This window comes from Sorangium sp. So ce375, from assembly GCF_051473855.1.
Lineage (GTDB): Bacteria > Myxococcota_A > Polyangia > Polyangiales > Polyangiaceae > Sorangium.
In genome coordinates this window covers 5,605,172-6,527,917 of record NZ_CP150335.1, presented here as the reverse complement: position 1 = coordinate 6,527,917, position 922,746 = coordinate 5,605,172, and the positions used below count along the sequence as shown (strand labels likewise).

Sequence of the window (922,746 nt, the reverse complement as noted above, 5' to 3'; positions counted from 1 at the left end):
ACGCCTCCTCGCCCCGCTCCTCGCGGTCGATTCGCACCTTCCGGTCCACGGCGAAGCTCACGATCCGCGATTCCCCCGGCGGCAGCGGCGCGAGGCGCGCGTCGCCGACGTAGGTGACGACCCCCCGGCCCGAGCGCTCGTAGACCGTCATCGCTCCGGCCGGAAGCGACGCGTCGCCGTCGTTCCTCAGCCGGACCGAGGCGAGCGGGCTGCGCGCGCTCGCCTCCGGCTGATAGAGCCACAGCCGCTCTGCCGGGATCTCGCGCTGGACGATCGGGAGGAGGGCCGTCTGCCCGCTCGCGATCGTGATCGGCGCAGGGAAGTGGAACACGACCTGCGTCGCCGCCTCCCTGGGCTCCGGCTCGACCTTCTCGCTGGGCACGGTGATCGCCGGGGCCGGCGCGCGCATCTCCCCGTCGGCGCCGCCGGCGCGGTAGCCCATGCGCCGCGCGGCCCTGGCCGCGAGCCCGGCGGCGCCCTCGTCGAGCCGCGGCAGCACGCGCTCGGCGACGTCGACGGGCACCTCGGGCCGAGCCACATAATAGATCTCGTAGAGCGCCTGGCGGAACGTCACCGGATCTCCCGACACCAGGGTGAAATCCACGTTATGCCAGTCGCTCCCGCTCTGGTTCTCGACGATGGCCCACCCGGCGAGCGCCCCGGTCTTCGTCTGCGCGTCTTCCGGCACGGTGAGCCGATACGATGTCTTCCAGAGCGGCGCCTCGACGACGTAGGCCACCCGGACCACCCGCTCGCCCTCGCCGGCCGTGCGCACGACGAGCTCGCGGCGGTTGCGCTCCCGCTGGGTCGAGAGGCCGAGCAGCGCCGCGCCGACCTGCTGCCGCAGCCGCTCCTCGACGAGCTCCACGCTCTCGAGCTCCTCCAGGACGACCTGCTTCAGCGCGCCCTCCGACATCAGCGCGAGCCGGTGACGGTCCTCCGAGCCGCCGTGCGGCAGCGCCGCCTGCGCCGTGGTGACCGCGACGATCCTCCCGGTGATGGCCCCTTGTCGCCCTCGTGTCCGCACCTCGGCGCCGCGCAGGGCGTTCAGCAGGGCGGCCTCGGACTCGAGCGCACCCTCGTCGAACGGGAGCTCGCGGAACAGGTCGCGCAGCGGCTCCCTCCCGGGAAGCGTGATATTCCCCGTCACGCCGCGATCGTCGTAAACGACGATGCTCTTCAGCACGTCGTCGACCTGATCGAGCCGCACCTCGAGCCGGAGCTCGGCGTCGCCGCGCACGCGCGCCTCGTATTCGAAGTATCCGACTCCGCCCGTCGAGAGCACCACCCGGCGGAGCGAGGGCGCCTCCGGCGCGGCCCCTGATCGGGCCGGATCCATCGCGGCGGCCCTCAGCGTCGCCGTGGTCCTCAATCCATGGTTCATCGTCGCCTCCCCCCGGCGGGGGCGTGCGATGGCCCCGCCGTACGGGTCCATAACGCCGCTCCGGAGGGCGTCAACGACGGTGGCTGACCTGGAGATCGGGCGCGGCGCTGCGCGTCAGCCGCGCGGAGAGGCCTCTAGCTGCTTCACGACCGCGAGCGCCTCGTCGACGTGGCGCGTCGCGCGGAGCTGGGAGGAGAAGGCATGTCGAACGATGCCGTCGCGATCGATGACGAACGTCACGCGGCCCGGGAGGAGGCCAAAGAGCGACTTGACGCCGTAGCGCGCGGCGGTCGCCCCGCCCGGGTCGCTGAGCAGCGTCATGGGCAGGCGGTATTTGTCGGCGAATTGCTGGTGAGACCCCGCCGAGTCGGCGCTCACGCCGATGACCTCCGCGCCGGCCTCCGCGAACGCGTCGTAATGGTCTCGGAACGCGCACGACTCCGCCGTGCATCCAGGGGTGTCGTCCTTGGGATAGAAGAACAGGACAACGGTCTTCTTGCCCCGGAAATCGGACAGCTTCACCGTCTCCTGCTTCTGCGATTGCAGGCTGAAATCAGGGGCGGTCTCGCCGACGGACAGGGTGGATTTGCTACCGAGCATGGTGTGTCCTCTACCCGATGCGCCGCGCCGCGTCCAAGGCCTCGGCGGAGCGCGGCGGCTCGCCGGCCGGCGGCCCGTGGACACCCGGTTTCCCAGGTCGGCTTCCCGGGTCGGCTTCCTTCGTGATTTTCCGGCGGTCGGCGGCCCCGCGACACCGGCCGCGGGCTGGCGCTCGGGTTACCCTGAGCGCCCCATGGCCACCACGTTCGCTGCGTTGATCTTTCGAACCGCCGAGATCCCGGACCGCGCGCTGTCGCAGGGCTTTGCCGTGGCGCTCGGTGGCTGGGACGTCGCCTCGCCGCGCCTGTTCGTCGCGCAGCTCCCCGGCGCGCCCGGGCTCTCGGCCGCGTTTTACTCGAGCGGCGCGCCCGCCGGCGGCGGCGACGACGAGCTCGATCACCTCGTCGAGCTCTTTGAAGACGAGCTCTCTCCGCCCGTCGCCGTGCTCGACGCGGCCGCCGAGCTCGGGCACGCCGGCGCGACGGTCTTCGCGCTCGTGTTCTCGGAGGACGTCGTCCACGACGACGGCTGGCGCTTCGAGGCGAGCGGGTTCGTCCGCCATTTCGTGAGGGAAGGGGAGGAGGGCATCGAGGCCGGCGTCGAGGCGCCCGATCGGAGCGACATCGTCGAGGTCGACGTCGACCTGCCGGAGGGCGCGACCGCGGCGGAAGAGCGCGACGCGACGGAGCGCGCGATCCGGCCGCACCGCGGCTCGACGTTCCTCGCCGCCGAGCTGGGCATCCCCGTGCTGGGCGCGCTCATGGGCGCCCTCTTCGCGCCGGAGCGTCGCCTCGAGGTGCGCCTCATCGAGCCGGGGCCGGGGTCGATCGCCGACGAGGTGGCGCGGCTCAACCGGGTGCTCCGGCGCGAAGGCGGCCGCGGCGCGCCCGCGTCCCCGCCGCCCGTGCGCGGCGTCGCCCCGCCGGCGACGTACGCGGCGTTCGTGCGCGCGTACGACTGGGCCGATCCGGCGGATCCGGAGGACCTCTACCGGGAGCTCGCGATCGGCGCCGTCGAGGGCACGCTCCGCTTCCTTCGCGAGGACGAGCTCCGCGGCCACGACCGCGAGCCGGGCTGGGAGGCGGCGGCGGCGCGGCAGCTCTACCCGATCGCGCGGCTCTCGGGCTCGGCGCTCGGCGGCGGCGCGGCGGCGCTGGCCGGCCGCGCGATCGTCGCGCTCGGGACCGACGGCGAGCGGCTGTGGGTCGTCCGCGGCGGTACGAGCGCGACGCCGGCCGGACCGACGTTCGGCGAGCTCCTGCGCTATCTCTCGCTGGGCTGGTCGCGCCGGAGCGACGCGGAGGAAGACCTCATCGGCGCGCTGATGCTGCGCGCGCGGCTCAGGTCGCTCGGGGGCTGAGCCCCGCGCGGGGTGAGGCGCTTTGCCACGCGACGTGCGCGCTCCAGCTCAGAACGACGTGTCGTACGCGTGGTGCTGGTGGGCTTCGGTGTAGAACGAGGTCATGTGCGGGTCGTCCAGGACCAGGTGGAGCAGCCCGACGTCTCGCTCGCTGTGGGCGAAGACGCTCACGAGGATCCCGCCCTGCCGGACGCCGGCCTCGTAGCGTTCCGCCCAGTGCTTCGGGACGCCCGCGGTGATGAGGATCTCGCGCAGGCCGCCCGTGATCCCGGCGCCGACCGCGCTGGCCACGACCGCTGCCAGCGGGCCGGCGACAACGAATCCGAACCCGGGGACCACGACGCTCATCGCGACCGCGGCGCCGAACGTGTGCGACGGCGGAGCTACGTCCGGGCTCCGAAACCACCTGTCTCGCGCCACGTCGGTCATCAGCAGGCTGACCTCCTGTCGTGTGTAGCCGCAGTCGATGATGCGTTCTGCCGCAGCTTCCGCCTCGTCGTGCGTCTGCACCAGGCCAATTACGAGCTTCTCCATGGAAGAGACCTCCTTCGCGTTGAGCGCGTCCTCGCTCAGGGCCCCGGCGACGGATACCGCACGCTCTGTGCCAATCCGAAATTTTCACGCCTCGATGCGTTTGCGCCGATTTCTGTGCCCCTTCCGCTGGAGGAGCGAGGCGGGATGTCGCAGTGCGCCCCCCGGGCCTCACCTTCCGATGTCGACCTCGCCCGTGCCAGCGCGGTTGATTCCATCTTTTGCCGTCGAACGGCGCGGGCGCCTCATTTCAAGGGGCTCCGTCTGACCAGGTCGCCCGGGCGGCGTTCACGGGCGCCTGGGGCGGCCGGAGCACGACGGGGCCGAAGGCCGGGTCAGAAGCCGATCGTGTCCTCGACCGGCGCGGGCGGCTTCGTCCCCGTCGCGCGGCCCGTCGCCGTCCCCCGTGGCGTGGCGCGGCCGCGCCCCTCCGAGGTGCCGCGCGGCGCAGCGGTCGCGCCCGGCCTCGCCGTCGCGCCGGTGGGCGCAGCGCTCGCCTGCGCCGCCGGCTGCGCGGTGGCCGCCGGCTGCGCGGTCTCGGCCGGGGGCGTCGCCTGCGCGGGCTCTGGCGGCGCCGGCACGGCGGCGCTGGCCGGCGCCGCCGCGGCGCCCTGAGGCGCCGGCACCACAGGCTGCGCCGGGCCGGGCGCGGCCTGGCGGGCCGGATCTTCCGACGAGGGCGTCACCTCGGCCGTGGGCGATCGCTTCGTCGTCACGAACACGACGGCCGCGACGATCGCCCCGAAGGCGAGCGCCGCCGCCAGGATGGCCGGCGCCCACTTTCGGGCCCCGTCCGTCCCCGAGGTCGCCATGCCGGCGAGCGTCCGCCCCGGCGTGCCGGTCGTCGAGAGCCGCGCGCCCGGCGCCGACGACGGCGTGCCGGTCGTCGAGAGCCGCGCGCCCGGCGCCGGCGGCAGCGGCGTCGGCTCTCCGAACAGCACCGGCTGCGATGCGCTCCCGTGGTGGGCCCGCTCCCCCGCGGACGAGGGCTCGGTCGTGAACGCCGTCCGCGCGATCCCGAGGACCGCGTGCTCCAGCGCCTCCGCCAGCTGCCGCGCCGACGCGAAGCGCGCCGCGGGATCGAGCGCCAGCGCCTTCTTCATCCAGGCATCGATCGCCGGGGAGAGCTCCGGCCGCACCGCGCTCGGCGGCGTGAAGATCCCGGTGTGGAGCACCACCGACAGCGCGCCCAGCGTCTCGCCCCGGAACGGGACCTGCTCCGTGAGCGCGTGGTAGGCGACCACCGCGAGCCCCCAGAGATCCGCGCGAAAGTCGACGTGCTTCGCGCTGAGCAGCTGCTCGGGGCTCATGTAGAGCGGCGTGCCCAGCACGCTCCCGGTCGACGTCATGCCCACGTCGCCCTGGACCCGCTTGGCCACCCCGAAGTCGACGACCTTCACGAACAGCTCGCCCTCGACGTCGAGCAGGAAGATGTTGTCCGGCTTGATGTCGCGGTGGACGATCCCGAGCTGGTGGGCACGGCCCAGCGCCTTGGCCGTCTGCGACACGATCGCCGTGACCTCGACGGGCGGCAGCGCGCCCAGCCGCTGGATGCGGCTCTTGAGGTCCTCCCCCTCGAGCAGCTCCATCACGATGAACGGCACCCCGTCCGGCGTGACGCCGTGGTCGAAGACCTGCGCGACGTGCGGGCTCTTGATCTGCGCGGCCGCCATCGCCTCCCGCCGGAAGCGCTCCACGAAGCCGCTCTGGTCCGCGTAGGCCGGCGCCATGAACTTCACCGCCACCTGCGTCCCGAGCGCGAGGTGATCGGCCACCCACACGCTCCCCATCGCCCCCTTCCCGAGCTGGCGCGCCAGCCTGAGCGTGCTCGTCACCTGCTGTCCGGGGTTCATCGGGGGTCCCTCTTCGATCGGCCGAGGCGACGGCCCGGGGGAGGCGTCCTGTAAGCGCGACGCGGACCTTCGGGTGTCGGCGCGCACAGCGTACAACAAAGACCCTGGACCGTCACCAACGAGCGCTCGCACCGCGGACGTGACGGGAGCTCTCGGATAAGCTTGCGCCATGCGCGAGGGCACGCTGGTCGCAGGCCGGTTCGAGGTGCACCGCCTTGCTGGCGCCGGCGGGATGGGCACGGTCTACCGGGCGATCGACCAGCTGACCGGGCGCCCCGTCGCGCTCAAGGTCGCGGCCCCGGAGCTCGCGGCGCGCTTCCGGCGCGAGGCGCGCCTGCTCGAGGCCGTGCAGCACCCGCTCATCGTGCAGCACATCGCGCACGGCACGGGCGACGACGGCGCCCTGTGGCTCGCGATGGAGTGGCTCGAGGGCGTCACGCTCGACGCGCGCCTCCACGAAGGGGCGCTCCCCGTGGCCGACGCGCTGCTCGTCGCGCACCAGATCGCGGAGGCGCTCGCCGCGATCCACGCCATCGGGATCACGCACCGGGATCTCAAGCCGAGCAACGTGCTCCTGCGCGACGGCAGGATCGACGGCGTCGTCCTGCTCGACTTCGGCGTCGCGCGGTCGGCGGCGTCGACCTCGCTCGTCACGGAGGCCAGCTCGCTCGTCGGCTCGCTCGGCTACGTGGCGCCCGAGCAGGCGCGCGGCGACGTCGAGGTCGACGCGCGCGCCGACGTCTTCGGGCTCGGCGTCCTGCTCTTCGAGTGCCTCGCCGGGCAGCGCCCCTTCGCTGCCGACGACCCGCTCGCCGAGGTGTGCCGCATCCTCCTGGAGGAGGCGCCGCGCCTCGTCGAGCGGCGCCCGGACGTGCCGCCCTCGGTCGACGAGCTCGTCGCGCGCCTCCTCGCGAAGGACCCGGCGGCGCGGCCCGCGGACGGCCGCGCGGCGGCGGCCGCGCTCGCGGAGGCGCGCGCCCTGCTCGCGCGCGCGTCCAGCGCGGACGCGGACGGCGCGCCGGCGTCCGTCACGGACGACGAGCGGCGGCTCGTCAGCGTCGTCCTCGTCGACCTGGGCGCCGCGGATCCCGAGCCGGCGAGCGATCGCGGCGCCGAGCGGATCGTCGCGGACCTCGCCGAGGCGTTCGGCGGCGAGCGCGTGCGGCTCCCGGGCGGCACGCGCATGGTGCTGCTGTCCTCGCAGACGGACGAGGTGTTCTCCGGCCGCGGCGGCGCCGGCACGATGGCCGCGTTCGATCTCGCGGCGCGCGCCGCGCAGTGCGCGCTCGCGCTCAAGGCGCGCCTGCCCGCGCGCCCGGTCGCGCTCGCCACGGGCCGCGCGCAGGTGGGCGAGCGCCTGCCCGCGGGCGACGTGATCGACCGCGCCGTCGCCCGGCTGCGCGAGGCCGAGGGCGACGTGCGCGTCGACGAGGTCACGGCGGGGCTCGCGGCGCCGCGCTTCGAGGTGATCGGCGACGGCCCCTCGTTCCTGCTGAAGGGCGAGCGCGACGGCACCGAGCCGGAGCGCACGCTCTTCGGCCGCGTCACCTCGTTCGTCGGGCGCGACCGCGAGCTCGCGACGCTGCGCGGCCTCTTCGAGCAGAGCGCCGACGAGCCCGTGGCGCGCGCCGCGCTGATCCTCGGCGAGGCGGGCATCGGCAAGACGCGCCTTCGCTGCGAGCTCGTCCGCGCCGTGCGCGAGCACGACGCGCGCGCGTCGGTCTACGTCGCGCGGGGCGACCCGCTCGGCGCGGGCGCGCCGTTCGGCATGCTGGGCGAGATCGTCCTCGCGGCCGCCGGCTGCCTGCCCGGCGAGGCGATCGAGGCCCGCCGCGGCAAGATCCGCGAGCACGTCGCGCGCGCCATGCCCGCGCCCGCCGACGACGCGCGGCGCGTCGCCTGGTACCTCGGCGAGATCGCGGGCACGCCGTTCGACGACCCGGATCCGGAGCTGCGCGCCGCCCGCGGGGACGCGGTTCTCGTGAGCGAGCAGGCCCGCCGCGCCGTGCTCGAGTGGCTCGCCGCGCGCTGCGGCGAGGGGCCGGTCGTGGTGGTGCTCGAGGACATGCACTGGAGCGATCACGCCTCGGTCTCGGTGCTGGACGAGGCGCTCCAGGTGCTCTCGGATCGCCCGCTCCTCGTGCTCGGCTTCGCGCGCCACAGCGTGATGGAGACGTTCCCCGGGCTGTGGGTCTCGCGCGGGGTGCAGCACATCAAGCTCGGCGCGCTCAGCCAGCGGGCGGCCGAGCGGCTCGTCCGCAGCGTGTTCGGCGGGGAGCTCGCGCTGCCCGAGGTGGCGCGGCTCGTCGAGCACGCGGACGGCCACCCGTTCTTCCTCGAGGAGCTCATGCGCGCGCGCGCGGAGGGCCGGAGCGACCTGCCGCCCACGGTCGTCGCCCTGATGCACGCGCGCATCGAGGCGCTGCCGGCCGAGGCGCGGCGCACGCTGCGGGCGGCGAGCCTGTTCGGCGGCAGCTTCTGGCCCGAGGGGGTGCGGCAGCTGCTCGGCGCCGGCACCTCGGCCGAGTCGCTCGACCGCTGGCTGAAGAGCCTGCTCTCGGACGAGCTGATCGCCCGGCGCGGCGTGTCGCGCTACCCGGGGCACGACGAGCTCACGTTCCGTCACGCCCTTGTGCGCGACGCCGCCTACGGGATGCTCACGGACGGCGATCGCGCGGCCGGCCACCGGGCGGCGGCGCGCTGGCTGCGCTCGGTGGGCGAGACCGACGAGCGGGTGCTGGCCGAGCACGCCGAGCGCGGCGGCGATTCCCCCACGGACGGCGAGGGCATCGTCGCCCGCGGCCCTGCGCAGGATCGCGCGCGGGAAGGCGGAGGCGGAAGCGGAAGCGGAGGAGGACAAGCGCGCCCGCCAGAGCGCAAATCAGACCGCGCAAGGAACGAAGCGCAGGGGGGCCAAGGTTGATGAACTTACATTGACGTGATAACTCGCCGCCCAGAGCATCGAGCATGGCTTCGTCTGATCTGGGCACCGCCGGTCCTTACGAGCTGCTGTTGCAGCTGGCCAAGGGCGGCATGGCCGAGGTCTTCATCGCGCGTCGCGCCCGCGCCGCGGACGGAGGGGACGCGGGCGGCGCGGCGGGGTCGGGCGGCGCGGATCTCGGGCGCGAGCCGCTCGTGGCGGTGAAGCGGATCCGCGCCGATCTGCGGTACGAATCGAGCTATGCGTCGATGCTCTTCGACGAGGCGGGCATCGCGTCGCGCGTCGCGAGTCCCCATTTCGTGCCCGTCCTCGATTACGGCATCGACGAGGCGGGCGCGCCGTACATCGTCATGGAGCTCGTCGTGGGGGTCACCCTCAAGCTCCTCACCCGGGCGCCGGAGGTGCTCGGGGTCGGCGACGCGATCGAGCTGATCGCGCAGGCTGCCGAGGGGCTGCACGCGGCGCACGAGGCGCGCGACAGCTCGGGGGAGCTTCTCCAGGTGATCCACCGGGACATCTCGCCGTCCAACGTCCTTATCGGCGTGGACGGCCGGGCCTCCATCTGCGATCTCGGGCTCGCGTATGCCCTGCGCCGCACGACGCGGACGAAGACCGGGGCGGTGAAGGGGAAGCTGAGCTATTTCTCGCCGGAGCAGGCGAACGCGCGGCCGCTGGATCGGCGCTCGGACGTGTTCTCCCTCGGGGTCGTGGCGTGGGAGGTGCTGGCGGGCAGGCGGCTGTTCAGCGGCAGCAGCATGATCTCGATCCTCCACGCCGTCCTGGGGCGCGAGGTGCCGCCGCTCTCGAGCGAGCGCGAGGGCGTGGGCCACGCCCTCGCGGCCGCCGTCGCGCGGGCGCTCGAGCGCGATCGCGACGCGCGCTGGCCCACGGCGGCCGAACTCGCGCAGGCTCTCCGGGCCGCGGCCGCGGCGGAGGGGCACGCGGCGTCGCGCGACGCCATCGCCGCGCGGGTCGCCGAGGTGCTTCCGCCGCCGCTGAAGCCGCTCGCGCCGTGCTACGGGCAGGGGGGGCCGCGCGTCACGGAGGAGATCATCGCTGCCTTGCTGTCGACGCGCGCGGCGTGACCAGCTTCACGACCCCGGCGCGCGGCGAAGACCGCCGTTCGCCGTCCGGTGGTGGTCAACTTTGCCCGAGAAGGTTCACAGGGAGGCGGGGAGACAGGGAGCTTTACTGAATTTTTTTCTCCCTGCCCCCCGCCTCCCTATTCCTAATGTGACCCAATACCCGACGTCCGCTCCGCTTGACGCGGCGCTCCGGAGGCGGTCCGCCATCCTGGTCCTCCCTCGGGCTGGAAGACACGCGCGAACCGGTCGATCGGCGTTGACATTCGAAATGTGAGCGTTCACATTACGGGGGTATCCTTTCGCTTTGCTCTGGGTGGGGCGTCATGCGCACCGCGAGCTTGGTCGTCGGGCATCGGGTCGTTCCTGGCGCCGGCTCCGTATTTTCGGTCCTCGCGCGAGCGATTATCGAATTATGGTGATCGGCGTTTCGTCAGGCGTGACCCAATAGAGAACGCGGCGAACCTCGCTTGTTCCAGAGTTATTGTGAAAGATCATGGATACTGCTCACCGTTGCGTGCCCACAGCGGGCGAAGAGAGAGAACCATGGTTAGGCCCTCAGATCATGAGCAGGCGCGTCCTCTCGTAGGCTCGCGGTCAGCCATCACGATCGCATTGATCGTGGCCAGCGGCTGCACGGGAGACCTGGGGGGGTTTCGCTCCGAGGATTCCACACCCAACGGCGACCCGCCGTCCACCTCGACGGGGACGGGGACGGGGACGGGCCCGACGGACCCGGCCGCTTGCGAGGATGGCGCGGTGTACCCCGGGCGAGCACCGCTGCGGCGGTTGACGCGCTTCGAATACAACAAGACCGTCCGCGACCTCTTCGGCGACTCGACAGATCCAGCCATTTCACTGCCGAGCGAGGATGTCGGGAACGGCTTTGGCAATGACGCGGACACGCTATCGGTCTCGAGCCTGCTCGCCGAGCAGCTGGGTACCGTCGCGGAGGGCGTCGCCCGGCGCGCGACCGCTACCCCGGACGCGCTCGCGAAGCTCGATCCTTGCGCGAGGAGCGTGACGGCGGAGAGCGAGAACGCGTGCGCACGCACGATCATCGAGCGAATCGCGCCGCTCGCTTACCGGAGGCCGCTCGCCGACGGCGAGGCCAACGAGCTCTTCGAGCTGTACAGCGCCGGCCGGACGGATGCCACGTTCGACGTCGGCATCGCGACGGTGATCGAGGGGCTGCTCCAATCGCCGGATTTTCTCTACCGCGTCGAGTTTGGCGCCCCCGACCCGGAGCGCCCCGAGCTCCGCCGGCCCACGGGCGACGAGATGGCGACGCGCCTATCGTACCTGCTCTGGGGCACGATGCCCGACGAGGAGCTGCGCATGGCGGCGCAGGCAGGCGAGCTCTCGACAAAGGAAGGCGTGCGCGCTCAAGCCGAGCGCATGCTCGAGGATCCTCGGTCCCGGTCCATCGTCCGGTACTTCTTCGACAACCTGCTCCCCATCAGCAGCCTGGCGGATCTCGAGCGAAACGCGGAGTCGTACCCGACCTTCTCGCGGAAGATCGGCTCGCTCATGCACGAAGAGACGCAGCGATTGCTCGAGCACGAGGTCTTCGAGGAGAACGGCACCTGGGCGTCCATCTTGACGGCCCCGTACACGTTCATGAACGGACCTCTCGCGGCGTTCTACGGCGTCTCCGGCGTGACGGGCGACGATTTCCAGCAGGTGCAGCTCGACACGACCCAGCGCCTCGGGCTCCTCACCCAGGGCGGTATGATGGCCGGGACGACGCACTCGAACAACACGAACCCCGTGGTCCGCGGCGCGTTCGTGCTCGACAAGCTGATGTGCCAGAAGATCCCGCTCCCCACCGGCGACATCCTGGAGAGGGTGAAGCCGCCGGATCCGTACACCGGCGCGACGGCGCGGGATCGCTTCAGCCAGCACAGCAAGGATCCGGTCTGCGCGGGGTGCCACCAGTTCATGGATCCGGTCGGGTTCGCGCTCGAGAACTACGACGCGGTCGGGCTGTACCGCACCACGGAGAACGACGTCCCGATCGACGCGAGCGGCGGGGTCCCGGGCACGGACATCAAGGTGAGCGGGCCGATCGAGCTGGTGCAGGGGCTCGCCCAGACTGAGGCGGTGCAGAACTGCTTCGCGACGCGCTGGGCCGAGTACGGCTACGGTCTCACGCTTCGCGCCGGGGACGCTTGCACCAAGAAGGCTGTCACGGACGCCTTCAAGGCGTCCGGATACAATGTAAAGCAGCTCCTGATCGAGCTCACGCAGACGGATGCTTTCCACTACATGGCTGCCCGAGAGGAGTGATGGTTATGTCGAACTTTCGTTTGAGCCGACGTGCCGTGCTGCGCGGCGCTGGCGCCATCGCCATCGCGCTCCCGTGGCTGGAGATCATGGGCACCGAACGCACGGCGAGCGCGCAGCCCGCCCCCGCCAAGCGTTTCCTCTCCGTCTACACGCCGGGCGGGACCGTGATGAACCGCTGGCGGCCGACCGGCAACGAGACGAACTTCACCTTGGGGCCCATCCTGTCGCCGCTCGCGCCGGTGCAGGACAAGCTGCTTGTCATCGACGGCCTCGACATGAAGAGCGCGGTCGGTGAGCAGCACCAGGCCGGGATCATCGCCTGGCTCACGGGCACGACTCAAGCACCGAACGGCGGCTACGGGGGCGGACCGTCCATCGATCAGGTGATCGCGTCCCGGATCTCCGCCGGTCAAAAGGCGAAGGCGAGCATCGAGATCGCGGTGCGCTGGGCGACGGGCAAGTCCCACGGCCTGCTGTCACCGATGAACGCCGCGAATTACGAGAGCGCCGCGCCGTTCAGGCCGATCTCGCCGCGCCTCGATCCGACGGAGATCTTCACCGACCTCTTCGGCACGCTGGATCCCAACGCCAGCAACGACGCCGCCCGCCGGCTCGCGCGAAAGAAATCGATCCTCGACTTCCTCGACGGGCGCTACTCCGCCCTGTCGACGCGGCTCGGCGCCGCCGACGCGCAGAAGATCGACCAGCACCTGACGAAGATCCGCGAGATCGAGAAGAGCCTCGACACCGCGCCGCCGGTCGAGACGAGCGCGTGCAAGGCGCCGGCGAAGGTCGACACGTCCGACTACAACCCGCGCACGGGGCTCAGCGCGGACAACGACGGCAAAGTCAAGGACACCTCGACCGACGCGGCGATCCCGAAGGTCGGCAAGCTGATGATGGACATGCTGGTGATGTCGCTCGCCTGTGACATCACCGCGGTCGGCACGCTGCAGTGGAGCGACACCGAGGCGAAGCACACCTTCCCCTGGCTCAACCTGAGCGAGCACCACCATTTCTACCAGCACGACGGCGGCTTCAGGCCGAACGAGTGCGAGCTCATCTGCAACTGGTATTCAAAGCAGCACCTCTATCTCCTGCAGGAGATGGCGAAGATCGACATGGGTGGACACTCGCTGCTCGACGAGAGCGTCGTCTTCTTCGGGTCCGAGCTCTCGGATCCGCCGAGCCACAACAAGTCGAACATGCCGTTCCTGCTGGCCGGCAACGGCGGAGGCCTGCGCACTGGACGCTGGGTCCGGTACCCAAACCTCTCGCACAACAACCTGCTCGTCTCGATCCTGAACCTGTTCGGCGACAGCCGGAACACGTTCGGCGACCCGAAATTCTGCAACGGGCCGCTCACGAACCTGACGTAGCCGTCGCAAGGGCGGAACGCCGGCCGGCGCGAGCTCAACGACGCCGGCCGGCACGAACTCAACGCGGAAGCCGCGTCGTGCCGCCATTCGTTTTCGATACCAGGCGAGGTGATTGCGCCGGGGCGAACCCATAGCCGGGGTTACGCCGCGAGCTCCTCAATTTCGGCTCGAACGGCGTGCGCCGCGAATCTGCTCGAGCGTTGGTGGCGTTCGCCTTTCGATTTCAGCGGAGGTACGGACTCAACGCCTGGAACCAAACATCGGCCATGCGGTTATACCCTGCCTGGTTCGGGTGGAGATTGTCGGCGAAGAGGGACTGCTTGTAGTTCGCGTCGTTGGTGAACGCTGTGTACATGTCCACCAGCACGATGTGCTGCCCCTTGCTGACGCGCGTCGAAACCAGGTCGGGCATGGCCGCGTTGTAGGCCTTGACGGCGTTGTTCGTGCCGTCCGTCCTCGTCGGCACGATCTGCGCGAGCACCACGAGGATGTTCGGATCACGCATGAAAATCGAGTCGAGCAGCTTGCCCAGGCGATTCGGTGCGTCCGCAACGTTGATGTTACCGTTGATGTCGTTCGTTCCGATCATCAACGTAACGATGTTGGGCTTGTAATTCGGAATGCTGGTGTCCACGAGCTTCGCGATGCCGTTGTTGCCCTCGATCGTCCAGCCGCCGTGACCCTCGTGGTTCCTCGGGAACGTCACTCCGTCCACCGTGGGCACGCTGTAATCATTGGCGGAACCGACGAAGGTGATGTCGCGGTTCGCTTCGAGCGCGAGGTGGAACAGCGGGGCGCGGTAGCCGCCGGCGACGTTGAAACCCTGCGTGATTGAATCGCCGAAGGGCATGATCTTACAGGGGCCGCTCGCCGGGCAGGGCTGGAATGCCGGGCCGCCGCCCGCGCCGGCGCTGCCCCCTGCACCTCCGTCGCCCGCGGTACCTCCGACACCGTCGGATCCGCCGCCCATGCCACCCGAGCCCGCTCCGCCGGCGCCCCCGGTGCCGCCGTCGCCGCCCGAGCCGCCCGTGGCGACGCCCCCTCCAGCGCTCCCGCTGGTCACGCCGCCGCTCGTCACCCCCCCGCTGGTCGCGCCCGTCGTAGCGCTTGTGCCGGCTCCGGAGCTGGTCGACGTCGCTCCTTCCGGATCATCGGAACACCCGCTGAGCATCGCCACCAGCGCGGCAGTCCCCACCAGCGTGGCCCACGTCGAGCGGCGCGGTCTCCGGATCTCCGCATCGTTCCGCTCGCGCGACCCACACAGCGAACCATTCTCTTGAACCATACGCATCGCATTCCTCCGTCCCACGCACGCCGAATCGGAGAGCCGCAGGATGCGAGCTCCGCTGCGCCGTCGGGATGATCGACCGAGAGCCGCCGAAACGACACGCGACGCCCTCGCGACCTCGCCGTTGCTCGCGTCCGCGACGACCAGGCGAATGGAATCGGCGCAGAGGGCGAGCCCGAGCCCAGGGACGAAGGGCCGGCGCGCACGACGGCCTGTTCAGGGCAACGCGAAAGGAAACCCCGAGGCGCACAGTGAGCGTTCACACTGCGGGTGTCAAAGAAAATGGACCGGCGCGCGGCCTTCGAGCACGGCGGTCACGCCCGGCCTGCGCGCGAGCGTCGGGGCGAGCTCGTGGCCGGGTCGCGCGGTCCAGTCGCCGCGCAGGCGAGGGGTCTCGGTCTCTTTACGATGCAGCAAGGGCGCGCTTCACCGGGCGACGCGCGGGCGGCCCGTGGGCCGGAGCGCGTGGGCGATGCCGCTCTGCAAGGTGCCCAGCGTGATGATGCCGGTGAGGTCCGCGCCGAGCTCGAGCAGGGCCCTCGCCACCTCGGGGCGGATGCCCGTGAGCACCACGCGCGCGCCGAGCATCTGGGCGGCGCGTGCGGTCCGCGTCAGCGCGTTGGCGACGAGCGCGTCGACGGCGCGCACGCCGGTGATGTCCAGGATCGCGGTGTGGGCGCGCTGGTTGCTGATCCCGGTGAGCAGCGTCTCCATGATCTGCGCCGCGCGCGCGCCGTCCATCGTCCCGACGAGCGGCATGGCCAGTACGCCGTCGGCGAGCGGGATGAGCGGCGTCGACAGCTCCCGGAGGGTCTCCTGCTGCGCGGCGATGATCTGCTCCTGCAGCGCGGCCCGCTCCGCCTCCGCGCGCCTCAGATCGGTGTCCTCTCTCACGACGCCGCCAACGCCGAGCAGCTCGCCGCGCTCGTTTCGAACCGGGAATTTGACCGTGAAGAAGTAGTAATTCTGGTTGCCGTAGTCCAGGACCTCTTCGTACCGCTGCTCCCGGCCGCTCGCGAGCACCTCCTGCTCCTTCGTCACGATCGCGTCGGCGACGCCGGGCGGCGTGGCGCCGAACTCGCGCTCGTCCTTGCCGAGGAACTCGATGGTGTGCCGCCCGAGCGCCCGCGCATAGTGGCGGTTGATGAACACGTAGCGCCCCGCCGCGTCCTTGATGAACATGACGTTCGGCGAGTTGTCCACGAGCTGCAGGAGCATCTGATAGCGCTCGTGCAGCAGGCGCTCTCTCTGCTGCGGATCGTCGCCTTCATCCACGATGGCCGCGATCTCTCGGACGTCGCCTCGCTCATCGCGCAGCACGGCGTAGGTCCACCGGCAGGTGATCGCGTCTCCCCCTCTCGTCCTGGCCGCGCTCGTGGCCACTGCGAAGAGGCTGTCGCCAGGATCGTGGTTGAACGCCTGCACCTCCTGGGGCGACACCGGATCCGCGGCCACGAGCTCGGAGAGCCGGCGGCCCACGGCCTCGCCCTCGCTCCAGCCGAAGAGGCGCCCGGCGGCGTCGTTCCAGCGCGTCACGGTGCCATCCAGGCGCCAGTGGATCAGCGCCGGCACCTGCATGGCGCCCAGAGCGAACGGAGCGTCGAGGTACGTCGCCGCCGCGCTGATCAACCCTCTCTCTCGACCGGGATCACCGCGCCGGCTGGCCAGCTCACTCTCCAGCTCCGCGACGCGCGCGCGCAGCGCCCTGCACTCGGCCTTGTAGTCGATATCATCATCGATCTGCATGGACACCCCGCCCGGCGTAGGGCTCCCATCGAGCTGGCTGGGGCCGCCCGCCGCGCTCCCTGCTTCCGAGTCGTGGTCCCCTCCGGACGCCCCGTTCGCGTCCGCGCGTCCGCGCGGTCCGGATGTCCCCTCGCCCCTGTCGCGACCCATGCTCGCTCCTCTGCACGCTGGTCCACGAGCGCGCCGCCTGTAGTGTAACGGTTCTGCAAGTCGAGATCTCGCCAGAAAGTGGACCAGGCCCGCCGCAAGGCGCGCCTGCCGCCGCTCGCGGCGGCGATGGCCCAGTGACGAGCGCCTGCACCACCACCGCGCTGGGCCTATCGTCGAGCCGCCGGATCGCGTCAAGACGCGTGCAGCCGATCGGACTCGATAGTGGTGTGTGTGCGCTCACGTTTTCGTGAGTCACCGCTTTGGCTTGGCGCAGGACCGAGGCGTCATGAGCACCGGGGCCTTCGCCCTCTGGATCGACCTCTCGTCACCGGTGCAGTTCGCTCGGTCGCCGGGGACGCGGGCGACGGCCCGATCGCGGACGTTGCGGCGCGCCTTCGCGCGTTGGGCCCCAGGGGCGTCCGCGGGGGCTCCTGCGGCTCGCGCTCGGCGGAAGCGCCGGTGGCGCGCCCCACACTCAGTCCACGTTCTTCGACTCGATGGTCCATGCCCGGTCGGTGCACAGGCCGCAGCTCGCGCCGACGAACATGCCCTTGCCGGTCGCTCCCGTGTCCCCCTTCAGCTGCCAGCCCAGCCAGGCGACGCCGACCTTGCCGAAGACTCCGCCGTTGTCTTGGCCGTACGTGCCGCCGTGGCCCACGTTGGTGCTCGCAAGGACGGCGGGCACGCGGCTCGTGTTCCGGTAGTCCCGGGTCCCGTTCGGGTAAGCGACGTCATCCGGGCCGCCAAGGATGAACGCGATCGGCGCGTGGAGCGCGTCGAGGATCTTCTGATTGGGATTGATCATCCCGCTGCTCCAGATGACTGCGGTCGTCACGCGCGGGTCGCCGGCAGCGCCCTCGGCCATCAGTCCGCCGCAGGACCAACCCATGACCGCGATCTTGTCGACGGCCAGGCTTCGGTAGTACTGGCTGCACGCTCGCCCGTCCTCCTCGATGGCCCAATCCAGGGAGTCGATCAGGGGCTGCCCCATGGCCTTGTAGTCGTCGACCATGGGCCTCGATCCGGAGCCGTTCGGCTCGCCATCGGAGATCACCAGGTACCCGTGCGACGCGAGCTCGCCCGGAAACTCCGGGTTGGTGGTGCCGTTCAAGGAACAGCCGCCCTGTCCCCAGGCAACGATCGGGTACCTCTCGGCTCCACCAAGGTCCTTCGGCCTGAAAATCGTGCGGCCAGACAAACCGGGGTCCTTCTCGACGACGACCTCGTGTGAGCCGGTAAACGCGGCTCCCATGGCTCTCACGTTGACCGGCGTCGGATCGGGGGTCTCGTCCGCGGGTTCACACGTCGCCGCGCCACCCGCGCCCGCGCCGCCCGCGCCCGCGCCTGCGCCCGCGCCACCCGGGCCTGCGCCACCCGGGCCTGCGCCGCCTGGGCCCGCGCCACCCGCGCCACCGTCGCCCGCCGCCCCGCTGGAGCCGCCCGCCGCTCCGTCGGAGGCGCCCCCGCCCGCCGTGCCGGCGGTCGCGCTCGCGCCACCGCCGCTGCCCGCGGGCGCAGCGCCTGTGGTCGCAGAGCCGGCAGAGCCCGCGGCTCCGCTCGATCCGGCCGGGGTGCCAGCGGCCTCCGAGGGCAGCGAGTCGTCAGCACCGCAGCCGAACAGGATGAGGGCGATAGCCGCTGCCGCTACTTGCGTCACTGCTTGCATCAAGGTCTCCTCTCGTGCGATCGCCACGCTCACGACGCGCTTCTTCGCCAGCTCACGGGGCTCGCCCGGAGTCGATGTGAGCGTTCGCAGTTCTGGTGTCCGCTCCAGCGAGGCTCGCCGCTGGGGATGCGCTCAGGCGAGCATGTCGTCGATGGGCCCGGAGCCCTTGCCCTCACCGAAGTTCTCCGTCCACTCGGTCTTGTCCCGAACGGCGGCGGCGATGAGGCCGTTGAAGAGGCGGTTGTTCGTGACGTCTCCGGCGTCGATGTACGCACCCTGCTTCAGGTAGCCGCCGCCGTTTCCGGCGATGATCGTCGGCACGTTGCGGAAGCTGTGCGACGGGCCGTCCGATACGTGGTTCGTCCACATGAGGATGGACTTGTCGAACAGGTCGCGCTCCTTGAAGTGATCGAGGCCGTGGAGCAGCGTCTTCATGCGGAGCACGTCGATCTCGGCGTGTGCTTGCTCGGCCGTCGGGTTGTTGCCCGTCGCGGCGTCCGATTGCACACGATGGCTGATGTGGTGGAAGGGCCACCCGAGCGTCGCGTTCGACGGTACCGAATACTTCGTCGCATCCGTGCCGTCGCCGTGCTGCAGCGTCGCCACGCGGTTGAAGTTGCAGGCGAACGCAAGCGCCACGAGCTCGAGATGGAGCTTCGCGACGTCTTCGATCATGCCGTTCGTCTTGAACGCGAAGCCGCTCTTGAGCGCATCGAGCTCCGACGTCGAGAGGCCCGCCTGGCTGCAGGAGCTGGCCATCTCGCCCATCGTGACCTCGGCGTCGCGGATGGCGTCGAAATGCTGCTGGAGGCGGTGCTTGTCGGCGGAGCTCAGCGCCGACATGCGCATCAGGCTGTTCAGCTCCTCGCGCACGAAGTCGTTCGCGCTCTTGCGGCTGCGGATGAGCTCGTCGGCGACCTGCCCGCCGTTGCCGCCGCTGCTGCCGCCGCCGCTTTCCGCCAGGCCGACGAGCTTGGCGTAGAGCGTGTACGGGTTGTCGTCCGCGGAGCGCACCTGCCCGGCGCCGGCGCCCTTGAACGAGATGCGCTCGGCGATGTACCCGTTCCTGCGGTTGCCGGCGTAGAGCGTGAGCGGCTCGGCGCCGCCCTCGTTCACCAGCTTGGCGATGACCACGTCCGCGGACACGCCGCCCGAGGATGCGGAGCTGCCGCCGCCCTGCGCCGGGCGCGCGGTGAGCGCCTGACACAGGCCCTGCGCGTGGCCGCAGGCGGTGGGGCCCCCCATCGGGAAGTTGATGCCTTTGATGAACAGCAGGTTCGGGGCGTGAGGCGCGAGCACGTGCGTCGCCTTGTCCGTCATGGCGGCGAGCCCGTCGGTCGTGAGCTGGCCAGTCTGGTCCGGGAAGAACTTCTTCCCCACCACGCCGCACGCCGCCACGATGTAGAGGCTGAACACAGGCGTGTTGTCCGCGGCCCAGGCGGAGCGCGACGGCAAACCCTCGAGGAACGGAAGGGCGATGGCGACGCCGCCCGCGCGCAGGAACGCGCGCCGATTCATGCCGCGCCGGTGCGCGGTGCTCGGAGGAGCGAGGCTCATTGCGATCTTCGGGTTCACAGCGTACCTCCCATGTGAGTCCGGAATGCGTCGTTCTTCACGAGCTCGAGCATCATCTCTTTCACCGAGCCGCTGGCGCCGCGGCTCACCTCGGCGAGCGTCTCGACGAGCGGCAAGTCCGACGGGACGACGTCGCGCTGGAGCGCGAAGCTCGCGAGCTTCTTGGCGTAGCAGAGGTGAGCCTGCTCGCCCTCCGCCATGTAGTGCATCAGCTCGCCGGCGTCCGCGAACGACTTGCTCCCTTCGGAGAACGCGTAGACGCCGCTGCTGTCGATCGGTAGACCTCCGTTCTCCTCGTCCCGATATTGCCCCATGCCGTCGAAGTGCTCGAAGGCGAAGCCGACGGGATTGATGAGCTGGTTGTGGCACGAGCCGCCGCAGCCGGAGGTGAGCCGCGTGATGCGTTGACGGTTCGTCTGCCCGGGCTCGAGCGGCGGGACCGGCGGAATGTTGGGGGCCGGCGCGCCGAGCGGCGCGCACAGCACGTCGAGGTTGATGCTGACGCCGCGGTGGATCGAGTCCGACTCCTCGTTCAGGGCGTTCAGCGTCAGGTAGGGGAGCTGCGAGAAGAAGCCGACGCGATCGGGACCGAGGTCTCGCTCCACGAGGCGGCTCCCGCTCGGCTCCAGGCCATAGAGGCTCGCCATCCCCGGCCCCACGAAGCCCTTGGTGGACGTGAGGATCTCCTTGACCCCGAGACCCTCGGTGAAGATCTTGTCGAAGAACAGGTAGGCGCTCTCCTCGTACTCGGCGTTCAACGATTCGTTGTAGTTCGGCACGCCGAGCTTGCTGATCGTGGCGTAGCGATCGAAGTGGAGCAGCTCGCTGTGGAAGTACCGCATGCCCTTGACCGCGGTGGGCTCCTCCAGCATGGTCTTGGCGACCGCGGCGATCGCCTCCGGCGTCGTGAGGGTGGGCGCCTTGTCGAGCAGCTCGTCGCCCGGCGCGGCGTCGCGCAGCCAGAGCGAGAGCTTCGCCGCGACCTCGTAACCGTCGAGCGGCTTGCGCGTTTCGCCGAGCTCCGTGCGGTAAAGGAAGTGCGGCGACTGGAGCATCGTCCGGATCACGAGCTGCGCGCCCTTGGCGAACGTGCTCTTCGTGCCGGACATCTCCGTTCCGGTGTCGAAGAGCTCCGTGTACCTGGCGATCTCGTCGTCCGTCAGCGGACGGCGGTACGCACGGCGCCCCACGGTCTCGATGAAGCCGTCGGCGTCCGTACCCGGGTACACCTCGGCGAGCGCCTCATCCGATGCCGTCACGTCCTCGGCGAGCGCCTCCGCTGCCGATTGGTAGTCGCTCCACGAGCGCTGGTTCACGCTCAGCAGGTGCTCGTTGTTCGTGAAGTCCGTCGTGCCGGCGACGGGCTTCTCGAACCCGTCGGACAGCGACGGAGGCGCGGCGAGGTTCAGGACCACCTGAACGCTGCGCGCCCACTGCGAGTTCGTTAGGCGCACGAACCGGTGGTACTGCGGCCCACCCGGCATGTCGATGCCGCGCGCCACCCCGCCGGTGGCTGGGGGGGTGTCGTCCGGCAGAGGGCCGCCGCTCCCCTCAGGATCGCCCAGGGCGCCCGTGCATCCAGCGAGCAGGAGCGCTGTGACGCAGAGCCCCGCGCCAAGCGCCCGCCCGCGGCGCGGCAAGCCGGTCATCGAAAAAGACGGTGGGGACATCATTGCCTCCTGGCCAAGCTGGGTGACAAATCAGCTATTTCAGTTCAACTTCAATGCAACCATCATGCAGAAACGGTCTATTCATCCCGAAATCGAGGAATCCGTGCGCCGAAGGGGCCGCGTTCACTCCGCGGCCCGCGAGGCTCACTTGAGCGACTGGAAGAAGCGCCACGCTCGCCCGCCCGCGCCGGACGGTACGGAGTGACCGCCGGGGTGCGTGCAGTACACGAGGGGCAGGCCCTCCTTGCAGCCTTGATACTCGACGCACGAATTCCCGAAGCTCGCCGACGGCGTCGTGGTCGCCTGGCAGCCGTTCCGGCCGCGCCAGAAGTCGCGGGTGGACTGTCCCAGCTGGGGGGTCACGGTCCCGTCGGTGTCGCCTTGCGTCTGAATCAGCGCGTGCGCGGCGCTGGCGTCGCTGCACGTGGGCTGGGATGCATTGGGGCCCCATCCGGCGACCGGGGCGAGGCCGCGGAACACGGAGGCGCGCTGGCAGCCGAGCGTGTTCGTCATGAAACCACCTTGGCTGAACCCGACCGCGAAGACGCGCTTCGTATCCACGCAGTAGTTCGCCTTCGCGTGCTCCAACATGGCATCGAAGAACGCCAGGTCGGCGTTCAGGCGCGCCTGATTGGCGCTGGGCGGCGGACCGCCCCAGTTGGAGTCCGCGGTACCCCACTGCGATTGGGTGCTCGGAGGCCTCGATTGCCCGTCCGCCGGCAAGCCCTGCGGGTAGATGAGCAGCGCCTGGTTGTTTGTCTCCTTGATGAGCTCGAATCCGCTGCTGTCGTGCGCGGCCCACACGTTGTTCATGTTCAGGCCGTGGATGCCGAAGACCAGCGGCAGCGGCTTGCTGGGGTCGTAGTTCTCCGGCACGTACATCAGGTAGTAGCGCGTCACCCCACCGACCGTCAGCGTCTGCTGCGTGCGAGGGTCGGGGCGCGTCGCGGCCTTGCCGCAGCCCATCGAGCCGGCGTCGCCGGGGTCCATCGAGCCGCCGTCGCCAGCGCCCGTCGAGCCGCCGTCGCCGGCGCCCGTCGAGCCGCCGTCGCCGGCGCCCGTCGAGCCGCCGGCGCCGACGCCGGCCGAGTCGCCGCCCGTGCCGCCCGTGCCGCCGGAGCCGCTCGTGCTCGCGACCGTGCTCGCGGCCGTGCCCGCGCCTCCGCTCCCGCCGGCCCCTCCGCCCGACGTCGCTCCCGAGGTGGTGGAGCCGCCGCTCGTGGATGCGCCGGAAGAGCCAGCGCCGGGGTCGATGGGATCCGCCTCCGAGGAGCACGCGGCCAGCCCCGCCGCCACGCCCACGGTGAAAAGAACGTTCAGTCCAAACACAAATCTACGCATAAGGATACCGTCTCGCTGGCTTCTGCTCGTAGGGGCCTCGGGCGATCGCGGTCGTCCGCGACGCTCCCCCGGCTTGTCGATGCGAGCGTCGTGCGCCGGGCGCCGCCGTGCCGATCATGATTCTCAATAGGTCGAGAACAGGTTCCAGAGGAACTTGGGCGCGAACGCGGGCCAGCCGTGATTTGTGTTGCTGTAGTTCGGGTCTCCGTGCTGGCACCAGTAGACCGGATAGTCCTCGTCACAGCCCTGGGCCATGACGCAGTTCGAGAGGTCGTCCGTGTACCCGTCGACTGGCGTCGTGCTCGCCTGACAGTGGTTCAGCTGGTTATAGAAGTCGCGCGTCTTCGGGCCGTTGTCCGTCCCGACCACAGAGTCGCGCTTTCCATGGATGACGACCGCCGTGACCTGCCCGGTACACTTGCGGGTGCCGGCGTTGAGCGGATACTGGGATACGTTCTTTGTGGCGCACGGGCCCACCGCGCGCAGCTTGTCCGCGTGCTCGCAGCCAAGGATGCTCGAGAAGTCGCCGCCCGAGCTCTCGCCCGCCGCGAACACGCGAGCCTTGTCGATGCAGAGGTTGTCCGTGATCTGATCGTAGAACGGCTGAAAGAAGGAGACGTCGCCCGCCCCCCAGCCAGAGCTGGAGTTGGCCGGGTGGGGGTAGACGCGGATCCACGCCTCCTTGGGGCCGGTCGTCTCGAAGCCCGCGTTCTGCTCTGCCCAGCTGATCGGGTTGCCCGTCGGGTTGAACATGATCATCACCGGATACGGCTTGCTGGCGTCGTAGTTGGTCGGCAGCTTCACGTAGTACTGGTGACCCGACACGGTGAGCGGGCTCTGCGCGCTGCCCGTCTGCGGATTGGCCTTGTTGCAACCCGTGCTCGGCTCCGGGGGGACCTTGTCTCCCGTCGATCCGCCCGAGCCACCGGCTCCTGGCGAACCACCGCTCCCGATCGTCCCTCCCTCACCGCCCGCGCCGCCGTCGCCGTCGCCGGTCGTGGCGCCGCCGCTGGTCGTCGTGGCGCCGCCGCTGGTCGTCGTGCCACCGCCGCTGCCCGAGACGGCGGCCCCGCCCGTTCCCTGAGGATCCTCGCCTGACGCGCTCGCGCCGTCTCCACCGCCGCCACCGCAAGCCGAGAGAGCGCAAGAGCCGGCCAGCGCCGCGAACAATGTGGCTCGAACGATAGTAGGTTTGTTGGTCATTTGAATACCCAGGCGCGAATTTGCCCTCACCGGCGGCCTTCCAGGAGTGCCCTCAGCGTGAGGTCGTTTCCAGTTGATTGAATGTTTGGAGTCCGACCGAAATAGGACTCGATAGTACCCGGCCTTGATGCAAATAAGCCGTCTCGCTGGAACTTCGCTCGCCGTAAACGCGGCAAGGTGTACATTGTGATCGTTCACATGATCTGTGTCAACTCTTGTCGGCGGGACCGCGGGTATCCTCGATCCCGGGCGAGGGCGGGCTCGCACAGCGCCTCTGACGAAGCGGCGCGTCAATCGAGGCGGGCGTCCCGCGGAGGTCGGAGGCCGCGAGCCGCCACCTCATCGATTGGGGCCGTCAGATGGTGTGGCACCTCACCAGTCTGCTCGACTGGCTCGAGGCCGACCAGTGGACTCGGGGTTCGAGGATGGCCCGCGAGCGGGTCAATTTTGTTTGACGCGCAAAATGTGATCGCACACAGTGCGCTCTCGGGGGCGGTGCTGCTTTGCCTTGGATGGGCCGAACTTCGCACCGTGCCCTTCATCCCGGGCGCGGGATCGAGCCTCTGCGACGGCTCTGTTCGCTCGGTCGTCGCGAACGCGAGGTAGGATGATGTCGCGGGGCATCGCCCGTTCTGCGCGGCGCGCGGTCTCACCTGCGACCTGCGCGCGCACGGCGCTCCGCATCGCGTGATCGAGCGAGACTGCTGATATCGTATTTTCACAGGCACAGGAGCCGCGATGCGCGAATCGGTGGTCAAGTGGAGCAGCTCAAGGCATTGCGCCGGGGGCCGCCGAAGCCTGCGGGCGCCAGCTGCTCGTTCGTGGCGCAAACCTGGTTAGTCTCGGCGCATTTTTTTACATGATGCAAAGAATCCCTCGAGTCGCGCACCAAGAGGCCTCGGAGAACCATGAGCGCTCAGCGGCGCGCCCAGCGCGGGCTGATCACGTCCCCGGAGTCGTCGTGACAGCACATCGATTCCTTTCGTCGCTGGCCTGCATCGCCTGCGCTCTGTCGCTCCCGGCTTGCGGAGGCGATGACGCCGACGGCGGCGCGACCTCCGCAAGTCAAGGAGGGGGCGGCGCCGGCACGGCGGGCTCCGTCTCTAGCGGCCCCGGCGGCGGGGCTCCTGGGAGCGCCTCGGCCGGCGCGGGAGGTCAAGGAGGCGCCGGCATGGGGGGTGGAGCGCCCAGCGACGGAACGACGGCGACCGGGGGCGAGGCCGGCGCCGGGGGCTCGGCGGGGACGGGCGGTCAAGGAGAGTTCGAGCCGGTGAGCATCTCGTTCGGGACCACCCTCGATCCGCGCACTCAGGTGATCGAGGCGCGAGCGCTCGCCGAGTCCGTCGCCGATCCCAGCTCTCCGCAGTGGCGGGCCAAAGGTGACCAGCGCAGGACCTATCGCTTTCCAGCCGCCGGCGCCGACGTTCCTTACCGCGTCTGCGTGCCGAATCGCTGGGACGGCACGTCGAAGCTGCCCCTCGTGATGTTCTTGCACGGCGCTGGGAACGACGAGAGCTCGTACCTGGATCAGAACAACAAGCAGATGGTGAACCTGGCCGACCAGCACGGCGTGCTGCTGGTCTCGCCGCTCGGCTACAACGGCGCGTACGGCACCTTCCTGCGGCTGCCGGCGGTGTTCGGGCAGCCCGAGGAGGCGGAGAAGCTCCTGGCCATGCGTACGCCCGAGCGCGAACGCGACCAGGAGTTCAGCGAGAAGGACGTCATCAACGTCCTGGAGCTGGTGCTGAACGAGTACCCGATCGATCGCAGCGCAATGTTCCTCACCGGACACTCGATGGGGAGCGGCGGCACCTGGTACATCGGCGCCAAGTACTCCGACTACTGGAAGGCACTGGCGCCCATGTCCGGACCCTTCGTCTTGGAGTCGGGCTATCCGTGGGAGCGGCTGCGCAACGTGCCCATCTTCGTGACGGAAGGGACCCGCGGCACACCTTCCCTGACCGGCAGCCGGGAGCTGCGCGACTGGATGATGGCTGGCGGTTACCCGATCACATATAAGGAGGTCGATGCGGACCATCCAGGGATGGTTCCGCTCGTGCTGCCCGACGTCTTCGACTTCTTCGACCGTCGGTAGCCTCGGCGCTCGTCGCGCGCCTTCACGTCGCTCGGAGTGGGCGGCGGCGCTCTTCGAGTGCATGTCGTTGCCGGAAAGTTCCAGTCCTCACGGCTCCACGTCCGTGCCAGCGTCTCCCTCGGGCCGAGGACAGCCGCGCGCGGGTCGATTGGGTTTGACATCATTTATGTGATCGTTCACATTGCTCCGGCGCGGTGTCCTTTTGCTTCGTCTTGGTGGGTTGTCGTGCGGACCGAGACCTTCCCCTTCCATGGATCTCGGCACCGGTGCCGTGCGCTCGGCGGACCGGCGCACCGGAGATCGCCGGCTGTCAGGCCGTCCCGTTGAGGCCGCACGACCTCTCATGATCGCGTTTGTGCGTGAGCTCACGAGTTTCGATCGTGGTTGAATCGTCCAGCGTTGAACGGTTGCGGGGCACACGCAACAGGCCAGACCGACGCCGCACTCGGTGACGGGGTGAACACTTCGGCTTCTGTTGGATGGTAGTCGCGCTTGGAGCCACGCAGAACTGGCCGCTCGGTCGCCAGCGCTTAACCAGGAGAGAGCGATGAGCCCACCGTCCTTTTCGATGATCCTCCTGCCGCGCTTCAGGCGGGCGCGGGTCGCGGGGCTCTGCGCGGCGGCTCTCCTGCTCGCGGGGTGTACGGGCTCGATGGGCGGCTCTGACGGGGGGGAAGGGGACGACTCCATCCCGGGCGGCACGACGCAGCCGCAGGCCCAGGTCGCGGGGCGCAGCATGTTCCCGCGGCTCAGCCACGCGCAGTGGGAGAACACGGTGCGCGATCTCCTGCACCTCGACGACAGGCCCGGCCTCTCGGCGTCGTTCACGAGCGATCCGCTCGGGGGCGTGTTCGACAACAACGAGGCTGCGCTCCTCGTGACCCCAGGCCTCTGGAGCGATTATCAGCGCGCCGCGGAGGAGCTCGCGGCGATGGTGACCGCCGACGAGGGCAAGCTCGGCCGGCTCGTGCCCGCAGATCTGCCGGACGAGCCGGCGGCGCGGGCGAGGGCGTTCATCGAGCGGTTCGGCGAGCGGGCGTTCCGGCGGCCGCTCACGGACGGCGAGCGGGACACGTACCTCGCCCTGTTCGACCGCGGCAAGGAGCTCTTCGAGGGCGAGGACCCGTTCACCGCGGGGGTCCGTGCGGCGCTCGAGGCGTTCTTGCAATCGCCCAATTTCGTCTACCGGGTCGAGGTCGGCGCCGGGCCGGCGAAGAACGGGCTCATCCCGCTGAGCGGCCACGAGATCGCGACAAAGCTCGCGTACCTCTTCTGGAACACGATGCCCTCCGACGAGCTCCTCGCCGCGGCGAAGGCGGGAGAGCTCTCGACGCGCGAGGCCGTGCGCGCCTACACGGAGGGCATGCTCGCGGATCCGCGCGCCCGCGAGGTCGTCGGCGCGTTCCACCGGCAGCTCTACGACTACGAGCAGTACCACGACCTCAACAAGGATCAGGCGCTCTACCCGGAGTTCGTCCCCGAGATGGGCGACGACATGCAGCGCGAGGCGGAGCTCTTCGTCGATCACGTCGTCTTCGACGAGGACGGCGGGCTCACCGAGCTGCTCACCGATCGCACCGCGTTCGTGAACGATCACCTCGCGGCGATCTACGGTCTCCAGGGCGACTTCTCGGGCGAGTTCGAGCAGGTGGAGCTCGACGAGGCGGAGCGCTCGGGGCTGCTCACGCGGCTCGGCTTCCTCGCGGCGAAGGCGACGGCGCGGCAGCCGGACTCGATCCACCGCGGCGTCTTCGTGAACCTCCGGATCCTCTGCGCGGCGCTGCCGCCGCCGCCCGACAACGCGACCTCGCTGCCGCCGGGCGAGCACGCGACGAACCGCGAGCGCGTCGAGGCGCACACGGGCAAGGGGACGTGCGGCGCGTCGTGCCACGGCGTGCTCATCAACCCCGCCGGGTTCGCCTTCGAGCATTACGACGCGATCGGCAAGTACCGCACGACCGACAACGGGATGCCGGTCGACTCCGCGGACGCCTACACGCTCGGCGGCCAATCGAGGAGCTTCGCGGACGCTGTCGAGTTCAGCCGGCTGCTCGCCGAGAGCAGCGAGGCGCACGCGTGCTACGCCGAGCGCTGGATCGAGTTCGCCCACGGCCGCGGCGCGGGCGTCGAAGACAAGGCGTTCATCAAGGAGCTCGGCGAGGCGTCGCGCGGCGGCGCCTCGATAAAGGAGCTCCTCCTCCGGATCGTCTCATCGACTCCCTTCCTCGCTCGAGTCCCCGCGGAGGCGCAATGATCACCCGACGACATGTGCTCCGAGGCCTGTTTGGGGTCACGGTCGCGCTCCCGTTCCTGGAGACCTTCGCGCCGCGGCGCGCTTCGGCTGGCACGGGCGACGCGCCGCCCTTCGCGATCTTCATGCGCCAGGCGAACGGCGTGGCGCAGGCGGCCGGCGACGAGCCAGAGATGTTCTGGCCCAGCGAGACGGGCGCGCTGACCGCCGCGTCGATGGAGCGGGACAGCGACCGCGCGGTCAGCGAGCTCAAGGACTACGCGAGCAAGCTCATCATGCTGCGCGGCGTGGATTTCGCGTTCAAGGCGAACGGGTGCGGCCACTCCGGCGGCGGCAACCAGTGCCTCACGGCCGCGCGCGTGTCGGACGACCCGAGAGGCAACGAGTCGCTCGCGATGGGCGAGTCGATCGACAACCGCATCGCGACCGAGCTCAACCCGGCGGGCGTCGAGCCGCTGACGCTCTACGCGGGCAGGATGGCCGGCTACATCAACGAGGTGCTCTCGTACCGGGGGCCGAAGCAGCTGCGCGCCGCCGAGCGCAACCCGGTCAACGCGTACCGGAAGCTCTTCGGGCTCGCCGACGTGGACACCGAGGTCCAGCAGTCGCTGGTCGAGCGCCGCACCAGCGTCAACGACCTGGTTCGCGGGGAGATGAAGGCGCTCATGAGCCGGAAGGAGCTCAGCAAGGGCGACCGCGAGCGGCTACAGCTCCACTTCGACAGCATCCGCGACCTCGAGGTCGCGCTCGCGTGCAAGCTCCCGGAGGAGCAAGTCGCCGAGATGGAGGCGGTCTCGCCGAACGTCGGCAAATCCGAGAACGTGGAGGCCGTCACGCGGATGCAGATGGACATCATCGCGCTCGCGATGGCGTGCGGCGTGACGCGCGTGGCGACGCTCCAGGTGGGCGACGGCAACGACGGGACCGAGTATACGATCCACGGCGTCCGGCAGAAGAGCTACCACAAGATCTCCCACCGCATCGACAGCGACGGCACCTCGGGCCCGCCGATCGAGGGCGCGCAGGAGCTGCACCACCAGATCGATCGGATCCACGCGCGGCTCTTCAAGCACCTGCTCGACAGGCTGTCGTCCTACGAGCTCGGCTCGGGGACGCTCCTCGATCACGGCGTGGCGGTCTGGCTCAACGACAACGCCGATAAATTCCACGGGTTCCGGAAGGTCCCCTACATCCTCGCCGGCGGCGCCGCGGGCTACCTGAAGACCGGCCAGTTCGTCGACGTCAAGATCACCAACAACAAGCTGCTCAACACGATCGGCGCGGCGGTCGGGTGCACCAACGGCCAGGGAGGCCCGCTCGACGACTTCGGCGACGAGAGCCTCGAAGGCGGGCTCGTGGACCTGATCATCGCCTAAAGACGCAAAGAATCCAGACGTTTCGGAGCTCGAGCCGTCGCCTATCGGCTCGCCGCTCAAATTGCCATCTTCAATCGCTCGACTCGCGGGAAACTAACATGAATAAGAACCGTTCTTCTCGATGGCTGCGCGGTACGACGTGGATCGCGCTCGGTGTCGCGGCTCTCGCTGGATGCGCCGATGGTAGCGAAGGCGATGGCGTCGGCGGCGCGGGGGGAGCTGGCAGCAGCAGCACCAGCGCCGGCACGACCAGCGGCAGCACGACCAGCGCCGGCACGACCAGCGGCAGCACGACCAGCGCCGGCACGACCAGCGGCAGCACGACCAGCGCCGGCACGACCGGCGGCGGCACGACCACCGCCAGCACCGGCGGATCGAACGAGGGCGGCGGTGGTTCGGACGCCTCGAGCAGCGCGACCACCGGAGCTGGCGGCTCCGAGCCCACGGGGAAGTTCGTCGGCAACATCACGACGCGCGGCGCCGTGCGCGACGGCTTCGCGAAGTACTGGAACCAGATCACGCCCGAGAACGAGGGCAAGTGGGGCGAGGTCGAGAAGAGCCGCGGGAACAAGAACTGGAGCGCGCTCGACAGGATCTACAAGTACGCGCAGGACAACAACATCGTCTTCAAGCACCACGTCTTCGTGTGGGGCTCCCAGCAACCCGACTGGGTACGGAACCTCTCCGGGTCGGAGCAGCAGGCGGCCGTGCGGGATTGGATGAAGTCGTTCTGCGAGCGTTACCCGAAGGTGAAGTACATCGACGTGGTCAACGAGCCGCCGCCCCACACCACGCCTTCTTACAAGAACGGCATCGGCGGAGACGGCGCCAGCGGCTGGGACTGGATCGTCAACTCCTTCAAGTGGGCCCGCGAGTTCTGCCCGAACGCGATCCTGATCCTCAACGACTACAACAACATCGAGTACCAGAACGACCACAACAACTTCATGAAGATCGCGAGGGCGGTCATTCAAGCGGGCGCCCCGGTCGACGCCATCGGCGCGCAGGCCCACGACGCGTACAAGATCAACACAAACACCGTCAAGGGCTTCATCGACGGGCTCGCCTCGCTGGGCAAGCCTGTGTACATCACCGAGTACGACATCGGCGAGGCGAACGACAACAGGCAGAAGCAGATCATGGAGGAGCAGTTCACGATGTACTGGAACCACCCCTCCATCAAGGGCATCACCTTGTGGGGTTATATCGTCGGCACCACCTGGCGGGACAACACCGGCATCCAGTATGACGACGGCAGGATGCGGCCGGCCATGCAGTGGCTGATGGACTTCCTGGATCGTAATTGATCGATGTCGCGATCGAGCGCCGAGCTCGCCCCGTACAACGGAGAAGCGCTGACTAGGTCGAGGGCATTCTTGCCTAGTCTGGCGCGAGGATAACCCCTTGCAGGCTTCGGAGCAGGCGGCTCCGGCGACGTGACGGATGCGACCGTGTCGGCCGGCGCAGCTCTGAGCTGAGGGTTCAACGACGGCGCTCGGTGCGCTTCGCCGGAGAGTAGCCGGCTGGAGAGCTCGAGCGCCGTCTGCCGCCGATGTTCACCTTCCGCGGAAGACGATCGCCAAGAGCTCGCCCAGCCGGCTGCCTTCACGGCGAACCAACCCAGCGAGAGGCGCCGGAGCGCCATGAACCGAGCGACCCGGCACTGGCAATGCCCGACGAAGCTTCAGGAGAGCAGCAAGGATCCAAGAATGGCAACGAACACGATATCCCTTCAGCCGAAGCTCCTCGGGGCGGCGTTGTTGCTCTGCGGCGCGACCGCGCTCCCGTCCGTGTCCCTGGCGGACAATCCCGTCGTACAGACGAATTATACCGCCGATCCTGCTCCCATGGTCCACGGTGACACGGTATACCTCTATACCGGCCATGACGAGGACAGCGCCACGGACTGGTTCGGGATGAACGAATGGAGGGTGTATTCCTCCAAGGATATGGTGAACTGGACGGACCACGGCTCGCCGCTGAAGTACAGCGATTTCAGCTGGGCAAAGGGTGACGCGTGGGCAGGCCAGGCCATCCACAGGAACGGGAAATTCTACTATTACGTCCCTGTGACGAGCCGCTCGCTGAACAGGATGACCATCGGCGTGGCGGTGTCGGACAGCCCCACCGGCCCGTTCAAAGACGCCCTGGGACGGCCGTTGATCACGGCCGACTGCGGCGACATCGATCCGACGGCGTTCATCGACGACGACGGCCAGGCTTATCTGTACTGGGGAAACCCCAGCGTGTGCTACGTGAAGCTGAACGAAGACATGACCTCCTACCAGGGAGACGTCGTGCGCGTGCCCATGACGACGGCGAGCTTCGGACAGCGCACCGGGAAGGATGATGGTCGCCACACGACGAAGTACGAGGAAGGTCCGTGGCTCTACAAGCGCAATGGACTGTACTACCTGGTGTACGCGGCTGGCCCTATTTCCGAGTATATCGCCTACTCCACGAGCAGCAGCCCCACCGGCCCGTGGACGTACCGGGGGGTCATCATGCCCACGGAGGGCAGCAGCTTCACAAATCACTCGGGTGTCATCGACTTCAAGGGGAGCTCCTACTTCTTCTATCACAACGGAGCCTTGCCGGGCGGTGGCGGTTATCACCGTTCGGCGGCCGTCGAGCGATTCATGTTCAACGCCGACGGTACGTTCCCGACGATCAAGATGACGAAGGAGGGCCCGCCTGGCGTCGGTAACCTGAATCCGTATGTCATGACGGAGGCCGAGACCATCGCCTGGGAATCCGGGGTCGAGACCGAGGTGTGCAGCGAGGGAGGGATGAACGTCGGGTCGATCGAGAACGGGGACTACATCAAGGTGAAGGGCGTCGATTTCGGCACCGGCGCGGTGTCCTTCGACGCGAGGGTGGCCTCGGCGACCAGCGGCGGCAGCATCGAGCTCCGCCTCGACAGCGCGACCGGCACGCTGGTGGGAACCTGCATGGTTCAGGGGACCGGCGACTGGCAGACCTGGGCCACCACGTCCTGTGCGGTCGACGGCGCGACAGGGATACACGATCTGTACCTGAAGTTCACCGGTGGAAGCGGTTTCCTGTTCAATGTCAACTGGTGGAAATTCACCTCGATCGACGCCCCGGATCCGGATCCGACCGGCGGTGGCGGCAGCGGCGGCGCTCCGAGCGTGGGTGAAGGGGGAGCGACGGGCAGCGGCGGCTCGGGCGGGGGTGGGAGCGTCAGCAGCGCAGCGACGACCAGCACCGGAGCCGCCAGCACCGGAGCGGCGGCGGGCAGCGGCACGGGCGGCGGTGGCGCCGCCCCCGATGACGTTGCCAGCGGCGACGAGGGCGGGTGTGCCTGCAGGGTCAATTCAGGACCCAGCTCCCCCGCGGGCGCACTCGCGGCCTTGATCGCGCTGGGCGCGGTCGCCGCGCGGCGGCGTCGCGCCCGAGAGGCCGGGCGGAGCGGGGCCGCGGCGAACTGAAGGTCTGTCTGCCGTCGAGGGTCGGCATCGATGTGGACGATGTCGACGATGTCGAGGATGCCGCGCGCGAACCGACAGGTCAGGCCCTGACACGCGCAGCGGACGATGCGCTAGCGCACGGACGCCACCCATGTTAACGCTCACATCGGAGGTTTCATCATGTTCACGATATTCCGCGCAGGTCTGACGCTCGCTGCTGCCTCGCTGGCGCTCGCGGTGAGCTCGACCGCGGTCGCGAAGCCTTACAAGGGAGCAGAGCTCTACTCGGCCCAGGGCTATCTTCACGGTCGCTTCGAGATGCGCATGCGTATGGCGCGCGGGAGCGGCATCCTGTCGACCTTCTTCACCTACAAGAACGGCTCAGAGATGTCCGGCGCCTTCTGGGAGGAGATCGATATCGAGGTCTTCGGGAAGGACAACGCCCGGAGCTGGCAGTCCAACATCATCACCGGGATGGGCACGAGGACCACGTCGGAGAAGGTTCACGACGCGGGCGTCTCCCTCGCGGACGGATATCACACCTACGCGCTGGAGTGGACGCCGGACTACGTCGCCTGGAGCATCGACGGGCGAGAGATCAAGAGGTCGACGGGCGCGCAGGTGACCGCCCTGAAGAACCCCCAGTCCCTGCGCTTCAACACGTGGTCCTCCGATGCCACCGAATGGGTCGGAGCGTTCGACGATTCCGCCCTCCCGCAGCGCCAGTTCGTCAACTGGATCAAATACTATCGCTATAACAACGGAGCCTTCGAGCTCGCGTGGCAGGACGATTTCAACTCCCTGGACAGCGCGCGATGGAGCAAAGCGGACTGGACGTTCGACGGGAACCGCGTGGACTTCGACCCGCAGAACGTGACGGTGAAAGATGGTACGCTGGTGCTGTCGCTGACACGGGAGGGGCAGACCGGGTTTACCGGAGATGTGCCCCGCGATGAGGACCCCGGGTCGAGCACCAGCGCGGGCGGGGGCACGACGGCGGCCAGCTCCTCCGGCAGCGGCGCGGGCGGGGGCACGACGGCGGCCAGCTCCTCCGGCAGCGGCGAGGGCGGGGGCACGACGGCGGCCACCTCCTCCGGCAGCGGCGAGGGCGGGGGCACGACGGCGGCCACCTCCTCCGGCAGCGGCGAGGGCGGGAGCACGACGGCGGCCAGCTCCTCCGGCAGTGGCACGCCGGGCGAGGGAGGTGGGAGCGACGGAACCACGCCGGACGAGGAGTCCTCCGACGGAGGTTGCGGGTGCGTCGCCGCCGGAGCGAGCACCACGGCGAGCTCGTGGGCCGCGGCGCTCACCCTGGGGCTCTCCGCCCTGGCGATGCGACGGCGCCGGCCCCGCGGCTGACCTCGCAGGATGCTCGAAGGCGCCGCGGGGCGGGGGGGTTCTCGCCGCCGCGGCCGTGACGACCACCGGGCCCCGCGGGGCGGGGCTAGACCTTCTCCCAGCGCCTGCTCTCGGCGGATCGGAAGAGCGCGTCGATGACCCGCATGTTGCCGACCGCGACGTCGATCGAGTTCTCGACGGGGCTGCCCGTGCGGATGGCGCGCGAGAACGCCTCGCTCTGCAGGTGGTACTGGTCGACGACCGGGAACGAGGTGACCTTGGCCGAGCTGCCGTTCAGCGTCGAGCCGTCATCGAGGAAGATCTTGCACGGCTGGTCGGCGGGGGCGTTGAACGGGATCTCGATCTCGATGCGGCCCTTGGTGCCGAGCGCGTTCACGCGCTGGTAGGCCACCGCCTGCGTGCTGCACGTGAACGTCAGGTGCGAGCCGCCATAATCGAGCAGGCCCGAGGTCAAGCGATCGGTGCCGAACTCGGGATCGCGCTCGACGAGCGCCATCGCCCGCACGGGCTCGCGCCCGAACAGCAAGCGCGACGTGTTCACCGCGTAGCAGCCGATGTCGTAGAGCGCGCCGCCCCCGACTTGCTCCCTGTTGCGGATGTTTGTGGCGTCGCGGTTGAAATACGAGAACACCGCCTGGACGCTGACCAGCTCGCCGATCCGGCCGCTCCGCACCCAGTCCCTGGCCTGCTGCCACTGCGGGTGGTAGCGGATCATGAACGCTTCGGCGATTTGCTTGCCCGTCTCGTGCTGCACGTCGGCCAGCGCCGCGGCGTCCTGGGCGCTGAGCGCTATCGGCTTCTCGCACAGGACGTGCTTGCCGGCGCGGGCCGCGCGCGCCGACCACTTCACGTGCAGGTGGTTGGGCAGCGGGTTGTAGACAGCCTCGATCTCCGGATCGTCGAGCAGCTCATCGTAGCTGCCGTACGCCTTCGGGATCCCGAGCGACTGCGCGGCGGCCCGCGCCTTGCCGATGTCGCGCGACGCCAGCGCGGCGATCTGGGTCAGGGGCCCCCGCTTCATGCTGGGCAGGCTGACCTTCAATGCGAAGTTGCTCGCCCCGAGGACGCCCCAGCGCACAGGGGTGATGGATTCGCTCGACTTCGGATCTTGTGCAGATGTGGACATGGGCACCTTGCGGCGCGCGACGCTGGTGGCCGACGGCGCGCCTGGAAACGCTCGACGTGAATCGGCCCGACGGGCAGGGACAGGGGCTGGAAGGAGCGCGCGCCCTGCGCTAGGAGCGGAGAGGGCGAGAGCAGGGCGCGGCGCCTCAGAAGGCGGCGTCTCGGTGCTTGGACTTGTACTCCGCCTTGTACAGATCGTGGCAGGCCTTGCAGCTCGCCTTGGCGCCGTCGATATCGCCCTTCTTGGCCTTCTCTGCGCCTTCCTTCGAGATCGCGACCCACTTCGGCATCCCGGGCGGCGGCTTCGACGCCACGTAGTCCAGCGCCGACGCGATCTTCGCACCGTCGCCGCTCGTCGTCGCCGACTGCATCACCGTCTTCATCCAGCCCTGCATGGGACAGGCTTTCTGTCCTTTTGCGCCGCAGCCGAAATCTTTCCCCTCGGCAACCGATGTGGGGACGTCCGACGTCCCGCTCGCGGCCCACGCTGCGCCCGCAAAGCCGCCCGCAAAGCCGCTGGCAAAACCAATGCCGACGCTCATTATCATGGCACCGATCAGTTTCACGCTCATCAACATCCGATGTCTCCTGATCAGGGAAGGGGCGAGCTGACCCTCATGATCGCAGCTCGGAGACAAATTGTGATCGTTCACATGGAAGGGTCAATCGAAATTTGCCGGTGCGCAGCCATCCTCGTCCCGAATCGACGCGTGGCGGCGACCGGCCGTGGCGCGCGTGAGCTGTCACACGAACTTGGCTTGTGCGAGGCTGTAGGTTCCGGGAGCCCGGATGGTGCCCTTGCGCAGCACAGGCGCGGCTTCGACGGGGATGCGCGCGGCTCTGGACGCCCCCGCCAGCGTCGTCCTCCCTCGGGCAGGAGGGGCCCCGCGTGCCTGTCGATTGGCGTTGACTCCTGAAATGTGATCGTTCACATTCTGCTCAGGGGTATCCTTTCGCTTCACCCTCGGTGGGTCGTCCTGCGCGCCGAGGCCCTCGTCTTCTGATCGGTCTCGGTACCGCTTTCGTTCGCTCGGCAGTCGCTGAAGCCATTGCCGCTCGATGGTGCTCGGCGTCTCATCAGAGGTGATCCACCAGAGGCCACGACAAGCCCTGCTGATTCGACGGCTGTCGCGAAACCCTAGGTGCTGTCCACTGGAATTTTCTTGGGAGTCCGGCGAGGCAGACGGATGGCAACTTCGGGGGCGGCGTAACCTATGTTGCGGCGGGCTATGCTCAGCCCCTCCTCGGACCCAGCAGTGTCGTCACGCCGGCCCCGTCCGGTATCAGGTGCTCCAGGTTTCACCACGCTGGGCGAGGTGGGCTCCGCGATGCGAGCACCCGCTCTGAGGCATGGTCGCGAGATGCGGGTCCCCGCGCGTCGTCACCCCCTTGCATTATCGGAGAGCTAGATGAAGAAGCCGTCATGGCACGAGCTCCGTTCCTCAAGAGAAGTCGCCGCCGTTTGCGCGCTCGCGTTCGTGGCCGCGTGCACGGGCGCGCTGGGTGACACGACGGATGGCGCTGGGTCATCCTCTGGCGGGGAAGGAGATGAAACGCCGACGGGCTCGGATCCGCCCGCGTTCCAGCCCGCGGCCGGGATGCTGCGCCGTTTGACGAAAACGCAGTTCCGCAACGCTGTGCGCGACGTGTTCGGCGTCGAGGTCGATACCCATGAGCTCGACGACGACAGCTGGAATGGAAACTTTGCGACCATCGGCGCCGCGACCGTCGTGACCTCGGAGCGAGGCGTCGAGCAGTATCACACGGCCATAGAGAGCGCCGTCGACGCGGTGTTCGCGGATTCCGCGAGGCGAGACCGGTTCATCGGCTGCACGCCCAGCGGCGCGGAGAACGACGCTTGTGTGCGCGGCTTCCTCCAGGCGCTGGGGCTCCGGGCGTGGCGCCGTCCGCTCGAGGCCGCCGAGCTCGACCGGCTCGCGGCCGTCGCCACGAAGGCCGCGGCCGAGCTCGAGAGCCCCGTCGAGGGGGCCCGCTGGGCGACGGTGGCGCTCTTCACGTCTCCGAACTTCCTGTATCGCCCCGAGCTCGGAGCCCCGAGCGCCGACGGGTCGCTTCGCTTGACGGGCTACGAGATGGCGTCCCGGCTCGCGTTCCTTGTCTGGAACAGCCTGCCAGACCAGGAGCTGCTCGATCAGGCCGCGAGCGGGGAGCTCGGGACGGTGGACGGGATCCGCGCCGCGGCGACGCGGCTGCTCGACGCGCCCGCCGGGCGCGAGGCGGTCGGCGCCTTCGCCGAGGAGTACATGCGGCTCGATCGGATCAGCACGCAGGCGAAGGACTCGAAGCTCTTTCCGGAGTACAGCCCGGCGCTGCAAGCGGCGATGGTCCGCGACATGCGAGGCACCTGGGAGGTGCTCGCGTTCGACGATCGAGCGAGCGCGCTCGACCTGTTCTCGACAACGAAGGCCGTCGTCAACAGCGACCTCGCCGAGCTCTACGGCCTCGACACGGCCGGCCTCGGCTCGGGCGCCTTCGAGGTCCGCTCGTTGCCCGCGGACGGCCCGCGCATCGGGATCCTCAGCAAAGCGGGCTTCCTCTCGCAGTTCGCGAACCAGAAGGAGGGCTCTCCCACCTTGCGCGGCAAGTTCATGCGTGACGCCCTCATGTGCACGCCCATCCCGCCGCCCCCCGGCGACGTCGCGCTGGAGCTCCCGGAGCCGCCCGCGGACAAGCCCCTGACGAAACGCCAGCGGCTCGAGATCCACCGGACCGAGCCCGCCTGCGCCGGCTGCCATGGATACATGGATCCGCTGGGCCTGCCGCTCGAGACCTTCGACGCGATCGGCCGCTTCCGCACGACAGACCACGGCCTGCCGATCGACCCGAGCGGCGAGTTCGACGGGCAGCCGGTCGCCGACGCGCGCGCGCTCGGCATGACGCTCAGCGCGGACGCCTCGGTCGCGGAGTGCCTCGTCCGCAAATACTACACGTATGCAGCGGGCCACGAGGAGAGAAAGGTGGATAAGCGCGTGCTGAACGCGCTGACCGCTGCGTTCGAAGGGTCGGGGTACGAGCTGCGCGAGCTGGTCCTCGACGTCGTGACGAACGACGCTTTCTCGTCCGTCGCCCCCCAACCCTGATCGCAGGTACCCCCAATGACGAACAAAGCTTTGAATCGACGAACTGTTCTCCGGGGCATGCTCGCGACGGGCGCCGCCGTCACCATCCCGCTCCCCTTGCTGGAGATCATGCTGAACGAGAGCGGCACGGCGCTCGCTCAGACGAAGTCCCCTGTCTCGCCGCTCTTCGTCACGTGGTTCTTCGGGAACGGCACGCTGCCCGGCCGCTGGAAGCCGTCGCGCACGGGCTCCGGTCAGGCCTGGGACCTCAGCCCCCAGCTCCAGCCGCTCGCGGACCTCAAGTCGTACCTCACGGTGATCAGCGGCCTCGAAAACAAGCTCGTTGTGTCCGGCGTCGAGCACCCCACGGGGTCGGCGGGGGCCACGACCGGCGCGCCGCTCAGCGGGAACGCCGTGCGGGCCGCATCCATCGACCAGGTCGTCGCGAACGCCATCTCGGAGGGGGCGCCGTACCGCTCTCTCGAGGTGGGATTGACGCCGGCGACACCGGGCGGCCCTCAGGACTCGCTGCACACCGTCTCGCACAGGGGGCCGAACGCGCGCAACAACCCGGAGTTCGATCCGAAGGCCGTGTTCAATCGACTGTTCATGAGCGGCTTGCCCGAGCCCAGCGATGACGGCGCGGCTCAGGCCGCGAAGCTCGCGAACGTCCGGAAGAGCGTGCTCGACTCCATCCAGCAGGACGGCGCGAGCCTGCAGCAGCGGCTCGGTGCGGCCGACAGGCAGCGCGTGGAGCAGCACCTCGAGTCGATCCGCGCCATCGAGCGTCGCCTCGAGACGACGGCCTCCGGCGGCGGTCCGACGGCGGCGTGCAAGAGCCCGGCGGCGCCCACCGCCGGCAAGGATGCGCGGAGCGAAGCGCCCCCCGACGTGAACGCCGCCATGGTCGAGCTCTCGGCGCTCGCGCTCGCCTGCGAGCGGACCCGCGTGCTCTCGTTCATGTTCTCGCTGCCCGCCGCGCACGTCTACTACCGGCACCTCGCGCAGGACATGAACGACGACTTCCACGACACCATCTGTCACGGGGATGCCGGAGATCAATCGAGCCAGCCCCGCGTCGAGAAGGGCGTGATCTACACGATGCGCTGCCTGAGCGAGTTCTTGACGAAGCTCAAGAACACGCCTCACGGCAGCTCGAACCTGCTCGACAGCTCGCTCGTGTACGTCACGTCCGACACCGCCTGGGGCAAGGTGCACACGAGGACGGAATGGCCGGTGCTCTTCGCCGGGAAGGCCGGAGGGCGGCTGCGCGGCGACGAGCACCACAACTTCCCTGGCGACAACCTGAGCAAGGCGCTCCTGACGGCCGCCCAGATCATGGGCTTGCCCGTGACGGAGATCGGCGTCGACGCGGGGCGGGTCACCTCGCCGCTCGCGGGCGTCCAGGTCTGACCGCGGCGTCGCGGCGTGTGGAAGAGGCGCTCCGCAGGCGCCCGCCGACCCGCCCGCGCCGCTGCATCATCCCAACGTAGGATACGAACTCTATGGACTCGATTTCATCGTTCGCTACAGCGCGGCTCGTCTGCGCGAACCGCACCGCCATCAATGACCCCGGTCCGAGTCCCGATACCGCAGGGATGCCGAGTATCTGCGCAACGCCGGCGATGGCTCTGCTTGCGCTGCTGCTTACGATCGCCGGATGCAGCAGCACCGAGACAGGCGGCACGGGGGGCACCGGGGGAACCGCGGGAGCCCCGCCGGGCGATGCCGCTACGCACGACGCCGCGTCGGGCTCGGGTGGCGGCGGTGGCTCGGGTGACGGCGGCGGCTCGGGTGGCGGCGGCGGCTCGGGTGGCGGCGGTGGCTCGGGTAGCGGCGGTGGCTCGGGTGGCGGCGACGCCGCTCCAGATCTGGCAAGCTATGCGAGCGGGTTGGACAAGCTGTTTGTCGATGCCCCGTGCGACCCGTCGACGCCCTTGCCGCTGGCCCGCATGGCGACGTGCAACCATCCGCCCAACACCCAGCGCATCGAGAAGCAGGTGATCTTCGGCGGCGATCCGAGCACGACGTACTCGGTCAAGCTGCGGGTGCGCGGGATCTGGGAGCCGACGGACATCGAGGGGGGGGAGATGCCCATGAAGCCGTTCATGATCGGCGGCAGCATTGGCCCCAGCGACTCCATCAACTACCAGCAATATTCGATTGAGGTGAGCGAGCCCCACCAGACGTACTGGCTGAACAATTATCAGTACCGCGCTCACGACATTCACAAAGAGGACTACGAGGCGACGATCCAGGTCAACGGCGGCGCCATGGTCAAGGTGGTGATGAACGACGGCAACGAACGCCAGATCGCCAATTGGACCAAGGACTATTTCGAGGGGCTGCCACCGTACGACACGGCGCCGACCACCGGCCAGATGCTGCGCCTGGACGTGGTGTCGGTGAGCAAGTAGGGCGTGTCGGCAAGCCCGTGCTCCGGCAGCGGACAGCTGTTGAGCACGCGCTCACCCACACCGCGGCGCGGAGGGGCCACCGCGCGCACGATGGGCGCCAGGAGAGACCTGTTCGACCTCCGGCGCGCAGCAGCGAGCCAGAACCTCGAGGCGGCCCAGCAAGCTGATCGAGGAGGCGGGGCAACCTGTTGGAGCTCGATGAGCTCCAACAGGTCCGGCCCGCTAGCGAACCGCCTTCAACAGGCCGAGGCGGTACGGGAGCTGCGAGTATTCGCCGCCCGAGCTCGGATTGCGTCCTTGATACAGGAACTGCAGGTTGCAGGTGTCGATCGTCGCGGTTTCGTCGTTGCCGTCGCGCAATAGCTCGCCATGGCTTATGTCGTCGCTCCAGTCGGCGACGCCTGACGCGTAGGTGACGTTGTTTTGACCTGCGAACGGCGCGTTCCAGGTGTGCGCGAGCGGGGTCCACGCGCCGTCGAGGCGATCCGCGGTGAACGAGCGATAGAACCTGGCGCCCGTCGGGCCAATGGCCTCGATCATGGTCAAGTACTTGTTCATGCCTTTGATCTTGTACGTGGAGCTCCCCTCGAACAGATTGTTGCGATTCGAGTCCTGAAGGGCAATTGAGACCGGGCCGAACCCGCTCGGGAAATTCTGCAGGGTGGTCTGGCTGCGGTACATCCGACCGTCGTCGCCGGTGAAGAAGAGGTAACAGTTGGCGCTGTCACAGATCACCCAGTAATCGATGGGCAGGCTGGGCATGCCTGCGGGCGTGGACGCGAAGAAGTTCTGGGGTCTGGTCCAGGTGTCCGGGCGACTCGGGTCGCTGGTCGTGGAGAACTGCGGCGGCTGCGATTGATAGATGAGGTACCACTTGTTCTGAGGCCTGAAGAAGAACATCTGCGGCGCGCACCGGTAGCCGCTGAAGCCAGGCGTGCGATCCATGTAATATTGCGGCGCGGACGCGGCCTGGGACCAATCGGTGAAGTTCAGGTAAGTCATCTGCCAGTTTCCGGCGGTGTTCGCCGTGGTGGCGTAGATGTGCCATCGGTCGTTGAAGAAGGAGACCGTCGGATCTTTGATGGACACGATGTTGTGAGTCGCGTCGGACTTCGGGCCCACCAGCGCGCCGCTCGACTGCCAGCGGAAGGTGGTGGGCAAGCCGCAACTTTCGCCGCCGCCGCTGCCGCCGCTGCCGCCGCTGCCCCCGGAGCCACCGGTACCCCCGGAGCCTCCGGCGCCCCCGGAGCCCCCGGAGCCCCCGGCGCCCGTGCCCGAGCTCACGGGCGTGATCCGGAACTGCTGATTGGTCCCGCCGTTCGAGGCCCATTGAACCAAGGCGGTGCCGTCCGCGGTGCCGCGGGCGTAGACGTCCAGGGATTTGCCGCTGTTGCGCGCGGTGAGGCGCACGACGCCGCTGGCGACGTCCGTGAACGACCACTGCTGGTTTTCCCCGGTCCAGCAGGAGTATTGCTGGATGCGGGCGCCGTCGGTGGTGGAGGCGCCTGCGACGTCCATGCAACGGTTGCTGTTGACGTTGCGGATGCGATAGTAGCCGCCGCCTGCCGATTCCATGCGGAACTGTTGCCGCGTCGAGCCGTTGCAGCCGGCGATCTGCAAGGCCGCTGCGTCAGCGGTGCTGCCGCCAGCCACCTCGACGCATTTTCCACTCTGGACGCCGACGATCGTGTAGGTAGCCGCTGTATCGATGGTGACGCCTTCGGCCAAGGCGTCGAGCTCGTGACCGTCTTCATCGAGCGGCTCGGCGGAGACGCACGCAGCCGTGGCGGCGAACGTCGTGAGCAGCGACCATCGCCTGAATCGGATTCTCATCATCATCCCCTCTGTTCAAAGGTATACGAAGCGGGAGGTAAGACACATAGGAAGGCGCCCGGGATCGGCTGCGCAAGCTCGGCCCTACGGGTAGACTCCGTCGAGCCGCGACCAAGCGGACGAGCCTGCGCAGCGATCTCCGGGCGCGCGGATCTCCGTGAACCGCGCGTCAGCGCGTTCAGCGTCAGCGCCCCAGGTAGTTCATCAGCCAGGACATGGCGGGGCGCATCTGGCCGCTGCTGCTCATGAGCCCTGAGTTGGCCACCCACGTCTGGCCGCTGATGTACCCCCACAGCGTGATGCCTTTCACGCTCGGATGGTCGTAGAACATGGGAAACTGGCTCTGCATCACGTTGAGCTGCTGCGTGTCGTTCGCCAGGTTGATGTCGTACTCGGTGATATAGACCGGTAGACCGGTGCCGGCGAGCCGGTCGAGGAAGCCTTTTACCGTGCTCGTCGGCATCGAGTACGCGGCGTGGGCCTGAGCGCCGATGCCATCGATGGGAGCCCCTGCCGCCCGGATCTTATTGACGATGTTGATCGTGTTCTGGTTATCAGAGCTGTACTCGATGTTGTTGTAGTCGTTGAGCAGCAGCTTGGCGTTCGGGCAGTACTGCCGCGCCCACTTGAACGCTTGCACGATCCAGTCGTAGCCGCTCGCGCCCGCGCCGCCGAGGGCGTTCATGTACACCGGGGTGGTGTGCGGGGGCGGCTCGTTCACGACGTCGATGATGGCGACGTCCGGGTAGCGCTGGCAGAACGCCTGGATCCACTCTTCTACCTCTGCGCGCTGCTCGCTCTGCGATAGACCGGAGAGCCAGCCCGGCTGCTGAGCCCCCCAGATCAGGGTGTGGCCCTTGTAGGGAATGCCCTTCTCGCGAGCGTAATTCCGGACTCGGTCCATGCCGGACCAGTTCATGACGTCCCGCGTGCCCTCGATGGAGCCCCACTTGCCCTCGTTTTCTGGGCTGAGCTGGTTCCAGTACCGGGACAGATCCGATCGCACCTGCCCGCCGGTGGTGATGTTGCCGACGAACTTGGCGCCCCCGGCGCCCCCCGAGCCTCCGGCGCCCCCGGAGCCCCCGCTACCTCCGGTTCCCCCGGTTCCCCCGGTACCACCGGTGCCACCGGAGCCTCCGGAGCCTCCGGCGCCGGTGCCCGAGCTCACGGGCGTGATCCGGAACTGCTGATTGGTCCCGCCGTTCGAGGCCCATTGAACCAAGGCGGTGCCGTCCGCGGTGCCGCGGGCGTAGACGTCCAGGGATTTGCCGCTGTTGCGCGCGGTGAGGCGCACGACGCCGTTGGCGACGTCCGTGAACGACCACTGCTGGTTTTCCCCGGTCCAGCAGGAGTATTGCTGGATGCGGGCGCCGTCGGTGGTGGAGGCGCCCGCGACGTCCATGCAACGGTTGCTGTTGACGTTGCGGATGCGATAGTAGCCGCCGCCTGCCGATTCCATGCGGAACTGCTGCCGCGTGGAGCCGTTGCAGCCGGCGATCTGCAAGGCCGCCGCGTCGGCGGTGCTGCCTCCAGCCACCTCGACGCATTTCCCGCTCTGGACGCCGACGATCGTGTAGGTCGCCGCGGTGTCGATGGTGACGCTCTCTGCCGATTCGTCGAACTCGTAGCCGTCGTCATCGAGCGGCTCGGCGGAGATGCACGCGCCGAGGGCGAGCGTCGCTAGCAGGGGCCATCGTTCAAATCGCGTTCTCATGAGACTCTCCTGTACCCAAGCGGGCATGTCGTAGGCCGTGGCGTGAAGCGGCCCCTTGGGCGCATAAATAAGTTGCTACTATGGCGTCGCTTCTTCATGGGGCGGGCGCGCGGATCGCCGTGGAGACGAGGCCTCGCTCCCAGCGCTGCTGAGGCGCGACCGCGACGTTCGCGGGCTCACCGTTGCTCGTCCAGGATGGCCGAGCGAACGGAACCGATGCCGAGATTGTCTGGCTGACGAAGGTCTCGGTGCGCATGACCACCCTTCCGAAGCGAAGCAAAAGAATACCGACGGGTCCCAATGTGAACGCTCACATATTAGATGTCAACCATCAAAGGCTGTTGAGTGAAAAACGGCCCCTTCGATGCACACGTAAGTTGTTGATACGGTGTCGCTTTTCCAGGGAGGCCGGATTGGGTGTAGAAATGCTCTGTGCGCCCAGGCCAGCTACCGCACTTGGGACTTGACGTCTCCGAGGGGTTTGGACTTCCCTCTTCGCTCCTCTACATTGGACCTCCTTTTCCTACATTGGGATTGCCTCTGCCCCGTTGGTCGCCAACGCAAACGGTCGGAGGTATCGGAGGTAGGAGAGCGCGGCGCGAAGCTTTGTTGACGCCTGCTCACCGGTAGATCTTGAGCTCTCTCGCCCTGGTCGGGGGGGAATTCAAATCGGGTCCGGGCCAGTGGGGCGACCCCCGCACGCAGATCTCCGTCGTGCGCGAGAACGTCGCGCTGCTCGTTCGCCGATCGCCGCGCGACGCGCTGCAGGTCGGCGGGGCGTGGTAGATCCTACGCCCGCAGCATGAAGGCCCAGCTCGACATCCCGGCGCCTCCTTCGCGCGCGTCCGCCCGGGGGCGGAGAGGGGCAGGATGAGCGCGGCGCGCGACGAGCCGACGACGCTGGTCCGCACCCAGCGGCGCGACGGCTCCAGCGCGGAGCCGCGGCCGTTCCTCTTCCTCGTCTTGCAGTGTCAGCGGCCGCTGGATCCGTCCGCGCGGCTGCCGCTCGACGGGATCGACGAGGTGCGCTTCGGGCGGGGCCCGGTGCGCTCGATCGATCGGCGGACCGAGGGGGAGCGGGCGCTGCTCGACGTGCGCCTCGAGGACGGCTGGGTGTCGTCCCGGCACGCGCGGATCACCCGCGAAGGCGGCCGGCTCCGCCTGGAGGATCTCGGCTCGACGAACGGCACCTTCGTGAACGGCGTCCCGCAGCGGAGCGCGCTCCTGGCCGAAGGGGATCTGATCGAGCTCGGGCACACGTTCTTCCTGTTCCGCGAGGCCGCCGCGCCCGACGATCCGGCGGGCGACGCGGCCCAGGCGGCGGATCCGCCGTTCGGCCTCGCCACCTTTGCGCCCGAGCTGGCCGAGCGCTTCGGCTCCCTCCGGGCCGTCGCGCCCGCGCCCATCCCCGTCGTTCTCCAGGGCGAGAGCGGCACCGGCAAGGAGGTCGTCGCGCGCGCCGTCCATGCGCTCTCGGGGCGGCCCGGCCCGTTCGTCGCCATCAACTGCGGCGCGCTGCCCGAGAGCCTCATCGAGTCCGAGCTGTTCGGCCACAGGAAGGGCGCCTTCTCGGGCGCGGCCGAGGATCGGCCCGGCCTCATCCGCGCGTCCGACCGGGGCACGCTCTTCCTCGACGAGATCGGCGACCTGCCCGCGGCGTCGCAGACCGCGTTCCTGCGCGTGCTCCAGGAGTCGGAGGTGGTCGCGGTCGGCGCGACGCGCCCTGTGAAGGTCGACCTCCGCGTCGTCGTGGCCACGCACCGCGATCTCCCGGCGATGGTGGAGCGCGGCGACTTCCGGGGCGATCTCTTCGCGCGCCTCTCGGGCTTCGTGCTCGAGCTGCCGCCCCTGCGCAGGCGCCGGGAGGACCTCGGGCTGCTCATCGCCGCGCTGCTCCGCCGCGCCGCCCCGGACCGGGCGGCGTCGATCTCGCTCGGCTGCGAGGCGGCGCGCGCGCTCCTCCTGCGCGAGTGGCGGCTCAACGTCCGCGAGCTGGAGAAGTGCCTCTCGACCGCGATCGTGCTCGCCGGCGGCGGCCGGGTGGAGCTCGACCACCTTCCGCCGCCCGTCGTCGTGCCGCGGAGCAGCCACCCGCCCGAGGCCTCGAAGCCCGACGCCCAGCCCGGCGAGCGCCAGCGGCCCGCCGAGGAGGACCAGCAGCGGCGCGAGGCGCTCATCCGCCTCTTCCGCGAGCACCGCGGGAACGTCAGCGCGGTGGCGCGGGCGATGGGCAAGGGGCGAACGCAGATCCACCGGTGGATCGCGCGTTATGGCATCGAGCCAGGCGACTATCGGGACGGGTGAGCGCGCGGCTGGGCGACCGCACCGCCGCCCGTCGGCGAGGCGGCCACCGCTCAGGGACAGAACTGCGCGCCGGGGGACGGCAGGCCTCTGGGCAACAACGGCGCGAACGGGGAGAACGGGAAGTCCCGGACGACATCCGATGGGTGGTTGAGAAACACCGTGATCGGATGGCCCCATGTGCGCTCGCCGCCCTCGCACTTCTGGAAGTCCCGGTCGCCCTCCACGAGCCCCCCGTCGGTGACGGCGCACTTGTGGAGCGGCGGACAGTCCGTGACGAGGAGCGATTCATCGCAGGCGCCGACCGAGGTCGCGACGCAGTCGATCTCGCCCTCGGCGCCGGCGCAGAGGCGTTCTCCCACGTACGCGGCGTGATCGGTCCAGTATTCACCCGTGCAGGCGAAGGCGTGCTGATAGATGGCCTGTCCGGAGAACTCCCGCGGAGTCGGAGCGGGGTTGAAGTTGCCGTTCCTGTCCACTTCGTTCATCCCCGCCTTGAGCCGGGGGTGGAGGGGCTCATTGCCCCACAGGTTTCCGTAGAACGCGCCCTCGCGCCAGCTGAAGACATCGGCCTCCGCCGCCGGATACACCGCGGCGCGGAACTCTGCCTCGGCCACGGAGATGGCGCCGGGCGGCGCCGGGGGGCTTGGCCGAGGGCGGCTCGCGACGCTGAAGTGGCGGACCTTCTGGAGCGCCGCGGCGCCGCTCCCGGCCGGCGTGGCGAGGCTGGCGCGGACGCTCGTCCGCGGGCCGCTCATGAGGCTGAAGTAGGCGCTGGAAGGGCAGACGAAGCGGAGCGCAGGCTCAGCGCGCCCGTTGCAACCCACCTCGCTCTGATTGATGTGTTCGGGGGAGCCGGCGTCGCAGCCGCGGATACCGCTGCAGACGCGAAGCACCGTATCGCTGACGGGCAGCCCAGCGGCGCTCGCCGGGTCGTCGGAGCAGCCGGTCAGGGGCGCGCCGCCGGTCGCGATGTACACGATCGAGCCCGGGGTGCAGGAGCCGACGTGCTCGGCCGTCCATCCACAGCTGCGCGACGTGCCCTGGGAATCGACAAGGCACCGCCTGAAGCTCGGAATGGGCTCGCCGTCCTCCGTGGTCGTCACCACGCGGACGGAGGGCGCCGGCGTGAGGAGCCCCGGCCGGTGCTCAGGGAACGCCTGGCCTCGCATCGAGACGGTGATCGAGCGGCCCATGGCGTTCACGAGCGAGAGCATGCACGCCGAGACGAGCTGCTGGCACTTCGGCCCCGCCTGGTCCACGCCCCAGACAGGGCAGATCCCGATCTTGCCGTCGAATGTGAATTCCTCGCCTGTCGAGGTGTCGGTGTACGAGACGCTCTGGCCCTGCTCGAGGGCGCAGGCGACGAGATAGCGCATCACCTCGCGCGTGGGCTCGTGGCGGAGCTGGTAGCGGAGCGCCAGGTCGCCGCCGTCGTCGGCGTAGCTCGCGGTCGCGAGCGGGACGGTCACCATGACGGGATTGGCCCGCGGGTTCGCGATCAGCGCGTTTCGGGTGAGCGCTTCGGCGGAGAGGCCGTTGCCCCATACGCCCTGCACCGCGTCCTGGTACGCCAGCAGCTCGCTGGCCGTCCCGCCGCCGGCCAGCGTGTCACTGGCCGGCCCGAAGACCGACCCGACCGACGAGCCGCCGCTCGCCCCCTGCGCGGCGCGCGGTGGCGCGTCGAGCGGCGAGGCGTCGTCGCCGACGCCGGCGCAGCCCGCGCCGGCGCTCGAGAGCCCGAGACAGAACACAAGCACCCCAGGGATCCGGTAGATCATCACGCGGTCAGGTTCCTTTCTCACCCCGGCGAGCCGGATCATCGGTTCACGCGTCGCCGCTCGACCCCGGCGGGAGGAGCGCGCGTTCGATCTGGTCGAACCGCTGCTCCCAGAAGCCCGCCGAGATCGCCCTCGCTTCCTCGACGAACACGAGGGCGTCGCTCCCGGCGCCCGTCCGGAGGGCCGAGAGGGCCGCGCTGTGGAGCGCCTCCGCGTGCTCATGAAGGATCGCGGTATGCCGCGCCTCTTCCACGAGCGCGCGCCATGCCGCTGCGTTGAACCGACCGGCTGCCCGGTCGTCCAGGGCCTGTTGCACCAGGCGTGCCAGCGTCCGGGCGCAGGGGCTGAGGTTGGGCTCGGGGACGCTCGTGCGGGTCTCGGTCAGGTGGCGTGCCGCCTCGTCGTGCTCGCCCCGGGCGATGTGGATGCGGGCGAGGAGAAGGACGTCGTCCGGCGAAGGGCGCTTGTTGAAATAACGCCGCTGGAGGTCGAGGCTGCGGCGCGCGAGCGGGAGGGCCTCGTCCGGCGCGCCCAGCCAGTACCGCAGCTCCGCCAGGTTCAGCGTGGCCCAGCGCTCGAGCTGGGCATGGCCGAGCTCGCGGGCGAGGCGCACGGCCTCCCGCTGGTCCGCGACCGCGCGCCCTTCCTCCCGCCGCTTCACCCACATGAAGACCCGGTTGATGTAGGCGGTGCACAGGTGGAAGACGTCGCCGGCGCGCAGGCAGGCCTCGACGACCACCTCGGCGTGGCGCTCGGCCTCGTCGAGGCGCCGGGCCACCGAGAGCGAGGCGACGAGCACCAGCCGGGCGATGACGTGCGCCTCGTGGTCGCCGAGGGCGAGCGCGCCGCGGGCGGCCCGCTCCAGCTTGGGGATCCCCTCGTCGACGCGCTGATCGCGGCAGTCCGAGCGGCCGCTCGCGAGCAGGCAGCGCGCGTCGAGGCGCGCGTCGCCGAGGCCGGCGCCGAGCTCGGCGGCGCGCGCCGCGAGCGCCGCGGAGGCGGGGAAGTCCTCGAGCCAGTCGAGCGCGGTCGCCTCCTCGAGGAGCAGCTCGATCGCGCGGGCCCGCTCGCCCGCGGCCTCGGCGAGCGCCCGGGCCGCGCGCAGATCGGCGAGCGACTCGTCGAAGCGCTGCAGGCGGTAGCGCGCCCGGCCGCGGCCCGCGAGCGCGCGGCCGCGGGCCTCGGGGTCGTCGCGCTCGAGGAGGCCGATGAGGCGCAGGGCCGCGGTGAAGCGCTGCTCGGCCTCGACGACGTCGTGCCGGGCGAGCGCCTCGTCCGCGAGCTCGGCGTGCGCCGCCGCCGCCGCGGCCGCGTCCCCCGCGGCGGCGGCGTGGCGGGCGATCCGGGCGCGCGCCCCCGCGGCGCGCGGCGCGCCGAGGAGGCCCAGGAGGACGGCGGCGTGCAGCGCGCGGCGGCGGGCGGGCGGGATGCGCGCCTCGACGGCCTCGCGCAGGAGCGGGTGCCGGAAGGCGTAGCGCGGCGGCGACGCCGAGAGCGCGACGAGCACGCCGGCCCGGGCGAGGCGGGTGAGGCCGACGCCGGGGTCCAGCGCGCCGGCCGGCGGCGGCGCCCCCGCGGCGCGCAGGGTGGCCTCGAGCTCGGCCGGGGAGAGGTCGTCGCCGAGGATCGCCGCGCGCTCGAGCAGGTCCACGAGCGGCGGCGGCAGGGCCGCGAGCGCGCGCTCGGCCAGGCGCTCGCCGAGCGGCGCGGCCGACAGGGAGAGCAGCTCGTCCGGCGCGAGCGTCCAGCCCTCGCCGCCCCGGGCGCGCTGGATCGCGCCGCCGACGCGCAGGGCGCACGCCACCTCCACGAGGTCGCGCGGGACGCCGCGCGCCAGGGCGTGGAGGCGATCGAGCACGGCGCGGGGGACGAACTCCACCGGGCGGAGGCGGTCCTGGAGCAGCGCGCCCGCGGCCTCGGCGTCGAGCGGGCCGAGGTCGATCGCCACGCGGCGGGCGGCGCGCTCCCCGAGCCCCGGACGGAGCGACGCGATCGAGGGCCGCGCGGTGAGCACGATCGCGAGGCGCGCCGCGCTGCCCTCGGCGGTGGCGAGCTCGATCGCGTCGAGCGCGGCCGCGTCGGCGCGGTCGGCGTCGTCGAGCAGCAGCGCGAGCGGCGCGGCGGCCGCGAGGGCGGCTGCGAGCGCGCGGGCCTCGGCGTGGCGGCGCGCGCCCGGCGCATCGAGCAGCGGGGCGGCGGCCGGGGCTCCGGGGCCGGCGGCGAGCTGCCCAAGGGCGAGCCCGACGGCCGGCCAGGCGCGCATGGCCTCTGCCGCGCCGAGCCGCCCGGCGAGCGCCTCCTGGGCGCTCCCGTCGCGCTCGCCGCTGGCCGGCAGATCCAGGGCCGCCCGCAGGAGCGCGACGAGCGTCGCGCCGTGCTCGGCCGCTTCCGGCCGGAGCGCCGCCGCGGCGTGCACGGTCGCGCCGCCGGCGTGGAGCGCCGCCGCGAGCGCGCCGAGGAACCGGCTCTTGCCGTGCCCCTCGGCGCCGAGCGCGGTGATGAGCACCGGCCCGCCGCCGGCGAGCGCCTCCTGTGCGGCGGCGAGGGCTGCGCAGAGCGCCGCATCGCGGCCGCGCAGCGCGGTCTCGCCGGGCTCGTCGGGGGGCGCGATGCGCGGCTCGGGGGGGGCGTCGTGTGGAGCGGGCGGGGGATCGTGCGGGCCCTCCACGATCGCACGCCGCGCTTCGGCCGTGAGGATCGCCGGCGACGCGGCATCTGCGCCTCCCGGGCCGGCTGCCCATGTCTCCGCGTCCTCCAGCGCGGTGCCCGCGAGCGTGATGCCGTGTGTGCCCTCGCGCACCCGGAGCGGAGCCAGGTGGACCACGAAGGGCGGCTCCGCCGCGCCGGCCGCGGCGAGGCGCTGGGCCACCCGCGCCGCCGCGCGCACGCCGTCGTCTGGCGCGCCCGCGGCGGGGAAGGCGAGGACCATGCGCTCCCCGCGAAAGCGCGCCAGGATGCCGCCTTCGGCGCGCGCGATGTCGACGAGCGCGTCCGCGCGCTCGCGCGTGCGCAGGGCGAGCAGCGCCACCGCCCGACGTGGGCCCGGGGGGGGAGCAGGCGCGCCGGAGCGGCCTGGGGACGTGTCGGATCGGCCTTCCGCGATGTCCGATCGGCCTTGGGGCGTGTCGGATCGGCCTTCGGCGATGTCGGATCGGCCTTGGGGCGTGTCCGATCGGCCCTCGGCGATGTCGGATCGGCCCTCGGCGATGTCGGATCGGCCCTCGGCGATGTCGGATCGGCCCTCGGCGATGTCGGATCGGCCTTGGGGCATGTCGGATCGGCGTTGGGACGTGTCGGATCGGCGTTGGGGCGTGTCGGATCGGCCTTGGGACGTGTCGGATCGGCGTTGAGGCGTGTCGGATCGGCCTGCGGGCGCGCCGGAGGAAGCCGCGCGCCCTCCGGACGGGGCGATCCACGCTTCCAGCGACGCCGCGAGCGCGCGCGCCACGTCGCTCGCGCGGGCCGGGCGGGCCTCGGGCTCCTTCGCGAGGCACCGAAGGACCGCCTCGTCGGCGCCTTCCGGCAGCGGCGCGAGCGACGAGGGCGGGGCGGGGCGGCGCGCCACGTGCGCCTGCCGCACCTCGGCCGCCTCGCCGACGAACGGCGGCCGGCCGGTGAGCAGCTCGAAGATCACCGCGCCGAGCGCGTAGATGTCGGCCCGCGCGTCGACGGCGCGCGCGCCGAGGCACTGCTCCGGCGCCATGTACGCCGCCGTCCCAAGGACCGCCCCGGTGCGCGTCAGGTCGGGGCCGAGCGCCGCCGGCGCGGCGCCTTCGGCGCGCGCCAGCGTCGCCAGGCCGAAGTCGATCAGCGTGACCTCCCCGCCCGGCCGCAGCCACACGTTTTCGGGCTTGAGATCGCGGTGCACAAGCCCGGCGTCGTGCACCGCGTCCAGCGCGACCGAGAGCCCGCGCACGATCGCCGCCGCCTGCTCGAGCGGCATCGCGCCGGCGCCCGGCAGGTCCGCGAGGCGGCGCGCGAGCGAGCTGCCCTCGAGCCGCTCCAGCACGAGGAACGGGCCGAGCTCTCCCGAGAGGCCGCCGCCGAGCAGCGCGGGGACCAGCGGCCGCGCGAGGCGGGCGAGCGCCGCGGCCTCGCGCTCGATCCGGCCGTCGTCCCGCCGGCGCGCCACCTTGAGCGCCACGGCGCGTCCGTCGCCCTCGCGCGTCGCCGCGTAGACGCGCGCGAACCCCCCTTGCCCGAGCAGCCGCTCGATACGGAACCCGCCGACGCGGAGCCCGGGGGCGAGCGGAGACGGATCGTGGTCGAGCGCCTCGTGCTCGCGCTCGTCGGCGATCGTCGACGACGGCGCGGCCGGTGACGTGAGCCCGTGCGCCGGGCACGCGGCGCCGGCCTGCCCTGGGAGGCGGCGATGGCACTCGGAGCAGCGCATGGGACGCGAGTATACTGGGGTAGGATGCCATGCGGCCGCCTGCCGACCTCAACCAGGAAGAGACCGCCGTCATCTCGGGACGCCCGCTGGAGCTCGAGGCGAGCGCCGCCGGCGACGCGCTCCCCGCCGGCGCGGTGGTCGGGGGTTACGTGCTCGACGATGTGCGGCTCGGGGGCGGCTTCGGCGTCGTGCACCGCGCCGTCCCGGTCGGGGGCGGCGCGCCTGTCGCGCTGAAGGTCCTCCGCCGCGGCCTGTCGCTCCTGCCGGCGATCCTCCGGCGCTTCCAGCGGGAGGCGGAGGTGCTCGCGCGGCTCAGGCACCCGGCGATCGTCGAGGTCCGCGGCGTGGGCGCGCTGGACGACGGCCGGCCGTACATCGCGATGGAGTGGGTCGAGGGCCGGAGCCTCGCGGCCGAGCTGCGCGCGCGGGGCGCCTTCTCGCCGCGGGAGGCGGCCGCCCTGCTCGAGGAGGTCGGCGGCGCGCTCGCCGCCGCGCACGCGATCGGCGTCGTGCACCGCGACGTGAAGGCCCAGAACGTCATGGTCTGCTCTGGCGCGGGCGGGCCCGGCGCGCCGGGCGTGAAGCTCGTCGACTTCGGCATCGCCAAGCTCCTCCGGCCGCGCGACGTCGATCGCGCGCGCGGCGGCAAGAGCAGCAGCCTGATCCTCGGCACGCCGCTCACGATGGCCCCCGAGCAGATCCTCGGCGGCGCGGTGGACGCGCGCACGGACATCTACGCGGTGGGCCTGCTCGCCTACCAGCTCGTGACGGGCGAGCTGCCGTTCCAGGGGGCCGATGCGGTCGAGACCGAGGAGATGCACCTGCGCGCGCCGCCGCCCTGCCCGAGCGACCGCGCGCCCGTGTCGGCGGCGTTCGACGCGGTGGTGCGCCGCTGCCTCGCGAAGGAGCCGGCGGACCGGTACGCGGGCGTGCCCGAGCTGCTCGCCGCCCTGCGCCGCGCGGTCGCCGCGCCGGGCCGCCAGATCGTGGCGCCCGCGGCGCGCTCGCCGGCCGACGCTCGCCTCCAGGGCGACCGCGCGCAGGGGCAGCGGGCGCCTGGGGGGCCGTGCGCCGCGCTGCTCGTCGAGGCCCGGCTCTCGGCGCCGGACGACGCCGGCGACGAGGCGCTCGCCGACGTGGAGCGCCTGGTCCAGGCGGCGCGCGCGGCGCTCGTCGGGCTCGGGGCGACGCTCGTGGTGGAGAGCGCCGACGCGCTGCTGGCGGCGCTGCCCGCGCCGTACGATCGCGCGCCGGAGCGGGCGCTCGGCTGGGCCCTCGAGCTCTGGGCGGCGCTCGGCGCGCGGGCCGGCGCGAGCCCCGAGGTCCTCCCGCGTCTGGCGCTGCACGCGGCCGAGCCCGAGGCGCTTCGCGGCTGGGCGCCCGCCGCGACCGGGGCAGGCGTGTTCGTGACGGAGGCGTTCGCGGAGCGGCTCGCCAGGGAGGGCGGGGAGGGGGAGGCCGGGCGGATCGAGCGCGCGCCGCTCCGGGGCGAGGGCGGCGCGCTGCGCCGGGTGGCGTCGTGAGCGCCGCGGCCTGACGCGGGCAGGGGCTGTCACGGCCCCTGCCACAGGGGTGTCACAGGGGCGATGTGACAGGGGACAGCCGGGCTGTGGCAGGCAGGGCGCCTGCGCGGCGTGGAGCCGTCCCGCCGCGAGCACGGCAACGGCGGCGAACGGCGCCTCCGCTGCGCGTCGCTCCCAGGAGATCGGTGGGAATGGCCGGCGGTGGACGCCGCGCGCCGCGCGCTGCGCGCCAGCCGCGCCGCGCGCTGGCAAGGGGCTTGCGATGGCGCTCCGCCGCGAGGCGCCGCCGCGGCCGTGCCACTCCTGGCGCGCTGTGCGGCTGGGCGCCTCTGCCTCGCAAACAAGCGAGCCAAGGAGACATCGCCATGCGCATCGTTCGCTCTGCATTCGCCTTCGTTGCCCTGTTCGCCGCCGGCTGCGCCGTCGAGTCGGCCGACCCTGATCTCATGGTCGACGCCCCGCCCCTCTCGGAGAGCTGGATCGTCAGCAACCTCCCGGTGAACGCGACCTGGGACTCGGGACTGGTCGCCAACCTCTCGCCCTCGCGGTACATCCACTGCCACGACGATTACGGCCCGGGGTACATGTTGACGAGCCTCACCGTGTTCCAGGAGCCGGTCGCCACTCCCGCCGATTTCATCGCCAGGATGACCGCCAGCTGCCGCGACTACGACCTCCTGGATCCCGCCCTGCCGTGGACCGGCGCGTCGATGACGAAGCCCATCTTCGCTGCGCCGAGCGTCGGCCCCGGCCCCTTCTCGATCCAGGTCCCCGCGAACGACTCGTATCCCATCGGCTTGCAGCTGAGGGTGAGCGGCGGTGGCACCCACGTGAAAGACGTGCGCATCAAGTACGCCCACAAGGACGCGACCGGGATGGCCCTCGACGTCGCCGCGCCGGCCTACACGAGCTGGGCGATCGGGTACGCCGGGACCATCGTGAACCTGGACTGCCCGAACCAGCAGGTGCTGACCGGGTTTGATCTCAACAACGATGTGGTCGCCGGGCCGATCCGGTACCTGCAGACCCATTGCAGAGATCTGCAGTACTGAGGGGACGTTCGCGCGGCGCGTCCGCGGGGCACGCGGGCCTTCGACAGGGCCGACAGGAGCGGGAGGTATCTTCCCACGGTGGGATCGTGCATCCTCCAGCGAAGGCGACCGGGGATGCGCCGGGAGCCCGCGGTGGCTTTGGCTGGATGACATGAGCACATGACGACCCCCCTCCGCCCCGAGGAAGCGCTCGCGAGCCTGCGCCGTGCGGGGCTCGCGACCCAGGTGGACGCCGCGGCCTTCGCGGCGGCGTGCGACGAGGAGCGAGGCGGCGCGCCGCTCGACGCCGAGATCGCGCTCTCGGCGCTGGCGTCGCTCTACGGCGTGCGCGGTCCCTCGGAGGCCAGCGCCGTGGACCGCGCGTTCGTGGTGGACGAGCACGCCGCGGCCGACCCGGCGGTGCTCGGGGCCGTGTGGCTCGCGCTGGAGCGCTGGCTCGAGCGCCCGATCCCCGTCTCAGTGGCGACGGACCTCGACGAGCTCGCCTCGTACGCGGGCGATCTGTGCTTCCTTCGCCGGCACGCCGGCCCCGCGGGGGATGCGCCGTATCTGTTCTCGATCGACCGGTGGCGCACGCGCGACGACACGCCCTACTCGCTCTATGTGCTGCGGAGCGACGGCGCGCCGCTGTATGCGCTCGGCGTGCCGGTCCAGTTCCACGTCCACCCGGACACGGAGGCCGCCGCTGCTGGGATATTCCGCACGGATGGCCTCACGGCGAGCTACCGCGCGCACGCGGCGGGGTGCGCTGCTTGCCGGGATGCGCTCCGGAGCGCGGCGGATCGGGGCGTCCTGGCCGACGTGTTCCTGCCGCTCCTTGGGTAGGGAGGAGATGCCGGCGTGACGGCGCGGGACAGGACCTGGCCAGCTATCTCGGGAGCATCAAGGGGGACGACTCCGCCCTCAAGGACGTACTGAAATCGAAGGGCCACGGCAAGTGACGCCCTCGCGGCCTCTAGCGCCGGGGCCGCGGAGGCGCTTCAGGTGGTCTCCTCGCCCCGCGGGACGTACTCACAATCTTCTCCGGGGCAAGGCTCGATCCATTGGGGTGCGTTCTCGTAGAGGCCCTTCTTCCCGCTCTTGCTCGAGTTGCACGGCGTGCACGACCACTGGAAGTTGCTCGTGTTTATATCCGATTCGTCCGCCGTGTTCCCGCCGTTGTAGAGATCCCTCGCGTCCTCCTTGTAGGCCGCGCTGAAGTGGTTCTTCCCGTCGCATACGACATACCGGGGCAGATCGGTCTGCAGGGTCGCGAAGTCCTTTATGTGATCGATGCTCTGGGCCTCGTCGGTGCAGTTGTTCCCTTGCACCTGACACCCGTCGTTCTTGCTGTCCGCCATCTCCTTCTTCACGTTCGGGTACCAGCCGAGCCCCTGTCGCTGGCCGTTCCAGATGTCGTTTCCCTCCGTGTCCTTCCTCGGCATGTAGCGGGGGGGCGCGTCCTTGGACTCCGCCTTGGACTCCTTCCTCGCCGCTTCCCCGGCTCGTGTCATCGGATGGGTTGCCCTCTGGTTCTCCTCCCTCGACTCCCTGGCGGCCAGGGTCGTCTTCCGGAAGTCTCGAAGTTGGCTTCGCTGGACCACCGTCGCCGGGTGCGGACGACCCGTCGCCGGCCACGAGGGGCCGATCGTCGCCGGCGCGCGCTGGACCACCGTCGCCGGATGAGGGCGGCGGGGCTGCGCGACCGTGGCGGGGTGCGGCGGCTTCGGTGTCGGGCTCGCCGGCGCTGGACGGGGCTGCGCGACCGTGGCGGGGTGTGGCGGCCTCGGTGCCGGGCTCGCCGGCGCTGGGCGCGGCTGCGCGACCGTGGCGGGGTGCGGCGGCTTTGGCGGTGGACCGAACGGCGCTGGGCGCGGTTGCGCGACCTTGGCCGGGGGCGGTTTCAGCGGTGCCATCGGCGACATGATCGTGCCGCTCGCGAGGAGCGGCCAATTTCAGTGGGCGGCGCTCCTCCGTGGACTCGATCCCTGGCGTGTAGACCCAGCCGTCAGCCCGTCGGTCGGACCCGTCTTGAGGCCGTGGGCGCCACGTTCGGGGGGCTCGGGAGGCCCACCGCACCGGGGATTGTCCCCTCCGCCGGGGCTGGTCCGATAAAAGAAGTAGTCGGCCGAATAAGGCACGTTCGCCACCGCCCCCACGTGGTCGGCGTCGCGCTCGTCCGCGAGAGCGCTCAGGGCGCCTTCACCTCGACGGGGGTCGCGGAGCTCGTCCCGGTGCCGTCGCCGAGCTGACCCAGGGTGTTTCTGCCCCAGCACAGGACCTGGCCAGGGCCCGTGGGGCCGCACGCCCCCTCGACGATCGCGCACGTGTGGAAGAATCCGGCGCTCACCGCGACGACGTCGGCGAGCGCCGTGCCGTCGCCGAGCACGACGGGTTCCATCCGCGTATTGTCGCTCCTCGTCGGCGTGGTGCGGCCGAGCTGCCCTTGCTCGTTGCTGCCACGGCAGCGGAGCTGCCTTTGGTCGTCGATCGCGCAGACGAAGACATAGCCGGTGGACATCGGACCCCAGACGCCCGGGATCGCAGCCGCCGTCCCGGCCGGGGGCGCCTCGGCGCCGTGCTGACCTGAGCTGTTGTTCGTGCCCCAGCAGAAGAGGCCTCCCACGTCATCGCGCGCACAGCCGAAGTTCGTGCCGTAGGAGATCTCGGAGAAGGGCAGCTTGGCTCCCGCTTCGATGAGCGGCATGTGGGCGCTGTAGTTCACGCCGCCCTCGGAGCCGGCGGCGGTGTTCGTGAGGATATATCCGCCGCCCATCGCGCCCCAGCAACGCAGCCCGTCTTCCGCGGCCCCGGTCGAGAAGCAGCTGCCGATCGAGCCGATGCCCGGCGCGAGGATGGCCCTCGGACCGGCCGTCGTCGTGAAGTTGAACGCTTTCACCGGGACGAGGCTCTCCTGGCCGGTCGCATCCGGCCCGAGGCTCGAGAACTGGTTGGACCCCCAGCAGTAAATGCTGCTCGTCGAGGTGAGCGCGCACGCCGAGTACCACTCTGGCGCGATCTTGCGCACGAGCAACGGGGCCGCACCGTCATTGACGATCGCCGGGGCGTCGTGGGGCATCGAGTCCTTGGAGCCATTCGCGAGGAGGCCGGTCTCGTTGTTTCCCCAGGCCCAGAGCCGGAGCTGGCTGTCGATGGCGAAGGTCGCCTGCTCGGTCAACGCGATCTGCGTGATCTTCGCCGTGCCGAGCGACTCGGGGAAACGCACTCTCACCGGCGTGCTCGAGGAGACCGCCGTCGCCTGCGGGACACCCAGCTGGCCGAACGAGTTGTCCCCCCAGCAGTAGAGAGAGCCGTCCTGCCGGATCGCGCACGTATGGCTGCCGCCCGCAGCCACCATGATGGCGTCGGCGAGCGTGGGGCCGTCTGGCGGGATCTGGCATCCAGGATCACCACCCCCGCCCCCGCCCCCGCCGCCGGACGTGCCCCCGCCGGATGCACCCCCGCCGGATGCGGCGTCGCCCCCGCCGGACGCGCCGTCGCCCCCGCCGCCCTGCGCATCGATCGGGCCGCCGCCCGTTCCGCCACCGGCGCCGCTGTTCGAGAAACGCCGGTCGGGAGCGGTGCACCCCGCCCCCGCGGCGAGGGTGGCGGCGATGACGAGAAAGGAGCAGAAGTTCGGTCGCGTCCGGGTATTTCTCTTCATCTCAAGCATCGGGTTATACTCCCAGCGTCTTTATACAGCCTTATCGCGCGGGGGACAAGAAGTCCAGTTGGGGTCCGATCACCGATGTCCCCGCTTCGCGCGGCCGACGTCGACCCGACCGCGGGAGTCCGAACGAGCACACACCTTTCCCATGGCGCTGATGTACCGTGGGATGAGCCGCCCATGACGACCGCAGCTCCCTCTCCGCCCGCCCGCCCCGCTTCCGAGATCCCTGTTGCTCCCTCGATCCCGCTGCTCGGCAGCCTGCCGTGGATGGCGATCGACGCCGCGGGCTTCCTGGAGCGCGTCGCCATCGAGACGGGGCCGATCGCCCGGATCCCGTTCGGCGCCTCGGGCATGGTGATGCTCACCCACCCGGACGACGCTCGCTACGTGCTCCACGAGGCGGCGAGGAAGTACTTGCGCGGCGACAAGTCGAGGGAGACCGTACAGCCCGTCTTCGGCAACGGCCTGGCGATCAGCGATCCGCCGTTCTGGCTGCGGCAACGGCGCATCATGCAGCCGAGCTTCTCCCGCGCGCGGATCGCCAAAATGACGGCGGCGATGAACGCGGTGGCCGAGCGCCACATCGCGCGCCTCACCGATGGCCAGGAGCTCAACGCCCACGACCTCATGCTCGGCATCACGCGCGACGTCATCATGGAGACGATGTTCTCGCAGCAGCTCCCGTCGGACACCGCCACGCTCGACGGCGCGCTCGCGGAGATCGACCGCTACATCAAGATCCGGATGCTGCTCCCGTTCAGGGTGCCGCTGTCCTGGCCGCTGCCCTTCAACGTGCGCGTCCGCGAGGCGACCGCGGCGTTCGACCGGGTTGTGTACGGCATCATCGACAGGCGCGAGCAGGGCGGAGAGCGGCCGGGGGACCTGCTCGACGCGCTCCTCGACGCGCGCGACGAGGAGACCGGCGAGCGCATGTCGCGGAAGGAGCTGCGCGACGAGGTGCTGCACATCTTCTTCGCAGGGCACGAGACCACGGCGAACACGCTGACGTGGGCGACGGTCATGTTCACCTTGCACCCGCAGGAATGGGAGCGGGTGCGAGGCGAGGTGGACAGCGTGCTCGGAGGTCGCGCGCCCGAGGTGGAGGACGTGCCCAAGCTGACGCGGACGGCCATGGTCCTGCGCGAGACGCTGCGGCTCTATCCGCCGGCCTGGATGATCGTCCGCGAGGCGGCCGAGGACGACGAGATCCGCGGTTATGCCATCCCGCGCGGCACGTCGGTCCTGATCTCCCCCTTCGCGATGCACCGCCACCCGTCGTTCTGGCCCGAGCCGCGCCGCTTCGATCCGGACCGCTTCGCGGGCGACCCGGCGACGACGGGCGCCGGCAAGAACTGGGCATACATGCCGTTCGGGGGCGGGCCTCACGTGTGCATCGGCAACCACTTCGGGCTGACGGAGATGACGATCGTGCTGGCGCGGCTCGCGCAGCGGGGGAGGCTCGTCGCGCTGCGGCCGAAGGAAGCGCGGCCGCGCGGCACGACCGCGCTCGGGCCGTCGGGCCGGGTGCCGGCGCGGTTCGAGGCGCGGAGCCTCACGGGCGCACGCTGATTGGCTCACCTCGTCTTCGCGAGCACAGACGCTGGCGGTCACCTCGCGCCGGCCGGCGCCTCGCGAGGTGTTCGTGCCGGAGAAATACTGAGGGCACGGCGGGCAAACTCAGAGCGGCGTCACCACCGACGCTCCCGCCAAGCAATGTCTCAACCTCGACGACTTCGAGCTGGTGCAAGCATGAAAGTTCGACTCCTTCTATCGCTGTCCGCGCTGGGTGCTCCGCTGCTCGTCGCGACGAGCGGCTGGGCCAAGGACTACTACGTGGCCCCGACGCCCGCCGGCAACGACGCGAGCGCCGGCACCGAAGCCGCGCCGTTCGCGTCGATGGCCAAGGCGCAGAGCGTCGCCGTGGCCGGTGACGTCGTCTACTTCAAAGGCGGCACGTACAAGTACACGGCGGGCACCACCACCTGCGCGAGCGGGACGGCGATCATCAGCGGTGTGGTGCTGAACAAGAGCGGGAGCGCCGGCAACCTGATCAAGTACTGGGCCGCGCCCGGCGAGAGGCCCGTCTTCGATTTCGACGGCATCAGGGATTCCTGCAGGATCAAGGGCATCCTCGTCTCCGGCAATTACATTCACCTCAAGGGGCTCGAGATCAAGGGTGTTCGCCAGAACAATAACCTGAATCACGAGTCTTGGGGTGTGTGGAATCAGGGGAGCAACAACATCTTCGAAGCGCTCGACGTCCACCACATCATGGGCGCCGGCATCTTCATCCAGCGCGGCAGCAACAACCTCGTGCTCAACTGCGACTCGCACGACAACTTCGACGAGCTCACGTCGAACGGCGCAGGTGAGAGCGCGGACGGCTTCGGTTGCCACGTCGGCGCCCGCGAGAACGGCAATGTGTTTCGAGGCTGCCGCGCGTGGTGGAACGCGGACGACGGCTACGATTTCATCAACTCCGGCGCCGCTTGCCTCGTCGAGCGCTCGTGGGCCTGGTACAACGGCTACAAGCCGGGGACGTTGACCGGCATCGGCAACGGCAACGGCTTCAAGGGCGGCGGCTACGGCGCCGATCCGGCGAAATTTCCGGCGGAGCCCGCGGCGCACACGGTGCAAAACTGTCTCGCCGTCTCCAACAGGGCGGCGGGGTTTTACGCGAACCATCACCCGAGCACGCTCTATTTCTACAACAACACTTCGTACGGCAATCGCCCCGACTTCAACATGCTCGGCATGGATTCGGGCGGGAACGACATCACTGTCGGGGTCTATCGGAACAACCTGGCGTTCGGCGGGACGCTGTTCTCGAACCGCAACGGCGCCGACGACGCGAACAACTCCTGGACGGCGGGCGGCGTCACGGTCTCGGACGCGGACTTTCAGAATCCGTCCGAAATGGGGCTGGACGCTCCGCGACAGGCCGACGGGAGCCTGCCCGTGCTCACGAATTTCCACCTCGCGTCGGACAGTGACACCATCGACAAGGGCGTCGACGTCGGACTGCCCTACGAAGGATTCGCTCCCGATTTCGGCTGCTTCGAGACGGGGTTGGTCGAGACTGCAGCGGCCTCCGGCGCTGGCGGTGCGGGGAGCGCTGGCTCGGGCGCTGGGGGTGCCCCGGATACGGGGGAGGGCGGCGCAACCGCGAGCGGAGGAGCGGCAAGCGGAGGAGCGGTGAGCGGTGGCGCAACCAGCGGCGCCACGACGAGCGTCGGTAGCGGCGGCAGCCTGAGCACGGGCGGCGATGGCGCCAATCCGAGCAGCGCCGGCGACTCAGCCGGCTGCGCGTGCAGTACGGTTCGCGGCCACGGGTCGGATGCAGCGAGCTTCGCGCTCCTCAACCTCGTGTTTTGGGGCGTGAGAACGCGCCGGAAGCGCCGAGCCCCAGCCCTCTGAGGGAGGCGTCGAAGCCGCCAGCGAGCTAGACGTTTCCGCCCTTCGTGTCTCGAGGCGCGACCGCGACGGCGTCCTTGGCGTCGGCCGCCGGCTTCAGGTCTCCGCTCTTCGCGTCTCGAACCATGGCGGCGTCCTTGGCGTCGGCCTCCCCCTTCTTCTTCGTGGCGAGGTCGGCCTTCACCTTGTACTCAGGCGGGAGACTGTCCCACTTGTCCGTGCGAGCGGCCTTGGACAGCGCCGCGACCTCCTGCTGAACGTGCTTTGGGAGGGGGTTGTTGCCATTGTCCGTGAGGACATAGAAGGTTCCATAGTGGGCCGACACGAACGACACGCCCGTCTTCACGTCGGCGACCAGGCGGATCCCTCCCATCAGATAGTAACACTCGATGTATCTCCATTTGGAGTCGGCGACGGGGAGCTTCTCCTCCTCGTTCCGGTGCGTCGGACCGTTCTTGTAGTTCACCGCGATCTTGAAGAGGGCGCCGTGCATCACCTTGAACGCGGGTGTGAGCGCGGTGTGCTTCGCTCGGGACGCGAGATCGATGACATTGAACTCTTTGCCGTCCACCTTCCGCAATAGATTGCACTCCGCAGCGAGCTGGTCCAGGAGGCGCTTCGCCTCGTTGTCGTTCGGGAAGTAACTCTTCAAATCCAGCGGGGTCTCGAACTGCTTGAGGTACGCCTGGTAGGTCGCGTCGATGTTCGCCGCGAAGACCTTGAGCTTCGTGACGGTGGTCTCGATCTCCGTGAGCTCTGCCTCCGACGCCGTCTCCTCCCAATACTTCTTGTCGTGCGCCGCGTCGGCTTTCTCCAAGGCCGCCTTGCTCTGCTTGTAGCCTCTGATGTCGGACGCCTGGAAGGTCACCTCCTTCTTGCTGAGCAGGGCAAGATCGGTGCTCGTGAACAGCGCTTTCAGGCCGCCCAACCTCGCGATCCGCTCCTCCCGCGAACCTCCGGTCGACGACGCGGGCAGGCTCGACCGCTGGAGGACCTGCCATCGCCCGGGGTTCACCGTCGCGGCGTGTGGTGCCCTCGGCTGGACGACGGTCGCCGGGTGCGGAGGCAGTGGCGCCCGATCCCCGAAAGGCCGCCTCGGCTGCGCCACCGTGGCCGCGTGCGGAAGTAGGGGCGCCCGATCCCCGAAAGGCCGCCTCGGCTGCGCCACCGTGGCCGGGTGCGGGGGCAGGGGCGCCGGTTCACCGAAGGCCCGCCTCGGCTGTGCCACGGTCGCCGGGTGTGGAGGCGGCGCGGCGCGCTCGCCGACGCGTGGATCGCGAGGTGGCATTCAGCGGCTCTCCGTCAAGCCTTCACCTGCATCGCCCCCGCCGGGACGAAGCCGGGATCCAGGCGCGACGCCTCGCCGAAGCGCGCGAACGCCGCCTCGACCTCGCCCAGCGCGTAGTGGCAGAGGCCCATGTTCCACCGCGTCCGGGCGTCGTCGCCATGGATGCGCACGGAGTCGCCGAACAGCGCGAGCGCCTCGCGGTGCCCGCCGTAGGCATGCAAGAGCAAGCCCAGCTCGAAGGCCAGGTCCTGCTCCTCGCCGATGGGAAAGTAGCTCTCCCAGACGCGCGTCACCGCGCGCACGACGTCCTGGCAGGCGCGCGCCGACGCCGACGGCTGGTGCTTCCAGAGCACCGGGAGACAGTCGCGGAGGATGCGGACATCCCAGCGGCTCATCCGGAGGAGGGAGAGGATCTGGGCCGTGTCCAGCGCGTCGTAGCTGCCCTCGATGCCCCTCCGGAGCGAGAAGAAGTCGTCCGGGCCGGCTCGCCCGACGGCCTCCTCGTACGCGAAACGCGTCTCCGCATGGCCCGTCGGGTGGGCCCCGAGAAGGAAGGCCGAGACGTGGAGGTGAGCACGCCGGTGCTCCGTCGCCAGCGCCTCTCCGCCGCGGCCGCGCACGAGCTCGGCGATGGCGTGGTAATTGACGTCCAGCGAGAAGCTGCCGTGTCGCGCCAGCCCGAGCGTGGGGGGCACGGGCAAGGCTTCCTCGCGGATGTCGCCCCGATCCCCGGAGAGCAGGAGCATGCGCCCGCCGGCGAGTTCGGCGAGGCGCCCCAGGGAACGCATGGCGGATACCGGGAAGAGGACGGTGGCGCCGTCGAGGCGCGCCGCATAACCGCGCAGGATGGAGTCGAGCTCCGGGTCTCCGTAGTAGTCGAGCGGCGCCGGCCGGGCGGCGAAGGAGATCTCGAGGCGATCGAGCAGGCTCGGATCGGCGCTGTCCTCGACCGGCTCGGGCACGGTGAGGGAGATGAGCTGCTCCTGGAGCTGCCCGCCCGCGAAGTGAAAGGCATCCTGGCGGAGACCATCGAAGACATAGTTGGCGATCACGCCGAGGGGGTTCCGGAGCGAGCCCGGCGCGAGCGTGACCCCGGCCCGAAGGAGGTGGATCTCGCGATCCCGCTCGGCGTCGACAACGGCGAAGTCGAGCACGCCGCGCTCGACGAAGGGCCGGAGCCAGGCGTGCTCCTGGAAGAATCGCACGTTGGTTTCGACGCAATCCGTCATCACATAACGGACGCGCACCCCGGCGAGCGGTGTGCGGGCGAGCAGATCGGTGAACGCCCGGAGGAAGAGATAGGCGAACCGCCCGCTGCCGGCGCCGAGCTCGACGAGGGTCACCGGCTCGGCGACGTCGAGGCCGCTCGCGTGGAGATCGCGCAGGAACCCGAGGAAGACCGCCGCGTAGGCGTGGGCGAGCGCGGGGTTGCTCGTGACGTAGTGCGGCACCCGCGAGGTGCTCCACGCCGAGATGCCGGCCTCGGCGAAGTAGCGGCGCTGGAGATCCCAGAGCACGGACTGCGAGAGGCGCCGATCTGCCTCGATCACGGCGACCGGCGCGCCCTCCTCGCCGGGGTGCGAGGCGAAGGTCACGTGATCGTCGTGGTCATGGGACAGCATTGCGATCTCCGGGACGGAGGAGGACGACACCGCGCGCTCCTGGGCCAACTTTCCCGCCGAAGTAGCCTGCCTCCAGCCGCCCAGGGTCCTGGGCGGCCTCGCCGAGCCGTCGATGCGGCGGTGCGCTGGTGCCTGACCCTGGCCCTCGACAGGGCAGGGGGAAATCCAAGCCCTCGTGCTGGACGACACGCACGTGTATTGGTCGGACTTTTTCCGCTCCGTGCTCGCGCGCGTACCTTATCTACACGAAAGCGGGTGCCACCCTGCTTCGCATAGCGAAATGACGGAGCACGCCCTACGGGAGCTACTGTCCCATCGCGCCGCAGCAAACGGCGGAGGGTAGAGGCCATAACCGCCGCGTCGGGGTCAAGGCAGTCAAGGAGTCGGGCCGGCCGACACCTGTCCAGCTCGGGCGCGGATTGGCCACCAAGACAGGCCGCCTCCCGGATCCGATCCCATGATCGACGCGTGAATGCCGACCAGGGATCGCTCCGCGTGCCGACGGCGCCGGGTCGGTCGTCCTGGTGCGAGCGCGTGCCGAAATCAGGTAGGTGCCCTCGGGGAAGCGGGCCGACCGATCACCTCGCTACCGGCGAATCAGGGCACGTGGATAGACCGTGCGAAGGGCGCGGAGCCTGGCGACGGCCGCTTGTGGATTGCAGGGATCCCCTGCTGCGAGCGCTGGCCGGCAACGGCGGGGCGGCTCCGGTGGCCGCCGTCCGCCATGGGACACGGTCCGCACTCCGTCGGCGCCGAGGAGCCGGCCGTCGCTGCCGCGGACCTTCGATCGTGCGCGCCGGATGTCGCGCGCGACGGGCGCGCGAAGGCGCCGGACCGCCGTCGCCGCCCCCGCAGGCTGTGGCTCTGCCGTGAAGGCGGAGCCTTTGACGCGTGGGTAAATTTTCGATATTGCTTCGCTTTTCCTTCCGGAGGTGGCGGGTCGCACAAGAAGGATGTTCTGCTAGTTACAGCACGGTTGTATGAGACGCGAGCCGCAGCGAGGGCTTGACTTTCGGAAGCCGTTTGCTTGTCCTAGCCCCTGATCTCCATTCAGCCGCTGCGGATCGGCCTTTCCGTGACGTTCTTGGATGCGAATAAGAAACTGATCTACACGATCATCGGGTTACTCGCCACAAGCGCCTTGTTCTTTGCTGCCGTTTACCTAGGATTGAAGCTGTTTTGACGCCATGTGCGGAATTGCCGGATTTTTCGATTTTTCTAGCCGATCGTCGCAGGAGATGCTGCGTGCCATGACCGACTGTCTCGCCCATCGGGGGCCCGACGACAGCGGGTATTTTTCTGATGCATCGAATGCCGTGCAGATCGGACTTGGCCATCGCCGGTTGTCTATCATCGACGTGACGTCCGGCGGGCATCAGCCCATGAGATACGAAAATCTCACCGTCGTGTTCAATGGTGAGATTTACAATTACAGAGAGATCCGCCGCGAGCTCGAGGGGCTGGGTTATTCGTTCGATTCCAATTCCGATACCGAGGTGCTGCTGCGCGCCTTTCACCGATGGGGCACGGGCGCCGTGCACAAATTCATCGGCATGTTCGCTTTTGCGCTGGTGGACCAGGGGAAGCAGATGGCTTACCTCTTCCGCGACCGCGCCGGCGTGAAGCCGATGTACTACTACCACGAAGGCGGCGTGCTGCTATTCGCTTCCGAGTTGAAGGCGTTTCACAAGCACCCGCAGTTCAAGCGCGAGATGAACATGGATGCGCTGTCGCAGTACTTTCTGTACGGCTACATCCTCTCGCCACAAACGATCTTCAAAGGCGCTCACAAACTAAGGCCTGGGCACTACCTCGAAGTCAACCTCACCAGCCAATCGGTGAGGGAGATCAAGTATTGGGACATCGCCGACCACTTCCGTAAACCCAAGCTGAAGATCAGCGACCAGGACGCTATCGACGAGACGGAACGTGTGTTGAAGTCTGCGTTCGAGTACCGGCTCGTGTCCGATGTGCCCGTCGGGATTTTCCTGAGCGGTGGTTACGACAGCTCCACGGTCGCCGCCATCCTGCAAGCCAACCGCGCGGAGAAGCTCAAGACGTTCACCATCGGCTTCGACATGCCGGGCTTCAACGAGGCGGAATACGCGAAGTCCATCGCGGCTTATCTCGGCACCGATCACCATGAGATGTACTGCACCGAGAAGCAAGCCGAGGAGATCGTGGCCGAGATTCCGTTCTATTTCGATGAGCCGTTCGGCGACTCTTCAGCCATCCCGACCATACTGGTGAGCCGCATCGCGCGCCAGAGAGTGACGGTGTCGCTCTCGGCCGACGGTGGCGACGAACAGTTCGGCGGCTACAACAAGCACCTTTCTACCCTCCGCGCGCTGAGGCGGTTGACCTGGGTCCCTTCGTTGCTGCGGAGACCTCTGGGCTCGATGCTCAACCTGGTATCGCCAGGCTACATCCCGGTGCTCAACAGGCAATACCGGTACGAACATTTCTATTACTCCGTGAGCGATCTGCTGCGCCAGGGGGTGCTGCCCCAGCAGATCTTGAGGCTTGCGTCGCACCACGTGAATACGCGGGACATCGAGGAGCTGTTCAAGGCCAGCGTCAGCGAGCCGATCTCGAACTTCGATCACCGCGAAAATCATTACCACGACGTCCTCGATCCCGTGCTGGAAGTGGACTACAAGACCTACATGGTCGACGATATCCTCGTGAAGGTCGACCGCGCAACCATGTCGGTGTCGCTCGAAGGAAGAGAGCCATTCCTCGACCACCGTATCGCCGAGTTCGCGTCGCAGCTGCCTTCACACCTGAAGATCCGCGACGGTCAGAAGAAGTATTTGCTCAAGCAGATCGCTCACAAGTACATCCCCCGGAAGATGATGGACCGGCCCAAGATGGGCTTCGGCATCCCCGTCGAGCACTGGTTCAGGAAAGATCTGAAGGACATTCTCGAGCACTGCCTCAACGACGAGCGCATCGAGCGCCAGGGTATGTTCAACGTGGATTACCTGCGGCGCATCAAGAAGAGATATTATTCGGGCGTCAACGAAGGGTTCGAGTTCATCTGGTCCATGATTGTGTTTCAGATGTGGTATGATCGCTGGATGAGCTGACCTGGACGTGAACCTCGCGGATCGGCCGCCCCGCTGGCCGGATGCAGCAGACGGCGCGCCGGGGTTCCTGGACGGCGCGGCTGGGTTCCTGGACGGCGTGCCCGCGTCCTGACGAGGCGGACGCGGCGCGATATCGGCGATCAGGGCGTTGTATCTCGGCGTTCCAGGAGGCGCGCTTTCATCGCCTGCGCGGCGTCGGCGACGCGGGCGGCGGCGCGCGCCGCGTCGCTGACCACCTCGTCCACGCGGCGCGCGCCGTCGCTCCCGGCCCGTTCCCGGAGCAGCGCCGCCGGCACAAGGAGCCCGAGCGCCAGCGCGGCCCCGGCCGCCGTGACGCGCCAGCGCCGCCCCCGCGCCGCTGCCGGCGGGGTCACCGGCGATGCCCCGGCCGCGGCCGTGAAGGCCGCGATCATCGCCTGGACGCTGGAAAACCGCTCCGACGGGCTGATGGCGAAGGCGCGCGCGAACCACGCCTCCAGCGCGGGCGGCGCTCCCGGGCACAACGTGGCCAGCGGAGGGCGCCCGCTGACGAGGATGGCCGCGAGCACCGCGGCCAGGTTGCGGCCGGGAAACGGCTGCCGCCCGGTCAGCGCCTCGTGCGCGACGACCGCGAGCGACCACATGTCGAGCTGCGGGCCGCCCTGGCCATCACAGGTGTGCTCCGGGCTCAGGTACGCCGGCGTGCCCAGCACCACGCCGTCCGCGGTGCGGCGGCGGAAGTCGGCCGGCCGATCCTGGCCGACCCACTTGGCGATCCCGAAGTCGGTGATCTTGGCGCAGAGGTGGCCGTCGCTCCCCTCCACGAGCAGGATGTTCGACGGCTTGATGTCCCGGTGCACGACGCCGAGGCCGTGCGCCACCGACAGCGCCTCTCCGAGCTGGCGGAGCAGCGACGCGAGCTCGACGGCGGGGAGCGTCCCTCGCTCCTCCAGCAGCTGCCGCAGCGACTTGCCGCGTACGTGCTCCATCACGATGTACGGGCCCGCCGCCGGGTCCTCGCCGGCGTCGAGCACGGCGACGACGCCGCGGGTCTTCTGCCCGAGCTGCGCCGCGACCCGCGCCTCGAGGCGGAACCGCTCGATCGCGTCGACGTTCCGCCCGCCGCGCGCCACCGTGAGGAACTTCAGCGCGACGTCGGCGCGCCGGACGCCGTCGTGCGCGCGCCAGACCTCGCCCATGGCGCCACGCCCGAGCAGCTGATCGACCTGGTAACGCCCGTCGATGAGGCGGCCTCGCAGCCGTACGGAGCGGCGGGAAGAGGCTGGGCGGGAGTCTGCCGGTCGATCAGCGAGCGCGACCGCGGCGCGCGCGCTGTCTCTCCTCTGGGAGTCAGGTTGTGAGTCGAACGAGGAAGGATGGAACACGATCGAGCACCTCCGTGCCGCCTCTGTGTCCAAGCCACGTCGGTATCCCTTTCGGGCGACGCGCTGGGGCCAGGGACCGGGGCATGCCCAGAGCGTATCGCGACCACGGGACCCTGGGAATCCCGGATAGCGCGCTTACCGCAGAGTGCCAATCACGGAGGTGCGCTCACAAGGTCGCACGATCGCGCTGGATGTCGGGCCCTGCGCGCAGCGCGGCGCAGAGCCGTCGCGTCGCCTCGCGCAGCTCGCCTTCGTCGAGCGACGCGAACCCGAGCCGCGCGGCGCGCGCTGCGCCCCCGCGAAAGCTGAAGCGCGCGCCGGGATAGAACCCCACCCCGTGCCGGGGGGCGCCGCGCGCTGCGACCTCGGTATCCACCCCCTCGGGGAACGAGACCCAGAGGCTCATCCCCCCGGCCGGGACGGCGAGCTCCGCGGCGCCGCCCAGCTCGGCCCGGAGCGCCTCCGCGAGCGCATTGCGCCGCGCCTCGTACACGCGCCGCATCTTGCGCGCGTGGCGCGACAGGAGACCGTCCTCGATCAGCGCGGCCACGGCCCGCTCGAGCGCCGGGCTGCCGTGTCGGTCGGCGCGCATGCGCTGCGCCGCGAGCGCCTCGACGAGCGGCCGCGGCCCGGCCACCCACCCGAGGCGCAGCCCGGGCGCGAGGATCTTCGACAGCGTGCCGACGTAGATCACCGCGCCCATGTCCGCCGCCGCGAGCGGCAGGACGGGGCGGCCGTCGTAGTGGAACTCGAAATCGTAGTCGTCCTCGAGGACGGCGATCCGTCGCGCGCGCGCGAGGTCGAGCAGCTGGAGCCGCCGCGCCGTCGACAGCGTGACCGTGGTCGGGAACTGGTGGTGCGGCGTCAGGTACAGGAGCCGCACCGCTCGCCGGGCGGCGAGCGCCTCGAGCGCGTCGACGCGCAACCCATCGCCGTCGACGCCGATGGGCAGGAGCTCGGCGCCGGTCGACGCCAGCGCGTCCCAGGCCGGCGGGTAGCCCGGGTCCTCGACCGCGACCGCGTCGCCCGGCCCAAGGAGCCGGCGCGCGACCAGATCGATCGCGCCCTGGCTGCCGGCCGTGACGAGGAGGTGGTCCTCGTCGCACGCGAGCCCGCGGGTCTCCCGCAGCAGCGCCGCGAGCGCGCGCCGGAGGTGCACGTCGCCCCGCGGATCGCTGTACCCGAGCGCCGCACGGCCGCCCGCGCGCACCGTCGCCCGGTACGCCCGGGCCAGCTCGTCGACGGGCGCCAAGCGAAGGTCGGGCAGCCCCGCCCCGTAGTGGAGCACGCCCCGGCGCGCCGGATCCGGCGCGAAGGTGCGCCATGACGGGCGGGCGGGGATGTCGTAGCCGAGCTCGCCTCGCGGCCGGACCGCCGCGCGTGGGCGCGGCGGCAGCGCCGTGGAGACGCGCGTGCTGCGCTCGGCGGAGCTGAGCCAGCCCTCGGCCTCGAGCTCGTCGTACGCGGCCAGCACGGTGTTGCGGTGCACCCCGAGCGTCTGCGCCAGCGTGCGCGACCCGGGCAGCACCGCGCCGGGCCGGAGCCTCCCGCGGCCGATGTCCGCGGCGATCCCCCGGGCGATCTGCAGGAACAGCGGCTCCGCCGAGCCCGGGTCGAGCGAGACGGGGAAGGTCCACGGGCGCATGGTCCAGCCATCATGCCAGAAATGGACCTCCTCGCTGGACCACCCCGGAGCCAGGTTCCGGGGCGAACGAGGAGCCATGACGATCTCGCATTCCGCCCAGCGCCCCGCCGATCCTGCCGCCGCTTTCGCCGCCGCCCGCCGGCTGCGCCTCGCCCCGCCGTGGGCCTCGCCCCGCTTCGCCTGGGCGAGCGCGCTGCTGCTCCGGCTGGGCCTCGCAGCCGCGTTCCTGTCGGCGGTCGCCGACCGATTCGGCCTGTGGGGCCCACCCGGCACCGGCAACGTGGCCTGGGGCGAGTGGGGCCGCTTCGTCGCGTACACCGGCGCGATCAACCCGTGGGCGCCAGCCTGGATGGTCCCGGCGCTGGCCTGGTCGGCGACCGCGCTGGAGACGGCGCTCGGTGTGGGCCTGCTCGCGGGCGTGCGCACGCGGGCGCTCGCGTTCGCGAGCGGGGTGCTGCTGCTCGCGTTCGCGCTGGCGATGACCTTCTCGGGACGCGGCGTCGAGGCGGTGCTCTCGTACTCGGTCTACACGGCCGCGGGCGGGGCGCTGCTGCTCGCGGCCGCGCCCGCCGTGCCCTGCGGCGCGCTCGCTGCCGGGGGCCAGCGCGCCAGAACCCCTTGAACCGGGCCCTCGTACCGACGACGTTACGCCGCCCGTGATGCCCGGCGACCCCCAGGCCGTCCCCCCCAGCGCGCCACCGGCGCCCTTCGAGACCCGCGCGGACCTCCTCGCCTGGCTCGCGGAGCACGGCGTCGCGCACCTGGCCCGGCTGAACCTCGAGGCGGTGGCGCCGCGCGTCGACCCCGCCCTCTGGCCCGAGCTGCAGCTCCTCGGCGCGCGGCGGCGCCTCATCGACCTCGCGAGCGCCGAGTCGCTCGCGGGCGCGCTCGCGTGGCTCTCGGCCTCGCGCCTCCGCGACCTCCTGCCGCCGCTGGTCTTGCGCTTCCTGGAGGACGAGCGCGACGACGCGGCACTCGCGCGCGCCGCGGTCCCGTCGCTGCTGCGGGCGCCCGAGGAGCCGAGGGCCCTGCCGGTGCACGAGCGGCTCTGCGCGCTGCGCGCGCGCGTGCCGGACGCGGCGGCCCCGCGCCCCGAGCGCGCGCTGCGGGCCGCGGCGCTCCGCTTCGACGACGCGCTCCCCGGGTTCCGCCTCGACGATCCGCGGCCGTTCGAGTCGCACCGCGCGGGCGCCGGCTTCGTCAGGCCGGAGGCCCGGCTGACCCTCGCGCCCGGGGCGCTCCGCGCCGAGTGCGACTGCGGCGCGGGCGGCTGCGTGCACGTGCTCGCGGCCATCGACGCCGCGCTGCTCTGGCTCCGCCAGCCCCCCGGCGAGGCCTTCTTCCAGGCGCTCGACGAGCTCGGCCGCCCCGCCTGGGAGCGCGCCTTGCTGGCGCTCGACAGGGCACTCGACGACGGCCCCGGGGCGCGCGCCGGCGTCGAGCTCGCCTTCCGGCTGGACGTCGTCGAGGCAGCCGGCGTCGTGGTCGCGCCGTGGGTCCACCGGCTGGGCAAGAAGGGCCAGCGCGGCGCCGGGGCGCGGCTCGGCAAGAAGCGCCTTCTCGTGGAGCAGGGCGGCAAGCTCTCCCCCGAGGACGCCCGCATCGCGTCCCTCCTGCCCGACGGCAACGCCTTCGCCTCGCGCGCGCTGCTCGACGCGCTCATCGGCCACCCGCGCCTCTTCCTCGACGAGGCGCCCGACATCGCCGTGCGCATCGAGCGCGCGCCCGTGGGCGTCGTGGCCGAGGAGCGCCACGGCGCCGTGCGGGTGAGCGCCGGCGTCGAGGGCACGGCGCTGCCCCCCGCGCTGCTCGAGCGCGCGCGCCGGGCCCGGCCCGAAGAGGTGCTGTTCCTCTGGGACTGGGACAAGGGCGCGCGGCGGCTCACGCTGCTCGACGTCAAGCCCGAGATCCGCGCGCTGCTCGACGTGCTCGCGCGCGAGGGCGACGTGTTCCCGCCCGAGAGCCACGGCGCGCTGCTCGCCGCGCTCTCGCGGTGGGCGCTGCGCGTGCCCGTCGCCATGCCGCGCAGCGTGATGGGCGAGTCGGTCCCGCCCGAGCTGCTCCCGGTCCTGCGGCTCACGGCCCAGCCCCGCGGCGCGGTCGAGGTCGAGCTGCGCGTGCGGCCGCTCGCCGACGCGCCGCCCCTCGTGCCGGGCGCGGGCGCGCGCGACGTCCACGTGCGGCGCGGCGAGCGGACCCTGCACGCGGTGCGCGACCTGCGCCGGGAAGAGGACTTCGCCGCCGCGCTCGTCGCCGAGCTGCCGCTCGCCGGAGCCGAGCCGTTCGAGGACCGTCCCTTCCACTACCGCTTCGCCAGCGCGCACGGCGCGCTCGACCTGCTCGCGGCCTGCGCGCGGCGCGAGCCGCCCCCGGAGCTCGAGTGGGTCGGCGCTCCCCTGCGCGTCGTGGGCGACCGCGGTCCCCGCGCGCTCAAGGTCGTCCTCGAGAAGCGGCGCGAGTGGTTCGGCGTCCTCGGCGGCCTGAGCGTCGAGGGAGAGCGCGTGGAGCTGGCCCGGCTGCTCGACTCGGCGCGCCGCCACGAGCGCTACGTGCAGGTCGATGCCACCACCTACGTGGCGCTGGGCGAAGCGCTGCGCGCCCACCTCGAGCGCCTGTCGGATCACGTCCATGCCTCCCGGGACGGCCTCTCGGTGGGCCCCTCGGCCGCCGCCGTGCTGTGGGAGATCGAGCGAGCCGGCGCCGCGCTCGAGGCGGACGGCGCCTCGCGGCGGCTCGTCGAGCGGGTCGTGGCCGCCGGCGAGCTCTGCCCTGCCGTCCCCGCGGCGCTCGCGGGCGAGCTCCGCCCCTACCAGCTCGACGGCTATCGCTGGCTCGTGCGGCTCGCGGCCTGGGGGGCGGGGGGCGTCCTCGCGGACGACATGGGCCTCGGCAAGACGGTGCAGGCGCTCGCCGTCCTGATCGAGCGCAGCGAGCTCGGGCCGGCGCTCGTCCTCGCGCCCACCTCGGTGGCCTTCAACTGGCAGGACGAGGCGCGGCGGTTCGCGCCGTCGCTCCGCGTCGTGATCTACGCGGACGCGGCCGATCGCGACGACGCGCTCGCGGGGCTCGGCCCGGGCGACGTGCTGGTGCTCAGCTACGGCCTGCTCGTGCGCGACGTCGCGCGGCTCTCGGCGCGGCGCTTCGCCACCGTGGTCTTCGACGAGGCGCAGAGCCTGAAGAACGCGACCACCCAGCGCTTCCGCGCCGCGAGGGCGCTCAAGGCGGACTTCAGGTTCGCGCTCTCGGGCACGCCGATCGAGAACCACCTCGGCGAGCTCTGGAGCCTCTTCGCGCTCGTCTTTCCCGGCCTCCTGGGCAGCTGGGACGCGTTCCGCGACCGCTACGCCATGCCGATCGAGCGGCGGATCGACCCCGCCGCGGGGCCTGCGCTCGCGCGCGTGCTCGCCCCGTTCCTCCTCCGGCGGACCAAGGCGCAGGTGGAGGCCGAGCTGCCGGCGCGCACCGAGGTGCGCGTGCCGGTCGTGCTCTCGGGCGCCGAGTGGCAGCTGTACGAGGACGCGCGCCTCGCGGCGCTGTCCGATCTCGAGACGCGCAGGTCGGTCCGGCGCGAGCAGGAGCGGCGCGTCGAGGTGCTCGCGGCGCTCACGCGCCTCCGGCTGCTCGCCTCGCACCCGCGGCTCTACGACGCGCGCTCGGCGCTCGACTCGTCCAAGCTCGCGCGCTTCCTCGGGCTCGTCAAGGAGCTCTGCGCGGAGGGGCAGCGCTCGCTCGTCTTCAGCCAGTTCACCTCGCACCTCGCGCTGGTGCGCGAGGCGCTCGACGCGCGCGGCGTCGCGTACGTCTACCTCGACGGCGAGACGCCCCGGAAGGCCCGGGCCGAGCGGGTGCGCGAGTTCCAGGAGGGGGCGGCGCCGCTCTTCCTGATCTCGCTCAAGGCGGGGGGCTTCGGCATCAACCTCACGGCGGCCACCAACGTGATCCACCTCGACCCCTGGTGGAACCCCGCGGTCGAGGATCAGGCATCGGACCGGGCGCACCGGCTGGGCCAGCGGCGGCCGGTCACCATCTATCGCCTGGTCGCGCTGGGGACGATCGAGGAGAAGATGCTGTCGCTGCACGCGGAGAAGCGCTCGCTCGTGGCCGAGGTGCTCGGCGGCAAGGACGCCGCGGGCAAGCTCTCGACGCAGGAGCTCGTCGGCCTGCTCTCGGAGCGGCTCCGGGGGCCGGACGGCGGCGAGGGCGGAGACGGAGAGCGCGATCTCTGACTCGGGATCTCTGTCTGGTGCCGCCCGACGTGCGCTCTCTGACTCGCGCTCTTCCTCAACGGAGCGAGATCTGGTGCGCGAACTGCGACTCTTCGAAGGAGTCGGCCCGGAGCGACGCGTCGCGCTCGTCAATTCCCCGCTAAAAATGCCAACGAAATGAGGGGATTTGTCATGTCGCCCAGAGCACGGCGAGATCGAGCTCGATGGCCTGGAAGGGCGTGGCGCGGACGCTCGCGGCGTCGCGATGGGTGGAGATCGGCGTCCAGCTACTTGTTCGGCGGCGCCGCCTCGAGGTCGGCGTACGTGGCGCGTCGGCGCTTCTCGGCGGGATGCCCCATGGGTCCAGCGTGCCCTGGGGGGTGCGACGAAGCAAGCTCCAGGCCGCCGCGCAGGACGGCCGGCCCGCGCAGGCTCTTCGTCACGCCTCGCCGCCCTCGTTCGCGAAGGCCCGCGCGGGGTCGGCCTGCGTCGCCGCGTCGGCTGGAGCGGCCTTGTGGACGAGGGGCCGCTTCCATCGCCCCGAGGCGTAGTAGGCCGTGCTGGCGATCATCGACACGACGAAGCTCGCCGCGATGGCGTACCAGACGCCCTTCACGCTGCGCATCTCGCGCGAGAGAAAGTACGCGAACGGGGCGCGGACGATCCAGAGGCCGAGCAGCGAGATCGCGGTCGTGATCATGGTCGCGCCAGCGCCGTTGATGATGCCGTTGCTCACGAACGTGAGGGCGAAGAACACGTAACACGCGCCGACGGTGTGCAGGTACGACACGCCGAGCTCGACGACGGCCGGATCGGTGATGAACACCCCGAGGAGCGCCTCGGGGAAGGCGACCGCCACCGCCGAGATGAGGAGCGTCATCCCGCCGCTGAACACGCACCCCCACACGAAGATCTCGCGCACGCGGCCGCGGTGCCCCGCTCCCAGGTTCTGCCCGGCGAGCGTCGATATCGCCATCCCCATGTTGATCGCCGGCAGGAAGGCAATCTGGTCGATGCGCGAGGCCGCGCCGAACGCCGCGGTCGCGACCTCCCCGAACCCGTTCACGATCCCCGTCACCACGACCATGCCCAGCGACACCACCGATTGCTGGACGGACGCCGGCACGCCGATACGGAACGTCTTTCGGATCGTCGGCCCGAGCTGGCCGAAGCGCGGCCACCGCGGCGCGATCGGCGATCTGCGGGCGTGGAGGTGCACGTTGAGCGCCACGAGCGCGAGGGCCTGAGAGACGAGCGTGGCCCAGGCCGTCCCGTTCAGGCCGAGCTCGGGCAGACCCAGCCGCCCGAAGATGAGGAGCGGGTCGAGCACCGTCGTCAGCACGACGGAGCCGACCTGGAAATAGAGGGGTGTCCTGGAGTCTCCCGTGCCTTGCAGCATGCTCCGGAGCGCGAACATGCCGAAGCTGAACGGCAGCGAGAGCAGGTAGATACGGAGATAGCTCACCGACGGCGCGAAGACGTCGGCCGGCGTGTCCATCGCGCGGAGGATCTGGGGCGTGAAGATCTCTCCGAGCGCGGTCAGCAGGAGGCCGAGGCCGTAGATCAGCACGGTGGAGCCGTCGACCACGCGCCGCAGCTCGTCGAACCGCCTGGCGCCGAAGCTCTGCGAGATAAGGATGTTCGTTGCCAGCGTCATCCCCATCCCGACGCCGAAGATGGTGAAGACGACAGGGAAGCTCACGGTGACGGCCGCAAGGGCCGCCGTGCCCAGGAACTGACCGACCCAGATGGCATTGATGAAGCTGTAGGTCGTCTGAAGGAAGCCCCCGAGCAGCATCGGGAGGGAGAACGTCACGATGTGTCTCGGAATGCTGCCTGTCGTCAGATCGGTTCCAAACTTCGGTTTCATCAGGCTCCTGGCCGAGAGCGGGCGGAGAGGGGCCTCGTGAAGGCCGCTCGAGCGCGGCGTAACGTAGTGGACGTGCGGCGACAGTCCACGGTCCATCCCGCTGGCGCGCAGCTTGCAGACGGCCCCCGCCGCTGAGCGCTCCAGTTCGTTCCACGCGCGTCAGCGAGGAGAAACGACATGGCGAAAGCGAAGTCTGCGAGCGCCTTCCGGAATCCGGGAGCCCAGCCCGCGTCGTCCGAGCCTTCCGAGGCGTCCCTGTCGGCCGCGCTCACCGCGGCCGAGCAGGATCTCCTGGGCCGCGCTCTCCGGTTCCTCGTCAACGTCCAGGCCGCACCGTTCCTCGCGCGGGCCCGTCGCGAGGGCTACGCGGCGAACGAGCACCGCGAGGGGTGGCGGCTATTCAAGCTCGCCTCGGGCGAGCAGCGCCCGCTCGAGCACCTCTTCGCGGAAGCCCCGAGCAGCGGAGGCGTCGAGGGCGCCGAGCGGATGCAGCTGCTCCGGGAGATCGACGCCTTCGAGAACACGTGGTTCCCGCGCACGCGCGCGATCATCCGCCGCGTGGTGCCGCGCGAGCGGCGCGACGGCTTCGAGGCCGCGTTCTTCAAGCACCTGGAGCCGCACCCGCTCGGGTCGTCGGCGAGCATGTCGGTCGGGACGTACCTCCGCCGCCTCGAGGGGCTCGCCAGGAACAGCGATGGCGACGCGAAGAAGGTCCACAAGACGCTCGCTGCGCGCGGGCTGAGCGAGGCGAAGGTGCAGCAGGTGCGCGACCTGCTCGCGAAGCTCGACGCCGGGGCACATGCGCAGCCCCCCCGGGTGCCTGTGGCCGAGCTGGCGAGGGCCCGGCGGGAGCAACGGGAGGCGCTCGAGGGCCTGCGGGACTGGTTCAACGACTGGGCCACGACGCTCCGGCAGGTCTTCCCGGTGAAGGCGCAGATCCAGCTCGGCGTCACGGCCGTGAAGTGCTCGGCGGCCGCCTCCGGCGAGGTGATCGACGAGGACGCGTCGCTCGACGACGAGAGCGCCGAGGGCGAGGTCACCGGCGCGGGGCCGCCGCTCGGCTGACGCCCTCCCGGGTGGGGCGGGATCAGCGCCCGCGGCGCCCCGCGAGAGGGAGATCCCGTGCGCAGGCGCACCCACAGGAGGCGGACCGACGGGAGCCCGCGCAGCGCCAGGCCGCGATCGAGGCTACGCAACCGCTTGCTCTCTCCCGCAACGGTTTGCGGGATCCGGCAATGGGTCGCGCACCGAGGCCCCACGAGAACCGTCCTGCACGGCACACGCGGTGTTGTGTGCGTGCGTCCGCGCTGCGGGAGCGACTCGCCTCGTCCACTCGGCTCCTCGTCTGGGCCACAGCTTGGCTCCTCGCCTGAGCCACAACTCGGTTTCTCGCCTGAGCCACGACTCCGCTCCTCGCCTGAGTCGCGACTCAGGTCGCTCGCCTGCGCCAGAACTCGCCTCTTGCAGGGGCCACAGCCCGGCTCCTCGCCTGAGCCACGACTCGGTGCCTGGGAATTGCTGCAATGCCGGGCGCCAAGAAATGGCGGAAGTAAGGGAGGAGAATGGCCCAAGTGATGGTGAGAGAGCGAGGCGCCGACACATCCGACGCGCCGACACCGGACGATGTGGGGGCGCATGCTATAGAAGCCTCAGCAGGCAGCGACGGTGGGCTGCCTGAGCACCGGTCCGGATACGCCGTCGGGCTCTCTCGCCAGAGCGGCGCGACGAGTTCGACAGTCGGGAGCGTCGCGTGTCGATGGGGGGTGAGGACGTTTCGCCCGGAGCCGCTGCGCGGGGGTGGCAGCGATCGGAGGGGCCAGGATGAGCCGGGAGACCCTCGCGCCAGGGACGGTGTTCCAGGGTCGCTACGAGATCCTTTCCTGCTGCCAGGCGCGCGGCCGAACGGTCGTTTATCGAGGCCGGCTCGTCGGGGGCGGTCGGCCGATCGTCCTCCAGATCCTCCGCCTGCCTCGGGACGGCGACGGAGCGCACCACGCGCGGCGCCCAGTCTCACGGTTCCTGCGGGAAATGCGCTGTTGCACGCGGCACCAGCACCCCCCCATCGTCCGGCCGATCGACTGGGGCCATGCCGGGGAGGGGCGCCTCTATACCGTCTTCGAGCTCATGCCCGGACATACCCTGGGGGAGGTGATGCCCGCGCAGGGCGACTTGCCACGGCACGCGCTCGGCGCGACCCTGCCGCAGGCGACCCTCGATCTCGAGAAGGAGCCGCGCCGCGACGCGGAGGCGCCGGGGCGGCGACAGCCGGACCGCCCGGGATCGAGCGGAGCGCGCGTCGAGGCGCCCGAGACGACGCTCTCGCTCGCCAGCCTGGCGCCCACGGAGGAGTCGGCCGACGGGAGGCCCGAGGAGCGAGCGCGCGCGGCCACACCCCTGCCAGCGCACGAGGTCACCACGATGGGGGGAGCGACGCCGACGGGGGGCGCGCCGGGCTCGGCGACGCTGCAGGTCGGCGGCACGCTCAAGCACTACGAGATCATCCGCAAGCTGGGCCGGGGCGGCATGAGCATCGTGTACCTGGCCCGCGACACGAAGCTCGGCCGCCTCGTCGCGATCAAGCTGCTGCTCGAGTACAGCGGGCAGGGGAACGAGCGCTTCCTCGACGAGGCGCGGGCCACGGCGCGCTGCCGGCACGAGAACATCGTCGTCATCCACGAGGTGGATGAGATCCGTGGACAGCCGTACCTCGTGCTCGAGTACATCAAGGGTCGCACGCTGAGCGAATGGCTGACCCAGCGCGAGCACCCGAGCTCGCCAGGGCCGCTCGCCGCGATCGGGCCGTCCGGCCCGATGTCGCCGGGCCAGGTCGTCGAGCTGATGATCCCGGTGGTCCGAGCGCTGGTCTGCGCGCACGAGCTCGGGATCGTCCACCGCGATCTCAAGCCGGAGAACATCCTCATCGATGACGCAGGGAGCATCAAGGTGCTCGACTTCGGCATCGCCAAGCAGGTCGACGTCAGGGTGATGTCGACGCTCACAGGCGCGCCGGCGATGCTCGCGGGAGGAGGTGGCCAGGGCCATCGAAGCGCGATCATCGGCACCCCGGCCTACATGTCGCCCGAGCAGCTGCTCGGCGGGGACGTCGATCCTCGCAGCGATCTCTGGGCCGTGGGCATCATCCTGTACTCGCTGCTCGCGGGGTCGCACCCGCTCGATCCGTTCTCGGTCGCGCGGCTCGCGGACATCGTGAAGCTCGATCTCCCGATGCCCCGCATCAGCGCGAGGCGCCCGGACGTGGGCGCGCTCGGCGACCTCGTCGAGCGCTGCCTGAAGAAGCGGAAGGACGAGCGCATCGGCTCGGCCAAGGAGCTGCTCGCGGAGCTGGAGGCGCTGCTGCCCGGTCGAAAGGCGCTCGAGCTGGGCGACGACGAGAGCCCCTTCGCAGGGCTGTCGGCGTTCCAGGAGTCGGACGCCGCGCGCTTCTTCGGCCGCGATCGCCAGATCGCCGCGACGACGACGCGGCTGCGCTACCAGCCGCTCCTCACGGTCGTCGGCCCGTCGGGGGCGGGCAAGTCGTCGTTCGTGCGCGCGGGGGTGATCCCGGCCTTGAAGCGCTCCAGCGAGCGGTGGGAGACGTTCATCGTGCGGCCGGGGCGCCGGCCGCTGTCGGCCCTCGTCGACGTGCTCGTCCAGGTGGCGGAGCGCGAGCGCGGGGGCGCGCCGGCCGGCCCGGCCGAGCTCGCGGACCACGACGGGATCGTCGCCACCCTGCGCGCGCAGCCGGGGCACCTCGGCGCCCGGCTGCGCGCGCGCTGCCGCCGCGAGGGGACGAGGCACCACGTCCTGCTCTTCGTCGATCAGTTCGAGGAGCTCTACACGCTCGGCGCCAGCCGCGAGGAGCGGGCCGCGTTCGTGGCCTGCCTGGAAGGCGTGGCCGACGACGCGTCGTCTCCCCTGCGCGTCCTGCTCGCCATCCGCGCGGACTTCCTCGATCGCATGGCGGACGATCACGACTTCGTGGTCGACGTGACGCGCGGCCTCTCGCTGCTGCCGCCCATGGGGCGCGACGGGCTGCGCGACGCGCTGACGAGGCCGCTCGCGGCGGCCGGCCATCGCTTCGAGACCGCGGAGATGGTCGGGGACATGCTGGGCACGCTGGAGAGCACGCGGAGCCCGCTGCCGCTCTTGCAGTTCACGGCCGCGAAGCTGTGGGAGGCGCGGGATCGCGAGCGCCGGCTGCTGACGCGGGAGAGCTACGAGCGGCTGGGCGGCGTGGCCGGCGCGCTGTCGGCCCACGCGGACGCGGTGCTCTCGGCGCTGCCGGCGCGAGAGCAGCGGCTGGCCCGGGCGGTGCTCGTGCGCCTGGTCACGCCCGAGCGAACGCGCGCGGTCGTCAGCCTGGAGGAGCTCCACGGGGTGGTGCAGGACGGCGAGGGCGCTGCGGGCGAGGCGATCGAGCAGGTGGTCCAGCACCTGGCCGGGGCGCGGCTGCTGCTGATCGAGACCGGGGGCGAGCGCGAGGGCACGACGGTGGAGCTGGTCCATGAGTCGTTGATCGAGCGGTGGCCCAAGCTCCGGCAATGGCTCGCAGAGGGCGAGCAAGACGCGCAGTTCCTGGCCCGGCTGCGCGCCTCGGCGCAGCAGTGGGAGGCGAGCGGCCAGGCCGAGGGGCTGCTCTGGCGCGACCGCGCGGCCCAGGAGGCGCGAGCGTGGCACGAGCGCCGGCGCGCCGCGCCGGGCGCCTCCTGTCGCGAAGGGCTGTGCAAGCGCGAGGAGCGCTATCTGCTGGCCGTCGTGGAGCTGGCCGAGCGCGCGCGGCGCCTGCGGCGGCAGCTCGCCATGGGCGTGATCGCGATGCTCAGCGCGATCGCGGTCATGGTGTCGTACCTGGCGATCCGCGCGCAGGCGGAGGCGCTCCTGGCGCGCAACGCCACCCGCATGGCCGCGGCGCGCGAGCTGCAATCCGATCCCACGACCGTGCTGGCGCTCTTGCGGGAGGTCGAGCCGCCCGAGGCGCCGCGAGGGTGGTCCACCCTCGCGCGCTGGGCGCTGCACAGCTGGGTCGCTCGCGTGGTGCTCACCCATCCGGATTTCGTCATCCGCGCGGCCTTCAGCCCCGACGGCAAGCTCATCGCGACGGTCTGCGCGGACAGGGCCGCGCGGGTGTGGAACGCCGATGGCTCGGGTGAGCCCCTGATCCTCCGCGGTCACGAGGCGGCGATCAACTCGGTGGCGTTCAGCCCCGACGGCGAGCGCATCGTGACGGCGTCGGACGACAGGACCGCGCGGGTGTGGCACACGGATGGGACGGGCGAGCCCCTTGTCCTCCGTGGTCACGAGGAGGCGCTCTATTCGGCGGCGTTCAGCCCCGACGGCAAGCGCATCGTCACGGCGTCATTCGACAGGACAGCGCGTGTGTGGAACGCCGATGGCTCGGGCGAGCTCGTCGTCCTCCGGGGTCATCAGGAGCCGGTCTATTTTGCGATGTTCAGCCCCGACGGCGGGCGCATCGTGACGTCGTCGTTCGACAGGACCGCGCGTGTGTGGAACGCCGACGGCTCGGGCCAGCCGGTGGTCCTGCCCGGTCACGAGGATGCCGTCTACTCGGCGGCGTTCAGCCCGGATGGCAAGCGCATCGTCACGGCGTCGTGGGACAAGACGGCGCGCGTGTGGAACGCCGACGGCTCCGGCGCGCCGGTGGTCCTGCGCGGTCACGAGGATGTCGTCTACTCGGCGGCGTTCAGCCCGGATGGCAAGCGCATCGTCACGGCGTCGTGGGACAAGACGGCGCGCGTGTGGAACGCCGACGGCTCGGGCCAGCCCTGGATCTTCCGCGGCCACCAGGACCGGGTCTACTCGGCGGCGTTCAGCGCCGACGGCGGTCGCATCGTCACCGCGTCCTATGACAAGACGGCGCGGGTGTGGAACGCCGAGAGCACGGGTGAGCCCCTCAGCCTCCGCGGTCACGGGGATGTCATCTCCTCGGCGGCGTTCAGCCCGGATGCCAAGCGGATCGTCACGGCGTCGTGGGACAAGACGGCGCGTGTGTGGAACGCCGACGGCTCGGGGGCGCCCGTGATCCTCCGTGGCCACGAGGGTGAGGTGTTCTCGGCGGCGTTCAGCCCCGATGGCGGGCGCATCGTCACCGCGTCCGACGACAAGACGGCGCGTGTGTGGAACGCCGACGGCTCGGGGGAGCCGCTGGTGCTCCGTGGTCACGCGGACAGGGTGCGTTCGGCGGCGTTCAGCCCGGATGGCAAGCGCATCGTCACGGCGTCATGGGACAAGACGGCGCGTGTGTGGAACGCCGACGGCTCTGGGGAACCGCTGGTGCTCCGTGGTCACGCGGACAGGGTGCGTTCGGCGGCGTTCAGCCCAGATGGCAAGCGCATCGTCACCGCGTCGTATGACACGACGGCGCGTGTGTGGAATGCCGACGGTACGGGCGAGCCCGTGATCCTGCGAGGGCACGACCGCTGGGTCGTCTCGGCGGCGTTCAGCCCAGATGGCAAGCGCATCGTCACGGCGTCGTGGGACAAGACGGTGCGGGTGTGGAATGCCGACGGCACAGGCAAGCCCGTGGTCCTGCGCGGGCACGAGCACTGGGTCAACGCTGCGGTGTTCAGCCCTGACGGCAAGGATATCGCCACCGCGTCCGACGACAGGACGACGCGGATATGGAATGCCGACGGTACGGGCGAGCCCCTGGTGCTGCGTGGGTCCGATTGGCCCGTCAACACCGTGGCGTTCAGCCCCGATGGCAAGCGCATCGTCACCGGGTCCGACGACAAGATCGCGCGCGTGTGGACCGACCTCGAGCCGCTCCACGGCGTCGATGACCCGAAGCTGTGGACGGCGACGACGTACTGCATGCCCATCGAGCGGAGGATCGAGCTCCTTCGTGTGCCAGAGGCCGCCGCTCGGGCGAGCCAGGAGGCCTGTCTGCGTGAGGTCGCCAAGGTCCGCGCGGCCGCGCCGGGGGCTCAGGCGGATTCGAGGGGTCGACCGGACGGCACCGCGGGCCGGTGACGAGCGCGCCTCCATCGAGCGCGCGGTGACGCCGCGAATCAGCGCGCGCTCACGCCGCTCGCAGCCTCCACACCGCGGGCCGCAGCAGCAGGAGCGGCGCCGCAAGCCCCGCGATGACGAACGCCCAGACCGTCGTCACCACGCCGATGCGCCCAGCGAGCCAGCCGGCCGCCAGGGTACCCGCCGGCAAGAGCGCCCCGGTGAGCACATGGAGCGTCGCGTCGACCCGGCCGAGCACGTGCAATGGGAGCATGGATTGCCGGGCGCTCACCGCGTGGATCATGAACGCCATGAGGAACGCGTCCCCGACGAGCTGGTGCACCACGAGCGCGGGCACCGCGAGCCGCCCGAGCTGCGCGGCCAGCGGGATGAGCGCGCAGCCGGCCTGACTCACGAACAGGCTGAGGATCATCGCCGGCCCGGCGCCGAGGCGTTGGCCCAGCCAGCCCGCGAGGACGCTGCCGCCCAGCGCGCCGATGCCGCCCACGCTGATGATCAGCCCGACCGTGGTCGGGTCCAGCTGCAGGTGCTCCAGGAGATAGAGCATGTACAGCGCAGAGAATACCCCGCCGCTCAGGAGGGCGTGGGCCCCCATCGCCAGGAACGTCGCCCCGACCACGGGGTGGCGCAGGCCGTGGCGCAGCCCCACCCGGAGATCTTCTATCAGCGAGGCGCCCCGGTCGACGGCGTCGCCCGCCGGGACGGCCGGCGCCTCCGACGCGCGGATGCGCCCGAGGAGCGCCGCCGACACGAGATACGACAGCGCGTCCACCACCATCGTCACCGGCGCCGTCAGCACCTGGATCAGGATGCCCGCGGCGCCGGGGCCGGCGATCTCCGCGGCGGCCTCCGTCCCCTCCAGCCTGGCGTTCGCCTTGACCAGGTGGTCCTGCCCCACCAGCGCTGGCAAGTAGGCGTTGTCGGCGATCTGGAACAGGGAAGTGGCCATGCCCACCAGCGCGGCCACCGCGGAGAGCTGGAGCAGGGTGAGGGTGCCGGTCCAGGCTGCGATCGGGACCGAGAGGATCAGCGCGGCGCGCACGAGATCCGCGCCGATGAGGAGCGGCCGCTTGCGCGAGCGATCGACGAGCCCGCCCGCGAAGAGCCCCACGAGGACGCCCGGCGCGGTGGACACGGCAGAGAGGGCCGCCACGCCCGACGGGTCGGCCCCGAGGCTCACGATGGCGATCACGGGCAGCGCCGTTCGGCTGACGCGGCTGCCTACGGCGCTCACCGCCTGCGCCGCCCAGAGGCGCAGGAAATCGGGATGACGAGAGAGGCCGGCGGGGGGAGAGGACATGGTGCGGGGCGTGAGCAGAGCAGAAAAGGGGAGGGAAGGAGAAGCGCGTACGATCGAACACGGCCGCTCGAACGGCCCTTCATGCCCGAGCCGTCCATCGAGAACGCAACTCGCTGGATTGCGCCGGGGCGCCCGCATCCCGCTCGCCTCTCCGGGCATGCGCGGCTACGAAGGCAGCGTTGGAGCCCCACGCGACCATGCCCACGCTGCTGCGTTCACCGGCCACGAGGCTCGGCGCCGCGCTCGTCGCGATCGCGATGGCGCTCGTCGGCTTCCTGCCCCTCTTCGACGGCCCCGGCTACGAGAGCGCGCTCGCCGCCGGCCTCCTCGTCCCGGGCGTCGCGGCGATCGTGACCGCCCTCGACGTCGCTGCGCACCGGCCTCCGCCGATCGTGGCGTTCCGTCGCGGCGTCGCGAGCGGCGCCCTGCTCGCGGTCGTCGCGTACGCCACCACGCTGGCGCACGGCCTGCGCGGCGGCTTCTGCGACGTGCTCGGCGGCTCGGCGCACTTCGCCCTCGGGCCCGGGCTCGGCGCGGCGCTCGGCGGCGCCTGGGGCGCCGTCGCGGGCGAGCTCGCCGCCGGCATCCGGCGCGACGACGCCGCGCCCCCGCGCTCCGCGTGGCGCCGCCGGCTCGTCGCCGTCCTCGCGGCGCTGGCCGCCCCCCTCGGCTCGATCGGCGTGAGCGCCGTCCGCTTCTACACGAGCCCGATCGTGTTCGCCTACGACCCCTTCGCCGGCTTCTTCAGCGGCACCCTCTACGACACGGTCGTCGACGCGTCCGGCCTGCTGACCTACCGCGCAGGGACGCTGGCCACCCTGTTCGCCGCGTCGGCGCTCGCGCAGCACCTCGTGCACGACGCCAGCGGGCGGGTGTCGTTCCAGCTCCAGGGCCGGCCGGGGCTGCTCCTGCTCGGCGGGGCGTGCGCCGCGCTGAGCGCCGCGACCGTCCTGGAGGGCGCGCGCCTCGGCCACTTCCAGACCTCCGAGACCATCGCGGCCGAGCTCGGCGCGCTCTCGAAGGGCCAGCGCTGCGAGGTCGTCTACCCGCGCGGCATGCGCGAGGCCGACGTCCAGCGCTTCGTGCGCGAGTGCGACGCCCACATCGAGGCCGGAGAGCGCTGGCTCGGGGCGCCCGCGCTGGTCGACGGCCAGCCGCTCCGGGTCCGCGCCTACCTGTTCGAGAGCGCCGCGCAGAAGGGCGCGCTCATGGGGGCGTCGCGCACGTACGTCGCGAAGCCGTGGCGCCGCGAGGTGTACCTGCAGGCCGCCGGCTACCCGCACCCGACGCTCGGGCACGAGATCATGCACGTCCTCGCCGGCGCCTTCGCCCGCGGCCCGTTCAAGATCGCCGGGCGGCTCGGCGGGTGGCTCCCCGACCCGGGGCTCATCGAGGGGATCGCCGTCGCCGGCTCGCCCAGGGAGGGCGAGGACCTGAGCCCGCGCGCGTGGGCCAAGGCCATGAAAGATCTCGGGATCCTGCCGTCGCTCGCGCGCCTGTTCGCGCTCGGCTTCCTCGCCGAGAACTCGTCGACCGCGTACACCGTGAGCGGCGCCTTCGTCGGCCACGTGCGCGCGACGTACGGCGCCGACGCGGTGCGCGCCTGGTACGGCGGCAAGGCGCTGCCGGAGATCACCGGCGCCTCGTGGGAGGCGATGGAGCGCGCGTGGCACGCCGATCTCGACGCGCTCACGCTCCCCGACGCGGCGAGGGCGCAGGCGAAGGCCCGCTTCGATCGCCCGGCGCTCTTCGAGCGGCGCTGCCCGCACGTGGTCGACGCGTGCACGAACAAGGCGGAGGCGCTGCGCGCGCGCGGCGACGTCGAGGGCGCCATCGCCGAGTACGAGCGCGTGCTGTCGCTCGACCGGAGCCCCGCGCCGCGGGTCGCCATCGCGGAGGCGCGGCTCGCCAGCGACGCGCCCGGCGAGAGGGGCGAGGGGGTCCGCGAGCTCGAGGGCATCGCCGGGGACGGGTCGATCCCGCGCCACCTGCGCGACCGCGCGGCGGAGCGGCTCGGCGACGTCGCGCTCGCGGCGGGCGACAGGGAGCGCGCGGCGGCGTGGTACGGCGAGGTCGCCGGCCGGCTCGTCGACGAGGATCGGCTCCGGACGCTCGACGTGAAGATCGCCGCCGCGAACGACGAACGCGCCCGCGCGGCCGTCGTCGAGCTGCTGATCGGGACGCGCGGCGGCGCGCCCGACAGGTTCCGGGCGGCGGAGCTCCTCGGCGCGTGGGCCGCGCAGTCCCCCGGCGACGGCCTGCCGAGCTACCTGCTCGCCCGCCAGTACCTGGGCGACGGCCGCTTCGATGAGGCCGCCGATCGCCTGGACCGGGCGCTCGCGGCCCACCTGCCCGTCCAGCGGGTCTGGATCGAGGCCGAGCGGCTGCGGATGGTGGTCGCGTGCGGCGTCGAGGACGTCGAGACCGCCCGCAGGATGTTCGCCCAGTACGCAGCCCACGACGGGGCCGCCGGCACGGGGCCCGCCGTGAGCGAGGAGCGCCGGGACGCCGCCCTCCGCCTGCTCGAGCGCTGCTCCGGCGCGGCGGCCCGGCCTACGTCCCCGGCGACCACCTCCGACCCGCCGGCCGGACAAAAGTGAAGAATGCCTCTCGTCCCTGCGCGCCGACGTGGTGAGATGTCGTGGAAATGCACGCTGGTCCTGCGAGCGAGAGGGTTGGCCGCCTCGTCGCGCTGAACGCTGTCCTCACCGTCGTGGCCCGGCACTCGAACCTCCTCTTGCCGAGGCCGTTCGAGGAGCTCGCCGGAGCTGTCGGCCGCTTCGCCGCGTTCCAGCTCTTCGCGGTCGTGTTTCCGGAGCCGGAGGGCGAGCTCTGCGCGTACGCGGTCTTCCGCGGCGACGCGCTCTCCGCCGCGCCGTTCGGCGCGCGCCTGCCGGCGCCCGCGGCGCTCTTCCGGCGGGTGTTCGCCGAGGGCGAGCCGTTCTCCTGTGACGACACCCGCGCGGGGAACGCGCTCAAGGACATGGGACCGAGCGAGGGGTGCCTCTCCTACGTCGCGCTCCCGGTGCGGGCCGCGCCTCCGGGCGCCGAGGCCGGATCTTCCGCCGCGCGCTCCGGTGCGGCCGGCGCCGGCGGTGGCTTCGGCTGTACGGTCATCGCGGCGCTCGTCGTCGGCTACGGCGACGCCGGCGCGGCGGCCTCGGCGCCGGCCGCTCTCCTCGAGGAGATCGCCGAGGCGCTCGGCGCCGGCCTGGATCGCTCGCTGCGCGTCGTCGCCGGGGAGCGCGAGGCCGCCGAGCGGCTGCTCAGGATCCGCGAGCTCGAGGAGCAGCACAGGAACCTCCTCGACAACGCGCCGCTCATCATCTTCCGGCTCGATCCCGGGTCCGGCGAGCTCTCGTTCCTGAACCGGCACGCCGAGCGGCTCCTCGGCGTGCCGGTGGCCGAGGCGCTGCGGACGCCCGGCTTCCTCGGGGAGGCCCACGCCGACCCGGAGGGCGTGATGTGCTTCGAGGACGCGGTCGCGCGGGCCAAGCTCGGGGCCCCGTCCGCCTCGTACGAGGCGCGCCTGCGGAGGCGGGGCGGCGACGCGATCACCGCGCGCGGCACGGTGTACCCGCTCGTCTCCGATCGAGGCCGCGTGGTGGCGATCGAGGGGGTCCTCGCGGACGTGAGCACCGAGCACGCGGCGCGCACCCGGCTCATCCAGGTCGATCGCCTCTCCACGCTCGGCACCCTCGCGGCCGGCGTGGCCCACGAGATCAACAACCCCGCGGCGTTCATCCTGCTCGGCCTGGACATGCTCGATCGCCTCCTTCGCGGCCCGAACGTGCGCATGGAGGGCAGCGCCGCCTCCAGCGCGTCGGAGCTCGTGAAGGAGCTGCGCGACTCGATCAAGCGCATCGTCGACATCGTCCGCGATCTCAAGCTGTTCGCGAGCCCGCCGCAGCCCGAGGGCTCGCGGCGCACGCTGACGGACGCGAACCGCACGGTCGACTCCGCGCTGAGCCTCACGCGCGGCCAGATCATCGAGCGGGCGCAGATCGTGAAGAACCTCTCCGAAGTGCCGCCGATCCTCATGGATGACGGGCGGCTCGGCCAGGTCATCGTCAACCTCCTCGTCAACGCAGCCCAGGCGATCCCGAAGCCGACCTCGAAGCACGAGCCCCGCGATCAGACGGTGACGGTCGAGACGCGGAGCGACGGGGACACGGTCGAGATCGTGGTGAGCGACACCGGCGCCGGCATCGCGGAGGAGAACCTGCCGCGCATCTGGACGCCGTTCTTCACGACGAAGGGGCCCGAGGTCGGCACGGGGCTCGGCCTGTCGATCAGCCGCGAGATCATCGAGCGCGCCGGCGGGCAGATCACGGCGGAGAGCCCGGTGCCGGGGAGCGATCCGCCGTGCGGGGCGCGCTTCATCATCTCGCTGCCCGCGGCGGGGCGCGACGAGGAGGCGACGCCGAGCGTCTCGCCGGTGCCGCGGCTCGTGTCGAAGCGGGCGCGGGTGCTCGTGGTCGAGGACGAGGCGTCGCTCGCGCGCGCGCTGTCCGACCAGCTGGGCCGCGTGCACGAGGTGGCGCTCGCGCCGAGCGCGGACGCGGCGATGGGGATGCTCGCGGGCGGGCAGCGCTTCGACGTGGTGCTCTGCGATCTGCGGATGCCCGGCACGTCGGGCGACGTCTTCTACACGCGGGTCCGGGAGAGCGATCCGGCGCTCGCGCAGGGGTTCATCTTCATGACCGGCGTGGGCTTCGGCGCCGACGTGGAGCGGTTCCTCGCCTCGTCGGGCCGCCGGCTCCTGGAGAAGCCGTTCTCCGCCGAGGACGCGCTGAGCGCGATCGCCGAGGTCGTCACGGCGAACCGGGCCGAGGAGCGGGAGAGCACGAGGTCGCGGTGACGCGCGGTCGGTGGTGAGGCGCGCGGTCGCGGTGAGGCGCGGTCGGCGGTGAGGCGCGTGATGGTCGCCCGAATGGGCTCCAGCGCCCCCACGACCTCGCCACCCGACGCGCACGATGCCGCCCGATCAGGGGCTGATCCGCGTCGCGGCCGAGGCGACGCCGCGCCGCTGGACGACGCCCGCGGGCATGGCTAGCTCCAGCCGATGAACCTCGCCGACGTGATGCGGAGCCTCGCCGCGCTGGGCAACGAGAAGATGCGCGAGGTCAACGCCCGCGCGGGAGACGCCCATGGCGTGAACCTCACCCAGCTCCGCGCGCTCGCGAAGCAGCTGAAGGCTGACCACGCCCTGGCCTGCGAGCTGTGGCGCACCGGGGACCCCGACGCCCGCCTCCTGGCGACGCTCGTGTTCAAGCCGAAGGCCTTCTCGGCGGACGAGCTGGACGCGATGGTCCGGGAGATCGGCTACCCCAAGCTGCTCGACTGGTTCATCGTCAACGTGGTGAAGGCGTCGCGCCACGTCGAGGAGCTGCGCGTGCGCTGGAAGGACTCCGCGAGCGCGCTGGTCGGGCGCGCCGGCTGGAGCCTGACGACGGACCGCATCGTAAAGAGCCCTGCCGGCCTCGATCTCTCCGCGCTGCTCGACCAGATCGAGGCGGAGATGAAGGCGGCGCCGGGCCCGAAGCAGTGGTCGATGAACCACTGCCTCGCCGAGATCGGCATCCACAACCCCGGGTTGCGCGCCCGCGCGATAGCCATCGGCGAGCGGCTCGAGGTGCTCAAGGACTACCCGGCGTCGCCGGGCTGCACGCCGCCGTTCGCGCCGGTGTGGATCACGGAGATGGTGCGGCGGCAGAAGGCGGAGAAGACGCGGGGCGGGTGAGGGGTCGGCGCCGGCAGACAGGTCCGGCGCCGGGGCGGGGACGTGCGCGCGCAGCGTCGAGCGCGCACGCCGGAGCGCGCTGGCCACGGGCGGATCAGCCGAGGAGCTGCGCGCAGATCTGCTGGAGCTCCCGCAGCACGTCGGGCGTGGCCTGCAGGGTGATCCGGGAGCGGTGCTCGCCCTCCTGGTAGCTCAACGTGAGCAGGACGACGGGCGCCGCGATCTTCGCCCCGCGGCTCGCGGCCGCCATCGTGTCGATGCGCCAGTCGACGCCGGTGAGCACCTTGCCGTGATCGAGCAGGGCGCCGCGGACGATCTCCCGCCGCACGAGCGCCTTCGCCTGGTCGTAGCCGGCGAGCAGGATGGCCTGGATCTCCTCGGCGCCCTGGCCGGGCGCGAGCGCCGCGACGTCGGCCGCGAGCGCGGCGCGATCGAGGTCGAGCTTGCTCGCCTCGCGGACCAGGAAGCGGCACGCCTTGAGCACCCGCGCGAGCGCGTCGGACGCGACCTCGTGCCGGCGGCAGAACGCGTCGAGGAGCCGCTCCACGGCGGCGGGCACCGGCTCGCCAAGGCTGGGCCCGAGCGCCTCCCAGAGGCGCTGCCGCGCGCCCTCGGGCAGCTCCAGGAGCCGGCGCAGGTCGGCGGCGAGCTCGGGGGGCGGCGGCGCCCCGCCGAGGCTGCGGAGCTCGGCGCTGGGGGAGGGGGCTCCGCGCGGGGGCGTGCTCATCGCGATCTCGACGACGATCGCCGAGCTCCGCGTCGATGTCGATCGCGGCGCTTGGCGTATCGGCCCGCCGGCGCGGCGCAGCGCGGGCTCATTGGCTCAGCTGGATCGGTACGTAGAGCGCTCGCATCGTCGACGCCGTGCCGGCGCGCGTGTACCCGGCGAGGCCGAACAGGACGTTCCACCAGTGCCCGTCCGGCGTCTCGCCGTACGAGAACAGGGGGACGAGGTGGAACTCCCACTCCTTGCCGTTCCGCACCCGGTGCTCGCGGTACACGGTGTTGAGCGCGACCTGCGTCACCGACGTCGGGTCCGCGAACCGGAAGAAGAACGGCAGGGCCACCGTGGTGCGCGACGTCGGCGACGCGAAGTCCCAGAGGAACGGCGCGGCCACGAGGTGCGTCGAGTCGCGGTTCCTCCCCGAGTAGAAGAACGGATAGATGTCCGTCTCCCAGCCGGTGAGATCCCGCGTGTGCCGCACGAGCGGCGTGAGCCACATGGTGTCGCTCAACCCGGGGCGCTTGAAGCGGCCATAGAGCGGGAAGAGGACGAGATCGTCGCTGCGCGGCGAGGTGTTCCGGTAATAGAACGGGAGCAGGAACGTCCGCTCGAGGTCGATCGACGGATCCCGATATTGCCAGAAGAGCGGCGTGATCATGTCGAGCTCCGTCCGCCCTCGGTAGCGAGCGTAGCCCCAGGTCGCGAAGGTGCTCTCCCCCTCTTCGCCGCGCGCCTTCAGGAAGAGCGGCGTGATGAGCAGGCTCTTGTTGCCCTCGTACCCGTAGTGGAAGAACGGGAACAGCGTCGTCCGATCGTGGTTCTTGCCCCAGCTGTGCCAGTAGAAGGGCATGACGTTGAACACGTCGCCCTTGCGGGAGTGCTGCCACATCAGCGGGCCCCAGACGTTCGTGGAGCGGTCTCCGACGTCGCTGTAGTGGTAGTAGTGCAAGAGCGGCGGGATGACCTCGTACTCGCTGCTCTCGTCGCGGCCGTAGAAGTACAGGGGCGCCAGGCCGAGATCGATCTTGTCGGCGGAGCGCGCGTCGCACGCGGGGCCGCCCTTCCACTTGCAAAAGAGGGGGCCGACGAGGTTGAAGCCGCTCTGCGCCGTGTGGTGCGTGAAGGTCAGCAGGGGAGGGATGTGGAAGTAGCCGCTCCCGTCGTCGCGCTGGCCCTCGAAGTAGAGCGGCGCGAGCCAGTTGTCGTGCCTTCCCGGCTCCGCCTTGCGCCCGGGGCTCGCGGGGCGACCCGCGGACTCGCGGTGCATGAACGGGCCGACGATCGTCGTGTAGGTGTTCTCGTCCCGGAGCTTCCAGAAGAAGGGGAAGAGCACGTCGGCGTCGACGTCCTTGCTCCGGCGGTTGTAGTAGAGCGGCGTCACCATGGTGGCGCGATCGCCGGGCATCCGGCGCTCCGCCCACAGGGGGAAGACCGTCCTGAACTGGTAGCTGCCGCTCCGCTCGCTGTAGTACGGGCCGTACCAGTCGCGCTGGATCTCCGCGGCGCGCCCGACCTCCCACTCGCCGGTGTCGTTCGTGCCGATCTGCTTCTTGACCGCGGGCGGCACGGCCAGCGGGTTCTCCGGCAGGGTCGGCTCCTGCGTCTGGATCGGGCTCTCCTCGGACGTCGGCGCCGCGTGCGTCTCCGGCGTGCCGGGCGGCGGCTTCGGCGGGCTCGAGGGCGGCGGCTGCCCCATGCCGGGCTGGCCGAAGCCGACTTGCGCCGCCGCAACGGACGGAGCGGCGAGCATGGCCAGCGCGGCGGCGAGCGAGAGCGCCGTCGCCGAAACGCGCCGCGCGAGACCCCGCCCCTCGCCCGCCGGCGCGCCGCGCGCCCGTCGCGAGCAGCCCTGCGTTTCCATCGCCTCGGAGGTCAACGCGCTCCCCGCTGGCCGCCGGGCGACGCCTCGAGGGCCCGATCCGCGAGCACGCGCGCCGCTCCTTCCAGCGGGATCTCCTCCTGCACGTGCGCCACGAGGTCCTTGATCTGGAGCACGCCGCGCTCGACCTCCGCGTCGCCCAGGATCACGCAGAGCCGCGCGCCGAGGGCGTCCGCGCGCCGGAGCATCGCCTTGAGCCGCCCGCCGCGCCCGTCCAGCTCGACCGGGACGCCGAGCGCGCGCAGCTGCTTCGCCAGCACGAGCGCCTGATCCGCGCCCGCCTGGCCGAGCGGGGCGAGGAAGCAGCCGGGCCTCCGGCGCGCCGCGTCGCCGGGCATCATCGTGAGCAGCCGCTCCATCCCCATCGCGAAGCCGATCGCGGGCACGCTCGGCCCGCCGAGCCCGGCGACCATCCCGTCGTAGCGGCCGCCGCCCGCGAGCGTGCTCTGGGCGCCGAGATCGCCCGCGGTCGCCTTCACCTCGAAGAGCGTGCGCGTGTAGTAGTCGAGCCCGCGCACGAGCGACCGATCGACGACGTAGTTCACGCCGAGCACGTCGAGGCAGCGGCGCACTCCCTCCCAGTGGGCGCGGTCCGCGTCGTCGAGCAGGTCGAGGATCGACGGCGCGTCGCGCGACACCTCGTGATCGCGCTGGTCCTTCGAGTCGAGGATGCGCAAGGGGTTCTTCGCGAGGCGGCGCTGAGAGTCCTCGCTGAGCTCGCCCTTGCGCGGCGTGTAGTGGGCGAGCAGCGCCTCGCGGTAGCGCTCGCGCGTGCCGGCGCCGCCGAGCGAGTTCACGTGGACGACGAACTCGCCGATGCCGATGTGCTGCAGGAAGCCTGCGACGAGATCGATCGTCTCGGCGTCGCAGAGCGGCCCGGGATCGCCGAAGAGCTCGCAGCCGGCCTGGTAGAACTGGCGGTAGCGCCCCTTCGCCGGCCGCTCGCCGCGGAACATCGCGCCGAGGTAGTACCAGCGCGTGACCGGCTCCTTCGCGTGGACCGCGTGCTCGACGTAGGCGCGCGCGGCGCCCGCGGTGCCCTCGGGGCGGACGGTGAGCTGATCGCCGTGGCGCTCGAAGGAGTACATCTCCTTCTCGACCACGTCCGTCGTCTCCCCCATCTGGTGCCGGAAGAGCTCCGTCGGCTCGAGCAGCGGCGTGCGCACCTCGGCATAGCCGTGGAGCTCCGCGTGGAGGCGGAAGGCCCCCTCGAGCTTGTGCCAGCGCTCCACCTCTTCGGGGAGGATGTCGTTCATCCCCCGTACCGCGCGCAGTTCCATCGCGCGGCGCTTATGGTCGGTGCTGGCGAGCGGGTCAAGCCGGTCGGATGCTTCCCGATACGGTCGGGTCTCGCCGGCGCGTCGTCCGAGGGCTATGGGGTGTCCCCAGAGGCATGGCGAAGGCAAAGGCACGCGCTGCGGCGATCGATCTTGGGAAGGCCCGCGTCGGCGTGGCCGTGACCGACGAGCTCGGGCTCTACGCGCACCCGCGGCCGCTGCTCGACGGGCGAAACCGGAAGGCGCTCCTGGAAGCCCTTGCGGCGCTCGCCCGGGACGAAGGCATCACGCGGTTCTTGGTCGGGCTGCCGCTCGAGATGAACGGGGCCGAGGGGCCCGCCGCGCGGCGGGCGATGGCCTTCGCGCAGGCGCTGGCCGACGCGGCCGGCGTCGAGGTGGAGCTCATCGACGAGCGGCTCTCGACGGTCGAGGCCGCACGGCGGCTGCGCGACGGGGGCGTCTCGGGGCGCAAGAGCAAGGAGCGCGTCGACGGGGCGGCGGCGGCGCTCCTGCTCCAGGCATGGCTGGACGGGAGGCGCTAGAGCGGGAAGTCGCCGCGGGTCAGCAGAGAAGCGCGGCCAGCGATCGCCGGGGCTACCGGCTCTCGCTGCGGAGCAAGAGGTAGGCGCCTGCGGCGCCGACCGCGCCGACCGCGAACAGCACGACGTCCCACATGGGCCACGCGACGCCGGCCGCGCGCCGGAGGACGACGGCCTCCACAACCCGCACGAGCAGCGACGCGAAGCCGTACGCGCACAGCCCGACCACGATCGGCCGGCGCAGGTTGTCGGCCAGATCGACCGCCCTCATGCTGTTGTTCCACACGATCCGGCGCACGTGGCGCGCGCCGATCAGCGCGGGGGTGATCAGCGCGAAGCCGATCCCGGACGCGAGCAGGACCGCCTCGAGGCCCGTCAGGTTGTCGGTCACCAGGCCGCCGCGCGACAGGCGGATGATCGCGGTGACCAGCGTGACGAGGCTGCCGGCGACCCAGAAGAGCCCGAGCGCCGAGAGCAGCAGGATGAGCGGCCTCGCCATGCTCACCTGCTGCGCCTGGCGGAGCTGCATCGTCGGCGCGACGCGCGGCGCCGACGGCATCGACGTGCGCGGCCCGGGCACGCCGGGGACGTCGAGCTCCTTCGGCTCGGCCTCGCTGACGTCGTACAGCGCGAGCTCCGCGTCGAGCTCCTCCATCGTCTGGTACCGATGGCCGGGCTCCTTCGCCATGGCCCGCTGGATGATCATCTCGAGCGGCTCGGGGATGCTCGGCTCGAGCGAGCGCGGGCGGGGCGGCTCCTCGGTGAGCACCGCGGTGAGCGTCGCGGTCGGATCGTTGCGATCGAACGGGCGGCTGCCGGTGAGGGCGCAGTAGAGGATCGCGCCGACGGCGTAGATGTCCGCACGGTGATCGACGCGCTCGCCGCGGGCCTGCTCCGGCGCCATGTACGAGGGCGTGCCCATGATCATGCCGGTCTGCGTGAGCGCGGCGCCCGGCGCGTCGTCGACCTTGGAGATGCCGAAGTCGATCACCTTCGCCGTGGGCATCGCGAGGTCGCCGGTGAGGAACACGTTCTCCGGCTTCATGTCGCGGTGCACCACGCCCTTCGCGTGGGCCGCGGCGAGCGCCTTGCAGATCTGGCGGACGATGCGCACGGCGGGGCCGGTCTTCATCTTGCCAGCCTCGTTGAGGTAGTCGGCGAGCTCCTTGCCTTCGAGGAACTCGTTGACGAGGAACGGCCGGCCCTCCGCGGTGCGGTGGACGTCGAAGACAGTGACGACGTACGGGCTCTGCACCGCGGCCGCGGCCTCGGCCTCGCGCTGGAAGCGCGAGATCACCTGGGGTTGCCGCGCGAACTCCGGGTGCAGCATCTTGATGGCGAACCGCTTGCTGGAGATCCGCGTGTGGCGGGCCTCGTAGACGCGCCCCATGCCGCCTTCGCCGACGACGCGCACGACCGTGTACGTCTCGTTGAGCGTCTTGCCGACGAGGTCGTCGCGGACGGCGTCGTCCTCCGACTCGTCGAGCGTCGCGGCGTCGCGCGGGCAAACCCTGAACTCGGCCGGGTACCGGACCCCGCAGGTGGGGCAGACCTTGGGCGTCGAGTTGTCGCTCCCGGTGGTCGAGAGCGCGGTGGCGGAGGAGGAGAGGCTCGTCATCGCGTTCGCGATATGAAGGTCCGACTGCGAGCCGCGCGGGTCCGACTGCGGTCGGGTCGCTTCGTCGGGGGGCCGGAGGGTACCGGGCATCGCCGACCGAGGGTAACCAATCGGCCGTTCTGGGGGTGACAAATCGCGCGACCACGTCGACCGCGTTGACGGACCGAGGCGCCTGCGTATACTCGCGCGCTCCTCAGCTCACTGGCCTGAAATTCGCGGGCTCCCGCCACTACGGGTGTGGGGCTCAGTTTCAGGCGTCGCTTGGCCAGCCGCCGGCTCCGTTCTTCCGTTTTTTTCGGGAGGCGGACCGGCCCGGACGCTCGGTAGCGCACCGGCAGGGCCATGGAGAGCCAGCCATGCTGCATTCTGTTCAGAAGACGGACATCATCACCAAGTACGCGATCCACGACGGCGACACCGGGTCGCCGGAGGTCCAGATCGCGCTCCTCAGCGAGCGGATCAACCAGCTGCAGGAGCACTTCCGCACGCACCAGAAGGACCACCACTCCCGCCGGGGCCTGCTGAAGCTGGTGAGCCAGCGCCGGCGTCAGCTCGACTACCTGAAGCGCGTCGACATCGAGCGCTACCGCAGCCTCATCACCCGCCTCAACCTCCGCAAGTAGCGGATTTTCGGGGCGATCGCGCCCGCCGCGCCAGCGCGAGGCCTGCCTCGCGCGCCCGCGCCCGCGCTGCACGAGCGCAGGCGATCTCGGCCTGTGTCAGCAGGCCTGCTGAGCCAGTCTGTCCTACCTTCGACCCCGCGCGGCGCATCTCCGCTCCGGCACCCGTGCGCGCGCAGGGGTTCCGGCCCCTTCCGTTCGGGAGGTTTTGCGGTGCGCACCCCTGAACGCCTGCTTTTTGCGCTGGCGAGAGTGGAGCGGACGCTTTAAGGAGGTCACTCATTGACCATGGACCGGCGGGGCGATCGCGCCTCGCCGTTCCCGAGCGCGGGCTCCGCGCGTCTTCGTCTTCGCTTCGTGCGCAGCAGCGCGGCTCCTGCGCAGGAACCGAGGAAGAAGAGCAGCCCCTCGCGCTCGGCGTAGCGCCGCACGCAGCGGCCCTCGCGATCGTGCGAGAGAGAGCTGAAATCCCAATGTTCGTTCGTGAATCCGTCATGGTGGGCGGCCGTGCCCTCACCCTCGAGACCGGCCGCCTGGCCAAGCAGGCCCACGGGGCCGTGCTCGTCACCTACGGCGACACCATGGTGCTCGTGACCGCCGTCTCGCAGGACGAGCGGCCGGGCCTCGACTTCTTCCCCCTCACCTGCGAGTTCGTCGAGAAGACGTACGCGGCCGGCAAGATCCCCGGCGGGTTCTTCAAACGTGAGGCGCGCCAGCGCGAGGAGGAGATCCTCTCGAGCCGCCTCATGGATCGCCCCCTCCGCCCGCTCTTCCCGGAGGGCTTCAAGCGCGACACGCAGATCATCGCGACCGTCCTCTCCAGCGACAAGCAGAACAAGGCGGACGTCCTCGCCCTGACGGGCGCGAGCGCCGCGCTGCACATCTCGGACATCCCCTGGCACGGGCCGGTCGTGGGCGTGCGCGTGGGCCGGCTCGACGGCGAGTTCGTGGCGTACCCCACGGTCGCCGACATCGAGCGCTGCGACATCGACCTCGTCGTCGCCTGCTCGCGCGACGCGATCGTGATGGTCGAGGGCGGCGCCGCGGAGGCGACCGAGGCGGAGATCATCGACGCGCTGATGTTCGCGCACGAGACCGCGCAGCCGGTCATCGATCTGATCGAGAAGATGCGCGCCGCGGTGGGCAAGCCGAAGCGCGAGTTCGTCGCCCCGGCGCTGCCGGACGAGATCAAGCGGCGCGTCGCCCAGATCGTCGACGAGGACCTGAAGGCCGCGACGCGGGTGACCGACAAGAAGGCGCGCTACGACGGCTACAGCTCGCTCAAGAAGAGGCTGACCGAGACCCTGAACGCCGAGCTCGGCGCCGAGAAGCTCCTGCCGTTCCAGGGGCTCGTGAAGGCCGAGTTCGAGGAGCGCAAGGCGCACGTCGTCCGCACCTACGTGATCGAGGAGGGCCGGCGCATCGACGGCCGCGACGGCAAGAGCATCCGGCCGATCATGTGCGAGGTGGGCCTCCTGCCGCGCGTGCACGGCAGCGCCCTGTTCCAGCGCGGCGAGACGCAGGCGATCGTCACGACGACGCTCGGCACCTCGACCGACGAGCAGAAGATCGACGGCCTGATGGGGGAGACGTGGAAGCGCTTCTACCTCCACTACAACTTCCCCCCCTTCTCGACGGGCGAGACGAAGCCGCTCCGCGGCCCTGGCCGGCGCGAGATCGGCCACGGCGCGCTCGCCGAGCGCGCGCTCTCCCGGATGATCCCGGCGCCCGATCAGTTCCCGTACACGATCCGCATCGTGTCGGAGACGCTCGAGTCGAACGGCTCGTCGTCGATGGCCGCCGTCTGCGGCGGGTGTCTCTCGCTCATGGACGCGGGCGTGCCGATCAAGTCGCCCGTCGCGGGCATCGCGATGGGGCTCATCATGGAGGACCAGCGCTACGCGGTGCTCTCGGACATCCTCGGCGACGAGGATCACCTCGGCGACATGGACTTCAAGGTCTGCGGCACGGCGCGCGGCGTGACCGCGATCCAGATGGACATCAAGATCGCCGGCCTGAGCCGGCAGATCCTGATGCAAGCGCTGGATCAGGCGCGCGAGGGGCGGCTCCACATCCTGGGCAAGATGCTCGAGACGCTGCCGACCACGCGGCCCGAGCTCAGCCAGTACGCGCCGCGGATCACGACGGTGCGCGTGAAGCCCGACCAGATCCGGCTCATCATCGGACCCGGCGGCAAGACCATCAAGGGCATCGTCGACCAGACCGGGGTCGCGATCGACGTCGAGGACGACGGCACGGTGAACGTGGCGTCGGCCGACTCCGACGCGGTGAAGAGGGCGCTCGACATCATCAAGGGCCTGACGGCCGAGCCCGAGGTCGGCGCGACCTACAAGGGGACGGTCAAGCGCATCACCGACTTCGGCGCCTTCGTCGAGATCCTCCCGAACACCGATGGCCTGCTGCACATCTCGGAGATGGCCCACACGCGCGTCGAGCGCGTCGAGGACGTCGTCAAGGAGGGCGATTCGCTCGACGTCAAGGTGCTGAGCGTCGATCGTGAGGGGAAGATCCGGCTGAGCCGGCGCGAGCTGCTCCCGCTCCCGGAAGGCGAAGAGGGCGATCGGGCGCGCGAGCGGATGGCGCAGGCGCGCGACGCCGGCCCGCCGCCGCGGCGCGATGGGCCGGGCGGCGGGCGCGGCGGCGACCGCGACCGCGGATCGCGGCCCGGCATGGATCGCGACCGCGGTGGACCGCCGCGTGAGCGCCGAGAGCGCCGCTCCTAAGTCACACGTCTCGAGGCGGGGACCTCATGCCGCGCTGCGGCGCACCCCCGAGGTCCCCCGCCGCTCACTCCTCACATCCCAGAGAGCACCGATTCGCTGCGATCCGCGGCTGTGCGCGCGGATCGCAGCCGCGCGCGGGCCGTCGCGCTCCGCTGTTGCGTTGACGCGCGCGCGCGCGTGCGCCGCGCCGCGCAGCGGCTCATCGCCCGGCCGATTTGTTGGAATCCGGCGAGGTCCGCATGGCTCGTTCACAATCAGGGTAGTGTCGCGACCCCTGCTCGTGGCATGCTCCGCCCGTGCTCGTACGCAGAGCGAAAATCGTCTGTACCATTGGCCCTTCGTGTGACTCTCAAACGACGCTGGAGCAGCTCATCCGCGCCGGTATGGATGTCGCTCGACTCAACTTCTCTCACGGCTCGCATGAGGATCATGGCAAAGCAATCGCCACGGTCCGTGCGGCTGCGGAGGCCTGCGGGAAGCCTGTGGCGATCCTGCAAGACCTTTGCGGCCCGAAGATCCGAGCCGGTCGCTTCCCCGGCAACACCTTCGAGGTGGCTGACGGGGCTTCTGTTTGGCTGACCGAGGCGAACAGGGACAGCCCTGTCGCGACGCCCGGCGAGATCCCGATCCTCTATGAGGGGCTCGCGTCCGATCTGCAGCCTGGCGATGTCGTCCTGCTCGACGACGGCCGCGTCGTCGTCACCGTGACCAAGGTCGAAGGGGACCGCGTCCAGGCCGGCGTGACGCAAGGCGGACGGCTGCGCGATCGCGTCGGCGTCCACCTGCCCGCCAGGCGTGTGCGCATCTCCTCGCTGACCGACAAGGACAAGGCCGACCTCAGCTTCGGCCTTGCGCAGGGGGTCGACTACGTCGCCCTCTCGTTCGTCCGCAACGCGGACGAGGTCCGGCACGTCCGCGACATCTGCGAGGCCTGGGGTCGCCCGACGCCGATCGTCTCCAAGATCGAGACGCCCGGCGCCATCGACAACCTCGAGGCGATCATCCTCGCCTCGGACGGCGTGATGGTGGCGCGCGGCGATCTCGGCGTGGAGTTCAACCCGGAGCGCGTGCCGATCATCCAGCGCGAGATCCTCGGCCTCGCCCGCGTGCACCAGAAGCCGGTCATCGTCGCGACCGAGATGCTCCAGTCGATGGTGACCGCGACGCGCCCGACGCGCGCCGAGGCGAGCGACGTGGCGACGGCCGTCTTCGACGGCACCGACGCGGTCATGCTCTCGCAGGAGACCGCGACCGGCGCGCACCCGCCGCTCGTCGTGCGGATGATGGCCCGTATCGTGACGGAGGCCGAGCAGAGCTCGTTCTACCGTTACCTCTCGAGCGAGCAGCCCGGGCAGCGCGCCAACGTCCCCGAGGCGACCGCGCGCGCTGCCTGCGACATCGCGAAGGACATCGGCGCGAAGCTGATCGTCGCGTTCACCGAGAGCGGCCTCACCGCGCGGTACGCGTCCAAGGCGCGCCCCGTCGTGCCGATCGTCGCCTTCTCGCCGAACGATACGACGCGCCGGCGCCTCGCGCTGCTCTGGGGCGTGGTGCCGTTCCCCGTCGACGCGCTCCGGAACTCGGACGAGATGGTCGAGCGCGCCACCGGGTACCTGCTTGCGAACGGCCTCGTCTCGCCGGGCGACAAGCTCGTCACCATCTTCGGCGCTCCCGTCGGCGTCTCAGGGTCGACCAACACGATTCGGGTGAAGGTCGTTGAATGAGCCTGCCCGCCCGCGATAGGGGCTCGTCGGGCGAGCAGGAATCCCTCTCCAGATACGCGGGCGCAGAAGTCCTCCCGAAGCTCGAGAAATACGAGCTGATCGAGGAGCTAGGCCATGGCGGGATGGCCACGGTCTACCGCGCCCGCGACCCGCGGCTCCGCCGCGAGGTCGCCGTCAAGATCATCCACAAACACCTCCGGGAAAACGCCGAGGTAGGCACCCGCTTCGTCGCCGAGGCCCGCGCGGCGGCGAAGCTGCGCCACCCCGGCATCGTCGAGGTGTACGACGTCTCCAGCGAGCAGGACCGCGAGCGCTACCTCGTCGTCGAGCTGCTCCGCGGCGCCACGCTGCGCAAGATCCTGAGCGCCCACCGCGAGATGCCGGCCGAGATCGGCGCCGCGGTGGTGCTCGAGCTCTGCGACGCGCTGGAGCACGCGCACGCGTCGGGGATCATCCACCGCGACGTGAAGCCGGAGAACGTGCTCGTCGAGCTGCCGTCCGACCGCGCCGGCGAGAGCCGGGACGGCGCGAGCGTGGTCATCAAGCTCACCGACTTCGGCATCGCCAAGATCCTCGACGCCCAGGGCGTCACCTCCACGGGGCAGGTGCTCGGCTCTCCGGCGCACATGGCGCCGGAGCAGATCGAGGGGGGCGAGGTCGATGCGCGCACCGACGTCTTCGCGCTCGGTGTGCTGTTCTACGAGTGTCTCGTCGGGCACCTGCCGTTCGAGGGCAAGAACCCGGCGCAGGTGCTCCGCAAGGTGATCGAGGGGATCTACCCGGAGGCCGAGCGCGAGCGACCCGCCGTGGGCGCGCGCTGGAGCCGGATCGTCGCCGGCGCCCTCGCGCACGACATCGCGGCCCGCGCGGCGAGCCCGCGCGCGCTCGCGGATCAGATCCGGGCCGAGCTCACGGCGCTCGGCATCGCGGAGCCGCGCGCCGAGCTCGCCGCTTACTTCGCCGACCCGGCAGGTTACGCCGAGAGGCACGTCGCGCAGCTCGTCCCGCGCCTCGTGGCGCGCGCGGAGGCCGGCCGCAAGCGCGGCGATGTGCCCGGGGCAGCCGCCGATTACAACCGGGCGCTCGCGCTGGCGCCGAACGACCTCACCATCCTCAAGCGGCTCGCGAAGCTGAACGCGAGCCGCAGCAGGCAGAAGCTCGCGGTGCGCGCGCTGATCGTCGCGCTCGGGTCGGTGGCGCTCGGCCTCGCCGCGTTTGCAATCGCCCGCGCGCTCCGCGAGCCCCCGCCCGCGGACGGCGAGGCGATCGCGGCGGCCGATCCGCCGGTGCCGGCGCCCATCGACGCGCTGATCCCGTCGCCGAACCTGCGCGCGGTCGCGCCGAGCGCCACGGAGCTCGCCAGCGCGCCGCGGCCCCGGGCGCGGGCGCCGCTGCCGTCGAGCCCGCCCACGGGCACGCCGATAGGGGACGTCCCGACGGTGCGCGACGTCATCTTCCAGATCGTCCCGAGCGGCGCCAAGCTGGTGCTCGATGGCGTCGAGGTCAGCTGGTTCGGCGCGAACAAGGCCACGCCCCTCAAGATCGGAGCGCACACCGTTCACATCAGCGTGCCCAACTCGCGGTGCTGCAGGCCGTACTCGGGGGTCATCTCGGTCGTGGCGCCGACGCCCGGCGCCTCCGCGCCGCAGCGGGTCGTCCACAAGCTGGAGATCCTGCCCAGCACGGTCGTCCTGAGCGGCGCGCCGCCGAGCGCGCAGGTCGCGTGTCCGCAGATCGGCCTGATCGGCTACGCGGGTACGCCGCAGGCCGTGACCTTGAGCGACGTGTTCTGGAGCGGGAGCTGCCTCTTCACGCCCGCGACGCCGGAGGCCGCGCCGCGCGTCGGCAACGTGACGCTGGTGGCCGGCGAGCCGAACACCGTTTCCTGGCCATCCGGCTGACGGCATCGCCGTCATTGGGGCGTCCGCTCCGGAATTCTCAGCATCCCCGCCCAAACTCCGCTACATCACGGCGCACCCCTCCGCATGGCTGCGCGAACTCCAGGCAGGAGATCTCCCGGCGCTCGCTTCCCATCGGTCGGGGGCCGCCGCGCCTCGCTCGCGCCGCGGCGCCTCGCGGCGATGGCGGCGACCGCCCTCGCGCTCTGCTCCGCGGGGCCGGCGCGCGCCGACGATGTGCAGCAGTTCGAGCTCGCCAAGACGCGCTTCGACGCCGGGCACTACGAGGAGGCCGTGAGCCGCTTCGCGGCGATGCTCGACGCGGCGAACGCGCCCTGCGAGCGCGGCCCGATCGAGGCGGAAGGCAAGCCGTGCAGGATCTCCGACCCCGGCATGGTCGAGCGGGCGCGCGGCCTCGCCGCCGCGGCGCTCGTGGCGCTCAGGCGCACGAGCGAGGCCGACGCGTACATCGAGCAGATCCTCCTCGACAACCCCGTGTATTCGCCGAACCCGGCGGTGTTCCAGCCCGAGGTCATCGATCGGTTCACCGCGATCCGGGCCCGCCTCCGGGCGCGGATCGAGGAGATGACGCGGCAGAAGGCCGAGGCGCAGCGCGCGGAGCGGCTGCGGATCGAGCGGAGCCACGAGGATGAGCGCCGCTGGGTCGCCGAGATCCATCGCCTCGCCGGGCGCGAGCGCGTCGTCTCGGAGAACTCCCGCTGGACCGCGATGCTGCCCTTCGGGGTCGGGCAGTTCCAGAACGGCGACGATGGGCTCGGCTGGTTCTTCCTGGTCAGCCAGGCCGTCGCCGGCGGGACCTCGATCGTCTCGGCGCTGGCGCTGGCCAGCTACGAGAACGTCGACGTCTCGCCGAGGCCCTCGGCGCAGAGCGTCGACATCGACGCGCTGAACCGCCGTATCGGGACCGCGGCCGCCGTCAACCGCGTGGCCTTCGGCGCGTTCGCGACGCTCGTCGCGGCCGGGATCGCCCACGCGCAGATCACGTTCGTCCCGGAGAAGGTCTCCTTCCGAACGCGCCCCGTGCCGCCGCCGCCCCCGAGCTTCACCGCCGCGCCGGCGATCTCCGTGCTGCCCGGCGGCCTGTACGCGGGGCTCTCCGGCCGGTTCTGACCGGGGGCGCCGCGCGGCTCACGCCTTCTGCGCGGCGGCGATCCAGAACCCTCCGAGCTGCGCGAGCGGCGTGTCGCACAGCGCCCACTCCGCCCGGTGCAGGAGGCGCCCGAGGCCCGGCACGCGCATCGCGGCGGCGAACGGCGTCACGATGCGCACCCCGCGGGAGGCGACGACGCGCACGCCCTCCGGCATGAGGGCGGCGGCGGCGCTCGGCGCGTCGAAGCGCGTGAAGACGGCGCTCTCTCGGGTCGAGTCGCTGATGGCGCCCGCTGGACCGAGCCGCTTCACGAGCCCCCGCAGGCTGTAGGGGTTGTAGAACTCGGCGATCACGTGCCCGCCGGGCCGCACCACACGCGCCATCTCCGACAGGGCGCGGCGCACGTCCTCGACGTGCGCGAGCACCTTGAACGAGCACGCGACGTCGAAGCTCTCGTCGGCGAACGGCAGGGCGGTCGCGCTCCCCTCCACGACGTCGAGGCCGCGCTCCCGGGCGCGGGCGAGCATGCCGGGCGAGAGGTCGACCCCGCGCGAGGCGCGCGCGAACGCGCCGATCCGGGCGAGCAGGAGCCCGGTCCCGCACCCCACCTCGAGCACGTCGCGGCCCTCGCCGAAGCGGCGCACGAAGTCGACCTCGAGCGCGTCGACGAGGTCGTGGTAGCCCCCGGGATCGCGCCCCCCGCGCCGGGCCTCGTAGCGCGCAGAGAACTCGTCGTAGTAGGCCCGCGTCGCGTGCAGGCGCTCGTTGGTGCCGACCTCTTCCGTCTGGGCTCGCATGGGCCCGCTATAGTACGCCGCGCCTCGGGCGGCCCGCGCTCCTTGTGCTGCTCGCGCTGCTTGCGCCGCGCCGCGCCGCGCCGCATCTCTCCGGCGAGGTGACCCATGAAACCCGGCGACCATCCCGATTTCTTCCGCTTCGCGCCGCCCCCAGGGACCTCCCGCGAGAGCTCGATCCGGCTCGATCGCGAGGGCCGCTTCTGGCACGACGGCGCCCGGGTCGACCATCCGGCGATCGAGCGCGGGCTCCGGTCCTGGATCGGGCGGCACCCGGACGACGGCCGGCCGATCCTCACGAACGGCTACGACTGGTGCTACTTCCACGCCGACGACGCGCCGCTCTTCGTCGATGCGCTCCGGATCGGCGAGGGCGGCGCGGTCTCGCTGCTCCTGTTCGACGGCACGGAGGAGCCGCTCGATCCGGCGACGCTCTCCCTCGGCGAGGACGGCGTCGTGTACGCGCGCGCCCGGAGCGGCGCGCTCGAGGCGCGCTTCTCGCGCCATGCGCAGACGCAGCTCGCTCCGCTGCTCGTCGAGGCAGAGCCGCCCACGCTCTGCGTCGGGGGGCGCGAGGTCCGGCTGCCGCCGCGGGCCGCGCGTTAGCCCCGCGCGCCGGAGATCCCGAGAGGGCTCGCTGCCGGGCGGCGTCGCGGCGGACGCGCTCGGCTCAGTAGCGGTACTGCCAGAGCAGATCGAGCATGCCTGAGGTCGTCTCGCGCTCATCGACGCCCACCGTGCCCCGGAGCGTCCAGTGCTCGTTGAAGCGCCAGTCGATCGTGACCTCGGTCCGCGTGCCGCGCTCGCTCGCCGTCCCTCCGGGGGTCGGCCCGCTCGATCCCGTCGAGGAGCTCTGCTGCGCGCCTCCCTGGAAGGTGGCCAGCGCCGTCAGGTCGTCGTTCAGCCGGTAGACCACGCTCGTCCGGAGCGTGCCCTCCGAGGTCGTCCCGAAGCGGGTCGTCAGCCCGCGCAGCGGCGCGATGCCGCTCAGCAGCGCGTTGAACTGCGCCGCCGCGATCTCGCTGCCGACCGACGCGGCGACGCCGCCGGCCGCGAGCCCCGCGGGCGTCTCGGCGCCCGCGGCCTGCGCGCCCTCCGAGAAATCGGCGCCGAACAAGAGCCGCGCGAGGATGTCCTGCTGCGAGCTCGGCGGGCTCGAGGTGAAGCGCAGCGACCTGTCCGTGATCGGCCGGAGGTTGCCGTTGTAGGCGACGTGGATGCGCGTGCCGTCGGGCGCGTCCCAGTGCGCCGTGACGTTCAGGTGCGGGTTCGACGCCTCCTCCTCGCGCAGGCGCACGCGCCCGCCCTCGATCACGAACGCCTTGCCGTAGATCTCGAGCTCGCCCCGCGTGATCACGATGCCGCCCGACACCCGCGTGTCCTCGCCGATCACGACGCGCGGCGGCGCGTCGTCGGTGCTCGTCAAGTGCAGCCTCAGCCCCGCGCCGTCGACGAAGGCGTCGCGCACGTCGAACACCGCGGAGTAGCGGAGCGCGTCCGCAGCGCGCCGCTGCTTCTCCGGCCCGAGCGGGTGGGAGACGGAGATGTCGGGGTTCTCGTCGAGCGGCTGGACGTCGCGGCTGCTCGTCGCTGGCAGCGAGAGGCGGAGCGTGGGGACCGTCACGTACAGCGCGAGCTCGCCCGGCTTCTTCTCGGCGATGAACGACAGCGCCCCGGAGGCGGTCCCGAGCGGCACCCCCTCGAGCGTGAGCGGGAGGGCCTGGTCCTCGGCGATGGTGAGCGCGCCGGCGCCGTCGCGCAGCGTGAGCCCGGCGAGCCGGAACAGCGCCCAGCCCTGCGCCTGCCCGGTCGTGCCCGCCGCGCGGAAGCCCTCGATCCGGAGGACCCCGCCCTCGGCCGTGATGTGGGCCGCCACGTCCCGCAGCTCCTGCCCGAGCTCCGGGATGTGCACGACGCCGTCCGTGACCGCCAGCTGAGCGCGGAGATGACCATCCGCGTCGGACGGGCCGCCGAGCTCGACGCGGAGGTCGCCGTTCAGCGTCCCGTCGACCTTGCTCAGCAGCCCGCCGACCAGCGGCTGGAGCGCCGCGAGCCGGAAGCGCTCCGCGGAGATGGCGATATCCGTGCGCTCGCCGTCGAGGACCGGGATGAACCCGTCGCGGAAGCGCACGCTGGCGAAGGCGTTCGCGCGGATCTTGCCCCCGCGCCGGCCCTCGAGCGCGAGCTCGGTGACGCGGAGCTCCCCGCGCCCGTCCTTCCGCCTCGGATCGATCCGCAGCGCGAGCACGCCGCGCTCGAAGGCGAGGTCGCTCCCGAGCCTGACGCCCGGCACCGTGAGGCGCGCTCTGAGCGACGGCGCGACGTTGAGGCCGCGCATCTCGATCTCCCCGCTCACGCGGCCGGAGATGCCGCTGTCCGCGAGCAGCGGGATCTCGCCGAGCGGGACCTCGCGCAGCGTCGCGCGGAAGGCGCCGGTCCACGCCGGGGGCGGAGGCGCGCCCTTCGGCGCGCGCGCCGGGACGTCCCCGAGCAGGCGTCCGAGCGGCGCGAGCACCTCGGCGCTCACGGTCGCGATCTCGGCCGCGCCGCGCGTGACGTGCGCGTCCAGCGTGGCCTTCTCGCTGTCGTACGTGAGCCATGCGTCGAGGTCGGTGGGGAACAGCAGATCCGTCGCGCTGGAGGCGACCGGCGGCGCATAGGTGAAGCCCCACCACAGGGTGCGCGCCGTCAGGAACGGACGCGCGAGCGTGCCGCTGGCGTACGCGTCGATCTGCACCTCGCCGGCGAGCGGCGGGAGCGCCTCGCGCACGAACGAGGGCAGCGTGGCGAGCTCGTCCATCGCGCGCCGGGGGAAAGAGGCGTGCGCGGCGATGGGCGCGCGCAGGAACGACGACCACCGGGCGGCGGGCGGACCGGTGAGCGCCGCGAGATCGAGCTCGATCGCGCCGGAGACGTCGGCGAGCAGCCCGCCGTCGTACAGCGTCAGCGCGGCGTCGGCCCTGCCTGTCGCGCCGCTGAACGAGCCCTTGAGCTGCGCGTCGACGAAGCGCGACTCCCAGGCCGGGCGCTCGGCGCCCAGCCGATGGGGCCCGGCGACCGCGAGGCCGTGCGTCCGCACGAGCACGTCCTGCAGCGAGGGCAGCGGCTCGCCGGGCGCGCGCGACACCCGGAAGCTGGTCGTGAGCTTGCCGCTCACCTCGCTCACGATGTGCCCGATCGGCATGAGCTGCGCGAGGCACCCGAGGTCCCAGTCGTTCGCGGCGACCTCCGCCTTCCCGACCAGGGCGGTCCAGGTCTCCGCGCGCAGGAGGGGCCCCTCCAGCGTGCCCTCGGCGTTCGACACGCGCACGCTGGCGAGGGTGCCGGCGCATCGCGGCGGGGCGCCGCTCCACGCGCCGTCCGGCGGCTTCCCGCCGGTCGGCTGCGGCGATCTCGCGTCGATGCGCACGGACCCGTCGGCCTTCACCTGGTCGCGCTCGAAGCTCGCCGTGAGCTGCGCCGAGATGCCGGACAGGAACGCGACCTCACCCTCCGCAAGGGCGAGCCGCACGTGGCCCGAGCGACCGCCCTCGCGGTCCCGATCGAGCGCGACGTCGACCTCCGCGCGCCCTCGCACGCGGAGCGGGATCCCGAGCATCCGGGCCAGGCGGCCGACGTCGATGCCGTCGCCTCGGAGGCGCCCGGTCAGGTCATCGCCCCGCACCGCGAGCCGGCCCTTCAGCGAGCCGAGCTCGGCCGAGGCGAGATCGAGCCCCTCGACGGCGAGCCCGCCGGCCGAGGGGGTGATCGCCGTGATCTTTCCCGCGACCGCGGCGCCGTCGCGCTTCAGCTGGAGCTCGACGTCGCGGAGGGCGACGGGAGCGGAGCTCAGCCGCGCGGAGGCGCTCAGGGAGTCGTCGCCGTCGGTGACGGTCGCGCGGAGCTTCGGCGACGTGAGCGGGCCGGAGATCTGCGCGGAGACCTCGTCGAGCGTGCGGCCGCCGGCGAGCGCCTCCTTCCCGGAGAGCGAGGCGTCGATCGAGAGCGCGTCGATCGGCCCGGAGACCCGCCCCGCGACGCGCGCGCTGGCGAGCGCGACGTCCTGGCCGACCCGGAGCCCGGCGAACGCGCCTTCGACGCGCGCGTCGAGCGCTCCCTGGCGCAGGCTCCCCTCGACGCGCACGCGGCCGGCGCCGTCGACGGGCCCGGCGAGGCGCGGCGCCGCGGCGATCGCCGGGATGTCGGCCGTCGCCGCGAAGCGGAGGCCCTGGCCGCCCGGCAGGAGCGACACGGCGGCGTCGATCGGCGCGCCCGGCTCGTAGAGGTGCGCGCGCGCGTGGAGCTCGCCGCGGTCGAGCACGAGGTGGACGTCCGCCGCCGGCACGCGCTCGCCGAGCAGCACGGTGGGCTCGGTCCGCGCCTCGACGGAGAGCCGGAGCACGTCGCCCAGCTCGACGCGCACCCGGCCGTCCGCGGTGAGCACGGGCGCCGCCTCCGCCGGCTCGCCGCCGCGCTCCGGCGCGCGCTTCGGCGCGGCGGCGCGGATCCGGGCGGCTGCAGCGCGGGGCAAGGAGGGCGGGGCGTGGGTCAGGGAAGGTACGGCGCGGGGCAGGGTGGGCGCGGTTGGGGTGGGCGCCGCTCCGGTCGGGACGGGCGCCGCGCCCGTCTGCACCTGCGCTGCGCCGCTCGCCGCATCGGGCGAGAGGCGCACGCCGAAGAGCCGCAGATCGACGTCGCGCGCCTGCACCTCCGCGTCGAGCCGCGCGGGCCCCGTTACGTCGAGCCGCCCTGCGAGGGAGATGCCGCCGCCCGACGGGCCGGCAGGGTCCGCGGAGGCCGAGGCCACCACGTCGAGCTGAGGGAGATGGCCGTTCAGGTCCACGCGCGCGGAGACCGGCTCGGTCAGGGGGTGATCCGGGAGGAGGCTCCGGAGCTGCTCCGGCGTGGCGCGCGGGACGCTCGCTTGCGCCTCGAGGTGCTCCTCGTCGAGCACGGCCCGCGCGGTGATCTCGACGTCGGCGAGCCGACCGGCGAAGCTGCTCCACATCCGGACCTTGTCCCCGGCGCGAAGGTGGTAGTTCGCCGTGCCCGCGGTCCTGGCCGGCAGGAACGCGCGATCCACGAGGCCGGTCTGGTCGACGTCGACCGCGACGCCCTCCGGGCCGACGTGCACCGACCCGAAGAGCCGGCTGACGTCGGCGTCCAGCGCGCGCGGCGGAGCGAGCTGCCCGTGGACCCACCCACGTCCGATCTCGACGTGCGTCAGGGCGACGACGACGTCGCGCGCCGGCCCAGCGGGCGCAGGGGAGGGAGGGCGGCGCGGCGGCAGCGGCGTGAACGTGTCGCCGAGGGTGACGCCCCCCGCGCCGTTGTCCTGGACCAGCACGTCGGCCTGCTCGACCCGGATGTACGGGATCTCGATGCGGAGCGCGCCAGCGCCGAAGAGCGCGCCGCGGAGCATCGGGAGCACGTCGGCGCGCGCCTCGAGGCCGCTCGCGCGGATCACCTTGTTCCCCTGCGGATCGAGCGCGACCGCGGATCGGATCCGCACGCCGCTCAGGCTGAGCGCGTCGATCTCGTCAGCGACGATCCGCCCCTGGAAGAGGGAGCCGAGGAGCCGGTTCGTGGCGTCGCGGGCCACGCGGCGCGCGGCCGGCGTGTCGAGGTGGAGCGCGACACCGACGGCCGTGGCGCCGGAGAACGTCAGCGCGAGCCCGAGCGCCGCCGCGACGGTGGACGCAGCGCGGCGCACGCGTCCCGGCGCGCGCGGCGGCGAGGAGCGCCGCGCCTCGGGTGCGGGGTCGGGCGTCACGGAGGGTAGCTTAGTACGCACGGGGCGCTGCGACCGTGCTGTCGCGCGGCGCGACAGCGGCCAGCGGAGGAACGCCGCGCCGCCGGGTCGATCTCCGCGGAGGCGCGCCCGCGCCGGAGCCACGCGCGCCGCGGGGGAGGCCTCGCCGGAACGTCGCGACCTGCGACACGCCGCCACGGTGTGCGCCCGAGGCGCGCCGGCGCGGAGCGGTCAGCCGGCGAGCCGCTCGAGCTCCACGAAGAGCGTGCCGAGCTCCGGCTTCGATCGGAGCGGCGCGCAGAAGCGGCTGGCCAGGTGGAGCAGCTCGGCGTCGAGCTGATCGACCCTCCGCCCGATCTCGGCGATGCGCTCCTGGGACTCCCGGCGCCGCGCCTCGAGCTGCCGGTCGAGCTCTTCGAGGCGCTCGCGCAGCTTCTTGATCTGCGCGTCCACCTCGGCCACCTCGTGCTCGCGGGCGATCGCCTCGCTCTCTGCCTCGTAGTCCGCCTTGCGCGACGCATACCAGCCCTCGACGAGCTCGGCCAGCTTGCGGTAGCTGACGGCGAGCTCCAGGTAGGGCTCGGCGAACCCGCACCGGCCCTCCCAGCGCACGGCCTCCTTGTGCGCGCTCAGCACCTCGGGGATGAACGCCTGCGTCGCCGCGTTGAGCGGCGCCACCCTGGCCCGGAAGGACCGGGCCTCGTCGCGCGTGAGCGAGGCGTCGACCGTGAGCGCGTCCATCGCCCGCCCGATCTGCATCCGGCCGTCGCGCCACTCCTCGGCGACGCCCTCGAGGCGCCGCTGCTCGTCGAGGGCCCTCGAGCGGAGGTCGGCGTGCTCCCGCACGACGCCGCGCAGCGCGTCGAGCTGCCGCTGGAAGTCCGGGGGCGCGGACGCGCCGAACGCGCGGGCCGTCATCCGCTCGAACAGCTCGAGCCGGCTGACCCAGGGGTCGCGCCCGCCGCCCCGGGGCCGCACCGCCGAGTCGCGCGGCATCGCCTCCGGCGGCGGGGGAAGCGCGATCCGGCTCGCGGCCGCGATCTCCTCGAGCTCCGCGAGCACGCGGTACGCGTCGACGGGGCGCTCGGAGGGCTCCTTCGCCATCAGGGCGCTGACGAGGCGGTCGAGCGCGTCCGGCATCTCCGGGGCGAGCTCCTGGAGGTGCGGCGGCTGCTCGTTCATGTGCTTCAGGATCCAGCTCGCCGGATCCGGCGCGTCGAACGGCAGCCGCTGGGTGATCATCTCGAACATGATGACCCCGAGCGAGTAGAGGTCCGCCGGGGGGCCCGCGTCGATCGTCGTGCTGCGCTCGGGCGCCATGTACTGCGGTGTGCCGAAGATCTCTCCGAGGTTCGTGAGCCGCGCGTCCTGCGCGCACCGGGCGATGCCGAAGTCGAGCAGCTTCACCCAGTCGCCCTTCATCAGGAACACGTTCTCCGGCTTGAGATCGCGGTGCACGACGTCGAAGTCGTGCGCTCGGCCGAGGGCGCGCGCCATCTGCACCCAGATGGGCAGGGCGCGCGCGAGCGGCACGCGGCTGCGCTCTACCACGTCGGCGAGGCTCGTCCCCTGGAGCAGCTCCATCACGAGGAAGGGCAGCCCGTCGTCGGTGTCGCCCTGATCGAAGATCTCGATGATGTTCGGGTGAGCGAGCCGCTGCGCGTGCCGCGCCTCGCGCCGGAAGCGCTCCCGCGTCGTCGTGTCCTGCGCGAACTCGCGGTTCAGGATCTTGATGGCGCACGGGGTGCCGATCAGCTTGTTGTACGCCCTGTAGACCGTGGCCATCCCGCCGATCCCGAGGGCCTGCTCGATGACGTAACGACCCGCGATCGATGCCCCGATGCGGGGATCCTTCTCGGAGACGAGCGACGAGCCGTCGATGAAGCAGAAGGCGCTGTCGGCCGGATAACGCTGATGGCACTGCGGGCAGGTCTTCATAGCGGGCACGTCGGCTGCAAGGCTACACTCTACGGGGGCCCGCTCTCGAGGGTCAACGCTCGGCGCGCGCCTCCCCGCTTTGTCGAGCTGCTCGAGCGGCTCGAGCCGCGGTGTGCTGCGCTGCCTTGTCCTGCGTGATTCCGCGTAGCCCCGTGTCTCCTCGCGTGCCCCCGCGTCCTCCCACGTGGGTGTGCGCATCCCCTCGCGTCCCCTCGCGCCCCCTGCGTGATTTCGACGGTGCTGCGCCCCGCGCCGCGCGGGGCTCTCCGCGTTATGTTCTCGCGACGTGATGGACGAGGCTCCCTTGCGCGCGGTGGTGATCGGCTCGGGCGTCGGCGGTGCTGCTGCGGCGCTCCTCCTGGCGCACGCCGGCATCCCGACCCTGCTCGTCGAGGAGGAGCGCCGCGTGGGCGGCTCCTCTGCGGCTTACGAGAGGGATGGCTTCCGTGTCGACACAGCCACGCACATGCTCTGCTGCGGTGAGCAAGGCCCGCTCGGCGACGTGCTCCGCCGCGTGGGCCAGGGCGACGCGATCACCTTCCGGCACAGCGACGGGCCGGCGGCGCTCTGCTTCGCGGGCGCCCGCGCCGGGGCCGCGCGCGCAGGCCGCGTCGTCCTGCAGGCGGATCTCCTCCGGATCGCCGGCGCCGCGCGGGATCTCGCGCGCGGCCTCGACCTCACGCCCCTGGAGGCCGCGCGCGCCGCGCGTCTCTTCGCGCACGCGGCGGCGATGCGCGACGTCGATCTGGCCGCGTGCGACGATGTGACGGCCGAGGCGTACGTGGCCCGCTTCATCCCGCGCGCCGCGGCCGCCGCTCGGCTCGGCGGGCTGCTAGGCCTGCCGCTGCTGCTGCCGGGAACGGCGGCCTCGGCCGGCGAGGCGTTGTTCTCGTTGCGTCGGCTCGCCCGCGCCGGGCGGCAGCGCTACCCCGAGGGCGGCGCGTCGCGGATCCCCGAGGTCTTCTGCCGCCTGGCCCGGGAGCTCGGCGCTGCGGTGTGGACGGGCGCGACCGTGCGCCGCGTGCTGGTGCGCGATCGCCGCGTGTGCGGCGTCGAGCTCGAGGACGGAACGGCGCTGCCTGCGCGCATCGTGGTGAGCACGGCAGGGCTCCTGCGCACGGTCTCGGGCCTCGTGGGCGAGCCGCACTTCCCCCAGGCGTATGTGGCGCGCGCCCGCGCGATCACGCCGCAGCCGAGGCTGGTCGAGGTGAAGATCGGGCTGCGCAGGCGGCTCGCCGCCGCCGGCGCGCTCGCCGGTCTCGCCGGCGGCGCCGGCGCGGCGGTGCTTCCGTTCTACTGCATCGCGCCGACGCGCTTCGACCCGTCGCTCGCGCCGCCCGGGCACGAGCTCCTCTGCGCGTGCGCCGTATCGGATGGGAGCGGCGGCGCTCCCGGCGCGACGGTCGACGAGCTCTTGCGCGCGCTGTCGGCCGCGGTGCCCGGCGCGCTCTCCGAGGCGATCTTCGTCGACGGCCTGACCGCGGGCGAGCGCGGGGAGGCGTGCGCCCCGGCCGGCGAGCTCGCGGCGGGGGCGGCGCAGACGCCTGGTCAGGTCGGCCGGGCGCGGCCGGCGGTGTACACGCCTGTGCGAGGGCTGTACCTGGCGGGCCGGGCGGCCGGCGGGCGCGGCGCAGGGGTGGATCTCGCCGCCTCGAGCGCGATGGAGTGCGTCGACCGCATCCTCGTCGATCTCGGCCGCGATCTCGGCGCGCCCGCGCCGCCCGCGCTGATCGACATCGCCGGCGATCTGCTCGGGCGCGCTGCGGGCTCCACCGTGTCGTGGGTCACGCGCCCCCGCTAGAGCGACGGTCACCCGCTTCGGATACGGGCCCACCTCGACGTTTTCGGTGCTCAGCGCACTTGAGTGCGCTTGCGCGCCGAAAACGTCGATCTGGGCCCGTCTCCTGTGCGGGTGACCGCCGCTCTGCTCTGCATGGTGCAGAGGTGGGCGGAAACCGCTCTGGCCCGCGCTTCAGCGCGTGGTCGTGGTGCCACGGTTGCCCCGCGCGAGCGCGTCGAGGGGCAGCTTCTGATCCTCGAACACGGCGTCGAGCTCCTCGCTGCCCCGCTCTCGTACGCCCGAGCGCGGCGACAGCTCGGGGCGCACTGACGACGCCGGGGCCATGCGCGCCGACAGCGGCCCCATCGCCCTGATCGAGGGCGGGGGCTCGGTGTTCGAGAGCGCGCCGGGCGGGACGGAGCGCACGGAGGGGGGCGCGTTCGCCATCGCACGCAACGACGGCGGGCTTGGCAGGCTGCGCGCGGAGGAAGGCGGCCCTGCTTGCCCGCTCGAGGGCGGCATGGGCGTGGGCCGACGAGCCGCGGTGCCCCCCGGCAGCGCGCGGGATGGGAGAGGCGGCGGCGCGCTCGGCTGCGCGCGCACCGACGGGGGCGGGCTCGACAGGAGCTCGGCGCGTCCCGACGACGGAGGCGGGCTCGACAGGAGCTCGGCGCGTCCCGATGACGGGGGCAAGCTCGACAGACGGCCGCTCGTGGCGGCCTCCGCGTGCGCCGGCGCGGGGATCGAGAGCGACCGCGCGGAAGGCGGCGGAGCCGACCGCGGCTCGCCCGGCGCGTAAGCGCTCGGCTGCGTGCGCGCGAGCGGCGGCGCGGAGGGCACCGACGGCGGGGAACGGAACGACGGCGGCGCGCTCGACGGCGGTACCGGCGTGAGCGCGTGGCTCGCCAGCGGCGCCCGGGCCGACGGCGGGGCACCGGAGCGGGCCGACGGCGGCGGCATCGAGCTCTGGCTCGACGACGTCTCGCGGACCCTCGGGGCGAGGCGGGGATCGCCGCTCACGCCCGGCTGCTGCGGCGTGCGCGGATCCGCGCTCGCCGCCCCCTTGGCGCCGACGGTCTCGCTGCGGTGCGCCCCGATCATCGTGTAGCGCCCGCTGCCCTCGTCGCGCCGCCCCGTCTCGCGCTGCGCGTTCATCACGCGCGCCTCGCGCAGCGCGCCGTTCAGCATCACCTCGAGCTCTCGCTCGCTGACCTCGTCGTCGAGCCGCAGCAGCGTCGCGCGGACGTCCCGGGCGAGCGCTTCGAAATCGGCCGGATCCCTCGCGTAGACGCCGTTGGACAGGAGGATCGCGAGCGGCCGGCGCTCGGCGGCGATCGTCGCGGCGGTGGCCGCGTCGCAGCGGTGCAGCAGCACCCCGCAGCCCGGCGCCACCGTGAGGCAGAGGCTGAAGAGCGCCGGCCACGCGGGATCGAGGACCACAAGAATGCTGGGCACATGAAGCGGGGTTGCGGTGATCTGCGCGCGGCGGTCCATGGCAGCTTGAGGATAAACGAAACTGCCGGAGCGATCGTAGTTCTCTTTCTCTGAGTCGGTCATTTTTACTCTGCTTGTACGTTCTGCGATGAGGCCAGAGGCGTCGATCTCCTACAGCTCGATTCCCTGTGCGCCATTCATTGCGGCGTCGCGTCATCACGTCGTCGTTGCGTCGTCGTCTCACGTCGTCGTCGTGACATCGACCTTTCGGCTCCCGCGTCCACGCCCACGCGCCCACGCCCACGCGTCCACCCTCGGCGCCGGGTTGCTGCGCTGGTCGGGGCGCGGGCGCCGCGCGCTCTCCGCCGGGGTGAGCGGCGGAGGGCGCGCGGCGTGGCGACCCCGGGGGGCGCCAGGAGATGACGTGGTGCGACGTCGGCGCGGCGCCGCCTCGCTCGGCGGCGCCTCGATCACAGCCCCGTGTAGATGGTGGCGAACGAGGCCGCCTCGCCGCGGAGCAGCAGGCTGAGCCGCGGGTTCGGCACCTTGAAGGTGTGAATCTTGGCGTTCCGCACGTCGAGCACCGCGAAGGCGCCGCCCGGCGTGCTCTCCGCGAGCCCGTTCATGAGCAGGTTCAGCACGACCGAGACGCGCTTGGACGACAGGGGCTCGCCGCGGAAATACATCTTGATGACATGGGGCGTCCCATCGATGACGAGCCCGAGCTCCGGATTGACGTTGATCTCGAGATCGCCGAGGCGGTAGGTCGACGACGGCGGCTCGAACCACGTCATCTTCGTCGAAGCGAGGAACTTGCGATAACCATTCACCACCGACGGATAGATGCGGCGGCGCCGCTCGTCGTGCTGGGCGGCGAGGAAGCCGTCGAGCACGCTGGTGGGCTTTCCGCTCCTGTGCATGTCGACGATCGCCTCTCGCACCTGCCTGTAAAAGTCCGTGTGGAGCTCGTCCTTCCGCTCCTTGAACTCCCTGACGCCGGTCAGCTTGGGCGTCCCGGCCTTGAGCACGAAGTCGACAAAGTACGTGAGCGAGATCTTTTCCATGAAGTCTCCTCCAAAAACGAAGCATTCCGGCGCGCCATTTACACGCATCGTGCGAGAGACACGCCGTCGCGCCGCGTCCTCGATGTCTACCATGGATAGTCATCTTCGACCCGTCGGGAAAGGGATAGATCGGACGGACATTGTCCCAACCTGTCGAGGGCGGACGGCGGTGCCCATGGTCATGAAAATAAAAGCAATTACGAATACTTGCGTTGAGTGTCGAGCGCCGGTTCGCCCTGCGGCGCGGGGCTCGGCTAGGCTGCGCGAATGGCCATGACGAGACGAGGCGCGCGCGGCGATGGTAACCGACAGAATCCAGCTGTTGTGCAGGGGATGCACTGTGGAGAACACCTGTGGAGAGCTGGAGAGGACGGGGGGTTATCGAGGCGTCGACCCGGTCGGACATGGTCTGTCATAACCACGCCCTCCTTGGCGCTTGACGCTGCTCGCCGGCGGGGGACGGCGCCGGACGCTGCCCGTCGCGCCGGCGGCTCGGCGGAGGGGCACCGGCCCGGAGGGGCGCGTCGATGATGGACGTCAGGCCGGAGCGCGCGGGCGATGAAGCGGGGATCCGCGCGGTTCACTCCGCGGCGTTTCCCTCGGCGCTCGAGGCGGATCTCGTGGACAGGCTGCGGGACGCGGGGCGCGCGGCGGTCTCGCTGGTCGTGGAGACGGACACGGTCATCGTCGGACATGTCCTCTTCAGCCCGGTCACCATCGCCGGCGACGGCGTCCCCGGGAAAGGCGTCGGCCTCGCGCCGCTCGCGGTCTCACCTGGGCTGGAGGGCCGAGGCATCGGCTCCGCGCTGGTGCGACGAGGGATCGAGGCGTGCAGGGACGCCGGCTTCGCCTTCGCCGTCGTCCTCGGAGCGCCTGCGTACTACGCGCGGTTCGGGTTCAAGATGGCCAGCCTGTACGGCCTCGGCAACGAGTACGCAGCGGACGAGGCGTTCATGGCGATCGAGCTCGCGCAGGGGGCGCTGGAGCGCGCGCGGGGTGTGGTCATCTACAGCCCCGAGTTCGGCGTCTTCACGACCTGATCTATCGCCTGTTTCGTCCGATCGCTCGTCCGTCAGGACGGCGGTCTACGCCGTCATTCGAGGGCGCCGGACCGATCGGGCGCGGTCGCCGCGCGCCAGGCGGCGATCGCGTCGAGGCCGTGCTCGCCGAAGCGAGGCACGTAGTCCCGCTCCACGGCGCGCTCGAGGATCTCGCCATATCGGGCGGGCGGCATCAGACCCCAGGCGCGGTCGTCCTCGGAGATCGCCGCGCGCCTCGCGCCCCCAGGGGGCATGTAGCTCCTGCGCAGCCGCGTGAACATGGCGTGGAGCTCGCGCTCGACCAGCTGCCGCACGGCCGGCGCACACGGCAGATCGAGCAGGTAACGGAGCAGCGTCCAGCCGAAGTCGCGGTGCCGCACCTCGTCGCGCAGGATGCGGTCGAGCGCCCGGCGCGCGACCGGGACGGTGCACCCCTCGCGGAGCACCTTGAAGAGCGGGACCGCGACCGTCTCTCCCAGGCAGAACACCTCCACGCCCGCCCGGGCGACGGCCATCTCGAGCGGCTCATCTCCGCTGCTCCTGAGCCCGAGCGTCTCTCGGCGGAGCGCCGGCAAGGCCCCGCCGCCCGCGCGGGCGTGGACGCGATGGCTGAGGCGGGCGTGCGCGAGCTCGTCCTTGACGATGCGAAGGCCGTCGTCGATGAGATCCGGCGACGCGCCCATCTGGATCAGCCAGAGCGTGAGGTGCTGCGTGATCGCCGCCGAGCGGTACTCGGCCTCGACGCGCCGCCCCCACTCGGCGCGGACCGCGTCGCTCGCGGGAGGGAGAGGGGCGCGCTGCTTGTGCGGCGCCTCCGCGTCAGCGGCGCTGTCCTGCTCTGCGTCGGGGGCGTCCGTCATGGGGTCACGGTAGGCGGGGGGTCAGAGGGCGGCAAGATGGGAGACGGGCGCTCGCCGCCCGCGGGCGAGCTCACCCCGACGCGCCAGGGCGCACATCAGGCGGCGCGCACACCTGCACGGTCGAGCCGCACGCGTCACAGGCCTCCTTGTAACAGGGGTTGATGACGACCTCCTGACAGGTCGTCCCTCCCGGACACGCCGCGCCGGCCTCGCATTCCTGGCTCGGGAAGCAGCCCGCCTTGGCCAGCACCGGTGTCTCCGAGGCGTCGCCGCAGCCTGGCGTGAGCCAGCGACACGTCGGCCCGAGGTTTTCGCACGCGTCCTCGGTGGCGGCCGTGAGACAGACCTCAGGGGGCGGCGGGTTGCAGAAGATCTCGTGTGCCTGCCAGCGCCAGGTGTCCTTCTCCAGGACGCACACGGCCTCGGTCGGCATCGGGCCGCAGCCGGTCATCATCTCGTAGGGGCAGGTCCCGGTCCCTCCCTCGCAGAGGTCCCCGTCGGCCGGCATCTTCTCGGGGCACACCGGCGCCGGCGGGTTGCACGTCGGCACGACCGTCTCGGCCCACGTCCCGTCGTCACCGCACGTCAGCATCGTGGGGCAGCTCAAGGCGGGCGCGGCGTCCTCGTAGGGGCACCTCATCCCGGGCTGAACGCAGGCGCTGCCGGCCGCCGGCTTCTCCAGGGGGCATTCCAGGGGCGGCGGGTTGCAGGCCGGCGAGATCGGGTCGGACCATGTGCCGTCGTCACCGCACGTCACCACCGAGGGGCAACCGGTGGTGTCATAGTTGCAGGTCTTCCCGAGCTCCTCGCAGGCGCTGCCGGCCTGCGGCACCTCCACAGGGCACTCCGGCGGCGGGGGCGGGTTGCACGTCGCCGTGGGCTCCTGCTCCCACACCCCATCCGAACACGTGAAGTCGATGGGGTGGCCGCACCCGTCATCGCCGTAGCCGCACGAGAGATCGTCCCCGTCGCAGGCCGATCCGACCGCCGGCGCCGACTCGGGACAGCTGCCGCCCGTCACCGTGGGATTGCACCCCGGCAGGGCCACCGCGGCCGTCAACGAGGCCGCCGCGGCGACGGTCACGATGAACGGCGCCTTCAGCGCCTTTCGCTTCTTCTGCGTGGGCATGGTTCGATGGTTCCTTTCTTTGGCACAGGTTGGCGCAAGGTTTCGTCCTCGCGCGCTCCGACGCTGGGTTGAGCAAGCGAAGTGCCAGGGCCATCGATGGCGGATCTCGGGGGCGTTGTGCGCGTCAGCAGGAGAAGAAAAAAACAGCTGTGGTGTGCCTTCTCTCGGCGCTCGCGGGGTTCGTGGGCGCTCTCCCGCTCGGCCCGCGAACCCTCAGCGGCACGCGCTGATCTGCACGTCGTCGATGTTCCAGCCGGACATGGGCGCGCCACCGAAGGCGATGAGGGCGCTGTAGCCGAACCGCACCTGCAGCTTCGAGCTCTTGTAGGGCGTGAGGTCGTACGTCACGCGCTTCCATCCGGACTCGGTGACATCGTCGTGCGGAGACTCGTAGACGATCCTCCAGCGCGAGCCGTCGAAGACCTCGACGCGGGCCTTGTTTCGGTACGTGGTGTTCAGCCAGCGCCAGAACGACAGCGTGACTCGCCCGCTCACGAGCGCGTCGACGGCGGGGCTCGTCAGGTAGCGCTGCGGGTGCGGCACGGTGATGCTCGGGCTGCCGCCGAGGACCACGCCCGCCACGCCGTTGTCGCCGGCCGCCGTGTGATCGTCCGTCGGATCGGGGAACCCCGCGCGCTGGTCGCTCGACGCCCTCGCCGGCCCGATCTCCCACCCCGCCGCGAGGCTCCAGCGGGCGGCGTCGTCCGCGAACGCCTCCGCGAAGAGGACCCGCGCGGAGCACGGCGCGCTCGGGTCGACGTTCCCGGGGGCGCCGCGGAACGCCGTCGGAGAGGCCGCCGCCCAGTCCACCCCCAGAGACCCGTCCCCCTCCGCGAGCCACGGCGCGTCCGCCGGGCCGGGAGTGCACGCGGCCGCGGCGAGGCCGCACAGGACCGCGCCCCGCCCAATCCACCTCTTCATGGTCGCTCCTACGAACGTTCAATGCCCGAGGCGCAGACACCCTTCCGCAGGGCCGTCGCGCGGCACCGAGAGCACGTGTTTGTAGGTCCGAACCAGGGCGGCGGACAGCCCACGTGAGCTGCGCCCGATGCGGTGAGATCGGCGTCTCGCGCCCTCGGGCGACAGCCGAGCTCCCTCGTCGCTTCGACGAGCTCGGCCGCGCGCCCTGGGATGGCGCCGCGCGCTCATCGCGACGCCGGCGAGCTCCCGTCGTCGCGCGACGGCGGTCCGCTACGGCCCGCGCCGGACGGCGCGCCCACGCGACGGACGGATCATCGAGGCGCGGCCGCGGGCGGCGGGGTCAGCGGGATCGGCCGCTGCAAGATCGCCTGACGGCTCGTCACGTCGCTGAGCATCAGCGTGAGCATGAGGCCGAGGAGGAGCGCCGCCACGATCATGGGGAGGGCGTTCGCGAAGCGCTGCTCGATGAGGTGCATGAAGAAGAGCAGCACGAGCACCGTCTTCGCCACGGCGATGAGGAGCGCCGCGACGACGTCGGCCTCGCCGAGGTGGGCCAGCGAGAGGAGGTACGAGGTCAGCGTGAGCGCCATCAGGAGGAGCCAGACGATCACGTAGGTCCGCGAGGAGAGGTGCTTGACGGTCATGGGCGCAACGTGCCGTTCGTGGTGCATCAGTGCATCAGGTAGAGCATCGGCCAGAGGAATATCCAGATCACGTCGATGAGGTGCCAGTAGAGCCCGCCCAGATCGACGTGCGTGTCGTTGCCCGCGCCGTACCGGCGCCGGAAGCACCCCCACGTGATCCAGGCGAGGATGACGAGCCCCGCCGTGACGTGGATGGCGTGGAGCCCGGTCGTCAGGAAATAGAGCGTGAAGAACAGCTTCGCGCCGTTCTGCGGGAGCTCCTCGAAGCGGTAGGCGGCGCCGGGGAAGATCCCCTGCTGGAAGTGCTGGGCGTACTCGACGCCCTTCAGCACGAGGAAGGCGACGCCGAGCGCGATGGCGCCGAGCAGGAGGCGGCCGGCTTTCTCGGGCCGGTCGAGGCGCACGGCGTAGACGCTCAGCGCGACGAGCAGGCTGCTCGTCAGGAGGATCGCCGTGTTGGCCGTCCCGATGGCGACGTTGTTGTGGGCGACCCCGGCGCTGAACTCGGGGCCGAAGGCGGCGCGGTAGGCGGCGTACAGGGCGAAGAGACCGGCGAAGAGCAGGACCTCGCTGGCGAGGAAGATCCACATGCCGAAGTGCGCGGCGTGGGTCTGCTTCTCGAGATCCTCGAACTGCACGGCGAGCCGCGCCGGCGCGAGCTGCTCAGCGGGCGGTTGAGACTCGGTCATGGGCCTCCTCTTCGGTCAGGTGGTAATCGTACGGGCCGCGATCGATGACCGGCGTCACGGGGAAGTTGTGCTCCGGCGGGATGGGCGGCGTCATCCACTCGTAGCTCCGGGATCTCCATGGATTGGCCGTGGCGCGCGCCCCCCAGCGCAGGGCGACAAGGAGGTTCACGAGCGCGAGCACGAGCGCGCCCGCGAGCAGGTAGGCCCCGCCCGTCGAGAGGACGTTCAGCCACTGGTACTGCTCCGGATAGCTGTAATAGCGGCGCGGCATCCCGGCGTTGCCCGCCAGGAACTGGGGGAGGAACGTCAGGATGAACCCAAGGAACACCCCGAAGGACGTGAGCAGCCCCATCGGCTCCGAGTAGGCGCGGCCGAACATCTTGGGGAACCAGTAGTGCGCCGCCGCGAGGAACGCGGTGAGCGTGCCGCCCACCATGATGAAATGGAAGTGGGCGACGACGAAATAGGTGTCGTGCCAGTGGACGTCGAGCGACTGCGTGGCCACGGCGACGCCCGTCATACCTCCGAAGACGAAGAGGAACAGGAACCAGAAGAAATACAGCATCGGGGTGTTGAACTGGATGGACCCCCTGTGCAGCGTCGCCACCCAGGTGAAGACCTTGATGGCCGAGAAGATCGCGATGAACATCGAGAACGCGCCGAAGATCCCGGCGTCGAGCTCGCTCATCCCGGCCACGAACATGTGGTGCCCCCACCCCGCGAACCCGATCAACGCGATGCCGAACGACGAGAGGGCGATCGCCCAGTAGGACGCCGGCTGCCGCTGCGCGAAGGTGCAGACCACCTCGCTGATGACCCCGAGCGCCGGGAGCACCATGATGTAGACGGCAGGGTGGGAGTAGAACCAGAACAGGTGCTGGAACAGCACGGGATCCCCGCCGAGCGTCGGGTCGAAGACGCCGAAATGATAGATGTGGTCCAACCCGACGAGCAGGATCGTCAGCCCGAGGACGGGCGTCGCGAGCAGCATGATGATGCTCGTGCTGTAGATGGCCCACACGAAGAGCGGCACTCGTCCCCAGCCGATCCCACGGGCGCGCATCGTGTGCGTCGTGGCGATGAAGTTCACCGCCGTCATGATCGACGAGATGCCCAGGATGAAGATGCCGATCACGACCGGCAGGACGCCCGTCGGCGTGGTCGTGCTGTAGGGCGGGTAGAACGTCCAGCCGGTGTCGGTGCCCCCGGCGATCGCCGCCGTCAGCGTGATGACGGCGCCGATCACATAGACGTAGAGGCTCGCCAGGTTGAGTCGCGGGAAGGCGAGATCCTTGGCGCCGATCATGATCGGGAGCGCGAAGTTCCCGAAGATGTTCGGGATCGACGGGATCATGAAGAGCCACACCATGACCACGCCGTGGAGCGTGAACATGCGGTTGTAGGTCGCCGCGCTGATCACGGTGGGCCCGGGGGTCAGGAGCTCCGTCCGGAGGACGAGCGCGAAGGCGCCGCCGAGCAGGAGCATCAGCACCACGAGCGCGTAGAACATGAGCCCGATGCGCTTGTGATCGGTCGTGAGCAACCACGATCGCACGCCCGAGCCGGCGCGGAGATAATCGACCGCATGCGCGCCGTGGACGGGCGCTTTCCCCTCGACCTCGTGGGCCATCATGGAGTCACCCCTTCCGGCGTGGTGGCGGTCCCGGGGACCCCGCCGTCCCATGGCACGTCGGGGCCGCGGGGCACGTCGCGGATCGATTTCATGAGCTCGATGATCGCGGCGACGTCGGGCGGCGTGAGCTGTCCGAGATAGGACGGCATGACCGGCGGGAAGCCGCGGTGCAGGGCGGCGAGCGGATCCATCATCGACTCCGTGAGGTAGGCCTCGTCGGCGACGCGCTCGCCGCCGCCCTCGAGCGGCACGGCGGCGCCGTAGAGCCCGGCCCAGGTGGGGCCGACGTGCGGCGTGCCGTCGAGCGTGTGGCAGCGCAGGCAGCCGTGCTTCGCGGCGGCGTGCTCCCCGCGGCTCGGCATCGTCGGCTCCGCCTCGGCGAGCTCGTTCTCCGCCTCGGCGGCGGCCTCCTGCGCGAACGCCGGGGCGCTCGCCACGCCGCCCGCGAGCCAGCGCTCGTAGTCGGCCGGGTCGAGCGCGATCACCTGGCCGCGCATCTCGGAGTGGCTCGTGCCGCAGAACTCCGCGCAGAAGATGGGGTACGCGCCGGGCTCGTTCGCCTCGAACCAAACCGTGGTGTACCGGCCAGGGATGACGTCTTGCTTGATGCGGAACGCGGGCACGTAGAAGCTGTGGATGACGTCGCGCGACGTCATGATGAGCCGGACCGGCCTGTGCGCGGGGACGTAGAGCACCGAGATCTCGCGGTCTCCCCCCGGATAGCCGAACTTCCACATCCACTGCTTGCCCGTGACATACACGTCGAGCGCGTCGTCCGGCGCCGTGCGCAGGTCGGCGAACTGGCGCGTGCCGATGGTCCAGAACGTGAGGAAGAGGAAGCCCAGCGCGAAGAGCAACACCGTCTCGAGGAAGAGCGCCGGCCGCGCGAACGCCCCGGGGTGCGGCCGCGGCGTGTCCTGGGGCCGCCGGCGATAGCGGATCAGGAAATACCCGCCGACGAGCGTGATGATGGCGGCGCCGCCCATCGTCATCACGATGACGAAGTAGTGCAGCCCGTCGATCTCGCGGGCCAGCGAGGAGCGCTGCTCGGGCAGGAAGAGCAGCTGGCGCAGCAGCTCGTTCATCGCGCGCGCTCCATTCTCCTGCGCCGCCGCCCTTGCCAGCCGAAGAAGGCGACCATCGCGGCGACCCAGGCCACGATCGCGGCCCCGCCGAGCCTCAGGAAGCCGGCCACATAAGGGCCGTATCGGCGGCTCGCGGGGTCGTAGCGATAACACGTCATGAGCACACGCTCGAGCGGGGTGCCTATCTGCCCTCGGCTCGCCTCGAGGAGCGAGAGGCGGAGATCGAGGGGGGAGAACTCGATGCCATAGAGGACCCGTGAGATACGGCCCTGCGGCGTGAGGACGAAGACGGCGGCGGGGTGCGCGTACTGCTCCGTCTGCGGGTCGTACGCGAACCGGAAGCCGAGATCGCCGGCGAGCGCGCGGATCTCGGGCAGCGCGCCGGTCAGGAACGGCCAGGTCTCCGGCGTCGGCGCGCCGGCCATGCCCAGGGCCGACAGCGCGGCTGTCCGCTTCCGCGTCGCGGACGCCGGGGTGTCCCGCGGATCGAAGCTCACCGTGAGCGCGCGGTAGTGCTCTCCCAGCCGATAATCGAGCTTCGCCATGCCGGCGACCAGGCCGCGCAGCACGAGGCCGCAGAGCGTCGGGCAGCGGTAATAGGCGAGGACGAGGAGGACCGGCCGCTGCCCGTCGAAGTGCTCGGCGAGCGGGGCGCGCCGCCCGTCCATGTCGGTGAAGGGGAGCGCCGTGTCGATGGCGCTCCCGAGGCGCTCCTCGATGTCGGCCTCGCGCGCGGCGGGCGGGAGCGACGGCGGATCCGCGGCCGCCGCGATCGGCGCGCGCGCGAGCACGAGCGCGAGGAACGCCGCGGTGGACAGGTGTTGAATCCTCATCGACGGCTCTCCTCCACGATGAGGTTCATCGCGTCCTCGATCGGGATCTGCGCGAGCCCGCGGTTGCGGTCGACCCAGCCGAAGCGGCCGAGCTCCTCGCGCTTCCGGCGGTTCAGCGCCTCGCCAACGCCCTCTTCGCCGATTTCCTCGCGCCGGAAGATGCGCTGATCCACGCTGGCCGCCTGGCCGCGAGGCAGGGAGATCTCACTGGCGCGCTCGGCGCTCTTCCCCGCGGGGCGGAGCTCCGCCTCGCGCCCGCGCATGAGCATCCAGGCCCAGAGGCCCAGGACGATGAAGATCACGACGACGGCGAACGCGATGGCGAGGATCGTCTTCCAGGGGACGACATCCTCTTCCTGGTGCACGTCGGGGCGGCGATAGTGGGATGTCATACGCTCTCGTAGCGGAAGGCGGCCGGCAGCGCCGGGTCGTTGACGGGGACGAGCGGCCTGCCGCGCACCCGCAGCACGGTGAACGCGACGCACGAGCCGACCACGGCGAGGAGCGCCGCGGCGTCGAGCCAGTGGAACGGCGCGCGAGCGCCGGGGGCCTCGGGCGCGACGAGCCAGTGCATGTCGAGGTAGTGCGCGACGAAGATCCAGGCGGCGACGGCCGACAGCCAGGCCGGGCGCCGCTTGATCCTGTAGTTGAGCAGGATCACGAAGGGGATCACGAACCGCGTGAGCACGAGGACGACGGACACGACCGCCCACGGGCCGTGGGAGCGGAGGACGTAGAACTCGACCTCTTCGGGCTTATTCCCGATCCATATCAGCAGGAGCTGGAAGAACGCGGCATAGGCCCAGAAGATGGTGAACGTGAGGAGCAGCCGGCCGAGCGCGTAGTAGTGCGACGCGTTCAGCCCGGGCAGGAGCCCGGCGCGCTCGGCGGCGAACGCGAGCACCGTGAGCAGCGCGATCGCCGCGACGAAGCCGCCGCCGAACACGTAGACGGGGAACATCGTCGACACCCACGTCGGCGCGAGCGACATGAGCCAGTCGAAGGCCGCGAACGAGAGCGTGAGCGCGACGGGCGGAAGGCCGGCGACGCTGATCACGCGGAGCCGCCGGCTGTCCGCGAGAGCCGGGCTCGAGTCGCCCTTCATCGAGCCGCGCCGGAGCAGGGCGCCGAAGACGAGCCAGACCGCGAAATAGAACCCCGTCCTCACGAGGAAGAAGGGGAGGTTCAGGTAGGGCGTCTTGTGGAGCACAGCGGCTCGGACGTGCTCCTCGTGGATCGACTCGGGGTGGAGCCACTCCCCGTAGAGCGCGCCGAGGCCGAACAGGAGCGGGACGAACAGCGCGCAGAGGAGCGGCAGCGCCCCGACGATCGCCTCCGTGAGGCGGCGGACCGCCACCGGCCATGTCGCGTTCATGGCGTGGCAGGTCATCAGGAAGAGGAGCGCCCCGACCGCCGTGGTCACGGCGAAGGCGTAGGCCGCGAGGTACGCGTAGAAGAGCCGCTCCCGGTCCACGAACGCGCCGATGACGAGCAGCAGGGCGCCGAGGAGCGCGAGGCCGAGGGACCTCGACACGATCGTGCGGCCGCCCCGGAAGATGGGGAATCGCCGGTTCACTGGAGCTCCTTCAGGGCGCGCTCGCGGAGGGGTGGGGGGAGCGCGTCGAGCGCGGTGACGCGGCTCTTCCCAAGCGCCTTCACATAGGCCACGATCGCCCAGCGATCCATCAGCGGGATCTGGTGCTCGTAGGAGCGCATGAGCCCGTAGCCCTCGACGATGACCCGGTAGACGCGGCCTGGCGGGAACGCCTGCACGCGCGCGTCGACGAGGGACGGCGGGCGCCGCAGCGTCATATTGCGCGCGACCTCCGACTCGCCGTCTCCGGCGAGGCCGTGACAGGCGGCGCAGGTGATCTCGAAGCGATCCTTCCCGTACCGGAGCAGCTCGATGGTCACCGGGACCGGGATGCGCGCCTCGTAGGTTCCGCCCGTGAACCCGTGGGTGAGCCCGGGATCGCCGGTCACGCGGTCGTTCGGTACGGTGCCCCCGGGCGGGTGACGCATGGCCGAGCCGTCGTCGAAGAGGTCTGACTCCTGATAGGGCCCATAGCGCCGCTGGTCGAGCATGCGCTCGAGATCCAGCGCGTCCAGCTCGCCGGGCTCGGCGCCCGGCGAGGTCACCGGGGTGCACGAGAGGCAGAGCGCCGCGGCCAGGCAGGAGAGCGAGGGGAGCCGTCCGCGCGTCATGAACGCTCCTTTCCAGCCCAGGCGACGGTGATGGCGCCGAGATCGGTGAGATCGCGCTCGGTGATGGGGCTGATCAGCGCTGGATCGCGGGCGTCGATGCCGACCCAGAACCGATCGATGGAGGCACGCTCGAACCCGGGGACGTCGAACACCGGGTGCCAGAGCTCGGGCAGCCGGGCGAGGACGAGCAGCACGACGAACCCGGTGAGGGAGGACGTGAGCACCAACGTCTCGAAGGTGATCGGTATGAAGGCCGGGGCCGCGTGCGCCGGCCGCCCGCCCACGTTGAGCGGGTAGTCGTACGCGTTGCAAAACCACTGGAGGAGGTAGCCTCCCGCGGTGCCCGCGAGCGCGAAGGGCAGGATGATCCAGTTGAGCGGCGAGCGGCGGAGTCCGAGCGCCTCATCGACGCCGTGGATCGGGTACGGCGTGAACGCGTCGAGCCGCCGGTATCCCCGGCTCCTGAGCTCCGCGATCGCCCGGAGCATCGCCTCGGGCGTCTCGAACTCGGCGAGCAGTCCTCTCCTCATCTCAATGCTCCTCCTTGTGGCTGAGCTCGTGGTTCAGCTCCTTGACCTCGGCCACGGGGATGAACGGGAAGAGGCGGAGGAAGATCAGGACGAGCAGCAGGAAGAAGCAGATCGTCCCGATGAACATCGAGATATCGACGTACGTCGGGTGGTAGGCGTGCCACGCCGACGGGATGAACTCGCGCTGCAGCGACAGGACGATGATCACGAAGCGCTCGGACCACATCCCGACGTTCACGAGGATCGAGATGATCCAGAGCAGGATCATGTTCCTCCGGACCTTCGGGAACCAGAGCAGCTGGGGGACGAGCACGTTGCAGATCATCTGCGCCCAGAAGACCGCGGCGTTCGGCCCGGCGGGGCGCGCGACGAAGAACTGGTAGATCTCGGTCGCCGATCCGCCGTACCAGGCGGCGAAGAGCTCGATGATGTACGAGTAGATGACGATCCAGGCGGTGACGAGCGCCAGCTTGCTCAGGTTGTCGATGTGGCGCTGGGTGATGACGTTCCCGAGGTGGAAGATGCGGCGCGCCGGGATGATCAGCGTCAGCACCATCGCGAAGCCCGAGAAGATGGCCCCGGCGACGAAGAACGGGGGGAAGATGGTCGAGTGCCAGCCCGGGACGAGCGCCATCGCGAAATCGGTGCTCACGATCGAGTGCACCGAGAGCACGAGCGGGGTCGCGAGCCCGGCGAGCAACCCGTAGAGGAGCCGGTAGTGTCGATAGGCGACGGCGGAGCCGCGCCAGCCGAGCGACAGGACGCCGTAGACGACCCGGCGGAGGCGGTTGGGAGCCCGGTCGCGGAGGGACGCGAAGTCGGGGATGAGCCCGACGTACCAGAAGACGAGGGAGACCGTGAAGTACGTGAACACGGCCGCGGCGTCCCACGGCAGCGCGCTCTTGAACTGGGGCCATACCCTCAGCGTCGCGGGGTAGGGGACGAGCCAGTAGGCGAACCATGGCCGGCCGAGGTGCAGGAGCGGATAGAGGCCTGCCTGGATGACGGCGAAGAGGGTCATCGCCTCGGAGAACCGGTTGATGCTCGTGCGCCAGCGCTGCTCCAGGAGGAGCAGGATCGCGGAGATGAACGTCCCCGCGTGGCCGATGCCGATCCACCACACGAAGTTGATGATCCCGAACGCCCAGCCCACCGGGATGTTGTTTCCCCAGACCCCGATGCCGGTGGTGACGGTGTAGGTCACGGCGAGCACGAGCACGATCGTCCCGGCGCCGGTGAGGGCGAACGCCGCCCACCACAGCCTGGATCGCGGCTTCCAGACGACCGACAGGAGCTCTTCGGAGAGCTCCTCATCGGTTGGCCGGCCGAGGATGAGGGGCTCCGTCACGGCTCGTCGAGCTCCGGGTTCTTGTTGTCGACGCGCGCGAGGTACATGGTCCTCGGCCGGGTGCCCAGGTCGTGGAGCACCGCGTAGCTCCGCGGCTCGCCCCGCCACGCCACCATCGCCGTCTCCTCGTGTGTGATAGAGCCGAACTGGATCGCCTGCGTCGGACAGGCCTGCTGGCACGCGGTGACGACCTCTCCGGGGCGGATCGCGCGGTCTTCTATCCGCGCGGCGATCTCCGCCCGGCGGATCCGCTGGACGCAGTACGTGCACTTCTCCATGACGCCGCGCTCCCGCACCGTCACATCGGGGTTGCGCTGGAGCTTCGTGAGTCCTGTGTTGTACGCGCGGAGCTCGCCGTAATCGAACCAGTTGAACCGGCGGACCTTGTACGGGCAGTTGTTGGAGCAGAACCGCGTCCCGACGCAGCGGTTGTAGGTCATCTCGTTGAGCCCGTCGGGGCTGTGCGTCGTCGCGTTCACGGGGCACACGTACTCGCACGGCGCCTTCTCGCAGTGCTGGCACAGCATGGGCTGGTGGACGACGGCCAGGTTGCTCGGGTCGCGCGGGTCGTCGAGCGCGTACGTGTCGATGCGGAGCCAATGCATCTCGCGGCTGTTCAGGACCTCCTCCTTGCCCACCACGATGACGTTGTTCTCCGCCTGGCACGCGACGACGCACGCGCTGCAGCCGGTGCAGATCGTGAGATCGATCGTCATGCCCCATTGCTCCTTCTGCGCCCCGGGGGCGGTCGCGGGCATGAGCGACGGCTGTGGCCCCTTGAGCGCTTCCGTGAAGTCGGGGCGCTCGCGGTAGACGGCGAGGGGGACCGAGAGCGCTATGGGGCGCCCCTCCAGGCTCCAGTGCCTCTGCGTCACGGCGAGCTTGTGTTTCTGGTCCGGCCGCTTCGTCACCGAGGCGCCCGCCGCGAAGAAGGGCGCGGCCGCGGTGCGGAGCCGGTACGCGTCGGACCCAACCCCGGCGGCGATCGACTCGGCGCCGCTGCGCCCGTAACCGAGCGTGAGCGACACCGTGCCGTCGGCGTGCCCCGGCGCGACGAGGACCGGTATCGACATCGTTCGCCCCCCGAGCTCGAGATCGACCACATCCTCGCTCTCGACGCCGAGCGTCTTTGCCGTCGCCGGGCTGAGCAGCGCGGCGTTGTCCCAGGTGAGCTTGGTCATGGGATCCGGCAGCTCGAGGAGCCACGGGTTGTTGGCGAACCGGCCGTCATAGACGCTCGCGTCGACCGAGAAGGCGACCTCGATGGCGTCCGCCTTTGGCGGGGCCGCCGCCGCGAGCTGCGCGAGCGCCGCGGCCACCCCGTCGGGCCGCAGCTTGGCGTCCTCGCGCGGGGCCGAGGTGCCCTCGACGAGCCCGCGCCGGAGCGCCTCCTCCCAGAACGCATCGAAATCGGCGCCGCCCCGGCGCGCGGCCCAGGCGTCGCGCAGGAGATCGCGCGCGCTCTTCGGCGCCTCGCCCGCGAACACCGCGAGCACCTCGGCGGCGGTCCTGCCCTGGAAGAGCGGCTCGATGAGCGGCTGGATCAGCGATATCGTGCCGTCGTATGCGCGCGCGTCTCCCCAGGCCTCGAGATCGTGCGCGGCGGGCACGAACCAGTCGCAGCCCGCGGCGGTCTCGTCCTCGTAGAGCCCGAGGTAGACCCGGCTCGGGACGGAGCGGAGCAGGGCCGCGAGCTCGAGATCCGCGGGCGCCGTGTAGGCCACGTTGTCCTCGAGGATCACGACCGTATCGACGCCGCCGCCGCGGATCTCGCCGGCGAGCGCGGCGAGGTCCTGCTCCGCGGCGCCGGCCGAGATCAAGGTCCCCGCGGTGGCCCACGCCGCGCGATCGTTGCGGAGCGCGGCGTTCATGAGGTGCGCGAGCGCGTGGACCTCGGGGGGCTGCCGCTCCCCCGCGACGACGACGCTCGCCCCGCCGCCGCGCGCGAGGTCGCGCGCGACCGCCCGGACGAACGGCCTTTCCTCCGCGGGGACCCGCGCCCGGAGCGGATCGAGCGCGCCGAGCGCCTGCGGAGGGATGAGCCCCGGGCGAGCGCCCTCGGCCAGGAGCAGCTCGGCCGCGATCGCCGCGGCGACCGCTGGTATGTCGCTCGGCCGCTTGCGCAGGCGGTGATCGGCGATGCTCCCCGTCGGGGTCAGCCCGGGCTCGATCACATAAAGACGGTTCATCGTGCCCGTCGGCGAGCCGATGCGCCTGCGCTCCGCGAACTGGCGCGCATACCGCACGCTGAACGGCATCGACGCGAGGAAGTCGGCGTCGAGCGCGAGGATGACGTCGGCTGCCCGGAAGTCGTACTGCGCCTGGAGCGGAGCGCCGAAGGCGAGCTCGGCCCCGCGCGCCGGGTGCGCCGAGCGCGCGGGCGCGTAGAACGTGAACCGGGCCGCCGGATAGCGCGCCTGGATGCGGTCGATGAGGTCGAGGACGAGCGGAGAGCCGGTGGGCCGAAGGACGAACCGGAGCCCGGCGCCGCGATCGCTCCGAGCGCCCTCGAAGTGCTGGACGAACGCGCGCCACGTCGCCGGGGCGGCGCCGCGGCGCGCCGCGCGCGCGCGGTGCTGATCGTAGAGGCCGAGCACCGACGCCTGCTCGTAGACGCCGGTCGAGCCGAGGCTCGCCGGGTGCTGCGGATTGCCCTCGATCTTCGTCGGCCGCCCCTCGTGGCTCTCGACGAGGATGCCCGTCGCGAACCCGTCGAGATCCAGGCTGGTGGCGTAATAGCGGAGGACGCCCGGGGTCACCTCGGGCGGCGCCGTCACGTAAGGGACGATCTTGTGCGCGGACCTCGAGCTGCACCCGGAGACGCCGGCGAGCGCCATGCTCGCGCCGAGGAGCTTGAGCCAGCGCCGCCGGCTCATCGCGGCCGGATCGCCCACGCCCGCCGGGAGCTCCCGCGCCGCGGCCTCGAGGAGCTCTGGTGACTCGAGGAGCTCCGCGAGGCCGCGCCAGTACGCTTTACCCGTCTTGCCGTCGAGCGCGGCGCTCCACGGGATCTGTTTCTGATCAGCCATCGTCCCTCTTCAGGTCATCGTTGGATCCGCGCCGCCGTCCTGACGGCGCTCTGCTGCTGGCCGCCCATAGCGCCTCGTCCTCGCGTGCTCTCGTAGGTGTCCTGGTTGTTCCTCGGTGATCCCCTGTGTTGTTGCTCTGTTCGCGCCCGCGCGCGCTCACCTGTGGCAGGCCGAGCAGTGGACGAGGTGCCGCACGCCGAGCTGCTGCGCGATCTGCCGGCCGATCCGCTCCGCGTCGGGGCCGGCGTCCCAATCCATGTCCGTGATCGCGGAGAGCGGGCGGAGGTGGCGCTCCGGCGCCCTGTGGCATTCGAGGCACCAGCCCATCGTCATCGGCGCCACCTGGCGGACCTCGGGCATCTGGTCCACGCGGCCGTGGCACGTCACGCAGCCGACCCCCTTGTTCACGTGGATCGCATGGTTGAAATAGACGAAGTCCGGCACGTCGTTGACGCGGTTCCAGACGATCGGCGCGTTCGAGAAATAGCTGCTCCGGACGAGCTCGAGCTTGGGGCTCTGATTCCATATCTGGCTGTGACAGCCCATGCAGTCCGCCGTCGACGGCAGGCCCGCCGTGCTCGACCGCTCGACCGTGTGGTGGCAGAACCGGCAGTCGATGGCGTCGTCTTGCACGTGGTGCCTGTGATCGAACTGCACCGGCTGCTGCACGGGCATGTTCTGTCCGGTGTTCCAAGCCGTGCGCACGTAGATCATCGGCGCTGCCACGGCCGCCGCGCCGCCGAGGATGACGGCTGCGATGGCGAGTCGGAACGCGGTGTTGCTCCAGCGCGGGAAAACGGATGCCATGCTCTCGTGTGGTTGGCCTCGCTCGAAGTGCGGCGATGGGGCCAGCTCCATCGATATCGATGCGTGGATCGCAGGGCTCGTTTCGCGATCTCGCCGCGCCCCGAGCGCAGCGGTCGGCGCTCTAGGGTGTCGCCGGAGCGGCGCCGTCCAGCGTGCGCGCGCGGCGCGCGCACGCGCGTCCTCGACCGCGCGCGCCGCGCGCACCTCCAACACCGGATCTTCGCCGCCCGGGCTTCGCTTTGCGACATCGCCCGAACACGAGGCCGTCGAGCTCTGCCCTATCGCCTCTTCCGAGCGTCACGCTTTCCCTGGCGACCGGGCGCGCGTTCATCGCTCAACGTCGCCCGCTTCGGGCAGGCCGGCGATGGCGAGGTCTAGGTTGTCGATCTCGACGGCACCGTGTGCCGCATCATCCGGAGTGAGCGCTCACGGCTCCCCCGCGCGCGCCGGCGTACGGCCGGGCGCTGCGTCGGCTGTCACATGGACCAGCGGAGCCCGGCGTAACGCGGGCCGATGACGAGCTCGGGCGGCGGGGCGGGCGCGGCGGCGGCCTGCTTCTCCGGCTGCACCGGCACCTTGCGGCCGCCGATGATGGCGAGCGGGATGCCGACGCCGGCGAGGACGAGCCCGCCGATGACGAGCCCAACCCCGGCGCCTTCCGTGTCGCTTTCCTCGTAGTCCACATTATCGGAGAACGGGTCACTGGAGCTGTCGTCGTACCCGCAGCCATCGCCGGAGCACGACGAGGCGATCACCAGGCCCCCACCCAGGACGGCGACGGTGCCGAGGCTCGTCAACACGATGCCCGTGACCATCATGCCCTTGCTGCGGCGCTTTGTCAGCGGGGCAGCCGGGAGCGCCGGCGCGCCTTTGGCCACCGGCGCGACCGGCGCGAACGGGGCGCCGCTCGCCGGCGGCGCGGCGGCGTGCGAGGGGGCCAGGGCGCCGGCAGGCGGCGCGGCGGCGCGTGCGGGGGCCGGGGCGCCGCTCGCGGGCGGCGCGGCGTCGCGCGCCGGCGCGCCGGCGGCGAGCGGCGGGACGGCCAGCGTCTCGGAGGCGCCCGCCCGGGTGAGCTCGACGGACCTCGCGAACGGCGCTCTGCCGGCGGCGGAGGCCTCGACCGTGTGCTTCCCGGGATCCACGGGCACCGGCGTGCCCCACTGCGCCCGCCCCACGAGGGCGCCGTCGCGCTTCACCTGGAGATCGGCCGGGGAGTCGGCCGGCGCGGTGATCGTCAGCCGGATGAGCCGCGGCTGGAGCGCGGCGGCGCGCTGCCGCGCGACCTTCTCGCGCTCCAGCTGGCCGGCGGCCTTCGCCGCGCCGGCCACCTCGAGGAACATCGACCAGGCGCTCGCCGTCCGGCCGAGCTGCTCGTAGCAGGCCGCGAGGTTGAACTGCGTGCCGATCCCCGGGTCGAGCCGCTGGCTCTCCTCGAGCTTGGGGCACGCGTCGGCGTACTTGCCCTCGGCCATCAGCTGCTTGGCCGCGTCGAACAGGGCCTGCGCGGCCGCCGTATCGGCCCTCGCGTCGCCGCCGCCCGCGAGGAGGGCGACAAGGAACATCGCGAGCGCCAGCAGGCGCCCGAGGTGCTGCACGGGCAGGCTCGTCATGGTGGTGTCCTCACTTGCGATCGTCGAACAGGTTGCCGCCGGGCGGCGCAGCGGCCGGAGCGGCGGGCGGCCGGGTGACCGGAGCCTGCTGCGGGGAGGCCGTGGGGCGCGGCGAAGCGCTCGGACGGCGCGGCGCCGTGGGCTTGCCGCTGGCCGACGCCGCGGGAGGGACCTCGGCCGGGCTCGGCGCCGCCGTACGTTCATCCATCGGCGCGGGGGCCTCGGCGCCGCCGGGCGTGACGGTTGGCGAGAGCGACGCGGGCGTGACCGGGGGCTGCGCCGCCGCGTCCGCCGGCGAGGGCGCCGCCGAGGCGCTGGCGGCCGGCTCTATCGCGGCGCCGTCGACGTGCGAGCGGGCCGAGCGGGATGTCAGAAACGCGAAGACCGCGATCGCCGCGATCAGCGACACGCCGGCGCCGGCCGCGACGGCGAGCCCCACAGGCCGCTTCCGCGGCACGACCGTCCCGCTCCACGTCGGCGAGGTGTTCAGCGCGGTAGTCACCACCGTCGGGGAGGTCGTCACGCCGCTCCCCGAGGCGAGCTCCGGCCGCGGGGGCCCCGAGCTCCGCGAGATCCCGCTGATCCGGTCGATGGAGAGCCTGGCCCGCCCCGTCGCGAACGGCGCGAGCGCCTCGGCCAGCTCCCCGACGTGGCGGAACCGTTGCTCCGGCAGCTTCTCCAGGCACCGCCGGATCACCGCCTCGAGCGCCGGGGGGACGTCCGAGCGGAACGACGCGAGGGGGCGCGGGATCCCTTGCATGATCGCCACGCAGAGCTGCGGCATCGTCGCGCCGTCGAACGGCGGCGCGCCGCTGAGCAGCTCGAACAGGATGACGCCGAGCGACCAGATGTCGGTGCGCGCGTCGACGTCCCGCGAGGACTTGAGCTGCTCTGGCGACATGTAGAGCGGCGACCCCATGACGGCCTTCGTGTCGGTGATCCGCGGATCCGAGCCGCCGGTCGCCACCTTCGAGATCCCGAAGTCGAGCACCTTCACGCACGGGGAGGCGTCCGCGCGCCGCGTGAGGAACAGGTTCGCGGGCTTGAGGTCGCGGTGGATGATGCCCGCGGCGTGCGCCTCGGCGAGCGCCTCGCAGGCCTGGAGGACGTACTCCACGGCCGCCTGCGGGGACATCGGCCCGCCGGCGCGGAGCGCGTCGGCGAGATCGCTGCCCGACAGGTACTCCATCACCATGTACGGCGTGCCGGACTCGAGCGTCCCGACGTCCGTCACGCGCGCCACGTGCTCGCTCTTCACCTTCACCGCGGCGCGCGCCTCGCGCACGAAGCGCTCGGAGAGCGTGCTCGAGCGGGCCGCCTCCGGCAGGAGCAGCTTGATCGCGACGCGCTCCTCCAGCTGGAGGTGGGTCGCGGCGACGACGACGCCCATCCCGCCGGCGCCGATCACCCGCTCGACGCGGTACTTTCCGGCGATGACCTGCCCCGGTCGCACCAGCCCTTCGGCTTCGTCGTGTGTCGGCGCGCTGCTCGTCATGGCTCGGTCCCTTCGCTCGCCGGACCGCGGACCCCGTGAACAGCGCGATCTTCGCGGAAAATCCGGTGCAAAGCCAGCCCACGATAGCCGCCGGACGGACGGCAATCAATCTCGGGGCTGGGCTCCGTCGCGTCGGCGCGGCCCGCGCCGTCGGGTTCGTGCCATCGCCAACAGCGCGCCGCCGCGCCCCCGTCCCCATGGTTCCCTCCGGCCGCCCGCCGGGACCCTTCCCCCGGCCGTGAATCCGGGAGAACATCGCTCACCTCATGGAGCACGGTCAGCCCGGCGGCGCCACTGAGCGGCGAAAGCGGATCCTCGAGGCGACAGAGCGGCTCCTCCGCCGGTACGGGCCTGCCAAGACCACCGTCGCCGACATCGCGCGCGAGGCCGAGATCGCGGTTGGCGCCGTCTACCTGGAGTTCGCCTCGAAGGACGCCATCGTCGAGGAGCTCTCCCAGGGGCAGCACCGCGCGGTCATGGCCGCGATGCGCGCCGCCGCGGCCGGGGACGACGTGCCGTTTTGCGACCGGCTTCGGGCGGTGTTCGACGCCCGCGCGCGCTGCTTCCTGGAGCTCGCCGGCTCGGGCGCGCACGCGTGTGATCTCGTGCATTGCCAGAGCCGCGCCGTGAAGGCGGCCCACGACCGCTTCCTCGACGAGGAGCGCGCGCTCCTCCGCGATCTCGTCGCGCGCGGCGCCTGCGCCGGCGAGCTCGACGCCGCCGACCCCGAGCTCACCGCGCGCGCCCTCCTGCGCGCCTACGCGAGCTTCTCTCCTCCGTGGCTGTTCCAGGGCTCGCGCGAAGAGGTGGAGGCGATGCTGTCCGCGGTCCACCGGATCGTCCTTTACGGCCTCGTCGGCCGCGGGCCGGGGCGCTGACCCCGCGCCGCCACATCTCCGCTCTTAGCTAGCGGCGGCAGCGGCTCAGCTTCCGGGCCTGTGCAGGCTCGCGGCTTCGGATACGATCCAGTCCCTGAAAGCGGCCACCGGCTTTCGCCGCAGGCTCGCGCGCGTGCTCACGAGGTAGTAAGCGAGGCCCGTTGGCAGCGCCGGGAGCTTGGGAAAGAGCGGCACCAGGCGGCCGACATCGAGCTCCGCGGCCGCGAGCGACCAGCGCGCGAGCGCCACCCCCTGACCGCGCACAGCCGCATCCACGAGCATCGACGAGTCGGTGAGCTGGCTCTGGCGCACCCGGGCCGGCAAGCGGCGCGAGCGCTCGCGAAACCAGCGGCCCCAGGCGTCGGGGTGGTCGTCCCCGAGCAACACCTCGTGGCGCAGGTCCTCGACGCGCCAGCGCGCGCGCTTGCTCGCGACGCTCGGCGCGGCGACCACGATCAGGGCGTCTTCCGCCAGCTTGACGGTGACCAGGCCCGGGTAGCTGCCGAGTCCATAACGAATGCCGATGTCCACCGGCTCTCTCGCGAGATCGACGAGGCGCTCGGTGGAGGAGATGCGCACGTCCACCTCCGGGTGGCTCACAAGGAACTGCCCGAGCCGCGGCACGAGCCAGCGCGCCCCGAACGACGGCGTGACGCTCACCGACACGGCGGGCCGCGCGTCCGCGGCGGGCCGCCGCAGGCGGGCGTTCGCCTCGCGCAGCCTGGCGAACACGACGCTGAGCTCCGCAGCCCATCGCTCGCCCTCCTCCGTCAGGCGGATGCCGTGCGGCGAGCGCCGAAACAGCGCCGTCTCCAGCGTGTCCTCGAGGGCGCGGAGCTGATGGCTGACGGCGGCCTGGGTCACGCCCAGCTCGCGGGCCGCGTGGGTGACGCTCGAATGGCGCGCCGCGGCCTCGAACGCCTGCAGGGCGGTGAGCGACGGCAGCGGCGGAGGGCGATCCCCCGGGGCGGGGCTGGTCATGAGGAATCCTCATATACCATGGAAAACATTCACTCGCTCGCCCCGGTGTGCCGGGGTATCCCGGGAGCCATGAAGCTCTACCGACTCCGATATAGCCCGTTCGCCCGCAAGGTTCAGATGCTGCTCGACCTCATGGCTCGCCCGTACGAGCTGGTCGAGGTGCCGTATGATGATCGCGACGAGCTGGCCCGCGTGACCGGCGGCTATATCTACGTGCCCGTGCTGGTCGGCGACGGCGGCCAGGTGACGGTGGAGTCACGGCGGATCTGCGAGCTGCTTCTCGAGGACCCTGCCGCCCGGCGCTTGACGTTGGACGTCCTCGAGGGGCCGGTCTGGGCGTACGCGGACTTCTGCGACGGACCGCTCGAGGACGTGTTGTTTCGAGTCGCGTCGCCGCGCATCCGCGACGCCTGGGAGCGGCCGGGTCAGCGCGCCCTGTACACGCTGATCAAGGAGCGCAAGTTCGGCGCCGGCTGTATCGAGCAGTGGGAGCGCGACACGCCGGCGCTGCTCGATCGCGCGCGCGCCCTGCTCGCGCCGACCGTCCGGACGCTGCGGCGAGCGCCGTTCGTGTTCGGCGAGGCTCCGAGCCTCGCGGACGCGGCGCTTTACGGCAACCTGGCGATGTTGTTCGAAGCGGACCGGGCGCTGCCCGGAGCGCTGGCGGCGGAGCTGCCGGGGTACATGTCCCGGCTCGAGCGGCTCATCCCGTCGCGGTGAGCCTGGGCTCCCCCGCCTCGCTCATCGCCCCGCTTCGCAGCTGATTCGCTACAAGCATCCATCGACGATGAGCGCGTTCATCGCCACCATGGGCGCCGGGCGGGCTTGTGTATGGCCACCCCAGGCCTCCCGTGAAGAGGTGAAGGCGATGCTGCCCGCGGTCCACCGGACTCCGTGCCTCCGGCCGTGTCGGCGACTGTCATGAGGCTCCTTGCGAAGGATGCGGACGAGCGGTACCAGAGCGCGGAATGCCTATCGAAGGGCCTCCGCAGGTGCCAGCGCACGACCAGTCCGGCGCTCGATCCAGACGATGAGGACAGGGCAGCGGCAGCGGCTTTGCTCGGGGCCGGGGATATCGTCTTGAGGCCTTCTACAAGAGCTTGCCCGCTGCCTGCTACTGGCAGATACCCCCCACGCACAGGCCGCTCGTGCAGTCGGCTCCTACCGCGCATTGCTCGCCAGCTGGGCAGGTCGGACAGGTCCCTCCTCCGCAGTCGACGCCGGTCTCGTTGCCGTTCTTGACGTTGTCGGAGCAGGTCGCAGCCCGGCAGATGCTGCCGACGCACACGCCGGTCGCGCAGTCGGACGCTACGATGCATTGTCCGCCCACCGGGCAGACCGGACAGGTCCCTCCCCCGCAGTCGATGCCGGTCTCGTTGCCGTTCTTGACGCGGTCGGAGCAGGTCGGAGCCCCGCAGATGCCGCCGGCGCACACGCCGGTCGTGCAGTCGGAGCCTACGAGGCATTGCCCGCCCTCCTGGCAGGCCGGACAGGTCCCTCCTCCGCAGTCGACGCCGGTCTCGTTGCCGTTCTTGACGTTGTCGGAGCAGGTCGCAGCCCGGCAGATGCCGCCGACGCACACGCCGGTCGCGCAGTCGGACGCTACGAGGCATTGTCCGCCCTCCTGGCAGGCCGGACAGGTCCCTCCTCCGCAGTCGACGCCGGTCTCGTTGCCGTTCTTGACGTTGTCGGAACAGCTCGGCGGCTGCCCACAGACGTTGGGGATGCCGCCACCGCCGCAGATGGCGGGCGGGCTGCACGTACCGCAATCGAGAGTCCCGCCACACAGGTCGGAGATCGAGCCGCAGTTCTTGCTTGCGATCGTGCATGATGTCGGAATGCAGTGAGCGGAGCACGGTTGCACGAACGCGGAGACGAGCGTTCCCTTGGTGATGACGCCGCTCTTTCGGAGCTCAGCAGTCGCGCGCGCCACGCACGTCATGCACTGGTGCTCGTTCGTGTAATCGCCGGCGCATGCCGCCTGGACCTGCTCGAACGGAGTCAGTCCGCTCAATGCCTCGCGCGCGACACCCGGAACGGACTCGGAGTCGCTGCATGCACCAGCGATGACCACGATGGTAATCGCGATGCTGAAGAAGGACGTTCGGCCAGGACTCATGCTCTCTCCTCCCGATGTGCGGCCACGTACATTCCGAGCCGTGCCGCCCCCTCACAATCGCTGTGCTGGCAGTGCCCTCGGTGCGCCTTCAATTGGGTTCTGGCACCTGATCATTTCGCGGGCAAGTCTCGCAACCAACCCCACCGGAAGCACGCGTGCCCGAGGCGGCCGAACGTGTCCGAGCGTCATCGCTCCGACTCCACCCGGACACGCTCCCTCCCCCGCCCGTGGGCGTTCACCATCCGCGTGGGCGAGCCCGGCGAGAAAGCGATCGATCTGGCGGACGCGCGTCTCTTTGGAACGCCCCAAGTGGAACAATAATGTCTCTGTTTGTGAGGCAGACCGCGAATCGAAGCCCGCGCCGCGCGGAGTGCCTGCTCAACGAGCTTTGTAGACGCGCCAGGACTCGCCGCCGATGTCGGCGGTGAGGCGCCGCAATGTCCGGCGAACCCCTTGAGCGAGGGGCGGAAGAATGACGCCGGGCGCAGGAAACCCCCTTGAGAGGTGACCAACGTCCCTGAGAGCTATCCCGGCAGGAGCTTGATGTAGCGACACGTGGCGATGGTGTCGTCGCGGGAGTTTGGCAGCTTCGAGAGGCCAACATCCTTGCGGCAGCGGTCGTCGTCGTCGTGATTCTTGGCGAGCTCTGGAGCCTGGCGTGATGAAACACTAGGGCACCGATCACGTTGAAGTCCCGAAGAAACCAACGGAAGGGAAGAGTAACCGCAAGGGGCGCAAGGGGAAGACAAAAACTATCTCGTCTCTGGTCCCTTGCGCCCCTTGCGCCCTTGCGGTTTCTATCTTTCTCGCATTCCTGGTCCCTGGAGCTCGCTTCCCGGCAGAGCGGTCGGGCTTCGCAATTCATTGAATTCAGGCAGCTTTCAACCTGTTCGGTACTCTGGGCGAAGCGTCGGCTCGACCCCCGTCACCTTCGCGTCGAGCTCTGGACGCGGTGGCCCGAGCAGACCGCGCTCGGTCGTCGATTCTTCCCAGCCGGGCGGTAAGTGCGTTGTGACATCATCTCAGTCGAGCCCAAGTGCTGCTCCCGCTGCATACGCCTCACCCGGAGCCAGCAACCCGGCTGTCAAGGTGAACGGGCATGCAGGAGGGCCTATCGTGGACGCGCAATCAAGAACGAACATCGGCGACGCGGTGCGAATCGGTGCGTGAACCGGAGTCGGTAAGAGGCCGCGTCAGAGGGGAGCCGGCCTCGGGGAGCGCCCCGCGGCTCAGGTGCAGACGCCCTCGACGCACGCGCTGCCGCTCGGGCAGTCGCAGTTCGCCTCGCAGGAGATGGCCGGCTCGGGCGGGGGCGCGCAATAGCCACCCTCGCACGACTCGCCCTCGGGGCACTCGCACGAGGCCGCGCACGGCGTCTTGCACGTCCCTTCGACGCACGCGTCGCCGCTCGGGCAGTCGCACGCCGCCTGGCAGGCGCCCGGGGTTCCTGGTGAGCTCTCGCCACCGCCGCTCGCGCTGCTTTCGCCGCCGCTCGCGCTGCTTTCGCCGCCGCTCGCGCTGCTTTCGCCGCCGCTGCTGCTCGCAGCGTCACCGTCGGGTTCCTCGGTGTCCTCGTCCCAATCGGGGCGATCGAAGTCGGGCGCATCGGGCGCGTCGACACAGTCGTCGTCCCAGTCGCAATCGTCGCCGGTCTCGATGTAACAACCGACCGTCGTCATCGAGAAGAAGGACAAAGAGAGACCGAGACCCCACTCGAAGGCCGTGCGCATGCTCATAGGTCATCACTCCTGATAGCGATTGATCCAGGGCAGCGGCGCGGCTCGTCGGCGCGCGCCCTCTGCCCACTCGGAGCTGCGTGCCCGCTGCCGCGCGCTCCGTTCAACGGGTCGCGGGCCTGCGCACGATCTCGACGGCCGACGGTCCGGAGCTCCCGGGCGGCGGGACGGACCCCGGCGGTCGATCGCTCCCCTGGCCGTCGATTTCAGCCGTCCGGACCCCGGCGGTCGATTTTTGCGGGCCGGCGTTGAACGTCCCCGACCCCTCCGGGCACGAAACCGACGCGCCGACCATGAACGCTCTCCTCCACGCCGGGCACGACGGGGTGTGCCTTATGTCGACCCGGGCTCTCCGACGCTTGTTGATGGCAAACGGGCAACGCCGCCGGGCGCGTTCGGGTGTAACGATGATGGCGCAGGGATGGACCGAGATGGGACGGAGCGAGCAGCGGGTTTTCCGGGGGCACAGCCGCCCGGCGCCGACGAGCCCCCGCGCGCCGGGGAGAGGTGGCGACCGATGAAGACCATGGCGCTCCTCATGCCGTTCTTCTTCTCCCGCGGCGCCGAGCGCGCGCAGGACGAGGAAGAAGAGCTCGTCGAGCGGCTGCGGCGCGGGGACGCCGCGGCGGTCGGCCAGGCGTACGACAAGCACTACGCCGCGGTGCGCGGGTTCGCCCGCCGCCTCACCGGCGACGACGCGTCCGCCGAGGACCTGGCGCACGACGTCTTCATCAGCCTGCCGCAGGCCGCGCAGCGGTTCCGCGGCGGCTCTTCGCTCAAGACGTTCCTTATCGCGATCGCGGTCAACCACGCCCGCCACCACCTCCGCGCCGCGGCGCGCCGCCGCGCGGCCATGGAGCGGCTCGCCCTGGAGCCGGACGAGGATCAGGCGTCGAGCCCCGAGCGGGAAGCCGGCCGCGCCGCGCTCGCCCAGGCCCTGAACCGCGCCCTCGACGCGCTGCCGACCGCGCAGCGCGTGGCGTTCGTGCTCTGCGAGGTCGAGGAGCGCAGCTCGCGCGAGGCGTCCGAGATCATGGGCGTGCCCGAGGCCACCGTGCGCACGCGGCTGTTCCACGCCAAGCAGAAGCTCCGGACGCTGCTGGAAGAGAGGGCGCCGTGAACGTGAAGGAGAAGGACGACGTGCTCCGCGAGGCCGCGCGCGCGCTGCGCGTGGAGGCGGACGCGTCGCGCGCCCGCCGCGACGAGACGCGCGCCCGCGTGATGAGGAGCCTGAAGGCCCAGCGCGCCCGCCGCCTCGCGACGGTCCGCGTGGTGGTCCCGCTGGCCGCCGTGCTCGTCGGGTCGGTCGCGTGGGCCTCGGCCGCGCGCTGGTTCCCGGGCGGCTGGGACGATGTGGCGTCGCGGCTCGGCCTGAGCGTCTCCGAGGTGCCCGCCATGCCGCCCGCGCCGCCGTCGCAGCGCGCGCTGTCCGGGCCGCGGCGCGCGGCCGAGGCGCCCGCGCCCCCGGAGGCCGAGGCGCCCGCGCCGCCAGAGGCCGAGGCGAGCGCGGAGGCGGTCGCGCCGGAGCAGCCGCCGTTGCCTGCGCCGATCGCGGAGCCCCCGATCGCCCCTGCGCCGCCGCGCGCGCCGGTGCTGGCGGTCGCGCCGGTCCGGTCGGCCTCGCGGCCGGTCGCGCCGAGCGCCGTGCGCCCTGCGCCCGCCCAGCGGCCGGCGGCGGCCGATCCGCAGGCCATCGAGCCTGCTCCCGCCGGACCCGACGCGGACGCGCTCTATCAGACGGCGCACCGCGCGCACTTCGTCGAGCGCAATCCAGCGGCCGCGCTCGCCGCCTGGAACGCGTACCTGGCCGCCGCGCCGCGCGGCCGTTTCGCCGTGGAGGCCCAGTACAACCGCGCCCTCTGCCTCGTTCGCCTCGGCCGCAAGGACGAGGCGCAGCGGGCGCTCGAGCCGTTCGCGCAGGGCGCCTTCGGCGGCTACCGGCAGGCAGAATCGCGCTCGCTGCTCGAGGCGATGCGCGGCGCGGACGAGTGAGCGTCGCGGCGCGTGAACGAACGCGCGGCGAGCGGGCACATCACGGTCGATGAACACACACGACACCGCTCCTCTCTCCGCGGCTCCCTGCGGCTTGCCGCGCCGTGACCGGACGTCCGCGCGCAGCGCAGGCCTCCGCGCGGGCGTCGTCCTGCTGCGCGCCCTCGCGGCCGCGGCCGTGTTCGCGGCGATCTCCGCGTTTCCCGCGGGCGTCCTCGCCGAGGAGCCGAGCGCCGCCGGCGTCGACCTCGTCATCGACGGCGCGCCGTGGACGCTCGATCCCGACGCGGTGAGCGCGGCCGTCGGCCGCGAGCTCGGCGGCGCCGTGACGCTCACCCCTGCAGCGACCGCCGGGCGCCCCACGCTGGTCCTTCGCGGCGAGCCCGACGGCCGTGTCACGCTGACGTACCGCGCCCCGGACGGCCGCCGCATCGAGCGCACCATCGACGTCCCCTCGGACTCCCAGCGCGCCGCCGAGGCGATCGCCCTGCTCGCGGGCAACCTCGTCCGGGACGAGGCCGCGGAGCTCGCCGCGGCGCTCGGCAAGCGCCCCGCCGCGGAGCCGCCTGCGGCCCCGTCAGCGCCAGCGGCCCCGTCAGCGCCTGCGGCCCAGCCAGCGCCTCCGGCGCGCCCCGCGCCGGCCGCCGCCAGGCCGAACGGGCCTCCCCGCGCCGCGCGCGCCGCCGACGCCGCGCGCCCCGCGCCGCCGGAGCCGCCTCCGTGCGCGTCTCCAGGCGCGAGGGCCGTCCTGTTCGGCGCCGACGTCGTCCCCCTCGTCGGCTCCTCGACGTACACCGGCACGGACGTGATCCGCCGCTACTCGCTGAACCTCGTCGCCGGGTACACGGCGGGCACGACGGGCGTCGAGCTCAGCGCGGGCGCCAACATCTCCTCGTCGTTCCTGTGCGGGACGCAGCTCTCGTCCGCGGCCAACGTCGTGCTCGGTCCGGCGCGCGGCGTGCAGCTCACGGGCGGCGTCAACGCCGCCGGCTCGCTGCGGGGCGCGCAGATCGGCATGCTCAACGCCGCCGCCGGCCCGGTCACGGGCGCGCAGATCGGCGCGCTCGACGTCGCGGCGGGCCCGATCAACGGAGCCCAGATCGGCGTGGCCAACGTCGCCGTGGGGGCGTCCGTGGACCTGCAGGTCGGCCTGACCAACGTCGCCGTGAGCGAGGCGACCGACGCGCAGATCGGCGTGGCCAACGTCGCCCTGGGCGAGGCGACGGACACTCAGATCAGCCTGGTCAACGTGGCCGTCGGCGCGTCGACCGACCTGCAGGCCGGCCTGACCAACGTGGCCGCGAGCGAGTCGACCGACGTGCAGATCGGGCTCCTCAACATCGCCACCGGCAAGGTGGGGGGCGCGCAGATCGGCCTCGTCAACTACGCCAACGACTCGCCGTTCTCGCTCGGGCTGTTCAACTTCATCCGCAAGGGCCGCCTCCACCTGGACGTCTGGGGGCTCGAGTCCGGCATCGTGGTGGCCGGCGTCAAGCACGGGAGCGACCACATCCACAACATCTACGGGATCGGCCTTCGCACGATCGGCAATCGCCCTCTCCTTGTCTCTGCGCTCGGCCTGGGCGGCCGCATCCCCATCCATCAGCGCGCCTATATCGACCTCGACGTGCTCGGGTACACGCTCCACGAGCCGTCCTCGCTCGAGCCCGCGGCCACGATCGCGCAGGCGCGCGCGCTCCTCGGCTTCCGCCTTTTCTCGGAGCTCGCGATCTTCGGAGGCCCCAGCCTCAACGTCTCGTTCAGCGGCACCCCGAAGGACGCCCAGCTGAGCCCCTACGGCAGCGCCCCCCTCGGCTCCGACGACGCCAGCAGCACCGAGCGCGCCTGGCCCGGCGTCGTGCTCGGCGTACAGGCGTTCTGATCCAACCGTCGCGCTCGCCGGTGGGGCGGGTTGACGGGCGCGTGAACGAATTTACTTTCCGTTCATCGATTCATGGAGCTCGCCCGAGCGGTTGCTCGCGGCGGTCTACGTGAGCCCATCCGCGCGCCGCGCTGCCCTGACGGGCGGAGGCGCGGCGCGCCGTCCACCCAACCGTTTACCAACCGTCCACCGATCCGGCACGGATGGCGCGAGCCGACCGCTGCCACAGGAGTTCGCATGAGCCAGCTTCGCAGCGGCGCCAGCGCGCCTCGTTCGCCTTTTCCCCTGCTCCCGCTCCGCACGGGCGTCCTCTTTCCCGGCACCGTGCTCACGCTCCCGGTGGGGCGCCCCCGCTCCGTGGCGCTCCTCAACGCGGTCCACGCCGGCGACGTGATCGGCGTGATCGCGCAGCGCGATCCGAAGCGCGAGGATCCGCGGCGCGAGGATCTCCACGACATCGGCACGTTCGCCCGGGTCGTCGACATCTCGCGCGTCTCGAACGGCTACCGCCTGGTGATCGAGGGGCTCGATCGCTTCGCGCTCTCGGCCCTCGTCGAGACCGAGCCGACCTGGCGGGCCGAGGGCACCCTCGCGCCCGAGTTCCTCGGCGACGCCGAGGAGGCGCGCCTGCTCGCGGCGTCGCTGCGGGAGCGCGCCCGCGAGCTCGGCCCGAAGACGGGGACGAACCTCGCCGAGATCGCGGCCACGAGCCGGGCGGAGCCGGGCGTCTTCGCGGATCAGGTCGCCGGCGCGCTCGGCCTGCCCACCGAGAAGGAGATGGAGGTGCTCGCCGAGCTCCGCGTGGTGCCGCGGCTCCAGCGGGTCGCCGGCCTGCTCGCCGAGGCGTCCGCGCTCGCGGACCTGAAGAAGAAGATCGACAGCGACGTGCGGCGCGAGCTCGGCAAGGGCCAGCGCGAGGTGATCCTCCGCGAGCAGCTCCGGGCCATCCAGAAGGAGCTCGCGGGCGGCGAGGAGGGCGAGGACGAGCTGGCGGCCCTCCGGCGGCGCCTCGACGAGGCCGGGCTCCCCGAGGAGGCGCGCGCGGTCGCCGATCGGGAGCTCCGGCGGCTCGAGTCGGTCGGCCCGCAGAGCGCGGAGCACAACGTGATCCGCACCTACCTCGAGTGGATCGCCGACCTGCCGTGGAGCGCGACGGCGGAGGTGAAGGACGACCTCGACGCGGTGAAGGCGAAGCTCGACGAGGATCACCGCGGCCTCGACGACGTGAAGCGCCGCATCCTCGAGCACATGGCGGTGCTCAAGCTGACCGGGAAGGCGCGCGCGACGATCCTGTGCTTCGCGGGCCCGCCCGGCGTGGGCAAGACCTCGCTCGGCCAGTCGATCGCCGACGCCACGGGCCGCCCGTTCGTGCGCATCTCGCTCGGCGGCGTGCACGACGAGGCGGAGCTGCGCGGCCACCGGAGGACGTACGTCGGCGCGCTGCCCGGCCGGATCGTGCACGCGCTGAAGAAGGCCAAGGTGAAGAACCCGGTCGTGCTCCTCGACGAGGTCGACAAGCTCGGCGCCGGGTGGCGGGGCTCGCCCGAGGCGGCGCTCCTGGAGGTGCTCGATCCGGAGCAGAACCGGACGTTCGTCGACCACTACCTGGAGCTCCCGTTCGATCTGTCGGAGGTCGTCTTCCTCTGCACGGTGAACGATCTCGGCGCGCTCTCCGCGCCGCTCCGGGACCGGCTCGAGGTCATCGAGCTGTCCGGCTACACGCCGGACGAGAAGATCGCGATCGCGCGGTCGCACCTCGTCCCGAAGCAGCTCAAGGAGCACGCGATCGATCCGGGGTCGCTGTCGATCACGGACGAGGCGCTCGCGGCGATCGTGCGCGACTACACGCGCGAGGCCGGGGTGCGGCAGCTCGGGCGTGAGATCAAGAAGCTCTGCCGGGCGGTCGCGCTGGAGATCGCGCGCGCGGCGGACGGCAAGGCGCCGCGGGTTGTGGTCGAGGCGGGCGATCTCGGGTTGTACCTCGGCAAGGTCCGGTTCTTCAGCGACGTGGCGGAGCGGACGAGCGTCGCCGGCGTTGCGACCGGGCTCGCCTGGACGCCGGTGGGCGGGGACATCCTGTTCATCGAGACGTCGCGGATGCCGGGGAAGGGGAGGGTCGAGATCACGGGCCAGCTCGGCGACGTGATGAAGGAGTCGGCGAAGGCGGCGCTCACCTACGTGCGCAGCCACGCCGTCGAGCTCGGCGTCGACACGGCGAAGCTCGAGGCGGAGGACCTGCACATCCACGTCCCTGCGGGCGGGGTCCCCAAGGACGGCCCGTCGGCGGGCGTGACGATGTTCACGGCGCTGACGTCGCTCCTCTCCGGGCGGCGCGTGCGCCCGGACACGGCGATGACCGGCGAGTGCACGCTGCGCGGGCGGGTGCTGCCGGTCGGCGGGATCAAGTCCAAGGTGCTCGCGGCGCACCGCGCGGGGATCGGGCGGGTCATCCTGCCGCAGAAGAACGCGCGCGACGCCGAGGAGATCCCGAAGGAGGTGCGGGCCGAGCTGGAGCTCATCTTCGTCGAGGACATGAGCCAGGTGATCGCGGCGGCGCTGGAGGACGCGCCGATCGAGGCGGCGGGCACGGGCGGCGTGACCGGCGCGGCGGCGGGAGAGCCGGCGGCCGCTGCGTGAGTCGCGCGGGGGGGCCGCGGGGGGCCGAGCGGCCCCCGCCGGCGGGGGGCCGAGCGGCACCCGCCGGTGGGGGGCTGTGCGCCGCGCTCGAGCACCCGCGTCATGTCCCCACCTCCTTCGCCTCGGTCCCGAGCTGCTGTTGCGCAGGACACAGAAATGGCCGTGCAGGAGGGGGCGTGGCGGCGCGGGAGGCGCGCGGGGCCCGCGCAGGAGGGCGGCGAAATGACGCAGGCGATGGACCATGGAGCGCAGGACGACGCGCACGGGTGCGCAGGGGGGCGGCAGGGCGGCGCAGGAGCCGCGTGATGGTGATGCAGGGCACAGAACGGGCTGCGCAGGAGGCATGGAAGGGCTGCGCAGGAGGCGCGGCGGAGCGGCGCAGGACAGGGGAAGTGTTGCGCTGGAGGCGCGGCGGGGTGGCGCAGGGCATCGAACGGGGTGCGTAGGAGGCGCGGAAGGGCTGCGCAGGAGGCGCGGCGGGGTGGCGCAGGGCATCGAACGGGGTGCGTAGGAGGCGCGGAAGGGCTGCGCAGGAGGCGCGGCGGGGTGGCGCAGGGCATCGAACGGGGTGCGCAGGAGGCGCGGAAGGGCTGCGCAGGAGGCGCGGAAGGGCTGTACGAGCGGAGCCCGCGGCGCCGCGTCGCCGCCCTCGGGCGGCGGCGCGATGTAGTGACCGAGCCAGCTATCCCGCTCGACGGCGGAGAGCGCGACGGGGCGCCGGCGGCTTGCACCGGAGGCTCAGCCGAGCAGGATCGGTGTCTCGTCTGCGCGCGCGGGTCTCGTGGTCGCCTCCAGATAGGCCTTTCCAATGTCGGCCTCGTCCACGAACCCGACGATCGCGCCGTCGCCGTCGATGACCGGGAGCTCGCGGACGCCGTGCGCCACCATCGCCTCGGTCGCCGTCCTCAGATCGTCGGCGGCCGTCACGGCCACCGGCGGTTGCATCGCGTCGGCGGCCACAGTCATCCGCTCGAGGTCGTGCTCCACCGCGACGATCCTGAGCGATTCGCCGGTGATCATGCCGACCATCTTGCGCGACGTATCGAGCACCGGGAAGACCTCCTGCCAGCTCGCGTCAGCGGCTTGCAGGAGCATCTCGCGGGCCGGCGTCCCCGGCGCGAACGTCACCAGCGCGCGCCCCTCGATCATGATCTGCTGCACGCGGATGGCCTTGAGCACGTCGAGCGTCGGCGCCGGGTGCGCGGGAGACTCGCGCTGGGTGGGGAGCTGCGCGTGGTAGAGCGAGTGCTTCCGCAGCGCGACGAAGGCGACGCCCTCGGCGAGCATCAGCGGCACCAGGAGGTCGTAGCTGCCGGCGAGCTCGCACACCATCACGAGGGAGCTCACCGGCACGTGCGCGACGCCGCCGTAGAAGGTGCCCATGCCCACGAGCGCGAAGGCGCCCGGATCGATGCGCGGGTCGTTGAAAAGGAGCGCCGCCGCGCGCCCGAACGCGCCGCCGAAGAGCCCGCCGATGACGAGCGACGGAGCGAAGTCGCCGGCGCATCCGCCGCTGCCGAGCGTGAGCGACGAGGCGACGATCTTGGCGGCGCAGAGCAGGAGCAGGAGCTCCACGCCGCGCCAGCCCGGGTGGAGCCACGGCGCGCCGGTGATCGCGACCTGGACGGCGCCGTAGCCGCCGCCGAGCAGCCCGAGCCCTTGCCCGGGGCTCTCGATCCTGCGACCGACGAACCAGAGGACGGGCACGCAGAAGAGGCCCAGCGCAAGCCCGCCGAGCCCTGGGCGTGCCCAGGGGGGGAACGGCAAGCGCGCCGCGAGCGCCTTCACGCCGCCGAGGCACTTCAGGAAACCGATCGCGACGAAGGCCAAGAGCAGCGCGAGCAGCGCATAGAGGGGGAGGTGCGACGGGATGAACGCATACTTGGGCGCGTGCGCGAAGAGCGTCGATTCGCCGTAGAACGAGATGAAGACCGAGTAGGAGACGACGCTGGCGAGCAGCGCCGGGATCAGCGCTTCCGCCTCGAAGTCGTCGCGGTAGAGCACCTCGACGGCGAGCAGGGCGGCGCCGAGCGGCGTGCGGAAGATGGCGGACATCCCGGCCGCGACCCCCGTGAGCATCAGGATGCGATGCTCGCGCCGGCCGACCGCGAGCCCACGCCCCACGAGCGAGCCGAGCGCGCCTCCGATCTGCATCGTCGGCCCCTCGCGACCGCCGGCGCCGCCCGAGCCGAGCGTGAGGATCGACGCGAGCGCCTTGACCCACGCGACCCGCTTGCGCATCCGGCCGCCGTGGTGGTGGAAGGCCTGGATCATCGCGTCTCCGCCGCCGCCCGCGGCCTCGGGGGCGAGGCGCCAGGTGAGGATGCCCCCGGCCAACGCTCCGAGCGCCGGGATCGCCAGCAGCAGCCAGAGCCGGACGCTCCGGTGCTCGGAGCCGTCGCCGCGGAAGATCGCCTCGCCGTGGGCTCGAAGCCGCGCGTAGCCGGCGAGACGGCCGAGGAGCAGCTCCTCGAGGAGCTCGAGGGCGCCGAAGAAGAGCACCGCGACCAGGCCCGCGATGGCCCCGACGAGCACGGCATGCAGGATCGTGCGCCCGACGAGCCGGAGATCGAGGGGCGTGATTTCGGAGATGAGCGCGGAGAACGGGCGCCGCCGTCGCATCACGCCGGTGCGATCTGCTGGGACTGGTTCCGGCATGGCGAGGGTCATGGTCGCGTCCGGGCGCGGGCGCAACGAGGCTGAGGCAGTCCGGTGCATGCCGATCACACCGCACTGACGGACGCGTCAGTCGCCCTGTCCGCGCCCAGAAGGCGCGCGTCCCCGATGGCGTCCAGTACATCCGAGCGATTGACGGGCTCGGCGGCCGATACGGCGCCGACAGGCGGCCGCGCCGCTGACGAGGACGTCGGGGCCGGTCGCTCGGCCGTCCGGCGCCGTGACTCCGGCGGACGCCAGCGCGGGGACGGACGCCGGCGCTCGTTTCGCGCGCTCCGACCCGCGGCCTCAGCAGATCCGCGGGAGCTGCTCGCCGGAGAGCAGGTCGAGCGTGCGCCGGGTCCCGAGCCGGGTCCTCAGGACAACGCTCCCTTTTCCCTCGCCGACGACCCGACCGATGCGCGCGGCCCCCCGGCCGAGCGGGTGGTCGCGCAGGCTCGCCAGGGCGCGCTCCGCCTGGGCTTCCGGCAGGAACGCGACGAGCCTGCCCTCGCAAGCCACGTAAAGCGGGTCGAGGCCGAGCAGCTCGCACGCCCCGAGCACCGCAGGTTCCACGGGGATCTGCGCCTCCTCCACCTCGACATGGACGCCCGCGTCGAGGGCGATCTCGTTCAAGACGGCCGCGAGCCCGCCGCGGGTCGGATCCCGCAGGCAGTGGACCTCAATTCCCGACTCGAGCAGCGCCGCCGCGAGCTCGGCGACAGGCGCGCAGTCGCTCACCACGGGCTCCTCGAACGCCAGCGCCTCACGCACGGACAGCACCGCGATCCCGTGCCGCCCCACGTCGCCGGACACGAGCACGGCGTCGCCCGGCCGGACCCGGCGCGGCGCGATGACCACGCCCTCGGGCACCACGCCGATACCGGCGGTGTTGATGAACAGCCCGTCTCCCTTGCCCCGGTCGACCACCTTTGTGTCGCCCGTCACGAGCTCGACCCCGCACGCGTCCGCAGCAGCGCGCATCGACAGCGCGATCTGCTGGAGCTCGCCGATGGGCAGCCCCTCCTCCACGATGAAGCCGGCGCTCAGGTAAGCGGGCCGGGCGCCCGTCATGGCCAGGTCGTTCACCGTGCCATAGACAGACAGCTTGCCGATGTCCCCTCCGGGGAAGAAGCGCGGATGCACGACGTAGGTGTCCGTGGTGAACGCGAGGGACGCGCCGCCGAGCCGCACCACGGCGCCATCATGACGGGCCGAGAGCGGAGCGCTGTCGAAGGCGGGCAGGAAGACGTGCTCGATGAGCTCACGCATGAGCCGCCCGCCGCCGCCGTGGGCAAGCTGGACCGTCCTTCCGCGCGGCGGCACGGGGCAGCTCATCTCGAACCGCACGGCGGGTCCGCCCTCCGGTAACGGTAGTAGGCCGCGCACGCGCCTTCCGAGGAGACCATCGTGGCGCCGAGCGGAGTCTCCGGCGTGCAGCGCACACCGAATGCAGGGCAGTCCGGCGGCTTGATCACCCCCTGGAGCACGAGGCCGCTCTTGCAGTCGGTCGACGCTCGGGGCTCCGGGTCGCCTGACGACGCCCACCGCCGCTCTGCATCGTGGTCCGCGTACGGGGCCCGGAGCCCGAGGCCGCTCCCGGCGATGGGACCGATGCCTCGCCAGGTCCGGGGCACGATCTCGAACACCTCCCGGATCATGCGCTGCGCGGGCTCGTTGCCGGCCTCGCGCACCGAGCGGGCGTACTGGTTCTCCACCTCGGCGCGGCCCTCCTCGAGCTGCCGGACGCACATGAAGATGCCCTGGAGGATGTCCATCGGCTCGAAGCCCGTGACCACGATGGGGACGCGGTGCTCGGCGGCGAGCGGACGGTAGGCGTCGATGCCCATCACCGTGCACACGTGGCCCGCGGCGAGGAACCCGTCGACGCGCCGATCCGGCGCCCGGAGGATCACCTCCATCGCGGGCGGGACGAGCACGTGCGACACGAGGAGGGAGAAGTTCCGGATGCCGCGGCGCCGCGCCTCGAACACCGCCATGGCGTTCGCGGGCGCCGTGGTCTCGAAGCCGACCGCGAAGAAGACGACCTCGCGATCCGGCAGGCGCTCGGCGAGCGCGAGCGCGTCGAGCGGCGAGTAGACGACGCGCACGTCGCCGCCCCTCGACTTCACCGCGAACAGGTCGTCGCTCGAGCCGGGGACGCGCAGCATGTCGCCGAACGAGCAGAACGTGACCTCGCGGCGCGAGGCGATCTCGAGCGCACGATCGATGAGCTCGATCGGCGTGACACACACCGGGCAGCCGGGGCCGTGCAGGAGCGAGATCTCCGGGGGCAAGAGCTCGTCCAGGCCGAAGCGGACGATGGCGTGCGTCTGACCGCCGCAGACCTCCATGATCGACCAGGGGCGAGAGACCACCCGCCGGATCGCCTCCACGTACGGCCCGACGCGCCGCGCGTCGCGGTACTCGTCGACGAACCTCATCGCGGCTCCTCCCCCTCGCGGGCCGCGCCGAGCTCGTCGAGGTAGGAGAGCGTCCGCCGCGCCGACGCCTCGTCGATGCGGCTGATGGCGAAGCCCGCGTGCACGATCACGTAATCGCCGGCCTCCGCCTCCGGCACGTAGGCGAGGCAGATCTCCTTGACGATCCCGCCGAAGCCGACGCGGCCGAGCCGGAGGTCACCCCCCGTGACGCCGAGGACCTTGCCGGGGACGCCGAGGCACATCGTCACATCTCCACCGCGTTTGAGTCCGAGTCCGAGTCCGATTCCACGTCCGCGCCGCGCCGCGCGGCCACGAAGACCTGGCCGAGCGACAGGCCACCGTCGCCCGGCGGGTAGAGCCTCGGCGCGTAGACCTCCACGCCCCGCGCCGCGAGGCGCTCGCGGATCGACGCGGCGAGGAGCGCATTCTGGAAGCACCCGCCCGCGAGCACGATGCGCCCGAGGCCGCTCGCGGCAGCGAGCGCCTCGGCGACGTCCACGAGCGCAGCGTGAAAGCGGGCCGCGATGACGCCGGGCGGCACACCGTCACGCAGATCACTCAGCACCGCCTCGATCAGCGGGCCGAAGTCGAGCACCGCCGGCACCTCCGGCGCGTCGGCGCGCAACGGCAGTGGATAACCCGCCTGCTCGCCGGCCGCCTCGGCCAGGCACTCCAGCTCCATGGCGGCCTGCCCCTCGAAGCTCGCCGCCCCGCGCAGGCCCGCGAGCGCCGCCACCCCGTCGAACAGGCGCCCCACGCTCGTCGTGCGCGGCGAGCCCGCGCCGCGCGCGAGCATGGAGCACAGCGGGCCGAGCTCGGCCTCGCGGAACCAGGCGCGCGCGTGGGCCCGGGCGCCCTCGCCGCGGAGCTCCCAGAGCAGGCCGAGCGCGGAGCGGCGCGGCTCCCTCATGGCGCGCTCGCCGCCCGGCAGCGGGAAGGAGCGGAGGTGCGCCGCGCGGCGGAAAGACGCCCCGTCCACGACCAGCGCCTCGCCGCCCCAGAGGGCGCCGTCGAGCCCGTAGCCGGATCCGTCCCACGCGAGGCCGAGGACAGGTCCGTCGAGGCCGTGCTCGGCCACGCAGGCGGCGACGTGCGCGTGGTGGTGCTGCACCCGGACGAGCGGCGCGCGGAAGGCCGCCGCGAGCTGCTCGGCGATGCGGCTTCCCGCGTAGTCGGGGTGGAGATCGCACGCGACGCGCTCCGGCCGCACCCGGAACAGGCGCGCGAGCTCGAGGGCGGTGCGCTCGATGAGCGCGGCGCCCTCCGCGGTGTGGGCGTCGCCGAGGTGCTGGCTGACGACCACCTGGCCATCGAAGAAGAGCGCCGTCGTGCTCTTCAGGTGGCCGCCGAGGGCGAGGATCGGCGGGGCGTCGACCCGCAGCGCGAGAGGCAGCGGGGTGAAGCCGCGCGCGCGGCGGAGGAGCTCGACGCCAGCCGGCCCGACGCGGGCCACGGAGTCATCGAGGGGGCGCACGATCGGCCGGTCGTGCACGAGGAACAGGTCGGCGACGCCGCCCAGGCGCTCCAGCGCGTCCGATGTGTCGGTGCAGATAGGCTCGTCCGAGAGGTTGCCGCTCGTGCAGACCACGGGCCGACCGACGAGCTGGAGCACCAGCCGGTGGAGCGGCGTGTAGGGCAGCAGCGCGCCCAGGCGCGGCATCCCCGGCGCGACCGCGTCGGTGATGGCGATCCGCGCGGCGGCGGGCGAGAGGCGCCGCAGCAGCACGATGGGCGCCTCGGGGCCGCGCAGCGCGTCCGCCTCCCCGGGAGACACGCGGCAGGCGCCGCGCACGGCGTCGAGCGAGCCGAACATCACCGCGAGCGGCTTGGCGTCGCGGCGCTTCCGCCGGCGCAGGAGCGCGACCGCGTCCGGCGATGTCGCGTCGACCAGCAGATGGAAACCACCGAGCCCCTTCACGGCGACCACCTTCCCCGCCAGCACCGCGGCCGCGGCCTCGCGGAGCGCGCCGTCAGGCGACCCGGAGCCCCGGATGCCGGGCTCGATCGGGTCTCCGGATGCGGCGACGAGCTGGACGCGCGGGCCGCATGCCGGGCAGGCGATGGGCTCCGCGTGAAAGCGCCGGTCCGAGGGGTCCGCGTACTCCGCGGCGCACGCGGGGCACATCGCGAAGCGATCCATCGTGGTCCTGGCCCGGTCGTAAGGGAGCCCCGAGAGGATCGTGTAGCGGGGGCCGCACTGCGCGCAGCTCGTGAAGGGGTAGCGGCGGCGGCGGCCCGTCTCGCTGTCCACCTCGCGGGCGCACTCCTCGCAGACGGCGAGATCCGCGGGCACCGACGGGCGCGCCCCGCTCCCGGCCTCGCTGCCGAGGATCCGGAACGGGCCGGCGTCCTCCTCGGCCCGCCGCTCGAGCTCGATGCGCTCGACGCGCGCGGGCGCGCTGGGCTCGCGGGTCAGGCCGGCGACGAAGGCGCGGAGGCTGCGCTCCGGCCCCTGCACCTCGATCTCGACCTCGCCAGGGCGGTTCCGCACCCAGCCGCGCAGGCCGAGCGCGGACGCGCACCGGTAGACGAACGGCCGGAAGCCCACCCCCTGGACGACGCCGTACACGCGGAGCGCGAGGCGCGGCACGGCTACTCGACCTCCATGGCATCCAGGCCGAGCCCCAAGCGCCCGAGGAGCGTCGCCTGGACGCCGCCGCAGCGCGGGCAAAGCAGCACGTGATGGTCGGGCGCGTACGTGCCGCCGCAGGAGAGGCAGCGCGCCTCGACGCGGTGGAGCCGCAGATCGAGGCGCGCCCCCTCGGCCGGCGTGCCGCGCGCGTGCGCCGCGAAATGGAGCGAGAGGCTCTCCGGCGAGAGCGCCTCGGCCTCGGCCACCCACCCGCGTACCGAGACGATCCGCGTCGCCCCCTCGGCCGCGGCGCGGTCCAGCGCGGCGGAGAGCAGCTGCCTTGCGATGGACGACTCGTGCACGGGCTCACCCTCCGAGGAACGAGAGGACGCGGGCGACAGCGCGGGGGACCGCCGCGGCCACGCCGGGCGAGAGGGCGTCCAACGCTCGGGGCTCCGGGTCGCCTGACGGCGCCCTGCGCCCCGAACCCCGGTCCAACGCTCGGGGCTCCGGGTCGCCTGACGGCGCCCTGCGCCCCGAACCCCGGTCCAACGCTCGGGGCTCCGGGTCGCCTGACGGCGCCCTGCGCCCGCCGATGCTCACGCCGACGAGGCGGATGTCGGGCGAGAGCCGGTCCGGCGCCGTGATGCGAGCGAGCTCGATGGCCTGCCCGACGCCGAGGCCGTGCGTCGAGACCGGGACAGGCGCACCGGCGGCGAGGTCCGAGGGCGAGAGATCGAGCACCTCCCCGGGCGGCGACGCGAGCACGGCGTCGACGACCACGACCGTCGCGGGCGTCTGGAGGAGCGAGACGAGCGCGGTCGTGTCCCTCGCTTCGATGATCTCCGCGTCGCCCGGCAGACCCCGGCGGCGCAGCGCCTCGAGCACAGCGAGCCCGGCAGCGTCGTCCCCGGCGGCGCGTTGCCCGAGGCCGATGATCCGCGTGGTCATCGCGGAGCCTCCTCGACGCGCAGCGTGAGGAAGTGCGTCGCGCAGGAGATGCAGGGGTCGTGGTTGCGCACGGCCTGCTCGGCGCGCGCGGTCGCCTCGCGGAGCGGCAGCGACGCCAAGGACGGCGACAGCGCGCAGAGGTCCTCCTCGATCGAGAGCTGGTTCTGCGACGTGGGCGGGACGATCTTGGCGTCCAGGATCGCCCCCTCGGCGTCGAGCGTGTAGCGGTGGTACAGGAAGCCGCGCGGCGCCTCGGAGCCGCCGTAGCCCGTGCCCGCGTGGACCGAGCGGGGCGCGACGAACGGCGCGGGCGGGGGCGCGTACGCCTCGATGATCCGGATCGACTCCTCGAACGCCTGAAGGATCTCCACGAGGCGCACAAGCAGGCTCCGGAACGGGTTGCGGCACGGGACGGCGAGGCCGGCGGCGCGCGTGGCGTCCTGGACCTCGGGGAGCAGGCGATCGAAGCTCAGGTTGAAGCGCGCGAGCGGGCCGCACAGGTAGCTGCCGCTGCCGTGTTCGAACGCTCGGGGCTCCGGGTCGCCTGGCGGCGCCCTGCGCCCCGAACCCCGGTCCAACGCTCGGGGCTCCGGGTCGCCTGGCGGCGCCCTGCGCCCCGAACCCCGGATCCTCGACCTCAGCGCGGTCGACCAGGAGACGTGCTCCTCGACGAAATGTGCGTCGTAGTCGCGCACCGCGATGTCGAGCCCGCCCGAGGAGACGAGGCGCCCCTCGGCGATCGCGTACACGTCGTCGCTGCGGAGCGCGACGAACTCGTAGGGCCGCTCGAGCTCCGGGCACGGAAGCGTCGCCATCCAGGAGAGGCACGCGCGCGTGTGCTCACTCCCGGCGCGCAGCTCGGGGAGCAGGCCCTCGAGGTCCGCGCGCGACGGCGCGCTGTAGAAGCCGCCGACGCGGGTGTTGACGGGGTGGACCTCGCGGCCCCCGAGGAGCGCGACGATGGCGTTCCCCGCCTTCTTGATGGCGAGGCCCTTCGCGACCCAGTCGCGGTGGTCGCGCGCCATGGCCACCGCGTCCGGGTAGCCGAGGAAGTCGGGCGCGTGCAGCAGGAAGACGTGCAGGGCGTGGCTCTCGATCCACTCGCCGCAGTAGAGGAGGCGCCTGAGCGCGCGGAGCTCCGGGCCGAGCTCGATGCCGAGCGCGTCCTCCATCGCGCGGCACGCGCTCGTGATGTACGCGACCGGGCAGATGCCGCAGATGCGGGACGTGATGTCGGGCGCCTCCGCGTAGCCCCGGCCTCGGAGGAACGCCTCGAAGAACCGCGGGGGCTCGAAGATCGAGAGGCGCGCCTCCTTCGCCCGCCCGTCCTCGATCACGAGCGTCAGCGAGCCCTCGCCCTCGACGCGGGCCAGGTAGTCGACCGAGATCGTGCGCGTCTCAGCGCTCATGCCGCTCGCTCTCCGCGCGGAACGCCGGGGCGTTCGCGTTGAAGGTGCGGTGGAGCCGCACGAGGTCGCGCTCCGGCACGCCCGCCGCCTGGAATGCGCGCGAGAGCGACTCCATGTTCGGCGCCTCCATGGGCCCGAAGCAGCCGTAACAGCCGCGCTGGTACGTCGGACAGAGCGCGCCGCAGCCCGCGTGTGTCACCGGGCCGAGGCAAGGCGTCCCGGTCACCATCACGCACACGTTGCCGCGGCTCTTGCACTCCACGCAGACGCTGTGGCTCGCGACGTTGGGCCGGCGACCGTGGAGAAAGGCGCTGATCACCTCCAGGAGCTGGCGCTTGTTCACAGGGCAGCCGCGCAGCTCGAAGTCGACGGGGACGTGGTCGGCGATCGCCGTGGAGGTGGCGAGGGTCTCGATGTACGCGGGCGAGGCGTACACGACCGACAGAAAATCACGTACATTCGCGAAGTTGCGCAGCGCCTGGATGCCCCCCGCCGTGGCGCAGGCGCCGATCGTGACGAGCGCCTTCGACAGCCGCCGGACCTCGCGGATCCGCTCGGCGTCGGCGGGCGTCGTGATCGACCCCTCGACCAGCGACAGGTCGAACGGCCCCGCGCGCTCGAGGCTCGTGGCCTCCTTGAAGTAGGCGATGTCGATCGCGGCGGCGAGCGCCAGGAGCTCGTCCTCGAGGTCGAGGACGCTGAGCTGACAGCCGTCGCACGAGGCGAACTTCCACACGGCGAGCTTCGGCTTCGCTCGGCGCGCCATGGCGCTCACAGCTCCCGGACCGCGAGCAGCGGCCCCACGCGGTCGTAGCGGAGCACCGGGCCGTCCTTGCAGATGAAGCTCGGCCCGAGCTGGCAGCGGCCGCAGATCCCCGCCGCGCACTTCATGTTCCGCTCCAGCGAGGCGTGGACGCGCTCGCCGGGGACGCCGCGGCGCTCGAGCTCGCGCGCCGTGAAGCGCATCATCACCTCCGGCCCGCAGACGAACGCGACGGCGCGGCCCGGATCGAAGTCGGCGAGGCGCAGGAGGGCCGGCACGACCCCGACGTGCCCGCTCCACCCGGGCCCCGCGCGGTCCACGGTCACGAGCACCTGCAGGTCGGCGCGACGGCTCCAGCGATCGAGCTCCCTGCGGTAGAGCAGGTCCTCGGGCCCGCGGGCGCCGTAGAGCAGCGCGACGCGGCCATAGGCGGCCCGGTGCCGGAGGATGTGGCAGAGCGCCGGCCGCAGCGGCGCCATCCCGAGGCCGCCGGCGAGGAGCAGCACGTCCGCGCCGCGCGCCTCGTCGACGGGCCACGGGCTCCCGAACGGGCCGCGCAGCCCGAGCGCCATGCCCGAGCGGAGGCGCCCGAGCGCGCGCGTGACGGGGCCGACCTCGCGGATCGTGTGCAGGAGCCGATCGGGCCGCGCGGGGTCCCCGCTGATCGAGATCGCGACCTCGCCGACCCCGAAGGCGTAGAGCATGTTGAACTGGCCGGGCGCGAAGACGACGCCGCCCAGGCGGCCCGGCAGGTCGATCGTCGCCGTGAAGGTCGTCGCCGTCTCCCGGTGGACGCGCCGCACGCGCGCCGGCTCCGGCGCCCAGGGGTTTGGGATCGCGGCGTCCGGCGCGAAGGGCAGGGGGATGTCCCGCGGCACGAAGGTCATGGTTCGGCCCTGTAGACGTCGAGCCGCTGCAGCCGCACGCGCTCCAGCCGCGCGTAGAGCTGCTGCAGGAGGCGCAGCGACACCCCGTACCCGAGCGCGGGATCGGCGTCCGAGCACGCGCGCACGTGCGCTGCGTCGAGCCCGATCGAGCGGACCGGCGTGGCCGCCCGCGCGTCGAGCACCCATCGCCGCGGTGGGAAGAGCCAGTGAAGGCCCAGGATGTCCCCGCCCGCAAGGCTCTCGACCTGCACAGGGTCGCGGCCGGGGCGGTGGATCTCGAGCGTCACGCGCCCCTGCGCGAGCAGGTAGAGCGTGTCCGCCTCGCCTCCCTCCCGGAGGAGGAATGCCCCCTCCGGGAAGGTCCGCGCAAACGCGCCCTCGGCCAGGCGCGCGAGGTGCGCGACCGGGAGCCCGTCCAGGAACGGGTGGGCTCCGAGCATGGGGAGGAGCTCCTCCGTCTTCATCGGCGCCTACCCCGTCCCGTCGGCGACGGCGCCGTCTCCGGCCCGGATGGCGGCCGCCTCTTCGGTGATGTCGATCCCGACAGGGCACCATGTGATGCACCGGCCGCAGCCGACGCAGCCGGACGTGCCGAACTGATCGATCCACGTGGCCAGCTTGTGCGTGAGCCACTGCCTGTAGCGGGCCCGGAGCGGGGCGCGGACGCTGCCGCCGTGCAGGTACGAGTGGTCGAGGGAGAAGCAGGAGTCCCAGCGCCGGAAGCGCTCGGCCGTCTCGGGGGAGGGACCCGCGGAGGCGGAGTCCCGACCCATGTGGACGGAGGGACCCGCGGAGGCGGAGTCCCGACCCATGTGGACGGAGGGACCCGCGGAGGCGGAGTCCCGACCCATGTGGACGGAGGGACCCGCGGAGGCGGAGTCCCGACCCATGTGGACGGAGGGACCCGCGGAGGCGGAGTCCCGACCCATGTGGACGGAGGGGCCCGCGAACGTGGAGTCCCGACCCAGGTCCCGGCCCGCGTCGACCGGGAGGTCTGTCGCGTCCTCGATCGTGCTGCAGAAGCACGTCGGGCACGCGAGCGTGCAGTTCGTGCATCCGAGGCAGCGCTCGGCCACCTCATCCCAGCGGGGGTGCTCGAGGTTTCGATAGAAGAGCTCCTTGATGCCGTCTGTATCGAGCTCCCTGCCCATCTGGGTCGCCGTGCGGCGCGAGACCTCGAAGGCTGCGCGGGCGTCGTCCTCGCCCGCTCTGGAAGCGCCAGCGCGAGCGAGCAAGGAAGCGCCGGCGTCGCTGCCCACCTCGACGAAGAAACGGTGGCCATCGTCGAGGAGCTCGGTCAGCGCGAGGTCGAAGCCACGCTCCGCGCGCGGCCCCGTGCGCATCGACACACAGAAGCACGTCCCGCCGGCCTGTCCGCACTGCACCGCGATGACGAAGAGGCTCCCGCGGCGCGCCACATAGTCGGGATCCGGGTGCGGGCCGTCGACGAAGACGCGGTCCTGCACGTCGATCGCGGCGAGGTCACACGCCCGCGCGCCGAGGACGGCGAGGCGCGGGGGGGCCTCGGCCTCGTCGGTCCGCGAGATGGATCCGCCGCGCCGCCTGAGCTGCACAAGGCGAAGCCGGGGGACGAACAGGAGGTGCTTGAGCGACCGCGGCCCGACCGCGTAGCCGAACAGCGCCTCGTCCGCGCGCCTGGCGAGCCGGTAGCGGCCGGCCTCCTGCTGCTCGGTCCAGCCGGCGGGGAGCTCCTCCGCGCCCTGGATCTCGTCGTACACGATGGCCCCGCCGCGGAGCGTGGGACCGACGACGCGGTATCCCTCCTCCCGCAGGCCCTGGAGGAGCGCGGCGATCCCCGGCCGGCCGAGCACCGCGCGATCGCCAGGGCGGAAGCGGATCGCTTCACAGCTCATGCTGGCCCCCCGGCCCGTGGCGAGCGCGGCGGCGCCTCGCACCGGTGCGAACGATCGCCGTCCCGCGCTTCCATCCCATCCACCCCGCACCGCCAGCGCGAGCGATCCGCGACCGGGCAGGGCCCAGGCGCGACAGCTCCCGATGTGCACTGGATGGACGGTCCTCCGGCAGCTCGCGCATCCTCCGAGCCGTTTGAGCACGACGTGTGCCGGCGTGGATCGGGAGCCCGTGAGCTGGCCGGGGATGGCTGCGCTGGGTCCGGTTGTTGCTCCGACGCCGCGCGAACCGCCGGCCCAGCAGCGCCGAGCGGAGGCATCCAGAACTCGATGAGGAGACACGGTGACCGCGCACGTCCTCTGGTTCGATTCGTTGTCTCGCGCGGATGTCGCGTCCGCCGGCGGAAAAGGCAGCAACCTCGGGGAGCTCACGCGCGCCGGGCTGCCCGTGCCTCCGGGCTTCGTCATCTCCGCGGGCGCGTACCTCGCGGCGATGGACGCCGCGGGCGTGCGAAAGCAGCTCGTCGAGCTCTTCACCGAGGCCGATCCGAGCGACCCGGCCGGGCTGCGCGCGACCTGCGTCGCGCTGCGTCGCCTCGTCCGGGCCGCGCCGCTCCCGGCAGAGATCCAGGCGGAGATCGTCGATGCCTACCGGAGGCTGGGGCTCGACGCCATCGTGGCCGTCCGATCGTCCGCCACCTCGGAGGACTCGGCCTCGACCTCGTTCGCCGGCATGCACGAGACGTACACCGACGTGACCGGCGAGCAGGCGTTGCTGGATCGCGTGCGCGACTGCTGGGCCTCCGCCTTCGGCGAGCGCGTGGTCAGCTATCGGAAATCCCAGCGCCTGACGGAGGAGCCCGCCCTGGCGGTCGTCGTGCAGCGCATGGTGAGCTCCGAGCGCTCCGGCGTCATCTTCACCGCGGATCCCGCCACGAAGGACACGTCACGCCTCGTCATCGAGGCGGCGTTCGGGCTCGGCGAGGTCGTGGTGGGCGGGCAGGTCGAGCCGGACACGTACACGGTCGCGAAGCGCGGGCCGCGGCTCCTGGAGGCGCGCGTCGGCCACAAGGCGTTCAAGCTGGTGCGCGCGCCGGACGGCGGAGAGCAGCGCGTGGATCTGCCGGAGGACGAGGGCGCGCGGCGCGTGCTCGAGGACGACGAGGTGCTCGAGCTCGCGCGCCTCGCGCTGCAGGTCGAAGGGCATTACGACGCCCCCCAAGATATCGAGTGGGCCGTCGAAGGGGGGGCGACGTACCTGGTGCAAACCCGCCCGATCACCACGCTGGGCGCGCCGCACCCTGCCCCCGGAGAGCTCCTTGTCTCGGGGCTCGGCGCGTCCCCGGGCACGGCCTCCGGGACGGTGCGCGTGCTCCGCTCGCCGGAGGAGGGGCAGCGGCTGAAGGCCGGCGAGGTCCTCGTGGCGCCCATGACGTCGCCCGACTGGGTGCCCGCCATCCGGCGCGCGGCGGCCCTCGTCACGGACAGCGGCGGGATGACCTGCCACGCCGCGATCGTCAGCCGCGAGCTCCGCATCCCCTGCGTCGTGGGCACGCGCGCCGCGACGCGGACGCTGCGGGACGGCGAGACCGTCACCGTCGACGGCGCGCACGGCAAGGTCCTCGAAGGGGTCCGGGCCGCCGCGGAGGCGCCCAGGGCCGCTCCGGACGGGGCGCCCGCGGATGCGGGAGCCGGGCCCGCCGCGAAGGCCGAGGCGCCGGCCGAGCGCGGGCAGACCGCCGCCGGCACGCGCGCGGCTTCGCCGGCGGTGCTCGGCACGCGGCTCTACGTGAACCTGGCGATCGCCGAGCGCGCCGAGGAGGTGGCCGCGTCGCCCGTCGACGGCGTGGGGCTGCTCCGTGCCGAGTTCATGCTGCTCGACGCGCTCGGCGGCGTGCACCCGAAGGCCCTGATCGCGTCCGGCGGGCGCGACGAGTTCCTCCAGAAGATGTCGGCCGCGCTGCTCCGCATCACCCGCGCCTTCCAGCCCCGCCCGGTCATCTACCGGACGTACGATTTCCGCACCAACGAGTTCCGCGGGCTCAAGGGGGGTGAGCAATTCGAGCCCGCCGAGGAGAACCCGATGATCGGATACCGAGGCTGCTACCGGTATGTCCGCGAGCCGGAGCTGTTCGCGCTCGAGCTCGAGGTGCTCGCCCGCGTCCGCGAGGAGACGCCGAACCTGCATGTCATGATCCCGTTCGTCCGCACGCGCTGGGAGCTCGCGGCCTGCCTGGAGCTCATCGATCGGAGCCCGCTCGGCCGCCAGCGCGGGCTGCACCGCTGGGTCATGGCCGAGGTGCCTTCCGTCGCGTTCTGGATCCCGGAGTACGCGCGCATGGGCATCGATGGCGTCTCGATCGGCTCGAACGACCTGACCCAGCTCATGCTCGGGGTGGACCGCGACTCCGCGGTGTGCGCCGAGCTGTTCGATGAGTCCGACGCGGCGGTGCTCGACGCCATCGCGCGGATCATCCAGGCGTGCAGGGCGGCCGGGATCACCTCCTCGCTCTGCGGTCAGGCGCCGTCGAACCGCCCCGATTTCGCCGAGCACCTCGTCCGGCTCGGCATCACCTCGATCTCGGTGAACCCGGACGCCGAGCCGGCGGCGCGCCAGGTCATCGCGGCGGCCGAGCGGCGGCTCTTGCTCGAGGCGGCGCGGCGGCCGTGAGGGCGGCGACGAGCCCTGTTCGCTACGCACCCGCTCGACACCGCGCCTTCTCCGCGGCGCGCAGGGCCTCGCGCTGCGGGTCGGTCAGCTGCGGGAACGAATAGGTCAGCCAGCACAGCGCGGCGATGGCGGTGCCGTGCTTGTTCTGCACCTGGCGAGATGCGATCGCCGGCTCGTCGTACTCCAGGTCGACCTGCGCGGCGCCGTAGCGGCGCAGCGCTATTCCCTCCAGCTCGCGACGGAGCGTGCTCGCGGCCGTGGCGGCATCGTCGTGCCCCTCGTACTCGGCGGCGAACCCGCCGAGACAGGCGCCGGTCGACCGATCGCGGATGCGGACGCGGCCCAGCCCCGCCGTGACGGTCTCGCCGGCCCTCCCGTTCACGGAGGCCATGATCACCTCCATCACCGCGCCGTGGCGGAAGTGGGGCTTTGCGACCTCGATGGGGATCTCGTACGCCTCCGGCGGGATCACCGAGCTGCAGAGGATGATATTGAAGTTCTCGATCCCGCCCATCGCCAGGGCCAGATCGAACGACCCTGTATGCCATGGATCGAGCCCACCACCGTAGTCGGTGTCTCCGTATCCAGAAGTGACGAAGTAGGCCAGCGGCACGCGGGTGAGGTAATTCGGTTCTTGTTGCATCGGGGCTCGCCTCCGGGACATCCGGGTTCCGCGCGGCACGTCTCGGCGTTTGCGCCCCTCCGTGATCCTCGCGCGCTTGCCCGGCCTCGCGCACCCGGCAGCATGAGATGCCGGCGCCGCCCCGGCGTCTCCGCCGCTGTGCGAGGACCACGGTGACGGACCCGCGCTGTCCTCGCTGTCCGGCGCGTCGATCGGAGCGCTGGCTGGAGCGTGCGGGAGCGGTCAAGATGGCGCGGGTCCCCTCATCGCAGGAGCGCCTCATGACCGCACCGGAACCTGGCTTTGGCGCCGAGCTCCAGCCGTTCGCCGGGATAACGTCGTTCATGCGCCGTCCGGTCACCCGCGATCTGGCCGGCGTGGACGTGGCCGTCGTCGGCGTACCGTACGACGGCGGCACGTCCTACCGCAGCGGCGCGCGCCTCGGGGCGCGACGGATCCGCGAAGCGTCCGTGATGCTGTGGGGGTACAACAACGCGCTCGAGGTCAAGCCGCTCGACGTGCTCAAGGTGGTGGACTACGGCGACGTGAACGTCCTCCCGTCATCCATCGCCGAGACCATGGCCAACATCGAGGCCGAGGTCGGCGCCGTGCTGGCAACGGGCGCGATGGTGCTGGCGCTCGGCGGCGATCACTCGGTCAGCCTGCCGCTGATGCGCGCTCACGCGAGGAAGCTCGGCCCGCTCGGGGTCGTGCACTTCGATGCCCACCCGGACACATGGCACCGCGAGTTCGACGAGCAGCCCTACAGCCACGGCACCTCGTTCCGCCGCGCCATCGAGGAGAAGATCATCGATCCTTCGCGCTACGTCCAGGTGGGGCTGCGCGGTCCGACGCCCGAGGCGGTGGACTGGCAGTGGGCGCGCGAGCGCGGCGTGCGCGCGATCACGATGGATGACGTGGCGGAGCTCGGTTTGCCTGCTGTCGTCCGGATGATGCGTGAGGCCCTCCGCGGTCCGATCTACGTCTCGCTCGACATCGACGCCGCCGACCCGGCCTTCGCGCCCGGCACCGGCACGCCGGAGGTGGGCGGCTTCACCAGCCAAGAGATGCTGCAGCTCGTGCGAGGGCTGCGCGGCGTCGAGCTCGTGGGGGGCGACGTCGTCGAGGTGTCCCCGCCCTACGATCATGGCGATATCACATCGATCCTGGCTGCCAACCTGGCGTTCGAGCTGCTGTCGCTGATGGCCGTCCGGCGGCGCGGCGGGTGAACTTTTGACCACCAGCGACATGCCTGGCCGGGGTGATTGAGCATCGCCCCGCCGAGCGTCCGTGGCTCGACGACGGTCTGAGTCGCCGCGCGGTCCCGCCTGGCGAACCGTTTGCGCGCGCCCGCGGCCGCTGCAGGCGCGCGCTCGGGCGCGGCGGGGCCCAATGCCGCCGGCGTGGCGCAGGCGGCGCGCTGGATCCGGTATATCGCCCCGCCTCGAGGAAGAGGCGACCGTGCGCGCCGAGCTCCGGCCGGTGGACCGCTTCTTGCTGAAACCCGCGGAGCACGGGAGAACGCGCACCATGCAGCAAACGGTCACGGACTGGCAAACGCGCTTCGCTGACAAGATCACGACCGCCGAGCAAGCAATCCGCGCGATCCCGCGGGGGCGCCGCATCCTCGTCGGCTCGGGCGCCGCGGAGCCGACCGATCTCGTGAACGCCATGGTTCAGTCCGGCGACCACCTCGCCGACAACGAGATCGTCCACCTGATGACCGAGGGCCCCGCGCCGTACGTCCGCCCCGGTCTCGAGCGGCGCTTCCGTCACACGGCGTTCTTCATCGGCCAGAACGTCCGCGAGGCGATCCACGAGGGGCGCGCCGACTTCATGCCGGTCTTCCTCTCCGAGATCCCGGCTCTGATCCTGTCGCGCCGGGTGCGCATCGACGTGGCCCTCATCCAGGTGAGCCCCCCGGACGCCCACGGCTTCGTCAGCCTCGGCGTCTCGGTCGATATCGTCCGCGCCGCCGTCGACGCGGCCGATCTCGTACTCGCCGAGGTCAACCCGCGAATGCCTCGCACCCACGGAGACTCGTTCTTGCACGTGGACCGGATCACTCACCTGGTCCCGGCCGACCGCGAGCTGCCCGAGCGCGAGGTCGAGCCGCTCGACGAGATCGACCGCGCGATTGGCCGCCACGTGGCGTCGCTCGTGCCCGACGGCGCCACGCTCCAGACGGGCATCGGCAAGATCCCGAACGCCGTCCTCGCCGCGCTCGGCGACAGGAACGACCTTGGCGTCCACACCGAGATGCTCTCCGACGGCATGATGGATCTCGTCGAGCGCGGCGTGATCACGAACCGCAGGAAGACCCTCCTGCCAGGGAAGCTCGTGACGTCGTTCCTCCTCGGGAGCCGCGCCCTCTACGAGTGGGCCCACGACAACCCCGTCATCGAGATGCGCGGGTCCGCCTTCACCAACGATCCGCTGGCGATCGCCAGGAACGACAGGATGGTCGCCATCAACGCGGCCCTCGCCGTCGACCTGACCGGCCAGGTCGCCGCCGACACGCTGATGGGCCGCTTCTTCTCCGGCATCGGGGGCCAGGTCGACTTCATCCGGGGCGCCGCGCGGAGCCGCGGCGGCAAGCCGATCATCGCGCTCCGGTCCACCGCGAAAGAGGGTAAGATCAGCCGGATCCAGCCGGCGTTCGAGCAGGGCGCCGGCATCGTGACGAGCCGCGGGGACGTGCACTACGTGGTGACGGAGCACGGCGTCGCCGATCTCTGGGGTCGGAACATCCGGCAGCGCGCGCTCGCGCTCATCGAGATCGCCCACCCCGACCACCGCGCCGACCTCCTCGCCGCGGCCAAGCAGCGCCGCTACGTGTTCGTCGATCAGGTCATCTCGCGCGCGGATTACCCCTGGCAGGAGACGCGCGCCGCGCGCCTGCCGTCGGGCGAGGAGCTGCTCTGCCGGCCGGTCCGGCTCTCGGACGAGGCCGCGCTCCAGGACCTTTTCTATCGCCTCTCGGACGAGAGCACCTACCGCCGCTTCATGAGCCACAAGCGGGAGCACCCTCACGAGGAGATGCAGCAGCTCGTGAACCTCGATTACGACCAGAACATGGCCATCGTGGCCTGCGCCGGCCCGGAGCACGAGGCCATCATCGGGATGGCCCGGTACGACGTCGATCCGAAGAACAACCTGGCCGACGTCGCCTTCGTCGTCCGCGACGAGTGGCAGGGCAAGGGGGTCGGCACCCTGCTCATGCGGCGGATGGCGGAGATCGCGAGAGCCCGGGGGATCTCGGGCTTCGAGGCGGACGTCCTGCTCACCAACAAGGCGATGATGCGGGTGCTCGAGAAGAGCGGTCTGCGCCTCTGCTTCGATCTCCAGGCCGGCGTTTACCACGTCACCGCCCACTTCGAGGTGGCTGCCGCCGGCGCGCCGGTGGCCGGCCCGAGCAGCTCTGCGCCGCGCCAGGCGTGACTCGCCACGCCGCCCCGCCCCCTCGTGGGCGGCGTGCTGCCGCAGCGCCCGGATGAGCTTCTCCCGTTGCGCACGCGCGCACGGCTTGCACGCGGCGATCGAGCCGGGCGGGGGAGCCGAGGCTGGCAACCGCTCGATTGCGCTTAGCGGCAAGTGCCGACGCGTCCTTCGTATCTCCCGTGCTCGAGGTAATGAGTCAGCGCCGCGCTATAGTTCTTCGCCCCAAAGCTCATTCGCAGATCGCTGTAGCGATTCAGGTAACATATTACATTAAAGTCAGGATGGCTGGCCCGGCCCTCCGAAATGCCATAATTGTGCCAGTGCTCCACCGCCGCCGCGCAGTTGTTCTTGCCCAGAGCCATTTGCAAGTCACCGTGGGCATCGAGATAATGACGGACATCGAAGACCGGGGAGCTGCGCCGGCATTCATTGATTCCGTATTTGAGCCAATGGTCTTTCAGCGCGGCATGGTTGTAGCCAAATACTCGATACAGGTCCGGATGGTAGTCAACGTAGTAAACCGCATCGAATACTGGCCATTCCGTTCTCCAGTCGGCCGCGCGCGCGGTCGTTGTCGCGAGCGTCAAGGCGGAGACCAACGGCAGCATGAAAACGGCGATCTTCAACATGAGAATGCCCTTTCTCCGGGCTTGAGAAACACCTGAATACGATTGTCGTGTATGACAGCCTCGTCTCGGCCGGATTGAGGATCCGCCGCGGCCTCTCGGCCGGCGTGGCGGCGCGATCGATGCACATCGCTACTGGCCGTCCGGCGGCGCGGGCGTGAGCTCCTCGCCGACTCCGTCGCGTGCGCCGGATGCTCGAAGCGGTCGACGGCGTAGCCCTCGTGGCGCTCGGCGTGCGGATGGTCCAGGCGCACCGCTGAGAGGAGCGCGGTCGCTCCATGGACGCGACCGCGCGTCCGTGAGCCGTCGTCGCATCCTGCACCCTCGCCGCCCATCGAACAACGCCTGGGTTACCTCGGATTTTCAGGGGGTGTGCGTGGATTCAAGGGGAAAGCCCAGAAGACAGCGCTGGTGCCCAATACGGCTTCGATCTGCTCGATGACCCTGGAAGGCTCGCACGCGCCGGCGTTTGGCTGCAAGAGCAGCTCTGTCTCGATGGGCCTCACCTGATTTGCGAGCCGATCCGTGAGCTCTTCGTAGGTGTAGCCTTTCGTACGGATCGCGAGATTGAGTTGAATGATCTCCATGGAGATGCGTGTCAGCTGCCGGGCGGTCTCGATCTTGTCTGCAGCCACACAGTCTCGGGTCTCCTGGTCCGCCGTCAATCGGACGACCCTCAGCGTACTGATGATGTCTGTCTTCTCATCGTCCGGGATCGGCCCGGATGGTGGCAGCGGCGCCACCGCTGCTACCGCTTTTCCCATGACAACGACGCATGCGAGCGCCGGGATTAGGCAAAATCTATTCATGTTGCAGCTCCTTTGACTGTCAGGCGCTCCGAGGGGGCCCTGTTGCCATCATTGGGCACACGATAGAGCGTGTCAAGCAAGCATGACTCTACATGGATCGCATCGATGCGGAGCATGTATCATTGATACGTCGCTGGCAGGATGACCTTAGGGAAGTGCGCGAGAACCGCAGTGTCCGGCATCTCGGTCGCACCGCGCGCGCGGCGACGGTACGCTCGACAGACGTAGTGAGCATGGCCCGCAGTACCGCGCGGAATGGCCGCCCACAAGGCAGGCGCTCGCCTCGCCACCAAACCCGTTGCACGCGTCCTTCCCTGACGCGAGCCCATTTTAAGATTGCGCACGCGGATCCCGGAAGCAGGCGCCGCGTACACGGCCGGCGACGCCGCCACGCCTGTCCACCCTGCCAGGAGGGCGGACGTATCGCGGGCTGCGTAGTCCGCCTGGACTTGCCGCTCCGAGCAGCGAGCCCCAAGCTCGTCATAACATCACGCACTGTCTCGGAGATGACAGTGCTCTCAGGTGCAGCGCTCCGTGAGCGGTCGCTACCCGACGGTCACGAACAAGGGGTAATTCATGAAGAAGCTCGATTTCATCCTCAGGCTGACGTCCATCGTCGTGCTCCACGGGTGCGTCGCAGAGGAGTCTTCTGCCCGGGAGACGGACGTGCCGGAGCCCGTCGAGGCTGAGCAGCAAGCGTTGCAGCCCCTGCCGGACTTCCGGATTATTGGGTTCAACTGGAATGGCACGGGGTGTCCGCGCGACCCTCCCGGCTCGGTCACCCACAACATGACGCAGGACAAGCAGACCTTTACGCTCTACTTCAGAGACATGATAGTCGAGCACAGACCTCAGGGCCCCACACTCCAACACAAATCCTGCACGGTGGGAGTCAACCTCCACGTCCCGCAGGGGTGGATGGTCGCCATCGCCACCATCAACACCCGCGGCTACCTGGACCTCCCCGCGAGGGTCGAAGCCCGGGAGAGCTCGACCTACTCCTTCGCTGGACGTCCGCTCCAACTGTCGCCGCACAGCTGGATCAGGGGTCCCCGACAGGAGGATTACGTCTTCACCGACAAGATTGCAATCGGCTCGATGATCGAGTCGGCCTGCGGACGAGACGCGATCTTAAACATCAGCGCCCGAATGACCCTCAAAACACACGAGAACCCGGCCGCCAACGCGCTGTTCACCGTGGACATCATCGACGGAACACTCAAGAAGGAATTCCACCTTCAGTGGCGGAGATGCTGACAAGACCTCTCCGGGGCGGCTGCGGTCCCGTGGCTCGAGCATCACCACGCGTCGCACAGGAGTTCGCATGAAAACGAAACCGATGTGGTGCTTGTTTGCCATCCTGATCCTGGCGGCGAGCGGGTTACTGGCCGGCTGCAGCGCCGCTCCTGGATCCACGGCGTCGCAAGCGTTCGCTGACCCGGAGGAGACCAGCGCTGACACCGCGCCGCCGGAGTTCCGTGTGGTCGGGATCAGCGGGGGCGGCTCAGGGTGTCCCTCCACCGGCTCGTTCACCTCCGAGGTCCCCCGGGACGGTCAGACCGGCGCGATCCGGTTCTCCGAGATGAGGCTCCAGCGCGAGGCCGATGGGAGCACGCTTCAGACCGTTGCCTGCACGGTGGGAGTCAATCTCCACGTCCCGCAGGGATGGATGGTCGCCGTCAGCCCCATCGATCTCCGCGGCCACGTGCGGATACCCGCGGGGACCCTCGTCAGGGTGAGATCGAGCTATTCCTTCGCCGGACAGCCGCTCCAGTTGGCGCAGCGCTTCGCGCTTCATGGTCCCCGGGACACGAGCTACGTCTTCCCCGAGAAGCCCGGAGAGGGACCGGCGGTCGAGTCGCCCTGCGGCCAGGACACGATCTTGAACGTCAACACCAGGCTCGTTCTCGACGCCTCCGAGAGCCGGGATCACAGCGCCTCGGTGTCCATGGACGCGGTCAGCTACGGTATGCAATTGCGGGAATGCGGGTGATTCTGTCATGGCTCGCGCCGGACACGGCGCGCTCTCCCGCTCGTCTGCATCAAGGCAATTTGAGTGACGCCATACTGACCAATCGCGGCCTCGACCATGCGGTCCGCCTCAAGCCCCATAACGGCGGCCACCGAGATCTCCGGCCTTGAGATGTGCCTCAAGCGATGTAGCGAGGTAATCCGTGTAGATTTCCTGGTCCTCCCCCTCGTCCCCCCTCCACAACCCGGCTAGTATTGCAGCGTGTCGTATTGCCCTCACAGCCTATCGGGAGTGCGTGAGTCGCAGGGATCAGTGCGAGCTCCACTGTCACAACATTTTCGGTTGATGAGCGTCTGGGGACGCACGAAGGTCCGCAGGGTCAGTGCACGCAGCGGTCGACCGGTCGGTCCGTCGGGCCTACCGCCCCCCGGTTCGATCGCCGCCATCGTGAACCCGATTCCGATCGAGATCCCGTCGCACACGTTGGTCGGGTTCTGCTTACCTCCTTCAAAATATCGGGCACCTGGCGGTTCTGGGCTGCTAACCTCGAGCCTCCAGGAGCCCCGTCTTGTCGGAGGGCCCACCTTCATCACGAGCCGGACTCCAGGACCAGAATCCACGCGTCGAGAGCTTTCATCCTTACACCTTGGCATGCTCGTGTCGATTTGACCGCCTCGGTCCGATTTCGTTCGGCGCTCCAGCATGTGACGCTTGACTCCCCCTGCACGCCGCGGTCTGCCGTCGCGGTATGCAACGTCGCCAATGGTTGAAGCTTCTCCTCGCCACCTCCGGCGCGCGCTTCGTCGCAGCCTGCAGCGCCGCGCAACCTGTCCCGGGGAAGAGCGCGCGCGTCGTCGTCATCGGCGCGGGCATTGCGGGCCTCGCCGCCGCGCGCGAGCTCCAGCGCGCCGGGCACGCGGTCACCGTGCTCGAGGCGCGGGACCGCATCGGTGGACGGGTGTGGACCGATCGATCGCGCCCGGATGAACCCGTGGATCTGGGCGCCTCGTGGATCCACGGTACCGAGGGCAACCCGATCACCCAGCTCGCTGCCGATTCCGACGCGGAGACGATCCCCACGGATTCCTCTTCCTGGTGGACGTGGGATACCGATGGCAGGATGCTCACGACCGAGGAGGAGGCGGCGCTCTGGACCGCGTTCGACGCGCTCCTCGAGCGACTCGACGCGCTCCGAGAGCAGCGCCTCGCCATGGGAAAGGAAGACATCACACTCGCGGCGGCGGTCGACGAGATCCTGCAGGAGCAGGCGATCACCGACGAGGAGCTGCGGCGACTGCGCCTTGCGGTGAACGCCAGCATCGAGCAGGAGTTCGCGGCCGGTGCTCAGGAGCTCTCGCTCTACTACTGGGACTGGGGTCCGAGCTTCGATGGTCCAAACGTCGTGTTCCCGGAGGGCTATGACCGCGTCGCGGCCACGCTCGCCTCCCAGCTCGACGTCCGCACCGGGCACGTGGCCTTGCAGATCCGTCACGACGGGGCGGGGGTGACGGTCCTGACCAATCAGGGGGACTTCGAGGGCGATTACGCCGTCGTCACGCTCCCGCTCGGCGTGCTCAAGGCGGCCGCGGTGCGCTTCGAACCCCCTCTGCCGGCCTCCAAGCAAGGTGCCATCGACCGGCTCGGCATGGGCGTCCTCAACAAGGTGGTGCTCCGGTTCCCGCAGGCGTTCTGGTCCGACGCGGGGGTGCTGTACCTCGGGTACATCGCCCGGAACACCGGCGCGTGGTCCACGAACATGAGCTTCCACGAGGTCGACGGCAGGCCCACCCTGGTCTGCTTCAGCTCCGCGTCGCACGCGCGCGACCTCGAGGACATGTCCGACGAGGAGATCATCGCCGCGGCCATGGACGTGCTCCGGACGATGTTCGGTGAGAACATTCCCGATCCGGAGAGCCGGCTTATTACGCGCTGGTCCAGCGATCCGTACGCGCGGGGCTCCTACTCGTACATGCCGCCGGGCGCGAGCCCGGATGATTACGACGAGCTGGCCAAGCCGGCGGGAAGGCTTCATTTCGCGGGCGAGGCGACCCAGAAGGGTTACGCCTCGACGGTCCACGGGGCCTATCTCTCGGGCGTGCGCGCGGCACAGGAGATCGCGGCGCAGGTGGCCACTCCCCGGCCATCGTCCGTTGGATCCAGCGAGGTGGCCGCGGCCGCGCCGCCCCCGGAGGCGCGCCCGCGTGGCTACCGGCGGCGGCTTCGGCGCTGCGGGCGGCCTTGAGCCGAGCCGGTCGGCGCCCGCCCCGAGGCGAGCGATAACGGCGGCCGCTCCCCGCCGCGCGTTCGCCTTCTCCTGCTTCCGTTCCCCCAGAAAATCCGGCGTGGGACGCGCCTTCGCGAAGACGCCCGGCGAAACCGGCGGACGAGGTGGTGCCTTGGCGCTCGCGCTTTCTGACTTATATCGCGCTACATGCCCTCTGGGCGTTCGGGCATGACGGCGGATCCGAGCGGTAGCCGAGCAAAATGGTGCACATCATGGAGCGCGCGGATCATCGCGCGCCGCCAGGGCGACAGACGCGCAGCGGATCGAGCCAACAGCGCGGTGGGCGGGCGCTCGGATCGCCGGAGAGGGGGGAACACTACCGCGGCAGACCACGAAGCGAGGCGTCCGAATTCCCCGAGCTGGGGCAGGAGGCGATTTCATGGACAAGGTCTACAGGAGCGCAATCGATGCGGTTCGCGACATCCCGAGCGGCGCCACGATCTTGGCGGGCGGCTTCGGCCTCTGCGGCATCCCAGAGAACGCGATCGGCGCGCTTCGCACGCTCGGGACTCGCGAGCTTTCGGTCGTGTCGAACAATTGTGGCGTGGACGACTTCGGCCTCGGTATCCTTCTGAGGAACAAGCAAATCCGAAAGATGATCTCGTCGTATGTCGGCGAGAACAAGGAATTCGAGCGTCAGTATCTCTCCGGGGAGCTGGAGCTGGAGCTGACTCCGCAGGGGACGCTCGCAGAGCGCATCCGCGCCGGCGGCGCAGGGATCCCAGCCTTTTATACGCCGACCGGCGCGCACACCATGATCAACGACGGTGGGCTCCCCGTGCTCTATCATGGCGATGGATCGGTCAAGAAGTACTCCGAAAGGAAGGAGATCCGAACTTTCAACGGTCGCGAGTACGTCCTCGAACACGCGATCCGAGGCGACTATGCGATCGTCAAGGCCTGGCGTGGCGATCGTCGCGGGAACCTCGTCTATCGTCGCACTGCGATGAACTTCAACCCCATGATGGCCGCCGCAGCGAAGATCACCATCGCAGAAGTGGAGGAGCTCGTGGAGGTCGGCTCGATCGATCCGGACCACGTGCACACGCCCGGTATCTACGTTCACCGCATCTTCCGGGGTGAGCGTTACGAAAAGCGCATTGAACGGCGGACCCCGCGGAAGGCATGACAATGGCGCTCACACGGGAAGAGATCGCGAAGCGCGCCGCGCAGGAGCTGCGAGACGGCTCTTACGTGAATCTCGGCGTCGGCATGCCGACGCTCGTCGCGAACTACATTCCGGCCGGCGTGGACGTCGTGTTGCAGAGCGAGAACGGCCTGCTCGGCACCGGAGCTTACCCCGTCGCCGGAGAGGAAGACCCCGACCTCATCAACGCCGGGAAGGAGACGGTAACCATGCTCCCTGGCTCCGCCATCTTCTCGAGCGCCGATTCGTTCGCGCAGATCCGCGGCGGGCATATCGATCTTGCCATCCTGGGCGGGATGCAGATCTCCGAGAAGGGCGATCTCGCGAACTGGATGATTCCCGGGAAGAGGGTGAAGGGGATAGGCGGCGCCATGGATCTGGCAGCGAGCGCCAAGCGCGTCGTCGTGATCATGGAGCATGTTGCCAAGGATGGGTCGCCGAAGATTCTGCGCCAGTGCACGTTGCCGCTCACGGGGAGGGGCATGGTTCACCGCGTCATCACGGATCTTGCGGTCATCGACATCGTACCCGGAGGCATCCTCCTTCGCGAGCTCGCCCCCGGCGTATCCGCCCGCGAAGTACAGGCGCGGACGGAGCCGGCGCTGAAGCTCTCCGCGGACATTTGCGAGATCACGATCGATTCGTAAGTTCCGCGTCCATCGCGGTGGCCGCGGCGGGGCGGTCAGCGAACTCTGCTCCTGTAAAGACGCTCCGTCACCTCCGCAAAACTCTCCTTCCAGGACCACGCTGCCCGGGGATCGCCCCTACCGTCTCATCTGCAGCGAGAGCGGCCGATCCTGATGGGCGATGCGGGATCGGACGACTACGCGGACGCGTCTCTACGATCAACAAACTTCGTCGTGGACATGCTACCGGCGGGCTCCGATGGCAAAAAGGAGAGCAGAAGCGACGACAGCTCGACGAACGCCATGACAGCAGCGAAGTGATTGTATTCCGAGGAGATCGATCTCGCCCGTTCTCCTCCTCGATGGGCACGTGGCTGGCGAAGAGCTTCGCCAGAGGGCCCTGACCTGGAACGCAGGCACCGCAGTCGTTCGACCCCATGGTGCGGTTTGGATCAGACGAAGAGGTGAACGGCATGAAGCGAATTTCTATCGTCGGCGGCGGACCAGGTGGTCTCATGACTGCATACCTGCTGCAGAAATTGGCCAATTCACCGATATCCATCACGCTGTTTGAGTCCACGGGTCGGCTGGGGGGGAAGGTTTGCACGCTCCGATTTCAGGCGCGGCCGGCGCGCTACGAGGCAGGTGCGGCCGAGCTCTACGATTACTCGTTGATCGGCGACGATCCGCTCAAGGAGTTGGTTGAAGAGCTGGGGCTCCCCATCAACTTCATCGGCGGCTCGTCCGTGGTCCTGGACCAGAAGATAATATCCAACATCGATGACGTGCGGGCGCACCTCGGCGTAGAGGCGTGCGAGGCCCTGCTCTCGTTCGATCGAGCGGCCAAGGACTCGGTGAGCCCATTCGAATATTACATGTGCGGTCAGGAGGAGCCGCTCGCCGCACCGCGCCCGGCTTCGCGCTTTGATGCGCTTCTTGGAACGATTCGCCAGTCCGCGGCACGTCGATACGTCGAGACGCTGATTCACAGCGACCTCGCGACCGAGCCGGAGCGAACGAGCGTCGAGTACGGCGCGCACAATTACGTCATGAATGACCCTCGCTACATGCGGCTCTATTGCGTCGAGGGGGGAAACGAGCGGTTGACTCAGGAGCTGGCCCGACGGGTCAGCGCCACCGTGCGCCTGAACCACGTGGTGACGGAGATCGGTCGGGGTGATGATGGAAAGCTGAGGGTGGCCCACAGACATCAGGGGGTCGTGCGCGAGGACTCGTTCGATCTCGTGGTCCTGGCGCTCCCGAATAATTACTTGCCTCATATCGATTTCCGTGGAGGGCGCCTCGCGGCTGCGATGAGGGCCCACCACGCGCAATACGATCATCCAGCGCATTACCTGAGAATATCGGCGCTCTTCGAGCGGCCGTCTTGGCGAGCCAAGCTAGAAGAATCATTTTTCATGCTGGATCGGTTCGGCGGGTGCTGCGTGTATGACGAGTCGGCGCGGGATCCGGAGACGCCATTCGGCGTGCTCGGCTGGCTCGTGGGTGGACAACCCGCGCTGGAGATGAGCGATCTCGATGACGCGGCGCTCATCGAGGCCGCGCTGAAGTCACTCCCAGGCGCGCTGGCTGAAGGCGGTCTGCGCTTTGTGGAGGGCCGGGTTCATCGCTGGCCGGCCGCCGTGAACGCGATTCCTGGCGGGCTCGTGCCGCGCGCCCAGAGCCGGCGACATCAGCCGGAGCCGGCGGAGCATCCGGACCTCTTTGTCGTCGGCGACTACCTGTACGATTCGACGCTGAACGGCGTCCTGGACTCGGCCGAGTATGTGGCGGGATGGTTGGCCTCTCAGATGATCAACGTTTGAACGAGCGAGCATGTCATGCAGATCCGAGAGACACCGGACGGAATGCAAGCGTCTGCCGAGAACGCCGGCCCGTCGCCGGGGATGCTGGAGGGCGCGGAGATTCAGCATGTGGAGTTCGTCACGGGGGCTGATGCCGCACAGACGACGCTGATGGAATTCAAGGAGCCTCGCCCCTGCCGTGCGATATTGGTGACGGGCCCCGCGGCGCCGCCGCCCGCCGGTCTGACGATGCTGCTCGTGCCGACGAACGATCAGGAAGACCCCGAGATCGTGGCGAACGTCTGGAGCTGGGTTGAGCCCGGCGTTCCGCAGGCGCGCCGGCGCGGGTCGCTGATCATGCTCCAGGGGGCGCGGATCATCTGGTCCCCTGGCCGCGCGGGGCTCATCGCTTCGGCCGAGCGACTGGAGGCGCTGCGCCGCGCGGTCATCGACTTCTCTTTCTTCGACGGCGAAGCCCGCAAGCTCGAAGCGGAGCTCGCCGAGGCCTGGCCGCACCTGGAGGCGGATACGCCGCTGGCGTTTCGCTTCGACGCGCAAGCCCTGCCGAGGCGAGACGAGCTCGCTCGGCGATTCCAGCGCGTGATAGGCCTGCAGGCGCGCCTGATCCAAGTCAGCCCTGCCATCCACTCTCCGCCGGTGTATCCTCCCACGCTGGCCAGTCAGTTGAAGGAGCGCCTGATAGAGCGGGCGCGGCTGTCTGAGCGAATCGAGTTCGTCGACGAGCGGCTCGAGCTCCTCGAGAGTGTGTACGAGATGTGTGGCCACCGCTCCAGCGAGTTTGTGATCGCCCGGAACGAGGCCCGCATGGAGTGGATCGTCATCATCCTGCTCGCGGCGGAGACCTTCGCGTTGCTCGTCGAATTGATGGCCATGAACAGGATCTAGACCGTGCGCTATTTATCGATCGACATCCTCCGCACCGTCGCCGTCGTCGTGATGGTTCAAGTCCATTTCGTGGAGAACCTGTCTGGGCTCTCCCACCCGACCCCGAACGGCTTCGGGGCGCCCATTTTTGCTTTTCTGCTGGGCGTCAGCTATTTCATGTGGCTCAACGCTCCACGCGTGCGCGGTGCGAATGACGCGGAGATCAGCAAGCTCACCATCCGTCGCGGTCTGTTCCTGTTCGGCACGGGTATCCTGTTCAACATATTCGTCTGGCTCCCCGAGGACACGTTCGACTGGGATGTTTTGACGTTCCTCGGCGTGGCTCTGATGTTCCTGAACATCGCCCGGAAGCTGCCCCGCTCGAGCCTCCTGGTGATGTGTTCTGTGGTCTTCGTCATCAGCCCTATGCTACGAGTCATATCGGACTACCCCGCGTACTGGGTGAACAACTACTTCGATTTCGATCTGACGTTGTCCGACGTCCTGCTGGGTTTCCTGGTCAACGGTTATTTCCCCGTCTTCCCGTGGATTGTATATCCGATTGTTGGATTCATGATCGCCTCGCGCGTGGCTTCCGATCTTGCGCCGGCCGCCGGCACGCTCAATCGACTGACGGGCATCGGTGTTTGCCTGATCGGGGTGTGCGTCGCGACGAGGTTGCTTCGTTCTCACTGTCCATCGATCGTGCAAGACATCTGGCTCCAGGGATGGACGATGTTTCCGTCATCGGTGGAGTATATGCTGGGAACGTTGGGCCTCGCCATCACGGCCTTTACGCTCTTGCATCGCTGGGTCGACCTCTCTCCCAGATTCTCCAAGGATGGCAGGTTCGCGCGGGTCTTTTTGACCTTCGGCCCACGCGCGCTCTCGGTCTATGTGTTGCACCATCTGGCGCACATCTGGCCGCTCTGGATCTATGGTCTGGTCACCGGCCCTGAGCCGACCGTGCACTGGCAGAAGGCGCTGCCGGTGACGGTGGCCTGGCCGCTGGCTTTTGTGTTTCTCACGGGCTGCTACTTCCTCCTGCGATGGATGGAGCGAACTGGCAAGCCCGGGCTGGAGACGCTGATGCGCTGGACTTGCGACTAGAGCGCAGGCTGGCCGAAATCACGCGTTTGAGCGGTGAAGGGAGTAGCAACGATGAGAATCCTGATCATGGGGGGCTCTCGGTTCAACGGCTATCACCTGGTGCGGGAGCTCGTCCACGGCGGGCACGAGGTCACCGTCCTCAACCGCGGCGCCACGCCGGTGAGCTTCCCCGTGCACGTACGGCGGCTCTATGCGGACCGCACGGACCACGCCCGACTCAGAGAGGTCCTGGGCAAAGAGGAGTATGATTGCATCCATGATGTGAGCGCGTATACGCTGGACGACGTCCAGAGCATGGTCGAGATATTCGAGGGCCGCACTGGACATTATATCTTCGCCAGCTCGACCGCCGTGTATGCGGCGTCCAGGATCCTGCCCATCACCGAGGAGTCCCCTGTGGAGCTCGGGCCTCGGCAGCAGGACTATGGGCGTAACAAGATCACCTGCGAACGCTATCTCATGGGCGTGTGGCGGCAGCGCCGCTTCCCCGTTTCCATCGCGCGCTTCTCGATGGTGCTGGGCCCCCGCAACCGGCACCCGGACCGGGAACAAAAGATGTGGGTGCGGCTCTTGCGCGGGCGGGAAATTCTCATTCCCGGTGACGGCACGACCCTCGGCATGGTCGGCCATGTGGAGGACCAGGCCCGCGCCATGCGGCTGATGATGCAGAACCCGAAGACCTTCGGGCAGATCTACAACGTCACCGGCAAGGACTATTTTACCGACGATGCGTATGTCGACACCCTGGCCGAGATCGCGGGCGTAGAGGCGCGGAAGGTCTTCGTCCCTGGCCCCATCATGGACGAATATGCTGCTGACGCCGTGATCGACGCTGGCCGTCTCGGCCTTCGGCCGGGCGAAGACTGCAGCCTCTCCAACGGCCGTCCGTTCATCCAGCGCCTGGCGCCCCACATCCATGGCTGGAAAGCGCCGGTGATCTTCAGCACCAAGAAGCTCCAGGACGACTTGAGCTTCGAACAGCTCTACACGTTCAAGTCGGGCGAGGTGCAGACGTACGAGTGGTTCGAGCGGGAAGGCTTGGCGGACAAGCTTGAGTTCGATTTCAGCGCCGAGGACGCGCTGCTGGCGGTGCTCAAGGGACAATAGGTGCGAGGTGGCGGCGCTCCGCCGCCGGTGAGAGCCACGGAGTGCTCCGCTTCACCCCGGGGTTGCCTCATGGTTGGGGAACGCTCTACGATCGCGCCCGCCTCGGCGGGCGCCGCGAGCGACCTTGTTCCAGCTCTTTGGGCGCTCCTGCCCGCTCGACCTCTCCGCGCGCGCCGCGCGCCAGCGCGGCGCGCCGCAGCGCATCGGCGAACACCATCGCCGCGGCGCCGCCGGGGAGCCACAGGAGCCACGCCGATCCCACCGGAACCATCGCGAAGAGCCCGTTCAGCCCCGGCACATAGATGAGAGCGATCGTCAGCGCGACCTCGATCGAGAGCCCCGCGGCCACCCAGGGGTTCGACCAGAAGGCGAGCCGCTTCCGGAGAGGCCCGTCGCGCTGCGCGAACAGACACCCGATCTGCCCCGCGACGATCCCCACGAAGGTCATCGTCGCCGCCTCGCGCTCCAGCGCGTGGAACGGCTCGAGCGGGCCGAACGGCCTCCAGCCGTGCGCCCAGTAGTACCCGAAGTACGCCGCGACGCCGAGCAGCGCCTCCACGGCCCCGTAAAGGAAAAAGGTCCGCAGCCCGAGCTCCCGGGTGAGGATCGGTTTTCGGGGCGGCTCCGGAGGGACGAGCAAGGTCGCGGGCGACGGCGGCTCCACGCCGAGCGCCAGCGCGGGGAGCACGTCGGTCCCCAGGTCGATCGCGAGCACCTGCACGATCGCGAGCGGGAGAGGGATCGGAAAGAAGATGTAGAGAAGAAACGGGACGAGCTCCGCGACGTTGCTCGTGAACACATAGCTCACGAAGCGGCGGATATTCTGCTTGATGGCCCGGCCTTCCTCGATGGCCGCCACGATCGTGGCGAAGTTGTCGTCGGACAGGATGATGTCCGACGCCTGCTTCGCCACCTCCGTGCCGCGCAGGCCCATGGCCACGCCGACGTCGGCGGCGCGGAGCGCGGGGGCATCGTTCACGCCGTCGCCTGTCGCCACGACCACCTCGCCGGACCGCCGCAGCACCTGCACGACCCGCAGCTTCTGCTCCGGCGTCGTACGCGCGAGGCTCGCGCCGGCCTGGAGCAGCTCGAGCAGCGCCCGGTCGTCCATCGCGTCGATCTCGGGCCCCTCGACCATGCGGTCCGCCTCCAGCCCGATGGCGGCGGCCACGGAGCGCGCGGTCGCGGGGTGATCGCCCGTCAGGATCACGACCCGCACGCCCGCGCGCCTGCAGGCGGCGATCGCCGCGGGGACCTCCGGCCGCGTCGGGTCGTGCAGGCAGGCGAGGCCCAGGCACGTGAGCGGGCCGCCGGCCTCCCTCACGGCGAGCAGGAGGACGCGCTCGCCGCGCTCGGCCGCGCTCACCACCGCCTCGTCGAGGCCTGCGGGCGCCGGCGCGCCGGTCAGCGCGACCACCGCCTCGGGCGCCCCCTTCACGAACTCCCGCGTGGCGCCGCCTTCCGCGCACGTCACCGCCATGTAGCGCCGGCGCGCGTCGAACGCGGTATCGGCGATCCGCGGCCACCGGGCGCGCGCCTCGGCCAGGTCCACCCCGCCGGCCGCGGCCCAGCGCGCGAGGGCCACGTCGACCGGATCGCCCTCGCAATCGCCGCCCGCCGGCGCCGGGCGCGCGTTGTTGCACAGCGCGGCCGCGAGGCGCGCCGCCTGCTCCGCGTCCGGGGGCGCGCCGCGCGCGGGGATGAAGCAGCGCACCGAGAGCGCGTTCTGCGTGAGGGTTCCCGTCTTGTCCGTGCAGATGGTCGTCACCGAGCCGACCACCTCGACCGCGGAGAGGCGCCGCACCGGGGCCCCGCGCGCCGCCATGCGCTGCGCGCCGATCGCGAGCGACACGCTGAGCGTCGGGAGCAGCCCCTCGGGGACGAGCGCCACGATCACGCCGATCGCGAACGTGAGCGCGCCGAGCGCGCCGACGCGGTGGAACGCCTGCACGAGCACCAGCGTGGCCGCGCCGGCGATCACCGCGATGGCCGCGGTGACGTGCGAGAGCTGCGCGACCTGGCGCTCGAGCAGCGAGCCCTCGTGCCCGCCCTGCTCGAGGAGCATGGCGATCTTGCCCGCGGCGCTCTCCGCGCCTGTCGCGAACACGAGCGCCTCGCCCGCGCCGGTCACCACGGACGCGCCGCTCGGGAGCAGGCTCGGGAGCGCGAGCTCCTCCGCGCCTCGGCCCGGCGAGGCGATCGGCGCGGCGTCGCGATCGACCGGCGCCGTCTCGCCCGTGAGCATCGAGAGGTCGAGCGAGAGGCTGTCTGCGCCGAGCAGGATGCAGTCGGCCGGGACGATCTCACCTGCCGCGAGCCGGACCACGTCGCCCGGGACGAGCTCGCGCGCGGGCACACGCCGCTCGATGCCCGCCCGGACGACGCGGGCGCGCACGGCGACGCGGCGCATCAGGCTGCTCACGACCTGCTCGGCGCGGTGCTCCTGGATGAACGCGAACGCGCCGTTGAGCACGACGACAGCGACGATGGCGAACCCGAGCTCCGGGGCGCCCGCGGCGAAGGCCAGCCCGGCGCCGAGCCAGAGGAGCAGCGCGAGCGTGTGGGTGAGCTGCGCGAGCAGCGTCCGGAGCGCACGTGAACGCCTGGGCGGCGCGGGCTCGTTCTCGCCGTGAACGAGACGCCTCCTCGCAGAATCGACGTCCGTCAATCCCGTCGGACTGGATCGTAATGCCTGAATTCGCCCCTCGACGGAGAGCGCGGCGAGCTCCGAGGGACGGATGCGCGGCTGGGCGCTGGCGCCGCGCGACGGTTCTGCCTGTCCGGCCGCGGCGAGAGGAACAGGAGGAGACGAGCGGCTCACTTCACGCCTCGGCACGCGGCAACGGAGTAGCAAGTAGCAAGCCTCGGGTGTGCCGCTCGATGGTAGGATCGCCACCTGCGCGCGCCGAGCATGCGCTGATGAGAGCGGCCGGGGCGAGCTGCTCAGAGCGCCGTGCCGAGCTCCTGTCGGTGGCGAGCATGAAGAGATCGGCATTCGGGAGGTGCTTCCCGTCGGCCTGTCCATGTTGGCGCTTCAGGCAGCGTGGCTCTCGTGCAACAATCGACCGATCAGGGTGGGGGCTACGGTGTCGCTAGAAGAGATCGAGGCGCCGAGCGGCCGCGACGAGGCGGTCGCCTGCACGGCCTCCCCCTGCCAGGGCGGGTGCTGCGAGCCCCGCCCTGCGCCGGGCGAGCTCGTGGAGCGCGCTGTGCTCCGCGTGGCGCGCGCGGCCGATCTCAACGAGCTTTCCGGGCTCCTGCTCGACCAGGCGATGGAGCTCGGCGCGCGCGCTGCCTACCTGCTCCTGAGCTCCGAGGACGCCGGCGAGCTGGGGATCCATTCCCACCGACACGTGCCCGCCGACATCCGGCTCTGCCTCGCGCGGGTGGCGCCGGGCGCGCCGCTGCTCGATGCTCGGGCGGCGAGCTCGGGTCGGATTCAGGTGATGAGCGATGTGCGCTCGCTCGATCCGGGGCTATCGATGACGCGTGAGCTCTGCGCGCGGACCGACGCGCAGAGCGCGGTCTCGATGCCCCTCTGCGTCCGCGATCGCTGTCTTGGCGTCCTCTCCTTTTGCCTGCCCTGCCCTCATCCCCGCGCCGGCGTCGATCTCGGCGCGCTCGCCCCGCTCTTCGCGATCGGTCTGGACAGCGCCCTCGCGCGCCGGGGAAAGGCGCGCGCCGAGGCCCAGATCGAGGCGGTCCAGCGGTCCATTGCCGACATCGGCGACAGCTTCGATGAGCGCGCGGCGCTCCAGCGCATCGTGGACCGGACGCGCAGCATCGCCGGCGCGGAGTACGCCGCCCTCGGCGTCCACGCCGGCGACGACGTGCCCTTCGATCTCTGGATCTGCAGCAGCGCCACGGCCGAGTGGGAGAGATCATCGGCGCAAGCTCCCCGCCCGCGCGGGCGACTCCAGGCGGTCCACCGAGACAGGACGCCGCTGCGCCTCGCGGAGCTCCGCGAAGGCGAGCGCTTCGATGGCTTCTCTCCCGAGCACCCGCCGCTCAAGAGCTTCCTCGGGATACCCCTTCTGCAGGGCCGGCAGCTCGTCGGCGTCCTGTACCTCGCCAACAAGATCGGCGCCGCCGCGTTCACCGAGGAGGATGAAGGTGCGGCGGCGCTGCTCGGCCAGCACGCCGCGCTCGCCCTGTCACGCGCGCGGACCTCGGGCCGAATGGCCCAGGAGCTCCGACGCACGAGTCACCTGGAGAGGGCGCTCCGGGAGAGAGAGCAGCGCTTTCGGGCGATCTTCGACGGGGCCCTCCAGTTCGTCGGCTTGCTCTCGCCGGAGGGCATCGTCCTCGAGAACAACCGCACCGCTCTCGAGTTCTGCAGGGCCACGGAGGCAGAGACGATCGGCCGTCCATTGTGGGAGCTGACGGGGTGGAGCCCCGAGGACAGGGAGCGCGTCCGCGCCGCCGTCGCCGAGGCCGCGGCGGGTCGGCTCGCGCGGGACGAGTTCGACGTGAACGGAGCGAGCGGGCGGCGCTGCATCGATTTCTCCATCAAGCCCATCACCGACGACCGTGGCAGGGTCGTGATGCTCATCCCCGAGGGGCGCGACATCACCGAGCGCAAGCAGATGGAGCTGGCGCTCCGGGAGAGCGAGGAGGGCTTCCGGCTCACCTTCGAGAACGCTCCCATCGGCATGGCCATCGTCGGGCTCGACGGGCAGTTCCTGCGCGTCAACCACGTCTACTGCGAGATCGTGGGCTACGCGGCCGATGAGCTCTCCAAGCTCCGCTTCCAGGACATCACCCACCCCGACGACGTGGACACCGACGTGGGCCTTGTCGAGCGGCTGCGCCACGGAGAGATCCCGCGCTATCAGCTGGCCAAACGATACATCCACAAGAGCGGCACGACCATCCACGTACTCCTGCACACGTCCGTGGTGCGTGACGAGAAGAGCGAGCCCATTCACTACATCGCTCAGGTGGAGGACGTGACGGCGCGCAAGCAGGCTGAGGAGGAGCGGGAGCGCCTGCTCGCGCAGCTGGACGCCGAGCGGAGGACGCTCCAAACGGTCTTCGACAGCGCGCCCGTCCCGCTCCTGCTCATCGATCGAAGCGGCGCAGAGCGGCTGATCGCCAACCCGCACGGGCGAGATCTCACCGGGGGCGCGGAGGAGCGGGGGCAGTGCGTCGGTCGCGTGCGGCGCCCGGACGGCACCGCCCTCGCGCTGGACGAGCTGCCGTCGAGCCGGGCGATGCGCGGCGAGACGATCCCCGGCGAAGAGCTCCTCGTCGCCAGGACGGACGGCTCGTGCAGGACGTTCCTTATCGCCGCCGCGCCGCTCCGCGACAGCGCGGGGGCGATCACCGGGGCCATCGTCGCCGGCGAGGACATCAGCGCGTTGAAGGAGCTCGCGCGGATGCGCGAGGAGTGGACCAGCCTCATCGCTCATGATCTGCGTCAGCCGATCACCACGATCGTACTCAAGGCATCCCTGCTGGCGAAGCAACCGCAGTGCAGCGACAAGGCGCAGCACATCCTGGCCAGCGCGATGCAGCTCAACCGGATGATCGACGATCTGCTCGACGTTTCCCGCCTCGAGTCGCACCGGCTGGATCTCAAGCACGTCGAGGTCGATCTCCCGGCGCTCATCCGGGGGACGGTGGAACGTACGGCTGACACGACGCGGGGACATCGGGTCGACGTCGAGGTGGTGGACGGGATCCCGCCGCTTCTGGCCGATCCCGGGCGCCTGGAGCAGGTGCTCACCAACCTGCTGTCCAACGCGGCCAAGTACGGCGCGCCCGAGACGCCGATCAAGGTCGCGGTGGAACGGCGGAGCGGCGAGGTGTTCGTGGCGGTCGAGAACGAGGGGAAGGGGATCGCGCCGGACGAGCTGCCGAGGCTCTTCACCCGCTATTACCGGACGCGCGAGGCGAAGGCAGGAGGCGCCGCCGGGCTGGGCCTCGGGCTCTACATCGTGCGAGGGCTCGTCGAGGCCCACGGGGGGCGGATCTGGGCGGAGAGCGCGCCCGGGAAGACGACCTTCCAGTTCACGCTGCCCTGTCCTAACTAGGCACAGGCCGCTCGACGCGAAGGTGGCTTCGATACTCCGCGGCGTTCCGCCGGCTCCCGTGCCTTCGGGGGACGACCGGTGAGGCCGGGCAGGAGGCGCGGTGAGCCCCGCTGGATGCTGACTTCCGGGCGCTGTTGCTCCGCTCGCGAGAGGAGCCGGAGCGCGCTGCCCGCCTTGGCCCGAGCCGTGCAGCCCGCGGGCCATGGCCGGGTGGATCACGCCCAATCTCGATCTCGTGCCCAGACAGGAGATCTCCAGCTTCCGCAAGCTGGCCATCGGCACCTGGCGTACTGCGTACGATCCATCGGTGTACGGCACGCTCACCGTGCGCATGGATCGCGCGCTCGACTACATCAGGGCGTTCCGTCACAGCACCGGCCGCCGGCTCACGGTGACACACCTGATCGCGAAAGCCTGCGCCGAGGCGCTGCGCCGCTGCCCCGACGCCAACGCGATCCTGCGCTGGAACAAGATCTACCTCCGGCGCGGCGTCACCGTCTCGGTGCTGGTCGTGCAGGCCGCCGGCGGCGACGGCGCGGTGGATCTCACCGTGACGACGATCGAGCGGGCCCATGAGAAGAACCTTGTGCAGATCGTCGACGAGCTGGACCGGACGATCGAGCGCGCGCGCCAGCGGCGCGACAGGGCGGTGGAAGAGACGAAGCGCACGATCCGGCACATCCCGTTCCTCTTGATGAACGTCTTCCTGCGCCTGCTCTCGTTCGTGATGTACACGCTCAACCTGGACCTCTCGAAGCTGGGGCTGCCCCGTGACCCGTTCGGCGCGGTCACGGTGACCAACGTCGGCTCGCTGGGCCTGGAGACCGCCTACGTGCCGCTCGTGCCTTACACGCGCACGCCGATCCTCGTGGTCCCGGGCGTGGTGAGGGACGAGCCGGTGGTGGAAGACGGCAAGGTGGTGCCCGGCAAGGTGATGCGCGTGAGCGCCACGTTCGATCACCGCTTCATCGACGGCTTCCACGCGAGCGTGCTGGCGCGCACCGTGCGCGAGATGCTGGAGGACCCGTTCCGTTGCTTCGACCGGCTGGACACCGAGATTCCCGGATCTCGCTGACACACATCTCCTCTCGCAAGGCGGGCGCACATCACATCTCCTCGAGCTCCTTGCCCTTCGTCTCGGGGACGAGGCCACGACGGACACCAGCGCGGTCGGCCAGCCTGCCAGCGAGCACCGCGCGAGCAGCGCCGAGGACACGGACAGGCCCACCGTGACCGCGCGGACACCACCCAGCCCGGCGAGCCGGACGTCGGCGGCCGTCGCTTGGACGGCTCTTCAGGCGGCCTTCTTGGCCTCGTCCTTCTTCGCCTCGGCCGCCTCTCGGCCGGGTCGCGATGTCCGAGGATGAGCCCGCGCGCTCGTGGCGCGTCCGACCGGAATCACGGCTGCCGGCGCCGCGGGCCCAGGCGAGCCGTCGATCTCTCGGGCTCTCGGGAGACGACGATCGGTGCGCGCGACCCGGCACCCGACAAGGCAGGCCCTGAGGTTGCATCCTGGAGGGCGGCCACAGAAGGTCGGCCGCGCTCGTCCAGGAGGTCTTCCGCGATGCCCCACAAGCAACTCCTTTTCCACTCCGCTGCTCGCGAGAAGGTCCTTCGCGGCGCCACGGCGCTCGCCGACGCTGTCCGCGTGACGCTCGGCCCGAAGTCGAAGAGCGTGCTCATCGGGCGCGCGTGGGGGCGCCCCACCGTGTGCAACGACGGTGTCTCGATCGCCAAGGAGCTTAGCCTCAAGGACCCCGAAGAGGACGTCGGTGTGCAGATCATCCGCGAGGCGGCCGAGCGCACGGGCGACGCGGTCGGCGACGGCACGACGACGTCCACGCTGCTGGCTCACGCGATCTTCGCGGAAGGGCTCCGCAACATCGCGGCGGGCGCGAGCGCGATCGACCTCAAGCGCGGTATCGAGCGGGGGCTCCACGCGGCCGTCGAGGCGGTGCGGTCGCTCTCCCGCCCGGTGCAGAGCCGTGTGGAGAAGGTCCAGGTCGCCACGGTCGCGGCGCACAACGACGCAGCCATCGGCGAGCTCGTCGGCGACGCGGTGGAGAAGGTCGGTGGAGAGGGCGTCATCACCGTCGAGGAGGCGAAGGGGACCGAGACGGCGGTCGAGGTCGTGCAAGGCATGCAGCTCGACCGCGGGTATCTCTCACCCTACTTCGTGACCGACCCGGAGCGCATGGAGTGCGTGCTGGAGGAGCCGCTCATCCTGATCCACGAGAAGCGGATCGGCGTGATGAAAGACCTGCTCCCCCTGCTCGAGCAGGTCGCCAAAGCGGGGCAGAGCTTCCTGCTCATCGCGGAGGAGGTCGAGGGCGACGCGCTGGCCACGCTCGTCGTGAACAAGCTGCGCGGGACGCTCGCGTGCGTCGCGGTCAAGGCGCCCGGCTTCGGGGACCGGCGCAAGGCGGTGCTCGAGGACATCGCGATCCTGACCGGGGGAGAGGTGATCGCCGAAGAAGCCGGGGTGAAGCTGGAGCACGTGACGCGGGACCAGCTCGGGCGGGCAGCGCGGGTCGTCGTGAAGCAGGAGAGCACGACGATCATCGGCGGCGCCGGCGACCCGCTCGCCATCCACGCGAGGGCCGAGCTGCTCCGGCGGCAGAGGAGGGAGACGAAGAGCGACTACGATCGCGAGAAGCTGGAGGAGCGCCTGGCGAAGCTCGTCGGGGGCGTGGCGGTCGTCCGGGTCGGGGCGCCGTCCGAAACGGAGATGAAGTCCCGGAAAGAGGCTTTTGAGGACGCGATCAGCGCGACCAAGGCGGCGGTGGCCGAGGGCATCGTGCCCGGCGCGGGGCTGGCGCTGCTGCGCGCGAGCGTCGCGGTGGAGCACGAGGAGCAGCGCTGCGACGGCGACGAGCGCACCGGCGTGCGCATCCTGCGCCGCGCGCTCGAGGCCCCGACGCGGCAGATCGCGGAGAACTCCGGCGTCGACGCCGGCGTCGTGATCGAGCGAATGCGCGCTGGAAGCGGCAATCTCGGGTTCGACGCGGCGCGCGGCGCGTACGTCGATCTCGTCGAGTCGGGCATCATCGATCCGACCAAGGTGGTGCGCGTCGCGCTCGAGAACGCCGTGTCGGTGGCGAGCGTGCTGCTCTTGACGGAGGCGACGTTGACCGATGTACCGGAGCCGGCGAAGGAACGGGCGGCCGCGCCCCCGCTCGAATGAGCGGCGCGTCGGGGCCATCAGGCGATCTTGTCCATCTGAGCTCTCGAGAATACGACCGGCAATCTACGAAAACCGCGGAGCATGACGCTCTCGCATCTCCGCGCCGGCGGGCTCTGTTCGTCGAGCTTCAGGCCTGGCATGCGGCGAATCAGGCTGACGAGCCCTATCTCGAGCTCCCGGCGCGCCAAGCCGGCACCCAGACACCCGTGCGGGCCAGAACCGAACGCAACATGCTTGCCCGGCGCGCGCGTGATGTCGAAACGATCGGGCTCGTCGAAGATCTCTGGATCCCGGTTCGCCGATGCGATGCCGAGGAAGACCGTCTGGCATCGCTGGATGCGCTTGTCGCGGATCTTCAAATCCTCTGCCGCGACCCGGCAAACGAACGGCACCGATCCGTCGTAGCGCAGGCACTCCTCTACGGCGGACCTGATGAGCGCCGGGTCCTCACGCAGCTGATTCAACTGGTCTGGGTGCGCGAGGAGCGCATGGACCGCGTTGCTGAGCTGGTCGATGGTCGTGACGTGTCCGGCCGCAAGCACCAATATGCACTGAGCCGTGACCTCCTCCGCGGACAGCTTTCCTTCCTGCTGCCCGGCCACGAAGATGCTCACCAGGTCGTTGCTCGGGCGCATGCGCCGCTCGTCGATGAGGGTGAGAAAGTAACGCTCCAGATTGCATATCGCTTCGTTGGCTGATTTGGCGTCCTCCTCGACGTCCAGAACCGTGCCGCCGAAGAACCGCGCGGCGTCCTCAGACCACCTCTGGAACAACCCCCGATCTGCCTCGGGGATGCCGAACATGTGGGCGATCGCCGTGGCTGGCAATGGCTGAGCCAAGTCGCGCACGACATCCATGCGACCGAGCGGCTCTACCTTGTCGAGGAGCTCGTCGGTCACGCGCTGGAGGATCGGCCGGAACCCGTCGAGAACGCCCTGCGTGAACCCCTGGTTGCTTGCACGGCGCAGGCGGGCATGTTCCGGGCCCTCTTTTATCAGCATCATGCCTCCGAAGAGACGCACGAAATCGCGGGCGACCTCGCGCTTCTCCGGTGGTAGCTGCGCGTCGACGATCGCCTGCGGCGGCCTCTGGCGCAGGCGCGGGTCTCGGAATGCCGAGACAACATCGTCATAGCGCGTCAGCACCCAGCCCTGTAGCGATTCACACCAGCGGACCGGCTCATCGCGACGCCAGCGGTGGAAGTGGGCAGAGGGATCGAGCAAAAACTCCTGAATGGCCATGTCGTCTTGGGTGAGCGCTTGCATGATGGTCTGGGATGAACGCCTCGGAACGGGGATGTTGTGATGCGCTCGCTCCAGGAACGCTTCTCCTTTGCGCCGGAGCGCATCGACGACCTCGTCGAGGAGGATGAGGTCGTCAGCCGAGCTTCAGCGCACCTGATAGCGCCCCGTCTTCTCGACGGGCTCGATGCAACCTACGACGGCGCCGCGGCCGCCTTCGTAGGCTCGGTGGCCAAGCCTGTCGTCGGCGGGCGCCTCGGACGGGCGGGGCCACGCGTCCTCCTCGGCGAGGAGGGACACCAGCCGCTCGCGGATGCGCTGCAGACCTTCGACCGCCTCCTGCGCCGTGAGCTCGCGGAATACTCCGAACACGATGACGCTCTCCCAGTCAGCGAGGCTCTGGATATGGTCGACCTGGAAGCAGACCTCCGGGTTTTCGCGCATCATCCGGACCTTGGTGCCTTCCGCCGAGCGCAGGTAAAGGAGGCCTTTCTCGTAGGCGTAGCTCATCGGCACGACGTACGTTCGTCCCTGCGCGTGGCAGCCCAGCCGGCCGAAGGCGCTGCGCTCGAGGAGCGCCTCGATCCGCTCCGCGCCGAGGGCGCCGGCCGCGGGAGCCTCCGGAGGCCCCCCTGCTGCAGGCACACCGAACATCCGGAGATGGGTGCGGCAAGCAACGCAGAACTGGTGCTCCGAGCGCGCGCCGCAGCGCAGGCAGTGAAACCGCCCAGCGTGCGGCGGCGGACCCATGATCACTCCGGTCCCGCGGGGTTCCTTCTCCGGGGGCACGATCAGCACGGGGCGGCTGGAGGTCCGCGTGACGCGCTCGGCGACGCTGCCCAGCAGCACGGCCGTGGTGCCGGTGTGCCCGTGGCGGCCCATCACGATCAGCTGGGCGTCGTCTTCCTCCGCACACCTGACGATCTCCTCCGCGGCAGACCCCACCCGGACGAGCGGAACGATGCGAACCCCGCTGCCGAGCTCCGCCGTGAAACGGCGCAGCGCGTCTGCCGCGCTCGGCTGCGCTTGCGCGGACGCTGCGACGTGGAGGATCCGGAGCTCGGCGCCCCAGGAGCGCGCCTGTTCCAGGGCGACGCTCACGGCCGCGGCCGAGAGCTCCGAGAGATCCGTGGTGGCCAGGATCCGCTGTACAGGCTGCATGCTTCCTCCGCTGGTCCATGGCCCATCGCCGTGGGACCGGCGCTTTGCGTGTCGTATCCACCCATCGCAGCAATCGCCGTGCCCCGTCTCACCCCACCCGCACCTCCTGCGCTCGCGGCGTCCGCGGCGCAGCGGGCGGCTTCAGCGTGTCCTGCGCGCAAAGGAGACGACGGGTCACTCCTCCTCGAGGAGCCCGCGAAAGACGTCCACATAGCTGACGATGCCGACCAGCGCACCTTCTCCGTCGACGACCGCGACCGCGCCGATCTTGTTGTCGAGCATGAGCTCCATGAGCTCGGTCACGTCCGCGTCCGGACTGGCGCTCACGACATTGCTGCTCATGATCGTGGACACGGGCGCGCGGGCCTTCCGCAGCGCTCTGTCGACCACCGCGGCGTCCTCCGAGTAGGGCAGCTGGAGCGCGCGCAGGTCGCGATCGCTGAGCATCCCGACCAGCTCACCCTGCTCGTCGACGACCGGCACGTGGCGGAAGTCCATCGTCTGGAGCACGTCCACCGCCTCGCCGATGGGATCGTGGACCCGCACGGTCCGGGGGTTCTCGGTCATGAGCTCGGCGGCGCGGATCCTGGGCAACGGCATCTCGCTCCGCGCTTGGTGCATCTCGCGGACCAGTCGATCCTTCGATGAGCCGCACCGCCCGCATGAGCCACCTGGTCTCTCCCTTGCAGCTCGCATAGCTCGATGGAGCGACGACCCATGATGCAAGGCGCGGCGAGGGACCGGCCCCAGGGCACGTCGACTGCACGTGCTCTCACCCTCTCTCTCTGCGGTGACGTGATGACCGGCCGGGGGATCGATCAGATTTTGCCGTGCCCCAGCGCTCCGGTGCTGTACGAGCTGGCCGTGGAGGACGCGGGGGGTTACGTCGAGCTCGCCGAGCGCGCGAGCGGCCCCATTCCCCGGCTTGTCGATCTCTCGTACGTCTGGGGGGCCGCGCTCGAAGCGTGGCGCCGGCGGGCGCCCGCCGTCCGGCTGGTCAACCTCGAGACGGCGATCACGACCAGCGATGAGCCGTGTCTCAAGGGGATCAACTACCGGATGCACCCAGGGAACGTCTCGTGCCTCACTGCGGCGCAGATCGACTGCTGCGCGCTGGCCAACAACCACGTCCTCGACTGGGGAGTTGCCGGGCTGATCGACACGATCGCCGCGCTCCGGTCGGCGAACGTGACGACGGCCGGCGCGGGCCGCGACCTCGATGAGGCGGCGGCGCCGGCGCTCATCGAGGTCGAGGGCGAGGGGAGGGTCCTCGTCTTCTCGCTCGGCTCGGAGACCAGCGGCATCCCGCGGCGCTGGGGCGCGTCGGCGGACCGCCCGGGCGTCCACCTGGTCGATGAGTCGTCTCCCGCGGAGGTCCGTCGCGTGGTGGACGTGGTGCGGGCGGCCAAGCGGGAGGGCGACATCGCCGTGGCCTCGATCCACTGGGGCCCCAACTGGAGTTACGAGGTCCCGGAGGAGCAGGTCGCGCTCGCCCACGCCCTCGTCGACGTCGCCGGCGTCGACGTGGTTCACGGGCACTCCTCGCATCATCCCAAGGCGATCGAGGTCCACGCGGGGCGGCTGATCCTCTACGGCTGTGGCGACTTCGTGAACGACTATGAGGGCATCAGCGGACACGAGGCCTATCGAGGCGATCTGGCCATGATGTACTTTGCCACGCTGCGCGCGGGGACCGGCGAGCTCGTCGGTCTGGAGCTGGTACCGCTGCGGATGAGCAAATTTCGCCTCCACCGCGCCGCGAAAGAGGACGCGCTCTGGCTGAGGGGCGTGCTGAGCCGAGAGGGCGCGCGGTTCGGGACGAGCGTCGAGCGCGGGGAGGATGGCAGCCTGCTGCTGCGCTGGAGCTGATTCCGCGAGCACCGCGCCGCTGCTCTCCCGCAGTTACGCGGTCGCCTCGAGCGCCCGGGGCGCCAGGTAGCGAACGAACCACGCGCTGGCCGCGCGCGCGACCTCTTCCAGCGTCCCTGGCTCCTCGAACAGGTGCGTCGCTCCCTCCACGATCGCGAGCTGTCGCGGTCCGCGCAGGAGCTCGAGCGCCTCACGGTTCAGCGCGAGCACCTCGGCGTCCGCGCTCCCGACGATGAGCAGCGTGGGCGCGCGGACCTGCTCGAGGTACGCGCCGGCGAGATCGGGGCGCCCGCCCCGCGACACCACGGCGTCCGCGAGATCCGGACGCCTCGCCGCGGCGATCAGCGCGGCGGCGGCGCCGGTGCTCGCGCCGAAATAGCCGATCCGGAGCGCGCTCGTCTCCGGTTGCTCGCGCGTGGCCAGGGCCGCGCCCAGGACCCGCCCCGCGAGGAGCTCGACGTCGAACCGGAGGTGGCCAGTCCTCTCGTCCACCGCCTCTTCCTCGCCGGTGAGGAGGTCGAAGAGCAGCGTGGCCAGCCCGGCGCTCTGGAGCACCTCGGCGACGAACCGGTTGCGCGGGCTATGCCGGCTGCTGCCGCTCCCGTGAGCGAACAGGACGAGGCCTGTCGCCCCGGCGGGGATCGTCAGGCTGCCCTGAAGGCGCGCGCCGTCATCGAGCGCGAGCTCGATGGGGAGCTCTTCTGCCGACTCCGGCGGGCCCACCGGCCCCTGCTCGCGCTCCGCGCCTGCGCCGCCGCCGCGCGCCCGCTCGAGCAGCTCCACGACATCGTCGTCCGTGGTCTGGCGGAAGTCCTGGTAATAGGCGCCTATCGCGAACAGGTGCGGATCCGCGTCGAGGCAGACCACCTCGTCGACCTCGGGGCGCAGGGATTCGAGCGTCGTCGCCGACGCGACCGGGACCGCGAGGACGAGGCGCCTCGGCCCGCGCCGACGGACGGCCCGGAGCGCGGCGCGCACGGTCCCGCCGGTCGCGATGCCGTCGTCGACGACGATGACGGTGCGGCCCTCGACGTCGACCGGAGGCCGGCCGCGCCGAAAGCGCTGCACGCGCGCCTCGACCTCGGCGGCCTTGCGGTCCACGATCTCCGCGACCTCCTCCTGGGGGACGCCGATCTCCGCGAGCACCTCCTCATTGAGGTACACCTCTCCCCCCTCCGAGATTGCCCCCAGGCCCAGCTCTTCGTACCCAGGGGCGCCGAGCTTGCGCACCACCCAGACGTCGAGCGGTGCCTTGAGCGCCCGAGCGACCTCGTAGGCGACCGGGACGCCGCCGCGCGGGAGCCCGAGCACGACGGGCGCGTCGTCGCGGTAGCGACCCAGCGCGAAGGCCAGGCGGCGTCCTGCATCAACGCGATCTCGAAACAGCATGAAGCTCCTCCTCCGGTCGCGTGCTGACCGTGAGCTCTCGCCCCTGTGACACACCCGGCACTCAGATCCTCCTCTGCGCTTCCCGCCGCTGCTGCCTCGTCACCAGCGCGCTCAGCTCGGAGAGCTCGTCCGACAGGAACTCGAGGAGATCGTCGAAGGCGATGATTCCCTGGAGCACCCCCTCGTCGTTCACTACTGGCACGCGGCGGATGCCCGCGGCGCGCATCCTGCCGAGGAGGTCCAGCAGGTCCTCCTGCTCTCGCGCTGTGACCAGCGGCTCGGTCGCGACATCCGCCACCTGGAGAGACTCCAGGTAGGGACTCGCGGTTGCCACCACGCCGATCACGATGTCGCGATCGGTGATGATGCCGGCAGGCACGGTCCTGCCGGCGGGCTCGTCGACGATGACCAGGCTGCCGACGTGATGCGCCCGCATGCGGCGGGCGGCCTCAATCACGGTCTCGGTCTTGCCGATGGTGACGACGCCCCGATTGCAAAGCTCCCCCGCAGTGGTCACGGCTTCCTCCCAGCGAACGCTCCATGGAGCCGGGGTCGGCTCCGGGAAGCCCATGTCCGAAGGGTCATGGGGGCCGGTGCGCCCCTATGGCATGTGGCGAGCAAACAGATCAGGCGGAGAGGCGTGATGACGCGGAGGCGGGCGGACGTCACTGGACGGATCAGGCCCTAGGGTTGCATCTGGAGAGCGGTCGCAGCTCGAATGAACGGCGCCGTGAGCCCACGGCACGGAAGACGGTGTAGCGGAGCAGCCATGGAGATCTGCCTCTTCGCGGGCAACGCGAACCTCCCTCTCGCACGGGCCGTGGCGGAGCGCCTCGGCGTCAGCCTGGGCGACGCCCTGGTGCGCCGCTTCGCGGACGGCGAGCTTCACGTGCAGATACAGGAGAGCGTGCGAGGGCGGGACGTGTATCTCCTCCAGCCGACAAGCCCGCCGGTCGACGAGCACATCGCCGAGCTCCTGTTCCTCGCGGATGCATGTCGCCGCGCAGGGGCTCCGCGCGTGACAGCCGTCGTGCCGTATTTCGGCTATGCCCGCCACGACCGCCGCGCTTCGGGGAGGGAGCCGGTAGGGGCCCGGCTCGTCGCCGAGCTCTTCAGGACGGCGGGCCTCTCGCGCGTGGTGGCCGTCGACCTCCACAATGCCGCGCTCGAGGGGTTCTTCTCCATCCCGCTTGAGCACCTGAGCGCCGCGCCGCTGCTCTCGGCGGCAGCGAGACCCTTTATCTCCGAGCGCAGCGTCATCGTGGCGCCGGACCTGGGCGCCGCGAAGCTCGCGGATCACCACGCCCGGCTCCTCCGCTTGCCGGTCGCCATCGTGCACAAGACGCGCCTGAGCGGCGAGGACGTCAGCGTCCACGCCATCACCGGCGAGGTCCGGGGACGGTCGCCCCTCCTCGTCGACGACATGATCAGCACCGGCGGGACGATCGAGGCCGCCGTGAACGCCTTGCTCGCGGCGGGCTGCGCGCCGGACATCGCCGTTCTCGCGACGCACGGCCTCTTCGTCGGCCCGGCGATGGCCCGGCTCTCCGCGCTCCCGGTGCGCCCTTTTCTCGTGACCGACAGCGTCGCTGCCGCCACGGGCGAGGAGATCCCCGTCGAGCTCGTCCGTCTGGACGGGCTCCTGGCTGAGGCGATCCGGCTCCTCCATGACGGCGGGTCGCTGGAGGCGCTGCTCGCGCGCCGCGAGGCCGCGGGCCCTCCGCGCTGAGCCGGCACCCGAGCAGGAGGGCCCATGAGCGGCGTCGACGACGGGAGCGCGCGGACGGGCAGCGGCGAGGGCGCGGAGCTCACGCTCTGCATGGGACGCGCGAGATCCCCGGGCAGCCGGCTGCGTCGTCTTCACGGGCCACGGCTCCCGCGCCGGTACGATCGTTGCCCGAGCCCAGCTCTGTAGCGGAGGTGTGCTGGATGGAGGCGCCTGCGCCGAACAGGAGGCTGCGTCGTCCGAAGGAGCCCTCATGAGCCCGCTCGAGATCCCTCCTGCCGACGCGCTCGCCGTCCTCCGGGCGATGCTGCTCATCCGCCGCTTCGAGGAGCGGTGCGCCGAGCTGTACACGCTCCAGAAGATCCGCGGCTTCCTCCACCTGTACATCGGCGAAGAGGCGGTCGTGGTCGGGGCGATGCGGGCGCTCGAGGACGACGACGCCGTGGTCGCCGCCTACCGCGAGCACGGCCATGCGCTGCAGCGTGGGGTCTCGCCCGCCGCGGCGATGGCCGAGATGTACGGGAAGGCGACGGGCTGCGCCCGCGGGCGCGGCGGGTCGATGCACCTGTTCTGCGCGGAGCGGCGCTTCTACGGCGGCTACGCCATCGTGGCCGGCGGCCTGCCCATCGCGGTGGGGCTCGCGCTCGCCGACAAGCTCGCCGGCCGGCGGCGGGTCACGGCGGTGTTCTTCGGCGACGGCGCGACCGACGAGGGGGAGTTCCACGAGTCGCTGAACCTCGCCGCGCTCTGGAGCCTGCCGGTGCTCTTCCTCTGCGAGAACAACCAGTACGCCATGGGGACGGCGCTCGCGCGCCACGCCGCGAACCCGCGGCTCATCGACGTCCCCGCGGCCCACCACGTGCCGGCCGAGCAGGTCGACGGCATGGATGTGCTCGCGGTGGAGCAGGCCACGCGGCGAGCGGCCGCGGCCGTCAGGGAGGCGGCCGGCCCCCGCTTCCTCGAGCTCCTGACGTACCGGTTCCGCGCGCACTCGATGTACGACGCCGAGAGATACCGGGACAAAAGCGAGGTGGCCACCTGGCGGGAGCGCGACCCGATCGACCTGTTCGTCGCCCGGCTGCGCGCCGAGGGGCTGCTCGACGACGGTGTGTTCGCCCGGATCCTGGGCGAGGTCGCGGCCGAGGTCGAGGCGGCCGTGAAGGCGGCGGAGGAGGCGCCGCTCGAGCCGGTGGAGGACCTGACCCGCTTCGTCTACGCCCGGGAGGCGCCGTGACCGCGCCCGGGAAGTGCGGCGAGGAGAAGGCGGAGTTCGTGGGCGCATGGACGCGAACGCGCAGCGGCTCTCGGGCCTGCCCGTCGCGGAGCTGCTCGAGCGGCTCGGGACCTCACAGCGCGGGCTGACGAGCGAGGAGGCGCGGCAGCGGCTCGGGCGGTTCGGCCCCAATGAGCCCGCGGCGACCACGAGGCGGGAGGCGGCCGTCGTCCAGGTGTTGCGCCGCTTCGCGAACCCGCTCGTGAGCATCCTCCTGCTCGCCAGCGTGGTGTCGGCGGTCCTCGGCGACCTGACGAACGCGGCGGTCGTCGTGGTCATCGTGGCGCTGAGCGTCGCGGTCGAGTCGGTGCAGACGCGGCGATCCCACCGCGCGGCCGAGCGGCTCCGCGCCCAGGTCGCGCCCACCGCGACGACGCTGCGAGACGGGGTGTTCCGCGAGCTCCCGCGGCGCGAGCTCGTGCCGGGCGACGTCCTGCGGCTCGCCGCGGGCGATCTGGTCCCCGCCGATGCGCGCCTGCTCACGGCCAAGGATCTGCACGTGCACCAGGCCGCGCTCACCGGCGAGCCGCTGCCCGCCGAGAAGAGCCCCGACCCTGGGCCCTCGACCTCGAAGAGCCCGGGCGAGATGACCCAGGCGGTGTTCCTCGGGTCGTCGGTGGTGAGCGGCACCGCGACCGCGGTCGTGTTCGCGACCGGCGCCGACACCGCGTTCGGCGGCATCGCCCGCGCCCTCGCGACCCGCCCTCCGCAGACCGAGTTCGAGCGGGGGATGGCGCATTTCGGGGCGTTCATCCTCAGGCTCGTGCTCTTCCTCGTGCTCCTCGTCATCGCGTTCACCGCCGCGCTCGGGCGCGATCCGCTCGAGTCGCTCCTCTTCGCGGTGGCCCTGGCCGTGGGGCTCACCCCCGAGTTCCTGCCGATGATCACCACCGTCACGCTCGCGCAGGGCGCGGTGCGGCTCGCTCGCGAGCGGGTGATCGTCACCAACCTCTCGGCGATCCAGAACTTCGGCAGCATCGACGTGCTCTGCAGCGACAAGACGGGGACGCTCACCACGGGCGAGATGGAGCTCGAGGCCCACGTGGACCCGCTCGGCGAGCCGTCGGAGAGGCCCTTCCTCCTCGCCTACCTGAACAGCTACTTCGAGAGCGGCGTGGACAACCCCGTCGACGCGGCCGTGCTCCGCAGATCCGCGGTGAACCCGCTCGACGCGGCGGTGCTGCGCCACGAGCACCCGGACATCGACGGCTTCCACAAGCTCGACGAGCTGCCGTTCGACTTCGAGCGGCGCCGCGTGAGCGTGGTCGCCGAGCGCCAGGGCGAGCGGCTGCTCGTGACCAAGGGCGCGCCCGAGAGCGTGCTCGCGATCGCGACCTCGTACGAGACCGGCGGCGAGGTGCGGCCGCTCGACGACGGCGCCCGCGCGCGGTGCGAGGCGGTGTTCCATGCGCTCGGCCAGCAGGGCTACCGGGTGCTCGCGGTCGCCTACCGCGGCGTGCCGGCCAAGCCGGCGTACCGGCGCGACGACGAGGTCGATCTCACGCTCGCGGGGCTGCTCGCGTTCGTCGATCCGCCGCTCCCCGATGCCGCCGGGATCGTGGGCGCGCTCCGTGAGGAAGGGGTCGACGTGAAGATCCTGACGGGCGACAGCGAGCTCGTCGCCGGGCACGTCTGCCGGCAGGTCGGCCTCGATCCCGGCGAGATCGTCCTCGGCGGCGCGATCGATCGCCTCGACGATCCGGCGCTCTCCCACCTCGCCGAGCGCACCCGCGTGTTCGCGCGCGTCTCGCCGGCGCAGAAGAACCGCGTCCTCCGCGCGCTCAAGGCCCGCGGCCACGTGGTCGGCTACGTCGGCGACGGCATCAACGACGCGCCGTCGCTGCACACCGCCGACGTCGGGATCTCCGTCGCCGGCGCCGTCGACGTGGCCAGGGACGCCGCGGAGATCGTGCTGCTCGACCGCAGGCTCGACGTGCTGCGCTCGGGCATCCTCGAGGGGCGGAAGGCCTTCGGCAACGTGATGAAGTACCTGCTCATGGGGACGAGCTCGAACTTCGGCAACATGTTCAGCATGGCCGGGGCCTCGTTGCTCCTCCCCTTCTTGCCGATGCTGCCCGCGCAGATCCTCCTGAACAACTTCCTCTACGATTTCGCGCAGATCACGATCCCGACGGACAACGTCGACGCGAGCTTCGTCCGGAAGCCGCGGCGGTGGGACATCGCCTTGATCCGCCGCTTCATGATGGTGATCGGGCCGATCAGCTCCATGTACGACTTCCTCACCTTCTACGTGTTGCTCCGCGTGTTCCGCGCGCCGGCCTCGCTCTTCCACACCGGCTGGTTCGTCGAGTCGCTGGCCACGCAGACGCTTGTGATCTTCGTGATCCGCACGATGGGCAGCTCCTTCAAGAGCTCTCCGAGCCGCGCGCTCGCGGCGACCACGCTCGGCGTCGTGGCGATGGCCCTCGTGCTGCCGTACAGCCCCTTCGCCGGGCTGCTCGGCTTCGTGCCGCTGCCGCCCGGCTTCTTCCTGTTCCTCGCGGGCGCGACGCTGACCTACCTCGCCATCGTCGAGGCGATCAAACGCGCGCTGATGCGGCGCATCTTCGCGTGACACGGGGCCGCCCTTCGGCCGCCGGTGCCCGGCGCGAGACCGACCCGGCCGGTCAAAAAGATGCTGTCCCGGAGGTCACGACCAGCGCCGGCGCTCGTCGCGAGGCCACGGACAGGTCGCGATCGACCGCGGGGGATCTTTTCGGCCCGGGAACAGGTCCAGATCAAAAGAGATGGATCTTTTCATACAAGCCGTGTGGTCCCGACCAGGCCGTCGGCTCGAGAGGAGCCTCGCGATGGGTCGAGACCATGCGGGGGCAGCCGAACGAGGGACCGGAGAGGTCGAGATCCCTCGGCAGCGCGGCCCCGCGGAAACGCGGCAGTACGCGCTCCTGCAACCCGACCGACGGCTGAGCCGAACGCCCAGCCTTCCATGCGCTAATCGCCTTGTTCTGAAGCCTTTGCAGAGCGCCGCCCCCCTCGCGCGCGGTCACGACCGAGACGGGAGGCATTCCCCGTTGCGGTGCTTTTTGCGGCCCGCAGAGAGAATTTTCGTCGCTCGCGCGCAATGCTTCGCGTCAACATCGCGCGGGACGCGCGGCGCTTCTGCACAGCCGGCTGCACCGACACGGTGGTATCAAAAGCAACGCCCCACTGGATTGGGCCAGCGCGGCGTTGTGGTCCCCTCGAGTGCGCCGAGATGAACCGTGCGTGCTTCTAGTAGTTTGGCAGGCCATCCACGGCGAGCGGCCGCCCTGGTAGCCGTCCTTGCCTCCACGTTCCCCCTGCAGGCCGCGGCCGCGGATCCTCCTCCGCGGTCCCGCGAGGTGCAGGAGCTCATCGATGAGGCTGAGCAGGCCGCCAAGCGCCTCGATCTCGCCCGCGCCCGCGAGTACTGGGCGCGGGTCAACGTCCTCGAGCCCTCGACGATGGCGGTATGTCAGCTCGGCGTGTTCGACTTGCGGCTCGACCGCATCGAGAAGGCCGCGGAGGAGCTCACCGCGTGCGTCGAGCGGATGCCCGAGCCGACGAATGACGTCGAGCGCCGCCGCTACGAGGTGAGACGCGCCGACCTCGCGGCGGTGCGGCAACGCGTGGCCGAGCTCCACGTGAGCGCCCCGCCGGGCACCGCGCGGATCCTCGTGGACGGTCGCGAGGTGAGCGCGGGCGGCCGCGTCTTCCTCGCGCCCGGACAGCACGAGGTCACGGCGACGGGCAAGCAGGGGGAGGTAGCCCGTGAGCTCGTGAAGGTAGCGGCGGGCGACGGACGACAACGCTGTATGGCTCTGGACTGGCGAGAAGCCCAATGCGCCGGCATGTCCGGGTCACCGGCTGGACTTCTGGGAGGGTTGGGCTGACGTGGGTGCCGTCGAGGAGTGCGGCGTGTGCACGTGCGGACCAGCCCTCTGCACGTTGCCGTCGAGCGTGACAGCACACAGATCGCTGCGCTGCGGCGACTATGGCACGCAGATCGTTTTCGATGATCACGACGCGGACGAGGATCGCGCGGGTGTGTGCCGCAAGGCTGCTCCTCCTGTGCCGAGCGAGGTATTCGCCTCGGTTACCTTCGACCCGCCGACCCTCGCTGCCGAGTGCGCCGCCTCGCCGTCGTTCGACCCCCCGCCGATCTTCGGTAACTTTGCAAAGGCCTGTCCGATGGAATCACGTATTCATCCACCGACACAGAGTGAATGGCAAGCGTGCATCTCCCCCGAAGATGACGGACTGTGTCCGCCAGGGTTCGATATCCGACTGGAGTTCAAGGAACGAATCGCAGACGCGCGGACATGCACTCCATGTTCCTGCGAGGCTCCAGTGGGAGGGAGCTGCGAGGCTGAACTGCTCGTGTACGCCGAAACCAGTTGCATCACCAAGATCATCGGGGGTGGGTTCGGCGTCGACCAGAACGACATCCGATGCACCGACATCGATCCCCTTCCGATCGCAGCGATGCGTGCGGTGCTTACCCATGAAGATCCGGGCACGTGCGCGCCGACGTCGCACGTCTCCCAGGTAATCGGCGATCTCGTCAGCGGAGAACCGCGCGTTTTCTGCTGCTCCAAGAACTTCAACTGAAGGGCGGTACCCACGATGCGACCGAATGCATCATCCCTCCTTGCAGTGTTCGCACTGCTCGGGTGCTACTCGATAGACCTTCCACCAGAGCTACCGAAGCCCGATCCGACCAAGGAAGTCTACGTTCTCCAGGAGGGCGCAGGATCATTCAAGCAATGCGAGGCGTTCAACGATGAGCTTGCGTGGGAAGGATTCTTCGAAGCAGAGGGGTTCAGCGCGGAGGACAAGTGTGAGCCCTGCGAGTGTGCTCCGGCCGAGTGCGCACTGCCGTCGAAGGTGACCGCCAACGCATCAGTTTGTCCTGGCGAGGACGCCGTCGGCACGCTTGAAGCCGACGCGTCGTGGGATGGTTCCTGCACCGCGGCCGAAGAGCCGATCCCGGGCGACGCCTTCGCTACAGTGACCTTCGAGCCGCCGACCCTCGCCCCGTGCGCTCCGGTGTCTCCGGTACCGAAACCGTCGATGGGCAGCCTACGGTTCATCAGGGTCTGCAAGTCCGATCCTCCCGGGTATGCGCCGTCGCTCAGTGTAACGTGCTATCCTCCTCAGGAAAACGGCGAGTGCTGGAAGGGGTACGACCGCAAGTTTGAAATTCCCATGCTCAACGACACCCGCCAATGCTCTCCGTGCTCTTGCGGCGCACCGAGCGGCGGTAGCTGCACGGTGAAGACCACGCTGTACCAGGATCCATACTGCGTCAGCGATGTCGCAGCCGAGGTCCTCGCCAATCAAGATGACCCTATTTGCACCAGGACGACGAACGCGCCGCTTGCGTCGATGCGATCGCGGTTCACGGTGAACGAGCCTGGCACGTGCGCCCCGTCGACCGAATCCGAGATCGTGAGCGGCTCCCTGGAGCGGGGGATCACACACGTCTTGTGCTGTGATCGCTAGAGCGGTAATCCTATTGAAAGTCGCCTGGAACGGCAAACATAGTCAACGCTTCGCCGAACAGTGCTCTCACGCGTGTCAACCGCTTCATGAGTGCACGCTCCTGCCACGACGCTCCACCGGCGGCGGTCGGGGCACGCATGCGGCGGGGCGAGCCCGTGCGCGGCTGCCCCGCATCGGCAGACAACCGCTGCCCATCACACCAGGAGCTCGGCGCGCCTCGCGGCCGAGCTCGCAGCGCCAGGCAGGCCGGCCCGCGCGCTCCGGCGCCGGTACGCTCGTTGCTCGATCTGGATCCACGGAGCCTGGATGTGATGAATGGCGGCGTCCGATCAGAGCAGCAGATCGCACAGCACCGCGCGGCCGGTCCCGACGACGCGCTCGATGTACGTCCACGCGCCGGAGGACCCGTGACGTGAAGCGGGCGGCGACCTACCGCGAGGCGGTCCGCTCCGGGCTGCGCGAGGCGCTCCGGCGCGAGCCGCGGGCCTTCCTCATGGGCGAGGACGTGGGCCGCTACGGCGGCGCCTACGCGTGCAGCGCCGGCCTGCTCGAGGAGTTCGGGCCGGAGCGGGTCCGCGACACGCCGCTCGCCGAGTCGACGTTCGTCGGCGCCGGCATCGGCGCGGCCCTCGGCGGAGCGCGGCCGATCGTCGAGGTGATGACGGTCAACTTCAGCCTGCTCGCGCTCGACCAGATCGTGAACAACGCGGCGACGCTCCGGCACATGTCCGGCGGCCAGTTTTCGATCCCGCTCGTCGTGCGCATGGCCACGGGGGGCGGCCGCCAGCTCGCCGCGCAGCACTCGCACAGCCTCGAGAACTGGTACGCGCACGTGCCCGGGCTCAAGGCCCTCGCGCCCGCGACGGTGCAGGACGCGCGCGACATGCTGCTCGCCGGGCTCGATGATCCAGACCCGGTGGTCGTCTTCGAGCACCAGTACCTCTACCCCATGGAGGGCGAGCTCGACGACGAGGCGCCCCCGGCGGCTCCCTTCCGCGCGGAGGTGCGGCGCGCGGGCCGCGACGTGAGCCTGATCGCGCACGGCGGCTCGGTCCCGAAGGCGCTCGCCGCGGCCGAGCAGCTCGCGGGCCGCGGCGTCGAGGCCGAGGTGCTGGACCTCCGGTGCCTGCGGCCGCTCGACGAGGAGGCGATCCTCGCGACCGTGCGGCGGACACACCGCGCCGTGCTCATCGACGAGGGGTGGCGGAGCGGGTGCCTCGCCGCCGAGGTGAGCGCGCGGATCATGGAGGGCGCGTTCTACGAGCTCGACGCGCCCGTCGCGCGGGTGTGCAGCGCCGAGGTGCCGATCCCCTACGCGCGCCACCTCGAGGAGGCGGCGCTGCCGCAGGTCGCGCGCATCGTCTCCGCCGTGGAGAGGACGGTGCGGCGCGATGTCTGAGTTCCTGATGCCCTCGCTCGGCGCGGACATGGAGGCCGGGACGCTCGTGAAGTGGCGCCGCGCGGTGGGGGACCGCGTCGCGCGCGACGACGTGATCGCCGAGGTCGAGACGGAGAAAGGGCTCGTGGAGGTCGAGGTGTTCACGAGCGGCGTCATCGACCGGCTGCTCGTGGAGCCCGGGCAGAGGGTGCCCGTCGGCACGCCGATGGCCGTGATCGTCGAGGGGCGTGAGGCCGCGGCCGGCGCGCCCCCGCACGTCGCGCCCGCCACGCCTGCCGCGCGCGCGCCCGCGTTCCCTCCCTCAACGGCCGCCGCGGCGCCGCGCGAGGCCGCGCCGCCGCCCGCGGCCGTCGCGCAGGGGCCGCGCGTGTCTCCCCGCGCGAGGCGGCGGGCGCAGGAGCTCGGGGTCGACCTTGCGCGGGTCCAGGGGACGGGACCGGACGGCGCCGTCGAGGCCGTGGATGTCGAGCGGGCGGCGGCCGGCACGAAGGGGGCGGCGGCCGATGCCATGACGAAGGAGGCGTCGGCCCGCATGCGCCGGGCGATCGCGGCGACGATGGCCCGATCGAAGCGCGAGGCGCCGCACTTCTACCTCGGCACGACCATCGACCTCCGCACGGCGATGTCCTGGATCGAGCGGGAGAACGCGGAGCGCAGCGTGGCCGGGCGGCTCCTGCCGGGCGCGCTCCTCCTCAAGGCGGCGGCGCTCGCCCTGCGCGACGTCCCCGAGCTGAACGCCCGCTGGGAGGGGGATGAGGCGCCGCCCGCCCCGAGGATCCACCTCGGCGTGGCGGTGTCGCTCCGGGGCGGCGGGCTCGTGGCGCCAGCGTTGCACGACGCGGACCGGCTGCCGCTCTCCGAGCTGATGGCCGCCTTGAAGGACCTGGTCCAGCGCGCCCGGGCCGGGACGCTCCGGAGCTCCGAGATGAGCGACCCCACGATCACCGTCACGAGCCTCGGGGAGCGCGGCGTGGAGACGGTGTTTCCCGTCATCTTCCCGCCGCAGGTGGCCATCGTCGGGTTCGGCAAGATCGCCGAGCGGCCGTGGGTCGTCGAGGGCCGCGTGGTGCCGCGGCCGCTCGTGAACGCGACGCTCGCCGCGGACCACCGGGTGACCGACGGGCACCGAGCGGCCGCCTACCTCGCCTCGCTCGACGTGCTCCTGCAACGGCCGGAGGACTTTGATCGATGAACAAGGACGAGATCGAGGCCGTCGTGCGCCGGGAGCTCCAGCGCATCGCGCCGGAGGCGGACATCGGGGCGCTCGGCCCGGACCGTGAGGTCCGCGAGGAGCTCGACATCGATTCGATGGATTTCCTCCGCTTCGTGACGGCCCTCGACGCGGAGCTCGGCGTGAGCGTGCCCGAGTCGGATTACCGGCGGATCGCGACCGTCCGCGGGTGCACCGACTACCTGGCGAAGACGCTCGCGCAGCGAGCGGCATAGCGTCAGCCGTGCCCGCGGTCACCGCGCCGGAGCTGGCGCGCGACGTACCGCCACGCGCTCGTGCAGCCGAGCGCGAGCCCGAGCAGACCGAGGCCGGCCCGGAGCATGACGCCTGTCCGCAAGCGCGCGTCGAGCCAGCTCCCCACGAAGAGCCCGAGCAGGGCCGGCAGCACGACGAGCCACCCGAGGCCGACCAGAGACAGCGCGAGGCCCAGCGGTCGCCCCCGCTCCCACGCCCAGCGCCTGCGCCGCTCGCCGAACCGGACGACGCCCTCGTGCAAGGGGTCGCGCTCCCTCGGCGCGCGCCCCGGTCCGTCGTTTCCCGGGGAAGTCACCGCGGCTCCAGCCGAGGGACCCCATGGCGCGGCCCTGTGATCCGCAGGTGGTCGGCCACCCTGCACAGCAGCGCTCCCTCCAGGCGGCGCAGGCCGCGGGCGGCCTCCTCCTCGGCGGCGGCCGTGCGGCGATAGCGGACGAGCACGTCGCGCTCGAGCTGGTCCAGGTCGTCGCTCGCGACGGCCTCGCGGGTGAGGACCTCGACCGCCCGCCGCTCGCGGACGGTCAGCACACCGCCGCGGACCGCCACGAAGCGCTCGCGCCCGGCCTCGTCCCGGTACACGAGCACCGAGACGACGAGCACCGTGAGCAGGTCCGCGTGCCCCGGGAGGATCCCGAAGGAGCCCGTCGGGTCCTCGGCGCGGACATGGCGGACCGGATCCACCTCCGCGATCAGCGCCGCCGGCGTCACGATCGTGAGCCTCACGATCCCTTCACCCGCGCGCGCGCCTCGTCGAGCGTGCCCACCATGTACAGCGCGGCCTCCGGCCAGTCGTCGCACTCTCCGGCGAGGATCGCGTCGCACCCCCGGATGCACTCGGCGACCTCGACCATCGCGCCCGCGCGCCCCGTGAACGGCTGGGTCACGACGAACGGCTGCGTGAGGAACCGCTGGAGCCGCCGCGCCCGCGCGACCGTGCGCCGGTCCTCCGCCGAGAGCTCCTCGATCCCGAGCATCGCGATGATGTCGGCGAGCTCCCGGTACTCCGCCAGCGCGCGGCGGACCTGCGCGCTGGTCCGGTAATGGCCCGCGCCGACGACGAGCGGATCCATCAAGATCGAGCTCGAGGTCAGGGGGTCGATCGCCGGATAGATCCCCTCGCTCGACAGCTTTCGCGAGAGCACGATCGCCGCGTCGAGGTGCGTGAGGATCTGCGCGACCGCCGGATCGGTCATGTCGTCGGCGGGGACGTACACGGCCTGGATCGACGTCATGGATGCGCGCGCGGTCGAGGCGATCCGCTCCTCGATCTCGGCGATCTCCGTGGCGAGCGTGGGCTGGTAGCCCACCCGGGAGGGCAGGCGCCCGAGGAGGCCGGAGACCTCGCTGCCGGCCTGGACGAAGCGGAAGATGTTGTCGATGAGCAGCAGCACGTCCTGCCCGCGCTCGTCGCGGAAGAACTCGGCATGCGCGAGCGCCGTCATCCCGACGCGGAAGCGCGCGCCCGGCGGCTCGTTCATCTGGCCGAAGACGAGCACCGTCCGGTCGAGCACCCCCGAGGAGCGCATCTCGATCCAGAGCTCGTTCCCCTCGCGCGATCGCTCGCCGATCCCCGCGAACACAGCGATGCCACGCTGCTTCGAGATCGTGCTCCGGATGAGCTCCATCAAGAGCACCGTCTTGCCGACCCCGGCCCCGCCGAAGAGCCCTGCCTTGCCCCCGCGCGCGAGCGGCGCGAGCAGGTCGATCACCTTGATGCCCGTGGGATAGACCTCACGCGCACGCACCTCGGCTTCGAGCGGCGGCGCCGGGCGGGAGATCGGGCGGCGCGGGGTGTCCGGCGGGAAGGCGCCGCGCCGATCGAGCGGGTCACCGAGGACGTCGACCAGCCGGCCCAGCGCGGCCTCTCCCACGGGCACAGAGGTCGGCGCCCCGGCGGCCGCGACGCGCGCCCCGCGCTGCAGGCCCCCGGTGAACCCGAGGGCCACCGTCCGCACGTGCTCGGGATCGAGCTGCTGCTGCACCTCGAGCACGAGGCGGCGGCCGCCGACCTCGAGCGTCAGCGCCTCGCCCGTGCGCGGGAGCGCCCCGGCGGGGAACGCGACGTCGACCACCGATCCCCGCACCCTGCGCACGGCGCCCTCGGCCCGCCCCGCGCTGGCTTCACCGCTGCCCGCCATCGTCACCCCTCCGCCTCGCGCAGCGGCTCCGCGCCGGCGGCGATCTCGAGGAGCTCGCTCGTGATCGCCTCCTGCCGCGCGGTGCGCTCCGCGCGCGAGAGCTCGTCGAGCTCATCCCGCAGGCTGCGCTGCGACGCCTCCATGGCCGCGAGGCGCGCCGCGCGCTCACACGCGAACGCCTCGCCGAGCGCCCAGACCACCTGGGCCAGGCAGTGCTCCTCGATGATCCGCGCGACGAGCGCGGCCGCCGGCAATGTGCGCAGCGGGGGCTCGCCCCGCGCCGCCCCCGCTCCGGACCCGCGCTCCGGCGGGAACAGCCGGAGCGCCTCGGGCCGCCACCCGAGCGCGCCGGCGCGCCGCGCGAACACCAGATCGACGCAGGCGATCGCGCCGCCGGCGATCGCGCCGAACAGGTCCCGCGTGAGCCGATCCGCGGCCGGTCCGACGCCCGAGATCGTCGACGGCAGCGGGCCCAAGGCCAGCGCGGCGACGCCGCGGTCGCGGCAGAGCCGGAGCCCCCGCGTGCCCAGCGCAGCGAGCTCCGCCGGCCCCGGATCGTCGCGGGCGACGCGGAGCGCCGCGTCGAGCAGCCGCTCGTTGAGCGCGCCGACGAACCCGTGCTCCGAAAAGAGGACCACGACGCGTCGGGCGCTGGCGGCGCCGGCGGGCTTCTCGAAGGGCGCGCGCCCCTCCTCCGCGTCGAGCAGCTCGAGCGCCTGGCCGAGCGCCTCCCGCGTCGCCGCGGCGTAACGCTCGAACCCCATGAAAGCGTCGTTGGCCTGCCGCCGGTGCGACGCCGCGACCGAGCGCATCGCGTCGACCACCTTCGCCGCCTGCGAGAGCGTGCGGATCCGCGCGGAGAGCTCAGCCGCGTCCATCGCCTCGCCCCTCGTCGCCGCGAGCGCCGACCTCGGCCGCCATCGCGGCCAGCTCGGCGAGGAGCGCGCGGCGCTCCTCCGGCGTGGGCTCGAGGCCCGCCTCGAGCCGCGCGAGCGTCGCGGGACACCGCGCCGGGAGCCCGCGGTCGAGCGCCTCGCGGAACGCGTCGATCGCCGCCACCGGGAGCGGGTCGAGCAAGCCCTCCTGGAGCGCCATCAGCAAGGCGATCTGCCGCCCCACCGACAGCGGCCGGTGGAGCGGCTGCGCCATCGCCGCGCGCGCTCGACGACCGCGCTCGAGCGCTCGCTTCGTGGCCTCTTCCGCGCCCCCGCCGACGCGCGCGAACAGCTCGAGCTCCAGGAACTGCGCGTACTCGAGCCGGAGGCTCTCCGCGACGGCGCGCATCGCGGGCGTCTGCGTCTTGCCGCCGACGCGGGACACGCTCTTGCCGACGTCGATCGCGGGCTTCCATCCCTCGTTGTAGAGGCGCGGGTCGAGGAAGATCTGTCCGTCAGTGATCGAGATGAGGTTGGTCGGGATGTAGGCGCTCAGGTTGCTGGCCTGCGTCTCGGCGATGGGCAGCATGGTCAGGGAGCCGCCGCCGAGCGCCCCGGTCAGCTTCGCGGCCCGCTCCAGAAGCCGCGAGTGCAGGTAGAACACGTCGCCCGGGAACGCCTCGCGCCCCGGGGGCTGGCGCAGCAAGAGCGAGATCTGCCGGTGCACGAGGGCGTGGCTCGTGAGGTCGTCGAGGACGAGCAGCGCGTGCCCACCGCGCTCGACGAAGTGCTCCGCCATCGAGCAGGCCGCGTAGGGGGTGAGCCACTGGAGCCCGGCCGTGGCGTCCGGCGCGGCGACGACGCACGTTGTCCGGTCCTTCGGGCCGTAGCGGCGAACGGCGTCGATCACCGCGCCGACCGAGGACGAGGTCTGGCCGATCGCCGCATAGATGCAGACGACATCGGTCTCCCGCTGGCTCAGGATCGCGTCGACCGCGATCGCGGTCTTTCCGGTGCCGCGGTCGCCGATGATGAGCTCGCGCTGGCCGCGCCCGAGCGGGAGCATCGCGTCGATGAGGAGGATCCCCGTGAAGAGCGGCTCGGCCACGGGGTCGCGATCGACGATGGACGGCGCCCGGCGCTCGATCGGCGCGCGCGCCCGGGAGACCGCCGCCCCGCCGAGCGGGCCGCCCCCGTCGATCGGCACCCCGAGCGGGTCCACGACGCGCCCGAGCAGCGCCTCTCCAACGGGCACGTCGATCACCGTGCCCGTCCCCTGGACGGCGGAGCCCGCGGCGATGCCCCTGTCCGGACCGAGCAGCACGCAGCCGATCGCGCCGGGATCGAGCGCCACCGCGAGGCCGCGCGTGCCGTCCTCGAAGACGAGGACCTCGTCGAGCTTCGCGCTCGGCAGGCCGCTGACGGTCGCGATGCCGTCGGCCACGCGGAGCACGCGCCCGACCTCCCGCGCCTCCGGTCCGAGAGGAAGGCCGCGCGCGCGGTCTCTCGCCCGTCCCACCCAGCCGCCGAGGTCCTCAGCAAGCCCCATCCCGCACCTCGAGGGCGGCCGCGATCCGCTGGAGCCACGCCCGGTAGCTGAGCTGCCACACCCCGTGGGGGAAGCGCAGCTCCAGGCCGGCGACCATCGATGGATCGACCTGGAACGCCAGGGCCACAGGGCGCGCGGCGACCCCCGAGAGCCACGCGCGGAGCCGCTGCTCCGCGTCCTTCCCGAGCGGGCTCGCCGAGACCACCTCCACGCGCCCATCGTCGAGCTGCCGGGCGACGAGCCGCCGCTGCTCCGGCTCGTCCAGGGTCTGCATGGCCCGGGCGACCAGGAGGGCGTCCTGCCCCGGCGACGCCTCGCGGAGCAGCCTCTCCGCGATCGTGATCGCGAGATCGGTCGCCTGCGCCTCGAGCTCGCGGAGCGCGCGTGCCCGCTCCTCCGCGATCTCGGCCCGTGCCTGCTCGATCAGGCAGCGCGCCTTCTGCTCCGCCTCCTCGCGGACCCGCTGCGCCTCCCCTTCGGCGCGGCGCAGCGACGCCTCGAGCTCGCGGCGCCCCTCCTCGGCGAGCGCCGCGCGGCTGACCTGCGCCTCCTGCTCGGCCCGCTGCGCCCGCGCGCGCTCCTCGCGCGCATCGCCGAGCAGGGCCGCGGCGTCCCGCTGCCGCGCCTCGACGATCCTGGCCACCGGCTTCCACAGGAAGCGCTGGAGGAGCCAGGCGAGCACGAGGAAGTTGAGCGTCTGCAGCGCGATGTTCCAGCCGGAGACGTGCATGGCTCAGCGCACGAACGGGTTGGCGAAGAGCAGGACGAGCGCGACCACGAGGCAGTAGATCGCCGTGGCCTCGATCATCGCGAGGCCGACGAACAGGGTCCGCGCGATCGTCGCGCTGGCCTCCGGCTGGCGGGCGATCGCCTCCATGGCCGCGACGATCGCGCGGCCCTCGGCGAACGCCGGCCCGACGGCCCCGGCGCCGACCGCGAGCACGGCGCCGAGGATGCTCAGGCTCTCCGCGCTCACGCGGCCCTCCCGTCGACCTGCTCCTCGATCGCCGCGCCGACGTAGACGGCCGCGAGCACGGTGAAGATGTACGACTGCACGATCCCCACGAACAGCGCGAACGCCATGACGGGGATGGGGACGAGGAGGCCGGCCACCGAGACGACCACGGCGAGCACGAGCCCGTGGCTCATGATGTTCCCGAGCAGGCGCATCATCAGGGAGAAGGTCCGGGTCGCCTGCGAGAGGAGGTGGATCGGCGCGAGCAGCGGGCTCGGCTCGAGGAAATGCTTGAGATAGCCGAGCAGGCCGTGCGCGCGGACGCCGTAGCCCGCGACGGAGAAGAAGACGATGAGCGCGAGCGCGAGCGGCGTCTCGATGCGCTCGGTCGGCGCATGCACCATGGGGAGCACGCCGGCGCAGTTGGCGGTGACGAGGAAGAGGAAGAGCGTGCCGAGGAGCGGCAGGTAGGGCGCAGGATCGCGCCGGAGGACGGCGCGGATCTGATCGCCGATCGCGGCGACGACGACCTCCGTGGCGGCCTGGAGCCTGCCTGGCCTCACGGACAGCCGCCGTCCGATCAGGGCGCTCGCGCCCCCGAGCGCCCCCGTGATGGCGACGCTCGTGAGCATGGTCTCTGTGACGGGCACCGGACCGAGGCGGAAGAGGACGGGCTCGGCGAGCGGCGAGCTCATGCGCGCCTGTCCTCCGTCGGACGCAGGCACGCCCGCGCGACCATGCAAGCCACGGCCTGGACGAGCGCGAACCCTGCCACGACGGGCAGGAGCGCGCGGCCGTCGAGCCGCGCGATCGCGGCGAGCGCCGAGAGCAGCAGGATCCACCGCCCCGCGTGCAGCAGCAGCGCCCGCGCGGTGGCGCCTTCGGCGAGGAGCCGGCGGACGGAGCGGGCGAGCGCACCGAAGAAGGCCGCCGCGAGCGACGCGCCGACCAGGGACCAGATGAGGGACGACATGCCGTTCTCCTTGCGCTCCGGGCCGCCCGCTCCGCGCGCCGGCGGCGCGCCGGACCAAGTCGGATCAATAAGAGAGCGGCGCCCGATCGAAAGGCGTGATCCCGCGGCCCCGGAACGGACGTGACGACGTGACGGCGACCCCGAGCTCCGGGGCGCTCGCGGCGAAGGCCAGCCCGGCGCCGCGGAAGAGCCGCAGCGCGCGTGTGCGTGCGCTGCGCGAGCAGCGTGTGGAGCGGCCGTGGCCGCCCGGGCGGCGTGGGCTCTTTGTCGCCACTTCAGCGCCGAGGGCAAGAGCCCGCGCCGGGTACGGTGGTTGCGTGCCGGTCAGGGGAGGCGATGATGGAGGCGCCGAGGCAGATCAAGAAGCTTCGCAGCGCGGGAGAGCCGCCGCCGAACCTCGCCGACTACACGGAGGCGTGCCGCCGCTTCTCGTGGGCGGAGGCGCGGGCCGAGCTGACCGGGTTGCCCGGCGGACAGGGGCTCAACATGGCTTACGAAGCCGTGGACCGCCATGCTGAGGGCGCTGGCAGGGAGCGCGTCGCGATCCGCTGGCTCGGCAAGGACGGAGAGCGGGTGGACATCCGCTACGGAGAGCTCGCCGAGCTCACGGCCCGCTTCGCCGGCGCGCTCGCCGGTCTGGGGGTCCGGCCGGGAGATCGCGTCTATACGCTGCTCGGCAGGACGCCGGAGCTCTACGTCGCCGCGCTCGGCGCGCTCAGGCACCAGGCGATCTTCTGTCCCCTGTTCTCGGCGTTCGGTCCAGAGCCGCTGCGAGCGCGAATGAGCATCGGCGAGGCGCGCGTGCTGGTGACCACATCGCGGCTCTTCGCGCGCAGGGTCGCGCCGATCCGCGGCGAGCTGCCGTGGCTCGAGCACGTGATCCTCGTGGACGGCGAGGTGCCGGGGACGCTCTCCTACCGGAGGTTGCTCGACGGGGCGCCCGCCGCGGCGCTGGTTCCGCCGACCGACCCGGAAACGCCGGCCTTGCTGCACTTCACGAGCGGGACGACGGGCACGCCGAAGGGCGCTCTCCACGTCCACGCAGCCGTGCTGATGCACCATGTGACCGGGAGGCTCGCACTCGACCTCCATCCGGACGACATCTTCTGGTGTACGGCGGACCCGGGATGGGTGACAGGCACCTCGTACGGCATCCTCGCGCCGCTGACGAACGGCGTGACCATGGTCGTCGACGAGGCCGATTTCGACGCCGAGCGCTGGTACGAGATCCTCGAGCGAGAGCGCATCACGGTCTGGTACACCGCGCCGACAGCGATCAGGATGCTCATGAAAGCCGGCGTGGAGCCCCTCCGCGCCCGCGACCTCCGCGCGCTCCGCTTCATGGCCAGTGTGGGCGAGCCCCTGAATCCGGACGCGGTGTCATGGAGCAACGATGTGCTTGGGCGCCCCTTCCATGACGGCTGGTGGCAGACCGAGACGGGGGGGATCATGATCGCCAACCTCGCCTCCGTGGATGTCCGCCCGGGATCCATGGGGCGCCCGCTGCCTGGTGTGGAGGCGGCGATCGTCCGCCGCACACGCGAGGGGGGTGTCGAGGTGATCGAGCAGCCTGACGTGGAGGGGGAGATCGCGCTGCGGCCCGGCTGGCCATCGATGTTTCGCGCCTACTGGAACAACCCCGAGCGTTATGCGAAGTGCTTCGCGGGCGGCTGGTACCTGAGCGGGGATCTCGCCCGGCGAGACGAGGATGGATACTATTGGTTCGTCGGGCGCGACGACGACGTCATCAAGAGCGCCGGGCACCTCATCGGTCCCTTCGAGGTGGAGAGCGCGCTGCTCATGCACCCGGCCGTGGCCGAGGCCGCCGTGATCGGGCGGCCGGATCCGATCGCCGGCGAGATCGTCAAGGCGTTCGTCGCGCTGAAGCCCGGGCTCGCGCCGTCGCCGGACATCGAGCGGGAGCTCATCGGCTTCGCGCGCAAGCACCTCGGGCCGGCGGTCGCGCCGCGCGAGATCGCCTTCGCCGGCTCGGTGCCGCGGACGCGCAGCGGCAAGATCATGCGGCGGCTGCTCCGGGCGCGCGAGCTCGGTCTGCCCGAGGGCGACCTGTCCACGCTCGAGGCGGCGACGGGGGCAACCGGCACGGCCGGGGAGGAGGCGCCGTGAGCGCTCTGCGGGCACCAAGCCGCCCAAGCGGCTGAGGGCCTCGCCGCGCGGGCCGAGGAGAAGGCATGACGCGGCGCGATGCGCCGTGGCTGGAGATCTCACGCCTCGCGAGCGATTACGGCGGTGACGCAGCCGAGCGGTCCAGCTCGTGCACTGCGAGCCAGCAGGGCGGTGCAAGGGGAGCGCGGCGCGAGGCAGTCGCACCGGTACACGCGCTGGACAACGCGGGGCCATGGACATGAAGACGATACTCGACGCGATAGGCAAAACGCCCCTGCTGAAGCTCGACGGCATTCACGTAAAGTGCGAGTACCTCAACCCCTCTGGATCCATCAAAGACAGGATCGCAAGGTACATCATCGAGAAGGCGGAGAAGGAAAGGCTCCTGAAGAAGGGCGGCACGATCGTCGAGGCCTCGTCCGGAAACACGGGAACCGCCGTCTCCATGGTCGGCGCCGTGAAAGGGTACAAGGTGACGATCTTCATCGCCGAGGGCCTCTCCGAGGAGCGCTACAAGATGATGAAGGCGTTCGGCGCCGACGTGCGGACCGTCCCGCGGGATCGGATGGATATCGCCGTGCAAAGGGCGAGCGCCCTGGGGAAGGAAAAGGGCCATTTCCATGTGAACCAGTTCGCCAGCCCCTGGAACGCCGAAGACCACGACAAGCACCTCGGCGGGGAGATCCTTCGCGCCTTCGGGCGCCGGCGGATCGACGCGGTCGTCGCGGCGATCGGCTCCGGCGGGACCCTGATCGGCCTCGCGAGGGCCTTCAGGCGGGTCAACCCCGAGGTCAAGGTCTTCGGCGTCGAGCCCGCCCGGTGCGCCCTCGTCTACGGGCGTCTGCACGGCCGGCCCGAGGTGTGCCGGCCCCACCGGATCGAGGGCATCGCCGACGGGTTCGTGCCTCCGCTCGTCGAGCACAATATCGAGCTCATCGACGATGTCATCCGGGTCGAGGATGGAGAGGCGATAGAGGAAGCGAAGCGGATCGCGCGCGTGCACGGCTGCTTCGTCGGGGTCTCCTCCGGTGCGAACCTCCTGGTCGCCAGGCGGGTCAAGGAGAAGAGCCCAGCGCTGAGGAACGTGGTCACCTTGTTCCCGGACGAAGGGGAGAAATACCTGAGTGAGCGATGGTTCTCGCGCTGAACGCGCGCTCGGCGCAGGTGAGCCTGCCTGGCGGGCCTCGCCCCCGACCGGCGGAGCCCGCAGGCGCGGCGCGGACAGCGGCGACGAGGAGCACGGCCACGAGGAGGAGCAGCGCGATGCCCGCCGAGAGGGCGCGGATGTGCTGCTCCCGCATCGATCGCCGCCCGGGCGGCCTCGATCCGACGAGCACGAAGTGCTCTGCGTGCACGCGCCCGCCGGGCACGCCGCGGTCGCGGAGCGCCCGCTCCACGACATTCATCATCGGCTCGGGGCCGCACACGAAGACCTCCGCGCCCTCGTAGCGGTCGGTCAGGTGGCGGTCGAGGAGCTCGCGTCCGATGAGCCCGCCCTCTCCCGTCCAGCCGGGGGGCGGGCTCTCGAGCACGTGCACCACGCAGAGGTCCATGGCGCGGGCGAGCTCTTCGAGCTCCTGCGCGAACACGATCTTGTCGACGGCGCCGCTCGCGTACACGAGGAGGACCGGGCGACGATCGCCCCGGTCGTGCAGCGTGCGGATCATGCTCATCATCGGTGTGATGCCGATCCCGCCGGCGATGCAGACGAGCGGGCGCGGAGCCCGGGGATCGAGCGCGAACGCGCCGTATGGCCCGGCGAGGTACGCCCGCGTCCCCAGGGGGGTCCGCCCGATCGTGCGCGTGAAGTCGCCGAGCTCCTTGATCGTGAGCTCCACGCGCCGCGGCGAGGCCGCGCTCGACGCGACGGTGAAGGGGTGCTGCCGGGCCGAGAACGGCGACCGGCCCAGCGTGAGCCACACCGATTGGCCGGGCTGGAACCGGAGCCCGCCATGTCCGGCCGCCTCGAGGACCAAGGTCCAGACGCGATCCTGCTCGCGGCGCACCTCGGCGACATGCCACGGTCGCCGGAGCGCCAGCAGCGGACGCAGCAGGTGGGACGCGACCAGCATCGCCGCCGGGACAGCGACGAGCGCCGTGACGGCGGCCTGCTTCGCCGACGTCGCGCTCGAGCGTCCGATCATGAGCACGTGCCAGAGCGCGATCCCCACGACGGTCACCGCCAGCAGCCCATGCCCGACGCGCCACGCTTCGTAGGGGATGCGTAGCCGGGTCAGCTGGCGCGGGACGAGCACGAGCAGCAGGAGACCCATCAGCGCGAAGGCCAGGGCCAGCGCGCGCGGCGCGCTCGCGGAGAGGTCGAGGAGGTGCGCGACGTACCAGGGCTCGGCGACGGCGAGGAGCACGACGTGCGCAGCGACGAAGCCCGCGGTCCACAGCCCGGCCTGCCGGTGGAAGAGGAGCACCGCGTCCAGGCCGAGCGCGTTGACGACGCGCCGTGCCCGCGCCCCCAGCGCGAGCTGCAGCGAAAGGAGCGCCAGCGCGACGTAGCCGAGCCCTGCCGCGATCTCCACCGCGAGACCTCGTCCTTTCGGGACGGCGCCGACGAGCAGCAGCAAGAGGACGCTCGCGGCGAGCGCCAGGTAGACGGCGATCCAGAGCAGGCGAGCGGCGCGCGTGCGCGCTGCCCCCCATGCTTCCACGGCCGGGGCTACTCCGGCGCGCCCGCCTCGATCCACGCGCGCACCAGCCCGGCAGCGTCTCCCCACGCGGGCGGATGGCGCTCCGGCAGGGTGTAGTAAAGGCTCTCGTCGGGCTTGCCGGGCGTGATCAACGATCTCGCGGTGCGGTATGCTGCCATGGATCCGCCCGGCGCCGTGGCGTGGCAGCGGTCACATCGCTCGGCGGCCAGCGGAGCGATCCGATCGGCGAACCGCGCCGGCTCCGGCGAGGGGGTCGAGTGGGTCTCGCTGCACGCCGCGAGACCTACGCAGGCCGCGCAGGCGATCAAGCCCGGCTTCAAAGGCACGGAGGTCGTAGGCGCGACCGAGCGCCTGGCCTGCCGCGCAGCGGCGGATGGCTCGGCGGCGATCGGGCTCTGGCGGGTGCTCATCACAGGACCTCCGGGGATACGCAGCAGACGTCCGTTCACGCCCCGTCATGCAGCCCGCGGGCCATGGCATGAAGCGGTCGCACACGCTCAGGCAAGTGGGGCGTCGGCAAGACAGCGCTCGCGTGCGAGGCTGCGATCCGGCTCGCTGGCGCCGGGACGCAAAGAGCAGAGGTCGCGGTGAAGGTGCGTCGACATCGCGCAGAGGGCATGAGCCTCGACGTCGTAGCGGCGGACCGAGACAGCGGGGCGTTGTCGGCGGCACCGGGCGGCGAGCCTCCCGCAGGGCTGCTCGTCGCCGCCATCGCGGCGCCCTTCGTTCTGCGATCCCGCGGCCGCGCGCGGAAGGCATCGCCCCTCGTCGCACCCCTCAGTTCGGCTGTCCCGGCTGGACGGGGCCGATGCGGTACGGCCGCATCATCTCATTGTCTTCGTGCTCGAGGATGTGGCAGTGCCACACGTACTGGCCGGCGGTGGTGAACCGCACCCGGATGCGCGTCACCTCTCCTGGATAGGCGATCACCGTGTCCTTGTAGCCCGTCTCCCACGGCTCCCGCGGACGTGGAGCGCCGACGAGCGGCGGCATCGGCCCTCCCGGCGAGGCCTCGATTTCCAGAGCCTGCCGATTGACCACCTCGAACACGGTCTCGTGGATGTGGATGGGATGGGCGTCGCCCGTCAAGTTGTGGAGCTCCCAGACCTCCGTGTCCCCCACCTGCGGATTCTCGGTGACATCGTCCCCCCACTCCAGCAGCTCGACCTCATTGTTCTCGATCCTCCCGAGCAGCACCGCCACCGGCGCACCCGGGAACTCCGTTTCAGCCGACGTGACCTCGCTCAGGACGAGCGGTCGCGTCCTCTTCTCGTGCGGCAGCGGCGGAGCGGGCGGCAACAGCAGGCAGCGCGGCGGTGTGCTGTGATCGCATCCCGGCGTGTGCATCACGTCGAAAGCCATGATCTGCCCGGTGGAGTCCGGGTCCGCCGGGGCGAAATCGACGCCTGGCACGCCGCTGCCGAACGGCTCGTCCGGGCCGACGTTGGCGAGGATGTGGCGGCCCTTCGGGACACGGCCAAAGTCGACGATGAGATCCGCGCGCTCGGCCGACGCCATGAGCAGCCGGTTGCCATTGGTCGCGGTGAGGTTCACCGGCGAATCCAGAAAGCCGCCCTCGTTTCCGATCATCCAGACTTCCACACCCGGGATCTGATTGAAATCCAGGATCAAGAAACGCGACTGGCAGCCGTTGAGGACGCGGAAGCGGTAGCGGCGCTGTTTGACCGCCAAGAACGGCCAGGTATTGCCGTTTACCATGATCATGTTGCCGAAGAACTCGGGATTCCAGATCGGCGGGACGTCGGTTTGCGGGATGAACGGACCCGTGATGCCGTCGAAGAAGGTCCGGGTGTCCGGGTAGAACAGCGACCCGTCCGAGTTGAACGAGCGATCCTGGATCGCGATCGGGATCTCGCGATAGTGGATGTTGGGGGCGTCGCCCCGCGATGGGGCCGGGCCGGGGAGCACGGCCGGCTTGTGGGTGCGCGCGTCCAACACCACGTCGCTCTGGCCGCCGCGGACCAGGTAGAAGCCCGCCGGACCGGCGTACACGTTCACGCGCGTCATCCCGAGGGTGTGATCGTGATACCATTCGGTGGAGGCACGACCGGCGTTCGGATACTGGGCGATCGCGAACCCAGGCCCCCAGGTCACGCCGAACTTGGCGAGCGCCTTCGCAGCGAAGAAATCGTACCAGGTGCCGCTGGTCGCATACCCCGGTGGGATGTTGGCGGCGTCGGGCAGATACCACGCCTCGGCGTAACCGTCGCTCTCGTCGCCGACGCTCACGGCGCCGTGCACGTGGGTGACGATGGGCACGGGGCCGGGGTAAGGTCCCGGCGTCTCCTTGAACTCTGTGCGCATGTCGCGGCCCGCCGTGCCTCCCGGCGGATTCGCCCAGTGCAAGGTTTGGTCGACCGGCAAGAGATGAGGCAAGTAGTTGCCGCCGGCGTCCACCAGCTCGTTGATCCATTTGATTCGCACCGGTCGTCCGTATTCAGCCTCGATCGTGAGCGACGGCGCGTGAAAGATCCGGGGCCCGCCCTGGGCGACCTTCGGCCCGTATCCCCACACCGTCGTCGCCGGGTAGGAAGGAGGCAGGATCTGCTGCGCGAACTGCCGCACGGCGATCTCGTAGTAGTCGATGAACTGGCCGCCGTGGAGCGTAATCTTGCCAGCTCGCGGCATTGCGGGTGGGACGAGCAGCGGCGTCACGTACTTGTCCACGACCAGCGGATCGAGCGTGCCGCCGGGGATCGCCGCGCACGCCGTGCGAACGGAGCCGCCGACCCTGTCGAGGAGGAGGAGGGTCGTGCCACCCGCCCCGATCTTGAAGAACTGACGTCGTGTGAACATCCCCCCACCCTCCGTGTCGAACGCTGGCCCGCAAGCATAGAGGCTGTTCGCTCGGCCGCAACCACGATGTCCTACCACGCGACTCTTGTCGTCGAGGCAGCAGGGCCGCCCCCGACGCCGATGATTGCAAGGACACGGGCGCCTCGGCGCCGGCCCAACGCCCGTGCGCCGAGCGAGCGTCAGCGCACGAAATTGACGGTGAGGGGCTGCGTCACGCCCTCGATCGGCTCTCCCTCACCGTTGCAGGCAGGGACGTATTGGCTCGACAGCGCGCACTTCGTCGCGGCCGCACACGAACCCGTGACCCGGATCCGACACGAGGTGCACTGACACGGGCTTTCCGCTAGCATCCTCGGTCTCTGCAGCACCTCCTTCGGCTGGTGATGTTCCCGGCCTCCGAGTCCGGACGGACACCATACTTCCATGCGCTCCCGCCCGCCGGCAGCGCCGGTTGTGTCTGCGAGGCGGGAGCGGGCAGAGGCTGTCCATCCCGCCGCTGTGCCGTCTGGACGGCGCCCAAGGCGACTGTGAGATGTCCGCCGGTTTTCAGCAGGTCCCGCCGCCCGGGTCGCGCCTGGGTCAATACGAGAGGAAAATGACGTCCCCGCGCAGCTGATCGAGCACGGCCTGCAGGGCCGCGGGATTGGCGCCCTCGACGAGCACCTCGGCCTCCACCCCTGCAACCTGCATGCAATGCGGGCAGACGAACACCTTGGCTCCCTTGGACATCGCAGCGGCCAGGAGCTCCTTCGCGGGGCGCTCGCTCGCGAGCGCGTCGTTATTTGAGAGATTTCGAGACGCGAGCACGGGTGCGTGCACGTCGAAGTACAGGATCGTGGACCACCCGGCATCCAGCGAGTTGCTCGCAGCCATGAGGGCCATGGTCGCCGCGTGCACATCCTCCTGGCCGCTGGTCACGTTGAACAACAAGGTCCGCTGGAGGACGTCCTCCGCGGTGGCGGGCTGCTTCGGCGCGAGGCGCAGCCGGCCCCGGTCGAGACGGCGGTGGCGAACGCCAGCCCCAGCATCCATACGCGATACACACTTCGATTCGATATTGCGGCTCGCTCTCGCTCCGCGCCGCCAACTCGGGTGGACTCCTCACTGAGTCTCGCGTCGCGGCCAGCTCGCGCTCGATCGCACGCCTGGCATCTCGTGTACAGTCTGTCGGCTCAGCAGGATGGACAAGCAGCCTGCGTACCGCGGCCCTCGTCGGGTCCGGACATCGCACCCGGACGCGACCAGAGTGGCTCGGCGGCTTCAGGCGCGATGCGTGGCGAGACAATTGCACGCTCCTCAGAGCGTCGCCGGCGATCCCAGCGACGCCGGATGGGGAGGGAGGCATGCCGTTTCGAGATCGGGCCGACGCCGGCCGCCAGCTCGCGTCGCGGCTGACCGCTTATGCGGGGCGGGAGGACGTGACACTCCTGGCGCTGCCGCGGGGCGGGGTGCCGGTGGGCTTCGAGATAGCGAAGCTCCTGCGGGTGCCGCTGGACGTGCTGATCGCGCGCCGGATCGTGGCGCCGAACAATGATCACATGACGATCGGCGCCGTCGCGAGCGGCGGCGTTCGGGTCGTCGATGACGAGCTCTGCCGAGCGCTGGGCGTCTCGGACAGGACGGTGCAGCGGCTCGCCGATGTGGAGGCCCGGGAGGTGGAGCGCCTGGAGCGCGTCTATTATGGCTGCCACAGGGCGCCCGACATCCGGGATAGGACGCTCCTTCTCGTCGACGACGGCGTAGCGACCGGAGCGAGCATGCGGGCCGCCGTGACGGCCGTCGAGCAAGGCGGCCCGGCCGGCATCGTCATCGCGGTCCCCGTCGCATCGTATGCCGCGTACGCGCAGCTCTCGGGGCGGGCACGCGAGTTCGTGTACTGCTACATCCGAGATCCCGTCTACTCGGTCGGGCTCTGGTACGAGGATTATTCGCCGGTGTCCGAGCAGGATGTCTGCCGGCTCCTCGGAGAGACGCTCGATCTGACCACATCACGCCAGGGCGCCGCCGGCCAGGAGAGCTCCCGGGAGCTTCCGCCGTGCGCGACCGGATTGCCCCGGTAGCCGCTTCGAGCGGCGCGGGTTCACCCCTGCCGGCCGGGGCTGGGCGAACGCCCTTGCCGGAGGGGATCCAGCACGCTGAGCGCGCGGGGTGTGGTCTCTGGCGCCGGAGCTGGCTGGAGGGGGGCCTTTTCAGCGCTTGCAGCCGGCTCGCCGCAGGCTTCCGCGTGGTAGCGCTCGCTCAGCGACGCATAGAGCTCCTCTTCTTGCGCGAAATGGAGCCGCAGCACCGCGTGGAGCCCATAGAGGATCCGCTGGAAATCCTGCACATCCGCGGCCGTGGGCCCGCGCGGGTCGAGCTCTCCGAGCAGCTGCTCGTACAGCCGGATCAGGCGGAAGATCTCGCGGTGCGTCGCGCTCATGGGGGCCAAAGGATCCTCGCCGCCGAGCAGTCGGGAGATGACCGGATAGACCTCGGCGTCGTCGGCCCGCTCGTGCGGGAGGAGCCGCTCGCGGAGGAAGCGATCGAGCGCATCGAGCTCTGCGCGCGCCGCTTCCCTCGCCAGGTGGTCGATGCGCTCGGCGACGACCCGCACCCGATCGAGCATCGGAATGAGCTGGTCGTGCTCCAGCTCCAGCCGGCGGCTCATGGCCTCCCCGAGGGCGGGCCTCCTCGCGCCGCGCCCGCCGCCCTGCGCCCGCAGCGCGCTCAGGATCGCGGCGACGTCGATCGCCTCCTGCAGGAGCGCGCCGGCGGCGGCTGGCAGGAAGCCGAACGCCGCCGCGCCCATCGCGAAGAGCGACAGCCCCATGCCGAGGATCGCGCTTTGCGCGGCGATCGCGCGGGCGCGGCGCGCAATGGTCACGGCCTCGGCGAAGCGATCGAGCCTGTCCACCACCAGCACCACGTCGGCCGCCTCGGCGGACGAGGTGGCCCCGCGCGCGCCCATCGCGACGCCGACGTCCGCGGCGGCGAGCGCTGGCGCGTCGTTGATGCCGTCGCCGATCATCACGGTGAGCCCCTCGGCGCGCGCCTCGCGCACGGCGGCGACCTTCTCCTCCGGCGAGCGCTGGGCGAGCACGCGATCCACGCCGAGCGTGGCGCCCACCGTCTCGGCGACGAGGGGGTGATCGCCCGTCACCATCACGACACGGCGAACGCCGACCCGCCGCAGCGCCCGCAAGGTCCGCGGCGCATCGGGGCGGATCGGGTCGTCGAGCGTCAGCGCGCCGATGACGCTGCTGTCCACGGCCACGAACACGGTCATCGCACCGGCGCGGGACGCGCGGCGCCGGAAGGCGCGGGCGTCCTCCGGGAGCGGCGCGCCCTGCGCCGCCCATTCGGCGCTCCCCACGCGGACGGCGCGCCCGTCCACATGTCCCGTCATTCCGGCGCCGGGCGCCTCCTGAGCGCCCTCCGGGAAGGACAGCCCGAGGCGACGCTCGCGGGCAGCGTGCACCAGGGCCGCGGAGAGCGGGTGCGACGAGATCTGCTCGAGGGACGCCGCCAGGCGGAGCACCTCCGTGTCGTCCTCGATCGACCGGAAGCACGTCACTCCGGTCACGCGCGGGCCGCCGAACGTGAGCGTGCCTGTCTTGTCGAGGAGCAGGATCTCGGCCCGGGCGAGGGCCTCGAGCGCGGCGCCGCCCTTCACCACGATGCCGCGCCGGGCCGAGCGCGAGATGCCGCCGACGATCGCGATGGGCACCGCGAGGAGCAGCGGGCACGGGGTCGCGACGACGAGCACGGCGAGCCCGCGGCCGGCGTCGCCGGAGAGGCCCCACGCCGCGGCCGCCATGGCGACCGAGAGCGCGGCGAACGCCAGGGCATGGCGATCCGCGAGGCGGGCGAGCGGGGCCTTCGAGGCGGACGCCTGCTGCACGAGGCGGACGATGCCGGCGTACGTGCTCTCGTCCGCGCTCGCGACGGCGCGGAGCTCGAAGGCGGGGCCGGCGTTCGTGGTCCCGCTCCCCACGCGGTCGCCAGGTGCCTTTTCGACCGGCCGCGGCTCTCCAGTCAGCGCCGATTCATCGAGGAGCGCCCGCGCGCCCACCACGACCCCGTCGACCGGCACGATCTCGCCTGTCTTGACCAGCAGGAGGTCGCCGGGGGTGACGGCGCTGATCGGGATGGTCGTGACGTCGGCCCCCTCGCGGCGGTGCGCGGTGCGGGGAGCGCGAGCGAGGAGGGCGGAGAGCTCGCGCCGGGCGCGCGCGGCCGCGTACCCTTCCAGGGCGCTGCCCGTCGCCATCATCGCGCCGATCAGCGCGCCCGCCAGGTACTCCCGGAGCAGGAGCGCGCCGCCGATGGCGAGGAGCGCGATGACGTCGACCCCGGCCCGCTTCTTCAGCACGTCGGCCAAGACGCGCGAACCCACGAGGGCGAGCGCGATGAGCGCGCCGGCCGCCCAGAGCACGTCTCCCAGGCGCGCGTGTCCTTCGGCGTGCGCCGCGGCTCCGCCTGCCAAGCCGGAGAGCGTCGACACGACGAGCGCGCCGCTCCTCAGAGACGGCCGCTCGGATCGAGGCGCGTCGCGCCGTGACGCCAGGATCCGGTGAATAGGCTGCATGCTGCTGTCCGCAGGTCTGGTCCAAGTGTCATGGCCAAGGTGAACCGGCTTGGCGCGTACTACCGTGTCTGCCAGACCCAGCAATCACCGTGCCCCGGCGACGCAGGCCATGCATCACGAGCCACATACGAGGCCGCTCGCCGTGCTTGTGGGCTGCGCTCGTGGACTGATCACGTGATCCGCTGAGCATGCATCGTGCGACAGCCGCTCCGCATGCGACCTGCCGTCGTGCGAGCGCTGGTGACGTGCGCGCTCGCCTTCTCGCTGTTCTGGAGCGATTCCGGGCGAGCTGCGCCGATCGAGCCGCGCGCCGATGTGGAGCTGTTCGCGCGCAAGGGGTGCCCTCGCTGCGACGAGGCCAAGCGCTTCGTGACCGAGCTCGAGGGCCGCCGACCCGGCCTGCGCGCGATCGTCGCGGATGTTGTCGAGGATCGCGCCGCGCTCGACCGGCTGATGGCGATCGCGGAGGGGCAGTCGATCACTGCCGTGAGCGTCCCCGCGTTCTATGTGCGCGGGGTGCTCGTCGTTGGGTACGCGGGGCGCGACGCGACGGGCCGGCGCATCGAGGCGTTGCTCGACAGCGCGCCACCGCCGGCCACCGCGGCCGACGACGCTGCTGCGTCCTGCCCTCTCACACCTCCCACGCCTCCCACGTCTCCTACGCCTCCCACGTCGGAGCAGCCACCGTGCCCCGCAGACGGCGCCGGGCCGAGCGCGGGGGTTGTCGACGTGCCCGTCTTCGGGCGCCTGGACGTCCGCGATCTTGGCCTGCCAGCGTTCACCGTCCTGCTGGGGCTCGTGGACGGCTTCAACCCGTGCGCCACGTGGGTGCTCCTCTTTCTCCTCTCCTTCCTCGCCACGCTGCGGAGCCGGGCGAAGATGCTGTTGATTGCCGGCGTGTTCGTGCTCGTGAGCGGTCTCGCTTATTTCGCCTTCATGGCTGCCTGGCTGAACTTCTTTCTCCTGGTCGGCGCCTCGCGCGCCGCGCAGATCGCGCTGGGAGCCATCGCCGTGCTTGCCGGTTCGGTCCACGTCAAGGACTTCTTCGCTTGGAAGCGGGGCGTGTCGCTCAGCATCCCCGAGTCGGTGAAGCCAGGGATCTACGCGAGGATGCGCGCTGTCGTCAGGGCGGAGAGCCTGCCCGCCGCGCTCGCCGCCGCGTGCCTCCTCGCCGTCATGGTCAACGTCGTCGAGCTCCTCTGCACCGCGGGCCTGCCGGCGCTCTACACCCAGCTCCTCGTCGAGAAAGGCCTCCCCGCGTGGAAGCACTATGCCTATCTCGCGCTCTACAACGTGGCCTACATGGCGGACGACATGGTGATGGTCGGCATCGCGGTGGTGACGTTGAGCCGCCGCAAGCTGCAGGAGAAGGAGGGACGATGGCTCAAGCTGCTGAGCGGCGCGATCATGGTGCTGCTCGGTCTCCTCCTGCTGTTCAAGCCCGACTGGCTGGCGACATGATCGCCGCGGAGGGTTCACGAGGCGATCGGTTGGCTGCTCGGCCTGCCGGCAGCACCGGGGAGGTGAGCAAGCTCGCGCCGATAGTCGAGCCGGCCGCCAGCCTGCAATCGCCGACGAAGCCTTACGGCGCGCCAGCCAATGCAGAAAGTAGGTCTAGGCCGGCGCGGCGCCGCGCTCCTCCGCCTCCGGCGGGCGCAACGGGAGCTCCACCACGAACGTCGCGCCCGCGCCCGGCTCGCTCTCCACCCGGATGGATCCGCCGTGCGACGCCACGATCGAGCGTGCAATGAAGAGCCCCAGGCCGAGGCCCCCGAAGTTGCGCACCGACACCGCGCGCTCGAAGCGCTCGAAGATCTTGCTCTGATCGGCCTCCGCGATCCCGATCCCCTGATCCCGGACGACCAGCAGCGCGCGATCGGCCTGCCTCCGCACGCCGACGAGAATCCCCCTGCCTGCGCCGTACTTCATCGCGTTCGACAGGAGGTTGATGAGCACCTGCTCCATGCGAGATGGATCCCAGCGCCCGACCACGGGCTCGTCCAGCTCGAGCTGGACGCTGCAGTGAGCGTCGGCGAGCTGCTGGCTCATCCGGTCGACGACCTCACGCGCCAGGGCCGCCAGATCGACAGGCGCGCGCGCGAGCGTCAGCCGCCCGGCGTTCAGCCGTGTGACGTCGAGCAGCTCGTCGACCAGGTGCCCGAGCCGCGCGATCTGGCGATTGACGACCTGAAGCGCGGCATGGATCCGCTCGGAGGGGAGCTCCGCGCGCTGGTAGCGATGCAAGAGCCGCTCGACGCGCTGCGCCTGCAGCTGAAGCGAGGTCAGCGGGGTCTTGAGCTCGTGGGAGGCGACGACGAGGAACTCATCCCTCCGCGCGATGGCCTCCTGGGCTTCAACGAACAGACGGGCGTTGTCGAGGGCGAGCGCCGCACGGTACCCGAGCTCCTCGGCCAGCCGCAGGTCGGCAGGGTCGTAACGGCGTCGGGGCACGGTCGCCAGCAGGGTCATGGCTCCGAAGCACCGGTCGCGCGCGAGGAGAGGAACCCGGAGGAAGGCGTGAATGCCGAGCTGCCCGAGGAGGGGCGCGGCGTCGATGTCGCCCACGCTGGGCCGTTCCGGCGACTCCGCCGCCAGGGGCCGCAGCGCGTCCATCACGGCGTCGGCCCGCCCGGCGAGCACGCCTGCGGAGACAAAGTGTCCCGGGGCGCCGCGGGCGAGGTCCACGTCGATGACGCACTGGTCGGCCAGCTCGGGCACCGCGAGCTGCGCCACGCTCTCGAGGGTCGCGCTGTAGCCGAGCGCCATCAGCTTGCGGCTCGCCTCGGCCAGGAAGCGCTCGGCCTGCTCGGTGGCCTTGAGCGCCTGTTCCGCTCGCCGCCGCTCGGCGTTCTCCTGCTCCAGCTCGGAATACAGCATGGCGTTTTCCAGCGAGATCGCCGATTGCGACGCGAGCAGCTCGATGACGCTGAGCCGCCCGGGAGTGAAGGCGCCGGTGACGAGGTTGTTCTCCAGATAGAGCAGGCCGATGAGCCGGGCCTCGCGCATGATTGGGACGCACAGCACCGATTTCGGGCGCTTGTGGCTGAAATACTCATCCTCCATGAACGGGTGGCGGGCGGCGGCGTCGTCGAGCAGCACGCGCTCGTGGCTCCGGCGAACGTAGTTGAGGACGGCCTCTGGCAGCGCGGCGGAAGACGCCTCGCTCGCGCCGAGCAGCCGCACCGCGCCCCCCGGCGCCTCGATCGCCGCGGTCCACGGGCGATCTTCCCGGACCAGCAGGACACATCCCTCCTCGGCGCCTGCGTGCTCGACCACGAGGCGAAGCAGCGTCTCGAGCAGCCGCGGGAGCTTGAGCTCGCCGGAGATGCTCTGCGAGGCCTTGACCACCGACAGGACGTCGAATTGCTCGGCTCGTACGGCGAAGGTGACGGTGGGGGTGATCGGCTTTCGCGGGGCGAGGTGGGGGTAGCGCTGATCGAGCTGCTCCACCTTGGCGTGGGCGCCCCACGTGAAATAGCCGGCGCGGGCCTTTCGCAGGTGGGCATCGGCGGACGTGGAGAGGCCGCGCGTGCGGTAGAACGCCGCGGCGAGCTCGCAGGCGATGGCCTCGTGCTGCGCGAAGCCGCCCTCCCGCGCCGACGCGATGGCCTGTTCGTAGAGCCGGATGGCCTCCAGGTCCTGCCCGCGGAGCCGGGCGATCTCGGCGCGGACCAGGGCGTGTTTGTGGAGGAAGTTGTCGGGGCCGTTCCTCGCCCACGCGCCGAGCTGCCGCTCGCATTCGAGGACCCGCTCGGGGAGCGCACGCAGCGGGGAGGGCCCCGCCTCGTGCGCCTCGTGCGCCTCGTGCGCCTCGTGCGCCTCGTCGAAGAGGGCCGCTAGCGAGAGCGCGAGATAATAGAAGTTCTCGGCGATGAGCGCGTATGGCTCGCTCTTGAAGGGGTGCTCGACCATCACGCGGGTCGCCGCCGCGGACGCCTCCCCGAGAGAGCCGAGCACGAAGAGCACCTGGGCCTTCAAGCCGTAATAGACGCTGCGAATGCGCTGCAGATCCCCCTCCTCCAGCCGCGCCTCGAAGGCTGGCGGATCCAGCTCGGACCCGTCCAGCATCGAGAAGCGGACCGGCCTCCCGCGTAGCGTCTGAATCATGGCGTGGCCGCCGAGGAGGGCGCTGTGCACCAGCGCGTGACCGGCCCTGCGCACGACGCCGAGGCGCTCTTCGACCTCGTGGAGCACGTCCTCCAGCGGCTCGCCAGAGAGCAGCCGGAACAGCGCGGACCAGAGGCAGTTGAAGCACGCCATGTTCAGATTGCCGGACTCGACCGCGGCGCTGAAGCCGGCGCGCGCGTACGGATACGCCTCTCGGTAGTGGCGCGTCCAGAACACGACATGCTGTCCGAAGGCCGTGAACACCACCGATTTCGTGGTGAGGAGGCCGCTCCTGTCTGCAAGGTCGCAGCCGAGCTTGCCGAACCGATAGGCATCCTGGTATCGCCCGAACCTCGGGCCGATCACCCTCGCGAAGGCGGCGAGCGCGTACGCGGAGCTCTCGGCGTTGCCGTGGCGCAGGCTGAGCTGGACCATGCGCAGGACGATGAGAAAATGCAGGTTCGGGTCCGCGAAGAGCGCAGGGAGGGACAGCCCCTGCAGCACGCCCATCGTGAGCTTCATCTCCGGGTGCGTCATGGGGGGCAGGTGGATCAGGTCCTCGATCGCCCGATTGCCCAGGGCCTGCCAGACGCCCTCGGTCTCCTCGTCGATCTGTGCGTCGGTGGGCTGGAGCGGCAGATCGATGCCGCCGGCGCGGAGCCACGCGAGCCCGATCTCCAGCGCGCGGTTGCATTGCCCGCGGGTCTGGTAGAAGGCGAGGGCGAGCTCGACGGCGGCGGCCGTCTCGCGCCGGGTCCTCGCGTGCCCCATGAGCTCTTTCAGGAGCCGCGCGGCCTCGTCGAAGCCGCCGGTGATGTACGCGGCGTGCGCGCGCTCGAGCGTCAGGTCGTAGGTCAGCTCGCGCTGCGTCTCCCAAGAGTCCGGCGCGAGCAGGGAATGGCCCGCGGCGAAGAGCGCGGCGGCGGACTGGAAGGCTGCGGCGGCCTTGGCCTTCCTGCCGGCGCGGAGGTTCAGCGCAGCGACCTCGTCCCGCTCCGCCTGGGAACGGAGGAGCGCGGCGCCGCGGTTGAGGTGGCCGACGACGTCGAAGAGCGCCTCGTCGCGCTCCTCCGCGCGCTGCGCCCTGAGGAGCAGCCGCCCGATCCCGAGGTGCATCGCGGGGCGCTGTTCGGCCGGGATGAGCGAGGTTGCGGCCTGTTGCACCCGGTCATGGAGGAATCGATAGGCAGAGCCCCGGCGGAGCAGCAGCCCCTCCCGCACGGCCTCCTCGAGCGCGTCGCGGAGCTCCGCCGCCGGACGGTTCGCGACGATCGCGAGGGCGTCGAGATCCAGGCTGCTGCCGAGGCACGCGGCGAGCGCGAGCGCGTCCCGCGTTGGGATCGAGAGCCGCTTCAGCTTGGCCGCCATCAGCTCGACGACGTTGTCGGCGAACCCCTTGTCGCGGATGGCGGCGATGTCCCACCGCCATGCCCTCTCGTCTGCGTCAAAGGCGATGAGCCCCTCCTGGTGCAGCGCGATCAGGAGCTGGAGCACGAAGAACGGGTTGCCGCCGGTCATCTCGTGGACGAGCCGTGAGAGCGGCTCGACCTGGTCTTCAGGCGCGTGGACCGCCTCGGCGACGAGCGCCCCGACGTGGGCGGCGGAGAGCGGCTCGAGGACGAGCTCCGAGACGGCGGCGCCGCGCTCCTGCGACTCGGCCAGCGTGGGCCGCAGCGGGTGCGCGGGGCCGACCTCGTTGTCGCGGTAGGCGCCGATCAAGAGGAGGTGCTCGGACCCGGCGTAGGTGGCGAGCTGTTCGAGCAAGAGGAGGCTGGCGGCGTCGGCCCACTGGAGATCGTCGAGGAAGAGCGCCACGGGGTGTCCCTTCCGGGCGCACGCCGCGAGGAAGCGCTGGAGCGTCGCGAGCAGCCGGCCCTGGGCCTCGGCGGGCGGGAGCTCGGGCACGGGCGGCTGAGGGCCGAGGAGCAGCTCGAGCTCCGGGAGCACGTCGGCGAGCAGCCTCCCATTTGGGCCGAGGGCCTCCCGGAAGCGCTGTCTCCAGAGCTCGACCTGCTCCTCGCTCGCGCCCAGGATCTCCTGCAAAAGCGCCCGGAACGCCTGGAGGAAAGCGCGGTAGGGGACGTCCCTCGCGGTTTGATCGAACTTGCCGGAGAGGAAGAACCCCTGCTCCCTCACGATCGGCCGGTGCAGCTCGGCGACGAGCGACGACTTGCCGATGCCCGAGTAGCCCGACACGAGCACGAGCTCTGGCCGGCCCTCCGCCACCACCCGCTCGAACACGGCGAGCAGGGCCTCCACCTCGCGCTCGCGCCCGTACAGCCGCTGGGGGACCTGGAACCGGTCCGAGAGGTCGCGCTGACCGAGGGCGAAGGGCGGAATGGCGCCGCTCGTCCGCCACATCGCGAAGCACTCGTCCAGGTCGTGCCGCAGGCCGGCCGCGCTCTGGTAACGCTCCTCGGCGGCCTTGGAGAGCAGCTTGAGCACGGCCTGCGACACGAGCGGAGGAATCGAAGGGACGAGCGCGTGCGGCGGGACCGGCTTCTGCGCGATATGGCAATAGACCCACTCGACGGGATCGCTGGCCTGGAACGGCAGGGTGCCCGTCAGCATTTCATAGAGGACGACGCCCAGGGAGTAGAGATCGGTCCGCTCGTCGATCCAGCGGTTCATCCGGCCCGTCTGCTCCGGGGCCATGTACGCCAGCGTCCCCTCGATGAGCCCGACGTGCTCGAGGTGCTGGAGCTCGCGGGGTATTCGGGACGCAATCCCCAGGTCGGTGATCTTCACCTCGCCGGTGGCGGGGTGGAGGAGCAGGTTTTGAGGCTTGATGTCCTTGTGGACGATGCCGTGTCGATGCAGCCCGGCGAGCGCTTCGACCAGGCGGACGGCGAGGGGGAAGAAGCGCTCGAGCGATATCGGCCCATCAAGGAGCCGATCGAGCGATACGCCGCCGAAATCCTCCAGGACCAGCGCCGGCTGATCGCCGAGCACCTCGAGAGCATAGGGCTTGACGACGGCCGTGGCCTCGAGCGGCCGGGCGATCTCGTATTCGTGACGCAGTCGCTCGCGGGCATGGGGGCTCGCGTGATCGCGCCGGAGGACCTTGATCACCACGGGAAGGCCGTCGTCTTCGCGAATCCCCCGGTAAAGAAGGGTGTCTGACCCTTCGTAGAGGACCTCGATGACGGCGTAACGGGTCGATACCCCGGGATCGGAGCGGACGGGAATGGTGGTATCCACAGAAGCCCCACGACGGGTACCGCGAAGCATGTGCCATGCTCGGCGCCCATCGCCATCGCTTTGAGCGGGCGGGGCGCCGGACGTCATCCATTTCCCATCTCACGCCCGCGGAACGCCGCGCGCACGCCGCGCCCCACGCCGGGCCATCCTGTCGATGACATCGTGGCAGGACTGCCCCGCACGCTGGCTCGCAAACGCCATCGTCGTGCGCCGCTCGACCGAGCTCTCGTGCAGCAGTGCGCAGAAGCGCTCGATCGTCACCTTCGTGGACATTGCCGGCGCGGTCCTCGAGGGCGTCCACCTGCTCCGCGCCCGTAGCTCCAACGTAGGATAGCGCGGGGTTGCGATTCACGACGTCGGCGCGAGCGCGGCGAGGGCGGCCTCGACGGCGAGCGACTTGATCTTCTCCATCGGCACGTCGGTGAACTCGACGGTGCAATCGGAGAGGCCGCCGATGGAGACCACCGCGCGGGCGCGGGCGGCGAGCGAGGGGCGCGGGCCGATGAGCAGGCGCATCAGGCGGCGGCGCCACTCGATCATGCGCATGCCGAGGTCGAGGTAGGCGAGCGTGGCGAGGTCGCGGACCACCATCGTGAGGGTGTCGCGGTGGCGGTGCAGGAGATCGAAGTAGTCCGCGAGCAGGTCGCGCGGGTCAGGCTGCGGGCCGCCCTCGCGCTCGGCGATGAACGCGTCCATGTCCGCGAGCAGCGGCTCGACGATGCTGGCGACGAGCGCTTCGCGCGAGTCGAAGTGGTAGTAGAGCGCAGGCTTGGTGATGCCGAGGTGATCGGCGATCTCGCGCAGGCTGGTCCGCTGGACTCCCTGGCGCGCGAACAGCTCGCGCGCCGCCGCTTGGATTCGCGCCTTTGTGTCGGAGGGCCGGGCTCGGGTCATCCGCGCAGTGTAGCGCTTACTTACCGGTCGGTAAGCCTTGTGCAGGGCTGGGTCGCGTGCTTACCTATCGGTAAGTAAGGAGGGGCCCATGGAGATCCTCATTTCGGGCGCCAGCATCGCTGGTCCGGTGCTGGCCTACTGGCTCAAGCGGCACGGATTTCGGCCCACGGTGGTGGAGCGCGCGCTGACGCTGCGCAAGACGGGGGGCCACGCGGTCGACCTGTTTCGGCCGGCGATGGACATCGTCGAGCGCATGGGCGTGCTGGCGCGGGTCGAGGCCAAGAAGACCGGCACCGAGCGCATGACGCTGGTGCGCGAGGGGGTGCGAGGGCAGGTCGACATCGACATCGGCCGGTTGATGCACGCGGTGTCCGACCGCCACGTCGAGATCATGCGCGACGATCTCAGCGAGATCTTCCACGACGCGACCCGGGGAGACGTCGAGTACGTGTTCGGCGACTCGATCGCCTCGCTCGCCGAGGACGAGGCCGGGGTCGACGTGAAGTTCGAGCGCGGCGCGCCGCGGCGCTTCGACCTGGTGATCGGCGCCGACGGGTTGCACTCGAACGTTCGGCGGCTGGTGTTCGGCGAGGAGCGGCGGTTCGCCCGTTTCATCGGCGCCTACCTCGCGGTGATCTCGATCCCGAACTACTTGCATCTGCACGACCACGCGATCGTGCTCGGCGGGGTCGGGCGGATGGCGGCGATCTACGGCTCGCACACGATCGACGACGCGCGCGCGGTGTTCCTGTTCCGCAGCCAGCGCGAGCTCGATGTCCACCACCGAGACGTCGCGCGGCAGAAGCAACTGCTTCGCGAGGCGTTCGCCGGGGCCGGCTGGGAGGTGCCGCGGCTGATGGCCGAGCTCGATCGGACCCCGGCGTTCTATTTCGACTCGATCACGCAGCTGCGCATGGACTCGTGGTCGCGCGGGCGCGTCAGCCTGACCGGCGACGCGGGCTACTCGCCGGGGCCGGCGGTCGGCGGCAGCACCAGCCTCGCGGTGGTCGGCGCCTATATCCTCGCGGGCGAGCTGGCCGCGGCCGGCGGCGACCACGCGCGCGCGTTCCGGGCCTGCGAGCGCGAGCTGGCCGACTACGTGCGCCGCAGCAGGGTGTTCGCGCTGAATGCCGCCAGGCGTCTGGTCCCGGGCAGCCGGCTCGAGCTGTGGGCGCTGGCGCAGATCGGCCGCCTGGTCAGCGTGGCGCCGCGCGGGGTGTCGCGCGCGCTGGCCAAGCTGAGCAGCCACGGGGTCCGGCTCCACGACGCGATCGCGCTCAAGGAGTACGCGCGCGCGAAGGCGGCGGTCGGCCAGCCTGCTGTCCTCGCGGACAGGCCGTGACGCGGGCGGATCCTTGATGTGCCGCTCGGCGACGTCGATCTGCGGCGGGAAGATGATCTCCCCACGTCGACGAACTCGTCGCCGGGATCGTCCTGGTTCAGCGGCCTCGTGATCTCCGTCCGAAGCGCCGGGGGAGCGCCGCCACACCTGGCGAGCAGCCGGCGCTGCCTGAGCCCACGCCCGTCCAGGTCAAGCCCACCGAGCGCGCGCTGGTTTGATCTGAGCCGAAAAATCCCCGTTGCGCGTGCCGGGCTCGGCGATAGATGCTCGGCGCGCCGGGGCCTTTCGTTGCCGCGGGACCTCATGTCGCGCGCCTCGACATCCTCGATCCAGCATTGCTCGCCACGCTACCTCGTCGTGGAGGTGACCCATGTCCGACGACCGTCTTACCGCCGCAGAGCTCGGCGAGATCTGGGCGGTGCTATCCCCGGAGGAGCGCGCCGACGGCGTCGAGCACCTCGAGCGGGGCGAGGCGCACAGCTTCTTCCTCGGCCTCGCCGAGCAGGAGCAGGCCGCCGTCCTGCTCGCGATGAAGGCCGGCGAGCGCAGGCTCTGGATGCGGCTCCTGGCGCCCGACGACGCCGCGGACGTGATCCAGCTCGTTCCCCAGGAGCTCCGCGCCTCGCTCCTGGAGACGCTGGACGAGCCGACGCGGCGCGAGGTCGCGGCGCTCATGGCGTACGCCGAGGACGAGGCCGGCGGGCTCATGAGCCCGCGGTTCGCGCGGCTGCGGCCCGACATGAGGGTCGGAGAGGCGATCCGGTACCTCCAGCGGCAGGCCCAGGCGAAGCTCGAGACCATCTACTACGCGTACGTGCTCGATCAGGAGCAGCGGCTCCTGGGCGTGGTGTCCTTCCGGGACCTCATCACCGCGCGCAGCGACAAGGCCCTGGCCGACGTCATGCGGCGGGACGTCATCTCGGTGCCCGATACGCTGGACCAGGAGGCGGTCGCGCGCGTCATCGCGCAGCATGACCTCAACGCGATTCCGGTCGTCGACGCCGAGGGCAGGATCAAAGGCATCGTCACCGTCGACGACATCGTCGACGTCGTCCAGAGCGCGGCGACCGAGGACATCCAGAAGCTCGGCGGCATGGAGGCGCTCGACACGCCCTACATGCAGACCGGCATGCTCGCCCTGGTGAAGAAGCGCGCCGGCTGGCTCTCGGCGCTCTTCCTCGGCGAGATGCTCACCGCGAGCGCGATGGGGCACTACGAGGACGAGATCGCGAAGGCGGTCGTGCTCGCGCTCTTCGTTCCGCTCATCATCTCGAGCGGCGGCAACTCCGGTTCCCAGGCGACGACGCTGATCATTCGCGCGATGGCGCTCGGCGAGGTCACGATCAAGGACTGGTGGCGCATCGTCCGCCGCGAGCTCACCGCCGGCCTCTCGCTCGGCCTCATCCTCGCCACGATCGGCCTGGTCCGCATCCTCGTGTGGCAAGCGATCTTCCACACGTACGGCGAGCACTACCTGCGGGTGGCCGCCACCGTCGCCGCGAGCCTGGTCGGCATCGTCGCGTGGGGGACGCTCGCCGGCGCGATGCTGCCCTTCGTGATCCGCCGGCTGGGATTCGACCCGGCGAGCGCGTCCGCGCCGTTCGTCGCGACCCTCGTCGACGTCTCCGGGCTCGTCATCTACTTCAACGTCGCGCAGGTCATCCTCCAGGGGAGCCTGCTGTGACGCCGCGGCGCGGGGCCTGATCGAGGTCGAGGGGCCTCCGCGAGCGGGCGCCGCTCTCCGCGGCGCCGTGGCGCTCAGCGAGCGCGGTAGATGTGGCGCTCAGCGAGCGCGGTAGATGCGGAGCACGGTGATCGTCCGCGACTCACGCTCGATCGCGAGCACCACATCGTGGAAGCCCGCGCTGAGCAGGTGGTAGGGCGCCTCCCACGCGAGCTCGCCTTCGCCCGTCTCCGCGAAGCGAACGACCGCCCGGTCGATCATGAAGGCCGAGTGCATCGGCAGCCTGTAAAACGTGATCAGCGCAGGGAAGTTCCAGACAACACGGAAGCTCATCCGCCTTGCTCGTGAGCCAGCTCCTCCAGGGCCCGCGGTAGATCCTCGTGCGCGACGAGGCGCGCACGCCCCGCCGCGATGTCAGCGAGGTCCTGATCGAGCTCGGCGCGCTGTTCCGGCGTGAGCCTCTGGACACGCGGCGCGCGATCGAGAGCCGCGAGGATGGGGTCGCTCGCCAAGGAACCGGGCCGGGTAGGCATAGGTTCAGCGTGGATCAGGAGGGGGCAGGGATGCAAGCGCGCGCGTCTGGTGCGGAAAACCAGGAGGCCGGCGCCTCACCCGACGTTTGCACATCGGGAATCGAGAGACCGGCCGATTTCCTGAATTTCCCGCCTCCCCATCGACAGCGCCGTGCCCTAGAACAGCTCCCCGATGCGCCGCAGGAGGCTGCCGCTCGAGAAGAGCGCCCGCATCCCTCGCTTGAACCAGCCGTACGACGCCGCCGTGTAGGGGAACCAGGTCGGGTCCTTCGACCCCAGCGCGATGCGGTCCGCGTTGATGTGCTTGACGTCGCACATCTGCCTGAGCCCGTCCTCGCCCATCACCCGGCCGAAGCCGCTCTGCTTGACGCCCCCGAACGGCGCGTCGGGGAGGGCGCCGTTCATGAGCACGTCGTTCACCAGCACGCTCCCGGCCTGCAGGCGCTCGGCGAGCCGGCGGGCGTGATCGGTGTCCTCCGAAAAGACGTAGGCGTTGAGGCCGAGGTGCGACTCGTTCGCGAGGCGGATCGCCTCCTCCTCGGTCGCGACCTGCATGAACGGAACGACCGGCCCGAAGATCTCCTCGGTCATCACCGTCATCGCGTGATCGCAGCCGGCGAGGATCGTCGGCTCGAAGAACTGGCCCTGCCCCGGCGCGCGCTTGCCGCCGGCCTTCACGGTCGCCCCCTTGTCGACAGCGTCCTTGATGTGCCGCTCGGCGACGTCGATCTGCGGCGGGAAGATGATCGCCCCCACGTCGACGAACTCCTTGCCGGGATCGCCCTGGTTCAGCCCCTTCGTGATCTCGACGGTCCGATCGAGCAGGCGGTCGTGGATCTCGCGGTGCGCATAGACCCGCTCCACCGCGACGCACACCTGGCCCGCGTTCGCGAAGCCGCCGAAGACGATCGCCTGCGCCGTGCGCTCGATGTCGGCGTCCGCGCAGGCGATGAGCGGGGCCTTGCCGCCGAGCTCCATCACGCACGGGATGAGGCGCTCGCCGCAGGCGGCCGCGACCTTCCTGCCGGTGCCGACGCTGCCGGTGAACAGCAGCATCTGGATGCCGCTGTCGATGAGCGCCGCCCCGGTCGGCCCGTAGCCGGTGACGACCTGGAAGAGATCCTCGGGCATGCCCGCGCCGTCCCAGATCTCCTTCTGCTTGAGCGCGATGAGCGGCGTCACCTCGCTCGGCTTCAGCACGGCGGCGTTGCCGGCGACGATCGCCGCGAGCACGTCGCGCAGCGCGAGCTGGAACGGGAAGTTCCACGGCGAGATCACCCCGACCACGCCGCGCGGGACGTAATGAACCCAGCTGCGCCGGTGCTTGAAGAGGTGGAGCTTGATCTCGTGCGGCTCGAGCGCCTTCGGGGCGACCTCCGCGAAGTACGTCGCCATGTCGGCCGCGACCAGGACCTCGTGCAGCAGCGCCTCGTGGCGCGGCTTGCCGCACTCGCGCGAGAGCAGATCGACGATCTCGTCCGTCCGATCGACGATGGCGTCGCGGAAGCGCAGGACGCGCTGGCAGCGCTCCTCCACGGGCAGCGCGCCCCAGGCCTCCTGCGCGCGCCGCGCCCGGGCGACCGCGGCCCGCACCTCCTCGGCGCTCGTGTTCGGGGCCTCTCCAAGGAGCTCCCCGGTCGCGGGCGCGTAGCTGCGGATCGCCGCGCCCCCGTGCCCGTTCATGCCAGGACCGCTGCCATTGCCCCCGATCGGGCGCTCGCTCACCACCTGACCCATGTTCGATCCCTCCGCCTTCGAGCCCGCGTCGCTTGCCGGATGGCCTCCGTGGCTCGCTGCTCGACGCCGGGACCGTAGCCTTGCCGCGAAGGTACAGCAAATGAGCATTTGCGCCGTTTCCCGACGAATCCCGGCAAATCTCGGCGCGCGCGCGCCGCGGATCCAGCTCCCGACGTCCGCTGTTGCGTTGCGGACAAATGGTGAGCACACCGTGGTTGCGCCAGGGGGGACGGGAGCCGCGGGCCGCGCGGGTGCGCCCGGGTGACCCTGGTCGGCGTCTCGGGCGGACTCTCGGCATGACGTCGGCGAGTGGAGCCGCTATAGGCGGACCCCGACATGTTGGAACAACGAGAACTCGATCTCATCGCGGCAGTCGAGCATCCGGATCCGCACAACGTGCTCGGCGCGCACGAAGACGAGGACGACCTGGTGGTCCGCGTCTTTCGGCCGGACGCCACCGAGGTCACGGTGGTCCCGGGCGACCCCAAGCTCCGGAGGCAGCCGATGGTGCGCGTCCACCCCGCGGGCCTCTTCGAGGCGCGCTTCCCCGGCGTGTCCTACCCCGCGGACGGACGCTTCCACTACCAGCTCGAGCTGCGCTACGCGGACGGCAACTCCTCGGTCGAGCTCGACCCGTACTCGATGCCGCCGACGCTCGGGGACATCGATCGCCACCTCCTGGCCGAGGGGCGGCACTGGGAGCTCTACCGCGTCCTGGGCGCGCACGTGCGCGAGGTGGACGGGATCTCCGGGACGTCGTTCGCGGTCTGGGCCCCGAACGCGCGGCGGGTGAGCGTCATCGGCGACTTCAACCAATGGGACGGCCGTCGCCACGCGATGCGCCGGATGGGCGAGGGCTTCTGGGAGCTCTTCGTCCCCGGGATCGGCGAGGGCGCGCTCTACAAGTACGAGATCAAGACGCCGGAGGGGCACATCACGGTGAAGACCGATCCCGTCGCCCAGGCGATGGAGCTCCGGCCGGCCACCGCCTCGCGGGTCTACACGAGCCGCTACGCGTTCCAGGACGGCGGCTGGATGCAGGAGCGCGGCAAGCTCGACTCCCGCAAGAAGCCGATCACGATCTACGAGGTCCACGCCGGCTCCTGGCGGCGCGTGCCGGGCGAGGGCCCGCCGTACGAGGGCGGGATGCGCTGGATGACGTACCGCGAGCTCGCCGACCAGCTCGTCGAGTACGTGGCCGAGCTCGGCTTCACGCACATCGAGCTCATGCCGGTCATGGAGCACCCCTTCGACGGATCATGGGGTTACCAGGTGGCGGGCTACTTCGCCCCGACCAGCCGCTACGGCGATCCCGACGACCTCCGCTATTTCATCGATCGGTGTCACCAGCGGGGGATCGGCGTGATCCTCGACTGGACCCCCGCGCACTTCCCCAAGGACGCGTGGGCGCTCGGGCGGTTCGACGGCACGGCGCTCTACGAGCACCTCGACCCGCGCCTCGGCGAGCACCGCGAGTGGAACACCTACATCTTCAACTACGGCCGCCACGAGGTGCGGAACTTCCTTGTGGCCAACGCGCTGTACTGGCTCGACGAGTTCCACATCGACGGCCTGCGGGTCGACGCGGTCGCCTCGATGCTCTACCTCGACTACGCCGCGGAGGGCCACGACTGGGTGCCGAACCGGTATGGCGGCCGCGAGAACATCGAGGCCATCGACTTCATCCGGGAGCTGTCGAACCGGGTCCACGAGCGCTGCCCGGGCGCGATCCTCTGCGCGGAGGAGTCCACCGCCTGGCCGTCGGTGACCCACGCGACGTACGTCGGCGGGCTCGGCTTCGACTTCAAGTGGAACATGGGGTGGATGCACGACACGCTCGACTTCTTCAAGCACGAGCCCATCCACCGCGCCTTCCACTACCACCAGCTCACGTTCGGGCTCATCTACGCCTTCTCCGAGAAGTTCCTCCTGCCGCTGAGCCACGACGAGGTCGTGCACCTCAAGCGGGCGCTGCTCTCGAAGATGCCCGGGGATTACTGGCAGATGCTGGCGAACCTGCGCACGCTCTACGGCTATATGTGGGCGCACCCGGGCAAGAAGCTGCTCTTCATGGGCGGCGAGATCGGTCAGTTCGCCGAGTGGAGCGAGAAGACGGAGCTCGACTGGGGCCTGCTCTCGGTGGCCGAGCACGCGGGGCTCAAGCGGCTCGTGACGGACATCAACGCGCTCTACAAGAAGTATCCGGCGATGTACGAGCTCGACGACGAGCACCAGGGCTTCCGGTGGATCGACTGCACCGACCACACGCAGACCGTGATCTCGTTCATCCGTTACGGCGACGGCGCGGGAGATCAGATGTCGCCCTCGGGGACACACGTCGTGTTCATCGGCAATTTCACGCCGGTCCCGCGGCATCCGTACCGGATCGGCGTCCCGCGGCGCGGCGCCTACCTGGAGGTGCTCAACACCGATGCGGCCCAGTACGGCGGCAGCGGCGTGGGCAACATGGGCCGCGTCGAGGTCGAGGACGTCCCCAGCCACGGGTTCCCGCAATCCATCGTGCTCTCGCTGCCGCCGCTCGGCGTGCTCTGGCTCGTCCCCGAGCGGGACGCGCCGGTCTGAGGCTTCGTCGGGCGCCCTTGTATCCAGGGCGCCTTCGCTCGTCGGGGCGAGCGCGCCCCGCGCGGGCGCGCCCGTTTACTGGGCCTCGTCCGCCGGCGCCGCCTCGCTTCGCCGCGAGCGCCTCGGCAGCCACATGTCCACGGTCGAGACGACCGCCATGGCGCCGAGCGACAGCAGCATCGCCACGCCGGAGATGGGCATCAGCGCCGCCGCGCCGGGCGCGCCCCGGATGAGCCACGGCGCCGCGATGTGCAGCCCGCTCGCGACGACGGCCGCCGCCACGCCCGCGGTGTGGAGCCACGACGGCAGGCGCGCGAGCAGCCAGAGGTGCGCGAGGATCAGCACGTACACCGGCACGGAGAAGAGGTGGAAATGCGTCACCTCGAGCAGCTTTCGCTCGGAGATCTGCTCGACCAGGACGCGCGGCGTCTCCGGCGCTCCGGGGAGGTCGAGCTCCGGGCCCAGGTCGAGCGCGGGCCCCTCGGCCGCGGCGGGCGCCTGGGTCGGAGCGGGCGCCGGCGCGACGACCGCCGCGCCGGCGTAGTAGCCGGCGGCCCCCGCGTCCTGCACCATGGCCCCGTACAGGCGCCACGACACGAGCAGCCCGATCACCGACGCGAACGCGAACGCCGAATAGAGGAGCTTCGCGCCGAGCGAGAGCGACCTCAGCCGGCCGGATGCCGCCGTGAAATCCCTCACAGCCCGCCGCGCTTCAGCGCGAGCTGGAGGACGAGCGTGTCGCGCTTGACGCCGAGCGCCACGGAGCGGGACGAGATGGATGCGCCCGACACGATGTCGATGTCCTTGCCCGCGGTGATCGGGTCGCCCGCCGTCTTGCCGCGGAACTGGGCGCGGAAGCGATCGCCGCGGACCTCATCGCCGTAGGCCTCGCGGTACTCGAGGATCTCGATCCGCTCGACCGCGCCGGACGTCGAGAACTGCACGGCGAAGTCGATCAGCTCGTGCAACCCCTTCTCTTCGTCCTTGATCGCGTAGCCGTCGATCTTGCCTTCGGACTCCGCGACGTACACCACCCACTCGCGCTTGACCGGCGCCCCGAGCTTCTTGCCGAGCTCCTGCGCCTCCGCGTCGCCGAGGACGACCTTGCGATAACCCACCTTCTTCGAGCTCGCGAAGAAGCTCTTCAGGACAGCAGGGACCGTCCAGTACGTCGCGGCGTGGGCCGGTAGCGCCGCCAGGATGAAAGAGAGCGCCGCTGCCGCAGCGAGGTGGGCGGTACGGGGACAACAGGAAGGACGCATCAAGGCTCGGACGAAGCTGTCACTCGTGAAAGTCAAAGTCAACGGCGTTTGGGCTGCGGATCGGGCGGCGCGCGGGCCTCAATCGCGCACCTGCACGTCCAGGTAGCGCTCGGCGTTCAGCACCCACGCATCCGGGCTGCGGCCGGCCTCGACGTGCGCCACCGCGTCGGCGGCGATCGCGGCGCAGTGATCGAGGTTGCAGTGCAGGAAGAGCGCCTGCCTCCCGAAGGGGATCACGCCGAGCGCGGCGGCGCGGCGCATCGCGGCTCGCCAGTCGCGGAGCCAGCCGCGCCGGTAGAGCGGGTACACGCGGGGCACGAAGCGCTGCCGGGCCTCGAGCGGCGCCACCCCGCGCGGGGCGATGCCCGCGCGCACGAGCTGGTCGAGCAGCGCCTCGAGCGGCGGGCCCGAGGCGAAATCGCGGCCGCTCCCCCAGGCCCCCTCGGGGATCTCGACGCACAGCACCGTCTCGCCTGGGCGGCGGAGATCGGGCGCGTAGTTCTGCAGCTCGGAGACGCGGCCGAACCAGAAGCGCGGGTCGGGGCAGTAGTACGTCTCCGGCGTGCCCACCCGCGCGCGGGGGTACGCCAGGTAAACCAGGTAGAGCCCGCGGTGATCGAGGGGCGCGTCGGGCACGAGGTCCGCGAGATCGCCCGCGAACAGGAGCGGTGGCGCGCCGGGGCGCGCGCCCGCCTCGGCCAGATGGAAGGCGGCCCCGCACTCGGCCCTGACGCCGGCCTCCGCGAGCCGCGCCTCGAGGTACGTGATGAGCGACGAGATGCCCGCCGGCGGGTAGATGAACCGCGCGAGGTCCGCCGCGGCGCCGCGGCGACCGCGGGCGAGCCCCTTGAACAGCGCGAGCGGGCTCGTCGTGCTGATCCGCTTCTTCGCGACGGTCTGGGAGAGCTCGGACGGCGGGATGCCCCAGACCTTCTCGGCGTACGGCCGGTAGAACGACGCGTAGGCCGCCGCCCCGACGCGGTCGCGCACGAACCGCTCGAAGCCGACGTCCTCGCCGGCGCGGGCGCGGTCGTGCTCCCAGCGGGCGAAGGCCGCGCGGCGGCCGCGCTGCGCCACGAGCCCGAGGCCCATGGCGGCGCCGGCGCGCAGGCCGAGCGCGCGGAGCATCGAGGGCGCGCTGGGCGGGTAGGGGACGTGGCGCTCGCCGAGCACGAGCACCCCGCGGCGCGGGCGCGAGAGGAACGGGGAGCGCGCGTGCACCTCGCGGAAGAGCGGCTGATCGAGGGCGGCGGGGTGGAGCCGGTGCGAGCCGAGGTCGCATGGCAGGCCGCGGAACGTCTCGGCGCCCGCGAGGCCGCCGGGCCGCGCCGCGCGCTCCAGGAGGCGCACGCGCCGGCCGGCGCGCGCGAGCAGCAGCGCGGCGTAGAGGCCGGAGATGCCGGCGCCGACCACGAGGCGCTCGGGCCCGGCGTCGTCTGGGCGGAATGACATCGTGTGCCCGCGTCCGGCGCGCTCAGTACATGAACCCGAGCCCGAAATTGAGCTGCGTCTGGTCGAACCCGAGGGTGCGATCGCGCAGCTGGTAGTCCGCCTTCACCACGACCCCCTGGGTCGGCCGGTACGAGGCGCCGAGCGTCAGCTCGCGGACGCCGTACGAGGCGTTGGCCTTGTAGCCCTCGGGCACCGCGGACTGCGTGTCGTACGCCTCGACGCGCGCGAACGGCAGGAGCTCGTGCCCCACGCCGAGCGGGCGGAGCACGTCGAACGCGGCCTCGACGTAGCCGCCCCGGATCCGGGTGGCCACGGGGCTCGTGGGATCGATGAAGTTCGGCGCGCCGCTCTCGTTGAACGAGAGCATCAGGGCGCGCGCCTCGGGGAGGTGCCACTCGGCGAAGAGGACCCGCGTCTCCAGGCCGCTCCTGCGCCAGCGCGCGTCGAGCGACCAGCCGAGGACCGGGACCGTGAGATCGACCGGGGTGCCGTCGCGAAGGAAGAATTTGCCGTCGCCGTTCGGGCCGGCGTCGCTCGCGTACACAGACGCGCCGGCGACGACCCCGAGCAGCGGCTCGGCCTCGACGCGCGCGACGGCCGCCCACGCGTTGGCGCGCGCGAGCCCGCCGTTCTGCCGCCCGCCGGCGAGGCCGCCCGCGCGGAAGCCGAGCGGATCGAGGCCGGTCATGGCGTAGGCCTCGAAGCGCAGCCAGTCGAGCGGCTGCCCGAACGCGCCGATCGCGATCTCGCGCCACGTCGAGGGGATGACGACGGTCTCGACCTTGGGCCTGACCACGCCATGGAACACCGGCGGCTCGTGCCACTGGTTGATGATCCCCATCGGCACGAGCACGAGGCCCGCGCGCAGGCCGAGGGCGCGGCCCGCTGCGTTCCACTCGAGGTAGGCCTGCTCCAGCTCCGCGGCGCCTGGGCAGCTCGCGCAGGAGATCGAGTGCTCCACCTCGAGCTCGACATAGGACCGGATGTCGGCGGTGAACTCGTGCGCCACGAAGAGCACGAGCCGGGGGATGTCGGCGACCCATGCGCGCTCGCCCTCGCGGCCGGTCGTCGTTCCGCGGACATGCACCTCGCCGTAGCCGCCGACCGAGGTGCTGCTCGCGCTCGCTCCGGCGCTGCGGAACCGCTGCTCGGTCAGGCCGCGGACGAGCTCGTGCTCGGGCGCTCGTCCGGCGCCGAGGCCGATGGCGGGCTGCTGGGGCTCCGGCGGCGGCGCGGCGTGCTCGGGCGGCAGGTCGAGGACCGGTCCGTCCGGCGCGGGCTGCGCGGCGGGCGCGGGCTGCGCGGCAGGCGCGGGCTGCGTGGCAGGCGCGGGTTGCGTGGCGGGCGCGGGCTGTGCGGCGGCAGCGAAGGGCAGCAGCGCGCCGAGGACGGCGCCCGCGGAGCGAAGCCACAGGGACGAGATCGCTTTCATGACGAGGACCGGGAGGCCCGGGGGGGCGGAGTCTGCGCGCTCCTGAAAACGGAGGTCAATCTCGTTTTCACCGAGAGGGGGCGCTCCGCGGCGCGCGCGAGAGCGCGTTCCCTGCCGGAGATCCAGCGGGCAGCGCCTCGAGCAGGGCGAGGTCGCTCCAGAGCGCGTCGACGTAGCGCGAGCGCGGGCGCGCGAAGCGGATCGCGATCGTGTAGCCGCGGCCCGCGAGCGCGTCGCGCGCCTGCTGCGACAGCGCCTCGCTGGTGATGAGCGCGCCGCCCGGCCCGGCCTGCTCGACGCCGCGGACGAGCGCGGCGTCATCACGGACGCGCACCGGCAGGTGGCCCGGCGCGCCCTCCTGGATCATCCGGTCGAGGTCGCGGGTGAGCACCGGGCGCTGCTCGGCGCCGGCGTCGCGGAGGAAGCGCACGATCGCGGCCGCCGGCGAGGGCGCCTCGTGCTGGCGAGCGAGGGAGATCGCGTCGGCGAGCCATTGTGCCGACAGGGCCGCGACGAGCGCGAACGGCGCGGCGTCGCGGAGCGCGCGGAAGCGCAGAGCGCCCTCCGCCGCCGGGCGCGCTGCCGAGAGGGAGGCTGCGCCGGCGGCCATGGCGACGAGGAGGAGCGGGATGAGCGGGAGCCAGTGCCGCGGCTTGTAAGCGATGTTCTGCCCGAGGAGCGCCCAGAGGAAATAGGCGAGCGCGGAGGCCCAGAGCTCGGGCTGCTCGCGGAGCGCGCGCGCGGCCCTCGAGAGCGACGCGACGCCGAGCGCGCCGGTGGCGAGGAGCGCGATCAGGAGCGGCGCGCCGAGCCAGCGCGCCGCCGGCGCGTCGGGCCACGCTCCTCCGAGCCCGTTGGCCCAGATCCCCCAGATCACGCCGTGGAGGCGATCGAGCGGCGATGAGACGGTGATCGCCGTCCCTCCCCAGCGGGTGAAGTGCCCGAGCCCCTGGACCCACGTCGTCGCGACGAGGTCGCGCGGCGTCGCGATCAGCACGAGCGGCGCGAGCCACGCGAGCGCGCCGGCCGCGAGGTCGCGGCCGCGCGCGAGCCACGCGAGGTGACCGCCCTCGCTGCGGGCGATGACGGCGAGGCAGGCGAGCGCGAACGGGAAGTACGAGAGCCGCACGCCGAGCCCGACGCCGAGCAGCACGACCGCGCACGTGCGCGTGCGGGCGGCGCGCGCCTCCGCCGAAGCGGTGTCCAGCGGCGCGGTCGGATCGGCCTCCCGTGCGCGGCCGAGGCGCCGCGCGCGGGCGCAGAGCCAGAGCGCGGCGGTCGTCACCGCGGCGCCGGCCATGTCGCTGAGGAGCTTCTCGGACGACAGCCAGAGGAACGGCGAGGCGAGCGCGAGGGTCCCGGCGAACACCGCGGCGCGCCGCCCGGCGACCTCGCGCGCGAGCAGCGCGGTGAAGGCGACGGCGGCCGCGCCCGACGCGGCGCTGACGAGCGCGAGCGCCGCGCGCGGCGTCGCGCCGAGCAGCGCGAGCGCCTTCGCCGCGGCGACGAACACGGGGTAGTACGGCGCGTGCGGGCGGAGCTCGGCCACGTCGAACCGTTCCACGCCGAGCGCGAACCGGAGCGCGTCGATGTCCTCGTCGTGATCGATGCGGAAGAGCAGGCGCGAGGCGAGCGCGGCGGCGGTGAGCGCGGCGAGCGCGAGGAGATCGCGCCGCGCCTCCCTCACGAGCCCGAGCCGGATCCCGAGCCGGGCGCGTGCGTCGGTGCGCCGCAGTCCGGCTGATCCGCGCTGGCCGCCCCGGCGCTCGTGGTGGCGCCCGAGCCGGACCCCGAGCCGGGGAGCGGCGCCGCCGGCGTGTCGCACTGATCGAACAGCTCCTCGCCCGCGTAGTCGAGGCACGCGGTCGAGAGCGACGCGACGACGAACGTGGCGCTCGCCACGACGAAGGCGGTGCGCAGCGATGCCCAGGAGCCGAAGCCTGTCACGCAAGCACCGTGCCGGAGGCCCAAAAGCCTGTCAAGCGCGCGTGCTCCCCGGGCTGCGCCCGCGCGGCAGCGCGGAGAGTCGCTCGTTTTTTGCTCCTTCCGGCGGCGGGCGCGTAGGGTCGCGCGCATGGAGTGGCTCGAGTCCATGCACCGCATCCGCGCGCTCAAGCTGGAGCTCGCGCGGATGGATCCGCGGCGAGGAATGCCGATCGCGCCGCCGGCCGGGGCTTCCGAGGCGGCGATCGATGGCGTCGAGCGGCGCCTCGGGATGCCGCTGCCGCCGAGCTATCGGGAGCTGCTCTCGCGGCACGACGGCTGGCCGCAGCTGTTCGCCGGCGCAAGCCTGCTCGGGGTGCGCGCGCTCGCGCGCGGCTCGTACATGGACGTCGGGCGGATGGTGCTCGAGCACTGCGAGGGCGAGGAGGCGCGCGGCGCGGGCGAGCATCACGGCGCGTCGGCGGCCGTGCGCGGCCGCTACGGCGCGAGGAGCGCGCTCGTCCCGTTCGGAATCGACGCGGCGGCCGAGACGGTCTTCGCGTGGGATCCGGAGGCGAGGGCGCCTGACGGAGAGCTCGAGATCATCCTCTGGACGAACGATCTCGGGCTGCGCCTCTCGGGCTTCGCGGAGCTCCTCGACATGGTGAAGGACATGCTCGCCGCCGAGCTCGACGATCGCCGGGGGCGCGCTTTCGCGCAGGCACAGATCGAGCCCGCGGCGCTCGCGCGCGGCGTGGCCGCGGCGAGGAGCCGCGTGCGCGCGGTGGCGGTGCCGCTCACACCCGCACCTCGCCCGCTCCTGCGGACAGCGCTCACGGGCTGAGAGAGCCGCGCTCCCGAGCCCGGCCGCTGCGACGCCGCGACGCCGGAATGAGGCCGTCTCCGGGGAAGAGAGAGAGCGCTCGTCGCGAGCCGCGCGCGACGCAACATCTGCGCGCGTCGCGCGTCGCCCAAGAGCACCGGAGAGACGAGCCGGTTGTTTCCGCGCGAAGCGTGGGACGTGGTGTACTAGGTGGAGCATGACGGAAGCCCACCAGCAGCAGCGCTACCGGGTCATCGAGCGGCTCGCTTCGGGCGGCATGGCCGAGGTCTTCCTCGCGGAGAGCGCGGGGATCGAGGGGTTCAAGAAGCAGGTCGCGATCAAGCGCGTGCTCCCGCACCTCAGCGAGAAGAAGCGCTTCATCGCGATGTTCCTCGACGAAGCGCGGCTGTCTGCGCACCTCTCCCACTCCAACGTCGCGCAGGTGTTCGACATCGGCGTGGGCGACAACGCGTACTTCATCGTGATGGAGTACGTCGACGGCGCTGACCTGAAGGCCGTCCTCGAGTCGATGCGCAAGGCCGGCCGCACGCTCCCGGTCGAGTCCGCCGTGTTCGTCACGGCCAAGCTCTGCGAGGGGCTCACGTACGCCCACGAGCTCAAGTCGGGCGACGGGCACCCGCTCCAGATCGTCCACAGGGACATGTCGCCTCCGAACGTGCTCATCACGAAGTACGGCGAGGTGAAGATCGTCGACTTCGGCCTCGCCAAGGCGACGAGCCAGCTCGAGAAGAGCGAGGCGGGGATCATCAAAGGCAAGTTCAGCTATCTCTCGCCCGAGGCCGCGCAGGGCCTGGAGGTCGATCACCGCACCGACATCTTCGCTGTGGGCGCCATCCTCTGGGAGATGCTCTCCGGGAAGCGGCTCTTCCTCGGCGACACCGACTACCAGACCGTCAAGCTCGTCCAGCAGGCGCAGATCCCGCCGCTCTCCGAGAGCAACAAGGCGGTTCCCCCCGAGCTCGATCGCATCATCGCCCGCGCGCTGGCCCGCGAGCCCAGCGAACGGTATGCCTCGGCGCGCGAGCTCGGCCGGGATCTCACGACCTTCCTGTACAAGTTCGGCAGGCCCGTCAGCGCCTACGACATCGCCGAGCACGTCCGGAGCGCCATGGCGCTCCGGAAGCGGGCTCCCACGTCGGACAAGGCGTCGTTCATCGACAGGCTCATCGAGGAGACGCTGCTCGAGTTCACGTCGCTCCCGGACGACAAGGCGGCGCCGAGCACCACGCGCCTGAACGAGCCGCTCAAGATCTCGGCCTTCGAGGACATCGGCAAGTGGGCCGACGAGATCAAGCTCTCGGCGCCGGGGGAGGACGTCATGCGGCGATCCCTCGCCACCGTGTCGGTCGAGGAGGGCAACCTCGCCGCGCTCGAGGAGACGGGGTTCGGCCTTCCGCCTCCCCCTTCATCGAGGGGCCCGTCGTCCAGGCCCGCGGCGCAGCTGATCGCGCCGTCCGCGCCGACGCATCCGCCGCTCGAGAGGCGAGCCGTGCCGACCCTGGCCTCCCCGCAGCCCGCGCCCGAGCTGCAGCGCCTTGCGCCGCCGGCGCCTGTCGTGCCGCTCGTTACAGCCGCGCCGCGCGACCTGGAGCCGGCGCTTGCCCACCTGGAGCCGGATCCTGCCCCTCCAGCCAGGACCGGGGGCGGCGCGGTGAAGGCGGTGCTGCTCGTCGCCGCGCTTGCCGCGCTCGCCGCGGGCGCGTGGTTCGGCGGCCTGATCCCGCACTGACCTGGCGGAGGGCGCGCGCTCCTCGCGGCGCCCGCGGCCGATCCCTGGATGCACCGCGCGCTCGGCGTCGGCGAGGCGCCCGGCGCACGAGCGCTCAGCACATGTCAGCGCGTCTCAACGCGCGTCAATGCGCCTCACGCACGATTGCACGCCGCCCCTGCGAGGCGCGCCGCACCGTGATCGGTGTCGTGGCGCGCTCCCTCGCCGGATGCGTCACTCGTTCCCCTCGGCCTCGTCGTCCTCCTCGTCGTCGTCCTGCTCCTCGAGCTCCCTCTCGAGCTTCTCGATCTCCTCATCCTCGGCGTCGGTCGGGACGGAGGCGGTGCGCCCTTCCTGGATCGCCTTTTGGCGAGCCTTTTCCGCGGCGGCGCGGGCCTGGGCCACCTTCTGGAGGATCGCCGGCTTGGGCGCCATCATCAGCGTCATCGTGCGCTGCTCCATCATGGGGCGCACCTCGACGTTCGCGATCTCCTCGCAGTGCTGGACGATCCAGTCGAGCTGCTCCTGCGCCTTCTCGGGGTGGGTGATCTCGCGGCCGCGGAAGCGCACCGTGAACTTCACCTTGTGGCCCGCGCCGAGGAACCGGTGCGCAGCCCTGGTCTTGAACTCGAGATCGTGGTCGTCCGTCTTGGGACGGAGCTTGATCTCCTTGATCTCCACCACACTCTGCTTGCGCTTCGCCTCGCGGGCCTTCTTCTTCTCGTCGTACTTGTACTTGCCGAAGTCGAGGATCTTGCAGACCGGGGGATCCGCCTTCGGGTTGACCTCGACAAGGTCGAGCCCCTTTTCCTGTGCTCGGCGCAGCGCCTCGTGGGTCTGCATGATGCCGAGCATCTCGCCATCATCGCCGATGACGCGGATCTCCGGGACGCGGATGCGCTGGTTGATGCGGATCTGCGGCCCCCGCTGGGCCTGCCGAGGGTCGAAGCGTCTCATCGCCATGTGATATTTCGCTGCCTCCTTGTGTTCTTTGCTCTTGAAAGCGACGGGCCGCCGCTCCGCGACCAAGCCCGGTCGTGGCGTCCATCACCACCACAATGTCGCCTGACTCCGCGCCGCAGGCAACGGCGGCAAGCAGGACGACCGCTGCGGCGCGTGGGCGCTCCGGCACCTGAACTGCCGGGCTCGACGCGGATGGGGAAGGGCCTGCCGGACGAGAGGGGCCGGCCGGAGCGGCAGGTCACGAACCCGATGCGCTCGGGGCGAGGCGGGGAGGCTTCGACTCCGCGGCGAGACGGTCGGCGAACTCCTCGAGCGGCATCGCCCCGAGGTCCTTGTTGAGGTCGCGCGACCGGGGGGCGACCTTGCGGCCCTCGGCCTCCTTGTCGCCGACCACGACCACGTACGGCACGCGCGTCAGCCGCGCCGCCCGGATCTTGGCGCCGAGCTTGTCGGAGCTGAGATCGGCCCTCGCCCGGAGCCCGCGGCCCCGGAGGTGGGCGACCACCTCCTCGGCGTAGGCGGCCTGCTTCTCGCTCACCGTGACGATGACCGCCTGCTCCGGCGCCAGCCAGGACGGGAAAGCGCCGCCGATGTGCTCCAGGTACACCGAGAAGAATCGCTCGAGAGAGCCGAGGATCGCCCGGTGCAGCATCACGGGGCGGTGGGCGGCCCCGTCGGCGCCGGTGTACTCGAGCTCGAAGCGATCGGGCAGCGCGTAGTCCACCTGGATGGTGCCGAGCTGCCAGCTCCGGCGCAGCGCATCCTCGACGTGGAACTCGAGCTTCGGGCCGTAGAACGCGCCCTCCTCGGGCGCGAACTCGAACGGGAGGCTGGCCCGGTTCAGGGCGTCCGCGAGCGCGCCCTCTGCCGCGTCCCATTGCGCATCGGTGCCGATGCGCTTCTTCGGCCGGGTCGCGAGCTTGATGTCGATCCTGGCGAACCGGAACGCCGCGTAGACCTCGAGCAGGAGGCGCAGAAATGCCTGGATCTCGCCCTGCATCTGCTCGGGCGTGCAGAAGATGTGGGCGTCGTCCTGGCAGAAGCTCCGCACCCGGGCCAGGCCGTGGACCACGCCGCCGCGCTCGTACCGGTGGAGCCGACCGAAGTCGGCGAGCCGCCACGGCAGCTCGCGGTAGCTGCGCCGCCGCTGCCCGAAGATGAGGCAATGGCTCGGGCAGTTCATGGGCTTCTGGGAGAGCCGCTCGAGCTCGGCGAGCTGCTCCAGGACCGCGGCGTCGCGCTTCTGGTCCGCCTCCCTGTAGGCCGCGGCCTCCGCCTCCCCGGGGGAGACGCCGAGCCGGAGCGAGAGGCGCGCCGCGTCGAGGTGCTCGGCCGTGACCGGCAGGTACATGTTCTCGCGGTAGTTCGGCAGGTGCCCGCTCGTCTCGAACAGCCGCTTGTCGAAGATCTGCGGCGTGATGACCTCCTCGTAACCGTAGTCGACGTAGAGGTCGCGCATGTACTGGACGAGCGCGTTGTAGACCTGAGCGCCGCGCGGCAAGAGGAACGGCATCGCCGGCGCGTACTCGTGGAACATGAAGAGCTCGAGCTCCTTGCCGAGCTTCCGGTGATCGCGCTCCTTGGCCTCCGCGAGCAGCTTCAGGTGCTCGTCGAGCGCCGCCTGGCTCGGGAACGCCGTGCCGTAGATGCGCTGGAGCATCGGGTTGCGCTCGTCGCCGCGCCAGTAGGCGCCGGCCACGCTGACGAGCTTGATGGCCTGGAGCAGCGAGGTGTCCGGCACGTGCGGGCCCTCGCAGAGGTCGACCCACTCGCGCTCGCCATCGCCGTGGCGGTACAGCGAGACCTCCTCGCCCGGCGGGATCGCGTCGATGAGCTCGCGCTTGTACGTCTCGCCCATGCGCGCGAAGAGCTCGTGCGCCGCCTCGCGGTTCACCAGCTCGCGCCGGAACGGGCGGCCTGCGGCGATGATCTCGCGCATCTTCGCCTCGATCTTGGCGAGATCCTCGTCCGTGAACGGGCCGGTCGGCTTGTCGAAGTCGTAGTAGAACCCCGCCTCGATCGCGGGGCCGATCGTCACCTTCGTGCCCGGGAAGAGCCGCTGCACGGCGTCGGCCATGACGTGCGCCGTCGAGTGCCGGATGATGCGAAGCCCGTCCGGATCGCTCGTCCGGACCGGCTCGATCCTGGTCGAGGCGTCGCGCAGGAAGGGAGTGTGGAGATCGAGGAGGCGCCCGTTGACGCGGGCGCCGATGACGGTGCGGTCCTTGGCGATGTCGTCGGCGAGAGCCTCACGCACCGTGGTGCGGGCCGCCGAAGCGGCCGGGGCTGTCTGATCGAGGGCCATGAAACCTCGCAGGCTAGGTCTCCTGCTGATTTGTAGGCGCGGCCGGTTTCGAACCGGCGACCCCTACCGTGTCAAGGTAGTGCTCTACCACTGAGCTACGCGCCTATGTCCCGCCCGCTCGACCCAGGGCCGACGAAACGGAGAGCGCCTCGTATCAAGTGGGTCGAAGTCCGTCAAGCGATATGTTTCGTGGCGTCGCTTTTGTCGTGACGTTCCTGATGACGTGACGGCTTGCGCGACGATCCCCCGCTCCGGCTCCTCGCTCTCTCCTCGCTCGTTACCTTGCCGGTCCTCCTCGCACCTTGGTCGAGTCGCGGACGCGCGGACGCGCGGACGCCGAGCCTTCGATTCGTCGACGACGCCGGCAGCGACAACGTCGAGCGTGACGGGCTCTGCGGCGCGCTCGGCACGCCGGGCGAGCGGCCACCCTCGGCGGCCGCTCGCGGTGGAAGCTCATTGCCCGGCGGAAGCGCAGATTCTCGGAGTTACGTCCGGTCATGGACGTCGTGATCGCCGCGCTAGTTCAGGCCGGCCGCTGCGTGGACGCCGATCGCGCTCGCGCTTGACCTCGCGTGCGGCTCGGGCGACGAACGGCTGGATGGCAGGACCTGACGGTCTAGGCTCGCCGCCGGATCCGGCGGCGGTGATCGCACATGTCGAGGTGGCCGCGGGGAGCACGCTGTTCGCCGCGCACGCGGCGGTGCCCGGCGATCTGCCGATCGAGCGCGCCGCGTCCGCCACCGAGGCGATCCGCGGCGCCGCGGCGCGCACGCGCGCCGGACAGCGGGCGAGCGTCGTGCTGGGCGCCCACGAGCTCGTCGGGGCGCTCGCCGCGCTCGGCGAGGCGGCGGCGGTGCGGACGCCGGTCACGGTCCATGTCATCGAGCGGCGCGGCGGGCTCGCCGTCGGGCGCGACGAGCTCGCGCCCGCGCTCGACGTCGGCGCGGGCGTGCTGATCACGTGGAGCAGCCAGGAGGCGGCCGACATGGCGCTCGTGGCGCGGCGCGCCGCCGAGGACAGCGAGACGCCGTTCCTGCACCTCGTCGACGCGTTTCCGTCGGACGTGTCGGCCCTCGGCGGGGCGCGCGAGCTCGCCGCTCGCTTCCTCGGCTCCGAGCGCAGCGCGCCGACCTTCACCGATTCGGCGCCGGGCGAGAGCGACGGCGACGGCGGGCCTCGCCCGCAGGGCCGCGGCGTCGTCAGGAAGCGCGCCGAGCGGGGCTTCTGCGCGCGGGTGCCGTTCGCGCTCGCCAGCGCGATGCGCGAGCTCTGCGAGCTGACCGGCAGGTCGCTCGGCGCGCTCGAGCGCGTCGACACGGCGGACGCGGAGGAGATCATGGTCGTCGTGGGCTGCGCGTTCCCGGCGGCCCGCGAGGTCGTGCGCAGCCTGCGCGCGCAGGGGCGGCGCGTCGGCCTCGTGGGCGTGCGCGCGCTCCGCCCGTTCTTCGGCGCGGAGGTGGTGAAGACGCTCGCGCGGGCCAGGGCCGTCGTGGTCCTCGAGCCGCTCGATGTGCCGCTCGCGCCGCAGGGGCCCGTCGCCGCCGCGGTGAAGGCGGCGTTTGCGGACGCGCTCACGTGGGCCCCGGGCCTCCCCGGCGTCGGGCGCATCCCGCCGATCCTCTCCGCGACGTTCGCGACGATCGACGGCACCATCACCGAGCGCGACGTGCGCCTCTCGCTCGCGGAGATCGCGAGCGGCGAGCGGGCCCGCCGGCAGATCGTGTTCGGCAGCGACGGCTGACGCCGCGCCGCAGCGCGTGGAAGCGGAAAGCGGAAAGTGGAAGGGAAGAGCCGAGAGCGGAAAAGGCCGTCAGGCGGCATTCCCCGGACGCTAGGATGAGGCTGCCCGCCTAGCTCCTTGCGCGACCCTTGGATCCTGGGTATGGAGGCGGGCCCCGGGGGTTGGGAGAGGCCCGCAATTTGCGGGCGAGCCCGTCGGGGCCCGGAGACACGCGTCACCTTGGCAAGCTCAAACTGGTTCCAGCCGAACGCCGCCCCCGGGCGAGCGGGCAACGCGCCCGCGACGCCGGTCGAAGGTCAATCGCCGCCGTCCGGAGGGCAGCAGGCGCCGCCTTCCACGCCGTTCGGCGGAGGGGCCTTCCAGTTCCTCATCCTGGCGCTGCCGCTGCTGCTCATCTTCGTGATGACGCGGAGCCAGAACAAGAAGCAGAAGCAGCTCGAGTCGAACCTCAAGGCGGGCGACCGGGTCGTCACGCGAGACGGGCTCCTCGGCAAGATCGTCGACATCAGCCCGAACTCGCTCAGGGTCAAGCTGGAGATCGCCCCTGGCGTGAACGTGCAGATCCTGAAGAGCGCGATCCAGGGCCCCGATCCGGGCGAGGTCGCGGCGGCGGACGCCAAGGTCGCCGACGCGGCGAAAGAAAAGAAGTCGTAGGCCGGCGCTCGGCCGAACAGGAAGCTTTTTACCGCCCCCGCGGCGCCACACTCCATGCTCCTAAACATCTTCCAGTACGGGTTCGCCGGCGTCGCCGGCCTGTGCCTCCTCGGCGTGTGGCTGAGCCGCTCGAAGCGCAGCGTCTTCGCCTGGGCGGCGCTCTCCGCCGGCGCCGCCGCGATCGCGGCCCACTATCACGTGTTCTGGGCGCTCGCGACGTTCGGCCTGATGGTGCCGTGGGCGCTGCTCTGCGCCGGTCCGTGGATCGATTTCGCGTGGCGCGTGAAGACGGGCTTCGTGCTGTTCCTCGCGCTCGGCTCGGCGCTCGCCATCTACCCGACCTACCATGACGAGCGGTACGGCCGTCCCGACCACACCGGGATGTCGTCGGAGGAGGTTGCGGAGCAGGAGACCCAGGCGAGGGCGGGGGAGCTCGGGTTCAGCCGCTTCCTGACGTCGAACATCCCGTTCCGCCTGGTGCGCGGGCTCGATCTGAAGGGCGGCCTCCGCCTCGTCTACACGGTCGACGTCGACGAGGCGATCAGCGACAAGCGCGATCGGTACTACGACGACCTGCGCGCGGCGCTCGCGAAGTCGTTCGGGTTCCACGAGGGCGACAAGCCGCCGACGATCGAGGAGATGCAGAAGCTCCAGACGAAGCTCCGCATCGAGAAGTCGCGCGAGCAGGCCGACACGATCGTGATCACGTTCAACGATCCGGCGGACTCCGAGAAGATCAACGACGAGTTCCTCACGAAGTTCCTGCACGAGCTGCAGCTCCAGCGCTCTTCGGATCGCCGCGTGGCGAAGTTCCGGATCCGTGACGAGGTCTCGAGCGGCATCCGCGAGCGGGCGGTGACGCAGGCCAAGGAGACGGTGCTCCGCCGCGTCGACGGCCTCGGCCTCAAGGAGGCGAGCGTCTCCACGCGCGACGAGGACGTCATCATCGAGGTCCCCGGCGACGACGAGAGCGCGTTCAACACGATCCGCGAGATCATCAGCCAGACCGCGCGGCTCGAGTTCAAGATGGTCGACGACGACCACGACTTCTTCGAGCCGATCGCGAGGGGCACCAAGGAAGCGGACCTCCCGAAGGGGCTGACGTTCTCGATCGAGAACGCGCCGGTCGGCCCCGGGAAGACGAAGCCGGTCCACTTCGCCCGGATGGTGCGCGCCGAGCACGAGGAGATGCGCGACACGCTCAAGCGGCTGCGCGAGTGGGTCGGGACGCTCCAGGTCCCGGCGGACAACGAGGTCGGCTACGGCAAGCTGTACGAGTTCAACGAGGAGAAGGACGCCATCGAGGAGATCGGCTGGCGGACGTACTTCCTCTTCAGCAAGGCCGAGATCACGGGCGACATGGTGCGCGACGCGCAGGCGCTCCCGGATCAGCGCGACGGCGGCCTCGGCGGCTGGTACGTGTCGATGGATTTCACCCCGACCGGCGCCGACAGGTTCGAGGACATCACCGGCAGGAACGTCAAGCGGCGGTTCGCCATCATCCTCGACGAGAAGGTCGAGAGCGCGCCGGTCATCCAGACGAAGATCGGCGGCGGCCGCGCGCAGATCACGATGGGCTCGCAGAACCCCGATCAGCAGCTCCAGGACGCGCGCAAGCTCGAGCTGGTGCTCAGGTCGGGCGCGCTGCCGGCCCCGATCTCGCCCTCGAACGAGCAGCGCATCGGCCCCTCGCTGGGCAAGGACGCGATCCAGCAGAGCATGAAGGGGGCCATCGCGAGCGGCGTGCTCGTCGTCGTGTTCATGGTGGTGATCTACAGCCGCGCCGGGCTCATCGCGGACATCGCCGTCATCTTCAACCTCATCCTGCAGGTCGCCGTCCTCGCGATGTTCGGGGCGTCGATGACGCTGCCCGGCATCGCCGGCCTGGTGCTCACCATGGGCATCGCGGTCGACGCCAACGTGCTGATCAACGAGCGCATCCGGGAGGAGCTCAGGAACGGCAAGAGCCCGCGCGCCGCGGTCGACATCGGCTACGACAAGGCGTTCAGCGCCATCCTCGACGGCCACGTGACCACGCTGATCTCGGGGCTCATCCTCGCCCAGTACGGCACCGGCCCCATCAAGGGCTTCGCGATCACCCTGATCGTAGGCATCGCGATCAGCCTGTTCACCGGGGTCGTCTGCACCCGCCTGATGTTCGATTGGGCGGTCCGCGGCCGAAAGATCAAGACGCTCTCGCTTGGCTGAGAACGGGGCGCGCGAGCGGCTCTCCGACCTTTGAGGGAGAACGCGCGAGCGGCTCTCCGATTGAGACACGACGATGGAACTCATCAAACCTGGCCGTCAGTTCGACTTCATGAGCAAGCGCTGGCTCTTCATCGGGCTCAGCGGGGTGCTGCTCATCCTGTCGATCATCTCGTTCTTCGTGCCGGGGCCGACGCTCGGGACGGATTTCAAGGGAGGCACCGAGGTCGAGGTCGCCTTCCGGGCTCCGGTCTCGAGCGCCGAGGTCCGCGAGGCCGTCACAAAGTCGGGCTTCGACGCCCCGGACATCGTGTCCGTCGCGGACCAGGCCAACCCGAACCGCTACCTCATCCGGGTCCACGAGGTCTCCACGCTGACGGAGCAGCAGAAGGCCGCGGTGCGCGATCACATGTGCCTGCCGCCCGAGAACGGCTCCGTCCCCGAGGACCGCTGCCCGCCGGCCGTGCGCGCCACCGAGGTCAAGTTCAGCCCCGGCGGCGACAAGATCTCCACGCGCTACGACGTCGCGCCCGACCTGGAGGGGATCACGAAGCAGCTCGCGGGCATCGAGGGCGTCGAGCTCAGGGCCGGCGCGAACAACCCGCTCATCGTGAGCGAGCGCGACCACAAGGTCGAGCTCCACCTGAAGTCGAAGGGCGACCAGCTGATGGATGGCCTCCGGGAGCACCTCGGCGCGGACAAGGTCCCCGAGCAGGCGCTCCGGGTCGAGTGGATCGGCCCGAAGGCCGGCGCGCAGCTGCGCGACGCGGCCATCAAGAGCGTCGCCATCACGATCTTCTTCATCATGGCGTACATCGCGTTCCGGTTCGACATCCGGTTCGCGCCCGGCGGCATCGTCGCCCTCGTGCACGACGTCGGCATCGCGCTCGGCGCGATGGTGATCACGCAGCGGGAGATCACCCTCTCCACGGTCGCCGCGCTGCTCACGATCGTCGGCTACTCGATCACGGACACGGTCGTCGTCTACGACCGGATCCGCGAGAACCTGGGGAAGCACCGCGACATGAGCTTCGCCGCCGTCATCAACTTCTCGCTCTCCGAGATGCTCGGGCGCACGATCCTCGTGTCGATGACCACGCTGCTGTCGCTCGTCATGTTCCTCTTCTACGGCACGGGCGTCATCAGGGACTTCGCGTTCACGCTCGTGGTCGGGATCGCCGTCGGCACGTACTCGTCGATCTACGTCGCCGCGCCGCTCACCGAGTGGATCGACCGCCGGTTCTTCGGCGCGAACGGGAACAAGCGCAAGAAGGTCAGCCGCGTCCGCACGCAAAAGCGCGCCGACGCGGTCGTCTGATCGCCTCGCCGTGGCCGCGCGTGGCCGCGCGGCCTGAAACGCCCCAGGCCATGGACGCACCCACCCCGCCGGTGTACCCGCTTCTGTGATGAGCACCGCCACGGAGGCCTGGAGGGAGCTCCCCGAGCGCGAGGCGCAGGCCTCGGCTTCGCCCGGCGCGGGGGGCGCCGCGCCCGTCGCGGATCCGGGCGAGGCGTCCGCCGAGGCGCTCGTCATGGCGCGCGAGCTGGGGCTGTCGATCACGGTGGCGGACATCCTGCACCGGGCCGGCTGGGCTCCTGACGATTCGACCCGGCGCTTCCTCGATCCGCGGCTCTCGCACCTCACGTCGCCCGATGCGATGGCCGATCGCGAGGCGAGCGCCGAGCGGATCGCGCGCGCCGTGCGCGCGGGCGAGCGGATCGCCGTCTTCGGCGACTACGACTGCGACGGGATCACCGCGACGGCCATCATGACCGGCGGGCTGCGCGCCCTCTCCGGCCACGTGGTGCCGCTCCTCGCGACGCGCGCCGAGGGCAGCTACGGCCTCTCGGCGCCCGCGCTGGAGCGCGTGATGCGCGCCTGCCCGACGCTGCTCATCACGTGCGACTGCGGATCCAGCGATCACGAGCGGCTGGCCGCGGCCCGCGCGGCCGGCATCGACTGCGTCGTCATCGATCACCACCTCGTGCCGGCGGAGCCGCTCCCCGCGATCGCCTTCCTGAACCCGCACCGCGCCGATTGCGGCTTCCCGTACAAGGGGCTCGCCTCCTGCGGGCTCGCGCTCTCGCTCCTGGCCGCCGTGCGCAAGAAGCTCGGCTCTTCGCTCGATCTCCGCCCCTACCTCGACCTCGTGGCGATCGGCACGGTCGCCGACGTCGCGCCGCTGACCGGCGACAACCGCGCGCTCGTGCGGGCCGGCCTCGGCGTGCTGCAGACCGGGCCCCGGCCAGGGCTCCGCGCGCTCGCGGCGCTCGCCAACCTCGATCTCGGGCGCGGCGCGTCGGCGGAGGACGTCGCCTTCCGGATCGCGCCTCGCCTCAACGCGCCCGGCCGGCTCGGCGATCCCGACATCTCCCTGGAGCTCCTGCTCGCGCACGACAGCGTGACCGCCTCCGCGCTCGCCGCCACGGTGGAGCAGGCGCAGATGAAGCGGCGCGCCATCCAGGACGAGATGCTGGCCTCCGCGCTCGCCGAGATCGAGCGCGCCGGCTTCGATCGGGATCCTGCGATCGTCATCGCGCGACAGGGCTTCCACCCCGGCGTGGTCGGCATCGTCGCTGGCAGGATCACGGGCCGCTACGGCAAGCCGACGATCGTCATCGGGCTGGAGGGCGAGAAGGGGCGCGGCTCGGTGCGCGGTCCCGCTGGCGCGCGGCTCCACGACGCGCTCACCCTCTGCCGCGCCGAGCTCGTCGGCTTCGGCGGTCACCAGGCCGCCGCCGGCGTCGAGGTGCGCGCCGATCGCGTCGAGGCGCTCCGGGCGGCGTGGTGCGACGCCTTCCGCGAGCAGGACCTCCCGGCCGCCGCGGCGTTCGCGGCCGCCAACGTCCGGCTCGACGATCGCGATGATCCGGCGGCTGTGGTGCGCGATCTCGAGCGGCTCGAGCCGTGCGGCGAGGGCAACCGCGCGGCGAACGTCCTCCTGGCGGGCGCGGCCGTGCGCTCCGCGAGGAACCTGAAGGGCCACCTCAAGCTGGAGCTCACCTTCGCCCGCCGTGAGATCGCGTGCTTCGGGTTCGAGCTGGGCGAGCTCGCGTCGCGGTTCGCCGGCGGCCGCGTCGACGTCGTGGGCCGCCTCCGGCGCGACGCCTGGCGCGGCGGGAACGCCGTCGAGATCAGGATCGAGCACGTCACCGCGGCCGACTGAGCGTTCGCGGCGGGCCTCCGCGGCGTGCTAGCGTGAGCGCGTGGCTGAGCCGCTGATCCGGTTCTCGCGTGTGCGCAAGGCCTTCGGTCCGAAGGTCATCTACCGCGACCTGAACCTCGAAGTGTACCCGGGCGAGACGCTCACCATCATGGGTGGGTCGGGCGTCGGCAAGAGCGTCATGCTCAAGCTGCTCATCCGCCTGCTCGACGCCGATGATGGATCTATCCAGTTTCACGGTGAGGAGATCACGCGCCTGAGCGAGTCGCGCATCGCCGGGGTGCGCCAGCGGATCGCGATGCTCTTCCAGGGAGGCGCCCTGTTCGACTCGATCTCCGTCGGTGAGAACGTCGCTTACGGCCTGCACGAGCACTACCGCAAGGAGATGACCGAGGCGCAGATCGCGGAGCGGGTCAACTGGGCGCTGTCGCTCGTCGGCCTGCCTGGCATCGAGCAGATGCGCCCTGGAGACCTGTCGGGCGGCATGAAGAAGCGCGTCGGCCTCGCGCGCGCGATCGCGGTGCAGCCCGAGGTGCTGCTCTACGACGAGCCGACGACCGGCCTCGATCCGATCAACACCGAGCGCATCAACCACCTCATCAAGGGGCTGAAACAGGCCCTCAACGTGACGAGCATCGTGGTGACACACGACATGAAGAGCGCGTTCACGATCTCGGATCGGATGGCGATGATCTACCGCGGCGAGGTCATCGCGACCGGCACCCCGGACGAGTTCCGGGCGTCCACCGATCCGCATGTCGCCAATTTCATTACTGGGACCGCCCCCGTGAACGAGGACGTCCAGACGCTTCTCGGGGCGTGACGATCCCCCCAAGATCGCGCAAGATGCCCTTCTGCATGGGCAGAGCGCGCGATTTGAAGGTCGGACTCTTTGTGCTGGCGGGCCTTGTGCTCTCCGCCGTAGTCATTTTCCTGATAGGTGACGAGCGGCGGCTCTTCGACTCCTCCGTCAGCTTCACGACGAACTTCGCCGACGTTCAAGGGCTGAAGCCAGGCGCTCCCATCCGCATGGGTGGCATCGACATCGGTCACGTCGCCGAGGTCGGCTACGGCCCTGATCCGAAGGACACCAAGATCTATGTGAAGCTCGAGATCGTCGAGAGCGAGGCGAGCAGGATCAAGAAGGACAGCGTCGCCCAGATCGCCAACAAGGGCCTGCTCGGCGACAAGATGCTGGAGCTGACGAAGGGGCAGAGCCCGGATTCGGTGCCGCCCGGCGGCTACATCCCCGGCGAGGTGCCCACCGACGTGATGGGCAAGGTGACCGGCATGGCCGAGAAGGCCGAGGCGACGCTCGACAACATCCAGAAGGTCTCGGAGAGCATCGCCGACGAGAGGCTCCACAAGGATCTCCGCGAGACGGTCGCCTCGGCGAACACGCTGATGAAGCAGGTGACCGAGGGGGAAGGCTACCCGCACCGCCTCCTGACCGATCCCGAGGAGGCCGAGCGCATCTCGCGCACCGTGCAGAGCCTCGACCGCCTCAGCACGGAGCTCGCGAGCACGATCCGCGAGGTGCGAGGCGTCGTCTCTCGGGTCAAGGAGGGCCCCGGGTTCGCGCACGACGTCATCTACGGCGACGGCCCGCAGAAGCAGATCCAGCAGTTCGGGAACGCGGCCGACGAGGTCGCGATGACGCTGCGAGGCATCCGCGAGAGCGACAGCCTCGCGCACGACGCGCTCTACGGCGGCAAGGGCGACGGCGCCGAGGCGCTCGCCAACGTGACGGCGATGACGGGCGATCTGCGGTCGATCGTGCACGACATGAGGGCGGGCAAGGGGACCCTCGGCGCCCTGCTCGTCGATCCGTCGATCTACGAGGACATGAAGAGCCTCCTCGGAAACGTGCAGCGCAACGACGTGCTCCGCGCGCTCGTGCGCTACTCGATCAAGAAGGACGAGCAGAAGCCCGCGGTCCAGGTCGGCGGCGCCACGCCGTCGCCCTAGCGGCACATCCCAGGCGCCTGCGCAACGGCTGGAGCGGTAGCGCCTTGCGTTGTCCGAGGCCGCCCTTTATTCCTCATTGTCTCGATGCCCAGGAAGCTCGCTGACCGTCTGTCGGCCGTCGCGCCCAGTGCAACGCTCGCCATGGCGGCGAGGGCCGCGCGTCTCCGCGCCGACGGGCACAAGGTCTACTCCTTCGGCGTGGGCGAGCCCGACTTCGACACGCCCGAGCACATTCGCCTCGCGGCGAAGGCGGCGCTGGACGCTGGCGCCACCCACTACACGGCCGTGTCCGGCACACCCGAGCTGAAGTCGGCGATCTGCGCCGCGACCGAGCAGCACCGCGGCTGGCGGCCGCTGCCGAGCCAGGTCACCGTGAGCTGCGGCGCGAAGCACGCGCTGTTCAACCTCGCCGCCGCTCTCTTCGAGCCGGGGGACGAGGTCGTCATCCCGGCGCCGTACTGGGTGAGCTATCCCGAGCAGGTGCGCCTCCTGGGCGCCACGCCGGTCGTCGTCGAGACCACCGAGGAGACGGGCTTCCGCCTCACGGCGGACGCGCTCCAGGCCGCGCTGTCGCCTCGGGTGAAGGCGATCCTCCTGTGCACGCCCTCCAATCCGACCGGCTCGGCGTATGCGGAGGAGCACCTGCTCCCGCTCGTGGGCGTGCTGCGGCGCCACGACTGCTGGATCATCGTCGACGAGATCTACGCCGATCTCACCTACGACGGGTTCCGGCACGTGTCGCTCCCCGCGCTCGCGGAGGACCTCGCGGCGCGGGTGATCGTCGTCGACGGGGTCAGCAAGACGTTCGCGATGACGGGCTGGCGCATCGGCTGGAGCATCGCGCCGCTCGAGGTCGCGAGGGCGCTCGACGTGGTCCAGGGCCAGAGCACGACGAACGCTGCCGCCGTCTCCCAGGCGGCCGCCGTCGCCGCCCTGAATGGACCTCGCGATGCGGTGTTCGCGATGCGTGCCGCCTTCGCACGGCGGCGCTCGCTGATGGTCGAGGGCCTCAACGCGGTTCCGGGGGTGCGCTGCAGGATGCCGGAGGGCGCCTTCTACGCGTTCGCCGACGTGCGGGGGCTCTGCGGGCGCGCTTTCCGGGGGACGACCCTCGCGAGCGACGAGGACGTGGCGACGTGGATGCTCGAGCAGGCGCACGTCGCCGCGGTCGCCGGCACCCCCTTCGGCGCGCCTGGCTACCTTCGCTTCTCCTACGCCTGCGACGAGGATCACATCGAAGCAGGCCTCGCCGCGCTCCGGCGTGCCGTCGCGGCGCTCGATTGATCGAGCGCATCGAGCGCATCGAGCGCGTCGCCTCGTAGCGGCGCCCACGCGCGCGGCTGGAAGGCAGCAGCACCGTCTCGGCTCGCTCGATGGCGACGCTGCGCGGAAGCGATGGCTCGCCTGGCTCCACGCCACGGTCCCTCGCGTCCCTCGCGGCTGGCGCGCCTCCGGCGCGCGCGGGCCGAGCCGGCAGCGCGCTCGCCTGAGCCGCCGGACGCGCCTCCACGGGCCGTCGGTGCCGGGCCTGGAAGAGCACCCCGAAGAAGTTCGACATCACCAGCGAGTTCTTCTTGTCGAACGCCGATGTTTGGGTTAAAAGCGCCTCGTCTTTCCGAAACGGCCGGGTGACAACCGGCTGGCATCGGGCGCATAACTCAGCGGTAGAGTGCGTCCTTCACACGGACGAAGTCGCAGGTTCAAGTCCTGCTGCGCCCACCCCGATTCGCTCCCCTGGCGAGCTGGCTCCACGCATCGAGCTGTCTGCGTGAACGTGCCGCTGTCGATGGGTGCTGGACGACTGCTTCGGATATCGCGCCGCTCGCGCGGCGCGTTCTGGCGCCTCCTTCGTGCCGGCGGCTTCGCTTGTGTGGCGACGCGGGGCGCCGCTCGGCGCTGTCACGTCGAGGCGTGACAGCGGCGACGCGTGAGGGCGCGGGCAGCTCCGGTTGGGCGAGGCGTCAGCGAGCAGCGCTCGCGGCGGGCGGCGCTGCTGCCGCCTTGTCGTTCTTGCGCTTCTCGATGACGCTGGCCGCCGCGCGCAGCTCCTTCTGGAGGGGGCCGCACTTGAGGCACTTGCGCATCCGCAGGACCCCGCAGCGCTGGGGGGTGCCCAGCGCCTTGATGTAATGGAGCGCGCGGATGTCGCCTTCCTCGCGCGCCCTGGCGATCATCGCCTTGGTGGGGCAGTCCGTGAGCCGGCGCAGGTCGTCGGCGACGATCAGCGCCGGCGACGCGAGCTGCCGCACGCTGCTCTCGATCAGCAGCGTGCTCGCGTGGTCCCTGGGCCAATCGCCGAACTTGGGCGCGGTCACCACCTCGTAGAGCAGATCGGGACCGCGGCTTCCCATGTGCTTGGACATCAGATCGAACGCCGTGAGGGCGACGTCCGGGGTGCCGTTCGCGGCCCTCAGGACGAGCTGCTTGAACTCGTCGTTCCCGGCCTCCTCGGGAGCGATCTCGAACAGCCGCTTCGCCGTGACCAGCGCGGCCGCCAACGCCTTCTCACGCCCCTGCGCGAGCGCGAGCGCCCGGAGGACCGCTGGGTCCTCCGGATACCGCTGCGCGAGCGCGCCGAGCGCCGCGCTCCCCGCGGCCTGGGCGCTCTCGAGCTCCGCGGCCTGCGCACGGGCGGGCGCCGGTTTCGCCGGGGCCTCGGGCTCCGCGGACGCGAGCGCCGCCGCCGGCTCGGGGGCCGGCGCGCTGCTGCTGTCGCGGCCGCTATCGCTGCCACTGCCGCTGCCGCTGGGAGCGGCGGCCGTCGAAGGGCCCCGCGGCGTCTCGGGGCCCCGCTCGAGCGCCGTCACGACCGCCGGGTCGCGCAGCGTTACCGCGCCGCAGATGAGCCCGGTCGCAGCCAGCAGCCCCAGCGCGGCCAGCGTGGCGGCCGCCTTCGGGCGGCCCAGCCCTGATTCACCGACGTGACTCACCGAGCCGCTCATCGCAGCTGCCTCTCCCGCGGGTGACCCGCGGCCTGGTCATCAACCGTAGGGATCGTCGTTCTTCGGCGGCTTAGGCGCGGCCGGCCTGGGCCTGGGCGCCGCCGGCTTGGGCGCCGCGGGCGCAGCCGTCGCCGTGGGGGCCGCGGGCTCGGGCGTCGCGGTGGGGGCCGCGGGCTCCGCTGTCGCCGTCGCCTTGGGGGCCGCGGGCTCTGCCGTCGCGGTGGGGGCCGCGGGCTCCGCCGTCGCCTTGGGCGTTGCAGGCTCTGCGGTCGCTCCGGTCGCCCCGAGGGGCGCGGTCGCGGTCGCCGTCGGCGCCGCGGGCGCTTCGGTGGTCGCCGTGGGCGCCGTCGTCCCGGCGGGCGCAGCCTTGTCCGTCGCCGCGGGCGCCACCTCCGTCGGCTGAGGCTTCTCCACGGGAGCCGCGGGCTTCGCCGCGGGCTGCTCCGGCGCAGCCGGCGGGGTCGCGGGCGGCTTGTCGCTCTGCCCGAAGACGAGCCAGAGCGCGCCGCAGAGCGCCGCCGCGACGAGCAGGATCGTAAGGATCCGCCCGGTGCCGCTGCTCTCCTCCTCCTGCGCGAGCGGAGCTTGTGCTGGGGCTGCGGCCTTCGCCGTGGCCGCCTTGTCTTCCTTCGGCTTGGCCGCCGCCGGCTTCGCCTTGGGTTGATCGTCGGCCGCCTTCGTGTCCTGGCGCGCAGGCTTGGCGTGCAGATCGTCTGCCGGCGCCTTGTCCGCGACCTCGGCCGGCCTCTTGGCTGCGGCGACCTTCGCCGGCTTCGCCTCGGCCGCGGGCACATCGTCCCGAGCTTCCCGCTCGTTCGCCAGCTGCGCGACCGCCTGGACCGGTATGGCCGCTGGCTCCGCGAGCGGCTTGACGTGCTCTGCTTTCGGAGCTGGCGCGACCTCGGCCTTCTTCGGCGGAGCGGCCATGAGCGGCTCCTTGGACGCGCCGATCTCATCCAGCGAGCCGCCGGCGTCGGCGAGCGCTTGCTTCAGCAGCTCGGCCGCCTGCTTCATCATCGTCCGCTCGTCGGGCGGCGGCATCTCCTTCTCGGGGTTCGTCTGCGGGAAGAAGCTGCCGCCCTCCGCGGCGTCGGCCTTCTTCGCCGCCTCGCCCTTGCCCGCGTCGCCCTTCGCCCCGATCGAGCCGAGCCCCAGCATGGTCGACGCCCGCTTCACCTGCGCCTGCGCTGCCTTCGAAGGCGCGGGCTCGGCCTGCGGCGCGCTCGCGGTCGTCGCCGCGACCGCGGCCTCCGGCACCTCTTCGCCCAGATCCGTGCGGTCGGTGATGCCCGCCTCGAACGCCGAGCCGGCGCCCGCTTGCGCGTCGACGAGCCGGGTGATCACGGCCTTGGACTTCTCGTCGATCTTGATGAATTTCACGCCCATGCCCGCCGGGTGCGCGTCGCTCCCCTGCGCGGGCTCTCGCTTCCACACGACGCGGCCGACGCCGGCGATCACGGCTTGCTCGTCCTGCAGACGGATCTCGAATTTGAGCAGCGTGCCAGCGGGGAAGGGCGACGGCGTCTTGATGAAGATGCCGCCACGGCTCACGTCATGCGAGTGGTGCTCGATGAACTCGTCGACCGTGGCGCTCTTGTAGCGGACGGTCATCTGCAGCACTCTCGCTCGCGGATCTTTGCGTGTGTCCTGGGCCATCAGGGTAGAACTCCCGTCTACTTCGCGACTCGCTCCTGCGGATGTGGTCCGCATGTTACCCAAGGTTCGCCGCGAAGCCCAAAGGCTAACACGCGACGGTCGCTTTACCGAAGGCAGCGATGGGCGACCGGGCGAGCATGCTGTTCGCGCAGCGCGCGCGTGGTCGCGCCCGCGCCCCTGCGCCGCCGGGCTTGGCGAGCCGAGCGTGTGCGCGCGTCTCTCGTGATATGTTCGCGTCGACTGGAGAATGCGCCAGGATGGCTGTTCGGGACCACTTTCGCGTTCACGCGAGGCGACGCGTCGATCTTGGAGCCATGCTGCGCGATCGACAGTCGATCGAGGAGCACGGCGTTCGCATCCGCGATCTCGGGCTGGGCGGCGCCGGCATCGAGCTGTCCGAGGCTCAGCTCGCGTCGGAGCTGCTGGATCCCGAGGCATCGGTGACGCTCGAGGTCACCGCCCCGAACCTGTGGGATCCGCTGAGCCTCCGCGGTCGGATCGCCTGGATTCGCCGCGGGGCAGTGGGGAAGCCGGCGCGCGCGGGCGTCCGCTTCGAGCACCATGACGCCGGCTCTCTCTATGCGCTCTACCAGCTGCTCGGCACCGAACCCTTCGACCTCTAGCGCGGGGGGGCGCCCGCTTCGGATACGGGCCCATCTCGGCGTTTTCGGTGCTCGGCGTACGTGAGTACGCCTCCGCGCCGAAAACGCCGATCTGGGCCCGTCTCCTGTGCGGGCACCCCCCCGCGCTGCGGCTGGAACGGGGAGGGAGAGGGCGTTGGCTCGGCACGAGAGTACGGCTGCGCGCCGAAAACGCCGAGGTGGGCCCGTATCCGAAGCGGGCGCCCCCTCGCTGGCGGCCGTGCAGGTCGGCAGGACCTCCCGCCCAACCCCGGGACGACCTTCAGGCCTAGAAGGCGAACACTGGACCGAGGGTGGGAGCGAACACGAGGCCGAGCGTTGGCCACATCAGCATCACCTTCACCTCGGCGGATACACCCAGGTTCGAGGTGATGCCGTAGACCACGCCGGCGCCGAGCGCCGAGAAGTTCCGCCCGGTGATCTGGTAGGCATCGAGATCCTCGACGTGGCGGGTGTTCGGCGGGCACCTCTCGCTGCCGCTGGTGCGCACCAGATCCCCTTCCTCCGTCCGGCGATCGCACACATCTACAGGGACCGAGGCGTTCACCTGGGCCAGCCCGATGGGCGACACGAAGGCATAAGGGCGGAACCCCCCCTTCTCGACAATCCGATCCCCCAGGAAGAAATACGTGGCCCGGAGCTCCCCATGGAGCGGCAGGAAGCTGAGCGCCTGGAGATGCGGGTTCTCCTGCGGATTGCCGGTGGCGTCCGTCCACGCGCTCGGAGCGCTCTTGGAATCAGGCGAGCCGCCGAAGGCGAACCCGGCCCGCACCCCGACGAGCAGCGGCACGTCCGAGAAGAGCTGCCGGTCGTACGACAGCATCGCCCGCCACCCAGCAAGGCTCAGGCCGCCCTTGACCCCGTTCGTGTCAGGGAGATCCGCCGGCTCGCCGTAGAACTGCCGGCCTCCACCGCCCGGATAGAAGCAGGCGTAGGCGGCGTCGCTGCCCGAGCAGACGTAATCCGTACCGCGCACCAAGAGCAGGTCGAGCGAGCCGGACAGGCCGATCACGTTGCGATTGCCCTTGCCTCTCGACGCCCCGCGCCCCTCGTCGCTCCCCTGCTCGCAGGTCCCGTTCAAGCAGGTGAGCCCCGACTGGCACTCCACGGTCGCCTCGCAGGCCGCGCCCCAGGTCTTGTCCCCGCGCGCGCCGCCTGCCTCGGGGCAGCCAGGCAGTCCTGGCGGACAATCCTCCTTCGCGGCGCACCGCTTCGGCGGCTCCTGACCCGGCAGAGACGGCTCCTCGTCGATCTCGTTCTTGATCGGCACCCGGTGCGGCGCCTGCATCGAGCCGGCGGTGCCCACCGGGTCGCCCGCCTCGTCCCTCAGGATCACGAAATACCGGATATCGCCGGTCGTCGTGACATCCTCGCAGGGGATCTCCGCGCCGAAGCCGCGCTCGATACGGCTCATCTCGAGCGACTTCCACTTCGGGGAGCCGAACGGCTTGTAGCGCAGCGTCGCCTTCGACGCGTCGATCTCCTCCGGGATCTCGACATACACGGGCACCGGCGTGTTCACCGCCTGCTCGGCCACCGGCGTGTGGGGAACGTCGCCCGCCGCCTTCGTGGACTTGCCGCCGCCCTCGCCAGGCGCGCGCTCGGCCTTCCCGGCGGCCTGCGCCTCCTTCTGGGCCTCCTTGAACGCCTGGGCCAGCTCGGTCGTCGTCAGCGCGTCGATGAGCGCCGCCTTGGGATCGGCCTGGAGCGCCAGCACGAACTCCGCCTTGGCCTGATCGAGCTTGTTCCCGCCGCCGTACACCGTGCCGAGCGCGATGTGCAGCTTGCCGACCACCGGCTTCGAGCAGGCGTTCTTGTCGCACTTCTTCAGCGCGTCCTTGAGCTTCTTCTCCGCCTTGTCGAACTCGACAGAGAGGTAGTCATCGTCCATCGCCTGGTTGTGCAGCTTCATCGCCTCCGCGTCCTTTGCGCCGGCGGCGCCGGCGACCACCGGCACGCCGAGGACCCACAGCGAAGTCAGAGCAAACGCGAGACGAGCGCGGCGTGAACGACGGGAAAACACGGGTTCAGACCTCCAGGGTGTGCTGGGGAAGGGCTCTTGCTTTCAGGAGCAGGGGGCCGGGTCCGGCCCCCAGTACTGCGCGGTCGAGAGCGACCGTACCCCGACATGCCAGGCGGTGCCCCCCGCGGCGACCGGGCTACTGCGCGCCCTCCGTGCGGACGAACTGCACGCGCCGGTTCAGGGCGCGGTTCTGGTCGGACGTGTTCGGCACGATCGGCTGCTCCATCCCGTACCCCTTCGATGTCAGCCGGGCCTCGTCGATCCCCTTGGCCACCAGGTACTTCTTCACCGAGGCCGCGCGCCGATCCGACAGCTTCTTGTTGTAGGCCGCGGCGCCCTTGTTGTCCGTATGCCCCTGGATCTCGATCTTGATCTTCGGGTTCTGCTGAAGGACCTCCACCACGGCATCGAGGATCGGGAAGCTCTCGGGCCGGATCTTGTCCTTGTCGAACTCGAAGTGGATCTGCTGCGTGATCTTGATCTCCTTCTCGGTGACGATGACCAGGCTCGGCTTCTTCGGGCAGCCCGGCTTGTCGCCGCCGACCACGCCCGGCTCGTTCGGGCACTGGTCCTCGAGATCGGGCACGGTGTCCTGGTCGTTGTCCGGCTCGGGGCAGCCGTCGGCGTCCTCGTAGCCGTCCGGATCCTCCGGGTCGTTCGCGCAGTTCTTGCCCGTGCTGTCCTTGTCGTTCGCGTCGGGGATCGTATCGAGATCGTTGTCGACCTCGGGGCAGCCGTCCTCGTCGAGGTAGCCGTCCTTGTCCTCGGGCAGGAGCACGCAGCTGTCCTTGCTGTCCGTCAGGCCGTCGCCGTCCGTGTCCGGATCGTCCGGGCAGCCGTCATCGTCCTGGAAGCCATTCCAGGTCTCGGCGTCGCACGGGCACTTCTTGTCCTGCGGGTCGAGCAGCCCGTCGCCGTCGCAGTCTCCGGGCTTGGGCGGAGGCGCCTCCTCGACGAACCCGCGCTCGGCGCACTTCTGCGGCGGGGAGAGGTCGTACGCGGCGTGCGTGTTCGCCTTCGCGATGTCGAGGTGCTCCTGGGCCCGGGCGAAGAAGCCCTGCTCGATCTCGACCGAGGCGAACGACAGGTGCGACTTCGCCATCGCCAGCTCGCGCGGCGCGCAGCGGAGCGCGCCGTTGCGCTCCGCCTGCTTCGCGATGGTCGTCAGCGCCTCGATGTCGCCGCGCATGACCGGCACCTGCGTGCACGAGAAGGCGGCCCCGGCGATCGCCACGACGGCGACGGCGCCTGCGCGACGAGCGCTGCGGGAACTGCGGCGCGTCATTCGAATGTTCATCGACCCGCGCCCTCGTGCGCCTGCTTCGCTAGGGTGATCGCCTTGTCCGCGTACTCCTCCGCGACGTCGGCGAAGTCGATCGCGTCGCCGTAGTCGGCGGCCGCGGCCTCTTCCCGAGCCTTCCAGAGGTGCTCGCGCGCGGTGTAGTACTCGTACGGCGCATACTTCTCTGCGCCGAGCGCCTCGGCCGTCTCGAGCTTGCTCGAGGCCGAGTTTGCGGTGAACGCGTAGATGGTACCGCCGCAGCCGCCCGTGAGAGCCGCCGCGAGCACCATGCCCGCGCCTGAAATCCAAGTCCCGAATCGCCGCCCGTGCGTCGTCACGATCGCGTTCTTTCTGGAGCGGGCACCTAAGACCGTCTGCCCGGCCGTCGCGACGCTATCAAGGGCGCTCGCCGCACGTCAACCGGCTCGGGTAAGGGAAGGGCGAGGTCAGAGCTTCCGGTAGACGCCGACCACCACGCCGAGGAGCATCGCCGGCTTGAAGTCGCTCGCCCGGACCAGGATCGGCGCCATCGCCGCGTTCGCCGGCTGGAAACGCACGTAGTCCTTCTCGGGGAAGAAGTACTTCACGGTCGCCTCGTCGCCGATCAGCGCCACCACGATGTCGCCGCGCTGCGCGGTGAGCTGCCGGCGCACGAAGATGTAGTCACCGCTGAAAATGCCGGCCTCGATCATCGAGTCGCCGGTGACGCGCAGGCCGAACACCTCGCGCCCGCCGCGCACGAGCGTGCGCTCGATCCGGACCGTATCGAGGACGTGCTCCTCGGCGAGGATCGGCAGGCCCGCGGCGATCCGGCCGACGACCGCGATCTCGACGAGCTCGTCCTCCTGGTCGTTCGCGGGGGCGTCGTTCCCGCCGTTCACGAGCGCGCCGCGGAGATCGGCGCCGCCGCCGGCGCCCGCGCCATCGAGATCTCGCGGGCGGAGCGCGCGCGACTTCATGTCCTCGCGCGTGAGGTAGCCCTTGCGCTCGAGCGCCCGGAGGTGATCGTTCACCCCGTTCGTCGAGCGAATCCCCATATGCGCGCCGATCTCGCGCAGCGTCGGCGGGTACCCGCGCTCGCTGATCGACTGCCGGATATAGTGAAGCACCTGCTGTTGCCGCTCGGTGAGCCCCTGCATCGGGCGGAACCTACTGAACGGTTGGGTAGATGTCAAAAAAGTGTGGAGCCATCGCTCCAGGGGCTCGATTTTGCTGCGATTTTCTGAATGCCAGCGCCGCCCGACCGCTCGCCTCGGACGGCGCGGTGAGCCGTGAGGCGCGTCGAGCGTACAGGGTGAACCGAAGGGCAGGGCTCCGTCGTCAGGGCTGCTCAGGGTTGCTTCGGGACGTTGTTCCGTGAGCTCATCGCCTGCCGCGGCTCCAGCATCGCCCGGATCTCGTCGCCGTCGGCGGCGGCGGCGAACGCCTCTTCCAGCGTGATCATCCGGCGCTGGTAGAGGGAGACGAGCGACTGGGCCATCGTCTGCATGCCGCTGCCGGACTGGCCCACCTGCATCTGCGAGTAGATCTGGTGGAGCTTGTCCTCCCGGATGAGGTTCCGGATCGCCGCGTTCGGGATCATGACCTCCATCGCCATGACGCGCCCCGGGCCGTTCGCGCGCGGGAGGAGGAGCTGCGTCATCACGGCGACGAGCGTGAACGAGAGCTGCTGCCGCACCTGCGACTGCTGGTGCGGCGGGAAGACGTCGATGATGCGGTTGATCGTCGAGATCGCCGAGTTCGTGTGGAGCGTGGCGAACACGAGGTGGCCCGTCTCGGCGATCGTCAGCGCCGACTCGACGGTCTCGAGGTCGCGCATCTCGCCGACGAGCACGACGTCCGGATCCTGGCGCAGGGCGTACCGCAGGGCGTCCTTGAACGACGCGGTGTCGGACCCGATCTCGCGCTGGTTGACGAGCGACAGCTTGTGCGGGTGCAGGTACTCGATCGGATCCTCGATCGTGAGGATGTGCAGCCGCTGCTCCGAGTTGATCTTGTCGATGATGCTCGCGAGCGTGGTCGTCTTGCCCGAGCCCGTCGGGCCCGTCACGAGCACGAGGCCGCGGGGCTTGGCGGTGATGTCGAGAACGACCGGCGGCAGGCCCAGCTCGTCGAAGTTCATGATCCGGAAGGGGATCTGCCGGAAGGCGGCCGCCACGGCGCCGCGCTGCATGTAGATGTTGGCGCGGAAGCGGGCGAGCCCCTTCATGCCGAACGACAGATCGAGCTCGTTGCGCTGCTCGAACGACGCCACCTGCTCCTCGTTCAGCACCGAGTAGCAGAGCTGCCTCGTGTCGCTCGGCATGAGCGGCGGGAGCTTGAGCGGCACCACCGTGCCGTCGATGCGCAGGAGCGGCGGCGTGCCGCTCGTGATGTGCATGTCGCTCGCGCCCTTCTCCACCATCGCGCGGAGGAGCTGCTGGAGCGTGTACCGGAGGCCTTCCTGCTGGCCGACGAGCTCGGTGGTCATGCGCTCAGTCCCCCATCGTCACGCGGCCGACCTCCTCGGTCGTGGTGACGCCCGCGAGCACCTTCTCGATCCCGCTCATCCGGAGCGACAACATCCCGCCCTTGACCGCCGCGGCCTTGAGCTCGGCCGTGGACGCGCCCTGGAGGACCATCTCCTTCAGCGCGTCGGTGAAGCGCATGACCTCGTAGAGCGCGACGCGGCCCTTGTACCCCGAGCCGTTGCAGGTCTTGCAGCCCGCGCCGCGGACGAGGTCCGCGCGCGCCACCTGCTGCTCGGTGAAGCCGAAGTCGAGGAGCACCCTCGCGTCGACCTTCAGCGGGACGCGGCAGTCGGGGCAGATCTTGCGCGCCAGGCGCTGGGCCAGCACGAGGTTCACGCTGGCGGTGATGAGGAACGGCTCCACGCCCATGTTGAGGAGGCGCGAGATCGTCGACGGCGCGTCGTTCGTGTGCAGCGTCGAGAGCACGAGGTGGCCGGTGAGCGCGGCCTTGACGGCGATCTCGGCCGTCTCGAAGTCGCGGATCTCGCCGACCATGATGATGTCCGGGTCCTGCCGGAGGAACGACCGCAGCGACATCGCGAAGTTCAGCCCGATGTCGTCGTGCATCTGCACCTGGTTGATGCCGTGCAGGTTGTACTCGACCGGGTCCTCGGCGGTGCTGATGTTCGAGCCGACCTGGTTGAGCTCCGAGAGCGCCGAGTAGAGCGTCGTCGTCTTGCCGGAGCCGGTCGGGCCCGTGACGAGGACCATGCCCCACGGCTGGCCGATCGCCCACTTGAAGTCGGCGAGCGGCTTCGGATCGAAGCCGAGCTTCGCCATGTCGAGCTGCAGGTTCGACTTGTCGAGGAGGCGGAGGACGATCTTCTCGCCCCAGAGCGTCGGGAGCACCGAGACGCGGAAGTCCATCTCCCGGCCCCGGCCCATCTTCAGCTTGATGCGGCCGTCCTGCGGGAGCCTCCGCTCGGCGATGTCGAGCGAGCTCATGATCTTGAGGCGGCTCGAGATCGCGTTCTTCAGCTTGATCGGCGGCTGCATCTCCTCCATCAGCACGCCGTCGATGCGGTAGCGCACCCGGAGCTTCTTCTCGTACGGCTCGACGTGGATGTCGCTCGCGCCCTTCTTGATGGCGTTCAAGAGGATCGCGTTGACGAGCCGGACCACGGGCGCGCCCTCGGCGGCCTTCTCCAGCTCGAGGACGTTCACGTCGTCGGCCTCGACCTGGAAGCCGACCTCCTCCTCCCCGAACTCGCTCAGCACCTCGTCGTAGGAGGGCCCGACGTTGTAGGCGCGCTCGATCGCCTCCGTGATGCCCGTCTCGGACGCGACGACGGGCTCGACGTTGAAGCCCGTGAGGAACTTGATGTCGTCGATCGCGTGGAGGTTCGTCGGATCGGCCATCGCCACGACGAGCGCCGTCCCCGACCTGGAGATGGGGATGATCTTGTGCTTCTCGCAGACATCCCGCGAGACGAGGCGCGAGACCTCCGCGTCGATCTCGTACTCGTCGAGGGCGACGGCCGGGACGCGGTACTGCGTCGAGAGGAAGCTCGTGATCTCGCCGTCGGAGATGTACCCGAGCTTGGCGAGCGCGTACCCGAGGTTCTGACCTGTCTTGCGCTGCTCCTCTTGGGCTTGCCTGAGCTGCTGGAGGCTGATGAGCTTTTCGCGGACGAGCAGTTCGCCGAGGCGGTTCGTTGTCGACATCGAGGCCGCAAATCCTGCGGGTGACGAGGGAGGGAGTCAACGCTGGCGGTTGGGGCCGACGCGCATCAAGGGTAGGATGTCGGATGGTGGCGAGGATGGCGCTGCGTGAGTCTCTTTGAGTGGTTCGGGCTCAGGCGGGGGGACAGCCGACGCAGGGCGGCCGAGGCCAAGGAGCTCGCCGGCGATCTCGCGGGGGCGGTCGAGCTGTACCTCGACGCCGGGATGCCGGACGACGCGGCCCGGGTCCTCCTCCTCCGGGCGGACGCCGAGCGGAGCGTCGAGAAGCGGATCGCCTTCTGCGCGTCGGCGTCCCGCACGGCGGAGAGCCCGGAGCTCAAGCGCGCCGCGCTGGGGCGCAAGGCGCTGCTCGCGTTCGACCTGGTGCGCGCGCGGGGCGCGAGCGTGATGCGGAGCGAGGCGCTGGCCGTCGCGCGCGAGCTCGAGGAGGCGGGCGAGCTCGAGCGCGCGGCCGACGCGTACGCTCTGGTGGGTGACACCGAGTCGGAGACGCGGGTGCTGGCCGCGGCGGGCGCGATCGAGAAGCTCGAGGAGCGGCTCCGCTCCTCGATGACCGTCGAGAGGGACCAGCGAGAGCTCGCCGCGGTCCTGCGGGCGATCGCGGATCTCGATCGGATGGCGGAGCGCCGCGAGGCGATCGCGGTGGCCGAGGCCTGGATCGGGGGGAACCGCGGCGGCGAGCAGGTGGCCGACGCGCTGCGCGCGATCCGCGCGCGGCTCCTCTCGGGGCCGATCCTCTCGCTCGAGCTCGGCGGCGCGCTCCTGCGGTGCGCGCTCGGCGACGAGGTGACGATCGGCCGCGGCGAGGCGACCATCGTCATCGCGTCCCGCGCCGTCAGCAGGACGCACGTGCGGATCCGGCGCGGCCCGTCCGGCGTCGAGGTCGAGGATCTCGGGACGCGCAACGGCACGACGCTGGCGGGCGCGCGGCTCGCGGGGCCGCTGCCCGTCGGCCGCGGCGTGCAGCTCCTGCTCGGCGGGGAGGTGCCGTGCGCGATCACGCCCGGGACCGCGCAGGGGTGCGTGGTGGAGATCGCGGGCGAGCGCTTCACGGCGCCGCTCGGCGATCTGCCGGTCGGGCCCTGGCGGATCCGCCTCGACCGGGCCGGGGCCTCGGCGTTCGTCGCGCTGAAGACGCCGCAGGGGGCGCCGCCGCCCTTCCTCGGCGACTACCAGCTCGCGCCGTCGGTCGAGCTCTGCGCGGGCGACGCGATCGCCTCGGCGCGCGGGGGCACGGCGGTCTTCCGGCTACCCCCCGCGGGCGAGACCCCGTCGATCCGGCGCGGCGGCGCCGAGGGCGGGCCTGCGTGAGCCTGTGGCGGCGGCTCAAGGAGCGCCTCGGCGGCGCGCCGGTCGACGCGGACGGCGGTGCGCCGGTCGGCGCGGGCGGCGGCACACCGCCGGGCGGGGCGGACGTCGAGGGCGGCGCGCATCCGGCGCGAGCGCCGCGGCCGCAGGCGAACACGCGCGCGCCGCGTCACGGCGGAGGCGACGACATCGCGCGCCTGCGTAGCTCCGGAACGCGGGAGGGCCCGTCGACGGACGAGGTGATCGCGGTCCTGCGGCGGGCGCGCGGGACGCTCCGGGAGGCCGAGGCCGTGGCGCACCTCGTCGCCGCCATGGAGGAGCGGGTGCTGCCCGATCCGATCCGCGTGGCGTGCGCGGATCTCCTGGCGGCCCGGGGCGACGAGCAGGGCGCGCTCGCGGTGCTGGAAGGCGCCGCGTCGCGCGAGCGCGGGGGCGCGTCGCGCGCGCAGCCGGTGTCCTCGACCGAAGGCCTCGTCCTCGCGGCCGATCTGTACGCCTCGCTGGGGCAGCTCCCGCGGGCGGTCGGCGCGATCGAGCGGGTGCTCGTCCGGGAGATCGGCGCGCCAGGCGCGCGCGAGCGCCACCAGCGCTGGCGGGCGGCGCTCGGCGCGGAGCGGCCCGCGACCGCCCGCGTGGAGGACGCGACGATGGTCGCTCCCTCCGCGGGAAAGAGCCCGTTCCGCCTGCTCCGCGAGGTAGCGCGCGGCGGCGCTGGCGCCGTCTACGAGGCCGAGGACGAGGTGCTCGGCCGGCGCATCGGGTTCAAGGTCTACCACGGGCGGGGCGGCGATCGAGCGCCCCTCACCCGCGAGGTGCGGCTCGCCGCGGCGCTCGCGGGTCCCGGCGTCGTGCGGGTGTTCGACGCGGACCCCGAGGAGGGGTGGATCGCGCTCGAGTGGATCGCGCGCGGCTCGGTGCGGGACGTGCTCCGCGCCGGCGACGCGGCGGCGCTCGCGCCGATCGCGCGGTGGGCGCGTCCGCTCGCGCGTGCGCTCGCCCGCATCCATGACCGCGGCTACGTCCACGCCGACGTGAAGCCGGCCAACGTGCTCCTGCGCAACGTCGGCGAGCCCGTGCTCACCGACTTCGGGCTGGCCAGGCCCCGCGGCGCCCCGTCCGCCGGGGGCAGCCCGGGGTACGTCTCTCCGGAGCGGCTCGCCGGGCGGCCGAGCGATCCACGCGATGACATTTACGGCTACGGCCGCGTGCTCGAGGACGTTCTCGTCCACCTCGAGCGGCTCGGCGGCGAGGGGCTCGCTCCCTGGAAGGAGCTGTCGCTGCGGTGCCTCGGCCCGGACGACGACCGGCCGCCGGACGGCGCCGCGCTCGTCCGGGCCGCCTGCTGAGCGCCGCGGCGGGCTCAGCAAGCCGCGAGACAGCGCTTGTACCGATCGGACCCGGCCGCGTCGGTTCCATCGAACGCGCCGCAGGGAGCCTCCGCCGCGCACGCCGACGCGCACTGGACGCGGTCGTCGCACGACGCGTCGGCGGAGACGCCGCCGCCGTGGAAGCCGCACTCCTCGATGTGCTCCGTCGCCTCGTCGCACACGCTCCCGCAGCCGGACGCGACGGCGACCGCGAGCGCGATTGACGCGGCGCGACCTGCCCTTGCGCCGCCGCGTGCTTCCGTCCACCAACGACGCCTGCCTTCGCTCATGCCTGTCCTCTCCCGGAGTGATCTCTCGTACGGGGGGCCTCTCGCTGCGGCGGGGGGCGGCGCAGGATGGCAACCCGCTTCGCTTCGGGCGCGGCCCTGGGTAGATTGCTCGCCTGCATGCGCGTACGCAACGAGAAGAGGGCGCCCTGATGCGCTTGGCCATCGTCGCCACGCCCAGCTTGCACCGCGATCAGCGGCCGGCGCCCGGCTCCCTGGACGGGGATCTCATCCGGGCCCGCCTCTCGCTGGACGACGCCGGCTTCCGGGTGATCGACGTCGATCCCGCCCGGGATCTCGCGGAGCAGCTCGACGCGCTGTTCGACGAGGTCGTCGCGACGCGGAGGACCCTTGTCGACGCGGAGGACGCCGCGCGCGACGATGCCTCCAACCTGTTCCTCTTCTACGCCTCCAGCGCGGTCGCGCTGTCGCCGGACGGGGAGCTCTTCCTCTGCCTCGATCCCGAGAACCCCAGCGTGGGGGATGCGCTGGGCGACATTGTCGCGGTGTTCCGCGAGCGCGCTCGCGGCGAGGTGCTCTTCGTCCTCGAGTGCCACCACGGCCCAGGCGCGACCTCGCGCGCCGTCGTCGCCGCCGCGGAGCAGGCGGCGGCGTCTTCCGTGACGGGGGTCGAGCTCCTCGTGGCGGCCCACCCGATAGGCTCGCTCGACGCGGATCTGCCGTCGGTGTTCACCCGCGCCTTCGTCGAGCACCTCGACGAGGCCGAGCCGGAGCGCGGCCTCACCGCGGAGGCGATCTTCCGCCGCGTGGAGGGGAATGCCGAGCTCGCCAGCGCCATCCCGTGCTTCGCGTGGACGGGGGATCGGGGCTCCTTCTCGGTGCTCGCCCCGCGCGGCGCTGCGCCGAGCGCGCACGCGGGGGAGAGCACCGAGGCAGCGCCGCTCGCGTTCGTGGGCGAGCGGGACGCCGCCACCACGCCGGCGCCGGCGCCGGACGATCCGGTCGCGCAGTACCTCGCGGCCGGCGACACGCTCGCCGCGGCCGCGGACCTGGAGGGCGCGCTCACGGCGTACAAGAAGGCGCTCGCGCTCGTCGGCGTCGCGCACCGGGACGCGCGCGCGGAGGTGCACCTGCGCATCGCCCAGACGAGGTGGCGCCAGGAGCGGCACCGCGAGGCGATCGAGAGCTTCGACAAGGCGCTCGCGCTCGCGCCCGAGCACCGGCCCGCGCTGGAGGCGCTGGTCGAGCTCCACCTCGCCGGGCGCGACTTCGCCCGGCTGCGCACGGCGGAGGAGCGCTTGCTCACGCGCGTCGAGGGAGACGCCGAGCGCTTCGGTTTCCTCGTCCAGTTCGCCGAGCGCTGGGAGACCATCGCCGACGAGCCAGCGCGAGCGCTGGAGCTCCTGGAGCGGGCGCGGGAGCTCCGCCCCGACGACGCCACGGTCCTGCGCGGCCTGGGCCGGCTCTATCAGGCCGCGGGCGACCTCGGAGCGTCGATCGAGGCGCGCCGCTGCCTCATCGAGCAGATGGAGGAGCCGAAGCAGCAGGCGGTCGCGCTCCTGGAGCTCGCGCGCGTGGCGATGCAAGGCGAGGCCCGCGCGACCTTGACCGAGGTCACGCGGGAGCGGGAAGGGATCGAGCTGCTCGAGCGCGCGCTGGACGCAGATCCCGCGTTCCTCGATCCGCTCTCCCTCGTCGCGATCCTCCTCTCGGCGCGGCAGGAGTGGGGCGAGCTCGAGTTGGCGTACCGGCGCATGCTCGATCGCGCGCAGCGCATCTCGGACCCGGGCGTCCGGAGCGACGTCACCTGGGAGCTGTGCCGCCGCCTCGGCATGCTCTTCCGCGATCACCTCGAGGATCCCAGCTCCGCGCTGGAGGCCTTCGAGGGCGCGGTGGCCGAGCGACCGGACGACGTCCCAGGGCGGCTCAGCGCGGCGTCGCTCGCGCGGACCGCCGGCCGTCTCGAGCGCGCCGCCGCGCACCTCCAGGCCGCGGCGGTGCTCGATCCTGGCAACGTCCAGGTGTTCCACGATCTGTTCGACACCTTCCAGAAGCTGAGGCGCGTCGATCAGGCCTGGTCCGCGGCGAGCGTGTCCGTCTATCTCGGAGCGGCCGAGACGCGGGAGCGCTTCATCTTCGAGGAGCACCGGCCGGCGGGCCTCGTCCAGCCTGCGCGCGGGCTGAGCGTCGCGACGTGGGATCTCCTGCGCGCGGGCGATCGCGATCGCGCGCTCGAGGAGGTCCTCGCGTCGGTCGCCGACGCGGCGATCCGCGCGCGGTTCGCCCAGCGCGCGCGGGAGAAGCGCGTTCCCCAGCTCGATCCGGCCGCGCGAGCCGACGCGGAGCGGAACGCGGCGGGCGTGGTGCGCCTGTTCTCATGGGCGAGCCGGTGCCTCGGCATCGCCGCGCCGGCGGTCTACCTCCGCAAGGACGCGCCGATCGCGGTCGCCGCGGTGACGGTCGAGGAGCCGAGCGTCCTCGTCGGCGGCGAGGCGCTCCGCGGGAGGACGGCCGCCGAGCTCGCGTTCCTGGTGGGCAGCCACGTCGCGTACCACGTCGGCCCGCACCGGCTGCTGCTGCATTTCCCGTCGCTCGAGGAGCTCGGCGTCTGCCTGGCCGCGGCCGTGAAGGTGGCGCGGCCGTCGGAGCTCGTCCCCGCCGATCTCGAAGCCGCGGTGCTCGCGCTGGTGCCCCTCCTCGACGAGCGCCTGACGGAGAGCGAGCGTGACGCCCTGGAGGCCGCGGTGTTCGAGCTCTACGAGATCCGCGCCCCGCTGGATCTCGCGCACTGGGTGGGATCGGTCGAGCGGTGCGCTGCCCGGGTCGGCTATCTGCTGACCGGCGAGCTCTCGGTCGCGGCGTCGTCGCTCTCGCGAGGAGACACGCCGGGCGTGCTGACGGCCGAGGAGAAGATCGGCGATCTCCTCTCGTTCACGGTCTCGGACGCCTACCACGCCTTGCGCCAGGAGCTCGGCGTCGCGATCGAGCCCTAGCCGTGCCCGGCGGCCGGTCCGCTCACTCCTTGCCCTGGAGGTAAGCGAGGTACGCGTCGTGGCTCGGCGCGCGGCCGAGGAAGCGGGCGACGAGCGCTCCTGCCTCGACGCCGCCGCCCTTCGCGAGCACCTCGTCGCGGAACGCGCGCGCCACGGCGGGGTTCAGCAAGCCCTCCTTCTTGAAGCGGGTGAGCACGTCGCGCGAGAGCGACAGCGCCCACTGGTAGCCGTAGTAGCCCGCGTCGTAGGTGATGAGGTGTCCGAAGCTCGACTGGAGGTGCGTCCCCTTCACGAAGACGAAGGACTCGTTCGCGCGCTGCGCCTGCTCCACGACCAGGGTCGCGTCGAAGCCCGGATCGCGGCTGTGGAGCTCCAGATCGATCGACGCGAGGGTGAGCTGCCGCTGCGTCGCGAGCGCTCGACCGAAGCCTCGCGCGCGGGTCATCGCCTGGAAGAGGGCGTCCGGGATCTTCTCGCCGGTCGCGTGGTGCCTCGCGAACAGATCGAGCACCTCGCGCGACCACGCCCACTCCTCGAACATCTGGCTCGGCGCCTCGACGAAGTCGCGCACGGTCGCGGTACCTGAATAGGAGGCCAGCTCCGAGCGTGTCAGGAGGTGGTGCAGCACGTGCCCGAACTCGTGGAAGAACGTCACCACGTCCTCGTGAGACATGAGCGCCGGCTGCGCCCCCGGCTTCGGGAAGTTGCACTCGAGCGCCGCGACGGGGGTCTGCCACGATCCGTCGTCGAGGAGCTTCGCCGTCCTCACGGCGAACATCGCCGCGTGCTTGTACTTGTCGGGCCTGCTGTAGAGGTCGAGGTAGAACTTGCCGATCAGCTTGCCTTCGGAGCGCACCTCGTACGCGGTCACGTCGGGGTGCCACGCGTTCGCGGGGACCTCCTTGTACTCGATGGCGTACATCTTCGCGGTGATGTCCATGAGCCCCTGCTTCACCGCGCCGAGCTCGAGGTAGTCCGAGAGCGCCTGCGAGTCGAACTGGTACGTCGACGCGCGGACCCGGTCCTCGAGGAAGTAGCGATCCGAGGGGGGGAGCTTGTCGGTCGCCTTGCCTCCGAGCCGCACGTGCTCCTTCATCAGCGCGGCGAACTCGGCCTTGGCGGGCTCTCTCAGCGCCGTCCTGACCTGGTCAAGGAAGGCGCGCACGGCGCCGCTCGTCTTGGCCATGCGCGGCTCGATGGCGTAGTCGGCCCAGCTCTTGTAACCGAGCATCTTCGCCTTCTCGGAGCGGAGCGCGAGGAGGCGATCGATCAGCTTCACGTTCTTCTCGCCGCCGCGGTTGGTGAACAGGACGTAGAGATCGAGCGCGGCCTTGCGGTCCTTGGCGTAGGTGACGAACGGGAAGAAGTCGGGGTAGTCGGTGCTGATCTCGACCTTGCCGCTCGCGTTGGGCGCGTGCTTCGCCACGTACTCCTTGGGCAGCCCCTGAAGCGCGGCGGGCGCGACCTCGATCGATGCGGTCGACGCCGACAGGTTCGACATGAACTCCTGTCCGATGCGGGTGATCTGCTCGTTCACGTCGCGGAGGCGCTGCTGTCGGTCGACCGGCAGCGACAGCCCGTTGCGGCGGAAGTCGCGGAGGACGTCGGAGAGGAGCCGGGCGCGCTCTCCGTTCAACGTGTCGCGCGCGTCGCCTTTCTCGGCGTACGCCTCGATGACGGCGGCGAGATCGGCGTCGAGCCACATCGCGGTCGTGAACCTGTCGACCTTCGGCTCGCAGAGCCTCGCGGCCTCTCGCACGGCCGCGTCCGGGTGCGCGACCCCCATCAAGTACGGGAATTCGCCCGCGCTGTTCACCTCGAGCACGGCGTCGTCGAACCGCCCGAGCGTCGCGGCGTAGGTGAGCTTCGCCGGCGGCGCGCCTCGGAGCGCCCTGATCGCGCCGAGGTGCCCCTCTGCCGCGCGCAGGTGCTCGTCGCAGAGCTGCTTCACGCCGTCCACGGTGAGCCCCTGCGCCACCGGGTCGAACTCGGCGCGCGGCGGGGCCTCGGACGGCGGTGTCGTCGGCGTCGCCGTCGGCCCCGGCGGCGTGGCGCTGCCGGTCGTGGCCGGCGAGGAGACCCCGCCGGTCTGGGTGCCAGCGCTGCAGGCGACGAGCAGGAGAAGCGAGAGGAGCCCCGAGCGTGCGGGTGTGTAGCCGACCTTCATGTCGGTCGGGCTATACCACGGGGAGCGGGAAAGCCCGGTAGGGAGCCGCGGGCGATCTACGTATCCGGCGAGCTGCCGACGAGGGAGCGCGCGGTGCCGGCGTTCGAGCGCAGTCCGGCGCCGCGCTCCGAGCAGCCGGCGGCGTGAGCCCTGGGGAACGGGCGCTCACGCCGTGCGGTGCTTCAGACCCTCAGTTTGTCTGCGGCGGCAGGTAGGCGAAGAGGCAATTGTATCCTCGGCTCGTCACGTCGGCGGCGGGTGTTCCAGCCGATACCTTGACGAGCAACCGGTTGTCCGCTGAGCCCGCCGGGATCGCGACCCGCTGGACGTACAGGTCTTCGTCTTCGGTCTCCGTGGCCGAGTGGGTGGCGGTGTCGATCGGGGTGCCGTCTCCATTCAGCACCTCGGCGCTGAGCTCGCGGACCCCGGACCCGTTGCGCTGCCCTTCGCAGATGACCGAGAACGTCCAGCCCTCTTCCACGTCGTCGAGGGGAACCGCGTAGATGTCGACGTCTGCGGTCTCTCCATCGGCGATCTGCCCCTCGATCGCGTAGCTGACGCCGCCTCCCCCGTTCTGGAAGGAGACCAGGTCGCCTTCCGGCGTCTCCACGACGCCGTTGGTCTCCTCTTGGGCCTCGAGCGGATCGGAGCTCGCGCGGCTGTTCAGCAGAATATAGAAGTCGTTCTTTCCCACCTCTCCCGCAGGGCGCTTGACGAAGACGAAGTACTCCTGCCCGGCTTCCACGGGGAGGGCGATATCGCCGCCCTTCGACGGGTCCACCTTCGCGTACGCATTTGTCAGATCGGTCGAAGCGAACACGGCGATCTCGCTGACGTCCACCGTCGAGCCATTGCCCTCGATCCCCGTCGGCATCGCGACGCTCAGCTGGGCCAGGATCTCATGGTCGACCGCGGGGGTCTCCGGCGGCGTGAACGAATACACGTCGACGTCGGTCGCGCTCGCGAAATTGCCGAACGCGAAGGTTGTGAAGTAGCCGGACTCGTCGTTGTTCAGCGCATAGTGCAGCTGCACGGCGTGCTCGGAGTCATCGTTGGGCTCCGTGTCGCCGATGAGGCTGTCTGTCTCGCTCTCCGCCGGATCGACCGGGAGGAACCACAGCGAGTAGTCGAAGCTCACGATGTCGGCCGGGTCGCCGCAACCCTCCGGGTAGACGGCGTTGCACTCCTGGACGGCGATGAAGTACTCGCCGTCTGCTGGCAGGACGGTGACGAGCTCGCTGTCGTTGACGAACCCCGGGGCCGAGTCGTCGTTCTGCGCGAGCTGGTTCCCTTCGGCGTCGAACAACGTGATGACGGTATCGGGATATGTCGGATCCCTCTCGTCATCGGAAGGCTTCGCGTCGGTCAGGATGTACACGGCCTCACCCTTCGTTCCGGTGAAGCTGTAGTAGTCAACGTCCTCCTCCGGCGGCTCGAGCGTCCCCTCGATCCCATTGTTGCCGGGTTGGATTGGCTCCGCTTCGTCGCGGCTGTCGTTGCCGTCGTCCACCTCGCCTGAGCCCGTTGAGGTGCTGCCGGTGACGGCGCCGGTGGTCGCAGACGACGTGGTGGTGCTCCCGGCTCCTCCCTCGCCGCCGCTTCCGCCGCCGCCCTCGTCGTCTCCACCGCAGCCAGCAGCGGTCGCCGCGAACGTGCCGAGCACGAAGAAACCCAGAAAATACATCGACTTCATAGCACCTCCAACGTTTGCTATCCCACGGCGGCTCCTGGTGTAGCCGCGTGGGAAATATCCACCTACGCTTCTGCTCGTCCTGCGCGCCATAGGGGCGCACGCTTTTGACGCGCTGAGATCTGGAGCATACGTAACGGCCGGGTGCTGCTCCACAATCGAATCGTCGATAGGGCGGATCGGCCTGTAGAGCTCGGTAGATGGTGAGTCTGATGGCGATGAGTCCGGGGCGGACACCCAAGAAGAAACCCGATCTCCGTTGGTGGGATTAACGACTTGGGCGGAACACGGAGCTCGCCGGTGGGCTCACCGGCTCGATTCGCCACCGGCGGCGCGCGCTTCCGGCCTGGATGGGCGGCTGGGTCGAGTCGGCGCCGCGCGGCCGCCCCCTGCTCGCCTCTCGCCGCCGGCGCGGCAGCGTGCTCCGATGGCCGCTGGAGCTTCTGTCATGCCCCGCCCTGCGCTCACCCTGGTCCTGCTGCTCTTCGCTTCCACCCCCGGCTGCTCGTCGGACATCGACGCCTGCGAGGTCGTCTGCGCCAAGAACGCCGAGTGCCAGGCCGACAGCCCTGGAAAGGACACGTGCGTCGCGCTGTGTGTCGAGCTGTCCGACCGCGACTCGTATGCCACGGCCATCGAACACACGGCCGAGTGTTACGACGAGGAGGACCGATCCTGCGCCGACCTCGCGGGTGGCGTCTGCGACTACCAGCCGGAGGATTGAGCGGCGAGGCTCGCCGCCTCGCCGCCTCGCCGGCGCGCTTCCTACTCGGCCGCCATGAACGGATAGGCGACCGAGCGCGGCGGGGCGAACGTCTCCTTCACGACCCGCGGGGAGACCCAGCGGAGCAGGTTGAACAGGCTGCCCGCCTTGTCGTTGGTTCCGGACGCGCGCGCTCCGCCGAACGGCTGCTGCCCGACGACCGCGCCGGTCGGCTTGTCGTTGATGTAGAAATTGCCCGCCGCGAACCGGAGCGCGTCGCTCGCCGCCTCGATGAACGCCCGATCGCGCGCGAACACGGCGCCTGTCAGGCCATACGGCGACGTCTCGTCGCAGAGCGCGAGCGCCTTGCGCTCCTCGCCGTCGGGGTAGACCCAGACGGTGAGCACCGGCCCGAACAGCTCCTCCGTCATCAGCGCGTGGCGCGGATCCGTGGTCTCGATCAGCGTCGGCTCGACGAACCAGCCGTCGCTCCCGTCGCTCGCGCGCCCGCCGCCGCCGCACACGATCGAGCACGCCGCGTCCGCCTTCGCCGCGGCGATCCTCGCCGTGAGCCGGGCGTGCGCGCGCCCGTCGATCACCGCGCCCATGAAGTTGCGGAGGTCGGCGACGTCGCCCACGCGGATCGCCTGGATGTGCCCCACGAGCCGGTCCTTGAGGGCCGGCCAGAGCGAGCGGGGGATGTACGCGCGCGACGCGGCCGAGCACTTCTGCCCCTGGTACTCGTAGGCGCCCCGGACGAGCGCCACGGCGAGCGCGTCGACGTCGGCGCTCGCGTGCGCGAAGACGAAGTCCTTCCCGCCTGTCTCGCCCACGATCCGCGGGTAGCCGCGGTAGCGCCCGATGTTCTCCCCGATGCGACGCCAGATCGACTGGAAGATCGCGGTCGAGCCGGTGAAGTGGATGCCGGCGAAGTCTGGATGATCGATGCAGGCGTTCGAGACGAGCTCGGGCGGGCCCATGACGAGGTTGATGACGCCGCGCGGGAGGCCCGCCTCGATCAGCAGATCCATCACGAAGTGCGCCGAGTACAGCGCGTTCGCCGACGGCTTCCAGACCACGGTGTTGCCCATCAGCGCCGGGGCCGCGCACAGGTTGCCCGCGATCGCGGTGAAGTTGAACGGCGTCGCCGCGAAGACGAAGCCCTCCAGCGGCCGAGGCTCCGCGAGGTTCCAGACGCCGGGCGCGCTCGCCGGCTGCTCCGCCGCGATCCGGTGGGCGAAGTGGACGTTGAAGCGGAAGAAGTCGATGAGCTCGCAGGCCGAGTCGATCTCGGCCTGGTACGCCGTCTTGCTCTGCCCGAGCATCGTCGCCGCGTTGAGCGTGGGGCGGTACCGGGTCGCGAGCAGCTCGGCCGCCTTGAGGAACACGGCGGCGCGCTCGGTCCACGGCGTCCTCGACCAGGACGGGTGAGCTCGTCGGGCGGCCTCGATCGCGCGCGCGACGTGCTCGGCGCCGCCCTGGTGGGCGCGGGCGAGCAGGAGATCGCGCCGGTGCGGCGCGCGGACATCGTCGAGCGCTCCGGTCCGGATCGCCTCGCCGTCGATGATCATCGGGAGCTCGATCGTCTCCCGCGCCCGGCGGTCGAGCTCCGCCTTGAGGGCCGCGCGCTCCGGGCTGCCAGGCGCGTACGTGAGGACGGGCTCGTTCAGAGGGCTCGGGGGCGTGGCGATGGCGTCGATCATGACGCGAGTCTAGCGGCGCAACAGAGGGCGCGCAGCGCTCCGCCACCGTTGCTCTCTGCCGCGGCGTGAGCCGGATGGCCGCGGAGGAGAGCGCTCGCCGCAATACAAGGATGCCAGGTTTCTGACGTCGCTCGCCTTGGGGGGCGACCACGTCGCCGCTACTCTCGTGAGATGCGCGAGCTCATCACGCCGCCCGATACGATCCTCGACCCGATCACGGGAGCGGCGCGCGTCGGGTCGTACCGAGGCGAACTCCCCCGCGTCCATCCGACGCTCCTCGCGCCTCGCAGCCTCGATCGGCTGCTCAAGCACAAGCGGTGGCTCTACGTGGCGATCGCGTCCGACGAGGTCTTCGTCGCCGTCGCGGTCGTGCACCTCGGATACCTGTCGACCGCGTTCGGCGTCGTCTTCGACAAGGCAGGCCGGCGATTGCTCGTGGACCGCTCGACGTTCGGGCCTCCCTTCGCGGCGAGCGTGGGCGACGCGAGCGGTGACAGCTGCTCCGCGCGCGTATGGCTCCCCCGCGCGCGCGCGCGGATCGAGCGGCCGCGCGGCGACGCGACGATCGCCGTGACCGCAGCGCTCCGCGGCATCGAGCTCGACGCACGTCTGGACAGCCGCGCGGCCCCGCCGGCGCTCTCGGCGATCGCGCAGACGTCGGACGGCGTCCTGATCACCACCGAGAAGCGCCTGCTCCTCGGCGTCACGGGCGAGGTGTCGGTGCTCGGCCGCCGCATCTCCCTCGACGGAGCCATCGCCAACTACGACTACACGAGCGGCCTCCTGCGGCGCCGCACGACCTGGCGCTGGGCCCTCGCGCTTGGGCGCGCGGAGAGCGGCGAGCGCGTCGGCCTGAACCTGGGCGAAGGCTTCGTCGGCGACGCCGAGTGCGCGATCTGGATCGACGGCGAGCTCATCCCGCTCGCGGAGGGGCGGTTCACCTTCGACGCGGCGCGGCCGCTCGATCCATGGCGCGTCCGGACCGCGGATGGCGCCGTGGATCTACGCTTCGTCCCCGGCGCGGCGCACTCGAACCACACGAACATCGGCTTGCTCGCGTCGGAGTTCATGCAGCCGATCGGCCTCTATTCGGGCACGATCCGCCTCCCGGACGGGCGGCTCCTCGAGCTGCGGGACGTCCTCGGCGTCACGGAAGACCAGGACGTCACCTGGTGAGGCCGGCTGGTCGAGCCGGCGGCTCACCACGGTCAGCCGCCGCGACGCTCGGCGATGAGCTTGTCCAGATCGTCCTCGGTGATGAGCTTCGTGCCGTACTTGCGCGCCTTCACCGCCTTGCTCGACGTGGACGCCACGTCGGCGATGACGAGGTAGTTGAGCTCCTTCGTGACGCTGCTCAGCACCCGGCCGCCGTTCGACTCGACGAGGTGGGTGAGCTCGCCGCGGGGGCGCGCGGCCGCGCCGGTGAAGCAGAACGTGAGGCCAGCGAGCGGGCCTTGGGCCTCGGGAGCGACGGGGACGATGCCAGCGGCGAGCAGCCGCGCGATCTCGTCGCTGCGGGCGCGCAGCCCGCGGACGATGCTCGCGGCCTTGATCGCGCCGAGCCCCGGGATGCTGGCGAGCTCGTCCTCGCCGGCGCCGAGCAGCTTCTCGATCGTCGTGTACCCGGCCGACACGAGCAGCCGCGCGGTCTGGATCGCGAACCCCTCGATGCCGAGCGCCGCGAGGAACACCGGCAGCGCGAGCGGGAGGCGGCTCTTCAGCTGATCCAGGCACTTCGTTGCGCTCTTCTCTCCACGCCGATCGAGCTCGGAGATGCTCTTGACCGTGAGCTTGTAGAGGTCGAGCGGCTCTCGCACGAGGCCCGCGGCCACCACCTGCTCGATCAGCTTGTCGCCCCACTCGAGCGCGCCGACGGCGTCGATCCAGTTGTGGATGCGCCCCTCGATGAGGGCGCGGCACGCGGCGTTCCGGCAGAGGAGGTATTCCCCCTCGACGACGAGCGGCGCGCTGCAGACCGGGCAGACCGACGGAGGGACGGCGACGGGGCCGCGCTTCTCGACGACCTCCTCGACGTACGGGATCACGTCGTTGCGGCGCGAGACCAGCACCTCGTCGCCCACCCCGATGCCGAGGCTCCGCACGTTGGCCGAGTTGTGTAACGAAGCGCGCCGGACGTTGGCGCCGGCGAGCTCCACCGGCTCGACGATCGCCACCGGGGTGACGCGGCCGCTCGGCCCGGTGTCCCACTGGATCGCCACGACCGTCGTCACCTTGGCGGGCGACGCGAACTTGAACGCGACCGCTCCGCGCGGCCGGCGGTTGACGTCGCCGAGCAGACCTTGGAGGTGGAGCGAGTCCACGTAGACGACGAGCCCGTCGATCTCGTAGTCGAGGCTCGCGCGGAGCTCGCTCGAGTAGCGCCGGTAGAGCTTCACGACGTCCTCGACGCTGCCGTGAGCGGTCTGCGGCGTCGCGAAGCCGAGCTCGCGCAGCCAGGCGAAGCGCGCTCGGCACGTCGGGATCTCGAGGTGCTCGGCGACATCGTAGAAGAGCACGGTGCAATGCTCCGCTCCCTGGCCGTCGAACCGCTTTGCCGCGCCCGCGGCCATGTTGCGCGGGCTGGTGACGCCGGGGAAGTGGCGCTTCATGTCCGAGAGGCGAAGGATGATCTCTCCGCGCACGGACAGCCGGCCCTGCTCCCGGATCCGCGAGGGGATCCCCTTCATCCGAGCGACGTTCGCGGTGATCCGCTCACCCCAATCGCCGTCGCCGCGGGTGATGGCGTCGACGAGCTTGCCGCCCTTGTAGATGACCTCGATGGAGATGCCGTCGAGCTTCTCCGCCACGAAGAGGTCGTCCGCGATGCTCGAGGTGGTGGAATGTGCCGGCGGCGCGGCGCCCTGGCCACCGTCGCCGTGCCCGTCCTTCGCGAGGATCTCGTCGCACCTTGCGACCCAGGCCCGGAGCTCGTCCTCGGAGACGACCTTGTTGAGCGAGCCCATCGGGATCTCGTGCCGGGCCTTCTCCCACTCGGTGATGAGCGAGGCCGAGCCGACCCGGGCGAGCACGGGGTGCGCGGGATCGAGGGCGCGGAGCTCGTCCTCGAGGGCGTCGAACGCGGCGTCCGAGATCTCGGGGCGCCCTGCATAGTAGCTCGCCCTGTATTTCTCGACGCGCTCGGCGAGCTCATCGATCCTTGCCTTGTGCTGCGGATCCGTCGCGAGCCCGCCCTGCAGCGCTTTGCGCGCTCCGGCCTCGTCGTGGTGTGCCTGCGTCATGGCTTGCCTCGGCTCACTCGAGCTCCGTGTCGCCGGCGCGCCGGGCGGCGGCGAAGAAATCCCCCATGCCCATCGCGAGCTCGGACGGGAGCTCGTCTTCCCGGAACAGCCTGACCTCGCGGATCTCGAGCGGGTTCTGTGGAGGGCGCGTCGGCGCGGCGATCCGGGCGGCGACGACGACCGTCACGGCGTGGAAGCGGACGTCGCGATCGGGCCGCGAATACACGCCCACGACCCGCCCGAGCTCAACCTCGGTGACGCCGGCCTCTTCGGCGAGCTCCCGCACGATGCTGTCGCGGAGCGACTCTCCCCATTCCAGGGTCCCTCCTGGGAGCGCCCATGTTCCAGTGTCGCTGCGACGAATGAGCAGCCACCGGCCGTCGGCGGTCTGCGCGGCGGCGGCGATGCCGACGACAGGTCGCCGGAGCAGCGCGCGGGCGACCTCCTTGGCGAGGGCGAGCACGGAGCGCGGCAACAACGACAGGGGAGCGATTTCCATGAGAATTTTTGTGACGTGAGGGGAAAGCATAGGAGCGATCGGGCGCCGCCGGGAGAGGGTTCCATGCGGCCTCGGCGGATCCTGCCGAAGGCCCCGAGCGGCACGGCTCAGGCTCGGTCCTAGGGGAGAGGCAGGCTACGCTCGTCCCCATCATGCCGATCGTGCGGAAGCCGGTGCGCGCTCCTGTCGGGTCGTACGGCTTCGTTGTCCTGTGCGGCGCGATGGCCTGGGGGGTCGCGCTCGCGTCGCTCCCGAGCTGCTCCGAGGAGCGGCTCCCGCCGCCGCGCCCAAGCCTGTCCACGAGCGTGGGCGCCTCGGGCGGGGCGCCGTCCGATCCGGAGGTCGACGAGCAGCCTGGCCCGGCGAACCTCTGCGAGTGCCTCGCGGCCTATGGCGGCGAGGCTGGGCGCTGCGGCGACTGCTTCAACGAGCACGCGTCCCGCGGTGGGCGCTGCGAGGCGCAACTCGCGGCGTGCGACGGGGAGCCTGGATGCAGGCCGATCAGCCTGTGCCTCAAGGGCTGCGGTCGAAACAAAGCCTGCCAGACGGCGTGCGTGTTCCCGGACGATGCGGGCGCCGCGCACCGGATGTTCCAGCAGGTGCTCGTCTGCGTATGCGCTGCGTGCGGCGCCAAGTGCGCATATTCCGGCGCGCCGCTCGAGTGCTCCGCGCCCGCCGAGGTGGCTGGCGCCGGCGGGGCCGCGGGCGCCGGCGGGGCCGCGGGCGCAACAGGCGCCGGCGGGGCTGCGGGCGCAACAGGCGCCGGCGGGGCTGCGGCCGGAGGCGCCGGCGGGGCTGCGGCCGGAGGCGCCGGCGGGGCTGCGGCCGGAGGCGCCGGCGGGGCTGCGGGCGCGTCCGGAGATCGCGGAATCTGATGAGCTCCGCGCTCCCATCGGCGCGCCGTCCGCGCCGGTTCCGCGTGCGGTAGGCTTGCGCCATGCAAAAACCGGTGATCTGGGCGGCCCTTCAGCTCTCCAGCCAGGAGAACGTGAGCGAGAACCTGGCGCGGGTCGAGGCGCTCATCGTGGAGGCGGCGCGCCGTGGTGCGACGACGGTCGTGCTGCCCGAGAACTTCGCGTACATGGGCAACGAGGAGGGGAAGCGCAATATCGCGGAGGACCTCGATGCTGGCGGCGGTCCGATCGCGCATCGCCTCGCCGACGCGGCGCGCTCTGCTCGGCTGACGATCGTGGCGGGCGGCTTTCCTGAGCGCGCCCACGATCCTGCGCGTCCGTACAACACCTGCGCGGTCTTCGGGGCCGACGGCCGGCTCGCCGCGCGCTACCGGAAGATTCATCTCTTCGACGTCGAGATTGCCGACGGAACGAAGTACCGCGAGTCGGCGTCGACGACCGCCGGCGAGCGCCCCGTCGTCACCGAGATCGACGGCGTGAAGCTCGGGTTGTCGATCTGCTACGATGTCCGGTTCCCGGAGCTCTACCGAGCGCTCTCCTCGGCGGGCGCAGAGGCCATCGTCGTCCCGGCGGCGTTCACGCTGCTCACCGGCAAGGACCACTGGCTGGTCCTGCTTCGCGCGCGGGCCATCGAGGCCCAGGCGTACGTGGTGGCCGCGGCGCAGTGGGGCAAGCACCCCGGCGGGCGGGCGACATTCGGGAAGTCGTGCGTCATCGATCCGTGGGGCGAGGTGATCGCTCAGGCCTCCGAGGGGGAGGGGATCGCGATGGCGACGCTCGACCCCACCTACCTCGATCGGGTCAGGGCGAATTTACCTTCGCTAACGCACCGAAGGCTCTGATCGCAATGTCATGGGGGTAAGCACTTTGTCCTCGCACCGGGGGCTGGTGCCGGTGGCTCACATGGCCGATCTCTTCCGTCACCTCACTCGGCGGAGGCGTCGCTCGGCTCCGTCTCGCCGGTCGAGGGCGTCGCGCTGCCGCGCTTGGAGAGGAGGGCGCGGAGCTCGGCGGGCCTGCGGAAGCCGATGCGACGGGCGACCTCACCCTCGGTGAGCCCCTCACCTAGGAGCGCTCGCGCGCGCTCCGCGCGCACCTCGTCGTAATAGACGTGGGGCGATGACCCGAAGGCGGCACGGAAGAGCCGTGCGAAGTGAAACTCGGACAGATCGAGATCCAGCGCGACCTCGTAGGAACGGATCCTCTGGCCTGCTTCCGCGGCGCTGCGGATGCGGTCGCGACCGAGCAGGATCCGCTCCGAGGTACTGCGCGGGAGCGGGGCGGCGGATCGCGGTGGTGGCGTGGATCGCGAGGCGCCGAGCACTGCAGCGCGCTCGTGCGGCGGCTGCGAGCTGTAGGTCGGCGCGGCGGCGCCAGGCGTGGGCAGGGGCGCCGACCGTGGGGCAGGCGCGCCGCTCGGAACCGAGAGGGAACATGCGGCCGGCATGCTGTGGGACGAGGAGGGTGCGATCGGAGTCGAGATGGGAAGCGCAGTCGTCACGAGTACCTCTCCAGCGGTGAAAGGGCGGTGTCTCGCGGTCATCGCGGCCACCGGTGCGACGTATTGCAACCGGTAGGCCGCGACCTGGCGCAGCGCTCTTGGCTCAGATGACTCTGCATTCCGCAGCACAAACTGCCGCGATTGCCCGCCGAGCTGCGCGCGACGTCCGACGGGGTGTGGCCTGCCGTTCACGTGACACAGACGCCCGGGATCACCCGCGGTTGGCACAACGTGACTTCGCGATGTCACGCCGTGACGGTCGCCTGCATTGCGACGTCCTCGCGGCGCGCTCATGGCGCTCGGTGGGGTGAATGCGGGCGTGCGGGCGTGCATCCAACGAGGTCCGCGCGAGGTGTGAAGTCGCCGCGACCTCTGGACCGAGGGATCTACGTCAGACGTCGATCTCGGCGTTCGGCGCGCGCTCCATGATGAAGCGGAAGCGCGCCTGGGCGTCCTTGCCCATCAGCTCGTTCAGGATGCGATCGGTCTCGATCTCTCCCTCGATCACGATGCGCAGCGCGCGCCGGCGGCGGATGTCGAGCGTGGTCGCCTTGAGGTCCTCCGCGGGCATCTCGCCGAGCCCCTTGAACCGCGAGATATCCGCCTTGGCCGTCTTGGGGAGCTTTGCGAGGACCCGGTCGCGCTCTGCGTCGTCGAGAGCCCAGTGCGTCTCCTTGCCGACGTCGATCCTGTAGAGCGGCGGCTGCGCGAGGAACACGTGCCCGCCGCGGAGCAGGCCGGGCAAGTGCCGGTAGAAGAACGTCAGCAGCAGCGTCGCGATGTGCTGACCGTCGCTGTCGGCGTCCATGAGTAGAAAAATCCTTCCGTAGCGCAACTTGGAGGCGTCGAAGTCCTTTCCGAAGCCGCAGCCCAGCGCGCTCACGATGTCCTGGAGCTCCTTGTTGCCGAGCACCTTCGAGGTCGAGGCCTGCTCCGCGTTGAGCACCTTGCCGCGCAGCGGGAGGATCGCCTGGGTCCGGCGATCTCGCCCCTGCTTGGCCGAGCCACCTGCGCTGTCTCCCTCGACGATGAAGAGCTCGCTCTCGCTCGGATCGGTCGAGGCGCAGTCGGCGAGCTTCCCCGGCAGGTTGAGCCGGTGCGACACCGGGGTCTTGCGCAGGACCTGCTGGGTCGCCTCGCGCCGCGCCTCCCTGGCGCGCGCCGCCAGGATCGCGCGGGCCACGATCGACTCGCCGGCCGTGCCGTTGTGGAGCATCCATTGCTCGAGCGCCGGCCGGACCATGCCCTCGACCGCCGGGCCGGCCTCCGCGTTGTTGAGTCGATCCTTCGTCTGCCCCTGGAACTGAGGGTCCTGGATGTAGATGGACAGGACACCCACGATCCCCTCGCGGATGTCGTCGGCCGTCAGCGTCACCCCCTTTGGCTGGACCTTCTTCGCGTCCATGAACGCGCGGACCGCCTTCACGATCGCGGCGCCGAAGCCGGACTCGTGCGCGCCGCCCGCGTGCGTGGGGATGCCGTTGACGTACGACTTCACGTAGTCGTCCGTCGACTCGGTCCACTGGAGCGCGGCCTCCAGGCGGATCTCACCCTCGCGCGCGACGTAGAAGATGGTCGGGTGCGTCACCGCCTTGCCGCGCTGGGCGACCAGCTTCGGCAAGAAGTCCGCGATGCCGTTCGGGTGGAGGAGCTCGATCGACTCTCCGGACGAGAGATCGCGGAACGCGATCTCGAGCCCGCCGTGGAGATACGCCTTGGCCTCCAGGCGCTCGCGGATGGTCTCGGGATCGAACCGTCGACCCTGTCCGAAGATCTCCGGATCTGGCCGGAAATGGATGCTCGTGCCGTGCTTGCGGGTGGGCGCGCCCTTCCTGAACTTGCTGCTCGGCGCGCCGCGCGAGAACGTCTGCTGGTGCTCGAAGCCGTCGCGTAGCACCCGGACCTCGACGAGCTCGGAGAGCGCGTTGACGACGCTCGATCCGACGCCGTGGAGCCCGCCTGAAACCTTGTAGTTGTCGCTCGCGAACTTCCCGCCCGCGTGCAGCGTGCAGAAGATGAGCTCGAGCGCGGGGCGTTTGTACTTGGGATGGACGTCCACGGGGATGCCGCGCCCGTCGTCGGTGACCGTGGCGCCCTGCAGATCGGCGTCGAGCGTCACCTCGATCCGCTTCGCGTGCCCGTTGATCGCCTCGTCGACGGCGTTGTCGACGATCTCCCAGAGCAGGTGGTGGTAGCCCCTGGCGTCGGTGCCGCCAATGTACATGGCGGGGCGCTTGCGGACGGGCTCCAGCCCCTCGAGCACCTCGATATCAGCGGCCGTGTAGCGTGCGCCGGAAGCGGCGCGGACCGGGGGATTCGTGGCGGCCATGTTCAGCTCACCTCCAGCGTCGGTACGACGACGGCCGGCGGCACCACGCGGACGAAGCGGTCGCGTCGCGCGACCGGCTCGCCCTGGGTGCCGCGCGCACCGGCGATTTTGCTCGCGGCGATCTCGAGCGTCTTGCCCTTCTCCGTTTCGACCGTGATCGGGTCGCTCGGGCCGAGGGCGAGCGCGGCGCCGACCAGGCGCTCGCCTTCGGCGACCCGCATGACGACCGATCCCTTGCCCGGGCCGGAGAGCAGCGCGAGCTCCTCCACGGCCACGCTGAGCGCCCACGCGTCGCTCGAGGCGCAGAGCACCCTGTCGGCGCCGTCCACCGCGTGGACGAAGAGCACCTCGTCGCCCTCGTTCAGCTTGGCGAAGCGGCGCCCGGAGCGCGTCGAAGGATCGCGGTGCGGCCGCAGGGAGAACCTGAAGCCGAGGCCTCCTCGGGTGATCGCCAGCGCGAAGGGCGGCTCCGGCTCCGCGGAGTCCGGGGTCTGCGCCGGGACGTCGAGCGCCCGCGGATCGAAGGAGAGCAGCGCGATGAGCCGCTCTCCGTCGGCCAGCTTGAACAGCTTCTGAACGGGATCGCCGTAGCCCGTCGACTGCGGCACCTCGTGGATGCGGCACACGTAGCACGCGCCGAGGTTCGAGAAGAACGCGACCGTCGACCGCGTCGAGCCGGCGACGGCGGCGAGGACGCTGTCCCCCTCGCGGATGCGCGTCGAGGCGAGATCCTTCACCTCGCGGACCCGCTTCACCCAGCCCTGCGCCGAGAGGATGACGTTCGCGTCCTCGGCCACGATGAAGTCCTCCGCCTGGTACTCGGGCTCGTCGATCGAGCCGACCACCTTCGTGCGGCGCTTCTCGCCGTAGGATCCCTTGATCTCGACGAGCTCGTCGCGGACGATCCCCCAGCGCTTCGCGTCGCTCCGGAGCAGCCCCTCGATCCGCTTGGCGTCGGCGCGCTTCTCGGCGAGATCCTTCTGCACGAGCAGGATCTCGAGCCGCGCCAGCCGGTACAGCTTGAGCTCGAGGATCGCGTCCGTCTGCTCCTCGTTCAGGGTGAAGCGCTTCATCAGCTTCTCGGCCGCGTCGGCCTTGCCCTCGCTCTTGCGGATGATCCGGATCACCTCGTCGAGCGCGTCGAAGATCTTCTCGAACCCCTCGAGGATCGTGATCCGCCGCCTCAGCTCGCCGAGCTCGAACTCGAGCCGCCGCGTCACCGTCGCGTAGCGGAAGTCGAGGAACTTCGTCAGGATTTCGTGCAGGCCGAGCCTCCGCGGCGCGGCGATCTCCGCGTTGTCGGTGGGCACGAGGCAGGTGAGGTTCACCTGCACGTTGATCGCGAGCGGCGTCTGTTTGTAGAGGTACGCCATCACGAGCTGCGCGTCGGCGCCGCGCTTGAGCTCCATCACGATGCGCACCTCGCCGGTCGATTCGTCGCGCACGTCCACGAGCGTCGGCAGCTTCTTCGAGAGGATCACCTCGGCGATCTTCTCGACGATGGCCTTCCGCTCGATCCCGTACGGGATGGAGGTGATCACGATCTGCGGAGCGGCGCCGCGCTTGCCGTCGCCCTCCTCCAGCTGCCACTCGCCGCGGAGCTTCAGCGAGCCCTGCCCAGCCGTGTAGACGGCCTCGAGCTCCTTCTTCGTGGCGTGCAGCTGCCCTCCCGTCGGGAAGTCAGGCCCCTTCACGAACGAGAGCAGCCGGTGCGTCGTCAGCTCGCGGTTCTCGATCAACGCCACGCACGCGTCGATCACCTCGCCCAGGTTGTGCGGCGGGATGCTCGTCGCCATCCCGACCGCGATCCCCTGCGAACCGTTCACGAGCAGGTTGGGGAAGCGCGATGGAAGGACGATCGGCTCGAAGCGGGTCCCGTCGTAGTTGGGACGAAAGTCCACGGTGCGCTGGCCGAGCTCGCTGAGCAGCTCCAGCGCGAGGGGGCGGAGCTTCGCCTCGGTGTAACGCATCGCGGCGGGCGCATCGCCGTCCACGGAGCCGAAGTTCCCGTGGCCGGCGATGAGCGGCGCCCGCATCACGAAGTCCTGCGCGAGCCGGACCATCGCGTCGTAGATCGCGACGTCGCCGTGCGGGTGGTACTTGCCCATCACGTCGCCCACGACCGCGGCGCTCTTCCGGTACTTCGCGTCCGGCCCGAGGTGCAGGTCGTGCAGCATCGCGTAGAGGATGCGGCGCTGCACCGGCTTGAGCCCGTCGCGGACGTCGGGCAGCGCGCGCGACGTGATGACGCTGAGCGCGTAGTTCAGGTACCGGCGTTGCGCTTCATCGGCGAGCGAGGTGTCGGGCGCCGGGGGCGGCGGCGGCTCGCTGTCACCAGGCCGGCCGCCACGGCGGCCCTTACGAGACGCCTCACCGTCGGACGGAAGGGAGGGGGTTCGAGACACGCGATGCTCCAGGAAGTGTGCGCGGGCACCGGACGAACAGGTGCTCCGATGTTCAGGTGAACGCTAGCGAGCCTCGGCAATTACCCAGGGGCTCGCGCTCGGTCAAGGCTGCCTCGCGGGAATTTCTGGCAGCGAGTGCTCGCCTGCGCTCGTGCGGCCCCTGGCATAGCGTCAGATGGGCGCGAGATCGACCCGAACACAGGGGCGCGCAGCGCGACCAGATGCCGACGCCTTGATTTCGGCGTGCGACGCCTTGATTTCGGCGTCCGCCCTTGAGACTCACGGCGCGCTGGGCTACGGGGTGGCGCCTTGTACGCGACAGGCACCCGTCCCATGCTTCGCCTTCTCGGCCGCTGGCTGCGGCTCGTCTGGCTCGGCCTCTTCCTAGGGTTCGTCGTGGCAGCGGCGATACGGCCTCGGCTCGCGGCAGCTCAGGTGCCCGGAGGTGCTCCGGGCGCGCAGCCGCCCCGGGGTGGCGCCACGCCGCCTCCCGCCCCAGCCGGTGCCGTACAGCCGTCCGCGCCGCCCAACGTGGCCGCAGGGGTCCAGCCTGGCGCCGGTACACCTGCGCAGGTCGCCGACGACAACGTCGAACCGACGCTCCACGTGGCGCCAACGGAGGCCGAGCTCGCCCGGGGGCAGCCGGTCGTCCAGGTCGCCATCGCCGGCAACCGGCGGGTCTCGACCGAGGACGTGCTCGTTTACCTCGGTCAGACGCGGGTCGGCAGGCCGTTCAGCCCTGAGGGGCTGGCGCGCGACGTGCGCGAGCTCTGGGACTCCGGCCTCTTCGATGACGTCGAGGTCGATCTCACCCGCCGTGACGATGGCGTGAGCCTGAGGGTGCTCGTCCGCGAGCGCCCGAGCATCAAGGCCATCGAGTTCTCCGGCAACAAAGAGATCGACAGCGAGGACCTCACAGAGGCGCTCTCGGTCGAGATCAAGACCGGCACGATCCTGAGCTACGCCGCGATCCGTCGCGGCGTGCAGAAGCTCCGCGACAAGTACGCCGAGGAGGGCTTCTTCCTCGCCGAGGTCAGCTACGAGGTCAAGCCGGAGCGGGAGAACCAGGTCACCCTCAAGTTCACGATCAAGGAGCACTCGCCGGTCACCGTCCGGCGCATCACCTTCATCGGCAACCACAACATCTCGGACGAAGAGCTCCGGGAGGTGATGATCACGGGGCAGGGGGGCTTCTTCGCCTTTGGCACCGGCGGTCCGTTCCGCCAGGACGCCTTCGAGCGCGACGTCCTCGTGATCAACGCCCTCTACTACGATCGTGGGTTCCTCGCGGTGCAGGTCGCGACGCCCAGGGTGATGCTCACGCCCGACCGCACCGGCATCGACATCACGCTGACGATCAACGAGGGGCCGCGGTTCCGCATCCGCTCGCTCCGCGTCTACGAGCGCGACGCCGACGGCCGCGAGATCGAGCCGCTCGGCGGGCGCCGCGCGCTGCGCGAGATGGTGCGGGCCAAGCCTGGGGACTGGTTCAACCGCGCGGAGCTGGCGAAGGATCTCGGCGCGATCCAGACGCTGTACCGGGACGCCGGCTACGCCAACGTCGAGGCGTTGCCCGACACCCAGCTCGACCCGGACAGGCACGAGGTCGACGTCACCGTCGGCATCCGCCGAAACCAGCTCGTCTACTTCGGGCGCATCGAGATCCGCGGCAACACGAAGACGCGGGACAAGGTGATCCGCCGCGAGATGGAGGTGGAGGAGCGGAAGCTGTTCAGCGAGACGAAGCTGGAGCGATCGAAGCAGCGGATCACCGCGCTCGGCTACTTCGAGCGGGTCGACATCTCCACCGAGCAGGGCGACGACCCCCAGCACATCAACGTCAACGTCGACATCGGCGAGAAGCCGACGGGCACCTTCCAGATCGGCGCGGGCTTCTCGAGCGTCGAGAACTTCATCGCGACGGCGCAGGTCCAGCAGGCGAACCTGCTCGGGAGCGGCCAATCGCTGTCGCTCCAGGCGCAGATCTCTGGATCGCGGCGCCTCATCGACGTCCGCTTCTTCGAGCCGTACCTGTTCGACAGCCCGTTCTCCGCGGCGGTGAGCGTCTACAACCAGCTTCGGACGTACACGGAGTTCTCGCAGACCTCCACAGGCGGCTCGCTCACGCTCGGCTACCCGCTCATCGAGCCGGAGCTGCGCGCGCAGCTGACGTACACGCTGGAGAACGACGCGATCTCGTCCGCCACGGGGACCGGCCTCGGCACGGCGGCCGAGCGATCCTCGTTCCAGCGGCTCCCGCTCTACAACCTCTTCAACGCCGGGCTCACGTCGAGCATCCGCCCTGCGCTCACGTTCGACACGCGCAACAACCAGCTCTTCCCGACCTCGGGCATTTACCTGCAGGGCTCGGTGGAGCTCGCCCACAGCGCGTTCGGGAGCGAGAACGAGTTCCTGCGGTACCGCGCCACGGGGAGGTTCTACTACCCGATCACGGACAGCCTGGTCCTCAAGCTGAACACCGAGGCCGGCATGGTGACGAGCCCCAACCCGCAGGGCGTGCCGATCTTCGCCCGCTTCTTCCTCGGCGGCATCCTCGACGTGCGCGGCTTCGAGATCCGGGACATCGGTCCGCGTCTTCCGCTCCGCGAGTCGCTCGATCCGAACTCGCTGCCCGTCGCGAACGGCGCGAACATCGGCGGCAACCTGATGTACTACCAGAACCTCGAGCTGGAGTTCCCGCTCGTCGAGGCCGTGCAGATCAAGGGCGTCGTCTTCACCGATCTGGGCAACGCCTGGAACCTCGAGAAGCTCTACTGCAACGCCGCCCCCGCCTCGCCGCACGACGTCACGAACCCGTGCTTCTCGGCCGCGCGCCTCCTCGACGTCCGCACATCGTGGGGGTTCGGGTTCCGGTGGTTCTCGCCGCTCGGACCGCTGCGCTTCGAGTGGGGCTTCCCGTTCAAGCGGCTGCCCTACGAAGAGACCTACAAGTTCGAGTTCAACATCGGTAACTTCTTCTGAGTCGCCGCCCAGCGGGCGCAGCAGGGACGTGAACGCATCCGGGGGGGCCTGCCTGGTGGCGGGCGTGCCGGCCGTGCGGAACCTGCCCCGTAGCGTCCTGGATGGCATGCAGCGGGCGTAGCGACCGCCGGCGGGCGGTCGCGCGGGGCGGATCGCTGCAGAGTCCGGGGCAGCGGTTGCTCGTCGGGGGCGCCGCTGTTAGGTGGAGAGCCATGCGCCCGGAGCACAGCTCGATGGGGTTCCCCAAGCCAGGCAAGGCCCTGGTGGGGATGATGATCGCGATCGGCTGTATCTGGGTGATGTTCACCCTGGGGCTGAACTGGGGGGGCGCCGGCGAAGGCGTGCTCGCCCCGTTCCTCGGCATCAGCGAGAAGGTGCTGCATGGTCAGGTGTGGCGGCTGCTCACCGCGCCGGTCGTCCACAACCCGAGCGACCCCTGGCACTTCGTCACGACGCTGCTCGGCCTGTACTTCCTCGGTTCCTCGCTCGAAGAGCGCTGGGGAGCCAGGCGCATGCTCGCGTTCCTGTTCGGCTCCGCCGCCTTCGCGTTCGCGCTCCAGGTGGCGGTGGGCGCGCTCCTCCCGAAGGTGGCGCAGCCGGTGTTCTACGGCGGGCTCGGGATGATCGAGGCGATCGCCGTCGCGTGGGCGCTCGCGCATCGACACGCCACGGTCCGCCTCTTCTTCGTCCTCCCGGTGACGGGCACCATGCTGCTCGTCTTCATCTTCGGGATCTCGGTGCTCAACGTCATCGCCATGCGCGCGCCCCCCGAGGGGCTGATCACGCCGTTCGGCGGCATGCTCGCTGGCTATCTCTTCGGCGACTTCTCCCCGCTGCGCCGCTTCTATCTACGGATGCGCTTCCGCCAGCTGCAGGCGCAGTCCGTCGCGCTTCGCCGCGTCCCCGCGGCGCGCGGCCGCTCCGGGGGCGTCCCGCTGAGGGTCATCCCGGGCGGTCAGAAGGACCCCCCGAAGGACAAGCGTTATCTCAACTGAGATCGTCGCGGGGCGCCCCGCCCATCCCCCGCCGCGCTCGTAGCGGCGCTCAGGGCGCGGCGCACCGGCGGAGCTCTTCGAGCGTCTTGGCGCGCGTGAGACAGCCGATCTCGCCCGGGTCCACCTTGCTCCCGGCGAGCTCCCGTTTGCAGTCGGACGTCCACTCCGAGGAGAGCTTCTCGCCCTCGCTCGCGATCACCACCAAGGCTTTCCCCGAGCCCCCTGCATCGGTGGGCCCCACCCGCTTCGCCTCCGCTGCCCACGCGGTGCGCATGACCTCGCCGATCGCGCGGCAGTCGTCCTCGGACATCGTCTTGCTGCATCCGCCGCCGAGGAGCGCGCCCGCGAGCACGAGGAGGGCCGCGGCGGCGCGCTGCTCGCCAAGCGAACGACGGCCCACGCCGGCGCGCGATCGGCCAACGAGCGGCCAACAGCGCGGCCTGCGCGTGAGAGCTGCCTTCGGTTGGCGAGCAGGCCAGCCCACGGACTAGCTGTCGATGAAGCTCTTGAGCTGCTTCGACCGGCTGGGGTGCCGGAGCTTGCGGAGCGCCTTCGCCTCGATCTGGCGGATGCGCTCGCGGGTGACCTCGAAGTCCTGACCGACCTCTTCGAGGGTATGGTCGCTCTTCTCGCCGATGCCGAAGCGCATCCGGAGCACCTTCTCCTCGCGCGGCGTCAGCGTCTTCAGGACCTTACGGGTCTGCTCCGCGAGGTTCATGTTGATCACCGCCTCGGCGGGCGAGATCACGCTCTTGTCCTCGATGAAGTCGCCAAGATGTGAGTCCTCTTCCTCGCCGATGGGGGTCTCGAGCGAGATCGGCTCCTTCGCGATCTTCAGGACCTTCCGCACCTTGTCGAGCGGGAGCTCCATCTTCTCGGCGATCTCCTCGGGGGTCGGCTCGCGGCCGTACTCCTGCACGAGGTAGCGCGAGGTGCGAATCAGCTTGTTGATGGTCTCGATCATGTGGACCGGGATGCGGATCGTCCGCGCCTGGTCCGCGATCGCGCGGGTGATCGCCTGCCGGATCCACCACGTCGCGTACGTCGAAAACTTGTAGCCGCGCTTGTACTCGAACTTGTCGACGGCCTTCATGAGGCCGATGTTCCCTTCCTGGATGAGGTCCAGGAACTGGAGGCCGCGGTTCGTGTACTTCTTCGCGATGGAGACCACGAGGCGGAGGTTCGCCTCGACCAGCTCCGCCTTGGCCCGCTCCGCCATCCGCTCCCCTTCGCGGATGTTCTCGTAGGTATCGCGGATCGCCGCGACGTCGATGTTGAGCTCTTCCTCGACCTTCTTCAGGCCCTTCTGGGCGTTCTTGATGGTCGACTCGAAGTCGTTGAGCTCCTCGCGGTTGACGTTGAGCTTCTTGGCGAGCCGCCCCTCGAGGGCGCGGTTGCCCTTCACCTTGATGAGCTCGCGCTTGAGCTCGCCCTTGGAGAGCCCCGTGCGCCGCTCCAGCTCCGTCGCCCCCGCCTCCGCCTTCTCGACCTTCGAGATGAGGCTCTTCAGCTTTTGGACGATCTTGTCGATCGTCCGCTTGTTGAGGCGCATCTCCTCGAGCGTCGTCACGAGCTCGCCTGTCGCCTGCGTCACCTCGACGTCGATCTGCTTGCGGCGGACCTCGGTCTTCACATCCTTGCGCTCCTCCAGGAGCTCCGCCTTCTTCTTGTCGACGCGCTTCACCTTGTCGATGAGGCGGATGATGCGCCGGTCGGCCTCCTCCTCGTCGAACTCCTGGTCGTCGTTCTCGGCGTCCTTGATGAGCTCCTTCACCCGGATCTTGTGCTTCCGGAGCTTCTCGCCGAGATCGATGATCTCGCGGACGGCGATGGGGGAGTCGAGGATGGCGGCGTTGACCTTCTGCTCGCCGATCTCGATCCGCTTCGCGATCTCGACCTCGCCCTCGCGGGTGAGCAGCGAGACGCTGCCCATCTTCCGGAGGTACATCCGGACGGGATCGTTCGACTTCGAGTAGTAGTCGACGTCCTCTTCCTCGCGGTCGGGCGTGACGACAAGCTTCTTCTCGCCCGCCTCCTCGTCCGCGATGCGCTTCGGCGCGATCTTCACCTGGGTCGCGCCGTCGACGATCTCGATGTCCTCGTCGCCGAGGGCACCGACCACATCGTCGAGCTGATCGGGCGCAACATCCGCGGGGAGCGCGTCGTTCACCTCGTCATAGGTGAGAAAGCCTTTGCTCTTGCCGGTTTCGACGAGCTTTTCCAGCGTCTTCCGGTCCTTCTCTGACCGCTCGGCCCGGATGCCCGCGTCTCCTTTGTTGCTTGGGCGTGCCCCCGGCTCGCGTGTCGATGCGTGCCGCGCGCCGTTCAGCGCGCCGCCCCCCGCCGCCCTCGCGACCCCGCCTGCCCGACCGGAAGATTGCTTGGCCTTGCTCGCCATTACCTCATGCTCCACTTGCGGCGATCAGCTCGCCGCGACCGACAAGACACCAATGACTCCGATAAACTCTAGGGATCACGCACGTCGGGCCGCCAGGCGAGGCGACCCGGAACGCATCAAGGAAGACCGAGCCCCCCCGCTCTTCGCTGGAATAGGTCACGCAGCAAAGCGTTTTCAGCATCAGCGTCGACCGCGCTCTTCTGGAGCTGGCTCACGATGGCTGCTTTTTGTCGCGCCAGGGCTTGCCTGCTCAACTTTTGTGAATTCTCCAAGAGCGTCGCCTTGGCCGTTGAGGCCGCTTCGAAGACAGGCGAGACCAGCCGTCCAGCCGCGAATGAATGGATCGGAGCCGGGACTTGCGCAAGAAATTCGCTGGCGGCAAGGCCCATTTCAGAAGTGAAATTTTGACGCGCCGCAACAATCGCTAGGGCGACGTCACCTTCGAGGCACTCGAGCGCTGTCTGCAGCTCGTCGTCGGCCAGGAGCTCGGGAAAATCGAGGATCGAGCCCAGGATCTCGAGGCTTACCTCGTGATTCTGGGCGCGTGAGCGCGCGTGCTCCCACGTCTCGGTCGTCTGTCCGGAGGGGGTGATCTCGCGGGTGGGCTGGCTCCGCGGGCGGGAGAGGGACTCCTCGACGACGCGCTCCAGCTGCCGGAGGTCGTCGGGCGAGCGGCCGCCGATCACGAGCTTCGAGGAGAGGCGATCGGCGTAGAGCTTCGCCATCATCCTGAGGTTCGGGTCGTCTTCTTCGGCGAGCAGCGCGGTCACGGCGCGCACGCGGGCGAGCTGCTCGGGCAGCGACGAGCCTCCGAAGCTGTCGCCGTCGAGCGCCTCGTCGATGAGGTGCTCGAGCAGGCCGCGCGCCGCCTTGACGATGCGAGCGACCGCCTCCGGGCCGTGCTTGCGCGCGAGGTCGTCCGGATCGACGCCGGAAGGCAGCACGGCGACGCGCGCGCTGAGCCCGGCCTCGCGGCACGGGGAGCGCGCCGCGCGCGTGGCCTTCTTGCCGGCCGCGTCGCCGTCGAAGAGCAGGATGGCCACGGGCGCGAAGCGCTTGATGAGCTTCGCCTGTCCGGGCGTGAAGGCGGTCCCGAGCGGCGCGATCGCGTGGCCGATGCCGCGCGCGTGGAGCGCGACGACGTCGAAGTTGCCTTCCACGAGGATCGCCTCGCCGCGCTGCCGGATCGCCTGGCGCGCCTGGTACAGGCCGAAGAGGTGCTCCCCCTTCGTGTAGATCGGCGACTCGGGGCTGTTGATGTACTTCGCCGGCGCGCCGTCGGCCTGCGGCGCGGGGCCGGTGAGGCCGAGCGACGAGAGCTCGGAAGGGCTGGGATCGGGCAGCGCGCGCCCGCTGAACGCGATCACCCGGCCCATCACGTCGGTCACGGCGAACATGAGCCGGTGCCGGAAGCGGTCGTAGTGTCCGCTGCCGGACGAGCGCGGCACGAGGAGCCCGACGCGCTCCCCGAGGACCGGGGAGATGCCTTGCTGTCGCAGGTAGGTCGAGAGCCCGTCCCAGCCGAACGGGGCGTAGCCGATCCGGAACGCCTGGAGGGCGTCGGCGATCGGATCGGCGGCTCCATCGCCGTCGCGGAGGGGCAAGCCGCGCCGCTGGAGCTCCTCGTGAGCGTAGCGCGCGAGCGGGTGCGGAGCGCTGCCCGGCCCCCCGCGGAGGCTGTGCTCGAAGAACGTCGCGGCGAGGTGGTTGACGGCGTAGAGGTCGTCCTTCGACCTGCGCACCGCCTGCGCCTCGCGCCGCTCGGCCTCGGTCAGCGACTCCGCCACCTCGATGCCGGCGCGCTCGGCGAGCGCGCGCACCGCCTCGGCGAACGTCCGGCCTTCGAGCTTCATCACGAAGTCGATGGCGCTGCCGGTCTCCTTGCAGCCGAAGCAATGGTAGAACCCGCGGTTCGGGTTCACGTGGAAGCTGGGCGTCTTTTCCTTGTGGAAGGGGCAGAGCCCGGTGAAGGAGTGCCCTCGGCGGGTGAGGCGCACGCTTTCGCCGATGAGCGCTACGAGATCCGTGCGCTCTTTCACGAGCGCGATCGTCTCCGGAGAGATCATGGGCTGCCTTGGGGGCTCCGTGCGTGCGGGGCCCGCAGATCATCACGGGTGGACTGAGACGGCGTGGCGTCGTCCGCGCCAGCGCCTCGACGGTGCGGGTAGCTCGCGAAGGGGGAGGCCTCCCAGTCCCTCGCGGCCTGTGTGGAGACCAGTGTCCTGTGCGGCGGCCGCACGTGCAAGGCGGTAGCCGCCAGGGACGTCACTTCGGATCGGGGAACGGAGAGCCGGGCTTCTTGTGGTCTGTGAGGCTCTCGTCGGGCTGGGATGCCTCGACCATCTCTTCAACCGGCGGCGCCTCGGCGTGGTCGGCCAGGAACCGCGTGTCTTCGCGGACCATCGGAGGGGGCGGATCGCCGATGAGCTCGAGCTCGGTGGCGAGCCACTGCTCCTCTTCGATAAGCGCCCGGCGGCGCGGATCAGTCAGGTCGCCTTGCCAGTGGTCGAGCTCGGTATCGACCTCCTTCAGCCGGAGGCGCACCCTCACGACGTCGACGTCGTCCTTCACCGCGAAGCGCTCGGTGAGGAGCAGCGCGGTGTCGTCGGCGACCTCGACGAAGCCATGGTGAACGGCCAGGCGGTGCTCCTGGCCGTTCTGGTGGTAGGTCACGAGGCCGGTCCGGAGGGCGGCGAGCAGCGGGAGGTGCCCCGGGAGCACTCCGAACTCGCCGGCGACGCTCGGCGCGGTCACGTCCGTGACGTGCTCGCGCAGCGCGACACCGGTCGGCGTCACGATCTCGAGGAGGATTGTGTCGGCCATGGCTGCGTCAGGACGCTCTCTGCGAAGCGCGAGCCTTCACGTCCTCGATGCCGCCTACCAGGTAGAAGTCCTGCTCCGCGACATGGTCGAGCTTGCCGTCGAGGATCTCCTCGAAGCCCGCGATCGTGTCCTTGAGCGGCACGAGCTTGCCCTCGAGCCCGGTGAACTGGGCGGCGACGAAGAACGGCTGCGACAGGAACTTCTGGATCCTGCGGGCGCGCGCCACGACGAGCTTGTCGTCCTCGCTGAGCTCGTCCATGCCGAGGATCGCGATGATGTCCTGGAGATCCTTGTAGCGCTGCAGCGTCTGCTGAACGCGCCGCGCGACGGAGTAGTGCTTCTCGCCGACGATCTGGGGATCGAGCATCGTCGAGTTCGAGTCGAGCGGATCGACGGCCGGGTAGATGCCGAGCTCCGAGATCGCGCGCGACAGCACGGTCGTGGCGTCGAGGTGGGCGAAGGCCGTGGCCGGGGCGGGGTCGGTCAGGTCGTCGGCAGGGACGTAGATCGCCTGGACGCTGGTCACGGAGCCCTTGGTCGTCGAGGTGATGCGCTCCTGGAAGGCGCCCATCTCCGTCGAGAGCGTCGGCTGGTAACCGACGGCGCTCGGGATGCGCCCGAGGAGCGCGCTCACCTCGGAGCCGGCCTGGGTGAACCGGAAGATGTTGTCCACGAACAGGAGGACGTCCTGCCCTTCCTCGTCGCGGAAGTGCTCGGCCACGGCGAGCGCCGAGAGCGCGACGCGGGAGCGAGCGCCCGGGGGCTCGTTCATCTGGCCGTAGATCAGCGCGGCCTTCGAGATGACGGGGCTGCCGTCCGCGAGCTTCGACTCGCTCATCTCGAGGAAGAGGTCGTTGCCCTCGCGCGTCCGCTCGCCGACGCCGGCGAAGACGGATACGCCGCCGTGCGCCTTCGCGACGTTGTTGATGAGCTCCAGGATGAGCACGGTCTTGCCGACGCCGGCGCCTCCGAAGAGGCCGATCTTGCCGCCCTTGCGGTAGGGGGCGATCAGGTCGATGACCTTGATGCCCGTCTCGAAGACCTCGACCTTGGTCGACTGCTCGATGAACGGGGGCGGCTCCCTGTGGATCGGCGCCATCTTCTTGGCGTGCACGGGGCCGGCCTCGTCGATCGGCACACCGACGACGTTCAGGATCCGGCCGAGGCACTCGTTGCCGACCGGCACCATGATGGGCTTGCCCGTGTCACGGACCTCCAACCCACGTACGAGGCCGTCGGTGGAGTCCATCGCGATCGTGCGCACCGAGGACTCGCCGAGGTGCTGGGCGACCTCGAGCACGAGGTTGTCGGGCTCGGCCGAGATGCTCGGGTTGCTCACCTTGAGCGCGTTCAGAATCCTGGGCAGCTGGCCAGACGGGAAATCGACGTCGACGACTGGTCCAATGACCTGGGTGATCTTTCCAACAACCATGGAGCGGGAGCCCTCCTCGTACGTGCTTTGACGAGTCGCGGGGCCCACTAGCACGGACCTGCGCGTCCGACTAGTGCCGTCTACCAGAAATTCTGCCGGATTTTTGACTGCTGCGTCGCTGCGGACACGCGTGGATCCGGGCCGAGTTCTCTCGGGACTTGGGCTCCGGACGCGGCGTTCATTCGCGATCGCTCTGCGGAGAGGAGGCGCGCGCGCAGCGGGCGCTCAGCGGCCGCTGGCGGCGGCGATCCGCGCAAACGCCTCCACGCTGAGCGTCTCGCCGCGCGCGTCGAGCGAGATGCCGGCGTCCTTCGCGTGGCGCTCCAGCTCCTGGGAGGACCAGCCATAGAGGTTCTTCCAGGCGTTCCGCAGCGTCTTGCGGCGGGCCGAGAACGCGGCGCGCACGGCGGCGCGGAAGGCGTCCGTCTCCTCGGCGCGCCGCGGGCGCCACGGCGTCAGGACGACGACGGCGGAGTCGACCTCGGGCCTCGGATAGAACGCGCCGGCGCGCGCGATCAGGAGGCGGCGCACGTCGAACGCGGCCTGCACGAAGACCGAGAGCGCGCCGTAGTCGCCGCTGCCCGGGGCGGCGACGAGGCGCTCCGCGACCTCGAGCTGCACCATGAACACCGCGCGATCGATCTGATGCGCGACGGTGGTCGCCTGCTCGAGGAGCCGGCCCGTGAGCTGGTACGGGAGGTTGCCCGCCACCGCGTGCGGGCGCGCGTGGCCGGAGAGCGCGCCGACCCAGTCGACCTGCGCGGCGTCGGCCTCGAGCAGCGTCAGGCGGCCGCCCGCGAGCGGGTCAGCGAGCTGCTCGCGGAGGATCGGGACGAGGTCGCGATCGCGCTCGATGGCGACGACGTGCGCGGCGCGATCGAGGAGGGGCCGCGTGAGCGCGCCGAGCCCTGCTCCGATCTCGAGCACCGCGCCGCCCTCCGTCGCTGTGGCCGCTTCGGCGATCCGGCGCGCGGCATCGACGTCGACGAGGAAGTTCTGCCCGAACCCCTTCTTCGGGGAGAGGCCACGTGTGCGCAACAGCTCTGCGATCGACATCGCCCGTCCTCAAATCTGCGGTGGGTGCGCCCGGTCGTGGGCTGGGTCCGCGGCTCTGCTCGGCGCGGCCGTCGCGCGGAGCCGCACCACGCGCACGCCGACCCTGCGGAGCACGGCTTCGCGGCGGGTCTGCGCCACCCGGGCGCGGATGAGCACCGCCTCGGCCGCGATCGGCGCGAGCTCCTGGAATGCCTTGTCGGCTGGCGTGAGGCCCTTCTGCTCCTCGTCCCCATCGCTTTCCTGCTGCCGCGGCGCGTCCCAGGGCGGACCGAGCCCTGGCTCGAGATCGGGGAGCGTCCACACCACGTGGACAGCCTTCCGCGAGAGCCGTCGCACGGCCTCCGAGAGCTGGCTCAGCTGCGCGTCGGCGGGAGGCGACGCGAGGACGTAGACCATGCTCGCGCGCGGCTTTGTGCGAGCGATGTGGGTGAGCGACTCCGCGACCGACACGGCGGGATCGCGCCGATCGGGCTCGGAGCGCGCGGGCGACTCGATGCCGTAGCTCGCGAGGTAGCGGCGCAGCGTGCGTTCGCGCTGCGAGCGCCCGAGCGGGGCCGGGGCCGAGAACGGCGCACGCGCGCGCATCGACTCCGCGCGGGCGGCGAGCCGATCGAGATCGCCGCGGCGCAGGTCGTCCAGCCCTCGCGCGTCGAGCGGCCTGAGGTGCTCGATGACGCGCGCCGCGACGTCCGCCTCGTCGAGCTCGCTCCGATCCGCGTCGTACGTGCCGCACCCGACGGTGAGCGCGTGCGCGATCTTCTGGCCATGCCCTGGGCCGTGATCGGGCGCGATCGTCACGCGCGGACCGGGCGCCAGGATGATGAGCCCGACGCGATCGCCGCGCCCGAGGTGCCTCGTTGCGATGGCCGAGGCCTCGTCGATCATGAGATCGAGCGGGGCGCGGCCGAGCGGGCCCGCCCAGAGCTCCACCGCCGCGTCGACGAGGATCCAGACCACATCCCGCTCCTCGCGCTCGAACTCCCGCACGAGCAGTGTGCCCCGGCGCGCGCTCGCCTTCCACGCGATCTTCCGGAACGGGTCCCCCGGCTGGTGCTCGCGCAGCTCGCGCAGGTCGTCTCCTTCGCCGCGTACGCGCCCGGGCTTGCCGGAGGCGGCGAGGAGGTGGCTTCGCCCTCCGCGCGGCTGCGTCAGGTACGCCATGAAGGGCCGCGGGAGCACCTCGATCCCGTAGGGGTTCGCGAAGGTCAGGGGTACCTCGAAGAGGCCCGGGGCGCCGTGCACCTCGAGCGCGAGCCCGTGGAGCCCGTGCTGGCCGACGCGCGGCGTTCGCACGATGACCTTCACCTTGAGCCGCCCCGAGGCGGAGACCTCGCCGCGGTTCGGCTCGATGCGGACGTCGAGCTGCGACGAGGCGATCGTGCGCAGCTTGACGTAGCGAGCCGCGAGGGTGTCGCGGTTCCGAACCTCGGCCTCGATCTCCACCGTGCCTCCCCGCGCGGAGCGGAGGATCCGCCGCGAGCCGCCCCAGAGCATCTCGAACCCGGCCGCGCGGATGCGCGCCACCGACACCAGCGTCACGCCTCGAGCGAGCGCGATCGCGACCAGGATCGCCCCGCCCCAGCCGACGATCGCCGGCTCGCGCGCGATGAGCCCGGCGCCCATGACCGCGACGCCGGCGATGGCCAGGTGGGCTGCAGTGCGCGTGGGGTAGAGCTGCATGCGGATCTACGCCGGCCGCGCCGCGCGCCGGTAACCCACGCGCTGAACCGCTTCGTCGATGACCGTGTCGCGCGCCTTGGGGTCCACGTCGGCCTCGGGTACGAGCACCAGGCGGTGGGCCAGCGTCGCTGGCGCCATGCCGCGCACGTCGTCCGGCGTGACGAACGGGCGCCCGCCGATCACCGCGGCCGCCTTTGCCGCCTGGACCAGCGCGAGCGTGGCCCGCGGCGACGCGCCGAGCAGCACGCGAGGGTGTGTCCGCGTGAACGCGGTGAGGTTCACCGCGTACTCGTACAGATCCTCCTCGACGTGGATCCTTCGCGCGACGCCCTGCAGCATGAGGAGGTCCTGGACCGAGAGCGTCGCTCGCGCCCGCGGCGGCTCGACGTTGTGCGCGCGGAGCATCGCGACCTCGTCCTTGTGCTGGGGGTAGCCGAGGCTCACGCGGATGAGGAACCGGTCGATCTGCGCCTCGGGCAGCGGGTAGGTCCCCTCGAGATCGATCGGGTTCTGCGTCGCCAGCACCATGAAGGGCGACGGCAGCTCGAAGCGATCGCCCTCGATCGTCACCTGCCGCTCCTGCATCGCCTCGAGGAGGGCCGACTGGGTCTTCGCCGGGGCGCGGTTGATCTCATCGGCGAGCACGAGGTTCGCGAAGATCGGACCGGGGCGAAGCGTGAAGGTCCCCTCCTTGGGCGACAGGACATACGTCCCCGTGATGTCGGCGGGCAGGAGGTCGGGCGTGAACTGGATCCGCCGGACCGACGCGCCCAGCGCGGCCGCGAACGCCTTGACCAGCGTGGTCTTCGCGACGCCGGGGACGCCCTCCAGCAGCACGTGCCCTTGCGCGAGCAGGGCGGTGAGCATGAGATCGATCGCGCGCGGCGATCCGATGTAAACGCGCGTGATCTCCCGCCGGACCGCCTCGATCCGCTCCTTGGCCGCGGAGATTTCGTCGACGGCGACGGCCTGAACCTGGTTCATCGAGCGCCTTTGTCAGTGGGTGGTGTTGCGAGCTTCGCGTCGGTGGGTGACGTGGACGCCGCCGCTGGATCGGTGGGGGCGCCGGGGTGATGTCCGCGCGGTGGCTTCCGGCCGTCGGCGCCGCAGGCGGCGAGGACCTTCCGCACGACGTCGGCGGCGTGCAAGAGCGCGAGCCTGGACACGTTCGCCGGCTTGCCGGCGACGACGGAGGCTTCGACTCGGTACATGGTGCCCAGGACTTCCTTGAAGGCCGAGAGGGCTCGTTCGTCAAGAGATCCCTCTCGGGCCACGAGCCGCGCGACCGTCTCCTGCGCCGGATTCGCCTCGAGACCGAACCGCAAGGACAGCGCCTCGAACAGGGCGCTCTTCAGCTCGAGGAACGCGAGCCCGCGCGGGGACGAGGGGGCGGCGAGCACGGCGAAGCGCCCGGCTGCGCCTCCCTGCGCGACGAGCGGCGTCGGACGGGCGTAGCGAGGGAGCGGGCTGCGGTAGGGCTTCGCCGAGGCGCGCGCGGTCCAGATCGCGAGGCCGAGGCCCGCGAGCGCCGCGAGCGCGAGGAGGGCGCCGCCGGGAAGCCCGTCGCGGCGGGCGTCCTCGACGGCGCTCGCGAGCGCCTTGACCTGCGCGTCGAAGTCCTTGCGGAGCGACGTCTCGCCGCCGAACGAGCCCTCTTCATCGAACCGGTTCGCGACGATGTGGAGCCGCCCGCGGCGCGGCTGGGCCCCGTCCTCGTCGACGAGGTAGCGGGTCAGGCCCGAGGCGAACGCGCGGTTGCCCGGGTACCGGAGCATCATGTTCATCAGCGCGGACGGGTCGCCCATCGCGAAGAGCCGGCCCTTGCCGACCTGGCCAGCGACGGCGAGGATCACGTCCGGCTCGCCGACGGCGCGGATGCGCAGCACGGGCGAGAGGTTCGGATGCCGGAGGCCGGTCGCGTGGTTCGTGACGAGCCGCTCCACGTGGCTGACGACGGGGTGCCGGCCGACGGAGTGGCCCCCGACGGTGTCGGCGATCGGCTCCGCGATCGCGAGGGAGGGACGGTTTCGGAGCGCGGCGAGCGGCCGGGCTGGCGTCGGGACGCGCTCGATCTGGAACCGCCGGAGCGTGTCGTCGCCGCGGCCGAAATCGTCGACGATGGCGAGCCGCCCGCCGGCCTTCATGAAGGAGGTCGTCTCCTCCGCGTCGAGCGCTTGCAGCGGGTGGAGGACCAGGATGCCGTCCTCGGGGCCGACCTGGCTCCAGTCGAGCACAGCGACGGGGTGGACCCTCGCGACCCCGAGCTCCGCGCGCGCGATCTCGAGGAGCTCCGAGCAGCCTTCCCAGCTCGGATCGTTCACGTCGAACGCAGCGCCCGCTGCTCGGGCGGGCGCAAGCAGCGCCATCAGCGCGACCAGCGTGGCCAGGAAGGAGCAGGATGTGACCCGCCAGCGCACCGGCCGACGCAGATCCTCCCGGTCGAGTTCGGAACCGGAACCAGAACTGGAGCCAGACCCAGAACCGGAACCGGAACCGTAGCTGGAGCTAGAGCCGGACCATGAGGATGCGCGCGCAAACCATGCGCCGTGCCGCGTCATGAGCGCCGCGAACATACCACTGTCGGCCCGACCGATAACCTTGACCCGCCATCCCACATTGCTAGATTCGCTTTTAAGAGCGGGGTGCTTTCTCGCAGACCTCGTTCCACCAATTCAGCCGAGCACTCTACGAGGTGGAGGGGTTAGTCGATGCTTCCTCCGTTCATCATCGAGCAAATACGGCAGCGCGAAGAAGAGAAGGATCGGTCCAGAAGAGAAGAAATTCGACCGCGCCTCGAGCTGCCGATCGAACGCTACCCTGCACCTCGTCGTCTTCCGGACTCGGAAGAGGACGATCCCAACCGGGGCGTCATCATCCTCGATCTAGGCTGACGCCCCGTGTAGCACGCGCCCCCGCGTGAATTCCCTGGAAGGGTCGCTCCAAACGGCGAGTCCAGGACGACGTCTCCCCGAGACGAACACCGCTTTCCTCGCACATTCCACAGAATTGGCGACCGTACGTGGACGCGGAACTCGGCTCCGCGCGCGCCAACCTGCCCCGTCCAGTTCGTCCGGTAAGGACGGCTGGCGACGGGGCGGACCGGACCCGTCGCGCTCGCCGCGGTTGCCGCGGTTGCCAAAAAGTCGACCCTCCGTAGACACGCCCTGTTCGTGCGGGGTTGACCCACGGCGGGATCTTCGCCTAGGTTGCGCCCCCACTTCTGGCGCCGAGCACTGAACGAGCTACGCTCCGGCGCCTCTAGAGCAGGCCGTGCACAACGTGGGCACGGGCTCTTCCATATCGATCGAGGTTCTACAGATGGCCGTTCATATTCGCCTCGCCCGCGCGGGCACCAAGAAGACGCCCTTCTACCGCATCGTCGTCGCCGACCAGCGCAGCCCGCGCGGCGGCAGGTTCATCGAGCGGCTGGGCACGTACGATCCGCGCAGGACCGAGATCCGCCTCGACGTGCCCCGCGTGAAGCACTGGATCTCGAACGGCGCCCAGCCCACGCACACGGTGGCGCTGCTCCTGAAGCACCCTGGGCTGGCCCAGGCGGCCGCTCCCGCGGACGCCGCGAAGTAGCATGGCCGCTTCGACGTCTCCGCTGGTCGATCTCGTCGCGCTCGTCGCTCGCGCGCTCGTCGATCAGCCGGACCGGGTCGTCGTGCGCGAGGTCGCGGGCGATCGCTTCCCCCGGATCGAGCTGACGGTCGCGCGTGAGGACATCGGCAAGGTGATCGGCAAGGACGGGCGCACCGCCCAGTCGATCAGGACGTTGCTGAGCGCCGCCGCGAGCAAGTCGGGGCGGCGCGCGCACCTCGACATCCTCGACTGAGACGAGCCCGACGTGGAGCGACGCTACGTTCCCGTCGCGGATGTCTCCCGTCCGCACGGTGTCCAGGGGGAGCTAAGGCTGCGCCTCTACAACGAGGCGTCCGACCTGCTCCTCACGCGCCCGCCGATCAGGCTGCGCCTTGCCGACGGCTCTGCCCGAGACGCGAAGATCGTCGCGACGCGGCCTGTCGACAAGGCGCTGCTCGTGCGGCTGGCCGGCGTCGACGACCGAGACGCGGCCGAGGCCCTGCGCGGCGCGGCCGTGTGCGTGCCGCGGGACGCGTTCGCGCCCCTCTCCGAAGGGGAGTTCTACGCGTGCGACGTCGAAGGTGCGCGCGTGATGACGCCCGACGGCGACCTGCTCGGGCACGTGAAGTCGCTCCAGTCGTATCCGACGTGCGATGTCCTCGTCGTCGAGAGGCAGGGCGCAGATTCCATCGAGATCCCGCTGACCGAGAGCTTTGTCAGCAGCGTGGACGCGGATCAGCAGATCGTCCAGCTGGCGACGCTGGAAGGCCTGGTCTGAGCCGCCGTCCACGCGAGAGAGCCCGCCGCGGCAAGTTCGATGCGCATCGACGTAGTCACCCTGTTTCCCGAGCTGTTCGAGGGGTTCCTGGCGATCGGCATGGTCGGGCGCGCGCTCGCCTCGGGCGCGCTCGCCGTGCGGACGCGGAGCCCGCGCGAGTTCGGCCTCGGCCGGCATCGGAGCGTGGATGACACGCCCTACGGCGGCGGGTCCGGCATGGTGATGCGCGTCGACTGCATCGTCCACTGCATGGAGGCGCTCGACGAAACCGCCGCCGGAGGCGGAGCGTCGAGCGCGACGCACGGGGCCGAGGCGGCTGCGCCCGCGGGGCCTGCGCCTCGCGCGCATCGGGTGCTGCTCACGCCGCAGGGGCAGCCCTTCCGCCAGGAAAAGGCCATCGAGCTCGCTGCGCGCCCTGCGGTCGCGCTCGTCTGCGGTCGCTACGAGGGGTTCGACGAGCGCGTGCGCGCGTTCGTCGATGAGGAGATCTCGCTGGGCGACTTCGTGATGACGGGCGGCGAGGTGGCGGCGATGGCGGTGATCGACGCGTGCGTGCGCCTGCTCCCGGGGGTGCTGGGAAACGCCGTGTCGGCGGAGCACGAGTCTCACAGCCCGGCGCTGTCAGGGCTCCTGGAGTACCCGCAATACACACGCCCCGCGGAGTTCCGCGGGCACAAGGTGCCCGACGTGCTGCAGCAAGGAAACCACGCGGCCATCGCTCGCTGGCGGCGAGCGGAGGCCGAGCTGCGCACGGCGCAGCGCAGGCCGGACCTCTGGCGCAAGGCGCGGGGGGGAGAGCCACCGCCGGATGAGAGCGGCGAGGCCCGGCGATGAGGCTCGCGCTCGCGCTCGTTCACTACCCGGTGCTCGACCGGTCCGGGGAGACCGTGACCACGGCGATCACGAACCTCGACCTGCACGACATCGCGCGGAGCGCGCGCACGTACGGGGCAGAGCGGCTCTTCGTCGTTCACCCGGTCGCCGCTCAGCGCGCGCTGGCCGAGCGGATCAGGGAGCACTGGGTGATCGGATCCGGCAAGCGCCGGATCCCGGATCGCGCGGTCGCGCTCGACGTGCTGAGCGTGGTCCCCAGCCTGGACGACGTGTACTCCGCGCTGAGCAGCGCAGGCCGGGGCGGCGTCGAGGTCTGGACGACCGCGGCGGCCTCGCGAGGGCTCCCGGTGACGAGCTACGCAGCGACCCGCGCGCGCCTCGCGCAGGCGAGCGGCCCGGTGCTGATCCTGTTCGGGACGGGCTGGGGCCTCGCGCCAGAGGTCATCGCCGATGCCGACCTCCGGATCGAGCCGATCCGGGCGGAGGCGAGCACCGGCTACAACCACCTGAGCGTGCGCGCGGCGTGCGCGATCACGCTCGATCGGCTGCTCGGCGACCGGCACTCCGGGTGAGCTCGCGTGGCGCGCGGTAGCCGAGCGTGAAGCCAGCACCGCCCCGCGCTGTTCCGGTCCATCCTCCCGCCATGAGCGAGCGCGATGCCCGTCGTCCAGCTGGAGAGGCGAGCGCGGCGCGATCGACGCCCGACCGGCTGGTGCGTGAGCAGGCGCTCGCGCTCGGCTTCGATGTCGTCGGCGTCGCGCGAGCGGACGAGCCGCTCGGGGTCGAGCACGCGCGGTATCTGGAGTTCGTCGCGCGCGGCATGCACGGGGAGATGGGTTACCTCGCGGAGTACGCGGAGCAGCGGCGCCGGCTCGACACCAGCGCGATCCTCGAAGGAGCTCGCTCGGTCGTGTGCGTCGGCCGCAGGTATGCCCGGCCCAAGGAGAGCGAGGGGCGCGACCCTCCGCTCGCGCAGAGCGTGGCGCGGTACGCGCGCGGGCAGGACTATCACAACCACCTGAAGCGGCGGCTGCGGAGGCTCGCTGCGTTCATCCGATCGCTCGGGCCGTCCGTCCTCGCGCGGCCGCTCTGCGACGTCGAGCCGGTGATGGAGCGCGTGTGGGCGGCGCGCGCCGGCATCGGCTTCGTCGGCAAGAACGGGCTGATCATCACGCCAGGGCAGGGGAGTTACCAGCTGCTCGGCGAGGTGGTGACCACCCTGGAGCTCGTGCCCGACGTGCCCATCGCGGAGCGCTGCGGCTCGTGCACGCGCTGCCTCGACGCGTGCCCGACGCAGGCGTTCGATCGGCCCTTCGTGCTCGACCCGCGGCGCTGCGTGGCGTACCTGACGATCGAGCAGCGGAGCGCGCCGGCCGAGGCGTTGCGGTCCGGCATGGGCGAGCACCTCTTCGGCTGCGATGTCTGCCAGGAGGTCTGCCCCTTCAACAGGACCGCGCCCGCGCCCCTCGAGCGCACCGCGCCGTTCCATCCTCTGGCCCGATGGGAAGCGCGGGACGTCGACGACCTCGTCTCGCTCGATGAGCAAGGGTTCGACGCGCTGACCGTCGGGACGCCGGTCCGGCGCGCGCGACGCGGCGGGCTCGCCAGGAACGCGACGATCGTCGCTGCGAACCGGCTGGCGCGCGGCGCAGAGGGCGCGGCCGCGGCGAGCGCGAAGCGCGCGCTCGTCGCGGCGCTCGCCCACGACGACCCCGCGGTGCGCGCCGTCGCCGCGTGGGGGATGAGCCACGCCGGGGGCGGCGAGCCGGCGAGCGCGGGCGCGTCGGGACATGACGGGCCGAGCGAGGGTTCCGGTGCAGGTTGAGCCGCTGCGCCCGCCGCGATCGATCGTGGCGCGGAAGCGCGGCGGTGCTCGGGCGCTCTTCGCGGGCGCCCGATGATCCGCTACGGTGTCCGCCGGCAAGACGCCGCGCGCACGAGCATCAACGTGGATCTCCCCTCCAGGCTCCGAGCGCTCCTCGACGATCTACGCCACCACGATTCCGTCCTCTGGCGGCGCGCCGTCGACGCTGGCGTGACCTACGGCCCGGACCTCCTCGTCCGGCACAGCCCCGCGCTGTTCGGCCTCGTCGTCGGCGCGGTGTTGCCGGAGCAGCGGAGGGCCGTGCGCAGGAACCTGCGGCTGGCCCTCGGAGACCGGGGGACGCTCGACGAGTACCGCGACGTCGCCCGGGTGTTCATCAACTTCGCCAGCTGCCTCACGGACGCGTTCATCGCGGGCAGCAGCCGTCCTGATCGGCTCACCGGCCTGTGCGTGAACGACGAGCACTTCACGAACGCGTTCCGGCGCGGCCGTGGGGTGATCGTCGTCACGGCCCACACCGGCGGCTGGCAGGCCGCCGCGCCGCTGCTGCGCTCGGTGCACACCGCCGACGTGCTGGTCGTCATGCAGCGCGAGCGTGACCAGCGAGCGCAGGCCATCCAGGACGGCACGCGCGATCGGGTCGGCGTACGGATGCAGCACGTGGCCGACGATCCGCTCGCGGTGCTCCCGCTGCTCGCGCACCTGCGACGGCAGGGCGTCGTGGCCATCCAGATCGATCGACTTCCGTCCGGCATGCGCGGGCGCGACGTCGAGCTCTTCGGGAAGCCCTGGCGCGTCCCGGAGGGTCCGCTTCAGCTCGCCGCGGTGAGCGGCGCGCCGATCGTTCCGGTGTTCACGCGGCGGACCGGCTTCATGGCCTACGAGATCTGCATCGCTCCGCCCATCTCGCTGCCCCGACGGCCGGGATCGTCCGAGCTCGACGAGGCGGCGCGGCAGATCACGGCGGAGATGGAGCGTTTCCTCCGGGACAACCCGACGCAGTGGTTCCACTTCGAATAAATCAAGGATTTTGAGCCTCAAATGAGAAATCGCGCCGCCGTCGGCCACGCGCTGCATCGGCGCGCAAGCTGGGTTAAGAGTCCGCGCTGATGGCCCGCCTCCTCGTCGGACTGCCCTCGCTCAAGGGCGATATCCAGAAGTACAAAGATCGGTTCGATCTGGTCGAGCTCCGCCCGCTCGATACGTCGCTGCCTCGCGCGACGACGCTGCGCAAATGGCGCAAGGCGGTGCCGCCAGGCTTCGTCTTCAGCGTGGTGCTGCCGCGCGTGGTCGGCGAGCTCGCCGGCGGGCGCGAGCTCGACGAGGCGCTCTCGGCCTCGCTCGAGGTGGCGGCCGTGCTGGAGGCGCGGTGCGTCCTGCTCCAGACGCCGGCGTCGCTCCGGCCGACGGCGAGCAACCGCAAGAAGCTCGCGGCGCTCTTCGAGCGCCTGCCCGCCGAAGGGGTCGTGCGCTGCTGGGAGCCCTCCGGGATCTGGGAGCGCGACGACATCGTCGCGACCGCGCGCGCCGCGAAGGTCATCCCGGTGCTCGACGTGGCCCGGGACGCACCGCCGCCTGGACCGATCGTCTACACGCGGCTGCGCGCGCTCGGGAGGTCCTCGTCGATGGGAGCGGCCGCGCTCGATCGTGTCGCCGAGCGCCTTCGCGGACGGCGGGAGGTGTTCCTCGTCGTCGAGGGCGACCGCGCGCTGCAGATCAAGTCGCTGCTCGCGGCGGCGCTCGCGCGCACGCCCGATCGCTCGACAGCGTCGGCTGTGGTAAGGCCTACCATGCCTATGCCGAGCACCCTCGTCGCCGAGGACGAGGAGCAGTGATCCGCGGCGCGGCGGCTACCGCGAGCGATGCCTTTGCGGCCTCGGCCGCTCGGGCCACGCTCGAGTCCTCCGGCAGCGCGATCGACGCGATCGTCGCCGGCTTCTTCGCCGCAGCTGGGGCGCAGCCCGACGTGCTGCTCGCGCCCGCCGTCGCGCTGGCGGCCGGTGTCGGCGTGGGCGCGAGGGCGTTCGATGGACGGGCGATCCAGCCTGGTCGCGGCGCGCCGCGGCCGCGCGGGTTCGTCGATGGGCAGAGCGTTCCGGAGGCCGCGCACGTCGCTGTTCCGCGCTCGCTCGGCATGCTGGTCCTGCTGCACGGCTACCTCGGGCGCGCTCGCCTCCGCGAGCTGGTTCGCTCCGGCGTGGTCGCGGCCGAGCGCGCCGGTGCGAGCGGGCGCGCCGCGCTGCTCCGCGAGGTCGGCTCGCTCGGCGCGGTGGCGCTCCGGGCGCGCGATGTGGAGAGGGCGCTGCTGGCCGTCGGCGGGCCGGTCGCCGGCGGGACGCTGACCGCCGAGGATCTCGTGGAAGCGGTCCCGGCCGAGGTGGAAGCCGCGTCGACCACGATCGCGGAGGGCGCGACCGCGCTCCAGGCGCCGTGGCCGGTCGGCGATCTGGTGCGACCCACGGACGCCATCGTCGCCTGCGACGGCTGGGGCACGGTCGCAGCGCTCGCCTACACGCGCACCGAGGATGGCATCACCGTGCCCGAGCTCGAGATCGTGCTCGGCCGCGACGCCGTCCCGGTGCGTCGCGGGATCACGCGCCTCGCCCCCGGCACGCCCCTGCCCGCGGCCGCGCCGATCGCCATCCTCCAGCGCAGCGCCTTCGCGGCGGCGATCGCGCTGACAGGCAAGCCCAAGCTCGAGGTGAACGTCCTCGGCGCGCTCCTCGGCGGCACCGCGCTCGAAGCCGCTCTCCATGACGTCCGCACGAAGCTGGGCGCCGACGGAGCCCTCGCCGTCTTGCGTGACGAGCGCGACGCACGTACGGCGAACCTCGCAGCCGGCTTCATGGCAGGGGCAGGGACGCAGCCGGCAGAGCAATGAGCCGCGACGGGCTCAGCTGGGATCGGCCGACCTAGGCTCAAGCGGGTCGGCCGCGCGGGTTTTGTCAGCGCCTCCTGCCGGCCACGCGACACGGGCCATCGAGGGCGCCGTGGACGAGCGCTGACGCCAAGACGAGGCGCAGCGCGCCGGTGCGCACCGTCTGCTTCGGCCGAGCGCGCGGCTGACGCCTGGCGGCTCGCGCCAGCTGCACGAGGCGCGTGCCGTCGCGCACGCTGCACTTCTGAGGATGGGGACTGGAGCGGGGCGCACCCCGAGAGGGGTGAGAGCGGGGCGCGACGCGCGTCTGGCCGCGAAGCGGCGGCCAGCATCGTGGCTGTCGCGCCGACGCTGGGCCTAGAGCGCGACGCCGTGGCGCTTCGCGTAGGCGACGACGCCGATCTTGTCGATCGTGCGGATGTCGCGCGTCGTGAGGTTGAGCTTCACGAAGCGGTTGAGCTCGGGGACCCAGACGCGTCGGGTCTGGATGTTCACGAGCTGCCAGCGCTTCGTCTTGATGTTGGAGTGGGAGACATTCTGCGCCAGAAGCTTCCGCTTCCCAGTGATGTCGCTCTTCGCCATGACGTCCTCGGTTGGAAGGGGACCTGCCTCGGTGCCCCGACCGTAAATCGAACATGCTGGCCGGGCGCACGCCCTGCGCGGGGGAGCAGGGGGGCTCGGGAGCGCGGGAAAGTGAAGGAAGCCGGGGGACATGTCAAGCGTTCACCGGGGGTTCTTCGCCCCGGCGCGCTGGAAATCTCTGTCTGCGAGAGCTCATTCGCCTCGCCCGGTCGCACGCCAGCCGCCGGGCGGACACGAAGCGGACCGGGGATAGCGAAGGGCGTGACCCGACAGGATGAGCCTGTACCGTCGGTATCCCGGAGGCGCTGCGCGCTGTCCTACGCGTGGCCTAGGTCAGCCACTCGCCGCCTGAGGGCGGCCGCCGGTCCCGCCCGTCCTTGTCGTGGTCGGGGCGGTGCGAGTGCAGATCGATTCGCCGGGCGTCGGCGGCCAGGCGCCAAGCCAGGATCTGGAACAGGCCGAGGCTCGTGATGGCGGAGGTCGCGGCGAACGCCAGCCCCGCGGAGAGCACGCTCACGATGTCCCGGGGCGAGAAGGCGCCGAGCAGCGCGAGCCTGCCGACGACCAGGTCGACCGTGAAGGCGAGCACCACGGCGACGGCAAGGAACGACCCGGCGCCCGTCGTCTCCGCGCCCATGAAGCCGGTAAGGCTGGACAGGACCGCCAAGATCACGATCAACGCGCCGAGCTGGCCCAAGTGTGGATCGTGCAGGGCGAGCTGTACGATCGCGTGCCCGAACGATGGGAGCGCGACAAGGAACGCCGCGACGAGCAGCCAGCGCGCGCCGGTGTAGGCCCTGTAACGAGACCGGAAGACGAGCGCCGCCGGGAGCGCTATCGCCGCGACGGCCCGGGCGGTCCCCCAGCCGACGGCGGTCCCGGCGCTCTGGAGGCCGATGACGGTCGCGATCGCGCCGAGCACCACCATGGCGATGGCGCGTTGTCGGTAGCTCACCGACGTGAGCGCGGTGAACAACGCGACGATGCCCAGAACGAACGCGGGCGGCCCCGCGACCACGCCGTCCGGGCGGAGCCCCGCGATCGACAGGCCGCCGAGCAGAAGAAAGCCGACGCCCACCGCGGCGCACCAGACGCGCGCCGCGTCCTGCGCCGGGCGCATCGGCGCCAGGTCCTCCATGAGCGCTTCGGACGCGAGCAGCGGCTTGGTGACCGTCTCACGCGTGCTCGGGGGCGGCGCATCGCCCGGGATGACCGGGCTCGACTCTCGGAGCCGATCGACCGGAGCGGGGCCGATCGGCGCCGCAGCGGGCCCTTCCTGGACGCGTTCGGCCGGGCTGTCGCCGGCTGGGGAGCCCTCCGGCTGGGCTGGTGCTGCCTTTTCCCGTTCGGCGATCGCGCGACGGCTCGCTGGCGGGCGGTCGCGGCTCGCCTCTCCGAAAGGCTTTTCCATTGATGGAGCTGGATCAGATCTCACGGGCGTCGAAGGGAATGCTGCTGCGGAGCTGACCGAGCAGCTCGGCTGAGGTGAGCCGCGCGACCAGGGTGCGCCCGAAGTCTCGCACGGCAGGGAATCCTTGCCCATCCATGGCGAGGGATTGCTCGTCCATGTACAGCCGGCGTGCAATCTCGATCTGCACGGCGTGGACGGCACGGTGCGGCTGGCCGTAGTGGGCGGTGCTGAAGCCCCCTTTGTAGGGGTCATCATGGCGCACGGAGAAGCCGCAGGCGCGCGCATGGTGATCGACCGCGTCGATCACCATGCTCGCGGCGGTCGTCCGCCCGCGCGTGCCTGGGACGATGTCGGCACGACCGACCGCGCCCTCGGCGTGGCCGCGGCGGCTCTGGCTCGGCATCGAGTGGGCGCAGAGGAGGATCGCGAAGCCGAAGCGCTCGCGCTTGCGGGCGAGGAGCGCGCTGAGCGCGCCGTGGTACGGGCGATAGAAGCGGTCGAGCCGGCGCTCCACCTCGCGTCGCGGGAGCCGCGCGGCAAGGATGGGCTCGCCTTCCGTCGTCATGCGCCAGATGAGCCCCCGCGGGTACGGCGCCCGGCCGCCGCCCTCGACCGCGTCGCCGTCGCAGTCGGCCTCGCTCCGGTTGAGATCGACGACGAGCCGGCTCATCCTGGAGAACAAGAGCGTCGCCCCCTCGGCCGGAGCGTCCTGGAAGAGCGCGTCGACGTACAGGTCCGCGTCGCGCCCGATGCTGCGCGCCGGCGCGATGGTCCAGGACAGCGACTCGGGATCCATGTGGACACCCGCGTGCGGTACCTCGACGAGCACCGGGCTTTCCGCTCCGCGGGGCTCGATGACCTCGAAGGCTGACACCACGAGGCCCACTGTGACGCATTCCGCGTCCGGCTGGAACCAGGACGGGGAGGTGAAACGCCGGAAGGGAGAAAGACGCATTGCCGTTCTGGGCGTTCTGGTCGCTCTGGTCGCTCTGGTCGCTCTGGTCAGATTCGCACCGGCCCGGCTTTCTGGCGCACGTCGCCGCTTTCGAAGTACCGTTGGCTGTGGACCTAGCGACCTGGGTGGACGCCTACCTGGATCACCTTCGCGTCGAGCGGGCTCTGGCGCCCCTGACGCTCGAGGCGTACGGCCACGATCTCGCCAAGCTCGTCGCCCATGCGGAGGCGAGCGGGATCACGACCGTCGAAGGCCTCGACCAGGCGCTGATCGGCACCTACCTGGTCGCGCTCGGCCAGGCGGGCATCAGCGCCAGCTCGGCCGCGCGCCACCTCTCCGCGGTCCGCGGGTTCATCCGCTTCCTGCTCCGGGAGCACCGCATCGAGCGGGATCCGTGCGCGCTGGTCGAGCGACCTCGGGTGGGGCGGCGGCTGCCCAAGGTGCTCTCGTTCGACGAGATCGCGCTCCTCATCGACGCGCCCGAGCAGGGGACGTTCAAGGGGCTGCGCGATCGCGCGATGCTCCACGTGATGTACGCGGCCGGCCTGCGCGTCAGCGAGGTGGTGCGGCTCAAGATCGCGGACATCGACCGGCGCAAAGGGATCGTGATGGCGCTCGGCAAGGGAGGAAAGCGGCGGCTCGTGCCGCTCGGCGAGCCGGCGCTCGCCGCCATCGACGCCTACCTGGAGCTGCGCGCCACGCACCCGCGCAGCGCGGCGACCCAGGTGCTGTTCCTCTCCCCGCGCGGCGGGCCGCTCACAAGGCAGGCGGTGTGGAAGCTCCTCGGCGGATATGCGCGCGCCGTCGGCATCGCCAAGCCGAGCTCGCCGCACAAGCTCCGCCACTCCTTCGCGACGCACCTGCTCGAGGGGGGCGCCGATCTCCGGAGCGTCCAGGCGCTCCTCGGTCATGCGAACGTCGTGACGACCGAGATCTACACGCACCTCGCCGACGACCACGTGCGCGCCGCGTACCGGCGGGCACACCCTCGCGCATGAGCGCGTAACGCGGCTATTTGCAGCGCTTTAGGAATTTCCCGCAAGGCTTGCTCGGGGCCTGCCCTGCTGGCTGAGCCGGCGCCGGGGGGATCTCGGTGAGCTGGAACTCCTGAACGAGCGGCGTGCCGGCCTTGACGATCACGCTCGTGCTCCGGGGGAAATAGCCGGTTCGCTTGACGCTGACCTTGTGCACCCCGGGGGTGAGCCCGAGCTCGAGCTCCGGGGCTTGGGTCACCTTGCCGTCGATGGTGATCTCCTCGCAGGCGACGGGCTTGCAGGCGATCTTCACCTGAGCGTCGGTCGGGGCGCCGGCGTCGGTCGGGGCGCCGGCGTCGATCGGAGCCTCGGCGCTCGGGGCACCGGCATCGGCCGCCGGCGCGCTCGGGGCCGGCTGGGGCAGCGCGGGCTCGGCGGACAGCGGCGGAGGGGCCGCCGCGGAAGCGCTGGCGGAAGCGCTGGGGCTCGGCTGCGTCTGGTCCTTGCGATCCAGGACGTACCACGCCGCGGCCGTGCCCCCGACGAGCAGCACCGCGACGATGCCCACCGTCACCGAAGCCGCCTTGCCCCACGGCGACCGCGGCGTGGTGCTGACCGCCGTCAGCGCGGGGACGCCGCTTCGACGGGCGACGGTGGGACTCTGGGCCGACGTCGACGGCGTCTGTCCGACGGGCGCGTCGGCGTGAGGCTGCGGTGGCTGCGGCGAGGGCGCCTGCTGAGGCGACGGCGAAAACGGCGAGGGCGCCTGCTGTGGCGACGGCGAAAACGGCGAGGGCGCCTGCTGAGGCGACGGCGAAAACGGCGAGGGCACCAGCTGCGTGGCGTCGTTCGGCGGCAGTGGCGCGGGCGCGCTCGCCGCGGGGACGGCGCCGGCTGGCGGCGCAGGCGCGACCGCCTCGTTCACCGAAGGGGACAGGGCGAGCGTCGATCCGACCTCGATCGCGGCCGCCGAGAAGCCGCTGAGCATGGCCGCGAGCTCGCTCGCAGAGCGGAAACGCTCGCGCGGATCGTGGGCCAGCGCGCGCGCGAAGGCGCCGTCGAGCACAGGGCTCAGCGGAACGCCGAGCTCCGCCGCGCGCGTGGACGCGGAGAGGCGCGGCGCCATGATCTCGCGCTGCCAGGCCTGAACGTCGACGTGACCCTGGCAGGAACGCCAGTACGAGCGGCCCGTGAGCGCGAAGAAGGAGACCAGCGCCGCGGAGAAGATGTCCGCGGCGGGTCCCGCCTGGCCTCCCGGCTGGAGCTGCTCAGGCGCGAGCCACGGCGCGGAGAGGACGTACCCCTCCTGCGTCGGCAGCATGCTCCGCGCAAGGGACGGCCCGAAATCGGTGAGCTTCACGCTGCCCGGAGCGCTCGGATCGATGAACAGGTTCGTCGGCTTGACGCCGTGGTGGGGGACCTCGCGGGCGTGGGCCGCGTCGAGCACCGCCGCGAGCGAGCGGAGCATCGAGCCGACCTCCTCGAAGCCCATCGGTCGGCGACGCGCGAGCTCGGCGAGCGACGGGAACGGGATCATGTCCGTCACCGTGAAGGGCGCGGCCGTCGCCGGGTCGTAGCCGGCCTCGAGGATGTGCGCGGCGAGGTCCGGCGGCAGCCTGTTCGTCTCGGCCACGTACCGCTGAAGGTGCTGCATCGCGTCCGGGCGCTGCCCGACGACCGGCGAGTACAGCTTGAGGGCGACGTCGCGCGCCTGCGCCGTCACCGCGCGGAAGGTGGCCGTCGCGCCCCCGTAGCCGAGGAGCGACCGGACGGAGAACCTCCCTGCGATGACGCTACCCGGCGCGACGTTCGGTGCCGTCACGAGATCACTCCCCCGCGACCGAGATCGACTCGATCGACTGCAGGATGGTCTCGTCGGCGCCGGAGTTGTCGTCCTCGGGCACGAAGCCGAGCCCCAGAACGATCTCCCCGTCCTTCCCGGTATCGCCGAAGATCAGCAGCGGGCCCTTCCTCGCCCCTCGGGCCGCGCCCTCCCTCTGCCAAAGACCGATCTTCCTCCCGGCGACGTCCTTGACGTCGTCGGGCTTCTTCCAGTTCACCTTCTTCTTCGGCAGCGTCACGTTGATCTCGTGCGCCAGCGCCTCGAGCGCGGCGTCGCGCTTCTCGAGCGCCTGCTTGCCCTCGCCCGCGTCGATCTGCGCCGTCGCGAAGGCCGGGCCGTCGTCCGCGGCCTGCGCGATCGTGGCGCTCTCTGCCTGGGCGTAGGTCCAGCCCTTCGCGGGCGTGAACACGAGCGAGCTCTTGGCGATCTTCGCCCGGGTCGACGCCTCTGCCTGGCACTGCTCGTCGAGCGCCTTGCAAGGCTTCGGGGCGGGAGGAGGCGGGGGCTCGGGCGCCGCGGTCACGGTCGGCGCCGGCGCTACGGGTTGCGGTGGAGGCGGCGAGCTGCACGCCGCGGCGAGCGCCGCCGCAGCGCTCAGCGCTAGGGTAGGCAATCGTCGGAAGAACATTGCGTCCGAGCGTTGCAGGACCCGACCCGGTACGGCAAGTAAAGAGCGACCGGGGGGACAGCTTGCGCGGCGGGACGCGGCGGGCGCCGCGCGGAACACCGAGCGCGCCGGGCGGCTGCTCCGGCGCGCCCCGAGGCCCAACGGCTACTTGACGACGGCGCCGACGTCCTGTTCGACCTGCTCGGCGACGCCCGCCGGCACCTTGCCGTAAAGGCGGGTGCGCTCCGTGACCAGGAAATAGTCGGGCTTGCCGCTCGCCCCGGGAGGCCCCTTCACGAGCTCGACGAAGCCGCTGTCGCCAGAGCGGCCGGTGTACTCGACCCGCGCCACGACCTCTTTCTGCTCCGGGGCGGCGGCCACGTACTCGGTGGGCCGGAGACGGTCGAGCTTGCTCATCCAGTTGCCGACCGTCTCGTCGATCTGCTCGGGGCTCGCCGGATCGGCCCAGAACTTCTTGCCCTCGTCGCCGCTGCGCACGATCTCGCGGCGCTTGTCCCCCGCGATGACGCGCGCCTTGGCGAGATCGACGTCCTTCCACTCGTGGAGATCCCGCTCCAGGAGCCGCGACTCCGCGGTGTCGAGATCGCGGTAGATGTCGCCCTTGATGGCGTACACCTCGCCCGTGGCCTCGTCGCGCGCGTAGCGGTCCGCGCCGCCCGGGGTCGCGCCGCCGAGGACCAGCTTGCGCTCGGCGCCGCGCAGCTTGACCGTGAGCGTACCCTCCGGCTCGGCCAGCCCGAACTCGGCCGCTCGGTCGTCCGCGATGCGGCCGATCGAGCGCAGCGCCTTTAGCGGCGCGATCGCCTCGGCGAGCTTGTTGCCGGCGGCCACGGAGACGAACGTCGTCGTCTTGACCGTGGGCTCCGCGGGCGGGGCGTCCTCCGGCGCGTCGTCGCCCGGGTCCTGGTGCGGGTCCTTCGGCTTGTCGGCCGGGGGCGTCGTCTTGCGCTCCGTCGTGCCGACGAAGTACCGGCCCTCCTTGTCCGTCTTGGCCTCGAGGACGACCGTCTTCGATTTCCCCTCGAAGGCGATGCGCTCGACGTCCTCGGCGCGGCCGGTCCAGACGGTCACGTCCGCGACCGCGAGCGCGGACGCCTTCTCGTCGCGCGTCCAGACGAGGACCGCGAACAAGGCCGCGACCACAACAAGGCCGAGGTGCACGAAAAAGCTGCGTTCCAACCTCATGCGCGCCTCCCGCTCCCGCGCCGCCCGCGGCGCGTGATGAAGAGCCCGAGACCCAGCACCATGGCCGGCGCCACGAGGATCGTGGCCCAGAACCAGACCTGGTCCTTCTCCTTCGTGTGCTCGATCCGGACGTCCTCGCTCGTCGTGATCTCTCCGGCGAAGCTCTCCTCGCCGCCGAGCCACCGGAGCGCGTCGAGCGCGAGCACGATGTTGGGTTCGTTCCTGAACGCCGCGTCGCTGAACACGTCGGCGTCGGCGACCACGAACGCGCGCAGCTCCTTCTTCTCCTTGCCGTCCGCGCCGGGCGCGACGTCCTTGGAGACCGCGGCGGCGAGGTTGTAGGCGTTCCGCTTCTCGCCGCCTTCGTCGAACTTGAAGTTGCCGTTCGCGTCGGCGAACGTCTCGCCCAGCGAGCGGACGACGAAGTCGATCTTCAGGCCGCCGTCGTCGCGCTTGTCGAGCGACGACGCCCCCGGGAAGATCGTCGGCGCCTGCTGCGAGTGGCGGCTCAGCGTCGACACAGAGGCGTGCGACGAGTACCGCGTCGTGACCAGCATCGTCTGATCCGAGTCGTTGTAGCGCCGCCGCACGTAGACCCGATCGTTCGCCAGGACCTCGGGCTTCCACGTGAGCCCCACGGCGCCGGCGAGCGGATCCAGATCGACCTTCGCGTCCGGATCGAGCGCGAGCAGGAGGTGCCCGCCCTCGTCCGCGTGCCGCTTGAGCGCCGCGACCTCCTCCGGCAGGAAAGCCTTCTGCGGGCCGAGCACGATGACGACGCTCGCGTCCTTCGGGATCTCGCTGCCGAGCCCCTGGGCGAGCCCGAGATCCTTGATGACGTAGTTCTGGGACTCGAGCAGCTTGCGGAGGTTCTTCGTCGTCCGCCCCTCGGGCGAGCTGGTCGACTCGTTCAGCTCGCCGTGGCCGACCGTCAGGTACGCGGTGCGCTGCGGCCGGATCACCTTGAGCAGCACCTTCTGGAAGTCGGCGTCGAGGCTCTTCAGCTTGGCGCCGGCGCTCTTCATCTCGGAGCCGACGGTCAGCGTCTCGCGCGAGCTGTCGCGCGAGAGCACGATGACGCCGTCCTGCGTGACCTTCGCCTCCTTGGCGAGCGCGGGGACGAGCAGGCGATCCTGCATCTCCACGGTGATCTGCGGCGACGCCGCCTTCACCTCGCGCAGGTAGCCCTCCACCTCGGCGCCGACCTCGTTCTGCTGCGGGAAGAAGGCGGTGATCTTGAGCGGCTCGGTCAGGCTCTCGGCGACGCGCTTCGTCGACTCGCCCGGGCGGGCCGTGCGGTAGTACGAGAAGTCCGCCTTGAGATCGAGCTGGCTCGCGGCGTACACGAAGAGCGCCGAGTAGACCGCGGCGAACCCGAGCGTCACGCCCGAGAGGGTCGCGGCGCGCACCCGCCGGCCCTCGATGCGCTCTGCGCGCCGCATCGGCGCGAGCGCCGCCTCGCCGAAGAACAGCGGCACCGTCGCCATGACGAGCAGCGCGATCCAGGCGACGGTCGTGGCGGCGTCGATGCGCGCGCGCGTCTCGGGCGCGGCGCGCGAGACGCCGAGCATGGCCTGCCCCGCGTCGGTCGTGGTGAAGTAGGCCGCCACCGCGACGACGCCGAGCGCCGACAGGATCGCGAGCGCGCGCTCGACGGCGCGGCGCTCGCCCGTCTCGCGCAGGGCGGTCGCGAAGCGCAGCGCGGTGACGAGGAGCAGGGTCGAGAACCCGAGCCCCGACAGGGCGTAGCGGAGCCACTCGATCGTGGGCACCACGCGCTCGCCGAGGAAGATGGCGAGGAGCGCGCCCGCGTACGCCGGGACCATCCAGCCCCCGGCGCGGATCGCAGGCGCCGCGCGCGGCGCGGCAGGCGCCGGATCGCCGGCCGGCGGGGCGCCTCGCCCCGCGGCGCTCGACAGAGGCGCGGCGGCCGCTTCGTCGCCGCGGATCTCGGCCTCGTCGGCCTGAGCTTGTTTGTCCTTCACCGCCACCTCCGTGCCTTCAGGGTGTGGGTCGCGGCGAGCAGGAAGAAGTACGCGACCGCGACGTAGTACAGGACGTTCTCCAGGCGGAGCACGCCGTTCAGGAACGGCTTCTGGTTGAGCGGGTAGAGGTTCAGCGCGCTCAGGAAGTCGTTGAGCGGCGGCTCCGTCACGCGGGCGACGAGGAACAGGAAGCCGAGCGTGCCGATGATCGCCGCCCCGAGGATGACCGCGATGACCTGGCTCGCCGCGAGCGTCGAGGCGAAGAGCCCGATCGCGAGCGACGCGGCGCCGAGCAGCAGCACCCCGGAGTAGCCGACAAGGATGTGCCCGACGGACACCTTGCCGTTCACGAAGATGAGCAGCGGCATGTAGATCGTGATCGCCGTCATCAGAGAGACCAGCGCGAGAGCTGCGAGGAACTTGCCGACGATGATCTCGCCGTCCCGCACGGGCGCGGTCTTGAGCAGGATGAGCGTCCCGCTCTCGCGCTCGCCGGCGATGAGCCGCATCGAGAGGATGAGCGCCGCGACCATCGTGATGAACGCCGTGCCGTCGAAGAACTTGAGCAGCACCTCCGCCGACAGCCGCGCGCCCGAGCCGAGCGCCGCGACCTGGAAGTAGATGCCGTCGATGAGCAGCGCCGCGGCAGCGACGACGTACCCGAGCGGTGATCTCAGGTACGCGGACAGCTCCCGCCGCGCGACGAGCAATGTCCCTCTCATGTCTCGCCCTCGCCTTCCTCCGCCTGCTCCTCTGCAGGGGCCTTCCTTGCATCGCCGCCCCTGGCCCTGTCGGCCGCGGCGGACCTCTCCTTCGCCCCGGGCGTCGCGCGCGTGGCGAGCCGCAGGAACACCGACTCGAGCTCGCGCTCGCTCCGCTTCAGCTCGAGGATGCCGATCCCCGCCTGCACGAGCTCGGCGCAGAGCGCCGCCCGCACGTCGCGGTCGGCCTCGACCACGAAGCTCACGACGTCGTTCCCCGGCTCGCTCGTGGTGAGCTGCTCGACGGACGTGACCCCCTCGACCTCGCGCGCGAGCTCCAGCGCCCGCGCCGCCTCGCCGCGCGCCACGCGGTAGCCCGCGCCCTCGGCCGCGGGGCCGCGCACCGTGAGCTCGACCCGGACGCCGTGCAGCAGCTTGGCCGAGAGCTCCTGCTCGGTCCCCTGCGCGCCGATCTCGCCGTCCCGGATCACGAGGATGCGATCACACGTCTCGCTGATCTCGGAGAGGATGTGGCTGGAGAGCAGGATGGTGTGCTGGCCGCGCAGGCTCCGGAGCAGCGCGCGCATCTCGACGATCTGCACCGGATCCAGGCCGCTGATCGGCTCGTCGAGCACGAGCAGCCGCGGCTTGTGCACGATCGCCTGCGCGATGCCGACGCGCTGCTTGAAGCCGTGGGACAGCGAGCTGATGGGATCCGCGGCGACGTCATCGAGCTGCGTCACCGCGAGCGCCTCGGCCACCCGCGCGTCGGCCGCGCCGGCGTCGACGCCGCGCAGGCGCGCCGCGAAGTGGAGGAAGGCGCGCACGCTCATCTCGTCGTAGAGCGGCGGTCTGTCCGGGAGGTATCCGATGCGGGACCGCACCTCGTGGGGGTGGTCGACGACATCCAACCCGTCCACGAGGACCCGGCCCGCGGACGGGAGCAGATCACAAGCGAGGATCCGGAGCGTCGTCGTCTTGCCCGCGCCGTTCAGGCCGAGCAAGCCGACGATCTCTCCCGTCTCGATGGAGAACGACAGGGGCCCGATGGCCTTCCGGTCGCCGTAGTACTTGTATAGGTCGCTGATTTCGATCACGGCCGTGCACCCCTCCGCGAAGGGAAGAAGCTCTCCGCGCCGGCGAATCGGACGCCGCAGAGCGCGGCGGTCCAGGCGCCAGCGGCCCTTACAACAGCGGGACGCGGAAATCATTCCCAACGCGGCGCGCGCGGGCGCGCTCCGGAGGGGAGGTCTCTCTCCCTCCACCGCGATCGATCGGGAGACGCGGTGAAGCGGTGAGCGAAGCGACCAGGACGTGATGGATCTCAGCCTGCAGCGCGGACAGGGCGTCGGGCCGGCGGCGCTCGCCCCGCTGTCAGCAGTGCTCGGCGATGATCGCCCAGCAGGCGTCCGCGAACTCGCGGTACGTCGATCGGTGGAGCGTCGCCTGCGTCACCGGCATCACGTCCTGGTGCTCCGCGAGCATCGGCCGCAGCGCGCCCTCGATGTCAGCGCTCGTCTCGATCCACAGGAACTCCTCGATCCCGTCGGTGATCTGACCGCGGATCAGCTTCGGCACCTCGCTCAGCCGGACCTTCTTCGGGCTCCGCCGCGCGATCGACGAGGCGATCTGCTCGGCGTGCGCCGGCCACCGCTTGAGCGCGTTGTGGAACGTGGAGCCGACGAGCCGGAGGATCTGCTGCGCGAGCATCGCCACGCGCGGGCGCTGCACGCGCTCCTCGTTCTCCGCCACCATCGCCAGGTACTCGTCGCTCAGGAGCTTGCGCAGGTCGCTCGAGAGGATCTGCTGCGACTCCGGCGTCATCCGCAGATCCGCGACGTGCGCGAGGAAGATGTCCCGCAGCATGGTCAGCCGCGCCGTGACCGAGCCGGTCGGGGTCGTGTCGAGGATCTCGGCGAGCGGATCGATCAGCCGGCGCCCGAAGGTGGTGAGGATGTGATCGAGGATCCGCTTCTGGTGCTGCTTGTGGCCCAGCACGGACAGCGCGCGCGTGATGTGCGCCTTGCTCGGCGCGTCGACGAGGATCTCCAGCGGCTGATCGTGCTGCTTGCCCTCGTACATGCGCAGCGACGCGAACATCTCGCGGAAGGCGTCCGCCGCGGCTGCGCCCTCGCCCGGCTCTCCGTAAACCCGGATGACGAGCCCCGAGTCTGGGCCGGCGTCGAACAGCCGCCGGAGCTCTTCCCGGATGTCCTCGTCCGTGACGAGCGGCCCCGGAGGGAGCGATTTCCCGCGTGGATCCATGTATGTCCATCCTACGGCAAAGCGCCGTCCACCTGAACCTCCGTGCCCGGAGAATGCGAGCGCCGGGTGCGCGCTCGCGGTCCGGTGCGGACGTGCCTGTGGCGATGTCGTACCCTGGATCCAGAGACCGGCGTGGCCTCGCTGGCTTCGCGGGCCATCTCACCCCTCGCCGCGCGCCGGTGATGCCGAGCTCAGAGGCGCCGGAATCCTGTACGGAAGCGAGAGCACCCCCACCTGGTGCGAGTGGGCGGAGGTGGGATGTCCAGATGAGCGGCCTGGATGTCCAGATGAGCGGTCTGGGTGTCCAGATGAGCGGCCTGGGTGTCCAGATGAGCGGTCTGGATGTCCAGATGAGCGGCCTGGATGTCCAGATGAGCGGCCTGGATGTCCAGATGAAGGCCGGCGCCTGCGAGCCCCGTCCGATCAGATGAAGACGACGGGTTGCTCCCAGATCGCGAGGACGATGCAGCCCTCGGCGCTCGAGACGCTGTGGCGGCTGCCCGGGGTGTTCACCACGAGCGTGCCGGCGCGGTGGTGCCCGCGCTCGTCCGACTGCGATCCCGCGAGCACGAGGATGTGCTCATGGCCGCGATGGACGTGCTGCGGCACGGATGAGCCCGGCGCGTAGCGCAGGAGCGCCGCCGAGGCGCCCGCCTCGACGTTGCCGTGAAGGCGGTGAATATCGACGCCGTCCCGGAAGCGCCGCCAGGGGACCGACTCCGGTTGAGCGATCATGGCCGCCACATTCGCAATGATGAACGGCAACTGCACAGGCACCGAATCCCGCGTCGCTGCTGGAATGGTAGATGTCATCGCGAATCTCCCGTGTTGATGGAACCATGCCACGGCGCGCCGTGCACACTCAACGGTAATCAATCGACGCGCGAAGAATTCACGAGCGGGAAAAGCTCCAGAAAAGAGGAGTCGCGTACACATCGAGAGTGTGAAGAGCACCTCGAGAAATCCTCTGTTCCCTTCGGCCGATGCGCCGCGCGGGCAGCGCTTCCTCGCTGTCTTCCGTCCACTGCTCCTCTCGCTCTCGCTCCTGCCGGCGGCCGGCTGCAGCAAGGAGGGGTCGAGCGATCAGCCGCTCACGGTCGGCTTCATCTACGTCGGCCCCCGCGACGACTATGGCTACAACCAGGCGCACGCCGAGGGCGCCGCCGCGGTCGCCACGCTGGCTGGCGTGAAGACGCGCGAGGAGGAGAAGGTCCCCGAGACGGTCGCCGTACAGAAGACGATCGAGAGCATGATCAACCTCGATGGCGCGACCGTGATCTTTCCGACATCGTTCGGCTACTTCGATCCACACATCCTCAAGGTGGCGGAGAAGTACCCGGACAAGACGTTCCTCCATTGCGGCGGCCTCTATGACGCGTCGAAGCACCCGAGCAATGTCGGCAGCTACTTTGGTTACATCGACGAAGCCGAGTACGTGTCTGGCATCGTCGCCGGGATGACGACGAAGAGCGGCAAGCTCGGGTTCATCGCGGCCAAGCCGATCCCGCAGGTGCTCCGCAACATCAACGCCTTCACGCTGGGCGCCCGGAGCGTGAACCCGAGCGTGACGACGGCCGTGATCTTCACCGGCGACTGGTCGATGCCCGTCAAGGAGGCGGAGGCGGCCAACAGCCTCATCGATCAGGGCGTCGACGTCCTGACCGCCCACGTGGACTCGCCGAAGGTGATCATCGAGCTCGCGGAGCGGCGCGGCGCGTTCAGCACCGGCTACCACACAAACCAGGCGACGCTTGCCCCCAAGGGGTACCTGACCGGAGCCGAGTGGAACTGGTCCAAGGTTTACACCGACTACCTCACGTTCATCCGCGAAGGGAAGCCGTATCCGCACCTCCTGCGCGGCGGCTTCAAAGAGGGGTACATCAAGCTCTCGCCGTACGGCCCCGCCGTCTCCGAGGAAGCGAAGAAGAAGGCTGAGGAGGCGAAGGCGAAGCTCACGGACGGCACGCTCACCATCTTCAAGGGCCCGATCTCGGACAACGCCGGCAAGGTGGTGATAGCCGACTCGGTCGCGCACCAGCAGACCGACATCGCGCTCGAGAGCATGGACTACCTCGTGGCCGGCGCCCTCGGCTCCACGCGCTGACATCGCGTCGCCCACGATCCTCCACCGTTCCGCATCGTCGAAGCGCATCCCCGGCTCCTCGTACACGGTAGGTCCCCGTGGAGGGGGCTCGTTGCGCGGCGCCCCCTCGCACCCAACTCAGAGCGCCTCGAGGACGGCGGACGCGGTGGCGGTCCAGCCGACGATCGCGCCCTGGGCGCGGACCATCTCCAGCGTCGCCGCCTTGAATTCGGGGAAATAGCTCTCGGTGGCGTCCTCGATCAACAGGCACTCGTACCCGCGATCGTTGGCCTCGCGCATCGTGGTCTGGACGCAGACCTCGGTCGTCACGCCGGCGATGATCAGGTGAGAGACGCCGAGCGCCGCCAGCCTCGCGTCGAGCCCCGTCCGGTAGAACGCGCCTTTGCCGGGCTTCGGCACGACGATCTCCCCGGGCGCCGGCGCGAGCTCGGGCACGAAGTCGTTGCCAGGCTCGCCCAGGATCAGGATGCGCCCCATCGGCCCGAGATCGCCGATCTGCTTGCCAGGGGCACCCCGGCTCCGCTTTGCAGATGGGCAGTCCGAGAGATCCGGCCTGTGACCCTCCTTCGTGTGGATGATCGGCAGGTCGTGCTGGCGGAACGCGTCGAGGAGGCGCCGGATCGTCGGCACGACGCGCTGGAGCCGCGTCACGTCGTTGCCGAGCGCCGCGCCGAAGCCGCCAGGCTCCAGGAAGTCGCGCTGCATGTCGATGACCAGCAGCGCCACGGCGTCCCGCTCGGGGACGCGGAACGGGTGCGGCTTCGCCGCGATCTCGAGGGCCCGCGCCGTCATCGGTGCCCCGCCATCGCGCGCCCGATCGCCGCGACGTCGGCCGAGGCGATCGGCGACTCGTGGACGATGCGGCCTTCGCTCATCACGAGGATGCGGTCGGCCATGGCGAAGATCTCGTCGAGATCCGCGCTCACGAGGAGGACGGCGGTCCCGCGGTTGCGCGCCTCGAGGATGCGGGAGCGGATCTCGGCCACGGCCGCGAAATCGAGCCCGAAGCAGGGATTCGCGGCGACGAGCAGCTCGATGTCCTCTTCCAGCCCGAGCTCGCGCGCGAGGACGGCGCGCTGCACGTTGCCGCCGGAGAGCTTGCCTATGGGGGCGTCCACCGAGGGCGCCTTTATCGAGAACTCCGCGGCGAGGCGCTCGGCCGACCGCCTCAGCTCGGCGCGGCGCACACCCCAGCGGAGCCTCGTGAAGGGCGGCCTGTCGAAGACGCGGAGCCCGATGTTCTCGGCGACGGACATCGCGGGGACACAGGCGTTGCGCAGCGGCTCCTCGGGAAGGCACCGCACCCGGTGCCGCCGGATCTGCTCGCGCCCGGCGACGTAGCGCTCGTGATGGACGAGCACGCTGCCACCCCGCGCGGCGCGCTGCCCGGCGAGGACCTCGACGAGCTCCTCCTGCCCGTTGCCCGAGACGCCCGCGATCCCGACGATCTCGCCGCGATGGACCGTGAGCGTCACGCCGTCGAGCGCCGGCCGCCCGCGGTCGTCGCTCGCGGCGAGCCCCTCGACGCGCAGGATCGGCTCTCCGGCTTTCGCGTCGCCGCGCGGCGCGGAGACCTGCGCCGGCTGCGCGCCGACCATCATCTCGGCCATGGCCGCCGGCGTGAGGTCCTTGACCTTGCCCCGGCCCGCGACCCGGCCGCGCCGCAGCACCGTGACCTCGTCGGCGAACGTCGTCACCTCGCGGAACTTGTGCGAGATCATGAGCACGCTGATCCGCTGATCGTCCGCCATGCACCGGAGCAGCCCGAGCACCTCGTCGGCCTCGGCGGGCGTGAGGACCGAGGTCGGCTCGTCGAGAATGACGATCCTGCTGCCGAGGTAGAGCTGCTTCAGGATCTCGAGCTTCTGCTTCTCGCCCGCGGCCAGGGCGCGGACGGCCCGCTCCGGGTCGAGCCGGAACGGCATGCGCGCCATGAACGCCCGGATGGCCTCGCGCTCCTTGCGCCAGTCGATCACGAGGGGGAGCGACGCGCGCGCGAGCACGAGGTTCTCGGCGACCGTCATGTTCATGACCAGGGTGAAGTGCTGGTAGACCATGCCGATCCCCAGCGCCTGCGCGTCGCGCGGGCTCCTGATGGACAGGGCCGCGTCGCCGACCTTCACCTCGCCGGCGTCGGCCTCGTGATAGCCCATGATGCACTTGACCAGCGTGCTCTTGCCGGCGCCGTTCTCGCCGAGGAGCGCGTGGAAGCTCCCGGGCGCGAGGCGCAGCGAGACGTCGTCGAGCGCGAGCAGCGGCCCGAACCGCTTCGTGATCCCCACGGCAGAGAGCGCCGGCGGCGGCGTGGGCGGGCTCGGCTCCCGGGCGGCGGCGCGGGGCGGCCTCGCCGCGGGGCTCGAGAAGACGCGCGGGTCCATCGTCACGAGAGCGCCTCCAGCAGCGCGGCGGAGGTCGAGACCGCGCCGAACACGCCGTTCTGCATCTTGATCATCTTGAGCGCGGCGGCGTGGTTGCCAGGATCCGTGGCCGCGCAGCAGTCGGAGAGCAGCAGGCACTCGTACCCTCGATCGTTCGCCTCGCGCATGGTGGTGTGCACGCAGACGTCCGTCGTAATCCCCGTGAGGATCAGGTTCTCGATGCGGCGCTGCCGGAGGATGAGATCGAGATCCGTCGCGCAGAACGAGCCCTTGCCCGGCTTGTCGATGATCGGCTCGCCGGGCAGCGGCGCGAGCTCCGGGATGATCTCCCAGCCGGGCTCTCCGCGGACGAGCACCCGCCCGCACGGCCCCGGGTCGCCGATGCCCACGCCCGTGCCGCGCCCGCCGTCGGTCCGGCGCGAGCGCCACCGCTTGTTCGCCGGGAGATCGGAGAGGTCCGGCCGGTGCCCCTCGCGCGTGTGCAACACGTGAACTCCACGGCGGCGCAGCTCCGCGAGCGTGCGCTGGATCGGCGCGATGCAGGCCCGCGTCAGCGAGATGTCGTAGCCGAGCAGGTCGATGTACCCGCCCTTGCCGCAGAAGTCGGTCTGCATGTCGATGACGATCAGGGCCGTCATCTCGGGGCGGAGCGCGCCGTTGTAAGGCCAGGCATAGGGATCAGCGGCCACGTAGGGCATGGATCGAGTCCTCCTGTCATTCAGCGTTTCGCTCGTCTCGTACGGTTCGCTCGTCTCGCCGGGGTCGCTCCTTTCGCTTGTTTCGCTCGTTTCGCTCGGTTCCTACGGTTCGTACGGCTCGCGGCGCCTCGCGCGATCAGCGCGCGAGCGCCAGCTCGGCCGGCTGATCGCGCAGGGTCTGGGTGGCGGAGCTCGCGGCGACCATGATGGCCAGCGTCACGATGTACGGCGCGGCGTTGAAGAGGTGGTATCCCCAGGTGATGCCCACGGACTGGAGCGCCGGTCCGAGGGCGCTCGCGCCGCCGAAGAGGAGCGATGCGGAGAGGCAGCGCACCGGGTTCCAGCGCGCGAAGATGACGAGGGCCACCGCCATGAGCCCCTGTCCGCTCGACAGGCCCTCGTTCCAGCTGCCGGGATAGAAGAGCGAGAGGAACGAGCCGCCGACGCCGGCGAGGAAGCCGCCGGCCATCGTCGCGCGCCGCCGGACCAGGTTCACGTCGACCCCCATCGCGCGGGCGCTGTCGGCGCTCTCGCCCACCGTGCGGAGCACGAGCCCGAAGCGGGTGCGGTTCAGCACCCAGAGGAGGAGCGGGGCGAGCGCGGCCCCGACGAGGAACAGCGCGTTCACCTGGAGCGCGGAGCGGACCTGGGGGAGATCGCTGAAGAAACCGAGGGAGATGGCGGGCAGTCGGGGCGCCGTCGGCTGGATGAGCGGCTTGCCGAGGAAGAAGGCGAGCCCGACGCCGAAGAGCATGAGCGCGATGCCGACCGCTATGTCGTTGACGCGGGGCTTCGAGCACAGCCAGGCGTGAAGCGCGCCGAGGGCCGCGCCGATGACGCCGGCGGCGAGGACGCCGAGCCAGGCAGAGCCCGTGAGGTACGAGACGCCATAACCGCCCATCGCGCCCATGACGAGCGTGCCCTCCAGGCCGAGGTTCACGTGGCCGCTCTTCTCGGTGAGGCACTCGCCGAGGCTCACGAAGAGGAACGGTGTGCTGATACGGATGGCCCCGGCGGCGACCGCGAGGGGGATGCCCCAGAGACCGAGCGCAGCTGCGTCGTTCATCATGCCACCGAAGGCGCCGGAGCCGCCTGACGGACCTTGGGTTCGCGGGCAGCGAGGGAGCGGCCGTAAAGCGTCTCGCTGGCGAGGATCGCGATGAACAGGATCCCCTGGAGCACGCTCACCGTCGCGTCGGGGAGCCGCGCCGTGCGCTGCAGCAGGCCGCCGCTCGCGCCGATACCGCCGAGCAGGAGGGCGACCGGCACGATCGCGAGCGGGTTGTGGCGCGCGATGAACGCGACGAGGATGCCGGTGTAGCCATAGCCGCTGATCAGCGACGCGTTGGCCCGGCCGTGGACCGCCGCGACCTCCACCGTGCCGGCGAGCCCGGCGCACGCTCCGGCGAGCGTGCAGGTGAGCACGACGAGGCGCTTGACCGGCAGGCCGGCGAGGAGCGCGGCGCGGACGTTGCCGCCGCTCATCGCGGCGCCGAAGCCGAACGTCGTCCGGTGCATGAGCACATAACAGAGCGAGCAGGCGAGCACGCCGTAGGCGAGGCCCCAGTGGACGTCGATGCCGGGCAGGTTCCCCAGCGCGTTCTCGGCGCCGATGGAGGCGGTCGAGGGCTTGTTCAGGCTCGTCGGGTCGCGCAGCGCGCCCTCGACGAGGTGGTTCAATATCGCGATTCCGATGTAGTTGAGGAGCAGGCTGCTGATCGTCTCGCTCACGCCGCGGTAGACGCGGAGCGCGCCGGCCAGGCCGATCCAGAGCGCCCCGGCGGCGAGACCCGAGACGAGCATCGCGGCGAGCGTGGCGGCGGGCGGCGCGCCCCACGCCCGGCAGGCCAGCGCCGCGGACGCGGCCGAGAGCCCGCCCATGACGAGCGCGCCCTCGCCGCCGATGACGATGAGGCCGAGGCGCGCCGGCAGCGCCGTGCAGAGCGCGGTCAGCATGAGGGGCGCGGCCCGAAGGAGGGTGTTCTGGAGCGAGAACCACGTGCCGAAGGCGCCGCGGACCATGTCGTAATAGACGCTCAAGGGGTTCGCCCCCTGGGCGGCCACGAACGCGCCGAACACGAGGAGCGAGGCCGCGAGGGCCCCGATGGGGATGGCGATCGCTTCGGTCGTCTCACGCCCGAGCAGCCCGTGCGGGATGACTTTCACGCGGTCGAGGATAAGGCCTCCATTATTTCCACGACTTTTCGGCGAGCTTGCGGCTCATGACAGAATGGAGAGGGCGAGCGCGTCGGATGGGATGACCGCGACCGCGAACGGTTCGCACAGCGCGGCGGTCTCCGCCTTGCACTCGCCGTCGCCTGCCGACCCCCCCCACACCCCTTACTGGAGGTGACGCTGTCATGCGGCTCGAACGTTCGATTCTGTTCCTGCTCGGCGCTGGCGTCCTCATGGCGTCTCGCCCGGCGATGTCGGCGGACTTGACCTGCTCATCGAGCGCGACCCTGGAGGCGCTCGTGACGTGCATTCGCGATCAGATGCCCGGCAGGGGCTCAGGCATCTTCGTCGCCCCGACCTCGACGCAGCTGACCGCGTGGCGGACCGTCGTTCGCGCGATGATGGGCGGCAGCTGCAATATCGTCCTTCCGTCCAGTTTGTCGTCGTCCGCGAGTGTCCGGCTCCTCCGCGACGTCGGTAACGGGCGCAGCTACTGTGTGCTCATGGAGGTCGCCGATCGGAACAGCGACGGAATCGTCGATCTCGGTCTGGGCACGTTCATCGTGGACGCGGCCGCGGAGCGAGAGCTCTCTCACTCGGCGCCGCACGCTACCGCGGACCTGGAGACGGAGAGCCAGGCCGTCTCCATCTTCAAGGCGACGCGATCCCGCAGCTTCCTGATGGCCGGCGCTCACCGTGACGCGAGCTTCAACGACAGCATTTGCCAGAGCTCGACCATGATCTCGGACGTGGCTCACAATGTGACAAACGCGTTTCACGCTACCTATCTGGAGCTCGCGGCCTTCTACGGATCGAGGCCCTGGTGGGGCATCGAGTGGCACGGCATGGCGAGGGACACCTGCAAGGAGGACGTGTTCATGTCTCATGGCATGGACGTCGCCCCCGTCCGGGGTGACAAGATATCGGAGCTCACGCGCAACCTCCTGGCCTACAAGCCCACATGGCGGGTCGGCGTCCCCGGCCGCAGCGATTGTTCGCTGAACGCGACGACCAACGTTCAAGGCAGGCTCCTCAACGGCGTTTCGGCGAGCCAGGTCTGTGGTCGCTCCGCCGCGAGCTACAGCGGGCGCTTCGTGCACATCGAGCAAGATCCCGCCTTCCGCGTGCCGGACTACTGGATCAATGCGGTCAAGGCCACCTGGCCCTGAGCGCCGCTCCTCGACGGCGAGCCGAGGAGCAGCCTGGCAATGAAATGATGATTGTACTGGTCTCGCTCGCGCCCTCGTATCGCGGAGGCCGCCCTGGGTATTTCGCGTCGCGTTAAGACAACCCAGGTGAGCAGCGGCGTACGAAGACGGGTTTGCCTCGGAAACGACGGAATCTTCCAGCGATAACGAAGTTAATGCATTGCCATTGATACGGTGACGTGCGCCCGCGATCTGCATATGCTCGCGGCCATGACATTGCCCCATATCCCACTACGCTCTCTGGGTGTCGTCGCTGTGGGTGCCGTCCTTGTCGTGGCGACGGCCGCCTCGTGCGATGGAGGTAGCTCGAGCTCGCCCTCGTCGGACGGCGGATCGGGCCCGGGCGGCGCCGGAAGCGGAGCTGCAGCGGGGACCGGCGCTGGGGCAGGCCAGGGCCCTGCGAGCAGCTCCGGATCAGAGGCGGGGACCGGCGGTGCTCCGCCCGCGGTCGGCTCCGGCGGCAGCGACGGCGGCGGCCCGCCGGCGCACGTGCCGGGCGAGCCGATCTCCATCCCGGCGCAGGCGTGGAGCAGGGGTATCACGGACGGCGTCTATGAAGACGGCGCGCCCATCGGAGGCTTCGGGGCGGGCACGATCACCTGGCGGTTCGACGGCAGGTTCTACAAGGGGCGCCTCGATATCGGGAGCAACGACCAGAACGTCGACCCGAACGCCGGCTTCTTCATGTACCAGAAGGCCGAAGGGGGCGCCGCGGAGACGAAGCGCCTCGACAAGGACGGGCTCGGCCAGGGGCAGGCGACGTACTCCTCGCTCTTTCCCCGCTCGTGGGTCGATTACCACGGCGCGGCGTTCCCCTGCAAAGTGAAGGTCGAACAATACAGCCCCATCATCCCGGGCGACTACAAGACCACCAGCTATCCGGTCGGCGTCTATCGGTGGGAGATCACGAATCCGACCGGAGCGCCGTGCGACGTCGCCGTGATGCTGACCTGGAAGAACGACCACGGCGGCAACGGCGCCAAGGTCCAGACCTCCGGCGACAACGTCGGCTTGGTGCTCACGCACGGCAGCGGGGCGTCGAACGCCGAGGAACAGGGGGAGTTCACGCTGGCCAGCCGGAACGCGCCGGGCGTGGTCGTCTCGTACCAGTCCGCCGAGAGCGTCGCCGCCCTGCAGAGCGAGCTCGCCAACGACGGCGCGCTCGCCAACACGACGGGAGGGCACTCGCTCGGGGCGATCGCGTTCAAGGCCACCGTGGAGCCGGGGAAGAGCGCCATTGTGCCGATCGTGCTCGCGTGGGATATCCCGGTCACGCAGGCGGGCTCGGGGGACAGGTGGTACCGCGCGTACACGCGCCACTTCGGTCGGAAGGGGTACGCTTCGTGGACGATCGCGGCGGAGGCGCTCGCCGAGCACGAGCCGTGGCTCTGGGCGATCCAGGACTGGCAGGCGAGCGTGCTCGATGACCAGAAGTACCCGGAGTGGCTCAAGGGCGCCCTGTTCAACGAGCTCTACTACTATGCCATCGCGGGCACGTACTGGGAGGCCGGCGCGGCGTCCGGCCAGCCCGACGACCCGGACGAGGACATGTTCACCAGCCTCGAGTCGTACGTCTACCCGTTCTACGGGACGTCGGACGTGCGCTTTTACGGCTCCTGGGCGCTGTTCTCGCTCTGGCCGGACATCGACAAGCAGGAGGTGCGGCAGTTCTGCGACAGCGTGACGACGAACCGATCCGACAGGCCGCGCGCGATCGGGACGACCGCGCACGATTTCGGAGACACCGACACCGTCTTCCGCAAGTGGAACGCGTACACGTACCGCGACTCGACCAACTGGAAGGATCTCAACTCCAAGCTGGTCCTGATGGTCTATCGCGACTGGGCGCTCACCGGGAAGACCGACAGGGAGTTCCTCGATTACTGCTGGCCGGCCGTGAAGATGGCGATGCAGAAGGTGAAGGGCCAGGACGGCGACGGGGACGGGCTGCCGGAGAGCAACGGGATCGATCAGACGTACGACGACATGGATCTGCACGGCAACACCGCGTACTGCGGGGGCCTCTTCCTCGCGGCCAGCGAGGCCGCGAAGGAGCTGGCGACAGCGGTCGGGGACGCCTCGCTCGCGAGCACCTACCAGTCCTGGTACGACCAGGCCAAGGGCGGCTTCGAGTCGAAGCTCTGGACGGGGTCGTATTACAAGATCGACACGGGGAGTCGGGACACGAACCGGATCATGTCGGACCAGCTCGCAGGCCAGTGGTACGCGCGCGCCCTCGGGCTGCCGCCGATCGTCGACCCGAGCCACGCGGCGTCGGCGTTCACGAAGATCTACGAGAACAACTTCAAGCGGTTCGACGGGGGGACCCGCGGCGTGGTCAACGTCATGACCGCCAATGGCTCCGTCGACAACACGAGCAACCAGACGCGGGAGTGCTGGGTCGGCACGTCCTGGGGCGTGGTGTCCGGCATGATCCAGGAGGGGCTCGCCGCGCAGGCCGGCGAGATCGGCGCGAGCCTCGTCGATACGATCTGGAAGACCGACGGCCTGTGGTTCCGGACGCCGGAGGCCTGGGAGGGCAACGGCAGCATCCGCGCGCCCTACTACATGCGCGCCACCACGCTGTGGGCAGCGAAGCACGCGTACGATATCGCGCCCTAGACTCACGACGTCGCGCGCGCCAGCGCAGCCTCGCTCCCCGCGTGGCGGTCGCCCGTCGCCCGTCAGGCGGCAGCGGCCGCGGCAAGGCCCGGACGCCCATGCGTCACCGTCGCTCGTCGGGTGTGTCTCGCCTGCCACATCGCGCGCCCCGATTCCGCCGCGGACTCGCCTCTTGCGCCCGCGGCATCCCCATTGCTGAGTCGGGGCCATGTCCGTCGCTCTGCGCCTCCGGTTCGCGCCCGCCGCCCTCGCGGCCATCGCCCTCAGCCTGGCCTGCGTTCAGGGCGCACGCGCCCCCAACGTTCCGCCCCGAGGGACGCTCGCTCCCGGCGCAATCGAGGCGGGTGGAAAGGCCGCGGCAGGGCCGTTCGCGGTGGTGTTCGGCGCGCCCCGCGGGCAGACGACGAGCCCCGCCGAGATCAGCCTCGTCTTCAACCGGCCGATGAGGGCGCTCGATCTCGCGGGCAGCGAGGCCGCGGCGCCCGCCGTCCTGAAGCCGTCCGCGCCGGGGCGCTGGCGCTGGGTCGGCACGAGCGGCCTCACGTTCGTCCCCGAAGGGCACCTGCCGCGCGGCACGGAGTTCACGGTCGAGGTGCCGGCGGGCACCCGCGCGCTCGACGGCAGCACGCTCGCCGCGCCCTACACCTTCTCCTTCCGCACCGAGCTGCCCGCGGTCGCGCGCGTCGAGCCGTGGTCGGGCAAGGACGATCTCAAGCCGGACGCGCGGTTCGAGCTCCGGTTCAACCAGCCGGTCGACACCGCCGAGATCGCGCGGAGCGCGTCCCTCACGGTGGGCGGTCGGAAGGACAAGGTGGCGTTCGATGTGCGGCGCCCCGACGCGAAGAACGAGATGCTCGCCGAGCTCGTCCCCCGCGCGCCGCTGCCGCGCGACAGCGAGATCGAGATCGCCGTGGCCGAGGGGCTCCGCGGCCGCGAGGGGCCGCTGCCTGCCGGCGAGGAGCAGCGGTTCACGTACCGCACCTTCGGGCCGCTGCGCGTCCTGCGCCCCGAGTGCGATCGCGACACGCCGCGAAAGGGCTGCGCGGCCGACGGCGGGTTCGCGCTCGCCTTCTCGAACCCCGTCAAGCTCGCGGACGCGAAGCGGGCGATCTCGGTGGAGCCCGCCGTCAAGCTGCGATGGCCGTCGTGGCTCGAGGACGACCAGGCCACGAGCCACATCCCCATCGGCGGCGCCTTCGCCCCGGGCCGCAGCTACCGGGTGCGCGTGGCCGCGGGGCTGCGCGACGTGCACGGGCAGGCGCTCGCCGGGGCCGCCGCCGAGGAGGTCTCCTTCGACGATCGCTGGCCCGAGGCGCAGATAGGCCTCACCGGGAGCGTTTTCGAGCCGGCCCAGCAGCGCGAGATCCCGGTCGTGTCCGTGAACGTGCGCGAGCTCTCGCTCGCGGTCGGCGCGATGACCGAGGAGGCGATCCTCGCGCTGCAGGCCGATCCGCACAGCCCGGGGCGCAGCCCGAAGATGAACGAGATCGCGGCGCTGCCCTCCGGCAAGCGATCGGCTTTGCGCCCGGCGGCCGCGACGAACGCGCCGGCGACGCACCTCGTGCGCGCCGCCGAGGTGCTGGGCGGCGAGGGCAAGCGCGGGCCGCTCGCGATCGGGATCAGCTACACCTCCCGGCCCGGGACGCGGAACGCGCGCACGGTCTCCGAGGCGGTGATCGCGCAGGTGACCGACCTCGGGATCAGCGCGAAGGTGTCGCCGAGCGGCTCGCTCGTGTGGGTGACGCGCCTGTCGACGGGCGCGCCCGTGCCCGGGGCCCGCGTGTGGATCCGGACCCCGGGCGCGCCCGCGCCCGCGGCGGTGCTCACCGACGCGGAGGGGGTCGCGATCGTCCCCGCGTCAGCGTACCGGCCAGACGTCTCGTCGGGGCCCGAGCGCGGCGTGATCTTCGCGCGCGCGGGCGACGACTGGACGTACCGCAGCGTCGCCGACTCGCTCAGCGGGTGGCGCTTCGGCGCGCCGTCCGACTTCAGCGAGGCGCGCCCGTTCGGGATGATGTTCTCCGATCGCGGCATCTACCGGCCGGGCGACACGGTGCGCGTGAAGGGCATCTTCCGAGAGGAGGGCGCGCGCGGGGCGAGGACGCCGGCCGGCAAGCGCGTCACGCTCAAGGTCGAGGGGCCCGACGGCGAGGCGCTCGTCTCCCTCTCCCCGACGCTCGGCGCCTTCGGCACCTTCTCGGCCGACGTGAAGATCCCCGAGAGCGCGCGGCTCGGCACGTACAGCCTCGGCGCCACGGTGCAGGGCGGCGAGGCGGGGTGGGCGGACGTGTCGGCCAGCGTCGAGGTCGCCGAGTACCGCCCCGCCGAGTTCAAGGTCGGCGTCGAGAGCGACAGGCCGAGCTACGTCCGCGGCGACAAGGCGCGCTGGATCGCGCGCGGCGATTACCTGTTCGGGGCGCCGATGACGAACGCGGAGGCGTGGCTCTCGGTGTCGCGCGCGCCGGCGGCGTTCTCGCCGCCGGGGATCGAGGGGTTCACGGTCCGCGAGGACGAGCTCACCGACGCGCTGCGGGACCAGGCGCCGCGCGAGTTCGAGGTGCAGAGCGCGCGCGAGAAGCTCGACGCGGCCGGGCAGGCGGCGATCGGCGCGGCGCTCGCCATGCCCGGCCAGCGCGGCACCGAGCTCGTCACGTGCGAGGCGACGATCACCGACGTGTCGCGGCAGACGATCGCCGGGAGCTCGACGGCGCTCGTGCACCCGGCCGAGTTCTACGTCGCCCTCAAGGAGCCCGAGCGCTTCGCGAAGGCGGGCGACGTGCTGCGGCCGGAGATCCTCGCGGTCGATCCGAAGGGGGCGCGCGTCGCGCAGGTCGCCGTCCGGGTCGAGCTCGTGCACCGGACGTGGACGCTGGCGCGGGAGGAGAGCGGCAGCGCGTACCGCAGCGTGAGCGCGCCGGTCGACAAGGTCGTCGCGCGGTGCGGCGTCACGACGGCGGCGGCGCCGCGGAGCTGCGAGCTCACGGTCCCGTCCGGGGGCTACTACCTCCTGCACGCGACGGCCAAGGACCGCCGCGGCAACCCCGTCGGCGCCGCGGCCGGGATCTACGCGCTCGGCGAGGGCGGCGGGGGCTTCGGCGACAGCGACGAGCTCAAGGTCGAGCTCGTGCCCGACCGCGACAGCTACGAGATCGGCCAGACGGCGCGCGTCATCGTGAAGTCGCCGTTCGCCTCCGCCGATGCGCTCGTCACGGTCGAGCGCGCCGGGATCTCCACGCACCGCAGGGTGACGCTGTCGGGCGCCATGCCCGTGATCGACGTCCCGATCACGGAGGACCTCCGGCCGAACGCCTTCGTGTCGGTGCTGCTCGTGCGCGGGCGGACGAAGCCGCCGCCCGCGCCCGGGAAGGGCGGGGTGCCTGGGCCCGACGTCGGCGCGCCGGCGTTCCGCCTCGGCTACGCGCCGCTCCGCGTGAACCCCGAGGCGCAGCGGCTCGCGGTGCGCGTCCGCGCCGACAAGGCGGACGCGCGCCCCGGCGATCCGATCCGCGTGGACGTCGACGTGCGCGATCGCGCCGGCAAGCCCGCCCGCGCGGAGGTCACGCTCTACGCCGTGGACGAGGGGGTGCTGTCGCTGACGGGGTACACGACGCCGGATCCGATCCCCGTGTTCGGCGCGCCGCGCCCCTTGAAGGTGGCGACGATCGAGACGCGCGAGGCGCTCGCCCGCGTGCGCAACCCGTTCGCCGACCTCGGCGCCGACAAGGGGCGCGCGGGCGGCGGCGGCGCCTCGGGAAGCACGGGCGTGCGCCGCGATTTTCGCCAGAGCGCCTACTACAACCCCGCGCTCGTCACCGACGCCTCCGGGCAGGTGCAAGCGAGCTTCAAGCTGCCGGACTCGCTCACGACCTACCGGGTCATGGCGGTCGTGGCCGCCGAGGACGATCGCTTCGGCTACGGCGAGTCCCGCGTGACGGCGAGCCGCCCGCTCATGGCGCGGCCCGCGCTGCCCCGGTTCCTCCGCGCGGGCGACGCGATCGACGCGGGGGTGGTGGTGACCTCGAAGGGGCTCGGGAAGCCGGCGACGGTCGAGGTGGAGCTCACCGCGTCGGGGCTCACGCTCGCCGGAAGCGCCAAGCGCGCGGTGGAGCTCGCCCCGGGCGGGTCGGCCGAGGTCCGCTTCGCGCTCTCGGCGCCGCGGGCCGGCCCCGCGACGCTGCGCTTCCGCGCGACGGGCGGCGGCGCGTCGGACGTCGTCGAGGTGAACCGCGAGATCAAGGCGCCCATGGTGCCGGAAGCGGTCGCGCTCTACGGCGACACGACCACCGCGAGCGCCGAGCGGCTCGGGGATCTGTCGGCGATCCGCGACGACACGGGCGGGCTCACGGTGAGCCTCGCGCCGACCGCGCTCGTGGGCCTCGGCGGCGGCGTGGAGCAGCTCCTCGAGTACCCGTACGGCTGCACCGAGCAGCTGACGAGCCGGATGGTGCCGCTCCTGTCGCTGCGCGATCTCGCGAAGGCCTACGGGATCGCGCTGCCGAAGGACCTCACGGCCGTCATCGGCAAGACGGTCCGGGAGATCCTCTCGCACCAGCGCGGGGACGGGGGCTTCGGCTTCTTCGCCGAGTCGGACGGCGCGGACCTGTGGACCACGGCGTACGCGCTGTGGGGCCTCACCGAGGCCAGGCGCTACGGGGTCGCGGTGCCGGCCGACGCGGTGGAGCGCGCGACGTCGTTCCTGCGCGGGGAGCTCAACGAGATCGGCGCCAGCCCGCTCCTCCGGGCGACGGCGCCGTTCCTCGTCGACGTCCTCGCGGCGAGCGGCGCCCCCGATCCCGGGCGCGCGAGCCAGCTCTTCGACGAGCGCGACAAGCTGCCGCTCTTCTCGAAGGCGCTCCTCGCGCACGCGATGGTGATCGGCAAGAGCGACAGGGCGTCCGTGGATCAGCTCGTGCGCGAGCTCGAGGGCGCGCTGCGCCTCGACGGTCCTGTCGCGCGCGCCGTGCACAACCACGGCGACGCGTACGCGGTCCTCATGGACTCCGAGGCCCGCACCTCGGCGCTCGTGCTGCGCGCGCTGCTCGCGGCGCGGCCGGCGCACCCGCTCGCGCCGCGGCTCGCGGCGGGCCTGCTCGCGGATCGCCGCGGGGGCACGTGGCGCAGCACGCAGGAGACGGCGTGGGCGCTGCTCGCGCTCGATCAGTACCGGAAGGCGCAGGAGAAGGCGGCGCCCGACTTCGACGCGCGGGTGTTCCTTGGGCAGGCGGAGCTGTTCTCCGCGCCGTTCCACGGCCCGACGACCGAGCAGGTCAAGACGTCGATCCCCGCGGCGAGGCTCGCGAGCGCCGCCGGCGCGCCGCTCGCGTTCGCGGTCGACGGGCGCGGCCGCCTGTTCTACGAGGCGCGGCTCCGCTACGCGCGCAAGGAGCTCCCGACGGCGGCGCTCGACCGCGGCTTCTACATCGAGAAGTCGCTGCGCGCGCTCGCGCCCGAGGATCTCGCCGCCGTGGTCGGCGGTGAGTCGACGTCGAGCGGGCGCGCGGCCGCCCCGTCGGCCGCGTTCGCCGGCGGCGACCTCGTGCTCGGCGAGATCGTCGTGGTGACGCCCTCTCCGCGCGACTTCGTGGTCATCGACGATCCGCTGCCGGCCGGCCTCGAGGCGGTCGACGCGCGGCTCGCGACGTCCGCGCGCTCGCTCGACGTCGACGCGGCGGAGGCCCGGGCCGAGGCGGACGACGCCGACGCGGACGCCGATCGAGACGACCTGCGCGCGACCGGCCGCGTGTACGACCCGAGCCGCTTCGTCCGCGAGATCCGCGACGACCGCGTCCTGTTCTTCGTCGATCACATGGCCGCCGGCATGTACCGGTACCGGTACCTCGCGCGCGCCACGACGCTCGGCTCGTTCGTGGTCCCGCCCGCGCGCGCCGAGGAGATGTACAGCCCCGAGGTCTTCGGCCGGACGGGCGCCGTCACGGTGCAGGTCGGGAGCCGAGGGCCGGACGCGGCGCCGCGCCCGCGCTGAGCCGTGCCCGCGCGCTCCACGCCAGAACCTGGCCGCGTCGGGCGGCGGCTCGCGCGCCTCGGCCCGCGCGCGCGGAGGCTCCTGCGCCGCGCGGCGCAGATCGCGCTCGCCCTCGCCGTCGCGCCGTGGCTCCTGCTCGCCGCCCTCGCGGCGCTCACGCCGCTCCCGCCGGCGCTCGGCGCGCCCGAGGACCACGCCGTGTCCACGGTGCTGTTCGACCGTCACGGCACCGTGCTCCGCGAGCTCCGCGCCGGAGACGGCGCGCGCGCGCGCTGGCTGCCGCTCGACGACGCAGGCGATCGCATCCAGCGCGCGCTCCTGGCCGCGGAGGACAAGCGGTTCGCGCGCCACCCCGGCGTCGATCCGATCGCGATCGTGCGCGCCGCCTTCCAGCTCGCGGCGGAGCGGCGCGTCGTCTCGGGCGCGTCCACGATCACGCAGCAGCTCGCGCGCGCGCTCGTGCCGCGCCCTCGCACGGCGCGCGGCAAGCTCGGCGAGATGGCGCTCGCGCTGCGCATCGAGGCGTCGCTCTCGAAGCGCGAGATCCTCGAGCAGTACCTGAACCGCATCGCGTTCGGCCCCGGCCTGCGCGGGGTCGAGGCGGCGAGCCGGTTCTACTTCGACAAGCCCACCCGGGACCTGTCGCTCGCCGAGGCCGCCGCGCTCGCCAGCATGCCGCGCGGCCCGACGCTCTACGATCCGCGCCGCGGCACCGGGCCGCTCGAGCGCCGCAGGAACCGCGTCCTCGACCGGATGCTCGCGGCCGGCCTCGCCGGCGAGGCCGAGGTCGCCCGCGCCCGCGCTGAGCCGATCGCGCTCGCCCCGAAGGGGGGCGGCCTCGGCGCGCCGCACCTCGTCCGCGCCGTGCTCGGCGGCGCGCTGGGCCCAGCGGGCGCGGCCCCGCCCGACGGGGGGCCCGGCGCCGCGCCGCTGCGCGATCGGGCGAGCTCGATCACCCTGACGATCGACCGCGGCCTCCAGCGCGAGATCGAGGTCCTCGCGCAGCAGACCGTCCGCGCCCTCTCGGAGCGCGACGTCGGCGCCGCGGCGGTGGTGGTGATCGAGAACGCGACCGGCGAGGTCCTCGCGTACGTCGGCTCGCACGACATCGACGACGCGGCCGGGCTCGGCCACAACGACGGCGTCCTCGCGCTGCGGCAGCCCGGCTCTGCGCTGAAGCCGTTCGTCTACGAGCTCGCCATGGAGCAGCTCGGGTTCACCGCCGCGACCGTCCTGCCCGACGTCGACCTCTCGTTTCCGACGGCGGACGGCAGCTATGCGCCGCGGAACTACGACGGGCGGTTCCACGGTCCCGTCCGCCTGCGGGACGCGCTCGCGAACTCGTACAACGTCCCCGCGGTCTGGACGGCGGCCGCGCTCGGCCCCGAGCGCGTCCTCACCCGGCTCCGGGAGCTCGGCCTCCGCTCGCTCGACGGCGAGCCGTCGCGCTACGGCGTCGCCATCGCGCTCGGCGACGGCGAGGTCCGCCTGCTCGACCTCGCCAACGCCTACGCCACGCTCGCGCGCGGCGGCCTGTACCTGCCGGTGCGCGCGGTGCGCTCGGTCGTCGTCTCGTCGCCCTCGTCGCCCGCCGCCCCTTTCGTGTCGCCCGCGCGCGGCGCGGGCGGCGCCCCGGTCGAGCTGCCCGCGGCGCCTCCCGAGCGCGGCGCGCGCGTCCTCGACGCCGCGCGCGCGCGGGTGATCGTCGACATCCTCGCCGACGACAGGGCGAGGATCGCGTCGTTCGGCGAGGGCAGCGCGCTCGATCTGCCGTTCCCCGTGGCCGCGAAGACGGGCACGTCCAAGGGGTTCCGCGACAACATCGCTGTCGGCTTCACGCCCGACGTCACCGTCGCCGTGTGGGTCGGCAACTTCGATGGCTCGCCCATGGGCGGCGTCAGCGGCATCACCGGCGCGGGCCCGCTGTTCCGCGACGCCATGCTCGCCGCAGCGCGCGTCCGGCCGCCGCGGCCCTTCGATCCCCCCGATCCCGAGCAGCTCGCCGAGGTCGAGGTCTGCGGCCTCTCCGGCATGAGGCCGACCGCCGCGTGTCCGCACCGCCGCCGGGAGCTCCTCCCGCGCGGCGATGCCGCGGCGCTCCCGGCCTGCGACATGCACGAGGCCGTGCGCATCGATCGCCGCAACGGCCTTCGCGCCGGCGCTTGCCCCGACGCCGTGGTCGAGGAGCGCGTCTTCGAGCGCTACGACGCGGAGCTCACCGCGTGGGCGCGCGCCGCCGGCCGCCCCGTCGCGCCCGAGGCGGCGTCGCCCCTCTGCGGCGCGCTCCCTGGGGCCTCCGTCGGCCCTCCGGCCGGCGCGCGCGTCCGCGTCGCGTACCCGCCCGACGGCGCCCGGTTCGTCCTCGACCCTTCGCTCAACTCGCTGCAGGCGATCCGGCTCCGCGCCGACGTCCCTCCGGGCGTGGCCCGCGTGCGCTTCGTGCTCGACGGCCGTCCCATCGAGGTCGGTCCGCCGTTCGCGCTCGACTGGCCGCTCGCCGCCGGCGCGCACCGCCTCCGCATCGACGCGGACGGAGCGCGCGCGAGCGAGGAGATCGCGTTCTCGGTGGAGTGAGCGGCGGGCGAGGGGACATCCCGTCTCCCGCCCGCCGGGTCCGAGCGGCTCATCCGCCCGGTGGTCGAAGGCGACAGGCGTGCGCCGCGCCGCGTCGCCCGCGGGCCCCGTCACCCGAAGATGGGCAGGTCCTCTTCCTCGGAGAGCGGGAATCGCTGCACGAGCGGATCGTCCGCGATCCCCGCGAGCTTGCGCAGCGCCTTGTGGATGTGCCCCGGCTTGATCCGGACGCCGCCCTCCTTGGGCTGGAGCGTGACCGGATCGACGTCGAGCGGGTTGTGCCGCTCGTCCGTCGCGCCGATCACCCTGTTCCCGGTGATGCCCGCGCCGGCCAGCATCATGCTCGTGATGTTCCAGTGGTCCTTGCCGTTGCCCTCGTTGTAGCCCGGAGTCCGCCCGAAATCCGAGCCCACGACGATGACGATCCGGTCGGCGATGCCCTGCTCCTCCGCGGCGGTCAGGACGAAGTCGATCCCGTCGCAGATCTCGGTGAGCCGCGGGATGTGGTTGTCGTCGTGGTTGCCGTGGGTGTCGAACCCGCCCACCGACAGGTTGGCGCTCACGCAGATGCCGGCGCGGTAGGCCGCGAGCGCGACCTGCGCTTGCCGCCGCAGCGAGGCCCGCTCGAACTCCGCGGGCAGGTACTGGATGAGCTGCTTGAGCTCGTTCTGCCCGACGCGCGAGGTGAAGAGCGTGCTCATCGCCTGCTTGACGTGAGGCAGCCGCTGCTGCTCGAGCCTCGCCGCGTGGCGCGCCTGTCGCGCCTCCAGGATCCGCGTCATCGTGGCGTCGGTGTGGTACGTCTCGCGGTTCTCGTTCGACGGATCGACGACGTTCGGATAGGCCAGCCGCTGCAGGACGCCGGTGTCGGGCACGCGGGTGACGGCAACGACGTTGGCCGTGGTGTCGTAGCCGCCATTGCTGATGAACCCCATCGGCAACGCGCCGCCGTGGACGCCGGCCACGAGCGCCGCGAAGCCCGGCTTGCCTTCGCGGAGCGTCCCGCACCACGTGTTGCGGACGCCGGCGTCGTGGCTGTTCGTCCCCGTGTCGATGCCGTTGATGATGAGCAGCTTGCTGTAGTGCTTCTTGAAGAATGCGTCGTTTCCGCCGACCGGCGCATACTGGAGATTGCCGGCGGTCCCGATCGCCTCGTGCAGGTAGCTGCGGTTCATCGCCTCCCGCGTCTTCTGCTCTTCCTCGCTCATCGCGCCCTTGGGATCGCAGAGGCTCGTCGGGTCCCAGCCGCCGCTCGCGTGGATGTGGACCCAGAGCGGGCCCGCGTAGGGGCCGGCCGCGACGGCGTCCCTCGACAGCGCGCCCGCTGCGACGACGCCGAGGCCCGCCATAGATGCCAGTTTGAGGAAATCTCGACGTTCCATGGCTGCTCCTACTGGTAAAGAAACCTGAAGTCCGAAAGGAGATACGTCATGACGCTCATCCACGCCCGGATCGTATAGTTCTCGTCGCGCGTGAGCTTCTGCTCGTCGGGCAGCCCCTCTCGGGTCCAGTAGTCATTGTGCACCTGGCAGGGGCCGGGCAGCGATCTCGAGAGCCGGCCCTCCTCGCCCTCCGGCTTCGCCATGCCCGCCTTGCCCTCCTCCCACGTCTCGACGAAGATCTTGTAGGTCCGCTCGAGCTCGGGATCGCCGAGCTCGAGCGACTCGCCCAGCACCCGCTTGTGCAGGTACTGGATGTTCTGCTTGATCGCCTCGACGGCCGGCAGCACGTCGAAATCGTTCGTGTCCCGCGGCTCGAACGTCGTCTCGACGTACGGGAAGAGGAGCCGCTCCTCCTGCGGGAGATAGAGATCGCGCGGCACCGCGATGCACGACATCTCGTTCGCCATCCGGTCGGCGACGTTGGCCATGATCCCGTTCGGCTCGGTGATCCGCTGGATCACGTCCTGCGAGTCGATCCCGCCGTACAGCATGCGGTAGGCGTCGCGCCGGAGGAGGAAGTCGTAGCGATTGCCGTCGTCCTCGAACGCCCTCGGGCGCCACGGATACCCCGTCACGGCCCAGATCTTCCGGTGCAGCTGCTCGGGCCCGAGGAACCGCGTGCCGCCGAGCTGCGTGAGCGAGTCGCCCCGGGACGACGCCTGAGCGACGTTGCGCGCGCGGAAATAGGGGCTCTTGACGACGGCCTTGACGACCGTCTTCAGGTTGTAGCCGCTGTCGGCGAAGTCGTGCGCCATCGCGTTGAACGCGTGGTACTGGGCGAGGTACGCCCGGAACTTGGCGCTGAACTCCGGATCGTCGTTCATCGGCGCGGTGAGCGGCTTTTGCCCGGTGAGCCCGGCGTACATCGTGTAGACCGCCGAGAGCGCGAAGCGGGGGTCGTCGGCGACGCGCTTCGCCACCCACGAGAGGGCGCTCGGGAACTCGCTGAACGGCACCGACTCGGAGCCGAAGCCCGGCGGCCGCATGTCCTCGTACCAGGTGTCGTCCTCCTTGTACCGGCCCGCGGAGTCGAAGCTGTGGAACCCGCCGGACAGCGGGTCGAGGGCGGCGTGGCAGACGGTGCACGCCGCGTTGTTCATCGTCGGGTTGAAGTCGGTGATCTTCGTCTGATCGAGCGGCTGCTCGGCCGTCTTCAGGATGTCGGTGCCGAGGAAGTACTGATAGACCATCCTCGCGCGGTGGCGGTTCCTGTTGGTGTTCGTCGTCGGGTGCCTCGACAGGAAGACGGGGGAGGTGAGCACGCCCGTGAGCGGGATCGGATCGCGCTTCGCCGGGACGAACTCGTCGGGATCCGCGTCGTTCTTGAACTCGGCCGTCACGCCGTACGCCTTGGCGGAGAACGGGCTCACGACCGTGTAGTCGGCGGTGAGGACCTCCTTGAAGGATCTGTCGTTCCGCACGATATAGGCGATGAGCTCGAGCGGCTCCCTGCCGATGGCCCGGTTCGTCCAGCTCTTCAGCTTGTTGGCGACGTCCTCCAGGTCCCGCGCGCCGTATTTCGCGACAAGCGTCGGATCTTGCGGGAGGCTGTTGTACCACTTCGGATCGTAGGCGTCGCTCCTCAGCAGATCGACGGCATCCTCGCCGTTCAGGTAGCGGTCGGTGAGGAAGAGATCGTTATAGATCTCCTTCAGCCGCACGTAGAACGCCTCCTCCGTGAGCATCTGGTCCAGGATCGGATCCAGGGCGGCCATGCCGCTCTGCGCGACGGCCTCCTCCTCGGCCTCGGTCGGCAGGCGCCCGGCGAGCTCGAGGCTCGCCACGCGGAGCGTCTCCTCGGGCCCGCTCATCAGCACGCCGGCGAAGGACGCGTTGACGTCCGTCTCGCAGGACGACGGCTCCTTCGCGCGCTCCACCATGGCCCGGAGCGCCTCCACCTCGGGGCCGTCCGGGTCGAGGACCTTGCCGCCGCCGTGATCGATGGACTTCGTCGGCTTGAGGAGGACGTACGACTCGCCGGCGAGCTCGAGCCCGGCGAGCGACTTGAACGTCGCGAGGTTCTTGTCGAGGAACCCCGCCTCGCTGCTGCCGGCGAGGATCAGCTTGGATTCCGCCGCCTGCCCCTGCGGGTTATGGCAGCCGATACACTTCGTCGAGAGGATGGGGACCCACACCTTCTCGGCGAAGAACTGCTCGTCGGAGATGCACGGGCCGTCGGCCTCGCTGCTGCAACCGGTGGACACGGACGCGAGCGCGCTCGCACCCGCGGAGAGCCCCAGGAGCCCCAGGGCCGTCGCGGCGCGCTTCCGGAGTAACCATCCTATTCTCGGCATAAGAATCCTCGCCAGGAGCGCTCGCGCGACTCCCACGTTGAGGGGACCGGGAGAGCGGAGCCCCGAATCGCGTTGAAAGACACACACCTCGACAGCCCCGATGTGGGCTGTCGTTACGGCCGTCGTTCATCCACACCCGATGAGGCGAGCTTCAGGAGCGCCCGCTTCATCTCTCACGTAGACCTCGTAGTCTAACCTCTCGAGGGCCTCTCCCGCTATGCGCTCAGCACATTGCTTGATCAGAATTTCTCGGCGCTCGCGTCGGTTTGTGGTCGATTCCTCTCGTGGTTGTGAAGTTTTTCGACGAGAGGCTGTAGCTCCTCCGGAAGCCACGTACCCGGTGCGCCCAGGTGGGCGCTCCCACCCGTGAGCGGGAGGGGCGTGCGTGGATGTGGTCAAGAGCGGGGAAATCGAATAACCGTTGGATATGGGCTCGACGAGGGATGCGACCCGCGCTCGCGCGGTTCAGTGGTTTGTTCGCGGCGGCACGCTGCGATCGGCGGGCAGGGATCCCGTCAAGATCGGCATCGCGCCGGTCGTGGTGGGGCGCGATCCGAGCTGCGGTGTGGTCGTCGACGATCCGGAGGTCAGCTCGACGCATTGCGATCTACGCGCGGAGGGGCCGGGCGTGCTCGTCCGCGACCTCGGCAGCAAGAATGGGACGTTCGTGTCGACGGTCCGCATCCGCGAGGCGATCTTGACGGCCGCCTGCGCGATCCAGGTCGGCAGCTCGGTGCTGAGCTTCGAGCCGCTCGACAAGGAGCGCGTCGACGTCGGCTTCGACGAGAGCTTCGGCCCGCTGATCGGCGCCTCGCCGCGGATGCGCCACCTGTTCCGCCTGCTGCGCGAGGTGGCCGCGACCGAGCTCTCGCTGCTCATCACCGGGGAGACGGGCACGGGCAAGGAGCTCGCGGCGCAGGCCATCCATGACGGATCGGGCCGGCGCGGCGGCCCGTTCGTCGTCGTCGACTGCGCCTCGCTGCCGGGCGCGCTCGCCGAGAGCTTCCTCTTCGGGCACGAGCGCGGCGCCTTCCCCGGGGCGAACGAGCGGAGGAGCGGCGCCTTCCACGAGGCGAACGGCGGGACGATCTTCCTCGACGAGCTGGGCGAGCTGCCGCCCGATCTCCAGCCGAAGCTGCTCCGCGTGCTCACCGAGCAGAAGGTGAAGCGCGTCGGATCGCGGATCTACGAGCCCGTCGACGTGCGGATCATCGCGGCGACGCGCCGCGATCTCGGCCGCAGCATGAACACCGGGCGCTTCCGGAGCGATCTCTTCTTCCGGATCGCCCAGATGCGCATCGAGCTGCCGCCGCTCCGCGAGCGGCGGGAGGACATCCCGCTGCTCGTCGAGAGCGTCTGCGAGCGCCTGGGGTGCCCCGAGCGCGCCCTGGAGATGGTCAATCTCATCACCACGACGCTCGGCCAGCACGATTTCCCGGGCAACGTCCGCGAGCTCATGAACGTCACCAGCGTGGCCGCGAGCCTGCCGCCCGGCGCCGAGGCGATCGCCTCGATCCTGCCGCTCGAGGGCGGCGGCGACGTGGTCGTGCCGACGTCGGCGTTCGGCGAGGCGAAGCGGAGCGCCGTCGCGGCGTTCGAGCAGCGCTACTTCAGCGAGCTGATCCGCGCGACGGGCGGCAATGTCAGCGAGATGGCGCGCCGCGCGGGCATGGAGCGCCACCACGTGAGGATGTTCTTGAGGAAGCACGGGCTCACCGCGAAGCAGTGAGGGCCCGGGGCGGTGAGGGGCGGAGCGGCGAGGGCGCCGAGCGTGTCCTAGGCGCCGCCCGCGCCGCCGGTGCCGCCCGCGCCGCCGGTGCCGCCCGCGCCGCCGCTGCCGGTCGGGGCGCCGCCCGCTCCGCTGCCGTCGCCGCCTCCGCCGCCGCTGCCGCCCGTCGTGGCCGCGGCGGTCGTCGTGGCCGGTTCGCCGCCGCATCGCTCCACGCCGCGGCAATCCGCGCACGAGCAGCCCTCGAAGTACTCCGCGCACGAGCCGTTGTCCGTGCAGTGCTCCGTGCACCGCGGGGTGCTCGTGCAGTCGGGGCAGGTGCAATCCTCGTTGATGTTGCACCCCTCGGCGTCGTTGCACCCGCGCCTCGGGGTGCAGGCCGCGACGATGCCCGCGCAGTCCTGGCAGGTGCAATCCTCGCCGTCCGCGGCGTCCTCCCGCATGTCGCAGGCGCCGTCGTCGTTGCAGCGGTCGAGGCAGCTCGCCGTGTCGGCGCAGTCGGGGCAGCTGCAGCTCTCGGGGACCTGGGCGAGGATCGTGCACCGCCCATCCGGGCTGCCGCCGAAGCAGCCGAAGCCGAGCGAGCCGCCGGCGCCGGCGACCGTGGCCGCCGTCGTCGTCGAGGTCGTGTCGGTCGCTTCATTGCTAGAGCAGCCGCCGCTCGCGGCGAGCCCGAAGACGATGGATGAGGCGAGGAGAGCAAGAAAGGCGCGCATGTCTGGCAGCATCCCTCTCCAGCGCGCGTCACGTCAACACCGCACGTCGCGCGTCACCAGGAGGAGCTCAGCGGAATGCGATGCTCCTGTCCTCCGTCTTCGCGCGGACGGCGGCGCGCTCGCGCGCCAGGAACTCGCGCACCGCGGCGTCAAGGCGCGGATGCGCGATGTGGTGCGCGCTGTGGGTGACGCTCGGAGCGAAGCCGCGAACGAGCTTGTGCGATCCCCCCGCGCCCGGCTCGAAGCGGCGAAGTCCCCGGGCGATGCAGTCCTCGACCGGGTGATAATAGCAGACGTTGAAATGCAGGAACGGGCGCTCCTCCGAGGCGCCCCAGTATCGGCCGTAGAGCGTCGTGGGCCCGGCGAGGTTGAGCGCGCCCGCGATGGGGCGTTTGCCGTCCCGCGCAAGGACGATCTCCACGCCTCCCTGGGCCCCGCCGCCGCGCAGGCGGGCCGTGATCTCCTCGAAGAAGGCGCGGTTCAAGTACTGCCGGCCCCAGGCGAACTTCTGCACCGTGGAGACGTAGAAGCCGAACATGACATCGACGATCTCCGGCGTGATCTCCGCGCCGCGCAGCGTATCGATCGACAGCCCTTGCCGCGAGGTCTCGCGCATCTCGCGCCGGATCTGGTGCCGCCGCTTCGCGTTGAAGCGCGCGAGGAAGTCGTCGAGCGTGCGATACCCCTCGTTCTCGAACTGGAACTGGATGCCGCAGCGGTGCGCCATGGCGGCGCCGGAGAGCGCGGCGGCCTCGTCCTCGGTCGGGAACAGGACGTGGGCGCTCGAGATGCGGCTCCGCTCGACCAGCTTGCGGAGCGTCTCGGCGAGGACGGGGAGGAGCGCCGGGCGGTCTTCCGGCCGCCGCACGAGCAGCCGCGGCGATGTCGCGGGCGTGAACGGCACCGCGACGACGAGCTTCGGGTAGTACGGGGCGCCGATCTGGCGGGACGCCGCGGCCCACCCTTGGTCGAAGACGAACTCTCCCTCGCTGTTGTCCTTGAGGTACGCGGGCGCCGCGGCGAGCAGCGCCCCCTCGGCCCGGAGCGTGATGTGGTGGGGCAGCCAGCCCGCCGCCTCGCCCACGCACCCCGTCCGCTCGAGCGCGTCGAACCACGCCCAGGTGAGGAACGGCGCCTCGCTCACGCCGTCGAGCGCGTTCCACTCGCTCTCCGGGATCTCGCGGATGGTGTCGTGGACGTGCGCTTCAAGCTCCATGGCCGATCATAGCAGCGCGCGTCGCGCCGCCTGGCCGGCCTGTGAGGTCCTGGATCGACCGCGCGCCGGAGCGGGCCACGAGGTCCGACAGCCCGCGCGCGATCGCGGCGGGGAGCAGGGGGCCGCCGTAGATGAAGCCCGTGTAGATCTGCACGAGGTCGGCGCCCGCCTGGAGCTGGTCCATGGCGTGCTCGGCCGACTCGATGCCTCCGGCGCCGATCACCGTGACGCCGCTCCCGAGGCGCGCGCGGATCCGCCGCACCATCGCGAGCGAGCGCTGGCGGAGGGGCGGGCCGCTCAGCCCGCCCGCGCCCATCGCCTCGACGGTCGCCGAGCTCGTCGCGAGCCCGTCGCGCCGCACGGTCGTGTTGGTCGCGATGACGCCGGCGAGGCCGACCTCATCGACCACGGCGAGCAGCGCCTCGAGCTCCTCGTCGCCGAGGTCCGGGGCGACCTTGATGAGCAGCGGCAGCGGCTTCCCGGCGGCGCGGTTCTCCCGCGCGATCGCGGAGAGGAGCGCCCGCGCGATCGCGGGCCCCTGCATCGCGCGGAGGTCCTTCGTGTTCGGCGACGACACGTTGATCACCACGAAGTCGGCCGCGCGCCGCGCCTCCCGGAAGCTCGCGAGGTAGTCGTCGATCGCGGGCTCGATGGGATCGAGCGGCGCGACCCTGGATTTGCCGATCGAGATGCCCACGGGCACGCCCACGGCCGTCGCGCCGCCGCGGCCGAGGAGCCGCTCCGTGACGCGGGCCGCGCCCTGGTTCGGGAACCCGAGCCGGTTGATGAGCGCCCGATCGGCCGGCAGCCGGAAGAGGTTGGGCGCCGGGTTCGCGGCCTGGGGCTGCGCCGTGACGGTGCCGAGCTCGACGAAGCCGAACCCGAGGGCGGCGAGCGCGCGGGCCCGGCGGGCGTCCTTGTCGAAGCCGCCCGCCACGCCGAGCGGGGAAGGGAAGTCGAGCCCCATGGTGCGCACCGCGATGCGCCCATCCGTGGGCGCGAGGCGGGCGCGCACGAGGGCGCGGAGCGGCGTCGCGTGCTCGAGCGGGGCGAGCGCGAGCATGCCGAGCTCGTGCGCCAGTCGGGGCGGCAGAGCGAAGAGGAGCGGTCGGACGAGGCGGTACATCGGGGCGCGTCTCCGTTGCGGGTTGCGGCGCGGCGTCGGAGGAGGTCCTGCGAGCGGCGCGGTGGTGGCGGATACCATGGAGCACCGCCCGTGTGGTCGGCCATCGCGGCGCGCGGCGCGAGCGAGCGCGGGCCTCGCCCGGCGCGCCCGGCGAGGCTCGGCTGCTCTGCTAGACTCGGCGCCCCCCATGACGCCCCCCGAGATCCTCGATCGCGCAGGCGATCCCAGGCCACTGACCGACCTTGGCGAGCGCTTCGCGAAGAGCGCGGACGAGATGTCGGCGCTGCGCGAGCGCGGCGTCGCGGCCGCCCGCGACCTCTGCGCCTTCATCGATCGCTCGCCGACGCCGTACCACGCCGTGCGTGAGGTCGCCTCGCGGCTCGTGGCGGCCGGCTTCTCGGAGCTCGCGGAGCGCGACGCGTGGGCGGTCGGTCCGGGCGATCGCCGCTTCATCATCCGGGGCGGGTCGACGATCGTCGCGTTCGTGGTCGGGGCCGAGCACCCGGCGCTCGGCGGCTTCCGCGTCCTCGGCGCGCACACCGACTCGCCGAACCTCCGGGTGAAGCCGAGCGCCGAGCTCTCGCGGAGCGGCTACCAGCAGCTCGGGGTCGAGGTCTACGGCGGCGTCCTGTACTCGACCTGGCTCGACCGCGATCTCAGCGTGGCTGGCCGCGTCCACGTCCGTAGAGACGGGCGGATCGAGCGGCTCCTCGTCGACCTGGGCCGCCCCGTCGCCCGCGTCCCGAACCTCGCCATCCACCTGAACCGCGGGGTCAACTCGGAGGGGCTCGTGCTGAACGCGCAGAAGCACCTCGTCCCCGTGCTCGGCCTCGGCAAGGAGGCCGATCTCAACGCCCTGCTCGCGCGCGCGGTCGACGCGCCGCGCGACGCGATCCTGGGCTTCGATCTCTGCCTGTACGACACGCTCAAGGCGTCGCTCGGCGGCCTCTCCGACGAGTTCATCTTCGCGTCCCGCCTGGACAACCTCGCGAGCTGTCACGCCGCGACGGCCGCGCTGATCGGCGGCGACTCTTCTTCGTCCGCTTCCGCGGCGACGCGGGTCATCGCGCTCTACGATCACGAGGAGTGCGGCAGCCGGAGCGCCGTGGGGGCGGCGGGGAGCGTGCTCCGCGACGTGCTCGCGCGGATCGTCGACGTCTACCCGGCGCGCGAGCCGCAGGCGTTCGCCCGCGCGATGGCCGGGTCGCTGCTGGTTTCAGCGGACATGGCCCACGCGGTGCACCCGAACTACGCCGATCAGCACGAGCCGCGCCACGCCCCGCAGATCAACCGCGGGCTCGTGATCAAGTCGAACGTGAACCAGTCCTACGCCACCGACGGCGCGACGGCCGCCGCGCTCGAGGCGCTCTGTCACGACGTGGGCTACGCGCCCCAGCGCTTCGTCGTGCGCAGCGATCTCCCGTGCGGCAGCACGATCGGCCCGATCACGGCGGCCTCGCTCGGCATCGCCACGGTCGACGTCGGCGCCCCGATGCTCAGCATGCACTCCTGCCGCGAGATGGCCGGCACCCTAGACGTCCACCTAGCGATCGAGACCTACCGCCGCGCCCTTTCGTGAGCGTCCCCCGGATCCACGCTCCGCCGAATTCCCTGCACCCCGCGACGCGGCGCGGCGGTCACCCGCACAGGAGACGGGCCCAGATCGGCGTTTTCGGCGCGCAGGCGTGCTCCAGCACGCCGAGCACCGAAAACGTCGAGATGGGCCCGTATCCGCAGCGGGTGCCCGCTGCGCCTAACGGTTGTCCTGGGAGAGGAGGGTGAAGCCGATGAGCTTGTAGAGGAGGCGGGCGCCGACGTTGCCATCCCAGTCGTCGCTGTCGTCCTTCGGCGCGACCTCGTTCAGGTCGAAGCCCACGATGCGCCGCCCGCTCCTGTGGATGCGGCCGATCAGCGCGACGGCTTGCTGGAACGACAGCCCGCCGGGGACCGGCGTGCCGGTGCTCGGGCACAGCGTCGGATCGAGGCCGTCGATATCGAAGCTCACATAGACGTCGTCGGGGAGATCCTCCACGATCGAGTCGGCGATCAGGTGGAACGGCTCTCCCTCGAAGAGCCGATCGGCGATCGCCGCGTCGACGTGAGCGACGATGCGCCCGTTCGACTCGCGGATGAACTTGAGCTCGTCTTCACTCATGTCGCGCAGCCCGACCTGGACGATCCGCGAGATCTTCGGGAGGTGAGTCGCGACGTTGTGCAAGATCGAAGCGTGGGAGTCGGTGAATCCCTCGTACGCGTCGCGGAGATCGGCGTGCGCGTCGATGTGCAGGATCCCCATTCCCGGGTAACGCGCGGCGTGCGCCGCGATCGCCCCGTAGGGGGAGGAGTGGTCGCCGCCGACGACACCGACGAGCTTGCCGCGCTCCATCCATCGCATGGCGATCTCGGTGACGCGCTCGTTCAGCCGGCGGGACAGCGCGTTGACCGCCGCGAGGCGCGCCTCGAGGTCCCGGTCGCCGGCGACCTCGCCGTGCGCCGCGATCACCGGCTCGGCCGCCGCGCACGCCTCCGCGTTCCAGCGCACGATGTCCGGGTCGACGTCGAGCATCGCGATGCCCTGCTCGTACGGTCTGCCCGTGTGCAGGTCGAAGAGGTCGACCTGTCGGCTGGCCCGCAGGATGGCCGACGGACCCTTGGCTGCGCCGCGGCGGTAGGACACCGTCGGCTCCCACGGAACCGGGACGAGGACCACCCGGGCGTCCTCAGCAGTGTGCGGCAGCCCGTAAATCCCGTTTCCGATGGCGGGACCGTTCGGATCGAAACCGAGAGGCGATGAGCTCACGCGGCCACGTTGGCGGTTCGCGACCAGGTCGTCAAGCGCGAGACGCCTTCGGCCCAGCGCACGCCGGAGCGCGCCGGAGCGCGCCGGAGCGCTCCACCGCACGCGCCGCCGAGCACCGACGGCGTGGCTCCCGCACCCGCGCACGGGCGCCGCGACGACGCTCACGCCCCGCGCACGGGCGAAGCGACGACGCTCACGCCCCGCGCACGGGCGAAGCGACGACGCTCACGCCCCGCGCACGGGCGAAGCGACGACGCTCACGCCCCGAGCACGGGTGCCGCGACGACGCTCACGCCCCGCGCGGGCGAAACGACGACGCTCACGCCCCGCGCACCGGCGCGAGGTGCGTACAGCTGATCGCACCGAGCGAAGGACATCAGCGTGAAACACGGATGTCGGGCACGGGTGATGCGAAGCGCCCGTCGGAATGCAACTTCGGGCTTTCAGCTGTGACGAAATGCGGTAGGAAGAGCGCCGAGAAGATAGGCCGCCGCGCCCGTCCGGGCTGGCCAGCGCTGCTCTGCGCTGCCGGTCGGTCCGGCGCGCGGTCTTCGCAGCCGCGAAGTACAGCCATGCTCCGGTACCGGGCCGATATCAAGACGCTCCTCTTCGTCGCGACGTATTTCGTTCTCGTGGCGGTCCAATGGGTCTGCGCGCCGCGCGCGCTCTGGCTCGCGATTCCGCTCCTCGCCACGACATGCGTGTTCTCGTTCCTGGGTGCGGTCGCGACCCACAACGCGGTCCATTGCCCCGTGTTCCGGCGGCGATGGATGAACCGCGCGTTCCAGGTCGTGCTCACGCTCACCTACGGGCACCCCGTCAGCGCCTACGTGCCGGGCCACAACCTCAGCCATCACAAGTACACGCAGTCCCGGCGCGACGTGATGCGGACGACGAAGGTGCGCTATCGGTGGAACCTGCTGAACGGGCTCTTTTTCATGAGCCGCGTGGTCCGGGACATCCTGCCCGCCGACATGCGCTATTTCAAGGCGATGTACCGGCGGAACCCGCCGTGGTTCCGGCAGATGCTCGTCGAGTCGGCGGTGTTCCTCGGCGCGATGGGGGCCCTGCTCCTGCTCGACTGGCAGAAGTTCGTCCTCTACGTCCTGATCCCGCACCAGTACGCCGCGTGGGGGATCGTGACCATGAACTACCTCCAGCACGACGGCTGCGACGAGAGCAGCGAGTACAACCACTCGCGCAACTTCGTCGGCCGGCTGGTCAACTGGTGGACGTACAACAACGGCTTCCACTCCATTCATCACATGGAGCCCGGCCTCCACTGGAGCCTCTTGCCGGCCGCGCACGCGAGGCGCGTGGCGCCCTTCATCCACCCGGGCCTGGACCAGCCGTCGCTCCTCGCCTACCTGTTCCGCAGCTTCGTCTGGCCCGGCAAGCGCCTGCGCTACGACGGCGCCCCGGTCGTGCTCCCGCAGGAGGAGCCCGACGAGGAATGGATCCCCGGCCCGAAGGAGACGCCCAGCGACGTCTCGCTGGGCGCGATCGCGCCCGGCTGAGCCGCCGTCTCCTTGCCCTGCGCTGAAGGCTCGACGCTCCCCCTCCCGGGGCGGCGCGCGGCGCTCCGGCCGACCCGCGAGGGGGGCCACGTCAGCGCGGCGCGCGCGGTCCTGCGGTGCCTGGATACCTCCCGAGAGACGCCTCGCGTCGACGAGCGGGAGGCCCGGCTCGTCGACGGCGCTGGAGTGCAGAGGGCTGGCCCGGCGCCGGGGGCGCCGGGCCTCGTGCCTCCCCTGGTCAGCGCGGCTGGTTCTCCCGCGGCTGGTCTCCCCGGGACTCGCCGCCCCGGCGCCCGATCTCGGCCATGTGCTGGCGATCGCCGCTCACGGCCTCGCCGCCCTTGCGGCCGATCTCGGCCATGTGGGCCCGATCCTGGCTCACGCGCTCGCCGCCACGCTTTCCGATCTCGGCCATGTGCTTCCGGTTCTGGCTGACGACCTCGCCCCCCTTCTTGCCGGCGGCGCGCGCCTCGTCGCGCGTGAACTCGTGCGCCGTGCCCTTCTCGTGGGCTGCCTTCCCGCCCTTGCTGGCGATCTTGCGCTGACGCTCCTCGTCCATGGCGGCGAAGCCACGCTGCTGCCGCTCATTGGCAGCCCGCTGCGTCGCTGACGAAGGCGGGGGCTCGCTCGGCGAGGCCCCTCTCTCCTCCTGGCCCTCCTCACTCCTAGAAATCATCCCACGATCATCGATGCTCGCCATCATCCTCTCCTTACGGTTGGCTCGCTTGATTCAGGTCTCCGAACGGGGCCTGCGAGCCGGTAAAGGACGGCGTTCCCCCCGTCCCCTCCCGGGCCGGTCGAGACCGGCGATGACCGCCCCCTCCCGGTACTGGTCGGGGATCAGCGTTCGCCGTCCCCTCCCGGTACTGGTCGGGGAGCGGCGTTCGCCGTCCCCTTCCGGTGCTGGTCGGGGAGCGGCGTTCGCCGTCCCCTCCCGGTGCTGGTCGGGGAGCGACGTTCACCGCCTCCCTCCCAGCTGCGGAAAGGCCGACAGACCCTTTCCGCGAAGGCCTGTTGTGCCGGGCGGAACAACGTCAAGCGGGCTGAAGGTTGGGACGCGACGAATTAGGGGGAGGGTTCGCCGAGCGTGTCTTTGGAAACAGGGGCGAACCTGGAAATACCGAGAACGTCGTGCTCCCGCAGCGAGTCAAGCCCTCTTGGCGAAATCCCGCATGAACGCCGTGAGGCGCTCCACCGATGCAACGGGTACTGCGTTGTAGATCGAAACCCGGATACCCCCGGTCGACCTGTGTCCGGCGAGCCCCACCATACCCTCCTTTGCGGCCTCGGCGACGAAGCGTTTTTCCATCTCCTCGCTGGCCAGCCGGAACACCACGTTCATGAACGAGCGGCTCTCCTTCTCGACAGGCGCCCGGAAGACGTCCGAGTGCGCGTCGATGGTTTCGTACAACAGCTCACCCTTCTTTCGATTCCGTCGCTCGACCTCCTCGAGCCCACCGATCTCAAGCGTATACGCGAGCACGTTGCGCATGAGGTAGATTGCGAATGTCGGAGGTGTGTTGTAGAGCGAGTTGTTGGCAGCGTAAGTGGCATAACGGAAAATGACAGGAATGTCCTTTCGCGCGCTGTCAACGAGATCCTTGCGGGCGAGCACGACCGTAATTCCGCTCGGTCCGATGTTCTTCTGGGCACCGGCGTAAACCAGGGCAAACCTGGAGATATCCATCTTGCGCCACAGGATGTCGGACGACATATCCGCGACGAGCGGCACGTCTCCCGTGTCGGGCAGCCAGTGCCACTGCGTTCCGAACAGCGTGTTGTTCGTCGTCATGTGGACGTAGGCGGCGTTCGGGTCGAGCGAGAGCTCTCCCTGGTGGGGGATGCGGGTGTACCGCTTGTCGACGGCGGTGCTCCCGGCCACACGGACCGTCCCGACGCGCTTCGCCTCCTCCAGGGCCTTCTCGGACCACCCGCCGGTCAGGATGTAGTCAGCGCTCCTGCCGGGCGGCAGGAGGTTCATCGGCACGAGCGCGAACTGCATGGCCGCGCCGCCCTGCATGAACAGCACGTGGTAGTCGTCCGAGAGGCCGAGCAGCTGCCGGAGCAGCGAGATCGCCTCGTTGTGCACCGCCTCGAACGCCTTGCCGCGGTGGCTGTGCTCCATGATCGACATGCCCGTCCCCTCGAAATCGAGGAGCTCGCGCTGCGCGCGCTCGAGGGCGGGGAGGGGGAGCCCGGCAGGGCCGGCGTTGAAGTTGTGGACACGCGCCATGGTGCTTCTCCTGAGGTTCAAGTCGGCGGTTCCTGATGCCGCCGTAGCGGCCGTATACCACGGGGGGCGCCCCCTAGACGGACGGGCCGAGCAGGAGCGCCGCCGCGGTGAATCGCGCCGCGGCGGGCCCTTCGTCTCGGGCCTGCCTGCGGCCGCGATCTGGGCTAAATTCACCGCTCCGGAGGGTGAGCGATGCTGGTGACCCGCGAAGAGATGGCGTTCGATTTCCAGGGCGCCAAGCTCGATCCCGTCAAGGATAAGGACGTGATCGTCTGGGCCGTCCAGCAGTTCCTCTACGGAGAGATCACCGGCGTCCAGATAGGTCACTGGCTCTACAACGCCCCCGACCTCGAGTCCGCCCGCTTCCTCGCGCGCCAGGCCGTCGAGGAGTTCCAGCACGTCGGCAACTTCCTCCGCATCCTCGAGATCCTGGGCGCGCCGCCGGACAAGGCCGCGTGGAGCGTGCGCTTCCTCGCGACCGGGCTGATGGGCGGGGACTGGGCCGAGCACGTCGCCCTCGAGATGGCCCTCGGCGAGGGGCTCGTCCTCCAGGCCTTCTACGCGATGATCGACACCGTGGATGAGCCGGAGATCGTCGCCATCCTGAAGCGCGGCGTGCGGCAGGAAGAGCGGCACGTCGACTTCGGCGAGCAGCAGACGCGGAAGGCCATCGCGGGCAGGCCCGCGCTCCGGCGGCGGCTGCTCGGCCTCGCGCTGGTGTCGCTCTGGGGCGTGTCGCGGCTGGAGGCGTTCATGAAGAAGCGCCTGCCGATGGACCACCCGGCGCTGCGGCGCCTGCCCGATCTCGTGCGCCACACGGTGCGGATCGCGGAGCTCCGGCTCATGCGGATCGGCCTGACCGAGGCGCCGATCTCGTCGATGTCGGCCGGCCGCAAGCTCGCGCTGGTGGCGGAGGCGTACGCGGGCAAGCTCGCGCTCGGCCTCGTGGCGTGGGTGCTCTCGGTGCTGCTCTTCCCGCTCCGGCTGCTCGGCCTCGCCGGGCCGAAGCGGCTGACGGACACGTACCTCAGCGATCCCCTGGTCGCGCGCGGCGGCCGTCTGGGCGCTGGCACGGGGAGCGGCACGGAAGACGACCCGGGCGACGCCGGTGAGCAGGCGGGCCCGGGCGGCGCGGCGGGGCACGGCGCGGCGGCGCGCGCCTGAGCGCGAGGTGGAGCGTGCCTGACGGCGACGACGAGGAGCGAGCCGACCGCGCCGGGGCGGTCGGCTCGGCGGGATCGTCCGGCGCGCGCCCTGCCGCCTCGCCCACGTTGCCCGCCTCGCGGGAGCTGCCGCTCTTCGCCGAGCTGCCCGAGCTCGCCGGGCAAGTCCCGTGGCGCCCCCTCGCGCACGCGCCGACGCCGGTCGTGCCGTGCGGCGCGATCGAGGGGTACCTCGGGCGCGGCGGCGTCTGGATCAAGCGCGACGATCTGAGCTCGCCGCTCTACGGCGGCAACAAGGTGCGTCGCTTCGAGTTCCTGCTCGCGGACGCGGAGCGGCGCGGGGCGAGGACGCTCGTCACGGTCGGCGGGCTGGCGTCGACCCAGGTCACCGCCACCGCCCTCTTCGGCCGGGCGCTCGGCTTCGCCGTCACCGCGGTCCTGTTCGATCAGCCGATCAGCCGGTTCGGCCGCAGCGCGCTCCTCGCCGACGCGGCCAGCGGCGCCGAGCTCGTCCACGGCGGCGGGTACGCGACCACCGCGTTCCGGGCGATCCGGGCGCTGCGCCGGGCCGACCGGCCCTATTTCATCCTGCCCGGCGCGTCATCGGCGCTCCCGTGCCTCGGCTACGTCGACGCGATGCTCGAGCTCGCGGAGCAAGTCCGGCGCGGCGAGGCGCCGCGGCCCGATCGCATCATCGTCCCCTCGGGGACGGGCGGCACGCTGGCGGGGCTCGCCCTGGGCGCCGCGGTGCTCGGCTGGCCCACCACCATCGTCGGCGTTCGCATCACCGATCGCATCGCGTCGAACCGCACCATCGTCCGGTACGAGATCGGCAGCATGAAGCGCCTGCTCGCCCGGCGCGCGCCGCGCTTTGCCCGGCGGCGTCTCCCGCCCGTCCGCTTCGAGATCGATCACCGCGCGGTCGGCCCCGGGTACGGCATGCCGACCCCCGCGTCGCTCGCCGCGATCCCCGAGGTGGAGCGGCTGATCGGCGTGCCGGGGGAGGTCACGTACAGCGCCAAGGCGCTCGCCGCGCTGCGCGGTATCGGGCAGGAGCACCCGCGGGAAACGATCCTCCTCTGGCAGACGCTCTCCAGCGCGCGTCCGGCGCTCGCGGAGGGCGGTGCAGCGGCGCTCCCGCCCGGGTTCGCGAGATTCTTCGAGGGCGACGTCGCGTTCTGAAAGGGCGTGGCGCCTCGACCGCGCGCCGTCCTGAGCGCGCGGCGCGTGGTCGACGCGCCGCGCGGCGGGATCACTTCAGGCGCAGGCTGTTCACGAGCTTGTCGAAGTCGGGGCGCGCCGCGGTGACCGTCTTCTCGGGGCCGGTCATCTTGAAGAACCAGAGCCCGCCGGAGGGCGTCTCGGCGATCGCGCCGAGCAGGGCGTAGTTCGGCTTCGGATCCGACGCGGGCATGCCGGGCATCCCGGAGCCGGCGAACGTCCCCTTCACCTCGACGACCGTGACCTTGAGATCGCCGGCCTTGAGATCCGTGCGCTTGGGGGAGTCGTCGCTCTTCTGGGAGAACTGGCCGGCCCAGCGCGTGATGTTCGCGTCCACGCTGCCGCCCGCCTGGCTCACGCTGAGCTCGGCGTCTTCCGCATCGCCGGCGGCGCGCTTGATCTTGTAGGTGGCCTTGCGCATCGAGTTGGGGTTCGGCGCGCTCTCGAAGCTCGCGGGCGCGTCCCATGCAAGGTCACCCCCGGCCGCCTGCTGGCCGCCGGCCGGCGCCGGCTTCGGGGCGGGCGTCGCCTCGGCGGGCGCCGCGGGCTTGCTGGTCGCCGGCGGCTCGGGCGCCGACGTGGCCGTCGGCTCGGGCGTCTTCGAGCACGCCGCGGCGAGCGCGGCGATGAGCGGCAAAACCATGGCGGAGCTGAGCTTGATCATCGTGGGAGGCCTCGGCAGGGTTCGCGGCGACTGTAGTCGCCGCGACCGCGGCCTCAAGCCGGATCGGACCGCGGGGTCGCTTCTGGCGCGCTCTTGTCGGAGGCGCCCGGCGGGTCGTTCAGGCGCGCGTGTTGCCGTGATACCACCAAAATACAAATTCATGGACCCCACCTTCCGGCGCGCGTTCAACGCTGCCTTCGGGCCGTCGACCTACGAGGACTACATCGGCCGCCTCGAGCGGCGGCTCGGGTGCACGATCCCGTTCCGCGTCGCCGAGACGCCGCTGTTCCTGCCCGAGAGGCTGCGTGACGACCTCGCGCGCTCCGCGACCGAGATCGTGCGGCAGATCTCGAGCCCTGCGCTCATCGAGCAGATGAAGCGCGCCATCCCTGCGCACCTCGACGTCCCGGGCATGGATCCGCTCCCCAACTGCGTGCAGGTCGACTTCGCGATCGTGCGCGGCCCGGACGGCGAGCTCACGGGCAAGGTGGTCGAGCTGCAAGCGTTTCCGTCGCTCTACGCGCTCATGCTCGTGCAGGTCGAGGTCATGGCCGAGGTGCTCGCCGGGATGCCGGGGCTCGATCGGCGCTGGACGTGCTGCTTCGGCGGGCGGAGCTCCGCCGACGTCCTCGCGCACCTGCGCCGCGCGATCCTCGCAGGAGAGCCCGAGGAGTCGGTGGTCCTGCTCGACCTCGCGCCGGAGAAGCAGAAGACGTACCCCGACTTCGTCGCGACGAAGCTGCTCGTCGGCGTCGACGCTGTCTGCCCGACGGCGCTCGTCCGGGAGGGGACCCGGCTGTTCCGCCGGGTGGACGGGCGGCTCGTCCCCGTCCGCCGGCTGTACAACCGCGTCGTGTTCGACGAGCTCGAGTCGAAGCGGGTCGAGCTCCCGTTCCGGTACGGCGAGCCGCTCGACGTCACGTGGTGCTCGCACCCGAACTGGTACTGGACCTGGTCGAAGTACACGCTGCCCTACATCGAACACCCTGCGGTCCCGCGGACGCGGACGCTGAGCGCGCTCGAGGGCACGCCCCCCGATCTCGAGCGCTACGTGCTCAAGCCGCTGTTCTCCTTCGCGGGCTCCGGGGTGAAGGTCGACGTCACGCCCGAGCACATCGCCGCGATCCCGGAGGGCGAGCGATCGGGCTGGCTGCTCCAGGAGAAGGTCGCGTACGAGCCTGCGCTCGCGATGCCCGACGGCAACGGGGTGAAGGCCGAGGTCCGGATGATGTTTCTGCGCGCGCCGGACGAGCCCGAGCTCTCGCTCGTGCTCAACCTGGTGCGGCTCTCGCGCGGGAGGATGCTCGGGGTCGATCAGAACCGGGATCTGACCTGGGTCGGCGGCTCCGTCGGGATCTGGCCGGCCGACTGAGGTCGCGCGCACGGGCGACGAGCGCGCGCAGCCCCGCGTGAGGGCGAGCGCCGCCGCGATCGCGCGCTCAGGTGATGAGCGCGAGCTGCCACGCGCCGACGACGAGCGCCGCCGCGATCGCGCCCAGCGCGACCTGGACGACGGGGCGCCGTGGCGCGGGCCGGTTGCGCAGCGGGAGACCGGCGACGAGCCCGATCGCGGCGCCGCTGAGCAGCCCGAAGGCGTGCGCGCCGAGGTCGGAGCGTGGGCTTGCGCCGAGGGCGCCGAGGAGGGCGAGGCCTCCCACGAGCGGCGCGACGAGGTGGAGGAGGGGGCGCTTCGCGCCGCTGTCCTTGTCGTGTGCGCGGTCGAGCACGAGCTGCGTGGCGGCGAGCAGCCCGATCGCGCCGAACACCGCGGTGGAGGCGCCGATCGAGGCGTGCTGCTGGCCCATGCTGTGGTGCCAGAGCGCGTTCGCGAAGTTGCCGATCGCGCCCGAGGCGACCACGGCGAGCGCGGCGCCGCCCGGGCCGAGGCGGCGCTGCACGGCCGACGCGAAGACCGTCCCGGAGATGACGTTGCCGATCACGTGGGCAGAGTCGGCGTGCAGCGTGAGCGCGGTGATGGCGCGCCACGGCTCGGGTCCCACGACGAGGTTGGCGACGGAGGCGCCGCGCTGGAACCAGCGTCCGCCGCCGCTCGCGGGGCCGGTGACGAGGAAGAAGAAGAGGGCGAGCGCGGCGAACGCGGCGCCCGCGATCGCGGACGGAGGGTGGCGCAGGCGCTCGCGCGGGCGGACCGGGGGCCAGTTGCGGTTCTCCGCTTCGTACCGATCGATCGAGCTCGCGGCGAGGGCGTAATCCTCGTCGCGCACGAGGATCACCCAGCCTGCCGTCGTGTACCGCACGGCGTGCCAAAGCTCGCTCGACTGGAGGACGAGGGCCCACTCGCGGACCTTGCGCTCTGGCATGACGGGGCCGATGGCCGTGAGCCCGGGGCCGTGATTTTCCGCCTCTCCGGACGACGCATCGCCGTTCTGGATCATCGCCGCCCTCTCGCCGCGCGCCGGCGGCAGGATCGCGATCGGGACGAACGGCGCGCCAACTGCATCTCGAACACAGACACGGTTCTGTTCGCCCACGGCGGGTCCTCCACGGTTCGTCGACCCAAGGTTCATCGAAACCTGCGGATGAGCCCGGAAGCTGTCAACGCCGGGACTCCGGAAGCCTGGCCGTCTCGTCGTCACGCCTGCGCGGCTCTCTGCCGTCGGCTCTGTGCGCGCGCTGCGCGGCCGGGCCCTTGTGCGCGCGCCGCAGCGGTGGCAGTGCGTGGTTGTGTCGACGGCCATCACGCAGGGCATCCGGGTCACCGTCTCGACGGTCTACGTCCCCACGCAGTCATCCCCGACGGAGCACCGCTACGTCTTTGCTTACACCGTCCGGATCGCGAACGAAGGCACCGAGCCCGCCCAGCTGAGGACGCGGCACTGGATCATCACGCACGGCAGCGGGAAGGTGGAGGAGGTGCGCGGCCCTGGCGTCGTCGGCCAGCAGCCCTCGCTCAAGCCTGGCGAGCACTTCGAGTACACGAGCGGCTGTGTGCTCGAGACCCCGCGCGGCACGATGCGCGGCACCTACCAGATGCACCGCCCTGACGGCCGCGTCTTCGACGCCGAGATCGCGTCGTTCACCCTGGCGATGCCGCACTCGCTGAACTGACGCATCCACCCGCGTCACCGCTCCCCCCGGGAAGAGCCAGGGGCGTCCGTGTGTGCCGACTGCGGGGCCCCACAAACCCCAGCGCTGGCACCACCGCCTTCCATCCTGCAACGAGCCAGCGGGGAGGGGGTGCCCGTGCGCGCGGGCGGCGGGGTAGGGCCCCACGAACCCGAGCGCCGGCCCGCATCGCAGCGTTCCCTCCCGGCCCGCCACTCCCGTACTTACGGCACTAGCCTTCTACAAGGCGCGAGTTCGTGGGAGGGGCCCCCGCCGCCCGCGCGCACGGGCACCCCCTCCCCGCTGGCTCCGTCGCTCCCGGGTTTACCCGACGGCCTCCGGCTCCACCGCCGCCCCGTTCGCCTTCGCCTTCTCCTTCTCCGCGCCGCCTCCGCCAGCCGCCGAGAACTTGAAGGTGAACTCGTCCCCTTCGAAGTCGACGGTCACGTTGCCCCCGTTCTCGAGGGCCCCGAAGAGCAGCTCGTCCCCGAGCCGGCGCTTGATGTCGTTCTCGATGACGCGCCCGAGCGGCCGCGCCCCGTTCGCCGGATCGTACCCTCGCGTCGCGAGCTCGGCCCGCGCCCGCTCTGTCACCTCGACCGTCACCGACCGATCCGCCAGCATCGCCGCCAGCTCGCCGATGAACTTGTCCACGATGCTGCCCATCACCGACGGATCCAGCGGCCGGAACATGATGCGCGCGTCCAGCCGGTTCCTGAACTCCGGGCTGAACGTGTTCTTGTAGGCCTTGTCGTCGTCGCCCGCCGTCCCTCGCTCGCCGAAGCCGACGCGCGCCTGCGCGAGCTCCCGCGCGCCCACGTTGCTCGTCATGATCAGCACCATGTGGCGGAAGTCGCTCTTCTTGCCGTTGTTGTCGGTCAGCGTGCCGTGGTCCATCACCTGGAGCAGGACCTGGAACACGTCCGGGTGCGCCTTCTCGATCTCGTCGAGCAGCAGCACCGCGTGCGGCGTCTTCGCCGCCGCCTCCGTGAGCAGGCCGCCGCGGTCGAAGCCGACGTAGCCGGGCGGCGCGCCGATGAGCCGGGAGACGGTGTGGCGCTCCTGGTACTCGCTCATGTCGAACCGCAGGAACACGATGCCGAGCGCCTTGGCGAGCTGCTTGGCGAGCTCGGTCTTGCCGACGCCGGTCGGACCCGAGAACAGGAACGAGCCGATCGGCTTCTCCGGCGCGCGCAGCCCCGCGCGCGACAGCTTGATCGCCGACGCGAGCTGCTTCACCGCCTCGTCCTGGCCGAAGATCACCGAGCGCAGCGACTGCTCGAGATCCTTGAGCTGCGCCTTGTCCGACGTCGACACCTGGCGCGGCGGGATCTGCGCCATCTTGGCGACGACGAGCTCGATGTCCGCCGCCTCGACCGTGTACCCGTCGCCGTGGCGGAGGCGCGCCGCCGCGCCCGCCTCGTCGAGCAGATCGATCGCCTTGTCGGGCAGCCGGCGATCCTGCAGGTACCGCGCCGACAGCTTGGCCGCGGCGTCGATCGCCTCGGCCGTGTACGTGATCTTGTGGAACTCCTCGTAGCGCTTCTGCAGGCCCTTCAGGATCTGCGCCGTCTCGTCGACCGAGGGCTCCGACACCTCGATGCGCTGGAAGCGCCGCGCGAGCGCGCTGTCGCGCTCGAGGTGGCCGCGGTACTCCTGGAACGTCGTCGCGCCGATGCAGCGCAGCCGGCCCGAGGCCAGCGCGGGCTTGAGCAGGTTCGACGCGTCCATCGTCCCGCCGCTCGCGGCGCCGGCGCCGATGATCGTGTGGATCTCGTCGATGAAGAGGACCGAGCCCGGCTGCTTCTCGAGCGCGCGCAGCACCGCCTTGAGGCGGTTCTCGAAATCGCCGCGGTACTTCGTGCCGGCGAGGAGCGCGCCCATGTCGAGCGCGTAGACGACCGCGTCCTTCAGCGGCGCGGGCACGTCCTTCTTCTCGATCCGCTGCGCGAGCCCCTCCACGATCGCCGTCTTGCCGACCCCGGCGTCGCCGATGAGCAGGGGGTTGTTCTTGCGCCGCCGCGCGAGCACCTGGATCGTGCGGGCGACCTCGTTCTCGCGGCCGACCAGCGGGTCGATGCGCCCCTCGGCCGCCTCCTTGTTGAGGTTCGTCGTGAACGCCGCGAGCGGATCCTTGATCGGCTGCGCGGCGCCGGGCTCGCCGCCCTCGTCCGACGGCTCCTCGCGGAGGCCGTCGTCCTGGCCCGTCTTCGAGATGCCGTGCGAGATGTAGTTCACGACGTCGAAGCGGCTGATGCCCTGCTCGCCGAGGAGCGTCACCGCCGGGCAGTCGCGCTCGGCGAACATCGCCACCAGCACGTTCGCCCCCTTGAGCTCCTTCTTGCCCGAGGACTGGACGTGCATCGCGGCGCGGCCGACCACGCGCTGGAACCCGAGCGAGAGCGTCGGGCTCGTGTCCGCGTCGTCCGGCAGCACCTCGATCTCCTCGTCGAGGAAGCGCTCGAGCTTCTTCTTGAGCAGCGGGGTGTCGCCCCCCGCGTGCCGGAGGACCTCGGCCGTCTCCTCGTCGAAGAGCAGCGCGTAGAGCAGGTGCTCGATGGTCACGAACTCGTGCCGGCGGCGCGAGGCCTCCCGGGTGGCGAGCGAAAAGGCGATCTCAACTTCGGGGCTGATGCGCATGGTCATTCCGGCTCGGCGGTCAACCGAAGGGGCATCCCGTGCTCCTTGGCGAAGTCCTGTACTTGGGCGACCTTGGTCTCGGCGACATCCTTCGTGTACACGCCGGCGACCCCGTGGCCGCGGTGGTGCACGCTCAGCATGATGTGCGTGGCCTCCGTCTCGGTGCGGTGGAAGAACTTCATGAGGACGAGCACGACGAACTCCATCGTCGTGTAGTCGTCGTTGTGGAACACGACCTTGAAACGGCGAGGCTTCTCGACTTTCCGTTCCCGCTCCGTCGCGAGGTCGCCCTGCCTGTCTTCTCTTTCCTCAGGATCGTTCGGCATAAATCCGTCGGGAAGGATAGCAAGAGCCCCGCCTCGGCGAGCGGCCGACGAAGAGGGCTCCCGCCCTGGAAGCATGCTCCGCCGCCGCGGGTTCCGCCACGCGCAGGCCTGGATTTTCCGTCCGCTGTAGCGCCCGGCTCATGGGGCCGGGCCGAGCGGGGCTGCCGGGTTGGTTCGAAGGCGCCGGACTGGGCCGTTCGGCGGGAGCGCCGCCGTCTGCCGCGGGCGCGCCCGAGCGGCCCGCGGCGGACGGCGCGCCGGTGCGGTCACACGAGCGACACGGCCGCGCCGAGGTCGATCTCGACGGGCGTGAGGCCCCAGATGTCGCGCGCGTACTCGCGCACCGTGCGGTCCGAGGAGAACTCGCCCACGCGGGCGATGTTGAGCGCGGACTTACGCAGCCAGCTCTGCCGGTCGGCGTAGGCCGCCTCGACGTCGCGCTGACAGGCGGAGTAGGCCTTGAAGTCGGCGAGCATCATGTATTCGTCCCGGCCGAGCAGCCGGTCGAGCAGGGGCTGGAAGAGCTCCCGGTACTCCGGGGAGAAGAAGCCCGACGAGATGAGCTCGATCACCTCGCGCAGCTCCGGGTCGGCCGCGACCGCGTCGCGCCCCTCGAAGTGCTCGTGGCGGCGGGCGATCACCTCGTCGGCGGTCAGGCCGAACAGGAAGAAGTTCTCCGGGCCCACCGCGTCGCGGATCTCGATGTTCGCGCCGTCGAGCGTGCCGACGGTGAGCGCGCCGTTCAGCGCGAGCTTCATGTTGCCGGTGCCCGACGCCTCCATGCCCGCGGTCGAGATCTGCTCCGAGACGTCGGCGGCGGGGATGATGCGCTCGGCCAGCGACACGCGGTAGTTCGGCATGAACGCGACCCGGAGCCCGCTGTGACGCCGGTCGCCGTTCACGACGTAGGCGACGGCGTGGATGAACTTGATGATGAGCTTCGCCTGCCGGTAGCCGGGCGCCGCCTTGGCGCCGAAGATGAAGGTCCGCGGCGTGATCGGCTCGCCGCGCTTCTGGCGCAGGTAGAGCGCGACGATGTGGAGCGCGTTGAGCAGCTGGCGCTTGTACTCGTGGAGGCGCTTGATCTGCACGTCGAAGATCGAGGCCGGATCGACGTTGATGTCGAGCTCCTGCCCGATGAACTTCGCGAGCGCCACCTTGTTCGTGCGCTTCACCGCGGCGATCCGCTCGATGAACTCCGGGTCCTCGAGGTGGCGCTCGAGCTCGCGCAGCCGCTCGAACTCCGTCACCCACTTCGGGCCGACCTTCTCGGTGACGAGCGCGGCGAGCGCGGGGTTGCAGGCGAGCAGCCACCGCCGGAACGTGACGCCGTTCGTCTTGTTGTTGAACCGCTCGGGCCAGAGATCGTAGAAATCGCGGAGCAGGTCGCGCTTGACGAGCTCGGAGTGGAGCTTGGCCACGCCGTTCACCGAGTGGGAGCCGACGACCGCGAGGTGGGCCATGCGCACGTGGCGCTCGTGGCCCTCCTCGATGAGGGACATCCTTGCCACGCGGTCCTGGTCCTGCGGGTGGGCGTCCATGACCTCGCGCAGGAACCGCCGGTTGATCTCGTAGATGATCTCGAGGTGCCGCGGCAGGAGCCGCTCGAAGAGCGCGACCGGCCAGCGCTCGAGCGCCTCGGGCAGCAGCGTGTGGTTCGTGTACCCGAAGGCCCCGACCGTCTGCTTCCACGCGTCCTCCCAGGTGAGCAGGTGGTCGTCGATGAGCACGCGCATCAGCTCGGCGATCGCGATGGCCGGGTGCGTGTCGTTCAGCTGGATCGCGTTCTTCTCGGCGAAGCGCGAGAAGTCCGGGTGGACGCGGTTGTACCGGTTCACGATGTCGGCGATGGAGCAGGCGACGAAGAAGTACTCCTGCCGGAGGCGCAGCTCCTTGCCCTTGTCGAAGTTGTCGTTCGGGTAGAGGACCTTGGAGATGACCTCCGACTGGTTCTTCTCGTGGACGGCGTGAACGTAGTCGCCGGCGTTGAAGAGCTCGAAGTCGAACTCCTCGCCCGCGCGCGCCGACCAGAGGCGGAGGGTGTTCACGGTGTTCGACTGGTAGCCCGCGATGGGCGTGTCGAACGGGACGCCGATGACCTGCTCGGAGTGGCGCCAGACCACGCGGAAGCCGCCGCGCTTGTCGGGGACGCGCTCGGTGTAGCCGCCGAACGAGACCGGGACGGCGTGCTCGGGGCGCTCGATCTCCCAGGGGTTGCCGAAGCGGAGCCACTCGTCGGCGCGCTCGACCTGGTAGCCGTCGCGGATGACCTGCTCGAAGATGCCGAACTCGTACCGGATGCCGTACCCGTAGGTGGGGAGGCCGATTGTGGCCATGGAGTCGAGGAAGCAGGCGGCGAGCCGCCCGAGGCCGCCGTTGCCGAGCCCGGCGTCGGGCTCTTGCTCGACGAGCTCATCGAGGTCGAGGCCGAGCTCGCCGAGCACGGTCTTGAAGCTGTCGTAGATGTCGAGCGCCTGCAGGTTGGCGACGAGCGCCCGGCCGAGGAGGAACTCTGCGGAGAGGTAGTAGCCCCGCTTGACGTCCTTCTCGTAGTAGGTGTGCTGCGTCTTCGTCCACCGGTCGACGAGGCGGTCGCGCGCCGAGAGGGCGAGGGCGACGTACCGGTCGAACGGCGTGGCGGACATGGACTCCCGAGCGCGCGAGTAGTGCAGGTGATCGGCGAAGGCGCGGCGCAGCGCGACCGGGTGCATGCCGGTGCGGGCGTCCGGGGCCGGGTTGCCGCGGAAAAATGCGGCGGGGGTGTCGCGCTGCTGGGCGGTGTTGTCTCGCTGGGCGGGGGTTTCTCTCTGGCGGTTGGGGTCGGCGTCGATCGAGTTGGCCATGGCCGGCCACTTTAGACGGATCCGGCCCGCCCTGGTTGGCTGCGCGACGTGCTCGGATGAGGTTCCGTGTAGGAGGGGGTTGCTGATGGTTCCTGCCCGCCGATGTGGTAGGAGCGGCATGCGGCCCAGCGACCTGGTGCGTGCGGCGAGCGCCTTCGGCCGTGGCGGGAGAGCGGCGTGATGGTCGACGGCGGGCGGGCTGGGCGAGGCGGCGTGAGGGGTGGGCCGGTGCTCGCCGGGGCGCTGGGGCTGCTGCTCTGCGTGGCCGGGGCCGGGCTCAATCGCCCTTCTGCCGGGCGGCGAGGGCGTCCAGGCGGCACGTGACCGAAAGGGACAGGCCCACCTCCTCCAGCGAGATCGCGCGCTGCTCGATCGCGCCCGGCGGAGCGCAGTCGAGGAGCAGCAGCGGCGCCGGGGCGGCCTGCGCCGCCTCGGCGAACGAGCGCGCGCGGCGCAGCCAGCGGTCCGCGAGCGCTGCGCGGTGCGCCTCCGGGTCCTTCACCTCGGCGCGGGGCGCCTCGAAGGTGGCGCCGCGCCGGCCGTCCTTCGCGGCGCCCGCAGAGGCGCTCACCTCCCGCGCCACCGCCGTGATCGCCGCGATGAGCTTGCTCCGTGCCCAGAAGTCGAGCTCGGGGGCGAGCCGCACTTCAATCACGCCGTCGACGACCGCCGATGTCTCCTTGACCTCCTCGTCGGACTTGCCGACCACGGCGGGGGCGAACGCCGCGCCGCTCATCCTCAGGGCGGAGGCCCCCGACGTCGCCTCACCGAACCGGCGCGCGAGATCGTCCACCGAGGTCCGGGCCGCGGCGAGGGCGCGCTGCGGATCGGCGTCCGTCTCCCTGAGCGCGAAGCCCAGGACGATCACGTCCGGGCGGACCACGAGATCGGCGTGCACCGCGGCGCGGCCAGGCACGGCAGGACCGGAAGGCGCGCTGAACGAGGAGGAGCTCGCGCTCGACAAAGAAGGCGACAGCGACGGGCTGGGCACGGCGTCGTAGGACGCGCCGGCGCAGCCGGCGAGCAGCGGGAAGGTCAAGAGCAAGGCGCGCACGCGGCGGGATGTTACCACCCGCCCACGGCGGGCGTGGCCGGCGCGGTGGAGCGGGGTCTCCTGGGCCGCGCCAGGCGCGCTCGCGTCGCGTCAGCGCTGGCAGCCGCTGAGCAGCGGCGCCCCGAGAAGATCGAGCTGCTCCACCGCGCGCTGCGGCCGGCGCGCGCCCACACCGGGGGCGGCGCTCCGGGAGGTCGCCCGCCGGACCAGCTCCTCGCGGAGCGCCACGAGCTCGCGCGCCGGCAGGGTGCTCGTGTCCGTCACGAGCCGCGCGCCGTCACGGTAGCCGGTCCACACCGTGTAGCCGTCCCGTGTGACCGCGATCCCGAACTTGGGGCCATAATCCGTGATCTCGTAGCAGCGCCCCAGGGCCAGAAAGCTCCACTTCTTCATCGCGACCGTCTCGCCAGTGTCCGTCGAGGCGGCCGGAGTGGCCAACAAACCGGGCGCCGGGCCCCGCGCACCAGCGGCCAGGCGCCGCGATCTGCGCGGAATCCGCGCGCAACCTGCGTACCCCGCGCGTCACCGGAGCCCGTGACCCGGAGCGGCGCGCCCCCGCGGGGCTCCCTCCCGCGCCGCTCCGCTCCGCGAGGCGCCTCACGTCGTGGGGTATCTGTCGTGATGGCGGACCCACGACATCGTGTGAGGGAGCGCGGCCTCGTCCCGGCCCAGGGGCGTGAGATCCAGGTAGTTGTAGGTGCCGATCAGGACATCGAGCCCGCGCGCGTAGGTCGAATAGGTGTGGAAGACCTCGTCGCCTTCTCGGGCGAAGACGCTCAGCCCCGGAGCCTCGGGGAAGGGGGAGCTCGCCTTCTTGAAGTTGTACTCCATGTCTCCACGAGCGCGCTCCTCCTCACGGAACGAGACGTGATAATCATAGTTGAAGTCCGTCGCGTCCGAGGAGACCCACGGGAACGTCCAGCCCATGCGCGCCTTGAACGCCTCGATCTTGGCGAGCGGCGCGCGCGAGACAGCGCAGTACGCCGTGTCGCGGGCGGCGAGGTGGACGTAGCCACCCTGGATGTTGTCGGCCACGTACGAGCAGCTCTTGCAGCCCTCGTCCCAGCTCGGATGCAGCATGAAATGGTAGACGATGAGCTGCCGGCGCTCGCCGAAGAGCTCGCGCAACGTCAGCTTGCCCGAAGGGGCGTCGAACACATACGCCTTCTCGACCTTCACCCACGGCAGCTCGCGTCGCGCCGCGCTCAGCGCGTCGCGCCGGCGGTCGTGCTCTTTCTCTCTCTCCAGCAGCGCGAGGCGCGCCGCCAGCCACTCTTCCCTCGAAACGACCTTGGCGCGGCTCATCGGCGCTCTCCCTTCGGCGCGGGGGCGCCGGCGACGCCCCTGCTCTGGCTCCGGCTCCGGAGCTTCTTGACGGCGATCGCGGTCGCTGCGCCGGCGGAGGCCGCCTTGGCGAGGACCAATCCGATGGACGCTAGGCACGCAGGGCACATGGAAATCTCCTCCTCCTGTCGGGGGTGCGCGCGGCGCCTCGCCGCGCGCGCCGCTGACGAGGGGAAATGACCACGGCGCCTCTGGCCGCGACAGCAACATCGATGTCGCGATCCGTTGGCGCGCGCCGCCGCGCGTGCGACGCTGCCGCGATGGATGCGACGGCCGAGGTCCCCGCTGAGCTCGGCGCGCTGGCGGCCCGCTCGCTCGCGGCGGGGGACGCGCTCGACGCGCTGAAGGTGGTCGGCCCCTTCGGGGGCCCCCACGCGCTCGCGCTCCGCGGGATCGCGCTCGCGCAGATGGGCGCCTATCCGGAGGCGAAGGCCGCGCTCGGCCGCGCCGCGCGGGCGTTCGCGGCGGCGGGCGCGGAGCGCGCCCGCGCGCGCGCGACCGCGGCCCTCGCGGAGGTCGCGCTCGCGCAGCGGGAGCTCGGCGACGCGCGGCGTGGGCTCGTCGAGGCCGGCGACGCCCTCGAGCGCGCCGGCGATCTCACGAACGCGGCGTGGGCTCGCCTGGGCGCGTCGCGGGCCGCGCTCCTCGAAGGCCGCGTCGCCGAGGCCGAGCAGGCGCTCGCGGCCGCCGAGGCCACCGTCACGAGCGACGCGCCGGTGTTCACAAGGGCCACGCTGGCGCTCGTGCGCGCCGAGGTCCACGCGCGGCTCGTGCGCGCGTCCTCGGCGCGGCGCGCCGCGGAGCAGGCAGCGGCGTGGGCGCGGGCGAGCGGGCACCCGCAGCTCATCGCCGAGACCGAGCGCTTCCTCCGCGCGCACGACGAGCCCGTGGCGCGCGTCGTTTATGGCGGCCGCGACGAGCTCGCGCGCCTCGCCGACATCGAGGCCCTGGTCGCCGCGTCCGCGGGGCGGGTCGTCGTGGACGCGCTCCGCCGCCGCGTCCTCCACGGCGGCGAGGTGCGCGCCGACCTGGCGCGCCGCCCGGTCCTGTTCGCCCTGCTCGAGGCGCTCGCGCGCGCCCACCCGGCCGCGATCGCGAGCGCCGACCTCGCGCGCGCGGCGTTCGGCGTGCGCGCGATCAACGAGTCCCACCGGCGGCGGCTGCGCGTCGAGGTGGGGCGCCTGCGCGCCGCGATCGGCGGCGTCGGGGTCGTGCAGGCGCTCGGGAACGCGTACCGCTGGGAGCTCGGCGCGGGCGTGGAGGTGGTGCTGCTCGCGCCGATCGAGCCGGGCGACGCCGGCGCCATCCGCGCGCTCCTGTCGGACGGCGCCGCGTGGAGCGCCGCGGCCATCGGCGCCGCGCTCGGCAAGAGCGCGCGCACGGTGCAGCGCGCGCTCGCCGAGCTCTCGCTGGCGCGCGCGGTCGAGGTCACCGGCAGCGGCCCCTCGCGGCGCTACGCCAGGCCCCGCGCGGCGCTGTCGATCGCGTCACAGATGTTGCTCCTCGGGCTCGCGCTCCCTGGTTGAGTGCGCGGCGCGAGGGAGGAGTGGACCATGAAAGCCCGGCAGGCCGAGATCATCGCGGAGCGCACGTTCGATGGGGTGGAGTCGATTCACGGGGTCACGTTCGACGGACAGGCGGTGTGGTTCGCGCACGGCGATCGCGGAGACCTCCTGTCGGCGGAGCCGGAGACGGGCCGCGTGCTGCGTCGCCTGAAGGCCCCCGCCAGCGCGGGGGTGGCGTTCGACGGGCGCCATCTATGGGTCGTCGGGGGCGGCAGGATCCGCAAGATCGATCCCGCGACCGGGGCCGCCGTCGGCGAGGTCCCGGGCTTCGACGCGACGCCCGTGAGCGGGCTCGCGTGGGCCGACGGCGCGCTCTACGCGGGCATCTACCGGGAGCGGAAGATCCTCAAGATCGATCCCGAGCGAGGCGCCGTGCTCCGCACGCTCGTCTCCGATCGGCTCGTCACCGGGGTCACGTGGACAGACGGCGATCTCTGGCACGGCGTGATGTGCGAGGAGGGCGGGCCGCCGTCGGAGCTCCGCCGCGTCGACGCCCAGAGCGGCGAGGTCCTGGATCGGCTCGCGCTCCCGGAGAGCGTGCGCCTCTCCGGCGTCGAGGCGGACGAAAGCGACCGCCTGTGGTGCGGCGATCCGGCGACAGGCAGGCTCCGCGCGGTGAAGAAGCCGAGCAAGGCGGTGTGACTCACCCGCGGGCGCGGGAGGGATACCGCGAGCGGCCCAGCACGCCGCCGGCGCCGATCGCGGGGGCGCGGAAGGGCGATGAGCGGAGCGCGGCGCTCCGGGATCGACCCGCCGGGCGCAGCGGGGCCGGGTTTCGAGACAAACTTACAGCGTGAGTGACGCGGCACCGACAGGGATCGGCGGGATCATTGCTCGCGGCGATGATCAGAACCGTAACCTTCGGGAATTTGAAGGCGCGTAACGCGCGCGCCGATTTCCGCGTCAAGGCGGTGCCCCCAAGAGAAGAGAAGCGGTTCGCGAGTGCGGCGAGATTGACTTGCGGAGTGCGTTTGGACTGCCAGCCGTCCTCGACGGGAGCGGTGTCGATCGACGCCGCCTGCCCAGGTGGAGATCCGGTATGAGCTTTCGATCGTTTGGCTGGATCTTCGGTTTGGGTTCGTTGGCTCTCGCCTGCACCGGGCAGATCGGCGATCCGTCCTTGGAAACAGCCGGCGGCGAGACCGGCGGCGACATTCCCCCGCCGCAGGCCGACGGCAGCTTGCCGTACGCGGCGCCGCAGCCCGCCTCCGAGGCGCTGCGGGCCCGCACGTGGCTGCTCACCCCGGAAGAATACGGTCGTTCCGTAAAAGACCTGCTCGGCGTGCCGGTCGACGTCTCCGACATGGATCCCGTGCCGGACAACGGCATCTATCCGAACCTGTCGACCAGCGGGCTCGTCCGTGTGACCCTGGCCGAGCAGTACGCGGCCAAGGCCGAGGCCGCGGTGCTCGCGCTGAGCGATCAGCAGCTCCGCGCGTTGATCCCGTGCGGGAAGGTCGACGCCGCGTGCAAGGCGGACTTCGTGCGCGCCGCGATCCGCAAGGCGTTCCGGCGGCCCGCGACGGCGGAGGACGTGGCCAGCTACGGCGAAGTGTTCGATCTCGCCGCCGCGTCCGGGGATTCGGCGCTGCCGTTCCGCTGGGTGCTGAAGGGCGTGCTGACCTCGCCTTATTTCTTGTACCGGACCGAGATCGGCGCGCCGAGCGACGAGGCGAACGCCGCGTTCCGGCTGACGGACCACGAGATCGCGACCTTCCTTTCGTACAGCGTGCTCGGCGCGCCGCCCTCCGCGACGCTGGTCGCCGCCGCCGAGCGCGGCGAGCTGGCCGATCCCGCGCTGCTCCCCGGTCACATCGACCAGCTGCTCTCGGCGCCGGGCGCCGCCGAGCAGCTCGGTCATTTCCTCGTTCAATGGTTGCGGTTGCACACGTTCGAGGCCGAGGTGGAGAAGTTCGAGGACGTGTTCCCCGGCTTCACGGAGGTGAAGCCGGCGATGTTCGCCGAGACGCAGAGCTTCCTCCGCGTGAACGGGGGCATGCAGGGCTCGATAGCGAGCCTGCTCACGGCGCCTGTGCCCGATGCCGATCCCGCGCTCTCCGCGTTTTACCGCAGCGACCCGTCTGGGGCGATGGACACCGCGCGGAGCGGCCTGCTCTCCCTCGGCTCCGTGCTCGCCAAGACAGCCAAGCAGTACCTCACGTCGCCGACGCTCCGCGGCCTGTTCATCCGCGATCAGCTGCTGTGCCAGCACATCACGTTGCCCGAGGACTTCACGCCGCCGCCTATCGAAGAGAGCGAGCTGCGCCTGGCCCCGAAGACCACGCGCGAGCTGTACGAGACGCACAACGCGCAGGCGGCCTGCAAGAGCTGCCACTCGCTGACCGACAGCGTAGGCTACATGCTCGAGAACTTCGACGGCGCGGGCCGCTATCGGACGCTCGAGCAGTACAAGAGCCCGTCGCTCACCGCGCCGGTGGCCGCGCCGCAGCCGATCGACGCGGCGGGGCGGCTGATCAACACCGACGTCGACGGCGAGTACGACAGCGCCGCCGGGCTAGGACGAGCGCTGTCGCGCAGCACCTGGGTCCGTGAGTGCGTGGCGCGGCAGGCCTTCCGCTTCTATTTCGGTCAGGTCGAGTCGGCGCGCGGTATTCCGCCGGTCGTGCAGGGCACGGCGGCGCTGGACCGCACCGGCACCCTGCGCGACCTGCTCGTGGCGCTCCTCTCTTCGCCGAGCACGGTCGAGCGCGTGCGCGAATAGCTCCGATCATCGAGGACCGAACATGCCCAAGCCCTTCGACGTATCGAGACGGGATCTCCTGAAGACGGCGGTCGGCGCGATGTTCCTGGCGCCGCTGCTGCGCCACCGCGTTGTCGAGGCGCAGACCGTCGTGCCCAAGCGGCTGGTGCTGATCTTCACGCCCGACTCGCACCCACCGGAGTGGTGGCCGACGGGCAGCGGGTCGACGTTCCAGCTCCAGGAGCCGCTCGCCGATTTCCGTGGCCTCGAGAGCGACATGTTGTTCTTGCGCCGGCTCGACCATGCGTGGACGGTCGGGAACCATCACGAGGCGGGCATGGCGCAGCTGTTCACGGGCGCGCGCTTCATCGACGAGAGCTCACACCACGCGAACGGTCCCTCGCTCGATCAGATCCTGCTCAAGAACTCCGACCTTCGCGGCGGCACGCCGCTCGCGAGCATCCACCTGTGCGTCGCCGATCGCGGCGGCGCCGACAAGCGCCATATCATCTCGTACAGCGGCCCCGGCCAGCCCATGACGCACACGGCCGACCCCGCGCGCGCGTTCAGCACGATCTTCAGCGGCGTCACCTTCGACGGCTCCGCGCCGACCTCGACGCCCGGCTCGACGCCGGATGCCGTCGCGGCGGCGAAGCGCAGCGCCGACCAGCGCATCCTCCAGATCAACACCGGCGAGCTCAAGACCATCCAGCGCTTCCTCGGCCAGGCCGAGCGCCAGAAGCTCGAACTCCACGTGGAGGCGCTGTTCGAGCTGGAGCAGCGCATCGCGGGCATGGGCGGCGGCACGTCGGGCCCGGTTGGCGCGGCGTGCGAGCGCGCGGACACCTCCGGCTACAACGGCAGCACCAACAACGCGACGACGATCACGCGCTGGGCGCAGATCCAGGCCGACATCATCGTGAGCGCGTTCACGTGCGATCGCACGCGGGTCGCGGACTACCACTTCAGCTTCTCCGGCGGCCACCACGAGGGCCTGCTCGGCTTCGGCCAGAGCTGGCACGACGTGGTCGCGCACGTCAGCCGCACGAACGACAGCGTAAGCGTCGGCGGTGAGCCGATGACCACGCGCCAGGCCTTCATGCTGTTCGATCGCTTCTGGGCGAGCCACGTCGCGTACCTGGCGAAGAGGCTCGCGGGCATCCGCGAGGGCAGCGGCACGATGCTCGACAACACCATCCTGCTCTGGGGCGTGGAGAGCGGCACGAACCACAGCCACAACCCGAAGGACATGCAGTACCTGGTCATCGGCGGGAAGAACCTGGGCGTGAACGTGGGCCAGTACATCAACAACACGACCGCGCAGAGCTCGAACAAGCTGCTCACGTCGGTGATGAACGCGCTCGGCTACGCCGCGACGGGCATCGGCATCGAGCCGAAATGCGGGCCGCTGCCCGGCTTCCTCGCCTGACGCGCGCTCGAGGCAGGGCTGCATGCCTCGCCCGGCCCTCCCGCCGATGTAGAAGCCACGCGCGGCTCCGAGCTGACCCCTCCGACACAGAAAGGCCCACCGAGGCACACGCGATCTTCTACGACGCAGCAAAACCTCGCACTCCACGGGAGCCCCCGGCCTGGTCCAGCGTTTGCTTTCCGCGCCCTCGAAAGGTGGCGCTCATGTTGAGGTGCTTGGCGATGGTTTGCGTTTGTCTGCTCGTGTCCGCCTGTGGCAGTGGCCAAGGCGGGGACGGCGGTGGCAGCGGAGGATCTGACAGCAGCGGTGGGGCGGACGGCGGCGGCGGCAGCGGCGGCGCGGTCGATTGCTCGGCGTTCGACGGCGACGAGCCGGGAACCCAGGTGACGTTCACGGTGACGAACCACCGCGCGACGCCCATCTATTACCGCGGGGCCGAGTGCATCGAGCGCTTCCGTGTCGGTCCGGAGGGCGGGCCCCCCGGGACGGCAGATCGCCCGAGGGCGGCGCTGACCTGCGAAGAAGTCCAGACGTCAGACGACTGGCCGCTCGACTGCCTCGACGGGAGCGCGATCGAGATCGCCGCCGGACAGAGCGCGACCTTCCATTGGACCGGTCTGCTGTACGAGCCCGAGGAGATGCCGATCGCCTGCTCGGCGCAGCCGGACAATCCTTTCGCGGCACACTGCCTGCGCGCCGTCGCCGTGCAGCCCGGAGCGTTCGAGATCGCCCTCGATCTCTTCGGCGCGGCCACGTGTGAAGGCGGTCTGTGCTCCCTTGACGAGCCGTTCACCGTCGAACAGGGGTTCTCGTACCCCGACGACACGGCGGTCGCGATCGCGGTCGACTGAGGTCGCGACCTCGAGCCAGCCTTCAGCGCCTGGAACGGGGGACACCCTCCCGTTCCATTTGTCGCAAAAGCGGAGATTGGATGGGCGAGAGGCAGCGACCGACCCAGACCGCTGCGGACACCGCCCCATTCGACGGGTCGGGTTACCCGCCCTTGCGTCGAAACTCCACGAAGAACCGCACCGGGCCGTCGGGGTCGACGTGGTGCAGCACCTCGGGCACGACGATCCCTGGGGTCTCTGGATCAAGCGTGAGCTCTCGACCGCCGAGCCCATCGATGCGGTAGCGGAGCCGCCCCGAGATCACGTGGATCACCCCCCACACGCCGGGCTTTGTGGAATGTTCCTTTCGCAGGCCGGAAGGGATCGTGACCTCGTCGAAATCGGCCGTTCGCTTGTACGCGATCAGCCCGTCGGGTAGCTCGAGGCGATCGCAGCGCACGCAGTCGAGCTCGGTGCCGAGCATCGATGCGCGGCCCTCGGAGGTGACGACCCAGGGGCGCGAGAAGAAGGGAGGCTTGTGCCGGACGTGCTGGCCGTGTCCACAGCTCAGCTCGGCCACCCAGTCGTTCACATCGTCCTGGTGGTAGCCCGTGATCGATCGACGCATCGCCTCAATCTACTCCGCCAGGGGCCTGGCCGCGATGCAAGGCAAGGTGCGCTGTCCCGATCCAGCAGGAGCCGCGGAGGCGCCGCTCGAGGCCGAGTCGGGGTTTGCGCCCCCCGAGGTGCTACGCGCCCAGGAGCGCGCGCATCGCAGGCGCGATGACGTCCGCGACCGCGCGGCGGTGGGAGGCGGCCAGCGCCGCGCCGTCGAGGCGCCCGTGCGCGGCGAGGGCGTCGGCCTCGGCGCGCGGCGCCGCGGCGTCCGGCGGAGGCGCGGCGAGGCCCGCTTCGAAGGCCTCGGAGACGGCCCGGCGCACCGGCTCGCCGCCCGTCTGGAGCGCCCAGGCCACGAAGCGCCACGCGAGCTCGGCGTGCCGGGCCTCGTCCTCGGCGATCGTGGCAAGGGCGCTCCGGACCGCGGCGTCGGCGGCGCGCGAGAGCTGCTCGACGGCTTGCACGGCGGCGAGCGTCTCGCCGACGCACCCCTCGCGGACGGCGCGCGCCGCGAGATCGGGCAGGTCCGAGGCGACCTCGACCCGCCCCCCGAACGCGAACGGCGCCGGCTCGAGCGCTGCGCCGGCGTACGCGCTCGCCAGGCCGAAGCAGAGCGCCGCGTGGCGCACCTCGTCGCCCGCGGCCTCGTGCGCCGCCGCGAGCATGTCCGCGGGGGCCCCGACCGCCATCAGCTCCAGCGCGAACCGCGAGAACGAGGCGACCGACGCGTGCTCGAGCAGGGCGTCGCGGAGCCACGCCTCGGCCAGCGCGGCGCGGGTCGCCTGCGGCAGCGCCGCGACGTCCGGGCGCGCCGCGGCGCCCCATGCGCTCGTCTCGCCCCGCCGCGCCGGCGCGGTCCGGGCGCGCTCGCCCACGAGGAACGGGCGCCCCGAGACGCTGCTGCTGCAGGTCGCCAGGAACTCGTAGCAGCACTGCCCGTCGCGCAGGACGGGTTCATAGATGTGGGTGTACCAGCAATCCAAGGGCAAACCGGGCGGTCGAGGGAGCGCGGAGCCGTACGGGGTGAGCGATGGGCACACGCCCGCGGGTGAGCCGTCGAGGCCGCCCTCGCCGGTTGCGCCGCCGGCCCCCCCGGCTCCGCCCTGTAGCCGGTCGTCCAGCTCGATACAGAGCGTCCTCTCATCGGTCGCCAGGCCGCCGCCGCCGGCTTGGATCGACGTGACCGTAGCGACGCTCGGCGCGCCACCCCCGCCATCCCCGCCAATTCCTCCACGCGCCCCCGAGCTCTCGTCGCTCGACGCGGCGCCGCCACCACCGTCGCTCCCGGCGCGGTCCTGGAGGACGTTGCCGCCGCAAGCGGCGCCTCCGACAGCCACGTTGACCGCTGCGGTGGCGAGGATTGCGCGCGTCAGCTGCTGCGCGAGAGCGAATCGAAACAGGATCGGAGAGGGGGTGTTGGCCATGGGGCCGTATCACAGCAGCATCCGTACCAGCGCGGGATCCGCAGGGATCCGCGCTTCAGCGCCGGAATGGCCGGCACAACGTGCTACAGCGTGGCGCAGCCCGGTCTGCACCGACTGCGCCCTCCGCCGTGGCGCGCCCTCGCGGGCTGCGTTGAGCTCCTGTCCGCCGAGCGCTGCGCCGCGCCCGCCTGGCGTCGCGCTGGCCGTCCAGGTTCCGGCGCGACGCGACGTCGCCGGCTGCGCTCGTCTCCGCGGTCGCCGCGGGATCGCGCGGCGCTCCGCTCCGCCGCTCCGCGGTCGCTGCTGGTATAGAGGCGCTCATGACCCTCCTCCGAGACGTCCTTTCAGCGCTGGAGTCGATCGCGCCGCTCCGGTTCGCGGAGCCCTGGGACAACGTCGGCCTGCTCGCGGGCGACCCGGCGCGGCCCTCGTCGGCGGCGCTCCTCGCCATCGATTACACCCCTGAGGTCGCCCGGGAGGCGCGCGATCTCGGCTGCGATCTCGTCGTCGCCTACCATCCGCCCCTCTTCGAGGCCGTGAAGCGCGTGGTGGCGCCGAGCCCCCTCTTCGCCGCGATCCGCGACGGCATCGCGCTGTACTCGCCGCACACAGCGCTCGACGTCGCCGAGGGCGGAACGAACGACGTCCTCGCCGACGCGCTCGGCATCTCGGCGGACCGCGCGCCGCTCCGGCGGGCGCCATCCAAGGCATGGCAGCACAAGCTGGTCGTCTTCGTCCCGGAGGCTCACGCCGACGCGGTGGCCGACGCGCTCGCCGAGGCGGGCGCGGGCCGGATCGGCCGGTATTCGCGCTGCAGCTTCCGCACGCTGGGGACGGGCACGTTCTTCGGGGAGGAGGGCACGAACCCCACGGTCGGCGAGAAGGGCCGGCTCGAGCGCGTCGCCGAGGTGCGGCTGGAGATGGTCTTCCCCCGCGATCGGACCGCCGCGGTCGTGCAGGCGATGCGCGCCGCGCACCCGTACGAGGAGGTGGCGTTCGACCTCGTCGAGCTCGCCGCCGAGCCGCTCAGGGCCGGCATCGGGCGGATCGGGCCGCTCGCCGGCGCCGCGCCGGTCTCCGAGCTGCTCGGCCGCATCAAGGCGGGCCTGGGCGTCGACGCGCTGCTCGTGGCCGGCTCCGAGCAGCGCGCCGTGTCCCGCGCGGCCACGTGCGCAGGCGCGGGCGGCGCGCTCCTCGACGACGCCATCGCGCAGGGCGCGGAGCTCTACCTGACCGGCGAGCTGCGCCACCACGACGCCCTCAAGGCGGCGAGCGCGGGCGTCACCGTTGTGTGCGCGCTGCACTCGAACAGCGAGCGCGCCGCGCTGAAGCGCCTCGCCGAGCGCCTCCGCGCCGCGGTGCCGTCGCTGCGCGTCGACGTCAGCGCGCGCGACCGGGATCCGTTCTCGATCCGCTGACGCCGCCGCAGGACGCGACGGCAGCGGCCGAAGGAGATCGCCCTCCCGGCGTCGGCCTGGAGGCAGGCCGTGGGCGGCGCCGGGGTTCGGCCGGCGAGGCCCGCGCGCGTTCAGCGGGCGGCTGCCGCGCCCTGGACGTCGTGGCGCATGGCGTGGCGGATGCCTGCCTGGAGCGTCCCGTGCGTGACGAGCCCGTGCAGATCCGCGCCGAGGCCCACGAGCGTCTGCGCGACCTCGGACCGTATGCCCGTCAGAATGAGCTCGGCGCCGAGCAGCCGCACGGCGGCCGCGATCCGCAGCAACGCGTCGGCCACCTTGGTGTCGACGATGCTCACGCCGGTGATGTCGAGGATCGCCACGCGCGCGCTCCTGGCCGTGATGCCGGAGAGCAGCGTTTCCATCACCTGCGCGGCCCGGCGGCTGTCGACGACCCCGATGATCGGCATGATCAAGACGTGATCGCTGATCGGGATGAGCGGCGTGGACAGCTGGAGCAGCGCCGTCGACTGGCGCCGGATGGTCTGCTCCGTCTCCCATCGCTCCGTGACGTCTTGCCACGAGCCCACGATCTCGCACAGCGCGCCGCCTTCCCCGCGCACGAGCTTGCACTCGTCGTGGATGCGCCGGTAGACGCCGTCCTTGCGCAGCCATCGATACTCGTACACCAGCGTGCCGCGCGCCGGCAGCTCGGCGAGCTCCGCGAGGATCGATCCCCGGTCGTCGGCGTGGATCCGGTCGCGCCAGAACGCTGGATCCCTCAGGAGCTCCGAGGGCGTGTAGCCGAGCTGCGCGGATACGTTGTCGCTGACGAACGTGACCCCGCGATAGCCGCCATCGAATTTCGCGCTGTAGAGCACGACGCGGCACGACGCCAGGAGGTGCTGGAGGCGCTCGTCCGCAGCGCGCCGCTCGGCCGCGGCGCGGTCGCGCTCGGTCACGTCGCGCGCGAGGGCGTACAGCGTCTGTCCGTCCGGCGCGACGCTGGAGTTCCATTCGAGCCGTAGATAGTGCCCGTGCCTGTGCCGGTAGCGGTTCGTGAAGGAGACGAGCTCCTGTCCGGCGCTGAGCTGCTCGACCGCCTTGAGGGTCGACTCCCGATCGTCGGGGTGGACGAACGAGAGGAAGGGCTCGGCCAGCAGCTCGTCGAGCGAGTAGCCGAGCAGCTGTTGCCAGCGCGGGTTGAGCTGCTTGAACCGACCGTCCACGCCGGCGATGCAGAGGAGGTCGAGCGACATCGCGAACAAGCGCTCGCGGTCGGCCAGGTGCTGGGGCTCTTTGTCGCCGTCTCGCGACGCGCCCCGCGGTCGGGGCGAAGGCCCCGGGCCAGCCGAGCTCGCTTCTTTGCGATCGCGCTTCGGTGCGCTGCGATTGCGCTTCGGTGCGCTGCGATCGCGCTTCGGTGCGCTGCGATCGCGCTTCGCTCTATCGCTCCTGTCGGTCGCTGTCGTCATAAGCTACCCCCTCGCCTTTCGTATCGTCACGGTTGTCCCGCGCCCGCACTCCGACGCGATGTCGAACGCATCCATCAGGCGCTGGACCCCTTTCAATCCGAGTCCCATGCCCGTTCGCGAGCGGAAGTCCGGCCGCAGCACGGCCTCGATATCCGCGATACCCGGGCCGTCGTCGGACGCGATGATCTCCAGGACGTCCGGCTCGCCGCCGATCGGACGGACGACGATCGTGCCCGCGCCGGCATACTGAACGATGTTGTTCCCGAGCTCGGCGACAGCCGTCGCGACCTTTGTCTGATCGACCGCGGAGAACCCGAGATCGCGGCCCGCGCTCCACGCCGTCAGGAACGCCTGCGCGACGTCGTTTTCGGTGCGCACGCCGATGGTCACTCCCGAGGAGCAGACCGACCCGCCGGATTGGCCTGCTCCGGCCGAGCACCTCGGCGCCAGGCCGAGGCGTTTCGGGCGGATCGACGGCGCGTCCGTCCTGGGCCGCGGCTTCATCGCGGTGTCGCCGAGGTGAAGGGCCCCGCCGCCGTCGCGAGGTCGTGGTCTGGGCGCTGCGCTGGCGTCGACGCCGGCGCTTGATTCATCGACACGGTCGAGGGGGGGAGCGAGAGACCGTGCGGCTCCCGCGCTCGCCACGCGGGAGCCGTGCCCCTGCGCTCTGCGCTCCTTGGCCCTGACGCTCCGCGAACCCCCCGGACAACGGCCATGATCGCTCCTTTGCCGCCATGATGTCCCCAGCGGCACCACGGCAGAACGACGGCTACCTCTGTGCGCTCTGCCCCAGGCGAATCACCACGCGATCTCCGTGCGGCAGCGTGGCGGCGTCGGCGATGCGTCGACGATGATCAAAAAGAGAGGTTACAAACTCAATCGGGCGCGTCCTGAATCAATCTATGTCAACGCCCTACCACCGGATCCATGGCGTACAGGCAACGTAGGATACGGCGCGGGTGTGGCCTCCGCAGGGACAGCGCGGGTCGTCCTGCCCGGATGGGTAAGGACCGGTGGCCTGGGTAGCGGTTCAGACCGGGAGTGGTGTGTTCGTGGTGCGGGTCGACTGATGGCCAACGGCACGATGCGTCTTGAAGGGGTCGCGCAGCCGCGGGCCGATTCGTCAGCGCGGTATCGGGTCGCGACCGAGCACGAAGGGACACTGCTGACGGTCGCGGTTCACTGCCGGATCGCCGGTCTTCCGTTCGAGAGCCAGGCGCTGGCAGCGGGGGGTCGTCAGCCGACTCGGCCCGGTGGTGACGGCCGATCCGCGGCGATGGCGCCGCCATCGGGCGCCATGAGCGTCGCCCTTCAGATCTGCAAAGGTGTGCAAAGCCGCTGGACGAAACGGCCTCCCGCGATCAGGTTGCCGGCCCTCATGCGCGACCACGCCACGCCACCCGCCCCCGATCTGCGCGCGGATGCTGTCGTACCCTCGCCGCCCTCGCCCGGTCCACGCCGCGGCGCAGGCGTCTGGGCGACGCTCCGCGACGCGGTCCGCGGCGGCGAGCACGACTTCACCACGGGATCCATCGACCGGGCGATCGCCCTGCTCGCGATCCCGATGGTCATGGAAATGGTCATGGAGTCGCTCTTCGTCGTTGTCGACGTCTTCTGGGTGTCGCGGCTCGGCGCCGATGCCGTCGCCGCCGTCGGGCTCACGGAGTCGCTCCTCGCGCTCGTGTACGCCATGGCGATGGGCCTCGCGGTCGCCGCGTCGGCGACGGTCGCGCGTCGGGTCGGCGAGGGGCGCCCCGAGGAGGCGGCCGCCATGGCGGGGCAGGCGATCACGCTCGGCCTGCTCATCTCGCTGCCCATCTCGGCGGTCGGCGCGCTGCTCGCGTCGCGGCTGCTCGCGGTGATGGGGGCGACCCCCGGGGTGATCGCGACCGGCACGCCGTTCGCGGCCATCATGCTGTTCGGCAACGCGACGATCCTGATGCTGTTCGTCATCAACGCGATCTTCCGCGGGGCCGGCGACGCGGCGCTGTCGATGCGGGTGCTCTGGCTCTCGAACGCGCTGAACATGGCGCTCGGCCCGTGCTTCATCTTCGGCCTCGGCCCGTTCCCGGAGCTCGGCGTGGCCGGCGCGGCGGTCGGGACGACGCTCGGCCGCGGGGCCGGCGTCGCGCTGCAGATCTTCTTCCTCACGCGCGGCAGCGGCCGGGTGCGCGTGCGAGCGCGGCACCTCGTCCCCGATCCGGCGGCGCTCACGGCCCTCCTGCGGCTCTTCGCGAACGGCGCGTTCCAGTCGATCATCGGCACGGCGAGCTGGATCGGCATGGTGCGCATCCTCGCGCCCTTCGGGAGCGCGGTGCTCGCCGGCTACACGATCGGGATGCGCGTCATCGTGTTCGCGATCCTGCCGGCGTTCGGGCTCTCGAACGCCGCCGCGACGATGGTCGGGCAAAACCTTGGCGCGGGGCGCCCCGACCGGGCCGAGGCCGCCGTGTACCGCGCGGGCATCTGGACCACGGTCATGCTCGGCGCGGTGGGCGTTGTCTTCGCGGTGGGCGCCGGCGCCATCGTCGGCGCGTTCTCGGACGACGCCGAGGTGCTCCGGTTCGGCACGCAGGCGCTGCGGATCGTCTCGTGCGGGTTCCTGTTCTACGGCTTCGGCATGGTGTTCACGCAGGCGTTCAACGGCGCCGGCGACACCTGGACGCCCACGCTGCTGAACTTCGCCTGCTTCTGGCTCTGGGAGATCCCGCTGGCCTGGGGGCTCTCGCGCGCCGCGGGGGTCGGTCCGGCGGGCGTCTTCATCGCGATCGCGGTGGCGTTCTCGACGCTCGCGCTCGCGGGCGGGCTCGTGTTCCGCCGCGGCGCGTGGAAGCTGCGCCGCGTCTGAGGGGGCGAAGGCGGGCGGCTGCCGGGCCGAGCGAGGTGGTGCTGCGCCGTGCCGACGCCCTCTTCGAGGATCTCACGGTGATGTATGTGAGCCGATCGGACGGCTTTGGTCACGAATCCCAGCGAACGCGGAGGCCGGGGTAGCGGGAGACGAGCTCATCCTTGCTCACCAACTCCGCGTTGTGCTCCATGGCCGTCGCGATGATCACCGATCGATCGGATCTCGGTGCAAATCGGGCAGAGCTGCCGACTTGGCCGCAATCCGCGGAGTCAGGGGAAGCAGGACAAGGCCTGCTTGGTCGATCGCCTTCGTGAAGAAGTCCTCAACGGAGACCGGGAGCACGACGCGCCCCTTCTTCGCAAGCCAGGCGACCTCTAGGCAGGAGACCGACGCGATGCCTACGGGTCCAGGCTCATGCTCGATGAGCGCCTTCGTCTTCGAAGGAAGATCGGCTGCGGTGCCTTGGATCCACCAGAGCCAGGTGTGCGTGTCGAGGACGATCACGCGTCGCTCACGCCCCAGTCAGGCTCATCGATGGCTGGGGTGACCACGTCGCCCAGGATCTGGAGCCCAGACAGCTCCGCAGGGGGCCGGCGCATGGGGGTTGGCGGCGGAGATGGCTCTTCGAGCACTAGAAAGATCGCCTCGACGCGCGCGCGAGGAGGGAGGACCGGCATTTCCTTCAGCTTGCCTTGCTCGTCGGTCTCGAGCAGCGCTCGGTGCGCCTGCATGCATGGACGCTAGCACGGTCGCGCGGGAGCGCCGAGCTGCGGCGCCGCTACCGCGCGGGCCGCGCGAGCCAGGCCTCGATGAGCTTCCTGGCGATGCTGAGCGGCGGCGGCAGGAGCGGCAGCGCGTCGCGGTGGAACCAGCGCGCGTCCTCGAGCTCGCGCGTGTCGACGCGGAGATCGCCGCCGGCGTAGCGAGCGGTGAAGCCGACCATGATCTGGTGGGGGAAGGGCCACGGCTGGCTGCCGAAATAGACGACCTCGGCGACGTCGACGCCTGTCTCCTCGTGGACCTCGCGCGCGACGCACGCCTCCAGCGTCTCGCCCGGCTCGACGAACCCGGCGACGAGGCCGTACATGCCCGCAGGGAACCGCGCCTGGCGCGTCATCAGGACGCGCGGGCCGTCCTCGACGAGCACGATCGTCGCCGGCGTGATCCGCGGGAAATAGCTGCTCGCGCAGCGGACGCAGCGCTTGACGCGCTCGTCCTGCCCGGCCTCGAGCTCGGCGCCGCACGCCGCGCAGTACTGGTGGGCCCTGTCCCAGTGTTGCACCTGGTACGCCGTGCCCGCGATCTCGAACAGCTCCGGATCGATGCGCCCGTGGAGGCGGCGCAGCGAGACGTAGGCGTATCCCGCCGGCGCCGGCGCGCCCTGCGCGAGCTCCGCGGAGCGGCAGGCGCGCCCGTCGAGCTCGCCGAGCGGCTGGTCGCGCACCACGAGGACGCCGAGGTCGGCGAGATCGGCCACGAGGGGGATGTCGAAGCGGTCTCCGCCGCCGTCTTCCGACACGCGCGCGCGGACGAGGAGATCGTCGCCGTGGAACGCGAACCACGCGATCTCGGCGGGCGCGGAGCTGGGACGGCCGAGCCCGGCGCGGAAGCGGGAGGACGGCATGGCGTTACCGGGGGCAGAGCCGCGCGGGCTCCCCGTCGAGGCGTCGCTCAGGTGAGCCGATCGGCTGCATGCGGGGGAGCCTAGAGCACCGATCCCATTGAAGTCCCGAGGAAATCAACAGAAGGGAAGACAAACCGCAAGGGCGCAAGGGGCGCAAGGGGAGGCAAGAAAACATCTCGTCTCCGATCCATTGCGCCCCTTGCGCCCTTGCGGTTTCTCTCTTCCCCGCATTCCTTGCCCTTGGAGGCGTTGCGGAAACGTCGATGTCGCTCTCCTCGTGCGATGTGCCTGCGCCAGGGAACGCGCTGAGACGAGGCGTCGCCCCGCGGGCTCACGCGGGGCCGGCGAGCGTCGCGGCCCAGGCGAGCGCGACGAACGCGACCTCGACGTCGTTCTTCTTCGGGACGAGGCGCTTCGTCTCGATGCCCTCGCCGGCGCGCAGCGGGAGCTGCTCCAGCGCGGCGAGCTCGGCGGCCTGCGCGGCGTGGAGGTCCCGGAGCGCGGCGTCCGCCTCGGTCCATTCCTGGCGCGCGCGCTCGAGCTTCGCGGCGGCCTTGTCGCGCTGGGTCCCGGCGCGCCGCGCGGTGTCCCGGCCGGCGACGAGCCCGAGGAGCGCGGCGCCGACCGCGCCGGGGAGCGCGGCCACCTCGGCCTCGGCCTGGTCGTACCGCGCCTTGGCGGCGGCGATGCGCTCGCCGAGGCGCGCGATCCTGGGCGCGAACCGGCCGACGACCTGCTGCTGCTCGGCGGCGGCGAGCCGGGCCGCGGCGGCGCGGCAGCGGGCGGTGAACGCCTCGACGGACTCACCGTCGTCCTGCGCGAGCCCGAGCTCCCTGTGGACGGCCACCGCGGCCTCGGTCGTGCGGTAGGCGTGCTCCCGGAGCGCGCGCGCCGCGGCCTGCGCGGCGGCGCGCTTCGCGAGCGGGGCGGGCAGCTCGGCGAAGCGCGCGCCCGCGGCGGGCGCCGTGGAGAGCAGCGAGGGGTCGAGCCGGGCGACGCGCGAGAGATCCGGCTTGCCGTCGGGCAGGAGCGGTGCGGCGAGGAGCTGGCTCCGGTTGAGGGCGACGCCGAGCTTCGTGTCGCGCAGGTGGGCGATCACCGAGGCGGCCACCCAGGGGATGTACCGGAAGCCCTCCGGAGCGGCGGCAGGGGCGTGCGCATAGAGGCTCCGCCAGCCCTCGGGAGGCGGCGGGGGCGCCGTCGCAGCCGGCGATGGGGCCGGCGATGCCGGTGGGGGCGCCGGCGCCCCTGCGCGGGCGTCCGCACGAGCAGCGCCGCTGCGCCGCGCGGGCTGCGGTGCGGAGGGCGTGTGGCGCGGGTCGAGGACGACCGTGCCGCCTGGGCCCACGGGCGCGCGCTGGGCGCGGCGCGACGGATCGAGCGAAGCGCGTCTCGGATCTGGATGTGCGAGCCTCTGATCGAGAGAATCGACCCTGGGATCTGGATGTACGGACCTGGAATCCAGAGAATCGATCCTGGAATCTGGATGTGCAGACCTGGAATCCAGAGAATCGACCCTTGGATCTGGATGTGCAGACCTGAAATCCAGAGAATCGACCCTAGCATCTGGAGATACGGCCTTCGGATTCATTGAATCGCGTGTCGGCTCGGGCGCGGGCGGGGGAGGGGAGATGCTCCGGACGAGGCGGCCGATCTCGCGCCGGGTGACCGGGCCGCGCAGCCACGACAGGCTGAACCGCGTTTCGGCGAGGAACGACGGCGGCTGCATGTGGACGTCGCGCACGAAGAACGTGCGCGGGGGGAGCGCCTTCAGCGTGGCCGAGAGGGCCGCGGCCCCGACGCCGCCGGCGCCCCCGTCCGCGCCCGACAGCCCCTCGACGACGCGCTCGCGATCGGCGTCGGTCTGGAGCCGGCCCACGAACCACGCGCCGGCGTTCGAGAGCGCCTTGTAGTCGAGGTCCATCGGGTTCTGCGTGGCGAGCACGACGCCGACCCCGAAGGCGCGCGCCTGCTTCAGGAGCGCGAGCAGCGGCCGCTTTGTGGGCGGGTTCGCCGGGTGCGGGGGCAGGAAGCCGAAGACCTCGTCGAAGACCACGAGGGCGCGCAGGTCGCTCGTGCCGGAGAGGCCGCGCACCCACGAGAGCAGCTGATCGAACAGGAGCCCGAGGACGAGGAGCCGCTCGTCGTCGTCGAGGTGCGCGACGCTGACGATCACCGCCGGGGTCTTGCCGGCGCCGCCGCCGCCGCCGGCCTGCGGCGCGAGCCACGCCGCGACGTCGAGCGGCGCGCCCTTGCGCCACGTGGCGAACGTGGGAGAGGCGAGCAGGGTGTTGAGCTCGCGGGCGAGCGCCTGGCGCTCCTTGGGGGCGAAGAAGTCGTCGACGTCGAGGGCGCCCACGGCGGCGATCGGCGGCTCGGCCAGGTCCGCGAGCAGCTCCTCGAGCCCCGCGGCCCGCCGCGCGCGCAGCCGCCGCTCGGCGAGGTGCGCGAGCAGCACGTGCTCGCGGCTCCGGGCCGGATCCGGGTCGCGGCCGACGAGCCGGAGCAGGAGCGACAGCGAGGCCGAGAGCGCCTCGCGGGCGGCCTCCTCGTCCTCGTCCCAGAGCGGCGAGGGCGTCTCGAGCGCCGACAGCACGTGGACCGGCTCGCCCGCCGTGGTGCCCGGCGTCAGCAGGCGCGGGGCCATGCGGGCGCGGAGCGCGGCGACGTCGGCCGGGCCGAGCCCCGAGGAGGCGAGGCCGTCGCGCCACCGCGCCGCGAGCCCCCCGGCGACGTCGGCCGTCGAGCGGCCGTCGCGCGCGGCGGCGGAGGGGTCGATCCACGGCTCGAACTCGGCCGGGGAGAGCTCCGGGAACGTGAAGAGCAGGTTGGGCAGGTCGCCCTTCACGTCGACCATGAGCACCGGGACGCCCGAGCGCAGCGCCTCCTCGACGAGGACCATGACGAGCCCGGTCTTGCCGCTGCCGGTCATCCCGACGACCACGCCGTGGGTCACGAGGTGGTGCGCCGGGAGCTCGAACGGGCGCGCGTCGGCGGCGCCGGGATCGCCCGAGAGCGGGCGGGAGCGGCCCAGGGTGAAGGGGCGGGTCGGCATGAGGGCGGGCTCGTGCCATGGCGGGAGGGCTGTCGCAATGCTGGAGGGAGGGCGGGGATGCGCGGTGAGGCTTGGCGAGCGTGCAGGGCGGGGAGTCTCCGGACCCAGAAGGCACACGGCTCTACGACGCCGGGAGAAACGGGAGCGTGCCGTCACGGCGCGCGTGGGCCAAGCCAGCGCGCGGCGGACCTGGGTAGAGATCGACGATCTGACGTCGAGCGTGCCACCAGGTGGTAGGATCTACAGATGAACGCGGACGACATCCGGGCCTACAAGAGGCGCTGGGAGATGGTGGCCGAGGTCGAGCAGGAAGAGCTCGAGGCGATGTCTCCGGCCATGAAGTTCTGCGACCTCGCCATGCTCATGGGAGTGGCCCGGGGACTCGGTGGCTCGATCGATGCCGACAAGGAGGTGGAGGAGGTGCGCCGGCGCTGGAACCTGCTCGCCGAGCGCCTGGGTGTCTGATGAGCCGCTCGCTGGCGGAGCTCGAGGACGCGGTACGCGCGCTCCTCGCGTGGTCGGAGGCGTCCGGCGTCCCCGTGCTGATCATCGGCGGGGTCGCGGTGTCGATCCTGAGTAAGCCGCGCACGACGAGAGACGTGGATGTCGTCGCGTGGCTTCCGAACCACGACGAGTGGCCCGCCTTCCTGGCCGATGGGGAGCGGCATGGAATCGTTCCCCGCATCCCGGATGCGCTGGGGTTCGCGCTCAACTCCCGCGTCCTTCTGCTTCGACACGACCGATCCGGCGTTCCCATCGACCTCTCGATGGGTGCCTTGCCGTTCGAGGAGAACGCGGTTCGCCGCGCAGTTCCGACGGATCTAGGCGGCTTGCGCGTTCCGCTTCCCGTGCCCGAGGACCTCCTCGTCATGAAGGCCGTAGCCCATCGCTCGCGCGACCTGGTGGACATCGAATCGATCCTGAGCGCACATGCCGATGTCGACGAGAAATGGGTTGTCTCGACGGTTCGTGAGTTCGCCGAGGCGCTGGAATCGCCGGAGCTCGTGACCGATCTCGTGAAGTTGCTCCGCCAGCGAGCGCCGACGAAGGTGAAAAAGAAGACTCGCCCTCGGAAGCGATGATGCTCCGCGCGGCTTGATGGCGCGGGTATCCGGCGACCCCGTCGGTTCGGAGGCTGCGCTGGCGGACTTGCCACGATGGTGGTGCTCGCGTCGGGCTGCGCTGGGTCGGTGCCGGTGCAGCCTCCTCCGTCGAAGACGCCTGCCGCCGTGGCCAAGCCGCCCCCGCCGTCGAGGCGAGCGACGTCGCGGGCCGCGCGCGGTCGACGGCGCTCCCCGTGGGAGTGATGGAAGGTGCGCTGCCCGCGCACGCAATGCTCGCGGCCGAGGGAAGCGCATTCCACTCCCCCCGCATTCCGCCGCCTCACCCCCGACGCCCCGCATCTTCGCGTCAAAAAAGGTGCGAGCGCGGCTATAGTGTGCGCATGGAGGTCGGGCCATCGGAACCGGATGCCCCCGCGTCAACGGCGGGCATCCCAGCGATAGGCGAGGTCTTCGCGCAGAAATACCGCCTCGAGCGCAGCCTCGGCCGAGGCGCGATGGGCGCCATCTTCGCCGCGGAGCACGTCTCGCTGCGCCAGCGCGTGGCCGTCAAGTTCCTCCTCCCCCACGCGATGACGCTGCCCGGCGCCAGCGCCCGCTTCCTGCGCGAGGCGCGCGCCGCGGCGGCGATCCGGAGCGAGCACGTCGCCCGCGTCATCGACGTCGGCACCGCGGAGCTCGGCATCCCCTACCTCGTCATGGAGTACCTGCGCGGACGCGACCTCCAGAAGGAGAGCGAGGCGCGCGGCCCATTGCCCGTGTCCGAGGCGGTCGATTACGTGATCCAGGGCTGCGAGGCCGTCGCCGAGGCGCACGTGCGCGGCATCATCCACCGGGACCTGAAGCCGGGGAACATCTTCCTCACGACCGGCGCGACCGGCGCGCCCATCGTCAAGGTGCTCGATTTCGGCCTCTCCAAGTCGGCCGCCCCCGAGGACGACGGCAAGCTCACGGCGTCGGAGATGATGCTCGGCTCCCCCTGCTACATGTCGCCGGAGCAGGTGCGGTGCTCGAAGCACGTCGACGCGCGCACAGATATCTGGTCGCTCGGCGTCATCCTCTACCAGCTCCTGACCGCGCGGTTTCCCTTCGAGGTGTCCAAGATCTCGGCGCTCTTCGTCGCCATCGTCACGCAGGCGCCCACGCCGCCGCGGGTGCACCGGATGGATCTGCCGGCCCGGATCGAGGACATCATCCTGCGCTGTCTCGAGAAGGAGCCGGAGCTGCGCGTCCAGACCGTGGCGGATCTGGCGCGTGAGCTCGCGCCGTTCGGTACGGAGCACTCCACCCGCGCCCTGGCGCAGATCGAGGCGATCGCCCGGGGCAAGGCCTTTCCTTCGTCGCGGCCCCTCGGGCTCTCGGGCGACGGCGTCGCGAGCACGCTGCCGGCCGCGGCCAACGGCGGCCCGGGCGTGTCGTCCACGCTGCCGCAGCCGGACGCCGGCAACGGGGCGGGAGCCGGGCCAGGGCCCTGCTCCACGGTGGTCGCGCCCGGCGGAGGCGACCACGTGATCACCCTGCCCAGCCAGGGCGCCACGGTCGTCGCTCCCACAAGCAGCGACGCCCCGTCCAGCGAGCGGCGCACGCTCCCCATCGTGCCCTCCGAGGACGGGCCCACGATGGCCCTGGCGCGGAACAGCGGCCCCACGCCGGCCGCGGGGCAGGAGAGCGGGCCCACGCCGGCCGCGGGGCAGGAGAGCGGGCCCACGCCGGCCGCGGGGCAGGAGAGCGGGCCCACGCCGGCCGCGGGGCAGGAGAGCGGGCCCACGATGGCCCTGGCGCGGAACAGCGGCCCCACGCCGACCGCGGGGCAGGAGAGGGGGCCCACGCCGGCCGCGGGGCAGGAGAGCGGGCCCACGCCGGCCGCGGGGCAGGAGAGCGGGCCCACGTTGAAGATGGCGCGGGACGACCGGCCCGCGTCAGGGAACGCCCCGGAGGACGGCCCCACGCTGACGATGGCGCGCGACGACGGCCCCACGCTGACGATGGCGCGCGACGACGGCCCCACGCTGACCATGGCGCGCGACGACTTCCCCACGCTGACCATGGCGCGCAAGCGGGGAGCGCCGCTGACGCGGCTCGGGACGGGCGCGCGGGCGGTGCCGCTGACCCAGCCCGACGGGAAGGAGATCGCCGGAAGCAGGTACGACGGGACCGAACGCCGCGATCGGTGGCGCTCCCGCGCGTTCCGCTGGCGCCGCACCGCGGGCGCGTGGATCGCGGCCGCCACCGTTCTGCTCGCCGCCGTCGCGCTCGGCGCGACGCGCTGGCTGGGGCGCTCGGACGCGCCGGCGGCCCCCAGCTCGCCGTCGGGCCAGGGCGCGCTGACCGTCGCGAGCACGGCCGGCCACGCTCCGTCCGGCGCGCCCCTGCAGGCTCCCTCGGACGTCGAGCGCGCGGCCGCCCCGGAAGCGCTCGCGCAACCTCCGGAGCCGGCCGTGGCCGACACGCCCTCCGCGTGGGCCATCGGCGCCGCTGCCACGACGCCCGACCCCGACCCCGCAGCGGTCCCCGAACACCGCCCGCTCGCCGCCGAGCCCCCCAAGCGATGGCGGCCCGGCACCATCGGGCCCTCGCGCTCAGACCCTCACTCGGTGGAGGACGAGGTGTACGGCGAAGGTGCCAAGCGCACGTCCGGGCGCCTGGAGCCGATCCGCAACCAGCGGTAGACAAGCCCCGCGCTCTCCGCGTGCGGGCCTTCGTTGCCGCGCCGGGCGGACCGCAGGACAGGAACCATGGCGAAGAAGAAGCTCTCGGCCCGCGCCGCCCGGCGCGAAAGCGATCGGACGTCGGCGAAGCTCACCCGCGATCTCGAGCGGCTCGCGCTGCTCGAGCCGGGCCACACCCCCGGCCGCGCCATCGCCCTCGACGCGGCGTCGCAGGTCGAGGTGGCCGCCCGGTCGATCCCGTGCCCGCGCTGCCGCGGCGCCCTCCGCGTGGAAGACCACACGGCCGAGACGCTCGACGGTGTCCGACTCCGCGTCGCGAACGTCGCCTGCAGCGCGTGCGGCGCGCGTCGATCGCTCTACTTCCGGCTCGGCGGCGCGGCGCTCAACTGAGCCCGTCGAGGGGGCGTCAGTACCGGCGGGACGCTCTCGTCTTCCGGCTCGGCGCTCAACTGAGCCCGTCGAGGGGGCGTCAGTACCGCGGGACGCTCTCGTCGATGTGGATCGACCACGCGTCGATGCCGCCCTGGAGCGAGGCGACGCGCTCGTGGCCGAGCTTCTCGAGGAGGGCGGCGGCCGAGAGGCTCCGGACGCCGTGGTGGCAGTAGGCGACGACGAGCGCGCCCTCGCCGGGCGCGACCTCATCGGCCCGCTCCACGAGCTCGTTCAGCGGGATCAGCGTGCTGCCCGGCAGCGCGGCGATCTCGTGCTCGCCGGGCGTGCGCACGTCGAGGAGGTACACGGGCTCGCCCGCCTTCAGCTTCAGGAAGAGCTCTTTCACGGAAATCTGTTGGACCATGGCCGTGCTCGCGATCCCGCCGTGGGCGGTGCCGTGAAGGCCCCTACCTAGTCCAAGGAGCTCCCCCGGAGCAACGGGGCTCATCTACCTACCTACCCGCTCCTTCGCGAGCGCCGCGATCACCCCCACGAGCTCCGCCGGATCGAGGGGCTTGGCGACGTGCGCGTGGTACCCGGCGCAGAGCGCCCGCGCCTTGTCCTCGGCCCGCGCCAGCGCGCTGAGCGCGACGGCCGGCGTCGCCCCGCCGCGCGCCTCGCCGAGGGCCCGCACCCTGCGGATGAGCTGGAAGCCGTCCTCGCCCGGCATCCCCAGATCGCTGACGAGCACGTCAAGCCGCTCCCGCTCCAGGATGGCCAGCGCCTCGGCGGCCGAGCCGGCCGTCGTGACGGTCGCCTCGCACTCCTCCAGCACACGCTGGGCGACCTCGCGCGCGTCGGGCTGGTCGTCGACCACCAGCACCCGCACGCCGGCGAGCGAGGCGCCCGGGGGGTCGGCCAGCGCCTCGGCGCTCGGCGCGCTGGGGCGCTCCGCCGCGCCCCGCGCCTCCTGCGAGACGCCGGCGAGCGGGAGCCTCACCGTGAACGTCGCGCCCAGCGCCTCGCCCCGGCTCGCGACCTCCACGGTGCCGCCGTGCAGCTCGACGAGGTGCTTGACGATCGAGAGCCCGATGCCGAGCCCGCCGTGCTTCCTCGTCGAGGACGCGTCCGCCTGCCGGAAGCGCTCGAACAGGTGGGGGAGGAACTGCGGCGCGACGCCCATCCCGGTGTCGGTCACCGACAGCGCGGCGCTCGCGCCCACGCGCCGCAGCGCGACGTCGATCCGCCCCCCCGGGGGCGTGAACTTCACGGCGTTCGAGAGGAGGTTCCAGACGACCTGGTGGATCCGCGCAGGGTCCCCCCGGAGGGAGCTCGCCGCCGGGTCGATGCTCGAGGCGACGGTGATCCCCTTGGTCTCGGCCGCGAGCTGGATCGCCTCGAGCGCGCTCTGGATGACCATCGGCAGGTCGACCGACTGCACGTCGAGCCGCAGCTTCCCCGAGACGATCCGGCTCATGTCGAGCAGCTCGGAGACCATGTCGGCCTGGAGCCGCGCGTTGCGCTCGATGACCTCGAGCCCCCGCTCGAGCGTCTGCGGCTCGGGCGCCCGGCCCCGCAGGATGCGCGCCCAGCCGAGGATGGCGTTGATGGGCGAGCGCAGCTCGTGCGAGAGCGTGGCGACGAAGTCGTCCTTGACCCGGCTCACGCGCTCCGCCTCGTCGCGCGCGGCGCGCTCGCTCTCGAGCAGCTTCAGGCGCTCTTCCTCGGCCAGCCGCTCCGCGGTGACGTCCTCGGTGATCCCCATGAACGAGTCGACGGCGCCGTCCGGCCCGAGCTCGGGGATGATCCGGGCGCGGAATCGCCGCTCGCCCAGGCTGAACTCCAGCCGCTGCGGCCTTGTCGTCGCGAGCGCCTCGCGGCACGCGGCCGCGCTCGCCTCGATCACCTCGAGCGGGAGCCCGTTCTCGTGGGGCGTCTTGCCGATGTAGTGCTCCGGCGGGAACCCCATCACCGTCACCGAGGTGGGCGACATGAAGGTGCAGCGCAGGTCCAGATCCAGCCGGTAGATGATGTCGGGCGAGTTCGCCATCAGCGACGCGAGCTCCCGCTCGCGGGCGCGGAGCTCGTCCTCCAGGCGCTCGCGCTCGGCGATGACCCGCTGCGCCTCGTCGAGCGCCGCGCGGAGCCGGCCCTCGCTCTCGCGCAGCGCCGCCTCCGTCTGCTTGAGCTTGCTGACGTCCAGACAGATGCCGACCCAGGCGGTGATGTTGCCTTGCTCGTCGCGGACCGGGACGCCCCGGTTGAGGACGGGGTGGACGGCGCCTTCAGGGCCGAGATAACGGAGCTCCTCCTCGAACGGCTCACCCGTCCGCACGCATTGCTCGAAGATCGCGACCTTGTGCCGGTCGTCGGGGTGGAGCGAGTCGATCCACCCGTGCTCCGAGCACTGCTCCTGCATGATCCCGGCCATCCGGAGGAACGCGTTGCTGGCGTAGACGTTCCGTCCCTCGGCGTCGCTGACCCAGAGGCCATAATCGATGGATTCCCCGATGGCGCGGAAGATCTGCTCGCACTTCCGGATCGCCGCCTCCGTTTGCCGGTGCTCCGTGACGTCGAGCGCGATCCCGAAGCCGCCCTCTTCGTACCGACCCCCGGGCAAGAGACAGCCGCTCACAAGCATCGTCAGCCGCCTGCCGTCGCGGAGCCGGTAGGTCCGCTCGTAGGGTGTGAACGTCCACCGGCTCGACAGGAGCTCCGCCAGGGCGCGGTCGTCGGCGGCGCGATCCTCCGGCAACAGGTCGAAATCCCAGCGGACCAGGCCGGCGTCGAGCTCCTCCCGCGTGTGCGCCACGAGCTCCAGATACGCGTCGTTCGCCTCGACGATGCGCCCGCCAGGCATCCAGAACGCCATCGGGGCCATGTTGCTGTAGAAGATGTTCCGCAGCTTGGCCTCGCTCTCCGCCAGCGCCTGCTCCGCGGCGAGCGCCCGCTCCTCCGTGTTCCTCGGCGCGGTGATGTCCTCGACGAGCACCACCGCGCGATACGGCCTCTGCCGGGCGTCGCGGACGAAGACGCCGGTCACGTGGAGCCAGCGGACGCCGCCGTCCTTGCAGCGGCAGCGCATCTCGAACGTGAGCTCTTCCGCGTCGGCCTCGAGGAGCGAGCGCCACGCGGCGAACGAGCCCGTTCGGTCCTCCGGCAGCGCGAGATCCGACAGCTTCTTCCGGAGCAGCTCGCCCTCCGAGTAGCCCAGCAGCTGGCAGAGCGAGGCGCTGACGCAGAGGAGCCGCCCGCTCGCCGCGTCGATCTGCGCGGTACCCCTGCTGGGTGACCGCGTCGCCCAGACTGGCTGTCCGGCCGTCTCCCCCATCCGCTGACCCACCCCGATCCTCCATGCACCAGCCCGCTCGGCCGTGTGTGCATGGCGTTCCCCACCTGTTTCGTCCGGCCACGCTATCACGATCGCGTGACGCTGCGGGTGCCATGCGGCCCATCGCCTCCGTCCCCGGCTCGCCCGGAATGCCCGCACGGAGCCTGTTCCGTCTGTTGTGTCCTTCGTGTCTGTCGCCGGTTGCGCCTGCTGTGCCGGTTCCGTCGATGTCGCGTCGCCCGCGATCCGACCCGGACATGGAGGAGTTTGCTTGCATTCTCGCTGAAACCAGGCTTCTGCATGGTGCGCCCGCGCCACCACCGGGGCGCGCCCGACAGCCGCCATGGATCAAGCCGCCGCTCCGCTCTTCGCTCGCCTCCCGCCGTCGCCCCACGACTTCACGGCCGACGACCTCCTGAACGGCTTCCTCGACTACGTCGCCGAGCGGGGGCTCGAGCTCTACCCGGCGCAGGAGGAGGCCATCCTCGAGATCTTCGGCGGCAAGAACGTCATCCTCAACACGCCGACCGGCTCGGGCAAGTCGCTCGTCGCGGCCGCCATGCATTTCAAGGCGATGGCCGAGGGGATGAAGTCGTACTACACGTGCCCGATCAAGGCGCTCGTGAGCGAGAAGTTCTTCTCGCTCTGCAACGACTTCGGCCCTGAGAACGTGGGCATGTTGACCGGCGACGCCGCCGTGAACCGAGACGCGCCCATCATCTGCTGCACCGCGGAGATCCTCGCGAACATCGCGCTCCGCGAGGGCGAGAAGGCGCTGTGCGACTACGTGATCATGGACGAGTTCCACTACTACTCGGATCGCGATCGCGGCGCGGCCTGGCAGATCCCGCTGCTCACGCTGCCGCAGGCCAGGTTCCTGCTCATGAGCGCCACGCTCGGAGGCACCGAGTTCTTCCAGGAGGAGATCACGCGCCTGACAGGCGAGCAGACCGCCGTGATCAAGTCGACCGTGCGCCCGGTGCCGCTCGACTTCGAGTACCGCGAGACGCCGCTCCACGAGACCGTGGCGACCCTCGTGAAGAGCGGCAAGGCGCCGATCTACATCGTGAGCTTCACGCAGCGGGGCTGCGCCGAGGAGGCGCAGAACCTGATGAGCCAGGACTACTGCACCAAGGAGGAGAAGCGGGCGATCACCGCCGCCCTCGCGGGCGCGGGGCCGGGGTCCGCGTTCGGGGCCCCCTTCAAGTTCTCGAGCCCGTACGGCCGCGAGGTGCAGCGCTTCGTGAGGCACGGGATCGGGCTCCACCACGCGGGGCTCCTGCCGAAATACCGGCTGCTCGTCGAGAAGCTGGCCCAGCAGGGCCACCTCAAGATCATCTGCGGCACGGACACGCTCGGCGTCGGCGTCAACATCCCGATCCGGACGGTGCTGTTCACGAAGCTCTGCAAGTTCGACGGCGAGAAGACGGCCATCCTCAGCGTGCGTGACTTCCAGCAGATCAGCGGCCGGGCCGGCCGGAAGGGGTACGACACCCAGGGGAGCGTCGTGGCCCAGGCGCCGGAGCACGTCATCGAGAACATGAGGCTCGAGGCGAAGGCGGGGAACGACCCGGCCAAGCGGCGGAAGATCGTCAGGAAGAAGCCGCCGGAGAAGGGCTATGTGCACTGGGACCGGCAGGCGTTCGAGCGGCTGATCCAGTCGCCGCCCGAGCCGCTCGTGTCGCGGTTCCAGGTCACGCACGGGATGCTCGTCAACGTGCTCGGGCGCGAGGAGGGGGGCTGTCGGGCGCTGAAGAAGCTCATCCGCAGCACCCACGATCGGCCTGCGGTCCGGCGCCAGCACGGCAGGACGGCGATGCTCCTCTTCCGCTCGCTCGTGGAGGCGCGCATCATCGAGTTCGTCCCCAGGGAAGACGGGCCGGGGAAGCGCATCCGCATCAACGCGGATCTCCAGGAGGACTTCTCCCTGAACCACGCGCTCTCGCTCTACGTCCTCGAGACGGTGGGGAAGCTGGATCCGGACAGCGGCACCTATCCGCTCGATCTCCTGACGCTCGTCGAGTCGATCCTCGAGAACCCCGATCTCATCCTGCAAAAGCAGCTCGATCGGCTGAAGACCGAGAAGCTCGCGGAGCTGAAGGCGGCGGGCGTGGAGTACGAGCAGCGGATGGAGGAGCTCGAGAAGCTCGATTATCCGCGGCCGAACCGGGAGTTCATCTACGGGACCTTCAACGACTTCGCGCGGCGGCACCCCTGGGTGGGGCAGGAGAACATCCGGCCGAAGGGCGTGGCGCGCGAGATGTACGAGCAATACGTGTCGTTCAGCGAGTACATCCGGGAGTACAACCTGGAGCGGGCGGAGGGGCTTCTCCTCAGGTACGTCTCCGAGGTCTACAAGGCGCTCGTCCAGACGGTGCCCGAGTACGCGAAGGACAGCGACACCATCGACATGATCGCCTATTTCCGGGCGCTCATCCGCGGCGTGGACTCGAGCCTGCTCGACGAGTGGGAGCGGCTGCGCGATCCGTCGTTCCAGCCGCGCTCGGCGGCCCCGGGCAGCGCCGTGGAGCCGGCCGCGTTCGACGTCACGCGGAACGTCAAGGAGTTCACGGTGCTCGTGAGGAACGAGCTCTTCTTCTTCCTGCGCGCGCTGGCCCGCCGCGACTACGAGGTCGCCGCCGAGATGGTGGAGGGCGAGGAGGCGCCCTGGACGGCGGAGCGGCTGGACGAGGCGCTCCGCGGCTATTACGCGGAGCACGCCGCCATCCGCACCGATCCGGCGGCCCGGAGCCCGAGCAACACGATCATCCATCCGGCCGAGGACGGCGGCTCCTGGGTGGTCCAGCAGATCATCGCCGATCCCGAGGACCACAACGACTGGATGCTCGACTGCAAGGTGGATCTCGATCGCTCGCGCGACGCGGGGCGGCCGGTCATCGTGCTCCGGCGCATCGCGAGCTAGAGCGGCGGTCACCCGCTTCGGATACGGGCCCATCTCGTCGTTTTCGGTGCTCAGCGCACTGGAGTGCGCTTCCGCGCCGAAAACGCCGATCTGGGCCCGTCTCCTGTGCGGGTGACCGCCGCTCTGCTCTGCATGTAGGAGAGGTGGGCGGAAACCGCTCTAGGGCTCGACCCGGGCCCCCTTGAGCCGGTAGCCGACGCCGGGCTCGGTGATCAGGATCTGAGGTCGCGCCGGGTCGCGCTCCAGCTTGTGCCGGAGCTGCGCCATGTAGACGCGCAGATAATGAGTCTGCCCCGCGTAGGCAGGGCCCCACACCTCGCCGAGGAGCTGGCGGTGCGTCAGCACCTTGCCCGCGTGCCGGATCAGCGTCGTGAGCAGCTTGTACTCGATCGGGGTCAGGTGGATCTCCCCGCCCGCCCGGAGCACGACCCGGCGTGCGAGATCGACCTCGACGTCCTGCACCTTGAAGCTCGAGCTCTCCTCCTTCGCGGCGTGGGCGGCGTGGCGCAGCGCCACGCGCAGCCGCGCCAGGAGCTCTCCCGCGCTGAACGGCTTTGTCAGGTAATCGTCGGCGCCGCCGTCCAGCGCGTCGATCTTGTCCTGCTCCTGCCCGCGGGCCGATAACACGATGATCGGGACAGCGCTCCACTCCCGGAGCCGCCGAGTCACCTCCAGGCCATCCATGTCAGGGAGCCCGAGATCGAGGAGCACGAGATCGGGATTGCGCGTCGTCGCCTGAGCGATCCCGTCGCCGCCCGTCTCCGCCTCCACGAGCCGGTAGCCGCGGGCCACCAGCATCGCGCGAAGGAACCGCCGCATCTGCGGCTCGTCCTCGATCAGCAGCACGAGGGGGGACGCGTCCGACATTCGCCCGACCAGGCTATCAAGCCCCCGACGCCGCCGGCAGCTCCGCGGTCGCGACGTTCGGCGGGCGGCCCTCGATGGGCAACGTCACGCGGAAGATCGCGCCCCCGTGAGGCCGGTTCTCCGCCGTGATCCGCCCGCCGTGCGCGGCGACGATGCCGCGGCAGATCGTGAGGCCGAGGCCGAGCCCCTGCCGGCCGTGACCGCGGCCCCGATAGAACTTCTCGAAGACGAGCTCCTCCTCGCCCTCGCCGATCCCCAGGCCGCGATCCTTGATCTCCAGCATCGCCACGCTCCCCTCGGTGAACCCCCGGATCGCGATCGGGCTGCCGGCGGGCGAGTACTTGAGCGCGTTCTCGAGCAGGTTGATCAAGACCTGCTCGATCAGCACTCCATCCATCGGGACGAGCCCAGTCGCCCGGTCCAGCTCGATCGTGATGGGCCGCCCCGCAAGGTGCTCCTCGACGCGGTTCAGCGCGGCCCCGACGACCTCCTCGAGCGGCAGCCACTCCTTCTTGACCGCGAGCGCCCCGGACTCCAGCCGCGTCATGTCCAGCAGGTTGCGGACGAGGCGCTCGAGCCGCTGCGCCTCCTCCAGCACCGTCTGCGTCAGATCGCGCCGGGCGGCCGGGTCGAGCGCCGCTTCGCCGTCGCCGTCGTCGAGCAGCGCGCCCGCGGCGCCGGTGATCGTGGCGAGCGGCGTGCGCAGATCGTGCGAGACGGAGCTCAGGAGCGTGTTGCGGAGCTCCTCCGCCTGCGCGCGGAGCTGCGCGCGCTGCGCCTCCCGCGCGAGCAGGGCGCGCTCGAGCGCGAGGGCCGTCTGCGTGGCGAAGGCGCCGAGCAGCTCGCGCCGGCTCAGGTCGAGGGACGACGACGGCTGGCGCGGGCGGACGCTGAGGACGCCGATCGGCCCGGACGAGCCCTGGAGCGGCAGGTGCATCGCGCCCGCGCTCGGGAGGGTGTCGGTCCCGGCGCCCGCGGGCTTGCCGTGCGCATAGGCCCACGCCGCGACCGCCAGCTCCTGCTCGCTCGCGGCCAGGCCCTCGGCCGTGCCCGCCCGCGCCGCGAGACGCCCGTCGGCGCCGGGCAGGAGGACGGCCGCGTCGGCGGCGAACACCTCGCCCACGTGGCGCGCGGCCGCCAGGCTGAGCCTGTCGATGCCGCGCAGGGACGTGAGCTCCCTGCTCATCGCGTAGAGCGCCGCGGTGCGCTGCTCGCGGTCGCTCGCGCTCTCGACCTGGCGGCGGATGCGCACGGTGAGGCTCGCGATGACGAGCGCCACGCTCAGCATGATCGCGAACGTGAGCAGGTACCGGAGATCGCTGACCACGAAGGTCAGGTACGGCTTGACGAAGAAGAAATCGAAGGCGGCGACGCCGAGCACCGACGCGAACACCGAGGGCGCGATCCCGAAGCGGCTCGCGATGATCACGACGCCGAGCAGGTACACCATGATGAGGTTCGCCAGATCGGAGAACGGGTGCATGAGCCACGAGACCAGCGTGCAGAGCGCCACCACGCACGCGCTCCAGACGTAGGGCAGCGGCCTCCTCGGGCGCCGCGCCGGCAGGCCGGGCTCCGGCCTCGCCGCGTCGTCCGCGCCCTGGATGACGTACACGTCGATGCCGCCGCTCTGGCGGACGAGATCGTCGAGCAGCGAGCCGTAAACGAGGTCCTTCCAGCGGGGGTGGGTCGGCTTGCCGACGACGATCTTGCTGACGTTGTGGCGCTTCGCGTACCGCAGGACCTCCGCGGCGACCTGGGCGCCGTGGAGCTGGACCGTGGTGGCGCCGAGGCGCTCGGCGAGCGCGAGGTTCCGGTCGACCCGCTCGCGGTCGGTCTGGGAGAGCCGCGTCTGCGCGGGCGTCTGCACGTAGATCGCGTGCCACTCCGCCTTCAGGCTGCCGGCCATCCGCCGCGTCGCCCGGATCAGCCGCGCCGACATGGGGCTCGGCCCCACGCAGACGACGATCCGCTCGGCGACGGCCCACGTCTTCTGGATCCCGTGGGCGCGCATGTAGCCGCGCATCTGATCGTCGACGCGCTCGGCGGTGCGCCGCAGGGCGAGCTCGCGCAGGGCGATCAGGTTGCCCTTGCGGAAGAAGCTGCTCGCCGCGCGCTCGATCTGCTCCGAGAGGTAGACCTTGCCCTCGCGCAGCCGCTCGAGGAGGTCGTCCGGCGGGAGGTCGATGAGCTCGATCTCGTCGGCGCGCTCGATCATCGAGTCGGGCACCGTCTCTCGTACGACGACGCCGGTCACCTGGGCCACCACGTCGTTCAGGCTCTCGACGTGCTGGACGTTGACGGTTGTGTAGACGTCGATGCCTGCGTCGAGGAGGTCCATGACGTCCTGCCAGCGCTTCGGGTGCCGGAGCCCCGGCGCGTTCGTGTGCGCGAGCTCGTCGACGACGAGGAGCTTCGGGCGGCGCCTTAGCGCGGCCTCGAGGTCGAAATCGCGCAGCGTCCTGCCGCGGTGCTCGACCTCGATCGCCGGCAGGCGCGGCAGCCGCGGGGGATCGTCGAGGAGCGCCTCCGTCTCGGCGCGCCCGTGCGTCTCGACCCACCCGACGACGACGTCGATCTCGTCGTCGCGGAGCGACCGCGCCGCCTTGAGCATCGCGTACGTCTTGCCGACCCCGGGCGCGGCGCCGAAGAAAATCTTGAGCTTGCCCTTCCGCTCGCGCTCTTCCTCCTCGCGGGTCACCTCGAGCAGCGCCTCGGGATCCGGCCGGTCGTCGCCTGTGTCCGTCACCGCGCGCGCTCCCCTCAGCGGGCGCCGTCGAGGGCGAGGTTCAGGAGGAGCACGTTCACGTGGGGCTCGCCGAGGATACCGAGAGCGCGCCCCTCGGTGTGCCGCGCGACGAGCCGGCGCACCTCCTCCTCCCGCAGGCCCCGCGCGCGCGCCACGCGCCGCACCTGGACCTCCGCCGCCGCGGGGCTGATGTGCGGATCGAGGCCGCTGCCGGACGCGGTCACGAGGTCGACCGGCACCGGCGCGGCGCCCTCCGGATCCGCGGCGCGGAGCGCCTCGATCCTGGCCTTGACCGCCTCGGTCAGGGCAGGGTTCCTGGGCCCGAGGTTGCTCCCGGCGGAGGCCTGCCCCGCGTAGGGGACAGGGCTCGTCGCCGAGGGGCGGCCCCAGAAGTAGCGCGGGTCGTTGAACGCCTGGCCGAGCAGGGTCGATCCGACCACGCGGCCGCCCTGGAGCACGAGGCTGCCGTTCGCCTGGTGGGGGAACGCGGCCTGCGCGATCGCGGTCGAGAGCAGCGGGTAGGCGAACCCCGTGAGGCCGGTGAGGACGAGGAGGAGGACGAGGGCGGGTCGCAGGTGCGCGAGCATGGTGTTCGATCCTTGCGTGATTGCGTGATCAGGCGAGGCCGAGGGTGGAGAGGAGGAGATCGATCAGCTTGATCCCCACGAACGGCACGATGAGCCCGCCGAGGCCGTAGACGAGCAGGTTCCTGCGGAGCATGCGCTCCGCGCCGACGGACCGGTAGCGGATGCCCCGGAGCGCGAGCGGGATGAGCGCGACGATGACGAGCGCGTTGAAGATCACCGCGGAGAGCACCGCGCTCCGCGGCGTGGCGAGCCCCATCACGTTGAGCCGCCCGAGCGCCGGGTACGTCGAGACGAAGGCGGCCGGGATGATGGCGAAGTACTTCGCGACGTCGTTCGCCAGGCTGAACGTCGTGAGCGCGCCCCGGGTCATCAGGAGCTGCTTGCCGATCTCGACGATCTCGATGAGCTTCGTCGGGTTCGAGTCGAGGTCGACCATGTTCCCGGCCTCCTTCGCGGCCTGGGTGCCCGTGTTCATGGCGACCGCGACGTCCGCCTGCGCCAGCGCCGGGGCGTCGTTCGTCCCGTCGCCGGTCATGGCGACGAGCCGGCCGCCCGCCTGGTAGTCGCGGATCAGCGAGAGCTTGGCCTCGGGCGTGGCCTGCGCCAGGAAGTCGTCGACGCCGGCCTCGGCGGCGATGGCGGCGGCGGTGAGCGGGTTGTCGCCCGTGATCATCACCGTCTTGATGCCCATGCGGCGGAGGTCGCCGAAGCGCTCCTTGATGCCGCCCTTCACGATGTCCTTGAGGTGGATGACGCCGAGCACCGCGCTGCCCTCGGCGACGACGAGCGGCGTGCCGCCCTTCCGGGCGATGGCCTCCGTCGCCGCCCGCACCGCGGACGGGACCGCTCCGCCCTTCTCCTTGACGTAGGCCTCGATCGCGTCGACGGCGCCCTTCCTGATCTCGCGGGCGCCGCTGTCGACGCCGCTCATCCGGGTCTGCGCGGAGAAGGGGACGAAGCGGGCGCTCAGGGTCGAGAGGTCGCGCTCGCGCAGGCCGTACTTCTCCTTGGCGAGCACGACGACGCTGCGCCCCTCGGGGGTCTCGTCGGCGAGCGACGCGAGCTGCGCGGCGTCGGCGAGCGCCTGCGCCCCGATCCCGTCGGCCGGGATGAGCTCCGTGGCCTGCCGGTTGCCGAGCGTGATCGTGCCGGTCTTGTCGAGCAGCAGCACGTCGACGTCGCCCGCGGCCTCGACCGCGCGGCCCGACATGGCGATGACGTTCGCCTGGATCATGCGGTCCATCCCGGCGATGCCGATGGCCGAGAGCAGCCCGCCGATGGTGGTCGGGATGAGGCAGACGAGCAACGCCACGAGCACGGTGAGGCTGACCGGGGTGCCCTGCGCCGCCGCCCGGACGCTGTAGAGCGAGTACGGCAGCAGCGTCACGGTCGCGAGGAGGAAGACGATGGTGAGCGCGGCGAGCAGGATGTCGAGCGCGATCTCGTTCGGCGTCTTCTTGCGCTTCGCCCCTTCGACCATCGAGATCATGCGGTCGAGGAACGCCTCGCCGGGGTTTCTGGAGATGCGGACGACGAGCCAGTCGGACAGGACGCGCGTCCCGCCGGTGACCGCGCTCCTGTCGCCGCCGCTCTCCCGCACCACGGGGGCGCTCTCGCCGGTGACGGCGCTCTCGTCGACCGAGGCGACGCCGACGACGATATCGCCGTCGCCGGGGATGATCGCGCCCGCCTCCACGAGCACGAGGTCCCCCCGCCGGAGGCTCGACGCCCGCACGAGGGTCTGCGCCGCGTCGCGCTCCGGGGCGGAGAGCTTCACGGCCTCGACGTCGCGCCGCGCCTTGCGGAGCGTGTCGGCCTGCGCCTTGCCGCGCCCCTCGGCCACGGCCTCCGCGAAGCTCGCGAAGAGCACGGTGAACCAGAGCCACAGGGACACCGCGAGGATGAACCCGGCCGGCTCCTCGCGCTCGTGGTGAAAGAGCGCGTGCACGAATAGGGCGGTGGTGAGCGCGCTCCCGGCGAGGACCACGAACATCACCGGGTTGCGGACCTGGTGGCGCGGGTCGAGCTTGCGGAACGCGGCGGCGATCGCCGGCTTGAGGATCGCCGGGTCGAGGAGCGGCCTCGCCGCGGTCTTCTTCCCCTCCACGTCGCGGGACGGGTGGCGCGACCTCGGCGGGGGCGACAGCTCGGGGGGCAGGGGAGCAGGCGCGCCGCGCCGGGGGCTCGCCTCGCCGAGGGGGTGGAGCTGCATGGTCATCGGGTCATCTCCAGGTGCTCGACGATCGGCCCGAGCGCGAGCGCGGGGACGTACGTGAGCGCTCCGACGAGCACCACGGTGCCCGTCAGCAGCGCGACGAACAGCGGTGTGTGCGTGGGCAGCGTCCCCGGGCCGGCCGGGACGAGCTTCTTCCGCGCGAGCGAGCCCGCGAGCGCGAGCACGGGGACGATCAGCGCATAACGACCGACGAGCATCGCGACGCCGATGGCGGTGTTGTAGAAGGGGCTGTTCGCGCCGAGCCCGCCGAAGGCGCTGCCGTTGTTGTTGGCGGCGGACGAGAACGCATAGAGCACCTCGGTGAAGCCGTGCGGCCCGGGGTTGAAGACGCCCTCCTGTCCTCCCTCGGTCATCACCGCGATGGCGGTGCCGAGGAGGACGGTGATCGCCGGGAAGAGCACGACGAGCGACGCCATCTTCATCTCGAACGCCTCGATCTTCTTGCCGAGGTACTCCGGCGTGCGCCCCACCATCAGGCCGGCCACGAAGACGGCGATGACGACGAACATCAACATGCCGTAGAGGCCTGAGCCGACCCCGCCGAACACCACCTCTCCGAGCTGCATGAGCCAGAGGGGCACGAGCCCGCCGAGGGGCGTGAAGGAGTCGTGCATCGCGTTCACAGAGCCGTTCGAGGCCGCCGTGGTGGCGGTCGCCCAGATGGCGGAGCTCGCGATGCCGAACCGTGTCTCCTTGCCTTCCATGTTGCCGCCGGCCTGGAGCGCGCTCGCCGCCTGATCGACGCCCAGGCCGGAGAGCGCGGGGTTGCCCGCCTGCTCCGAGGCGATGCAGGCGACGAGGAGGACCGCGAAGATGGCCGTCATCGCGGCGAGCACCGTCCAGCCCTGGCGCCTGTCGCCCACCATCCGGCCGAACGTGTGGCAGAGCGCGGCGGGGATGAGGAGCAGCGCGAGCATCTCGAGGAAGTTCGAGAGGGCCGTGGGGTTCTCGAGCGGGTGCGCCGAGTTCGCGTTGAAGAAGCCGCCGCCGTTCGTCCCGAGCTGCTTGATCGCGATCTGCGACGCCGCGGGCCCCATCGGGATCACCTGATGAACGACCGCGCTGCCGCCCTGATCCTTGACGGCCTGGAGCAGCGACGCGCTCTGGTGTTCCCCGAAGCCCTGCACGACCCCCTGGGACACGAGGAGGACGGTGAGCAGGAGCGAGAGCGGCAGGAGGATGTAAAGGGTGCTCCGTACGAGATCGACCCAGAAGCTCCCGACGGTGTCCGTGGTCTTCCGCGTGATCCCGCGGATCAGCGCGACGAGCACGGCCATTCCGGTCGCGGCGGAGACGAAGTTCTGGACGGTGAGCCCGGCCATCTGCGTCAGGTAGCTGAGCGTCGACTCGCCGCCGTAAGCCTGCCAGTTCGTGTTGGAGGCGAAGCTCGCTGCGGTGTTGAACGCGAGATCGGGCGGGACGGCGGTCATCCCCTCCGGGTTCAGGGGCAGGGCGCCCTGGAGCCGCTGGAGGGCATAGACGACGACGAGCCCGGCCAGGTTGAACGCGAGCACCGCGAAGGCGTAGTCCTGCCAGCGCATCTCCTGATCCGGGCGCACGCCCGCCGCGCGGCAGATGAGCCGCTCGACCGGCCCGAGGACGCGGGCCATGAGGCCGCCCTTGCCCTGGTAGACCCGCGCCATGTAGGCGCCGAGCGGGACGGAGAGGCCGATGAGGACGGCCAGGTAGAGCGCTGCCTGGAGCGCGCCGCTGGCGGTCATGACAGGCGCTCCGGCTTGAGGAGGGCAAAGATCAGGTAAAACAGGAGACTCAGGGCGAGGATGCCCGAGATCCAGGTGAACGCGGTCATGGCGCTCAAACCCTCTCGCAGAGCTTGATGAGCCCTGCGAACAGCGAAAAACAGAGGAGCGTCAGCCCCATGTAAACCATATCCATGGCGACCTCATCGGCCGCTGTCGGGCGCGCTTTCGCCCGTGCCGGCCGAGCGGGACTGAACGTAGTGCTCCGCGGGTCAAGGGGCCGTCAAGATGGGGGACGATCGCCATCAAGAAAGTATCAAGACGAAGGTGAGCCCGCGCGCCTCGGCCGTTCCCGCGGCGCGCGGCGCTGTTTGACATCCCCACGGCGACGGGAGAGATAGCGGCCATGCGAAGTCCGCTGCTCCCCGCTCGCCTTGGGCTGCTCGCCGTCCTCTCGGCCGCCGCGTGCGCCCCGCCGACCGGCGCGCCTCCGCCGAAGGCCGCCTCGCCGGCCAAGGCCGCCCCGGCCAAGGACGCCGCGGGGGTGCATCAGGCCGACTTGCCGGAGAAGACGCGCATCGCCGGGCCGGAGGCGAGCCGGATCACGGTTGCCCACCTCGGCCGGCAACCGCCGCTCGGGGCGCGGCTGCCCAGGGCGATCCAGTACGCGCCCGGCGGCAAGCTGATCACCTACCTCCAGCGGCCGGCGGACGGGCCGGAGCAGGCGCTCTTCGCCTTCGACGCCGCGTCGCGCGAGGTCCGGCAGCTCGCCGCCTCGGGCGATCTGCTGAAGGACGCGAAGCCGCTCTCCCGCGAGGAGGAGCTCCGCCGCGAGCGACAGCGCATGTTCTCCAAGGGGATCACGGCCTATTCATGGGCGAAGCGGGCAGAGGTGCTCCTCATCCCCTTCGGCGGCGACATCTTCTTGCGTGACTTGCGCGATCCGGCGGGGGCGTTCGTGCGGCTCACCGACACGCCCGAGCCGGAGATCGATGCGAAGGTGTGCGACGGCGGCGAGCGCGTCGTGTTCGTCCGCGGGCGGGAGCTCTTCATGATCGACGTCGCCTCGCGCCGCGAGACGGCGCTGACCCGGGGAGCGCCCGAGGGCGTCTCACGCGGCCTGAGCGACTTCAACGGACAGGAAGAGTTCGACGAGCCGAGCGGCTTCTGGATCTCCCCCGGGTGCGACCGGGTGGCTTACCTGGAGGTCGACGAGCGAGAGGTCGAGAAGGTGCCGGTCCTCGGCTTCCGCGAGGGCAAGGAAGACCTCATGATGGCGCGCTACCCGCGCGTCGGCGGCAAGAACCCCCGTGTCAGGGCGGGTGTCCTCGATCTCGCCACAAGGAAGACGACCTGGGTCACGTGGAAGGGCGGCGCGGAGGAGCGTTACCTCGGCCGTTTCGCGTGGGCGGAGGACGGCAAGGCGCTCTGGCTCCAGACCCTCTCGCGCGACCAGAAGCGCCTCTCGCTCCTCCGCGCGAGCCCGCGCTCGGGCGAGGCCGCCGAGGTCGTCGTCGAGACCTCGCCGACCTGGGTGGACTTCGCCGACATGCGGCTGCTCGAGCGCTCGCGGAGGTTCCTCTGGTCGACCGCCGCGACTGGCCATCACCACGTCGCGCTGCGCGACGCGGACTCGGGCGCCGAGCTCGCCCGGCTCACCGAGGGCGACTGGGATGTCACCTCGCTCCTCGCGCCGGACGAGGAGCGCGGCCTCGCGCGCTTCGTCGCGACGAAGGATAGCCCGACAGAGCGCCACCTCTACACCGTGCCGCTCGCGGGCGGCGAGGTGAAGCGGCTCACGGCCGACCCGGGGATGCACCAGATCACCGTGGATCCGAGGGGGCCGGGGTACGTGGAGCTCCACGCGGCCCTGGATCGCCCGTGGAAGGGGGTGGTGCGGGGCGCAGACAACGCCGAGCTCGGCGCGCTGCCGGCGCCCGTGGATCGCGAGCTGGCGGAGCTCGAGCTGCGCGCCCCCGAGATCGTCGAGGTGCGCGCCGCGAGCGGCGACACGCTCTACGGCGCGCTGCTCGCGCCGCGGAGGATCGAGCCCGGCCGCCGCTATCCGGTCGTGGTGAGCGTGTACGGGGGACCGGGCGTCCAGACGGTCTTCAACTCGTGGTCGCCATGGCTCCTCTGGAATCACCTCGCGGACCGCGGGGTGGTGGTGTTCCAGCTCGACAACCGCGGCTCGGCCAACCGCGGGCGCGCGTTCGAGTCGGCCATTTACGGGCGCCTCGGCGAGGTCGAGCTCGCCGATCAGATCGCGGGCCTCGATTTCCTGAAGACGCTGCCCTACGTCGACGCGGGCCGCGTCGGGATCTACGGCCACAGCTATGGCGGCAGGATGGCGCTCCAGGCGCTCCTGATGGCGCCGGACCGCTTCCACGTGGGCGTCGCGGGATCGCCGGTGACCGACGATCGGCTGTACGACACGGGTTATACGGAGCGGTACATGGGCCTCCTCGACAAGGAGGCCGCGCGGTACGAGGCGACCGATCTCACGAAGCGCGCGGGCAATCTGCGCGGCAAGCTGCTCCTGATGCACGGGGTCATGGATGAGAACGTGCACTTCGCGCACACGGCGAAGATGATCGAGGCGCTCATGGCCGCGGACAAGCGGTTCGACACGATCGTGTTCCCGGGCGAGCGGCACGGCTACCGGTCGCCGGTCGCGAGCCATTACGCGAACCGCGCCATCGTCGAGTACCTGACCGAGCACCTCTGATCGCCGCGCCCGCGCGCCCGCGCGCTCGCCGAGTTGCGCGGGGCGCGGCGGGCGCGGCGCGCGGCGGCCTGCGAATCGCATGGGCCCCGGTCGGAGGGATCCATGAAGAAGCTTGCACAGACGAACAGGGACAAGGCCATCGACCTGCTCAGCGAGCGGCTGACCTTCGAGCGTGCCGGCGTCAAACTGTACGATTCCATCGTGGAGAAGATCGGCAGCACGACCGATCCCCTCCTGATGACCCGGCTCGGCGAGCTCAAGGAGCACCGGGACCAGGAGAAGGAGCACGAGGAGTGGCTCGAGGCGCAGATCCGCGCGCTGGGCGGGGACGCGCACGCCGAGACGGACATGTCGCGGCTGGTCACGGTCGAGTCGCGGGGCATCGAGCAGATCGTGCTCGACGGGGACATGAACCCGACCCACCTCTTCCACGCCCTGCTCACCGCGGAGCTCGTCGACAACGCCGGCTGGCAGCTGCTTCTCGAGCTCGCCGACGAGGCGGACGACATCGAGGCGAGGCAGGCGTTCCGGCGCCGCCTGCACGAGGAGGAAGACCACCTGATCTTCACGCGCAGGGTCGTCGAGCGGCTCACGCGCAAGGAGCTGCTCGGGTCGACGGGCGAGCTGTTCAAGATGGCGCACCCGGCGTGATCCGGCGCCGGACGGCGCGCACCCTTACGGGAAAGTCGTCTAAGTTCAACGAATTGCGAAACCCATCGCCCGCCGGGAGGCAAGCTCCGAGGGCAAGGGAATGAAGGAGAGAGAAAAACCGCAAGGACGCAAGGGACGCAAGAGGAGAGGAGATAGTTTCCTGTCTTCCCCTTGCGCCCCTCGCGCCCTTGCGGTTTCTTCTCGTCTGTTGATTTCCCCGAGTCGCTAGTGGGATTGATCGGTGCTCTAGGCTCGCTTCGGGGCGGCGGGCTTGGCGGCCTTGGTGCTCCTGGCGGCCTTGGCGGGCTCCGCTGTGGCTGGCTTCCTGGCGGCGGCCCTGGCCGGCTTCGCGGCAGGCGCGGCGGCCGGCTTCCTGGCCCAGATCTTCGCGATGTAGGCCATAGCGTCGGGCGTCTTGCAGCTCGTCTCGCCATGGTCGACGTCGACCTTGCCGATGCGCCGCGCCGCCGAGAGCGCCTGGCCGCGCAGCGGCTCGTTCCGGGAGCCGATGCTGATGAGCGCGTTGTTCATCCCCTCGCGGACGCGGTTCCTGGCCCGGTGGATCGACGCCTCGATTACCGAGAGCCGCTCCTCGAACAGGCTGTCGGGCAGCGACGGGTCCTCTGTCGCGAGCAGGCCAAGGAGCGTCCAGCCCGCGCGGCCGATCCACTCGTCGTCCGACGCGGTCCAGCGCGCCATCGCGTCCCGGGCGAACGGCGTCTGCAGCGCGACGCGCTTCATGAGCAGGTCGATGAGGAGCGGCGAGCGCAGGCCGCCGAGCCACGCCTCGAGCTTGTCCCAGGTGAAGCGCCCCGGATCGGCGATCGCCACCGCCAGCGTCCTCGCGTCGCCGTTGCCCGTCGCCCAGAGCGCCTCGGCGAGCTCGTGGTCGCGCTTGATCCGCTTCTCCAGCGCGTTCATGTGGGCGAAGCTCACGCCGAAGAGCGGATCGGTCATCCCGTGGCGCCGGTACACCTTGCGATTCTGCTCGGTGCCGAGCCGCTCCAGCTCGCGCATCACCTCGGTGAAGTCCATGGGCCACACCTAGCCCTTCCGTCCATCGTGCGCCATTCGCCATGGCGCGCTCGCCGCTCCTCGCAGCACCTAGGGCCGAGCGCGAGCAGCGGCTCGCCGAGCTGCCTGGCGGCTAGGCACGACCGCGCCGGGAGCGGCGGGCCGTCGGTGGCCGCTGGCCTCGCCACGGAGCGCTGTCGCGGCCGATGGGGTGCCGTGCTACGGGGCCCTCCCGACGCGTTCGACCGCGAGGGCGACGAGCGGTACTCTCCCTGGAGGAGCGACGCATGGCCTTTCAGAGCGACTCCTCGCTCATCCCGATCCCACCGCCGGGCGAGGACGAGCTGCTGCACGACGACGGCGCGAGTCAGTCCGAGCGGCATCGCAAGCAGATGGACCTCCTCATCGAGGCGCTGGATCTGCTGTGGAAGGAGCGCGACGACGTGTACGTCGGCGGCAACATGGCCGTCTACTTCAGCGAGCTCCAGGCAAAGAAGAACGACTTTCGCGGGCCGGACGTCTTCGTGGTCCTCGACACGGTGAGGCGCGAGCGCAAGTCGTGGGTCGTCTGGCAGGAGGACGGAAGGACGCCCGACATGGTGATCGAGCTGCTCTCCGAGAGCACCGAGAAGGTCGATCGCGCCGACAAGATGCGGATCTACGCGAAGCTCCTGCGCGTGCCGGAGTACTATCTGTTCGATCCGTTCACGGGCGTCCTCGAGGCCTATGCGCTCGATATCACCACGATGACATACACATCCGTCGCGCCCGGCGCCGGTGGCGACGTGGTGAGTCCGCGGTTGCAGCTCCGGCTCGGCGTCCGTCGCGGCAGGTACCACGGCCTCGAGGCCGATTGGCTGCGCTGGCTCGACCCCGAGGGGCACCTGGTGCCCACGGGCGAGGAGCAGGCGCGGGCCGCGGAAGAGCAGGCGCGCGCTGCCGACGAGCGGGCGCGCGCGGCGCAGGACGAGGCGACGCTCCTCGCAGCGCGGCTGGCGGAGTACGAGCAGCGGTTCGGCAAGCTGCCCGGGAACGGCTAGCTCCACCGGCGAGAGGATCGAGAGCGGCGACACGTGCGGCTGCCCGTTGCGGTCCTCCGCGGTGGACGGGGTGTCCACTCGTGTGGACACGTCATGGCGCTGCGAGCGCCCAGCCGCGGATCGACGCACCCCTTTTCTGAGCCCATTCCAGGACGCTACGACCTGCGCCGACGGCGCGGAGCCCGCTCGCACGCTTGGCACGCCGGCTGCTGAGCCCGCCGATGGAGAGGTGAGCGGTCGCCTCTCCCATCTGCGGGCTGCCCGACCGGCGAAGGCTCGCTCGGCAACCGCCGAAGGCGTCGTCGAACGGTCAGCGCGGCCGGAGCGACACCAGCAGTGCACCGTCACGCTAGGGAGGAAGAAGCCATGTTCATGCATTTTACGATTCATGAGATCAAGGCCCATCGAGTCTCTGATCAGATCTTCGATCCGTTCAATCAGGCGGCTGAGCTCTACCAGACGTGGCACCTGTCGGAGATCGAGCCGCTCGTCCCGCTCGCCGACAAACCCGTCGGGAGCTTCACGCGGCTCGGCTTCAGCACGCGCGGCGGACCGGATGACGGCGTGTCTTTCAGGTCGGGAGACGCGAGGATCGTCGTCGATCCGCAGATCATCTTCGGCCTCCCCGACGCGGTCTTCGCGAGGGACAAAAAGACCAGCTTCGTCCTCGATTACCACCACTGGGAGTCGGACAGCTCGACCTCGAAGGTCAGGGCTGCCTTCTCGAACGGCACGCTGGAGTTTCTGCTGAAGGTGTGGAAAGAGTCGAATCGCGACCAGGCCGCGGCGCGAGCCAAGCTCGAGGGCTGGTTCAAGGACAACTGGCAGCGGGTGCTTCAGGCGGCGATCGAAGTCTCTGGCGCGGTCTCGTCTCCGTGGGTGGCCGTGGGGACGAGCATCCTGCCCGTCGTCGACCTCCTCCTCGACGTCGCGAAGCACAACAGCGACGACTACATCGATATGCACCGCTTCGTCGTCCAGCTGAACGGCGAAGGCGCGGCGAACGCGGCGAAGTGGCGCGTGGTCCCGCCCTCGGGCGCGACACCCGCATGGATCACGGGACAGGGCAAGCAGGAGTTCATCGTTCGCACGCAGGACGGCGATGGCCGTAATGTGTTTGATGTCCGGTACGTGTTCCGGATGATCGACTGACTCAGAACGGAGGGACGCTTTTTCGCCTCGGGATAGGATCCGTCGCGGCGAGGAGCGGGCGGCCGCCCGCGCCGCCGCGCGCGTCCCCGCCGCGACCTCTCTTCAGGCGCGCCCTTAAGTTCGTGCCCGCTCGATCGCGGTCAGGGGCCCCCGAACGAGAGCCCTCGGAGCACCGCGAGCCCGAGCTTGTTCTGCTTCGCCTGGACCTCTTTCACCCACCCGTACCACCACGCTCCGTCATCCTTGATCGCACGGGCGAGCGAAGACTGGAATCCGAGCAGGGCGGCGCCGCCGGCGAACCAGCCCGAGAGGCCGCCGGGCGCGCCGGCGCCGAGCGCCTCGCGCCAGAAGCCTGGCCCGTGAACCAGCGCGCGCACGAACATCTCGGGGGTGATCGCCTCCCGCGCCGGGATCACGCCGCCGAGGATGCCGCCCGTCACCTCCGCGTAGCGCGCGTCCTTCTGGGCGGCGAGGCTCATCGTCCGGAAGATGGCGAGCCACACCGGGAGCAGGTGCCTGTTGCGGATCATGGTGACCGCGAGATCGCTGATCCCGAGATCCGGGTCGAAGCGCGCACGGAAGTCGGCCTCGTAGCGCGCGAGGAAGCCCTTTCCGAAGCGCCCTTCCTGGAACGCCGCCCGGACCGTGCGCGCCGCCACGTGCGCGCTCGAGAGCGCGAGCGGGATCCCCTCTCCGTTGATGGGGTCCACGAAGCAGCCCGCCTCCCCGATGAGCAACCCGCGCTCGAAGTGGTTCTCCGTCGCGCCGCCGTAGCTCCGGATCGGCCACCCGCGCTGGGGTCCGATCTCGACGCGGGCGCCCTTCGCGCCCGCCAGGTGGTGGACCAGCCTCGTGAGCTTCGCGTAGAAGTCACCCAGCTTCAGGCCGCTCCTGACGAGCGGCTCGCTCACCATCCCGACGCCGATGTTGCAGAGCCCCGGGCGCACCGGGAACACCCACCCATACCCGGGGAAATACTTCTCGTCGAAGTACATCAGCGTGTGATCGAGCGTGAGCCCGTGCGCGTACGCGCGGATGGAAGCGAGGGTGTAGCGGGGATCGTTCATCCGCAGGCCCGCCGCGTTCGCGACGGCGCTCGTCGCCCCGTCCGCCCCGACGACGAGCCTCCCCTCGATGCGGCACGCCTTGCCCTCGTGGGTCGCGCTGACGTGGACCCCACGCGCCGTCGCCTCGAACCCCGTGACCCGGCACGACTCCCGGACCACCGCACCCGCGCGGATCGCTCGCCGGAACAGGATGTCGTCCAGCTCCTTTCGCGGGATGGCGTGCCCGTGCGCCGGCAGGCCGGCGACGCGCGGCAACACCCCGGAGACGAGGTGATCCCGGTTCAGGTAGAGCCGCGACTTCCGGATGGGCGTACACTCGAGTCGTCCGATCGCCTCGCTGCAGCCGAGCGCCGCGAGGCGCGCTAGGCCCCTCGGGCTGACGTAATCTCCACACACCTTGTCCCGGGGGAAGCGGGCGGCGTCGCAGAGCAGCACCGAGTACCCCTCCGAGGCCAGCTCGACCGCGAGCGCGCTCCCCGCCGGCCCGGCGCCGGCGATGACCACGTCATAGACCGTCACGCGACACCCGGGCCGCGGAACGCCTGCTCGACCCCGGGGGCGATCGCCCTCGCCAGAGGCGCCATGTCGGGGACGCCCTCTGCAGACATCCACGTGCCCGCCTCCTCGATCAGGCGGGCCCCCTCCCGGCCGCCGGCCACCCTGCCGAGCGCCCAGCGGGCCACCTCCCGGTGAATGGCCATCTTCGCCGCCGTGTACCCATAGAGCGCCGAGCGCAGGTGAGCCTGCGCCTGCCCTCCCTGGCCTGCGGCCCCGGCGAGGCCCGCGCGGAGCAACGATGCGTGCGGGCGCGACGCGGGCACGGTGGCCCGGCCGACGGCCCGCGTGAGCTCATCCACCTTGCGAAGGAGCGCCCTCCGCTCGCGCCCGCCCGTCTGTCCGGCGAGCGCGAGCGCCGCCCGCGCCCGGGTCCACCGCAGCTCCATCGCGGGGAGCTCCATGCGAAGGAACAAGCCGTCTCGAAGCTCAGGCCAGTCCCCCTCGATCCGCGCGACAGCCGAGCTCGGATTGCCCACGTACAGGTCGAGCGCCACGCCGGAGAAGACCCGGTGATACGCGTGCATCTGATAGAAACCCGATCTCCAGGTCTCCACCACCTTGCGCAGATCGGTCGCTACGTCGTCCACCCTTCCGGCCGCGAGCCGCCCGACGCCGTGGAACCCGCCCCGGTAGTTGTTGGCCGCGAACAGGTCGCCGCGCGCCTCGGCCTCGCGGATCGCCGCGGGGATCCGCGCGACAAGCTCGCCGACCCGGCCCGCCTGTCCGAGCGCCTGCAGGCTGAACACGATCGCCACCGCCGCCTCGTACTCCGCCCCCCGGCACTCCGCGCGAAACTGGGCCGCTGCGGCGTCGCACAGCCTCGCCGCCCGATCCCAGTCGCCGTGGAAGAAGGCCGATGAGCCGGCGCCGAGCAGGTAGAACGCCCGCTCGTAGGGGTCGCCTCCGCCGCCGAGGACGCGCTCGTTCCGGCGCACGAGGTCCCGCGACTTCGCCCGCAGGAAGTCGCCCCCGATGAGCGCCGCGAACGCCGCCTCGTACCCCAGCGAGCGCGCGACGTGGGCAGACTCCCCTTCGCGCAGGGCCTCGAGGAAGTGCAGGAGGCCGACCCCGTCCGCGCGGACCGGGTCCATCATCGACAGGGCCGTCGTGGCGGCCCACAGGTCGTCGAGCCGCCGCCGGGCGCCGGGAGGGATCTCCGCGGGCGGCCGAGCCTCGAAGTCGAAGCCCCGCAGGTACAGGCGCAGCCGGTGCCCGGCCGACACCATGAGCGCGCCCTTCCCGGACTTCGGCAGCCGGACCCGCGATTCTCCGAGGAACGCCTCCATGAGCCGGAGGCCCTCTTCGAAGCGCCCCGCCTTGAGGTACTGCTCGCCCGCCCTCCGCCGGAAGAGCCCTCGCTGCTCGATCGCTCGCGGAGACTCCTGCGCGAGGGCCCGGGCGGCGCGCTCGAACTCCGGCGCCGCGTCCGTGCTCCGTCCGGCGTTGGCCAGCGCCTCCGCGAGCAGGGCGTGGAGGTCCGCGCGGGGAGCGTCTCCGGCGGCGTGCTCCAGCGCGATCCGGTAGAGGCGCGCCGCCTGTTCGAAGGCGAGCGCCGCCTCCGCGCGCCGCGCCGCGGTCATCGCATGGCGGCGCGTCCGGGGCCTGTCGCCGGCGGCCAGCGCGTGCGCCATGAGCCGCTCCGCGTCGTCGGAGCCCGCGGCCTCCATCGCGGACACGAGCGCCGCGTGGTGCCGGACGCTGACCTCCCTGGGCAGCGCGCCCGCGACGAACTCCCGCAGGCGATCGTGGTAGATCTGGAGCGTCTCCTCCTCGCCTGCGTCCGCCCACCGGAGGAGGCGCAGCAGGCACAGGTCCCGGAGCCGCCGCCGGTCCCGGCTCCCCGCCGCTTCGAGCAGCACGCCGGCGCTCTGGGCGGCCCCGGAGAGCGCGGCGACCTCGACGAGCGTGCGGTCCTCGTCCGAGAGCGCCTGGATGCGCTCCTGCAGGAGCGATGTCGCCGTCGTCGTGAGCCCCCGGGGGCCGTCGCCGGTCCGCTCTGCCGCAGCGAAGTGCGCCAGCTCGGCCACGAGGTACGGCACGCCGCCCGCTTCCTCCACGATCGCGAGGACGGCCTCGGCGCCCGCGCCCGCGCGGCCGGTGATCGCGCGCGCGAGGGCGACGGCGGAGCCTGCGCCGAGGGGCGCGAGCTCGATCTCGAACGATTTCCCCCTGGATCGGGCGGTGGAGAGGGCCGCCAGCAGCGCGGGGTGAGGCGCCTCGCTCGCCGGGCGGCGCGACAGGACGAGGGCGACGGGGGGCGGGGCCTCGCCGCCGAAGACGCTCTCCACGAGCGCGATGCTGTCGGCGTCCGCCCACTGCGCGTCGTCGACCCAGAGGAGCACGGGCTGCCGCGCCGCCGCGTGCGCGAGCACGACCCGGAGCGCGGCGAACCCGGACTGGCGCAGCGCGCGCGGGTCGCCGCGGACCTCGCCGGAGCGCGCCCTCGCGTCGACGACGGGCACCCTCCGCAGCTCGGGGAAGAGCAGCGCCAGCGCCTCGGCGCCCTCGGCAGGACAGAGCGCCGCCGCCGCGGCCTCGTCGAGGCCGATCCAGTACCGGGCCAGATCGTCGATCGCCGCGTCGAACGCCTTGTACGGGATCGACTCGTACGGGTGGCACCGCGCTTCCAGCACGAGCGGCGGGGTGGAGTCGGCGCCCTGGACGTCCCGAAGGAACCGCCGGACGAGCATGGTCTTGCCCATCCCCGAGGGGCCCACGACGTCCACGGTGACGAGCTGCCCTTCCTGCGCGGCGGCGAACGCGTCGCGCAGGGCGGCGAGCTCCGCCTCGCGCGCCACGAAGTCGAGCTCGGCCTCTGCCGCGAGCGAGAGCCCGCGGGCGCGCGCGCGCGGCGCCTCGGCGTGCTCGTGCAGCGCGCCGAGCACCTCCGCGACGGGCATGCGCCGGCCCGGGTCCGGCTCCAGAAGGCCGAGCACGAGCCGATCGACCGCCGGAGGGATCGAGGGCGCGAGGCGCGACGGCGGAGGGGGCAAGCGCTGCTTGGCGAGGACCTCGTCGGAGGGGTCGTCTCCGAACGGGAGCCGGCCGACGAGGGCCTCGTAGAGGACCAGGCCCACGCTGTACCAATCCGAGGCGGGGAGGGGCTTCGGGTCCCAGTACTGCTCGGGGGCGAGGTAGGGCAGAGTCCCGAGCACGACGCCGCGGGCCGTGTCGAGCAGCCTCGCGCGTGACACGGGGGTCGCCATTCCGAAGTCGAGGAGGGTCAGGTGTCCCTCCTCGGTGACGAGGACGTTGGTGGGCTTGACGTCGCGGTGTGATTTCCCGAAGGCATGGACCGTCGTGAGCGCTTCCGCGAGCTGGAGCCCTGCCTGACAGATCCTGCGGATCGCGGCGGTCTGCTGCTCCTCCGGCGCCTTCGGGTCGAGGCCGAGCCGGTCGGTGAACGGGAGCCCGCCCGGGATCACTTCCATCGTGAAGAAGCACTGTTCGCCCTCCACGTGGAGCTCGTGCAGCCGGACCAGGTTGGGGTGGACGATGTCGCGCAGGGCCCTGTATTCCGCCTTGAGCCACTGGCGGCCTTCGGGCGTTGTGTCGAGGAGGGTCTTGAGGGCGACCTCCTGGTCCCACCGCCTGTCGAGCACGCGGTAGACGATCCCGAAGGCCCCGGAGCCAAGGATTTCCCGGACGATGTACCGTCCCGCGGCGTCGAACGGTCCGCCGACGGGCACGGCGGGGCGCGCGGAGCTCACGGCCCCTGCTTCCCGAAGCCGATCTTGCCGACTCCCAGCGAGGAGAGGAGCTTCTCGAGGTTCGGCTGGGTGCCGCTGAGCGAGCCGGCGAGGTCCTTGCCGGCGCGGACGATCTCCATGAGCCCGTTGAAGCTCCCGGCGAGGTCGTTGGCGTCGGCGCCCCAGTCCTTCTGAAGGGTGGCCCCGAGCGCGGCGAGGAGCGACTGGCCGGGGCTGGGATCGGGGTGCGCGACGTCGGCGAGCTTGTCGAACTGGAGGATGTCGGCGATGTGCGGTTTTCCGGCCTGGAAGAGCATCTCGTCGACGCGCTTGAAGAACGCGAGGTCCTCGAGCTCGTGCTCCTCAATGTCCCAGATGTCGCAGTAGTCTCCGGTGATCCCGGCCTTCGCGAGATCGTCCGATCTGTGCGTGGAGGCCATGTGATCGAGGATGGCGTTCACGGCATGGCGCGCCGACTCGTTCGCGGCTTCCATCGTGTTCATCCGGGTGAACGTGCGCATGTACGAACCGCAGAACACGACGCTATCCTCGTGGACGCGGTAGCCGCCGTGGGGAGCCTGCCAGAGCCCGGTGCCGTCCGTCCGCGCGCCGTCGCCGAGCTTGCTCCTGCCGGGCACCCAGGGCGTGCAACGTGGCCGGTTCTCCCAGTCTCCGACGTTGTTGATCAGGAACGGGGTGCGGTTGGCGCGCAGCGCGCCGCCTGCAAAGACGAGGTTCGAGTCCAGGTGGCAATATCGTGGCTCGGGGAGGGGGAGGTTCGTCACCGGCGCGACCAGGCCGCGGGTCGTTCGCAGGCTGTCTTTGATCTGGCGCCAGACCTCTTCCTCGATCTCGACGGGGGAGGACTCCATGAGGCTCTTTCCCGTGAAGGAGGAGCGCCGGTGGCAGTTCCCGATGTCCACCGACAGGACACCACGGATTTTCGGCGTGAAGCTTTCAAAGTGCTTTTCTACCCAGAACTGCGACTGGGACACGGCAGAGAGGCCCCACTCGGTGTCCGGGAAATAGACGTGGCCGCGAACGAGCTTGAAGTCCTGGTCGAAATAGTACTGGATCCCTGTGAACGTTTGGAGCCGATCGTCGGGAGAGTCGCCATACCGCCTCTCGGGCAGGCGCGGCGTTCTCACACACTCCGCCTGCGGGAACGGCTGCGCGCGCTCGCTGGTGAGCCGCACGTCCTCCGCAGGGTGCGCCCAGCGGCGGAGGACGCGCTCGAGGATCTGCACCTCGTGCGGACCGACCTTGCGATCGAACCAGAAATGGATCCGCAGCTCCGGTACGCCCTCCGGCTCTTCCACCATGTGGCCGGTCGAATACGCCACCGAGCGGAACGCGGATCGTTCCCGTTGCTCCAGCGAGGCGTCGTCCTCGGCGAGCTCGATGCGCAGGAGGAGGCTCCGCAGCTTGTCGTCGGCATCCTGCGACCGCTGCGGATCCTTGTAGGTAACCGCGATCTCGTAGCGTTCCAGCCCAGCGGGCAGCTCGGTCGTGATGTAGCTGGTGAACCCTCGGAGCTCCCGGGGCGCGCCGTGGTGCGGGACGCCGCTGGACTCGCTGGAGTCCCACCATCGAGTCACCCACTCGGCCGCGACGGCGTCGAGCGCGACGACGTGGTAGTTGGCGCTCGGGAGCTCCTTTTCCGGAGTCCGGACCAGCACCTCCAGCTTGTCATCCTTTGGCGCGATGCTCACGAGCTCACCCGGATGGAACTGGACGCCGAGATTCTCCTTGAGGTGCTTGCGCCATGGGACGAGCCAGGCGTGGCTCGTCGGGCCCGAGAGAATGCTGTCCGTGTACTGTCCGCCGAGCACCTGATCGAGGAGGAGCTGCAAGTACACGTTGCCCTGGGTGCGCGCGTCGCAGCGCTCCGCGTCCATCGCGACCAGCGCCTGCGGCGCGGCCCGGATCGCCTGGACGAACGGCTCGGAGTAGAAGCCTCTCTGATCCGCGCCGAAGAACGTGAACAGCGACATCCCCCCGTACTCTTTCTCTCTCCTCGAACTGCACGTCATCATGTAGCGGACGAGCTTGAAGAAGAACCTCGCGAGATCGCGGCGGCTGAAGCCGAGGCCCTGCGTGAGGCGCATGTACTCCGTCCGGAATGCCTCCAGGCTGCGCGGGCGCTCGCGGCTGAGCGGGACGAAGCCCTTGCGCACCGCGAACACCTGGCGGAAGGTGGGCTCCAGCTGATCGAAGGCCGTGGGACGGTGTCCCGGGCCTGGCTCGGCGACGGGCGTGCGCTTCATCGTGTCGAAGAGGTGCCGGTAGAAGCTGGGGAAGAGGCGATACCCGTGCTCCCCCGGAACCAGGTTGCTGCGATCGTGTATCGCCTTGGAGGTGGGATCTCCTTTCGCGTTGCACTCGTGCGGAGCTTCCCATTGCGTTCGGGCCACGCCGCCTACCTGAAGATCGATCTCGACGATCGAGGGGCGGCGGCCCTTCTTCTCAAGTTTCCACGGGATCGCCATCCTCGGATCGGGCGGCGCGGACTCGATGACGTGGACCTTGAAATTGCGCTCTGCGAGCTCGTGGGCTGCCGTGAGCCCCGCGATCCCGGCGCCGTACACGAAAACCGTGGGCTCGCTTCGGTCGGTCCTCGCCTCGATTGCGGAGATCTTCCAGTCGTTACGTAGATTCCGGTTGCACCATCGTGCGAGGCGCGTCGGTGCGTCGTTGTTCTCGGGGGTCTCCTTGTCGAGGAACGAAAACGATTCCCACCACACGCGCTCTGCCTCTGAGCGATTGTTGACGTGTTGCCCTATGTTCAGCGTCCTCGGCTTTGGGCTCGGCCTGTCTGGACGACCTGTTCGTTTGCCGACGTTTTTGAGTGTTTCCACGTAAGCTTCGATGAAAAGCCTCAGCTCCTGTTCGAGGACGTCCGCCGACCAGGCGTCCAGCTCCGCCGACCTCGTGCCCTTCTTGTTATGCTGCTTATCGGTGCGGGGGGGGCGAGGTGCTTCCAGCGCGTAACGGGCCGCTTTGAGGAAGTTGCGGACACGGTCCGGTTCGTAGAACCAGGGCATCTGTCCCGTAGGATCGATGTCGGGAACTCTGCGGCTTCCGGCACCGGCAGCAGCGAACAACGTGACGCACCAGCCCACCAGATCCGTCTCCGTCGGCAGCTTCATCTTGCCGTCTTCCTTGAAGAGCTCGTCCATGGCGTCGAGGATGGATCTCGGCTTCTGAAGGAGGTGCCAGTACGGGTTCGGCCGATCTGCCGACGAGTAGAAGGCGGAGTTCAGCAGCTGTTCGATCTCGCGGCGGGCTGGCACCTTCCATTCCTTGGGGATGTCACTCGGGACAGGCTTGGGGTGCGCTCGCGCCACGTTGAGGCTCGCTTCGTACATGAGCACCCCCATATCCCCCGCGATTCGCCGATTCGCCAACAGTTCGAGCAGCGCGGCGTCGTAGAACGCGAGGAGGTCCTTGGGAATGTCAGCGTGCCAGTCGCTGATCTCCTTTTGGGCGTCCGGCGATAGCACGAGCTGTGTGCGATAGGCTCCCTTCTTGCTCACGGCCTCGCACCGATTGAGCAGCCGATACATGATCTGCTGTCGTACGAAGCGCTTCACGAGGTTCTCCGCACGGTTGGCAATCCGCGCGGGGTCGCCCGCCTGCGCGCCGACGCCGAAGTCGAAACCCTCAGGTAGGTGAGTGGGCAACTTCAACTGTCTGTCGTCGTCGAACACCCAGTCGGAGGGCTTACCTTCAGGGTTGAACCCGTTGAGCGCCTCCAGGATGGGTGTTCGCCATTGGTCGCTCCTGAGAACATCAGCCAGTTTCGCCCCTGGTTGTCGGTCCGGCGTTGGGAGCATCTCAGTTCGCAAGCAGAACTCGAGGAACCCGGTCCGTTTGTGAAGCCCTGCGAGCAGGGCGTCGCGCACCGGGTTTTTTTCTTCCTCGTTCCCGCCCTGCTGTTCCTTACCGTTCATTCCCCGCTCTCCAGCTCCAGGCGGAGCTCCTCCGCCTCGTCGATCCGCAACAGCGCTCCCACGAAATACTCGAATGCACGGAGGCCCCGCGAGAGATCCTCCGTCTTTCCGGCGAGGCCGACCGCCCCGCTCCGCAGCGACTGGCTCAGCGTCCGGCCCCCCGACAGAAGAGCCCGGATGCTGGCCCGATCCGTCGCGATCCGGATCGCCGCCCGCCCCGGCGACGGCACCTCGACGACCTCTCGCCCGACGCCGCCGATCACCACCGCCGGCTCGGACGCGACGTCCACCGACACGGTGAGCCCCTGGAGCCAGCTCGCCATCGCGGCGCTCGCCTCCGGCTGCCCCTCCGCGATCAGGCGGAGCGCCCGCCGCAGCGTGCCTGTCACCGGCTCAGCCACGGACCACCTCCAGGAGGCAAGGGCCCTCGAACTCGAACGCCTCTCCCGCGCAGATCCCGCGGATCCGGGCGCGCGCGTCGACCTCGTTGAGCCGCACCACGCCGCGGACGTCGGTCTCGGAGGGCACCAGGATCTGGCCGCGCACGAGCGCCTCGACCTCCCCCGACAGGGACTCTCCGCCACGACAGGCATCGAACCGCGTCCACCGGGGCACGTCCCGGTCCTGGTCCGGCAGCAGCAGCGCCGCCGCCGCGGGCACGCGCCCCGAGGGCCGCGCCTCGACGATGCCCTCGGTCGTGAAGCGCGTCTCGGCGTTCCGGAAATACCGCACGATGTCGCCGCCCCGGAGGAGGAACACGCTCGTCGCCGTGGTGCGGGTGCGGGCGCGATCGTTCATCCTCGAGAAGACCACCATCCACGGGACGGCGGCGTCGCGCGGCACAGCGCAGCCCCATTCCCAGGAGAAATCGCCTCCCCAGCGGAAGCGACCCCAGTTGTGGTCGTGGTACGCGAACCTGTCCTCGAAGGAGACGCGCCGTCCCCCGATCTCCACCCAGCCCGAGGCCAGCAGCCGCGGCACGAGACACCAGCTCAGGTGAGACCCGGACCCGACACGGATGTCGTGGCTGAGCGAGGGCACCGACGCGGGCGCCAGGACAACCTCCATCCGCGGGCCGTCTCCCTGGTTTCGGATCTCGTACCGGCCGCCGCGCCACCGCATCGCCGCCCGATCGAACGTCGCGTCCAGGCGGCCTGGGCGCACATCGGGCCTCGGACATTGCGCCACGTGGCCCTGCCACTCGCCCTGGCACACGATCGTCGTCGCCTTTCCCGCGCCGCCGCCTTCCAGGCTGAGGTTGAAGAGCAATGTCCAGCCCTCGCCGAAGACGACGAAGTGCTGCCACTCCTTGTAGCCCTGCCTCGCCTCGATCTCGAACGGCAGACCGCGCCACGGGTCGGCGTCGGCCGCGAGGGCGCTGAGTCGCGCGGCGGAGAGGCTCACCGGAGGAGATCTTCCAGCGGCCGGACAGGCACCCTCGCCGGGAGCGGCCCTTCCGGGGACGGCGCCCTCTCGGCCCACGCCTCCGCGATCCGCTGCGCGCGCCCGGTCAGCGACAGGAGCCCCAGCAGCGCGAGCAGCGCCGCGTCCTCGGCCCCGCCGTCCTCGGGGAGGGGGCCTCCGCCGATCGCACAGGCAGGTGGATCGGCCGCCGCCGCGCCCGCGAGAGACTCGATTTCCCGCCTCGCGCCGAGCAGCCCGAGCACGGCGTGCAGGAATCCATCGTGTGTGTCGAAATCGAGCTCGGGCGCGGTGACGCTCACGGCCGGTCCCTTGCGCCGCCCAGGTCCGCCAGCACGCCCTCGAGATCGCGGTCGAGGGCGCGCAGGAAGGCGTCCACATAAGCCGACGGCACCGCGCCGCCCTCCTCGCTCACGATGCCTCCGGCCAGCCCCTCGAAGAGGGTGCGCGCCCGGGCGAGCAGCGGAGATCCCGCGAGGCGCCGCTTCCAGGTGCGGCCCTCGTCGGTCTCCGAGAACCGCCGGCCCTCCCGGACGAGCGCATTGAAGGCAGCCTGCCCTGCAATGGGGTACTTGACGAGGAGCGCCTGGGCGGCGCGCAAGCGCTCCAGCACGGCGTCGCCGGGCTCGGCCTCGCCGCTGGCCCGGCGCCCGAGCGCCTCGTCGAACTCCCGGCTGTACCGGATCAGGAGGCGCTGGTACTCGCCGAGCACGCGCAGGAGCGCAGCCACGATCGCGTCCCGCTCGCCGCCAGGCGGGGTGTCGGCGCCGGGCTCGGCCCCGAGGCGCGGCTCGCGAGGTGCGGGCTCGCGGCCGAGCGACGGCGCCGCGGGCACCTCCAGGGGCTCGGCCACGGGCGGGTCGGCCGAGAAGTCCGGGAACTCGTCCTCATCGCCGGGGGGCCCGCCGGCCTCGCGCGCGAACCTGGCGAGCCGCGCCTCGGGGCCGTCGTTCGCGCTGGCCTCGCTCTGAACGCGGCAGAGCGCATCGAACATCGCCTTGATGTCGACGAGCTGGGTCTCGGCCAGGCCGTCGTCTCGGAGAGACACCGATTCACCACGTTCGCTGGACGACATAATCCTTGAGCCAGGCAATGAACCTCGTGTGAACGGAGTCCGCGAGCACCTCCGCGAGCCGCTGCCAGCCCACCTCGGCCGACGCCGCGTGGCGCCGCGCCACCTCGCGGGCGCGCTCGATGCCTCCGTGACCGTCGATCAACCGCCGCAGGAACAGGACGTCGGCCTCGGTCTTCTCGCTCGACGGCGCGGCTCGGCGCTCGAGATACCCGAGCATCGCCGCACGAGCGGCCTCGTCGATGACACGCTCGTCCACCATCTCTCTCAACAGATCGGCGAGCCCGACGTCGGAGGAGCCAGCGGCCGGGCGTGGTTTGCGGAGGATCCGGAGGGCCTCTTCGCGGTCGGCCTCCGGAGCCGAGCGGAGCGCGTGGAGCAACATGAGCGTGCGCTTTCCCTCCCAGAGATCTCCGGCGAGCTCCTTGCCGTAGTCGGCGCGCCCCTCCTCGAGATTGAGGACGTCGTCCTGGATCTGGAAGGCGAGGCCGAGGCTCTCCAGGAACGACGCGAGGAGCGCCTCCACGCTGGGCTCCGCCCTGGCCACCGCGGCCCCCACGAGGCCCGGCGCGACGAAGCTGTAGCTGCACGTCTTTCGCCGCACCATCGACTCGTAGTCTGCGTCGGTGAGCTGCCACGTCCCCTCGTCGATCCACGAGAGCTCCTGCGCCTGCCCCTCGAACGACTCGAGCACGGCGCGAGCGTAGATGTCGAGGATGCGAAGGGCCCGGCCGAGGCCTAGCCGGTCCGTGTTCCCCAGCAAGGGGCCGAGCGTGAGCGCGAGGAGGCCGTCTCCGCAGTTGACCGCCGCGGGGATCCCGTGGGTCCGGTGGAGCGCGGGCCCGCCCCTCCGGGTCAGCGAGCCATCCTCGATGTCGTCATGGATGAGAAAGGCGTTGTGGTACATCTCGACCACCGCGGCGGACGGGAGGACCTCCTCGAGCTCCCCGCCGAGCGCGCGGCAGACAGCGATGCAGAGGGCCGGACGGAGCCCCTTCGCGCGGCGCAGCGGGTAGTCGAGCATCAGCCGGTACGCGCGATCGTCGCCCGGCGAGCCCTCGCGGACGATACGGCGGATCTCCTCCAGGACGAGCTCCCTGTGCTCCTCCAGGTACACCTCGCCGATGTCCTGGACCGGGCCAGGCGCTGCCTTGGGCGTGGATCTCGGAGCCCGCAGGTCGACCGAGCTACACACCTTTCGGACGCTCCAGCCCGAGCCCTCGGATCAGGTTGTAGACGTGCGACCGCGCGATATCGAGCCGCGCCGCCGCGTCCGAGGCGTTCCAGCCCACCTCGTCGAGCACACGGCGGACGAAGCGCGCCTGGAACGCCCGCGTGGCTGCCTGGAGGGTCTGCTGTACAGCAGGCCAGTCTCCGCCCAGGGGCTCGCCAGCGTCGCCGCGGTCCGGCTCGGGCTCGGGGAAGAGATGCCGTTGCTCGACGCGGAGGACGCCGTCCGCCGCAGCCCGGATGACGGCGGCCTCCACGGCGTGGGCCAGCTCGCGGACGTTGCCGAGCCACTCGGCGTTCTCGATGGCCCGCAGCGCGCCGATCGAGAGCTCGATCGCGGGGAGGTTGTGGGTGCGCACGGCCTGCTCGCAGAAGTGGGCCGCCAGCTCCGGCAGATCCTCGCGGCGCTCGGCGAGGGAAGGCACCCGGACCGGGAGCACCTGGAGCCGATAGAACAGGTCCTCTCGAAAGGCCTTCTTCCCCACGGCGGCGCGCAGGTCGGTGTTCGTCGCGGCCACGATGCGCACGTCGGCGGTCACCGGCTTGGACCCCCCGAGCGGAAAATACTCTTTCGACTGGAGCAGCTGGAGGAGCGCGGCCTGGGCCGTCAAGCTCAGCTCCGCGACCTCGTCGAGGAACAGCGTCCCTCCCTCCGCTGCGTCGACCTTGCCCGGGACTCTGCGGCTCGCCGTCGAGTGCGCGCCCGGCAGGGCGCCGAACAGCTCGCTCTCGATGAGGTTCCCGGGGAGCGCGCCGCAGTTGATCTCGACGAAGGGCTTGCCCGCCCGAGGGCTGTTGCCGTGAAGGACGCGCGCGACGGCGGTCTTGCCGCTCCCCGTGGGGCCCAGCAAGAGGACGCTGACGTCGAGCGGCGCGACGAGGACGAGCTGCTGGAAGAGCCGCGCGAGCGCGGGGCTCCTGCCACGGAGGCCGTCCGCGCGCAGCTTCTGTCGAAATGGCAATGTGGGGTTCGCCGACTCGGTGCTTCGCCGCCGCAGGAGCAAGCGATCGGCGAGCGTGGCGACGTGGCGCGCCAGGAGCTCGACATGCGTCCGGTCCTCGTCGCGAAAGGGGCCGGGCTGCACGCGATCCTGCAGGTAGAGGACGCCGATCGGCGGATCGGCGCCGATCGGCGCGCAGAGCACCGCCTCGATCCGGTGCGCGCGCACGCTGCCCCGATCGCGAAACCTGGGGTCATTGAGCGCCGAGCTCGTCACGATCGTCTTCCCTGAGGCGACGGCCTGGGCCATCACGCCGTGCGAGAGCTGCGCGCGCACGCCGGCGATGTCCTCGTCTGTGCAGCCGCGGGCGATCCAGAACGGCGTCTTGCCGGCACCGGCGCCGTCGTCCCGGATCTCGAGGTAGCCGCGTCGAGCGCCCGCGATGTCCACGACCAGCGCGAGCGCCTCTTCGAGGAAGGGCTCGATCTCGTTGTTCCCGCCGAGCTCAACGAGCTTCCGGTACAGGTCCCGTTCGCGTCGCACGCGCTCCGCATCCGCTGGCTCGGAACCAGCGGGTGGTGGACCGGAGCCCTGATGTACCATTCCGGTAATCTACCGGACGAGCGACGCCCCTGGGAAGCCCTGCCGTGGGAGGGGAACCGAGGGCGATGGCCGCAACGGCCCCCTCGGGCGTGCCCCGCGTCGAAGCCGCTGGACGACGGCGTGCCCCCGCGGCGGGGAAGCCGCTGTTCATCGTGCGAGGCCCGCACCATCGGCTCCCCCGCGGCGGCCCCCGTGCCTCGCACGGCGTGGGCTGCATGCAATCTTCCTGCTTCACGCGATATCGTCCTCCGGCGCTCGCTCGCGGCCGTTGGCGCGTTGACGCATCGACGCATCGACGCATCGACGCGTCAACGCTCTCGCAAGCCGAGTGCCAGCCGCGCACGGACGCCGGAGCAGCCGTGGTGTCCCCCGTGGACCGGCCACGCCTCTCCGTCGCGGCTCGGCCCGACGCGTTCCCGAGCGATCGCAGCGCCGCGGCGGTCCACTGCATTGGATCACGTGTCCACTCGCGTGGACACCTTAGGGCGCCGCGAGGGCCCCGCCGCCGCGCTCGCGCCGCAGGACGCCGCCGGCGCCGCCCGCGCCCAGGCCGTTCGCGCGCCTGGCACGCGAGCTGCTCCCACGACGGTTCACTTTTTGAGAACGGAGCATCATGAACAAGCAGTTATTCCTATCGCTGGCCATTGCGTGCATCCTCACTGTATCCAATGCTCGAGCGTCAGCGCCGCAAGTTACTGTAATGGCTGCTAAAGACCTGCGGCAGATGTTGGATACGGGCTCCGTTGCAACCTTGTACTGCGGGGGGCAGGGTTTGCCGGGAAAGGATCCGCGAAATCAGATGCAGCTGACTACGCTCAAGGACGCTGCTGCGTGCGCGTTGGATTTGAGATGGTCCAGGTCTGCGGAGGTTGACGATGTCGTCGCGACGCCGAAGAAGGTGGTGATTATAAAGAAGGGCAGCGTGTCGCCGACCGACTATTTGTTCGAGTATCCGCTCGGTAACGCAGGCGTTGCGTCTCGTCAATTTCAGTCGCAAGAATGGTTTCGTGCGGACAAGTTTGTGCACGGGCAGGAGTATAATATTTGGATCATCTATGGTGTATCGCAGAAGGCTCCGGCAGCTGGAGCGGATCCTGCCGTCTCGGCGCCGGTTTCAGGTCCAAAAGTGGAGCTCGATGATCAGGTTGTTCCCGTGTATCACTTTAAGCCTGTCAAGAGTCGATGGGCTTGGCAGGCTACCGGCAAGGTCTTTACCGCCTGGGAAATGTCTGAGTCGGACAATCGTTCCTTCATCGTCCCCGGTCTTGCGGCCGGCGGGGCGTGGCGCATAGCTAGCGACTATAATGATCAGGACGTTATCGGGCTCAGGGCCGTCGTTGCGGCGGGGCCAAACCTTGTTCCGAAATTGCAGTCGACGACGGATGCGGATGGCAATACGACGACTACTACCGCGCCTCAGAAGCTGCAGTTGCTCGCCGGACTCGAGCTCGTGCTCGCGCGGTATGCATCGGTTGGGCTGATTTGGATTCCGCTAGGTGGCAATTCCTCCTCCAGGGGAACTCCACTGTTTTTGCTCACATATGGCGAGTTGTATCCGTCCATTTCGAGCAAGTAGATTCCTTCGCGTGATCTCGGGTCTGAGACGTCGATGAAAGGCCCTTGCTTCCCCGGTGGCTCACCCGCTCCCCGACGCGCCCCCCTCCCGGAGCGCCTCCGGAAGCGCCGAAGCCACGGCGGCCCTGCACGCCTCCATCGTCGCGCGGAGCTCCTCGAGCGAACGGCCCGGCGGGTCGAGCGGCGGGTGCACAACCACACGCACGACGCCCGGCGCGGCGGCATAACGCCCCTTCGGCTGGAGCGCGCCCGCGCCGTCGACGGTCACCGGCAGGACGCGCGCGCCCGCGGCCGAAGCCGTCCGGAACGCGCCCAGCCGGAAGGGCAGGAGCCGGCCCGTCGCGCTCCGCGTCCCCTCGGGGAAGAACACCGTCGACCACCGCTGCATCAAGTTTCGCTGCGCCTCGCCGAGATCCGCCACGGCGCCGCGGGCGCGCCGCCGGTCGACCGGCGTGTGGCCGTAGAGGCGCATGCCCCAGCCGAGCACGGGCACGTGGAACAGCGCGCGCTTCGCCAGGAACCGGAGCGGCGTGCGCCCCTGCAGCACCACGAGCAACGCGAGGATGTCGAGCGTGCTCTGGTGGTTCGCCGCGATCACGTACCGCTCGCCCGGCCGCGCGTGCTGGACGCCCTCGGCCTCGACGCGCACCCCGACGAGCCAGAGCGCCCCGCGCGCCCAGACGACCGAGAGGCGGTCGTGCATCCGCTGCCGGGGATCGAAGGGGAAACAGAGCAGGCCGATCGGGAGCAACACGACGAGGAACAGCATCGCCCAGGCGTGGGCGCACGCCGTGCGGACGACCTCGACCGGACCGGCCGGCACCACCGCGGCGCCGACCTCGCCCGCGTCACGCTCACCCCCTGCGGCTGAGACGATCATCGACCCCTGCTCGTGGTGTCCCCGCTCGCGCGGCGCCCCCTGGCGCCCCCGTGGCGCCGCCGTACTCCAACGTCACTTGGCGACCGGCGGGGCCTCCGGCCCGTCGAAGCGCGGGACGAAGCCCTCCACCGAGGCCAGCGTCTCCAGCAGCGTCACGTGGCGGAGGCGCGGGATCGCCACGATCGTCGGCCCGCCGAGCTCCTCCTCCGGGACCGCGATCGTCGCCGCCGCCGCGAGCTCCGCCACCGTCGCGCACACGACCTGCGTCGTGCCGACGCTGCTCGGGCTCGCCGTCCGGAGCTCGCGCGGCAGCTCGGCCCAGTAGACCCGCGGGGGGCCCTGGAACGCCGCCTCGGCCGGGACGCGCGGCCAGAACGTCGGATCCGTCAGGCCGAGCTCCTCGACGAGCGCCGCGCGCTCGGCGCGGACGCCGCGCGCCGCCCGCTCGTCGCCCAGCGCGTCGAGCGCCTCGGCGTAGCGCTCGAGCGCCGTCACAAGCATCGTCCGGTTGCCCGACGCGCGGATGAGATCGAGCGTCTCCCGGCCGTACGCGGCGAGCTCGCCGGCCTCACCGGCGCCGCTCTCGTCGTTGGCGAGCAGCGCCCGCGCGTGCATCCGGCCGACGCGGCCGAGGCTCACGGCGTAGGCGTCGCCCGTCCCCGCCGAGCCGATCTCGATCGCCCGCTCGTAGGCGGCGAGCGCCTCCGGGAGCAGGCCCTGCACGAAGTACACGTCGCCCAGGTACCCCTCCGCCCAGCCGCGCCCCATCCCGATGCCCAGCACGCCGCTCAGGTTGCACGCGTTCGCGATCAGCACGCGCGCCCGCCCGAGCTGGCCCATGTGGAACTGGTGCCGGCCCGCGTACATCGTCCCCATGTAGAGGTAGAGACCGCTCAGGCCGTGCTCCTCGGCGTACGAGAGCAGCTGCGCGGTCGACCGGACCCCGAGATCCCAGTCGAACCGGCCCTCCGCGAGCACCGCGTAGTAGAACCACGTGCCGAGCAGCCGCACCGGGTCGCGCAGGCGCTCGGCGAGGCGCGCGGCGTCCGCGGCGCTCTGCTCGGCCTCGGCGTACAGGCCCGACTGGCTCAGCGCGACGCAGAGGATGCCGCGCGAGTGGCAGAGCTCGACGTACTCGCCCGCCGCCTCCGCGAGCTCGCAGCCGCGGCGGAGCGGCTCGGTCGCCGGGCCCACCTTGCCGGCCGCGCACAGCGCGCGCCCGAGGATGTTCGCCGGCAGGCACTGGTACGGGCGCAGCTCTGGGCTCGCGCCGATCGCCCCGAGCGCCTTGCGGCTGTGCGCCACCGCGTCGGCGAACTCGCCCCGCACGTAGTGCACGCGCGACAGCGCGCTGGAGAGCGCCGCCGTGACGAGCGGCGTCTCCGGCAGCGCCTCCTGCGCGCGGCGCAGCAGATCGAGCGGCTCCGCCGTGCTGCCGAGCAGGCACGCGACGCGCGCGAGCTCGTGCGCGCAGCGCGCCCTGAGCTCGATCCGCGCCGGGTCGAGCGGCAGCCGCTCGAGCAGCGCGAGCGCCTGCTTCAGCCGCCGGATCGCCCCGTGCGGATCCTGGAGCCGATCGGCCTCGCCCGCCGCGAGCAGGTACGTCGACGCGGCGCGGTCGAGCTCGCCGGCGCGCTCGACGTGGTGCGCGAGCGTCCCCGGATCGCCGCCGCGCAGCTCGATGCGCCGCGCGATGCGCCGGTGGTAGTCGGGGCGCTCCTCCGGCGGAACGCGCGCGGCGAGCTGCTCGCGCGCCGCGTCGTGCGAGAACGACGTGAGGCCCCCGTCCTCGCTGAGGCAGACGTAGTGCGCCGCGGCGTCGCGCAGGGCGCTGTCGACCTCCGCCGGGTCGAAGAGCCCGAGCTCGACCAGATCGTCGCGCAGGAACTGGCGGCCGATGAGCGCGGCGACGCCGAGGACCTGGACCGTCGTGGGAGCGAGCGCCTCGATGCTGCGCGAGAGGACGTCCGAGACCGAGGCGGGCGCGAGGTAGTGCGCGCCCTCGCGGGAGAGCTCGAGCGCGCCGCTCCGGCCGCGCTGGAGGAAGCCCTCGGTCTCCATGTTGCGGACGACCTGGATGTTGAAGAGCGGGTTGCCCGCGGCGAGCAGCGGGACGCGGCGCACGAGCTCCTGCACGAGGTCGTCCCCGGCGCCGCGGCCGAGCGCGGAGAGGAGCGCCCGGTTCGCCTCGGGGCGGAGCGGGCCGAGGTCGAGGCGCTCGACGTCCTTCCACGCGAGCCACCCCGCCGCGCGCGGCGTCATCGGCGACGAGCCCGGCGAGCCGCGCATCGCGGACGAGCCCGGCGGAGGCACCGACGCGCCGGGCGGAGGCAGCGACGAGCTGCGGGGGAACGGCGGACGCGCCGTGCCGAGCAGCAGCACCGGCATCTCGCCGAGCTGATCCGAGAGGCGCAGGAGCACCTCCTGCGTCGCCTCGTCCGCCCAGTGCACGTCCTCGATCGCGAGGACGACCGGGATCTCCTCGGAGATCGCGCCGAGCAGCCGCAGGAGCAGATCGGCGATCCAGCGCGTGCCGCCCGGGCCGATGGCGCCGCCCTCGTCCGCGAGCCCGACCGCGCGCGTCAGCTCCGGCACGAGCCCCTGGAGCAGGGCGGCGTCGTCGGCGATCACGAGGCTCACCAGCCGGCGGATGCGCGCCGCCCGGCTGTCGCCGTGCCGCTCCAGCCAGAGCGCGATCTGTGTGAGCGCCTCGCGGATGGCGGAGTAGGGCACGAGCCCGGAGAGCTCCCGGCACCGGCCGTAGGCGACGATCGCCGTGCCCGTCTGCTCGGCGCTCCGGAGCAGCTCGGCGACGAGGCGGCTCTTGCCGACGCCCGTGTCGCCGACCACCACGGCCGGCCGCGGCTCGCCGCGCACCGCGCCCTGGAGGAGCTCCGTGAGCCGCCCGAGCTCCTGCTCGCGGCCGACGAACAGCGCGTCGTGCGCGTCGTCGAAGGCCTCCGGCGCGGAGGCGTCGCGCTCGGACCCCTCCGCACCGGCGCCGGCCGGGGGCGGCGAGGTGCCGTGCAGCGTCACGTAGTAGAGCTCCTTGAGCCGCGCGCAGAGCCGGGCCGCGCTCGAGAAGCGCCGCGCCGGGTCGCGCTCCAGGAGCTCTTCCACGAGCGCGACGACGGGCGCCGGCGTCTCGGGCGCCGCGTGGGCGAGCGGCACGAGCGTGCCGTAGACCTTCTGGTTGATGACGCTGTTGACGGTGCCGTCCGAGAACGGGAGCCGTCCGGCGAGCAGCTCGTAGAGCATGACGCCGACGGCGTAGAGGTCCATCCGGGGGCTCGGGCGCCCGATCGCGCCCCGCTTCAGGCACTCGGGCGCCAGGTAGGCGATGGTGCCCGCGTTGACGCGGGCGTGCTCGGGCTGGAAGCTCACCGTGAGCGTCGCCAGGCCGAAATCGAGGATCTTGAGCCGGGGCTCGTACGGATCGGTGAGGACGATGTTGCTCGGCTTGAGGTCGAGGTGGAGCACGTTGAGCGCGTGGCAGTGCGCGAGCGCCTCGGCCACGCGGCGCGCGATGCGCAGGGCCTCGATCGTGTCGAGCGAGCCCATCCGTGCGAGGTACCGGTCGAGCGTCTCGCCCTGCACGAGCTCCATCGCGAGGTAGAGGCCCACGCCGTCGAGGACGCCGTACGAGGAGAGCTTGACGAGCGACGGGTGGCGCAGCCGGAGCAGCGCCTCGATCTCGTTCTGCTGGGCGAAGAGCTGCCCGGCGTTCTGGGCGCTCACGTCCTTGAAGATCTTGATGGCGGCGTCGTTGCCGGCCCCGTCGCGGCCGCGGAACACGGCGCCGAAGCCGCCCTCGCCGAGCCGGTCGTCGATCGTGTACTCGCCGATCCTGGCGCCGCGCTCGATCAAGGGATCGCCGACCATCGCTCCTGCCCTTCCGAGTACCCCGTCATCGTTCGCCGACGCACCATGATACTCCGGACGGGCGCCGCGACAGCGCGCAATGGCCCATCCGACGCCCGGGGGCGCGCCGCATCGACGCCTTGCCGCATCGCGGCTGTCTGGCCAAGAAACCTGCCTGTTACGTTGGGCCGCGATTCGGGCGCCGCTCTCGATTGCAGCCCCCCGCGCGCCGCGGCCAAAATGGTGAGCTTGCACCCAGAATCGCGCCTCGATCCCGGGATTTTGAGCCTGAAATGACGACGGCGGCAGCCCCCTGGAGGGGACCGCCGCCGCGTCCGGGCTCAGGCCGCGCTGGGGATCAGGTCCCGCCGCTGGCCGAACCGCTCGCCGAGCCGCTGACGCTGGCGCTCGCCTTGATGTTGACGTCGATCGAGGCCGTCGCGCTGGCCGACGCGTCGACCGCGGCCGCGACGCAGGCGACCGCCTTGCCGCCGGCCTTGAGCGCCACGTCCTTCACCTCGGCGCCGGCCTTGCCGACGCCGGACACCGCCGCCGCCAGCTTCTTGCCGGAGCCGAGCTGCACCTTGGCGATCGCCGGGAGCGACGTGCGGAGCGCGGCGACGAGCTTCTGCGCGTCCGCGTTCACCTTGCCGGCCGCGACGATGCGGACGTTCGGCGCATCGCACTTCGCCTCGCCGGCGGTCTTCGCCGTGCACTGCATCTGGCAGCTCGGGTCGACGCTCGGGGGCTTGAACTCGCCCGAGCACTTCGGCTCCTTGATCTCGGCGCTGCAGCCGCCGGAGCAGGAACCGGAGCACTTCGCCGCGGCCTTGACCTCGCAGGAGCCGGAGCAGGAACCCTCGCAGGTGCCCGAGCAGGAACCCTCGGCCTTGGCGTCGCACTTGCCCTCGCAGGAGCCCGCGCAGGCCGCGCCCTTCGACTCCTTGCCGTCGCACTTGCCGTCGCACTTGCCGCCGCAGGTGCCCTTGAAGCCAGCCTCGCACTTGCCCGAGCAGCTCGCGTTGCAGGTGCCGGTGCACGCCGCGCCGGCCTCGACGCTGCACTTGCCCTTGCACTCGGCGTCGCACTTGCCGCTGATCTCGCCGCCCTCACAGCTCGCCTCGAGCTTGCCGGGCTGCACCGGCGAGCCGCAGTCGCCGAGGCACTTCTGCATGGCGGTGATGTCGGCGTAGCACTTCGGCGGATCGATCTGGACCGTGATCTTCGCGTCGGCGTTCGCCTTCACGGCGGCGCTCACCTTCGCCGAGACCGCGCCGCAGACCTTCTCGGCGCCCTTGCCGCCGCTCGGGTCGGCCTTGAGCTCGGCATCGCTCATGCCGAGGTCCTTGCCGAGCTTGCCGCAGGAGGCGATGAGGTCCGCCTCCATGGCGACGGTGAGCTTGTCGAGCGACGCAGCCGCCTCGAGGAAGCCCTTGATCTTGCCCTCGACCTCAGCGCCGCCGTCGAACTTCAGGTTCGCGATGCCGCCGTTCTTCATCTCGTCGCAGCCGCTCGCGGCCGACGCCAGATCACCGGCGGGCCCGGGCAGGCTGTCCGCGCCGGGGAACCCTTTGCCGCCGCAGTTCACGAGGAGAGGCGAGGCCAGGCCGAGAAGGGCCACGGGCATCGCAAACAACTTCCATCGATTGACGCTCATCTCAGAATCCCTCCGGCACCTCGATCGGTACCCCATGGAGCGCGGACCCTACACCAGCAGCCGCGACCTTGAAAGCTGGGACAGCCGCGATCCTGCGCGACAGTCACTCGCAATGGCGAGCAGCCCCGCACCGCGGGCTCCAGCAACGGACGGCCCTAATTGCCTGAAGTCACGATGGCTGTAAAGAATCAAGCTGAGCCCATCGCGCAGCGATGGCGGCCTGCATCGCATCTCGCGCGAGGCGTTCCATGGACGGCGCGAGGCGTTCCATATGTCGCGCACGGCATTTCGCGTGTAGCGTGTCCCGCGCGGCGGCATCGGTCGACCTCCGCGCCCTCCGCCTCCGCGCCCTCGCGGGCGCCGCTCACTCGTCGCCGTCGTCGAAGGGGAGGTTCAGCTGGGAGAGCGGGCGCGCGCCGACCGTGGGCCCGCCCTGCTTCTTGAAGAGCAGCTGCTCGCGCGCGATGTCGGCCTCGATGAGGTCCTGGTTATCGTACGCGAACGCGAGCGCGTCGAGCACGCGCGCGGGCCCGAGGTTCGGGTACCGCTTGAGCAGCGTCTCCACCGACGCTCCGCCGCGGTGCCACGCCCAGAGCCGCCGGACCGGGACGCGTGAGCCGAGGACGTGGGGGCTTCCGGCGAGCACCTGGCTATCGCACCGCACGTGGGGGTGGGGTACGCGGATTCGCGGGAGCACCGGCGCGGCCATCGCGCGGAGGAGCCTAGTACCGGTCGCGATCGGATGGAAGGGCGCCGAGAGCCGGCGGGCACGCTCGGCGCGAGCGCCGGGCTGCGCGGGCGCCGGTTCGCGGGCGCTGGGCTGCGCCGCGGGCGCGCTCGGCGGGCGCGCTCCGCCGCACGCCCGCGCGCCGTTGTCGTCAGTCGTCGTCGCGCGACCTCCGGCATCGTCCCCGCATCGTTCCGCGGCCCGCGCGTGCGATCCGGACTACCCTACGCCGCGGAGGCGCGCGAGCATCGTGCCCGTCGTCGTCACCGACCGGAGCTCATCCACCATGACCCAAGCCGAGAAGAACCCGCTTCGCGAAGGGATGCCCGAGGAGCGCACCGCCTCGCCGGCCGCGCTCGTGATCTTTGGCGCCTCGGGCGACCTGACCCGGCGCAAGCTGCTGCCCGCGGTCTACAACCTGACGCTCAGCCGGCTCCTCACCGGCGGCTTCGCCGTCGTCGGCGTGGCGCGGCGCCCGAAGCCGGATTTCGCGAAGGAGATGCGCGAGGCCGTCGCGAAGCACTCGCGGCGCCCGCTCGAGGAGGCCTCCTGGAGCGAGCTCGAGAAGGGCATCAGCTACGTCCAGGGGTCGTTCGACGAGGCCGAGACGTACACCCGGCTCGCCGCGGAGCTCGAGCGGCTCGACGCCGAGCGCGGCACCCGCAAGAACCGGGTCTTCTACCTGGCCGTCGGGCCCGATCAGTTCGCGCCCATCGTGCGCGGCCTGCGCGCGGCGAACCTCGTCGCGCCGCCGTCGCACGAGAAGGACGCGCCGTTCCAGCACGTCGTCGTCGAGAAGCCGTTCGGCGAGGACCTGGAGAGCGCCCGCGCCCTCAACCGGGACCTGCTCGCCCACCTCGCCGAGTCGCAGATCTACCGGATCGACCACTACCTCGGGAAGGAGACCGTCCAGAACCTCCTCGTCCTGCGGTTCGGCAACACGATCTTCGAGCCGCTCTGGTCGCGCCAGCACGTCGATCACGTGCAGATCACCGTGGCCGAGGAGATCGGCGTCGAGGGCCGCGGCAAGTTCTACGAGAAGGTCGGCATCACGCGGGACATCGTGCAGAACCACGCGCTCCAGCTGCTCACGCTGGTCGCGATGGAGCCGCCGTCGTCGTGGGGCGCGGACGCGGTGCGCGACGAGAAGGTGAAGGTGCTCCGCACGCTCCGGCCCATCGCGGGCCCGGACGTGCTGTCGTCGACGGTGCGCGGGCAGTACGGGCCCGGCATGGTGCGCGGCGAGAAGGTGCCCGGCTACACGGAGGAGCCCGACGTCGCGAAGGACTCGACGACGGAGACCTACGTCGCGATGAAGCTCCACCTGGACAGCTGGCGCTGGGGCGGCGTGCCGTTCTACCTGCGCGCCGGCAAGCGGCTGGCGAAGCGGGTGGCCGAGGTGGTGCTGCACTTCAAGCCGCTCCCGCACGGCCTGTTCAAGGGCGCCCCCGGCGCGACCGAGGAGCCGAACGCGCTCGTGATGCGCCTCCAGCCCGACGAGGGCATCTCGCTCCGGTTCGCGGCCAAGATCCCGGGCGGCGGCATCGCGATCCGCGGCGTCACGATGGATTTCCGGTACGGCGCCGCGTTCGGCTCCAGCACGCCCGAGGCGTACGAGCGGCTCCTGCTCGACGCGTTGCGCGGCGACGCCACGCTGTTCACGCGCGCGGACGAGGTCGAGGCGCAGTGGGGCTTCGTCGATCCGATCTTCGAGGGGTGGCGGACGCAGCGCGCGCCCGTCGCCCGCTACACCGCGGGCAGCTGGGGCCCGCCGGAGGCCGACGCCCTCGTCGAGCCGACGTCGGAGGACGTGCGCGCGGTGTGCGGGGCCGGCGACGGGGGGAAGGCCCCGGAGCGGGCGTGGAGGCGGCCGTGAGCCGCGTCGCCGAGGTCATCAAGCGGGTCGAGTCGGAGCTCGCCGAGTTCTGGTCGGCGCCCGACGAGTCGCGGGCCGAGCCGGCGCCGAAGACGCGCGCGTCGACGATGAACTTCGTCGCGGTGGGCAGCCGCGCCGAGGTCGAGCGCCTGAAGGAGCAGGCCGAGGACCTCGCCGAGACGCACGCGGGCCGCACCCTGCTCATCACGCTCGACGACCGGCTCGACCCGCTGACCGTCCAGGCCGACTGGTCGGCCACGTGCCGCCGCGCCGGCGAGGTGCCGATCTGCTACGACCGCGTGGAGATCACGTTCGGGGTGGCCGCCGCCGAGCGCGTCGCTTCGGTCGTCAGCGCGCTCACGATCTCCGACGTCGCGGTGATCGTCGAGCTCGCGCCGGGCGCGCCGAACGTGCTCGGCGACGCGCTCGCGCCCATCTGCGACCGGCTGGTGTTCGACTCGGCCGAGACGTGCATCGAGCGCATCGCGGCGGTCGCGCGCGAGACGAGGGCGCCGCTCGCGGATCGGGCGTTCGTGCGGACCTTCTCGCTCCGCGAGCTCGTGGCCCGGTTCTTCGACGACATGCCGGAGGCGACCCGCGCGATCCGGCGCGTCGAGATCGCGCGCAGCGCGGGGGCGAAGCCCGATCCGGCGGCGCTGTTCCTCGGCTGGATGGGCTCGCGGCTCGGCTGGACGTTCGAGTCGCGGGGGGCCGCGCAGCCCGGCGCGGGCGGCGCGGTCGGCCGCGCGCGCGGCGCGGACGGCGCGCCGATCGAGATCGCGCTGGTCGACGGGCCGCCGGCGCCGGCCGACGCGCAGGCGTGGCGGCGGCTCGACGGCGTGCGCCTGTGGACGTCGCTGCGAGGCGAGCCGCTGACGCTCGGCTGCGTGCGGCTCGACAAGGCGCCCGGCACGGTGCGGTGGACGATGGAGGGGGCGAGATCGGCCGACCACCTGCACCCGCTCGGCTACCGGGACGAGACGTGGGTGCTGGCGAAGACCATCGACTCGCTGGAGGGCGATCGGCTGCTGCGCGAGGCGGTGCTCGCCGCGGCGAAGTGGAGCGCCCTCTGACGCGGGCCGAGAGGAGGACCGAGATGAACGGTGGTGAGGAGACCCTCGTCGCGGAGGACGCGGCGGAGCTCGCGCGGCTCGGGGCGGAGCTCATGGCGCGCGCCATCGCGGCGGCGGTCGAGGCGCGCGGCGTCGCGCGGATCGCGCTGTCGGGCGGGAGCACGCCGTCAGAGGCGTACCAGCGGCTCGCGGCGCTGGAGCTCCCGTGGGCGCAGACCGAGTGGTTCTGGGTGGACGAGCGCGCGGTCGCGCCCGACCACCCCCGCTCGAACTACGGCGCCGCGCGCCGGGATCTCGCGGCGGCGAGCATCCCGGAGGAGCGCTTCTTCCGCATGGAGGGCGAGTCGCCCGACCTCGCCGGGGCCGCGGCGCGCTACGAGCGGCTCCTGCGCGCGCGCTTCGGGGTCGCGTCGGCGGCGGCGTTCGACGTGATGACGCTGGGCATCGGCGACGACGCGCACACGGCGTCGCTGTTCCCCGGGACGGGGGCGGCGGGCATCGACGATCGCCTTGTCGCCGCGATCCCGGCGCAGCCGGACAAGGGGCTGGAGCCGCGGCTCACGCTGACGGCCCCGGTGATCCAGGCGTCGCGGCTGAAGCTGCTCCTCGCCCGCGGGGCGGGGAAGCGCGCCGTCGTGGCGCAGGCGAAGCGGCCCGGTCCGGCCGACGAGGTGCCCGCGCGGGTCGCGCGCGGCGGGGCCGGGCGGCTCGTCTGGCTGCTCGACGCCGCTGCGGCGCAGGCCGGATAGGCTCGGGCCCTCCCGGCCGCCGCGCGGGCCTCGGGCGCCGCGCGGGGCCCGGGTCCTCGGCGGCGGCGCAGGCCGGCGGCTCAGGCCCTCCTGGCCGCCGCGCGGGCCCGGGCCGTCGCGCGGGCCAGCGGCGCCTTGCGGACCTCGGGCGCCTCCGTGGCGGCGAGCTCCTTCGCGAAGGCGAGCGCGCCCCGCACGCCGACGAGGGGATCGGTGACCACCGCGACGGGCACCCCCTCGAGGAGCGGCGTGAGGCGTCCCTTCTTCAGGAAGGACTTGATGAACAGCTCGCGCCTGGCCGTGACGAGGTTCCTCGCGATGTTCCCGAGGACGAAGACCCCGCCGAGCGCGAGCTCGCGCAGGGCGAGGTTGCCGGCCTCCGCGCCGTAGATCTCGACGAACAGGTCGACCGCGCGCGCGGCGGGCCGGAACGCGCGGGCGAGCCCGAGCTCGGCGATCGCCGCGTTGCGGTCGCCCTCGGCGAGTCGGCGCTCGATCGCGCGCGGCACGCGGGCGCGGGCGGCGAAGAAGTCGAAGAGGGCGCCGAGCCCGTCGCCCGAGAGGACCCGCTCGTAGCTCACGTGCTCCGGGTGGCGCTCCGCGAGGAACTGCCACAGCTCCACCTCGACCGCGGAGCGCGGGGCGAAATCGGCGTGACCGCCTTCGGTCGGGAGCGCGACGTGGCGGGCGCCGTCCCAGATGAGCCTGGCCTCGCCGAGCCCGGTGCCGGCGGCGATGACGGCCACGTTGCTCCCCTTCGGCCGCGGCCGGCGCTCGGTGAGCGGATCGACGGACGCGCGGGGGGTGTGCAGGCAGCCCCTGGCGCCGATGACCAGGTCGTTCGCGAGGAGCACGCGCTCGAGCTTGAGCCGGCGCGACAGCTCGCGCTCCGCGATGCGCCAGGGCAGGTTCGTGACGGTGGCGACCTGGTCCTTGATGGGGCCCGCGACGCCGAGCACGGCGACGGCGGGGTGGGGGGCGTCGCTGCGGACGAGGAACCGGAGGGCGATCTCCTCGAAGCTCGCGTGCTCGCGGCTGCGGAAGACGGCCTCGGAGAGGGGTCGATCGCCGGAGGGGCTATAGAGCGCGAGCCGGGTGTTGGTGCCTCCGATATCGCCGACGAGCAGCGACGGGGCCACCGAGGTCTTGGTCCTTGCCACGCGGGCGCCCTGCCAGCGCCCTGCTTCGGCGGCAAGGCGATCCATCATCGAGTGAGCGCGGCGGACGCGAGGTTTTCGAGCGGCCTCGGGCGCGCGCCATCGTTCGAGGCGAGCCTCGCAGGGTCCACGCGGGCGGGCTGCCGCGGCCGTCTTGCCTCCTGCGCCGCTTGACCGGCGGCCTGCCCCCGGTCGAAAGTGCCGGCGTGCCGAGGCTGTTCCCCGCGCTCCTGGTCGCGCTTGCCGGCCTCATCCCTCCTGCCGGCGCTGCGCTCGCCGGGCCGGCGAACGCAGCGCCTGCGCCGTCGCACGCAGCGCCCGCGCCGTCGCACACCGCATCCGCGTCGCCCACGTCATCGCAGACCGCGTCGCCCACGTCATCGCAGACCGCGTCGGCGCCCTCGCGGGCCGCGCCAGCGTCGTCGCAAGCTGCGCCGGCGCCCTCACACGCCGCGCCAGCGTCATCGCAAGCCGCGCCCGCGCCCTCGCAGGCCGCGCCCGCGTCATCGCAGGCCGCGCCGGCGCCCTCGCAGGTTGCGCCCGTGCCCTCGCAGATCGAGCCGCCGCAGCTCGCGCCTGCGCCCGCTTCCGTGCAGCCGCCGCTCGTGCAGGTCGCGCCGTCGCCCACGCCGACCGCGCCGGAGGCCGCGCAGGTCGTGCTGGCGCCCGCGCCGCTCGCGCGGCCTCCCGCGCCGCCGCGCGTGCCGGTCGCGTCGGCGTCCTCGTCGGTCGCGCCGTCGGCCCTGGCGCCTGACCAGGGCGAGCCGCCTGCTCCCGCCCCCGAGCCTCCGCCGCCTGTCGTCGAGCAGCCCGAGGCGCGCGTCGAGCTGCTCGGCCGCACGGTCTTTGCCCTCCGCGTGCACCGGGGCAGCCTCTCTCCCCCGGAGCGCGCCCGCGAGGCGGCGCGGGTGCTGGAGCGCGCCGCCCAGGAGAAGGCCGTCCCCGAGGTCCGCGTCGACGAGCAGGACGGCGTGGCGGTCGTCTACGTCGGCGACCGCCCGCTCGTCCACCTCGGCCCCGAGGACGCGGCGGCGGCGGGCGACACCACGGTCGCGGCCCACGCCGCGGCGATCGCCGCCACGGTGCGCGACGTCCTCGCCAAGGAGCAGAGCCGGAGCCGCCTCGCGACGAGCGTCTTCTCGTTCTCGCTGCTCGTCTTCTCGGGGCTGATCGCGCTGCTCCTGCTCCGCAAGGTCGGCGAGCTCGTCGAGCGCGGGCGCGCCTGGGTCGCCGAGCACCCGGAGCGGCTCCCTGCGCTGCACGTCCGCGGCATCGAGATGCTCCGGCCCGCCGCGTCGCAGGGCGCGCTCTCGGTCGCGCTCGGCGCCGCCGGCGTCCTCGTCCGGCTGGGCATCGCCTACACCTGGATCCTCTTCGCGCTCTCCCTGTTCGCCTCCACGCGCGGCACCAGCGAGAGGCTCACCGGCCTCGTGCTCGCGCCGATGTCGGAGCTCATGGGGCGCATCGCGCGGAGCGTCCCGGTGCTCGTGCTCGCGATCCTCGCGACGCTCGCGGTCATCGTGCTCATCCGCTTCGTGGGGCTGTTCTTCGGGAGCGTCAGCCGGGGCGAGACGTCGCTCGGGTGGCTCCCGTCCGATCTCGCGATCGCCACCGGCGTCCTGGTCCGCTTCGGCATCGTCGTGGCCGCGCTGCTGCTCGGCGCCCCGCTCATCACCGGCACCGACGAGGGGGCGTTCACGCGGATCGGCTTCGTGGTGCTCGCGGCGGCCGGGCTCGCCAGCACGCCGCTCATCGCCTCGGCGGCCGTCGGCCTCTCGGTCGTCTACGGGCGGCGCCTGCGCGTCGGCGACGTCGCCGAGGTGGGCGGCCGCGCCGGGCGGGTCCGCGAGCTGACGCTGATCGAGGCGCGCCTCGAGGACGAGGACGGCTGCGTCGTGCGCGTGCCGCACCTGCTCAGCCTGTTCCATCCGACGCGCATCCGTGGCCGCCCTCCGCTCGTGGCCGTCGAGATCAGCGTCGACCCCGCCGCCGATCTCGACCGGGTGCGCGAGCTGCTCCTGAAGACGGGCTCGGGCCTCGGCAGCCGCGCCCGCGCCGCGCTCGTCGCGATCGACGAGGGGGGCGCTCACTTCCGGGCGACGATGGCCTGCGACGGCGACGACGTGCGCAGCCGCTGGCTCACCGCGGTGGCGCAGGCCCTCGCCACCGCGGGCGTCGCGCTCGGGCGCGCGCCGACGACCTCCGGCGGCGCGCGGCGCAGCGCGCCCGCGCCGGTCGACCGGGGCGCCGCCTCGTGAACGCCGTCTGGCTCCTGATGGGGCTCCTCGTGCTGTCGTACCTCGGCAGCTCGCTGGTCAGCGGCCGCGTGCTCCGGGGCATCGGCCTGCCTTCCGGCGCCGAGTACGTGGTGCTCGGCTTCGTCCTGGGGCCCTCGGCGCTCGGGCTCCTCGAGCCCTCGTCGCTCGCCGCGTTCGAGCCGGTGGCGGGCGTCGCGCTCGGCTGGCTGGCGCTGCTCGTGGGCCTCGATTTCGGCTTCGTCGGCAGCCGCCGTGTCCGGCCGTCCCGCATGGCGCTCTGCGTGCTCATGAGCCTCCTGACCGGCGGCGCGGTGGCCGCCGCGGTCTGGTTCGCCGCGGCCCGCGGCGCGCCCTCGCTCGCGCGCGGCGATCGGGCGCTGCTCGCGGCGGGCGTGGGCGCCGTCTCCGCCGAGACGACGCGGCACGCCGTGCTCTGGGTCACGCAGCGCTACAGCGCGAGCGGCAAGCTATCGGACCTCATCGCCGACATCGCCGACTGCGACGATCTCGGCCCGCTGCTCATGATGGGCGGCGCCTTCGCGCTCGTGCCGCAGGCGACGGCCCAGTGGCCGATCCCGTTCTGGGGCTGGACGATCGTGACGGCGCTCATCGGCGTCGTGCTCGGGCTCATCGCGGTCGTGCTCCTCGGCAGCGATTTCCGCCTGATCCAGAGCTGGGGCGTGCTGCTCGGCACCTCGCTGCTGACGATGGGCACGAGCGCCCGGGTCGGCCTGTCGCCGCTCTTCGCGGCGTTCGCGATGGGCGTGACGATCGCCGCCCTCTCGCGGCACCGCGACGAGATCGTCGCCATGGTCGCGCCGACCGAGCGGCCGGTCATCCTGCCGGCGCTCTTGCTCGCGGGCGCGCACGTGAACCCGAAGGCGGCGCCGTTCCTGCCCTGGATCGTGGCGATCGCGCTCGCCGCGCGGCTCGTCGGCAAGCTCGCGACCGGGCTCGTCTTCCGCGTCGTGTCGCCCGATGCGCGCGAGACGTCGCCGTGGCTCGGCCTCGGGCTGCTCTCGTCCGGCGCGGTGGCGATGAGCGTCGGCCTCGCCTTCGCGCTGCGCTTTCCGGGCCCGGTGGGGCACACCGTGCTCTTCGCCGCGGCGGCCGCGGCCGTGTTCGGCGAGCTCGTCGGGCCGCAGGCGCTGCGCGCCACGCTCCGCAAGGCCGGCGAGCTCGCCGTGCCCGAGCGGGAGTCGCTCTTCTTCGGCCGCGGCCTGGCCCGCGCCGGGCGCAACTCCGCGCCGGGAGAGGGCGGCGAGAGAAGCGGCCCGCCGTCGCCCGCGGCGCAGCGGGGAGAGCGATGAAGGACAACGAGGTGCCCACCGTGAGCGCCGCAGCACTGCCTGAGGTCGGGCCCGCCGCACCCTCCGGACCGGTCGAGCCCTCCGGAGCGGGCGGTCCGGCCGGACCGGTCGAGCCCGCCGCGCCCGCCGAGCCGCACGGCGCGTCTCCCGCGCGCCACCACGGGGCGGCCCCCAAGGGGCCGCTGAACCACCTCACGCACGCGGCCGCGCTCGTGATCCTGTTCGGGCTGCTCTACGCCACGACGCGCGCGGTCCCTGACGAGCACGGGCCCGCGGGGGCCGTCGCATCGATCGGCTTCCTGCTGCTCGCGGGCACGCTCGCGAGCGAGCTCGTCGAGCCGCTCCGCCTGCCGCACATCTCCGGCTACATCCTCGCGGGCATCGTGGCCGGCCCGCACGTCCTCAAGCTCGTCGACCACCACGCCGTCGAGGAGATCTCGCGGGTCAACGCGCTGGCGCTGGCGCTCATCGCGCTCGCGGGCGGCGCCGAGCTGCGGATCGACATCGTCAAGAAGAGCCTGAAGAGCATCCTCCTGCACAACGTCGTCCAGACGGTGCTCGTCTTCGTGGCGATGACGGGCGTCTTCTACGCCGCGCGCTCGCTGGTCCCGTTCGCGGCAGACCTCTCGACCACGGCGGCGTTCGGCGTGGCCGTCCTGTGGGGCGTCATCGCGGTCACCCGAAGCCCCTCGGCCGTGCTCGGCATCCTCTCGCAGACGCGCGCGACCGGCCCCGTCGCGATGCACACGCTCGCGTTCGTGATGACGTCGGACATCATCGTCATCGTCGTGACGGCGGTCGCGCTCTCCACGGTGCGGCCGCTCATCGAGCCGGGCACGACGATGTCGATGCACGAGATCGAGCTGCTCGGCCGCGAGATCCTCGGGAGCATCTCGATCGGCACGACGCTCGGCCTCGCGCTCGCGGCCTACATGCGGCTCATCGGCCGGCAGCTCATCCTCGTGTTCGTGGCGCTCGGCTTCGGCGCGACGGAGGTGCTCCGGTACCTCCGCTTCGACGCGCTGCTCGTGTTCGTGGTGGCCGGCTTCGTCGTCGCGAACCTGTCGCGGCAGGGCGAGAAGCTGGTGCACGCCGTCGAGGACGCGGCGAGCGTGGTGTTCGTGCTGTTCTTCGCGACGGCCGGCGCGCACCTCGACCTGCCGCTCTTGCGGCAGATGTGGCCTGTCGCGCTGCTCTTCGGCGCGTCGCGCGCCCTCGTGACGTGGATCGCGAACCGCATCGGCAACCGGATGGCGGACGATCCGCCGCTCTTGCGGAGGTGGTCGTGGTGCGGGCTGGTCTCGCAGGCCGGGCTGACGCTCGGCATCAGCTTGACCATCGAGCGCGCGTTCCCGAGCCTGGGCGCCGGCTTCCGCTCGCTCGTCATCGGGTGTGTGGCGCTGAACGAGGTGTTCGGCCCGATCCTCTTCAAGTACGCGCTCGATCGCGCCGGCGAGACGGCGGTCGAGGCGTCGCGCGGGTCGCTGCCGAACCTCGGGCACCCCCGGTGAGCTGCGGCGCGGTCATGGGGTGAACCGGAGCGAGTAGCTCACCACGGTGGCGCCCCGCCTCGGCTTCAGGAAGTCGATCTGCTCGAAGACGCCGACCACGCACTTCGTGAACGCCTGCCCCTTCAGCGCCGTCCGGGGCTTGCGCACCTCGGCCTTGCCGCCGTCCTTCTCGATGCGGAGGTCGATGCCGAAGTCGCCGCCCTTTGTCTGGTCCTCGGCGAGCGCGAAGCAGCGGCGGAAGTCGTCGAAGTGGGGCGCGACCGAGCGCTTGATCGGCTCCTTGGTGAAGTCGTCGTGCGGGCCGCCGCCGATGTGCATCCCAATGTTGGCGACCTTGACCTGCGGGAGCGGCCCGGCGTCGGCCGGCGCCGCCGCATCGGCCGCGGCACTGGCGGCGGGGGCCACGGCGCTGGCGGCGGGCGCAGCGCTGGCGGCAGGCGCAGCGCTGGCGGCAGGCGCAGCGCTGGCGGCAGGCGCGGCGCTGGCGGCAGCGGACACGGCGCTGGCGGTGGGCGCAGCGCTCGAGGTCGAGGCGGACGTGTCGGGGGGAGCCGACGGGGCGGGGGTCGCGGAAGCGGCCTGCGTCACTTCGGCCGGGGGCGTGGCGCGGGGCGAGCAGCTGGCTACGGCGGCAGCGAAGGCGAGGGGAGCGGAGAGCGAGAGGAGGAACGGGGCGGGACGGCGCATGATGGCGCGCGAATCTACACGGCGGCGCGCACAGATCCAGGAAGCGGGGACGGCGCGACCAGGAGCCAGGCGACGCGAGGCGCGCGACCTGATCTCGGGCGCGTCCTTAACCGGAGCGGAGCTCCGTCGTTCGCCTTGTCCCTCCGAGAGCGTACGGGCTGCGCAAGGGGCGCTCGCGGATCACGCGACTCCGCGGCTCCGAGGGGCCGTCAGTAGGGCTTGTCGCCGACGATCCCGGCGCGCTCCATCTTGCGCGCGGCAGGCCAGTAATCCTGGACCGCGTAGTGCTGCGTGCAGCGGTTGTCCCAGAGCGCGACGCTGTTCTTCCTCCAGCGAAAGCGGACCTGAAACTCGGGGATCGCTGCCTGGCTGATCAGGTAGCTCAGCAGGTGGCTCGCCCCCGGCGCGAAGTCCTGGCCGACACGCACGTTGTCCGGCGTGTGGAAGTTGACGAAGTGCGTGGTGAAGGCGCTGACGAACAGGACCTTTTCGCTCGTCTCCGGGTGGGTGCGCACCACCGGGTGCTCAGCGTCGGGGTAGCTGGCCTTGAGCGCGTGGCGTTTCGCCATCGGCAGGGCGGCGCCGAAGGTGGCCTCGATGCTGTGCCTGGCGCGCAGCCCGGCGATCTGCCGCTTGATGTGCTCGGGAAGGCGGCTGTACGCCTCGACCATGTTGACCCAGATGGTGTCGCCGCCGACCTCCGGCGTCTCGACGCAGCGCAGGACGCAGCCCATCGGCGGCGCTTCGCGCCATGTGGCGTCGCAATGATAGGAGTTCTCGTAGTGCTCCGGCGGGCTGTTCAGATCCTTGTAGATGCGGACCAGCCCCGGATGATCGGGATCGCTGCCGGCGACAGGGTGGTCCTCGAGCTCGCCGAAGCGCCTCGCGAACGCCACGTGATCGGCCCGGGTGATGTCCTGGTCGCGCAGGAACAGGACCCGGTGCTTCAACAGCAGCGCCTTGATCTCGGCGAAGAGCGCGTCGTCGCGCGCGGCGTCGGCCAGGCTCACGTTGCGGAGCTCGGCGCCGATGGTGCAGGTGAGCGGCTCGACCTTCACGGTCCCACGCGTCGCCGCGCGGGCGGCGACCGAGCCGGCTGTCGCTGTGCTTGTCATGTCCCGTCCTCCTGGGTGCATTGGTGTTCGTGCGGCGATTCGCGGTCCAGACCCCGCGATAAACGACGAAGCTAAACGACGAAGATCGACGAGCCCGTCGTCTTGCGCGACTCGAGATCCCGGTGCGCCTGCGCCGCGTCCTCCAGCCTGTACCGCTGGTTGATCTCGACCCGGATTCGCCCCGCGGCGACGTGGCCGAACAGCTCGCCCGCGAGGGCGCTCTTCTCCTCGGGATCGGCGATGTAGTCGGCGAGCGCCGGGCGCGTGACGAACACCGACCCTTTGGCCGCGAGCTGCGCCAGGTCGAGCGGCGGCACCGGACCCGAGGCCGTGCCCAAGCACACGAGCAGGCCGCGCCGCTTCAGCGAGCCGAGCGAGCCGACGAACGTGTCCTTGCCGACGCCGTCGTAAACCACCGACACGCCGGCCCCGCCCGTCAGCTCGCGCACCCGCCTGGCGACGTCGGCGCGGCCATAAATGAGGATGTGGTCGGCGCCGTGGGCGCGGGCGATCTCCCCCTTGGCCTCGGTCGACACCGCGCCGATCACCGTGAGGCCGAGGAGCTTCGCCCACTGCGACACGATCAGGCCCACGCCGCCCGCCGCCGCGTGCAGCAGGATGCTGTCGCCGGCCCTCAAAGGCCAGATGCGGCGCATCAGGTAAGCCGACGTGAGGCCCCGCATCGTCATCGCCGCCGCCGTCTCGTGGCTGATCCCTTCGGGCAGCCGGATCAGCGGCGCTGCTGGTACGAGCCGCTCGGTGCAGTACGCCCCGAGCGTGTCCAGGAAGCCGGTGTACGTCACCCGGTCGCCCGGCGCGACGTTCGTGACGCGCTCGCCGACCGCCTCCACCACGCCGGAGGCCTCGACCCCGATGCCGCTGGGGAGCGGCACGGGATAGATCCCGGTGCGAAAGTAGGTGTCAGCGAAGTTGAGCCCGACCGCGACGTGCCGGATCCGAGCCTGGCCGGGACCCGGGCTGCCGGTGGTGGCCTCCTCGCAGCGCAGGACCTCTGGTCCGCCGGTTTTGTGGAATCGGACTGCATGTCCCATGAAACATCCCCCCATTTCGCGCCGTCGCTAGGCCGCCGCGCGCCGCGGTATCCCGCGCTCGTTCTTGCGGAGAATCCGCCCACTCCCATTCCGGACCGTAAACGCGGCCGTGTTGACGAGCTTTCCCTGGTTTTCCGGCAGCAGGGAGTCGTCCAGAAAGTTCATATGGACTCTTTCTCAGCGCAGGGGTGAGCCTGCTCCGGTGGAGATCCCTCGTGTCGCGCGCCGCGCATCCCGACGCGGCAGCGCTTTCCTCACCTCGTCCCCGGCGGCTCGGAACGCAAGGGCAGGGCGTGGATGAGCGCGGCCGGGGACGCAGCCGCGCTATCTCCTTGCTCCCGGATGGGATCGTCTCGTTCGACGGCTCGCTCTCGACGGCTCCTCGTCGGCGCGTGAGGCCGCCGCGCCCAGGAGAGCTCCTGTGCGTGCTGTCAGCGCCTAAGGCGCCGTCGCATCTCGGCGCTTCTGCACGGCGTCGTTGTGCTCGTCCAGGCTCTCGCTGAACCGATGGCGGCCGCCGCCCGCGGCCACGAAATAGAGGTACTTCGTCGCCGCGGGCGCCAGGACGGCCGCGATCGACGGCGCCCCCGGGTTGGCGATCGGCCCGGGCGGCAGCCCTGGGTGCGCGTAGGTGCTGTAGCGGTTCCTCGGATCCCGCACCACGGCGGGCGTGGGCTTGCCGGTCCACTCGGCGCACGACGGCGCCTCCTCGGGCCAGGCGACGCAGCCGTAGAGCGCCGTCGCGTCGGACTGCAGCTTGTGCGAGCGGAAGCTCGGATCGAGGAGCCGGTTCAGGAACACGCTCGCGATGAGCGGCCGCTCCTCCTCGACGACCGCCTCCTTTTCGATGATGGAGGCGAGCGTGAGCACCTCGCGGCGACCCCAGCCGAGCGTCGCCTGGAGCGCCGCGAGCCCGTCCTTGCCCTGCGCCGCGAGCGTGCTCCACCGCCGATCGGACTCGGCGACGAGGCGCCGCGCGACGTCGCGCGCGTCCGAGTCCAGCGCGAGCTCGTACGTCGCGGGGAAGAGGTACCCCTCCGCGCTCTCCGCGCCCACGGCGCCGCCGCGCTCGATGCCGAGCGCGTCGAGGAGCGCGCCGTCGGCGGTGGCCGCGAGGAACGTCTTCCGCCCGGCGATGCGCAGCTTCTCCAGCCGTGCCGCGACGTCGAAGCGGCTGAAGCCCTCGGGGATCGTGAGCTTCGCCGTGGGTCGCCCCTCTGCGCGCGTGAGCAGCTGCCGGAGCTCCCGCGGCGTCGCGCCCTCGAAGAGCAGGTGCGGGCCCGGCACGAACGCCTCGGTGCCGCCCGTCGCGCCGAGGTAGAGCGCCATGGCGCGCTCGCTCTCGACGAGCCCCTCGGCCGCGAGGAGCGCGGCCGCCTCGCCCGCGTCGAGGCCGTCCGGCCAGTTGAGCTCCACGACGCGCCCGCGGTCCGGCGCCCTCGCGCGCCCGAAGCCGAACACCAGCGCGAGGAGCGCCACGCACGCCGCCGCGACCGCGCCCGCGAGCCCGAAGAGCAGCGCGCGCCCGCGTCCGGCGCGAGGCTGGGCCGGGCGCTTCGACGCCGGCGACCGCTGCCCCGCGCCGCGCGCGCGCCGCGCGGGGGCCGTCTTTCGCGTCGACGGCGGCTCACGCGGCGGCGAACCCTGCGCGCCATCGCCACCCGTCCGGCGGTTTCCCGGCCGGCTCGCCCTAGGTCGAACGCCCACCGGCCCAAGTCAAAACCCGAAAGCCCGACGCGTGTCAACGCCCGGCGTCGCTGCGGGGCAGGGGCCGGAGCGCGCGTCGCGGGGCAGGGGCGGGGGCCGCGCCGTGGCTCGGGGCCGGAGCGCGCCGTCCGCGCCGCGCCGCGCGTCAGCGCGCGAGATCGAAGGCTTCCGCCTCGTTGCGGCGGACGGCGCTCTTGCCCTGCCGGGACTGCGCCGGGGCGGGCCGCGGCGCCGCTGCCGCTGGGGCCTGCGCGAAGCCGCCCGGCTCCGCGGCGGCGGCCGGAGGCGGCGTGGCGAACGCCGGCGGCGTGGCGAAGTCCGAGCCGGCCCGCTCCAGCGCGGCGAGCTGGCCATCGAAATCGGACGCCACCTCCTTCGCGCGGCTCGCCGGGGCGCTGAGCCTCGCCTTGTCGGCCGCCTTCTTGAGCGACTCCTGCTGCGCGCCGAGCTTGCTGCGCGCCTCGTCGAGCCGCCCCTGCTCGAACAGGAAGTTCGCCTGCTTCAGCGCCGCCGCCGTCTCGCTGCGCTGCACGCGCCCCGCGACGAGGGCGTCGAGCTCGCTCGCGTCGGCGTCGCGGTCCGCGATCGCGACGCCGAGCTTGCCCACGCACCGGGCGTCGGTCTTCGCGACGAGGTCGCGGTACGTGAGGCCCACGTCCGCGAGGGGGGAGTCGTCGCGCCCGTCGCCGCCGAGGCCGCCGAGGCGCACCTTGAGGAGGACCGTCTTCACCTCCCCCGCCGCGAAGGCGCCGAGCGGCACGACGACCTGGCCGTCGACCCGCCGGAACGAGCGATCGAAGACCCGGTCGAGCTCCACGCCGGGCGCGAGGTCGATCGCGAGCTCCGCGCCGCTCGCGACGGACGCGGTGAGCTGCTCGGCCTCCGCCTCGAAGATGCGCGCGAGCGCGGCGTCGTTCTCGACGAAGTAGTGCCGGCCGTTCGAGTCGAGCGCGATCGCCGACAGGATCTTCTCGTTGTAGTCGACGTCGACCCCGATGGTCGTGATGGCGACGCCGCGATCGCGCGCCCGCTGCGCCATCGCGCGGAAGCCGGGGACGTCGCGGACGCCGTGGTTGGCGTCTCCGTCGCTGAGGACGAGCATCCGGCTCACCCCGCCGCTCGTCTGACCGAGAAGCGCGAGCCCCTCCTCGATGCCGCACGAGATGCACGTGTCGCCGCCGAGCGAGATGCCGCGGACGCTGGCGAGGATGCGGCCGCGCGTGTCCGGCCCGACGGTCGTGGGCGGCACGACCACGTTCGTCCTCGTGTCGAACGTGACCACCGACACGACGTCGCCGTCGTTCAGGCGGCTCACGGCCGTCGTCGCCGCCTGCACGGCGTTGGCGAGGCGGGTGCCCTTCATCGAGCCGGATCGATCGATGACGAGCGAGAGGTTCGCCTGCGCCTGCGACCTGGCGGGCGACCCGTCGCCGCGGACCTCGAACATCAGGAACGTCTCCTGCGCGGAGCGAGGGAGGCGGGCGTGACCGACGCGCCCCTCCAGCATCAGCCTCGATCCGGTGGTGAAGCGGCTCGGATCGATCGCCGCCACGGCGCTGCCCGTCACCTCCGGGACCTGGCGGGGCGGATCGGCGATCACCTCGCGGACCGCCGTGACCGAGCTCCCGCCGCCGGACGGGGCCAGCGAGTAGACGGAGAGGCTCGTGAACATCATGCCGAGGGCGGAGAACAGGGCGACGTGGGTCGGCTTCATGGCTCCTCCAGAGAACGGCGCGGGCCCCCCGAGCTTACGATGGACTCACGGCGCGGGGACCGCGGGCGTGGTGCCTTGTACGTCGCCGGGCGCGGAACGATCTGGCGGCTCCGCGATCGGCCGGACGCCGGCGGCGCGGAGGGCGCTCCACGGCGGGATGCTGCCGATCAGGACGAGCACGGCGTCGCAGGGGTGCGCCCGCGCCCCCGAAGGCGACGCGAGGGTCGAAACGAGCGCGCCGCTCGGATCCGCGGCGAGGGCGGAGACGTCGGTCTCGAACAGGAGCGAGAGGCGGGAGGCGGCTGCAAGCCTTCGTAACTCCTCGATGTTTCGCGTCTTCCCGCGGCGGAACCCGGCGCCCCGGTAGACGACGGTGACCGAGGTGGCCGGCTGACGCGACAGCGCGATGGCGGCCTCCATGGCGACGTCGCCGAGCCCGACGATCAGCACCCGGCTTCCGGCGAGGCTCCGCGCGTCGGCGAGGTGGTAATACACCCGGCCTTCCACCTCGGCGGACAGCTCGAACGGAAGCCGGCGCGGCGACCCGCGCTGGCCGATGGCGAGCAGCACGCGCTTCGCCCGGCGCTCGGTGCGAGGTCCGCCCTCGCGCGGCTCGGTGACGACGACGAAGCCGGCTGTGGCCTGCGGATCGGCGAGCGCGCCCGCGCCGGCCGTCGCGTCGACGGCGGGCGCCCCTGCGCCGGTCGCGCGGGCGATCGAGACCATGCGGGTGTCCTGCAGGATGGGGAGCCGCTCCTTGCGCACGATGCGGAGCCAGTGGGAGAGCAGCTCCTCCTTCGTCGACTCCTTCAGCCACAGCTTCCCGGTCATGGGCAGGTCGAGCGGCTGATCGAAGACCAGCTTGCCGCGCGGGAAGCTCTGGATGCTCTGCGCCACGCTGCCCTGCTCGATCACCTCGAACGAGAGGCCGAGCTCCTTGGCGCGCAGCGCGGCGCTGATCCCGGCGGGCCCTGCGCCCACGATGAGGAGATCGAGCTCCTGACCGCTCGCGCCGCGCGGGCCGGCCTGCCGCAGGTCCTCCGCGATGCGCGTCGCGGCGTGCGCGCCCTGGTGGATGGCGTTCTTGATGAGCGGGAGCCCGGTGACGTCGCCGGCGAGGTACAGGCCCGGCACGTCGAGGCTGCCGAGGTCGTCGCCGAGGCGCGGGCGATCGGCGATCGGCGCGCCGCCCTCGATGGTGAGCGACCCGTTGGGGCAGCGCTGCTCGCACAGGGTGAGGCCGCAGCACGCCTCCGGGCGGGCCACGACCGCGACGTACTTCTCGATGGCGAGCACGTCGTACGGGCACGCGTCGACGCACGCGTAGCAGCCGAGGCAGGTGGTCGTGTCGATCCGGGGCAGGCGCACGCGCGCCGCGGGGCGGAGCATCGCCTCGGCCGCCGCGGCGTCGCGCCCCGCGCCCCGGGCGCGCTGGTCGCGCAGCGCGCGGCGGCCCCGGGAGCCCGCGAACGCCAGCGCGCCGGCCGCGAGCCCCGCGCCGAGCCAGAGCAGCGCGCGCGCCGGCGTCGCGGCGCCGCCCGCGGCCGCGCCCGTCACGACCGGCATGGCCGCGGCCGCGTCGCGCGCTGCGTCCCACGCGAGGGCGCGATCCTCCGTGTGCTGGCCGCTGCAGACGCCCCCGCGGACGGCGCCCGTGCCGGGGCCGCTGCCCGCGCCCGCGCCTGCGCGGCGGCCGCTGTCGCCGATGCCGCCGCGGCCGGCGCCGATACCGCCGATGCCCGCGCCTTGCGCGGAGCCCTCGGGGAGCGCCGGGCGGTGCTCGTCGAAGCAGGTGATCGGCCGGGCGTCGCCGAGCGGCGCCTGCGCCGCGACGAGGCAGCGCGCGATCGGGTCGCGCGGCGCGCCGAGATCGTGGCACGGCGCGCAGCTGCCGGCGGTCACGATCGGGACGGTGGCCTGCTGGCTCGGGCGGAAGGCGGAGCTCGCGAGCTCCATCTCGGCGCCCGGCGCGAAGCGCACCGGCGGTCTCGCCGGATCGAACACGACCCCCTGATCGGCGCGGTGGATCGGGTGGCACGTGGCGCAGCGCAGCGCGCCGCTCGCGAGCAGCCGCCCGTGGCTCGCGCGCGTCGAGCCGTGCGCGCCGTGGCAGCCCACGCACACCTGGTCGAGCGGGCGCGCGGCCGTCCGGCCCCCTCGCGTGTCGTCGGGCTCCCGCGCGCCCTCTGTCGCCTGCTCCGCATGGCACGACGCGCACGCGAGCCCCGCGCGGGCGTGGGGCAGCGAGAGCGGCCCCGGCGCCGCGTGCCCCCCCGCGGGCGGGAAGAGCAGCGCCGCCGCCCCGGTCGCGACGGCGCCCGCCAGCGTGGCCGGCAGGACGCCGTGGAAGCGGGTGACGTCGGACGTCGACTCGGCGCGGCGCGCGGCCCGCCCCCGCACGACCTCGCGCGGCTGCGCGGCGCGCTGGCGGGGGTCGGACAGGTCGGCGCGGTAGAGCGTCCTCGAGGCGTCGGGAGCGCGCGCCGCCTCCTCCGCGGCGCCGCCGGGCGGCGCATCGGTCCGGCTCTTCCCGCCCGCCGGGCTAGAGGAGCGTGACATTCAGTCGATAGAAGAAGGTCGCGTCAGGCACGATGTCCGCTGCCCTGATCTTCACGTAGACCGTGCCCGCGGCGAGGTCGCTGAGCGAGGCGAAAGAGCAGTAGCCGGCCCCCGAGTCGTCGTCGGAGGCGAGCACGGTGGACCCGTCGCCGCCGAGGATCTGCACGAACGTGTCGAGCTGCCCGTTCATGCACGCGCCGGTGTCGCCGTCGTCGATGTTCACGGCCAGGGTCGAGCGGGGCCCTGGCACGCTCACGGCGATCACGTCGACGTCGCCCGCCGGAGCGATCTCCGCGAACCATGGCGCGGCATAGAGATTGGCCTGCGCGGAGGTGTTGTTGGGCTCCGTCTCGCCGAGCTCGAAGCGGCAGGCAGCGCTGCACCCGTCGCCGGGCGCCGTGTTGCCGTCGTCGCACTGCTCGCCGGCGGTGCGGTCCCCGTCCCCGCAGACCACGGGGACGAGCGTCACGTCGAGCCGGTACGGGAAGGTCGGCACCGCCGCGCCGTTCCCCGCCCGCACGCGGACGTAGTAGTCGCCCGCCGCGAGCCCGGGCGCGACGGCGCGGGCGCAGAGGCCGGCCTCCCCGCGCTCGCTCAGGACGAGGCGCGCGCCGCTGTCGTCCAGGATCTCGATGGCGCTGTGGAGGCGGCGCTCGAGGCACTCGGAGCCCGCGATGCCGGCCGTCTCCGCGATGAGGTCCACAGGGCCGTCCGGCACCGTGACCAGCACGATGTCCTCGTCGTCGACCGGATCGATGGCGGCGTAGAACGGTGCGGCGTGGGGGTTGGCCGTGGCGAGGGCGTCGTTCGGCTCGACCTCGGTCGCATCGAGCCGGCATTCGTCGGTGCAGCCATCGTCCGGCTGGCCGAGCGCGTTGTCGCACTCCTCCGTCGGGTCCTGGATCCCGTCGCCGCAGACCGTCTCGCGGCTCCTCACGGCGAGGTTGAACGCGCCGGTCTGCCCCTCGTCGAGCCCGGTGACGACCACCGTGAACGCGTCGCCCGCGCGGACGGGCACCGTGAGGCGGTTGTCGATGTCGGCGCCGGCGCTCAGGGCGCCGCACGCGCGCTCCGTCCCGTCGCGGCAGGTGCCCCTCAGCAACGCGACGAGGGCGGCGTCGGTGCGCGGGGTGAGCACGACGTCGAGGAACCCGGTCGTCGTCGCGGTGAACGTATAGGCGACCCCGGGGGCTCCCAGCGTGCAATCGCTCTCGACGACCGCATGGCCGGTCGTGTCGCCGGTGACGAGCGCGGGATCCGGGAGCGCCACGGGAGCGGCGCACAGGTCCGCGCACGCCGCCTCGCACGCCGCGTCGTCGCAGTCGACGCTGAGATTACCGTCGTTGTCCCGGCCGTCCTGGCAGACCTCGACGCCGGAGCAGCGCGAGGTATCCATTCTGCAGGCGGGGCTGCACCGGAGCTCGCCGCTGTCGAACCCGAGGCTCACGCAGTCGGCACCCCTCAGATCGGCGCCGTCGCACAGCTCGCCCACCTCGGCGACGCCGTTCCCGCAGTCGCCGGGGGCGCCGCCCCCGCCGCCTCCGTCACCGCCGGCGCCCGAGCCGCCGCCGCCCTCGGCGCCGCCGGAGGCCGTGCCCGAGGCGCCCGTGGACGCCGAGGGCCGCGGCGACCGCCTGTCATCGTCTCCGCCGCACGCCCCGGCGACGCCCGCGGCGGCGCAGAGCAGGGTGAACGCCGCGACGCCGCGTCTCATTCGGTATCCGGACATGAATAGGTGATCTCCCAGTCCTGCACTTGAACGCCTCCCCCGCCGGTGCTCGTCGGATTGAGCGTCATCCGGACCTCCAGGTAATCCTGCCGCGCGTCCGGCAGCTCCCCGAGCACGTCGAAGAGATCGACCGCGCACGTCGGAGCCGATGTCTCGTCGCACACCTGGGTGTTGATCGGCGTGGCGTGGGCCGTGGCGGCGAGCCGCACGGTCGCCGAGCCGAGGTTGGCGGGCGTGTCGGCCGCGCGCACGTAGAACTCGACGCTCGAGTCGCCCGGGGTCGCCGTTCTGTACCGCAGGAAGCCCCACTGGACCTTCGTTCCCGGCGGGCAGACGCCCTGGTACCGCTCCCAGCTCGTCGTCATGGACGTGACGCTCGTGGACGCGCACGGCACGACCGCCTGGACCTTCCCGCCCGGGTTCTCGCGAACGGTGTCGCAGGTTTGCGGGCACAGCTTCACGCGCGTGTTCCCCGGGTCGGCGAAGTACCAGCCGTCGCCGCACGCGCCTGCCCCGGTGACGTGGGTCAGGGTGGTCTGCGCGCCGGCGCTGTTCACGTGGACGACGGACACTTGGCTGGGATCCGCGGCCCCGGCGACGGGGACCGTGACGTCGCAGGGCAGCGCGTCGCCGCGGATCGAGGAGAGCGCGTCGCGGAGGCCGGTCTGCAATGCCGTGCCGGTGGTGACGAGGTTGTAGGCCTGCCCGCCGCCCCGATCCGCGATGAGGTTGATGATCTGCGAGTTCGAGTCGCCGAAGCCGACCGCGTGTACGCGGACGCCGTAGTTCTGGAAGGCGTTCCTCGCCCGGTTCGCGATGTCGTTGGGGGCCGTCTTGGTGCAGGAAGAGGTGGCATCGGGGATGCCGTCGGTGATGAACACGACCCCGACCTCCTCCTCGGGATGGGCGATCTTGTAGTCGATCGCCCACTTCGTGGCGCCGTCCAACGCTATGTACATCGGCGTGTTGCCGTTGGCGGGCGTGGCGTCGATCACGCTGGTCAGCGCGAGTTCCTGCTGATCGAACGGCGCCGGGTCAGCCGTCAACCGCCGCGCCATGCTGCCGTCGAACGGAACGATCGGCAGGTTGCAGCCGGAGGGCTGGCAGGTCGGGAGGTCGCTGCAGGGGCCCGGGTTGTCTTGCGGCCAGAACCTGAACGCGATGCCGAGCCCGGCCGACGCCGGATCCTGGAAGAACGCCTTGAGTGCGTTCTTCGCTGGCGTCCACCGCTGGCTGGTGACGTCGACCGTCCCCAGCATCACCATCGAGCCGGACCGGTCGAGCGCCACGAACAGGGTGACCGGCCTGACCGTCGAGACGCTGGCGGTCGCGATGCAGCCCGGGGACTCACACATGGCCGATTGATAGATGCTCCCGTTGTTGGCGCACTGGCACTCGGTGATCTGCCCGGCGCCCGGCGGGTTGACGTAGAGCTCCATCCCGTCCGTGAGGCCGGTGCAGCCGGCGACGCTGACGCACTCGCCCGGCGCGATCGGCTGCGTCGTCGTGCACGCGAGGGCGCCGCCGGTCGGATTGCACGTCCCGACTCGGCCCGGCGCCGAGGAGGGGAGCTGGCCCGCGCCCGCGGGGTACCCGTAGATCCTGACGCCCGCGGGGGCAGCCGTGTTGCCGCGGTTGCAGACGGGGACCGTCCCGCCGCAGGGCACACCTATCGTGAGGTCCGGGTCGCTGCAGGCGGGGTCCGTCTCGTCGGGCAGGTAGGATTTGCAGACGCCTTGCTGCGGGCAGGTCTCCCCGCAGACGCTCTCCACGAGGTCGACGCAGCTCTCGGTCCACCCGCTCAGGCAGCAGCTCGGCTGCACCGCGCAGACATTCGTGACGCACGTCCCGCAGCCCGTGTTCAGGGGCGGGCCCGTGTAACACTTGTCGTGCGCGCACCCCATAACGGTGTTGCAGTCTGCGCCGCAGATCGACTCGGCGAGGCCCACGCAGGTGTTGTCCCAGCTCGGGGCCGGTCCGCCGCACGTCTTGCCGGGGCACTGGGTGGCGACGAGGTTGACGCAGGCCGAGCTCCAGACGCCAGTGCAACCGCCGTTCGAGGGGGTGGTTCCCGCAGGACACGAGGTCATCGCGGGTGGGATGCAGCGGTGCGAGAAGTTGCAAGTGAAGCCTGATGTGGCTCCGAAGATCGCCAAGCAATCCGACTGAGAATTGCACGAGATCTCGCAGCAGCGCGGGTTGGCCGCGCAGATGCTCTCGATGCACGGATCGCCGCAGCCGATTTTCATGCTGGTTGCGGAGCCGGTCTGACAGGCGTCATGCCCGCAGCTGCTCGGCACGAGCGTCTGCGTGCAGCAGCTCGCCTGCGCGTTGCAGACCTTCGTGACGCAGCCGCTGCAGGTCGACAGGAGCGACCCGCCGGTCGCGCAGACATCGTGAGCGCACGCGCCGCTCGCGGGGTTATCGCAGTGCTGGTCGAACTGGCAGTCTTCGCCGGTCGTGCAGGGCTGGTGCGTCCCCTGCCGCGCCACGGGCTCGGGCAGCTCGTTGATGTCGCCGACCGACCATGAATACGTGACGCCGGTCGACGAGAGGTCGATCGGGCCGCCGTCCGGCGTCTCCTCGAACGACTGGCACGTCGGGTCGCACGGGTTGGTCGCGCACAGGCCGCCATCGGAAGCCACCGAGTTGGCGAGAGGGCGAAAACCGCCGCTCTCGCCGCTCCCGCCGGGCGCCCCGAACGGCGATCGCTTCATGGTGATCGTGCCGTCGCAGGCGCCGAAGTGCCCGTCCTCACACCGCCGGATCCCATCCATGCACGTCAGCACGCCCTCGTGCTCGCCGACGGTGATGTGACACTCCACCTCGTCGCCGTCGGTGCACGGGTCGCCCGTGCCCGTCCCGGCGTCGGGCCCGCTCGTCCCGTCCTGCGGCCCCGGCGGGCCCATCCCATTGTCGCTGCAGGCCCCGGCGATGAGCGCCGAGGCCGCAAACAGCGTGACGAGCAGCAGCGCTCTCGGCGCCCACACCGCGGCGGAGCCTGATCGGGAGAGCGCTCCCATCCACTTGGTCGAGGGACCAGCCATCGGCTTCTTCACCTTCCACTAGGGTGCTGTGGGGAAAATTGTACCTGGGCGCAGAAGGCAAAGTCCAGGCCTCTCGCCCGCGCGCGGCGGGACGCGTGAAACGCGGTGGCAACGCGCCGCGCGCGGTTCCCGCGAGCGCGCCGGGCGCCGGGCGCAGCCGCCGGCGACGCACAAAGAAATGCTGCGCCTCGCAACTGTTTCATAGCGAGTGCGACCGGCGGCCGGTGATTCAGCGCGCGCGGCGCCTGTGGGTGTGTGGACCGCCGTGTGTGCGCCCGGGCGGCGCGCGCCGCGCCTCCCTCGCTCATCGGGGCACGCTCGTCGTTGCGATCGCGTGGAGCACGAGCAGCGCGACGGCCACGCCGAAGGTGATGATGTGCACCGGCAGGCCTGCGCGGAGCGCGCGGAGGAGCCCGCGCTGGGCCGGCAGCGCGCGCAGCTCCACGGCGATGCGGGTGAGCTCGGAGAGGCCGGCGAGCCGCTCTGCGCCGCGCCCCTCGAGGACCGCGTCGATGCGAGCGCGCAGCGCGCGCTCCTCCTCGGCCAGCCCGCGCCCCGAGGCGAGGAGCGCGAGCGGGCCGAGGGGGTTCCGCAGGTAGGGCACGAGGATCTTCTCGACGAGCTTCTTCACGAGGTCGCTGCGCCCGCTCACCGCGCGGTAGAAGCGGTCGAGGAGCTCCCGGCGGGCGGCGTCGAAGTCCTCGGGGAGCGCCGCGGTGCGCTCGATGCGCGCGAGGCGCCGCGGCGCGAGCCGGTAGGCGATCGCCGTGAAGCCGCCGGCCGCAGCGGTCGCCCAGAAGACCAGGTGCAGCGCGGCGCCGAGCGTCGGCCGGCCGGACCGCGGCCACGGCGCGTGCGCGAGCGCGAGGCCGGCCGTGACGAGGCCGATCGCGAGGTGCCCGGACAGGTGCGGCCGCAGCCGGCTCCGCACCGGCGCGGCGTCGCCGGCCTCCGCGGGCGCGCGGCGGTCGGCCTCCGCGGGCGCGCGGCGCACCCACAGCCAGCGCGCCGCGCGCTTCGGAACGGCGTACAGGAGCAGCAGCGCCATGCCCGCGGCAGCGGCGACGCCGGCCGCCCAGGCGGCGCCCTCCCCTGGGCGGGCACCGCCATCCGCCTGCGCGAGGAGCCCCGCCGCCCCGATCCCGACCGCGGCGAGCGCGCTCCCGGCGAGCAGCGCCGCATCGCTCCGCGGCGCGGCGGCCGCGCGCTCCTGCTCGCGCCGCGCCCCGCCGAGCAGGTCGCGCACGTCGGCGATCTCCTCCGCCGGGTTGATGCGGAAGATCGACCCCGTCGGGCAGGCCTTCACGCACGCGGGGCCGTCATGATCGCGGCAGAGATCGCACTTGACGGCGATGTCCGGGAATCCGGCGCCGCCCGGGCGCGGCGCGGACGCCGGGCGCGGCGCGATAGCGATGTTCTCCCACGGGCACGCCTTCGCGCAGGCGCCGCAGCCCGTGCAGAGCGCGTCCCGGATGAACACCTCACCTCCCGTGTCCTTGCCGATCGCCCCTGTCGGGCAATCGATCATGCAAGCCGGGCTCTCGCAGTGCTGGCAGGAGTTCGGCAGGAGCAGGCTCTGCGGCGCCTCCGGCCGAACGGCGTGCCCGCTTCCCTCCGCGACGCGCGCGAGCACCTTGTCCCCGCGGCGGACGAGCCGCGACACCCCGTGGACGTCGGCGCACGACCACGCGCAGTGGCCGCAGCGGGCGCACGTCTCCAGGTCGATGACCAGCAGCGAGCGCGCGACCTGCAGCCTGTAGAGGTCCCGGAAGACGTGCGCCGTGACGTGGCGCGCGTGGCCGGCGACGACCGCTTCCTGAACCGCTTGCTGCTCGCCGGCGATGCGCCGGAGCCGAGGGATCAGGTCCGGGTGCTTGCGCGCGAGGGCCGCGAACGCCTTCGATGGGACGGACAGGAGCGTGGCCGGGCCGCTCGCCACGGCGCTCGCGGCGCGGCTGCGGCCCTCGTCGAGCTCGACATCGCCGAAGAAATCGCCCCGGGTGAGGTAGGCGCGCACATGGATCCTGTCGCCGTCCTCGGTCTGGATCTGCACCATCCCCTCGGCGATGAGCCACAGCTCGGTCGCCGGATCCCCGGCGCGATAGACGGCTTGCCCGCGCTCGAAGCGCCGGTGGCCCACCGCGTCCAGGAGGATCTCGGTGTCTTCCGGATCGAGGTCGCGCGTGAAGGCGAGGGTGCCGAGGAGGTCGCGCGTCGCGCTCCTCCGCAGGGCGCGCTCGAGCCTCTGGGCGACCTCGGCCCCGCCGGAGCGGCCCGTGGCGCGGCGGAACAGGTGGACCGGGATCTCGGCGACCACGCTGGGCGCGAGCGCGACCGCGGTCGTCCGGCGCGGCGTGCCCACGACCGCCTCCTCGCCGAGGAGTTCGCCCTGGGCGGCGGCGCGTACCTCGGTATCGCGGTCGTCTCCGCGGCGTCTCGCGTGGAGGCCGATGCGCCCGGAGGCCACGACGAAGAAGGCATCACCCGCGTCGCCCGCGCGATAGACGACCTCGTCAGCAGCAAGTGTGAGGAGCCTTCCCGCCTCGGCGAGCTCGCGTCGGGCGCGCTCGTCGAGCCCCCGCAGCAAGGGGGCGTCGAAGACTCCTGGCGGCCATGTGTGGCTTTGTTGAAATTCTACGCCGCGCGCGCTGCCGTGCGTGTGGTCCGATGAGGGCATCAGCAGGGCTCCCGGTCGCCGCGCAAGGCCCGCGGCACCGCGGCCGCCGCGCCGATTTCGAGGCCCGCGCCGGCACGCGTCGCCAGCGTAGCAGGCGCGGCGGGAGGCCCCTGGGTCATAGCGCAGGACATCGTCGCTCCATACCACCTCGCATCCGCGGTCTCGAGGGACGACATGGTCTTACTTCATGATTAAAAAACGCCACAATACGCCAAATTACGCCAAATTACGCCAAATTACGCCACAAGACGCCACAAGACGCCAAACAACGCCAAGCCACGCCAGACACCGCCAAGCCACACCAGACACCGCCGGAGCACGCTAAAGAAACGATGGAGCACCCGAAAAAACCTTGACACCTAACCCGATTATAGGGAATATCCATCCTGCTAGACTCGGCATCTTGAGCGCCAGGGTTCGTTTCGGGGTTCAGCAAGAAATGACTAGCATCTGTTCCTGAGTGCACATGCAAGGTCATTCAAAATCTACGAGGTAATATGAGCAGGCGCACGACGAGTTTGGCTGTTGCATCCCTGGCCGCGGCATCGTTCATCACGCTTGGTTCGGCGTCCGCGAGCGCCAAGGACCACACGGACTGGGCCCTCGAGTACGTCGATCGCGCGACCGTCGACGTGTGGGGCTCCGACCCCTGCACGATCGACTGGACCGCCATGACGGGCAAGGTCAAGGCCGCGTGCTTCTTCACGCTGACGCTGGCGAAGTCGAAGGGATACACGGACCAGGATTTCCTCGCCATGTGGGGGATGAGGAGCCCCACGTCGAATTTCTATTTCGACCTGATCAACGCGAGCCCGCCGGTCGGCGCGGCCCCTCCCGAGCTCGAGACGTACTTCCGCCGCATCAACAGGGCGATTGACATCCAGAAGGGCGACATCTTCGCCGTCGGCGCCGTGATCGACCCTGGCCTCGATCCGGATAGCGAGGAAGATGATGTCGTGGTCTATGCTGGGCACACGATGATGATCACGGGCGCGCCGACGGTGATCAACCCGCAGGTCAATCCGCGCTACTCGGGGACGACGCAGTATGCGGTGCCGATCGTGGACTCGACAAACTCGTCGCACGGCTGCAACGCGGCGTACCCGGACAGCCGCTGGACGGGCACGTGCAACGACGGCCACATGACGGCGGGCGCCGGGACGGGCTTCATCCGCGTGTACGCCGACGCGCTGACGAACGTCCTGCTCGGCTACACGTGGAGCGTCACCTCGTCGACGACGAGCTACTACTCGCCCTCGAAGCGGCCGGCCCGGATTGGCAGGTTGTTCAAGCTGCCCGCGCCGCTCCCGACCGAGCCGCCGCCGCCCCCTCCCTGATCTCATGACACGTTCTTCCTGAGCGTGGCGAGCTGAGCTACCCAGCTCCCGTACAGCGAAGCCCTTACCCCGCAGGCCGGGGTAGGGGCTCGCCCCTTTTTGTCGGCCGTCATGTCGTGTCCCCTGGTTCGCCGGCCGGACCACCGCGCGCCCTCCAATCCGTCGCGGAGACCTCGGGTGTTATGGGATCTCCGCCTCGACCCGCGCGAGCTCGACGATCTCGAGGCGTCCGAGCATCGCGTCGGTCACAAGCGGGCCGGTCGGCCGCAGGCCGCGCCGCGCCTGCTCCCGCTCGTACGCGGCGAAGGCGCGGATCAGGAACGGGGGAAACGCCCGGAAGAGCAGCCTCGCCTCGGCCCGGAGCGGGCCGCGCCGCTGGCCCGTCGGGAGCTCGTAGGTGTACCGGATCGGCACGCCGGGCGGCACGGAGCGCGTATCGATGATCGCGTCCGGCCCCTTGACGACTCCGCGGCTCGCGTCCAGCGCGCCGACCGGAAAATACGTCTCCAGAAAGGCGTTCTGGCCTGCCAGGTTCGAGCCGCAAGCGCCGGTGTCCAGGTCGTAGTCGCCGTCCGCGAACCGATCGGCGTGGTGCAGCCCCTGGCCGGGCCCGGGCTGGCAGGTGCCGTCTGCGGCCACGACGCCGATGCACCGGACACAGCGCAGAAACCCGTTCTGAAAGTTGATGAGCCCCCGCCCCCGGAACGAGGTGCCGCCGAGCCGGGGAGGTGGGGTCCACAGGGGGACATCGGGCCCGTCGCGCACGTCCGCGCCGAACAACCCTCCTGGAGCGCCCGCCGGCGCGAACGGGTTGTTCGCCTCCGGATCGGTGGTCACCCGGGTGAACACCTTGTCTCTCAGATCCTCGTCGGCGCGGTCGATCCGGCCGACCTCGTAGACCACCCGCCCGTCTCCATCCCTCACCACGAGGTGAACCCAGAACTCGCGCTCCTGGCTGAAGCCGGCCGGCACCTTGTGCCCGGCGCCGACGTTCTCGATCTCGACCGGGATCTCGAGGCGATCCCCGGCGCGGCGCGCGGCGCCGAGCTCGAAGCGGAACGTGTGGCGGAGCAAGCTATCGCGGCGGCGGCGCGCGCCCGCCGGAATGCCGTGCACGTCGAGCGACGGCTCATCGATGAGCGCGTCGGGGAACTCGTCCGACAGCGGCACATCCACGCCGGAGAAGTAATGGGTCGCGACGTCCGCCGGAGCGGTGGAGTGATCCGCGATCCGGCCGCGCGGGCGCGCGCCCGGCCTTCGCGGTGCGAAGCGCGTGCCGGGCGGGCACTCGGGATCTCCCGCCGCCTGCGCGGCGCCCGCCGCCGGGGCCGCCTCGCAGACGCCCGGGTAGGTGCTCATGTGGCAGTCCTGGCAGGTCGCCGCAGGGCGGCCCGCGCGCTCTTCGGACCTCGCCCAGTCCGACCACTCGGTGTACGCGTTGCGAAGCCGCTTGAAGTGCTCGCCCCGCCCCGCGGCGAGGCTGTCGCTGCCGAAGAGGCGGACGTCGTGGCACGCCCCGCAGAACTCGCTCGAGCGCAGGTACGCTCTCGCGCTCGCCGACGGTCGGCCGTGCACGACGGGCTCGACCGCGCCAGCCGAGCCTGCCTGCTGGAGCCCGGCGCGCACGGCCGCGCCCTGACCCGGGGGGAGCAGCAGCTCCTCGGGGCGGAGGTCGTAGCCGCTGTTCGCGATCCCGAACAGGCCGCGGCCGTCCTCGGGGCGCGCAGGGAAGACGGCGCCCGTCACGAAGGATGTCCACGTGGGGTTGCCCTGGTACCCGGCGCGCCCGCGCGGGCCGACCGGGCCGTGCACCTGATGGCAGAAGCTGCAGGAGATCCCCTCCAGGCCGCGGCGGGTGAGCAGGTCGCGCACGGGGAGGCGCGCGCGGGCATCGCCGCCGGCGCGGCCGTCCCACGCGGGCATGGCGGCGTCGAGGTTCTCCGCCGGGCTGTGGCAGTTCACGCACCAGTGCTCGCCGCCCGAGCCGGTCACCACGACGCCGCTCCGCGCGTCGCGGCAGGCGCGCGCGGGATCGGCCTTGCGCAGGATGCCCGCGCCGTTCGGGCAGTCGACGGTGCGCCCGACCTGCTCCTCGATGAGGCTCTCCAGCGCATTGAAGAGCGGGCTCTTCACCGAGTGCGCCATCACCGAGCGGCGCCACTCCACGGCCTGGCGGCCGTGGCACGCCGCGCAGTCCTCCGCCGCCGTCCGCGCCTGGGCGAGCGGCGCGACCGGGGCGACGGCGACCGGGCGTGGCGCCGCCGGGCCGGGCGCGCCCCGCGAGAGCGCGAGCGCGGCCGACGCGATCAGCGCGCCGGCGCCGAGCGGCGCGAGCCGCCACAGCATCGCAGCGGGGCCGGCAGGCGCGGGCGGCGGGCGGCGGTCGCCTGCGGCGCCGGCAGGCGCGGGCGGCGGGGGGCGGTCGCCCGCGTCGGCCAGGCGCGCGCGCTCGCGCGGCGCCGGGCCGGTCCTCGCCGGGGCGGCCGCGCCCGCGCGGCGGGAGGTCCGGGCGGCGTGCGCCGGAAGCGCCGGCGTGCGCTCGTCGAGGAACCCGCTCAGCGCGTCCTCGATCTCCTCGGCACGGGGCGGTCGCTGCGTCGGGTCCGGATGGAGCAGCCGCAAGACGTAGCCCTGCAGGCCTGCGGGGAGCGAGGCCGCGACGCCCTCGATGAACGGCGGGGGCTCGCCGCGGGCGGCCTCGCCGAGCGCGTGCCGCAGCCCTGCGCCCGCGAACGGGTGCTCTCCCGCGAGCAGGCGGTAGAGCGCGAGCCCGAGCGCGTACCGGTTCGCGGCGCTGTCCCAGACCGCGCCGTCGGCCTGCGCGGGCGGCGTCCAGAGCGGCGGGATCTCCGAGGACACCCGCGCGCCCTCGCCGCGGGACGCCGTGACGGCGCCGCGGCTCGCCGACGCCCCGACGAGGGCGGCGACGAGCGCGCTCGCGGGCAGCGTCACGCGGCCCGCGTCGTCCACGAGGATCGCGTCCGGCGAGAGCGGACCGGGGAACAAGCTGGCCCGCTCGCACGCGGCGAGCGCACGGGCGACCGGGATGGCGAGAGCGAGCGCTTCCTTGAAGGGGACGGGCCCCCGCCGCGCGCGCATCCAGTCCGAGAGGGGCGCGCCCGCGAGCCTGCGCACGAGCCAGACGCGCGCGCCGTCCGGGTTCGCCGCGGCGCGGCGCTCGCCGTCGACCGGCGCGGTGACGCCGCCGTCGATGAAGCCGCCGACGCCGGCGCTGCCGAGCGACAGGAGGCGCGCCGCGACGGCCGCGGCCTCGGGCCCCCCCGGGGCGCCCTGGTCCGCCGCGCCGAGCCGCCACAGCTCTTCTGCTGCGCCGGCGCCCGCGCCGCAGCGCCATCGCGCGGCGCAGCCCACGGCCGGGAGGGGCGCGCCTTCCGTGTAACCCGCCTGCTCCGGCGACGTTCGCCTCACCGCGCCCCCTCCGGCGGGGCCGCCGTCGTGGCGCTGGCGGGCGGCTCCGGCGCGCCGTTCGTCGAGCGCAGCGCGCAGGTCCCGAGGCCCGCGAGCGCCGACAGCGTCACGATGATCGCGATCGCGAGCCTGGTCGGGACGTCGCGCGTCCGGTCGAGCTGCTCGACGAGCGCGATCGTGTCGGCGCGCGGCGCGCCAGCCCCGCCGATGACACGCGCGGCGCTCGGCGAGCTCGATCGGTCGTGGTCGGCGGCGCGCTCCGGCGCGCTCGCGCGGTCGTTGTCCCCTGGGCGCTCCGGCGAGCTCGCGCGGTCGTCCGTGCGGCGCGGCGAGCTCGCGCGGTCGTCCGTGCGGCGCGGCTCGCTCCCACGGTCGCGCGCCCCGGCGCGGTGCGGCGTGCTCGCGCGGCCGCGATCTCCGGTGCCGTGCGGCGCGCCCGCCGTCCCCGCGCGCTCCCCGCTCGCCGTGCGGAGCGGCGCGCTCGTCGCGGTCTGGAACGGCTCAAGCCGATCCACGACGTCCTGCGCGAGGTACGGCCGATCCTCGGGGGCCTTCTCGAGCAGCTGGAAGAGCAGCTGCTCGACGCCGCGCGGCAGGCCGCTCCGCACGTCGTCGCTGAGCGGCGGCGGCTCCGCCGTGCACTGCAGGTTGAGCAGCTCCCGCGGCGACGCCGACTGGAACGGCGGGCTGCCGGAGAGCGCCTCGTACAGGATGAGCCCGAGGCAGTAGAGATCCGAGCGGTGATCGATGGAGCGCGCGTCGATCTGCTCCGGGCTCATGTACTGCAGCGTGCCGACGCTCTGCGTGTTGGTCTGGTTCATCACCTCCACGACCTTGGCGATGCCGAAGTCCATCACCTTCACGCCGCCGTCCCGCTGCACCATGATGTTCTCGGGCTTGAGATCGCGGTGGATCACGGGCGGCTGCTGCCCGTGGGCCGCCGCGAGGGCGCTCGCCACGCTGGACGTGATCCGCACCGCTTCCGGCCAGGGGAGGCGCCCGGCGGCGCCAAGGACGGAGCGAAGCGTCTCGCCGTCCAGGTACTCGAGCACCATCACGAGCTCGCCGGAGGCCTCCATGCTGGCGAGGCTCCGGACAATGTTCGGGTGCTCGAGGTGCGCGAGGATCTGCATCTCGTTCAGGAAGAGCCGGCGTCCCTGCTCGCTCCTGGCGAGCTCCGGGCGGAGCACCTTCAGCGCGACGCGCCGGCGCGACAGGCGCTCCTCGCCCTCGTAGACCTTGCCCATCCCCCCCTCGCCGACGAGGCGTCGAACGAGGTACTCGCCGATCTGATCCATGCGCGCCGTCTCCTCTCCCTCTCCCTGGCCGGGGCGTCTCTTCTACGTGTGAGCAGGGCCGATGGCTTACACCCGAGCCCGCACCAGGATCGCCGCCGGGCCCCTCCGGCGAGCGCCCGCGCCGCCGGGGCTCCGCGTCGCGGCGAGCGCAGGGCAGCCCGAGGACGCGGAGCCCTCCCTGCGCCATCGCCCTGTGCCTCCGCGCTCCCTCAAGGTCCCCCGTTCGAGCGGATCGTCGTCCGAGGAGAGGATCGCGGTTCCGCGCCGCGCGCGGTATCGAAATCCTGCGTCCCGATGGAGGGCGCGGTGGTAGAACCGGTCCGATGCTCCCACGCCGGGTGTCGTTCGCTCGAGCAGCGATGATGGCGCTCGCGGCCTCGGCCTGCTCGCGGACCCCGGCGGAGCCGGAGCCGCCGCCGGCCGTCTCCAGCGCGCCGGTCGTCGCGCGGCTCGAGTGGGACGTCCCGGGGAGCTGGACCGCGCTCGACGTGCCGCGCGCTGACCCGCGCAAGGCGCTCTACAAGGTGCCGAGGGCGGCGAACGACAAGGAAGACGCCGAGGTGCAGGTCCTCTCGTTCGGTCTGGGGAGCAAGGGAGACGTCGACGCGCGCTTCGGCGAGTGGTTCGCGCAGTTCGACGGCGACGTGGGGGCGAAGGCCACGCGCGCGTCGTTCGAGGTGCGCGGGATGCGGGTCGAGCTTGTCGAGGTGGCCGGCACCTACAAGATCGCGATCGGGCCGCCGGCGGGCGCCCGCAAGCGGTCGCCCGTGGAGATGGTGAAGGACCACTACCGGCTCGTCGGCGCGGCGGTGAAAACGCCGGATCGCGGAAGCTGGTTCTTCAGGATGGTCGGCCCCGACGAGACCGTGCAGTCGGCGCGGTCGGCGTTCCGGAGCATGATCGAGTCCGCGCGGTGAGCGCTCGAGGGCGCCGAGGCTCTGCGCGGCCGTGCGCCCTGCGAGCGCGGCGAGCGGCGCTCGCGGGGCGCGCCGAGCACATGATACGTTGCGCGCCATGGACGACCGAAAGCGAGACGCGCGCACGCCGGCCGAGATCTTCCGTGTCGAGGCGGAGGCCGAGGCGGAGCAGAACCGGCTCTGCGAGGAGAGCAAGCACCAGCTCGCCAACCGCTGCCCGGAGTGCGGCAGCCTCGGTAGCATGGAGCCGGTCGACGGGCTCCTGCGCTGTGTCGACTGCGACGAGGTGGTGGCCGCAACCCGCCAGCTGCCCGGCTTCGGCCGCCGCTGAGCGCTGTCGTGGCGCCGCGCGATCTCCCGATGAAATCTCGATGAAATCCCAATAGATCCCCATGGACATGGAAACCGACGCCTGAGCCTCTGCCGGAGAGACTGCCGGAGAGAACCGGACAGAAATCACAAGTCGTGGCGCTTTCCGGATGATTTTGAGTCGAATCCGTGACTATTCTGGGAACATCGGCGTTCTCGCGCCCGGCTCGTTTTTCGCCCCAGACGCGGTGCATGGCAGTCCACGCAAGTCGGCCAGCCGGGGCGTGAACAGCAGGGCTGAAGTCTTGAAGGAGTTGGAGATGAAGCGGATCGCAGCGGAGAGCTCGGACCACTCGTCGCGGGAGACAAGCCAGGGATCCCGGGCGAGGACGGCACGAGGCGCGAGCGGAGGCCTGCTCATCCTGATGATCGAAGACAGCGCGATCACCAGCTTCGCTCCCACGCCAGAGGGCGAGTCGACAAACGGTCCGCGCCTGTCCCGTCCGAAGCACTGACCCGGGCGCCGCGAGGTGCCTTGCGGGCATGCGTGTCCACCGGAGCGACGCGCCCGCCGCAGCGCCTGTCTGCTGTACATCAGGAATTTCCTGATGGAATCTTCGAGCCGCGAGGTCCCGCAGCGCCCCGAACCCCGCGTCCGGTTCGCGGCGACGATGCCTCGTGATACCGGCGTGAGCCGCGGGGTCGCTGCCGCTGGGCTGCAGTTTTTTCGCCCCCTCCGCTGAATCGTGGCACCTCGTCGGTGTGGACACCCGGGGAACGACGCGGAAAACCATGGTGCTGGCGCTCGCCGCCGCCTTCGGCGGGGCGGCGCTCGGTTGCAGCGACTCGAGCGAGGCGATCGCGCGGATCGCCCGGGAAGAGCTCCCCGCGCTGAGCCGCGCGGCCGAGAAGAGGCCGGGCGACGGGGCTGACGGGCAGGCGAACGCAGCCGCGCCGGGCGAGGCCCGATCGAATGCGGCGGCCCGGGCCCCCGAGGAGGGCCGCGGCGACGCAGACCGCCTCGGCGGGGCGGAGGCGCCGCGCGCGGCCCGCGGCCCGGCACGAGAGCGTCGCCGCAGGTCGGGCTCGGCCCAGGAGGCGCGCACCGCGGGGGGCGCGGCCCAGGGCGGCGTCGCGGAAGAGGGCGCCGCTCGGGCGCCCGAGCTCCAGGTGGTGCGGCTCGTCGTCTCGAAGGGCATCTCCGGCCGCGAGCCGATCGATCAGGCGACCTCGTTCGCGAGCGCGGAGATCGACCGGCTCTACGCCTTCGTCGAGCTCTCGAACAAGGACCAGGCCACCTCGGAGATCAGCGTCGTCTTCACGCCGCCCGATGGGAGCGCGCCGCTGCGCATCCCCCTCGCGGTCGGCGCGCAGCGGCGCTTCCGCACGTGGGCAGCCACGCGGAAGGCGCGCGCGGCGGGGCTCTGGTCGGTGACGGTCAGCGACGCGGTGGGCAAGGAGCTCGCGCGCGCCTCGTTCACGATCACGAAGTAGGAGGCGCCGGTGGCTCGCAGTTCGCGTTCGCGCTCCTCCGCTCTCCAGCGCGCCAGCCGCGCTGCCGTCGTCATCCTCGCGCTGGCCGCGGGAGGCTGCGCCTCCCGGGTCGCGTCGGCGCCCGAGCTCGTCGGGACGCCACGCACGCCGGTGAACGTCCCCGCCCCCGGCGCGCACGTGGGGCTCGACTTCTGGGTGCCCGATGGCCCCGCGGCCAGGGTGCTGTCGCTGCAGGTCCAGGAGAGCGGCGAGGCCGAGCCCCCCGAGGCCGAGCCCCCCGCGCGCGCCCCGTCGTCGCCGTCGTCGGACGCGCCGTCCTCGGACGACGACGAGGAGCCCCGCTACGTGGTCCTGCCTGGCGTCGAGCTCGCGCCCGCCGTGGAGCAGAAGGTCGCGGAGCTCGCCAGCGCCTACTTCCGGCGGACAGGAAAGGAGCTCGTGGTCACGAGCGGCACGCGCGATCCCGCGCGGCAGGCCGAGGCGATGCACGGGCTCTTCCAGCACGGCGCCGATGTCCTCGGCCTCTACAAGGACAAGACGGCGGCGCGCGAGATCAAGAGCGCTTACGAGGAGGGGCTCTCGGCCGAGCACTCGCAGGAGGCCACGATCGCGGCCCTCGAGCGGGTGATCCGCGCACAAATCGATCGCGGGGTGTTCATCTCGGCGCACCTCCGGGAGGGCGCCGTCGACATCCGGAACCGGGACATGACGCCCGCCGAGAAGCGCGCCTTCCTCGAGGGCGTCGACGAGGTCGGGGGCGTGTTCGCGCTCGAGGAGTCGCGGCCGCCCCACTACCATCTGCAGATCGATTGAGCCGAGGGGGCCCAGCGGTCCGGGCGACGCGTCCGTCAGACCGGCGGCCGCGCGTCACTCGTCGTTGAACCTGACGATCTCCCCCGAATCGGTGTTCGTCCAGTAAACGCCCGTCCCGTCCGCGGCGATGCCCGACGGGCCCCCTTGATTTGCCGCGATCAAATCCAGCGTGCCGGCGCCGTCCTTGCGGATCCGGTAGACGCTCTCTGACGCCTTGACGGTGATGTAAAGGTAGTCGCCATACGCGGCGATCCCCGTCGGAGGGCTCGGTAGCCCATCGTCGGCGAGGGGCGCCGCGACGTCTCCGTCCGATCCGCTCCGCGAATACCGCATGACGTTGTTTCCGGTGAGCCAGTAGAGGTTGGCCTCGTCCAGCACGAGCGGCCCCGGCGGTTCGGGGACCGAGAGGAGCTCCTTCTCGGGGGCATCACCGCTCGTGTCGATGACCGAGATCGTCATATTCTCGGGATTGGTCCAGTAGACGAGGGTGCCGTCGGTCGCGACGCCGAGCGGCTTGCCGCCCTGCGTCAGATTCGTTCGATTGCCGCCTCGCTTGGGCACCCAGGTGATGCGGTTCGCGCCCGGCCGAGCGCTGTAGACGTTGTCGGCGCTCAGCGCGATCGCCAATGCGGCGCCGCAGCTAGCCCACAGCGATTCCCCGCCAGCAGCGGGAACCGGCGCTGCTTTCGGTAGCTTCCACAGCTTGTCTCTATCACCCCCCGCGTCGGAGTCGCAGGGCCCTTCGAAGTCGGCGTCGGAGCTCGACCAGTAGATGTGCGTCGCGTCCAGCGCGATCGCGTCGGGCACCTCGCTGGAAGGCGCGAGCAGATCGGTGACCGCCCAGTCATCCTTGATCTGCCTCCGGAGCGCGCCGCCCGTGGAGCTCCCCTGGGTCCCGTCACTCCGCCCGTTGATCCAGTAGATCGCCTCGTCGTCGAGCGCGATGGCGCGAGGCTCCGCCTGGTTCTCGGCGAGCGTCATCAGCTGGAGCACCTGGCGATCCTCGAGCCCCGCGATCTTCGCGCAGCCGGTGAGGCCCGGCGCGAGCGCGGCGAGCGCCAGCGTCACGGCAGAGCACGTCGAGCTTCGCATCACCACTGGCCTCCGAGCACCACGCGCCCCCCATCCGAAGCGACGCTTGGCGAGACCCACACGCGCTCGACCGCGGCAGCGTTCTCGGGCGAACGAGGGGACATCAGCACCATCGCGACGCCAGCCCCGAGGCACAGAAGCCCGGCGCCGAGCGCGATGTTCGAGACCATCGCGGTCGTATGGGCGCTCTCGTTCGCCTCGACGTCCGCGCGGCTGCAGCGGAAGCTGCCGCTGCACCCCTCCTCGACATCCCCCGCTTTCTGAATCGTCATCACCCCGAACACCGCTCCCACGCCGATCCCGGCGATGCCGACGCCGCCAGCGACGAAGCCGAGCGTCCGCATCGGGTTGCCGGCCGCCTCGGGCTTTGCGGCCTCCGGACGGGTCGGCGGCGGGCGCGGCGGGGCAGGGGGAGCCGCCTTCGCCGCCGGAACGGCGACGTCCGCGAGCGGCGGGACGGTCACCCGCGTGGTGCTGGGTCCGGGGTCGAGCGTCACCCGCTGCGACCAGGGCTGCTTGCCGGCTGCCTTGGCCTCGATGGTGGCCGTCCCCGGATCCACGGGGATGCCCGAGCCAGCGGCCGCGGCGGCGCTCAGCTCCTTGCCGTTCAGCAGGATCACCATCCCCGGCGCCGTCTGCGTCGCCTGCGTCGCGTCCAAAACGAGACGCGTCAGCCTGGCCTCCAGCTCGGACGCGCGCTTGGCCGCGAACTGGGCGCGATCCTGTTGCCCGGCGCTCGCCGCGAGCGCGGACGCCTCCGTGAACTCGGCCCACGCGCTGGCCGTCTTGCCCTCCTTTTCGTGGCAGACCGCCAGGTTCAGCAGCGTGCCCACCGTGGGATCCACGCGCTGGCTCTCCGCGAGCTTGGGGCACGCCTCCTGGAGCTTGCCCTCGTCCATGAGCTTCTTGCCGTCCTGGAACAACCCCTCGGCGAGCGCCTTGTCCGCCGCGGTCGGCTGGGCCAGGAGCGGAGAGGTCAGGCTGGTCCCGCAGAGCAGCGCGAGCCATGCGCCCGCGTGTCGCGCTCGTAACGATCTCAATGGCGGCTCCTCAGCATATCGTCCTCGCTGATCGACCTCGGCGGTCTCGGCGGGTGGCCTGGCTTCTGCGGCGCTCCGGCGGCGGTCGCCGTCGGGCGCGCGCCTGTCGCGGCGCTGGCCGCGGGGGCCGCGCTCGGCGCAGGAGGCGGCGCCGCCGGGCTCGATGCGTCCGTCGTGGCGCTGGCCGCCACGGCCGGCGCTGCGACAGGCGCGCTCGTCGCCGCTGCGGGCGATCCGGAGCCGAGGGCGTCGCCTTCGGCGCGCTCGGGCGCGTGCGACGCGGCGGCGCTCGGCGCTCCCGGCGCCACGCGCACGGTGGCGAGCAGCCACACGACCCCCCCGGCCACGCCGGTGAGCAGCGCGGCCACACCCGCGGCGACGAGCAGCCGCCGCCGCGAGCGACGCCGGTTGCTCGTGTGCGACCATGACGCGCCGGACAGCCTGTCGCTGTCCTCGGCCGCCCTCGAGTTGAGCAGCGTCTGTCCGGCCGGCGACGCCGCGCCGATCGCGCTCTGGATCCGCGAGGTCGAGAGCTTCGCGAAGCTCGATCCGAGCGGCTCGAGGGCCTGCGCGAGCTTGCCGACGTTGGTGTACCGCTCGCTCACGTCGCGCTCCAGGCAGCGCGAGACGATCCGTTCCAGGGTGGCGGGCGCGTCGCTGCGCTTGTCGCGCAGCCGCGGCACCGGCTGGTGCAGGATGTTCGCCATCACCGCGGCGACCGTCTCGCCCTGGAACGGCGGCTCGCCCGTCACCAGCGTGTAGAGCAGCACGCCGAACGACCAGACGTCGGCGCGCCCGTCGACGGTCCTCGGCGCCATCATCTGCTCGGGCGACATGTACCCGGGCGAGCCCATCACCTGCTTCGTCGACGTGAGGCCCGGCTCCGCGGGCGAGTCGAGGCCTTGCCCCTTCGAGATGCCGAAATCGAGGACCTTGATGTGCCGTGTGCCGTCCGCGTGCTCGGCGAGGAACAGATTCGAAGGCTTGATGTCCCGGTGGACGACGCCGGCCGCGTGCGCCTCGGCCACCGCCTCGAGGGCCTGCAGTACGTAGTCGACCGCGTCCTGGATGGGCAGCGGACCGTGGGTATCGATGACCTGCTGGAGATCGAGCCCGGTCAGGAACTCCATCACCATGAAGGGCACGCCGGTCTCGGTGGTGCCGACGTCGAACACGCGCGCGACGTGCTCGCCCGAGAGGCGCGCCGCCGTCCGCGCCTCCCGCAGGAAGCGCGTGACGGCCTCCTGGTTCGACAGGGCGTCCTGGCGCAGGATCTTGATGGCGACCTTCTGGTCGAGATCCTCGTTGCGCGCCGCGAGCACGACGCCCATTCCGCCGATGGCCACGACCCGCTCGACGCGGTACTTGGCTGCGATGAGCTCTCCCGGCTGGGCCAGCGGTGCGAGGAGCTGCGCGGTGCGGTCGGGGGTCACGGCGGCCGCTCAAGCCTACATGAACGGACTCGGTTTTCCGAGAGCCGCGCGAGGCCCAGCGCCCTTTGTCGCGCGCCGGCTGATTTCGGCGCGGCGCGGGCGCTGTCCGCTCGGGCCACGGGCGCTCTCGGGACGCCACAGCGCCGCCATTCTCCAGCGGTCCGCCCGTCAACCGCGCGGAAATAGACCGTGCCTGCCCGCCGCCCGGAGCTCGTCCAGCCCTGCCTCCATGCGCGCGACGATCCGCGCGAATGCGCGCTCGACCTCGTCCGGATCGCTCGCGGCCTCCCTCGGGAGCCCGAGGTGCAGCGGGCGGAGCACCCGTGTGTGGATCTTCACCGGCAGGGGCACATGGGGGATCGGGACGCCGGCGATGAGCCCCCACGGCAAGGCGAGGCCGAGCGGCGCGACGTTCGAGCGCGCGAGCTCGGGGAGGCGGAGCCACCTGGCCAGCCTGCTCCCGTCCGTGGCGATGTAGAGCGATTGGTGCGCGCCCACGCTCACGATCGGCACGATCGGCACGCCCTCGCGGATGGCGAGCCGGACGAAGCCGCGGCGCTTGCCGAAGCGGATCGTGTACTGCGCCGAGGTGGGCTTGCACGCGTCGAGATCGCCGCCGGGGAACACAAGCACCGCCGCGCCGCGGGCGAGCGCTCGCCGCGCGTTCTCCGGGCTCGCGGCGATGGCGCCGCAGGCGTTGAGCCAGACGCCGGCCTTCGGGACGTTGAACGGGAGATCGTGCATCAGCCCGTAGGACAGGCGAGAGGGCCCATAAAGGCGCCAGAACGCCGTCATGTGGCAGTACATATCGGGCATTCCCGTCATCGCGTTGTGATTGCTCACGGCGAGGAAGGGGCCGTCGGGCAGCTGCTCTTCGAGCTCGGTCTCGCAGCGGAAGTACTCGTCGTAGAGGAAGCCGAGCAGCGGGAGCACCCGGGCGATGAACGCGGGGTCGCGCGCGTCGAGATCGTCCGGGCGGGCGCGCCCGCGGCCCTTGAGGGCGAACGCCGCGATCGCGTCCTTCACGAGGTCGAGGCTGGGGCGAGGCTCTCTCGGTAGGGTCAGCACCGTTCACGGTGCCCTAGCGTGCAGCGCAACCGAGGGGAAGCGGTTCGTTCAGGGCGCCTGTCGCGAGGCGCCGGCGCGGGGCCGCGATCGCGCCCGCGACCGGCGGCGCGCCGCCTCCGCTCGCGCCGAGCGCCCCCGGGCGCCGCGCCCTCGAGCTGCTCTCGCGTGGACCGCAGCGTCGCCGCCGGGTCGCTCACTCGACGTCGCGGCAGCACCGGAAGCCGGTCTCGTAGTAGCGGAACCCGTCCCCGTGCGCCGGGTTCGTGGAGCCGCACCGCGGCTTCGCGCCGCCGAAGCAGCCGGACCAGTAACAGCCCTTGAGGACGTGGGGATTCTCGTTGACGTGGTATTGGGTGCGCACCACCCACTCCTCGACGTTCCCTGTCATGTCGTGGACGCCGAACGCGCTGGCGCAGCCCCGCCGCGAGCCGCTCGGCTCGCCCTGGTACAGCGCCCGAACCTCGGCCAGCGCCTCGTCGGAAGGCCAGGTGTTGAGCGCGCCCTCGTCGGGCGCTCTCCACGTCTTGTTGTCGTTGCAGCGCTCCGCTTCGTGGGTGTTCCCGTACGGATAGACGAACGCCTCGGAGCCCTGGCACGCCGTGTCCCACTCGTCCTCGGTGCAGAGGCGCTTTCCGCGCTCCTCGCACCAGGCGCGCGCCGAGATGGCGCTCTCCATCACGAGCGGCAGGGCTCCTTCCACGTTCGGCGCCTCGAAGCGATCGATGCAGTATCCCTCGACCTCTGCCATGTCGAGCGGGCAGGGCGCCGTGTCGAGGGGGAAGTCCTGCTCGTCGGTCCCGCCGCTGCCCCCGGCGCCGTTTTCTCCAGCGTCGTTTTCTCCGGCGCCGCCTCCTCCGGGACTCCCACCTTCCCCTGCGCTACCGCTGCCAGTCGTCGTCACGGGGGCCGACGAGGGCGACGGCGCCGCTGCGGCCCCTCCGCCGCCCGAGGAATCGTCCATGCCGGAGCCGAGGCCGCCGTTGCATGCCGCGCTGAGCAGCGCCACGAGCCCGAGCGGCGAGGTGATCCGAGCGGCGAGCGCGAGAGCTCCAGGGCGCATTGCGGGCTCCTCATCGCTCAAGGTGCCAGAGCGGCGGCCGCGCGTCGAGCGCGCGCGCCGCGCTCCCCCTGCTCCGCGGTGTGGTTCATCGCATCGGATCGTCCTCGACACCGACCTTCGTCCGCCGCCTTCCTCCCTCATCGACCCTCTCGGTGCTCGGACGGAGTCCACCCGCAGGGGGCAGCACCATGCTAGAGGCGGAGCTTGCAGCGGAGGATCGCGCTCGGGGTCACGCGCGCGGCGGTCAGCCGGCTCGCGCGCGCGTCGACGTGGACCTGGACCGCCACCGAGCCCGCGAGCGCGCGGCTCACCAGGTCGCGCGCGAGCAGCCCCACGGGGCCGGTCAGGTGCGACATGGCGGCAGAGCCGGCCAGGAGCGAGCAGGGGATGGATCCAGATAGATCCATCGCGATCGCGGCGTCCGCGCCGTTGCGCTCGATCGCTCCCGTTCCTTTGAGCTTCAGCGCGCCGGCGGCGACCTCCACGCCGCTGAGCGCGACCCGCTGGCGGTCCGCCGGGATGCGCGCGTCGGCCTTGATGGTGGTGGTGCTGCCGAAGAGGAGCCCGTCGAGCTCCTTGGGGTGGGGCAGGGTGAAGCCCTTCACCGTGAGCGCGATCGGACCTTCGAACGGGGCCTCGGACAGGGCGGTCCGGTCCGCCCCGTCCGCGAGCCGCAGCTCGAGCGTTCCGGCGACGACCATCGTCGAGGCGCCGACGTCGACGCCGAGGAGCGCACCCACGGCGGAGAGCGGCGTCGGCGCGAGCTCGATCGAGGCGCTCGGCGCGGGTCGCGGCCGGAGCTCGGCCCTGAGCGGCGCGGAGAGGACGTCCTCGGCGCCGAAGCCCAGGGAGACGGACGCCGCGCCCATCGACCAGGCGACATCGGTGCGCGCGATCTCTCTGCCGGCGACGAGCACGCGCGCCTGCTTCAAGACACCGACCTCCGGTCGCGGCGCGCCGGGCGGGGCGGCGGCCCCCTCCGAGCCGGCCGCGCGCCGCTCGAGGGAGCCGTCGGCCAGCGCGAGCACCTCCGGGCCGCCGTCGCGATCCCGCAGACCCAGGCGGATGCGGCCGGTGGTGAGCGGCAGCGCCGCCGCGCGCGGGCCGTACTGCGCGGCCCACGCGGGCAAGTCCTCCAGGGCGTCCATCCCGACGAGGGTGAGCTCGACGCCTTCCGTCGCGATCCGCGCGGGCGAGAGCCCGCGCAGCTCGATGGTGGCGCGCGCGACCGTGCCCGAGAGCCCGCGCACCCCGAGGAGGGAGAAGCGGCCGTCGCGCAGGCGGACCGAGCCGAGGCTCACGTCGACCGCGCCAGGATCCAGCGCGACGCCGCGCGCGCGGGCCTCGGCGATGATGCGCCGGCGGATCGCGGGCGGACCGAGCACGAGGAGCGCGGCGACGGCGGCCGCGACGACGGCGACGACCACGAGCGCCGCGATCACGGCGCGGCGGCGGCGGCGCTTGCCGCGCGCGGCGCGGAGGGCGCCGCCGCTCTCGCCAGGGGCTGGGGGGGCACCGCCGCTCTCGCCAGGGGCGCGGAGGGCGCCGCCGCTCTCGCCAGGGGCGCGCGGGGCGGCGAGCGGCACCTCCGCGTCGGCGTCGGGGGAGGGGGCAGAGGCAGGGCGGGGGGAGGGCGCCACGAAGTGGAATCCCCTGTAGCGTCGTTCGAGCGCCGTCGCGAGCGCTTCGCGCCGCTCGGCGCGCTTGCAGCCGAGCCCTCGCCTGCGCTACGGGTCCCAGAGCCGCCTGGTTTCCGGTCCCCGGAGCCCCGTTATGAAGATCACCATCATCGCGAGCGGGAGCGGAGGCAACGCCACGCTGTTCGCTTCCCGCGGCACGCGGGTCCTCGTGGACGCGGGCGTCGGGCCGCGGGTGCTCGATCACTGCCTCTCGGCGGCGGCCGCGGATGGCGCGGACGGCGCGGACGGCGCGAACGTCAGATTGCTGCCCGATGCGATCGTCATCACGCACGCGCACGCGGATCACGTCGGCGTGGCCGCCCGGTACAACAAGAAGCACAAGATCCCGATCTACGCCTCGGAGGCGACCGTGCGCGCCGCCGAGCTCGGTGATCCGGCGCGCGTCCGGCCCTTCTCGTCGCGCGAGCCGTTCGCGATCGGCGCGCTCACCTTCTCGCCGAGGCCGCTGCCGCACGACGCGGCGCAGGTCGCGCTCGTCGTCGACGACGGCGCGCGTCGGGCCGCGCTCGTGACGGATCTCGGGGAGGTCCCGCCCGGGCTCCTGGAGCACGTCGCCGGCTGCGATGTGCTGATGCTCGAGTCGAACTACGACGCGGGCCTGCTCGAGGCCGGGCCGTACCCGCAGCACCTCAAGCGCAGGATCCGCTCGGCGCGGGGCCACCTGTCGAACGCGCAGGCGTGCGAGCTGCTCGCGGCGCTGCCCGGCGGCACGCACACGGTCGCGCTGATGCACCTCTCCGAGGTCAACAACCGCCCGGAGCTCGCGCTCGACGCCGCCCGCGACGTGCTCCTCGGCCGGCGCACGCGCCTCGTCGCCGCGCCGCCTCGGGGGCCGCTCGTGCTCGACGCGGCGGCGGCGCCCCCGGCCCCCCCGCCCGGCGCGCCGCGCTCCTCGCTCGGCCAGCCGGCTCCCCCGCGACAGCTCGGCCTCTTTTCGGGGATTTAGATCGGCGCTCCGGCCGCGGGGCCGTCGCCTGGCCGTGCGCTCGCGTCAGATCCCCTCGAGCCGCACCTTCTGGCCCGCGACGACGCCGTGGCGCCGCGCCCAGCCGGCGTTCAGCTCGAGGACGTACGTCGACGGACAGCCGACGTCGAAGGTCGAGTCATTGAGCGTCGGTGTGTTCTCCTCGATACCGACGATCGTCCCGTCGCTGTCGATGAACAGCATGTCGAGCGGGATGCACGTGTTGTGCATCCAGAACGAGTGATTGATCCGCTCCTGGAAGACGAAGATCATCCCGCGGTTCTCCGCCATGCTCGTCCTGTACATGAGGCCGCGGGAGCGCTCTTGCTCCCTCCTGGCGATCTCGACCGTGACGTCGGGGGCCTTGGCCTCGAGGAAGATCACCTTGCCCGACGCGAGCTGGAACGGGCCGGTCGGGTCCTCGGGGCACGCCGGATCCGGGCCGGTGAGCTTCGGGGACGGTCGCTCCGGCGTCGTCGGCGTCGCCTGGATGCAGCGGCCGGCGTCTGGCGTCCTGGTCGAGGGGGGCGGCGTCCCGGTCGCGGGGGGCGGCGCGCTCTGGCCCACGTCGGTGCTCGGCGTGAGCGGGAGCGGCTCATCGACGCGGCGCTCACACGCGCCCAGGGCGATCCCGAGCAGGAGCGCGCCCAGGGCGGGAGCGAGCGGGGCGAGCGAGGCGGGGATGGCGAGGGAGGCGGACGTGGCGGACGTGGCGGACGTGGCGGACGTGAACGGACGGGTCGCGAGGGCGCAACGCGAGCTCATGCCGCTTCCTACCACAGCGACGCTCGTCCTTGACCGCTGGACCGCGACGCGCGAAACCGTCGCACGATGAACGCTCGAACCCTCGCCATCCAGTCCGTCGCCACCGCCGCCGTGCTCTCGGTCCTCGCGGGATGTTCGAAGACCCCGGAGCCCACGGCCGAAGAAGCGCCGAAGCCGAAGACCACGCCTGCGTCGACGGGGCAGGCCGGAGGCAAGGCGGAGACGGCAGAGAAGGAGCGCCCTCAGCCGCAGAGGCGCAAGGTCACCGCGAAGCCGGTCGCCGAGGTCAAGGCCAGCGAAGACGACCCGGTCAAGGGCAAGTGGACGCTCGAGGACGCCACCAAGGGGCTCCCGCCGGGCAAGGCGCTGACCGCGTCGATCGAGACCGATCTCGGCACGCTGTCCTGCAAGCTGCTGGACGACAAGGCGCCGATCACGGTCGCCAACTTCGTCGGTCTGGCGCGAGGGATCAGGCCCTGGAAGACGCCGGAGGGGACGTGGGAGAAGAAGCCCGCCTACGACGGGACGATCTTCCACCGCATCATCAAGGGATTCATGATCCAGGGCGGCGACGCGAAGAAGAACGGCACCGGCGAGGCCGGTTACGTCATCCCCGACGAGGTCTGGGAGGACGGCAGCCACGATCGCGCAGGCCTCCTGTGCATGGCGAACCGCGGCAAGAACACGAACTCCGCGCAATTCTTCATCACCGACGCGGCGGCGTACCACCTCGACAACGGCTACACCATCTTCGGTGAGTGCGGGCCCGAGGAGCTCGTACACAAGCTGGCCAGCGTCGAGGTCAAGGGCGAACGCCCGGTCACCCCGCCGGTCATCAAGAAGGTGACGATCACCCGGCAGTGATCGTGCGGGGGCGCTCTGCGCCGAGCCCCGGCTCCCGCCGCGAGGCGGCGAGCCGCCGAGCTCGGCGCGGCGCGGCTACGGGCAGTCGTTCTCCTCGCCGGGCGTCGGCGTGGACGCCACGGTGAAGCTGACGTCGAGCCACTCGCTCGTCTCGTCATGCCCGCTGATGCCGTTGCCTTCGGTCAAGAGCTCGCCGAACTCCAGATCGCTACAGCGGACCATGCTCGATCCGCTGCCGGCGGCCTCGGTCGGCCGCTGGCTGGCGCGCGAGGTGTCATCGGCATAGCCCTTCTTGCCCGTCTTGTACGCCATCGCCGAAGCTCCGAGTTCCTGGCCCCAGATGATGTAATCGACGTCCTTGAGCGGGCTGCCCACCGTGCCGTCCCACTCGAAGAGGATCACCATCTCTTCTCCGTCGGTGAGCAGCGCGCCGGCCTGCGCCCCGAGGGCGCCGTTCGTGGGCGCGATCATGGGCGGCACGTCCTCCCCTCCGCAGGGGATGGGCGTCGCGTCCAGGGCGAAGTCGGCGCACTTCTGGTACTCGAGCTCGAAGCCGTCATCGCTCGCCAGCACGAGGCGCGCGCCCGCCTCAATCATGGTCCCGGGAGGGAACTGGACGAGGAAGTCCGTCCCTTCGCTGCCGGTCGGCGCCCAGGCGCTGCCCGCGGTGATGGCATAATAAACGCTGTTGTCCGAAAGGTAGTAGTTGGTGAGGTCGATCGCGGCCTCGGTCGGGTTCCAGATCTCGATGAACTCGCCCGCTCCAGGCCGCACGGCGACCTCCGAGATCAGCAGGTGGCCGGCGGGCTCACCGGGGACATCGCCGCCGCCCGCGCCGCCTTCGCCGCCGCCCGCGCCGCCTTCGCCGCCGCCCGCGCCGCCTTCGCCGCCTTCGCCGCCGCCACCACCTTCGCCGGAGCTGCTCGAGGTGGTGGTGGAAGAGCTCGCTCCACCTCCTCCCGTCGCGTCGTCACCGCCGCACGCCATGAGGGGGGCGAGCGTCAGAGGGGGAGCTGCGAGGAGTGCGATGCTGAGCAGGTTGCGCGTGTGCATTGTTGAGAGATACATCAGAGCGCCGGCCAACAGGCAAGTGGGATTGCAGCCTGGGGGAAACGATCCACCGCTCGTCGTGGCGTCAGGACATTGCCATCGCTGCCAAATGCGTGGCGGGCGCGCGAGGAATCGATAGCATGGCGTCATGCGACGGTGCTCCTCGCTCCTCCTCTCACTCCTTTGCGTACTGCTCCCTGGGCTCGGGCTCGCTGTCGGTTGCGGCCAGACAGTCATCGTGGACGAACCGTCCGCGGGCGGCGGGGGCGGCGAGGCCGGCGCTCCGCCCGTCCAGAGCGGCGGGGGTGGCGGCTCGGACCCGGGGAGGGACCCGCTCGAAGAGTACGAAGACCCCGGCTGTCCTGACACCGGGCCGCCGGTCACCGATTTCGCCTGCGATCCGTACGATCAGGCGAGCGGCTTTTGCGCCCCCGGAGAGGGGTGCTTCATCTTCGTGCAGTATCCGGACGAGCCGTGCGGGCAGGAGATCTACGGCGCGTTCTGCGCGCCGGCCGGTCCTGGCCGACAGGGCGATCCGTGCAGCGGCGGCAGCCAGTGCGGCGCCGGGTTCGCGTGCGTGGTGACCGGCTCGGGCACCCAGTGCGTCGAGCTCTGCGCGCTGAGCGGCGACGACGACTGCGCTCCGGGGTTCGTGTGCGAGCCGATCGACGTCGCGGGGATGGGCGGATGCTTGTGACGACGTACGCCCTGGATCGGCGCGCGCGCCGCAAGACGGCGCTGGCGGCGATCCTGCTCGGGACGGTCCTTGGCGGCGGCGCGCTCTCCGGAGGATGCGGGGCGCGGACCGGGCTGAACATCCCGCCGCCCGCGCCGGAGTGCGAGGTGGACGCCGACTGCCCCGGCGCCAGGGATCTCTGCAAGCCCGTGATCTGCCAGCTCTTCGAGTCCGGGCAGCCCGATGGCGGCGCGCCGCCATCGCCCGAGGGCGCGGCGGGCGCGGCCCCTCGGCGCGGCGGGGAGTGCGTCGCGCTGGAGCCGGTCGATTGCGACGACGGCGACCCGTGCACCAAGGACACGTGCGAGCGCGCGACCGGGGCGTGCACCTACGGGCCCTCGACGCTCGATCTCGACGGCGACGGCTTCCGCGCGGCGCTGCCCGGCACGATCCCGGGCGAGCCGCTCGCGTGCGGCGACGACTGCGACGACGCGAGCGCCGCGGCCTTCCCCGGGGGGATCGAGATCTGCGACGGCGTCGACAACGACTGCGATGGCACGATCGACAACGGGGCGCGCTTCGTGCCGCTCGACACCGACGCGACCCGCATCTCGGGCGACATCGCGCCGGCCAGCTCCAGCGGCCTCGCCTGGAGCGGGACCTCGTACGCGTCGCTCTACACCGGGACCGCGCAGGGCTTCAACGTGTACCGCTCGATGATCAGCGTCGACGGCGAGCCGCTCGCGCCGGGCGAGGAGGTCATCACGCCGAAGAACGGCGACGCCTCCGGCGGGCCGATCGTGTGGGTCGGCGATCGGTACGGCGCCGCCTGGCAGGACCGGCGCGACGGCGACTACGAGGTGTACTTCTCCCTGCTCGACGAGGAGGGCAAGAAGGTGGAGGGCGGTGATCGGCGGCTCTCGAAGGCGCCCGGCTTCTCCGTCAACGTGACGCTCACGTGGAACGACGCCGAGTTCATCCCCGTCTGGCAGGACGAGCGCAACGGCCTCTTCGATCTGTTCGCGCAGCGCATCGACATCGACGGCAACCTCATCGGCGACAACGTCCAGCTCACCGAGTCGACGAACGGCCTCGGCAACGAGGCGCCCTCCGCGGCGGCCGGTCAGGGCGGCATCGGCGTCGCGTGGTCCACGGGCGATGCGGTCACGCACTTCATCCAGTTCCAGACGTTCACCGCCGAGCTCGACCCGCTCTCGGACGTCGTCACGCTGACGAGCGGCGACACGGACGCGGTCTACCCGACCGTGGTCTGGAACCGCGATCGCTACGTCATCGCGTGGTTCGACAAGTCGGCGAGCCCCAAGGCCATCTATGCGGCGGCGGTCTCGGAGGACGGCCAGCTCCTCACGCCGCCCCGGGCCATCTCGAACCCTGGCCCCTTCCGCTCGAGGTACCCGTTCCTGCGCCCGCTCGGCGATCGGCTGCTCGCGGTCTACTCGGACGACCGCGATCAGAACGACGGCTACGAGCTCTACGCGGTCACGGTGAACGCGGAGCTCGCGCCGATCAGCGCCGAGCAGCGGCTCACCTTCGCGCCCCGCGACAGCGTGAACCCCGTCGCGACGTTCGGGCCGGAGGGCGACGTGGGCATCCTCTTCCGCGACGATCGCGAGGGCGGCGAGCACCACGTCTTCTTCACCCGGCTCGGGTGCATCGCGGGCGATTGACGGAGGCCTCGCGGACGAGCGCGGCGCATCGGCCGACGCGGTCGACGCCGCGCCGGTCGATCTCGGCCGGGCGCTGCGCTCAGTCCCGGGTCGGCTGGCGGCGCAGCCGGAAGGGGCCGGCGCGGTGGACCTTGCCCGGGAGCGGGCGGCCGATGACCTGCTCGGCGACGTTCCCCGCCTCGATGAGCTTGTCGAGATCGACGCCCGTCCGGACCCCCATCCCGTGGAGCATGAACACGAGGTCCTCCGTCGCCATGTTCCCCGCCGCGCCAGGCGCGTAGGGGCAGCCGCCCACGCCCGCCACCGACGCGTCGAGGTCCCGCACCCCGAGCTCCAGGCCGACCAGGATGTTCGCGAGCGCCGTGCCGCGCGTGTCGTGCAGGTGCAGCGCGAACCGCTCGGGCGGCATCGCGTCGAGGAAGCGGCGGACGATGTCGTGCGTCTGCCGCGGGGTGCCGATGCCGATCGTGTCGCCGAGCGAGACCTGGTAACACCCGAGGTCGATGAGCCGCTCCGCGATGCGCACGACCCGCGCAGGGTCGACGTCGCCCTCGTACGGGCAGCCCCACACGGTCGAGACGTAGGCGCGCACGGCGAGGCCCGCCTCGCGCGCCGGAGGGACGATCTCCGAGAACACCGAGAGCGTGTCGTCGATGGACTTGTTGATGTTGGCGCGGTTGTGCGCCTCGCTCGCGCTCAGGAAGACGGCGATCTCGCGCAGGCCCACCGCGAGCGCGCGCTCGAGGCCGCGCGCGTTCGGGCACAGGGCGCTGAAGGTCACGCCCCGCTCGGCCGGGAGCGTCCGCGCGAGCTCCTCGGCGTCGGCGAGCTGCGGGACCCACTTCGGCGAGACGAAGCTCGTGATCTCGATCCGGCGGAGCCCGGCGGCGACGAGCGCCGCGATGAGCCGCCGCTTGCCGTCGATCGAGATCATCGCCGCCTCGTTCTGGAGCCCGTCCCGAGGGCTCACCTCGTAGATCGAGACCTCGTCCGCGACGCGGGCGAAGAGCGGCGCGGAGGCGGCGCGATCCGCGGCGGCGGGATCGGCGGTGCCCTCGGTCGTCGTCGGACCCTCGGCGCCGGAGCGGGGCAGCGTCAACCGCTCACCATCCGGAGCTGCCGGCTGGGCGGGGCCGGCGTGAAGGGGATCGGGTAGCTCCCGGAGAAGCACGCGTGGCAGTAGCTGTCCGGCGACGGCCGCGCGGCGCCGGCGTCCGCGGCGCGCGCCTCGAGGGACCGCACGCCCTCGACCAGGCCCTCCAGCGACAGGTACCCGACGCTGTCGGCCGTCAGGTAGCTGCAGATCTCGTCCACCGAGTGGCTCGACGCGATGAGCTCCGACCGCGTCGGCGTGTCGATCCCGTAGTAGCAGGGCCAGCGCGTGGGCGGGCTCGAGATGCGGACGTGCACCTCGCGCGCGCCGGCGTCGCGGATCATCTTGACGATCTTCCGGCTCGTCGTCCCGCGGACGATCGAGTCGTCGATGACGACGACCCGCTTGCCCTCGATCACCGCTCGGTTCGGGTTGAGCTTGAGCCGGACGCCGAAGTGCCGGATCGACTGCTGCGGCTCGATGAACGTGCGGCCGACGTAGTGGCTGCGGATGAGCCCCATCTCGAAGGGGGCGCGCGCGCGGTCGGCGAAGCCGATCGCCGCCGGCACGCCCGAGTCGGGCACGGGGATCACGACGAGATCGTCGCCGGGCTCCACCGGCTGCTCGGCGGCGAGGCGCCGGCCGAACGCCTTGCGGACCTCGTAGACGCTCACGCCCTGGATCGTCGAGTCGGGCCGGGCGAAGTACACGTGCTCGAAGATGCAGAGCTTGCGCTGCTCCTGCGCGAAGGGGAACTCGGAGCGCACCCCGTCCGCGCTGATGATCACCATCTCGCCCGGCGCGATGTCGCGCACCTTGCGCGCGCCGATGAGATCGAACGCCGTCGACTCGCTCGCGACCACGTGGGCCACGCCGCTCCCGCTCACCATCTCGCCGAGGCAGAGCGGCCGGATCGCGCGCGGATCGCGCACGGCGATGATCTCGCGCTCGGTCAAGAAGAGCAGCGAGTAGGCGCCCTCCACCTGCATGAGCGCCTCCGCGATGCGCTCGCGCAGCTCTTCCTTCCTGCTCATCGCGATGAGGTGGACGATCGACTCGGTGTCGCTCGCGGTCTGGTAGATCGAGCCGCGGGCCTCGAGGCGCTCGCGCAGGGCCTCATGGTTCGTGAGGTTGCCGTTGTGCGCGACCGCCAGCGAGCCGCGCGCGTAGTCGACGCCGAGCGGCTGCGCGTTCTTCAGGTGCGAGCCGCCCGCGGTGGAGTAGCGGACGTGACCGATGGCGCGATCACCGGGCAGCGTCGCGAGATCCGTCGGAGAGAAGCCCGACTGCACCCGCCCCATGGCGCGGTGACCGAAGAGGCGCTCCCCGTCGCTGCTGACGATCCCCGCAGATTCCTGCCCTCGATGCTGGAGCGCGTGCAACCCGAGGTACGTCATGTTGGCCGCCTCGGGGTGGCCAAAGATTCCGAACACACCGCACATGCCGCCTATCTAGTACGAAAACGGTGCATGACCCACCGTCATGGCGATCTCTCGTCAATGAGGAGGCGGCCGAGCGGCGGCGCAGGCGGGAGGTGGACGTAGGTGCGAGATCGGAGCGCGGCAGGCCTCAAGGCCGCCGCTGCTGAAAGGTAAGACGGCTAACGAACATCCGACGGGCACGGCGACGGGGCGTCGCCGGATTCCGTCGTGCGCCGCTGGACCAGCGCCTCGCGCGGCGGTGTCCAGGCGGCCCCCGTCATTTCGGGATGTTCCAGAGTTTCTCGATGATCTTCGTCTCCATGGCGTCGCCGTGGCACGTGCCGCACTCCATGTCCTCCTTGTTCGCCCGGGCGACCTTGTTTTGGTACTCCTCCTCCATGAACGCCTGCAGGGCCTTCTTGTCCTTGCGGTTCAGGACGTGCTCGTTCCCGGCGTGACAGCTGTCGCAGAAGAGGGTGCCGCCGCTCTCGCTGCGGAGCGGGACCACGAAGTTGCGCCACATCTCGCGGGCGACCTTCATGTCCCGCGTCTCTTTCTTGAAGTCGCCCTCGGCGTGGCAGCCCTCGCAGGTGTCGTAGCCGAGCGCCTTCTGGAGCAGCGGCATCACCTTCTTCTTCTGCGCCGCCGGGAGCTTCTCGAGCGCGGGGATCTTCTTGAGGTTGATCCCGATCTTCTTCAGATCCGCCTCGAACTTTGTCGCCTGGAGCGGCGTCGACTTGGCGGGCGTCTCGTGCGCTTCCTCTTCGTGCGCCTCGGCGGCCTTCTCCGGCTTCGCAGGCTTGGCGCCCTCCGCGTCGGCGGTCGCCTTGCCCTCATCCGGGCTCGACTCGCCGTCGAAGTCGTTCTTGTCGGCCGCCGTCTCGGGCGGCGGGGTGCTGGACCCGCAGGCTCCTGCGAAGGCGCTCATCAAGAGCGCGAGGGCGAGCGCTGCGTGCTTCACTCTGGCTGCCATAGTCCTCCAAGGAACGTTGATATCGAGCCGAACGCCGCCCCCCGTGCGGTAGGCCGCGCCGCGCCGGCGCGCTCCCACGGTCGCCGTGCGATCAGGCCGGCACTCTACTCGAATTTGCCTGAGACGGAGAGGAACGTGAGCTTGTTGTTCGTCTCGCGGAGCCGCTGGACGAGCATCCGGACGACGTTCCAGAGGACCTCGTACGCGAGCTCCTTGTGCAGGAAGAGCAGGTCCTCGAACGCGTCCTTCGACACGGTGAGCAGACGGCAGCGCTCGTGGACGCGCGCGTCGGCGGAGCGGGGGGCCTCGTCGAGCAGCGCCATCTCGCCGAACACGGCGCCCGGGCCGAGCACCGCGAGCGCCTCCTCGCCGATCCCGGCGATCTCGCGGCTGATCCGGACCTTGCCTTCGAGCAGGATGTAGAGCTTGTCGCCCGGATCCCCGTGCTGGAAGATCTTGGTGCCGAGGGCGTGCGTCTCTTCGCTGGCGACGCGCGAGATGAGCTCCAGCGCGGCCGGCGTGAGGCCCTTGAAGAGGGGGACCTTGGAGAGCTGCTCGATCCGTTCGGGGACGATCACAAGCCGCCGACGAGGATAACCGAGGCGAAGGGCGCGGAGCGAATTTAAAGGGGGGCTCGCGGCGGGACGCTAACGCGTGAAGTTCACCGTGATGGGTGGCGTCGTGCCGGTGACCGGGGCGCCCGCGCGATCCTTCTGGGGCGTGTAGCGCCGGCTGAGCGCGCACATGCGCGCGGCGCGGCCGAAACCGTGGCCGGGATCACTGACGACCTTGACCGACAGCGGGCTGCCGTCGGGGCGTACGGTGACCATGATGACGACCTTCGCCTGGTCGATCTGGTCGACGTCGGACTCCGGCGGGAAAGCGCAGCCCCAGTTGCTGCTGCCGACCAGGCCGGCTGGGGCCGAGCGGTCCGGCCCCGCGGGGACCGGCGGCGGCACCGGGTCGCCCGTGCCCTTGCCCCCGACGACGCCCCCGACCTTCGCGCTCGGGTTGAACGTGGGGGCCTTCGCCGTGCCCGCGCCGGCCACCTGGCCGTAGCCGACGCCCTGCCCGTCGCCGCTCGCGATCCCGCGATCGGTCATGTCGAGGACCTCGTCCGGATCCGGCTCTTTCGTCAGGACCTTCGCGGCCGCAGCGGCGGCGGGGGGCGGCTCGTACGGGTCGTCCTTGGGCGGGGCCTTCGCCTGCGGAGGTGGCGCGACCTTCGGGACGGGCTCGGGCTCGGGCGCCGGCGGCGGCTCGGGCTCCGGCGGCTTGGGCTGCTCGACCTTCGGCGGCGGGACGTCGACCTCGTAGATCGCCCAGAGGTAGTCGTGGATGCCGACGCGCATCTCCTCGACCACGTGCCGCATGTCGCGCAGCGACCCCGAGACGATGGCCCGAGCCGAGGCCGCGCCGTGGCTCGTGACCGCCAGCGTGACCCCGAGGAAGGCGCCCATGCGCGAGGCCCGGTCGCCGAGCGCGAGCACCGCGGCGAGCGGATCCGCGCCGCGCCGCCGCTCGCCGGCGCGGCCCCGCGGAGGCGAGGCGGGGGGGGCCGAGGGATCGTTGGCTCCCCCGGGCTCAGCGCCGCCGCGCCTGCCTCGGCGGCGCCCGTCGTGGACCGCCCCCGCGGCGCGATCGCTCGTGACCTGGCTCATAAGGTCTCGCTCGGCGCGCTCAAGGCGCGGGGCTCGGGGTTGCCGGCGCGGGGGCGGCCGGGGGAGGCGCGGCAGGGGCACCCGGCGCGGGACCCGCGGCCGCGCCGGGCTCAGGCGCGATGGGCGTCACGCCGAACGCGATCTTGGAGACGCCCGCCTGCTTCAGCAGATCGAGCGCGCGGATCACCCGCCCGTGCGGGACCGTCGTGTCGGCGCGGATCACGGCGCGCAGCTCCGGGTTCTTCGCCTGCGCCTCGCGCGCGATCGGCAGGATGGCGTCCTCGCTCGCGAGCTTCTTGCCGTCGGCGAGCGTGTCGCCGTTCGCGTGCAGCTCGAGCCCGAAGATGAGCTGCACCTCCTGCCCCTGCGCCGCCTTCGGCAGGTCGAGGGGGAGCGACTGCGAGACGATGATCTTCGCCGTCACCATGAAGATGATGAGGAGGACGAGGGTGATGTCGACGAGCGGCGTGACGTTGATGCCGCTGATCATCTCGTCATCGTCGTTGCGGCTCGTGGCGGCCATCAGCGATCCTCCTCGCCCGCGCCGCCCTTCTTGTTCTCCTCTTGGCGAGGCGCCCTCGCGGCCTTGCCGCGCGGCTGCTCGACGGCGGCGGCGGGCGCCGGGCTGGAGAACGCCGGATCGATCTTGAGGTGCGCGAGCAGGACGCGCGTCAGCGCCTCGGTGTTGGCGAGCGTCGACTTGATCATGCGCTGGAAGAAGTTGTTCGCGGCGACCGCCGGGATGGCGACCGCGAGGCCGACCGCGGTCGCGACGAGCGCCTCGGCGATGCTCGACATGACCGCCTGCGGCGCCATGGCCTGCGACGTGGCCTGCGCGACCGGCGTCTTCGCCGCCTGGCCGAGCGCGTCGAAGGCGCCGACGACGCCGATGACGGTGCCGAACAGCCCGATGAACGGCGCGTTGTTGCCGAGCGTGCCGAGGTAGGCGAGGCGCCGCTCCAGCTTCATGCGCTGGAGCGCCGCGGCGCCGGCCATCGCCTCGTCGGCCGCCTCGGGCCCCTGGTGCGCCACCGCGAGGCCAGCCGAGACCACCGCGGCCTCGGCCGAGGGCGAGGCCTCCATCCGCCGTCGAGCCGCCTCGATCGAGTCGTCGAGGGACGCCCTGAGATCCCGCGCGAGCACGGTGAGATCGTCGCGGAGCGACCAGAAGAACCAGGCGCGCTCCAGGATGATGGCGACCGAGACCACGCTGAGGCCGATCATCAACCACATGACCCAGGCAGCCCCGAATCCGACCATGATGCGCTGCAGCCACTCGACGAGGTTCATCTTGTTCCTTGGTGCCTTTCCGATGGGTGGGGTAGGGGGGAGCCGCGCTTCGAAGAGGACCTACGGATCGGCGCCGGGCTGCCCTTCCTCGATTTCGTCCTCCTCCGGAGGAGGGGCGCCCGCCGTCCCCGGCCTGGCGATCGAGGGCCGGGGGGCGGAGGCGTCGACGAGCCGGAAGACTCGCCCAAGGACGGTGGTCGCGTAGCCGCCCTTCGGTAGCACAAACGAGACGACGATTCCGTGCCGTGTGTCCGGATCGTCCGTACCCTCTGCGGTGGCGGCGCTCACCCCCGTCTCCGCGGCGGGCGCCCCCGCCGCGGAGACCTCCAGGCCGTCCACCTCGAGGCGCAGCGGGCGCCGCGTGCCTTCTCCGGCGTGGGCGAACGCGTCGAGCTTGCGCGGGTCGCCGATCGCCGCCGTGAGCACCTCGCGCTCCAGCGCGCCGGGCGCGCCCTCGGGCCAGCGCATCTTCCGGCCGAACATCGGGCCCGTCGCCGAGATCGCGAGCGCCGCGGCGCGCGCCTCGGCGTCCGCGAGCTCCGGGCCCTCGAGCGGCACGAGGAACAGCCCGCCGCTGTCGCGCTTCTTGGCGAGATCGCCGGGGAGCACGGCGCTCCAGGTGCCGTCCGCCTCGCGGCGCGCGAGCACCTCGTTGAACCAGAGCGACTGGAGCGCCGAGAAGAGCAGCCGTTGCTCGCGCTTGTCGCGGGGCCCGCGCTCCCGGCCCGTGATCCAGGCGAGCGCGCGCTCGGGGTTGTCGCCGTTCCGCCCGAACCGCTGGGGGCCGAACGCGTTGGGCACGCCGGCGCGGCCGATCTCGGCGAGGCGGCGCTCGGCGAGCGGGAGCGCCGCGGGGGCGATGCCCCGGAGCGCGATCCGGAACCGGTTGCCGAGGAGGTGCCCCGGCTTGAGCTTGTGCTCGTGGCGGGCGACCGCGAGGATCTCGATCCCGGGCAGCTCGGCCTTCTCGAGCAGGGGCGCTGGATCCCGCGCGAGCGGGAGCTGGATCGATGCCGTCTGCGTGGTGATCGCGTGCCGGTCCTTCATGCCGGCGAAGCCGGCGCTGCCCGGGTCGGCCCCGAGCGCGAGCGCGATGGCCCGCACCGCGTCGGGCGTGGTGCGCCCCGTCTTGCGGAAGGTCACGAACACGTGCTCGCCGCGGCCGCTCGGCGCGTAGGCGGGGAGCTCCTCGACGACGAAGTCGGCGGGGGAGCTCCGGAGCAGGGCCGTGGGAAGATCGCCGGGCGACCCGGCGGACGCGGGGAAGTCGCCGCGCGAGCCTGCCGCCGTGGCGTCCGCGGCGGGCGGTGTGGTGGCTGCCATGGGAGCGCCAGCGTGACCGAAATCGCCCTGGCGTCCAGCGGCGCACGCGCGTGCCAGCCGCCGCGCGCCGTCCAGCGGCGCGCGCGTCCGGGCCTGCCGCCGCGCGCTGTCCAGCGGCGCGCGCGCCCGGGCCTGCCAGCCGCGGCATTTGCCCGCCGCGCCGGGGATCGGGTATGGCGACAAGCTCGCCCAGGGCCTGGGCCTCTCCGCGATGCGACCGCCTCTCCTGCTTCACCCCCTCGCGCGCCGGCCTGTCCTGTCGCTCGCGCGCTCGCCGGTCTTCGCCGCGGGCGTCGCCGCGCTCGGCCTCGCGGTCCTCGGGCTGCCGAGCCCCCGGACGGCGGCGGCGAAGACCGGGGCGCGCGCGCGGTGCCCCGCGGGAATGGCCTCGGTGCGTGGGACGTTCTGCGTCGATCGCTTCGAGGCGAGCACGGTCGAGCTGCTCGCGGGCGGCGGGAAGCGTCGGCACTCGCCGTTCGAGCCGGTCGGCAAGCTGAAGGTGAAGGCGGTGAGCCGGCGCGGCGTGAAGCCGCAGGCGTACATCAGCCGGGATCAGGCCGAGGCGGCCTGCCAGAACGCCGGCAAGCGGCTCTGCACGGACGACGAGTGGGTCACCGCGTGCAAGGGCAAGCGCGCCACGGTGTTCCCGTACGGGCGCGAGCGGGAGCGCGGCGCCTGCAACGACAGCGGCGTCTCGTCGTTCAACCGCTACTTCGGCCAGGGGGGCGAGGCCCCGCAATCGGCGTTCACGTGGGCCAACATGAACGACACCCGCTTGAACCAGCTCCCGGGCACGCTGGCGTCCACCGGCGCGTTCCGCCGCTGCAAGAGCAGCTTCGGCGTCCACGACATGGTCGGCAACCTGCACGAGTGGACGAGCGCGCCGCGCGGGACCTTCCGCGGCGGCTACTACCTCGACAGCTCCCAGCACGGCGACGGCTGCGAATACAAGACCACCGCGCACTCGACCGGGTACCACGACTACTCGACCGGCTTCCGCTGCTGCAAGTGACGCGGCGGCGGCGCGCACGCAGGCCGCGCGTTGCGTCGCCCGCTACTTGGGCACGGGGCGTGCGCCGCCTGCGCCGCTGGGCACGGGGTTCGGCGCCGACGTGCACACCTCGTCGCCGGTGTCGACCGTGGTGACGTCGTAGCAGCAGAGCTCGCCGTCGAAATCCCCCTGGCTGTCGATGGACTCGACGGCGCTCAGGCAGCCAGGGTTCTCGAAGAACACGCGCGCCTCGTCGCTCGACGGGCACGCCCCTTCGAGCTCGGTCCAGTGAAAGCAGGCCCGCTTGCCGCAGCCCGCGGAGCCGGCGAGCAAGACGGCGGGGGCGACGAGCGCGAGGAACAGCGGGCGGAGGCGGGCGATGCACATGGTGATCTCCTCATGCGGCGCCCGCGCACCGGCGCGGAAGCCTCGGCGATCAGAGCTCGTGCGGCATCAGGTCGCGCGGGCTCCGGAAGTACTGCAGCGGCGAGTAGGCGAGCAGGTTCGAGACCCGGGACGTGTAGATGCAGGCGTACTCCTCGACCTGATCGCCGAAGCTGGACGTCTCGTTCGCCTCCTTGAGCAGCGAGCCCCAGTAGGGGTGGAAGCGGCGGGCGATCTCGCGCTCCAGCTTGCCGACCTCCACATCGACGGCCCGGAGCTGGCCGCGGATGCGCTCGACGGCGCGCTTGGTGCGGCCCCGCTCCGCCTCGTAGAACGACGTCGCGTAGTCGATCTGGAGGTGATCTCCGCTCGCCTCCGCGAGCAGCGGAGCTCCGCCCCCGTTTGTCGCGCCGTTCTTCTTCTGCTGCTCCTCTTCGATCTTGCGGGTGAGGTCCTTGTAGCGTTGCTGGTAGAAGCGCAGCTGGTCCTCGAGCTCCTCGCGGCGCCCCTCGAGGAGGGCGCTCTCCATGTGCTCGCGGCGGCACGACTCGTGGGCGGCGACCTCGGCCTCCATCTCCTGGATGATCATCGCCGTGCGCCACGCGCTCTCCTTCTTGGAGCGGAGGATGTCGCCGTAGATGTGATCGCCGACGTACAGGACCCGATCGCCGGAGATGTTCAGGAACTTCTCGAAGTCGTGGAGGTTGCCGCCCTCGTAGATGGCGCCGCGCTCGAGCGGCGCCGTGGCGGGGCGGGGCTCGGCGCCGTCGCGCATGAGGAGCGGTCGGCGCTCCTGGAAGAACGCCGGCTTCTGCGCGGCGACCACGATGACGTCGAAGTAGTGCCGGAAGCTCGGGTATTCGGGCATCGCGTCCCCGAGCAGGTACGTCATCATCTTCTCGGTGAACGGCCAGCGCGAGTTCGTGAGCAGGAAGAGCTTCTTCCCCGCCGACCGGAACTTGTGGAGCGTCTGCGCCAGGTTCGGGTCGCGCTGGACGAAGCGCGGCAGGTCGGACAGGACGACATCGAGGATGGTTCCGTCCCGGTGCGCCTCGTCGATGCACTCGCGGATGTCGGTGAACAGCCGCGCGTAGTCGAGCGGGACGCCGCGCTCCTCGAGGGCGTCGACGATGCCGGCGTAGAGCGTCGCCTCGCTCAGCGCGTAGAGCGTGTCGATCCAGTGGTAGCGGGCGGTGTTCGGCCGGATCTTGCGGTGCTGGTAGAGCGACCGGAGCTCGTCCTTCGTGAGCTCCCGGAGGCCGTGGTACCCGCGCTGGACCACCTTGAACCGGTCCATCTTGAGCACGTGGCCGAAGCGCTTGTCGATCAGCAGGCCGCGGATCGGGAAGTGGATCGGGTAGCGGAGGCGCCGCAGGAGCTCCTCGGGGTAGCCTCGCGCGGCGAGCTTCGTGACGGTCCCCTGGATCGAGAGGTTGTCCATCTCGGTCTGGTTGTAGATCGCCAGGGTGTAATCCATGTCGAAGCCGACCCAGTCGATCCCCGCCAGCTTGAGGTTGCGGTTGACGAAGACGCGCCGGGTCCGTGGGATGCGCGTGGGCTCGGTCTGGGGATAGAGCCCTCCGAGGGGGAGCTCGAGCTGCTCGAAGAACACAGTGGGTCGACTATGGTATCGCACCCGGGGAGGCGTACAAAGGGCGCCACCGCGACGAACGCACGTCGCGCTCTGCCGTGTGGGCGTTGCGCGGTGTTGCGCGGTGTTGCGCGGCGTTGCGCGGCGTTGCGCGTGGCCGCCGGTGGACATGCCCCCCGGGTCGTCCGCCCGGCGCCGCGCGCCGGGGCCTTCGGTCTAGCGAGCGCGCCGAGATCCGTCGCCCCGAGCAGCCCTCCGCCCTCGGCGCGCGCTGCGCTCCCGGGTGCGCCGCGTCGAACAACTGAGCTATTGTGCCGCCCGTCCCGTCCCGTCGCGTGCGATCGAGGAGGCGGCTCCTCATCCGTTACCGACGGGTAACGACGGGCTCCTTGCCCGATGCTTTTTGCAGCGCCCCAGCCGATCTCCCGCAAGCCTCCCGTCCAGCGCCCCACGTCGTGGTGGCTCAGCATGCTGCGCCGTCGCGCGGAGCGGATGTACGAGGAAGAGCTCGACCTCTCCCGGCCGATCCCGTGGGAGAACGAGGGAGAGCGGCAGGCGGCGATCGCCTTCTTCAACGCCGCGTTCCGCGCCGAGGAGTCGGGCCTCACGCAGGCGCACGCCCTGGCCGACGAGGTGAGCGGCTGGGACCCCGAGCTCGGCGAGTGCCTGCGTCTCTACGGCGACGAGGAGGGGTGGCACCGCGAGCTGCTGACGCGCTTCCTCGCGCACATCGGCGGAGAGGTCCGGCCCATGGGTCGCGTCACCGGCACCTTCTATCGCCTGTACGGGCGCGCGAAGCGGGTGGAGACGATCGTGCTCACGAACCTCATGTTCGAGACGATCGGCTCGACGACCTACCGGCTCGCGCTGCGGGAAGCCCGGTACCCGGCGGTGCGCCAGATGCTCACCATCTTGACGCGAGACGAGTCGTTCCACGTCCCGCTCAACGTCCACTTCTTGCGCGAGGCCCTGAAGCGGAGCCCGCCCTCGATGCGGGTCAGGCTGCGCGCCATCTACACGACCCTCTTCGCGGCGCTGCTCGCGTCGGCGGCCGCGAGCCGACGGCGCGCGCTCGCCTTCGACAGGATTCCATTCCGGGTGCTCGCCGGCGCCTACGCCGAGCACCTCGGCCGGCTCTTCGTCCACGAGAGCGACCTGGATTTCGCCCCGCCGGAGCTGCTCCTGCGCCTGTTTGGGCACAGCCGGCGCGCGCTCGCGTCGTCCGAGGACCCCTCCGCCGTCAGCGTGCTCTCGGCAGAAGCGGCGGTCGATCGCGAGCGCGTCGTCGTGACGGCGCTCGGCGAGGCGCGTGGCGCGCGTGAACCAGGTGAACCGGTTGAGACCGCGCCGAGCGCCGTCGCCGTGCCGCAGGGCGCGGGCGCCGGCGGACGCTGACGTGGCGTCCATGGCGTGGAGCGGTCGTCCCGGCGCGCACGGCGAACTTTTCTCCGGGGCGATGTAAGCAGTACACTTGACGCTCCGGCGTCGTGGGGCTCGCGTTGGGCGGGCGACAGCCGCGTGGCGGGGCGTCGATGGCAGGCAAGGAGCAGCGCCGGAGCGGTCCAGAGAGCGGCTCCGGCACGAGGAGCAGCGAATCCGCGGAGCGCGCGCTCACGCCGCAGGAGCCGGCGGCGCGGCCGTGGACGCCCGTCGACGAGGGCGGAGAGGCGAGCGCGGTCGCGCAGATGCGGCACGAGATCCGGGCGCTGCTCGGCGGGATCGTCGGCTTCAGCGGCCTCTTGATCGACAGCGATCTCGACCCGGAGCAGCGCGCCTGGGCGCGACGCATCCGTCACAGCGGCGACGCGGTGCTCTCGATGGTCGACGATCTCATCGCGCTCGGCCAGCCGGACGGCCGCGGGCTTCACGTCGATCACGCCGACTTCGATCTGCGCCGGGCCATCGAGGACGCGGCGGAGCTGCTCGGCGAGCGCGCGCACGACGATGGGACTGAGCTCGTGCTCGACGTCGAGCCGGACGTGCCAGGGGCGGTGCGCGGCGACGCCGCGCGGCTGCGGCAGATCCTGCTGAACGTCGGCGCTTCCGCGATCGGCGCGGCTCCCCGAGGGGAGGTGCTGGTGCGCGCCGCGCTGGACGCGGACCGCAACGACGAGGCGTCGGGCAGGCTCGACGGCACGCCCGAGCGAGCGCGCGCGCGGGTGCGCTTCGACGTGCGCGTCACCGGTGGGGCAGGGCGCGCGGAAGGCGCGGCGGCGCCGGGGGCAGCGGGCGCGCCGGGCGGGGCATCGCGGCCCGCACCCGAGCGGGACCTCGGCGCGGCGTACGGCATCGCCGTCGCGAAGCGCCTGATGGCCGCGATGGGCGGCGAGCTCTGCGCGCCCCCGGACCTCGACGCGCGGCGCCAGGGGATCTCGTTCGCGCTGCCGTTCGAGCGGCGCGCGCGCGGCGCGGAGCGCGCGCTCATCCCGCGCATCGACCTGCCCGGGAAGCGGGTGCTCGTGGTCGACGACAGCGGCTCGGTTCGCCAGGTGACGCGCAAGCTGATCGAGGAGCTCGGCCTCGCTTGCCGCACCTCGGGCAGCGGCGCCGCCGCCCTGGCCGCGCTGCGCGAGGCGGCGGGCGCCGGCGCGGCCTATGACATGGTGCTGATCGACCTCGAGCTGGCCGATCTCGATGGCCTGATGCTGCTCCAGCGCATCAAGGCGGATCCCTCGATCGCGCCCGCGCGCGTCGGCCTCATGACCTACCCCGGCAGGGAGGCGCCCAGTCGCGCCGAGGTCGACTCCGTGCTCATCAAGCCGATCCGGCGCGCGCAGCTGCACTCGAGCCTGCGACTGCTCGCAGGGCTGGCGCCGGAGCACGTGTCCGCCGGGGCGCGCGCACACGCGCCGAGATCGCCGCGAGGGATGACGCTCTCGAGGCCGCCGAGGCAGGACGACGTCGACCGCGGGCCGCGGACCCGCGGCGCGGCGTCGCGATCCGGCGCGTACGAGGCCGCGCACCACGACGGCGAGCCGCCGAGCGTGGAGCTCGCCCCGCCGACCCTGGTCACGCCCTCGCCTTCGCCCTCGTCCCCGTCGACGTCGGCGCGCGGCCAGCCCGCCGCTTCCTCGCGGCCGCGCGGCGGGCTGCGCGCTGTCGAGCCCGACGTGGTCACCGAGGTGATCGAGCTCTTCCTCACGGAGGCCCCGACGCGGGTGGCCTCGATGCGCGAGGCCGCGGCGCGCGGCGCGCTCGGCGAGCTCGAGCGGCTCGCCTGGGCGCTCTACGAGAGCGCCGACGCGCTCGCGGCCTTCAGCCTGAAGGAGCTCTGCGCGCGGCTCGATCGGGAGGCGCGCGCGGGGACGCTCGAGAGCGCAACGGAGGCGGTGCGGGCCATCGGCCGGGAGGTCGAGCGCGTGCAGGCGTCGCTGGCAGCGGAGCTCAAGAAGCGGGGACCTCGGTGAGCCGGGGGGTGGGGCTCGTCCGCTCAGGTGAAGCCGACGAGCCTCGAGCTCATCTCCCAGAGCCGCGCGGCCGCGTCTGCGTCCGTCGCCATTCCCTTGAGGGGCCTCGCCCTGGTCCGCTCGAAGAAGGCGGGGCTCGCGGCGGGCGCCGCGTCGGCGAGGATGGCGAGGAGGTTCGCGGCCGCCTGCGCCGGGGTCGCGCCCACGACGTCGATCAGCGCCTTGAGGACGCGCGATGTCCCCTCGAAGAGCCCTGAACGCACGAGGCCGGGGTAGTAGCAGAGCACCCGCGCTCCCGTGCCCGAGAGCCTCTCCGAGAGGCGGCGCGCCGCGAGCACGAGCGCGAGCTTCGACCGCGCGGAGGCGGAGAGGAACGAATAGGAGCGCTTCGACATGAGATCGTCGAAGTCGAGGCGGATGCTGTCCACCGGCGCGACCATGTTGACCACGCGCGCGTCGCGCGCGGCCTTGAGCCGATCGAGCAGCAGGTTCGACAGCAGGAAATGCGACAGGTAGTTCACCTGGAACGTCATCTCGAGGCCGTCGGCCGACTCCGCGCGTTCGCGCAGGAACACACCCGCGTTGTTCACGAGCAGGTGAACGACCTCGCACCGGTCGGCCACCTGCCTTGCCGCCGCGCGCACCGACGCGAGCCGGCCGAGGTCACACTCGATGAGGTGGACCTCGCCGAGCACCTTGAGCGCCGCGAGCTTCTTCGCGCCGTCGGAGCCTGTCCGGCGACAGAGCACGGTCACCCGGGCGCCCTGCTGCGCCAGCGCGGATGCCGTCGCGAGCCCGATCCCCGAGGTGCCCCCCGTGATCACCGCGACTTTCCCCCTCATGGTGTGCGCAACCCCCATCCCCCGTCTCCTCGTCGATCTCATCGCCTGCGGCAGCGGGCCGGTCACGACGCTCGGAGAGCGTCGGGACAGAAGCTGGCGCCGGACGGACGCCGATGTGCCGGCGGGCGCGGCACCCGCCGGTGATCCGAAAAGAACAGTCCTCGCCCCACGACACAGGTACGACCGTGCGTGCATCACGTCAAGAAAGCTTTGCGCAATGCAGCACAGTGGCGGAAAAAACCATGTTCCAGGCTTTTCTGATCCACGAGGCCGATCTGTCCGCGTCGCAGCGGTGAGCGTGGGCGGCGTCCGGGAGCGCCCTGGCAAGGCGCGTCAGGGGGCGGGCGTCTCCTCGAAGACGCGCAGGCCGTACTTCTCGAGACACCAGAGCACGCCGATGATCAAGCTCCGCTTGTCGTCGACGAACGATGGCTTCTTCCCCTCGAAGAAGTGGCCCGCGAACTGGAAGCCCCAGCCTGTCGTGAACATCGCGGCCGCGAGCGGGAGGCCGATGACGGTCGCGCCCACGGGAATGCTCGCGACGATCAGCGGAATGCCCACCTGGTGACACGCCTGGTTGCGTGGATCCTGGTGGTCTTCCTTGTACCGGCGGAGCACCTGTGTCCATTCGGCGTTGAGACGGAGCATACGACCTCCTTAGCATGCGGCCGCCCCGCCCAGCGCCCCCGGTCTTCGACGGAAGCGTGCGAGGGCGGCGCGGGCACGCGGTGAGCGCCGCCCTCGCGCCCCTCGCGCGCTTCCGTCGAAGACCGGGGGCGCCGCTGCTTCCCGGTTGCCGTTGGGAGGAATGAGGCGTAGTTGGGCAGTGTGAGCGGCTACAGGACCGGTCCCATGGCGACGACCGCGCCGCTGTCCATCAAGACAGGGGAGCTCCTCCAGGGCGCGCGCTCGGAGAAGCGGCGTGTGCTCCTGCTCGTCTATCATCATGACGGCGTCGAGATGGCTCCGATGAGCCCCGGCGTCGGCGTCGTCGTCGGCAGGGAGGCCCCGGCCGACGTGGTGATCCGGGACAGGAGCATCTCGCGGAGGCACGCGCGCTTCACGCTCGTGGGCGGCGAGGTCGTGGTCGAGGACCTCGGCTCGCGCAACGGGACGCGGATCTCGGGGCAGCGGGTCGAGAGCGGCGTGGTCAAGGCCGGGGACGAGGTGCTGCTCGGCGGCATCGTCGCGTCGGTCCATGTGCTCTCCGGCGGCGAGCTGCCCCCGTTCGGCCTGGAGAGCTCCGACGCGCTCCGCGTCGCCCTCCAGGCCGAGATCGTGCGGTCCAGGTTCTTCGGCCGCAAGTTCGCGCTGGTCGTGGTCCGCTCGCTCGGCGCGCAGGCCAGCCACCTCCGCCACTGGGGCCTCCGCGTGCGCGAGGCGCTGAGGCCCGTCGATCGCGTCGCCTTCTACAGCGCCGACGCCCTCGAGATCCTGCTCCCCGAGGTCACCCCCGAGCTCGCGGAGGAGCTCGCGCGGGCGATCGTCGCGCGCCGGGAGGGCGAGCCCGTGCTCGTGTCAGGGGTCGCCGTGTCCCCCGACGCCGCGACCTCCATCGACAAGCTCATCGAGGTCAGCCACGAGGCGTCGCGGAGCGCGAGCCCTGCCGAGCCCGTGCGCCTGGCCCCCCCGGAGGGCGCGCTGTTCTACGTCGCGCCGAAGGTCGACGGCGCCCGGCCGCCCGAGGAAGCGGGCCCGCCGGGCGCACCGCCGGAGAGCCAGTGGGAGGCCGATGGCCACCTCCTCGCGACGAAGAGCCCGATCATGCGATCGCTCGTCGAGGTGGCGCTGCGGGCGGCCCGCTCCTCGATCCCCGTGCTCCTGCGCGGCGAGACCGGGACGGGCAAGGAGGTGCTCGCGAGGTTCATCCACGACCGCAGCCCGCGCCGCGGCGAGCCGCTCATCTGCGTGAACTGCGGGGCGATCCCGGCGCTGCTCGTCGAGAGCACCCTCTTCGGCCACGAGCGCGGCGCCTTCACCGGGGCGAGCCAGCAGCACAAGGGCGTCTTCGAGGCCGCCGCCGGCGGCACCGTCCTTCTCGACGAGATCGGCGAGCTGCCCGCGGCGGCCCAGGCCGCGCTCCTGCGCGTGCTCGAGACGAAGCGGGTGACGCGCGTCGGCGCGACAAAGGAGATCGAGGTCGACGTGCGCGTGATCGCGGCGACGCACCGCGACCTCGACGCGATGTGCGACGCGGGCACGTTCCGGCTCGATCTGCTCTACCGGCTGAACGCGATGACGCTGAACATCCCGCCGCTCCGCGCGCGCCGCGACGACATCGCGACGCTCGCGGCCGGCTTCCTGGCGCAGGCGAACACGGCGGACATCAGCAAGGTCCAGTCGCTCGCGCCCGAGGCGCTCGCCGTCCTGAAGAGCTACTCGTGGCCCGGCAACGTGCGCGAGCTGCGCAACGCGATCGAGCGGGCGGTGGTGATCGCGGAGGGCGACGCGATCATGGCGCGCGATCTCCCGGAGCGCATCCGCCTCGCGGTGGCCTCTCCGAGCTCGCCGCCCACGCCCGCTCGCGCCCTCGACGTCTCGCGCTCGTCCGATCCAGGCGTCGCGCCGGCGCTGTCCCAGCGCGCGTCCGAGCCGCTGCCCTCGCGTCCATCCGAGCCCTTGCCCGCGCAGGGAGCCGAGCCGGCGCAGCCGTCGGCCCCCACGGTCGGCCTCAAGACGCGCCTGGAGCAGATCGAGGCCGATCTCCTGCTCGAGGCGCTGCGCGCCTCCGACTGGAACCAGACGGAGGCGGCGCGCCGCCTGGAGCTGCCGCTGCGAACGCTCCAGCACAAGATCAAGGTCTACGGCATCAAGAAGCTCGGGTACGGCGTCGCTCGCTAGCCCTGGACGCGCGCCGCGGGCGTCGTCCTATTGAGAGAACCCCTCCAGCATGTAGTGCGCCTCGATGCGCTTGAGCGCGAGCACCATCGCGGCGAGCCGCATCGGCAGGCGCTTTCCCAGGACGAGCCTGGTCGAGTCGTGATCTTCCGTGCGGCGCGGCCGGTCCTCCGCGATGTCGCAGATCAGGCGGTAGTTGCTCTTGATGGCTCGCTCCAGCCGCGCGTTCACCTCACCCTCGGTCCAGTGCTCCATGCGCTTGTTCTGGATCCACTCGTAATAGGAGACGGTCACGCCGCCCGCGTTGCCGATGATGTCGGGGATGACGCTGATGCCGCGCTCCGCGAGCACCTTGTCGCCCTCGGTGGTGGTCGGGCGGTTCGCGCCTTCGGCCACGAGCTTCGCCTTGAGCCGCTCGGCCACCTCGCCGGTGATGGCGTCGCCGAGCGCGGCCGGGATGCAGATGTCCGCGTCGACGCTCCAGAAATCGTCCCGCGCGATCGCCTGGGCGCCGGTGTAGCCGGCGACCGATCGCCGGAGGTTCTGCGGGTTCTCGTTGACGTGGGTCATCAGCGCGCCGACGTCGATGCCGTTCGGGTCGTAGATCGCGCCGTCGGCGTCCTGCACGGCGACGCACCGCGCGCCCATCCGGCACAGGATCTCGGCGGCGGCGGAGCCGACGTTGCCGAAGCCCTGCACGATGAAGCGCGTCCCCGCGAGCGAGGCGCCGCGCTGCGCGTACCACTCCTCGATGCAGTACGCGAGGCCCTGCCCGGTCGCCTTGACGCGCCCCTCGGAGCCGCCGATGCGCACGTCCTTGCCCGTGACGACGCCGCGGTAATTGTGCCGCTCGCGCTCGCCGTCGCTGTACTGGCGCAGGAGCCACGCCATCACCTCGGCGTTCGTGCCCACGTCGGGCGCGGGAATGTCGACGTTGGGCCCGACGAGCTGCTTCAGCCGGTACATGTACCGGAGCGATATCGCCTCGAGCTCCTCCTTGCTGTGCTCGCGCGGATCCATGCGGATACCCCCCTTGGCGCCGCCGAACGGGACATCCGCGATGGCCGTCTTCCAGGTCATCTCGGCGGCGAGCGCGTTGAACAGGTCGAGCGACACGGCCTTGTGGAAGCGCAGCCCGCCCTTGTAAGGCCCCCGCGCCTGGTTGTGCTGGACCCGATAGGCCTTGAAGCGCACGAACGCGCCGGGCTGGATGCGGTAAAGCCCCTGGTCGCCGAGGCGGATCGCGCCGTCCTGCACGTGAATCGAGCCGCTCCGGAGCGCCTCGGGGCGGAGGATGAGCTTGCCGTTGAAGAGCGGGGTGATCGCGGCGCGGTTCGGGATCACCGACGCAGGGAGCCGCTCGTGCGCCGCGGCGGCCTCTCCGCGGAAGGGGATGAGGCGGTCCTGGAGCTGCGTGGTGATGTAGAAGATGTGCTCGTAGTCGGGTTGCTCGAGCTCCAGCCTGATGCGGGGAGCCAGGCCGATGAGATCCGCGGCGGTGTGAAACACCGCCATGGATTCGCCGAAGATGTTGGTCTCTGGCTCGCGCTCTAGGAGGGGGGCGTCTTCCATCACCGTATGCTGCCTCGACCGCACGGCGGGGGTCCAACGTTTCGCGGGCCCCTCGCTCCCCCGAGCGCCGCGTCGACCGTCCGTCGGCAGCCGTGCGGCCGGCGCAGCGCGTGGGCGGGCGCGCTCTCTCGCGAGGCCGGTCGACGGACGGGCCGCCCGCCTCGCGGGGAGCCGATGCGGCTCTCCCCGCAGGTTCGGGCGGACCCTCGTGTCGGTTCACCGCTGCTCGCGGCGGCAGCAGGGCCGCCGCGTCAAGCGCGCGACGTCAGGGAAAGAGACCTCCAGCGCCACCGCCGCAGCACCCGCCGCCGAAGCCGCCGGGAAAGCCGACGCCGCCGGGAAGGCCGAAGCTGCCGGGAACGCCGACGCCGCCGGGGAAGCCGAAGCCGCCGTACGGATAGCCGCCCATGCCGAGAGGCCACCCGAAGCCGCCGTACGGCGAGGGGCCGCCGAGGCCGGGGATCCCGCCCATCTGCCCGACCGGGCCGCCGGGCACCTGCCCGACCTGGGCGCCGGGGCCCTGGAGCGGGCCGGGGCCCTGGAGCGGGCCGCCCTTGCTGATGTCGCCGGGGCCCTGGGTGATGGGCCCGCCGGGGCCCTGGAACGGGCCGCCGAAGCCGGGGACGAGCGGGCCGCCGCCCTTGATGGGGCCCTGTCCAACGCCGCCGGGGCCCTGGAGCGGGCCGCCACCCTTGATGGGGCCCTGTCCGATGTCGCCGGGGCCCTGGAGCGGGCCGCCGCCCTTGATGGGGCCCTGTCCGATGTCGCCGGGGCCCTGGAGCGGGCCGCCGCCCTTGATGGGGCCCTGGAGCGGGCCGCCGCCCTTGATGGGGCCCTGTCCAAAGCCGCCGGGGCCCTGGAGCGGGCCGCCGCCCTTGATGGGGGCCTGGCCGATATCGGTCTTGCCCGGGACCACGGGCGCGCCCACCAGGCCGCCCCGCGTCTCGTCCTCCGCTTCGTCCTCCAACGCCTGCTCGCTCGACGCCACGTCGACATCAGCCTGGTCCAAGCCGGCCTCTTTCGGAGCCGCCGCGTCGACTGCGCACCCGGTCATCAACACAGAAAAGAGCATCGCCGCGTGCGCCATCTTCATATCGATTGAGCGAACCATCCGTCCTCCTTCCATGCCCTGCTACGGCCCTCGGGCCCGCGCCGGCATGTTGAGCGGCGTAGAGAGCAGGCTGCGTGCCTGACTGCGCGTGTGCAGAGCGTGCCGCGTCGGCGACGGCGAAAGTGCATTGTCTGAATCCGCGCCGGGTGAGCGTTCTGCCCCGTTTCATCGCGCCGAGGAGCCGCCGCGCCGGCGCGCGCCGCCGTCGCCGTGCAGCGCCGATGTGGGAGGCTCTCGAGCGCTGGAGAAAGGCAAATGTCGACGCGCAGCGCGGGGCGCCCGCCGCGCGCCGCGCGCGGCGGGACGGCATGAGACGGGGGAGGGCGGCCCGACTTGCGGCTTTATCGCGCTCGGCAAGCCGCATTTCCGAAGACCTGGTCGATCCCTGCAATCAGGGGCTGCAGAGACTCGACATCTGCGCTCGTCGGCGGCGATGTTCTCATGCCTTGCGGCCATCTGGTCACGCCCTGCGCAGCCCACTTCGGCCGACAAGAGCCCAGCGCGACGGTCCTCCTGCGGCAACCTCGTCGCTGTCGCGCGCCTGTGCTGCGCTCTGCGCTGCGCCGCGCGTCGCCACGTCCTCCGGAACGACGGCGGGGCCGCCGTCCTCGAGCCGCGGACGGCCGCTCCCGCTGCATCGCGGGGCGGCCGTCCGCGGCGCTGCAGGGAAATTCGGCGCGATCACGACTCCTCTGCCTGGCAGGAGCCTGTCTCCCGTTGTAGGATTCATTACGCTGAAGGGGGCTGCGCGGCGCGCTCAGGCGCACAGGCGCCGTCCTCGTCATCCTGGCGCGGGCTCATCGACGATATCGGGCGCTCGAGGCGCCTGTTCATGGAGGCTACGCGCGGTCTTCGCGCTGCTGCGGGAGCTCTGGGGGGCCGTTCGCCCGAGGAGCGTGAGCTCGCGAGGCGCGAGGCAGCGCTTTCCAAGGAGGGGATTGCATGCGCTTCTGCGCGACGTGCGCGGGTTCACTTTGCCTGGCCGCTTGCATCGTGGTCCTTTTGCCGCTCGCCGCGGCGTGCAGCGACGCCTCGCGCAGCTCTGACGCCGCGCTCGAAGGCGGGGGCGTCGCGCCGCGCTGCGCGCCCGGGCGCGTCCTCGGCCCTGCGGGAGCGTGCATGCCGGTGGGCATCCAGGGGTGCGCCGAGCTGTTCGTGGAGGACGATGGTCTCTGCCATCCATCGATGGCGAAATGCCCTCCAGGGACGATCCCGAAGTTCGATGAGGGCTGTGTTCCCGCCGGTATCCCGCGCTGTGCTCCGGAGCTCGTGGGCGACGACGGGCTCTGCAGGCCGGCCCTGGCGAGGTGTCCGACTGGCACGTTCGCGACGCCGGAAGCGGGGTGCCTGCCGGTCGACGGTCCCGCCGGCTGTGGGCGCAGGCCGTGGGGGAACATCCCTCGTACGCCCGGGAACATCTATGTGGATCCGAGCTACTCCGGCGCGGACGGCGACGGATCCGAGGCGAGGCCCGTCACGACGATCGAGGCGGCGCTCGGGCTCGTCGCAGACGGCGGGACGATCGCGCTCGCGGACGGCACCTACGACGAGCCGGTCGTCATCACGAAGCCGCTGGAGATCGCCGGCCGGTGCGCCTCCCGCGTGCGGATCCGCGGGGTGAGCGCGACCGCGCGTCCTTCCGCGATCGTGGCCGTCGTCGACGCAGGGGAGGTGAAGCTCCATGGCGTCGAGATCGGCGGGGACGGCGCCGGCGTCGTGGTGACCGGCGCGAGCGCCGTGGCGCTCGAGCGCGTTCACATCAAGGACGCCATGCATGTTGGCGCCCTGTCGGGCGACGGCGCCCGGCTCTCGGTAGCGCAGAGCTGGATCGAGGGGACGCGCTTCGGCGACGAAGGCACGGGCATCGGCGCTTCCGCGGACGCCGGCGGCGCGCTCCTCGTGACGGAGTGCGCGGTGACGCGCAACCGCGCCGCGGGCGTGGCGGCGGTCCAGGCGGGCGCGAAGGTGGCCGTTGTGGGCAGCCTCGTCGAGGGGACCCTGTCGTCGGAGCACTCCCCGGACGGCCAGGGGATCGTCGTGAAGGACGGCGCCGAGGCGTCGATCGAGAGCACGGCTGTCGTAGGAAACCAGCTATCGGGGATCCTTGCGGTGTCCAGCGCATCCGCGACCCTCTCCGGCGTGCTGGTCGAAGGGACGATCCCCGGGAATTTCGAGCCGGCTTACGGCTTCGGCGTCTATGCAGCGAGAGGATCGCGCGTCGCGATCGACTCGAGCGTGGTCGTCGGCAACGTGGAGGCCGGCGTCGTCGTCCTCGGCGAGGGCACCGAAGCGACGATGACGCGGAGCCTGGTCCAGGGCACGGTGGCGGCCCCGAACGGCCTGTTGCTGGGCGGATTCGGCGTCGCCGTCGTCCGCGGCGCGGCGATGCGCCTCGACGACAGCGCGGTCGTCCGGAACCGCGGCACCGGGGTTCACGTAGGCGACTCCTCCGCCGAGCTGATCGCCGGCGGCGACCTCATCGAAGGCACGATCGCCGAAGGGGGCTGGGGGGATGGCGCCGGGCTGATCGTGACGGAGGGCCGCCTGGCGCTCGCGTCGAGCGCCATTCGCGGCAATGAGGGCACGGGTCTGCTCGTGGGGTACGACGGCTCCGAGGCGACCGTGACAGCCAACCTCGTCGAGGGCCATGTCGCGCCGGATCGCCGTGCGCCGGTGGGGCAGGGGATCGTCATTTACCGGGGCGCCACCGCTGTGCTCGCCGGCAACGTCGTGAGCGGCAACCGCTCCATCGGCGTCTTCGCCGGCACGGAGATCCGCGGCAGCAAGGTCGAGATCACCGGCAATCTCATCGACGGCACCTCGGGCGGCGAAGCAGACGACGAGAGCGCGGGCATCGGCGTCGCCGCGGCGGGGTACGAGCTCCGCCTGGCCTCGTCCGTCGTCCGCGCGAGCCGGACGGCCGGCGTGGCCCTGTTCGCCTCCCACGCGGAGATCTCGCAGACGATCGTGGACGGGGTGACGGGCGACCCCCGCGCAGGAAAGGGCGGGCGGCGCGACGATCTCGTCGCCGACGGCGTCCTCGCGCTCGCCGGCTCCGTCGTCACCCTGGACGAGGTGCGGGCGGAAGGCTGTGCGCGGGCCGGCATCCTGTACGACCAGAGCGCGGGCAGCCTCTCCCGGGTTCACGCCTCGGACAACCGCTTCGGGCTGGTCGTACAGGGCTCGGCCGCGCCTCTGGTGAAGCCGGGTAAGGAGAGCACGTTCCTCGGCAACAGCGCGGCAGACGAGCTCTTCGGCAGCGAGCTCCGCGTGCTGAAGTCCGCTCCCCCGCTCCCGTGAGGCGCGCCCGTGCGCGTCAGCGTACGCGCGAAACCCAAAGGACATCCAATGGAGCCTTTCCCGATACGTGGGACTCACGGTCCACGACGGCGGCGAACAGCCCGTCAGGCGTCGAAACGACGCCCGCACTACGCTGCTGGGCGCACCCCACGCCTCGCCCGCGCCGCGCCCTCCGCGGACACGAGCGTCCTTCTCCACCCGCCCAGCGGCAGTCCGTGCCTCGCCTGCGAGCGTGCCCACCCGCCAACCGGCGCAAAATTGGAAATTTCTGGTCTTGTAATCGTCCGCGGACGTCTGTATAGACCTGCCCCGGACGCGGTGAACCCCGGCGCACCTGAGGTGCCCGAAACGACGCGTCAGCGACTCGCTTACTTGCTTGCTGTGGCCAAAGAAAATAACAGTGCCAGCGCTTAAGCCATCATTCCTTATGACGCGTGATGACACCCTGAGCACCTTGAGCACCGTGAGACGGAGTTGCTGCTGCGAGCCATGACGCACCACGACATCTCCCCTGAAAACGCGCCTGAGAACGTGCCCGCCAACGCGCCTGACAGACGCGCTTGAATGAGCGGCGCGAGAACTTGGTAGCGACCTCGGATCCCCGTTGACACTGCTGTGCGAAGACGGCTACAGTGCCGACGTCTGGATGCTGGTATGGCGCACTGCGTCGCGGTGTCGAATTCCGGCGAGCCGCGCTGCCGCGTGTCGGCTTCCAGGGAGATCGATTGAGTGGGAGAGGGACGGTGGGCGCTCGGCCGTAACCACGAGGGCCCCGCGAGGAGCATTCTCATGAGGAACTGGTTGTTGCCGCGTCGGACCTTCGTGTTGTCGACGTTGCTGCTTTCGGTCGCTGTTACAGGGGGGTGTAGGAAGACCGAACCGACCAAGGAGTCCACGGGCGGCGCGAGCAACGCGCCGGGGCCGGGCAAGCCCTCGCCGGCCGCCGACACGTTCCTGACCGTCTCGATCGAGCAGCAAGCATCATGGGTGCGGAACTTCAATCCTCTCCTCGCACCAGGCAACGTTCGCTGGCCAACCGTCGCTGGTATCTACGAGCCGCTCCTCGTTTACAACACGATGAAGGGCGAGTTCACCCCCTGGCTCGCGTCGAAGTACGAGTGGGGTAACGGGAACAAGACGCTCACCGTCACGACGCGGCCCGGCGTCAAGTGGTCCGACGGCCAGCCGTTCACGGCGAAGGACGTGGCGTTCACCTTCGGGCTCCTGAAGAAGCACGTCGCCCTCGACCTGCAAGGCGTCTGGAAGTGGCTGACCTCGGTCGAGGCCAAGAGCGACTCCACGGTCGAGTTCACGCTCACGCGGCCGTACGTCCCCGGGCTCGTGTTCCTCGGGCACCAGCCGATCGTACCCGAGCACAAGTGGAAGGACGTGGCGGATCCGGTCACGTACACGAACGAGAACCCTGTCGCGACAGGGCCGTTCACCGAGGTGAAGACCTTCCAGAACCAGATCTACGAGCTCGGACGTAACCCGAACTACTGGCAGCAGGGCAAGCCCGCGATCAAGGGGCTTCGCTTCCCGGCGTACCCGGGCAACGACCAGGCGAACCTGGCGCTCTTGAACGGCGAGGTCGACTGGGCCGGCAACTTCGTCCCCGAGATCGAGAAGGTCTACGTCGGCAAGGACCCGACGAATCACCACTACTGGTTCCCGCTCGTCGGCAGCACCGTGTTCGTCTACACGAACACGACGAAGAAGCCCCTCGACGACGTGAGGGTGCGCAAGGCGATCAGCATGTCGCTCGACCGCGAGCAGATCGTCAAGGTCGCGATGAACAACTACACGCGGCCGGCGGACGCGACGGCGCTGAGCGACGCGCACGAGCGCTGGCGCAGCCAGAAGACGGTCGAGGCGGGCGACTGGGTCAAGTTCAACGTGGCCAAGGCGAACCAGATCCTCGACGAGGCGGGTTATGCCAAGGGGGCCGACGGCATCCGCGTGAAGGACGGGAAGCCGCTGCGCTTCGACATCAACGTCGTCACGGGCTGGTCCGACTGGGTGCGCGCGGCGCAGATCGTCACGCAGCAGGTGAAGCAGATCGGCGTCGAGGCGACGCTGAAGACGTACGACTTCAGCGCGTTCTTCGAGGCGCTCCAGAAGGGTACGTTCGATCTGTCGATGGGCTGGTCGAACGAGGAGCCGACCCCATACAACTTCTACCGAGATCTCGTCGGCACCGCGACCGCGAAGCCGGTCGGCGAGACGTCGGCGCGCAACTGGCACCGCTTCGGCGCCAAGCAGGCCGACAGCCTCTTCGAGTCGTTCGAGGCCGCGACCGATCCGGCGGAGCAGAAGAGGATCATCGAGCAGCTCCAGGAGATCTTCTCGGAGACGGCGCCCTCGATCCCGCTGTTCCCTGGGCCGTCGTGGGGCGAGTACAACACCCGCCGCTTCACCGGGTTCCCCAGCAAGGAGAACCCGTACGCGAAGCTGTCGCCGAACAACCCGCCCGAGTACCTTCTGGTGCTCACCGAGCTCAAGCCGAAGTGAAGTTGGGCGTGACCTGATCCGGAGAGCAGGTTAAAAGAGAGAGCTTCTGTGCGTTACCTTCTGCGACAGCTGGGCTTGTACTTCATCGCGGCGTGGGCCTCGCTCACCCTCAACTTCCTCATTCCGCGCGCCATGCCGGGCGATCCAGCCTCGGCCATGTTCGTGCGCTTCCGGGGGCAGCTGCAGCCGGAGGCCATGGATGCGCTGCGGAAGGCGTTCGGGTTCACGGGTGAGCCGCTCTACAAGCAGTACTTCACCTACCTGAGCCACATCCTTGTCGGCGATTTCGGCACATCGGTCGCGCACTTCCCCGCGAAGGTGACGGAGGTCATCGCGACGGGGCTCGGCTGGACGCTGCTCCTGTCGGGCGCCGCGGTGTTCCTCAGCTTCGGTCTCGGGACGGTGCTCGGGATCGTCGCGACGTGGAAGCGGGGCGGCTGGCTCGACTCGGTGATGCCGCCGGTCCTGATGTTCCTCGGCGCGTTCCCCTACTTCTGGCTCGCGATGATGTCGCTCTACCTCCTCGGGTTCGTGCTCGGGGCCTTCCCGCTGCGCCACGCCTACAGCGACACGCTCTCGCCCGAGTGGAGCCTGGAGTTCATCGGGAGCGTGATCTCGCACATGTTCCTGCCCGCCCTGTCGATCGTCGTCGCCACCATCGGCGGCTGGATGCTCGGCATGCGCAGCGCGATGGTCACCGTGCTCTCCGAGGAGTACATCACGATGGCGCAGGCCAAGGGGCTCTCGCAGTGGCGGGTCATGTTCACCTACGCCGCCAGGAACGCGCTCCTGCCCAACGTCACCGGCTTCGGCATGGCGCTCGGCTTCGTCCTCGCCGGCTCGCTGCTCACCGAGATCGTCTTCTCGTATCCGGGGCAAGGCTATCTGCTCATCCAGGCTGTTCGAAACCAGGATTATCCGCTCATGCAGGGGATCTTCCTCACCATCACGTTCGCCGTGCTGGGGGCGAACTTCCTGGTCGACGTGATCTACGTGTTTCTTGATCCCCGCGCCCGCGGGCGCTGACGGCTGGGTCCAGGAGAAGCGATGGCTGCGCAACAAAGCAACAGCGGGGGCGGCGGCTCCCGTGCGGCGGGATGGCTCCGCCTGCTCCTCTCGAATCGCAAGGCGATGGTGGGCACGCTCATCGTGCTCTTCTTCCTGCTCCTCTCGCTGCTCGGTCCCTCGATCGTGGGCCAAGACCCGCACGCGTTCGTGGGGATGCCGCACGAGGCGCCCTCGGCCGAGCACCTGTTCGGCACGACGGGCCAGGGGCAGGACGTGCTCGCGCAGACGATCGTCGGGGCGCGGACCTCGCTGGCCGTCGGCTTCGCCACGGGCTTCGCCGTGATGGCGATCGGCGCGGTGATCGGCATGGCCGGGGGCTACTTCGGCGGCTGGATCGACAGCGTGCTCTCGCTGCTCACGAACGTGTTCCTGATCATCCCCGGCCTGCCGATGGCCGTGGTCATCGCGGCCTACCTGCCTGCCGGGCCGCTGACGATCCTGCTCGTCCTCATCCTCACGGGCTGGGCGTGGAACGCGCGCGTCCTCCGCTCGCAGGTGCTCGCGCTGCGCGACAAGGACTTCGTGTCCGCGGCCCTCGTGAGCGGCGAAGGCAGCGCGCGCATCATCTTCCTCGAGATCCTGCCGAACATGACGTCGCTCCTCATGTCCGGCTTCATCGGCGCGACGATCTACGCGATCGGCGCCCAGGTCGGCCTCGAGTTCCTCGGCCTCGGCGACCTGAGCGCCGTCACCTGGGGCACGAACCTCTACTGGGCGAGCAACAACGCCGCGCTCCTCACGGGCGCGTGGTGGACCATCGTGCCCACGGGCGTGTGCGTCGCGCTGGTCGGGTTCGCGCTCACGCTCATCAATTACGCGATCGACGAGATCTCGAATCCGCGGCTCCGCGCGGAGGGAGCCTGGTCACGTCTGCTCAGGAGCCGCAAGGTCACGGCGGGTTCGTCTACGCCGGTGGTGAGGACTCATGGCGCCTAGTCCGCTTCTCTCGGTTCAGGATCTCCGGGTCGAGTTCATCACCCCGACGGGTCCGGTGTGTGCGGTCGACAACGTCTCCTTCGACATCGCGCCGGGCGAGGTGCTCGGCCTCGCGGGCGAGTCGGGGAGCGGCAAGTCGACGGTGGCGATGGCCATCATGCGGCTGCTCCGCCCGCCGGCGGTCATCACGGGCGGGCACGTGTACTTCGCCGGGCAGGACGTCCTGGCGATGAACGAGGAGCAGCTGCGCGCCTTCCGCTGGCGGAAGATGGCGCTGGTGTTCCAGAGCGCGATGACCGCGCTCAACCCGGTGCTGACGATCGGCGAGCAGATCGCGGATCCCATCATCGCCCACGACGGCGTGACGCCGGCTCAGGCGATGGAGCGCGCGGCCTCGCTGCTCAAGCTCGTGAACATCGACTCGTCGCGCCTGACCAGCTACCCGCACCAGCTGTCGGGCGGCATGCGCCAGCGCGTGGTGATCGCCATCGCGATGGCGCTCAAGCCGCCGTTCCTCATCATGGATGAGCCCACGACGGCGCTCGACGTGGTCGTGCAGCGGGAGATCCTGCAGCAGATCGCCGAGCTCAAGGAGCGCCTCGGCTTCTCGATCCTCTTCATCACGCACGACCTCTCGCTCATCGCCGAGTTCTCCACGCGCATCGCGATCCTCTACGCGGGCAAGCTCGCGGAGACCGCCCGCGCCAAGGACCTCTTCAGCGATCCGAAGCACCCGTACACGCAGGGGCTCCTCGGGTCGTTTCCCTCGGTCCGGGGTCCGCGCCGCAAGCTGCAGGGCATCCCGGGGTCGCCGCCCGACATGCGCAACCCGCCGGCCGGCTGCCGCTTCCATCCCCGGTGTCCGCAGGCCTTCGCGACCTGCCAGAACGAGCTGCCCGTCCTTCGTGAAATCGCGCCCGAGCACCGCGGCGCCTGCCACCTCTACTGACGATGACGATGACGCAACCTTCTGTCTCGCCTGTCCTCGACGTGGTGCGCCTGGGGAAGTACTTCCCTGTCGGCGGCGGGCTGCGATCGCAGCAGCTCCGCGCGCTGCACGACGCATCTTTCGCGCTGGCAGAGCGTGAGGTCATCGCGCTGGTCGGCGAGTCGGGCAGCGGCAAGAGCACGATCGCGCGCCTCCTCGCGCGGCTGATGCCCCCGAGCAGCGGGCAGATCCTGTTCAAGGGTCGCGACGTGCTGAAGGAGGAGCCCACCCGCGCCTCGCTCGCTTACCGCGGGCAAGTGCAGATGATCTTCCAGGACCCGTTCGGCTCGCTCAACCCGGTGCACACCATCGGCTACCACCTCGAGCGGCCGCTCCTGCTCCACAACAAGGCGCCCACCCCGGCGATCCTCCGGGAGAAGGTGCACGCGCTCCTCAAGACGGTCGATCTGAACCCTCCTGCGGAGGTCGCGCTCAAGTACCCGTACCAGCTGTCGGGCGGCCAGCGGCAGCGCGTGGCGATCGCCCGCGCCCTCGCCGTGGATCCCAGCGTGATCCTCGCGGACGAGCCGATCTCGATGCTCGACGTCTCGATCCGCATGGGCGTCCTGAACCTGATGGAGAAGCTCAAGGAGGAGCGCGGCATCTCGTACCTCTACATCACGCACGACATCGCGAGCGCGCGCTACGTCGCGGATCGCACGATGGTGATGTACGCCGGCCACATCGTGGAGGGCGCGCCGAGCGAGGAGCTGATGCAGCAGCCGGCGCACCCGTACACGAGGCTCCTGCTCTCGGCGGTTCCGGATCCCAACGGCTCGATCCGCGGTGAGCTCCCCGCCCGGTCCGGGGCGCCGAAGCTCATCAACCCGCCGCCGGGCTGCCCCTTCGCGGACCGCTGCCCGAGCGTGATGAACACGTGCCGGGAGCAGATGCCTGGGGCCGTCGACGTCGGTTCGGGGCACTGGGTCCGCTGCCACCTCTACGCGCCCGGCTCCGTCATCGCGCCCTCCGCGCTCTACGATCGCACGGTGCCCGCCTCCGCCGAGGCCGGCCCTCTCTAGAGCGGTGGTCACCCGCTTCGGATACGGGCCCATCTCGACGTTTTCGGTGCTCAGCGCACCGGAGTGCGCTTCCGCGCCGAAAACGCCGATCTGGACCCGTCTCCTGTGCGGGTGACCGCCGCTCTGCGACGTTCGTACCAGGCTCAGCTGAAAACCGCTCTAAGGAGAACGACAAAGCGACATGCCGTCTCTGAGATTTCCCGACAATTTCGTCTGGGGGACCGCGACGTCCTCCTATCAGATCGAGGGGGCTACGAACGAGGACGGCCGCAGCGAGTCCATCTGGGATCGCTTCGCGAAGACGCCCGGTCAGATCGTCGACGGGACCAACGGCGACGTCGCGTGCGACCACTACCACCGGTGGCCCGAGGACATCGCGCTGATGAAGAGCCTGGGCATGATGGCCTACAGGTTCTCGATAGCGTGGCCGCGCATCCTCCCGAACGGCCGGGGCGCGGTGAACCAGAAGGGGCTCGACTTCTACAGCCGGCTCGTCGACGGCCTCCTCGAGGCCGGGATCGAGCCGTACGCGACGCTCTTCCACTGGGACCTGCCGCAGGTGCTCCAGGACGAGGTCGGCGGCTGGCAGCATCGCTCGACGGCGGATGCGTTCGTGGAGTTCGCCGACGTCATCTCGCGGAAGCTCGGCGATCGCGTGAAGAAGTGGATCACGCACAACGAGCCGTGGTGCACGGCGTTCCTCAGCTACGAGAAGGGGATCCACGCGCCGGGCGGGCGCGATTTCAAGAAGGCCCTGGCGGTGAGCCATCACCTCCTGCTCTCCCACGGCCTCGCGGTGCCCGTCGTGCGCAAGAACTGCCCCGGCGCCGAGGTGGGCATCACGCTGAACATGAACTACGCGATGCCCGCGTCGCCGAGCGCCGCCGACTACGACGCCTGCCGCCACTACGACGGGTATTTCAACCGCTGGTTCCTCGATCCGCTGTACGGCCGGCGTTACCCCGCGGACATGATCGAGGACTACATCGCCCTGGGCCACCTCCCGCCGGAGGGGCTGACGGTGTGCAAGCCGGGCGATCTCGAGATCATCGCCACGCAGTGCGACTTCCTCGGCCTCAACTACTACTCGCGCGCGGTGCTGCGGAGCAGCAAGGTGCCCGAGGAGCAGAACCTGCCGAGGACGGTGCACGTCGCGCCGCTCTCCGAGCAGACGGAGATGAACTGGGAGGTGTACCCGGAAGGGCTGCGGCGGCTGCTGCTCCGGCTGCACGTGGAGTACGGCGTGCCGAAGCTCTACGTGACGGAGAACGGCGCGGCCTACTCGGCCGGGCCCGACAAGGACGGCCGCGTCGCGGACACGCAGCGGCTCCAGTTCCTGCGCGATCACTTCGTCGCCGCGCGGCGCGCGATGGACGCCGGGGCGCCGCTCGCGGGGTACTTCGTGTGGTCGCTGATGGACAACTACGAGTGGGATCGCGGCTACTCCCAGCGGTTCGGCATCGTCTGGGTGGACTACGAGACCCAGCGGCGCACCCCGAAGGACAGCGCGCTCTGGTACAAGGGCGTCATCGCGGCCAACGCGGTCGACGACGGCTCCTCGCAGGCGACCTGACCGGCGACGCGCCGCGGATCGCGCGGCGCACAGCGGCCCCGACAGCGGGGAGCATGTCCGTGTGATACGGGCTCAGCCGCTGGGCAGGCGAGTGAGGCGTACGAGAGTACGCCGCAGCGAGCTTCACTCTGCGGATGAGCCAGTCGCGCACGAAGATGCGCGCCGCGATGGCGTCGTCACGTCACGCGGAGCACCTCGTCCAGGGAGGTGACCCCCTCCTTCACCTTGGCGAGCCCGGCCTCGCGGAGCGGCACGAGCCCCACCCTGCGCGCGGCGTCGCGGTACGCGCGCTTTCCCGCCCGCGCCTTCACGAGATCCCGCAGGTCGTCGTCGAGCTCCAGCATCTCGAACAGCCCCATGCGCCCCCGGTAGCCCGTCATGTGACACGTCTGGCACCCGACGCCGCGCTTCAGCTCGGCGCCCTTCTCGATGAGGACCTTGTCCTCTTCGCCCGTCACGGCGGCATCGAGCTCGTACGTCTCCGCGCACTCCTCGCAGAGGCGCCGCACGAGCCGCTGCGCGATCACGGCGAGCAGCGCGTTCGCCACGATCCACGACTCGGCGCCGAGGTCCACGAGGCGCGCGACCGTGTCCACCGCGTCGGAGGTGTGCAGCGTCGACAGCACGAGGTGCCCCGTGAGGCTCGCCTGCAGCGCGATCTGCGCCGTCTCGGGATCGCGCATCTCCCCGACCATGATGACGTCCGGGTCCTGCCGCAGGATCGCGCGCAGGCCCGTCGCGAACGTGAAGCCCTGCCTCGGGTTTGTCTGCCCCTGCGTGATGTCGGCGAACTCGACCTCGATCGGATCCTCCAGCGTGACGATGCTCAGCTCGCTCGTCTTCATCACCTTGATCAGCGAGTAAAGCGTCGACGTCTTGCCGGACCCGGTCGGCCCGCACACGACGATCAGCCCCGAAGGCCGGTCGGCGAGCCGCTCGAGCCGCGGCAGATCCCCCTCGCTGAGCCCGAGCTTGTCGAGCGCGATCAGCTGGTGGCTCAGCAGCACGCGCAGCACGAGCGTCTCGCCGTGGATCGCGGGGAACGTGGAGGCGCGCAGGTGGATGAGCGGGTGGCCGTGCAGCTCCAGGCTGAACTGGCCGTCCTGCGGCAGGCGCCGCTCGGTCATGTCCATCCGCGCGAGCACCTTCACGCGCGAGGTGAGCGACGGCGCGATCTCGATCGGGATCTGCCCTTGCGCCACCATCACGCCGTCGACGCGGTAGCGCACGCGGATGCCGTCGCGCTTCGGCTCGACGTGGATGTCGCTCGCGCCCATCGAGACCGCGCGGCGGACCAGGTGATCGAGCACCTTGACCGCGTCGAGCTCCTCGGACTGCGTGGGGGGGCGGCTGTTGCTCATCGCGCGCCTCCCTTGCCGACGACGTCGATCGTGCGGAGCGAGACCATCTTGAGCTCGTCGGAGGGGGGGAACGTCGCCCAGACGCTGACGCCGTAGCGCCCTGGCCGCCCGCGGTCGTCCAGCGGGACCTGGATGTCGAATCGATTGCCGGTCACCTGCAGAGGAATAGGCGTCTTGAAGCCCTTCGGGAAGAACGTCGCGTAGGGGGGCGGGATCGGGTATCCGCCCATCTTGAGCAGCTTCTCCGGCTTGATCGGCTTCCCCGGCTCGACCCGCGAGATCCCGACGCCCGCGATCTTCGCCGGCGCCGCGATCTCGCCGCCCACCCGGATCACCTCGCCGATCTTCGCCTGCCTGGGCAGCGGCTGGTACGTCCCGTAGTCGTCGACGAACTCCTGCGCCAGGCAGGCGATGTCGAACCCCTTGGCCTTGGCCAGCCCGACGCCGAGCGACGTGTGCGACGCTGTGAGCACGTTGCGCCGGTGCCCGTCGGCCGGGGGCTTCTCGTTCATGAAGGCCTGGTGGACGCGCTCGAGGCTCTCCGCCGTGAAGCGCGGATCCGGATCGAGCTCGCGGGGGATCGCGTCGGCGAAGCAGCCGGCGTTCTCCATCGGGAACCCGTCGCCGCCCGCGGCCGTGTAGCGCTCCTCCGGGACCGAGCCGTCGCTCCCCCAGTGGCCGGTGAAGCCGATGCGGACCATGTCCTCGGCGTGCCGCCGCCCCGCGCGCGCCGCGGTCTCGTCCCACCGCACGGGCGGCAGCTTGTGCGCCGCGCGATCGCGATTCACGAGGGCGAGCACGTACCGCCCCGCCTCCGCGCGGGTCATCCGCTGGCCCGGCGCGGGCGGGGCCTGGGTGCCCTGGGGTTCGACGTCGGCGACCGCGCCGGTGGCCTCACGCTCCGAGGGGCGCGCGCCCTCCTCCGTCGCACCCTCTCTGGCCTTGGCGCCGGAGGGCCCTTCCGCCGGCTCTTTCGCGGCGCTCGCGCCGCACCCGAGCGCGAGCGCGCTCGCGGCGACGAGCCCGAGCCAGAGCGCGCCGGACCGGCGCTCTCGCTGACCCTCCATCGCTCCTGTCCTGCTTCTCCTTGTGACTCCGATGATCGCGCGCATCGTTGCGACCGTAGCGCTTCGCTCTCGCACACGCACCCGCGAGCGCCGCCGCCCTGGGGCGCACGGCGGCGTGTACGGCGGCGCGGTCGAGGTGGTAAGCGATGCGCTACGTGAGCACGTCGTCATCGTCGCAGGGCGCGGTCGCCGCGCACCCGCCCGGGGCCTCCGCGATCGTCCTCGCCGCGGAGCGCGACGGGCGCGGGGCGAACCCGACCGCGGGCGTCCTGTGGATGATCCTGGCCCAGGCGCTCTTCGCCGCGATGAACGTCCTCGCGCGGCTCTCCTCGGAGCACGCGCCGTGGCCCGAGGTGGCGGCGTCGCGCACGCTGGTGGGCGCGGCCACCGCGCTCTGCGTCGCGCTCGTCCGCGGGGCGCCGCTCTCCGTGGGCCGGGGCGACCGGCGCCTCGCGTGGGCGCGCTCGCTCTGCGGCACCGGGGCGATGCTCTGCGGCTTCTACACGCTCGGCACGCCGCAGATCGCGCTCGGCGACGCGGTCACGCTCGGCGCGACGAGCCCGATCTTCGTCGCGATCCTCGCGCCGCGGCTGCTCGGCGAGCGGTCGAGCCCGCGCCTCTGGCTCGCGACCCTGCTCGCCTTCGCGGGCGTCGGGCTGGTCGCCGCGCCGAGGCTCGCGATCGCGGGCGAGATCGCGCTCGTCGCCACGCTCGGCGCCGTCTTCTCGGCGTTCGCCATGATCTGGCTGCGCAGGATCGGCGCCGGCGGGGAGCGCGCGAGTCCCGAGGCGATCGCGCTGCACTTCTCGCTCGTGGCGAGCGCCGCGATGGTCGTGCTGTCGATCCCGGTCTGGCGGACACCCGACGCCCTCGGCGCCCTCCTGCTGATCGGGACGGGGCTCGCCGGCGGCCTTGCGCAGCTCGCGATGACGCGCGCCTATGCGCTCGACAGCGCGGCGCGCATCGGCGCGATCGGCTACGTCGGGGTCGTCCTGTCGCACGTGCTCGCGGCCGCCTGGCTCGGCGAGAGCCCGTCGGCGGACCAGCTGCTCGGGGCGGCGCTGGTCATGGCGGCCGGCCTGTGGCTCGCTGCCCAGGCGCTGCGCGACGCGCGGCGGCCGGCGCGTTGACCGGGATCCACCTCGCGTGAGATAGCGGAGCTCCGCTCAAGGAGGATCTGAATGAAAGCGTTCGCTCTCCAGGGTTCGTTCGGTCTCGACGCGCTCCGCCCGATCGATCTTCCGGATCCGGAGCCAGGGCCCGGGCAGATCGTCCTCCAGATGAGGGCGGCGTCGCTCAACTTCCGCGACCTGCTCGTGGCGAAGGGGCTCTACAACCCGAAGTTCCCGCTGCCGCTCATCCCGCTCTCCGACGGGGTCGGCGACGTCGTCGCCGTGGGGGACGGGGTGACGCGGGTGAAGGTGGGCGATCGTGTGAGCCCGATCTTCAACCAGAGCTGGATCGACGGGGACCTCTCCGCGGACAAGGCGAGGAGGGCGCTCGGCGGGGAGCTGGCCGGCGTGGCCGCGGAGCGGGTGCTCCTCGATGAGCAGGGGGTCGTCGCGGTCCCGCAGCACCTCACGGACGAGGAGGCCGCGTCGCTGCCGTGCGCCGCGGTGACCGCCTGGAACGCGCTCTTCGTGGCGAGCCACGTCAAGGCGGGCGATACGGTCCTCGTGCAGGGCACGGGCGGCGTCTCGATCTTCGCGCTGCAGTTCGCCCGGCTCGCGGGCGCCCGCGTCATCGTCACCTCGAGCAGCGACGAGAAGCTCGAGCGCGCGAGGTCGCTCGGCGCGTCGGAGACCATCAACTACCGCACGAACCCCGACTGGGACGCCGCCGCGCTCTCGCTCACCGGCGGCGTGGGGGTGGATCACGTGATCGAGGTCGGCGGCGCGGGCACGTTCGCCCGTTCGCTCCGCGCGGTCCGGTTCGGCGGGCGGGTGAGCGTCATCGGCGTGCTCACGGGCGGCGCGCCCGGGGACGTCAGCCTGTTCCCCATCCTGATGAAGCAGATCACCGCGCAGGGCATCTTCGTGGGGTCGCGGGCGATGTTCGAGGACATGAACCGCGCGATCGCGGCGAGCGGGCTCCGGCCTGTCGTCGACCGCGTGGTCCCCGTCGCCGAGCTGCGCCAGGCGATCGAGTCCATGGCGAGCGGCGCGCACTTCGGGAAGATCGCGATCCGGTTCTGAGGGAGCCGACCGCGGCAGGCCGCGTCCCTCCGGCGCGGTTGCTGGTCAGCCTTGCCCGAGAAAGATCACAGCGAGGCGGGGAGGCAGGGAGATTTCCTAGGTCTTTTCTCCCTGCCTCCCTGTTCAAATTCGATCAGTACCCGGAAGTGGCCTCGTCAGCCCAAGTCGTTTACGAGTCGTCTACGAACGGATTCCGCGGCCGGCCGCTCGCCTGCGCCGCGCGAGAGGTGGTGGACGATGCGGCTCGATCTGGAGCTCGAGGTCCTGTGTGGTCAGCTCATCGTGGGCGGCTTCGACGGCGCGGAGCCGCCGGCCCGGTACCTGAAGGCGCTCGCCGAGGGGCGGCGGGGCGGCGCGATCCTGTTCCGGCGCAACGTCCCTGACGTGGCCGCCACGGCGCGGCTCTGCCAGGCGCTCGCCGCGGCGGGCGGACCCGATCGGCCTCCCTTCCTCGGCATCGATCAGGAGGGGGGCCGCGTGACCCGCTTGCCCGCGCCGTTCCTGACGCTGCCCTCGATGCGCTCGCTCGGCGAGCTGGGGGACCTCCCGCTGCTGCGCCGCGCGGCGCGCGCCGTCGCGTCCGAGCTCCGGGCCGTCGGCATCAACCTGAACTTCGCTCCGGTGCTCGACGTCGACTCGAACCCGGCGAACCCGATCATCGGCGACCGCGCGTTCGGCCGCGATCCCGGCGCGGTCGCGCGGGGCGCCGTCGCGTTCCTGGAGGGGCTCCAGGAGGAGGGCGTGCTCGCCTGCGGCAAGCACTTCCCCGGGCACGGCGACACGGCGCTCGACAGCCACCTCGCGCTCCCGAGCATCGCGCACGGGCGCGGCCGCCTCGACGAGATCGAGCTGCCGCCGTTCCGCGCGGCGTGCGGCGCCGGCGTCGCCTCGCTCATGACGGCGCACATCGTCGTCGAGGCGCTCGATCCCGGCGTCCCGGCGACGCTCTCGCGCGCCATCTGCACCGACCTCCTGCGCGGCGAGATCGGCTTCGAGGGGGTGCTCTTCTCGGACGATCTCGAGATGGCCGCGATCGCCGCGAACTACGCCGTCGAGGAGGCCGCCGCCGCGGCCGTCTGGGCGGGCTGCGACGCGCTCCTCGTCTGCCACAGCGAGGACCTGCAGGATCGCGTCCACGAGGCGCTCGTGCGCAAGGCCGAGCGCGAGCCGCGCTTCCGCGACCGCTGCGCCGAGGCGGCCGCGCGCTGCCTGGGCGTGCGCCGGCGGTGCCCGCCGCGGCCGGTCTCCTCGCCGGCGGCGCTCGCGGAGATCGTCGCCGGGCCCGCGTCCCGGGCGGTGCTCGAGGACATCGGGCGGGCGCGGGCCGCGGGGGCGGCGACGTGACCGCGCCGCCGGGCGCCGCGTGTGCGGAGGCCGCGCAGCACCCCGAGCGCCCGTTCGCCATCACCGCGCGCCGGCTGGTCACCTGCGACGCGTCCCGCGCCTCGGCCGGCGATCCCCTCGGCGTGATCGAGGACGCCGCGATCGTGGTGCGAGGCGGCGCGATCGACGCGGTCGGCCCGCGGCACGAGATCCTGCGGCCCGAGGCCGGCGTGCCGATCGCGATCGAGGCCGCCGGGGTCGTCACGCCCGGGCTCGTCGACTGCCACACGCACGCGCCCTGGATCGGCTCGCGGGACGCCGAGTACGCGATCCGCATGGCCGGCGGCGACTACGAGGCGATCGCGGCGGCCGGGGGCGGCATCGTCGCGAGCATGCGCGCGGTGCGCGCCGCGGCGGCCGGCGAGCTCGCGGACACGCTCCGCGCCCGCCTCCGCCGGATGGCCGCGCTCGGCGTGACCACCGTGGAGGCGAAGAGCGGCTACGGCCTCGACGAGGCGACGGAGCGCAAGCAGCTCGAGGCGGTCGCCGAGGCGGGGAGGGACGCGCGCCTGCCCCGCGTGGTGCCGACGTACCTCGCGCTGCACGCGCTGCCCCCGGAGGCGGGCGGCGACCGCGCGGCGTACGCCGGGGCCGTCGCGCGCTCCTGGCTGCCCGCGATCGCGGCGGCCGGCCTCGCGCGCTACGTCGACGCGTACATCGACCGGGGCGCGTTCTCGGCGGACGAGGCGCGGCCCGTGCTCGAGCGGGCGCGCGCGCTGGGGCTCGGCGTGCGCGTGCACGTCGGGCAGTTCGCGGAAGTCGGCGGCGCCGTGCTCGCGGCCGAGCTCGGCGCCGCGTCGGCCGATCACCTCGAGCACGTCGCGCCGGAGGGCATCGCGGCGCTCGCCCGGGCAGGCGTCGCCGCCGCGCTCCTGCCGGTGGCGAGCTTCACCCTGCGGCAGGAGCCGCCGCCCGTCGCCGCGCTCCGGGCCGCCGGCGTCCCGCTGATCGTGGGCAGCGACGCGAACCCCGGCACGGCGCCGACCGAGAGCCTGCCGCTCGCGCTCGCGCTCGCGGTGCGGCTCTACGGGCTCACGGTCGCGGAGGCGATCCTGGGCGCGACGCGCGAGGCGGCGGCCGCGCTCGGCCTCGGCGGCGTGTGCGGCGCCGTCCGTCCGGGGCTGCGCGCGGATCTCGCCGTGTGGGACCTGCCCCACGAGAACGCGATCGTGCAGCCCTGGGGCGCGCCCCGCGCGCGGGCCGTGCTGCGCGACGGCGAGGTCATCGCGGCGGCGCGCTGAGGCAGCCGCAAGTCAAGCCTGGACGCGCGTGCACCCTGCGCGTATGCCGCGCCCATGACTGAGACGCAGAGCCCTGTCGCTGTCCCGAGCCGCACGGACAGCTCGTTCGATCCGGTCCCGCTCCTGGCCGAGGAGCTGAGCCTCCCGCGCCAGGGGGTCTCGGCGGTGGCCAAGCTGCTCGCCGAGGGGGCGACGGTGCCGTTCATCGCCCGTTACCGCAAGGAGGCGACCGGCGGGCTCGACGAGGTGCAGATCCGCGCCATCGAGGAGCGCCGCGCCTACCTCATCGAGCTCGAGGAGCGCCGCGCCACGGTGGTCACGGAGATCCAGAAGCAGGGCAAGCTCACCGACACGCTCGCGTCGAAGATCCGCGCCTGCCGCACCAAGGCCGAGCTCGAGGACCTCTACCTCCCCTACAAGCCGAAGCGCCGCACGCGGGCCATCATCGCGAAGGAGCGGGGCCTCGAGCCGCTCGCGGACCGCATGTGGTCGCAGCCGGGCGACGGCAGCCCCGAGGAGGAGGCCCGCGCGTTCGTCAGCGCCGAGAAGGAGGTCCCCGACACGGCGGCCGCCCTCTCCGGCGCGCGCGACATCTGCGCCGAGCGCATCGCCGAGCACGCCGACGTGCGCAAGCTCGTCCGCGAGGCCTACGCGAAGGAAGGCGTCATCAAGGTCCAGAAGAACGAGGAGCACGCGGCCAAGCAGACGAAGTTCGACATGTACGGGAGCTTCGAGGAGCCCGTCGCGAACATCCCGTCGCACCGCTACCTCGCGATCCGCCGCGGCGAGGCCGAGGGCGTGCTCCGCGCCTCGATCGAGCTCGCGCCCGAGCCGCTCGTCCCGCCGATCCACGCCGCGGTGGGGCTGAAGCCGAAGTCGCCGTGGGCCGGCGAGCTCACGAAGGCCGCGGACGACGCGGTGAAGCGGCTCCTGCTCCCCGCCGTCCAGAGCGACGTGCGCGTCGACCTCAAGATGCAGGCCGATCGCGCCGCGGTCGACGTCTTCGCCCAGAACCTCCGCGAGCTCCTCCTCGCCGCGCCCTTCGGCACGAAGGCGGTGCTCGGCATCGACCCGGGCCAGCGCACCGGGTGCAAGTGCGCCGTCGTCGACGAGACGGGCAAGCTCCTCGAGCACACGACGATCTACCTGGTCGGGAGCAGCGACTCGCTCGAGCGCGCGCGCCAGGACCTGCGCCGCATCTGCCGCAAGTACCCGCTCCGCGCGGTCGCGGTGGGCAACGGCACGCACGGCCGCGAGACCGAGGCGTTCGCGAAGGACGTGCTCGCGTCCGAGGGGTTGACCGAGCTGTTCTGCGTCCCGGTGAGCGAGGCGGGCGCGAGCGTCTACTCGGCGAGCGAGGTCGCGCGCGAGGAGTTCCCCGACCTGGACCTCACGGTGCGCGGCGCGATCAGCATCGCCCGCAGGCTGCAGGATCCGCTCGCGGAGCTCGTGAAGGTCGACCCGAAGAGCATCGGCGTCGGCCAGTACCAGCACGACGTCTACCAGGGCCTGCTCGCGAGGAAGCTCGACGAGGTGATCGAGAGCTGCGTCAACCTGGTCGGCGTCGAGCTCAACACCGCGAGCGCCCCGCTGCTCGCCCGCGTCGCCGGCATCGGCCCGAGCCTCGCGAAGAAGATCGTCGCCCACCGCGACCTGCACGGCGCGTTCAAGAGCCGCAAGGGGCTGCTCGACGTCCCCGGCGTCGGCCCGCGGACGTTCGAGCAGGCGGCGGGCTTCGTGCGGGTCCGGGGCGGGGAGCACCCGCTCGACGCGAGCGCCGTACACCCGGAGCGCTACGGCCTCGTCGAGCGCATCGCGGCGGACCTCGGCGTGCCGGTCGGGTCGCTCATCGGCGACACGGCGGCGATCGCGCGGATCGATCCGAAGAAGTACGAGGCCGGCGACGTCGGCTCGTTCACGCTGAACGACATCCTGAGCGAGCTGAAGAAGCCGGGCCGCGACCCGCGCGCCACGTTCGAGCCGCCGAAGTTCCGCGACGACGTGCGGACGATGGAGGATCTCAAGCCGGGCATGGAGCTCGAGGGCGTGGTGACCAACGTCACGGCGTTCGGCGCCTTCGTCGACGTCGGCGTCCACCAGGACGGCCTCGTGCACGTCTCGCAGCTCGCGGACAGGTTCGTGAAGGACCCGAACGAGGTCGCGAAGGTGGGCGAGAAGATCAAGGTGCGCGTCCTCGAGGTCGACCTCGTGCGCAAGCGCATCTCGCTCACGGCGAAGAAGGGCGGCGCCCCCGCCGGCGCGCGTCCCCAGGCGGGCGGCGCTCCCGCCGGCGGCGACGCGCGCGGCCGCAACGATCGCAACGACGGCCGCCGTCCGGCCCAGGGGCAGCAGGGGAAGGGGCAAGGGCAGGGGAGCTCATCGGGCGGCTTCCGCAACAACCCGTTCGCGGATCTGCTCCGAAAGTGAGCGTCGCTCTGGGGCGTGCCTGCCGGAGCTCCGGGGGCACGCCCTAGAAGCCGTGCTCGGCGAAGAAGCGCTCGATCCGGAGCGAGACGAGCTCGGGGAACTCGATCGCGGTGGTGTGGGTCCCGCCGCGGACCACGAGGATCTCGGCCATCGGGATGCGGCGCGCCATCGACTGCGCCAGCGCCCTGGGGGTGAACGCGTCGCGGTCGCCGGTGATGAGCAGCGTCGGTACGTCGATCTGCTCGAGCACGTCCTCGGCGTCGTGGGCGTCCAGCGCGCGGAGGTTGCTGAAGAGCGCGTCCATGTCGAGCTGGCCGAACGGCTTCACGAGCTCGGCGAACGCCTCGCGGTCGAGCGTCTTCCCGAGCAGCCCCATTCGCTTCAGCCACAGCACGGCGTCCGGCGGGTCGATGGTGCTGCCCGTCACCCGGGTCGCCAGCGTGTGAGCGCGCGCCGCGAGCGCCACGAGCTGCGGCAACAGCCGCCCGAGCCCCGGCAGCGGCCCCATCGTCTCCAGCGGCCGGCGGTACGTGCCGTTCAGCAGGACCAGGTTCGCGGCGAGCCCCGGGAGCCTGCGGAACGCCTCCAGCGCCACCTGGACGCCCACGCTCCATCCCATCAGCGAGGCGTGCCGGATCCCTTCGACAGCGAGGATCGCCTCCAGGTCGCGGACGTGGTTCGCGACCGCATAGGCCTCCGGCACGTCGGGCGACGGGCGTTTCGAGGCGTACATCCCGCGGTAATCCCACGTGATGAACCGGTACTGGTCGGAGAGGTACTCGACCTGCGCCCGCCAGGCGAGGCACGGCCCGCCCAGCCCGTTCAGCAGGACCACCGTGTTCGCCCCCTCGAACGGCGGCGGCGTCACGCGGTAGGCGATGTCGGTTCCATCGAAGCTCGTGACCCGCCGGGTCTCCATCCGGATCGAGGGCCGCCGCGAAGGCGGTACCCGCGGACCTCCGCCGGAGGAAGAAGGCGGCGCGCGCCGTCCGCCGCCGGAGGAAGGGGGTGGCGGCGCTTGCCGCCTGCCGGAAGAAGCCGCGGGCGGCGCCTGCGGTCCGCTGCCGGAGGGAGAGGGGGGTCGCGGCGGCCGACCCCCGCCGAACTTGAACGACACCATGAGCCCCCTGCTTCCTACCCGGTCCCTTTGCGGAGGGCCAGGTTGCCGGCGGTCGCCCGCGGCATGATCGGGGACCCGGTACACGTCCAGCGAGGGCGCAGCGGCAGGCCGGCGGAGGCTGCCGTCGGGCCGGATGGCTCGTGCAGTCTGGCGATCGCCCGTCGAAACACATCCTGCGCTGCGATCGCCATCGCGTTGACATTCCAGGCGGCGCGCCGCTAACGTGCCCGGCGGGTTGTCCGCTCGCCCGGCGCTCCCGTCGTGTTGCTGATCTTTCCCTCCCCGCTCCCATGTCGGTCTGTTGGAGGCCGGCCCGTGTCGTCTTCTGTTGCCGCTCGCGCAGGGGCAGCTCCGGTTCGGGCCGTGGTGGGTCGATTCCCTTGGGCGAGCCGGAATTCTCAGCGCGAAGTGGTGCAGCGATCCCGTCCTCGAGGAGCCGATGGCTGAAGAAAAGAAGAAGAGCAAAATCGATCTGAAGGCTCGGCTTGGCAAAACGGCGGTAGGCGGGGCACCGGGAGCGGCCGTCCCCCTTCCCGTGCCTGGCCCGCAGCCCGGATCGGGGCCGCCTCCCGACATGAACGCGGGCCCGGTCGGCATGCCCTCGCCGCATCCGAGCGCTCGGCCGCCGATGCCCTCCGTCGGAGGCATCGCGCCCCCGCCCGGGATCTCGCCAGGCATCCCGTTGCCTCCGTTCGCGCCGGCGCCGCGTCCTGTGATCCAGACGCCCCCGCCCAAGCCGACGGCGGCCGCGCAGACCATCAAGGTCGAGGTCGGTGAGGAGGTCGAGCAGGAGCGCCGGAAGGCGTCGAAGAAGACGGCGCTCTACGCCGGCCTCGCGGCGGTCGTGGGCATCGGCGTGGGCTTCGCCATCGGCGGCGCGAAGGAGCGCGGCGATCGCGGCAAGCTCGCGGTCGAGGGCGCCGCGGCGCTCGAGAAGGACGTGAAGGCCGCCAACGAAAAGATGGCGGAGCTGAAGGAGAAGCTCGATGCGGGCCGGACGGCGCTCGAGGGGAAGAAGTTCCCCACGGAGCTCGTGAGCCAGCTGGGCGGCATCAACGTCCCGTTCGATGCCACAAACCTGGAGGGCAAGCAGATCGGCGGCCTCCCGGGGCGGGTGATGCGCCAGCTCCTCGCCTACACAACGGCGGTCCAGGATCTCAACAAGACAAAGGACAGCCTCAAGAACGTCCTTACGGCCGCGCAGGCTCCCGTCGAGAAATCGTGGAAGGAGCAGGAGGAGCCGGTCGTGAACTTCTCGGTGGTCTTCCGCCGGGACGGCGACAAGACGCTGGCCGAGCTCGTTCCCAACAAGGCGCCGTTCCCGTTCGGCAAGGACTGGCCGGCGAAGTACACGGTGAGCCGTCTCGAGCGCACGCAGCAGGGCATGAAGGCTGCCGAGAAGGAGGCCACCCGCTGGACGAAGGGCGACATCGCCGGCGGCGATCTGCAGGCCCTCCCGGTCGATCCTCAGTCCGTTGCCGGCCTCACGAGCGAGCAGATGGTCTTCCGGCTCGCCAGCGCGATGGCGGACATCCGCAAGACGCTCGATGGCAACAAGGACAACCCCGTCGAAGAGACGCCCGGCCTCATCAAAGAGGGCGACGATCTCGCGAACGAGCTCCACAAAATCTCCCTCGCCCGCTGAGCGGCACGCGCCCGCTTCGGATACGGGCCCACCTCGACGTTTTCGGTGCTCGGCGTACGGGAGTACGCCTGCGCGCCGAAAACGCCGATCTGGGCCCGTCTCCTGTGCGGGCACGCGCCGCTCGGCCACGCAAATCGGAAGAACCGCGCCCGGAGGTTTCCCTGGCCTGGCGGTCGAGGAGAGCCGTTCCTGAAGGGGCGGGGATCCTCCAGGGATGACGTCAGGCCCGGAGCGAGGGGGGTCGTCGCGCGGCACGGCGCGGGGATGGGCCGATGTCCGAGCGGGAGGGGAAGGAGGGGGATCCTCCCGGGATGACGCTAGGCCCGGAGCGAGGGGGGGCGTCGCGCGGCACGGCGCGGGGATGGGCCGATGTCTGAGCCCAAATGACAAAGCTCCTCCGGCGAAGCCGGAGGAGCTTTGTCATTTGGGCGAGTTCGGCGGGGCCCCGCGCCGTGCCGCGCGACGCCCCCCCTCGCTCCGGGCCGTGCCGCTTGGCAGTGCCTCCCCGCGCGCGGCCTGCCGCTTCAGGCAGCGCCGCCGGCGCCCATCGCTCGGGGGCGGACGATCTCCACCTTTCCGATGTGCCGCTCGTCGCTGTCCCGCACGATGAAGCGCAGCCCGAACTTGCTCACGGCCGTGCCCACCTCGGGCACCTTGCCCACGTGCTGCGTGATCATCCCGCCGAGCGACTCGTACTTTCCCTCCCGGTCGAGCTCCGCGCCCAGGTAAGCCGAAAGATCGCTCATCGACACGGCAGCGTCCGCGACAAGCCGCCCATCGCCCAGATCCTGGATGGCCGCCCCGTCGTCCGTCTCGTCGTGCTCGTCCCGGATGTCGCCGACGATCTCCTCGAGCACGTCCTCCAGGGTGACAATCCCCGACATCCCACCAAACTCGTCGACAACGATGGCGAGGTGCTGTCTCCGGCTCTTCATCTCGCGGAGCAGGGAGGAGAGCGGCTGCGACTCGGCGACGAAATTGGCCGGGCTCCGCGTGATCTCCCGGAGCGTCGTGTTCTTGAGCCGGCGCTCCTCGAGGACCTTGAAGAGGTCCTTCGCGTAGAGCAGACCAGCGATGTTGTCGGTCTGATCCTTGTATACCGGATATCTCGAGTGCCCACTCTCGGTGACGATCTCCAGCACCTTCTCGAGCGGAGTGGAGATCTCGATGGCCTCGACCTTGGAGCGCGGCACCATCACGTCCCGCGCCGTGAGATCGGCGAACTCGAGCACATTCCGGATCATCTCCGCCGGCTCTCGCCCGAACAGACCAGAGCGCTCGACCTCATCGACGAGGATCTCGACCTCCGCCTCGGCAACCCGCGGGTCCGACGGCTGCTCACCATCCCGCGGCCCCAGCTTGGAGCCGATCCAGCCGAGCGGTACAGCGAGCGGGAGCATCGCGATTTCGAGGGGGCGCAAGAACCGCACCGCCATCGATGCTGCCCGATCGGCGTGCTTGCGGCCCAGCGTGGAGCTGACCTCGTAAAGGGCTCCGCTGACGACGATCGTGGTCGCCAGCCCGAGATAGAGCGCAGCACCAGGGACGATCCGCCCGAAGAAGAGGTCGAAGCAGGCGGCCGTCAGGCTGGTCGAGACGACCCAGCCGAGCAGGTAGCGGGAACGGAGCTTGGCGTCTTCTTGACGAATCCGCTCGTAGGCGGCCTTCGTCGGGCCCGTCGACTGCTCAATCAGCGCGCCGAGCCTTGTCGCGCTCAGCGTCGTCAGTGCGGTGTCGGCGCCGACGAACAGCGAGCCAAGTACAGCAGAGAGAACTGCAGCGCCGAGCGCTGGCAATGGAACGAAATCGGGACTCAAACAGAGGCTCCTAACGGACGAATCGTAACGGAACAGGCGAGGGGAGCGCAACCGGGCCCGGACGCGAAATCTCGGGAGATGGCGGAAGCACGCGTTCTGGCCGGTCTCGCTCGAAGGCGGACTCCCCAGCTCGACCGTTCTCGCCGAGCTCGTCCAGTGACATGCGCCGTAGATCTGCCGAAGTCCAGGGAATTGCCGTGTGTTGTGGTTTTCTCTTATCTAGCAGCATTCCCACGCACGTCCGGCGCTCCGGAAAAGCCGCGCAGGACGGAAAATCGAGCCGCAGATGGCGCTGGAGAGGCCTCGGCGTCGCTCCCCTCGGCGATCTCGGCAGCGCCGAGGGCCACCACATAACCATCCGGATCGAGCCACACAACTGTGCCAGGGTGCGCAGGTGCTACCGAGAAGTCGGATTCGGTGAGCGATTGCCCCATACGCGCGCGCCGCGCGCCTTGCTCGGTCAGGCGGGCGACCGGCAGGCTCGCGGCGGCTGCCTCGGCGAGCGGGCGCAGCGACGCGCGCAGCGCCTCGGCGCCGGCGTCGAGCGGCACGGCCTGCTCCAGCGTGAAGCTGCCGCTCGCCGTGCGGCGGAGCGCGGACAGGTGCGCGGGCACGTCGAGGTGCGCGCCGAGGTCTCGCGCCAGCGAGCGCACGTAATAGCCCTTGCTCACCGCGAGCTCGAGATCGAGCGTGGCGCCCGCGGCCGGCGCGGCGCCCGCGGCCGGCGCGGCGCCCGCGGCCGGCGCGGCGCCCGCGTCCGGCGCAGCGCCCGCGGCCGGCACCCCGAGGAGCGAGCCGGTCCCGCCGCGCGAGGCGCTGGTGACCTCGAGCGATCGTACCTCGACGGCCCGCTCCGCCAGCTCCACCGCCTGGCCGGCGCGCGCGAGGGCATAGCTGCGCTGCCCGGCGACCTTGATGGCCGAGTAGGCCGGCGGCGCCTGGTCCCGCCGCGCGCGCTCCGCCTCGATCGCGGCGGCGATGCGCGGCGCCGCACGCGCGAGCTCCTCGCCGCCGGGGGGCCCGCTGGCCCCGGCGAGCGCGCCGATCTCGGCATCGAGCCACGGCGGCACGGGCTGCGTCGCCGTGATCTCCCCGTCCGCGTCGAGCGTGTCCGTCCCAACGCCGAGGACGACGCGCGCCGTGTAGCGCTTGTCCTGCGCGGTCAGGTAGGGGGCGAGCTTGGTGGCCTCGCCGACGAGCACCACGAGGACGCCGGACGCCATCGGATCGAGCGTCCCGGCGTGCCCGATGCGCTTCACGCCGAGGGCGCGGCGCAGCCGTGCGACGACGTCATGGCTCGTCGGCCCGCGCGGCTTGTCGATCACAAGCACGCCCTCCGGCCGCGCGCCCCTGCTCGTCGCCCGCTCGGGCTCGGGGGGCGGATCCCCTTCGTTTGCGTTCTCGGGCACGGCGGGAGGATTCGCTTCAGCAGTCGCCTTCATCCGAATTCATCCGAACCAGATCGACTTCCGGGTGGCCAGGGTCTCGTCGATGAGCCCCTGGATCGTCGCGCGCACGCGCTCCGCGAGGCGCCGCACCAGGATCTGATCGTCCGCCGCCTCCGGTCCGTACGCGTCGAAGCACATCGGATCGGCCAGGCGGATCTTCCACTTGGTGGGCGCCGGCACGAGCCCCAGCGGTCCGAGCATGGGGAACGTCGGCGTGATGGGCAGGTACGGGATGCCGAGCGCGCGCGTGAGGTGCTCGACCCGGTAGAACAGCGGGTTCGTCTCCTCGGCCCCCACGATGGCGCACGGGACGAGCGGCGTGCGCGTGCGCAGGCAGAGCCGGATGAAGCCGCCGCGGCCGAACCGCTGGAGCTGGTACCGGTCCTTGTAGAGCTTCCCGCTGCCCTTCACGCCCTCGGGGAACACCGCGATGAGCCGCTCGCCCGCGAGCAGCCGCTCGGCGTTCTCCTGGCAGGCCCGCACGGCCCCGAGCCGGTTCATGATCGTGCCGGCGAACGGCAGGTAGTACACGAAGTCGTCGGCCAGCCAGCGGAGCTCCCGCCGCGCCGGGTGCTCCCGCCGCACCGCGGCCCGCAGCATGAGCCCGTCATACGGGATGGGCCCGCCCGAGTGGTTGGAGACCAAGAGGCACCGCCCCTCGCCGGGGATATGCTCGATGCCCTCGAGCTCGATCCGGAAATAGTGCCTGTGCAGGAAGTCGAAGAGCGACCTGTACCGGGCCTCGTACTTCGGATCGAAGCCGAACTCGTCGACCTCCTCCGAGCGGCGGCGCAGGCCGGCGCGGCCCCACTGCCGCAGATAGAAGTCGGTCGACAGGACGTCCCGCGCCGTTCCCGGCTCGGAGAGCGGCGGCTCGCCGATGGATCCGGCCGACGCGGCGAACACGCCGCTCTGGCGCGGGCTCCGCTCGGTCTCGGGCGCGCCTGCCGCCACGCCGCTCGCGTCGTGGGACGGGCCCCCGGCGAGCATCCGCTTGAGCCGCGCCTCGAGCTCCCTGATCTGGCGCTGCAGCTCCTCGGCCGTCACCGGCACGACCGGGGCGTGCGCCTCGGACGACTGCGTCTTCCGCCCGTCCGAGGGCTCCGTCGGGCCGATCGGCGCCAGGTACCGGGCCTCGTCGTCCTCGACGTCGACGCTCGGCACGACCTGCCTGGGCCCCGTCCGATCGGCGCGCCCACGCGTCGACGGCGGAGATCCGTTCCCTGCTTCCTCGAGCTCTCGATCGCGCTCCGTGCCCATCACACACCCCCCGAACCCCATCACGCAGGCGTCTCTTGCAGGAGACGCACGTCCCGAAGCCGCTGCGCGCTCGTGTAATCGAGCAACGCCTCGCGCGTCGTGTAGACCGGCCGGAACCCCATGACCTGCGCCGCCTTCTCGCCGTCCGCCACGCAGAGATAGCGCAGGTACCGCAGGAAGCTGGGCGGCGCGATGGCCGCGTGCGCAGCCCAGAGCCCCGAGACGAGCGGACCGGCGGCGCTGTGCGGCACCGGGACCGCCGTCCGGCCCGCGAGGCGCACGATCGTGGAGAGCGGCAGCACGCCGTCGCCCACGATGTTGAACGTCCCGGGAAAATCGCTGTCGATCGCCAGCTTGAAGGCGGCGATCGCGTCGACCTCGTGGATGAACTGCCACAGCGGATCGAAGCCGAGCATGGTCATGACGAGGCGCCGGGCCAGGAACCGGGTAAGGTAGTTCTGGACCGTCGGGCCGAGGATCGGCGCGGTCCGCAGGATGGTGACGGTCGTGCCCTTGGCTTTCGCGCCAAAGGCGTTGAGCTCGCGCTCGGCGGCCATCTTGTCCGCGAAGAAGCGCTCGTCCGGGTCCGCCCGGAGCGGGTGCTTCTCCGTGAGGAAATTGGGGTTTGTCGGGTGCGCGCCGTAGAGGATCGTCTGGCTCCAGAGGATCAGCTTGCGCAGGCTCGCCTGGCGCGCGCCGTGGAGCAGGTGCATCGTGCCGACCGACTCGAGCTCGTGGGCCCAGGCGGTCGCCGCGGTGGGCGACGACAGGAAGCAGAGGTGGACCAGCGTGTCCACCTGCTCTGCCGCGAGCACCTCGGCGACGCGCTCCTCGGACGCGGGCTCGGTCAGGTCGACCGTGTGCATGCGCAGCTTGGAGCCGCCCGTGTCCGGCGGCTTGATGTCGATGGCCACCACGCGGGCGATGCGCGGGTCCTCCTCGAGGATCCCGATCAGGTTGCGCCCGAGGAAGGACGCGGCTCCGGTGAGCGCGATGACCCGGCCCCCCGGGCCGGACGACGCGCGCCGGCTGGTCGGGATCGGCGAGGCCTCCGCCGCCGCGGACTCCGGGGGTTCACCCGCGCTGCTCGTGGGCGCGCTTCCGTCGACGGCAGACGCAGCGTGATCGACGCGGGCGGCGGAGCTCCGCTCGGTAGCGTCGTGGGCCGCGGCTTCAGGGTGCTCGGACGTGGGAGCCATGCGCCGGGCGCGACACTACCTGGTCGGCCGGCGCGCGCAAGCGCAGCGCGACGGCCGGCTGGGCGCGCCGCGGCGTTGTCACAACACCCGGCGCAGGACGGGATACGGCTCGAACGCGTGCACCTCGGCGAATCCGTTCCTCGTGAACGCCGAGACCGGACCCGTCCACAGCTCCTCGTCGCTCACCGGCTCCTTCGGGCGGCGGGGCAGGGCCTCGAGGGCGCGCGCGCCCCAGCAGGGCGCGATCTCCACCGCGCCCGCGACGAGCGCGGTCGCGACGCCTCGCCGCCGGTGCTCCGGGTGCACGACGGCGCAGCCGATCAGGAAGACGCCGGCGCGATCGCCCGCGAAGCACGGCAGCCCCCGGTACAGGCGGCGCTCGTACGCCTTCGCCACCGCAACGGCGGGCGCGACCTTGAGCCACCCGATGACGTGCGGCGCCTCCGGCGCGAGCGCCACGACGCCGCGCGCCTCGTCGCTCCCCGAGGCGAGCGCCTCGGCGAACTCCCTGCGGTTCTCGCCCTGGCCGTCCGAGCAGCGCGCGAGCCACTCGTTGTTTGTGCCGCCGAAGTGGTAGTACCGGCAGTAGCACGGCGTGCCGGCGGCCTCGAAGAGCGCCTCGAGCCCCGAGAGGTGCTCGGCGCCGGCCGCCGCCACGGTGATCGCGGAGCTCATCGTCGCGCCCCGCTCGTCACGCGCTCGACACGCCCGCGCGCAGCCCGCGCACCGGAGAGATCTGCTCCCACGCGTACGCCGCCCTGCAGAGCCGCGCCTCCTCCAGCGCGGGGCCGATGAGCTGCAGGCCGACGGGCAGCGGGGGCCCGCCGTCCGGCGCCTGCGCGGTCGCGCACGGGACGCTGATCGCGGGCAGCCCCGCCATGCTGGCGGGCAGCGTGTAGACGTCGGCCAGGTACATCGACAGCGGGTCGTCCACCCGCTCCCCCAGCCGGAACGCGACCGTCGGCGAGACCGGCGCCGCGATGAGGTCGACCTCGCGGAACGCCTCGTCGAAATCGCGCCGGATCAGCGTCCTGACCTTCTGCGCGCGGAGGTAGTACGCGTCGTAGTAGCCCGCGGACAGCACGTATGTGCCGAGCAGGATCCGGCGCTTCACCTCCCGGCCGAACCCCTCGCCGCGCGTCCGGCCGTAGAGGGCCTGGAGGTCCGCCTTCCCGCCGCGGTCGCCCTCCACGCGCAGCCCGAAGCGCACGCCGTCGAAGCGCGCCAGGTTGGACGACGCCTCGGCCGTCGCGACGATGTAGTAGGCCGCCACCGCGTACCGCGTGTGCGGCAGGTGCACGGGCTTGATCTCGCAGCCCAGCCCGCGCAGGCCCTCGATGGCCTCCCGCACCTTCGCCTCGACCCGCGCGTCGATGCCCTTCGCGAAGTACTCCTCGGGCACGCCGATGCGCAGGCCCGCCACGTCGCGGCCGCACGCGGCCTCGTACGCGCCCACCGGCGCGTCGAGGCTCGTCGCGTCGCGCGGATCGCGGCCCGAGATCACCTCGAGCAGGCGCGCCGCGCCCTTCACGTCCTGCGCGAAGGGCCCGATCTGGTCGAGGCTCGACGCGAACGCGATGAGGCCGTAGCGGGAGACGCGGCCGTACGTCGGCTTGATGCCGACGACGCCGGTGAGGCTCGCCGGCTGGCGGATGGATCCCCCCGTGTCCGATCCGAGCGAGCCGGGCGTCATCCCCGCCGCCACCGCGACCGCGCTGCCGCCGGACGACCCGCCGGGGATGCGCGACGGGTCCCACGGGTTCTTCACCGGGCCGAAGGCGCTGTTCTCGTTCGACGAGCCCATCGCGAACTCGTCCATGTTGCACTTGCCCGGCAGGATCGCGCCGGCCTCGCGCAGGCGAGCGACGACCGTCGCGTCGTACTGCGGGCGGAACCCGCGCGCAGGGTCGGGCGCCTTCGCCGATCCGCTCGAGCCGTCGCCGCCCGTCGCCGCCCGGGTGAGGATCTTCGAGCCGGCGGTCGTCGGGGCGCCCTCGGTGCAGAGCGCGTCCTTGAGCCCGATCGGCACGCCGGCGAGCGGGCCGAGCGCCTCGCCCCGCGCGCGCCTCGCGTCGAGCGCGCGCGCCGCCGCGAGGGCCTGCTCCCCCTGCACCGTGAGGAAGGCGCCCAGCGCGCCGTCGCGCTGCTCGATGCGCGCGAGCGCGGCCCTGGCCACCTCCTCGGCGCTCACCTCGCCGCGCTGCACGAGCGCCGCGAGCTCCGGGATGGATCGATCGAGGATCGCTGTGTCCATCGCGTTCACCCCTCGTCCACGAACGCCGGAACGGCGAACCCGTCGTCCTCGACCCGCGGCGCTTCCCGCAGGGCCACCTCGCGCGGCAGGCTCGGCGCCTCCTCGTCGGCGCGCAGCGGCAGCCGCTCGATCTGCACGTGCGCCGTCGGCGGCACCGCCGAGACGTCGAGCTCCTCGAGCTGCCGGACGTAGCTGAGGATGTTGCCGAGGTCACCGGTGAGGCGCTCCATTTCCTCAGCGGAGAGATCGAGGTGAGCGAGGCGCGCTATCGTCAGCGCCTCGTCGCGGCGGAGAGGGGGCGAGTCAGCGTTCGACATGGGCGCGCCCGATGTAGCACCGCCGGTTCGTCGGACGCCAGCGCCGCGCGCCCCCGAACCTGGCCGCGGTCCGAAAACGGTGATAACGGCTGCCGCGCGCGCGTCCGGTCGTTCTCGGCCGCCCGGGCACGAGAACCGCCCCTCCGCGCGTTGTTCGCGAATGCAGTCCCCGAAAACGCCCTCCCTGCGCCGCGAGCGCATCGGCATCCTCGTCCTCTGCGCGTCCGCGGCCGTGGCGATGGCGCCCGACGTGGGCGGGGGCGCTCGCGACCGCTCGACCGCGCTCGCCGCGGAGCTCGCGGAGCGGGGCATCGTCGCGGCGGCAGGCGACGTTGTGTGGGTGGATCCGCCGCGCGGCGGCCTCCACCCGTTCGGCGTCAACTCGCGCGCGGTCGCGCGCGGCGCGGTCCGGGGGGAGCCCGCCGATCTGTACCTCGTCGACACGAGGCTCTCGCCGGAAGGCGTCCTGCTCGACGTCTCGGCGATCCACGACCTCACCGAGACGAGCGGCGCGGACGAGTCGAAGCCCGTGCTCCGCGGCGAGGCCCTCGCCTACGTCTCACGCCCGCTGATCGAGGCCGCGTCGCCGACGGTCCACGTGCTCGATCTGGACGGGCAGGAGCTCCCGGCCGGCGCCGAGTGGTCCCTCGCCGAGCGGCTCCAGCACGCCGTCACGAGCTGGCAGGCGACAGGCCGGCTGCGCGGCATCGGCCGGCGGACGTTCGCGATCGACCTCCCCCGAAACGAGGAGCCTGGCGCCGAGGAACCGCGTGAACCGCGCGCCGAGGGGCCTGGCGCCGAGGAACCGCGCGAGCCGCGCGCCGAGTGGCCTGGCGCCGAGGAACCGCGCGAGCCGCGCGCCGAGGGGCCTGGCGCCGAGGAGCCCGACGGGCGGAGCCGCCGCGGGTCGGACGTGGGCGACGCGGGCGACGTCGCGATCGCCCTGGAGAACGACAGCGCGGTCGTCGTCCGCGCGGGCGGCCGCGAGGCGCACCTGCCCCTGCGCGGCGCGGACACGGCGCTGCCCGCGTGGATCCGCGCCGAGGAGTCCGAGGTCGCGCGGCCGGGGAACCTCGTCACGTGGGCGGTCGACCGGGTGCGCATCGTGATCGGCGACGCCGCGATGCAGACGATCAAGGCCGTGGCGTTCACGGCGCTCGATTTCGTCCTTCGCAACAAGGAGGCGGTGACGGGCGACACCGGCGCGGAGGACATCGCCGCGGACCTCGGCCAGAGCGCGCTGGATCCGCCCGTCCGCCAGATCCCGATCGATCCCGAGATCGGCTGGCCGCCGGCGCCGCTCGAGCCGTGGGTGACGCCGCCGCTGCCCGGGGAGGGCCAGTGGAACCCGCAGGGCGGCGACGCCTTCGTGCGCAAGCTCGACGGGCTGCCGCCGGCGTTCATGACCACGTTCCTCCGGACGGACCGCTCGCGCAAGGCGACGCGCGTGTACGTCGCGCTCTGGGACCCGCGCCAGGTGGAGCTCCACATGATGGCGGGCACCGTGGAGCCCAAAGGCGCGACCGGCGAGGCCGGGCCTGGGCTCATCCCGCGCACGCCCGAGGTGATGAAGCGCGTCGTCGCAGCGTCGAACGCCGGCTTCCAGGCGATGCACGGCGAGTTCGGCATGATGGCCGACGGGGTGATGTACCTGCCGCCGAAGCCCTACGCCGCGACGGTGGCCGTCCGGCGCGACGGGAGCACCGTATTCGGGAGCTGGTCGGAGGACGAGACAGTCCCCGAATGGATGCTCTCCTTCCGCCAGAACATGACGGTCATGGTCCAGGACGAGAAATGGAATCCCTTCGGGCGGACGTGGTGGGGAGGCACGCCGCCCGGATGGGCCGACAAGACGCACACGGTCAGGACCGGCATCTGCCTGACCCGGGAGCACTTCGTCGCGTATTTCTATGGCGCCGACGTCAGCCCCGAGGCCCTGTCGCAGGCGATGATCCAGACCCGCTGTGCCTACGGGATCGCGCTCGACATGAACGCGGGCCACAGCGGGCTGGAGTTCTACCGTGTGGCGCCGAGCGGCGAGCTGCCGCCGCTCGGGCGCCCGCTCCAGGGCGAATGGGAGGCCGAGGGCGACGTCTCCGGGCTCTCCGGCTACCGGTTCCGCGGCCGCCGGCTCATCCGCGGCATGGGACTGATGAACTTCCCCCGCTATATCCGGCGGGAGGCGCGCGACTTTTTCTACATGACGCTGCGGCACCTCTTGCCGGGGCCGCCCTTGGCACCCCGCGCGGCCCCGGCCGAGGCGGGGGAGGGCGCCTGGCGGACCCAGGGGCTCCCGCAGCACGGCTTCCCCTATGCGCTCGCCATCACCGAGATCCGCCCCGACCCCGCGCGGCCCGACGTCCGGCTGCGGGTGCTCAAGGTGGACCCGCGGACGGTCACGGCGGCGCCGCTGAGCGAGCCCGGGGCGTCCCCGCCGGCAGGGGCGGGGGCCACCGTGGCGGTCTTCGGCGACGGCGCTGCGGCGCCCGGCGCGGGGCAGGGAGAGGGGTCGAGCATCTGGCACTCGGCCGGGTCCTTCTCCGCCTCGCCGACCCCCCCGGTGCGCGGCGCGGTCCGGATCGCGACGGGGGCGCTCGGCAGCGCGCGGGCCGTGGCCGCTCTCGGCGTCAACGACGAGGACGGGATGCTGATCTACGTCGAGCGGGTGGCGGCCGGACCGTCACCGTCCAGCGCGCCGGACGCCGGGCTCCCGCCGGACGCATCGGCGCCGCCCCCGGCGCACGTCGACCCGCGCGACGCCAAGCTGCTCCAGGATTTTTTGGCGGGGCTCGGCTGCTCCTCGCGGATCTACCTCCCCCGGCCGCTCTCGGTGGCCCTCGGCGGCGATACGGATCTCTCCGGCGCTGCCGTCCATCCGCCGTCAGGCCCGCGCGCCGTCCGGCTCACGCGCGCCGAGGCGCCTGGCGCGGGCCGGATGTTCGAGTCCACACCGATCGTTCCGCACAGCGTCTGGTACCCGCTGCAGCAGAAGCGCGTTCGGTACTTCAAAAAGCCGAAGAAAGAGGAACCGGCGGACGGCGATCACTGAGCGTGGCGGCGCCTCGGCCCTCTCCGACGTGCAGTAGGCGCTTGTGCGCTGACGGCCCGACGGACTAAAAAACGGCGGCCGGTGCATCGATTGCAATCCGTCGGAGCTTGCGACATCTGGGCGCGGATCGGCGTGGGCTCGCTGGGCGGTGGCGCGCGCGCGATTGGCGGGCGGATCGGGCGCGGCGTCGCATTGCGGCGCGCCGCGAGCGCCGCGAGCGCCGCGGACGGCGCGCGCTGCATCGCCGACGGCGGCGCGCTGGATCCGCGCGAGATCGCGGCGCGCGCGCCGTCTCGCCGGCGCCGAGATCCTCCTGATGGCGCTCGCGAAGTCACCGGACCAGCGGTACGCTGCGGTGGCTCAGGGGATTCCAGGGCGCTCCGAGCTCGCCCGCGACGAGCGCTCGTACATCGACGTCACCCTCGTCGCGCGGAGCATGCGCGATCGTTTCCCGGGAGCCGCGGCGAACGGCGCCGCATATCCGTAGGAGTTCTCGAACATGGCCGATGACAAGGGCGGCAGCGATCTGGACGTATTCGAGGGGCTCGCGAAGAAGCCGTCGCGCGCCACGGGCCCCGCCCTCGTGCCCCCCTCGCCCCCGACGCGGCAGCGCACCCTGGTCGGCGGGGTCGCCGCGCTGCCACCGCCCCCGGACCATGCGACGACGCTCCCCAGCAGCGGCGTGCCGTCTCCGCTCCCGCCGCCTGTGACGTCGAACTCGACAAATCCCGGGTCGCTTCCGCCGCCCGTGTCGGTGAAGGGGGCGGGCCCCGGGTCGCTGCCGCCGCCGGTGCCGCCGAAGGGGACGAGCCCCGGGTCGCTGCCGCCGCCGGTGCTGCCGAAGGGGACGAGCCCCGCGTCTCTCCCGCCGCCCGTGTCGGTGAAGGGGGCGGGCCCCGGGTCGCTCCCTCCGCCCTTGTCGGCGAAGGGGACGAGCCCCGGGATGCTGCCGCCGCCCATGTCCGTGAAGGGGACGAGCCCCGGGACGCTCCCGCCGCCGTTGTCGGTGAAGGGGACGAGCCCCGGGTCGCTGCCGCCGCCGATGCCGCCTTCGCTCAAGCCGGGCTCCCTGCCGCCCGTGGTGCCGCCTCGGTCGCGGCAGCCCTCGCTGCCGGCGATCAGCGCGCCGGCCGTGCCGTCGAAGAGCCCATTGCCGCCGGCGCCGACCAGCGTGCCGCCGGGCTCGCTGCCTCCGGTGGTCCCCCCGCCGGTGCGTGCGCCGTCGGTGAAGCCGCAGAAGGCGGCGGACGACGCGAAGCCTCGCCCGGCCAAGGGCGCCGCGGTCGACATGGACTGGGACGACGACGAGGAGTCGACCCACGTCTACGACAAGCAGGGGAACGACTACAACCAGGGGCGGTCGGGCCCGCTCCCGGCGGCGGGCACGCCGGCGATCCCGAAGGCGGCTGCCGCGCTTGTCGCGAGCTCCGGCGGCGCGGCCTCGCGGGCGCGCTCCCCTCTCCCGGCGCCGCCGCCGATCCCGAGCGCCCCGCCCGCGCCGGCGATGCCGGAGATCGGGCACCGCCCGCTGTCGCGCAACGACGAGCCGACGGCGATCCGTCCGCGCCATGTGGTGCAGCAGGGCGCCGGCAAGGCGGGCGTGCTCCTCGGCGGGCTCGCGCTTGTCGCCGTGCTCATCCTGGGGGTGGTCATGCTCGTGCCGAAGAAGGGCGCGCTCACGATCGACCTGAAGACCCCGGGCGGCGGCTCCGTCGCCCGGGCCGAGATCTTCCTCGACGGCCAGAAGCGCTGCGACACCGTGCCTTGCGTCGTGCGCGATCTCGATCCCGGCTCGAAGGTGGTCAAGATACTCGCCCCCGACTTCCCGCCGCGCGACACCGTCGAGGTCGTCGAGGGCGGCAAGGACAAGGTCGTCGTGATCACGCTCGACGCGGCCAGCGCGGAGCGGGCTTCCACAAGCGCGTCGACGCAGACCGGCGTGAAGGCGTCGGGCGCGCCCGGCGTGAAGGTCTCCATCGACGGCGTGGAGAAGGGCACGCTGCCCGTCGAGGTCAGCGTGCCGCCGGGGGAGCACAAGATCCGCTTCGACGGCGGCGAGCGCTACGAGCCCCTGGAGAAGACGGTGGACGTCGGCCAGGGCGAGCTGAAGGACCTCGGCGTCGTCGCGCTCAAGGTGCTGAAGGGGCAGGTGACGCTGGAGCTCGCCACGTCGGGCGCCTCGGTCAAGCTGGTGAACTCCAAGGGCACGGAGAAGAAGCTGCCCGATTCGGCCTGGAAGAAGCCGCCGGTCAAGGTGGATGTCGCCGCGTCCGAGCGCTGGAAGATCGTCGCGACGAAGAAGGGACACGACGACTTCTCCCAGGTGATCTCGTTCGAGGACGGGCAAGCCGAGAAGACGATCCGGATCGCGCTCGACGAGGCGCGCAAGTCCGAGCCGGCCGCCGCCTCGCCCGCGCCCGCGCCCGCTCCAGCGCCTGCTCCGGCTCCGGAGCCGGCTGCGCCGAAGTCGGAGGCCGTGGCCTCCGCGCCGAAGGCGGAGGCGCCGGCGGCAGCGCCGGAGCCCGCGGCCGCCGCTGGCAGTGCGACGCTGAACATCAACTCGATCCCGGTCTCGAAGGTGGTCCTCGACGGGCGGCCGCTGGGGAGCACGCCCAAGGTCGGCGTCAGCGTCCCTCCGGGGTCGCACACGGTGATGTTCATCCACCCGGATCTCGGGAAGAAGTCGGTCACCGTCTCGGTGAAGGCAGGCGAGACAAAGACCGCAGCCGTCAAGTTCGAATGAGCATCAAGCCACCCGGGGCGCCGTGGGAGCCACCCGGGGCGCCGTGGGAGCCACCCGGGGCGCCGTGGGAGCCACCCGGGGACGCCGTCAGCGCCACCCGGGACGCCGCGAGCGTCGCCAGGGACGCCGCGAGCGTCGCCAGGGACGCCGCGAGCGTCGCCAGGGACGCCGCGAGCGTCGCCAGGGACGCCTGAAGAGTCGCCAGGGACGCTGGGAGAGCTGGCGGTACGCTCCGGAAAGCCGCCAGGGACACCCAGGAAGGCCGTGAGGGGCGCCAAGACCAGCTGCCAGGGACACCAGGAAAGCCGTCTGGGGAGCCAAGACCAGCCGCCAGGGACGCAAGAAGAGCCACCAGGGACGTCAGGAGAACGGCCAGGGACACCCTGACGCGCTGCCAGCGAGTCCAGGCGCCCCAGGGCGCTGGCCTTCGCCGGCTCCGGCGGTTCATGCCGCCCGCTCCGGGGCGCCCGGCGTCGCGCCGGCGTCCGGCGCGCGCCGCATCAGCGCCCGGGGCTGCTCACTGCGCGCCCTCGATCCGCTCCGCCCATGCCCGCCAGGTTGTCGCGCAGCGCGGCTCGTCCGCGTGCGCGCCCCCCGCGCAGTACGCCGGGTCGCGCGGGGGGCCCAGCGCGAGGATCGCCGTGTTGCTGACGAACGGCAGATCGCGCCGCCAGATCTCGCGGAACCCGTCGAGGCGCCGGCGGTACCTCTCCGCGTCGCGCGCGTCGAGGAGCTTGTCGAGCTGAGCGCGGATCTTCTGCTTGAGCTCCTCGTCGTCGGTGACGGCGAGCGTGCGCTGGAGGAACCGGATCTGCGCCTCGCGCTCGCCGGCGCGCCCCAGGATGCCCGCGCCGCCGAGCGCCTGCCAGCTGATGTTCGCGTCGCCGGCGCCGAGCTCCGCGGCGCGCGCGAGCATCCGGGCCCCCTCGAGGCGCCACTGCGCCTTCTCCGCTGGATCGGTCATGTAGGAGGCCGGCGCGATGAAGGCGACGTACTGCCCGAGCACCAGCCAGAGCTCGGCGTCGAGGGGACGGCTCTGGACCCCACGCTCCATGACCTCACGCGCCTTGAGGACCTCTTCGCGCGGCGTCGTGCTCGTCTGGAACGTGATGAGCGCGTCCGCGAACAGGTAGGGTTCACGGAAGGTCGGGTCGAGCGCGTTGATGGCGTCGAGCAGCAGGGTGAGGTTCTCGAACCGGCGCCGCTCCATGGTGTGCAGGCCCTGCGAGACGAGCACGTGCGACCAGAGCAGATCGGCCAGCGCGGAGCGGTAGCCGAGCGAGAGGGTGACCACCTCGTCCGGCGGGGGCAGGACGTACACGTCGGAGGTCTCGGCGATCCGCCGCTCCAGGTCCGCGGCCGGCGCCCGCACGCTCCCGATGGCGACGGCCGCGGCGGCCGAGAGCGCCACCGTGACGAGCCCGTCGCGCGCCCCTGCGACGCGGGAAAGGAGCGAGCGGGCAGCCGGAGGGGTCACCGCCCCGGGCGCCGGAGGGGCCCCCATCATTCCACCTCGCGGTCCACGAACATGCCCGGCAGCACGCGGGCCGGCTCCCCGGGGAGCCGCTCGCCGCGCACCTCGAACGTGGACAGCACGCCGTCGCCGTCGAGGTCGCCGTGCGCGGTCGCGGTGAACCGCATGGCCTTCGACGCGTCGAGCTCGCTCGTGAACTGGAAGGAGAACGCGTGGGGCCCTTCGAACCGGAAGTCGAGCGACCGCCACGTGAGGTGCTCCCACGACTCCGGCGGATCGACCGCGCGCGCGCCGCGCGGCACCTGCGCCGGGGTCAGGGGAGCGGACGGGGGGAAGCTGATCTCCTGCGGCCGCGACTCGGCGTACGCGACCGTGTTCGTCACCAGCCGGTCGAGCCCCTCGATGGGCTCGCTCAGCTTGGACGCGCTGAGGTTTCGGAAGAACGCGGGAACGGCGACGGCGAGGACGCTGCCGCCGACCGCGAAGGCCGCGCTGAGCTCCAGCGCGCTCCAGGAGCGCCAGGTCATGGACTCCTCTCTACCTCACCCCTCCACGGGTGAACAAGCGCGAGCGAGGCGCGTGGGGCCGCGTCAGTCGGGCTCGTTGTTCGTGAAGATCGCGGAGGTCGTCACGAGCTCGCCGTCGCGCACCTCGCCGCTGCGGAGGATCGCGCACGTCAGGTCGTCGCCGTCCAGGTCGCCGCGCGCGGCCGCCTCGAACCCTCCCGAGCCGCCGGGAACGGGGGCGCCCGGGATGCTCAGGCCGACGTAGCCGCTGCCGGCCTGATACGAGTACTGGAAGTAGATGGGCTGGTCGATGGCGAACCCGAGGCACTGCCATCCCACGAGCTCGGTGCCCGACATGAAGTCGACGCCGGGATCCATGCTCGGCTGGTACTTCCTCCCCTTGACGGAGGTGAGCACGGTGGGGACCGGCGTGGCCGAGTCGCAGAGGATATGGGGGGACGTGAATGTCGTGACGGCCAGGATTTCCGAGCTGTGACGCTCGCGCTCGAACTGCGCGACGGCGGTGCGGGCGATGGCGCCGACGTTCTGCTTTGCTTCCGCCGTCTTTGCCGTTGCGAGATAGCTGCGCACTCCGAAGACCGCCAAGGCGGCGAGCACGCCGATGATCGCGAGCACGATCATGAGCTCGATGAGCGTGAAACCTCGTCCACGTCGTCCACGGATCGCCGTCGTGCTCGACATACCACGCCCCTTTCGCGTGCAGACGACGCCGGTGAACCGAGGCTACCCGGCTCGCGCGAGCCGGGTAGCCGGAGACACTCACTCGTACTCGTTCTCGATGTGGACCTGCGGGGCGAGGATCACCTCCCCGCCGACGACAGCCCCGCCGCGCGCAAAGGCGCTGAACACCGCGGCGTCACCGTCGATGTCGCCCCGGGCGCTCGCCTCGAACGAGTCCGTGGCGCCGGCGACGGCCGTCGGGTCCGGCGACGTCGTGGCCGCGCCCGTGCGGCCGCCACGCTCGTAGTCATACTGGTAGTAGATCGGCTGCGTCATCGCGAACTTCAGGCACGGCCAACCGGTGGTCGAGTCGCCCGTGTTGAAGTCGGCCGCCGGGTTCGGCTGGTATTTCGTGCCCTGAGGGGGGTTCGCCGTACCCGGAACCGGGTTAGCGTCCTCGCAGAGCGCGTGGCTCGCGGCCGTCGAGGTGTTGCCAACAGCCACGAAGTCCCCGGCGGCGTTCTCCCGCTCGTACGCGGAGACGGCGCCGCGCGAGATCGCGCCCACGGTGTTCTTGGCCTCCGAGGTCTTCGCGCTCGCGAGGTACCTGCGAACACCGAAGATTGCCAGCGCTGCGAGGACGCCGATGATGGCGACAACGATCATGAGCTCGACGAGCGTGAAGCCCCTTCTGTCATATCGCTTGAGTGCACGCATGAGTGTCGATCCTCCGTGATGATTTATTTAATTGGATGTTCTCGCCGGGACCCGACCGCGACAGCGCACGATGCGGGGCCCGGCCAGCCCGCAGCGCGAAGAACTCTCCCTCGGACAGGCGCGCTCCGCGCCGCGCCGAGGCAAACCATCCTCTACTCCGTCTCGTTCTCCCAGTAGATCCCGGACATCGTGGATGTCGTCAGGAGCAGCGCCAGCGTTCCATCCCCATCGCGATCACCGGCCGCCTGCACGACGTACCAGGGCCCGTTGGGCTGGTAGTTCGGGTTGTTCAGCAGGGGCCCGCCCAGCCCGCTGTAGGTGAAGCCCGAGTTTGCCGACAGGCCGCCGAAGTTGGCCGTGGTGCCCGCCTTCGTCGCATACCCGAAGCGGACCGGACCGTCCGTCGTCACGTTGAGCATGCGCCACCTGGTATCACCGTCACCAGCGCCGCCCCACATGGTCTTGTGATCGCCGAGCGTCGCCGAAGGATACCATGAGTTGAGCGAGGTCGAGACGTCCAGGTACTCGAGCATCTCGGCCTTGTAGGACTCCTGCGCACCGCGGATGCCTTGAATCACCGCCTTGGGCTCGGCGATGCCCGCCGCGTGCATGTACCTGCGGTAACCCACGAGGGCGAGCGCCGCGAGGACTCCCACCATCGCGACGACGATGAGGAGCTCGACGAGCGTGAAAGCTCGCCTCGCTGCGCTTCGCTGTCGCCGCGTGCTCCGCATGCGCTCTGACCTACCAGCAGGTGACGTGCCAAGGAGAGCGCGGCGCTGCGTCGTGCTCGAGTTGCGCGAGAAGCTCATGAGTTGCCTCGGTTTTCCTTGAAGGAGGAGGGCAGGCTGTCGGAGGTGTGTGGTTGTGTTCTTTTGCGGCGGTGACGAAAACCGTCACTGCAGGGCGCCGGGCGGTGACGATTCTCGTCGGGATCCTCCCTCCGGGTCGTCCTCACCCTCCCCATCGGCGGCCAGGGCGTGCTTGGCGAGGCGGTAACGCAGCGACCGGAACGAGACGCCGAGCAGCTTCGCGGCCGCCTTGCGGACGCCGCCGGTGCGCTCGAGCGCCTGGAGGATGAGCCGTCGCTCGACCTCGCCGATCACCTCGTCGAGCGCGCACCCGTCGGGCGGGAGCTGCGCGAGCAGCGGCGCCGGGCTCGCGCTGAGGCCGGCGACGGCGCTCGGGAGGTCGCCGAGGCCGATCATGGGCGCTCCGGCGAGCGCGACCGCGCGCTCCATCATGTTCTCGAGCTCACGGACGTTGCCCGGGAAGCCGTACGCGTCGAGCGCGCGCACCGCGTCCGGCGTCAGGCCGCGGACGTCCTTGCCGAGCTCGGCGGCGAAGCGGCGCAGGAAGCGCTCGGCGAGCCGCGAGATGTCCCCTGGGCGCTCGCGCAGCGGCGGAAGCTCGATGCGGATGACGTTCAGCCGATAGTAGAGGTCCTGCCGGAACCGGCCCTGGCGGACCTCGGCCTCCACGTCGCGGTTCGTCGCGGCGAGGACCCGGACGTCGACCGCGATCTCCGCGGCGGCGCCGACCGGGCGCACCTTCCGCTCCTGGAGCACGCGGAGGAGCTTCACCTGCAGCGCGGCCGGCAGCTCCCCGATCTCGTCGAGGAGCAGCGTCCCGCCGTCGGCCTCCCGGAACAACCCCATCGAGCGCGCGCCCGCGCCCGTGAACGAGCCCTTCTCGTGGCCGAACAGCTCGCTCTCCATGAGCGCCTCCGGGAGCGCGCCGCAGTTGACGACGAGGAACGGCCTCGCCGCGCGATCGCTCTGATCGTGGATCGCGCGGGCGACGCGCTCCTTGCCTGTCCCGCTCTCGCCCGTGAGCAGCACGGTCGTGCGCGTCGGCGCGATCTTGCCGATCAGCTCGGAGATCCGCTGCATCGCGGCGCTCGTGCCGAGCGGCTCGCGCGACGGGAGATCGAGCCGCTCGAGCTGCGCGCGCAGCCGCTGGTTCTCCGCGACGATCGAGCTCTTCTCGAGCGCCTTCGCGGCGAGCGCGGTGAGCTCCGCCGGCGAGAACGGCTTTGTCACGAAGTCGTACGCGCCGTGGCGCATCGCGTCGAGCGCGCTCTCGACCGTGGAGTGCGCGGTCATCACGATCACCTCGGTCGCGCCGCTCCGCGCCTTCGCGGCCGTGAGCACCTCGATCCCCGAGCCGTCGGGCATCACGAGGTCGGTGAGGATGAGCGGGAACGGCTGCGGGTTCTGGCGGATGGCCTCGAGGGCGGCGCGCGCTCCGGGCGCGACGACGACCTCGTAACCCTGGCGGTGGAAGGCGATGGTGAGCACCTGGCGGAGGCCCGGCTCGTCATCGACGACCAGCACCCGGGTGGCGTTTTGCGGGATGCCCGGCGGGATGGACGCCATCACGCCCAACACCGTATCACGATGCTCCGCGCACGCGTCGACGGCGGCCGTCGGGCGCAGCGCGGCGCGTTGTCAGGTCTTCATCACGCCGTCACGCGCCGTCACACGCCGGCTCGGGCCGTGGGGCTCCGCCGCGCCCTCAGGGACAGGCGTCGTTCACGACGCCGAGCGGTGTGCGCTCCTCGACGACAAACGATTGCGCCTCGCTCTGCTCACCTCCGTTGCCCTCCAGCTCCTGCCATACGAGCAGGGTGTCGCAGACCTGGGCCTCGATCTCGAGGTGGTATCGGCCGTTCCCGTCGGTGTCGTCCTCGATCACGCCCCGCTGCGTCCGCTCGTTGAAGAGGCTGACGCGCGCCCCGGGGCTGCAGTTGCCCGAGATCTGCCACACGCCCTCTCGGTCCGCGGAGGGCCGCATCGTGTCGGCCGGCTCGGGCGGGGGCAGCGGCAGCGTCGGGCTCAGGCACGCCGCACCGGCGAGCAGCGTGATCGCGAGGGCGACGGCGAAGTGAAGCGCAGCGCGGCGGAGCATCGGCACGGCACGGCGTCATAGCACACCGTGTGCCGTGCCCACGCTGCCGCAGAGCGCCCGGATGCCTGCGGGATTTTCAGGCGTCGCGCCGCGGCCCGATCACCGGACCGTCAATTCTGTTGGCGCTCGCGTCCATCGGTTTGCAGCACGCGCAGCGCGACGCGCCGCTTCGACGTGGCCGCGCCGAGCTCCGCGGCCGGGGGGAGCCCGGCGCCGCGCCCGCTCTCCGCGTCGTCGAGCAGCTCGCCGACGAGATCGTAGTCGCTCGCCTGCGTGATCCGGACCCGGCACATCTCGCCGGGGCGGACCTCGCCGCCGGAGAGATAGACCTGGCCGTCGATCTCGGGCGCCTGACCGGCGTGGCGGCCCATGAGCACGTACTCGTGCTCGTCGCTCGTGCCCTCGACGAGCACGTCGAGCTCGCGGCCGATCATCGCGGCGCTCTTCTTGTGCGAGATGCGGCGCTGCAGCGTCATGAGTCGGCGGTATCGGCTCGTCGCCGTGCGCGCGGGGACCTTGCCGTCGAGCGCGTAGCTGCGGCTCGCCTCCTCGTCGGAGTAGCGGAACACGCCGACGCGCTCGAACTCGGCCCAGCGCACGAAGTCGCAGAGCTCCTCGAACTCCGCGTCGGTCTCGCCGGGGTGGCCGACGATGAACGCGGTGCGGAACGTGAGGTCGGGGACGCGCTCGCGCAGCGTGGAGACGACCCGGCGGAGGCGATCGCCGCCGTGGCCGCGCCGCATCCTGCGCAGCATCGCGTCGGCGGCGTGCTGGAGCGGCATGTCGACGTAGGGCACGACCCGCGGGTGGTCGGCGAGCAGCTCGACGAGGTCGTCGGTCATCGTCTCGGGGTACAGGTAGAAGAGCCGCACCCAGCGCACGCCGGGCACGTCGGCGACGCGCTCGACGAGCTGCGCCAGCGTCGCGCGCGCGCCCTCCTCGGGGCGGCCCGCGGCGTCGCGGCCGTAGGCGATCGTGTCCTGCGATATCAGGTTGATCTCGCGGACGCCCGCCGCCGCGAGCTGCTCCACCTCGCGCACGACGTCCGCGATGGGCCGCGAGCGCTGCGCGCCGCGGAGGTCCGGGATCACGCAGAACGAGCAGGTGCGGTTGCAGCCCTCGGCGATCTTGACGTAAGCGCTGCCGCCGGGGGTCGAGAGGGTGCGCGGATCGCCGGCGCCGATCAGCCACTCCGCGGGGTTGCCGACGAGCATCCGCTCCGCGTCGCCCGCGAGCACGCGGCCGAGCTTGAGCATGTCGCTCGATCCGAGGAAGTGATCGACCTCCGGCATCTCGCGGGCGAGCTCCTCGGGGTGGCGCTGCGAGAGGCAGCCGGCCACGACGAGGCGCTTGCAGCTGCCGTGCTCCTTGTGCTGCGCCATCTCGAAGATGGCGTCGATCGACTCCTTCTTCGCTTCGCCGATGAAGCCGCAGGTGTTGACGACGATCACCTCGGCCTCGGCGGCGTCGTCGACGTGCGCGTAGCCGGCGGCGCGGGCGACGCCGAGCATGACCTCGGAGTCGACGCGGTTCTTGGGGCAGCCGAGGCTGACGAAGTGGACCTTGCGTGTGCTCATGTCGCCGCTCCATCGCCGTCGACGAAGACGACCCGCCCCGAGGCGAGCGTCATCTTGACCCGGCCCGTGAGCTGCCGGCCGAGCAGCGGCGTGTTCTTGCTCTTCGAGCGCAGGCGCGCCGGGTCGAGCACGAAGCTCAGGTTGGGATCCACGAGGCAGAGCTCGGCGCGGGCGCCGGCCTTGATCGTGGGCGCCTCGAGCCGCGCGATGCGGGCGGGGGCGCGGGTGAGGGCGTCGACGAGCCGCCCGAGGGGGAGGGCGCCCTGCCGCACGAGGTCGAGCAGGACCGGGACGACGAGCTCGAGGCCGATGAGGCCGGGCGACGCCTCGGCGAACTCGCAGTCCTTCTCGAGCGTGGAGTGGGGCGCGTGGTCGGTCGCGACCGCGTCGATGGTGCCGTCCGCGAGCGCCGCGCGGAGCGCGTCGACGTCCGCCTGCTCGCGCAGGGGCGGGTTGACCTTGCACGCGGTGTCGTAGCCGAGCACCGCGGCGTCGGTGAGCGTCAGGTGGTGCGGCGTCACCTCGGCGGTGACGGCGATGCCGCGGGCCTTCGCCTCGCGGAGGATGCGGACCGCCCCGAGCGACGAGACGTGGGCGACGTGGTAACGGGCCCCGGTGGCCTCGGCGAGCAGCACGTCGCGCGCGACGATGATGTCCTCCGCCACGCGCGGCCAGCCCCGGAGGCCGAGCCGCGTCGAGATCGCGCCCTCGTGCATCTGCGCCCCCTCGGTGAGCGCGTGGTCCTCGGCGTGCTGGATGACCGGGAGATCGAAGGTCTTCGCGTACTCGAGCGCGCGGCGCATGACGGCGCTCGACGTCACGCAGCGGCCGTCGTCCGAGACCGCGACGGCGCCGGCGTCCTTGAGATCGGCCATCTCGGTGAGCTCCGAGCCCTTCTGGCCGACCGTGATCGCGCCGATGGGGTGGAGCGCGGGCCCCCCGATCGCGCGGGCCCGCGCGATCATGGCCTCGGTGATGGAGCGGGTGTCGTTGACGGGCCGCGTGTTCGGCATCGCGCAGACGTGCGCGAAGCCGCCGGCCGCCGCGGCGGCGAGCCCGGAGGCGATGTCTTCCTTGTACTCCTGCCCGGGCTCGCGGAGGTGGGCGTGGAGATCGACGAACGCGGGGAGGAGCAGGAGCCCGTCGCCCTGGACGATCTCGGCCCGGTCGGCGCGGCGCAGATCGTCGGTCGCTGCGCCGCGCCCCGACCGCGTGATGACGCCGTCTTCGACGACGACGTCGATCACGTCATCGAGCTGTTGGGCCGGGTCGACGGCGCGCACGCCGACGAAGAGAAGGAGGGGGGGAGGTGAGCCGATGGCCGCCATGGGAGCGCGCTCCCCTAGCACAGGCGCCCCTCGCCGTGCACCGGTGCGGGTGAGCGGAGGAACCAACCCGGCAAGGAGACCGCGGCAGGGTCACCCGGGAAACCGGGGCGCCGGGGAGGGTGAGGGGTGGGGAGGAGGGCTGGGGAGCGAGGGCTGGGGAGCGAGAGGCGGGAGCGAGAGGCGGGAGCAAGACGGGAACCGGACGGAACGGACCAAACCGCAGACGGAAGAAAAACGCTCGGGGCGTGAACCAGTGCTTGACGAATCGCGAGGGGGTGAGGTAGTGATGCGTCCCCGCTCGCGAAGCTGGCGGAATTGGCAGACGCGCTGGATTCAGGTTCCAGTGGGGTAACTCCCGTGGAGGTTCAAGTCCTCTGCTTCGCACCAAGCGCTCTTCTTATCCTTCTTTAGCCACGACTCCTGCCACGGTCGTGGCTCTCTCCCTGCTTGCTGTCTTCGGCGCCGCCTGTGATCGCCGTTCCTCCCCCTCGGGAGGTGCTGCGACGGCGGCCCCTGGTCCGAGCGCTTCCGCGGCGGTCGCCACGACGACCGCCGCGTCGAGCGCCTCGACCGAGCCCGCCGTGGCCACGGCGCCGGTCGAACCCGAGCTGCCGCGCGGGACCGGCGTGCAGGAGTTCGTGCCCGTCGGCTCGCTCGCCGCGTGCAAGGTGAAGTCGGGTGATATCGCGACCTACATCCTGCGCGAGGGGATGGGGATCGCCGGGCGCGCCGACGGTTCGTTCGGGGCCACGTGGCTCGTGGACCTCAAGGGAGGGGACGCGCAGATCGCGTTCGCCGGCTTCGACAGCGACGCCAAGCAGGTCGCTCGGGCGAGGGCGATCTCGAGCACGCGTGAGCCTGGGCTCCGGATCTTCTCTTCGGGGGACCAGTGGGCGGTCACGTGGTTCGACGCGGAGGGGCTCGCGTACGCCCGGCCCCGCTGGGAGACGAACCCGCCGGTGGAGATCCAGCGCGTCGGCGCGATCGGGAGGGAGGTCAGCGACCATGTCGCCCTCGCGCCCGCTCCCGGCGGCGCCCTTGTGGCGGCGGCGCCCTTCGGCGCGGAGCGCCATCGCCTGGGTGTGTTCCAGTTCGCGCCGGTGGATCCTGCGCAGCCGCAGCTCAAGGCGGTCGGCGTCACGCGGAGCGCCAACAAGCCGCGCTGGCCCACGGTCGCTGCCGACGCGTCCGGCGGATACCTCGTCGCATGGCAGGACGAGGAGGACGGGAGCATCCGGGCGTCTCGGTTCGACGCAGCGGGCAGGGAAGGGAATGCCCACGTCGTCGCGAAGCGACAGCAGGGCGGCGACCTGCCGGCGGGCGCGGCTCAGGAGACGCCGGACAGGGACCAGCGGCTCGGGCTCGTGACCACGGGCAGCGCCGGGGCGCTGCTGGTCTGGAGCGAGGGCGCCACCTTGATCGCCCGCGCGCTGGACGCCGAGGCGCGGCCGCGCGCGGCGCCGTGGGTCGTCGGCAAGGGCAAGTGGCGCGCGCTCGCGCCGAGCGGCGACGGGGCCCTCGTTGCGTGGGTCGGCCACGATGGCAAGACGGAGACGCAGGTCCTCCTCGTGAAGCTGGCCGCCGATGGAGCGCCCTCTGTCCGAGGGATCCGTGTGTCGGATGGGGTGTTTCCCGTAAAGGATTCTCCCAGCGTGGCCCTCGCCGGCGAGCGGGTGGGCGTCGCATGGACGGAGCCCATGAGCCCCGGTGTGAGCACGAAGCGCGCAGTCTTGCGGGTGCTCGACCGCAGCTGCATCCCCTGAGCTCCCGCGCGACGAGAGGGCCCGTGTGGCGGGCGTAGCGCGGTCTCCGGCGCTAGGATGAAGAGCGTGAGCCACGCATTCGGCCCGACTCAGCCACCGCCGAACCGCGATGCGAACGAGCCGCCTGCAGCGCTCAGGGACGTGCAGGCGGGCCCACTGCCCTGCGAAGGCGAGCCGCCTGTCGACGCGACGCCCTGCGATCCAGCGGGGCACGTTGCGCTCGTGCCCGCCGCCTGCGCGCAGCTGGGCCGCGCGCAGGCGCCGCTGCTGATCCTCCAGGCGCCCTACCTCACGCCGCCGCCGCCGCCGGAGCGGCGGCAGCTCTCGACGCTGGCCGTGAGCTCGGTCGTCGCGGCGCTGTTCGGGCCGCTCGGGGCCATCGCCGCGATCGCCTTCGGCTGGGCGGCTCGCCGCGAGATCGAGCAGGCCCCCGCGCTGCGCAGGGGGTACGCGCTCGCCAGCGCCGGGCTCTCGCTCGGCGTCCTGCTCACCCTCTGCTGGAGCTCTGCGATCGGCTTCGGCATCTGGATGTGGACCACACACCACGGCGGCGAGACGGCCTCCGCCGTCCCCGAGGGGGAGGCCTCGCCGGAGCCGGCGAGCGCGGCGTCCCCGTCGGTGCCGCTGCCGGACGTGTCTCCTCCGGCGGCGCAGCCCAGCGGCGTCCCTGAGCACACGACCCACCGGCGCATCGGCGGGCTCTCCATCGTCGATCTCGGCACCGACGTCTCCGTGCTCAGCGAGGAGCTCGCCAAGCAGCGCGCGGAGGCATACGCCCAGGGCGAGAAGGTCCTCGTGATGACGACGAGCGATCCCTGCGAGCCGTGCCGCGGGGTCGACCGCGCGCTCGGCGATCCGCTGATGCAGACGGCCCTCCGGAGCGTGCGGCTCGTGCGCGTGGACATCGATCTCTTCAAGGAGGATCTCGATCAGATCAAGGTGCCGCGGCGGCTCTACCCCGGCTTCTTCCTGCTCTCGCCGGATCTCTCCCCGCAGGACGGGATCAACGGCGGCGAGTGGGACGACGACATCGCGCGCAACATCGCGCCCGTGCTCGGGGCGTTCGTGCGGGGCCAGTACACGACCCGCCGGCAGCCGTGGCACCCGCTGCCCGGCTCGGGCATGCGGCTCTGAGCCGGGCCGCGCGCGGCGACCAGCCCACCGCGCGCCGGACAGGGTAAGCTCGGCCCGTGAAGCGCTTCGTTCAGCTCGCCATCTTCGCTCTCTGCGTCGCGTTCAGCGCCTCGGCGGTCTACAACGTCGTCTCCGACAACGCCGACGTCGAACGGAGGGCGGCGCTCGTCGCGTGCGGCGAGGACGGCGCCGCGAGCGCGCCGGAGCCGCGCCGCGCGAGCGACGGCTGCAGGGTGCAGATGACGCGGCTGGAACGGACGCCGTTCGGCCAGACCTTCGAGTTCAGCACGGCGAAGCGCGCCGTGGGCGTCAGGTGCGAGCGGGCGCTCGTGTTCGCAGGCGAGTACAGCTGCAAGCTCAGGTGATCGCCGCGGCGGCGGCCCTCGCGGCGCCCGCCGCGACAGGCCGTTATCCGCGCGGAAGTTACGCTATGGTGGGCGGCCGTGACGAGCCGCACAGCGCGCCTGCCTCGCTCGATGGGCCTCGAGGCCGGGCGCATCTTCGTGGGCTTCGCCTGCGCGGCCTGCGCGGTCGCGCTCGGGGCGCCGCCGGCGCTGGCCGCGCAGGAGCCCTCGCAGGCGCCGCTCCGCTCGCCCGCGGCCGCGCCCGCGCAGCCGCCGCCGAGCCAACCGGCGCCGCCGAGCCAACCGGCGCCGCCGAGCCAACCGGCGCCGCCGAACCAGCCCGCGGCGCCGGGCGGCGCGCCGAGCCAGCCTGCGCCGCCGGCCTCGCAAGATGAGACGGAGAAGCGGCTCCGCATCGAGCACGCCACCGCGCTGCACGACGAAGCGCAGCGCCTCTACCGGCACGGCGAGTACCGCGCCGCCATCGCCAAGCTGGAGGCCGCCGCGGAGCTCGATCCCGAGGGCAAAGAGCTCGTCTACAACCTGGCGATGATCCACGAGCGGCTCGGCGAGATCGACGAGGCCAAGCGCTATTATCTCCGCTACCTCGACATGGAGGCGCTCCCGAAGGCGCGTGAAGAGGTCAAGGCGGTCCTCACGCGGCTCGAGGGGGCGAAGCGGGAGCTCGCCAGCGCGAGGCCGCCGCCGCCCGCGAAAGCCGCCGCGGTCACGACGGCGCTGCCGTATCTGCCGCGCCTGCCGCGCCATCCCGAGGCGGCGAGCGGCGCGAGGCCGCACGCCACCTGGCTCGTCGTGAGCGGGGGCATCGCCGCGGGTTCGCTCGTTGTCGGCAGCGTCTTTGCCGCGCTCGCCGTGGCGCGGGATCCCGGCTCCGACGCGCGCACGGGGGGCGGCGTCTCCATCGCCGATCTGCAGGCCGACGCGAGCGCCGCTCACCAGTGCGCCGTCGCCGCGGATGTCGCGCTCCTGGTCGCCGGGCTCTCGGGCGCAGCGGCGCTCTACCTGTACCTGTCTCCGCGGGCTCCCGCGGCGAGCGCGGCCTCGGCCGTCCGCGCGAGCGCGGCGATAGCGGGGCACGACCGCGGCCTCGCCGCGCGCGGCGCCGGCGCAGGAGAGGAGGCGCAGGGGGTCAGCCTGTCGCTGGGCGCCGAGGGAGCGCGGCTCCGGGTGCGGTTCTGATGCGCCCCAGTCCACGCGGAACGAGGGCCGCGCGGCGGCTGCTCGGCGGGCTCGCCGCGCTCGCCGCGCTCGCGTGGCTCGGCGCCGGGTGCGAGGCCGTCGTCGACGGCGAGCTCGGCACGGTGCACTGCTCCGACGAGGGCGCGATCGGGCCCCCGGCGTGCCCCGACGGCGCCGTGTGCAGCGAAGGCGCCTGCGTCGAGCAGCAGCCGGAGCGCGCGCTGGGCGCCCGCTGCGAGCGGCACGAGGACTGCGGCGCGCTCGATTTCTGCCTCGATCCCGCGCTGTTCGGCGGAGAAGGGCCGCGCGTCTGCGCTCGCGCGTGCTGCAGCTCGAGCGACTGCGATCCTGTCCGGGATGCGGTCTGCTGGATCCCCGACGGCGGAGGGAGCGGCCTCTGTCGCATCGGCCGGGAGGTCCGCCGGCCCGACGTGGGCACGCAGCTCTCCGGCGCGCCCTGCGCCTCGCACGGCGACTGCCGATCGGGCATCTGCGACGGCGGCGAGTGCGTCGACACCTGCTGTTCCGACAGCAACTGCGCGACGAACGCGGCGGCATGCCGGCTGACGACGGATCTCGTCTCGGCCGGTCCGGCCTGGGCGTGCCAGACCGCCGCCCGGGGCGACGGCGGCTACTTCGATCCGTGCATTCGGAACACGGACTGCGCCTCGGGTCTCTGCGCCACGGTCGGAGAGGCCGAAGAGACGGACCGCCGCTGCACCATGCCGTGCTGCGGATCGGAGATGTGCCCGGCCGCGCCCGAGACGGGACAGCGCGTCGGCTGCGCTGAGCTCACGAGCCCCGGAAGCCCGACCGTCCGCGCGTGCATCCGGCTGCTGTCCGGGGACGGCGTCGCGATCAACGGCGTTCCGTGCTCCGGGCCCGAGGACTGTCGGACGGGGTTGTGCATCGAGGATCGTGAACAATCGCAGCAATTCTGTAGCGACGCCTGCTGCAGCGATGCGTCCTGCGGCGACGCCGCGTTCTTCGGCTGTCGCCCGCGAGCCACAGAGCGGTCGTGGGCCTTGCGATGCGAGCCCAAGTAACGGACGATCCCCGTCGCGGTGGTAGCACCTACAGCGGACGGCCAGTTCCCAGCCAGCGCGCCCGGGGCGCTCGGCGAGCCCAGCGGGGCCGTGGCGCTGATTTGCCCGCGCTGTCACCACCTCGCGGCCGTAGCTCTGGAGGCGAGGTGCTCGTCCAGCCAGCTTCCGTCCGCCGGCGAGCGCGGCTCCCAGGACGGCCAGAGCGCGAAGCTACCGCGTTGCCCCCACGACGGGCTGGCGCTCGTGAGCCGCGAGGCGCTTGCCGAGGCCGACGGGGATCCGTTCCTGGGGATCACGATCGCGGATCGGTTCGTGATCGTGGGCAAGCTCGGCGCCGGCTCGATGGGCACGGTGTACCGCGCGCGCCAGGAGGCGATGGGCCGCGACGTGGCCATCAAGATACTGCGGTCGGATCGGGCCTTCGACGCGCAGGCGAAGGCCCGCTTCACCCGCGAGGCGCGAGCGATGAGCCTCCTCCGGTCGCCGCACACGGTCACCGTGTTCGATTTCGGCGAGGTCGTGGACGACTCGACGGACGCGGCCTTCGGCCGGGATCGCTCCACGGAGCAGGGCTCGCCCGGGGAGGGGACGAGGTCGAGCAGCGGCTCCCTCTACCTCGCGATGGAGCTGCTCGAGGGCGAGTCGCTGGGGCAGCGGCTCAAGCGATCGCGGCGGCTGCGCGTCGGTGACGCCGTCCGCTTCGTGCGGCACGCGCTCCTGTCGCTGGCCGAGGCGCACGACAAAGGGATCATCCACCGGGACCTCAAGCCGGACAACCTGTTCCTGGCGAGGCCCCCCGCGGGCGAGCACGAGGAGATCGGCAAGGTGCTCGACTTCGGCATCGCGAAGGTGATGACCGGGACCGAGCGGCCGGTCGACGCCCTCGAGACCCAGGCGGGCACCGTCTTCGGGACGCCGCGGTACATGTCGCCGGAACAGGCGCAGGGCAGGCCCCTCGATGCGCGGAGCGATCTCTACTCGCTCGGCGTCCTGCTCTATCAGATGCTGGTCGGGAGGCCGCCGTTCACCGACGATGATGCGGTCGTCGTGATGGCGAGGCACATCAAGTCGTCGCCCGTGCCGGCGAGCGAGGCCGCGCCGGACGCCAGGATACCGCCGTCGCTCTCGCAGCTCCTGCAGCGCGCGCTGGCCAAGCGGCCCGAGGATCGGCCCCGGAGCGCGCAGGAGTTCATCGCCGAGCTCGATCGCGCGATGGATGAGGCCAGGCCGAGCCTCGATCGCGATCGCCTCGGCCCGGCGCAGCCCGCCGAGGCCGGCGCCACGAGCGAGCTGCTCGCGGTGGTCGGCGACGGCGCCGACGCCGCGCAGGCGCCCGGCGCGCGGCCTCCCGCGCCGCGGAGGCGAACCTCGCGCGTGGCCGTCGGCGCAGGTGCGCTGTCCCTGATCGTGATGGCGCTCGCCGTGCGGGAGCTCCGCCACCCTGCCGACGGCAGCGTTCGCGGCCTCCAGAAAGGGGTGGCGCTGGAAGCGAGGGCACTCGCGGGCGCGATCGCGCCCGCCGCGCCGCCCGCCGCGACGGCGCCGGCCCCGGCGCCCGCCGCGACGACGGCGCCCGCCTCGGCGCCCGCCGCGACGACGGCGCCCGCCGCGACGACGGCGGCGGAGGCCGCCACCGCGGCGCCCGCGCCGACGGGCGTTCCATCGGCGCCGACACCGAAGCGAAAGCCACAGCAGCAGCGCCCGTACGTGAAATTCGACTCCCGTATGTGAAATTCGACTGAAGACGGCACGCGCGTGGCGCCGCTGCGCGAGGTCGACGCAGGGCCCGGAGACCCGCTCTTCCATGGAGTCCCGCCGCGCGAGAGAGCTCGCCGTCCGATCGCCGTCGGCGCCGAGAGTCGCTGTACGAGCCCGAGGCTAACGTGTAACTTCGCCGCGCACCGATGGATCCCCGGGAGATGGAAACGCTCGTCCAGCGGCTCGTCACGAATCCGCATGACGGGGAAGCCCTGGCGTATGCTCACCGAGCCGGGGAGCAGGACCCTCGCTCGTACGCGATGCTGCTCGAGCGCGTCGGCAGCTCCACCGCCGATCCATCGTACGCGGCGCACTGGCTGAGCGAGGCCGCGAACGTGTGGTCGACAACGATCGGCGACGCGCACCACGCCGCGCGGACGCTGATGATCGCCATCGACAAGGACCCGACGCAGCGGACGGCGGCGGAGCGGCTGGCGCAGCTCTACCGCGACAAGGGCGACCAGAAGGCGCTCGTCGCGCTCCTGGAGCGGCTCGTCAAGGCGCTCACGCCGCTGCTCTTCGAGCGGCCCGAGGTGCGCGCGCAGCTCTCGACCTTGCACGAGGAGCTCGGCCGGCTCTGGAGCGAGCCGCCGCTCTCGCGGCCGGAGCGCGCCCTCGAGAACTGGCGCCGACTGGCGGACCTCGATCCGCACAACGTCTACGCCATCTACGCCGCGCGCGAGATGCTGAAGGCCCAGCAGCAGTACGCCGAGGCGATCCCCTACTTCGCGATGGAGCAGGCGCTCGTCGACGATCCGGAGCGGCGGCTCGCCCTGCTGCGCGACGAGGCCGACATCCGGCGCCGCGCCGGCGATCTCGCGGGCTCGACGGTGGCGCTGCGGAACGCGCGCGCGTTCGTGCCGCACGACGTGGGGCTCATCCAGGCGCTCGGCGTCGCCATCGTCGATCGCATCGAGGCGGGCGAGCCGGTGCCGCAGCCAGAGCGCGACGAGGCCGCGGAGCTCTTCGTCGCGCTCGCGGAGACGTACGACGGGGAGTACGGCTACTCGTACTCGGTGTACGCCCTCCGCGCGGCGCCTGGCCACGATCGGGCCATGCAGCTCGCCGACCACTACGCGAAGCAGCTGGGCCGGATCGCGGAGCTCCGCCCGCGCTACCTCGCCTACCTCCAGGTCAACCCGAACGGGTTCATGGCCGCCGAGGCGCGCAAGCGGGCGTCCGTGGCGCCCCCCCCGCGGCTGCCGTCGGTGCCGCCGCCGCCCGTGGGCGTGGCCGCCGCTCCTGCGCGCCGGTCGTCGGCGCCGCCCGGCGCGGGAGCCGTGCATATGCGAGCGCCGGCGCTCCCTTCCGGCATCCTCGCGTCGCCGGCCGTCGCGGGCTTCGGCGAGCCGGCGGTGGCCGCGTTCGCGCCGGCATCCTCGCTGGGCTCGACGGCATCGGACGCGCTGGCTCCGCCCGCGGACGCCGCGGCGCCGGCTCCTTTCGTGGCCCCCTCGGAGGCGCTGCAGCCGGCGCGAGAGGAGCCAGCCGAGCTTCGCAAGCCGGTGCCGCTCGCCAGGCTCCGCGAGGTGCTCAAGGCCGAGCCGGCCAACCCGGACGCGCTCGCGCAGGTGGAAGAGCAGCTCCGCGAGAAGCGGATGTTCGCGGAGCTGCGGGACGTCCTGCTCGCGGCGGCGCGCGTCCCCGAGGCGCCCTTCGAGCGCAGGAGGGCGCAGCTGCGCGACGTCGCCGGGCTGTGCGAGGAGCAGCTGCGCGACGTCGACACGGCGGTCCAGGCCTGGAGGCTGCTCGCCGAGCTCGATCCCGGTGACGCGCAGGCCCAGGCCGAGCTGAGGCGGCTGCTCGAGCGGAGCTCGCGCTGGGACGACCTCGCCGCGCTGCTCGAGCAGGACGCCGCGGCCACGCCCGACGTCGCGCAGAAGATCGAGATCGAGAAGGCGCTCGTCGCGCTCCACGAGCAGAAGCGCCGCGATCCCATCGCGGCCGCGGAGGCGTGGGCGCGCATCGCGGCCCTCTCGCCCGACGACGGCGCGGCGATCCAGTCCGCCGTCAAGCTCTTCGAGCGCGGCGAGCGGTTCGATCTCGCGGCGCGGGTCCTCACCGACGCGACCTCCCGGTCCCAGGGGAAGCTGACGCACGGGCCGCTCCTTCAGAAGCTCGGCGAGCTCCGGATGCGGCTCGACGAGCCGGGCGCCGCCGGCGATGCCTACAGCCAGGCGGCCGGGCTCCTGCGCCAGCCGAGGCTGTGGGAGCTCGCGCAGAAGGCCTACGTGGCGGCGGGGCGGCTCGCCGAGGCGGCGAGGGCGCTCGGCGAGCGCGCGCTGCTCGCGGACCGCAAGGCGCGCCCGGCGCTCCTCGTCCAGGCGGCCGAGCTGCTCCTCAGCGCTGGGGACGTCGACGGCGCGCTCGACCGGGTCGAGCGCGCCGTCGAGCTCGATCCGGCGACCGACGCCGCCCCCGCGATCGAGGAGCTCTACCGGCGCGCCCAGCGGCAGCCCGAGCTCGTCCGGTTCCTCCTGAGCCGGGCCGAGCTGCTCGGCGACAGGGCGGAGCGCATCGCGGCGCGACGGAGCGCGGCGGCCCTCCAGCGCGAGCTCGGCGACCGCGACGGGGAGCGCGCCACGCTCACGCTCCTGCTCGCCGACGGCGACGACGCCGCGGCCATCGCGCGGCTCGCCGAGGACGCCGACGAGCGCGGCGATCACCAGCAGGGCGCGGAGCTCCTCCGCAAGCTCGGCGACCTGACGGACAGCGAGCCCGGCAAGATCTCGCTCGCCCTGCGCGAGGCGCGCATGCTCGCGGAGGGGCCCGGCGACCTCGAGGCCGCGATCGCGCGTTACGAGGCGGTCGTGGCGACGCTCGATCCGCAGAACCGGATCGCGCTCCGGGGGATCGCCGATCTGGAGGAGCGGCGCGGCAACCCGCGGGGGGTCGCGGGCGCGCTCGAGCGCGAGCTCGTGCTCGTGTACGGCCCCGAGCAGGCCGACATCGCGCAGCGGCTCGCGGCGCTGTACGAGGGCCCGCTCGACGATCCTCACGGCGCCATCCGAGCGCTCGAGCTCGTCCACGCCGCCGAGCCGGATGACCTCGACGCGATCGCCCGGCTCGTGCGGCTCGCCGAGCGGCTGAACGACTGGCCGAAGGTCGCGCGCCTGATGGCGATCTTGATCGAGGTGGAGGGCGACGAGGACGAGGCGTCGCAGATGACCCGGCGCCTCGCCGAGCTCCTGGATCAGAGGCTGGGCAAGAGCGACGAGGCGCTGGCGCTCCTCGAGCGGCTCGCCGATCAGGGCGACGAGCCGTGCCGGGAGGCGTACGTCGCGCTCGGCGATCGGATCGGGTGGAAGGGGGTCGTCGCGACAAAGCTCGTCGCCTGGAACGAGTCGATCGCGCGCGCGGGGCGCGACGTCGCCCTGCGCGGGGCCTTCGAGCGCTTCGTGGAGGTCGGCCGCCAGAAGGACGCCGCGCGTGTGGCGATGGAGCTCGCGCGCTCGCGCACCGCAGACGCAGGCCTCGCGGAGAAGCTCGAGGCGATCGCGGTGGAGCTCCAGGATCGCGAGGCCCTCGCCGTCGCGCACGAGCTCCTCGCCAGGGATCTCTCGGGCACGGCCCGGGCGGCCGAGCTCGTGCGGCAGGCCGAGGTCCGGGTCTCCGTGGGCGCCGACCCCCTGGAGTCCATCCACCACGGCGAGGGCGCACTGGCGAGCGTGCCGACCGCCGAGGTCGAGCCGCTGCTCCAGCGGCTCGCGGCGCTGGCCGAGGCCCCGGATCTCATCATCGACCTCTTCGAGCGCCAGGTGAGCCGGTGCCGCACGCCGGCCGATCGCCTCGCGGCGCTCGTCCGCGCCGCCCAGATCGCCTGCGAGCGCGGCGCCATCGACCGCGCGAGGAGCTTCTTCGAGCTGGCCCTCGGCGGCGGCGTCCAGGAGGAGACGATCACCACGCTCGAGCAGGTGGCGCGGGACGACGACGAGCGGTCGCGGTCGACCGCGCTGCGCGCGATCCTCGCCGAGGCGCTCGCGGCCGGCGGCCAGGGCTCGCGCGACGGCGGCCGCACCCGGGCGGCGCTGCTGCGGCGCGCGGCCACGATCGCCTACAAGGATCTGGGCGACGTCGACCGCGCCTTCGGCTGGCTCGGTGACGCCGTGCTCACGCAGGTCGACGACGCGTCGCTCGACGCGCTCGAGGCCCTCGGGCGCGACGTGGGCGATCTGCCTCGGATCGGCGCGATCCTGAACCGCGCGCTGGATGAGGTGTTCGACGGCCCGCTCGTGCGCAAGCTCCTCCAGCGGCGCGCCAGGCTGCGGCGCGACGTGCTCGGCGACCGGCAGGGCGCCGCGGCGGACCTGAAGAAGCTGCACGATCTGTCGCCCTCGGACCAGGACGTGATGAACGACCTGTCCGCTCTCCTGCTGGAGCTCGGCGATCACCGCGGCATGATCCAGCTGTACGAGGATCAGATCCTCCGCGGCCGCGATCCGGCGCAGCGGGCGGAGCTCGCGCGCAAGGTGGCGCGCCTCTGGGAGGAGGAGCTCGGCGAGGCGCGCGAGGCCGCGGACGCCTGGCGCCGCGTCCTCCGCATGAAGGCGGGCGATCCGGACGCGACAGCGGGCCTCGAGCGGGCCAAGACCGGCAAGCTCAAGCGCACTCCGCCGCCGCCCTCGCTGCCGACCCGCGCGCCGGGCCCGCCGCTGACCGAGCCGCCGCTCGCGCCCCGGGCGCCGGCGCTCGAGACGCTCGGCTTCGAGGCCGGCGTGGAGGCGGCGGTGAGCAACGGCTACGCAGGCGCCGAGGCGCACGCGGATGTCGAGGCGCTGCCGGCCGCCGAGGCGCCGGCCGCCGCGGAGGAGCTGCCGGCCGCCGAGGCGCCCGCGGTCGCGGAAGAGCTGCCGGCCGCGGAGGCGCCGCCGGCCGCCGAGGCGCAGCTCGCGGACGCCGCCTCGCAGGCGCTCCCGGTCGAGCTGCAGCAGCAGGTCTGGGCCTACGGCGACGCGTCGCACGCCGGCGCGGACGACGCGAGCAGCGGCGCTGCCCACCTCGACGTGGCGCTGAGCCACGGGCAGAGGCTCCCTCTGGATAGCGCCACCCAGGTCATCCACGTCGCTCCGGCCGCGTACGCCGATGCGCCGGCCGCTCCTGCGCAGTGGTCGGACGTCGACGCGGACGCAGCGCCGCCGGCGCACGCCGACATCGACAATGGCGAGGCCCATCTGGCGCACGACGAGGCGCCCGCCGCCGACCCTGCGCTGCCCGTCGTGCCGCCCCTGCCCGCCTCCGACGAGATCGACGTCGACGCCGACGCGGACGACGTGGAGTACATCGACGACGACCCTGGTGCTCGCTAGCTCTCCTCCGCCGATCCTCCCCCCGGCGCTACGACCGGGCGACACCGTCGCGGTGATCGCCCCTTCCAGCCCGTTCGAGCACGTCCTCGCGCGGGTCGGCATCGGCTGGCTGGCCCAGCGCTACCGCGTGCTCTTCGACGCGGGCGGGGGGCCGCCGTTCGCCGGCGATGGCCGGCGGGGAGGGGAGACATCGCTGTCGGCGCCTTCCGAGCACGGGCTGTTCGCGCGGGCCGGTTACCTGGCCGGCAGCGACGCGCGGCGCCGCGACGAGCTCGCGCGCGCCCTCTCTCACCCCGACGTGAGGGCCATCTTCGCGGCCCGCGGCGGCTACGGCGCGAACCGGTTCGTCCACCGGCTCGACTGGAGCGTCCTCGCAGCGCACCCGCGCTGGATCGTCGGCTTCTCCGACGTCACGGCGCTCCACGTCGAGGCCGCGCGCGCCGGCGTGGCGTCGCTCCACGGCGTCCACGTCACCGCGCTCGGGCGCGGCGACGCCCGCGCCCGCGCCGCGCTGATCCGCGCCCTCGAAGATCCGCTCGGCGAGCGCCGCCTCGAGGGCCTGATCACGCTGCGCGCCGGCGTGGCCGAGGGGCCGCTCTTCGGCGGCAACCTGGCCCTGCTCCACGCCTGCGCCGCCGCGGGGCGGCTCCGGGTCCCGGAGGGGTGCATCCTGCTGCTCGAGGACGTCACCGAGCGGCCCTACCGCATCGATCGCATGCTCGCGACGCTGGAGGTCGGCGGCCACCTCGCCCCGGCCGCGGCGGTGGTCCTCGGCGACTTCGAGCAGTGCGCTCCGGGCCCCGACGGCGTCACGGTGGACGAGGTCCTCCGCGACAGGCTGCTCCCGCTGGGCGTCCCCGTCGTCGCCGGGCTGCCGATCGGCCATGGCCATCGGAACGAGCCCGCCATCCTGGGCGGCCGCGCGCGCGTCCTCGCCCACGGCCCCGAGGCCGCGGTCACGCTGGCGGGCGCCTGAGCGATCACGCGATCACGCGATTACCAGAAGACGCTCTTCCGCTCCTTCAAGCCGCGGTTCAGCATCGACTGGATCCGACCCTTCACGAGCGCCACCTTCTCCTGGATCACCGCGTCGTCGTCGTCGGGGTCGCCGTGGAACGTCATGGGCTCGCCGAAGTAGATCCGGTATCGGGTCGGCAGCGGCAGCTGGCCGCCTGGGAGCAAGAGCTGTGGGATGATCGGGAACGTCGGCATCCCGAGCGCCTTCGAGACCGACTCCAGGTTGCCGAGCGAGATGTACTGTTCCTCGCCCCCGATGACGGCGATGGGCACGATCGGCGTGTCGGTCTCGAGCGCGAGCCGCATGAACCCGAGCCCGAAATCGAGCAGCTGGTAGCGGCTGGAGAACCCCTTCGAGATCCCCTTCGTCCCCTCCGGGAACACGAGGATCGCCGCGCCCATGTCGAGCAGCCGCCGCGCGTTCTCGGGCACGCCGACCACCTGGCCCACGCGCGAGAAGAACGTCGCCACGAACGGCAGGGTCTGCGTCCACTTCTCGACCATGCTCCGCATCACGCGCGGCGGCTCCGCGTCGAGGAACAGCGAGGCCGCGATGAGCAGGCCATCGAACGGGAGCTGGCCCGAGTGGTTCGCGATGAGGAGCACCCGGCCGGTCGGGACGCGCTCGATGCCGAACACATCGGTCCGGAAATAGAAGCGGTGAAAGAACGCGGCGACCCCGACCGCGTACTTCGCCCACTCCCGGTCGAGCCCGAACGGGTCGACCCCGTCCGCCGCGTGCGGCAGCGCGACCCGGCGCAGCCGGTCCTCGAAGTCCTGTCCGAGCAGCCGGATGGTCGCGTCGTCGATCGTGCCGCGCAGGCTGTCGATCCCGACGCGCGCGAGCGGCAGCGCGCTGTGCGTGACGAAGTGGCTCAGCCTGGCGAGCGTCGTTCTGCTGGCCATGAGCGGCGGACGATAGCAAAACTCGGCTGGGCCTGCACAGGCACGAAGGGCTTGACCATCGGCCTCCTCGAAGCGACCGTCGCTCCGATGAGCGAACGCAGCGAACGCATGCTCGGTCGAAGCCGCCGTCCCAGCTCAGACACCGATCCGTCCCTCCGGTCCATCCTCATCACCGGCATCTGCGGTCGTCTCGGGCGGCGCCTGGCGCGGCGCCTCCACCGAGAGCGGCACGTGATCGGCGTCGACAGGCGCAGCTTCGAGGGGCGCCCCAAGGACATCGAGCATCACCAGATCGACATCCGCCGCAAGAAGACCCAGGACATCTTCCGCCAGGAGCAGCTCGCCGCGGTGGTCCACCTCGGGGTCATGCACGATCCGCGGGTGAGCCAGATGGAGCACCACAGCTGGAACCTCGCGGGGTTCCAGCGGCTGCTCGAGTTCGTGGCGCAGTACGACGTGCCCAAGCTCATCGTGCTGTCGAGCGCGAACGCCTACGGGCCGCGCCCCGACAACGCGCAGTTCCTCACAGAGGACGCCCCGCTGCTCGGCGGCGCGTCGTTCAGCGAGATCCGCGACCTCATCGAGGTCGACATGCTCGCGCAGTCGTTCTTCTGGAAGCACCCCCAGACCGAGACGGTCATCCTCAGGCCGGTCCACATCCTCGGCTCCGTGCGGAACGCGCCGTCGAACTACCTCCGGCTCAACGTGATCCCGACCCTCCTCGGCTTCGATCCGATGGTGCAGGTCATCCACCAGGACGACGTGGTCTCCGCGATCCTCGCGGCGCTCCGCCCCGGCGTGCGGGGGATCTTCAACCTCGCCGGGCCCGCGCCGCTGCCGCTCTCGCGCGTCATCGACATGACCGGCCGGACCCGCGCGGCGATTCCCCACTTCGTCATGCAGACGATCATCCCGCGGCTCTGGCGGTTCAGGGCGACCTCGTTCCCGGCGCCGGAGCTCGATCACATCCGCTACGTGTGCATGGTCGACGACCGGCGGGCGCGCGAGATCCTCGGCTACGAGCACGCGCACGACATCCAGGAGACCGTCCAGGCGGTCGACGACATCACCTGAGGGGCGTCATGAAGAGAGCGACCCGGATCGAGCGCCTCGTCGACTACTACGAGGACTTCGCGCCCGACTACGTCTCTACCTGGAAAGACATCCAGCACTACGAGAAGCCCGTGCGCGCGTTCCTGCGCGAGGTGGTCACCGAGGGCGCGCGCGTGCTCGACGCGGGCTGCGGTCCGGGCCACCTCACCCGCGATCTCCCGCCGTCCGTCGATGTGGTGGGCTTCGACATCGCCGAGGGGATGCTCGAGATCGCCCGCAAGAAGCGGCCTCACGGCGCCTACCACCGGCACGACTACCACCTCCCGATCCCCCGCTCCTGGGGGCGGTTCGACGTCGCCCTCGCGCTCGGCACCCTCGAGTTCTGCGACGATCTCCCGCTCGTGCTCGGGAACCTCGCTGGCGGGATGCGCCCCGGCGGCCGCCTGCTGGTGAGCATCGTCGAGCGGAGGCCGAACGTCCGGCTCCACGAGCGCCACGCGCGCCCGCTCTCCGACGCCGAGCTCTCAGGCGTGAAGATGTATCTTTACACCTTCGCCGAGCAGACGGACGCCATCCTGGCTTCTGGCCTGCTCCCGCGCAGCTACAGGCTCCACCCGGGCTGGCGACACACCGAGTACGACGTCGATGTGCTCTACGCGCTCTGGGACCTCGAGGCCTCACACGGCGGCCGGTGATCACCCTGGACAGCGCGGCGAGCCTTTCCGCGCCGCGCTGTCCAGGGTATCTCGTGGAGAGGAGAGCCACGGTTCGATGGAAGTGAAGCTCGGCGGCACCTTCCTGACCTGCGCAATGGGGCCGCTGCACCACGCCGGCGTGTGCATGCAGGCGAGCCGGGTGCCGGAGGGGCTCCGCGAGCTGGCGCCGGAGGGGCTCCTCGGCGGCTTTCAGCGCGGCGTCGACCAGGCCGCGAAGCTCGCGGGCGTGCGCCGGGAAGACGTCGAGCGCCTCCTCCCGATGGCCGACGTGCGCGACGCCATCGAGCGGCTCGGCGACAGCCAGTCCGAGGCCGTCCTCGCCTGGGACGTCTACGCGGGGCGCATCGGCGGGCTGCTCGAGGGCGTCGCCGAGGTGACCGACCACGGGCGGGCCCCCGACGCCGGCATGTGGCTCGAGCGGCTGGCGAACAAGGTCCGGCGCGATCGGCCGTTCGCGGAGCCGCTCCAGGTGCTCGCCGAGGACATCGCGCAATGGCAGGTGATGATCGGCCGCTGCCGCAAGCTGCTCGATGAGAGCGGCGGCGGCGCGCTCGCCAAGGCGTATCGCCGGCGGCGGAACCGCAGGATCGCGTCGATCGTCGTGTCGGCCCTCGTCATCGTCGCGGCGCTGTCGGTGATCCTGCGGCTCCGCGCCGCACGCGCGCGCGTCGACGCGGTCCTCCAGCGCCCGGAGGTGTGCGCCGTCCGCGACATCGCGGAGGACGATCTCGGACGCGCGGCGAGCGAGCAGCAGCGGCGCGTGGCCGCGCGGATCGAGCAGTGCGCCGCGGTGGAGGCGCAGGAGGCGCGCGAGCGCGAGGAGCGGCTGCGCGCCGAGGAGAAGGCCCGCGAGGAGCAGCGGCTGCGCGCGGAGCGCGACGAGAAGTGCGCCGCGCTCGCCGTGCGGTTCAAGGCGGGGGCGTTCTCGGACGACGACGGCAAGATCGCCGGCGTGAGCAACGATCTGCTCCGGCGGATCGCGGGGCGGAGGCTCCTCGCCACCGACGTCGGCCCGACCGGCCCCGCGCTGCCGTGCGACGGCGCGCGCGGCGGAGACGAGCTGCGCGCGGCCTTCGCGGACGCCCTGATCGCGTCGGTCTGGACGTGGGCGCCGGCGGCCGATCCCGGCCCGAAGCTCGGCGAGATGATCGCGGCGCGGCGCGCGGAGCTGCCCCCACGCGCGCAGACGATGCTCGCGGTCCGGACCGCGTACGAGTCCAAGAAGGCCATCGTATCGGGCGATCCGGCGGCGCTGGGGCGGGCGTCGCGCCTGTGCGCGCTCACGGCCACGCTCGAGATCGCGAGCGGCGCCGGGTGCGCGGCCCTGGCGAGGCTGGCCGTCAAGCCTGCGCCGTGAGTCGGACTTCGGCCCATCCCCCGCGCCGCGCGGCGAACAGGGGCTCTTCGAGCCCGCCGTCTTCGCACGACAAGGGATCGCCTGGGCGATGAGGTTCTAGGGAAGGTGAGGGGAGAGGGGCCGGAGGGGCAAAGGCGGGGCGGTGGGCGCCCCGCCCGCGGGGCTGCTCACTTGAAGGCGGGGATGGAGTCCGCGTCGAGCACGCACACGGCCGCGCCGGGGTCGCACTTCACCTTGAGGTCCGGGGAGATGCCAGAGAGAGGATCGTTGCAGATGGCATCGTCGACCTTGTCCGTGGGGATCGGATTGCCGTCGGCGTCGAGCTCTGCCTTGTAGACCCGACAGTCGACCAGCGGCCAGAGCCCGACGACCTTGTACGTCGCGGAGCAGCTCTCTTCCGAGTACGTGACTTCTGCCTCGAATTGATTCGCGAGGTTGGCGGCCGTCACGTACACGCGCAGGTTGCGCCACTCGAGCTTGTGCGATCCCAGCGCCGGCGGCGGTGCGTCGCCTTCTCCAGCGCCGCCTTCGCCGGCACCACCGGCTCCGCCAGCGCCGCCTTCGCCAGCACCACCGGCTCCGCCAGCGCCGCCTTCGCCAGCACCACCGGCTCCGCCAGCGCCGCCTTCGTCAGCACCACCGGCTCCGCCGCCCTCGCCAGCACCACCAGCTCCGCCAGCACCGCCCTCGCCAGCGCCACCGGCTCCGCCAGCGCCGCCCTCGCCGCCAGCGCCGCCCTCGCCGGCAGGCAGCAACACCACCTCGGCAGGAGCGAACGTCGGCACCGTGCAGATATTGTCTTCATCCGGTTCGACCGTGGCGAAGGCACCGATCGCGAACGCGTTCAGGTCCGGGTTCGGGTCGATCGTGGCGCCGCCTCGATACCAGTCGCCGAATTCCGCCGTCTGGATCGCGACGAGCTTTGTCTCCACGTCGGGGAGCTTGTCGCCATTCTTGTCCGGATTGTACATCTGCATCCCGACCATCTCGACAGTCCCGTCCTTCAGCGCACAGGCGCCCTCCGCGTCCCCGCTGATCCGGGTGAACTTCGTCGCGTACGGGTAAAAGCTCGCCGTGGCGACGGTGCACTCGGGTGTGGGCTGCGAGCAGCCCGGAGACATCGCCGCGAGCGGTGAGACCGCCCCGAGCGCCGCCATCCAAACAAGCCATCGCTTCTTCATCGCTTGCATCCTTTCCCGGCGCGCTGCGTCTAGAAGGTGACCCGCGCGCCGAACCGGAACTGCCGCGGCGTCTGGTATTGCGTCGGCTTGCCGAAGTTCGGGTTCACGGCCTGGGCGTCGAGCGGCTCGCCGCTGTTGTGGTTCTTCACGCACGTCGGGCCCCCGTTGCTCGGGCTCAGATCTTCACGCGTTCCATCGACGCAGGGATCGACGTACGCGGTCGTGTAACGCTGCTCCACCTGGACGATCTCCTGGAAGTTGAAGATGTTGAAGACATCCATGCTGACGGTGAGCTCGCTGTCCTTCGCGAGCTTGACCGAGTAGCCGATGTGACCGTCGATGTTGTGGACCCAGGGCAGGCGGCCGCCGGCGCCTCGGGGCAGGACGAACGTCTCGTCGGAGCCGTACAGATAGTGCGCTCCCCAGTAGTCGATGGGCGCGCCGGAGCGGGACCTGTACGTGAGGCCGAGATCGAGGAGCATGCCCTTCGGGAGCTCGATCGCCTTCGCGCCGTAGACCTTGATCTCGTGCGTGTTGTCGCCCGGCAGGGGCCCATCGCGGTTGACGAGGAGCGACGCCAGATCGAACTCCGTGTTAATGTTCGGATCGAGCTGGTCGGTCTCGGGCTTGAAGAGGCCCGGATAGTTGCCCCGCAGGTACGACAGCGTATAGCTCACCTGGGCGAGCCACAGGTCGGAGAAGGTCTTCTGGAAATAGAGGGTGAGCGCGTCGTAATCGCGCGTCGCCTCGGGGAAGTCCTTGGCGATCCCCTTCCCGGGGTTGCCGATGAAGTAGGTGTTCGCCTCGTCCCGGCTCATGTCCTCGATGACGTTGTTCATCCAGCGCTTCGTGTACATCGCGCCGACCCGCCCGTTCGGTAGGACCTCGTACTCGCCGCCGATCACGATCTCGTCCGACGACTGCGGATCGAGGTCCGGATCCACCGGGGACTTGCCGCCGCCGAGCGTGTACCAGTTCTTGTTCGGGTCGTGAGGCCCGCCGATCGGGACCCGGCTGTCGTCGTTCCGGCACTGCCCTTCGCCATAACCCGTCGCATCCACGGGATCGGCAGCGTTGCAGCCACCGGCGCCCGCCACGTGATAGGAGAGGGTGTTCCGTTCGTCGCCGAACGCGCGATCCAACATGTCGAGGGGGACGCTCTCGTAGTACCGCGCGTAGTTCGCGAACACCTTCGACCGGCCCTCCTGCGTGATGTCGTAGACGACGCCCACGCGCGGAGACCACTGGTTCGCGAGCGCCAGCCCGAGCGTGCCGTCGTTGGCGAAGAGGTACTGCGCGTCGTAGCGCACGCCGATATTCAACGTCACCCGGTCGAGGATGCTCCAGCTGTCCTGCGCGAACGCGCCGATCGTCGCTCCGAGCGACGACACCGTGATCTTGTCCTGGATCACGTAGTCCGTGGCGCCGGGGCCGGTCGCCAGGCCGTCAGGACCGGTCAGGAAGCCGAACTGTCGTTCGTCGTGGAAGACCTGCTGGCCGCCCCAGTCCGTGAGGCTCCCCTCCTCGCCGTAGGTGGTGCCGCCCGCGTACGCCTTCGTGTGCTCGTACGTCGTGATCTCGCCGTCGATGCCAGCCTTGACGACGTGGTGCCCGAGCCCCTCGAAGATGCTCGTCACCATCGCCTTCAGCTGGAAGCGGTTGAGCGAGGCGTCGTCGATGTAGTCGGGGCCGCCTTTCCAGTAAGCGCGCACCGCGCAGGGCAGCGCGGAGGGAGCGTCGGTCCCCGACGGCAGCGGCTCGCACATGGCCCGTGCCTCGGGCGAGAGCGTCTCGAAGTCGTAGATCGAGTACCGCTGCGGGTCGAACCTCTCAAAGACCACGAGGGGCACGCCCGCCAGCTTGTTGTGCGTCCCGAGCTCCGAGCCGTCCGGGGGCAGCCGCCCGGCCCGCTGGTTGTGCCAGCCGAGCGTCGCGTCGAGGAGCAGGGACTTGTTGTTGAACGCCGACGACCACTTCAGCGCGACGTCGTTGGACGACGCCACGTACTCGTGCGCCAGCGCGCCGTACTCGCCGATGATGTTGGAGAGCTCGACGATGCCCCGCTGCGGGTCGAACCCGAAATTGCCGTTGCCGCCCGAGGAGGAGGGGGAGCCGTAGACGGAGAGCGCGACGCTGTGGTCCGGATCGATCTGGTAGGTCAGCTTGCCGAGGTACTGCAGCGTCTGCTCCTCGGCGCGGTAGAAGCGCTGCGTGCCCGGCAGCCGATCGACGCGGTTGAGCCCGGTCTTGGGATCCTTCACCGGCTCCAGCGTGATGGGGTCGTAGCGCGTGACGAACAGGTTGCGCTCCATCGAGTAGCTCTTGAACGCGAGATCGGCGCCCGCGTAGAACCAGAGCTTGTCCTTCAGGATGGGGCCGCCGACCTCGAACCCGTAGTCCCGGATGGACGAGAGGGTCGTGTCGGTCTGGATGGTCTCGCCCTGCCGACGGACCTGCTTGGGGCTGCCCTCGAAGGCGCCGGGCGTGATGTTGAAGAAGACCGAGCCCTGGAACGCGTTGCCGCCGCTCTTCGTGACGACATCGAGGACGCCCCCGGTCGCGCGGCCGAACTCGGGCATGTACCCGCCGGCCACCACGTTGACCTCCTTGATGAACTCCATGGTGAGCGGCGTGCCGATGATCCCGTAGGCAGGGTCGTTCACCGAAAGGCCGTCGATCACGTACTGGTTCTCGGGCGAGGAGGTGCCGGCGATGGAGGTGCCGAACTCGTCGGCTTGCGCCCCGGGCGTGGTCGCGGCGATCGTCTCGAAGGAGCGCGTCGTGGCGCCCTTCCCCGTGGGGGGCGCGACGGCGATGCGCCGGGTGAAGTCCTGGGTGATGCTCTGGGCCACGCTGCTCGAGCCGACGTCGACCGTCGGCGCGCGGCCGACAACGACGATCTCCTCCGCCTTCAGCGCTTCCGGGAGCAGCTCGACGTTGACGCGGATGGTCGACGCGGCGCGGACCGCGATCCCGCCGCGCGCGTACGGCTTGAACTGCTCCTTTTCGAAGCGCAGTGTGTAGTCGCCCGGCGGCAGGTTCGGGATACGGTACTGGCCAGTACCGTCCGTGACGACCAGCTGCTCCCCTTGCAGCGCCGGTGAGGTCGCCGTCACGACCACATCGGCGGCCGGCGCCCTGTTCGACGCGTCGACTACCCGCCCGAGGAGCACGCCGCTGCCCGTCTGCGCGAACGCAGGGTACGCGGTCAACAAAGTCGTTGCGAGCAGCAGCAACGCCGCCCACAGCCCCAGCGGCGCACGTGGTGAGCGCCCTCCGTGTTCCAGCCTCTTTTCGAGAAACTTCACGGAATTCCCTCCAGAAGTGTAGGCCCCTCGAGTCCTTCCTTACCCTAGACAGGAATCGCGCGAGACAATAGACTTTTTTGTAGGACTCGCTCGCTTGTACACTCCGGGTAGGCGCCGCACGCTTCCATACGTCGCGGCTTCTCTACCTCGATCGGATCGAGTCCTAGGAGTGACGACCCCATGTTCGACTCGGTACTCGGTCGCGCTACCGCCACCCAGGGGCGGCTAGGGACGGGGACAGCGCTCTCCATCGTCGCCCACGTGGCCATCGCGGGCGTCATCCTCTGGCAGGCCACACGCCCCCGAACCGAGAAGCCGAAGGACGTCGAGGTCACATTTTTCGCCCCGGCGCCGCCTCCTCCTCCGCCACCCCCTCCGCCGCCACCTCCTGGCGGCGGAGCGAAGCGCCCGCCGAAGGTGGAGCGCATCGAGCAGCCGAAGCCCGTCAAGACGCCTGACACCATCTACGACATGCCGGAGAAGAAGCCCAAGGCCAAGGCGCCTGAGCCAGAGCCGGAGCCGGTCGCGGCGCCGGAGCAGCCGGGCGGCGTCCAGGGGGGAGTCCAGGGCGGTGTTCAGGGGGGCACCGTCGGCGGCGAGGTCGGCGGGCAGATGGGCGGTCAGCTGGGCGGCAAGGTCGGCGGCCAGCTGGGCAGCACGGCGCCGCCGCAGAACGTGGTGCTCGCGTTCGGCCCCGGGATGGAGCGGCCGAAAGAGGTCTCGGGTTGCAGGCCCAACTTCACGCGCGAAGCGCTCGCTGCCAGGGTCGAAGGCCTCGCGCTTGTCAAGTGCGTCATCACGCCTACGGGCAAGCTCACCAACTGCAGGATCGCCAAGGGCCTGCCGCACATGGATGCGGCGATCCTGAGCACGCTGACGACGACCTGCCGGTATACGCCCGTGATCTATCAGGGACGCCCGGTTTCCGTCGACTACACCATTCCCATCAGGCTGAAGATGCCCTGAAGGGCGCGCAGGAGAGACGGGTGTTGTTGAAAGGGCGGAGCACGTAGTAGATGAGGGCATGTGGTAGGTTCGCGCTTCAGCACTGCCGAGTCCGCTCCGGCGCCCAGAGGCGCTGTTTCAGCATAACCAAAACCATCACGCCATGTGGGGCGCCAGGAGGCGCGAGACGATGCAATTCACGCTGATCGAGCTGTGGGGCCACATGGGGATCTTCGCGAAGCTGATTGTCTTCGCGCTGGCCATCATGTCCGTCGCGTCCCTCATCGTCTTGGGCGAGCGCATCGTCGTGTCGTCCATGTCGCGCGCCGCCTCCCGCGCGTTCGCGGCGCGGGTCGGGCCGCTGCTCGCCCGGGGCGAGCTCGAGGGCGCGTGGACCGCCGCCAGGTCGGGCGGCGAGATCGGCTATCTCGGGCGCGTCATCGGCGCCGCTCTCGCCGCCTACGCCTCGAGCGCGCCCTCGCGGCTGCCGGCGCAGGGGCACGAGCGAGACGGCGTGTTCGAGTCGGTCTCGCGGGCGCTCGAGCGGCAGGCGCAGCGGGAGGTGCTCAGCCTGAAGCGCGGTTATGGCCTGCTCGCCACGGTCGGGTCCACGGCGCCGTTCGTCGGCCTGCTCGGGACGGTGATGGGCATCGTGACGGCGTTCCAGCAGATGGCGGCCTCCGGCTCCGGCGGCCTCGGCACCGTCTCGGCGGGTATCGCGGAGGCGCTCATCACGACCGCCTTCGGGCTGCTCGTCGCGATCCCGGCCGTCATGGGCTACAACTATCTCCAGGGCTGGGTCGAAGCCCGGGCGATCGACATCTCGGAGTCGTCGAACGAGCTCCTCGACGTCGTGGCGAAGCGGCTCGATGGCCGCCTCGCGCCGGCCGCCGAAGAGGCTGCTTGACAGGGGACCCGCGCGACACCCCGCGTGCCTCTCCGCGGAGCGCGGCGCCCGGCGCCTCGCGCCCGCGGTGCGGCGCGCGGTGACGCGCCCAGCCGGGAAGCGAGCGTTCCAATGGGGATGGGTGTCGGCCCGCAGAGGGGCCCCAAGAGCGAGATCAACGTCACGCCGCTCGTCGACGTCGTGCTGGTGCTGCTCATCATCTTCATGGTCGTCACGCCGATGCTCCAGCGCGGCAAGGACGTGAAGCTGCCGCAGGCCGCGAAGGTGGACGAGGAGAAGAAGGAGGTGGACCCGCTGATCCTCTCCGTGACGCTGGAGAAGACGGTGTGGGTCGAGAACGACAGGTACGATGACGCCGGGCTCGCCGAGCGGCTCACGCGTGAGCTCGCGGCGCAGCCGGGGCGCAAGGTGCTGGTCAAGGGGGACCAGCGCCTCTCGTTCGGCGACGTCCGCAGGGTGATGGAGACGGCGCGCAGGTCGGGCGCGAAGAGCGTCTCGCTGGCGGTCGAGGAGCTGAAGGGGAGATAACGGCGATGAGCGCGCGCGCGAAGACGAAGTTCGTTATCAAGCCGGCGGTGCCCCTGAACTCCGACATCAATGTGACGCCGCTCGTCGACGTCGTGCTGGTGCTGCTCATCATCTTCATGGTCGTGACGCCGCTGCTCGAGAAGGACATCGGCGTGCGCGTGCCGGACACAGAGCAGGTCAAGCAGGACACCCCGCCGCCGCCCGACCAGCTCGTCGTCCGGGTGAGCGCGGAGGGCGAGCTGCGGGTGAACGACGAGCGCGTCGAGCGCGCCGATCTCGTGGGCAGGCTCAGGCCGATCCTCGAGCGCCAGAGCAGGCCGCAGGACAGGATCGTCTTCGTCGTCGCCGACGACGGCGCCGTCTATGGCACCGTCGTGGAGGTGCTCGACGGCGCGAAGGCCGCCGGCGCGCAGACGCTCGGCATGATGACCGAGCTCCCCGAAGCGCCGCCTCCCTGACAGCGGCGCGCTCGCGCGCTGCGAGCGGCGGTGGACGCGCGCTTCCTCGCGGGCCCGATGTCGGGCGGCCAGGCGCGACGCGGCGCTTGCGTCGCGCGCGGTCGCGACCTAAACCGCCCACCTCGAAAGCGAGGTCGTCGATGTTGCGGTCCGAATGGGTGAGCAAGCGCGCCGGGAGCCCGAACCAGAGCCAGATGCACTTCGCGAGGAAGGGCGTCATCACGGAGGAGATGGAGTACGTCGCCCGCCGTGAGAAGCTCGCGCCCGAGCTCATCCGCAGCGAGGTCGCGCGCGGCCGGATGATCATCCCCGCGAACAAGAACCACCTGAACCTCGAGCCGATGTGCATCGGCATCGCGTCGCTCTGCAAGGTGAACGCGAACATCGGCAACAGCCAGACCACGAGCGACGTGAACGGCGAGCTCGAGAAGCTGCGCTACTCCATCAAGTACGGCGCGGACACCGTGATGGACCTGTCGACCGGGGGCGACATCGACGGCATCCGCCGCGCGATCATCGCGGACTCTCCGGTGCCGATCGGGACGGTGCCGATCTATCAGGCGCTCGAGGCTTGCAAGGGCACCGCCAAGATGACGGCCGCGGACCTCATCGACATGCTCGAGCACCAGGCCAAGCAGGGGGTCGATTACTTCACGATCCACGCGGGCGTGCTGCTCGAGCACCTGCCGCTCGTGAAGGGCCGGATCACCGGCATCGTCTCGCGCGGCGGCTCGATCATGGCGCAATGGATGATCGAGCACCACCAGCAGAACCCGTTCTACACCCACTGGGATAAGGTGCTCGAGGTCTGCGCGAAGTACGACGTCACGATCTCGGCGGGCGACGGCCTCCGCCCCGGCTGCCTCCACGACGCCAGCGACGCGGCCCAGTTCGCCGAGCTGAAGACGCTCGGCGAGCTCACGAAGCGCGCCTGGGAGAAGGACGTGCAGGTGATGATCGAGGGCCCCGGGCACGTGCCGTTCGATCAGATCGCGATGAACGTGCAGAAGGAGATGGAGCTCTGCCACGAGGCGCCGTTCTACGTGCTCGGCCCGCTCGTCACCGATTTCGCGCCCGGCTACGACCACATCACGAGCTGCATCGGCGCCACGATGGCCGGCTTCGCGGGCGCCGCGATGCTCTGCTACGTGACGCCGAAGGAGCACCTCGGCCTGCCGAACCCCGAGGACGTCAAGCAGGGCCTCATCGCGTACAAGATCGCGGCCCACGCCGCGGACGTGGCGCGGAAGCGCCCGGGCGCGCGGGATCGCGACGACGCGCTGAGCCGCGCCCGCTACGCCTTCGACTGGAAGCAGCAGTTCGCGCTCTCGCTCGACCCGGAGACGGCCCAGGCGATGCACGACGAGACGCTCCCTCAGGAGTACTTCAAGACCTCGGAGTTCTGCTCGATGTGCGGGCCGAAGTTCTGCTCGATGCACATCAACCGCGTGGTCGACGAGTACAACGCGCGTCAGGAGCCCGAGAACGCGCCCGCGAAGCGCTCTCTCTCGATCATCGATCAGCCGTGAAGCAGGGGAGGGGCCCGGGCGGCGTCCGCCGGGCGCGGCGGAGGGCGCCTGTCCCGGCGCGCCTCGCCCTCGCCGCGCCCATCGCGCTCGCCTTGCTCGCGCCCCTCGGCTGTCGCCGCGAGCAGGCGGCCGCCTCCCGCGGCGCTGCGTCTTCCGCCGCGGCGGCCGCCTCGCCCCCAGCGGCGCCACGGCCGCCGAGCCCTCGCCTCACCGATCCGCGGTGGCGCCTCGCCGCGGGGGAAGACCCGCTGGAGTGTGCCCGGCTGGCCGAGGCCGAGGGCGCCTCCGGCCTGCTCGCCGCGCTCGACGACGGCGGCGACATCGCGCTCACGGCCCTGCGCGCGCTGCCGTACGCCGACGACGCCGATCTCGCGCTCGGGCCGCTCGCAGAGCGCGCCCGCGCGGCGTCCGGGCCGTTGCTCCCGCCCCTGCTCGAAGCGCTCCTCGGGATCGCCGGGCGTCCACCGCGCCCGCGCGAGCCGCTCGACCCGGACGGGGCGCGCGGCGCGGCCGCGGTCCTTGTCGAGCTGTCGGCCCGGCGCGACCTCCCCGCGGACCAGCGCGCGCTCGCCATCTCGGCGGCGCGCGCGCTGGCCGAGCGGGGGCTCGTCGATCCTCTTCGGATTCCTGCAGATCTGGATCCCGGGGGCTCCGTCGCGGGCGCCGCGGGAGGCCCGGCGTCGCCGCGGCCTTGACGTCCCGCGCGGCCGTCGCGGCGGCGCGGCCGTCCCGCGCGGCGGCGCGGCGCCTCTGGGCTGTCGGTTCGTGCAGCCGCGCTTTGGGCCGGTCGGGTTCCATTTTGGTAACTTGCCCCCCGTGACGACGCCGTACACCTCCGAGGCCTTCCTCCATCAGCTCCTCGGCAAGGCGCTAGCCGCCCACGCCAGCGACATCCACCTCAAGGTCGGTCAGCCGCCGGGCGCGCGGGTGCGCGGCGACATGGTCTACTTCCGCGTCGACAGGATCCGGCCCGAGGACAGCGAGGCCGCCGCGCGGGTGCTGCTCGCCGGGCGCCCTTCGCGCGAGCTGCTCGCCACGCTCCAGGAGCTCGACGCCGCGTACGTCGTCCCGGGCCTCGGCCGGTTCCGGGTGAACATCTATCGCCAGCGCGGCTCGCTCGCCATCATCCTGCGGAGCATCCCGCTCAAGATCCCGACGTTCGACGAGCTGGGCGTGCCCTCGGCGGTGCGGGCGATGGTGGAGCACGACCACGGCCTCGTCCTCGTCGCGGGCACGGCCGGCAGCGGCAAGAGCACGACCCTCGCCGCGTTCGTCGGGCACATCAACGCGACCGTGCCGCGCCACATCGTCACCCTCGAGGATCCGATCGAGCACGTGCACGAGGACAACCGCTCCAGCGTGAGCCAGCGCGAGATCGGCGTCGACACAGCGGATTTCCCGACCGCGCTGCGCTCCGCGCTGCGGCAGGACCCGGACGTCGTGCTGATCAGCGCGCTCCGCGACGGCGAGTCGCTCGATCTCGCGCTCCACGCCGCGGAGACCGGGCACCTCGTGCTCGCGGCGGTCAGCGCGCCGGACGTCACGCGCGCCCTCGGGCGGCTGATCGCGCTGGGCAAGAGCCCGAGCGAGGTGCGCGAGCGGCTGGCCGACTGCCTCCACGGCGTGGTCGCGCAGCGCCTCCTCCCTCGCCGCGACGGGACGGGGGAGGTCCTCGCCGCCGAGGTGCTCGTCGGGACGGCCGCGGTGCGCGAGGCGATCCGCCGGCCGGAGGGGAGCCCGTCGCTGCGCGAGCTGATGGAGAAGGGGGTCACGCCGTACGGCATGCAGACCTTCGAGGCGCACCTCAGGCAGCTCGTCGCCCAGGGGACGATCGCCAAGGAGACGGCGAAGGCGGTCACGGCCCTGTAGAGCGACAAACCCCCCCTCGCGCGGCTCGTGTCCCTCCAGCCGTCGCGCCTCGCTTGCGGCGGCGCCTCAAGCCTGGCTATGAGCGAGCCCATGCTCGAAGGGATCGAACGAGAAGCGGCGGAGCACAGGAATGGACGCAACGGCCCGAGCGGGCACGCCCCTTCGGCGGGCGCGCCCCGCCACGACTGGACCGTCGAGCAGGCGGTCGCCTTGCACGATCTCCCGCTCTTCGAGCTGATCGACCGCGCCCGAGAGGCCCACCGCGCGTTCCACGGCGAGCACGAGGTCCAGCTCTGCACCCTGCTCAGCGTCAAGACGGGCGGCTGCCCCGAGGACTGCGCCTATTGCCCGCAGTCGAGCCACTACGAGACCGAGGTCGGGCCGGAGCGCATGCTCGACGTCGGCGCGGTCCTCTCCGCCGCGGAGCGCGCCCGCGACGGCGGCTCGACGCGGTTCTGCATGGGCGCCGCGTGGCGCGAGGTGAAGGACGGCCCCGCCTTCGAGCGCGTCCTCGACATGGTGCGGGGCGTGAAGGCCCTCGGCCTCGAGGCGTGCTGCACGCTCGGCATGCTCACCGACGACCAGGCGCGCCGCCTGAAGGAGGCCGGCCTCGACGCCTACAACCACAACCTCGACACCTCGCGGAAGGCCTACAAATCCATCATCTCGACGCGCACGTACGACGAGCGGCTCATCACCCTGCGCAACGTCCGCCGGGCGGGCATCACCGTCTGCTCGGGCGGCATCATCGGCATGGGCGAGTCCATCGCCGACCGCTGCGAGATGCTCGTCGAGCTCGCGCGCCTCGATCCCCACCCCGAGAGCGTGCCGATCAACGCCCTCGTCCGCTCGCCGGGGACGCCCCTCGAGAGCCTCCCGCCGGTCGATCCGATCGAGTTCGTCCGGATGATCGCGGTCGCGCGGCTCATGATGCCGCGCGCGATGGTGCGCCTGTCCGCCGGACGTACGGAGCTCTCGCGCGAGACGCAGCTGCTCTGCATGTACGCGGGGGCGAACTCGATCTTCTACGGAGACAGGCTGCTCACCACGCCGAACCCCGGCGAAGACGAGGACCGCGCGCTCATCGAGAAGGCGGGGCTTCAGCCGATGGCGCCCGCCGCGGCCCGCGCTGCCCGTTGACAGAGCCTCCCCCCGAGGCCGCCTCCGGCTGAAGGCGCTCCCCTTCGCGCGGCGCGACGTGCAGCGTCTGCGTCGGGTACGCGAGCCTCGACCCGGCCATATCGATGATCTGCAGGAAGGTGATCAGCATCGCCTGCCGGATGTCCCGGAACTCCGCGAAGTCGCTCGTCTGGAACCAGGCCACCACCTCGACGTCGAGCGAGGACGGGCTGACGCCGACGAAGCGCACGATGACGTCCTCAGGCCAGGTCTTCGGGTGCTCCCGCAGCGCCCGCTCGCACTCTTCCACGATGGCGCGGAGCTGGTCGGGGGATGTGTCGTGCTCGAGCCCCAGCACGCAGGCGAGGCGTATCCTGTCGCGCGCCGTGAACGACTCGATCTGGAGATCGGCCAGCTTGCCGTTCGGGATCGTGACGACGGTCCGGTCGAGCGTGCGGATCCGGGTCGAGCGGAGCCCGATGCTCTCGACCGTCCCGAGGAGCGCGTCCACCTTCACGAAATCGCCGACCTGGAACGGCCGGTCGATGCCGATCGCGACCGAGCCGAAGAGGTTCTCCACCGTCTTCTGCGCGGCGAGGGCCAGCGCGACGCCGCCGATGCCGAGGCCGGCGATGAGGCTCGCCACCGGGTAGTCGAGCTCCGAGAGCACGGCGATCACGCCGATGATCACGATCGAGACCTTCGCGATCCGCCCCATGAGCGGCACGAGCGAGCGCGCCGCGGGGTTGTCGCGCGTCGCGGGGGCGGCGAGCAGGCGGCCGCTGACGGCGTCGATCGCGCGCAGGGCGAACCAGAAGACGGCGATGAAGACGCCGGCGCGCACCACCTTGTCGAGGAACTCCTCGGCCGGCACGTAGAGCCCGAGCCACGGGAGCGCCGCCTTGATCGCGAAGAGCGCCACCGCGAACGTGAGCGGGCCGCGCGCGCCCCCGAGGAGCACGTCGTCGAGCGCGGACTCCGTGCGGGCGACGACGCGGCGGAGCCCGGCGCGGACGAGGTAGCTCAGCGCCGCGCCGACGAGCCAGCCGGCCAGCGCGAGGACCGGCAGCGCGAGCCACTGCCACCAGAGCAGCTCGCGCGGGCCGGGGCGCAAGAGCGCCGGCGGCAGGTGATCGCGGAGCCAGCGATCCTCGAGCTGCGCGTACCAGTCGTCGATGCGCTCCACCGTGGAGCGCGAGAAGATCCAGCGCACGCCGTCGGGCGTCGTGCGCCGCACGAGGCGCACCGGCTGGGGCCCCGTCCGCGTCGGGATCTTGTCGAGCTGCTCCACGCCAGCCCCGAGGCTGTCCTGCATGTTCCCCTGCGAGTGCGGCGAGAGCGTCTCCACGTCCAGCCAGATGTGCCGATCGAGCACCGCCTTGAGCTTCTGCGCGAGCTCCGCGCCGTTCGCCCTCGGCGGGAGGTCCAGGAAGCGCGCGGCCTCGGCGTACCGGCCCGCGCGGCACAGGTAGATGAACTCGCTCATCGAGGCCCGAGGCGAGTCGGGCGCGACCGGGATCGCGTCTGGATCCGCGCCGCCTTCGGCGCTCGCCGCGGGCGGCGAGGGCGGGGGCGAGGGCGGGGGCGGGGGCGGGGACAGCTCTCCGGCGCTCGCTGCCAGGAGCGCGCACCCGAATACGAGCGCGAAGGCGAACGCAGCGCGGAGCCACCAGCTCGCCGCCGGCCAGAGGCGGGGCCGCCTCGGCGCCTTGGGGTGATCGGTCGCGTGCATGGGCCCTGCTATTCCATCGCCCGGCGGCTCTGTCGACCGCGCGGCGCGCGAGGGGCGTGCGCTCGCTCGCAGCTGGTTCCGCGTGTCAGAATTTCCTGTCAGGGATCGCTGATAAGCCGAGCTGACGCGCGCTACGTCGCGGCGGCAGGCGGCTCGCTCGGCAGCGCCGCCGTCGCGAGCGCCGCGAGCGCGCCGCCGTAGCGCGCGAGCCGGCCCGCGCCGAGCCCCGGGATGCGCGCGATCGCGGCGGCGACCGCCTCGCCCCCCGCGTGGCCCCGCGCGAGCGCGATCTCCGCGAGATCCTGCGCGCAGTGGCCGGGCAGCACGACCTGCTCGTCCACCTTCCGCGCCTTCGCCTCCGCCTTGCGCCACGCCGCGATCCGCGTCTCCACCGCGCGCCGCGCGGCGAGCTCCCTCCGGGCCGGGCGCGCTTGCTGGAAGAGGGCGCGCTCGTCCTCGGGCACGTCGCCGTCGCTGCGCCCCTGCTCGATGGCGCGGAGCCACGCCGCGACGCACGCCGCCGCGCGGCCCGACGCCGCCCCGCGGACGGCGCGCACGTCGTCGACGCGGGTCGGCCTCCGCTGCGCGAGATCGAGCAGCACCTCGCTGGCGACGATCTTGAAGGACGGCACGTCCGCCTCCTCGGCGGCCGCGTCGCGCGCCGCCACGAGCCGCCGCAGGATCGCCCGGCCTTCGCGGTCGAGCGCCTGGGCTCCCTTGACGCGCGCGTAGGCGGGCCGCGGATCGCGCGGCGGCCCGAGGGCGGTCGCGAGCTTGTAGGCGCACTCTTCCTCGATCTCCTCGTCGATCTCGAGGGCGCGGCTGCGCTCCGCGAGCCGCGCGCGGAGCGGGAGCAGGTGGCGCACGTCGTCGGCCAGGTAGCGCAGCTCGGCGTCCTCGAGCGGCCTGCGCCCCCAGTCGTGCTGCTGGAGCTGCTTGTCGACCTTCACGCCGAGCTCCGACAGGAGCAGCGCGGCGAGCCCCGTCGCCGCGCACCCCAGCATGCGCGCCGCGACCGAGGTGTCGTGCGCGCCGGCGAGCGGCGCGCCGGCCTCGGCGAGCATGCGCGCGTCGAAGGTGAGGTCGTGCAGCACCTTGCGCGGGCCCGCGGCCCCGAGGAGCGGCGCGAGCGGCGCGACGGGCACGCGGAGCGCGTCGACGACGGCGACCGCGACGCCGTCGCCCTCGCGGAAGGCGAGCTGGACCGTGCAGAGCCGCGCGCGGTACGCGAACAGCCCGTTGGCCTCCACGTCGACCGCGAGCGCGTCGGCGCGCGCGGCGCGCTCGACCAGCCGGGCGAGATCGCCTTCGCGCTCGACAAGGACGAGATGGTCGTGGCTCAGCGGGCCCCCTCCCGGCCCGCGCGTCCGGCCACGCCGCGCCGCGCCCGCGCGGCCACGCCGAGCAGCGCGAGCGCCGCGAAGGCGAGCCCTCCGCCGCGCCCGCCCTGCGACGGGGCCGCGGCGCAGCCGCCCGCCGCCTTCGCCTGGGGCTGATCCGCGGCGCACAGGCCGGAGAAGCCGTGGCGCGGCGTGGGGTCGCAGTCGTTGACCGGCGCCCCGGGCGGGTACACCGCGCAGATCGCGTCGCTGTCGTCCTGGTCGAGGTCGCGGAGCCCGGCCGTCCCCGGCCGGTAGTCGGAGAACATCGTCGCCTCGCGCTCGGTCGAGTGCGAGAGCCCGAGGAAATGACCTGCCTCGTGGGTGGCGATGCTCAGGAGATCGAACGAGACGTTGTCGTCGCCTTGCGTGAGCGGCACGTCGAACGAGTTGATCTCCATGTCCGCGTCGTAGATCTCGCCGGTCTTGAGGTTGTAGGTGACCGTCGTGAGCGCGAGCGTGTTCCCGCCGCCGACGTACGGCCACCCGTCGTCCCGGAACGTGATGATGTTCGCGTTCGCCTTGCGCTTGTTGTACTCGTGCGCGTCGCACGCGACCGGGCCCAGGTAGGTGACCTCCATGCGCGGGGTCTGCCCGTCGCCGCAGTCGGCCTGCGTCCACGCGGCGAACGCCGTCTCGAAGATCGCCTCCGCCTCCGAGAGCGAGACCTGGGCGGAGGCGTCCTCCTGGAGCGAGTAGCTCACGCACGGCGAAGGCCAGGCCAGCGGGGTGCCGCAGTCGGTGCCGAGCGCCGGCGTGCAGACCGCGGCGGTCTCCGCGAGCCCCGACGCCGTCTTCTCCGGCGGGCAGACGCTCGTGCGGCAGTAGGCCAGGGCGGCCTCGGGGCGGGCGAGCGCCGCGGCGACGAGCGCGCTGCAGGCTGCGGCGACGGCGCGGGCGCGCGTGTTCCGCGCGCCCGAGGGGCGGCTCGCGGGGTTACCTCTGCGCATGGTTCGCCTTCCATGCGCGGCTCACCGCGTCGATCGCCGTGTCGATCGACGCGCCGACGAGCTGCTCGCGGGCCGAGATCGCGGGGCCCGGCCGGGGCAGGACGGTCCCGGTGTCGGGGCTCGCTGCCAGCCGCCGGACGGCGATGCGCCGCGCGCCGGTCCCACCGTCCACGTTCCGCGGTCCCTCACCGTCGACGACGGGGTAGTGGCCCTGAGCCATCCCGGAGACGACGAGGGCAGGGCCCGCCTTCGCGACGAAGACCATCGCCTGCGCGCCGATGGCGAGCTGCGCGTCGCCCGACACGTGCTGTCCGACGTCCCCGACAACGCCCCCGAGCGTCCTGACCCACACCTCGCCGTCGGGCTGTCCGGCGACGGTCCGGTCGATCGACAGGCGGGTGTAGGTGACGATCCTCCTGGCCCCGCCGAGCTCTTCCCACTGGCTGCGCTGCTCGATCGCCGTCGCGACCACGACGTACGAGGCGGCGGCGACGAGCTCGTCCAGCGAGAGCTGAATGGCCACGGCCGCCTGCGCCGCGCGCGGTCCGGACAGCAGCGCGACGGGGCTCCCCTCGGCTGCCGGGGCGCGGCTGTCCGCTTTCGGGAGGGGCGTAAGGGTGAGCGCTGGGGGCAACGCGACGAGGAGGGCTATGCCAAAAGCTCTAGGAGACATGGGCGCAAAGATACCATGCTGCCGAGCGAGGCGCGCCGGAAGCACTGTGGCGACGTCGACGCGCTGGACCCTGTGTCCCGGTCCGACTAGCAGATCGTCTGGGTCGAGACCCGAGGAGCCTGCGATGACGAGCGACGCGTTGACGATCGGCAAATACACGTTCACTTCCCGCCTCTTCGTGGGGACGGGCAAGTACAAGGACCTGGATGAGACCCGTCGCGCGCTCGAAGCGTCCGGCGCGGAGGTGGTCACGGTGGCCCTCCGCCGCGTCAATCTGAAGGAGCGGGGCGAGGGGTCGATGATGTCGCTGCTCCAGCAGGGGCGCGTCACGATCCTGCCGAACACGGCCGGTTGCTACACCGTCGAGGACGCGGTCCGCACCTGCCGGCTCGCGCGCGAGCTCGGTCTCTCCGAGCTCGTGAAGCTCGAAGTCATCGGCGACGAACGGACGTTGTTCCCGGACAACGAGGCGACGCTGGAGGCGGCGCGCATCCTGGTGAAGGAGGGCTTCACCGTGCTGCCCTACTGCATGGATGACCCGATCGTTTGCCGTAAGCTGGAAGACCTCGGTTGCGCGGCCGTGATGCCCCTGGCTGCGCCCATCGGCAGCGGGCTCGGCATCCGTAACCCGTACAACCTGATGATCATCCGCGAGACAGCGAAGGTGCCGGTGATCGTGGACGCGGGAGTCGGGACGGCGAGCGACGCCGCGGTGGCGATGGAGCTCGGGTGTGATGGGGTATTGATGAACACGGCCATCGCGGGCGCGCGGGACCCGATCCTCATGGCGCAGGCGATGAGGGACGCGGTGAGGGCCGGTCGGATGGCGTATCTCGCGGGGCGGATGCCGAAGAAGCTCTATGCGACGGCGTCGTCGCCGGAGCAGGGCAAGATCGCCGCGCTGTAGCGGACTCGGCGGTCGAGCTCCGCACGTCGAGCCCCCCCGCGCCCTCGCGCGCCTGGCGCGTTCCACCGACGAAGCAGGCGCCCGCGGGCGCGATGAGGGGTGATGGGCGAGGGGCTGCGACGTACAGCACAGCGATGCGCTGTGGGAGAGATGCTCTCACCGCCCGGCGACGGCGACGCTGCGACGCTGCAACGACGCCACGTCAAGCGAACAGCATCCCCATGTCATGATACGCTCACCTACCTGAGTCAGAATGAGACGGAACGCTCATCGCGCGGTCGACACGCTGTCGTGGCGTCCAGCGCGCTCCGAGGACGACCGCGGCGACCTGACGGTCCGCTCAGCGGAGCATGAGCAAGCCCAACGTCTGCATGGTCGTATGCGACACCGAATAAGGTCGAGTGCGACACTGGGTGTGGCTGAGAGTAACTGAATGTGACTCAGCGTGACTCGGAGTAACTGAGCGTGACGCAGTGTGACTGAGCGTGACTCGGAGTAACTGAGCGTGACGCAGTGTGACTGAGCGTGATTCGGCGTAGCTGGGTGTGATTGAGCGTGATTAGATAGGAGCCAGATGGGCGACCGAGCGCGGACAGCGGCCTCTGTCGAGGCGCTCGCCGACTTGGATCGCTCGGATGAGGAGGAGCTCTTGCGGCGGATGCGCGTGTTGCTTATCACGAAGATCTTTCCGAACGCGGTTCACCCGGACGAGGCGCCGTACAATCGGCGGCAGTTCGCCGCGCTGTCGCGCTACTGCGACGTCCGGGTGCTCGCGACGATCCCGTGGTTCCCCGGCATGGGTCGCTTCTCGAAGTGGCCTGTCGGCGGCAGCGCGCCGCGCGAGGAGGTCATCGATGGGCTGCCGGTCCGCCACCCGCGATACCTCTACGTGCCCAGGATCGCGCCGGTCCTGAACGGCCCGCTGTACGCGGCGTCGATGCTCCCTGAGCTCATCGGCCGCGGTCCGCCGCCCGACGTGATCGTCGGGGCTTTCGCCTACCCGGACGGCTTCGCCGCGGTCTGTCTGGGGCGATTGCTCGGGGTGCCGACCGTGATCAAGACCCACGGCTCGGACATCGACGTGATCCCGCGCGACCGGCGGCTGCGACGGCCGCTCGGCTGGGGGCTCACGCGCGCCGCCCGCGTCGTCGCGGTCAGCCGCAAGCTCGCGGACGGGGTCGCGGCGCTCGGCGTGCCGCGCGATCGCATCGACGTCATCATGAACGGCGTCGACGTGAAGCTGTTCCAGCCTCGCAACCGCGCCGAGGCGCGCGCGGCGCTCGGCCGATCCCCGGGCTCGCGGCTGCTCCTCTTCGTCGGCAACCTGAGCCGCGACAAGGGCGTGCTCGATCTGATCGATGCGTTCGAGCGGCTCGCGCCGGTCCACCCGGACCTCGATCTCGCGATCGTGGGCAGCGGCGTCGAGGAGCAGGCGTGCAAGGCCGCGGCCGCCCGCCTGGGCGGACGGCTGACGGTGACCGGCTACCTGCCGCACGATCGGGTGTCGCTGTGGCTCGGCGCGTGCGACGCCCTCGTGCTCCCGAGCCTGCACGAGGGGACGCCCAACGTCCTGCTCGAGGCGCTCGCCTCGGGGCGGCGCGTGATCGCGACGAGCGTCGGCGGCATCCCCGACGTCCTGCACAGCCCCGAGCTCGGCGAGCTCGTCCCGCCGGGGAACCGGGGCGCGCTGACGGACGCGATGCTCCGCGCCGTCCGGGCGGACTACGATCCGGCGCGGATCGCGGAGCTCGCCGGCGGGCGCGACTGGGACGACAGCGCGCGCGCCCTCCACGAGTCGCTCCTGCGCGCGGTCTCCAGCGAGCGCCGCCAGAGCGCGGGCGACGTGACCTTCAGCGTCCCGGCCCCGAAGGGCGGTCTCGAGAACGGCAGCGCGCGGACGAGCGTTATCCTGAACTAGCCGCCTGACGACCGCCCGCGCGACAGAGCGGGCCTGCGCGGCTCGGCCGGCGCGGAGCCGTCCGTGGCCGCGGAGCCGTCCGTGGCCGCGGAGCCGTCCGTGGCCGCGGCGTCCTCTTGACGCTGGCGCTCGTTCATCGGCGAATGGCGCTCGTGCTCACCGGCTTCCGCGCGGCCCTCGGCTCCATCGTGATCCTCGCCGCCGTCGCGCAGGCCCCTTTCCAGTGCGCGAGCGAGGTCGACCCGGATCGTCGCGTGTACGAGGACCCCAGCGAGGCCCTGTACGCGCTGGCCGAGCGCTTCAAGGCGAGCGGCGATCGCCGCGCCCAGGTCGATACGTTGCGTTTCCTTGTCGAGCGCTATCCGTCCAGCCGGTTCGCCCGGATGGCCCGGCAGGATCTCGAGGAGCTCGGCGAGGCGGGCGCTCCGGGCGGGAGCGCGCCGGGCGACGGAGCCCGATGACGCGCCGCCGTCGGCGCGCTGGAGGACGTCCATGCTCACCCCGACGTTGACCCTGATCACCCAGACGGCGGACGTCCCGGAGCCGGTCCTGCTGGCGCGGCTCTCGGCCTTCGGCGCCCTGCCCCCCGAGGCCCGCGCCCGCGTGGCGGTGCAGCTCCGGGATCCCGAGCTCTCGGGCGCGGCGCTCCACGCGCTCGGCAGGCGCCTGCGCGACGCCACCGCCGCGCTCGGCGCCTCGTTCCTCGTCAACGATCGCCTGGATATCGCGCTCCTCCTGGGCGCGGACGGCGTCCACCTCGGCCGCCGCTCGGTCGCGGTGGCCGACGCGCGCGCCCTGCTCGGCGCCGGCGCCTTCGTCTCCGTCGCGTGCCACGGCGTGGACGACGTGCTCCGGGCGGCCGAGGCCGGCGCGGACGCCGCCGTGCTCTCGCCGATCTTCGCGACGCCCGGCAAGGGCCCGCCGCTCGGCCTCGCGGCGCTGCGCGAGGCGCGGGCCCGCCTGTCGGCGGCGTCGCGCCGCGTCGCGCTCCTCGCCCTCGGGGGCGTGGACGCGGCCTCGGCGCCGGCCTGCCTCGCGGCGGGCGCGGACGGGGTGGCGGCCATCCGCGCCGACTTCGGCGGCGCGCTGCCGACGCCGCGCGCGGGGTGAGCTGCCGACGCCGCGCGGGGTGAGCTGCGCTCGACGGCGCGCTGCCGATGCCGCGCGGCGCGCTACCGCGCCCAGAGATCGGCGAGCGGCAGCTCGATCGCCTCGAACGGCTCGGGCCGCACCATCTCGTCGCCTTCGTAGGTGTCGAGCAGGGACCACCGCCCGTCGTCGAGCCGGTAGACCTCGAGCGTCTGCGCGACCGGGTTGAGCAGCCAGGCGTGGCGGACCCCTTCGCGCCGGTAGATCCGCATCTTCTTGCCCCGGTCGACGCGCTCGGTGCGCGGGGAGATCACCTCGCAGACCCAGTTGGGCGCGACGTTGTAATGCGCAGGTGCGTCCTCCGGGCCGAGCGCGTCGGGCATGCGCTCCCGACGCCAGCCAGCGAGATCGGGCACGACCTTGTCGGGCCGCGGTCCGAGGTGGAGCTCGGGCTCGTCGAGGATGACCCAGCCGCCAGGTCCGCCTCTACCGCGATCGAAGGGGCCCGTGAGACTTGCGCCTAGGAGCGACGCTGTACGCGTGTGCGGCCGCGCCGGCCGCGGGAACGTGAACAGCTCCCCGTCGAGGATCTCGGCGACCATCTCCTCCGGCGCAGCCTGGAACGCGGCTTCCACCTCGGGCGCATTGCCTGGAAATAGCGGGTGCTGCGCGCTCATCCTCAGATCCTAGCACCCCTGCCGTTCGTCGCGCGCGCTCTGCGCCGGCCCAGCGCCTCCCTCGACGCTGGCAATCGGCCTTGCTACTAGGCCGAGCCATGTCCGAAGCGTCCTCGAAGAAACCGACCGACGGCCTGCCCGAGCCCCTGTTCGACAGGGTGGCGACCGAGCTGAACTTCCCCGCCGACGAGGCGAAGATCCTCGCCTTCTGGAAGCAGGGCCGCATCTTCGAGAAGACGCTCCGCGCCGAGACCCGCGCCACCGGCCCCTCGCGGGGCACGTTCGTCTTCTACGAGGGCCCGCCGACGGCCAACGGCATGCCGCACAACGGCCACGTGCTCACGCGCGCCGTGAAGGACGTCTTCCCCCGGTACAAGACGATGCGCGGCTACGACGTCCCGAGGAAGGCCGGCTGGGACACGCACGGCCTCCCGGTCGAGGTCGAGGTCGAGAAGGAGCTGCGCATCCACGGCAAGGCCGACATCGAGCGGTACGGCGTCGAGCCGTTCATCTCGCGCTGCGTCGACTCGGTCTTCCGGTACACCGAGGCGTGGGAGAACCTGACCGACAAGATCGGCTTCTGGGTCGACCTCGACAGCGCCTACGTCACCTACCACCGGAGCTACGTCGAGAGCGTCTGGTGGGCGCTCTCCCAGCTCCACAAGAAGGGGCTGCTCTACCGCGGCCACCGCGTCTGCTGGTGGTGGCCGCAGGGCGGGACGGCGCTCAGCGCGGCCGAGGTCGGCTCGAACTACAAGACGGTCGACGACCCGAGCGTGTTCGTCGCGTTCCCGCTCGTCGACGAGCCGGACACCGCGCTCTGCGCCTGGACGACGACCCCGTGGACGTTGCCCTCGAACGGCTACGCCGCGGTCCGGCCCGAGTTCGACTACGTCGTCGTGGACGCGGGCGCGCCCGCGGGGGGCGCGGCGCCCGTGGCCGGCAAGCTCATCGTGGCCGCGGCGCTGCGCGAGGAGCTCGCCAAGAAGTTCAAGCGGGACCTGCCCGTCCTCCGCGAGCTCAAGGGGAGCGAGCTCGTCGGCAAGCGCTACCGCCCGCCGTTCGACGGCTTCGCCAGGTCGCTCTTCGAGGCCCCCCTGCGCCGGAAGGACGGCAAGGCAGAGCCGCTCTACTGGGTCGTCCTGGGCGCGGATTTCGTCACGCTCGACTCCGGCACCGGCATCGTCCACGTCGCGCCCGCGTTCGGCGAGGACGACTTCAACGCGCACAGGCGGCGGATCGCGGAGCTCGCCGAGCCGGGCGCCGACGTCCCCATGCTGTGCGCGGTGCGGCCGGACGGCACGTTCGAGCCGGGGCTCACGCCGTTCTCGGGCCTCTGGGTGAAGGACGCCGATCCGCTGATCATCAAGGATCTCGCGGCCCGCGGGCTGCTCGTCCACGAGGAGAAGTACCGCCACGACTACCCGTTCTGCTGGCGCGCGGACGACGACCCGCTGATCCAGCTCGCGCGGCCGGCCTGGTACATCCGGACCCGGGACAACATCGACAAGGCGATCGCCAACAACCGCGCCGTCCACTGGCACCCGTCCCACATCCAGGAGGGCCGCTTCGGCGACTTCCTCGCCAACAACGTCGACTGGGCGCTCTCGCGCGAGCGGTACTGGGGGACGCCGCTCAACGTCTGGGTCTGCGCGAACGACGAGGAGCACCAGCTCGCCCCGGCCTCGGTCGCCGAGATCGAGGCGCTGAACCCGCGGGCCTTCGACCACTTCCGCGCGGCGAAGAAGGCCGACCCCGGCCTGAACGATCACCTCATCGTCCACAAGCCGTGGATCGACAAGGTGACGTTCCCGTGTCCGACGTGCGGCGGCGAGATGCGCCGCGTGACCGAGGTCATCGACGCCTGGTTCGACAGCGGCAGCATGCCGTTCGCGCAGTGGGGCTACCCGCACGCGGAGGGCTCGAAGGAGCTGTTCGACCGCGCGTTCCCGGCGGACTTCATCAGCGAGGCGATCGATCAGACGCGGGGCTGGTTCTACTCGCTGCTGATGGTCTCGACGCTGGTCTTCGACGAGGCGACGCAGGAGAAGCTCGGGCTGTCGCGGGTCCGGAGCTACCCGCACCCGTACCAGACGTGCGTCGTGCTCGGGCACGTCTGCGACCGCGAGGGCAAGAAGGAGAGCAAGTCGAAGGGCAACTACACGCCGCCCGAGGTCATCCTCGAGCGCGTCCGGATGGAGTTCGCGGCGGCCGACGGCGCCGACGCCGGGCTCGGCGCGCTGAAGGATGGCGTCGCCTACATCGCGCGCGAGGACTACGAGGGGCTCGATCTCACGGGCGACTCGGCGAAGGTGCGGGTCTACCGCGCCGATCGCGAGGGCTCGGCGGTGACGCTGGAGCTCAGGCCCACGACGGGCAACAAGCGCCTCCCGCGCCGCATCGTCGCGCTCTCCCGAGGCGACCTCGACCGCCTGGGCCTCTCGCCGGCCGACAAGGCGCTCTCGGTGATGCCGAACGACGTGCCCAGGCTGCCGCAGGACCAGCGCGTCTTCATCGAGGATCCGGCGACGCCCGCGCCCGGGGCCGACGCGTTCCGCTGGTTCTTCTACGCGTCTTCCCCGCCGTGGACGAACACGCGCCACTCGCTCACGAACGTCCGCGCGTACCAGAAGGAGTTCGCGGTCAAGCTCCGGAACGTCTACTCGTTCTTCACCATCTACGCGAACATCGACGGCTTCTCGCCCGCGGAGGGGAACCCGGGCGCGGCGGACACGTCGCCCGCGGCGCTCGCGGCGAGCGCCGGCTACCGGCCGGCGAGGGAGCGGTCGCTCCTCGACCGGTGGATCCTGTCGGAGCTCGCGCTCTCGACGCGGGAGGTGACGGCGCACCTCGACGAGTACCGCCTGTACGAGGCGGCGCAGCGGCTCGTCGATCTCGTGGACGCGCTCTCGAACTGGTACGTCCGCCGGAGCCGGGCGCGCTTCTGGGCCCCCACGGCGTCCGATCCGCTGGACGTCGCGCCGGGCGCCGTGCGCGCGGCCCAGGACAAGCGCGACGCGTACTTCACGCTGTACGAGGTGCTCGTCGCGATCGCCAAGCTGAGCGCGCCGTTCACGCCGTTCCTCGCCGACGCGATGTACCAGAACCTGGTGCGGCGGCCGTGGCCTGCGTCGCAGCCGGAGAGCGTGCACCTCGTCGCGTTCCCCGAGGCGGACGCCGCCGCGGTGGACGAGCCGCTCGCGATCGAGATGCGCGCCGTGCGCGAGCTCGTCTCGCTCGGCCTCCAGGTGCGCACGGCGAACAAGCTCAAGGTGCGGCAGCCGCTCTCGCGGGCCGACATCGTGCTGTCGCAGCAGGGGCTCGCGGCGGCGCTCGCCGAGCACGTGCCGCTCATCGCCGAGGAGCTCAACGTCCACGAGGTGCGCTTCCTGAAGCCTGGCGAGGAGGGGAGCGCGGTCCGCTACGTGCTGAAGCCGAACTTCCGCGCGCTCGGGCCGAAGCTCGGCAAGAAGGTGCAGCTCGCGAAGCAGGTGCTGGCGAAGGCCGACGCGGCGGCGCTCCGCGCGGCGCTCGCGACCGAGGGCAAGATCGCGATCGCGCTCGACGGCGAGCAGGTCGAGCTCGGCCCCGACGAGATCGACGTCGCGGTCGAGGCGGGCGAGGGGTTCGCGGCGGCCGGCGGCCGCGCGGGGGTCGTCGTGCTGCACACGGCGCTCACGGACGCGCTCCGCGACGAGGGGCTCGGCCGGGAGATCCTCTCGCGGGTGCAGGGCCTGCGCAAGGAGCTCGACCTCGGCTTCACCGAGCGGATCCGGCTCGCGCTCGACGGCGGCGAGCGGGCCCGCAAGGTCGCCGAGGCGGCGCGCGAGATGCTCATGCAGGAGGCGCTCGCGGCCGAGCTCGTGCTCGGCGCGGCGCCCGCGGCGTGGGGGCAGGCCGAGCGGCGCGAGGTCAACGTCGACGGCGAGGCGCTCGCGATCGCGGTCGCGCGGACGGCGTGAGGGCGCCGGGGGGAGGCTGAGCCGCGATGATCACGAAGGTCTGCGCCCGTAACTTTCGCAGCATCGGGGAGCGGATCGAGCTCGAGCTCGGGGCGATGACGGTCCTCGTGGGGCCGAACGCCTCGGGCAAGAGCAACGTCGCGGACGTGCTGCGGTTCCTTGCCGAGTGCGCGTCCGCGCCGCTGCCTCTCGCCATGCGCGCGCGGGGCGGGTTTCGGGCGTTGCAGCACGGGGGGCCGTGGGAACCTCGCGACGTGACGCTCGAGGTCTGTGTCGAGGGCGAGGGGGGCAGGGGCACCTGGGGGTTCACGATCAGGGGCGCGTTGTTGGTGCACGAGCACGGCGCCTGGTTCGCCGGACCGGCGCCCGACGCCGCATCACAGCGGCGCCTGCTGGACCTCATCGGCCGACCCGACAGGATGCCGACCGAGGCGGAGCTCAAGGCAGCGGCCGGCGAAGGCACCTACGCCTTTTCAAGCGACGGCGCGGGGACGGTCTCGAACCTACCGGCCTTCCCCATGCCGCTCTTCGGGGACCGCACCCCGATCCTCCCGGTGATGCCCGGGGGGCTGTTCGCTCCCATCACGCAAGAGCTGGGGCGCGTCGCGGTTCACGCGCTGTTTCCGAGCTCTCTGCGCGAGCCGCAGCTCCCTGATCCTTCCAAGCCGATGAGCACGAGGGGGGACAACTGGGCCTCCACGCTGGAGTCGCTGTCGGCTGACAGCGGCGGCAGCGAGCTCGTCGCGGCGCTCCGTCGCCTCGCGGCCGATATCGACGCCTATCGGGTAGTCCATGCGGGCGGCTTTCTGGTGCCGGAGTTCCGGCATGGCGTCGATGCGCAGGGGCGCGAGCGCTGGCTCGGAGCGGCCCAGGAGTCGGATGGAACGCTGCGAGCGGCGGCGATGCTGACCGCGCTCTTCCAGGAGCCCGCGCCGGCGCTCCTCGGCTTCGAGGAGCCGGAGCTCGGCGTGCATCCGGGCGCGATCCCGCTCCTCTTCGACTTCCTGAAGGAGGCGACGACCCGCAGCCAGATCCTGCTCACGACGCACAGCCCCGACCTCCTGGATCTGGTGCCCATCGACGACCTTCGCGTGGTGGAGCGGCGCGACGGTGCGACGATGGTCGCGCGGGTCGAGGAGCGGCAGCGCGAGCTCGTGCGCAAGCGCCTGATGTCGACGAGCGACCTTCTCCACGCCGAAGGCCTCCGCCCCGAAGGCTCCACGAGTGATGGCTAAGGCCTACCTGGTCGTCGAGGGACACGGCGAGATCGAGGCGGCGAGGAACCTGGTCATCCGGCTCTGGGCCGACCTCGGGCTGCCGCACGCGGTGTGGGGAGCTCCCAAGCGCGGCAAGGCGCTCAACACGCGCGCCGGCGTGCTTCAGGCCTGCGAGCTCCTGCGCAGCGAGCGCGACTGCGCCTTCGCGCTGCTGCTCCGTGATGAGGACGACGGATGCCCGGCCACGGCCGGCCCCGAGACCGCGGCGTGGATGGCGGCAGCGAGCCTTCCTTTCCCGGTCGCCGTGGTGCTGGCGCACCGGGAGTTCGAGGCGTGGTTCCTGCCGTGCATCCATCTCATGGCGGGACGGGAGATCCGACCTGGCGTGCGCATCGCAGAGGGCACGACGTGCCCCGAAGATCCAGAGGGCATCCGCGACGTGAAGGGGTGGCTCTCAAAGCATTTCCCGAGAGGGAAGGCGTACAAGCCCACGCTCGACCAGCTCAAGCTCACCCAGTGGATCGACTTCGGCGTGCTCCGCACCTCCGGGGCCAGGTCGTTCCGCACGCTCGAGAACGCGCTGCGGTTCCTAGGCGCGCCCGCCGCACTCAAGGTCTACCCGCCTCCGCGGTCCTAGCCCCAAACGCTCGGTACGAGCGCCCCCCCAGCCGGGCGCTCGGTGCGCGTTCAGTACCGCTCGCTGTCGTTCTTCGGCGACATCGGCGACGCCGGCCCGCCCTCGCCGTTGATCGTCGTGCCGCCGTTCATGAACGCGCCGGCCATGCGCAGGAAGGCGGCGGGGAAGTCGAGCGCCGGCGCCGAGAGCGCGTCGAGCGCGGCCACCTGATCGGGCGCGAGCTTGACCTCCAGCGCGCCGAGGTTGTCGTCGAGCTGCGCCAGCGTGCGCGCGCCGATGATGGTGGAGGTGACGCCCGGCCGGGCCACCACCCAGGCGAGCGCCACGCGCGCCGGCGTGGTGCCGAGGTCCCTGGCGATCTCGGCCAGCTTGTCGACGATGTCATAGGCCTTGTCGGTGAGCGCAGAGAGCGCGAACGGGCCGCGATCGGACTTGTGCTTGCCGGCGTTCTCCCGCGTGTACTTGCCTGTGAGCACGCCGCTCTTGAGGGGCGACCAGGGCGTGACGCCGAGGCCCAGCTCGCGCGCCATCGGGATGAGCTCCCCTTCCACGCTGCGCTCGAGGAGCGAGTGCTCGATCTGCAGCGCGATGAACTGCGCCCACCCGCGGAAGCCCGCCAGGACGTGCGCCTGCGCCACCTTCCAGGCCGGCGTGTCGGAGACGCCGACGTAGCGGACCTTGCCGGCCGTCACCAGATCGTGGAGGGCATGCACGGTCTCCTCAATGGGCGTGTTCTTGTCCCAGATGTGCATCCAGTAAAGGTCGATGTAGTCGGTCTGCAGTCGGCGCAGCGACTGCTCGCACTGCGCGAAGATGGCCTTCCTCCCGGCGCCGCCGCCGTTGGGGTCGCCGGGGTAGAGGTTGGCGGTGAACTTTGTGGCGATCACCGCCCGGTCGCGCTTGCTCGGGTGGCGGCCGAGGTGGTCGCCGATGATCTTCTCGGAGTGGCCCTTGTTGTAGGTGTTGGCGGTGTCGATGAAGTTGCCGCCGCGCTCGATGAAGCGATCGAGGATCGCCTCGGACTCCTTGACGCTGGAGCCGAAGCCGTGGTCTTCGCCGAAGGTCATGGCGCCGAGGCACAGGGGGCTGACGCGCAGGCCGGAGCGGCCAAGCGTGACGTAATGGTCGAGGTTCAACGTGGTCCTCCTGGAGGTTCGGGCTGAAACGCCCTTGCTGGACCGTACGCTGCGCCCGTGCCGGCGTGCAATCTTGGAGGAAACGGCCGAGACGGAGCCGGGTGGGTTGATGGCCGCCCGAGGCGAGCGCACGATCGCGTCGTGCCGGGATCGATCGAACAGGCCATCGCGCGGCGCACCCCGCGCCCGGAGGCCGACGCGCCGGCGTCGCGTGTGCTCCGCAATTTCGTCGTCGCCGTCCGCGCCAGCACGCCGCCGATCGCGAGCCTCGACCTGCTGCCCGACGGCACGACGTCGCTGGTCTTTCGCCTCGTCGACGCGGATCGCGCCGACCTCGTCGTCCTCGGGCCCAAGACGCGGGCCGTCTACAAGCGCGTGCCGCGCTTCCTGCTCGCGGTGCAGGTGGTCTTTCAGCCCGGCGGCGCGTACCCCTTCTTCGGTGTGCCGATGGACGAGCTCGCCGATCGCATCGTCCCGGCGCGCGAGCTCTGGGGCCGGCGCGCCGACGCCCTGATCGAGCAGCTGGTGGCGGTCGGACCCGGCGTCACGCTGGACCCCGCGCGAGCTCGCCTGGATGCGATCGAGCGCGCCCTCGAAGGCCGCATGCTCGGTCCCGACGTGTTCGAGCCCGCGTCGGCGGCCGTCGCGCGCGCCGCGCTCCGGAGGCTCTCGCGCGGAGGAGTCACCGTGGAAGAGACGGCGAGCGCGCTCCACGTCAGCCCGCGGAACCTGCGGCGCGCCTTCGTGGCGACCGTCGGCGTCTCGCCGAAGCAGTACGCGCGCATCGCCCGCTTCCAGCGCGTCGTCGCGAACGCGCAGGTCGCGCGCGGGTCGTGGTCGGAGGTCGCCCTCGCGAGCGGGTACTGCGATCAGCCGCACCTGGTCAGGGAGTTCCGCGAGCTCGCGGGTCTCTCGCCGGTCGCGTTCATGAAGCGACGCTCGGCCGGCGAGATCAGCGGCTCAGGCGGAAGCCGCGGGTGAACGCTCCAAGGGGCTCCTGGGCGTTCGGTGCGAGCGCGGATCGCGGGGCTCCGCCGCGATTCCGTGCCGGGCCTTACGATCCTGCGCGCGTGGCCGCCGCGCTCCACGGGGCGGCGCTCCTTCCTCAAGGATCTTGTTGCGGAGTTCGCTGACGAGGCGTTCGATGATCCTCGTCGGGTGGGGCACATCGGAGATCTTCAGCACGGTACCGAGACCGAAGGCCGCGTATCGCCGGCTCGCGACGGGCGACAGCCTGCCCGGACGGCAGGATCTCTCCGTGGCGCGAACGACGTAGCGTTCCCGGGACATCTCCCACGCCGTCCGGACGTCCCTGGAGCCCGAGGTCACGTCCCTGAGGGCCGACGTGGTGTCCCTGGAGCGATGCGCCGTGTCCCGGAAGCACGTCGCTGTGTCCCGGAAGCGCGGCGCGGCGCACGCCAGGCGCGCGGTGGCGTGTCCCTGGAGGTCGCTCCTGTGTCCCTGGAGGTCGCTCCTGTGTCCCTGGAGGTCGCTCCGGTGTCCCCGGAGGTCGCTCCGGTGTCCCCGGAGGTCGCTCACGCATTCCTGGATGTAGCTCCTGTGTCCCTGGGGCTTAGCGCAGCGCGCCCGGTCAGCGGTCCCGGAGCGCGGGCAGGGGGGTGGACGTCCTCGAACCGAGGCTCCGCGCCGCGATGATCACCCACGTCTACGTCAGCAACTACGGCAGCGTCGGGGCAGGGCTCGAGCTCACGCTCGGGTCGCTCACCGCGCTCGTCGGTCCGCCCGGCTCGGGGAAGGGCCGTCTGCTCGACGCGGTGCGGTTCCTCGCCGAGTGCGCCAACGGGGCGCTCGATCAGGCAGCGGCCAGCCGGCGCGGCGGCGGCGCGCTGGAGGGCGCTCGCGGCGACGGCGCGCTCACCACGCTCGGGGTCGCGGTCTCCAGGACCGAGGGCCACGGGTTCTGGCTCGTGCAGCTCGCGCCCGGAGAGCAGGACGGCGAGGCGCGCGTCAAGAGCGAGACGGCCGCGTGGTGGCAGCGCAGCGCGCTCACGCGGCTCGTCAAGCCGGGCCTGCGCGAGGTCTTCGACGCCGGCAGCGACGCGCCCGAGGTCTCCTTCGACCGGCTGAAGGGCAGCCCGAAGGGGTTTTCGCGCAAGGACAAGGGGCGCAGCGGCACGCTCGCGTACCGCGGGGTCGCCCCGATCGCCGTGAGCGGCACGAGGCTCGTCCTGCCGCTGCTCTCCGATGGACCGCTCACGCCCATGCTCGACGAGCTCCGCCGGGCGGTCCTCTACTCGCTCGCGCCGCGCACGCTGCGCTCGCCCCAGAAGCTCAGCGCTTCCCGGCGCCTCCGGGCGAGCGGCGACAACTGGGGCTCCGTCCTCCGCACGCTGGCGAAGGAGCGCTGGAACGACCAGTTCCTCGCGGGGCTGTCCCAGGTGACCGGCGACGTCGACGGCGCCCGCGCGTCGTCGTCCGGCGGGCTCCTCGTCCCGGAGCTGCGCCACGGCGTCGACGTCGACGGGCGCGAGCGCTGGCGGGCCGCCGCGGACGAGCCGGACGCCACGCTGCGGCTCGCCGCCATGGTCACGGCGCTCTCGCAGGAGCCGCCGCTCGTGCTCGCGGGCTTCGAGCACCCCGACGCGGGCGTCGATCGCGCCTCGCTGCCCGCGCTCCTCGAGTACCTGCGCGGGGCGTCCGCCCAGCGCCAGCTCCTGCTCACGACCGAGAGCCCCGCGCTCCTCGACCTCCTGCCGCCCGACGCCGTCTACTCGGTGGAGCGCCGCGACGGCGCGACCACCGCGTCGCCCGTCGACGAGCCGCGGCGGAGGGCGCTCCGGGAGCGGCTCGGCGCCCCGGAGAGCCAGCGCTCCGCGGCGGCGCGCACCGAGCGCCCGCCGCGCGCCTCCTGAGCCCGCCCGCTCGCCGCTACGACGCGAGCCGCTCCCCCGGCGGCGCGAGCGGCGACGCGTCGTAGCGCGCGAGGAGGTCCTCCGGATCGAGGTAGATCGCCGCGCAGCCGGCCTCGAGGAGCTCCATCTCGGGGAAGCCTCCGCAGAGGAGCCCCACCGAGAGGAGGCCGAGCTTCGCCGCGGCGTCGGCGTCGGACGGCGCGTCGCCGACGAGCACGACCTCGCGAGGATCGACGCTGCCGAGCCGGTCGAGCGCCGCCTCGAGGACGTCGGGGCGCGGCTTCGATCTGTCGGCGTCGTCGGCCGATACCGTCCACGAGACCAGATCGCCCACCCGGGCGAGCTCGACGCTCGCGTCGAGCTCGCCGCGCGGCGTCGGCGAGGCGAGCACGATCCGGCGCCCGTCGCGCGCCACGCGCTGGAACAGCTCGCGCACACACGGGAACGTACGGGCGCTCGGGAGGAGCTCGCGCCCGTAGATCTGGTCGCGCAGCGACGAGATGCCGGCGCCGATCCAGCCGATCTCCTCGGGTGAGAGGAATGTCTGCAGCAGCTGGTCCGCGCCCTTGCCGACCTGGCTGCGCAGCTTCTCCCGCGGGACCTCGCGGCCGAACCGCCGGAAGGCCTGCTGCCAGGCGGCCGCGTGCAGATCGACGGTGTCGAGGATCGTGCCGTCGACACCGAAAATGACGGCGCTGACGCTGACCATGGCGCGACACGTGGCGCAGGGCGGGACGGACCGCCATCGGAGCGCTCCCGACGGCCCGCGCCGGACGTGCGGGCGCGAGCGGCCACGAAGCTCCCATCAGCCCGCGCTCCGCGCACCGGCGGCGCTCGGGCAGCGCAGCAGCGGCGCTCGGCCGGAGTCGCGATAGACTGCCAGGGGAGGCGAGCGGGCAGGGCGATGACGACATGAACGGGCGGCTCTCTGCAATCGCGGTCCTCCTCGGCGGGCTCTTCGGCCCGGTCAGCGCCGCCGCGGACGCGGCCACGCTGGTCGCGGTCGATCTGGACGACGACGACGCCGACGGCGTGCCCGACGGCGAGCAGCCTCGCGTGCCGCCCGCCCCGGAGCTCCTCGCGCTGCGCGCGCCGCGCGGCGCGAGCCAGGCGCCCGCGGCGATCCCCGCCGGACTCCGGCTCCTCGTCGATGGCAGCCCGGTCAAGCCCGGCGCCGCCATCCCCGCGGGCGCCCGCCGCGTCGAGCTCCAGGCGATCCGCGCCGGGCGCAGCGAGATCGCGCTCTTCGGCGAGACGCGGACGATCAGCGCGTTCGAGGTGCGCGCGATCGACGGCGCCGGGCGGCGCATCGACATGGCGCGCTCCCACGCCTCGCTGCAGCGCACGCCCCCGGATCGGCTCGGCGACGATCCGTTCGGGGACCTCGACGATCCCGACGCGATCCGGCTGCTCGTCATCGGCGCGCCGGAGGATCTGCCGCTCACCCTCGACGTCCACGCCGCGGCGCCGTCCGGCGGGGCGATCGATCGCCTGCCCGGCGTGCCGCTCGGCCACGTGCCGTGCCCAGCGGACGTGCCGTCAGGCCTCGTGTGCGGATCGACGCGCCCCCTCCGGGCGGTCGCGGACGACATCGATCGCAACCACCCGATGATCGCCGATCGCTCCGTGAAGGGCGAGGTCGGCGGGGCGCTCGTCGTCGCCCTGCCCGACGGCCCGAAGGTCCAGATGATCCGCGTCGCGGGCCCGCGCGCCTCGCCGCTCGGGCCCCTCGGGCGCACGCGCGCGCGCCTGCGGATCATCATGGTGCGCCCGCGCGCCGGCGGCCCGCCGCCGATGGGCGGGGACGACGCGGGCGCGCTCGCCGTCGCGCGCGCGGAGGTCGAGCGGGCGAACGCGCTCTGGGGCGCGTGCGGCGTGAGCTTCGGCCCGCCGGAGGCGCTCGACGTCACCTTCGTCGATCCGCCGCGCCCGCACCTGCTCGCGATCGGCTGCGATCACGGCCTGCCGGCCAGCGGCGGCGCCATCCGGGTGCGCGTCGACGGCCACGAGGTGACCGCGGCGATCGCGCCCCGCGCGCGCCCCGACGCGGCGGCCCGGGCCGTCGCCGCGGCGATCGGCGCGGCGGGGTTCTCGGTGCGCCTCTCCGACAACCCGGCCATCGGCGCCGGCGCGTACGGGACCACCGACGTGCTCGTGCGGCGCCCGGGCGGCGCGCTCGCGACCATCGAGCCGCCGGCGGCGGGCGCGCTGAGCACCGACGCGACGCTCACGGCGTGCATCGGCGCCGTGGACCTCGACGACGGCCTCCAGCACTTCAGCGATACGGACGCGATCGCCGGCACGGTCGAGGAGCGCGCGCTGCTCAAGGCGTTCGACGACGGCGACCCGGCGACGGTCGACGTCGTGATGGTCCCGAGCTTCGCCGGCGGCGGGCGGATCGGCGAGTCGTTCATCTTCGCCGACGGCGGGGCGATCCGGAACACGATCATCGAGGATCGCGCCGGCCTCCGCGCGGATCGCGCGTCGTTCGCGCTGTCGCACGAGCTCGGCCACGTGCTGCTCGACGAGCCGGGGCACCCGGACGATTTCGGGATCGACACGCCCACCCGGCTGATGGATGCCGACGCGGCCAACGCCTCCGCGTACGGGCCGCGCCGCCTCACCGTCGACGAGTGCGCGCGCGCGATTCGACAGAGCGGCGCGGCGGTGCCGGGCCTGGGCCGACAGAGCGGCGCGGCGTCGCCGCGCGCGGGCGGGCAGAGCGGCGCGGCGGTGCCGGGCCTGGGCCGACAGAGCGGCGCGGCGTCGCCGCGCGCGGGCGGGCAGAGCGGCGCGAAGGCCGCCCAGGCGGGGGCCGTGGCGGAGGTGGAGGGCAGCGAGCCCGGGTTCCGGCCGAGCGGCCCGGTGCCGCTGCTCGCGCCCTGGCCGCTCGCCCCGCTCGGTCGAGAGAGGTGAAAGGCCGCTTCGCGCTGTGGTAGGAGCGGGCCCATGCGGGTCCCCCAGCGGAGCGGTCTCTTCAGCGGCGTCGCAGCCCTCGCGTGCGCCACCGTCCTGCTCGAGATCTCGCTCGCGCGGATCTACGCGGCGCTGTTCGGCGAGGTCCATGCGTTCCTCGCGCTCTCGCTGTCGCTCGTCGGCGCGGGCGTGGGCGGCGCGCTGCTCTACGTCGTCCCGTCGCTCGCCCGCCCGCCCGCGCTCTTCGCCCGCATGGCGACCCTCGCGTCGCTCGCGTCGGGCGCGACGCTCGCGACGGTCATCCTGCTCGCGCACCGCGAGCCCCTGCCTGTCCCGGCGCCGGGGTCGCTCCCGTGGCTCGCGCTGTGCTACGCGGCGTCCACGGTCCCGTTCGCGCTCGGCGGCCTCGCGCTCGCGGCCGCCATCCGGCACGCGGCGCGCGAGATGCCCCGCCTCTACCTGCTCGACCTCGTCGGCGGCGCCCTCGGCGGGCTCGCGGCGGCCGGCGCGCTGCGCGCGGGCGCGCCCCGCGCCGCGCTCGCGGCGGCGATCTTCTTCGCGGTGGCGGGCGTCTTCTTCTACCTCGGGTCCCGCTGCCACGAGGGCGAGCAGCGGGCGTCCGGCGGCCTTGTCGCCACGTTCGTGCTCGGCGCCTTCGTGCTCCTCGCCGGCGACGTCGGCGCCCCGTGGCTCCGGCTCGCCGGCATCCGCCGGGCGTCGCCCGACCGGACCGAGCTCGAGACATGGACAGAGCGCTCGCTGATCACCGTGGACCGCCCGAGGGCCGGCGCGGCGATGATGCGGCTCGGCGGCGCCGCGGCGAGCCCGATCCTGGACGCGAAGACGACGCCCCCGCCCCAGCCCGAGGACATGGCGTACGCGCTGCACAAGGACCGAGGCCCCGCGCTCGTCGTCGGCGTCGGGGGCGGGCGCGACGTGCGCGCGGCGCTGAAGGCCGGGCAGAAGGACGTCTACGCCGTCGAGGGCGACCGCGGCGTCGTCGAGGTGATGCGCGGGCGGTACGCCGCGTTCAGCGGCAACCTGCTCGACAAGCCCGAGGTCCACCTCGCGGTGGGCGACGGGCGGAGCTTCGCCCTCCGCACGCCGCTGCTCTTCAGGAACATCGTGATCCCGTCGACCGACACCGTCGAGGCGTCGACGACCGGCGCGCTCGCGCTCTCGGAGGACCGGCTCTACACGGTCGAGGGCGTCGGGGACTTCCTCTCGCGCCTCCTGCCCGAGGGCACGCTCGTCCTGACCCGCGCGGACGCGGACTTCGATCGGCTGCTCTCCCTCGCGGCCGCGGCGCTGCGCCGCGCGGGCGCGGCCGCGCCCAAGGAGCACCTCTTCGCGTGCAGCGCCGCGCAGAAGACCGCGCTCCTCGCCCGGCGCACGCCGCTCGCGCGCGAGGACGTCGATGCGCTGCGCCGCCACTGCCGCAAGCACAGGTTCTCGGAGATCCTCGCCCCCGATCGCCCCGCGACCCCGGTCCGCAGCGCGCTCGTCGCGGCGGCCGCTCCCTCGACCTCTGCGGCGGCCGCGCTCGTCGCTCAGGGCGCGCCCGACGCGGAGGCCGATCTCACGCCGCCCACCGACGACAGGCCGTTCTTCGCGTACACCGTCCCGGCGCGCCGCCTGCCCGCGGTGCTCGGCGACGTCGGAGCCCTCCGCGCCGGGCAGACGGCCCTCTTCGCGCTCGCGCTGCTGCTCGCCGTCGGCGCGCTCCTCTTCGCGCTCGGCGTGCTGCTCCCGCCGCTCGCCGCGCGCCTCGCGCCGCGCGACGCCGCGGCGCCGTCGACGCCGCGCGACGCCGCGCCGTCGGCGACGCGCACCCGCGCGCTCACCTTCTTCGCCGCGATCGGCGCGGGCTTCGCGCTCATCGAGCTCGCCGTGTTCCGGCACGGGCTCCTGCTGCTCGACCTGCCCGCGCACGAGCTGCCGGCCGTCCTCGTGGTCCTCCTTGTCTCGGCCGGCGTGGGCGGCTTTCTCACCGCCCGGGTGGCCCCGGGCGCCGCGACGGCGGTCTCCGCGAGGGTGGCGGAGGCGCTCGCCGTGACCGCGGCGCTCTCGGCGGCGGGGCTCGTGCCGCTCGCTCGGTGGGGCCTCGGGCTCGCGTCCTTCCCGCGCGCGCTCCTCGCCCTCGTGATCCTCGCGCCGTTCGGCGTGCTCGCGGGCTCGCTCGCGCCGCTCGGGGTGAAGATCGTGGACTCGGTCTCGACGGCGCTGCTGCCCTGGTGCTGGGCGCTCTGCGCCTTCGCGGGCGCGACGGCGATGGCCGTCGGCGCGCTGTGCGCGCTGAACCTCGGCTACAGCGCCCTGCTGCTCGGCGCGGGCCTCGCCTACCTGCTCGCCGCGGCGACCGTGCCCCCCGCCGCGGCCGGGGCGACCGCCGCGGGCGACGAGGAGGGAGCGGCGTCCCGCGAAGGCGCCGCCGCCGGCGAGCCGCCGCCCCGGGACGCCGCGGGGGCGCGGCCCGACGCCCTCGAGGCGGCGCCGATCGCGTGAGCGACCCGCGCCGCCGGCGCGGCCCGCGTCACCGCCGCGCGGCCAGCAGGAGGTGCGCGAGCAGGCCCGCGATGTTGTAGGCGTCGTCACCGCCGCGGTGGTGCGTGCCAGCGAGCGGCAGGCCAGCGCGCTCCAGGGCCTCGGCCATCCCGACCTCGCGCGACAGCGCGTGGGTCACCGCGAACAGGCTCTTCACGTTGAGGTGGCTCGGCCCGAACGGGAACGGCACGCCGCGCGCCTGGCACTGCCGCTCGAACATGCGCCGGTCGTAGTCGCCGTAGCTCGCCCAGAGGCGATCCTGCGCCTTGAGCTCGGTCCGGAGCGTCGCGCACGCCTCCCTGAACGACACGCCGGCGTCGACGTCCGCCTGCGTCAGGGTCGTGAGCGCCGTACAGAACGGGCTCACGCGCGAGCGCTCCGGGCGCACCAGGATCGAGCGGCGCTCGCGCCGCCGGCACGAGGCGACCTCCAGCGGGCACACGCCGATCTCGATGATCTCGTTCTCCTCGCCCCTCGGCGGGTCGCCGTCCCAGCAGGTCGATTCCACGTCGATCACGAGAATGAGATCAAGGCGCTTCGCCATCCGTCGTCGCCCTCGGCATGTAGTGAGGAGTGCGCGGGCAACGTAACGGGAATCGGGACGCAATATCCTTCAGGATTTTCCCGACCGTCCAGAAACGCCTTGGGCGGTTCACTTCGTCCGGGCAAAAACTGAGTAGATACGGGACATAAGCCGGAGGGGCACCCACACACGGTTGGTCGATTCGGCTCCCAATCCGCTTGCTTGGAGGGCCTGGTCCATGGACACTCGTCAGGTAATTTCTGACGAGGTTCTCTACGTGGATCCTGGCTCGCAGCTCCGTTGCTCCTCCGGTTCGGCCAGGGACAGGTCGGCGCTCGCTGAGGCGCTCCCTGACCCTGACCCTGCCGCCGCGGGTCACGATCCCGCCGAGGAGCAACGGGTGCCTCCTCGTTCCGGGATCGTCCGCCACGCAGGACGCGAGCGGGGGGCGCCGAAGGGGCTCCCGGCGGCGCGCGGCGCCGGCGCAGTAGGCGAGGTTACAACGGTGGGGCCGGCGTGTGGGCGTCTGGCCCTCGACCCGCTCGTCGGTCGTACAGAGCACGGACTGCACATCGAGCGGCTCATCGCCGAGGGGGGGATGGGCGCGGTGTACGCGGCCCGCCGCGCCGCGACGGGGGAGCCGGTCGCCCTCAAGGTGCTCCGGCGCGTGCACGCGGGGGACTCCGGGATCGAGGGCCGGTTCGCCCGCGAGGTGCGGCTCGCCCGCCGCATCGACCACCCGAACGTCTGCCCTGTGCTCGGCGAGGGGCGGCTCGAGGACGGGCGGCCGTTCTTCGTCATGCCGCTCTTCGACGGCGTCACCCTGAGCGAGGAGGTCCGGCAGCGCGGCCCCTTGCCGATCGGCCGCGCGCTCGCCCTCGCGGACCAGATCCTCGCCGGCCTCGCGGCGATGCACGCGGCGAAGGTCGTTCACCGGGACCTCCAGCCCGGCAACATCCTGCTCGTCCCCGGGGCGCGGGGCGCCGGGGCGGGGGAGGGCGCGACGACGGTCAAGCTCATCGATCTCGGCTTCGCGCACGAGCCCGGCGTCGACACGGGCGACGGCGTGACGCCGGACAGCCCCGGGTCGCTCGTCGGCACGCTGCTCTTCATGTCGCCGGAGCAGGCGATGCGCAGCCGCGCGATCACCGAGCGGAGCGACCTGTTCGCGACCGCGCTGCTGATCTATTACGCGCTCTCGGGCAAGCTCCCCTTCCGGGGCCGGGGCGATCTCGACGTGCTCGTCGCGATCGTGCGCTCCGCGCCCGTGCCCCTCCGGCGGGAGCGCCGTGATGTCCCGCGCGTGCTCGACGAGGTGCTCTCGCGCGCCCTGTCCAAGCACCCGGACCACCGCTTCGCCAGCGCCTCGGCGATGCGCGACGCGCTCGCCGCCGTGCGGGTGTCGCCGAAGTAGCACCCGCGCGCCCCGCCGCCGGCCCGCTCCTTGCCACGACGGGGCCGCCTGCACCGCACCGCCCGGCACCGCGATCCGGGGCTGTGCACGCGCTGCTCAAGCGCGGGAGTGCGGGACAGTGAGCTTCACGCGAGGGGAACCCCATGGACGCACTCGATCTCTTGGAGCAGCAGCATCTCGAAGTCCGCGCCCTGATCACGCGCATCGCCGCCGAGCCCAGCCCGGGCCTCCGGACGTCGATGGTCGCGCAGCTCTCCCGGATGATCGATGCGCACGTACGCATCGAGGAGACGTACCTCTACCCGGTGTGTGCCGAGCGGATGGCCGGCGACAGGAAGCCGCTCCACGACGCGTACGAGAAGCACGGCCTCGCGCGCTTCGCGGCAGACAACCTGCTGCGGACGCGCGTGACCGATGTGCGGTTCGAGGCGCGCCTCCGGCTCCTGCGGGATATTTTCGCCCACCACGCCGACGAGGAGGAGGACGTCCTGTTCCCCAAGGCGAAGCGGGGCCTGACGGACGAGCAGCTCGATGTGATCGGCAGCGATCTCGAGCGCGCCTACGAGGTGCTGCTGCGCGTCGGCGTGCCCGCGGGCGCCCAGCTCGCGCGCTCGCAGCGCGGCTGGCCCCGGCGCGGCGCCCACTCCGTGCGCGCGCTGCGCCCGGTGTCGCGCCGCCGAGGCGAAGCCCTCCGCGTCCGCGGTTGTTAAAGAGAGCGGCGGTCACCCGCACAGGAGACGGGTCCAGATCGGCGTTTTCGGCGCGCAAGCGCACTCCAGTGCGCTGAGCACCGAAAACGTCGAGATGGGCCCGTATCCGAAGCGGGTGACCGCCGCTCTAGACGGGGACGGGGCCGCCGAAGGCGCCTAGGAAGCGCGCGACCCAGACGGTGACCATCAGCACGGCCAGCACGACGCCGAGCCGCGTGACCCACGCGCCCTGCAGCGCCTCGGTGGCCGCGATGCGGCCGTCCTTTACGTAGATCGCCGCGTTGTACACGAGCGCGGCGATCACGAGCGGCGCCATGACGGGGGAGAGGGGGTGGAGCCGCAGCGCCTCGGCCGCGTGGCCCTGCGCGAGGGCGAGCGTCGCGCGCGTGAGCCCGCAGCCGGGGCAGGGGTGGCGGGTGATGATCGCGAACGGGCAGAGCGGGGCGCCGCACGCGACGAGGAGCCCGAGCAGCGCCGCCGCCGCGCCCAAACGTGCCGCGCGGCCGCGCGGGTGCGCCGCGCTCCATCGGGATAGGGCCGATGGAGCGGGCGAACAGGCTTCAGTCGAGCTGGACGGCGGCACGGCAGACGACCGCGGCGCGGGTCAGGCGGCGTTCGGGTCCCAGACCTCGTTGAGGTCCTTCGCGAGGGCGTAGAGCGGGAGGAAGACGTAGAGCACGATGCCCTCGGCCTGCGGGTTGCGCGAGCCGGCCATCTGCTTCGCCCGGGTCACCTGCTCCGGCACCTTCACCCAGAGGAAGTAGTAGTTGAGGAACGGGATGAAGAGGTACCAGGGCTTGAACTCGGGGTCCTTCGTCGCCTGCTGGAGCTCGTTCAGCATCGCCCACATCTGCCAGATGGCGTAGAGGAAGCACACCATCCCGATCACACACACCGTGACCGGGTTGCGCGTCTCGCCCTTCCCGCCCGGGGCCAGCGACCCGGCGCCGCCGTACACGCCCAGGTTGCTGGCTGCCTGGCCGAACTGGCCGGGAGCCGACATCTGAGCGCCGCCCGGCGACCCGCCGCCGTAAGCGCCAGGATCGCTCACGCCCGGAGGGCTTCCGTAGGCGCCGGCCGGCGAGCCGCCATAGCCGCCGCCCGGAGGGCTTCCGTAGGCGCCGGCCGGCGAGCCGCCGTAGCCACCGCCCGGAGGGCTGCCGTAGGCGCCGCCCGGGGGACCGCCGTAGCCGCCGCCGCCGCTGCCCATCGGGTCCTGGCCCGGAGGCGGACCGTACCCGCTGGCGCCGTGCTGCGGAGGCTGCCCGTACCCGGGAGGGGCACCGCCGGGGGGCTGCCCGTAACCAGGCTGCTGCCCGTAACCAGGCTGCTGCCCGTAGCCAGGCTGCTGCCCGTAACCGGGCGGCTGCCCGTAACCGGGGGGAGCACCGCCGAGGCCGCCCATCGGGTCCTGACCCGGCGGGCCGAAAGGATTCCCGCCCGGGCCGCCCGGCGGGGGCTGCCCGTAGCCGCCGGGCTGCGGAAACGCACCGGGCGGCGCGCCTCCGGCCCCGCCCAGGCCGCCGGGCGGCTGGCCCGGCGCGCTGTACCCGGGCAGCTGGTCGATCGCCATGGTGCCGCCGAGCGGGTTCACGCCCTGCGGCTGCTGGCCGAACGGCGCGTAGCCGCCCGCCGGGCTCGCGGCCGCGCCGCCGAAGGCCGGGCCAGACGGCTGCTGTCCCCCGGGGGACGGCGAGCCGTAGCCCATTCCTGGCGGCGGCGGGGCAGGGGGAGGCCCCGCGGAAGCGCCGAGCCCCGCCGGCGGGACGCCGACCACCGTGCCGGCGAGGCCCTGCGGCGGGCTCGGGATCGCCGCCATGCCCGGCGGCGCTCCGGCCGGAGGCGCCGGAGGCGGAGGCGCCCCCGGCGCGCGCGGGCTCGCCGCACCCGCCCCGGAGGACGGCTGACTCATCAGCATGGTGCCCTTGAACTTCGGCGCGGCCGCGCCCTTCAGGTTGTAGCCGCACTTCGTGCACGTGGACGCCGTTTCCGAGTTTTGCGTCCCACAATTCGGACAGAACACGCACCACCTCCGGCGGGGGGTTCGCTGCTACGGATATCCGCGCCCCTGCGCGTCGTAATGGGCGCCGAGGGTAGTTGAAGCGCGTTCCGGTTCTCAAGTGAAAGACGAAGAACGCCGCGGACTTCTCCGCAGGCTACGCGTTCTTCGTCAGAAAACCCAGGGAGTACCGCGTGGCCACGTGCTCCAGGCGGGGAGGGCGCCCCCCGGGGCGGTCGTGGACGTGGACGTGGTCGCCGGCGCTTCCTGGCGCGTGGCCGCGGGCACGACGATGTCCACGACCACGACGAGCTCGACGTGGACCGCCGTCCGGTTTCTGGGCAGGGCGGGGCTTTGTGTGGTCCGCTTTATGTTTCCCCCCTGGCGCGCCTTGACAGTGACCACCGTCGCTCACTAGCGTGCCCGCGCCTCGGGACGGCTCCGTACGACGGACAACCGAATGCCCGGCCGCCGGTGCGCGGGGCTGTCCGCCTCCGGCAGGCGCCTCCAGTCGGAGGCGCACGAGGTAGCGCCCGGGTCTGCCGGGCGGACCCTCGTTGAAAGGGACCCGCGTTGCGGGGTCCCGACTGCATGTGGAAGCGGGCACGCCGCGAGCGCGGCGCGCCCAGGGAGCCAGCGGACCGTGCCAACAGCCGACATGACCGAACAATTTGCTCTGACCGCCGAGCGGCGAACCGAGTTCGAGAAGATCCTCGCGCGCTACCCGAACCGCCAGGCCGCGTGCATCCCCGTGCTCCACCTCTGCCAGGAACAGGAGGGGTGGGTCTCCGAGCGCGTGCTCCGCTGGGTCGCCGAGCAGCTCGGCCTCTCCGCGGCGCACGTCCAGGGGGTCGCGACCTTCTACACGCTCTTCAACAAAGAGCCCGTGGGCAAGCACCAGGTCTGGGTGTGCCGGACGCTGAGCTGCGCGCTGAACGGCGCGGACGCGGTGCTGCACCACTGCGAGAAGCGGCTCGGGATCCACGCCGGCGAGACCACGAAGGACGGCAAGATCACGCTGCGCACCGCGGAGTGCCTCGCCTCGTGCGGCACCGCCCCGATGATGCAGGTCGATCGCGACTACCACGAGGGGCTCACGCTCGAGAAGGTCGACGCGATCCTCGATCGGTTGACGAGGTGACGAGATGCTCCGGCTGACGCGCTATCTGACAAAGAACTACGACACGCCCGACGGCCACAAGCTGTCCATCTACGAGAAGGGCGGCGGCTACCAGCAGGCGAAGCGCGCCCTCGGGATGACGCGCGAGGCGCTCATCGAGGAGATGAAGGCGGCCAACATCCGCGGCCGCGGCGGCGCCGGCTTCGCGATGGGCGTGAAGTGGAGCTTCATGCCGTGGCCCCCGAAGCCCGAGCGGCCGCACTACCTCGTCATCAACGCGGACGAGGGCGAGCCCGGGACCTTCAAGGACCGCACCCTGATGGAGAAGAACCCTCACGCGGTCGTCGAGGGGTGCATCATCGGGTGCTTCGGGATCGGCGCCCACGCCGCGTACATCTACGTGCGCGACGAGCTGCACCTCTCGAAGGCGCGGCTCTGGGGGGCGATCGAGGAGGCGCGCGCGAAGGGCTACCTCGGCAAGCGCCCGTTCGGGATCGACTACCCGGTCGAGGTCTACGTCCACACGGGCGCCGGCGCGTACATCTGCGGCGAGGAGACGTCGCTCCTCAACTCGCTCGAGGGCAAGCGCGGCGAGCCGCGGCTGAAGCCGCCGTTCCCCGCGCAGTTCGGCGCGTTCGGGATGCCGACGACCGTGAACAACCTGGAGACGATCGCGGCCGTGCCCACGGCGCTCGAGCTCGGGGGGGAGAACTTCTCGAAGCTCTCCTCGCTGCACCACCTGAAGGACGGCGGCTGCCGGCTCTTCGGCGTGAGCGGCCACGTGAACAACCCCGGGATCTTCGAGGCGGCCGTCGGGGTCACGCTCCGCGACCTCATCTACGAGTACGGCGGCGGCGTGAAGCACGGCAAGCTCCTCGGCGTCATCCCGGGCGGCTCGTCGTGCCCCATCCTGCGCGCCGACGAGGTCGTCAACGCGCCGAGCGACAAGTCGCCGCTCCACCCGTGGCACGGCCAGAGCGTGCTCGACGTGCCGCTCGGCGTGGACACGTTCCGCGCGCTCGGGACGATGCTCGGGACCTGCTGCGCCATCGTGCTCAGCGACAAGGCGTGCCCCGTCCTCGCGATGCACAACCTGATGCGCTTCTACCGCCACGAGTCGTGCGGCCAGTGCACGCCGTGCCGCGAGGGCAGCGCCTGGATCCACCGGATCCTCGATCGCATCGTGCACGGCGAGGGGACGATCGAGGAGCTCGATCGGCTGCACGAGATCGCCGACAACATCATGGGCAACACGATCTGCGCCTTCGGCGAGGGCACGGCGATGCCCGCGCTCGGCTTCCTCCGGAAGTTCCGCAAGGAGTTCGAGGCGTACATTCAGACAAAGGGCCGCTCGTCGACAGGGGTGCTTACGCCGTGAAATTGTTCGAGTTCGCCTTCTTCGGGCTGGCGTCGCTGCTCGTCCTGCTCGGCGGTCTGGCCACGGTCGCGGCCAGGAACCCGATCCGCGGCGCGATGGGCCTGCTCACGTCGATCGTCGGCATCGCGGGGCTCTACCTGATGCTCTCGGCGGAGTTCCTCGCCGCGATCCAGATCCTCGTGTACGCGGGCGCGATCGTCATCCTCTTCCTCTTCGTGATCATGCTCCTCGGCCCGTCGGCCACGTCGCCGCGCGACGCCCGCACCGCGGTGCCGCGCTACGTGGGCGCCGGCGTCTTCGGGGCGAGCAGCATCGGCGCGCTCGCCCTCATCGCGAGCGCCTCGAAGCCGGGGGCGATGGCGATCCCGGCCGCCCCCGAGGCGCTCGGGACCATCGAGGCGCTCGGGCACGAGCTCTTCACGAAGGAGATCGTGCCCTTCGAGCTCTCGGGCGCGCTGCTCCTCGTCGCGGTGATCGGCGCCGTCGCCGTCGCCCGCGGCAAGCAGGTCGACCCCACGCTGCTGCCCGCCGGGGCCGAAGCCGGCGCCGGGGCGCCGGAGCCGGGCGACCAGGGGGCCGCGCAGCCGGGCGCCCTCGAGGGCCACGTCACCCTGTCGGCGAAGGAGTCGAAGTCATGACCGTCCCCATCGAGTACTACCTCGTCGTCGCGGCGGTGCTGTTCGTGATCGGGTCGATCGGCTTCCTGCTGCGCAGGAACCTCCTCGTCCTCCTGATGAGCATCGAGCTGATGCTCAACGCCGTGAACCTCACGCTCGTCGCGTACAACCGGGTGCACCCGCACGATCACGCCGGGCAGATCTTCACGTTCTTCGTCATCGCCATCGCGGCGGCGGAAGCCGCAGTCGGTCTCGCGATCGTGCTCGCGTTCTACCGCATCCGGAAGACGATGCGCTCGGACGACGCCGATCTCCTGAGGAGTTAGCGTGGAAGCCCTGAGAGTCTTATTCCCCGCGTCCGAGTTCGCGCTGCTCGCGGTCATACTCGGCCTGCCGGCGCTCGGCGCGTTCGTGAACGGCCTCTTCGGCAAGCGCCTCGGCAAGGACGCGGTCCGGCTGATGGCGCTCGCCGCCCTCGGCGGCGCCTTCCTGGCGGCCGTCACGACGTTCCTGATGCTGCCGCACGAGGGCGGCAAGCTCACCTGGAACGCCTGGCGCTGGTTCTCGATCACCGGCCGGATGGGCCAGTCGATCCCGATCGACGTCGCGTTCAGCGTCGACGGCCTGAGCGGGACGATGATCCTCGTCGTCACAGGCGTCGGCTTCCTCATCCACCTCTACTCGTCCGCGTACATGCGCGAGGACCCGGGGTACTACCGGTTCTTCGCGTACCTGAACCTGTTCATCTTCTCGATGCTCGTCCTGATCATGGGCGACAACCTCGCCGTCCTCTTCGTGGGATGGGAGGGCGTCGGCATGTGCAGCTACCTGCTCATCGGGTTCTGGTTCAAGGACGACAAGAACGCGAGCGCGGGCAAGAAGGCGTTCGTCGTGAACCGCATCGGCGACTTCGGCCTCCTCGTGGCGATGGCGATGCTCGCCTACTACGCGGGCACGCTGAGCTTCGACGGCATCGCGGCGAACGCGGGCAACCTGCTCAGCGCGGTGAAGATCTGGCCGATCGGCAACATGTCGGCCGACACGGTGCCCGGCTTCCTGAGCTTCCTCGTCCCGTCGCAGCCGGTGCTCGTCTACGCGGCGACGCTGGTCGGGCTCGCGCTGTTCCTCGGCTGCGCCGGCAAGAGCGCGCAGATCCCGCTCTACATCTGGCTGCCCGACGCGATGGCCGGTCCGACGCCGGTCTCCGCCCTGATCCACGCCGCGACGATGGTGACCGCGGGCGTCTACCTCGTGGCCCGGCTCTCGGCGGTGTTCGTGCTGTCGCCGTTCGCGATGGCGGTCGTCGCGGTGACCGGCGTGGCCACGGCGCTGTTCGCGGCCTCGATCGGGCTCTTCCAGAACGACCTGAAGAAGGTCCTCGCGTACTCCACGGTGAGCCAGCTCGGGTTCATGTTCATCGGCGTGGGCGTCGGCGCGTTCGCGGCCGGCTTCTTCCACGTCCTCACGCACGCCTTCTTCAAGGCGTGCCTGTTCCTCGGCGCCGGCTCGGTGATCCACGCGATGCACGCCCGCATCCACGACACCGACCAGTCCCAGGACATGCGGAACATGGGCGGGCTCAAGAACTACATGCCGCTCACGCGCTGGACCTTCCTCCTCGCGTGCCTCTCGATCGCGGGCTTCCCCGGGTTCGCCGGGTTCTGGTCGAAGGACGAGATCCTGTGGCGCGCCTTCTCGGGCCGGATCGAGGCGGCCTCGACGCGCGGGCAGCCGGCGTGGCAGTGGCCCGACTGGCTCGGCCCGGCGATCTACTGCGTCGGCATCCTGGCCGCGACGATGACCGCGTTCTACATGTTCCGCGCCTACTTCCAGACGTTCCACGGCGAGTTCCGCGGCTGGACGATCGTGCGCGGCTGGAAGGATCCGCACCCGCACGGCCACCACGACGACCACCACGCGCACGCGCCGGGCGAGAAGCTCGAGGGCCCGGTGCCCCACGAGTCGCCGCTGCCGATGACGATCCCGCTGATCGTGCTCGGGGCGCTGTCGGTCTTCGCCGGCTTCCTCATGGCCGAGCCGCTCGTGCACCTCACCCACAACCACGCGTTCGCGCCGCTCGCGCACCTGCTCGAGCCGGTCTTCGCGCTGGGGTCGCGGTCGGTGACGGCGCGCGAGGGGGTGGAGGGGCTGCTCTTCCCGATGATGCTCCCCGGCGTCGCGGCGTGCTTTACCGGCATCGGCCTGGCGATGCTCGTGTACTGGAACAAGCGCGGCGAGCCCGAGCGGCGCTTCGCGCAGACCTTCCCGGGGCTGTACCAGCTCATCTACGACAAGTGGCGGATCGACGAGCTCTACAACGCCACGGTCGTGGGCATGGTCGACGCGATCGCGGACATCTTCACGATGGCCGACAAGTGGATCATCGACGGCATCATCGCGAAGCTCTCCGCGGCGCTGGTCGGGTTCTTCGGGACGGTGCTGCGCGCGCTCCAGACGGGCCGCGTGCAGGTCTACGCCGCGTCGATGGTCGTCGGCCTCGCGGGCGTCGGCTGGTTCCTCGTCAAGCCGCACGCGGACGCGCACGTCGACGACGCGGAGCTGCGCCGGTCGGGCGAGGTGAGGCTCTCGGCGGCGCCGGGGCTCGGCTACCGGTACCGCTGGGAGGCGCCCGGCCTGCCGGCGCGCGACTTCTCCGAGGCGACCGACGTCACGGTGAAGGTCGAGCCGGGCGAGAAGAAGGACGTCGTGCTCCGCGTGCGCAACGCCTTCGACCGCGAGGCGACGGAGACCTTCTCGTTCTCCAGGCCGCCGAGCCGAAAGACCGCCGCGGACCCGACCACCATGCGGGGCCCGGACGTGCCCGCGCTGCCCCCGGGGGCGACCCCGGCGGAGCAGATCCATGACCTGATCCAGCCGAAAGGCCTGCAATGAGCGCGCTCGACCTCGTAATGCACTACTGGCCGGCGCTCGCTGCCGGCGTCGTCGGGGCGATCCTCCCGCCGGGCGACGGGCACGGCGCGGACGGCGCCCACCCGGGCGACGACGACCACCACGGGAGCGACGACCACCACGGCGGCGACGACCACCACGGGGACGACGACGCGCACGGCGAGGCCCACGGCGCCCCGGGGTACACCGCGTGGCAGCGGGTCGGCCTCGGGCTCATCGCGGCGCTCACCGTCCTCGGCGTGCAGTGGCTCTGGCCGTCCGATACGGCGGGCGCGGCGGAGGCCACTGCGGAGTGGTCGTCGCTGCTCAACGTGCTCATCGGGCTGCCGTTCGTGGGCGCCGCGGCGGTGCTGTTCATGCCGCGGCAGCTGCTCTCGCTGCTCCGGGGCTTCACGCTGGCCGTGCTCGGCGCGGGCTTCCTCGCGTCGCTGTGGCTGCTGACCGTGCCGATGACCGTGGGCTGGCACTTCCAGTCGATCAAGGAGTGGATCCCGTCGCTCGGCATCCGGTGGCACGTCGCGATCGACGGCATCAGCCTCTGGCTCGTCCTGCTCACGACGTTCATCGCGCCCATCGCGGCGTACGCGTCGTTCGGCTCGATCAAGACCCGGATCAAGGAGCTCTGCTTCTGCCTCCTGTTCCTGCAGGGGGCGATGCTCGGCGCCTTCGTCGCGCTCGACCTGTTCCTGTTCTTCGTCTTCTGGGAGCTGATGCTGGTGCCGATGTTCGTGATGATCGGCATCTGGGGCGGCGTCGAGAAGATCAAGGCGGCGATCAAGCTCTTCGTCTACACGATGGCGGGCTCGATGCTGATGCTCGCGGGCATCGTGTACCTCGTGTGGGCGAACCAGAAGCTCACGGGCGCCTACACGTTCGACTACCTCGCGCTCTCGCGCGTTGTGCTGCCCCGGGGCGCGCAGATGCTCTGCTTCTGGGCGTTCTCGATCGCGTTCTTCATCAAGGTGCCGATGTGGCCGGTGCACACGTGGCTGCCGGACGCCCACGTGCAGGCGCCGACCGGCGGCTCGGTGATCCTGGCCGCGGTGATGCTGAAGATCGGGACGTACGCGTACCTGCGCTTCTCGATGGGCCTCTTCCCCGGCCCGGCCTCCAGCCTCGCGGCCAACATGGCCGGCATCGCGATCCTCGGCGGGGTGCTCTACGGCGCGCTCGTCGCCTGGAAGCAGTCCGACGTGAAGCGCCTCGTGGCGTACTCGTCGGTCGCCCACCTGGGCTACGTGATGCTCGGGCTGTTCGGCGTCACGCCGAGCGGGATCCAGGGCGCGGTGCTCCAGATGGTGAACCACGGCGTCTCCACCGGCGCGCTGTTCCTCCTGGTCGGCGTGATCTACGACCGCCGCCACACCCGCGAGGTCGCGGAGTTCGGCGGCCTCGCCAAGGTGATGCCTGTCTACGCGACGCTCTTCCTGATCGTGACGTTTGCCTCCGTCGGCGTGCCCGGCACGAACGGGTTCATCGGCGAGTTCATGATCATCATGGGGACCTACGCCTCCGAGCGCCTCGGGACGTTCAGCGGGATCCACACGATCGGCGCCGCGGCGGGCGTCATCCTCGCCGCCGTCTACATGCTGAGCGTCGTGCAGAAGATGTTCTTCGGGCCGCTCACGAACCCGAAGAACAAATACCTGCCCGACGTGACGCCCCGCGAGGGCCTCGCGCTCGCGCCCCTCGTCCTCATGATCTTCGTGATCGGCCTGTTCCCTGCGATCTTCCTCGATCGGATGAAGGAGTCGGTCCTGTCTACTTACAACCAGTTCAAGGTCGTCTCCGGGCAGGCGATCCTCTTCGCGGACGATCGGAACGCGAAGCTCCTGCCCGAGGACACGTTCTCCCCCGCCTTCCTCAAGGGGGCCCCCTCGCCGGGATCCGGTGAGGGCGCGGCGGGGGCGGGTGAAGACGAGCAGGCTCGGCGCGATCGGGCGGCGGGCGGCGCGCTCGCGGCGGGGGAGGCGGCGCGATGAACATCGGACCGTTCCTCGCGGTATCGCCGCTCATCGTCGTCTCGCTCGGCGGCGCGCTGCTGATGCTCTCGGAGGCGTTCTCGCACCGCCGCGAGGAGTCGCACGATCGGCGCTCCGGCCCCTCGTCCGACATCGCGCTCGGGACCGCGATCACGCTCCTCGCAGGGGCGGTGTTCTCGGGCGCGGTCGGGTTCGTCGGCCCCGAGACGCTGGATGGGGTCGACGTGCTCGCCCCGTACCTGGTCATGGACCGGTTCACGCTGTTCTTCTCCTTCGTGCTCTGCCTGGGCGGCGCGCTCGCGGCGCTGCTCGCCGGGGGGTACCTCCCGGAGCACCGGCTCGATCGCGGGGAGTTCTATCCGCTGCTGACCTTCTCGACGGTCGGGGCGATCATCCTCGCCGCCGCGGGGGATCTGCTGACGCTCTTCCTCGGCCTGGAGACGATGTCGCTCGGGGCGTACGCGCTGACCGGCTTCCGCCGGACGTCGCCGCGGAGCACGGAGGCGGCGATCAAGTACTTCCTGCTCGGCTCGTTCGCGGCGGCGCTGCTGCTCTACGGCGGCGCGCTGATCTACGGGGCGACGGGGCACACCGACCTCGCGGGGATCGGCGACGCCATCGCGGGCGCGAAGGGGGCCGCGGCGCCCAACCCGGCGTTGCTGCTCATCGGGGCGGCGCTGATGCTCGTCGGGCTCGCGTTCAAGGTGAGCGCGGTGCCGTTCCACATGTGGACGCCGGACGCGTACGAGGGCGCGCCGACGCCGGCCACGACGTTCATGGCGGTCGCGGTGAAGGGCGCGGCGTTCGCGACGCTGCTCCGCGTGCTGCTCGGCGCGTTCGGGAGCCCGGCGCTCTCGTCGTGGGCGGCGGGCTGGCCGCCGGCCGTGGCGGTGATGGCGCTGCTCACGATGACGGTCGCGAACCTCATCGCGGGCCGGCAGGAGTCGGTGAAGCGGATGCTCGCGTACTCGAGCATCGCGCACGCCGGGTACCTGCTCGTGGGCGTCGCGGCGACGGTGCGGGCGAGCGAGGACGCGCAGGCGAGCGTGATGTTCTACCTGCTCGCCTACACGGTCTCGACGGTCGGCGCCTTCGGGACGCTCATCCTCTGCGGCAGCCGCGGGGCCGAGGCGGTGAGCTACGAGGACCTCTCCGGCATCGGCAAGCGGCACCCGGTGGCGGCGCTCGCGTTCTCGCTGTTCCTGCTCTCGCTGGCCGGCGTGCCGCCGACGGCGGGCTTCTTCGGCAAGCTCTACATCGTCAAGGCGGCGATGGGCGCTGAGCTGTACACGCTGTCCGTCGCGCTGCTCCTCAACAGCGTGCTGTCGGCCTACTATTACCTGCGGGTGCTCGTGTACATGTACATGCGCGAGCCGGCGCCTGGCGCGCCGATCGCCCGGCCGATGCGCTCGGGCTACGTCAACGCGGCGCTGGTGGTGGCCGCGGTGCTCGTGATGGTCCTCGGCATCTGGCCGACGACCTCGCTCGGGATCGCGGTCCGCGCGGTCCTCGCCTCTCGCTAGAGCGGGGGCCCACCCGCTTCGGATACGGGCCCACCTCGACGTTTTCGGTGCTCGGCGTACCGGAGTACGCCTGCGCGCCGAAAACGTCGATCTGGGCCCGTCTCCTGTGCGGGTGAACCCCCGCTCGGCAACGCGGGGGCTGGCCTGGAAGAGCGCTGCCAACTCGTATGGCAGCGGGGCGCTAGCGCTCGCGGCGCTCGCGCTTCGTTCGCCAGCGGATTCGCGGTGCTGCGCGGGGCGCGCGAGTTGCTAAAGTCGGCGCCGATGCGAACCGGCGAGAAGCTGCAGAGAAGAACGGGCGATGCGAGGATCCGAGCGGCGTGCGTCGCGCTGCTCGGGGCGCTCGGGTGTCAGGGCGGGAACGCGAGCGGCGGCGCGACCGCCGGGAGCGCGACGCCGGCGGGGAGCGCGGCGCCTGCGGCCGCGAGGAGCGCGGCGCCCGCGGCCGTGGGGAGCGCGAGCGCCAGCGGGGCAGCGAGCGCCCAGGCCAAGGCGGCCGAGGCGCACGCGATCTCGCTGACCTCCGAGGACGTCGTGAAGGTGATGAACCCGAAGCGACAGGCGCCGTACAGCGGGCCGACAGGGACGCTGCGAGGACGCGTCACCATCAAGGGCGACCCGCCGCCCGATACAGGGCTCAGCTTTCCGATCGGCAAGTGCGGTGAAGCCGCCGCGACCTACGGGCGGCTGTTCCGCGTGGGACAGCAGAACGCGGTCGCCGACGCGCTCGTCACCGTCGTCAACTACAGCGGCTACGTGCCGGAGCGCGACGAGGCGGAGAAGGTGACCATCCACGGGTGCGCGTTCTCGAAGAGGACCGTGGTCATGTCGTATGGACAGCGGCTCGAGGTCGCGAACCTCGATCCCCTGGAGTCGTACATGCCGAACCTCGAGGGCGCCCCCTTCATGGCGGTCCTCGTCGCCGTGCCGCAAGGCGATCCGGTGAAGTTCTTCCCGCCGCAGGCGGGGTACTACGAGCTCGTGGACAAGATGCCGAAGCCGTTCCTCAAGGCCGGGGTCTTCGTGCTCAAGTTCGCGACACACGACGTGACCGGGCTCGACGGCAAGTTCGAGATCAAGGGCATCCCCGTGGGCAAGGTGCTCACCGCCGCCCTCTTGCCGGCCATCGATCAGGACGTGAAGAAGGAGATCGAGATCAAGGAGGGCGACAACACGCTCGACTTCGAGCTCAACTTCGATCTCAAGAAGTACAACGAGAAGCCGCACACAATGCCCTCGCCCTGAGCTACACGGCGGCGGGGGCGCGTGCCCCCGCCGCGTCGCTAAGGCGCGCCGCCCGCGAGCTCCCGGTGAACGCGACGCTCGACCTCGTGGGACAGCGCATCCGGGGCGCCGGGCGCGGGCGGCGGCAGCGGGCCGAGCCAGGTGAGCGCAGCGTCGCGGCCGACGCGGCGGAAGAGCAGCTCGGCGAAGAGGAGCCGGGCGAGCGGCGAGGGGCCCACCGTGGGGCCGCCCGCCGCCGCGGACAGGTCGAGGGCGTCGCAGGCCCGGGTCAGCGCGTCGAGATCGCCGCTCAGATCGGCCGCCACCGCGAGCGCGACGAGCGCGGAGGCGCTCGCCGGATCGGCCGCCGAGACGAGCTCGGCCTGCTCGCGGGCCTCGCCGACCCGGCCCAGCGCGGCCGCGCGCACCGCGACCTCGGCGGGCGTCAGATCCGCGTCGCGCGCCAGGCGACGGGCGCGGCGCAGCTCGCCCAGGACGAGCGCCTCGTCGACCTCGGCCAGCCGGCCGCCTGAAGGCAGCCGCCGACCGAGGGCGGCCGCCCCCGGCGCAGCCAGCTCCCGCAGGCGCCGCGCAGCCTGGTCGGCCGCCGCGCGATCGCCGGCCTCGACGGCCACCGCGTGCTGCGCGCGCCACGCCTCCGTCGACCGCGGGCGCCGCACCACGAGCGCGCGCAAGGCGAGGCGCGCGTCGTCCGTTCGGCCCAGCCGCCGCAGGATCTCGGCCCGGAGCAGGGCGCCGTCGTCTCCCTCCGGATCGAGCAGGATCGCCCGATCGATCCGGCGGAGCGCCGCCTCGAGCCGCCCCGCCGCGAGATCGCAGCGCGCCTGCTCGCGGTAGGCCGGCTCGTAGTCGGCCTCGATCGCGCGGGCGCGCTCGAAGGCGGCGTCCGCCGCCTCCCCGCGCCCGAGACGGCATCGCACCGACCCGACACGGGTCCAGATGTCCGCGCTGTCGGGGTCTCCGCGCTCCGCCAGCTCGTACGCCTCCAGCGCCGTCGCGAGATCGCCGCGCGCCTCGGCCTCGGCGCCGATCGCATACAGCGCATAGGCGTACGCCGCGATCGGACGACCCTCGATGATCTGGCCGTCGATCGAGCGCGCCACCCGGGGCGCGGCGCAGCCGGCAATCGACATGAGCGCCGCGAGCGACGCGAGGAACACACGCGACGCGCGCCGCGCGGCGGAGGGCGGCACGGCTACGCGCACGCGGCGAGCTCGGCGAGGAGGCGATCGTTCTCCTCGCGGAGGCCGACGGTGATGCGGAGCCGGTGGGCGAGGCGCCCGCCTGCCGCGTGAAAGCTGCGCACGAGGACGCCGCGCGCCGCGAGCGCGTCGAAGACCTCGCCGGCAGGGCGGCGCGTGCCCACCCAGAGGAAATTGGCGTGGCTCGGCGCGACCGAGAGGCCGAGCTCGGCGAGCCCGGCCGCGAGGCGCTCGCGCTCGCCCGTCACGGCGGAGGCGACGCGGCGGAGCTCGCCGCCGAGCTCCCGCAGGGCGAAGGCGGCCGCGCGCTGCGACGGGGTGGGCAGGTTGTAGGGCTGGCGGACCTTGTCGAGCTCGGCCACGAGCTCCCGGGCGCCGATGAGCCAGCCGATCCGCAGCGACGCGAGGCCGATCTTCGAGAGCGTCCTCAGCACGGCGACGTTCGGGTGCTTGCGCAGGAGGGCGAGCTGGTCGCGCGGGGCGAAGTCGATGTACGCCTCGTCGACGATGACGAGGGCGTCCTTCGCCGCGGCGACGACCGCCTCGAGCCGGTCCTCGGACATGAGCGCGCCCGTCGGGTTGTTCGGCGAGGCGATGAAGACGACGTTGGGGCGCGCGAAATCGACGGCGCGCACGAGGCCCGCCACGTCGAGGTCCCAGCCGGCGTCGAGCGGGACCTCGATGACGCGCATCCCGCGCGCGCGCGCGCTCAGCTTGTACATGACGAAGGTGGGGCTGACCGTGACGATGCTCGCCGCGTCCGCGCCCTGCCGCGGCCGGCTGAGCGCGGTGAGCACCACCGAGATCACCTCGTCGGAGCCGACGCCGACGAGGATCTCGTCAGGATCGGTGCCGCAGTGGGCGGCGATGGCCTCGCGGAGATCGAGCGCGCGCGCGTCGGGGTAACGGCCCCACTCCTCGGGCGCCGCGGCCCGCGCGAGGGCCTCCCGCGCCTCGGCCGAGAGCAGCGGAGGGCTCTCGTTGGCGTCGAGGCGCACGGGGAAGTGACCGGCGACCGGGGTGTAGGCGTGGAGCTCGGTGAGCTCCGGACGAAGCAGCGCAGGGAGGAAGTCGGGCAGCGGCATGGCTCGGTCCACGGTCGTCGCGGGCGCGGGGATGAGGGAGGGGAGGCGGAGGAGAGCGGTATACTACCCGCGCCGGACCGGGAACACCTCGACGTGCGCGTTTTCGGGGCGGCGATGCGGCCGCGGTTCGCCGAGCCCGAGCGCTCCGGCGCTGCGGTCGGGGTTGCGCGGTTGCGCGGTTGACCGAACGCTCCGACCGCGCGGCGGTGGGCGCGAGGTCATCTTTGCCGTCGGTGGCACCGCAGGTAGAGAGCGTCCATCTCTGTGCGCTCCGGAGATGTGCCCGGAAGCGGGGAGCATCGCTGATGGATCTCACGCGTTATCAGGACGAGGTGACCCCATGCCCATGGTGAGCCCTGCGACCGTGCTCGTGCCATCGCTGTCCTCCCCTATCGCCGAAGGCCAGAACCTGATCTTCTCTCCGGGCTTCCCTCTGGAGGAGCGAGGAGGCAAGGCGGTCGCCGTGCCGCACGCCGACGAGGCGCCGTGGTCGGTCGCGCGCGTCGGCAGAGCAGACGAAGCGCTCCGGGATGTAGCGCAGGAGATCGCCCGCAGGTTCGGCCCGATCCCGGACGGCGCGCTGCCGGAGAGTGCGCCGGGAGACGCGCTCGGAGCATACGCGTTCTCGTTCGTGCGCCCGTCGTTCGTATCGCCCTTCGCGAGCCAGCTCGACGCCATTCGTTTTGGCGAGCACGTCGTGCCTGCTTTCGGGCTCTGGAAGGATGTCGACGACGCGACGCGGGCGAGGGCCGCGGCGCAGCTCCGGATACACCGCTACCGGGACCTGGATGACTTCGTGATCGAGCTCGACGCCAAGGACGATCAGCGGGTCGTTGTCGCGCGGTGCCCACGCCCCGAGACGCTCGGGGCCGCTGTCGCGGAGGTCGTCGCGGCCACGCGGAGCTCGCAAAGCTGGCTGCGGCGCTGGTTCGCCGAGAAGCCGTTCGATTGGAACTGTGCGCTAAGGATCCCCCCGCTCGACCTGTGCGCGGTCCGCGTCCACGACGAGCTCATCGGCAAGATGCTCGCAGACGGGGACGGTCGCCGGATCGGCGACGCCCGCCATGGGGTCCGCTTCCGCCTGGGCTGGGACGCGCTCCCGCCGAGCGAGCCCGGGCCGATGACCCTCGGGCGCGGCGATATGTACGAGCGCCCCTTCGTCTGCAACGGCCCGTTTCTCGTAGTCGTCTTGGGCGAGCCGCCGGGGGACGAGGTGCGCCTCGCTGCCTGGATCGAGGGACCGCAGGCGCTGGAGGGCGCGACCGTCGAGGGGACCTGAGCGGCGCGCCGCCCGTCACTGCCCGAACGTGTACCAGCGCGGTTTGATGTCCTTGATCAGGTGTCGACCGCCGCTGACCCACGTGGGCCGGCTTTGCTCGGCGCGAGGCAGGCGTCCGCGATTAAACTCCCCTTGTCGCCATGCCGCCCACCGCCTTCGCCGTCTGCCACCACGACGCGCCGCACGCGCCTGTGCGCGTCTGCCCTCACCTCGACGTCGAGCACCGGCCGGGCGTGAGCCTCGTGTGGACCGGCGTGAGCGCGATCGCGTGGCAGCGGCTCGCCTCGCTGGCAGGGGCTCCCCTCGAGATCGCGCCTGCCGGGACCGGCGAGCCGGCGGCGCCCCTCGCGCAGGCCATGCGCGAGAGCTTGATCGACGAGACCACGCTGGACCCGGCGTACTGGGCTGCCTGGGCTGGGCCGCTCGCCGAGAGCTCGGCCGAGGCGCTCCAGCGGGAGAGCTGCCGCCTCTTCGGCGTGGACTGGCCCCTGGGCGCGCCATCCGGCGCAGACCCGGACAGGATCGCCCTGTGGAGCGGCTTCGCGATGCACCCGCGCTTCGATCCTCCGCTGGCCCGCGCTCCATTCCCTCGATCTCACCACGGCGTTCAGGTCCCCTGCTTCGGCGTGTGGTCGAGCCCGGACGAGCCCGAATCCGTCTGGCAGTCGCGGGCAGCGCAGGCGCTCGTGCACTTCCCCCGCACCACGGACGCCGAGCTCGTGGGCCTCTCGGACGAGGAGATCGACGCTGCATACAACCAGTTCGTCGTCGAGCTCCGCGCGGCCGAGCCCGAGGTCAGGATCATCGTGGCCACATTGCCCGCCGGAGCGACGCTCGCGAGCACGATCAGCCGCGCGCTCTCCCTTCTTCAAGAAGACGACGCGCACCCGCGCGCGCGCTTCTCCGGCGACGAGGGCCTGTTCATGCCGGTGATCGACATCGCGTGCGCCGCCCGATCGAGCGAGCTCGCCGACCGCGTGTTCGAGAGTCCGTCCCTCGGGCGCGCTCGCCTGGGCGCTCTCGAGCAGGTCATCCGCTTTCGCCTCGACGACGGGGGCGCAAAGGCACCCTCGCCGTCGCGTTCCTTCGGCCTGATGTCACCCCCGCGGCGCTTCAGCTGCGCCCTGCCGTTCCTGGTCCTCGTCCTCGCCCGGCGCAGCAAGCTGCCCGTCTTCGCGGTGTGGGTCGAGAACGCCGAGGTCCTCGCGAAGGCGAAAGCGTCCCGGTGATCAGTCCTGGTGCGGCGGTGCGCCGGGGAAGCCGCCGCCGTGCGACCCGCGCCCGGTCGGCGCCGTGGGATCGTTCCACGAGCCTCGATCAGGCGGGAACGGAGGGCTCGTTCTTCTTCCTGCTGGCGCTCGCGGCGCGGGCCCGCTCGGCGCGCCGCTCCTCTTCCGCCGCATCCTCGTAAGGCGACAGGAGGCGGTCACGGAGGAGCGCGTGCGCCTCGTCCTTGTCGTCGTCGTACTGAGGTCCTCCTCGCCGTCGGCTGCGCCGCAGGTGCGGCGGCCGCATCATTCCCAGCCGCGCGTGCGCTCGAGCGCAGCGCGCAACGCGCCGCACCGATCCATGCGGTCCACGCTCTCGGCGAACGATTTCCTCACGTCATAGGCGAGCTGCGTGGGAAACCCACGGGACGCGAGCTCCTTGTTGTGCGCCTTCTTCAGGCACAGCGCCTGGTCGGGCGCGGGCAGCTCATCGAGCTCCGCACGCTTTCCCTCCCATGCCTCGATATCCTCGACGTGGCGGCCCCCGTGCTCACGGCGGCAGATCTCGCTCGCGCGTCGAACATTCTGGTAGAGCCACGCCTCGATGCTCCGGAACGGGCAGACGAGAAGGAGATGCTCGAGCTGCAGCACGGGCGCAGGCGGCTCGGCGTCGTCCTTGGCTCGTAGCCTGGTCCGAGGAGCGTTCGCGCGACCCCGCTCGACGACCTGTGGCAGCAGCGTGAGGACCCGTCGGTCGAACTTGTCGAGGTTCTCGCTGGTGCTCCGCTCCGCCCACGGCCGATCGCCGTCGACATGAAAAACGACGAAGGTATTCGGCGATAACAGCTTGCGCGCGATGTACCTGAGCAGCCGGATGCGTCGCTCATGCTCGCGCGGGTTCTTCCCGTCGGTCTTCCAGACGTTGCCGCGCATCGCCTCCTCCTCCCTCGGCTCGCTTGGAAGGAAATCGACGCGATGACGCCCGTAACCGGGGACGACGAGATCGAGCATCCGGCCGACGAGCGCCCCGACGGTCACGCGACCGTCCTCGCCGCTGTCTTCCGTGAGGATCACGATCGAGAGGCGGGCCCCCTCGTCGCTCACCACAGCCCTCGCGACTGCAGAATCTCGCTCACGTGCTCGACGCCGACCTCGTATGCGGCGAAGAACTCCGCGGCATCCTCGTCGCTCATGTTCGTCCACGTCCAGGCCGGCCTGCCGCCGCGCCGCTCGCCGCGACAGAGGACGAAGCTCTGGTGGACCTGCTCGGGCGAGGTGACGGGGACGTAGTCGAGCAGGAGCGGGTTCTGGCTCGTCAAGAACGCCTGACGCTCTCCGATGGCTTCGACGCACGCAGTGATCCAGTGGTGATGCAGGCCGTTCACGAGCTCGTCGGCGATGACGATGTCGTCGTTGCAAGCGAGGTAATAGAAGAAGGTGAGCAGGCGCTTCTGACCGTAGCTCAGACGCGCGTGGGTGATGAACTCGCCGCCCTCCCACCAGAACCGGAACACGAGAGCTCCGAGCGTCAGATATTCGTGAAGTTCACCCCGCGCGTTCCTTTCGGTCACGTCCACCTTCAGCTCGGCGGCGTCGAACCCCATGATTCCCTTGATGGTGGCAAGGAAGTCCAGAACAGAGTGCTTGAAGGTGTAGTCAGACCTCGACGGCTCGTACATCGACCCCAGTTGTCGGAGGAGGGCATTCGGCAGGAGACCGGATTTGATTCCAGAGGACAGCACCCTCTCTCCAAGAACGAAGACCCTCCTGCGAGCATCGCTCGACCCGGTGAGCCACGTAAACAGCTCCAGTGACTCGTCGAAGCGTCTCGCCGAACTCGCATCACGAACCCTGCCGTAGGTGGGGGTTACGATGAATTCAGGATCCAGCAGCATGTAGGTCCAAAGGAATCCTGCATTGAGGCATGAGATCTCCCAACCTCCTTCGATCGGCTCGTGGTCTCCGAACGTGAGTCCACGCTCGACGTCGTACCGGATGCGGCGGCTAGCTCCGGGGGATGAATCCTCGATCGTGACGTCTGCAGCAGGAAGCCAGCGCTCCGGTAGGTCAATCCGGGTGCCGTCCTTTGTCTCTACAAGGCCTGTTTTCTCCTTGTTGCTGACCGCGACGGTCACCGTCGCTTCGCCCGGCACCGCGAGTTCGTACTCAATCGCGAACTCTTCTCTGGCCAGGGTGCTAAAATCCGATCTCACCACCATCGAGATCAGCTCGAGCAGCGTCGTCTTTCCGGTCCCGTTCTGGCCGAGCAGCAGGTTGAGCCCGTCCGAGAACCGGAGCTCCGTGCCCGGCGCCACGCCCCGGAACTTCTCGATCCGCAGTCGCCTGAGCTTCAACATCGACATCGCGCGCGGACGTTAGCCTGCCGCGCTGCGCCGTCAACCGCAGCGGCCCGAGCGCAGCGCCGCGCGCTCCCCCGAGTCGCCGAGCGATCGCGCCCGCTCGCGCCGCCGGCGCGCGCCCCTCAGCCCCCTCAACGCGCCACGAGGCGCATCGGGGGGCGGCTGTGCTGGATGTGCTCGGCCTCGAGCTCCTCGAGCTCGAAGGCCCTGTCCATGTCCATGTCGAGCTCCGCGAGCTCGCGCTGCATGCTCTCGCCGTTGTCGAGGTTGTCGAGCTCGCGCATGAACCGGTCGATCTCCGCGCACGTCGCCGGTGAGTCCACGGGCGTCATCGACTGCTCGTGCATGAGCTGGATGAGCTCCAGGATCGTGGCGAGCTTCTGCGACACGAGCTCCAGCCCTTCGCGCGTCTGGCTCCAGCACTCGGCGCGCCGGTAGGCGATCGAGAGCCGCCGCTCGGACAGCCCGCGGGTCCGCCCCGCCGACGTGCTCCGGACCGCCTCGAGCGATCGGATCGTGTCCATGAGCTCGCTGTGGTTCGTCATCGCGAGCGACTCCTGGCCGGCCTTGTGCGCGATCGCGAGGCGGATGTAGCTCATGATGAGGCGGCTCAGGCCGAAGCCTTCGTCGAGCAGCGGCGGGATCGAGCCGCCGCGCCGCCGGATGTTCTCGCGGGTGCGGTCGACGAGCCGATCGAGCCGCGCGAGCTCCTGCTGGTGCCGGATGTCCATCTGCCGGATCAAGGACTCGCGCGCCCTCGACCAGGCCGCCCGATCCACCTCGTCGAGCTGCGCGTCGATGCTGCGCCGGAAGAAGCCGCGCCAGGGGACGACGCACAGGATCACGAGCTCCGCCCCGAGCCCGAGCAGCAAGAGCAGCGGGCTCCAGCCGATGAAGCTCAAGAGGAGCGCGCTCCCCACGACGAGCAGGTTGTACGGGTGGATCAGCACCCGTCCCAGGTACGTGCGCGCGGTGCGCCTCCGCAGCGGTGCGACCTGGACGCCGAACGCCGTCAGCATCGCCCTCGACTCGGCCATGCTGGCGCCAAGCACATCCTCGAATCGGCAAAGCTCTCGATCGCACGTCGTCATGGAGCCCCCCTCCTCACCTGGTCCCGTGGTCCTCGTACCACCTCACCCCGTTCACCACCCCCTGCGCCCCAACCGCAACAGCCGGTCGGCGGTTCGGCGCGCCTGCGCGCGCTCCCGCGCCGACGCGCGAGCGCGCTGTGAACGCAGGTCACGCCCGCCGAGCCCGCGCCGGCAGCCACCTGTCCACAGAGCCCGTCGCGCTCATCGGCCGTCCAGGCGGCATCACTATGAAAACTCAGGCTTTCACGGCGGCGCTGCAGCATCGCCAGCTCCACGAAGTCCATGCTTTTCCCGCTGTTCGCTTTCCGAAGGCCTCATGGAGGACCGCGGTGCGTCGCCGGAGCGCAGCGCCACGGTCGATCCCGGAGCGAGCAGAGCGGGCTCCGTGCCAAGCGATCCGGCACCGTGCGGTGCACGATCGGCGAGGGGGCGCGCTCAGGGGTCGAGCGGGCGGGCTGCGTCCAGCACGTGGACGCCAGGGGCGCCGAGCGACATCGGCACGCGCTCGAGGCCGGCCTCACGCGCCGCGGCGAGCCATGCCGTCGAGGGCGGCGCGCCGCCGATGAAGAGGGAGACATCGCCTCCGCCGGCGCCGCTCGGCGCGATCGTCGCGCCCTCGGCGGCCGCGGCGGGGCGGAGGCGCCTGAGCGCGGGGGTGACGATCGGCGCGCCCGCCCGATCGCCGAGCTCGGCGAGCGCGTCGACCTGGCGATCCAGCGCGGCCACGAGCGCGCGGGCGTCCGCGGCCACGACCGCGGCGCGCGCGCCCTCGGCGGCCGCGCTCAGCAGCGCGCGGTGCGCCTCCGGCTCGCGGGCGGCGAGCGCGCGCACGCGCTCGAGCATGGCGCTCGTGCGCGCCGAGGCGTCGCTGGCGAAGACCTCGATCACGAGCCCGCCCGGCAAGGCGTGCGGCGCCACGGAGAGCTCACCGCCTGGCGCGAGCCGGCAGCAGAGCACGCCGCCGTAGACGCTCGCCGCGACGTCCACGCCGCTGCCTCCGCCCTGCGCCCGGCGGTGCGCCGCGAGCGCGTCGAGGAAGAGCGCGCGGGCGTCCCACGCGGGCGCGCGCTGGCCGGCCGGCGCCGCCGAGACCGCCGTGGCGCGCGCGGCGAGCGTCGCGACGAGGATGGCCGCGCTCGAGCCGAGGCCGAGCTTGCGGCTCGCCTCGCGGGGCGGCGCGCCCGGCGAGGCCGAAGGCGGCTCCGGCTCCGCCGAGCGGAGCGCGGACGCGTCGAACCACGCCGCCGCGTCGAGGGCGCCGGCGTCGATCGCCGCCTGGACCTCCTCGGTGACGAGCGCGGCGGGCCGCGCCGGGTCGACGACGACGTACCGATCGACCGCGGCCACGAGCGCGGGCGCGCCCTCGAGCACGGCGTACGCGCCCGAGAGGACCAGCTTGCCGGGCGCCCGGACGATCACACGCCCCCGGGCGAGGACGCGAGGCGGGCGCCGCCGCCGGGGAGGGCCACGATGGTGCGGAGGACGCCAGGGACGGCGAGCAGCGCCGCGCCCACGGCGGCCTGCGCCTCGGGCGTCGTGAAGACCTTCACGTGCGGGCCGGCGTCGATCGTGAAGAACGCCGGCGTGCCCTGGGCGCGGAGCCTCCGCACCGCGGCGATCACCTCGACGGTGGCGCCGGTCCAGTAGAGCAGGCCCGGCGAGGCGGCGATGCTCGAGGCGTGCATGCAGAGGGCGCTCGCCTCGGCCGCGGCGCCGAGCGCCTCGAAGTCGCGGGCGAGGACCGCGGCGCGGACCGCGTCGAAGAGCGACGGCGCGGCGTCCACCCAGGCGGGGAAGTACGGGCTCGTCGACGCGGTGTGCCGCATGCCGTCGCTGGAGCCCACGTCCTTCGGGCCCTCGCGCGTCACCGCGATCACGACCGCGAGCGGCCAGTGGTCCTCGGGGGCGAGCGGCGTCGCCGCGAGCGTCTCGTCCCCGGGGCGGCCGGCGCGGAGCTCGACGAAGCCGCCGAACGCGGAGCGCGCGGCCGAGACCGAGGTCTTCCTCGCGAGATCGCTCACCACGGCGGGCGCGGTGGGCAGGCCCGAGGCGGCGCTGGCGGCGAGCGCGAGCGCGGCGAACGCCGACGCGCTCGAGGCGAGCCCCGCCGCGGTGGGGAAGTCGTTGCGGCTGATCACGCGGGCGCGCTCGCGCCGGCCCGAGGCGGCGCGGACCCGGTCGAGGAGCCCGGCGACCCGGCGCGTCGCCTCCGCGTCCGGCGGCACGGCCGCGCCGCCGAGGTGGAGCTCGTCGCGATCGAGCGACGCGTCGAAGGCGACCTCGGTCGTCGTCGCCATCCCGGCGAGCGTCACCGAGAGGCTCGGGACGGCGGGCAGGTTGTGGCCGTCGGCCCGCTTGCCCCAGTATTTCGCGAGGGCGATGTTCGGATGGGCGATCGCGGTCGCCCGGCTCACGACGTTCATGCTGTTTCCTCTGGCCCCGTCGCCGTCACGGCCGCCTTCACGCGGGTGACGAAGCCGCTGTACCCCGCGTCGCGCCACGCGGCGAGCACGCGGTCCGCCGCGCCGTTCGACGTCGCCGGCGCGCCGCCGTCGCCCGGCGGAGGCGGCGGGAGCAGCGCGATGACCGAGCCGCCGCCGCCGGCGCCGGTGAGCTTGGCGCCGAGCGCGCCGGCCTCGCGCGCGACCTTGCACAGGGCCTCGATCGCCTCGGTCGAGACGAACATCCCGGCGAGGAGCATCTGGTTCAGGTCCATCAGGCGGCCGAGCCCGATCGCGTCGCCCGCCTCGATCGCGAGGGCCGCGTTCTCGACGAGCGCGGTGATGCCGGCGATGGAGGTCGCGGCCAGCGTGGGCTTGCGCTCGAAGAGCCTCGCCACGAGATCGACCATGCTGCGCGTCGACGACGACACCCCGGTCGAGCCCACGCAGAGCCAGAGGTCGTCGCGCGGGGCGAGGGAGGTCGCGCCGTGCGCCCGGGTGAACCGGAAGCAGCCGCCGCGGGCCGCCGCCGTCGTGTCGATGCCCGACGGGTTGCCGTGGAACACGCGCTCCCAGGCGGCCGCGGCGTCGGCCGTCGCGGCGGTTTCGGCCGCGGTCCGCGCGGCGGCCGCGCTGGGTGCCCGCGCGAGCGCGGCGACCGACCGGGCGATCGCGACCCCGAGCGCCGCCGAGCTGCCCAGGCCGCCGCCGGGCGGCAGATCGCTCTCGGCCTCGACGCGCACCGGCCCGACGTCGGGCATCGCCGCGAGGAGCGCCGCGAACGCCCGCGCGACGTCCTCCTTGGCCGGCGCCGCGCAGTGCTCGCGGCCGCCCAGCCGGAGCGCGCTCGCGCCGGAGGAGCGGGCCGCCCGCGCGCGGGCGCCGCGCTCGATACCGGCGGCGAGCGCGGGCGCCCCGTACACGACCGCGTGCTCGCCGAGCAGGATGACCTTGCCGGACGCCTCGCCGAGCGCCTCGGTCATGCGCCCGTCCACCGGAGCGCGCTCGCCGCCCCGCACAGGAGCTCGCGGGCCGACGCGCTCACCGGCAGCGAGCGCCCCAGGATCTCGGCCTCGCCGCACAGGGCGGAGAGCCGCTCCTCGACCGCGCGCCGCGCGCCGCACGCCTCGAGGGCCCGGGTCGCGGCCGCCACGGCGTCGTCGCTCGCGTCCTTCTGGCCGAGCGCGCGCTCGACGGCGCTCCGGCCCGCGGCGTCGAGGCGCCCCTCCGCCGCCGCGAGCACCGCGGTGCGCTTGCCGGCGCGCAGGTCGTTGCCGACCGGCTTGCCGGTCGCGGCGGCGCTCCCGAAGGTGCCGAGGAGGTCGTCGCGCAGCTGGAAGGCGACGCCCACCGGCGCCGCGAACCGCTCGAGCGCCGCCACGGTCTCGGCCGGCGCGCCCGCGAGCGTCGCGCCGAGCGCGAGCGGGCCGCGCACGGTGTAGCTTCCGGTCTTGAGCGCGTGCATCTGCTCGACGTCCTCGGCCCGCCCGACCACGTCGAGGTGCTGCCCGATCACGACGTCCTCGTGCATCTTGCAGAACAGCCGGACGGCCGCGAGCGTCGTCGCCGGCGGCGCCTCCGCGCCCGCGAGCGCGCTCAGCGCGAAGCTCCAGGTGAGGTCGCCCGCGAGGATGGCGGACGAGGCCCCGAGGTGCGGATCGCCGAGCGTCTCGGTCAGCGCGACGTGGACGGTGCGGTCTCCACGCCGGACGGTGTCGCCGTCGATCCAGTCGTCCTGGATGAGCAGGTACGTCTGGAGCAGCTCGAGCGCGACGCCCGCGTCGATCGCGGGGTCGAGCGGCGCGTCCGGCGCGACGCCCTGGTAGGCGGCGACGAGCAGCCCCGCGCGGAACCGCTTGCCGCCGCGAAGCGTCAGGCTCCTCGCCTCGGAGACCATGGCCGCGACCTCGCGGCCATAACGCTGCACGGAGGCCGCCTTGTCGCGCCAGCGCTGATCGAGCGCCGCCTCGACGCGGGGGCGGATCGCGGAGAGGAAATCGAGGAACAGGCGCGCGCCGGGATCCGCCGTCCCTTCGAGCGTCCGATCGGCGGCGCCGGGCGCGCTCTCTCCGTCCTTCGTGTGCGCTGTCATGGAATGCGCGGCAGCCTAGGAGCCGGACGCGAGGCGGTCAATCTCGGGCGAGAGACGCGAGCGGCCGCGGAGCGCGGGGAGTCGTGCCGCGGAGCGGCGCGGCCGAGGTGGCTTGGGTCGTGCAATGCGCGGTGGCGAGGTGGCGAGGTGCTCGCGCCGCGGGTCGTAGCGTCGCGCGGCGGCTCCCTGCGCGATCGCTCCTCCGGAGTTGCGCGCCGAGCCTCGCCGCAACCGCAGGGAAAGGGGGACTTTGATGAAGAGATCACCAGATGGGGTGTTGGGCGTCGTTCTCCTCGTGACCCTTGGCGTCGCCGGGTGCAGCGGCCGCGGCGCCCGCGAGGATCTTCCGGAGAGCGCCGATCGCGGCGTGCCTCGCGCGGCGTCGCCCGCCAGGGAAACGCCTGCCAGCGGGGCGCCTGCCAGCGGGACGCGCTCGCTGCCCGCATACCGCGTGATCGGCGGCGGCGCCGACGTCGCGCGGGCGTCGGCGCTCGCCGCCGCGCTCGGGCTCGAGGAGGATCGCGCGCGGGGGGGCGCCGCCCTGCTCCTGACGGCCGATGGCGCGATTCGCTACCTCGATCGAGCGCGATTCCAGCGCGTTCCCACGAGGAAGGCCGATGCCCCCGCGCCGGGGTTCCGCGACGAGCGCGGCTTCGCCACCTCGGCGGGCGATGACGCCCTGGATTTCGACGCGCTCGCGGCGCTGCGCCTCCTTCCGGAGCCGGACGCGGCGGCGCGGGCGTGGGCCGCGCTGGACGCCGCGGGCCTGTCCATGGGGAGCGACATCGGCGTCGGCCACTCGCTGCTCGAGGCGATCGACGCGGAGGGGCGTTATGTGGCGAGGACCGAGCTCGACACGCAGGTGAGCTTTCGCGACGAGCTCGAGGGGCTCCGGCTGATCGGCCCCGGCGCCAAGGTCCGGGTGACGTTCGACGCCGAGGGCGCCGTGACGCACCTGATCTACGCGCGGCGCGAGATCGAGCGCGGGGAGGACGTCGCGATCGTCCCGGCCTCCGAGGCCCCTGCGCTGTGCGCCGCCGCGCTTGGCGACGGCGCGATGCCCGCGGCCGAGCCGGAGCTCGTCTATTACGCGCCGCCGCTCTCCCGCGAGGTACGGCGGATCCTGCCCCATTACGTGTGCAGCGCACGGCGGTCCGTCGCCGGGGAGATCGTGGACGTCCGCAAGAGGATCGTGCCGGCCGTCATAGACGCTCCACGGGCCGAGATCTCGGTGCGTGTGGACGGCGCGACCGCGCTCGCGCAGGCGAGCGTCACCGGAGGCACTGCGCCATACACGTACAGGTGGGTATCGTCGGCGCGCTCGCTCGACGCGCTCGAGTCGGCCGGCGAAGGGGGCGAGGGCGGCCCGAGCGTGAAGGTGTCTGGCGTCTCCGGCCTTCGCGGGGAGACGGACACGCTCTCGCTCTATGTCACGGACGCTGACGGTCTTGTCGCGACGGCGGCGCGGCCGCTCTCGCTGGGCCGCGCGGCGGCGGGGCTCGACGCGGCGCGCCCGCCGCTCCCGCCGCCGGTCGACGACGGCCGCGCGGCGGTCGGGGCCGAGTGGGTCGGGCTCTGCGGCGGCCTGGACCACTCGGCGGCGAACGTCGATGGGCTGCTAAGGAGCTTCCGGGAGGGGGGGATCGAGCCCCGCTTCAACTGGGGCGATCAGCGCGCGTGGGAGGTCGATTTCAAGGATCCGTCGCTGGGCGGCCAGGACGCGTCGTTCGCGGACTCGGTCGATCTCACGTTCTACACGGGGCACGCGACCGGCATGGGGTTCACGTTCTGCAGCGCGATGAACGACCGGCTCCTCCACTTCAGCGAGGCCCACTGGGGCAACTCCAACCTGGAGTGGCTGGTGGTGGCCGCGTGCGGCCCGCTCCAGGACGACGGGGGCGCGTGGCGCTACCGGTGGTCGGGCGCGTTCGACGGGCTGCACCTCTTGCTCGGCTATGCGACGGAGTCGTTCGACGACACGACCGAGGGGTCCCTGTTCGCGCGCACGCTGCTCGACGACGCGAGCCCGACGCCGGTGCGGCAGGCCTGGGTGACGACGGCGATAGAGGTCCAGCCGGACGACGAGGTGATCTACGCGGTGATGGGGGCGTATGGTCCGGGGTGGACGGTGCCCAACTACGATGACCATTTCTGGGGCAAGGGGCCTGTCGGGCCGGATCTGACGGGCGCGGCGAGGATCGGGTTCTGGCGGATCTCCGGGCCGACGTAGCCTCAATACCCCAGCCACTTCGCGTCGAGCTCGATCGAGCAGTGATCGACGAACCGAAACCCGACGCCGCCCCCGTCCACGCTCGCGCTGATCGCGTACACCGACTCGTTCGCCTGCGGCCGATGGTCTGTCGCGCTGAACGAGATCGGCCCCGCCGTCATCCCGTCGAGCACCACGTTCTGGAAGCCCTCGAGGGCGGCCTTCAGGTCCTCTCCGGTCGGGTGCGTGTGGCCGGCGTCAATGGCCCGCTCGACGGCCTCGCGCCACATGAGCGCCGCGGCGTGGCCCTGCACGTACGTCTGGTCCCGGTACAGGTCGAGCGGGTGGCCGTCCTTCTCCCGATACGCCCTGTGGATCCGCAGCATCTCCGCCATTCCGCTCGAGTGCTGGGTGTCGCCGTAGACGGGCACGGGGAACAGCCCATAAAAGATCCCCGCGCAGTCGGCCCCGCAGAGCGACAAAGTCCTCGCGCCGATGCCCCAGTTGTTCGCCATCACGCGCAGCTGCCAGCGGTTCTTCTCCGGCCCCGGGAACGCCTGCTGGATGAGCTTCTGCGCCGCGGCCGCGCCCTTCCCGACGAAGGACGAGGCGACGACGCTGTTGCCAGCCCAGAACCAGCTCGCCGGGACATACGACGGATCCGCGCGCTTCTTCTCGATCTCTCTCTTTACATAGCCGATCACGGCGTCGACGATGCGCCCCTCGTCCTCGAGGGACGACGTCTGCGGGACGATGAGGTCCTCGCCGAGCAGCATCCCGGGCAGCTCCTCGACGTACGACTTGCCCGCCGCGAGCGGATCGACGCAGTAAAGACACTTGTCGATGGTGTCGTGCACCATCGCGATGCGCCCGGGCGCGATCTTCCAGGCGGCCTTGACGCCGATGCGGATGGCGGTCGAGTAGTCCGTGGCCGGGAAGAAGATGTAGGGATATCCAGGGCTCGTCTTGTGCTCGGTCGCGGTGACGCTCTGGCCGAGGGCGTTGAACTCGGCATGGGACACGTCGGCCGAGATCGGCACCGGCGTGGCGAGCGAGCCGGCGTACGAGCCGGGAATGATGAGCTTCTTCTCCTCCGTGAGCCTCGGGGCCACACGGGTTGTCGGCCCGGTGCCGAACACGAACAGCGTGGAGACCTCGCTCCATCCGGGCTCGCTCCGCCACGCATCGATGACCTCCTCCGTCTTGGCCGGGTCATACTGCGCGTCTCTCCTGTCGACGTCGATGAGACAGCCCCTGAGCCCTCCTTCGCTGTCGTTGAGGTGACGCAGGTAGTCGTAGATCCCGTAGCTGTACGGCGGCGAGATGTCGGTGGCCGTCCCGGTGTCGTCCGTCGTGATCCGGACGCGGAGCACCCCGGTGCAGCGAGCGCCCGCGCCGGCGGCCGGATCGGTGACCATGGCCGCCATCGAGCCGGCGGAGGGCGCCTGCCCGCCGGGGCGGCGCGTGGAGAACGCCGCCGCCGCGACCAGCGCGGCCGCGCCGAGCGCCCCGATCAAGTAGCTGCGCTGCTGAGGCCTGGCGGTGGTGCGGAGGCTCGACTTCAGGCTCGTCGAGTCCGAGGCGGAGCGCCCGGGGCCCGGCGTGCCCGAGGTCCTCTGCCCGAGGTCCTCGTCGGGGGCGATCACGGGCTGGATGCGCCTTCCCTCGGCGCCCTCGAACAGGCTCGTGCGAGAGAGGCGGGGCGGCTCGACCGGCGCGCTCGGGCGGTCCGCGCCCTGATCGATGTACGCCTTCACCTGGCGCTGCATGCTGGCCCGGCGCTCCGCGAACACGCCCAGCATGCTCGCGCCGATCTCGTCGGACCCGACGTCCTCGTCCGCCGCGCGCAGGTAGTCCTCGAGCGCCGCCCGCATCTCCTGCGCGGTCGCGAACCGCTTCGCCGGATCACGATCGAGCGCCTGCGCCACGATGGCGTCGAGGGCCGGCGGGATGTCCGGCCGGAGGAGCGAGGGCCGCGGGATCTCGTCCACCGCCGCCAGCTTCCAGAGCGCGCTCACGGCGTCGCCCCCGAAGAGCCGCTCCCGGGTGAGGAGCTCCCAGAGCACGATCCCGGCGACGAAGATGTCGGCCCGCCGATCGATCGACCCGGCGCCGGTGGCCTGCTCGGGCGCCATGTACGAGGTCTTGCCCTTCAGCTTCCCGGTCTCGGTGAGGTTCGTGTTGATGGACGCCTTGGCGATGCCGAAATCGAGCAGCTTCACCGCGCCGTCGTACGTGACGAAGATGTTGTGCGGGGAGACGTCGCGGTGGACGATGCCGAGCGGCGCGCCGTCGTAGTCGCGGAGCTCGTGCGCGTAGTGGAGGCCGCTCAAGAGGTCGGCGACGATCCTGACCCAGACGCCGCGCGTGAAGCCCCGCGTGCCCGGCGCTCCGTCGACCACCGCCCTCATGATCGCGCTGAGCGGCTGGCCCTCCAGGTACTCCATCACGGTGAAGTAGCCGGCGTCGTCGTGATCGACCTCGTAGGTCTGGACGATGTTGGGGTGGTTGAGGCGGGCGGACAGCTTCGCCTCGTCCAGGAACATGGCGACGAACTTCTCGCCGTCTCCGCCCACTCCGCGATGGTGCTTGACAACGACGAGCTTGTTGAACGACCCCGGCCCCCGCGCGACCGCCAGGAACACGTCCCCCATCCCGCCCCGGCCGAGCTTCGCGATCAGCCGGTATTTACCCATGATCGCCGTCTGAGTCGGCTCCGCGTCCGAGGTGTCTTGACCCGTGCCCACCATGTTACCGGCCGTCCTCAGGGGCGCGCGCTCCTCCGAGTGGATTGGGTAGTTGAGCAAAGCCGGTTATCGTTGTCAACGACCCGGCCCGTTTCTGTCGGCGCGAGGACCGCGCTTGGTTACGCCAAGCGGCGAGCCGGCGAGGCCGCGAGACGGCGAGGCGACCGAGCGAAAGACCCATGCAAGAAAGGCGCATTTACCGTCGAGACGAGCTTCCCGACGCCTTCCGGTGGCAGGCCGTGTCGTTCATGCGGGTGGCACGGCCATCGGGCCATCGGGCCATCGGGCCATCGGGCCATCCAGATTCAGGATTCACCGGTCGATGATGCTGTTCGTCTCGGAGAAGGGGCGTCGCGCCCGGGCGGCGTTCGCACGGGAACCGATGCACGTGGCGTGGCCGTGGTAGGCACCGGCGCATAACCATCGGGGGCATCGGCCGGCAGCGCGGCTGCTCGTGAGGCCACCGTCTGGACGGATCTGGGGCTGCTCGCGGATCCCGCCCAGGGCCGTGAGCGCGACCCACGGGCAGCCCTCGACGGCCTCCGGCGCCGTGGGAGCGCCGAACCGGATGCGCCTGGCCATCGATCGCTCGCTGCCGAGCGCCGGCACGACGGCCCGGTGCTTGGCCGATCGTCGGGACCCTGGAGGCCCGAGCCGGCGGTGGCCGTCCGGGGGCGCGGCGCACGGTTCGCCTCCCGGGCGCAGCTGCTGCGCGCGACCGGGCTGCAGCGGTCGGGCTCAGGAAGAATCGGTGCAGCCTTGCGACCGCATTTCGGCCAGAATTGCCGGGCAGGGCGGGCAGGGCCTGCGCTTTGCAGAGCGCGTTCGACCCAGAGAGCCAGGAGGGTACGCAAGTGTCCGTAGCAGCCAGCCAGAACAGCCAGAGCTCGTTCCACTCGGAGCCGCCGCCGCCGGTCTCGATCCCCGGCCTGCGGGCGAAGATCACGAACGAGAAGCTCAGGCAATGGATCGCCGAGGTCGTCGCGCTGTGCCAGCCGGACAACGTGCACGTGTGCGACGGCTCCAAGGAGGAGTACGACGCGCTCTGCGAGCAGATGGTCAAGGCGGGCACGCTCATCCGCCTGAACCCGGAGAAGCGCCCGGACAGCTACCTCGCGCGCTCGGACCCGAGCGACGTCGCGCGGGTGGAAGACCGCACGTTCATTTGCAGCCGGCGAAAGCAGGACGCCGGCCCCACGAACAACTGGGCCGAGCCGCAGGAGATGAAGGCGACGCTGCGCCGGCTCTTCGCCGGGTCGATGCGGGGCCGCACGCTCTACGTCATCCCCTTCAGCATGGGCCCGATCGGCTCGCCTTACGCGCACATCGGCGTGGAGCTCAGCGACTCGCCGTACGTCGCCGCGAGCATGCGCATCATGACGCGCATGGGGCGCAAGGTGCTCGAGGCGCTCGGAGACGGCGATTTCGTCCCCTGCCTGCACTCGGTCGGCATGCCCCTCGCCCCGGGACAGGCCGACGTGCCGTGGCCGTGCAACGCGGAGCACAAGTACATCGTCCACTTCCCGGGAGAGCGGCTGATCTGGTCCTACGGGAGCGGCTATGGCGGCAATGCGCTGCTCGGCAAGAAGTGCTTCGCGCTGCGCATCGCCTCGGTCCTCGGCCGGGAGCAGGGGTGGCTCGCGGAGCACATGTTGATCCTCGGGGTCGAGTCGCCCAAGGGCGAGAAGACGTACGTCGCCGCGGCCTTCCCGAGCGCGTGCGGCAAGACGAACTTCGCCATGCTCATCCCGCCGAAGGCGTTCGCGGGCTGGAAGGTCACGACCGTGGGCGACGACATCGCCTGGATGAAGCCCGGTCGGGACGGGCAGCTCTATGCGATCAACCCCGAGGCGGGTTATTTCGGCGTGGCCCCGGGGACGTCGGAGAAGTCGAACGCGAACGCGATGGCGACCATCCGGAAGGGGACGATCTTCACCAACGTGGGGCTCACGCCCGAGGGCGACGTCTGGTGGGAAGGGATGACCGACGAGCCGCCGCCGGAGCTCATCGACTGGCAGGGGAAGCCCTGGACCCCGGACTGCGGCCGCAAGGCGGCGCACCCGAACGCGCGCTTCACGACGCCCGCGTCGCAGTGTCCGTCGATCGATCCGCGCTGGGACGACCCGAACGGGGTGCCCATCAGCGCGATCGTCTTCGGCGGGCGGCGGGCGTCGACGGTGCCGCTCGTGGTCCAGTCGTTCAACTGGAGCTTCGGCGTCTACACGGCCGCGACGATCGGCTCGGAGATGACGGCCGCGGCCGCCGGCAACATCGGGCAGGTGCGCCGCGACCCCATGGCGATGCTGCCCTTCTGCGGCTACCACATGGGCGATTACTTCAACCACTGGCTGCAGATGGGGCGCCAGATCGTCAATCCGCCCCGCATCTTCTCGGTGAACTGGTTCCGCAAGGACGAGCAGGGCAACTTCCTCTGGCCAGGCTTCGGGGAGAACATGCGCGTCCTCAAATGGATCGTCGACCGCGTGCACGGCCGCGGCTTCGCGGAGGAGAGCCCGCTCGGCTGGATGCCGCGCTACGAGGACATCGAGTGGCGGGGCATGGAGCGCTTCTCGAAGGAGCAGTTCTATCAGCTCATGGCGGTCGACCGCGAGGCGTGGAAGGTCGAGTTCGGCTCGCACGGGGAGCTCTTCGAGCGGCTCTACGACCGCCTGCCCAAGGAGATCCTGCTGATGCGCGAGCTGCTCCTGTCCCAGCTCTGGCGCTCGCCGGAGCGGTGGGAGCTGGCGCCCGAGCGCTACCTGGACGAGCACGACGACCACAACGACCTCGACGAGCCCGGCGCGTAGAGGCCTCCCCGGGTGAGGGCGCCCGCGCTGCTGGACGTCTCTCGGATCAACGCAGCTCGGCTGATGTCGAGCTGCCGCAGACCGGGCCGCCGCGCGAGGTGGCGCCGCGCTCCCTGCCGGGCTGAGCGGCGCTGCCAGGCGTCTTCACGCCGGCTCGTCGCGCTCCGGGTCGATGTGCACGAGCACCTGCGCGTCGGGCTCGATGGCGAGGATGGCGTCGCGCACACGGTCGCCGGTCGCGTGCGCGCGGGCGAGGGGGAGGTCGCCCGCGAGCTCGATGTGCACCTCGACGAACAGCGTGCGCCCGGCGATCCGCGTGCGCAGCGCGTGGTGGCCAAGGATCTCCCCGCGCGCGCGCATGGCCTCGAGCGCGGCCTCGATGGCGACGACGCGCTCCTCGGGGGCGCTCGTGTCGATGAGGTCGCGCACGCCGAGCCGGAGGAGGGTCCCCGCGGAGGTGAGGACGTAGACGGCGACCGCGACCGAGAGGACGCCGTCGATGCGGGAGAAGCCCGTCGCGTACGTGAGGGCGACGCCGGCGAGGACCGCGAGGTTCGCGGCGATGTCGGTGCGGTAGTGGGCGGCGTCGGCCTGGATGGCGCTCGAACCGGTGCGCGCGGCGACGCGCCCGAGGTAGGCCACGAGCGCCGCGGTGACGAGCGCGGCGGCGGCCATCGCGCCGAGCGTGACGGTGGCGAGGCGGAGCGGCTCGGGCGAGAGCAGCCGTCGTATGCCCTCGATGAGGAGGTAGACGCCCGAGCCGCCGATGAGCAGGCCCTGACCGGCGGTCGCGAGCGTCTCGATCTTCGCGTGGCCGAACGGGTGCGAGCGGTCGGGCGCGGCGTGGGCCATCTGGATGGCGAGGGCGTTCGCCGAGGAGGCGAAGAGGTCCATGAGCGAGTCGACGGCGCTCGCGGTGACGGCCATCGATTGACCGAGCTGGCCGGCGACGAGCTTGCCGAGGGCGAGGCAGCCGGCGGTCAGCGCCGCGATGCGCCCGGCGCGCAGCGCGGCGCGGGCGCGGGCGGCGGGGTCAGGGCGGCGCTCGGCGGCGGGCGCGCCGCCGGGGTCGGGGCGGTCGGCGGCGGGCGCAACGCCGGGGCCGGGGCGGGCGTCGAGGCGGGCGGCGGGGTCGGGGCGGGCGGCGGGGTCGGGGCGGGCGCCGAGGCGGGCGGCGCGGGCGGCAGGACGTGGTCCGCTCATGACCGGGAGGCTACCCCGCGGCGCCCGCGCTCGTCATGCCCGCGTTGGCCAGGACGCCCCCCACCTGTCCGCGGCGGACGCGTCGGGACGCGGGCGGGCGTGCACGTGAGCGTGGGGATCCCTGCTCGTCGGCTCGTACGAGGTGCAGGTAGGGCGCGTCCTCCCCATGAACATGGGCATGAGCGCAGCCTCCCCCTACACGATCATCGAGACCCTCCACGAGGGCCTGAGGACCCGCGTGCTCCGTGCGGTCCGGAGCTCTGATGGCCGCTCGGTGATCTTGAAGGTCATCGACGCGAGGCGCAGCCGCCCGCAGGACGTCGAGCGCCTGAAGAACGAGTACGCGATCGGCAAGATGCTGAATCACGAGGCCATCGTGACGCCGCTCGCCCTCGAGACGTATGAGGGGCTGCCAGCGCTCGTCATGGAGGATTTCGGCGGCGAGTCGCTCGATCACTACATCGGCGCGCCGATGCAAACCGAGCGGTTCCTCGACCTCGCGGTCCGCATCGTGGCAGGCGTGGCGGCGCTCCACGAGCGGGGCATCCTTCACAAGGATCTCAAGCCCCAGAACATCGTCGTCAACGCGGCCACCGGCCAGGTCAAGCTCACCGACTTCGGCCTCGCGTCCCGCCTCTCCCGCGAGCAGCCGCCGGCGGGGCCTCCCCGGCTCATCGAGGGCTCGTTGCCGTACCTGTCTCCGGAGCAGACAGGGCGCATGAACCGCGCGATCGACAGCCGCGCCGACCTCTATGCGCTTGGCGTCACCTTCTACGAGATGCTCACAGGGCGCCTGCCCTTCGAGGCGCGCGACCCACCCGAGTGGGTGCACTGCCATGTCGCCCGCGAGCCGCTCCCGCCCTCCGCGTTCGTCCCGGAGTTGCCCGAGATCCTCTCCGCGATCGTCCTGAAGCTCCTCGCCAAGATGGCGGAGGATCGCTACCAGACCGCGAGCAGCCTGCGGCATGACCTCGAGCGGTGCCTGGCCGAGCTCCGGGCCACCGGCAGGCTCGATCCGTTCCCCCTGGCCGAGCGCGACGCCTCCGGCCGCTTCCAGATCCCTCAGAGGCTCTACGGCCGCGAGGCCGACGTGGCCGCGCTGCTGTCCGCGTTCGAGCGCGTGGTCGGCGCGGGAGCCCCGGAGATCGTGCTTGTCTCTGGTTACTCCGGCATCGGCAAGTCTGCGCTGGTGAGCGAGCTGCACAAGCCGATCGTCCGCGAGCGCGGATACTTCCTCTCGGGGAAGTTCGATCAGCACAAGCGCGATATCCCGTACTCGACGATCGTCCAGGCCTTCCGGGAGCTCGTGCTCGAGATCCTCGCCGAGAGCGATGAGCGGCGCGCGGTCGTCCGGGAGCGGCTGCTCGCCGCCCTCGGGATCAACGGACAGCTCATCGTGGACGTGATCCCGCAGGTCGAGCTCGTCATCGGGCGGCAACCGCCGGTCGCCGCGCTGCCGCCGATCGAGGCGCAGGGCCGGTTCCGCGTCGTGTTCCGGCGCTTCATCGGGGTATTCACCTGGAAGGAGCACCCCCTCGCGCTCTTCCTCGACGATCTCCAGTGGGCCGATCCCGCGAGCCTCCGGCTCCTCGAAGACCTGATGACGCACCCCGAGGCGCGGCATCTGCTCGTCATCGGCGCATACCGCGACAACGAGGTGAACCGTTCCCACCCGCTGATGCTGGCGCTCGATCAGATGCGGAAGGGGGGCGCGAGCGTCCGGGAGATCGTGCTCGGCCCGCTCTCCCGCGAGCACCTCGCCGCGCTCGTCAGCGACACGCTCCACTGCCGCCGCGAGGACGCCGCGCCGCTCGCGGACCTCGTCCACGAGAAGACGGGTGGTAATCCCTTCTTCGCGATCCAGTTTCTCATGGCGCTCCACGAGGAACGCCTGATCGAGCTCGACGTCCACGCAGAGGTCTGGCGGTGGGACCTCACGAAGATCCGCGCCAAAGGCTTCACCGACAACGTGGTAGCCCTGATGGTCGGGAAGCTCATGCGGCTCCCTGCCGGCACCCAGGGAGCGTTGAAGCTGCTCGCTTGTCTGGGAAACACCGCCGAGATCGCGCCCCTGGCGATGGTCCATGGCCGCTCGGAGGGGGCGCTGCACGCCGTCCTCTGGGAGGCCGTCTGCGCGGGGCTCGTCATCCGCACGGACGGCGCGTACAGGTTTCTCCATGACCGCGTCCAGGAGGCGGCCTATTCGCTCATCCCCGAGGACGAGCGGGCGGCGATGCACCTCGAGATCGGCCGCCTGCTCTCCTCGCGGACGCCCCCCGAAGAGCTCGAGGAAAAGGTCTTCGAGATCGTGAGCCAGCTCAACCGCGGCGCCGCCCTGATCACGGCGCGGGAGGAGCGCGAGCGTGTGGCCGAGCTCAACCTCGTCGCGGGCGAGCGCGCCAGGAGAGCCACGGCCTACGTTTCGGCGCTGAGCTATCTCACGGTCGGCGCCGAGCTCCTGGGAGGTGAGGGGTGGGACACGCGGTATGAGCTCGCCTTCGCGATCGAGCTCCACCTGGCCGAGTGCGAGATTGTCACCGGCGCCCCGGCGGCGGAGGAGCGGCTCTCCGCTCTCTGGCGCCGCGCGCGGGACCTCGTCGAGGCGGCCGCCGTCGCGCGCGCGCGCGTCGAGCTCTTCACGACCCTCACCTGGAGCGATCGCGCTGTCGGGGCGTGCCTTGAATACCTCCGGCGCGTCGGCGTCGAGTGGTCGCCGCACCCGGCGGACGAGGAGGTCCATCGGGAGTACGAGCGGCTATGGGAGCGGCTCGGGACCCGCTCGATCGAGGAGCTCGTCGACCTGCCCCCGATGACCGATCCGGTCTGGCGGGCGACGGTGGACGTCCTCACGTCGACCATACCGCCAGCGCTCTTCACCGACGCCAACCTGCTCGCCCTCATCATGGGTCGCGCCGTGAACCTCAGCATCGCGCACGGCAACAGCGACGCCTCGTGCTTCGCCTACGTCTACCTCAGCACGTGCCTCGGCCCGCGCTTCGGCGATTACCAGGCGGCCTATCGCTTCGGCAAGCTGGGCTTCGATCTGGTGGAGAAGCACGGGCTGCTCCGCTTCAAGGCCCGCGTCTACGCGACCTTCGCGTTCATGGTCCTGCCCTGGACGAGGCACCTGCGCGCCAGCGTCGAGCTCATGCGGCGCGCCCGCGACGTGGCGCAGGAGACCGGCGATCTCGCGTATGTGGCCTATACCGGCAGCTCCCTGGTCTCGCTCCTGCTCTCGGACGGCGATCAGCTCGACGAGGTGCAGCGCGAGGCCGAGAGAGAGCTCGAGTTCGCGCGGAGGGCGAGGTTCCACCTCATCATCGACATCTATACCGGAAACCGCCGGCTCATCCGGGCGCTCCGGGGCCTCTCGCCGGATTTCTCCACCTTCAACGACGCGGAGTTCGACGAGGGCCGGTTCGAGCAGCACGTCATGAGCGATCCCGCCCTGACGGTCGCCGCCTGCTGGTACTGGATCCGCAAGCTGCAAGGGCGCTTCTTCGCGGGCGACTACGCCTCTGCGATCGAGGCGGCGTCGCAGGCAGAGCGGCTCCTCGGGTCGTCGGCGTCGTTCTTCGAGGCGGCGGAGTACCATTTCTATGGCGCGCTCGCGCGGGCGGCGCACCACGACGCGGCGACCGCCGACGAGCGGTCCCCGCACATGGTCGCGATCGTCGCCCACCACAGGCAGCTCGAGAGCTGGGCGACGAGCTGTCCCGAGAACTTCGGGCACCGCGCGGCGCTGGTCTCCGCCGAGATCGCGCGCATCGAGGGCTGGCACCTCGACGCCGAGCGCCTCTACGAAGAGGCCATCAGCGCGGCGCGGGACAGCGGCTTCGTCCACATCGAGGCGGTCGCTTGCGAGGTCGCGTCTCGGTTCTACCGAGCACGGGGCCTCGACAGGTTCGCCGACGCCTCCCTCGGCGACGCGCGGACCTGCTATGCCCGCTGGGGCGCCGACGGCAAGGTGGCGCAGATCGACAGGCAGAATCCGCGCCTCCGCGAGCCGAGGCCCACCCCGTTCACCGCCACCTTCGCCGCTCGGCCCGAGCAGCTCGACCTGCTCTCGGTGACCAAGGCCTCACAGGCCATCTCGGGCGAGATCATCCTCGACAGGCTCCTGCGCACGCTGCTCGAGGTCGTGCTCGAGCAGGGCGGCGCGCAGAGGGCCTGCATCCTCCTGAGTCAGGACGGCAGGATTTCGATCGAAGCGGAGGCCGCGCTCAAGGAGGGAGGGGCGGTGGTGAGCACCCTCGAGTCGGGGCCGGTGGACTCCTCGCAGCGACTCCCCTCGTCGCTCGTCGACTACGTGTGGCGGACCGAGGAGCGCGTCATCCTGCGCGACGCGGCGGCCGACGCGGGCGCATTCGCCGGCGACAGCTACTTCGCGCGGAGTCGTCCGAAATCGCTCCTCTGCATGCCCATCCTGAGGCGGGCCGAGGTGGTGGGCCTGCTCTTCCTCGAGAACAACCTCCTCGCCGGCGCGTTCACGCAGGAAAGGCTCACCGCGCTCTCGCTCCTCGCCTCGCAGGCCGCGATCTCCCTGGAGAACGCGCGGCTCCTCGCCAAGGAGCAGTCCGCGCGGACCGCGGCAGAGACGGCCGAGCGGCGCGCGGCCTTCCTGGCCGAGGCCGGGGCGATCCTCTCCGGGTCGCTCGATTACGGGGAGACGCTGTCGCGGCTCGCGCGGCTGTCGGTGCGATCGTTCTGCGACTGGTGCCTCATCGACGTCGTGGAAGGTGGAGAGACCCGCCCCGCGGCCTGGGCCCACAGCGATTCCGCGAAGGAGCCTTTGCTCGCGGAGCTACGTCGGCGATACCCTCCTGGCCGGGACTCGCCCCGGCCGGCGGCCCGCGTCCTCAGGGCCTGTGAGCCGCTCCTGCTCCCCGAGATCTCCGACGCGGCCCTCCGGAAAATCTGCGAGGACGACGGGCACGCGAAGCTCCTCCGCGAGCTCGGGACACATAGCTCCATCACCGTGCCGCTCGTGGCGCGCGGGCAGCCGATCGGGATGCTCAGCGTCGTCTCGTCCGCGCCGGGGCGCCGCTACGGGGAAGCCGACCTCGAGTTCGTCCAGGAAGTGGCGCGCCGGGCGGCGGTCGCGATCGACAATTCGCGCCTCTACCGCGCTGCGCAGGAGGCCGTCCGGCTGCGGGACGAGTTCCTCACGGTGGCGACGCACGAGCTCAACACGCCGATGACGTCGCTCACGCTCACGCTCGAGGCGATGGATCGGGCCCTCCGGTCGGGTCGGCTCTGGGACCCGCAGGCCATGGGCAGGCAGGTCGGGCGCGCGCTGCGGCAGGGAGCGCGCCTGAACCGCCTGAACAGCGAGCTCCTCGACGTCTCGCAGATCAACGCGGCCCGGCTGAAGCTCGATGTCGCGGACGTCGATCTCAGGGAGGTCGCCCGCGGCGTGCTCGCGCGATTCAAGCTGGATCTGGAGCGGGCCGGGTGCTCGGCCTCGCTCCGGGACGGCGACAGGGTCGTGGGCCGCTGGGATCGCTCTCGCGTCGATCAGATCGTGACGAACCTGATCGCCAATGCGATCAAGTTCGGCGCGGGCAAGCCCATCGAGGTCGTCCTCGGCGAGGACGTCGGGATGGCGTGGCTCTCGGTCCGGGATCACGGGATCGGCATCGATCCGGCGCGCCAGGAGTGGATCTTCGAGCGCTTCGAGCGCGCCGTGTCCAACCGGCACTACGGGGGGCTGGGGCTCGGCCTGTACATCAGCCGCAGGATCGCGGAGGCGCACGGCGGCTCGATCCGCGTGGAAAGCGCGCCCGGCGCCGGCGCCACGTTCATCGTCGAGCTGCCGCGCGGTGGGCCGCCGCGCACGGTCGATCCGACCGCTCTGCCGAGCTGAGCGGCGCTCTCAGGGGTGGTCGGGCGCCGCCTCGACGAGGCTGCGCCGGGCTATGCGACGGCGCGGTCCAGGCGGGCGGGCACCCCCGCCCGCGACGGGCGGAGCTCCACCTTGACCCACCCGGGCTCTCGCCGATCGAAGGCCTTGTAGGCGTCGATCGCCGACTCCAGGGGCGCTTGCTTGGTGAGGATCGTGGTGGGATTCACCTGACCGGTCTGCACGAGATCCACGAGCTTCGGGATGTACTTCCTGTGATTGCAATTGCCCATCTGGAGGGTGAGGTTCTTGTTCATGGCCTCTCCGATGGGGAACGTGCGCGCCGTCTGCGGATAGACGCCGATGACGGAGATGGTCCCGGCCTTGGCCACGCACCGCACCGCCCATTGCAGCACCTGAGACGGCCCATCGCCGGCGCGGAAGAGGTCGCCCGTGGTCCGCGCCTGGGGGGCGGTCTGCTTGACCTCGAGGTCGAACGCCTTGGCCTGCTGCTTCGCCTCCTTGTGGGCGGGGCCCTCGTGCGGGCGCTCGGCGTCGACGCCCACGGCGTCGATCGCCCGGTCCACGCCGATGTCGCCGGTGAGGCGCAGGATGGCCTCCGTCGGGTCCTCGGCGGAGAAGTCGACGGTCTCGGCGCCCTGCTCGCGCGCCATCTCGAGGCGGTCGGGCACGCGATCGACGGCGATGATGCGCCCCGCGCCCATGAGCTTGGCGCTCGCGATCGTGAACAGGCCGACCGGGCCGCAGCCGAAGATCGCGACCGTGTCGCCGGGCTTGATCTCGGCGAGCTCGGCGCCGAAGTACGCCGTGGGGAAGATGTCGGAGAGCAGGATGGCCTGATCATCGGTGACGCCGCTCGGCAGCTTGACGAGGCCGACCCCGGCGAAGGGGATGCGCGCGAGCTCGGCCTGCAGCCCGTCGAAGGGGCCCGACATCGCGGGGCCGCCGAAGAACGCCGTGCCCGCGTGCTTGCCGTTCGGGTTCGCGTTGTCGCACTGCGCGTAGTACGCGGCGCGACAGTACGAGCAATAGCCGCACGCGATCGTCGACGGCACGACCACCCGGTCGCCCTTCTTCAGGTTCCGGACGTCGGCGCCGAGCTCCTCGACGACGCCGACCGCCTCGTGGCCGAGGATCGTGCCCGGCACCATTCCCGGCATCGTGCCGCGGACGAAGTGGAGATCGGTCCCGCAGATGGCGCTCGCCGTGATCCGGAGGATCGCGTCGGTCGGCTCCTTGATCTTCGGCTCCTTGACGTCGTCCATCCGGATGTCGCCGATGCCGTGAAACACTACCGCCTTCATGGGTTCTCGCTTTCTCCCTTCAGGGGGTGGCGCGCCGGCCGGCCGAGAGGCAGAGGCCGCGCGCGCTGCAGAGATGACCGAGGTTCTGGACGCCGCGTATCCGTGCCGATCCCGTGCCAGCCCGCGCGTGCAGCCGTGGCGCGGAGAGCGCAGCAACCGGGGTGCCAGCGGACATCACCGGGAGATCCGGCTCCGGCGCGCCGCTCGCCTCCGCGACGCGCTGCTCCTCGGGCGGTCGGCCGATCGTGACAATCTGCCCCGTCCGGGGCCGCCCGCCGCAGGCGAGCCCGGTTATCCGGGCTCGCCGGACCGGACGCGGACGACCTTGCCGTCCCCCTGCCGCCTGAGCCGCGCCTCCGCCCAGCGGCGGAACGTGCCCGTGTAGAGCAGCCGCACCTCGCGGTTCGGGATCTTCAGGGCGTGCGCGGGCTGCTCCCCGGGGCCGCGCGAGCGCTTTTCGGCGCGCAGGTATCCAGAGAAGACCAGCAGCCCGAACAACGCATCGTCGTTTTGTACGAGGTCGCCGATGGCCACGTTCTCCTCGAGCACGCGCTCGATCTCGCCTCCCTCCATCAACACCTCCAGGGCGGGCTGCAGCGTCGTGGCGTGCTCCTCGATCACCTTCTGGATGAGATCGTTGGAGCTCGTGCCGAGCCAGAAGGGGAGCGGATCTTGATCTTGCCCTTCAAGGAAGCTGAGGATCGACCAGGGGTTGTAGATGACCGCGCCGCCGAAGTCGTACCCGTTGTACCAGGCGCGGATCACCTCCAGCAGGCCGCGTCGCCCTGCCTTCTCGAGCAGCGTTTCCACCTCGGCCTCCGTGAACCCGAAGCAGGTGTTGAAGTCCGAGCGGAGAAGCGAATAGGCGACCACGTTGTTGAGCCCGGAGAAGATGCTCTCGCGCGCCACCCGGAGGATGCCGGTGAGGACTGCCTTATGGAGGTGCGGATTGCCTTTCAGCCCCTCGGTGAGGAACGTGCGCACGAAGTCGAGGATCCGCGGCGCATAGCCGTGGAGATAGCCGGCGTGGATGGGCTCGTCGTACTCGTCGATGAGCATCACGACGCGCTCGCCATGGAGGCGGTGGAGGTGGCTCGACAGATCCAGGAGAGCCCGACCATAAACGGCCTCGGACGCCGTGCCGTCCAGCACTTCCTTGTAACGGCGCTGCTCCACCTCCCCCAGCTGACCGCTGTCGAGCAGGTGGCGGTGCTGGTTGTAGAGCTCGACGATCTTCTCTCGCAGGGCCGCCCAGCAGCGCTCGAACGTCTCCTGTTTTGCTCCCTTCAGCGTCAGGTAGATGACGGGATACCGCTGGAAGTGCTCGCGATAGCGCTCTCCGGCCCGCCATACCGAGAGATCTTCGAAGAGGTGGGACAGGTCCTCCTGCCGCTTCTCGAAGAACCAGCGCAGCATCGATAGGTTCAGCGTCTTGCCGAACCGCCGGGGGCGGGGGAGGAGGACGACCTGGACGCCCTCCTTGTCGACGAGCTCCCGGATGAGTTGGGACTTGTCGACGTACTCCAGCCCAGACTCGCGGAGCTGGCGGAAATCGTCGATGCCGAGCGGGACGCGGAGGGACATGAATTTCCAGCCGCATGCGGCCCGTCCGGTAGGAGGTCAAGCGAGCCGTGCCGTTGGCCGCGCCCTGTGCCCGATACGGCCTCACGGCCGGCGTCGTGGCTTCATCGCCCTTCGCGCCGCCGATTTGCGGCGCTCCCCCGCGCCGGGGCCGCGGCGTACCGCGCGAGCGCGCGCCGGACCGGGCCGCGATCCGCGCCGCCGGCCCGCACGGGATCGGCCTCGCCGACCAGCACCGACAGCGCGCGCGCCTGCGTCGTCGCTGCGGCCGCGAGGGCGCGATCGCCCGCCTGCGCGGCGATCGCCGAGAGCCGCCGCGCGACGCCGAGCGCCGCCGGCAGCGCGCCCGCCGCCACGTACGCGGCCGCGAGCTCCTGGAGCAGCCCGCCGTCGTCGCCGCGGAGCGTCACCGCCGCCTCCAGGTCGGCGATCGCCTCCTCGCGCCGCCCCTCGCGCGACCGCAGCGCCGCCCTGGCACGGTGGCCCTCGACGAAGCCGCTCACGTGGTCCAGCCCCACGGTGTACGCGCGCTCCGCCTCGCGCGGATCGCCCGCCCGCTCGTACAGCGCGCCCAGCCCGAGGTACGCCGGGCCGTACGTCGCGTCGAAGCGGACCGCCTCCAGGTACCGCTGCAGCGCCACGTCGGCCTCGCCGGCTGCGGCGCGCGCCTCGGCCTGGCGTGTCAGCTCGGCGGCCTGCGCCGTCGCCCAGCCGACCCCGTCCGCCCGCGCCAGCGCGGCCTCGTCCGCCCGCGCCAGCGCGGCCCCGTGCAGCAGCGCCACGGCGAGCGAGGCGGCGGCGAGGGCGCGCGCTCGGCGCCCCGCGCCCCCCGCGTCTACGCACTGCGCCGCGCACACCGGGCCGAGCGTACCGGCGCCCGGCCGACGGGGCAATCGGACGAGAGCGCCGGAAGGGAGCCGCCCGGCGCGAGTTCGCGTAGGATGCGCGCCCATGGGTGAGGATCTGCGCTTCCCGGACGGGTTCCTGTTCGGCACTGCCGCCTCCGCAACGCAGGTCGAGGGGCACTGTGCGCAGAGCGACTGGGCGGCGTTCGCGCGCGAGCCGGGGCGCGTCCGCGGCGGCGATACGCCGGACGACGCGTGCGACCAGCTGCACCGCTTCCGCGAGGACGTCGCGCTCCAGGCGCGGCTCTGTATGGGGGCGCACCGGCTCTCCATCGAGTGGGCCCGCATCGAGCGGGAGCCGGGCGATTTCGATCCGGCCACGTGGGACCACTACCGGGACGTGCTCGGCGCGCACCGGGAGGCAGGGATCACGCCGATGGTCACCGTCCACCACGTCACGCTGCCGCGCTGGGTCGCGCAGCGGGGCGGCCTTCTATCACCGGATCTGCCGGCGCTCCTCTCGCGCTTCGCCGAGCGCGCCGTCGAGGCGCTCGGCGACCTGTGCCAGCTCTGGATCACCATCAACGAGCCCAACATGCTCGCCCTGCAGGCCCACCTGCTCGGCGTCTGGCCGCCGGCGCGCAGCTCGCCCGTCGAGGCGGTGCGCGCCCACCAGAACCTCCTCCGCGCCCACGCCGCCATGTACCGCGCGATGCACGAGGCCGCGGGCCGACGCGGGTGCTCCATCTCTGTCGGCGTGGCGCACCACCTGCGCGTCATCGAGCCCGAGCGGTTCGGGCGGCTCGCCGACCGCATGTGGGCGGCCCTCTTCGAGCGGCTGTTCAACGACGCGTTCGCGCGCGCCGTCTGCGACAGCGGCCTGCACGACTTCTTCGGCGTGAACTACTACAGCCGCGACCTGGTCCGCTTCTCCGCGGCGCACGCGCGCGCGGGGTTCCTCCGGCGCCTCGTCCCCGAGGGGGCGGAGGTCAGCGATCTCGGCTGGGAGATCTACCCGGAGGGGCTCGGCCACGTGCTCGACGCGTGGTGGCCCCGCGCCCGGGTCCCGATCTACATCACCGAGAACGGCATCGCCGACGCCGACGACGACCAGCGCCCGCGGTTCCTCGTGCGGCACCTCGCGGAGGTGGCGCGGGCCATCGCGCGCGGCATCGACGTGCGCGGGTACATGCACTGGTCGCTGCTCGACGGCTTCGAGTGGGCCGAGGGGTACGCCCCGCGCTTCGGGCTGGTCGAGGTCGACCGCGTGACCCAGGAGCGCAGCCCGCGGCCGAGCGCCGAGCTCTACGCCCGGATCGCGCGCGTGCGCCGCATCGACGCGGACGGCGCGTGGACCGAGCGCGGCGCCGCGCCCGCGTGATCGACGGCACCGGAAAGGCAGGATCGATGCGCATCGCGCTGCTCTACCCACCGCCCTGGAAGATCCCCGCGCCCGGAGAGGCGCCCGACACGAGCGGCGACGGCCCGCCGGCCGAGTACCGCGAGGGCGATCTCGACCCGGATTTCCACCAGACCCCGTACGGGCTCTTCTCGCTCGGCGCGCAGGCCATCCGCGCGGGCCATCAGGTGAAGGTGCTGAACCTCTCGTCGTACCCGTTCTCGCAGGTCGAGCGGGTCGTGCGCGAGCTCGGCGCGGACGTGTTCGGCCTGTCGTGCTGGACCGCCAACCGGCGCGGCGTGGCGCTCACGGCCCGGTGCATCCGGCGGCTCCACCCCGGGGCGCACATCGTCGTCGGCGGGCCGCACGCGACCCCGCTCGCGGCCGAGATGCTGCGGCACCACCCCGAGATCGACACGGTGACGCTCGGCGAGAGCGAGCACTCGTTCCTCGAGCTCCTCGAGCGCCTTCAGGCCGGCCGGCCCGCGCTCGGCATCCCCGGCACGGCCTACCGCGTCGACGGCCGCGTCGAGCTCGGCCCGCACCGGGCGGCGATCGAGGAGCTCGACGCGCTCGAGTCGCCACACGCTCACTTCGCCACGCACATCGTGATGACCTCGCGCGGCTGCGCCTGGGCGTGCACGTTCTGCGGGGCCGAGGCGACCTGGGGCCGCGGGTTCCGGGGCCAGTCGGTGCCCTACGTGCTCGACTCCATCGAGGCCGCCGTGGCCAAGCTGCCGGTGAAGATGGTCCAGATCAAGGACGACACCTTCACGACGAACCGCAAGCGCGTCATCGAGATCTGCCGCGGCATCCGCGATCGGAAGATCTCTTTCCTATGGAGCTGCGACACGCGCGTCGACGTGCTCGGCGAGGAGCTGCTCCGCGAGATGCGCCTCGCCGGCTGCCAGCGGCTGAGCCTCGGCGTCGAGTCGGGCTCGCCGTCCATCCTGAAGAACATCGACAAGAAGATCACGGTCAAGAAGATCATCGAGTCGACCGAGCTCGCGAAGAAGTACGGGATCCAGGTCCGCTACTACATGATGCTGGGCAACCGCGGCGAGACGGCGGAGACGTTCCGGGAGACGCTCGCGTTCCTGGAGGCGGCGAGGCCGCACCAGTACATCTTCTCGTGCCTGTCCATCTACCCCGGCACGCGCGATTTCGACGACGCCGAGGCGGCCGGCTGGCTGGAGCGCGACGTCTATTTCCGCGGCGACTTCCAGGAGCTCAAGACGCCGTTCGACGCCTCGGAGGAGGACACGGCGCTGATGAGCGCGTGGTTCGAGCAGAACAAAGGGCTGCGCGAGGTCTACCGCGAGGGGGTGGAGGAGCGCCTGGCGATCCTCGATCGGCTCGGCGATCACCACGCGGCGCACCTGGAGCTCGGCGTCGCCTACCTCGAGGCGGGGCAGCTCGACCTCGCGGAGCGGCACGCCCTGCGCGCGCTGGAGCTCGGCCATCCGCTGCCGGGGCTCGCGCTCAACGCGCTCGCGTGCGTCGCGGCGGGCCGGCGCGACTGGCAGGCGATGCAGGATCACTTCACGGCGGCCGCGAAGCGCGACCCGCAGCACGCCGTGCTCATCCGCAACGTGCAGGCGGCGCGCGCGTGGTTCGCGAAGGGCGGGCCGGGCAAGGGGCTCCCGCTCGATCTCGTCGCGCGCTGCGATTTCCAGCTCCTGGAGCGGACGGCGCAGCCGTCGCTCCCGGGGCCGCTCCCGGAGGACTTCGCGGTGTGGCCGCCGGGGCTGCCGGGCGTGCCGCGGCCCGCGCTGTCCCGCGCGGCCGAGGCCGCCGCGCAGGACGTAGCGGCGCAGCGCGGGCGGCTCCGGGTGCTGCCGTCGTAGCGCCGGGGGCGCGGCGCCCCGGTTCCGGCAGGCCTCCCGGCGTGCTACCCGCCCTCGTATGTCGACGAGCACAGACCACGGCCGCCCCGGCCCCGGCTCGGAGCCGGCGGTGGACCAACCTCTCCAGGGCGCGAAGGCGGCGCCGAGCCACGCCGAGCGCTGCCGCACGCTGGCGCAGCGGGCCCGCTCTGCGACGCTGTGTACGCTCGCGCGGGACCCCGCCGGGTATCCCTACGGCTCGCTCGTCACAGTCACCGTGGACGCGCACGGGCGCCCGCTGCTGCTGCTCTCGGCGCTCGCCGAGCACACCGGCAACCTCAAGGTCCGCGCCGAGGCGTCGCTGCTCCTCGCCGAGCCCGCCGAGGGCCTGGCCGACCCGCTCGCGCTCGGCCGGGTGACCCTGATCGGCCCGTGCCGCCCGCTCGAAGGCGCGGAGGCGGCCGCCGCCCGGACGAGCTTCCTCGCGGCGCACCCGCGTGCGTCGTACTACGTCGATTTCACGGACTTTTCTTTCTACCGGCTCGACCCGACGTCGATCCGCTATGTCGGCGGCTTCGGCCGAATGTCCTGGGTCGAGGCCGACGCGTACGCGGCTGCCGAGCCCGATCCGCTCGCCGCCGACGCCGCGGGCATCCTCGGGCACATGAACACCGACCACGCCGACGCGGTCCTCGCGTACGCGAAGGTCCTGGCCGGCATCAAGGACGCCACGGGCGCCACGATGACCTCGGTCGATCGTTACGGCTTCGAGCTGGACGTCATCACGCCGGCGGGGCCGAAGGTGACGCGCCTCCCGTTCGACACGCCCGTGTCCACGACCGACGAGGTGCGGAAGGCGATGGTGGCGCTGGTGCGCGAGGCGCGCGGCCGCACCGCCTAGGGGCGGGACGCGCGGGTGCTGTCCTGTGCGCCTCGGGTGCGGGTAGGGCCGCCGTCCGCCATGGCGGCGCCAGCCCAGAAGCGCGCCGTGCCCCCCAGCATCACGCTGATTTCGGCGACTCGCTCCCTGGTACGCGATCTGCCGAGGTCGCGCAGCATGGGAGACGCCGACATCACGTTGCGTCACATCGCCAGGAGGTGCCCCGGCGACCTGACGCGCCCCTTTGTCCCCGAGGGCATGCCGGTCGAGGTCCTCGGCTGGATCGACACGCAGGTCACGAAGCTCGAGCGGCGCCTCGACAAGGCGCTGCGCCTGCGAGTCGGCGCCGAGCTGCGCGTGCTTCACGTCGAGTTCTGCTTCGCGTGGCGCGACGACGTGCCCGACCAGATGTTCGAGTACCTCGGCTTCCTCTTCGCCGCGCTCCGGCGCGAGGCCCCCGGAGAGCCGGTGCCGCCCATCGAGAGCGTCGCCGTGGTCCTCTCGGGCCGCAGGCAGCGCCTGCCCGCGACGGGGACGCGCCGCACCGCCTGGCGGGAGCGGCGGTTCAGCGGCGCGCGCTTCCGCATCGACGCGGTCTACCAGCGCACGGTCGCCGAGCTCAGGGCGCGCGGCAGCGTGTTCTGGCTCGTGTTCGCCCCGCTTGCCCGGGACGCCTTTGCCGCCGCGATGCGGGAGGTCGTCGCGGAGATCTACGCGCGGGCGGCGACCGTCGAGGAACGGATCGAGCTATATACAGCGCTCCTGGTCATGGCGGCCATCGACCCCTGGGAGCACAACTTGCGGAAGGAGCTCGTCATGCTGATGGAGGACAGGGAGACGGAGAAGAAGCTGCTCCGGACCATACCGATCATCGGGGAAATGATCGCTGAGGCCGAGCAGGAAGGCGCGAAGGTGGCCGCGCAGGAGGCCGCGAAGGCGAAGGTGGCCGCGCAGGAGGGGGCGCAGAAGGCCATCGCCGAGCTCCTCGGCCGCCTCTTCGCGCGGCGGGTCGGCCGACAGCCGACGGCCGAGGAAGAGCGCTCGATCGTCGAGCGCGCGCAGGCCATCGGCCCGGGCGAGGTCGAGGATGCCCTGCTCGATCTCGACAGCGATGCGCTGGTGCGCTGGCTGGCCGAGCCGATCCGCCGCTGACCCGAGCGCGATCCTGACGGCGACACCTCTCGGGGCAGGAGCTCACGAGCCCATCACCCGTCGCGGCGCCGCGGGCTGCCCGACCTCCTCCCGCCGCGGCGCGAGCGCCCCAGCGCGTGGTGGAGCCCGCTCTGGAGCGAGCTCAGCGTGACGAGCTCCCGGAGGTCGATGCCGATACCCACCATCGTCTGCGCCACCTCGGGGCCGACGCCGGTGAGGATGACCTCCGCGCCGAGCAGCTTCACCGCCTGGGCCGCCCTGATCAGCGAGTCCGCGATCTCGGCGTCGACCACCGGCACGCCGGTGACGTCGAGGATGACCGTGGCCGCGCGCTGCGCCACCACCCCCTGGAGCAAGCGCTCCAGCAGCTGCTCGATGCGCACCCGGTCGAGCCGCCCGACGAGGGGCATCACCAGGATCCCCGCGTCGAGCGGGATGAGCGGCGTCGAGAGCTCCCGGATGGTCGCCTCCTGCGCGTCGATCATCTGCTCTTGAAGCGCCGCTCGCTCCGCCTCGGCCCGCCGGAGCCCGGTCACGTCGTACCCCTCGGCGATCAGGAGGACGCTCTGGCCCAGCGTGTCGAAGATCGGCTTCATCTTGAGATCGAGCGTCGCCACGCGCCCGCCGGGCCCGTGGATCTGGACCTCGCACGAGGACGGCGTGCCCGCAGCCGCCCGGAGGACGCACTCCTTGATCGGCTCCTCCGCGCTCGCCCCGCCGACCCAGAACGGCGCCTGCCAGCAGGGCCCGCGGAGCGCGTCTCCCGGCCGTACCCCGGTGAAATCGGCCATCGTCCGGTTGCACTCGAGCAGGTCCCCCTGCGGGGTGAGCAGGCCGATGAACATCGAGGTCTCGTCGAAGATCGCCCGGAACTTCTGCTCGCTCTCGCGCAGCGCCTGCTCGCGCCTCAGCTGCTCCGTGAGGGGGCGCGAGAAGGCGGAGAAGAACTGCTCATCACCGATCTGGACGAGGTGAGAGCTGACCTCGACGTCGATCAGCTGGCCGTCCTTGTGGCGGTGCCTCGCGAGGAAGCGGAGCGATCCCTTGGCCTTGATCTCCTCGATGACCGTGACGACCTCGTGCGGCGGCCGCGCGTCGATCTGGCCGATGTTCATCGTCAGGAGCTCGCTCCGGTCGTAACCGACGATGCTGGCGAAGGATGGATTGCAGTCGAGGATCTCGCCGTTCATCCCGACGACGTGGAACCCCTCGACGGCTGCCTGCAGGATCAGCCGTGTCCGCTCCTCCCGGCGCCCCAGCTGTTCATGCAGCCTGTCGACCTCCTTGCGCAATCCGGCGTTCTCCACCCGGAGCCGCTCGATCGTGTCCTGATCTGTCGCCACCTTCGCTCTTCCTTCTTCCATCGTTCCGGCCCCCCTCCCACCCCGCCGAGGGGCCGCTTTCCCCTCCCGCGCGCCTCCAAGCAGCTAGGAAGATAGCCGATCCCGGCGCCACGCCGGGCGCCCGTCCGCTGTCCGAGCGCCGCGAGCGCGCTCGACCGGAGCGTACGAGCTCGGCGCACCACCGCGCCAGGCGCGGCGTGTCGCGGCGGTGTTGCGCCCACGACATCAGCGCGCGGCGCGTGTGCGCGATACGTGCAGGCGCGCTCGACCGTCGGCCCCGGGCCGGCGCCCGAGCACGAACGTGCGATGACCCTCCTTGCCCGAGACGCCCACGATGAGCCGCTCCCCGGGGCGCGAGCCCGCCCGGGCGCGGGCGCCGTCGCCGTGAGGTGGCTCGGGGTCGCCGTGGCGGCAGCGGCGCTCTGGAGCACGCTGCGCGGCGCGGATCTCCCGAGCGTGGCCGCGCTCATCACCTCGGTCGGGGCGCCGATGATGGCGCTCGCGCTGGTCCCCAACCTCGTCGCCCGGCTGCTCCAGGCCGAGGCGAGCCGGCGCGTCTTCGACACGTGCACGCCCGCCTCCGGGCGGCGCGCGCCGTTCTCCCGGTACCTCGCGCTCACGCTGTCGACCGAGGCGATCACCATGAGCGTCCCCGCCGGCGCCGCCCTCTCCGAGTCGGTCACGTTCTATCTGCTGCGCCGGTGGTGCGGCGTCCCCGGGCCTCGGGGCGTCGCCGGCATCGCGGCGCGAAGGGCGCTGATCGTGCTCGCGAACGCGGCGTACGTGGCGATCGCCCTCGCGCTCGGCTTCGGCCACCTGGAGCGCGCCTCGCGCCCCCTGATCGGCGCGCCGGGGCTCCCGTGGCTCGTGGTCCTCTCGGGGCTCGGCCTGCTCGCCGCGGCCCTCGCCCTCGCGGGCGCGCTCCTCTCGGGCACGGTCGCGTCGCGGGTCTTCGCGCTGCTCGAGCGGCTGCCCGGCCGGCGCGTGAGGGCCTATATCGAGGCGCGGGCCGCGGCCTTCTCCGCGACCGACAAGCACGCGGCCGCGCTCGGGGAGCGCCGCGGCGCGCTCGCGGCGGCGGCGCTGCTGCTCCTCGCGATGTGGCTCGTCGAGGGCGCGGAGACGTACTTCTTCCTCCGGCTCCTCGGGGTCGACGTCTCGCTCGCCGAGGTCCTCTCGTTCGAGGTCGTCCTCGCGCTCCTCCGCGCGGCCGCGTTCATGGTGCCCGCCGGGCTCGGCGTGCAGGACGCCGGCTACGTCGCCTTCCTGACCGCGCTCGGCGTGCCCGGCGCCGTCACCGTGGGCGCCGCATTCGTCCTCGTCAAGCGAGCCAAGGAGATCGTGTGGATCGCGCTCGGCCTGCTCGTCTTCTTCGGCGGCCGGGCGGCCTTCCGCCCAGCGCCCGAGGAGGCTTGAGCGGGACACGGAGGGCCGGCGCCCGCCCCACGAAGGGAGGCGAGGTGATGAGATGGTCAGAGGGTGTCGTGACGAGGTGAAATGATGCATCGCCGTTGCGATGCCGCAAGACCACCACATGTGGCGCCCAGCGAGGCAATTTGTCACACGTCCGACGTCCGCCTGCCGCGTGATTTCCGGGGATTTTGGCCCCCTGAAGGCGTTCGCCAGCGGCCACAGCCTGGGCACGCTTGCTGCCGTCGAGGTCGGCTATGTCGACCGAGCGCGAGGTGCGCGATGCCACAAAGACAAGAACCCGCACAACCCGACCAGAAGTGGCGCCTTACGTCGTGGGGATCGGCGCTTCGGCGGGGGGGCTCGAGGCGCTCGAGCACTTCTTCGAGAACATCCCGAAGGAGAGCGGGATGGCCTTCGTCGTCGTCCAGCACCTGTCGCCGGACTTCAAGAGCCTGATGGACGAGATCCTCCGGCGCCGCACCGAGCTGCCCATTCACCTCGTCGAGAACGGCATGCTGGTCGAGCCCGACCACGTCTATCTGATCCCGCCGAAGAAGGAGATGATCATCTCCGCCGACCGCCTCCTCCTCAGCGAGAGGGATCGCGACCAGGAGCTCGCGCTGCCCATCGACGTGTTCTTCCGGTCCCTCGCGCAGGACTGCGGCCCGCGGGCGATCGCCGTGGTCCTCTCCGGGGGCGGCAGCGATGGCTCACGGGGGATCCGCGCGGTCCACGAGGCCGGCGGGCTGGTCGTCGTGCAGGACGTCGACAGCGCGCAGTTCGATGGGATGCCGAAGACCGCGCGTGACGCCGGTGTGGCCGACTGCGTCCTGCCTCCCCAGGACATGCCGCGCGTCCTCCTGGAGCACGTGAGATCCAAGGGGCGTCGGTCGGAGGGGGACACGGTCGGCGTCGATCAGGGGATGACCGCGGTCTACAGGATGCTCGAGGAGCAGTTCGGCATCGACTTCACGCACTACAAACCGAGCACGGTCACCCGGCGCATCGAGCGACGGATCCAGCTCGCGCACACGGACGATATCGAACAGTACGTCAAGCGCCTGAGGAGCAAGTCGAGCGAGCTCGACGTGCTCTACCGTGATCTCCTCATCGGCGTGACGCGCTTCTTCCGGAACGAGGAGGCGTTCGGCATCCTCGAGCGCTCGGTGCTCCCCGATCTCCTGCGCGCGGGGCCGCAGGACGCCCCGTTCCGCGTGTGGGTCGCCGGCTGCGCGACGGGCGAAGAGGTCTATTCTCTCGCCATCCTCCTCCACGAGCTCACGTCCGGGAGCGGCCACCGCCCGTTCAAGGTCTTCGCGACCGACGTGCACCATGGCTCGCTCGAGGTCGCGACGCGCGGGCTCTACGAGGAAGAGGCGGTGGTGAACGTCTCGCCCGAGCGTCTCGAGCGGTATTTCATCCGGCGCGGACGCAGCTATCAGGTTGTCCCGGATCTCCGCCAGTCGGTGGTCTTCGCGCACCACAACGTGATCAGGGACGCGCCGTTCACGCGCGTCGACTTCATCAGCTGCCGCAACGTGCTCATCTACCTTCAGCCGGCGGTCCAGCAGAAGGTCCTGAGCCTCTTTCACTTCGCGCTCAACCGCGGGGGCGTGGTCTTCCTCGGGCCCAGCGAGACGCCGGGGCACCTCGCGCATGACTTCGAGATCGTCGACAAGCAATGGCGTATCTACCGGAAGTACAGCGACCGGCGGATGCAGGTCGAGCCCCGCTTTCAGCCGGCATCGCCGAAGACCCGGAGCGCGCCGCGCTCGGGGATCACCGCGCCCGTCGTGCGCCACCCGGCGTCGCACCTGCTCGGGACCTATGACGCGCTGCTCGACGAGTTCATGCCCCCGAGCCTCCTCGTCAATGACACAGGGGAGCTCGTCCAGGCGTTCGGCGGCGCGAGCCGGTTCCTGAAGGTCAAGGATGGCAGACAGGGGCTCGACGCCTTCGAGATGCTGGACTGCGATCTCAAGATGGTGCTGACGGGGGGCCTCCGGCGGGTCATCAAGGAGCGCACGGCGATCGTGTTCAAGGGGGTGCAAGCGGAGGGCGGCATGTACAAGATCACGATGCGCCGGGTCGAGAGCCGGCGAGGCACCTTGCCCCACGTACTCATCACCTTCGACGCGATCGACGGGGCGCCGCGACGGGCGGCGATGCCGGTGAAGGAGATCGACCTGGACGACGTGTCGCGCGAGCAGCTCGGCGCGCTCGAGGCGGAGCTCGGCTACACGAAGCAGACCTTGCAGGCGATGACCGAGCAGCTCGAGGCGAGCAACGAAGAGCTGCAGGCGGCGAACGAGGAGCTCCTCGCCTCCAACGAGGAGCTGCAGAGCACGAACGAGGAGCTCCAGAGCGTCAACGAGGAGCTCTACTCGGTGAACGCGGAGTACCAGCGGAAGATCGCCGATCTCACCGAGCTCGGGAACGACATGGAGAACCTCCTGTCGAGCACGGACATCGGCACCATCTTCCTCGACAGGGAGCTCAAGATCAGGAAGTTTACGCCGCAGATCTCGGAGAGCTTCAACCTGCTCTTGCAGGACGTCGGCAGGCCGATCGAGACGTTCACGTACGCGGTCGACCACCCGGAGCTCACCGCGGATCTCAAGCGCGTGCTCGCGACGGGGGAGCGCGTGGAGCGCGAGCTGCGCGACCGGCACGGTCGCTCGTTCTTTCTCCGCGTCCTCCCCTACCGTGCCAAGGGCACCATCGCGGGGGTCGTGCTCACGCTCATCGACGTGAGCGGCCTGAAAGCGGCGGAGGACGCGCTCTTCCACGAGCGCTATCTCCTGAATAGCCTGCTCCGCAGCGTGCCCGACGCGATCTACTTCAAGGACGCGCGCGGCCGGTTCATTCGCACGAACCACGCCATGGCGGAGCGCCTCGGCCTCTCCGATCCAGGCGAAGCGGCGGGTAAGACAGGCTTCGAGCTGCCTGGGTACAAGGCGGCGCTCGCCGTTCACCAGCAGGACGAGGTGGTGCTGCGGACCGGCGAGGCGCAGCACTACAAGCTGGAGAAGCGCGTGCGCCAGGATGGCGTCGTGGAGTGGGACCTCGTCACGCGGCTCCCGCTCATCGACGCGGCGCGCCACATCGTGGGTATCATCGGGATCTTCCGGAGCGTCACAGCGCAGAAGCGATCGGAGGAACAGATCAAGGACGCCGTGCGAAGGCGCGATGAGTTCCTCGCCATGCTGTCGCACGAGCTCCGCAACCCTCTCGGCGCGATCGTCCACGCCACGGCGCTGCTCAGGGAAGACTGCTCTGCGCCGGACGGCGCGTTCGGGCTCGACGAGAAGGTCGTCCAGATCCTCGAGCGTCAGTCCGCGCAAATGGCGCGCCTGCTCGACGATCTGCTGGAGGCCAGCCGCGTCACGCAGAACAAGATCGAGCTTCGAAAGCGCGTGCTCGACCTGGGCTCGGTGGTGAAGGACGCCGCCGACGCGGTAAAGAACCTCATGGACACGCGCGGCATCGATTTCTCGGCCGTCGTCGATCCCGAGCCGATCTGGGTCGATGGCGACCCTGCGCGGCTCCAGCAGGTTCATGTGAACCTGCTCAACAACGCTGCAAAGTACACCCCGCGAGGGGGTCATGTCACCCTGGAGGCCAAGCGCGTGGACGGGCACGCGGTGGTCCGCGTGAAGGACGACGGCGTCGGGATCCCGAAGGAGATGCTCGACACGGTGTTCGAGCTCTTCGTGCAATCGAGCCGGACCCTGGACCGATCGGCGGGAGGGCTCGGCGTGGGGCTCACGCTCGTCCGAGGCCTCGTTGAGAAGCACGGCGGCACCGTGAGCGCGAGGAGCGAAGGGGAGGGCAGAGGGTGCGAGTTCGAGGTGCGGCTGCCGATCTCCGAGCCGTCATCCGAGGAGGAGGCGACGCGCGGCTCGCTCCTCGGGAAGTTCCTTGGGAGGTCGCGGGTCGTCGTCGTGGAGGACAACGACGACGGCCGCGAGGCGCTCTGCGCGCTCCTGGCGCGCGCCGGGTTCGATTGCCATTCGACGGCTCATGGGATCTCGGGGATCGAGCTCATGGACGAGGTGCTCCCGCACGTGGCCATCGTGGACATCGGGCTGCCGGGGATCGACGGCCTCGAGTTCGCGCGCCGCGTCCGCGAGAAACCCCAGCACAAGAACGTCTATCTGATCGCGCTCACCGGCTACGGGCAGCAGGGCGACCGCGAGAGGGCGCGTGACGCCGGGTTCGATGAGCACCTCGTGAAGCCCGTCGATCTCGCCACGCTCAAGCGGCTGCTCGCCGAAGGCGGGCCAGTGACCGGCGAGAGCGGCGCCTGAAGCGCTCGCCCGACGGGCCCTTCCGGAGCGCCACCGCGATCGGCCGGGCGGGGTCAGGCGGCGCCGGCGCCGCCGGACGACCGTGCCGGCCGACGCCGGCGGGCTGTCAGAGGCACTCGACGAGGCCGTCGTAGAGCGATCTGTCCGTTCCGGGGAGCGCCGCGTCGATCGCCCGGCCGGGCGGCGCCGAGAGCGCCTCGACGAGGTCGGTCACGGCGGTCTCCGGGGCGACGGGCATCTCGCAGAGGAAGGTCCTCGCGTCGACCTCCACATCGCCCGTGGAAGGCACGATCTCCTCGCTGCTCGCGGCGAGGACCCACACACAGCGGCCTATCGTCCCGGCGTGCTCCTCGACGGAGCAACGGAGTCGCAGCGGCTTGTAGTTGCTGAAATCGCCCTCGCAGAACGTGTCGCCGCACACGACGTCGAAGTCGTCGTTCAGCTCGCGGAGCAGCCCGTACCAGGCGTCGATCTCGGCCGAGCTCGTGAAGTACGACTCGGCGTCGACGAAGCTCTTCGCGCCGGTCGAGCCGGCCGGAGCCGCCGCGTCCTCGTGCTGCGGCGGGGTGCTCTCCGGTGGCTCCGGGGCGGCGCCTTGCGCCGTGGAGCAGGCGAGCGCGAGGACAGGGAGAAGCATGGACATCGTGTGATGAACCGACATGGGTGCCTCCATTCGAGCGCGGCGCGTGGCGCCGGCTCGATCCAGCGCGCCGCTTCCGGGCTTCGCGCTGTCTCGCAACGGCGAGACCGGCGCGAGGTCGGACCTCGCGGCGTTCCGGTGGGCGCTCATTGCGAGCGGTGTGCCGCGGCCTTTTTGCCGGATCTTTTGGTCCTCTCCGCGCTCCGGGGCCTGGCGGCCGCCACGCGCGCCGCCAGTTCCGCCAGGGCGGGGCCATTGCGCGCGCGACGAACACCCGTCGGGGGCCGGCGGCTCACCGGGGCTGCGATGTGCCCTCGGCGGCGTTCAGATCAGGGGAAGCTCAGGATCTCGACCCAGTGGGGACCGCGGCCCACGGGGCACGACGTCGCGGCGGTGAGCCGGCCGCTCGCGCGGTCGATCGCGTGCACGCCCACGGCGTGCGACAGCTGCCCGGCGGCGACGAGCCAGCGGCCGCTGGGGTCGATCTGGAAGCCGCGCGGCTGCTGTTCCGTGGGCGCGTGCGCGACAAGGCTGAGGCGGCCGGTCTGCGCATCGACGCTGAAGGCGGCCAGCGTGCTGGAGGTGCGCTCCGACGTGTAGAGGAAGCGGCCGTCCGGCGTGAGGTGCAGGTCGGCCGCCCAGGGCTTGCCCGAGAAGCCCTCGGGCAGCGTGGAGAGGCTCTGCACCGCCGACAGCGTCCCGCGCTCGGCATCGAAGGCCAGGACATCGATGCTCGCGTCCAGCTCGTTGAGCAGGTAGACGAAGCGCCCGTCGGGGGCGAACACGAGGTGGCGCGGGCCGGCCTGCGGACGCACAGGCAGCGCCGGCGGATCGTTGGGTGTGAGCCGGCCGGTGGCCGCGTCGAAGCGCCACTGCACAACCGCATCCGAGCCGAGCGTGCTGACGAAGACGTAGCGGTTCGACGGATCCACAAGCGTGGCGTGCGGGTTGCGGCCGGTGAGCAACACCGCAGCAGGCTCGCCCACCGCGCCGTCGCTGCCGATCGGGCTGATGCTGGTCTTGTGGCCGTGATAGGAGGCGCCGAAGAGATGGCGCCCGCTGCGATCCGTGAGGAGGTGCGCCATCCTGTCGGGCAGCGGCGCCGTCGACAGCGGCGTCAGCCGCCCGCTGGCCGCGTCGAGCGCGAAGCTCTTCACCGCGTAGGGCTCGGTGCGCAACGCGACGTAGAGGAAGCGCAGGTCGGGCGAGACCGCCAGCGGGCCGGCCTGCCCTTCGATGCCGACGGTCTGTACGGGCGCCAGCGACCCGTCGGCCGGGTCCAGGCGCAGCACCGAGATCTCGCAGCTCTCGGCGTTGGAGATGTAGATGTAGGTGGCGGCTTGGGTCATCGCGGTGAAGAGTCTGGCGTCCAGCGCCAGTATCCACCATCGGGCCCGCATCGCGCCACTTTCCGGCGCCGCGGCCGTTCGGCGAAGGTGAGTTGGTAAGGAGACTTTCCAGCGTGCTCGGCGTGCTGCTCGAGCAGCGCGACCTCGACCAACCTGCGTCGGGTCGCCGCGCCCAAACGCTCGTGATCCCGAGCTCAGGAGAAACGTGGATCTTCTACTCGCAGTCGACGAACACGACGTCGTAGGCGATGGTCGCCGAGACGCCGGAGACGCTCACGGAGTAGGTCTTGCCGGCTTCAGGGTCCCAGCCGTTCGGCACGACGCGGATGCCGTTCGTGGAGCCGTAGTTCCCCTGGAGCGGCTCCACGTCGACGGCCAGAGGGGCTCCGCCGCTCGAGATCGTGACCTCGGCGTCCGCGAGCTTGATGTCCTCGCTCTGAATCGACCAGCCGGTGTCGCTGAGCGAGCCCCAGAAGTCGGCGTACGCCTGTATCGGGAACACCCCGGGCGGAGGCCAGGCCGTCCACTCCTTGCCGGCCTTCCCCGTCCCTCCGATGTTCTGCATGCAGGAGGCGCCGTTCTTACCGGTAGAGCCGAGGCCGATCGGACCGAGATCGTTCGCAAGGATGATGCGCCGGTGGCCGAAGGTCGACTCGTTCCCTCGGTCGATCAAATAGCCCTGAACGCTCTCGACACCGGGCCCGCTCGAGATGTTGCTCGTCCTCGCGCCGTTCGCGCCAGCTTCCGAGTAGCACTTCCAGTTCTTCGGCGGCTCGTGCGATAGCGAGTTGTTCGCGTCCATCATGAGCGCGCAGGCCTGGGCTTGAGCGTCGCGGGTGGGCTCGGTCACGACCGCGGGCAAGTCCGCCAGCCAGCGGTACAGGTTGAAGAGCCGGAGCGCATTCGCTCGACCGTCGGCGGAGATGTCTCCCGGGTCGCACTCGGGATCCAGCGAGCCGCTCCACGTGCCCTCGCTCATGTCGGCGGTGTCGGCGTTGAAGCGCGCGCAGGTGCCTTCCGGCGAGCGATCGCCCGTGTCCGGCGCCGTCCCTCCCGAGCCCGCCGATGTCGCGCCTGGCGAGCCGCCGCCGCCCGCTGTCGCGGTGCTGCCGGCCGACGAGCTTCCCGTGGAAGCGCCGCCAGCCCCTCCGGCGCCCGAGCCAGGACCCGCACCGCCGCTGCTCGCGGCCGTTCCACCCGACCCGCTGACGGATGGTGAGCCGCTCGACGAACCTTGCGCGCCAGGATCGGCATCTTCGCTGCTGCACGCCGCGGCGGCCGCGACGAGGAGCCCAGTCGATACGAAGAGTCGAAAGCGAGGGAAAGCCGTCTTCATCATGAGGCAAGGAAATCCGAACGTCTCGGAGACGTCAAGATCGGCGGCGACGGCGGACCAGCGCGCCACGACGTCGGTCCACGAGCCTCGCCCCGAGAGATCGCGCGGGGCGTCTTGCGCGTAGTTCGTCTCCAGAACGAGCGTTCCCGCAGCGCTCGTGCGAGAGGCCCGATCCCAGGTGTCTCGGGGACCGTCGAAGGTGCTCGTCTTATCGTGGTTTCATGGCGCGGTTCTCGTCATGGCGGTTCGCTTCGTCGCCCGACTTCCCGCGGCAGCGCTGCCCCGCTCAGGCCGGCGCAGCGGAATTGCATGAGCCTCTGATCGTGGCATAGTGGATGCCCTTCTGCCGCCCTGGCCCTTTCCATGTCGAGCCCCGACGAGACCACGATTGCTCCCGGTGACGTCCTCCTCGGCAAGTATCGCGTGGAGAGCGTCCTTGGCCGGGGCGCCATGGGGCTCGTCGTCGCCGCGCGCCACCTCGCCCTCGACGAGCGCGTCGCGATCAAGGTGCTCCTGCCGAAGTACGTGCGGGATCCGGAGATCCTCCAGCGCTTTCTGAGGGAGGGGCGCGCCGCCGTGCGCATCCGCAGCCAGCACGTCGTGCGAGTGGCCGACGTCGGCACGCTGGAGAGCGGCGCGCCGTACATGGTGATGGATCACCTCGAGGGGAGGGACCTCGCCGCCGTGCTCGCGGAGAGCGGGCGCCTCCCGGTGCCCGTGGCCGTCGAGCTCGTCCTCCAGGTCTGCGAGGCGCTCGCGGAGGCGCACGCGCAAGGCATCGTCCACCGGGATGTGAAGCCGAGCAACCTGTTCGTCACGCGGAACGCGGACGGCTCGCCGTGCGTCAAGGTGCTCGACTTCGGGATCTCCAAGATGACGCACGCGGAGGACCACGCGCTCACGCGGGTGGGCGGAGTGCTCGGCTCGCCGCTCTACATGTCCCCCGAGCAGCTCCGCTCCGCGAGCGACGTCGACGGCCGCGCGGACATCTATTCGCTGGGCGTCGTCCTCTTCGAGCTGCTCACGCGGCGGACGCCGTTCTTCGCGCAGGAGCTCGCGCAGCTCGTCTACCTGGTCACGCAGGGGGAGCCGCAGCGGCCGCGCGCCCTGCGCCCGGACCTCCCGGAGCCCCTGGAGCAGGTGATCCTCGCGGCGATCGCGCGCGATCGCGATCGCCGGTTCCCGACCGTCGCGGAGCTCGCGCTCGCGCTCGTGCCGTTCGCTCCGCCGCACACGCGAGCGGCGGCCGAGCGCCTCTTCGGCGCGCTGCGCGGCTCGCTCGCGGCCGCGGCGCTGCCGCCCGGCGCTGCTCGCGCGGTCGCGGCGGTCACGGCGGCCGGGGCGACGCTCCCCGCGTCGACGGTGCCCCTCGACGGGGGAGCGCTCACGATAGCGCCGCTCGGTACGACGAACCGCAAGGCGTCATCGCGCGAGAAGCGCGCCGCCCCGATCGCGATCGGGATCGGCGTTGCGCTCGTCAGCAGCGGCCTGCTCCTCTGGCGCCTGTCGGATCGAGCCCCGCGCGAGCGCGACACGGAGCGCGAGGCCGCGTCGGCGGCGGGCCCTCGGCTCGCCGGGCCGGAGCCGCGCCCCGCGCAGCCGAGCGCCGCGCCGGAGCCGCACCCCGCGCAGCCGAGCGCCGGGCCGGAAGCGTCCATCGAGCCTGCCGTCAGCGCCGCCCCGCCGTCCAGCGCCGCTCCCGGCGCGTCGGCCGTGGGGCCGCTGCCGGAGGCGCGCGCCGCGGCCTCCGCCGCGCAGCAGCCCGCGAAGCCCAGCGCCTCGGCGCAACCGGCGAAGCGCAGCGCACCGCAGAAGAAGCGGCCCTCCAGCGCCGATCCGTTCTCGCGCGATGTCTTCTGATACGTTCGCAGGCACGATGACGCCGCCGCAGACGAGGGGCCGAGCGAAGCGCGGGCGCGCCGCGCGCCTCTGCGCGATCGGCGCCGGCCTGGCGGCGGCGATCGCGGGAGGGCGCGCCGCGAGGGCCGAGGACAAGGCGGGCGCCGTGGCGCTGTTCCGCGAGGCCGGAGCGCTCGTCGACGCTGGCCAGCCGTCGCGCGCCTGCCCCAAGTACGAGGAGAGCCTTCGCCTCTACGACAGCGCCAACACCCGCTATTTCCTCGCCGATTGCTACGAGCGCACCGGCAAGATGGCCTCCGCGTGGGCGCAGTTCCTCGAGGTCGCCGCGCGGGTGCACGCGAGCGGCGACCGGGCCAAGGAGGCGAAGGCGCGCGAGCGCGCGGCGGCCGTCCAGCCGAAGGTCTCCCGCCTCTCGGTGGTCGTCGAGGCCTCGAGCACGCCGGGCCTCCAGGTGAAGCGCGACGGCACCCCGGTCGGCCCCGGCCAGTGGGGCGTGCCCATGCCGGTCGACGCGGGGACGCACGTGATCGAGGCGAGCGCGCCGGGCAAGCGGACGTGGACGGCGCGGGCCGAGGTGGAGCCGGGCGGCGCGACCTCGACCCTCGTCGTGCGCGCGCTGGAGGACGACCCCGCGTCGAACGACGCGGGCGGCGCGGGCGACGGGCGCCGCACGATCGCGCTCGTCACGGCGGGCGCGGGCGTCGTGACCGCGGGCGTCGGCGCGGCGCTCGGCTTCGCCGCGAAGTCGAGGTTCGACGAGTCGAGCCCGTTCTGCAACGGCGACCGCTGCGATCGGCGCGGCATGGACATCCGCGACGGCGCCGTGGCGCGCGCGAACGTCGCGACCGTGGTCTTCGGCGTCGGCCTCGCGGCCATCGCCGGCGGCGGCGTGCTGTGGCTCACCGCGAAGAGCTCGCCCCGGGGCGCGTCGCTCGCGCTGACGCCCACGGTGGGCGGCGCGCTCGTGCAGGGCAGCTTCTGATGCGTCTCCAGGTGCTCACGGTCGGCCTCTGCGCGTCGACGCTGCTGAGCGGCTGCGGCCTCGTCCTTGGCATCTCGTCCGGCGAGTACGACCCGGATCCGTTCGGCCTCGCTGGCGGGGCCGGTGGCGCCGGCGGATCGGACGCGGGGGAAGGGGGCGCCGGCGGATCGGACGCGGAGCCCGAGCTCCCTCCCTGCACGGCGCTCCTCGACGACCTGGAGGACGGCGACGGCGCGATCCTCCGGTGCAAGGACCGTGTCGGCAGCTGGTACACGTACAACGACGGCACCCGGGGCGGCACGCAGACCCCTCTGCCCGGCCGCCCGTTCGTACCGGTCTCGCCCGGGCACGACCCGAGCGACTACGCAGCCCACGTCGCGGGCAGCGGATTCGTCTCGAGGGGGGCCGGCATGGGGTTCGACCTGAGCTTCGCCCCGGGGGGGACGAAGCTCGCCTACGACGCTTCTGCCTACTCGGGGCTGACCTTCTGGGCCAAGGCGGCGGCGCCGACGCACATCTACGTGAACTTCCCCGACCGCAACACAGATCGCGAGGGCGGCGTGTGCGAGGGTTCCGGCTGCGGCGACCACTTCGGCGAGGGGATCGACATCACGACCGAGTGGGCGCAGTACACGATCATGTTCGATATCCTCAGCACCGACGGCTGGGGTGTGCCCGCGCCCGCGGCGTTCGATGCGGCGCACGCTTACTCGATCGAGTTCCACACCGCGAAGTCGACCGTGTTCGATATGCTCGTCGACGACATCGCCTTCGTCCCGTGAGCGAGGGCGCCTATTCGTCGGTCACGTGGAGCACGCGGCTGCTGTTGACGTGGACGAGGATCGCCTTGTCGGTCCCGGGCTGTGTGTCCAGCTGAAGGGAGGGGCTGATGCCCGCGGCGGTCGGTGTGACCGTGCCGGTGGTGCTCCACCCGCTCGTCCCCAGCTTGGCCAGCCACGGCGCGTCGCCCTTTCTGTAGGCGATCTGCGGGTTGAAGGTGTCATCGATCACCAGCGACAGATAGGTACCCTGGACCGACGTATCGACGGTGCTCACCGTCCAGGTCGCGGTCGAGGAGCTCCACGAGGCGGACTTCAAGTCCGTGTTGTTCGTGTAGGCGATCTCGCGACGGGTCGACCTGATGTCCATGGACGGGTAGCCCCCGCCGTTCGCGTCGATCAGGGTTGTCGTCCAGGTGCTGAGCGAGGGCCCAGTGAACCGGCTCACCTGCACCCCGACCGAGGTCTCGGCGAAGGCGACGTGCGGTGTCGCGCCATCGAGGGCGATCGCGTCGGAAGCCAGCCTGATCTTGTTCGTGTTCGCCTTGATCGTCCCGATGGACCACGGATTCGTGCCGGACTTTCGCGCGTATTTCAGGTTGCGGACGCCGGCGCTCGACTCGGTGGTGTAGACGACATAGACGACGTAATCCTGGATAACCGAGTCGTACCGGACCTCGATCGAGGGCGTGAGCGCCGCGTCGACGGTAGTGACCGTCTCGCAGTCCCACTGGCTGAGGAAGCCGCAGTTGCCGGCGGTGCCGCCGACCCGCCTGGCGACCTTCAGCGTCGTCGTGTCGACGTCGACGTACGCGATGAACTCGGTGCCGTCCTCCTTGCCGACGGTGATGGAGAGGCCTTGGAGTTGGTTCAGCGTGTCATCGACCGTCTCGATCACCCAGCTGGACCATGCGGGGGAGCCGTCGTTGGCCTGCCGGCGGGCGACCTTGACGACGTCACTGCCGGTGTGCCCATAGGCGACGGTGTGCCACTTGTCCCAGACGCCGCCTCCCCAGTACTTCCACGCATAGCCCTGCGCCGAGTGTCCGGCCGCGGCGGTGCCAGGGATCGGCGACGTGGACCACGCCATCGCCTCGGAGCCCACCAGCAAGATGGCCGCCGTCATCGTGAACTGAAAAGCTCTGAACATGACTCATCAACCTCCATGGAGCGTGCGACCATCTCGACCCAGGTCTGGTGTCAGGTGCTGATGGCCGCGCTCGATCGTCAAAATGCCGCTCCGGTCAGGAGCGCGATCCCAACCATCGGCGATACTGCTCAGTTTGAATGTGTCCCATGATTCTGTAAGATGACCAGACGGAGCGCCGCCCGCCGACACGGGGCATCGGCACGATGCAGTCGCAGGAAGCGCACCTCTCAAGGCACGAAGGGTGCCACCCATGGCGGCGCGCCGCCCTGTCCCCGGAGAGGTGCCCCGTGACCCGCGGAGCACGCGGGCGCGTGGCACCCCGCGCGGGGCGGCACGTATCAGCGTGCCAGCGCGCCGCCAGGCCGCCCATCGAACGCATCGGCCCGAACCGTGACATGTCACGTGACACGTCACGTGACATGTCACGATATCGAACGCTGGAGATGGCCCCCACGACGGGCCGAGACCATCCACGAGCGCTCGACGGGCAAGCTCCTCGCCGCCGTTCGGCTGGTGCAAGATTTCGAGCGCGACGTGAACCTCGACACCGAACGAAAGCGGCTCGATCTCTCCGGTGGGGGACGCGGCGGCTTCGTGCCGCTTGCTGCTCCGATCAAGCTCGTGACAAACTCCCCCAGGCTCTCGTTCTGCGAGGTTCAACGCACATGAGGCGCAGGATCAAGCTTGTCGTGATCGAGGTCGTCGGCGCGGTCGCGTTCCTGGTGCCGGCGCAGGCCCTCGCCGGGTCGCCCGAGGTGTCGTTCAACCCCGGCTTCTTGCTGTCCGTCGGCAGCGGCGAACGCGCGGTCGGGGTCGGCACGGAGATCAGCTTCTCGTACTTTCCGAAGGGCGACCCCACCGCGATCAATTACGGTGGCTTCTTCCAGGCGCAGACGTACGCCGGCGACTATTCGCGCCTGGCGTTCGGGTTTCAGCTAGGAAGCGTCTTCGGTGGAGAGCTCGGCTTCGCGGGTCTGAGCCGCAGCGAGATCCATGCGTCGACGATCGGTCTGCACACGGGCGCCTTTGCCTCCGTCGGCGTGCTGGGGACGGGGCTACGCGTGACGATCCCGATGACCGGCACCGATGACGGCCGCCCGGCTCACGGCATCGAAGCGTCTTGGATCTTGACCCTCAAGGTTCCGATCTTCAGCGGCAAGATCGGGCTCCCGCACGGCCGGCCGCTGCGAGACGAACAGGGCCCGGTCACCGCGGCGGCGCGCGAATCGAGCGGCTGGGCGGACCTCAGCGACGCCGCGCTGGTCGCCCACCTTTCGCCGCGGGAGCGCGAAGAGCTCGCCGCCCTCTGGCTCGAGGCCGCGCTCGTCGAGCACGCCTCGATCGCGACGTTCGCCGCGCTCGCGCTGGAGCTCCTGGCGCTCGGAGCACCCGCGGACTTGCTCTCGGCTTGCCAGCAGGCGGCGCAAGACGAGATCGAGCACGCGCGCCTCTGTTTCGGTCTCGCGAGCACGTACGCGGGGATGCCGCTCGGGCCGGGCAAGCTGCCGTTGCCGGCCGCCGCGCTCTCGGGCGACGCCGCCGCCGTCGCGTACCTGAGCTTCACGGACGGCTGCATCGGCGAGGCCTTCGCCGCGGCGCTCGCGCGGCGAGCGCAGCGCCACGCGACGGATCCGGCCGTCGCGCGGGTGCTCGCGCGCGTCGCGACGGACGAAGCGCGGCACGCCGCGCTCGCCTGGAACATCGTCGCGTGGTGCCTGAAGCTCGAACCCGCGCGCGTCCGCGCCGCGCTCGGCGCTGCGCTGGCGGAGCCGGAGATCGAGGCGCCCGCCCCGCTCACGGACGTTCATGGGCTGCCGATCGTGCCGGCGGCTCGCCACGGAGCGGTGCCCGTCGAGGAGCAGAAGCCGCTGCGGCGCCGCGCCGAGCGGACCGCGCGGGCGCGCCTGACGGGCATGCTGCGGGCGCAGCGCGAGGCGCGGATTCTCCCTGCGCGCGACGCCGGAGCGTTGCCCTCTGCGTGAGATCGGCGAGGAGATCCAGAATGGTGACACCGCTTTGTCGGCGTCGCCTCCCGCCGTCACCCGCCTCGGCGGACCCTTGAACGACCTCAAGCTCCCTCGCGCTGCGCAAAAGCCGCCATGACCGCCGAGCTCGCACGGGTGAGCTCGTTCCTTCGGCTGCTCCAGCCCCGCGCCTCGACCCGCCTGCGGCGGTTCCCGGGTGGGACTGCGCTGTTCAACGACGAGCTCCGCTCCTGCATCGGCCCAAGGTCGAGCTTGAAATTCGCGCTGAATTAAAATATTATTTTCGTTTATGACCTATCATCAAGTCTTCCGCTCTTCAGCCACGTCGTGGTTCAAGCTTACTGCCCCTTTGTTCATGCTAGTTGCGCTGGGATGCTCTTCAGAGAGCAACACGAGCGGGAACACTGGGGGCAGCAGCGGAGGCACGACCACGGGCGGCGCCGGCACGGGCGGTGCCGGTACGGGCGACGGCGGCTCGGGTGGTGCGGGCGCGGGCGACGGCGGCACGGGCGGCGCCGGCGCGGGTGACGCCGGTGCGGGCGGCGCGCTCACCGGGGGAGCCGGCGGCTCCGGCGGGACCGACGGATCGGCGACGCCGGTGGATGCCGCGGCCATCGTCCCCGACATGGGCGTCGGAGCCAACATCGGCAACACGCTGGAAAACACGACCTCTTGGGAGACGGGCTGGGGCCAGCCGCTGATCACGCGGGCGTTCATCAACGGCATGGCCAGCCATGGGATCAAGACGGTGCGTGTGCCCGTGGCCTGGGACACCTATGCCACCAACGGCACGATCGACGCTGCCAAGATGGCCCGAGTCAAGGAGGTGGTGGGCTGGATCGAGGCCGCCGGCATGTACTCGATCGTGAACATCCACTGGGACGGGGGCTGGATCTACAACGAGGACAACACCGACAAGTACAAGCTCACCGACGGCGTCAAGACCAAGTTCGCGTCCTACTGGACCCAGATCGCCACGGCCTTCAGCGACGTCGGTCACAAGCTGATCCTCGAGGGGATGAACGAGGAGGGGAACTACTGGGTCAACGGCGTTCACGACGGCGGGACGCCTGACTACGCCGCCCTGAACGAGATGAACCAGCTCTTCGTCACCACCGTGCGCGAGCAGGGAGGCTACAACGCGAGCCGCGCTTTGCTCATCGCCGGCTTCGTGACGGACATCGACAGGACCTGTGTGAGCGAGTTCAAGGTGCCGACCGATCCCGCCGGCACGAAGAGCCTCTTCCTCTCGATCCACTACTACACGCCCTACACGTTCTGCGGCCTCGACACGGTGGAGTCGTGGGGCTCTCCCAAGACGACGTGGGGCACGGATCCCGAGAAGGCGGAGCTGAAGGGCCTGTTCGACAAGCTCGGCGCGTTCAGCACGCAGCGGAGCACCCCGATCATCCTCGGCGAGTTCGGCGTCACGCTGGGCCAGAACTACCCCCGTGAGGCGGCGTCGCGGCGGCTGTGGATGCAGTCGGTGGTGGAGGCGTCGCGGTCTCGCGGCATCGTCCCCGTGCTGTGGGACACGGGGTCGGACATCAAGCGCACGGACGGCTCGTTCTCGGCGGAGTGGCAGGCGGTCATGAACGCCGTCGACCAGTAGGGCGCCGGACGAGACCTTCCGCACCCAGGCGGTCCGGGGCTCGGACCGCGACGCCGACCACGAGCACCGGTCCGGTCTCGCTCGGTGCTATCGGTCAGCGCCAGAGGCGTGTCGCCCCGTACCGGGCGCCTGGGCCGTGAAGGGGGCAGATCCTCGGACGAAACGGCGCAGCGCTCGCCGACGCCGCGCTGACATGACGTCGCCGGAGGCGTGGTGTCGCCGGACCGCGACAACCTCCCTGCCGCTTTGTAGTGAAAATTTCACATAGGGAGCGCGCCGCTGGCGGTGCGGCCGGCGCGCCTGCGCCTCCTGACCGCTTACGATGGATGGCGATGGCCCATGGCAGGCTGAGGCTCGAATGGCCTGAGCCTTGCACTGCGTAGGGAGAGCCATAGACGATCGCCTGACATGAACCCGTTGCTCCAGCAACGGTGGTCCTCACTCGACCTGCGGTTCTCCCTGGAATTGTCAGGCCATGGCCCTGTTGCTCGCAGGCTCACGGGGAGGCACGGCGGTGCCGTGGCCGCTCGGCGCTGCGAGCGTCCGCATTGTCGATGTCAATGAAGGAGATGTCGTGAAACAAATCTCTCGTAAACGCCAGCTCGTCTTTGTGGTACCCCTGTTGACCCTGTTCGCGTGCGCGGAGGCCGACCCGCCTGGCAACGGCGGAGCCGCTGCCTGCGGAGAGGTCTCGGCGTGTGGTGGTGATCCGACCGGATCGTGGACCATCGAGAGCCTCTGCACGAATACATCTGGATTCTCCGGGAAAAGCGGGAGCTGCGAGGCCTCGATCTCGTTCGACGACGTCGAGTACGACGGACATGCCGAATTCGACGCGGACTCTACCTATGCCCTCACCTACACGCCGAGAGGGCCGGTGAAGATGGTGATCCGGATGCCGTGCGTCGACGAGGAGGGCGTCTCGAAGACGTGCGCGGAGTTCGACGAGGACATGAAAGGTATCCCGCTCTCGGAAGAGCCGATTTTTCAATCGGGGAGATGCGGGACGATAGGCGAGGACTGCGTGTGCGATCTGTTCTTGCGCGAGGACCCGAGGACCGAGGCGGGCGTCTGGGGAGCCATCGGCACGACCTTGACGACCAAGGAGGACGGCGAGGAGTGGGGGTTCAAGGATAGGGCATTCTGCGTGGAGGGGTCCTCGCTCACGCTCGGTACGGAGACGCTGACGGAGGAGAACGAGGGTAAGCCGATGAAGAGCTTCATGCGGCTCACGAGGAGGTGATGCGGCCCCTCCTGCGCAGCGGGCGCGGGAGACGTGGCTCTCAGTAGGCCCCCTTCGGATCGACGCCCAGCATGTGCTGGCCTACCATCGTGGACACGGCGTCCCAGTTGAGCGTGATGTGCTGGACGATCGCATTGCCGTCTCGCCACATGCGCTGGATGGGTTGACCGAGCGCCAAGCTGCTGCCACCGACGCACGAGAACAGCGCCTGAATGGCGGAGTGCGACAGCTTCGCCGCGTAGGCGTGGCCTCGCCGATTGCGGATGCGCTCCTCGACGCTCACGGACCTCCCCTGGACGGCCTTCAGCTCCACCTCGGTGATGTCGCGATCGAGGACGAGCCTCGCCGCGTCCACGGCGGCCGCCGCGTCGGCCAGGCGCGACTGGACGTGAGCGAACTGGCTCAGGCGCGCTCCCGCGCCTCCGACGCCGCCGCGCGTGACGCGGTTCTCACAGAGATCGAGGAAGGCATCGATGGTGCCTTGGGCGGTACCCAGGAGCGGGGCCACGAGGCAGACGGGGATCGCCGCGAGGAAGGGGATGTTGTAGATACGGTTGAAGTTCACCGCGGCCCCTGGAGGCGCGCCGGACGCGGCCTCCGAGAAGGTGAGCTTCCGATGACCGGGGACGAAGGTCGGCTTGTCGATCACCACGGTCTTGGACCCGGTGCCAGCTTGACCGGCGACGTGCCAGTCGTCCTCGATCGACCAGTCGGAGCGGGGCGCGAGCAAGAATCCGCCGCTGGGGGTGGCATCGTTCTCCTTCGGGAGCTGGACGCCCAGCACGGCCCACTGTGAATTGTCGATGTTGGACGCGAAGCGCCACTTGCCCTGGATCAGGTACCCGCCATCCACCGCCCGCGCTGTCGTGATGGGCGAGTAGGAGCCGCACAGGATGGCCCGGGGGTCTTCCCTCCACACGTCGTCCTGCGCCTGCGCCGGGAACAATCCGAGCAGCCACTGGTGGATCGCCCCGAGCGAGCACGCCCAGGCGGACGAGGTGCAGCCTCGCCCGATCTCGCTGATCACGTCGAGGAGCGCGGTGAAGCCGTACTCGTAGCCGCCGTAGCGCGCCGGCTGCATCAGACGAAAGAAGCCGGCGTGATGGAAGAGCTGGTTCGTTTCCTCCGAGACGCGGCGCTCGATCTCCGTTTGCTGGGCTTGCTCGCGGAGGCGAGGGATGAGCTCGCGGGCGGTAGAGACCAGGCTCTCCAGGGATGGCGCGTCGGGGGCGGGGCTGATCCGACCGGGCGCCTTCATGACGGCAGGTCTGATCGAAGAATGTTCAAGACTCATAGACTATCCGTGGCCTCGGGGAGACCGGCATCGCCGGCGGCGGCCCGCGCATCGGCGCGGATCGCCGCGAGGCGGGGCGCCGCGCCGGCGCCGCCACGCTTAGGATCACGTCCGGAGTATGCGAAGATGCCCGGGGCGGCGCCAGACGGCGTCCTGGAACGGCCGCGTTCGAGGAGTGGAACATTGAGGGAGCCCGATGATCTGTCTGGTCTGTCGATGTTCGTGAGCATCGTCGAGGAAGGCTCGCTCAGCGCGGCCGGCCGGGCGCTCGGGCTGCCCAAGGCGACCATCAGCCGCAACCTCGCGCTGCTGGAGAAGCGGCTCGGCGCACCGCTGTTGATCCGCTCCACGCGCGCGCTCAGCCTGACGGATACGGGCAGGCGCTTCTTCGACAAGGTCCAGCCCATCGTTCAGGAGGCGCAGCAGGCGACCGCCGAGGTCAAGAGCCAGCACGCGGCTCCCTCCGGGCTGCTGCGCATCACCGCGCCCGTCGCCTATGGCCAGGCGGCGATCGCGCCCCGGCTGCTCTCGTTCATGCGGCGTTATCCGGCGGTTCGCATCGACCTGCACCTCCATGACGGGCGCGTCAACCTGGTCAATGGCGGCTACGATCTGGCCATCCGCATGGGGGCGATCGAGGACAGCGAGCTACTCAGCCACAAGCTGGCCGACATCACCATGGTCATCGTCGCGTCGCCGGGCTGGCTGGAGCAGCACGACGTGCCCCGGATACCCGCCGACCTCGCCCGGCACGCCGCCATCGTCACGCGGCCCGAGCTCGTCCAATGGAAGGTCGGCGGGGAGACCGTGCGCGTCCCCTGGCGCATGAGCACCGGCAACATGATCGTCACGAGGGACGCCGCGAGGGCCGGGCTGGGCATCGCTTTCGTCCCCGAGTTCCTCGCGTTGCGTGACCTGGAGCGAGGATCGCTTGTACGCCTGCTCCCAGACCTCGAGCTGCCGGTGATCCAAGCGACCGCCCTGTATACCCGGTCTGCCGGCCAATCGGTGGCGCTGCGCGCCTTGCTGGACGACCTTCTGGCCAGCCGGCCCATCGAGGTCGACGCCGCGCCGGCGTGACCCTGCCCGGACGCGGGGGTACCCCCTTGATCGCTCGAGCGATGGTCCCCGGTGCACTGGACTTCGCTCCTGAAGATTGGCTTTCAGACCACCGCCGCGATCGTCGCCTGCTTCCTCAGCGGTGCTGGTTGCCATCGCGATGACCGCTCCACCGTCGAGGGGGTGCGGCGCGACCGCGCGGAAAACGCGCGGCCTTCAGAACCTATCCGCCAGCGTGAGCTGCGGGTGCTGCGCCGGGAAGAGCACCGGGACGAGCCGGGCGGCGTCCCCGCCGAGCCGGAGCTCCCCCGCGTCGCACACCTCCAGCGGCGCGTCCGAGCCGAGGAGGAGCCGTGCCACCGCCCAGCCGCCGCGGATCGTGCTGCGCGCCGCCCCAGCGGCGCTCCGCCCGCGGACGACCTCGACGCGGCCGCCGTCGAGGCGGAGCGTCGCCGCCTCCTCCGGGCTGGCGAGGGTGAGCGTACCGCGGTAATCCGCGAGCTCGGACGCGGCGAGCCGGGCCGAGAGCTCCGGAGCCATCGCCGTGAGGCATCCCGGGAGATCGACGACCCGGACCATCGCCTCGCCGTTGGCCGCATACCGCTGCTCGTAGCGGCTGTTCAGGGTGCGGAGCCGCGCGGCGAGCGCCGAGCGGTAGGGGAGCGTGTCGAAGCGGAGCCCGGGGAGCGCCTTCCGCCGGCAGAGCGCCCCGAGCGCCGAGAGCACCGCGTCCGGTGCGCCGGTCGCCTCGGCGCACACGAGCCGGGCCTTTTCCGTCTGGACGACGACGTGCCCTTCGGGGCGCTCGCGGTCCGCGCCCCAGCACCAGGCCTCTACGTCCTTCCGCATGCCGTTCCACGAGCGCAGGTAGGTCGGCCGCACCGCGGTGCCGGTGAGGCGGGCGTTCCACCGGTTGTGCAGGCGCACCAGCGCCGGCGTGGGCGCCGCCGGGATCCGGCGCAGGCCGCGCGGCCGAGGCAATGTGGCCGGGAGGTCGGCGAGCTTCACGCGCCACCGCGACTCGGGCCAGGCCGCCACGTACCCGAACCGGTGGTAGAAGTCGTCGATCCCGAACAGGATCGAGAGGTGGTAACCGCCGGCGCGCATGCGGTCGAGGCTGTGCGGAGCCGTGCGGGCCATGAGCCCTTTCCCGCGGTGCGCCGCCTCGGTGGCCACCGCGCCGATGCCGCCGCAGCGCACCTCCGCCCGACCGATCCTCATCCGGTAACCCCACACGCCCCAGTGCGTGACCAGCGCATCCCCCAGGAATCCGACGGCCGAGGCGTCCCAGTCGTAGTGGCTGTGGTTGACGTACCAGTCGGCGCACTCGGCGCGGAATCGCGCGTAATTGCCGAAGGTGCGCGCCGTGATCTCGATCACCGCCGTTGCGTCGGCGACCGGAGCGGGGGAGCGGACGGTGAGGGGCGGGGTCTTCAGGAGCGTACCCGCCATCGGTAGGAGAAGCGGTTCGCCCGAGGCGCGGGATCGAGCATGCGCCCCTCGTACCCGGACCCCGCAGGCCCTGGCCAAATTTCTGACGTGCGAGCCGGCGCTCGCGTCGCAGGCGGCGCCTCGGGCCGCCGAGCCAGGCCTGGCGCCGCCCGAGCGCCTCGCCGAGAGCGCGCACGACGCGGGGAGAAACGCGCGCAAACGCGAGCGGAAAGCCCGCCGGCACGGCCGGCGCCGAGCGGCTTCCGGTGGCTCGACGCGCGCAGTAGCATCGCCCCGGAGGCAACCCCCGCGGATGCGCTGCACCCTCTGTTTCCGCAGGATCGGCGTCGTCGCGGGCTGCCCGCTGCACGGCGGCGCGGCCGCGAGCGCCGAGGAGGAAGAGCCCGGGGCGGCGGAGATCGCGCCCCGCGTCCCGGGGTTCGATGGGCTCCGCCTCCTCGACGAGGGCGGCTTCGCCCGCGTGTTCGCGGCCTCGCGGCGGGAGGACGGCCTCGCGGTGGCGCTCAAGATCGCGCGCCATCGAGGCGATCCACGGTTCTCGCGCGAGGCGGCGGCGCTCCGCCGGGTCGGCCCGCCCGCGGCGCCGCGGCTGCTCGGCGAGGGCGAGGTGGAAGGAGGCTTTCCTTTTCTGGTCCTCGAGCTCGTCGGCGGCGAGACGCTGGCGCGCTGGATGGAGGCGCTCCCCGGGGCGGGCGCCGCCGCGCCAGGGGAAGCCGTGCGGCTCATCGACGGGATCGGCGCCGCGGTCGACAGGGTGCACGCGGCCGGCGTCGTGCACCGGGATCTGAAGCCGGAGAACGTGATGCTGCGGCGGACGGGGGGGCTGGCGCCGGAGGTTACCCTCCTCGATCTCGGGCTCGCGCGGCCGGGGGAGGCGAGCGGCGCGGCAGAGGAGGGGAGCGCGGTCACGCACACGGGGCTCCGGCTCGGCAGCGCGCTGTACATGGCCCCGGAGCAGTGCCTCGACGCGCGCGACGTCGACGCCCGCGCGGACCTGTACGCGCTCGGGGTCGTCGCCTTCGAGCTGCTCACCGGGCGGCCACCCTTCGTGGGGGAGGCCTCGGCCGTCGTCCGCGCGCACGTCTCCCGTCGCCCGCCGCGGCCGTCCGAGATCGCGCCCGTCCCGCGCGGCGTGGACGATGTCCTGCTGCGCGCCCTGGCCAAGGCCCGTGAGGAGCGATTCGGGTCGGCGCGCGCCTTCTGCGAGGCGCTGCGGGCGGCGCTCGAGGGCGCCATCGCGAGCCCGCCGGCCCAGAGGGTCGGTGAACCGCCTCCTCGTGCCGATGGACCGTCCCGGAGGGTCGGCGAGCCGCCCAAGGGGGGCGATGAACAAGAGGAAAAGCTCAGAGAACAACCTAATCAAGGCGTAGAACAAGATGAAAGGCTCAGAGAACAACCTAATCAAGGCGTAGAACGAGATGAAAGGCTCGGAAAACAACCTAACCAAGGCGCTGAACAAGACAAAAATGCCAGAAAACCGCCTAAAGTTCGCGACGAGCCATCCGGGATAGCTGGCGAACCGCCTCCGTGGGCCGGCCAGGTGCCCCAGCTGGCTGGCCAGCCGGCCCCGGGCGCCGCGCCAGGCAGGCCCGACCCGCCCCGGCGAAGCCCCGTGGCGCTCCTCGCGGTCCGCGGCGGCGCGCCGGTGCACGAGGTCGTGGGCATCGCCGCCACGCTCGGCGGGCGGCTCGCCAGGGTGCAGGACGGGCTCTATGTCATCGCCTTTCCCGGGGCCGCCGCCCAGGGCGCTCGTGCGGCCCTCCAGGCGGCCCGGCAGCTCGTGAGCGCGCTGGGCCAGGGCACCTCGGCGGCGGTTCACGTCGCCGAGCTCCAGGTGCGTGAGGGCGCCGCCGGGACGGTCTTCGCAGGGCCCGCGCTCGCGCGACCCGCGAGCTTCTGGCCCCCCGGCGCGCCGGAGCCGGTCGCGATCACCCCGGAGGCGGCCGCCCTCCTCGACGAGCCGACCGGACCGGCCGGCGACGACGACGCGAGCGCAGGCGCCGCCCCGCCGGGAGCCCCGGCGGTCGAGCCGCCGATCCGCGGGCGAGAGGAGCTGCTCGACGAGATCGTCGCGCAGGTGCGCGCCGCTTGGCGCGACAGCACGCCGCTCCTGCTCACGCTGCTCGGCGAGGTCGGGCACGGCAAGACGCGCCTCTGGAGAGCGGTCGCCGCGGCGCTCTCGGCCGAGCCCGGCGCGCAGGTGATCGCCCTCGCGGCGAGGCCGCCCGACGTCGCGGAGCCGGCAGGGCTCGTCCGCGCGCTGCTCCGCGCCGCCCTGGCCCTCGGCGACGGCGCGCGCGCCGAGGTGATCCGCGCGGCGTGCGTCGCGCGGCTCGGCCCCGAGCTCGGCCCCGCGTCGTGGCCGGCGGTCGCCTTCGCGCTCGACGCCCTGCCGGAGACCGAGCCCGCGGTCGCCGCGGTGCTCGCGGCGCCCGGCGCGCTCCGCCAGACGCTGGCCCGGGCCGCCGGAGAGGCGCTCCGGCGCGCGTGCGCGCCGGAGGGACGCCCGCTCGCGCTTGTCGTCGACGACGCGCAGTGGGGCGACCAGGCGGGCCTCGACGCGATCGAGATCGCGACCCTCGCGGGGGCCCGCGCGCCGCTCGCGATCCTCGTGGCGGCGCACCCCACGCTGGCCGCGGTGCGCCCGCTCCACGGCGAGCGGGCGGCGCGCTCCGCCCAGCGGGCGCTCCCGCCGCTCGACCCGGGCGCCGCGCGCGCGGCGCTGCTCGATCGGCTGCGCCCTGTCGAGTTCGTCCCGGAGCCGGTCGTCGCGGGCCTTCTCGAGGCGGCGCAGGGGGTCCCGCTCTTCCTTGTCGAGCTCGCGGCCGCCCTCTGGCAGGCGGGCGCCGTGCGGAAGGTCCGCGGCGGGCCGGGGTGGTACCTCGCCGCCGACGAGCGCGCGCGGGGCGACGCGGCGCCGGTCATGGACCGCCTCGCGCGGCGGGCCCTCGCGGGCCTGCCGCCGCCGCTCGCCGAGCTCGCGCAGGTGTGCGCCGTGGCGGGCGACGAGCTCGCGGTCGACGACCTCGGGAGCCTCCTGGACGAGGCGGTGCGCGCGGGGGCCGTCAGCGCGTGCGGGGACCTGGATCCCGGCGTCGGCCTGTCGCGCCTCGTGCGCCGCGGCGTGCTGCGCGCCGTGGACGCCGCCGGCGCGAGCCGCCTCGCGTTCGCGCACCCGCTCCTGCGCGAGGCGATCGAGGCGGAGGCGCCGCCTTCGCTGCGGCGGCGGCTGCACGGGATCGCGCTCCGCCGCCTGCTCGCGGCGCCGGCGGACCGAGGCGCCCGGCTCGCGCGGGTCGCGCGCCACGCCGCGGCGGCCGGCGCGCACGCCGAGGCGGCCGCGGCCTGCTTCGAGCTCGCGGAGGAGGCGCGGCGGCGGCACCTCTACGTCGACGCGGAGCAGCGCTACACCGCGGCGCTGGCGGCGCTCTCGCAGAGCGAGCCGGCGCGCGCGGAGGCCGAGCCGACGCTCTCGCAGAACGAGCCGGCGCCGGCGCTCCTCGTGAGCCGGGCCGCCGTGCTGGCGGGCCGGGGCAAGGTCCGTTACCGGAACCAGCGCTTCGACGACGCGGCCGGCGACCTCCGCGCCGCGCGGGCGCTCGCGGAGGCCGAGGAGGACGGCGCCCGGGTCGCCGATCTGCTCCTCGAGGAGGCCACGGTCCTCGACTGGTGCGGCGACTACGCGGGCTCGCAGGCGCTCGTGGACCGGGCGGCGCCCCTCGCGGCTCGCCTCGGGGACGCCGGGCTCGCGGTGCGCTGCGACGTCGCGGTGGGGCGCGGCCATTTCCGCCGGCAGGAGACCGAGGAGGCCATCGCGCGCCTCGCGGAGGCGGCCCGGCGCGCCGAGGCACTCGGCGACCACGAGAGCCACGTGATCGCCCTGCTCCTGCTCGCGCCCGCGCTCGTCTACGCCCGCCGCATCGAGGAGGCCGAGGCGCGGTTCGAGGAGGTCATCGCGCGCTGCTCGAGCGCGGGGGATCGCCTGCACCTCGGCGTCGCGTACATGAACCGCCTCTTCGTCCGGCTGATGCGCGAGGATCCGGAGGGCGCCGTGAGCGACCTGCGGACCGCGGTCGCGCTCGCGCGCGAGCTCGGCAGCGCGTTCCTCGAGCGCGGCCCGACGCACAACCTCGCCGAGCTGCTCTACTGGAGCGGCGAGCTCTCCGAGGCGCTGCCCCTCGCGGTCCGCGCCTGGGAGCTCCAGCAGCGGTTCTTCGAGGCGAGCCTCGTGCCCGACTACGCGCTCCTCGTCGCGCGGATCCACTGCGCGCGCGGCGAGCTCGACGACGCCCGGCGCCACCTCGACTGGGTGCTCGGCCACGCCGATCTCGACGCCTTGCCGCCGGTCACGCGGGCGCTGATCCGCCTCTGCGCGCAGGTGGTGCAGGGCGGCGACGCGCCGGACGCCCTGTGGGACGCCCTCGTGACCGAGGTGCGCGGGGCCGCGCTCCTGAGCGAGCACATCGAGGTGCTGTGCTTCGCCGCGGACGCCGCGCTCCGCGGCGGCCGGGTGGATGCGGCGCGCCGCTGGCTCGGCGAGGCGGCGGCGCAGACCTCGGGCTCGCGCTTCTGGAGCGGGCGGCTCTCCCAGCTGGCCCGAGAGATCGAGCGGCGGTCGCTCCCGTGAGCCCCTGGGCCGCCGCTGTCGCCGCCGCGGCGACAGCCGCCCTCGTCGTGTCGCCGCGCGGGCCACGGTGCGGCTGGCGGCGCCCCGGCGATCTCGCGATCTGCTCGGGCCATCATCGTGGCACGGCCGCTGCTTGATACCCTGCACCCCATGCGAAAGGCACGAACATGAACCGACGAACCGCCTGCCTCGGCCTCTCCACGCTGTCCGTGACCGCGGGCCTCGCGCTCGCGGCCAGCGTCTCCGGCGCGCCGCTCGCGCCCCCGATCCCGCTGATGCAGGCCGGCAATCACCTCACGCTCGAGCAGCTGGGCTTCAACATGCTCACGACCAACCGGCAGAGCCTGACGGCGCTCTCCAGCAACCCGCTCAATGATGCGTCCTTCCGCGCGGGGACGCTCCACCGGGCGTTGCTCGATCCCTCGGCGCGCGAGGTGATGAAGGACCTCGTCGCGTGCGCGCTCAGCGGCGACAAGAGCGTCTCTTGGACGCCGGGCGCCGGCGAGGAGTGGCATCCGCGCCCCGGGGAGTCGGTCGGCCGAAACGGCAAGCTCACGTGGACGGGCAGCGGCGCGGGCCTCTGCCCTTCATGGGCCGGCAGCGCGCCCGACGCGGCCTGTCAGGAGCGCGTGTCGGCCTGCCTCCTGACGAGGAACAACGCCTCCGGCAGTCGCAAGGAGATCTCGATCCGCGACGGATCCGCCGCGCTCGCGCTGGAATCGGGAGAGTCCACGAAGTTCACCGACCGCGAGGGTGCCTACTTTGGCAACATCCTGAGCCCCGACGGGCTGAACCCGGCCGCGGAGAAGACCTCTGTCGGCCAGCCCCGGCCCGCGGTGGACGTGATCTACACGAACGCCTTCGTGTGCGCTCCGCCCGACACGCGCGCCCTGATGGCGATCGGGTGCCAGAACATGACCCCGCGCCTCTGGATGTCGACGCGTGTCTGCGCCGTGCCGGACCCGAACGGAGGGACGCACCATCAGGGGTGCGTCGCGAGCTATGCCGGCTCTTGCGGCGATCCGGCGCCCAACGCCGCGCCCGGCGATCCGCATCACGTATGCGCCCCAGAGCGCTCCACCCCAGAGAGCTCCGCACGGACGTACCCGACCTGCACGGCGGGCGGTCGCCCGTGGGCGCACCCGATCACGGTGTTCCTTCGCGACGAGAAGCCGGAATTGAACCCCTGCCGGGTGATGAAGGTCCCGGACCCGCTCCGCGATTACAACCGGCCCATGCCGGATCCCGCCCCGGATCTCCGTAGCCGCGTGCGAAAGCCGGGCTCGCCGGACGACCGCGCGTCGACCGTTCGCCAGCAGCCCCAAGCGCCGACGATCCGCCCGACAGTCCGCCAGCTGCCCCAGGCGCCATTGAAGCGCTGAGGCGACCGCTGACCGCCCCGCGACCTCGCGGGGCGTGGGCCCCGCCGCCGGCTGCTGCGCTCTGCCCCTCGCGGTGATAGCGACCCCCGATCCCCCGGACGGCTGCTATTGCGACGCCGAGCGCACCCGGCTGGCCTGCCTTGACTGACGCCGTGTCGACACGATGTCACCCGAGCCCGCGGGGGTGCCGCCGCGGAGCGGCGCCTGCCTCTGCGGAGAGGCACCCTCCGGGCGGCGCCAAGGCGCGCGCGCAGCGCCCTCGATGGGGCCCTGATCCCTGGCCCCTGGGCCGCCTGCGCTTCGACGGCGGCAGCGACGCGATGGGGCGTGGGCACGCGGAGCTGCCTCCGTGGAGCGACACCCCCTCGCCGAATCTCAGCCTTCCTTGCGCGGCACGCTGGCTGCAATGAGGCACGGCGTCCGACCCACATGATTCAGGACGAGCGCGTCCAGCGCCACTAGCCGCTAGCGAGGTAGGAGCGATGAACGATCAACGTATCGTGCGAAATTCGATTGTCTTGAGCGCCGGGCTCGTCGTCGCGGCGGCCGGCTGCGCCGGCCCGACCGCGGCGGAGGGGCCCGCGGGGGCGGAGGCCGAGAGCGCCGAAGAGGCCGTCGGTGAGCGGTCGGACGCGCTGACGGTCACCGCGGCGCAGATCAAGCAGGTCTATATCGATACGCTGGGGCGCGTGCCCGCCGACTGGGAGGTGAACGTCTGGCTGACCAACCTGCAGGGCGGCGGCTGGACGCTCGGCACCATGCGCGCCGCGTTCGCCAACGATCCGCAGTGCCGCGCCGCCATCGCCGCCGTCTACCAGGCCACGGTCGAGCGCACGCCCGACACCTGGGAGGTCGACGTCTGGCAGCAGAACATTCGCGACGGGTGGACGATACAGCGCATGCGTGAGGCCTTTGCGCAGTCGGACGAGTGCAAGGGCAAGATCGCCTCGTCGTTTCTCGGCGTGGTGCGCCTGCTGGCCTCGCCGGCCGACGTGGCGACGGGGCAGGCGAAGCTCGCGACCGGCAAGCACACGCTCGCCACCTACCGCACCTGGCTCTCGCAGCAGCTGCGCTACAACCAGGTGTACCAGCGGTCGATTCACAACGCCTACCAGACCGACAAGGCCGCCGGCGTGATGGACCAGCTCGTCTATTACGGCGCCCGCGACTTCGAGTGGGACCTCCGCTCGCAGCCCATCACGAACGTGTGCGGGGCCGCGCACCACCCGGCCAACGACTGGTACGTCTACCACTCGCCCTGGTGGCCCAGCGAGTACGGCCGCTTCGACAAGCTCTCGGACGGGCTGCGCCTGCTCGCGGCCTTTCACGCGGCGGTGCCCGAGCACGAGGTGGTGACGCTGCACCTCGAGCTCAAGGGGGGCAACGACGGCGGCAGCTGTGACGTGGCCTTCCCCGACGCGGAGGCCAACGCCGCCCACGACCCGGGCCGCCAGACGCCCGAGGGGCTCGACCAGCGGCTGAAGGGCCAGCTCCGCGACGCCCTGCTCACGCCCGCCGACCTGCTCGCGCGCTGCCCCGGCGCCGGCACGCTGCAGCAGGCCCGCCGACCTGCTCGCGCGCTGCCCCGGCGCCGGCACGCTGCAGCAGGCGGTGGCCACCTGCGGCTGGCCGCTGCTCGACAGCCTGCGGGGCAAGATCATCGTGACCGTGCACGCCGGCAACTGGAACGACGTCACCACAACCGAAGCCTCGTACGACCTCTACGCGGGCCCGAACAGCTCGGCGGCGCTCGGCCGCGCCGCCTTCCTAGCGCCCCTCCGGTTCGTCAACGCGTGGCCCTACGAGCAGCCCGCCTTCGGGGGCCTCGCCAACCACGTCAACGTGGTCATGCACACCGAGGGCGGCGAACCCTGGAAGGTGCAAGAGCTGCTGCAGGACTTCCCCGGGGCGATCGTCAGGGCCCCGGGCACGAACGACTTCACGACCTTCTACAACGACGCCGCGGCCGCCATCTATCCGTGGATTCAAACCGACCGCTACGACTGGCACGCCGACGGGTTCGCCCGCACCGACAACGCGCTCGGCTACCCCTTCTGCCCGCTCGGGGTGGCCGCCCCCGACTGCCGCTACGGGGCGCACGCGCTGGAGCACGCGCGCGAGCGCCGGGCCCTGCTCGAGATGACCGTGCGCTCGGGCGACATCTGGGATACGGGCGACGACTTCGCCTTCGCGCCCTCGTGGGTGGCGCAGCCGACCCAGTCGAACACCTGGACGGCCTTCGTCTCGAACGCGAGCAATGGCAACGTGCACCACTGGGCCAAGGGCTGCCTGATGGCCCGCCACGACTTCTCGCGCGAGTCGCCCTACTTCGCCGTCTGCCGCGCGGGTGACGAAGAGGAGCTCTTCGTGCAATACCGCACCTTCGGCTGCGGCGGCCCCTGCGGCACGGCGCGCCGCGCGGCCTCGCTCGGGCAGGGCATCCGGGGCGAAGAGGCCACCTTCGTGCGGCTCGACGTCTGGCCGGCCGGCGGCGGGGCGAGCTACGCCCAGGGCTACGCCTCGGCCGACGGCGTGTCGTGGCAGCAGCTCGGCGCGCCGGTGTGGTTCCAGCAGGAGCTCGGCCTGCAGGGCCTCGCGGCGAGCTCGAACGACCCGAACAAGAGCAACGCCGACGGCACGCCGACGCGCTTTCTCTTCGGCAACGTGCGGCGCAACGGCAACCGACAGACCTTCGGGCTCACGCCCGTGGTTTACAAAGAGGGTGGCGTGCTCAAGACGGCCGAGGCGCTCGCGGGCGGCCTCACCATCGGCAACGTCGTGAGCAGTTCGTATGCCGACCTCTCGTACTACGGCGAGCTCTGAGCCCCGCCCGCGATGCAAGCGAGCCGGTGGGCGTCGTGGACGATCCGGTCGATTTCTGCGAGCTCGCCGAGGTCGCGAACCGCGTTCGCGTCGACAGCAGGCACTTGCTGGCTGAAGCACGGCTATGGCTCTGCGAGGTGGGCCGAGCGCGAAAATTGCTGGTCGATACCGACCGGCTACGGCAACGGCCAAGTCGTCTCGTGGGCTACCTATTGCGCAGAACGATTCCTTGTTTCCGGACTCCTGGGATTCACATTCTTCGATGCTGGGCGACCTTGGTAGGCGCCGGGAGCGACGGCTATCGGCACGAGCCGAGCCTATCGGCTCGACGCCTGCGTCAGGGCGTAGTCAACCCATCGCGACTGGCCCTGCGGCTCGCGCTCCGGCCTGAGGCCGCGCCGGCGCGGCGGGCGGTACCGATCCGTACCACCACCCCTCCGCCCGCCAGCTGATCGCGGCGGCATCCCACGCTTGCATTCCGCCGTGAGCTCGGGCGATCTCACCCGAGCATGGCGGCGACCACGAGGCCTCATGATCCCCCCGGCACCCTCGTCGACGAGGGGCCGGTCGCCTCCGACGAGCTCGCCCCCGGCACCCTCGCCGGGGAATTTCTGATCGAGGAGGCGCGGAGCCACGGCGGCTTCGCCGTGGTCTACCTGGCCACGCAGCTCGGCACGGGGCGGCCCGTGGCGCTCAAGGTCCTACGGCTTCGGCTCGCCGCGCGTGCGCGGATTCTATCGAGGTTTCAGCAAGAGGCCGCGGCCCTCCGGGGCCTCGCGCACCCGCACATCGTCGAGATCGTCGGCGTGGGCGACCTGCCGGACGGCCGGCCTTACATCGCGATGGAGTGGATCGAGGGCCGGACGCTCAACCAAGAGCTCCGCGGCCGCGGCGCGCTGTCGCCCGCCGAGGCGCTCGCCGTGCTCGAGGAGATCGGCGGCGCGCTCTCCGCCGCGCACGCGCTCGGGATCGTCCACCGCGACGTCAAGGCGCAGAACATCATGGCGATCCCGCGGGGCGGGTGGTTCACGACGCGGCTCGTCGACTTCGGGATCGCCAAGCTGCTCGATCCCGGGCGGCTCGGCCGCGAGGCCATCGTCACGCAGGGCAGCGTGCTCGGGACGCCGGGCAGCATGGCCCCCGAGCAGCTCGCCGGCCTCGCCGTCGACGCGCGGACCGACGTCTACGCGCTCGGGCTCCTGCTGTACGAGATGCTCACCGGGCAGCCCGCGTTCCGCGCCGACAACCCCGTCGAGCTCGAGGAGCTCCACCTCTTCGCGCCGCCGCCGCGGGCGAACGATCTCGTCCCCGTGCCGCCGGCCGTCGACGCCCTCATCGCGCGCTGCCTGGCGAAATCGCCGGACCAGCGTTGCCAGGGCGTCGCCGAGCTCCTCGCCGAGCTGCGCGCCGCGCTGGCGGCGGCGGCGGGCGCCGAGGCCGGCGTGCGGGCCGCGGCGGCGCTGTTCGCCGGCGTGCAGATCGAGGGCGAGGGCGAGATCGACGAGGCGGCCTTCGACGACGCCGAGGCGGTCCTCGCGGCGGTCCGGCGCGCCGCGGCCGACGCGGGGCTCGCCACGGTCGTGGACGGCGGCGGCGTGCTGGTCGGGGCGGTGGCGCTCCCCGGCGAGCCGGAGGGCAGCCGCGCGGCGCGGGGCCGCCTCGTCGGCGCGGCGCGCGCGCTCTCGGCCGCGATCGCGGCGCGCCCCCGCCCGAGCCCTGCGGTGCACGTCACGCTGGTCGTGCACGCCGCGCCCGCGATGGTCGTCCACGGCGCGCCGGGGCGGGAGCGGTTCGGCGGGGGAGAGCTCTTGCGTCTGCACGAGTGGACGGCGGGGCACCGCACGGGCGGCCTCGTGATCACACCCGCGGCGCGCGCCGGGCTCGACGAGGGGTAGCGACCTCCGGCGCGCGCGACCCGCCTCGCGGGCCGGTCGCGACGGGGCGCGCGGTCGCTGTCGCCTCCGCGTCGCAGTCGGCGACCGTCGTGTCGCCGCGCAGGCCACACGACGCCGGGGCCGACGCTGCGCCCTGCGCGTTCCGGCGCCTGGATTCCACGACATGGATCCGGCGGAGAGGCTGGCATGTGCCGTGCTGAGACGTGGAGAGGTGATGTGGAGAGGTGACGTGCAGAGGTGATGTGCTGAGCGCCGGAAGTGCCGAGGGGCACCGCCGGACACCAGGGCTGACGAGGTCGATGAAGCGACCCCCGCGCCCGTGGACCCGGGGCGAGCACGTGTTCGCCGCGTCGTCCGGGCCGCGGGGGGCCTTCGACCCAGCGCCGGCTGCCGCGCCTTTTTTGTGGGTAGATAAAGGAGATCATTATGAAGTATAGCGCCATCGTCTTGTTTCTTGGTTCGTTGTCGCTCGCGGCGTGCGCCGTCGAGCCGCCCGAGGAAACCGGCATCGAGTCCGACGGCCCGGTCGCGCCGGAGGCCGAGGGAGATCCGGAGATCGGGGTCGCGGAGAGCGCGCTGAGCAGCGGCGTGCAGCTCCGCTATCACGAGGAGTTCAAGGTTCGCGGCTGGGTCGTGGAGGAGGTCCACTACGAGGTGCTCCCGCGAACGGCCAACCGGAAGTGCAGCCCCGGCTATCAGCGGGATCATATCGAGGTGATCCACCGCGGAAACGGAGATTGCTCGTTCGACAAGTGGTTGAGCCCGGGCGATCCGACCGACTGCGGCGCGAGCATCAGGGTCAAGCGCAGCGCGGGAGGGGACAACATCTGGAACGGCACGTGCGAGGTGTCCATCTTCGAGAAGCCGATCCTGACCCGCAACAACAGCTGCGTGAACCATTGCGGGGGGAGCGCCGCCGAATGCCATTGCGACCCGCTGTGCCTCTATTATGACGACTGCTGCTCGGACTTCGAGCTCGCCTGCATGAGCGGGGGCCGTCCCTGACGCGATCCCGAGGGGCGCCGAGGCGGCTCGTCTCACGAGCACGCCCCGGCGCCCCGCCGCGGGAAATCCGGGCCTCGGATCCGTGGGGGCCGGGGGATAGTCGACCCCGGCTTCCCCGACCGCTGGAGCTCCGTGGGCTGGAGCTCCGTCGGATAGAGACCCTGCGTCGCCACGGCGGAGCAGCGCGCTTGCACTCCACCGCGAGCTCGGGCCGGGAGCCGCTCGTGGGCGGCGAGCTCCTGGACCTCGTCGCGCGGACGGCGACGGCTGCCGAGACCGGACTCGTCATCACGCACGCGGCGTGCGTGGGGCTCGACGAGCTCCCCTGAAGAACCGATCTCTACGCCTGCGCCTCCCGCTCCGGCCCGAGCCCGTGCCGGTGGAGCAGGCGGTAGAGGTACCGCCGGTCGAGCCCCGCGGCCGCGGCCGCCCGCGAGACCTTCCCGTCGTGGGCGCGGAGCAGCGCCTCGAAATAGCGGCGCTCGAAATCCGCGAGCACCTGATCGCGCGCCTCGGCGTAGGGCACGCCGGCGTCGATCGCCGGCGGCGCGCTCGGCGCCGGCGCAGGGTCGCCCATGGGCGGCGGCGCGCGGAACACGAGGTACTGCTCCACGTAGTTCCTGAGCTCGCGCACGTTGCCCGGCCACGCGGCGCGCTTCATGCGGGCGATGACCTTCGGATCCCGGAGCGCCGCCTCCTCGTCCGGCGTCGCGTGGAGCGAGGCGAGGAGGTCGTCGAGCAGGGCAGGGATGTCCTCGGGGCGCTGCCGCAGCGGCGGCATCGGTATCCGCACGACCGCGATCCGGAAATAGAGATCGGCCCGGAAGCGGCCCGCGTTGACCTCGGCGCGCAGGTCCCGGTGCGTGGCCGCGATGACGCGCACGTCGACCGGCCGCGCCGTGTTCGTCCCGACGCGGCGGATCTCGCGCGCCTCGAGCGCCCGCAGGAGCTTCGGCTGGAGGTCGAGCGGCAGCTCGCCGATCTCGTCGAGGAAGATCGTCCCGCCCGACGCCTCCTCGAAGGCGCCCACCCGCTGCTCCGCCGCGCCCGTGAACGCGCCCTTCGCGTGTCCGAAGAGCTCGCTCTCGATCAGGTTGCCGTGGATCGCGCCGCAGTCGACGACCACGAACGGCTTGTCCCGCCGCGCGCTCCGCTCGTGGACCGAGCGGGCCGCCTGGCTCTTGCCGGTGCCGGTCTCGCCCTCGAGCAGCACGGTGACGTCGCGCTCGGCGGCCCGCGCGAGGAGCGCGAACACCGCCCGCATCGCCGCCGAGGCGCCCGAGAGCGCGCCGAAGCGGGGCTCGTCCCAGAGCGGGAGTCGATTGTGCTCCGTCCCGAACTCGAAGCGCGCGACCGTCTTGCCGAGCCGGATGAGGCTCCCGGTGCGCAGGAGCGCCTCGATCACGTGCACGCCGTCGACCACGGTGCCGTTGCGGCTGCGGAGGTCGCGGACGCGGGCCCCGGCGTCATCGATGCGGATCTCGCAATGGAACCGGGAGACCGTGGCATCGTCGACAACGAGGTCGTTGCCCTCGGCCCCGCCGATCGAGCACCGATCGGCGGAGGAGTCCCAGACGGCGCCCTTCGCCGGACCCTCGACGAGCTCCAGGCGGAAGCGGCGCACCGCGCCCGCGTCGTCGCCCGGGGGCGAGCCGGTATGCGTCAGCGTCTCGGCGCCGCGCTCGGCCGACTTGTTCGGAGGTCTGCTGGGCACGCGGCCACGGTATCACAGCGGGCGGACGAGCCATCGAGCCGCGCTGGGGCGCAAGCGCAGGCGGAGCGAGCGCGGCCGGGCGTCCGTGGGGGCGGCTCCGCGCTCAGAAGAACCCGATCGGCCCCGGCGACCACGGGATCTCCACCGCCTCGCCGACCGCGGGCGGCGCGACGCGGCGGAGCCCCCCGTCGCGCCACGCCAGGAGGACGAGCCCCGGATCCTCGAGCGGCGCGCCCAGATCGACCTCGAGCCGCGCGGGCCTGCCGTCCGCGACCTCGGCGACCCGGATCGTGGCGCCGCACTGGTTGACCTCGTAGCCCGCCGGGATCGGCGCGGACGGCGCGCGGTAGAGGGTCTCGAACGCCCCGGTCAGCATCGTCCCGCCGATGGGCCCGAGGGAGAACGAGGACGGGCCCGTGCGCGTGAGGCGGTGGGTGCCCTTGTTCATCGAGAGGATCGACCAGCAGGAGAACGACTCGGGCGACTCCAGGGCGCGGATCGCCTGAGGGTAGATGGACGCCATCGGATCCGAGGCGACAGCGATGAAGACCCGCTTGCGGAGCGGCGCCTCGATCTCCGCGGTGCGGGAGATGTCCTCGAGCTTGCGCGCGATATCGACGCTCGATGCGGTCGCGGCGAGGAACAGGAGCGGCGCGAGCGCGAGGTGCACGGCGGCGAGGAACCCAGCGCCGGCGCGGCGGGGCCACGACGCGGCCCCGAGCGAGGGGTCGCGGCGGAGCCCGCGCAGGACGACGACGGCAAGGAGCGGCGCGATCCCGAGGCCCGGCAGCAGCAGCAGGCGCGACCCAGGGAAGCCCCCGAGGCTCGTAAGGAACGCGAGGAGCGCCCCCGGGACGAGCCAGCGCACGGCGGCGCGCTCGCGCTCGGGGATCGCGGGGAGGCAAGCGCGGTAGAGGAGGGCGACGCCGGCGGCCGCCGCGAGCCCGACCGCGATGAAGGGGAGCTTGGGGAGGGGGACGGAGAGATCGGCGGGCACGGCCACCAGGGCGCCGCCGAGCAGGATGGGCAGCCGCTCCGCCGCGGCGCGCACGAAGGCGAGCGGGCTGGTGAGCGGGTCGATGTACCCGCCGGTGTGCGCGGCGCCGCCGCCGAACGCCTTGTACGCGGCGAAGTACACGAGGAGGCCGAGCGCCGGGAGCACGCCGGCCGCCCGGGCGCGCCAGCCGTCCGCGCGGCCAGGCGGCACGGGACCGGCGAGCTGATAGGCGATCCAGTACGCCGCCCCGCCGAGCGCCGCCTCGCCGCCGAGGAGCCCGAGCCCGAGCCCGAGCGGGCCCAGGTACCGCCCGGGCCGCCACCCATCCTCGCGGTAGCGGAGCCACCCGAGGAGCCCGAGCACCCCCGCGAGCGCCGCGAGCAGCAGGTGCTGGCACGCGATCCAGCCGACCGGGTGAACGTGGTTCCCGCTGATCGCGAAGATCAGCACCGCGAGCGCCGCGGTCGCGCCCGGGAGCACCCGCAGGAACAGCCTGCCGGCGGCCGCGATCAGGGCGACGTAGAGCGCGATGGAGACGAGGTGGTATCCGAGCGGGGCGTCGCCGAAGACCGCGCGCTCCAGCGTGAGCAGCGCGCTCGCCAGGGGGCGGACAAGGTGGAGCCTGAGCTCCGGATCGGTCCACCACGGCAGCCCGGAGATGGAGATGGTCGCCCGTGTCTGCTCCGGGGCGCCGGGGAAGAAGTTGTAGAGATCGTACCAGGGAGGCGACGCGGGGATCAGCTTCGCGAGGTAGCAGAACAGGATGTAGTCATCGGCATAGAAGGCGATCGCCACCGTGGGCAGCGCAAGGGCGAGCGCGGCGAGCAAGACAGCCGTGAAGAAGCGAGGGTGGCTGAGCCACCGCGCGAAGCGATCGGGAGGATCCGGTTTCATGCGGGCGCACAACGTAGGGTATGCCGAGCGCGCCGTGTAGATGAACCGGAGCGCCTCGCGCGGCGCTGCCGTATCTGTGGCTCACTCCGTCCGAGGGACGGGTCGGAGACAAATGTAATATATATTACATTGTTTTTCGATGGGCGGGCCCCATGGGAGCTGCGCTGATCGAGCCTTGGTGGCGAGGCGTGCGGCGTGATCCGGACACACGCTCCATCCGTTCTGCGCGCAAGACGGCCAGATCGCGCAGCTCGGTGACATGGATGCTTCGTTCGCGGCGAGCGTGACAGGGCGCATCGCTGCCGATGTTCCGGTTGGACTCTCGCTGAGCCAATGAGGCTCGTGATCATGCCTCGGACTCTCTCGGCTCCCGCATGACTCCTCTGCCTGCGAATGTACGCGACAGGCGCCCTGCACTTCATCAGCGCACGGCGACCAAGACGCACAACACGGCGGCGTCCCGTGAGGCTTCGGAGCTCTCAAGTCTGCTCTGTGCGTCCTCGTTTGGCGGCGTCGGATAGGAGATGACAGCGTCGGAGAGGGGAAAGTTAACGCTGTAAAATTTGTTGAGCATCAGGGTTTTGCGACTACCTTTTGCGCTTGTGACAAGTCTGCAGCGCGCCGCGTGGATGCGTGTCGCGCTGTAACAAGGGGGCCTGATTATGAAAAAGATCATCGGTTATGGCGCTTCGTTTCTCCTGCTCGCCGCTGCCGGCGGCATCTTCTTCGGCGCGTCGACAGCCGAGGCAGGGCACACCACCTGCTCGTCTACGAGCTGCCCGCCCCCCACGACCTGCCCGCCTCCTGTGGTGAACTGTAATCAGTGTCTTGCGATCGTGCAGGATTGTTTCGATGAAGCGCAGGCGGGCCAAAGCGAGAATATCTCCCCTGGCCAGCTCGGGCAATGTCTCCTCGACAACTTGCCTGAGGGGTGCCTGGCGCTCAACACTACTCCCTAGGTCAGCGCCAGGTGCCTGCGGCCGGGCGTTCCGTTCGGGACTCGTGAGCGCGCTCAGGATCCTAGACGAACATGGTCCATGGCGAGAGCTGCTCGGCTCCAGATGGTCTCGTTATGTCCCGTCTGACGGATGGCGCGAGTGGCTCGAGCCCAGGAAGAGCGAGCGAGGAATACGCGAGCTCGGCCGGCGGCTCGGGCCGCGCAGCGGTTCGTCAGACAGAGTCTGATCCACCCGCCGCCTCGCCACGTGGGTCGTGGAGCCGACCCGCCAGCACCCTGACGCATCCCCTCGAATTGCACCAGTGATCCCGCGGTGCTCGCCCGCGCTCCCGGTGTCGAGGTTGAGGCGAACGCGGCGTCAGGGCAGGGTCAACGTCGTCCGGTAGATGATCGTTGGCCCGCCCTGCGCCCGAAACCAGCCGCGGCTCGCGCACGTCGCGCCCGAGCGCGACGCGCGCCTCGAGCGTCCAGCGCTCCTGGTCGGTCGAGCTGACCACGTAGAGCTCGGCCTCGTCGCCGGCGAAGCGGCGCTGGGCCGTGCGGAACGCGAGGGAGCACGGGCCCTCGTGGGCCACGACGTCATGAGCTCCACTCCTCGCGACCGGCGGTGCGGCCGCGCGCGCGCCGGTGCGCGCGGCGCCCGCGTCGCTGGACGACAGCGCGCCGTGGTCGGCGAGGGCGAGGGGCGGCGGCTGTGCCCGGACGGCCGCCAGCGCACCTCGGCCGCGCCGCGGAGGAGCTGCAGGAGATCGCGCCGCTCGAGCGACCAGCGATCGAGACCTCCTGCCGTATCTCGCGTTCATCGGAGACCCGACATGCGAGAGCGAACGTTCTGGTGCTGTTGGATTTGTCTGCTTCGAGACGATCGCTGGCATCGGCCCATAGACCAAGATTTTTTTGGGTTGTTAGTAAAGAGTGCTTCCTACATAACATCATCGAGCTGCTTGTCTTAGAGTGCCGAACGAGACCTCTTATCGCCAGGCAGCCGATGGTCGGCGCATCGCGTCGTTGCTCCTGGGAGCCCTGCTTCCGCGCGGCTCCTCGTGGCATCTGGCACTGCACCCACCCTCGGCTGCCTGGCGCAGCCCGGTCTCGTTCGGCGCGCTTCATCAGGAGAGGTCGGCGACCTCACTGGTTTATCGATTGACCGCCTTCCCGCCGACCACCTCCCCGCGGTGGCGGGCCAAGGTGCGTCTCCTGAACACAACATCGATCCGTTTATCAGGAGAGCTCGATGATCTCACTCGCTTGTCGACTGGCCGCTTTCCCGCGGTGGCGGCGGCTGCTCGGCGCGCAGTTGAGCGTCGCCGCGCTCCTGATCTCGGGGTGTACGGGCACGGCGGGCGATCCGCAGGGAGGCGACGGGGGTGGCCTTATCCCGGGCGGCGCGACAGGGCCGCAGGTCGCCGAGCGCAGCATGTTCCCGCGTCTGACCCACGCGCAGTGGGAGAACACGGCGCGCGACCTCCTGCGCCTCGACGACCGGCCCGGCCTCTCGGCGTCGTTCACGAGCGATCCGCTCGGCGGCGTCTTCGACAACAACGAGGCTGCGCTCCTCGTCACGCCGGGCCTCTGGGGCGATTACCAGCGCGCCGCCGAGGAGCTCGCGGCGATGCTCACCGCCGAGCCAGGCAAGCTCGATCGGATCGCGCCCGCGGATCTGCCGGACGCGCCGGAGGCGCGGGCGCAGGCGTTCGTCGAGCGGTTCGGCGAGCGGGCGTTCCGGCGGCCGCTCACGGAGGAGGAGCGGGGCGCGTACCTCGCCCTGTTCGACCGCGGCAAGGAGCTCTTCGAGGGCGAAGACCCGTTCGTCGCGGGCGTCCGGGCGGCGCTCGAGGGGTTCCTGCAATCTCCGCATTTCATCTACCGCGTCGAGGTCGGCGCGGGGCCGGCCGAGGGCGGGCTCGTGCCGCTCAGCGGGCACGAGATCGCGACAAAGCTCGCGTACGTCCTGTGGAACACGATGCCCTCCGACGAGCTCCTCGCGGCGGCGAAGGCGGGCGAGCTCTCGACCCCCGAGGGCGTCCGCGCCCACGCCGAGGGCATGCTCGCGGATCCGCGCGCCCGCGAGGTCGTCGGCGCGTTCCACCGGCAGCTCTACGACTACGAGCAGTACCACGACCTCAACAAGGACCAGGCGCTCTACCCGGAGTTCGTCCCCGAGATGGGCGACGACATGCAGCGCGAGGCGGAGCTCTTCGTCGATCACGTCGTCTTCGACGAGGAGGGCGGGCTCACCGAGCTGCTCACCGAGCGCACCGCGTACGTGAACGACCACCTCGCGGCGGTCTATGGCGTCGAGGGCGATTTCTCGAGCGAATTCCAGCGGGTGGAGCTCGACGAGGCGGAGCGCTCGGGGCTGCTCACGCGGCTCGGCTTCCTCGCGGCGAAGGCGACGGCGCGGCAGCCGGACTCGATCCACCGAGGCGTCTTCGTGAACCTCCGGATCCTCTGCGCGGCGCTGCCGTCGCCGCCCGACAACGCGACCGCGCTGCCGCCGGGCGAGCTCGCGACGAACCGCGAGCGCGTCGAGGCGCACACGGGCAAGGGGACGTGCGGCGCGTCGTGCCACGGGGCGCTCATCAACCCCGCCGGGTTCGCCTTCGAGCGCTACGACGCGATCGGCAAGTACCGGACGACCGACAACGGGATGCCCGTCGACTCCGCCGACGTCTACACGCTCGGCGGCCAGCCGAGGAGCTTCGCGGACGCTGTCGAGTTCAGCCGGCTGCTCGCCGAGAGCAGCGAGGCGCACGCGTGCTACGCGGAGCGCTGGATCGAGTTTGCCCACGGCCGCGACGCGCGCGCGGAGGACGAGGCGCTCATCGCGCAGCTCGGCGAGGCGTCGCGCGGCGGCGCCTCGACAAAGGAGCTCATCGTCCGGATCGTCTCCTCCACCTCCTTCCTCGCTCGCGTCCCCGCGGAGGCGCCATGATCACCCGACGACGTGTGCTTCGAGGCCTGTTCGGCGTTACGGTCGCGCTCCCGTTCCTGGAGACGTTCGCGCCGCGCCGCGCTTCGGCCGGCACGGGGGATGTGCCGCCCTTCGCGATCTTCATGCGCCAGGCGAACGGCGTGGCGCAGGCGGTCGACGAGGAGCCCGAGATGTTCTGGCCCAGCGCGCCGGGCCCGCTGACCGCCGAGTCGATGGCCGCGGACGAGGACCGGGCGGTCAGCGAGCTCAAGGACTACGCGAGCAAGCTCACCATGGTGCGCGGCGTCCGCTTCGCGTTCCTGGGCAACGGGTGCGGCCACTCCGGCGGCGGCAACCAGTGCCTCACGGCCGCGCGCGTGTCGGAGGATCCTGCGGGCAACGAGTCGCTCGCGATGGGCGAGTCGATCGACAACCGCATCGCGACCGAGCTCAACCCGGCGGGCGTCGAGCCGCTGACGCTCTACGCGGGCAGGATGGCCGGCTACATCAACGAGGTGCTCTCGTACCGCGGGCCGAAGCAGCTGCGCGCCGCCGAGCGCGACCCGTACAAGGCGTACCAGAAGCTCTTCGGGCTCGCCGAGGTGGACGCCGCGGCCGCGAAGGCGCTGGCCGCGCGGCGCGCCAGCGTGAACGACCTGGTCCGGGATCAGATGCAGGCGCTCATGAGCCGGAAGGACCTCAGCAAGGGCGATCGCGAGCGGCTACAGCTCCACTTCGACAGCATCCGCGACCTCGAGGTCGGGCTCGCCTGCGCGCTCCCGCCGGAGCGGGTCGCGGAGATGGAGGCGATCTCGCCGAACGTCGGCAAATTCGAGAACGTGGAGGCCGTCACGCGGATGCAGATGGACATCATCGCGCTCGCGATGGCGTGCGGCGCGACGCGCGCGGCGACCCTGCAGGTGGGCGACGGCAACGACGGGACCGAGTACACGATCCACGGCGTGCGGCAGAAGAGCTACCACAAGATCTCCCACCGCATCGACAGCGACGGCGACGAGGGCCCGCCGATCGAGGGCGCGCAGGAGCTGCACCACCAGATCGACCGGATCCACGCGCGGATGTTCAAGCACCTGCTCGACAGGCTGTCGTCCTACGAGCTCGGCTCGGGGACGCTCCTCGACCATGGCGTGGCCGTGTGGCTCAACGACCTCGGCGACAAGTACCACGCCTACACGAGGGTCCCGTACATCCTCGCTGGCGGCGCCGCGGGCTACCTGAAGACCGGCCAGTTCATCGACGAGCGGATCCCCCTCAACAAGCTGCTCAACACGATCGGCGCGGCCGTCGGCTGCACCAACGGCCAGGGCGGTCCGCTCGACGATTTCGGCGACGAGAGCCTCGCAGGCGGGCTCGTCGACTCGATCATCGCTTGAGGGTCGGGGCGCGGGAGGGGCGGCTCAGCCGAGGAGCTCGACCGCGACCTCGACGGTGGCCTTCTCGCCGTTCGAGCCGCGGAGCACGTCGACCTTCACCTTGTCGCCGGGCTTCTTGCCGTCGAGCGCGTTGTACAGCCCGTCGTAGTCCGTGACGGGCGTGCCGTCGATCCCGACGATCACGTCGCCCAGCACGAGCCCGCGGTCGCCCTCGGAGAGGCCGCGCAGGCCCGCCTTGGCGGCGGGGCCGCCCGGGACGACGCTCATCACGATGACGCCGCGGATGCCGTTGCGCCGCTCGAGGCGGCGGGACTGATCGAGCTGGATGCCGAGGCCGACCTGCTCGGCCTTCCCGGTCCGGATGATCTGCGGGACGATGCGCGCGATCGTCGTCGACGGCACGGCGAAGCCGATGCCGGCGGAGCTGCCGCTCTTCGAGAAGATCATCGTGTTCATCCCGATGAGGTGCCCGCTCGAGTCGAGCAGCGGGCCGCCGGAGTTGCCGGGGTTGATGGCGGCGTCGGTCTGGATCATGTCCCGGATGGTCACCTCGCCGACGCCCTGGACCTGGCGCCCGAGCGCGCTGATGATGCCGGTCGTCAGCGTGTGATCCAGGCCGAACGGGTTGCCGATCGCGATCGCCTTCTGCCCGACCTCCAGCGGCTCGCGCAGGGGCGCGACCTGGATCGGCTTCAGCATGTCCTTCGGGGCGTCGATCTTGAGGACCGCGATGTCCTTGCGCGGCTCGACGCCGACGAGCTTCGCGGGGAACGTCTTCTCCCCCTGGAGCCGGACGACGAGCGACTGGGCGCCGTCCACGACATGGAAGTTCGTGACGACGTGCCCGTCGGTGTCCCAGACGAAGCCCGAGCCCGAGCCCGCGGGCACCTCGACGGCGGTCCCCCAGAAGCGGTCCACGACGAGCCGACTCTGGGTCACGAACACCGTCGAGAGCGCGACGTCGCGGAACACGGCGATCGTGTTGCGCTCGTCCTCGATGAGCGCGCCCTTCGACGGCGGGACGGGCGGCGGCGTCGTGTCTATCGTCGCAGACGCCGCCGGCATGTCGGGGACCTTCGTCGCGTTCGGCGATGGGCCGCTGGGGCCCGGCTTCCCTTTACATCCCAGGGAAGCGGCGAGCGCGGCGACGGCGAGGACGGCGGGGAGTCGAGCGTGTCTGCAGTGGCGCATGCGGCGCAATCTAGCTTGCCATCGGCAAGGCGTCTCCCCTGCGGCGCTCGGCGGGGCGCTGCGGCAGTTTGCCGCGCGCAAAGGATGCGCGGGACGGCCGCGTTCTGACGTCGGCGCGCGTCGGCGTCGGATCGGATCCGGGGATGCAAACGGGCGAAGTTGCGGTAGAGGTGGCTTTGACGGATGAAGCCCATGACGCCCTCAGCAACGAAATTTCAGACAACCCCCCCTGTCGCGAAGGAGCCCGTGAAGGTCCTCCTCCTCGAGAACATCCACGCGAGTGCGCACGAGCTGTTCCGGTCGCGATCGTTCGAGATCGAGACGCGGAGCGGCGCGCTGAAGGAGGACGAGCTCATCGCCGCGCTCGCGGGCGTGGACATGCTCGGCATCCGGAGCAAGACGCACGTCACCGCGCGCGTGCTGGAGAAGGCGGACAAGCTGATCGCCATCGGGTGCTTCTGCATCGGCACGAACCAGGTCGACCTCGACGCGGCGAACCGGCGCGGGGTGCCGGTGTTCAACGCGCCGTTCAGCAACACGCGCAGCGTCGCCGAGATGATCATCGGCGAGTGCATCATGCTGGCCCGGCAGCTCGGGGACAGGTCGCGCGAGGTGCACGCCGGCACGTGGAAGAAGATCTCGAAGGCCTGCTACGAGATCCGCGGCAAGACGATCGGGCTCGTCGGCTACGGCCACATCGGCCAGCAGCTCGGGGTGCTCGCCGAGGCGATGGGGATGCGCGTTGTCTACTACGACATCGCCCAGAAGCTCCCGATGGGCAACAACCGCTCGCTGCCCACGCTCCAGGCGCTTCTCGCGGAGTCGGACTACGTCTCGCTGCACGTGCCGGCCACGCCGGAGACGCGGGAGATGATCGGCGCCGCCGAGCTCGCGCACATGCGCAAGGGCTCGTACCTGCTCAACGCGAGCCGCGGCACGGTCGTGGTGATCCCGGCGCTGGCCGAGGCGCTGAAGAGCGGCCACCTCGCGGGCGCGGCGATCGACGTCTACCCGGAGGAGCCCGAGTCGAACTCCGACGGCTTCCTTACCGAGCTTCAGCGGCTCCCGAACGTGATCCTGACGCCGCACATCGGCGGCTCGACCGAGGAGGCGCAGGAGGCGATCGGCCGCGAGGTGTCGCGCGCGCTGACGCAGCTCGGGACCACCGGGGCGACGACGAGCGCGGTCAACTTCCCGAACGTCGAGCTGCCGCCGCTCAAGGGCACGCACCGCATCCTCAACGTCCACCGCAACGTGCCCGGCGTGCTCCGCGACGTGAACCGCATCGTGTCGGACGTGAACGCCAACATCGACAGCCAGGTCCTGTCGACGGACGCCAACATCGGTTACCTGATCATGGACCTGTCGCAGGACGTGTCCGCCGAGGTGAGCCGGCGCATCGGGGCGCTGGAGACCAGCATCCGCACCCGCGTGCTCTACTGAACGTGCGTCGAGCCGGGGCGCCGAGGCGCCCCGCCCGGAGCCTCGGTCCCGAGGGGTGACCCGCCTTGTCGCCGCCGTTCACGATCCAGCAGGGGCCGCGGCCGCCGATCCGGATCGAGGAGGTCGCCAAGCGCGCTCGCGTCTCGCCCGCGACCGTCAGCCGCGTGCTGAACGGCAGGGGCAAGTACAGCGCGGAGACCCGGGACCGCGTGCTGGCCGCCATCGACGAGCTCGGCTACGTGCCGAACACCGCCGCGAGGAGCCTCGCGCAGGGGAGGACGGGCGTCCTCGGGCTGCTCCTGCCGAACGTCAGCACCGAGTTCATCTCGAGCCTCGTGCGGGCCATCGCCGCCTCGGCGGCCGAGGCGGGTTATGACGTGCTGCTCTCCGTCAGGCCGGAGGCGCCGGCGCGGCGCCTCGTGGGGCGGCACAACACGGACGGGGTGCTCCTCTTCGGCCATTACGTCCGGGAGGGCGACCTCCAGCAGCTGGTCCACCAGAAGTGTCCTGCGGTGCTCATGTACCAGTCGTCGCCCGCGGACGTGGCGCTGCCTCACGTCATCATCAAGAACGCCTCCGGCGCGCGCGCCATCGTGGGGCACCTGATCGAGGCGCACGCCCGGCGTCGGATAGCCTTCCTCCACGGCGCCTCGGAGAGCGAGGACTCGACGACGCGCGCGGAGGGGTACCGGGACGCGCTGGCCGAGCACGGCATCGCCGTGGAGCCGCGCCTGGTGCGCCGCGGCTTCGACGCGCGGGAGGCGCGCGCCGCGACGCTCTCGTGGGTGCGCGAAGGGGTCGACTTCGACGCGATCTTCGCGTGGTGCGACCACGCCGCGGCAGGCGCGATGGAGGCGCTGCGCGCCGCGGGCAAGCGCGTCCCCGCAGAGGTCTCGGTCGTCGGCTTCGACGACGCGCCGTCGGCGCGGCACCTCGAGCCCGCGCTCACGACCGTGCGCGCGCCGACGGAGGGCGTGGGCTACCGCGCGGTGCAGGCGCTGGTGGACCTCATCCAGACGGGCAAGGCCGAGCGGAGGATCGAGCTGCCGACGGAGATGATCGTCCGGCGATCGTGCGGCTGCGATCTGTGAGCTCGGAGAGGAGCCGCGATCGGGCAGCCCCCGCCGCGGGGACAGCGCTATTCATTCCAGACCGGGACGCTGACGCGCTCTCCGGCGCTGCGCCGCGACGCCGGGTCGTCGCCCGCGAAGACGACGGTGAACACGACGAACGCGGCCCACAGCGCCGCGAGGTGGTAGATCATCGTGATCCCGCCCGCGGCCTGGTAAATGGCGCTCGACGCGGGAGGGCCGAGGAGCATCCCGGCGGCGTAGAAGACGTTGTAGAGCGAGTTCGCGCGGCTGTAGTCGCGCGGCGCGGTGACGACGCCCTGGAGCGCCAGGCTGAGCGGCGATATCGACGCGAGCGTCGCCCCCGCGATGAACACGGCCGCGCACATCGCGTCGTAACGATCGAGGTACACGAAGCCGAGGATCATCAGCGTGCCGATCGTGCCGAGCACGCGCATGAGCAGCAGGTGGCCGCGGCGGTCGCCGATCCGGCCGAAGACGTTGGTGAAGAGGAGCATGCCCACCGCGAAGTAGGCGGGGATCTGGATCGTCTGATCGCGCGTGACCCCCTTCTCCGCCATCAGGTAGAGCGGGAGGAACAGCACGACCGACGCCTGGAAATAGCCATAGGCGAAGGTCGCGAAGCACGCGGTCTTGATGCGCCAGAGGATCGACGCGGAGGACGCCGAGGGCTCCGCCCCGCTCGCCGCGCCGGCCTGCCCGTGGGCCTCGGACATGCCCGGCAGCTCGCGGTCGAGGCGCGCGAGCACGAGGACCGCCGACATCAGCGAGATGACACACGAGAGGAGGAACGCCGCGGGCATCGAGGACAGCGCGACGATGTGCGGCGCGCAGAGCGGCCCGAGGACGTAGCCGAGCGCCATCGAGACGGCGTAGAGGCTCGTGACGAACGCCTTGTTGTGCTTGTCCGATCGGGCGAGCAGGATCGTCTCGCAGCTCACCCAGATGCCGACCGAGCAAGCCCCGTCGAGGAAGCGCACCGCGGCGATGGCGGCGAAGGTCGGCAGGAAGGGGAAGGCGCCGACCGCGACCGCGTACCCTGCCAGCGCGAGCACCAGGGTGGCCTTCGCCGAGAACCGGCGGATGAGCGTGTCCATCGGCAGCGAGAGCAGGACGATGCCGAGCGCGAAGCACGACGCGAGCAGGCCGATGTCGGTCTTGGTAAACCCGCGCGCATCGAGGAAGACCGCGGTGAGCGAGATGGCGATGCCGTAGGCGAGACCGAGGAGGAAGATCGCGCCAAAGACGAGCCAGATGTTGCGATCAGGGATGCGGCGGAGCATAAGCGCCCGGCAGGTTCGATCGGCCGCTCCGCCGTGTCAAACGGGTACGTGTGGCAGGGAACGCGCCTCGCCGTCGTTGCATTTGGCGTTTGGCGTTTGCCGTTTGCCCTTTGCGCGGGAGCGCCGCGCGCGGGATGGTGCGGCGCAGCACGATCCCGCGCCGTGAGCGCGTCAGCGCAGGAACTCGAGGAGGATCTGATTGACCCTCTCCGGCCTGTCGTAGTGCACGAAGTGGCTCGCGTCGGGGATGCGGGTGACTCGGGCGTTCGGGACCAGCTCCGGATCCGGCGCGGCGAGCTCGGAGCCGAGATAGCGATCGTGCTCGCCCCAGATCACCTGCACCGGGATGTCGATGCGGGGCGGCCTGCCGAGCTCGCGAAGGCTGCCCGGACGGAAGAGCGCCCGGTAGTAGTTGATCATCGCCGTCAGCGCGCCGGGCTGCGACCACGCCTGGACGTAATGGGCGAGATCCTCGTCGCTCACCGCGCCCGGACGCCGCGGGTCGTCCTTCACCGACGCGCGTAGCAGCGCAAAGTTGTCCTTCCGCGCGGCGAGCTCCGGGAGCTTCGGGAGCTGGAAGAAGAACATGTACCAGCTCTTGCGGAGCTGCCGCGCCGTGCGGAACGAGGCGAACATCCGCTCGGGGTGCGGGCAGTTGAGGACCACCAGCCGTTCGAGGAGCGCCGGATACCGCGCGGCGAACTCCCAGGCGACGCCGCCGCCCCAGTCGTGGCCGACCACCGCCGCGGCGCGCTCGGCGCCGGAAGCCTGGATGAGCGCGGCCACGTCCGCGGTGAGCTCGCTGACCCGGTACGCCGCGACGCCTTCCGGCTTGTCCGAGAGGTTGTAGCCGCGCATGTCGGGCGCGATCACGCGGTAACCCGCCTCGACCAGCGCGGGGATCTGATGGCGCCACGAGTACCAGATCTCGGGAAAGCCGTGGAGGAGCACGACGAGCGGCCCATCGCCCGCCTCGACGTAGTGGAGGCGCACGCCGCCGTGCTCGGTGAACCGGTGCGAGAGCTTGGATTCGTCGAGGGTCATCGTCTCTCCTTGTCTCCTTGAGCTGATTCCGTCGAACGGCCGCCGGCGCTCGCCGCACGGTCATGGGTTGAGTCGCTGATCGCTACATGGTGATCCGGGGGCGCGGCGAGAGGGGGGCGAGCCGGGAGGCGCTCAGACGTCGAGGATCTTGCCCGGGTTCATGAGGTTCAGCGGATCGAGCGCCCGCTTGATCGACCTCATGATCGCGAGCTCCTCGGCCGAGCGCGAGTAGGGGAGGTAATCCTTCTTGAGCAGGCCGATGCCGTGCTCGGCGGAGATGCTGCCGTGGTACTTCTTCACGAGCGAGAAGATGGCGTGATCCGCCTCGTGGGTTCGCTTCAGGAACTCCTCGCGCGTGAGGTCGTCGGGCTTCATCACGTTGATGTGGAGGTTGCCGTCGCCGATGTGGCCGAAGAGCGCGATCTCCCACCCTGGATAGCGGGCCTCGAAGAGGCTCTCGAGCTCGGAGCAGAAGCCCTCGAGCTCCTGGATGGGGAGGGACACGTCGTTCTTGTGCGGCAGCCCGGTCGCCGACAGGCTCTCGCTGATCCCTTCGCGGAGCGCCCAGAGCTCGGCGGCCTGGGCCCCGTGCTGCGCGAGCGTGCCGTCGGTGACGAGCCCGCGCTCGAACAGCGAGGTGATCCACGCCTCGAGCGCCTCGGGCTCGCCGCGCTCGACCTCGATGAGCACGTAGTAGTCCGACGGCGCGGAGAGCGGCACGCGGACGTTCCGGTGGCGGCGCAGGCGCGCCTGGCACTTCTCGGTGAAGAACTCGTAGGCCATCACCACGAACGGCCCCGTCCGGGCCTCGCGGAACAGCGCGAGCACGCCGGCGAGGTCGGGCACCGCGAACAGGAACACGTTCAGCGCCTCGGGCACCCGCGTGAGCTTGAGCGTCGCCTCGGTGATGATGCCGAGCGTGCCCTCGCTGCCGATGAACAGCTGGCGCAGGTCGATTCCGGTGTTGTTCTTCTCGAGCGCGCCGTTCAGGTCGAGCACGGCGCCGCTCGCGGTGACGACGGTGAGGCCGAGCACCCACTGGCGCGTGAGGCCGTAGCGGATGACCTTCACGCCGCCGGCGTTCGTGGCGATGTTTCCGCCGACCTGGCTCGACCCCTTCGAGGCGAAGTCGACAGGCCAGGTGAGGCCGTGCGGCGCGACGTGCTGGTGCACCGCCTCGGTCACCGCGCCGGCCTCGACGCGCACGGTCGCGCCGAGGACGTCGACCGGGCCCATCTTGCGCATCCGATCGAGCGACACGACGAGCTCGCCCCTGGCGGCCACGGCGCCCGCGGCGAGGCCCGTGCGGCCGCCGGAGGGCACGACCGGGACGCGGTGCTCGGAGCAGAGGCGGAGCAGCCGCGAGACCTCGTCGGTCGAGCGAGGGAGCGCGAGGGCCGAGGGCCTGGGCTCGTGGACCTTGGTCCAGTCGCGGCCGAACGTCGCGAGATCGGCGGCGTCCGTCGAGAGGAAATCCGCGGGGAACTCGCGCTGGACGGCCGCGAGGAAGGCGCCGGGGAGACCGGGAAGTGGGGTCATGGCCGGCTCGGTACTGCGGCGTCGCCGGGAGGGCAAGGGCATGAGGGGCATCGCGCCGCACGGCGAGACCGGCGCGCCGAGCGAATCGCCTCGCCGGCGGGAGTCGTCGCGGCGAAGGCGCCGCGAGGGCGTTGCGGCGCCGCGATCGACAGGGCATCTTGACCGAGGAGCGCGCATGGACAGGCCGGATCGCGCGACAATCCTGGTGGGCATGGCGGCGCTCGCGCTGGCCACGTGCGAGCGCGCCGCCAGCGAGGCGCCGCGTGGATCCAGCGCCGCGGGCGCCGCCGACGGCGCCGCGGGCGCAGCCGAGGGCGGCGGGGGGGCCGCCGCCCCGGAGCCGATCGCGGCGAGCAGCGGCGCGTCGGGCGCGAGCGAGCCGGGGAGCGCCGGCGGGCAGGGCGGCGCGGGTGGCAGCGGCGCGGGCGGCGAGGGCGGGGCGCTGAGCTGGGAGCCGGTCGAGACGGACTGGTGCTCGGCAGGGTGGATCGGCCTGGACGACCACACCTGCTTCCATGTGCCGGAGTCCGCGCCTCGCGGCGCGCCGATCCTTTATGTGCTGCACGGGGCCATGGCGCCCGACTCGCTGCCCGTGGCCTTCCAGGCCACCGCCGCGGAGGCCGCCGACGCGCTCGGGGTCGTCGCGGTGTTCCCGCGCGGGAGACCTGGACTCTGCACCTGGGATCCGTCCGTGGAGACGTATTCCTGCTGGCCGACGCGCCGTGAGACCGTCGACGCCGCCGCGCCCGCCGTGCTCGACGAGTGGATGCGCGCAGAGGCGCTGATGGAGCGGATCCTCGGCGAGCCGTTCGGCGGGCGTTACGTCATGGGCTTCTCCAATGGAGGGTATTTCGCGAGCTACGTGGCGCTGGAAGGCCTCGTCGCGGTCGACGGCGCCGGGCTCGTCGGCGCGGGGCGCATGGTCATCGAGGAGCACCTGTTCTCCGAGGAGAGGCCACCCATCTACATCGCCGTCGGCGATCTCGAGCTCGCCTCCACGATCGCGAGCGCCGAGAACCTCGCCGACGTGCTGACCCAGCACGGCTGGGAGCACGCGCTCGCGGTGCACCCGGGGCGCGGCCACGAGGTCCACGCCGACGACTTCTCGCGAGCCTGGGAGACCTGGGTCGCCGCGCCGTGAGGGGCCCCGCGCCGCGGTCGCGCGCGCCCGGCGGCGGACCCGGACCGACTCGACAGGACGCGTGACGCTCGCACCGCGGGATGCCCGGAGCGTCCTTTTTGAGCACTCTTGCGTACATGAGCGCAGAGGAGATGGGCTGAGCGCGCCGAGCGGGGCGGCGCCGATCGCCTGAGGACGGCAAACGCACCTGAGTCGTTATCGCTCCTCATCCCACCTTGTCGGCGCGAAGGCTCGACATCGTCGGAGACGCCCTGTCGAGGCGCGCCGCGCCGAGAAATCGGCAGCGCGCGAAAGGCGGGTTATTGCCGGAGCCGCGGCGTGGCGCGAGGCGAGCGCCGAGCGCGCCTGGAAGCGCCTTCTCTGCGCAGTGGTCCGGTTCGGGTGGACGCGCTGGACCACCGCGGGGTCGTGCGCTGTTTAGGAATGTCGGTTTGTCGCTGCCTCGCGCCCGCCGCGAGCACCCTTGGGCGGCAGGCTCTGCACACCAGCTCTCGGGCATGAGCGCTGCTCTCTCCGCAACCCGACTGGCGCGACGGTCCTGTAGACGTCGCGGGCCGGGCAAGGAGGAGAAATGGTCGAGCTGTTGAATACCAGGTTGATGTGCGTCGCGATGGCGTTGGGCGCGCTGACCGCCGGCTGTGCGGTGGGCGAGGCGGACGTCGATGAGAGCGATGCGGACGAGGCCGTGACGGTGGACGAGACCTCCCAGGCGCTGGGTGGCAACGACGGCGGGCGGAGCTGGGGCCCGGGCTCGAACTGGTCGAACTGGGGCAACGGGTCGAACTGGGGCAACGGCCCGAGCTGCGGCAACAATGGGGGCTTCCCAGGCAGCTGGAACAACTCCTGGAACAACCCCTGGAACAACTGGGGCAACTCCAGCTTTCCCAGCTGGGGGGGAGGCTTCAAGCCTTGCGGTGGGAACTCTTGGGGTGGGAACTCTTGGGGTGGGAACCCCTGGGGCGGCTGGAAGCCTTGTGGCGGCGGCGGCGGTTTCAACTCCGGCTGCAACAACTTCGGCAGGTGGTAGCCCGCTAGCCCGGAGTCCATCCGCGGCGACGAAGGCGAGCGCCGGCCCAGGGCCGGCGCGCGACGGGCCCTCGGAACGCGAGGGACCTGCGCACCCGACGCCTGAGCCGCGGGTCGTCTGACGGGTCGCCCGGGGGAGTCACCGGGGCCTTGGCCGAAGGGAGCTCGCGGAAAGCGCGCTGCTCCCTTCGGTCAGGCGCCCCGGGGGCTTCTCCGGGTCGGCTACGGCCGTGCCCCGAGGGCCGCGTTCCAGGGCCCCTCAGGTGTCGCATTTTGGGACATCGCCCCCTGGCGAGCGTACCCGAGCCGGCGGCCCATCAGCTGCCCAGCCCGGCGCACAACCCGGCGCAGAGCGCGCGCCGACGCGCGTTGTCTGCGCCCGTGCCAGGCCCAACCCCACGCGTCGCATGGCGGATCGCTTCTTGCTCACCTTCGGAACGCGCCGCTGCACCGGCGTCCTCGAGGAATGCTCCCCATGATGCGTTTTGCGACACCCGTCTCGCGTTACATGACCTGCGAAGTCATCACGGCGCCCGACACGACGCCGCTGCCCGAGGTGCACCGCACGCTGGGCGAGCGCGCGATCTCTTGCGTTCCGATCGTGGACGCGGCGTCGCGCGCGGTCGGCGTGTTGTCCCGCACCGACCTGCTCCGGCTCGGCAGGTTCGAGACGAAGACGAAGAGCCGAGGGATGCTGCTCACCTTGCCCGACGTCCCGGCGCGGGCGGTGCTGCGCCCGGGCATCATCACCGTCGGCCGCGCGACGCTGGTCGTCCAGGCGGCGAGCGTGCTGCTGAAGCACCGCATCCATCGTGTGTTCGTCCGCGAGGACGAGGCCTTGACCGGCGTGTTCAGCACGAAGGATCTCCTGCTCTCCCTGGTCGAGGCGCGGGAAGCGACGCCGATCGGCGGGCTCATGTCGGCCCCCGCGTACACGATCCCGCTCGACGCGCCGCTCGCGCTCGCGGCCGACCGGCTGACGACGGCGCAGGTGAGCGGGCTCGTGGTCGTGGATCCGGGCGGGTGGCCGGTGGGGATGTTCACCCAGACCGAGGCGCTGCTCGCGCACGGCGTGCTGTCCGATTCACCGGTCGAGGACGTGATGAGCCCGGCCATGGTCTGCCTCGACGTCCGGACGCCGCTCCACCGCGCCGCGGCCGCTGCGCACGCGGCGCAGGCGCGGCGCGTGCTCGTGGTGCAGGGGCGGCGGCTCCGCGGCGTGCTGACGGGGCTGGACTTCGCGCGCGCCGTCGTGGGGACGGGCGTGGTCTCGATGGCCGCGAGATCCAGGGCGGGATGACGTCGGCCGGGCGAGCGCGGATCACCGCGCGGCGGCGCGGGTCGCCATCCGCTCGACCACCCGGTCGGGGTCGGCGGTCAGGCGCGCGGCGAGCGCGCGGGCGGCGGCGGGAGAGGCCGACGCGACCCCCTGGACGGCGCCGAGCCGCGCGCGGCGCGGGAGGCGCGGATCCGCGGCGAGCGCCTGGAGCGCCGTGATCACGCGCGCGGAGGCGGAGGAGCGCGCTGCGGCGCGGCCCGCCGCGGCGAGGGCGCGCGCCCTCACGTACGCCGGCGCGCCCGGATCGCGGCCGATCGCGAGCAGCCGATCGGCGTCGGCGCCGCCGGCCTCGCGGAGCAGCTCGTAGAAATCAGCGCCTGCGGACGCGCTCTGGCCGCAGAAGTGCCCCGCGATCAGCGCCGCGGCGCGCGGCGGGAGCGCGGCCGTGGAGGCGAGGCGGTCGGGGGCGAACGCGCGAGCGCCGTCGCCCGGGGCCGGCGGCGCGGCAGGCGCTCCGCTCGCGGGCGTGTCCGCATCGGCCGGGAGCGGGACGGCCGCGCCGCCGCCCTGCTCGACGATCCCGCGGTAGAGCGCGCTCGCCCGCACGATCGCCGTCTGCTGCGGCGTCATCGTGCCCGAGAAGTCGCCGCCCGTCGGGAACATGAGGTTATCGAAATCGGGGCAGAGATCCATCTGCCTCACGTTGGCGCACCGCGAGGTGTCGTCGAGCGGATCGCCGAAGGCGGGGTCGAACTCGGTTGTGTGGAACAGCCCGGTGAAATGGCCGAGCTCGTGGCGCAGGATGGCGGTGTCGATCGAGGGCTCCTCGAAGAGCGTGACGACGATGCCGCTCAGGTGGGTGCCGTGCTCGACCGCGACCGCGGGCGCGGCGGGCGTCGCGCCGGCCGCCTGGATGAGGCCCCCGTCGAACGCCGTTATCGCGATCACGTTGAGGGCCGGCCTGCCGGGGGCGCCGGCCGTCTGCTCGAGCAGGTCGGGGAGGAGCTCCTCGTCGATGACTTCCCACTCCGAGCCGAGGTGACGGAAGTTGATGCTGCCCACGCCGAGGCCCGCGTATCCGCCGTACGCAGCGTTCAGCGCGCGCCGCATGTACTCTTCGGAGATCGCGTCTCCGGCGATGAAGGCGTTGATATCGATCTTCCCGCCGTGAAAGCGCCCGTCGAGCGTCTGGCGGTGCCACACCGAGAGGCGCGCCGGCGCCGCCAGGCGACCGGTTCCGCCGTTGCCGAGCGTGATCCAGTAGATGCCTGGATCGAGCGGCGCGGCCGCGTCGGTGCCAGTCTGGGGTATGGCCGCCGCGCCGATGCCCCGGTGGAAGAACACGGCCATGGTGCCTGGGATGGAGTAGTCGGCCGCCAAGAGCCGCCCGTCGGGGCCGCGGATGCTCTCGATCCCGACCGGATCGAAGCTCGGCGGTGAGGCCACGATCTCGGCGACGGCCGTGAAGCCGAGGGTGCCTGGCCGGACGGTCACCGGGATGGCGCCCGCGAGACCGACGTTGTCGTGCTCTTCCTTGACGAGGGGCGGAATCGGCGGCGCGCCCCCCTCGCCGACGCCGCCTTGACCGGCCCCGCCGCCTTGACCGGCCCCGCCGCCTTGACCGGCCCCGGACGGGCCTGGCGCCGCGGAGCTCGTGGGGTCTCCGGAGCTCCAGGAGCCGCCGGAGCCGTCGGCCGGCTCGAACCCGTCGACCACCACCCTGCCGCCGCAGCCGCCCGCGATGAGGGCGGCGAGCGCGCCCGCGGCGAGGCGACCGCCAACGCGCACCCGCGTTGCCCGGCGCTCGCCGCCCGGCGTCACGTCCACGCGAGACGGACCGATGGCGCTCGACGCCGGCGCAAGCGACTCTGACATAAGCACGCTCCTGCGATCGGTAAGGGCCCTCCCTCACCGCGCGCGCAGTATGCGCGGGCCACCGCGCGGTGTCACGCGCCGCGCACGCTCGTGACCGCGCCGGTGCGCGAAGCGGCGCGAGCGGCGCTCATTCCACTTGCTTGACGCGCATTATCACACGACCTGGCGATTCTTCCGTCGCGCCCTCGAAGCGCTCGATGACCACCACGAAGCGCGATACGCCGTCCGCGCCCTGGACGAGCCACGCGGCGTCCTTGGCCGGCGCGGGGGGGGTCGCGCCGGGATCGAGCCACCGCCCCGTGAAGGCGGTCGCGATGTGGTCGCCGCGGTAGGGGACGGCGGGAGCGGTGACGGTGGCATGGTCGGCCGCGTCGAACCGCGCCTGCTCCGACGCGGCGGTGCGCGCCTTGACCTCGGCGAGCTCCTCGGAGGCCGACGCTCCTTCCTGGAGGTCGGCGGCGCGCGTGGTCCCGGGGCCGCCGAGCTCGCCGTTGACGCTGACGAGCGTTCTTCGGAAGCAAACGTTCCAATCCGTCGACGCGCGCGCCTCTCCCGGCGTGAGCATCAGCTGCCGGTTCCCCGCGAGGTCGAGGCAAGCGCTCGGCTCGGTCTCGACCGCGTCGATGCCGCCCGCGGTCGCGTCGAGATCCTGGATGTCGACGGTCGGGCCGGGGCCGTCGGGCAGCACCTCGGCGTAGCGGAGCTGATAGAGCCCCGTGACCGGCGAGCCGTTTACCTCCCCATAAAAGGAGAAGATCTGGAGCTTCCAGTACCGCCCCTCGTGCGCGATCGCGTGGACGTGGTAGCGGCTGTAGGCGACGTGCGCCTCGCCGTCGTAGGCGTACCAGCGCGAGAAGGCGCCGCCGGAATCGTCCGTGAGCAGGAAGGGGGTGTCCGGCAGCTCGCCCGCTCGGTAGTCCTCGAGGCCGATCGGCAGCGCCCCGCCGTCGCCGGGGCCGCTGAGGCCGCTGTTGGTGAAGACGTCGTAGCCGGACAGCGCGAGATCCCAGTCGGTGGACGCCGAGCCGTCGCCCGCGGGGACCACGATCTCCGGCGTGGCGAGGCGGAGGAAGACGCGGCCGGGGGCCGGCACGTCGACCTCGAGGAGCGTGCCGTCGTCCGTGGTCCCGGGCGAGCTCCCGCCGCTGCACGCCGGGGTGAGCAGAAGGAGCGCCGCCGCAACCGATGCCTTTGTCATGAGTCCTCCCACGGTAGCTCGGCGCGGACGCCGACATAAAAGGTGCGCCCCTCGAGGGGCCGGTGATCGCCGCGGCGATCCGGGTCCTTCTGCGCGCCAAGCAGGTTCCTCACGCCGATATACGCCTGCGAGGAGGGCCAGAGCGGCCGCGCGAGCCGCGCGTCGAGCGTGGTGAACCCGGGCGCGCGCAGATCGTCTTCGATGAACGCGCCGCCGATGGTCCGGAGACGGGCGACGAGCTCGAGCTCGAGCGGCAGATCGGCGCGGAGCGCTGCTTGGGCCGTGTGCGGCGGTTTGCCGGAGAGCGGCTGTCCGGGATCGGCGGTGTCGTCTCGTGTCCAGAGGTAGGCGTAGCCGGCCTCGATGCGGAGCCACGGCGCGGGCTGGAGCGTGGCCGAGAGATCGAGGCCAGCGGTGCGCGCCTCGGCGATGTTCATGTAGGTGTACGTGTCGACGCCGCCGGCGGAGGTCTCGAGGGGTGACGGGTCGACGTCGATCAGGTCGTCGACCCAGTTGGCGAAGGCGCCCGCGCGCACCGTGAGGCCCTCTCTGGGGATCCACGTGACATCGCCGTTCACGCCCCACGACGTCTCGGGGGAGAGCTCCGGGTTGCCCTGGAGGATGTAGCCGAGGCTCGAGTGGTCGAAGGAGAAGCCGAGCTCCTTGGCGCTCGGGGCGCGGAATCCCCGCCCGCCGGACACACGCAGCGTGAGCGACGGCGCGGGCCGGTACGCGAGGGCGAGGCGTGGGGCGATGACGCCGCCGTAGCGGAGGCGGAGCTCGCCGCGAATGCCGGGCATGAGGGTGAGCTCGTCGGTGAGCTTCCACGCGAGCTGGCCGTAGAGCGCGGCGCTGCCGAGCTGGGTGTCGGGCACCTCGTCGATCGGCGGCGTCTCGACGGTGCCGGAGGTGGACACCTTTGTGACCGTGAGCACCTGGTCGAGCGTCTCCACCTCGGCGCGCGCTCCGGCGACCCAGGTGCGCTGTCCGTCGGCGATGGTGGCGATTGCCTCGTAGCTGTGGAGGGTGCCTGAGCGCTCGCGCAGCTCCTCGTCGGGCGAGCCGCGCAGGTCGCGGCCGCTCGACCTGAAGGCCCATTGCCGGCCCGCGGCGAGGCGCAGGTTGGAGCCGCCGCCGAGGTCGAGCGTCTCGGCGAGGTGCAGGGTGACGCGGTCGGTCACCTCGGGGAGGTCGTAGAGGTAGACGCCGAGGACTGGCCACTCCTTCTGCTCGATGCCGTCCTGCTCGTCGTGGATCCAGCGCGCGCGGAGCCGCAGGTCGATGCGCTTGCCGAGCGCGGCGCCGGCGCGAAGGCCGAGGAGGGTCTGGGAGCGCCTGGGCAGGGTGGTCGGGGCGTCGGCGACGGGCTGGGCGAGGTTGTCGCTGGGCTCGACGAGGGAGAGGCTGTCCTCCCGCTGGAACGAGGCGTCGGCGCTGGCCCAGGCGCGCTCGCCGCGGTAGGCGCCCGAGCCGTGGAGGAGGAGCCCGGCGCGGCTCCGGCCTTCAAGGCGGGCCTGGCCGCTGAAGCCCGGGTGGTCGGGGGGCGCGGAGAGGACGTTGACGACGCCGCCGATGGCGCTCGTGCCGTAGAGGGAGCTTGTCGGGCCGGTGACGAGCTCGATGCGGGAGACGTCGCCGAGCGGGAGGGAGGAGAGGTCGATGGCGCCGCCGGCGTCGCCGATGACGCGCTCGCCGTCCTCGAGGACGAGGACGCGGTCGAGGTCGAAGCCCTGGATCTGGATGGCGCTCGGGTTGCCGAGCGCGCCGTAGGCGCTCGGGTTGACCTGGACGCCGAGCTCGCCGTCGAGCGCCTCGCCGACGTTTGTGGCGCCGCGGCGCTCGGCCTCCTCGCGGGTGACGACGCGCGTGCGCACCGTGGCGCGCTGGCTGCTCTCGGGGGTGCGCGTGCCGGTGACGACGACCTCGAGGGGAGGCGGCGCGGGAGGAGGAGGCGGAGAGGGCGGAGAAGGAAGAGGTGAAGGGGAAGGGGGTGAAGAGGGAGGAGGCGGAGAAGGAGAAGGAGAGGGAGGAGGCGAGGCGGAGGGCGGCTCGGAAGGGGGCTGCGCGAGCGCAGGGCGCGAGAAGGCGGCTGAGAAGAGCGCCAGGAGCGGGCAGCAGGCGAGCAGCGCGGCGCGCGTCAGGCGTCGACGCCGGGGCACGGTCCTCCCTGGGACATCGGAACGGCAGGCTCGAGGCGCGGGGACGGCGGCATGGGGAGAGCTCGGCCTGTGCGGCGTTCGGCGGATGGGGTGAGGTGAGGTGGGGGGATGGTCGCCCGATTCGGGGCGGTCGTCCAGCGGTTCAGGGGCGGGCGGCGGGCGGCGGGCGCGGGCGGGCGGCGGACGCATCGCCGGAGCAGGGAGGCGCTTGTGCCGGGGAGGGCGGTCCGTGCCGGACGAGCGGCTGTGCCGAGCGACCGAGGCCCGGCTGGTGGGCTTGCGGTGCGCTACGAGAGACCAGGGCGCGTGGTCGAAGCGCGCCGCGGGGGCCGCGGCGCGGAAGCGGCCCCCCGGCGGACCCTGCACGGGCGAACCCTGCACGGGCGATGCGAGTTGGGCTTGCATTGCTCGACGACGGACGGTAGGGTCCCGCGCCGAATCGCCGGTCCCCATCGTCTAGCCCGGCCCAGGACTCAGCCCTTTCAAGGCTGCTACGCGGGTTCGAATCCCGCTGGGGACGCAATTTGCTAATAATTCCAAGCGCTTAGCGACGCGTTGAGCGTCGGCTGGCGGCGCAGGTGGATGCCCGCATGAAGGGCGGCAACGCTATTGGGCCTCCAGGTCTCCGAGCGCTCCTTCTCCGGATTCAGGACCGAGCAGCTCCACCTCGCTCCAGAGCGCGTCGAGATCGAGCGAGAGTCCCTCCAGGCCAGGAATACTGCCGACGATCCCGTCGGCCGCCGAGCGCGCGTGTACGTAGCGGCGGTCGGTTCCTAGCTCGAGGAGCTCGAGCGTCCTTTCCTGCGGGTCGATGATCCAATACCAGCGCACCCCGAAAGACGCGTACTCGTGGAGCTTCTCGACACGGTCGCGGCGTGCGTCCCGCGGGGTAGGAGAGACCACCTCGACCATGATGTCGGGCGGAGTGTTGATCGTCCCGCGCCGAGGTGGTTTGCGGCTCTGAGGCATGTACGCAGAGGCGTCGGGCTTCCGGCCAGAGACAGCGCTCACCGCGTACTTCGCTTCGGAGCCCAGCACGAGCCCGCCCTGCGGGATGAGCCAGCCCCCGAGCACCCTGATCACCCAGGCCACGATCACTTCGTGAACGGCGTCCGGCACCTCTTCCTCCACGAGCCGCCCGTCGACGAGCTCGCCCGGTTCGTCTTCAGGCAGGCTGGTCCACTCGGCGAACGTGACCCTCCGCTCGACCGCGATCCCGGTGAGTGCGCTCTGGCTGATCACCTCGTCACGGTAGCACAGCGTTCCGCGTGCCGTCGTGTCGGCGTCGGAGCAGGGCGCCCCAAGGTCGAGCTTGGGGGAGCTCGGCGCCCCAGTCCCCAGGGTCGGGACGATCTTCGCTGGGATCGCTGAAGATCACCTCCTCATGGAAGAAACTCGATCTCCTGCAAGCAATAGGGCCGCTCCGCGGAGACGCCGCTGGCCTGGCAGCGCGCGACGAGCTCGTTCGATTGGACGATCTGGGGCGATGCCTCGGTGTAGCGCAGCCCCATCACGTGGCCGAGCCAGGGCTCCTGGCCCATCGCGTACACGAAGACCTGGCGGGCCCCGAGCAGGTCGACGATCTCGCCGGCGCGCTGCGCATCGGATCCGCAGAGCCGTCGAGACTGGTCCATCTTGCGCGCGAGCGGCGCCATCATCAGGGGCCCGTAGGCCCAGCTCATGGGTGCCCCCTCGCACTCCATCCCCAGGAAGAGCGTGTCGACCGCTCCGAACACGTCCCGGATGCGCCGGTACAGCATGGGCTCGAGCGCATTGGAGTCAGCGGCCGCGACGATGGTTTTTTCTTGCAGGCGCACGAGGTAGGCAAGCTTGGCGCGGATATTCAGATCGCCGTGTTCGCCGAAGAAGGGCAGGCCTACGATAGCGCCGCCCTCGATCTCGATCTCCTCCAGCTCATCGAGCTCGACCACGTTGTCGAAGCCGATCTGGCGCAGCGCGAGCCGGAGGGAGGGGTCTTCCAGCGAACCGTTGCTCCGCGGCACGATGACAGTGCCGAAGCGCGGCCGGATGGCGAGCAAGGTCTCGAGCATCAGGTGATCGGCGTGGGCGTGCGTGATGAGGACGTAGTCGATGCGCGCCGGCAGATCATCCAGCGTGTAGCGGGGCAGGTCGGTGGGATAGCGGTAGCTCACCGACGGGTCGGTCAGGATGGAGACGCCCCTCGATTCGATGAGCACGCAGGCGTGGCCAAAATAGCGGACGCGCACCCCATCCCCCTCGTAGCGCGGCGGCGGCGGCGGCGGCTCGTCCGTGAGGAACGATCGGACCAGCTCCTCTTTGTCGGCTGGAGCATCGAGGAGCTCCTTGTAATGGTCGAAGGGCGCGGGGCGCGCGCGCAGCTCGCACAGCTCGCGCACCGCCGGGGCGCGGAAGGGGCGGCGCAGGAGCAGGCTCGCCTCGTCCTCGAGGCGCGGGGTGCTGAAGATGAACGAGCGCTCGTCCCGGTTCATGCGCCACAAGAGCAGGCTCTGCGACGCCTCGCGGTAGTACGGGCTACGGTAGAGCATGGCCTCGACGAGGCGCGCGGAGGGCTGATTGCGCAGGTCGTAGCAGAGCTCGACATAGCCTCGTAGAGGCTCGGGGACCCTCGGGTAGAGCTCCTCCAGAGACATGCCCCTGTCGTGCTCGCTCAGCAGGCCGTCGAGCGCCTTCAAGGCGGCCGCGAGCTCGACGAGCGCTGCCTGCTCGCGCGCCGTCACCTCGAGGAGGCGCTTGATCTCGGGCACCTTGTCGACGCCGTGGTTGATGAACGGGCCGCCGATGAGCTGGGGGTTTTTCAGGGCCGCCACGTGGAGCATGGGTTTCTCCACGAACGACTGCATGATCTTGAGGTGTTGGTTCGCCACGTAAAGCGGCGCCGTGGACGGAGCGATGAGGTAGAGCCAGGCGTACCACTGCGATACAAGCGGCTCCATTACCACATTTGACCGGAGATACAGTTTGTCTCGGTTCACGTTTTATCCTGCTCTGCGATCTCGGTGCTCCCGGGCCGCGTCCCCAGCGCGCCGCGCAGGACGCGCGCGGCCCGACACGCGCGGCTGTCGGAGCATGTCTGAGTGATTCCCCCCGACCTCATAAAGCGCGATGGGGCGCGCAACATGCCTGGCCCAGCCCCCGGTGGGATCCTCGAAGAGGCTAGCGTCCTGCGCCTCCATCGCCTCGACAGCGTAGAAGGGTTCGGCCTCGCCTTCCAGCCCGCGCGCCTGAAACGCGTAGATCGGTTGATCTTCGCCGAGGACCCCGTCCAGGACGACTACTGCGCCCTCGGCGGCCACTCGCTGCTCGCCGCTGTCCCCCTCTATTGCGTTCACGCCATCGGTAGTCCGGTCTTTTCGTACCTGCCCCCTCGCCGAGCAGTTCGTTCCAGATCGAGGTGAGCTCGAGCTCGAGCCGATCACGTGGGGCTGCGCGCAGGGGGCCCGCATCTGGCGGCATGGCGCCCGATGCGTGCGCCGATCGGCCTTTCCGTTCGGCGTCAGCGGCCAGGTCTCACGGCCACATATGCCCCGGGAATCATCTATGCCGGCAGCGTTGCGCCGAGGTCCGCCCGCGCATGGACGACGATCCCTCAGCCGCGCACACCGGAGAAGATCACCGCGACCCGGCCGGCGGCCACCGCGGGCTCGGCGGCGAGGAGCTCGAATAGCGCGGCGAGCCCCGCCGAGCCGCTCGGGCCGACGGTGATCCCGGTGGCGTCGCGCGCCAGTGCGTTTGTGCGGGCGAGCGTGGGCTCGGAGACCGTGATGGGGTATCCGCCCGTGACGAGCATGCCGCGCACCACGGCGAGCCAGTCGTACGTCTCGTCGTCGATGATGGCGCGCGCCAGGCTGCGCGGCTCGCCCTCCCAGGGCCACATGAAGTCGGCGCGGTGGGCTGCCGCGTGGTGCAGCGCCTCGGCGATGAGCGCGGGATCGGCCGCGCGGATCCGGGAGGCGCGGACCGCGAAGGGGGCCGCCGTGTCGTCGCCGAGGCGCTCGAGGATGCGCGCGGTCACACGCTCCCAGGCGCGCTGGAGCGGGGAGACCGCGCCGGACTGCACCGCGTGGAAGCGCGGCAGCGCGGAGATCCGGCCCAGCGCCAGGGCATCAGCGAAGCCTTGCATGATCGCCGCCGCGAGAGCGCCGCCGCCGACCTGCACCAGCACGCGATCGAAGGGCGGGCCCTCGTCCGCGAGCTCGGCGCCCAGGGTGGCGCCGCCGTCGATGGCGAGGCCGATCTCCGTGCCCTGGCACGCGAACGGGAGCGCGCCTTGGGCGACGGCACGGCGGAAGGCACTCACGCAGGGATCGCCGGCAAGCCCGGGCGTACGTGGGCAGACAATCCCCTCGGCGCCGAGCTCCGCCAGCCGTGCGAGGACGTGGGAATCTGCGTCGGGCGGGATATAGGCACGGAGAGCACGGCCCTGGGCGTGCGCAACCACCGCGGCGGCGAGCGCCGCGTTCCCGCAGCTGGCGATCGCCAGCGACGCGCGGCGCGGCGGCGCGAGGCCGAGGCGCTCGATCACCTCAAGGTAGAGGAGGATCCCCATGAGGTGCCGCGCCTTATGTGAGTCGCCGACGCCGCCGGTCTCATCCTTCACCCACACGCCACCGCCTGGCGCGAAGCCCAGCTCTCGGCTCAGCGCCTCGCTATAGGCGAGCGGCGTGACGCGGAAGCCACGCCCGCAGGTCGACGCGAGCCGCACGTCGAGGCGGTCGACGAGGGCGAGGTACTCGGCGTCGCCGAGCCCGCCGGCGAGCGCCGTATGATAGGCATGGAAGAGCGCGCGGTATCGCGCGAACGGGCTCGCCTCGCCGCCCGCAGGGAACGAGAGCCCGCGCCCGTCGAGGACGCGCTCCATGACATGATCGATGCAATCTCCGTCCGTCGCGCGCCCGCAGCGGAACGGGTAGGGCTGCTCGCGCAGGGGCGGGGCGAGGGTGCCGCAGCCGGAGCAGTGGAGTGAGGTGGCGGCCATGGTCAGCGTCCCACGACGCGGCCGTTCATCGCGTCAACGAGCCCTGGGATGCTGCGGTGCCGTGAAGCCACGGAGGTCGAGGACTGATTCATGGTGATCCTTCCTGTAGCCAGGCCGGCCGACGCTGACGAAACCTACGTTCATTGGTTAACCGGGGCTATCAACCACCTTGGTATTGCATAGCTCGGCTGGCCTGGCGTGCGATCCTGCGCGGCGAGGTCGCGGGGCAGCACCTTGCGCATCGTGGGAGACCCTCGCCGCGGTCGATGAGGAGCGACGCGGAGACAATCGATCCGGGGCACCCGGAATGTCGAGGATTTCGTCGCCGGTACGCCGCTGCTCACGACGTCGCGCGCCTTCGCATCGTCGAGCCTGTAGGCCATGCCCTGCGCAAGACTTCCGGTCTGGCCGGATTCAGAGCTGACCGGTCGGGATATGTGCCCGCTGGACGACGAACTCGATTTCCGGAGGATTGTAATTCCATTTCTTCGAGATCTTTCGGAGTCCATTTGAGGCGAGCTCACAGGTTGACATCGGCGACTCATGCGGTCTATGCTTTAGCGCGTGTTCGCCAGGTGGGTTCGCTGGTTCGACCCAGAGGGAAGCACGGGGATGGCATTTCAACGAATCGCTGTTGTTGGAGCTGGCGTCATTGGGTCTGGCGTGGCCCACCTGCTCGCGGGTGCTGGCATCGACGTGGTTCTCATCGACAGCGACGCGCGACAACTCGGGCTGATGATGGGGAGCGTCGCCAAACAGGCTCGCTTCTTTCGACTGCTCGATAAAGCGGCGGCTCCTCCGAACGACGTGGCCGTCCGACTCCACCCCACCACGAACCTCGACGCCCTCGCCGACACCGAGTTCGTGATCGAGAACATCACCGAGGACTGGGCGCTGAAGCGCCCGCTCCACCAGCGCATCGATCAGATCGTCGGCCGCGATGTCCCGGTCGCGGCCAACACCTCGGCGATCCCCATCACCCGCATCGCTTCGGCCCACAGCTCGCAAGCGCGGGTTGTGGGAATGCACTTCATGAACCCGGTTCCGCTCATGCCGACAGTCGAGATCATTCGCGCCGTGCACACCAGCGAGGCCTGCTTGCGCGCCGCCTGCGAGCTGGTTGGACAGGCAGGTCGAAGCGCGATCGTCGTCAACGATTCGCCCGGCTTCGTCACCAATCGCGTGATGATGCTGTTTGTCAACGAGGCGATGTTCCTCGTACACGAAGGGGTGGCGTCGATCCAGGACGTGGACCGCCTGTTCAAGACCTGCTTCGGCCACAAGATGGGCCCGCTCGAGACCGCGGACCTGATCGGCCTCGACACCGTGTTGCGCTCGCTCGAGGTGATCCACGGCGAACTGGAAGATGACAAGTACCGACCGTGCCCGCTGCTCAAGAAGCTCGTCTACGCCGGCCACACCGGGCGCAAGGGCGGTAAAGGCTTCTACACCTACGACTGACCCGAGCCGGCCCCCACCCACCCGAATCGATCGAACCTCATGCCCGACGACTCCATCAAGGGCTCCATCCGCACCATGATGTCGCGCTCGTTCAATGGCCGTGCGCTCGGGGACGACGACGACATATTCGCCCTCGGCTTCGGCAACTCACTCTTCGCAATCCAGCTGGTGGCCTTCATCGAGCGTGAGTTCAACATCGAGATCGATGGCTCCGACCTCGACATGGCGAATTTCAAGAGCATCGACGCGATCGCGAAGCTGGTTCAGTCGAAGCTGGACTCCGGGGCGTGAGCGTGCTCGACGCTCACGCCGACTACCGCACGAGCATCCAGGCGTTGGCCCGGAAGCATGTACGGCCGGCGGCGGCGACGATCGATCGCGCGCAAGCTATCCCGCCAGCGACGATCGACGCGCTCGTGGCCGAAGGCCTGTTCGCGAGCGGCTTCCCGACCCGCTTCGGCGGGACCGTGGAGCGCGGCCGGCAGGCCGTCGACGCGTGGATCCGCCACGGCCTGCTCCACGAGGCGCTCGGATACGAGAGCGCTTCGGTCCAGGGTCTGCTGAACGTCCACCACATGGCGGGGACCGCCATCGTCCGCGGCGCGTCCTCCGAGCAGAAGCAGCGATGGCTGCCGCGGCTGAGTTCGGGCGAGCTCCTGGCCGCGTTCGCGATCACCGAACCCAACGTCGGGAGCGACGCCGCCGCGGTCGAGACCTGGGCCAAGAGCGACGGCAAGCGCTTCGTGATCTCCGGCTGCAAGCAGTGGATCACCTGCGGGCAGATCGCGCATCTGTTCGTGGTGCTGACCGGCTCGGACCAGGGGCCCTGCGCGTTCATGGTCCCGCGCGCCACCGACGGCCTGCGTATCGAACCTATCCACGATATGCTCGGCTGCCGCGGCTATCAGCTCGCGCGGATCCACTTCGAGGACTGCTCGATCCCGGACGACCACCTGCTCGGCTCCCCGGGCCTCGGACTCAACTACGTGGCTGCGGCTGGCCTGGACGCGGGGCGCTACAACCTGGCCTGGGGCTGTGTCGGCCTCGCACAGGCCTGCCTCGACGCCTCCCTGGTACACACGAGCTCGCGTCATGGATTCGGAGGTCCGCTGAGCGACCTCCAGCTGGTCCAGCGGATGATCAGCCGGATGATGACGGACATCCACGCAGCCCGGCTGATGTGCCAGAGCGCGGGGGAGCTCCGCGGCCGGCTCAGCCCGGACGCGGTCAAGGAAGCAGCGATGGCCAAGTACTTCGCGTCGACGATGGTCAACCGAGTAGCCTATGACACGGTGCAGCTGCATGGTGCGCGCGGCTGCGGGCCCGACCAGCCGATCGAACGCTGGTTTCGCGACGCCCGGATCATGGAGATCATCGAGGGTAGCACGCAGGTGCTCGAGACCATCATCGCTCGCTATGGCTATCGGCAACCGTCGTGACCGTGCGGACCTATAATCTCGGGGCGGCCGGCCCGTCCGCTGTACAGGCGATCGTCGAGGTTCTCCAGCTCGACCGCGACAACGTGGTGCGGGTCGAGCACGACGCCGCGACCGGCTCGCTGCTCGTCGAGCTGGTCCGGCCCGAGACCGCAGAGCGGATCGACGCGGTCGTGCGGAGCATGCTCCGGATGCACCGGCGCATCTCCCCGAAGGTCGTGCGTGAGCATCGGGTCGCGGGCGTCGAGATCCAGGCCATCGACGAGGAGCTCGCGGCCTCGCCCCACCTGCTCTGCCTCGGAGCCGGGCTCTGCGGCTTAGCGGGCCCGCTCCTGGCTCTGCTCCGATGGTTCGAGGCACGCTTTCGATCGCTCGCAGCGAGCTTCGGCGCGGAGGAGCACCACTACCCGGTGCTGGTCCTGGCCGAGATCCTCGAAGAGGTCGGCTATTTCACTCACTTTCCGCAGCACGTTACCTTCTGCTGCCACCTGCCTGACAGCCTGCCGGTGCTCGAGTCGGTCGCCGCCGACGCGCGGCAGGCCAAGGGGAGCTTCACCGAGACCTTCGCGGATCGGCTGTGTCCGCCGCGCCACGTGCTCACACCGGGAGTTTGCCTGCCTTGCTACCGACAGCAACGCGACGTCGTGCTCGGGCCAGGCGAGGTGCGCACGTTGACGATGCAGAACCACGTGTTCCGCTACGAAGGCGCGACCTTCCGCCCGCTGACCCGAGCCTGGGACTTCAGCGTCCGTGATATCGTGTTCTTTGGCAGCTACGAGCAGCTCCACGATCTCCGTGAGCAGGTGGTCGATGCCTGCATCGCGCTGTGCCGAGAGCTCGAGCTCGACGTCCGTGTCGAGCTCGCCAACGACCCCTTCTTCCTCGATGCGAACCGGGACAAGGCGATCTACCAGCGGATGGGCGAGGTGAAGTACGAGCTGCTCTTCGACCTCCCGCACCGTGGCCAGCCGCTGGCGGCCGCCAGCTTCAACCTGCACCGCGATTTCTACACGAAGGTCTACGGCACGCGGCGCTCGGATGGTCAGCTGGCCGAGAGCGCTTGCGTGGGCTTCGGCCTCGAGCGCTGGGTCTACGGGTTCCTCAGCCAGAAGGGTCTCGACCCGCGGCGGTGGCCCGCGCTCGTGCAGGGCTCGTCCAAGCCATCAGGCCAATGACGACCGATTCGCTAGAGCGGCGGCTGAAGCTCGCAGGGGACGTTCGTTACGCGTGGGAGCGCAACGTGTGGAAGCGCATCGGGAGCTCCGGGCCGCTGGCCCGGGCGGCGATGAAGAGTGGCTGGGCGGCGGTCGAGGCTGCGAAACACATGAGCCGCATCGCCATCGACCTGGTCGAGTGTGTGCGCACGCGCAGCGTCGTGCCCGAGCTCGGCGACGTCGAGCTCGCCCTCCACGACCTCCACGAGCCCGTGGCGCAGCATCCACGCTTCGCCTCTCACGTGGAGGATCGGGCCAACAACGCGATGGTGGCCATGCACGTCGGGGTGGATCTCATCCGCGACCGAGGCCGCTATTACGTGCTCGAGAACAACATCGGGCCGTCGATCAACGAGCGCCGGCGGGCGCTCTATGATCTCCCCCTCGATCCGATCGTATCCGGGATGGTTCAACAGGCGACGGGGATGGGGTTCAAGCGCCTGGTGCCGATCGCGCTGCGCTGGAAGGACTTCCACCTCGCCGAGTTCCGCGCCGCCGAGGCGCGGTTCGGGGTTCGTGTCGATCCGGCGGTCTGCCCGCTGCCGAGGGAGCGCGTGCGTCGCATCGTCGGCCTGCCGGTCCCGCTCGAGCCCGATACCCTCTATGTCGTGCACAATGGCCTCTGGACCTCGGCGATCCGCTTCATCGACAACAAGTGGCTGATGTCGCGCTGGCTGGCCCAGGCCCTGGAGCTGCTGTTTCCAGACACGAATCTGGCGCTCCCGCGAACGCGCGAGGAGCTCATGTCTCCCCTGGTCGACAACGGTCCCCGCTGGCCGAACCTCATCGTCAAGCTCGCCGACGGGCAACGCAGCGAGCGTGTCGTGGCCGCGCGATTCGAGACCGAGCAACAGGCCCGCGAAGCCCTCGGCCTGGTCCCGGGCGGCTCCCCGCCGCCGCGCCTCCGCCAGAGCCTGCTCGATATGCTGATCGGACGAGATCGGATGCTGTTCCAGGATTTCATCCCGCCCGAGCTCGATGCGGCTGGCTGCGCCCAGATGATCCGCTTGCATATGTTGGTGAGCCCGAGCGCGAGCAGCTTCTTGAGCGCTCACCTGCGCGTCGCCCGTATGCTGGTTCCGGAAAGGGTCCCGAGCGGCCTCCTCGAGGACGGCACGGCTTACATTTTCAACGAGGCTGAGTACCGCCTACTCCCGCCAGGCTACGAAGACGAGATACGGGCCGTCGCCGACCAGCTGAGCCAGGCGATGCACTTCGGCATCGCGAAGACCTTTCAGACGCGCGTGTCGCTTGATGCCGAAGGACCGAGTCGGCCGGAGCGATCGCGTCCCCTGGGAGCGGCGCCGCGAGCTCAGCCAGGGCGACCTCCGAGTCGGGGCTGAAGTGCGTCGGCCAGCACGGCCACGTTGGGCTCCTTCATCATGGTGACGTGGTCTCCGGGAACCCTACAAACGTCGACCTCGGCCACCGTCCCCCAGCCGAGCGTGGCCAGATCTGCCTCGGATAGCTCGTGGTTGGCCTGCTCGGCCCGGAAGAGCACGAGCGGGACCGGGCAGGGTCGCGGTAGGTATGCCCGCCGTGCGAGCCCATGGGCCTTGCTCACGTTCAGCAGGCGACGGATCCGAGCAGGCCCGTGTCCGATCGGGAGCGCGTCGATCTGGTCCAGCGCATCCACGACGTTGTCGAGCTGCTGATCCGTATCGAGGTCGAGCAAGGCATCCAGCCCGAGGCCCGTGGACCGGCCCGTGAAGCGCTCGATGACCTCGACCATCTCGACGAGCGCGCGAGCATCGCGTGTTCGCTCGTCGGGGAGCTCTGACGTCCGCGGCGACCGCAGCAACGCATCGAACAGCGCCACGAGCTCGACTTTACGGCCAGCGTGGTGGAGCAGGCTCGCCATCTCGACGGCGATGAGCCCGCCGAGCGAGTGGCCGGCAAGCCGCACGGGCCCCTCGGGTTGTACTTGCACGACGAGGTTGACGTAGTGCTCCGCCATTGCGCGGAGGTCGTCGTGGGGCGGCTCGTCGTCGTCGAGCCCGCGGGCCTGGAGGCCGATGAGCGGCGCCACGCCGCGGAGCCGCCGGACCAGCGGCATGTAGTTCCACAGCATCCCGCCACCTGGATGGACGAGGAAGAGCGGGACGCCTTCGCCCGGGGCGAGCGTGACGAGCGAGCTGATAGGTCGGTCTACGCGAGCCAGCGCCGCGAGGTTTTCGATCGTGGGTCCTTCGACAAACGCCGCGAGCTGAACCCGAACCCCGAGGCGGGCCTCGATCTCCGCGAGGAGGTGAAGGGCGAGCAGCGAGTGACCGCCCAGCTCGAAGAAATTATCGGCGACCCCGACCGGCTGGACCTTGAGCAGGGCTTCCCAGATGGCGACCAGCGCGAGCTCCGTCTCGTCGCGCGGGCCGATGTAGCGACCTTCGAGCGCGGTCCGCTCGGGCCCCGGCGGAGGCAGGCGGAGTCGATCGAGTTTGTGGTTGGCCGTCAGCGGCAGCGCGTCGAGGACCACGAACGAGCTCGGGATCATCGGCCCGGGGAGGCTCCGGCGCAGGAAAACCGGCAGGCGCCCGATGTGGATCCGCCGGCTCCTGGCGGGGACCACATAGGCCACGAGCGTGAGACCGGAAGGCCCGTCCTCGCGAGGTACCACCGCGCAGCTCGCCACGTCCGGGTGTTCGCTGAGCGCCGCGGCGACCTCGCTCGGCTCGACGCGCACCCCGCGGATCTTGATCTGGTGATCGATGCGGCCGAGGAAGCGCAAGAGCCCGTCGGCATCAAGCACGCCTCGGTCACCCGTCAGGTACAGGAGATCGTCAGCGCGCGTGCCCCAGGGGTTGGGGATGAAGCGCCGCCGCTGCTCGTCGGGCGCGTTGATATAGCCGAGGCTGCGGAAGGGCGTGTGGATGGCGATCTCGCCGGGCTCTCCGAGCGCGCAGAGCCGCCGCTGCTCGTCGAGCACCAGCACCTGCGTGTGCGGCAGCGGCCGTCCGAGAGGCTGGATCCCTTCCTGGACCGGGGTGGAGACGATGTGGAAGAGCTTGGCGAGGCTCGTCTCGGTCGGCCCGTAGAGGTTGACCACCGCGCCGCTACACCGCGCTCGCCAGCGCTCGACCACGCTCGCGCTCAGCGGCTCGCCGGCCGAGAACAGCCAGCGCAGGCCGTCCAGGGAGAGCTCCGCCGGACCCAGCAGCCACGACGCGAGGACCGAGGGCACCGTGTGCACGACGGTCACCCTTTCGTCCGCGAACCAACGAAGGATCCGCGGACCGGCGAGCGCGTCGAGGTCGACGGGCAGCACCAGGGTGGCTCCCGAGCTGAGCGCCAGGAACATGTCGCGGAGGACAACGTCGAAGCTGAGGCCGGTGAGCTGAGCGCAGCGATCCCCCGGGCCCACGCTGAAGGTCGTCCGCTGCCAGGCCAGGAAGTGGGCGAGCCCAGCCGTCGTTCCCTGCACCCCTTTGGGCACGCCCGTGCTCCCCGACGTGAAGAACACGTAAGCCGGCTCCGCTCGGTCTGCGACCCGCGGGACGCGCGCCAGGTGGGTTGCGAACGAAGGCTCGGGTGATGAGCGCACCTCGTCGAGGTCGATGAACGCGGCGTCGCCGAGGTCACGGAGCTCTTCGGGCCGCGCGCCCGTGTACAGCACCGCGCGCACGCCTGCCTCGCAGCACATCACGCGGCGACGCTCGGGCGGGAGATCCGGGCTGAGCGTCAAGAGCACGCAGCGGCGGAGAAACACGCCCGCCATGGCCGTGGCCACACGAGCGCTCCGGGCTCCCGCGACGGCCACGACATCTCCTGGCCCGAGGCCCCGAGCCTCGAGCAGATCGGCGACCCCTGCCATCGCCTCGGCGAGCTGGCGATAGCTGAGCACCGTGCTGCCCTGCGCGAGCGCGATGCTGGCCGGGGCCTCGGCGACGTGACGAGCGATGGCATGGACGAGCGGCTCGTAGTCGTCAGGCTCGATCGGCTTGCTCGGGTCGGCGTGAGCATCGTCAACCTTGCACAGGTCGAGCTGGGCACAGGCTACGTCTGGCTGTCGGCACGCCTCGGCCAGAAGGGCCTGGTACTGGGCGAGGAACATCCGCATCCGAGCGTCGCTGTACCGCTCGCTCGGGTAGAGCAGCTCGAATTCCAGGGCATCGTCGAACTCGGTGACGGAAAACTCCATCGAGAACTTGGCGCCTCGCTCGGGCGGAGTCTCGAAGCGAGCGTCGAGCCCCGGAAGGTCGAGGCGCCGCGTCTGGCGAGGCGTCAAGTTGAAGACGGTCTCGAAGAGCGGGTGGCTTCCCGCGCTCCGCTCCGGCGCGAGCTCCTGCACCAGGCGCTCGAAGGGGATCTCGATGTGCTCGAGGCCATCGAGGAACGCCCGCCGAACCCGGGCCAGGTTGTCGCGGAAGCTCAGCGTGCCCGAGAGCTTGGCCCGGAGCACGAGCGTGTTGATGAACAGTCCGACCATCGGCTCGGTCTCGACGCGGGAGCGCCCGCTGACCGGCAGGCCGACGATCAGGTCTTCGCGCTCGGTGAGCCGCAGCAGCAGCACCATGAAGCCGCATAGCAGCGTCACGAACAGGGTCGTCTGTTCGTCGCGCGCGAGCTGCTCGAGCGCGGTGCGGAGGCCCCGGTCGAGCGCGGCGCCGCAGGTGCGGCCGCGTGACGCTCGGCCCACGGCGCTCCGGCGATCCGGCGGAAGATCGAGCACGGGCGGCGGGTCCGCGAGCTGCACGCGCCAGTAGCCGAGCTCTCTCTCGAGCCCGCCCTTGTCGAGCTTGTCGCGCTGCCAGCGGGCGAAGTCGCCGTACTGCACGGGCAACGGCGGCAAACCCGGCTCGCGCCCACGGACCAACGCCGCGTAGATCTGCCGCAGCTCGGCCATCACCACGCCGAGGGACCAGCCGTCCGCCGCGATGTGGTGCATCGCCAGCAGGAGCGTGTTGTCGTCGTCGGCGACCCGCACGAGGCTCGCGCGGAGCAAGCGCCCTGCGCTCAGGTCGAATGGCGTCCGGCTCTCCTCGGCGAAGAGGCGCTGGCGCTCGGCCTCGCGCTCGTCCGCAGCGAGGGACGAGATATCAAGCTCGCGCAAGGGCGCCGGGGCGGGATGATGAATGACCTGCACCGGCCGGCCATCCCGCGTGGAGATGCTGGCCCGAAGCGGCTCGTGGCGGGCGACGATCGCGTCCAGCGTCGCCCGCAGCGCGGCGCGGGCGAGCGAGCCGCGAAGCCTCAGGGCGCCGCAGAGGATCCGGGAGGGATCGCCGGGAGACATGCGTTCGAGGAACCACATCCGCTCCTGCGCGAAGGAGAGCGGGACATCAATGCCCGGGGATTGCGGGCCGGCCACGAGCTCGACGCGGTGCGGGACCATCTCCTGCGTGCGTCGCGCGAGGCGCAGGAGCAAGAGCTCGCGCTGCGCGGGGGACAGGTGCGCGAGCTGCCGCTGGAGCTGCTCGCTGCTGGCCTGCGCGGCGGCCTCGATCTCCACCGCCTGCTCTTCGGGGCTGAGCTCGGTGTTGGGGTCCTGGGTCCTGCTCGTGCTCATCGGCGGCCCCTCCGTCTACGTTCGGCTCAAATGATCTCCTGAGCGAGTAGCCGCTCGACCTCATCTGGCGAGAGTCCTTCAACCTCAGCGAGCAGCGCTTCGAGGAGCTTGGGCTCGGCCTTCTCGGTGCGTCGGTGGGCGATCATCCTGGCGAGCTCCGCGATCGTCGGAGCCTGGAGGAGCTCCGAGAGCGACATCTCCACGTGAAGGCGCGCGTAGAGCCGCGCGTTGAGCTGGGTCGCGAGCAGGCTGTGGCCGCCGAGGGCGAAGAAATCATCGTGGACGCCGACCTCTGCGATACCGAACAGCTCTTGCCAGATCTCGGTCAGCTCACGCTCCAGCGGCCCGCACGGCGCCACGAGCGGCGTGCCGATGTCCGGGCGAGCGTGGAGCTGCGTCGAGGTGCGCGGAGCCTCGGGCGCCTTGCCTACCCACTGCCGGAGCCGCTCGTGCAAGTCGCCCGAGGAGACCACCACGCGCGCGAGGTCGCGCTGGGCCAGCACGCGCATGCAAGCCTCGGCGCCCTCCGCGGGGCTCATCTCGAACTGGTTCACGCTCGCCCCGAGCCCGTGGATGACCGGGCGGACGTCGTCGAGCCGCCAGCTATCCCAGTCGATGCTCGTCCATGGAACCTCGCTCGCCCGCCGCTTGCGTGCAGCGTACGCGTTCATGAACAGGTTGGCGGCGGCATAGGCCGCGAAGCCGAGCCCGCCGAGGACCGCCGAGAGCGACGAGACGAGGTTGCAGAAGTCCAGATCACGGCCAGCGAGGATCCGATCGAGGACCAGCAAGCCATGGACCTTGGACTTGAACTGCGCCTGCGCCTGCGCGGCGTCGGCCTGCGCGATCTCGCGAAAGGCCTCGGCGCCGACGTCACCCGCGCAGTGAAAGACGCCGTGCAGCCGGCCGAAGCGCGCGTCCACGGCCCGCAGCGCGCCGTCCATCGCGCGCGGGTCCGACACGTCGGCTTCCAGCACCAGCACCTCGGCCCCGAGCGCCTCGAGCTCGAGGACCGCGCGGATGCGCCGCGAGGTCGCGTCGTGCTCTCCGCGACCGGCGAGCCACGACGCCCACTCCTCGCGCGCGGGCAGGCTGCGGCGCCCGAGCAAGGCGAGGCGAGCCTGCACCTGACGCGCGAGCCGCTTCGCGAGCACGAGCCCGACGCCGCCGAGGCCACCGGTGATCAGATAGACGCCGCGCTCGCGCAGCGGCTCGCTCGCGTCGAGGCGCACAGGCTCGTAGGCCTCGACCCACCGCCGCCCGCGCCGGAAGGCGACGGCCGCATCTCTCGCCTCGCTCGCGAGCTCGTCCAGCAGCCACGCGGCCCTGGCCGCGTCGTCGTCGGCGCCCGGGTCGAGCACCCGACACACGAGCCCTGGGTACTCCTGCGGCGCGACCAGCGCTGGACCACGGATCGTCGCCTTCTCGGGGACTAGCTCGTCTTGACCGTCGACCTCGAAGAGGTGATCGGCGACCACGAAGACGCGCTCGGGCAGCGCCAGGCCCTCGGCGGTGATCGCCTGGAGCAGGCGCACGAGGCCGAAGTAGCCGCGCTCCTGGAGCCGCTCGAAGCGCTCCGCAGACGGCTCCCCGGGCATCGGTCCCGTGCACAGGCCCAGGTGGACGACGCACTGGGGGCTCGCGCCCCTGACCAGTCCACGGAGTTCGTCCTCGAGCGAGCCCAGGGTCACGCTCGCGCCGCCGCGACGGAGGCCCGCTACCAGCCGTTCGACGAGCTCTGAAGGCTCGGCCAGCACCAGCCAGCTCCCGGAGCAGCCCAGCCGGCGCGGTCGCGCCGACGGCTTCCAGGCGGGCAGGTAAAACCAGTCGGCGACATCGGGTCGACGACCTGTGACCCGGGCGAGCGCGGCCGCGTCCGGAGGGTCATACCAGTGGCGTTCGCGCTCGAAGGGGTAGGTCGGCAGCGGGACGCGCCGCTCGCCTTCCCGCGCGAGGAAGCGGGTCGGATCTACCTCGACGCCGCTCAGCCAGAGCTCACCGATCCCGCGCAAGAGCGCGCTCAGCTCGGGCTGGCCGTCGAACGCCCGCCGCATCGTCGGCACGACCCGGTTGTCGCGCGACCTCGCGGCCCGCTGGCGGATCGCATGCGCGCTCAGCGACTGTCCGGGGCCGACCTCGATCAGCACGCGATCGCCGTCCTCGAGCAAGCGATCCAGCGCGGCCTGCAGCCGCACGGTCCGACACAGGTGCCGCGCCCAGTAGTCAGGATCCGTGGCCTCGTCGCCGGTGATTGGCGCACCGGTGAGGCACGATATGTAGGGGATCTCCGGCGGGCGCAGGGTCACCTGACGCAGCACTGCGCGCAGCGGCTCGGAGATGGCCTCCATCATGGTCGAGTGATAGGCGTGGGTGCTGCGCAGCGGCTGGGTGCTGACCTGGGCCGCGTTCAGCCGCGCGCGCAGGTCGGTGACCAGGCCTTCGGGGCCCGACACCACACACAGCGCGTCCCCGTTCACGGCGGCGAGCGACAACCCCTCGGTCAAAAGCGGCGATAGCTCCGACTCCGCCATGGGCACCGCGAGCATGGCCCCCGTCGGGACCTCGGTTTGGATCAGCCGCGCTCGCGCGGCGACCAGCTCGACCGCATCGGCCAGCGAGAGCACGCCGGCGAGATGGGCCGCAGCAAACTCGCCGATGCTGTACCCGACCATCACGCCAGGGCGGATGCCCCAGCTCTCGAGCAGCCGCGCCAGCGCGACCTCGATCACGAAGATGGCCGGCTGCGCGACCAGAGGGAGGTCGTCCACGCTCGCCTGGGTCTGCCCGCGCGCGCGCGCCATGATCGCCTTGAGGTCGAGTTTGCCCGCGCTCGAGGGCATAGCCACCTCACCGAGCGCGGGCTTCCGCCAATCTCGCCCGGGGTAGAGGGCGTCGCGAAGGTCGATGTCGATTCGGCCTTTCAGCAGCTCGGCACAGGCGTCCACGCTCGCGCGAAAGCCGGGCTCCGTGCAGTAAAGCTCCCAGCCCATGCCTGCATAGTGCTCACCGAGCCCGGGAAACATGAACGCCACGCTCGGCCGCTCGGGGCGCGAGCTCGCGTCCATCCACGAGCTCGGGTCGCGCAGGACCGCGGCCGCGTCGCCGTCTCGCCGACAGAGGGCGACGCGACGGCACTCGAACACGCGCCTGCCACGGCGCAGCGTCGCCGCGATGTCGGGCAGGTCGGCCCGGTCTGCGTCGGCCAGGAAGTCCGCGAGCCGCTCGGTCGCCTGGTCGAGCGCCGCGGGCGTTCGGGCCGACAGCATCAGGAGATCGAAGGGCCGCTCGCTTGGCTCGCGCACGACGGGCGGTGGCTCCTCGAGCACGATGTGGACGTTGGTCCCGCCGATCCCGAACGAGCTCACCCCCGCCCGCATCGCGCCGCTGCGCCGACACGGCTCCAGCTGGGTGTTCACATAAAACGGGCTACGCTCGAGCCCGAGCTTCGGGTTGGGCGAGCGAAAGTGCAACGTCGGCGGGATCGCCCGATGGCGCACGGCCATCGCCGCCTTGATCAGCCCCGCGATGCCCGCGGCCGCGTCGAGGTGACCGACGTTGCTCTTGACCGAGCCGAGCGCGCATCTCCCGCGTGTCTCGTTACCGAACGCTTCGATCAGCGCGGCTACCTCGATCGGATCCCCGAGGGGCGTCCCTGCGCCGTGGGCCTCGACCAGATCAATCGACGCGGCGTCGACCTCGGCCATGCTTACCGCCTCAGCGATGACCATCGCCTGCCCGGCCACGCTCGGCGCCGTGTAGCCGACCTTCACGCTCCCGTCATTGTTGATTGCCGATCCGCGGATGATCGCGTGGATGAAGTCGCGATCCGCGAGCGCGTCCTTGATCCGCTTGAGCACCACCACGCCCGCGCCGTCGCCGGACACGGTCCCCGCCGCGGCGGCGTCGAAGGGGCGGCAGTGGCCATCGGGTGAGAAGATGCCGCCCTCCTCGAAGCGATACCCGCTGATCAGGGGGAGGTGGACCGAGACGCCTCCGGCGAGCGCCATGTCGCACTCGAGCGCCAGGAGGCTCTGGCAGGCGACCTGGACCGCGACCAGCGAGGTCGAGCACGCGGTCCCGATCGATATGCTAGGGCCGCGGAGGTTGAGCCGGTAGGAGGTGCTGGTGGCCAGGAAGGTCGGGTCGTTGCCGATGCCGGTCTGGATGTTCCCTGCGCCCGCGATCAGCGTCTGGTTCGGCCACAGGTTCATCAGCAGGTACATGCTGAGGATGCTGCCCGCGAACACGCCCACGCGCTCGGCCGTATCGGGCGTGTAGCCGGCGTGCTCGAGCGCGGCCCACGCGCACTCGAGGAACACGCGCTGCTGGGGGTCCATCAGCGCCGCGTCGCGCGGGCTGAACCCGAAGAAGCCGGCGTCGAAGCGATCCGCTCCATCGAGCACCGCCTTGGCAGCTACGAACCCCGGCTGCCCGAGCTTGTCGCGAGCGACCCCCGCCGCGAGCAGCTCCTCGTCCGTAAAAAAGCGGATCGACTCGACTCCGGCGCAGAGGTTGCGCCAGAACTGTTCGGGCGAGTCCGCGCCCGGGAACCGGCAGGCCATGCCGACGATCGCGATCGCGCTGTCGGGCTGGCTCATGGGAGGCGGATCCCTCGCTTGCGTACAAGCCTGCGTGCGGAGCTTGTCATCGCGACCTCCGCGGGATCCCGCGCGGCCCCGCTGCCCCTCTCGACGCCAGCGACTCGCGGCGAGCGGCCAGCGCGCTGCGGCGCGCCGCGGCCTTCTCGGCTCCTTCGGTGCGCACGTCGGTCGGCTTGGCCCGGGACAGGTGGCCCGCGAGCAGCTCGACCGTCGGGAACTCGAAAAGGTCGGTCACGAGCACCTCGACGCCAGCCTGGCGCAGGCGCTCCTGGACCTCGATCAGCAGCAGCGAGTGACCTCCCTCGTCGAAGAAGTTGGTCCTCAGCCCAACGCGCTCGATCCCGAGCAGGTCGCGCCAGATCGACGCGACGAGCAGCTCGGCCTCGTTGCGCGGCGTGTCGTCAGCGACAGGCCGGGCGCGGTGGAACCCCAGGCCGCGCAGCGCCTTGCGATCGAGCTTGCCGCTGTCCGCCAGCGGAAGCTCGTCCACGACCCGCACCTCGGCCGGGATCATGTGCTCGGGCAACCGAGTCCGGAGCCGCCGCAGCAGCGCGTCTGGGTCGATGCCCCGACGGGGCGGGACGCTCCGCCGTGGCACCGTGTCGCGGGCGAACAGCTCGGCGTACAAGCGAGTGGCTTTGAAGATGGGCGCGTGGTGAGGCGCGTCGTGTCGAAACGGCACGGGTTCTGCGCCCTGCAGATAGAGAGTCCCATCTACCCCGTAGTCGGGGTGGAGCCGATCCTCACACAGCTCCGCGCGGCAGTGCGCGGAGATTCGATCGCCCGCGCGCACGGCCACGCCGGGGTGGAACGCAGGGAAGAATACGGGCAGCCAGCAGTGCTCGTGCTTGAGGGTGTCGAGCACCGGGCCTGCGCCGCAATCGAGGGTGAGCCAGACCAGGAACCCGTGGAGCGTCCCCTCCCGCTGAACCTCGAACTCCTCGGCGCCATGGCGCTCGGGGTTGACGGGGGCGCGAAAGTCGAGCTCCTCGAACACCCGCGGAGCCGCGAGAACGTGCGAGTAGTCGAGCCCACGCACGCTGAGCCGGAGATCGAAGGGGTAGCCGATCTCGGCGAAGATCCGTTCGACGTAGCGAGCCGGCAGCGCGTCGAACGCGAGCTCGGCCAGGAGCGCGGCGGGCAGCTCGACCGGTGCAAAGAGCGTGACGCTGCGCTCGGGGACCATCCGCGCGCCCGGGGACAGGAGCCGCCGGACCCCGTTCATGATCATGGCAGCGCCCTCGCAGCCGCCGATCGCGCCGACGATCTCGGATACGCAGACCTCCGCCTGCTCGGGCAGCTCGACGGCCGTGGCGTCGGCGTGGATCACCTCGATCACGTCCGCGAGGCCGAGTCCGCGGACATGCGCAGACGCCTCCTCGAACGTGTCGCGCAGCAGCTCGACCGCGTAGACCTTGCGGGCTCCGGCCTCGACGCAGAGGCGAGACAGGATGGCCTCCGGCCCCGGACCGACCTCGAGCACGACCCTGTCGCGCACGGTCCCCGCGAGCGCCTTTCGGTAGCTCTCGTTGCGTCGCTCGTCGCTGCTCATCGCGTGGTAGGCGAGCTCGTCGTAGACGAGGTATTCAGCGATCGACGGCCACCATTGCGGACCCGGGTAGTCGCGCTTCGCGATGGTCCAGGCGACCAAGCGCGCGCTCGACTCCTCCCCGAGCGCATCGACGGCCGCGGCGCTGACCGAGGGATCCTCGCAGAGCACCGCCTCGATTTCGCCCGGATCGAGCCGAAAGCCGCGGAGCTTGAGCTGCTGGTCTCGACGACCCACGAACTCGATCTGCCCGTCCGCGAGGAAGCGGGCGAGATCGCCTGTTCGATACATCTGCATGCCCACGCCTGCGAACGGGTCCTCAACGAAGGCGGCCGCGGTCTGCTCCGGTCGACCCCAGTAGCCCCGCGCGACGCCAGGGCCACCGACGCACAGCTCGCCCACCACCCCGAGCGGGACGGGCCGGAGCTCATCATCGATGATGTACACCCGCGCGTCGCCCAGCGGCCTTCCGATGGACGGAGGCCGATCCGAGCTCGGATCGGCAGGACCCAGGCTCGCGCAGACCGTGGTCTCGGTGGGTCCGTAGGCGTTCAGGAAGAGACGCCCGGGCGCCCAGGTCTTCACGATGTCCACCGAGCATGGTTCGCCCGCCGAGACCAGCGTCCGCAGGGCAGGCAGCGGGGCCACCGGCAACTGGGCGAGCACCGAAGGCGGAAGCGTCGCGTGCGTGACCCCGAGCCGCTCGATCAGATCGACCATCTCGCGCGAGGGCACGAGCCGATGGCGAGGCGCCGACACAAGGCATGCGCCCGCGCCGAGCGCCGTGAAGATCTCGGACACCGAGGCGTCCCAGCTCAGCGACGCGAACTGGAGCACGCGGCTCCCCGCGTCGATCCGAAACGCCTCGATCTGGCTCCGGACGAGGTGATCGGCCGACCTGTGCGTGACCGCGACGCCCTTGGGCCGGCCGGTCGAGCCCGATGTGTAGATGAGGTATGCGAGGTCATCGACATCGACCTCGACAGCCACCGGCGGGCCATCGGGCAGCTCGAAACCTGGGCCGACCCGCGTAACGCCGCTGACCTGCGCCCTCGGGTCGTCGGCGTCGACGAGCACGTGCGTGGCCCTGCTGTCCGCGATGATCTCCGTCAAGCGGATCTGCGGAAAGCTCGGCTCCACAGGAACGTAGGCAGCCCCCGCCTGGAGCACGCCCAGCACGGTCGCGAGCCGCAGGATCGAGGCGCGCATGCTCACCACCACGCGATCACCTCGACACACCCCCGCCCGGACGAGCCGCCCGGCGATCGCGCTCGCCTGCGCGACGAGCTCTCTGTACGAGATCGACGAGATCGCGCCATCCTCCAGCCCCGCGAACACCATCGCCGTCGCCTCGGGCGACGCGCTGCCGCGGGCCTGAACGAGCTCGTGCAAGGTCCGCGGCGTCCCCTCGAGCGGGCGCTCGCCTCGGCTCAGCGCGAGCAGCTCGGCGGCCTCCTCGGCGTCGACCACCGTCAGATCGCGGAGCCGGCGAGGCTCCGCGGCGCACATCTGGGCGAGCAGCCGGCGCATGTGGCCGAGCAGCCGACGCACCGTGCCGCGGTCGAAGCGATCCTCGTCCCAGCCGCCCCCGAGCCTGCCGGTATCGCGGATCTCGAGCATTACGACGAGGGGAAAGCCCCCCCGTTCGACGAACTCGAAGTCGCCAACCCGCAGCTCGTCGCTGGCCTGAAGGCTCTGCAGATCGAGCGGGAAGTTCTCGAACACCAGCAAGCTGTCGAAGAGCCGCGTGCCGCCCGGGACTTCGCTCCACGACTGGACCTGGCTCAGCGAGACGTGCTCCCGCAGGCGCCCCTCGACCTGTTGATGCTGGAGCTCCACAAGCCAGCTCTCAAGCTCGCGATCGGGGTCGAGCTGGACGCGAACGGGCAAGGTGTTGAGGGTGATGCCCACCATCTGCTCGATGCCGTCCAGCTCAGGCGGGCGACCAGCGACGGCGGTCCCGAACACCACGTCCCGACGGCCGCTGTAACGCGACAGGAGCAGCGCCCACGCCCCCTGAGCGAGGGTGTTGAGCGTCACCCGTCGACGCCGCGCCGCCGCCTTGAGCGCGGCGACCTCGTCCGGCGACATGGGGACGAATTCAAGCCCATAGCCGAGCTCGGAGCGGGGATCTCGGGCGACGTGCTCGATCGTCAGCGGCGTGGGCTCGGTGAACCCGCGCAGCCTCTCCTTCCACCACGCCTCCGCGGAGGGCTGCGCGCGCTGCCAGGCCACGAAGTCCTTGAACGGACGGACCGGAGCGAGCTCGGGGGGCCGGCCCCTCGCATGCTCGCCGTAGCCTGCGAGCAGTTCCTTGAGCAGGATCGGCACCGACCACGCGTCGAGGATCGCGTGGTGCCACGTCCATACGAGCCGATACTCGTCGTCGTACAGGTGGACCAGCACGAGCCGGAACAGCGGTGCGCGGTTCAGCTCGAACCCGCGGGCGCGCTCCTCCGCGCGCAGCGTCGCGAGCTCGGCCGGGTCGGCACGATCCTGCCAGTCGAGGATCTCGAGCGGGAGCCGGGCTCGCTGGCCGACCACCTGGAGCGGCTCCGGGAGCCCGCGCCACGCGAAGGCCGTGCGCAGGACCGCATGGCGCTCCTGCAAGGTCTGCCACGCCGCCGTAAACGCTCGTGCGTCGAGTGACCCGTAGATTGCGAGGCAGAGCTGATGGACGTACACGGCGTCAGCCTCGCCAGAGACGCTGTGAAACAGTATGCCCTGCTGCATCGGGGTGAGCGGATAGGCATCCGGTCGAGCAGTCATCGAGGTCTCCTGATCCATCTCAATCGGCGTCGAACCCGACCTGGGCGATCGCCTGGGCCAGGTGCGCTGCGGATACGTGGAGCTCCGGCGCGACGGGGAGCGGCCGGTTCGGCTCGCGCTGCCGGTCGACATACGCGGCGAGGGCCGCGACGGTCGGGTGGAGGAACAGGTCGGTCGGCCGAAGCTCGATCCCCGTCCGCTTGCAGCGAGCCACGATCTGAATGCTCCGGATCGAGTCGCCGCCGATCGAGAAGAAGTCGTCGCTCGTCCCGACCCGCTCGAGCCCGAGCACCTCGGCCCAGATCCCGGCGAGGTTCGCCTCGGTGTTTGTGCGCGGGGGCACGTGCTCGCGCTCGCCCGCGTTCTCCCGGTCGGCCACGGGCAGGGCTCGCTGGTCGAGCTTGCCGTTGCTCGTCAGTGGAAGGGCCGGGATCGGACAAATCAGGGTCGGCACCATGTACTGGGGCAGCTGCGAGCCGAGGAACGCGCGAAGGGCGTGGCCATCGGGCGCCTCGCCAGATCTCGGGACCACGTAGGCCACGAGCACGCGCTCGCCTGAAGGGTGCTCACGGGCGACCACCGCGGCCTCGGAGATCTCCGGGTGCAGGACGAGGGCGGCCTCGATCTCGCCCGGCTCGATCCGAAAGCCGCGGATCTTGATCATGTCGTCGATGCGGCCGAGAAATTCGAGGTTCCCGTCGGCCCTCCGGCGCGCGAGGTCCCGGGTGCGATAGAGACGAGCGCCCGGCGCGCTGCTGAGACCATCGGGCACGAAGGACTCCGCGGTCCGCCGCGGGTCATGGAGATAGCCGCGCCCGATCCCAAGCCCGCCAAGATAAAGCTCCCCGATGACACCCACCGGGACCGGCGCGAGCTGACGGTCCAGCACGTAAGCTGCCATGTTCCGGATCGGGCTGCCGATCGGGGCGATCGCCTTGGTTTTGTCGATAGCTCGCACGCAGCGGATCTCGTAGTGACACTGGTCGTCGGAGCACTCCGTCGAGCCGTAGCTGTTGAGCAGCGGGATGTCGGGGTAGACCTCGAGCCAGCGCTGGCAGAGCTCGATCGGGAGAGCGTCGCCAGTCGACACCATCCAGCGCAGCGCTGGCAGCGGCGGGGGCCCGTCCTCGGCGCCTGTGACCTCCTCGATCAGCACGTGCAGCATCGAGGGTACGAGCTGCATTACCGTGACGCCCGCGCACTGCGCCTCGCGGACGAGCTCGGCCACATCCTCGGCCTGGGGGTCGCTGAACACTGCCACCATCCCGCCCTGGATCAGCGGGGCGAGGCATTGCCACACGACGATGTCGAACGTCTGGGGCCCGGTCTGGGCGAGGACGTCGTCCGCGCCCATGCCGAGATCCTCGATCTTACCGAGGACATGATTCAACATTCCCGTGTGCTCGACGAGCACCCCCTTGGGCGCGCCGGTCGAGCCCGAGGTGAACATCGCGTAGGCTACATCGCGGCCGTGCGGCGGCGCAGGCGGCTCTCCGCTGTAGCTCGGGAGCGGGCTGTCGATGTCCACGACCCGGATCCCGCGGGCGCTGGCGAACGCGCAGATTTGCTCCCAGAGCTCGAGCCCCGCCGCCCGCGAGCTGACCACCACCGGCGTACGAGCGGCCGTCAGCACCTGCGTGATCCGTTGGAAAGGGTGCCGGGGGTTGAGCAGGAGGAAGCCCGCGCCAGCCCGGTTCGCGGCCAGCATCCAGGTCACGAAGGGAATGTCGCGGGGCAGCAGCACCGCGACGAGGTCGTTGGGCTGGGCACCGAGCTCCGCGAGATGGCACGCGGCCGCCCGAACATCGCGCAGCAGCTCCGCGTATCGAATCGCCCGATCTCCACTGCGCACCGCAACCCGCTCGCCCTGCTCGCGGGCGCGAGCCTCAAAGAGCTCGACCACCGACTGGGCCTCGGGCATCGCCGCCTGTGGCCCCGCAGCGCGGGCGATCTCCTCCCGCCGCTCGACCTCGGTGAGCAGGTTGAGCTCGGCGATCGATCGATCGGGCTCCGCGATGAGCCCGCGCAGGAGCGTCTCGAAGTGGCCAGCCATCCGCTCGATCGTCGCGGCGTCGAAGAGATCGGTCGCATACTTCCACGCTCCGACGAGGCGGCCTCGCTCGTCCTCCTTCATCTCGAGGCTCAGGTCGAACTGCCCCTCTTGCTGCGGCACAGGCAGCGGCACGAGCTCGAGCAGGCCGAAGGGGATCGCCGGCTCGTCAACCGCGGGGAGGACGATCCTGCCCATCTCCTCGAACCTGTGGAAGCGCTGGCGCAACACGAACGAGGTCTGAAAGAGCGGCGAGCGGCTGAGGTCGCGCGGGAGCTGTAGTTGGTCGACGAGGATCGAGAAAGGGTAGTCCTGGTGCGCAATCGCGCCGAGCACGCGCTCGCGCGTCTGGCGGAGGAGATGACGGAACGAGGGCGCCCCGCTCAGATCGCCTCGCAGCGCGACCATGTTGACGAGGTAGCCTACGAGGTCACTGAACTCGGGGCGGTGCCGGCCCGAGGTGGGTGTCCCCACGATGACCTCGTCTTGTCCGGTGTAGCGGTGCAAGAGCACCTGGTAGGCAGCCACCAGCGCCATGAACAGCGTGCACCCGGAGTGCGCAGCCAGCAGCTTGAGCTGCCGGGTCAAGTCGGCGTCAATGACCCGCCTGACGGTGGCGCCGCGAAACGTCTGGAGCGGGGGTCGGGGCCGATCGACCGGGAGATCCAGCGCCGGATGTTCGCCCGTCAGGACCTCCCGCCAATAGGCTAGCTGCCGCGCTCCCTCGTCGCCTTCCAGCAATCGCTGCTGATCGGCCACGAAGCGCTCATAACTGATCGACGGCTCGCAGAGCCGAGGGCCGCCGGACACCTCGGCCCGGTAAAGCTCGCGCAGCTCCTCCATCATGACGATGAAGGACCAGAGGTCGCTCACGATGTGATGAATGGAGAAGACGAGCACGTGCTCGTCTCGGCCGCGCTCGAAGAGCGTGGTGACGAGGGCCGCGCTCGCGGCCAAATCGAAGGGCCGCCGGGCGCAGACCAGCACTGCAGCGTCCAGCTCGGCCTGCGACCAGCCGCGGGCATCGATTCGGTCCAGGAGAACCGGATGATCGGCGAGCTCCTGCTGTCGGAGCTCGCAGTCATCATCAAAGGCGATCCGGAGGCACCCATGGCGCTCCGAGAGCGCCTGCAATGCACGTTGAAATGCGGCGGGATCGAAGTCGCCGAGTACCCGCACGGGGACGACGATGTTATGAGCCCAGCTCTCCGGGGCTAGCTTCCACAAGAACCAGAGAGCAGCCTGCCCGTGCGACAAGGGGAACCAGCGAGGACCAGTCATGTCGCATTCAACCTGATGTCAGCAGGAACATGTCTTTCGCCAGCGCGGTCGGAAAGGCCATGACTTTTCTACAGCCGTGGTTGCCAGGGTCCGTGGCGAAGCCTGGGGCACAACAAGAAGATGTCAACCCGGACCTTTAGGTTGCCAGTCGAATTTGTGTATGCATAAGCCGTCGTGTCGATGGCACGGCCCGCTCCGCCCACTTGTGTCGATGGCGCGGCCCGCTCCGCCCACTCGCTTGCAACCAGCCGGAATCGGCCTTGGTAACAGCCGACGACGGGCGGCCGGAGGTGGAGACATCGCAACGTTCCGTCGTTCTGTCCTCGACACTCGCGGAGGAGTTCACTCTCAAGGCATGCCTGTCGCCGCCAGCGGAAGAGGGGAGGAGCAGATGAGGCGCGAGGCGTGCCGGCATCATCGCTCAAGCGCGTTTTCTTTTTGTCGCAAATTCGCGTTACCATTCGACAGCTGAAGACCGACGAGGCGCCGCAAAATCTCGGTCGGCGAGTTGACTCGAGGCTCCGAGCGGATATGTTGGCCACTGACCCTATGGCAGCAGGGCCCGTGCGCGTGATCGCAGCCTCTGGCCTGTCTGGTGCGGGCAAGACCCAGGTGCTCCGCCGAGCCGCCGAGCTGCTCGGAGGCGCGCCGGTCTTGCACTTCGACGGCTATGCGGCTGTCTCCACCTTCCCCATGGACATGCGGGCCTGGTTGGAAGGGGGCGCGGATGTCGAGGCGTACCAGATGCCCCAGCTCGCACGAGATCTCCGCGCGCTGCGCGAGTGGCGAACGGTGACCCTCCCTGGCGGGGGCGTCGTCCAGCCTGGAAGCGTGGTGCTGGTCGAAGCGCCCATAGGGCGCGAACTCAAGGAGATCGCCGCGCTCATCGACTTCGTGGCGTTTCTGGACGCTCCCTTCGACGTCCTCCTCGCCCGCCGCCTCCTTCGTCGGATGGAGGAGGAGCGCGAGCAGCTCGGCGGGAGGATCCTCGATGTGCTGCGCGCCGATCTGCGCTACCACCTGGATCTCGGCCGGCGCTTGCATGTACACGGCCAGCGCGTGCTGGCTCAGGCCGCGGATATCGTGATCGACAGCACACGCCCCCTGGACGACGTTGCCCGTGCGATGCTCCACGCTGCCGGGCTGCGCTGACCCGGCCCTTCAGGACGGCTTCAGCACGAGCTCCAGGAGGTGCTGGGCCAACCCGTCGAGGACAGGGTAGTCGAGCAGCAGGGTCATCGGTAGCTTGGCCCCCATCCGCGACGCGATCCGGTTACGGATCTCGATCGCCATCAGCGAGTCGAGCCCGAGCACCTGAAGCGGCACGTCCGAAGGGATGGGCGCGCCGCGCATGCCGAGGACATCCCCCGTGATCTGGCGCAGGAGAGCCAGAATCGAGTCCCGGCGCGCCTCGGGCGCGAGCGCGTCGAGGTGGTCTCCAAACGAGCTCGGAGCCTTTGCTATCGCGGCCTTGGCCTGGACGAGATCGCGCCACAGCGGCGTGACCGAGCCCCCTTCGGCGAGCGAGCGCTCGAGAGCGCCGAGCTCCACTCGGAGCAGGACCAGCAGCGCCTGGTCGCGGCCCATGGCGTCGGCCAGGAGGCCCAATCCCTCTTCGACCGCGAGCGCGTGTATGCCCTGCCTCGCGATCCGTTCCCAAGCCGAGTCGGACATGCCCGCGGCGAGGCCCACGCCGGACCAGGGCCCCCAGGCCAGGCTATGGGCAGGCAGGCCGCGCGCCCGTCGGTGCTGGGCGAGCGCGTCGAGGAACACGTTGGCCGCTGCGTAGTTGGCCTGGCCCGAGGTACCGAGCACGCCCGCCGCCGAGGAGAACAGCACGAAGAAGTCGAGCTTTTCGTTCAGCGTCGCCGTATGGAGGTTCCACGCGCCCCTGGCCTTGGCCGCCATGACCGGCCGGAATCGCTGGGCGTCCTGCTCGACGACGATGCCGTCGTCGAGCACCGCCGCGGTATGGACGATGCCCGTCAGCGGCAGCTCGTGGGGAACCCTCGCGATCAGATCGAGCGTCTCGGCCTCGCGCGAGATGTCGGCCGCGACCAGCGTCACGCGCGCGCCGATCCGCTCGAGCTCGCGCACGACGCTCGCAGCCCCTGGCGTCTGGTGCCCCCGCCTCGACACCAGCATCAGGTGTCGTACGCCCTGCTGGGCCAGCCAGCGAGCGACCTGCTGGCCCAGCCCTCCGAGCCCGCCCGTGACGATCACCGTCCCCTCCCTGAAGGCCAGCGGACGGCCCGAGCCCCTCGGCGCGGGGACGAGTCGAGGAACGAGCACGCTGTCGCCGCGGATCGCTAGCTCGGGCTCCTCCGCCGCCCGGGCTAGTGCCTCGGGCAGCCTCGCCAGCGCAACGAAATCGTCCACATCCACGCACGTGAGCCTCCGATCCGGGTGCTCGGATCGGAAGCTGCGAGCGAGCCCCCAGAGCGCAGCCCCGCCCGGATCATCACATCGACCAGGACCCATTGCGCGCTGGGTCACCCAGATCATCGTGGTGTCCGCGCCGCCACGCGCGTGCGTCTGGAGAAGCGCGAGCGCCTGTTCGCCCACCCGCTCAAGCCCGTTCGGGGTCGGCTCCGCACCCCAGACCACGACCACACCCGCGAACCCGTCACCGACGCCATGCTCACGACCGAGGTGGCTCAGCGTGGTGCGCAACACGGCCTTGCGCAGCTCTTCCACCAGCGGCTCCAGCGCGGGGTGCTCGCCCCCGCCGTCGACGACCAGCCACTCACCCGCGAGCATTGAAGTGGCCCCGAGCGACGGCCGCGCTGTCCAGGCGAGCTCATAGATCCAGCGAGCGGATCGATCTTCCTGCCTGCCCAGGAATTCACCGCGGGGAGCTCGGCGGGTTGCGAAGCCTTCGACCTCGATCACAACTCCATCTTCGCCCCAGTACACGAGGTCGCTCGAAATCTGGCTCTCGGCTCGATTGCGGACATGATGCCGACAGTGGCGAGCTCGGGCACCTGGACGCCAGACAAGCCGGTGCAGCGCCATGGGCAGCCACGCCTCGTCCGTGGCGCGCCAGGCCGTGGCCGCCAGACCGAAGCCGTTGTCGAGCAGACCGGGGTCGACCGGACCGAGCGCCCGCGAACCTCGACCCACGGGCGGCTGGAGGCTCGCAAAGGCGGTATCTCCGATCACCCACAGATCGGTCAACCAGCGCCAGCCGGCCGACCAGGCCACGCCGACCGCCGCGAGGGCGTCGAACACCTCGGTCCCGGAGCGCACGGCTTCGCGCGGTAGCTCGGGCGGTCGCGGCGGCGCTCCTCCCCACGTGCCCAGGAGCCCCTGTGCATGCAACATCCAGCCCGCTGGCGCGCTGTCCTCACTCACGAGCTGCGTTGAAATGGTGAAGCGAAATCCGTCGCCCTGAGGGGTGAGCTGAACGTGGATATCGACCTCATCGTCGAGCACCGCGGCCTGCATGAACTGGACATCCTCAAGGCGGATGGCCTGACCGGGCCAGCGCTGGGCGGCGATCGAGAGGGCGACCACGAGAAAGTAGGAGCCTGGGACCACGACTTGCCCGTACACGCGATGGTCCGCCAGCCCTGGGTGATCGCCGAGCCGCAGCCGTAGCACGTGGTGCGCCCCCCCGTCAGGCAAGCCCCGCTCGAGACCCGCAAGGGAGTAGGCCCCCGCGCGTCCGTGAAGCCGCGCCTCGGGCTCGGGCAACCAGTAGCGCTGACGGTCGAACGCGTAGGTCGGGATCTGGACGCGGCGGGCCCCCTGGCCAGCAAAGACCGACTCCCAGTCGATATCGACCCCCTGCTCGAAGAGCGCGCATGCGGCCGTCCATACGCTCTCGACCTCATCATGATCGCGCCGCAGCGACGCCACGAAGGTCAGCCCGGCGTCTGCGGGCAGACAGCCTTTGGCCATCCCGCAGAGCACGGGGTGTGGGCCGAGCTCGAGCAAGGTTCCGACGCGACCGAGGGCGGCCACGCCGTCCATGAAGCGGACCGGCTCACGGACCTGCGCGAGCCAGTAGTCGGGCGTGAGGATCTCGGCCCCCGCGAGCCGACCGCTGACGTTGGACACGAGGGGAATCGTGGCGGGCCGAAACTCAAGCTGCTCGAGCTCGGCTCGAAAGTCGTCGAGCATTGGCTCCATACGCGCGGAGTGGAACGCGTGCGAGACCTGCAGCCGCTGCGAGGGGACCCCCTGCTGCGTGAGCGCAGCCACGACCTGCATCACGCGGCCCTCATCCCCCGAGAGCACGACCTGGGTCGGGCCATTGATGGCTGCCACCGACACGCCTGCGGTCAAGAGCGGCGCGACCCGCTCGAAGGAGGTCGCCACCGACACCATCGCTCCGCCCTCGGGCAGCGCGTCCATCAGGCTAGCCCGCGCGCGCACAAGCCGGCACGCGTCGCGGAGCGAGAACACGCCCGCGACGCAGGCCGCGGTGACCTCACCGAGCGAGTGGCCGAGCACGACGTCGGGGCGGACGCCCCACGACTCCCACAGGCGATGGAGCGCGTATCCGACGGCAAACAGCGCGGGCTGAGCGCGGCCCGTGCGCTCGAGGTCCGCGAGCTTCAGAAGCCCAGGTTGCCCCAGGAGGTCGAGGGCCTCGGCGAGCGCGTCGCCAACCACGGGATACGCCTCGGCCAGGCCCCGCGCCATGTCCGCGCGCTGCGCGCCTTGCCCGGTGAACAAGAAGGCAAGGCGCGCGGAGCTGCTCGGCTTGAGCTCGCGTGTGCGGAGACGCTCGCGAACCTCGTCGGCGTCTCGACCGACCACGGCCAGGCGATGCTCGAAGTGACTCCGGCGCGTCGCCAGCGAGTAGGCAACATCGACTAGCCGCTCCTCCGCGAGCGCCCGGCTCGCGAGCAAGCGCTCTGTCTGCCCGGCCAAGGCGGCGGGGCTCCGGGCCGAGATCACGACTGGCGAAGGCCGGCGCGCGGCTTTACCATCCCGCCGTTGCACGAGCCCGAGGCGGTCGAGCGCCGCCCGCGTCTCTGCCAGCACCGCGAGCTCGTCCTCGCCTCGCCGGACGGAGCTCAGCACCTGCCCGAAGCGGCTGTGCGCCTGGATGTCGGTCTCGAGCGAGCGCCGGTTGAGAGCGTGGGGCCCCACCTCGATGAACACGCTGTGTCCCTCGGCGAGCAGCGCGTTCACCGCGCCCGAGAAATCGGCCGGCTCGACGAAGTTGCGCACCCAGTGCTCGGGCCCGGCGTCGAGATCCTCGAGCCTGCCTCCGGTGACCTCCGAGTAGAAGGGCGCTCTCCCGCGCCTGGGCTCCACGCCTTCGAACGACGCGCGCAGGTCGCCGAGCAACCATTCAACGAGCGGGGAGTGCGGGCTGACGTCGATGCTCACGCGTCGCGCGAAGATCCCCCGGCGGGCGGCGGCCTCGAGCACCTCGTTCAGGGCGACCGGCTCGCCCGCGAGCACCGTGCTGGTTCGGCTGTCGCGGATGGCTCGGAACACGCGCCCCTCGTAGCCGAGGAGCACCTCGGCCGCGGCGTCCCAGGGCAGCCCGATCATGCCCATGCCGCCGAGGCCTCGTTGCCGCGCGACGACGTTCCCGTAGCCGCAAATGACCTGCATTGCGTGCTCGAGGCTGAGCACGCCGGCGATGCAAGCGGCCGCGATCTCGCCCGTACTGTGGCCGACGACCGCCCCAGGCTCGATCCCCCACGAGCGCCAGAGCTCGGCAAGCGCGATGTCGATCGCGATGATCGCGGGCAGGCTGACCTCGATCCGGTCGAGGCGGGATCGCTCGACGGGCGCGCGCAGCTCGTCGATCAACGACCAGCCCGCGATCGCTTGGAGCTGGCGGTCGCAAGCCTCGATGACGGCGCGAAAAGCCGGCTCCGCGTCGAGCAACGCAACGCCCATACCGACCCACTGTGCGCCCTGGCCCGGGCACACGAACACCACGCTCGGGCGCCAGCGACGGACCAGGGCGTGGCTGTTCGTGCCACCGATGCCGAACGAACTCACGCCCGCAGTCGCGGCCGGATCGGACCACGGCTCGCGCTGCGTCTGGACCCGAATGCCGAGCGCGTCGACGTCGATGAGCGGGTTCGGTGACTCGTAGTTCAGGCTGGGCACGAGCTCGCCGTGATGGAGGCACAGCGCCGTCTTCACGAACCCGACGAGCCCAGCCGCGCCCTCGAGGTGCCCCACGTTCGTCTTCACCGAGCCGACCCGCAGCGGCTCCCGCCGGCCGGGCGCGTTCCCGTAGACCTTGCCGAGGGCGCTGGCTTCGATCGGATCGCCGAGCGGCGTGCCGGTGCCGTGGGCCTCGACGTACTGGACCTCGCTCGGATCGAGCCCCGCGCGCTGGCAGGCCTCGCGAAGCACGTCGGCCTGCGCGCGAGCGTTGGGTGCCGTCAGCCCGTTGCTGGCGCCGTCGTTGTTGACCGCGCTGCCCATGACCAGGCAGTAGATGCGGTTCCCTTCGGCGAGCGCCTGCGAGAGCCGTTGCAGCACCACCACGACACCACCTTCGCCGCGGACATAGCCATTGGCGCGGGCGTCAAAGGTGTAGCAGCGTCCGTCGGGCGACAGGACGCCGCAGCGCTCGACCCCGAGCGCGCTCTCCGGCAGGATGTTGAGGTTGACCGCGCCCGCGAGCGCGAGGGTCGACTCGCCGCTGCGCAGACCCTCGCAGGCGAGGTGGATCGCGACCAGCCCCGAAGAGCACGCCGAGTCGATGGCCATGCTCGGGCCACGGGCGCCGAGGAAGTAGGAGATTCGATTGGCGACGATGCTCCGCTGGTTGCCGGTAGCCGTGTAGGTGGTCTGACCTCGGAGCCCTCGCTGATGGATGAGCGCGTCGTAGTCGGACCAGATCAACCCGCAGTAGACCCCCGTGCGACTGTCACGAATGTCCGAAGCTCGAATGCCGGCGTCTTCGACCGCCTCCCAGGCCAGCTCGAGCATCAGCCGCTGCTGGGGATCGAGATCCGTCGCCTCGCGCGGGGAGATCCCGAAGAACCGCGTATCAAAGGCGTCGATGTGATCGAGGAACGCGCCCCAGCGGAGCCGCTCGCTCCCTTCGGGGCGAGCATCGCCGAGCTCCGCGTAGATGGCCTCGGCCGTCCAGCGATCGCGCGGCACCTCGCTGACCGCGCTGACGCGATCTCGCAGCAGCGTCCAGAATGCGTCGAGGGACTCCGCGCCCGGGAGCCGACAGGCCATGCCCACGACCGCGATCGGCTCGTCGACGACCGCGCGCGCCACCGGCGTCGGCTCGGGCTCCCGCCCCGGCGACGCGAGGTAGGCCACGAGCGCGACCATGGTGCTGTGCTCCCAGAGCAACGTCGGAGACACCCGCCGGCCCAGCTTCTCCGACAGCGCCGCCGCCACCTGAACGGCTCGCAGCGAGTCGAGCCCGTGGCGGTGAAAGCTCGCGTCGGGATCGAGGGTTTCGGCTGGCACGCCGAGGGCCGCGGCCAGCTCGGCGCGCACCAGCTCCCCTATCCGCTTCCGTACCTCCAACATCCGATCTTCTCCCCCAGCGGTCGATCCTCGGCCGACTCAGCGAGCGATTCTACGCGAGTTCCAGGGGCCGAGGTCGATCCAGACTGCAGCGTTGCTCTCCTGCGTCGCGGCTACCAGTTGAACGGCCCCTCCACCTCGTGAAGCTTGTCGCCGCCGGGAATCGAGTAGTGGAGCACCAGCGAGAAGCGCGACTTGCCGGGCTTGCGGAGCTTGTCTCCGCCGTGGATCTGCAAGGGGTGCTGGAAGATGACGTCGCCCTTCTTGATCACCAGCGGCTTCCACTCCCTGCCCTCGACAGCCTTCTTCAAGTACTCGGCCTCCTGGTAGCGCGTCTCCTGGTGGCACGTGCGGAGGTTGGTCTGCGGATAGTTGGTGTGACCTGGCCAGAGCGGGACGCGATGCGAGCCGGGGTAGACGGCGAGCGGGCCCGCGTCGGGGTCGACGTCCTCCGCCGCCACCCAGACGCCGACGAGCCGGTTGGCCGGGTGAATGTGGTACGAGCACAGATCCTGGTGGAGGGTCACCTGGCTGCCCCACTTGAACGCGATGGCGTTGATCAGAACCGGGCCGTCGGCGAGGATGAGGTGCGTCATCCGGAGGATGGCGTTCGCCTTGGTGACGGCGAGCGCTGCCTCGCTGTGGGGGTGGTAGTAGTGGACCCGCCAGATCTGGCTGTCGCGCAGGCGGATCCGCTCCTTCAGCGGCCAGCTCAAGAGCTCGGCGTGGTCGACAGGTCCAGGGGATCGGCCTTGGATGTGCAGGCTCATCACCTGCAAGCCGTCGAGGACCTGATCGGTCGTCCAGAAGGAGTCGATGTCGGCCCGGCACCGATCGAGCATCTCCACCTCGTCCGCGCCCGAGAGGGCTCCTTCGATGACGAAGTATCCGTCCGTGACCCACCGGTGGAGCAGCCGCGCCTCGTCCCCGCTGATCAGCCCCTGCGTGAGCCGGGCGTCGATCTGCTCGCTCGCGTCCTCGCGATCGAGCCACGGCACGTCGGTCCGGTCCTGGTTCCAGGGGCGGCCCCGCTGGGCGACGAGCGCAGGCGACGAGCCGTACCACTGCGGCGGGGGATGCATCCGCTCCTTGCCGACCCAGCTCTGGAACGTGTAAGGCTCTGGACTACGGATCTCCATGATGTGCCCCTCTTCCTGGATTGCCATGCTGCGATACCAGGACTGCCGGCGATATCAGCGTGAGCGACATTCCGCAGAAAACTGCGATTCTATCTAATTAGCATTGCCATACACCGGTCCATAGGTTCGCAATGGAGAGCTTCTGGCGCTGCGCGCTCGCCGCTTCGGGTCGAGGCTGTTCCCTAGCTCTTTCTAGGTGGAACATACGCACTACATCCCAGCGTCCGCGTCGAACCGCCCCGAGTGCAACTGCCTCTGGATGCGTTTCTACCAACCACTACCAACTTCAGAGCACCGTACTAGACCGTCAATAGCTCTGTGAGGGAACCATGATCGCTCTGGTTGCACATTGGAAGCTCCGCGACGGGTGTCCGGACGAACTCAGCCAAGCACTGGAAGGCCTCTGTAAGGAGGTCGAGCAGAACGAACCGGGCACGCTCCTCTTCTCGGTTGGCACGCCTGGTGCTTGGCCGCCCATCGGGCCTCCGCCGGACTACGAAGTGGTCGATCTCGCCCCGCAACCTCCTCTCGCTAACGAGCTGGTCTTCATCGAAGTCTACGCTGATGCTGAGGCGTTCGCGGCCCATCTCCGCGGCAGCTTTCGGGTATTCCTCGATCGTCACCGTCATCGCTTCGAGACGCCCTGGCAAGGTCATCCCCGGCCGACGGTGACCTGGATCGATCCGCGCTGGGTGATGTCGCGACAGCCGTGGGCGCTCAGCGTGTCGAAGGAGCGCCATGTCTACAAGGGCAACGCCGCCCGATCCGCGGCCGACTCACCCCCCCGAGACGAGGATGCGATTCCTTGATGGTGGAGGGCTCGGAGGCGGCGTGACCGTCGATTCCGGACGCAGCGCTCCGCAGTCCTGCGGAAACGCCGCGGCAGACGAGGGCGCACGAGCCGACCGGGCGCTGCTGCAGCATAACTTCCCCTGGGCGCACGACGCTTATGTCCGGATCGCGCTCGCGGGAGCGGGCGCGCCGAAGCAGCGCATCCGCCGCGAGGTGGCCACGGAGAACATCGCCGCCACGCTGGCCTTGTGGCTGAGCACGCGTCACCCGTCCGGGCTCGCCGGCAAACCCTTGCTCGAGGTTCGGTCGCAATGATGGATCACAACGGGACCTCGCTGACGAGAGATCCGGAGCCATACATCGCCAATGTACCTGTGGGCGTGCTGGCGACGATCGGGAACACGCCCACGATCCAGCTCGAGCAGATCGGCAAAGGCCAGCGCGCGAAGCTCTACGCCAAGCTCGAGTTTCTGAACCCCGGCGGCAGCTTGAAGGACCGCCCGGCCCTCGCGATGTTGACCAGCGCGCTGGCCGAAGGCCGCATCAAGCCTGGCGGGCTGATCATCGAGTCTTCCTCTGGAAACATGGGGATCGGGCTGGCCCAGGCGGCCAGGTTTTTCCGGCTTCGCTTCATCTGCGTGATCGACATCAAGACCACGATCAGCAACATCAGGATTCTGGAGGCGCTCGGCGCCGAGGTCGAGCTGATCCAGGAGCCGCACCCCGAGACGGGCGAGTTCCTCGACGCCCGAAAGTTCAGGGTCGCGCAGCTGCTCGCCCAGAACCCAGGCGCGTTTTGGCCCAATCAGTACGAAAATCAGGCCAACGTCGATTCGCATTGCAGCAGCACCGCGCCAGAGCTGGTCGCGTCGCTCGGGCGCCCGCCAGATTACGTGCTGGTCGCGACCAGCACCTGCGGGACGCTGGGCGGATTTCAAAAATTCCTCACGGGGATCTGCGCGCACACGCAGATCATCGCGGTGGACGCCGAAGGTAGCGCGCTGTTTGGTCCGCCGGCGCCCGGACGCTCGATCCCGGGGCTCGGCTCGGCGAGCAAGGCTCGGCTTGCAAGCGTTGATTCGCTGCTCATCGACTATGTCAGCACGCAAGACTGCGTGACCGGCGCGCACCTGCTCGCCCAGCGCGAGGCGATCCTGGTCGGCGGCTCTTCGGGTGGGGTCATTGTGTCAGCGCTGCGCCTCGCTCGTCGCGTACGCGTAGGCGCCAGCGTGGCCATGATCCTCCCCGACCGAGGGGAGCGGTATCTCGACACGATATTCAACAGGCAGTGGCTCGCGGTACACTGTGCTGATCTGGAGAAGCGCATGGAGGAGTTCGATGAGTGATCGTGGCATCCTGATCCTCGGCGCCCACGCTGTCTGTGGTCACGGAGCGCAGGCCTCGCCGCTCTCGGGGGTGATGATGCGCATGTAGTGGGGCGGCTCCAGGATCCGTTCGAGATCGCTCTCGAGGCAAATTCGTCGGCTGTCTCGCTCGACCTCGCGGAAGCCAGCGAAGCGGTACGTCACAAACATCATCCGATTTCGGTCGGTTTCGACGAATTCGGAGCGGAGCTTCACGCCGGCGTGCTTGGCTTCGGCCATGACGTAGTTCAGCAGGAGCGACCCGCAGCCCCTCGACATGACCCGGCACGACATGAGCAGGAGCTGGATGGTCCAGACGCCGGGGTCGCGCTGGACGAGCGTGAGCCCAATCTTTCCGTAGTCGCCGTAGCCGTCGGTCAGGCTCGCGATCAGCAGCTCGTGCCGATCGGAGTCCATGAGCTCGCGGAGCTGATCGTACGAATAGGTGATACCGGTTGTGTTGAGCTGGTTGGTCCTGAGCGTCAGCTCCTCGGCGCGGCGCAGATCCTCCTCGCGGGCGCGGGCGATGGTGAAGACCATGCCGAGCGTGGCGAGGAACTCCTCCTTCGGGCCTGCGAAGCTCTCCTCGACTTGCTGGCGCTTCACGTCGCTCAGGTACATGAGGCGCCGTCGCGCCGAGTCCTCGGTGATGAAGCGCGGGTTCATGGCCGGCATGTCGAGCAGGCCGTCGATGTCGGCCGCGTCGAAGCAGCGCACGGCGGGGAGCGAGAAGGAGACCTCGCTGCGCTCGTACGGGTCGTCGTCGATGAAGCCGATGGTGTCGATCCCGATGTTGAGCGCCTCGGCGATCAGCTCGATAGACTGGACCTTCGAGCTCCAGTTGAGCTGCGGGTGGAGAAAATACTGCTCTAGCCCGAGCTCTTCGAGCTTGCGCATCGCCGCCTCGGGCACGTTCTTGCTGGCGACGGACTGCAGAATGCCCCGGCGGTCGAGCGTCAGCACGATGTCCTTGATGTTCGGCCTGAGCGCGACGTTCTCGTCCTCGAGCAGCACCCCACGCCACAGGGTGTTGTCGAGATCCCACACCACGCACTTGATCGTCTTCGCTCTTTCTTCATCCATGGCGGTCATGCACCATCCGATTGATACGCATGATCGGTGAGCGCAATTTGATGAATCTGACTGCTGCCCTCGATGATCTCCATGACCTTCGTGTCGCGCAGCAGTCGCGCGACGGGGAAATCGGCGCTGCAGCCGTTGGCGCCGTGAATCTGGACCGTGTCGCTGGCCGCGCGCGCGGCCGCCTGCGAGGCGAAGTATTTCGCCATGGACGTCTCCATGAGCGCCCGCGGATCGCGCCGATCCTTCATGCGGCCAGCGTTCCAGCAGAGCAGCGCCGCCGCCCTGGTCCCGACCAGCATATCGGAGATCATCCGGCGGATGAGCTGGTGATCGCGCAGCGGGGCGCCGAATTGGCGGCGCTCGTCGGCATAACGCAGCGAGGCCGAAAGGCATGCCTCCGCGATGCCGACGCACCCCCAGGCGACGCTGTAGCGACCCCAATCGAGCGCCGATTGCGCGACGTGCGAGACGCCGAAGCCCGGCTTCGCGAGGAGATTTTCCTTCGGCACCTCGCAGCCCGACAAATGGATTTCTGCGAGCATGGAAGCGCGGGTGCCGAGCATCCCACGGATAGGCCGCTGCGTGAGGCCGGCGCGGTCGGCCTCGACGAGCAGGGCTAGGGGCGCGCCGTTCGAGCGGGCAAAGACCATGAAGAGGTCGGCGATCTCCCCGAAGGTCACCCAGCGCTTGCGCCCGTCGAGCACGTAGGCGTCGCCGCGCTCGACGGCGGTCGTCTCGATGCTGGAGGCGTCGCTGCCCGCGGCGGGCTCGCTCAGGCAGAACGCGCCGAGCGTCGCGCCCGAGGCGAGCCGCGGCAGCCAGCGCTCCCGCTGCGCGCGGCTGCCCCAGCGGCCGACCGCGTGGACGACCATCGAGTGAACCGTGAGCAGGCTGCGGAGCGACGAGCAGCCGCGCCCGAGCTCGTCGTTGAGCACGCCAAAGGCGAGCGCGTCGTCGCCGCGCCCCCCTGCCTCCGGCGGCGCGAGCGAGCCGAGGTACCCACGCGCCGCGAGCGCCTCGATCACTGCGCACGGCATGGCCTCGGCCCGGTCCCACGCGTCGGCGTGCGATCGGACGTGCTCGTCGACGAACGCGCGAATCTCCTCGCGGCATCGCGCCTGCTGCTCGGTCCACTCCATCGTCGACTCCATCGAGCCGTTCACGCGCCCTGCCCGCCAGCGGCAGCGCTCTTCTTGCGCGCGACGAGCGCGGCGATCGCGGCCACCGTCCTGAAATTGTCGACGTCGAGATCCTCGCTGTCGACCTTGAGTTCGAACTGGGCTTCCACGAACGTCACCAGCTGCATCGCGAAGAGCGAGCTGACCAGGCCGAGGGCGAAAATGTCGTCTCCGTCCGCGAGGCTCTGGTACCGGCAGTTGCGCATGATGAAGGATCTCACGAGTTCTTTGGGCTCCGACATGATTTCATTCCTCGAGCTGGGACGCGCGCCTCGGCGCCGCGAGTTTCGACTGTAGGTATAGAAGCGCCGTCCGCGATGCGGCCTTGTCTTGGTCCAGGAACACCGCGCCGTTGATCGTCGGCAGGAGGACCTGGTTCGACACGAAGCCGGGCGAATCCTCGACGACAACGCGCTCCTTGACCATCGCCCCGAGCGCTGCCCGCGTCGTCTCGATGGTCTCGCTCGGGGTATGAAGGCCACCAATCAGCTCGACCATGCGCTTCATCGGCACCAGGTTCACCCACGAGGCCGCTCCGCCTGGAAATGCCGCACAATGCCACCTACATCGTCTTCGATGTCCTTTCGTCCCTGCACGTTGCCGGCTCGCTGGTCGACGCGGGCCCGAGCCGCTCGGCCGCTGACCATCGCTGCCGGCCCCACGCCGCCACGAACCCCATCGAAAACGCATGCAGGTCGGCCAGATGAGGCGGCGAAGGCCGCGCCGCCGTCTGTCCCAACGTTTCAAATCCCGCTGGGGACGCAACTTGTCTGGTTGCGATTGCCGCCGGCGCGCGACGTCCGCGTACCACCGGTCGAGGCGCAGCGACATCGCCGCGAGGTGCGCCCCGTAGGCCCTGATCCGGGCCCAGATGGAGAGATCGCGCTCGCCCGGCAGCGCACAGGAAAGCAGCCTCTGAAGGGGTCGAGCGCGTGACGGTGCTCGTCAGGCGACCGGCCCCATCGCCTCACCCCGGGGGCGCCGCAGCGGCGTGCCCTACGGCGGGCGATACACCCCAGCCCTTCATCCACCTGTTGATGAGGTCCTGGAAACTCGGCTCCTTGGCACACTGGGCGGCGAGAGCGTCAAGAAGCTCCGGTAACCGCGCCCCCCGATTGAGAAGCAGGGTCCTGGCGATGTCGAGGTAAGGCACCACCGGCTGGTAGCGGCCATAACGAGCGCTCCCGAGCAGGTGCAGCGCCTGGTTGTGGATCTCCTCGGACGAGCCGAGAAACAGGCCGTAAAAGAGCAGCGCCACAAGGTTGATCCCGGGCGTCAGGAGCCAGCGCCAGTAACCCCAGTGGAGGGGACCGTCGCCGCTGCGATGGGGCGGGCAATCTTGGACCGCGCCCAGGGAGAGGACCTGGAGCTTGCGCAGCTCCTCGGACTTCGAGGGCATGTTGGACCAGCTCCAGCCGCTCTCACCCTCGCCGGCCAGCATCGATATGGCGTTGGTGATGACGATCATGGTCGGGTTGTTGGCGATGAGGCTGCCGTCGATGTAGAGGTGCTGCCCGCCGTTGTCTCCCGAGCCGACCGGCAGGTAGACGGGGAAAGAGCAGCTCGCGTAGGCGACGTCGACAAGCGAGCGGTCGCGGTTGTCGCGGGCGTCATAGCCGAAGTTGCGGAACGTCTTCGGCCTGCGCCCGGTCACGTCGATGCTGATCACCAGCGCCTTGCGGCGAAGGTCCCCGAACCGGGCGTTCTCGCCGAAATACTCGGTGAGCGTGCTCCGGAGCTTCCTGCCCGATCGCAGCGGCCAGAAACCTGTCAGGAAGCGCGCGATGTGGAACGGCCGGGGGCTGAGGCCGGCGATGAGGTCATTGGAGAACTGGATGCATCGCTTCACTACCTCGAGGTTGGACCGATGGCTGTCCGAGACGTTCTGGGCCAGGTACAGCGCCATCACCGCGCTGTCGGACGCGCCCGCGAACATGTCGATGCTCGCGAGGAAGCCCGGCCACGCCTCTTCGATGTGATAGAGCATGCGCACCTGGAGCGCTGCACTGACCGCGCCATCCAGGGAGAGGATCTTCAGCTCTGTCGCTTCCTGCATGGCCATCGCTCCGTCTCCGCTCGGCCTCCGCCTCTGCTCGGCCTCCGCGCGGCCGACGTGCCCCGCCAAGCGGTCCGCGAGAGCATACGCGGGCGCGCTCGCTCGAGGCAAGCGCGCCCAGGCCCGTTCAGGCGGCGATCTGGCGCCGGGGAAGGACAACGATGAACTCGGCGAACTCGCCGGCCACGGTCTCGACCCGCAGCTCGCCCCGGTGCGCTTTGACGATGTCATAGCTGATCGAGAGCCCAAGACCCGTGCCGCTGCCCGGCGGCTTCGTCGTGAAGAAAGGGTCGAAGATCTTGCCCACGATGCCGGGCTGGATCCCGTGGCCGTTGTCGTGGATGCGGACCTCCACTCGGTCGCGCTGCAAGCTGGTGCGGATACGCACCCTGGGCACGTAGCCCGGTCCGTCCTTTCGCGCCTTGTCCCGCATGGAGGCACAGGCGTTGTCGATGATGTTGAGGAACACCCGGCTCAGGTCCGACGCCACCGCCTCCACCGCGCCGACCTCGGGCGCGTGCTCGGCTTCGAACTGGACTTCAAACCCCGCCTCCTTGCCTCGCAGCCCGTGGTACGCGAGGTTCACGCTCTCGGACACCAGGCTGTTGATATCCACCTGCTCGAGCGAAGCGCTGGATCCGCGCGCGTGGAGGAGCATGCCGTTGATGATGTTGTCCGCGCGCCTGCCGTGGTCGTGGATCTTGCCGACGTTCTGCCGGAGCAGCCCGAGCACCTCGTCCAGCTCCGGATCGATAGCGCTCCCCGGCGCGCGCACGAGCTGCTCGATCTCGTCGGCCAGCCCCCGTGAAAGAGCGGCGAAGTTGGTGATGAAGTTGAGCGGATTCTTGAGCTCGTGCGCGATCCCGGCGGTCAGGGCGCCCAGCGAGGCGAGCTTCTCCTGGCTGATCAGCTGCGCCTGGGTGTCGCGCAGCCGCTTGAGCGCGAGCGACAGCCCGTCATTGCTCTCGCGCAGCTCCCGGGTCCGCTCCTTCACGCGCGTGTCGAGCGTGTCGTAGAGGCGCGCGTTCTCCAGCGAGATCGCCGCCTGCGCCGAGAGCAGCTCGAGCACCTTGCAGCGCTCGGGCGTGAACGCGTCCGCGACCAGGTTGTTCTCCAGATAGAGCAGCCCGACACGGGCCTTCTGCCGCATGATCGGCGTGCACAGGATGGAGAGCGGGCGGGCGCGCGCGATGTACGGATCGGTCTGGAACTGGCTCGATCGCGTCGCGTTCCCGAGCACCACCGTCTCCCCGGTGCGCTCCACGTACCGGACCACGGCCGTGGCCAGCTGATCCTTGATCACCTCGTCGCGTCCCTGATGCACAAGCACGGGCGCGCCCTCGCCGGCGGTCTCCACGACGAGGGGGGGATCGCCGGTGAGGATCAGGAAACCCCGCTGGGCGCCGGCGCTCTCCAGGAGGGTGCGCATGAGCGTATGGAGCAGGTCGCCCAGCACGATCTCGCCGGAGATGGCCTGCGAGGCCTTCATGACAGCGAGCACATCGAGCCGGGCGATGCCCTCGTCCTCGCCGGCCCCGGCGCCGTGAGGCAGGAGGTCGCGGAACTCAATATCGAGCGCGGCGACCTTGGGGGCGGCGCCCCAGCGGACATAGGCGTAGCGCGCGTCCTCGAGGTAAGCGCGGGCCACCTTGCGGCGGCGGCGCGCGAGGTAGAAGCGGCCAGCGAGCTCGTTGGCGAGCGCCTGGATGTGGGTGAAATCGTGCTCGGTGGCCGACTCGATGGCTCGGTCATAGAGCGCCTCTGCCTCCTCGTCCTTGCCGCTGATGCGCGCCGCCTCGGCGAGGACCAGCAGGTGGTGGTGCTCGAAATTCTCGGGGCAGGTCGCCGCCCAACGCCGGAGCTTCTCCGCGTGGGTGTCGATGATCTCTCGATAACGCGCGCGCTCCTCGGGCGCGGCCGCCTCCCAGCGCGCCGTGGCCGCGAGCGGGTAATAGAGGCTGAACGGGAGCTGGTGCACATTGCCAGCCATCGCCGCTATCAGCGGCTCGATGCGCGCGCCGAGCTCGAGCGCGCCGGCCATGTCGCCGCGGAAATAGGCCACCTGTATCTCGAGCAGGAGGGAGCTGGCCTCCGTGCTGGAGGCCCTCTCGATCGGGTGGGGCGCGCCGAGCCCGTCCTCGGCGTCCTCGGGCGCCGAGCCCTTCGCGAGGAGCGACGCGCAGCGCCGGAAATCGCTCAGCACGAGCACGATCTCCATCAGGTTGAAGCGCCGCTCGAGCTCCACGAGCCTGGAGGCGCGCTCGTACACGCGGAGGAGGTTCTCGCCGCGGAGCATGCTCTGATCGAGGGCGTGGAGGGCGGCGTAGCCGGCGTAGAGCAGCGCCCCCGACTCCATGCCGCCGAGGTGCGCCCGCTCCAGGTAGGGCGCACCCTCGCGCATGTGCTTGCGCCACGGGTTGACGAAGCCGCCGAAGAAGTTGCACACGGTCGCCTGCGTGCTCGCGTCGTCGAGGCGCTCGCTCAGGGCGAGGGCCACCTTCCCGAACTCGTAGGCGGACGTGCCGTCGCCCATCATCGCGTTGAGCGCGAACGCGTAGCAGACGTAGCCGATGGAGGAGCCCGGCGCGTTGCCGTGCTGGAGCGAGTACCGCACAAGGGTCATCGCCATGAGCGAGTTCCGGAGCGGGTTGTCGCCGGAGAAGCGGGCCGCCTTCGAGAGGAGCTGGATGAGGAAGCGGTCCTCGGGGGACCGCGCCTCCTCCAGGTCGATGAGGCCGCGGACGGGTCGATCCGCGAGCGCCGCGGCCAGGGCCTGCTGGAGGCGCCCCATCTCGGCGCCGCACGCAGCCTCCAGGTGATCCCGCGGGACGTCGATCCCGAAAAGACGCAGGGCCTCGGCTATCAGCTCGGCTCCCCTTTCGTAATTGCCGCGGCTGATCTGGAGCGCCGCCTCGAGGGCCTGGATGTCGGCCTTCTCGATGGTGGAGCGCGCGTGGCTCAGGGTCCGAGCGAAGGCAGAGGCCGCGGCGTCGAAGCGGCCGAGCAGGTAATTGCACTCGGCGTGTTCGCGGTGGAGCTGGAAGGCCAGCTCGTGCTCGCTCTCCCAGGCATCCTCGGGCAGCAGACCGATGCCCGCTTCGAGGTACTGGAGCGCCGAGGCGTAGGCCGCAGAAGCCTTGGCGCGCGCGGCGGCGATCAGGTTGAGGCGGCCGAGCGCGGTCCGCTCGCCGCGGTCGCCGATCTGGTCGGCGGCGAGGTCGAGGTGATCCACGATGGCGAAGATCCGGCCCTCGATCTTCTCTTTCGGCGTGCTGGCGAGGAGAAGGCGTCCGACGCGCAGGTGCACCGCCTTGCGCGCGTCGGGCTCGATGAGCGCGTACGCCGCCTCCCGGACGCGGTCGTGCAAGAAAGCATAACACGCCGCGTTGTCCTGCATCGATGAGGAGCTCGGAGGGCTGCTGTCGCGGCTCGCGGGGACATACCGGTATCCCTCGCCGACCGGCACCAGCACACCCTCGGTCAGCGCATCCCAGAGGTCCGCCCAGATCTCTTGGGCAGCACGCTCGCTGAGCACGGAGAGCATCTCCAGATCGAAGGTGCTGCCGATGCACGCCGCCAGCGTGATCGCGTGCTGCGTCGGGCCTGGCAGGGCCCGGATGCGCTCGGCCATCAGGCTCGCCACGTTGTCGGTGATCCCCTCCTCCGAGATGCGCGCAATGCTCCAGCGCCACCGCCCCTTCTCGGTGTCGAAGGTCAAGAGCTCGCGCTCGTGGAGCGACACAAGGAACTGGCTTACGAAGAAGGGGTTGCCCTTCGTCTTCTGAAAGACGAGCGCCGAGAGCTCCTCCAGCTCCGCTTCGCTGCTGCCGCCCAGCGTATCGGTGATCAGCTGCTGCACGTGCGCCTGCCCGAGCGGCCGGAGCGTGATCTCCTGGAGCGCGGCGCCTTTCCGCTGGAGCTCGGCGATCGTCTGCGCCAGCGGGTGCCCCTCGTGAAGCTCGTTGTCGCGAAAGGCGCCGATGAAGAGCAGGTGACCGCTGGCCCGGTCGCAGAGCAGCCGCCCGAGAAGACCGAGCGAGGCCGAATCGGCCCACTGGAGATCGTCGAGGAAGATCGCGAGCGGGTGCTCCCTGCGCGCGACGACCCCCACGAACTGCTGGAAGACCAGCGTGAACCGGGTCTGCGCCTCCAGCGCGTCCAGCGCCGGCACCGGGGGCTGCGGGCCGACGATGAGCTCGACCTCGGGGATAACGTCGGTGACCACGCGGCCGCTCGAGCCGAGCGCCTCCTGGAACCGCTCCCGCCAGGCGGCCACGGCGCCCTCGCTCTCGCCGAGGATCTGGCGGATGAGCTCGCGGAAGGCGCTGATGATCGCGCTGTAGGGCGCGTGCCGGTACTGATCGAACTTGCCCACCGCATAATAGCCGCGCCGCTCCACGACCGGCCGCTGGATCTCGTTGACCAGGGCCGATTTGCCGACGCCGGAGTAGCCGCCGACGAGGACGATCTCGGCGGTGCCTCGGCTGACGCGCTCGAAGGCGTGGAGCAGCACTTCCTTCTCGGCCTCGCGGCCGTACAGGCTCTGTGGGATGCGGAACGTGGCGGAGACGTCGTGGCGCCCGGGCGTAAAGTCATCGAGGGAGATCCCGGCGCGCAAGCGCTTCGCGCACTCCTCGAGATCTTCGGTGACGCCGTAGGCGCTCTGGTAGCGATCCTCGGCCCGCTTGGCGAGGAGCTTGAGCACGATGGTCGACACCGCGGCCGGGATGGTCGCCTTGAGCGCGTGCGGCTGGTCCGGTTTGACGGCGATGTGCGCGTGGACGAGCGTCATCGGGTCGGAGGACTCGAAGGGCAGGCGGCCGGCGAGCATCTCGTAGAGGACGACGCCGAGCGAATAGAAGTCGGTGCGATAGTCGATCGCCCGGTTCATACGGCCGGTCTGCTCGGGAGAGAGATAGGCGAGCGTGCCCTTGAGGTGGTTCACGCCGGTCAGCGCCGGCGTCTCGCGGCTGAGCCGGGAGGCGATGTCGAAATGAGTGAGCTTGACCTCGCCGGTGCTCGGGTTGCAGAGGATGTGCGCGGGCTCGATGCTCTGGTGGATGATCCGGCGGCGGTGCAGCTCGCCGAGCGCGCGGGAGATGCCGGCCGCGATGCCGAGCGCGTCGAGGAGGTCGAGGGTTCCCCGGGAAAGAAGCGCGGAGAGCGGCTCTCCCCCGGAGTCCTCCATGACCAGGACCAGGCTTCGGCCGTGCCGCTCCAGGCCGAGCACCCTGGCCACGCCAGGCGCGTCGAGCCGCGAGCAAAGGTCGTAACCGTAGCGGAGCCGCGCCGTCTCCTCGGGTCTCGGGTATTCCTTCGCGAAGGTGCGGATCAGGAACGATTGGCCGTCCCGCTGGGCCCGAGAGAGAACCGTGGTCCCGTCCGCGGCCAGGTTCTCCGTGATGGTGAAGCCCGCGATAGAATACATGCCGTCTCCTCGGTAAGCACACCATCCTACCGCAGGCGCCGTGCGCCTCCAACATGGAGCACGGCCGCCGGCGGCGTGGCGCTCAGGCGAGGTCCCACACAACGCGGACGTGCTTCGGGTTACGGAGGATAAGGTTCGATACGTAGTCCTGCCGCTCGCCGGGCTGGAGGCGCAGGCCGGGCAGGCGTCCGAGCAGCTCCTCGAGGGCGACGCGGACCTCGAGGCGCGCAAGGGAGGCCCCGATGCAGAAGTGCAGGCCGCGTCCGAAGGCGAGGTGCCTCCCTGCGTCGCGGCGCTGGACGTCGAACGTGTCGGCCGCCTCGAACTGAGCCTCGTCGCGGTTCGCCGAGCCGAACAGGAGAAACACGCGGGCGCCCTGGGGAATCCGGACGCCCCCCAGCTCGACTTCCTCCGTGGTGGTGCGGAACATGCCCTGGGTGGGAGCCTCGAATCGCAGCGATTCCTCGACGACGGCCGGGATGAGCCCGGGATCCTCGCGGACCGCGGCGAGCTGCTCGGGGTGGCTGAGCAGGAGGAGCACGGCGTTGCCGATCGCGGTGGTGACGGTCTCGTGCCCCGCGAAGAGCAGCTGCATGAAGAGGTTCACGAGCTCCGCGTCCCCCGCGGGCGGCTCGCCGCCAGGTCCCGCGACGATCACGTGGCTGAGCAGGTCGTCCCGTGGCTCCCGGCGGCGATGCTCGGCGGCGGCGAGGATGTAGCGCTCAAAGGCCTTCACGCTCTCCACGCAGGCGAGCTGCTTGTCGGTGGTCAGGCCGGGCGTGCTCAGCGTCCGCCAGTCGTCGCTCCAGCGCTTCATGTCGCGGCCGTCCTCGAGGGGCACACCGAGCATCTCGAGGATGATCCGGAGCGGGAGCTCATAGGCGAAGCCCTCCATGAGGTCGACGCGGCCGTCGCGCGCGAAGGCGTCGATGAGGCCCGCGGCCACGCTGCGGACGTGCGGCTCCATGTGGGCGATGCGCTGCGGTGCGAAGGACCGGCCGAGGAGCCCGCGCAGCCGGGTATGGGAGGGAGGGTCGTTGTTGACAAGGCTCGGGGTGTGATACGCCGCCGGCAGCACCGCGCTGACTTCGGCCGGGACGTCGATCCCGATGACCCGCGATGAGAACCGCGCCGTGTCCTGCGCGGCCGCACAGACGTCGTCGTGGCGGGTGACGATCCAGAGGCCGAAGATCGGGGTGAAGAAGACCGGCGCTTCACGGCGCGCCCTGGCGTAGGCGGGGTACGGATCGTCGAGCTGGGGAGGGATGAGGGGATTGAAATCGATCGCGCTGCTACGGCTGGGGGGATCCTGGGCCATGTGGTTTGATCCTTTCACGCCGCCGGGATTGCCGGTCGGGGCACTGCGGGGCTAGAGAGGAAGAGGCCGCCCGGCGAGGGCGGGGGCACCGCGTTCAGCGCGACGCGCTTCGTTCCAGCCTATGCGATCGCTCGAGAGCGTGCCAAGGCCGGCGCCCTGCATTCCACGCGTCCCGCCCGGCAGCGGGATCTAGACCTGCCGATCCGACGGTGATACTCGTCCTGCTCGATCGATGGCAGGGGAGGATGCCCGCGCTCGTCACGGTGCGAGCCGGTCACCAGCGGGCCCGTGCCGAGGAGGCGGCGATGAACGTTGGTGCCTATCCGATCGCGGCGACGGAGCTGCCGCGCATGAATCTCCTCTGCCTGGACGGAGGATCGAGCACGGCCCTCCAGATCCGCATGCTGGAGTACCTCGAGCAGGAGGTCCCGGGCTTCCTACGAAACACCGACCTGTTCGCGGGCAGCTCCGACGGCTGTCTGATCGGGCTCTATCTCGCGTCGAGGCTCGGGAAGGAGCCGGATCTCGAGGTCATTCGGGGCGCTGTCCGCTTCAGCAACGAGATGATCCCCACATTCAGCGTCTCTTGCGCCGATCTGGTCAAGTTTGCGGCGGGGTTCTGGCCGCTCATTTCCCTGCTGTGGCGCCAGCGCGCGAACGCGTTTACGGACCTGGTCGAGCGGCGAATCGGCGACGCCACGCTCGGCGACCTCGACGAGCGTGGCATCAAGGTGCTGATGCTCAGCATCGGCCTGAAGTCCAAGCGGCCCAAGGTGTTCCAGAACTTCGATCCGCACCGATCGGATCCGTCGCTCAAGCTTGCGGACATCGCGCTCGCCAGCAGCGCCACGCCGCTGCTCCTCCCGCTGCCCCAGCTCCAGATCTCGAGCGACGGCGACTGCGACTGGTTCCTCGACGGATCGCTCGCCGCCAACAACCCGAGCATGACGGCGCTGGCATCGGCCGCCGAGTACCTGGAGGCAAAGGCGAGCGCGGCGCGGCGCTCCCCAGGGCGGTCGCTCGGGCACGTCACGGTCGCTTCGCTGGGGGCGTGCGATGTGGATCCCCGCGGCCACGAGGCGGCGGAGCAGGGACCGCACCCGCGCGGCGAGAACGTGGGGCCCCTCGTGCGCGGGCTGGCGTGCCTGTACAACAAGCTCCGCTTCATAACCGCCCACGGCGACGAGCTCGACTGGGGATGGTTCCAGTGGCTCTTCAACCAGGATTTCGACATTGCGAATCTGATCGGGTTCGGCTGGTTCCAGGATGCGATCGACCTCGCGGACCTCCAGTGCCGCCGGCTCTTGCCGCCGCGGCAATACCACCGCTACTCGGTGGGGCTGAGGGAGGCGGATCTGATGTCCCGTCTGCTCTTCGGCGATCCCGAGAAGCTCCGCGAGCAGCTGGACGACAGGGCGAAGCGGCTCAGCGAGAGCGCGAGGTTCAAGCGATTCGTCGTCTGGGCGAAGGAACACTGGATGCCGCGCACGGAGGCGCCGGGGGAGCCCGCGGCCGTGCCCGACCCGGAGCGGGCGGTGTCGTGAGCGCCGCGCCGGCCGCGGTGGTACCGACCTTCCGGATGCCTCAGGAGAGGGTCACCCGCGTCGTGCTCGCCGCGGCGAAGGCGCCCAGCGCCGAGAACAACCAGCCGTTCACGTTCTCCTGGGACGGGGCCGCGCTCGCCGTGCACCACGACGCGGCGCGGGCGCGGCACTCCCACGATCCGCGCGGCCACGCCTCGTGCATCGCGCTCGGCTGCGCGCTGGAGTCGATCGAGATCGCGGCGGCCGCCGAGGACCTCCGCGCCGAGGCGCAGGTGTCGCCGGACCCTGGCGACGGCGGACCCTGGGCGACCGTCCAGCTGCTCCAAGGCGGCGCGCGCCACGGCGTCGACGGCCGGGCCCGCGGGCTCCGGGACGCGATCGAGGCGCGCTGCACCGACCGACGCCTCTACCGCGGCGGCTCGCCCTCCCACCCGGTCTTCGACGCGATCCAGACCGAGGCTCGGAGCTTCCCGGGCGTCGGCCTTCACGTCGGGGCTGGTCTGCCGCGGGAAGCGCTCGACTACCTCGGCCGGGCCGACTCGTACGTGTGGTGCCACGAGGACTCGTTCCGCGACGTGCTGCGCTGGGTGCGCCTGTCCCGCGAGGAGGTCGCCGCGACCCGCGACGGCGTGGCCTGGAACGGCTTCGGCCTCGATGTGCCCGAGACCAGGCTGCTGCGCCTGGCGCGCCGGCCGGAGCTCCGCGCGCTTGTGGGGCCGCTCGGCCTCGGCGCCGCGGCGAAATTCTGGCTGGAGCGGCAGATCGCCTCCTCGGCGGCGCTGGTGCTGATCACCGCGCGCTCGCCGGGGCGGGAGGCGCTGGTGGCCGCAGGGCGGCTCGGCTTCCGTGCGTGGCTGCGCCTCAACCAGGCCGGCTACGGGGTCCAGCCGCACGCGAGCGGCGGCCTGCTCGCCTACAACGCGGTGACCGACAGCCTCCCCGCGACCGCGCGCCCCGAGTTTCTCGACCTGCTGCGGCGCGGGCCGGAGATCCTGGCGCGGGGGTTCGGCTACGCAGGCGGCGAGCTGCCCGTGTGGCTGCTGCGCACCGGGATTTCTCCGCCGCTCGCGCCGCACCTCCGCGCGCCGCGCCGGCCGCTCCAGGAGATCTTCGTGGACCGGAGCGGGGGGTGAGGCGCGGGGGCCGCGCGCGCCGGGAAGGCGGCGCGGAGCGCGTCAGCGGCGCCCGGCGATGAAGAGGAGCGGAAAGCCCGGGATGCGCTCCACCACGGGATCGCGGAGCGGCGCGCGCGCGGCGAGCGCCCGCGCCTCCTCGATGTCGAGCGACTGACCGGCGACCCAGGTGCGGAACATCGTCAGCGCGATCGGCGCGAGCAGGCCCGGCATGCGCCAGCGCGCGACGAAGCTCCGCGTGTCCTCGTGCGCGCAGCCTCGATCGACCTCGGTGACCACGAGCGGGCCGCCCGGCGCGAGGACACGCAGGCATTCGGCGAGCCCGCGCGCCCGATCCGGCCAGTGCTTGATCGATCCGCAGCTCATCACGCCGTCGAACGCCCCGTCCGGAAAGGGCAGGTCCAGCGCGGAGCCGGTCGTGAAGCGGACCCGGTCGGCGAGGTGCTTCGCGGCGCGCTCGGCGCGCGCGACCTGGTGCGGGGAGAGGTCGATCCCCTCGATGCGGAGGTCGGGCCGCTTTTCGGCGAGCGCGACCGCGAACGCGCCCGCCCCCGCGCCCACGTCGAGCACGCGGGCGCCCTCCGGCAGGGCCGCGAGCAGCCGCTCCTCGAGCACCCACTGCGTGGGGAGCAGGGCGGGCGCGACGATGTTCTCGTAACACCACCCCTGCGCCGCGGTGTACGGGGCGCTCATGTCCAGGTACGCGGAGAGCTTCACGGGACCCCGCCGACAGCGGCCGCGCCGGCGCGTGAGACCTTGTCGATGCGCTCGGCGAGCCGCGCCGCGAGCACGTCGACGTGCGGGGGCCGGAGCAAGGAGAGGTGATCGCCGGGGATGGGCACCACGTCCACGCCGCCCGCGGCGAGCATGCTCCAGCCCTGGGTGGGATCGCGGCCGAGCCGGCCGCGGATCTCCGTGGCGCGGAAGAAGGTCAGCCGGCGCGGGTACGCCCGCGGGGTATAGGCGAGCGTCTGCTGCACGTGCATCGTGAAGAGCCGGAACATGGGGATCATCGCCGGCTGGCGCAGCGCGAGCAGCCGCGACTCGCGCGGGACGAAATTTGCCATGGCGGACCGGGCGAGGAAAGCCTCGATCTCGCGCCGGCCGAGCCTGGGCAGCGCGAGGCCGCCGGAGGCGGGCGGCGCGGCGGCGGGGGCCCGGCGCGAGGCGTCGACCAGGTAGAGGTAATCGTGGACGTGAGGCCAGATCGATCGGGCGATGCCGGTCGCGAGGACCCGGCCCATGACCAGCGGCGAGGGCCGATAGCCGGCGATGGGCGCCGGCTCGTCGACGATCGCGAGCAACCCGACCTCCTCGCCCGCGGCGACGAGCTGCTGGGCCATCTCGAAGGCGACAAGGCAGCCGAACGAGAAGCCTCCGAGGTGGTAGGGGCCGCGGGGCTGCGCGCGCCGGATCGCGTCGTTGTAGCGCCGGGCCATGTCCTCGATGCGCTCGTCCGGCGGCGCCTGCGCGTCGAGGCCCTGCGCCTGCAGCGCATAGAACGGCTGGTCCGGGCCGAGCGCGCGCGAGAGCCCGACGTAGGGGAAGACAACGCCGGCCGCCGGGTGGACGAAGAAGAGGGGAGGCCGCGTGCCCGCGGGCTGGAGGGGCACGAGCACCGAGGAGGCCTCGATCGCAGCGTCCGGGTCGAGCGCGCGCGCGAGGCGCTCGACGGTGGCGCCGCGGAAGATGGCGTGCTGCGGCACGGCGCGCCTGAGCTCCTGCTGCACGCGATCGGAAATGCGCAGCATGAGCAGCGAGTCGGCGCCGAGCTCGAAGAAGTCGTCGTGGATCCCCACGGGATGAACGCCGAGCAGCTCCTCGCACACCGCCGCGAGCTGACGCTCCAGCGCGTCCCGCGGCGCCACGTACGGCGTGCGCAGCGCGGGCCGAGGGTGCAGCGAGGCCGCGGGGGCAGGCGCGGCCCTGGCCGGGTCCGCCGGCGCGACAGGCGCGCGCTGCGAGGCCACCGCGTCGGGCCGCGTGCCGAGGATGAGCCCGTGATCCGCGCGCGCTCGCGCCTCCGGCTCGCGCGGGTAGGCCTCCACGCCCTCGAGGCCGGCGCCGCGCAGCGCCTCTTCCCAGCGGTCCAGGCCCAGGAGGGGCAGATCGCCGCGCAGCGCATCGTCGAAGTACCAGAACCCCTCGGCGAGACCCCAGGTGAGGATGTCCCAGCGCCGGAGCCGCACGCCCTCCACGAGGCCGAGGGTCCCGCCGGGGGCGAGCAGGCGTTCGAGGTGGCCCAGCGCCGCGGGGACGTCGCGGACCGCGTGGACGACGTTGTACGCGACGATCAGATCGAAGCGCCCGTCCTCGTAGCCCTGCGGGCGCGGATCGCGGGCGATGTCGAGCACGCCGAAGCTCATCACGGAGGCGAGCCCGCGGCGGGCCGCCTCGTGGCGCGCGTCGTCGACGAAGGTCTTGCCGAGATCGGTGAAGTGGTAGTCGAGGCGCGCTCCGCTCGACGCGGCCAGCGCCGCGGCGAGCGGCCAGGTAAGCACGCCCCGCCCTCCGCCCACCTCGAGCACGCGGAGCGGCGCGCCGCTCCGCCCCGCGCCGACGCGGGCGGCCACCTCCCGGAGCAGCGCCAGGTAGACGCGCTCGCTGCGGTGCTCGGCGGTGCGGGCCTCGAACCGGTCGGTGAGCGCTGCGCTGCCGCTCGGGTAGAGCACCCCGATCGCCTCGATCTCGCCGGTGAGCGCCTCGGGGTAATGGCGCACGCAGTGGTCGAGCAGCTCGAAGAGGCCGGCGAGCTCGGGGTACCGGGCGGCGAGGGCGCGGCTCTCCGCCGCCGTGTCGAGGAGCGCGCCGGCGTCCCGGAGGAAGCGGATCGACGCCCCCTCGATGCTCACGATGCCGTCCTCGGCGAGCATGCGGATCATCGCGTCGTGCAAGCGCCGCAGCTTGGGCACCACGCCGACCCGCGCCGCCAGCGCCTCGCGCTCGTGGTTTGCGCCCGCGCGCACGTCGACGCCGCGCGCGCGGAGCCAGGCGCCGACGTGGGCGGCGCAGAGCGCGTCGAGCGAGGCGGTGAGGCCGGGGTAATCCTCGAGCGGACGGATCGCGAGCGCGGCACGGAGCTCCGCCTCGACCTCGGCGAGCGGGCGGGGCCCGGCTGCGGCGGAGCACCCCGGGGCTGGGCCAGCCGGCGCGGCGTGCGCGGGGAGAGCGGGCCGCTCGATCCAGCACCGCCGCCGCTCGAACGGGTAGGTGGGCAGGGGGCGGCGCCGCCGGGGATCCATGGCGTGCACCGCGGCCCAGTCGATCTCCACGCCGGCGAGCCACAGCGCACCGAGCGTGCGAGCGAGCGCTGCCGGCTCGGGATCGGGCGCGCCCGGCGCGCCGGCGCCGCGGCCGGGCAGGCCCGCGATGACGGTGGCCTCGGGCGCCATGATCGCGGCGAGCGCGCTGAGCGTGCGGCCCGGGCCGACCTCGAGCAGCACGGCGCCGGGCGGGGTAAGCACGCGTCCGAGCCCCTCGGCGAAGCGCACCGGGGCGCGGAGGTGCGCCGCAAAGTAGCCCGGATCGGTGGCCTGCGCGTCGCTGAGCCAGCCGCCCGTCACGTTGGACAGGCACGGGAGTGCGGGCGCCCTGAGCCGCGCGCGACCGACCTCGGCGCGGAAGGCGTCGAGGATGGGGTCCATCATCGCGGAGTGGAACGCACGCGAGACCGCAAGGCGCCGGGTCGAGGCGCCGCGCTCGGCGAGGCGCCGCTCGAGCGCGGCGATCTCCTCCTCGGGGCCGGACGCGACGGAGGACGTGGGGCCGTTCACGGCGGCGATCGCGAGGCCGGGCGAGAGCAGGGGCCGGAGCTCGTCCTCGGCGAGGGGCACCGCGAGCATCGCGCCGGGCGGCAGCGCCTCCATCAGCCGCCCGCGCGCGACCACCAGCGCGAGCGCGTCCTCGAGGGAGAGGACCCCTGCGACGCACGCGGCCGTGTACTCGCCGAGGCTGTGGCCGAGCACCGCCGCGGGGCGCACGCCCCACGACATCCATAGCCGTGCGAGCGCGACCTCCAGCACGAACAGCGCGGGCTGCGCGAGGGCGGTCCGCCCGAGGGGGGCGCTGTCCTCCGTGAACATCACCTCGCGCACGTCGCGCCCGAGGTGCGGCGCGAGCAGCTCCGCGCAGCGGTCGACCTCGGCGCGGAAGGCCGGCTCGGTCCTGTAGAGCTCCGCGCCCGTGCCGGGGCTCTGTGCGCCCTGGCCCGGGAAAAGGAACACCACGCGTCGGCCCGGCGCCCCCGGCGCGCCCTCGACGACGGCGCGCACGGCCGCCGGATGCCGCAGCGCCGCCGCTGCCTCGGCGGCGTCCCGGCAGACGACGGCACGGCGGTGCTCGAACGCCTTGCGCCCGATCTGCAGCGTGTATGCGGTGTCCGCGAGCGCCGCCGCGTCGGGCGCGCCCCGCTCGATGTGATCGGCGAGCTGCGCGGAGGCGGCCTCGAGCGCCGCCGGGGACCGCGCGGAGAGCAGCAGGAGCGCGAAGGGCCGCGCCGGCGGCGGCCGCGGCGGCCGCGGCGGGGCCTCCTCGAGGATCACGTGGGCGTTGGTGCCGCCGAAGCCGAACGAGCTCACGCCCGCGCGCCGCATGCCGTCGCCCGGAGGCCAGGGCCTGAGCGATGTGTTGACATAGAAAGGGCTGTTGTCGAAGTCGATGGCCGGGTTCGGCGCGCGGCAGTGCAAGCTGGGCGGCAGGGTGGCGCGCTCCACCGCGAGCGCCGCCTTGATCAGGCTGGCCACCCCGGCGGCGTTGTTGAGGTGCCCGAGGTTCGTCTTCAGCGAGCCGATCGCGCAGAAGCCACGATCCGGCGTGCTCGCGCGGAAAGCCTGGGTGAGCGCGGCGATCTCGATGGGGTCGCCGAGGCGCGTCCCCGTCCCGTGCGCCTCGACGTAGCCGATGCTCCGCGCGGACACGCCCGCGAACGCGAGGGCCATCGCGACGACCTCGGCCTGCCCCTGCACGCTCGGCGCGGTGTAGCCGGCCTTCTGCGAACCGTCGTTGTTGACCGCCGCGCCCCGGATCACGGCGTGGATGGCGTCGCCGTCGGCCAGCGCGTCGGCGAGGCGCTTCAGCGCCACAACGCCCGCGCCGTCGCCGCCCACGGTGCCCTGCGCGTCGGCGGCGAAGGCGCGGCAGCGGCCGTCCGGGGAGAGGATGTGCCCCTCCTTGTGGAGGTAGCCGCGGTCGAGCGGGAGCTGGATGGAGACCCCGCCCGCGAGCGCCACGTCGCACTGGAAGCCGAGGAGCGCCTGGCAGGCCATCTGCACCGCCACCAGCGACGTCGAGCAGGCCGTCTGCACGGTGATGGATGGCCCGCGCAGGTCGAGCTTGTAGGCGACCCGCGTGGTGAGGTGGTCCTTGTCATTGCCGAGCACCACGCCGAGCCCGTCGATTCCCTCCCGCGCCTCGCCCGCGGGGACGAGGTGGTGGACCAGGTATCCGTCGGGGCCTGCCCCCGCATAGACGCCGATGGATCCGGGATAGCGGCCAGGATCGTACCCGGCCCGCTCGAGCGCCTCCCAGGCGCACTCCAGGAAGATCCGGTGCTGCGGATCCGTGATCTCCGCCTCGCGCGGGCTCATCCCGAAGAAGCCCGGATCGAAGCGCTCGACGTCCGAGAGCACCGCCCGCGCCTTCACGTAACGGGCATCCGAGAGCAGCGCCGGATCGACGCCGGAGGCGAGCAGCGCCTCGTCCGACAGGCGCGTGATCGACTCGACCCCCGCGCACAGGTTGCTCCAGAGATCCTCGATGCGCGCGGCGCCGGGGAGCCGGCAGGCCATGCCGACGATGGCGATCCCGTCGGCGGGATCGGCGGGCAGCGCTTGGTTGTCGTCGTCGATGCCCATGGGTCTCAGAGCTCCCGGTCCGGCGTGGCGCGAGCCGCGGGGCGCCTCACCCGCGCTGCCGCGCGGCCCGCGCACCCTGAGCCGCCTGGCGGTGCCGGTTGTTCGCGTCGCGCTGCTTGCGCGCGCGCTCCTCGACGTCCCCGCGTGCGGGCGTCGCCCCTTCCGCGCCGCTCAGGTGCTCGGCGAGCGCCCGCACGGTGGGGTAGCGGAAGATCTCCACCGCGGACACCGGCCGCCCGAAGCAGGCCTCCAGGCGGCCCTGCACCTGCGCGACGAGCAGGGAGTGCCCGCCGAGATCGAAGAAGTTGTCGAGCGCGCCTACCCGGTCCGCCTGGAGCACGTCGCGCCAGACCGAGGCCACCCGCTGCTCCGCTTCATCGCGCGGCGTCACGTGCGGCGGCCTCACCGCGGGGCCCTCGCTGCCCTCCTCGAGGGCCTCCACCTCGACGCGCCCGTCCGGCGCGCGCGGGATCCGCTCGACCCGCGCCACCCGGCATGGGATCGGGACCCCGAAACGATCGCGCTCCGCTGCGCCGTCGGGCAGGCGGATCTCCGGAGCGGTCGAGGTGACGTAGGCGGTGAGCCGCTGGAGGCCGGGATCGTCGCCCTCGGCGTGACGGGCGACGGCGCGGCTCTGCGCGTCAAGGCCGACGAGGAGGTGCGGCTCGTCCCGGCAGAGCGCGACCTCCAGCGATCGAAGCGCCTGCGCGGGCGGGATGGGCAGGTAGCCCCGCGCGCGGGCCGCGCCGAGGGTGACGCCGCCGCGGCTCATGCCGAGCTCCTCCCACAGGCTCCATGCGAGGGTGCGGGCGCCCGACATCCCGCCGCGCCGGAGCTCGCGGGCGGCGTGCTCCACCATCCGGTTCGCCGCCGCGTAAGCGCCCGCCGAGTGGCCGCCGAAATAGGCGTTCACCGACGAGAAGCCGAGGAGGAGCCGGTCCGGCCGGCCCTCCAGCAGGGCGGCCAGCGCCGCGAAGCCGAGGCCCTTGCCGCGGAGCGCGGCCGCGAAGCTCTCGCCGGTCTCCTCGACCAGACGCCGGTTCGCGGAGCTGACCGCCAGGTGGATCGCTCCGTCCAGCGCTCGACCCCACCGCGCCGCGGCGGGCGCGGCGATCGCCCGCAGCCGGCCCGCGTCGGCCACGTCTGCCGCCTCGTAGATCACGTCGCCACCGTGGCGTTCGGCCGCCCTCCGGAGCGCCGCCAGCGCCTCTGCGCGCGCGGGCGGGAGCGCCGCGGGCGGCGTCCTCCCCACGAGGAGGAGCCGCGCCCGGAAGCGCTCGATGAGGTGCCGCGCGACGACGACGCCCACGCCCCCGAGCCCGCCGCTGATCAGGTAGGCGCCCCCCTCGGTGAACGCCGGCGGACGCGGCGGTGAGCGCGCGGGGTCCACCGCCTCGAGGCCGAGCACGAAGCGCTCGCCCCCGCGGTAGGCGACCTCGCGCTCGCGCGGCCCCGCCGCGAGCTCGTCGGCGAGCCGTCGCGCCGCGCCCTCCGCGGGCTCGGCCGCGGGCAGGTCGACGTGGCGGCAGTCGATCCAGGGCAGCTCGCGCGGAAGCGTCTGCACCAGCGCGCAGAGCGGCGCCTTCTCCAGGTCGAGCGCGTCGCCGGGCGACACCGCCTGCGCCCGGCTGGAGGCGATCAGAAGGCGCACCGGGCGCCCGGCCGACGCGCCCCCGGCGAGCGCCTGGGCCAGGTGGAGCACGCTGAGCGCGCCGTGCGCGAGCGCGCGCTGCAAGGCATCGAGGCGATCGTCCAGGCGCGCCCCACCCTCGGGGTCGTCCCCGAGCGTCCAGAGGTGAACGAGGTCGTCGAGCGGCCCGCTCTCCGCCTGCGCGGCGTCGAGGAGGCGGCGCATCTGATCCGGCGCCGCGGGATCGACGCGGTAGCTCCGGGGGCCGACGCGGGCGAGCTCCGGCCCCTGCGTGACCACCACGCAGGCCCGGCCCGCGCGGGTGAGCCGCTCGCGGAGCCGCTCGCCAGCGCCGCCAGCGTCGGCGAGGATCAGGCACGCGCCCGGGCGCCGAGGCCCGGTGCGGGCCGGGCGCTCGCGCCACGCCGGCCGGAAGAACCAGCCGGGGAGGGTGCGCTCGTTGCCGAGCTCGAGATCCACCGACTCGACGGCGCGCCGGAAGCGGCCCTCCGCGAGCGCTTTGCGGAGCGCCTCGCGCTGGACCTTGCCGCTGGTGGTCCTGGGGAAATCCGACCGTTCGAGCGGGATCACCTGCGCCGGGGCGACGCCGAGGCGCGCCGTCACCGCGGCGCGGACGGCCTCGGCGATCCGCGCCGCGGCGGCGGCTGCGGGGTCGCGGGGGACGAAGAACACGGCCAGCTCCTCCGCGCCGCCGAGCTCGGCCACGGCGCAGGCGGCGACGAGCGTCGGTTCCACGCCGGGCACGCCGCCGGCCACGTCCTCGATCTCGTGGCAGTGGAGGTTCACGCCGCGGACGACGATCACCTCCTTCTCCCGGCCGGTGACAAGGAGCCGCCCCTCGAGCAGAAACCCGAGATCCCCCGTGTTGAACCACCCGTCGCCCACGAACGCGGCCTGGTTCGCCTCGGGGTCGTCGAGGTAGCCCGGGGTGATCACGCCGCCGCGCAGCTGCAGCCGTCCGATCACCCCCTCGGGCAGGATCCGGTTCTCCGCGTCGACGATGCGGATCTGCACCCCGGCAACCGGCGGCCCGAGGTCCATGAAGGTCACCGTGGACCCATCCTGCGCGTCCCGGAAGGCGAGCGCGCCCCCGAGCGAGGCCTTCACCACGTGGCGCGCGCCCCGGTCCAGGTCGAAGCGATCCTGGTACGCCACGCCGGTGCAGGCCTCCGCCATCCCGAACGCCGGCTGCATCACCTCCGGCCTCAGCCCGAAGGGCGCGGCGAGGCGGAGCAGCTCGCGGATGGCGCCGAGGGTCACCTGCTCGCCCCCGTTCAGGAAGCGCCGCAGCGACGACAGATCCCAGGATCGCCCCGGCGCGCCAGCGATGGCGTCGCAGAGCAGCTTGAGCCCGAAGTTCGGCGCTCCGGTTTGCGTCACCTGGTGGCGCTCGATGAGGTCCAGCCAGCGCAGGGGGCTCGCCAGGATCTGCTCGGCCCGCGCCCAGATCTGGTCGCAGCCGAGGCAGACGTCCTTGAGGTGGAACGTGATGAGCGCCATCACGTGGTCCAGGGGGATCCAGCAGAGCGTCACGTCGTCAGCGACGTAGCCGTTGTGGCGGGCCGCCGCGTGGGCGTGGAGGAGGATCGCCCGGTGCGTCTCGCGGATGCACTTCGGGGCGCCGGTGCTGCCCGAGCTGAGCTGGAGGAACGCGGTGTCGTCCGGCTGGATGGCGTGGAGGCGCGCCTCGCCCGGATCGCCGCGGAGATCCTCGATCGGGAGGACATCGAGCCCCTCCATGCCCAGCGACGCGGCGGCCCCGCGGAGCGACGCCGCGAGGCTGCGCGCCGTGAGGACGCGCGGCCGCCCCAGCTTGTGCCAGGCGCCGCGCAGCTTGCTGAGCACCCCGCTCGGCGCCTCGTAGGACGGCGGCACCGCGACGATCACCGGGGCGATGCCGCCGAGCACGCAGGCCCAGAACGCCGCCAGCGCCTCGCGCTGCGCGTCGATCTGGAGGAGCAGCCGATCGCCGGGGCCGAGGCCCGCCCGCGACAGGCCCGCGAGCAACGCCCGGGCCTCCTCGAGCAGCGCCGCGTAGCTCTGGAACACGGTGGACCCGTCCGGTTGCACGTACCGGATGCCCTTCGGCCCGGAGGCCGCGCGCAGGAGCGCCTCGGCGAGCGTCGCCGGCGCTCCCTCGGGGATGTGCAGCGGACCGCCGTCGCTGAAGGCGAGCGCGCGGCGCGGGGCGTCGCTCGCGGCGGGCGCGTCCACGGCGGGCGTGTCCATTGCGGGCGCCTCGCCGGTCGGCGCGCCGGGCAGGAGGCGCCCCAGGTGCAGACGCGGCGCCGGATTGCGGCGTGGGCCCGCGACCACCGCCACATCGCCCACCCCGGGCACGTCGCGGAGCCGAGCCTCCCAGCGCCGCGCCAGATCGACGTCGATCACCGGGACGGCGGCGAGCGCCTCCTCGTCCACGCGCCCCTCCGGTGTGCGCGGCAGGAACGCGAGCGGCACGATCACCTCCGGGCGCGCCGCGGCGGGGAGCGTCGCCGCGAGGCGCCGCGACAGCTCGGCCGGCGTCAGCGGATCCGACGACACCACGTAGGCGACCCGCTCGGCCCGCCCCGCGTGGCTCGGCCTCACGCGGGCCGCGCAGTCGTCCACCTCCGGATCCTCGAGCAGCGCGCGCTCGATCGCCCTGCACGCGGCGCGCGCAGGCGACGCGTGGCGAGCCGCGAGCTCCGAGATGCGCGCCTCGGGATCGGCCGCGACCCGCTCGATGAGGGCGCAGAGCTGATCCGCCATCCGCGCCACCGTGGGGGCCTCGAAGAGGTCGGCGCGGTAGAGCATCGCGCCGTCCACGGCCGGGCCCTCCGCGCCCTCCGCCCGCTCCCACAGGTCGAGGCAGAGGTCGACGGGCGCTGCGTCGGCGAGGCGCTGCCGGAGGCGCAGCGCGATGCCGCCTGCCGAGACGGGCGGCGGGCTGGGGTTCAGGGTGATGCTCACCTGGAAGAGCGGGTGATAGGCCGGATCCCGGGCCGGCCGGAGCGCCTCCACCAGCCGCTCGAACGGCAGCGCCGCGTGCGCATACGCGGCGAGGGCGCGATCGCGCACCCTCCGGATCAGCTCCCGGAAGCTCGGGTCCCCCCCGAGGCTCACCCGCAGCGCGAGCGTGCTCGCGAAGTGCCCGATCAGCCCCTCGAGCTCGCGCCGATCGCGCCCGGCGGCGGCGGTGCCGATCAGCATGTCGTCGGCCCCGCCCTCCGCGTGCAGCAGCACCGCGAAGCCGGCGAGCAGCGCCATGAACAGCGTCGCGCCCTCGGCGGCGCAGACCGCTTTGAGCGCGCCGGCTGCCCCGGGAGGCAGGGCGAGCGGCTGCTGCGCGCCCCGGGCGCTCGGCAGCGCTGGACGAGGCCGGTCCAGCGGCAGGTGAAGGCGCTGCGGCGCGCCGGCCAGCTCCTCCTCCCAGAACGCGAGATCCGCGTGGAGCGCCTCGCCATCGAGCCGCTCTCGCTGCCAGGCCGCGTAATCGCCGTACTGCACGGCGAGCGGCGGCAGGGCCGGCGGCGCCCCGGCCGCCGCGCTCGCGTACAGCGCGGCGAGCTCGCGGAGGAGCACCCCCATCGACCACCCGTCGCAGACCAGGTGGTGGAGCACCAGGATCAGCGCGTGAGCATCGGCGCCGAGGCGGACAAGCCGCGCCTGGACGAGCGGGGCGCGATCCAGCGCGAACGGGCGCGCCGCATCCTCGGTCGCCGCGGCGTCGAGCGCCGCCGCGCGCTCTTCCTCCGGCAACGCGGCGAGATCGAGCGATCCGAGCGCGAGCGCGACGGCAGGCTCAAACCGTTGCCGGGGCGCGCCGCCGGAGACCTCGATGGACGCCCGGAGCACCTCGTGTCGGCGCAGGATCTCCGTGAGGCTCTTCTCGAGCGCCGCGACGTCGAGCGGCCCCCGCATCTCCACCACCGCGGGGAGATTGAACGCGGCGCTCCCCGGATCGAGCTGCTGGACGAGCCAGATCCGCTGCTGTGCGAACGACAGGGGCGCCGCGACGCGCCCGGGCAGCGCCGGGACGCGCTCGCTGGGGGGCCCGCCCAGGCTGGCGGCCGCGGCATCGAGCCGCGCCGCCAGCGCGGCCACGGTGCGCGCCTCGAAGAGATCGCGGAGCGACGCCGCGCCGACCTCCGACCGGATCCAGGCGATCGCACGCGCCGCCGAGAGCGAGTCGCCCCCCAGCTCGAAGAAGTCGTCTTCCGCCCCCACCGGCGCCACGCCGAGGATCTCGGACCAGACGCGCGCGATGAGCCGCTCGGCTGGGGTGCGCGGCGGGACGCACGGCGCCGCGAGCGCTGGCCGCGCCGTGCCGGGCGGCGGGAGCGCGCGGCGATCCACCTTGCCGCTCGCGAGCCGCGGCAGCGCGCCCAGCGCGACGAACGTCGCCGGCACCAGGTACGAGGGCAGCCGCTCCTCGAGGAATCGTCGGAGATCCGGCGCGCGCGGCGCCGTGCCCGGCACGGGCGCGACGTACGCGGCGAGGCGCCGATCCCCCGGCGAGGGCTCCCAGATCGACGCCGCGACCTCGCGCACCTGCGGGTGCTCGGCGAGCGCGGCCTCGATCTCGCCGGGCTCCACGCGGAAGCCCCGCACCTTTCCCTGATCGTCGTTCCTCCCGAGGAACTCGATCTCGCCGCCTTCGCGGATCCGGCCGAGGTCCCCGGTCAGGTAGAGGCGCGCGCTCGCGTCGAGCGGATCCGGGACGAAGCGCGCCGCGGTCAGGGCGGGGCGCCGCAGGTAACCGCGGGCCACGCCGGCGCCGCCCACCGCGATCTCGCCGGCGCACGGCGCGGCGACCGGCGCGCCGCCCGCGTCGAGCAGGAGCACGCGCACGCCGGGCAGCGCGCGCCCGATGGGCGGCGGTGCCGGCGCCTCGCCGCACTCGAAGAGCGTCGCCGAGATCGTCGCCTCGGTGGGGCCGTAGGTATTGAAGACCCGGCGCCCCGGGCGAAAGCGCGCCACGAGCTCGGCGGAGAGGCGCTCGCCGCCGCACACCACCACCCGCAGATCGGGCAGATCCCCCGGCGGCAGCGCCGCGAGCGCCGAGGGGAGCATGGCCACGTGGGTGACGCGCCGATCCTGCAAGAGGCGCAGGAGCTCAGGGCCCGGCACCCGCGCGTCTCCGGTGGCGAGGTGCAGGGCGGCTCCGGCCGGAAGGGCCATGAACACCTCGAACAGCGATGCGTCGAAGCCGAGGGAGGCAAACTGCAGCACCCGGCTGCCGGGGTCCACCTGGAGCGCCTCCGGGAGCACGCGGGCGAGGTTCGAGAGGCCGTGGTGCTCGACGAGCACCCCCTTGGGAGCGCCGCTCGATCCCGACGTGTAGATCACATAAGCCAGGTTGCCGCCCGACACCGCGCGCGGCAGGTCCGCCGCGTCCTCGGCCGCGACGCGGGTGCTCTCCGCGTCGAGGCAGCAGAAGAGCTCCGCCGCGCCGGCCGGCAGCGCCGGACCGAGGCGCGCGCGGCCAAGGATCACGGCGGGCGCGGCGTCCGTCACGAGGAGCGCGAGGCGCCTCGAGGGCAGCGCCGGATCGAGGGGTAGGTAGGCCCCGCCCGCCTTGAGGACAGCGAGCATGCACGCGATCGCCTCGATGGACCTCGGGAGACAGACGCCGACGCGCGCCTCCGGACCGACCCCGAGCGCGCGCAGGCGGCGCGCGATCTGGTTTGCGCGTCGGTTCAGCGCCCCGTAGGTGATCTCCTTGCCCTCGTCCACCACCGCCACGGCGTCCGGCGCGCGCGCTGCTCGGGTCTCGAACAGCTCGTGCGCGCAGCGCGCATCACCCGCCGGGCGCCGTCCGCCTCGGCTCGCCTCCGAGGCCTCCTGCTGCGCTGCTGCTTCTCCGACCATCCGTGTCCATCTCTCTGTGCAAACGCGCGCAGGGTCATCCAGCGCGATCCCAACGTCAAGGCAGTCGTGGGGTGCGCCCCGCGGCGCAGGCCGCGCTGCGCGCCTCCCTCGGCGCACCGCGAACGCGCCAGAGACATGGCCTCTCCCAACGCGCTAGAGACATGGCCTCTCCCAATCAACGACGGGGAGCTCTGAGCACCGACATCGACGAAATCTGATACGCTCATCGAGTTCGAGGTCGGTTTCACATGAGCCATCGAGTAGACGACGCCCTGGACGTTGATTTCATGCGACTCGCCGTGGACGCCTCGAGCGACACCCTGCGTGCCGGCAACATGCCGTTCGGCGCGGTGCTCGTGCAAGGCGGCCAGGTGCTCCAGGTGAGCGGCAACCAGCGGCGCACGGCCAACGCAGGGCAGGGAGACTGCACAGCGCACGCCGAGATGGTGTTGATCCGTGAAGCGACGGCGGCGCACGGCCCGGAAGCGCTCGCGGGCGGCACCGTGTACGCGAGCGGGGAGCCTTGCGCCATGTGCTCGGGGGCGTTGTTCTGGGCGGGGGTGATCCGCATCGTCTACGCCGCCACCACGCCGGACATCATCGCGGTGCTCGGCGGGCGAGCGCTCCCGGCGCGCTGCCACGAGGTGCTGGCGAACACGTCGCCCGCCGTGCAGGTGGACGGGCCGGTGCTTCGCGAGGCCGCCGTGGCGGTGCTGCGGAGCGCCGTGGAGCCGCCTTCGCCCGGAGCGCATCACGGCGCGTGACGAGCGGCATCGCCGCCTGACTTCCGGCGCCCGGCGGGCGATCATCACCCCGCGCGCGCGGCGCCCTTGCCGATATCCACGATCCGCGCCGCCAGCCGTTCGGCCGCCGGAGGCAGCTCGGCGCCGCGGCGGGTGACGAGCCGGTAACACACGGTGCCCAGCTCGGGCACGGGCCGGAGGATCACCCCGCGCGGCGGCGCGCAGACGCCGTTCACCACGGCGACGCCCAGGCCGAGCGCCGCGAACTGGAGCATGAGAGGCCAGCCGTCGGCCTCGATGGGCGGATCGACCTCGTGCCCGAGGCGCGCGATGGCGCGGCCGATGAGATCTCGGTGCGATCGGCCCGCGGGGGGCAGCACGAGGCGCTCGCCCGCGAGATCCGTGAGGCGCAGCGACCGGCGGCGCGCGAGCTGGTGGCGGCGCGGCATCGCCACGCAGAGCGGCGTGCGCAGCACGTCGCGCGCGACGAGCTCGGGCGGCACGAGATCGAGCACGCCCACCGCCAGGTGCGCGTCGCCCGCGCGCACCGCGGCGCACGCCGACGGCGCGCCCAGCGTGAGCAGGCGGAGGCTCGCCCCCTCGGCGGCGAAGCGCGCCAGCGCCGGACCGAGCAGGTAGAGGAAGGCGCCCTCGCCGGCGGCCAGCGTGACCGACTCGCGCTGCGGCTCGCCGCGCAGATCGCGCGCGAAGGCCTCGGCCCGCGCGAGCGCGTCACGGGCGTGCGCGGCGACGCGCAGGCCGCGATCGGTGAGCCGGAGCTGCTTGCCCGAGCGCTCGTAGAGCGGCGCCCCGAGCTCGTCGCCGAGCCGGCGCACCCGCTCGAAGAGCGCCGGCTGCGAGAGCCCCACGCGCCGCGCGGCGTGCGTGAAGTTCAGGGTGTCGGCGAAGGCCGCGAAGGCGCGGAGGAGGTCGCCGTCGAGTATCGGTGCGGCCGATGGCATATCCGATCATCCTAGTCGACGCCGATGGTTCGGTCCCCCAGAACGAGCGTTGAAGGAGGCCGCCATGAACGCTTCGAATCCCGTCGTTCTCAGAGACAGCCACGCCTGGTGGGAGGCCGTGAAGAAGGATCCGGAGGCCCTCGTCGCCTGGCTCCTCGATCAGTACCGCGGCGAGGCCACCGCGGCCGGCCGCATCGAGATGCTGCGCGACGCGTTCGCCGAGCCCGGATCGCGCGCGCACCGGATCCTCGGCGTCATCGCCGGGCAGGAGCGCCGCCACGCCGTCTGGGTGGGCGACCTGCTCGTAGCCCGCGGGATCGAGCCGAAGATCGGCGCGAAGCGCGAGCGTTACTGGAGGGAGACCCTCGATATCGTCCGCGATCTCGAGACCGGGTGCGCGGTGGGCGCGCACTCCGAGCGCATGCGGCTCGAGCGCATCGAGGTCATCGCCGGCGACCCGAAGGCGCCCCCTGACGTGCGCGCCGTGTTCGAGCGCATCCTGCCGGAGGAGCGCTTCCATGCCCGCGCCTTCGCGGAGCTCGCGGGCGCGGAGGCGCTCGCGGCGACGCAGGGCGCGCACGATCTCGGCCGCCGCGCGCTCGGCCTCGCCCCGTGATCGTCGCCGTGGCTCGTTCTCGGCGGCCCCCACCAGCTCGGCGAGCGCGGCTCGTCCGCTCACCGCTGGATCGTGGAGTACGGGCAGCCCCGCTGGATCTCGTCCAGATCGCACGCCTTGGGCGGCTTGCAGTCGAACGACGGCGGGCAGCTCGGGTCCTGCTCGCAGCCGCAGCCGCACTCGTTGGAGACGTAGGTCAGGTCTCCGGTGCAGGCGAAGTCGATGACCGCGCACTCCCTCGCGCTGGTGCTCACATACTGGCGCCACCACTCGCTCGACGGGTCGCAGCCGCAATACCGCTCCGTGCAGGCCACGCCCCCGCCGGCGGTGCAGGTGCAGGTGTTGCAGCCGTCGAGGGAGGGAAAGCTGTCGCCCTGCTCGTACGCCACACCTCCGTAGGTGCAGGCCTCCGGACATCCCCTCTCCGTGCATGCGACACTGCCATCCGCGCCGCACGTGCAGGTGTTGCACCCGTCGGACGCCGGGAACGAGTCGCCGGGCATGTAGCCCAGCCCATCGTAGGTGCAGCCGCCGGTGCACTCCACCAGGGTGCAGGCGACGTCCCCGTTCTCTATGCAGAAGCAGCTGTTGCACCCGTCCCCGGCAGGGAACGACGCGCCCGGCGCGTGGGTGACCCCTCCCCACGTGCAGTCCGAGATGCACGCCATATCGGTGCAGGCGACGTCCCCGTCCTCCGTGCAGGAGCAGCTGTTACACCCATCCTTGGATGGAAATGCGTCGCCGGGACTGTATTCGACACCGTCGTACTCACAGCTCGTCCAGCCGAGCGGTTGGCAGCCCGCGAGCGTGCCAGAAAGCGCGATCGCGAGCGAGAACACGGGGCCGAAGTGAAACCAGGTAGGTCGAAGGTCTGTCATTGGATTCGCTCCTGTGCCAAAGAGTGCCAGGGCCGCGCGTGGGAGGATCCTGAGAAAAGCGCGCGGTTTGATGCGAGACAGCGCTCAAGAAAAGACTGTGCCAGCCACGTCGCGAGGGCCGCGCGTCCTGACACACGCGCGAGCTCGCCGGTGAGAGAAGTGGCTTGTATTATAACGGACGTTTGTCTAATATAACGGATATGGCACCTCCGCGTCCCCTCCGTTCTGACCTGCTCCGCCCCGCGTTGCCTGCGGTCCTCCTTTTGGTCTTGCTGGCGTTGTGCGGCGCGGCGGGCTGCTCGCGCGACGAAGCTTCCCGTGCCTCCGCCGCCGGGCCGGAGAGCGAGTTCGAGACGCTCGAGCTACGCTATCAAGGCAATAACGGCACGGTGTCGCCGATCGAGCTCGCGGAAGATCTCGGTTACCTCGCGCCGATCCGCCTGCGCTTCGTCGGCAGCACGGTGAGCGGCCCGCAGAGCGTGCAGGCCGTGGTCACCGGCGACACCGACTTCGGCGGCGCCTTCAACGGCGCGATCGTCAAGCTGATCGCGGCCAAGGCGCCCATCATCGCCGTCGCGGGCTACTACGGTGTCGACGAGCAACGCCAGAGCGGCTTCTACGTGCTGAACGACAGCCCGCTGCGCACCGCGCGCGATCTGCTGGACAGGACGATCTCCATGAACACGCTCGGCGCTCACAGCGAGTTCATGGTCAAGGAGTTCCTGTCGCGGAGCCAGCTCACGCCGGAGGAAGCCCGGCGCGTCACGCTGCTCGTCGTGCCTCCGGTGAACGGAGAGCAGCTGCTCCGCGAGAAGCAGGTCGACGTGGCGGTGCTCGGCGACATCTACCGCGATCGCGCGCTCGAGCGCGGCGGCATTCGTGCGCTGTTCTCGGACTATGAGCTCTACGGCCAGTTCACCGCGGGCAGCTACGTGATGAAGACCAGCTTCATCAAGGAAAGCCCCAAGACGGCGCGGCGCTTCGTCGAGGCGACGGCCAAGGCCATCGAGTGGGCCCGGAACACCCCGCGCGAGGCGGTGGTCGAGCGCTGCCTCGCGCTGATGAAAAAACGCGGCAGGAACGAGGAGGACTCGGCCATCAAGTTCTGGCGCAGCTACGGCGTCGCCGGCCAGGGCGGCTTGATCACCGAGCGCGATTTCCAAGTCTGGATCGACTGGATGGTCAAAAGCGGCGAGCTCAAGCCAGGTGAGATCGCCCTGAGCCGCGTCTACACGAACGAGCTCAACCCGTACGCGAACGACCGAGCCGCAAAATAGTCAACGCCGATCGTCGAGGGAATGGGGGGCGTGCGTTGCACGCCCTCGGCGCGTCACGCGGCCGTTGCTCAGGACCGTGGCATGGATCGCTGGAGGAAGGCGTCGATCATACGGCGCGCGATGCTCACCTTGGGTGGGAGGTCGGGTAGCTGCTCGCGCGAGAACCAGTCGGCTTCGACGATCTCGTGGCCGTCCGGCGTGAGCGTGCCGCCGGCATACGTGGCCGAGAAGCCGATCATCAGCGAGCGACCGAACGGCCACGGCTGGCTGCCGAAATACTTCAAATCGCGGATCTGGACGCCGACTTCCTCGCTGACCTCGCGCGCAGCCGCTCGTTCGAGCGACTCGCCGATCTCCACGAAGCCCGCCACCGCGCTGAAGCGTCCGGGCGGGAAGCGGGCGCTGCGCGCCAGGAGCACGCGATCCTCGCGCTCCACCAGCACGATCACGGCGGGCGCGATCCGCGGGTGCATGCTCAACCCACAGCTCGGGCAGCGCCGCGTCTGCTCACCGACGCTGGGTTCGCGCCTGTCCGACGCCGCGGCGCCCGGCTCGGTGGCTGTTCCGCAGCGCCCGCAGTAGCGATGCGTCTCGGCGAACTCGACACCAGCGAGCGCGCAGCCCAGGATGTGCAGGGTGGGCTCGGGCAGCTCGGAGAACAGGGAGCGGGCCGACGCGAACGCGAGCTCGGCCGGAAGCTCGACCCCGGGCCGAGCTCGCGCCGCGTACCAGCCGCGATCCTCGAATCTGCCGAGGAATACGGGCGGATCGGCGAACGCCGGAAGGGCATCGCGCCGGCCGAGGAACAGCCCGCCGGCGCGCTCCACCACCACCTCCAGGCCGCGCACGAACACCACGAACTCGTTGTTGGCCGTCATAGCGGAGCGCCAGGGTACTCGGTTCGCCGAGCGCCGTCAGCGCCGCGCGCGACAGCCGGCAGCGGAGCCTCGCGTCGCCTCGTTCGGCCGCTTCGCTTCGAGCTCCTGGCTGCGTCAGGGCAGCGTGCGGGGCTTCCAGAAACCTTCAAGCTTCTCCTCTTTCAGGACTTGATCGAGGAAGCTGCGGTCGACCCAGGGCTCGAAGTCGAACGCCGTCCGGATCAAGCCCAGGCGCTTGGCATCGGCGATGCTCGTCTTGTAGCGAGCGACCACGTACGCGTCCACGAGCGGGCTGTCTCTGTATCGCACCGATTCGCCGGCCCAGTCCTCCTTGAAGGCCGCGAACGGGACGCCGGAGCGCGCCCAGACGCGGTACGCCGCGCTCAGGTCTTTCTCCTGATCCGCGAGCCATTTGGCCGCCAGCACGTACTGCCGCACCACGCGCTTCGTGACGTCGGGGTATTTTCGGATGAACCACTATAACGGATGACGCGGCCGAGCGAAAGTGGATATCGCGCGATGGCGCTCTGGGTTGAGCGACGGTCACCGGTGACGATCTCGCTGGCCGAGCTGCGGCGGAGCTGCTGCTGGAGCAACAGGGCTGGCGATGAGCTGCTCGAATCCGTGCAGCGGCGCAGCAACAGAAGGGCGCTCCAGCGGCTTTAGGAGCACCATTTACCGCGGCAAACAGGAGCTCAGCGTCGCGGCACCTGGATTGCACTCACTGCCATGTGCAGCGCACGCGCCTCGAGCGCATCGAGGTCATCGCCGCCGACCCGGAGGCGCCCCCCGGCGCGCGCGCGGCGTTCGAGCGCGTCCTGCTCGGTGTTCACGCCGGCGCGCGCAGGAGCCGCACACCTCGCCGCGCTCGATCGATGACCCCAAGCGGAGGAGCATCGGCCATGCCTCGAGGGCCATCGGTTGGGCGTCAATGGACCGGGCGTTGCACGCCTCGATACCGACGCGCTGCGCGTTCATCGCAGGTCGGAGACGGTCCATGCGAATTCTCTGGAGAACGTTGCTGATCGCGGCCCTTGGCGCCTCGCTGCCGCTCGCCGGCGTGGCGAGCGCTGCGACGCCCTCCGGCGCGGCGCCTGGGTCCTCGTCCTCCGGGAGCTGGTCTTACGGCTCCAAAGATCTCTTCGGCGCCGCGTACGAGAGCTACGACGACGACCTGAAATACTCGGCGCGCTCCGGTACGGCCCCGATCAGCAACGTATGGTTCACCGGAGCGAGCGGCATCCTGACCGAGGTGTTCTGGCCGACGAACGATACAGCGCAGACGCGGGACAGCCAGCTGCTCGTCACGGCGGCCGGCGGAGGCCTCTTCGAGGAGCGGCGGGACGCACGGCGGCGCGTCCGCTGGATCGAGCGCGGCGTGCCGGCTTTCCGGGTGATCACGGAAGATCCGGGCGGCAGGTTCAGGATCGAGAAGATCGTGTTCGCCGATCCCGATCGCGACGTGGTCCTCCAGCGGCTGACGATCACCCGGAAAGTCGGAGGGCTCAGGTTCTTCGTCCTCCACAACCCCAGCGCGGGGAACACGCCGCTCGGCGACAGCGCCTTGGCGAGCACCGGAGACGCGCCGGGGGCAGGGCTGTTCGCCTGGCAAGGCCCCTTCGCCCAGGCCCTCGTGGCGTCCGTCGCCTGGCGCGACGCCACGGCCGGCTTCTCGGGCACCGAGAGCGACGGCTATCGGGATCTGAAGAGACATCGCACGCTGACCACGCACTACCGCGACGCGAGGGACGGGGACGTCGTGCTGACCGGGGAGCTGGATCTCCCGCTTTCGCCCGGGATCTGCGAGCTCACGCTGGCGCTCGGCTTCGGGAGCGACATCGACGGCGCCTACCGCGCCGCCCAGGCGTCGCTCCACGACGACCCCGACGCGCTCCTCGACAGGTACCGCGCCCAGTGGCGCGCCTACCAGGCGTCCCTCCGCCCGCTCGGGAGCGCTTCGCCCGACCTCGCGCGCCTCTACCGGAGCTCCGTGGCGGTGATGAAGTCCCTCGAGGACAGGGCGCACCCCGGGGCCTTCATCGCGTCGCCGTCCGTGCCCTGGGGCGACGTCAGGCTCGACCGGACGAGCGCGATCTCGCCCAGGACCTCGAGCAGCATCACGGGCGGTTACCACCTCGTATGGCCGCGCGATCTCAGCCAGATGGCGCTCGCGTTGCTCGCCTCGGGCGACACGCGCTCGCCCGTGGCCGCGGTACGGTTCCTGAAAAGTATCCAGCTCTCCGCCTCGGAAGGCACCTGGGATTTCGGCGCTCTCCATGTCTCGAAGGAGGGTTCATTTTACCAGAACACCTGGTCTAACGGAGAACCGTACTGGAGAGGCCTGGAGCTCGATCAGGTCGCGCAGCCGATCGACCTCTGTTATCACGTGGTCGAGCAGCGGCTCGTCGCTGCCGGCGCGTGCTGGGATCTCGCGCGCCGCGCCGCCGATTTCCTCGTCGCCTTCGGCCCCTGGACGCCGCTCGATCGATGGGAGGAGGTCTCGGGCGTCTCGCCGTCGACCCTGGCCTTCGTCTGCGCCGCGCTCGTCCATGCCGCGGAGATCGCGGGCGCGATGGGTGACGCCGAGCGCGAGGCCCGGTACAGCGAGACGGCCGAGCGCTGGGCCCGGCAGATCGACGGCTGGACGTTCACCACCCGGGGGACCACCGGCCATGGGCGGTATTTCGAGCGCGTCGACGGGACCGGCAGCCCGGACGCCCCGAGGGACCCGGACGACGATCGACGTTACACCTTGCGGGGGCGCTCGTGGCTGGAGCGCGAGGTCGTCGATTGCGGCTTCCTCAGGCTTGCCGTCCTCGGCGTGCGCCCGGCGCTCGCGCCGAGCATCGCCGATTCGCTGGCGGCCTGCGACGCCGCGCTGCGCGTCGAGGTCCCGGGGGTCGGCCCCGGATTCTATCGCTATGTCGGCGATGGGTATGGCTTCGATCCGCGCACGGGCGGGCGGACGGGGGGCATGTTATGGCCGATGCTCACGGGCGAGAGAGCCGAGTTCGAGCTGGCGAAGGTGCTCGAGATGTCCAGCTCGCCGGCGGCGGCGCGCAAGAGGATGCGCCCCTACCTCGACGCGATGGGGCGCTTCGCGACCGCGTCCCAGATGCTGCCGGAGCAGGTCTTCGCTCGCGGGCCCCGCGCCGGCCAGCCGACCGGCTCGGCGGCGCCCCTCGGGTGGGCGCACGCCGAGTTCGTCCTGGCCCTGCGCCAGTACGACGACGCGACGCTCTTCCGCCTGCCGATGCGCAGCGCCGGAGGCGATTGACGGCCTAGACAGGGTTCTCGCCGCGGATCACCTGCCGCACGGTCAGGACGACGACGCGGCCGGCGTCGCGCTCCTCCGCGAGCCAGTCGAGGAGGGTGGAGAAGTCCTGTCGGGAGATGCTGTACTCGCCGCAGGGGTCACACACATGGTGGAAGATGAGCTGTATCCATCCGCCGTCCTTCTGCGCGCGGCGGATGAGCGCCTGAATCGCGGGGACGCGCTGACTGCGGTGGAGGGAGCCGGGCGCGCGGGTGGCCATCGGGTCGCGCGGAGGGATGGACTCCGCCGGCGGGCACACGATGCATGAGGGGAACACGAGCCCGCCCGCCCTCCTTCCGCTGTCGTAACCGCAGGAGCGGACCAGCTCGGTGCTGACGCTGTCGTGAGCGCCCCAGGGGTACGCGAAGTCGCTCACGGCGAAGCCCAGCGCGAGGAGAGCGCGGCGATCCTCGCAGATCTGCCGGCGCTGCTCGCTGGCCCGGAGCCCGGGCAGCCGCACGTGATCGATGGTGTGGCCGCCGATCTCGTGGCCGTCGGACGCGAGCGCGCGGAGCTGCGCGACCGTCAGGTGGCCGGGGTGGTCGAGTCGACCGCTGTTCACGAAGAACGTGGCATGCATCCTGTGCTCGGCGAGGAGGGAGCGCACGGAGAACTGATCCGCCAGCCCGTCGTCGAACTCGATGGACACGACAAGGGGGCCCGGGGGACGTCCCGTCAGGAGGACCGGGGCGAGGAGGACGGCGGCAAGGCACACCACGACGCACGCCAGCACCGCCTGCTGTCGGCGCGCCGCGAGGCGCCGCTCACAGCCACTCTCGGTGCGCAGGATCTCCACGGAACACATCCCCGTATCATCGACCGTGCCGCTGCCTCCGGCGCCCGTCCGACGAGGCCAGCGCAACCTGCGCCTTCCGGGAACGCGTGGAGATGATTCCGGGACGGCGAGCGGCCGCGGCGCCGCGTGTCGAGGCATAGGCCGGTATGCCCATGCCGCGAGCCAGCGGCCTCGGATATGACAGCCACCTGCATCGGGCGATGCGAGGATGGACGGCGATCCTGGAGCGGAGAGCCGGCGCTGCCTCGGGCTCCCAAGGACGTGGCCTGATCACCGGATAGTGGTTTTGATACCACCGGACAAAGGTGCTGACAATGATGTACGGACGAACGAGTCTATCGAAGCAAATTCTGGTGTTGGGGGCGCTCGGCGTTTCCCTCTGGGGCTGCGGCGACAGCGGCGACGGGACCACGAGCGCAGGCGGCGCCGGCGGCGGCGCTGCCGAGGGCGCAAGCACGAGCGGCACCTCCAGCAGCAGCGCTGGGACCGCGTCGGGGGGCACGACGAGCTCGGCCACCGGCAACAGCACCAGCGGCGACACCACCGGCAGCAACACCACGGGCAGCAACACCACCGGCGGTGACGGCGGCGGCGGGAGCGGCGCCGGCGCGAGCGGCGCGGGCGGGGACGCGGCGGGCGGGAGCGGCGCAGGGGAAGCGGCCAGCAGCAGCAGCACGGGCGGCGGGGCCGTCACCTGCCCGTCGCCCGCGCTGAGGGCCGGCGACACGAACAAGACGATCACGGTCGGCTCTGGGAACCGCAGCTATGTCTTGCATGTCCCCGCCGCGTACGACGGCAGCAAGCCGGTGCCTCTCGTGGTGGACCTCCACCCTCTCGGCGGCTCTGGCCCGTCGGAGCGATCGGGCTCACCGTATCCGGCGCAGACCGACCCGGAGGGGGTGATCATGGCCTTCCCGTCAGGGCAGTCCGGCCCGTCGGGCGGCGCCTGGAACGTGGGGCCCTGCTGCGTGAAGAACACCGACGACGTGGCCTTCGTCAAGGCGATGGTGGCCGAGATCCAGGAGACCGCCTGCATCGACCCGAAGCGCATCTACGCGGTCGGCTTCTCGATGGGAGGCGGCATGTCCCACTACCTCGCTTGCCACGCGGCCGACGTGTTCGCCGCCGTGGCGCCCGCCGCCTTCGATCTCCTCAAGGAGAACGTCGACGACTGCAAGCCGTCGCGCCCCATCACCGTGATCTCGTTCCGGAGCACCTCGGATCCGATCGTGCCCTATGCCGGTGGATATTCTTCGGTGGTGCAAGGCATGCCCATCACGTTCCTCGGCGCGAAATCGACCCTCGAGCAGTGGGGCAAGATCAATAAATGCACGGGCTCGCCATCGGCCGAAAACGCCCAGGGCTGCTCTACCTTCTCGAACTGTGAGGGCGGCGTCGAGGTGGCTCTTTGCACGAAACAGGGGGGAAGCCACGAGCCCGGCAACGCCTCCGTCGGCTGGCCCGTCCTGAAGCGGCACGTCATGCCGTAGCCCCCTCGTGACGCACGCTCTACGCGCTCAATGCGGCGCGTTACTCCATCCGCGTGCGCGGCGTCCTCGCTCCACACCTTCCTCCTCCCACCTGGCTCGACGCTCGAGCAACTCCGCCGAGATCCGGATCCAACCCCCTGCATGATGCAATGGCGCTGCGCCGTTCGCGGCGCGGTCTCTCGATCTGCAGCGCCATCGGAAGGATCTGCTCCTGATGTGTGCAACTCGCCGTGACCGGCGTGCGCACGACGAGCGCACGACGAGCGCACTCGCGCGTTGATGGTTGGCGCCTTGATCAACCAACCTGGCGAGTGATACTTTGGGAGCCTGCCTCCGGTGCGGCCTCGCCGTCCGATGGCGGGCGCCGACGAGCTTTCCATGAAGGTCAGCGGAACCACAATCCTGACGCGGAAGACCTTGGTGAGCCGGAGCTTCGGCTCGGAGGCGTGGCGCGGTCTCTTTCGTGACGTGGCGCTGAGCAACCCGTGGTTCAGGCAGCCGATCACGGCGACCAGCCTGGTTCCGCTGCCCGAGTTCCTCACGTTTCACGACGAGCTCGTGCGGCGCTTCTATCCGGACCGCAAGGACGCGCTCTTCGACCTCGGGGTCGAGTCGGCGCGCTGGGCGCTCGTCGACGGTCCCCTGAAGCACTTCGTCCGAGATCCGAAGATCACCTCGCTGGTCGAGGCCATTCCGAACCTCTGGCACCGTTACTTTGCCGAGACCGACAGCCGCTCCGAGGCGGCGCTCCGCGACGCTGGCGTCGAATTTCGAGTCCGCGACCTACCGGCCTGGCACCCCTATTTCGAGCATTTTGTGATCGGTTACACAAAGGAGCTGCTGGAGCTCTATTGCGCCAACCCGATCTGGACGCATCGCGTCACGGGGGGACGCGGCACGACGTACGGCTATCTTCTCGCCACCGATCCCGTTCCGATCGCTCCTCCGAGCGGCGACGGCGCCGGCGGCGAGCGCGGTGGGCCCGTCCGGTCACGCAGGGCGCTCACGGCGCGGGAGCTGGAGGTGCTGCGGCTCGTCGGGGTCGGCAAGACCAACCGCGAAATCGCCCTCGTCCTTCGCATCTCGGAGAAGACCGTGCAGCATCACGTCGCCCACGCCTACGACAAGCTCGGCATCTACAGCCGCGCCGGCGCGACGCTGTGGCTGGGCGAGCGGGGGCTCCTCGGCTGAACGGCGGCGAGGGCGCACGCTGCTGGCCAGCGTGCGCGCGGCGCGACGGGCGGTCTCCGGGAGGGCAGGCGCCTCACGGTCGCCAGGCGTGCGGCGGCGCGACGCTATGGAGCGGAGAAGGTGGGATATCCAGCGTCGCATTGCCTCATAGCTCGCCTCGCGATCGATGAGCGTGAGAGGGCCGCACAGGCCACACCACGGCTCGCCGCGGCGGACCTGCTGTTCTGCGTCCCCCCCCGCGCCGTCGACTCGACAGCTCCCGCCGCCCTCCCGTGTCGATGTCGACCTGCGTCGCTGACCTCGGGGAGCGGAGGGGCCTGCGCGATCGTCGCGAGAGGGCGCGCGGCGCGCCTGCTCCGCCCTCCACCTCAGTAGAAATATCCACAAATCATAGGTGGAAAAATGCATTGCGATCGATGTGAAAAAATCCATCACGGTTCGGGCCGATCGGGCCGATGACGGCATGCCGAGCGCTTCGGGCGCAAGGTTTCGTCACGCAGTAGATGCAAAATTGACATATGATTGTCCCGAAACGCGAGCTGAGGAGCGATCGATGAACTTCAGGATTCTTGGTTACCTGTTGCCTTTTGCCACGTTGGCAGCCGCGCCCCTCGTGGGTTGCGGCTCGTCCGACGACCCCGGTGCGACAGGGCCGGGCACCGGCGGGAGCAGCAGCACCGGAGGGCAGGGCGCGGGCGGGGACGGCGCAGGTGGAGACGGCGCAGGTGGAGACGGCGAGGCGGGCGGCATCCCCACGGAGCCACCGGACTACACGGCCGCGTTCCCGCAGGACAGGGTGCCCCGCATCGACATCACCGTCGCGCCCGAGCAATGGCAGCAGATGGTCGATGACATGACGGACATGATCGGTGAGTTCGGCACTCAGTCCGGGGTGTTCGCGCCGCCGCCGGAGTGGGTCGAAGCCTGCAACGGGCTCGTGGCCGGCGACGACTGCACGGTCGACCTCTTCGGGACCGAGACCGCGGGGACGTGCACGGAGCTCGTCGGCGGCCTGACCTGCCAGCCGAAGCCGCAGGACCCCGAGGATTTCGTGCCGCCGCAGGACTGGATGGACGCCTGCGAAGGGCTCGCCGCGGACGCCGGCTGCATGATCGACCTCTTCGGGACCGAGACCGCGGGGACGTGCACCGACATCAAGGGCGAGCTGGCCTGCATGCCGGCCGGGCCGGGCGCCGGAGATCCCGGGCTCATCAGCAGCGTCGAGCTGCTCCCGCGCACGCCGCTCTACGTCGAGTGCGACGTCGCCACCGAGGATCGGCAGTGGAAGCACGTCGGCATCCGCTTCAAGGGCAACTCGAGCCTGCTCCTGCCCTGGGGGCAGGGCAACTGGAAGCTGCCGCTGCGGCTCAACTTCGACCGATTCGAGGACGCGTATCCCGAGACGAAGAATCAGCGCTTCTACGGGTTCGACTCGCTGGCCTTCGCCAGCGGGTACCTGGATCCCTCGCTCCTGCGCGAGAAGATCGGCACCGACATCTTCGCCAAGGCGGGGATCCCGGCGCCCGCGACCGCCTTTTATCGGATCTTCATCGACCACGGGGAAGGGCCGGTCTATTTCGGGCTGTACACCGGCATCGAGCTCCCGTCGGACGAGTCGTTCCTCGACACCCATTTCGGCGGCCACAAGGGCAACCTCTACAAGCCCGACGGCACCGGCGCGCGGTGGGAGACGTGGGATCCCGACACCATCGTCAAGGAGAACAACGAGGACGACACAGAGCTTTCGGACGCGCGGGCGCTGTTCGACGCGCTGCACGCCGACCGGACCGACGCCGCCGCCTGGCGCGCGGGGCTCGAGGCGCACCTCGACGTCGACGGCTTCCTGCACTGGTTCGCGCTGAACGCGGTGATCGAGGACTGGGACGTGTACGGCCGCCTGCCGCACAACTACTATCTCTACTCGGACCCGAACAAGGAGGGGCAGTTCGCGTGGATCCCCTGGGATCACACGTTCGCGTTCACGGACCCCGACAGCCCGGGCGCGAGCGTCGGGCTGAAGGCGATGCCCCTCGATATGTCCGATGTGACCGAGCAATGGCCGCTCGTCCGCTACCTGCTCGACGATCCGGTCTATCTCGAGGTCTACCGCGGCTACGTGGCGCAGGCCGCGGCCGAGGAGTACGAGGCGGCCGCTGCAGAGGCGTGGTTCAAGGCGGCGCACGACCTGATCGCGCCGTACGTCGTCGGGCCCGACGGCGAGATCGAGGGGCACACGCACCTCGCGAAGCCGGAGGACTTCGATAACGGCCTCGCCACGCTGATCGCCCACGCCAAGGGGCGTCAAGCGGACGTGGCCGCGTACCTCGGGCAGTGAGGGTCGGGTGAGCTCGGCGCGCGGGCGCGGCTCACCCGGCGGTCGCCTCGCGCACCGGGGCGCTCGCCTCCGCGCCGCGCCCGTCGAGCCTCCGGAACTCCCGGCCGACGAGGATGAACACGAGCACGAAGAGCGCGATGTCGACCGCGGCGTTCCCCCAGAACACCCCGCTCACCCCGACGACCTTGGGCAGGAGCCACATCATGGGGATGTAGAGCACCACCTGCCTCAGCAGGGCGAGCCCGCTCGCGAGGTTCGCCCGCTCCACGGAGGGGAAGAACACGAGCGCCATGAAGATCCACGGCATTGCGGGCAGGGCGAGGACATAGATCCGGAAGTCGAGCAGCTGCTGCGCGGTGAAGTCGAACCCCGGTAGCATCGAGCCGAGGACGGCCCCCGGGGCCAGCATCATCGAGAGCCAGAACGGCAGGACCAGCACGAGCCCGGCGAGCGCGAAGTGGTTGAAGGCCCGCTTCACCCTGCCGTAGCGCCGCGCCCCGTAGCTGATCCCCTCCACGGGCTGCAAGGCCCGCATCAGGCCGAACAGCGGCGTCATCATGAACAGGAAGATGCGGTTGCAGGCGGCGAAGAAGGCGACGTCGTGCTCCGTTCCGTGGCTCGACACGGCGCCGTAGACCACGACGTTCTGGACGACGTTCATGACCGACACGATCATCGCCGGCGTGCCAAGGGAGATGATCTGCCGCCGGATCGACGGGTCGACGCGGATCGTGCGCCAGGCGGTGTCGAACGAGGCGCGGCCCCTGGCGTAGTACAGGAGCCCGACGGCCGAGTAGACGAACATGGACGCGTTGGTGGCCCAGGCCGCGCCCTGCACGCCCCAGCCGAACGTGTGGATGAACAGCGGCTTCAAGGCGACGTCGACGAGCAAGCCGAGGGAGATCATCCAGGCCGCCGTCCTCATCTTGCCTTCGCCGCGAACGGTCATGTTCACCGCGAGGCCGTGCACCCAGAACAGCGAGCCCAGCGCCGTCGCCTGGAAGTACGCGGTGCCGTAGGCGAGGATCTCCCCGCTGCCGCCCATCATGCGCAGCAGCGGCTCTGCGAACCAATAGGTGAGCACGGCGCAAGGCAAGCTGACGAGGAGCGATAGCCCGTTCACGCTCCCCAGGAGGCCGTGGAGCTTTCCCCGGTCGTCCGCGCCCAGGTAGATGCTCAGCGCCGTTCCGGCGCCGGTCCCGATCAGGCTGCCCAGCCCGAGCGTGATCTGCGACAGTGGATAGGCGATCCCCACGCCGGCCAGGGCGCTCTCGTTCATCAGCTGGCCCACGAACACGGCGTCCAGGAAAGCGTTGAGCCCATACAGGACCATGGCCAGCACGGCCGGCCACGAGAGCTGCCACATCACGGCCTTCAGGTCGCCGTCGAGGATGAACTGCTTGTGGGCGTCTCTATCGCTCATCGCTTTTCGTCCTTCATGTGCCGCTTCCTCTGCCCCGGGAGCGGACGTCGAAGCTGCTCGACATGCTCCAGGAGCGCCCAGAACACCGCGATCTCCGCCGGGGAGAGCGCCGGGATCCCGCCGGGGTCGGCGACCATCCGGAGCAGCGTTACCACGACCGCCGCCGACAGGCGAGCTCGTGGCGTGAAGCGGTGTCGCTGGCGGCGCAGCGCGGTGCCCCGCCGTTCATGGCCACCAGCACGATTACGTGACGCCCGTAGTCGTCGTTCCAGTGAATGCATCCCCGCTGGCGCGCACGAGCATGAATGCATCCCCGCTGGCGCGCACGAGCAAAACATTGGCTTCTGGAAGGAAGCGCGCCATCGCCGATCTTCGCATCTTCTCCCTCGTCTCCGGGGCAGGACGCCCCGCGATGCCATCGAGAGAGGAACCCCCATGTCGAAGCTCGTCCGCGCCGTCGCCGTCGCCTCGTTCACCGCCCTCGCCGCCTGCGCCTCGGACGCCGCGGGCCCGGGTGTGCCTGCGGAGGGCCCCGCTGCCGCGCCGGCGGCGAAGCTCGCCGCGTTCACGTCGGACGCCTCCGGGTTCGATACGCGCTCGTATTACTACGACACCGGGCGCGAGGTGGTCGTGTTCGACGCCCAGTTCACGGGCGCGTTCGCCAGGAGCGCCATCGCGCAGATCCGCCGGGAGACCCAGAGCCCGATCGCGTACGTCGTGCTGACGCACCCGAATCCGGACAAGTTCAACGGCGCCTCCGAGTTCCAGATGATCGGCGCGAAGGTCGTCGCGAGCCGCGCGACCGCGGGCGCGATCGACGAGGTCCACGCCTACAAGAAGGCCTATTTCATCGGCGCGGGCATGTTCACCGAGGAGACGTACCCGCCGAAGGCCACCGTCGACATCACGTTCGAGGGCACGTACGCGCTCCCGCTGCAGGCCGGCGCGGTCGAGCTGCGTGAGCTCGAGCACGCCGGTATCTCGACGACGCAGACCGTCGCGATCGTCCCCTCGGCCGGGGCGCTGGTGGTCGGCGATCTCGTGCACCACAAGGCGCACGCGTGGCTCGAAGGCGGCATTCGCAACGGCAAGCCCTCGCCGGATCTCACCTCGTGGCGCGCGGCGCTCGACGAGCTGCTGGAGCTCGACGGGCTCACCGTCTACGGCGGCCGGGGGCAGACCGCGCCGGTGCGCGCCGCGGTGGACGAGCAGAAGGCGTACCTCACGGCGATGGAATCCCTCGTCGAGCGCTACGTCGCCTCGCTCGGCGCGCAGAAGAGCGAGCTCGCGGGGCCCGAGGCGGCGAGCCACCACAAGAAGCTCGCCGCCCTCGCGACCGCCGAGTTCCCCGAGTACGACCTCGCGTACATGATCGAGTATGGCGTCTATGGGCTCGCGAACGCGATCGCGAGCAGGTGAGGGCCTCCGCGCGGCCGCCCGGGCGCTCGCGCGCTCGGCGCCGCTTCACTCCTCGGGGGCCTGATTCGCCTGCGCGCGGGCGCGGTAGTCCTTCGGCCGCTCGCCCGTGAAGGCCGCGAACGCGCGGGTGAACGCCCCCAGGCTGTCGAACCCGACCGCGATCGCGACGTCCGTGACGCGGGCGCCGCTCACGACCAGCAGATCCATCGCGCGCAGCATCCGGGCGGTGCTCAGGTACTCGGTCCACGTCGTCCGCGCCTCCTCGACGAAACGCCGCGACAGCGTGCGCGTCGAGGTGCGCGCCGCGCGCGCGGCGTCATCGAGCGTCGGGCGCTCGCCGAGGTGCTCGCGCGCGAACCGCATCGCGCGATCGAGCTCGGGGGAGCGCGCGACCGGCAGCTTGAACGGGAGCGGCTCGGCGACCCATTCGCGGCAGAGCGCCCCGAGCGTCTTGAAGAAGAGCGTCGCGGTCTCGTCGCGGCCGCCGTGGTCTGGCCCCCAGCGCATCGCGTGGAGGATCATCTCGCGCGCGAGCGGCGTCACCGCGAAGACGCGGCAGTCGACGCGCTCCTCGCCCTGGGCGTCGCCGGAAGGCAGCGGCGCCCGGGTGAGCCGCGGCGAGAGGTACACCGTCCGCAGCGCGACGGGCCCCGCGGCGTGCGCGCGGTGCATGGCGTGGGCCGCGATGAACGCCGCGCGGTGCGGCGGCAGGATCCAGTGGGCGCTGCCGACCTCGAGGTGCAGGACGCCCGCGCCCGCATAGAGCAGCTGGTGCTTGCGGTGCGCGTGCACGTCGCCGCGGAACGGCTGCACATCGTCGGCGAGCGCGAACGCGGGCAGGTCGACCGCATCCACGTCGACCGGCGCGCGCGGCTCGGAGCGCGAGGGCCCTGGCGCAGGCGAGCCGGCGAGGAGCGGGAGGTTCCTGGGAGAGGGCACGCGTCAGCGCGCAGCCATGCCGGGAAAACCCGCCGAGTGCACGGTGCGGGTCCCCTCGATCCCCTTCAGGTCGACGTGCGAGGCGCGCGGCGGGGTCCAGCCCTCGGTGGTGAGCAGGTCGACGAGCCCGGCGTCGGCGGCGAGCGGCGCAGAGACGGTGAGCTCGCCGCCCGCCGAGACGCCGAGCAGGCGCGCCGCCGTGTTCACGGTGCGGCCGAAGTAGTCGAGGCGCTGGTTCAGGTTGACGAGCAACGCCGGGCCGCGGTGCATGCCCGCCCGGAGCACCAGGCGCTCGCCCGCGGGCCGGCCGGCGTTGTGGCCGAGCATGCCGCGCATGGCTTCGCTCAGCGCCGTCACCGCGGACCGCTCGTCGAGGAACGTGGCCATGACCGCGTCGCCGATGGTCTTGACCACCGCGCCGCCCTGAGCCTCGACGGCGCCAATCACGATATCGAAGTGATCGCGCACCAGGTTGTACGCGGGGGCGTCGCCGATCCGCTCGTACAGCCGCGTGGAACCGCATAGATCGGTGAAGACGACGAAGACCGCTCGGACCGTCAGCCGCTCACGCGCGGACAGGACCATGTCGCCGAAGTAGCGCCGGTACTCCGGCACGTGGAGCAGCTCGAGCCCGCTGAGCCGCCGCGGCAGGCTGGCCGGATCGAGCTCGTCCTTCAGGACATCGTGATGAACGATGAAGCCGCACTGCGGCCAGCCAACGTTGGTGAGCGCGATCTGGAGGGGGCCGGGGCGCACCGAGAGATCCTTCACGTCATAGTGGGGCCCCGCGAGCTGCGATATCGCGACAGCCTGCACCTCGTCCGTGGGCTCACCCTCGACGCGGAGGATGCCCTTGGCGCGGGTCAAGGGGCAGAAGTAGCGGTAGCGGCCAGGGGTGAGCACCTCGGTCGCCGCTGCGGTCTCGCCGAGCGCGGCGGTCATGCCATAGCGGGGCTGGAGCGCCGACGGCGGCGGGCAAGCGGGGGGGAAGCCGAGGTCCTCGATGGACCGGCCGAGCGAGAACGTCACCTCGACGCGCTCCGAGATGTCGACGTCGAAGGAGTGCTCGCACATCGGGCAGAACGAGACGGCGGCGGCCGCGGCGAGGTCGTCGATCACGTCGGCCAGCATGTTGCAATGGCCACAGTGGACGTCCCAGTGCATGTCGAAGAGGCCAATCTGGGTGCCGTGCAGCAGGACGCGGATGACCGCGTGCGGGGCGAGCGCGGTGTCCGCCGCGATCACGTGGGGGTTGATACGGTAGCGGCGGATGAGCGGCGCGTCGTGGAGCCACCGCTCGACCGCATCGATCTCGCCCGCGCTCGCGAGGTGCTGCTGCCGGAGCCGCTCGCACAGGCTCTTCAGGCGGTGGGTATCCATGGCGGCTCCCCGAGCATGCGCATGTCTCGCAGGCGGCGGGAAGTGCCATGTGCGTGCCCGGCCGCGCCGCCCCCCCACGTTCCCACGGATGCTCCTTGCCGGTCCGGGGTCGAAGAGGTCATTGGGCGGGCACGAGAGCTCGTGGACGCGCCTACAGCGTCAGCTCCGCCCTCGCTGTCGAGTCCCCGAGATCGCGCGTCAGCCTGAAGCCGAGCTTCTGCGCCACGCGCTGCATCTCCACGTTCTCGGCCAGGATGTCGGCGCTGATGCGGGCGAGCCCCTCGTCGCGGCCTATCTGGACGAGGAGGCCCAGCAGCCGGGAGCCGAGCCCCTGTCTCTGGTGCTCGTCGCTGATCAGCAGAGCAAACTCCGCGTCGCGCGTGCCTGGCAGCTTGCTCAGCCGGCCGACGCCGATGATCTGCCGGCTTCCGGTGCCCGCGGGCGGCTTCTCGACAACGAGCGCCATCTCGCGATCGTAGTCCGCGAAGCACACGCGCGTCAGCCGCTCGTGCGCGGTGCGCAGGTCGAGCTGCATCGGGTAGAAATACCGCAGCCGCACGGTGCGCTCGGAGAGCTTCTGGTGAAACCCGACCATCAGCGGCTCGTCCTCGGGGCGGATGGGCCGGATCGTGAACGCCTGCCCATCCTTGCTCTTCAGCTCCGTCACATACTGCGTGGGATACTCGCGGATCGCCGACCTGGGGAGCGCCGACTCCGGCGTCTCCGGCGGGTGCAGCACGACGCGGGCGTCGAGGGCGATGGCCCCCTCCGCGCTGACGGCGAGCGGGTTGATGTCGATCTCGCTTATCCATCGCTGCTCGATCACGAGCTGCGAGAACCTCACGAGCAGGTGCCCGAGCGCCGTGAGGTCCACCGGCTTGCGGCCGCGCACGCCCTGGAGCGCGCGGAAGATCCTTGTCTGCTCCATCATGCGCCGGGCCAGCGTCGCGTTGAGCGGCGGCAGGCCGAGCGAGCGATCCTTGAAGATCTCGACGAGCTGCCCGCCGGCCCCGAACAAGAGCACCGGGCCGAACTGCGGATCGACCGAGCTGCCGAGGATGAGCTCGTAGGCGTCCTTCAGCGCGATCATCGGCTGGACGGTCACGCCCTGGAAGTGCTGCGCGCCGGCCCGCCGCGAGACGCTCTCCTGGATCTCCTCGAACGCACGGCGGACGGCCTCGTCGTCGTGCAGATCGAGCTTCACGCCGCCCACGTCGGTCTTGTGCGTGATCGTCGCGCTGTACAGCTTGAGGACGGCCGGATACCCCATCTGCCTGGCCGTGGCCACGGCCTCGTCCGCGCTCTTCGCGACGGCCGTCGGCACCGTCGGGATGCCGTACGCCGCCATCAGCTGCTTCGACTCGACTTCATCCAGGAGCGTCCGGCCCGACGCGCGGACGCCGGCGACGAGCGCCCTGGCCTCCTCGCGGTCGACGTTGAGCGCCCGCTCGTCCGTGCTCGGCGTCTCGTACAGGGCCCGGAGGGCGTACTCGTAGCGGTACATCGAGCAAAAGGCGCGAGCGGCGGCGTCGGGGTACTCGAACGTCGGGACCCCGGCGCGGTTCAAGATCGCTTTCCCCGCCTCCACCTCCACGCCGCCCATCCAGCTGGCGAGGACCGGCTTGCCGTCGACGTGCGCGTGCTTTCGCAGCGCCTCGGCGGTCTGGGTCGACTCGGTCATGTCCTGGGGCGTGAGGATGACGAGCACGCCGTCGTTGTTCGGGTCCTTCGCGCAGATCTCCAGGGCCTTCGCGTAGCGATCGGCGCCGGCGTCGCCGAGCACGTCGACCGGGTTGTTGCGGCTCCACGCGGCGGGGAGGAAGCCGCTCAGCTCGCCCAGGATCTCCGGCGAGAGCGGCGCCAACTCGCCCCCGTTCGCGACGAGCGCGTCGGTCGCCAGCACGCCCGGGCCGCCGGCGTTTGTGACGATGCACAGCCGCTTGCCGCGCGGGCGCGGCTGCTTGGCCAGCGTCTCGGCCATGGAGAACAGGTCCGCGATGTCGTTCACGCGCAGCACGCCCACGCGCCGGAACGCCGCGTCGAGCACCTCGTCCGAGCCGGTGAGCGAGCCGGTGTGCGAGGCGGCCGCCTTCGCCGCCGCCTCGCTGCGGCCGGGCTTGATCACGATGATCGGCTTTGTGAGCGCCACCTCGCGCGCGGCCGACAGGAACGCTCGCGCGTCGCGCGGGTCGCCGATCGACTCCATGTAGATGAGGATGCTGCTCGTCTTCGGGTCGTTGCCGAGGTGGTCGATGAGGTCGCCCCAGCCGACGTCGAGCATCGAGCCGACGCTGACGAACGCGCTGAAGCCGACCTGCTCCTTGAGGCTCCAGTCGAGCACCGCCGTGCAGAGCGCGCCGGACTGGCTGATGAACGCGACCTTGCCCGGCCGCGCCTGCCCCTTCGCGAACGTCGCGTTGAGCCCGCCGATCGGGTTCATGACGCCCAGGCAGTTCGGGCCGATGATGCGCATCTTCCCGCGGGCGCGATCCATGATCTGCCGCTCGAGCAGGGCGCCCGGCGGCCCCATCTCCTTGAACCCGGCCGAGATGATGATCGCGCCGGGGACGCCGGCGTCCACGCACTCGCCGATGAGGCCCGGCACGCTCGCGGCGGGCGTAACGAGGACCGCGAGATCCACCTTCGCCGGCACGGCCGCGATGCTCGGATAGGCCTTGATGCCGAGGACGCTCTGCCGCTTCGGGTTCACCGGAAAGACGGTGCCGCCGAACGGGTTGCTGATCAGGTTCCACAGGAGCGTCCGGCCGACGGCGCCGCTGTTCTCGGTCGCGCCGATGACGGCGACGTTCCGCGGCCTGAAGATCGGGTCGAGGCTCTGCGGCTCCTGGCGAAGGACGTCGTGGGCACGGTCGGTCATGGGCACGGAGTCAGGCATGAAGCTCCTCGAGGGGTGGTGCGGCGGACGCTACAGGGACCATTGCGCGGGAACGACGAGGGCCGTCGTGCCACGCGGCCGGGCCGTGTGCATGGGCTGTCTCCAGAATTAAAGCATAAGCACGTTCCGTGCCCTGAACGCAGATTGCCAGGCCGAGCCGCGCCCTGATACCCTGCGCCGGCGTGATGATCCGCTCTCGACTTCTTCTCTCCGGGCTCCTCGGTTTGTGTGCCATCGCCTGCGAGGGCGCTGGGACAGCGGACGACGCGAGCACCGAGGCATCCAGCGGCGCCTCGACCGCGGGCGCCTCGACCGCGGTCGCTTCGACCAGCGGCGGATCGACCGGCGGAGGGGCGACCAGCAGCGCGGCCTCGGGCAGCGCGGGAGCGGGCGGCTCCGGAATGGGCGGCTCCGGAATGGGCGGCGCCGGCGCGGCCGGAGGCGGCGAGGGCACGGGCGCGAGCCACGGTGACGGCGGCGCGGGTCCGGTCGACCTCCCTGCCGGCGTGAGCGCGCTGTTCCCTGCGCCGGGCGCCCGTGGGCTGTGCCCGGATCCGCCGCTCCGCATCTCGTTCCCCGGCGCGCCGACGCTGGGCAGCGCGGGCGTGATTCGCGTGTTCAACGCCGCCCAGCCCGGAGCGGCGGTCGCGACGATCGACATGTCCTCGATGACCGTGAGCGCCACGATAGGCGGCCGGACGTTCAACGTGCTTCGCCCGGTGTACGTGGACGGCAACGATGCCGTCGTGTCCTTGCCGTCGCGCGCGCTCGGCTACGGCAAGTCCTATTACGTCACGGTCGACCCCGGCGCCATCGTGCCCCCGGGGGGCGGCTCCTTCGCGATCGCGGACGCGACGACGTGGCGCTTCGATACGGCGGACGCGGGCCCGTCGAGCCTCTCGTCGCTCGAGGTGGCGCTCGACGGCTCCGGCGATTTCTGCTCGGTGCAAGGCGCGCTCGACGCGGTCCCCGCGAACAACCGGGACAGCGTGGTCATCACCGTCCAGCGCGGCGTCCACCATGGGGTCGTCTACTTCGAGGGCAAGAACAACGTCACGCTGCGCGGGGCCGACCGCAAAGGCACCGTCCTCTCGGGCACGAACAACAACAACATGAACGGGAGCACGCGGGGCCGCGCGCTCGTCGGCGCCGACAAGGTGAGCAACCTCGTCATCGAGAACCTCACCATCCACAACCTCACGCCGCAGGGCGGCTCCCAGGCGGAGGCGCTGCGCCTCCAGGACTGCGACAAGTGCGTCGTGCGCGACGCCGACATCCTGAGCCTCCAGGACACGCTGCTCTGGTCCGGGCGCATCTACGCGGACAACTGCACGATCGCCGGCAACGTGGACTTCGTGTGGGGCACCGGCGCGGCGTACTTCAACCGGTGCGAGATCAAGACGGTCGGTCGATCCGGCTACAACGTGCAGGCGCGAAACGGCGATTCCGGCTATGGCTACGTCTTCGTCGACTCGCGCATCACCAGCGACGCGGGCATCACGGGGAACACGCTGGCGAGGATCGACGTGAGCCAGTATCCGTCGAGCCACGTCGCGTACATCGACTGCACGCTCGGCAGCCACATCTCGCGGGCTGGGTGGACGATCACGGGCGGTTCTCCGCCGCGCACCCTCCGCTTCTGGGAGTACCGGAGCCGGGACACGGACGGGCGCCTCATCGACACCAGCGGGCGTGCCGCCGGATCGACGCAGATCTCCGCGGCGCAGGCGGCGATGATGCGCGATCCAGCGAACGTGCTCGGCGGCTGGGTCCCTCCGGGCTGAGCCGGCCGCGCGATACCCGGAGGCGGCGCTTTTGCGGGCGCTGACCTCCTAACCGCCACAAGGACGGCGGGGATCGGCCAGCTCGCGGGCGCCGGGCACGGCCAGCACCGACAGCGCCGCGAGCCCCGTGGCCAGCCCGCACACCGTCGATACCGGCGCCCGACCGAACCACGTTATCAGGTAGGGCAGGCCGGCGAGGCCCAGCGGCACCGTGCCGTAGGACACCAGGAAGTCCAGCGCCGACACGCGGCCGAGCATCTCCCTGGGCACCTCACGGTGGATCGCGGTGAACCATGGGATGTTGAACATCTCGATCCCGAGACCGCCGAGCAGGTAGGCCAGCACGATCACGCGCTGGTCGGCGACCAGCAGCGCGAGCGGCACGAGCCCGTACAGGCTCAGGCCTGCGAAGGCCAGCAGGCCGGGACGCCTCGGCGTCCAGCGGCTGAGCACGAGCGCGCCCGCGATGGCGCCGATCGCATAGGCGCCCAGCGCGACGCCGATCAACGTGTTCCCGCCGAAGCGCTCCCGGCTGACCAGCGGCAACACCAGCTGCTGCAGCGAGTACGACATCGAGAGCCAGATCGCCAGCGCGCCAAGCCCGGCCGCGAACCAGCGGTGCTTGCTGGCCTCGTACAGCCCGTCCCGGTACTCCTGCAGCAGGTTGCCGCGTCGCTCGCGCTCCCGCTCCCCGGCGGCCCCGTCCGCCGATCTCGATTTCAGCGTGACGGCCGAGGAGCCCAGCCAGAGCATCCCCGCGAGCGCCAGCGTGACCTCACCGCCCAGCGCGGGATAGATCAGCGTGGTGGCCAACGGCACTGCGGTCTGGCACGCGCGCAGGCTCAGCGTGGTGGCGGCGTTGGCAGCCTGCCGGTGCTGCTCGTCGACGACCTCGGCCGTGACGGCTTGGTAGGCGCTGCGGAACACGCCCTCGCCGACGCTGGCGAGCAGCACGCAGGCGCAGACCACCCAGATCGAGGCATCGAACGCGGGAATGGCGGCGAGCGTGGCCAGCCCGCGCAGCCCGCTGGATCCGGCCAGGGCCAGCCGTCGGGGGACGCGGTCGACGAGCACACCGCCAAGGAGCGCCCCTAGCAGGAAGCCGACCGTCCTCGCGCCGAGGACGAGGCCGAGCGTGGTGATCGCCCCCCTCGTGTCCAGCACGTACAGCGTCAACGCGGTCGGCAGAATGGCAGTGGCCGCCGAAGACGCGGTATAGCCGATCCAGATCGACCGGAAGGCGGGGTTGCGCAGGGCATCGAGCACGCGGTCCCTCCGGCGTGGCTCACGCCGCGATGCCGGGTCGATCGGGGGTGATGAACCGCTGTGCGCGCCACGATCGCAGAGCCCCCTGGAAGTCGCGGCTCGCGGCGACCAGGAACGAGGCCAGCTCGTAGAGCGCGACCGGCCTGCGGTTCATGAGCGAGAAGTTCGGCTCGGAGCTCGGGCAGGTGTTCACCTCGAAGATGCGCAGCTCGCCCGTCGCGAGATCCTCGACCACGTCCACGCCGGAGACGAGGGCGCCCACGGCGCGCGACGCGTCCTCGGCGATCTTGGCGACGGCCGGGACCAGCGGCGCCGGCCGCGGCCTGCCGCCAGCTACGGTGTTCGTGATCCAGCCGCCTTCCCTGGCGTACCGATAGATGGCGACCACGGCCTGGTAGTTCACGCAGAGCACCCGGATGTCCCGGCCGGGGTTGCGCACGAACGGCTGAACGTAGTAATGCTCGGCGGAGCCCTGGATCCGCCTCACGTGCGCGATCAGGTCGTCTCGGCTCTCGATTCGCTGCACGCCGTGGCCGCCGAATCCAACGATGGGCTTGAGGACCAGCGGATACCCCTGCTCCTCTGCCCACCGCTCCAGCGCGTCGCCGTCCCGACCGGACAGAACTGGCAGGTGGTTGACGCCGGCCGCGTGCAGCATGGCGGAGTTCAGGTACTTGTTCTGGCCGCAGAACAGCGTGCGGGCGCTGTTGATCACGGGCACACCGGCCCGCGCGAGCGACTCGAGCTGGCTCATCCCGCGGAGCAGGATGTCCTCGTACACCCAGCCGAGCACGAGGTCGGGTCGGATGGGCCGCCCATGGACGAAGAACCGCGTTCCGGCTGGGATGAACATCGTGGTCAGCTCGTCCGGATGCACGCGGATGATCTCCGCGCCGAGCCGGCGGACCTCGGGGAAGAGGTGGTTGTGGTCCTGTTGATCGTACTCGTTGCCGAGGATCAGTATCAGTGGTCTATCGTTCATCGTTTACCCCGCCAGGCGCTGCTGGACGGTCGCGCTCGGTGAGCCGAGCTTTTCCGCGAGTGAGAGATCGAAGTTCGCGCACTCCAGGGCAGGCCGCGTCGACAGCGGGCTGAGCCGCCCGGCGCGCCCCCGCAGGCCGGCGATCGAGGTGTCCAGGCTGAGAGCGCGCTCGGTCATCCACTGGTCGTCGAACGCGGTGGTCAGGTACCGCTCGCCACGGTCGGCGGCCAGGAAGGCGATGTGCTCACCGCGGCGGGCGCGCATGGCCAGCCGCAGGGCGACGGTCAGCGCGCCGCCGGTGGATACACCGGCCAGCAGCCCCTCCCTGCGCACCAGCGTGCGGCACCCGACGAACGCGTCCTCGTCGTCGATCTTGTAGACCTCGTCCACCGCGGCCAAGTCGCGCAGGTTGTCCGGCGTCCAGCTCAGTCCCACACCGGGCGTGAGGTAGGCGTGCGGCGAGCCACCGAAGACGGTCGAGCCGCGCACGTCGACGCCGACGATCTTGACGCGAGGCGCATGGCGCTTGAAGTACCGCGAGATGCCGCCCAGCTGGCCGCCGGTGCTGACGGTGCATACGACGGCGGAGAGCTGATCGCCCATCTGGGCGTGCAGCTCTCGGGCGGTGCATCTGAAGTGGGCCTCGCCGTTGAGCAGGTTGAAGCACTGGTCGGGCCGGAACGAGTTGGGGATCTTGCGGTGCAGCTCGTTGGCCAGCGCGATACGGGTCTTGTGGTAGGAGCCCGAGTCGTCCTTTTCATGCACCACGATGACCCTGGCGCCGAACGCCTCGAACAGCGCCCTGTTTGTCGGCGTGATCTTGGGGTCGACGATCGCGATGACGCGGTAATTGCGCGAGGCGCCGATCATCGCCAGAGCGATGCCAAAGTTGCCCGACGAGGACTCGATGATCGTCGCGCCCGGCCGCAGCTGTCCCTCGTGCTCGGCGCGACGGATGATGTTCCAGGCGGCGCGGTCCTTCAAGCTTCCTCCCGGGTTGGCCGACTCCAGCTTGACGACGAGCTTGCCCTCGCCCGGCTCGGTCAGGTTCCTCATGGCGACGACGGGCGTGTGGCCTACCGTTTTCAAGAGATGTGGAATGGTCCGTGAGTTCAACATGTCCTTTGTTCCATGCGATGAATCTATGCGGTTCGTCTCGTGCGCACGCGATGGGTAGGTCGCTCCGCGATGTGTTCGGTTCGTGGTGCTCATGGTTGCAGGTCGTATGCCCAAGACATCGAGGCGCGGCCGAGGGCGAGAACGACGTGGTTCCGGACCGAGCGGCCACACGGAGCCCGCGAATCAACCCGATCCGGTGCGCGCAAGCGCTTGCGCGACCGCGCAGGCGCTTGCCCAGCCGCGCAACAGGATCGGCGCGAGGCGATCGGGCGTGCGCGCGTATCGGAGCATCGGATCTGCGCCCTGCGACCTCTTTGCCCGAGGTCGAGGCTGCCGTGGGGCCGTACCGCGGACGCAGCGGCCGACCGCGCGACCGGCCCCCGCCGGCGCGCGCTCTCCGACGTCTTGGCTCCGCGCCCGGCTGATTGTACGATGCCGTCCGAGCGGAGCCGTGGCCGCGCCCCTCTGCCCGAGATGTCGAGCGCGCAACGCGCTCTCGCACGGCGGACACACCGCCCGAGGAGATCGCAACGATGAAGATGACCTTTCGCTGGTACGGCGAGAACGACCCCGTAAAGCTCGAGTACATCCGTCAGATTCCGGGCATCTACGGCATCGTCTCGGCCATTTACGATGTGCCGGTGGGCGAGGTGTGGCCGGTCGAGCGGCTGCAGGCGCTCAGGGCGCGCATCGAGGGCGTCGGCCTCCGGTTCGAGGTGGTGGAGAGCGTGCCGGTGCACGAGGACATCAAGCTCGGCAAGCCGACCCGCGAGCGGCTGATCGACAATTTCTGCCAGAACATCCGCAGCTGCGCGGCCGTCGGCGTGAAGGTGATCTGCTACAACTTCATGCCGGTCTTCGACTGGACACGCACCGAGATGGCCAAGGAGCTCGGCGACGGCTCGCTGACCCTGGCCTTCGACGCCGCGGCGGTGGCCGAGATCGACCCGGAGCAAGGCATCTCGCTGCCCGGCTGGGATGCGAGCTACAGGCCGGAGCAGCTCCGCGCCGTCCTCGATGAGTACAAGAACGTCGGCGAAGAGGCGCTGTGGGCGCACCTGGAGCACTTCCTCCGGCGCATCATCCCGGTCGCCGAGGAGGTCGGCGTCCGCATGGCCATGCACCCGGACGACCCGCCCCGGCCGATCTTCGGGCTGCCGCGCATCGTGAAGAACCGCGACGACCTGCTGCGCCTCGTGAAGACCGTCGACTCTCCGGCCAACGGCATCACGCTCTGCTCCGGCTCGCTGGGCGCCGACCTGTGCAACAACATCGTATCGCTGGTGCGCGAGTTCGGCGGCATGGGCCGCATTCCCTTCGGACACCTGCGCAACGTGGCGGTCCAGGAGGACGGCACCTTCTTCGAGTCTGCCCACCTGTCCTGTGAAGGCTCGCTCGACATGGCCGCCATCGTGAAGGCGTACCATGACGTCGGCTTCGACGGCTACGTGCGCCCGGACCACGGCCGCATGATCTGGGGCGAGACCGGCAAGCCTGGATATGGGCTGTATGACCGCGCGCTGGGCCTCGTGTATCTCAATGGTCTTTGGGAGGCCACGTGCAAGCTCTCGCCCGGGCCCGCCGCCAAGGCGCCCACTCCTGGATGAGCGGGTGAGCGGGGAGGGGAGCAGGACGCCGCGACATCAGCGGAACGCGCCCGGACGAATCCTCCGATTCCATTGGCATCTTCAGCGGGGAAAATTCATGGGGAGATGGTAGGATTTTGCTCCACGTCTCCCCGCCTCCCTGTGAATCTTCCCGAACAATTCGAGGGGATGCTTCAGGAGTGCCCCCTCAGCCGGCCTCCGGCGCTCCGTACCCGCCGCCCCCCGGCGTCTCGATCACGAACACATCGCCGCTCCCCATCTCGACCGACCCGATGTGCCCCAGCACCTCGACCGAGCCGTCCGCGCGCACCACGAGGTTGCGCCCCGGCGCGCCCGGCCGCCCGCCCGCCAGGCCGAACGCGGCCGTCGAGCGCCCGTTCGACAGGATCGAGGCCGTCATCGGCTCCAGGAAGCGCACGGCGCGCGTGCCGCCGTTCCCGCCCGGGAAGCGCCCGGCCCCGCCGGAGCCCTCGCGGATCTCGTAGCGATCCAGCCGCACCGGGAAGCGGTGCTCCAGCACCTCCGGATCCGTCAGGCGCGAGTTCGTCATGTGCGTCTGCACCACGCTCGTGCCCGCGAACCCGCGCTCGGTCCCCGCGCCGCCCGCGCCGCCCGCGCCCCTCCCGCCGATCTCGATGCCCGCCCCCGAGCCGCCCGAGATCGTCTCGTAGTACTGCACCCGCTCGTTGCCGAACGTGAAGTTGTTCATCGTCGGCTGGCTGCTCGCCAGCACGCCGAGGGCGCCGTACAGCGCGTTCGTGACGCAGGTCGACACCTCCACGTTGCCCGCCACCACCGCGGCCGGCGGGCGCGGGCTCAGCATCGAGCCCTCGGGGATGATGACCTCGATCGGCTTCAGGCAACCCGCGTTCAGCGGGATGTCGTCGTCCACGAGCGTGCGGAAGACGTAGAGCACCGCGGCCATCGTCACCGCGCGGGGCGCGTTGAAGTTGTTCTCCATCTGCGCGGACGTGCCGGTGAAGTCCACGACCGCCGCGCGGCGATCCCGGTCGATCCGGAGGGTCACCTCGATCGTCGCGCCGTTGTCGAGCGGCAGCGTGAAGCGCCCGTCGTGGAGGAGCGCCGGGTCGAGCCGCGCGATCGCGAGGCGCACGCTCTCCTCGGCGTTGTCCTGCACGTGCTTCATGTAGGCCTGCACCGTGGGGAGGCCGAACTGCGCCACCATCGCGGCGAGCTCCTGCGCGCCCTTCTCGTTCGCCGCGATCTGCGCGCGCAGATCGGCCAGGTTCTGCTGCGGATTGCGCGCCGGGTGAGGCCCCCCGCCGAGCAGCGCCAGGAGCTCCGCCTCGCGGAGCCGCCCGGCCTCGACAAGCTTCACGTTGTCGAAGAGGACGCCCTCCTCCTCGATCGTCCTGGAGAACGGCGGCATCGAGCCCGGCGTGATGCCGCCGATGTCGGCGTGATGGCCGCGCGACGCCACGTAGAACAGCGCGCGATCCGCCGCCTCGTCCCACACCGGCGTGACCACCGTCACGTCCGGCAGGTGCGTGCCGCCGCGGTAGGGATCGTTGAGCGCGTAGACGTCCCCCGGCTTCATCCCGGGGTTCCGCGCGATCACGGTCTTGATCGACTCGCCCATCGAGCCGAGGTGCACCGGCATGTGCGGCGCGTTCGCGATCAGGTTGCCCTCCGCGTCGAACAGCGCGCACGAGAAGTCGAGCCGCTCCTTGATGTTGACCGAGTGGGCGGTGTTCTGCAGGCGCAGGCCCATCTGCTCGGCGATGTTCATGAACAGGTTGTTGAACACCTCCAGCATCACGGGGTCGACCTCGGTGCCCACCGCGCGCCGCTCCGGGCGCGGCGCCACCCGGGTGAGCACCATGTGGCCGAGCGGCGTGATCTCGGCCCGCCAGCCGGGCTCGACCACGGTCGTCGCGTTGGCCTCGGCGACGATGGCCGGCCCGTCGATCACCGCGCCGCGCCCGAGCCGCTCGCGCCGGTACAGGGCCGCGTCGTGGTACGCCCCCTCGGCGTACATCCGCACCTGGGCATCGGCCTCGGGGTGGTGCGGGTGCGCCTCGGCGGGCCGCTCCTCGGCGGCCTCGCCCGGCCCGATCGCCTCCACCGAGACGCTCTCCAGCACGAGCGCCTTGTCCGGCATCAGGAACGCGAACCGCCTGCGGTAGGCCGCCTCGAAGGCGGCGCGGATCGCCTCCGCGCTGCCGTCGGGCACGACGAGGGCGGTGTCGGTGCCCTCGTACCGCACGTGGACGCGCCGCTCGAGCCGCACGCGCTCCGGCGTGAACCCTTGCCCCACGAGCTCGGCCTCCGCGTCGCGGCCGATGCGCGCGAGCGCCTCGCGCGCCGCGGAGAGCCCGGCATCGTCGAGGCGCCGCTCCACCGCCGCCTCGCGGATCGCGCTCTGGTCCGAGAGGCCCATGCCGTAGGCGGACAGGACCCCGGCGAGCGGGTGAACGAAGACGCGGCGCATGCCGAGCGCGTCGGCCACCGCGCACGCGTGCTGGCCGCCGGCGCCGCCGAAGCACTGGAGCGTGTACTGTGTGACGTCGTGGCCGCGCGCCACCGAGATCTTCTTCACCGCGTTGGCCATGTTCGCGACGGCGATTTGCAGGAAGCCCTCGCCCAGCTGCTCCGGCGTGATCGGGCGCCCGGTGTCGCGCTGCACGTCGGCCGCCATCGCCCGGAAGCGCTGCTCGACGACCTCGCGGTCGAGCGGCGCGTCGGCGCCCGGCCCGAACACGTGCGGGAAGAACTCCGGCTGGATCTTGCCGAGCATCACGTTCGCGTCGGTGACGGCCAGCCGCCCGCCGCGCCGGTAGCACGCCGGCCCCGGGTTCGCGCCGGCCGACTCCGGCCCCACGCGCAGCCGCGCGCCGTCGAAGCCGAGGAGCGAGCCGCCCCCCGCGGCCACGGTGTGGATGCTCATCATCGGCGCGCGCATCCGGACGCCGGCCACCTGCGTCTCGAAGGCGCGCTCGAGCTCGCCCGCGTAGTGCGACACGTCGGTCGACGTGCCGCCCATGTCGAAGCCGATCACCTTCTCGTGCCCGCCCGAGAGCGCGGTGCGCACCATGCCGACGATGCCGCCGGCCGGGCCGCTCAAGATCGCGTCCTTGCCCTGGAAGCGTCCGGCCAGCGTCAGCCCGCCGCTCGACTGCATGAAGTAGAGCGGCACCCCGGGCATCTGGCTGGCCACCTGCTCGACGTAGCGGCGCAGGATGGGGGACAGGTACGCGTCGACCACCGTGGTGTCGCCGCGCGAGACGAGCTTCATCAGCGGGCTCACCTCGTGCGACGCGGAGACCTGGGTGAAGCCCATCTCGCGCGCGATCTCGGCCGCCCGCCGCTCGTGCGCGGCGAACCTGTAGCCGTGCACGAAGACGATCGCGCAGGCGCGGATGCCGGCCTCGAACGCCTCCGAGAGCGGGCGCCGCAGCGCCTCGCCGTCGAGCGGCTCGATGACGTCGCCGCGCGCGCCGACGCGCTCGTGGGCCTCGATCACGCGCTCGTACAGCAGATCGTGCAGCGCGATGTGCCGATCGAACAGGCGAGGGCGGTTCTGGTACCCGATGCGGAGCGCGTCGCGGAAGCCGCGCGTGGTGACCAGCACCGTGCGGTCCCCCTTGCGCTCGAGCAGCGCGTTCGTGGCCACCGTGGTGCCCATCTTCACGCACTCGACCTCGGCGGGAGAGATGAGCTGACCGGGCGCCAGGCCGAGCAGGCGGCGGATCCCCTCGACCGCCGCGTCGGCGTACTGCTCGGGGTTCTCCGAGAGGAGCTTGGCGGTGGTGAGCGAGCCGTCCGGCCGGCGGGCCACGACGTCCGTGAACGTGCCTCCGCGGTCGATCCAGAACTGCCATTTGTGCGAGGTCGAGGTCATGGAACCCACTCCTTGCCGGACGCCTCCTCCGCCGCGCTCCGCGCCGCCATGCCCGCCGAAGGGCCGCAAGACTAAGTTTTCATTGAACAATCTTCAACTGTCCGGAGGGCGGACCCGCCCACGCCGCTGGAAGCTCGCAGTGTTCCGGGAATTGCTGTCCTGGACTTGAAATGGGTATTCGCCACGACCCCACGGCCGCGTGCGTCCGCCCGGGAACTGGCGTTCAGCGCTGTACAACCGTTCGTGCGGCGTGATAAGCGCTCGATCAGCTCTCGAACGAGACGATCTGCTCGAATGTCCAGCAAGCAACCTCCTCCGCACGTCACCGCTGCCCACGCGGCGGGGCTGACCGCGCTGCTCGGCGCGACGGATGCTGCCGGGGAGAACGAGCGCGCGGGGAGCGCGGAGCGCCACTTCGAGCGGTCGCGACGGGCGCGGTCTTCGCGATCCGGTCCGCGCGCGCAGCCCACCGCTGGCCCGCACCCGCCGCAGGGCGGCCCGTCGACCGCGGGCGGCGCGCGGGAGTACCTGCGCACCGCGCCGACGCGCTCGCCGGTGCTGAACGCGTTCCTGAGCGAGCTCGGCACGGAAAGCGAAGCGCTCGTGCCGGCGAGCGTCCACGTCTTCGACGAGCACACCCTCGCGCCGAGGCTCGTCGAGCTCGCCCGCCAGCGGGTTGTCTCCATGCTGCTCGCCGTGGGCAGGACCGAGGTCGCCCTGACCCTGGCGCAGATGCCGACGATCGCCAACGAGCGCGCCGCGAGGCTCTTCATGAGGCAGGCGGTCCACGTCGGCGGCGATCTCGGGGTGATCACGGGCGACTACGCGCGGCACTACCGGCGTTCGGGGGCCCCGGAGCGCGACGATCAGCGAGCGGGCTGCATCATGGCCGCGTTCGCCGGGCGCCTGTGCGCGATGGCGGAGAGGCTCCTCGGCTCGCACGTGCGGGCCGAGCTGCGCGCCGCCCTGGAGACGCTGACGGCGCAGGGCAGCCCTCCTGCGCGGCGGGCGCGCGCGAGCGATCTCCGCGCGCCGCAGGGCGCCGGGCGGGGCGCCCCCGCGACGGCGGCGCGCGACGCCGCGAGCTCGGCGACACGGCCGCGGCGCAAGTAGGCGGCGCGCGGTCCGGGTCGGATCCTGTTGCGGGGCGCCCGTTCGTTTGCTTCGTTGGGCTCGAGGCGCCCCGGCCGCTCGACCCCTGAGCCATGGCGTGCGCATTCCCAGCGAGAGGTCGAGGCTCATGAATTCGCTCGCAGAAGGCAGCGTCGTCGCCGGTAGGTACCGCCTCGAGCGGATGCTCGCGCGGGGCGGGATGGGGGCGATCTGGGTGGCCCGGCATCTCCAGCTCGACGCCGTGGTCGCGGTCAAGCTCATGGCGCCCGAGTACGCCGCTTCGTCCACCGCGCGGGCGCGCTTCGAGCGCGAGGCGAGGGCCGCGGCGCAGCTCAAGATACCGAACGTCGTCCACGTGCACGATTACGGGATCGAGGACGACACGCCTTTCCTCGTGATGGAGCTCCTCGACGGCGAGGATCTCGAGGCGCGGCTCTCGCGGGAGGGGCGCCTCTCCGGGGCCGCGACGCTGAGCATCGTCACGCAGGTGTGCAAGGCCCTGCGCCGCGCCCACGAGATGGGGATCGTCCACCGCGACCTCAAGCCGGCGAACCTCTTTCTCTCGCGGCAGGACGAGGACGAGCTCGTGAAGGTCCTCGACTTCGGGATCGCCAAGGCCCAGGGCACGCTGCTGGCCGGCCAGGAGACGAAGACAGGCACGCTCGTCGGCTCGCCCTATTACATGAGCCCCGAGCAGGTTCGCCGCAGCAAGACCCTCGACTGGCGCAGCGATCTCTGGTCCGTCGGCGTGATCGCCTTTCGCTGCCTCACCGGCGGCCTCCCGTTCCCGGGCGAGGAGATCGGCGAGGTGTTCGTGGCGATCTGCACGGAGGACATCCCCCTCGCATCCAGCCTCGTGCCGGAGCTCGGGCCCGAGATGGACGGGTTCTTCTCGCGGGCCCTCGCGCGCGACCCGGCGCACCGGTTCCAGAGCGCGAGCGAGCTCGCCGAGGCGCTCGGCGCGGCGGTCGGCGCGGCAGGGGCGGGGACTCGAGCGCTCCAACCATCGGTTCCCGCCGAGGGGGCGCCTCCGCTGCTCGCCGTAGGCGGCGCCGCGCCGGCGGCGAGCCCGGATGCGTTGGGGGCGCGTCCAGATGCGTTGGGGGCGCGTCCAGATGCGTTGGGGGCGCGTCCAGATGCGTTGGGGGCGCGTCCAGATGCGTTAGGGGCGCGTCCAGATGCGTTAGGGACGCCTTTAGGTGCGGCGAGCCCTGGAATGATGGGAGCGAGCCCTGGCACGATGGGCGCCGCCGTCAGCGCGTCCGGGCCCACGCTGCGGCACGAAGCCGTGGGCCCCATGCGCGGCTCTCCGAACGGTGGAGCGCCGGAGAGCGCTGCGTCGGCGTTTCAGGGGCCCGTCGGCACGCTGGCGTCCACCGGAAATACCATCGCCCCGGCGACAGCTGGCGGCCGTCGCGTCTGGATCCCGCTGGCCCTCGGCGCCGGCGCGCTCGCGCTGGGGCTCGTCATCTACGCCGTCGTTCGCGCCCCGCTGCCGAGCGACGCGCCGGCGCAGCGGCTCGTCCCGGCAGACTCGCCTGCTCCCGCGGTAGCGCTGTCCGCGACGACGCCCTCCGCGACAGCGACGGAGCCTTCGCCGCCTCCCTCCCACAGCGCACCCGCTCCGGCGAGCGCACCTTCAGCCCCCGCGGCGGCGACGAGCGCATCCGCGTCCGCGCACACGCCGCCTTCGCCTTCCATCAAAAAAGGGACGCCGCTACCCAAGAGGCCCAGGACCGCTCCTGACGATCCCACCGATCATATGTGACCTCCTCATGCGCCGCTCCGACCTGCGCCCGCCCCGCCCTCCCGCCGGGCGCGCAGCGCGGGGCTCATGCGCTCACGCACGAGATCGAGGAACACCTTCACCTTCGGCGACAGGTGTCGCGTGACGGGATAGACGACGTGGAGCGGGACGTCGACCGGGCTCCACCCGTCGAGCACGCGCGAGAGGCGCCCCTCGCGCACGTCGAGCTCGCAGCGCATGGCAGGCAGCATCCCGATGCCCACGCCCGCGAGCACGATCCGGTGGAGCACCTCGAGGTTGTTCGCCGTCGCCCGCGGCGTCACGCGCACCTCGGCGCGCCGCGCGCCCCGGTGGAGCACCCACCGCGCGCCGGGCGGCTCCCCCGCGCGCGCCCCGGCGGACGCGACGACATCGTGGCCCGCGAGGTCCGCCGGCGCGCGGGGGGCGCCGCGGCGCGCGATGTACGCGGGGGCCGCCACGAGGTAGCGCGGGAGCGCCCCGAGGCGGCGCGCGACGAGCGAGGTGTCGCTGGGCGCGCCGAACCGCAGCGCCGCGTCGAACCCCTCTGCGACGAGGTCGACGATGCGATCCGTACAGACCACCTCCACGCTCGTCTCGGGGTGACCGCTCAGGTACTCGGCGACCACGCCGCCTAGCCACCCGAAGTGCAGCGGCGCCGTGATCCGCAGGAGCCCGCGCGGCCCGTCCTGCATCTGCGTCACGGCCCGATCCGCGTCGTCGACGTCGGCCACGATGCGCGCAGAGCGCTCGAAGTACACCGCGCCGACGTCCGTGAGGCTCAGCTTGCGCGTGGTCCGCCGGAGCAGCTGCGCGCCGAGCCGCGCCTCGAGCTCGGACACCTTCCGGCTCACCGTCGACTTCGGCATCCCGAGCTCGCGCGCGGCCCGCGTGAAGCTGCCGGCCTGGACGACCCTGGTGAAGACCGCGATCTCGTTGAGGTCGGGCAACATCGAATTGTTCCATCTATGGAACTACTCTTCCCGAAGGTCAACACTAATCAAGGCAGCGGAACAGTCATAGGTTCTCTCCTGGATGGGCGCTCGGCGCGGTGCAGACGCGGCGGCTCGCGTGCGGCTCACAGGTGAACCGAGGAGCCCACTTGGAAGGAGACACGCATGTACTTGGTCACGGGTGCTACCGGGAACGTCGGGAAGGAAGTCGTCGAGCAGCTCCTCTCTGCTGGAGAGAAGGTCCGAGTCTTCACGCGCGATGAGCGCAAGGTGGCCCACTGGGGGGCCAGGGTCGAAAAGGCCGTGGGAGACCTCGGCCGACAGGACACGATCCTGCCGGCGCTCGACGGCGTGACGGCGGCCTTCCTGCTGCCGGTCGCGGACGCCGATGGCATCGATCACGTTCGCGGCTTCCTCGCCGCGGCGCAGGCGAGCGGCGCGCCCCGCGTCGTCCTCCTGTCGAGCCTCAGCGCCGGCGCGCCGACGGTCCAGCTCGCTCACCGGCACGCCGAGCGGGAACACCTCGTCAAGGCGTCAGGGCTCCGCTGGACGGTCGTCCGCCCTGGCACGTTCATGTCGAACACCTTCCAGTGGGCCCGGTCCATACGGGCCGAGCGCACGGTCTACAACCCGCACGGGGACGGCAAGACCGCGCCCGTCGCGCCGCGCGACATCGCCGCGGTCGCCGCGCGCGCGATGCTCACTGGCGAGCTCCTGGGACAGGCGCTGGAAGTGACGGGCCCCGAGCTCCTCAGTACGCCGGATCAGGTGGAGATCCTCGCGCGCGTCCTCGGAACGCCGCTGCGGCGCGTGGACGTCTCGGTCGACGCCGCCAGGCGGAGGATGATCGAGGCCGGGACCCCGCCGTCGTTCGCCACGGCCATCGGCGAGCTCATCGAGCGCATCCGCGCGGGCAACGGCGCCGTGCAGACCGACACCGTCGAGCGCGTGACGGGGCAGAGACCGATGACCTTCGAGGCCTGGGCGCGTGAGCACGCGCGGGCGTGGACCTGAGGCTGACGCCGGCGAGGACAGGCGACGTCGGCGCCGCGCGCCCGAGCGCGTCGATGCCCGCGCGAGCCGGGCTCACCCGCTCGGATGGGTGTTCTTGTAGAGACGCAGGCTGTTGCGGATCGCCATCGTCACCGTCATCGGTCCGACGCGGGGCACGAACACGCTCGCCTTGCTCTGGATATCGTCGCTGAAGTTCTTGAAGGTGGAGAAATTGATGCAGAGGGCACCCTCGCGGATTTCGGCGCCCTGCACGTGGGGGAAGCTCCGCGAGGGCACGCCGGTCACCACGATGTCCGCCTCCCGCAGCGCGCCCGCCCGGTCCACCGTCGTCTCGCGCACCTCGTGCGTGTCGCCGGAGGCGCTGGGCACGAAGAGCAGGGGGCCGTCGATATCGAATGAGGTCACCTGGGCTCCGTCGTGCGCCATCATGCTGGCGAGCGGCCTCCCGACGACCTCGCTCCGGTTGAAGATGCACACGCGCCGGCCCTCGAGCGGCCGCTCCCCCGCGCCGAAGAAGCCGGCCGCCTCGACCAGCTTGAGGATGGCCAGCGGCGTGCACGGCAGGATCGCCTTCCTGGTCTTCGCCTCGTCCAGGAAGCGCTGGTTCTGGTACAGGCAACGTGCCCAGAACGTGTGGAGCCCCTCGATGTCCTTCGAGGGATCGACGCTGTCCCGCAGGTACACGTCCTGCTCCGTGCCGAAGATCGGGTAATACACCATGATCCCGTGCACGCGCGCGTCCTCGTTCGCCGCGCGGATGGCGTCCTCGGCGTCGAGCCGCGTCGCCTGGCGGATCTCGAAGCGGATCCCCACGCCCTCGCACGCCTTGCGCGTGTACTCCGCGTACGTGTACGACGGCCCGTGATCCGCCGCGAGCACACCGACAAGGAACAGCGGCTCGGGCAGCTCCGCGAGCTCCGCCCGGATCCCGTGGCGGAACGTCTCCGCCACCGCGGTCGGATCGAGGACGCTGGCCGTGCGAGTGTCCGGGCTCGGCGGAATGTGGTGAGGGTCCATCCTGGGGCGGAGACGAGCACGCGCGAGCATCGGTGTCAAGCTTCCGGCGGGTCAGCGCTGCCTGCGCTGGCTCCTACTTTGGCTCCTACTTTGGCTCCTACTTTGGCTCCTACTTTGGCTCCTACTTTGGCTCCTACTCTGGCGCTTGCTCCGGTTCCTACGTTGGTTCCTGCTCTGGTGCCTCTGGTGCCTCTGCTTCCCGCTGGCGCGATGCGCGAGCGGCGACTCGGGCGCTTCATGGCATGAAGTTCCGCAGGGCGGTGTCGCGCCGCGCCGGACATGCGACGTGCCCCATCCAAACCATGGTTCCGGCGCGGGCCGAGGAGGAGAGCCGGCCGGGAGCAGAGACTCCAGCCTTCCGCAGCGCCGTCCGCACCCGGCTCACGAGCTCATCCTGCGGAGGACCGCCGCTTCGCGCCCTCGTCGGCGGGCGCCACCACGCGGTGGGCCTCGGTCTCGGCGGGGCTGCCGGCGCCGGGCACGCGGAGCACCATACCGCCCTTGCCTCGCAGCTCATCGACGAACTCCGCGCCGAACACCTCCTCGGGTGTGTCGCCGTCGCGTCCGCCCATGCCCGAGAGGCCTTCGAGGCTCGCGATGTTTCCGTCTCGGCGTCTCGGCGCCGGCCGCGAGCGCAAGACATCGTCCCGGGTCACCTTCAACGCCACGACGTCCTCGCGCATCACCTCGATCCAGGATGCGGGGAAGTCGGCCTCGGCGCCCGCGGGGCCGCGCACGCGGAGCCGCGAGATGTCATTGCCCGGGTCGTTCGCGCCGATGCCCACGAGCTGCACCTCGGCCTCGTCGGCGGTCATCACCCGCGTGTCGGGGCCGAGCTCGACCGTATCTTCCGTGACCCCGAGCGCCTCCTCCAGCTCCTGCCTCCGCTCGGGCGGCTGCGGCACGAGCGAGGTATCGACACGCCCCGGCGGCTGCGCCGTCGTCCGCCCCTCGTAGTACCGAGGCAGCGCCAGGAGCTCGTCCCGGCCGGGCCGTAAGCGCAGGTGCCCGTCCGCCGTGCCCTGCACGAGATCCATCGAGATCAGCAGCTCCTCGCTCGCCAGCGGAGAACGGAGCACCACGTGGGTCAGCACGCCCCGCTCCCGGTCGACCAGGACGCGGTCGAGCACGCCCGCATCGAGGCCGCCGTCGGCCATGACGGGCATCTCGAAGTCGATCTGCATCGGTCCCTCCTCGGCGGCGAAACGCCTCGAGCTCGAGCGAGAACCTGAGACGGTCGGACGCCGATGTCCAGGGGAGCACGGCGCGGATACCTGTGACCGGTCGGCCCCATCCCATGGGCCGGACGCGGCGCGCGGCCTCCCCACCGCAGGTGGTCGCCGGTCCTCGGCTCATCGGCTCATCGGCTCATCGAGCTGGCGAGTCAACCAGGCTCGCTGACGGGTGGTGGGGTACCGCGACGCCGTGACCTCGTGACGGCGTGACGCCGTGAGATCCTGCGTGCTGCAATCCTGTGCGGCTGTATCGCCGGGAGGCCGTCGATTGCGATCTATGCGTGGCGTGCGCGTGACCGCGCGTGACTGTGCGTGGCCGCGCGTGACGACCACGCGCGAGTGGCTTTGCGTTGAGCCGTGACTGAAGTGGTGTTAGGGCTGGAGATCATGCTGATGACGCGAGCTCGATACGCAATGCTGATGGGGCCAGCCGTCCTGGGGCTGGCGTTGGCGCAGGCCTGTTCGACGACAGTACGAGACTTCGGAGGTGGCGGCAGCGGCGGCGATGGCGACAGCGGCGGTGACGACAGCGGAAGTGCCAGCAGCGGCAGCGCCAGCAACGGCGGTCATGGCGCCGGGACGAGCGGCGGGGGCAGCAACGTCGGAGGCGGGAGCAGCAGCGAGGGCGGGGGCAGCAGCGTGGGAGGCGGGAGCAGCGGCGACGGCGGGAGCAGCGGCGACGGCGGGAGCGACGGCGAAGGCGGGGCTGCGCCGGTGTGTACGCCGGAGACCGATGGTGAGCTCTGCAGCGCGCGCGATCAGGAGTGTGGCGGCTTCGAGGCCGTCGATCGGTGCGGCGAGGCCCGGCGGGTCGTCTGCAGCGAGTGCGCGCTGCCGGCGCGCTGCGGGGGCGGCGGCGAGGTGAACCGCTGCGCCGCGCACCCGTCGCTGGTCGGCGTGGACGGCTACATCCTGCAGGAGGGCTCGCTCGGAGGGCGTTTCCACGTCACCTTCGCCAACGACGGCGTGGCGACCGCCGGCGGCTTCTGCTGCGCCGATACCGTCGAGGCGGCGCGGAGCGCTTACCCGGGCAAGAACATGATCGTATTGCCCGGTCAGTCCCGGGTGACCGCCGGAGAGGTGCCCTCGCTCCGGCGCGTCGACGGGTACATCGTCCCTTCCCGCCCCGGCGACGCGGGAGCGTTCCGGGTCGAGTTCGCCATCGACGGCGCCCTCACCGGCGAGGGGACCTGCTGCGCCGAGAGCATCGAGGCCGCGCGCGCCGCGAACCCCGGCAAGAACCTCGGCTACCTCCCCGAGCTCCCCATGTGAACGGAGACCGGCGCGCCGGGGACGTATGGATGCGCCAGAACCTTGGCACAGCGTGGCGCAACTCCTGCGCGTCGTCAGCGTCTATTCCCGCAGATTTGCTGCTCAAGCGCGCCGGTACGTCATTGGTACGTCGTTGGTACGTTTGATGCAGTTCACGCGCCGGCCGCTGGGGATGTGCCAGCGCCTCTCGGGAGGATTTGGACTTATGCGCGTACGCTTCAATGCTCTCCGCCGACGCTGGAGCTCTCCCCATCTGCTCGCCGCGCTGGCGCTCGCAGGCGCGGTCGCGGCGGGGTGCTCCTCCGATGTGGCCACGCCCCCGCCGTTTGGTCGCCCCGATCAACCGCGGAACGGCACGCTCGAGATCGACGAAGCGCAGCTGCGGGGCATGATCGATGAGGAGGGCGATCTGCGCCTCCAGATCCCGGTGCGCAACCTGACCGCCGGCGCGACGAGCGGTCACCTGCGCGTCACGCTCGTCGATCTCGACGCGGACAAGGAACAAGGCACGACCGAGATCGACGTGGAGATCGCGGGCCAGGCGGCGGCGACCGCGGAGGCGCGCTTGCCGGCGCCGACCGTGAGCGGGCAGCCGGGCCTCGCGCGGTACCTCGTCCGCGTCGACGACGGATCGGAGGAGGGGCTGCTCGTGACGCGGAGCCTGCTCCGCGTCATCCCGCCCTACGACGTGCAGCTCGAGGGGCCGGCGCGCGTGGTGCGCGGGCGCCCTGCGAGCTACCGCGTGCGCGTGACCGACGTCTTCTCCCGCCAGCCGGTGCCCCAGGTGGACGTCGATCTCGCGGTGGGCGAGGGCGGGCGGCCGCTCCGCGTCACGACCGACGCGCTGGGCGCCGCGGTGTTCGAGGTGGAGCCCGGCGAGATCGGCTCGCAGCCCGTCTCCGCGCAGGCGTTCGGCTTCGGCGTCACCGCGGCCGTCACCGCGAGCGTCACCGTCGAGGGCCCCGGCCCGAAGCTGCTCCTCACCACCGACAAGCCGCTCTACAAGCCCGGCCAGACGATCCACCTGCGCGCGCTCGCGCTCGAGCGGGGGAACAACGCGCCGATCGTCCGCACGCCGATCACGTTCGAGGTGGAGGACGGCAAGGGCAACAAGATCTTCAAGAAGCCCATCACGACCGACGCTTACGGCGTCGCCGCGACGACGTTCCGGATCGGCTCCATCGTGAACACCGGCGAGTTCAAGGTGCGCCTCGTGAGCGGGGAGACCACGACGGAGAAGGTCGTGACCGTGGGGCAGTACGCGCTGCCCAAATTCGATGTCGCCGTGAGGACCGACAGGCCCTGGTACACCGCGGGCGACACGCTGACCGGCACGATCGACGCGCGTTATTTCTTTGGCAAGAACGTCGCCGGCGGCAGCGTGACCATCGAGGCGTCGTCGCTGGATGTCGGGCAGACGACGTTCCAGCGCATCGTGGGCCAGCTCAACGCCGAGGGCCATTACGGGTTCAGCCTGATGCTGCCGTCGAGCCTCGCCGGCCTGCCGCTGGAGCAGGGCGACGCGGCCGTGATGCTGGCGGTCACCATCACGGACACGGCGGGGCAGGAGGTCACGAAGACGATCCCGGTCAAGGTCGCCGCCGACGCGGCCTCCATCGTGCTCGTGCCCGAGGCGCGCGAGCTCGTCCCGGGGGTACCGAACACCCTGCTCCTCTTCGTGACAGACCCCCTCGGGGCGCCGCTCCCCGACACGGAGGCGGTCATCACCGCGCCGGACGGCACGAAGCTCACAGCGCGCACCGACGCCTTCGGCCAGGCCGCGGTGAGCTTCACCCCGCCGGTCGCCACGGCGGACGCCGCGTTCGAGGTCGAGGCGACGGTGGGAGAGCGGGCGGTCACGCGGAAGTTCACGTTCGGCACGCAGGCGGGCGGCGAGCACCTCATCGTGCGCACCGACCGGGCCGTCTACGAGACGGGCGAGACGGTCGAGGTCACCATCGAGTCGAGCGAGGAGACCGGCAGCATCTACGTCGACTGGCTGAACGACGGCCAGGCCGTCGACATGCGCTCTCTCGAGCTCGAGGGCGGGCGCGCCCATTTCAGCATGCCCGTCGACGCCGGCCTGCTCGGCAGCAACCGGGTCGAGGCGTACCTCGTCGACGACGATGGCAACCTGGTCCGCTCCGGCCGCACGCTGTTTGCGCGGGGCGACTCCGCGCTGACCGTCCAGGTCGAGGCCGACAAGCCCCTGTATGCGCCGGGGGAGACGGCGACGCTGCGGCTCTCGGTCAAGGACGACGCGGGCAATCCGAAGGTCGCCGCGCTCGGCGTCCAGGTGGTCGATCAGGCCGTCTTCGCGCTTGTCGACGCCCAGCCCGGGCTGCTCCGCACCTACTTCGAGCTGGAGGACGAGTTCGCGAAGCCGAGCTACGAGATCCACGGCCCGGCCGCGAACCTGCAGGACCTCCTGTTCAACGCGACCGCGAGCGAGGATCCCGCGCAGGCCGACGCCGCGCAGGTGAAGACCCAGGCCTCGCTCGCCGCGCTCGCCGGCACGTCGCTCACCGGCCTCCAGGCGCGCACGTGGCCCGCCGTGCTGGCGAAGGTGCCGGAGGAGCTCGCGCCGTTCTACGAGCGCCAGAAGGGCGTGATGAAGCCCTGGCTCGCGGAGGCGACCGCGGCCGCCGCGCAGGAGCTCAAGGCGCTCGGCTGCGATAGCAACCAGTTCAGCTGCAACGGGAGCGTGTATGTCGAGCTGCTCGGGAGCCGCGTCGCCGAGCGCCTGAGCGGCTATGACGTGTGGGGCAACGCGTACCGGGTGGTCTCCAGCTGGAGCGGGCTCTCGCTGCAATCGTCGGGGCCCGACGAGGTGGCGGAGAGCCAGGACGACGCGACGTTCGCGTTCGCGTTCAGCGACCTCGGGGTCCAGGTGCCCCCGCAGGAGTGGAATGAAGGGGGCATCCCCGACGCGGACGGCGGGTGGGCCAATGGCGGCGCGACCGGCGGTACGGGCGCGGGCGGCGCCTCCGGCGGGGATCCCACCGCGGAGCCCGGCGGCGACAACGGCGCGGGCGCGCCGCGCGTCCGGCGCGAGTTCCCGGAGACGCTGTATGTCAACCCGAGCGTGATCACGAGCCCTGACGGCACGGCCACCCTGAGCATCCCGCTCGCGGACAGCATCACCGAGTGGCGGCTCTCGGCGCTGGCGAACTCGGCCGACGGCAAGCTCGGCGGCATCCAGAGCGGCTTCAAGGTGTTCCAGGACTTCTTCGTCGACGTGAACTTCCCGGCGACGCTCACGCGCGGCGATCAGGTCGAGTTCCCGATCGCCGTCTACAACTACCTGGAGACGCCGCAGACGGTCGATCTCAGCCTCGAGCCGGGGAGCTGGTACACGCCGCTCGGCGCGACGTCGATGCAGGTGTCGCTCGCGGCGGGCGAGGTGAAGGGCGTCCGGTTCCCGGTGCGGGTGGACACGGTGGGCGTCAACTCGCTCACCGTCACCGCGCAGGGCAGCGCGGGCGCCGACGCCGTGGCGCGCACCGTGCGCGTGGTCCCGGACGGGAAGCCCTTCGCCGAGAGCCAGTCCGGCATGCTCGCGCCGGGCAGCGCCGCCCACGCGGTGTCGTTCCCCGAGGGCGCGGTCCCCGGCTCGAACCAGCTCTATCTCGAGATCTACCCCGCGTTCCTGTCGCAGGTCGTGAGCGGCATGGACAGCATGCTCCAGGTCCCGAATGGCTGCTTCGAGCAGACCACCTCGACGACCTGGCCCAACGTGCTCGTCACGCAGTACATGAAGCAGACAGGCCAGATCACCCCGGAGATCCAGATGAAGGCCGAGTCGCTGATCTCGGCGGGGTACCAGCGATTGCTCACGTTCGAGCACTCGGGCGGCGGCTTCTCGTGGTTCGGCGAGCAGGACGGGCACCCCTACCTGTCGGTCACCGCGTTCGGCGTCATGGAGTTCGCCGACATGATCAAGGTCCACACCGTGGACCCGGCGATGCTCGCCCGGACCGTCGCCTGGCTCGCCGGGCAGCAGAAGGCGGACGGCACGTGGGAAGGCGACCAGACCGAGTTCTTCAGCTTCCACACGGGCACGCTCCGCAACAGCGCCTTCGTGCTCTGGGCGCTCGCGAGCGCGGGGTATACGGGGCCCGAGATCGGGGCGGGGCTCGCCTACCTGGGCCGCTCGCTGAAGCCGGCGACCGACGACCTGTACACGCTGGCGATCGCGGCCAACGCGCTCGCCGTGGCCGACCCCTCCGGCGCGCTGACGGACCAGGTGCTCGACGCCCTGGATGCGCGCAAGACGGCGGAAGGAGACGCGTTCTACTGGGATGACGGCGGCACGCAGACCTCGTTCTACGAGTCCGGGAACGACGCCAAGGTCACGACCACCGCGCTCGCGGCCCACGCGCTGCTCTCGGCGGACGCCCACCGGCCGAGCGCCGACGGCGGCGTGAAGTTCCTGACCCAGTCGAAGGACCCGAACGGCAACTTCGGCTCCACCCAGGCGACGATCTGGAGCCTGCGCACGCTGCTCCTCGCCGCGAGCAAGGGGACGGAGGGCGCCACGGGGACGGTCACCGTCTCGGTCGACGGCGCGGCGCTGCCGAACCCTGTCTCCCTGCGCGCGGACCAGGCCGACGTGATGACGACGGTCGACCTCTCGGGCCTCGCGACCACCGGCGCGCACGACGTCACGATCGCGTTCTCGGGAGAGGGGAAGCTCAGCTACAACCTCGTGGGCCGCCACAACCTGCCCTGGAGCGCGGTCCCGAGCGACGCGGCAGGTCCGCTCGCGGTCAGCGTGACGTACGACAAGACCCAGCTGTACGTGAACGACATCGTGACGGCGTCGCTGAGCGTCACGAACAAGACGGACTCGGCGCAGAGCATGGTCCTCGTGACCGCGGGGCTCCCGCCCGGGTTCCAGGTCCTGACCGAGGATCTCCAGGAGTACATCGCCGCGGGGCAGCTCTCGAAATTCGAGATCACGGGCAAGCAGCTGATCCTCTATGTGAAGGAGATCCCCGCGGGCCGCGCGGCCACCTTCGCTTACCGGCTGCAGGCGACCATGCCTGTCAAGGCGGGGGACGGCGGCGCCGAGGTGCACCCGTATTACCAGCCGGAGCAGCAGAGCTTCTCCGGAGCGCAGACCCTCGTGGTGGCGGCGCAGTGAGGGGCTGAGCCAGAGGGGCGCCGGCCGCGCAACGGCGGCCGGCGCGGCCTGCGCCCCTCCGTCGGCGAAGCGGCGGCGGGGGGTGGTCAACTTTGCCCGAGAAAGATCACAGGGAGACGGGGAGACGGGGAGACGGGGAGATAGGGAGATTTACTGAGTTCTTTCTCCCTGCCTCCCCGCCTCCCTTTTCGAATCTGACCAGCTCCCGCCGGCGCGTGGATCAGGGGCAGGCGACGCGCCAGGCGTCGAGGTCGAGCTTCTTGATCAGCGTCGAGAGCCCGAGCGGCTTCGTCGTGGCGCAGACGGCGTTCGCCTTCGCCTGGGCGACGTACTCCGCGTGGAAGACCGCCTTGCCGGCGTCGATGAACGGCGTGAGCATCTCGCACTCGTCGTACGAGTAGCACTCCTCGTTGAGCGCCCAGTCGAAGCTCGCCACGAGATCTTCGACCTGATCGAGATCGTTCTTCAGCCCGACCGACAGCCCGCGCGCGTGCGCCTCGGCGGCGAGGAAGCGGTTGTAGTCGAGCTGTGTCTTCGCGGTCAGCGGGAAGCCGGGATCGTTCGTGTAGCCGTCGACGTTGTCGGGCTCCACGCCGTCGCAGCGCTTCTCGACCGCCAGGTCGAGCCGGGCCTTCATGACGTCGCGCACGCCGTCGCTGCGGGTGTCGAGCCACCGCTCGTCAGGCCAGCCGTCGAGCGGGTTGCCGATCGCCGCGGCGGGGAACTTCGAGGCGTCGCTGCGATAGTCCTCGACGCTCCCGGCGCTGAAGTAGCAGATCACCTTCTTCCCGGCCGCGCGCAGCGCGTCGATGGTCTTCTGCGGGGTCTCGAAGAGATCGATGTCGTACATGGCGACGTCGAGGCTGGTGTCGATGGTGCCCGTGAGCTGCCATTGCCACGTCGTCCCCGGTGCTGGCACCCAGACGCCGCCGCCTGTCGCACCGCCGGAGCCTGTCGCGCCGCCGGAGCCGGTCGCGCCGCCGGAGCCGGAAGCGCTCCCGCCGCTGGAGGCGCCGCCGGCACCAGAGGCGCTGCCGCCGCCGGAAGCGCTCCCGCCGCTGGAGGCGCCGCCGGCGCCAGAGGCGCTGCCGCCGCCGGAAGCGCTCCCGCCGCCTGAGGCGCTCCCGCCGCCTGAGGCGCTCCCGCCGCCTGAGGCGCTGCCGCCGCCCGTCGCCCAGCCGCTGCCGGTCGTGCCGCCGGTTCTGACCCCATCGCCGTTCGCCGCAGAGTCCATCTCCGTGTCGGCGCTCGGCTCCGTGCCGGCGTCCGGCCCCGCGCCGCACCCGGCGGCGAGCGTTGCGGTCAAGCACACGAGGGCACAGCGCAGAGCGCCGCGGATCGCAAGAGCGGACGCTGGACGGCTGGGATAGGTCATCGGTTCATCTCCTGGGTGTTCGTCTGTTCGTGAAGCTCGGCGCACGTCGGCGCGGTGCGTCCCGCGACGCTCCGATCCCCGCGATAGCTCCCGGCGACGGCGGTTCCCGCGTCGTCTCCGTGCGTGCCGGAGCTTCATTGCAAGGCGGGGGCCAGCCCGCTCTCCACGCAGCGCCCCGCTGCGCGGGCCGGCTCCGGGCGGCGCGGTTGCCGAGCGTTGCGCAAGCGTCGTACACTTGCGCAACCTTCGAACGGCATGACGGCGCGAGAACCTCCTCGACGGGAAACCCCTCCGCCGGGCACGGCGCCGTCGCCCGGCGCGGTCGAGGTCGCGACCGAGCTCGAGGTGGCCGAGAGCGCGCCCGGCGTCGGGACGCCGCAGGGGCAGGCGTGGCTCATCGTCCGCGCGGGCGACGGCGCGGCGCGGGTGATCGACCTGGCCGACGGCGACGTCGCCTCGGTCGGGCGCGCGCCCGAGTCCACGGTCTGCGTGGACGACCCCCGCGTCTCACGCAACCACGCGCGCGTCGCACGGCAGGGCCACACCGTCGCGCTCGTCGACCTCGGCAGCCGTAACGGCACGTCGGTGAACGGCGCGGTCGTGCGCGGGGCCGAGCGAGCCCTCGCCGGCGGTGATGTGGTCCGCGTGGGCCCGGCGGAGATCGTGGTCGCCATCGCCGCGCCCCCGCCGGCCGAGGCGCCGCCGGGGATCGCGTCGGCGGACGGCCTGGACGGGGAGGGCGCGCCCCTCGGCGCCGGGTTCATCGTCGCGGACGAGGCGATGGTGAAGGTCTTCCAGGTCGTGCAGCGCCTCGCGCGCGCGCAGACGACGGTGCTCGTGCTCGGCGAGACGGGCGCGGGGAAAGAGGTCGTCTCCGAGCAGATCCACCGCGCGAGCCCGCGCGCCGGGGGGCCGTTCGTGCGGCTCAGCTGCGCGGCGCTGCCCGAGGCGCTGCTCGAGAGCGAGCTCTTCGGGCACGAGAAGGCCGCGTTCACCGGGGCGGACCGCCGCAAGATCGGCTACTTCGAGGCGGCGCAGGGCGGCACGCTCCTGCTCGACGAGATCGGCGAGCTGCCCCTCGCCATGCAGGCCAAGCTGCTGCGCGTGCTCGAGAGCCGGCGCGTGGCGCGGATCGGCGGCACGCAGGAGATCGAGCTCGACGTGCGGGTCGTGTGCGCCACGCACCGGGATCTCCAGGCCGAGGTGGCGGCCGGGAGGTTCCGGCAAGACCTCTTCTATCGCATCAGCACGTTCGTCCTCCGCGTCCCGCCGCTGCGCGAGCGGCGCGCCGAGATCGCGCTGCTCGCGCACCGCTTCGCCCAGCAGGTCGCCGGGCGCATGGGTGAACCGTCGCCGCGCTTCGCGCCCGCGGCGACGCAGGTGCTCGAGGCGCACGCGTGGCCCGGCAACCTGCGCGAGCTGCGCAACGCGGTGGAGCACGCCGTCGTGCTCGCCGAGGGCGGCGTCATCGAGGTCGAGCACCTCCCGGCCTCCGTTGTCGAGGGCGCCGAGGGCGCCGCGCCCCCGGCGAGCGCAGGCGCGCCGCCGCCGTCGGCGGGCGCGCCGCCGGGCGCGGGCGAGCCACCGCGGTCCACCGACGGCGGGACGATGCCGGCGCGCCTCGCCGAGCTGGAGAAGAAGAGCATCGAGGACGCGCTCGCCGCCGAGGGGAACAACCAGACGCGCGCGGCGAAGCGGCTCGGCATCTCGCGGCGCGCGCTGCTCTACAAGCTGGACAAGTACGACATCAGGAGATGAGCGCTCGGGGAGCAGGCGCCCCGGCGGCCGGCGCGCGAGCTCGGCCAGGCGTCGTCGTCCGTCCTCGTCTGGCCGTCTCGTGCGCGGTTTTCTTTCCCTCGCGGCCCGCCGTCAGATCACGCCGAGCGCGATCATGGCGCGTGCGACCCGCAGGAACCCCGCGACGTTCGCGCCCACCACATAGTTGCCCGGCATTCCGAGCTCCTCCGACGTGTCGTAACACGTGCGATGGATGTTCGTCATGATCTCGGCCAGCCGCTTTTCTGTGTGCTCGAACGACCACGAGTCGCGGCTCGCGTTCTGCTGCATCTCGAGCGCCGAGGTCGCCACGCCGCCGGCGTTCGCCGCCTTGCCGGGGCCGAACGCCACCCCGGACTCGAGGAAGGTGCGCACGCCCTCGGGCGTGGTGGGCATGTTCGCGCCCTCGGCGACGGCGCGGCATCCGTTCTTCACCAGCATCGCCGCGTCGCGCGCGTTCAGCTCGTTCTGCGTCGCGCAGGGGAGGGCGATCTGGCACGGCACCTCCCAGATGTTGCCGCCCGGCACGAAGCGCGAGCGCCGGCCGCACCGCGTCGCGTACTCGCTGATGCGAGCGCGTTCGACCTCCTTCACCTGCTTGAGCAGCGCGAGATCGATGCCGTCGGGGTCGTGCACGTAGCCGCTCGAGTCCGAGCACGCAACGACGTGGGCCCCGAGCTGCTCCAGCTTCTGAATCGCGTAGATCGCGACGTTGCCCGAGCCCGACACCACGCACGTCTTGTCCGCGAGCTTCTCGCCGCGCGCCCGCAGCATGTCGGCGACGAAGTAGACGGCGCCGTAGCCGGTCGCCTCCTTGCGCACCAGCGAGCCGCCCCACGCGAGGCCCTTGCCGGTGAGCACGCCCGACTCGTAGCGGTTCGTGAGGCGCTTGTACTGCCCGAACATGTACCCGAGCTCGCGCTCGCCCACGCCGATGTCGCCCGCCGGCACGTCGGTGTGCTCGCCGAGGTGGCGGTGGAGCTCGGTCATGAAGCTCTGGCAGAAGCGCATGATCTCGCCATCGGACTTCCCCTTGGGGTCGAAGTCCGCGCCGCCCTTGCCGCCGCCGATCGGCATCCCGGTGAGCGCGTTCTTGAAGACCTGCTCGAAGCCGAGGAACTTGATGGTCCCGAGGTAGACCGTCGGGTGGAAGCGGATGCCGCCCTTGTAGGGACCGAGCGCGCTGTTCACCTGCACACGGAAGCCGCGGTTCAGCTGCACCTCACCGCGATCGTCGACCCACGGCACGCGGAAGATCACCTGGCGCTCGGGCTCACAGATGCGCTCGATGATCTTCTGCCGCGTCAGCTCGGGGTGCTTCGAGAGCACCGGGCCGAGGGACTCCAGGACCTCACGGACCGCCTGGTGGAACTCCGATTCGCCGGGGTTGCGGCGAACGATCTGCTCGAAAAGTGGCTCAACTTTCTCGTCGAAATGCACCATGTCGAGGGGAGGTATACACCGGCGCGGCGCGCGGAGCAGTCGCCGTCGCCATCACACCCGATTGTTCGGAGTATGCAGCCCGCCCATCGGGGTAGTATCGACGCTAAATTGTTGATGCATTGTAATTGCAGTGAGGGAGGGGACGGCGGAAGGTGCCTTGTGTCACCTGACGCGGGCGTGGCGATTCGTCGTTGACCTCGCATAGCGATGAGCAGTGCGAAGGGGCGCCGGTAACCGAGCTTACGGCGCTCAGGTGAAAGAGAAAGGGCGCGACAATGGAAAGCGCAGACATCATGTAAGGTGGACCGTAGTAGGGACTCAGGGGGAGACTTGGATGAGTCCTCGCCCTGGCCCCCCGAGCGCCAGGAGGGCCCCGACGGGGCGGTCACGAGGGCGTTGGTCGGACGGATGCCCAGCGTCGACGGGGACAGCGGCACGCCGAAGCGAGCGTATCGCTGCGACCGCCGGTACAGCGGCATCGAGTCCTCGAGCTACAGCGGCCGCCGTGGGCGATGAACCGGTCGGGTATGCGCCGCCGGTGTGGACGGGAAATACCGCGCTCGGGGGCTGAGCACGGCCGCGAGGCGAACCGCTCGTCAGTCGTCGTTCGCGGGCGAGAAAGGCACGACGGGCGCGGACTCCTCGATTTCTCGCTTGGGCGGGTTCTTGACGGAAAGCGTGCTGTCGATGAGGACGGCTCGACGCGGGCGCGGCGCGCTGACCTGAGCTTTGCAGAGCTCCTCCACGACGCGGCCGCGCAGCGCATCGTTCACCTCCTTGTTCTTGCCGGGCGGCACGCGCGCGCTGATACGCAGGACGATCGAGCCCTCGTTGAGCTCCTCCACGCCGACGTCCACCTGCCCCGGAGCGCCCGTCTGCAGCTCGACCTCCTTCTCGGCGACCCTCGCGAGGAGCTCACGCACCCGCTGCACGTCCTCCTCGTAAGGCACGTGCACGTCGACCACCGCGTTCACGTAGGATCGCGAGTGGTTCGCGACCTTGCGCACCTCGCCGTTCGGGATCGAATGGAGCACGCCGATCTCGTCGCGGATCTTCGTGATACGAACGCCGATCTCCTCCACGCGCCCCTGGATGCCGCCGATCTCCACGAGATCGCCGACGAGGAGCAGGTTCTCGAAGAGGATGAAGAAGCCGGCCACGATATCCCCCACGAACGTCTGCGCGCCGAAACCGATGGCCACGCCGATGACGCCGGCGCCGGCGAGCAGCGGCGTGGGATCGATGGACGCCTCGCGCAGGCCCAGCACGAGAGCCGAGAAGTAAACCGCGTACCGCACGAAGCCCATGGCCACGGGGACCAGGGTTTTTCGTTGCTGGAGCGTCTGGGGGTTCTCCTCCGCCACCTTCCCGAGGAAGAGGTCGTTGATGAGGAGCACGCAGACCTCGACGAGGACCCGGCTCGCATAGACGATCGCGATGATCCGGAGCCCGACCCGCCCCGCCTGCGAGAGCCACGTGTCGGGCGTGAGCGCGTCCGCGACCCACGTCGCCGCCGTGATGTACACGCAATAATCGACGACGCGCTTCGTGATCCCGAGCAGGTGCGACAGGTTCCCGAGGTACCTGAGCGGGCTTTCGAGGCGGGCGAGCCTCGTGGAGTTGTCGAAGATGACGTCGAGGAGGAGGTATCCGATCCCCGTCGCGAGGCGGCTCACGTAAAACGCGCCCAGCGTGTAGCTGGCGAGCAATACGGTGCGCTGGGTCCCCGGCGCGAGCGCGAGCTCCTCGGTGAGGAGGACCGCGACGGCGCCGAGGATGACCACGCGGAGCGCCTTGCGCAGGCGTATCGTGACCTCTGCGACCGGCTCGCGCCGCTTCTCCAGCCACTCCGAGCGCGCGACCGCCTTTCCCAGCGCGTCGGCGAGCCCCCCGGCGAGGGCGTCGACGAAGAGCGCGCCGACGACGATGCCGAGCGCGGTGAGCAACCGCATCTTGGCGAGCGCGGGATCGTCTCCGACGAGCCCGACGAGCGCGCTCTTCACCACGTCGAGGGCGCGAATTCCGCGAACTATGGCGAACGCCGCGCCGCCCATGAGCACGGCCCCGACGAGCGCGACCCAGACGAGCGCGCGGCGACGGACGCGACGCCGGAACGACTTGCGCTCGTCGGCCGTGACGTGCTCCAGCGTCGGCGAGCGCAAGACGAAGGCGTAGCCCCGATGGATCAGCCTAACCACGAGCTCCGAGAGGAGCAGGAGCACCACGATCGCGATGCACAGCGCGACGAGGTTGTGGAGGAGCAGGTCGAGATGCAGAGTCATCGAGGCCGTCGAGACTACCGCCCGATCTGGACGTTCTCAAGGACGCCGAGAGCGTCGGGCACCAGCACCGCGGCGGAGTAATAGGTGCTCACGAGGTACGAGGTAATGGCCTTTCCGTCGGTCTCCATCCTGCGGGCCGAGACGCCGGGCTCGATCTCGTCGGGGAGGCCCGTGCGGTGGAGGCCGATGACGCCCTGATGCTCCTGCCCTGTGCGCATGACGAGGATGGAGCTCGTTTTGTCCTCGTTGATGGGGATCTTGTCGCAAGGCAGGATCGGCACGCCGCGCCACGCCGCGACCTGCGCGCCGGAGAGCTCGACGGTGGTCGGGTAGATGCCGCGGCGACTGCACTCCCGGTGGAAGGCCGCGATGGTGCGCGGGTGCGCCAGGAAAAACTGCGACTTGCGGCGCCGGCAGAGGAGCTCGTCCATGTCGTCGGGCGTCGGGCGGCCGCTCCGGGGATGGAGGCGCTGCTTCAGGTCGGCGTTGTGCAGGAGGCCGAAATCACGGTTGTTGATGAGCTCGTACTCCTGCCGCTCGCGCAGGGCCTGGACGGTCAGGCGGAGCTGCTCCTGGCGCTGATCCATCGGATCATTGAAGAGATCCGAGACGCGCGTGTGGAGCCGGAGGACCGTCTGCGCGACGCTGAGCTCGTATTCACGCGGCGCTGTCTCATAATCGACGAACGTCCCCTGGAGCGCGCGCTCGCCCTTGTGACCGGCGGTCAGGGCGATCGCCGCCTGTCCGAGCTTGTCCTGCGGCTTCTTCAGCCGCTCCTTGAGCGACTCGATGTGCGCGTGGAGCGCCGGGGATCGCGAGGTCAACTCCTCGAAGACGCGCTGCGGGAGCTCGAGCACGATGCACGGCGTGACGGCCCTGACCGAATACGTCCATACGTCGTTCGATTCGATGACGGACTGATCCCCGAAATGGTCCCCATCCGCGAGGACGTCGAGGATCGTGTCGGCGCCGTACTTGCCTACGCCGAGCTTCTGGGCCTTTCCGTGCGCGAGCAGGAAGATTGTCTCCGCTGGTTTTCCGCGCTCGGCGATCAGCGCGCCGGGCTTGTATTCCCGCTGGATGAACCGGCTCGCCAGGGTATCGAGCACGGCGTCCTCCGAGAAACCTTGCAAGAGCGGCAATTCGCGGAGCTCCTGCGGGACCACCTGCACCTTTGCCCCGACGTTGCCGAAGCTCAACCGCCCGTCGCCGACGGCATAACTCAGGCGGCGGTTCACGCGATACGTGCCGCCCGTGACCTCGATCCAGGGCAAGACATGCAAGAGCCACCGGGGCGTGATCCCCTGCATTTGCGGGTGCGACTTGGTCGTCGTCGCGAGCCCTCGCGCCCCCAGCGTCCCGAGGCTCGAACGCTCTACCTCGTTCCCGATCGCAGCTTTTTCGGCGTTTGCCATGACGTACCTTTCCTTCTGCGCGCTTCGGAGAGCAGAGCGCTCCGCGTATCCCCCGCGTTTGCACGGGGCACACGCGGAGCGCCTACCGCTCGCGGCTCATTCGTGGGCGCGTCCGATCTCGACGCTCTCCAGGACGCCGAGCGCGTCGGGGACCAGCACGGCCGTCGAGTAATAGAGGCTGACGAGGTACGACATGATGGCCTTGTCGTTGATCCCCATGAAGCGCACGTTGAGGCTCGGCTCGACCTCGTCCGGAATGCCGGCGTGGTGCAGGCCGATGACGCCCTGGTTCTTCTCGCCCGCGCGCACCAGCAGGATCGAGGTCGTCCGCGTCTCCGAGACCGGGATCTTGTTGCACGGGAAGATCGGCACGCCGCGCCACGCCGGGACGCGATGGCCGTTCACCTCGATGCTCTGCGGATAGATGCCGACGCGGCTGCACTCCTGGCCGAACGCCGCGATGGCGCGCGGGGGCGCGAGGAAGAACGACGGCTCCCTCCAGACCGTGGCGAGGAGCTCATCCATGTCGTCCGGCGTCGGGGGGCCGCTGTGGGTGTGGATGCGCTGCTTCAGGTCGGCGTTGTGCAGGAGGCCGAACTCGGGGTTGTTGATGAGCTCGTGCTCCTGGGTCTCCTTCAGGGCCTCGATGGTCAGGCGGAGCTGCTGCTCCGTCTGGTTCATCGGCTCGTTGAACAGATCCGCGACGCGCGTGTGGATCTGGAGCACGGTCTGCGCCACGCTGAGCTCGTACTCGCGGGGCGAGGTCTCGTAATCGACGAACGTGCCGGGGAGGACGGGCTCGCCGGAGTGGCCCGCCGCGATTTCGATCGCCGCCTCGCCCGTGTTGTCCTGCTTCTTCGCGGCGAGCGCCTTGAAGTTGTCGAGGTGCTTCTTCAGCGACGGGTGCTGGGCGACGAGCTCATCGAAGGCGTTCTGCTGGAGCGTCAGCACCGTGACCGTCGTGACGGCCTTGGCGGTGAACGTCCAGTAATCCTGCGTCTCCAGGAGCGCCTGGTAGCTGTAATGGTCGCCGTCCGCGAGGACCGCGAGCACCGTCTCGTCGCCGTACTTGCCCGCGCCGATCTTGTTGACCTTGCCGTGCGCGATGAGGCAGATGTGATCGGCCTCCTTGCCGCGCTCGGTGATGACGTCGCCGGGCTTGTATTCACGCTGCACGAAGCGGTTCGCCAGCGCGGTGAGGACCTCGACATCCTCATAACCTCGGAGGAGCGGCAGCTCGCAGAGCTCCTGCGGGATGACCTGGATCTTCGCGCCGGTGTTCGTGAACGTCACCCGCCCGTCGCCCACCGCATAGCTCAGCCGGCGGTTCACGCGGTACACGCCGTTGACGTGCACCCACGGCAGGAGCTTGACCAGCCACCGCGACGAGATGCCCTGCATCTGCGGCGCCGACTTGGTGGTCGTCGCGAGCTGCCTCGCGGCCGCCGTCGCGAGGCTGGTCTGGTGCTGATCGATCGAACCGAAATTACCTGTGATAGACATGAGTCCCGCTTTCCCGGACGGCTAGGGCCGCCCGTGCTTCACCGGCACGGACCGCGCCGTACCCATCGAAAGATCCGCCTTCGCAGCAGGAGCCGCGGCGCCGGCTCTTCCGGCGCCGAAGAAACTGCTGATACGCGCCGCAGAGGCGCCAAACCCACGCACGCCGTCGATCGCCCGCTCGATCGGGTGGCGCTCGAGCTCCGCGTCCACGTACCGGCTCGTCGCGACGTGCCAGTTGAGGACGCCAGCCATGTACGAACGCTGCTTCTCGACGTATCCGAGCACCGCCTCGCGGGCCGCCTTGTCGAGGTCGAATTCGTTCAGGATGCGGGGCAGCTCGGTCGCGACGATGTGCTCGAACTCCAGCACGCGCGCCGTGATCAGGTCATTGACGACCTCCCTGGCCCGCTGCGCGTCGCATTCGAGGAACCGCTCGACGACCAGCACGAGGTTATTGAGCTCGCCCTCGAACTCGATCTCCTTGCGGTACGAATAGAGATCGTTGATCCACCCGCCCACGTCGGCCGTGGTGTTGTCGAGCCCCCGCATCGTCCGCGTGCGGAAGACCGCGGCCGGGACCACGTCGCCGAGCGTGAGCTTGGACAGGCCCATCGTGAGATCGGCGCCGAACGTCTTGCGGCGCATCTCGACGTAATCGACCGGATCCGGGATCCGGTTCTGGGTCTGGTTCAGGAGCTCCCAGAGCCAGCTCTCGGTCATGGTCTCGACGCTGCGGCGGAGCGACTGCCGCGAATTCATCGACATGGGGGAAGCCGTGCGGATCCAGAGATCCAAGAGGCCGCTCTCCACCGGGTTCTCGGGCACCGGGGCGCCTGCGCAGTCGAGGGGCATGAACGTCGAGAGCCGGGCATTGAACCGCTTCGCGCCCGCCATGTCCCGCTTCGCGCCGAACACGAGCGGGAAATAATCGTCGCCGTACGTCCTCCAAGCCAGCCAGCCCGAGCTCAGGTCGAGCTCGTGCGGGGACGCGTCCGGGTGGATGCCCGCGGCGCAGATGGGGAAATCGAAGCCGATGAGCTTGCGCTCGTCCCAGATCCCGGAGCCGAAGACGCCCGGCACCACGTCGAGCATCCCGAACTTGCGGGCCCACTCGACGGTGTTCCGGCGCGCCGCGGGCAGATGCGGGCTCAAGCGGAGCTTGAACGGCATGGTAATCTTCGGGAGGGGCATCCTGCCCACGGGCCGGAACGGGGCGTGGGTGAGGGTCTTGATCCGCTGCAAACCCAGGGCGCCGGGCGTGAGCCTGATCCGGAACGCCGAGGTGCCGAGCCCCGTCGGCGACCCGAGGAAATCGGGGACGCTCGCGGATTTGTCCGCGTTTTCGTTCATGTAGCGGCTCGACCGCATGTGCCATTCGTGGCCGCCGGACTGCCAGTCCTGCAGCCCCTTCACGTACTTGGCGACGTCGAGCGCTTGCGCCGGCGTCAGCCCGTACTCCACGCAGAGCGCCGGCACCTCGACGAGCGCCGTGTTCTCGAATTGCTGGAGCCGCGACGTCAGGATCTCGTTCGTCAAATCGGCCGCTTTTTGCGGGGGGACGCCGAGGAAACGCTCGAGGACGAGCACGCAGTTGGCGTTTTCCCCTTCGTCCTCGACCTCCCGCTGGTACGAGAACAGGTCATTTCGCAGGTGGACGCCGTCCGCGAACGTGTCGCGGAGGACCTCGAGGGGGCGCGTCGCGGCGACGGCGGCCGGGACCTCGGCGCCCACGGCGATCTCGACGAGGCCCGCGGACCAGGGCGCTCCGCCGACCTTGCGGCGCATCTCGATGTATTCGACCGGGTTCGCGACGCGGTTCTCCTGGATATTGGCGAGCTCCCACATACATTCGAGCAGCAGGTTCTTCGTCGCCTCGAGGAAGCGCTCGCGCCAGTGGACCGAGGTGAGCGGGACGGTCCGCGCCCAGAGGTCCGCGAGCGCGCGCTCGACCACGTTCGTCGGCTCCGGCGGTGTCCCTGTGGGCACGACGGGCATGAAGAGCGGCAGGCGATCGAGGTACGCCTTCGCGCCGCGCATGTCCTTGGTGCGCTTGTAGATCTCGAGGAAATGGTCGTCGAAGAAGAACACCCAGACATACCAATCCGTGATCAGATTGAGCTCGGGCGCGGGCGCGTCCGGGTGGGTGTACGCGCAGAGCAGCGCGTAGTCGTGCGCCTCGAGGTCGCGCTCGGTCCAGATGGGTTTTTCCTTCGGGTTCTCCTCCAGGATACCCATCTCGTAGGACCAGCCCTTGGTGTGCGCGCGTGCACCTTCGAGGTGCGGATTGAGGCGCGCGGGATACGGCATGTAGAAGTCGGGCAGCGTGAAAGGTTGCATGTTCGCTGACTTCTCTCGTGCGTCGTCGATATGGGCGACGCGGGCGACCTGAATGTCTTTGGCGGTGTGCATCCCGGACGTAGCTCGGCCGATCGCACGCAGACGCGCGACGACGCCTTCGGAGGGCTCGTCCATACAGACCGGTCGGGAGTTTTCGGACGGGGCGGATCTAGATCAGCTCAGCGGCTTCACCAAATAAATTGGTGACCAGCCCGGGACCGCAGCAACTCCAGGACTGCTGCTTGGTGCGGAGCCGCTGGGGCGCCACGACCGCGGCGACCACGTGCGCCGCGCGAATCGGTCCCGGCCCTGGCACGGTCGTCGACCGGGCCACGTCGGGCAACTCGTGCGCCTCCGGCAGCAACCACGCCTCCGTCCGGCGCTCGTCGATGCAGCCGGAGCTCAAGGTCTAGTGGCCAGCTTTCTTCGGCACGATCTGCGGCTTCGCCGCCGACTGGGGCGCGTGGTGGACCAAGGTGTAGGCGTACTCGACGCCCACGCCGTACGCACCGGCGTGCTGCTTGATCAGGGCCATCAGGTTGTCGTAGTGCTCGCGCCGCGCCCAGTCGCGCTGCCACTCCAGCAGCGCGGGGAGCGTCGTGAGGCGCACGGCGCCCGCCTGGACCATGCGGGACAAGGCCGCTTCCTGGGCCGCGGGAGAGGTGGCTCCACAGCAATCCTCGACGACATAGACGTTGTAGCCGGCGCCCAGGAGCTCGATGGTCGGCCACGCCACGCAGACCTCGGTCCAGAGCCCCGTCATCAGGATGTTCCTTCTGCCCGTCGCCTCGACGGCCTTCCGGAACGCAGGGTCGTCCCAGGAGTTCATCGAGCTGCGCTCGATGACGGGCTGGCCGGGGAACACGTCGAGGAGCTGAGGCCACACGTAGCCGCTGAAGGACTCCGTCTCCACCGACGTGAGGATGGCGGGGACGTTGAACTCCTTCGCCACCTTCGCGAGGAGCGTCACGTTGTTGATCAGCGTCGCGCGGTCGATGCTGGAGACGCCGAACGTCATCTGCGGCTGATGATCGATGAAGACGACGGCGGTGTCCTGGGGTGTGTACAGCTTTTGATACTGGTTCATGTCTCTCTCTCATCGCTCCTGCCATTGACGGTCGAATCGACGGCCTTGCCGGACACGAGCGGTGTCCTCGCCCGCCTTAGGCCGGTTGCGGGCGTCACCCTACGCGGTCGCGACCGGACGTTCTTGGATGAAACTGCCGGGAGCCGAGGGCTCCTGTGGTGCTGGAGCGGCCCGAAGTCGAGCGACGAAGATCGCAGGTTCGCCTCGGGCCGCCGCCGGCCGGCTGCGTCCGCGTGCCCTTCGACGAGCTCGCGTGGTCCTCTCGGCCTCGAAGGGAGAGGACGCGCGGCCGCCGGCGCCGTCGCGTCGCTATCCGCTGCAGCAGCGGAAGCCGATCGTGTGGTCGGTGTCGGCGCGCTCGCGCTCGTCGCGCGCGTCGCACCGGAGCTCTTCGAGCGTGCCCTCGCTGTCGAACGCCCCGCCCCGGGTCCTGCAGAGGTCGCCGGGGCCGACGTCATCGGAGCACGCGTCTTCCCACTCGCGGACGTTGCCGCTCATGTGCTGCAGGCCGAGATAGCCGCCCTCGCACGCCAGGCTGGCGTCGTCGCCGACCGGCGCCGCCTGCTCGCTGTTCCCATTGCACTGCAGAGCGTCGAACTCGCCGGTGGCGTAGGCGAGCGCGCCGCGCTTGCTGCACGCGTCGAACCACTCGCCCTGCGCCGTGCCGCCGCGGAACGGCAGCGGGCTACCGTGGAGCCCGCCGCAGAGGCGCTTGCCCTGGCTCTTGCAGAAGGCGCTGGCGTCGCACCAGTCGATGCAGGTGGCGGGGTACTCGTCCTCCTTATGGCGCGTCGTGCACACGGCAGGCGCGTCGGGGCCGGTCTCGTCGAAATCGAAGGTGCTGTTGAACGAGCAGAACGGCTCCTGCGCGGCGACGTCCGGCTGCGTGGCGAGGAAGGCGCGGTAGGCGGCGTTCGACACCTCGGTCGGGTCGATGCAGAACGAGCTCTCGATCGTCACCATGCCGGCGGGGCACTGGCAGACGCCCTCGGCGCACGCGGCCGTCGCGCAGTCGGCGCTCGTGTCGCAGGGCTGGCCGTACAGGCACGAGGCGTTGCGGGCCCCGGGCTCGCAGGTGAGGCCGTGCAGCGGTCGCACGAGCGAGCACGCCGAGAGGACGGCCGCCGCGAGGACGGCCGCCGCGAGGACGGCCGCCGCGAGGGCGGCGGCGGCGCGGGCCGGCGGGTGCATCAGAAGGCCCCCGCGACGCCCGCGGCGGTGCCGGCGATGAACGGCCGGAGCGCCGTCGCGCCGGCCTTCGGGGGCTGCGCGGCGGCCGGCCGGGTCATGTAGAGCCACGCCGCGGCGCCCAGCGCGACGACGCCCACGCCGAGGCCGACGTCGGCGATCGCGTGCTGGACCCGGATCGCGCGCACCTCTTCCTTTGCGCAGCGCGGGGCGCACGTGGCGCGCAGATCGGCCTCGGCGCGCAGCGAGAGCGCGCCGGCGACGGCGAACACGGCGAGCCCCGCGACGCCGACGGCGCCGGAGGCCCACACGAGCCCAGGGACCGAGGGTTCGGCAGGCGGCGGGGCGAGCGGGCGAGGCGAGGCAGGCGGCGGGGCGAGCGGGCGAGGCGAGGCTGGCGCGGCGGCGCGCTCTCGCTCCGCGCCGAGGGTCACGGTGAGCGGGCGGTTCTTCTCGCCCTCGCGGATCAGCACGCGCTCCTCGACGGCGGGGCCCGTCGCGGGCTCGAAGCGGAAGGTGTGCGGGCCCGGGTCCACCGGCAGCGCCTTGCCGTCGAGCGCCGCGGCGAGGGGGCGCCCGTCCACGAGCACACGCACGTCGAGGCGCTCTCGCCCGTGCGCGTCCCTCGCGGCGACGACCACGGAGGGCAGGCTCTGCTCGACCTCGGCGAGCCACGGCCCGCAGTCCGCCACGGCGGCCGCCGGGCACGTGGGCTGCGAGCAGGTGACGAGCGCGTCGCGCGCCTCGATCAGCCTGCCGGCGCGGCGGAGGCCCTGCGCGCGCTCGTAGGCGGCGGCGCACGCCTGCTTGTCGGGCGCGGCACCGGCGAGGGCGCCGGTGAGCGAGAGCGCCGCCGCGGCGGCGAGGGAGAGCGCGAGCCGGGCGCGGGCGGGACACGGGAGGGTCATCGGTTCACAGGCACTCCGGCTTGAGCCGGCGTATGCCGGCCTTGTCCACGGTATACGGCGGGGAGCAGCGCTGGGCGTCGGCGTGGGTCGCGCGCGGCGCGGGCGCGGGGGTGGGGGCGCGCGTGCCCGCGGCTGAGCGCGCCGAGCGCTGTGCGGGCGCTGGCGCGACGGCGTTCGTCGGGTCAGCCGTGACGGTGCTCGTCGGGGCAGCCGTGACGGTGCTCGTCGGGGCAGCCGTGACGGTGCTCGTCGGGTTCGCTGCGACCGGGTTCGCTGCGACGGCGTTCGTCGGGTCAGCCGTGACGGTGCTCGTCGGGGCAGCCGTGGCGGCGCTCGTCGGGTTCGCCGTGACGGTGCTCGTCGGGTCAGCCGTGACGGCGCTCGTCGGGGTCGCTGCGACAGTTCTTGCCGCGCTCGCCGCCGCCGCGCTGGCCGGCTGCGCCGCGGGCACGTGCCCCGCGCGCGCGGCGTCCTCCGAGCCGGGCGGGCCGCGGCGCCACGACTGTGCCACGAGCGCGGCCGCGCCGCCGAGGAGCAGCGCGGCGAGCAGCGCGAGCGGCGCGGGCGCGCGCTTCGCCGCTGCGGGGGGCGGATCGTCGCGCTGCGCGCCGTCCGTCGCGGGAAACCCCAACGAGATCCCGCTCGACGTCACGGACCCAGGCGGGGGCTCAGCCGCCAGCGTCCCTTGCTCGAGGGCCCTCGACGGAATCGAAGGCAAGGTTTCCGCCAGCCCGCCCCCTGGATGGCTCGGCGACGCGGGCTCGCGTTCACCCCCGTCGCTGGGCTCGCTCGGCCCGCCCCGCGCGGCCGTGCCCGAGCTGGCCGTCGCCGGGCCGCTCGGGATCGCCGCCGACGCGCTCTCGATCGCGGCGACGCGCGCCGCCCGCCGCGCGAGCCCATCGCCGGCGAGCTCTTCGACCCACTCGCCCACAGCGCGCGGCGACGCGAGCGGGACGGCGTCCTCGATGGCGACCGCGAGCTCGCGGGCGGTCGGGTAGCGGCCCGCCGCGTTCCGCTCGAGGGCCCGGAGGACGACGGCGTCGAGCGCGGGCGGCACGTGCGCCGCGAGCGAGCTCGGGGGCGGGATCGGCCCCTCGAGCACGGCCCGGACGAGGGCGCCCTCGTCGCCGCCGTCGAAGAGCCGCCGGCCCGCGAGCGCCTCCCAGAGCACTACGCCCGCCGCGAACACATCGGTCTGCCGGGTCACGTCGGCGCAGAGGAGCTGCTCGGGCGCCATGTACGCGAGCTTGCCCTTGACCTGCCCGCCGCGGGTGGTGCTGAGCCGCCCGCGCGCCTTGGCGATGCCGAAGTCGAGCAGCCGCGCCGTCCCGTCGACGCCGACGAGCACGTTCTCGGGCGAGACGTCCCGGTGCACGATGCCCAGCGGATCGCCCGACTCGCTGCGCGCCTCGTGGGCCGCGTGCAGGCCGTGGAGCGCGCCGCACGTGATGCTCGCGACGATGGGGACCGGCACCGGCGCGCCGCGCGCGTGCGCCGCCCGCAGCAGCCGCGCGAGCGACTCGCCCCGCACGTACTCCATGACAAGGAACGCCTCGTCCTCGGCGACGAGGAGGTCGACCATGGCGACGACGTTGGGGTGCTGGATGCGCGCGACGATGCGGGCCTCGTCGCGCAGGCTCTCGGCGATCTCGGGCGCCTCGGCGAGCGCGGGGTGCAGCCGCTTGATGGCCACGGTGCGTGAGAAGCCCGCGTCGCCGACGAGCCGGCCGAGGTGCACGGACGCCATCCCGCCGGATGCGATCGAGCCGTACAGCAGATAGCGCCCGATGGGCCTGGGCTGCGACGGCTCCGGCGACATGCCGGCACGATGATACACGAGCCCGCCCGGGGCCGCCGCCCGGAGGCGCCGGCGCGGGCACCGGGCCCGCGATGGACGAACGCCACGACGAGAGCGACGGGCTCGTGTCGATTGACGTCGTTCGTCGTTCGTCGTTCGTCTTCGTCTTCGTTTCTGCGGCGGGCCGTCAGCCCTGCAGAGGCGTGCTCGGCTCGACGAAGCAGAGGCGGTAGCCGTCGGGGTCGGTGACGACGACCTCCCGTGTGTGCCACGGCTGCTCGCGCGGCCCGTCGACGGCGGCGCCGGCCGCCGAGGCGCGCGCGGCGATCGTCTCGATGCCGCGGTCGCCGGCGGCGCTGAAGCAGACGATGACGCCGAGGCCGCGCTGCCCGGAGAGCGAGACCCCCGGCGGCGTCGCGACGAGGAAGAGATCGGCGTGGCGTGCCCAGCGCAGGTGCACGAACACGGGATCCTGATGGATGCGGGAGAAGCCGAGGAGCTCGTAGAACGAAGCGGAGCGCTCCGCGTCGGCGACGAGGAGCTTGACGTAGGCGGCCATCGCGTAGGGGTCGTCGCTGTGCATGTCGCTGGGCGCGAAGGTGCGCTGCGCCGCGCCGGAAGGCAAGGCGCGAGCGCCGGACGGGGCAGCGGCCGTCAGCGAGCCCGGCGGTCCGCTGGGCAGGGCGAGGGCGAGCGAGATTGCGAAGCGGGTTCTGGGGTGAGCAGGTAATGATCGAAGTATCGCTGTGTAATCGATGGTGTGATCGATGGATAAATGAGCCCGGTCCGATCCTGGTAATTACCTGCAGCGCTGCTTGTTGCGTGCAGATTCGATGGCACCGGACTCCGGGGGAGCGACGGGCTGTGTGCGGCGCCAAAAGATGTTCTTTTTGCGCTCAGGTGTGGTATCGGCGGCCCTCATGTATTTCCGCCTCGATCAGCTCGGCAAGAACATCCTCCGGGACTTCTTCGTGCTCGTGGGCGCCGCCGAGACCGAGGTAGAGGTGCCGGCCGGGGATGCCCAGCGGATCGATGTCTGGCACGTGCCCAATCCGGACCTCCTGGGGGCGCACCCCGAGATCGAGCCTGGGCTGCTTCGTTCGATGGCGGCGGAGGCGGGGATGGTGGAGGTGTTCAGCGGCGCGCCGGGCGTGGCCGAGCTCCACGGCTGCATGCGCAAGCGTCATCAGTGGCACCACACGCTCGAGCTGCGAGCGGAGCGCGAGCTGGAGCTGCCATGGGCGTGGCTCGTGAGCGCTGGGCGCCCGGATGGGGTGCTGCGCGACTTCGGGTTCGTGCGGGACGCTGCTGGTCCGGAGGGCCACTACGTGGGGCCGGCGCCAGGGTGGCGGATCCATGCCGTGGTGATCGCGGAGCTGCCGCGCGTGAGGAGCACGGTGCTACTGCGCTTGCTCGGCTCGCCTCGCGTGCGGCGAGCGGCGCTGCGAGACCTGGCGGCGCTCCCCGAAGACGCGTGGGAGCGCCGGGTGGCGCTCCCGTGGCTCGTTCGGCTAAGCTTCGAGGTGCCGGAGCAGCTACTGCTGGGGTTGCCTTCCGAGGAGAGGGATTTGATCATGGAAACCCGCGAATGGTATGAGCAGTTCACCGCGCGGAGGGAAGCGGCGCTGAAGGAGGCGGCGTTCAAAGAGAGCGAGGCGGCGCTCAAAGAGAGCGAGGCGGCGCTCAAAGAGGCGCGGAGACAGGCGGAAGAGGCGAAAGAGGCGGAAAGGCGCGCACGACTGCAGGGCGAGCAGCTCGGGCAGCTCCAGATGACGGCCCGGCTCTGCGCGCTCCGGCTCGGCCGCCCGCTGACCGAGGCCGAGACTGCTGCGCTCGCAGAGCGCCTCGATCGGCTGCGGGAGGACCGGGTAGGGGAGGTGGTGCTCTCGTTCTCGGCGGACGCGCTGGCGGCCTGGCTCTCCGAGCCGAACGCGACGTAGCGCGACCGCGCTGGACGGCTGCTCCCCCCGGACACGCCGCTGGCTCGTCGCTGCGGTCGCGGCCTCGGCGCCTTCCTGCGCAGCCCCGGCGGCTCTGCAGCGCGGCCTCGGCGCCTTCCTGCGCAGCCCCCGCGACCTTCCTGCGCACTTATTTAGTGTCCTATCTCACGATCGCGTGGCCCCTGCGCGGCCCCGGCAACCCTCCTGCGTGTCCATTTTGTGTCCTATCGCACGATCAACCGGCTCCTGTGCAGCCCCAGCGCCCCTCTGTGCGCCCAATTTGTGTCCTGCGCTACTACGGTTTGACGCCTTGCGCATCGCCGCCGCCGCCCCTGCGCAGCCTCGGCGTCCGCTGGGTCCAGGACGCCTCCGATCTCCTCTCGCCCTGCCCTGTGCTCCGAGCACGCGGAGGCGGTTCAAAAGGCGCCTCGCGGCGAGGCCGCCGCGGCGGCCCGCCTCCGCGAGCTCTCGCCGGTGCCGGAGAGCTCCCGCCAGCTGACTCACCTCCGGCGCACCCCGTCGCATCACCGTGTCGGCGCGCGCCGCCGCTCAGCTTCGCGCGAAGGCGACGAGATCGCGGCTGACGCGCTCGCGGTGGGTGATGAACAACCCGTGCGGCGCGCCCTCGTACACGACGAGGCGGCTGTCCGGAATGAGCGCCGCCGTCCTCGCGCCGGTGAGCGCGAGCGGCGCCGACGCGTCGCGGTCGCCGTGGAGGACGAGGGTCGGCACCGTGATCCGGCGCAGATCGTCGCGGAAGTCGGCCTCGACCGACGCGCGGTTGCAGTCGATCAGCGCCTTCATCGAGCACTGCAACATCTGGTGTTTCACCCATTCCCTCATGGCGGGCGACGTGTCGGCCACGAAGAACGGCGGCGCGTTGTCGTCGAGCCATCGGGGGTAATCCGCGCGCATGGCCGCGCGCACCTGGTCGATGAGGAGCGGGTCGAGCCCGTCCGGGTTGTCCGCCGCCCTGAGGAGCATCGGCGTGGTCGGCGCCAGGAACACGGCGCGGGCGATCCGGCCCGCGCCGTGGCGTGAGAGGTAACGAGCGATCTCGCCGCCGCTCATCGAGTGCCCCACCAGCGTGACCTCCCGCAGATCGAGCTGCTCCAGCACGGCGGCGAGGTCGTCGGCGAGCGTGTCGTACTCGTAGCCCCGCCCGGGATCGCTCGATCGGCCGTGGCCGCGCCGGTCGTAGGCGACGCAGCGCAGCCCCTGGTCGACGAGGTCGAGCATCTGGTAGGCCCACATCTCGCCGGTCAGCGCCCACCCCGAGAGGAACAGCACGGGCTGGCCCGCGCCCCAGTCCCGGCGGAACAGGTGCGCGCCGTCCCGCGCCTCGACGAACGGGCCAGGCGCAGGCCGCGGCTTGCTCCGCGCCCCCTGCGCGGGCCGTCGCCCCGGATCCGACGCAGGGCCGACTTCCGCCTTCGCCGGCGCGGCCGGCGTGTCGATGTTCTGTTCAACCATGGCAGTGCTCCTTCCTCATCGCGTGGTGCGAGGCGAAGTTGAACCACGGCGCGGGCGGCGGTCGATTCCCTGCCAGGTAATGGGTGACCGCCGGGGTCAGCGCTTGGGTGGTGGTCAACTTTGCCCACGAGAACGGGATCCTGCGTCATCCCGGGCAAGGGCAGTAGGCTCCCCGCCATGGAGCCTGTCCGCGAAGGTGGTGGCATTCCTCGCACCGGGCGACGCGAGCTTCATCGCGGGTACCGAGATCTTCGTCGACGGAGGCTCCGCGCAGCCCTCCCGCTCGGCCCCCAGGAGGCTCTTGCCGCTCCCGGTCAGGAAGTCGCGCGGCACGGCCCTCGCGCCGTCGGCCGTGCAGGGATAACCGTTGTTGCACGCCCCGCCGGCCACGCCGGTGGCGTGCTGGGTCCCGCCGCAGCCGAGCAGCACGAGCGCCTGGCGCGGGGGCGGGGGCGGGGAGGGGCGCCGGGTCGTCGCGCTGCCATGGCCCTGGGAGGACCGTCGTGTTACCATGCCCATGGAATGAGCGCCTGCCGGCACCCCGTCGCGTCGCGTTCGTGGCCTTGCCGCGGCGCGCGTAGCGCGCTCATTCCCCTGCGATCCCGGCTGCTCTGCCGGAGGTCGCCCGCACGCTCGTAGGGGAGCGGCCTTCCAGCGTCTTTCGCTGGCCGCTCCCGGAAGGAAGCGGGCCTGGCGTCGAGGGCGCCTGAGCGGGCGACCTGGGCGAGCACTCACGCCGTCCAGCGCGCCGGCGCGGACCTTCGGCCGAGCCCGGATCGCATCGACGACACAAGGAGATCTCAGCTCATGGCACCTCACTCGAACCCCATCGTCCTCACCGAATTCGACCGCGATCGGCTCGCGCGGCTGCTCGAAGCGCTTCGCGCGCGGCCCGGGGGCGACTCCCCGAACCTGGAGGCGCTCGAGCTCGAGCTCGAGCGCGCCGACGTCGTGAAGCCAGGCGACATCCCGCCGAACGTGGTCACCATGAACTCCAAGGTCGACCTCGTCGATCTCGACTCGGAGGAGCGGCTCTGCCTGACCGTGGTGTTTCCCGGGATCGCCGACGTGAACAGCGGCCGGATCTCGGTGCTCGCGCCGATGGGGCTCGCGCTGCTCGGCTGTCGAGAGGCGGACGAGGTGGAGTGGCCCACGCCGAGCCGCACCCGGCGGCTCCGGATCGAGCGCATCGTCTATCAGCCCGAGGCGTCGGGTCGCTTCGATCTGTGAGCCCGGTCGCGTCGCTGGAAACGGCGGCCCCCCGAGCGCTGATGCCTCTGAGGTACGCTGGGACGATGCTCCGGGAGGAGCACACGCCGCCCTCGCGTTCGCTCGGTCGGCGCAGCCGAAGCCTGGTACGTTGGACCGACGAGGCTTTCAGGAATGCCCGAACCTTCGCTTGATGTCTTGCAAGCGTTCCGAAGCGACGCTTCGGCGTGCGCCGTCTGCCATGATCACGGGTGGCTCCACTTTCAGCCTGACGGGCGGCGTGCTCGCCCCTTGTTCCACCTGGAATCCTCGATACGAAGACGGCTCCTCTTTGTCTTCGAGGCCCCGAATCTGGCGGACACTTATGAGCCGGACAAAGGGCGCATGACTTGCGACCCCGACACGGATCCCACCGGCAGATTCATGCTCGAGCTGCTTGCGCACGTCGGGCTTACGCCAAGCGATGTCGTGTTCACCAACGCCGTTCTGTGCCTTCCTGCCGCTCGAGGAGGCAAGTTTCCGGTCTCGAGTGGGCAACTTAACGCGTGCCTTCCTTGGCTCGAGCGCCTGATCGCTGACGTCGATCCAAAAGTGGTCGTCACGAGCGGCGCGCAGGCCCTGAGCGCCGTGGACCGATTGGAGCGCCACGGTCTCAGACTTCGACAGCACGCAGGCCGTACTCATCCGTGGCTTGGCAGGATGCTGCTTCCGCTCTACCATCCGAGCGCGCTGGGTCGTGTCAGTCGATCGCGAGCCGAGCAGCTCGCGGACATCGAAGCTCTGTTGCCCATCCTCGCGACTGACGAAGCGATCTAACTCGGGTTTGCAGCAGACGCCGCCCTCACTACAACAGAAGGGAAGAGAAACCGCAAGGGCGCGAGGGGCGCAAGGGGAAGGTAAGAATCTATCTCGTTTCTGGTTCATTGCGCCCCTTGCGCCCTTGCGGTTTCTCTCTTTCCCGCATTCCTTGCCCTTGGGGCTTGCCGCAGATAGGCGTTGCCTTGCTTGGTGATCGCGCCCAGCCGCCGCTTATCGTGCCCCCCGTACGGGTGTTCAAGGTGAGCGGTCGGCTGTCCGCGCGCGAGCTCGCCCCTCGCTGGGCGGCATTTCCGATGTTCGCGCGGTGAGGCGAGGCGGGAGCAGGACCTCTCGCGCGACCTCGGCGCCCGCCAGCCTTTTGAGGAGCAGCCGGACCGCTTCGCGTCCTATCCCGCCGACGTCCTGATCGACGGTCGCGACGGGATAGCGCAAGAGATCTGCCATCAGGATGTCATCGAATCCTACGACGTCGATCTCGTCGGGCACCGAGAGGCCGGCGGCGCGGATGCCCCGCAGGGTCCCGACAGTGCTCCAGAAATTTGCTGCGTAAACGGCCAGAGGTCCACGCAGCCGCTGGAGAAGCTCGACCATGCGCGTCTCGGCTGCTTCCGGGGTGGCCTCCTTCAACTCCTCGATGGCCGCCGCCGCGACGCCGCTCCGCGTCAACTCCGCCCGGAACCCGTCGAGACGATGTCTGTAGGTGGGGATGTCGAGCGGGCCGCCGATGTAAACGAGCGACCGATCCTCGTGCCTGAGGAGGTGGTGGAGCGCCAGCACCGAACCGGCGGCGTGATCGGTGCGCACGCACGCCACGTCGAGGTCCGGGACCGCCCGGTCGATCTGCACAAAGGGAAGCCCCTGCTCGTGCGCCGCGATGAGATCGCAATCCCCTCCGAAAACCGGGGACACGATGAGCCCATCCACCCGGGAATCGTGCACGAGCTGCAACGCGCGACGCTGGCGCCCCGCGTTGCCGGCCAGGTGGCTCACCACGAGGGCGTAGCCGTGGAGCTCGGCCTCGCGCTCCGCGCCGACGGCTATCCCGGCCCAGAACGGGTTCGCCAGGTCTTCGACGGCGAGGGAGATCGCGTACGATTTTTGCTCCCGGAACGCCTGGGCCATGGCGTTCGTCCGATAACCCAGCTTCCGGGCCAGCTCCCAGACCCGCTCCACCGTGGCGGTGCTGATGCGAAATTTCGCGTGCTTGCCCGTGAGGACGTGAGACACCGTGGTCTGGGACAGCCCCAGGCGTTCGGCGATGTCCTTCATACGGATCGGACGCAGACCGGCCCCGTGCCGGGGGTCGGGGTCGGGGGGGTCGGACGGATCGTTCAAGCTCGCGCTCCCTTCAGCTAATTCGGATTAGCTGTTGACGCTAGCACGGACATGCATAGTCTTGAAGAGGAACACGCGGCCGGTGTTTGCGGTCCTTCGCGCGCGAGGGGGCCGTGGCCGCGATTCCATGGATCCACCAGATCGAAACGTCGTTCGGCGGCGTCGACGCGCTGGCGGGGGTCTCGTTCGAGCTCCGCCCGGCCGAGGTGCATCGCCGCGTGGCCTGCTCCAGGAGATAGCGATGGCACAGAGTGAACCGGTGATTTTGGGCTTCATGGGCAACCGGGGCTTCTTTCCGACGGAGTTCGCGGAGGAGGGAGCGAAAGCTACCCAATCGGCCGTGGGCCATGTGCTCGGCGGGCGCGTGCGCTACGTCGATCTCGGCAACGTCGAAACCTACGCCGACGCGCGCGCGGCCGCTGGCGTCGCCCAGCAGTACCGCCGCACGCCCGACGGCGGCGGGGCCATCGGCGTCATCTGCTCGATGTACAATTTCTCCGATGAGAACGGGATTCGGGACTTTCTGCGGCTGGCCGATCTCGATGTGCCGGTGCTGCTCCACACCGAGCCTGACGTGCGGGGCCTGGGACGCATGGGACAGAAGGGCCGGCGGGACGGGGCGTGCGGGCGCTTTTCGGCCGCCAACGCGCTCCGCCACATCGGCTACCCGTACACCCTCACGTCCAAGCATTGCGAGGCCGTGAGCTCGGCAGCCTTCGCGGACGATCTCCACGCCTTCCACGCGAGCTGCGTTCTGGCATCGAAGTTCCGTCGCCGGGGCCGCGGCGTGCGCCTCGGGCTGGTGGGCTCGGGGCCCGACGCGTTCCAGACGGTCACAAACGTCTCCACCGAGCTGCTGGGGCACATGGGCCTGAGCACGGTCGGCCTGGAGTTGATCGCGCTCGATCGACAGATGCGTAAGGTCTCGCCGCGCGAGCTATCCGCTCAGCTGGAGGCCGTCTCCGGCTACATCGCAGCGGCTGACGTTCCGCGCGCCTCCCTGGAAGCGATCGCCCGGATGGGCGTCGTGTTCGATCGCTTCGTGAAAGAGAATGATCTCGACGGCATCGCGGTGCGCTGCTGGACGGAGATGCAGAAGTACCAGATTGGCGGAGAGGTGGGCGTGATGCCCTGCACCTGCATGAGCATGCTCTCGGACAAGCTCATCCCCGCCGCCTGCGAGACCGACATCGCGGGCTGGATGGGGATGTACATGCTCCAGTGCGCTTCCGGGCTCGTGCCGCTGCTGGGCGACTGGAACAACATGTACGATGACGAGCGCGAGGAGGTGGATCTCTTCCACTGCGGCGTCTGGGCCAAGAGCGTGATGCGCCCCGGCGCCCGCATCACGCGCCAGGAGATCCTGGCCACCCAGGCCGACATCGGCGCGGAGAACACCTGGGGCGCGGTCGACGGCGAGCTCAAGGCGGGCACCTGCGCTTTTCTGAGACCCTGCACCAACGCGCGCGAAGGCAGCGTGTTCCTCTACGGCGGGGTGGGCCGGGTCAGCGAAGAAGGCATCGACACGTTCGGCACGCGCGGCCGCATCCGGATCCCGCGCATTCAAGAGCTCTTTCGCTATTTGACGCAGCCCGAGCGGGCGGTGGAGCACCACACCGCCCTCGTGGTCGGGACGCAGAAGAACATCGAGCTGACGATGAAGGCGATTCGAGACGCGGTGCCCTACATCAATGCCCAGGCGGGCCTCGGCCGTAGCGGACAAGCGCTGGTCGATTTCTACGAGCACAGCCAGGTGGGCGAGCTCTGAGGCCGCGCCGCCCCGCGGCGCCCTGCGCGCGGCCAGGGCCCCGGAGATGTGCCGGGTGAACGCGGCGGCGACCTCGCAGGTCGTGTATCGTACCAGGAACGCTGAGGAGCTCGTCCACCCTCACTGGGGCGCGTCGCGCTTCCGGAACCACTTGGAGAGGTAGCGCTCCTCGAGGTCGACGAAGGCTTCGCGCATCATGGCCTCGTAGACGATGGCCTCGAGCGTCCCAGGGCGCGGGGCGGGGGTCTGCTGTTGGATGAGCCCGGCCGGGACCCGCCGCGCGATCTTGTGGCTCGCGACCAGCGGCTCCGCATCTCCGGGCAAGATGAACTCCGCTTTGAAGAAGAACTTGAGCCCCATGATGATGAGCGGCGGCTTCTTGCTGGCATGGGCGATCCCGGACGACTCGACGCGATAGCTCACCACCAGGGAGGGGGACGTCACGGTGAGCTGGTCCTCGGCGGCGCCCTCGAAGGGCGGGCCCGGCTCGAAGGTGACGAGCTCCGGCTCGAACCCCCGCGCGAGCCCCTCCGCCAGGGCCGACGCGGTCCGCTTCGCCTGGGGATCGAGTCGGGTCGCATCCACGTAGCGCGTCGGCAGGGATGTGGCGCCGCTGAACATCGGGATCTTTCTGACGATGTCGTCGGCGCGCTCCAGGTCCTGCGACGGAAGCCGCCGGAAGCGGACCTGGACGGCCGGGCCGCGGAGGCCTTCCGGGGTGATCTTGGGCCCCACGCGCTCCGCGTGGGCAAGGAGCCGCCGCACGAAATCCGCGTTCTGCTCGCTCCCTTCGGGCATCTCGCTCTTGTACCGATCGAGCGCGCGCGCATAGAGCGCGTGCCTGGCGTCGTTGAACGCCTTGTCCAGGCCGTGCTTCGGGTAGCGCTCCGCGAACGCCAGCAGCGCCGCGAGCGTGCCCACCGCCCGCGCCCGCTCGAGCTCCGCGGCGAGCGCGGCGCTGCGGGCCGCGGCGACCTCGGCCTGGATGCCCGTCTTGGGGTGGGCGCGGGTGAAGTCGTCGATGGCCTCCACCGAGCCCTTCGCCACAGCGAGGCGCAGCTCGGCCCGTGGCAGCAGCACCTGCGAGACGACCTCCCCGTGGCCGCGGCCGCGCGTGATGTAGCTCTGGTACGCGGCCACGTCGTCGCGCGCCCGCGCCGCGGCGTACATCCGAGCGTCGCTCATCCGGTTGCGGAGGAAGAAGAGCCCCAGGCCGAAGGCCACGCCGACCGCGGCCGCGAGGAGCCATGCATAACTTCGCCACCCCGGGACCTGGCGCGAGAGCGGGATCGGCGACGCGAACGGGCTCTCGATGGCAGGCGGCGCGAACGGATCGAGCCGGCGCAGCTCCGCGGGGTCGGGCTGTGCTTTCATGCGGCTGCACGCCGCTTCGACCTCCCGGATCACGTCGCCCGAGCGCGACGGGTCCTCGAGGGGAAATGCGTGCTGCGTGCCGCCGAACGTGAGCACCACGGCGCCCCGCGCGCTCGCCGAGACGCGCGAGAGCTCCGCGAGCGAGAAGACCCGGAGCCTGTGGTCACGCGCGTCGATCAGGCTCGCGGGGAAGACGAACAGGCCGGGCGTGAACGGCAGCGTGATCAGGTCGGCGTTGTAGGCGAGCGCCTGGAGCACGCCGATGACGGTGGTCGCGGCGAGCAGCACGTACGCGGCGGCGGCCGCCGTCGGGTGGAGCGCGAGGACGCTGTTGACGTCGCCGAAGCCGGCCGCACAGAGCGCCGCCAGCAGGAGGCCCGACGCGACGCTGACCGCGAGCCAGGCCACGATGGTACGCCGGGTCCCGAACCGGCTGACGATCGGCGCCGGCGCGAACCGCCCGCGGAACGCCTCGATCACGCCGTCCTGAATGGCACGCGGCAGCTCGTAGAAATTGATCTCGTTCATCGCGCTGCTCCCACCAGGCGCCGGAGCTCGGCGCCCTTCCACGCCTCGATCTGCCGATCGACCCTAATGCATTTCGCCCCGACCGCCGAGACCGGAGATGGCGAATCGTTGCAGCAGGAGCGTGCAGCAATGCGTCGACTTCTGCTCCTCTGGCACTTGTGCAGTCTTGTCGACACCGGCGCTGCGGTAGGCCGCAGCGGCAGGGAGCAGATCCAGGAGCTCCCTCCACGCGAGCGGGCGCGTCGACACCAGAGGGGTTGTTGGAAACGGCCCCCTCGCTCGGCCGACATGCGTAGTCGAATCGGCGGGGGCCGGCATCGTGAGCGGGTGGGACTCGGCCCAAGTGGGCCCCGATCCGACTTCGAACAACGTAGTCGAGGGCCTCGCAGCGTGCAGCGTCCCTCAGCCGAAGGTCAGCGCGGCTTGCCCCGGTGGCGACGCCACGCCGGACTGTCATTGACGCCTTGTGGGCAGAGATCCGATCTCATGTTGGAAGCCCGAGAATGGGTCGAGCCATTCACCGCGCGGCGGGGAGCGCTGGTGGCCTGGCCCTCCGAGCCGGACGTGACGTAGCGCGGGCAGCCGCTCCTCCGGGCGTGCCGGGCGCTGGCCGACGCGGCGGGGCTTACTTTGTCGCCTGGGCCGCCGGCTCGACGACGCAGCGGATCCCGAGGAAACCGCAGCGGTACGTCGCCTCGAAGCCACCCGGCCGCGCGGTCCTGACGAGCGGCGGGATGCCGTCGCGCCAGCTTCCGCCGCGGGCGACGCGCATCTTGCCCTTGGCGTCGTTGGCGTTGGTGGTCCACTCGAAGACGTTGCCCGCCATGTCCTGGATGCCCTGCGGGCTCGCGCCTGCAGGGAAGCTCCCCACGTCGCACGCGGTCTTGCGCACGGTGCCGCCGCCGGACCAGCAGAGCTGATCCTTCGGGGCCTCTTCGCCCCACGGATAAGGCCGCGCCTCCTCGCCGCCGCGGGCCGCCCACTCCCACTCGTCGTCGCGCGGCAGCCGCTTGCCCTGCGCCGCGCAGTAGGCCTCGGCCTGCGCGAAGTCGACGCAGACCATCGGCTGCTTCTCCTTGCCGGGCACGCCGTAGGTCGACGCCTCCTTGGCGCAATCCGCGAATTTATCCGTACACTTGCCAGCCTTGACGCACGCGGCGAAGGCCTCGGCGGTGACCTCGGTCCTGTCGACGCAGAGGTCGCCCACGGTGGCCTTCACCTTGAGCGGGCCCATCACGAAGCTGCCGCCCGGGACCCGGGCCATGCCGTCGGGGCAGCCGTCCGAGGGCTTCGCCGCCTCGGCGGGGGCCGCGGTCGGCTCGGCGCCGGCCTGCCCGGCGCTCGCGGGCGCCGATGCCACCGCCGGCCCGGGCTGCGGCGGGACCGGGGCGCTCGTCGCCTCCGCCGAAGGGGTGCCTGTGGCCGCAGGCTGCGCAGCGGGCGCCGGACCGGCGGGCGGGCCGTCGGGAGCGGCGGGCGCGGCGCCGCACGCGACGAGGAGGACGCCGCTCGCGGCGGCAGGGAGGAACAGCGAAGAGAGGGCGAGGAGCGTTGTGTGGGATCGCATGGTGTCTCAGGAGGCGGTCACGGTCGGCGCCGGCTCGTCGTCCAGCCATTGCTCCTGGATGACGATCGCCGGCAACAAGGTGAACGGCCCGTCATAACCCGGGCCGAACGTCAGGATCTGGATCACCCGCCGATCGCCGCGGCGGATCGGGAACATCACCTCGCCCCCGCGGGGGAGCTCGCTGCCGCCGCGGGGCGGATCGATCCAGAAGGCCACGCCCTCGGCCTTCCCGCCGAGCAGCGAGATGGCTGAGACGGTGAGCTCCGGGCAGCGGACGCGCAGCCACTCCCTCGCCCGGTAGGCGCGGCAGCCCGCGGCCGCGGGGCCGGCGCGCGAGAGGCGGACGCGGGGGGCCGCCTTCCACTCGGCGGCGGTCGGCTGTTTCGACGGCTCGGCCGGGAAGGGCACGGCGTCGAGGGGCAGCTCGTCGCCGGCACCGGTCGCGCCGGCACCGGTCGCGCCGGCACCGGTCGCGCCGGCACCGGTCGCGCCGGCATCGGTCGCGGTGGCGTTCGTCACGCCGGCATCGGCCGCGGCGCTCGCTGCGGCCTTGGGCGCGGCGCCGGGCTGCGCGCTGGGTGCCCTGGGCGCCACGGCCAGGGCGGAGGCCACGCCAGCGCCCATCAAGGCGAGCAACACGGAGCGCGGCTTCATAACGTCTCCAGGAACGCCACGAGCGCCGCCTTGTCGTCGGCCGACAGGTGGCTGGTCTTGCCCATCCAGTCGGCGTTCTGCTCGATGAGCTCCGCCAGCGTGCCGGCGCGCCCGTCGTGAAGGTAGGGCGGTCGGCCTCCCACGAAGCGCAGCGACGGCGTCTTGTACTCGGGGCGCGGATCCTCGTCGTAGCCCGGCGGCGGTGGTCGCTTCGGCATCGGGTACGCCGTGCGATCTGTGTAATCGCTCGCGGGCACGTGGCAGCGGGAGCACTTCGCCTCCTCGCTGTGGAAGATCTCCCGGCCGCGCTTCACGCGCTCGTCCGGCGCCCCCTCGGCGCGCGGCGGCGTCACGAGGCCCCGGCGGAGGAACATCGCGAGATAGGTGGCCCGCGCCGTCAGACCGGCCGGCGTGTTGTCGATCGGCAGCCCGCCCCACCGGTGCAGCCCCATGCCCGTCTGCAGCCTCCCGACGAGATCCTCGCTCTCGCCGTGCCAGCCGTACGGTCCGGCCGCGCTCACGTTGCCGGCGAGCATCGGCGTGCGCCGCGCGAACCCGCGCTTCTTGGCGACCTCGGGGATGTTCTCCGGCCTTCCGACGAAGTTCGCGTGCTCGCCGTCGGCCGTGCTGAACGTGGCCTCGCGCCAGACGTACCCGTCGTCGCGCCCGTCGGGGTGGCAGCCCGCGCAGCCGAGGTTGCCGCTCACCGTGGCGTCGAGCGCGCTGTAGAAGAGCCGGCGGCCCTTCGCGACCTCCGGGCCGAGCGGATCGTCGGCGAGGTGCACGAGCGCCGTCGGCCCCTCCGCCACACCCGGCGCGGCCGACACCGGCGCGGGGCCGGGCGCGCCCGTCGAGCCCGACGCAGCCGACGCCGGCGCGGGGCCGGGCGCGCCCGTCGAGCCCGCCGCGCCCGCGGGCGCGGCGGCCGGGTCCGCCGTCGCATCGTGCAGCCGGAGCGCCGCCACGTCGCCGGTCGAGCGGCAGAAGACCCACGCGGTCGCCTCGTCCGCGGAGAGCGCGAGGCCGGTCGGCGCGCCGCACGTGCCCGCCACGCGGATGTATGGATCGTAGCGGCCGCCGACCGGGTAGCTCCTTACGATCGCGAGCGTCGGATCCACCGCGGTCGCGTCCACCTCGAGCACGAGGTCGTCGCCTTCGCCCGCGATGAGCAGCGTGCGCGCGCGCTTGCGGTACGCCATGGCGCGCGGCTGGGTGACGGGCGTGACGACCGCGCCCGGCAAGGTGATGACGCTCTCCGGCGTGATCACCTGCTCCGCGAACGCCGACCGGATCACCGGCAGGTTGCCGTGGTGCGCCGGGGCGAGCGGCTCGTCCCGGCCGGTGATCAGCACGTCCACGGTCGCCGCGCCGAACCACGCGGCGTGGCCCATGGCGCCGAGCGCGTGCCGCGCCGCGAACAGGCGCCGCCCGTCCTCGGAGAGCGAGAGCGCGTAGCCCAGCGACGCGGCGAGCCGCTCGCCCGACGGGGCGCGCAGCGGCGAGGCGGGCAGGGCGACGCGCCGGATCTTCGGCGCCCCGCCGAGATCGTCGATCCTCGTGAGATCGGCGCCGACGAGGTGGCTCACGTACGCGGCGCTGCCGTCGGGCAGCACCGCCACGCCCCGCGGCTCGCGCGCCACGTCGACGGTCCACCGCGTCTTTTGGGCCTCGAGGTCGACGGCCGAGACCTCGTGGGTCCACGCCGAGGTCACGATCGCGGTCTTCTCGTCAGGCGTGACCGCGATGCCCCATGCGTCGGCGGGCAGCGGCACGCGGCCCACCTCGACGAGCCCGCCCGCCGGATCCGGCCGGAAGATCAGCAAGAGCCCCGGGTCACGGACGGTAACGAGGACGCGCGCGTCGTCGCCGCCGCGCCCGCCGAGCGCGAGCACCTGCGCGGGCCTGCCTGGAGCGGGCACGCCAGTGCCGGGCCGGGCGGGGTCGAGCGGCAGCGGCACGACGCGCACCACGCCGTGGTCCTCGTCGGCGACATAGAGCGCGTCCTCGCGCGCGCTGCGGGCGAGGGCGCCGCCCTCGCGGACCGGCGCGCGCAGCGGCGCGGCCGTGGACGGCGGCAGGGGAGCGGCCGGAGCGCTCGCGCTGCTGGCCGGGGCGCCGGCGCTGCCGCTCGGGGCGCCCGCGTCTGCGCCGGGCGCGGGGTCGCGGGAGCACGCGCTCGCGGTGAGCGCTAGGGTCGCCGCGAGCGCGAGGGGCGCGGCGAGGTGGCGTGTCGCAGGGGGGATCGACAAGGGATCACCGGATGTTCGCGCGCTCTCGCGTCCCGGGTCAACGGCCGCGCTGGGGGAGGGCGCGACAGCGCTGCTCCTCTCGTCCGGTGATTCCGGTGATCCCGGTGATCCGGTCATCCGGGTTCATCAGGAGGGCCGCCCGCCGTCTCCATTCTTTCGGCCGCGGTCGCGCCGCGGCTACTTCGGATCGAGAAAGTCGCACGCGGTGAGGTTGCGCCCGTGGGTCCAGCGGAAGCTGTTCATCCAGCTGTCGAGCACGCTGCGCGCATAGGGATCGCCGTAGGCCTGAACGAACACGATCGACCCCGTACCCGCGCAGATCGGGACGAGCACGAGCCGGAGCTCCACCCATGTGCCGACGACCCGCCACGTACGCTCCACGCCCGCGCCGAGCGCTGTCGTCACCGGGCCGCCGCCGAGCGCCTCGACGCGCATGGAGAGCGCGGCGACATCCCGGACGAACGACTCCTGCACTTCGCCGAAGGTCTTCTCGTTCTCGGCGTCGCTGGTGATGCGCGTGGACACCGACATGCCGCCGCGCACGAGCGTGTCGGGCCGCTCGACCACGAGCTCGACGTCCCCACCCACATGGCCGAGCATGCCCTGCGGCACACGGCCGACGACGTCGAGCCAGCCGTTGCGGTACACGTCGCCTTCGAGGCGGCCCGGCGTCGGCTCAGGGAGGCTGACGCGCGGTGGGATCGAGAGATGGGTGAGCGGCGTCGGCCTTGGTTCCGGCCCGGCGAGCGCGAAGAGCTGCGGCACGAGCGCGGCCTCGGCGCGCTCGGGTAAGCCGCGCACGAACGCGACGAGCTTGCCCTGTCGGCGGACCGCGATGTTGGCGCCGATCGTGTAATCGCCGCGCCCGAGCCCGAGCGCGTTCTCGTGCCAGCAGGCCGCGCTCTGGCCCAGCGCGGCCTCGAGCTCCTCCGCGTCCTCCTCGGTGTCCCACGCGCTGATCCACGCCGTCGCCAGGCGCCGATCCGGCCCGGCGAACACGCCGAAGCGATCGCCCGCCCAGCCCGCGGCCGTGCGCTCGGCGACCTCCGCGCCGACGCAGCGCTCGAGGAGGATGCGCGTGTCGAGCTCGCCGAGCGTGTCGGCGGCGGACAGCTCGTAACCCGGCGGCGGCCGGGGATCGGCGAAGGGCCGCGGGGCCTCGCCCGCGAGGTACTTCTCGGGGTGCAGCACCTGCTCGGTGCTGCGCGGCAAGCGCGTGTACATCTTGTCGACGAGCGGGAAGCCGCCGGCGCGATACACGTCGGTGACCAGCAGCATCCCGTCGCGGTAGGGGAACTCGAGGCGCTTCTTCGTCAGATCGAGCGCCTTGTCGAGCTTGGTGCTCGCCTCGCCGCGCGTGACGCTCGCGAGCGGGACGCGCTTCGTCACCTCCAGGATCCGCCGCAGCGTGCGCCCCACCGGCGCGCCGGCCTCGGCGCCGAGCCATGCGCCCATGGTCACCATCGCGTCGCCCTCGATGAGCGCGAGCTGCGCGATGGCCTCGTCCGAGCTCCTCGCCTCGGGCATGTCGGGGAAATGCTGCGCCTGAAGCGCGTGCTGCACCTCGTGCGCGAGCACCGCGCGCTGCTCGAGCAGCTCGTCCTCGGACGCTAGGGCCACGTCGGGGATGAAGACCTTGTCCGCCGAGCGGCTGTAGAAGCCGACGACCTGCTCCTTCAGCACCTCGTCGACGGTGGAGAGCCCGCCGCGCTGTCCGGGCTGCGGGAGGAAGTTGAAGCCGAGCAGGAACGCGGCCTCGGCGCTGAGCGCGCCGTCCGGCGAAGGCTCCGCGTCCCGGCCGGCGAGCAGGCGCTCCAGGAAGCGCGCGTGGTCGAGCCGCACGACGCCGACCGGCCTCGTCGGCGACAGCTGTCGCGCGGCGCTCACCGCCCGCACGACCTCCTCGACGGCGCCATCGCCGAGCGTGAACGACTTCCGTGGCGCCGATGCGGCGGGCTCTCCGGGGCTGCGCGGCGGGCTGGCGGGCGCCGCGCCGTTGCAGCCCGCGCCGAGCCAGAGCGCGAGGAGCCCGTGGAGCCCGCGCCAGCGCATCAGAACTCGCCCAGCCAGTAGCGCGGCTTGACCTGCGCCGCCTTGCCAGCCGGCTTCTGACCGCGCTGCTCGAGCGTGACCGACGTGCCCGACGTCGCCCACAGCACGATGCCGCCGGCGAGCGCTGCGCCGCCGCCGATGAGCGAGACGATGCCCACGGTCTTGAGAGCCCCGCCGCCGTCGTCGTTCGAGGGGTCCGAGTCGACGTCCGTGCCGATGCTGCTCACAAACCACAGGGTGCCGCCCGTGACCGCGGCGGTGAGGCCCAGAATGTTCAGCCAGGACGCGGCGGTGCGGCGCCCGTAGCTGCCGGGGTCCACGTGAAGGGTGACGTCGCCCGTCATCTGCGCGAACGTGAACGGATCCGGCGGCGGCACCTCCTCCGACAAGAGCGAGAACTGACGCCCCTCCCTGCCGTCGATCACCTTGTCGCACGGCGAGGTGCAGACGTGCCGGATCTCCTGGATGGCAAAGCCGTAGCCTCGAACAGCGCCGTACGTCGTGGCGCCTTCCGTGAGCACCCGAACCGGCGTCGGGCTCTCGACGTGCAGCCTCACCACGCCTGGCGCGCCGAGCGTCGGCTCGGGGGCCGGGATCGGCGTCGGCGGCGGTGCGGCGCCGTAGCCCGGCCCCGCAGGCCCGGGCTGCGGGGCGCTCTTCGGCGCAAACTTCCCGCGCTCCACGTCCGACACCTCGGCCCAGGGGATGACGCGCACCTCCTTCGCGCCCAGCTCGATGATCTTCACGCTCGCCCCGGGCTCGGACGAGACGACGGTGCCACGGATCGTGCCGCCGTTCTTGAGCGTGACTTCGTCCTCTCCGTCGGCGGCGTGAGCGCTCGCGCCGAGCAGGAGGGAGGCAGCCGTCAACAGGGCGATGATGGGAAAGCGATGGCGCATGAAGGCTCCTGTGATGTGGGTCACGCAAAGGTCGCCGAATCCATGATCGAACGTCAAGCGCAAGACGCGTCATGAACCGTGCTCAACGCGGCTGTCACTCGCGAGGATCGTCGGCGATCGCCCTGACCCGGGCAGGCGCGATCACCAGCGGGTCCAGCGGGAGATCCGCTGCAGGCGCGTATAGCCGCTGCCGTCGTCCGAGAGACCGTACGACGTCGCGTCCGGGGTGCTCATGTGCGGGCCCCAGCCCTCGTCCTCGATCGGCTCATCGTCGTCGGCGCCGAGGTTGTAGACGAAGCAACCCCCGTAGTGCTGCGTGACGCCCGCATAGGCGCCCGCGCAATTGCCGTCGTCCTTGGTGTCTGCATCGAAATCAGGCGAGGACCACCCGGTGCCGAATTGCCATGAAAAGAGGTGCTCATCACCGGCGACGCGGATCGGCGTGAAGAGGTGCATGTCCTCGGTGTCGATCCCCTCGGCGGTCGCGCGCATCACCTCGGCGACGGTCCCCGCGATGTCCTCGATCTCGTCGCGGTATTCCCGGCCCGCGATGTACAGCGACGGCTGGTAATGGTTGCCGTCGAGCGACGGCGTCCCCTTGGCGGCGAGCCGATCGGCATACAGGATCTTCCAGAACGGGAGCGTCGCGCCGTCCGCCGCCCCGACGCTGTTGTAGACGAGCGCCCACCGGTCATTGTCCAGCGGCTCACCGCAGTAGACCTCGATCGGCTCCTGCGCGCCGGGCCCGTCGGGATCGAGCGTGTAGACGCCGCTCGGGGCGCTCGCGGGGACGGCGCCGCACCGGTCGTAGACGCACCCTGCGCTCGCCGCGTCGGCGCAATCTTCCCCGCCGGCGCCACCGCCGCCCCCACCTCCACCGCCGCCGTCCCCGCCCGCTTCGAGGTGATAGGGCCTATCGAGCCCGGCGAGGGACGTACACCCGCACGCCAGAAGCCACGCCGCCGCCCCTGCTGCCCATCTCGCGGACCCGCTCGTCATCCTCGCTCCCTCTACCTCCTGCCTGCCGCATCATCCCAGCCGGATCTGCGTGACGATCCGCCTGCGCCGCGCGGACGCTACCGCCTCACCCCGGGGCCTGGCAAGCGACCGGCCCGTCCGCGCCCGTCCACTGGCAAGCGGCTGCCCCGCAATCGTTGATGGTGATGGGGGTGACGATGGCGATGATGGCGACGGATGGCGCCGTGACGAGCGCGGCGCAGGCGATGTCGAACAATGAAAAAATATCCTACAGAAACTTGATAGAAACACGCGTCCATGCATCGTCCTTGGCAAATCATGGGCCCGTGATTGGCTGAGACCATCTAGGGCGCACACCCGCGGCGACCTCGATCTCACCCCGCCGATCTCGCCGCGGAGCTGGCCTGGCTCACCCTGGAACGAACAGGCGATTTCACGGACGGCGCCTCCGGAGCGCAGCCGTCCAGTCTGCCCCGACCGGCGGGCGTGTCCCTCTCCACGCGCCCGCGGCTCCACGGTCATCCCAGCAAAGGATCCTTGGAATGAAGAGACGAGAACCTTCGCGTGAGGCCCCGAGAGGCACGCCCCAGGGCCGCCGGCATTTCCTCGGCGGCGCGCTCGCGCTCGGGGGAGCCGCGCTCCTCCCCGCCTGCGAATCGCGCTCCGAAGCGTCGGCGAAGCCCGCGTCGAACGCCGCGCCCCTCGTACCGGACGCCGCCAAGCCGGAGGTGTCCGATCTGCGCTTCGGCATCATCGCGCTGACCGACTGCTCTCCTCTCGTGATCGCCCACGAGAAGGGGTTCTTCAAGAAGTACGGCATCAGCTCGACCATCGTGAAGGGCGCGAGCTGGGCGGCGATCCGCGACTCGCTGACGAACGGGGATCTCCAGGCGACGCACATGCTCTTCGGCATGCCGCTCGCCTCGACGATGGGGCTCCTCGGATCGCCGAAGAAGCCCATGGTCATCCCGTGGCTGCTCAACCGCAACGGCCAGGCGCTGACGATCAAGAGCGATCTCCGGGGCAAGGTGGCCGGGGATCCCAAGGCGCTCAAGCCGTTCGTCGAGGAGGCCAAGGAGAAGGGAGCGCCCATGACCTTCGCGATGACGTTCCCGCCTGGAACGCACGCCATGTGGACCCGTTATTACCTGGGCGCGGGCGGCGTCCACCCGGACAAGGACGTCGCGCTCGTGACCATCCCGCCCGCCCAGATGGTCGCCAACATGAAGGTGGGAAAGATGGACGGCTTCTGCGTCGGCGAGCCGTGGAACGCCAGGGCGATCTCCGACCAGATCGGCTACACGGCCATGACCACGCAGGAGCTCTGGAGAGACCACCCCGAGAAGGTGTGCGCGTTCACCGCGGAGTTCGCCGACAAGAACCCGAAGACGGTGAAGGCCGTGATCAAGGCGCTCCACGAGGCGAGCGTCTGGCTGGACAAGCTCGACAACCGCCCCGAGCAGGCGGACATCGTGTCGAGGCCCACGTACATCAACTGTCCGCCGGAGCTCATCCTCGGCCGACTCCAGGGGCACTACGACTACGGCGACGGGCGCAAGAAAGAGGACAAGGACTACATGATCTTCAGCGAGCGGGGCTGCAACTACCCTCAGCCCAAGTTCGCTCTCTGGTGGCTCAGCCAGTTCCGCCGGTGGGGCATGGTGGAGGGGAAGCCGGACTACGAGGGCGTCGTCAAGCAGGTCATGCGCCCCGATCTCTACGAAGAGGCCATGAAGGAGCTCGGGGTCGCGCACGGCGGCCGGAGCGACGCGCCCGAGGCGCTGTTCGACGGCGTGACGTTCGATCCGAAGGACCCGGAGACGTACGCGACGTCGTTCCCGGTCCACGCCCTGAAGGGATGAACCCACGTCGCCGGGCCGGCGGGAGGCGCGGCGGCGGAGTCGGAAGAGGAAGAGGAGTGCTGCATGAGCGAGGCGAAGGCGATCTCTCCGAGGATTCGAGTCGACCACATGATCCTGCCCCTCTTCGGGGTGGCGTGCGTGATCGGTCTATGGGCCGCCGCGAGCAGCCTGTGGGCCCAGGCGCTGCCCTCTCCGCTCAAGACGTGGGAGGTGAGCAGGCCTTACATCTTCGAGCCGTTCGAGAAGCGGGGAGAGCTCGATCAGGGTATCCTCCGCTTCACCTGGTACTCGCTCCAGCGGGTCGCCAAGGGCTACACGCTGGCGATCCTGCTCGGGACGCCGATCGGGTTCTTCCTGGGCGCGTCGAAGCTGTTCAGGTCGAGCTTCGATCCCATCATCCAGATCCTCCGCCCCGTGTCGCCGCTCGCCTGGCTCCCGCTCGGCCTCGTGCTCTTCCAGAAGCCCGACCCCGCCGGCGTCTTCACCATCGCGATGTGCTCGATGTGGCCGACGGTCCTGAACACCGCGCTCGGGGTGCGGTCGATCCCGCAGGACTACATGAACGTCGCCCGGGTGCTCAGGCTCTCGCGGGTGAAGACGCTGTTCAAGGTGCAGCTCCCCGCGGCGCTCCCCTACATGTTCACGGGCTTCCGGCTCAGCCTGGGCATCGCCTGGCTGGTCATCGTCGCGGTGGAGATGCTGACCGGCTCGCCGGGGGTCGGCGGCTTCCTCTGGCAGGAGTACAACAGCCTCATCTACGAGCACATCATCCTGTGCATCATCACCATCGGGGTCGTCGGCTTCCTCCTCGACGCCCTGATGAGCCTCGTCGAGCGCCGGCTCAAGCTGGCGGGAGCGTGATGTCCATGCCGCTCGTCGAGCTCCGCAATGTGGGGAAGAGTTATGGCGGCGGGGCCACCCGCACCGAGGTGCTCAGGGACATCAACCTGGAGATCGAGAAGGGCGAGCTCGTCGCCGTCGTCGGCTATTCGGGCGCCGGCAAGACGACGCTCATGTCCCTCATCGCCGGGCTCCTCCGGCCGGACACCGGGGAGGTCAAGCTGAACGGGAAGGCGATCGAGGGGCCGGGGCCCGACCGCGGCGTCATCTTCCAGAACTACTCGCTCCTGCCCTGGCTCACGGTCTACGAGAACATCCACCTGGCCGTGGACCAGATCTTCGGCGCCTGGTCCGCGGAGAGGAAGCGGGAGCACACCGAGCGCTACATCGCCATGGTGAAGCTCACCGAGGCCCGGGACAAGAAGCCGGCGCAGCTCTCCGGGGGCATGCGCCAGCGGGTCTCGGTGGCGCGGGCGCTCGCCATGGATCCGGAGGTCCTCTTGATGGACGAGCCCTTCGGCGCGCTGGACGCGCTCACGCGAGCGACGCTCCAGGACGAGATCGCGCGGATCTGGCGGGCCACCCGGAAGACCGTGCTCCTCATCACGAACGACGTCGACGAGGGCATCCTCCTCGCCGACCGGATCCTCCCGCTCAGCAAGGGCCCTCGGGCCACGCTGGGGCCGGGGATCCCCGTCGATCTCGAGCGCCCTCGGGATCGCAAGGCCATCAACCACGACCCGCGCTTCAAGGAGATCCGCGGCGCGGTGATCAGCTACCTGCTCGGCCCGGGCGCCGGGCCGACGGCGGGCGAGAGCGCGCCCGGTGCAGCGCGGAGCGCGGAGGCGGTCGCATGAAGAAGTACCTCGAGATCTGGAACATCACGAAGACCTTTCCCACGCCCAAAGGCCCCTCGGTCGTCGTCCGGAACTTCGATCTCAACCTGAGGCGGGGCGAGTTCCTGTCGCTCATCGGCCACTCCGGGTGCGGGAAGTCCACCGTGCTGTCGATGGTCGCGGGCCTCTCCGAGATCACGAGCGGCGGCATCGTCCTCGCGGGCAGGCAGATCCGGGGGCCTGGCCCCGACCGAGGGGTCGTGTTCCAGTCGCCCTGCCTCCTGCACTGGATGACGGCGCTCGAGAACGTCCTGCTCGGGGTCGAGCAGGTCCACCGGCAGAAGAGCAGGAAGGACCGCATCGAGATAGCGACGCACTACCTCGAGCTCGTCGGGCTCGAGGAGTCCATGCACAAGAGGCCGCGCGAGCTGTCGTCCGGGATGCAGCAGCGGGTCGGGCTGGCGCGCGCCTTCGCCCTGTCGCCCAAGATGCTGCTCCTCGACGAGCCCTTCGGCATGCTCGACTCGCTCACCCGGTTCGAGCTCCAGGAGGTGCTCATGAACCTGTGGGCAGAGGACCACAAGACGGCGCTGATGGTCACGCACGACGTCGACGAGGCCCTGTTCCTGTCGGACCGCATCGCGATGATGACGAGCGGGCCGGGGGCGCGGGTCGGCGAGATCCTGGAGGTGCCGTTCCCGCACCCGAGGGACCGTCAGGCGGTGCTCGAGGATCCGATGTACTATCCTCTCCGAGAGCGGCTGATCACGTTCCTCGAGGGCCAGGCGCACCCGGAGAAGCCCGCCGCGGAGAACGCGCGTGAGCCCGTCCCGGAGGCGGCCGTGAAGACAGGACGGTTCTGGAACGCCCTCTGGAAGGGGACGAGGTCATCGGCGTAGCCCCGGGGGAAGGGGAGGGGGCGGCGATCGCCGGGCTGCTCCCATGAGCGCCCCTCTCCGATGAGCCTGCATGTCCTCTCCTCTCGAGGACTTCATTGCGTCGCTTCCTCATTCGAGGGCTCTTTGCGACGAACCTCACCATAGCGCGGATCGCGGCCTCGCTGGCCGTTCGGGGCAGAGCACGTTGCTGCCAGGCGAGCGCGAGCGCTGTGCTGCGCGCGTCTGTGTGTGCATCGCTCACGAGGCTCACCACCTCCGACAAAAGTCGAGGGAGAGGGGCACACCCTAGAACAAAAGCCATCCGGACAAGCTGGAGTTGCGCGAATGTATCTTTTCTCCGACTGCGTCGGTTGCGGCAAGCGATCAAGCGAGGAAAGTGTATGCGCGTATCTCGAATCTTCGCGGCTGTCGGCATGGTATGGCTCTCCGGCGCCTGCGGCTCGTCCAGCGGCACCGGCTCGGGCGGCGAAGGTGGCGTCTCGCCCACGGCGGGGCCCTCCTCGGGCACGGTCGAGGGCAGCTCCTCCGGCGGGGGCAACGCTGGCGGCGGGACGACAGGAACGGGCGGCGCCGGCGGGTCGGCCAGCTCCGGAGACGGCGGCGCGGGCACGGGTGCCGGTGGTGCGGGTGCGGGCGGCGCGGGCGGCGCGGGCGGCGCGGGCGGCGCGGGCGGCGCGGGCGCGGGTGGCGCAAGCACGGGCGCTGGTGGCGCGGGCGCCGGCGGTATGGACGGCGTCGGCGGCTCGGGCGGCCCTGACACGGGCGTCGAGGTGCCGAGCTGCGAGCCCTACGGTGCCACGTGCGCGAGCTCCGGAGATTGCTGTTCCGGCATCTGCGACACAGCGACGCGCACGTGCGCCTCGCCCCTCAGCGTCTGCCTCGGGACAGGCGCCGCGTGCGAGGGATCCTCGGAGTGCTGCAGCCTCAACTGCACCTCGGGCAGGTGCAGCGCGACCGCCTGCCTCCCCGACGGGTCCGCCTGCACAGCGGGCGGCGCCGCGTGCTGCAGCGGCATGTGCGCCGGCGGGACGTGCAGCGACATCAACGGCGCCACCGCGTGCCAGACGGGCGGCAACCCGTGCACCGAGGACAGCCAGTGTTGCTCCCAGCTCTGCGGGCGGGACAACCGCTGCGTCCTTTACTCCTCGTTCTGTGTCCAGCGAAACGACGTCTGCACGGGCGACAGCGACTGCTGTACCGGCGTGTGCGTGAAGCGGAACGCATCCGACCCCGCGGGCTACTGCGGCGCCGAGCCGGCGACGCCTACCCGCTGCAGCAGCGGCGGCATCGACGGCGCGGTCTGCAATAGCTGCGGCTTCTGCTGCAGCCGCGTCTGCGCGCCGTACGGCCCCACCGGCATCGCCGTCTGCCAGCCGCCGAGCGGGTGCCGCGTGAACGGCGCCCTGTGCCGGCGCAACGAGGACTGCTGCGGCGGCGACCGCACCGCCGCTCTGCCGGGCGCGGGCAACGTCGTCTGCGACAAGGCGGGGGATCCGGACGGGGAGATCGGCCGCTGCCGCAACCCGAACGGCTGCACGCCCCAGGGCGGCGTCTGTCACTTCAAGGACAGCTATTGTTCGGACACGTCCACCAGCGCTCCCAACAACTGCTGCAGCTACCTCGGCCACGCCAGCAACTGCCGCCTCGACGCCCTCGGCGTGCCTCGCTGCAACGCGCTCACCGCCTGCCGCCAGGCAGGCGAGGACTGCGCATCCGCCGACGACTGCTGCGACGGCGCTCCCTGCGTGCTGAACTCCGCATCCGGACACCTCCAGTGTTACGGCACCCCCGGAGAGACGTCGCCCCAATGTGTCACGGCGGGTGGTCCCTGCACGAACAACGGCGACTGCTGCGTCGGAACGACGTGCGAGTACGAGCCGGGCTCCGTCTCTGGCACGTGCACGACGCCGGACTCCCCGTCGGGCGCGACCGGGAGCTCGGGTTCGACTGGGAGCTCGGGCGCGACCGGCGGGACGGGCGGCGCCGGGGGCGCGGGCGGCAGCGGCGGATCGGACGGGACGGGCGGCGCCCCGCCGCGATGTGCCGAGTACGGGCAGCTCTGCGGCGTGACGTCCGACTGCTGCAATGCTGGAACGGTGCAGTGTTATAACGGCATCTGCCGCATTCCTCCGGGATGACTCGGCGTGCGGACGCGTTGACTCGTGTCGATTCACTCGTGTCGAGGAGAATGGATATGACCGGCAAGCTGCGCAGGCTCTGCGCTCGCTCCTTGTTCCTGACATCGTTCTGGTGCCTGGGCTGGGCGCTCGCCTCTGGATGTTCGGTATCGGACAGCGGGACGGGCACGGGTGGCGGCGGCTCCGGAACCGGCGGCTCCGGTGGAGCGGACCCCGGTGGAACGGGCGGGGAGCCCTCCTTCGGCAGCGGCGTCAGCGGGCCCGGGCCGGGCGTCGGCTCGGGCGGGGGGGAGGGCGGCGGCGATTGCGGCGGCCAAGCGGTCGAAGCGCAGCCGCGGAAGGTCCACCTCGTGATCGTGCTCGATCGCTCGGAGAGCATGACCAAGAGCTGGGAAGCGAGCGACCGCTGGACGATGATGAAGGGCGCCCTCGGCACGGCGCTCGACGCGATCCAGGACAGGATGTCCGTCGGGCTTCAGCTCTTTCCCACCGACAGCCACTGCGGCATGGATCAGGGGGAGGACCTGAGCGTCGCGGTGGCTCCGGGCGCGACCTCCGTCCCCGCCATCAAGAGCCACCTCGACGCCACCGAGCCCGACGGCGCGACGCCGACCGCGGACGCTCTTGCGCGCGCTCTCAGGTACCTCACCGTGGGGGCCGGCAGCGCCCTCGAGGGCGACAAGGTAGTCCTCCTGGCGACCGACGGCGGTCCCAACTGCAACCAGGATGAGGCCGTCACCTGCGAGGCGGCGACCTGCACCACGAACATGGATGGGGACTGCCCTTCGGGCGTGCCGAACTGCTGCGCCGGCGGCGCGTCGGACGCGTGCCTCGACGACGCGCGGACCGTGCAGCAGGTCAAAGACCTGCGCGCGGCCGGTATCAAGACCTTCGTCGTCGGCATCCCCGGCGCGACGGCCTATGCCGATGTGCTGGACCAGCTCGCCGTGGAGGGCGACACGGCCACGGCAGCGGTCTCGCCCCGCTATTTCGAGGTTGTCGACGGGGCGAGCCTCGGCGAGACGCTGACCGGCATCACGAGGGATCTCGTGAGGACCTGCGAGCTCTCGCTGGAGACCGAGCCGCCGGACCGCGCGAAGGTCAACGTCTTCATCGACGACGAGGTGCTGCCGAAGCCGGGCGACGACGGCTGGGACTACGACGACTCGACGACCCCGCCCACCATCGTGATCAAGGGCGCCACGTGCGAGCACGTGAAATCCGTCGGGGCGGAGAGCGTCCGTGTCGAGTTCGGGTGCCCCACCGTCGAGGAGCCGCGCTGACCTGCGCCTGTGACGCGCGCTCCCGGCGCGCCGTGTGATCGACCCCTCCCAGCCCTCCTCCGACAGCCAGCCCACATCGCATGGAGCGCCGCGCAAGCGCCGCACTGTCGCGCTCGGTGATGGCCCAGAACGCCAGAGTCCGTCCCAATTGGATGCTAGTGCACAAAAGCTGCAAAATGTCATCCGGGACGAACTGGTGCTCCGAAATCATGGATGACTCGGCGGCAGCGAGCTAGACATAATCCGCCCATGGTGCGATTGTGCCAGAACACCGTCCGTCCTGCCTGTTCGGCGCGAGCAACAGCGCTGGGCGGCCGGCCCTGCGCCCCGGTGAGGTGAGATGCTCTCCGCGACCTGTACCGTGAGCCAGCCGATCTACAGCGACTCGAGCGTCGAGGTGTTCGAAGGGACCTGGGGTGACGAGCGGAAGCCTGCTGTCTTCAAGGTGCTGAAGAGCGAGTTCCCGAGCGCGCGCGAGCTCGCGGCGCTCCGGCACGAGTACAACGTGCTCTCTGCGCTCGACGTCGAGGGCGTCGTCAAGGCGTACGGGCTCGAGAAGCACAGGAACGGCCTCGCCCTCGTGCTCGAGAGGCCGAGCAGGACGACGCTCCACGACATCCTGCGCGCCGGCCGGCTGGAGCTCAAGACGGCCTTGACGATCGCCCGCTCGGCGGCGCGGGTCCTCGACGAGTTCCACCGCCGCAAGGTGATTCACAAGGACATCAAGCCGCACAACCTCCTCGTCGACCCGGACACGCTCGAGGTCCACTTCGTCGGCTTCGGCATCGCGACGCTCCTCCCGCACGAGACGCAGCAGGCGATAAGCCCCGAGGCGCTCGAGGGGACGCTCGCGTACATGTCGCCCGAGCAGACTGGCCGGATGAACCGCGTGATCGACCGCCGCACCGACCTCTACTCGTTCGGCGTGACCCTCTATCAGATGCTCACCGGCGTCCTGCCGTTCACCGGCAGCGACCCGCTGGATCTCATCCATGGCCACATCGCACGGACGCCGGTGCCCCCGCCCGAGCAGGTCCCGGGCGTGCCCGAGGCGGTGTCCCAGATCGTGATGAAGCTCCTCGAGAAGAACGCGGAGGACCGGTACCAGAGCGCCTTCGGGCTCTTCGCCGACCTCGACGCGTGCCTCCGCCAGCTCTCGAGCGCCGGCGCCGTGGCGCCCTTCGCGCTCGGCCTGCGCGACATCCCGGACACGCTGCGCATCCCGCAGAAGCTCTACGGCCGCGCCGAGGAGGAGCGCGCGCTGCTCGCCGCCTTCGAGCGCGCCGCCGGAGGAGAGGGCGAGCTCCTGCTCGTGTCGGGGTACTCGGGCATGGGCAAGTCGGCCCTGGTGAACGAGATCCACAGGGCCATCGCCCGGCGAGGCGGCTACTTCACCGCGGGCAAGTTCGAGCAGCTGAACCGCGGGGCGCCGTACGCCTCGCTCGCGCGCGCCTTCCGGGAGCTCATCCGGCACATCCTCACCGAGCGGCCGGAGCAGCTCGCGCGCTGGAGCGTGGAGCTCGGCCGCGCGCTCGGGGGCGCCGGCCAGCTCCTCGTCGACCTCATCCCGGAGCTCGAGTGGATCGTCGGCCAGCAGCCCCCGGTCCAGCAGCTCCCGCCGGCGGAGTCGCAGGGCCGCTTTCACGCGGTCTTCAAGGCGTTCGTCCGCGTCTTCGCGACCGCCGAGCACCCCCTCGTCCTCTTCCTGGACGACCTGCAGTGGGCCGACCCCGCCTCGCTCAAGCTGCTCCAGACCCTGGCCGCCGATCCGGAGCGCGGCCACCTCCTGCTCCTCGGCGCCTTCCGCGACAACGAGGTGTACGCGGCCCACCCGCTCCGCGTCGCCCTCGGCGAGATCGAGAAGGCGGGCGCCCCGCTCCGCGAGCTCAAGCTCAGGCCGCTCGCCTTCTCGGACGTGATCGCGCTGGTCTCGGACGCGCTCTCCGCGAGCCCCGACAAGGTCGAGCCGCTCGCCCGCGTCGTGTTCGATCGGACCCAGAGCAACCCGTTCTTCGTCCGGCAGTTCCTGGGCTCGCTCCACGCGGAGGGCCTGCTCCGCTTCGAGAAGGGCGCCTGGACATGGGATCTCGACAGCATCCGGCGGCGGACGGTCACCGATAACGTCGTCGATTTCATGGCGCGCAAGATCGAGGAGCTCGAGCCCGAGCTCGTGCGCGTCCTCCGCCTCGCGGCCTGCATCGGGCACGAGTTCGACCTGCGCACGCTCGCGGTCATCGGCGAGCGGCCGGCGCACGAGACCGTGGCCGCGCTGTGGAAGATCCTGCAAGAGGGCCTGATCGCGCCCGTGGACACCGACTACCGCCTCGCGCACGCGACCGACGACGACGCGCAGACCGGCGTCGACTGGCGCGTCCACTACCGCTTCCTGCACGATCGCGTCCAGCAGGCGGCGTACTCGCTCATCAGCGAGGATCGCAAGCGCGAGATCCACATCAGGATCGGGCGGCTCATGCTCGCCAGCTGCGAGGGCGCCGCGCGGGACAAGGCGCTCTTCGACATCGTCAACCACTTCAATATCGCGGCGCCCATCGTGACCTCGCCCGCGGAGCAGGCCACGGCCGCGGAGCTGAACCTCGCCGCCGGCAGGAGGGCCAAGGCCGCCACCGCTTACGAGGCCGCGGCCGGCTATTTCCGCGCGGGGCTCGGGTTTCTGCCCCGCGACGGCTTCGACGACCACTACGACCTCGCCCTCGCGCTCCACAGGGAGCGCGCCGAGGTCGAGTCGCTGTGCGGCGCCTTCGAGGAGGCCGAGCGGCTCTGTACCGCGGCGCTCGCGCGCGCCCGGACGGCCATGGACAAGGTCTCGATCCACCTCGTCCAGGCGAACCAGTACCTGCTCCAGTGGCGCAATCACGAGGCGACCCTCGTGCAGAAGGCCGGCCTCGGGCTCCTCGGGTGCCCGATCCCCGAGGCCCGGGAGGACGTCGCCGCGCTGCTCGAGCAGGAGCTCGCGGCGGTGCCCGTCCTCCTCGGCGGGCGCAGCATCGAGGAGCTCGCCCACGCCCCGAGGACGACGAGCCCCGAGCTCCCGGTGATGCTGGAGCTGCTCGTGAACCTGTTCTTCGGGGCCTACAACTCGAGCGACCAGACGCTCGCGAACCTCGCCATCGTGAAGATGGTGACGCTCTCGCTGCAGCACGGAAACAGCGACATGTCCGCGTTCGGATACGTCGCGTACGGCATGGTGGTGGGCCCGCTGCTCGGCGAGTACGAGACGGCCTATCGGTTCGGCAAGATGGCAGTCGAGCTCGCGGACCAGCTCGACAACCTCGTGCTCCGGGCCAAGACCTACCACATCTTCTCCGCGGACGTGCACAGCTGGACCCAGCCCCTGCGGAAGGCAGACCCCTATTACGACCGGGTCTACGACCTCGGGCTCCAGGCCGGCGACTGGACGGCCATGGGGTACATGATCAGCCAGAGCGGCTCGGACCGGCTCACCTACGGGATGAACCTCGCGGAGCTCTCGCTGCTCACCGAGATGCACCTCGCGTTCCTGCGGCGCGCCCGGAGCCACGACATCATCGATATCCTCCTCGCGGGCGTGATCCAGCCCCTCCGGTGCCTGCAAGGGCTCACGAGGGGCCGGCTCAGCTTCGACGACGACGGGTTCGACGAGGCGGCCTACGCGGCGAAGCACGGCGGCTCGCCCTATCACATGGGCTGGCTGTATTACGCCCAGATCCGGAATGCCTACCTGTTCGGCGACAGGGCGCGCTTTGCCGATCTGATGCCGAAGCTCGCCGTCATCGAGGGCGCGTTGCCGACGCACGCCAAGGTGCCCGAGGCGACGTTCTACGCGGGCCTCATGCGGATCGCCGCCTGGGAGGGCGCCGAGGGCGCGGAGCGGCGGGAGCACGAGGAGCACCTCTCGCGGCTCCTCGGGCGGATGAAGCGCTGGGCCGACGCCGGGCCGGACAACGTGCTTCACAAGCACCTGCTCCTGCTCGCCGAGCAGGCCCGCGTCGAGGGGCGGAGGGCCGACGCCATGGATCTCTACGAGCGGGGCATCGAGGCCGCGCGGCAGGCCGACTACATCAACACCCAGGCGCTCGGGAACGAGCTTTACGGCAGGTTCTGGCTCGCCCAGGGCAGGGCCGAGTTCGCGCACATCTTCCTGCGCAAGGCGGTTTACCTGTACGAGCGCTGGGGGGCGAGCGAGAAGGCCAAGGCGCTGCGCGAGGAGCTCGCGCCGGCCGACCCCTCGGCCCTGAGCCAGCCGCTGCCGCTCTCGCCGACCGGCACCGCGTTCCAGGGCCTCGTCGCGGGGGAGAGCTTCGATCTCGCCACGGTCCTCAGGACCGCCCAGGCCATCTCGAGCGAGATCGTGCTCGACAAGGTGATCGAGCAGGTCTTGCGCAGCGTGATCAAGAGCGCCGGGGCGAGCCGGGGCTTCCTCATCCTCGCGCGCGGCGAGGCGCTGACGGTCGAGGCGATGATCGCGGTCGGCCCCGATACGGTGAGCCTGGGCCTCTCGACGCCCCTGGAGGCGCGCCTCGATCTGGCCCGCTCGGTCGTGCATTATGTGGCGCGCTCGCGCGAGGCGCTCGTGATCGGGCGCGCCGAGGACGACCCGCGCCTCGCCGGCGATCCGCACGTGATCGCGCGCCGGCCGAGATCGATCCTCGGCTTGCCGCTCCTGCACCAGGGCCGGCTGAGCGGGGTGCTGTACCTGGAGAACCACCTCGCGGAGCACGCGTTTACCGCCGATCGCATCGAGCTCTTGCGGCTCCTGTCCTCGCAGGCCGCGGTGGCGGTCGAGAACGCGCTGCTCTACACGGACCTCACGGCCGTGAGCGCCGAGCTCCGAGAGGCCAACGAGCGGCTGGAGCACGAGGTGAAGGAGCGCACGGAGGAGCTCTCTCTGGCGAACGTGCGCCTCTCCGCGCAGAGCGCCGAGCTCCGGGAGGCCAACGTGCGCCTGTTGCACGAGCTCGGCGAGCGCGAGCGCGCCGAGGCGGCCCGGGCCGAGCTGCAAGAGGAGGTGATCCGGTTCCAGCGAGCGAAGATCTCCGAGCTCTCGACCCCGCTCGTACCCATCAGCAACGACGTCATGGTCATGCCGCTCATCGGCACGCTGGACGAGGAGCGCGCGCAGGACGTGCTGGAGACCCTGCTCGACGGCGCGAGCAAGAGCAGCTCCCGCACCGTCATCATCGATGTCACGGGGATCAAGGGGGTCGATCAACGCGTGGCGAACGCCCTGCTCAAGGCGGCGAACGCCCTCCGGCTGCTCGGGGTCCAGGCGGTGCTGACGGGCATTCGCGGCGAGGTCGCGCAGGCGCTCCTCCAGCTCGACATCGACATGTCGCGCATCGTGATCCGCGGGACGCTGCAGAGCGGGATCGCCTACGCCGTCGGCCGATCGGGCGGCATGGGCGCGCCGCGCACGCGGGCGTAGCGGTGCGGCGGCGATCTCCACGTCGAATCGTGTAGACACGTCTCAGGCGGATCGCGCATCATGAGCTGGCCAGTTGTCGGGGGTGCCTGCTCCGTCGTGCGCCGTGCAGCGGCACGAGGCGCACGGATCCGTCGCGCGAGTTGGCTCTCGTCGGGTGGAGGGGAGAGCGAATGTTGAAGAGCATCGGTCGGTTCATCGTCGGGGTCTGCATGGCGGCAGGGCTCGCCGCGCTGGGCTGCGATAACAGCGGCGCGCCGGCGGCGGGGGGCAAGCCGAAGCTCGCGTACATAACGAACGGCGTCGCCCCGTTCTGGACCATCGCCGAGAAGGGCGTCATCGACGGCGCGAAGGAGCACGACGTCGAGGTGAGCGTCGTGATGCCGAGCGACGTGAACGACCAGATGCACCGGGTCGAGGATCTCCTGATCCGCGGCGTCGACGGCATCGCGATCAGCCCGATCGACGCGGAGAACCAGGTCCCGCTGCTCAACAAGGCGGCCGGGAAGACGAAGCTCATCACGCAGGACTCGGACGCTCCGAAGAGCGATCGCATCGTGTACATCGGCATCGACAACTACGTCGCTGGCCGGATGGCCGGGCAGCTCGTGAAGGAGGCGATCCCCGGCGGCGGCAAGGTGGCCATCCTGGTCGGGCGGCTCGAGGGCGACAACGCCCGCAAGCGCCGCCAAGGCGTGCTCGACGAGCTGCTCGATCGCCCCGACAGCAGCGGTGGGAACGACCCGCTCAACCAGGAGCTGAAGGGGGCGAAATACACGATCGTCGCGACCCTGACCGACCAGATCGACGCCGCCAAGGCGAAGAGCAACGGCGAAGACATGATGTCGGCGCACCCGGACCTCGTGGGCCTGATCGGCCTGAACGCGTACCACACGCCGGCCCTGCTCGAGGCGGTCAAGCAGGCGGGGAAGATGAGCTCGATCCGGGTCGTCGGCTTCGACGAGCAGGACGCGACGCTGCGCGCGATCCAGGACGGCGAGGTGGTCGGCACGGTGGTGCAGAATCCGTACATGTACGGCAAGGAGTCTGTGCGCGTGCTCGCGGCGCTCGTGCGGGGGGATAACTCCGTCGTGCCTCAGGACAAGTTCATCTCCCTGCCGGCCCGGCAGATCCGCAAGAACAACCTGGACGAGTTCTGGGCTGATCTGAAGCAGAAGGCGGCCAAACCGCAGTGAACCCGCGGGCGGGCGGGCGGCGCCTCGTCCGCGCGGCGCGCGCCCCGGGCCGGCGACGCTCGATGCGCTGACGCGAATGACAGCCCCTTCGCCTGAACTGGACGCGACGCCGCTGCTCGATGCGCGCGGCCTGACAAAGCGCTTCCCCGGTGTGCTCGCGCTCGGCGGCGTACACCTCACGCTCGGCCGCGGCGAGGTGCTCGGCATCGTCGGCGAGAACGGCGCTGGCAAGAGCACCCTCATGAAGATCCTCGCCGGCGTCGAGGCGCCCGACGCCGGCGAGATGCTCTTCGACGGGCGGCCTGTCGCGCTCGGCTCCGTCAAGGAGGCGCTCTCCCGCGGGATCGCGCTCATCCACCAGGAGCTCAACCTGGCGGACAACCTCGATGTCGCGGCCAACATCTATCTCGGCCGGGAGCCGCGGCGGGGCGGCTTCATCGACGAGGGCAGGATGGAGCGGGAGGCGCGGGCGATCATGGCGCGGGTCGGCCTCGCGTGCTCGCCGCGCGCGCTCGTCGGCGGCCTGTCGCTCGGGCAGCGGCACCTCGTCGAGATCGCGAAGGCGCTCTCCGCGAACGCGCGGGTGCTCATCATGGATGAGCCGACGTCGTGCCTGTGCCCGCACGAGGCCGAGGCGCTCTTCGAGGTGGTGAGGGAGCTCCGCGCGGGCGGGATCGGCGTCGTGTACATCTCTCACCGCCTGGGCGAGGTGAGGGCGCTCTGCGATCGCGTGCTCGTGCTGCGTGACGGCGAGAACGCGGGTGAGCTCTCGCGCGAGGAGATGAGCCACGATCGCATCGTGAGGTTGATGGTGGGCCGCGATCTCTCGCAGTTCTATCCGCACGTCCCGAACCCGCCGGGCGAGCCGGTGCTCGAGGTCTCCGGCCTCCGGACGCCGAGGCACCCCGATAAAGCGCTCTCGTTCACGGTGCGCGCCGGGGAGATCGTCGGCGTGGCGGGGCTCCTCGGCGCGGGGCGCACGTCGCTGCTCCAGACGCTGTTCGGCGTCACGCCGGCCGCCGGAGGCGCCGTCCGCGTGGCGGGGCGGGCGATCACGCCGCGCGCCCCGCGAGACGCCATCGCGGCCGGGATAGGCCTGGTCCCGGAGGACCGCCAGCAACAGGGCATCATCCTGGAGATGGCGATCCGGGCGAACGTGAGCCTCCCGAGCCTCGGCAGGGCGCAGCGCTACGGCGTCCTCGACCGCGCGGGCGAGCGCCGGATGTCGGGGCAGATGATCCGGGAGCTCGGCGTGCGGACGCCGAGCGACGTGCAGCCGGTGCAGCACCTGTCCGGCGGCAATCAGCAGAAGGTCGTCATCGGAAAGTGGCTCTCGATGTCGCCGCGCGTGCTCCTCCTGGACGAGCCGACCCGCGGCATTGACGTCGGCGCCAAGCACGAGATATACCAGCTGATGGAGCGATTGGCAGCGAGCGGCATGGCCACCCTGTTCGTCTCCAGCGACATGGAAGAGGTGATGGGCATGTCCGACCGGGCGCTGGTGATGCACGAGGGGCGCATCGCCGGCGAGCTCGTCCGCGCCGAGCTGAGCGAGGAGGCGATCATGCAGCTCGCGACCGGCAGCGACGCCGCGGCGTGACGCGGCGTGACCACGAACCATCGAGGCCAGAGAGCATGTCTGTGACGACGACACATGAGCTCCGGGCGCGCGACGCCGGGCCGGCTGCGCCGCTCGTGCCCAGCACGCGGCGCAAGGTGCTCGGCGTCTTCTGGCTCCTCCTCGCGGTGTCGCTGGGCACCGCGCTCCTGAACGGGAGGTTCCTCCTCGCGGAGAACCTCGAGAACCTGATCCGGAGGACGGCGCTGTTCGGCATCCTCAGCATCGGGGCGGGCTTCGTGATCATCACGGGCGGCATCGACCTGTCGATCGGATCGGTCGTGGCGCTCGCCGGCTGCATGCTGCCGTGGCTCCTCTCGGTGCAGCACTGGCCGGCCTCGCTGGCGGTGCCCGTGCTGCTCGGCATCTCCCTCTTCATCGGGCTCGCGCACGGGCTGCTCATCACGAAGCTCCGGCTCCAGCCGTTCGTGGTGACGCTCTGCGGGCTCCTGCTCTACCGGGGCACCGCGCGCGGGATCTCCGGCGATCAGACGCAGGGGTTCGGCGTCGGGTTCGAGTCGCTGCGCTACCTGTCGGTCGGCAGCCCGCTCTCGGTCCCCGTGCCGTTCCTCTCGTGGATCTCCGAGGGGCGCTTCAGCCCCTACGCGGTGCACCCGTTCACCGGCGTGAGGACGCGGCTCGCGCCGATCACGTGGATCGACATCCCGATGCCGTTCCTCTTGTTCCTCGCGATCGCGGTGGCGGCGTCGATCTTCCTGAACCGCACCATCTACGGCCGATATCTGATGGCGCTGGGCCGCAACGAGCAGGCGGCCCGCTACAGCGGCGTCGATACCGACAGGATGACGATCCTCGCGTATGTCCTCTGCTCGGTGCTCGCTTGCTTCGGTGGCATGCTGTTCGCGCTGGAGGTCAACTCGGCCCAGCCGGTCGATTTCGGCAATTTCTACGAGCTCTACGCGATCGCCGCGGCCGTGCTGGGCGGCTTCAGCTTGCGCGGCGGCGAGGGCGCGGTGCTGGGCGTCATCTTGGGCACCGCGCTGATGCAGGTGCTGCGCAACGCCATCAACATGCTGGGCGTCCCGACCCAGATCGAGTTCGCGGTCATCGGCGCCGTCATCCTGATCGGCGTCATCGCGGACGAAGTGGTCAGGCGCTACGCGGCGGCGAGGCGCAAGGTGGTTGCCTCATAAAGTGATGAGCTCGCGGCGGCGAGGTCGGCGCCGCGCTCCGTCGAGCCCGCCATGTGCGCGGCGCAGCTGGCGTCGATCGCCATCCCGCGGATGATGGCTTCGGTGCTGGTGGAGCCGCACCGACACGGTGCGTAGGGCGCATCGTCTCTGTCCTTGCCAGGAGCTCGGCATAGCGGCGCGCAAGCGCGCGCGGATCACGTGCTACGCTGCTGCATTGCTGGCGTCCCACGCGGAGCAGGGGCGAAGAGAGCGCAGGGGGCCCGGGCCGCGATCCGCCAGTACCCGCTAAAAAACTCAACCAAGTCGCTGGCTTACGGTAACCGTGCAGCGGCCTTCGCGCGACGGCTGCCCGGTGGAAAGGGAATGGCGTGATGCGAAAGCGCATTTCTTGTGGGACTATAATTCTTCAGGTGATGCTGGGGCTCGCGGGCTGCACGCTCGACGCGGATCCAGAGGAGCCGACACCTGGCAAGTCCGCCGTCCCGTTTGAACCTGCCAGCGTGGCCCCGCCGCAGGTCCTGAAGGCCTTTGGCGCCAGCATCGGCACCCAGAGCGCCGGGGGGCCCGGGGCGTCCTCGGTGTGGGGACCTGCTGAGAAGTCGTTCCTCGGCACCTCGGCGACCGCCGCGTCGAGGGTCTACTTCACCGGCCATCGCGGCATCGTGTCCGAGGTGTTCTATCCGGTGCTCGACACCGTGAACACCGTCGACTTGCAGTTCCTGGTGGGGGACACGGCCAAGACCTTCGTGGACGAGGAGAAGATGCAGAGCTTCACCGTCACCCAGCCGGACAAGCGATCCATGCGCTGGCAGGCGACGACCACGAACAGCGCCCACAACTGGCGGATCACAAAGACCATCTTCACCGATCCGGGGCGGAACGCGCTGATCCAGCGCGTCCAGTTCGACGCCCTGGGCGGCAGGAACGTCACCCAGTTCAACCTGTACCTGCTCCACAACCCGGCGATGGACAACTCCGGGGCTGGCGACACGTCGAGGACCATGACGGCAGGGAAGCGCACGCTGCTCGTCGCCTCGGAGAACAACCGCGCCTCGGCGCTCGCCACGTCGCGCCCATGGAAGCTCGTGAGCGGCGCGCCGATGGTGTCGAGCGGCTTCGTCGGCGAGACCGACGGCTGGACCGATCTCCTCGGCGGGAACGTCGACAGGACCATGAACTGGCGAAACGATCTGGCGAGCGGCGGCAACGTGGCGCAGATGGGCTGGATCGACCTCGGCGCCAGCGCGGTCACCAGCGTCTCGTTCGACGTCGTGCTCGGCTTCGGCGCGACCGAGGCGGAGGCGGCCTCCACCGCGGATGCGACGCTCGGCAGCACCCTGAGCACCGTGCAGACCGCCTACGACAACGGGTGGAAGACCTACGCCGCCGGGCTCAGCAGCCAGAGCGCCACCGCCGACGACCAGTATTACCTCGCGGCGATGTCGCTCAAGGCGATCCAGGACAAGTCGAACGGCGCCATGATCGCGGGGATGGGCACGCCCTGGGGCGAGAGCAACGGCGACGGCAACAACGGCGGTTACCACCTGGTCTGGGCGCGCGACCTGTTCAAGTTCGCCAGCGCGCTGGTGACGGCCGGCGACACCGCGACCGGGGCCTCGGTGGTCAACTACCTGTTCAACACCCTGCAGCAGTCGAGCGACTGCGGCGTCGCCGAGTACAACGCGCCGGGCTGCCCGCAGGGCTACAGCCGCGTCGGCCGCTTCCCGCAGAACGCCTGGGTCAGCGGCTGGCAGTACTGGCAAGGCACGCAGATGGATGAGCAGGCGATGCCGATCATCCTCGCGTGGCGGCTCGGACCTTCCGTGTACAACCCGCTGTGGCCGAAGATCAAGAGAACCGCGGACTACGTCGTCAACACCGGCCCATGGACTCAGCAGGAGCGCTGGGAGGAGAACGCCGGGTACTCGCCGTCGACCATCGCGGCGGAGATCGCGGGCCTCGTCTGCGCCGCCACGATCGCCCGCGCGAACGGCGACACCACAAGCGCGGCGCGCTACTTGGCCGCCGCTGACTACTGGCAGCAGAGCGTCGACCGCTGGACGTTCACGACCACGGGATACCACGGCGACGGCAGGTATTACATCCGCATCAACCCCTCGGCGCGAGGCAACACCGGCAGCGGGCCGCAGGTGTACAACCCCGTGTCCGGGCCGGACGCGGCGGTCTCCTTCACGATCGGAAACGGCGGCGGCACGCACGACCAGCGTTACATCGTCGACGGCGGGTTCCTCGAGCTCGTGCGGATGGGGGTGAAGCGGGCCGACGATCCGTCGATCGTCGCGACGCTGCCGGAATACGACGCCATCCTCAAGCGGACGATCGCCGGCAAGGGCGACGCGTGGTTCCGCTACAATTACGATGGATACGGCGAGAAGAACGACGGCGGCAACTTCGACGGAGCCGGCGGCCGCGGCCGGCTGTGGCCCATCTTCACGGCCGAGCGCGGCATGTTCAAGATCGCCAGCACGGGTGTGGGCGCCGACGGCAACCCCTTCCTGACCGCGGTAAAGGCGTTCTCGACGCCGCAGGGCTTCATCCCCGAGCAGGTATGGAGCGAGACGACGGACGTCACCGGCTGGTCCGTCCAGAAGCCGGCGAACGTGGCGGCGGGCACGCCGACGCGGTCGATGAGCCCCCTGAACTGGGCGATGGGTGAGTACATCAGCCTGCTGGCGTCGATCAGGGCGGGCAGGGTCGTCGACATCCCCTCGGTGGTCTGCGGCCGCTACAACACGTGCGAGGTGCCGCCCGCGTCCGGCGAGGTCGGCGTCGCGGTCAACGTCACCGCGACCACCGTGGTCGGCCAGACCATGTACATCACCGGCAACACTGCAGCGCTCGGCAACTGGAACACAGATCTCGGCGTCCCGGTCGACCCGCGCAGTTACCCCGTGTGGACGAGCCGCGTCAACCTGCCTGCCAGCAGCGCGCTCCAGTACAAGTTCTATCGCAAGAACGCCGATGGCACCGTGACCTGGGAGAACCTCCCGGGCGGCGGCAATCGCACGATGAGCACCCCCGCCTCCGGCGGGACGCTCACGCTCAACGACACGGTGAGCTGGTAAGCGGCGCGGGCGCTCCTACGCGGCGGAGCGCTCCGGCACGCAGGGGCGCCCGGCCTGCGTCGGGAGCGTGAAGAACACCCGCGTTCCCTGGCCGAGCTCGCTCTCCACGCGGATCGTGCCGCCGTGGCGCTCGATGAGGTTCTTGCAGATCGACAGGCCGAGCCCCGTGCTCTTCTCGCCGCCGGTCGACCGGGTGCTCGTCCTCCGGAACTTGCAGAACAGACCGCTGATCTCGTCCGGGCGGATGCCCAGGCCCTGATCCCCGATCATCACCTCGACGGCCTGACCGAGCTGCCGCGCGCGCACGGTCACCGTCGTGCCCGGATGAGAGAACTTGAATGCGTTGCTGAGCAGGTTGCTCAGGACCTGCTCAATCCGCCCGGCGTCGCAGCAGACGAGCGGGAGGTCAGCGGGCACGTCGACGGCCACGGTGATCCCCTTCCGGCCGGCGCCGTGCTCGTTCAGGGCGACCGCCGCCGCGATGATGCCTCGCAGATCGGCGTCCTTCACGCGAAGCGCGGCGCTCCCGTGCTCCAGCGTCGTGACGTCGAGCAGATCCTCGAGCAGCTGCAGCGCGAACTCGGCGTTGTCCTGGATCTTCAGGGCGTAGCGCCGCGTGTCCTCGGGCCCGGCGCCGACGCCGTCCAGCTGCATCTTCGAGAACCACTGGATCGCCGCGATGGGATTGCGCAGATCGTGCGCCGCGATGCCCATGAGCTCATGGCTCCTCTGCCTCAGCTCGGCGAGCTGCTGGTTCTCGAGGTGGAGCGCGTCGGCGTTCGCCTGGAGGCTCGAGAGGAGCCGCTGGCAGCGGCTGATGCGCTCGTGCTGGGCGAACGCGTCCTGCACGATGCCGGCGAGCAGCGGCGGATCCCATGGCTTCGAGATGAACCGGTACACGCTGCCCTCGTTGATGGCCTGGATAGCGGCGCTCGTGTCCGCGTAGGCGGTCATGAGGAGCCGGACGGTCTCCGGGAACTCGACCTTGACCCTCGCGTAGAACTCCGTGCCCGTCATGCCCGGCATCCGCTGGTCGCTGAGGACGACAGGGATGGGCCGCTCGCGGAGCAGCGCGTGGCCCTGCTCCGCGCTCTCTGCGATGAAGACGTCGTAGTCGCGCCGGAGCTCGCGGCGGAGCGCCTTCAAGGTCTCGCGCTCGTCGTCGACGATGAGCAGCGCGCGCGGCTCGCCGGAGGCGCGCGTCATCGGTCGGGCTCCTTCGGCAGCGTGATCGTGAAGGTGCTGCCGACCCCGGGGGTCGATCGGACCGTGAGCGCGCCCCCGTGCTGATCGACGATGATCTTGTGCGAGATGGTGAGGCCGAGCCCCGTGCCTTGCCCGACAGGCTTTGTCGTGAAGAACGGGTCGAAGATACGGCCGAGGACGTCAGGGGTCATCCCGGCGCCGTTGTCCTCGAACTCCAGGACGATCCCGCGCTCGTCGGCGCGCCCACGGATCACGATGCGACCGTTCCCCCGGCCTCGGCACTCGACCGCCTGGGCCGCGTTGATGAGAAGGTTCAGGAACACCTGGCCGAGCTCCGCCGGTTTGCAGGGCAGCTGCGGCAGGTCGGCCCAGTCGACCGTCACCCGGACGCCGCCGTCCCTCAGCGCCGGGCCCGCGATCGCGAGCGTGCTCGCCAGGCACTCCCTTAGGTCGCAGCACGGCTCCTCCGCCATGTCGATCCGCGTGAAGCTCCTGAGGTCCTCGACGATCTTCTGCACGCGCGCGAGGCCGCCCAGCGTGCCTTTCACCAGATCCACCGTATCCTCGCGCAGAAAATCGAGCTCGACCTCCGCGCGGAGCGCCTCGGCGAAACCCTCCACGTGGCCCGGGCTCGCGCGGACGGCGGCCTGCTCGAGCGCCTCGTAGGCGTCGAACAGCCGGCTGAGCGACGCGCCGAGGGTGTGCACGTTGCTGCGGACGAAGGCGAGCGGGTTGTTGATCTCGTGGGCCACGCCGGCGGCGAGCTTGCCGAGCGCGTTCATCTTCTCCGAGTGGACGAGCATCGACTGCATGGCGCGCAGCTGATCGAGCGACCGCTCGAGCTCCTTCTGCTCGGAGACGAGCCGCCGCTGGAGGCTCGTGATCCGCGAGTTGAGCGCGGACACCTCGGCGACGACGCGCTCGAGCTCGATGACGTCGAACTCGGCGAGGAGCAGCAGGTCGTGGCCGAGCCGCCAGACCTCTCCCCGGAGGCTGTGCGCGATCGACCGGAGATCCCCGAAGTGCAGTATGCCGCGGTAGATCGGCGCGTCGCCGCCGCGCGCCGCCCCGGCGAGCTGCGCGAAGCTCGGGCTGACGAGGCGAGCCTCGGCGCGGCCCGGCTCGCCCGCCCCTCCGAGCAGCCGGCGCATGCCGTGGTTCGTGAGCTTCGGCGCGCCATCCGGCGTGAAAACGCCGAGCGCGAGCGCGGTCGAGGCCATGAGGAAAACACCGGCGAGCTCCGCGATCGGACCGCTGGGCCCGTGTCCCGACGGCGGGGCCACGAGCGGCGCTCCTTCGTTTTCTCCTGCGCTTTGCATCCTGCGCGGTTCCATCGGAATCATTGGAAGCCGAGCCCTCCCTCGCTCGCGGCCGAGGCGATGTGTCTTTGGCAGGCCGGCGCGGAGCTGGCTACGCGAAACGCACCCCGCGGAGCCGGCGCGTGAGGACGCGAGGCGGAGTCATGCGCTCCGCGCCGCGAGGAGCTGCTCCGCCGTGTGGACGGCCCGCTCCGCGTTCGGCGCCGAGCCGTCGGCGCCGACCTGCCTCCAGAGGTCGTCGACCATGCAGAACGGCTGGCCGCCGACCAGGACGATGACGTCCCTGCACCGGTCGTCGCGGCGCGCGGCCGTGACCACCTGGCGGACGCTCGCGAGCTGATCGTCGAGCGCGGCAGAGATCGCGAGGACGTCGGCTCTCCGTTGGACGACCTCCTGGATCAGGTGCTCGGCCGGCGTGCTGGCCCCGAGATAGAAGGTGTCCCACCCCGCCATCTCGAAGTAATCGGCGACGAAGCGCGCGCCGATCTCGTGGAGGTTCCCGTCAACGGCGGTGGCCACGAGCCGACGGCCGGAGCGATCGGCGCTGACGACGAGCGGGTAGAGCTGGCTCAGGATCATCTGGGTGATCGCGGTGCAGTAGTGCTCCCCGGCGATGCTGAGCTGACGCAGCTGCCAGCGCCGGCCCAGCTCGTGCTGGCACGGCTCCAGCACGTGAGCATAGATGTCCTTGATCGGCGCGCCCGCGTCGACCGCGTCCCGGATGGTCCGCACCGCCCGCCTCCGGTCCCGCGCGAGCAGCGCGTCGAGGTAGCTGCTCGCGACGGCGCCGAGCGGAGCCGTCGGACGGATGAAGCTGGGAGTCGCGGCCGTAGCCTCGAGGCGGGCGAGCGCGTCGTCCCTCGACGATTCACGGCGAGCGACGAGCTCATCGGCCGCCCTCTTACGGTCTCTGGTCACCATGCCGGCGTATGTGGTGACGCGCCATCGTCGCCGCACGTGCGATATTGCACGGGCTCGCCCGACGACCCCTGCGGCGGGCGGCCGCCGCCGCGGGGTCGGGCGCCGCGGGCCGAGGGGCCCGCCAGGCTTGAGCCGGCGTCGTGCTTCAAGCTACCGTGTCTCCCGCGTTGCAATGGAGCGTCGTCGCCCGGCGCGGGAGCTGAAGAACGATGTCGATCTCGTTGGTGCGGAACGTCTACGGCAAATCGAGGGTGCGGCTCGTGAAGGTCCGCCGCGCGGGCGCGCGGCACGAGCTCACCGACGTCCAGGTCGACATCCAGCTCGAGGGTGAGTTCGACGACGCGTACACGAAGGGTGACAACAGCAAGGTGCTGCCCACGGACACGATGAAGAACACCGTGTACGCGCTCGCCAAGGGCCACCCGGTCGAGCCGATCGAGGACTTCGGCGTCCTGCTCGCCGAACACTTCCTGGGCAAGCCGCACACCCGTCGGGCGAGGGTCGCTATCGCAGAGAACGTCTGGTCGCGCATCGAGTCGGGCGGCGCGCCGCACCCCCACGCCTTCGTCCGCGCGGCGGCGGAGCGGCGGACCGCGGAGATCACCGCGGCTCCCGGTGAGCTCGAGATCACGTCGGGCATCGCGGATCTCCTCGTCCTCAAGACCACCGGCTCGGCGTTCTCGGGCTTCCCGCGCGACGAGTACACGACGCTCAAGGAGACCGGAGACCGCATCCTCTCGACGCTCATGGTGGCCCGCTGGCGCACGGCCGGCCGCGACGCGGCTCCCACCGCAACGTGGGAGAGCGCCCGCCGTGCCCTGATCGAGACGTTCGCCGAGAGACACAGCCTCTCGGTGCAGCACACAATCCATGACCTGGGGGAGGCGGTGTTCGCGGCCTGTCCCGTCATCGACGAGGTGAGCCTCTCGCTCCCCAACAAGCACTGCCTGCTCGTCGATCTCGCACCCTTCGGGCTCGGCAACGACAATGAGATCTTCGTCCCGGTCGATGAGCCGCACGGGCTCATCGAGGCCACGATGAAGCGAGGCGGCTGACGGGCAGACGTGGCCGTTTTTCTCGACAGGGCAATGACGTGCCCTGTAAAGTGCGGCACATGGACCAGGTGGCCGGCCCGGACGAGCTTGAGATCGCGACGAGCTACATGAACGCCGTCCTCAACGGACCGTTCATCGCGGTGGAGTGCACGGGCGACGTCGGGGCCCTCGAGATCGCCGCGTGGAGCGCCGGGGCGGAGCGCCTCTTGGGTTATGCCGGGGAAGAGGTGATTGGCCGCCCCCTCGCGGACACGGCGCTGGGCAGCGCCGGCGTCGACCTCTGGCAGCGCCTCTGCGGCGGGCAGGGCGGCGCGCCGCTCTCCGCCGAGCACCGGCGAAAGGACGGGCGCGTCGTCGCGTGCGCGTGGGTCCACGAGCCGATACGCGACGACGACGGCCGGGTGGTGCGCAGGCTCTTCATCGGGCAGGACGTGACCGATCGCCGCCGTCTGGCGGACGCGTCGCGGGACGACACGGTGATCCTGCGCGCCATCCTCGACTACGTCCCGATCGCCGCGTGCAAGTATGATCGCGACGGCGTCTTCACCCATCATGACGGCAAGGGGCTCGAGAGCTCGGGCTTGAAGCCTGGGGATCTCGTCGGCAAGAACGTCTTCCACGTCTACGGTTCCGACCCCGTGGCAGCGGACGGGATGCGGCGCGCGCTGGCGGGCGAGATCGTCGAGAATCAGGTCGAGGCCGAGGGCATCACCTGGCGGTCCTGGCTGCTCCCTGTCCTCGACGAGCGCGGCGCGCCGAACGGCGCGGTGTCCGTGACGTTCGACATCTCGGACATGAAGCGGAAGGAGGCCGAGCTCCAGGCGAGGCTCGACATGATTCAGGCCCAGCAGCAGGTGATTCGCGCGCTCTCCACGCCGATCATCGAGGTCTGGGATCGCGTGTTGACGCTCCCGATGGTCGGCGTCGTCGACAGCGTGAGGACATCCGAGGTGATGGACAGCCTCCTCGACGCGATCGCCACAAAGGGGGCGCGCTTCGCGATACTGGATCTCACCGGGGTCGACGCGGTCGACACGAAGACGGCGAGCTACCTCATCGAGATGGTCCGCGCGATACGGCTCCTCGGCGCCGAGGGCGTGATCACGGGCATCCGCTCGAACGTGGCGCAGACGATGATCGCGCTGGGGGTCGACCTGTCCGGGATCATCACGATGGGCAACCTCCGCGCCGGCCTCAGGCTGTGCATCCAGCGGATGAACGGCGTCGACGGCGCCGCGGCCGACGGCGCGAAGCGGGCCCAAGCTCGCTGACGCGACGGCGCAGGGAGCGAGCCGGGCCGCGGCAGCCGGCTCGGACGCGCCCTGCTCCTCCCCCGAAGCCCGGCCCTGTCGCCTGCCTGTCCGCCCCCGCGCCCCGTGCGTCCGGAGGGAGGGCGGCGCTCCGGCGCGCGCTCGCGCGATTTCTTTCTCGCTCGTGATCAACCCGCGGGGGAGCGGGAATTCTATAGGTCGCTATTCGTCCGCGCGGCGTAAGTGGCGTGGTGAGGTGCGACGGAGTCGCGCTCTCGCCTCGCTGTCGGGCGAGAGTGCGCTCATTCGCGCCGGTCTGACGCGACACGCATCGCGTTAAATGGTGGCCAATCGATCCATAATATGATGGGAGTGGAGTCTTCGGGCGGCGTTAGACTCCTCCAGCGGGTGATTCGATAATGACCGCTGTCTGGCCATTGGGGCTGGCGTCTGGCGCTGTGAATTGATGGGAGCAGCGCTTGACGTCTGGCGAGGCTTCACCGTAGGTTGTGACCGACGGTAGGAGGTCACGGTATGGCTGACTTAGGATATCGTCGCTGGCGAGCCGGTCACGTGCTCATTGCGACGCTCGCGCTGACGGCTGCGGCCGGGTGCGGTATCGGGAACATCGGAGCGGGAGACTCCGGCTCCGGGTCTGGCTCCGGGTCCGGCCCCGGGGGGGACGGCTCGACGTCCGGACAAGGAGATCCTCCGGTGTGCGGCGCCGAGCGGATCCTCGCGCCGCAGCGGCGCTTGACGCGATTCGAATACAACAACACGGTCCGAGATCTCCTCGGAACATCGCTCACCCCTGCCGATCAATTCCCCCCGGATGAGGTCGCCGGCGGCTTCAACAACAACGCATCGGTGCTGACCGTGTCTCCGCTGCACGCGGAGAAATACCTCCTGGCTGCCGAGGCGCTCGCGACGGAGGCCGTTGCGGGCGATCTGTCGAAGCTCGTGCCGTGTGATCCGGCCGCGGTCGAGGGGCAAGCCGCCCAGGAGGAGGCGTGCGCGCGGCAGTTCATCGCGGACTTCGGCCGCCGCGCGTACCGTCGGCCGCTCGAGCCGTCGGACGTCGACCGGCTGATGCGCGCCTACGCCGCGGGACGCACGGACGGGTCGTTCCGTGAGGGCATCGAGGTCGTCATCCGGGCCGCGCTGCAGTCGCCGAAATTCCTGTTCCGCCTGGAGCTGCGTCACGATCTCGATGCCTCCTCGGCGCGGGTGCGCCTCGACCCGTACGAGCTCGCGTCGCGCCTGTCGTACCTCGTCTGGGCGTCGGGCCCCGACGACGAGCTGCTCGACGCCGCCGAGGCGGGCCAGCTCGATACCCGCGAGCAGCTCGCCGAGCGAACCCGCCAGATGCTGGAGCACCCGCGGGCGCGCCGGGCCATCACGGAGTTCTACAAGCAATGGCTCAACCTCGGGAAGCTCGGGACCATCGTCAAGGAGGAGAGCAAGTTCCCCGGGTACACCGAGGAGCTCGTCGCGGGGATGAGCGCGGAGACGCCCGCGTTTGTCGAGCACGTGCTGTGGTCCGGGGATCACAAGCTCTCGAGCCTGCTCACGCTGCCGGTCGGCTTTGCCACAGCGCCGGTCGCCGAGCTGTACGGCGTGACGGTCGCGCCCGGCTCGACCACACCCCAGCTCGTGGATCTCCCGCCGGACCAGCGCGCAGGGGTGCTCACGCAGCCCGCGTTCCTGGCCGTGCACGCGCACCCCGATCAGACCTCTCCGGTGCTGCGCGGCAAGGCCATCCGCGCGAAGTTCATGTGCCAGGATCCGCCGCCTCCTCCTGACGACGTCGACCTCACGCCGCCCACGGGCGAGGAGGGCGTCACCGCGCGCCAGCGGTTCAACCAGCACGCCTCCGATGCCAGGTGCGCCAGCTGCCATCAGCTGATGGACCCGATCGGCTTCGCGTTCGAGAACTTCGATGCCGTGGGCGCGTACCGCACCGAGGAGGGCGGGCAGGTCATCGACGTCTCCGGGCAGATGGTCGCGTCCGACGACATGGACGGCCCGTTCGTCGGCGTTCGCGCGCTGGCGGAGAAGCTCGCCGGGAGCGCGCAGGTCCGCGAGTGCCTCGCGACGCAATGGTTCCGCTACACGGCCGGGCGCTTCGAGAACATCGACGACGAGTGCTCGCTCGACGGACTGCGCGAAGGGTTCCACGGCTCGGAGGGTGACCTCGTGGAGCTCATCGTGGCGACGACGCAGACCGACGCCTTCATGTACCGCAGCGCGATCGCAGAGGAGGAGTGACATGAGACCGCGAATGATCTCTCGACGGCGGATGCTCCAGGGCGCGCTGGCGGCGACGGCGACGATCCCGCTGCTGAACTCCGAGCTGGCCCGCGGGCAAGAGTCGACCGCGCCCAAGCGCTTCGTGGTGTTCTATACGCCGAACGGCACCATGGAGTCGAAATGGATGCCCACGGGCACCGAGAACAACTTCACGCTGAGCCCGCTGCTCCAGCCGCTCTCGCCGTTCAAGGCGAAGATCATCCCGATGCGCGGGGTCAACATGAACGTCGTTGTCAACTCCAACGTCGGCTCCGAGCACGCTCGTGGCATCGGGGGCTTGTTGACGGGGCGAGCGCTGCTCAAGGGCAACTTCAAGAGCTTCATGTCCACAAACGCCGGCTGGTCGTCGGGGATCTCGCTCGATCAGCACATCGCGAACAAGCTGCAGCCGAGCACTCTGTTCCGGAGCCTGCAGCTCGGCGTCCAGGTCCGTGACGCGGAGGTGCGCGGTCGGCTCAGCTACACCGGGCCGGACCAGCCCATCCCCCCCCGAGAGGACCCCTACGACACGTTCGAGCAGCTCTTCGGGGCCTCGGTGCCTGGCCAGGGCCAGGACCCGGGCGGGTCCACCGCGCTGGATCGGCTCCGCGCGCAGCGGCGGACCGTGTTCGATATCCTCCGCGAGGACATCGCGGACGTGCGGCCTCGCATCGGCAAGGAAGATCGCCTCAAGCTCGACGCGCACATGCAGTCGATCCGGGACATCGAGGCGCGCCTGGCCGGCGGCGGCTCCTCGACCGGCGGCGGCGGCACCCCGACCACGAGCTGCCAGGCCCCGGCGCTGGGCGACCGCATCGACCTGTCGAAGGACGACAACATGCCCGCCATCGGCAAGCTCCAGATGGATATGATGGCCGCGGCGCTCGCGTGTGATCTCACCCGGATCGCCACGATCCAGTGGTCGTACGCCGAGAGCGAGCACCTCTACCCGTTCCTCGGCCTCACCGAGAATCACCATGCCATCTCCCACCAGTGGAACGCGGCGGGCGACGAGAAGTATATGAAGATCCACACGTGGTTCGCGGAGCAGCTCGCCTACCTGCTCGGAAAGCTCGACTCGTACGCGGAGGGGGATCGCACGCTCCTCGACAATACCGTCGTCCTGTGGGTCACCGAGATCGGCGAGTCGCGGCAGCACGCGCTCACGAACATCCCGTTCTTGCTCGCCGGCAGCGCGGGCGGGGTCTTCCGCACCGGCCGCTTCGTGGACTATCTGGCGAACGGCGGCTCTGCCCGTCAGCACAACGATCTGCTCGTCACGATAGCGAACGCGATGGGGACCGACGACAAGACCTTCGGCGACCCGAACTACAGCACCGGCGCGCTTCCTTCCCTCACCTAGAGCGACGGTCGCCCGCTTCGGATACGGGCCCACCTCGGCGTTTTCGGTGCTCGGCGCACCGGAGTGCGCCTGCGCGCCGAAAACGCCGATCTGGGCCCGTCTCCTGTGCGGGAGACCGCCGCTCTGCTCTGCATGTAGCAAAGGTGAGCGGAAACGAATTCTTCTCACTTCTGGAACTGCCCGGCTTTGGGGAGCCCGGGGCCCGCGCGCGACGCGCGGCTCGCGTCCCGGGCAGATCTTGCATTTTTGCCGCGAAGGGTTGCGTTCCTGGGCGTTTCCTTGCGCGATTGCAAGAGCCATCCTGGCGCCCATGAACAACGCAGCGCTCGTCTCCAGCGCCTCGTCTCGCCTCCACGTCGTGCTCGGCGCCGGCCAGATCGGCCCGCGGGTCGCGGATCTCTTGCTGGCGCAGGGCCATCGTGTGCGCCTGGTGCAGCGCACCCGCCGCGCTCCGGAGCGGCCGGGGCTCACGTCGGTGTGCGGCGACATCACCGACCTCGCCTTTGCCGAGGAAGCCACGCGCGGCGCCGGCGTGGTCTACGATTGCATGAACCCGCCCTACCACCTCTGGGCCACGCAGCTCTTGCCCATCGCGCGTGGCGCTGTCCACGGCGCGACAAGGGCGGGCGCGAAGCTCGTGGCCCTCGACTGCCTGTACATGTACGGCGTGCCCGACGGCGCCATGCGAGAGGACTCGCCGCGCCGCCCTTGCAGCAAGAAGGGCGCGCTGCGCGTCGAGCTCGAGGAGATGCGCCTCGCGGCCCAGGGCCGCGGCGACGTGCGCGTGGCGATCGGGCGCGCCAGCGACTTCTTCGGCGCCAACGTGCCGCTGTCGGCCTGGGGCGACCGCTTCTATGCGCGCGCGCTCGCCGGAAAGGCCGTGGAGTGCATGGGCGATCCCGAGATGCCTCACTCGTATACCTACGTGGAGGACGTGGCGCGGGGCCTCGTGACGCTGGGCGAGCGGGAGGAGGCCATGGGCCATGTCTGGCACCTGCCGACGGCGCCGGCCGAGAGCACGCGGGCGCTCGCGCAGCGACTCGGCCGCGCCCTCGGCGTCGACGTCGAGGTGGCGCGACTCCCGCGCCTCCTGCTGCGCGGCATCGGCCTGTTCTCTCCCTTCATGCGCGAGGTGGCCGAGATGGCGTACCAGTGGGATGTGCCCTATGTCATCGACGACAGGCGATTCCGCGAGACCTTCGGCTGGTCGGCGACCCCCATCGATCGGCAGGTCGCCGAGATCGCGGCCTGGGCCCGCGACAGGTACAAGCTCACCGCCTCACGCGCCGCGGCGGCGATCCCCGCGGCGCGGGCCTGATCGCGCCACGAGCGCGCGACCGTGAGCTCCCCGGGGCGCCGGCTGGCAGATCGCACGAGAGCGGATCATATCAACCAGGCCGTTGGGCGCGCGAAGGGCTTGACTCGCTCGGTTGAAGGCCCGGAGATGGCGCTCTTTCTGGAGGGCGTCATGCGTCGTGATTCCTTGTTTCCGATGATGGGCCTGCTGGTGGTGGGGCTCGGCGTCGCGTCCTGCGCTTCCGGCACGGAAAGGGGCCCTGGGGGCTCACCGGAGGGCGGCGGCGGGGTCACGGGGGTCGGCGCCTCTGTCGGCTCGGCGTCTGGCAGCGGCGGCGGGGCGCCCGGCGCCTCTGTCGGCTCGACGTCTGGCAGCGGCGGCGGGGCGCCTGGCATCTCCGGCGCTTCGGGCGGCGGCGCGCCCGGCGACGGCGGCGCGCCCGGCGACGGCGGCGCGCCCGGCGACGGCGGCGCGCCCGGCAGCGGCGGGGCGCCGGGTGAGGGTGGGGGGCCGGAGCTGCCGCCGGCGGTCGGCCCGCTGGTCAACGGGATCCAGTGGGCCGACACCTCGGGCAAACCCATCCAGGCCCACGGGGGAGGGGTGATCCGGGTGGGCGACTATTACTACTGGTTCGGGGAGAACCGGAACCCGGACGGGACGTTCTATGCCGTCTCCTGCTATCGCTCGACCGATCTGCGGCGCTGGGAGTTCAGGAACCATGTCCTGACCATGGACTCGGACAAGGACCTCGATCCGGCCAACATCGAGCGCCCGAAGGTGGTCTACAACGCGTCCACGAAAAAATTCGTGATGTGGATGCACTGGGAGAACGGGGTGAACTACGGCGAGGCCCGCGCCGCGGTCGCGAGCTCGAGCACGGTGGACGGCGACTACACGTACCACGGCAGCTTCCGGCCGCTCGCCGGCAGCGGGGTGACAGATCACGGCAAGCCCGGGTACATGTCCCGCGACTGCGGCCTCTTCGTCGACGACGACAGCAAGGCCTATTTCATCTCCGCCACGAACGAGAACTACGATCTCAACCTCTACGAGCTGACCCCCGATTACCTGTCCGTCGCCCGCCTCTCCGCCACGCTCTTCCCCGGCGGGCACCGGGAGGCGCCGGCGCTGTTCAAGCGGAACGGCACCTATTTCCTGCTGACCTCCGGCGCCACGGGCTGGTCGCCCAACCAGGCGAAATACGCGACGTCCCGCTCCATCGACAAGGGCTGGTCGGCGATGACCAACGTCGCCGACGACACGACGTACCACTCCCAGTCGACGTACGTGCTCCCGGTCCAGGGCAGCTCCGGGACGGCCTACCTCTACATGGGAGACCGGTGGGCAGGGGCCTGGAGCGGACCCGTCAACAACTCGACGTATGTCTGGCAGCCGATCTCCTTCCCGTCGGACACCAGCATGAGCATGCGCTGGAACAACACGCTCTCCATCGACACGTCGGCCGGCACCGTCGCCGGAGCCACGAACAACTTCAAGCTCGTCAACAAGAAGAGCGGCAAGGTGATGGATGTCGTCGGCGCGTCGGGCGAGGACGGGGCGGATATCGTCCAGAACCCGGGAAAGGCCGGAGACAGCCAGAAGTGGAGCTTCAACTACAATGGATCGGGCTACTTCCGGCTGACCAACGTCAAGAGCGGCAAGGTGCTCGATGTGCCTGACGAGTCGACGAGCGATGGTGTCGCGCTGGTGCAATGGGCGAACCACGACGGGGACAACCAGGCGTGGCTGTTCATCGATCTGGGCGGCGGTGATTTCCAGATCAAGAACAAGAAGAGCGGCAAGCTGATCGGGGTCTCCCAGGGCTCCACCGCGGACGCCGCCGCGATCGAGCAGCGGGGCGGCGGCGGCGGCGAGGAGCAGCGATGGCAGATCGTCGTCGCCGAGTGATGGGCGGGTGACCGGCGGCGCGGCGCCGCCCGCGCGCGCCGGTCTCACGCCCGGCCGAACGCGCGCAGCCGGAGGGAGTTGGTGAGCACCGACACGCTCGACAGCGACATCGCCGCGCTCGCGAGGACGGGCGAGAGGAGCCACCCCGTGAGCGGGTAGAGCAGGCCCGCCGCGATCGGGATGCCGATCACGTTGTAGATGAACGCCCAGAACAGGTTCTGCCGGATCGTGCGCAGCGTGGCGCGCGCGAGCCCGAGCGCCACCGGCAGGCCCGCGATCCCGCCGCGGATCAGCGCCACGTCCGCGGACGCGACCGCGATGTCCGTGCCGCTGCCAAGGGCGATCCCCACGTCCGCACCGGCGAGCGCGGGCGCGTCGTTGATGCCGTCGCCGACCATGGCCACCCTGCGGCCGGCGGCCCGCTGCTCTCGGACGATCCGCGCCTTGTCCTCGGGCCTCACCTCCGCGAACACGGCGCGGATGCCGAGGTCCTCTGCGACGGCGCGCGCGGCGCCCGCCCGATCGCCGGTCACCATCGCCACCTCGACGCCGAGCTGCGCCAGGGCCGCGACGGCGCGCCGCGCCTCCTCGGTGGGTCGGTCGGCGACCGCGACGAGCCCCGCGAGCCGCCCGTCGACCGCCACGAACGACGGCGTGCGGCCCTGCGCGGCCAGGCGATCGGCCTCGGGCTCCAGCGCGTCCGTGGCGGTGCCCGCCCGCTGGAGCCACGCGGCGGTGCCGATGCGCACGAGGCGCTTCGAGACGCGCGCCTCGATGCCGTGGCCGATCTCCGCGTGGAACGCCGAGGCCGGCGCCGTGCCGACCCCGCGGCTGCGGGCTCCCTCGACGATCGCCCGCGCCACGGGGTGCTCGCTCTCCCGCTCGGCGGAGGCCACGAGGGCGAGCAGCTCCGCGTCGCCGTGGCCCGCGAGGGCCACGACGTCCGTGAGCTCGGGCCGGCCCGAGGTGAGGGTCCCGGTCTTGTCGAGCAGCACCGTGTCGATGCGGCTCGCCGCCTCGAGCGCCGCGCCGCCTTTGACGAGGACGCCGAGCTCCGCGCCGCGCCCCGTCCCGACGGCCACGGCCGCCGGCGTGGCCAGCCCGAGGGCGCACGGGCAGGCGATCACGAGCACGGCGACGAACCGCTCGACCGCCGTGGCGAGCCCCGCGGCGGTGGGGTCGATCGCGAGCCACGCGACGAAGGCGAGCGACGCGACGCCGAGGACGACGGGCACGAAGACGCCGCTCACCACGTCGGCGAGGCGCGCGATCGGCGCGCGCGACCCCTGCGCCTGCTCGACGGCCTCGACGATGCGCGCGAGCGCGGTGTCCGCGCCGGTCTTCGTGACGCGGAAGGTGAGGGCGCCGCTCTGGTTGAGCGTCCCGCCGAACACGGCCGAGCCCGCCGTCTTGTCGACGGGCATGCTCTCGCCCGTGAGCATCGCCTCGTCGACCGCGGATCCGCCGTCGACCACCTCGCCGTCGGTCGCGATGCGCTCGCCGGGCCGCACCCGCACGAGGTCGCCTGGTGCGAGCGCGGAGGCGGGCACCTCGTCCTCGGTGTCGCCGCGGACGCGCCGGGCGGTCTTCGGCTGGAGCGCCACGAGCCCGCGCACCGCGTCGGCGAGCCGCTTCCGCGCGCGTGTCTCCAGGAGCTTGCCGAGCAGCACGAACGTGACGATCGCGGCCGCGGCCTCGAAGTAGACGGGCGGCGGGTGGCCGTGCTCGGCGTGAGGGAAGAGGCCGGGCGCCGCGACCGCGGCGGTCGAGTAGAGCCAGGCGGCGCCGGTCCCGAGGCTCACGAGGGTGTTCATGTCCGCGGCGCGGTGCCGGAGCGCGCCCCAGGCCAGGCGAAAGAACCGGCGCCCCGGCCCGAAGACCACGATCGTCGCGAGCGCGAGCGAGAGCCAGCGCGCGGAGGCGCCTTCGAGCGCCGGGATCGCGCCGTGCGACATGCCCATGGCGAGCAGCGGCGCGGTGAGCAGGGCGGCGATCGCGACGTCGCGCCGCAGCGTGCGCTGCTCCTTCTGCTCGGCCGCGTCCATGGAGGCGGCGCGGTCGGCTGCGCTCGAGTGCGGGCGCGGCGGTGGGGCGGCGGTCGCGGCCGGGTGCTCGGGCGCCGTGGTGGCCGCGCGGACGCCGGAGAGCGGCGGGGTTGCGGGGACGCCGTCGGCCTGCGGGGTCGCGGGAACGCCCGCAGCCTGCGGGGCCGCGGCGACGCTGGTCACCGGGGGGATCTCGGGCACCTCGTATCCCGCCTCCACGATGGCGCTGGCGAGCGCGGCCGGCGTGGTCGCCCGCGCGTCGTAGGTGATCGTCGCGCGCTGGGTCACGAGGTTGACCGCCGCGTCGTGGACGCCGGGCGCGGCGCGCAGCGCCTTCTCGACGCGGCGCACGCACGCCGCGCAGGTCATGCCCTGCACCGGGAGGTCCGTCCGGGCGCCCTGCGCGGCGGGCGCGGCCTTCGCGCTGGTCGGCTGCACGGGCTGGGGAATCGTCGCCATGGCTTCTCCTTACACGAGCTCGTGGCTCGTCTCCTGATGCCTGCGCAGACGCGCCGTCGCTCCGGTGATTACGGTCTACCCCCGAAGGCCCGGACGGGCTCCTGCGCCGGCCGCTTCGGAGCGGCGCCCGCGGCGCCGGCGCCCCACCGAGCGGACGGGAACCGTGGGAGGTGGTACGTCCGCGGGAGCGCCATGGAGCAGATCCTTCCGCTTCTCGGGATGAGCGTGATCGTGTTCGTGTCCACGAACATCGATGACCTCCTCCTTCTCTCGGCCTTCTTCGCGGATCCGGGCTTTACCCCCGCTCAGGTGGTGGCCGGCCAGTTCCTCGGCATCGCGGCGCTCGTGAGCGCGAGCGTCGCGTGCGCGCTGCTCGCGGTCCGCGTGCCGGACGGATGGATAGGCCTGCTCGGCCTGGCCCCCCTCGCGCTCGGCTTGCGAGGCCTCTGGGCGCTCTGGCGGGGCTCCGGCGCCAGGGAAGCGGACGAAGAGGACGGAGCAGACGCGGCAGACAGAGCGCGCGAGCCGCGTGGCGGTGCGTCGCGCTTCAAGGCGCTCGCCGTCGCGGGCGTGACCCTCGCGAACGGCGGGGACAACCTCGGCGTTTATATCCCGCTGTTCTCCAGCTCCCCCGCGCACATCCCGCTTCATGCGGCCGTGTTCGCGGTCATGACCGGCGCCTTTTGCGCGCTCGGGCACCGTATAGTCAACCACCCGATCATGGGCACACGCATTCGTCGTTGCGGCCGTGCGGCGCTGCCGTTCGTCTTGATCGGCCTCGGCCTCTGGATCCTGTCCGACGCCCTCGTGCTCGTCCGTGCGGGGTAGCGCCCGGGGGCGCCGTGAGCTCACCTCGGTGAGAGCGTCGCGCCAGTTCCACCTTCAGGCGCGCCTGGAGCGACGCGCGCGGGGGTCGGGCGCGTCGCAGCTGGTGAGCACGTCGCAGACCAGGCCCCGCACGAAGCGTGCGGCGGCGTGGTCGTCGGTCATGCGGGTCCAGAGGAGCTCGATGGGCGCGCTCTGGAGGGAGAAGGGTACGGCGATCGCGCGCAGGTGGCGGCGGGCCTCGACGACGCAGCGGGCGAAGAGGGCCGGCGTGGTCGCGACGAGGCTGGAGCCGTCGACGATATCGGCGAGGTAGGCGAAGCTGGGCACCGACACGCGAGCGGTGCGCGTCTTGCCGAGCTCGTCCTCCACGATGCCGCGGGTGTCTCCAGCATACGACACGATGACGTGCTCCTGCGCGAAGTACGCGCGCTCTGTGAGGGGGTCGGGGAGCGAGACGAACCGCGCGTCGTGGAGGCACACGAAGCCGGAGGGGCCCTCGCGCCGGGAGCCCAGCGGCTGGCGCAGGATGGACCCGGGCAGGTCGTCGGCGACGGCGACGGCGAAATCCACCTTGCTCGACAGAAGGAGGTCCCCGACGTTCCGGAACTGGACCTCGACGACGATGAGCTGCATCCGCGGCGCCTCCGCGCGCAGCCTCGCCAGCAGCGCCGGCAAGATCGCGGCCGCGAGCCCGTCGGCGAGGCCGAACCGGATCGTCGCGGTCGACCGCGCGGGCTCGAACCGCGCCGGAGCAGCGGCGGCTGCGACGAGCGGCTGGAGATGTGCGCGTGTGGCCGCGAGGAGCTCGCTGCCGCGCGCCGTGAGGGCGACGCCTTGGCCGTGGCGGACGACGAGCTCGGCACCGACGAAGGCGGCGAGGCGCCGCATCGACGCGCTCACGGCAGGCTGGGTGACGTAGAGGCGCGACGCGGCGCGCGTGAGGCTGCCCTCCTCGGCGACGACGGTGAAGACACGGAGGAGGTTCAGGTCGAGGTCGCGTCCATAAACGTCCTTTTTGATCGGCATCAGGGTTATTGAGTACCATTTCTATCTGCCGCGCAGTATCCCTTTCCCATCCAAGCACCATCAACCACCGAATCACGCATCACGCGCTCACAGACGTCTCGATGAGGCTCGACCGCGACACCGCCCTTATTACGGGAGGAAGCAGCGGCATCGGCCTCTAGCTCGCGTGCTCGCGCGGTGCGCAGAATTTGCAATCCAGGACGGAGCGACAATGAAGAACAAGCCACTGCTGGCTGCGATCGCGCTCGCCAGCCTCCACTGCCATTCGGAGAGCCTCGACGTCGGCGACGTCATCGAGCTGGAAACCGGAGCCATTCGCGGCGCCCGCGACGACACGGGCGTGC

At 71.3% G+C, this 922,746-nt stretch carries 654 protein-coding genes, 4 tRNA genes and 1 pseudogene (2 of these 659 only partly in view); 303 read left to right on the top strand and 356 right to left on the bottom strand.

All coding sequences use genetic code 11. The annotated features are described in order from the left end of the window. Positions 1-1,384 carry the 5' portion of a DUF4139 domain-containing protein gene (locus WME90_RS24095; RefSeq protein ID WP_437283530.1) on the bottom strand. 626 nt of this gene lie to the left of the window's left edge, so the window shows 1,384 of its 2,010 coding nt (coding positions 1-1,384); the start codon lies at positions 1,382-1,384; the stop codon falls past the left edge of the window. Between the two features lie 114 nt (positions 1,385-1,498). Next, on the bottom strand, positions 1,499-1,984 hold the full coding sequence (locus WME90_RS24090; protein ID WP_437283529.1) for a peroxiredoxin: 486 nt from the start codon (positions 1,982-1,984) through the stop codon (positions 1,499-1,501). A gap of 193 nt (positions 1,985-2,177) precedes the next feature. On the opposite strand from WME90_RS24090, the gene WME90_RS24085 reads away from it, so the two are divergent. Next, entirely contained in the window at positions 2,178-3,344 is a 1,167-nt protein-coding gene (locus WME90_RS24085; RefSeq protein WP_437283528.1) for a hypothetical protein, read from the top strand. 48 nt (positions 3,345-3,392) lie between these two features. Here WME90_RS24085 and WME90_RS24080 read toward each other — a convergent pair whose 3' ends face one another. Both WME90_RS24080 and WME90_RS24075 read right to left on the bottom strand, forming a co-directional pair. Beyond that, positions 3,393-3,878, bottom strand: a complete 486-nt coding sequence (locus tag WME90_RS24080) for a hypothetical protein (protein ID WP_437283527.1) — start codon at positions 3,876-3,878, stop codon at positions 3,393-3,395. A gap of 332 nt (positions 3,879-4,210) precedes the next feature. Next, positions 4,211-5,728 carry a serine/threonine-protein kinase gene (locus tag WME90_RS24075; RefSeq protein ID WP_437283526.1) on the bottom strand — a complete coding sequence of 506 codons (1,518 nt, stop codon included), beginning with the start codon at positions 5,726-5,728 and terminating at the stop codon, positions 4,211-4,213. Between the two features lie 169 nt (positions 5,729-5,897). Here WME90_RS24075 and WME90_RS24070 point away from each other — a divergent pair, with 169 nt between their 5' ends. The 4 genes from WME90_RS24070 (at position 5,898) to WME90_RS24055 (ending at position 13,419) form a co-directional block, all read left to right on the top strand. After that, positions 5,898-8,651, top strand: a complete 2,754-nt coding sequence (locus WME90_RS24070; protein ID WP_437283525.1) for a protein kinase domain-containing protein — start codon at positions 5,898-5,900, stop codon at positions 8,649-8,651. A gap of 44 nt (positions 8,652-8,695) precedes the next feature. Further along, positions 8,696-9,754, top strand: a complete 1,059-nt coding sequence (locus WME90_RS24065; RefSeq protein WP_437283524.1) for a serine/threonine-protein kinase — start codon at positions 8,696-8,698, stop codon at positions 9,752-9,754. 756 nt (positions 9,755-10,510) lie between these two features. Then, entirely contained in the window at positions 10,511-12,040 is a 1,530-nt protein-coding gene (locus tag WME90_RS24060) for a DUF1592 domain-containing protein (RefSeq protein ID WP_437283523.1), read from the top strand. Then, positions 12,040-13,419, top strand: a complete 1,380-nt coding sequence (locus WME90_RS24055; protein ID WP_437283522.1) for a DUF1552 domain-containing protein — start codon at positions 12,040-12,042, stop codon at positions 13,417-13,419. Before WME90_RS24060 ends, WME90_RS24055 begins: the two co-directional genes overlap by 1 nt. A gap of 223 nt (positions 13,420-13,642) precedes the next feature. Here the strand turns inward: WME90_RS24055 and WME90_RS24050 are convergent, their stop codons facing one another. The 8 genes from WME90_RS24050 to WME90_RS24015 all read right to left on the bottom strand — a co-directional run bounded on the left by WME90_RS24050 (position 13,643) and on the right by WME90_RS24015 (position 24,025). Beyond that, positions 13,643-14,482, bottom strand: coding sequence for an SGNH/GDSL hydrolase family protein (locus tag WME90_RS24050; RefSeq protein ID WP_437283521.1), 840 nt, complete (start codon positions 14,480-14,482; stop codon positions 13,643-13,645). 498 nt (positions 14,483-14,980) lie between these two features. Beyond that, positions 14,981-15,124 carry a hypothetical protein gene (locus tag WME90_RS24045; RefSeq protein WP_437283520.1) on the bottom strand — a complete coding sequence of 48 codons (144 nt, stop codon included), beginning with the start codon at positions 15,122-15,124 and terminating at the stop codon, positions 14,981-14,983. Positions 15,125-15,133: 9 nt separating this feature from the next. Next, positions 15,134-16,603: a PAS domain-containing protein gene (locus WME90_RS24040; RefSeq protein ID WP_437283519.1), complete on the bottom strand. Its 1,470-nt coding sequence runs from the start codon at positions 16,601-16,603 to the stop codon at positions 15,134-15,136. Positions 16,604-17,078: 475 nt separating this feature from the next. Next, positions 17,079-18,269 (bottom strand): alpha/beta hydrolase family protein, encoded by a 1,191-nt coding sequence (locus tag WME90_RS24035; protein ID WP_437283518.1) that lies wholly within the window; start codon positions 18,267-18,269, stop codon positions 17,079-17,081. 132 nt (positions 18,270-18,401) lie between these two features. Next, complete coding sequence (locus WME90_RS24030; protein WP_437283517.1) at positions 18,402-19,826, bottom strand: DUF1552 domain-containing protein; 1,425 nt, start codon at positions 19,824-19,826, stop codon at positions 18,402-18,404. A 14-nt stretch (positions 19,827-19,840) separates the two neighbouring features. Further along, entirely contained in the window at positions 19,841-21,514 is a 1,674-nt protein-coding gene (locus WME90_RS24025; RefSeq protein WP_437283516.1) for a DUF1592 domain-containing protein, read from the bottom strand. Between the two features lie 144 nt (positions 21,515-21,658). Beyond that, complete coding sequence (locus tag WME90_RS24020; protein WP_437283515.1) at positions 21,659-22,855, bottom strand: alpha/beta hydrolase family esterase; 1,197 nt, start codon at positions 22,853-22,855, stop codon at positions 21,659-21,661. Between the two features lie 123 nt (positions 22,856-22,978). Further along, the gene (locus tag WME90_RS24015) at positions 22,979-24,025 is read right to left on the bottom strand and encodes an alpha/beta hydrolase family esterase (RefSeq protein WP_437283514.1); all 1,047 of its coding nucleotides are present in this window, start codon (positions 24,023-24,025) and stop codon (positions 22,979-22,981) included. 1,204 nt (positions 24,026-25,229) lie between these two features. Here WME90_RS24015 and WME90_RS24010 point away from each other — a divergent pair. The 3 genes from WME90_RS24010 to WME90_RS24000 all read left to right on the top strand — a co-directional run bounded on the left by WME90_RS24010 (position 25,230) and on the right by WME90_RS24000 (position 29,780). Beyond that, positions 25,230-26,153: a hypothetical protein gene (locus WME90_RS24010; RefSeq protein WP_437283513.1), complete on the top strand. Its 924-nt coding sequence runs from the start codon at positions 25,230-25,232 to the stop codon at positions 26,151-26,153. A gap of 547 nt (positions 26,154-26,700) precedes the next feature. Beyond that, positions 26,701-28,407 (top strand): DUF1592 domain-containing protein, encoded by a 1,707-nt coding sequence (locus tag WME90_RS24005; protein WP_437283512.1) that lies wholly within the window; start codon positions 26,701-26,703, stop codon positions 28,405-28,407. After that, positions 28,404-29,780, top strand: coding sequence for a DUF1552 domain-containing protein (locus WME90_RS24000; RefSeq protein WP_437283511.1), 1,377 nt, complete (start codon positions 28,404-28,406; stop codon positions 29,778-29,780). Before WME90_RS24005 ends, WME90_RS24000 begins: the two co-directional genes overlap by 4 nt. Before the next feature lie 70 nt (positions 29,781-29,850). Here the strand turns inward: WME90_RS24000 and WME90_RS23995 are convergent, their stop codons facing one another. Beyond that, a complete protein-coding gene (locus tag WME90_RS23995) occupies positions 29,851-30,300 on the bottom strand; it encodes a hypothetical protein (protein ID WP_437283510.1) in 450 nt (149 codons plus the stop codon). Between WME90_RS23995 and WME90_RS23990 the strand changes: the two genes are divergently transcribed. The 3 genes from WME90_RS23990 (at position 30,263) to WME90_RS23980 (ending at position 34,570) form a co-directional block, all read left to right on the top strand. Then, a complete protein-coding gene (locus WME90_RS23990; protein WP_437283509.1) occupies positions 30,263-31,087 on the top strand; it encodes an endo-1,4-beta-xylanase in 825 nt (274 codons plus the stop codon). The two genes, WME90_RS23995 and WME90_RS23990, sit on opposite strands and share 38 nt — an antisense overlap. A gap of 402 nt (positions 31,088-31,489) precedes the next feature. After that, complete coding sequence (locus WME90_RS23985) at positions 31,490-33,232, top strand: glycoside hydrolase family 43 protein (protein WP_437283508.1); 1,743 nt, start codon at positions 31,490-31,492, stop codon at positions 33,230-33,232. Between the two features lie 159 nt (positions 33,233-33,391). Continuing rightward, complete coding sequence (locus WME90_RS23980; RefSeq protein ID WP_437283507.1) at positions 33,392-34,570, top strand: family 16 glycosylhydrolase; 1,179 nt, start codon at positions 33,392-33,394, stop codon at positions 34,568-34,570. A gap of 85 nt (positions 34,571-34,655) precedes the next feature. Here the strand turns inward: WME90_RS23980 and WME90_RS23975 are convergent, their stop codons facing one another. Both WME90_RS23975 and WME90_RS23970 read right to left on the bottom strand, forming a co-directional pair. Beyond that, a complete protein-coding gene (locus tag WME90_RS23975; RefSeq protein WP_437283506.1) occupies positions 34,656-35,696 on the bottom strand; it encodes a Gfo/Idh/MocA family protein in 1,041 nt (346 codons plus the stop codon). A gap of 145 nt (positions 35,697-35,841) precedes the next feature. Further along, positions 35,842-36,273 (bottom strand): hypothetical protein, encoded by a 432-nt coding sequence (locus WME90_RS23970; RefSeq protein ID WP_437283505.1) that lies wholly within the window; start codon positions 36,271-36,273, stop codon positions 35,842-35,844. Positions 36,274-37,104: 831 nt separating this feature from the next. On the opposite strand from WME90_RS23970, the gene WME90_RS23965 reads away from it, so the two are divergent. The 3 genes from WME90_RS23965 (at position 37,105) to WME90_RS23955 (ending at position 41,192) form a co-directional block, all read left to right on the top strand. Then, the gene (locus tag WME90_RS23965; RefSeq protein WP_437283504.1) at positions 37,105-38,796 is read left to right on the top strand and encodes a DUF1592 domain-containing protein; all 1,692 of its coding nucleotides are present in this window, start codon (positions 37,105-37,107) and stop codon (positions 38,794-38,796) included. A 15-nt stretch (positions 38,797-38,811) separates the two neighbouring features. Beyond that, positions 38,812-40,188 (top strand): DUF1552 domain-containing protein, encoded by a 1,377-nt coding sequence (locus WME90_RS23960; RefSeq protein WP_437283503.1) that lies wholly within the window; start codon positions 38,812-38,814, stop codon positions 40,186-40,188. Between the two features lie 92 nt (positions 40,189-40,280). Next, the gene (locus WME90_RS23955) at positions 40,281-41,192 is read left to right on the top strand and encodes a hypothetical protein (RefSeq protein WP_437283502.1); all 912 of its coding nucleotides are present in this window, start codon (positions 40,281-40,283) and stop codon (positions 41,190-41,192) included. 222 nt (positions 41,193-41,414) lie between these two features. On the opposite strand, the gene WME90_RS23950 is transcribed toward WME90_RS23955, so the two are convergent. Beyond that, positions 41,415-42,920, bottom strand: a complete 1,506-nt coding sequence (locus tag WME90_RS23950) for a non-reducing end alpha-L-arabinofuranosidase family hydrolase (RefSeq protein WP_437283501.1) — start codon at positions 42,918-42,920, stop codon at positions 41,415-41,417. Between the two features lie 289 nt (positions 42,921-43,209). After that, on the bottom strand, positions 43,210-44,739 hold the full coding sequence (locus tag WME90_RS23945; RefSeq protein WP_437283500.1) for an endo-1,4-beta-xylanase: 1,530 nt from the start codon (positions 44,737-44,739) through the stop codon (positions 43,210-43,212). An 870-nt stretch (positions 44,740-45,609) separates the two neighbouring features. On the opposite strand from WME90_RS23945, the gene WME90_RS23940 reads away from it, so the two are divergent. Beyond that, a complete protein-coding gene (locus WME90_RS23940; RefSeq protein ID WP_437283499.1) occupies positions 45,610-47,043 on the top strand; it encodes a sigma 54-interacting transcriptional regulator in 1,434 nt (477 codons plus the stop codon). Between the two features lie 50 nt (positions 47,044-47,093). Here WME90_RS23940 and WME90_RS23935 read toward each other — a convergent pair whose 3' ends face one another. Together WME90_RS23935 and WME90_RS23930 are read right to left on the bottom strand one after the other, a co-directional pair. Next, positions 47,094-48,845: a hypothetical protein gene (locus WME90_RS23935; RefSeq protein WP_437283498.1), complete on the bottom strand. Its 1,752-nt coding sequence runs from the start codon at positions 48,843-48,845 to the stop codon at positions 47,094-47,096. Between the two features lie 22 nt (positions 48,846-48,867). Continuing rightward, positions 48,868-53,214 carry a protein kinase domain-containing protein gene (locus WME90_RS23930; RefSeq protein ID WP_437283497.1) on the bottom strand — a complete coding sequence of 1,449 codons (4,347 nt, stop codon included), beginning with the start codon at positions 53,212-53,214 and terminating at the stop codon, positions 48,868-48,870. Positions 53,215-53,243: 29 nt separating this feature from the next. Here WME90_RS23930 and WME90_RS23925 point away from each other — a divergent pair, with 29 nt between their 5' ends. The 3 genes from WME90_RS23925 to WME90_RS23915 all read left to right on the top strand — a co-directional run bounded on the left by WME90_RS23925 (position 53,244) and on the right by WME90_RS23915 (position 56,614). Continuing rightward, positions 53,244-54,737, top strand: a complete 1,494-nt coding sequence (locus tag WME90_RS23925) for a serine/threonine-protein kinase (protein WP_437283496.1) — start codon at positions 53,244-53,246, stop codon at positions 54,735-54,737. Between the two features lie 365 nt (positions 54,738-55,102). Beyond that, complete coding sequence (locus WME90_RS23920; protein WP_437283495.1) at positions 55,103-55,789, top strand: hypothetical protein; 687 nt, start codon at positions 55,103-55,105, stop codon at positions 55,787-55,789. Between the two features lie 159 nt (positions 55,790-55,948). Next, on the top strand, positions 55,949-56,614 hold the full coding sequence (locus tag WME90_RS23915) for a hypothetical protein (RefSeq protein WP_437283494.1): 666 nt from the start codon (positions 55,949-55,951) through the stop codon (positions 56,612-56,614). Positions 56,615-56,769: 155 nt separating this feature from the next. Here WME90_RS23915 and WME90_RS23910 read toward each other — a convergent pair whose 3' ends face one another. After that, complete coding sequence (locus WME90_RS23910) at positions 56,770-57,282, bottom strand: hypothetical protein (protein ID WP_437283493.1); 513 nt, start codon at positions 57,280-57,282, stop codon at positions 56,770-56,772. A gap of 677 nt (positions 57,283-57,959) precedes the next feature. Further along, a complete protein-coding gene (locus WME90_RS23905; RefSeq protein ID WP_437283492.1) occupies positions 57,960-59,441 on the bottom strand; it encodes an RCC1 domain-containing protein in 1,482 nt (493 codons plus the stop codon). Positions 59,442-59,615: 174 nt separating this feature from the next. Here WME90_RS23905 and WME90_RS23900 point away from each other — a divergent pair, with 174 nt between their 5' ends. Beyond that, positions 59,616-61,007 (top strand): cytochrome P450, encoded by a 1,392-nt coding sequence (locus WME90_RS23900; protein ID WP_437283491.1) that lies wholly within the window; start codon positions 59,616-59,618, stop codon positions 61,005-61,007. Positions 61,008-61,187: 180 nt separating this feature from the next. Continuing rightward, on the top strand, positions 61,188-62,855 hold the full coding sequence (locus WME90_RS23895) for a right-handed parallel beta-helix repeat-containing protein (RefSeq protein WP_437283490.1): 1,668 nt from the start codon (positions 61,188-61,190) through the stop codon (positions 62,853-62,855). A gap of 25 nt (positions 62,856-62,880) precedes the next feature. Here the strand turns inward: WME90_RS23895 and WME90_RS23890 are convergent, their stop codons facing one another. Together WME90_RS23890 and WME90_RS23885 are read right to left on the bottom strand one after the other, a co-directional pair. After that, positions 62,881-63,780: a hypothetical protein gene (locus tag WME90_RS23890; protein WP_437283489.1), complete on the bottom strand. Its 900-nt coding sequence runs from the start codon at positions 63,778-63,780 to the stop codon at positions 62,881-62,883. Between the two features lie 374 nt (positions 63,781-64,154). Further along, positions 64,155-65,792 (bottom strand): tetratricopeptide repeat protein, encoded by a 1,638-nt coding sequence (locus tag WME90_RS23885; RefSeq protein WP_437283488.1) that lies wholly within the window; start codon positions 65,790-65,792, stop codon positions 64,155-64,157. A gap of 1,157 nt (positions 65,793-66,949) precedes the next feature. Here WME90_RS23885 and asnB point away from each other — a divergent pair. Next, the gene (gene asnB / locus WME90_RS23880) at positions 66,950-68,851 is read left to right on the top strand and encodes an asparagine synthase (glutamine-hydrolyzing) (RefSeq protein WP_437283487.1); all 1,902 of its coding nucleotides are present in this window, start codon (positions 66,950-66,952) and stop codon (positions 68,849-68,851) included. A gap of 140 nt (positions 68,852-68,991) precedes the next feature. On the opposite strand, the gene WME90_RS23875 is transcribed toward asnB, so the two are convergent. Together WME90_RS23875 and WME90_RS23870 are read right to left on the bottom strand one after the other, a co-directional pair. After that, positions 68,992-70,029, bottom strand: a complete 1,038-nt coding sequence (locus WME90_RS23875; RefSeq protein WP_437283486.1) for a serine/threonine-protein kinase — start codon at positions 70,027-70,029, stop codon at positions 68,992-68,994. 352 nt (positions 70,030-70,381) lie between these two features. Further along, entirely contained in the window at positions 70,382-71,860 is a 1,479-nt protein-coding gene (locus tag WME90_RS23870; protein WP_437283485.1) for a PLP-dependent aminotransferase family protein, read from the bottom strand. 76 nt (positions 71,861-71,936) lie between these two features. On the opposite strand from WME90_RS23870, the gene WME90_RS23865 reads away from it, so the two are divergent. Next, positions 71,937-72,482, top strand: a complete 546-nt coding sequence (locus WME90_RS23865; protein WP_437283484.1) for a DoxX family protein — start codon at positions 71,937-71,939, stop codon at positions 72,480-72,482. 37 nt (positions 72,483-72,519) lie between these two features. After that, on the top strand, positions 72,520-76,086 hold the full coding sequence (locus WME90_RS23860) for an SNF2-related protein (RefSeq protein ID WP_437283653.1): 3,567 nt from the start codon (positions 72,520-72,522) through the stop codon (positions 76,084-76,086). Between the two features lie 266 nt (positions 76,087-76,352). Here the strand turns inward: WME90_RS23860 and WME90_RS23855 are convergent, their stop codons facing one another. Both WME90_RS23855 and WME90_RS23850 read right to left on the bottom strand, forming a co-directional pair. Next, on the bottom strand, positions 76,353-76,508 hold the full coding sequence (locus tag WME90_RS23855) for a hypothetical protein (protein WP_437283483.1): 156 nt from the start codon (positions 76,506-76,508) through the stop codon (positions 76,353-76,355). Then, positions 76,505-77,935: an MATE family efflux transporter gene (locus WME90_RS23850; RefSeq protein ID WP_437283482.1), complete on the bottom strand. Its 1,431-nt coding sequence runs from the start codon at positions 77,933-77,935 to the stop codon at positions 76,505-76,507. The genes WME90_RS23855 and WME90_RS23850 overlap by 4 nt, the downstream gene beginning before the upstream one ends. A 177-nt stretch (positions 77,936-78,112) precedes the next feature. Here WME90_RS23850 and WME90_RS23845 point away from each other — a divergent pair, with 177 nt between their 5' ends. Both WME90_RS23845 and WME90_RS23840 read left to right on the top strand, forming a co-directional pair. Then, positions 78,113-79,000: a hypothetical protein gene (locus WME90_RS23845; RefSeq protein ID WP_437283481.1), complete on the top strand. Its 888-nt coding sequence runs from the start codon at positions 78,113-78,115 to the stop codon at positions 78,998-79,000. 1,353 nt (positions 79,001-80,353) lie between these two features. Further along, complete coding sequence (locus WME90_RS23840; protein ID WP_437283652.1) at positions 80,354-84,925, top strand: nSTAND1 domain-containing NTPase; 4,572 nt, start codon at positions 80,354-80,356, stop codon at positions 84,923-84,925. A gap of 49 nt (positions 84,926-84,974) precedes the next feature. Here the strand turns inward: WME90_RS23840 and WME90_RS23835 are convergent, their stop codons facing one another. Continuing rightward, a complete protein-coding gene (locus WME90_RS23835) occupies positions 84,975-86,225 on the bottom strand; it encodes an MFS transporter (RefSeq protein ID WP_437283480.1) in 1,251 nt (416 codons plus the stop codon). Positions 86,226-86,422: 197 nt separating this feature from the next. Between WME90_RS23835 and WME90_RS23830 the strand changes: the two genes are divergently transcribed. The 3 genes from WME90_RS23830 (at position 86,423) to WME90_RS23820 (ending at position 91,968) form a co-directional block, all read left to right on the top strand. Further along, entirely contained in the window at positions 86,423-88,825 is a 2,403-nt protein-coding gene (locus WME90_RS23830) for a hypothetical protein (protein WP_437283479.1), read from the top strand. 47 nt (positions 88,826-88,872) lie between these two features. Next, positions 88,873-91,086 (top strand): hybrid sensor histidine kinase/response regulator, encoded by a 2,214-nt coding sequence (locus WME90_RS23825; protein ID WP_437283478.1) that lies wholly within the window; start codon positions 88,873-88,875, stop codon positions 91,084-91,086. A 204-nt stretch (positions 91,087-91,290) separates the two neighbouring features. Then, complete coding sequence (locus WME90_RS23820) at positions 91,291-91,968, top strand: DNA alkylation repair protein (RefSeq protein ID WP_437283477.1); 678 nt, start codon at positions 91,291-91,293, stop codon at positions 91,966-91,968. Positions 91,969-92,062: 94 nt separating this feature from the next. Here the strand turns inward: WME90_RS23820 and WME90_RS23815 are convergent, their stop codons facing one another. The 3 genes from WME90_RS23815 to hisS all read right to left on the bottom strand — a co-directional run bounded on the left by WME90_RS23815 (position 92,063) and on the right by hisS (position 95,851). Next, positions 92,063-92,695: a COMM domain-containing protein gene (locus WME90_RS23815; protein WP_437283476.1), complete on the bottom strand. Its 633-nt coding sequence runs from the start codon at positions 92,693-92,695 to the stop codon at positions 92,063-92,065. Positions 92,696-92,783: 88 nt separating this feature from the next. Beyond that, on the bottom strand, positions 92,784-94,553 hold the full coding sequence (locus WME90_RS23810; protein WP_437283475.1) for a hypothetical protein: 1,770 nt from the start codon (positions 94,551-94,553) through the stop codon (positions 92,784-92,786). Between the two features lie 11 nt (positions 94,554-94,564). After that, entirely contained in the window at positions 94,565-95,851 is a 1,287-nt protein-coding gene (gene hisS / locus WME90_RS23805) for a histidine--tRNA ligase (RefSeq protein WP_437283474.1), read from the bottom strand. Positions 95,852-95,964: 113 nt separating this feature from the next. Between hisS and ruvX the strand changes: the two genes are divergently transcribed. Next, on the top strand, positions 95,965-96,390 hold the full coding sequence (ruvX, locus tag WME90_RS23800) for a Holliday junction resolvase RuvX (RefSeq protein ID WP_437283473.1): 426 nt from the start codon (positions 95,965-95,967) through the stop codon (positions 96,388-96,390). A gap of 52 nt (positions 96,391-96,442) precedes the next feature. Here the strand turns inward: ruvX and WME90_RS23795 are convergent, their stop codons facing one another. Next, complete coding sequence (locus WME90_RS23795; RefSeq protein ID WP_437283472.1) at positions 96,443-98,005, bottom strand: serine/threonine-protein kinase; 1,563 nt, start codon at positions 98,003-98,005, stop codon at positions 96,443-96,445. Positions 98,006-98,361: 356 nt separating this feature from the next. Between WME90_RS23795 and rpsO the strand changes: the two genes are divergently transcribed. From rpsO to WME90_RS23770, 5 genes are all read left to right on the top strand, one after another. Beyond that, positions 98,362-98,628: a 30S ribosomal protein S15 gene (gene rpsO, locus WME90_RS23790; protein WP_437283471.1), complete on the top strand. Its 267-nt coding sequence runs from the start codon at positions 98,362-98,364 to the stop codon at positions 98,626-98,628. A 470-nt stretch (positions 98,629-99,098) separates the two neighbouring features. Continuing rightward, a complete protein-coding gene (gene pnp, locus WME90_RS23785) occupies positions 99,099-101,369 on the top strand; it encodes a polyribonucleotide nucleotidyltransferase (RefSeq protein WP_437283470.1) in 2,271 nt (756 codons plus the stop codon). 296 nt (positions 101,370-101,665) lie between these two features. Then, the gene (gene pyk / locus WME90_RS23780) at positions 101,666-103,093 is read left to right on the top strand and encodes a pyruvate kinase (RefSeq protein WP_437283469.1); all 1,428 of its coding nucleotides are present in this window, start codon (positions 101,666-101,668) and stop codon (positions 103,091-103,093) included. Further along, a complete protein-coding gene (locus WME90_RS23775) occupies positions 103,090-104,994 on the top strand; it encodes a protein kinase domain-containing protein (RefSeq protein ID WP_437283468.1) in 1,905 nt (634 codons plus the stop codon). Before pyk ends, WME90_RS23775 begins: the two co-directional genes overlap by 4 nt. A 180-nt stretch (positions 104,995-105,174) precedes the next feature. Next, complete coding sequence (locus WME90_RS23770) at positions 105,175-106,122, top strand: hypothetical protein (protein ID WP_437283467.1); 948 nt, start codon at positions 105,175-105,177, stop codon at positions 106,120-106,122. Positions 106,123-106,140: 18 nt separating this feature from the next. Here the strand turns inward: WME90_RS23770 and WME90_RS23765 are convergent, their stop codons facing one another. Continuing rightward, entirely contained in the window at positions 106,141-106,899 is a 759-nt protein-coding gene (locus WME90_RS23765) for a class I SAM-dependent methyltransferase (protein WP_437283466.1), read from the bottom strand. A gap of 105 nt (positions 106,900-107,004) precedes the next feature. On the opposite strand from WME90_RS23765, the gene WME90_RS23760 reads away from it, so the two are divergent. Continuing rightward, positions 107,005-107,502, top strand: a complete 498-nt coding sequence (locus tag WME90_RS23760; RefSeq protein WP_437283465.1) for a hypothetical protein — start codon at positions 107,005-107,007, stop codon at positions 107,500-107,502. 64 nt (positions 107,503-107,566) lie between these two features. Here the strand turns inward: WME90_RS23760 and WME90_RS23755 are convergent, their stop codons facing one another. Then, positions 107,567-112,648, bottom strand: a complete 5,082-nt coding sequence (locus tag WME90_RS23755) for a translocation/assembly module TamB domain-containing protein (RefSeq protein ID WP_437283464.1) — start codon at positions 112,646-112,648, stop codon at positions 107,567-107,569. A gap of 210 nt (positions 112,649-112,858) precedes the next feature. After that, entirely contained in the window at positions 112,859-114,565 is a 1,707-nt protein-coding gene (locus WME90_RS23750) for a protein kinase domain-containing protein (RefSeq protein ID WP_437283463.1), read from the bottom strand. 289 nt (positions 114,566-114,854) lie between these two features. On the opposite strand from WME90_RS23750, the gene WME90_RS23745 reads away from it, so the two are divergent. After that, positions 114,855-116,366 (top strand): FAD-dependent oxidoreductase, encoded by a 1,512-nt coding sequence (locus WME90_RS23745; RefSeq protein WP_437283651.1) that lies wholly within the window; start codon positions 114,855-114,857, stop codon positions 116,364-116,366. A gap of 171 nt (positions 116,367-116,537) precedes the next feature. Here the strand turns inward: WME90_RS23745 and WME90_RS23740 are convergent, their stop codons facing one another. Both WME90_RS23740 and WME90_RS23735 read right to left on the bottom strand, forming a co-directional pair. Further along, entirely contained in the window at positions 116,538-117,902 is a 1,365-nt protein-coding gene (locus WME90_RS23740) for a hypothetical protein (protein ID WP_437283462.1), read from the bottom strand. Between the two features lie 347 nt (positions 117,903-118,249). Beyond that, positions 118,250-118,843 carry a hypothetical protein gene (locus WME90_RS23735; protein ID WP_437283461.1) on the bottom strand — a complete coding sequence of 198 codons (594 nt, stop codon included), beginning with the start codon at positions 118,841-118,843 and terminating at the stop codon, positions 118,250-118,252. Between the two features lie 527 nt (positions 118,844-119,370). On the opposite strand from WME90_RS23735, the gene WME90_RS23730 reads away from it, so the two are divergent. Beyond that, on the top strand, positions 119,371-119,883 hold the full coding sequence (locus WME90_RS23730) for a GNAT family N-acetyltransferase (RefSeq protein WP_437283460.1): 513 nt from the start codon (positions 119,371-119,373) through the stop codon (positions 119,881-119,883). Between the two features lie 53 nt (positions 119,884-119,936). Here the strand turns inward: WME90_RS23730 and WME90_RS23725 are convergent, their stop codons facing one another. From WME90_RS23725 to WME90_RS23645, 17 genes are all read right to left on the bottom strand, one after another. Beyond that, entirely contained in the window at positions 119,937-120,743 is an 807-nt protein-coding gene (locus WME90_RS23725) for a ferritin-like domain-containing protein (protein WP_437283459.1), read from the bottom strand. Between the two features lie 70 nt (positions 120,744-120,813). Beyond that, positions 120,814-121,872 (bottom strand): hypothetical protein, encoded by a 1,059-nt coding sequence (locus tag WME90_RS23720; protein ID WP_437283458.1) that lies wholly within the window; start codon positions 121,870-121,872, stop codon positions 120,814-120,816. A 213-nt stretch (positions 121,873-122,085) separates the two neighbouring features. Next, positions 122,086-122,793, bottom strand: coding sequence for a hypothetical protein (locus WME90_RS23715; RefSeq protein ID WP_437283457.1), 708 nt, complete (start codon positions 122,791-122,793; stop codon positions 122,086-122,088). A gap of 311 nt (positions 122,794-123,104) precedes the next feature. Continuing rightward, positions 123,105-123,437, bottom strand: coding sequence for a cytochrome C oxidase subunit IV family protein (locus tag WME90_RS23710; RefSeq protein WP_437283456.1), 333 nt, complete (start codon positions 123,435-123,437; stop codon positions 123,105-123,107). A 26-nt stretch (positions 123,438-123,463) separates the two neighbouring features. Beyond that, positions 123,464-124,126: a cytochrome c oxidase subunit 3 family protein gene (locus tag WME90_RS23705; protein WP_437283455.1), complete on the bottom strand. Its 663-nt coding sequence runs from the start codon at positions 124,124-124,126 to the stop codon at positions 123,464-123,466. Beyond that, positions 124,101-125,759, bottom strand: coding sequence for a cytochrome c oxidase subunit I (locus WME90_RS23700; protein WP_437283454.1), 1,659 nt, complete (start codon positions 125,757-125,759; stop codon positions 124,101-124,103). Before WME90_RS23700 ends, WME90_RS23705 begins: the two co-directional genes overlap by 26 nt. Next, positions 125,756-126,844: a cytochrome c oxidase subunit II gene (gene coxB, locus WME90_RS23695; protein WP_437283453.1), complete on the bottom strand. Its 1,089-nt coding sequence runs from the start codon at positions 126,842-126,844 to the stop codon at positions 125,756-125,758. The genes WME90_RS23700 and coxB overlap by 4 nt, the downstream gene beginning before the upstream one ends. Continuing rightward, entirely contained in the window at positions 126,841-127,677 is an 837-nt protein-coding gene (locus WME90_RS23690; RefSeq protein WP_437283452.1) for an SCO family protein, read from the bottom strand. The genes coxB and WME90_RS23690 overlap by 4 nt, the downstream gene beginning before the upstream one ends. Then, entirely contained in the window at positions 127,674-128,069 is a 396-nt protein-coding gene (locus WME90_RS23685; RefSeq protein WP_437283451.1) for a hypothetical protein, read from the bottom strand. The genes WME90_RS23690 and WME90_RS23685 overlap by 4 nt, the downstream gene beginning before the upstream one ends. Further along, positions 128,066-129,253: a hypothetical protein gene (locus tag WME90_RS23680; protein WP_437283450.1), complete on the bottom strand. Its 1,188-nt coding sequence runs from the start codon at positions 129,251-129,253 to the stop codon at positions 128,066-128,068. The genes WME90_RS23685 and WME90_RS23680 overlap by 4 nt, the downstream gene beginning before the upstream one ends. After that, the gene (locus tag WME90_RS23675; protein ID WP_437283449.1) at positions 129,250-129,882 is read right to left on the bottom strand and encodes a c-type cytochrome; all 633 of its coding nucleotides are present in this window, start codon (positions 129,880-129,882) and stop codon (positions 129,250-129,252) included. The genes WME90_RS23680 and WME90_RS23675 overlap by 4 nt, the downstream gene beginning before the upstream one ends. Further along, positions 129,879-130,412: a DUF3341 domain-containing protein gene (locus WME90_RS23670; protein WP_437283448.1), complete on the bottom strand. Its 534-nt coding sequence runs from the start codon at positions 130,410-130,412 to the stop codon at positions 129,879-129,881. The genes WME90_RS23675 and WME90_RS23670 overlap by 4 nt, the downstream gene beginning before the upstream one ends. A 1-nt stretch (position 130,413) precedes the next feature. Continuing rightward, complete coding sequence (nrfD, locus tag WME90_RS23665; protein ID WP_437283447.1) at positions 130,414-131,760, bottom strand: NrfD/PsrC family molybdoenzyme membrane anchor subunit; 1,347 nt, start codon at positions 131,758-131,760, stop codon at positions 130,414-130,416. Further along, a complete protein-coding gene (locus WME90_RS23660) occupies positions 131,757-134,789 on the bottom strand; it encodes a TAT-variant-translocated molybdopterin oxidoreductase (protein ID WP_437283446.1) in 3,033 nt (1,010 codons plus the stop codon). The genes nrfD and WME90_RS23660 overlap by 4 nt, the downstream gene beginning before the upstream one ends. 156 nt (positions 134,790-134,945) lie before the next feature. After that, positions 134,946-135,596 (bottom strand): cytochrome c3 family protein, encoded by a 651-nt coding sequence (locus WME90_RS23655; protein WP_437283445.1) that lies wholly within the window; start codon positions 135,594-135,596, stop codon positions 134,946-134,948. A gap of 476 nt (positions 135,597-136,072) precedes the next feature. Next, a complete protein-coding gene (locus WME90_RS23650; RefSeq protein ID WP_437283444.1) occupies positions 136,073-137,206 on the bottom strand; it encodes a hypothetical protein in 1,134 nt (377 codons plus the stop codon). 10 nt (positions 137,207-137,216) lie between these two features. Beyond that, positions 137,217-138,701 (bottom strand): protein kinase domain-containing protein, encoded by a 1,485-nt coding sequence (locus tag WME90_RS23645; protein WP_437283443.1) that lies wholly within the window; start codon positions 138,699-138,701, stop codon positions 137,217-137,219. A gap of 266 nt (positions 138,702-138,967) precedes the next feature. Between WME90_RS23645 and WME90_RS23640 the strand changes: the two genes are divergently transcribed. Next, positions 138,968-139,579: a TetR/AcrR family transcriptional regulator gene (locus WME90_RS23640; RefSeq protein WP_437283442.1), complete on the top strand. Its 612-nt coding sequence runs from the start codon at positions 138,968-138,970 to the stop codon at positions 139,577-139,579. A 45-nt stretch (positions 139,580-139,624) separates the two neighbouring features. Here the strand turns inward: WME90_RS23640 and gcvA are convergent, their stop codons facing one another. Then, on the bottom strand, positions 139,625-140,560 hold the full coding sequence (gene gcvA, locus WME90_RS23635) for a transcriptional regulator GcvA (protein WP_437283441.1): 936 nt from the start codon (positions 140,558-140,560) through the stop codon (positions 139,625-139,627). A gap of 18 nt (positions 140,561-140,578) precedes the next feature. Here gcvA and WME90_RS23630 point away from each other — a divergent pair, with 18 nt between their 5' ends. Then, positions 140,579-141,280 (top strand): glutathione S-transferase family protein, encoded by a 702-nt coding sequence (locus WME90_RS23630; RefSeq protein WP_437283440.1) that lies wholly within the window; start codon positions 140,579-140,581, stop codon positions 141,278-141,280. A 394-nt stretch (positions 141,281-141,674) separates the two neighbouring features. Here WME90_RS23630 and WME90_RS23625 read toward each other — a convergent pair whose 3' ends face one another. Beyond that, positions 141,675-142,679, bottom strand: coding sequence for a hypothetical protein (locus tag WME90_RS23625; protein WP_437283439.1), 1,005 nt, complete (start codon positions 142,677-142,679; stop codon positions 141,675-141,677). 1,229 nt (positions 142,680-143,908) lie between these two features. Further along, complete coding sequence (locus WME90_RS23620; protein ID WP_437283438.1) at positions 143,909-144,415, bottom strand: hypothetical protein; 507 nt, start codon at positions 144,413-144,415, stop codon at positions 143,909-143,911. Between the two features lie 517 nt (positions 144,416-144,932). Between WME90_RS23620 and WME90_RS23615 the strand changes: the two genes are divergently transcribed. The 4 genes from WME90_RS23615 to lon all read left to right on the top strand — a co-directional run bounded on the left by WME90_RS23615 (position 144,933) and on the right by lon (position 150,926). Beyond that, positions 144,933-145,535, top strand: a complete 603-nt coding sequence (locus WME90_RS23615; protein WP_437283437.1) for an RNA polymerase sigma factor — start codon at positions 144,933-144,935, stop codon at positions 145,533-145,535. Then, positions 145,532-146,407: a hypothetical protein gene (locus WME90_RS23610; RefSeq protein ID WP_437283436.1), complete on the top strand. Its 876-nt coding sequence runs from the start codon at positions 145,532-145,534 to the stop codon at positions 146,405-146,407. The genes WME90_RS23615 and WME90_RS23610 overlap by 4 nt, the downstream gene beginning before the upstream one ends. 49 nt (positions 146,408-146,456) lie before the next feature. Continuing rightward, positions 146,457-148,289, top strand: coding sequence for an LA_2272 family surface repeat-containing protein (locus WME90_RS23605; RefSeq protein ID WP_437283435.1), 1,833 nt, complete (start codon positions 146,457-146,459; stop codon positions 148,287-148,289). A gap of 237 nt (positions 148,290-148,526) precedes the next feature. Next, on the top strand, positions 148,527-150,926 hold the full coding sequence (gene lon, locus WME90_RS23600; RefSeq protein WP_437283434.1) for an endopeptidase La: 2,400 nt from the start codon (positions 148,527-148,529) through the stop codon (positions 150,924-150,926). Between the two features lie 738 nt (positions 150,927-151,664). Here the strand turns inward: lon and WME90_RS23595 are convergent. From WME90_RS23595 to WME90_RS23540, 12 genes are all read right to left on the bottom strand, one after another. Continuing rightward, positions 151,665-153,584 (bottom strand): chloride channel protein, encoded by a 1,920-nt coding sequence (locus WME90_RS23595; RefSeq protein WP_437283433.1) that lies wholly within the window; start codon positions 153,582-153,584, stop codon positions 151,665-151,667. A 306-nt stretch (positions 153,585-153,890) separates the two neighbouring features. Then, positions 153,891-154,919 (bottom strand): hydrogenase expression/formation protein HypE, encoded by a 1,029-nt coding sequence (hypE, locus tag WME90_RS23590; protein WP_437283432.1) that lies wholly within the window; start codon positions 154,917-154,919, stop codon positions 153,891-153,893. Beyond that, entirely contained in the window at positions 154,916-156,025 is a 1,110-nt protein-coding gene (hypD, locus tag WME90_RS23585) for a hydrogenase formation protein HypD (protein ID WP_437283431.1), read from the bottom strand. Before hypD ends, hypE begins: the two co-directional genes overlap by 4 nt. After that, positions 156,022-156,267, bottom strand: a complete 246-nt coding sequence (locus WME90_RS23580; protein WP_437283650.1) for a HypC/HybG/HupF family hydrogenase formation chaperone — start codon at positions 156,265-156,267, stop codon at positions 156,022-156,024. The genes hypD and WME90_RS23580 overlap by 4 nt, the downstream gene beginning before the upstream one ends. Positions 156,268-156,269: 2 nt before the next feature. After that, entirely contained in the window at positions 156,270-158,615 is a 2,346-nt protein-coding gene (hypF, locus tag WME90_RS23575; protein WP_437283430.1) for a carbamoyltransferase HypF, read from the bottom strand. A 2-nt stretch (positions 158,616-158,617) separates the two neighbouring features. After that, positions 158,618-158,959 carry a hydrogenase maturation nickel metallochaperone HypA gene (locus tag WME90_RS23570; protein WP_437283429.1) on the bottom strand — a complete coding sequence of 114 codons (342 nt, stop codon included), beginning with the start codon at positions 158,957-158,959 and terminating at the stop codon, positions 158,618-158,620. A 4-nt stretch (positions 158,960-158,963) separates the two neighbouring features. Further along, the gene (locus WME90_RS23565) at positions 158,964-159,548 is read right to left on the bottom strand and encodes a hydrogenase maturation protease (RefSeq protein WP_437283428.1); all 585 of its coding nucleotides are present in this window, start codon (positions 159,546-159,548) and stop codon (positions 158,964-158,966) included. After that, positions 159,545-160,957 carry a Ni/Fe hydrogenase subunit alpha gene (locus WME90_RS23560; protein WP_437283427.1) on the bottom strand — a complete coding sequence of 471 codons (1,413 nt, stop codon included), beginning with the start codon at positions 160,955-160,957 and terminating at the stop codon, positions 159,545-159,547. The genes WME90_RS23565 and WME90_RS23560 overlap by 4 nt, the downstream gene beginning before the upstream one ends. Then, a complete protein-coding gene (locus tag WME90_RS23555) occupies positions 160,947-161,723 on the bottom strand; it encodes an oxidoreductase (protein WP_437283426.1) in 777 nt (258 codons plus the stop codon). Before WME90_RS23555 ends, WME90_RS23560 begins: the two co-directional genes overlap by 11 nt. 5 nt (positions 161,724-161,728) lie before the next feature. Beyond that, on the bottom strand, positions 161,729-162,607 hold the full coding sequence (locus tag WME90_RS23550) for an FAD/NAD(P)-binding protein (protein ID WP_437283425.1): 879 nt from the start codon (positions 162,605-162,607) through the stop codon (positions 161,729-161,731). Further along, positions 162,604-163,071 (bottom strand): cyclic nucleotide-binding domain-containing protein, encoded by a 468-nt coding sequence (locus WME90_RS23545; protein WP_437283424.1) that lies wholly within the window; start codon positions 163,069-163,071, stop codon positions 162,604-162,606. The genes WME90_RS23550 and WME90_RS23545 overlap by 4 nt, the downstream gene beginning before the upstream one ends. A gap of 6 nt (positions 163,072-163,077) precedes the next feature. Continuing rightward, positions 163,078-164,481: a 4Fe-4S dicluster domain-containing protein gene (locus WME90_RS23540; protein WP_437283423.1), complete on the bottom strand. Its 1,404-nt coding sequence runs from the start codon at positions 164,479-164,481 to the stop codon at positions 163,078-163,080. A 340-nt stretch (positions 164,482-164,821) separates the two neighbouring features. Here WME90_RS23540 and ppsA point away from each other — a divergent pair, with 340 nt between their 5' ends. Then, entirely contained in the window at positions 164,822-167,149 is a 2,328-nt protein-coding gene (gene ppsA / locus WME90_RS23535; RefSeq protein WP_437283422.1) for a phosphoenolpyruvate synthase, read from the top strand. Between the two features lie 22 nt (positions 167,150-167,171). Here ppsA and WME90_RS23530 read toward each other — a convergent pair whose 3' ends face one another. Next, positions 167,172-167,792, bottom strand: a complete 621-nt coding sequence (locus WME90_RS23530) for a pyruvoyl-dependent arginine decarboxylase (RefSeq protein WP_437283421.1) — start codon at positions 167,790-167,792, stop codon at positions 167,172-167,174. Positions 167,793-168,052: 260 nt separating this feature from the next. On the opposite strand from WME90_RS23530, the gene speB reads away from it, so the two are divergent. Then, positions 168,053-169,000, top strand: a complete 948-nt coding sequence (speB, locus tag WME90_RS23525) for an agmatinase (protein WP_437283420.1) — start codon at positions 168,053-168,055, stop codon at positions 168,998-169,000. A 301-nt stretch (positions 169,001-169,301) separates the two neighbouring features. After that, positions 169,302-171,212, top strand: coding sequence for a GNAT family N-acetyltransferase (locus WME90_RS23520; protein ID WP_437283419.1), 1,911 nt, complete (start codon positions 169,302-169,304; stop codon positions 171,210-171,212). 143 nt (positions 171,213-171,355) lie between these two features. Here the strand turns inward: WME90_RS23520 and WME90_RS23515 are convergent, their stop codons facing one another. Continuing rightward, complete coding sequence (locus WME90_RS23515; RefSeq protein WP_437283418.1) at positions 171,356-171,841, bottom strand: hypothetical protein; 486 nt, start codon at positions 171,839-171,841, stop codon at positions 171,356-171,358. 347 nt (positions 171,842-172,188) lie between these two features. Beyond that, positions 172,189-172,647 (bottom strand): hypothetical protein, encoded by a 459-nt coding sequence (locus tag WME90_RS23510; protein ID WP_437283417.1) that lies wholly within the window; start codon positions 172,645-172,647, stop codon positions 172,189-172,191. Positions 172,648-173,223: 576 nt separating this feature from the next. Here WME90_RS23510 and WME90_RS23505 point away from each other — a divergent pair. The 9 genes from WME90_RS23505 to WME90_RS23465 all read left to right on the top strand — a co-directional run bounded on the left by WME90_RS23505 (position 173,224) and on the right by WME90_RS23465 (position 183,583). Next, the gene (locus WME90_RS23505; RefSeq protein WP_437283416.1) at positions 173,224-173,904 is read left to right on the top strand and encodes a DUF4360 domain-containing protein; all 681 of its coding nucleotides are present in this window, start codon (positions 173,224-173,226) and stop codon (positions 173,902-173,904) included. Positions 173,905-173,971: 67 nt separating this feature from the next. After that, on the top strand, positions 173,972-174,640 hold the full coding sequence (locus tag WME90_RS23500; RefSeq protein ID WP_437283415.1) for a DUF4360 domain-containing protein: 669 nt from the start codon (positions 173,972-173,974) through the stop codon (positions 174,638-174,640). A 745-nt stretch (positions 174,641-175,385) separates the two neighbouring features. After that, positions 175,386-176,861, top strand: a complete 1,476-nt coding sequence (locus WME90_RS23495; RefSeq protein ID WP_437283414.1) for a flavin monoamine oxidase family protein — start codon at positions 175,386-175,388, stop codon at positions 176,859-176,861. 421 nt (positions 176,862-177,282) lie between these two features. Further along, positions 177,283-178,032, top strand: coding sequence for a CoA transferase subunit A (locus WME90_RS23490; protein WP_437283413.1), 750 nt, complete (start codon positions 177,283-177,285; stop codon positions 178,030-178,032). Positions 178,033-178,034: 2 nt separating this feature from the next. Continuing rightward, complete coding sequence (locus tag WME90_RS23485; RefSeq protein ID WP_437283412.1) at positions 178,035-178,697, top strand: CoA transferase subunit B; 663 nt, start codon at positions 178,035-178,037, stop codon at positions 178,695-178,697. A 452-nt stretch (positions 178,698-179,149) separates the two neighbouring features. Next, positions 179,150-180,502 carry a flavin monoamine oxidase family protein gene (locus tag WME90_RS23480; protein ID WP_437283411.1) on the top strand — a complete coding sequence of 451 codons (1,353 nt, stop codon included), beginning with the start codon at positions 179,150-179,152 and terminating at the stop codon, positions 180,500-180,502. Between the two features lie 15 nt (positions 180,503-180,517). Next, a complete protein-coding gene (locus WME90_RS23475) occupies positions 180,518-181,387 on the top strand; it encodes a hypothetical protein (RefSeq protein ID WP_437283410.1) in 870 nt (289 codons plus the stop codon). Positions 181,388-181,390: 3 nt separating this feature from the next. Beyond that, positions 181,391-182,476, top strand: a complete 1,086-nt coding sequence (locus WME90_RS23470; RefSeq protein WP_437283409.1) for a heparan-alpha-glucosaminide N-acetyltransferase domain-containing protein — start codon at positions 181,391-181,393, stop codon at positions 182,474-182,476. A gap of 51 nt (positions 182,477-182,527) precedes the next feature. Beyond that, positions 182,528-183,583 carry an NAD-dependent epimerase/dehydratase family protein gene (locus WME90_RS23465; RefSeq protein ID WP_437283408.1) on the top strand — a complete coding sequence of 352 codons (1,056 nt, stop codon included), beginning with the start codon at positions 182,528-182,530 and terminating at the stop codon, positions 183,581-183,583. An 85-nt stretch (positions 183,584-183,668) separates the two neighbouring features. Here the strand turns inward: WME90_RS23465 and WME90_RS23460 are convergent, their stop codons facing one another. After that, complete coding sequence (locus tag WME90_RS23460) at positions 183,669-186,404, bottom strand: cation-translocating P-type ATPase (RefSeq protein WP_437283407.1); 2,736 nt, start codon at positions 186,402-186,404, stop codon at positions 183,669-183,671. A gap of 265 nt (positions 186,405-186,669) precedes the next feature. Between WME90_RS23460 and WME90_RS23455 the strand changes: the two genes are divergently transcribed. The 3 genes from WME90_RS23455 to groL all read left to right on the top strand — a co-directional run bounded on the left by WME90_RS23455 (position 186,670) and on the right by groL (position 192,802). After that, on the top strand, positions 186,670-189,618 hold the full coding sequence (locus WME90_RS23455) for a PAS domain S-box protein (RefSeq protein WP_437283406.1): 2,949 nt from the start codon (positions 186,670-186,672) through the stop codon (positions 189,616-189,618). A gap of 202 nt (positions 189,619-189,820) precedes the next feature. Further along, positions 189,821-190,693, top strand: a complete 873-nt coding sequence (locus WME90_RS23450) for a 2-oxo acid dehydrogenase subunit E2 (RefSeq protein ID WP_437283405.1) — start codon at positions 189,821-189,823, stop codon at positions 190,691-190,693. Positions 190,694-191,182: 489 nt separating this feature from the next. Then, positions 191,183-192,802 carry a chaperonin GroEL gene (groL, locus tag WME90_RS23445; RefSeq protein ID WP_437283404.1) on the top strand — a complete coding sequence of 540 codons (1,620 nt, stop codon included), beginning with the start codon at positions 191,183-191,185 and terminating at the stop codon, positions 192,800-192,802. A gap of 17 nt (positions 192,803-192,819) precedes the next feature. On the opposite strand, the gene WME90_RS23440 is transcribed toward groL, so the two are convergent. From WME90_RS23440 to WME90_RS23430, 3 genes are all read right to left on the bottom strand, one after another. Further along, positions 192,820-194,067, bottom strand: a complete 1,248-nt coding sequence (locus WME90_RS23440; RefSeq protein WP_437283403.1) for a cytochrome P450 — start codon at positions 194,065-194,067, stop codon at positions 192,820-192,822. Positions 194,068-194,190: 123 nt separating this feature from the next. Then, positions 194,191-195,204 carry a universal stress protein gene (locus WME90_RS23435; RefSeq protein WP_437283402.1) on the bottom strand — a complete coding sequence of 338 codons (1,014 nt, stop codon included), beginning with the start codon at positions 195,202-195,204 and terminating at the stop codon, positions 194,191-194,193. A 174-nt stretch (positions 195,205-195,378) separates the two neighbouring features. Next, on the bottom strand, positions 195,379-195,804 hold the full coding sequence (locus WME90_RS23430; protein WP_437283401.1) for a CBS domain-containing protein: 426 nt from the start codon (positions 195,802-195,804) through the stop codon (positions 195,379-195,381). Positions 195,805-195,921: 117 nt separating this feature from the next. On the opposite strand from WME90_RS23430, the gene WME90_RS23425 reads away from it, so the two are divergent. After that, on the top strand, positions 195,922-197,073 hold the full coding sequence (locus WME90_RS23425; RefSeq protein ID WP_437283400.1) for a CapA family protein: 1,152 nt from the start codon (positions 195,922-195,924) through the stop codon (positions 197,071-197,073). A 33-nt stretch (positions 197,074-197,106) separates the two neighbouring features. Here WME90_RS23425 and WME90_RS23420 read toward each other — a convergent pair whose 3' ends face one another. Next, the gene (locus tag WME90_RS23420) at positions 197,107-198,462 is read right to left on the bottom strand and encodes a phosphoribosyltransferase family protein (RefSeq protein ID WP_437283399.1); all 1,356 of its coding nucleotides are present in this window, start codon (positions 198,460-198,462) and stop codon (positions 197,107-197,109) included. Positions 198,463-198,523: 61 nt separating this feature from the next. Next, a complete protein-coding gene (locus WME90_RS23415; RefSeq protein ID WP_437283398.1) occupies positions 198,524-199,033 on the bottom strand; it encodes a CBS domain-containing protein in 510 nt (169 codons plus the stop codon). 198 nt (positions 199,034-199,231) lie between these two features. Between WME90_RS23415 and WME90_RS23410 the strand changes: the two genes are divergently transcribed. The 9 genes from WME90_RS23410 to WME90_RS23370 all read left to right on the top strand — a co-directional run bounded on the left by WME90_RS23410 (position 199,232) and on the right by WME90_RS23370 (position 209,790). Then, a complete protein-coding gene (locus WME90_RS23410) occupies positions 199,232-200,191 on the top strand; it encodes a ribose-phosphate diphosphokinase (RefSeq protein WP_437283397.1) in 960 nt (319 codons plus the stop codon). A gap of 250 nt (positions 200,192-200,441) precedes the next feature. Then, entirely contained in the window at positions 200,442-201,422 is a 981-nt protein-coding gene (gene pdhA / locus WME90_RS23405) for a pyruvate dehydrogenase (acetyl-transferring) E1 component subunit alpha (protein WP_437283396.1), read from the top strand. A gap of 46 nt (positions 201,423-201,468) precedes the next feature. Continuing rightward, positions 201,469-204,036 carry a magnesium-translocating P-type ATPase gene (gene mgtA, locus WME90_RS23400; protein WP_437283395.1) on the top strand — a complete coding sequence of 856 codons (2,568 nt, stop codon included), beginning with the start codon at positions 201,469-201,471 and terminating at the stop codon, positions 204,034-204,036. Between the two features lie 766 nt (positions 204,037-204,802). After that, positions 204,803-205,333: a hypothetical protein gene (locus WME90_RS23395; RefSeq protein WP_437283394.1), complete on the top strand. Its 531-nt coding sequence runs from the start codon at positions 204,803-204,805 to the stop codon at positions 205,331-205,333. A gap of 67 nt (positions 205,334-205,400) precedes the next feature. After that, positions 205,401-206,051 carry a hypothetical protein gene (locus tag WME90_RS23390; protein ID WP_437283393.1) on the top strand — a complete coding sequence of 217 codons (651 nt, stop codon included), beginning with the start codon at positions 205,401-205,403 and terminating at the stop codon, positions 206,049-206,051. Between the two features lie 15 nt (positions 206,052-206,066). After that, positions 206,067-206,945 carry a hypothetical protein gene (locus WME90_RS23385; RefSeq protein WP_437283392.1) on the top strand — a complete coding sequence of 293 codons (879 nt, stop codon included), beginning with the start codon at positions 206,067-206,069 and terminating at the stop codon, positions 206,943-206,945. Positions 206,946-207,357: 412 nt separating this feature from the next. Beyond that, positions 207,358-208,344 carry an alpha-ketoacid dehydrogenase subunit beta gene (locus WME90_RS23380; RefSeq protein ID WP_437283391.1) on the top strand — a complete coding sequence of 329 codons (987 nt, stop codon included), beginning with the start codon at positions 207,358-207,360 and terminating at the stop codon, positions 208,342-208,344. Beyond that, positions 208,337-209,536: a dihydrolipoamide acetyltransferase family protein gene (locus tag WME90_RS23375; protein WP_437283390.1), complete on the top strand. Its 1,200-nt coding sequence runs from the start codon at positions 208,337-208,339 to the stop codon at positions 209,534-209,536. The genes WME90_RS23380 and WME90_RS23375 overlap by 8 nt, the downstream gene beginning before the upstream one ends. Next, positions 209,533-209,790: an acyl carrier protein gene (locus WME90_RS23370; RefSeq protein WP_437283389.1), complete on the top strand. Its 258-nt coding sequence runs from the start codon at positions 209,533-209,535 to the stop codon at positions 209,788-209,790. Before WME90_RS23375 ends, WME90_RS23370 begins: the two co-directional genes overlap by 4 nt. A gap of 2 nt (positions 209,791-209,792) precedes the next feature. Here WME90_RS23370 and WME90_RS23365 read toward each other — a convergent pair whose 3' ends face one another. From WME90_RS23365 to WME90_RS23325, 9 genes and pseudogenes are all read right to left on the bottom strand, one after another. Next, positions 209,793-210,125 carry an AtpZ/AtpI family protein gene (locus WME90_RS23365; RefSeq protein WP_437283649.1) on the bottom strand — a complete coding sequence of 111 codons (333 nt, stop codon included), beginning with the start codon at positions 210,123-210,125 and terminating at the stop codon, positions 209,793-209,795. Further along, positions 210,122-210,553, bottom strand: a complete 432-nt coding sequence (locus tag WME90_RS23360) for a F0F1 ATP synthase subunit epsilon (protein WP_437283648.1) — start codon at positions 210,551-210,553, stop codon at positions 210,122-210,124. The genes WME90_RS23365 and WME90_RS23360 overlap by 4 nt, the downstream gene beginning before the upstream one ends. After that, positions 210,444-211,968 (bottom strand): annotated as a pseudogene (atpD, locus tag WME90_RS23355) (F0F1 ATP synthase subunit beta); the annotation flags it as partial. The gene WME90_RS23360 and the pseudogene atpD (WME90_RS23355), both read right to left, overlap by 110 nt. 2 nt (positions 211,969-211,970) lie before the next feature. Further along, positions 211,971-212,846, bottom strand: coding sequence for a F0F1 ATP synthase subunit gamma (locus tag WME90_RS23350; protein ID WP_437283388.1), 876 nt, complete (start codon positions 212,844-212,846; stop codon positions 211,971-211,973). Then, on the bottom strand, positions 212,833-214,392 hold the full coding sequence (locus WME90_RS23345) for a F0F1 ATP synthase subunit alpha (RefSeq protein ID WP_437283387.1): 1,560 nt from the start codon (positions 214,390-214,392) through the stop codon (positions 212,833-212,835). Before WME90_RS23345 ends, WME90_RS23350 begins: the two co-directional genes overlap by 14 nt. Then, positions 214,379-215,122 (bottom strand): F0F1 ATP synthase subunit B, encoded by a 744-nt coding sequence (gene atpF, locus WME90_RS23340; RefSeq protein ID WP_437283386.1) that lies wholly within the window; start codon positions 215,120-215,122, stop codon positions 214,379-214,381. Before atpF ends, WME90_RS23345 begins: the two co-directional genes overlap by 14 nt. A gap of 3 nt (positions 215,123-215,125) precedes the next feature. Beyond that, the gene (locus WME90_RS23335) at positions 215,126-215,368 is read right to left on the bottom strand and encodes a F0F1 ATP synthase subunit C (RefSeq protein WP_437283385.1); all 243 of its coding nucleotides are present in this window, start codon (positions 215,366-215,368) and stop codon (positions 215,126-215,128) included. Next, a complete protein-coding gene (atpB, locus tag WME90_RS23330; protein ID WP_437283384.1) occupies positions 215,365-216,042 on the bottom strand; it encodes a F0F1 ATP synthase subunit A in 678 nt (225 codons plus the stop codon). Before atpB ends, WME90_RS23335 begins: the two co-directional genes overlap by 4 nt. Further along, entirely contained in the window at positions 216,039-216,320 is a 282-nt protein-coding gene (locus WME90_RS23325) for an N-ATPase subunit AtpR (RefSeq protein ID WP_437283383.1), read from the bottom strand. The genes atpB and WME90_RS23325 overlap by 4 nt, the downstream gene beginning before the upstream one ends. A 339-nt stretch (positions 216,321-216,659) precedes the next feature. Between WME90_RS23325 and acsA the strand changes: the two genes are divergently transcribed. Both acsA and WME90_RS23315 read left to right on the top strand, forming a co-directional pair. Further along, positions 216,660-218,447, top strand: a complete 1,788-nt coding sequence (gene acsA, locus WME90_RS23320) for an acetate--CoA ligase (protein ID WP_437283647.1) — start codon at positions 216,660-216,662, stop codon at positions 218,445-218,447. A 238-nt stretch (positions 218,448-218,685) separates the two neighbouring features. Beyond that, on the top strand, positions 218,686-219,594 hold the full coding sequence (locus tag WME90_RS23315) for a PLP-dependent cysteine synthase family protein (protein WP_437283382.1): 909 nt from the start codon (positions 218,686-218,688) through the stop codon (positions 219,592-219,594). Here the strand turns inward: WME90_RS23315 and WME90_RS23310 are convergent. The 4 genes from WME90_RS23310 to WME90_RS23295 all read right to left on the bottom strand — a co-directional run bounded on the left by WME90_RS23310 (position 219,536) and on the right by WME90_RS23295 (position 224,959). Then, positions 219,536-221,110 (bottom strand): ferredoxin reductase family protein, encoded by a 1,575-nt coding sequence (locus tag WME90_RS23310; protein ID WP_437283381.1) that lies wholly within the window; start codon positions 221,108-221,110, stop codon positions 219,536-219,538. The genes WME90_RS23315 and WME90_RS23310 overlap by 59 nt on opposite strands. A gap of 8 nt (positions 221,111-221,118) precedes the next feature. Beyond that, the gene (locus WME90_RS23305) at positions 221,119-221,268 is read right to left on the bottom strand and encodes a hypothetical protein (protein WP_437283380.1); all 150 of its coding nucleotides are present in this window, start codon (positions 221,266-221,268) and stop codon (positions 221,119-221,121) included. A 619-nt stretch (positions 221,269-221,887) separates the two neighbouring features. Next, positions 221,888-223,927, bottom strand: coding sequence for a multicopper oxidase family protein (locus tag WME90_RS23300; protein WP_437283379.1), 2,040 nt, complete (start codon positions 223,925-223,927; stop codon positions 221,888-221,890). A gap of 579 nt (positions 223,928-224,506) precedes the next feature. Further along, positions 224,507-224,959, bottom strand: a complete 453-nt coding sequence (locus WME90_RS23295; RefSeq protein ID WP_437283378.1) for a DsrE family protein — start codon at positions 224,957-224,959, stop codon at positions 224,507-224,509. A 311-nt stretch (positions 224,960-225,270) separates the two neighbouring features. Between WME90_RS23295 and WME90_RS23290 the strand changes: the two genes are divergently transcribed. After that, positions 225,271-225,987: a phosphoribosyltransferase gene (locus WME90_RS23290; RefSeq protein WP_437283377.1), complete on the top strand. Its 717-nt coding sequence runs from the start codon at positions 225,271-225,273 to the stop codon at positions 225,985-225,987. Between the two features lie 20 nt (positions 225,988-226,007). Here the strand turns inward: WME90_RS23290 and WME90_RS23285 are convergent, their stop codons facing one another. Further along, complete coding sequence (locus WME90_RS23285; protein ID WP_437283376.1) at positions 226,008-228,410, bottom strand: heavy metal translocating P-type ATPase; 2,403 nt, start codon at positions 228,408-228,410, stop codon at positions 226,008-226,010. A gap of 297 nt (positions 228,411-228,707) precedes the next feature. Here WME90_RS23285 and WME90_RS23280 point away from each other — a divergent pair, with 297 nt between their 5' ends. Further along, entirely contained in the window at positions 228,708-229,955 is a 1,248-nt protein-coding gene (locus WME90_RS23280; protein WP_437283375.1) for an NrdH-redoxin, read from the top strand. A 153-nt stretch (positions 229,956-230,108) separates the two neighbouring features. Here WME90_RS23280 and WME90_RS23275 read toward each other — a convergent pair whose 3' ends face one another. Next, positions 230,109-235,802 carry an AAA family ATPase gene (locus WME90_RS23275; protein ID WP_437283374.1) on the bottom strand — a complete coding sequence of 1,898 codons (5,694 nt, stop codon included), beginning with the start codon at positions 235,800-235,802 and terminating at the stop codon, positions 230,109-230,111. A 154-nt stretch (positions 235,803-235,956) separates the two neighbouring features. On the opposite strand from WME90_RS23275, the gene WME90_RS23270 reads away from it, so the two are divergent. Beyond that, the gene (locus tag WME90_RS23270; RefSeq protein WP_437283373.1) at positions 235,957-236,136 is read left to right on the top strand and encodes a hypothetical protein; all 180 of its coding nucleotides are present in this window, start codon (positions 235,957-235,959) and stop codon (positions 236,134-236,136) included. A 14-nt stretch (positions 236,137-236,150) separates the two neighbouring features. Here WME90_RS23270 and WME90_RS23265 read toward each other — a convergent pair whose 3' ends face one another. Then, positions 236,151-236,696: a TetR/AcrR family transcriptional regulator gene (locus WME90_RS23265; RefSeq protein WP_437283372.1), complete on the bottom strand. Its 546-nt coding sequence runs from the start codon at positions 236,694-236,696 to the stop codon at positions 236,151-236,153. An 88-nt stretch (positions 236,697-236,784) separates the two neighbouring features. Here WME90_RS23265 and WME90_RS23260 point away from each other — a divergent pair, with 88 nt between their 5' ends. Next, positions 236,785-238,038 carry an FAD-dependent monooxygenase gene (locus WME90_RS23260; RefSeq protein WP_437283646.1) on the top strand — a complete coding sequence of 418 codons (1,254 nt, stop codon included), beginning with the start codon at positions 236,785-236,787 and terminating at the stop codon, positions 238,036-238,038. A 370-nt stretch (positions 238,039-238,408) separates the two neighbouring features. Further along, complete coding sequence (mgtE, locus tag WME90_RS23255; protein ID WP_437283371.1) at positions 238,409-239,722, top strand: magnesium transporter; 1,314 nt, start codon at positions 238,409-238,411, stop codon at positions 239,720-239,722. A 99-nt stretch (positions 239,723-239,821) separates the two neighbouring features. Here the strand turns inward: mgtE and WME90_RS23250 are convergent, their stop codons facing one another. After that, positions 239,822-240,055 (bottom strand): hypothetical protein, encoded by a 234-nt coding sequence (locus WME90_RS23250; RefSeq protein WP_437283370.1) that lies wholly within the window; start codon positions 240,053-240,055, stop codon positions 239,822-239,824. Positions 240,056-240,411: 356 nt separating this feature from the next. Continuing rightward, positions 240,412-241,992, bottom strand: coding sequence for an aldehyde dehydrogenase family protein (locus WME90_RS23245; RefSeq protein ID WP_437283369.1), 1,581 nt, complete (start codon positions 241,990-241,992; stop codon positions 240,412-240,414). Between the two features lie 336 nt (positions 241,993-242,328). Between WME90_RS23245 and glgB the strand changes: the two genes are divergently transcribed. Then, positions 242,329-244,575, top strand: a complete 2,247-nt coding sequence (gene glgB, locus WME90_RS23240) for a 1,4-alpha-glucan branching protein GlgB (RefSeq protein ID WP_437283368.1) — start codon at positions 242,329-242,331, stop codon at positions 244,573-244,575. Positions 244,576-244,650: 75 nt separating this feature from the next. Here glgB and WME90_RS23235 read toward each other — a convergent pair whose 3' ends face one another. The 6 genes from WME90_RS23235 to WME90_RS23210 all read right to left on the bottom strand — a co-directional run bounded on the left by WME90_RS23235 (position 244,651) and on the right by WME90_RS23210 (position 250,668). Continuing rightward, complete coding sequence (locus WME90_RS23235; protein WP_437283367.1) at positions 244,651-245,274, bottom strand: hypothetical protein; 624 nt, start codon at positions 245,272-245,274, stop codon at positions 244,651-244,653. Continuing rightward, positions 245,271-245,837 carry an FMN-binding protein gene (locus WME90_RS23230; RefSeq protein WP_437283366.1) on the bottom strand — a complete coding sequence of 189 codons (567 nt, stop codon included), beginning with the start codon at positions 245,835-245,837 and terminating at the stop codon, positions 245,271-245,273. Before WME90_RS23230 ends, WME90_RS23235 begins: the two co-directional genes overlap by 4 nt. A gap of 78 nt (positions 245,838-245,915) precedes the next feature. Then, positions 245,916-247,289, bottom strand: coding sequence for a protoporphyrinogen/coproporphyrinogen oxidase (locus WME90_RS23225; protein ID WP_437283365.1), 1,374 nt, complete (start codon positions 247,287-247,289; stop codon positions 245,916-245,918). A 22-nt stretch (positions 247,290-247,311) separates the two neighbouring features. Continuing rightward, positions 247,312-248,721, bottom strand: a complete 1,410-nt coding sequence (locus tag WME90_RS23220; protein ID WP_437283364.1) for a hypothetical protein — start codon at positions 248,719-248,721, stop codon at positions 247,312-247,314. Positions 248,722-248,788: 67 nt separating this feature from the next. Continuing rightward, a complete protein-coding gene (locus tag WME90_RS23215; RefSeq protein WP_437283363.1) occupies positions 248,789-250,408 on the bottom strand; it encodes a hypothetical protein in 1,620 nt (539 codons plus the stop codon). After that, positions 250,405-250,668 carry a hypothetical protein gene (locus WME90_RS23210; RefSeq protein WP_437283362.1) on the bottom strand — a complete coding sequence of 88 codons (264 nt, stop codon included), beginning with the start codon at positions 250,666-250,668 and terminating at the stop codon, positions 250,405-250,407. Before WME90_RS23210 ends, WME90_RS23215 begins: the two co-directional genes overlap by 4 nt. Before the next feature lie 127 nt (positions 250,669-250,795). On the opposite strand from WME90_RS23210, the gene WME90_RS23205 reads away from it, so the two are divergent. Together WME90_RS23205 and WME90_RS23200 are read left to right on the top strand one after the other, a co-directional pair. Continuing rightward, the gene (locus WME90_RS23205; protein ID WP_437283361.1) at positions 250,796-251,488 is read left to right on the top strand and encodes an SMI1/KNR4 family protein; all 693 of its coding nucleotides are present in this window, start codon (positions 250,796-250,798) and stop codon (positions 251,486-251,488) included. Positions 251,489-251,684: 196 nt separating this feature from the next. Beyond that, positions 251,685-253,217, top strand: coding sequence for a serine/threonine protein kinase (locus tag WME90_RS23200; protein ID WP_437283360.1), 1,533 nt, complete (start codon positions 251,685-251,687; stop codon positions 253,215-253,217). A 213-nt stretch (positions 253,218-253,430) separates the two neighbouring features. Here the strand turns inward: WME90_RS23200 and infC are convergent, their stop codons facing one another. From infC to WME90_RS23185, 3 genes are all read right to left on the bottom strand, one after another. Beyond that, on the bottom strand, positions 253,431-254,159 hold the full coding sequence (gene infC / locus WME90_RS23195; protein WP_437283359.1) for a translation initiation factor IF-3: 729 nt from the start codon (positions 254,157-254,159) through the stop codon (positions 253,431-253,433). Positions 254,160-254,397: 238 nt separating this feature from the next. After that, positions 254,398-256,464, bottom strand: coding sequence for a threonine--tRNA ligase (thrS, locus tag WME90_RS23190; RefSeq protein WP_437283358.1), 2,067 nt, complete (start codon positions 256,462-256,464; stop codon positions 254,398-254,400). A 33-nt stretch (positions 256,465-256,497) separates the two neighbouring features. Then, positions 256,498-256,569 (bottom strand) — tRNA-Val (locus WME90_RS23185). A gap of 493 nt (positions 256,570-257,062) precedes the next feature. On the opposite strand from WME90_RS23185, the gene WME90_RS23180 reads away from it, so the two are divergent. The 9 genes from WME90_RS23180 (at position 257,063) to WME90_RS23140 (ending at position 267,915) form a co-directional block, all read left to right on the top strand. After that, positions 257,063-258,205 carry a transketolase gene (locus WME90_RS23180; RefSeq protein ID WP_437283357.1) on the top strand — a complete coding sequence of 381 codons (1,143 nt, stop codon included), beginning with the start codon at positions 257,063-257,065 and terminating at the stop codon, positions 258,203-258,205. A 219-nt stretch (positions 258,206-258,424) separates the two neighbouring features. Beyond that, entirely contained in the window at positions 258,425-258,859 is a 435-nt protein-coding gene (yajC, locus tag WME90_RS23175; protein WP_437283356.1) for a preprotein translocase subunit YajC, read from the top strand. Between the two features lie 54 nt (positions 258,860-258,913). After that, a complete protein-coding gene (gene secD, locus WME90_RS23170; RefSeq protein WP_437283355.1) occupies positions 258,914-261,067 on the top strand; it encodes a protein translocase subunit SecD in 2,154 nt (717 codons plus the stop codon). 73 nt (positions 261,068-261,140) lie between these two features. Continuing rightward, positions 261,141-262,382, top strand: coding sequence for a protein translocase subunit SecF (gene secF, locus WME90_RS23165; RefSeq protein ID WP_437283354.1), 1,242 nt, complete (start codon positions 261,141-261,143; stop codon positions 262,380-262,382). 88 nt (positions 262,383-262,470) lie between these two features. Further along, a complete protein-coding gene (gene recJ, locus WME90_RS23160; RefSeq protein WP_437283353.1) occupies positions 262,471-264,231 on the top strand; it encodes a single-stranded-DNA-specific exonuclease RecJ in 1,761 nt (586 codons plus the stop codon). A 40-nt stretch (positions 264,232-264,271) separates the two neighbouring features. Next, a complete protein-coding gene (locus WME90_RS23155; protein WP_437283352.1) occupies positions 264,272-265,051 on the top strand; it encodes an ABC transporter ATP-binding protein in 780 nt (259 codons plus the stop codon). Between the two features lie 86 nt (positions 265,052-265,137). Beyond that, positions 265,138-266,196, top strand: coding sequence for an MlaD family protein (locus tag WME90_RS23150; protein ID WP_437283351.1), 1,059 nt, complete (start codon positions 265,138-265,140; stop codon positions 266,194-266,196). Positions 266,197-266,337: 141 nt separating this feature from the next. Continuing rightward, entirely contained in the window at positions 266,338-267,480 is a 1,143-nt protein-coding gene (locus WME90_RS23145) for a pyridoxal phosphate-dependent aminotransferase (protein ID WP_437283350.1), read from the top strand. A 363-nt stretch (positions 267,481-267,843) separates the two neighbouring features. Continuing rightward, positions 267,844-267,915 (top strand) — tRNA-Val (locus tag WME90_RS23140). Between the two features lie 242 nt (positions 267,916-268,157). Here the strand turns inward: WME90_RS23140 and WME90_RS23135 are convergent. Continuing rightward, the gene (locus WME90_RS23135; protein WP_437283349.1) at positions 268,158-269,126 is read right to left on the bottom strand and encodes a hypothetical protein; all 969 of its coding nucleotides are present in this window, start codon (positions 269,124-269,126) and stop codon (positions 268,158-268,160) included. Positions 269,127-269,177: 51 nt separating this feature from the next. Further along, the gene (locus WME90_RS23130; RefSeq protein WP_437283348.1) at positions 269,178-270,794 is read right to left on the bottom strand and encodes a TIGR02266 family protein; all 1,617 of its coding nucleotides are present in this window, start codon (positions 270,792-270,794) and stop codon (positions 269,178-269,180) included. Positions 270,795-271,021: 227 nt separating this feature from the next. Between WME90_RS23130 and WME90_RS23125 the strand changes: the two genes are divergently transcribed. After that, entirely contained in the window at positions 271,022-271,417 is a 396-nt protein-coding gene (locus WME90_RS23125) for a PilZ domain-containing protein (protein ID WP_437283347.1), read from the top strand. Between the two features lie 286 nt (positions 271,418-271,703). Here WME90_RS23125 and WME90_RS23120 read toward each other — a convergent pair whose 3' ends face one another. The 6 genes from WME90_RS23120 to pilB all read right to left on the bottom strand — a co-directional run bounded on the left by WME90_RS23120 (position 271,704) and on the right by pilB (position 278,915). Then, a complete protein-coding gene (locus tag WME90_RS23120) occupies positions 271,704-273,392 on the bottom strand; it encodes a tetratricopeptide repeat protein (protein WP_437283346.1) in 1,689 nt (562 codons plus the stop codon). 202 nt (positions 273,393-273,594) lie between these two features. Next, complete coding sequence (locus WME90_RS23115) at positions 273,595-274,743, bottom strand: OmpA family protein (RefSeq protein ID WP_437283345.1); 1,149 nt, start codon at positions 274,741-274,743, stop codon at positions 273,595-273,597. 8 nt (positions 274,744-274,751) lie between these two features. After that, entirely contained in the window at positions 274,752-275,078 is a 327-nt protein-coding gene (locus WME90_RS23110; protein WP_437283344.1) for a DUF4398 domain-containing protein, read from the bottom strand. Between the two features lie 108 nt (positions 275,079-275,186). Continuing rightward, the gene (gene lexA / locus WME90_RS23105; RefSeq protein ID WP_437283343.1) at positions 275,187-275,879 is read right to left on the bottom strand and encodes a transcriptional repressor LexA; all 693 of its coding nucleotides are present in this window, start codon (positions 275,877-275,879) and stop codon (positions 275,187-275,189) included. Positions 275,880-276,070: 191 nt separating this feature from the next. Beyond that, positions 276,071-277,210, bottom strand: coding sequence for a type IV pilus twitching motility protein PilT (locus WME90_RS23100; protein WP_437283342.1), 1,140 nt, complete (start codon positions 277,208-277,210; stop codon positions 276,071-276,073). A 4-nt stretch (positions 277,211-277,214) separates the two neighbouring features. Continuing rightward, a complete protein-coding gene (pilB, locus tag WME90_RS23095) occupies positions 277,215-278,915 on the bottom strand; it encodes a type IV-A pilus assembly ATPase PilB (RefSeq protein WP_437283341.1) in 1,701 nt (566 codons plus the stop codon). Between the two features lie 105 nt (positions 278,916-279,020). Between pilB and WME90_RS23090 the strand changes: the two genes are divergently transcribed. Both WME90_RS23090 and WME90_RS23085 read left to right on the top strand, forming a co-directional pair. Then, positions 279,021-280,244, top strand: a complete 1,224-nt coding sequence (locus WME90_RS23090) for an FHA domain-containing protein (protein WP_437283340.1) — start codon at positions 279,021-279,023, stop codon at positions 280,242-280,244. After that, entirely contained in the window at positions 280,241-281,587 is a 1,347-nt protein-coding gene (locus tag WME90_RS23085; RefSeq protein WP_437283339.1) for a protein kinase domain-containing protein, read from the top strand. The genes WME90_RS23090 and WME90_RS23085 overlap by 4 nt, the downstream gene beginning before the upstream one ends. A 14-nt stretch (positions 281,588-281,601) precedes the next feature. Here the strand turns inward: WME90_RS23085 and WME90_RS23080 are convergent, their stop codons facing one another. Further along, complete coding sequence (locus WME90_RS23080; protein WP_437283338.1) at positions 281,602-281,898, bottom strand: hypothetical protein; 297 nt, start codon at positions 281,896-281,898, stop codon at positions 281,602-281,604. A 149-nt stretch (positions 281,899-282,047) separates the two neighbouring features. Here WME90_RS23080 and WME90_RS23075 point away from each other — a divergent pair, with 149 nt between their 5' ends. Continuing rightward, positions 282,048-284,849 (top strand): tetratricopeptide repeat protein, encoded by a 2,802-nt coding sequence (locus WME90_RS23075; protein WP_437283337.1) that lies wholly within the window; start codon positions 282,048-282,050, stop codon positions 284,847-284,849. A gap of 22 nt (positions 284,850-284,871) precedes the next feature. Here WME90_RS23075 and WME90_RS23070 read toward each other — a convergent pair whose 3' ends face one another. Next, the gene (locus WME90_RS23070) at positions 284,872-287,016 is read right to left on the bottom strand and encodes a M3 family metallopeptidase (protein WP_437283336.1); all 2,145 of its coding nucleotides are present in this window, start codon (positions 287,014-287,016) and stop codon (positions 284,872-284,874) included. 190 nt (positions 287,017-287,206) lie between these two features. Continuing rightward, positions 287,207-288,709 (bottom strand): PPC domain-containing protein, encoded by a 1,503-nt coding sequence (locus WME90_RS23065; RefSeq protein ID WP_437283335.1) that lies wholly within the window; start codon positions 288,707-288,709, stop codon positions 287,207-287,209. 445 nt (positions 288,710-289,154) lie between these two features. On the opposite strand from WME90_RS23065, the gene WME90_RS23060 reads away from it, so the two are divergent. After that, positions 289,155-289,430 carry a hypothetical protein gene (locus WME90_RS23060; RefSeq protein ID WP_437283334.1) on the top strand — a complete coding sequence of 92 codons (276 nt, stop codon included), beginning with the start codon at positions 289,155-289,157 and terminating at the stop codon, positions 289,428-289,430. 41 nt (positions 289,431-289,471) lie between these two features. Here WME90_RS23060 and pruA read toward each other — a convergent pair whose 3' ends face one another. After that, positions 289,472-291,112: an L-glutamate gamma-semialdehyde dehydrogenase gene (gene pruA / locus WME90_RS23055; protein ID WP_437283333.1), complete on the bottom strand. Its 1,641-nt coding sequence runs from the start codon at positions 291,110-291,112 to the stop codon at positions 289,472-289,474. Positions 291,113-291,283: 171 nt separating this feature from the next. Between pruA and WME90_RS23050 the strand changes: the two genes are divergently transcribed. Beyond that, positions 291,284-292,288, top strand: a complete 1,005-nt coding sequence (locus WME90_RS23050) for a DUF2804 domain-containing protein (protein WP_437283332.1) — start codon at positions 291,284-291,286, stop codon at positions 292,286-292,288. Positions 292,289-292,320: 32 nt separating this feature from the next. Here the strand turns inward: WME90_RS23050 and ligA are convergent, their stop codons facing one another. Together ligA and WME90_RS23040 are read right to left on the bottom strand one after the other, a co-directional pair. Then, a complete protein-coding gene (gene ligA / locus WME90_RS23045; protein ID WP_437283331.1) occupies positions 292,321-294,351 on the bottom strand; it encodes an NAD-dependent DNA ligase LigA in 2,031 nt (676 codons plus the stop codon). Positions 294,352-294,364: 13 nt separating this feature from the next. After that, positions 294,365-294,850 (bottom strand): NUDIX hydrolase, encoded by a 486-nt coding sequence (locus WME90_RS23040; RefSeq protein ID WP_437283330.1) that lies wholly within the window; start codon positions 294,848-294,850, stop codon positions 294,365-294,367. A 152-nt stretch (positions 294,851-295,002) separates the two neighbouring features. Here WME90_RS23040 and WME90_RS23035 point away from each other — a divergent pair, with 152 nt between their 5' ends. Then, positions 295,003-295,725 (top strand): hypothetical protein, encoded by a 723-nt coding sequence (locus tag WME90_RS23035; protein WP_437283329.1) that lies wholly within the window; start codon positions 295,003-295,005, stop codon positions 295,723-295,725. 62 nt (positions 295,726-295,787) lie between these two features. After that, positions 295,788-296,606, top strand: a complete 819-nt coding sequence (locus WME90_RS23030) for a carbon-nitrogen hydrolase family protein (protein WP_437283328.1) — start codon at positions 295,788-295,790, stop codon at positions 296,604-296,606. An 83-nt stretch (positions 296,607-296,689) separates the two neighbouring features. Here WME90_RS23030 and WME90_RS23025 read toward each other — a convergent pair whose 3' ends face one another. The 3 genes from WME90_RS23025 to WME90_RS23015 all read right to left on the bottom strand — a co-directional run bounded on the left by WME90_RS23025 (position 296,690) and on the right by WME90_RS23015 (position 301,999). Beyond that, a complete protein-coding gene (locus WME90_RS23025) occupies positions 296,690-297,265 on the bottom strand; it encodes a helix-turn-helix domain-containing protein (protein ID WP_437283327.1) in 576 nt (191 codons plus the stop codon). Between the two features lie 391 nt (positions 297,266-297,656). Beyond that, positions 297,657-299,594 (bottom strand): DNA gyrase/topoisomerase IV subunit B, encoded by a 1,938-nt coding sequence (locus tag WME90_RS23020; protein WP_437283326.1) that lies wholly within the window; start codon positions 299,592-299,594, stop codon positions 297,657-297,659. Positions 299,595-299,596: 2 nt separating this feature from the next. Further along, complete coding sequence (locus WME90_RS23015) at positions 299,597-301,999, bottom strand: DNA gyrase/topoisomerase IV subunit A (protein ID WP_437283325.1); 2,403 nt, start codon at positions 301,997-301,999, stop codon at positions 299,597-299,599. 333 nt (positions 302,000-302,332) lie between these two features. Here WME90_RS23015 and bamA point away from each other — a divergent pair, with 333 nt between their 5' ends. Together bamA and WME90_RS23005 are read left to right on the top strand one after the other, a co-directional pair. After that, the gene (gene bamA, locus WME90_RS23010; RefSeq protein ID WP_437283324.1) at positions 302,333-304,981 is read left to right on the top strand and encodes an outer membrane protein assembly factor BamA; all 2,649 of its coding nucleotides are present in this window, start codon (positions 302,333-302,335) and stop codon (positions 304,979-304,981) included. Between the two features lie 212 nt (positions 304,982-305,193). Continuing rightward, complete coding sequence (locus WME90_RS23005; RefSeq protein ID WP_437283323.1) at positions 305,194-305,976, top strand: rhomboid family intramembrane serine protease; 783 nt, start codon at positions 305,194-305,196, stop codon at positions 305,974-305,976. Positions 305,977-306,025: 49 nt separating this feature from the next. Here WME90_RS23005 and WME90_RS23000 read toward each other — a convergent pair whose 3' ends face one another. The 9 genes from WME90_RS23000 to WME90_RS22960 form a co-directional block, all read right to left on the bottom strand. Further along, the gene (locus WME90_RS23000; protein WP_437283322.1) at positions 306,026-306,376 is read right to left on the bottom strand and encodes a hypothetical protein; all 351 of its coding nucleotides are present in this window, start codon (positions 306,374-306,376) and stop codon (positions 306,026-306,028) included. An 87-nt stretch (positions 306,377-306,463) separates the two neighbouring features. Further along, the gene (gene rpoD / locus WME90_RS22995; RefSeq protein WP_437283321.1) at positions 306,464-308,374 is read right to left on the bottom strand and encodes an RNA polymerase sigma factor RpoD; all 1,911 of its coding nucleotides are present in this window, start codon (positions 308,372-308,374) and stop codon (positions 306,464-306,466) included. 116 nt (positions 308,375-308,490) lie between these two features. Continuing rightward, the gene (dnaG, locus tag WME90_RS22990; RefSeq protein ID WP_437283320.1) at positions 308,491-310,440 is read right to left on the bottom strand and encodes a DNA primase; all 1,950 of its coding nucleotides are present in this window, start codon (positions 310,438-310,440) and stop codon (positions 308,491-308,493) included. A 199-nt stretch (positions 310,441-310,639) separates the two neighbouring features. Further along, positions 310,640-311,197, bottom strand: coding sequence for an ATP synthase F1 subunit epsilon (atpC, locus tag WME90_RS22985; protein ID WP_437283319.1), 558 nt, complete (start codon positions 311,195-311,197; stop codon positions 310,640-310,642). Between the two features lie 7 nt (positions 311,198-311,204). Next, complete coding sequence (gene atpD / locus WME90_RS22980) at positions 311,205-312,629, bottom strand: F0F1 ATP synthase subunit beta (protein ID WP_437283318.1); 1,425 nt, start codon at positions 312,627-312,629, stop codon at positions 311,205-311,207. 225 nt (positions 312,630-312,854) lie between these two features. Further along, complete coding sequence (gene rsmA / locus WME90_RS22975; protein ID WP_437283317.1) at positions 312,855-313,685, bottom strand: 16S rRNA (adenine(1518)-N(6)/adenine(1519)-N(6))-dimethyltransferase RsmA; 831 nt, start codon at positions 313,683-313,685, stop codon at positions 312,855-312,857. Positions 313,686-313,694: 9 nt separating this feature from the next. Continuing rightward, the gene (locus WME90_RS22970; protein WP_437283316.1) at positions 313,695-315,365 is read right to left on the bottom strand and encodes a DUF58 domain-containing protein; all 1,671 of its coding nucleotides are present in this window, start codon (positions 315,363-315,365) and stop codon (positions 313,695-313,697) included. A 6-nt stretch (positions 315,366-315,371) separates the two neighbouring features. Continuing rightward, a complete protein-coding gene (locus WME90_RS22965; protein WP_437283315.1) occupies positions 315,372-316,349 on the bottom strand; it encodes an AAA family ATPase in 978 nt (325 codons plus the stop codon). After that, complete coding sequence (locus WME90_RS22960; RefSeq protein WP_437283314.1) at positions 316,346-317,782, bottom strand: DUF4350 domain-containing protein; 1,437 nt, start codon at positions 317,780-317,782, stop codon at positions 316,346-316,348. Before WME90_RS22960 ends, WME90_RS22965 begins: the two co-directional genes overlap by 4 nt. A gap of 291 nt (positions 317,783-318,073) precedes the next feature. Here WME90_RS22960 and WME90_RS22955 point away from each other — a divergent pair, with 291 nt between their 5' ends. From WME90_RS22955 to WME90_RS22910, 10 genes are all read left to right on the top strand, one after another. Further along, positions 318,074-318,256, top strand: coding sequence for a hypothetical protein (locus tag WME90_RS22955; protein ID WP_157906850.1), 183 nt, complete (start codon positions 318,074-318,076; stop codon positions 318,254-318,256). A 427-nt stretch (positions 318,257-318,683) separates the two neighbouring features. Further along, positions 318,684-318,950, top strand: a complete 267-nt coding sequence (gene rpsP, locus WME90_RS22950; RefSeq protein ID WP_437283313.1) for a 30S ribosomal protein S16 — start codon at positions 318,684-318,686, stop codon at positions 318,948-318,950. A gap of 1 nt (position 318,951) precedes the next feature. Continuing rightward, positions 318,952-319,203, top strand: a complete 252-nt coding sequence (locus WME90_RS22945; RefSeq protein WP_437283312.1) for a KH domain-containing protein — start codon at positions 318,952-318,954, stop codon at positions 319,201-319,203. A gap of 12 nt (positions 319,204-319,215) precedes the next feature. After that, positions 319,216-319,728, top strand: coding sequence for a ribosome maturation factor RimM (gene rimM, locus WME90_RS22940; RefSeq protein WP_437283311.1), 513 nt, complete (start codon positions 319,216-319,218; stop codon positions 319,726-319,728). A 39-nt stretch (positions 319,729-319,767) separates the two neighbouring features. Next, entirely contained in the window at positions 319,768-320,562 is a 795-nt protein-coding gene (trmD, locus tag WME90_RS22935; RefSeq protein ID WP_437283310.1) for a tRNA (guanosine(37)-N1)-methyltransferase TrmD, read from the top strand. Further along, positions 320,559-321,134, top strand: coding sequence for an RNA methyltransferase (locus WME90_RS22930; RefSeq protein WP_437283309.1), 576 nt, complete (start codon positions 320,559-320,561; stop codon positions 321,132-321,134). The genes trmD and WME90_RS22930 overlap by 4 nt, the downstream gene beginning before the upstream one ends. A 71-nt stretch (positions 321,135-321,205) precedes the next feature. Beyond that, on the top strand, positions 321,206-322,387 hold the full coding sequence (gene queG, locus WME90_RS22925) for a tRNA epoxyqueuosine(34) reductase QueG (RefSeq protein WP_437283308.1): 1,182 nt from the start codon (positions 321,206-321,208) through the stop codon (positions 322,385-322,387). 72 nt (positions 322,388-322,459) lie between these two features. After that, entirely contained in the window at positions 322,460-323,407 is a 948-nt protein-coding gene (locus WME90_RS22920; protein WP_437283307.1) for a lysophospholipid acyltransferase family protein, read from the top strand. An 89-nt stretch (positions 323,408-323,496) separates the two neighbouring features. Next, entirely contained in the window at positions 323,497-324,222 is a 726-nt protein-coding gene (locus tag WME90_RS22915) for a DUF72 domain-containing protein (RefSeq protein ID WP_437283306.1), read from the top strand. Next, entirely contained in the window at positions 324,219-325,268 is a 1,050-nt protein-coding gene (locus WME90_RS22910) for a hypothetical protein (protein ID WP_437283305.1), read from the top strand. Before WME90_RS22915 ends, WME90_RS22910 begins: the two co-directional genes overlap by 4 nt. Before the next feature lie 354 nt (positions 325,269-325,622). Here the strand turns inward: WME90_RS22910 and rpmB are convergent, their stop codons facing one another. The 3 genes from rpmB to WME90_RS22895 all read right to left on the bottom strand — a co-directional run bounded on the left by rpmB (position 325,623) and on the right by WME90_RS22895 (position 328,087). Continuing rightward, positions 325,623-325,847 (bottom strand): 50S ribosomal protein L28, encoded by a 225-nt coding sequence (rpmB, locus tag WME90_RS22905; protein ID WP_061608570.1) that lies wholly within the window; start codon positions 325,845-325,847, stop codon positions 325,623-325,625. A gap of 328 nt (positions 325,848-326,175) precedes the next feature. After that, entirely contained in the window at positions 326,176-327,258 is a 1,083-nt protein-coding gene (locus WME90_RS22900; RefSeq protein ID WP_437283304.1) for a hypothetical protein, read from the bottom strand. A gap of 13 nt (positions 327,259-327,271) precedes the next feature. Next, positions 327,272-328,087 carry an N-formylglutamate amidohydrolase gene (locus WME90_RS22895; protein WP_437283303.1) on the bottom strand — a complete coding sequence of 272 codons (816 nt, stop codon included), beginning with the start codon at positions 328,085-328,087 and terminating at the stop codon, positions 327,272-327,274. Positions 328,088-328,320: 233 nt separating this feature from the next. Here WME90_RS22895 and xerD point away from each other — a divergent pair, with 233 nt between their 5' ends. Further along, positions 328,321-329,211 carry a site-specific tyrosine recombinase XerD gene (xerD, locus tag WME90_RS22890; RefSeq protein WP_437283645.1) on the top strand — a complete coding sequence of 297 codons (891 nt, stop codon included), beginning with the start codon at positions 328,321-328,323 and terminating at the stop codon, positions 329,209-329,211. Positions 329,212-329,224: 13 nt separating this feature from the next. Here xerD and WME90_RS22885 read toward each other — a convergent pair whose 3' ends face one another. From WME90_RS22885 to WME90_RS22855, 7 genes are all read right to left on the bottom strand, one after another. Beyond that, entirely contained in the window at positions 329,225-331,009 is a 1,785-nt protein-coding gene (locus tag WME90_RS22885) for a serine/threonine protein kinase (protein ID WP_437283302.1), read from the bottom strand. Between the two features lie 4 nt (positions 331,010-331,013). Beyond that, on the bottom strand, positions 331,014-331,643 hold the full coding sequence (locus WME90_RS22880) for a hypothetical protein (RefSeq protein WP_437283301.1): 630 nt from the start codon (positions 331,641-331,643) through the stop codon (positions 331,014-331,016). Positions 331,644-331,802: 159 nt separating this feature from the next. Further along, a complete protein-coding gene (locus WME90_RS22875; RefSeq protein WP_437283300.1) occupies positions 331,803-332,843 on the bottom strand; it encodes a DUF4340 domain-containing protein in 1,041 nt (346 codons plus the stop codon). Next, positions 332,840-334,828 carry a Gldg family protein gene (locus tag WME90_RS22870; protein WP_437283299.1) on the bottom strand — a complete coding sequence of 663 codons (1,989 nt, stop codon included), beginning with the start codon at positions 334,826-334,828 and terminating at the stop codon, positions 332,840-332,842. Before WME90_RS22870 ends, WME90_RS22875 begins: the two co-directional genes overlap by 4 nt. Beyond that, positions 334,825-335,550, bottom strand: coding sequence for an ABC transporter permease (locus WME90_RS22865; protein WP_437283298.1), 726 nt, complete (start codon positions 335,548-335,550; stop codon positions 334,825-334,827). Before WME90_RS22865 ends, WME90_RS22870 begins: the two co-directional genes overlap by 4 nt. Next, on the bottom strand, positions 335,547-336,626 hold the full coding sequence (locus WME90_RS22860) for an ABC transporter ATP-binding protein (RefSeq protein WP_437283297.1): 1,080 nt from the start codon (positions 336,624-336,626) through the stop codon (positions 335,547-335,549). Before WME90_RS22860 ends, WME90_RS22865 begins: the two co-directional genes overlap by 4 nt. A gap of 277 nt (positions 336,627-336,903) precedes the next feature. Beyond that, entirely contained in the window at positions 336,904-337,794 is an 891-nt protein-coding gene (locus WME90_RS22855) for a hypothetical protein (RefSeq protein WP_437283296.1), read from the bottom strand. A 266-nt stretch (positions 337,795-338,060) separates the two neighbouring features. Between WME90_RS22855 and WME90_RS22850 the strand changes: the two genes are divergently transcribed. Further along, a complete protein-coding gene (locus WME90_RS22850; RefSeq protein WP_437283295.1) occupies positions 338,061-338,225 on the top strand; it encodes a hypothetical protein in 165 nt (54 codons plus the stop codon). Here the strand turns inward: WME90_RS22850 and WME90_RS22845 are convergent. Then, positions 338,218-338,529, bottom strand: a complete 312-nt coding sequence (locus tag WME90_RS22845; protein WP_437283294.1) for a cupin domain-containing protein — start codon at positions 338,527-338,529, stop codon at positions 338,218-338,220. The two genes, WME90_RS22850 and WME90_RS22845, sit on opposite strands and share 8 nt — an antisense overlap. Before the next feature lie 310 nt (positions 338,530-338,839). Between WME90_RS22845 and WME90_RS22840 the strand changes: the two genes are divergently transcribed. Further along, positions 338,840-339,898 (top strand): BMP family ABC transporter substrate-binding protein, encoded by a 1,059-nt coding sequence (locus tag WME90_RS22840; protein ID WP_437283644.1) that lies wholly within the window; start codon positions 338,840-338,842, stop codon positions 339,896-339,898. Between the two features lie 117 nt (positions 339,899-340,015). On the opposite strand, the gene WME90_RS22835 is transcribed toward WME90_RS22840, so the two are convergent. The 5 genes from WME90_RS22835 to WME90_RS22815 all read right to left on the bottom strand — a co-directional run bounded on the left by WME90_RS22835 (position 340,016) and on the right by WME90_RS22815 (position 345,140). Next, complete coding sequence (locus WME90_RS22835; RefSeq protein ID WP_437283293.1) at positions 340,016-340,690, bottom strand: cysteine hydrolase family protein; 675 nt, start codon at positions 340,688-340,690, stop codon at positions 340,016-340,018. After that, positions 340,687-342,276: an ABC transporter ATP-binding protein gene (locus tag WME90_RS22830; protein ID WP_437283643.1), complete on the bottom strand. Its 1,590-nt coding sequence runs from the start codon at positions 342,274-342,276 to the stop codon at positions 340,687-340,689. The genes WME90_RS22835 and WME90_RS22830 overlap by 4 nt, the downstream gene beginning before the upstream one ends. Before the next feature lie 2 nt (positions 342,277-342,278). Next, entirely contained in the window at positions 342,279-342,974 is a 696-nt protein-coding gene (biuH, locus tag WME90_RS22825) for a biuret amidohydrolase (protein ID WP_437283292.1), read from the bottom strand. 136 nt (positions 342,975-343,110) lie between these two features. Next, positions 343,111-344,040, bottom strand: a complete 930-nt coding sequence (locus tag WME90_RS22820; protein ID WP_437283642.1) for an ABC transporter permease — start codon at positions 344,038-344,040, stop codon at positions 343,111-343,113. Next, positions 344,040-345,140 carry an ABC transporter permease gene (locus WME90_RS22815; RefSeq protein ID WP_437283291.1) on the bottom strand — a complete coding sequence of 367 codons (1,101 nt, stop codon included), beginning with the start codon at positions 345,138-345,140 and terminating at the stop codon, positions 344,040-344,042. The genes WME90_RS22820 and WME90_RS22815 overlap by 1 nt, the downstream gene beginning before the upstream one ends. A 194-nt stretch (positions 345,141-345,334) precedes the next feature. Between WME90_RS22815 and WME90_RS22810 the strand changes: the two genes are divergently transcribed. The 4 genes from WME90_RS22810 to pbpC all read left to right on the top strand — a co-directional run bounded on the left by WME90_RS22810 (position 345,335) and on the right by pbpC (position 357,536). After that, on the top strand, positions 345,335-346,318 hold the full coding sequence (locus tag WME90_RS22810) for a hypothetical protein (protein ID WP_437283290.1): 984 nt from the start codon (positions 345,335-345,337) through the stop codon (positions 346,316-346,318). A 294-nt stretch (positions 346,319-346,612) separates the two neighbouring features. Beyond that, positions 346,613-348,979, top strand: coding sequence for a GH116 family glycosyl hydrolase (locus tag WME90_RS22805; protein ID WP_437283289.1), 2,367 nt, complete (start codon positions 346,613-346,615; stop codon positions 348,977-348,979). Between the two features lie 208 nt (positions 348,980-349,187). Next, positions 349,188-354,962, top strand: a complete 5,775-nt coding sequence (locus tag WME90_RS22800) for an Ig-like domain-containing protein (RefSeq protein ID WP_437283288.1) — start codon at positions 349,188-349,190, stop codon at positions 354,960-354,962. A 3-nt stretch (positions 354,963-354,965) separates the two neighbouring features. Further along, the gene (gene pbpC / locus WME90_RS22795; protein WP_437283287.1) at positions 354,966-357,536 is read left to right on the top strand and encodes a penicillin-binding protein 1C; all 2,571 of its coding nucleotides are present in this window, start codon (positions 354,966-354,968) and stop codon (positions 357,534-357,536) included. Positions 357,537-357,646: 110 nt separating this feature from the next. Here the strand turns inward: pbpC and WME90_RS22790 are convergent, their stop codons facing one another. Then, entirely contained in the window at positions 357,647-358,918 is a 1,272-nt protein-coding gene (locus WME90_RS22790) for a DUF1501 domain-containing protein (RefSeq protein WP_437283286.1), read from the bottom strand. Between the two features lie 8 nt (positions 358,919-358,926). Next, the gene (locus WME90_RS22785) at positions 358,927-361,272 is read right to left on the bottom strand and encodes a DUF1588 domain-containing protein (protein WP_437283285.1); all 2,346 of its coding nucleotides are present in this window, start codon (positions 361,270-361,272) and stop codon (positions 358,927-358,929) included. 427 nt (positions 361,273-361,699) lie between these two features. On the opposite strand from WME90_RS22785, the gene WME90_RS22780 reads away from it, so the two are divergent. Then, positions 361,700-363,001, top strand: a complete 1,302-nt coding sequence (locus WME90_RS22780) for a sigma 54-interacting transcriptional regulator (RefSeq protein WP_437283284.1) — start codon at positions 361,700-361,702, stop codon at positions 362,999-363,001. 47 nt (positions 363,002-363,048) lie between these two features. Here the strand turns inward: WME90_RS22780 and WME90_RS22775 are convergent, their stop codons facing one another. From WME90_RS22775 to WME90_RS22765, 3 genes are all read right to left on the bottom strand, one after another. Then, positions 363,049-363,717 (bottom strand): hypothetical protein, encoded by a 669-nt coding sequence (locus WME90_RS22775; RefSeq protein ID WP_437283283.1) that lies wholly within the window; start codon positions 363,715-363,717, stop codon positions 363,049-363,051. Positions 363,718-363,784: 67 nt separating this feature from the next. Beyond that, entirely contained in the window at positions 363,785-364,933 is a 1,149-nt protein-coding gene (locus WME90_RS22770) for a GNAT family N-acetyltransferase (RefSeq protein WP_437283282.1), read from the bottom strand. Further along, positions 364,923-366,059, bottom strand: coding sequence for a quinone-dependent dihydroorotate dehydrogenase (locus WME90_RS22765; protein ID WP_437283281.1), 1,137 nt, complete (start codon positions 366,057-366,059; stop codon positions 364,923-364,925). The genes WME90_RS22770 and WME90_RS22765 overlap by 11 nt, the downstream gene beginning before the upstream one ends. Positions 366,060-366,333: 274 nt before the next feature. Here WME90_RS22765 and WME90_RS22760 point away from each other — a divergent pair, with 274 nt between their 5' ends. Continuing rightward, the gene (locus WME90_RS22760) at positions 366,334-367,638 is read left to right on the top strand and encodes a M18 family aminopeptidase (protein ID WP_437283641.1); all 1,305 of its coding nucleotides are present in this window, start codon (positions 366,334-366,336) and stop codon (positions 367,636-367,638) included. A gap of 174 nt (positions 367,639-367,812) precedes the next feature. On the opposite strand, the gene WME90_RS22755 is transcribed toward WME90_RS22760, so the two are convergent. Next, positions 367,813-368,859, bottom strand: a complete 1,047-nt coding sequence (locus WME90_RS22755; protein WP_437283280.1) for an agmatinase family protein — start codon at positions 368,857-368,859, stop codon at positions 367,813-367,815. Positions 368,860-369,431: 572 nt separating this feature from the next. Here WME90_RS22755 and WME90_RS22750 point away from each other — a divergent pair. Next, positions 369,432-370,376 carry a fatty acid desaturase family protein gene (locus WME90_RS22750; RefSeq protein ID WP_437283279.1) on the top strand — a complete coding sequence of 315 codons (945 nt, stop codon included), beginning with the start codon at positions 369,432-369,434 and terminating at the stop codon, positions 370,374-370,376. 238 nt (positions 370,377-370,614) lie between these two features. Here WME90_RS22750 and WME90_RS22745 read toward each other — a convergent pair whose 3' ends face one another. Both WME90_RS22745 and serC read right to left on the bottom strand, forming a co-directional pair. Then, complete coding sequence (locus WME90_RS22745) at positions 370,615-370,935, bottom strand: KGG domain-containing protein (RefSeq protein ID WP_437283278.1); 321 nt, start codon at positions 370,933-370,935, stop codon at positions 370,615-370,617. A gap of 588 nt (positions 370,936-371,523) precedes the next feature. Further along, positions 371,524-372,609, bottom strand: coding sequence for a 3-phosphoserine/phosphohydroxythreonine transaminase (gene serC, locus WME90_RS22740; RefSeq protein WP_437283277.1), 1,086 nt, complete (start codon positions 372,607-372,609; stop codon positions 371,524-371,526). Positions 372,610-372,801: 192 nt separating this feature from the next. Between serC and WME90_RS22735 the strand changes: the two genes are divergently transcribed. Together WME90_RS22735 and WME90_RS22730 are read left to right on the top strand one after the other, a co-directional pair. Then, positions 372,802-373,773 (top strand): ferritin-like domain-containing protein, encoded by a 972-nt coding sequence (locus WME90_RS22735; protein WP_437283276.1) that lies wholly within the window; start codon positions 372,802-372,804, stop codon positions 373,771-373,773. Positions 373,774-373,787: 14 nt separating this feature from the next. After that, positions 373,788-374,954: a 1-aminocyclopropane-1-carboxylate deaminase/D-cysteine desulfhydrase gene (locus tag WME90_RS22730; protein WP_437283275.1), complete on the top strand. Its 1,167-nt coding sequence runs from the start codon at positions 373,788-373,790 to the stop codon at positions 374,952-374,954. A gap of 70 nt (positions 374,955-375,024) precedes the next feature. On the opposite strand, the gene WME90_RS22725 is transcribed toward WME90_RS22730, so the two are convergent. Next, positions 375,025-375,657, bottom strand: a complete 633-nt coding sequence (locus WME90_RS22725; protein WP_437283274.1) for a hypothetical protein — start codon at positions 375,655-375,657, stop codon at positions 375,025-375,027. Between the two features lie 160 nt (positions 375,658-375,817). On the opposite strand from WME90_RS22725, the gene WME90_RS22720 reads away from it, so the two are divergent. Further along, positions 375,818-377,029, top strand: coding sequence for a hypothetical protein (locus WME90_RS22720; RefSeq protein ID WP_437283273.1), 1,212 nt, complete (start codon positions 375,818-375,820; stop codon positions 377,027-377,029). A 67-nt stretch (positions 377,030-377,096) separates the two neighbouring features. Here the strand turns inward: WME90_RS22720 and WME90_RS22715 are convergent, their stop codons facing one another. Then, positions 377,097-378,149: a rhomboid family intramembrane serine protease gene (locus WME90_RS22715; protein WP_437283272.1), complete on the bottom strand. Its 1,053-nt coding sequence runs from the start codon at positions 378,147-378,149 to the stop codon at positions 377,097-377,099. A gap of 193 nt (positions 378,150-378,342) precedes the next feature. Between WME90_RS22715 and apaG the strand changes: the two genes are divergently transcribed. Then, positions 378,343-378,726 carry a Co2+/Mg2+ efflux protein ApaG gene (gene apaG / locus WME90_RS22710; RefSeq protein WP_044965505.1) on the top strand — a complete coding sequence of 128 codons (384 nt, stop codon included), beginning with the start codon at positions 378,343-378,345 and terminating at the stop codon, positions 378,724-378,726. A gap of 321 nt (positions 378,727-379,047) precedes the next feature. On the opposite strand, the gene clpA is transcribed toward apaG, so the two are convergent. From clpA to WME90_RS22680, 6 genes are all read right to left on the bottom strand, one after another. After that, positions 379,048-381,369: an ATP-dependent Clp protease ATP-binding subunit ClpA gene (clpA, locus tag WME90_RS22705; RefSeq protein WP_437283271.1), complete on the bottom strand. Its 2,322-nt coding sequence runs from the start codon at positions 381,367-381,369 to the stop codon at positions 379,048-379,050. Next, positions 381,366-381,689 (bottom strand): ATP-dependent Clp protease adapter ClpS, encoded by a 324-nt coding sequence (clpS, locus tag WME90_RS22700; protein WP_437283270.1) that lies wholly within the window; start codon positions 381,687-381,689, stop codon positions 381,366-381,368. Before clpS ends, clpA begins: the two co-directional genes overlap by 4 nt. 266 nt (positions 381,690-381,955) lie before the next feature. Next, positions 381,956-384,532 (bottom strand): glycogen/starch/alpha-glucan phosphorylase, encoded by a 2,577-nt coding sequence (locus WME90_RS22695; protein ID WP_437283269.1) that lies wholly within the window; start codon positions 384,530-384,532, stop codon positions 381,956-381,958. A 277-nt stretch (positions 384,533-384,809) separates the two neighbouring features. Continuing rightward, positions 384,810-385,586, bottom strand: coding sequence for a hypothetical protein (locus WME90_RS22690; protein WP_437283268.1), 777 nt, complete (start codon positions 385,584-385,586; stop codon positions 384,810-384,812). A gap of 90 nt (positions 385,587-385,676) precedes the next feature. Further along, on the bottom strand, positions 385,677-385,979 hold the full coding sequence (locus WME90_RS22685) for a hypothetical protein (RefSeq protein ID WP_437283267.1): 303 nt from the start codon (positions 385,977-385,979) through the stop codon (positions 385,677-385,679). A 204-nt stretch (positions 385,980-386,183) separates the two neighbouring features. Next, positions 386,184-386,891 carry a DUF899 domain-containing protein gene (locus WME90_RS22680; RefSeq protein WP_437283266.1) on the bottom strand — a complete coding sequence of 236 codons (708 nt, stop codon included), beginning with the start codon at positions 386,889-386,891 and terminating at the stop codon, positions 386,184-386,186. 251 nt (positions 386,892-387,142) lie between these two features. Here WME90_RS22680 and WME90_RS22675 point away from each other — a divergent pair, with 251 nt between their 5' ends. The 5 genes from WME90_RS22675 to WME90_RS22655 all read left to right on the top strand — a co-directional run bounded on the left by WME90_RS22675 (position 387,143) and on the right by WME90_RS22655 (position 393,476). Next, positions 387,143-388,456 (top strand): helix-turn-helix domain-containing protein, encoded by a 1,314-nt coding sequence (locus tag WME90_RS22675; RefSeq protein ID WP_437283265.1) that lies wholly within the window; start codon positions 387,143-387,145, stop codon positions 388,454-388,456. A gap of 27 nt (positions 388,457-388,483) precedes the next feature. Beyond that, positions 388,484-389,137 (top strand): Vgb family protein, encoded by a 654-nt coding sequence (locus WME90_RS22670; RefSeq protein ID WP_437283264.1) that lies wholly within the window; start codon positions 388,484-388,486, stop codon positions 389,135-389,137. Positions 389,138-389,567: 430 nt separating this feature from the next. Further along, entirely contained in the window at positions 389,568-391,217 is a 1,650-nt protein-coding gene (locus tag WME90_RS22665) for a DUF1588 domain-containing protein (RefSeq protein ID WP_437283263.1), read from the top strand. A gap of 22 nt (positions 391,218-391,239) precedes the next feature. Continuing rightward, positions 391,240-392,625 (top strand): DUF1552 domain-containing protein, encoded by a 1,386-nt coding sequence (locus WME90_RS22660; protein ID WP_437283262.1) that lies wholly within the window; start codon positions 391,240-391,242, stop codon positions 392,623-392,625. A 221-nt stretch (positions 392,626-392,846) separates the two neighbouring features. After that, positions 392,847-393,476: a hypothetical protein gene (locus WME90_RS22655; protein WP_437283261.1), complete on the top strand. Its 630-nt coding sequence runs from the start codon at positions 392,847-392,849 to the stop codon at positions 393,474-393,476. A gap of 142 nt (positions 393,477-393,618) precedes the next feature. On the opposite strand, the gene WME90_RS22650 is transcribed toward WME90_RS22655, so the two are convergent. Continuing rightward, positions 393,619-394,083 carry a DUF3565 domain-containing protein gene (locus WME90_RS22650; RefSeq protein WP_437283260.1) on the bottom strand — a complete coding sequence of 155 codons (465 nt, stop codon included), beginning with the start codon at positions 394,081-394,083 and terminating at the stop codon, positions 393,619-393,621. A 121-nt stretch (positions 394,084-394,204) separates the two neighbouring features. Then, positions 394,205-395,497: a ferritin-like domain-containing protein gene (locus WME90_RS22645; protein ID WP_437283259.1), complete on the bottom strand. Its 1,293-nt coding sequence runs from the start codon at positions 395,495-395,497 to the stop codon at positions 394,205-394,207. A 320-nt stretch (positions 395,498-395,817) separates the two neighbouring features. Here WME90_RS22645 and WME90_RS22640 point away from each other — a divergent pair, with 320 nt between their 5' ends. After that, complete coding sequence (locus WME90_RS22640) at positions 395,818-396,915, top strand: Nif3-like dinuclear metal center hexameric protein (RefSeq protein WP_437283258.1); 1,098 nt, start codon at positions 395,818-395,820, stop codon at positions 396,913-396,915. Between the two features lie 110 nt (positions 396,916-397,025). Here the strand turns inward: WME90_RS22640 and WME90_RS22635 are convergent, their stop codons facing one another. Both WME90_RS22635 and WME90_RS22630 read right to left on the bottom strand, forming a co-directional pair. Then, complete coding sequence (locus WME90_RS22635) at positions 397,026-398,366, bottom strand: PAS domain-containing protein (protein ID WP_437283257.1); 1,341 nt, start codon at positions 398,364-398,366, stop codon at positions 397,026-397,028. Positions 398,367-398,369: 3 nt separating this feature from the next. Further along, on the bottom strand, positions 398,370-398,744 hold the full coding sequence (locus WME90_RS22630; protein ID WP_437283256.1) for an anti-sigma regulatory factor: 375 nt from the start codon (positions 398,742-398,744) through the stop codon (positions 398,370-398,372). A gap of 4 nt (positions 398,745-398,748) precedes the next feature. On the opposite strand from WME90_RS22630, the gene WME90_RS22625 reads away from it, so the two are divergent. Continuing rightward, a complete protein-coding gene (locus WME90_RS22625; protein WP_437283255.1) occupies positions 398,749-398,889 on the top strand; it encodes a hypothetical protein in 141 nt (46 codons plus the stop codon). An 855-nt stretch (positions 398,890-399,744) separates the two neighbouring features. Beyond that, the gene (locus WME90_RS22620; RefSeq protein ID WP_437283254.1) at positions 399,745-401,214 is read left to right on the top strand and encodes an MATE family efflux transporter; all 1,470 of its coding nucleotides are present in this window, start codon (positions 399,745-399,747) and stop codon (positions 401,212-401,214) included. 204 nt (positions 401,215-401,418) lie between these two features. Here the strand turns inward: WME90_RS22620 and WME90_RS22615 are convergent, their stop codons facing one another. The 4 genes from WME90_RS22615 to WME90_RS22600 form a co-directional block, all read right to left on the bottom strand. Then, positions 401,419-401,718: a type II toxin-antitoxin system VapC family toxin gene (locus WME90_RS22615; protein ID WP_437283253.1), complete on the bottom strand. Its 300-nt coding sequence runs from the start codon at positions 401,716-401,718 to the stop codon at positions 401,419-401,421. Next, positions 401,715-401,945, bottom strand: a complete 231-nt coding sequence (locus WME90_RS22610; protein ID WP_437283252.1) for a hypothetical protein — start codon at positions 401,943-401,945, stop codon at positions 401,715-401,717. The genes WME90_RS22615 and WME90_RS22610 overlap by 4 nt, the downstream gene beginning before the upstream one ends. A 47-nt stretch (positions 401,946-401,992) precedes the next feature. Beyond that, entirely contained in the window at positions 401,993-402,838 is an 846-nt protein-coding gene (gene nudC, locus WME90_RS22605) for an NAD(+) diphosphatase (RefSeq protein ID WP_437283251.1), read from the bottom strand. Between the two features lie 331 nt (positions 402,839-403,169). Further along, positions 403,170-405,893: a helicase HerA-like domain-containing protein gene (locus WME90_RS22600; protein ID WP_437283250.1), complete on the bottom strand. Its 2,724-nt coding sequence runs from the start codon at positions 405,891-405,893 to the stop codon at positions 403,170-403,172. Between the two features lie 246 nt (positions 405,894-406,139). Here WME90_RS22600 and WME90_RS22595 point away from each other — a divergent pair, with 246 nt between their 5' ends. The 4 genes from WME90_RS22595 to WME90_RS22580 all read left to right on the top strand — a co-directional run bounded on the left by WME90_RS22595 (position 406,140) and on the right by WME90_RS22580 (position 410,013). Then, positions 406,140-406,358, top strand: a complete 219-nt coding sequence (locus WME90_RS22595; RefSeq protein ID WP_437283249.1) for a hypothetical protein — start codon at positions 406,140-406,142, stop codon at positions 406,356-406,358. After that, positions 406,358-406,975: a nucleotidyl transferase AbiEii/AbiGii toxin family protein gene (locus tag WME90_RS22590; protein ID WP_437283248.1), complete on the top strand. Its 618-nt coding sequence runs from the start codon at positions 406,358-406,360 to the stop codon at positions 406,973-406,975. The genes WME90_RS22595 and WME90_RS22590 overlap by 1 nt, the downstream gene beginning before the upstream one ends. Positions 406,976-407,199: 224 nt before the next feature. Continuing rightward, on the top strand, positions 407,200-409,623 hold the full coding sequence (locus WME90_RS22585; protein WP_437283247.1) for a protein kinase domain-containing protein: 2,424 nt from the start codon (positions 407,200-407,202) through the stop codon (positions 409,621-409,623). Between the two features lie 66 nt (positions 409,624-409,689). Beyond that, positions 409,690-410,013 (top strand): hypothetical protein, encoded by a 324-nt coding sequence (locus WME90_RS22580; protein ID WP_437283246.1) that lies wholly within the window; start codon positions 409,690-409,692, stop codon positions 410,011-410,013. Positions 410,014-410,092: 79 nt separating this feature from the next. On the opposite strand, the gene WME90_RS22575 is transcribed toward WME90_RS22580, so the two are convergent. Together WME90_RS22575 and WME90_RS22570 are read right to left on the bottom strand one after the other, a co-directional pair. Beyond that, complete coding sequence (locus tag WME90_RS22575) at positions 410,093-410,419, bottom strand: rhodanese-like domain-containing protein (RefSeq protein WP_437283245.1); 327 nt, start codon at positions 410,417-410,419, stop codon at positions 410,093-410,095. Between the two features lie 84 nt (positions 410,420-410,503). Then, positions 410,504-413,338: a PAS domain S-box protein gene (locus WME90_RS22570; protein ID WP_437283244.1), complete on the bottom strand. Its 2,835-nt coding sequence runs from the start codon at positions 413,336-413,338 to the stop codon at positions 410,504-410,506. 331 nt (positions 413,339-413,669) lie between these two features. Here WME90_RS22570 and WME90_RS22565 point away from each other — a divergent pair, with 331 nt between their 5' ends. Continuing rightward, positions 413,670-416,249 carry a DEAD/DEAH box helicase gene (locus WME90_RS22565; RefSeq protein ID WP_437283243.1) on the top strand — a complete coding sequence of 860 codons (2,580 nt, stop codon included), beginning with the start codon at positions 413,670-413,672 and terminating at the stop codon, positions 416,247-416,249. A gap of 159 nt (positions 416,250-416,408) precedes the next feature. On the opposite strand, the gene WME90_RS22560 is transcribed toward WME90_RS22565, so the two are convergent. From WME90_RS22560 to kdpF, 6 genes are read right to left on the bottom strand one after another with little or no spacing between them, the layout of a single operon-like run. Beyond that, entirely contained in the window at positions 416,409-417,116 is a 708-nt protein-coding gene (locus tag WME90_RS22560; RefSeq protein WP_437283242.1) for a response regulator, read from the bottom strand. A gap of 16 nt (positions 417,117-417,132) precedes the next feature. Continuing rightward, entirely contained in the window at positions 417,133-419,865 is a 2,733-nt protein-coding gene (locus tag WME90_RS22555) for a DUF4118 domain-containing protein (RefSeq protein WP_437283241.1), read from the bottom strand. Positions 419,866-419,879: 14 nt separating this feature from the next. Then, entirely contained in the window at positions 419,880-420,452 is a 573-nt protein-coding gene (kdpC, locus tag WME90_RS22550; protein WP_437283240.1) for a potassium-transporting ATPase subunit KdpC, read from the bottom strand. 28 nt (positions 420,453-420,480) lie between these two features. After that, positions 420,481-422,670 (bottom strand): potassium-transporting ATPase subunit KdpB, encoded by a 2,190-nt coding sequence (gene kdpB, locus WME90_RS22545; protein ID WP_437283239.1) that lies wholly within the window; start codon positions 422,668-422,670, stop codon positions 420,481-420,483. Continuing rightward, positions 422,667-424,409, bottom strand: coding sequence for a potassium-transporting ATPase subunit KdpA (gene kdpA / locus WME90_RS22540; RefSeq protein WP_437283238.1), 1,743 nt, complete (start codon positions 424,407-424,409; stop codon positions 422,667-422,669). The genes kdpB and kdpA overlap by 4 nt, the downstream gene beginning before the upstream one ends. Beyond that, positions 424,406-424,498 (bottom strand): K(+)-transporting ATPase subunit F, encoded by a 93-nt coding sequence (gene kdpF / locus WME90_RS22535; protein WP_437283237.1) that lies wholly within the window; start codon positions 424,496-424,498, stop codon positions 424,406-424,408. Before kdpF ends, kdpA begins: the two co-directional genes overlap by 4 nt. Positions 424,499-424,794: 296 nt before the next feature. Here kdpF and WME90_RS22530 point away from each other — a divergent pair, with 296 nt between their 5' ends. Together WME90_RS22530 and WME90_RS22525 are read left to right on the top strand one after the other, a co-directional pair. Continuing rightward, a complete protein-coding gene (locus WME90_RS22530) occupies positions 424,795-427,116 on the top strand; it encodes an alpha/beta fold hydrolase (RefSeq protein WP_437283236.1) in 2,322 nt (773 codons plus the stop codon). 102 nt (positions 427,117-427,218) lie between these two features. Next, a complete protein-coding gene (locus WME90_RS22525; RefSeq protein ID WP_437283235.1) occupies positions 427,219-427,767 on the top strand; it encodes a DUF892 family protein in 549 nt (182 codons plus the stop codon). 246 nt (positions 427,768-428,013) lie between these two features. Here WME90_RS22525 and WME90_RS22520 read toward each other — a convergent pair whose 3' ends face one another. Continuing rightward, a complete protein-coding gene (locus WME90_RS22520; RefSeq protein ID WP_437283234.1) occupies positions 428,014-428,802 on the bottom strand; it encodes a DNA alkylation repair protein in 789 nt (262 codons plus the stop codon). Between the two features lie 266 nt (positions 428,803-429,068). Between WME90_RS22520 and WME90_RS22515 the strand changes: the two genes are divergently transcribed. Together WME90_RS22515 and WME90_RS22510 are read left to right on the top strand one after the other, a co-directional pair. Beyond that, complete coding sequence (locus tag WME90_RS22515; protein ID WP_437283233.1) at positions 429,069-429,821, top strand: Uma2 family endonuclease; 753 nt, start codon at positions 429,069-429,071, stop codon at positions 429,819-429,821. Between the two features lie 366 nt (positions 429,822-430,187). Next, positions 430,188-430,973, top strand: coding sequence for a hypothetical protein (locus tag WME90_RS22510; protein ID WP_437283232.1), 786 nt, complete (start codon positions 430,188-430,190; stop codon positions 430,971-430,973). Positions 430,974-431,113: 140 nt separating this feature from the next. On the opposite strand, the gene WME90_RS22505 is transcribed toward WME90_RS22510, so the two are convergent. From WME90_RS22505 to WME90_RS22465, 9 genes are all read right to left on the bottom strand, one after another. After that, positions 431,114-432,559, bottom strand: a complete 1,446-nt coding sequence (locus WME90_RS22505) for an NAD(P)/FAD-dependent oxidoreductase (protein ID WP_437283231.1) — start codon at positions 432,557-432,559, stop codon at positions 431,114-431,116. Beyond that, complete coding sequence (locus tag WME90_RS22500) at positions 432,556-436,308, bottom strand: protein kinase domain-containing protein (RefSeq protein WP_437283230.1); 3,753 nt, start codon at positions 436,306-436,308, stop codon at positions 432,556-432,558. The genes WME90_RS22505 and WME90_RS22500 overlap by 4 nt, the downstream gene beginning before the upstream one ends. Next, positions 436,305-439,976, bottom strand: coding sequence for an NAD(P)-binding protein (locus WME90_RS22495; protein ID WP_437283229.1), 3,672 nt, complete (start codon positions 439,974-439,976; stop codon positions 436,305-436,307). The genes WME90_RS22500 and WME90_RS22495 overlap by 4 nt, the downstream gene beginning before the upstream one ends. Positions 439,977-440,236: 260 nt before the next feature. Further along, positions 440,237-440,641, bottom strand: coding sequence for a hypothetical protein (locus WME90_RS22490; protein WP_437283228.1), 405 nt, complete (start codon positions 440,639-440,641; stop codon positions 440,237-440,239). Beyond that, positions 440,634-441,644 (bottom strand): hypothetical protein, encoded by a 1,011-nt coding sequence (locus tag WME90_RS22485; protein WP_437283227.1) that lies wholly within the window; start codon positions 441,642-441,644, stop codon positions 440,634-440,636. The genes WME90_RS22490 and WME90_RS22485 overlap by 8 nt, the downstream gene beginning before the upstream one ends. Continuing rightward, positions 441,641-441,964 carry a hypothetical protein gene (locus tag WME90_RS22480; RefSeq protein ID WP_437283226.1) on the bottom strand — a complete coding sequence of 108 codons (324 nt, stop codon included), beginning with the start codon at positions 441,962-441,964 and terminating at the stop codon, positions 441,641-441,643. Before WME90_RS22480 ends, WME90_RS22485 begins: the two co-directional genes overlap by 4 nt. After that, on the bottom strand, positions 441,961-442,710 hold the full coding sequence (locus WME90_RS22475) for a hypothetical protein (protein WP_437283225.1): 750 nt from the start codon (positions 442,708-442,710) through the stop codon (positions 441,961-441,963). Before WME90_RS22475 ends, WME90_RS22480 begins: the two co-directional genes overlap by 4 nt. A 4-nt stretch (positions 442,711-442,714) precedes the next feature. After that, a complete protein-coding gene (locus tag WME90_RS22470) occupies positions 442,715-443,929 on the bottom strand; it encodes a polyprenyl synthetase family protein (RefSeq protein WP_437283224.1) in 1,215 nt (404 codons plus the stop codon). Further along, the gene (locus WME90_RS22465; RefSeq protein ID WP_437283223.1) at positions 443,922-445,448 is read right to left on the bottom strand and encodes a sigma 54-interacting transcriptional regulator; all 1,527 of its coding nucleotides are present in this window, start codon (positions 445,446-445,448) and stop codon (positions 443,922-443,924) included. Before WME90_RS22465 ends, WME90_RS22470 begins: the two co-directional genes overlap by 8 nt. Positions 445,449-446,121: 673 nt before the next feature. On the opposite strand from WME90_RS22465, the gene WME90_RS22460 reads away from it, so the two are divergent. After that, entirely contained in the window at positions 446,122-447,084 is a 963-nt protein-coding gene (locus WME90_RS22460) for a hypothetical protein (protein ID WP_437283222.1), read from the top strand. A 60-nt stretch (positions 447,085-447,144) separates the two neighbouring features. Here WME90_RS22460 and WME90_RS22455 read toward each other — a convergent pair whose 3' ends face one another. The 4 genes from WME90_RS22455 to WME90_RS22440 all read right to left on the bottom strand — a co-directional run bounded on the left by WME90_RS22455 (position 447,145) and on the right by WME90_RS22440 (position 454,127). Next, positions 447,145-447,963, bottom strand: coding sequence for a lysophospholipid acyltransferase family protein (locus tag WME90_RS22455; RefSeq protein ID WP_437283221.1), 819 nt, complete (start codon positions 447,961-447,963; stop codon positions 447,145-447,147). Between the two features lie 72 nt (positions 447,964-448,035). Then, positions 448,036-451,845 (bottom strand): serine/threonine-protein kinase, encoded by a 3,810-nt coding sequence (locus WME90_RS22450; RefSeq protein WP_437283220.1) that lies wholly within the window; start codon positions 451,843-451,845, stop codon positions 448,036-448,038. A 337-nt stretch (positions 451,846-452,182) separates the two neighbouring features. After that, positions 452,183-453,481 (bottom strand): hypothetical protein, encoded by a 1,299-nt coding sequence (locus tag WME90_RS22445; RefSeq protein ID WP_437283219.1) that lies wholly within the window; start codon positions 453,479-453,481, stop codon positions 452,183-452,185. A 364-nt stretch (positions 453,482-453,845) separates the two neighbouring features. Continuing rightward, positions 453,846-454,127, bottom strand: a complete 282-nt coding sequence (locus tag WME90_RS22440) for a DUF433 domain-containing protein (RefSeq protein ID WP_437283218.1) — start codon at positions 454,125-454,127, stop codon at positions 453,846-453,848. Between the two features lie 367 nt (positions 454,128-454,494). Here WME90_RS22440 and zwf point away from each other — a divergent pair, with 367 nt between their 5' ends. The 3 genes from zwf to pgl are packed head-to-tail and all read left to right on the top strand — an operon-like array spanning position 454,495 to position 457,906. Then, on the top strand, positions 454,495-456,084 hold the full coding sequence (gene zwf / locus WME90_RS22435; protein ID WP_437283217.1) for a glucose-6-phosphate dehydrogenase: 1,590 nt from the start codon (positions 454,495-454,497) through the stop codon (positions 456,082-456,084). Continuing rightward, on the top strand, positions 456,081-457,157 hold the full coding sequence (locus WME90_RS22430; protein ID WP_437283216.1) for a glucose-6-phosphate dehydrogenase assembly protein OpcA: 1,077 nt from the start codon (positions 456,081-456,083) through the stop codon (positions 457,155-457,157). The genes zwf and WME90_RS22430 overlap by 4 nt, the downstream gene beginning before the upstream one ends. A 23-nt stretch (positions 457,158-457,180) precedes the next feature. Further along, entirely contained in the window at positions 457,181-457,906 is a 726-nt protein-coding gene (gene pgl, locus WME90_RS22425) for a 6-phosphogluconolactonase (protein WP_437283215.1), read from the top strand. Between the two features lie 80 nt (positions 457,907-457,986). Here pgl and WME90_RS22420 read toward each other — a convergent pair whose 3' ends face one another. After that, positions 457,987-459,114 (bottom strand): glucokinase, encoded by a 1,128-nt coding sequence (locus WME90_RS22420; protein WP_437283214.1) that lies wholly within the window; start codon positions 459,112-459,114, stop codon positions 457,987-457,989. A gap of 491 nt (positions 459,115-459,605) precedes the next feature. Here WME90_RS22420 and WME90_RS22415 point away from each other — a divergent pair, with 491 nt between their 5' ends. From WME90_RS22415 to WME90_RS22405, 3 genes are read left to right on the top strand one after another with little or no spacing between them, the layout of a single operon-like run. Next, entirely contained in the window at positions 459,606-461,321 is a 1,716-nt protein-coding gene (locus tag WME90_RS22415) for a mechanosensitive ion channel domain-containing protein (protein ID WP_437283213.1), read from the top strand. After that, a complete protein-coding gene (locus WME90_RS22410; RefSeq protein ID WP_437283212.1) occupies positions 461,318-462,631 on the top strand; it encodes a cation:proton antiporter in 1,314 nt (437 codons plus the stop codon). Before WME90_RS22415 ends, WME90_RS22410 begins: the two co-directional genes overlap by 4 nt. Then, a complete protein-coding gene (locus WME90_RS22405; protein ID WP_437283211.1) occupies positions 462,628-464,142 on the top strand; it encodes a cation:proton antiporter domain-containing protein in 1,515 nt (504 codons plus the stop codon). The genes WME90_RS22410 and WME90_RS22405 overlap by 4 nt, the downstream gene beginning before the upstream one ends. Before the next feature lie 12 nt (positions 464,143-464,154). Here WME90_RS22405 and WME90_RS22400 read toward each other — a convergent pair whose 3' ends face one another. The 9 genes from WME90_RS22400 to WME90_RS22360 all read right to left on the bottom strand — a co-directional run bounded on the left by WME90_RS22400 (position 464,155) and on the right by WME90_RS22360 (position 480,429). Further along, positions 464,155-464,829 (bottom strand): hypothetical protein, encoded by a 675-nt coding sequence (locus WME90_RS22400; protein WP_437283210.1) that lies wholly within the window; start codon positions 464,827-464,829, stop codon positions 464,155-464,157. Between the two features lie 209 nt (positions 464,830-465,038). Then, positions 465,039-465,944, bottom strand: coding sequence for a TauD/TfdA dioxygenase family protein (locus WME90_RS22395; RefSeq protein WP_437283209.1), 906 nt, complete (start codon positions 465,942-465,944; stop codon positions 465,039-465,041). A 71-nt stretch (positions 465,945-466,015) separates the two neighbouring features. Continuing rightward, the gene (locus tag WME90_RS22390; RefSeq protein WP_437283208.1) at positions 466,016-466,996 is read right to left on the bottom strand and encodes a quinone oxidoreductase family protein; all 981 of its coding nucleotides are present in this window, start codon (positions 466,994-466,996) and stop codon (positions 466,016-466,018) included. 438 nt (positions 466,997-467,434) lie between these two features. Continuing rightward, a complete protein-coding gene (gene mltG, locus WME90_RS22385; protein ID WP_437283207.1) occupies positions 467,435-468,703 on the bottom strand; it encodes an endolytic transglycosylase MltG in 1,269 nt (422 codons plus the stop codon). Between the two features lie 145 nt (positions 468,704-468,848). Then, positions 468,849-470,417 (bottom strand): vWA domain-containing protein, encoded by a 1,569-nt coding sequence (locus WME90_RS22380; RefSeq protein WP_437283206.1) that lies wholly within the window; start codon positions 470,415-470,417, stop codon positions 468,849-468,851. A 45-nt stretch (positions 470,418-470,462) separates the two neighbouring features. Then, positions 470,463-472,976 carry an NAD(P)-binding domain-containing protein gene (locus WME90_RS22375; RefSeq protein ID WP_437283205.1) on the bottom strand — a complete coding sequence of 838 codons (2,514 nt, stop codon included), beginning with the start codon at positions 472,974-472,976 and terminating at the stop codon, positions 470,463-470,465. Further along, positions 472,960-474,690, bottom strand: coding sequence for a DUF4215 domain-containing protein (locus WME90_RS22370; RefSeq protein ID WP_437283204.1), 1,731 nt, complete (start codon positions 474,688-474,690; stop codon positions 472,960-472,962). The genes WME90_RS22375 and WME90_RS22370 overlap by 17 nt, the downstream gene beginning before the upstream one ends. After that, complete coding sequence (locus WME90_RS22365) at positions 474,687-477,752, bottom strand: vWA domain-containing protein (protein WP_437283203.1); 3,066 nt, start codon at positions 477,750-477,752, stop codon at positions 474,687-474,689. The genes WME90_RS22370 and WME90_RS22365 overlap by 4 nt, the downstream gene beginning before the upstream one ends. A gap of 304 nt (positions 477,753-478,056) precedes the next feature. Beyond that, positions 478,057-480,429 carry a cyclic nucleotide-binding domain-containing protein gene (locus WME90_RS22360; protein WP_437283202.1) on the bottom strand — a complete coding sequence of 791 codons (2,373 nt, stop codon included), beginning with the start codon at positions 480,427-480,429 and terminating at the stop codon, positions 478,057-478,059. A 518-nt stretch (positions 480,430-480,947) separates the two neighbouring features. On the opposite strand from WME90_RS22360, the gene WME90_RS22355 reads away from it, so the two are divergent. Next, a complete protein-coding gene (locus WME90_RS22355) occupies positions 480,948-481,766 on the top strand; it encodes a hypothetical protein (RefSeq protein ID WP_437283201.1) in 819 nt (272 codons plus the stop codon). Between the two features lie 180 nt (positions 481,767-481,946). Here the strand turns inward: WME90_RS22355 and WME90_RS22350 are convergent, their stop codons facing one another. Together WME90_RS22350 and WME90_RS22345 are read right to left on the bottom strand one after the other, a co-directional pair. Beyond that, positions 481,947-485,195, bottom strand: coding sequence for a hypothetical protein (locus tag WME90_RS22350; protein WP_437283200.1), 3,249 nt, complete (start codon positions 485,193-485,195; stop codon positions 481,947-481,949). Further along, positions 485,192-486,493, bottom strand: coding sequence for a serine/threonine protein kinase (locus WME90_RS22345; protein ID WP_437283199.1), 1,302 nt, complete (start codon positions 486,491-486,493; stop codon positions 485,192-485,194). The genes WME90_RS22350 and WME90_RS22345 overlap by 4 nt, the downstream gene beginning before the upstream one ends. 323 nt (positions 486,494-486,816) lie before the next feature. On the opposite strand from WME90_RS22345, the gene WME90_RS22340 reads away from it, so the two are divergent. From WME90_RS22340 to WME90_RS22320, 5 genes are all read left to right on the top strand, one after another. Further along, the gene (locus tag WME90_RS22340; RefSeq protein ID WP_437283198.1) at positions 486,817-487,410 is read left to right on the top strand and encodes a hypothetical protein; all 594 of its coding nucleotides are present in this window, start codon (positions 486,817-486,819) and stop codon (positions 487,408-487,410) included. Between the two features lie 97 nt (positions 487,411-487,507). Further along, the gene (locus WME90_RS22335; RefSeq protein WP_437283197.1) at positions 487,508-487,741 is read left to right on the top strand and encodes a hypothetical protein; all 234 of its coding nucleotides are present in this window, start codon (positions 487,508-487,510) and stop codon (positions 487,739-487,741) included. 298 nt (positions 487,742-488,039) lie between these two features. Next, positions 488,040-488,234: a hypothetical protein gene (locus tag WME90_RS22330; RefSeq protein ID WP_437283196.1), complete on the top strand. Its 195-nt coding sequence runs from the start codon at positions 488,040-488,042 to the stop codon at positions 488,232-488,234. 277 nt (positions 488,235-488,511) lie between these two features. Continuing rightward, complete coding sequence (locus WME90_RS22325) at positions 488,512-489,213, top strand: DUF2914 domain-containing protein (RefSeq protein ID WP_437283195.1); 702 nt, start codon at positions 488,512-488,514, stop codon at positions 489,211-489,213. A 9-nt stretch (positions 489,214-489,222) separates the two neighbouring features. Then, positions 489,223-490,026, top strand: coding sequence for a hypothetical protein (locus tag WME90_RS22320; RefSeq protein WP_437283194.1), 804 nt, complete (start codon positions 489,223-489,225; stop codon positions 490,024-490,026). 54 nt (positions 490,027-490,080) lie between these two features. Here the strand turns inward: WME90_RS22320 and WME90_RS22315 are convergent, their stop codons facing one another. From WME90_RS22315 to WME90_RS22290, 6 genes are all read right to left on the bottom strand, one after another. Continuing rightward, positions 490,081-491,118: a hypothetical protein gene (locus WME90_RS22315; protein ID WP_437283193.1), complete on the bottom strand. Its 1,038-nt coding sequence runs from the start codon at positions 491,116-491,118 to the stop codon at positions 490,081-490,083. Continuing rightward, positions 491,118-492,158 (bottom strand): hypothetical protein, encoded by a 1,041-nt coding sequence (locus WME90_RS22310; protein WP_437283192.1) that lies wholly within the window; start codon positions 492,156-492,158, stop codon positions 491,118-491,120. The genes WME90_RS22315 and WME90_RS22310 overlap by 1 nt, the downstream gene beginning before the upstream one ends. Further along, positions 492,155-493,591, bottom strand: coding sequence for a serine/threonine-protein kinase (locus WME90_RS22305; RefSeq protein WP_437283191.1), 1,437 nt, complete (start codon positions 493,589-493,591; stop codon positions 492,155-492,157). Before WME90_RS22305 ends, WME90_RS22310 begins: the two co-directional genes overlap by 4 nt. A 168-nt stretch (positions 493,592-493,759) precedes the next feature. Further along, entirely contained in the window at positions 493,760-494,617 is an 858-nt protein-coding gene (locus tag WME90_RS22300) for a 1-acyl-sn-glycerol-3-phosphate acyltransferase (protein WP_437283190.1), read from the bottom strand. Between the two features lie 235 nt (positions 494,618-494,852). Next, positions 494,853-495,719 carry a formylglycine-generating enzyme family protein gene (locus WME90_RS22295; RefSeq protein ID WP_437283189.1) on the bottom strand — a complete coding sequence of 289 codons (867 nt, stop codon included), beginning with the start codon at positions 495,717-495,719 and terminating at the stop codon, positions 494,853-494,855. A 191-nt stretch (positions 495,720-495,910) separates the two neighbouring features. Continuing rightward, positions 495,911-497,359, bottom strand: a complete 1,449-nt coding sequence (locus WME90_RS22290; protein WP_437283188.1) for a hypothetical protein — start codon at positions 497,357-497,359, stop codon at positions 495,911-495,913. A gap of 133 nt (positions 497,360-497,492) precedes the next feature. On the opposite strand from WME90_RS22290, the gene WME90_RS22285 reads away from it, so the two are divergent. Beyond that, complete coding sequence (locus tag WME90_RS22285; protein ID WP_437283187.1) at positions 497,493-498,365, top strand: MBL fold metallo-hydrolase; 873 nt, start codon at positions 497,493-497,495, stop codon at positions 498,363-498,365. A gap of 45 nt (positions 498,366-498,410) precedes the next feature. Here WME90_RS22285 and WME90_RS22280 read toward each other — a convergent pair whose 3' ends face one another. Continuing rightward, the gene (locus WME90_RS22280; protein WP_437283186.1) at positions 498,411-499,148 is read right to left on the bottom strand and encodes a DUF192 domain-containing protein; all 738 of its coding nucleotides are present in this window, start codon (positions 499,146-499,148) and stop codon (positions 498,411-498,413) included. Positions 499,149-499,214: 66 nt separating this feature from the next. On the opposite strand from WME90_RS22280, the gene WME90_RS22275 reads away from it, so the two are divergent. Next, complete coding sequence (locus WME90_RS22275; RefSeq protein WP_437283185.1) at positions 499,215-500,012, top strand: peptidylprolyl isomerase; 798 nt, start codon at positions 499,215-499,217, stop codon at positions 500,010-500,012. A 75-nt stretch (positions 500,013-500,087) separates the two neighbouring features. Here WME90_RS22275 and WME90_RS22270 read toward each other — a convergent pair whose 3' ends face one another. Further along, complete coding sequence (locus tag WME90_RS22270) at positions 500,088-501,065, bottom strand: lamin tail domain-containing protein (RefSeq protein ID WP_437283184.1); 978 nt, start codon at positions 501,063-501,065, stop codon at positions 500,088-500,090. Between the two features lie 235 nt (positions 501,066-501,300). On the opposite strand from WME90_RS22270, the gene WME90_RS22265 reads away from it, so the two are divergent. Both WME90_RS22265 and WME90_RS22260 read left to right on the top strand, forming a co-directional pair. Beyond that, positions 501,301-501,759 carry a hypothetical protein gene (locus WME90_RS22265; protein WP_437283183.1) on the top strand — a complete coding sequence of 153 codons (459 nt, stop codon included), beginning with the start codon at positions 501,301-501,303 and terminating at the stop codon, positions 501,757-501,759. Further along, positions 501,750-503,426 carry a putative metal-binding motif-containing protein gene (locus tag WME90_RS22260; protein WP_437283182.1) on the top strand — a complete coding sequence of 559 codons (1,677 nt, stop codon included), beginning with the start codon at positions 501,750-501,752 and terminating at the stop codon, positions 503,424-503,426. Before WME90_RS22265 ends, WME90_RS22260 begins: the two co-directional genes overlap by 10 nt. A 79-nt stretch (positions 503,427-503,505) precedes the next feature. Here WME90_RS22260 and WME90_RS22255 read toward each other — a convergent pair whose 3' ends face one another. From WME90_RS22255 to truD, 8 genes are all read right to left on the bottom strand, one after another. After that, entirely contained in the window at positions 503,506-504,525 is a 1,020-nt protein-coding gene (locus WME90_RS22255; RefSeq protein ID WP_437283181.1) for a hydroxymethylglutaryl-CoA lyase, read from the bottom strand. Then, positions 504,522-505,961, bottom strand: coding sequence for an amidophosphoribosyltransferase (gene purF / locus WME90_RS22250; RefSeq protein ID WP_437283180.1), 1,440 nt, complete (start codon positions 505,959-505,961; stop codon positions 504,522-504,524). The genes WME90_RS22255 and purF overlap by 4 nt, the downstream gene beginning before the upstream one ends. A 256-nt stretch (positions 505,962-506,217) precedes the next feature. After that, entirely contained in the window at positions 506,218-506,913 is a 696-nt protein-coding gene (locus tag WME90_RS22245) for a hypothetical protein (RefSeq protein WP_437283179.1), read from the bottom strand. 104 nt (positions 506,914-507,017) lie between these two features. Continuing rightward, entirely contained in the window at positions 507,018-507,491 is a 474-nt protein-coding gene (locus tag WME90_RS22240) for a cyclic nucleotide-binding domain-containing protein (RefSeq protein WP_012236950.1), read from the bottom strand. Positions 507,492-507,560: 69 nt separating this feature from the next. Next, positions 507,561-508,574, bottom strand: coding sequence for an energy transducer TonB (locus WME90_RS22235; protein WP_437283178.1), 1,014 nt, complete (start codon positions 508,572-508,574; stop codon positions 507,561-507,563). A 19-nt stretch (positions 508,575-508,593) separates the two neighbouring features. Next, positions 508,594-509,097 (bottom strand): ExbD/TolR family protein, encoded by a 504-nt coding sequence (locus WME90_RS22230; RefSeq protein ID WP_437283177.1) that lies wholly within the window; start codon positions 509,095-509,097, stop codon positions 508,594-508,596. Continuing rightward, the gene (locus tag WME90_RS22225; RefSeq protein WP_437283176.1) at positions 509,097-509,864 is read right to left on the bottom strand and encodes a MotA/TolQ/ExbB proton channel family protein; all 768 of its coding nucleotides are present in this window, start codon (positions 509,862-509,864) and stop codon (positions 509,097-509,099) included. The genes WME90_RS22230 and WME90_RS22225 overlap by 1 nt, the downstream gene beginning before the upstream one ends. 60 nt (positions 509,865-509,924) lie before the next feature. Then, positions 509,925-511,187: a tRNA pseudouridine(13) synthase TruD gene (gene truD / locus WME90_RS22220; protein ID WP_437283175.1), complete on the bottom strand. Its 1,263-nt coding sequence runs from the start codon at positions 511,185-511,187 to the stop codon at positions 509,925-509,927. Positions 511,188-511,335: 148 nt separating this feature from the next. Here truD and WME90_RS22215 point away from each other — a divergent pair, with 148 nt between their 5' ends. Beyond that, complete coding sequence (locus WME90_RS22215; RefSeq protein WP_437283174.1) at positions 511,336-512,199, top strand: SUMF1/EgtB/PvdO family nonheme iron enzyme; 864 nt, start codon at positions 511,336-511,338, stop codon at positions 512,197-512,199. Between the two features lie 42 nt (positions 512,200-512,241). On the opposite strand, the gene WME90_RS22210 is transcribed toward WME90_RS22215, so the two are convergent. Then, positions 512,242-512,565: a hypothetical protein gene (locus WME90_RS22210; protein ID WP_437283173.1), complete on the bottom strand. Its 324-nt coding sequence runs from the start codon at positions 512,563-512,565 to the stop codon at positions 512,242-512,244. Positions 512,566-512,614: 49 nt separating this feature from the next. Next, positions 512,615-514,174: an HAD-IG family 5'-nucleotidase gene (locus WME90_RS22205; protein ID WP_437283172.1), complete on the bottom strand. Its 1,560-nt coding sequence runs from the start codon at positions 514,172-514,174 to the stop codon at positions 512,615-512,617. Positions 514,175-514,621: 447 nt separating this feature from the next. Here WME90_RS22205 and WME90_RS22200 point away from each other — a divergent pair, with 447 nt between their 5' ends. Both WME90_RS22200 and WME90_RS22195 read left to right on the top strand, forming a co-directional pair. Next, positions 514,622-515,548: a ferritin-like domain-containing protein gene (locus WME90_RS22200; protein ID WP_437283171.1), complete on the top strand. Its 927-nt coding sequence runs from the start codon at positions 514,622-514,624 to the stop codon at positions 515,546-515,548. A 137-nt stretch (positions 515,549-515,685) separates the two neighbouring features. After that, positions 515,686-517,560: an ATP-binding response regulator gene (locus tag WME90_RS22195; protein ID WP_437283170.1), complete on the top strand. Its 1,875-nt coding sequence runs from the start codon at positions 515,686-515,688 to the stop codon at positions 517,558-517,560. Between the two features lie 23 nt (positions 517,561-517,583). Here WME90_RS22195 and WME90_RS22190 read toward each other — a convergent pair whose 3' ends face one another. Both WME90_RS22190 and WME90_RS22185 read right to left on the bottom strand, forming a co-directional pair. Then, complete coding sequence (locus WME90_RS22190) at positions 517,584-518,402, bottom strand: SDR family NAD(P)-dependent oxidoreductase (protein ID WP_437283169.1); 819 nt, start codon at positions 518,400-518,402, stop codon at positions 517,584-517,586. 333 nt (positions 518,403-518,735) lie between these two features. Next, positions 518,736-519,050 (bottom strand): Mpo1-like protein, encoded by a 315-nt coding sequence (locus tag WME90_RS22185; RefSeq protein ID WP_437283168.1) that lies wholly within the window; start codon positions 519,048-519,050, stop codon positions 518,736-518,738. Between the two features lie 204 nt (positions 519,051-519,254). On the opposite strand from WME90_RS22185, the gene WME90_RS22180 reads away from it, so the two are divergent. Further along, positions 519,255-521,243 (top strand): sigma 54-interacting transcriptional regulator, encoded by a 1,989-nt coding sequence (locus tag WME90_RS22180; RefSeq protein ID WP_437283167.1) that lies wholly within the window; start codon positions 519,255-519,257, stop codon positions 521,241-521,243. Positions 521,244-521,270: 27 nt separating this feature from the next. Here WME90_RS22180 and WME90_RS22175 read toward each other — a convergent pair whose 3' ends face one another. Continuing rightward, positions 521,271-522,812, bottom strand: a complete 1,542-nt coding sequence (locus WME90_RS22175) for a Glu/Leu/Phe/Val family dehydrogenase (RefSeq protein ID WP_437283166.1) — start codon at positions 522,810-522,812, stop codon at positions 521,271-521,273. 265 nt (positions 522,813-523,077) lie between these two features. After that, a complete protein-coding gene (locus WME90_RS22170; protein WP_437283165.1) occupies positions 523,078-523,821 on the bottom strand; it encodes a hypothetical protein in 744 nt (247 codons plus the stop codon). A gap of 1,044 nt (positions 523,822-524,865) precedes the next feature. Here WME90_RS22170 and WME90_RS22165 point away from each other — a divergent pair. The 7 genes from WME90_RS22165 (at position 524,866) to WME90_RS22135 (ending at position 535,321) form a co-directional block, all read left to right on the top strand. Then, entirely contained in the window at positions 524,866-527,223 is a 2,358-nt protein-coding gene (locus WME90_RS22165) for a right-handed parallel beta-helix repeat-containing protein (protein ID WP_437283164.1), read from the top strand. Positions 527,224-528,012: 789 nt separating this feature from the next. Continuing rightward, positions 528,013-529,734, top strand: a complete 1,722-nt coding sequence (locus WME90_RS22160; protein WP_437283163.1) for an ABC transporter substrate-binding protein — start codon at positions 528,013-528,015, stop codon at positions 529,732-529,734. 48 nt (positions 529,735-529,782) lie between these two features. Next, positions 529,783-530,760: an ABC transporter permease gene (locus tag WME90_RS22155; protein ID WP_437283162.1), complete on the top strand. Its 978-nt coding sequence runs from the start codon at positions 529,783-529,785 to the stop codon at positions 530,758-530,760. Positions 530,761-530,781: 21 nt separating this feature from the next. Further along, the gene (locus WME90_RS22150; protein ID WP_437283161.1) at positions 530,782-531,738 is read left to right on the top strand and encodes an ABC transporter permease; all 957 of its coding nucleotides are present in this window, start codon (positions 530,782-530,784) and stop codon (positions 531,736-531,738) included. Further along, positions 531,728-532,687, top strand: a complete 960-nt coding sequence (locus WME90_RS22145) for an ABC transporter ATP-binding protein (RefSeq protein ID WP_437283160.1) — start codon at positions 531,728-531,730, stop codon at positions 532,685-532,687. Before WME90_RS22150 ends, WME90_RS22145 begins: the two co-directional genes overlap by 11 nt. A gap of 2 nt (positions 532,688-532,689) precedes the next feature. Continuing rightward, positions 532,690-533,748 (top strand): ABC transporter ATP-binding protein, encoded by a 1,059-nt coding sequence (locus tag WME90_RS22140; RefSeq protein WP_437283159.1) that lies wholly within the window; start codon positions 532,690-532,692, stop codon positions 533,746-533,748. Between the two features lie 181 nt (positions 533,749-533,929). Beyond that, on the top strand, positions 533,930-535,321 hold the full coding sequence (locus WME90_RS22135; protein WP_437283158.1) for a GH1 family beta-glucosidase: 1,392 nt from the start codon (positions 533,930-533,932) through the stop codon (positions 535,319-535,321). A 176-nt stretch (positions 535,322-535,497) separates the two neighbouring features. On the opposite strand, the gene WME90_RS22130 is transcribed toward WME90_RS22135, so the two are convergent. Continuing rightward, positions 535,498-536,682: a GspE/PulE family protein gene (locus WME90_RS22130; RefSeq protein ID WP_437283157.1), complete on the bottom strand. Its 1,185-nt coding sequence runs from the start codon at positions 536,680-536,682 to the stop codon at positions 535,498-535,500. Further along, positions 536,679-537,749 carry a CAP domain-containing protein gene (locus WME90_RS22125; RefSeq protein WP_437283156.1) on the bottom strand — a complete coding sequence of 357 codons (1,071 nt, stop codon included), beginning with the start codon at positions 537,747-537,749 and terminating at the stop codon, positions 536,679-536,681. Before WME90_RS22125 ends, WME90_RS22130 begins: the two co-directional genes overlap by 4 nt. Positions 537,750-537,895: 146 nt before the next feature. Here WME90_RS22125 and WME90_RS22120 point away from each other — a divergent pair, with 146 nt between their 5' ends. The 5 genes from WME90_RS22120 to WME90_RS22100 all read left to right on the top strand — a co-directional run bounded on the left by WME90_RS22120 (position 537,896) and on the right by WME90_RS22100 (position 544,995). Next, the gene (locus tag WME90_RS22120; RefSeq protein WP_437283155.1) at positions 537,896-538,879 is read left to right on the top strand and encodes a DMT family transporter; all 984 of its coding nucleotides are present in this window, start codon (positions 537,896-537,898) and stop codon (positions 538,877-538,879) included. Between the two features lie 51 nt (positions 538,880-538,930). After that, positions 538,931-539,944: a zinc-dependent alcohol dehydrogenase family protein gene (locus tag WME90_RS22115; protein WP_437283154.1), complete on the top strand. Its 1,014-nt coding sequence runs from the start codon at positions 538,931-538,933 to the stop codon at positions 539,942-539,944. Between the two features lie 237 nt (positions 539,945-540,181). Continuing rightward, positions 540,182-541,288, top strand: coding sequence for a beta-N-acetylhexosaminidase (gene nagZ, locus WME90_RS22110; protein WP_437283153.1), 1,107 nt, complete (start codon positions 540,182-540,184; stop codon positions 541,286-541,288). Next, a complete protein-coding gene (gene hutI, locus WME90_RS22105; protein WP_437283152.1) occupies positions 541,285-542,568 on the top strand; it encodes an imidazolonepropionase in 1,284 nt (427 codons plus the stop codon). Before nagZ ends, hutI begins: the two co-directional genes overlap by 4 nt. A 54-nt stretch (positions 542,569-542,622) precedes the next feature. Then, positions 542,623-544,995 carry a Tex family protein gene (locus tag WME90_RS22100; RefSeq protein WP_437283151.1) on the top strand — a complete coding sequence of 791 codons (2,373 nt, stop codon included), beginning with the start codon at positions 542,623-542,625 and terminating at the stop codon, positions 544,993-544,995. Between the two features lie 43 nt (positions 544,996-545,038). Here the strand turns inward: WME90_RS22100 and WME90_RS22095 are convergent, their stop codons facing one another. After that, the gene (locus WME90_RS22095; protein WP_437283150.1) at positions 545,039-545,914 is read right to left on the bottom strand and encodes an alpha/beta fold hydrolase; all 876 of its coding nucleotides are present in this window, start codon (positions 545,912-545,914) and stop codon (positions 545,039-545,041) included. An 829-nt stretch (positions 545,915-546,743) separates the two neighbouring features. On the opposite strand from WME90_RS22095, the gene WME90_RS22090 reads away from it, so the two are divergent. Continuing rightward, positions 546,744-547,760, top strand: coding sequence for a formin (locus WME90_RS22090; protein ID WP_437283149.1), 1,017 nt, complete (start codon positions 546,744-546,746; stop codon positions 547,758-547,760). 524 nt (positions 547,761-548,284) lie between these two features. Here the strand turns inward: WME90_RS22090 and WME90_RS22085 are convergent. From WME90_RS22085 to gatC, 7 genes are all read right to left on the bottom strand, one after another. Next, positions 548,285-549,577 carry a hemolysin family protein gene (locus WME90_RS22085; protein WP_437283148.1) on the bottom strand — a complete coding sequence of 431 codons (1,293 nt, stop codon included), beginning with the start codon at positions 549,575-549,577 and terminating at the stop codon, positions 548,285-548,287. 215 nt (positions 549,578-549,792) lie between these two features. Continuing rightward, positions 549,793-550,986 carry a tRNA pseudouridine synthase B gene (locus tag WME90_RS22080; RefSeq protein WP_437283147.1) on the bottom strand — a complete coding sequence of 398 codons (1,194 nt, stop codon included), beginning with the start codon at positions 550,984-550,986 and terminating at the stop codon, positions 549,793-549,795. A gap of 39 nt (positions 550,987-551,025) precedes the next feature. After that, positions 551,026-552,306, bottom strand: a complete 1,281-nt coding sequence (locus WME90_RS22075) for a lysophospholipid acyltransferase family protein (protein WP_437283640.1) — start codon at positions 552,304-552,306, stop codon at positions 551,026-551,028. Next, positions 552,306-553,484 carry an NAD-dependent epimerase/dehydratase family protein gene (locus tag WME90_RS22070; RefSeq protein WP_437283146.1) on the bottom strand — a complete coding sequence of 393 codons (1,179 nt, stop codon included), beginning with the start codon at positions 553,482-553,484 and terminating at the stop codon, positions 552,306-552,308. Before WME90_RS22070 ends, WME90_RS22075 begins: the two co-directional genes overlap by 1 nt. A 78-nt stretch (positions 553,485-553,562) precedes the next feature. Further along, positions 553,563-554,159 (bottom strand): GNAT family N-acetyltransferase, encoded by a 597-nt coding sequence (locus WME90_RS22065; RefSeq protein WP_437283145.1) that lies wholly within the window; start codon positions 554,157-554,159, stop codon positions 553,563-553,565. 16 nt (positions 554,160-554,175) lie between these two features. Then, positions 554,176-555,738, bottom strand: coding sequence for an Asp-tRNA(Asn)/Glu-tRNA(Gln) amidotransferase subunit GatA (gatA, locus tag WME90_RS22060; RefSeq protein WP_437283144.1), 1,563 nt, complete (start codon positions 555,736-555,738; stop codon positions 554,176-554,178). A 5-nt stretch (positions 555,739-555,743) separates the two neighbouring features. Further along, the gene (gene gatC, locus WME90_RS22055; protein ID WP_020737093.1) at positions 555,744-556,055 is read right to left on the bottom strand and encodes an Asp-tRNA(Asn)/Glu-tRNA(Gln) amidotransferase subunit GatC; all 312 of its coding nucleotides are present in this window, start codon (positions 556,053-556,055) and stop codon (positions 555,744-555,746) included. Positions 556,056-556,215: 160 nt separating this feature from the next. Here gatC and WME90_RS22050 point away from each other — a divergent pair, with 160 nt between their 5' ends. Continuing rightward, complete coding sequence (locus WME90_RS22050; RefSeq protein WP_437283143.1) at positions 556,216-559,104, top strand: hypothetical protein; 2,889 nt, start codon at positions 556,216-556,218, stop codon at positions 559,102-559,104. 360 nt (positions 559,105-559,464) lie between these two features. Here the strand turns inward: WME90_RS22050 and WME90_RS22045 are convergent, their stop codons facing one another. After that, complete coding sequence (locus WME90_RS22045; RefSeq protein WP_437283142.1) at positions 559,465-560,376, bottom strand: hypothetical protein; 912 nt, start codon at positions 560,374-560,376, stop codon at positions 559,465-559,467. Here WME90_RS22045 and WME90_RS22040 point away from each other — a divergent pair. Together WME90_RS22040 and WME90_RS22035 are read left to right on the top strand one after the other, a co-directional pair. Continuing rightward, the gene (locus WME90_RS22040) at positions 560,330-561,847 is read left to right on the top strand and encodes a PEGA domain-containing protein (RefSeq protein ID WP_437283141.1); all 1,518 of its coding nucleotides are present in this window, start codon (positions 560,330-560,332) and stop codon (positions 561,845-561,847) included. The genes WME90_RS22045 and WME90_RS22040 overlap by 47 nt on opposite strands. Continuing rightward, the gene (locus tag WME90_RS22035; RefSeq protein WP_437283140.1) at positions 561,844-562,041 is read left to right on the top strand and encodes a hypothetical protein; all 198 of its coding nucleotides are present in this window, start codon (positions 561,844-561,846) and stop codon (positions 562,039-562,041) included. The genes WME90_RS22040 and WME90_RS22035 overlap by 4 nt, the downstream gene beginning before the upstream one ends. Positions 562,042-562,364: 323 nt before the next feature. Here the strand turns inward: WME90_RS22035 and WME90_RS22030 are convergent, their stop codons facing one another. The 9 genes from WME90_RS22030 to WME90_RS21990 all read right to left on the bottom strand — a co-directional run bounded on the left by WME90_RS22030 (position 562,365) and on the right by WME90_RS21990 (position 571,040). Then, entirely contained in the window at positions 562,365-563,354 is a 990-nt protein-coding gene (locus WME90_RS22030; protein ID WP_437283139.1) for a hypothetical protein, read from the bottom strand. Further along, the gene (locus tag WME90_RS22025; protein WP_437283138.1) at positions 563,351-563,848 is read right to left on the bottom strand and encodes a hypothetical protein; all 498 of its coding nucleotides are present in this window, start codon (positions 563,846-563,848) and stop codon (positions 563,351-563,353) included. The genes WME90_RS22030 and WME90_RS22025 overlap by 4 nt, the downstream gene beginning before the upstream one ends. Positions 563,849-563,911: 63 nt before the next feature. Then, on the bottom strand, positions 563,912-564,529 hold the full coding sequence (locus WME90_RS22020; RefSeq protein ID WP_437283137.1) for a type II secretion system protein: 618 nt from the start codon (positions 564,527-564,529) through the stop codon (positions 563,912-563,914). 78 nt (positions 564,530-564,607) lie between these two features. Next, on the bottom strand, positions 564,608-565,225 hold the full coding sequence (locus tag WME90_RS22015) for a type IV pilin protein (RefSeq protein WP_437283136.1): 618 nt from the start codon (positions 565,223-565,225) through the stop codon (positions 564,608-564,610). Positions 565,226-565,377: 152 nt separating this feature from the next. Next, complete coding sequence (locus tag WME90_RS22010; RefSeq protein ID WP_437283135.1) at positions 565,378-565,959, bottom strand: type IV pilin protein; 582 nt, start codon at positions 565,957-565,959, stop codon at positions 565,378-565,380. Positions 565,960-566,121: 162 nt separating this feature from the next. Further along, positions 566,122-567,603, bottom strand: coding sequence for a sigma-54-dependent transcriptional regulator (locus WME90_RS22005; RefSeq protein WP_437283639.1), 1,482 nt, complete (start codon positions 567,601-567,603; stop codon positions 566,122-566,124). 139 nt (positions 567,604-567,742) lie between these two features. Beyond that, positions 567,743-568,135: a hypothetical protein gene (locus WME90_RS22000; RefSeq protein WP_437283638.1), complete on the bottom strand. Its 393-nt coding sequence runs from the start codon at positions 568,133-568,135 to the stop codon at positions 567,743-567,745. A 110-nt stretch (positions 568,136-568,245) separates the two neighbouring features. Next, entirely contained in the window at positions 568,246-569,712 is a 1,467-nt protein-coding gene (rimO, locus tag WME90_RS21995) for a 30S ribosomal protein S12 methylthiotransferase RimO (protein ID WP_437283134.1), read from the bottom strand. Beyond that, the gene (locus tag WME90_RS21990) at positions 569,709-571,040 is read right to left on the bottom strand and encodes a dihydroorotase (RefSeq protein WP_437283133.1); all 1,332 of its coding nucleotides are present in this window, start codon (positions 571,038-571,040) and stop codon (positions 569,709-569,711) included. Before WME90_RS21990 ends, rimO begins: the two co-directional genes overlap by 4 nt. A gap of 300 nt (positions 571,041-571,340) precedes the next feature. Here WME90_RS21990 and WME90_RS21985 point away from each other — a divergent pair. The 9 genes from WME90_RS21985 (at position 571,341) to WME90_RS21945 (ending at position 584,567) form a co-directional block, all read left to right on the top strand. Continuing rightward, positions 571,341-571,427 (top strand) — tRNA-Leu (locus tag WME90_RS21985). Positions 571,428-571,621: 194 nt separating this feature from the next. Continuing rightward, on the top strand, positions 571,622-572,803 hold the full coding sequence (locus WME90_RS21980) for a hypothetical protein (RefSeq protein ID WP_437283132.1): 1,182 nt from the start codon (positions 571,622-571,624) through the stop codon (positions 572,801-572,803). Between the two features lie 66 nt (positions 572,804-572,869). Beyond that, positions 572,870-573,937 carry a DUF4190 domain-containing protein gene (locus WME90_RS21975; protein ID WP_437283131.1) on the top strand — a complete coding sequence of 356 codons (1,068 nt, stop codon included), beginning with the start codon at positions 572,870-572,872 and terminating at the stop codon, positions 573,935-573,937. 56 nt (positions 573,938-573,993) lie between these two features. Continuing rightward, positions 573,994-574,302 carry a hypothetical protein gene (locus WME90_RS21970; protein ID WP_437283130.1) on the top strand — a complete coding sequence of 103 codons (309 nt, stop codon included), beginning with the start codon at positions 573,994-573,996 and terminating at the stop codon, positions 574,300-574,302. Between the two features lie 78 nt (positions 574,303-574,380). Continuing rightward, complete coding sequence (locus WME90_RS21965) at positions 574,381-575,481, top strand: tetratricopeptide repeat protein (RefSeq protein WP_437283129.1); 1,101 nt, start codon at positions 574,381-574,383, stop codon at positions 575,479-575,481. Further along, the gene (locus WME90_RS21960) at positions 575,481-576,527 is read left to right on the top strand and encodes a hypothetical protein (RefSeq protein WP_437283128.1); all 1,047 of its coding nucleotides are present in this window, start codon (positions 575,481-575,483) and stop codon (positions 576,525-576,527) included. The genes WME90_RS21965 and WME90_RS21960 overlap by 1 nt, the downstream gene beginning before the upstream one ends. 18 nt (positions 576,528-576,545) lie before the next feature. After that, positions 576,546-578,258, top strand: coding sequence for a serine/threonine-protein kinase (locus tag WME90_RS21955; protein ID WP_437283127.1), 1,713 nt, complete (start codon positions 576,546-576,548; stop codon positions 578,256-578,258). Between the two features lie 188 nt (positions 578,259-578,446). Next, on the top strand, positions 578,447-583,591 hold the full coding sequence (locus WME90_RS21950; RefSeq protein ID WP_437283126.1) for a hypothetical protein: 5,145 nt from the start codon (positions 578,447-578,449) through the stop codon (positions 583,589-583,591). Then, complete coding sequence (locus WME90_RS21945) at positions 583,581-584,567, top strand: S66 peptidase family protein (RefSeq protein ID WP_437283125.1); 987 nt, start codon at positions 583,581-583,583, stop codon at positions 584,565-584,567. Before WME90_RS21950 ends, WME90_RS21945 begins: the two co-directional genes overlap by 11 nt. A 20-nt stretch (positions 584,568-584,587) precedes the next feature. Here WME90_RS21945 and WME90_RS21940 read toward each other — a convergent pair whose 3' ends face one another. After that, positions 584,588-585,514, bottom strand: a complete 927-nt coding sequence (locus tag WME90_RS21940; protein WP_437283124.1) for a lysophospholipid acyltransferase family protein — start codon at positions 585,512-585,514, stop codon at positions 584,588-584,590. A 108-nt stretch (positions 585,515-585,622) separates the two neighbouring features. Here WME90_RS21940 and WME90_RS21935 point away from each other — a divergent pair, with 108 nt between their 5' ends. The 3 genes from WME90_RS21935 (at position 585,623) to WME90_RS21925 (ending at position 588,640) form a co-directional block, all read left to right on the top strand. Further along, positions 585,623-586,588 carry an NAD-dependent epimerase/dehydratase family protein gene (locus WME90_RS21935; RefSeq protein ID WP_437283123.1) on the top strand — a complete coding sequence of 322 codons (966 nt, stop codon included), beginning with the start codon at positions 585,623-585,625 and terminating at the stop codon, positions 586,586-586,588. Positions 586,589-586,596: 8 nt separating this feature from the next. Beyond that, positions 586,597-587,262 (top strand): class I SAM-dependent DNA methyltransferase, encoded by a 666-nt coding sequence (locus WME90_RS21930; protein ID WP_437283122.1) that lies wholly within the window; start codon positions 586,597-586,599, stop codon positions 587,260-587,262. Between the two features lie 76 nt (positions 587,263-587,338). Beyond that, the gene (locus WME90_RS21925; protein ID WP_437283121.1) at positions 587,339-588,640 is read left to right on the top strand and encodes a hypothetical protein; all 1,302 of its coding nucleotides are present in this window, start codon (positions 587,339-587,341) and stop codon (positions 588,638-588,640) included. 167 nt (positions 588,641-588,807) lie between these two features. Here the strand turns inward: WME90_RS21925 and WME90_RS21920 are convergent, their stop codons facing one another. Together WME90_RS21920 and WME90_RS21915 are read right to left on the bottom strand one after the other, a co-directional pair. Beyond that, complete coding sequence (locus WME90_RS21920) at positions 588,808-589,821, bottom strand: hypothetical protein (protein ID WP_437283120.1); 1,014 nt, start codon at positions 589,819-589,821, stop codon at positions 588,808-588,810. Positions 589,822-589,850: 29 nt separating this feature from the next. Next, positions 589,851-593,033, bottom strand: a complete 3,183-nt coding sequence (locus WME90_RS21915) for a TonB-dependent receptor (RefSeq protein WP_437283119.1) — start codon at positions 593,031-593,033, stop codon at positions 589,851-589,853. 276 nt (positions 593,034-593,309) lie between these two features. On the opposite strand from WME90_RS21915, the gene WME90_RS21910 reads away from it, so the two are divergent. The 8 genes from WME90_RS21910 to bioB all read left to right on the top strand — a co-directional run bounded on the left by WME90_RS21910 (position 593,310) and on the right by bioB (position 600,505). Beyond that, complete coding sequence (locus tag WME90_RS21910; protein ID WP_437283118.1) at positions 593,310-594,095, top strand: energy transducer TonB; 786 nt, start codon at positions 593,310-593,312, stop codon at positions 594,093-594,095. A 169-nt stretch (positions 594,096-594,264) separates the two neighbouring features. Then, entirely contained in the window at positions 594,265-594,981 is a 717-nt protein-coding gene (locus WME90_RS21905) for a MotA/TolQ/ExbB proton channel family protein (RefSeq protein WP_437283117.1), read from the top strand. Between the two features lie 111 nt (positions 594,982-595,092). Next, positions 595,093-595,509, top strand: coding sequence for an ExbD/TolR family protein (locus tag WME90_RS21900; RefSeq protein WP_437283116.1), 417 nt, complete (start codon positions 595,093-595,095; stop codon positions 595,507-595,509). Positions 595,510-595,514: 5 nt separating this feature from the next. Beyond that, positions 595,515-595,967: an ExbD/TolR family protein gene (locus WME90_RS21895; RefSeq protein WP_437283115.1), complete on the top strand. Its 453-nt coding sequence runs from the start codon at positions 595,515-595,517 to the stop codon at positions 595,965-595,967. Between the two features lie 143 nt (positions 595,968-596,110). Beyond that, positions 596,111-597,496 carry a phosphomethylpyrimidine synthase ThiC gene (gene thiC, locus WME90_RS21890; RefSeq protein WP_437283637.1) on the top strand — a complete coding sequence of 462 codons (1,386 nt, stop codon included), beginning with the start codon at positions 596,111-596,113 and terminating at the stop codon, positions 597,494-597,496. Continuing rightward, the gene (locus WME90_RS21885) at positions 597,493-598,191 is read left to right on the top strand and encodes a thiamine biosynthesis protein (RefSeq protein WP_437283114.1); all 699 of its coding nucleotides are present in this window, start codon (positions 597,493-597,495) and stop codon (positions 598,189-598,191) included. Before thiC ends, WME90_RS21885 begins: the two co-directional genes overlap by 4 nt. Positions 598,192-598,312: 121 nt before the next feature. After that, positions 598,313-599,365, top strand: coding sequence for a type IV pilus twitching motility protein PilT (locus WME90_RS21880; RefSeq protein WP_437283113.1), 1,053 nt, complete (start codon positions 598,313-598,315; stop codon positions 599,363-599,365). A 90-nt stretch (positions 599,366-599,455) separates the two neighbouring features. Then, positions 599,456-600,505 carry a biotin synthase BioB gene (bioB, locus tag WME90_RS21875; protein WP_437283112.1) on the top strand — a complete coding sequence of 350 codons (1,050 nt, stop codon included), beginning with the start codon at positions 599,456-599,458 and terminating at the stop codon, positions 600,503-600,505. On the opposite strand, the gene WME90_RS21870 is transcribed toward bioB, so the two are convergent. From WME90_RS21870 to WME90_RS21855, 4 genes are all read right to left on the bottom strand, one after another. Beyond that, entirely contained in the window at positions 600,447-602,216 is a 1,770-nt protein-coding gene (locus tag WME90_RS21870; protein WP_437283111.1) for a mechanosensitive ion channel family protein, read from the bottom strand. The genes bioB and WME90_RS21870 overlap by 59 nt on opposite strands. A 131-nt stretch (positions 602,217-602,347) precedes the next feature. Beyond that, positions 602,348-603,559 carry an HRDC domain-containing protein gene (locus tag WME90_RS21865; RefSeq protein WP_437283636.1) on the bottom strand — a complete coding sequence of 404 codons (1,212 nt, stop codon included), beginning with the start codon at positions 603,557-603,559 and terminating at the stop codon, positions 602,348-602,350. Beyond that, complete coding sequence (locus WME90_RS21860; RefSeq protein ID WP_437283110.1) at positions 603,556-604,545, bottom strand: matrixin family metalloprotease; 990 nt, start codon at positions 604,543-604,545, stop codon at positions 603,556-603,558. The genes WME90_RS21865 and WME90_RS21860 overlap by 4 nt, the downstream gene beginning before the upstream one ends. After that, entirely contained in the window at positions 604,532-605,068 is a 537-nt protein-coding gene (locus tag WME90_RS21855) for a hypothetical protein (RefSeq protein WP_437283109.1), read from the bottom strand. Before WME90_RS21855 ends, WME90_RS21860 begins: the two co-directional genes overlap by 14 nt. A 274-nt stretch (positions 605,069-605,342) precedes the next feature. Here WME90_RS21855 and WME90_RS21850 point away from each other — a divergent pair, with 274 nt between their 5' ends. The 4 genes from WME90_RS21850 to WME90_RS21835 all read left to right on the top strand — a co-directional run bounded on the left by WME90_RS21850 (position 605,343) and on the right by WME90_RS21835 (position 609,153). After that, positions 605,343-606,125 carry a thiazole synthase gene (locus WME90_RS21850; protein ID WP_437283108.1) on the top strand — a complete coding sequence of 261 codons (783 nt, stop codon included), beginning with the start codon at positions 605,343-605,345 and terminating at the stop codon, positions 606,123-606,125. A 622-nt stretch (positions 606,126-606,747) separates the two neighbouring features. Further along, positions 606,748-608,043: a glycosyltransferase family 4 protein gene (locus WME90_RS21845; RefSeq protein ID WP_437283107.1), complete on the top strand. Its 1,296-nt coding sequence runs from the start codon at positions 606,748-606,750 to the stop codon at positions 608,041-608,043. A 143-nt stretch (positions 608,044-608,186) separates the two neighbouring features. Then, entirely contained in the window at positions 608,187-608,504 is a 318-nt protein-coding gene (locus WME90_RS21840; RefSeq protein WP_437283106.1) for a tetratricopeptide repeat protein, read from the top strand. Positions 608,505-608,535: 31 nt separating this feature from the next. Beyond that, on the top strand, positions 608,536-609,153 hold the full coding sequence (locus WME90_RS21835) for a thiamine phosphate synthase (protein ID WP_437283105.1): 618 nt from the start codon (positions 608,536-608,538) through the stop codon (positions 609,151-609,153). A gap of 62 nt (positions 609,154-609,215) precedes the next feature. Here the strand turns inward: WME90_RS21835 and WME90_RS21830 are convergent, their stop codons facing one another. Continuing rightward, positions 609,216-609,809, bottom strand: coding sequence for a Uma2 family endonuclease (locus tag WME90_RS21830; RefSeq protein WP_437283104.1), 594 nt, complete (start codon positions 609,807-609,809; stop codon positions 609,216-609,218). Between the two features lie 98 nt (positions 609,810-609,907). Between WME90_RS21830 and ileS the strand changes: the two genes are divergently transcribed. From ileS to WME90_RS21815, 3 genes are read left to right on the top strand one after another with little or no spacing between them, the layout of a single operon-like run. Then, the gene (ileS, locus tag WME90_RS21825) at positions 609,908-613,771 is read left to right on the top strand and encodes an isoleucine--tRNA ligase (RefSeq protein WP_437283103.1); all 3,864 of its coding nucleotides are present in this window, start codon (positions 609,908-609,910) and stop codon (positions 613,769-613,771) included. Positions 613,772-613,797: 26 nt separating this feature from the next. Beyond that, positions 613,798-615,006: an AAA family ATPase gene (locus WME90_RS21820; protein ID WP_437283102.1), complete on the top strand. Its 1,209-nt coding sequence runs from the start codon at positions 613,798-613,800 to the stop codon at positions 615,004-615,006. Next, positions 614,999-615,625 carry a DUF4276 family protein gene (locus WME90_RS21815; protein WP_437283101.1) on the top strand — a complete coding sequence of 209 codons (627 nt, stop codon included), beginning with the start codon at positions 614,999-615,001 and terminating at the stop codon, positions 615,623-615,625. Before WME90_RS21820 ends, WME90_RS21815 begins: the two co-directional genes overlap by 8 nt. Positions 615,626-615,675: 50 nt before the next feature. On the opposite strand, the gene WME90_RS21810 is transcribed toward WME90_RS21815, so the two are convergent. After that, positions 615,676-616,761 carry an aldo/keto reductase gene (locus tag WME90_RS21810; RefSeq protein ID WP_437283100.1) on the bottom strand — a complete coding sequence of 362 codons (1,086 nt, stop codon included), beginning with the start codon at positions 616,759-616,761 and terminating at the stop codon, positions 615,676-615,678. A gap of 141 nt (positions 616,762-616,902) precedes the next feature. On the opposite strand from WME90_RS21810, the gene WME90_RS21805 reads away from it, so the two are divergent. The 3 genes from WME90_RS21805 (at position 616,903) to WME90_RS21795 (ending at position 619,634) form a co-directional block, all read left to right on the top strand. After that, positions 616,903-617,742: a helix-turn-helix domain-containing protein gene (locus WME90_RS21805; RefSeq protein WP_437283099.1), complete on the top strand. Its 840-nt coding sequence runs from the start codon at positions 616,903-616,905 to the stop codon at positions 617,740-617,742. Positions 617,743-617,905: 163 nt separating this feature from the next. Then, positions 617,906-618,037, top strand: a complete 132-nt coding sequence (locus tag WME90_RS21800; RefSeq protein ID WP_437283098.1) for a hypothetical protein — start codon at positions 617,906-617,908, stop codon at positions 618,035-618,037. A gap of 343 nt (positions 618,038-618,380) precedes the next feature. Then, the gene (locus tag WME90_RS21795; protein WP_437283097.1) at positions 618,381-619,634 is read left to right on the top strand and encodes an AAA family ATPase; all 1,254 of its coding nucleotides are present in this window, start codon (positions 618,381-618,383) and stop codon (positions 619,632-619,634) included. A 16-nt stretch (positions 619,635-619,650) separates the two neighbouring features. Here WME90_RS21795 and WME90_RS21790 read toward each other — a convergent pair whose 3' ends face one another. Continuing rightward, positions 619,651-620,343, bottom strand: coding sequence for an HAD family hydrolase (locus tag WME90_RS21790; RefSeq protein WP_437283096.1), 693 nt, complete (start codon positions 620,341-620,343; stop codon positions 619,651-619,653). A gap of 203 nt (positions 620,344-620,546) precedes the next feature. On the opposite strand from WME90_RS21790, the gene WME90_RS21785 reads away from it, so the two are divergent. Next, positions 620,547-622,550 (top strand): hypothetical protein, encoded by a 2,004-nt coding sequence (locus WME90_RS21785; RefSeq protein WP_437283095.1) that lies wholly within the window; start codon positions 620,547-620,549, stop codon positions 622,548-622,550. A 33-nt stretch (positions 622,551-622,583) separates the two neighbouring features. Next, positions 622,584-625,055 carry a hypothetical protein gene (locus WME90_RS21780; protein WP_437283094.1) on the top strand — a complete coding sequence of 824 codons (2,472 nt, stop codon included), beginning with the start codon at positions 622,584-622,586 and terminating at the stop codon, positions 625,053-625,055. Between the two features lie 28 nt (positions 625,056-625,083). On the opposite strand, the gene WME90_RS21775 is transcribed toward WME90_RS21780, so the two are convergent. Beyond that, on the bottom strand, positions 625,084-625,638 hold the full coding sequence (locus WME90_RS21775; RefSeq protein ID WP_437283093.1) for an exonuclease domain-containing protein: 555 nt from the start codon (positions 625,636-625,638) through the stop codon (positions 625,084-625,086). A 379-nt stretch (positions 625,639-626,017) separates the two neighbouring features. On the opposite strand from WME90_RS21775, the gene WME90_RS21770 reads away from it, so the two are divergent. Together WME90_RS21770 and WME90_RS21765 are read left to right on the top strand one after the other, a co-directional pair. Continuing rightward, positions 626,018-627,031, top strand: coding sequence for a serine/threonine-protein kinase (locus WME90_RS21770; protein ID WP_437283092.1), 1,014 nt, complete (start codon positions 626,018-626,020; stop codon positions 627,029-627,031). 143 nt (positions 627,032-627,174) lie between these two features. After that, positions 627,175-627,741, top strand: a complete 567-nt coding sequence (locus WME90_RS21765; protein WP_437283091.1) for a hemerythrin domain-containing protein — start codon at positions 627,175-627,177, stop codon at positions 627,739-627,741. 127 nt (positions 627,742-627,868) lie between these two features. Here the strand turns inward: WME90_RS21765 and WME90_RS21760 are convergent, their stop codons facing one another. After that, on the bottom strand, positions 627,869-628,231 hold the full coding sequence (locus WME90_RS21760) for a DUF2752 domain-containing protein (RefSeq protein WP_437283090.1): 363 nt from the start codon (positions 628,229-628,231) through the stop codon (positions 627,869-627,871). Between the two features lie 114 nt (positions 628,232-628,345). Beyond that, positions 628,346-629,764 carry a zinc ribbon domain-containing protein gene (locus WME90_RS21755; RefSeq protein WP_437283089.1) on the bottom strand — a complete coding sequence of 473 codons (1,419 nt, stop codon included), beginning with the start codon at positions 629,762-629,764 and terminating at the stop codon, positions 628,346-628,348. 634 nt (positions 629,765-630,398) lie between these two features. Here WME90_RS21755 and nuoE point away from each other — a divergent pair. The 8 genes from nuoE to WME90_RS21715 all read left to right on the top strand — a co-directional run bounded on the left by nuoE (position 630,399) and on the right by WME90_RS21715 (position 640,515). Beyond that, positions 630,399-630,881, top strand: a complete 483-nt coding sequence (gene nuoE / locus WME90_RS21750) for an NADH-quinone oxidoreductase subunit NuoE (RefSeq protein ID WP_437283088.1) — start codon at positions 630,399-630,401, stop codon at positions 630,879-630,881. A 4-nt stretch (positions 630,882-630,885) separates the two neighbouring features. Next, entirely contained in the window at positions 630,886-632,238 is a 1,353-nt protein-coding gene (gene nuoF, locus WME90_RS21745) for an NADH-quinone oxidoreductase subunit NuoF (protein WP_437283087.1), read from the top strand. Continuing rightward, positions 632,235-632,876 (top strand): NADH-quinone oxidoreductase subunit J family protein, encoded by a 642-nt coding sequence (locus WME90_RS21740; RefSeq protein WP_437283086.1) that lies wholly within the window; start codon positions 632,235-632,237, stop codon positions 632,874-632,876. Before nuoF ends, WME90_RS21740 begins: the two co-directional genes overlap by 4 nt. Continuing rightward, complete coding sequence (nuoK, locus tag WME90_RS21735) at positions 632,873-633,181, top strand: NADH-quinone oxidoreductase subunit NuoK (RefSeq protein ID WP_437283085.1); 309 nt, start codon at positions 632,873-632,875, stop codon at positions 633,179-633,181. Before WME90_RS21740 ends, nuoK begins: the two co-directional genes overlap by 4 nt. 1 nt (position 633,182) lies before the next feature. Then, positions 633,183-635,747, top strand: a complete 2,565-nt coding sequence (gene nuoL, locus WME90_RS21730; protein ID WP_437283084.1) for an NADH-quinone oxidoreductase subunit L — start codon at positions 633,183-633,185, stop codon at positions 635,745-635,747. Further along, complete coding sequence (locus WME90_RS21725; protein WP_437283083.1) at positions 635,744-637,747, top strand: complex I subunit 4 family protein; 2,004 nt, start codon at positions 635,744-635,746, stop codon at positions 637,745-637,747. Before nuoL ends, WME90_RS21725 begins: the two co-directional genes overlap by 4 nt. After that, positions 637,744-639,270 (top strand): NADH-quinone oxidoreductase subunit N, encoded by a 1,527-nt coding sequence (locus WME90_RS21720; protein WP_437283082.1) that lies wholly within the window; start codon positions 637,744-637,746, stop codon positions 639,268-639,270. The genes WME90_RS21725 and WME90_RS21720 overlap by 4 nt, the downstream gene beginning before the upstream one ends. 264 nt (positions 639,271-639,534) lie before the next feature. Further along, complete coding sequence (locus WME90_RS21715) at positions 639,535-640,515, top strand: hypothetical protein (RefSeq protein WP_437283081.1); 981 nt, start codon at positions 639,535-639,537, stop codon at positions 640,513-640,515. 38 nt (positions 640,516-640,553) lie between these two features. Here WME90_RS21715 and WME90_RS21710 read toward each other — a convergent pair whose 3' ends face one another. Together WME90_RS21710 and hisC are read right to left on the bottom strand one after the other, a co-directional pair. Continuing rightward, the gene (locus WME90_RS21710) at positions 640,554-641,720 is read right to left on the bottom strand and encodes a tetratricopeptide repeat protein (RefSeq protein ID WP_437283080.1); all 1,167 of its coding nucleotides are present in this window, start codon (positions 641,718-641,720) and stop codon (positions 640,554-640,556) included. Continuing rightward, entirely contained in the window at positions 641,711-642,802 is a 1,092-nt protein-coding gene (gene hisC, locus WME90_RS21705) for a histidinol-phosphate transaminase (protein WP_437283079.1), read from the bottom strand. Before hisC ends, WME90_RS21710 begins: the two co-directional genes overlap by 10 nt. Before the next feature lie 340 nt (positions 642,803-643,142). Between hisC and WME90_RS21700 the strand changes: the two genes are divergently transcribed. Together WME90_RS21700 and WME90_RS21695 are read left to right on the top strand one after the other, a co-directional pair. Continuing rightward, a complete protein-coding gene (locus WME90_RS21700; RefSeq protein WP_437283078.1) occupies positions 643,143-644,081 on the top strand; it encodes a hypothetical protein in 939 nt (312 codons plus the stop codon). 140 nt (positions 644,082-644,221) lie between these two features. Then, on the top strand, positions 644,222-645,310 hold the full coding sequence (locus WME90_RS21695) for a hypothetical protein (RefSeq protein WP_437283077.1): 1,089 nt from the start codon (positions 644,222-644,224) through the stop codon (positions 645,308-645,310). An 88-nt stretch (positions 645,311-645,398) separates the two neighbouring features. On the opposite strand, the gene WME90_RS21690 is transcribed toward WME90_RS21695, so the two are convergent. The 8 genes from WME90_RS21690 to WME90_RS21655 form a co-directional block, all read right to left on the bottom strand. Then, positions 645,399-645,599: a hypothetical protein gene (locus WME90_RS21690; RefSeq protein WP_437283076.1), complete on the bottom strand. Its 201-nt coding sequence runs from the start codon at positions 645,597-645,599 to the stop codon at positions 645,399-645,401. Then, on the bottom strand, positions 645,596-646,393 hold the full coding sequence (locus tag WME90_RS21685; protein WP_437283075.1) for a hypothetical protein: 798 nt from the start codon (positions 646,391-646,393) through the stop codon (positions 645,596-645,598). The genes WME90_RS21690 and WME90_RS21685 overlap by 4 nt, the downstream gene beginning before the upstream one ends. Then, positions 646,390-647,652, bottom strand: a complete 1,263-nt coding sequence (locus tag WME90_RS21680) for an AAA family ATPase (RefSeq protein WP_437283074.1) — start codon at positions 647,650-647,652, stop codon at positions 646,390-646,392. The genes WME90_RS21685 and WME90_RS21680 overlap by 4 nt, the downstream gene beginning before the upstream one ends. A 128-nt stretch (positions 647,653-647,780) precedes the next feature. Continuing rightward, positions 647,781-648,740, bottom strand: coding sequence for a hypothetical protein (locus WME90_RS21675; protein ID WP_437283073.1), 960 nt, complete (start codon positions 648,738-648,740; stop codon positions 647,781-647,783). 435 nt (positions 648,741-649,175) lie between these two features. Further along, complete coding sequence (locus WME90_RS21670) at positions 649,176-650,159, bottom strand: GHMP family kinase ATP-binding protein (protein ID WP_437283072.1); 984 nt, start codon at positions 650,157-650,159, stop codon at positions 649,176-649,178. Beyond that, the gene (gene mvaD, locus WME90_RS21665; protein WP_437283071.1) at positions 650,156-651,163 is read right to left on the bottom strand and encodes a diphosphomevalonate decarboxylase; all 1,008 of its coding nucleotides are present in this window, start codon (positions 651,161-651,163) and stop codon (positions 650,156-650,158) included. The genes WME90_RS21670 and mvaD overlap by 4 nt, the downstream gene beginning before the upstream one ends. Next, a complete protein-coding gene (mvk, locus tag WME90_RS21660) occupies positions 651,160-652,164 on the bottom strand; it encodes a mevalonate kinase (protein ID WP_437283070.1) in 1,005 nt (334 codons plus the stop codon). Before mvk ends, mvaD begins: the two co-directional genes overlap by 4 nt. Continuing rightward, positions 652,161-653,273, bottom strand: a complete 1,113-nt coding sequence (locus WME90_RS21655; protein ID WP_437283069.1) for a polyprenyl synthetase family protein — start codon at positions 653,271-653,273, stop codon at positions 652,161-652,163. The genes mvk and WME90_RS21655 overlap by 4 nt, the downstream gene beginning before the upstream one ends. 253 nt (positions 653,274-653,526) lie before the next feature. Between WME90_RS21655 and WME90_RS21650 the strand changes: the two genes are divergently transcribed. Beyond that, positions 653,527-655,503, top strand: coding sequence for a DUF6345 domain-containing protein (locus WME90_RS21650; protein WP_437283068.1), 1,977 nt, complete (start codon positions 653,527-653,529; stop codon positions 655,501-655,503). A gap of 2 nt (positions 655,504-655,505) precedes the next feature. Here the strand turns inward: WME90_RS21650 and WME90_RS21645 are convergent, their stop codons facing one another. Further along, positions 655,506-658,289 (bottom strand): protein kinase domain-containing protein, encoded by a 2,784-nt coding sequence (locus tag WME90_RS21645; RefSeq protein ID WP_437283067.1) that lies wholly within the window; start codon positions 658,287-658,289, stop codon positions 655,506-655,508. An 860-nt stretch (positions 658,290-659,149) separates the two neighbouring features. Between WME90_RS21645 and WME90_RS21640 the strand changes: the two genes are divergently transcribed. Next, the gene (locus tag WME90_RS21640) at positions 659,150-661,036 is read left to right on the top strand and encodes a phosphoenolpyruvate carboxykinase (GTP) (protein ID WP_437283635.1); all 1,887 of its coding nucleotides are present in this window, start codon (positions 659,150-659,152) and stop codon (positions 661,034-661,036) included. Positions 661,037-661,180: 144 nt separating this feature from the next. On the opposite strand, the gene WME90_RS21635 is transcribed toward WME90_RS21640, so the two are convergent. Then, positions 661,181-662,239: a cation diffusion facilitator family transporter gene (locus WME90_RS21635; protein ID WP_437283066.1), complete on the bottom strand. Its 1,059-nt coding sequence runs from the start codon at positions 662,237-662,239 to the stop codon at positions 661,181-661,183. Between the two features lie 178 nt (positions 662,240-662,417). Here WME90_RS21635 and WME90_RS21630 point away from each other — a divergent pair, with 178 nt between their 5' ends. After that, complete coding sequence (locus tag WME90_RS21630) at positions 662,418-668,105, top strand: sensor histidine kinase (RefSeq protein ID WP_437283065.1); 5,688 nt, start codon at positions 662,418-662,420, stop codon at positions 668,103-668,105. A gap of 50 nt (positions 668,106-668,155) precedes the next feature. Here WME90_RS21630 and WME90_RS21625 read toward each other — a convergent pair whose 3' ends face one another. The 3 genes from WME90_RS21625 to WME90_RS21615 form a co-directional block, all read right to left on the bottom strand. Beyond that, the gene (locus WME90_RS21625) at positions 668,156-669,406 is read right to left on the bottom strand and encodes a zinc-dependent alcohol dehydrogenase (RefSeq protein ID WP_437283064.1); all 1,251 of its coding nucleotides are present in this window, start codon (positions 669,404-669,406) and stop codon (positions 668,156-668,158) included. A gap of 291 nt (positions 669,407-669,697) precedes the next feature. Further along, complete coding sequence (locus WME90_RS21620; RefSeq protein WP_437283063.1) at positions 669,698-670,990, bottom strand: AAA family ATPase; 1,293 nt, start codon at positions 670,988-670,990, stop codon at positions 669,698-669,700. A gap of 101 nt (positions 670,991-671,091) precedes the next feature. Continuing rightward, the gene (locus WME90_RS21615; protein ID WP_437283062.1) at positions 671,092-671,844 is read right to left on the bottom strand and encodes a tetratricopeptide repeat protein; all 753 of its coding nucleotides are present in this window, start codon (positions 671,842-671,844) and stop codon (positions 671,092-671,094) included. Between the two features lie 94 nt (positions 671,845-671,938). On the opposite strand from WME90_RS21615, the gene WME90_RS21610 reads away from it, so the two are divergent. The 4 genes from WME90_RS21610 (at position 671,939) to WME90_RS21595 (ending at position 677,089) form a co-directional block, all read left to right on the top strand. After that, a complete protein-coding gene (locus WME90_RS21610; RefSeq protein WP_437283061.1) occupies positions 671,939-673,213 on the top strand; it encodes a glycoside hydrolase family 1 protein in 1,275 nt (424 codons plus the stop codon). Further along, positions 673,183-675,078 carry a radical SAM protein gene (locus WME90_RS21605; protein ID WP_437283060.1) on the top strand — a complete coding sequence of 632 codons (1,896 nt, stop codon included), beginning with the start codon at positions 673,183-673,185 and terminating at the stop codon, positions 675,076-675,078. Before WME90_RS21610 ends, WME90_RS21605 begins: the two co-directional genes overlap by 31 nt. Before the next feature lie 109 nt (positions 675,079-675,187). Beyond that, positions 675,188-675,958, top strand: coding sequence for a HugZ family protein (locus WME90_RS21600; RefSeq protein ID WP_437283059.1), 771 nt, complete (start codon positions 675,188-675,190; stop codon positions 675,956-675,958). A 156-nt stretch (positions 675,959-676,114) separates the two neighbouring features. Next, positions 676,115-677,089 (top strand): hypothetical protein, encoded by a 975-nt coding sequence (locus WME90_RS21595; RefSeq protein ID WP_437283058.1) that lies wholly within the window; start codon positions 676,115-676,117, stop codon positions 677,087-677,089. 53 nt (positions 677,090-677,142) lie between these two features. Here WME90_RS21595 and WME90_RS21590 read toward each other — a convergent pair whose 3' ends face one another. Beyond that, positions 677,143-678,432, bottom strand: coding sequence for a PAS domain S-box protein (locus WME90_RS21590; RefSeq protein WP_437283057.1), 1,290 nt, complete (start codon positions 678,430-678,432; stop codon positions 677,143-677,145). Between the two features lie 306 nt (positions 678,433-678,738). Here WME90_RS21590 and WME90_RS21585 point away from each other — a divergent pair, with 306 nt between their 5' ends. Both WME90_RS21585 and WME90_RS21580 read left to right on the top strand, forming a co-directional pair. Continuing rightward, the gene (locus WME90_RS21585; RefSeq protein ID WP_437283056.1) at positions 678,739-679,848 is read left to right on the top strand and encodes a lysylphosphatidylglycerol synthase domain-containing protein; all 1,110 of its coding nucleotides are present in this window, start codon (positions 678,739-678,741) and stop codon (positions 679,846-679,848) included. 314 nt (positions 679,849-680,162) lie between these two features. Further along, positions 680,163-684,155 carry a chemotaxis protein CheB gene (locus tag WME90_RS21580; RefSeq protein WP_437283055.1) on the top strand — a complete coding sequence of 1,331 codons (3,993 nt, stop codon included), beginning with the start codon at positions 680,163-680,165 and terminating at the stop codon, positions 684,153-684,155. 106 nt (positions 684,156-684,261) lie between these two features. On the opposite strand, the gene WME90_RS21575 is transcribed toward WME90_RS21580, so the two are convergent. The 3 genes from WME90_RS21575 to WME90_RS21565 all read right to left on the bottom strand — a co-directional run bounded on the left by WME90_RS21575 (position 684,262) and on the right by WME90_RS21565 (position 687,483). Continuing rightward, positions 684,262-684,816, bottom strand: a complete 555-nt coding sequence (locus tag WME90_RS21575) for a hypothetical protein (protein WP_437283054.1) — start codon at positions 684,814-684,816, stop codon at positions 684,262-684,264. A gap of 308 nt (positions 684,817-685,124) precedes the next feature. Next, the gene (locus WME90_RS21570) at positions 685,125-686,144 is read right to left on the bottom strand and encodes a lactonase family protein (protein WP_437283053.1); all 1,020 of its coding nucleotides are present in this window, start codon (positions 686,142-686,144) and stop codon (positions 685,125-685,127) included. Positions 686,145-686,358: 214 nt separating this feature from the next. Further along, on the bottom strand, positions 686,359-687,483 hold the full coding sequence (locus tag WME90_RS21565) for a CAP domain-containing protein (RefSeq protein ID WP_437283052.1): 1,125 nt from the start codon (positions 687,481-687,483) through the stop codon (positions 686,359-686,361). Between the two features lie 360 nt (positions 687,484-687,843). Between WME90_RS21565 and WME90_RS21560 the strand changes: the two genes are divergently transcribed. Genes WME90_RS21560 through WME90_RS21550 form a run of 3 tightly spaced genes read left to right on the top strand, consistent with a single transcriptional unit; the run spans position 687,844 to position 691,104 of the window. Further along, positions 687,844-689,340 (top strand): serine/threonine-protein kinase, encoded by a 1,497-nt coding sequence (locus WME90_RS21560; protein ID WP_437283051.1) that lies wholly within the window; start codon positions 687,844-687,846, stop codon positions 689,338-689,340. Positions 689,341-689,356: 16 nt separating this feature from the next. Beyond that, a complete protein-coding gene (locus WME90_RS21555) occupies positions 689,357-690,322 on the top strand; it encodes a hypothetical protein (protein ID WP_437283050.1) in 966 nt (321 codons plus the stop codon). Continuing rightward, positions 690,322-691,104: a hypothetical protein gene (locus tag WME90_RS21550; protein ID WP_437283049.1), complete on the top strand. Its 783-nt coding sequence runs from the start codon at positions 690,322-690,324 to the stop codon at positions 691,102-691,104. The genes WME90_RS21555 and WME90_RS21550 overlap by 1 nt, the downstream gene beginning before the upstream one ends. Before the next feature lie 10 nt (positions 691,105-691,114). On the opposite strand, the gene WME90_RS21545 is transcribed toward WME90_RS21550, so the two are convergent. Continuing rightward, the gene (locus WME90_RS21545; RefSeq protein ID WP_437283048.1) at positions 691,115-692,251 is read right to left on the bottom strand and encodes a hypothetical protein; all 1,137 of its coding nucleotides are present in this window, start codon (positions 692,249-692,251) and stop codon (positions 691,115-691,117) included. Between the two features lie 534 nt (positions 692,252-692,785). Here WME90_RS21545 and WME90_RS21540 point away from each other — a divergent pair. The 4 genes from WME90_RS21540 (at position 692,786) to WME90_RS21525 (ending at position 697,091) form a co-directional block, all read left to right on the top strand. Further along, the gene (locus tag WME90_RS21540; protein WP_437283047.1) at positions 692,786-692,920 is read left to right on the top strand and encodes a hypothetical protein; all 135 of its coding nucleotides are present in this window, start codon (positions 692,786-692,788) and stop codon (positions 692,918-692,920) included. Next, a complete protein-coding gene (locus WME90_RS21535; protein ID WP_437283046.1) occupies positions 692,917-694,233 on the top strand; it encodes a hypothetical protein in 1,317 nt (438 codons plus the stop codon). Before WME90_RS21540 ends, WME90_RS21535 begins: the two co-directional genes overlap by 4 nt. A 358-nt stretch (positions 694,234-694,591) precedes the next feature. Next, positions 694,592-695,848, top strand: a complete 1,257-nt coding sequence (locus WME90_RS21530) for a glycoside hydrolase family 5 protein (RefSeq protein ID WP_437283045.1) — start codon at positions 694,592-694,594, stop codon at positions 695,846-695,848. A gap of 475 nt (positions 695,849-696,323) precedes the next feature. After that, positions 696,324-697,091 (top strand): hypothetical protein, encoded by a 768-nt coding sequence (locus WME90_RS21525; protein ID WP_437283044.1) that lies wholly within the window; start codon positions 696,324-696,326, stop codon positions 697,089-697,091. A 40-nt stretch (positions 697,092-697,131) separates the two neighbouring features. Here the strand turns inward: WME90_RS21525 and WME90_RS21520 are convergent, their stop codons facing one another. After that, a complete protein-coding gene (locus tag WME90_RS21520) occupies positions 697,132-698,349 on the bottom strand; it encodes an acyl-CoA dehydrogenase family protein (RefSeq protein WP_437283043.1) in 1,218 nt (405 codons plus the stop codon). Between the two features lie 162 nt (positions 698,350-698,511). Between WME90_RS21520 and WME90_RS21515 the strand changes: the two genes are divergently transcribed. After that, complete coding sequence (locus WME90_RS21515; protein ID WP_437283042.1) at positions 698,512-699,465, top strand: LysR family transcriptional regulator; 954 nt, start codon at positions 698,512-698,514, stop codon at positions 699,463-699,465. Positions 699,466-699,660: 195 nt separating this feature from the next. Here the strand turns inward: WME90_RS21515 and WME90_RS21510 are convergent, their stop codons facing one another. Then, the gene (locus tag WME90_RS21510; protein WP_437283041.1) at positions 699,661-700,896 is read right to left on the bottom strand and encodes a GNAT family N-acetyltransferase; all 1,236 of its coding nucleotides are present in this window, start codon (positions 700,894-700,896) and stop codon (positions 699,661-699,663) included. 292 nt (positions 700,897-701,188) lie between these two features. Here WME90_RS21510 and WME90_RS21505 point away from each other — a divergent pair, with 292 nt between their 5' ends. The 6 genes from WME90_RS21505 (at position 701,189) to WME90_RS21480 (ending at position 712,957) form a co-directional block, all read left to right on the top strand. Next, positions 701,189-705,523: a protein kinase domain-containing protein gene (locus tag WME90_RS21505; RefSeq protein WP_437283040.1), complete on the top strand. Its 4,335-nt coding sequence runs from the start codon at positions 701,189-701,191 to the stop codon at positions 705,521-705,523. A 167-nt stretch (positions 705,524-705,690) separates the two neighbouring features. Next, positions 705,691-706,905 carry a hypothetical protein gene (locus WME90_RS21500; RefSeq protein WP_437283039.1) on the top strand — a complete coding sequence of 405 codons (1,215 nt, stop codon included), beginning with the start codon at positions 705,691-705,693 and terminating at the stop codon, positions 706,903-706,905. A gap of 1,611 nt (positions 706,906-708,516) precedes the next feature. Beyond that, positions 708,517-709,728, top strand: coding sequence for a hypothetical protein (locus tag WME90_RS21495; RefSeq protein ID WP_437283038.1), 1,212 nt, complete (start codon positions 708,517-708,519; stop codon positions 709,726-709,728). 509 nt (positions 709,729-710,237) lie between these two features. Beyond that, positions 710,238-711,623 carry a serine/threonine-protein kinase gene (locus WME90_RS21490; RefSeq protein WP_437283037.1) on the top strand — a complete coding sequence of 462 codons (1,386 nt, stop codon included), beginning with the start codon at positions 710,238-710,240 and terminating at the stop codon, positions 711,621-711,623. A gap of 426 nt (positions 711,624-712,049) precedes the next feature. Continuing rightward, a complete protein-coding gene (locus WME90_RS21485) occupies positions 712,050-712,628 on the top strand; it encodes a hypothetical protein (RefSeq protein ID WP_437283036.1) in 579 nt (192 codons plus the stop codon). Positions 712,629-712,816: 188 nt separating this feature from the next. Then, positions 712,817-712,957, top strand: coding sequence for a hypothetical protein (locus WME90_RS21480; protein ID WP_437283035.1), 141 nt, complete (start codon positions 712,817-712,819; stop codon positions 712,955-712,957). Between the two features lie 11 nt (positions 712,958-712,968). Here the strand turns inward: WME90_RS21480 and WME90_RS21475 are convergent, their stop codons facing one another. Then, positions 712,969-714,342, bottom strand: coding sequence for a sigma 54-interacting transcriptional regulator (locus WME90_RS21475; RefSeq protein ID WP_437283034.1), 1,374 nt, complete (start codon positions 714,340-714,342; stop codon positions 712,969-712,971). 103 nt (positions 714,343-714,445) lie between these two features. Continuing rightward, positions 714,446-716,233: a hypothetical protein gene (locus WME90_RS21470; RefSeq protein WP_437283033.1), complete on the bottom strand. Its 1,788-nt coding sequence runs from the start codon at positions 716,231-716,233 to the stop codon at positions 714,446-714,448. 662 nt (positions 716,234-716,895) lie between these two features. Here WME90_RS21470 and WME90_RS21465 point away from each other — a divergent pair. The 3 genes from WME90_RS21465 (at position 716,896) to WME90_RS21455 (ending at position 721,499) form a co-directional block, all read left to right on the top strand. Further along, complete coding sequence (locus WME90_RS21465; protein WP_437283032.1) at positions 716,896-717,192, top strand: hypothetical protein; 297 nt, start codon at positions 716,896-716,898, stop codon at positions 717,190-717,192. Positions 717,193-718,425: 1,233 nt separating this feature from the next. Then, on the top strand, positions 718,426-720,126 hold the full coding sequence (locus tag WME90_RS21460) for a DUF1592 domain-containing protein (RefSeq protein ID WP_437283031.1): 1,701 nt from the start codon (positions 718,426-718,428) through the stop codon (positions 720,124-720,126). After that, entirely contained in the window at positions 720,123-721,499 is a 1,377-nt protein-coding gene (locus WME90_RS21455; protein WP_437283030.1) for a DUF1552 domain-containing protein, read from the top strand. Before WME90_RS21460 ends, WME90_RS21455 begins: the two co-directional genes overlap by 4 nt. 24 nt (positions 721,500-721,523) lie before the next feature. On the opposite strand, the gene WME90_RS21450 is transcribed toward WME90_RS21455, so the two are convergent. Beyond that, positions 721,524-722,690 (bottom strand): S1C family serine protease, encoded by a 1,167-nt coding sequence (locus WME90_RS21450; protein WP_437283029.1) that lies wholly within the window; start codon positions 722,688-722,690, stop codon positions 721,524-721,526. Between the two features lie 183 nt (positions 722,691-722,873). On the opposite strand from WME90_RS21450, the gene serA reads away from it, so the two are divergent. Together serA and WME90_RS21440 are read left to right on the top strand one after the other, a co-directional pair. Continuing rightward, positions 722,874-724,133 carry a phosphoglycerate dehydrogenase gene (gene serA, locus WME90_RS21445; protein WP_437283028.1) on the top strand — a complete coding sequence of 420 codons (1,260 nt, stop codon included), beginning with the start codon at positions 722,874-722,876 and terminating at the stop codon, positions 724,131-724,133. Between the two features lie 65 nt (positions 724,134-724,198). Then, positions 724,199-725,224, top strand: coding sequence for a LacI family DNA-binding transcriptional regulator (locus WME90_RS21440; RefSeq protein WP_437283027.1), 1,026 nt, complete (start codon positions 724,199-724,201; stop codon positions 725,222-725,224). 47 nt (positions 725,225-725,271) lie between these two features. Here the strand turns inward: WME90_RS21440 and WME90_RS21435 are convergent, their stop codons facing one another. From WME90_RS21435 to WME90_RS21425, 3 genes are all read right to left on the bottom strand, one after another. Beyond that, entirely contained in the window at positions 725,272-726,507 is a 1,236-nt protein-coding gene (locus tag WME90_RS21435) for an MFS transporter (RefSeq protein WP_437283026.1), read from the bottom strand. Between the two features lie 171 nt (positions 726,508-726,678). Continuing rightward, positions 726,679-727,551: an alpha/beta fold hydrolase gene (locus WME90_RS21430; protein ID WP_437283025.1), complete on the bottom strand. Its 873-nt coding sequence runs from the start codon at positions 727,549-727,551 to the stop codon at positions 726,679-726,681. Positions 727,552-727,683: 132 nt separating this feature from the next. Beyond that, positions 727,684-729,090 carry an FAD-binding oxidoreductase gene (locus tag WME90_RS21425; RefSeq protein ID WP_437283024.1) on the bottom strand — a complete coding sequence of 469 codons (1,407 nt, stop codon included), beginning with the start codon at positions 729,088-729,090 and terminating at the stop codon, positions 727,684-727,686. Between the two features lie 175 nt (positions 729,091-729,265). On the opposite strand from WME90_RS21425, the gene WME90_RS21420 reads away from it, so the two are divergent. The 3 genes from WME90_RS21420 to WME90_RS21410 all read left to right on the top strand — a co-directional run bounded on the left by WME90_RS21420 (position 729,266) and on the right by WME90_RS21410 (position 732,557). Continuing rightward, positions 729,266-730,231 carry an alpha/beta hydrolase gene (locus tag WME90_RS21420; RefSeq protein ID WP_437283023.1) on the top strand — a complete coding sequence of 322 codons (966 nt, stop codon included), beginning with the start codon at positions 729,266-729,268 and terminating at the stop codon, positions 730,229-730,231. A gap of 571 nt (positions 730,232-730,802) precedes the next feature. Beyond that, complete coding sequence (locus WME90_RS21415) at positions 730,803-731,258, top strand: hypothetical protein (protein ID WP_437283022.1); 456 nt, start codon at positions 730,803-730,805, stop codon at positions 731,256-731,258. A 474-nt stretch (positions 731,259-731,732) separates the two neighbouring features. Further along, a complete protein-coding gene (locus tag WME90_RS21410; protein WP_437283021.1) occupies positions 731,733-732,557 on the top strand; it encodes a CBS domain-containing protein in 825 nt (274 codons plus the stop codon). 21 nt (positions 732,558-732,578) lie between these two features. Here the strand turns inward: WME90_RS21410 and WME90_RS21405 are convergent, their stop codons facing one another. The 3 genes from WME90_RS21405 to WME90_RS21395 form a co-directional block, all read right to left on the bottom strand. After that, on the bottom strand, positions 732,579-734,411 hold the full coding sequence (locus tag WME90_RS21405) for a hypothetical protein (protein WP_437283020.1): 1,833 nt from the start codon (positions 734,409-734,411) through the stop codon (positions 732,579-732,581). Between the two features lie 127 nt (positions 734,412-734,538). Then, positions 734,539-735,609, bottom strand: a complete 1,071-nt coding sequence (locus WME90_RS21400) for an HmuY family protein (RefSeq protein ID WP_437283019.1) — start codon at positions 735,607-735,609, stop codon at positions 734,539-734,541. Beyond that, positions 735,606-737,483 carry a TonB-dependent receptor plug domain-containing protein gene (locus tag WME90_RS21395; protein WP_437283018.1) on the bottom strand — a complete coding sequence of 626 codons (1,878 nt, stop codon included), beginning with the start codon at positions 737,481-737,483 and terminating at the stop codon, positions 735,606-735,608. Before WME90_RS21395 ends, WME90_RS21400 begins: the two co-directional genes overlap by 4 nt. Positions 737,484-738,213: 730 nt before the next feature. On the opposite strand from WME90_RS21395, the gene WME90_RS21390 reads away from it, so the two are divergent. Continuing rightward, positions 738,214-738,288, top strand: a tRNA-Glu gene (locus WME90_RS21390). A gap of 86 nt (positions 738,289-738,374) precedes the next feature. On the opposite strand, the gene WME90_RS21385 is transcribed toward WME90_RS21390, so the two are convergent. From WME90_RS21385 to WME90_RS21375, 3 genes are all read right to left on the bottom strand, one after another. After that, on the bottom strand, positions 738,375-739,010 hold the full coding sequence (locus WME90_RS21385; RefSeq protein ID WP_437283017.1) for a Uma2 family endonuclease: 636 nt from the start codon (positions 739,008-739,010) through the stop codon (positions 738,375-738,377). A gap of 140 nt (positions 739,011-739,150) precedes the next feature. Next, on the bottom strand, positions 739,151-740,743 hold the full coding sequence (locus tag WME90_RS21380; RefSeq protein WP_437283016.1) for an MBL fold metallo-hydrolase: 1,593 nt from the start codon (positions 740,741-740,743) through the stop codon (positions 739,151-739,153). Positions 740,744-741,357: 614 nt separating this feature from the next. Next, a complete protein-coding gene (locus WME90_RS21375; RefSeq protein ID WP_437283015.1) occupies positions 741,358-742,746 on the bottom strand; it encodes a pyridoxal-phosphate dependent enzyme in 1,389 nt (462 codons plus the stop codon). Between the two features lie 612 nt (positions 742,747-743,358). Between WME90_RS21375 and WME90_RS21370 the strand changes: the two genes are divergently transcribed. Genes WME90_RS21370 through WME90_RS21350 form a run of 5 tightly spaced genes read left to right on the top strand, consistent with a single transcriptional unit; the run spans position 743,359 to position 748,200 of the window. Continuing rightward, positions 743,359-744,207, top strand: coding sequence for a 3-hydroxyacyl-CoA dehydrogenase family protein (locus WME90_RS21370; RefSeq protein WP_437283014.1), 849 nt, complete (start codon positions 743,359-743,361; stop codon positions 744,205-744,207). Positions 744,208-744,246: 39 nt separating this feature from the next. Continuing rightward, positions 744,247-744,498 carry a phosphopantetheine-binding protein gene (locus tag WME90_RS21365; protein WP_437283013.1) on the top strand — a complete coding sequence of 84 codons (252 nt, stop codon included), beginning with the start codon at positions 744,247-744,249 and terminating at the stop codon, positions 744,496-744,498. After that, a complete protein-coding gene (locus tag WME90_RS21360; RefSeq protein WP_437283012.1) occupies positions 744,495-745,646 on the top strand; it encodes an acyl-CoA dehydrogenase family protein in 1,152 nt (383 codons plus the stop codon). Before WME90_RS21365 ends, WME90_RS21360 begins: the two co-directional genes overlap by 4 nt. A gap of 2 nt (positions 745,647-745,648) precedes the next feature. Next, a complete protein-coding gene (locus tag WME90_RS21355) occupies positions 745,649-746,818 on the top strand; it encodes a hypothetical protein (protein ID WP_437283011.1) in 1,170 nt (389 codons plus the stop codon). Next, a complete protein-coding gene (locus WME90_RS21350; RefSeq protein WP_437283010.1) occupies positions 746,815-748,200 on the top strand; it encodes a hypothetical protein in 1,386 nt (461 codons plus the stop codon). The genes WME90_RS21355 and WME90_RS21350 overlap by 4 nt, the downstream gene beginning before the upstream one ends. On the opposite strand, the gene WME90_RS21345 is transcribed toward WME90_RS21350, so the two are convergent. From WME90_RS21345 to WME90_RS21330, 4 genes are read right to left on the bottom strand one after another with little or no spacing between them, the layout of a single operon-like run. Beyond that, entirely contained in the window at positions 748,170-752,360 is a 4,191-nt protein-coding gene (locus WME90_RS21345) for a non-ribosomal peptide synthetase (RefSeq protein WP_437283009.1), read from the bottom strand. The genes WME90_RS21350 and WME90_RS21345 overlap by 31 nt on opposite strands. Positions 752,361-752,386: 26 nt before the next feature. Then, positions 752,387-756,958 (bottom strand): beta-ketoacyl synthase N-terminal-like domain-containing protein, encoded by a 4,572-nt coding sequence (locus tag WME90_RS21340; RefSeq protein WP_437283008.1) that lies wholly within the window; start codon positions 756,956-756,958, stop codon positions 752,387-752,389. A 46-nt stretch (positions 756,959-757,004) separates the two neighbouring features. Continuing rightward, positions 757,005-761,279: an amino acid adenylation domain-containing protein gene (locus WME90_RS21335; RefSeq protein WP_437283007.1), complete on the bottom strand. Its 4,275-nt coding sequence runs from the start codon at positions 761,277-761,279 to the stop codon at positions 757,005-757,007. Between the two features lie 19 nt (positions 761,280-761,298). Beyond that, positions 761,299-764,610, bottom strand: coding sequence for a non-ribosomal peptide synthetase (locus WME90_RS21330; protein WP_437283006.1), 3,312 nt, complete (start codon positions 764,608-764,610; stop codon positions 761,299-761,301). A gap of 405 nt (positions 764,611-765,015) precedes the next feature. On the opposite strand from WME90_RS21330, the gene WME90_RS21325 reads away from it, so the two are divergent. Further along, positions 765,016-765,762: a hypothetical protein gene (locus WME90_RS21325; RefSeq protein WP_437283005.1), complete on the top strand. Its 747-nt coding sequence runs from the start codon at positions 765,016-765,018 to the stop codon at positions 765,760-765,762. Positions 765,763-765,771: 9 nt separating this feature from the next. On the opposite strand, the gene WME90_RS21320 is transcribed toward WME90_RS21325, so the two are convergent. Both WME90_RS21320 and WME90_RS21315 read right to left on the bottom strand, forming a co-directional pair. Continuing rightward, entirely contained in the window at positions 765,772-772,089 is a 6,318-nt protein-coding gene (locus tag WME90_RS21320; RefSeq protein WP_437283004.1) for an SDR family NAD(P)-dependent oxidoreductase, read from the bottom strand. Between the two features lie 110 nt (positions 772,090-772,199). After that, positions 772,200-773,252, bottom strand: coding sequence for a phytanoyl-CoA dioxygenase family protein (locus WME90_RS21315; RefSeq protein WP_437283003.1), 1,053 nt, complete (start codon positions 773,250-773,252; stop codon positions 772,200-772,202). 302 nt (positions 773,253-773,554) lie between these two features. Here WME90_RS21315 and WME90_RS21310 point away from each other — a divergent pair, with 302 nt between their 5' ends. From WME90_RS21310 to WME90_RS21300, 3 genes are read left to right on the top strand one after another with little or no spacing between them, the layout of a single operon-like run. Next, on the top strand, positions 773,555-774,034 hold the full coding sequence (locus tag WME90_RS21310) for a putative quinol monooxygenase (protein WP_437283002.1): 480 nt from the start codon (positions 773,555-773,557) through the stop codon (positions 774,032-774,034). A gap of 22 nt (positions 774,035-774,056) precedes the next feature. Beyond that, positions 774,057-774,332, top strand: coding sequence for a hypothetical protein (locus WME90_RS21305; protein WP_437283001.1), 276 nt, complete (start codon positions 774,057-774,059; stop codon positions 774,330-774,332). Further along, positions 774,329-775,363, top strand: a complete 1,035-nt coding sequence (locus tag WME90_RS21300) for a pyridoxal-phosphate dependent enzyme (protein ID WP_437283000.1) — start codon at positions 774,329-774,331, stop codon at positions 775,361-775,363. The genes WME90_RS21305 and WME90_RS21300 overlap by 4 nt, the downstream gene beginning before the upstream one ends. Before the next feature lie 39 nt (positions 775,364-775,402). On the opposite strand, the gene WME90_RS21295 is transcribed toward WME90_RS21300, so the two are convergent. The 7 genes from WME90_RS21295 to WME90_RS21265 all read right to left on the bottom strand — a co-directional run bounded on the left by WME90_RS21295 (position 775,403) and on the right by WME90_RS21265 (position 786,444). Continuing rightward, the gene (locus WME90_RS21295) at positions 775,403-776,464 is read right to left on the bottom strand and encodes an HAD-IIIC family phosphatase (RefSeq protein WP_437282999.1); all 1,062 of its coding nucleotides are present in this window, start codon (positions 776,462-776,464) and stop codon (positions 775,403-775,405) included. A gap of 5 nt (positions 776,465-776,469) precedes the next feature. After that, positions 776,470-777,627, bottom strand: a complete 1,158-nt coding sequence (locus tag WME90_RS21290) for an acyl-CoA dehydrogenase family protein (RefSeq protein ID WP_437282998.1) — start codon at positions 777,625-777,627, stop codon at positions 776,470-776,472. Beyond that, the gene (locus WME90_RS21285; RefSeq protein WP_437282997.1) at positions 777,624-777,884 is read right to left on the bottom strand and encodes an acyl carrier protein; all 261 of its coding nucleotides are present in this window, start codon (positions 777,882-777,884) and stop codon (positions 777,624-777,626) included. The genes WME90_RS21290 and WME90_RS21285 overlap by 4 nt, the downstream gene beginning before the upstream one ends. Before the next feature lie 4 nt (positions 777,885-777,888). Next, on the bottom strand, positions 777,889-778,149 hold the full coding sequence (locus tag WME90_RS21280; RefSeq protein ID WP_437282996.1) for a hypothetical protein: 261 nt from the start codon (positions 778,147-778,149) through the stop codon (positions 777,889-777,891). A gap of 460 nt (positions 778,150-778,609) precedes the next feature. Next, positions 778,610-779,698 carry a patatin-like phospholipase family protein gene (locus WME90_RS21275; RefSeq protein WP_437282995.1) on the bottom strand — a complete coding sequence of 363 codons (1,089 nt, stop codon included), beginning with the start codon at positions 779,696-779,698 and terminating at the stop codon, positions 778,610-778,612. Positions 779,699-779,825: 127 nt separating this feature from the next. After that, on the bottom strand, positions 779,826-785,126 hold the full coding sequence (locus WME90_RS21270) for a trifunctional serine/threonine-protein kinase/ATP-binding protein/sensor histidine kinase (protein WP_437282994.1): 5,301 nt from the start codon (positions 785,124-785,126) through the stop codon (positions 779,826-779,828). A gap of 82 nt (positions 785,127-785,208) precedes the next feature. After that, the gene (locus WME90_RS21265) at positions 785,209-786,444 is read right to left on the bottom strand and encodes a cytochrome P450 (RefSeq protein ID WP_437282993.1); all 1,236 of its coding nucleotides are present in this window, start codon (positions 786,442-786,444) and stop codon (positions 785,209-785,211) included. Positions 786,445-786,749: 305 nt separating this feature from the next. Between WME90_RS21265 and WME90_RS21260 the strand changes: the two genes are divergently transcribed. Then, positions 786,750-787,988 (top strand): patatin-like phospholipase family protein, encoded by a 1,239-nt coding sequence (locus WME90_RS21260; RefSeq protein WP_437282992.1) that lies wholly within the window; start codon positions 786,750-786,752, stop codon positions 787,986-787,988. Between the two features lie 35 nt (positions 787,989-788,023). Further along, positions 788,024-789,121, top strand: a complete 1,098-nt coding sequence (locus tag WME90_RS21255; protein ID WP_437282991.1) for a hypothetical protein — start codon at positions 788,024-788,026, stop codon at positions 789,119-789,121. Positions 789,122-789,163: 42 nt separating this feature from the next. Here WME90_RS21255 and WME90_RS21250 read toward each other — a convergent pair whose 3' ends face one another. Genes WME90_RS21250 through WME90_RS21240 form a run of 3 tightly spaced genes read right to left on the bottom strand, consistent with a single transcriptional unit; the run spans position 789,164 to position 802,474 of the window. Beyond that, the gene (locus WME90_RS21250) at positions 789,164-789,838 is read right to left on the bottom strand and encodes a class I SAM-dependent methyltransferase (RefSeq protein WP_437282990.1); all 675 of its coding nucleotides are present in this window, start codon (positions 789,836-789,838) and stop codon (positions 789,164-789,166) included. Beyond that, a complete protein-coding gene (locus WME90_RS21245; protein WP_437282989.1) occupies positions 789,835-794,973 on the bottom strand; it encodes a beta-ketoacyl synthase N-terminal-like domain-containing protein in 5,139 nt (1,712 codons plus the stop codon). Before WME90_RS21245 ends, WME90_RS21250 begins: the two co-directional genes overlap by 4 nt. A gap of 46 nt (positions 794,974-795,019) precedes the next feature. After that, positions 795,020-802,474: an amino acid adenylation domain-containing protein gene (locus WME90_RS21240; RefSeq protein ID WP_437282988.1), complete on the bottom strand. Its 7,455-nt coding sequence runs from the start codon at positions 802,472-802,474 to the stop codon at positions 795,020-795,022. 248 nt (positions 802,475-802,722) lie between these two features. On the opposite strand from WME90_RS21240, the gene WME90_RS21235 reads away from it, so the two are divergent. Next, positions 802,723-803,238 carry a nucleoside deaminase gene (locus WME90_RS21235; protein ID WP_437282987.1) on the top strand — a complete coding sequence of 172 codons (516 nt, stop codon included), beginning with the start codon at positions 802,723-802,725 and terminating at the stop codon, positions 803,236-803,238. A 44-nt stretch (positions 803,239-803,282) separates the two neighbouring features. On the opposite strand, the gene WME90_RS21230 is transcribed toward WME90_RS21235, so the two are convergent. Continuing rightward, entirely contained in the window at positions 803,283-804,179 is an 897-nt protein-coding gene (locus tag WME90_RS21230) for a LysR family transcriptional regulator (RefSeq protein WP_437282986.1), read from the bottom strand. A 64-nt stretch (positions 804,180-804,243) separates the two neighbouring features. Between WME90_RS21230 and WME90_RS21225 the strand changes: the two genes are divergently transcribed. Beyond that, positions 804,244-804,795, top strand: coding sequence for a ferritin-like domain-containing protein (locus tag WME90_RS21225; protein WP_437282985.1), 552 nt, complete (start codon positions 804,244-804,246; stop codon positions 804,793-804,795). A gap of 59 nt (positions 804,796-804,854) precedes the next feature. On the opposite strand, the gene WME90_RS21220 is transcribed toward WME90_RS21225, so the two are convergent. After that, a complete protein-coding gene (locus WME90_RS21220; RefSeq protein WP_437282984.1) occupies positions 804,855-805,673 on the bottom strand; it encodes a hypothetical protein in 819 nt (272 codons plus the stop codon). A 200-nt stretch (positions 805,674-805,873) separates the two neighbouring features. Between WME90_RS21220 and WME90_RS21215 the strand changes: the two genes are divergently transcribed. Then, the gene (locus WME90_RS21215) at positions 805,874-806,950 is read left to right on the top strand and encodes an ABC transporter substrate-binding protein (protein WP_437283634.1); all 1,077 of its coding nucleotides are present in this window, start codon (positions 805,874-805,876) and stop codon (positions 806,948-806,950) included. 68 nt (positions 806,951-807,018) lie between these two features. Here WME90_RS21215 and nudC (WME90_RS21210) read toward each other — a convergent pair whose 3' ends face one another. The 3 genes from nudC (WME90_RS21210) to WME90_RS21200 form a co-directional block, all read right to left on the bottom strand. Next, positions 807,019-807,828 carry an NAD(+) diphosphatase gene (gene nudC, locus WME90_RS21210; RefSeq protein ID WP_437282983.1) on the bottom strand — a complete coding sequence of 270 codons (810 nt, stop codon included), beginning with the start codon at positions 807,826-807,828 and terminating at the stop codon, positions 807,019-807,021. Positions 807,829-807,942: 114 nt separating this feature from the next. Further along, the gene (locus WME90_RS21205) at positions 807,943-808,266 is read right to left on the bottom strand and encodes a hypothetical protein (protein WP_437282982.1); all 324 of its coding nucleotides are present in this window, start codon (positions 808,264-808,266) and stop codon (positions 807,943-807,945) included. Positions 808,267-808,523: 257 nt separating this feature from the next. Beyond that, a complete protein-coding gene (locus WME90_RS21200) occupies positions 808,524-808,661 on the bottom strand; it encodes a hypothetical protein (RefSeq protein WP_437282981.1) in 138 nt (45 codons plus the stop codon). A 164-nt stretch (positions 808,662-808,825) separates the two neighbouring features. On the opposite strand from WME90_RS21200, the gene WME90_RS21195 reads away from it, so the two are divergent. Further along, positions 808,826-811,105: a glycoside hydrolase family 15 protein gene (locus WME90_RS21195; RefSeq protein ID WP_437282980.1), complete on the top strand. Its 2,280-nt coding sequence runs from the start codon at positions 808,826-808,828 to the stop codon at positions 811,103-811,105. Between the two features lie 4 nt (positions 811,106-811,109). On the opposite strand, the gene WME90_RS21190 is transcribed toward WME90_RS21195, so the two are convergent. Beyond that, entirely contained in the window at positions 811,110-811,949 is an 840-nt protein-coding gene (locus WME90_RS21190) for a polysaccharide deacetylase family protein (RefSeq protein ID WP_437282979.1), read from the bottom strand. Positions 811,950-812,254: 305 nt separating this feature from the next. Between WME90_RS21190 and WME90_RS21185 the strand changes: the two genes are divergently transcribed. From WME90_RS21185 to WME90_RS21175, 3 genes are all read left to right on the top strand, one after another. Further along, positions 812,255-813,430 carry an alpha/beta hydrolase family esterase gene (locus WME90_RS21185; protein WP_437282978.1) on the top strand — a complete coding sequence of 392 codons (1,176 nt, stop codon included), beginning with the start codon at positions 812,255-812,257 and terminating at the stop codon, positions 813,428-813,430. Positions 813,431-813,808: 378 nt separating this feature from the next. Continuing rightward, positions 813,809-814,621 carry a response regulator transcription factor gene (locus WME90_RS21180; RefSeq protein ID WP_437282977.1) on the top strand — a complete coding sequence of 271 codons (813 nt, stop codon included), beginning with the start codon at positions 813,809-813,811 and terminating at the stop codon, positions 814,619-814,621. A 553-nt stretch (positions 814,622-815,174) separates the two neighbouring features. Beyond that, on the top strand, positions 815,175-816,956 hold the full coding sequence (locus WME90_RS21175; protein ID WP_437282976.1) for a CotH kinase family protein: 1,782 nt from the start codon (positions 815,175-815,177) through the stop codon (positions 816,954-816,956). Between the two features lie 31 nt (positions 816,957-816,987). Here WME90_RS21175 and WME90_RS21170 read toward each other — a convergent pair whose 3' ends face one another. Both WME90_RS21170 and WME90_RS21165 read right to left on the bottom strand, forming a co-directional pair. Continuing rightward, positions 816,988-818,379, bottom strand: a complete 1,392-nt coding sequence (locus tag WME90_RS21170) for an MATE family efflux transporter (RefSeq protein WP_437282975.1) — start codon at positions 818,377-818,379, stop codon at positions 816,988-816,990. Further along, entirely contained in the window at positions 818,376-818,534 is a 159-nt protein-coding gene (locus tag WME90_RS21165; RefSeq protein WP_437282974.1) for a hypothetical protein, read from the bottom strand. The genes WME90_RS21170 and WME90_RS21165 overlap by 4 nt, the downstream gene beginning before the upstream one ends. 280 nt (positions 818,535-818,814) lie before the next feature. Between WME90_RS21165 and WME90_RS21160 the strand changes: the two genes are divergently transcribed. Further along, positions 818,815-819,798, top strand: coding sequence for an MBL fold metallo-hydrolase (locus WME90_RS21160; protein ID WP_437282973.1), 984 nt, complete (start codon positions 818,815-818,817; stop codon positions 819,796-819,798). Between the two features lie 45 nt (positions 819,799-819,843). Here the strand turns inward: WME90_RS21160 and WME90_RS21155 are convergent, their stop codons facing one another. From WME90_RS21155 to WME90_RS21145, 3 genes are all read right to left on the bottom strand, one after another. Further along, positions 819,844-820,737 carry a helix-turn-helix domain-containing protein gene (locus WME90_RS21155; RefSeq protein WP_437282972.1) on the bottom strand — a complete coding sequence of 298 codons (894 nt, stop codon included), beginning with the start codon at positions 820,735-820,737 and terminating at the stop codon, positions 819,844-819,846. A gap of 3 nt (positions 820,738-820,740) precedes the next feature. Further along, positions 820,741-822,117: a DUF5939 domain-containing protein gene (locus WME90_RS21150; protein WP_437282971.1), complete on the bottom strand. Its 1,377-nt coding sequence runs from the start codon at positions 822,115-822,117 to the stop codon at positions 820,741-820,743. Between the two features lie 151 nt (positions 822,118-822,268). Then, positions 822,269-825,013, bottom strand: a complete 2,745-nt coding sequence (locus WME90_RS21145) for a bifunctional acetate--CoA ligase family protein/GNAT family N-acetyltransferase (RefSeq protein ID WP_437282970.1) — start codon at positions 825,011-825,013, stop codon at positions 822,269-822,271. Between the two features lie 185 nt (positions 825,014-825,198). Here WME90_RS21145 and WME90_RS21140 point away from each other — a divergent pair, with 185 nt between their 5' ends. Then, positions 825,199-826,797 (top strand): pectinesterase family protein, encoded by a 1,599-nt coding sequence (locus WME90_RS21140; RefSeq protein ID WP_437282969.1) that lies wholly within the window; start codon positions 825,199-825,201, stop codon positions 826,795-826,797. Positions 826,798-826,845: 48 nt separating this feature from the next. On the opposite strand, the gene WME90_RS21135 is transcribed toward WME90_RS21140, so the two are convergent. Genes WME90_RS21135 through WME90_RS21125 form a run of 3 tightly spaced genes read right to left on the bottom strand, consistent with a single transcriptional unit; the run spans position 826,846 to position 830,257 of the window. Further along, positions 826,846-828,063: an MFS transporter gene (locus WME90_RS21135; RefSeq protein ID WP_437282968.1), complete on the bottom strand. Its 1,218-nt coding sequence runs from the start codon at positions 828,061-828,063 to the stop codon at positions 826,846-826,848. 19 nt (positions 828,064-828,082) lie between these two features. Further along, on the bottom strand, positions 828,083-829,045 hold the full coding sequence (locus WME90_RS21130) for an ATP-grasp domain-containing protein (protein ID WP_437282967.1): 963 nt from the start codon (positions 829,043-829,045) through the stop codon (positions 828,083-828,085). A 3-nt stretch (positions 829,046-829,048) separates the two neighbouring features. After that, positions 829,049-830,257, bottom strand: coding sequence for a cysteine synthase family protein (locus WME90_RS21125; RefSeq protein WP_437282966.1), 1,209 nt, complete (start codon positions 830,255-830,257; stop codon positions 829,049-829,051). 440 nt (positions 830,258-830,697) lie between these two features. Here WME90_RS21125 and uxuA point away from each other — a divergent pair, with 440 nt between their 5' ends. Then, positions 830,698-831,771, top strand: a complete 1,074-nt coding sequence (uxuA, locus tag WME90_RS21120; protein ID WP_437282965.1) for a mannonate dehydratase — start codon at positions 830,698-830,700, stop codon at positions 831,769-831,771. Between the two features lie 187 nt (positions 831,772-831,958). Here uxuA and WME90_RS21115 read toward each other — a convergent pair whose 3' ends face one another. Further along, a complete protein-coding gene (locus tag WME90_RS21115; protein WP_437282964.1) occupies positions 831,959-835,633 on the bottom strand; it encodes a hydantoinase B/oxoprolinase family protein in 3,675 nt (1,224 codons plus the stop codon). Between the two features lie 294 nt (positions 835,634-835,927). On the opposite strand from WME90_RS21115, the gene WME90_RS21110 reads away from it, so the two are divergent. Together WME90_RS21110 and WME90_RS21105 are read left to right on the top strand one after the other, a co-directional pair. Next, the gene (locus WME90_RS21110; RefSeq protein ID WP_437282963.1) at positions 835,928-836,746 is read left to right on the top strand and encodes a hypothetical protein; all 819 of its coding nucleotides are present in this window, start codon (positions 835,928-835,930) and stop codon (positions 836,744-836,746) included. A gap of 127 nt (positions 836,747-836,873) precedes the next feature. Then, entirely contained in the window at positions 836,874-838,514 is a 1,641-nt protein-coding gene (locus WME90_RS21105) for a protein kinase domain-containing protein (RefSeq protein WP_437282962.1), read from the top strand. Positions 838,515-838,519: 5 nt separating this feature from the next. Here WME90_RS21105 and WME90_RS21100 read toward each other — a convergent pair whose 3' ends face one another. After that, entirely contained in the window at positions 838,520-839,464 is a 945-nt protein-coding gene (locus WME90_RS21100; RefSeq protein WP_437282961.1) for a LysR family transcriptional regulator, read from the bottom strand. 165 nt (positions 839,465-839,629) lie between these two features. On the opposite strand from WME90_RS21100, the gene WME90_RS21095 reads away from it, so the two are divergent. Further along, the gene (locus tag WME90_RS21095; protein ID WP_437282960.1) at positions 839,630-840,478 is read left to right on the top strand and encodes an NAD(P)H-binding protein; all 849 of its coding nucleotides are present in this window, start codon (positions 839,630-839,632) and stop codon (positions 840,476-840,478) included. A 72-nt stretch (positions 840,479-840,550) separates the two neighbouring features. Here WME90_RS21095 and WME90_RS21090 read toward each other — a convergent pair whose 3' ends face one another. Further along, positions 840,551-841,525 carry a bifunctional methylenetetrahydrofolate dehydrogenase/methenyltetrahydrofolate cyclohydrolase gene (locus WME90_RS21090; protein ID WP_437282959.1) on the bottom strand — a complete coding sequence of 325 codons (975 nt, stop codon included), beginning with the start codon at positions 841,523-841,525 and terminating at the stop codon, positions 840,551-840,553. Positions 841,526-841,884: 359 nt separating this feature from the next. Next, positions 841,885-842,679, bottom strand: coding sequence for a hypothetical protein (locus WME90_RS21085; protein WP_437282958.1), 795 nt, complete (start codon positions 842,677-842,679; stop codon positions 841,885-841,887). 444 nt (positions 842,680-843,123) lie between these two features. Here WME90_RS21085 and WME90_RS21080 point away from each other — a divergent pair, with 444 nt between their 5' ends. Together WME90_RS21080 and WME90_RS21075 are read left to right on the top strand one after the other, a co-directional pair. Beyond that, positions 843,124-844,002, top strand: coding sequence for a hypothetical protein (locus tag WME90_RS21080; RefSeq protein WP_437282957.1), 879 nt, complete (start codon positions 843,124-843,126; stop codon positions 844,000-844,002). Between the two features lie 205 nt (positions 844,003-844,207). Beyond that, positions 844,208-849,148 (top strand): MG2 domain-containing protein, encoded by a 4,941-nt coding sequence (locus WME90_RS21075; RefSeq protein ID WP_437282956.1) that lies wholly within the window; start codon positions 844,208-844,210, stop codon positions 849,146-849,148. A gap of 220 nt (positions 849,149-849,368) precedes the next feature. On the opposite strand, the gene WME90_RS21070 is transcribed toward WME90_RS21075, so the two are convergent. Next, on the bottom strand, positions 849,369-850,460 hold the full coding sequence (locus WME90_RS21070) for an endo alpha-1,4 polygalactosaminidase (protein WP_437282955.1): 1,092 nt from the start codon (positions 850,458-850,460) through the stop codon (positions 849,369-849,371). 318 nt (positions 850,461-850,778) lie between these two features. On the opposite strand from WME90_RS21070, the gene WME90_RS21065 reads away from it, so the two are divergent. Next, positions 850,779-852,281: a sigma 54-interacting transcriptional regulator gene (locus WME90_RS21065; protein WP_437282954.1), complete on the top strand. Its 1,503-nt coding sequence runs from the start codon at positions 850,779-850,781 to the stop codon at positions 852,279-852,281. Between the two features lie 111 nt (positions 852,282-852,392). On the opposite strand, the gene gdhA is transcribed toward WME90_RS21065, so the two are convergent. From gdhA to WME90_RS21040, 5 genes are all read right to left on the bottom strand, one after another. Next, on the bottom strand, positions 852,393-853,742 hold the full coding sequence (gene gdhA / locus WME90_RS21060; RefSeq protein ID WP_437282953.1) for an NADP-specific glutamate dehydrogenase: 1,350 nt from the start codon (positions 853,740-853,742) through the stop codon (positions 852,393-852,395). Between the two features lie 596 nt (positions 853,743-854,338). Then, positions 854,339-856,024 carry a mechanosensitive ion channel family protein gene (locus WME90_RS21055; RefSeq protein ID WP_437282952.1) on the bottom strand — a complete coding sequence of 562 codons (1,686 nt, stop codon included), beginning with the start codon at positions 856,022-856,024 and terminating at the stop codon, positions 854,339-854,341. Positions 856,025-856,038: 14 nt separating this feature from the next. Next, positions 856,039-857,439, bottom strand: coding sequence for a family 2B encapsulin nanocompartment shell protein (locus tag WME90_RS21050; protein WP_437282951.1), 1,401 nt, complete (start codon positions 857,437-857,439; stop codon positions 856,039-856,041). Between the two features lie 96 nt (positions 857,440-857,535). Next, on the bottom strand, positions 857,536-858,942 hold the full coding sequence (locus tag WME90_RS21045; RefSeq protein WP_437282950.1) for a family 2B encapsulin nanocompartment shell protein: 1,407 nt from the start codon (positions 858,940-858,942) through the stop codon (positions 857,536-857,538). Positions 858,943-858,963: 21 nt separating this feature from the next. Next, entirely contained in the window at positions 858,964-861,279 is a 2,316-nt protein-coding gene (locus WME90_RS21040) for a family 2 encapsulin nanocompartment cargo protein terpene cyclase (protein WP_437282949.1), read from the bottom strand. A 242-nt stretch (positions 861,280-861,521) separates the two neighbouring features. Here WME90_RS21040 and WME90_RS21035 point away from each other — a divergent pair, with 242 nt between their 5' ends. Beyond that, positions 861,522-861,692: a hypothetical protein gene (locus tag WME90_RS21035; RefSeq protein WP_437282948.1), complete on the top strand. Its 171-nt coding sequence runs from the start codon at positions 861,522-861,524 to the stop codon at positions 861,690-861,692. On the opposite strand, the gene WME90_RS21030 is transcribed toward WME90_RS21035, so the two are convergent. The 5 genes from WME90_RS21030 to WME90_RS21010 form a co-directional block, all read right to left on the bottom strand. Next, positions 861,689-862,366: a hydrolase gene (locus WME90_RS21030; protein WP_437282947.1), complete on the bottom strand. Its 678-nt coding sequence runs from the start codon at positions 862,364-862,366 to the stop codon at positions 861,689-861,691. The two genes, WME90_RS21035 and WME90_RS21030, sit on opposite strands and share 4 nt — an antisense overlap. A 309-nt stretch (positions 862,367-862,675) precedes the next feature. Next, on the bottom strand, positions 862,676-863,557 hold the full coding sequence (locus WME90_RS21025; protein WP_437282946.1) for a formylglycine-generating enzyme family protein: 882 nt from the start codon (positions 863,555-863,557) through the stop codon (positions 862,676-862,678). Further along, positions 863,557-864,462 (bottom strand): hypothetical protein, encoded by a 906-nt coding sequence (locus WME90_RS21020; RefSeq protein WP_437282945.1) that lies wholly within the window; start codon positions 864,460-864,462, stop codon positions 863,557-863,559. The genes WME90_RS21025 and WME90_RS21020 overlap by 1 nt, the downstream gene beginning before the upstream one ends. Before the next feature lie 4 nt (positions 864,463-864,466). After that, a complete protein-coding gene (locus WME90_RS21015; RefSeq protein WP_437282944.1) occupies positions 864,467-866,281 on the bottom strand; it encodes a protein kinase domain-containing protein in 1,815 nt (604 codons plus the stop codon). 166 nt (positions 866,282-866,447) lie between these two features. Beyond that, complete coding sequence (locus tag WME90_RS21010) at positions 866,448-866,843, bottom strand: VOC family protein (RefSeq protein ID WP_437282943.1); 396 nt, start codon at positions 866,841-866,843, stop codon at positions 866,448-866,450. 307 nt (positions 866,844-867,150) lie between these two features. Between WME90_RS21010 and WME90_RS21005 the strand changes: the two genes are divergently transcribed. Then, positions 867,151-868,200 (top strand): hypothetical protein, encoded by a 1,050-nt coding sequence (locus WME90_RS21005; RefSeq protein WP_437282942.1) that lies wholly within the window; start codon positions 867,151-867,153, stop codon positions 868,198-868,200. Positions 868,201-868,749: 549 nt separating this feature from the next. On the opposite strand, the gene WME90_RS21000 is transcribed toward WME90_RS21005, so the two are convergent. From WME90_RS21000 to WME90_RS20990, 3 genes are read right to left on the bottom strand one after another with little or no spacing between them, the layout of a single operon-like run. Next, positions 868,750-869,673, bottom strand: coding sequence for an alpha/beta fold hydrolase (locus WME90_RS21000; RefSeq protein WP_437282941.1), 924 nt, complete (start codon positions 869,671-869,673; stop codon positions 868,750-868,752). Next, a complete protein-coding gene (locus WME90_RS20995) occupies positions 869,666-869,791 on the bottom strand; it encodes a hypothetical protein (RefSeq protein WP_437282940.1) in 126 nt (41 codons plus the stop codon). The genes WME90_RS21000 and WME90_RS20995 overlap by 8 nt, the downstream gene beginning before the upstream one ends. Then, positions 869,788-870,186 carry a hypothetical protein gene (locus WME90_RS20990; RefSeq protein ID WP_437282939.1) on the bottom strand — a complete coding sequence of 133 codons (399 nt, stop codon included), beginning with the start codon at positions 870,184-870,186 and terminating at the stop codon, positions 869,788-869,790. The genes WME90_RS20995 and WME90_RS20990 overlap by 4 nt, the downstream gene beginning before the upstream one ends. 294 nt (positions 870,187-870,480) lie before the next feature. Between WME90_RS20990 and rnk the strand changes: the two genes are divergently transcribed. Continuing rightward, positions 870,481-870,903: a nucleoside diphosphate kinase regulator gene (rnk, locus tag WME90_RS20985; protein ID WP_437282938.1), complete on the top strand. Its 423-nt coding sequence runs from the start codon at positions 870,481-870,483 to the stop codon at positions 870,901-870,903. 153 nt (positions 870,904-871,056) lie between these two features. Next, positions 871,057-871,698, top strand: coding sequence for a uracil-DNA glycosylase family protein (locus tag WME90_RS20980; protein WP_437282937.1), 642 nt, complete (start codon positions 871,057-871,059; stop codon positions 871,696-871,698). Between the two features lie 237 nt (positions 871,699-871,935). Here WME90_RS20980 and WME90_RS20975 read toward each other — a convergent pair whose 3' ends face one another. Next, entirely contained in the window at positions 871,936-872,970 is a 1,035-nt protein-coding gene (locus WME90_RS20975; RefSeq protein WP_437282936.1) for a LacI family DNA-binding transcriptional regulator, read from the bottom strand. A gap of 179 nt (positions 872,971-873,149) precedes the next feature. Between WME90_RS20975 and WME90_RS20970 the strand changes: the two genes are divergently transcribed. After that, positions 873,150-873,275, top strand: a complete 126-nt coding sequence (locus WME90_RS20970) for a hypothetical protein (protein ID WP_437282935.1) — start codon at positions 873,150-873,152, stop codon at positions 873,273-873,275. A 2-nt stretch (positions 873,276-873,277) separates the two neighbouring features. After that, entirely contained in the window at positions 873,278-874,804 is a 1,527-nt protein-coding gene (locus WME90_RS20965) for an L-fucose/L-arabinose isomerase family protein (protein ID WP_437282934.1), read from the top strand. Between the two features lie 120 nt (positions 874,805-874,924). On the opposite strand, the gene WME90_RS20960 is transcribed toward WME90_RS20965, so the two are convergent. The 8 genes from WME90_RS20960 to WME90_RS20925 all read right to left on the bottom strand — a co-directional run bounded on the left by WME90_RS20960 (position 874,925) and on the right by WME90_RS20925 (position 885,361). Continuing rightward, entirely contained in the window at positions 874,925-876,706 is a 1,782-nt protein-coding gene (locus WME90_RS20960) for a hypothetical protein (protein ID WP_437282933.1), read from the bottom strand. Between the two features lie 625 nt (positions 876,707-877,331). After that, positions 877,332-878,273, bottom strand: a complete 942-nt coding sequence (locus WME90_RS20955) for a formylglycine-generating enzyme family protein (protein WP_437282932.1) — start codon at positions 878,271-878,273, stop codon at positions 877,332-877,334. Positions 878,274-878,279: 6 nt separating this feature from the next. Beyond that, complete coding sequence (locus tag WME90_RS20950; RefSeq protein WP_437282931.1) at positions 878,280-878,927, bottom strand: hypothetical protein; 648 nt, start codon at positions 878,925-878,927, stop codon at positions 878,280-878,282. After that, positions 878,924-881,176 carry a hypothetical protein gene (locus WME90_RS20945; RefSeq protein WP_437282930.1) on the bottom strand — a complete coding sequence of 751 codons (2,253 nt, stop codon included), beginning with the start codon at positions 881,174-881,176 and terminating at the stop codon, positions 878,924-878,926. Before WME90_RS20945 ends, WME90_RS20950 begins: the two co-directional genes overlap by 4 nt. A 177-nt stretch (positions 881,177-881,353) precedes the next feature. Continuing rightward, positions 881,354-883,228: a hypothetical protein gene (locus WME90_RS20940; RefSeq protein ID WP_437282929.1), complete on the bottom strand. Its 1,875-nt coding sequence runs from the start codon at positions 883,226-883,228 to the stop codon at positions 881,354-881,356. Continuing rightward, complete coding sequence (locus WME90_RS20935) at positions 883,228-884,127, bottom strand: hypothetical protein (protein WP_437282928.1); 900 nt, start codon at positions 884,125-884,127, stop codon at positions 883,228-883,230. The genes WME90_RS20940 and WME90_RS20935 overlap by 1 nt, the downstream gene beginning before the upstream one ends. Before the next feature lie 141 nt (positions 884,128-884,268). Next, the gene (locus WME90_RS20930; protein WP_437282927.1) at positions 884,269-885,126 is read right to left on the bottom strand and encodes a fibrinogen-like YCDxxxxGGGW domain-containing protein; all 858 of its coding nucleotides are present in this window, start codon (positions 885,124-885,126) and stop codon (positions 884,269-884,271) included. An 85-nt stretch (positions 885,127-885,211) separates the two neighbouring features. Beyond that, positions 885,212-885,361: a hypothetical protein gene (locus tag WME90_RS20925; RefSeq protein WP_437282926.1), complete on the bottom strand. Its 150-nt coding sequence runs from the start codon at positions 885,359-885,361 to the stop codon at positions 885,212-885,214. 286 nt (positions 885,362-885,647) lie between these two features. Between WME90_RS20925 and WME90_RS20920 the strand changes: the two genes are divergently transcribed. The 11 genes from WME90_RS20920 (at position 885,648) to WME90_RS20870 (ending at position 905,436) form a co-directional block, all read left to right on the top strand. Further along, positions 885,648-886,967 (top strand): CmpA/NrtA family ABC transporter substrate-binding protein, encoded by a 1,320-nt coding sequence (locus tag WME90_RS20920; protein WP_437282925.1) that lies wholly within the window; start codon positions 885,648-885,650, stop codon positions 886,965-886,967. Between the two features lie 63 nt (positions 886,968-887,030). Beyond that, positions 887,031-887,828, top strand: coding sequence for a nitrate ABC transporter permease (gene ntrB / locus WME90_RS20915; RefSeq protein WP_437282924.1), 798 nt, complete (start codon positions 887,031-887,033; stop codon positions 887,826-887,828). Then, positions 887,828-888,664 carry an ABC transporter ATP-binding protein gene (locus WME90_RS20910; protein ID WP_437282923.1) on the top strand — a complete coding sequence of 279 codons (837 nt, stop codon included), beginning with the start codon at positions 887,828-887,830 and terminating at the stop codon, positions 888,662-888,664. Before ntrB ends, WME90_RS20910 begins: the two co-directional genes overlap by 1 nt. After that, positions 888,661-889,542: an ABC transporter ATP-binding protein gene (locus tag WME90_RS20905; RefSeq protein ID WP_437282922.1), complete on the top strand. Its 882-nt coding sequence runs from the start codon at positions 888,661-888,663 to the stop codon at positions 889,540-889,542. The genes WME90_RS20910 and WME90_RS20905 overlap by 4 nt, the downstream gene beginning before the upstream one ends. 380 nt (positions 889,543-889,922) lie before the next feature. Further along, positions 889,923-891,680, top strand: a complete 1,758-nt coding sequence (locus WME90_RS20900; RefSeq protein ID WP_437282921.1) for a hypothetical protein — start codon at positions 889,923-889,925, stop codon at positions 891,678-891,680. Between the two features lie 56 nt (positions 891,681-891,736). Next, on the top strand, positions 891,737-892,963 hold the full coding sequence (locus tag WME90_RS20895) for a vWA domain-containing protein (protein ID WP_437282920.1): 1,227 nt from the start codon (positions 891,737-891,739) through the stop codon (positions 892,961-892,963). A gap of 340 nt (positions 892,964-893,303) precedes the next feature. Beyond that, positions 893,304-898,385, top strand: coding sequence for an AAA family ATPase (locus WME90_RS20890; RefSeq protein ID WP_437282919.1), 5,082 nt, complete (start codon positions 893,304-893,306; stop codon positions 898,383-898,385). Positions 898,386-898,555: 170 nt separating this feature from the next. Next, positions 898,556-899,578 (top strand): sugar-binding protein, encoded by a 1,023-nt coding sequence (locus WME90_RS20885; protein ID WP_437282918.1) that lies wholly within the window; start codon positions 898,556-898,558, stop codon positions 899,576-899,578. Between the two features lie 76 nt (positions 899,579-899,654). Next, a complete protein-coding gene (locus tag WME90_RS20880) occupies positions 899,655-901,178 on the top strand; it encodes a sugar ABC transporter ATP-binding protein (protein WP_437282917.1) in 1,524 nt (507 codons plus the stop codon). 35 nt (positions 901,179-901,213) lie between these two features. Next, positions 901,214-902,350, top strand: a complete 1,137-nt coding sequence (locus tag WME90_RS20875; RefSeq protein ID WP_437282916.1) for an ABC transporter permease — start codon at positions 901,214-901,216, stop codon at positions 902,348-902,350. Between the two features lie 413 nt (positions 902,351-902,763). After that, entirely contained in the window at positions 902,764-905,436 is a 2,673-nt protein-coding gene (locus tag WME90_RS20870) for a glycoside hydrolase family 15 protein (RefSeq protein WP_437283633.1), read from the top strand. A 15-nt stretch (positions 905,437-905,451) separates the two neighbouring features. Here WME90_RS20870 and WME90_RS20865 read toward each other — a convergent pair whose 3' ends face one another. The 3 genes from WME90_RS20865 to WME90_RS20855 all read right to left on the bottom strand — a co-directional run bounded on the left by WME90_RS20865 (position 905,452) and on the right by WME90_RS20855 (position 908,882). Next, complete coding sequence (locus WME90_RS20865; protein WP_437282915.1) at positions 905,452-906,642, bottom strand: ATP-binding protein; 1,191 nt, start codon at positions 906,640-906,642, stop codon at positions 905,452-905,454. Further along, positions 906,639-907,925 (bottom strand): sensor histidine kinase, encoded by a 1,287-nt coding sequence (locus WME90_RS20860; protein WP_437282914.1) that lies wholly within the window; start codon positions 907,923-907,925, stop codon positions 906,639-906,641. The genes WME90_RS20865 and WME90_RS20860 overlap by 4 nt, the downstream gene beginning before the upstream one ends. 177 nt (positions 907,926-908,102) lie before the next feature. Next, positions 908,103-908,882 carry a cobalamin B12-binding domain-containing protein gene (locus tag WME90_RS20855; RefSeq protein WP_437282913.1) on the bottom strand — a complete coding sequence of 260 codons (780 nt, stop codon included), beginning with the start codon at positions 908,880-908,882 and terminating at the stop codon, positions 908,103-908,105. Between the two features lie 209 nt (positions 908,883-909,091). Between WME90_RS20855 and pucL the strand changes: the two genes are divergently transcribed. The 6 genes from pucL to WME90_RS20825 all read left to right on the top strand — a co-directional run bounded on the left by pucL (position 909,092) and on the right by WME90_RS20825 (position 918,044). After that, complete coding sequence (pucL, locus tag WME90_RS20850) at positions 909,092-909,937, top strand: factor-independent urate hydroxylase (protein ID WP_437282912.1); 846 nt, start codon at positions 909,092-909,094, stop codon at positions 909,935-909,937. Between the two features lie 59 nt (positions 909,938-909,996). After that, positions 909,997-911,208: a PAS domain S-box protein gene (locus WME90_RS20845; protein WP_437282911.1), complete on the top strand. Its 1,212-nt coding sequence runs from the start codon at positions 909,997-909,999 to the stop codon at positions 911,206-911,208. A gap of 693 nt (positions 911,209-911,901) precedes the next feature. Continuing rightward, a complete protein-coding gene (locus tag WME90_RS20840; RefSeq protein ID WP_437282910.1) occupies positions 911,902-913,455 on the top strand; it encodes a DUF1592 domain-containing protein in 1,554 nt (517 codons plus the stop codon). A 13-nt stretch (positions 913,456-913,468) separates the two neighbouring features. Then, positions 913,469-914,839 (top strand): DUF1552 domain-containing protein, encoded by a 1,371-nt coding sequence (locus tag WME90_RS20835; RefSeq protein ID WP_437282909.1) that lies wholly within the window; start codon positions 913,469-913,471, stop codon positions 914,837-914,839. 310 nt (positions 914,840-915,149) lie between these two features. Next, positions 915,150-916,157: an NAD-dependent epimerase/dehydratase family protein gene (locus WME90_RS20830; protein WP_437282908.1), complete on the top strand. Its 1,008-nt coding sequence runs from the start codon at positions 915,150-915,152 to the stop codon at positions 916,155-916,157. 150 nt (positions 916,158-916,307) lie between these two features. Beyond that, entirely contained in the window at positions 916,308-918,044 is a 1,737-nt protein-coding gene (locus tag WME90_RS20825) for an RICIN domain-containing protein (RefSeq protein ID WP_437282907.1), read from the top strand. A gap of 44 nt (positions 918,045-918,088) precedes the next feature. On the opposite strand, the gene WME90_RS20820 is transcribed toward WME90_RS20825, so the two are convergent. Continuing rightward, a complete protein-coding gene (locus tag WME90_RS20820) occupies positions 918,089-920,548 on the bottom strand; it encodes a heavy metal translocating P-type ATPase (protein ID WP_437282906.1) in 2,460 nt (819 codons plus the stop codon). A gap of 192 nt (positions 920,549-920,740) precedes the next feature. Between WME90_RS20820 and WME90_RS20815 the strand changes: the two genes are divergently transcribed. Then, a complete protein-coding gene (locus WME90_RS20815) occupies positions 920,741-921,376 on the top strand; it encodes a cadmium resistance transporter (RefSeq protein WP_437282905.1) in 636 nt (211 codons plus the stop codon). A 54-nt stretch (positions 921,377-921,430) separates the two neighbouring features. Here WME90_RS20815 and WME90_RS20810 read toward each other — a convergent pair whose 3' ends face one another. Next, positions 921,431-922,402 (bottom strand): LysR family transcriptional regulator, encoded by a 972-nt coding sequence (locus WME90_RS20810; RefSeq protein WP_437282904.1) that lies wholly within the window; start codon positions 922,400-922,402, stop codon positions 921,431-921,433. Between the two features lie 211 nt (positions 922,403-922,613). Here WME90_RS20810 and WME90_RS20805 point away from each other — a divergent pair, with 211 nt between their 5' ends. Then, a protein-coding gene (locus WME90_RS20805) for a carboxylesterase/lipase family protein (protein WP_437282903.1) crosses the window boundary here: on the top strand, positions 922,614-922,746 show its beginning. The gene runs 1,475 nt beyond the window's last position; 133 of the gene's 1,608 nt are visible here — the first part of the coding sequence; its start codon is at positions 922,614-922,616; its stop codon lies off the right edge, out of view.

Bases quoted from the DNA above. Each gene is read 5' to 3' on its own strand.
- WME90_RS24090 (WP_437283529.1), bottom strand. From the start codon at position 1,984: ATGCTCGGTAGCAAATCCACCCTGTCCGTCGGCGAGACCGCCCCTGAT.
- WME90_RS24085 (WP_437283528.1), top strand. From the start codon at position 2,178: ATGGCCACCACGTTCGCTGCGTTGATCTTTCGAACCGCCGAGATCCCG.
- WME90_RS24080 (WP_437283527.1), bottom strand. From the start codon at position 3,878: ATGGAGAAGCTCGTAATTGGCCTGGTGCAGACGCACGACGAGGCGGAA.
- WME90_RS24075 (WP_437283526.1), bottom strand. From the start codon at position 5,728: ATGAACCCCGGACAGCAGGTGACGAGCACGCTCAGGCTGGCGCGCCAG.
- WME90_RS24070 (WP_437283525.1), top strand. From the start codon at position 5,898: ATGCGCGAGGGCACGCTGGTCGCAGGCCGGTTCGAGGTGCACCGCCTT.
- WME90_RS24065 (WP_437283524.1), top strand. From the start codon at position 8,696: ATGGCTTCGTCTGATCTGGGCACCGCCGGTCCTTACGAGCTGCTGTTG.
- WME90_RS24055 (WP_437283522.1), top strand. From the start codon at position 12,040: ATGGTTATGTCGAACTTTCGTTTGAGCCGACGTGCCGTGCTGCGCGGC.
- WME90_RS24040 (WP_437283519.1), bottom strand. From the start codon at position 16,603: ATGGGTCGCGACAGGGGCGAGGGGACATCCGGACCGCGCGGACGCGCG.
- WME90_RS24035 (WP_437283518.1), bottom strand. From the start codon at position 18,269: ATGCAAGCAGTGACGCAAGTAGCGGCAGCGGCTATCGCCCTCATCCTG.
- WME90_RS24030 (WP_437283517.1), bottom strand. From the start codon at position 19,826: ATGAGCCTCGCTCCTCCGAGCACCGCGCACCGGCGCGGCATGAATCGG.
- WME90_RS24025 (WP_437283516.1), bottom strand. From the start codon at position 21,514: ATGTCCCCACCGTCTTTTTCGATGACCGGCTTGCCGCGCCGCGGGCGG.
- WME90_RS24020 (WP_437283515.1), bottom strand. From the start codon at position 22,855: ATGCGTAGATTTGTGTTTGGACTGAACGTTCTTTTCACCGTGGGCGTG.
- WME90_RS24010 (WP_437283513.1), top strand. From the start codon at position 25,230: ATGGGGGGTGGAGCGCCCAGCGACGGAACGACGGCGACCGGGGGCGAG.
- WME90_RS24005 (WP_437283512.1), top strand. From the start codon at position 26,701: ATGAGCCCACCGTCCTTTTCGATGATCCTCCTGCCGCGCTTCAGGCGG.
- WME90_RS24000 (WP_437283511.1), top strand. From the start codon at position 28,404: ATGATCACCCGACGACATGTGCTCCGAGGCCTGTTTGGGGTCACGGTC.
- WME90_RS23985 (WP_437283508.1), top strand. From the start codon at position 31,490: ATGGCAACGAACACGATATCCCTTCAGCCGAAGCTCCTCGGGGCGGCG.
- WME90_RS23980 (WP_437283507.1), top strand. From the start codon at position 33,392: ATGTTCACGATATTCCGCGCAGGTCTGACGCTCGCTGCTGCCTCGCTG.
- WME90_RS23975 (WP_437283506.1), bottom strand. From the start codon at position 35,696: ATGTCCACATCTGCACAAGATCCGAAGTCGAGCGAATCCATCACCCCT.
- WME90_RS23970 (WP_437283505.1), bottom strand. From the start codon at position 36,273: ATGTTGATGAGCGTGAAACTGATCGGTGCCATGATAATGAGCGTCGGC.
- WME90_RS23965 (WP_437283504.1), top strand. From the start codon at position 37,105: ATGAAGAAGCCGTCATGGCACGAGCTCCGTTCCTCAAGAGAAGTCGCC.
- WME90_RS23960 (WP_437283503.1), top strand. From the start codon at position 38,812: ATGACGAACAAAGCTTTGAATCGACGAACTGTTCTCCGGGGCATGCTC.
- WME90_RS23955 (WP_437283502.1), top strand. From the start codon at position 40,281: ATGGACTCGATTTCATCGTTCGCTACAGCGCGGCTCGTCTGCGCGAAC.
- WME90_RS23945 (WP_437283500.1), bottom strand. From the start codon at position 44,739: ATGAGAACGCGATTTGAACGATGGCCCCTGCTAGCGACGCTCGCCCTC.
- WME90_RS23940 (WP_437283499.1), top strand. From the start codon at position 45,610: ATGAGCGCGGCGCGCGACGAGCCGACGACGCTGGTCCGCACCCAGCGG.
- WME90_RS23930 (WP_437283497.1), bottom strand. From the start codon at position 53,214: ATGCGCTGCTCCGAGTGCCATCGCCGCCTCCCAGGGCAGGCCGGCGCC.
- WME90_RS23925 (WP_437283496.1), top strand. From the start codon at position 53,244: ATGCGGCCGCCTGCCGACCTCAACCAGGAAGAGACCGCCGTCATCTCG.
- WME90_RS23920 (WP_437283495.1), top strand. From the start codon at position 55,103: ATGCGCATCGTTCGCTCTGCATTCGCCTTCGTTGCCCTGTTCGCCGCC.
- WME90_RS23915 (WP_437283494.1), top strand. From the start codon at position 55,949: ATGACGACCCCCCTCCGCCCCGAGGAAGCGCTCGCGAGCCTGCGCCGT.
- WME90_RS23910 (WP_437283493.1), bottom strand. From the start codon at position 57,282: ATGACACGAGCCGGGGAAGCGGCGAGGAAGGAGTCCAAGGCGGAGTCC.
- WME90_RS23905 (WP_437283492.1), bottom strand. From the start codon at position 59,441: ATGCTTGAGATGAAGAGAAATACCCGGACGCGACCGAACTTCTGCTCC.
- WME90_RS23900 (WP_437283491.1), top strand. From the start codon at position 59,616: ATGACGACCGCAGCTCCCTCTCCGCCCGCCCGCCCCGCTTCCGAGATC.
- WME90_RS23895 (WP_437283490.1), top strand. From the start codon at position 61,188: ATGAAAGTTCGACTCCTTCTATCGCTGTCCGCGCTGGGTGCTCCGCTG.
- asnB (WP_437283487.1), top strand. From the start codon at position 66,950: ATGTGCGGAATTGCCGGATTTTTCGATTTTTCTAGCCGATCGTCGCAG.
- WME90_RS23875 (WP_437283486.1), bottom strand. From the start codon at position 70,029: ATGGGCGAGGTCTGGCGCGCGCACGACGGCGTCCGGCGCGCCGACGTC.
- WME90_RS23870 (WP_437283485.1), bottom strand. From the start codon at position 71,860: ATGCGCCCGTGGACCTTCCCCGTCTCGCTCGACCCGGGCTCGGCGGAG.
- WME90_RS23865 (WP_437283484.1), top strand. From the start codon at position 71,937: ATGACGATCTCGCATTCCGCCCAGCGCCCCGCCGATCCTGCCGCCGCT.
- WME90_RS23860 (WP_437283653.1), top strand. From the start codon at position 72,520: ATGCCCGGCGACCCCCAGGCCGTCCCCCCCAGCGCGCCACCGGCGCCC.
- WME90_RS23850 (WP_437283482.1), bottom strand. From the start codon at position 77,935: ATGAAACCGAAGTTTGGAACCGATCTGACGACAGGCAGCATTCCGAGA.
- WME90_RS23845 (WP_437283481.1), top strand. From the start codon at position 78,113: ATGGCGAAAGCGAAGTCTGCGAGCGCCTTCCGGAATCCGGGAGCCCAG.
- WME90_RS23840 (WP_437283652.1), top strand. From the start codon at position 80,354: ATGGGGGGAGCGACGCCGACGGGGGGCGCGCCGGGCTCGGCGACGCTG.
- WME90_RS23835 (WP_437283480.1), bottom strand. From the start codon at position 86,225: ATGTCCTCTCCCCCCGCCGGCCTCTCTCGTCATCCCGATTTCCTGCGC.
- WME90_RS23830 (WP_437283479.1), top strand. From the start codon at position 86,423: ATGCCCACGCTGCTGCGTTCACCGGCCACGAGGCTCGGCGCCGCGCTC.
- WME90_RS23825 (WP_437283478.1), top strand. From the start codon at position 88,873: ATGCACGCTGGTCCTGCGAGCGAGAGGGTTGGCCGCCTCGTCGCGCTG.
- WME90_RS23820 (WP_437283477.1), top strand. From the start codon at position 91,291: ATGAACCTCGCCGACGTGATGCGGAGCCTCGCCGCGCTGGGCAACGAG.
- WME90_RS23815 (WP_437283476.1), bottom strand. From the start codon at position 92,695: ATGAGCACGCCCCCGCGCGGAGCCCCCTCCCCCAGCGCCGAGCTCCGC.
- WME90_RS23810 (WP_437283475.1), bottom strand. From the start codon at position 94,553: ATGGAAACGCAGGGCTGCTCGCGACGGGCGCGCGGCGCGCCGGCGGGC.
- hisS (WP_437283474.1), bottom strand. From the start codon at position 95,851: ATGGAACTGCGCGCGGTACGGGGGATGAACGACATCCTCCCCGAAGAG.
- ruvX (WP_437283473.1), top strand. From the start codon at position 95,965: ATGGCGAAGGCAAAGGCACGCGCTGCGGCGATCGATCTTGGGAAGGCC.
- WME90_RS23795 (WP_437283472.1), bottom strand. From the start codon at position 98,005: ATGACGAGCCTCTCCTCCTCCGCCACCGCGCTCTCGACCACCGGGAGC.
- rpsO (WP_437283471.1), top strand. From the start codon at position 98,362: ATGCTGCATTCTGTTCAGAAGACGGACATCATCACCAAGTACGCGATC.
- pnp (WP_437283470.1), top strand. From the start codon at position 99,099: ATGTTCGTTCGTGAATCCGTCATGGTGGGCGGCCGTGCCCTCACCCTC.
- WME90_RS23775 (WP_437283468.1), top strand. From the start codon at position 103,090: ATGAGCCTGCCCGCCCGCGATAGGGGCTCGTCGGGCGAGCAGGAATCC.
- WME90_RS23770 (WP_437283467.1), top strand. From the start codon at position 105,175: ATGGCGGCGACCGCCCTCGCGCTCTGCTCCGCGGGGCCGGCGCGCGCC.
- WME90_RS23765 (WP_437283466.1), bottom strand. From the start codon at position 106,899: ATGCGAGCCCAGACGGAAGAGGTCGGCACCAACGAGCGCCTGCACGCG.
- WME90_RS23760 (WP_437283465.1), top strand. From the start codon at position 107,005: ATGAAACCCGGCGACCATCCCGATTTCTTCCGCTTCGCGCCGCCCCCA.
- WME90_RS23750 (WP_437283463.1), bottom strand. From the start codon at position 114,565: ATGAAGACCTGCCCGCAGTGCCATCAGCGTTATCCGGCCGACAGCGCC.
- WME90_RS23745 (WP_437283651.1), top strand. From the start codon at position 114,855: ATGGACGAGGCTCCCTTGCGCGCGGTGGTGATCGGCTCGGGCGTCGGC.
- WME90_RS23740 (WP_437283462.1), bottom strand. From the start codon at position 117,902: ATGACCGACTCAGAGAAAGAGAACTACGATCGCTCCGGCAGTTTCGTT.
- WME90_RS23735 (WP_437283461.1), bottom strand. From the start codon at position 118,843: ATGGAAAAGATCTCGCTCACGTACTTTGTCGACTTCGTGCTCAAGGCC.
- WME90_RS23730 (WP_437283460.1), top strand. From the start codon at position 119,371: ATGATGGACGTCAGGCCGGAGCGCGCGGGCGATGAAGCGGGGATCCGC.
- WME90_RS23725 (WP_437283459.1), bottom strand. From the start codon at position 120,743: ATGACGGACGCCCCCGACGCAGAGCAGGACAGCGCCGCTGACGCGGAG.
- WME90_RS23720 (WP_437283458.1), bottom strand. From the start codon at position 121,872: ATGCCCACGCAGAAGAAGCGAAAGGCGCTGAAGGCGCCGTTCATCGTG.
- WME90_RS23715 (WP_437283457.1), bottom strand. From the start codon at position 122,793: ATGAAGAGGTGGATTGGGCGGGGCGCGGTCCTGTGCGGCCTCGCCGCG.
- WME90_RS23710 (WP_437283456.1), bottom strand. From the start codon at position 123,437: ATGACCGTCAAGCACCTCTCCTCGCGGACCTACGTGATCGTCTGGCTC.
- WME90_RS23705 (WP_437283455.1), bottom strand. From the start codon at position 124,126: ATGACCGAGTCTCAACCGCCCGCTGAGCAGCTCGCGCCGGCGCGGCTC.
- WME90_RS23700 (WP_437283454.1), bottom strand. From the start codon at position 125,759: ATGATGGCCCACGAGGTCGAGGGGAAAGCGCCCGTCCACGGCGCGCAT.
- coxB (WP_437283453.1), bottom strand. From the start codon at position 126,844: ATGAACGAGCTGCTGCGCCAGCTGCTCTTCCTGCCCGAGCAGCGCTCC.
- WME90_RS23690 (WP_437283452.1), bottom strand. From the start codon at position 127,677: ATGAGGATTCAACACCTGTCCACCGCGGCGTTCCTCGCGCTCGTGCTC.
- WME90_RS23685 (WP_437283451.1), bottom strand. From the start codon at position 128,069: ATGACATCCCACTATCGCCGCCCCGACGTGCACCAGGAAGAGGATGTC.
- WME90_RS23675 (WP_437283449.1), bottom strand. From the start codon at position 129,882: ATGACGCGCGGACGGCTCCCCTCGCTCTCCTGCCTGGCCGCGGCGCTC.
- WME90_RS23670 (WP_437283448.1), bottom strand. From the start codon at position 130,412: ATGAGGAGAGGACTGCTCGCCGAGTTCGAGACGCCCGAGGCGATGCTC.
- WME90_RS23660 (WP_437283446.1), bottom strand. From the start codon at position 134,789: ATGGCTGATCAGAAACAGATCCCGTGGAGCGCCGCGCTCGACGGCAAG.
- WME90_RS23655 (WP_437283445.1), bottom strand. From the start codon at position 135,596: ATGGCATCCGTTTTCCCGCGCTGGAGCAACACCGCGTTCCGACTCGCC.
- WME90_RS23650 (WP_437283444.1), bottom strand. From the start codon at position 137,206: ATGACGAGCCTGCCCGTGCAGCACCTCGGGCGCCTGCTGGCGCTCGCG.
- WME90_RS23645 (WP_437283443.1), bottom strand. From the start codon at position 138,701: ATGACGAGCAGCGCGCCGACACACGACGAAGCCGAAGGGCTGGTGCGA.
- WME90_RS23640 (WP_437283442.1), top strand. From the start codon at position 138,968: ATGGAGCACGGTCAGCCCGGCGGCGCCACTGAGCGGCGAAAGCGGATC.
- gcvA (WP_437283441.1), bottom strand. From the start codon at position 140,560: ATGACCAGCCCCGCCCCGGGGGATCGCCCTCCGCCGCTGCCGTCGCTC.
- WME90_RS23630 (WP_437283440.1), top strand. From the start codon at position 140,579: ATGGAAAACATTCACTCGCTCGCCCCGGTGTGCCGGGGTATCCCGGGA.
- WME90_RS23625 (WP_437283439.1), bottom strand. From the start codon at position 142,679: ATGAGTCCTGGCCGAACGTCCTTCTTCAGCATCGCGATTACCATCGTG.
- WME90_RS23620 (WP_437283438.1), bottom strand. From the start codon at position 144,415: ATGAGCATGCGCACGGCCTTCGAGTGGGGTCTCGGTCTCTCTTTGTCC.
- WME90_RS23615 (WP_437283437.1), top strand. From the start codon at position 144,933: ATGAAGACCATGGCGCTCCTCATGCCGTTCTTCTTCTCCCGCGGCGCC.
- WME90_RS23605 (WP_437283435.1), top strand. From the start codon at position 146,457: ATGAACACACACGACACCGCTCCTCTCTCCGCGGCTCCCTGCGGCTTG.
- lon (WP_437283434.1), top strand. From the start codon at position 148,527: ATGAGCCAGCTTCGCAGCGGCGCCAGCGCGCCTCGTTCGCCTTTTCCC.
- WME90_RS23595 (WP_437283433.1), bottom strand. From the start codon at position 153,584: ATGCCGGAACCAGTCCCAGCAGATCGCACCGGCGTGATGCGACGGCGG.
- hypE (WP_437283432.1), bottom strand. From the start codon at position 154,919: ATGAGCTGCCCCGTGCCGCCGCGCGGAAGGACGGTCCAGCTTGCCCAC.
- hypD (WP_437283431.1), bottom strand. From the start codon at position 156,025: ATGAGGTTCGTCGACGAGTACCGCGACGCGCGGCGCGTCGGGCCGTAC.
- WME90_RS23580 (WP_437283650.1), bottom strand. From the start codon at position 156,267: ATGTGCCTCGGCGTCCCCGGCAAGGTCCTCGGCGTCACGGGGGGTGAC.
- WME90_RS23565 (WP_437283428.1), bottom strand. From the start codon at position 159,548: ATGACCACGCGGATCATCGGCCTCGGGCAACGCGCCGCCGGGGACGAC.
- WME90_RS23560 (WP_437283427.1), bottom strand. From the start codon at position 160,957: ATGAGCGCTGAGACGCGCACGATCTCGGTCGACTACCTGGCCCGCGTC.
- WME90_RS23555 (WP_437283426.1), bottom strand. From the start codon at position 161,723: ATGGCGCGCCGAGCGAAGCCGAAGCTCGCCGTGTGGAAGTTCGCCTCG.
- WME90_RS23550 (WP_437283425.1), bottom strand. From the start codon at position 162,607: ATGACCTTCGTGCCGCGGGACATCCCCCTGCCCTTCGCGCCGGACGCC.
- WME90_RS23545 (WP_437283424.1), bottom strand. From the start codon at position 163,071: ATGAAGACGGAGGAGCTCCTCCCCATGCTCGGAGCCCACCCGTTCCTG.
- WME90_RS23540 (WP_437283423.1), bottom strand. From the start codon at position 164,481: ATGAGCTGTGAAGCGATCCGCTTCCGCCCTGGCGATCGCGCGGTGCTC.
- WME90_RS23530 (WP_437283421.1), bottom strand. From the start codon at position 167,792: ATGCAACAAGAACCGAATTACCTCACCCGCGTGCCGCTGGCCTACTTC.
- speB (WP_437283420.1), top strand. From the start codon at position 168,053: ATGACCGCACCGGAACCTGGCTTTGGCGCCGAGCTCCAGCCGTTCGCC.
- WME90_RS23520 (WP_437283419.1), top strand. From the start codon at position 169,302: ATGCAGCAAACGGTCACGGACTGGCAAACGCGCTTCGCTGACAAGATC.
- WME90_RS23515 (WP_437283418.1), bottom strand. From the start codon at position 171,841: ATGTTGAAGATCGCCGTTTTCATGCTGCCGTTGGTCTCCGCCTTGACG.
- WME90_RS23510 (WP_437283417.1), bottom strand. From the start codon at position 172,647: ATGAATAGATTTTGCCTAATCCCGGCGCTCGCATGCGTCGTTGTCATG.
- WME90_RS23505 (WP_437283416.1), top strand. From the start codon at position 173,224: ATGAAGAAGCTCGATTTCATCCTCAGGCTGACGTCCATCGTCGTGCTC.
- WME90_RS23500 (WP_437283415.1), top strand. From the start codon at position 173,972: ATGAAAACGAAACCGATGTGGTGCTTGTTTGCCATCCTGATCCTGGCG.
- WME90_RS23490 (WP_437283413.1), top strand. From the start codon at position 177,283: ATGGACAAGGTCTACAGGAGCGCAATCGATGCGGTTCGCGACATCCCG.
- WME90_RS23485 (WP_437283412.1), top strand. From the start codon at position 178,035: ATGGCGCTCACACGGGAAGAGATCGCGAAGCGCGCCGCGCAGGAGCTG.
- WME90_RS23480 (WP_437283411.1), top strand. From the start codon at position 179,150: ATGAAGCGAATTTCTATCGTCGGCGGCGGACCAGGTGGTCTCATGACT.
- WME90_RS23475 (WP_437283410.1), top strand. From the start codon at position 180,518: ATGCAGATCCGAGAGACACCGGACGGAATGCAAGCGTCTGCCGAGAAC.
- WME90_RS23465 (WP_437283408.1), top strand. From the start codon at position 182,528: ATGAGAATCCTGATCATGGGGGGCTCTCGGTTCAACGGCTATCACCTG.
- WME90_RS23450 (WP_437283405.1), top strand. From the start codon at position 189,821: ATGGCCGGGTGGATCACGCCCAATCTCGATCTCGTGCCCAGACAGGAG.
- groL (WP_437283404.1), top strand. From the start codon at position 191,183: ATGCCCCACAAGCAACTCCTTTTCCACTCCGCTGCTCGCGAGAAGGTC.
- WME90_RS23440 (WP_437283403.1), bottom strand. From the start codon at position 194,067: ATGCAAGCGCTCACCCAAGACGACATGGCCATTCAGGAGTTTTTGCTC.
- WME90_RS23435 (WP_437283402.1), bottom strand. From the start codon at position 195,204: ATGCAGCCTGTACAGCGGATCCTGGCCACCACGGATCTCTCGGAGCTC.
- WME90_RS23430 (WP_437283401.1), bottom strand. From the start codon at position 195,804: ATGCCGTTGCCCAGGATCCGCGCCGCCGAGCTCATGACCGAGAACCCC.
- WME90_RS23425 (WP_437283400.1), top strand. From the start codon at position 195,922: ATGATGCAAGGCGCGGCGAGGGACCGGCCCCAGGGCACGTCGACTGCA.
- WME90_RS23420 (WP_437283399.1), bottom strand. From the start codon at position 198,462: ATGCTGTTTCGAGATCGCGTTGATGCAGGACGCCGCCTGGCCTTCGCG.
- WME90_RS23415 (WP_437283398.1), bottom strand. From the start codon at position 199,033: ATGGGCTTCCCGGAGCCGACCCCGGCTCCATGGAGCGTTCGCTGGGAG.
- WME90_RS23410 (WP_437283397.1), top strand. From the start codon at position 199,232: ATGGAGATCTGCCTCTTCGCGGGCAACGCGAACCTCCCTCTCGCACGG.
- pdhA (WP_437283396.1), top strand. From the start codon at position 200,442: ATGAGCCCGCTCGAGATCCCTCCTGCCGACGCGCTCGCCGTCCTCCGG.
- mgtA (WP_437283395.1), top strand. From the start codon at position 201,469: ATGGACGCGAACGCGCAGCGGCTCTCGGGCCTGCCCGTCGCGGAGCTG.
- WME90_RS23385 (WP_437283392.1), top strand. From the start codon at position 206,067: ATGCGACCGAATGCATCATCCCTCCTTGCAGTGTTCGCACTGCTCGGG.
- WME90_RS23375 (WP_437283390.1), top strand. From the start codon at position 208,337: ATGTCTGAGTTCCTGATGCCCTCGCTCGGCGCGGACATGGAGGCCGGG.
- WME90_RS23370 (WP_437283389.1), top strand. From the start codon at position 209,533: ATGAACAAGGACGAGATCGAGGCCGTCGTGCGCCGGGAGCTCCAGCGC.
- WME90_RS23350 (WP_437283388.1), bottom strand. From the start codon at position 212,846: ATGGACGCGGCTGAGCTCTCCGCGCGGATCCGCACGCTCTCGCAGGCG.
- WME90_RS23345 (WP_437283387.1), bottom strand. From the start codon at position 214,392: ATGGGGCTTGCTGAGGACCTCGGCGGCTGGGTGGGACGGGCGAGAGAC.
- atpF (WP_437283386.1), bottom strand. From the start codon at position 215,122: ATGCACGTCTCCGGCTGGAACATCGCGCTGCAGACGCTCAACTTCCTC.
- atpB (WP_437283384.1), bottom strand. From the start codon at position 216,042: ATGAGCTCGCCGCTCGCCGAGCCCGTCCTCTTCCGCCTCGGTCCGGTG.
- WME90_RS23325 (WP_437283383.1), bottom strand. From the start codon at position 216,320: ATGTCGTCCCTCATCTGGTCCCTGGTCGGCGCGTCGCTCGCGGCGGCC.
- acsA (WP_437283647.1), top strand. From the start codon at position 216,660: ATGGAGGCGCCGAGGCAGATCAAGAAGCTTCGCAGCGCGGGAGAGCCG.
- WME90_RS23315 (WP_437283382.1), top strand. From the start codon at position 218,686: ATGAAGACGATACTCGACGCGATAGGCAAAACGCCCCTGCTGAAGCTC.
- WME90_RS23305 (WP_437283380.1), bottom strand. From the start codon at position 221,268: ATGGCAGCATACCGCACCGCGAGATCGTTGATCACGCCCGGCAAGCCC.
- WME90_RS23300 (WP_437283379.1), bottom strand. From the start codon at position 223,927: ATGTTCACACGACGTCAGTTCTTCAAGATCGGGGCGGGTGGCACGACC.
- WME90_RS23295 (WP_437283378.1), bottom strand. From the start codon at position 224,959: ATGGATGCTGGGGCTGGCGTTCGCCACCGCCGTCTCGACCGGGGCCGG.
- WME90_RS23290 (WP_437283377.1), top strand. From the start codon at position 225,271: ATGCCGTTTCGAGATCGGGCCGACGCCGGCCGCCAGCTCGCGTCGCGG.
- WME90_RS23280 (WP_437283375.1), top strand. From the start codon at position 228,708: ATGCGACCTGCCGTCGTGCGAGCGCTGGTGACGTGCGCGCTCGCCTTC.
- WME90_RS23270 (WP_437283373.1), top strand. From the start codon at position 235,957: ATGACATCGTGGCAGGACTGCCCCGCACGCTGGCTCGCAAACGCCATC.
- WME90_RS23265 (WP_437283372.1), bottom strand. From the start codon at position 236,696: ATGACCCGAGCCCGGCCCTCCGACACAAAGGCGCGAATCCAAGCGGCG.
- WME90_RS23260 (WP_437283646.1), top strand. From the start codon at position 236,785: ATGGAGATCCTCATTTCGGGCGCCAGCATCGCTGGTCCGGTGCTGGCC.
- mgtE (WP_437283371.1), top strand. From the start codon at position 238,409: ATGTCCGACGACCGTCTTACCGCCGCAGAGCTCGGCGAGATCTGGGCG.
- WME90_RS23250 (WP_437283370.1), bottom strand. From the start codon at position 240,055: ATGAGCTTCCGTGTTGTCTGGAACTTCCCTGCGCTGATCACGTTTTAC.
- WME90_RS23245 (WP_437283369.1), bottom strand. From the start codon at position 241,992: ATGGGTCAGGTGGTGAGCGAGCGCCCGATCGGGGGCAATGGCAGCGGT.
- glgB (WP_437283368.1), top strand. From the start codon at position 242,329: ATGTTGGAACAACGAGAACTCGATCTCATCGCGGCAGTCGAGCATCCG.
- WME90_RS23230 (WP_437283366.1), bottom strand. From the start codon at position 245,837: ATGCGTCCTTCCTGTTGTCCCCGTACCGCCCACCTCGCTGCGGCAGCG.
- WME90_RS23225 (WP_437283365.1), bottom strand. From the start codon at position 247,289: ATGTCATTCCGCCCAGACGACGCCGGGCCCGAGCGCCTCGTGGTCGGC.
- WME90_RS23220 (WP_437283364.1), bottom strand. From the start codon at position 248,721: ATGAAAGCGATCTCGTCCCTGTGGCTTCGCTCCGCGGGCGCCGTCCTC.
- WME90_RS23205 (WP_437283361.1), top strand. From the start codon at position 250,796: ATGGAGTGGCTCGAGTCCATGCACCGCATCCGCGCGCTCAAGCTGGAG.
- WME90_RS23200 (WP_437283360.1), top strand. From the start codon at position 251,685: ATGACGGAAGCCCACCAGCAGCAGCGCTACCGGGTCATCGAGCGGCTC.
- infC (WP_437283359.1), bottom strand. From the start codon at position 254,159: ATGGCGATGAGACGCTTCGACCCTCGGCAGGCCCAGCGGGGGCCGCAG.
- thrS (WP_437283358.1), bottom strand. From the start codon at position 256,464: ATGGCCCTCGATCAGACAGCCCCGGCCGCTTCGGCGGCCCGCACCACG.
- WME90_RS23180 (WP_437283357.1), top strand. From the start codon at position 257,063: ATGGCAGGACCTGACGGTCTAGGCTCGCCGCCGGATCCGGCGGCGGTG.
- secD (WP_437283355.1), top strand. From the start codon at position 258,914: ATGCTCCTAAACATCTTCCAGTACGGGTTCGCCGGCGTCGCCGGCCTG.
- secF (WP_437283354.1), top strand. From the start codon at position 261,141: ATGGAACTCATCAAACCTGGCCGTCAGTTCGACTTCATGAGCAAGCGC.
- recJ (WP_437283353.1), top strand. From the start codon at position 262,471: ATGAGCACCGCCACGGAGGCCTGGAGGGAGCTCCCCGAGCGCGAGGCG.
- WME90_RS23145 (WP_437283350.1), top strand. From the start codon at position 266,338: ATGGCGGCGAGGGCCGCGCGTCTCCGCGCCGACGGGCACAAGGTCTAC.
- WME90_RS23130 (WP_437283348.1), bottom strand. From the start codon at position 270,794: ATGGCCCAGGACACACGCAAAGATCCGCGAGCGAGAGTGCTGCAGATG.
- WME90_RS23125 (WP_437283347.1), top strand. From the start codon at position 271,022: ATGTTCGCGTCGACTGGAGAATGCGCCAGGATGGCTGTTCGGGACCAC.
- WME90_RS23115 (WP_437283345.1), bottom strand. From the start codon at position 274,743: ATGACGCGCCGCAGTTCCCGCAGCGCTCGTCGCGCAGGCGCCGTCGCC.
- lexA (WP_437283343.1), bottom strand. From the start codon at position 275,879: ATGCAGGGGCTCACCGAGCGGCAACAGCAGGTGCTTCACTATATCCGG.
- WME90_RS23100 (WP_437283342.1), bottom strand. From the start codon at position 277,210: ATGACCACCGAGCTCGTCGGCCAGCAGGAAGGCCTCCGGTACACGCTC.
- pilB (WP_437283341.1), bottom strand. From the start codon at position 278,915: ATGTCGACAACGAACCGCCTCGGCGAACTGCTCGTCCGCGAAAAGCTC.
- WME90_RS23080 (WP_437283338.1), bottom strand. From the start codon at position 281,898: ATGAGCGAAGGCAGGCGTCGTTGGTGGACGGAAGCACGCGGCGGCGCA.
- WME90_RS23075 (WP_437283337.1), top strand. From the start codon at position 282,048: ATGCGCTTGGCCATCGTCGCCACGCCCAGCTTGCACCGCGATCAGCGG.
- WME90_RS23070 (WP_437283336.1), bottom strand. From the start codon at position 287,016: ATGAAGGTCGGCTACACACCCGCACGCTCGGGGCTCCTCTCGCTTCTC.
- WME90_RS23065 (WP_437283335.1), bottom strand. From the start codon at position 288,709: ATGAAGTCGATGTATTTTCTGGGTTTCTTCGTGCTCGGCACGTTCGCG.
- WME90_RS23060 (WP_437283334.1), top strand. From the start codon at position 289,155: ATGCCCCGCCCTGCGCTCACCCTGGTCCTGCTGCTCTTCGCTTCCACC.
- pruA (WP_437283333.1), bottom strand. From the start codon at position 291,112: ATGATCGACGCCATCGCCACGCCCCCGAGCCCTCTGAACGAGCCCGTC.
- WME90_RS23050 (WP_437283332.1), top strand. From the start codon at position 291,284: ATGCGCGAGCTCATCACGCCGCCCGATACGATCCTCGACCCGATCACG.
- ligA (WP_437283331.1), bottom strand. From the start codon at position 294,351: ATGACGCAGGCACACCACGACGAGGCCGGAGCGCGCAAAGCGCTGCAG.
- WME90_RS23040 (WP_437283330.1), bottom strand. From the start codon at position 294,850: ATGGAAATCGCTCCCCTGTCGTTGTTGCCGCGCTCCGTGCTCGCCCTC.
- WME90_RS23035 (WP_437283329.1), top strand. From the start codon at position 295,003: ATGCCGATCGTGCGGAAGCCGGTGCGCGCTCCTGTCGGGTCGTACGGC.
- WME90_RS23030 (WP_437283328.1), top strand. From the start codon at position 295,788: ATGCAAAAACCGGTGATCTGGGCGGCCCTTCAGCTCTCCAGCCAGGAG.
- WME90_RS23020 (WP_437283326.1), bottom strand. From the start codon at position 299,594: ATGGCCGCCACGAATCCCCCGGTCCGCGCCGCTTCCGGCGCACGCTAC.
- bamA (WP_437283324.1), top strand. From the start codon at position 302,333: ATGCTTCGCCTTCTCGGCCGCTGGCTGCGGCTCGTCTGGCTCGGCCTC.
- WME90_RS23005 (WP_437283323.1), top strand. From the start codon at position 305,194: ATGCGCCCGGAGCACAGCTCGATGGGGTTCCCCAAGCCAGGCAAGGCC.
- rpoD (WP_437283321.1), bottom strand. From the start codon at position 308,374: ATGGCGAGCAAGGCCAAGCAATCTTCCGGTCGGGCAGGCGGGGTCGCG.
- dnaG (WP_437283320.1), bottom strand. From the start codon at position 310,440: ATGATCTCTCCGGAGACGATCGCGCTCGTGAAAGAGCGCACGGATCTC.
- atpC (WP_437283319.1), bottom strand. From the start codon at position 311,197: ATGGCCGACACAATCCTCCTCGAGATCGTGACGCCGACCGGTGTCGCG.
- atpD (WP_437283318.1), bottom strand. From the start codon at position 312,629: ATGGTTGTTGGAAAGATCACCCAGGTCATTGGACCAGTCGTCGACGTC.
- rsmA (WP_437283317.1), bottom strand. From the start codon at position 313,685: ATGTCGATCGCAGAGCTGTTGCGCACACGTGGCCTCTCCCCGAAGAAG.
- WME90_RS22970 (WP_437283316.1), bottom strand. From the start codon at position 315,365: ATGCAGCTCTACCCCACGCGCACTGCAGCCCACCTGGCCATCGCCGGC.
- WME90_RS22965 (WP_437283315.1), bottom strand. From the start codon at position 316,349: ATGAACCAGGTTCAGGCCGTCGCCGTCGACGAAATCTCCGCGGCCAAG.
- WME90_RS22955 (WP_157906850.1), top strand. From the start codon at position 318,074: ATGCTTCCTCCGTTCATCATCGAGCAAATACGGCAGCGCGAAGAAGAG.
- rpsP (WP_437283313.1), top strand. From the start codon at position 318,684: ATGGCCGTTCATATTCGCCTCGCCCGCGCGGGCACCAAGAAGACGCCC.
- WME90_RS22945 (WP_437283312.1), top strand. From the start codon at position 318,952: ATGGCCGCTTCGACGTCTCCGCTGGTCGATCTCGTCGCGCTCGTCGCT.
- trmD (WP_437283310.1), top strand. From the start codon at position 319,768: ATGCGCATCGACGTAGTCACCCTGTTTCCCGAGCTGTTCGAGGGGTTC.
- WME90_RS22930 (WP_437283309.1), top strand. From the start codon at position 320,559: ATGAGGCTCGCGCTCGCGCTCGTTCACTACCCGGTGCTCGACCGGTCC.
- queG (WP_437283308.1), top strand. From the start codon at position 321,206: ATGAGCGAGCGCGATGCCCGTCGTCCAGCTGGAGAGGCGAGCGCGGCG.
- WME90_RS22920 (WP_437283307.1), top strand. From the start codon at position 322,460: ATGATCCGCTACGGTGTCCGCCGGCAAGACGCCGCGCGCACGAGCATC.
- WME90_RS22915 (WP_437283306.1), top strand. From the start codon at position 323,497: ATGGCCCGCCTCCTCGTCGGACTGCCCTCGCTCAAGGGCGATATCCAG.
- rpmB (WP_061608570.1), bottom strand. From the start codon at position 325,847: ATGGCGAAGAGCGACATCACTGGGAAGCGGAAGCTTCTGGCGCAGAAT.
- WME90_RS22900 (WP_437283304.1), bottom strand. From the start codon at position 327,258: ATGGAAAAGCCTTTCGGAGAGGCGAGCCGCGACCGCCCGCCAGCGAGC.
- WME90_RS22875 (WP_437283300.1), bottom strand. From the start codon at position 332,843: ATGAGGTTGGAACGCAGCTTTTTCGTGCACCTCGGCCTTGTTGTGGTC.
- WME90_RS22865 (WP_437283298.1), bottom strand. From the start codon at position 335,550: ATGAGAGGGACATTGCTCGTCGCGCGGCGGGAGCTGTCCGCGTACCTG.
- WME90_RS22855 (WP_437283296.1), bottom strand. From the start codon at position 337,794: ATGGATCCACGCGGGAAATCGCTCCCTCCGGGGCCGCTCGTCACGGAC.
- WME90_RS22850 (WP_437283295.1), top strand. From the start codon at position 338,061: ATGAGCGGCCTGGATGTCCAGATGAGCGGTCTGGGTGTCCAGATGAGC.
- WME90_RS22845 (WP_437283294.1), bottom strand. From the start codon at position 338,529: ATGATCGCTCAACCGGAGTCGGTCCCCTGGCGGCGCTTCCGGGACGGC.
- WME90_RS22835 (WP_437283293.1), bottom strand. From the start codon at position 340,690: ATGACGGCGCGGGCCCTCGAGATCGCGGCGAAGCCGCACCCGTTCCGC.
- WME90_RS22830 (WP_437283643.1), bottom strand. From the start codon at position 342,276: ATGGACCCGCGCGTCTTCTCGAGCCCCGCGGCGAGGCCGCCCCGCGCC.
- biuH (WP_437283292.1), bottom strand. From the start codon at position 342,974: ATGCCCTACGTGGCCGCTGATCCCTATGCCTGGCCTTACAACGGCGCG.
- WME90_RS22820 (WP_437283642.1), bottom strand. From the start codon at position 344,040: ATGAACGACGCAGCTGCGCTCGGTCTCTGGGGCATCCCCCTCGCGGTC.
- WME90_RS22810 (WP_437283290.1), top strand. From the start codon at position 345,335: ATGCGGCTCGAACGTTCGATTCTGTTCCTGCTCGGCGCTGGCGTCCTC.
- WME90_RS22800 (WP_437283288.1), top strand. From the start codon at position 349,188: ATGTCCGTCGCTCTGCGCCTCCGGTTCGCGCCCGCCGCCCTCGCGGCC.
- WME90_RS22790 (WP_437283286.1), bottom strand. From the start codon at position 358,918: ATGGAACGTCGAGATTTCCTCAAACTGGCATCTATGGCGGGCCTCGGC.
- WME90_RS22785 (WP_437283285.1), bottom strand. From the start codon at position 361,272: ATGCCGAGAATAGGATGGTTACTCCGGAAGCGCGCCGCGACGGCCCTG.
- WME90_RS22780 (WP_437283284.1), top strand. From the start codon at position 361,700: ATGGGCTCGACGAGGGATGCGACCCGCGCTCGCGCGGTTCAGTGGTTT.
- WME90_RS22775 (WP_437283283.1), bottom strand. From the start codon at position 363,717: ATGCGCGCCTTTCTTGCTCTCCTCGCCTCATCCATCGTCTTCGGGCTC.
- WME90_RS22770 (WP_437283282.1), bottom strand. From the start codon at position 364,933: ATGGAGCTTGAAGCGCACGTCCACGACACCATCCGCGAGATCCCGGAG.
- WME90_RS22765 (WP_437283281.1), bottom strand. From the start codon at position 366,059: ATGTACCGCCTCGTCCGACCGCTCCTCTTCGCTCTGCCGCCCCGACTG.
- WME90_RS22760 (WP_437283641.1), top strand. From the start codon at position 366,334: ATGTCGGCGCTGCGCGAGCGCGGCGTCGCGGCCGCCCGCGACCTCTGC.
- WME90_RS22750 (WP_437283279.1), top strand. From the start codon at position 369,432: ATGCTCCGGTACCGGGCCGATATCAAGACGCTCCTCTTCGTCGCGACG.
- WME90_RS22745 (WP_437283278.1), bottom strand. From the start codon at position 370,935: ATGGACGAGGAGCGTCAGCGCAAGATCGCCAGCAAGGGCGGGAAGGCA.
- serC (WP_437283277.1), bottom strand. From the start codon at position 372,609: ATGGCGCGTGTCCACAACTTCAACGCCGGCCCTGCCGGGCTCCCCCTC.
- WME90_RS22735 (WP_437283276.1), top strand. From the start codon at position 372,802: ATGCTGGTGACCCGCGAAGAGATGGCGTTCGATTTCCAGGGCGCCAAG.
- WME90_RS22725 (WP_437283274.1), bottom strand. From the start codon at position 375,657: ATGATCAAGCTCAGCTCCGCCATGGTTTTGCCGCTCATCGCCGCGCTC.
- WME90_RS22720 (WP_437283273.1), top strand. From the start codon at position 375,818: ATGGACCCCACCTTCCGGCGCGCGTTCAACGCTGCCTTCGGGCCGTCG.
- clpA (WP_437283271.1), bottom strand. From the start codon at position 381,369: ATGACCATGCGCATCAGCCCCGAAGTTGAGATCGCCTTTTCGCTCGCC.
- clpS (WP_437283270.1), bottom strand. From the start codon at position 381,689: ATGCCGAACGATCCTGAGGAAAGAGAAGACAGGCAGGGCGACCTCGCG.
- WME90_RS22695 (WP_437283269.1), bottom strand. From the start codon at position 384,532: ATGGCCAACTCGATCGACGCCGACCCCAACCGCCAGAGAGAAACCCCC.
- WME90_RS22685 (WP_437283267.1), bottom strand. From the start codon at position 385,979: ATGAAGAAGTGGAGCTTTCTGGCCCTGGGGCGCTGCTACGAGATCACG.
- WME90_RS22680 (WP_437283266.1), bottom strand. From the start codon at position 386,891: ATGAGCCGCGCCAAGGTCGTTTCGAGGGAAGAGTGGCTGGCGGCGCGC.
- WME90_RS22675 (WP_437283265.1), top strand. From the start codon at position 387,143: ATGTCGCGATCCGTTGGCGCGCGCCGCCGCGCGTGCGACGCTGCCGCG.
- WME90_RS22670 (WP_437283264.1), top strand. From the start codon at position 388,484: ATGAAAGCCCGGCAGGCCGAGATCATCGCGGAGCGCACGTTCGATGGG.
- WME90_RS22660 (WP_437283262.1), top strand. From the start codon at position 391,240: ATGCCCAAGCCCTTCGACGTATCGAGACGGGATCTCCTGAAGACGGCG.
- WME90_RS22655 (WP_437283261.1), top strand. From the start codon at position 392,847: ATGGTTTGCGTTTGTCTGCTCGTGTCCGCCTGTGGCAGTGGCCAAGGC.
- WME90_RS22650 (WP_437283260.1), bottom strand. From the start codon at position 394,083: ATGCGTCGATCGATCACGGGCTACCACCAGGACGATGTGAACGACTGG.
- WME90_RS22645 (WP_437283259.1), bottom strand. From the start codon at position 395,497: ATGGCCAACACCCCCTCTCCGATCCTGTTTCGATTCGCTCTCGCGCAG.
- WME90_RS22640 (WP_437283258.1), top strand. From the start codon at position 395,818: ATGACCCTCCTCCGAGACGTCCTTTCAGCGCTGGAGTCGATCGCGCCG.
- WME90_RS22635 (WP_437283257.1), bottom strand. From the start codon at position 398,366: ATGACGACAGCGACCGACAGGAGCGATAGAGCGAAGCGCGATCGCAGC.
- WME90_RS22625 (WP_437283255.1), top strand. From the start codon at position 398,749: ATGGTCACTCCCGAGGAGCAGACCGACCCGCCGGATTGGCCTGCTCCG.
- WME90_RS22620 (WP_437283254.1), top strand. From the start codon at position 399,745: ATGCGCGACCACGCCACGCCACCCGCCCCCGATCTGCGCGCGGATGCT.
- WME90_RS22610 (WP_437283252.1), bottom strand. From the start codon at position 401,945: ATGCAGGCGCACCGAGCGCTGCTCGAGACCGACGAGCAAGGCAAGCTG.
- nudC (WP_437283251.1), bottom strand. From the start codon at position 402,838: ATGCCGTCCTCCCGCTTCCGCGCCGGGCTCGGCCGTCCCAGCTCCGCG.
- WME90_RS22600 (WP_437283250.1), bottom strand. From the start codon at position 405,893: ATGCCGACCCGCCCCTTCACCCTGGGCCGCTCCCGCCCGCTCTCGGGC.
- WME90_RS22595 (WP_437283249.1), top strand. From the start codon at position 406,140: ATGAACGCGGACGACATCCGGGCCTACAAGAGGCGCTGGGAGATGGTG.
- WME90_RS22590 (WP_437283248.1), top strand. From the start codon at position 406,358: ATGAGCCGCTCGCTGGCGGAGCTCGAGGACGCGGTACGCGCGCTCCTC.
- WME90_RS22585 (WP_437283247.1), top strand. From the start codon at position 407,200: ATGGAAGGTGCGCTGCCCGCGCACGCAATGCTCGCGGCCGAGGGAAGC.
- WME90_RS22580 (WP_437283246.1), top strand. From the start codon at position 409,690: ATGGCGAAGAAGAAGCTCTCGGCCCGCGCCGCCCGGCGCGAAAGCGAT.
- WME90_RS22575 (WP_437283245.1), bottom strand. From the start codon at position 410,419: ATGGTCCAACAGATTTCCGTGAAAGAGCTCTTCCTGAAGCTGAAGGCG.
- WME90_RS22565 (WP_437283243.1), top strand. From the start codon at position 413,670: ATGGATCAAGCCGCCGCTCCGCTCTTCGCTCGCCTCCCGCCGTCGCCC.
- WME90_RS22560 (WP_437283242.1), bottom strand. From the start codon at position 417,116: ATGTCGGACGCGTCCCCCCTCGTGCTGCTGATCGAGGACGAGCCGCAG.
- kdpC (WP_437283240.1), bottom strand. From the start codon at position 420,452: ATGCTCGCGCACCTGCGACCCGCCCTCGTCCTCCTCCTCGTCCTCACC.
- kdpB (WP_437283239.1), bottom strand. From the start codon at position 422,670: ATGACCATGCAGCTCCACCCCCTCGGCGAGGCGAGCCCCCGGCGCGGC.
- kdpA (WP_437283238.1), bottom strand. From the start codon at position 424,409: ATGACCGCCAGCGGCGCGCTCCAGGCAGCGCTCTACCTGGCCGTCCTC.
- kdpF (WP_437283237.1), bottom strand. From the start codon at position 424,498: ATGACCGCGTTCACCTGGATCTCGGGCATCCTCGCCCTGAGTCTCCTG.
- WME90_RS22530 (WP_437283236.1), top strand. From the start codon at position 424,795: ATGCGAAGTCCGCTGCTCCCCGCTCGCCTTGGGCTGCTCGCCGTCCTC.
- WME90_RS22525 (WP_437283235.1), top strand. From the start codon at position 427,219: ATGAAGAAGCTTGCACAGACGAACAGGGACAAGGCCATCGACCTGCTC.
- WME90_RS22520 (WP_437283234.1), bottom strand. From the start codon at position 428,802: ATGGACTTCACCGAGGTGATGCGCGAGCTGGAGCGGCTCGGCACCGAG.
- WME90_RS22515 (WP_437283233.1), top strand. From the start codon at position 429,069: ATGGCCTTTCAGAGCGACTCCTCGCTCATCCCGATCCCACCGCCGGGC.
- WME90_RS22510 (WP_437283232.1), top strand. From the start codon at position 430,188: ATGTTCATGCATTTTACGATTCATGAGATCAAGGCCCATCGAGTCTCT.
- WME90_RS22460 (WP_437283222.1), top strand. From the start codon at position 446,122: ATGAACAAGCAGTTATTCCTATCGCTGGCCATTGCGTGCATCCTCACT.
- WME90_RS22455 (WP_437283221.1), bottom strand. From the start codon at position 447,963: ATGATCGTCTCAGCCGCAGGGGGTGAGCGTGACGCGGGCGAGGTCGGC.
- WME90_RS22450 (WP_437283220.1), bottom strand. From the start codon at position 451,845: ATGGTCGGCGATCCCTTGATCGAGCGCGGCGCCAGGATCGGCGAGTAC.
- WME90_RS22445 (WP_437283219.1), bottom strand. From the start codon at position 453,481: ATGAGCGTCAATCGATGGAAGTTGTTTGCGATGCCCGTGGCCCTTCTC.
- zwf (WP_437283217.1), top strand. From the start codon at position 454,495: ATGACCCAAGCCGAGAAGAACCCGCTTCGCGAAGGGATGCCCGAGGAG.
- pgl (WP_437283215.1), top strand. From the start codon at position 457,181: ATGAACGGTGGTGAGGAGACCCTCGTCGCGGAGGACGCGGCGGAGCTC.
- WME90_RS22420 (WP_437283214.1), bottom strand. From the start codon at position 459,114: ATGATGGATCGCCTTGCCGCCGAAGCAGGGCGCTGGCAGGGCGCCCGC.
- WME90_RS22405 (WP_437283211.1), top strand. From the start codon at position 462,628: ATGAAGGACAACGAGGTGCCCACCGTGAGCGCCGCAGCACTGCCTGAG.
- WME90_RS22400 (WP_437283210.1), bottom strand. From the start codon at position 464,829: ATGCGCCGTCCCGCCCCGTTCCTCCTCTCGCTCTCCGCTCCCCTCGCC.
- WME90_RS22395 (WP_437283209.1), bottom strand. From the start codon at position 465,944: ATGACAAGCACAGCGACAGCCGGCTCGGTCGCCGCCCGCGCGGCGACG.
- WME90_RS22390 (WP_437283208.1), bottom strand. From the start codon at position 466,996: ATGGGACATGCAGTCCGATTCCACAAAACCGGCGGACCAGAGGTCCTG.
- WME90_RS22380 (WP_437283206.1), bottom strand. From the start codon at position 470,417: ATGAAGCCGACCCACGTCGCCCTGTTCTCCGCCCTCGGCATGATGTTC.
- WME90_RS22375 (WP_437283205.1), bottom strand. From the start codon at position 472,976: ATGTCACGCTCCTCTAGCCCGGCGGGCGGGAAGAGCCGGACCGATGCG.
- WME90_RS22370 (WP_437283204.1), bottom strand. From the start codon at position 474,690: ATGAGACGCGGCGTCGCGGCGTTCACCCTGCTCTGCGCCGCCGCGGGC.
- WME90_RS22365 (WP_437283203.1), bottom strand. From the start codon at position 477,752: ATGGCTGGTCCCTCGACCAAGTGGATGGGAGCGCTCTCCCGATCAGGC.
- WME90_RS22360 (WP_437283202.1), bottom strand. From the start codon at position 480,429: ATGCCCTCATCGGACCACACGCACGGCAGCGCGCGCGGCGTAGAATTT.
- WME90_RS22345 (WP_437283199.1), bottom strand. From the start codon at position 486,493: ATGGATCAGATCGGCGAGTACCTCGTTCGACGCCTCGTCGGCGAGGGG.
- WME90_RS22340 (WP_437283198.1), top strand. From the start codon at position 486,817: ATGCTCCCACGCCGGGTGTCGTTCGCTCGAGCAGCGATGATGGCGCTC.
- WME90_RS22335 (WP_437283197.1), top strand. From the start codon at position 487,508: ATGGACGACCGAAAGCGAGACGCGCGCACGCCGGCCGAGATCTTCCGT.
- WME90_RS22330 (WP_437283196.1), top strand. From the start codon at position 488,040: ATGAAGCGGATCGCAGCGGAGAGCTCGGACCACTCGTCGCGGGAGACA.
- WME90_RS22325 (WP_437283195.1), top strand. From the start codon at position 488,512: ATGGTGCTGGCGCTCGCCGCCGCCTTCGGCGGGGCGGCGCTCGGTTGC.
- WME90_RS22315 (WP_437283193.1), bottom strand. From the start codon at position 491,118: ATGCGAAGCTCGACGTGCTCTGCCGTGACGCTGGCGCTCGCCGCGCTC.
- WME90_RS22295 (WP_437283189.1), bottom strand. From the start codon at position 495,719: ATGCGCCCTGGAGCTCTCGCGCTCGCCGCTCGGATCACCTCGCCGCTC.
- WME90_RS22285 (WP_437283187.1), top strand. From the start codon at position 497,493: ATGAAGATCACCATCATCGCGAGCGGGAGCGGAGGCAACGCCACGCTG.
- WME90_RS22280 (WP_437283186.1), bottom strand. From the start codon at position 499,148: ATGAGCTCGCGTTGCGCCCTCGCGACCCGTCCGTTCACGTCCGCCACG.
- WME90_RS22275 (WP_437283185.1), top strand. From the start codon at position 499,215: ATGAACGCTCGAACCCTCGCCATCCAGTCCGTCGCCACCGCCGCCGTG.
- WME90_RS22270 (WP_437283184.1), bottom strand. From the start codon at position 501,065: ATGCACACGCGCAACCTGCTCAGCATCGCACTCCTCGCAGCTCCCCCT.
- WME90_RS22260 (WP_437283182.1), top strand. From the start codon at position 501,750: ATGCTTGTGACGACGTACGCCCTGGATCGGCGCGCGCGCCGCAAGACG.
- purF (WP_437283180.1), bottom strand. From the start codon at position 505,961: ATGTGCGGTGTGTTCGGAATCTTTGGCCACCCCGAGGCGGCCAACATG.
- WME90_RS22245 (WP_437283179.1), bottom strand. From the start codon at position 506,913: ATGGCAGCCAGAGTGAAGCACGCAGCGCTCGCCCTCGCGCTCTTGATG.
- WME90_RS22235 (WP_437283178.1), bottom strand. From the start codon at position 508,574: ATGAGCCAGGTCACGAGCGATCGCGCCGCGGGGGCGGTCCACGACGGG.
- WME90_RS22230 (WP_437283177.1), bottom strand. From the start codon at position 509,097: ATGGCCGCCACGAGCCGCAACGACGATGACGAGATGATCAGCGGCATC.
- WME90_RS22225 (WP_437283176.1), bottom strand. From the start codon at position 509,864: ATGAACCTCGTCGAGTGGCTGCAGCGCATCATGGTCGGATTCGGGGCT.
- truD (WP_437283175.1), bottom strand. From the start codon at position 511,187: ATGGCAGCCACCACACCGCCCGCCGCGGACGCCACGGCGGCAGGCTCG.
- WME90_RS22210 (WP_437283173.1), bottom strand. From the start codon at position 512,565: ATGTGCATCGCCCGCCTCCGCCCGCTGTTCCTCGCGCTCGTCGCCCCC.
- WME90_RS22200 (WP_437283171.1), top strand. From the start codon at position 514,622: ATGCTGCGCCGTCGCGCGGAGCGGATGTACGAGGAAGAGCTCGACCTC.
- WME90_RS22195 (WP_437283170.1), top strand. From the start codon at position 515,686: ATGGCAGGCAAGGAGCAGCGCCGGAGCGGTCCAGAGAGCGGCTCCGGC.
- WME90_RS22190 (WP_437283169.1), bottom strand. From the start codon at position 518,402: ATGAGGGGGAAAGTCGCGGTGATCACGGGGGGCACCTCGGGGATCGGG.
- WME90_RS22185 (WP_437283168.1), bottom strand. From the start codon at position 519,050: ATGCTCCGTCTCAACGCCGAATGGACACAGGTGCTCCGCCGGTACAAG.
- WME90_RS22180 (WP_437283167.1), top strand. From the start codon at position 519,255: ATGGCGACGACCGCGCCGCTGTCCATCAAGACAGGGGAGCTCCTCCAG.
- WME90_RS22175 (WP_437283166.1), bottom strand. From the start codon at position 522,812: ATGGAAGACGCCCCCCTCCTAGAGCGCGAGCCAGAGACCAACATCTTC.
- WME90_RS22165 (WP_437283164.1), top strand. From the start codon at position 524,866: ATGCGCTTCTGCGCGACGTGCGCGGGTTCACTTTGCCTGGCCGCTTGC.
- WME90_RS22160 (WP_437283163.1), top strand. From the start codon at position 528,013: ATGAGGAACTGGTTGTTGCCGCGTCGGACCTTCGTGTTGTCGACGTTG.
- WME90_RS22150 (WP_437283161.1), top strand. From the start codon at position 530,782: ATGGCTGCGCAACAAAGCAACAGCGGGGGCGGCGGCTCCCGTGCGGCG.
- WME90_RS22145 (WP_437283160.1), top strand. From the start codon at position 531,728: ATGGCGCCTAGTCCGCTTCTCTCGGTTCAGGATCTCCGGGTCGAGTTC.
- WME90_RS22140 (WP_437283159.1), top strand. From the start codon at position 532,690: ATGACGATGACGCAACCTTCTGTCTCGCCTGTCCTCGACGTGGTGCGC.
- WME90_RS22135 (WP_437283158.1), top strand. From the start codon at position 533,930: ATGCCGTCTCTGAGATTTCCCGACAATTTCGTCTGGGGGACCGCGACG.
- WME90_RS22130 (WP_437283157.1), bottom strand. From the start codon at position 536,682: ATGAGCAACAGCCGCCCCCCCACGCAGTCCGAGGAGCTCGACGCGGTC.
- WME90_RS22125 (WP_437283156.1), bottom strand. From the start codon at position 537,749: ATGGAGGGTCAGCGAGAGCGCCGGTCCGGCGCGCTCTGGCTCGGGCTC.
- WME90_RS22120 (WP_437283155.1), top strand. From the start codon at position 537,896: ATGCGCTACGTGAGCACGTCGTCATCGTCGCAGGGCGCGGTCGCCGCG.
- WME90_RS22115 (WP_437283154.1), top strand. From the start codon at position 538,931: ATGAAAGCGTTCGCTCTCCAGGGTTCGTTCGGTCTCGACGCGCTCCGC.
- nagZ (WP_437283153.1), top strand. From the start codon at position 540,182: ATGCGGCTCGATCTGGAGCTCGAGGTCCTGTGTGGTCAGCTCATCGTG.
- WME90_RS22100 (WP_437283151.1), top strand. From the start codon at position 542,623: ATGACTGAGACGCAGAGCCCTGTCGCTGTCCCGAGCCGCACGGACAGC.
- WME90_RS22095 (WP_437283150.1), bottom strand. From the start codon at position 545,914: ATGGAGACCCGGCGGGTCACGAGCTTCGATGGAACCGACATCGCCTAC.
- WME90_RS22090 (WP_437283149.1), top strand. From the start codon at position 546,744: ATGCCCTCCGTCGGAGGCATCGCGCCCCCGCCCGGGATCTCGCCAGGC.
- WME90_RS22075 (WP_437283640.1), bottom strand. From the start codon at position 552,306: ATGGGGTTCGGGGGGTGTGTGATGGGCACGGAGCGCGATCGAGAGCTC.
- WME90_RS22070 (WP_437283146.1), bottom strand. From the start codon at position 553,484: ATGGCTCCCACGTCCGAGCACCCTGAAGCCGCGGCCCACGACGCTACC.
- WME90_RS22065 (WP_437283145.1), bottom strand. From the start codon at position 554,159: ATGAGCTCCGCGATCACCGTGGCGGCGGCCGGCGCCGAGCACCTCTCG.
- gatA (WP_437283144.1), bottom strand. From the start codon at position 555,738: ATGGACACAGCGATCCTCGATCGATCCATCCCGGAGCTCGCGGCGCTC.
- gatC (WP_020737093.1), bottom strand. From the start codon at position 556,055: ATGTCGAACGCTGACTCGCCCCCTCTCCGCCGCGACGAGGCGCTGACG.
- WME90_RS22050 (WP_437283143.1), top strand. From the start codon at position 556,216: ATGCAGTCCCCGAAAACGCCCTCCCTGCGCCGCGAGCGCATCGGCATC.
- WME90_RS22035 (WP_437283140.1), top strand. From the start codon at position 561,844: ATGAGCATCAAGCCACCCGGGGCGCCGTGGGAGCCACCCGGGGCGCCG.
- WME90_RS22030 (WP_437283139.1), bottom strand. From the start codon at position 563,354: ATGATGGGGGCCCCTCCGGCGCCCGGGGCGGTGACCCCTCCGGCTGCC.
- WME90_RS22025 (WP_437283138.1), bottom strand. From the start codon at position 563,848: ATGACCTGGCGCTCCTGGAGCGCGCTGGAGCTCAGCGCGGCCTTCGCG.
- WME90_RS22020 (WP_437283137.1), bottom strand. From the start codon at position 564,529: ATGTCGAGCACGACGGCGATCCGTGGACGACGTGGACGAGGTTTCACG.
- WME90_RS22015 (WP_437283136.1), bottom strand. From the start codon at position 565,225: ATGCGTGCACTCAAGCGATATGACAGAAGGGGCTTCACGCTCGTCGAG.
- WME90_RS22010 (WP_437283135.1), bottom strand. From the start codon at position 565,959: ATGCGGAGCACGCGGCGACAGCGAAGCGCAGCGAGGCGAGCTTTCACG.
- WME90_RS22005 (WP_437283639.1), bottom strand. From the start codon at position 567,603: ATGGCGTCCATCCCGCCGGGCATCCCGCAAAACGCCACCCGGGTGCTG.
- WME90_RS22000 (WP_437283638.1), bottom strand. From the start codon at position 568,135: ATGCTCCGCCGCGCTGCGCTTCACTTCGCCGTCGCCCTCGCGATCACG.
- rimO (WP_437283134.1), bottom strand. From the start codon at position 569,712: ATGAGCACACGCAAGGTCCACTTCGTCAGCCTCGGCTGCCCCAAGAAC.
- WME90_RS21990 (WP_437283133.1), bottom strand. From the start codon at position 571,040: ATGGCGGCCATCGGCTCACCTCCCCCCCTCCTTCTCTTCGTCGGCGTG.
- WME90_RS21960 (WP_437283128.1), top strand. From the start codon at position 575,481: ATGCGCCCCAGTCCACGCGGAACGAGGGCCGCGCGGCGGCTGCTCGGC.
- WME90_RS21950 (WP_437283126.1), top strand. From the start codon at position 578,447: ATGGAAACGCTCGTCCAGCGGCTCGTCACGAATCCGCATGACGGGGAA.
- WME90_RS21940 (WP_437283124.1), bottom strand. From the start codon at position 585,514: ATGGCCAGCAGAACGACGCTCGCCAGGCTGAGCCACTTCGTCACGCAC.
- WME90_RS21935 (WP_437283123.1), top strand. From the start codon at position 585,623: ATGCTCGGTCGAAGCCGCCGTCCCAGCTCAGACACCGATCCGTCCCTC.
- WME90_RS21930 (WP_437283122.1), top strand. From the start codon at position 586,597: ATGAAGAGAGCGACCCGGATCGAGCGCCTCGTCGACTACTACGAGGAC.
- WME90_RS21925 (WP_437283121.1), top strand. From the start codon at position 587,339: ATGGAAGTGAAGCTCGGCGGCACCTTCCTGACCTGCGCAATGGGGCCG.
- WME90_RS21920 (WP_437283120.1), bottom strand. From the start codon at position 589,821: ATGAAGAAGCGATGGCTTGTTTGGATGGCGGCGCTCGGGGCGGTCTCA.
- WME90_RS21910 (WP_437283118.1), top strand. From the start codon at position 593,310: ATGTTCGACTCGGTACTCGGTCGCGCTACCGCCACCCAGGGGCGGCTA.
- WME90_RS21905 (WP_437283117.1), top strand. From the start codon at position 594,265: ATGCAATTCACGCTGATCGAGCTGTGGGGCCACATGGGGATCTTCGCG.
- WME90_RS21900 (WP_437283116.1), top strand. From the start codon at position 595,093: ATGGGGATGGGTGTCGGCCCGCAGAGGGGCCCCAAGAGCGAGATCAAC.
- WME90_RS21895 (WP_437283115.1), top strand. From the start codon at position 595,515: ATGAGCGCGCGCGCGAAGACGAAGTTCGTTATCAAGCCGGCGGTGCCC.
- bioB (WP_437283112.1), top strand. From the start codon at position 599,456: ATGCTCGAAGGGATCGAACGAGAAGCGGCGGAGCACAGGAATGGACGC.
- WME90_RS21870 (WP_437283111.1), bottom strand. From the start codon at position 602,216: ATGCACGCGACCGATCACCCCAAGGCGCCGAGGCGGCCCCGCCTCTGG.
- WME90_RS21860 (WP_437283110.1), bottom strand. From the start codon at position 604,545: ATGCGCAGAGGTAACCCCGCGAGCCGCCCCTCGGGCGCGCGGAACACG.
- WME90_RS21850 (WP_437283108.1), top strand. From the start codon at position 605,343: ATGACGAGCGACGCGTTGACGATCGGCAAATACACGTTCACTTCCCGC.
- WME90_RS21840 (WP_437283106.1), top strand. From the start codon at position 608,187: ATGGCGCTCGTGCTCACCGGCTTCCGCGCGGCCCTCGGCTCCATCGTG.
- WME90_RS21835 (WP_437283105.1), top strand. From the start codon at position 608,536: ATGCTCACCCCGACGTTGACCCTGATCACCCAGACGGCGGACGTCCCG.
- WME90_RS21830 (WP_437283104.1), bottom strand. From the start codon at position 609,809: ATGAGCGCGCAGCACCCGCTATTTCCAGGCAATGCGCCCGAGGTGGAA.
- ileS (WP_437283103.1), top strand. From the start codon at position 609,908: ATGTCCGAAGCGTCCTCGAAGAAACCGACCGACGGCCTGCCCGAGCCC.
- WME90_RS21820 (WP_437283102.1), top strand. From the start codon at position 613,798: ATGATCACGAAGGTCTGCGCCCGTAACTTTCGCAGCATCGGGGAGCGG.
- WME90_RS21815 (WP_437283101.1), top strand. From the start codon at position 614,999: ATGGCTAAGGCCTACCTGGTCGTCGAGGGACACGGCGAGATCGAGGCG.
- WME90_RS21800 (WP_437283098.1), top strand. From the start codon at position 617,906: ATGATCCTCGTCGGGTGGGGCACATCGGAGATCTTCAGCACGGTACCG.
- WME90_RS21790 (WP_437283096.1), bottom strand. From the start codon at position 620,343: ATGGTCAGCGTCAGCGCCGTCATTTTCGGTGTCGACGGCACGATCCTC.
- WME90_RS21785 (WP_437283095.1), top strand. From the start codon at position 620,547: ATGAACGGGCGGCTCTCTGCAATCGCGGTCCTCCTCGGCGGGCTCTTC.
- WME90_RS21780 (WP_437283094.1), top strand. From the start codon at position 622,584: ATGCGGGTCCCCCAGCGGAGCGGTCTCTTCAGCGGCGTCGCAGCCCTC.
- WME90_RS21775 (WP_437283093.1), bottom strand. From the start codon at position 625,638: ATGGCGAAGCGCCTTGATCTCATTCTCGTGATCGACGTGGAATCGACC.
- WME90_RS21765 (WP_437283091.1), top strand. From the start codon at position 627,175: ATGGACGCACTCGATCTCTTGGAGCAGCAGCATCTCGAAGTCCGCGCC.
- nuoE (WP_437283088.1), top strand. From the start codon at position 630,399: ATGACCGAACAATTTGCTCTGACCGCCGAGCGGCGAACCGAGTTCGAG.
- nuoF (WP_437283087.1), top strand. From the start codon at position 630,886: ATGCTCCGGCTGACGCGCTATCTGACAAAGAACTACGACACGCCCGAC.
- nuoK (WP_437283085.1), top strand. From the start codon at position 632,873: ATGACCGTCCCCATCGAGTACTACCTCGTCGTCGCGGCGGTGCTGTTC.
- WME90_RS21725 (WP_437283083.1), top strand. From the start codon at position 635,744: ATGAGCGCGCTCGACCTCGTAATGCACTACTGGCCGGCGCTCGCTGCC.
- WME90_RS21720 (WP_437283082.1), top strand. From the start codon at position 637,744: ATGAACATCGGACCGTTCCTCGCGGTATCGCCGCTCATCGTCGTCTCG.
- WME90_RS21715 (WP_437283081.1), top strand. From the start codon at position 639,535: ATGCGAACCGGCGAGAAGCTGCAGAGAAGAACGGGCGATGCGAGGATC.
- hisC (WP_437283079.1), bottom strand. From the start codon at position 642,802: ATGCCGCTGCCCGACTTCCTCCCTGCGCTGCTTCGTCCGGAGCTCACC.
- WME90_RS21700 (WP_437283078.1), top strand. From the start codon at position 643,143: ATGCCCATGGTGAGCCCTGCGACCGTGCTCGTGCCATCGCTGTCCTCC.
- WME90_RS21695 (WP_437283077.1), top strand. From the start codon at position 644,222: ATGCCGCCCACCGCCTTCGCCGTCTGCCACCACGACGCGCCGCACGCG.
- WME90_RS21690 (WP_437283076.1), bottom strand. From the start codon at position 645,599: ATGATGCGGCCGCCGCACCTGCGGCGCAGCCGACGGCGAGGAGGACCT.
- WME90_RS21680 (WP_437283074.1), bottom strand. From the start codon at position 647,652: ATGTCGATGTTGAAGCTCAGGCGACTGCGGATCGAGAAGTTCCGGGGC.
- WME90_RS21675 (WP_437283073.1), bottom strand. From the start codon at position 648,740: ATGACGACGTGCGATCGAGAGCTTTGCCGATTCGAGGATGTGCTTGGC.
- mvaD (WP_437283071.1), bottom strand. From the start codon at position 651,163: ATGAACGTCGTGAGCCGGGCGACCGCGATCGCCCATCCGAACATCGCC.
- mvk (WP_437283070.1), bottom strand. From the start codon at position 652,164: ATGACCGAGGCGCTCGGCGAGGCGTCCGGCAAGGTCATCCTGCTCGGC.
- WME90_RS21655 (WP_437283069.1), bottom strand. From the start codon at position 653,273: ATGACAGCGCACACGAAGGACGGAGAGAGCGCGCCCGGCGCCGCCGAT.
- WME90_RS21650 (WP_437283068.1), top strand. From the start codon at position 653,527: ATGAAGAGATCACCAGATGGGGTGTTGGGCGTCGTTCTCCTCGTGACC.
- WME90_RS21635 (WP_437283066.1), bottom strand. From the start codon at position 662,239: ATGAGCGGACCACGTCCTGCCGCCCGCGCCGCCCGCCTCGGCGCCCGC.
- WME90_RS21630 (WP_437283065.1), top strand. From the start codon at position 662,418: ATGAGCGCAGCCTCCCCCTACACGATCATCGAGACCCTCCACGAGGGC.
- WME90_RS21625 (WP_437283064.1), bottom strand. From the start codon at position 669,406: ATGAAGGCGGTAGTGTTTCACGGCATCGGCGACATCCGGATGGACGAC.
- WME90_RS21620 (WP_437283063.1), bottom strand. From the start codon at position 670,990: ATGTCCCTCCGCGTCCCGCTCGGCATCGACGATTTCCGCCAGCTCCGC.
- WME90_RS21610 (WP_437283061.1), top strand. From the start codon at position 671,939: ATGGGTGAGGATCTGCGCTTCCCGGACGGGTTCCTGTTCGGCACTGCC.
- WME90_RS21595 (WP_437283058.1), top strand. From the start codon at position 676,115: ATGGGAGACGCCGACATCACGTTGCGTCACATCGCCAGGAGGTGCCCC.
- WME90_RS21585 (WP_437283056.1), top strand. From the start codon at position 678,739: ATGACCCTCCTTGCCCGAGACGCCCACGATGAGCCGCTCCCCGGGGCG.
- WME90_RS21575 (WP_437283054.1), bottom strand. From the start codon at position 684,816: ATGTCGGTTCATCACACGATGTCCATGCTTCTCCCTGTCCTCGCGCTC.
- WME90_RS21570 (WP_437283053.1), bottom strand. From the start codon at position 686,144: ATGACCCAAGCCGCCACCTACATCTACATCTCCAACGCCGAGAGCTGC.
- WME90_RS21565 (WP_437283052.1), bottom strand. From the start codon at position 687,483: ATGATGAAGACGGCTTTCCCTCGCTTTCGACTCTTCGTATCGACTGGG.
- WME90_RS21560 (WP_437283051.1), top strand. From the start codon at position 687,844: ATGTCGAGCCCCGACGAGACCACGATTGCTCCCGGTGACGTCCTCCTC.
- WME90_RS21555 (WP_437283050.1), top strand. From the start codon at position 689,357: ATGACGCCGCCGCAGACGAGGGGCCGAGCGAAGCGCGGGCGCGCCGCG.
- WME90_RS21550 (WP_437283049.1), top strand. From the start codon at position 690,322: ATGCGTCTCCAGGTGCTCACGGTCGGCCTCTGCGCGTCGACGCTGCTG.
- WME90_RS21545 (WP_437283048.1), bottom strand. From the start codon at position 692,251: ATGTTCAGAGCTTTTCAGTTCACGATGACGGCGGCCATCTTGCTGGTG.
- WME90_RS21535 (WP_437283046.1), top strand. From the start codon at position 692,917: ATGAGGCGCAGGATCAAGCTTGTCGTGATCGAGGTCGTCGGCGCGGTC.
- WME90_RS21530 (WP_437283045.1), top strand. From the start codon at position 694,592: ATGCTAGTTGCGCTGGGATGCTCTTCAGAGAGCAACACGAGCGGGAAC.
- WME90_RS21525 (WP_437283044.1), top strand. From the start codon at position 696,324: ATGGCCCTGTTGCTCGCAGGCTCACGGGGAGGCACGGCGGTGCCGTGG.
- WME90_RS21520 (WP_437283043.1), bottom strand. From the start codon at position 698,349: ATGAAGGCGCCCGGTCGGATCAGCCCCGCCCCCGACGCGCCATCCCTG.
- WME90_RS21515 (WP_437283042.1), top strand. From the start codon at position 698,512: ATGCCCGGGGCGGCGCCAGACGGCGTCCTGGAACGGCCGCGTTCGAGG.
- WME90_RS21510 (WP_437283041.1), bottom strand. From the start codon at position 700,896: ATGGCGGGTACGCTCCTGAAGACCCCGCCCCTCACCGTCCGCTCCCCC.
- WME90_RS21505 (WP_437283040.1), top strand. From the start codon at position 701,189: ATGCGCTGCACCCTCTGTTTCCGCAGGATCGGCGTCGTCGCGGGCTGC.
- WME90_RS21500 (WP_437283039.1), top strand. From the start codon at position 705,691: ATGAACCGACGAACCGCCTGCCTCGGCCTCTCCACGCTGTCCGTGACC.
- WME90_RS21490 (WP_437283037.1), top strand. From the start codon at position 710,238: ATGGCGGCGACCACGAGGCCTCATGATCCCCCCGGCACCCTCGTCGAC.
- WME90_RS21485 (WP_437283036.1), top strand. From the start codon at position 712,050: ATGAAGTATAGCGCCATCGTCTTGTTTCTTGGTTCGTTGTCGCTCGCG.
- WME90_RS21470 (WP_437283033.1), bottom strand. From the start codon at position 716,233: ATGAAACCGGATCCTCCCGATCGCTTCGCGCGGTGGCTCAGCCACCCT.
- WME90_RS21465 (WP_437283032.1), top strand. From the start codon at position 716,896: ATGAAAAAGATCATCGGTTATGGCGCTTCGTTTCTCCTGCTCGCCGCT.
- WME90_RS21460 (WP_437283031.1), top strand. From the start codon at position 718,426: ATGATCTCACTCGCTTGTCGACTGGCCGCTTTCCCGCGGTGGCGGCGG.
- WME90_RS21455 (WP_437283030.1), top strand. From the start codon at position 720,123: ATGATCACCCGACGACGTGTGCTTCGAGGCCTGTTCGGCGTTACGGTC.
- WME90_RS21450 (WP_437283029.1), bottom strand. From the start codon at position 722,690: ATGCGCCACTGCAGACACGCTCGACTCCCCGCCGTCCTCGCCGTCGCC.
- serA (WP_437283028.1), top strand. From the start codon at position 722,874: ATGAAGCCCATGACGCCCTCAGCAACGAAATTTCAGACAACCCCCCCT.
- WME90_RS21435 (WP_437283026.1), bottom strand. From the start codon at position 726,507: ATGCTCCGCCGCATCCCTGATCGCAACATCTGGCTCGTCTTTGGCGCG.
- WME90_RS21430 (WP_437283025.1), bottom strand. From the start codon at position 727,551: ATGACCCTCGACGAATCCAAGCTCTCGCACCGGTTCACCGAGCACGGC.
- WME90_RS21425 (WP_437283024.1), bottom strand. From the start codon at position 729,090: ATGACCCCACTTCCCGGTCTCCCCGGCGCCTTCCTCGCGGCCGTCCAG.
- WME90_RS21420 (WP_437283023.1), top strand. From the start codon at position 729,266: ATGGACAGGCCGGATCGCGCGACAATCCTGGTGGGCATGGCGGCGCTC.
- WME90_RS21415 (WP_437283022.1), top strand. From the start codon at position 730,803: ATGGTCGAGCTGTTGAATACCAGGTTGATGTGCGTCGCGATGGCGTTG.
- WME90_RS21410 (WP_437283021.1), top strand. From the start codon at position 731,733: ATGATGCGTTTTGCGACACCCGTCTCGCGTTACATGACCTGCGAAGTC.
- WME90_RS21405 (WP_437283020.1), bottom strand. From the start codon at position 734,411: ATGTCAGAGTCGCTTGCGCCGGCGTCGAGCGCCATCGGTCCGTCTCGC.
- WME90_RS21400 (WP_437283019.1), bottom strand. From the start codon at position 735,609: ATGACAAAGGCATCGGTTGCGGCGGCGCTCCTTCTGCTCACCCCGGCG.
- WME90_RS21375 (WP_437283015.1), bottom strand. From the start codon at position 742,746: ATGGCCGCCACCTCACTCCACTGCTCCGGCTGCGGCACCCTCGCCCCG.
- WME90_RS21370 (WP_437283014.1), top strand. From the start codon at position 743,359: ATGGCATTTCAACGAATCGCTGTTGTTGGAGCTGGCGTCATTGGGTCT.
- WME90_RS21365 (WP_437283013.1), top strand. From the start codon at position 744,247: ATGCCCGACGACTCCATCAAGGGCTCCATCCGCACCATGATGTCGCGC.
- WME90_RS21350 (WP_437283010.1), top strand. From the start codon at position 746,815: ATGACGACCGATTCGCTAGAGCGGCGGCTGAAGCTCGCAGGGGACGTT.
- WME90_RS21345 (WP_437283009.1), bottom strand. From the start codon at position 752,360: ATGAGCACGAGCAGGACCCAGGACCCCAACACCGAGCTCAGCCCCGAA.
- WME90_RS21340 (WP_437283008.1), bottom strand. From the start codon at position 756,958: ATGAGCCAGCCCGACAGCGCGATCGCGATCGTCGGCATGGCCTGCCGG.
- WME90_RS21335 (WP_437283007.1), bottom strand. From the start codon at position 761,279: ATGACTGCTCGACCGGATGCCTATCCGCTCACCCCGATGCAGCAGGGC.
- WME90_RS21330 (WP_437283006.1), bottom strand. From the start codon at position 764,610: ATGACTGGTCCTCGCTGGTTCCCCTTGTCGCACGGGCAGGCTGCTCTC.
- WME90_RS21320 (WP_437283004.1), bottom strand. From the start codon at position 772,089: ATGTTGGAGGTACGGAAGCGGATAGGGGAGCTGGTGCGCGCCGAGCTG.
- WME90_RS21315 (WP_437283003.1), bottom strand. From the start codon at position 773,252: ATGGCAATCCAGGAAGAGGGGCACATCATGGAGATCCGTAGTCCAGAG.
- WME90_RS21310 (WP_437283002.1), top strand. From the start codon at position 773,555: ATGATCGCTCTGGTTGCACATTGGAAGCTCCGCGACGGGTGTCCGGAC.
- WME90_RS21300 (WP_437283000.1), top strand. From the start codon at position 774,329: ATGATGGATCACAACGGGACCTCGCTGACGAGAGATCCGGAGCCATAC.
- WME90_RS21295 (WP_437282999.1), bottom strand. From the start codon at position 776,464: ATGGATGAAGAAAGAGCGAAGACGATCAAGTGCGTGGTGTGGGATCTC.
- WME90_RS21285 (WP_437282997.1), bottom strand. From the start codon at position 777,884: ATGTCGGAGCCCAAAGAACTCGTGAGATCCTTCATCATGCGCAACTGC.
- WME90_RS21280 (WP_437282996.1), bottom strand. From the start codon at position 778,149: ATGAAGCGCATGGTCGAGCTGATTGGTGGCCTTCATACCCCGAGCGAG.
- WME90_RS21275 (WP_437282995.1), bottom strand. From the start codon at position 779,698: ATGCAGGAAGCGACAGAGCTGAAGATCCTCTCCCTGGATGGCGCGGTC.
- WME90_RS21270 (WP_437282994.1), bottom strand. From the start codon at position 785,126: ATGTATTCTATCGCGGGCTTCACCATCACGGAGAACCTGGCCGCGGAC.
- WME90_RS21265 (WP_437282993.1), bottom strand. From the start codon at position 786,444: ATGGCCCAGGATCCCCCCAGCCGTAGCAGCGCGATCGATTTCAATCCC.
- WME90_RS21260 (WP_437282992.1), top strand. From the start codon at position 786,750: ATGAACGTTGGTGCCTATCCGATCGCGGCGACGGAGCTGCCGCGCATG.
- WME90_RS21255 (WP_437282991.1), top strand. From the start codon at position 788,024: ATGCCTCAGGAGAGGGTCACCCGCGTCGTGCTCGCCGCGGCGAAGGCG.
- WME90_RS21245 (WP_437282989.1), bottom strand. From the start codon at position 794,973: ATGGGCATCGACGACGACAACCAAGCGCTGCCCGCCGATCCCGCCGAC.
- WME90_RS21240 (WP_437282988.1), bottom strand. From the start codon at position 802,474: ATGGTCGGAGAAGCAGCAGCGCAGCAGGAGGCCTCGGAGGCGAGCCGA.
- WME90_RS21235 (WP_437282987.1), top strand. From the start codon at position 802,723: ATGAGCCATCGAGTAGACGACGCCCTGGACGTTGATTTCATGCGACTC.
- WME90_RS21230 (WP_437282986.1), bottom strand. From the start codon at position 804,179: ATGCCATCGGCCGCACCGATACTCGACGGCGACCTCCTCCGCGCCTTC.
- WME90_RS21225 (WP_437282985.1), top strand. From the start codon at position 804,244: ATGAACGCTTCGAATCCCGTCGTTCTCAGAGACAGCCACGCCTGGTGG.
- WME90_RS21220 (WP_437282984.1), bottom strand. From the start codon at position 805,673: ATGACAGACCTTCGACCTACCTGGTTTCACTTCGGCCCCGTGTTCTCG.
- WME90_RS21215 (WP_437283634.1), top strand. From the start codon at position 805,874: ATGGCACCTCCGCGTCCCCTCCGTTCTGACCTGCTCCGCCCCGCGTTG.
- nudC (WP_437282983.1), bottom strand. From the start codon at position 807,828: ATGACGGCCAACAACGAGTTCGTGGTGTTCGTGCGCGGCCTGGAGGTG.
- WME90_RS21195 (WP_437282980.1), top strand. From the start codon at position 808,826: ATGCGAATTCTCTGGAGAACGTTGCTGATCGCGGCCCTTGGCGCCTCG.
- WME90_RS21190 (WP_437282979.1), bottom strand. From the start codon at position 811,949: ATGTGTTCCGTGGAGATCCTGCGCACCGAGAGTGGCTGTGAGCGGCGC.
- WME90_RS21185 (WP_437282978.1), top strand. From the start codon at position 812,255: ATGATGTACGGACGAACGAGTCTATCGAAGCAAATTCTGGTGTTGGGG.
- WME90_RS21180 (WP_437282977.1), top strand. From the start codon at position 813,809: ATGAAGGTCAGCGGAACCACAATCCTGACGCGGAAGACCTTGGTGAGC.
- WME90_RS21175 (WP_437282976.1), top strand. From the start codon at position 815,175: ATGAACTTCAGGATTCTTGGTTACCTGTTGCCTTTTGCCACGTTGGCA.
- WME90_RS21170 (WP_437282975.1), bottom strand. From the start codon at position 818,379: ATGAGCGATAGAGACGCCCACAAGCAGTTCATCCTCGACGGCGACCTG.
- WME90_RS21160 (WP_437282973.1), top strand. From the start codon at position 818,815: ATGTCGAAGCTCGTCCGCGCCGTCGCCGTCGCCTCGTTCACCGCCCTC.
- WME90_RS21150 (WP_437282971.1), bottom strand. From the start codon at position 822,117: ATGGATACCCACCGCCTGAAGAGCCTGTGCGAGCGGCTCCGGCAGCAG.
- WME90_RS21145 (WP_437282970.1), bottom strand. From the start codon at position 825,013: ATGCCTGACTCCGTGCCCATGACCGACCGTGCCCACGACGTCCTTCGC.
- WME90_RS21140 (WP_437282969.1), top strand. From the start codon at position 825,199: ATGATCCGCTCTCGACTTCTTCTCTCCGGGCTCCTCGGTTTGTGTGCC.
- WME90_RS21130 (WP_437282967.1), bottom strand. From the start codon at position 829,045: ATGAACGATAGACCACTGATACTGATCCTCGGCAACGAGTACGATCAA.
- WME90_RS21125 (WP_437282966.1), bottom strand. From the start codon at position 830,257: ATGAGCACCACGAACCGAACACATCGCGGAGCGACCTACCCATCGCGT.
- uxuA (WP_437282965.1), top strand. From the start codon at position 830,698: ATGAAGATGACCTTTCGCTGGTACGGCGAGAACGACCCCGTAAAGCTC.
- WME90_RS21115 (WP_437282964.1), bottom strand. From the start codon at position 835,633: ATGACCTCGACCTCGCACAAATGGCAGTTCTGGATCGACCGCGGAGGC.
- WME90_RS21110 (WP_437282963.1), top strand. From the start codon at position 835,928: ATGTCCAGCAAGCAACCTCCTCCGCACGTCACCGCTGCCCACGCGGCG.
- WME90_RS21105 (WP_437282962.1), top strand. From the start codon at position 836,874: ATGAATTCGCTCGCAGAAGGCAGCGTCGTCGCCGGTAGGTACCGCCTC.
- WME90_RS21100 (WP_437282961.1), bottom strand. From the start codon at position 839,464: ATGTTGCCCGACCTCAACGAGATCGCGGTCTTCACCAGGGTCGTCCAG.
- WME90_RS21095 (WP_437282960.1), top strand. From the start codon at position 839,630: ATGTACTTGGTCACGGGTGCTACCGGGAACGTCGGGAAGGAAGTCGTC.
- WME90_RS21090 (WP_437282959.1), bottom strand. From the start codon at position 841,525: ATGCTCGCGCGTGCTCGTCTCCGCCCCAGGATGGACCCTCACCACATT.
- WME90_RS21085 (WP_437282958.1), bottom strand. From the start codon at position 842,679: ATGCAGATCGACTTCGAGATGCCCGTCATGGCCGACGGCGGCCTCGAT.
- WME90_RS21080 (WP_437282957.1), top strand. From the start codon at position 843,124: ATGACGCGAGCTCGATACGCAATGCTGATGGGGCCAGCCGTCCTGGGG.
- WME90_RS21075 (WP_437282956.1), top strand. From the start codon at position 844,208: ATGCGCGTACGCTTCAATGCTCTCCGCCGACGCTGGAGCTCTCCCCAT.
- WME90_RS21065 (WP_437282954.1), top strand. From the start codon at position 850,779: ATGACGGCGCGAGAACCTCCTCGACGGGAAACCCCTCCGCCGGGCACG.
- gdhA (WP_437282953.1), bottom strand. From the start codon at position 853,742: ATGGTGCATTTCGACGAGAAAGTTGAGCCACTTTTCGAGCAGATCGTT.
- WME90_RS21055 (WP_437282952.1), bottom strand. From the start codon at position 856,024: ATGACTCTGCATCTCGACCTGCTCCTCCACAACCTCGTCGCGCTGTGC.
- WME90_RS21050 (WP_437282951.1), bottom strand. From the start codon at position 857,439: ATGGCAAACGCCGAAAAAGCTGCGATCGGGAACGAGGTAGAGCGTTCG.
- WME90_RS21045 (WP_437282950.1), bottom strand. From the start codon at position 858,942: ATGTCTATCACAGGTAATTTCGGTTCGATCGATCAGCACCAGACCAGC.
- WME90_RS21040 (WP_437282949.1), bottom strand. From the start codon at position 861,279: ATGCAACCTTTCACGCTGCCCGACTTCTACATGCCGTATCCCGCGCGC.
- WME90_RS21030 (WP_437282947.1), bottom strand. From the start codon at position 862,366: ATGAACCAGTATCAAAAGCTGTACACACCCCAGGACACCGCCGTCGTC.
- WME90_RS21025 (WP_437282946.1), bottom strand. From the start codon at position 863,557: ATGCACCCGCCGGCCCGCGCCGCCGCCGCCCTCGCGGCGGCCGTCCTC.
- WME90_RS21020 (WP_437282945.1), bottom strand. From the start codon at position 864,462: ATGACCCTCCCGTGTCCCGCCCGCGCCCGGCTCGCGCTCTCCCTCGCC.
- WME90_RS21015 (WP_437282944.1), bottom strand. From the start codon at position 866,281: ATGTCGCCGGAGCCGTCGCAGCCCAGGCCCATCGGGCGCTATCTGCTG.
- WME90_RS21010 (WP_437282943.1), bottom strand. From the start codon at position 866,843: ATGCACAGCGACGACCCCTACGCGATGGCCGCCTACGTCAAGCTCCTC.
- WME90_RS21000 (WP_437282941.1), bottom strand. From the start codon at position 869,673: ATGGTTGAACAGAACATCGACACGCCGGCCGCGCCGGCGAAGGCGGAA.
- WME90_RS20990 (WP_437282939.1), bottom strand. From the start codon at position 870,186: ATGGTAACACGACGGTCCTCCCAGGGCCATGGCAGCGCGACGACCCGG.
- rnk (WP_437282938.1), top strand. From the start codon at position 870,481: ATGGCACCTCACTCGAACCCCATCGTCCTCACCGAATTCGACCGCGAT.
- WME90_RS20980 (WP_437282937.1), top strand. From the start codon at position 871,057: ATGCCCGAACCTTCGCTTGATGTCTTGCAAGCGTTCCGAAGCGACGCT.
- WME90_RS20975 (WP_437282936.1), bottom strand. From the start codon at position 872,970: ATGAAGGACATCGCCGAACGCCTGGGGCTGTCCCAGACCACGGTGTCT.
- WME90_RS20965 (WP_437282934.1), top strand. From the start codon at position 873,278: ATGGCACAGAGTGAACCGGTGATTTTGGGCTTCATGGGCAACCGGGGC.
- WME90_RS20960 (WP_437282933.1), bottom strand. From the start codon at position 876,706: ATGAACGAGATCAATTTCTACGAGCTGCCGCGTGCCATTCAGGACGGC.
- WME90_RS20955 (WP_437282932.1), bottom strand. From the start codon at position 878,273: ATGCGATCCCACACAACGCTCCTCGCCCTCTCTTCGCTGTTCCTCCCT.
- WME90_RS20950 (WP_437282931.1), bottom strand. From the start codon at position 878,927: ATGAAGCCGCGCTCCGTGTTGCTCGCCTTGATGGGCGCTGGCGTGGCC.
- WME90_RS20940 (WP_437282929.1), bottom strand. From the start codon at position 883,228: ATGCGCTGGCGCGGGCTCCACGGGCTCCTCGCGCTCTGGCTCGGCGCG.
- WME90_RS20935 (WP_437282928.1), bottom strand. From the start codon at position 884,127: ATGCGCCATCGCTTTCCCATCATCGCCCTGTTGACGGCTGCCTCCCTC.
- WME90_RS20930 (WP_437282927.1), bottom strand. From the start codon at position 885,126: ATGACGAGCGGGTCCGCGAGATGGGCAGCAGGGGCGGCGGCGTGGCTT.
- WME90_RS20920 (WP_437282925.1), top strand. From the start codon at position 885,648: ATGAAGAGACGAGAACCTTCGCGTGAGGCCCCGAGAGGCACGCCCCAG.
- ntrB (WP_437282924.1), top strand. From the start codon at position 887,031: ATGAGCGAGGCGAAGGCGATCTCTCCGAGGATTCGAGTCGACCACATG.
- WME90_RS20910 (WP_437282923.1), top strand. From the start codon at position 887,828: ATGTCCATGCCGCTCGTCGAGCTCCGCAATGTGGGGAAGAGTTATGGC.
- WME90_RS20905 (WP_437282922.1), top strand. From the start codon at position 888,661: ATGAAGAAGTACCTCGAGATCTGGAACATCACGAAGACCTTTCCCACG.
- WME90_RS20900 (WP_437282921.1), top strand. From the start codon at position 889,923: ATGCGCGTATCTCGAATCTTCGCGGCTGTCGGCATGGTATGGCTCTCC.
- WME90_RS20895 (WP_437282920.1), top strand. From the start codon at position 891,737: ATGACCGGCAAGCTGCGCAGGCTCTGCGCTCGCTCCTTGTTCCTGACA.
- WME90_RS20890 (WP_437282919.1), top strand. From the start codon at position 893,304: ATGCTCTCCGCGACCTGTACCGTGAGCCAGCCGATCTACAGCGACTCG.
- WME90_RS20885 (WP_437282918.1), top strand. From the start codon at position 898,556: ATGTTGAAGAGCATCGGTCGGTTCATCGTCGGGGTCTGCATGGCGGCA.
- WME90_RS20880 (WP_437282917.1), top strand. From the start codon at position 899,655: ATGACAGCCCCTTCGCCTGAACTGGACGCGACGCCGCTGCTCGATGCG.
- WME90_RS20875 (WP_437282916.1), top strand. From the start codon at position 901,214: ATGTCTGTGACGACGACACATGAGCTCCGGGCGCGCGACGCCGGGCCG.
- WME90_RS20870 (WP_437283633.1), top strand. From the start codon at position 902,764: ATGCTGGGGCTCGCGGGCTGCACGCTCGACGCGGATCCAGAGGAGCCG.
- WME90_RS20865 (WP_437282915.1), bottom strand. From the start codon at position 906,642: ATGACGCGCGCCTCCGGCGAGCCGCGCGCGCTGCTCATCGTCGACGAC.
- WME90_RS20855 (WP_437282913.1), bottom strand. From the start codon at position 908,882: ATGGTGACCAGAGACCGTAAGAGGGCGGCCGATGAGCTCGTCGCTCGC.
- pucL (WP_437282912.1), top strand. From the start codon at position 909,092: ATGTCGATCTCGTTGGTGCGGAACGTCTACGGCAAATCGAGGGTGCGG.
- WME90_RS20845 (WP_437282911.1), top strand. From the start codon at position 909,997: ATGGACCAGGTGGCCGGCCCGGACGAGCTTGAGATCGCGACGAGCTAC.
- WME90_RS20835 (WP_437282909.1), top strand. From the start codon at position 913,469: ATGATCTCTCGACGGCGGATGCTCCAGGGCGCGCTGGCGGCGACGGCG.
- WME90_RS20830 (WP_437282908.1), top strand. From the start codon at position 915,150: ATGAACAACGCAGCGCTCGTCTCCAGCGCCTCGTCTCGCCTCCACGTC.
- WME90_RS20825 (WP_437282907.1), top strand. From the start codon at position 916,308: ATGCGTCGTGATTCCTTGTTTCCGATGATGGGCCTGCTGGTGGTGGGG.
- WME90_RS20820 (WP_437282906.1), bottom strand. From the start codon at position 920,548: ATGGCGACGATTCCCCAGCCCGTGCAGCCGACCAGCGCGAAGGCCGCG.
- WME90_RS20815 (WP_437282905.1), top strand. From the start codon at position 920,741: ATGGAGCAGATCCTTCCGCTTCTCGGGATGAGCGTGATCGTGTTCGTG.
- WME90_RS20810 (WP_437282904.1), bottom strand. From the start codon at position 922,402: ATGCCGATCAAAAAGGACGTTTATGGACGCGACCTCGACCTGAACCTC.